Source organism: Erythrobacter sp. Alg231-14 (genome assembly GCF_900149685.1).
Classification (GTDB): Bacteria; Pseudomonadota; Alphaproteobacteria; order Sphingomonadales; family Sphingomonadaceae; genus Erythrobacter.
Genome location: NZ_LT702999.1, coordinates 1,210,125 through 2,124,472, shown reverse-complemented (window position 1 = coordinate 2,124,472; position 914,348 = coordinate 1,210,125). Strand labels below are relative to the sequence as shown.

890 protein-coding genes, 9 tRNA genes and 2 riboswitches (2 of these 901 cut by a window edge) are annotated in these 914,348 nt (G+C 56.4%); of the genes, 433 read left to right on the top strand and 466 right to left on the bottom strand.

The window, feature by feature from the left end; translation table 11 throughout:
- A protein-coding gene (locus BQ8290_RS10165) for a polyhydroxyalkanoate depolymerase (protein ID WP_108789851.1) crosses the window boundary here: on the top strand, positions 1 to 712 show its 3' portion. 524 nt of this gene lie to the left of the window's left edge; the window shows 712 of its 1,236 coding nt (coding positions 525-1,236); its start codon lies off the left edge, out of view; the stop codon is at positions 710 to 712.
- A gap of 58 nt (positions 713 to 770) precedes the next feature.
- On the opposite strand, the gene BQ8290_RS10160 is transcribed toward BQ8290_RS10165, so the two are convergent.
- The 7 genes from BQ8290_RS10160 to BQ8290_RS10125 form a co-directional block, all read right to left on the bottom strand.
- Positions 771 to 1,325, bottom strand: coding sequence for a hypothetical protein (locus BQ8290_RS10160; RefSeq protein ID WP_108789849.1), 555 nt, complete (start codon positions 1,323 to 1,325; stop codon positions 771 to 773).
- A gap of 67 nt (positions 1,326 to 1,392) precedes the next feature.
- A complete protein-coding gene (locus BQ8290_RS10155) occupies positions 1,393 to 3,147 on the bottom strand; it encodes a hypothetical protein (RefSeq protein ID WP_337661303.1) in 1,755 nt (584 codons plus the stop codon).
- Positions 3,148 to 3,215: 68 nt separating this feature from the next.
- Complete coding sequence (locus tag BQ8290_RS10145; RefSeq protein ID WP_108792265.1) at positions 3,216 to 3,815, bottom strand: DUF4126 family protein; 600 nt, start codon at positions 3,813 to 3,815, stop codon at positions 3,216 to 3,218.
- Between the two features lie 91 nt (positions 3,816 to 3,906).
- A complete protein-coding gene (locus BQ8290_RS10140; protein WP_108789843.1) occupies positions 3,907 to 5,088 on the bottom strand; it encodes an acetyl-CoA C-acyltransferase in 1,182 nt (393 codons plus the stop codon).
- Positions 5,089 to 5,169: 81 nt separating this feature from the next.
- On the bottom strand, positions 5,170 to 5,619 hold the full coding sequence (locus BQ8290_RS10135; protein WP_108789841.1) for a MaoC/PaaZ C-terminal domain-containing protein: 450 nt from the start codon (positions 5,617 to 5,619) through the stop codon (positions 5,170 to 5,172).
- A 146-nt stretch (positions 5,620 to 5,765) separates the two neighbouring features.
- Positions 5,766 to 7,181, bottom strand: coding sequence for a DUF5935 domain-containing protein (locus BQ8290_RS10130; RefSeq protein WP_108789839.1), 1,416 nt, complete (start codon positions 7,179 to 7,181; stop codon positions 5,766 to 5,768).
- Positions 7,182 to 7,487 (bottom strand): hypothetical protein, encoded by a 306-nt coding sequence (locus BQ8290_RS10125; protein WP_337661302.1) that lies wholly within the window; start codon positions 7,485 to 7,487, stop codon positions 7,182 to 7,184.
- On the opposite strand from BQ8290_RS10125, the gene BQ8290_RS10120 reads away from it, so the two are divergent.
- The 6 genes from BQ8290_RS10120 to BQ8290_RS10095 all read left to right on the top strand — a co-directional run bounded on the left by BQ8290_RS10120 (position 7,470) and on the right by BQ8290_RS10095 (position 18,879).
- Positions 7,470 to 8,762 (top strand): TIGR04063 family PEP-CTERM/XrtA system glycosyltransferase, encoded by a 1,293-nt coding sequence (locus BQ8290_RS10120; protein ID WP_108789835.1) that lies wholly within the window; start codon positions 7,470 to 7,472, stop codon positions 8,760 to 8,762. The genes BQ8290_RS10125 and BQ8290_RS10120 overlap by 18 nt on opposite strands.
- Before the next feature lie 49 nt (positions 8,763 to 8,811).
- Positions 8,812 to 10,134 (top strand): hypothetical protein, encoded by a 1,323-nt coding sequence (locus BQ8290_RS10115; protein WP_108789833.1) that lies wholly within the window; start codon positions 8,812 to 8,814, stop codon positions 10,132 to 10,134.
- A gap of 279 nt (positions 10,135 to 10,413) precedes the next feature.
- Positions 10,414 to 15,078, top strand: coding sequence for a glutamate synthase large subunit (gene gltB, locus BQ8290_RS10110; protein WP_108789831.1), 4,665 nt, complete (start codon positions 10,414 to 10,416; stop codon positions 15,076 to 15,078).
- A gap of 24 nt (positions 15,079 to 15,102) precedes the next feature.
- On the top strand, positions 15,103 to 16,539 hold the full coding sequence (locus BQ8290_RS10105; protein WP_108789829.1) for a glutamate synthase small subunit: 1,437 nt from the start codon (positions 15,103 to 15,105) through the stop codon (positions 16,537 to 16,539).
- Between the two features lie 161 nt (positions 16,540 to 16,700).
- On the top strand, positions 16,701 to 18,146 hold the full coding sequence (locus tag BQ8290_RS10100) for a carbohydrate porin (protein ID WP_337661301.1): 1,446 nt from the start codon (positions 16,701 to 16,703) through the stop codon (positions 18,144 to 18,146).
- A gap of 1 nt (position 18,147) precedes the next feature.
- Positions 18,148 to 18,879, top strand: a complete 732-nt coding sequence (locus BQ8290_RS10095; RefSeq protein ID WP_108789827.1) for a hypothetical protein — start codon at positions 18,148 to 18,150, stop codon at positions 18,877 to 18,879.
- Between the two features lie 4 nt (positions 18,880 to 18,883).
- On the opposite strand, the gene BQ8290_RS10090 is transcribed toward BQ8290_RS10095, so the two are convergent.
- The 3 genes from BQ8290_RS10090 to ung all read right to left on the bottom strand — a co-directional run bounded on the left by BQ8290_RS10090 (position 18,884) and on the right by ung (position 21,395).
- On the bottom strand, positions 18,884 to 20,167 hold the full coding sequence (locus BQ8290_RS10090; protein ID WP_337661300.1) for a retropepsin-like aspartic protease: 1,284 nt from the start codon (positions 20,165 to 20,167) through the stop codon (positions 18,884 to 18,886).
- Positions 20,168 to 20,298: 131 nt separating this feature from the next.
- The gene (locus BQ8290_RS10085; protein WP_108789823.1) at positions 20,299 to 20,625 is read right to left on the bottom strand and encodes a TraR/DksA C4-type zinc finger protein; all 327 of its coding nucleotides are present in this window, start codon (positions 20,623 to 20,625) and stop codon (positions 20,299 to 20,301) included.
- Between the two features lie 65 nt (positions 20,626 to 20,690).
- Positions 20,691 to 21,395 (bottom strand): uracil-DNA glycosylase, encoded by a 705-nt coding sequence (gene ung / locus BQ8290_RS10080; RefSeq protein ID WP_108789821.1) that lies wholly within the window; start codon positions 21,393 to 21,395, stop codon positions 20,691 to 20,693.
- Between the two features lie 83 nt (positions 21,396 to 21,478).
- Between ung and BQ8290_RS10075 the strand changes: the two genes are divergently transcribed.
- Genes BQ8290_RS10075 through BQ8290_RS10065 form a run of 3 tightly spaced genes read left to right on the top strand, consistent with a single transcriptional unit; the run spans position 21,479 to position 23,371 of the window.
- On the top strand, positions 21,479 to 22,114 hold the full coding sequence (locus BQ8290_RS10075) for a ribonuclease D (RefSeq protein ID WP_108789819.1): 636 nt from the start codon (positions 21,479 to 21,481) through the stop codon (positions 22,112 to 22,114).
- 10 nt (positions 22,115 to 22,124) lie between these two features.
- A complete protein-coding gene (gene lptC / locus BQ8290_RS10070; RefSeq protein ID WP_108789817.1) occupies positions 22,125 to 22,790 on the top strand; it encodes an LPS export ABC transporter periplasmic protein LptC in 666 nt (221 codons plus the stop codon).
- A complete protein-coding gene (locus BQ8290_RS10065; RefSeq protein ID WP_108789815.1) occupies positions 22,790 to 23,371 on the top strand; it encodes an LptA/OstA family protein in 582 nt (193 codons plus the stop codon). The genes lptC and BQ8290_RS10065 overlap by 1 nt, the downstream gene beginning before the upstream one ends.
- A gap of 72 nt (positions 23,372 to 23,443) precedes the next feature.
- On the opposite strand, the gene BQ8290_RS10060 is transcribed toward BQ8290_RS10065, so the two are convergent.
- The 5 genes from BQ8290_RS10060 to BQ8290_RS10040 all read right to left on the bottom strand — a co-directional run bounded on the left by BQ8290_RS10060 (position 23,444) and on the right by BQ8290_RS10040 (position 29,541).
- Complete coding sequence (locus tag BQ8290_RS10060) at positions 23,444 to 24,847, bottom strand: exopolysaccharide biosynthesis polyprenyl glycosylphosphotransferase (protein WP_108789813.1); 1,404 nt, start codon at positions 24,845 to 24,847, stop codon at positions 23,444 to 23,446.
- Between the two features lie 116 nt (positions 24,848 to 24,963).
- Positions 24,964 to 26,028 carry a DNA polymerase III subunit delta gene (locus BQ8290_RS10055; RefSeq protein ID WP_108789811.1) on the bottom strand — a complete coding sequence of 355 codons (1,065 nt, stop codon included), beginning with the start codon at positions 26,026 to 26,028 and terminating at the stop codon, positions 24,964 to 24,966.
- Between the two features lie 7 nt (positions 26,029 to 26,035).
- Positions 26,036 to 26,560, bottom strand: coding sequence for an LPS assembly lipoprotein LptE (gene lptE, locus BQ8290_RS10050; protein ID WP_108789809.1), 525 nt, complete (start codon positions 26,558 to 26,560; stop codon positions 26,036 to 26,038).
- Complete coding sequence (leuS, locus tag BQ8290_RS10045) at positions 26,560 to 29,070, bottom strand: leucine--tRNA ligase (RefSeq protein ID WP_108789807.1); 2,511 nt, start codon at positions 29,068 to 29,070, stop codon at positions 26,560 to 26,562. The genes lptE and leuS overlap by 1 nt, the downstream gene beginning before the upstream one ends.
- 51 nt (positions 29,071 to 29,121) lie before the next feature.
- On the bottom strand, positions 29,122 to 29,541 hold the full coding sequence (locus BQ8290_RS10040) for a DUF3576 domain-containing protein (RefSeq protein WP_108792261.1): 420 nt from the start codon (positions 29,539 to 29,541) through the stop codon (positions 29,122 to 29,124).
- Between the two features lie 590 nt (positions 29,542 to 30,131).
- On the opposite strand from BQ8290_RS10040, the gene BQ8290_RS10030 reads away from it, so the two are divergent.
- The 3 genes from BQ8290_RS10030 (at position 30,132) to BQ8290_RS10020 (ending at position 31,667) form a co-directional block, all read left to right on the top strand.
- Positions 30,132 to 30,962: a hypothetical protein gene (locus tag BQ8290_RS10030; protein ID WP_337661299.1), complete on the top strand. Its 831-nt coding sequence runs from the start codon at positions 30,132 to 30,134 to the stop codon at positions 30,960 to 30,962.
- Between the two features lie 250 nt (positions 30,963 to 31,212).
- Complete coding sequence (locus tag BQ8290_RS10025; protein ID WP_108789801.1) at positions 31,213 to 31,422, top strand: TIGR03643 family protein; 210 nt, start codon at positions 31,213 to 31,215, stop codon at positions 31,420 to 31,422.
- A gap of 2 nt (positions 31,423 to 31,424) precedes the next feature.
- Entirely contained in the window at positions 31,425 to 31,667 is a 243-nt protein-coding gene (locus BQ8290_RS10020; RefSeq protein WP_108792259.1) for a ribbon-helix-helix domain-containing protein, read from the top strand.
- Here BQ8290_RS10020 and murA read toward each other — a convergent pair.
- Positions 31,664 to 32,944, bottom strand: coding sequence for a UDP-N-acetylglucosamine 1-carboxyvinyltransferase (murA, locus tag BQ8290_RS10015; protein ID WP_108789799.1), 1,281 nt, complete (start codon positions 32,942 to 32,944; stop codon positions 31,664 to 31,666). The two genes, BQ8290_RS10020 and murA, sit on opposite strands and share 4 nt — an antisense overlap.
- Positions 32,945 to 33,085: 141 nt before the next feature.
- Between murA and BQ8290_RS10010 the strand changes: the two genes are divergently transcribed.
- Positions 33,086 to 33,967, top strand: a complete 882-nt coding sequence (locus BQ8290_RS10010; protein ID WP_108789797.1) for a sugar phosphate nucleotidyltransferase — start codon at positions 33,086 to 33,088, stop codon at positions 33,965 to 33,967.
- A 123-nt stretch (positions 33,968 to 34,090) separates the two neighbouring features.
- On the opposite strand, the gene BQ8290_RS10005 is transcribed toward BQ8290_RS10010, so the two are convergent.
- The 8 genes from BQ8290_RS10005 to glnE all read right to left on the bottom strand — a co-directional run bounded on the left by BQ8290_RS10005 (position 34,091) and on the right by glnE (position 44,704).
- Positions 34,091 to 35,812: a flotillin family protein gene (locus tag BQ8290_RS10005; protein WP_337661298.1), complete on the bottom strand. Its 1,722-nt coding sequence runs from the start codon at positions 35,810 to 35,812 to the stop codon at positions 34,091 to 34,093.
- Positions 35,813 to 35,836: 24 nt separating this feature from the next.
- On the bottom strand, positions 35,837 to 36,472 hold the full coding sequence (locus BQ8290_RS10000) for an OB-fold-containig protein (RefSeq protein WP_108789795.1): 636 nt from the start codon (positions 36,470 to 36,472) through the stop codon (positions 35,837 to 35,839).
- A gap of 220 nt (positions 36,473 to 36,692) precedes the next feature.
- A complete protein-coding gene (locus tag BQ8290_RS09995; protein WP_108789793.1) occupies positions 36,693 to 37,985 on the bottom strand; it encodes a cytochrome P450 in 1,293 nt (430 codons plus the stop codon).
- Between the two features lie 3 nt (positions 37,986 to 37,988).
- Entirely contained in the window at positions 37,989 to 39,521 is a 1,533-nt protein-coding gene (locus BQ8290_RS09990) for an acyl-CoA synthetase (protein ID WP_337661501.1), read from the bottom strand.
- A 245-nt stretch (positions 39,522 to 39,766) separates the two neighbouring features.
- A complete protein-coding gene (locus BQ8290_RS09985) occupies positions 39,767 to 40,510 on the bottom strand; it encodes a peptidoglycan DD-metalloendopeptidase family protein (protein WP_108789790.1) in 744 nt (247 codons plus the stop codon).
- Positions 40,511 to 40,665: 155 nt separating this feature from the next.
- Positions 40,666 to 41,457: a DUF455 family protein gene (locus BQ8290_RS09980; protein WP_108789788.1), complete on the bottom strand. Its 792-nt coding sequence runs from the start codon at positions 41,455 to 41,457 to the stop codon at positions 40,666 to 40,668.
- A gap of 34 nt (positions 41,458 to 41,491) precedes the next feature.
- Complete coding sequence (locus tag BQ8290_RS09975) at positions 41,492 to 41,965, bottom strand: redoxin domain-containing protein (protein ID WP_108789786.1); 474 nt, start codon at positions 41,963 to 41,965, stop codon at positions 41,492 to 41,494.
- 3 nt (positions 41,966 to 41,968) lie between these two features.
- A complete protein-coding gene (gene glnE / locus BQ8290_RS09970) occupies positions 41,969 to 44,704 on the bottom strand; it encodes a bifunctional [glutamate--ammonia ligase]-adenylyl-L-tyrosine phosphorylase/[glutamate--ammonia-ligase] adenylyltransferase (protein ID WP_108789784.1) in 2,736 nt (911 codons plus the stop codon).
- Between the two features lie 110 nt (positions 44,705 to 44,814).
- Here glnE and BQ8290_RS09965 point away from each other — a divergent pair, with 110 nt between their 5' ends.
- The 3 genes from BQ8290_RS09965 (at position 44,815) to BQ8290_RS15175 (ending at position 47,766) form a co-directional block, all read left to right on the top strand.
- The gene (locus BQ8290_RS09965; protein ID WP_337661297.1) at positions 44,815 to 46,533 is read left to right on the top strand and encodes a M28 family metallopeptidase; all 1,719 of its coding nucleotides are present in this window, start codon (positions 44,815 to 44,817) and stop codon (positions 46,531 to 46,533) included.
- A 39-nt stretch (positions 46,534 to 46,572) separates the two neighbouring features.
- A complete protein-coding gene (locus BQ8290_RS09960; RefSeq protein ID WP_108789782.1) occupies positions 46,573 to 47,562 on the top strand; it encodes an agmatine deiminase family protein in 990 nt (329 codons plus the stop codon).
- 69 nt (positions 47,563 to 47,631) lie between these two features.
- The gene (locus BQ8290_RS15175; protein WP_337661296.1) at positions 47,632 to 47,766 is read left to right on the top strand and encodes a hypothetical protein; all 135 of its coding nucleotides are present in this window, start codon (positions 47,632 to 47,634) and stop codon (positions 47,764 to 47,766) included.
- A gap of 10 nt (positions 47,767 to 47,776) precedes the next feature.
- Here the strand turns inward: BQ8290_RS15175 and BQ8290_RS09955 are convergent, their stop codons facing one another.
- Together BQ8290_RS09955 and thrS are read right to left on the bottom strand one after the other, a co-directional pair.
- A complete protein-coding gene (locus BQ8290_RS09955) occupies positions 47,777 to 48,520 on the bottom strand; it encodes a TSUP family transporter (RefSeq protein ID WP_108789780.1) in 744 nt (247 codons plus the stop codon).
- A gap of 30 nt (positions 48,521 to 48,550) precedes the next feature.
- Complete coding sequence (gene thrS, locus BQ8290_RS09950) at positions 48,551 to 50,599, bottom strand: threonine--tRNA ligase (protein WP_108789778.1); 2,049 nt, start codon at positions 50,597 to 50,599, stop codon at positions 48,551 to 48,553.
- Between the two features lie 223 nt (positions 50,600 to 50,822).
- Here thrS and BQ8290_RS15170 point away from each other — a divergent pair, with 223 nt between their 5' ends.
- The 3 genes from BQ8290_RS15170 to BQ8290_RS09940 are packed head-to-tail and all read left to right on the top strand — an operon-like array spanning position 50,823 to position 51,816.
- Positions 50,823 to 50,999, top strand: coding sequence for a hypothetical protein (locus tag BQ8290_RS15170; RefSeq protein ID WP_337661295.1), 177 nt, complete (start codon positions 50,823 to 50,825; stop codon positions 50,997 to 50,999).
- Complete coding sequence (locus tag BQ8290_RS09945) at positions 50,996 to 51,628, top strand: hypothetical protein (protein ID WP_108789776.1); 633 nt, start codon at positions 50,996 to 50,998, stop codon at positions 51,626 to 51,628. The genes BQ8290_RS15170 and BQ8290_RS09945 overlap by 4 nt, the downstream gene beginning before the upstream one ends.
- A complete protein-coding gene (locus BQ8290_RS09940) occupies positions 51,625 to 51,816 on the top strand; it encodes a helix-turn-helix domain-containing protein (protein ID WP_108789774.1) in 192 nt (63 codons plus the stop codon). The genes BQ8290_RS09945 and BQ8290_RS09940 overlap by 4 nt, the downstream gene beginning before the upstream one ends.
- Before the next feature lie 13 nt (positions 51,817 to 51,829).
- Here BQ8290_RS09940 and BQ8290_RS09935 read toward each other — a convergent pair whose 3' ends face one another.
- A complete protein-coding gene (locus BQ8290_RS09935; RefSeq protein ID WP_108789772.1) occupies positions 51,830 to 53,506 on the bottom strand; it encodes an alkaline phosphatase D family protein in 1,677 nt (558 codons plus the stop codon).
- A gap of 90 nt (positions 53,507 to 53,596) precedes the next feature.
- Between BQ8290_RS09935 and BQ8290_RS09930 the strand changes: the two genes are divergently transcribed.
- The 5 genes from BQ8290_RS09930 to BQ8290_RS09910 all read left to right on the top strand — a co-directional run bounded on the left by BQ8290_RS09930 (position 53,597) and on the right by BQ8290_RS09910 (position 62,420).
- Positions 53,597 to 54,355 (top strand): alpha/beta fold hydrolase, encoded by a 759-nt coding sequence (locus BQ8290_RS09930; RefSeq protein WP_108789770.1) that lies wholly within the window; start codon positions 53,597 to 53,599, stop codon positions 54,353 to 54,355.
- Between the two features lie 11 nt (positions 54,356 to 54,366).
- Positions 54,367 to 55,272 carry a hypothetical protein gene (locus BQ8290_RS09925; protein WP_337661294.1) on the top strand — a complete coding sequence of 302 codons (906 nt, stop codon included), beginning with the start codon at positions 54,367 to 54,369 and terminating at the stop codon, positions 55,270 to 55,272.
- Positions 55,273 to 55,302: 30 nt separating this feature from the next.
- Positions 55,303 to 56,295 (top strand): MsnO8 family LLM class oxidoreductase, encoded by a 993-nt coding sequence (locus tag BQ8290_RS09920; protein ID WP_108789768.1) that lies wholly within the window; start codon positions 55,303 to 55,305, stop codon positions 56,293 to 56,295.
- Positions 56,296 to 56,441: 146 nt separating this feature from the next.
- The gene (locus tag BQ8290_RS09915; RefSeq protein ID WP_108789766.1) at positions 56,442 to 61,118 is read left to right on the top strand and encodes an NAD-glutamate dehydrogenase domain-containing protein; all 4,677 of its coding nucleotides are present in this window, start codon (positions 56,442 to 56,444) and stop codon (positions 61,116 to 61,118) included.
- A gap of 51 nt (positions 61,119 to 61,169) precedes the next feature.
- On the top strand, positions 61,170 to 62,420 hold the full coding sequence (locus tag BQ8290_RS09910) for an FAD-dependent oxidoreductase (protein WP_108789764.1): 1,251 nt from the start codon (positions 61,170 to 61,172) through the stop codon (positions 62,418 to 62,420).
- Positions 62,421 to 62,423: 3 nt separating this feature from the next.
- Here BQ8290_RS09910 and queG read toward each other — a convergent pair whose 3' ends face one another.
- A complete protein-coding gene (gene queG / locus BQ8290_RS09905) occupies positions 62,424 to 63,491 on the bottom strand; it encodes a tRNA epoxyqueuosine(34) reductase QueG (RefSeq protein WP_108789762.1) in 1,068 nt (355 codons plus the stop codon).
- An 88-nt stretch (positions 63,492 to 63,579) separates the two neighbouring features.
- Here queG and BQ8290_RS09900 point away from each other — a divergent pair, with 88 nt between their 5' ends.
- From BQ8290_RS09900 to msrB, 4 genes are all read left to right on the top strand, one after another.
- A complete protein-coding gene (locus BQ8290_RS09900) occupies positions 63,580 to 64,575 on the top strand; it encodes an ABC transporter ATP-binding protein (RefSeq protein ID WP_337661500.1) in 996 nt (331 codons plus the stop codon).
- Positions 64,572 to 65,885, top strand: a complete 1,314-nt coding sequence (locus BQ8290_RS09895) for an ABC transporter permease (RefSeq protein WP_108789758.1) — start codon at positions 64,572 to 64,574, stop codon at positions 65,883 to 65,885. The genes BQ8290_RS09900 and BQ8290_RS09895 overlap by 4 nt, the downstream gene beginning before the upstream one ends.
- A 111-nt stretch (positions 65,886 to 65,996) precedes the next feature.
- Positions 65,997 to 67,334 (top strand): cytochrome P450, encoded by a 1,338-nt coding sequence (locus BQ8290_RS09890; protein ID WP_108789756.1) that lies wholly within the window; start codon positions 65,997 to 65,999, stop codon positions 67,332 to 67,334.
- A gap of 115 nt (positions 67,335 to 67,449) precedes the next feature.
- A complete protein-coding gene (msrB, locus tag BQ8290_RS09885) occupies positions 67,450 to 67,953 on the top strand; it encodes a peptide-methionine (R)-S-oxide reductase MsrB (protein ID WP_108789754.1) in 504 nt (167 codons plus the stop codon).
- Between the two features lie 14 nt (positions 67,954 to 67,967).
- Here the strand turns inward: msrB and BQ8290_RS09880 are convergent, their stop codons facing one another.
- The 5 genes from BQ8290_RS09880 to BQ8290_RS09860 all read right to left on the bottom strand — a co-directional run bounded on the left by BQ8290_RS09880 (position 67,968) and on the right by BQ8290_RS09860 (position 73,043).
- Positions 67,968 to 69,767 carry a hypothetical protein gene (locus BQ8290_RS09880; protein ID WP_108789752.1) on the bottom strand — a complete coding sequence of 600 codons (1,800 nt, stop codon included), beginning with the start codon at positions 69,765 to 69,767 and terminating at the stop codon, positions 67,968 to 67,970.
- On the bottom strand, positions 69,760 to 70,233 hold the full coding sequence (locus BQ8290_RS09875) for a GtrA family protein (protein ID WP_337661293.1): 474 nt from the start codon (positions 70,231 to 70,233) through the stop codon (positions 69,760 to 69,762). The genes BQ8290_RS09880 and BQ8290_RS09875 overlap by 8 nt, the downstream gene beginning before the upstream one ends.
- A 19-nt stretch (positions 70,234 to 70,252) precedes the next feature.
- A complete protein-coding gene (locus BQ8290_RS09870) occupies positions 70,253 to 71,932 on the bottom strand; it encodes an NAD(P)-binding protein (RefSeq protein ID WP_108789748.1) in 1,680 nt (559 codons plus the stop codon).
- 170 nt (positions 71,933 to 72,102) lie between these two features.
- Positions 72,103 to 72,855 (bottom strand): PilZ domain-containing protein, encoded by a 753-nt coding sequence (locus BQ8290_RS09865; protein WP_337661292.1) that lies wholly within the window; start codon positions 72,853 to 72,855, stop codon positions 72,103 to 72,105.
- Positions 72,856 to 72,956: 101 nt separating this feature from the next.
- Positions 72,957 to 73,043: transfer RNA gene (locus tag BQ8290_RS09860), tRNA-Leu, on the bottom strand.
- Positions 73,044 to 73,247: 204 nt separating this feature from the next.
- Between BQ8290_RS09860 and BQ8290_RS09855 the strand changes: the two genes are divergently transcribed.
- Positions 73,248 to 74,933 carry a cation:proton antiporter domain-containing protein gene (locus BQ8290_RS09855; RefSeq protein ID WP_108789744.1) on the top strand — a complete coding sequence of 562 codons (1,686 nt, stop codon included), beginning with the start codon at positions 73,248 to 73,250 and terminating at the stop codon, positions 74,931 to 74,933.
- 42 nt (positions 74,934 to 74,975) lie between these two features.
- Here BQ8290_RS09855 and BQ8290_RS09850 read toward each other — a convergent pair whose 3' ends face one another.
- Both BQ8290_RS09850 and BQ8290_RS09845 read right to left on the bottom strand, forming a co-directional pair.
- Positions 74,976 to 75,257: an integration host factor subunit beta gene (locus BQ8290_RS09850; RefSeq protein WP_108792253.1), complete on the bottom strand. Its 282-nt coding sequence runs from the start codon at positions 75,255 to 75,257 to the stop codon at positions 74,976 to 74,978.
- 204 nt (positions 75,258 to 75,461) lie between these two features.
- Entirely contained in the window at positions 75,462 to 75,800 is a 339-nt protein-coding gene (locus BQ8290_RS09845; protein WP_108789742.1) for a GntR family transcriptional regulator, read from the bottom strand.
- 177 nt (positions 75,801 to 75,977) lie between these two features.
- Here BQ8290_RS09845 and BQ8290_RS09840 point away from each other — a divergent pair, with 177 nt between their 5' ends.
- The 5 genes from BQ8290_RS09840 to BQ8290_RS09820 all read left to right on the top strand — a co-directional run bounded on the left by BQ8290_RS09840 (position 75,978) and on the right by BQ8290_RS09820 (position 81,735).
- On the top strand, positions 75,978 to 77,540 hold the full coding sequence (locus tag BQ8290_RS09840; RefSeq protein ID WP_108789740.1) for an oligopeptide:H+ symporter: 1,563 nt from the start codon (positions 75,978 to 75,980) through the stop codon (positions 77,538 to 77,540).
- A gap of 132 nt (positions 77,541 to 77,672) precedes the next feature.
- Positions 77,673 to 79,079, top strand: a complete 1,407-nt coding sequence (locus BQ8290_RS09835) for an amidohydrolase (RefSeq protein ID WP_443112338.1) — start codon at positions 77,673 to 77,675, stop codon at positions 79,077 to 79,079.
- The gene (locus BQ8290_RS09830; protein ID WP_108789738.1) at positions 79,076 to 80,392 is read left to right on the top strand and encodes an amidohydrolase family protein; all 1,317 of its coding nucleotides are present in this window, start codon (positions 79,076 to 79,078) and stop codon (positions 80,390 to 80,392) included. Before BQ8290_RS09835 ends, BQ8290_RS09830 begins: the two co-directional genes overlap by 4 nt.
- A 2-nt stretch (positions 80,393 to 80,394) precedes the next feature.
- Positions 80,395 to 80,937 carry an FKBP-type peptidyl-prolyl cis-trans isomerase gene (locus BQ8290_RS09825; protein ID WP_108789736.1) on the top strand — a complete coding sequence of 181 codons (543 nt, stop codon included), beginning with the start codon at positions 80,395 to 80,397 and terminating at the stop codon, positions 80,935 to 80,937.
- Positions 80,938 to 81,060: 123 nt separating this feature from the next.
- A complete protein-coding gene (locus BQ8290_RS09820) occupies positions 81,061 to 81,735 on the top strand; it encodes an NnrU family protein (protein WP_108789734.1) in 675 nt (224 codons plus the stop codon).
- Between the two features lie 20 nt (positions 81,736 to 81,755).
- Here BQ8290_RS09820 and BQ8290_RS09815 read toward each other — a convergent pair whose 3' ends face one another.
- Positions 81,756 to 82,550, bottom strand: a complete 795-nt coding sequence (locus tag BQ8290_RS09815; RefSeq protein ID WP_108789732.1) for an alpha/beta fold hydrolase — start codon at positions 82,548 to 82,550, stop codon at positions 81,756 to 81,758.
- Positions 82,551 to 82,718: 168 nt separating this feature from the next.
- On the opposite strand from BQ8290_RS09815, the gene BQ8290_RS09810 reads away from it, so the two are divergent.
- A complete protein-coding gene (locus BQ8290_RS09810) occupies positions 82,719 to 83,846 on the top strand; it encodes an MlaA family lipoprotein (protein WP_108789730.1) in 1,128 nt (375 codons plus the stop codon).
- Positions 83,847 to 83,937: 91 nt separating this feature from the next.
- Here BQ8290_RS09810 and dxs read toward each other — a convergent pair whose 3' ends face one another.
- The 7 genes from dxs to rpe all read right to left on the bottom strand — a co-directional run bounded on the left by dxs (position 83,938) and on the right by rpe (position 91,800).
- Entirely contained in the window at positions 83,938 to 85,860 is a 1,923-nt protein-coding gene (dxs, locus tag BQ8290_RS09805) for a 1-deoxy-D-xylulose-5-phosphate synthase (protein WP_108789728.1), read from the bottom strand.
- Positions 85,861 to 86,015: 155 nt separating this feature from the next.
- Positions 86,016 to 86,483 (bottom strand): transcriptional repressor, encoded by a 468-nt coding sequence (locus BQ8290_RS09800; protein ID WP_108789726.1) that lies wholly within the window; start codon positions 86,481 to 86,483, stop codon positions 86,016 to 86,018.
- Positions 86,484 to 86,534: 51 nt separating this feature from the next.
- Positions 86,535 to 87,221: a peptide-methionine (S)-S-oxide reductase MsrA gene (gene msrA / locus BQ8290_RS09795; RefSeq protein ID WP_108789724.1), complete on the bottom strand. Its 687-nt coding sequence runs from the start codon at positions 87,219 to 87,221 to the stop codon at positions 86,535 to 86,537.
- Positions 87,218 to 87,409, bottom strand: coding sequence for a hypothetical protein (locus BQ8290_RS09790; protein ID WP_108789722.1), 192 nt, complete (start codon positions 87,407 to 87,409; stop codon positions 87,218 to 87,220). Before BQ8290_RS09790 ends, msrA begins: the two co-directional genes overlap by 4 nt.
- Before the next feature lie 188 nt (positions 87,410 to 87,597).
- A complete protein-coding gene (gene purH, locus BQ8290_RS09785; protein WP_108789720.1) occupies positions 87,598 to 89,220 on the bottom strand; it encodes a bifunctional phosphoribosylaminoimidazolecarboxamide formyltransferase/IMP cyclohydrolase in 1,623 nt (540 codons plus the stop codon).
- 10 nt (positions 89,221 to 89,230) lie between these two features.
- On the bottom strand, positions 89,231 to 91,141 hold the full coding sequence (locus tag BQ8290_RS09780; RefSeq protein WP_108789718.1) for a heparinase II/III domain-containing protein: 1,911 nt from the start codon (positions 91,139 to 91,141) through the stop codon (positions 89,231 to 89,233).
- The gene (gene rpe, locus BQ8290_RS09775) at positions 91,138 to 91,800 is read right to left on the bottom strand and encodes a ribulose-phosphate 3-epimerase (protein WP_108789716.1); all 663 of its coding nucleotides are present in this window, start codon (positions 91,798 to 91,800) and stop codon (positions 91,138 to 91,140) included. Before rpe ends, BQ8290_RS09780 begins: the two co-directional genes overlap by 4 nt.
- A 259-nt stretch (positions 91,801 to 92,059) precedes the next feature.
- Between rpe and BQ8290_RS09770 the strand changes: the two genes are divergently transcribed.
- Complete coding sequence (locus tag BQ8290_RS09770) at positions 92,060 to 92,608, top strand: DUF2141 domain-containing protein (protein ID WP_108789714.1); 549 nt, start codon at positions 92,060 to 92,062, stop codon at positions 92,606 to 92,608.
- A 13-nt stretch (positions 92,609 to 92,621) separates the two neighbouring features.
- Here BQ8290_RS09770 and BQ8290_RS09765 read toward each other — a convergent pair whose 3' ends face one another.
- Positions 92,622 to 93,575: a hypothetical protein gene (locus BQ8290_RS09765; protein WP_108789712.1), complete on the bottom strand. Its 954-nt coding sequence runs from the start codon at positions 93,573 to 93,575 to the stop codon at positions 92,622 to 92,624.
- A 17-nt stretch (positions 93,576 to 93,592) separates the two neighbouring features.
- On the bottom strand, positions 93,593 to 94,639 hold the full coding sequence (locus BQ8290_RS09760) for a diacylglycerol kinase family protein (RefSeq protein ID WP_108789710.1): 1,047 nt from the start codon (positions 94,637 to 94,639) through the stop codon (positions 93,593 to 93,595).
- A 230-nt stretch (positions 94,640 to 94,869) separates the two neighbouring features.
- Here BQ8290_RS09760 and BQ8290_RS09755 point away from each other — a divergent pair, with 230 nt between their 5' ends.
- The 3 genes from BQ8290_RS09755 (at position 94,870) to BQ8290_RS09745 (ending at position 99,842) form a co-directional block, all read left to right on the top strand.
- Entirely contained in the window at positions 94,870 to 96,075 is a 1,206-nt protein-coding gene (locus tag BQ8290_RS09755; RefSeq protein WP_108789708.1) for an amidohydrolase, read from the top strand.
- 159 nt (positions 96,076 to 96,234) lie between these two features.
- Positions 96,235 to 97,548 carry a LysM peptidoglycan-binding domain-containing protein gene (locus tag BQ8290_RS09750; protein WP_337661291.1) on the top strand — a complete coding sequence of 438 codons (1,314 nt, stop codon included), beginning with the start codon at positions 96,235 to 96,237 and terminating at the stop codon, positions 97,546 to 97,548.
- A gap of 83 nt (positions 97,549 to 97,631) precedes the next feature.
- Entirely contained in the window at positions 97,632 to 99,842 is a 2,211-nt protein-coding gene (locus BQ8290_RS09745; protein WP_108789704.1) for a CHASE2 domain-containing protein, read from the top strand.
- A gap of 38 nt (positions 99,843 to 99,880) precedes the next feature.
- Here BQ8290_RS09745 and BQ8290_RS09740 read toward each other — a convergent pair whose 3' ends face one another.
- From BQ8290_RS09740 to BQ8290_RS09730, 3 genes are all read right to left on the bottom strand, one after another.
- Entirely contained in the window at positions 99,881 to 100,453 is a 573-nt protein-coding gene (locus BQ8290_RS09740) for a hypothetical protein (protein WP_337661290.1), read from the bottom strand.
- The gene (locus BQ8290_RS09735) at positions 100,450 to 101,151 is read right to left on the bottom strand and encodes a response regulator (RefSeq protein WP_108789700.1); all 702 of its coding nucleotides are present in this window, start codon (positions 101,149 to 101,151) and stop codon (positions 100,450 to 100,452) included. Before BQ8290_RS09735 ends, BQ8290_RS09740 begins: the two co-directional genes overlap by 4 nt.
- A gap of 156 nt (positions 101,152 to 101,307) precedes the next feature.
- A tRNA-Arg gene (locus BQ8290_RS09730) sits at positions 101,308 to 101,384 on the bottom strand.
- Positions 101,385 to 101,571: 187 nt separating this feature from the next.
- On the opposite strand from BQ8290_RS09730, the gene BQ8290_RS09725 reads away from it, so the two are divergent.
- From BQ8290_RS09725 to BQ8290_RS09655, 15 genes are all read left to right on the top strand, one after another.
- Positions 101,572 to 101,967, top strand: coding sequence for a hypothetical protein (locus BQ8290_RS09725; RefSeq protein ID WP_337661289.1), 396 nt, complete (start codon positions 101,572 to 101,574; stop codon positions 101,965 to 101,967).
- 195 nt (positions 101,968 to 102,162) lie between these two features.
- The gene (locus BQ8290_RS09720) at positions 102,163 to 102,600 is read left to right on the top strand and encodes an MmcB family DNA repair protein (protein ID WP_443112337.1); all 438 of its coding nucleotides are present in this window, start codon (positions 102,163 to 102,165) and stop codon (positions 102,598 to 102,600) included.
- Between the two features lie 79 nt (positions 102,601 to 102,679).
- The gene (locus BQ8290_RS09715; RefSeq protein ID WP_337661287.1) at positions 102,680 to 103,456 is read left to right on the top strand and encodes a sterol desaturase family protein; all 777 of its coding nucleotides are present in this window, start codon (positions 102,680 to 102,682) and stop codon (positions 103,454 to 103,456) included.
- Complete coding sequence (locus tag BQ8290_RS09710) at positions 103,453 to 103,914, top strand: DUF2141 domain-containing protein (protein WP_337661286.1); 462 nt, start codon at positions 103,453 to 103,455, stop codon at positions 103,912 to 103,914. The genes BQ8290_RS09715 and BQ8290_RS09710 overlap by 4 nt, the downstream gene beginning before the upstream one ends.
- Before the next feature lie 133 nt (positions 103,915 to 104,047).
- The gene (locus BQ8290_RS09705) at positions 104,048 to 105,793 is read left to right on the top strand and encodes a hypothetical protein (RefSeq protein WP_108789692.1); all 1,746 of its coding nucleotides are present in this window, start codon (positions 104,048 to 104,050) and stop codon (positions 105,791 to 105,793) included.
- A 59-nt stretch (positions 105,794 to 105,852) separates the two neighbouring features.
- Positions 105,853 to 107,043, top strand: a complete 1,191-nt coding sequence (locus tag BQ8290_RS09700; protein WP_108789690.1) for a phosphatase domain-containing protein — start codon at positions 105,853 to 105,855, stop codon at positions 107,041 to 107,043.
- A 29-nt stretch (positions 107,044 to 107,072) separates the two neighbouring features.
- Complete coding sequence (locus BQ8290_RS09695; RefSeq protein ID WP_337661285.1) at positions 107,073 to 108,086, top strand: alpha/beta hydrolase; 1,014 nt, start codon at positions 107,073 to 107,075, stop codon at positions 108,084 to 108,086.
- A 12-nt stretch (positions 108,087 to 108,098) separates the two neighbouring features.
- Complete coding sequence (locus BQ8290_RS09690; RefSeq protein WP_108789686.1) at positions 108,099 to 109,466, top strand: M48 family metalloprotease; 1,368 nt, start codon at positions 108,099 to 108,101, stop codon at positions 109,464 to 109,466.
- 35 nt (positions 109,467 to 109,501) lie between these two features.
- Positions 109,502 to 110,203 carry a DsbA family protein gene (locus BQ8290_RS09685; protein WP_108789684.1) on the top strand — a complete coding sequence of 234 codons (702 nt, stop codon included), beginning with the start codon at positions 109,502 to 109,504 and terminating at the stop codon, positions 110,201 to 110,203.
- A 50-nt stretch (positions 110,204 to 110,253) separates the two neighbouring features.
- Positions 110,254 to 111,201 (top strand): hypothetical protein, encoded by a 948-nt coding sequence (locus tag BQ8290_RS09680; RefSeq protein ID WP_337661284.1) that lies wholly within the window; start codon positions 110,254 to 110,256, stop codon positions 111,199 to 111,201.
- A 114-nt stretch (positions 111,202 to 111,315) separates the two neighbouring features.
- On the top strand, positions 111,316 to 112,575 hold the full coding sequence (locus tag BQ8290_RS09675; protein WP_108789680.1) for a histidine kinase: 1,260 nt from the start codon (positions 111,316 to 111,318) through the stop codon (positions 112,573 to 112,575).
- Positions 112,575 to 113,372, top strand: a complete 798-nt coding sequence (locus BQ8290_RS09670; protein WP_108792247.1) for a response regulator — start codon at positions 112,575 to 112,577, stop codon at positions 113,370 to 113,372. Before BQ8290_RS09675 ends, BQ8290_RS09670 begins: the two co-directional genes overlap by 1 nt.
- Positions 113,373 to 113,477: 105 nt before the next feature.
- Entirely contained in the window at positions 113,478 to 114,344 is an 867-nt protein-coding gene (gene nadC, locus BQ8290_RS09665) for a carboxylating nicotinate-nucleotide diphosphorylase (RefSeq protein ID WP_108789678.1), read from the top strand.
- The gene (locus BQ8290_RS09660; protein WP_108789676.1) at positions 114,341 to 114,784 is read left to right on the top strand and encodes a hypothetical protein; all 444 of its coding nucleotides are present in this window, start codon (positions 114,341 to 114,343) and stop codon (positions 114,782 to 114,784) included. The genes nadC and BQ8290_RS09660 overlap by 4 nt, the downstream gene beginning before the upstream one ends.
- Before the next feature lie 4 nt (positions 114,785 to 114,788).
- A complete protein-coding gene (locus BQ8290_RS09655; RefSeq protein ID WP_108789674.1) occupies positions 114,789 to 115,481 on the top strand; it encodes a ribonuclease T2 family protein in 693 nt (230 codons plus the stop codon).
- A 17-nt stretch (positions 115,482 to 115,498) separates the two neighbouring features.
- Here BQ8290_RS09655 and BQ8290_RS09650 read toward each other — a convergent pair whose 3' ends face one another.
- Both BQ8290_RS09650 and BQ8290_RS09645 read right to left on the bottom strand, forming a co-directional pair.
- Positions 115,499 to 115,879 (bottom strand): EthD family reductase, encoded by a 381-nt coding sequence (locus tag BQ8290_RS09650; RefSeq protein ID WP_108789672.1) that lies wholly within the window; start codon positions 115,877 to 115,879, stop codon positions 115,499 to 115,501.
- 16 nt (positions 115,880 to 115,895) lie between these two features.
- Positions 115,896 to 116,351: a deaminase gene (locus BQ8290_RS09645; RefSeq protein WP_108789670.1), complete on the bottom strand. Its 456-nt coding sequence runs from the start codon at positions 116,349 to 116,351 to the stop codon at positions 115,896 to 115,898.
- A gap of 164 nt (positions 116,352 to 116,515) precedes the next feature.
- Here BQ8290_RS09645 and rpmB point away from each other — a divergent pair, with 164 nt between their 5' ends.
- A complete protein-coding gene (gene rpmB / locus BQ8290_RS09640) occupies positions 116,516 to 116,803 on the top strand; it encodes a 50S ribosomal protein L28 (RefSeq protein ID WP_108789668.1) in 288 nt (95 codons plus the stop codon).
- Between the two features lie 107 nt (positions 116,804 to 116,910).
- Here rpmB and BQ8290_RS09635 read toward each other — a convergent pair whose 3' ends face one another.
- The 4 genes from BQ8290_RS09635 to xseA all read right to left on the bottom strand — a co-directional run bounded on the left by BQ8290_RS09635 (position 116,911) and on the right by xseA (position 120,689).
- On the bottom strand, positions 116,911 to 117,906 hold the full coding sequence (locus BQ8290_RS09635) for an esterase-like activity of phytase family protein (protein WP_337661283.1): 996 nt from the start codon (positions 117,904 to 117,906) through the stop codon (positions 116,911 to 116,913).
- Positions 117,907 to 117,991: 85 nt separating this feature from the next.
- A complete protein-coding gene (locus BQ8290_RS09630; protein WP_108792245.1) occupies positions 117,992 to 118,945 on the bottom strand; it encodes a peptidoglycan DD-metalloendopeptidase family protein in 954 nt (317 codons plus the stop codon).
- 11 nt (positions 118,946 to 118,956) lie between these two features.
- Complete coding sequence (locus tag BQ8290_RS09625; RefSeq protein WP_108789664.1) at positions 118,957 to 119,160, bottom strand: DUF2093 domain-containing protein; 204 nt, start codon at positions 119,158 to 119,160, stop codon at positions 118,957 to 118,959.
- A 23-nt stretch (positions 119,161 to 119,183) separates the two neighbouring features.
- The gene (gene xseA / locus BQ8290_RS09620) at positions 119,184 to 120,689 is read right to left on the bottom strand and encodes an exodeoxyribonuclease VII large subunit (protein ID WP_108789662.1); all 1,506 of its coding nucleotides are present in this window, start codon (positions 120,687 to 120,689) and stop codon (positions 119,184 to 119,186) included.
- Between xseA and purD the strand changes: the two genes are divergently transcribed.
- The 3 genes from purD to BQ8290_RS09610 all read left to right on the top strand — a co-directional run bounded on the left by purD (position 120,688) and on the right by BQ8290_RS09610 (position 122,627).
- The gene (purD, locus tag BQ8290_RS09615) at positions 120,688 to 121,956 is read left to right on the top strand and encodes a phosphoribosylamine--glycine ligase (RefSeq protein ID WP_108789660.1); all 1,269 of its coding nucleotides are present in this window, start codon (positions 120,688 to 120,690) and stop codon (positions 121,954 to 121,956) included. The genes xseA and purD overlap by 2 nt on opposite strands.
- An 89-nt stretch (positions 121,957 to 122,045) precedes the next feature.
- Positions 122,046 to 122,177 (top strand): hypothetical protein, encoded by a 132-nt coding sequence (locus tag BQ8290_RS15275; RefSeq protein WP_443112317.1) that lies wholly within the window; start codon positions 122,046 to 122,048, stop codon positions 122,175 to 122,177.
- 51 nt (positions 122,178 to 122,228) lie between these two features.
- Complete coding sequence (locus BQ8290_RS09610; RefSeq protein WP_108789658.1) at positions 122,229 to 122,627, top strand: hypothetical protein; 399 nt, start codon at positions 122,229 to 122,231, stop codon at positions 122,625 to 122,627.
- 158 nt (positions 122,628 to 122,785) lie between these two features.
- Here BQ8290_RS09610 and BQ8290_RS09605 read toward each other — a convergent pair whose 3' ends face one another.
- Entirely contained in the window at positions 122,786 to 123,805 is a 1,020-nt protein-coding gene (locus BQ8290_RS09605) for a PfkB family carbohydrate kinase (RefSeq protein ID WP_108789656.1), read from the bottom strand.
- Positions 123,806 to 123,933: 128 nt separating this feature from the next.
- Between BQ8290_RS09605 and BQ8290_RS09600 the strand changes: the two genes are divergently transcribed.
- The 3 genes from BQ8290_RS09600 to BQ8290_RS09590 all read left to right on the top strand — a co-directional run bounded on the left by BQ8290_RS09600 (position 123,934) and on the right by BQ8290_RS09590 (position 126,104).
- The gene (locus tag BQ8290_RS09600) at positions 123,934 to 124,647 is read left to right on the top strand and encodes an EI24 domain-containing protein (RefSeq protein WP_108789654.1); all 714 of its coding nucleotides are present in this window, start codon (positions 123,934 to 123,936) and stop codon (positions 124,645 to 124,647) included.
- Positions 124,644 to 125,057 (top strand): hypothetical protein, encoded by a 414-nt coding sequence (locus BQ8290_RS09595; RefSeq protein WP_108789652.1) that lies wholly within the window; start codon positions 124,644 to 124,646, stop codon positions 125,055 to 125,057. Before BQ8290_RS09600 ends, BQ8290_RS09595 begins: the two co-directional genes overlap by 4 nt.
- Before the next feature lie 102 nt (positions 125,058 to 125,159).
- The gene (locus BQ8290_RS09590; RefSeq protein ID WP_108789650.1) at positions 125,160 to 126,104 is read left to right on the top strand and encodes a hypothetical protein; all 945 of its coding nucleotides are present in this window, start codon (positions 125,160 to 125,162) and stop codon (positions 126,102 to 126,104) included.
- An 11-nt stretch (positions 126,105 to 126,115) separates the two neighbouring features.
- On the opposite strand, the gene BQ8290_RS09585 is transcribed toward BQ8290_RS09590, so the two are convergent.
- From BQ8290_RS09585 to BQ8290_RS09530, 11 genes are all read right to left on the bottom strand, one after another.
- A complete protein-coding gene (locus BQ8290_RS09585; protein ID WP_108789648.1) occupies positions 126,116 to 126,475 on the bottom strand; it encodes an iron-sulfur cluster assembly accessory protein in 360 nt (119 codons plus the stop codon).
- Complete coding sequence (locus tag BQ8290_RS09580) at positions 126,475 to 126,954, bottom strand: SUF system Fe-S cluster assembly protein (RefSeq protein ID WP_108789646.1); 480 nt, start codon at positions 126,952 to 126,954, stop codon at positions 126,475 to 126,477. The genes BQ8290_RS09585 and BQ8290_RS09580 overlap by 1 nt, the downstream gene beginning before the upstream one ends.
- Positions 126,955 to 126,957: 3 nt before the next feature.
- Positions 126,958 to 128,199, bottom strand: a complete 1,242-nt coding sequence (locus BQ8290_RS09575; RefSeq protein ID WP_108789644.1) for a SufS family cysteine desulfurase — start codon at positions 128,197 to 128,199, stop codon at positions 126,958 to 126,960.
- Positions 128,196 to 128,954, bottom strand: coding sequence for a SufD family Fe-S cluster assembly protein (locus tag BQ8290_RS09570; RefSeq protein WP_108789642.1), 759 nt, complete (start codon positions 128,952 to 128,954; stop codon positions 128,196 to 128,198). The genes BQ8290_RS09575 and BQ8290_RS09570 overlap by 4 nt, the downstream gene beginning before the upstream one ends.
- Complete coding sequence (sufC, locus tag BQ8290_RS09565) at positions 128,947 to 129,696, bottom strand: Fe-S cluster assembly ATPase SufC (protein WP_108789640.1); 750 nt, start codon at positions 129,694 to 129,696, stop codon at positions 128,947 to 128,949. The genes BQ8290_RS09570 and sufC overlap by 8 nt, the downstream gene beginning before the upstream one ends.
- Positions 129,683 to 130,285 (bottom strand): hypothetical protein, encoded by a 603-nt coding sequence (locus BQ8290_RS09560; protein ID WP_337661282.1) that lies wholly within the window; start codon positions 130,283 to 130,285, stop codon positions 129,683 to 129,685. The genes sufC and BQ8290_RS09560 overlap by 14 nt, the downstream gene beginning before the upstream one ends.
- Before the next feature lie 4 nt (positions 130,286 to 130,289).
- Positions 130,290 to 130,808 (bottom strand): DUF559 domain-containing protein, encoded by a 519-nt coding sequence (locus tag BQ8290_RS09555; RefSeq protein WP_108789636.1) that lies wholly within the window; start codon positions 130,806 to 130,808, stop codon positions 130,290 to 130,292.
- A gap of 183 nt (positions 130,809 to 130,991) precedes the next feature.
- Entirely contained in the window at positions 130,992 to 132,482 is a 1,491-nt protein-coding gene (sufB, locus tag BQ8290_RS09545; RefSeq protein ID WP_108789633.1) for a Fe-S cluster assembly protein SufB, read from the bottom strand.
- Positions 132,479 to 132,919: an SUF system Fe-S cluster assembly regulator gene (locus BQ8290_RS09540; protein ID WP_108789631.1), complete on the bottom strand. Its 441-nt coding sequence runs from the start codon at positions 132,917 to 132,919 to the stop codon at positions 132,479 to 132,481. Before BQ8290_RS09540 ends, sufB begins: the two co-directional genes overlap by 4 nt.
- A 434-nt stretch (positions 132,920 to 133,353) precedes the next feature.
- Positions 133,354 to 135,228 (bottom strand): DUF885 domain-containing protein, encoded by a 1,875-nt coding sequence (locus BQ8290_RS09535; protein ID WP_337661281.1) that lies wholly within the window; start codon positions 135,226 to 135,228, stop codon positions 133,354 to 133,356.
- Positions 135,229 to 135,313: 85 nt separating this feature from the next.
- A complete protein-coding gene (locus BQ8290_RS09530; protein ID WP_337661280.1) occupies positions 135,314 to 136,243 on the bottom strand; it encodes a helix-turn-helix domain-containing protein in 930 nt (309 codons plus the stop codon).
- 304 nt (positions 136,244 to 136,547) lie between these two features.
- Here BQ8290_RS09530 and BQ8290_RS09525 point away from each other — a divergent pair, with 304 nt between their 5' ends.
- The 3 genes from BQ8290_RS09525 to BQ8290_RS09515 all read left to right on the top strand — a co-directional run bounded on the left by BQ8290_RS09525 (position 136,548) and on the right by BQ8290_RS09515 (position 141,423).
- On the top strand, positions 136,548 to 137,660 hold the full coding sequence (locus BQ8290_RS09525; RefSeq protein ID WP_108789627.1) for a quinone-dependent dihydroorotate dehydrogenase: 1,113 nt from the start codon (positions 136,548 to 136,550) through the stop codon (positions 137,658 to 137,660).
- Positions 137,661 to 137,671: 11 nt separating this feature from the next.
- Positions 137,672 to 139,408 carry a gamma-glutamyltransferase gene (gene ggt / locus BQ8290_RS09520; RefSeq protein ID WP_108789625.1) on the top strand — a complete coding sequence of 579 codons (1,737 nt, stop codon included), beginning with the start codon at positions 137,672 to 137,674 and terminating at the stop codon, positions 139,406 to 139,408.
- Positions 139,409 to 139,593: 185 nt separating this feature from the next.
- Positions 139,594 to 141,423 carry an AMP-binding protein gene (locus tag BQ8290_RS09515; protein ID WP_108789623.1) on the top strand — a complete coding sequence of 610 codons (1,830 nt, stop codon included), beginning with the start codon at positions 139,594 to 139,596 and terminating at the stop codon, positions 141,421 to 141,423.
- Positions 141,424 to 141,501: 78 nt separating this feature from the next.
- On the opposite strand, the gene BQ8290_RS09510 is transcribed toward BQ8290_RS09515, so the two are convergent.
- The 3 genes from BQ8290_RS09510 to BQ8290_RS09500 all read right to left on the bottom strand — a co-directional run bounded on the left by BQ8290_RS09510 (position 141,502) and on the right by BQ8290_RS09500 (position 143,635).
- A complete protein-coding gene (locus tag BQ8290_RS09510) occupies positions 141,502 to 142,032 on the bottom strand; it encodes a hypothetical protein (protein WP_443112316.1) in 531 nt (176 codons plus the stop codon).
- 108 nt (positions 142,033 to 142,140) lie between these two features.
- On the bottom strand, positions 142,141 to 143,133 hold the full coding sequence (gene thiS / locus BQ8290_RS09505; protein WP_108789621.1) for a sulfur carrier protein ThiS: 993 nt from the start codon (positions 143,131 to 143,133) through the stop codon (positions 142,141 to 142,143).
- A 58-nt stretch (positions 143,134 to 143,191) separates the two neighbouring features.
- Positions 143,192 to 143,635 (bottom strand): MerC family mercury resistance protein, encoded by a 444-nt coding sequence (locus BQ8290_RS09500; protein ID WP_108792239.1) that lies wholly within the window; start codon positions 143,633 to 143,635, stop codon positions 143,192 to 143,194.
- A gap of 83 nt (positions 143,636 to 143,718) precedes the next feature.
- Between BQ8290_RS09500 and BQ8290_RS09495 the strand changes: the two genes are divergently transcribed.
- The 5 genes from BQ8290_RS09495 (at position 143,719) to rpsI (ending at position 147,211) form a co-directional block, all read left to right on the top strand.
- A complete protein-coding gene (locus tag BQ8290_RS09495) occupies positions 143,719 to 144,810 on the top strand; it encodes a COX15/CtaA family protein (protein ID WP_108792237.1) in 1,092 nt (363 codons plus the stop codon).
- Positions 144,807 to 145,151 carry a divalent cation tolerance protein CutA gene (gene cutA, locus BQ8290_RS09490; RefSeq protein ID WP_108789619.1) on the top strand — a complete coding sequence of 115 codons (345 nt, stop codon included), beginning with the start codon at positions 144,807 to 144,809 and terminating at the stop codon, positions 145,149 to 145,151. The genes BQ8290_RS09495 and cutA overlap by 4 nt, the downstream gene beginning before the upstream one ends.
- Positions 145,152 to 145,197: 46 nt before the next feature.
- Positions 145,198 to 145,947 (top strand): hypothetical protein, encoded by a 750-nt coding sequence (locus BQ8290_RS09485; RefSeq protein ID WP_108789617.1) that lies wholly within the window; start codon positions 145,198 to 145,200, stop codon positions 145,945 to 145,947.
- 212 nt (positions 145,948 to 146,159) lie between these two features.
- The gene (gene rplM / locus BQ8290_RS09480; RefSeq protein ID WP_108789615.1) at positions 146,160 to 146,639 is read left to right on the top strand and encodes a 50S ribosomal protein L13; all 480 of its coding nucleotides are present in this window, start codon (positions 146,160 to 146,162) and stop codon (positions 146,637 to 146,639) included.
- Positions 146,639 to 147,211: a 30S ribosomal protein S9 gene (gene rpsI / locus BQ8290_RS09475; protein WP_108789613.1), complete on the top strand. Its 573-nt coding sequence runs from the start codon at positions 146,639 to 146,641 to the stop codon at positions 147,209 to 147,211. Before rplM ends, rpsI begins: the two co-directional genes overlap by 1 nt.
- A gap of 93 nt (positions 147,212 to 147,304) precedes the next feature.
- On the opposite strand, the gene BQ8290_RS09470 is transcribed toward rpsI, so the two are convergent.
- From BQ8290_RS09470 to BQ8290_RS09460, 3 genes are all read right to left on the bottom strand, one after another.
- Positions 147,305 to 147,502 carry a hypothetical protein gene (locus BQ8290_RS09470; RefSeq protein WP_108789611.1) on the bottom strand — a complete coding sequence of 66 codons (198 nt, stop codon included), beginning with the start codon at positions 147,500 to 147,502 and terminating at the stop codon, positions 147,305 to 147,307.
- Positions 147,503 to 147,627: 125 nt separating this feature from the next.
- On the bottom strand, positions 147,628 to 148,380 hold the full coding sequence (locus tag BQ8290_RS09465) for a metallophosphoesterase (RefSeq protein WP_108789610.1): 753 nt from the start codon (positions 148,378 to 148,380) through the stop codon (positions 147,628 to 147,630).
- Between the two features lie 4 nt (positions 148,381 to 148,384).
- Positions 148,385 to 148,657: a hypothetical protein gene (locus BQ8290_RS09460; protein ID WP_108792235.1), complete on the bottom strand. Its 273-nt coding sequence runs from the start codon at positions 148,655 to 148,657 to the stop codon at positions 148,385 to 148,387.
- A 241-nt stretch (positions 148,658 to 148,898) separates the two neighbouring features.
- On the opposite strand from BQ8290_RS09460, the gene BQ8290_RS09455 reads away from it, so the two are divergent.
- Positions 148,899 to 149,207, top strand: a complete 309-nt coding sequence (locus tag BQ8290_RS09455) for a UrcA family protein (RefSeq protein ID WP_337661279.1) — start codon at positions 148,899 to 148,901, stop codon at positions 149,205 to 149,207.
- Between the two features lie 121 nt (positions 149,208 to 149,328).
- On the opposite strand, the gene BQ8290_RS09450 is transcribed toward BQ8290_RS09455, so the two are convergent.
- The 3 genes from BQ8290_RS09450 to fumC form a co-directional block, all read right to left on the bottom strand.
- A complete protein-coding gene (locus BQ8290_RS09450; RefSeq protein WP_108789608.1) occupies positions 149,329 to 150,096 on the bottom strand; it encodes a response regulator in 768 nt (255 codons plus the stop codon).
- Positions 150,097 to 150,121: 25 nt separating this feature from the next.
- Positions 150,122 to 151,393, bottom strand: coding sequence for a sensor histidine kinase (locus BQ8290_RS09445; RefSeq protein ID WP_337661278.1), 1,272 nt, complete (start codon positions 151,391 to 151,393; stop codon positions 150,122 to 150,124).
- A 131-nt stretch (positions 151,394 to 151,524) separates the two neighbouring features.
- Complete coding sequence (gene fumC / locus BQ8290_RS09440; protein ID WP_337661277.1) at positions 151,525 to 152,985, bottom strand: class II fumarate hydratase; 1,461 nt, start codon at positions 152,983 to 152,985, stop codon at positions 151,525 to 151,527.
- 165 nt (positions 152,986 to 153,150) lie between these two features.
- Between fumC and BQ8290_RS09435 the strand changes: the two genes are divergently transcribed.
- The 5 genes from BQ8290_RS09435 to BQ8290_RS09415 all read left to right on the top strand — a co-directional run bounded on the left by BQ8290_RS09435 (position 153,151) and on the right by BQ8290_RS09415 (position 158,458).
- On the top strand, positions 153,151 to 153,753 hold the full coding sequence (locus BQ8290_RS09435; protein ID WP_108789607.1) for a protein-L-isoaspartate O-methyltransferase: 603 nt from the start codon (positions 153,151 to 153,153) through the stop codon (positions 153,751 to 153,753).
- Positions 153,750 to 155,240 (top strand): TolC family outer membrane protein, encoded by a 1,491-nt coding sequence (locus BQ8290_RS09430; protein WP_443112315.1) that lies wholly within the window; start codon positions 153,750 to 153,752, stop codon positions 155,238 to 155,240. The genes BQ8290_RS09435 and BQ8290_RS09430 overlap by 4 nt, the downstream gene beginning before the upstream one ends.
- 43 nt (positions 155,241 to 155,283) lie before the next feature.
- Positions 155,284 to 155,772 (top strand): DUF2497 domain-containing protein, encoded by a 489-nt coding sequence (locus tag BQ8290_RS09425; RefSeq protein ID WP_108789605.1) that lies wholly within the window; start codon positions 155,284 to 155,286, stop codon positions 155,770 to 155,772.
- Between the two features lie 71 nt (positions 155,773 to 155,843).
- Positions 155,844 to 158,033: a prolyl oligopeptidase family serine peptidase gene (locus BQ8290_RS09420; protein ID WP_108789603.1), complete on the top strand. Its 2,190-nt coding sequence runs from the start codon at positions 155,844 to 155,846 to the stop codon at positions 158,031 to 158,033.
- Positions 158,030 to 158,458 carry a (2Fe-2S) ferredoxin domain-containing protein gene (locus BQ8290_RS09415; RefSeq protein WP_108789601.1) on the top strand — a complete coding sequence of 143 codons (429 nt, stop codon included), beginning with the start codon at positions 158,030 to 158,032 and terminating at the stop codon, positions 158,456 to 158,458. Before BQ8290_RS09420 ends, BQ8290_RS09415 begins: the two co-directional genes overlap by 4 nt.
- Here the strand turns inward: BQ8290_RS09415 and BQ8290_RS09410 are convergent.
- On the bottom strand, positions 158,455 to 158,784 hold the full coding sequence (locus tag BQ8290_RS09410; protein ID WP_108789600.1) for a hypothetical protein: 330 nt from the start codon (positions 158,782 to 158,784) through the stop codon (positions 158,455 to 158,457). The two genes, BQ8290_RS09415 and BQ8290_RS09410, sit on opposite strands and share 4 nt — an antisense overlap.
- Positions 158,785 to 158,934: 150 nt before the next feature.
- On the opposite strand from BQ8290_RS09410, the gene BQ8290_RS09405 reads away from it, so the two are divergent.
- From BQ8290_RS09405 to xth, 3 genes are all read left to right on the top strand, one after another.
- Positions 158,935 to 159,366, top strand: a complete 432-nt coding sequence (locus tag BQ8290_RS09405) for a CBS domain-containing protein (RefSeq protein WP_108789598.1) — start codon at positions 158,935 to 158,937, stop codon at positions 159,364 to 159,366.
- A gap of 48 nt (positions 159,367 to 159,414) precedes the next feature.
- Positions 159,415 to 159,744, top strand: coding sequence for an iron-sulfur cluster insertion protein ErpA (erpA, locus tag BQ8290_RS09400; RefSeq protein WP_108789593.1), 330 nt, complete (start codon positions 159,415 to 159,417; stop codon positions 159,742 to 159,744).
- Between the two features lie 87 nt (positions 159,745 to 159,831).
- Complete coding sequence (gene xth, locus BQ8290_RS09395) at positions 159,832 to 160,638, top strand: exodeoxyribonuclease III (RefSeq protein WP_108792227.1); 807 nt, start codon at positions 159,832 to 159,834, stop codon at positions 160,636 to 160,638.
- 63 nt (positions 160,639 to 160,701) lie between these two features.
- Here xth and BQ8290_RS09390 read toward each other — a convergent pair whose 3' ends face one another.
- The 10 genes from BQ8290_RS09390 to BQ8290_RS09345 all read right to left on the bottom strand — a co-directional run bounded on the left by BQ8290_RS09390 (position 160,702) and on the right by BQ8290_RS09345 (position 167,293).
- Complete coding sequence (locus BQ8290_RS09390) at positions 160,702 to 161,382, bottom strand: cell wall hydrolase (protein WP_108789591.1); 681 nt, start codon at positions 161,380 to 161,382, stop codon at positions 160,702 to 160,704.
- A 204-nt stretch (positions 161,383 to 161,586) separates the two neighbouring features.
- Entirely contained in the window at positions 161,587 to 161,898 is a 312-nt protein-coding gene (locus BQ8290_RS09385) for a DUF1491 family protein (RefSeq protein ID WP_337661276.1), read from the bottom strand.
- Positions 161,899 to 161,918: 20 nt separating this feature from the next.
- Positions 161,919 to 162,374, bottom strand: coding sequence for a hotdog domain-containing protein (locus BQ8290_RS09380; protein ID WP_108789581.1), 456 nt, complete (start codon positions 162,372 to 162,374; stop codon positions 161,919 to 161,921).
- A 2-nt stretch (positions 162,375 to 162,376) separates the two neighbouring features.
- The gene (locus tag BQ8290_RS09375) at positions 162,377 to 162,838 is read right to left on the bottom strand and encodes a PTS sugar transporter subunit IIA (protein WP_108789579.1); all 462 of its coding nucleotides are present in this window, start codon (positions 162,836 to 162,838) and stop codon (positions 162,377 to 162,379) included.
- Positions 162,839 to 163,014: 176 nt separating this feature from the next.
- Positions 163,015 to 163,578: a ribosome hibernation-promoting factor, HPF/YfiA family gene (gene hpf / locus BQ8290_RS09370; RefSeq protein ID WP_108789577.1), complete on the bottom strand. Its 564-nt coding sequence runs from the start codon at positions 163,576 to 163,578 to the stop codon at positions 163,015 to 163,017.
- A 40-nt stretch (positions 163,579 to 163,618) separates the two neighbouring features.
- Positions 163,619 to 164,320 (bottom strand): DNA polymerase III subunit epsilon, encoded by a 702-nt coding sequence (dnaQ, locus tag BQ8290_RS09365; protein WP_108789571.1) that lies wholly within the window; start codon positions 164,318 to 164,320, stop codon positions 163,619 to 163,621.
- Positions 164,321 to 164,368: 48 nt separating this feature from the next.
- Positions 164,369 to 164,989 carry a dephospho-CoA kinase gene (coaE, locus tag BQ8290_RS09360; RefSeq protein ID WP_108789570.1) on the bottom strand — a complete coding sequence of 207 codons (621 nt, stop codon included), beginning with the start codon at positions 164,987 to 164,989 and terminating at the stop codon, positions 164,369 to 164,371.
- Positions 164,986 to 165,858, bottom strand: coding sequence for a shikimate dehydrogenase (locus BQ8290_RS09355; RefSeq protein ID WP_108789567.1), 873 nt, complete (start codon positions 165,856 to 165,858; stop codon positions 164,986 to 164,988). The genes coaE and BQ8290_RS09355 overlap by 4 nt, the downstream gene beginning before the upstream one ends.
- Positions 165,855 to 166,451, bottom strand: coding sequence for a Maf family protein (locus tag BQ8290_RS09350; RefSeq protein WP_108789565.1), 597 nt, complete (start codon positions 166,449 to 166,451; stop codon positions 165,855 to 165,857). The genes BQ8290_RS09355 and BQ8290_RS09350 overlap by 4 nt, the downstream gene beginning before the upstream one ends.
- A complete protein-coding gene (locus BQ8290_RS09345) occupies positions 166,448 to 167,293 on the bottom strand; it encodes a pyruvate, phosphate dikinase/phosphoenolpyruvate synthase regulator (RefSeq protein WP_108789563.1) in 846 nt (281 codons plus the stop codon). Before BQ8290_RS09345 ends, BQ8290_RS09350 begins: the two co-directional genes overlap by 4 nt.
- A gap of 340 nt (positions 167,294 to 167,633) precedes the next feature.
- On the opposite strand from BQ8290_RS09345, the gene hemE reads away from it, so the two are divergent.
- The 4 genes from hemE (at position 167,634) to BQ8290_RS09325 (ending at position 171,061) form a co-directional block, all read left to right on the top strand.
- A complete protein-coding gene (hemE, locus tag BQ8290_RS09340) occupies positions 167,634 to 168,650 on the top strand; it encodes a uroporphyrinogen decarboxylase (protein ID WP_108789561.1) in 1,017 nt (338 codons plus the stop codon).
- A 15-nt stretch (positions 168,651 to 168,665) separates the two neighbouring features.
- Positions 168,666 to 169,112 carry a CopD family protein gene (locus BQ8290_RS09335; RefSeq protein ID WP_108789559.1) on the top strand — a complete coding sequence of 149 codons (447 nt, stop codon included), beginning with the start codon at positions 168,666 to 168,668 and terminating at the stop codon, positions 169,110 to 169,112.
- 265 nt (positions 169,113 to 169,377) lie between these two features.
- Positions 169,378 to 170,643, top strand: a complete 1,266-nt coding sequence (gene rho / locus BQ8290_RS09330) for a transcription termination factor Rho (RefSeq protein ID WP_108789557.1) — start codon at positions 169,378 to 169,380, stop codon at positions 170,641 to 170,643.
- Between the two features lie 25 nt (positions 170,644 to 170,668).
- Entirely contained in the window at positions 170,669 to 171,061 is a 393-nt protein-coding gene (locus BQ8290_RS09325; RefSeq protein ID WP_337661275.1) for a BLUF domain-containing protein, read from the top strand.
- 15 nt (positions 171,062 to 171,076) lie between these two features.
- On the opposite strand, the gene BQ8290_RS09320 is transcribed toward BQ8290_RS09325, so the two are convergent.
- Positions 171,077 to 171,481: a nuclear transport factor 2 family protein gene (locus BQ8290_RS09320; RefSeq protein WP_108789553.1), complete on the bottom strand. Its 405-nt coding sequence runs from the start codon at positions 171,479 to 171,481 to the stop codon at positions 171,077 to 171,079.
- Between the two features lie 150 nt (positions 171,482 to 171,631).
- Here BQ8290_RS09320 and BQ8290_RS09315 point away from each other — a divergent pair, with 150 nt between their 5' ends.
- From BQ8290_RS09315 to BQ8290_RS09275, 9 genes are all read left to right on the top strand, one after another.
- Positions 171,632 to 171,916: a DUF6489 family protein gene (locus BQ8290_RS09315; RefSeq protein WP_108789551.1), complete on the top strand. Its 285-nt coding sequence runs from the start codon at positions 171,632 to 171,634 to the stop codon at positions 171,914 to 171,916.
- A gap of 19 nt (positions 171,917 to 171,935) precedes the next feature.
- Positions 171,936 to 173,225, top strand: a complete 1,290-nt coding sequence (mnmE, locus tag BQ8290_RS09310; protein ID WP_108789549.1) for a tRNA uridine-5-carboxymethylaminomethyl(34) synthesis GTPase MnmE — start codon at positions 171,936 to 171,938, stop codon at positions 173,223 to 173,225.
- Positions 173,226 to 173,303: 78 nt separating this feature from the next.
- Complete coding sequence (gene mnmG, locus BQ8290_RS09305; protein WP_108789547.1) at positions 173,304 to 175,157, top strand: tRNA uridine-5-carboxymethylaminomethyl(34) synthesis enzyme MnmG; 1,854 nt, start codon at positions 173,304 to 173,306, stop codon at positions 175,155 to 175,157.
- Positions 175,154 to 175,798, top strand: a complete 645-nt coding sequence (gene rsmG, locus BQ8290_RS09300; RefSeq protein ID WP_108789545.1) for a 16S rRNA (guanine(527)-N(7))-methyltransferase RsmG — start codon at positions 175,154 to 175,156, stop codon at positions 175,796 to 175,798. Before mnmG ends, rsmG begins: the two co-directional genes overlap by 4 nt.
- 63 nt (positions 175,799 to 175,861) lie before the next feature.
- Positions 175,862 to 176,638 (top strand): AAA family ATPase, encoded by a 777-nt coding sequence (locus tag BQ8290_RS09295; RefSeq protein ID WP_108789543.1) that lies wholly within the window; start codon positions 175,862 to 175,864, stop codon positions 176,636 to 176,638.
- Between the two features lie 92 nt (positions 176,639 to 176,730).
- Positions 176,731 to 177,630 (top strand): ParB/RepB/Spo0J family partition protein, encoded by a 900-nt coding sequence (locus BQ8290_RS09290; protein ID WP_108792225.1) that lies wholly within the window; start codon positions 176,731 to 176,733, stop codon positions 177,628 to 177,630.
- A 243-nt stretch (positions 177,631 to 177,873) separates the two neighbouring features.
- A complete protein-coding gene (locus BQ8290_RS09285; RefSeq protein ID WP_337661274.1) occupies positions 177,874 to 178,413 on the top strand; it encodes a DUF4402 domain-containing protein in 540 nt (179 codons plus the stop codon).
- A 230-nt stretch (positions 178,414 to 178,643) separates the two neighbouring features.
- Complete coding sequence (locus tag BQ8290_RS09280; protein ID WP_337661273.1) at positions 178,644 to 179,486, top strand: fimbrial biogenesis chaperone; 843 nt, start codon at positions 178,644 to 178,646, stop codon at positions 179,484 to 179,486.
- A gap of 45 nt (positions 179,487 to 179,531) precedes the next feature.
- Positions 179,532 to 182,327 (top strand): carboxypeptidase-like regulatory domain-containing protein, encoded by a 2,796-nt coding sequence (locus BQ8290_RS09275; protein WP_108789539.1) that lies wholly within the window; start codon positions 179,532 to 179,534, stop codon positions 182,325 to 182,327.
- Between the two features lie 36 nt (positions 182,328 to 182,363).
- On the opposite strand, the gene BQ8290_RS09270 is transcribed toward BQ8290_RS09275, so the two are convergent.
- Together BQ8290_RS09270 and BQ8290_RS09265 are read right to left on the bottom strand one after the other, a co-directional pair.
- On the bottom strand, positions 182,364 to 183,320 hold the full coding sequence (locus BQ8290_RS09270) for a hypothetical protein (protein ID WP_108789537.1): 957 nt from the start codon (positions 183,318 to 183,320) through the stop codon (positions 182,364 to 182,366).
- 201 nt (positions 183,321 to 183,521) lie between these two features.
- Positions 183,522 to 184,019: a GAF domain-containing protein gene (locus BQ8290_RS09265; protein ID WP_337661272.1), complete on the bottom strand. Its 498-nt coding sequence runs from the start codon at positions 184,017 to 184,019 to the stop codon at positions 183,522 to 183,524.
- A 61-nt stretch (positions 184,020 to 184,080) separates the two neighbouring features.
- Here BQ8290_RS09265 and BQ8290_RS09260 point away from each other — a divergent pair, with 61 nt between their 5' ends.
- Entirely contained in the window at positions 184,081 to 185,556 is a 1,476-nt protein-coding gene (locus BQ8290_RS09260) for a PQQ-dependent sugar dehydrogenase (RefSeq protein ID WP_108789535.1), read from the top strand.
- 6 nt (positions 185,557 to 185,562) lie between these two features.
- On the opposite strand, the gene BQ8290_RS09255 is transcribed toward BQ8290_RS09260, so the two are convergent.
- Positions 185,563 to 186,387, bottom strand: a complete 825-nt coding sequence (locus tag BQ8290_RS09255; RefSeq protein ID WP_108789533.1) for a DUF815 domain-containing protein — start codon at positions 186,385 to 186,387, stop codon at positions 185,563 to 185,565.
- Positions 186,388 to 186,392: 5 nt separating this feature from the next.
- A complete protein-coding gene (locus BQ8290_RS09250) occupies positions 186,393 to 188,135 on the bottom strand; it encodes an acyl-CoA dehydrogenase family protein (RefSeq protein ID WP_108789531.1) in 1,743 nt (580 codons plus the stop codon).
- Positions 188,136 to 188,227: 92 nt separating this feature from the next.
- Between BQ8290_RS09250 and BQ8290_RS09245 the strand changes: the two genes are divergently transcribed.
- Positions 188,228 to 189,202, top strand: a complete 975-nt coding sequence (locus BQ8290_RS09245; protein ID WP_108792219.1) for an L-threonylcarbamoyladenylate synthase — start codon at positions 188,228 to 188,230, stop codon at positions 189,200 to 189,202.
- Here the strand turns inward: BQ8290_RS09245 and BQ8290_RS09240 are convergent.
- The 6 genes from BQ8290_RS09240 to BQ8290_RS09215 form a co-directional block, all read right to left on the bottom strand.
- The gene (locus BQ8290_RS09240; protein ID WP_108789529.1) at positions 189,199 to 189,528 is read right to left on the bottom strand and encodes a hypothetical protein; all 330 of its coding nucleotides are present in this window, start codon (positions 189,526 to 189,528) and stop codon (positions 189,199 to 189,201) included. The genes BQ8290_RS09245 and BQ8290_RS09240 overlap by 4 nt on opposite strands.
- Positions 189,529 to 189,598: 70 nt before the next feature.
- Positions 189,599 to 190,426 carry a GIN domain-containing protein gene (locus tag BQ8290_RS09235; protein ID WP_108789527.1) on the bottom strand — a complete coding sequence of 276 codons (828 nt, stop codon included), beginning with the start codon at positions 190,424 to 190,426 and terminating at the stop codon, positions 189,599 to 189,601.
- Between the two features lie 167 nt (positions 190,427 to 190,593).
- Positions 190,594 to 191,127 (bottom strand): CarD family transcriptional regulator, encoded by a 534-nt coding sequence (locus BQ8290_RS09230; protein WP_108789525.1) that lies wholly within the window; start codon positions 191,125 to 191,127, stop codon positions 190,594 to 190,596.
- Between the two features lie 278 nt (positions 191,128 to 191,405).
- Entirely contained in the window at positions 191,406 to 191,744 is a 339-nt protein-coding gene (fdxA, locus tag BQ8290_RS09225; protein ID WP_108789523.1) for a ferredoxin FdxA, read from the bottom strand.
- A 77-nt stretch (positions 191,745 to 191,821) separates the two neighbouring features.
- On the bottom strand, positions 191,822 to 192,073 hold the full coding sequence (locus BQ8290_RS09220; protein ID WP_108792217.1) for a S4 domain-containing protein: 252 nt from the start codon (positions 192,071 to 192,073) through the stop codon (positions 191,822 to 191,824).
- Between the two features lie 56 nt (positions 192,074 to 192,129).
- Complete coding sequence (locus BQ8290_RS09215) at positions 192,130 to 194,763, bottom strand: helicase-related protein (RefSeq protein ID WP_108792215.1); 2,634 nt, start codon at positions 194,761 to 194,763, stop codon at positions 192,130 to 192,132.
- A gap of 379 nt (positions 194,764 to 195,142) precedes the next feature.
- Between BQ8290_RS09215 and BQ8290_RS09210 the strand changes: the two genes are divergently transcribed.
- From BQ8290_RS09210 to BQ8290_RS09195, 4 genes are read left to right on the top strand one after another with little or no spacing between them, the layout of a single operon-like run.
- Entirely contained in the window at positions 195,143 to 196,903 is a 1,761-nt protein-coding gene (locus BQ8290_RS09210) for a peptidoglycan DD-metalloendopeptidase family protein (protein WP_337661271.1), read from the top strand.
- Between the two features lie 53 nt (positions 196,904 to 196,956).
- Positions 196,957 to 197,952, top strand: coding sequence for a porphobilinogen synthase (gene hemB / locus BQ8290_RS09205; protein ID WP_108792211.1), 996 nt, complete (start codon positions 196,957 to 196,959; stop codon positions 197,950 to 197,952).
- A gap of 5 nt (positions 197,953 to 197,957) precedes the next feature.
- A complete protein-coding gene (locus tag BQ8290_RS09200; protein ID WP_108792209.1) occupies positions 197,958 to 198,515 on the top strand; it encodes a GNAT family N-acetyltransferase in 558 nt (185 codons plus the stop codon).
- On the top strand, positions 198,512 to 199,081 hold the full coding sequence (locus BQ8290_RS09195; protein WP_108789521.1) for a gamma carbonic anhydrase family protein: 570 nt from the start codon (positions 198,512 to 198,514) through the stop codon (positions 199,079 to 199,081). Before BQ8290_RS09200 ends, BQ8290_RS09195 begins: the two co-directional genes overlap by 4 nt.
- A 26-nt stretch (positions 199,082 to 199,107) precedes the next feature.
- Here BQ8290_RS09195 and BQ8290_RS09190 read toward each other — a convergent pair whose 3' ends face one another.
- Positions 199,108 to 199,620 (bottom strand): DUF1993 domain-containing protein, encoded by a 513-nt coding sequence (locus tag BQ8290_RS09190; RefSeq protein WP_337661270.1) that lies wholly within the window; start codon positions 199,618 to 199,620, stop codon positions 199,108 to 199,110.
- Positions 199,621 to 199,703: 83 nt separating this feature from the next.
- Entirely contained in the window at positions 199,704 to 201,311 is a 1,608-nt protein-coding gene (locus tag BQ8290_RS09185) for a cisplatin damage response ATP-dependent DNA ligase (protein WP_108789517.1), read from the bottom strand.
- A gap of 68 nt (positions 201,312 to 201,379) precedes the next feature.
- On the opposite strand from BQ8290_RS09185, the gene BQ8290_RS09180 reads away from it, so the two are divergent.
- Positions 201,380 to 201,700, top strand: coding sequence for a hypothetical protein (locus BQ8290_RS09180; RefSeq protein WP_337661269.1), 321 nt, complete (start codon positions 201,380 to 201,382; stop codon positions 201,698 to 201,700).
- Between the two features lie 19 nt (positions 201,701 to 201,719).
- Here the strand turns inward: BQ8290_RS09180 and BQ8290_RS09175 are convergent, their stop codons facing one another.
- The 3 genes from BQ8290_RS09175 to BQ8290_RS09165 all read right to left on the bottom strand — a co-directional run bounded on the left by BQ8290_RS09175 (position 201,720) and on the right by BQ8290_RS09165 (position 205,487).
- Positions 201,720 to 202,775 (bottom strand): ligase-associated DNA damage response exonuclease, encoded by a 1,056-nt coding sequence (locus BQ8290_RS09175; RefSeq protein ID WP_108789513.1) that lies wholly within the window; start codon positions 202,773 to 202,775, stop codon positions 201,720 to 201,722.
- The gene (gene clpA, locus BQ8290_RS09170; RefSeq protein ID WP_108789511.1) at positions 202,732 to 205,131 is read right to left on the bottom strand and encodes an ATP-dependent Clp protease ATP-binding subunit ClpA; all 2,400 of its coding nucleotides are present in this window, start codon (positions 205,129 to 205,131) and stop codon (positions 202,732 to 202,734) included. The genes BQ8290_RS09175 and clpA overlap by 44 nt, the downstream gene beginning before the upstream one ends.
- A gap of 152 nt (positions 205,132 to 205,283) precedes the next feature.
- A complete protein-coding gene (locus BQ8290_RS09165) occupies positions 205,284 to 205,487 on the bottom strand; it encodes a DUF1192 family protein (protein WP_108792207.1) in 204 nt (67 codons plus the stop codon).
- A gap of 141 nt (positions 205,488 to 205,628) precedes the next feature.
- Between BQ8290_RS09165 and BQ8290_RS09160 the strand changes: the two genes are divergently transcribed.
- The 3 genes from BQ8290_RS09160 to BQ8290_RS09150 all read left to right on the top strand — a co-directional run bounded on the left by BQ8290_RS09160 (position 205,629) and on the right by BQ8290_RS09150 (position 209,460).
- Positions 205,629 to 206,651: an NAD(P)H-quinone oxidoreductase gene (locus BQ8290_RS09160; RefSeq protein ID WP_337661267.1), complete on the top strand. Its 1,023-nt coding sequence runs from the start codon at positions 205,629 to 205,631 to the stop codon at positions 206,649 to 206,651.
- A 188-nt stretch (positions 206,652 to 206,839) separates the two neighbouring features.
- On the top strand, positions 206,840 to 207,604 hold the full coding sequence (locus tag BQ8290_RS09155; RefSeq protein ID WP_108789509.1) for a cell cycle transcriptional regulator TrcR: 765 nt from the start codon (positions 206,840 to 206,842) through the stop codon (positions 207,602 to 207,604).
- Between the two features lie 152 nt (positions 207,605 to 207,756).
- On the top strand, positions 207,757 to 209,460 hold the full coding sequence (locus BQ8290_RS09150; protein ID WP_108789507.1) for an AMP-binding protein: 1,704 nt from the start codon (positions 207,757 to 207,759) through the stop codon (positions 209,458 to 209,460).
- A gap of 86 nt (positions 209,461 to 209,546) precedes the next feature.
- On the opposite strand, the gene BQ8290_RS09145 is transcribed toward BQ8290_RS09150, so the two are convergent.
- Positions 209,547 to 209,942 (bottom strand): polymer-forming cytoskeletal protein, encoded by a 396-nt coding sequence (locus tag BQ8290_RS09145; RefSeq protein WP_108789505.1) that lies wholly within the window; start codon positions 209,940 to 209,942, stop codon positions 209,547 to 209,549.
- A gap of 16 nt (positions 209,943 to 209,958) precedes the next feature.
- Positions 209,959 to 211,137 carry a M23 family metallopeptidase gene (locus BQ8290_RS09140; protein WP_337661266.1) on the bottom strand — a complete coding sequence of 393 codons (1,179 nt, stop codon included), beginning with the start codon at positions 211,135 to 211,137 and terminating at the stop codon, positions 209,959 to 209,961.
- Positions 211,138 to 211,402: 265 nt separating this feature from the next.
- On the opposite strand from BQ8290_RS09140, the gene BQ8290_RS09135 reads away from it, so the two are divergent.
- The 9 genes from BQ8290_RS09135 to BQ8290_RS09095 all read left to right on the top strand — a co-directional run bounded on the left by BQ8290_RS09135 (position 211,403) and on the right by BQ8290_RS09095 (position 218,978).
- Positions 211,403 to 212,689 carry a glutamate-5-semialdehyde dehydrogenase gene (locus tag BQ8290_RS09135; protein WP_108789503.1) on the top strand — a complete coding sequence of 429 codons (1,287 nt, stop codon included), beginning with the start codon at positions 211,403 to 211,405 and terminating at the stop codon, positions 212,687 to 212,689.
- A gap of 1 nt (position 212,690) precedes the next feature.
- Entirely contained in the window at positions 212,691 to 213,347 is a 657-nt protein-coding gene (locus tag BQ8290_RS09130; protein ID WP_108789502.1) for a nicotinate-nucleotide adenylyltransferase, read from the top strand.
- Between the two features lie 159 nt (positions 213,348 to 213,506).
- Positions 213,507 to 213,869 (top strand): ribosome silencing factor, encoded by a 363-nt coding sequence (gene rsfS / locus BQ8290_RS09125; protein ID WP_337661499.1) that lies wholly within the window; start codon positions 213,507 to 213,509, stop codon positions 213,867 to 213,869.
- A gap of 54 nt (positions 213,870 to 213,923) precedes the next feature.
- Positions 213,924 to 214,343 carry a 23S rRNA (pseudouridine(1915)-N(3))-methyltransferase RlmH gene (locus BQ8290_RS09120; RefSeq protein ID WP_108789498.1) on the top strand — a complete coding sequence of 140 codons (420 nt, stop codon included), beginning with the start codon at positions 213,924 to 213,926 and terminating at the stop codon, positions 214,341 to 214,343.
- Between the two features lie 49 nt (positions 214,344 to 214,392).
- Positions 214,393 to 215,640 (top strand): peptidoglycan DD-metalloendopeptidase family protein, encoded by a 1,248-nt coding sequence (locus tag BQ8290_RS09115; protein ID WP_108789496.1) that lies wholly within the window; start codon positions 214,393 to 214,395, stop codon positions 215,638 to 215,640.
- 155 nt (positions 215,641 to 215,795) lie between these two features.
- Positions 215,796 to 217,133: a S41 family peptidase gene (locus BQ8290_RS09110; RefSeq protein WP_108789494.1), complete on the top strand. Its 1,338-nt coding sequence runs from the start codon at positions 215,796 to 215,798 to the stop codon at positions 217,131 to 217,133.
- An 85-nt stretch (positions 217,134 to 217,218) separates the two neighbouring features.
- Positions 217,219 to 217,671, top strand: a complete 453-nt coding sequence (locus BQ8290_RS09105; RefSeq protein WP_108789492.1) for a disulfide bond formation protein B — start codon at positions 217,219 to 217,221, stop codon at positions 217,669 to 217,671.
- A 41-nt stretch (positions 217,672 to 217,712) separates the two neighbouring features.
- Positions 217,713 to 218,234, top strand: a complete 522-nt coding sequence (locus tag BQ8290_RS09100) for a demethoxyubiquinone hydroxylase family protein (protein ID WP_108789490.1) — start codon at positions 217,713 to 217,715, stop codon at positions 218,232 to 218,234.
- A gap of 132 nt (positions 218,235 to 218,366) precedes the next feature.
- Positions 218,367 to 218,978: a hypothetical protein gene (locus BQ8290_RS09095; protein ID WP_337661265.1), complete on the top strand. Its 612-nt coding sequence runs from the start codon at positions 218,367 to 218,369 to the stop codon at positions 218,976 to 218,978.
- Here the strand turns inward: BQ8290_RS09095 and BQ8290_RS09090 are convergent, their stop codons facing one another.
- On the bottom strand, positions 218,979 to 219,992 hold the full coding sequence (locus BQ8290_RS09090; RefSeq protein WP_108789488.1) for an NAD-dependent epimerase/dehydratase family protein: 1,014 nt from the start codon (positions 219,990 to 219,992) through the stop codon (positions 218,979 to 218,981). It abuts the gene before it with no gap.
- Positions 219,993 to 220,212: 220 nt separating this feature from the next.
- Between BQ8290_RS09090 and BQ8290_RS15165 the strand changes: the two genes are divergently transcribed.
- The 11 genes from BQ8290_RS15165 to neuC are packed head-to-tail and all read left to right on the top strand — an operon-like array spanning position 220,213 to position 232,100.
- Positions 220,213 to 221,439: a hypothetical protein gene (locus tag BQ8290_RS15165; protein WP_337661264.1), complete on the top strand. Its 1,227-nt coding sequence runs from the start codon at positions 220,213 to 220,215 to the stop codon at positions 221,437 to 221,439.
- On the top strand, positions 221,432 to 222,523 hold the full coding sequence (locus tag BQ8290_RS09085) for a glycosyltransferase (RefSeq protein WP_337661263.1): 1,092 nt from the start codon (positions 221,432 to 221,434) through the stop codon (positions 222,521 to 222,523). Before BQ8290_RS15165 ends, BQ8290_RS09085 begins: the two co-directional genes overlap by 8 nt.
- Positions 222,510 to 224,027: an aminotransferase class I/II-fold pyridoxal phosphate-dependent enzyme gene (locus BQ8290_RS09080; RefSeq protein ID WP_108789484.1), complete on the top strand. Its 1,518-nt coding sequence runs from the start codon at positions 222,510 to 222,512 to the stop codon at positions 224,025 to 224,027. The genes BQ8290_RS09085 and BQ8290_RS09080 overlap by 14 nt, the downstream gene beginning before the upstream one ends.
- 6 nt (positions 224,028 to 224,033) lie before the next feature.
- On the top strand, positions 224,034 to 224,879 hold the full coding sequence (locus BQ8290_RS09075) for an aldolase/citrate lyase family protein (protein ID WP_108789482.1): 846 nt from the start codon (positions 224,034 to 224,036) through the stop codon (positions 224,877 to 224,879).
- Positions 224,876 to 225,430 (top strand): sugar transferase, encoded by a 555-nt coding sequence (locus BQ8290_RS09070; RefSeq protein WP_337661262.1) that lies wholly within the window; start codon positions 224,876 to 224,878, stop codon positions 225,428 to 225,430. The genes BQ8290_RS09075 and BQ8290_RS09070 overlap by 4 nt, the downstream gene beginning before the upstream one ends.
- 2 nt (positions 225,431 to 225,432) lie before the next feature.
- The gene (gene asnB / locus BQ8290_RS09065) at positions 225,433 to 227,253 is read left to right on the top strand and encodes an asparagine synthase (glutamine-hydrolyzing) (protein ID WP_108789478.1); all 1,821 of its coding nucleotides are present in this window, start codon (positions 225,433 to 225,435) and stop codon (positions 227,251 to 227,253) included.
- On the top strand, positions 227,243 to 227,956 hold the full coding sequence (locus BQ8290_RS09060) for a cytidylyltransferase domain-containing protein (protein WP_108789476.1): 714 nt from the start codon (positions 227,243 to 227,245) through the stop codon (positions 227,954 to 227,956). The genes asnB and BQ8290_RS09060 overlap by 11 nt, the downstream gene beginning before the upstream one ends.
- On the top strand, positions 227,956 to 229,248 hold the full coding sequence (locus tag BQ8290_RS09055) for a hypothetical protein (protein ID WP_108789474.1): 1,293 nt from the start codon (positions 227,956 to 227,958) through the stop codon (positions 229,246 to 229,248). The genes BQ8290_RS09060 and BQ8290_RS09055 overlap by 1 nt, the downstream gene beginning before the upstream one ends.
- Positions 229,235 to 230,311 (top strand): N-acetylneuraminate synthase family protein, encoded by a 1,077-nt coding sequence (locus BQ8290_RS09050; protein WP_337661261.1) that lies wholly within the window; start codon positions 229,235 to 229,237, stop codon positions 230,309 to 230,311. Before BQ8290_RS09055 ends, BQ8290_RS09050 begins: the two co-directional genes overlap by 14 nt.
- Entirely contained in the window at positions 230,308 to 230,967 is a 660-nt protein-coding gene (locus tag BQ8290_RS09045) for a NeuD/PglB/VioB family sugar acetyltransferase (protein WP_108789472.1), read from the top strand. Before BQ8290_RS09050 ends, BQ8290_RS09045 begins: the two co-directional genes overlap by 4 nt.
- Complete coding sequence (gene neuC / locus BQ8290_RS09040) at positions 230,964 to 232,100, top strand: UDP-N-acetylglucosamine 2-epimerase (RefSeq protein WP_108789470.1); 1,137 nt, start codon at positions 230,964 to 230,966, stop codon at positions 232,098 to 232,100. Before BQ8290_RS09045 ends, neuC begins: the two co-directional genes overlap by 4 nt.
- On the opposite strand, the gene BQ8290_RS09035 is transcribed toward neuC, so the two are convergent.
- From BQ8290_RS09035 to BQ8290_RS08995, 9 genes are all read right to left on the bottom strand, one after another.
- Positions 232,097 to 233,266, bottom strand: coding sequence for an O-antigen ligase family protein (locus BQ8290_RS09035; protein ID WP_108789468.1), 1,170 nt, complete (start codon positions 233,264 to 233,266; stop codon positions 232,097 to 232,099). The two genes, neuC and BQ8290_RS09035, sit on opposite strands and share 4 nt — an antisense overlap.
- Positions 233,263 to 234,690 (bottom strand): O-antigen ligase family protein, encoded by a 1,428-nt coding sequence (locus tag BQ8290_RS09030; RefSeq protein WP_108789466.1) that lies wholly within the window; start codon positions 234,688 to 234,690, stop codon positions 233,263 to 233,265. The genes BQ8290_RS09035 and BQ8290_RS09030 overlap by 4 nt, the downstream gene beginning before the upstream one ends.
- Positions 234,662 to 235,900 (bottom strand): hypothetical protein, encoded by a 1,239-nt coding sequence (locus BQ8290_RS09025; RefSeq protein WP_337661260.1) that lies wholly within the window; start codon positions 235,898 to 235,900, stop codon positions 234,662 to 234,664. Before BQ8290_RS09025 ends, BQ8290_RS09030 begins: the two co-directional genes overlap by 29 nt.
- Positions 235,863 to 238,142: a polysaccharide biosynthesis tyrosine autokinase gene (locus BQ8290_RS09020; RefSeq protein WP_108789462.1), complete on the bottom strand. Its 2,280-nt coding sequence runs from the start codon at positions 238,140 to 238,142 to the stop codon at positions 235,863 to 235,865. The genes BQ8290_RS09025 and BQ8290_RS09020 overlap by 38 nt, the downstream gene beginning before the upstream one ends.
- Before the next feature lie 13 nt (positions 238,143 to 238,155).
- Positions 238,156 to 238,869, bottom strand: a complete 714-nt coding sequence (locus BQ8290_RS09015) for a polysaccharide biosynthesis/export family protein (protein WP_337661259.1) — start codon at positions 238,867 to 238,869, stop codon at positions 238,156 to 238,158.
- A 60-nt stretch (positions 238,870 to 238,929) separates the two neighbouring features.
- Positions 238,930 to 240,870, bottom strand: coding sequence for a polysaccharide biosynthesis protein (locus BQ8290_RS09010; protein ID WP_108789458.1), 1,941 nt, complete (start codon positions 240,868 to 240,870; stop codon positions 238,930 to 238,932).
- Between the two features lie 112 nt (positions 240,871 to 240,982).
- The gene (gene fabI, locus BQ8290_RS09005; protein WP_108789456.1) at positions 240,983 to 241,807 is read right to left on the bottom strand and encodes an enoyl-ACP reductase FabI; all 825 of its coding nucleotides are present in this window, start codon (positions 241,805 to 241,807) and stop codon (positions 240,983 to 240,985) included.
- A gap of 37 nt (positions 241,808 to 241,844) precedes the next feature.
- Positions 241,845 to 242,915 carry a YihY/virulence factor BrkB family protein gene (locus tag BQ8290_RS09000; RefSeq protein WP_337661258.1) on the bottom strand — a complete coding sequence of 357 codons (1,071 nt, stop codon included), beginning with the start codon at positions 242,913 to 242,915 and terminating at the stop codon, positions 241,845 to 241,847.
- Positions 242,916 to 242,939: 24 nt separating this feature from the next.
- The gene (locus BQ8290_RS08995; RefSeq protein WP_108789454.1) at positions 242,940 to 243,947 is read right to left on the bottom strand and encodes a DnaJ C-terminal domain-containing protein; all 1,008 of its coding nucleotides are present in this window, start codon (positions 243,945 to 243,947) and stop codon (positions 242,940 to 242,942) included.
- A gap of 442 nt (positions 243,948 to 244,389) precedes the next feature.
- On the opposite strand from BQ8290_RS08995, the gene pdxH reads away from it, so the two are divergent.
- Complete coding sequence (gene pdxH, locus BQ8290_RS08990; RefSeq protein ID WP_108789452.1) at positions 244,390 to 245,043, top strand: pyridoxamine 5'-phosphate oxidase; 654 nt, start codon at positions 244,390 to 244,392, stop codon at positions 245,041 to 245,043.
- Positions 245,044 to 245,053: 10 nt separating this feature from the next.
- A complete protein-coding gene (locus tag BQ8290_RS08985) occupies positions 245,054 to 245,857 on the top strand; it encodes a PhzF family phenazine biosynthesis protein (RefSeq protein WP_108789450.1) in 804 nt (267 codons plus the stop codon).
- Between the two features lie 15 nt (positions 245,858 to 245,872).
- Here BQ8290_RS08985 and BQ8290_RS08980 read toward each other — a convergent pair whose 3' ends face one another.
- Positions 245,873 to 247,030 carry a serine hydrolase gene (locus tag BQ8290_RS08980; RefSeq protein WP_108789448.1) on the bottom strand — a complete coding sequence of 386 codons (1,158 nt, stop codon included), beginning with the start codon at positions 247,028 to 247,030 and terminating at the stop codon, positions 245,873 to 245,875.
- A gap of 117 nt (positions 247,031 to 247,147) precedes the next feature.
- Here BQ8290_RS08980 and BQ8290_RS08975 point away from each other — a divergent pair, with 117 nt between their 5' ends.
- Entirely contained in the window at positions 247,148 to 247,486 is a 339-nt protein-coding gene (locus BQ8290_RS08975) for a hypothetical protein (RefSeq protein ID WP_337661257.1), read from the top strand.
- Positions 247,487 to 247,502: 16 nt separating this feature from the next.
- On the opposite strand, the gene mnmA is transcribed toward BQ8290_RS08975, so the two are convergent.
- Positions 247,503 to 248,717: a tRNA 2-thiouridine(34) synthase MnmA gene (gene mnmA, locus BQ8290_RS08970; protein WP_108789446.1), complete on the bottom strand. Its 1,215-nt coding sequence runs from the start codon at positions 248,715 to 248,717 to the stop codon at positions 247,503 to 247,505.
- Between the two features lie 178 nt (positions 248,718 to 248,895).
- Between mnmA and BQ8290_RS08965 the strand changes: the two genes are divergently transcribed.
- The 7 genes from BQ8290_RS08965 (at position 248,896) to BQ8290_RS08935 (ending at position 257,108) form a co-directional block, all read left to right on the top strand.
- Positions 248,896 to 249,372, top strand: coding sequence for a hypothetical protein (locus BQ8290_RS08965; protein WP_108789444.1), 477 nt, complete (start codon positions 248,896 to 248,898; stop codon positions 249,370 to 249,372).
- A complete protein-coding gene (sciP, locus tag BQ8290_RS08960; RefSeq protein WP_108789442.1) occupies positions 249,372 to 249,671 on the top strand; it encodes a CtrA inhibitor SciP in 300 nt (99 codons plus the stop codon). Before BQ8290_RS08965 ends, sciP begins: the two co-directional genes overlap by 1 nt.
- 99 nt (positions 249,672 to 249,770) lie before the next feature.
- Entirely contained in the window at positions 249,771 to 250,040 is a 270-nt protein-coding gene (locus BQ8290_RS08955) for a GlsB/YeaQ/YmgE family stress response membrane protein (RefSeq protein WP_108789440.1), read from the top strand.
- A 286-nt stretch (positions 250,041 to 250,326) separates the two neighbouring features.
- Entirely contained in the window at positions 250,327 to 251,520 is a 1,194-nt protein-coding gene (locus BQ8290_RS08950) for an efflux RND transporter periplasmic adaptor subunit (RefSeq protein ID WP_108789438.1), read from the top strand.
- 131 nt (positions 251,521 to 251,651) lie between these two features.
- Positions 251,652 to 255,155 (top strand): efflux RND transporter permease subunit, encoded by a 3,504-nt coding sequence (locus tag BQ8290_RS08945; protein WP_108789436.1) that lies wholly within the window; start codon positions 251,652 to 251,654, stop codon positions 255,153 to 255,155.
- 145 nt (positions 255,156 to 255,300) lie between these two features.
- Positions 255,301 to 256,521: a DUF445 family protein gene (locus tag BQ8290_RS08940; RefSeq protein ID WP_108792193.1), complete on the top strand. Its 1,221-nt coding sequence runs from the start codon at positions 255,301 to 255,303 to the stop codon at positions 256,519 to 256,521.
- Positions 256,522 to 256,673: 152 nt separating this feature from the next.
- A complete protein-coding gene (locus BQ8290_RS08935) occupies positions 256,674 to 257,108 on the top strand; it encodes a hypothetical protein (protein ID WP_337661256.1) in 435 nt (144 codons plus the stop codon).
- Here BQ8290_RS08935 and BQ8290_RS08930 read toward each other — a convergent pair.
- The 3 genes from BQ8290_RS08930 to BQ8290_RS08920 form a co-directional block, all read right to left on the bottom strand.
- The gene (locus BQ8290_RS08930) at positions 257,085 to 258,008 is read right to left on the bottom strand and encodes an energy transducer TonB (RefSeq protein WP_108789432.1); all 924 of its coding nucleotides are present in this window, start codon (positions 258,006 to 258,008) and stop codon (positions 257,085 to 257,087) included. The genes BQ8290_RS08935 and BQ8290_RS08930 overlap by 24 nt on opposite strands.
- 69 nt (positions 258,009 to 258,077) lie before the next feature.
- On the bottom strand, positions 258,078 to 259,010 hold the full coding sequence (locus BQ8290_RS08925) for an FAD-binding protein (protein WP_108789430.1): 933 nt from the start codon (positions 259,008 to 259,010) through the stop codon (positions 258,078 to 258,080).
- Between the two features lie 32 nt (positions 259,011 to 259,042).
- A complete protein-coding gene (locus BQ8290_RS08920; protein ID WP_108789428.1) occupies positions 259,043 to 259,789 on the bottom strand; it encodes an electron transfer flavoprotein subunit beta/FixA family protein in 747 nt (248 codons plus the stop codon).
- Positions 259,790 to 259,978: 189 nt separating this feature from the next.
- Between BQ8290_RS08920 and BQ8290_RS08915 the strand changes: the two genes are divergently transcribed.
- Positions 259,979 to 260,539, top strand: coding sequence for a DUF6265 family protein (locus BQ8290_RS08915; RefSeq protein ID WP_337661255.1), 561 nt, complete (start codon positions 259,979 to 259,981; stop codon positions 260,537 to 260,539).
- Here the strand turns inward: BQ8290_RS08915 and BQ8290_RS08910 are convergent.
- Together BQ8290_RS08910 and sucC are read right to left on the bottom strand one after the other, a co-directional pair.
- Complete coding sequence (locus BQ8290_RS08910; RefSeq protein ID WP_108789426.1) at positions 260,536 to 260,898, bottom strand: hypothetical protein; 363 nt, start codon at positions 260,896 to 260,898, stop codon at positions 260,536 to 260,538. The two genes, BQ8290_RS08915 and BQ8290_RS08910, sit on opposite strands and share 4 nt — an antisense overlap.
- Positions 260,895 to 262,109 carry an ADP-forming succinate--CoA ligase subunit beta gene (gene sucC / locus BQ8290_RS08905; RefSeq protein WP_108789424.1) on the bottom strand — a complete coding sequence of 405 codons (1,215 nt, stop codon included), beginning with the start codon at positions 262,107 to 262,109 and terminating at the stop codon, positions 260,895 to 260,897. The genes BQ8290_RS08910 and sucC overlap by 4 nt, the downstream gene beginning before the upstream one ends.
- 175 nt (positions 262,110 to 262,284) lie before the next feature.
- Here sucC and BQ8290_RS08900 point away from each other — a divergent pair, with 175 nt between their 5' ends.
- Positions 262,285 to 263,079, top strand: a complete 795-nt coding sequence (locus BQ8290_RS08900; RefSeq protein ID WP_108789422.1) for an inositol monophosphatase family protein — start codon at positions 262,285 to 262,287, stop codon at positions 263,077 to 263,079.
- 32 nt (positions 263,080 to 263,111) lie between these two features.
- On the opposite strand, the gene BQ8290_RS08895 is transcribed toward BQ8290_RS08900, so the two are convergent.
- Entirely contained in the window at positions 263,112 to 263,807 is a 696-nt protein-coding gene (locus BQ8290_RS08895) for an OmpA family protein (RefSeq protein WP_108789420.1), read from the bottom strand.
- 209 nt (positions 263,808 to 264,016) lie between these two features.
- Between BQ8290_RS08895 and BQ8290_RS08890 the strand changes: the two genes are divergently transcribed.
- Complete coding sequence (locus BQ8290_RS08890) at positions 264,017 to 265,330, top strand: CNNM domain-containing protein (RefSeq protein ID WP_108789418.1); 1,314 nt, start codon at positions 264,017 to 264,019, stop codon at positions 265,328 to 265,330.
- A 59-nt stretch (positions 265,331 to 265,389) separates the two neighbouring features.
- Here BQ8290_RS08890 and BQ8290_RS08885 read toward each other — a convergent pair whose 3' ends face one another.
- From BQ8290_RS08885 to BQ8290_RS08835, 11 genes are all read right to left on the bottom strand, one after another.
- Complete coding sequence (locus BQ8290_RS08885) at positions 265,390 to 265,800, bottom strand: DUF3035 domain-containing protein (protein ID WP_108789416.1); 411 nt, start codon at positions 265,798 to 265,800, stop codon at positions 265,390 to 265,392.
- A 2-nt stretch (positions 265,801 to 265,802) separates the two neighbouring features.
- Positions 265,803 to 266,333: a signal peptidase II gene (gene lspA, locus BQ8290_RS08880; protein WP_108789414.1), complete on the bottom strand. Its 531-nt coding sequence runs from the start codon at positions 266,331 to 266,333 to the stop codon at positions 265,803 to 265,805.
- Positions 266,333 to 269,218, bottom strand: coding sequence for an isoleucine--tRNA ligase (gene ileS, locus BQ8290_RS08875; RefSeq protein WP_108792191.1), 2,886 nt, complete (start codon positions 269,216 to 269,218; stop codon positions 266,333 to 266,335). Before ileS ends, lspA begins: the two co-directional genes overlap by 1 nt.
- A gap of 40 nt (positions 269,219 to 269,258) precedes the next feature.
- Positions 269,259 to 270,308, bottom strand: coding sequence for a glycerophosphodiester phosphodiesterase family protein (locus BQ8290_RS08870; protein ID WP_108789412.1), 1,050 nt, complete (start codon positions 270,306 to 270,308; stop codon positions 269,259 to 269,261).
- Positions 270,305 to 271,231, bottom strand: coding sequence for a bifunctional riboflavin kinase/FAD synthetase (locus tag BQ8290_RS08865; protein WP_108789410.1), 927 nt, complete (start codon positions 271,229 to 271,231; stop codon positions 270,305 to 270,307). Before BQ8290_RS08865 ends, BQ8290_RS08870 begins: the two co-directional genes overlap by 4 nt.
- Complete coding sequence (locus BQ8290_RS08860; protein WP_108792189.1) at positions 271,231 to 272,439, bottom strand: membrane dipeptidase; 1,209 nt, start codon at positions 272,437 to 272,439, stop codon at positions 271,231 to 271,233. The genes BQ8290_RS08865 and BQ8290_RS08860 overlap by 1 nt, the downstream gene beginning before the upstream one ends.
- Positions 272,439 to 272,942 (bottom strand): dihydrofolate reductase, encoded by a 504-nt coding sequence (locus BQ8290_RS08855; protein WP_108789408.1) that lies wholly within the window; start codon positions 272,940 to 272,942, stop codon positions 272,439 to 272,441. The genes BQ8290_RS08860 and BQ8290_RS08855 overlap by 1 nt, the downstream gene beginning before the upstream one ends.
- A gap of 13 nt (positions 272,943 to 272,955) precedes the next feature.
- Entirely contained in the window at positions 272,956 to 274,044 is a 1,089-nt protein-coding gene (locus tag BQ8290_RS08850) for a 5-(carboxyamino)imidazole ribonucleotide synthase (RefSeq protein WP_108789406.1), read from the bottom strand.
- A complete protein-coding gene (purE, locus tag BQ8290_RS08845) occupies positions 274,044 to 274,538 on the bottom strand; it encodes a 5-(carboxyamino)imidazole ribonucleotide mutase (RefSeq protein ID WP_108789404.1) in 495 nt (164 codons plus the stop codon). Before purE ends, BQ8290_RS08850 begins: the two co-directional genes overlap by 1 nt.
- 7 nt (positions 274,539 to 274,545) lie before the next feature.
- Positions 274,546 to 275,232 (bottom strand): 2,3-diphosphoglycerate-dependent phosphoglycerate mutase, encoded by a 687-nt coding sequence (gene gpmA / locus BQ8290_RS08840; protein ID WP_108789402.1) that lies wholly within the window; start codon positions 275,230 to 275,232, stop codon positions 274,546 to 274,548.
- Between the two features lie 68 nt (positions 275,233 to 275,300).
- Positions 275,301 to 275,450 (bottom strand): hypothetical protein, encoded by a 150-nt coding sequence (locus BQ8290_RS08835; protein ID WP_337661254.1) that lies wholly within the window; start codon positions 275,448 to 275,450, stop codon positions 275,301 to 275,303.
- A gap of 102 nt (positions 275,451 to 275,552) precedes the next feature.
- Here BQ8290_RS08835 and BQ8290_RS08830 point away from each other — a divergent pair.
- The 7 genes from BQ8290_RS08830 (at position 275,553) to BQ8290_RS08800 (ending at position 280,173) form a co-directional block, all read left to right on the top strand.
- Positions 275,553 to 275,627 (top strand) — tRNA-Thr (locus tag BQ8290_RS08830).
- 206 nt (positions 275,628 to 275,833) lie between these two features.
- Positions 275,834 to 276,598 (top strand): SDR family oxidoreductase, encoded by a 765-nt coding sequence (locus BQ8290_RS08825; RefSeq protein ID WP_108789398.1) that lies wholly within the window; start codon positions 275,834 to 275,836, stop codon positions 276,596 to 276,598.
- 47 nt (positions 276,599 to 276,645) lie between these two features.
- Entirely contained in the window at positions 276,646 to 277,614 is a 969-nt protein-coding gene (locus tag BQ8290_RS08820) for a thiamine pyrophosphate-dependent enzyme (RefSeq protein WP_108789396.1), read from the top strand.
- Positions 277,614 to 278,600 (top strand): pyruvate dehydrogenase complex E1 component subunit beta, encoded by a 987-nt coding sequence (locus tag BQ8290_RS08815; protein ID WP_108789394.1) that lies wholly within the window; start codon positions 277,614 to 277,616, stop codon positions 278,598 to 278,600. The genes BQ8290_RS08820 and BQ8290_RS08815 overlap by 1 nt, the downstream gene beginning before the upstream one ends.
- A complete protein-coding gene (locus tag BQ8290_RS08810) occupies positions 278,601 to 278,831 on the top strand; it encodes a biotin/lipoyl-containing protein (RefSeq protein ID WP_108789392.1) in 231 nt (76 codons plus the stop codon).
- 7 nt (positions 278,832 to 278,838) lie between these two features.
- Entirely contained in the window at positions 278,839 to 279,225 is a 387-nt protein-coding gene (locus tag BQ8290_RS08805; protein WP_108789390.1) for a nuclear transport factor 2 family protein, read from the top strand.
- Between the two features lie 18 nt (positions 279,226 to 279,243).
- A complete protein-coding gene (locus BQ8290_RS08800; protein WP_108789388.1) occupies positions 279,244 to 280,173 on the top strand; it encodes an NmrA family NAD(P)-binding protein in 930 nt (309 codons plus the stop codon).
- Between the two features lie 33 nt (positions 280,174 to 280,206).
- Here the strand turns inward: BQ8290_RS08800 and BQ8290_RS08795 are convergent, their stop codons facing one another.
- On the bottom strand, positions 280,207 to 280,959 hold the full coding sequence (locus tag BQ8290_RS08795) for an SDR family NAD(P)-dependent oxidoreductase (protein ID WP_108789386.1): 753 nt from the start codon (positions 280,957 to 280,959) through the stop codon (positions 280,207 to 280,209).
- An 8-nt stretch (positions 280,960 to 280,967) separates the two neighbouring features.
- Positions 280,968 to 282,404 (bottom strand): SRPBCC family protein, encoded by a 1,437-nt coding sequence (locus BQ8290_RS08790; protein ID WP_108789384.1) that lies wholly within the window; start codon positions 282,402 to 282,404, stop codon positions 280,968 to 280,970.
- Between the two features lie 102 nt (positions 282,405 to 282,506).
- Between BQ8290_RS08790 and BQ8290_RS08785 the strand changes: the two genes are divergently transcribed.
- Positions 282,507 to 283,040 carry a VOC family protein gene (locus BQ8290_RS08785; RefSeq protein WP_108789382.1) on the top strand — a complete coding sequence of 178 codons (534 nt, stop codon included), beginning with the start codon at positions 282,507 to 282,509 and terminating at the stop codon, positions 283,038 to 283,040.
- A 39-nt stretch (positions 283,041 to 283,079) separates the two neighbouring features.
- On the opposite strand, the gene BQ8290_RS08780 is transcribed toward BQ8290_RS08785, so the two are convergent.
- Positions 283,080 to 283,889: a LuxR C-terminal-related transcriptional regulator gene (locus BQ8290_RS08780; protein WP_108789380.1), complete on the bottom strand. Its 810-nt coding sequence runs from the start codon at positions 283,887 to 283,889 to the stop codon at positions 283,080 to 283,082.
- A 136-nt stretch (positions 283,890 to 284,025) separates the two neighbouring features.
- Between BQ8290_RS08780 and BQ8290_RS08775 the strand changes: the two genes are divergently transcribed.
- Entirely contained in the window at positions 284,026 to 285,693 is a 1,668-nt protein-coding gene (locus BQ8290_RS08775) for an AMP-binding protein (RefSeq protein WP_108789378.1), read from the top strand.
- A gap of 67 nt (positions 285,694 to 285,760) precedes the next feature.
- On the opposite strand, the gene BQ8290_RS08770 is transcribed toward BQ8290_RS08775, so the two are convergent.
- The 12 genes from BQ8290_RS08770 to BQ8290_RS08715 form a co-directional block, all read right to left on the bottom strand.
- Positions 285,761 to 286,660, bottom strand: a complete 900-nt coding sequence (locus BQ8290_RS08770; RefSeq protein ID WP_108789376.1) for an SDR family oxidoreductase — start codon at positions 286,658 to 286,660, stop codon at positions 285,761 to 285,763.
- 24 nt (positions 286,661 to 286,684) lie between these two features.
- Complete coding sequence (locus BQ8290_RS08765) at positions 286,685 to 287,893, bottom strand: acyl-CoA dehydrogenase family protein (RefSeq protein WP_108789374.1); 1,209 nt, start codon at positions 287,891 to 287,893, stop codon at positions 286,685 to 286,687.
- Between the two features lie 3 nt (positions 287,894 to 287,896).
- Positions 287,897 to 288,664 (bottom strand): ThuA domain-containing protein, encoded by a 768-nt coding sequence (locus BQ8290_RS08760; RefSeq protein ID WP_108789372.1) that lies wholly within the window; start codon positions 288,662 to 288,664, stop codon positions 287,897 to 287,899.
- Positions 288,665 to 288,666: 2 nt separating this feature from the next.
- Positions 288,667 to 289,440: an SDR family NAD(P)-dependent oxidoreductase gene (locus BQ8290_RS08755; protein WP_337661253.1), complete on the bottom strand. Its 774-nt coding sequence runs from the start codon at positions 289,438 to 289,440 to the stop codon at positions 288,667 to 288,669.
- On the bottom strand, positions 289,441 to 290,613 hold the full coding sequence (locus BQ8290_RS08750; RefSeq protein WP_108789370.1) for a thiolase C-terminal domain-containing protein: 1,173 nt from the start codon (positions 290,611 to 290,613) through the stop codon (positions 289,441 to 289,443). It lies immediately after the preceding gene.
- Positions 290,610 to 291,035 carry an OB-fold domain-containing protein gene (locus tag BQ8290_RS08745; RefSeq protein WP_108789368.1) on the bottom strand — a complete coding sequence of 142 codons (426 nt, stop codon included), beginning with the start codon at positions 291,033 to 291,035 and terminating at the stop codon, positions 290,610 to 290,612. The genes BQ8290_RS08750 and BQ8290_RS08745 overlap by 4 nt, the downstream gene beginning before the upstream one ends.
- A 26-nt stretch (positions 291,036 to 291,061) precedes the next feature.
- Positions 291,062 to 292,150, bottom strand: coding sequence for an acyl-CoA dehydrogenase family protein (locus BQ8290_RS08740; RefSeq protein ID WP_108789366.1), 1,089 nt, complete (start codon positions 292,148 to 292,150; stop codon positions 291,062 to 291,064).
- A gap of 13 nt (positions 292,151 to 292,163) precedes the next feature.
- Entirely contained in the window at positions 292,164 to 293,426 is a 1,263-nt protein-coding gene (locus tag BQ8290_RS08735; protein ID WP_108792185.1) for a cytochrome P450, read from the bottom strand.
- A 103-nt stretch (positions 293,427 to 293,529) separates the two neighbouring features.
- Positions 293,530 to 293,910: a limonene-1,2-epoxide hydrolase family protein gene (locus tag BQ8290_RS08730; protein ID WP_108789364.1), complete on the bottom strand. Its 381-nt coding sequence runs from the start codon at positions 293,908 to 293,910 to the stop codon at positions 293,530 to 293,532.
- Entirely contained in the window at positions 293,907 to 294,698 is a 792-nt protein-coding gene (locus BQ8290_RS08725) for a ThuA domain-containing protein (RefSeq protein WP_108789362.1), read from the bottom strand. The genes BQ8290_RS08730 and BQ8290_RS08725 overlap by 4 nt, the downstream gene beginning before the upstream one ends.
- On the bottom strand, positions 294,695 to 295,705 hold the full coding sequence (locus BQ8290_RS08720; RefSeq protein WP_108789360.1) for a zinc-binding dehydrogenase: 1,011 nt from the start codon (positions 295,703 to 295,705) through the stop codon (positions 294,695 to 294,697). The genes BQ8290_RS08725 and BQ8290_RS08720 overlap by 4 nt, the downstream gene beginning before the upstream one ends.
- A gap of 52 nt (positions 295,706 to 295,757) precedes the next feature.
- Entirely contained in the window at positions 295,758 to 297,896 is a 2,139-nt protein-coding gene (locus BQ8290_RS08715) for a molybdopterin-dependent oxidoreductase (RefSeq protein ID WP_108789358.1), read from the bottom strand.
- Between the two features lie 115 nt (positions 297,897 to 298,011).
- Between BQ8290_RS08715 and BQ8290_RS08710 the strand changes: the two genes are divergently transcribed.
- Positions 298,012 to 299,013, top strand: a complete 1,002-nt coding sequence (locus tag BQ8290_RS08710) for a zinc-binding dehydrogenase (protein ID WP_108789356.1) — start codon at positions 298,012 to 298,014, stop codon at positions 299,011 to 299,013.
- Here BQ8290_RS08710 and mobA read toward each other — a convergent pair.
- The 3 genes from mobA to BQ8290_RS08695 are packed head-to-tail and all read right to left on the bottom strand — an operon-like array spanning position 299,010 to position 300,339.
- Positions 299,010 to 299,543 (bottom strand): NTP transferase domain-containing protein, encoded by a 534-nt coding sequence (gene mobA / locus BQ8290_RS08705; RefSeq protein WP_108789354.1) that lies wholly within the window; start codon positions 299,541 to 299,543, stop codon positions 299,010 to 299,012. The genes BQ8290_RS08710 and mobA overlap by 4 nt on opposite strands.
- A 36-nt stretch (positions 299,544 to 299,579) precedes the next feature.
- Complete coding sequence (locus BQ8290_RS08700) at positions 299,580 to 299,921, bottom strand: putative quinol monooxygenase (protein ID WP_337661252.1); 342 nt, start codon at positions 299,919 to 299,921, stop codon at positions 299,580 to 299,582.
- A 4-nt stretch (positions 299,922 to 299,925) separates the two neighbouring features.
- The gene (locus BQ8290_RS08695) at positions 299,926 to 300,339 is read right to left on the bottom strand and encodes a nuclear transport factor 2 family protein (protein ID WP_108789350.1); all 414 of its coding nucleotides are present in this window, start codon (positions 300,337 to 300,339) and stop codon (positions 299,926 to 299,928) included.
- Between the two features lie 149 nt (positions 300,340 to 300,488).
- Between BQ8290_RS08695 and BQ8290_RS08690 the strand changes: the two genes are divergently transcribed.
- Complete coding sequence (locus BQ8290_RS08690; RefSeq protein WP_337661251.1) at positions 300,489 to 301,301, top strand: SDR family NAD(P)-dependent oxidoreductase; 813 nt, start codon at positions 300,489 to 300,491, stop codon at positions 301,299 to 301,301.
- On the opposite strand, the gene BQ8290_RS08685 is transcribed toward BQ8290_RS08690, so the two are convergent.
- Entirely contained in the window at positions 301,302 to 301,688 is a 387-nt protein-coding gene (locus BQ8290_RS08685; RefSeq protein ID WP_108789348.1) for a hypothetical protein, read from the bottom strand.
- 51 nt (positions 301,689 to 301,739) lie between these two features.
- Positions 301,740 to 302,540, bottom strand: coding sequence for an SDR family NAD(P)-dependent oxidoreductase (locus BQ8290_RS08680; protein ID WP_337661250.1), 801 nt, complete (start codon positions 302,538 to 302,540; stop codon positions 301,740 to 301,742).
- Positions 302,541 to 302,627: 87 nt separating this feature from the next.
- Here BQ8290_RS08680 and BQ8290_RS08675 point away from each other — a divergent pair, with 87 nt between their 5' ends.
- Positions 302,628 to 304,274, top strand: a complete 1,647-nt coding sequence (locus tag BQ8290_RS08675) for an FAD-dependent oxidoreductase (RefSeq protein WP_108789346.1) — start codon at positions 302,628 to 302,630, stop codon at positions 304,272 to 304,274.
- Positions 304,275 to 304,282: 8 nt separating this feature from the next.
- Here BQ8290_RS08675 and BQ8290_RS08670 read toward each other — a convergent pair whose 3' ends face one another.
- On the bottom strand, positions 304,283 to 305,575 hold the full coding sequence (locus BQ8290_RS08670) for a cytochrome P450 (RefSeq protein WP_108789344.1): 1,293 nt from the start codon (positions 305,573 to 305,575) through the stop codon (positions 304,283 to 304,285).
- Positions 305,576 to 305,662: 87 nt separating this feature from the next.
- On the opposite strand from BQ8290_RS08670, the gene BQ8290_RS08665 reads away from it, so the two are divergent.
- A complete protein-coding gene (locus BQ8290_RS08665) occupies positions 305,663 to 306,199 on the top strand; it encodes a nuclear transport factor 2 family protein (RefSeq protein WP_337661249.1) in 537 nt (178 codons plus the stop codon).
- Between the two features lie 5 nt (positions 306,200 to 306,204).
- Here BQ8290_RS08665 and BQ8290_RS08660 read toward each other — a convergent pair whose 3' ends face one another.
- The 3 genes from BQ8290_RS08660 to BQ8290_RS08650 form a co-directional block, all read right to left on the bottom strand.
- Positions 306,205 to 306,942 carry an enoyl-CoA hydratase-related protein gene (locus BQ8290_RS08660; protein WP_108789340.1) on the bottom strand — a complete coding sequence of 246 codons (738 nt, stop codon included), beginning with the start codon at positions 306,940 to 306,942 and terminating at the stop codon, positions 306,205 to 306,207.
- Between the two features lie 68 nt (positions 306,943 to 307,010).
- The gene (locus BQ8290_RS08655; protein WP_337661248.1) at positions 307,011 to 307,550 is read right to left on the bottom strand and encodes a VOC family protein; all 540 of its coding nucleotides are present in this window, start codon (positions 307,548 to 307,550) and stop codon (positions 307,011 to 307,013) included.
- Positions 307,550 to 309,136: a fatty acid--CoA ligase gene (locus BQ8290_RS08650; protein WP_337661247.1), complete on the bottom strand. Its 1,587-nt coding sequence runs from the start codon at positions 309,134 to 309,136 to the stop codon at positions 307,550 to 307,552. Before BQ8290_RS08650 ends, BQ8290_RS08655 begins: the two co-directional genes overlap by 1 nt.
- 105 nt (positions 309,137 to 309,241) lie before the next feature.
- Between BQ8290_RS08650 and BQ8290_RS08645 the strand changes: the two genes are divergently transcribed.
- Positions 309,242 to 309,658 carry a hotdog domain-containing protein gene (locus BQ8290_RS08645; protein ID WP_108789336.1) on the top strand — a complete coding sequence of 139 codons (417 nt, stop codon included), beginning with the start codon at positions 309,242 to 309,244 and terminating at the stop codon, positions 309,656 to 309,658.
- Positions 309,659 to 309,669: 11 nt separating this feature from the next.
- Here the strand turns inward: BQ8290_RS08645 and BQ8290_RS08640 are convergent, their stop codons facing one another.
- Complete coding sequence (locus BQ8290_RS08640) at positions 309,670 to 310,221, bottom strand: nuclear transport factor 2 family protein (protein ID WP_337661246.1); 552 nt, start codon at positions 310,219 to 310,221, stop codon at positions 309,670 to 309,672.
- A 2-nt stretch (positions 310,222 to 310,223) separates the two neighbouring features.
- Positions 310,224 to 311,231: a zinc-binding dehydrogenase gene (locus BQ8290_RS08635; RefSeq protein ID WP_108789334.1), complete on the bottom strand. Its 1,008-nt coding sequence runs from the start codon at positions 311,229 to 311,231 to the stop codon at positions 310,224 to 310,226.
- Positions 311,232 to 311,355: 124 nt separating this feature from the next.
- Between BQ8290_RS08635 and BQ8290_RS08630 the strand changes: the two genes are divergently transcribed.
- Both BQ8290_RS08630 and BQ8290_RS08625 read left to right on the top strand, forming a co-directional pair.
- Positions 311,356 to 312,318, top strand: coding sequence for an SDR family oxidoreductase (locus BQ8290_RS08630; protein WP_337661245.1), 963 nt, complete (start codon positions 311,356 to 311,358; stop codon positions 312,316 to 312,318).
- 14 nt (positions 312,319 to 312,332) lie between these two features.
- Positions 312,333 to 312,797, top strand: a complete 465-nt coding sequence (locus tag BQ8290_RS08625; RefSeq protein WP_108789330.1) for a nuclear transport factor 2 family protein — start codon at positions 312,333 to 312,335, stop codon at positions 312,795 to 312,797.
- A 3-nt stretch (positions 312,798 to 312,800) separates the two neighbouring features.
- Here BQ8290_RS08625 and BQ8290_RS08620 read toward each other — a convergent pair whose 3' ends face one another.
- The 3 genes from BQ8290_RS08620 to BQ8290_RS08610 form a co-directional block, all read right to left on the bottom strand.
- Complete coding sequence (locus BQ8290_RS08620) at positions 312,801 to 314,027, bottom strand: SRPBCC family protein (protein WP_108789328.1); 1,227 nt, start codon at positions 314,025 to 314,027, stop codon at positions 312,801 to 312,803.
- 135 nt (positions 314,028 to 314,162) lie between these two features.
- Entirely contained in the window at positions 314,163 to 316,604 is a 2,442-nt protein-coding gene (locus BQ8290_RS08615) for a TonB-dependent receptor domain-containing protein (RefSeq protein WP_108789326.1), read from the bottom strand.
- Between the two features lie 255 nt (positions 316,605 to 316,859).
- Positions 316,860 to 318,161, bottom strand: coding sequence for an aromatic ring-hydroxylating oxygenase subunit alpha (locus tag BQ8290_RS08610; protein WP_337661244.1), 1,302 nt, complete (start codon positions 318,159 to 318,161; stop codon positions 316,860 to 316,862).
- A 161-nt stretch (positions 318,162 to 318,322) separates the two neighbouring features.
- On the opposite strand from BQ8290_RS08610, the gene BQ8290_RS08605 reads away from it, so the two are divergent.
- Together BQ8290_RS08605 and BQ8290_RS08600 are read left to right on the top strand one after the other, a co-directional pair.
- Positions 318,323 to 319,114 (top strand): SDR family oxidoreductase, encoded by a 792-nt coding sequence (locus tag BQ8290_RS08605; protein ID WP_108789324.1) that lies wholly within the window; start codon positions 318,323 to 318,325, stop codon positions 319,112 to 319,114.
- Positions 319,086 to 320,432 (top strand): MFS transporter, encoded by a 1,347-nt coding sequence (locus BQ8290_RS08600; protein ID WP_108789322.1) that lies wholly within the window; start codon positions 319,086 to 319,088, stop codon positions 320,430 to 320,432. Before BQ8290_RS08605 ends, BQ8290_RS08600 begins: the two co-directional genes overlap by 29 nt.
- On the opposite strand, the gene BQ8290_RS08595 is transcribed toward BQ8290_RS08600, so the two are convergent.
- Positions 320,429 to 321,208 carry an SDR family oxidoreductase gene (locus tag BQ8290_RS08595; protein WP_108789320.1) on the bottom strand — a complete coding sequence of 260 codons (780 nt, stop codon included), beginning with the start codon at positions 321,206 to 321,208 and terminating at the stop codon, positions 320,429 to 320,431. The genes BQ8290_RS08600 and BQ8290_RS08595 overlap by 4 nt on opposite strands.
- Entirely contained in the window at positions 321,208 to 321,858 is a 651-nt protein-coding gene (locus BQ8290_RS08590) for a glutathione S-transferase N-terminal domain-containing protein (protein ID WP_108789318.1), read from the bottom strand. Before BQ8290_RS08590 ends, BQ8290_RS08595 begins: the two co-directional genes overlap by 1 nt.
- Positions 321,859 to 321,938: 80 nt before the next feature.
- Here BQ8290_RS08590 and BQ8290_RS15160 point away from each other — a divergent pair, with 80 nt between their 5' ends.
- Both BQ8290_RS15160 and BQ8290_RS08580 read left to right on the top strand, forming a co-directional pair.
- Entirely contained in the window at positions 321,939 to 322,790 is an 852-nt protein-coding gene (locus tag BQ8290_RS15160; RefSeq protein ID WP_337661243.1) for a PH domain-containing protein, read from the top strand.
- The gene (locus tag BQ8290_RS08580; protein ID WP_337661242.1) at positions 322,787 to 324,343 is read left to right on the top strand and encodes a PH domain-containing protein; all 1,557 of its coding nucleotides are present in this window, start codon (positions 322,787 to 322,789) and stop codon (positions 324,341 to 324,343) included. The genes BQ8290_RS15160 and BQ8290_RS08580 overlap by 4 nt, the downstream gene beginning before the upstream one ends.
- Before the next feature lie 6 nt (positions 324,344 to 324,349).
- Here the strand turns inward: BQ8290_RS08580 and BQ8290_RS08575 are convergent, their stop codons facing one another.
- On the bottom strand, positions 324,350 to 324,655 hold the full coding sequence (locus BQ8290_RS08575; RefSeq protein WP_108789314.1) for an N-acetyltransferase: 306 nt from the start codon (positions 324,653 to 324,655) through the stop codon (positions 324,350 to 324,352).
- Positions 324,656 to 324,706: 51 nt separating this feature from the next.
- On the opposite strand from BQ8290_RS08575, the gene BQ8290_RS08570 reads away from it, so the two are divergent.
- On the top strand, positions 324,707 to 325,714 hold the full coding sequence (locus tag BQ8290_RS08570) for a beta-eliminating lyase-related protein (protein ID WP_108789312.1): 1,008 nt from the start codon (positions 324,707 to 324,709) through the stop codon (positions 325,712 to 325,714).
- 17 nt (positions 325,715 to 325,731) lie between these two features.
- Positions 325,732 to 326,631: an EamA family transporter gene (locus tag BQ8290_RS08565; RefSeq protein WP_108789310.1), complete on the top strand. Its 900-nt coding sequence runs from the start codon at positions 325,732 to 325,734 to the stop codon at positions 326,629 to 326,631.
- Here BQ8290_RS08565 and BQ8290_RS08560 read toward each other — a convergent pair.
- Positions 326,614 to 327,396, bottom strand: a complete 783-nt coding sequence (locus BQ8290_RS08560) for an NAD(P)-dependent oxidoreductase (protein WP_108789308.1) — start codon at positions 327,394 to 327,396, stop codon at positions 326,614 to 326,616. The genes BQ8290_RS08565 and BQ8290_RS08560 overlap by 18 nt on opposite strands.
- Positions 327,397 to 327,448: 52 nt before the next feature.
- Here BQ8290_RS08560 and pepN point away from each other — a divergent pair, with 52 nt between their 5' ends.
- From pepN to BQ8290_RS08520, 8 genes are all read left to right on the top strand, one after another.
- Positions 327,449 to 330,106 (top strand): aminopeptidase N, encoded by a 2,658-nt coding sequence (gene pepN, locus BQ8290_RS08555; protein WP_108789306.1) that lies wholly within the window; start codon positions 327,449 to 327,451, stop codon positions 330,104 to 330,106.
- The gene (gene pgeF, locus BQ8290_RS08550) at positions 330,099 to 330,911 is read left to right on the top strand and encodes a peptidoglycan editing factor PgeF (RefSeq protein WP_108789304.1); all 813 of its coding nucleotides are present in this window, start codon (positions 330,099 to 330,101) and stop codon (positions 330,909 to 330,911) included. Before pepN ends, pgeF begins: the two co-directional genes overlap by 8 nt.
- Positions 330,912 to 331,170: 259 nt before the next feature.
- A complete protein-coding gene (petA, locus tag BQ8290_RS08545) occupies positions 331,171 to 331,731 on the top strand; it encodes a ubiquinol-cytochrome c reductase iron-sulfur subunit (RefSeq protein WP_108789302.1) in 561 nt (186 codons plus the stop codon).
- A gap of 68 nt (positions 331,732 to 331,799) precedes the next feature.
- The gene (locus BQ8290_RS08540; RefSeq protein WP_108789300.1) at positions 331,800 to 333,098 is read left to right on the top strand and encodes a cytochrome b N-terminal domain-containing protein; all 1,299 of its coding nucleotides are present in this window, start codon (positions 331,800 to 331,802) and stop codon (positions 333,096 to 333,098) included.
- Positions 333,099 to 333,146: 48 nt separating this feature from the next.
- Entirely contained in the window at positions 333,147 to 334,001 is an 855-nt protein-coding gene (locus tag BQ8290_RS08535) for a cytochrome c1 (RefSeq protein WP_108789298.1), read from the top strand.
- A 123-nt stretch (positions 334,002 to 334,124) separates the two neighbouring features.
- Complete coding sequence (locus BQ8290_RS08530; protein WP_108789296.1) at positions 334,125 to 334,661, top strand: adenine phosphoribosyltransferase; 537 nt, start codon at positions 334,125 to 334,127, stop codon at positions 334,659 to 334,661.
- An 85-nt stretch (positions 334,662 to 334,746) separates the two neighbouring features.
- Complete coding sequence (locus tag BQ8290_RS08525; RefSeq protein WP_108789294.1) at positions 334,747 to 336,606, top strand: cation:proton antiporter domain-containing protein; 1,860 nt, start codon at positions 334,747 to 334,749, stop codon at positions 336,604 to 336,606.
- A 26-nt stretch (positions 336,607 to 336,632) separates the two neighbouring features.
- Positions 336,633 to 337,265 (top strand): OmpA family protein, encoded by a 633-nt coding sequence (locus BQ8290_RS08520; RefSeq protein WP_337661241.1) that lies wholly within the window; start codon positions 336,633 to 336,635, stop codon positions 337,263 to 337,265.
- Here the strand turns inward: BQ8290_RS08520 and BQ8290_RS08515 are convergent.
- The 6 genes from BQ8290_RS08515 to panC form a co-directional block, all read right to left on the bottom strand.
- Complete coding sequence (locus tag BQ8290_RS08515) at positions 337,239 to 338,021, bottom strand: 3'(2'),5'-bisphosphate nucleotidase CysQ (RefSeq protein WP_337661240.1); 783 nt, start codon at positions 338,019 to 338,021, stop codon at positions 337,239 to 337,241. The genes BQ8290_RS08520 and BQ8290_RS08515 overlap by 27 nt on opposite strands.
- 11 nt (positions 338,022 to 338,032) lie before the next feature.
- Positions 338,033 to 339,961 carry a sulfate adenylyltransferase subunit CysN gene (gene cysN, locus BQ8290_RS08510; RefSeq protein ID WP_108789290.1) on the bottom strand — a complete coding sequence of 643 codons (1,929 nt, stop codon included), beginning with the start codon at positions 339,959 to 339,961 and terminating at the stop codon, positions 338,033 to 338,035.
- Entirely contained in the window at positions 339,961 to 340,902 is a 942-nt protein-coding gene (gene cysD / locus BQ8290_RS08505; protein ID WP_337661239.1) for a sulfate adenylyltransferase subunit CysD, read from the bottom strand. The genes cysN and cysD overlap by 1 nt, the downstream gene beginning before the upstream one ends.
- Positions 340,903 to 340,975: 73 nt before the next feature.
- Positions 340,976 to 341,049, bottom strand: a tRNA-Gly gene (locus BQ8290_RS08500).
- A 49-nt stretch (positions 341,050 to 341,098) separates the two neighbouring features.
- Positions 341,099 to 342,211, bottom strand: coding sequence for a DUF475 domain-containing protein (locus BQ8290_RS08495; RefSeq protein WP_108789286.1), 1,113 nt, complete (start codon positions 342,209 to 342,211; stop codon positions 341,099 to 341,101).
- 21 nt (positions 342,212 to 342,232) lie between these two features.
- A complete protein-coding gene (panC, locus tag BQ8290_RS08490; protein WP_108792169.1) occupies positions 342,233 to 343,123 on the bottom strand; it encodes a pantoate--beta-alanine ligase in 891 nt (296 codons plus the stop codon).
- Positions 343,124 to 343,298: 175 nt separating this feature from the next.
- On the opposite strand from panC, the gene BQ8290_RS08485 reads away from it, so the two are divergent.
- From BQ8290_RS08485 to BQ8290_RS08465, 5 genes are all read left to right on the top strand, one after another.
- Positions 343,299 to 344,189: a division plane positioning ATPase MipZ gene (locus tag BQ8290_RS08485; RefSeq protein ID WP_108789284.1), complete on the top strand. Its 891-nt coding sequence runs from the start codon at positions 343,299 to 343,301 to the stop codon at positions 344,187 to 344,189.
- Positions 344,186 to 344,518 carry a J domain-containing protein gene (locus BQ8290_RS08480; RefSeq protein ID WP_337661238.1) on the top strand — a complete coding sequence of 111 codons (333 nt, stop codon included), beginning with the start codon at positions 344,186 to 344,188 and terminating at the stop codon, positions 344,516 to 344,518. The genes BQ8290_RS08485 and BQ8290_RS08480 overlap by 4 nt, the downstream gene beginning before the upstream one ends.
- A 120-nt stretch (positions 344,519 to 344,638) precedes the next feature.
- A complete protein-coding gene (gene pgmG, locus BQ8290_RS08475) occupies positions 344,639 to 346,069 on the top strand; it encodes a phosphoglucomutase/phosphomannomutase PgmG (protein WP_108789282.1) in 1,431 nt (476 codons plus the stop codon).
- A 54-nt stretch (positions 346,070 to 346,123) separates the two neighbouring features.
- Positions 346,124 to 346,951: a DUF2059 domain-containing protein gene (locus BQ8290_RS08470; protein WP_108789280.1), complete on the top strand. Its 828-nt coding sequence runs from the start codon at positions 346,124 to 346,126 to the stop codon at positions 346,949 to 346,951.
- Positions 346,952 to 346,955: 4 nt separating this feature from the next.
- On the top strand, positions 346,956 to 349,445 hold the full coding sequence (locus BQ8290_RS08465; RefSeq protein WP_108789278.1) for a ligase-associated DNA damage response DEXH box helicase: 2,490 nt from the start codon (positions 346,956 to 346,958) through the stop codon (positions 349,443 to 349,445).
- Here BQ8290_RS08465 and BQ8290_RS08460 read toward each other — a convergent pair.
- The 6 genes from BQ8290_RS08460 to BQ8290_RS08435 form a co-directional block, all read right to left on the bottom strand.
- Positions 349,442 to 350,053, bottom strand: coding sequence for a biopolymer transporter ExbD (locus BQ8290_RS08460; RefSeq protein WP_108789276.1), 612 nt, complete (start codon positions 350,051 to 350,053; stop codon positions 349,442 to 349,444). The genes BQ8290_RS08465 and BQ8290_RS08460 overlap by 4 nt on opposite strands.
- Before the next feature lie 29 nt (positions 350,054 to 350,082).
- Entirely contained in the window at positions 350,083 to 350,523 is a 441-nt protein-coding gene (locus BQ8290_RS08455; protein ID WP_337661237.1) for an ExbD/TolR family protein, read from the bottom strand.
- Positions 350,524 to 350,743: 220 nt separating this feature from the next.
- On the bottom strand, positions 350,744 to 351,184 hold the full coding sequence (locus BQ8290_RS08450; RefSeq protein WP_108789272.1) for a biopolymer transporter ExbD: 441 nt from the start codon (positions 351,182 to 351,184) through the stop codon (positions 350,744 to 350,746).
- A 46-nt stretch (positions 351,185 to 351,230) separates the two neighbouring features.
- Positions 351,231 to 351,767 carry an ExbD/TolR family protein gene (locus tag BQ8290_RS08445; protein ID WP_337661236.1) on the bottom strand — a complete coding sequence of 179 codons (537 nt, stop codon included), beginning with the start codon at positions 351,765 to 351,767 and terminating at the stop codon, positions 351,231 to 351,233.
- Between the two features lie 144 nt (positions 351,768 to 351,911).
- Complete coding sequence (locus BQ8290_RS08440; RefSeq protein ID WP_108789270.1) at positions 351,912 to 352,688, bottom strand: MotA/TolQ/ExbB proton channel family protein; 777 nt, start codon at positions 352,686 to 352,688, stop codon at positions 351,912 to 351,914.
- A 78-nt stretch (positions 352,689 to 352,766) separates the two neighbouring features.
- Entirely contained in the window at positions 352,767 to 353,435 is a 669-nt protein-coding gene (locus BQ8290_RS08435; protein ID WP_337661235.1) for an energy transducer TonB, read from the bottom strand.
- Positions 353,436 to 353,934: 499 nt separating this feature from the next.
- Here BQ8290_RS08435 and BQ8290_RS08430 point away from each other — a divergent pair, with 499 nt between their 5' ends.
- The gene (locus BQ8290_RS08430) at positions 353,935 to 354,774 is read left to right on the top strand and encodes a hypothetical protein (protein WP_337661234.1); all 840 of its coding nucleotides are present in this window, start codon (positions 353,935 to 353,937) and stop codon (positions 354,772 to 354,774) included.
- Between the two features lie 157 nt (positions 354,775 to 354,931).
- Positions 354,932 to 356,266 carry a homoserine dehydrogenase gene (locus BQ8290_RS08425; RefSeq protein WP_108789268.1) on the top strand — a complete coding sequence of 445 codons (1,335 nt, stop codon included), beginning with the start codon at positions 354,932 to 354,934 and terminating at the stop codon, positions 356,264 to 356,266.
- Positions 356,267 to 356,291: 25 nt separating this feature from the next.
- On the opposite strand, the gene BQ8290_RS08420 is transcribed toward BQ8290_RS08425, so the two are convergent.
- Positions 356,292 to 356,879, bottom strand: a complete 588-nt coding sequence (locus tag BQ8290_RS08420) for a hypothetical protein (protein ID WP_337661233.1) — start codon at positions 356,877 to 356,879, stop codon at positions 356,292 to 356,294.
- A 19-nt stretch (positions 356,880 to 356,898) separates the two neighbouring features.
- A complete protein-coding gene (locus tag BQ8290_RS08415) occupies positions 356,899 to 357,456 on the bottom strand; it encodes a hypothetical protein (RefSeq protein ID WP_337661232.1) in 558 nt (185 codons plus the stop codon).
- A gap of 127 nt (positions 357,457 to 357,583) precedes the next feature.
- Between BQ8290_RS08415 and glpX the strand changes: the two genes are divergently transcribed.
- Positions 357,584 to 358,618, top strand: coding sequence for a class II fructose-bisphosphatase (glpX, locus tag BQ8290_RS08410; RefSeq protein ID WP_108789262.1), 1,035 nt, complete (start codon positions 357,584 to 357,586; stop codon positions 358,616 to 358,618).
- An 84-nt stretch (positions 358,619 to 358,702) separates the two neighbouring features.
- The gene (locus tag BQ8290_RS08405; protein WP_337661231.1) at positions 358,703 to 359,341 is read left to right on the top strand and encodes a hypothetical protein; all 639 of its coding nucleotides are present in this window, start codon (positions 358,703 to 358,705) and stop codon (positions 359,339 to 359,341) included.
- A gap of 21 nt (positions 359,342 to 359,362) precedes the next feature.
- Here BQ8290_RS08405 and BQ8290_RS08400 read toward each other — a convergent pair whose 3' ends face one another.
- Positions 359,363 to 359,764 carry a hypothetical protein gene (locus BQ8290_RS08400; protein WP_108789258.1) on the bottom strand — a complete coding sequence of 134 codons (402 nt, stop codon included), beginning with the start codon at positions 359,762 to 359,764 and terminating at the stop codon, positions 359,363 to 359,365.
- 190 nt (positions 359,765 to 359,954) lie between these two features.
- On the opposite strand from BQ8290_RS08400, the gene BQ8290_RS08395 reads away from it, so the two are divergent.
- Positions 359,955 to 360,890 (top strand): ribose-phosphate diphosphokinase, encoded by a 936-nt coding sequence (locus tag BQ8290_RS08395; protein ID WP_108789256.1) that lies wholly within the window; start codon positions 359,955 to 359,957, stop codon positions 360,888 to 360,890.
- A gap of 75 nt (positions 360,891 to 360,965) precedes the next feature.
- On the opposite strand, the gene BQ8290_RS08390 is transcribed toward BQ8290_RS08395, so the two are convergent.
- On the bottom strand, positions 360,966 to 362,018 hold the full coding sequence (locus BQ8290_RS08390; RefSeq protein WP_108789254.1) for a helix-turn-helix domain-containing protein: 1,053 nt from the start codon (positions 362,016 to 362,018) through the stop codon (positions 360,966 to 360,968).
- 118 nt (positions 362,019 to 362,136) lie between these two features.
- On the opposite strand from BQ8290_RS08390, the gene hisN reads away from it, so the two are divergent.
- On the top strand, positions 362,137 to 362,904 hold the full coding sequence (hisN, locus tag BQ8290_RS08385; RefSeq protein ID WP_108792159.1) for a histidinol-phosphatase: 768 nt from the start codon (positions 362,137 to 362,139) through the stop codon (positions 362,902 to 362,904).
- Positions 362,905 to 362,911: 7 nt separating this feature from the next.
- On the opposite strand, the gene BQ8290_RS08380 is transcribed toward hisN, so the two are convergent.
- Both BQ8290_RS08380 and BQ8290_RS08375 read right to left on the bottom strand, forming a co-directional pair.
- Positions 362,912 to 363,913, bottom strand: coding sequence for a hypothetical protein (locus tag BQ8290_RS08380; protein WP_108789252.1), 1,002 nt, complete (start codon positions 363,911 to 363,913; stop codon positions 362,912 to 362,914).
- A gap of 301 nt (positions 363,914 to 364,214) precedes the next feature.
- On the bottom strand, positions 364,215 to 364,595 hold the full coding sequence (locus BQ8290_RS08375; RefSeq protein ID WP_337661230.1) for a nuclear transport factor 2 family protein: 381 nt from the start codon (positions 364,593 to 364,595) through the stop codon (positions 364,215 to 364,217).
- Positions 364,596 to 364,666: 71 nt separating this feature from the next.
- Here BQ8290_RS08375 and BQ8290_RS08370 point away from each other — a divergent pair, with 71 nt between their 5' ends.
- From BQ8290_RS08370 to BQ8290_RS08310, 13 genes are all read left to right on the top strand, one after another.
- A complete protein-coding gene (locus BQ8290_RS08370) occupies positions 364,667 to 365,251 on the top strand; it encodes a TetR/AcrR family transcriptional regulator (protein ID WP_337661229.1) in 585 nt (194 codons plus the stop codon).
- 188 nt (positions 365,252 to 365,439) lie between these two features.
- On the top strand, positions 365,440 to 365,871 hold the full coding sequence (locus BQ8290_RS08365) for a gamma-glutamylcyclotransferase family protein (RefSeq protein ID WP_337661228.1): 432 nt from the start codon (positions 365,440 to 365,442) through the stop codon (positions 365,869 to 365,871).
- A gap of 190 nt (positions 365,872 to 366,061) precedes the next feature.
- Positions 366,062 to 366,265: a 50S ribosomal protein L35 gene (gene rpmI / locus BQ8290_RS08360; protein ID WP_108792157.1), complete on the top strand. Its 204-nt coding sequence runs from the start codon at positions 366,062 to 366,064 to the stop codon at positions 366,263 to 366,265.
- 25 nt (positions 366,266 to 366,290) lie between these two features.
- Positions 366,291 to 366,656, top strand: coding sequence for a 50S ribosomal protein L20 (gene rplT, locus BQ8290_RS08355; protein ID WP_108789244.1), 366 nt, complete (start codon positions 366,291 to 366,293; stop codon positions 366,654 to 366,656).
- A 226-nt stretch (positions 366,657 to 366,882) separates the two neighbouring features.
- Complete coding sequence (locus BQ8290_RS08350) at positions 366,883 to 367,818, top strand: helix-turn-helix domain-containing protein (RefSeq protein ID WP_108789242.1); 936 nt, start codon at positions 366,883 to 366,885, stop codon at positions 367,816 to 367,818.
- Positions 367,819 to 367,978: 160 nt separating this feature from the next.
- Positions 367,979 to 368,896, top strand: coding sequence for a helix-turn-helix domain-containing protein (locus BQ8290_RS08345; protein WP_108789240.1), 918 nt, complete (start codon positions 367,979 to 367,981; stop codon positions 368,894 to 368,896).
- An 84-nt stretch (positions 368,897 to 368,980) separates the two neighbouring features.
- Complete coding sequence (gene pheS, locus BQ8290_RS08340; RefSeq protein WP_108789238.1) at positions 368,981 to 370,081, top strand: phenylalanine--tRNA ligase subunit alpha; 1,101 nt, start codon at positions 368,981 to 368,983, stop codon at positions 370,079 to 370,081.
- Positions 370,078 to 372,468 carry a phenylalanine--tRNA ligase subunit beta gene (gene pheT / locus BQ8290_RS08335; protein ID WP_108789236.1) on the top strand — a complete coding sequence of 797 codons (2,391 nt, stop codon included), beginning with the start codon at positions 370,078 to 370,080 and terminating at the stop codon, positions 372,466 to 372,468. Before pheS ends, pheT begins: the two co-directional genes overlap by 4 nt.
- Before the next feature lie 30 nt (positions 372,469 to 372,498).
- Positions 372,499 to 374,022, top strand: a complete 1,524-nt coding sequence (locus BQ8290_RS08330; RefSeq protein WP_108792155.1) for a peptide chain release factor 3 — start codon at positions 372,499 to 372,501, stop codon at positions 374,020 to 374,022.
- Positions 374,023 to 374,087: 65 nt separating this feature from the next.
- Positions 374,088 to 374,957: an alpha/beta fold hydrolase gene (locus tag BQ8290_RS08325; RefSeq protein ID WP_108792153.1), complete on the top strand. Its 870-nt coding sequence runs from the start codon at positions 374,088 to 374,090 to the stop codon at positions 374,955 to 374,957.
- 18 nt (positions 374,958 to 374,975) lie between these two features.
- Positions 374,976 to 375,545: a pyridoxamine 5'-phosphate oxidase family protein gene (locus tag BQ8290_RS08320; RefSeq protein ID WP_108789234.1), complete on the top strand. Its 570-nt coding sequence runs from the start codon at positions 374,976 to 374,978 to the stop codon at positions 375,543 to 375,545.
- A 219-nt stretch (positions 375,546 to 375,764) separates the two neighbouring features.
- Positions 375,765 to 376,103: a P-II family nitrogen regulator gene (locus BQ8290_RS08315; RefSeq protein WP_108789232.1), complete on the top strand. Its 339-nt coding sequence runs from the start codon at positions 375,765 to 375,767 to the stop codon at positions 376,101 to 376,103.
- Positions 376,104 to 376,119: 16 nt separating this feature from the next.
- Positions 376,120 to 377,442 (top strand): ammonium transporter, encoded by a 1,323-nt coding sequence (locus BQ8290_RS08310; protein WP_108789230.1) that lies wholly within the window; start codon positions 376,120 to 376,122, stop codon positions 377,440 to 377,442.
- Between the two features lie 249 nt (positions 377,443 to 377,691).
- On the opposite strand, the gene BQ8290_RS08305 is transcribed toward BQ8290_RS08310, so the two are convergent.
- From BQ8290_RS08305 to BQ8290_RS08295, 3 genes are read right to left on the bottom strand one after another with little or no spacing between them, the layout of a single operon-like run.
- The gene (locus BQ8290_RS08305) at positions 377,692 to 379,272 is read right to left on the bottom strand and encodes a GMC family oxidoreductase N-terminal domain-containing protein (protein WP_108789228.1); all 1,581 of its coding nucleotides are present in this window, start codon (positions 379,270 to 379,272) and stop codon (positions 377,692 to 377,694) included.
- Positions 379,273 to 379,296: 24 nt separating this feature from the next.
- Positions 379,297 to 380,256 carry a sterol desaturase family protein gene (locus BQ8290_RS08300; protein ID WP_108792151.1) on the bottom strand — a complete coding sequence of 320 codons (960 nt, stop codon included), beginning with the start codon at positions 380,254 to 380,256 and terminating at the stop codon, positions 379,297 to 379,299.
- 10 nt (positions 380,257 to 380,266) lie between these two features.
- Entirely contained in the window at positions 380,267 to 380,665 is a 399-nt protein-coding gene (locus tag BQ8290_RS08295; protein ID WP_108789226.1) for a hypothetical protein, read from the bottom strand.
- An 86-nt stretch (positions 380,666 to 380,751) separates the two neighbouring features.
- Between BQ8290_RS08295 and BQ8290_RS08290 the strand changes: the two genes are divergently transcribed.
- Positions 380,752 to 382,209, top strand: coding sequence for an amidohydrolase (locus BQ8290_RS08290; RefSeq protein WP_108789224.1), 1,458 nt, complete (start codon positions 380,752 to 380,754; stop codon positions 382,207 to 382,209).
- 42 nt (positions 382,210 to 382,251) lie between these two features.
- On the opposite strand, the gene BQ8290_RS08285 is transcribed toward BQ8290_RS08290, so the two are convergent.
- A complete protein-coding gene (locus tag BQ8290_RS08285; RefSeq protein WP_108789222.1) occupies positions 382,252 to 382,683 on the bottom strand; it encodes a TIGR01244 family sulfur transferase in 432 nt (143 codons plus the stop codon).
- A gap of 280 nt (positions 382,684 to 382,963) precedes the next feature.
- On the opposite strand from BQ8290_RS08285, the gene BQ8290_RS08280 reads away from it, so the two are divergent.
- From BQ8290_RS08280 to BQ8290_RS08250, 7 genes are all read left to right on the top strand, one after another.
- Complete coding sequence (locus BQ8290_RS08280) at positions 382,964 to 383,746, top strand: cold shock domain-containing protein (RefSeq protein WP_108789220.1); 783 nt, start codon at positions 382,964 to 382,966, stop codon at positions 383,744 to 383,746.
- 189 nt (positions 383,747 to 383,935) lie between these two features.
- On the top strand, positions 383,936 to 385,135 hold the full coding sequence (locus BQ8290_RS08275) for an acetylornithine transaminase (RefSeq protein WP_108789218.1): 1,200 nt from the start codon (positions 383,936 to 383,938) through the stop codon (positions 385,133 to 385,135).
- The gene (gene argF, locus BQ8290_RS08270; protein WP_108789216.1) at positions 385,135 to 386,079 is read left to right on the top strand and encodes an ornithine carbamoyltransferase; all 945 of its coding nucleotides are present in this window, start codon (positions 385,135 to 385,137) and stop codon (positions 386,077 to 386,079) included. Before BQ8290_RS08275 ends, argF begins: the two co-directional genes overlap by 1 nt.
- 65 nt (positions 386,080 to 386,144) lie before the next feature.
- On the top strand, positions 386,145 to 387,041 hold the full coding sequence (hslO, locus tag BQ8290_RS08265) for an Hsp33 family molecular chaperone HslO (protein ID WP_108789214.1): 897 nt from the start codon (positions 386,145 to 386,147) through the stop codon (positions 387,039 to 387,041).
- Positions 387,042 to 387,126: 85 nt separating this feature from the next.
- Positions 387,127 to 387,549 carry a hypothetical protein gene (locus BQ8290_RS08260; protein ID WP_108789212.1) on the top strand — a complete coding sequence of 141 codons (423 nt, stop codon included), beginning with the start codon at positions 387,127 to 387,129 and terminating at the stop codon, positions 387,547 to 387,549.
- Positions 387,550 to 387,599: 50 nt separating this feature from the next.
- Positions 387,600 to 388,298 carry a 7-cyano-7-deazaguanine synthase QueC gene (queC, locus tag BQ8290_RS08255; RefSeq protein WP_108789210.1) on the top strand — a complete coding sequence of 233 codons (699 nt, stop codon included), beginning with the start codon at positions 387,600 to 387,602 and terminating at the stop codon, positions 388,296 to 388,298.
- Positions 388,299 to 388,354: 56 nt separating this feature from the next.
- Positions 388,355 to 389,974, top strand: coding sequence for an MFS transporter (locus BQ8290_RS08250; RefSeq protein ID WP_337661227.1), 1,620 nt, complete (start codon positions 388,355 to 388,357; stop codon positions 389,972 to 389,974).
- Between the two features lie 308 nt (positions 389,975 to 390,282).
- Here BQ8290_RS08250 and BQ8290_RS08245 read toward each other — a convergent pair whose 3' ends face one another.
- From BQ8290_RS08245 to BQ8290_RS08165, 17 genes are all read right to left on the bottom strand, one after another.
- Entirely contained in the window at positions 390,283 to 391,434 is a 1,152-nt protein-coding gene (locus BQ8290_RS08245) for an OmpA family protein (protein WP_337661226.1), read from the bottom strand.
- A 203-nt stretch (positions 391,435 to 391,637) separates the two neighbouring features.
- A complete protein-coding gene (locus BQ8290_RS08240) occupies positions 391,638 to 392,099 on the bottom strand; it encodes a DUF2793 domain-containing protein (protein WP_337661225.1) in 462 nt (153 codons plus the stop codon).
- 16 nt (positions 392,100 to 392,115) lie between these two features.
- On the bottom strand, positions 392,116 to 394,296 hold the full coding sequence (locus tag BQ8290_RS08235; RefSeq protein WP_108789206.1) for a GTA baseplate fiber-binding domain-containing protein: 2,181 nt from the start codon (positions 394,294 to 394,296) through the stop codon (positions 392,116 to 392,118).
- 20 nt (positions 394,297 to 394,316) lie between these two features.
- The gene (locus BQ8290_RS08230) at positions 394,317 to 394,718 is read right to left on the bottom strand and encodes an NlpC/P60 family protein (RefSeq protein WP_108789204.1); all 402 of its coding nucleotides are present in this window, start codon (positions 394,716 to 394,718) and stop codon (positions 394,317 to 394,319) included.
- A gap of 8 nt (positions 394,719 to 394,726) precedes the next feature.
- Positions 394,727 to 395,542, bottom strand: coding sequence for a baseplate hub domain-containing protein (locus BQ8290_RS08225; protein ID WP_108789202.1), 816 nt, complete (start codon positions 395,540 to 395,542; stop codon positions 394,727 to 394,729).
- Entirely contained in the window at positions 395,542 to 397,863 is a 2,322-nt protein-coding gene (locus tag BQ8290_RS08220) for a phage distal tail protein, Rcc01695 family (protein WP_108789200.1), read from the bottom strand. Before BQ8290_RS08220 ends, BQ8290_RS08225 begins: the two co-directional genes overlap by 1 nt.
- A gap of 17 nt (positions 397,864 to 397,880) precedes the next feature.
- Positions 397,881 to 398,453 carry a tail tape measure protein gene (locus BQ8290_RS08215; protein WP_108789198.1) on the bottom strand — a complete coding sequence of 191 codons (573 nt, stop codon included), beginning with the start codon at positions 398,451 to 398,453 and terminating at the stop codon, positions 397,881 to 397,883.
- Complete coding sequence (locus tag BQ8290_RS08210) at positions 398,437 to 398,658, bottom strand: phage tail assembly chaperone (protein WP_108789196.1); 222 nt, start codon at positions 398,656 to 398,658, stop codon at positions 398,437 to 398,439. The genes BQ8290_RS08215 and BQ8290_RS08210 overlap by 17 nt, the downstream gene beginning before the upstream one ends.
- The gene (locus tag BQ8290_RS08205) at positions 398,655 to 398,969 is read right to left on the bottom strand and encodes a GTA-gp10 family protein (RefSeq protein ID WP_108789194.1); all 315 of its coding nucleotides are present in this window, start codon (positions 398,967 to 398,969) and stop codon (positions 398,655 to 398,657) included. The genes BQ8290_RS08210 and BQ8290_RS08205 overlap by 4 nt, the downstream gene beginning before the upstream one ends.
- The gene (locus BQ8290_RS08200; protein WP_108789192.1) at positions 398,966 to 399,373 is read right to left on the bottom strand and encodes a phage tail tube protein; all 408 of its coding nucleotides are present in this window, start codon (positions 399,371 to 399,373) and stop codon (positions 398,966 to 398,968) included. The genes BQ8290_RS08205 and BQ8290_RS08200 overlap by 4 nt, the downstream gene beginning before the upstream one ends.
- Before the next feature lie 22 nt (positions 399,374 to 399,395).
- Positions 399,396 to 399,788 (bottom strand): tail completion protein gp17, encoded by a 393-nt coding sequence (gene gp17, locus BQ8290_RS08195; protein WP_108789190.1) that lies wholly within the window; start codon positions 399,786 to 399,788, stop codon positions 399,396 to 399,398.
- A 165-nt stretch (positions 399,789 to 399,953) separates the two neighbouring features.
- Positions 399,954 to 400,511, bottom strand: coding sequence for a head-tail connector protein (locus BQ8290_RS08190; RefSeq protein WP_108789188.1), 558 nt, complete (start codon positions 400,509 to 400,511; stop codon positions 399,954 to 399,956).
- Between the two features lie 166 nt (positions 400,512 to 400,677).
- Positions 400,678 to 401,787, bottom strand: a complete 1,110-nt coding sequence (locus tag BQ8290_RS08185) for a phage major capsid protein (RefSeq protein WP_108792145.1) — start codon at positions 401,785 to 401,787, stop codon at positions 400,678 to 400,680.
- A gap of 161 nt (positions 401,788 to 401,948) precedes the next feature.
- Positions 401,949 to 402,362 carry an HK97 family phage prohead protease gene (locus BQ8290_RS08180; protein WP_108789186.1) on the bottom strand — a complete coding sequence of 138 codons (414 nt, stop codon included), beginning with the start codon at positions 402,360 to 402,362 and terminating at the stop codon, positions 401,949 to 401,951.
- Entirely contained in the window at positions 402,359 to 402,667 is a 309-nt protein-coding gene (locus BQ8290_RS08175; protein ID WP_108789184.1) for a DUF6127 family protein, read from the bottom strand. Before BQ8290_RS08175 ends, BQ8290_RS08180 begins: the two co-directional genes overlap by 4 nt.
- Positions 402,664 to 403,833: a phage portal protein gene (locus BQ8290_RS08170; protein WP_108789182.1), complete on the bottom strand. Its 1,170-nt coding sequence runs from the start codon at positions 403,831 to 403,833 to the stop codon at positions 402,664 to 402,666. The genes BQ8290_RS08175 and BQ8290_RS08170 overlap by 4 nt, the downstream gene beginning before the upstream one ends.
- Positions 403,834 to 403,858: 25 nt before the next feature.
- Positions 403,859 to 405,184: a DNA-packaging protein gene (locus BQ8290_RS08165; protein ID WP_443112313.1), complete on the bottom strand. Its 1,326-nt coding sequence runs from the start codon at positions 405,182 to 405,184 to the stop codon at positions 403,859 to 403,861.
- A gap of 860 nt (positions 405,185 to 406,044) precedes the next feature.
- On the opposite strand from BQ8290_RS08165, the gene BQ8290_RS08155 reads away from it, so the two are divergent.
- On the top strand, positions 406,045 to 406,563 hold the full coding sequence (locus BQ8290_RS08155; RefSeq protein WP_443112336.1) for a YqaA family protein: 519 nt from the start codon (positions 406,045 to 406,047) through the stop codon (positions 406,561 to 406,563).
- 66 nt (positions 406,564 to 406,629) lie between these two features.
- Here the strand turns inward: BQ8290_RS08155 and spt are convergent, their stop codons facing one another.
- Together spt and BQ8290_RS08145 are read right to left on the bottom strand one after the other, a co-directional pair.
- The gene (gene spt / locus BQ8290_RS08150; protein WP_108789176.1) at positions 406,630 to 407,877 is read right to left on the bottom strand and encodes a serine palmitoyltransferase; all 1,248 of its coding nucleotides are present in this window, start codon (positions 407,875 to 407,877) and stop codon (positions 406,630 to 406,632) included.
- Positions 407,878 to 407,891: 14 nt separating this feature from the next.
- Entirely contained in the window at positions 407,892 to 408,134 is a 243-nt protein-coding gene (locus BQ8290_RS08145) for a phosphopantetheine-binding protein (RefSeq protein WP_108792141.1), read from the bottom strand.
- 151 nt (positions 408,135 to 408,285) lie between these two features.
- On the opposite strand from BQ8290_RS08145, the gene BQ8290_RS08140 reads away from it, so the two are divergent.
- Positions 408,286 to 408,864, top strand: a complete 579-nt coding sequence (locus tag BQ8290_RS08140; protein WP_337661224.1) for a Pycsar system effector family protein — start codon at positions 408,286 to 408,288, stop codon at positions 408,862 to 408,864.
- On the opposite strand, the gene BQ8290_RS08135 is transcribed toward BQ8290_RS08140, so the two are convergent.
- On the bottom strand, positions 408,861 to 409,229 hold the full coding sequence (locus BQ8290_RS08135) for a response regulator (protein ID WP_108789174.1): 369 nt from the start codon (positions 409,227 to 409,229) through the stop codon (positions 408,861 to 408,863). The genes BQ8290_RS08140 and BQ8290_RS08135 overlap by 4 nt on opposite strands.
- A gap of 59 nt (positions 409,230 to 409,288) precedes the next feature.
- Here BQ8290_RS08135 and BQ8290_RS08130 point away from each other — a divergent pair, with 59 nt between their 5' ends.
- From BQ8290_RS08130 to BQ8290_RS08110, 5 genes are read left to right on the top strand one after another with little or no spacing between them, the layout of a single operon-like run.
- The gene (locus tag BQ8290_RS08130) at positions 409,289 to 409,660 is read left to right on the top strand and encodes a DUF3572 family protein (protein WP_108789172.1); all 372 of its coding nucleotides are present in this window, start codon (positions 409,289 to 409,291) and stop codon (positions 409,658 to 409,660) included.
- Entirely contained in the window at positions 409,657 to 410,286 is a 630-nt protein-coding gene (locus BQ8290_RS08125) for a hypothetical protein (protein WP_108789170.1), read from the top strand. Before BQ8290_RS08130 ends, BQ8290_RS08125 begins: the two co-directional genes overlap by 4 nt.
- Positions 410,283 to 410,738, top strand: coding sequence for an Atu1372/SO_1960 family protein (locus tag BQ8290_RS08120; RefSeq protein WP_108789168.1), 456 nt, complete (start codon positions 410,283 to 410,285; stop codon positions 410,736 to 410,738). Before BQ8290_RS08125 ends, BQ8290_RS08120 begins: the two co-directional genes overlap by 4 nt.
- Positions 410,735 to 411,463, top strand: coding sequence for a glycerophosphodiester phosphodiesterase family protein (locus BQ8290_RS08115; RefSeq protein ID WP_108789166.1), 729 nt, complete (start codon positions 410,735 to 410,737; stop codon positions 411,461 to 411,463). Before BQ8290_RS08120 ends, BQ8290_RS08115 begins: the two co-directional genes overlap by 4 nt.
- The gene (locus tag BQ8290_RS08110) at positions 411,460 to 412,614 is read left to right on the top strand and encodes a GNAT family N-acetyltransferase (RefSeq protein WP_108789164.1); all 1,155 of its coding nucleotides are present in this window, start codon (positions 411,460 to 411,462) and stop codon (positions 412,612 to 412,614) included. The genes BQ8290_RS08115 and BQ8290_RS08110 overlap by 4 nt, the downstream gene beginning before the upstream one ends.
- 7 nt (positions 412,615 to 412,621) lie before the next feature.
- Here BQ8290_RS08110 and BQ8290_RS08105 read toward each other — a convergent pair whose 3' ends face one another.
- Positions 412,622 to 412,948, bottom strand: coding sequence for a sel1 repeat family protein (locus BQ8290_RS08105; protein WP_108789162.1), 327 nt, complete (start codon positions 412,946 to 412,948; stop codon positions 412,622 to 412,624).
- A 366-nt stretch (positions 412,949 to 413,314) separates the two neighbouring features.
- Here BQ8290_RS08105 and dksA point away from each other — a divergent pair, with 366 nt between their 5' ends.
- The 4 genes from dksA to BQ8290_RS08085 all read left to right on the top strand — a co-directional run bounded on the left by dksA (position 413,315) and on the right by BQ8290_RS08085 (position 416,418).
- The gene (dksA, locus tag BQ8290_RS08100; RefSeq protein ID WP_108789160.1) at positions 413,315 to 413,773 is read left to right on the top strand and encodes an RNA polymerase-binding protein DksA; all 459 of its coding nucleotides are present in this window, start codon (positions 413,315 to 413,317) and stop codon (positions 413,771 to 413,773) included.
- Positions 413,774 to 413,994: 221 nt separating this feature from the next.
- Positions 413,995 to 414,372: a PilZ domain-containing protein gene (locus BQ8290_RS08095; RefSeq protein ID WP_108789158.1), complete on the top strand. Its 378-nt coding sequence runs from the start codon at positions 413,995 to 413,997 to the stop codon at positions 414,370 to 414,372.
- A 57-nt stretch (positions 414,373 to 414,429) separates the two neighbouring features.
- Positions 414,430 to 415,932 carry an ABC transporter substrate-binding protein gene (locus tag BQ8290_RS08090; RefSeq protein WP_337661223.1) on the top strand — a complete coding sequence of 501 codons (1,503 nt, stop codon included), beginning with the start codon at positions 414,430 to 414,432 and terminating at the stop codon, positions 415,930 to 415,932.
- Positions 415,933 to 416,028: 96 nt separating this feature from the next.
- Positions 416,029 to 416,418: a DUF4112 domain-containing protein gene (locus BQ8290_RS08085; protein WP_108792135.1), complete on the top strand. Its 390-nt coding sequence runs from the start codon at positions 416,029 to 416,031 to the stop codon at positions 416,416 to 416,418.
- Between the two features lies 1 nt (position 416,419).
- On the opposite strand, the gene BQ8290_RS08080 is transcribed toward BQ8290_RS08085, so the two are convergent.
- A complete protein-coding gene (locus BQ8290_RS08080; RefSeq protein WP_108789156.1) occupies positions 416,420 to 417,028 on the bottom strand; it encodes an HNH endonuclease in 609 nt (202 codons plus the stop codon).
- Positions 417,029 to 417,137: 109 nt separating this feature from the next.
- On the opposite strand from BQ8290_RS08080, the gene gluQRS reads away from it, so the two are divergent.
- The 4 genes from gluQRS to BQ8290_RS08060 all read left to right on the top strand — a co-directional run bounded on the left by gluQRS (position 417,138) and on the right by BQ8290_RS08060 (position 419,803).
- On the top strand, positions 417,138 to 417,986 hold the full coding sequence (gene gluQRS, locus BQ8290_RS08075) for a tRNA glutamyl-Q(34) synthetase GluQRS (RefSeq protein ID WP_108789154.1): 849 nt from the start codon (positions 417,138 to 417,140) through the stop codon (positions 417,984 to 417,986).
- Positions 417,987 to 418,005: 19 nt separating this feature from the next.
- Positions 418,006 to 418,239, top strand: a complete 234-nt coding sequence (locus BQ8290_RS08070; protein ID WP_108789152.1) for an HIG1 domain-containing protein — start codon at positions 418,006 to 418,008, stop codon at positions 418,237 to 418,239.
- A 30-nt stretch (positions 418,240 to 418,269) separates the two neighbouring features.
- Positions 418,270 to 418,863 (top strand): cob(I)yrinic acid a,c-diamide adenosyltransferase, encoded by a 594-nt coding sequence (locus BQ8290_RS08065; RefSeq protein ID WP_108789150.1) that lies wholly within the window; start codon positions 418,270 to 418,272, stop codon positions 418,861 to 418,863.
- A gap of 70 nt (positions 418,864 to 418,933) precedes the next feature.
- Positions 418,934 to 419,803, top strand: a complete 870-nt coding sequence (locus BQ8290_RS08060; RefSeq protein WP_108789148.1) for a 3-hydroxyacyl-CoA dehydrogenase NAD-binding domain-containing protein — start codon at positions 418,934 to 418,936, stop codon at positions 419,801 to 419,803.
- Positions 419,804 to 419,829: 26 nt separating this feature from the next.
- On the opposite strand, the gene BQ8290_RS08055 is transcribed toward BQ8290_RS08060, so the two are convergent.
- Positions 419,830 to 420,321: a hypothetical protein gene (locus tag BQ8290_RS08055; protein WP_337661222.1), complete on the bottom strand. Its 492-nt coding sequence runs from the start codon at positions 420,319 to 420,321 to the stop codon at positions 419,830 to 419,832.
- Between the two features lie 72 nt (positions 420,322 to 420,393).
- Complete coding sequence (mutS, locus tag BQ8290_RS08050) at positions 420,394 to 423,003, bottom strand: DNA mismatch repair protein MutS (RefSeq protein ID WP_108789144.1); 2,610 nt, start codon at positions 423,001 to 423,003, stop codon at positions 420,394 to 420,396.
- A 188-nt stretch (positions 423,004 to 423,191) separates the two neighbouring features.
- Between mutS and BQ8290_RS08045 the strand changes: the two genes are divergently transcribed.
- Positions 423,192 to 425,453, top strand: a complete 2,262-nt coding sequence (locus BQ8290_RS08045; protein ID WP_108789142.1) for a phosphate acyltransferase — start codon at positions 423,192 to 423,194, stop codon at positions 425,451 to 425,453.
- 119 nt (positions 425,454 to 425,572) lie between these two features.
- Here BQ8290_RS08045 and BQ8290_RS08040 read toward each other — a convergent pair whose 3' ends face one another.
- On the bottom strand, positions 425,573 to 426,274 hold the full coding sequence (locus BQ8290_RS08040) for a tRNA (guanine(46)-N(7))-methyltransferase TrmB (RefSeq protein ID WP_108789140.1): 702 nt from the start codon (positions 426,272 to 426,274) through the stop codon (positions 425,573 to 425,575).
- Between the two features lie 3 nt (positions 426,275 to 426,277).
- Here BQ8290_RS08040 and BQ8290_RS08035 point away from each other — a divergent pair, with 3 nt between their 5' ends.
- A complete protein-coding gene (locus BQ8290_RS08035) occupies positions 426,278 to 427,648 on the top strand; it encodes a mechanosensitive ion channel family protein (RefSeq protein WP_443112312.1) in 1,371 nt (456 codons plus the stop codon).
- Between the two features lie 84 nt (positions 427,649 to 427,732).
- On the opposite strand, the gene ctrA is transcribed toward BQ8290_RS08035, so the two are convergent.
- From ctrA to lptB, 3 genes are all read right to left on the bottom strand, one after another.
- Positions 427,733 to 428,428, bottom strand: coding sequence for a response regulator transcription factor CtrA (gene ctrA, locus BQ8290_RS08030; protein ID WP_108789138.1), 696 nt, complete (start codon positions 428,426 to 428,428; stop codon positions 427,733 to 427,735).
- Between the two features lie 184 nt (positions 428,429 to 428,612).
- A complete protein-coding gene (gene rpoN, locus BQ8290_RS08025) occupies positions 428,613 to 430,124 on the bottom strand; it encodes an RNA polymerase factor sigma-54 (RefSeq protein ID WP_108789136.1) in 1,512 nt (503 codons plus the stop codon).
- An 11-nt stretch (positions 430,125 to 430,135) separates the two neighbouring features.
- A complete protein-coding gene (gene lptB, locus BQ8290_RS08020) occupies positions 430,136 to 430,951 on the bottom strand; it encodes an LPS export ABC transporter ATP-binding protein (protein ID WP_337661221.1) in 816 nt (271 codons plus the stop codon).
- 246 nt (positions 430,952 to 431,197) lie between these two features.
- Here lptB and BQ8290_RS08015 point away from each other — a divergent pair, with 246 nt between their 5' ends.
- A complete protein-coding gene (locus BQ8290_RS08015; RefSeq protein WP_108789134.1) occupies positions 431,198 to 431,569 on the top strand; it encodes a hypothetical protein in 372 nt (123 codons plus the stop codon).
- Between the two features lie 67 nt (positions 431,570 to 431,636).
- Here the strand turns inward: BQ8290_RS08015 and ppa are convergent, their stop codons facing one another.
- Positions 431,637 to 432,161, bottom strand: a complete 525-nt coding sequence (gene ppa / locus BQ8290_RS08010; RefSeq protein ID WP_108789132.1) for an inorganic diphosphatase — start codon at positions 432,159 to 432,161, stop codon at positions 431,637 to 431,639.
- 125 nt (positions 432,162 to 432,286) lie between these two features.
- On the opposite strand from ppa, the gene hisS reads away from it, so the two are divergent.
- The 6 genes from hisS to metK all read left to right on the top strand — a co-directional run bounded on the left by hisS (position 432,287) and on the right by metK (position 439,493).
- On the top strand, positions 432,287 to 433,525 hold the full coding sequence (gene hisS / locus BQ8290_RS08005) for a histidine--tRNA ligase (RefSeq protein ID WP_108789130.1): 1,239 nt from the start codon (positions 432,287 to 432,289) through the stop codon (positions 433,523 to 433,525).
- Between the two features lie 5 nt (positions 433,526 to 433,530).
- Positions 433,531 to 434,598, top strand: coding sequence for a peptide chain release factor 1 (gene prfA, locus BQ8290_RS08000; RefSeq protein WP_108789129.1), 1,068 nt, complete (start codon positions 433,531 to 433,533; stop codon positions 434,596 to 434,598).
- Positions 434,595 to 435,431 (top strand): peptide chain release factor N(5)-glutamine methyltransferase, encoded by an 837-nt coding sequence (prmC, locus tag BQ8290_RS07995; protein ID WP_108789127.1) that lies wholly within the window; start codon positions 434,595 to 434,597, stop codon positions 435,429 to 435,431. Before prfA ends, prmC begins: the two co-directional genes overlap by 4 nt.
- Before the next feature lie 275 nt (positions 435,432 to 435,706).
- A complete protein-coding gene (locus tag BQ8290_RS07990; protein ID WP_108792129.1) occupies positions 435,707 to 436,381 on the top strand; it encodes a DUF4167 domain-containing protein in 675 nt (224 codons plus the stop codon).
- Between the two features lie 44 nt (positions 436,382 to 436,425).
- On the top strand, positions 436,426 to 438,126 hold the full coding sequence (lnt, locus tag BQ8290_RS07985) for an apolipoprotein N-acyltransferase (RefSeq protein WP_337661220.1): 1,701 nt from the start codon (positions 436,426 to 436,428) through the stop codon (positions 438,124 to 438,126).
- Positions 438,127 to 438,245: 119 nt separating this feature from the next.
- Positions 438,246 to 439,493, top strand: coding sequence for a methionine adenosyltransferase (metK, locus tag BQ8290_RS07980; protein WP_108789125.1), 1,248 nt, complete (start codon positions 438,246 to 438,248; stop codon positions 439,491 to 439,493).
- An 89-nt stretch (positions 439,494 to 439,582) separates the two neighbouring features.
- On the opposite strand, the gene BQ8290_RS07975 is transcribed toward metK, so the two are convergent.
- The 6 genes from BQ8290_RS07975 to BQ8290_RS07950 all read right to left on the bottom strand — a co-directional run bounded on the left by BQ8290_RS07975 (position 439,583) and on the right by BQ8290_RS07950 (position 444,518).
- Positions 439,583 to 439,975 (bottom strand): hypothetical protein, encoded by a 393-nt coding sequence (locus BQ8290_RS07975; protein WP_108789124.1) that lies wholly within the window; start codon positions 439,973 to 439,975, stop codon positions 439,583 to 439,585.
- A gap of 102 nt (positions 439,976 to 440,077) precedes the next feature.
- Complete coding sequence (locus BQ8290_RS07970) at positions 440,078 to 440,566, bottom strand: GbsR/MarR family transcriptional regulator (protein WP_337661496.1); 489 nt, start codon at positions 440,564 to 440,566, stop codon at positions 440,078 to 440,080.
- A 125-nt stretch (positions 440,567 to 440,691) separates the two neighbouring features.
- On the bottom strand, positions 440,692 to 441,891 hold the full coding sequence (locus tag BQ8290_RS07965) for a CoA transferase (RefSeq protein WP_108789120.1): 1,200 nt from the start codon (positions 441,889 to 441,891) through the stop codon (positions 440,692 to 440,694).
- A gap of 4 nt (positions 441,892 to 441,895) precedes the next feature.
- Positions 441,896 to 442,561 carry a 3-oxoacid CoA-transferase subunit B gene (locus BQ8290_RS07960; RefSeq protein WP_108789118.1) on the bottom strand — a complete coding sequence of 222 codons (666 nt, stop codon included), beginning with the start codon at positions 442,559 to 442,561 and terminating at the stop codon, positions 441,896 to 441,898.
- The gene (locus BQ8290_RS07955) at positions 442,558 to 443,772 is read right to left on the bottom strand and encodes a hypothetical protein (protein ID WP_337661219.1); all 1,215 of its coding nucleotides are present in this window, start codon (positions 443,770 to 443,772) and stop codon (positions 442,558 to 442,560) included. Before BQ8290_RS07955 ends, BQ8290_RS07960 begins: the two co-directional genes overlap by 4 nt.
- 23 nt (positions 443,773 to 443,795) lie before the next feature.
- Positions 443,796 to 444,518 carry a 3-oxoacid CoA-transferase subunit A gene (locus BQ8290_RS07950; RefSeq protein ID WP_108789114.1) on the bottom strand — a complete coding sequence of 241 codons (723 nt, stop codon included), beginning with the start codon at positions 444,516 to 444,518 and terminating at the stop codon, positions 443,796 to 443,798.
- A 564-nt stretch (positions 444,519 to 445,082) separates the two neighbouring features.
- Between BQ8290_RS07950 and BQ8290_RS07940 the strand changes: the two genes are divergently transcribed.
- Positions 445,083 to 447,389, top strand: coding sequence for a CDC48 family AAA ATPase (locus BQ8290_RS07940; protein WP_108789111.1), 2,307 nt, complete (start codon positions 445,083 to 445,085; stop codon positions 447,387 to 447,389).
- A gap of 44 nt (positions 447,390 to 447,433) precedes the next feature.
- Here BQ8290_RS07940 and polA read toward each other — a convergent pair whose 3' ends face one another.
- On the bottom strand, positions 447,434 to 450,280 hold the full coding sequence (gene polA, locus BQ8290_RS07935) for a DNA polymerase I (RefSeq protein WP_108789109.1): 2,847 nt from the start codon (positions 450,278 to 450,280) through the stop codon (positions 447,434 to 447,436).
- Positions 450,281 to 450,591: 311 nt separating this feature from the next.
- Between polA and BQ8290_RS07930 the strand changes: the two genes are divergently transcribed.
- Positions 450,592 to 450,936, top strand: coding sequence for a hypothetical protein (locus BQ8290_RS07930; protein WP_108789107.1), 345 nt, complete (start codon positions 450,592 to 450,594; stop codon positions 450,934 to 450,936).
- A 93-nt stretch (positions 450,937 to 451,029) separates the two neighbouring features.
- On the opposite strand, the gene BQ8290_RS07925 is transcribed toward BQ8290_RS07930, so the two are convergent.
- On the bottom strand, positions 451,030 to 452,070 hold the full coding sequence (locus BQ8290_RS07925) for a serine hydrolase (RefSeq protein WP_108789105.1): 1,041 nt from the start codon (positions 452,068 to 452,070) through the stop codon (positions 451,030 to 451,032).
- Positions 452,071 to 452,360: 290 nt separating this feature from the next.
- Here BQ8290_RS07925 and BQ8290_RS07920 point away from each other — a divergent pair, with 290 nt between their 5' ends.
- Positions 452,361 to 454,730, top strand: a complete 2,370-nt coding sequence (locus BQ8290_RS07920) for a DUF305 domain-containing protein (protein WP_108789103.1) — start codon at positions 452,361 to 452,363, stop codon at positions 454,728 to 454,730.
- A gap of 80 nt (positions 454,731 to 454,810) precedes the next feature.
- Here the strand turns inward: BQ8290_RS07920 and BQ8290_RS07915 are convergent, their stop codons facing one another.
- Positions 454,811 to 456,652, bottom strand: coding sequence for a DUF885 family protein (locus BQ8290_RS07915; RefSeq protein WP_108789101.1), 1,842 nt, complete (start codon positions 456,650 to 456,652; stop codon positions 454,811 to 454,813).
- Between the two features lie 107 nt (positions 456,653 to 456,759).
- The gene (locus BQ8290_RS07910) at positions 456,760 to 457,545 is read right to left on the bottom strand and encodes a hypothetical protein (protein WP_108789099.1); all 786 of its coding nucleotides are present in this window, start codon (positions 457,543 to 457,545) and stop codon (positions 456,760 to 456,762) included.
- A 79-nt stretch (positions 457,546 to 457,624) separates the two neighbouring features.
- Here BQ8290_RS07910 and BQ8290_RS07905 point away from each other — a divergent pair, with 79 nt between their 5' ends.
- Positions 457,625 to 457,849, top strand: coding sequence for a hypothetical protein (locus BQ8290_RS07905; RefSeq protein WP_337661218.1), 225 nt, complete (start codon positions 457,625 to 457,627; stop codon positions 457,847 to 457,849).
- A gap of 199 nt (positions 457,850 to 458,048) precedes the next feature.
- Here the strand turns inward: BQ8290_RS07905 and groL are convergent, their stop codons facing one another.
- The 3 genes from groL to BQ8290_RS07890 all read right to left on the bottom strand — a co-directional run bounded on the left by groL (position 458,049) and on the right by BQ8290_RS07890 (position 461,613).
- Positions 458,049 to 459,704, bottom strand: a complete 1,656-nt coding sequence (gene groL / locus BQ8290_RS07900) for a chaperonin GroEL (protein WP_108789095.1) — start codon at positions 459,702 to 459,704, stop codon at positions 458,049 to 458,051.
- Between the two features lie 66 nt (positions 459,705 to 459,770).
- Complete coding sequence (gene groES, locus BQ8290_RS07895) at positions 459,771 to 460,058, bottom strand: co-chaperone GroES (RefSeq protein WP_108789093.1); 288 nt, start codon at positions 460,056 to 460,058, stop codon at positions 459,771 to 459,773.
- Positions 460,059 to 460,191: 133 nt separating this feature from the next.
- Positions 460,192 to 461,613 carry an MATE family efflux transporter gene (locus BQ8290_RS07890; protein WP_337661217.1) on the bottom strand — a complete coding sequence of 474 codons (1,422 nt, stop codon included), beginning with the start codon at positions 461,611 to 461,613 and terminating at the stop codon, positions 460,192 to 460,194.
- A 202-nt stretch (positions 461,614 to 461,815) separates the two neighbouring features.
- Here BQ8290_RS07890 and BQ8290_RS07885 point away from each other — a divergent pair, with 202 nt between their 5' ends.
- Positions 461,816 to 463,057 carry a hypothetical protein gene (locus BQ8290_RS07885; protein WP_108789091.1) on the top strand — a complete coding sequence of 414 codons (1,242 nt, stop codon included), beginning with the start codon at positions 461,816 to 461,818 and terminating at the stop codon, positions 463,055 to 463,057.
- A 147-nt stretch (positions 463,058 to 463,204) separates the two neighbouring features.
- Here BQ8290_RS07885 and rplL read toward each other — a convergent pair whose 3' ends face one another.
- From rplL to BQ8290_RS07850, 7 genes are all read right to left on the bottom strand, one after another.
- The gene (gene rplL, locus BQ8290_RS07880; protein ID WP_108789089.1) at positions 463,205 to 463,579 is read right to left on the bottom strand and encodes a 50S ribosomal protein L7/L12; all 375 of its coding nucleotides are present in this window, start codon (positions 463,577 to 463,579) and stop codon (positions 463,205 to 463,207) included.
- Between the two features lie 86 nt (positions 463,580 to 463,665).
- A complete protein-coding gene (gene rplJ, locus BQ8290_RS07875) occupies positions 463,666 to 464,181 on the bottom strand; it encodes a 50S ribosomal protein L10 (RefSeq protein ID WP_108789087.1) in 516 nt (171 codons plus the stop codon).
- A gap of 274 nt (positions 464,182 to 464,455) precedes the next feature.
- On the bottom strand, positions 464,456 to 465,088 hold the full coding sequence (locus tag BQ8290_RS07865) for a hypothetical protein (protein ID WP_337661216.1): 633 nt from the start codon (positions 465,086 to 465,088) through the stop codon (positions 464,456 to 464,458).
- Between the two features lie 26 nt (positions 465,089 to 465,114).
- Positions 465,115 to 465,351 (bottom strand): helix-turn-helix domain-containing protein, encoded by a 237-nt coding sequence (locus tag BQ8290_RS07860; RefSeq protein WP_108789081.1) that lies wholly within the window; start codon positions 465,349 to 465,351, stop codon positions 465,115 to 465,117.
- Positions 465,351 to 465,896 (bottom strand): DUF2975 domain-containing protein, encoded by a 546-nt coding sequence (locus BQ8290_RS07855; protein WP_108789079.1) that lies wholly within the window; start codon positions 465,894 to 465,896, stop codon positions 465,351 to 465,353. Before BQ8290_RS07855 ends, BQ8290_RS07860 begins: the two co-directional genes overlap by 1 nt.
- Positions 465,897 to 465,931: 35 nt before the next feature.
- Positions 465,932 to 466,072 (bottom strand): hypothetical protein, encoded by a 141-nt coding sequence (locus tag BQ8290_RS15155; RefSeq protein ID WP_337661215.1) that lies wholly within the window; start codon positions 466,070 to 466,072, stop codon positions 465,932 to 465,934.
- A 197-nt stretch (positions 466,073 to 466,269) separates the two neighbouring features.
- Positions 466,270 to 467,295, bottom strand: coding sequence for a 50S ribosomal protein L11 methyltransferase (locus BQ8290_RS07850; protein ID WP_108789077.1), 1,026 nt, complete (start codon positions 467,293 to 467,295; stop codon positions 466,270 to 466,272).
- A gap of 416 nt (positions 467,296 to 467,711) precedes the next feature.
- Here BQ8290_RS07850 and rpoB point away from each other — a divergent pair, with 416 nt between their 5' ends.
- The 3 genes from rpoB to BQ8290_RS07835 all read left to right on the top strand — a co-directional run bounded on the left by rpoB (position 467,712) and on the right by BQ8290_RS07835 (position 476,883).
- Entirely contained in the window at positions 467,712 to 471,911 is a 4,200-nt protein-coding gene (gene rpoB, locus BQ8290_RS07845) for a DNA-directed RNA polymerase subunit beta (RefSeq protein ID WP_108789075.1), read from the top strand.
- Positions 471,912 to 471,986: 75 nt separating this feature from the next.
- A complete protein-coding gene (gene rpoC / locus BQ8290_RS07840; protein ID WP_108789073.1) occupies positions 471,987 to 476,267 on the top strand; it encodes a DNA-directed RNA polymerase subunit beta' in 4,281 nt (1,426 codons plus the stop codon).
- A gap of 175 nt (positions 476,268 to 476,442) precedes the next feature.
- Entirely contained in the window at positions 476,443 to 476,883 is a 441-nt protein-coding gene (locus BQ8290_RS07835; protein WP_108789071.1) for a DNA-directed RNA polymerase subunit beta', read from the top strand.
- Between the two features lie 21 nt (positions 476,884 to 476,904).
- Here the strand turns inward: BQ8290_RS07835 and BQ8290_RS07830 are convergent, their stop codons facing one another.
- Positions 476,905 to 478,470, bottom strand: coding sequence for a hypothetical protein (locus tag BQ8290_RS07830; protein WP_337661214.1), 1,566 nt, complete (start codon positions 478,468 to 478,470; stop codon positions 476,905 to 476,907).
- A 113-nt stretch (positions 478,471 to 478,583) separates the two neighbouring features.
- On the opposite strand from BQ8290_RS07830, the gene gltX reads away from it, so the two are divergent.
- Positions 478,584 to 479,921, top strand: a complete 1,338-nt coding sequence (gltX, locus tag BQ8290_RS07825) for a glutamate--tRNA ligase (RefSeq protein ID WP_108789067.1) — start codon at positions 478,584 to 478,586, stop codon at positions 479,919 to 479,921.
- A 101-nt stretch (positions 479,922 to 480,022) separates the two neighbouring features.
- On the opposite strand, the gene pyk is transcribed toward gltX, so the two are convergent.
- Positions 480,023 to 481,522 carry a pyruvate kinase gene (pyk, locus tag BQ8290_RS07820; protein WP_108789065.1) on the bottom strand — a complete coding sequence of 500 codons (1,500 nt, stop codon included), beginning with the start codon at positions 481,520 to 481,522 and terminating at the stop codon, positions 480,023 to 480,025.
- A 64-nt stretch (positions 481,523 to 481,586) separates the two neighbouring features.
- Between pyk and BQ8290_RS07815 the strand changes: the two genes are divergently transcribed.
- Positions 481,587 to 481,898 carry a DUF1244 domain-containing protein gene (locus tag BQ8290_RS07815; RefSeq protein ID WP_108789063.1) on the top strand — a complete coding sequence of 104 codons (312 nt, stop codon included), beginning with the start codon at positions 481,587 to 481,589 and terminating at the stop codon, positions 481,896 to 481,898.
- Positions 481,899 to 481,931: 33 nt separating this feature from the next.
- Here BQ8290_RS07815 and BQ8290_RS07810 read toward each other — a convergent pair whose 3' ends face one another.
- Together BQ8290_RS07810 and BQ8290_RS07805 are read right to left on the bottom strand one after the other, a co-directional pair.
- Positions 481,932 to 483,143: an adenylate/guanylate cyclase domain-containing protein gene (locus BQ8290_RS07810; protein WP_108789061.1), complete on the bottom strand. Its 1,212-nt coding sequence runs from the start codon at positions 483,141 to 483,143 to the stop codon at positions 481,932 to 481,934.
- A complete protein-coding gene (locus BQ8290_RS07805) occupies positions 483,143 to 484,240 on the bottom strand; it encodes a TIR domain-containing protein (protein WP_337661213.1) in 1,098 nt (365 codons plus the stop codon). Before BQ8290_RS07805 ends, BQ8290_RS07810 begins: the two co-directional genes overlap by 1 nt.
- A gap of 186 nt (positions 484,241 to 484,426) precedes the next feature.
- Here BQ8290_RS07805 and BQ8290_RS07800 point away from each other — a divergent pair, with 186 nt between their 5' ends.
- The 3 genes from BQ8290_RS07800 to BQ8290_RS07790 all read left to right on the top strand — a co-directional run bounded on the left by BQ8290_RS07800 (position 484,427) and on the right by BQ8290_RS07790 (position 485,843).
- On the top strand, positions 484,427 to 484,678 hold the full coding sequence (locus BQ8290_RS07800) for a GapR family DNA-binding domain-containing protein (protein WP_108792124.1): 252 nt from the start codon (positions 484,427 to 484,429) through the stop codon (positions 484,676 to 484,678).
- Between the two features lie 12 nt (positions 484,679 to 484,690).
- Positions 484,691 to 485,425, top strand: coding sequence for a hypothetical protein (locus tag BQ8290_RS07795; RefSeq protein ID WP_108789057.1), 735 nt, complete (start codon positions 484,691 to 484,693; stop codon positions 485,423 to 485,425).
- Positions 485,426 to 485,495: 70 nt separating this feature from the next.
- Positions 485,496 to 485,843, top strand: coding sequence for a heavy metal-binding domain-containing protein (locus tag BQ8290_RS07790; protein WP_337661212.1), 348 nt, complete (start codon positions 485,496 to 485,498; stop codon positions 485,841 to 485,843).
- Between the two features lie 6 nt (positions 485,844 to 485,849).
- Here BQ8290_RS07790 and BQ8290_RS07785 read toward each other — a convergent pair whose 3' ends face one another.
- On the bottom strand, positions 485,850 to 486,587 hold the full coding sequence (locus BQ8290_RS07785) for a CPBP family glutamic-type intramembrane protease (RefSeq protein ID WP_337661211.1): 738 nt from the start codon (positions 486,585 to 486,587) through the stop codon (positions 485,850 to 485,852).
- 115 nt (positions 486,588 to 486,702) lie between these two features.
- Here BQ8290_RS07785 and BQ8290_RS07780 point away from each other — a divergent pair, with 115 nt between their 5' ends.
- Positions 486,703 to 487,449 (top strand): YebC/PmpR family DNA-binding transcriptional regulator, encoded by a 747-nt coding sequence (locus BQ8290_RS07780; protein WP_108789053.1) that lies wholly within the window; start codon positions 486,703 to 486,705, stop codon positions 487,447 to 487,449.
- Positions 487,450 to 487,576: 127 nt separating this feature from the next.
- Positions 487,577 to 488,050, top strand: coding sequence for a crossover junction endodeoxyribonuclease RuvC (gene ruvC, locus BQ8290_RS07775; protein WP_108792120.1), 474 nt, complete (start codon positions 487,577 to 487,579; stop codon positions 488,048 to 488,050).
- 1 nt (position 488,051) lies between these two features.
- On the opposite strand, the gene BQ8290_RS07770 is transcribed toward ruvC, so the two are convergent.
- Positions 488,052 to 488,465, bottom strand: a complete 414-nt coding sequence (locus BQ8290_RS07770) for a hypothetical protein (protein WP_337661210.1) — start codon at positions 488,463 to 488,465, stop codon at positions 488,052 to 488,054.
- Positions 488,466 to 488,551: 86 nt separating this feature from the next.
- Between BQ8290_RS07770 and BQ8290_RS07765 the strand changes: the two genes are divergently transcribed.
- Genes BQ8290_RS07765 through BQ8290_RS07755 form a run of 3 tightly spaced genes read left to right on the top strand, consistent with a single transcriptional unit; the run spans position 488,552 to position 490,397 of the window.
- On the top strand, positions 488,552 to 488,908 hold the full coding sequence (locus BQ8290_RS07765) for an ArsC family reductase (RefSeq protein WP_108789049.1): 357 nt from the start codon (positions 488,552 to 488,554) through the stop codon (positions 488,906 to 488,908).
- The gene (locus BQ8290_RS07760) at positions 488,881 to 489,957 is read left to right on the top strand and encodes a glycerophosphodiester phosphodiesterase (RefSeq protein WP_443112311.1); all 1,077 of its coding nucleotides are present in this window, start codon (positions 488,881 to 488,883) and stop codon (positions 489,955 to 489,957) included. Before BQ8290_RS07765 ends, BQ8290_RS07760 begins: the two co-directional genes overlap by 28 nt.
- A gap of 5 nt (positions 489,958 to 489,962) precedes the next feature.
- Positions 489,963 to 490,397, top strand: a complete 435-nt coding sequence (locus tag BQ8290_RS07755) for a thiol-disulfide oxidoreductase DCC family protein (protein ID WP_337661209.1) — start codon at positions 489,963 to 489,965, stop codon at positions 490,395 to 490,397.
- Here BQ8290_RS07755 and ubiG read toward each other — a convergent pair.
- Positions 490,394 to 491,170, bottom strand: coding sequence for a bifunctional 2-polyprenyl-6-hydroxyphenol methylase/3-demethylubiquinol 3-O-methyltransferase UbiG (gene ubiG / locus BQ8290_RS07750; protein ID WP_108789045.1), 777 nt, complete (start codon positions 491,168 to 491,170; stop codon positions 490,394 to 490,396). The two genes, BQ8290_RS07755 and ubiG, sit on opposite strands and share 4 nt — an antisense overlap.
- Positions 491,171 to 491,260: 90 nt before the next feature.
- On the opposite strand from ubiG, the gene BQ8290_RS07745 reads away from it, so the two are divergent.
- The 8 genes from BQ8290_RS07745 (at position 491,261) to BQ8290_RS07710 (ending at position 499,323) form a co-directional block, all read left to right on the top strand.
- Entirely contained in the window at positions 491,261 to 492,571 is a 1,311-nt protein-coding gene (locus tag BQ8290_RS07745) for an aspartate kinase (RefSeq protein ID WP_108789043.1), read from the top strand.
- A gap of 99 nt (positions 492,572 to 492,670) precedes the next feature.
- Positions 492,671 to 493,396 (top strand): helix-turn-helix domain-containing protein, encoded by a 726-nt coding sequence (locus BQ8290_RS07740; RefSeq protein ID WP_108789041.1) that lies wholly within the window; start codon positions 492,671 to 492,673, stop codon positions 493,394 to 493,396.
- Between the two features lie 206 nt (positions 493,397 to 493,602).
- On the top strand, positions 493,603 to 494,715 hold the full coding sequence (locus BQ8290_RS07735; RefSeq protein WP_337661208.1) for a GGDEF domain-containing protein: 1,113 nt from the start codon (positions 493,603 to 493,605) through the stop codon (positions 494,713 to 494,715).
- A gap of 77 nt (positions 494,716 to 494,792) precedes the next feature.
- The gene (gene purT / locus BQ8290_RS07730) at positions 494,793 to 495,974 is read left to right on the top strand and encodes a formate-dependent phosphoribosylglycinamide formyltransferase (RefSeq protein ID WP_108789037.1); all 1,182 of its coding nucleotides are present in this window, start codon (positions 494,793 to 494,795) and stop codon (positions 495,972 to 495,974) included.
- Between the two features lie 164 nt (positions 495,975 to 496,138).
- On the top strand, positions 496,139 to 497,149 hold the full coding sequence (locus BQ8290_RS07725; protein WP_108792116.1) for a nitronate monooxygenase: 1,011 nt from the start codon (positions 496,139 to 496,141) through the stop codon (positions 497,147 to 497,149).
- Between the two features lie 2 nt (positions 497,150 to 497,151).
- The gene (locus tag BQ8290_RS07720; protein ID WP_337661207.1) at positions 497,152 to 498,000 is read left to right on the top strand and encodes a DUF4198 domain-containing protein; all 849 of its coding nucleotides are present in this window, start codon (positions 497,152 to 497,154) and stop codon (positions 497,998 to 498,000) included.
- Entirely contained in the window at positions 497,997 to 498,908 is a 912-nt protein-coding gene (purU, locus tag BQ8290_RS07715) for a formyltetrahydrofolate deformylase (RefSeq protein ID WP_108789033.1), read from the top strand. The genes BQ8290_RS07720 and purU overlap by 4 nt, the downstream gene beginning before the upstream one ends.
- A 13-nt stretch (positions 498,909 to 498,921) precedes the next feature.
- Positions 498,922 to 499,323, top strand: a complete 402-nt coding sequence (locus tag BQ8290_RS07710) for a VOC family protein (protein WP_108792114.1) — start codon at positions 498,922 to 498,924, stop codon at positions 499,321 to 499,323.
- A gap of 33 nt (positions 499,324 to 499,356) precedes the next feature.
- On the opposite strand, the gene BQ8290_RS07705 is transcribed toward BQ8290_RS07710, so the two are convergent.
- Positions 499,357 to 501,522: a PQQ-dependent dehydrogenase, methanol/ethanol family gene (locus BQ8290_RS07705; protein ID WP_108789031.1), complete on the bottom strand. Its 2,166-nt coding sequence runs from the start codon at positions 501,520 to 501,522 to the stop codon at positions 499,357 to 499,359.
- A gap of 187 nt (positions 501,523 to 501,709) precedes the next feature.
- On the opposite strand from BQ8290_RS07705, the gene BQ8290_RS07700 reads away from it, so the two are divergent.
- The gene (locus BQ8290_RS07700) at positions 501,710 to 502,609 is read left to right on the top strand and encodes a dienelactone hydrolase family protein (protein WP_108789029.1); all 900 of its coding nucleotides are present in this window, start codon (positions 501,710 to 501,712) and stop codon (positions 502,607 to 502,609) included.
- 58 nt (positions 502,610 to 502,667) lie between these two features.
- Here the strand turns inward: BQ8290_RS07700 and BQ8290_RS07695 are convergent, their stop codons facing one another.
- Positions 502,668 to 503,660 (bottom strand): NAD-dependent epimerase/dehydratase family protein, encoded by a 993-nt coding sequence (locus BQ8290_RS07695; protein ID WP_108789027.1) that lies wholly within the window; start codon positions 503,658 to 503,660, stop codon positions 502,668 to 502,670.
- Between the two features lie 198 nt (positions 503,661 to 503,858).
- On the opposite strand from BQ8290_RS07695, the gene BQ8290_RS07690 reads away from it, so the two are divergent.
- Both BQ8290_RS07690 and BQ8290_RS07685 read left to right on the top strand, forming a co-directional pair.
- Positions 503,859 to 503,945, top strand: a tRNA-Leu gene (locus BQ8290_RS07690).
- An 85-nt stretch (positions 503,946 to 504,030) separates the two neighbouring features.
- Positions 504,031 to 505,548 carry a tyrosine-type recombinase/integrase gene (locus tag BQ8290_RS07685; protein ID WP_108789025.1) on the top strand — a complete coding sequence of 506 codons (1,518 nt, stop codon included), beginning with the start codon at positions 504,031 to 504,033 and terminating at the stop codon, positions 505,546 to 505,548.
- Here the strand turns inward: BQ8290_RS07685 and BQ8290_RS07680 are convergent.
- The 6 genes from BQ8290_RS07680 to BQ8290_RS07640 all read right to left on the bottom strand — a co-directional run bounded on the left by BQ8290_RS07680 (position 505,545) and on the right by BQ8290_RS07640 (position 511,847).
- Positions 505,545 to 506,570 carry a hypothetical protein gene (locus tag BQ8290_RS07680; RefSeq protein ID WP_337661206.1) on the bottom strand — a complete coding sequence of 342 codons (1,026 nt, stop codon included), beginning with the start codon at positions 506,568 to 506,570 and terminating at the stop codon, positions 505,545 to 505,547. The two genes, BQ8290_RS07685 and BQ8290_RS07680, sit on opposite strands and share 4 nt — an antisense overlap.
- Before the next feature lie 89 nt (positions 506,571 to 506,659).
- Entirely contained in the window at positions 506,660 to 507,349 is a 690-nt protein-coding gene (locus BQ8290_RS07675) for a recombinase family protein (RefSeq protein WP_108789021.1), read from the bottom strand.
- Positions 507,350 to 507,928: 579 nt separating this feature from the next.
- Positions 507,929 to 508,270, bottom strand: coding sequence for a hypothetical protein (locus BQ8290_RS07665; protein WP_108789017.1), 342 nt, complete (start codon positions 508,268 to 508,270; stop codon positions 507,929 to 507,931).
- 920 nt (positions 508,271 to 509,190) lie between these two features.
- Complete coding sequence (locus tag BQ8290_RS07655) at positions 509,191 to 509,742, bottom strand: hypothetical protein (RefSeq protein WP_337661205.1); 552 nt, start codon at positions 509,740 to 509,742, stop codon at positions 509,191 to 509,193.
- A gap of 83 nt (positions 509,743 to 509,825) precedes the next feature.
- A complete protein-coding gene (locus tag BQ8290_RS07650) occupies positions 509,826 to 510,512 on the bottom strand; it encodes a hypothetical protein (RefSeq protein ID WP_337661204.1) in 687 nt (228 codons plus the stop codon).
- Between the two features lie 918 nt (positions 510,513 to 511,430).
- Positions 511,431 to 511,847: a winged helix-turn-helix transcriptional regulator gene (locus tag BQ8290_RS07640; RefSeq protein ID WP_108789007.1), complete on the bottom strand. Its 417-nt coding sequence runs from the start codon at positions 511,845 to 511,847 to the stop codon at positions 511,431 to 511,433.
- 125 nt (positions 511,848 to 511,972) lie between these two features.
- On the opposite strand from BQ8290_RS07640, the gene BQ8290_RS07635 reads away from it, so the two are divergent.
- The 4 genes from BQ8290_RS07635 to BQ8290_RS07620 all read left to right on the top strand — a co-directional run bounded on the left by BQ8290_RS07635 (position 511,973) and on the right by BQ8290_RS07620 (position 515,598).
- Positions 511,973 to 512,614, top strand: coding sequence for a nitroreductase family protein (locus BQ8290_RS07635; protein ID WP_108789005.1), 642 nt, complete (start codon positions 511,973 to 511,975; stop codon positions 512,612 to 512,614).
- 42 nt (positions 512,615 to 512,656) lie between these two features.
- Positions 512,657 to 513,520, top strand: a complete 864-nt coding sequence (locus BQ8290_RS07630; RefSeq protein WP_108789003.1) for a cytochrome b/b6 domain-containing protein — start codon at positions 512,657 to 512,659, stop codon at positions 513,518 to 513,520.
- A 17-nt stretch (positions 513,521 to 513,537) separates the two neighbouring features.
- A complete protein-coding gene (locus tag BQ8290_RS07625; RefSeq protein ID WP_337661203.1) occupies positions 513,538 to 514,320 on the top strand; it encodes a glucose 1-dehydrogenase in 783 nt (260 codons plus the stop codon).
- Positions 514,321 to 514,485: 165 nt separating this feature from the next.
- The gene (locus tag BQ8290_RS07620) at positions 514,486 to 515,598 is read left to right on the top strand and encodes a redoxin domain-containing protein (RefSeq protein ID WP_108788999.1); all 1,113 of its coding nucleotides are present in this window, start codon (positions 514,486 to 514,488) and stop codon (positions 515,596 to 515,598) included.
- Between the two features lie 138 nt (positions 515,599 to 515,736).
- Here BQ8290_RS07620 and BQ8290_RS07615 read toward each other — a convergent pair whose 3' ends face one another.
- From BQ8290_RS07615 to BQ8290_RS07595, 5 genes are all read right to left on the bottom strand, one after another.
- Positions 515,737 to 516,147 carry an MAPEG family protein gene (locus tag BQ8290_RS07615; RefSeq protein ID WP_108788997.1) on the bottom strand — a complete coding sequence of 137 codons (411 nt, stop codon included), beginning with the start codon at positions 516,145 to 516,147 and terminating at the stop codon, positions 515,737 to 515,739.
- Between the two features lie 12 nt (positions 516,148 to 516,159).
- A complete protein-coding gene (locus tag BQ8290_RS07610) occupies positions 516,160 to 516,549 on the bottom strand; it encodes a VOC family protein (RefSeq protein WP_108788995.1) in 390 nt (129 codons plus the stop codon).
- Between the two features lie 60 nt (positions 516,550 to 516,609).
- The gene (locus BQ8290_RS07605; protein ID WP_108788993.1) at positions 516,610 to 517,092 is read right to left on the bottom strand and encodes a YHS domain-containing (seleno)protein; all 483 of its coding nucleotides are present in this window, start codon (positions 517,090 to 517,092) and stop codon (positions 516,610 to 516,612) included.
- A gap of 51 nt (positions 517,093 to 517,143) precedes the next feature.
- Positions 517,144 to 517,695, bottom strand: coding sequence for a carboxymuconolactone decarboxylase family protein (locus BQ8290_RS07600; RefSeq protein ID WP_108788991.1), 552 nt, complete (start codon positions 517,693 to 517,695; stop codon positions 517,144 to 517,146).
- A gap of 115 nt (positions 517,696 to 517,810) precedes the next feature.
- A complete protein-coding gene (locus BQ8290_RS07595) occupies positions 517,811 to 518,743 on the bottom strand; it encodes a cupin domain-containing protein (RefSeq protein ID WP_108792112.1) in 933 nt (310 codons plus the stop codon).
- A 264-nt stretch (positions 518,744 to 519,007) separates the two neighbouring features.
- Here BQ8290_RS07595 and BQ8290_RS07590 point away from each other — a divergent pair, with 264 nt between their 5' ends.
- Genes BQ8290_RS07590 through BQ8290_RS07580 form a run of 3 tightly spaced genes read left to right on the top strand, consistent with a single transcriptional unit; the run spans position 519,008 to position 521,976 of the window.
- Positions 519,008 to 520,156, top strand: a complete 1,149-nt coding sequence (locus BQ8290_RS07590) for an acyl-CoA dehydrogenase family protein (RefSeq protein ID WP_108788989.1) — start codon at positions 519,008 to 519,010, stop codon at positions 520,154 to 520,156.
- Positions 520,156 to 521,169, top strand: a complete 1,014-nt coding sequence (locus tag BQ8290_RS07585; RefSeq protein WP_108788987.1) for an acyl-CoA dehydrogenase family protein — start codon at positions 520,156 to 520,158, stop codon at positions 521,167 to 521,169. Before BQ8290_RS07590 ends, BQ8290_RS07585 begins: the two co-directional genes overlap by 1 nt.
- 9 nt (positions 521,170 to 521,178) lie before the next feature.
- A complete protein-coding gene (locus tag BQ8290_RS07580; protein WP_108788985.1) occupies positions 521,179 to 521,976 on the top strand; it encodes an enoyl-CoA hydratase-related protein in 798 nt (265 codons plus the stop codon).
- Positions 521,977 to 521,981: 5 nt separating this feature from the next.
- Here BQ8290_RS07580 and BQ8290_RS07575 read toward each other — a convergent pair whose 3' ends face one another.
- The 4 genes from BQ8290_RS07575 to BQ8290_RS07560 form a co-directional block, all read right to left on the bottom strand.
- The gene (locus BQ8290_RS07575; protein WP_108788983.1) at positions 521,982 to 522,701 is read right to left on the bottom strand and encodes a hypothetical protein; all 720 of its coding nucleotides are present in this window, start codon (positions 522,699 to 522,701) and stop codon (positions 521,982 to 521,984) included.
- Positions 522,698 to 524,125, bottom strand: coding sequence for an O-antigen ligase family protein (locus BQ8290_RS07570; protein ID WP_108788981.1), 1,428 nt, complete (start codon positions 524,123 to 524,125; stop codon positions 522,698 to 522,700). Before BQ8290_RS07570 ends, BQ8290_RS07575 begins: the two co-directional genes overlap by 4 nt.
- 123 nt (positions 524,126 to 524,248) lie before the next feature.
- Positions 524,249 to 524,515: a hypothetical protein gene (locus tag BQ8290_RS07565; RefSeq protein ID WP_108788979.1), complete on the bottom strand. Its 267-nt coding sequence runs from the start codon at positions 524,513 to 524,515 to the stop codon at positions 524,249 to 524,251.
- A 138-nt stretch (positions 524,516 to 524,653) separates the two neighbouring features.
- Complete coding sequence (locus BQ8290_RS07560; RefSeq protein ID WP_337661202.1) at positions 524,654 to 525,169, bottom strand: lasso peptide biosynthesis B2 protein; 516 nt, start codon at positions 525,167 to 525,169, stop codon at positions 524,654 to 524,656.
- Between the two features lie 101 nt (positions 525,170 to 525,270).
- Here BQ8290_RS07560 and BQ8290_RS07555 point away from each other — a divergent pair, with 101 nt between their 5' ends.
- The 5 genes from BQ8290_RS07555 (at position 525,271) to BQ8290_RS07535 (ending at position 529,143) form a co-directional block, all read left to right on the top strand.
- Positions 525,271 to 527,181, top strand: a complete 1,911-nt coding sequence (locus BQ8290_RS07555) for an asparagine synthase-related protein (RefSeq protein ID WP_108788975.1) — start codon at positions 525,271 to 525,273, stop codon at positions 527,179 to 527,181.
- A gap of 3 nt (positions 527,182 to 527,184) precedes the next feature.
- On the top strand, positions 527,185 to 527,313 hold the full coding sequence (locus BQ8290_RS07550; protein ID WP_108788973.1) for a lasso RiPP family leader peptide-containing protein: 129 nt from the start codon (positions 527,185 to 527,187) through the stop codon (positions 527,311 to 527,313).
- A gap of 128 nt (positions 527,314 to 527,441) precedes the next feature.
- Positions 527,442 to 527,576 (top strand): hypothetical protein, encoded by a 135-nt coding sequence (locus tag BQ8290_RS15150; protein ID WP_337661201.1) that lies wholly within the window; start codon positions 527,442 to 527,444, stop codon positions 527,574 to 527,576.
- 297 nt (positions 527,577 to 527,873) lie between these two features.
- Positions 527,874 to 528,809 carry a hypothetical protein gene (locus BQ8290_RS07540; RefSeq protein WP_108788969.1) on the top strand — a complete coding sequence of 312 codons (936 nt, stop codon included), beginning with the start codon at positions 527,874 to 527,876 and terminating at the stop codon, positions 528,807 to 528,809.
- 52 nt (positions 528,810 to 528,861) lie between these two features.
- Positions 528,862 to 529,143, top strand: coding sequence for a PqqD family peptide modification chaperone (locus BQ8290_RS07535; RefSeq protein WP_108788967.1), 282 nt, complete (start codon positions 528,862 to 528,864; stop codon positions 529,141 to 529,143).
- On the opposite strand, the gene BQ8290_RS07530 is transcribed toward BQ8290_RS07535, so the two are convergent.
- Positions 529,140 to 530,816 carry an ABC transporter transmembrane domain-containing protein gene (locus BQ8290_RS07530; RefSeq protein WP_108788965.1) on the bottom strand — a complete coding sequence of 559 codons (1,677 nt, stop codon included), beginning with the start codon at positions 530,814 to 530,816 and terminating at the stop codon, positions 529,140 to 529,142. The genes BQ8290_RS07535 and BQ8290_RS07530 overlap by 4 nt on opposite strands.
- The gene (locus BQ8290_RS07525; RefSeq protein WP_337661200.1) at positions 530,813 to 531,970 is read right to left on the bottom strand and encodes a nucleotidyltransferase family protein; all 1,158 of its coding nucleotides are present in this window, start codon (positions 531,968 to 531,970) and stop codon (positions 530,813 to 530,815) included. Before BQ8290_RS07525 ends, BQ8290_RS07530 begins: the two co-directional genes overlap by 4 nt.
- A 218-nt stretch (positions 531,971 to 532,188) precedes the next feature.
- On the opposite strand from BQ8290_RS07525, the gene rfbA reads away from it, so the two are divergent.
- The 7 genes from rfbA to BQ8290_RS07490 are packed head-to-tail and all read left to right on the top strand — an operon-like array spanning position 532,189 to position 539,095.
- The gene (gene rfbA / locus BQ8290_RS07520; protein WP_337661199.1) at positions 532,189 to 533,079 is read left to right on the top strand and encodes a glucose-1-phosphate thymidylyltransferase RfbA; all 891 of its coding nucleotides are present in this window, start codon (positions 532,189 to 532,191) and stop codon (positions 533,077 to 533,079) included.
- The gene (rfbC, locus tag BQ8290_RS07515; RefSeq protein ID WP_108788959.1) at positions 533,076 to 533,621 is read left to right on the top strand and encodes a dTDP-4-dehydrorhamnose 3,5-epimerase; all 546 of its coding nucleotides are present in this window, start codon (positions 533,076 to 533,078) and stop codon (positions 533,619 to 533,621) included. The genes rfbA and rfbC overlap by 4 nt, the downstream gene beginning before the upstream one ends.
- Positions 533,622 to 533,645: 24 nt before the next feature.
- Complete coding sequence (rfbD, locus tag BQ8290_RS07510) at positions 533,646 to 534,503, top strand: dTDP-4-dehydrorhamnose reductase (RefSeq protein WP_108788957.1); 858 nt, start codon at positions 533,646 to 533,648, stop codon at positions 534,501 to 534,503.
- The gene (rfbB, locus tag BQ8290_RS07505) at positions 534,496 to 535,566 is read left to right on the top strand and encodes a dTDP-glucose 4,6-dehydratase (protein ID WP_108788955.1); all 1,071 of its coding nucleotides are present in this window, start codon (positions 534,496 to 534,498) and stop codon (positions 535,564 to 535,566) included. The genes rfbD and rfbB overlap by 8 nt, the downstream gene beginning before the upstream one ends.
- On the top strand, positions 535,566 to 536,768 hold the full coding sequence (locus BQ8290_RS07500; protein ID WP_337661198.1) for a polysaccharide pyruvyl transferase family protein: 1,203 nt from the start codon (positions 535,566 to 535,568) through the stop codon (positions 536,766 to 536,768). The genes rfbB and BQ8290_RS07500 overlap by 1 nt, the downstream gene beginning before the upstream one ends.
- Complete coding sequence (locus BQ8290_RS07495; RefSeq protein WP_108788953.1) at positions 536,761 to 537,993, top strand: Coenzyme F420 hydrogenase/dehydrogenase, beta subunit C-terminal domain; 1,233 nt, start codon at positions 536,761 to 536,763, stop codon at positions 537,991 to 537,993. Before BQ8290_RS07500 ends, BQ8290_RS07495 begins: the two co-directional genes overlap by 8 nt.
- Position 537,994: 1 nt before the next feature.
- Entirely contained in the window at positions 537,995 to 539,095 is a 1,101-nt protein-coding gene (locus tag BQ8290_RS07490; RefSeq protein ID WP_108788951.1) for an acyltransferase family protein, read from the top strand.
- 6 nt (positions 539,096 to 539,101) lie between these two features.
- On the opposite strand, the gene BQ8290_RS07485 is transcribed toward BQ8290_RS07490, so the two are convergent.
- From BQ8290_RS07485 to BQ8290_RS07460, 6 genes are all read right to left on the bottom strand, one after another.
- The gene (locus tag BQ8290_RS07485) at positions 539,102 to 540,451 is read right to left on the bottom strand and encodes an oligosaccharide flippase family protein (protein WP_337661197.1); all 1,350 of its coding nucleotides are present in this window, start codon (positions 540,449 to 540,451) and stop codon (positions 539,102 to 539,104) included.
- Positions 540,452 to 540,527: 76 nt separating this feature from the next.
- Positions 540,528 to 543,158 carry a hypothetical protein gene (locus BQ8290_RS07480; RefSeq protein WP_108788947.1) on the bottom strand — a complete coding sequence of 877 codons (2,631 nt, stop codon included), beginning with the start codon at positions 543,156 to 543,158 and terminating at the stop codon, positions 540,528 to 540,530.
- Entirely contained in the window at positions 543,158 to 543,424 is a 267-nt protein-coding gene (locus BQ8290_RS07475; protein ID WP_108792108.1) for a spike base protein, RCAP_Rcc01079 family, read from the bottom strand. The genes BQ8290_RS07480 and BQ8290_RS07475 overlap by 1 nt, the downstream gene beginning before the upstream one ends.
- A gap of 97 nt (positions 543,425 to 543,521) precedes the next feature.
- Positions 543,522 to 545,393, bottom strand: coding sequence for an HAD-IIIC family phosphatase (locus BQ8290_RS07470; protein ID WP_108788945.1), 1,872 nt, complete (start codon positions 545,391 to 545,393; stop codon positions 543,522 to 543,524).
- 107 nt (positions 545,394 to 545,500) lie between these two features.
- Positions 545,501 to 546,163 carry a polysaccharide deacetylase family protein gene (locus BQ8290_RS07465; RefSeq protein WP_108788943.1) on the bottom strand — a complete coding sequence of 221 codons (663 nt, stop codon included), beginning with the start codon at positions 546,161 to 546,163 and terminating at the stop codon, positions 545,501 to 545,503.
- 5 nt (positions 546,164 to 546,168) lie between these two features.
- A complete protein-coding gene (locus BQ8290_RS07460; RefSeq protein ID WP_108788941.1) occupies positions 546,169 to 547,230 on the bottom strand; it encodes a glycosyltransferase in 1,062 nt (353 codons plus the stop codon).
- Positions 547,231 to 547,415: 185 nt separating this feature from the next.
- Between BQ8290_RS07460 and BQ8290_RS07455 the strand changes: the two genes are divergently transcribed.
- A complete protein-coding gene (locus BQ8290_RS07455) occupies positions 547,416 to 548,852 on the top strand; it encodes an O-antigen ligase family protein (RefSeq protein ID WP_337661112.1) in 1,437 nt (478 codons plus the stop codon).
- On the opposite strand, the gene BQ8290_RS07450 is transcribed toward BQ8290_RS07455, so the two are convergent.
- From BQ8290_RS07450 to BQ8290_RS07435, 4 genes are all read right to left on the bottom strand, one after another.
- On the bottom strand, positions 548,838 to 550,280 hold the full coding sequence (locus BQ8290_RS07450; RefSeq protein ID WP_108788937.1) for a hypothetical protein: 1,443 nt from the start codon (positions 550,278 to 550,280) through the stop codon (positions 548,838 to 548,840). The two genes, BQ8290_RS07455 and BQ8290_RS07450, sit on opposite strands and share 15 nt — an antisense overlap.
- A gap of 49 nt (positions 550,281 to 550,329) precedes the next feature.
- Positions 550,330 to 551,199 (bottom strand): glycosyltransferase, encoded by an 870-nt coding sequence (locus BQ8290_RS07445; RefSeq protein WP_108788935.1) that lies wholly within the window; start codon positions 551,197 to 551,199, stop codon positions 550,330 to 550,332.
- 133 nt (positions 551,200 to 551,332) lie between these two features.
- Positions 551,333 to 553,528, bottom strand: a complete 2,196-nt coding sequence (locus tag BQ8290_RS07440; RefSeq protein ID WP_337661111.1) for a GumC family protein — start codon at positions 553,526 to 553,528, stop codon at positions 551,333 to 551,335.
- A gap of 22 nt (positions 553,529 to 553,550) precedes the next feature.
- A complete protein-coding gene (locus tag BQ8290_RS07435; RefSeq protein ID WP_337661110.1) occupies positions 553,551 to 554,282 on the bottom strand; it encodes a polysaccharide biosynthesis/export family protein in 732 nt (243 codons plus the stop codon).
- 178 nt (positions 554,283 to 554,460) lie between these two features.
- Here BQ8290_RS07435 and BQ8290_RS07430 point away from each other — a divergent pair, with 178 nt between their 5' ends.
- A complete protein-coding gene (locus tag BQ8290_RS07430; protein ID WP_108788931.1) occupies positions 554,461 to 555,147 on the top strand; it encodes a hypothetical protein in 687 nt (228 codons plus the stop codon).
- Between the two features lie 14 nt (positions 555,148 to 555,161).
- Here BQ8290_RS07430 and wecB read toward each other — a convergent pair whose 3' ends face one another.
- The 4 genes from wecB to BQ8290_RS07410 form a co-directional block, all read right to left on the bottom strand.
- Positions 555,162 to 556,304 (bottom strand): non-hydrolyzing UDP-N-acetylglucosamine 2-epimerase, encoded by a 1,143-nt coding sequence (wecB, locus tag BQ8290_RS07425; protein WP_108788929.1) that lies wholly within the window; start codon positions 556,302 to 556,304, stop codon positions 555,162 to 555,164.
- Positions 556,301 to 557,605 (bottom strand): UDP-N-acetyl-D-mannosamine dehydrogenase, encoded by a 1,305-nt coding sequence (gene wecC / locus BQ8290_RS07420; protein WP_108788927.1) that lies wholly within the window; start codon positions 557,603 to 557,605, stop codon positions 556,301 to 556,303. The genes wecB and wecC overlap by 4 nt, the downstream gene beginning before the upstream one ends.
- 129 nt (positions 557,606 to 557,734) lie before the next feature.
- Complete coding sequence (locus BQ8290_RS07415) at positions 557,735 to 558,217, bottom strand: glycosyltransferase (protein WP_108788925.1); 483 nt, start codon at positions 558,215 to 558,217, stop codon at positions 557,735 to 557,737.
- Positions 558,214 to 558,684, bottom strand: a complete 471-nt coding sequence (locus tag BQ8290_RS07410; RefSeq protein WP_337661109.1) for a glucuronosyltransferase — start codon at positions 558,682 to 558,684, stop codon at positions 558,214 to 558,216. The genes BQ8290_RS07415 and BQ8290_RS07410 overlap by 4 nt, the downstream gene beginning before the upstream one ends.
- A 183-nt stretch (positions 558,685 to 558,867) precedes the next feature.
- On the opposite strand from BQ8290_RS07410, the gene BQ8290_RS07405 reads away from it, so the two are divergent.
- From BQ8290_RS07405 to BQ8290_RS07385, 5 genes are all read left to right on the top strand, one after another.
- Positions 558,868 to 559,947 (top strand): CoA transferase, encoded by a 1,080-nt coding sequence (locus BQ8290_RS07405; protein WP_108788923.1) that lies wholly within the window; start codon positions 558,868 to 558,870, stop codon positions 559,945 to 559,947.
- A gap of 6 nt (positions 559,948 to 559,953) precedes the next feature.
- Positions 559,954 to 560,403, top strand: coding sequence for a MaoC/PaaZ C-terminal domain-containing protein (locus tag BQ8290_RS07400; RefSeq protein ID WP_108788921.1), 450 nt, complete (start codon positions 559,954 to 559,956; stop codon positions 560,401 to 560,403).
- Positions 560,404 to 560,485: 82 nt separating this feature from the next.
- Positions 560,486 to 562,426: a DUF3604 domain-containing protein gene (locus tag BQ8290_RS07395; RefSeq protein WP_337661108.1), complete on the top strand. Its 1,941-nt coding sequence runs from the start codon at positions 560,486 to 560,488 to the stop codon at positions 562,424 to 562,426.
- A gap of 14 nt (positions 562,427 to 562,440) precedes the next feature.
- A complete protein-coding gene (locus BQ8290_RS07390) occupies positions 562,441 to 563,238 on the top strand; it encodes a peptidyl-prolyl cis-trans isomerase (protein WP_108792101.1) in 798 nt (265 codons plus the stop codon).
- Positions 563,235 to 564,284 carry a HupE/UreJ family protein gene (locus BQ8290_RS07385; RefSeq protein WP_337661107.1) on the top strand — a complete coding sequence of 350 codons (1,050 nt, stop codon included), beginning with the start codon at positions 563,235 to 563,237 and terminating at the stop codon, positions 564,282 to 564,284. The genes BQ8290_RS07390 and BQ8290_RS07385 overlap by 4 nt, the downstream gene beginning before the upstream one ends.
- Here the strand turns inward: BQ8290_RS07385 and BQ8290_RS07380 are convergent.
- Genes BQ8290_RS07380 through BQ8290_RS07365 form a run of 4 tightly spaced genes read right to left on the bottom strand, consistent with a single transcriptional unit; the run spans position 564,281 to position 568,614 of the window.
- Entirely contained in the window at positions 564,281 to 565,720 is a 1,440-nt protein-coding gene (locus BQ8290_RS07380; RefSeq protein ID WP_108788919.1) for an efflux transporter outer membrane subunit, read from the bottom strand. The genes BQ8290_RS07385 and BQ8290_RS07380 overlap by 4 nt on opposite strands.
- Positions 565,721 to 565,724: 4 nt before the next feature.
- Entirely contained in the window at positions 565,725 to 566,735 is a 1,011-nt protein-coding gene (locus BQ8290_RS07375; RefSeq protein WP_108788917.1) for an efflux RND transporter periplasmic adaptor subunit, read from the bottom strand.
- A gap of 23 nt (positions 566,736 to 566,758) precedes the next feature.
- Positions 566,759 to 567,481 carry an ABC transporter ATP-binding protein gene (locus BQ8290_RS07370; protein ID WP_337661106.1) on the bottom strand — a complete coding sequence of 241 codons (723 nt, stop codon included), beginning with the start codon at positions 567,479 to 567,481 and terminating at the stop codon, positions 566,759 to 566,761.
- Entirely contained in the window at positions 567,478 to 568,614 is a 1,137-nt protein-coding gene (locus BQ8290_RS07365; RefSeq protein WP_108788915.1) for an FtsX-like permease family protein, read from the bottom strand. Before BQ8290_RS07365 ends, BQ8290_RS07370 begins: the two co-directional genes overlap by 4 nt.
- Before the next feature lie 143 nt (positions 568,615 to 568,757).
- On the opposite strand from BQ8290_RS07365, the gene BQ8290_RS07360 reads away from it, so the two are divergent.
- On the top strand, positions 568,758 to 569,375 hold the full coding sequence (locus BQ8290_RS07360; protein ID WP_337661105.1) for a TetR/AcrR family transcriptional regulator: 618 nt from the start codon (positions 568,758 to 568,760) through the stop codon (positions 569,373 to 569,375).
- Between the two features lie 143 nt (positions 569,376 to 569,518).
- A complete protein-coding gene (gene ftsH, locus BQ8290_RS07355) occupies positions 569,519 to 571,480 on the top strand; it encodes an ATP-dependent zinc metalloprotease FtsH (RefSeq protein ID WP_108788913.1) in 1,962 nt (653 codons plus the stop codon).
- An 86-nt stretch (positions 571,481 to 571,566) separates the two neighbouring features.
- Here ftsH and BQ8290_RS07350 read toward each other — a convergent pair whose 3' ends face one another.
- The 4 genes from BQ8290_RS07350 to BQ8290_RS07335 form a co-directional block, all read right to left on the bottom strand.
- Entirely contained in the window at positions 571,567 to 572,664 is a 1,098-nt protein-coding gene (locus tag BQ8290_RS07350) for a DUF3667 domain-containing protein (RefSeq protein WP_108788911.1), read from the bottom strand.
- A 72-nt stretch (positions 572,665 to 572,736) separates the two neighbouring features.
- Entirely contained in the window at positions 572,737 to 573,468 is a 732-nt protein-coding gene (locus tag BQ8290_RS07345) for an AAA family ATPase (RefSeq protein ID WP_108792093.1), read from the bottom strand.
- 144 nt (positions 573,469 to 573,612) lie between these two features.
- Entirely contained in the window at positions 573,613 to 573,957 is a 345-nt protein-coding gene (gene rpoZ / locus BQ8290_RS07340; protein ID WP_108788909.1) for a DNA-directed RNA polymerase subunit omega, read from the bottom strand.
- A gap of 96 nt (positions 573,958 to 574,053) precedes the next feature.
- Positions 574,054 to 575,562: a replicative DNA helicase gene (locus BQ8290_RS07335; protein WP_108788907.1), complete on the bottom strand. Its 1,509-nt coding sequence runs from the start codon at positions 575,560 to 575,562 to the stop codon at positions 574,054 to 574,056.
- A 161-nt stretch (positions 575,563 to 575,723) separates the two neighbouring features.
- On the opposite strand from BQ8290_RS07335, the gene BQ8290_RS07330 reads away from it, so the two are divergent.
- Genes BQ8290_RS07330 through BQ8290_RS07320 form a run of 3 tightly spaced genes read left to right on the top strand, consistent with a single transcriptional unit; the run spans position 575,724 to position 577,389 of the window.
- Positions 575,724 to 576,230, top strand: coding sequence for a UPF0262 family protein (locus BQ8290_RS07330; RefSeq protein WP_108792091.1), 507 nt, complete (start codon positions 575,724 to 575,726; stop codon positions 576,228 to 576,230).
- Between the two features lie 8 nt (positions 576,231 to 576,238).
- Positions 576,239 to 576,961, top strand: coding sequence for a glycoside hydrolase family 25 protein (locus BQ8290_RS07325; protein WP_108788905.1), 723 nt, complete (start codon positions 576,239 to 576,241; stop codon positions 576,959 to 576,961).
- Positions 576,958 to 577,389: a cytidine deaminase gene (locus tag BQ8290_RS07320; RefSeq protein WP_108792089.1), complete on the top strand. Its 432-nt coding sequence runs from the start codon at positions 576,958 to 576,960 to the stop codon at positions 577,387 to 577,389. Before BQ8290_RS07325 ends, BQ8290_RS07320 begins: the two co-directional genes overlap by 4 nt.
- An 8-nt stretch (positions 577,390 to 577,397) precedes the next feature.
- Here the strand turns inward: BQ8290_RS07320 and BQ8290_RS07315 are convergent, their stop codons facing one another.
- The 3 genes from BQ8290_RS07315 to BQ8290_RS07305 form a co-directional block, all read right to left on the bottom strand.
- Positions 577,398 to 578,123 carry a DUF4197 family protein gene (locus tag BQ8290_RS07315; protein ID WP_108788903.1) on the bottom strand — a complete coding sequence of 242 codons (726 nt, stop codon included), beginning with the start codon at positions 578,121 to 578,123 and terminating at the stop codon, positions 577,398 to 577,400.
- 96 nt (positions 578,124 to 578,219) lie between these two features.
- Entirely contained in the window at positions 578,220 to 579,353 is a 1,134-nt protein-coding gene (locus BQ8290_RS07310; RefSeq protein ID WP_108788901.1) for a M14-type cytosolic carboxypeptidase, read from the bottom strand.
- Between the two features lie 63 nt (positions 579,354 to 579,416).
- Entirely contained in the window at positions 579,417 to 580,064 is a 648-nt protein-coding gene (locus tag BQ8290_RS07305) for a hypothetical protein (protein ID WP_108788899.1), read from the bottom strand.
- 144 nt (positions 580,065 to 580,208) lie between these two features.
- Here BQ8290_RS07305 and galE point away from each other — a divergent pair, with 144 nt between their 5' ends.
- The 3 genes from galE (at position 580,209) to BQ8290_RS07290 (ending at position 582,207) form a co-directional block, all read left to right on the top strand.
- Complete coding sequence (gene galE, locus BQ8290_RS07300; RefSeq protein WP_108788897.1) at positions 580,209 to 581,234, top strand: UDP-glucose 4-epimerase GalE; 1,026 nt, start codon at positions 580,209 to 580,211, stop codon at positions 581,232 to 581,234.
- A 126-nt stretch (positions 581,235 to 581,360) separates the two neighbouring features.
- Positions 581,361 to 581,486 carry a type B 50S ribosomal protein L36 gene (gene ykgO, locus BQ8290_RS07295; RefSeq protein WP_007165381.1) on the top strand — a complete coding sequence of 42 codons (126 nt, stop codon included), beginning with the start codon at positions 581,361 to 581,363 and terminating at the stop codon, positions 581,484 to 581,486.
- A 115-nt stretch (positions 581,487 to 581,601) separates the two neighbouring features.
- Complete coding sequence (locus BQ8290_RS07290; RefSeq protein ID WP_108792087.1) at positions 581,602 to 582,207, top strand: HAD-IA family hydrolase; 606 nt, start codon at positions 581,602 to 581,604, stop codon at positions 582,205 to 582,207.
- Positions 582,208 to 582,316: 109 nt separating this feature from the next.
- On the opposite strand, the gene BQ8290_RS07285 is transcribed toward BQ8290_RS07290, so the two are convergent.
- Positions 582,317 to 582,658: a CC_3452 family protein gene (locus BQ8290_RS07285; RefSeq protein WP_108788895.1), complete on the bottom strand. Its 342-nt coding sequence runs from the start codon at positions 582,656 to 582,658 to the stop codon at positions 582,317 to 582,319.
- A 233-nt stretch (positions 582,659 to 582,891) separates the two neighbouring features.
- On the opposite strand from BQ8290_RS07285, the gene BQ8290_RS07280 reads away from it, so the two are divergent.
- Both BQ8290_RS07280 and recQ read left to right on the top strand, forming a co-directional pair.
- On the top strand, positions 582,892 to 583,458 hold the full coding sequence (locus BQ8290_RS07280; protein ID WP_108788893.1) for a winged helix-turn-helix transcriptional regulator: 567 nt from the start codon (positions 582,892 to 582,894) through the stop codon (positions 583,456 to 583,458).
- Positions 583,459 to 583,494: 36 nt separating this feature from the next.
- Positions 583,495 to 585,279, top strand: a complete 1,785-nt coding sequence (gene recQ, locus BQ8290_RS07275; RefSeq protein ID WP_108788891.1) for a DNA helicase RecQ — start codon at positions 583,495 to 583,497, stop codon at positions 585,277 to 585,279.
- On the opposite strand, the gene BQ8290_RS07270 is transcribed toward recQ, so the two are convergent.
- Together BQ8290_RS07270 and BQ8290_RS07265 are read right to left on the bottom strand one after the other, a co-directional pair.
- Positions 585,276 to 585,980, bottom strand: a complete 705-nt coding sequence (locus BQ8290_RS07270) for a cyclic nucleotide-binding domain-containing protein (RefSeq protein ID WP_108788889.1) — start codon at positions 585,978 to 585,980, stop codon at positions 585,276 to 585,278. The genes recQ and BQ8290_RS07270 overlap by 4 nt on opposite strands.
- 22 nt (positions 585,981 to 586,002) lie before the next feature.
- A complete protein-coding gene (locus BQ8290_RS07265; RefSeq protein WP_108788887.1) occupies positions 586,003 to 587,499 on the bottom strand; it encodes a YifB family Mg chelatase-like AAA ATPase in 1,497 nt (498 codons plus the stop codon).
- A gap of 155 nt (positions 587,500 to 587,654) precedes the next feature.
- On the opposite strand from BQ8290_RS07265, the gene BQ8290_RS07260 reads away from it, so the two are divergent.
- The 6 genes from BQ8290_RS07260 (at position 587,655) to yihA (ending at position 592,311) form a co-directional block, all read left to right on the top strand.
- Positions 587,655 to 588,713 (top strand): alpha/beta hydrolase, encoded by a 1,059-nt coding sequence (locus BQ8290_RS07260; protein ID WP_108788885.1) that lies wholly within the window; start codon positions 587,655 to 587,657, stop codon positions 588,711 to 588,713.
- A gap of 140 nt (positions 588,714 to 588,853) precedes the next feature.
- Positions 588,854 to 588,988 (top strand): 50S ribosomal protein L34, encoded by a 135-nt coding sequence (gene rpmH / locus BQ8290_RS07255; RefSeq protein ID WP_108788882.1) that lies wholly within the window; start codon positions 588,854 to 588,856, stop codon positions 588,986 to 588,988.
- A gap of 123 nt (positions 588,989 to 589,111) precedes the next feature.
- Complete coding sequence (gene rnpA / locus BQ8290_RS07250; protein WP_108788880.1) at positions 589,112 to 589,531, top strand: ribonuclease P protein component; 420 nt, start codon at positions 589,112 to 589,114, stop codon at positions 589,529 to 589,531.
- The gene (gene yidD / locus BQ8290_RS07245) at positions 589,528 to 589,737 is read left to right on the top strand and encodes a membrane protein insertion efficiency factor YidD (RefSeq protein ID WP_108788878.1); all 210 of its coding nucleotides are present in this window, start codon (positions 589,528 to 589,530) and stop codon (positions 589,735 to 589,737) included. The genes rnpA and yidD overlap by 4 nt, the downstream gene beginning before the upstream one ends.
- A gap of 67 nt (positions 589,738 to 589,804) precedes the next feature.
- A complete protein-coding gene (yidC, locus tag BQ8290_RS07240) occupies positions 589,805 to 591,631 on the top strand; it encodes a membrane protein insertase YidC (RefSeq protein ID WP_108788876.1) in 1,827 nt (608 codons plus the stop codon).
- 17 nt (positions 591,632 to 591,648) lie between these two features.
- Positions 591,649 to 592,311 (top strand): ribosome biogenesis GTP-binding protein YihA/YsxC, encoded by a 663-nt coding sequence (yihA, locus tag BQ8290_RS07235; RefSeq protein ID WP_108788875.1) that lies wholly within the window; start codon positions 591,649 to 591,651, stop codon positions 592,309 to 592,311.
- A 28-nt stretch (positions 592,312 to 592,339) separates the two neighbouring features.
- Here yihA and BQ8290_RS07230 read toward each other — a convergent pair whose 3' ends face one another.
- Positions 592,340 to 593,371 (bottom strand): fatty acid desaturase, encoded by a 1,032-nt coding sequence (locus BQ8290_RS07230; RefSeq protein WP_108788873.1) that lies wholly within the window; start codon positions 593,369 to 593,371, stop codon positions 592,340 to 592,342.
- A 73-nt stretch (positions 593,372 to 593,444) separates the two neighbouring features.
- Complete coding sequence (locus BQ8290_RS07225) at positions 593,445 to 593,864, bottom strand: VOC family protein (protein ID WP_108788871.1); 420 nt, start codon at positions 593,862 to 593,864, stop codon at positions 593,445 to 593,447.
- 147 nt (positions 593,865 to 594,011) lie between these two features.
- On the opposite strand from BQ8290_RS07225, the gene BQ8290_RS07220 reads away from it, so the two are divergent.
- Genes BQ8290_RS07220 through BQ8290_RS07205 form a run of 4 tightly spaced genes read left to right on the top strand, consistent with a single transcriptional unit; the run spans position 594,012 to position 597,964 of the window.
- A complete protein-coding gene (locus tag BQ8290_RS07220; protein ID WP_108788869.1) occupies positions 594,012 to 594,674 on the top strand; it encodes a glutathione S-transferase N-terminal domain-containing protein in 663 nt (220 codons plus the stop codon).
- Positions 594,671 to 595,543: a S1/P1 nuclease gene (locus BQ8290_RS07215; RefSeq protein ID WP_108788867.1), complete on the top strand. Its 873-nt coding sequence runs from the start codon at positions 594,671 to 594,673 to the stop codon at positions 595,541 to 595,543. The genes BQ8290_RS07220 and BQ8290_RS07215 overlap by 4 nt, the downstream gene beginning before the upstream one ends.
- Entirely contained in the window at positions 595,540 to 596,697 is a 1,158-nt protein-coding gene (gene dapE, locus BQ8290_RS07210) for a succinyl-diaminopimelate desuccinylase (RefSeq protein WP_108788865.1), read from the top strand. The genes BQ8290_RS07215 and dapE overlap by 4 nt, the downstream gene beginning before the upstream one ends.
- 31 nt (positions 596,698 to 596,728) lie before the next feature.
- Positions 596,729 to 597,964, top strand: coding sequence for a cation:dicarboxylate symporter family transporter (locus BQ8290_RS07205; protein ID WP_108788863.1), 1,236 nt, complete (start codon positions 596,729 to 596,731; stop codon positions 597,962 to 597,964).
- A gap of 16 nt (positions 597,965 to 597,980) precedes the next feature.
- Here the strand turns inward: BQ8290_RS07205 and BQ8290_RS07200 are convergent, their stop codons facing one another.
- Genes BQ8290_RS07200 through BQ8290_RS07180 form a run of 5 tightly spaced genes read right to left on the bottom strand, consistent with a single transcriptional unit; the run spans position 597,981 to position 603,115 of the window.
- Complete coding sequence (locus tag BQ8290_RS07200) at positions 597,981 to 598,526, bottom strand: hypothetical protein (RefSeq protein ID WP_337661104.1); 546 nt, start codon at positions 598,524 to 598,526, stop codon at positions 597,981 to 597,983.
- 59 nt (positions 598,527 to 598,585) lie between these two features.
- The gene (gene nth / locus BQ8290_RS07195) at positions 598,586 to 599,227 is read right to left on the bottom strand and encodes an endonuclease III (protein WP_108788859.1); all 642 of its coding nucleotides are present in this window, start codon (positions 599,225 to 599,227) and stop codon (positions 598,586 to 598,588) included.
- Complete coding sequence (locus BQ8290_RS07190) at positions 599,224 to 600,396, bottom strand: M48 family metalloprotease (protein ID WP_108788857.1); 1,173 nt, start codon at positions 600,394 to 600,396, stop codon at positions 599,224 to 599,226. The genes nth and BQ8290_RS07190 overlap by 4 nt, the downstream gene beginning before the upstream one ends.
- 41 nt (positions 600,397 to 600,437) lie before the next feature.
- On the bottom strand, positions 600,438 to 601,181 hold the full coding sequence (gene dapB / locus BQ8290_RS07185; RefSeq protein ID WP_108792085.1) for a 4-hydroxy-tetrahydrodipicolinate reductase: 744 nt from the start codon (positions 601,179 to 601,181) through the stop codon (positions 600,438 to 600,440).
- 38 nt (positions 601,182 to 601,219) lie between these two features.
- Positions 601,220 to 603,115, bottom strand: a complete 1,896-nt coding sequence (locus tag BQ8290_RS07180) for an SGNH hydrolase domain-containing protein (protein WP_108792083.1) — start codon at positions 603,113 to 603,115, stop codon at positions 601,220 to 601,222.
- A 43-nt stretch (positions 603,116 to 603,158) separates the two neighbouring features.
- Between BQ8290_RS07180 and BQ8290_RS07175 the strand changes: the two genes are divergently transcribed.
- On the top strand, positions 603,159 to 603,863 hold the full coding sequence (locus BQ8290_RS07175; RefSeq protein ID WP_108788855.1) for a Sir2 family NAD-dependent protein deacetylase: 705 nt from the start codon (positions 603,159 to 603,161) through the stop codon (positions 603,861 to 603,863).
- Between the two features lie 26 nt (positions 603,864 to 603,889).
- On the opposite strand, the gene yaaA is transcribed toward BQ8290_RS07175, so the two are convergent.
- From yaaA to mutM, 6 genes are all read right to left on the bottom strand, one after another.
- The gene (yaaA, locus tag BQ8290_RS07170) at positions 603,890 to 604,678 is read right to left on the bottom strand and encodes a peroxide stress protein YaaA (RefSeq protein WP_108788853.1); all 789 of its coding nucleotides are present in this window, start codon (positions 604,676 to 604,678) and stop codon (positions 603,890 to 603,892) included.
- Positions 604,679 to 604,815: 137 nt separating this feature from the next.
- Positions 604,816 to 605,580, bottom strand: coding sequence for a ThiF family adenylyltransferase (locus tag BQ8290_RS07165; RefSeq protein WP_108788851.1), 765 nt, complete (start codon positions 605,578 to 605,580; stop codon positions 604,816 to 604,818).
- Entirely contained in the window at positions 605,577 to 606,026 is a 450-nt protein-coding gene (locus BQ8290_RS07160; protein ID WP_108788849.1) for a DUF983 domain-containing protein, read from the bottom strand. Before BQ8290_RS07160 ends, BQ8290_RS07165 begins: the two co-directional genes overlap by 4 nt.
- 119 nt (positions 606,027 to 606,145) lie before the next feature.
- Positions 606,146 to 607,606 (bottom strand): chromosomal replication initiator protein DnaA, encoded by a 1,461-nt coding sequence (gene dnaA, locus BQ8290_RS07155; protein WP_108792081.1) that lies wholly within the window; start codon positions 607,604 to 607,606, stop codon positions 606,146 to 606,148.
- Between the two features lie 472 nt (positions 607,607 to 608,078).
- Positions 608,079 to 608,339 carry a 30S ribosomal protein S20 gene (rpsT, locus tag BQ8290_RS07150; RefSeq protein ID WP_108788847.1) on the bottom strand — a complete coding sequence of 87 codons (261 nt, stop codon included), beginning with the start codon at positions 608,337 to 608,339 and terminating at the stop codon, positions 608,079 to 608,081.
- A 204-nt stretch (positions 608,340 to 608,543) separates the two neighbouring features.
- Entirely contained in the window at positions 608,544 to 609,359 is an 816-nt protein-coding gene (mutM, locus tag BQ8290_RS07145) for a bifunctional DNA-formamidopyrimidine glycosylase/DNA-(apurinic or apyrimidinic site) lyase (RefSeq protein WP_108788845.1), read from the bottom strand.
- Between the two features lie 224 nt (positions 609,360 to 609,583).
- On the opposite strand from mutM, the gene BQ8290_RS07140 reads away from it, so the two are divergent.
- Positions 609,584 to 610,348: a ubiquinone/menaquinone biosynthesis methyltransferase gene (locus tag BQ8290_RS07140; RefSeq protein ID WP_108792079.1), complete on the top strand. Its 765-nt coding sequence runs from the start codon at positions 609,584 to 609,586 to the stop codon at positions 610,346 to 610,348.
- A gap of 49 nt (positions 610,349 to 610,397) precedes the next feature.
- On the top strand, positions 610,398 to 611,957 hold the full coding sequence (gene ubiB / locus BQ8290_RS07135) for a 2-polyprenylphenol 6-hydroxylase (protein ID WP_108788843.1): 1,560 nt from the start codon (positions 610,398 to 610,400) through the stop codon (positions 611,955 to 611,957).
- A gap of 11 nt (positions 611,958 to 611,968) precedes the next feature.
- Here the strand turns inward: ubiB and BQ8290_RS07130 are convergent, their stop codons facing one another.
- Entirely contained in the window at positions 611,969 to 612,349 is a 381-nt protein-coding gene (locus BQ8290_RS07130; protein WP_108788841.1) for a DUF4345 family protein, read from the bottom strand.
- Positions 612,350 to 612,528: 179 nt separating this feature from the next.
- Between BQ8290_RS07130 and BQ8290_RS07125 the strand changes: the two genes are divergently transcribed.
- Complete coding sequence (locus BQ8290_RS07125) at positions 612,529 to 614,271, top strand: bifunctional phosphopantothenoylcysteine decarboxylase/phosphopantothenate synthase (protein WP_337661103.1); 1,743 nt, start codon at positions 612,529 to 612,531, stop codon at positions 614,269 to 614,271.
- Positions 614,268 to 614,720 (top strand): dUTP diphosphatase, encoded by a 453-nt coding sequence (dut, locus tag BQ8290_RS07120; RefSeq protein WP_108788839.1) that lies wholly within the window; start codon positions 614,268 to 614,270, stop codon positions 614,718 to 614,720. Before BQ8290_RS07125 ends, dut begins: the two co-directional genes overlap by 4 nt.
- Positions 614,721 to 614,866: 146 nt before the next feature.
- Here the strand turns inward: dut and BQ8290_RS07115 are convergent, their stop codons facing one another.
- The 4 genes from BQ8290_RS07115 to secB all read right to left on the bottom strand — a co-directional run bounded on the left by BQ8290_RS07115 (position 614,867) and on the right by secB (position 619,043).
- Positions 614,867 to 615,550 carry a DUF4136 domain-containing protein gene (locus BQ8290_RS07115; protein ID WP_108788837.1) on the bottom strand — a complete coding sequence of 228 codons (684 nt, stop codon included), beginning with the start codon at positions 615,548 to 615,550 and terminating at the stop codon, positions 614,867 to 614,869.
- Between the two features lie 276 nt (positions 615,551 to 615,826).
- A complete protein-coding gene (trpS, locus tag BQ8290_RS07110; RefSeq protein ID WP_108788835.1) occupies positions 615,827 to 616,846 on the bottom strand; it encodes a tryptophan--tRNA ligase in 1,020 nt (339 codons plus the stop codon).
- Between the two features lie 3 nt (positions 616,847 to 616,849).
- Positions 616,850 to 618,430: a murein biosynthesis integral membrane protein MurJ gene (murJ, locus tag BQ8290_RS07105; protein ID WP_108788833.1), complete on the bottom strand. Its 1,581-nt coding sequence runs from the start codon at positions 618,428 to 618,430 to the stop codon at positions 616,850 to 616,852.
- A 43-nt stretch (positions 618,431 to 618,473) separates the two neighbouring features.
- A complete protein-coding gene (gene secB, locus BQ8290_RS07100; RefSeq protein ID WP_108792075.1) occupies positions 618,474 to 619,043 on the bottom strand; it encodes a protein-export chaperone SecB in 570 nt (189 codons plus the stop codon).
- A 379-nt stretch (positions 619,044 to 619,422) separates the two neighbouring features.
- Between secB and BQ8290_RS07095 the strand changes: the two genes are divergently transcribed.
- The 3 genes from BQ8290_RS07095 to BQ8290_RS07085 are packed head-to-tail and all read left to right on the top strand — an operon-like array spanning position 619,423 to position 621,962.
- Positions 619,423 to 620,082 carry a Tim44/TimA family putative adaptor protein gene (locus tag BQ8290_RS07095; protein WP_108788831.1) on the top strand — a complete coding sequence of 220 codons (660 nt, stop codon included), beginning with the start codon at positions 619,423 to 619,425 and terminating at the stop codon, positions 620,080 to 620,082.
- 9 nt (positions 620,083 to 620,091) lie between these two features.
- Positions 620,092 to 621,360 (top strand): MltA domain-containing protein, encoded by a 1,269-nt coding sequence (gene mltA, locus BQ8290_RS07090; protein ID WP_108788829.1) that lies wholly within the window; start codon positions 620,092 to 620,094, stop codon positions 621,358 to 621,360.
- Positions 621,357 to 621,962: a Smr/MutS family protein gene (locus tag BQ8290_RS07085; RefSeq protein ID WP_108788827.1), complete on the top strand. Its 606-nt coding sequence runs from the start codon at positions 621,357 to 621,359 to the stop codon at positions 621,960 to 621,962. The genes mltA and BQ8290_RS07085 overlap by 4 nt, the downstream gene beginning before the upstream one ends.
- Before the next feature lie 112 nt (positions 621,963 to 622,074).
- Here the strand turns inward: BQ8290_RS07085 and BQ8290_RS07080 are convergent, their stop codons facing one another.
- Complete coding sequence (locus tag BQ8290_RS07080) at positions 622,075 to 622,668, bottom strand: DUF2306 domain-containing protein (RefSeq protein WP_337661102.1); 594 nt, start codon at positions 622,666 to 622,668, stop codon at positions 622,075 to 622,077.
- Positions 622,669 to 622,893: 225 nt separating this feature from the next.
- Between BQ8290_RS07080 and BQ8290_RS07075 the strand changes: the two genes are divergently transcribed.
- The gene (locus BQ8290_RS07075) at positions 622,894 to 623,808 is read left to right on the top strand and encodes a LytTR family DNA-binding domain-containing protein (protein WP_337661101.1); all 915 of its coding nucleotides are present in this window, start codon (positions 622,894 to 622,896) and stop codon (positions 623,806 to 623,808) included.
- Positions 623,809 to 623,819: 11 nt separating this feature from the next.
- Here the strand turns inward: BQ8290_RS07075 and BQ8290_RS07070 are convergent, their stop codons facing one another.
- From BQ8290_RS07070 to aroC, 4 genes are all read right to left on the bottom strand, one after another.
- Complete coding sequence (locus BQ8290_RS07070) at positions 623,820 to 624,422, bottom strand: GNAT family N-acetyltransferase (protein ID WP_108788823.1); 603 nt, start codon at positions 624,420 to 624,422, stop codon at positions 623,820 to 623,822.
- A 168-nt stretch (positions 624,423 to 624,590) separates the two neighbouring features.
- Positions 624,591 to 626,774, bottom strand: a complete 2,184-nt coding sequence (gene katG / locus BQ8290_RS07065; RefSeq protein ID WP_108788821.1) for a catalase/peroxidase HPI — start codon at positions 626,772 to 626,774, stop codon at positions 624,591 to 624,593.
- 249 nt (positions 626,775 to 627,023) lie between these two features.
- Positions 627,024 to 629,090: a beta strand repeat-containing protein gene (locus BQ8290_RS07060; RefSeq protein WP_337661100.1), complete on the bottom strand. Its 2,067-nt coding sequence runs from the start codon at positions 629,088 to 629,090 to the stop codon at positions 627,024 to 627,026.
- A 242-nt stretch (positions 629,091 to 629,332) separates the two neighbouring features.
- Positions 629,333 to 630,421, bottom strand: a complete 1,089-nt coding sequence (aroC, locus tag BQ8290_RS07055; protein WP_108788816.1) for a chorismate synthase — start codon at positions 630,419 to 630,421, stop codon at positions 629,333 to 629,335.
- Between the two features lie 242 nt (positions 630,422 to 630,663).
- On the opposite strand from aroC, the gene ruvA reads away from it, so the two are divergent.
- The 4 genes from ruvA to ruvB are packed head-to-tail and all read left to right on the top strand — an operon-like array spanning position 630,664 to position 633,204.
- Positions 630,664 to 631,266: a Holliday junction branch migration protein RuvA gene (gene ruvA / locus BQ8290_RS07050; protein WP_108792071.1), complete on the top strand. Its 603-nt coding sequence runs from the start codon at positions 630,664 to 630,666 to the stop codon at positions 631,264 to 631,266.
- Positions 631,266 to 631,613 (top strand): hypothetical protein, encoded by a 348-nt coding sequence (locus BQ8290_RS07045; RefSeq protein ID WP_108788814.1) that lies wholly within the window; start codon positions 631,266 to 631,268, stop codon positions 631,611 to 631,613. Before ruvA ends, BQ8290_RS07045 begins: the two co-directional genes overlap by 1 nt.
- Positions 631,610 to 632,134 (top strand): DsrE family protein, encoded by a 525-nt coding sequence (locus tag BQ8290_RS07040; protein ID WP_108788812.1) that lies wholly within the window; start codon positions 631,610 to 631,612, stop codon positions 632,132 to 632,134. The genes BQ8290_RS07045 and BQ8290_RS07040 overlap by 4 nt, the downstream gene beginning before the upstream one ends.
- Positions 632,131 to 633,204, top strand: a complete 1,074-nt coding sequence (gene ruvB, locus BQ8290_RS07035; RefSeq protein ID WP_108788810.1) for a Holliday junction branch migration DNA helicase RuvB — start codon at positions 632,131 to 632,133, stop codon at positions 633,202 to 633,204. Before BQ8290_RS07040 ends, ruvB begins: the two co-directional genes overlap by 4 nt.
- A gap of 636 nt (positions 633,205 to 633,840) precedes the next feature.
- Here ruvB and BQ8290_RS15145 read toward each other — a convergent pair.
- From BQ8290_RS15145 to BQ8290_RS07010, 4 genes are all read right to left on the bottom strand, one after another.
- Complete coding sequence (locus BQ8290_RS15145; RefSeq protein WP_337661099.1) at positions 633,841 to 635,646, bottom strand: hypothetical protein; 1,806 nt, start codon at positions 635,644 to 635,646, stop codon at positions 633,841 to 633,843.
- A 207-nt stretch (positions 635,647 to 635,853) separates the two neighbouring features.
- Positions 635,854 to 636,360 (bottom strand): rhodanese-like domain-containing protein, encoded by a 507-nt coding sequence (locus BQ8290_RS07020; RefSeq protein WP_108788806.1) that lies wholly within the window; start codon positions 636,358 to 636,360, stop codon positions 635,854 to 635,856.
- 24 nt (positions 636,361 to 636,384) lie between these two features.
- Positions 636,385 to 639,057: an aconitate hydratase AcnA gene (gene acnA, locus BQ8290_RS07015; protein ID WP_108792067.1), complete on the bottom strand. Its 2,673-nt coding sequence runs from the start codon at positions 639,055 to 639,057 to the stop codon at positions 636,385 to 636,387.
- Between the two features lie 659 nt (positions 639,058 to 639,716).
- Positions 639,717 to 640,622 carry a DMT family transporter gene (locus BQ8290_RS07010; RefSeq protein WP_337661098.1) on the bottom strand — a complete coding sequence of 302 codons (906 nt, stop codon included), beginning with the start codon at positions 640,620 to 640,622 and terminating at the stop codon, positions 639,717 to 639,719.
- Between the two features lie 237 nt (positions 640,623 to 640,859).
- Between BQ8290_RS07010 and BQ8290_RS07005 the strand changes: the two genes are divergently transcribed.
- Positions 640,860 to 642,242, top strand: coding sequence for a L,D-transpeptidase family protein (locus BQ8290_RS07005; protein WP_108788804.1), 1,383 nt, complete (start codon positions 640,860 to 640,862; stop codon positions 642,240 to 642,242).
- Between the two features lie 111 nt (positions 642,243 to 642,353).
- Here the strand turns inward: BQ8290_RS07005 and BQ8290_RS07000 are convergent, their stop codons facing one another.
- From BQ8290_RS07000 to BQ8290_RS06960, 9 genes are all read right to left on the bottom strand, one after another.
- Positions 642,354 to 643,067: a murein L,D-transpeptidase catalytic domain-containing protein gene (locus BQ8290_RS07000; protein ID WP_108788802.1), complete on the bottom strand. Its 714-nt coding sequence runs from the start codon at positions 643,065 to 643,067 to the stop codon at positions 642,354 to 642,356.
- 56 nt (positions 643,068 to 643,123) lie between these two features.
- Positions 643,124 to 644,575, bottom strand: coding sequence for an NAD(P)-binding protein (locus BQ8290_RS06995; protein ID WP_108788800.1), 1,452 nt, complete (start codon positions 644,573 to 644,575; stop codon positions 643,124 to 643,126).
- Between the two features lie 81 nt (positions 644,576 to 644,656).
- Positions 644,657 to 645,559 carry a histone deacetylase gene (locus BQ8290_RS06990; RefSeq protein WP_108788798.1) on the bottom strand — a complete coding sequence of 301 codons (903 nt, stop codon included), beginning with the start codon at positions 645,557 to 645,559 and terminating at the stop codon, positions 644,657 to 644,659.
- 146 nt (positions 645,560 to 645,705) lie between these two features.
- Positions 645,706 to 646,212, bottom strand: coding sequence for a thioredoxin family protein (locus BQ8290_RS06985; RefSeq protein ID WP_108788796.1), 507 nt, complete (start codon positions 646,210 to 646,212; stop codon positions 645,706 to 645,708).
- The gene (ispG, locus tag BQ8290_RS06980; RefSeq protein ID WP_108792063.1) at positions 646,209 to 647,351 is read right to left on the bottom strand and encodes a flavodoxin-dependent (E)-4-hydroxy-3-methylbut-2-enyl-diphosphate synthase; all 1,143 of its coding nucleotides are present in this window, start codon (positions 647,349 to 647,351) and stop codon (positions 646,209 to 646,211) included. Before ispG ends, BQ8290_RS06985 begins: the two co-directional genes overlap by 4 nt.
- Positions 647,352 to 647,480: 129 nt before the next feature.
- Positions 647,481 to 648,158: an NrsF family protein gene (locus BQ8290_RS06975; protein WP_108788794.1), complete on the bottom strand. Its 678-nt coding sequence runs from the start codon at positions 648,156 to 648,158 to the stop codon at positions 647,481 to 647,483.
- Position 648,159: 1 nt separating this feature from the next.
- The gene (locus BQ8290_RS06970) at positions 648,160 to 648,690 is read right to left on the bottom strand and encodes a sigma-70 family RNA polymerase sigma factor (RefSeq protein ID WP_108788792.1); all 531 of its coding nucleotides are present in this window, start codon (positions 648,688 to 648,690) and stop codon (positions 648,160 to 648,162) included.
- Positions 648,691 to 648,701: 11 nt separating this feature from the next.
- On the bottom strand, positions 648,702 to 649,175 hold the full coding sequence (locus tag BQ8290_RS06965) for a DoxX family membrane protein (protein ID WP_108788790.1): 474 nt from the start codon (positions 649,173 to 649,175) through the stop codon (positions 648,702 to 648,704).
- 84 nt (positions 649,176 to 649,259) lie between these two features.
- Positions 649,260 to 649,541: a BufA1 family periplasmic bufferin-type metallophore gene (locus BQ8290_RS06960; RefSeq protein WP_108788788.1), complete on the bottom strand. Its 282-nt coding sequence runs from the start codon at positions 649,539 to 649,541 to the stop codon at positions 649,260 to 649,262.
- 318 nt (positions 649,542 to 649,859) lie between these two features.
- Here BQ8290_RS06960 and bufB point away from each other — a divergent pair, with 318 nt between their 5' ends.
- The 3 genes from bufB (at position 649,860) to BQ8290_RS06945 (ending at position 652,603) form a co-directional block, all read left to right on the top strand.
- Positions 649,860 to 650,735: an MNIO family bufferin maturase gene (gene bufB, locus BQ8290_RS06955; protein ID WP_108788785.1), complete on the top strand. Its 876-nt coding sequence runs from the start codon at positions 649,860 to 649,862 to the stop codon at positions 650,733 to 650,735.
- Complete coding sequence (locus BQ8290_RS06950; RefSeq protein ID WP_108788783.1) at positions 650,732 to 651,583, top strand: HvfC/BufC family peptide modification chaperone; 852 nt, start codon at positions 650,732 to 650,734, stop codon at positions 651,581 to 651,583. Before bufB ends, BQ8290_RS06950 begins: the two co-directional genes overlap by 4 nt.
- Before the next feature lie 81 nt (positions 651,584 to 651,664).
- Positions 651,665 to 652,603: an alpha/beta hydrolase fold domain-containing protein gene (locus tag BQ8290_RS06945; RefSeq protein ID WP_108788781.1), complete on the top strand. Its 939-nt coding sequence runs from the start codon at positions 651,665 to 651,667 to the stop codon at positions 652,601 to 652,603.
- 6 nt (positions 652,604 to 652,609) lie between these two features.
- Here BQ8290_RS06945 and BQ8290_RS06940 read toward each other — a convergent pair whose 3' ends face one another.
- Positions 652,610 to 653,560: an SDR family NAD(P)-dependent oxidoreductase gene (locus tag BQ8290_RS06940; protein ID WP_108788779.1), complete on the bottom strand. Its 951-nt coding sequence runs from the start codon at positions 653,558 to 653,560 to the stop codon at positions 652,610 to 652,612.
- A gap of 111 nt (positions 653,561 to 653,671) precedes the next feature.
- Positions 653,672 to 654,832 (bottom strand): mechanosensitive ion channel, encoded by a 1,161-nt coding sequence (locus BQ8290_RS06935; protein ID WP_108788777.1) that lies wholly within the window; start codon positions 654,830 to 654,832, stop codon positions 653,672 to 653,674.
- A gap of 168 nt (positions 654,833 to 655,000) precedes the next feature.
- Between BQ8290_RS06935 and BQ8290_RS06930 the strand changes: the two genes are divergently transcribed.
- On the top strand, positions 655,001 to 656,071 hold the full coding sequence (locus BQ8290_RS06930; RefSeq protein WP_443112309.1) for an isoaspartyl peptidase/L-asparaginase family protein: 1,071 nt from the start codon (positions 655,001 to 655,003) through the stop codon (positions 656,069 to 656,071).
- A gap of 6 nt (positions 656,072 to 656,077) precedes the next feature.
- On the opposite strand, the gene BQ8290_RS06925 is transcribed toward BQ8290_RS06930, so the two are convergent.
- The 10 genes from BQ8290_RS06925 to BQ8290_RS06880 all read right to left on the bottom strand — a co-directional run bounded on the left by BQ8290_RS06925 (position 656,078) and on the right by BQ8290_RS06880 (position 665,709).
- Positions 656,078 to 656,965, bottom strand: coding sequence for a fatty acid desaturase (locus tag BQ8290_RS06925; RefSeq protein WP_108788773.1), 888 nt, complete (start codon positions 656,963 to 656,965; stop codon positions 656,078 to 656,080).
- A complete protein-coding gene (locus tag BQ8290_RS06920) occupies positions 656,962 to 657,156 on the bottom strand; it encodes a hypothetical protein (RefSeq protein ID WP_108788771.1) in 195 nt (64 codons plus the stop codon). Before BQ8290_RS06920 ends, BQ8290_RS06925 begins: the two co-directional genes overlap by 4 nt.
- 55 nt (positions 657,157 to 657,211) lie before the next feature.
- Positions 657,212 to 658,150 carry a class A beta-lactamase gene (bla, locus tag BQ8290_RS06915; RefSeq protein ID WP_108788769.1) on the bottom strand — a complete coding sequence of 313 codons (939 nt, stop codon included), beginning with the start codon at positions 658,148 to 658,150 and terminating at the stop codon, positions 657,212 to 657,214.
- Entirely contained in the window at positions 658,147 to 659,079 is a 933-nt protein-coding gene (locus BQ8290_RS06910) for an RDD family protein (RefSeq protein WP_108788767.1), read from the bottom strand. The genes bla and BQ8290_RS06910 overlap by 4 nt, the downstream gene beginning before the upstream one ends.
- Positions 659,076 to 660,155, bottom strand: coding sequence for a stage II sporulation protein M (locus BQ8290_RS06905; RefSeq protein WP_108788765.1), 1,080 nt, complete (start codon positions 660,153 to 660,155; stop codon positions 659,076 to 659,078). The genes BQ8290_RS06910 and BQ8290_RS06905 overlap by 4 nt, the downstream gene beginning before the upstream one ends.
- Positions 660,152 to 661,492: a DUF58 domain-containing protein gene (locus BQ8290_RS06900; protein WP_108788763.1), complete on the bottom strand. Its 1,341-nt coding sequence runs from the start codon at positions 661,490 to 661,492 to the stop codon at positions 660,152 to 660,154. Before BQ8290_RS06900 ends, BQ8290_RS06905 begins: the two co-directional genes overlap by 4 nt.
- Before the next feature lie 15 nt (positions 661,493 to 661,507).
- Positions 661,508 to 662,464: an AAA family ATPase gene (locus tag BQ8290_RS06895; RefSeq protein WP_108792061.1), complete on the bottom strand. Its 957-nt coding sequence runs from the start codon at positions 662,462 to 662,464 to the stop codon at positions 661,508 to 661,510.
- A gap of 160 nt (positions 662,465 to 662,624) precedes the next feature.
- On the bottom strand, positions 662,625 to 663,911 hold the full coding sequence (locus BQ8290_RS06890; RefSeq protein ID WP_108788761.1) for a DUF4350 domain-containing protein: 1,287 nt from the start codon (positions 663,909 to 663,911) through the stop codon (positions 662,625 to 662,627).
- Complete coding sequence (locus BQ8290_RS06885; protein ID WP_337661097.1) at positions 663,908 to 664,687, bottom strand: hypothetical protein; 780 nt, start codon at positions 664,685 to 664,687, stop codon at positions 663,908 to 663,910. Before BQ8290_RS06885 ends, BQ8290_RS06890 begins: the two co-directional genes overlap by 4 nt.
- Before the next feature lie 122 nt (positions 664,688 to 664,809).
- Positions 664,810 to 665,709, bottom strand: coding sequence for a prephenate dehydratase (locus tag BQ8290_RS06880; protein WP_108788759.1), 900 nt, complete (start codon positions 665,707 to 665,709; stop codon positions 664,810 to 664,812).
- Positions 665,710 to 665,908: 199 nt separating this feature from the next.
- Here BQ8290_RS06880 and BQ8290_RS06875 point away from each other — a divergent pair, with 199 nt between their 5' ends.
- Positions 665,909 to 666,604: a c-type cytochrome gene (locus tag BQ8290_RS06875; protein ID WP_108792059.1), complete on the top strand. Its 696-nt coding sequence runs from the start codon at positions 665,909 to 665,911 to the stop codon at positions 666,602 to 666,604.
- A gap of 22 nt (positions 666,605 to 666,626) precedes the next feature.
- Here BQ8290_RS06875 and BQ8290_RS06870 read toward each other — a convergent pair whose 3' ends face one another.
- Together BQ8290_RS06870 and BQ8290_RS06865 are read right to left on the bottom strand one after the other, a co-directional pair.
- Positions 666,627 to 667,292, bottom strand: coding sequence for an SAM-dependent methyltransferase (locus BQ8290_RS06870; RefSeq protein ID WP_108788757.1), 666 nt, complete (start codon positions 667,290 to 667,292; stop codon positions 666,627 to 666,629).
- A complete protein-coding gene (locus tag BQ8290_RS06865; RefSeq protein WP_108792057.1) occupies positions 667,293 to 668,552 on the bottom strand; it encodes a Ppx/GppA phosphatase family protein in 1,260 nt (419 codons plus the stop codon). It abuts the gene before it with no gap.
- A gap of 151 nt (positions 668,553 to 668,703) precedes the next feature.
- Here BQ8290_RS06865 and BQ8290_RS06860 point away from each other — a divergent pair, with 151 nt between their 5' ends.
- A complete protein-coding gene (locus BQ8290_RS06860; RefSeq protein WP_108788755.1) occupies positions 668,704 to 669,588 on the top strand; it encodes a TIGR00730 family Rossman fold protein in 885 nt (294 codons plus the stop codon).
- Here BQ8290_RS06860 and BQ8290_RS06855 read toward each other — a convergent pair.
- The 4 genes from BQ8290_RS06855 to glmM are packed head-to-tail and all read right to left on the bottom strand — an operon-like array spanning position 669,570 to position 672,895.
- Positions 669,570 to 670,478, bottom strand: coding sequence for a fatty acid desaturase (locus tag BQ8290_RS06855; RefSeq protein ID WP_108788754.1), 909 nt, complete (start codon positions 670,476 to 670,478; stop codon positions 669,570 to 669,572). The two genes, BQ8290_RS06860 and BQ8290_RS06855, sit on opposite strands and share 19 nt — an antisense overlap.
- Positions 670,478 to 671,326 (bottom strand): bifunctional hydroxymethylpyrimidine kinase/phosphomethylpyrimidine kinase, encoded by an 849-nt coding sequence (gene thiD / locus BQ8290_RS06850; RefSeq protein WP_108788752.1) that lies wholly within the window; start codon positions 671,324 to 671,326, stop codon positions 670,478 to 670,480. The genes BQ8290_RS06855 and thiD overlap by 1 nt, the downstream gene beginning before the upstream one ends.
- Positions 671,323 to 671,547 (bottom strand): DUF1272 domain-containing protein, encoded by a 225-nt coding sequence (locus tag BQ8290_RS06845; protein ID WP_108788750.1) that lies wholly within the window; start codon positions 671,545 to 671,547, stop codon positions 671,323 to 671,325. The genes thiD and BQ8290_RS06845 overlap by 4 nt, the downstream gene beginning before the upstream one ends.
- A 10-nt stretch (positions 671,548 to 671,557) precedes the next feature.
- Complete coding sequence (gene glmM, locus BQ8290_RS06840; RefSeq protein ID WP_108792055.1) at positions 671,558 to 672,895, bottom strand: phosphoglucosamine mutase; 1,338 nt, start codon at positions 672,893 to 672,895, stop codon at positions 671,558 to 671,560.
- Positions 672,896 to 673,010: 115 nt separating this feature from the next.
- On the opposite strand from glmM, the gene BQ8290_RS06835 reads away from it, so the two are divergent.
- Positions 673,011 to 674,300: a dicarboxylate/amino acid:cation symporter gene (locus BQ8290_RS06835; RefSeq protein ID WP_337661096.1), complete on the top strand. Its 1,290-nt coding sequence runs from the start codon at positions 673,011 to 673,013 to the stop codon at positions 674,298 to 674,300.
- A 25-nt stretch (positions 674,301 to 674,325) separates the two neighbouring features.
- Here the strand turns inward: BQ8290_RS06835 and BQ8290_RS06830 are convergent, their stop codons facing one another.
- From BQ8290_RS06830 to BQ8290_RS06820, 3 genes are all read right to left on the bottom strand, one after another.
- Positions 674,326 to 675,444, bottom strand: coding sequence for an AI-2E family transporter (locus BQ8290_RS06830; protein ID WP_337661095.1), 1,119 nt, complete (start codon positions 675,442 to 675,444; stop codon positions 674,326 to 674,328).
- Positions 675,445 to 675,634: 190 nt separating this feature from the next.
- Entirely contained in the window at positions 675,635 to 676,258 is a 624-nt protein-coding gene (locus BQ8290_RS06825; protein ID WP_108788746.1) for a sigma-70 family RNA polymerase sigma factor, read from the bottom strand.
- Complete coding sequence (locus tag BQ8290_RS06820; protein WP_337661094.1) at positions 676,258 to 676,434, bottom strand: NepR family anti-sigma factor; 177 nt, start codon at positions 676,432 to 676,434, stop codon at positions 676,258 to 676,260. Before BQ8290_RS06820 ends, BQ8290_RS06825 begins: the two co-directional genes overlap by 1 nt.
- Positions 676,435 to 676,685: 251 nt before the next feature.
- On the opposite strand from BQ8290_RS06820, the gene BQ8290_RS06815 reads away from it, so the two are divergent.
- Positions 676,686 to 678,359: a CHASE domain-containing protein gene (locus BQ8290_RS06815; protein WP_337661093.1), complete on the top strand. Its 1,674-nt coding sequence runs from the start codon at positions 676,686 to 676,688 to the stop codon at positions 678,357 to 678,359.
- Between the two features lie 20 nt (positions 678,360 to 678,379).
- On the opposite strand, the gene BQ8290_RS06810 is transcribed toward BQ8290_RS06815, so the two are convergent.
- Together BQ8290_RS06810 and BQ8290_RS06805 are read right to left on the bottom strand one after the other, a co-directional pair.
- A complete protein-coding gene (locus BQ8290_RS06810) occupies positions 678,380 to 679,177 on the bottom strand; it encodes a PhyR family response regulator anti-anti-sigma factor (RefSeq protein WP_108792049.1) in 798 nt (265 codons plus the stop codon).
- Positions 679,178 to 679,520: 343 nt separating this feature from the next.
- Positions 679,521 to 680,675, bottom strand: a complete 1,155-nt coding sequence (locus BQ8290_RS06805; protein WP_108792047.1) for an N-acetyltransferase — start codon at positions 680,673 to 680,675, stop codon at positions 679,521 to 679,523.
- Positions 680,676 to 680,847: 172 nt separating this feature from the next.
- On the opposite strand from BQ8290_RS06805, the gene BQ8290_RS06800 reads away from it, so the two are divergent.
- Complete coding sequence (locus tag BQ8290_RS06800) at positions 680,848 to 681,936, top strand: fatty acid desaturase (protein ID WP_108788742.1); 1,089 nt, start codon at positions 680,848 to 680,850, stop codon at positions 681,934 to 681,936.
- A gap of 69 nt (positions 681,937 to 682,005) precedes the next feature.
- Here BQ8290_RS06800 and BQ8290_RS06795 read toward each other — a convergent pair whose 3' ends face one another.
- The 7 genes from BQ8290_RS06795 to BQ8290_RS06765 all read right to left on the bottom strand — a co-directional run bounded on the left by BQ8290_RS06795 (position 682,006) and on the right by BQ8290_RS06765 (position 689,312).
- The gene (locus BQ8290_RS06795; RefSeq protein ID WP_108788740.1) at positions 682,006 to 682,530 is read right to left on the bottom strand and encodes a GNAT family N-acetyltransferase; all 525 of its coding nucleotides are present in this window, start codon (positions 682,528 to 682,530) and stop codon (positions 682,006 to 682,008) included.
- Between the two features lie 10 nt (positions 682,531 to 682,540).
- A complete protein-coding gene (gene lptG, locus BQ8290_RS06790) occupies positions 682,541 to 683,638 on the bottom strand; it encodes an LPS export ABC transporter permease LptG (protein ID WP_108788739.1) in 1,098 nt (365 codons plus the stop codon).
- A 4-nt stretch (positions 683,639 to 683,642) separates the two neighbouring features.
- Positions 683,643 to 684,911 (bottom strand): LptF/LptG family permease, encoded by a 1,269-nt coding sequence (locus BQ8290_RS06785; RefSeq protein ID WP_108792045.1) that lies wholly within the window; start codon positions 684,909 to 684,911, stop codon positions 683,643 to 683,645.
- Positions 684,912 to 685,135: 224 nt separating this feature from the next.
- Entirely contained in the window at positions 685,136 to 685,642 is a 507-nt protein-coding gene (locus BQ8290_RS06780) for a DUF427 domain-containing protein (protein WP_108788737.1), read from the bottom strand.
- A 43-nt stretch (positions 685,643 to 685,685) separates the two neighbouring features.
- Positions 685,686 to 686,120 carry an ATP-dependent Clp protease adapter ClpS gene (gene clpS, locus BQ8290_RS06775; protein ID WP_108788735.1) on the bottom strand — a complete coding sequence of 145 codons (435 nt, stop codon included), beginning with the start codon at positions 686,118 to 686,120 and terminating at the stop codon, positions 685,686 to 685,688.
- Between the two features lie 225 nt (positions 686,121 to 686,345).
- Positions 686,346 to 687,197 carry a TIGR01841 family phasin gene (gene phaP, locus BQ8290_RS06770; protein WP_108788733.1) on the bottom strand — a complete coding sequence of 284 codons (852 nt, stop codon included), beginning with the start codon at positions 687,195 to 687,197 and terminating at the stop codon, positions 686,346 to 686,348.
- A gap of 144 nt (positions 687,198 to 687,341) precedes the next feature.
- Positions 687,342 to 689,312 (bottom strand): class I poly(R)-hydroxyalkanoic acid synthase, encoded by a 1,971-nt coding sequence (locus BQ8290_RS06765; protein ID WP_108788731.1) that lies wholly within the window; start codon positions 689,310 to 689,312, stop codon positions 687,342 to 687,344.
- Between the two features lie 183 nt (positions 689,313 to 689,495).
- Between BQ8290_RS06765 and BQ8290_RS06760 the strand changes: the two genes are divergently transcribed.
- The 7 genes from BQ8290_RS06760 (at position 689,496) to BQ8290_RS06730 (ending at position 694,054) form a co-directional block, all read left to right on the top strand.
- Positions 689,496 to 690,695 (top strand): LL-diaminopimelate aminotransferase, encoded by a 1,200-nt coding sequence (locus BQ8290_RS06760; RefSeq protein ID WP_108788729.1) that lies wholly within the window; start codon positions 689,496 to 689,498, stop codon positions 690,693 to 690,695.
- A gap of 99 nt (positions 690,696 to 690,794) precedes the next feature.
- Positions 690,795 to 691,394: a hypothetical protein gene (locus BQ8290_RS06755; protein ID WP_337661092.1), complete on the top strand. Its 600-nt coding sequence runs from the start codon at positions 690,795 to 690,797 to the stop codon at positions 691,392 to 691,394.
- A 31-nt stretch (positions 691,395 to 691,425) separates the two neighbouring features.
- Positions 691,426 to 691,752 (top strand): hypothetical protein, encoded by a 327-nt coding sequence (locus tag BQ8290_RS06750; protein ID WP_108788727.1) that lies wholly within the window; start codon positions 691,426 to 691,428, stop codon positions 691,750 to 691,752.
- 8 nt (positions 691,753 to 691,760) lie between these two features.
- The gene (locus BQ8290_RS06745; RefSeq protein WP_108788725.1) at positions 691,761 to 692,333 is read left to right on the top strand and encodes a hypothetical protein; all 573 of its coding nucleotides are present in this window, start codon (positions 691,761 to 691,763) and stop codon (positions 692,331 to 692,333) included.
- A complete protein-coding gene (locus tag BQ8290_RS06740) occupies positions 692,330 to 692,749 on the top strand; it encodes a JAB domain-containing protein (RefSeq protein WP_337661091.1) in 420 nt (139 codons plus the stop codon). The genes BQ8290_RS06745 and BQ8290_RS06740 overlap by 4 nt, the downstream gene beginning before the upstream one ends.
- Positions 692,746 to 693,141: a winged helix-turn-helix domain-containing protein gene (locus tag BQ8290_RS06735; RefSeq protein ID WP_108788723.1), complete on the top strand. Its 396-nt coding sequence runs from the start codon at positions 692,746 to 692,748 to the stop codon at positions 693,139 to 693,141. The genes BQ8290_RS06740 and BQ8290_RS06735 overlap by 4 nt, the downstream gene beginning before the upstream one ends.
- A 94-nt stretch (positions 693,142 to 693,235) precedes the next feature.
- Complete coding sequence (locus tag BQ8290_RS06730) at positions 693,236 to 694,054, top strand: crotonase/enoyl-CoA hydratase family protein (RefSeq protein ID WP_337661090.1); 819 nt, start codon at positions 693,236 to 693,238, stop codon at positions 694,052 to 694,054.
- A 20-nt stretch (positions 694,055 to 694,074) separates the two neighbouring features.
- Here BQ8290_RS06730 and BQ8290_RS06725 read toward each other — a convergent pair whose 3' ends face one another.
- Positions 694,075 to 694,854, bottom strand: a complete 780-nt coding sequence (locus BQ8290_RS06725; RefSeq protein WP_108788719.1) for an acyl-CoA thioesterase domain-containing protein — start codon at positions 694,852 to 694,854, stop codon at positions 694,075 to 694,077.
- 166 nt (positions 694,855 to 695,020) lie between these two features.
- Between BQ8290_RS06725 and BQ8290_RS06720 the strand changes: the two genes are divergently transcribed.
- Both BQ8290_RS06720 and BQ8290_RS06715 read left to right on the top strand, forming a co-directional pair.
- Positions 695,021 to 695,094, top strand: a tRNA-Cys gene (locus BQ8290_RS06720).
- 50 nt (positions 695,095 to 695,144) lie between these two features.
- Positions 695,145 to 695,220 (top strand) — tRNA-Thr (locus BQ8290_RS06715).
- Positions 695,221 to 695,426: 206 nt separating this feature from the next.
- On the opposite strand, the gene BQ8290_RS06710 is transcribed toward BQ8290_RS06715, so the two are convergent.
- The 3 genes from BQ8290_RS06710 to BQ8290_RS06700 are packed head-to-tail and all read right to left on the bottom strand — an operon-like array spanning position 695,427 to position 697,673.
- Complete coding sequence (locus BQ8290_RS06710) at positions 695,427 to 697,004, bottom strand: recombinase family protein (protein WP_108788717.1); 1,578 nt, start codon at positions 697,002 to 697,004, stop codon at positions 695,427 to 695,429.
- Positions 696,997 to 697,443 carry a DUF2924 domain-containing protein gene (locus tag BQ8290_RS06705; RefSeq protein WP_108788715.1) on the bottom strand — a complete coding sequence of 149 codons (447 nt, stop codon included), beginning with the start codon at positions 697,441 to 697,443 and terminating at the stop codon, positions 696,997 to 696,999. The genes BQ8290_RS06710 and BQ8290_RS06705 overlap by 8 nt, the downstream gene beginning before the upstream one ends.
- Entirely contained in the window at positions 697,431 to 697,673 is a 243-nt protein-coding gene (locus BQ8290_RS06700) for a DUF3489 domain-containing protein (protein WP_108788713.1), read from the bottom strand. Before BQ8290_RS06700 ends, BQ8290_RS06705 begins: the two co-directional genes overlap by 13 nt.
- 220 nt (positions 697,674 to 697,893) lie before the next feature.
- Between BQ8290_RS06700 and BQ8290_RS06695 the strand changes: the two genes are divergently transcribed.
- The 8 genes from BQ8290_RS06695 (at position 697,894) to BQ8290_RS06650 (ending at position 705,964) form a co-directional block, all read left to right on the top strand.
- Complete coding sequence (locus BQ8290_RS06695) at positions 697,894 to 698,526, top strand: tyrosine-type recombinase/integrase (RefSeq protein WP_108792039.1); 633 nt, start codon at positions 697,894 to 697,896, stop codon at positions 698,524 to 698,526.
- Positions 698,527 to 699,125: 599 nt separating this feature from the next.
- Positions 699,126 to 699,674 carry a hypothetical protein gene (locus BQ8290_RS15140; protein ID WP_337661089.1) on the top strand — a complete coding sequence of 183 codons (549 nt, stop codon included), beginning with the start codon at positions 699,126 to 699,128 and terminating at the stop codon, positions 699,672 to 699,674.
- 365 nt (positions 699,675 to 700,039) lie between these two features.
- Positions 700,040 to 700,858: a hypothetical protein gene (locus BQ8290_RS06675; protein WP_337661088.1), complete on the top strand. Its 819-nt coding sequence runs from the start codon at positions 700,040 to 700,042 to the stop codon at positions 700,856 to 700,858.
- A gap of 167 nt (positions 700,859 to 701,025) precedes the next feature.
- Positions 701,026 to 701,310: a hypothetical protein gene (locus tag BQ8290_RS06670; RefSeq protein ID WP_337661087.1), complete on the top strand. Its 285-nt coding sequence runs from the start codon at positions 701,026 to 701,028 to the stop codon at positions 701,308 to 701,310.
- A gap of 455 nt (positions 701,311 to 701,765) precedes the next feature.
- The gene (locus tag BQ8290_RS06665) at positions 701,766 to 702,467 is read left to right on the top strand and encodes a hypothetical protein (RefSeq protein WP_337661086.1); all 702 of its coding nucleotides are present in this window, start codon (positions 701,766 to 701,768) and stop codon (positions 702,465 to 702,467) included.
- A 243-nt stretch (positions 702,468 to 702,710) separates the two neighbouring features.
- Positions 702,711 to 703,952 (top strand): DNA (cytosine-5-)-methyltransferase, encoded by a 1,242-nt coding sequence (dcm, locus tag BQ8290_RS06660; RefSeq protein ID WP_108788699.1) that lies wholly within the window; start codon positions 702,711 to 702,713, stop codon positions 703,950 to 703,952.
- Between the two features lie 37 nt (positions 703,953 to 703,989).
- Complete coding sequence (locus tag BQ8290_RS06655) at positions 703,990 to 704,469, top strand: very short patch repair endonuclease (RefSeq protein WP_337661085.1); 480 nt, start codon at positions 703,990 to 703,992, stop codon at positions 704,467 to 704,469.
- Between the two features lie 118 nt (positions 704,470 to 704,587).
- Positions 704,588 to 705,964: an MvaI/BcnI family restriction endonuclease gene (locus BQ8290_RS06650; protein WP_108788695.1), complete on the top strand. Its 1,377-nt coding sequence runs from the start codon at positions 704,588 to 704,590 to the stop codon at positions 705,962 to 705,964.
- A gap of 132 nt (positions 705,965 to 706,096) precedes the next feature.
- On the opposite strand, the gene BQ8290_RS06645 is transcribed toward BQ8290_RS06650, so the two are convergent.
- The 9 genes from BQ8290_RS06645 to BQ8290_RS06605 all read right to left on the bottom strand — a co-directional run bounded on the left by BQ8290_RS06645 (position 706,097) and on the right by BQ8290_RS06605 (position 713,686).
- Entirely contained in the window at positions 706,097 to 706,870 is a 774-nt protein-coding gene (locus BQ8290_RS06645; RefSeq protein WP_108788693.1) for a hypothetical protein, read from the bottom strand.
- Positions 706,867 to 707,643, bottom strand: a complete 777-nt coding sequence (locus tag BQ8290_RS06640) for a hypothetical protein (RefSeq protein ID WP_108788691.1) — start codon at positions 707,641 to 707,643, stop codon at positions 706,867 to 706,869. Before BQ8290_RS06640 ends, BQ8290_RS06645 begins: the two co-directional genes overlap by 4 nt.
- Positions 707,640 to 709,562 (bottom strand): hypothetical protein, encoded by a 1,923-nt coding sequence (locus BQ8290_RS06635; protein ID WP_108788689.1) that lies wholly within the window; start codon positions 709,560 to 709,562, stop codon positions 707,640 to 707,642. Before BQ8290_RS06635 ends, BQ8290_RS06640 begins: the two co-directional genes overlap by 4 nt.
- Positions 709,562 to 709,795, bottom strand: a complete 234-nt coding sequence (locus BQ8290_RS06630) for a hypothetical protein (protein ID WP_337661084.1) — start codon at positions 709,793 to 709,795, stop codon at positions 709,562 to 709,564. The genes BQ8290_RS06635 and BQ8290_RS06630 overlap by 1 nt, the downstream gene beginning before the upstream one ends.
- Positions 709,796 to 710,148: 353 nt before the next feature.
- Positions 710,149 to 710,556 carry a hypothetical protein gene (locus BQ8290_RS06625; RefSeq protein WP_108788685.1) on the bottom strand — a complete coding sequence of 136 codons (408 nt, stop codon included), beginning with the start codon at positions 710,554 to 710,556 and terminating at the stop codon, positions 710,149 to 710,151.
- 9 nt (positions 710,557 to 710,565) lie between these two features.
- Positions 710,566 to 711,363: a hypothetical protein gene (locus tag BQ8290_RS06620; RefSeq protein WP_337661083.1), complete on the bottom strand. Its 798-nt coding sequence runs from the start codon at positions 711,361 to 711,363 to the stop codon at positions 710,566 to 710,568.
- A gap of 129 nt (positions 711,364 to 711,492) precedes the next feature.
- Complete coding sequence (locus BQ8290_RS15270) at positions 711,493 to 711,885, bottom strand: DUF5681 domain-containing protein (RefSeq protein ID WP_108788681.1); 393 nt, start codon at positions 711,883 to 711,885, stop codon at positions 711,493 to 711,495.
- Positions 711,882 to 712,364, bottom strand: a complete 483-nt coding sequence (locus BQ8290_RS06610) for a DUF5681 domain-containing protein (protein WP_108788679.1) — start codon at positions 712,362 to 712,364, stop codon at positions 711,882 to 711,884. Before BQ8290_RS06610 ends, BQ8290_RS15270 begins: the two co-directional genes overlap by 4 nt.
- A complete protein-coding gene (locus BQ8290_RS06605) occupies positions 712,361 to 713,686 on the bottom strand; it encodes a DNA methyltransferase (RefSeq protein WP_108788677.1) in 1,326 nt (441 codons plus the stop codon). Before BQ8290_RS06605 ends, BQ8290_RS06610 begins: the two co-directional genes overlap by 4 nt.
- Positions 713,687 to 715,092: 1,406 nt before the next feature.
- Between BQ8290_RS06605 and BQ8290_RS06595 the strand changes: the two genes are divergently transcribed.
- On the top strand, positions 715,093 to 715,995 hold the full coding sequence (locus tag BQ8290_RS06595) for a tyrosine-type recombinase/integrase (RefSeq protein WP_108788675.1): 903 nt from the start codon (positions 715,093 to 715,095) through the stop codon (positions 715,993 to 715,995).
- 417 nt (positions 715,996 to 716,412) lie between these two features.
- Here BQ8290_RS06595 and BQ8290_RS06590 read toward each other — a convergent pair whose 3' ends face one another.
- The 18 genes from BQ8290_RS06590 to BQ8290_RS06505 all read right to left on the bottom strand — a co-directional run bounded on the left by BQ8290_RS06590 (position 716,413) and on the right by BQ8290_RS06505 (position 731,431).
- Positions 716,413 to 717,306 carry a pirin-like C-terminal cupin domain-containing protein gene (locus BQ8290_RS06590; protein ID WP_108788673.1) on the bottom strand — a complete coding sequence of 298 codons (894 nt, stop codon included), beginning with the start codon at positions 717,304 to 717,306 and terminating at the stop codon, positions 716,413 to 716,415.
- A gap of 128 nt (positions 717,307 to 717,434) precedes the next feature.
- Positions 717,435 to 718,148, bottom strand: a complete 714-nt coding sequence (locus BQ8290_RS06585) for a CPBP family glutamic-type intramembrane protease (protein ID WP_108788671.1) — start codon at positions 718,146 to 718,148, stop codon at positions 717,435 to 717,437.
- Between the two features lie 4 nt (positions 718,149 to 718,152).
- Positions 718,153 to 719,412, bottom strand: coding sequence for a serine hydrolase domain-containing protein (locus BQ8290_RS06580; RefSeq protein ID WP_337661081.1), 1,260 nt, complete (start codon positions 719,410 to 719,412; stop codon positions 718,153 to 718,155).
- Between the two features lie 17 nt (positions 719,413 to 719,429).
- On the bottom strand, positions 719,430 to 719,933 hold the full coding sequence (locus BQ8290_RS06575; protein WP_108788666.1) for an anthrone oxygenase family protein: 504 nt from the start codon (positions 719,931 to 719,933) through the stop codon (positions 719,430 to 719,432).
- Positions 719,934 to 720,029: 96 nt separating this feature from the next.
- A complete protein-coding gene (locus BQ8290_RS06570; protein ID WP_108788664.1) occupies positions 720,030 to 720,218 on the bottom strand; it encodes a hypothetical protein in 189 nt (62 codons plus the stop codon).
- Complete coding sequence (locus BQ8290_RS06565) at positions 720,215 to 720,649, bottom strand: DUF4345 domain-containing protein (RefSeq protein ID WP_337661080.1); 435 nt, start codon at positions 720,647 to 720,649, stop codon at positions 720,215 to 720,217. Before BQ8290_RS06565 ends, BQ8290_RS06570 begins: the two co-directional genes overlap by 4 nt.
- The gene (locus tag BQ8290_RS06560; RefSeq protein ID WP_108788660.1) at positions 720,646 to 721,491 is read right to left on the bottom strand and encodes an NAD(P)H-binding protein; all 846 of its coding nucleotides are present in this window, start codon (positions 721,489 to 721,491) and stop codon (positions 720,646 to 720,648) included. The genes BQ8290_RS06565 and BQ8290_RS06560 overlap by 4 nt, the downstream gene beginning before the upstream one ends.
- Positions 721,492 to 721,586: 95 nt before the next feature.
- Positions 721,587 to 722,597 carry an AraC family transcriptional regulator ligand-binding domain-containing protein gene (locus tag BQ8290_RS06555; protein ID WP_108788658.1) on the bottom strand — a complete coding sequence of 337 codons (1,011 nt, stop codon included), beginning with the start codon at positions 722,595 to 722,597 and terminating at the stop codon, positions 721,587 to 721,589.
- Positions 722,598 to 723,102: 505 nt separating this feature from the next.
- Entirely contained in the window at positions 723,103 to 724,845 is a 1,743-nt protein-coding gene (locus tag BQ8290_RS06550; RefSeq protein ID WP_108788656.1) for an ABC transporter substrate-binding protein, read from the bottom strand.
- Positions 724,846 to 724,871: 26 nt separating this feature from the next.
- Positions 724,872 to 725,144, bottom strand: a complete 273-nt coding sequence (locus tag BQ8290_RS06545) for a DUF2160 family membrane protein (protein WP_108788654.1) — start codon at positions 725,142 to 725,144, stop codon at positions 724,872 to 724,874.
- Positions 725,145 to 725,173: 29 nt separating this feature from the next.
- The gene (locus BQ8290_RS06540) at positions 725,174 to 725,998 is read right to left on the bottom strand and encodes a carbohydrate ABC transporter permease (RefSeq protein WP_337661079.1); all 825 of its coding nucleotides are present in this window, start codon (positions 725,996 to 725,998) and stop codon (positions 725,174 to 725,176) included.
- Between the two features lie 8 nt (positions 725,999 to 726,006).
- Positions 726,007 to 726,882: an ABC transporter permease subunit gene (locus BQ8290_RS06535; RefSeq protein WP_108788652.1), complete on the bottom strand. Its 876-nt coding sequence runs from the start codon at positions 726,880 to 726,882 to the stop codon at positions 726,007 to 726,009.
- Positions 726,882 to 727,982, bottom strand: coding sequence for an ATP-binding cassette domain-containing protein (locus tag BQ8290_RS06530; protein ID WP_108788650.1), 1,101 nt, complete (start codon positions 727,980 to 727,982; stop codon positions 726,882 to 726,884). Before BQ8290_RS06530 ends, BQ8290_RS06535 begins: the two co-directional genes overlap by 1 nt.
- Positions 727,983 to 727,984: 2 nt before the next feature.
- On the bottom strand, positions 727,985 to 729,082 hold the full coding sequence (locus BQ8290_RS06525) for an ATP-binding cassette domain-containing protein (RefSeq protein WP_108788648.1): 1,098 nt from the start codon (positions 729,080 to 729,082) through the stop codon (positions 727,985 to 727,987).
- Between the two features lie 199 nt (positions 729,083 to 729,281).
- Positions 729,282 to 729,863 carry a DsbA family protein gene (locus BQ8290_RS06520; protein WP_108788646.1) on the bottom strand — a complete coding sequence of 194 codons (582 nt, stop codon included), beginning with the start codon at positions 729,861 to 729,863 and terminating at the stop codon, positions 729,282 to 729,284.
- A complete protein-coding gene (locus tag BQ8290_RS06515; protein ID WP_108788644.1) occupies positions 729,863 to 730,537 on the bottom strand; it encodes a DsbA family protein in 675 nt (224 codons plus the stop codon). Before BQ8290_RS06515 ends, BQ8290_RS06520 begins: the two co-directional genes overlap by 1 nt.
- A gap of 50 nt (positions 730,538 to 730,587) precedes the next feature.
- Positions 730,588 to 731,022, bottom strand: a complete 435-nt coding sequence (locus BQ8290_RS06510; RefSeq protein ID WP_108788642.1) for an anthrone oxygenase family protein — start codon at positions 731,020 to 731,022, stop codon at positions 730,588 to 730,590.
- Positions 731,015 to 731,431, bottom strand: coding sequence for a DUF4345 family protein (locus BQ8290_RS06505; protein WP_108788640.1), 417 nt, complete (start codon positions 731,429 to 731,431; stop codon positions 731,015 to 731,017). Before BQ8290_RS06505 ends, BQ8290_RS06510 begins: the two co-directional genes overlap by 8 nt.
- A gap of 127 nt (positions 731,432 to 731,558) precedes the next feature.
- Between BQ8290_RS06505 and BQ8290_RS06500 the strand changes: the two genes are divergently transcribed.
- The 7 genes from BQ8290_RS06500 (at position 731,559) to BQ8290_RS06465 (ending at position 744,997) form a co-directional block, all read left to right on the top strand.
- The gene (locus BQ8290_RS06500; protein ID WP_108788639.1) at positions 731,559 to 732,179 is read left to right on the top strand and encodes a TetR family transcriptional regulator; all 621 of its coding nucleotides are present in this window, start codon (positions 731,559 to 731,561) and stop codon (positions 732,177 to 732,179) included.
- Between the two features lie 168 nt (positions 732,180 to 732,347).
- Positions 732,348 to 733,964, top strand: a complete 1,617-nt coding sequence (locus BQ8290_RS06495) for an NAD(P)-binding domain-containing protein (RefSeq protein ID WP_108788637.1) — start codon at positions 732,348 to 732,350, stop codon at positions 733,962 to 733,964.
- Positions 733,961 to 735,154 carry a serine hydrolase gene (locus tag BQ8290_RS06490; RefSeq protein ID WP_108788635.1) on the top strand — a complete coding sequence of 398 codons (1,194 nt, stop codon included), beginning with the start codon at positions 733,961 to 733,963 and terminating at the stop codon, positions 735,152 to 735,154. The genes BQ8290_RS06495 and BQ8290_RS06490 overlap by 4 nt, the downstream gene beginning before the upstream one ends.
- Positions 735,155 to 735,280: 126 nt before the next feature.
- Positions 735,281 to 738,343 carry an adenylate/guanylate cyclase domain-containing protein gene (locus BQ8290_RS06485; RefSeq protein WP_108788633.1) on the top strand — a complete coding sequence of 1,021 codons (3,063 nt, stop codon included), beginning with the start codon at positions 735,281 to 735,283 and terminating at the stop codon, positions 738,341 to 738,343.
- 54 nt (positions 738,344 to 738,397) lie between these two features.
- Complete coding sequence (locus BQ8290_RS06480; protein WP_108788631.1) at positions 738,398 to 740,710, top strand: S41 family peptidase; 2,313 nt, start codon at positions 738,398 to 738,400, stop codon at positions 740,708 to 740,710.
- Positions 740,711 to 740,857: 147 nt separating this feature from the next.
- Positions 740,858 to 743,068, top strand: a complete 2,211-nt coding sequence (locus BQ8290_RS06475; RefSeq protein WP_108788629.1) for a M3 family metallopeptidase — start codon at positions 740,858 to 740,860, stop codon at positions 743,066 to 743,068.
- 192 nt (positions 743,069 to 743,260) lie between these two features.
- Positions 743,261 to 744,997, top strand: coding sequence for a solute:sodium symporter family transporter (locus BQ8290_RS06465; RefSeq protein ID WP_108788625.1), 1,737 nt, complete (start codon positions 743,261 to 743,263; stop codon positions 744,995 to 744,997).
- Here the strand turns inward: BQ8290_RS06465 and BQ8290_RS06460 are convergent.
- The 4 genes from BQ8290_RS06460 to BQ8290_RS06445 are packed head-to-tail and all read right to left on the bottom strand — an operon-like array spanning position 744,983 to position 749,923.
- Entirely contained in the window at positions 744,983 to 745,897 is a 915-nt protein-coding gene (locus BQ8290_RS06460) for a TauD/TfdA family dioxygenase (protein ID WP_337661078.1), read from the bottom strand. The genes BQ8290_RS06465 and BQ8290_RS06460 overlap by 15 nt on opposite strands.
- A 1-nt stretch (position 745,898) precedes the next feature.
- The gene (locus BQ8290_RS06455) at positions 745,899 to 746,843 is read right to left on the bottom strand and encodes an aldo/keto reductase (protein ID WP_108788621.1); all 945 of its coding nucleotides are present in this window, start codon (positions 746,841 to 746,843) and stop codon (positions 745,899 to 745,901) included.
- Between the two features lie 16 nt (positions 746,844 to 746,859).
- Positions 746,860 to 747,951, bottom strand: coding sequence for a Gfo/Idh/MocA family oxidoreductase (locus tag BQ8290_RS06450; protein WP_108788619.1), 1,092 nt, complete (start codon positions 747,949 to 747,951; stop codon positions 746,860 to 746,862).
- A gap of 43 nt (positions 747,952 to 747,994) precedes the next feature.
- Positions 747,995 to 749,923 carry a beta-galactosidase gene (locus tag BQ8290_RS06445; RefSeq protein WP_108788617.1) on the bottom strand — a complete coding sequence of 643 codons (1,929 nt, stop codon included), beginning with the start codon at positions 749,921 to 749,923 and terminating at the stop codon, positions 747,995 to 747,997.
- Between the two features lie 154 nt (positions 749,924 to 750,077).
- On the opposite strand from BQ8290_RS06445, the gene BQ8290_RS06440 reads away from it, so the two are divergent.
- The 18 genes from BQ8290_RS06440 (at position 750,078) to gcvPB (ending at position 769,818) form a co-directional block, all read left to right on the top strand.
- Positions 750,078 to 751,097 carry a metalloregulator ArsR/SmtB family transcription factor gene (locus BQ8290_RS06440; protein ID WP_108788615.1) on the top strand — a complete coding sequence of 340 codons (1,020 nt, stop codon included), beginning with the start codon at positions 750,078 to 750,080 and terminating at the stop codon, positions 751,095 to 751,097.
- Entirely contained in the window at positions 751,094 to 752,023 is a 930-nt protein-coding gene (gene metF / locus BQ8290_RS06435) for a methylenetetrahydrofolate reductase [NAD(P)H] (protein WP_108788613.1), read from the top strand. The genes BQ8290_RS06440 and metF overlap by 4 nt, the downstream gene beginning before the upstream one ends.
- Positions 752,020 to 753,066 (top strand): homocysteine S-methyltransferase family protein, encoded by a 1,047-nt coding sequence (locus BQ8290_RS06430; protein WP_108788611.1) that lies wholly within the window; start codon positions 752,020 to 752,022, stop codon positions 753,064 to 753,066. Before metF ends, BQ8290_RS06430 begins: the two co-directional genes overlap by 4 nt.
- 3 nt (positions 753,067 to 753,069) lie before the next feature.
- Positions 753,070 to 753,594 carry a GNAT family N-acetyltransferase gene (locus BQ8290_RS06425; protein WP_108788609.1) on the top strand — a complete coding sequence of 175 codons (525 nt, stop codon included), beginning with the start codon at positions 753,070 to 753,072 and terminating at the stop codon, positions 753,592 to 753,594.
- Positions 753,591 to 756,230: a methionine synthase gene (metH, locus tag BQ8290_RS06420; protein ID WP_108788607.1), complete on the top strand. Its 2,640-nt coding sequence runs from the start codon at positions 753,591 to 753,593 to the stop codon at positions 756,228 to 756,230. Before BQ8290_RS06425 ends, metH begins: the two co-directional genes overlap by 4 nt.
- Positions 756,231 to 756,492: 262 nt before the next feature.
- A complete protein-coding gene (locus BQ8290_RS06415; RefSeq protein ID WP_337661077.1) occupies positions 756,493 to 756,915 on the top strand; it encodes a curli assembly protein CsgF in 423 nt (140 codons plus the stop codon).
- 11 nt (positions 756,916 to 756,926) lie between these two features.
- Positions 756,927 to 757,895, top strand: a complete 969-nt coding sequence (locus BQ8290_RS06410) for a CsgG/HfaB family protein (protein ID WP_108792033.1) — start codon at positions 756,927 to 756,929, stop codon at positions 757,893 to 757,895.
- 194 nt (positions 757,896 to 758,089) lie between these two features.
- The gene (locus tag BQ8290_RS06405) at positions 758,090 to 758,281 is read left to right on the top strand and encodes a hypothetical protein (protein WP_108788606.1); all 192 of its coding nucleotides are present in this window, start codon (positions 758,090 to 758,092) and stop codon (positions 758,279 to 758,281) included.
- A gap of 117 nt (positions 758,282 to 758,398) precedes the next feature.
- On the top strand, positions 758,399 to 759,424 hold the full coding sequence (locus tag BQ8290_RS06400; protein WP_337661076.1) for a hypothetical protein: 1,026 nt from the start codon (positions 758,399 to 758,401) through the stop codon (positions 759,422 to 759,424).
- Positions 759,425 to 759,536: 112 nt separating this feature from the next.
- A complete protein-coding gene (locus BQ8290_RS06395; protein ID WP_108788602.1) occupies positions 759,537 to 761,192 on the top strand; it encodes a hypothetical protein in 1,656 nt (551 codons plus the stop codon).
- 105 nt (positions 761,193 to 761,297) lie between these two features.
- Positions 761,298 to 762,992 (top strand): hypothetical protein, encoded by a 1,695-nt coding sequence (locus BQ8290_RS06390; RefSeq protein ID WP_108788600.1) that lies wholly within the window; start codon positions 761,298 to 761,300, stop codon positions 762,990 to 762,992.
- Positions 762,993 to 763,077: 85 nt separating this feature from the next.
- On the top strand, positions 763,078 to 763,674 hold the full coding sequence (locus BQ8290_RS06385) for a hypothetical protein (protein WP_337661075.1): 597 nt from the start codon (positions 763,078 to 763,080) through the stop codon (positions 763,672 to 763,674).
- A 5-nt stretch (positions 763,675 to 763,679) separates the two neighbouring features.
- A complete protein-coding gene (locus tag BQ8290_RS06380) occupies positions 763,680 to 764,501 on the top strand; it encodes a hypothetical protein (protein ID WP_337661074.1) in 822 nt (273 codons plus the stop codon).
- Between the two features lie 12 nt (positions 764,502 to 764,513).
- The gene (gene csgH, locus BQ8290_RS06375; RefSeq protein ID WP_108788594.1) at positions 764,514 to 764,891 is read left to right on the top strand and encodes a curli-like amyloid fiber formation chaperone CsgH; all 378 of its coding nucleotides are present in this window, start codon (positions 764,514 to 764,516) and stop codon (positions 764,889 to 764,891) included.
- 131 nt (positions 764,892 to 765,022) lie between these two features.
- Positions 765,023 to 765,144: riboswitch (glycine riboswitch) on the top strand.
- A 171-nt stretch (positions 765,145 to 765,315) separates the two neighbouring features.
- Complete coding sequence (gene gcvT / locus BQ8290_RS06370; protein ID WP_108788592.1) at positions 765,316 to 766,461, top strand: glycine cleavage system aminomethyltransferase GcvT; 1,146 nt, start codon at positions 765,316 to 765,318, stop codon at positions 766,459 to 766,461.
- 3 nt (positions 766,462 to 766,464) lie between these two features.
- A complete protein-coding gene (gene gcvH / locus BQ8290_RS06365; protein WP_108788590.1) occupies positions 766,465 to 766,836 on the top strand; it encodes a glycine cleavage system protein GcvH in 372 nt (123 codons plus the stop codon).
- A 46-nt stretch (positions 766,837 to 766,882) separates the two neighbouring features.
- Positions 766,883 to 768,259: an aminomethyl-transferring glycine dehydrogenase subunit GcvPA gene (gene gcvPA / locus BQ8290_RS06360; protein WP_108788588.1), complete on the top strand. Its 1,377-nt coding sequence runs from the start codon at positions 766,883 to 766,885 to the stop codon at positions 768,257 to 768,259.
- Positions 768,256 to 769,818 carry an aminomethyl-transferring glycine dehydrogenase subunit GcvPB gene (gcvPB, locus tag BQ8290_RS06355; protein WP_108788586.1) on the top strand — a complete coding sequence of 521 codons (1,563 nt, stop codon included), beginning with the start codon at positions 768,256 to 768,258 and terminating at the stop codon, positions 769,816 to 769,818. The genes gcvPA and gcvPB overlap by 4 nt, the downstream gene beginning before the upstream one ends.
- 11 nt (positions 769,819 to 769,829) lie before the next feature.
- Here gcvPB and BQ8290_RS06350 read toward each other — a convergent pair whose 3' ends face one another.
- The gene (locus tag BQ8290_RS06350; protein ID WP_108788584.1) at positions 769,830 to 771,236 is read right to left on the bottom strand and encodes an oligosaccharide flippase family protein; all 1,407 of its coding nucleotides are present in this window, start codon (positions 771,234 to 771,236) and stop codon (positions 769,830 to 769,832) included.
- Positions 771,237 to 771,268: 32 nt separating this feature from the next.
- Positions 771,269 to 772,081, bottom strand: a complete 813-nt coding sequence (locus BQ8290_RS06345; protein ID WP_108788582.1) for an NTP transferase domain-containing protein — start codon at positions 772,079 to 772,081, stop codon at positions 771,269 to 771,271.
- Positions 772,082 to 772,190: 109 nt separating this feature from the next.
- On the opposite strand from BQ8290_RS06345, the gene BQ8290_RS06340 reads away from it, so the two are divergent.
- Positions 772,191 to 772,931: a hypothetical protein gene (locus BQ8290_RS06340; RefSeq protein WP_108792031.1), complete on the top strand. Its 741-nt coding sequence runs from the start codon at positions 772,191 to 772,193 to the stop codon at positions 772,929 to 772,931.
- Here the strand turns inward: BQ8290_RS06340 and mmsB are convergent.
- The 4 genes from mmsB to BQ8290_RS06320 all read right to left on the bottom strand — a co-directional run bounded on the left by mmsB (position 772,918) and on the right by BQ8290_RS06320 (position 776,878).
- Complete coding sequence (gene mmsB / locus BQ8290_RS06335; RefSeq protein WP_108788580.1) at positions 772,918 to 773,784, bottom strand: 3-hydroxyisobutyrate dehydrogenase; 867 nt, start codon at positions 773,782 to 773,784, stop codon at positions 772,918 to 772,920. The genes BQ8290_RS06340 and mmsB overlap by 14 nt on opposite strands.
- 28 nt (positions 773,785 to 773,812) lie before the next feature.
- Positions 773,813 to 774,607, bottom strand: coding sequence for an enoyl-CoA hydratase-related protein (locus BQ8290_RS06330; protein WP_108792029.1), 795 nt, complete (start codon positions 774,605 to 774,607; stop codon positions 773,813 to 773,815).
- Positions 774,604 to 775,659: a 3-hydroxyisobutyryl-CoA hydrolase gene (locus tag BQ8290_RS06325; RefSeq protein ID WP_108792027.1), complete on the bottom strand. Its 1,056-nt coding sequence runs from the start codon at positions 775,657 to 775,659 to the stop codon at positions 774,604 to 774,606. The genes BQ8290_RS06330 and BQ8290_RS06325 overlap by 4 nt, the downstream gene beginning before the upstream one ends.
- 73 nt (positions 775,660 to 775,732) lie before the next feature.
- Positions 775,733 to 776,878 carry an acyl-CoA dehydrogenase family protein gene (locus tag BQ8290_RS06320; RefSeq protein WP_108788578.1) on the bottom strand — a complete coding sequence of 382 codons (1,146 nt, stop codon included), beginning with the start codon at positions 776,876 to 776,878 and terminating at the stop codon, positions 775,733 to 775,735.
- A gap of 148 nt (positions 776,879 to 777,026) precedes the next feature.
- Between BQ8290_RS06320 and BQ8290_RS06315 the strand changes: the two genes are divergently transcribed.
- The gene (locus BQ8290_RS06315; protein WP_337661073.1) at positions 777,027 to 777,446 is read left to right on the top strand and encodes a hypothetical protein; all 420 of its coding nucleotides are present in this window, start codon (positions 777,027 to 777,029) and stop codon (positions 777,444 to 777,446) included.
- A gap of 17 nt (positions 777,447 to 777,463) precedes the next feature.
- Here the strand turns inward: BQ8290_RS06315 and BQ8290_RS06310 are convergent, their stop codons facing one another.
- The 3 genes from BQ8290_RS06310 to BQ8290_RS06300 are packed head-to-tail and all read right to left on the bottom strand — an operon-like array spanning position 777,464 to position 779,816.
- Entirely contained in the window at positions 777,464 to 777,856 is a 393-nt protein-coding gene (locus BQ8290_RS06310) for a Rid family hydrolase (protein ID WP_108788576.1), read from the bottom strand.
- Complete coding sequence (locus tag BQ8290_RS06305) at positions 777,853 to 778,305, bottom strand: hypothetical protein (protein ID WP_337661072.1); 453 nt, start codon at positions 778,303 to 778,305, stop codon at positions 777,853 to 777,855. The genes BQ8290_RS06310 and BQ8290_RS06305 overlap by 4 nt, the downstream gene beginning before the upstream one ends.
- Positions 778,306 to 778,322: 17 nt before the next feature.
- Positions 778,323 to 779,816: a CoA-acylating methylmalonate-semialdehyde dehydrogenase gene (locus BQ8290_RS06300; protein ID WP_108788572.1), complete on the bottom strand. Its 1,494-nt coding sequence runs from the start codon at positions 779,814 to 779,816 to the stop codon at positions 778,323 to 778,325.
- A 265-nt stretch (positions 779,817 to 780,081) separates the two neighbouring features.
- Here BQ8290_RS06300 and BQ8290_RS06295 point away from each other — a divergent pair.
- Positions 780,082 to 780,155: transfer RNA gene (locus BQ8290_RS06295), tRNA-Gly, on the top strand.
- Positions 780,156 to 780,267: 112 nt separating this feature from the next.
- On the opposite strand, the gene BQ8290_RS06290 is transcribed toward BQ8290_RS06295, so the two are convergent.
- Entirely contained in the window at positions 780,268 to 781,062 is a 795-nt protein-coding gene (locus BQ8290_RS06290) for an SDR family oxidoreductase (protein ID WP_108788570.1), read from the bottom strand.
- Between the two features lie 151 nt (positions 781,063 to 781,213).
- Between BQ8290_RS06290 and BQ8290_RS06285 the strand changes: the two genes are divergently transcribed.
- The 4 genes from BQ8290_RS06285 to BQ8290_RS06270 all read left to right on the top strand — a co-directional run bounded on the left by BQ8290_RS06285 (position 781,214) and on the right by BQ8290_RS06270 (position 783,585).
- Complete coding sequence (locus BQ8290_RS06285) at positions 781,214 to 781,777, top strand: hypothetical protein (protein WP_108788568.1); 564 nt, start codon at positions 781,214 to 781,216, stop codon at positions 781,775 to 781,777.
- 143 nt (positions 781,778 to 781,920) lie between these two features.
- Entirely contained in the window at positions 781,921 to 782,382 is a 462-nt protein-coding gene (locus tag BQ8290_RS06280; RefSeq protein WP_108788566.1) for a ferritin-like domain-containing protein, read from the top strand.
- 94 nt (positions 782,383 to 782,476) lie between these two features.
- Positions 782,477 to 783,109 carry a 6-phosphogluconolactonase gene (locus BQ8290_RS06275; RefSeq protein ID WP_108788564.1) on the top strand — a complete coding sequence of 211 codons (633 nt, stop codon included), beginning with the start codon at positions 782,477 to 782,479 and terminating at the stop codon, positions 783,107 to 783,109.
- Positions 783,097 to 783,585, top strand: coding sequence for an NUDIX domain-containing protein (locus BQ8290_RS06270; RefSeq protein ID WP_108788562.1), 489 nt, complete (start codon positions 783,097 to 783,099; stop codon positions 783,583 to 783,585). Before BQ8290_RS06275 ends, BQ8290_RS06270 begins: the two co-directional genes overlap by 13 nt.
- A gap of 38 nt (positions 783,586 to 783,623) precedes the next feature.
- On the opposite strand, the gene dinB is transcribed toward BQ8290_RS06270, so the two are convergent.
- Positions 783,624 to 784,748, bottom strand: coding sequence for a DNA polymerase IV (gene dinB, locus BQ8290_RS06265; RefSeq protein WP_108792023.1), 1,125 nt, complete (start codon positions 784,746 to 784,748; stop codon positions 783,624 to 783,626).
- A 162-nt stretch (positions 784,749 to 784,910) separates the two neighbouring features.
- Here dinB and BQ8290_RS06260 point away from each other — a divergent pair, with 162 nt between their 5' ends.
- A complete protein-coding gene (locus tag BQ8290_RS06260) occupies positions 784,911 to 786,182 on the top strand; it encodes an MFS transporter (protein ID WP_108792021.1) in 1,272 nt (423 codons plus the stop codon).
- A gap of 23 nt (positions 786,183 to 786,205) precedes the next feature.
- Here the strand turns inward: BQ8290_RS06260 and BQ8290_RS06255 are convergent, their stop codons facing one another.
- The 7 genes from BQ8290_RS06255 to crtY form a co-directional block, all read right to left on the bottom strand.
- Entirely contained in the window at positions 786,206 to 787,753 is a 1,548-nt protein-coding gene (locus tag BQ8290_RS06255) for a carboxyl transferase domain-containing protein (RefSeq protein ID WP_108788560.1), read from the bottom strand.
- A 112-nt stretch (positions 787,754 to 787,865) separates the two neighbouring features.
- A complete protein-coding gene (locus tag BQ8290_RS06250; protein ID WP_108788558.1) occupies positions 787,866 to 789,785 on the bottom strand; it encodes an ATP-binding protein in 1,920 nt (639 codons plus the stop codon).
- Complete coding sequence (locus tag BQ8290_RS06245) at positions 789,782 to 790,315, bottom strand: hypothetical protein (RefSeq protein WP_108788556.1); 534 nt, start codon at positions 790,313 to 790,315, stop codon at positions 789,782 to 789,784. The genes BQ8290_RS06250 and BQ8290_RS06245 overlap by 4 nt, the downstream gene beginning before the upstream one ends.
- A gap of 57 nt (positions 790,316 to 790,372) precedes the next feature.
- Positions 790,373 to 791,359, bottom strand: coding sequence for a squalene/phytoene synthase family protein (locus BQ8290_RS06240; RefSeq protein WP_108788554.1), 987 nt, complete (start codon positions 791,357 to 791,359; stop codon positions 790,373 to 790,375).
- Positions 791,349 to 791,930, bottom strand: coding sequence for a TIGR00730 family Rossman fold protein (locus BQ8290_RS06235; protein ID WP_108792019.1), 582 nt, complete (start codon positions 791,928 to 791,930; stop codon positions 791,349 to 791,351). The genes BQ8290_RS06240 and BQ8290_RS06235 overlap by 11 nt, the downstream gene beginning before the upstream one ends.
- A 5-nt stretch (positions 791,931 to 791,935) precedes the next feature.
- A complete protein-coding gene (locus tag BQ8290_RS06230) occupies positions 791,936 to 793,513 on the bottom strand; it encodes a phytoene desaturase family protein (RefSeq protein ID WP_108788552.1) in 1,578 nt (525 codons plus the stop codon).
- Positions 793,510 to 794,757: a lycopene beta-cyclase CrtY gene (gene crtY, locus BQ8290_RS06225; RefSeq protein ID WP_108788550.1), complete on the bottom strand. Its 1,248-nt coding sequence runs from the start codon at positions 794,755 to 794,757 to the stop codon at positions 793,510 to 793,512. The genes BQ8290_RS06230 and crtY overlap by 4 nt, the downstream gene beginning before the upstream one ends.
- A gap of 219 nt (positions 794,758 to 794,976) precedes the next feature.
- Between crtY and BQ8290_RS06220 the strand changes: the two genes are divergently transcribed.
- Positions 794,977 to 796,014 carry a MipA/OmpV family protein gene (locus BQ8290_RS06220; protein ID WP_108788548.1) on the top strand — a complete coding sequence of 346 codons (1,038 nt, stop codon included), beginning with the start codon at positions 794,977 to 794,979 and terminating at the stop codon, positions 796,012 to 796,014.
- A 32-nt stretch (positions 796,015 to 796,046) separates the two neighbouring features.
- On the opposite strand, the gene BQ8290_RS06215 is transcribed toward BQ8290_RS06220, so the two are convergent.
- Positions 796,047 to 796,784 carry a hypothetical protein gene (locus tag BQ8290_RS06215; protein WP_337661071.1) on the bottom strand — a complete coding sequence of 246 codons (738 nt, stop codon included), beginning with the start codon at positions 796,782 to 796,784 and terminating at the stop codon, positions 796,047 to 796,049.
- Positions 796,781 to 798,844: a prolyl oligopeptidase family serine peptidase gene (locus tag BQ8290_RS06210; protein WP_108792017.1), complete on the bottom strand. Its 2,064-nt coding sequence runs from the start codon at positions 798,842 to 798,844 to the stop codon at positions 796,781 to 796,783. Before BQ8290_RS06210 ends, BQ8290_RS06215 begins: the two co-directional genes overlap by 4 nt.
- Before the next feature lie 188 nt (positions 798,845 to 799,032).
- On the opposite strand from BQ8290_RS06210, the gene BQ8290_RS06205 reads away from it, so the two are divergent.
- Together BQ8290_RS06205 and BQ8290_RS06200 are read left to right on the top strand one after the other, a co-directional pair.
- Entirely contained in the window at positions 799,033 to 800,331 is a 1,299-nt protein-coding gene (locus BQ8290_RS06205; RefSeq protein ID WP_108788544.1) for an amidohydrolase family protein, read from the top strand.
- Positions 800,328 to 801,299, top strand: coding sequence for an MBL fold metallo-hydrolase (locus BQ8290_RS06200; RefSeq protein ID WP_108788542.1), 972 nt, complete (start codon positions 800,328 to 800,330; stop codon positions 801,297 to 801,299). Before BQ8290_RS06205 ends, BQ8290_RS06200 begins: the two co-directional genes overlap by 4 nt.
- A gap of 7 nt (positions 801,300 to 801,306) precedes the next feature.
- On the opposite strand, the gene BQ8290_RS06195 is transcribed toward BQ8290_RS06200, so the two are convergent.
- Positions 801,307 to 803,271, bottom strand: a complete 1,965-nt coding sequence (locus BQ8290_RS06195) for a hypothetical protein (RefSeq protein WP_108788540.1) — start codon at positions 803,269 to 803,271, stop codon at positions 801,307 to 801,309.
- A gap of 120 nt (positions 803,272 to 803,391) precedes the next feature.
- Between BQ8290_RS06195 and BQ8290_RS06190 the strand changes: the two genes are divergently transcribed.
- The 4 genes from BQ8290_RS06190 to BQ8290_RS06175 all read left to right on the top strand — a co-directional run bounded on the left by BQ8290_RS06190 (position 803,392) and on the right by BQ8290_RS06175 (position 806,392).
- A complete protein-coding gene (locus tag BQ8290_RS06190; RefSeq protein WP_108788538.1) occupies positions 803,392 to 804,312 on the top strand; it encodes an MBL fold metallo-hydrolase in 921 nt (306 codons plus the stop codon).
- Between the two features lie 93 nt (positions 804,313 to 804,405).
- Positions 804,406 to 804,984 carry a helix-turn-helix transcriptional regulator gene (locus tag BQ8290_RS06185; protein ID WP_108788536.1) on the top strand — a complete coding sequence of 193 codons (579 nt, stop codon included), beginning with the start codon at positions 804,406 to 804,408 and terminating at the stop codon, positions 804,982 to 804,984.
- The gene (locus BQ8290_RS06180; RefSeq protein WP_108788534.1) at positions 804,981 to 805,502 is read left to right on the top strand and encodes a hypothetical protein; all 522 of its coding nucleotides are present in this window, start codon (positions 804,981 to 804,983) and stop codon (positions 805,500 to 805,502) included. Before BQ8290_RS06185 ends, BQ8290_RS06180 begins: the two co-directional genes overlap by 4 nt.
- Positions 805,499 to 806,392: a metal-dependent hydrolase gene (locus BQ8290_RS06175; RefSeq protein WP_108788532.1), complete on the top strand. Its 894-nt coding sequence runs from the start codon at positions 805,499 to 805,501 to the stop codon at positions 806,390 to 806,392. The genes BQ8290_RS06180 and BQ8290_RS06175 overlap by 4 nt, the downstream gene beginning before the upstream one ends.
- Here the strand turns inward: BQ8290_RS06175 and BQ8290_RS06170 are convergent.
- Positions 806,389 to 807,063: an SOS response-associated peptidase family protein gene (locus BQ8290_RS06170; protein WP_108788530.1), complete on the bottom strand. Its 675-nt coding sequence runs from the start codon at positions 807,061 to 807,063 to the stop codon at positions 806,389 to 806,391. The two genes, BQ8290_RS06175 and BQ8290_RS06170, sit on opposite strands and share 4 nt — an antisense overlap.
- Positions 807,064 to 807,202: 139 nt before the next feature.
- Between BQ8290_RS06170 and BQ8290_RS06165 the strand changes: the two genes are divergently transcribed.
- Positions 807,203 to 807,802, top strand: a complete 600-nt coding sequence (locus BQ8290_RS06165) for a thiamine biosynthesis protein ThiC (RefSeq protein ID WP_108792015.1) — start codon at positions 807,203 to 807,205, stop codon at positions 807,800 to 807,802.
- A 9-nt stretch (positions 807,803 to 807,811) separates the two neighbouring features.
- Here the strand turns inward: BQ8290_RS06165 and BQ8290_RS06160 are convergent, their stop codons facing one another.
- The 3 genes from BQ8290_RS06160 to BQ8290_RS15130 form a co-directional block, all read right to left on the bottom strand.
- Positions 807,812 to 808,930 (bottom strand): nitronate monooxygenase, encoded by a 1,119-nt coding sequence (locus BQ8290_RS06160; protein ID WP_108788528.1) that lies wholly within the window; start codon positions 808,928 to 808,930, stop codon positions 807,812 to 807,814.
- Between the two features lie 15 nt (positions 808,931 to 808,945).
- Positions 808,946 to 809,953 (bottom strand): cytochrome P450, encoded by a 1,008-nt coding sequence (locus tag BQ8290_RS06155; RefSeq protein WP_337661070.1) that lies wholly within the window; start codon positions 809,951 to 809,953, stop codon positions 808,946 to 808,948.
- Between the two features lie 99 nt (positions 809,954 to 810,052).
- Positions 810,053 to 810,178 carry a hypothetical protein gene (locus BQ8290_RS15130; protein WP_337661069.1) on the bottom strand — a complete coding sequence of 42 codons (126 nt, stop codon included), beginning with the start codon at positions 810,176 to 810,178 and terminating at the stop codon, positions 810,053 to 810,055.
- Between the two features lie 57 nt (positions 810,179 to 810,235).
- Positions 810,236 to 810,364, top strand: a riboswitch (TPP riboswitch).
- Positions 810,365 to 810,411: 47 nt separating this feature from the next.
- Between BQ8290_RS15130 and thiC the strand changes: the two genes are divergently transcribed.
- The 3 genes from thiC to BQ8290_RS06140 are packed head-to-tail and all read left to right on the top strand — an operon-like array spanning position 810,412 to position 813,278.
- Positions 810,412 to 812,310, top strand: a complete 1,899-nt coding sequence (gene thiC, locus BQ8290_RS06150) for a phosphomethylpyrimidine synthase ThiC (protein ID WP_108788526.1) — start codon at positions 810,412 to 810,414, stop codon at positions 812,308 to 812,310.
- Positions 812,307 to 812,804, top strand: a complete 498-nt coding sequence (locus tag BQ8290_RS06145) for a Rid family hydrolase (protein WP_108788524.1) — start codon at positions 812,307 to 812,309, stop codon at positions 812,802 to 812,804. Before thiC ends, BQ8290_RS06145 begins: the two co-directional genes overlap by 4 nt.
- Before the next feature lie 27 nt (positions 812,805 to 812,831).
- A complete protein-coding gene (locus BQ8290_RS06140; RefSeq protein ID WP_108788522.1) occupies positions 812,832 to 813,278 on the top strand; it encodes a DUF4442 domain-containing protein in 447 nt (148 codons plus the stop codon).
- A 495-nt stretch (positions 813,279 to 813,773) separates the two neighbouring features.
- On the opposite strand, the gene BQ8290_RS06135 is transcribed toward BQ8290_RS06140, so the two are convergent.
- Positions 813,774 to 814,262 carry a DUF188 domain-containing protein gene (locus BQ8290_RS06135; RefSeq protein WP_108788520.1) on the bottom strand — a complete coding sequence of 163 codons (489 nt, stop codon included), beginning with the start codon at positions 814,260 to 814,262 and terminating at the stop codon, positions 813,774 to 813,776.
- Between the two features lie 2 nt (positions 814,263 to 814,264).
- Complete coding sequence (locus tag BQ8290_RS06130) at positions 814,265 to 814,864, bottom strand: lipocalin family protein (protein ID WP_108788518.1); 600 nt, start codon at positions 814,862 to 814,864, stop codon at positions 814,265 to 814,267.
- Between the two features lie 332 nt (positions 814,865 to 815,196).
- On the opposite strand from BQ8290_RS06130, the gene BQ8290_RS06125 reads away from it, so the two are divergent.
- The 4 genes from BQ8290_RS06125 (at position 815,197) to BQ8290_RS06110 (ending at position 816,738) form a co-directional block, all read left to right on the top strand.
- Positions 815,197 to 815,409 carry a cold shock domain-containing protein gene (locus BQ8290_RS06125; RefSeq protein WP_108788516.1) on the top strand — a complete coding sequence of 71 codons (213 nt, stop codon included), beginning with the start codon at positions 815,197 to 815,199 and terminating at the stop codon, positions 815,407 to 815,409.
- Positions 815,410 to 815,495: 86 nt separating this feature from the next.
- Positions 815,496 to 815,711, top strand: coding sequence for a hypothetical protein (locus tag BQ8290_RS06120; protein WP_108788514.1), 216 nt, complete (start codon positions 815,496 to 815,498; stop codon positions 815,709 to 815,711).
- 116 nt (positions 815,712 to 815,827) lie between these two features.
- Positions 815,828 to 816,172 carry an HPF/RaiA family ribosome-associated protein gene (locus BQ8290_RS06115; RefSeq protein ID WP_108788512.1) on the top strand — a complete coding sequence of 115 codons (345 nt, stop codon included), beginning with the start codon at positions 815,828 to 815,830 and terminating at the stop codon, positions 816,170 to 816,172.
- Positions 816,173 to 816,228: 56 nt separating this feature from the next.
- A complete protein-coding gene (locus BQ8290_RS06110) occupies positions 816,229 to 816,738 on the top strand; it encodes a DUF6491 family protein (RefSeq protein WP_108788510.1) in 510 nt (169 codons plus the stop codon).
- On the opposite strand, the gene BQ8290_RS06105 is transcribed toward BQ8290_RS06110, so the two are convergent.
- Positions 816,735 to 818,051: an FAD-binding domain-containing protein gene (locus BQ8290_RS06105; protein WP_337661068.1), complete on the bottom strand. Its 1,317-nt coding sequence runs from the start codon at positions 818,049 to 818,051 to the stop codon at positions 816,735 to 816,737. The genes BQ8290_RS06110 and BQ8290_RS06105 overlap by 4 nt on opposite strands.
- Positions 818,052 to 818,261: 210 nt before the next feature.
- On the opposite strand from BQ8290_RS06105, the gene BQ8290_RS06100 reads away from it, so the two are divergent.
- The 5 genes from BQ8290_RS06100 (at position 818,262) to BQ8290_RS06080 (ending at position 821,625) form a co-directional block, all read left to right on the top strand.
- Positions 818,262 to 818,828: a fasciclin domain-containing protein gene (locus BQ8290_RS06100; protein ID WP_108788508.1), complete on the top strand. Its 567-nt coding sequence runs from the start codon at positions 818,262 to 818,264 to the stop codon at positions 818,826 to 818,828.
- A gap of 99 nt (positions 818,829 to 818,927) precedes the next feature.
- The gene (locus BQ8290_RS06095) at positions 818,928 to 819,386 is read left to right on the top strand and encodes a hypothetical protein (RefSeq protein ID WP_108788506.1); all 459 of its coding nucleotides are present in this window, start codon (positions 818,928 to 818,930) and stop codon (positions 819,384 to 819,386) included.
- 124 nt (positions 819,387 to 819,510) lie between these two features.
- Complete coding sequence (locus BQ8290_RS06090) at positions 819,511 to 819,915, top strand: GFA family protein (protein ID WP_108788504.1); 405 nt, start codon at positions 819,511 to 819,513, stop codon at positions 819,913 to 819,915.
- Between the two features lie 244 nt (positions 819,916 to 820,159).
- Positions 820,160 to 821,254, top strand: coding sequence for a PAS domain-containing protein (locus BQ8290_RS06085; RefSeq protein ID WP_108788502.1), 1,095 nt, complete (start codon positions 820,160 to 820,162; stop codon positions 821,252 to 821,254).
- Positions 821,251 to 821,625 carry a response regulator gene (locus tag BQ8290_RS06080; protein ID WP_337661067.1) on the top strand — a complete coding sequence of 125 codons (375 nt, stop codon included), beginning with the start codon at positions 821,251 to 821,253 and terminating at the stop codon, positions 821,623 to 821,625. The genes BQ8290_RS06085 and BQ8290_RS06080 overlap by 4 nt, the downstream gene beginning before the upstream one ends.
- Positions 821,626 to 821,635: 10 nt before the next feature.
- On the opposite strand, the gene BQ8290_RS06075 is transcribed toward BQ8290_RS06080, so the two are convergent.
- Complete coding sequence (locus BQ8290_RS06075) at positions 821,636 to 823,096, bottom strand: S41 family peptidase (RefSeq protein WP_337661066.1); 1,461 nt, start codon at positions 823,094 to 823,096, stop codon at positions 821,636 to 821,638.
- A gap of 295 nt (positions 823,097 to 823,391) precedes the next feature.
- Here BQ8290_RS06075 and BQ8290_RS06070 point away from each other — a divergent pair, with 295 nt between their 5' ends.
- Together BQ8290_RS06070 and BQ8290_RS06065 are read left to right on the top strand one after the other, a co-directional pair.
- Positions 823,392 to 823,982, top strand: coding sequence for a YbhB/YbcL family Raf kinase inhibitor-like protein (locus BQ8290_RS06070; RefSeq protein ID WP_108792007.1), 591 nt, complete (start codon positions 823,392 to 823,394; stop codon positions 823,980 to 823,982).
- A 24-nt stretch (positions 823,983 to 824,006) separates the two neighbouring features.
- The gene (locus BQ8290_RS06065; RefSeq protein WP_108788500.1) at positions 824,007 to 824,258 is read left to right on the top strand and encodes an SWIB/MDM2 domain-containing protein; all 252 of its coding nucleotides are present in this window, start codon (positions 824,007 to 824,009) and stop codon (positions 824,256 to 824,258) included.
- 115 nt (positions 824,259 to 824,373) lie between these two features.
- Here BQ8290_RS06065 and BQ8290_RS06060 read toward each other — a convergent pair whose 3' ends face one another.
- Positions 824,374 to 824,778: a DoxX family protein gene (locus BQ8290_RS06060; RefSeq protein ID WP_108788498.1), complete on the bottom strand. Its 405-nt coding sequence runs from the start codon at positions 824,776 to 824,778 to the stop codon at positions 824,374 to 824,376.
- Positions 824,779 to 824,895: 117 nt separating this feature from the next.
- Here BQ8290_RS06060 and BQ8290_RS06055 point away from each other — a divergent pair, with 117 nt between their 5' ends.
- Positions 824,896 to 826,290, top strand: a complete 1,395-nt coding sequence (locus BQ8290_RS06055; RefSeq protein ID WP_108792005.1) for a membrane dipeptidase — start codon at positions 824,896 to 824,898, stop codon at positions 826,288 to 826,290.
- Between the two features lie 23 nt (positions 826,291 to 826,313).
- Here the strand turns inward: BQ8290_RS06055 and dapD are convergent, their stop codons facing one another.
- From dapD to BQ8290_RS06025, 5 genes are all read right to left on the bottom strand, one after another.
- Positions 826,314 to 827,150 (bottom strand): 2,3,4,5-tetrahydropyridine-2,6-dicarboxylate N-succinyltransferase, encoded by an 837-nt coding sequence (dapD, locus tag BQ8290_RS06050; protein WP_108788496.1) that lies wholly within the window; start codon positions 827,148 to 827,150, stop codon positions 826,314 to 826,316.
- Positions 827,151 to 827,369: 219 nt separating this feature from the next.
- Positions 827,370 to 828,443 carry a phosphotransferase gene (locus BQ8290_RS06040; protein WP_108788492.1) on the bottom strand — a complete coding sequence of 358 codons (1,074 nt, stop codon included), beginning with the start codon at positions 828,441 to 828,443 and terminating at the stop codon, positions 827,370 to 827,372.
- Positions 828,443 to 829,531: a zinc-binding dehydrogenase gene (locus BQ8290_RS06035; RefSeq protein WP_108788490.1), complete on the bottom strand. Its 1,089-nt coding sequence runs from the start codon at positions 829,529 to 829,531 to the stop codon at positions 828,443 to 828,445. The genes BQ8290_RS06040 and BQ8290_RS06035 overlap by 1 nt, the downstream gene beginning before the upstream one ends.
- 38 nt (positions 829,532 to 829,569) lie before the next feature.
- The gene (locus tag BQ8290_RS06030; protein ID WP_108788488.1) at positions 829,570 to 830,904 is read right to left on the bottom strand and encodes an acyl-CoA dehydrogenase family protein; all 1,335 of its coding nucleotides are present in this window, start codon (positions 830,902 to 830,904) and stop codon (positions 829,570 to 829,572) included.
- Between the two features lie 92 nt (positions 830,905 to 830,996).
- Positions 830,997 to 832,433, bottom strand: a complete 1,437-nt coding sequence (locus BQ8290_RS06025) for an MFS transporter (RefSeq protein ID WP_108788486.1) — start codon at positions 832,431 to 832,433, stop codon at positions 830,997 to 830,999.
- 265 nt (positions 832,434 to 832,698) lie between these two features.
- Between BQ8290_RS06025 and BQ8290_RS06020 the strand changes: the two genes are divergently transcribed.
- From BQ8290_RS06020 to BQ8290_RS06010, 3 genes are all read left to right on the top strand, one after another.
- Entirely contained in the window at positions 832,699 to 833,892 is a 1,194-nt protein-coding gene (locus BQ8290_RS06020) for an acyl-CoA dehydrogenase family protein (protein WP_108788484.1), read from the top strand.
- Between the two features lie 86 nt (positions 833,893 to 833,978).
- Positions 833,979 to 835,118 carry an acyl-CoA dehydrogenase family protein gene (locus tag BQ8290_RS06015; RefSeq protein WP_108788482.1) on the top strand — a complete coding sequence of 380 codons (1,140 nt, stop codon included), beginning with the start codon at positions 833,979 to 833,981 and terminating at the stop codon, positions 835,116 to 835,118.
- A gap of 11 nt (positions 835,119 to 835,129) precedes the next feature.
- Positions 835,130 to 835,933 carry an SDR family oxidoreductase gene (locus BQ8290_RS06010; RefSeq protein ID WP_108788480.1) on the top strand — a complete coding sequence of 268 codons (804 nt, stop codon included), beginning with the start codon at positions 835,130 to 835,132 and terminating at the stop codon, positions 835,931 to 835,933.
- A gap of 98 nt (positions 835,934 to 836,031) precedes the next feature.
- Here the strand turns inward: BQ8290_RS06010 and BQ8290_RS06005 are convergent, their stop codons facing one another.
- From BQ8290_RS06005 to BQ8290_RS05990, 4 genes are all read right to left on the bottom strand, one after another.
- Positions 836,032 to 836,364 carry a hypothetical protein gene (locus BQ8290_RS06005; RefSeq protein WP_108788478.1) on the bottom strand — a complete coding sequence of 111 codons (333 nt, stop codon included), beginning with the start codon at positions 836,362 to 836,364 and terminating at the stop codon, positions 836,032 to 836,034.
- Positions 836,365 to 836,367: 3 nt separating this feature from the next.
- Positions 836,368 to 837,021, bottom strand: a complete 654-nt coding sequence (gene gmk, locus BQ8290_RS06000; protein WP_108788476.1) for a guanylate kinase — start codon at positions 837,019 to 837,021, stop codon at positions 836,368 to 836,370.
- A 76-nt stretch (positions 837,022 to 837,097) separates the two neighbouring features.
- Complete coding sequence (locus BQ8290_RS05995; protein WP_108788474.1) at positions 837,098 to 837,496, bottom strand: hypothetical protein; 399 nt, start codon at positions 837,494 to 837,496, stop codon at positions 837,098 to 837,100.
- A gap of 14 nt (positions 837,497 to 837,510) precedes the next feature.
- Entirely contained in the window at positions 837,511 to 838,044 is a 534-nt protein-coding gene (locus BQ8290_RS05990; protein WP_108792003.1) for a ClpXP protease specificity-enhancing factor SspB, read from the bottom strand.
- Positions 838,045 to 838,174: 130 nt separating this feature from the next.
- Between BQ8290_RS05990 and hisB the strand changes: the two genes are divergently transcribed.
- The 14 genes from hisB to pal all read left to right on the top strand — a co-directional run bounded on the left by hisB (position 838,175) and on the right by pal (position 846,936).
- Positions 838,175 to 838,792, top strand: coding sequence for an imidazoleglycerol-phosphate dehydratase HisB (hisB, locus tag BQ8290_RS05985; RefSeq protein ID WP_108788472.1), 618 nt, complete (start codon positions 838,175 to 838,177; stop codon positions 838,790 to 838,792).
- Positions 838,785 to 839,081, top strand: a complete 297-nt coding sequence (locus BQ8290_RS05980) for a YciI family protein (protein WP_337661065.1) — start codon at positions 838,785 to 838,787, stop codon at positions 839,079 to 839,081. Before hisB ends, BQ8290_RS05980 begins: the two co-directional genes overlap by 8 nt.
- Positions 839,074 to 839,709 (top strand): imidazole glycerol phosphate synthase subunit HisH, encoded by a 636-nt coding sequence (hisH, locus tag BQ8290_RS05975; RefSeq protein ID WP_108788468.1) that lies wholly within the window; start codon positions 839,074 to 839,076, stop codon positions 839,707 to 839,709. Before BQ8290_RS05980 ends, hisH begins: the two co-directional genes overlap by 8 nt.
- A 52-nt stretch (positions 839,710 to 839,761) precedes the next feature.
- Positions 839,762 to 840,490 carry a 1-(5-phosphoribosyl)-5-[(5-phosphoribosylamino)methylideneamino]imidazole-4-carboxamide isomerase gene (gene hisA / locus BQ8290_RS05970; protein WP_108788466.1) on the top strand — a complete coding sequence of 243 codons (729 nt, stop codon included), beginning with the start codon at positions 839,762 to 839,764 and terminating at the stop codon, positions 840,488 to 840,490.
- Positions 840,487 to 840,756: a hypothetical protein gene (locus tag BQ8290_RS05965; RefSeq protein ID WP_337661064.1), complete on the top strand. Its 270-nt coding sequence runs from the start codon at positions 840,487 to 840,489 to the stop codon at positions 840,754 to 840,756. The genes hisA and BQ8290_RS05965 overlap by 4 nt, the downstream gene beginning before the upstream one ends.
- A complete protein-coding gene (hisF, locus tag BQ8290_RS05960) occupies positions 840,753 to 841,517 on the top strand; it encodes an imidazole glycerol phosphate synthase subunit HisF (protein WP_108788464.1) in 765 nt (254 codons plus the stop codon). Before BQ8290_RS05965 ends, hisF begins: the two co-directional genes overlap by 4 nt.
- A gap of 47 nt (positions 841,518 to 841,564) precedes the next feature.
- A complete protein-coding gene (locus BQ8290_RS05955) occupies positions 841,565 to 841,882 on the top strand; it encodes a phosphoribosyl-ATP diphosphatase (RefSeq protein WP_108788462.1) in 318 nt (105 codons plus the stop codon).
- 12 nt (positions 841,883 to 841,894) lie between these two features.
- Complete coding sequence (locus tag BQ8290_RS05950; RefSeq protein ID WP_108788460.1) at positions 841,895 to 842,290, top strand: HIT domain-containing protein; 396 nt, start codon at positions 841,895 to 841,897, stop codon at positions 842,288 to 842,290.
- A 101-nt stretch (positions 842,291 to 842,391) separates the two neighbouring features.
- Entirely contained in the window at positions 842,392 to 842,886 is a 495-nt protein-coding gene (locus BQ8290_RS05945) for a hotdog domain-containing protein (protein ID WP_108788458.1), read from the top strand.
- Positions 842,887 to 842,888: 2 nt separating this feature from the next.
- Positions 842,889 to 843,626 (top strand): protein TolQ, encoded by a 738-nt coding sequence (gene tolQ, locus BQ8290_RS05940; RefSeq protein WP_443112308.1) that lies wholly within the window; start codon positions 842,889 to 842,891, stop codon positions 843,624 to 843,626.
- Positions 843,627 to 844,073, top strand: coding sequence for a biopolymer transporter ExbD (locus BQ8290_RS05935; RefSeq protein WP_108788456.1), 447 nt, complete (start codon positions 843,627 to 843,629; stop codon positions 844,071 to 844,073). It begins immediately after the preceding gene.
- 12 nt (positions 844,074 to 844,085) lie between these two features.
- Positions 844,086 to 844,910, top strand: a complete 825-nt coding sequence (locus BQ8290_RS05930) for a cell envelope integrity protein TolA (protein WP_108788454.1) — start codon at positions 844,086 to 844,088, stop codon at positions 844,908 to 844,910.
- Between the two features lie 2 nt (positions 844,911 to 844,912).
- On the top strand, positions 844,913 to 846,337 hold the full coding sequence (tolB, locus tag BQ8290_RS05925; protein ID WP_108788452.1) for a Tol-Pal system beta propeller repeat protein TolB: 1,425 nt from the start codon (positions 844,913 to 844,915) through the stop codon (positions 846,335 to 846,337).
- A gap of 71 nt (positions 846,338 to 846,408) precedes the next feature.
- Complete coding sequence (pal, locus tag BQ8290_RS05920) at positions 846,409 to 846,936, top strand: peptidoglycan-associated lipoprotein Pal (protein ID WP_108791999.1); 528 nt, start codon at positions 846,409 to 846,411, stop codon at positions 846,934 to 846,936.
- A 54-nt stretch (positions 846,937 to 846,990) separates the two neighbouring features.
- Here the strand turns inward: pal and BQ8290_RS05915 are convergent, their stop codons facing one another.
- Positions 846,991 to 847,155 (bottom strand): hypothetical protein, encoded by a 165-nt coding sequence (locus BQ8290_RS05915; RefSeq protein ID WP_337661063.1) that lies wholly within the window; start codon positions 847,153 to 847,155, stop codon positions 846,991 to 846,993.
- A gap of 188 nt (positions 847,156 to 847,343) precedes the next feature.
- On the opposite strand from BQ8290_RS05915, the gene BQ8290_RS05910 reads away from it, so the two are divergent.
- Positions 847,344 to 847,877 carry a DnaJ domain-containing protein gene (locus BQ8290_RS05910; protein WP_108788448.1) on the top strand — a complete coding sequence of 178 codons (534 nt, stop codon included), beginning with the start codon at positions 847,344 to 847,346 and terminating at the stop codon, positions 847,875 to 847,877.
- A 30-nt stretch (positions 847,878 to 847,907) separates the two neighbouring features.
- A complete protein-coding gene (locus tag BQ8290_RS05905; protein WP_108788446.1) occupies positions 847,908 to 848,447 on the top strand; it encodes an NAD(P)H-dependent oxidoreductase in 540 nt (179 codons plus the stop codon).
- On the opposite strand, the gene BQ8290_RS05900 is transcribed toward BQ8290_RS05905, so the two are convergent.
- The 8 genes from BQ8290_RS05900 to pdeM form a co-directional block, all read right to left on the bottom strand.
- Positions 848,444 to 849,283: an SDR family NAD(P)-dependent oxidoreductase gene (locus BQ8290_RS05900; protein ID WP_108788444.1), complete on the bottom strand. Its 840-nt coding sequence runs from the start codon at positions 849,281 to 849,283 to the stop codon at positions 848,444 to 848,446. The two genes, BQ8290_RS05905 and BQ8290_RS05900, sit on opposite strands and share 4 nt — an antisense overlap.
- Before the next feature lie 146 nt (positions 849,284 to 849,429).
- Positions 849,430 to 850,758, bottom strand: a complete 1,329-nt coding sequence (locus BQ8290_RS05895; RefSeq protein ID WP_108788442.1) for a cystathionine gamma-synthase family protein — start codon at positions 850,756 to 850,758, stop codon at positions 849,430 to 849,432.
- A 262-nt stretch (positions 850,759 to 851,020) separates the two neighbouring features.
- Positions 851,021 to 852,502, bottom strand: coding sequence for a DASS family sodium-coupled anion symporter (locus BQ8290_RS05890; protein WP_108788440.1), 1,482 nt, complete (start codon positions 852,500 to 852,502; stop codon positions 851,021 to 851,023).
- A 133-nt stretch (positions 852,503 to 852,635) separates the two neighbouring features.
- Positions 852,636 to 853,859: a DUF547 domain-containing protein gene (locus tag BQ8290_RS05885; protein ID WP_108788438.1), complete on the bottom strand. Its 1,224-nt coding sequence runs from the start codon at positions 853,857 to 853,859 to the stop codon at positions 852,636 to 852,638.
- 96 nt (positions 853,860 to 853,955) lie between these two features.
- Entirely contained in the window at positions 853,956 to 855,143 is a 1,188-nt protein-coding gene (locus tag BQ8290_RS05880) for a DUF547 domain-containing protein (protein ID WP_108791997.1), read from the bottom strand.
- Between the two features lie 149 nt (positions 855,144 to 855,292).
- The gene (locus BQ8290_RS05875) at positions 855,293 to 856,429 is read right to left on the bottom strand and encodes a DUF547 domain-containing protein (RefSeq protein ID WP_108788436.1); all 1,137 of its coding nucleotides are present in this window, start codon (positions 856,427 to 856,429) and stop codon (positions 855,293 to 855,295) included.
- Between the two features lie 416 nt (positions 856,430 to 856,845).
- Positions 856,846 to 857,364, bottom strand: a complete 519-nt coding sequence (infC, locus tag BQ8290_RS05870; RefSeq protein ID WP_108788434.1) for a translation initiation factor IF-3 — start codon at positions 857,362 to 857,364, stop codon at positions 856,846 to 856,848.
- 153 nt (positions 857,365 to 857,517) lie between these two features.
- A complete protein-coding gene (gene pdeM / locus BQ8290_RS05865) occupies positions 857,518 to 858,309 on the bottom strand; it encodes a ligase-associated DNA damage response endonuclease PdeM (protein ID WP_108791995.1) in 792 nt (263 codons plus the stop codon).
- A gap of 170 nt (positions 858,310 to 858,479) precedes the next feature.
- Here pdeM and hemF point away from each other — a divergent pair, with 170 nt between their 5' ends.
- Positions 858,480 to 859,337: an oxygen-dependent coproporphyrinogen oxidase gene (gene hemF / locus BQ8290_RS05860; protein ID WP_108788432.1), complete on the top strand. Its 858-nt coding sequence runs from the start codon at positions 858,480 to 858,482 to the stop codon at positions 859,335 to 859,337.
- 101 nt (positions 859,338 to 859,438) lie between these two features.
- On the opposite strand, the gene BQ8290_RS05855 is transcribed toward hemF, so the two are convergent.
- Entirely contained in the window at positions 859,439 to 860,863 is a 1,425-nt protein-coding gene (locus tag BQ8290_RS05855; RefSeq protein ID WP_108788430.1) for an ATP-binding protein, read from the bottom strand.
- Between the two features lie 233 nt (positions 860,864 to 861,096).
- Between BQ8290_RS05855 and BQ8290_RS05850 the strand changes: the two genes are divergently transcribed.
- The 3 genes from BQ8290_RS05850 (at position 861,097) to BQ8290_RS05840 (ending at position 865,532) form a co-directional block, all read left to right on the top strand.
- Positions 861,097 to 863,187, top strand: a complete 2,091-nt coding sequence (locus BQ8290_RS05850; RefSeq protein ID WP_108791993.1) for a RelA/SpoT family protein — start codon at positions 861,097 to 861,099, stop codon at positions 863,185 to 863,187.
- 16 nt (positions 863,188 to 863,203) lie between these two features.
- A complete protein-coding gene (locus BQ8290_RS05845) occupies positions 863,204 to 863,560 on the top strand; it encodes a VOC family protein (RefSeq protein ID WP_108791991.1) in 357 nt (118 codons plus the stop codon).
- Between the two features lie 121 nt (positions 863,561 to 863,681).
- Positions 863,682 to 865,532, top strand: a complete 1,851-nt coding sequence (locus BQ8290_RS05840) for a methyl-accepting chemotaxis protein (RefSeq protein ID WP_337661062.1) — start codon at positions 863,682 to 863,684, stop codon at positions 865,530 to 865,532.
- A 19-nt stretch (positions 865,533 to 865,551) separates the two neighbouring features.
- On the opposite strand, the gene BQ8290_RS05835 is transcribed toward BQ8290_RS05840, so the two are convergent.
- Entirely contained in the window at positions 865,552 to 865,869 is a 318-nt protein-coding gene (locus BQ8290_RS05835) for a DUF1905 domain-containing protein (protein WP_108788426.1), read from the bottom strand.
- Positions 865,866 to 867,218 carry a peptidylprolyl isomerase gene (locus tag BQ8290_RS15125; RefSeq protein WP_337661061.1) on the bottom strand — a complete coding sequence of 451 codons (1,353 nt, stop codon included), beginning with the start codon at positions 867,216 to 867,218 and terminating at the stop codon, positions 865,866 to 865,868. The genes BQ8290_RS05835 and BQ8290_RS15125 overlap by 4 nt, the downstream gene beginning before the upstream one ends.
- An 82-nt stretch (positions 867,219 to 867,300) precedes the next feature.
- Between BQ8290_RS15125 and BQ8290_RS05820 the strand changes: the two genes are divergently transcribed.
- Positions 867,301 to 867,390 (top strand) — tRNA-Ser (locus tag BQ8290_RS05820).
- An 84-nt stretch (positions 867,391 to 867,474) separates the two neighbouring features.
- Here BQ8290_RS05820 and BQ8290_RS05815 read toward each other — a convergent pair.
- Complete coding sequence (locus BQ8290_RS05815) at positions 867,475 to 867,741, bottom strand: hypothetical protein (RefSeq protein WP_337661060.1); 267 nt, start codon at positions 867,739 to 867,741, stop codon at positions 867,475 to 867,477.
- A gap of 329 nt (positions 867,742 to 868,070) precedes the next feature.
- On the opposite strand from BQ8290_RS05815, the gene BQ8290_RS05810 reads away from it, so the two are divergent.
- Both BQ8290_RS05810 and BQ8290_RS05805 read left to right on the top strand, forming a co-directional pair.
- A complete protein-coding gene (locus BQ8290_RS05810; RefSeq protein ID WP_108788422.1) occupies positions 868,071 to 869,186 on the top strand; it encodes an acyl-CoA dehydrogenase family protein in 1,116 nt (371 codons plus the stop codon).
- 28 nt (positions 869,187 to 869,214) lie between these two features.
- Entirely contained in the window at positions 869,215 to 870,408 is a 1,194-nt protein-coding gene (locus BQ8290_RS05805) for an acyl-CoA dehydrogenase family protein (RefSeq protein ID WP_108788420.1), read from the top strand.
- Between the two features lie 309 nt (positions 870,409 to 870,717).
- Here the strand turns inward: BQ8290_RS05805 and BQ8290_RS05800 are convergent, their stop codons facing one another.
- The 3 genes from BQ8290_RS05800 to BQ8290_RS05790 form a co-directional block, all read right to left on the bottom strand.
- Positions 870,718 to 874,296: a M1 family aminopeptidase gene (locus BQ8290_RS05800; protein ID WP_108788418.1), complete on the bottom strand. Its 3,579-nt coding sequence runs from the start codon at positions 874,294 to 874,296 to the stop codon at positions 870,718 to 870,720.
- A gap of 12 nt (positions 874,297 to 874,308) precedes the next feature.
- Complete coding sequence (locus BQ8290_RS05795) at positions 874,309 to 875,208, bottom strand: ATP-binding cassette domain-containing protein (protein WP_108788416.1); 900 nt, start codon at positions 875,206 to 875,208, stop codon at positions 874,309 to 874,311.
- A 183-nt stretch (positions 875,209 to 875,391) separates the two neighbouring features.
- The gene (locus BQ8290_RS05790) at positions 875,392 to 875,649 is read right to left on the bottom strand and encodes a hypothetical protein (RefSeq protein ID WP_108788414.1); all 258 of its coding nucleotides are present in this window, start codon (positions 875,647 to 875,649) and stop codon (positions 875,392 to 875,394) included.
- A gap of 372 nt (positions 875,650 to 876,021) precedes the next feature.
- Between BQ8290_RS05790 and BQ8290_RS05785 the strand changes: the two genes are divergently transcribed.
- Positions 876,022 to 876,936, top strand: a complete 915-nt coding sequence (locus BQ8290_RS05785; protein WP_337661059.1) for a phosphotransferase family protein — start codon at positions 876,022 to 876,024, stop codon at positions 876,934 to 876,936.
- 70 nt (positions 876,937 to 877,006) lie between these two features.
- Here the strand turns inward: BQ8290_RS05785 and uxuA are convergent, their stop codons facing one another.
- The 8 genes from uxuA to BQ8290_RS05745 form a co-directional block, all read right to left on the bottom strand.
- Positions 877,007 to 878,197 carry a mannonate dehydratase gene (gene uxuA, locus BQ8290_RS05780; protein ID WP_108788410.1) on the bottom strand — a complete coding sequence of 397 codons (1,191 nt, stop codon included), beginning with the start codon at positions 878,195 to 878,197 and terminating at the stop codon, positions 877,007 to 877,009.
- Between the two features lie 13 nt (positions 878,198 to 878,210).
- Entirely contained in the window at positions 878,211 to 879,464 is a 1,254-nt protein-coding gene (locus BQ8290_RS05775; protein WP_108788408.1) for an Nramp family divalent metal transporter, read from the bottom strand.
- A gap of 390 nt (positions 879,465 to 879,854) precedes the next feature.
- Entirely contained in the window at positions 879,855 to 880,406 is a 552-nt protein-coding gene (locus BQ8290_RS05770; protein WP_108788406.1) for a DUF1254 domain-containing protein, read from the bottom strand.
- Positions 880,400 to 880,999 carry a DUF1214 domain-containing protein gene (locus BQ8290_RS05765; RefSeq protein ID WP_108788404.1) on the bottom strand — a complete coding sequence of 200 codons (600 nt, stop codon included), beginning with the start codon at positions 880,997 to 880,999 and terminating at the stop codon, positions 880,400 to 880,402. Before BQ8290_RS05765 ends, BQ8290_RS05770 begins: the two co-directional genes overlap by 7 nt.
- 60 nt (positions 881,000 to 881,059) lie before the next feature.
- On the bottom strand, positions 881,060 to 881,578 hold the full coding sequence (locus BQ8290_RS05760; protein WP_108788402.1) for a DUF1254 domain-containing protein: 519 nt from the start codon (positions 881,576 to 881,578) through the stop codon (positions 881,060 to 881,062).
- Entirely contained in the window at positions 881,575 to 882,174 is a 600-nt protein-coding gene (locus BQ8290_RS05755; protein ID WP_108788400.1) for a DUF1214 domain-containing protein, read from the bottom strand. The genes BQ8290_RS05760 and BQ8290_RS05755 overlap by 4 nt, the downstream gene beginning before the upstream one ends.
- Positions 882,175 to 882,389: 215 nt before the next feature.
- Positions 882,390 to 882,602 (bottom strand): hypothetical protein, encoded by a 213-nt coding sequence (locus tag BQ8290_RS05750; RefSeq protein WP_337661058.1) that lies wholly within the window; start codon positions 882,600 to 882,602, stop codon positions 882,390 to 882,392.
- 88 nt (positions 882,603 to 882,690) lie between these two features.
- Entirely contained in the window at positions 882,691 to 882,876 is a 186-nt protein-coding gene (locus BQ8290_RS05745; protein WP_108788396.1) for a hypothetical protein, read from the bottom strand.
- Here BQ8290_RS05745 and BQ8290_RS05740 point away from each other — a divergent pair.
- On the top strand, positions 882,875 to 884,095 hold the full coding sequence (locus BQ8290_RS05740) for an FAD-dependent oxidoreductase (protein WP_108788394.1): 1,221 nt from the start codon (positions 882,875 to 882,877) through the stop codon (positions 884,093 to 884,095). The genes BQ8290_RS05745 and BQ8290_RS05740 overlap by 2 nt on opposite strands.
- 54 nt (positions 884,096 to 884,149) lie before the next feature.
- Here the strand turns inward: BQ8290_RS05740 and BQ8290_RS05735 are convergent, their stop codons facing one another.
- From BQ8290_RS05735 to BQ8290_RS05725, 3 genes are all read right to left on the bottom strand, one after another.
- Positions 884,150 to 885,370, bottom strand: a complete 1,221-nt coding sequence (locus tag BQ8290_RS05735; RefSeq protein WP_108788392.1) for a saccharopine dehydrogenase NADP-binding domain-containing protein — start codon at positions 885,368 to 885,370, stop codon at positions 884,150 to 884,152.
- 216 nt (positions 885,371 to 885,586) lie between these two features.
- The gene (locus BQ8290_RS05730; protein ID WP_337661057.1) at positions 885,587 to 886,678 is read right to left on the bottom strand and encodes a polysaccharide lyase family 7 protein; all 1,092 of its coding nucleotides are present in this window, start codon (positions 886,676 to 886,678) and stop codon (positions 885,587 to 885,589) included.
- Positions 886,679 to 886,865: 187 nt separating this feature from the next.
- Positions 886,866 to 889,904, bottom strand: coding sequence for a TonB-dependent receptor (locus tag BQ8290_RS05725; protein ID WP_337661056.1), 3,039 nt, complete (start codon positions 889,902 to 889,904; stop codon positions 886,866 to 886,868).
- Positions 889,905 to 890,373: 469 nt separating this feature from the next.
- Here BQ8290_RS05725 and BQ8290_RS05715 point away from each other — a divergent pair, with 469 nt between their 5' ends.
- The 11 genes from BQ8290_RS05715 (at position 890,374) to BQ8290_RS15115 (ending at position 904,432) form a co-directional block, all read left to right on the top strand.
- Positions 890,374 to 893,514: a TonB-dependent receptor gene (locus BQ8290_RS05715; RefSeq protein ID WP_108788388.1), complete on the top strand. Its 3,141-nt coding sequence runs from the start codon at positions 890,374 to 890,376 to the stop codon at positions 893,512 to 893,514.
- Between the two features lie 137 nt (positions 893,515 to 893,651).
- Positions 893,652 to 894,392, top strand: a complete 741-nt coding sequence (locus tag BQ8290_RS05710; RefSeq protein WP_108788386.1) for an FCD domain-containing protein — start codon at positions 893,652 to 893,654, stop codon at positions 894,390 to 894,392.
- Between the two features lie 106 nt (positions 894,393 to 894,498).
- Positions 894,499 to 896,769 (top strand): chondroitinase-B domain-containing protein, encoded by a 2,271-nt coding sequence (locus BQ8290_RS05705; protein WP_108788384.1) that lies wholly within the window; start codon positions 894,499 to 894,501, stop codon positions 896,767 to 896,769.
- The gene (locus tag BQ8290_RS05700) at positions 896,766 to 898,946 is read left to right on the top strand and encodes a heparinase II/III domain-containing protein (protein ID WP_108788382.1); all 2,181 of its coding nucleotides are present in this window, start codon (positions 896,766 to 896,768) and stop codon (positions 898,944 to 898,946) included. Before BQ8290_RS05705 ends, BQ8290_RS05700 begins: the two co-directional genes overlap by 4 nt.
- Before the next feature lie 15 nt (positions 898,947 to 898,961).
- Positions 898,962 to 899,312: a cupin domain-containing protein gene (locus BQ8290_RS05695; RefSeq protein WP_108791985.1), complete on the top strand. Its 351-nt coding sequence runs from the start codon at positions 898,962 to 898,964 to the stop codon at positions 899,310 to 899,312.
- Between the two features lie 2 nt (positions 899,313 to 899,314).
- Positions 899,315 to 900,622, top strand: coding sequence for an MFS transporter (locus BQ8290_RS05690; RefSeq protein WP_108788380.1), 1,308 nt, complete (start codon positions 899,315 to 899,317; stop codon positions 900,620 to 900,622).
- Positions 900,623 to 900,664: 42 nt separating this feature from the next.
- Complete coding sequence (locus tag BQ8290_RS05685; protein ID WP_108788378.1) at positions 900,665 to 901,417, top strand: glucose 1-dehydrogenase; 753 nt, start codon at positions 900,665 to 900,667, stop codon at positions 901,415 to 901,417.
- Between the two features lie 24 nt (positions 901,418 to 901,441).
- Complete coding sequence (gene eda / locus BQ8290_RS05680; protein WP_108788376.1) at positions 901,442 to 902,080, top strand: bifunctional 4-hydroxy-2-oxoglutarate aldolase/2-dehydro-3-deoxy-phosphogluconate aldolase; 639 nt, start codon at positions 901,442 to 901,444, stop codon at positions 902,078 to 902,080.
- A 17-nt stretch (positions 902,081 to 902,097) separates the two neighbouring features.
- Positions 902,098 to 903,129 (top strand): PfkB family carbohydrate kinase, encoded by a 1,032-nt coding sequence (locus tag BQ8290_RS05675; RefSeq protein WP_108788374.1) that lies wholly within the window; start codon positions 902,098 to 902,100, stop codon positions 903,127 to 903,129.
- Positions 903,130 to 903,143: 14 nt separating this feature from the next.
- Positions 903,144 to 903,305 (top strand): hypothetical protein, encoded by a 162-nt coding sequence (locus BQ8290_RS15120; RefSeq protein ID WP_337661055.1) that lies wholly within the window; start codon positions 903,144 to 903,146, stop codon positions 903,303 to 903,305.
- A 740-nt stretch (positions 903,306 to 904,045) separates the two neighbouring features.
- Positions 904,046 to 904,432 (top strand): helix-turn-helix domain-containing protein, encoded by a 387-nt coding sequence (locus tag BQ8290_RS15115; protein ID WP_337661054.1) that lies wholly within the window; start codon positions 904,046 to 904,048, stop codon positions 904,430 to 904,432.
- A 28-nt stretch (positions 904,433 to 904,460) separates the two neighbouring features.
- Here BQ8290_RS15115 and BQ8290_RS05665 read toward each other — a convergent pair whose 3' ends face one another.
- The 8 genes from BQ8290_RS05665 to BQ8290_RS05630 form a co-directional block, all read right to left on the bottom strand.
- Entirely contained in the window at positions 904,461 to 905,675 is a 1,215-nt protein-coding gene (locus BQ8290_RS05665; RefSeq protein WP_108788370.1) for a polysaccharide biosynthesis/export family protein, read from the bottom strand.
- A 24-nt stretch (positions 905,676 to 905,699) separates the two neighbouring features.
- Entirely contained in the window at positions 905,700 to 906,956 is a 1,257-nt protein-coding gene (locus tag BQ8290_RS05660; protein WP_443112335.1) for a glycosyltransferase family 4 protein, read from the bottom strand.
- An 85-nt stretch (positions 906,957 to 907,041) separates the two neighbouring features.
- Positions 907,042 to 908,496 (bottom strand): ATP-binding cassette domain-containing protein, encoded by a 1,455-nt coding sequence (locus tag BQ8290_RS05655; RefSeq protein ID WP_108788368.1) that lies wholly within the window; start codon positions 908,494 to 908,496, stop codon positions 907,042 to 907,044.
- Positions 908,496 to 909,299, bottom strand: a complete 804-nt coding sequence (locus BQ8290_RS05650) for an ABC transporter permease (RefSeq protein ID WP_108788366.1) — start codon at positions 909,297 to 909,299, stop codon at positions 908,496 to 908,498. Before BQ8290_RS05650 ends, BQ8290_RS05655 begins: the two co-directional genes overlap by 1 nt.
- Positions 909,299 to 910,393 (bottom strand): hypothetical protein, encoded by a 1,095-nt coding sequence (locus BQ8290_RS05645; RefSeq protein WP_108788364.1) that lies wholly within the window; start codon positions 910,391 to 910,393, stop codon positions 909,299 to 909,301. The genes BQ8290_RS05650 and BQ8290_RS05645 overlap by 1 nt, the downstream gene beginning before the upstream one ends.
- On the bottom strand, positions 910,390 to 911,625 hold the full coding sequence (locus BQ8290_RS05640; protein ID WP_337661052.1) for a glycosyltransferase family 4 protein: 1,236 nt from the start codon (positions 911,623 to 911,625) through the stop codon (positions 910,390 to 910,392). The genes BQ8290_RS05645 and BQ8290_RS05640 overlap by 4 nt, the downstream gene beginning before the upstream one ends.
- The gene (locus tag BQ8290_RS05635) at positions 911,615 to 912,403 is read right to left on the bottom strand and encodes an NTP transferase domain-containing protein (protein ID WP_108788360.1); all 789 of its coding nucleotides are present in this window, start codon (positions 912,401 to 912,403) and stop codon (positions 911,615 to 911,617) included. Before BQ8290_RS05635 ends, BQ8290_RS05640 begins: the two co-directional genes overlap by 11 nt.
- A 69-nt stretch (positions 912,404 to 912,472) precedes the next feature.
- Positions 912,473 to 913,573: an inositol-3-phosphate synthase gene (locus BQ8290_RS05630; RefSeq protein ID WP_108788358.1), complete on the bottom strand. Its 1,101-nt coding sequence runs from the start codon at positions 913,571 to 913,573 to the stop codon at positions 912,473 to 912,475.
- Positions 913,574 to 913,849: 276 nt separating this feature from the next.
- On the opposite strand from BQ8290_RS05630, the gene BQ8290_RS05625 reads away from it, so the two are divergent.
- Positions 913,850 to 914,348, top strand: partial view of a glycosyltransferase gene (locus BQ8290_RS05625; RefSeq protein ID WP_108788356.1) — the start only. 659 nt of this gene lie beyond the right edge of the window; the window shows 499 of its 1,158 coding nt (coding positions 1-499); it begins with the start codon at positions 913,850 to 913,852; the stop codon falls past the right edge of the window.

The window sequence follows — 914,348 nt, the reverse complement described above, 5'->3', positions numbered from 1 at the left end:
TATGCTCGCTGTTTGTCAGCCATCGGTCCCGGCATTTGCGGCGACCGCCCTGCTCAATCAGCACAAATCGCCCGCGGCACCTGCCACTCTCACCATGATGGGCGGCCCGATTGATACGCGGGAAAGCCCTACATCGGTCAATGATCACGCGATGAAACGGCCCATTGCGTGGTTCCGACAATCGGTCATCACAACCGTTCCGGCAAAATATCGCGGCGCTGGGCGGCGGGTCTATCCCGGTTTCATGCAACTATCGGCGTTTATGAGCATGAACCTGCAAAGCCACATGATGAGCCACTATGAGATGTTCAAACATCTGACCGCTGGCGATGATGCCAGCGCCCAGGCGACCAAGGATTTCTACGACGAATACCGCGCTGTGTGCGACATGACGGCAGAGTTCTACCTGCAAACGGTCGAGGAAGTGTTCCAAAAACATTCGATCCCGAACGGTACGTTTGAACACAAAGGCGAAATCGTCGACCTCACGCAAATCACCAACACTGCCTTGCTTGCCGTAGAAGGCGAGCGCGACGATATCTCTGGGCTGGGCCAGACGAAAGCAGCGCTGAAACTGGCGAGCGGTTTGGACGCGGATAAAAAACGCTACTACATGGCAGAAGGCGCAGGGCATTACGGTATCTTCAACGGCTCACGTTGGCGAGACAAGGTTGCGCCTGTGGTTGAGGAATTTGTGGCTCAGTTTAGTTGATATGCCCACCCGGTCTGAGGCGGGACATCCTCGTTCACGCGGCCAAAAGGCGGCGTCGCTAGTCGACTAAATCAGGCGCCAAATGCTCGCGCAACAGATCCGCACAGAGAAACTCAGAACGGAAAAGGCGGTCGCACCACCGTTCAGGCTGAATCTTTTCTCGTTGCGGACGTTTTGCCTTGGAGCCCATTCGCAGCCACGGATAGATCATTGATGCTTCTGCAAAAGATGCTGCTCGGTTCATCACCCCCCGCGCATCCTTAAACGACATCCCATCAAGCTCCGATATCCCCTCGATCATGGCCTTGATACGCTCAACATCTTCGGGCGTATCCGTTTCCCAGTAAGCCAGATCGAAAACAGCTGCCTCGGCATGCCAGTTCAATCGGTAAAATTCGTCTTCATCAATTTTTCCGGCGACCCGATCTTCGGCGCCCTTTAGCCCATCTATTAGCGATTTCTGTGGGGTGAGATGCTTGTTCTTCCAACAACAAGCGATCAGGAACTTGTGCAGTTCGGGAACGATTTCCTGAAAATATGCGGGCCGTTCTAGATACAGCGAAACCAGCATTTCGGTTGCATCGTTTGATGCGGCCCATTCTTCATTTGTCATCAAAGTATCGAGCCTCTGCGCCCGCTATGTTTGACCTCAAACACAAGGCCCCTTTGTGATCAACAACTTACGGAGAAAATTTCCCCTCTCCCGCCCATGCGGAAAGGGCATTCCATATCACTCCGCTGCGTTGTTGCGGTATAGTGATATTCGTCACAGCTTGGTTGCCCAATCGGTCCTCCAATTGCTGCAGATAGAGGCTGCGCACAGCCACACGCGTGCCCGCGCTTTCGATGATCCCGTCTGCTTCATCAGGCGAAAAGCTGCCATCAATCCGTGTTCCGACAATCCCAACCGCCCAATTCATGGCAAAAGGCGGCGTTTGCAGGACATATTCGTCCAGCTCGCTGTTCCAAAGCAATTGTTGTGCCCCGGCCCAGCCGTGCCCTGATCCCGAAGTTGTGCGGTTCTGCACGCGCAGCAGGCTGTCTTTCACATTGTCGAAGAGGGTGCCCGTGGCCCATCGGTGGTGCGGGCCGCTGTCATTGGTGCTGTTCTCCGCGAGGCAATCGAGGAAAACGTTGGGGCCGGTCGCGCGCGATCCGGATGTGAAACTGTGTCGCCCTTCTCGGCTGTAACAACGTTGGAAGAAATTTTGACCGGCATCCTTAAAGTCGAATGCGTAATGTTGCCCGCCAACCACTTCGAAATCGGGGTCGATAAAGGCGATATCCTGCATCGTGTTGAACCGCGCGCCATCGTAGAAATTGAAAGCTTGCGAGAAAAACCGTGAGGTGACGTCGCGGACCCAGCTGTTTTCGACCTCTTCAAATGCGATCGCGAAAAAGGCGCGATCCTCCCGAGTGATGTCGGCGTAATCGAGCGTTTGCAGCCTTAGATTCTCAACGCCAACCTGCTGCAATCGTTGGGATGTGTCTGTCTTGTAGACATAGCCGCCACCAAACTGGCTCTCAATCGTGTCAGTCACAGGTGCATCAAATGTAATCGTGTTGCCCGAAATGGCGGTGACCGTGCGCTCAATCGCTAATTCATAGCTGTCGGGTTCCCAACCGTATTGGGCCATGTCCACGCCGCCATTGCCCATCCATACATCGTTGGGACTGCGGACGATCGCGATGGCATCTCCGATGGCAAAGCCGCTCGTATCGGCGACCTCCACGCTGATCGTTCCAACCGGGACATAGGCCTGAGTGATGTCGGTTTCGCCAGAATTGGCCGCCGCCGTGGGACGCCTACCTGACCCTTCGCCGCGCACCTCTATCAGGGTGGATTGCTCTGTAGTCGTGGTCGCAATGAGGACGGTACCGTTCGCCCCCGGACCTTCGCCGCGCAAAACAACGCCCCCGGTTGAGATGACAATGGGGCCGCTAATTTCATATTGTCCAGCGGTCAGCAGGACCGCGCCGCGGATGCCTCTGCTATCAGCGGGAAGAGCCGCCACGGAGTCAATCGCGCCCTGAATGGCGGCAAGGTTGTCACCGACAAGCGGGCTGAGCGTGCGATGCACCGAAATGTCCGCGTAACCCGGCAAAGCCACGCCCCCTCCTCCATAGCCAGCATGAGAGAAGTCGGGGATCATATTGTCGGCGTTCGACTGATCGTGATTGGCATACAGCGCGTAATGCAATTTGCCCGTTTGCTGATTCATGCTGGCCAACGGGGCATTGGCGTCGGTGTTGATCGTGCGGCCAAACTCAAAGCCGCTGCTCGAAGGGGTTGGTGTAGGGGTAGGTGTGGGCGATGGGGTTGGCGTTCCGGTTGCGACCGGAGCAGGGGCACTGGTGCTGCTATCGGATCCGCCACATCCACAAAGGGCGATTGCGGAGCAGCCCAAGAATATCGTTTTGCGCAAGAGATCCATCGATTGTCCTAATTCAGATTACATGCTTTGTTGGTTTGGCGCATTGGGACGCGGTCCGGCGTGAGCGATCATGCGTCCGCTTTAGGTGCCCTAAAAAACAGACGTTTCACAATTCGATGTGCCATCCATAGCAAGCCGATTGCGACGAGGAACAATACCGCTGCCACCGCTGCTGCAATTGTCGGATACTCATACGCCACATAGAGCAGCCCAACGGTCGCCACATCCTCTACGCTGGACGTGACAAGGTTGCTAACCGGTTCAGGCGAGGTGTTCACCACGGCGCGCGCGCTGGCCTTTCCGCCATGCGCGAGAAAGCTCGCCCCGCCGCCCAACAGAAAAGCGATGACCTGCGTTGCGGGGTCGGAAGGATCAACAATCGCCAGCGCCAACAGCGCGCCGCCAATCGGCCGGATCAGCGTGTGCAGCGTGTCCCATGCGGTGTCGAGCCACATGACCTTGTCGGCAAAGAATTCCGCCAGCGCACCAATGGCAGCGATCCCCATAACCCATGGGTTTTCCAGCACACCAAGGCTGGCCAAATGTTCTGGTACCGGCAATGCGTCCAATCGCATCGCTAGGCCCGTCGCAAAGATGCACAAATACAACCGCCAGCCCGACAATAGGCTGACACTGCCCGCGATTCCGATAATTTCGATGATGCCCATTTGGCAATTGTAGCCACAAACACCCGCAAAGAAAAAGGCGGCGCAGGATTGATCCCGCGCCGCCTTTTCCAAATTCAGCTTTTGGCTGCGCTTAGAAGACTTCGAAAAGGCCCGCTGCGCCCATGCCGCCGCCAACGCACATGGTCACGACCACATATTTCGCACCGCGGCGTTTGCCTTCGATCAAAGCGTGGCCGGTGCAGCGCGCGCCGGTCATTCCGTATGGGTGACCGATCGAGATCGAGCCGCCATTGACGTTGAGGATGTCATTATCGATGCCCAATTTATCGCGGCAATACAGAACCTGTACAGCGAACGCTTCGTTGAGTTCCCAGAGGCCGATATCGTCCATTTTCAGGCCGGTTTGCTTCAGCAATTTCGGGATCGCGAAAACAGGGCCAATGCCCATTTCATCAGGTTCGGTGCCTGCAACCGCCATGCCGACATAACGACCCAGTGGTTGAAGACCTTTTTGCTCAGCAAGCTTGGCTTCCATCAGAACCGAAGCCGATGAACCATCGGAAAGCTGCGAAGCGTTGCCGGCGGTGATCACCTTGCCCGGGCCCATAACAGGTTGAAGACCTTGTAGGCCTTCGAGCGTGGTCGAAGGGCGGTTGCCTTCGTCCTTGGTCATGGTGTGCTCAACTTGGCTGACTTCGCCGGTTGCTTTGTCTTTCACCATCATGGTGGTTGTGACAGGGACGATCTCTGCGTCGAAGTGACCGGCTTCTTGACCGGCTGCTGTGCGCATTTGCGATTGCAGCGCGTATTCGTCCTGCGCTTCGCGGCTGATGCCGTAACGCGCGGCAACCGTTTCGGCCGTGCCGAGCATGGGCATGTACACGTCTTTGTGCATTTCGATCAGCGAGCGATCGGGCGCAACGCGCATTTCAGGGGTCTGGACCATCGAGATCGAGTCCTGACCGCCGCCAACGACAACATCCATATTGTCGACAATGATCTGCTTTGCCGCTGTCGAGATCGCCATCAGGCCGCTTGAACATTGACGATCGATTGTTTGCGCACCCACCGAAACAGGGGCACCGCCGCGCAGAGCGACTTGACGACCAATGTTACCGGCTTGCGTGCCTTGCGTAAGGACCGCGCCCCAAACAACGTCGTCGATTTCACCGGCATCGATACCGGCGCGCTCAACAGCAGGAGCAAAAGATGCGGCGCCAAGAGTGGCACCAGGCGTGGCGTTGAATCCGCCTTTATATGCCCGGCCAATTGGCGTGCGGGCGGTGGATACGATGACTGCATCACGTGACATAAAATGTCCTTTCGTAAGGGGGTTGATACGCAGCGAGCCCCGAAAAGGTGGGGCAAATTCAGAATGAAAGGGTTCGTCAGATCAGACGAAGTACAGCGTGATCCATTCACAGATCAGCGCAGGCGTTTCTTCGCCTTCGATTTCCATCGTGACTTCGCAAGTCTGTTGCCATTGACCGGCTCGTTTTTCGATCATTTCGGTCAATTTCCAGTGGCCACGAATGCGCTTTCCGGCGCGGACTGGGCTAAGGAAACGGCATTTGTTGCCGCCATAATTGACGCCCATTTTCACACCGTCGAGTTTCGGCGTGTTGCTGTTGGCACCAAGGTACGGCATCATCGACAAGGTCATAAAGCCGTGCGCAATTGTGCCGCCAAATGGCGTCATCTTGGCGGCTTCTTCATTGACGTGGATGAATTGATGATCACCGGTCGCATCTGCGAACATGTTGATCTTTTCCTGGCTCATTTCGACCCATTCGCTGGTGCCGATATTTTCGCCAACCTTTGTGGCCAATTCTTGTGGAGTCATGGTTCAATTCCTCTCAAATTTCGCCCGCGATTCCATCCGCACAGGCGTTGCTATCGAGGAGCTACATGGCCCATAGTTTCGACCAGTGCAATGCATGCATCACTGCCGTTACGGCACGCTAGGTTGCACCGGCCTCCAAACCGCTTCTAGGTCGGCTTTAAACGGGCTTTGGCGGCCTCTCGCCGCTGTTTTGCGCGCTTCTGCGACGGTGTCATGACCGTTTTGATGCGCTCATTTGTGATTTCGGTCCGCCGATCCGATTCGAACGGTTTGAGATAGGAGTTAAGCCCAATCTGCAGCCCGATGATCATCAACATAACCGGTTGATAGGCGATCCCTTGAAACAAGGCGCCGACCAGATAAATCAGGCTAGCCATTTGCAATGCAGCAGCCAGCGGCGAGATCCAGGCGTCTTCCTCATCCGTCGCCCCTTTCCAACGGCGATAGATCCGCTCCATCTGCCAAACGCCCAACCCTTGCAGCATCAACCACATGAGCAGCCCGGGATAACCTTGTTCCCCCAGCACCTCAAAGATCGATGAGTGGAAGGCGCGCCCTTCATCGACCACATCGCGATATTGAACGGTGACTGTATTCCCTGTCACCTCTCTTACGGGCATCACATAGGTGAAGCTGTTGGCGCGGTACGAATCAAAGCCGCCACCCATTGGGTTTCGGCTCGCATAGTCCAAGGTCCATGACCAAACGGCCAATCGCGTCGACGCGCTTTCATCGCCGCCTGGCTGTGCGATGGTTGCCATCCGCTCGTAATAGCTCGCCGGTAAAAACGGCAAAGCGGTGAGACCCAGAACGCCAGCGGCCGCGACGAAAGTGAAACGACGCTTGGTATAACGCAGCAACAACACGCCCAACGCCGCGATACACAGCAAACCTGTGCGCGCTTCGGTGCCGACGGGGATCAACAAACTGGCAAAAACCAGTCCCAAGGCGAACGCACTCACCATCCAGTGCGGTCGAAAAATCGTGCCATAGCGGGTGAACCACGCGACCAAGGGGATCAACGCGATCGCAACGGTTGCCAAAGTCGAGCTTTCATAAATGCCGCTGTTGTCTTGGACGAAGAATTTGAGATTGCCATAGCCGCCGCCGCCCGAAACGATCTTTAGGCCGGTGCCAATCACAATGGTCGCTATCGACAAAGTCAGCGTTAGGGCCAGCGCTTCGATCCGCGCGCGCGTCGTAATCGTCAGCGGCAGGAAGATCGCGAAAAGCAAAGCCTTCCAAACCCAATCCCACTTTGTCACGGCCGATTCTGGGAACTCCGCGCTTTGCAACGTCCACCAACAATAGATCAGCAATGCCAGCATTAAGAATTGGCGCATCGTGAAACGCGACCCTTCTTTGCGATCCAGCAAAAGCCATCCGCCAAACGCCGCTGCGAATGCGATCAACGAAACCTGCAATTCTGTGATGATTGAATAGCCGATCCGTTGCGGGGCCAGAATGTCGATATAGACATACAGCAACACCCACAGGAACGGCCGCCGCAGGCCGAGCATCAAGACATAAGCGATAAAAGCGATGAAAACGAGATCGAGCATCTACAGCGCAGCCTCATCTTGATCGCGTTCTGACGCGGTTTCTTGCGCTTTCATTCGCTGCGAGGCGCGGCCTGAATTGGTCGCCGCAGACCGTTCTGCCTCGGCGCGTTGCTTGTGCTCTTTCACTCGCGGATCGACATCCAAATCATCCAACAGCACCAGCCGCAGCAAAGCCACCGCAAGCAGGCCGTGGCCCAAAGCAAGAGAGAGATAATCGATCATGTCGAGCCGCTGATACCAAAAGGCAGTTGACGCGGCGTTAAGCACAACGGGGCTAAAGGCATCGCCATGACACGCATTCTTCACGTCCTTGACCATTCATTGCCACTGCACAGCGGCTACACCTTTCGCACGCGCGCCATCTTAAAGGCTCAAGAAGCCGCGGGATTGGAAGTGCGCGGCATAACGTCTCAACGCCACAATAGCGAAGCGGGATGGGACGGGGCGAACGGCGACAAAGCGGTGCAGGAATATGATGGCCTCACGTTTCACCGCACAACCGGCAATCCCAGCGGGCCGATGTTGGTGAGCGAGTTGAAAGAAATGGGAGCGTTGTCAGCGGCGATCCAATCCTTGGCCAAAGAATGGCGGCCCGATATCATTCATGCCCACTCCCCGGCGTTGAACGGTGGTGCTGCGTGGCGCGCCGCGCAAGCGCTCAATATTCCGTTCGTGTATGAAATCCGCGCCTTTTGGGAAGACGCCGCTGTCGGCAACCAAACCGGCACCCAAGGGTCGGCCAAATACCGCCTAACCCGCAGCCTAGAGACACAAGTGGCGACGCGGGCGGATGCGCTTTTCACAATTTGCAATGGATTGCGTGATGATTTGATTGCGCGCGGCATCGGCGAGGGGAAAATTGGGGTCATGCCGAACGGCGTTGATCTGACTATGTTCGGTGAACCTGTGGCGCGCGACGATGCGTTGGGTGTCGAATTGGGCATCGAACCAGGATCGCCGGTGGTCGGATACATCGGCAGTTTCTATGATTACGAAGGGGTCGATGATCTGATCGCGGCCATGCCGCATCTTAGAAAAAGCCATCCCGGCGCGCGCCTATTGTTGGTTGGTGCGGGTGAAATGGATGCGAAATGGCGCGCCGCCGCGGCGGCCTTGCCTGAACCCGATGCTGTCATTTTCACCGGCCGTGTGCCGCATGATCAGGTTGAACGTTATTATTCTCTGATTGATGTATTGGCCTATCCGCGCAAACATTCTCGCCTGACCGATCTGGTCACCCCTCTCAAACCGTTGGAGGCCATGGCGCAAAGGCGGATCGTCGCCGCGTCAAATGTGGGCGGACACCGCGAATTGATCCAGGACGGCGAAACTGGTTTTCTCTTTACACCCGATGATCCCCTCGCATGCGCAGCTGCGCTAACTGGCGTGTTCAATGCTCGTCACGAATGGGAGGCGATCCGGGACGCCGGCGTCAATCACGTTCATGCCCGACACAATTGGGCAACAAACATTCGGCGTTATCTCGACGTTTACCATCTCTTGCTATCCGATCTTAGTCACGATGGTGGCCGCGACGATCGGGTTGACACCGTGACGCGCGAACGGGGCTTACGAGCATAGGGGTAGTTCCTCCTTTGCTCGTCAAAAAAACAGACGGGCAAAGGGCAATATGCGTCTTAGTAAACATTTCGACGAACAGGCGCAGAAGCGCACAACCAAACGCGTTCGCGAGCAGCCTCGGAAAACGCCAGTTTCCGCACATAAATCGTTCGTGCCGGTCATCACCGCATGGGGCGCAGCGTTGCTGGGTCTCTCTGTGCTTGTGTTGCCCGCCAATTTGGTTGGTCGCCTCAGCACGCTTAGCGGCCTGACGGCATTAGGCGATGTTGCCACGTACATTTTTGCAGCCATCGCGGCGTTGCTTGGCGCGGGCCTTGGTTATGTAGTCGCCGCCGCATTGCGCGAATATTCCAGCCGCAGCGAAGAAAAAGTTGCGGTCGTTTCTGCCGTATCGACACGCCGCGTGCGCCCGATTGACCCCGTTGTTGAATTGGGCAGCGAGAGCCTTGATGCGCCGATCGAAGAAATGCCGTTTGGTGCGGCCGAAGAAGAGGGCGAGTTCGAAGAGTTGAGCGAAACCACCCGCCAACCCGTTCCGCGCCAACCAACCTTGGGCGAACTGTCACAGCGTGGCTATGACATCGAAGCGCCCGAAGACTGCGCCGCCGCCGACGAAGGCGAAAAGCCGATCTTTACTCGCAGCCAGTTCAAATCCGCCCTGATCGAAACATGCGAAGGGGCAACCTGTGAAGCCGCGCCCGCTCCACAATCACAAGACAGAGAACCCGCCATGCAACAGGCTCAAAAGAAACCCATTAGCGGCTCCAATTCCAACCCATCTTGGAGCCTCACCCAATTTGCACCCGCGCCCAAGCCGGCACCAAAAGCGGTGCCCACTTCGGGCGCAGCCGAAAACACGCTCCCTGAAAAGCCACGAGCGCTTGATCTGGGTGAATTTGCCGAACTTCCGGGCCGCAACGGCGTTTGGGTCGAAGAAAAACCTGCTCCGGCATCGCAAGACGCCGCCCCACAACCGGCGCCGCGCCCTGTCGTCCAATCGGTGCCACAATCGGCGCCGGTCCCAGCTCCGGCACCAAGTGCGCTCGAAAAATTGCGTCAGAAGCCGACGGATGAATTGAGCATCGTTGAAATGGTGGAACGTTTCGCAGGCGCTCTGCACGATCATCAAGAGGCTGAACGCAAACGGGTTCCCGATTCCGGGCCGAGCCGCGATGCCGCATTGGCCGAAGCTTTAAAAGCGCTGACATTGTTCACAGAGCGCGGTTTTGACCAGCCTGCTCCGCAATCCACGCCGCGCCCGGTGCAAGGGAATGACAACAATGTGGCCCCCGAAATGACCGAATTGGGACAGACGGAGCGCGAATTGCGCGATGCATTGCTAAAATTGCAATCTTTGCGCGGCGCGGCCTAAACTGCGCCGACGGCGCGTTGTGGCGCAGAAAACCGCTAAAATTGCGTGTTTGAACCACCGCTTGCGCAATCAAACTAAAGGCTAACTTTCAAATTGTGTAATTTTGCTGCGCTCTTCGCGGTTGCAAAATCGCTTTTCCGTCGGCAATAGGATGTTGAACGAAGCGCGGCCCGGTTCCTTCGATACGCAACAGGCCCGGTGCGCTCGCCATTCACGCCGTTGCTGCATACCGAACATCGGTCCCGCTGCATTGGCATCTGACAGAACGGAAAGCCAACCATGGGATACCCCAATTCCCAGGGTCTCTATGACCCCGCCAATGAACATGACGCCTGCGGAGTAGGCATGGTCGCCCATATTAAGGGCGAACGCAGCCACACGATTGTTGAGCAGTCGTTGGAAATTTTGGCCAAGCTCGACCATCGCGGCGCTGTTGGCGCGGATCCTCTATTGGGGGATGGCGCCGGCCTTCTGATGCAGATCCCAGATGCGGTGCTTCGCCGTTGGGCCAATGAAAATGGCCATGACTTGCCGGCACCCGGCGATTACGCCGTTGCTATGTGTTTTATGCCGCAAGACGATGCGGCTCGCGATTTTGTCGCCACACGCTTTGCGCAGTTCGCCGAAAAAGAAGGGCAAAAATTGATCGGTTGGCGTGATGTGCCGACAAGTCAGGATGGATTGGGTGATGCGGTTATCGCATCCATGCCTGTCATTCAGATGGCGATCATCACCCGGGGCGACAATTGCGAAGACCAAGACGCGTTTGAACGCAAATTGCTCGCGATCCGCAAACAGACCTTGAACCCCCTCGCCAAATTGGCGGTGAAGCATGACATGCCCACGCTCACCGACACATATATGGCGAGCATTTCGACCCGCACGATTGTTTATAAAGGCTTGCTGCTCGCCACGCAGGTGCAGTCGTTTTACAATGATCTGCGCGACCCCGAATGTGTCAGCGCGTTCGGCCTTGTGCACCAACGGTTCTCGACCAACACCTTCCCAAGTTGGCGCTTGGCGCATCCCTTCCGTTTCATTGCGCATAACGGCGAAATCAACACAGTTCGCGGCAATGTGAACTGGATGAACGCGCGCCGCCGCACCATGGAAAGCGAATTGCTCGGTGCAGATTTGGACAAGATGTGGCCGATCATCCCTCATGGGCAATCGGACACGGCATGCCTCGACAACGCGCTCGAACTGCTGTTGGCGGGCGGATATTCGCTCGCGCACGCGATGATGATGTTGATGCCAGAGGCGTGGTCGCAAAACGAACAGATGAGCACAGAACGCCGGGCGTTCTACGAATATCACGCTGCTTTGATGGAGCCGTGGGACGGCCCCGCTGCGGTCTGCTTTACCGATGGCCGCCAGATCGGCGCGACTTTGGATCGCAACGGCCTGCGCCCCGCGCGCTTCTGTGTCACCAAAGATGATGTGGTGTGCCTCGCGTCGGAAAGCGGCGTTTTGCCTTTTGCCGAAGAAGACATCACCCGCAAATGGCGCCTGCAACCGGGCAAAATGCTGCTGATCGATCTGGAACAAGGTCGCATCATTGAAGACGCTGAATTGAAAGCCGAATTGGCCAATGCGGAACCATACGCGAAATGGTTGGAACAGGCGCAATACAAGCTTGAAGACTTGGAAGTGGTAGATCCAGAATTTGCCGAACTGCCGCAAGACGAAAATCAGGAAACACCCACCTTGCTGCAAGCGCAGCAGGCATTCGGCTACACCCAAGAGGACGTATCCCGTTTCCTTGAGCCAATGGCGATCAAAGGCGACGATCCGATTGGATCAATGGGCACCGACACCCCGATTGCGGTTTTGTCGGACAAGGCGCGCCTGCTCTACGATTATTTCAAACAGAATTTCGCTCAAGTCACCAATCCGCCGATCGATCCTATCCGCGAAGAATTGGTCATGAGCCTGTTGTCGATGATTGGCCCGCGTCCAAACATGCTTGGCCATGATGCGGGCACGCACAAACGGCTTGAGGTTGAACAACCGATCCTCACCAACAACGATCTGGCGAAAATCCGTTCGGTTGAGAGCGCGCTCGATGGGGCGTTCCGCTGTGCGACAATCGACATCACATGGGATGCGTCGTCAGGCCCAGAGGGTCTGGAGCTGGCGCTCAAAGAAATGTGCTGGGCCGCGACCGAAGCGGTGCTTCAGGACCAAAACATCCTTGTCCTGTCCGATCGGACGCAAAATGAAGACCGCATTGCGATGCCGGCATTGCTCGCTACGGCGGCGGTGCATCACCACTTGGTGCGCCAAGGCTTAAGGATGCAGACCGGCCTCGTGATCGAAACCGGCGAAGCGCGCGAAGTGCACCATTTCTGTGTGCTGGCGGGTTACGGCGCCGAAGCGATCAACCCGTATCTGGCGTTCGAAACGCTCGAGGATATCCGCGCGCGCAAACATGCCGATATCCCCACGGAACAGGTCGAACAAAACTATATCAAAGCCATCGGCAAGGGCATCCGCAAAGTGATGTCGAAGATGGGCATCTCGACCTATCAATCCTATTGTGGGGCGCAGATTTTCGACGCGGTTGGCCTGTCCACCGCCTTTGTCGAGAAATACTTCACTGGCACGGCAACCACAATCGAAGGCGCGGGCCTAGACGAAGTGGCTGAAGAAAGCGTGCGCCGTCATGCCCAAGCTTACGGCGACAACCCGCTTTATAAAGGCATGTTGGATGTCGGCGGTATCTACCAATATCGTCTGCGCGGCGAAGAACATGCATGGACACCAGAAAACGTCGCCCAATTGCAGCACGCTGTGCGCGCCAATGACGGCAAAGGTAACGCGGCGACGTACGAAGAATACGCCAAGTCGGTGAACGAGCAATCCGAACGCTTGTTGACCATTCGCGGGCTGATGGAATTCAAAAACGCAGAAACGGCGATCTCGTTGGACGAAGTCGAACCGGCCAGCGAGATCGTCAAACGGTTTAGCACGGGCGCGATGAGCCTTGGTTCGATCAGCCACGAAGCGCATTCCACCATGGCGTTGGCCATGAACCGCATTGGCGGCCGCTCCAACACCGGCGAAGGGGGCGAAGAACCGTTCCGCTTTACGCCGATGGAAAACGGCGATTCCATGCGCAGCCGGATCAAACAGGTTGCGTCGGGCCGGTTTGGCGTGACGACCGAATATTTGGTCAATTCTGACGATATTCAGATCAAAATGGCTCAAGGCGCAAAGCCCGGCGAAGGCGGACAACTGCCCGGCCACAAAGTCGACAAGCGCATCGGCGCCGTTCGTCACTCAACCCCCGGAGTGGGCCTCATTTCGCCCCCGCCACACCACGATATCTATTCTATCGAAGACCTCGCACAGCTAATTCACGATCTCAAAAACGTGAACACTGGCGCGCGGATTTCGGTGAAGCTCGTATCCGAAGTGGGCGTGGGCACAGTGGCCGCCGGCGTGTCGAAAGCGCGCGCAGATCACGTGACCATCTCTGGATATGATGGCGGGACCGGCGCATCTCCGTTGACCAGCCTTACCCATGCCGGTTCCCCTTGGGAAATAGGCCTTGCCGAAACCCAGCAAACCTTACTGCTGAATGATTTGCGGAGCCGGATCGCGGTGCAAGTCGATGGCGGATTGCGGACTGGCCGCGACGTGGCCATTGGCGCGTTGTTGGGCGCGGATGAGTTTGGTTTTGCAACGGCACCGTTGATCGCGGCGGGCTGTATCATGATGCGCAAATGCCATCTCAACACTTGTCCCGTCGGCGTCGCCACGCAAGACCCCGTTTTGCGCGCCCGCTTTACCGGCCAACCAGAGCATGTGGTCAATTACATGTTCTTCGTCGCCGAAGAATTGCGCGGGATCATGGCCGAAATGGGCTTCCGCACTGTTCAAGAAATGGTGGGCCGGGTTGACCGGCTCGACATGACACGGATGCACCGCCACTGGAAAGCGCGCGGCATCGATTTGGCGCGCATTCTACACCAAGTGGAGATCGCAGACGACGCGGCATTGCACAACACGGGCGAACAAGATCACGGTCTTGGCGCGGCGATGGACAACGCGTTGATCGCGGATTGCAAAGACGCGATCGCGACGAAAACCCCGGTCCAAATCGACTATGACGTCCGAAATGTGAACCGTACCGTGGGCACCATGCTTTCGGGCGAAATCGCAAAGGCGCATGGCCACGAAGGATTGCCGGTCGATACAATCCGCGTGAACCTAACCGGCGTTGCTGGGCAAAGCTTTGGCGCGTGGTTGGCCCATGGCGTGACGCTCGATCTGGTGGGCGACGCCAACGATTATGTCGGAAAAGGCCTTTCTGGTGGTCGTCTTATCGTGCGCCCACCCGAAAACGCTCCGCGCGTTTCGTCCGACAACATTATTGTCGGCAACACCGTATTATACGGCGCGATTGCAGGTGAAGCTTATTTCAACGGCGTCGGCGGTGAACGTTTCGCCGTGCGCAATTCGGGGGCCATCGCGGTGGTCGAAGGCGCGGGCGATCACGCCTGTGAATATATGACCGGCGGCGTAGTCGTTGTGTTGGGCAAGACGGGCCGGAACTTTGCAGCAGGTATGAGCGGCGGTGTCGCCTATGTGTATGATCCCGATGGCAATTTTGCCTCTCTTGTAAACCATGCACAGGTCGATCTGCTGCCAATCTCTAGCGAGGCGGATGCCGATGAAGGCACCGGACGCCCGCAACAACGCGGCACCAGCGTGCGCGATTTCGGCATGGGCGACATGCTGCGTCACGATGCGGAACGTCTGCGTATTTTGGTAGAGCGGCATCAACTCCACACCGGCAGCACAGTCGCCAGCGATCTGCTTGCCAATTGGGACGCGGCATTGGGACAATTCGTCAAAGTGATGCCGCGCGATTACAAAAACGCGCTTGAAGCGATGGAAGCCGAGCGCGAAGAAGCCGCTTCGGTCGCGGCGGAATAATGGCCAGAAAGATAGGCACAGACGATGGGTAAAGATACCGGATTTCTCGAACTCGATCGCCGCGAACGCGATTACCTCGACCCCAAAGAGCGGTTGAACAATTACCGCGAATTTGTGGTGCAACCGAGCGATGAAGTGCTGTCGGCTCAAGCATCGCGGTGCATGGATTGCGGCATTCCTTATTGTCACAATGGGTGCCCGGTGAACAACATGATCCCGGACTGGAACCATCTGGTCTATGAGAATGATTGGAAGAACGCTTTGGACGTGCTGCACAGCACGAACAACTTCCCTGAATTCACGGGTCGCATTTGCCCTGCCCCATGTGAAGCATCGTGCACGCTCAACATCGTTGACCAACCCGTCACGATCAAATCCATCGAAGCGGCCATCATCGACCGCGGATGGGACGAAGGATGGGTCACACCGCAAGTGCCGGAGCAAAAGACCGGCAAATCGGTCGCCGTGATCGGATCTGGCCCTGCCGGCATGGCCTGCGCACAGCAATTGGCGCGCGCGGGCCATTCGGTGACTCTATTTGAAAAGAGCGACCGGGTCGGTGGATTGCTGCGCTATGGCATTCCCGACTTCAAGATGGAGAAAAACCTCATCTCTCGCCGCTGTCTCCAAATGGAAGCCGAAGGCGTTGAATTCCGCACCAGCAAAGAAGTTGGCGTGGATGTGTCGTTCAAAAGCCTGCGCGAAAATTTTGATGCAGTGGTGCTTTCCGGGGGCGCAGAGGATGCGCGCGGGCTCAACATTCCCGGTGCAGAAATGCCCGGCGTTCGCCTCGCTATGGAATTCCTGACCCAACAGAATAAGCGCAATGCAGGCGACGTGGAAGAGCGCGCGGCACCGCGTGGCACCCTCAAAGCCACAGGCAAGCATGTTGTCGTGATCGGCGGAGGCGATACGGGCAGCGATTGCGTCGGTACATCCAATCGCCAAGGCGCTGCAAGCGTCACGCAGCTGGAGATCATGCCAAAGCCTCCCGAAAAAGAGGACAAAGCGATGACGTGGCCCAATTGGCCACTGAAGCTGCGCACATCATCAAGCCATGAAGAAGGCGTGGATCGCGATTGGGCGGTCTTGACCAAACGTGTTGTCGGCGACGGCGAAACCATCACCGGTCTTGAATGCGCCCGGGTCGAATGGGTCGATGGCAAGATGCAGGAAGTCGAAGGCAGCGCCTTTACTATCAAAGCCGATTTTATCTTTCTTGCCATGGGTTTTGTCGGCCCAAAAAAGGCCGGATTGCTTGAACAAGCGGGCGTGGAATTGACGGATCGCGGGAATGTTGCCGCCGACACCAACAATTACGCAACCAGTGAGGATAATGTCTTTGCGTGCGGCGATATGCGGCGCGGGCAAAGCCTTGTCGTCTGGGCCATTCGCGAAGGGCGCCAGTGTGCGCGCGCCGTCGATGAAGCCTTGATGGGCGTCACCGAACTGCCCCGCTAACCCGCCTTTCAATAGACGCGTTCAGGTCACAACTGCATCGCTAACACGGTGTAAAGAAATCCGTCCTATTGACCCGCCATCGCGCGAGTGGTTCATCTCGTGCATCCAGATATGCGCGCGAGCGGTTCACGCGACGCGCGGCAACGGAAGGGATGAGGGTCGTGATCAATTATAGCAGCCGCCGGGCTGGCGCTTTGGGATTCGCAGCGAGTGCAATGGCATTGGCTTGGGCCGCGCCCGCGCTTGCGGAACAAGCGAGCGATAGTGTTGATATAGACGATGCTGTCACCGTGAACTGCAATGATGCCTTTGGTTCGTGCGAAGACAGTGAAGGCAATGTGTATATGCTTCCCGCGCGACGCCAGAATCGCGGTGGCGATATCATCATCGCGCACACGCGCATGAACCGATCTCCGGTAGAACCCATCGTGGTGGCCACGCCTACGCTTGCCCCGCAAGGCCAACCCGCAACTCCGGCAGCAGCAGCACCCGCTGCTCCGCCGCCGCCCAAGGATGTCGATCTGCGCGTCGTCGCGTCGCAATTTGTGGATGTACCCGTCGCTGGCGATGCCCGCTCTCTTGCGCGGTATTCTGGCCGCGTTGACGGCTATCTCGAAGTGCGCGGCAGTTTCTACGGCGGACCCAGCAATCTCACATTGAAGCTTCGCCCGGAGTACACTTGGGGCAAGTCTTCCAACGGTGAAATCGGTCTTATTCCCGGCAACACGGCGCTTTTCCGTCCCGAAGGGGCAGGCGATTTCGATCTATCGGCCAGCGTCGAATATCAATGGAATTCGGGTGCAACCCTCGAAGTGGGCAAAATCAATGTCCTCGACATTTCCGGCGAGTTGCCGATTGTGGCCAGCGACGGCCATTTTGGCTTTCAGAATCTAGGCCTTGCTTTGCCGCCCACCGCTGTTGTGCCCAACACATTGACGGGCGCAGCGTTGCAAGTGCCCAGCGGCAAGATGATCTACCGTTTGTGGGTCTTTGATCCCGACAGCCAATATCAACGCACTGGGTTTGAAACTGCTTTTGAAAGCGGTGTAGGCTTTTTGGCATCGGCAGCGGTTCGGACACGGTTTGGTGGAATGCCCGGTGTTTTCAATTTTGCCGTTGTGGGATCAACGCGCGACAGCTTTGCGGTAGATATTCTGCCCCGCGCATTAACCCCGCCGCCACAGCCCTTTGCCACGTTCGGCAATGAGAGCGGCGAGCTGGCGGTGCAGCTTTCCGGCTATCAATTCGTCAAATTGTACCCAGAGGCGCGCGGCAAAGGTTGGGGCATTCTTGCTCGATTCCAAGCGTCCATGGGCGATCCAACGTTCCTCGACTACTCCGGATATATCGGCGTATCGGGCAACCCTCGTTTCCGCCCGCAAGACCGTTTTGGCCTCGCCTATTTCCAATATTCGCTGACCGATGAATTGGTTGATGACATCGCCTTTCGCCTTGGCATCGAAGACGAACAGGGTGTGGAGGCGTTCTACACTTACGGCATTGCCGAAGGGCTGGGGCTGACCGCGAATGTTCAGGTGGTCGATAGCGCGGTCGCATTCCGTGATACCGGCGTGACCGTCGGGGCAAGGATCACCGCGGATTTCTAAGATGAACCCCGCCCAATTTTTGGTGCCTGTATTGGCCGCCGCGCTTGCTTGCCCGGTATCGGCCCAAGACAGCGGGGCGGCCGACGAAACACAGAACGAAACGGCCAATGCGGGTGATGCGTCCGATTTTGTTGGCCGCTACAACGGCAATTCGTTCGAAACCGCTATGGGTATGATTATCCGCGAGGATGGAACATTCGCATGGGGTGTCTCTGTCGGCGCATTGGACATGCGCGCGGAAGGCACCTGGCATCAGGATGGCGCAATCATCACCTTGGTCAGCGACCCTGTGCCGGTCGCCCCAGAATTTGGCTGGTCCGGTTTTGAAAAGACGCCGGACGGACCGTTGATCAAAGTGGTGTGGGCGACCAACGGAAATCCGTTTCAGCACGCCTCCGTCAAATTGACATGCCGCAACGGCGGCGGATTTTTCGGTCACGTCCCCGCAGAAGGTTGGTCTCCGCCAGCGGGGGAATGCGATGAACCCGTTGACGTCCAACTGACCCAATCAATTTATGATGTGACTTCGCAAATCTACGACATTGCGGGACCATTCAATCCGGGGAATGGCGGCACCGTTCTCTTCGAATTCAACCCCAATGATATGGGCGTCGCCGACTTCACCGGAGTGGTTGGCGTGTTGGAAGACGGCATCCTGAAACTGAGCGGCGCCGAATGGCCGTTGGAATTGCGCAAAATGCAGCTGCGCAGCGAATTTGAAGAACAGCCCTAAACCATCAAGATCCGCCAACATCGATAACAATGCTCTCGCCCGCGCGCATGACGGTGAGCGACTGCGCGCGACCCCGGCTTTGTGCATCGGTGAGCCAATTGACCATGACACACGGTCCCGCATCGTCGATCGGCGGGCTTTGGCCATCAATCGCTAAAACGTGATCGCCAAGCATCAGGCTTCCTGCCCCGTCAAAACGCTGAGTCACCATGATCGCATCGCCCACCACCATTAAAGAATAGGGTGCGCGGTTCGCGCGTGATTCGCGATCGGCGCGCTTGCGAAACACAATCTTTGGCTCGCGACCGGCTGTGTAATCCAGCGTGACATTGTAGGATGCCATCAACCCCAAACCGATCAGGCTGGGGGGAGAATTGCGCGTCGTCGCGCGCTGTCGTTCCAATCCGGATTCGCCAATTCGAACACCTTGAATGTCAAACCGGACTAGATCCGTAATGGCCCCGGCACCGCCGGCCGAAACTCCGTGCGACCCGCGGCCTTCGTTCACGGTTCCATCGACAATCGCACCGTCTCGCATCGCCTGAGCCATGATGCGATCAAACAAGACGACCGTATCCGAACTGCCGGTATCGAACAACGCCTTGTCGGAGAAATCGTCAAATCCATAATCAAGGATCGGCGCGTGAGGATATCCATAATCATAGAGAGACGCTTCGATCACGGCACCTTCTGGTTGACCAGAATTCAGCAATTCAAGATCACCGGCCGTCGCCGCAATCTGCAATGCCTCGCGATCTGCATCGATGTGCCAGACGCTGCCCGGAAATATCTCCGACCCGATAACGCCGCCATCAAAAAAGCATCCATCGGGATCCGCCACACCGAAATCCGCGATCAAAATGGGGACAGATCGAAAGGTCGCACCGCCGATTTCGAGACGATCAACAATCGCAATTTGAGTTGTCACCGCTCGGCCATTGGCATCGCGACCAGTGTTGGACCCGATGATTGTCAAATCGAGCGCATCCGCCAACTCGCGCGAGATCATGGTTGGGGAGCCTGTGTCGAAAATAAACTGGCGCTCAATCCCATTCAGAGCTGCATCGAGCGCATATTTCCCACGGAACGGGGTAAGCGGGACCGTGGTCACTGCACCGTCGCGTTCAACGGCAATGGGTTTTTGCAGCGTCTCGTTTAACGCGATTCGGGATGCGTCGGGCTGGTTATTGGCCTGCTCTTGTTGTCGAGCGCCGGCGGGTGCGCCGATCGCCAATGGCACCGCCGCCGCCATCATGCACGATGCAATTGCCCATCCGATTGTCTTCACCAACGCCTCCACCCGCAAGTTCGCACAGCACCTATCAGTCCAAAGGTGAACCGTCGCTTAGTTGCCGCAGGATGGCGAATTGAGGGCGGTTCAAGTCAAAGATCGCATTGTCTAAAACGCGGCGTTGTCGCTTAGGCCGCACAACTGACACAGACCGCGACGCTGGGATCATGTTCCAAACGCGCCGGCGCGATATCTTCGCCGCACGTTACACAATACCCCCATTCGCCGTCATCGATCCGCGCCAACGCCGCTTTGATCCGAATGCGTTCTTGTCCGCGTCGGCGTTCTTGCGCTTTGGCCATGGCTTGTTGTTGCATCGCATCCATGCGCGACAATCGCCCCACGCTGTCTTGTTGCAGTGTGACGGGCGCACGGGCTTCGTTGCTGATCGCGTCTTCTTCCAAAAGCGCGGCAGCACGGGCGGTTAGCGTGTTTCTGGCTTCGTCCGGCGTCATAATGGACGCAAGTGTCGTACAGATGACGGATCAGCGCAAGCGGCCAGCCGTATCGACGATCCGCATCACAACGACCAATCGATCGGAGATCGGCCATGGGATAGCAGGAACGCGTTCGCCTGACTAAAGGGGCGCGATCCGAAAAAGCCTCGATAGGCCGATAATGGACTGGGGTGCGGCGCGTTCAGGATAAGGTGACGCGGGTGCGCCGATTTGACTGCTCTCGCGCCAAGCGCTTTGACACGGCTCGCCTTCTTGGCCGCATGGCTGCCCCACAACACGAACACGGTTGGCGCATCGCTCTGCGCAACCGCCTGCACCGCAGCATCGGTGATTGCGTCCCAACCGCGCCCGGCATGGCTGCCTGCTTGGGCGGCCTCGACGGTCAGAGTGTTGTTGAGCAACAGCACCCCTTGCTTCGCCCACGGCGTTAAATTGCCGGTCTGCGGGATCGGAATATCCAGATCATGGGATAGTTCTTTGAAAATATTGGCTAGCGATGGCGGCGGTTTGACGCCATCGGCCACGGAAAACGCCAATCCGTGCGCCTGACCGGGACCGTGATAAGGGTCTTGCCCAAGGATCACGACGCGAACATTGTTCAGCGGGGTGGCCGCCAACGCCGCCAATCTTTGTCCTCGCGGTGGGTAAATTGTCTTGCCCGCCTCTTCCTCCGCCCGCAGCCAACCGCCCAACTTGTGAGCCTCAACCGCTTGCAGGGCCGGATCAAGCGCGGCGCGCCAACTTTCGGGGATTTGCTCTGTGTTCATGGCGCCATTGTCCTAGACCGGGCGTCGCGCCCAATGCGATAGCCCCCTTCCCCTATATCCCCAATGGGCGTAGTGGCATCGTCATGACAGTTCATTTCCACGAAGAAGATCTGCCGGAAGGCGTCCTTGAAGGCACGAGCGCATTGGCGGTCGATACAGAGACCATGGGCCTGATCACCCATCGCGACCGGCTTTGCGTGGTCCAGATCAGCGACGGATCGGGCGACGAACACCTCGTCCGATTCAATCCAGGCAGCGAATATGACGCGCCCAACCTTTGCGCGTTGTTGGCCGATCAATCGCGGGTCAAATTGTACCATTATGCGCGCTTCGATCTTGCCGCGATCCAATATTATCTGGGCGTGATGGCGGGCCCAGTGTTCTGCACAAAAATCGGTAGCAAGCTGGTGCGGACATACACAGACCGGCACGGGCTCAAAAATCTCGCCACCGAATTGATCAATGCGGACATTTCCAAACACCAACAATCGTCCGATTGGGGCGGCCCTGTTTTAAGCGATGCGCAGCGCGATTACGCTGCATCCGATGTGCGCTATTTGCACGCCTTGCGCGATGAATTAACCGTGCGCTTGGAACGCGAAGGCCGCATGGAAATGGCACAGAGTTGCTTTGACTTTCTACCGACACGGGCGTTGCTCGACATTGCCGGTTGGGACGGGCGCGACATATTCAGCCATAATGAAGGTTACTACAAGTAGACCGTCCATCATGGTGATCAAACGCCGCATCGAAACCAGCGAAGCGCAGGACCTTCGCAACAAACGGCAGCATTTCGCCGCGCCGGGTGGCAGCCATGACCGGCTGGTCGGTTTTCTCGCGCGGGTTTTGCCGATGGGCGTGGGTGTTTTGGCGGCGTTGATGATCATCACGCCGCTTTCTCCGCGCGGAGAGGTCAGCTTCCTTCTCGACAGGTCGACCGTCGCGGTGATCGACGAACGGTTGAGCGTGGACAACGCTATGTATCGCGGTCGCGATGATTTTGGCCGCCCATTTTCTTTAACCGCCGGCGAAGCGGTCCAACGGTCCAGCGCCGAAGGCAAAGTCCGCATGCAGGACCTGATGGCGCAATTGCTGCTCGACGATGGTCCCGCGCGCTTGTCAGCGCCCGGCGGGGTCTATGACATCAATGAAGAGGTCGTCGACGTCGACGGAATTGTCCGTGTGCGGACCGCCGATGGATATGCGATGACAGCAAGCGGCGTGGCCTTGGATCTCGACACGCGGATGATGAGCGGCGATGAAGGTGTTTCCGGGTCGGTTCCTGCAGGGACATTTTCGGCGGACACAATGCGCGCCGACATTGATGCGCGCACAATCACACTGGATGGCAATGCCCGGCTCACCATGGTGCCCGGCGAATTGAGGGTGCCCTGATGGCAAATGCGACGAAACACAATCAACAGCCCGGCTTACGAAAAATTGCCTTGACATGGGCCGCTGGGGGGTTTGCCTTAACCGCGGCATTGGCTGGCGGTATGGCCCTCAATGCGCAGACAATCGCATCACACAACACCAATGCACCTGTGTCGTTTGACGCCGGCAGCATTGATTTCGATGACCGTGCCAACCGCGTGGTGCTGACCGGAGGCGTCACCGTCAATCAAGCCGGTTTAACCGTCCGTTCCAATCGAATGTTGGCGAATTACACCGATGATGGTTCGTTGGATGTAGCCCGGATCACCGCCAATGGCGGAGTTGTTGTGACACGCGGGAATGAACGCGCGAGCGGCGATGTCGCGGTCTATGATTTTAACCGACAGATCATCACAATGGCGGGCAATGTTGAACTGCGCCGGGCTGGCGATACCCTAAATGGCGGACGGCTGGTTATTGACCTTGCCAGCGGTCTATCCAGCGTTGATGGGAAATCCAGCGGCGGCAACACCGCGTCGGGAACGGAAAGCTCCAATGGGCGGGTAACCGGCACCTTCACCGTTCCACAAGGCGACGACTAAACACCCAATTGGTTAGGGTGATTGGATCACCTGATTGTAACGAGATTGAATGCCCGATTGGGCCGATGCGCTTTAGTACGCGTTGTCGTGTTTCAACACGAGCACGGTTTGAAGCACGATTTCCAGATCGCGTTTCAACGACCAACCCGAAATATATTCAAGATCGGATTGCAAACGATCAGTCAGATCTTTCTCAACTTCGGTAGCACCGCGATGGCCGCGCACTTGAGCAAGCCCCGTAAGCCCCGGTTTTAGGCAGTGACGACGCCAATATTGCGCATCGACTTCCCAAAAATACTTGTTGTTGGCACGGCTTCCCAATGCGTGCGGCCGTGGTCCGACGATCGACATATCCCCACGCAGCACATTGATCAGCTGCGGCAGCTCATCAATGCTGGTCCGGCGGATGAATTTGCCGATTGTGGTGATCCGGTCGTCTTCGCGGCCGGTGGATTGATCCCCATTGGCATCATTCTGCTCGACCTTCATCGAACGGAATTTGAACATGTTGAAGAACTGATTGCCGCGCCCCAAACGCCGCTGAACAAACAAAACCGGCCCACCATCATCCAGTTTGATCCGAAGGGCAGTGAACAACAAGATCGGCGACAACGCGATCAACGCGCCGCCCGCCAAAGTGATGTCGAACAAACGTTTTGAAATGCGTGACCGCAAGCTGAGCGGTCCGGTCGAAATCACCAAAGTGGTGCGATCTTGCTCTTCGTAATGTTGCACGCCGATCGCGCCCAACTCATGGGCGGGTTCGCTGACGATTTCGCCTTGGACCCCCGCCGATTTGAGCACGAAGGCCCATGCCTGGCGGCGTTCGCGTGGACAACTGACCACGACTTTGTCCTGATTCTGCAGCATCCGGCCCAACCGATCGAGCATGAAAGGATCGTGGCTTGACGGGTCCAATTCGTATTCGGCCGCTGACACTTTGACGGACAAAGGCAGGGAGAATTCCGGTCCGCCATCGGCGATGATCAAATTGTTGCGCGTGCGCCCGCCCCAGAACTTTGCGATCAAAACCGGGATAATCCGGCGCAACACGACCAATGCCGCTGCCGCCAGAATCAGGCCCAATGTCACCGAAACGCGCGAAAATTGCGCGTTTGATTTTGTGTAGAACGCGACGAAGTTCAACAAAGCGGCCGAAATCAACAGAGCGATAAGCGCTTGTTTTGCAGCAAAAACCCAATCGACAAGAGCCTTGCCACCGTAACTTTGATTGTACAGCGCGATGGTGAAGTAGATCGGCAAGATCGTTTGCACCGCCAACATATTGCGCGGGTGCCACCACAAACCTTCGTAAAGCAGACCGGCAGCAGCGAACGCCAGATTGAGCAGCAACGCATCAAGCAAAAGCAATATGGCATAGGCACGCAAACGCCGCCGCTCCAACGAGGGCGCGATGATGTCTTTTGCCTGATCCGATTGGACGACTTCGGAAAGCGGTCCGGTTTGCTTATTCATATGCTTTCACGTTCCCCCCGGAACGCTCCTTAAGGAATATCCCTTATGATTCCTTAAGCCCCTACACGCAAAATTGCACTTTGTGCGACTGCGAAATGAAAAACTGTCCGATAATGCTACCGTTTGGCAGCAAATCGAGCAATTTGGGTGAGGTCTTGCGCCAAAAGCAATTCGGCCGTTTGGCTGTTCGCGAGCAGGTTTCGATGCAGCGCCACCAACCGGGGGATCAACCGGTCCAGCTTGCGTTCTTTGCTGCCACGGCCAACGACGCCCTGCCAATTGCCCAGTTGTTGACGGATTTCGCGCTCTTCTTTCCAGAAAATGCCCAATTGCGCCTTTTCGCCGCGACCCAAATTGTCGATTGAACCGCGCTTACCCAATTTGGCACCGATCATAGCCAATTGAGCCGCGCGACGTTCCAACGCCAAGGTTAGGCCGACCGGGTTCAAGCCCAACTCCTTCATACGGCGCAATTCATTGGGCAATTTGGCCAGATCGCCACCCATCACTGCGTTCACGACGGGGCCAAAACCGTCTTCTTCGGTGGCAGCGCCAATTTCCGCGTAATCTTCAACCGATGCCGTTTTAGGCGTCTGCGGCCCGGCATCCATATACAGCGCCAATTTGTCGATCTCAGATTGAGCGAGGCGGACATCCAATCCAGCAGCCCGCGCAACGCGTTCGGCCAAATCGCCACCCAGACGCAGACCGGCCCCATCCGCCATAGCGCGCACAGACGCCGCGACGCTCATCAAATCGGGGGGATAAAACATCGCGACAAGCGCATCTTTGCGTTTCTCAAGCAATTTGGCCGTGCGCGATTTGTCGGTTGCGGCGGTCGCGACGATAAAGATTGGCGCAGCGTCCCCCGCGCCCGCATCGCTTGTATCGATTAAGGCTTTCAGCGCGTCATGCGCCTCATCCCCCGATGCCCGCACATAGATATGCCGCGTATCACCAAACAACGAGCTGGATCGCGCTTCGTCACCCAAAAGCGCCGGGTCGCGCCGCAAATCGCCCCCCGACATTTCAATCCGCTCTCCAGCGTCGGGCAAAGCTGCGATGATTTTCGCAGCCGCGGCGGACGCGCCCGCTTCGTCGGGACCGCAGAAAAAGAAGATGGAGGCGGAAGATGCAGCGCTGGGCAGGCCGCGCGCGAATTCTGTATGTTTCGCTTTCATCGCTGCATTACTGCGCAGCGCCCCGCTCACGCTCCCTAAGGGTCAACGCGATCCGCGTCGCCATCCGTTCGGCAACATCTTTGGCGAGGTTTTCAAGGGCGGTTTGTTCCGCCGCGATGGTCGCGTATTCGGAGGACACCACATCAACTCCGGCGTCCGAACCGGCGGTGGCGTCCAAAAGGATTTCGCCCGTCGCCAAATCAATCAATTGATACCGTGACCGCAAGATCCGGCGTTCACGGCTGATCGTGTCATCGTTCAACACGCCCAACCCCTCAAGCGCGTCGTCCAAGCGAACATCCAAACGATAGGCGGGTGCAACAGAGTCTTGACCGGCGCGCGCGACATGCAGCCTGTCTTTCAAAGCGTTGCGCACCAACCATCCATCGCGTCCCGGAATAGCCGGTACATCAATCGCGGCGAGCCCTTGGGCAACAGTGGAGTTGGAGCCGCCGGCATACATAGGTTGAAGGCCGCATGCAGACAGCGGGACGCAAACGGCAAGAGCCAGAAGAGCGGCGCGTTTCAGCATCACGTTACAATGTTCACCAATCTATCGGGCACCACGATCACCTTGCGAATGTCCGCACCATCCAATGAACGCTGAACCTTCTCGCTGGCCAGTGCAAGCGCTTCGACGTCTTCTTTCGGTGCACCTTTCGGAACGGTGATCGTATCGCGCAGTTTGCCCTTGTGTTGAATCGCGATGGTGACTTCGTCTTCGATCAACATCGCTGGATCATGCGCGGGCCATGCGGCATCCGCAATCAAAGCGGTTTCGCCCATGGCTTCATGCGCTTCTTCCGCCAAATGCGGCATCATCGGCGCGATCAGATGCAGCACCGCGCGGATCGCAAAATTGCGGTCTGCGCTTGGCTTGGCCTTTTCTGCCGCTGCGGTCAGCTCATAAATCCGCGCCACAGCTTTGTTAAAGCCGAGCGCCTCAATGTCTTCTGCAACGGCAACGATGGCCTGATGGGCCTTGCGCGAAAGCGTTTTGTCTTCGCCGCTAGCGTCGCTGTCGTATTGGCCGAACAAACGCCACAACCTTTGGACAAAGCGATAGCATCCTTCGATCCCGCTTTCCGACCACGGCAAATCGCGTTCGGGCGGGCTGTCGGACAACATGAACCAGCGCACGGCGTCGGCGCCGTAATTGGCGATGATATTGTCTGGATCGACGACGTTCTTCTTCGACTTCGACATTTTGACAACGCGGCCCGATGTGACCGGTTGTCCGCCTTCGACAGTGACCCAATCCGCGCCATCTTTGCGCACCTCTTCGGGGGACAACCAGCTGCCATCGCCCAACGCATAGGTTTCGTGCGTCACCATGCCTTGTGTGAACAGCGCCGCGAATGGCTCTTTCACATCGAATTTGCCAATATGGGCCAATGCGCGTGTCCAAAAACGAGCGTAGAGCAAGTGCAGGATCGCGTGTTCAATACCGCCGATATAATGTTGAACCGGCATCCATTTGGCAATTTCTACCGGATCAAACGGCGCATCCGAAGGTTGGCTCGCAAAGCGCAGAAAATACCAACTGGAATTGGTGAACGTGTCGAGCGTATCGGTCTCACGCTCAGCCGCGCCGCCACATTTGGGGCAGGTCGTATGCTTCCACGTCGGGTGCCGTTCCAACGGGTTGCCCGGCGTTTCAAAATCCACTTCGTCAGGCAAAGTGACCGGCAATTGGTCCTTTGGCACCGGTACAATGTCACATTTTGGGCAATGGATGAACGGGATCGGCGTGCCCCAATACCGCTGACGAGAAATACCCCAATCGCGCAGCCGCCAAACGGTCGTTCCTTCGCCCCAACCGCCATCCTGCGCGCGATTGATCACATCCGCTTTGGCATCGTCGACCGATTTGCCGTCGAGGAAATCCGAATTGACGATAACGCCGTCACCCGATTCCGCCTCGTGACCCATGGGCGCGTTGGCTCCGGATGGATCGGAAGCAACCACACGAGCAATCGGCAGAGCGTATTTGGTCGCAAATTCAAAATCGCGCTGGTCGTGGCCCGGTACGCCCATCACCGCGCCGGTGCCGTAATCCATCAGAACAAAGTTCGCGATGAAGACCGGCATGGGTTCGCCGGTGAAGGGATGTTTCGCCGTAATCCCGGTGTCAAAGCCCAGTTTTTCGGCGGTTTCCAGCTCCGCTGCAGTGGTGCCACCGCGTTTGCATTCTTCGATAAATTCGCGGACCGGCGCACTGTCCGCCGCCAATGTCTGAGCAATCGGATGGTCCGCTGCAATGGCACAAAAGCTCGCGCCGAAAATCGTATCGGGCCGCGTCGTGTAAACCGGAAGTTTATCGCCGTTCGAAAGATCGAATGAGAATTCAAGCCCTTGGCTTTTGCCGATCCAGTTTTCCTGCATTAGCCGGACTTTATCCGGCCAATCCTTCAAATCGCCCAGCCCATCCAACAGTTCATCGGCAAAGTCAGTGATCTTCAAGAACCACTGATCCAACTTACGCTTTTCAACCTCTGCGCCCGACCGCCAGCCTTTGCCGTCGATCACCTGTTCATTGGCCAACACGGTCATATCAACCGGGTCCCAATTCACTTCGCTGGAACGGCGATAGACGAGCCCACCGGCATACATGTCCAAGAACAACGCTTGTTCGTGACCGTAATATTCTGGATCGCACGTGGCGAATTCACGGGTCCAATCCAACGCAAAACCGATGCGTTGCAATTGCTCTTTCATCGCTTCGATGTTGGATCGGGTCCAATCGCCGGGGTGGACCTTCTTTTCCATCGCAGCGTTTTCCGCCGGCATGCCGAACGCGTCCCAACCCATGGGGTGGAGCACTTCGTGTCCACGCATTTTCTTATACCGCGCCAGAACATCGCCCATCGTGTAATTGCGGACATGCCCCATATGAATGCGCCCCGAAGGATAGGGGAACATTTCAAGGATATAGCTCTTAGGTTTTTCGCTGTTCGAATCAGCGGTGAAAGTGCCCGCATCGGTCCACGCGCGCTGCCAGCGCCCGTCGGCGGAAGACGGATCGAATCGAGTTTCAGTCATGTAAGTACCGCTAGAGCGCCAAAATTGGCCAAAGAGAAACGCAAATGGCGCTTAGCCCGTGATGGCCTTGCGCCGCAAATCGCGCGCTTTGGTAAGGATGATGTCTTCAAGCTTCTGGACCGTTGCGGCCTGAACCGGGGCATCGACCCAACCGCCGCCTTGCGCGACCTGACGGCTGGCCGAAACACGAAGGGCATCGGCGCGCAGATCTTGATCAAGAATGGTGACTGTGACCTTCACCCGCTCATTCGGATTGCTTGGGTTGGCGTACCAATCAGTGACGATAACGCCGCCATTGCTGTCGGCCGACAAAAGCGGAGCAAAACTCAGCGTGTCGAGCGCGCCGCGCCACAAATATGCATTTACGCCGATCGTGTTGACCTGCGCCGCCTGAAGCTGGCTGGTGGGGCGTTCATTGCCACCGCAAGCCGCGAGCAAGCCAAACGCCGCCAAAACGGCTGCGCTCCGCATGGTGCGGGCGGTTACAGCCCAATTGCCTGCTTGATTCGAAAGTGTGTTCGAAAATGCGATTTTGGCGCGTGTCACGGCGTTTACTTCCCTCACTAATTTATCCTCATGCTCTATACCGGCACAAACCGTCCCGGCAAGCGTGTTGCACCGCCATTTATCCCGGCGAAACCCATCGACTGCCCGCAGGGCGCAATCGCGGCGCATAGCGGTCAAAGCGGCCTGCGTCTGTATGCAACCTGTATGGCGATGCATTCTATACGATTGTGCGCCGTGGCGAATCCCCCCAAATTGCGGGGGCCTGTGCGCGAAACCAACGGATCTTTGGGTTGGCTGGATAGGCAAGGAATCTGCGCAATATGACGTTTGCCCCAACATTGGGCGCGATTCTGTGTGTTCGGCGCAACAGGTGGAACGCGAAGCCGCTCGCCAAGTGTGGAAAAGATTGCAACTGCGTCCATCACGGATCTATCCATTCAGAAATCAGCAAGTTGCGTTGTTATAGCGTTATAAGCTGCTCAGCGTGCGTTCAGGGAGAAACGGGTCTAATCCGTGGGATCTTGATCCAAGCGTAAGACGACAAAGGAAGCACAGTGTCCAAGGCGATCAACACAACGGCAAGAAAGCAGCGTAAGCTGTCGCTGTTGGGTATGGCCGCCGCCCTGACGCTGACTTTGCCGTCGGCCGGTCTGGCTGTGGTCGGATTGGGTGAGAGCGCAGCAGCCCCTGTGGCTGCCGATGATTCGGCGGCGTATGACATGTTTACGCCGGCATCGATTGATCCAGAGCTTGCCGCACGGGTCGCCAAAAAGGCGCGCGAACGCGGCATTCGTTTCACACCCGCTGGTACGGCTATCGTTGGCAATGAACGCACGGTCACCGTCGCAGTGCGCATCGATGATCAATCGGCTCAGGCGATTTCAATCCGATCCGCCCAAGACGCGAAGCCCGGTTTGGGTTCAGGTCTGAATGGTGTGACCGCGAATCGATTCAACCTGGGGACGGCACGCGGATATCAAAGCTTTGCTCGAACTCAGGCCGCAAACCCTGCGCCATCGGGCGTATCGCTTCCAACTGGGCTGGAACAATCGCCAGTGCGGTCGGGTCGCACGGTGACCCTGTCAAACCCAGCAATGCCCGATCTTTCGGAATTTGAACCATCGCGGCCAACGCGGTTGGACAAGCCCAGCCGTTTGCAACCGCGCATTGAGCTTGAGGATGAAACCGTTGCCGGCCGTTCGCCCAACACGCTCGACGCGTTGAGCTCCCAAACTGTGGATGTTGGCGGCAGCTTCCGGCTCTCGCCCAATTTCGACGTCCGGGCCGGTGTTCGTCTTTCGCAAGAGCGGGATCGACTCGATCCGGTCGCCAATTCGGTTCAAGACAGCCAAGCGGTCTATGTCGGAACACAAATCCGCTTCTGATTTCTGGCAGAGTTTTGCCCGCATACGACCCTGCTTTACGCAGGGTTTTTTGTTGCACGACGGCTCGGCGTGACGATCCTGAGGGCCGCTCCACTGAACGCCCTCGAAGGAACGAACGCCTGATTGGGTGCGGCCATAGTGACGTGTGCGGTTTGCGGGAACCGGATGTTCGATGCAGGCGTTTCGGCGATGAGTTCCAACCCGCATTGACGCACCCCAACGCAACGTGTTTCACCAAAGGATAATCAACGTGCCTCGCGATCTAAACGAAGCCGATGTGAGTGCGATCGTCGAAATGGCGTTGAGCGATCACACCAGCTTTGCGACAATCGAACGTGAATTTGACCTGTCGGAGAAAGAGGTGAAAGCTTTGATGCGCGACCGGTTAAAGCCGGGTAGTTATCGGGCATGGCGCAAAAGAGTGCGCGATTTTTCGGATCGACGGGAGCATTACAAATGAACATGCCGCCGCCGTATCACCCCCCTGTTAAACGCTCCGTCCAGATCGCGGGTCACAAGACCTCGATCAGCTTGGAACCCCTATTTTGGGATATGCTAAAAGACGCAGCGGACCAGCGCGGCATCGCAATCAACGCCTTGGTCGGTCGAATTGATGCCGAACGGATCAAAGCCGACACGCCACCCGGTTTGGCCGGCGCCATCCGGGTTTGGTTGGTAACCGACGCAAGCGCGCCGAACGATTAATCGTCCACGCGTTCGATATCGGCACCGACCAACTGAAGCTTTTCTTCCAGCCGTTCATACCCGCGATCCAGGTGATAAATACGGCGTACTTGCGTTTCCCCCTCTGCCGCAAGGGCAGCGATGACCAAACTCATCGACGCGCGCAAATCCGTCGCCATCACTTCGGCGCCGTTCATGGACTCGACCCCTTTCACAATCGCTGTGCGCCCTTCGGTCGCGACATCGACGCCCATCCGCGTGAGTTCGGGAACATGCATAAAACGGTTTTCAAAGATCGTTTCTTTCAAAACGCTGGTGCCGTCGGCCTTGCACAACAACGCCATCAATTGCGCCTGCATGTCTGTCGCCAATCCGGGATAAGGCGCCGTGGTGAGATCAACCGGTTTCAACGGCCCATTGGCAGCAATAGAAATTCCTTTGGCGTCTTCTGAAACCTCGATCCCAATCGCACGCAGCGCGCTAAGCGTTGCTTGCATATCGTCGGCTTTCGCGCCTTCCAATCGCACTTCGCCGCCGGTTATCGCAGCGGCGCAGGCGTATGATCCGGCCTCAATACGGTCTGGCATCACCTTGTAATTGGCCCCGTGCATCCGTTTGACACCGTGCACGGTTAGGTCGGACGTGCCGATCCCTTCGATCTCGGCGCCCATGGCCACCAACAAATTGCACAGATCGACAATTTCGGGTTCTCGCGCCGCGTTGAACAACCGGCACGTTCCGTTGGCAAGCGATGCGGCCATCAACGCATTTTCTGTGGCACCTACAGAGACGACAGGAAAATCAATGTCCCCACCGCGCATGCCGCCGTCGGGTTGAATCGCACGCACATACCCTTGGGCGAGCTCGATTTCGGCACCAAACGCTTCGAGCGCTTTGAGATGAAGGTCAATCGGACGATTTCCGATCGCACAACCGCCCGGCATGGACACCGTCGCTTCGCCGGCTCGCGCAAGCATGGGGCCCAGCACCAGGATAGAGGCGCGCATTTTGCGGACGAGGTCATACGGCGCAACGCTCGACGTGATCCGGGTCGCCTCCAATCGCATGGTCCGGCCAAAATCTTCGGGTCGAGTGCCCTGAATTGCGGTGGTCACGCCAAACTGATTCATCAAATGTTGAAAGCCATCGATGTCGGCAAGGCGCGGCAAATTGCGCAATGTGACCGGCTCATCCGTCAACAACGCGCACGGGATGAGCGTAAGGGCCGCGTTTTTCGCGCCGGAAATCGGAATTGTGCCGGATAGGCGGTTGCCGCCTCGAATAATCAGTTTGTCCATAATCTCTGCCTTAACGATTGAGGCTTTTCACGCAACATGCACGGGGCATTCACCTAACATTGACCTGTGATCTTCATAAGGGCACGTGATGTAGGCAAAGTCATCTGAGCAGAAAGCCGTTCAAAAAAAGGGGGCAAATCAATGAGCCAGAAACCGATCAAGAAAGCTGTGTTCCCCGTTGCTGGATTGGGGACGCGGTTCCTGCCCGCGACCAAAGCGATCCCGAAAGAGTTGCTGCCGATTGTTGATCGACCGTTGATTCAATATGCGGTCGACGAAGCGCGCGAGGCGGGCATTGAACAAATGATCTTTGTCACCGGTCGGGGGAAAACCGCGATCGTTGAACATTTCGATATGGCCTATGAGCTGGAATCGACGATGAGCGAACGCGGCAAGGATATGGGCGTTCTGGATCCGACCCGCGCGACCCCCGGCGACATAATCACCGTGCGTCAACAGGTTCCCATGGGACTTGGCCACGCCATTTGGTGTGCCCGCGCGATTGTGGGCGATGAACCGTTCGCAATTTTCCTGCCGGATGAACTGATGATCGGCAAAAAGGGCGGATCTGGTTGCATGAAACAGATGGTTGATGCCTATGAGAATGTCGGCGGCAACCTGATCAGCGTTCTCGAAGTGCCGATGGAAGAGGTGCCGAGTTACGGGGTAATCGATCCGGGCGCAGCAAGCGGCACTTTGACCGAAGTGAAAGGCTTGGTTGAAAAGCCACCTTTGGCCGATGCGCCATCCAACAAGATTATTTCTGGCCGCTACATCCTTCAACCCGAAGTGATGCGGACGCTGGAAAACCAAGGCAAGGGTGCCGGCGGCGAAATTCAGCTCACGGACGCGATGGCCCGTATGATCGGCAGCCAAGCGTTTCATGCAGTGACATTCGACGGCAATCGGTATGATTGCGGTAGCAAGCTGGGCTTTGTCGAAGCGACATTGGCGCTCGCGCTGGAGCGGGATGATATGGGCGCCGATGTGCGCGAAATGGCGCAAAGGCTGCTCGGATCCTAAGCTGCATTCGGCAGAATGTATTGCGGTGGCCGTGGCCAAAAATCGCGAAACCCATAACAATTACAAAGAAAAACCCCCGATCGGCACGAAACCGATCGGGGGCTAATTTTTGCAAAGCAGCCCTTATTCGGCGGCTTCGTTCGTTCCTTCGAAAGGATCGCTGTCATCGTCGATTGACAAAGGCTCGGCGGTCGCTTCGCCACCTTCCGGCGCATCGGCTGCACCTTGAACCAACGTACCAAGCGAAGATCCGTCAAGGCCGAGCTCTTTCATAAGCCCGTCGAGAACGGGAGCCTGAGCGCGGTAAGCGAGAGCGGCCGACACCGCGTCACTGGCCAAGTTTCCCGAGCCACCGCCGGCGCCACCGGCACCGCTCGCACCGGAACCGCCAGAGCCGCCATTTTGCGTCAACCCATCGACCTGTACGATCTTGATCGAGTCGATAGCCTCCATCGGCTTGGCGCTTTCCTTGATCACCTCAGGCAGCACTTCGAGCAGAGCCAGCTTGGTCTGAAGGCTGATTTGATCCATCGACAGGATGTTCGCCGCTTCGTTCACCGCTTGTTGGCCAGCGGCTTCGACCTCGAAGCGAACCCGGTCGGCTTCGGCGCGCAGCACTTCTGCATCGGCTTCACCTTTGGCTTCCATCCGCGCGGCTTCGGCGCGGTTGGTTGCGGCGTCTTTCTCCGCTTCGGCTTCGACCTTAATACCGATGGCGTCACGCTCAGCCTGTTTGGCCGCTTCGATCAACTCGATCTTCTTCTGACGTTCGGCAATTTCGCTTTCACGCGATGTGACAACTTGCTCTTCGGCAGCAACCGCTTTGGCGCGGGCGGCGTCGGCTTCGGCCTTGGCTTGGCTTTCCTCGCGGCTTTTGTTTTGAACGGCGATCTGTTGTTCCTGACGCGCAATCTCTAGCGCGCGGACCTGATCAATGCGCGCCTCTTCAACGGAGCGATCGGCTTCGATCTGCTGGCTATCGACCTGCTTCTTGGCCTCGATCTTCGCAGCATCGGCTTCGCGGTTCCGCTCTGCCTGCTCACGGGCAATCTCTGCCATTTGCGCAGCGCGGCGCACTTCGACTTCGCGTTCTTGCGAAAGGCGAGCGTATTCTTGGTCACGGCCAATCTCGAATGACTTGGTGTCCGCTTCGAGGTTTTTGGTTTCCATTTGAACGCGCGTGTCTTGCTCAATATCGTTGCGCAGTTTCTTACGCGCTTCGATTTGTTCGGTGAGCTTCGTCAAACCTTCGGCGTCAAACGCGTTGTTGGCGTTGAAGTGTTCGATGCTGGTTTGGTCCAGACCCGTAAGCGAAACCGATTCCAATTCCAGGCCGTTCATTGCCAAATCGTTGGAGGACACTTGCTGCACCTTTTGCACAAAGTCTGCGCGTTGTTCGTGCAGTTCATTCATGCTCATGCCCGCCGCAACGGAGCGGAGCGCATCGACGAATTTACCTTCAACGAGATCTTTGAGCAATTCAGGCTGCATCGTGCGTTGGCCCAATGTTTGCGCGGCCATTCCAATTGCGCCGGCATCGGGGCGAACCCGGACATAGAATTCCGCCTTCACATCGATCCGCAACCGGTCAAGCGTGATCAGCGCCTCGGCGTCCTTGCGGATCACGGCCAACACCAATGTGTTCATGTTGACCGGCATGGTTTCATGAAACACCGGCAAGACTAGAGCGCCGCCATTCATCACAACCTTTTCGCCGCCGACACCCGTCCGCACAAAGGCAATTTCCTTCGATGCGCGCCGATACAAAGTCGACAGAGCGAACAGAATAACAAGCAACAGCAAGATGCCGCCACCACCAAGAACTAGAATATCAAACGTTCCCATATTTCCTCCAATTAATCCTATTGCTTAGGGCTTAAGCAGCGCGCTTTCGTAGCGCACACCGAAGAAGACCTCTCCTTCGCGGCGCACGAGCAGCACTGTTTCGCCCTCGGCCAATTCCACATCTGCATCATGTGGTTCGACCATTACGAAATGGGGATGCCCATAGACATCTTTCACTTTTGCGCGGGCCGGCGATGCCGCGCGGGCGGTGCCCGTTTGGATCACCGCATCGCGCCGGACTAGACTTTGTAGGCCCACCGCCGTCGTCTCATCCTTTGGTATCAGCCGCTCTATCGGCAGGATCGCGATACCGTTTAGAGGTATCGTCGCCGCACCAGCCAGGATCGCAGCCAAGCTGGCTGACAATGGCGCACCAAAGACACTGCTGATCACGGCCTGCCCCACAACACCGACCACGGCAAAGACGAACAACAAGCTCGCCAGCCAGATCAGAAATGGTACGCGGCCGATTCCAAGAACGCTAAAAATGCCATCGACAAACCCGCTTGCTTCGAGGCCGTCGGCCACATCAGCGTCCAAGTCGATCTCAACATCGCTTTCGAACAGGTCACCAAATCCGATGACCTGCATGATCACAATGGCCAGCAATGCGCCCAGAGAAATCGCAAAAGGTAGGTTATACGCTTCGAGCAAAGTCATGCGGTCACTCCTTCAAAGAGCGGCGTAATTGTATGCGCAACGTATTCCGCCGCAAAGAACGCAGCGCCATTTTCCCAAGTTTTTCCCATGAACGGAGTATTAACACATGTTGTGACGTTTTAACAGTAAAATCGGTCAAACCGTTACAATAGTGTTCACTAAGAACTTTATTGTTTGTTCGCACCTTGTATTGTTGCGCGACCACCCCCATCTAGAGGGCTTATGCAGGCGTTATCTTAAGCGGCAACGTCTTTAACCCGCCAACAAATGTGCTGGTCGAACGCTTTGCTTCACCCACTTGTTCGACCGTGTCGATCCGATCCAACAACGTTTCAAACAAGATGCGCATTTCAAGCCGGGCCAAATGCAGCCCAAGGCATTGATGCGCGCCTGCACCAAACGCGGCATGGCGATTGGGTGAACGCGCCGCGTCAAACCGGCGGGGGTCATCAAATTGACCCGGGTCGTGATTGGCCGCGACGTAGTTGATCATCAACCAATCGCCCTTGGCAATCTTCTGCCCACCCAATTCCGTGTCTTCGGCCGCGGTGCGCATGAAATGTTGAACCGGGGTGGTCCATCGGATCGCTTCCTCTACAATTCCGGGCAACAACGAAGGATCGGCCTTAACCCGGGCGAATTGTTCAGGATCGTTGGCCAAGGCTTGCATCGCACCGGCGGTGGATGCCGACGTCGTGTCATGGCCGGCAGAGGCGACAATGATGAAATACCCCATCATATCGCGGTCATTCAGCGGCTCCCCATCAACAAGGGCATTCGCAATTGCGCTGGCCACATCGTTGGTCGGGTTTGCGCGCTTCTCTGCTGTGATTCCGGCGAAATATTGTTCAAAGTTCAATACCGCTCCTGCCACGAGCTGAGCGATCTGATCTGGGGTCATGCCTGCGGTGGGGGATTGGTTGAGATCATCATCCTGACCGCCGAACATTTGTTGAGTCAGCATCAACATCCGCGGCTCGTCTTCTTCGGGTACGCCGAGGATCTGCATCACAACGTGCAATGGATACGGGCCGGAGACCTGCTTTACAAAGTCAACTTCGGGCCCCGCTTCCAACATGCGATCCACAGTGCGTGCGGCCAGATCGCGAATTTCGGCTTCGATCGTCTTAAGGTTCTTGGGCATGAACCATTCTTGGGTCAGCTTGCGGTACTTCATGTGGATCGGCGCATCGAAAGTGACGAGGCTGGCGACCATATGTTCGCTGCCGCCGGTCATTTTCTTCGCAAAGGCTATCCCGTCATTCAATGAAAAGACCACCGTTTGCGGATTGTTCAAAAAGGTCGCATTGTCTTTTGAGACTTGCATCACCTCGTCATAACCCGTGACCAACCAAAAGGGCCGATGGACGTCATCCACGCCTTCTACGCGCGCAACAGGGGATTTCGCGCGAATGGCATCAAATTGATCGAGCAGATTATCCCAATCCGCATAGCTCTTGGGATCAATGACCGCGCGACCTTCGTCCTCGCTTAGGGTGTGTGCAGCGGCCATTATTTATGCTCCCGCTTTCGCTTCGAACTCATCGCGCAGCTCGCGTTTGTAAAGCTTACCATTGGCTTCGCGGGGCAATTCAGGGCGGAAATCAAACAGTTTGGGCATTTTGATCCGCGCAAGCGACGGAGCCAAAAATTCGCGCAGCTCCGCTTCAAACTCATCGCCGGCATCCGCCATGTCGATGGGTTGGACCACCGCAACCACCTTCTCTCCCAAATCTGGGCACGGCGCACCGATAACCGCCGCATCCATGACTTTGTCATGCGTGATCAGCAGGTTTTCGATCTCTTGCGGATAGATGTTTACCCCACCCGAAATGATCATGTGGCTTTTCCGATCGGTCAGAAACACAAAACCATCCGGGTCCACATGGCCAATATCACCCAGCGTCATCCAACCTTTGGGATGCATGGCGTCTGCCGTTTTCTCCGGATCGTTGTGATAGGTCGGCAATAGAGTGTTCTCAAAATAGATCAGGCCGTCCTCACCCGGCGCCACTTCTTCACCGTCGGGCCCGCACACATGCAGCACTCCGTGGATCGCTTTACCGACGGTTCCGGGATGCTCCAACCAATCCGCAGCCCCAACCATGGTCATGCCGATGCCTTCGCTACCGGCATAATATTCGTTCACAATCGGGCCCCACCACTCAATCATTTCCTGCTTGATCGGAACAGGACAAGGCGCAGCCGCGTGCAAGGCGCGTTTGTGGCTGGATAGGTCAAATTTCGTGCGGATTTCCGGATCGAGCTTCAAGAAACGCACAAAGTGAGTCGGCACCCATTGGCTGTCGGTGATTTTGTATTTCTCAATCGCCGCCAATGCGCCTTCTGGATCAAATTTCTCAAGCACGACCAAAGTCGCGCCCAAACGCTGGGCCGCGCCGCACCATGCCAAAGGCGCGGCGTGATACAACGGCGCCGGCGACAGATAGACCATCGACCCATCCGCGGGCATCCCAGCCCCCATCGTCGCGAGACCAAGAAACGGGATCATCGCTTGCGGATCGGGATCTTCGGGCGGAGCCGGGCGGATTCCCTTTGGTCGGCCGGTTGTACCCGAACTGTAGAGCATCGATGCGCCCGCGCGTTGATCGCTGATCGGTTCGGCGGAATGGCTCATCAAAACGGTTTCAAAATTGGCCTCTCCTTCCCCATCGGCGACCAAAATCTCAAGATCGGGACATTCGGCGCGGATATCGTCCATAAGAGGATCGAACATCGGCGAAGTGATGAGCAATTTCGCGCCGCTATCATTGAGAATATACGCGATCTCAGGCGCGGTTAGCCGGGTCGAGACGGGCACGAGCAATGTGCCGGAGCGTTGCGATCCCCACATAAGGGTGAAATATTCAATCCGGTTTTCCAGCAAAACCGCAAAGGCATCATCCGCAGCAAGTCCGCGCCCACGCAACAATTGAGAAAACCGGTTCGCCGCTGCATCCATTTCGCCATAGGTCATCTGCTGACCGCTACCCGCCATGATAACCGCGGGATGATCGGGGCGCTTCGCCGCGTGGGCGATCGGATGCATAGTCATGTGTCTCTCCAATTGTCAGCCAACACGCGCCGGTTTGATCCGACTGCGGAGGCTGAATTTTCTTGCGAGAAGACTAGCGCAGCATCGCACCCACTCAAGCGAAAATGACTATGCAAATGATTATACAAACGCCGTGTCGGAAGGTGGGCAAAAAAAAGGCGACGGGTAAACCCGCCGCCTAAACTCGGACACCCTCTCCAATGTCCGACCCGCTTCCAGGCGGGTGTATCTATGCGGGTTTATTGCCCGCCAGCAGCGCCCACTCGGCGGCGTCCGGGCAGCAAATCTGCGCTGCTTGTCGCCATCCGGGTCTGCTCTTCGGTTTCCACCATATAGGGAATCGGATTGACTGCAACCCCATCCACGCGAACCTCATAATGGAGGTGCGGACCGGTCGAACGGCCAGTTGAACCGACATACCCAATCAAATCGCCTTTTTTCACACGCTCACCAGCGGCAACCGCAAGACGCGACAAATGCGCGTAACGCGTTTCCAATTCCGCGCCGTGATCGATGCTGATGTAAAGGCCGTAGCTTGAAAACCAATCGGCGCGACCAATAAGGCCGTCAGCCGTGGCGTAAACAGGTGTCCCCGTCGGTGCGGCAAGATCAACACCGTTGTGGCGGCGACGTTGGCGCAGAACGGGATGGTTGCGCATGCCATAACCGCTGCTCAAACGCGCGCCTTCAAGCGGCATACGCGATGGAACAGAAATGGTTGGGCGTTCAACAATCGCAGGCGCAGTGCCCGGCGATTGCGGCACGCCATTGTCGAGAGCGGACCATGTTGCGAACAATTCGCGGAACCGCTCATCCCCTGAAACCAAGGCCTCATCCTCAATTTCACGGACGGGTTCGGTCACATCTGCAGCTGCGGCGTTGGCCGAAGAATTGGCAACGGCCGGGTGAGCCGCAAGCAAAGCTGCCGCGGCGCAAAAGGCGGCGGCTACTTTTGAAACTGGACGCTCAAAAAGCGTAAACATACTGACCCGGTCCTGACTGGCTTTTCGCCATTCCTTGTTAGGTTGCGCGTGATTATGGTTTGAAATTAGAGACGTTGTGCCCCGTTTCACGCTTCAACCAAGTTGCTAGGCCCTCACGTGCCCAGCGACGTAAAAAGAGTTATCGCGGCGATTCTTTAATTCGCAACATCTTCATAAAAGTCTCGCGACAAACCGGCTGCAAGACGCGCTGAGTCGTTGAATGGAGGCTTAACTGCCCCTCTGAAATGCGTGCGAACCAAGGATTTCCAAGCATCTGCGGGAATCTGTCCGTTGGCTTGGGTAACTTTCAAAAAGTGTTTGGTGCCGAATCCGACATGGCGAATTTCATCGTCAAGAATGCGCGCAAGAATCTTTGCACCGTGGTCATCGCCCGCCGCCCTTACCCGATCCAAAGTCGCCGGGGTCACATCCAATCCGCGCGCTTCCAACACCATAGGCACGATCGCCAATCGCGCCGCGACATTGTGGCGGGTCTCATGCGCAGCCTGCCACAATCCGGCATGCGCAGGCAAAGCGCCATAATGGCTGCCCATCCGTTCCAGCTTGCGCGCCAGTAAGGCGAAATGCATCGCTTCGTCGGCGGCGACATAGAGAAAGTCCGACACAAACTCCTCGCCCATTTCGGCCCCAAACCGCCCGGCCATATCCAACGCAAGATCAATCGCGACGAATTCGATATGCGCCAAGGAATGCCACAGAGCGAGCCGGCCGCGCTCTGATCCGAATTTGCCGCGTTTGGGCATATGTTTGGGTTCGAGCAATTCGGGCGTGTCCGGCCAGGCGGGCGCATCGGGCATCGGCGTGTCAAATTCGAACGCCAATTTCCCCATCCGCCATCGCCGGGCGACGTCGCGCGTGGCAAAGCATTTGGCGCGCGGGTCGCCCGTCAGCAATGCTGAACGAATTGCGGATGCGACGGTTTGCATCGGTAGAGCTGAGACCTTCTTGCTTGAGTAGGGATTAAAGCGCTTGCGCCGCGGCCAGCACTTCATCGGCGTGGCCCTTCACTTTCACCTTGTTCCAAATCTGAGCGATCTTACCGTCAGCACCGACCAAATAGGTAGAACGGACCATGCCCATATATGTCTTTCCGTACATTTGTTTTTCGGTCCAAATGCCTAACACATCTGACAATCCGCCCTCTTCTGCGTCGGTTGCCAAAGGCGTTGTCAGGTCGTGTTTGGCGATAAAGTTCTGATGCTTCTTCGCGCTGTCCTTGCTCACGCCCAACAATTGTGTGCCCGCTGCGTCAAATTGCGATTTGAGCGCAGTGAAGTCCTTCGCTTCGGTGGTGCAGCCGGGGGTGTTGTCCTTAGGATAGAAGAACACGACGAGCTTTTGCCCGGCGAAATCGGAAGCCTTTACGGTGCCGCCGTCGGGCGTGCCCATGGCAATATCAGGCATTGCATCGCCAGCTTTGGGAAAATCGGTCATCTCTTACATCTCCAATGTCTGTTCAAAAATATCGGCCCAAGCGCGCGCGACACTCTGCCGGGAAACGGCAAGCGCCGCGTTCAGTTCCTCAAGGTTTTTATGCCCACAAGCCCGCGCAAACGCTTTGGCGGCGGCCGGGGGTGGCGGATTGCCGTCCGGTGCGAGCAATCGACCAGCGACCAACATATCTGTCATCAACCCATAGGCAGGCGCCATAGCTCGGGGAAGAATGTCGGCGGCGATCATCGATTTGATCGCCGTCATCAAATCGGGCGATAGGGCATCGGGCGCCGAATTCGACAATTCGGCCGCCCTGCGCAGTTGATGATAATGGGTCAAGAATTCCACATCGACCAAACCGCCTCGCAACAATTTCACGTCAAGCGGCCCGCGCGCCGTTTTATGCTTTGCCATTTCGTCGCGCATTTCCAAGATCGCGTCGCGCAATTTCCCATCGTCACGCGGGCTCAACAACACCTCAGAGACCGCCGCTTCGACTTCGGCGCGCGCTTGGGGCGAACCGGCCAAAACACGCGCACGCATCAACGCCATATGTTCCCAAGTCCACGCGGTTTCGCGCTGATATTTGGCAAAGGCTTCTGTCGATACGGCCAATGGACCCTGATTGCCTTGCGGTCGCAATCTTGTGTCTACTTCGTAGAGAGCGCCTTGCGCCGTGGGCACAGACAATGCCGCGCTGACACGGCTGGCCAACCGATTGAAATAGAGCGTCGCACCCAAGGGGCGCTTGCCATCCGATTGGGCTGCAAAATCGCCAGTAAACAAATAAACAATATCCAAATCTGACGCGTGGGTAAGGGCGCCACCGCCCAACCGTCCCAACCCCAAGACAACCAACTCTCCGCCAGCGATCCGGCCATGCGCCCTTACAAACTCAGACGATGCGGCCTCCACCGCAATGGCAATCGCCGCCTCCGCTGTCGCCGACAGGGCCGCACCAATCACCGAGGGTGGAAATTCAGCCTCAATCAAGCTGACACCGAGTGTGAAGCGCGTTTCGCTCGTCACATGACGGATGCAATCCAGCTGCGCTTCGTAATCATCGCGGATGGGTCCGCTGCGCATTTGCTCGGTCTTGGCGGCGACTACGGCTTCTGACTTCGCGTTCGGGTCAACCGGGTCGTTCGCAATTAGGGCGTCCAACAATTCCGGACGGCGGGCCAGCTCATCTGCCAAAAGCGGTGACAGCGTCAAAGTTGCAACCAGCCGATCAAGAACCGCTGGTCGCGCGACCAGAAGATGAAACAGCGATATTGCCGATTGGGTCCGCTCCAACACGCTTTGCCACCGCGTAACGGCGCGCGCGGGATCATCGCTTTGAGCGAACGCCTTCAACAATCCAGGCAATAAACGGTCGAATGCCTCAAGAGCCTGCGGCGTACGGATCGCGGCAAAGCGCCCATCGCGCCACTCCTCAATCCGGCTTGCCAAACCGGCCGCATCGTCAAACCCCAACTCCTCCAGCCATTGTGCCTGTTCATTCGGCGGCGGTGGCGCAGCGATCTGGCGAGTTTCTTTGCCGATCAACCCTTCGTAGATACGCCCGGTTTCTCTTGTGAGATCCGTGAGCTCTGCGACCAAGGCAGCGCCGTCCGCCATCCCATCAAGCCACGCGACCTGATCCAACGCCGCGCCATCGGGCAGGCTGTGGGTTTGGCGGTCATTCACCATCTGCAATCGGTGTTCTATCACCCGCAAACGATCGTATCCGTCTCCCAAAATCCGGGCGTGATCGCCGTCAATACGGCCCGCCAAAGCCAGCGCATCCAACGCCGCCCGCGTCCCGCGTACGCGCAAGGATGGATCGCGGCCACCATGGATCAATTGATGCGTTTGGGCGAAGAATTCGATTTCACGGATTCCGCCGCGGCCGCGCTTTACATCAAAGCCCGGGCCGGGATTTTCAGACCCTTCGGCAGTCTCTCGAATGCGCAATGTGAGCGCGCGGATTTCCTCGATCGCCCCGAAATCGAGCGCTTGTCGCCAAACAAAGGGGGCGATTTCGTCCAAGAACGCCTCGCCCGCCGCGATGTCTCCCGACGCCGCCCGAGCTCGGATAAACGCGGCGCGTTCCCATGCCAAAGCTTGCCCTTGATAATGCGCGAGTGCCGATCCGCGCGGCACGACGAGCGGGCTAATTTCCGCCGCCGGGCGCAATCGCAGATCGACGCGCAACACGTAGCCTTCGCCGGTGTTGTCCGACAGCAATTTGATGATCCGTCGCGCATATCTTTGCGCCGTTTCGCCCGGATCATCGCTATCGCGACGCGGCAAAGTTTCAGGGTCGTACAACAGGATCGGATCAATATCCGACGAATAATTGAGTTCACTGGCGCCCTGTTTCCCTAAGGCCAAAGCGATCAATCCATCGCAGCGATCTTCGCCCGTGCGTTCCACAATCGCGGTGCGAATAGCCGTGTCGAGCGCATGGTCGGCAAAGCGGCTCAATTCTTCAATCACTTTGGCCAATCCAAAGGCCCCGGCCAAATCGCCCACACCCAACGCAGCGGCCAATGCCAGCCGATGCCACCTAAGCGCGATGGCAGGATCATCATGTGTCCCTTGATCGGCGGCCCATTGCAACGCGGCAGCGCCCCGTCCCGCTTTCAACAAATGTTCAAGATCGGGTTGGCGATCCAATGCGCGCGCAAGAAATGGTGCATGCGCCCGCGCGCGCGCCACCGCCTCTGCCCAATCTGTTGCGCCGGGTTGATCCATCGCCCCCGTCTTTGGCTTTGGTTGCCCGCTCCTGCAAGCGATACGACTTGCGAGCGGCGGGAAGCTGCTGCAAAGAAGCGCGCAATAATTGGATTGATAAGGACATTTCGATGATCAAAAGATCGTTCAAATTCGCCGGTACATTTGCCGGTTTGGCAGCCGGGGCGCTCGCCCTGTCTGCGTGCGAAGATATGGCGATGATGGGTTCGGATGAACCCGCGCTCGACATTCCTGGTGTGGAACCGGGCGATTTGTCCGAAGCAACCATGGTCGACATCACGCGTCAATTGTCGACCGATGAATTTGGCGGTCGCATGCCCGGCACCAAAGGTGAAGAATTGACCGTCGCCTTGTTGACCGAACGGTTCGAAGCCGCCGGTCTGCAACCGGGTAATGGTGACAGCTGGGTCCAAGAAGTGCCTTTGGTTGAAATCACCGGCAACAACTTTGCGCCTTTGACCATCACCAGCGGCGAAACCGATCTGGTCTATGACTACGGCAGCGAATGGACCGGCGTAACCTATCGCGAAGATGCACAAACCCAATTGGCCAACAGCGAATTGGTCTTTGTGGGATACGGCATCAACGCGCCGGAACGCGATTGGAACGATTACGAAGGCGTTGATGTCACCGGCAAAACCGTGGTCATCCTTGTCAACGACCCCGATTGGGAAACCGAAGGGCTGGACGGCACATTCAACGGACGTGCCATGACGTTCTATGGCCGTTGGACATACAAATACGAAGAAGCCGCAAGGCAGGGCGCGGCCGGTGCGATCATCGTCCACGACACAGACCCGGCAAGCTATGGTTGGAACGTTGTCGAAAGCTCTTGGGGTGGGCCGCAAGCATACCCGCAACGCGGCGACAACGCACCCGAGATGACATTGTTGAATGGCTGGGTCCAAAAAGAAGTCGCTCGCGAAATCTTGGCCGCAGCGGGACAAGATCTCGATGCGCTAACGGCGGCGGCGAAAACAGAGGATTTCGCTGCGGTTGAATTGGGAATGACCGCTTCAACCAGCTTTGAAAACACCTTCCGCTCCTTCACTTCGCAAAATGTGATCGGCGTTCTTCCGGGCAGCGAAGCACCCGATGAATATGTGCTTCACACCGCGCACTGGGACCATTTGGGTACCTGCAACCCGCCTGCTGCGGATGGCGATGACATCTGCAACGGCGCGGTCGACAACGCCACCGGCACCGCGGCATTGGTCGCGTTGGCCGAAGCTCACAGCAAAGCGGGTGCACCACGCCGCAGTCTGGTCTTTTTGGCGGTGACTGCAGAAGAATCCGGTCTGTTGGGTGCCTATTACTATGCGGCCAACCCAATCTACCCGCTCAATCAAACGGTGGGCGGGGTTAACATGGACGCGTTCTTGGTTGCCGGTCCATCGCGTGATGTAACCGTAGTTGGTCCCGGCAAATCTCAGCTAGACCAATTCCTCGAAGCGGCTTTGGTCGCGGATGGTCGGGTCGCAACACCCAACCCAAGCCCAGAGGCCGGTTACTATTACCGTTCTGACCACTTCGCCTTTGCCAAAGAAGGCGTGCCGATGCTGTACGTTGATGGCGGCGAAGATTTGATCGATGGCGGGCGCGAAGCGGGTCAAGCCGTGGCGGAAGAATACCGCGCCAATCGGTATCACGGCCCCAAAGATGAATTCAATGAAGACTGGGATTGGTCGGGCGTGATGGCCGATCTTCAACTCATGTATCGTTTGGGTCGTATGATGGCGATGAGCGAAAGCTGGCCCAATTGGAACGAGGGCGACGAATTCCGGGGCGTACGCGATGAAAGTTGCGCCAGCTCCGACGAAGGCTGTTGAACCCACGATAACGCGACAGACGGGAAAGAAGACCGATCCATGGCGATCCTGATGCCCCCTGAATGGGCGCCACAGGATTGGCTGTGGATCGGTTTCCCACATCTGGCCGATGAATGGCCGGGCCAATTGGCTCGAGCGCAAGAACAAATTGCGGCCTTCGCCAACGCGGTCGCGGATAGCGGTCAGTCGGTGCGATTGATTGTTCGAGATGACGACAATGAACGTCGGGCGCGCGCATTGATCAGCGAAGCGGTAACAACGCAGCAATGGATCTATGGCGATATTTGGTTGCGGGACACTGCCCCATTGATTGTCGCCCATTCCGCCAACCATGACGATCGCGTGCGAGAATCGCGTCGGTTTGGTTTCAACGGTTGGGGCGGGAAATATTGTATGCCGGGGGACGAATCCATCGGCGCTGACTTGGCGCAGGACGCCGGTTTAACGACTGCGGAATCCACCATGATTTTGGAAGGTGGCGCGTTGGACGGCGATGGAACCGGATTGGTCGCCACGACGGAACAATGCCTGCTCCACCCCAATCGCAACCCGGGCATGTCACGCACCGACATTGAACAGGAATTGCATCGTAGGTTGGGTTTCGAGCGTGTCCTTTGGCTGGGGGACGGATTGGTGAATGATCACACCGATGGGCATGTCGACAATCTTGCTCGCTTTACCGGCCCCAACCGGATGGTCGTGCCAAAGGCCACCACCAGCAATGACCCCAACACCGCCATTTATGAAGATGCGCGACGGCGCGCCGAAGAATTCGGCGTCGCTGTGGCCACAATCCCATCGCCCGGCCTCATCATGCGCGACGGCGCGATTGAACCGGCCAGCTATGTCAATTTTGCGATAACATCGCATCTGGTCGTTGTGCCAACCTTTGGTTCGCCGTTTGATGAGGCGGGTGTGGCGGCCATCGCCGAACAATTCCCCGATCGGGCAACCATTGGTTTGCGCGCCGATGCCGTCTTGGCAGGGGGCGGTGGGTTTCATTGTGCGAGCCAACAAATGCCTGCGTAATCGCGATCAAACCGTTGCTCGAACTGACGCGTTAACGAATCTTTAGGATTTTACCGCGATCACCGGCCCATGATCAAAGCCACCACCATGACCCGCGATTGGATTGCCGAAGTGCGGCAATACAACCGTGATATCGCCAACAGCGCGATCGTGTTGTCCAGTGCCGCTGCATTGATCTTGGCCGGACAGCCGCTGCCGTTCTAATCCTCGGGGATTAAAGCAATCGGTACAGCGCCGCCAACGCGGCTCCTGCCAAAACCACACCCACGCAAATTCGCCAGACGCTGTCGCTGACCCGGCCGGATACTTTCGTGCCGACCCAATTGCCCAACAACACCGCTGGAAAAAGGGTTAGGCCCAATAGGCACAACCGCCAGCTCATTTCACCAAACACCGCGCCGGCAACCAGACCAGCGGCGGCCGCGACCGTAAAGATCAGCAGCATCGATGCCGTCACAATCGCGCGCGGCAATGCACGCCCTACGTAATAGGGTACCACAGGTGGTCCGGGCATTCCGGCGAACCCGGTTAGCAACCCGCTGATAACGCCGACGCCCCCGGTTGCGACAGGCCCGTAGGTCACATCGTCTTGTCCTGGAAAAAGGATAAACGCAAACGCCGACAAAGCGACCAAAGCGATGATCAAACGCGCCAAATCCGGGCCGGTTATCGTCAACAACCACAAGCCCAATGGCGTCGCCAACACAACCAAGGCGCAAATGGTCCACGCCGATTTCTCCGCATCGCGCACCAAACGCCGGATCTCGATCAATCCGATCAACACACCGACAAAGTTTGCGATCAAAACCGCTTCGACCGGCAACATTGCAAGCGCGAGGACCGGGACCAATAAGATGGCCATGCCGAACCCGGTTAACCCGCGCACAAATGCAGAAAGAAAGGTGGCGGACAACGCCGCTGCCACTTGGACAGTGGTGAATCCAGTTAGATCTTCCATGGGCGCGCTGTTTGCGTTTCGATCGCTGCCTTAAGCCGCGTCGGCGGGCTCGGCCGGGCGCAGATCAGGTGGGGTGGCGGCCAAGGTCAACATCGCAATCGCTTCGTTGAGCGGCATGACCTTTTGGTCTTTCTCACCCAATGTGCGGATCGCAACGCTGCCCTCTTCGGCTTCGCGTTTGCCCACAACCAACAGATGCGGAACTTTCGCCAAGCTGTGTTCGCGCACTTTATAGTTGATTTTCTCGTTGCGCAGATCGGTTTCGACCCGAATGCCAGCGGCCTTCAATTGGGCTTCAACCTCTTGGGCGTAACCATCAATGTCGGACACAATCGGCGCGACCACCGCCTGAACCGGGGCGAGCCATACTGGCAAACGGCCCGCATAATGTTCAATCAAGATCCCGATAAACCGTTCATAGGAACCAAAGATCGCCCGGTGCAGCATCACAGGGCGGTGGCGCCCGCCGTCTTCACCCACATAGGTTGCATCGAGACGGTCGGGCAGAACCCGGTCGCCTTGGATGGTGCCAACTTGCCATGTGCGGCCAATCGCATCTGTTAGGTGCCATTCCAACTTGGGGGCGTAGAACGCCCCTTCGCCGGGCAATTCTTCCCAGCCGTAATCATCGTTGGCCATGCCCGCTTCGGCCACGGCGTCGCGCAATTCCTGTTCCGCTTTGTCCCAATCTTCCTCGGAGCCAAACCGTTTTTCGGGACGGAGGGCGAGCTTCACATGATAGGTGAAGCCGAAATCGTTGTAGACGCTGTTGGCGAGTTCACAGAACGCGCGCACTTCCTCAACCACCTGCTCTTCGGTGCAGAAGATATGCGCATCATCTTGCGTGAATTGACGGACCCGCATGAGGCCGTGCAACGCGCCATGCGGTTCATTGCGGTGACAACAGCCCATCTCGCCCAGCCGGATCGGCAGGTCGCGGTAGGATGTGATCCCTTGCTTGAACACAAGAACATGCGCCGGGCAGTTCATCGGTTTGATCGCCATCCAATCGGCATCTTTTTCAACCGATGGCTTTGCTGGACCGTCGCCGGATTCGTCCACTTCGGGGACCATGTCCGGCACTGCGAACATGTTCTCTGCGTATTTGCCCCAGTGGCCCGATTGTTCCCATTGCCGCACATCCATCAATTGCGGCGTTTTGATCTCGCGATATTCAGCCTTGTCCATCTTGCGGCGCATATACGCCTCAAGCTCGCGCCAAATGCGATAGCCCTTGGGGTGCCAAAAGACGCTGCCATGCGCCTCTTCTTGAAGGTGGAACAGGTCCATCTCCTTGCCCAACTTACGGTGATCGCGTTTGCCCGCCTCTTCGAGGTTGTGCAGATGCTGTTTAAGCTGTTTCTTGTTGAGCCAGCCGGTGCCGTAGATCCGCGTCAATTGCGCGTTGCGTTGATCGCCGCGCCAATAGGCACCGGCGACCCGCATCAGTTTGAACGCCGTCGGATCCAATTTCCCGGTCGATGCAAGGTGCGGGCCGCGGCACATGTCGAGCCAATCGTCGCCCGACCAATAGACGGTTAGGTCTTCGTTTTCAGGCAGCTCTTTGGCCCATTCGGCCTTGAACGCTTCGCCGTCGGATTCCCATTTCGCGATCAAATCTGCGCGCGACCACACTTCGCGGCGCAACGGCTTGTCCGCTTTGATGATCTCACGCATCTTTTCTTCGATCGCGGGCAAGTCATCCATGCTGAATGGTTCGCGCGATGCAGGCGCCATCACATCATAATAGAAACCATCATCGGTCGCCGGGCCAAACGTAATTTGCGTGCCAGGGAACAACGCCTGAACCGCTTCGGCCATGATGTGCGCGTAATCATGGCGCACCAATTCCAACGCGTCCGCTTCGTCGCGCGCGGTGATCAATTCCAACCGAGCGTCGCCATCGAACGGGCGGCCAATATCGCGCACTTCGGCGCCTGATCCATGGTCGACCCGGGCGGCCAAAGCCGCTTTCGCAAGGCCCGGTCCAATCGCTGCGGCCACGTCATATGGGGTCGAACCCACCGGCATTTCGCGCGATGTGCCGTCAGGCAGGCTGATTTTTAGAAGTTCGGTCATTGGCTTGGTTCGTTTCGTTAATTCTAGCTTTGGATGTGCGCACTGCCACAAGCCGGCGCGCACCGAAAGAGCCGTGTTTCACAACGCGATGTCCGCCCAATTTGGTGTGCCCAATCCGCAAAGACAATGACGGAAAGGCTACGCTCCCTTTTGGAAAGGGTACTTGACAATAGAGTGAATCGATGACAAGTGTGCTTTCCATAGTTGAAAGGGAACTTTACCAATGACCTATCGTGTGAAAGCGCTCCTATGGGCGGCCTTAATCCTCGGCGTGGCGGTGATGACGCTAATTCTTGATCTCAACCAAGGTGCCAGCTTCGGCATTGTGGGCGGATTTTCCAGCGCAGCTTGGGGCGCGCTCCAAAGTGATGTCGGCTGCGGGCGGGAGTGTCTGCAATGAACGAACCGACACAAACCAACGGGACATTCCTTGGCCGTAGCCTCTGGTTCTGGCTTGGAATGACAGCCGCGAGCACCGCGATGGTGTCCGCATTGGCGATCACTGGCGCGGTCGAGCACAAGGGCGCCTTGATGATTTTGCTCATCGTGCCCGCCATGACAATGATGGCTATTGTAGCTGCGGTGGTGAATCGCGGCCAATCGGCAAGCGGCGGATGCCCAGCCGCCGGCGCAGCGCAGCGACGTTATGTGAAACGCGTTGCGATCTGCTCTTCTTTGTATCTCGCCACTTTCGCTTTGATGACCTTCTTGGATCAAGAAGTTGAATTGCCCTTTGCCGTCCGCGTGATGATCGGGATTCTTCCCGGCCTCGCAGTTTCTGGAATTTTCTGGGCTATCGGCCGTTTGATTGTCGAAGAACAAGATGAATTCATGCGGATGTTGATCATTCGGCAATCGCTGATTGCATCCGCAATGGCATTAACATCGGCTTCGGTATGGGGCTTCCTCGAAACCGCTGACATCGCGCCGCATATCGATGCCTATTGGTTTGCGATTATCTGGTTCTTTGGCTTGGGCGTGGGTGCGATCTTTAATCGCATTCAATACGGCACATGGGGGGCGGTATGAAAAATCGCCTCAAAGTCCTGCGCGCAGAACGGGACTGGAGCCAGCAAGATCTGGCCGAGCGATTGGGCGTGAGCCGGCAAAGCGTGAACGCGATTGAAAAGGGTCGCTATGACCCGTCTCTGCCGCTGGCCTTTTCCATTTCCGAAGTGTTCGATTTACCAATCGAAGACATTTTCAGCCGCGATTGATCCAACACAAACCTTAAACAGACAACGTCTTCGACCCGGCCTCGCTGGTGATCACTTTGGTCCCGGCAAGCTGGGTCGAACGCTGTCGGATGCCGCTGGTAAAGCGATATTCCGTGGTTGCCCGCGTGGGTGTCAATTCAATCGTCATATAGCCGCGCTGTGACGTGTCGGCCCATTTCAATTCGTCGTTCGCTTCAATCACCAAAGACGCCATCTGTTCGGGTGGTACCATGGCTAGATAAGTTTCGAATCCCGGCGAGCTGACCGAACAAACGCCCAGCTCGACGCCCACACGTCTTCCATCATGTGCCAAATCAAACGCCCAACCATTGTGGGTGTCCCCAGCGAGCACAAGCAGGTTTGCATCCGCATCCAACGCGCTTTCGAACACACGGTCGCGCGCCGCAGGATACCCATCCCACGCGTCCATATTAAGAGGCAGGCCAGCTTGGCTAGCAAGCGCACTAGCTGTGAGCCGGCGGCGGATAAATTCAGGCACATTGCCGCCCAACAAATCCAACAATGCTGGGGGCGATGCCAACTTACCCATCAAGACTTGCTGCACCAAAACCTGCCACGTCGCGCCTCTGGCGGTCGACTCAGAAAGCCCTTGTGCGAGCCAGGTTTCCTGAGCCGCGCCCAACAACTGTCGGGCGGGATCGACATAATCGGTGTCACGAAACTCGGTCAGCGCGGCGACCATGCTCTCGGGGGTGTCTTGGCCTTCGATGACTTTGCCGACGCTGAATTGCTCATCGCGCCCTTCGATGCGGGTATCAATCCGAAACAAAGTGGCCAGATCACCGACATCATAGGACGCATAGGGTTCGTCAGAGACCGGCATCCATTCGCGATAGACCCGTTTCGCTATGCCTTTGCGCACCTCCCATTCGCCCTCGCTGTCGCTCTGGTGATTCTGCGCACCGTCTTTCCAACTGTCATTGGCGCTTTCGTGATCGTCCCATACGGCGATCATCGGCAAAACCTGATGCAAGCGTTGAAGGTCGGGATCGGCGCGATAAGTGGCATAACGCAGGCGATAATCGGCCAGTGCAACGATTTCAGATTCGGGCGCAACCATACGATCGGGATGCCGTTGGCCCGCCGATGGATATGTTCCTCCGCCATATTCGTAGATGTAATCACCCAAGTGCACGGCAAGGTCGACATCGTTCGCCTCCGCCGCATGGGCATAGGCATTGAAATAGCCAAAGCCGTAATTTGCACAGGAAAAGACCGCGAAACGGAATTTTGAAGACGGCCCCTCGGGCAATGTCCGCGTCCGGCCAATCGGAGATACGCTGCCATCGGGAGCGGTGAAGCGATAGAAATACCAGTGATCCGGCGTCAGTCCATCGGCAATCGCCTTCACACAGAAATCCCTCTCTGCCGACGCGTTGATTTCGCCGCTCGATACGATCTGAGAGAACGCTTCGGTTTCGCTAACCTGCCATTCCAACATAGTATCAGCGTCCGCTACGAACCGGGTCCACAGCAAAACGCGGGTCGCATGCGGTTCACCGCTGGCGACGCTATGGGTAAAACCATTGCCATAGCTGCGCGCGCTTGATGGCGTGGCCACGATTGCTGCCGAAGCGCCCGCAAGGGCGAAGACGCCGCGTCGAGACACCCCCGTGGCGGATGGCGTGTCGGATGAAGCGGGCGGATGGGGGGCATCGGTTTTGATCATGATGCACTATAACTCGCATGCATTGCGCGATGAAGACAAGCCACGCGCAAAGTCTTGCACATTATCATGAGAAATGGGCACAAGGGTCAAATGAGCGCAGCCAATTTTCACACTATGCCCGATGGTCGTCAAATCGCCTTTCGGCACACCCCTGCATCGTCGGACGGATCAAAGGATCAGGAAAGTGCGCCAACGCTCGTGTTCCTGCCCGGATACATGTCCGACATGGCCGGCGGCAAAGCAACGGCGATGTTCGAAGACGCTCAGGCCCAGGGACGCGGATGTTTGTTGCTTGATTATTCGGGATGCGGGCAAAGTTCGGGCGACTTTTCCGATGGAACCTTATCCCGATGGCGCGATGAAGTGGTCACGCTTATCACCGTTGAGGTGGCGGGCCCCATCGTCTTGGCCGGTTCATCGATGGGCGGTTGGTTGATGATCTTGGTGGCCGAAGCATTGGGCGCACGGCTAATGGGAATAATCGGCATCGCCGCTGCACCTGATTTTATCCGTTGGGGCTATTCCGCCGAACAATGCGCCACCTTGGCTGCGGGCAATGTGGTTTATGAAGACAACCCATACGGGCCCGATCCCACGCCGACCCATCCTGGATTTTACAAAGATGCATTGGATCATATGCGGCTCGATACGGAAATCGCGATCGATTGTCCGGTCCGGCTGCTCCATGGTCAATGCGACGACGATGTTCCATGGGATATCAGTATGAAGCTGGCGTCGGCCATGCGTTCGGGCAATGTACAGGTGACCTTGATAAAGGACGGCGATCACCGCCTCTCTCGCGATCAGGATATTGCGTTGTTGCGGGCCACACTCGATAGTTTTTATTGACGGGATCACGCGTGATTTTCACCTCTTCGCTTCTTGCCTATTCCCTTGCGCCTACGCTTGCCCTTTCGCTTCAAGTGGGGCCCAATCCCACGTCCATTTCGCAATCGGACGGGCACACCGAATTGCGAGATCGGCAACCGCGTGAAAGTGGAATTGATGCATTCTCCGATCCCTCCAGCGAATGGCTCGCCCAGTGTCTGGCTCGGCTTTCGGATGATGCATCCCGTGCGCATACAATGGCGCAGATCCGTCGCAACGCGACCTCTGGGTCGGAACGAGTGTTGGCCAATCATTGTCTAGGTCTCGCCGCGACGGAATTGGGCCTTTGGGAAGATGCGATCGTCGCCTTTGGCGCCGCCCGCGATGAAAGCCCCACCGATGAACTGCGCGTGCGGGCCCGGTTTGGGACGATGGCCGGAAACGGTGCGATGGCGGCCGGCGATGCAGCGCGCGCTTTGCCCATTTTGCAACAGGCGAAATCGGATGCACAAAGGTCCGCCTCTGCACCATTGCAAGCGATCGCAGCCAGCGACCTTGCTCGCGCTCTCGTCAGTTTGGGCATGAACGATCAGGCTTTGATTGAATTGGACGATGCGACCCGGTTGATGCCCGACGCATCCGAAGGGTGGTTGTTGAAAGCCACGCTGTTACGCAGATTGGACCGGCTTGAGGAAGCGCAAACCACGATTGAATTGGCGGGTGTGTTGGCACCTCAGGATGGCCAGATTGGTTTGGAAGCCGGCGTTATCGCAGTCTTATCAGGTCGCGAAAACGCGGCGCGGCAAAGCTGGCAATCGGTCATCGACACGCAACCCGACAGTATGGCCGCGCAAACCGCCCGCGAATATCTGGCGCAGATCGGTCCACCTCAGGATCAAGAACCCGCGCCCCTATCGAACACGGAAGGGGTGGAATGAAATACGCCCCACACAACAGGTAGATCCATCATGACAAAATTTTCCGTTCTGGACCTTGTCCCTGTGCGCGAAGGGGGCACTTTGCACGAAGCCTTCGCCGCATCGGCCGCTCTCGCGGTCAAGGCAGAGGATGTCGGGTGCGAACGGTTTTGGGTTGCGGAACATCACGCAATGGATGGCATTGCGGGCGGCGCGACGTCGGTTGTTCTTGCCCATATCGGCAATGCAACACGCCGGATTCGCATTGGGTCGGGCGGCATTATGTTGCCCAATCATACGCCGTTTCAAATTGCCGAACAATTTGGAACGCTGGACGCCCTATTCCCCGGTCGCATCGATCTGGGGCTGGGGCGGGCGCCGGGTGCCGGTCCAGAATTGCAGCGGGCGCTGCGCAAAAACCTCAATCAGGCGTCTGAATTCTTCCCTCAAGACGTGGTGGAATTGCGCGCGCTTTTGACCGGCGACGTCGATCTGCCTGTCACCGCGACCCCCGGCCTGGGCGCGAATGTCGAATTGTGGATGTTGGGGTCCAGCCTGTTTGGCGCGCAATTGGCGGCGAAGTTGGGCATGCCGTACGCATTTGCCGCCCATTTCGCGCCGGACCACCTCGATGCTGCTCTGGCCGTGTATCGCCGCGATTTCCAACCATCCTCCGCGTTGGAGAAACCCTATGTGATGGTGGCGATGAATGTGTTTGCCGCAGACACGGATGAAGCAGCCGAGACATTGGCATCCAGCCAACAACAAAGCTTTGTGGCGTTGCGCACCGGCAAGCCGGGCAAATTGCCCGCGCCGATCGCGGACTACACCGCTTCGCTCCCGGCCCCGGCCGGCGCCATGTTGGACCATTTGGGCCAAGCTGCAGCGGTCGGAACCCCGCAAAAGGTGCGCGATCAAGTCGATGCCTTTGTCCAACGCACCGCCGCCGATGAGATCATTTTGTGTGGATCAACTTTTGATCCAGATGCGCGTCTGCGTTCGTTGGAAATGACGGTCGATGCCTGCGCCAAAATTGCGGTATAATGGTTCCTTGCCAACCGGATAAGGGCCAATCCGGCTTGCGCCTTTGGCCTTAACTACTGTATTGTCGGCTTTACGATAAAAACAACCCGGCAAAATATAATTACACAACTCGACGCCGGGTGCAGGATGCCAGGAGCATACAGGCGATGAGCGCAAGACCGGCTAAGACGCAATCTCTGCTCAAAGAGCTGAAAAAACACGTCAATGCGGCGATCCTTCCGGGGGATGTGCCCCTTGATGATGATGCGCTTTGCGATGCGACTCAGTTCTTATTGGATGCAGCGGAAAAACGATCATCGTTGCGGTCGGCGCTAAAAATCGAATCCGATACCGGGGAACGCCGGTTGCGCATCGCGATCATCAACGACGATATGCCGTTTCTGGTTGATTCCATCGCCGCCGCCATCACCGCTTCTGGCCTTAGCATCGATCAATTGATCCACCCGGTCGTCGCCGTAGAACGCGACGATGCTGGCATCCTAACCGCTTTGGGTAAGAAGGGCGGCAAAGGCGCGGACGAATCGATGATTTACATCGAAACACCGCGCATCGACGCGCGGCAGCGGCGCGATCTGGTCGCTCAATTGCGCGTCACGTTGAGCGACGTTCGAGCCGCCGTAACCGATTGGCCAAAAATGCGCGGCGTCATGGCCAAAGACGCAACCGGATTGAACGGCTCGGAATGCGGCGCTCTCCTGCAATGGCTGAACGATGGCATGCTGACACAGCTTGGCCATCTCACCCGGACGCGGTCGGGCGAGGACAAGAACGTTTTGGGCATTTGCCGCAAAAGCGCGCGGGCGATTTTGGCCGACGCTTCGTTTGACCGCGCCTTTGCATGGTTCGATGAAGCCGCGCCCGATGGCAGCGCGCGCGATCTGTTGGTGATCAAAGCAAACCGCCTTTCTACCGTCCACCGCAGCGCGCCGCTCGACCTGTTTATTGTGCCCGTGCGCGAAAACGGCACGATCACACAATTGTCTGTCCATGCTGGGGTATGGACCAGCGCGGCCTTGGCCACGCCACCGGGCGAAGTGCCGATGCTGCGCAAAGCGCTGGCTGACATCACGCATGCATTGGGTTTTGATCCGGCAGGCCATGCCGGCAAAGCTCTTGTGCACGCCTTCACATCGTTGCCGCATGACCTTCTGACGGCATTCGCGACCACGGATATTGAGCGGCTCGCCACGGCTATGATGAGCCTGGTCGATCGTCCGCGCCCACGCCTTATCCTGGTGCAGTCGGCGCTTGAACGGCACGTTTTTGCATTCGTCTGGCTGCCGCGCGACTATTTGTCGACCGATGTTCGGCTGCAAATTCAAGGGTTGTTGACGCAGACCACCGGGGTCGACTTGCTCAGTTGGAGCCTTGAGGTCGAGGGCAACACGCTGGCGATGCTCCAATTCCTGCTGGATTCTCGCAAGACCGGCGAAATGCCCGATGCGACAAAGATCGAAGGCGAATTGATCGACCTTTTGAAGGGGTGGAACGAAGCGGTTGAAGCGCATCTGGCCAAAGGCGATGAAAGCGCCCGCGTGCCGGCCATTGCTCTTAAATATGCCGGGGCATTTCCCGCCGGATATCGCGCCCGATACGGCGCCGCAGAAGCCGCTTTGGACATTGTTCAAATGCGCGCCATTGCGATGGGCAACGATCCCTCCGCGCGTTCTTGCCGGTTGTACAAATTGCCCCATGATCCATCGGGTGATCTGCGGCTCAAAATCTATCACACAACCGGCTCTATGCCGCTTTCGGATGCAGTTCCTGCGCTTGAAAACTTTGGTTTCCATGTTCTGGCAGAAATGCCGACGCGGCTTGACGATGGGGCGCTGGGCACGATCCACGAATTCACGCTGCAACTGCCCCAAGGCACCGATGTCGATGCGCTTTTGAAGCGATCGGACGCGATCGAAACCGCCATTGCCGAAGTGTTGAACGGGCAATCCGAAGACGACCCGTTCAACCGGTTGGTCGTCGGCACAGGATTGGGCGCACAACAGGCGATCTGGTTGCGCGCGATCTATCGCTATTTGCGCCAAACCGGCATGGGTTTCACGATTTACACCGTTGTCGATGCCCTGCGTCGGGCGCCGGACGTAACACAGGCGATGATCGACCTATTCGTGGCCCGTCACGACCCCCATTTCAAAGGGAATCGTCAGGCCGCTATCACCGCCGCTATCGGCGCGTTTGGACGCGGCTTGGCCAAAGTTTCGGCGATCAATGATGACCGTTTGCTGCGGCTGTACCGCGCAGTGGTGGATGCGATTTTGCGCACCAACGCCTTTGCTCCGGCGGCCGAAGAGGCGTTGGCGTTTAAGATTGATTCCGACCTGGTGCCGAACCTTCCCAAACCCGTTCCTTGGCGCGAAATCTTTGTCTATTCCCGCCGGGTCGAAGGGATCCACTTGCGATCTGGCGCGGTTGCGCGCGGAGGCCTGCGTTGGTCCGATCGACGCGATGACTTCCGCACCGAGATTCTCGGCCTGATGAAAGCGCAAAAGGTCAAAAACGCCGTGATCGTGCCGAGCGGCGCGAAAGGCGGATTCTACCCCAAACAACTGCCGTCGCCTGCGATTGACCGCGACGCATGGGCCGCAGAAGGTCAGGGTAGCTACGAAGTATTCATCCGCACACTTTTGTCCGTCACAGACAACATCGTGGACGGCAAAGTGGTGCACCCGCAAGACGTCGAAATTCACGACGGCGAAGATCCCTATTTCGTGGTCGCTGCGGATAAGGGAACCGCGCGTTTTTCCGATGTCGCCAACGGCATAGCAGAGGCGCAAGGTTTTTGGTTGGACGATGCATTCGCAAGCGGCGGATCGAACGGATACGATCACAAGGCGATGGGCATCACCGCACGCGGCGCATGGGTGAGCGTCCAACGTCATTTCCTTGAAAAAGGGATTGATGTGCAAACCGACAGCGTGCGTGTAGCAGGGTGTGGCGACATGTCGGGCGATGTGTTTGGCAACGGTATGTTGTTGTCAAAAGCGATCAAATTGGTCGCCGCGTTCGATCACCGCCATATCTTTATCGACCCCGATCCCGATCCCGCAGCAAGCTGGAAAGAGCGCAAACGGATGTTCGATCTGCCGCGATCAAGTTGGGAAGATTACAATCCCGATCTGATTTCAAAGGGTGGCGGCGTCTATTCACGCGACCTCAAATCGATCAAGCTTTCGAAAAAGGCGTGCGAGATGCTGGGTCTCGAAGGCAAGGAAATAGAGCCAGACGCGTTGGTCAGCGCGATTATTAAAGCGCAAGTTGATCTAATCTGGTTCGGCGGCATTGGCACGTACATCAAGGCCCAAACCGAAAGCCATCTGGACGTCGGCGATCCCGCCAACGACGCATTGCGGGTTAACGCTGCCGATGTCCGCGCAACCGCCATCGGCGAAGGCGCCAATTTGGGCATCACTCAAGCAGCCCGTATTGAATATGCTTTGCGTGGTGGACGGATCAACACCGATTTCATCGACAATTCGGCGGGCGTTGATTGTTCGGACAATGAAGTGAACATCAAAATCGCGCTCGCTTCGGCAACGCGCGAAGGGTCACTGACCGAAACAAAGCGCAACAATCTCTTGGCGAAAATGACCGATGAGGTCGCCGAAATTGTGCTCGAAGATAACCGGCTTCAGGCGCTTGCATTGTCGATCGCGGAAACCGGCGGGCCCGACGCCACCGCCTCTTTCATCCGATTGATCGAACAATTGGAAGAGATGGACGCGTTGGATAGACGCACCGAAGGATTGGCCGATGCGGACACATTCGCGCGGCGCGCCGCCGATGGAAACGGATTGACCCGGCCCGAATTGGCGGTGCTTTTGTCATCCGCAAAATTGGCATTGCAAGACGCAATCGAGGCCAGCGGATTGCCGGACGATCCTTCATTGATCAGCAATTTGACCGAGATGTTCCCCGGCCCAATGCGCAAACCCTACGAATCGCATATCCTTGACCACCGGCTGCGTCGTGAATTGGTCGCGACCGATTTAGCCAACCGGATTGTCAATCGACTTGGCCTGATCCACGCCTTTGAATTGCCTGAAGAGGAAGGGGTTGGACTGGCTGATGTCGCGGCGGCCTTTGTCGTGGTGGAACGCTTGTTCAGCCTCAAATCGCTGTGGCATGATATCGACAATCACAAGATGAGCGAGACGGCGCGTTTGTTCTTGCTCGATCGTTTGGCCGCTGCGGTTGGCAATCTTATGTCCGATGTGTTGCGCACCGCCGCTGGTCGGGTTGAAGCAAGCGACATGGTCGCGACGTTGAGCGAAGGGGTCACCGTCCTTTCAAAAGCGCGCGCCGATTTGATTTCTGGCGAGACGCAGGAACGCTCCAACGCGCTACGAGCCGGGTTTGTTGAACAAGGCGCCCCCGAAGGTTTGGCCAACAGGGTCGCGGAATTGTTCGATTACGACGGATCGGTTGGATTGGCGCAATTGGCCTTGTCCACCAAAACAGACCCCACGCAATTGACGCGGGCCTTTACCGATATCGGCGAACGAGTTGGTCTGGATTGGGCACAGGGAACGGCGGCACACATGTCCCCATCGGACATTTGGGAACGCTTGCTGGTCGACGGTTTGGCCCGCGATTTTCAGCATATGCGGCTGGAGTTCTTACGCAAACTTATGCGGCGCAAATCGGGCAAGGACGATCCCCAGGGTGCCATCGCGCATTGGGCATCGCGCAACGAAGTTGCGGTCGCTCAGTTCAAGGCCATGGTTGCGCGCGCGCAATCACAGCCGCCTGTGGCCCCGGCAATGTTGGCACAAATCGCCAGCCAAGCCCGCAATTTGCTCGATCGGTAAGGGCCGCTTCGCGCTTGACGCGCGCGGTGTTTTTCGGAAAGCCTTCGCGCCATGAGTGGACAGGATAAAGCATCGTCTGCGGCGGATGTCGTAATCGTCGGAACCGGCCATGGCGGGGCGCAGGCGGCTATCGCATTGCGGCAAAAGGGGCACGAAGGATCGATCATGATGATCGGTCGCGACGCGGTGCCCCCGTATGAACGCCCACCTTTGTCCAAGGAATACCTCGCCGGGGACAAGACGTTTGAGCGGATTATGATCCGTCCTGAGAAATTCTGGGCCGATAAAGGCGTGGAATTGCGATTGGGCAGCGGCGTAACCGAAATCGATTGGTTGGCACACACAGTGACGCTGTCCGATGGGTCAGTGATTGGTTACCGCAAATTGATCTGGGCGGCCGGTGCTGACCCGCGTCGTCTCGGCCTGCCGGGTGCGAATTTGAAAGGCATCCACTACGTCCGCGACAAACGCGACGCAGACGCAATGATGGCCGCATTGGAAGCCGGTGCGAAACGGGCCGTTGTCATCGGCGGCGGTTATATCGGGCTAGAGGCGGCGGCGGTGCTGCGCAAACTAGGATGTGAAGTCACCGTCCTCGAAATGCAGGATCGGGTTCTGGCTCGTGTCGCCGGCGAAGAAATGTCGCGCTTTTACGAAGCCGAACACCGCCGACAGGGCGTTGACATTCAATTGTCGCAAGGGGTTGCTTCGGTGCACGGTGAAGACAGCTTCGTAACCGGCGTCGAATTGACCAATGGTGATGTATTGCCATGCGATATGATCATTGTCGGGATCGGGATCGTGCCCGCTGTGGCCCCGTTAATCGCCGCAGGGGCAGCAGGCTCAAACGGAGTGGATGTGGATGTGTTTTGCCGCACCACTCTGGATGATATTTATGCGATTGGCGATTGCGCGGCGCATGCAAATCCATTTGCGGACAGCGCGATCATTCGGTTGGAATCGGTCCAAAACGCCAACGATATGGCCAACACCGCCGCGCGCGCGATCATGGGTGACAAAGAACCCTATCATGCACTGCCATGGTTTTGGTCGAACCAATATGATCTCAAACTGCAAACCGCCGGTTTGAACATCGGTTACGATGCAGCGATCCTTCGCGGCGACCCGGAAACTCGCAAATTCACCGTGGTGTATATGAAGGAAGGACGCCCGATCGCCTTTGATTGTGTCAACACAATGAAGGATTACGTTCAGGGTCGAAAACTGCTGGAGAAAGGGGTCGAGAAAATTGACCCCGCCTTGCTGGCCGATGTCGATCTCCCGCTTAAAGAGCTGCTTTGACCGTTAGGAGTTTAGTCGGGTAAGCGCCCAATGCGCGGCCTCGCTAATGGCGGGGTCGGGGTCATGGGTCAGCGGCGCGACCGCTTCCACCATGGCGCCATCCGCGCTGTTGCCGGCGGCGTACAAACAATTGCGGACAAATCGATCCCGGCCAATCCGTTTGATCGGCGATCCGGAAAACACTTTGCGAAAACCCGCATCATCCAAAGCCAACAATTCCCTAAGCCGCGGCGCGGTTAGTTCGGCGCGAGGCAAAAACTCGCTTGCCGCATAGGCTTCGCTCGCAAACTTGTTCCACGGGCACACCGCCAAACAATCGTCGCAGCCGTAAATGCGATTGCCCAAAGCTTCGCGAAATTCATTCGGGATGGCGCCCTTGTGTTCGATCGTTAGATACGAAATGCACCGCCTCGCATCGAGGGTGTAGGGTGCGGGGAAAGCTTTGGTCGGGCATGCGTCTAAGCACGCGCGGCACGATCCGCATTGATCGCGATGCGGCGTTGCCGGTGTCAAATCCAGCGTCGTGTAAATCGCGCCCAGAAACAACCAACTGCCATGATCACGGCTGACCAGATTGGTGTGTTTACCCTGCCATCCGATGCCCGCCGCTTCGCCCAACGGTTTTTCCATGACAGGGGCCGTATCGACAAACACTTTCACCTGCGCCGATGGCTCTTGCGCGATCAACCATCGGGCGAGCGCTTTCAGCCGTTTTTTGACCACATCGTGATAATCGCGACCCTGCGCATAGACCGAGATGCGCGCGCGGTCGGGCGCGTTTTCCAATGCCATCGGATCCAAGGTCGGGGCATAGCTCATACCCAGCGCAATGACGCTGCGCGCTTCTGGCCACAGCCCTTGCGGTGATCGGCGATGGTGAAGCCGCGCCTCCATCCACTCCATCGAACCATGATTGCCTTCACCAAGCCATTGTTCCAGCCGTCCGCTGCGCAAGGGATCTTCGGCTGCGCTTGCAAACCCGCACGCCGCAAATCCGATCGCGCGCGCTTCATTTGCGATGCGATCGGTTAGGTCGTTCGCCGACCCAATGGTAACCGGCGTGTTAACCATGCTTGGGGTTACTCCCGTTTAGTCTCACGCATTAACCCCAGCCGTTATGGATCTACAATTTGATATGGCCGTAAGCGATCGAGAGATGATGAGCAATTCCAGCGCGTCGGAACAAGGGGAGGGATTGACCCTCTCCGCGCCCGACCCCAGACCTTTGGCAATCGAAGCGCGCGGCCTGGTCAAAAGCTTTGACGGAACGCGCGCGGTCGATGGCGTGGATATCTCTGTGCCAGAGGGCGCAATCTACGGCATTCTTGGTCCCAATGGCGCGGGTAAGACGACAAGTTTGCGCATGCTTTTGGGCATTATTGATCCCGACGAAGGGGTCCGCCGCGTGTTCGGCCATGATCGCCCGCACGATATTGGAAGACTGATCGGATATCTTCCCGAAGAGCGCGGCCTTTACCCTGCGATGAAGAGCATCGAAGCCATCGCCTTTATGGGCGCATTGCGTGGATTGCCGCTTGCCGAAGGGCGAAAACGCGGCATGGAATTGTTGGAACGGCACGATCTGCTCCACGCCGCCAATCGGACGATCCGGCAATTGTCGAAAGGTATGGCGCAAACGGTCCAATTGCTCGGCACGTTGGTGCATCGCCCGCGTCTCGTCGTTTTGGATGAGCCATTTTCCGGCCTTGATGCGATCAATCAAGGCAAGCTCGAAGTCATGATCCGCAGCCTTGCCGAGGAAGGCGTTACCGTCATCTTCTCCACCCACGTGATCCATCATGCGGAGCGGTTATGCGAAGGCGTCGCCATTATCGCGGGCGGCAAAGTTCCCTATGCCGGCAGCGTGGAGGCTGCGCGTGATCGCATCCCGGCACAAGTCCGGCTGGAAACGCGCGCTCGCGATGGAAATTGGACAAGAGCCTTGCCCGAAGAGACGCGGCGCGAAGGTGACTTCTTCTATTTCCCACTGCCCGATGCAGGGGTCGAACCCTTGTTGCGCCAATTGATCGAGGGGGAGGCAGGGATCCTGTCGCTTTCCATTGAACGCGCCGGTTTGCACGATGCATTCGTGTCGATCGCTGGGGAAGCTGCTGCTCGTCAGCTCGAAGCCGATGCCGCAGGAGGCCAATCATGAGCCAGTCATTTGATCACGCCCATTGGGCGGACCTCGAAGCGAAACCGCGCCTTTCCCGGCTCGAGGCGGCGTGGGTCATTGCCCGCCGCGATTTCATTGCGGTTCTTTTCAGTCGCGCCTTTCTGTTTTTTCTGGTCGGTCCGCTTTTTCCGGTGTTGGTGGGCGGCCTAGCGGGCAGTATCGGCAATCAAACTTCGAGAAGCGTCGCCACGATCGAAGTCGGTCTTGCCATGAGCGCACAGGACAACGCTTCAATGATCGCCGCCCGCGACCAGCTCGCCCCGCAATTGGGGAGTGCGATACCCGCTCTACGCGCGGTGCCCGAAGCCGCCGATGATCCCAGCTTTGATGCACGCGCCTTTATGGATGCGCGCAAGGGCAATTATGCCGCCATCGTCACGGGTACTCCCGCTGCCCCCGAACTTATCGGAACGCGGGGCGAAATCCGGCGATGGCAAGGTCCAGTTTCGGTGATTGCGGCAAATGTGAATGCGGCCACGCCTTTGGCATTCCCGCAGCCCACCCAGCAAACCGTCGCATCCAGCGCAGCGTCTGAACGCAAGAACCGGGTTCGAACCGCGCAAGCGGCGCAGATGGTGATGTTCTTGCTCACCATGCTGCTTGCTGGGATGGTCCTTTCAAACCTTGCGGAGGAAAAGGGCAACAAGATCATAGAAATTCTCGCCGCGGCCATTCCGATGGATGCCGTGTTCATGGGCAAATTGTTTGCCATGCTTGGCGTATCCTTTGTGGGGATTGCGGTTTGGGGCGCGTTTGGATGGGGGTTTTGGGCGATCGCAGAAGACGCTGTCATCGCCGTCTCGGAAACGGATTTTCGCAATCTTCCCGGTCCGGCGCTGGGCTGGCCGATGTTTATCGGACTTGGGATTATCTATTTTTCGATGGCCTATCTTTTGCTCGGCTCGCTATTCCTAACCATTGGCGCGATGGCGGAAACGGTTCGCGAGGTTCAAACCTTGTCGATGCCCGTCACCATGATGCAATTGATGGTGTTCTTCGTGGCCGCGGCCGCGCTCACACCCAATTGGGGTTGGCTCGAACCTTATGCCGCAGCGTTCCCGCTCTCTTCTCCCTTTGCCATGCTGGCCCGTGCGGCGTTGGAAGAAACCATGTGGATCCATGCCGCCGCGCTGGCATGGCAGGGCGTTTGGGTTCTCCTTCTCGTTAAAGGCGGGTCGATGCTATTTCGCAAACGCGTGATGAAGTCCGGGGGTGCAGGCCGCGTCAAGAAACGCCGCTGGAGCTGGCGCAAAGCGACAGAGCCTGCGCAATTGGAGCCAGCAGAATAAGTCGCAAAACAAAACTCGTATTGACATCACTGTCAGTTAAGGCAGGATGCAAGGCGGATGGAGAGGTCATTTTGATGGCGCATAGCTGCGGCTTCTCCAAAGGAGAGAGCCATGGCAACTGTTGCACCCGAGCGTCCGAAAGTTCGCACGTCCCCGACCGCTTACGAGTCGCTTAAAAACCACTATGCGAACCACCCCGAAGAGCGGCCCGATCACCCGCACAAATGGGACGTAAGCCGCAGCGACATCTATTTCGAGAATAAGTGGCAGCCAATCTTTGCCGAAATGCAAGAAGCCGGCCCTCTGCACTACATCCCCGAAAGCCCCTATGGCCCCTATTGGGCTGTGGTAGGCCACAAAGCGATCCAGCACATCGAGGCGCAACCCGAAGTTTTCTCTTCAAGCTGGGAACATGGTGGCATCACCATTTTGGAACGGCTTTCAGACGAAGAATTGGCAGAGCGCGACAGCGATCGCCGCGAATTGCCGATGTTCATCGCCATGGATCGTCCGCAACACACCGGCCAACGCCGAACCGTCGCGCCCAAATTCACCCCATCGGCGATGGCCGATATGGAAGTCGAAATTCGCGCGCGGACGGGCGAATTGCTCGATTCTCTGCCGCGGGGGGGAACTTTCGATTGGGTCGATAAAGTGTCGATAGAATTGACCACGGGCATGCTCGCCATCCTGTTTGGGTTCCCATGGGAAGACCGCCGGTTGCTAACATTCTGGTCCGATTGGTCGGGCGACACCGAAGCCGGCAGCATCCGCGAATTGGATGAAATGCGTTGGGGCTTCCTGCATGAAATGGGCGCGTATTTCCAATCGATCTGGATGGAACGGACACAGGACAAAGAGCCCGGCAACGATCTCATTTCGATGATGATCCATTCCCCGGCTATGAACCAAATGCGCCCCGAAGAATTCATCGGCAATCTGGTGTTGTTGATCGTCGGCGGCAACGACACGACGCGCAACACGATGAGTGGGATCATCCATTCGTTTGATCAGTTCCCCGACCAACGCAAATTGTTCGAGGAAAATCCTGATTTGATCCCGAACGCCGTGCAAGAATGTCTGCGGTTTCAAACTCCGCTCGCGCACATGCGCCGCACCTGCACCGAAGACACCGAAGTGCATGGCCAAATGATCAAAAAAGGCGACAAAGTCGTTCTTTGGTATCTTGGCGCGAACCGCGAAGAAAGCGTGTTCGAAGATCCGCACAAGCTCGACATCACCCGCGAAAATGCGCGTCGCCATATTGCGTTTGGATACGGCATTCACCGTTGCGTTGGTGCGCGGCTTGCCGAATTGCAGTTGAAAGTCCTGCTTGAGGAAATGCACAAAAGGCGCATGCGCGTCCATGTTGCCGGTGACGTTGAACGCGTTCGCGCAAACTTCGTCCATGGGTTCCGCAAACTCGAAGTGGAAATCACTGAGTTCTGATCCCCGATTGGTTTTTCGAGGCTGGGTGAAACTTTTTTCGGTTTTGGACCGTAAAACACACTGTAAGACACAGTGATAAAGAAGCGTGTCACCCGCGTTTTTGAAAGGGATCATCATGGCGTTCAACCTATCCACCCGTCGCAATTTCGTTGTGGCAACCGGGTTGGCTTCAACTTTGCCTTTCCTCGCCAGTTGCGGAGGCGTCGTTGAAGCGCGCAAAGAACGCACGTTCCGCGTTACAAAGACGGACGCGCAATGGCGGCGTGAACTCACCCGTGAAGAATATCGCATCCTGCGCCAAGCGGGCACCGAACGGTCATTTTCGTCCCCGTTGGATGATGAAAAGCGACCCGGCATCTTCAGTTGTGCCGGGTGTGACAACGCGTTGTATGGATCGGTGCACAAATATGACAGTGGCACCGGATGGCCCAGTTTTTGGCGCGCCATCGACGGAGGCGCCGTGGGCACATCAACCGATTATCTGCTTGGCTATGCTCGCACCGAAGTGCACTGCGCCGATTGTGGCGGGCATCTAGGCCATATCTTTGGCGATGGTCCTCGTCCGACCGGGAAACGTCATTGCATCAACGGCGTGGCGATGAATTTCACCCCAGCGTAGTCGCTGCGCGGGCGCTAATCGGCCGCCACCCGCCACAATTTCAATCCGTTTTCCGGGCTCAGCGTCACCGGCTCCAACCATGATGGTGCCTGGTCGTTGACCAATGCGGCAACGAAACCTTGCGGTGCAATGCGTACGTACATTTGCGCCTCGGCCATTGTTGGGCAGATAGCGACGTATTGCGTGCCGCGCTTATTCAACGCGTCGCGAGCCTCTGCTTCGCTGGCCAGCGCGTTCTCAATCAGAAACCGCATCGCGGTGTGACCGCGATGATGACCTGTTGCGATCACGCTGTGATCGGAATGCATCAACAATTCCGGCGCAATATCCAGCGGGGCGTACACCTCGCCTGTCAGCAGTGACGCCAACACCTGATCCGCCCCGACCACTTGGCACTGCGACGCTTTGATCGCGACATTGGATGGTCCGCCCACATTCGCTTTGGCGGGCAAAGCATTGGCCAAGATCATGGCCGGCATCGCGGGCAGCAAGGCGCAGGCGACACCCACCATCGCGGCCATGCGCGGCAAGGGACGCTCCATCGTGCGAATAGCGCGCAACCATTGGCGCAATTGCCATGCGAGCGGCGGCGCCGCTAACACACATGCAACCGCCCCGGCGCGCGATACCAGCACCGATATCAGCACCGCGGCGGCGAGGATAATCGCATAGTCGCCCCAAAACCGGCGCAACCAGTCGCGCGATTTCGTCGCCAGATTGATCGCCGCCAGGCATGCGATAATAGGCGTTACGGCATATTGCAGCGCGGTCGTGATCGATTGACGCCAGATCGGCATGCCTTCCAACACATTGGCGTGCCAATATTGGGCGACGACAGGATCGAGATCTGCAAAGCCGCCGCCGGTTGCGCATTGCGGCGCGGTGTAAACCATCATGGCCAACGCCCCACCGCCGGCAACCCCGAAACCGGCCAACACAACGCCAATCGGCGCAGGCTCAAATCGAGAGAGCACAGTCAAAACTACCGCACCCCATGCAAACATACCCAAGTGCAGCGGGCTAATCGCGTCGCAATAGGTCATGAGATCCGCAACGCCTCTGGTCACCAGAAACAGCCCGGCGCCCACCAACGCAAAGGATTGGATGGCCGAAACCAACCAAACACGAGCATCGCGATCGCGCAACCACCGCAACGCCAAAACGCAAAAGAAAACCGCGGCAAGCGGCAGACCTTCGATCGATATAGAAAGCCACGTCGCCAACATGCCCCCGATGATCCAACCGCCAATTTTGGGGGAGCGGGCCATCAATCCGTTCATCGCAGCCAATGCGCAAACGATCTGCCAACCGTGATGATCAATCCGCATCGGGCCCAATTGGAACAGGACCGGCACGGAGATCGCGACCACCAACGATGTGAATGTGGCCTCTTCGTCGCCCAATAGCCGCCACGCGATCCGCGCGGCCAACATCATCGCCAAACCCAAGGTAACAAGCGGCACACCGACCAATGCGGCGGTTTCTGCGTTCGACACGCCAATCAAGGGGGTCAGAACTACGATCACCGATGCAAGAGGCAGGTCGACTATCCGCGACCAATGCATCGGTACGCCGCCGTTGGCGGCATCGACCCGATATTGGGCCAAATCAAACCAGCTTTGACCCGCGATCAAATCTCGCACCTGTACCAGGCGCATGATGTCATCGGGATCGGGGAAGCGACCGGTGGCAATGGCGGTCCAATTGATGGCAAGCAACAGTGCGCTGACAATGGCCCATGCGATGCCCACCCGCCCAAGGAACTCCAACGGGAAAGCAGCCCGGCGTCGCTCAACCAACATGGTTTCAGCCACGCTCTGTCACAGATGGCGCGCCAGCATCGGTGATCGCACTGTCTTCATGGCGAAACACTATGCGGCTGCGCACCAGCCAAGTCGCGATGAAGCTCACAATGATCGCCAATCCTTTGGCAAGGCGCGGATCCACGCCCGACCAATCGCCTAGACCCACAATGCCCGTGGTCAGAGCAAGGCCCATCAATGCGGAGACAACAAACAGCGCCTTTTGACGCGTGCGCGCCACGCCGTCGGCCGCAACCTTATCCTGAAAGACCGCCCGGCTCGACATAAACCAATGGGCAACGATGCCAGCGGAATATCCGATGGCCGATGCCGGGGCGGCGACCATACCCAACGCCAAAAGCGCCAGAAAACATCCGACATCCACCGCCAACGCGCCGACACTGGCGCAAACATAGCGCACGAAGCGGATGTCGCGCACTTTGGAAAGCACCGCAATGACCATTGCGTTGGTTGGCAAAGGCTTGGCCGCCATAACCTTAGGCCGACTTGCGAAGATCGTCTTCGAATGCGTCATCCGATTGCGCAACGATCCGTTCCGGCACACCGCGCAACGATGTCAGCGCGGCAACCTGATCGCCGCTCAACGGCTTGGTCGTGGCCGCATTGTCGGCTTGTCTATCACTGTGCGCTTCGCGGTTCGGCAAGGTCGCTTCCGCGCCCTCATCGCCCGCTTCGTGATATTCGGCGTCTTCGTTGACGCACCACGTGTCGTACACGCGCTCACCTGCAAGAATGTTTTCAACCGTCAGCATTGCGGTCATCATCGCGTGATCTTGGTTGTTGTAACGGTGCATGCCGTTGCGTCCAACAAGATGCAGGCTCGGGTGCTTCTCTTCCAATTCCACGCGCATCGCATCAACATTGGCTTCGTATTCGTCGTCATAGACCGGATAGGCCTTTTCCTGACGAACAACCGCGCCCGAAGTCACTTGCGATGGATCGCAAAGGCCAAGGACTTCCATTTCCCGTTTGGCCAATTCGACCAGCTCTTCGTCGGATGATGACCACAGGCCATCTCCTTCAAAACAGAAATATTCGAGCCCAACACACGCCATATCTTCATCGGGCACCATTTCGGGCGACCATGAACGAAAGTTTTGAACCCGGCCGACCTGAACACGCTCATCATGGATATAGATCCAATTGTCGGGGAACAGGTCTTCGGATTTCACCATCAAGGCGACGGTCAAGAAATCGCGGTAGCGAAGATTGCTCGCTTGAAGCGTGGATTGCGGCAGCGGGTGAAGGCGTTTTGACAATTCGCGCATCGGCGCCGAACTGATCACGTCTTTCGCGCGGATTTGTGCTGTCCCGGTCGAACTGGTCGCGGTCATCGACCATTCGAACCCTTCATCATTGGGGCCAATCGCGGCCACTTGATCAAGCGCGTGGCCCATCAACACTTGGCCTTTGCCGGTCGCCAAAATCTTATCGCGGGCTGCATCCCACATCATACCAGGGCCAAGCCGCGGGTAACGGAATGTTTCCAACAATGTCTTGGTGGCCATGCCGTCATTGGGTTTCTTGTTAAGGCCAAGCGACCGCTTAACCCCGTCCAGAACGGCGCTCATCAAGGACAAGCCCTTAATGCGTTGGGCCGCCCAATCCGCGCTCATTTCATCGCACGGCATGCCCCACACTTTCTCAGTGTAGGTCTTGAAAAAGATCGAATAGAGTTTCTCACCAAACTGATTGGTGGTCCAATCTTCAAAGCTGCGCACATCTTTAATTGGGAAAGCGCGACGCCAAAGATAGCTGGCCATGCATGCGGTGGAGCGCAGAATGCCGAGATTGCTCAACGCTTCAAAAGCGCGCAGCGGATAGGAATAGAACTTACCCTCGTAATAGATACGGCTCATCCGAGGGCGTTGAATAAAGTCGTCCGGCAGGATTTCGTTCCACAGATCGACGACCTGTTGGGATTTGGAAAAGAAACGGTGGCCGCCAATATCGAAACGATACCCTTCATGCTCAACCGTGCGACTGATGCCGCCCACATAGGTTTCATCTTTCTCGATGATCGCGACTGATTTGCCCTGTTTGGTCAACAAATATCCGGCGGTCAGCCCTGCTGGCCCCGCTCCAATAATTGCCACATCTACATCAATGATACCCGCGTTGGTCGAAACCGTTGCGTCAGCGCCGTGCTGCGTCATGCAAGCCCCCGTTAAACCGCCGAACCCGCAAATGTGCGGTCGGCTCTTTTTCAGGGAGTGAAGGAAATTGGTTAGCGAGAAGTAAACGCGGTGGCTTAATTGCTGGAAATTTTGCTGAACTCGGACGGAGCCGCGCTCAGGAAAAGCCCTTATTTGCGGTCAGTCTGGGATCAATCGAGCAAACGTGGGCATTGCAGGCGCGCGGCAAAGCGGGAAAAATCGCTGAGCGTGAGCGTGTCATCGAACACAACACCGTATTGGCTGTCACGCCGCCACCGGATCTTGGCGCGCACATCCTTCAACGCGCCGCCGCCTTCTTCGCATGTGATCCTGACAGTTTGGTCGATGGCGAAATCTTCTTCGCTTTCGAACCGAGCCCCTTGTTGGGAAATGTTCTCGACGACCGCTTCGCTGGTGCCGCGCAATGTCTTGATCATGATCGGAAAGAACAGGCCCAGCCGCAAACCGCGTTTGGGGAATTCGCCGATCTGATGGATCATGCGGTTCACATCGATGGGATTGGTGAATTGGAACCCGGCTTCGTTGTCGCGCTGCCAAACATTTTGCATCTCATGAACGCCGCCGCCGGGCATGTGTAGCTCCAACGGATCGCCATCTGGCACAGCGTGAAACAAGCGCACTGCGACACCGGTTTCGGATACGTCGCGCACGACACAGACAAATTCACCGTGGGAAGAGACAATTTTTGCGGCGCGAATCAAAAGAGTGAAACGCGGGGCGGCGCGGCCTTCGTTCTGGGTTTCTTGACCGTCGCCGTCTTGATCGGTCGATGATCCCGCATTCGCGCCGATTTCTCGCGCGTCGACAGGCGCCGGAACGCTTTGCGTTTCAGTGTGATCACCCAATTCGCGATTGGTGTCGTCTTCGAACCGAGAGGTGTTCGCCGCGTCTGCCATAGCCATTTTCTTAGCCGCCATCCTTCTGCAACAAAGGGTCAAGCGGTTGGTTAAATCCCCGTTAGTAAGAAAAGAGCTTACGCGAAGAGGGGTTAAGACCGGGCTAATGGTGCGGGTGGTGGGACTCGAACCCACACGATCTATAGGATCAGGGGATTTTAAGTCCCCGGCGTCTACCATTCCGCCACACCCGCAAATCGGCGCAGTTCGTTACAACCACGCTAAAACCAGACACCCGATAGCCAGCGACCCGGCGGTGAGCAACCCGCACCGCAATTCTTAGCCCGCGGCATACCCCATTCGTTCGGGTTATAGCGGGTGCGATGGGTCGGTGGGCTTGCGCGTTGACCAACCATGGCCCATTTCCACACCGTAAACGGCGACAGGACACATGGACTATGGCGGGCGATAGCCTTCACGACGCGCATTCGGTGGTTGCGACCATTCAGCCGGCGATCACGCTGCTTGGATTGGGCATTGGTGCCGCCTTGGTTTCGCGCGCATGCCGGCTCAACCCCATTGTGGGTTACCTTGGCTTGGGCCTTGGCATTGGCGCGTTAGGCTTTGCAGACGGGTTTAGCGGGCCTGTGGTTGCCGCCATGGCCGAAGCGGGCGTCATGTTCTTGTTGTTCAATCTGGGCCTGCATTTCTCTTTGGGCCGGATCCGCGCAGAAGCCTCCAACATTTTCGGTTTCGGCACGTTGCAAATGCTCGTCGCTGGGGGCGGGTTTTCGGCTTTGTTCTTCGCTTTTGGCTTGCCGACGGAATTTGCCATTATTGGCGGTTTCGCGATGGGATTGTCATCGACGGCTGTCGTGATCGGATTGGTGCGGGAACGGGATCAAGAAGATTGCCCCGTGGGCCGTGCCGCCCAATCGATCCTAATCTTTCAAGACATCGCGGCGATCTTGCTGTTGGTCGCCGCCGGTTCGCTTAGCACAGGCGGCGCATTGGCCCCGGCATTGGGATTGGCCGGATTGAAGGCAATGGCCGCCTTTGTGATCGCGGTGCTTTTTGCGCGCTATCTCACCGGACCGGTCTTTCGTTTGATCGCCCGCGCCGGCAGCAGCGAAGTCTACACCGCCACTGCCCTTTTCATTGCACTGGCGGCGGGATGGGCCACGGGCATGGCTGGGCTTTCGTTGACCTTGGGTGCATTTTTGGGCGGGATGGCCGTCGCGGATTCGCGCTACCGCATCATGGTGCAGACCGAGATTGACGCGTTCCGCGGGCTGTTCCTCAGTTTCTTCTTCATCTCTGTGGGCCTATCGATTGATCCCGTTTTGTTGGCGGAAAATTGGGTCTTGGCCGTGGCGGCAGCGGCGGGCTTGATTGCGCTAAAATGCGCGTTCAACGTGCTTGCAGGATTGGCCAATCGGTGGTCGGTGCCGGGCTCCATTCAGTTGGGTTTCCTGCTGGGGCAGGGCAGCGAGTTTGCGCTGGTGATCTTTGCATTGCCTGCTGTGGCTGGATTGATCGAACCGCGTTTGGCATCAATCTTGGTCACGGCCATCGCGATCAGCCTTGCCGTCACACCGCTTATCTCAAACCTGGGCCGGAAACTGGCGGGCAAACTCCGGCGCGGGCCAGCGGACAAAAAACTGGCCGGTGACGATGCACCCGTAGTCATTATCGGCTTGGGCCCGGTTGGACGCTCTGTTGCCGATGCGCTCACCTACAACGGCATTGGCTATCTTGCGGTGGAATCCAATCCTGAACGGTTTGAGATTGCGCTGGCTGATGGATATCACGTGCATCAGGCGAATTCAGCCGACCCACGCAGTTGGGATGCAATTGGCATGGGCAAACGCGAAGTGGCTGTGATCGCGACGGGCAATTTGGCCATATCGCGCGAATTGGCCCCGCTGGTTCAGGATCGCCTCCCCAACATTGCTCAAGTCATGGCGATGCCCGGCCCCGAAGCGATCGATGAATTCAATGAGCTAGGCATGATGGCGATCGATGTGAAAACGCCGCGCGGCACCGAAAGCATCATCGAAATGGTGTTTCACGCGCTCGACCACGAACGCAAAGTGCCCATCCCCACCCGGTCGGAAGAAGAGCACGCGCTGGAACACGCATAAAGCGTGCGTTGAAAGGAACCGCCGGCCGGTGGCCGGACCGGCTTACCCTTCGTTCAATCGCTTTCGAATTTCTTTGCCCGCTTTGAAATACGGAACGCTTTTCGCTGGCACAGGCACTGCCTCACCCGTGCGCGGATTGCGTCCGGTGCGCGCTTCGCGTTCGCGGGTCGAGAATGCGCCAAACCCGCGCAATTCAACCCTGCCGCCTTCGGCAAGCCGTTGTGCAATCTCATCAAAGAAGACATCGACCACCTGTTCGATCTCTTCTGCACGCAAGTCTGGATTGTCCTTGTGCAGCTCGTGCAACAATTCCGATCTGATCATTTCGCCCTCCCGGTGAATGTCGCGGTGCTTATCGACCGCGCCTATGCCAATTGCCCGGACCCGACGAGCAGCATTGATGTCTTCGGACTGCCAGAATGGTACGGATTCTGCAAGGATGGTGAAAAAATATGTGAGAGGAAAGCCACAGGGGCAATCATGTCGCAGCCCATTGGTGGGCAATACGGGCGCAATCGCCCGAAAAAGTCAGCTTTGTTCGACCAAATCAGCAGGCGTCAAACCAAGCCGGGTCATGCGGGCGCGGATTTCGGGCCATTCTTCGGTCAAGAACTGATCCCGTTCCCGTTTGCGCAGCAGTTCCGCTGCGCCGGCCACCACATACATGCCAACGCCGCGCTGCACCTCGACCAATCCGTCGTTCTGAAATTGTTGGTACGCCTTTGCCACGGTCAACGGATTCGCACCCCGTTCGGCGGCCAATGCGCGCACCGACGGCAACATCGCCCCTTCGGGATAGTCCCCTTGGATAATGGCGGCGGCGATTTGGTCGCGCAGTTTGAGGTATACAGGTCTGGATTGGGTCATGGTTCTCTCGCTAGGTGCTGCAGTGCCATAATACACCCATGCGCGTCAAGGTCGCCGAGGCCAAGCAAGATTGTGGATGCCGGACGAAACAAAAGCTTCACACACGCAGTTTGGGCGCTAGGATGTCCGCTTTCGGGGACGCGCCACAGAGCGCGAAATTAGGGAACACAAACAATAATGGCCAGTAAAGCTTTGCCGCATGGCGACAGCGCAGGCACGATCCTTGGACATCCCAAGGGGCTTTTCGTGCTCTTTTTCGCAGAGATGTGGGAGCGGTTTTCCTATTACGGGATGCGCGCGCTTCTAATTTTCTACCTAACCAAGCACTGGCTTTATTCAGACAGCGAAGCGGGCATCATCTACGGTGCCTACACTGCGTTGGTCTACATCACCCCGGCGATTGGCGGCTATATGGCCGATAAAGTTCTGGGTCAGCGCAAAGCGGTCGCGTTTGGTGCAGTCCTGCTAACGCTGGGTCACTTCTTCATGGCCTTCGAAGGCGAAGCCGCCGCAGGCAATGAGGACAATCCGGTTATCTATGTCTTCTGGTTGGCATTGGCGCTGATCATTGTGGGCTCGGGTTTCCTTAAAGCGAACATCTCTGTGATGGTCGGTCAGCTCTATCCGCGCACCGACGTGCGCCGCGATGGTGCCTACACGATCTTCTACATGGGCATTAACTTGGGCGCTGCGATCGGCTCGTTGCTTTGCGGGTATATCGGCGAAACCTATGGCTGGGCCTACGGCTTTGGTCTTGCAGGTATCGGTATGCTGGCCGGTTTGATCGTGTTCACTTTGGGCAAAGGCGTTCTTTTGGGTCGCGGTGAGCCGCCAAAAGTTCTCGCCAAAACCCGCGAATGGAGCATGTATGCCATTGGCTTTGGGCTCGTCGCGGTTTGCTGGGTCTTGATTCAGTATCAATCCGTGGTCGGTATCTTGCTTGGCGGGTTCGGCCTGCTGTTGCTCGCCTATGTCATCTTCACTGCAGTGGTTAAACTGCCTGCGGAAGATCGCGACCGCATCTTTGCCGCCTTGTTCCTGATCACAACATCGATTGTGTTCTGGGCTCTGTTTGAACAGGCCGGTTCGTCGTTGAACCTGTTTACCGATCGCCACGTTGATCGCGGCGCGGTTCCGGCTTCGACGTTCCAATCAATCAACGCGATTTACATCATCCTGCTTGCTCCGATCTTCGCCACTTTGTGGACGTGGATGGGCACGAAAGGGGTGGAACCATCATCGCCGTTGAAATTCGGTTTGGGCATTGTTCAAGTCGGTTTGGGCTTTTTGGTCTTGGTGTGGGGCGCGAACAGCGTCGGCATTGATGTGCCAACGCCGGTGATCTTCATCTTCCTAATCTACCTGCTGCACACGACGGGTGAGCTTTGCTTGTCGCCTGTTGGTCTTTCGGCGATGAACCGTCTGGCTCCTGCGCATATGGCCTCGCTCATTATGGGCACATGGTTCTTTGCATCGGCAACCGGCAACTTTGCCGCTGGCTTGATCGCTGCGGCGACCGGCGCAGAGGGCGTTGGCGAAGCAGCCGGCAAACAAGTAGTTCTGGACGTGTACGGCACGGTCGGTGGCTACGCCGTTGCTATCGGTGTTGGCGTGATGCTTATCAGCCCGCTGATCAAGAAGCTGATGCACCTTGATACACTGCAAGACGATGATGCGGCATCCGAAGCAGAAGAAGTGTTTGGCGATGGTCCAGAAGAGGCCGCTAAGCCAGCCGGATAAAACCGTTCTGCACCGGGTCTGAAGCCCGCTGGACAAGCCCCTGATTTCTCGCCAAGTAAGCGTTAATGGACGCGCTTAGGGCGGGCAATCAGGGGACCGGCGACAATGACTCAGTTCAGCTTTTACGAAAGAATGCGGGGGTTTCGCCGTGGAGCGGGCTTTGCCGCTTTGGCCAGCACGTTGGCATTGGCCGCATGCGCCACCACAGGAACGGCCAGCGCATCGTCGGAAAATTCCGATGACGACGCCCCCCGCTTTGCCGCGATGACGCCCGACGAAGGGCCCTTCGCCTCAACCTATTCACGCTATCCCGGTCGGCCAACTGCTTTGGTTGGCGCCACTGTCTTTGATGGCGCGGGCGGAATGATCGAAGGCGGCACCGTCCTGTTCCGCGACGGGGAAGTCGTTGCCATTGGCGACGGCGATCTTTCGACGGAAGGGTATGATGTCATCGACGCCACCGGGAAATTCGTGACCCCGGGCATCATCGACATTCACTCCCACCTTGGCGATTACCCCACTCCATCGGTTGATGCCCACAATGACGGCAACGAAGCGACCAGCCCAACAACACCCGAAGTGTGGGCCGAACATTCGGTCTGGCCGCAAGATCCCGGCTTTAGCCGGGCACTCTCCAATGGCGGGATCACGTCGCTTCAAATCCTGCCCGGTTCGGCCAACCTGATGGGTGGGCGCACGGTAACGCTCAAAAATGTACCAAGCCGCACTGTGCAAGGGATGAAATTTCCCGGTGCTCCATACGGGTTTAAGATGGCCTGCGGTGAAAATCCGAAACGCGTTTATGGTGGCCGCGGGCGCTCTCCTTCAACACGGATGGGCAATTTTGCATACAACCGCCAAACGTGGTTTGACGCAATCGACTATGCCAACAATGAAAACGCGGATCGCAATTTGGGCATGGAGACTTTGGTCGGCGTGCTCGAAGGCGAGATCCTGGTTCACAATCACTGCTACCGCGCCGATGAGATGGCCTTGGTCATGGATATGGCGAAAGAGGTTGGATATCGCGTAACCGCGTTCCATCACGCTGTCGAAGCGTACAAAATCGGCGATCTGTTGCGCGAAAACGAAGTGTGCAGCGCGATCTGGGCCGATTGGTATGGTTTCAAAATGGAAGCCTATGACGGCATTCTGGAAAACGCGGCCTTGCTGCAACAAGCGGGCGCCTGCGTTGTCATCCACTCCGATAGCGAGGCGGACATTCAACGCCTCAACCAAGAAGCCGCCAAAGCGCAAGCCGCAGGGCAGCGTATGGGCATCGAATTGACAGACGCCGACGTGATCAGCTGGATCACACTGAACGCAGCCAAAGCGATGGGCATTGACGACATGACCGGTAGCCTAGAGCCCGGTAAAATGGCCGATGTCGTGTTGTGGAATGGCGATCCGTTGAGCGTGTATTCCCGCCCCGAACGCGTTTGGGTGGACGGCGCACTGTTGTACAATGCAATGGACCGAAGCAGACGTCCGGTGAGCGATTTTGAGCTTGGCCAACCCGGCGAAGGAGACGTGAAATGAACCGGCTCCTAACACTTGCAGCATCCTCCATTGCCCTGTGCGCCACACCATTGGCGGCGCAAGATTTCGTTATCGCCAACGCCACCTTGGCCCTTGGCGATGGCAGTGAACCGATCGAGGATGGTGTGGTCATCGTTGAAGACGGCAAAGTAACCTATGCCGGTGCGACCGTCGAAGGTATGCCGTTTGAAACGGATCTGGTCCTCGACGTCAACGACGCTTGGGTTACACCAGGCCTCTTTGCCACGGTTACAACATTGGGCCTTTGGGATGTTGGCGCGGTTAGCCAATCGAACGATCAACGCGCAGGCGGATCACCGTTCAGCGCGGCATTGAATGCGGCGCCAATCGTCAATCCAAATTCGCAACACATTCTGGTGCATCGCGCGGCGGGCATCACCCGCGCGGCGACCACGACCATGCCATCGGGATCGATCTTCGCTGGACAAGGCGCAATGATCGATTTGGATGGCGACGCCAATCCGATCATGAAAGAGCGCGCATTTCAGATGGTCGCGCTGGGTGAATTGGGGGCGCGGCTTTCAGGTGGCAGTCGGGCATCGGCTCACGTCCTGTTCCGCGCCGCATTGCGCGAAGCGCAAGCGCTCTCTGGTGCGAACGGAACACCGCAAACCACCGAGATCACAATCGATGATGAGGTCTTGCTGGGCCGGTTTGACGCAGAGGCTTTGGTGCCCGTGGTGACCGGCAATCAACCGCTTTACGTTGCGGTTGAACGGGCATCCGATATCCGTGCGGTCTTGGCGCTGAAGAGTGACTTCCCGCGCCTCGACATGGTCCTTGTGGGCGCGGGCGAAGGGTGGTTGGTCGCCGATGATATCGCAGCAGCCGGCGTGCCGGTGATTGCCGATGCACTCGATGATTTGCCCGAGAGTTTTGAAGTGCTGGCCGCAACGCAAAGCAATATTGGTCGGATGATGCGCGCCGGGGTGACCGTCGCGATCAGCGCCAATTCCGGCACCAATCCGCGCAATATGCCACAGGCGGCGGGTAACCTAGTCGCGTTGGGTAGAATTCCCGGTGCGGCTGGGCTTAGCTGGGGTCAGGCGTTCGCCGCGATCAGTTCCGTCCCTGCCACAATCAGCGGGTATGACGGCACGGCAGGCGTGTTAGCGCAAGGCGCAGTCGGTGACGTTGTGATCTGGGATGGTGATCCATTGGAAGTTGGGTCGGTTCCCACTCGTGTCTTTATTGGCGGCGTCGAACAATCGCTCGACAGCCATCAAAGTCGGCTTCGCGAACGATATCGCGATCTTGATGAAAGCGATTTGCCAAAGGCGTATGACTGGTGAAAATGATCAAACAAATGGCGTTGTCCATGGCGGGTTTGACCGCCACCGCTGGTCTTGCATTTGCAACACCGGCATTGGCCGATGATCATGGCGAAGGCGAAGAAGTCCGCCCATCGGCACAGGAGATAGCGGAGGCAGAAGCCGCCGAGATCGCCTATCACAGCGCTCAACAGATCTACCTGTCCAGCCTGATGGCCAGCGACGGTTGGTACACGATGGAAGGCGGGCTGCGTTGGCGGTATGTCGACTATGTCGGGACCGGTGAAAAACCCAGTGCCTCTGACACTGTTACCGTGCATTACGCAGGGACGTTCATCGATGGCGAAACCTTCGACAGCTCGTTCGATCGTGGCACCCCGGCAACATTCGGCCTCAGCGGGTTAATAACCGCTTGGGAAATGGCGATCCCGCAAATGGGAGTTGGCGACACAATCGAAATCGCCGCCCCTGCCAACTTGGCCTATGGGCCAAGAGGCCGTGGCCCCATTCCGGGCGGCGCGACATTGGTGTTTAAAGTGCAGTTGATCAGCATTCGGGGCCGTTAGGGGCACCGCATCTATCGGCATTGAAGCGGGCGTTGCGCGCAAAATTCTTGCGATAACAACTGCATGAGCACAAATGCGCGCGGCAACTAGGTCGTCGCCAATTTCGGTGATATATATCCCGCTATGAACGGGGCAATCATCGAACTTATCGCGGCCAACGTGGCCTTTGTTGGCTCTCATTTTGCGATGTCGCATTCCTTGCGAGCACCAATGAAGGCGGCCTTGGGCAACACCGGCTTTCAAATCGTCTATTCCATCGTCAGCCTGGCGACGTTGGCGTGGGTTTACTTCGCGTTTGGCGATGCGCCACCCGCCGATTTACCAGGGACCGGTCAAATTGGCTGGGTCATCGCAACGGTCCTCATCCTGCCGGCGTTGGTGCTGCATGTGGGGTCCTTGATGGGCAATCCGGCAATGCCAACACCCAAAGCAAGCGAACAAGCGCGCGCCGAACCCAAAGGGGTGTTCAAAGTCACCCGCCATCCGATGATGTGGGGCTTTGCGCTGTGGGCGCTGTCGCATATAGTATTGTGGTGGAGCATTCGAACCACCATCGTTGCGCTGTCGATTGCCATTCTGGCGTTGGTCGGTGCGAAGCTGCAGGATCGCAAGAAACAAACGCAATTAGGCGAGGATTGGGCTGTCTGGGAGAGCCGCACCAGCTTTTGGCCGCGATGGAGCGCGTTGGCGGGTGCGGGCGCATTGCCATGGGCGTTGGGATTGATCTTCTTTGTCTTCTTCAGCTGGTTGCACATCCCGATTGCCGGAATTCCCGCGGGGATCTGGCGCTGGTTCTAAAACGCGTCGCCTAACCGGGCCTATTGCCCCAATGACATAAGCCAATCGGCCTGCGCTTGTTGTGCTTCTCTCCAAAAGCTCAAATCGTGGCCGGCACCATCAAAACGGACAAATTCGGCCCGGTCGTTGCGCATCGATAGCGCGCGTCCATGATCAAAGGGCACCACGCGATCGGCGGTCCCGTGTAGGATCAAAATGGGCAGGTTGAGCGCCGGCAATACGGCCGCGTTATCAAAACGATCGCGCAACAACATTTGCACCGGAAAGATTGGGAGAGCATCCGAAGCGGCATCGGGAAGGCTGGTAAAGGGCGCAACCAGGATGAGGGCGGCGGGAGCAAACTCGCTGCTCATTTGAACCGCTGTTCCAGAGCCGATCGAATTGCCCGCGATGATAAGGCGGTCGCTCGGCACGCCTTGGTCGGCGATGAACGCCATCGCGCTGCGCCCATCGGCGTAGAAACCATCTTCGGATGGTGCACCGGGATTGCCGCCATATCCGCGATAGGACGCCAAAAGCAGTCCGTATCCTTTTGCGGCCAGAACCCGGGTTTCAAACGCTGATGACGCCATGGACCCGCCATTGCCGTGAAACCAAACGATCGTCGGCCTTCCCTCGGCAGCAGGGCGATAATGGGCGATCAAATCCAGATTGTCCGACGTGGTCAATTCAACCGCTTCGAAACCAGGGGCCGGATCAAGCCGGTCTTGGGGAGCGGGAAACAGGAATCGCGATTGAAAAATGAACAGGATCGCCAGCACCGCCAGATAGGCGGTCGCAAGGAAGGTCAATGTCTTCAGCCCAAAACGCGCCATGATTCGTTCCTTTTTCCGTGAAGCACACCCTGTCCTACGCGGGCAACGTGAGGTCTGCGTTAAGGTTGCGGTGTTTAATCGAACTATACATGCTGAATATGGGCCATTGATAAGTATTGCGCTATGCCCATGTTACGCCACTAAACTGTTGTTGGCTGGAGACCCCGAATGCCGCACGCTTCCCTGCTTGTGATGACATCGCCCTTGCTGCTTGGGCCGCTGCCCTCCGCCGCGATGGTGGAGACGAGCGCTGCCGCACCCCATATTGCGGCGATTGAAATTGCGGGCGGTTTTCGCCCGGATTTGGGCGATGGCCATGCACCGACAGTCCTGCCTCTCAATTGGTCTCTCCAATCGCAAGACGATCACAATGTAGGCCCCCAAGACGACGCCGATACGCCGCAAAGCGGATCGGAACCGCCCAACGATGTGGGCGGCACAGACGGACAATCCGAAAACGAGATTGTTGTTGATGGCACTTACGGGCCGCCGGAAGGCGATCCGATGGGCGTGTTCAATGAAACCAGCTATCGGATCACCCAAGATCTGGATGAGGTGTTTGTCGAACCGGTTGCCTATGCCTATCGCGATGGCCTGCCCGGTCCGTTACGCGATGGTTTGGGCAATGTGGTGCGCAATTTGGGCGAGCCCGCGAATTTCCTCAATTTCCTTCTCCAGTTCAAGATCGGCAAAGCGGTTGAAACGCTGGGCCGGTTCGCGATCAATTCGACGCTCGGCATGGGTGGCCTGTTCGACATTGCCGGTGAGCCGGGCGTGGGATTGCCCTATCGCCGCAATGGATTTGCCAACACCCTAGGGTTTTATGGCGTGGACACCGGCGCGTATCTTTATCTGCCTATTACAGGCGCGACGACGGTGCGCGATTTGATCGGCAATTCGTTGGACCAAGCGGTCCTGCCCTTTGCATTTGGTGCCCCGTTTGACCGGATCGAATACGCCGCGCCCTATTTCGTGATCAGCAATCTTGATGCACGGCTCGAAGTGGATGCTGAGCTTGAAGTGCTGGACAGCACCATCGACCCCTATTCCGCACGCCGGGACACCTATTTGGCCCGCCGCGCGCGCGACATCGCCTTGCTGCGCGGGGAAGAACCCCCGGCCGCTCCCGCCATTTTGGAGGAGTTGGAGGAAGAGTTGGAATGCGGCCCGGATGGTTGCGCCGAAGATGACTTCGAAGATGGAGCGAGCGATCCCGATCCAGCCCCTGCGATCGCCGCACGCCAATTGCCGGCCATCGCGGAAGTGGTGAACATCACTCAGCCAACAACACGTTAAGATAGTTCCCTGATCCTGCCTGATTATCGGGCGAGCTGGAGACAAATACCAAGCTTAGGGCGATCCATTGCTGCGCCGCGATCCTTGCGGATTATGCCCGCGCCTCTTCGACATTGGCGGAATTGTGTTTGAGCGCTTTGAGCACGCAATCGACGATTTGCGGTGCGTTCAACCCTGCCTCGTCATATTGTTTTTCGGGCGTTTCATGATCGATGAACGTATCGGGCAGGCGCAATGTGCGCACCTTCAACCCGGTGTCGGTCAGACCTTCATCGCTGGCATAGGTCAGGACATGCGCGCCTAACCCGCCAATCGCGCCTTCTTCGACGGTCACGACCACTTCGTGGGTCCGCATCAATTTGGTGATCAAATCTTCATCGAGCGGCTTGGCGAAGCGCAAATCGGCCACGGTGGTGGACAGACCTTTCGCCTCCAACGTGTCCGCCGCCTTTTTCGCCTCTTCCAATCGCGCACCCAATGACAGGATCGCGACTTTGGTGCCTTCGCGGACAATGCGGCCTTTGCCGATTTCCAGCTTTTCCAGCGTCTCTGGGATGGGAACGCCGGTGCCGCTGCCGCGCGGATAACGCAGTGCGATTGGGCCATCGTCATATTCGGCAGCGGTGTAGGTCATATTGGCCAATTCCGCTTCATCCGCGGCGGCCATCACAACCATGTTGGGCAACGTCGCCAAATAAGTGATGTCGAACGATCCGGCATGGGTGCAACCATCCGCACCCACCAATCCCGCACGGTCAATCGCGAAACGCACGGGTAGGTTTTGGATCGCTACGTCATGGACGACTTGGTCATAGGCGCGTTGCAGGAAGGTCGAATAAATCGCCGCAAACGGTCGCATCCCTTGCGCGGCAAGACCGGCTGCAAATGTTACGCCGTGTTGTTCGGCGATGCCGACGTCAAAACTGCGGGTCGGGTGAGCCTGAGCAAATCGATCCACACCGGTGCCCGATGGCATAGCCGCTGTGATCGCGCAGATGCGATCGTCCGTTTCCGCCAATTTCGCCAACGTATCGCCAAACACATTTTGATACGCAGGAGGGCCAGCAGCGCCCTTTTTCTTCTCACCCGTGATCACATTGAATTTGGGCACACCGTGATATTTGTCGGCGCTTTCCTCGGCGAATTTGTAGCCTTTGCCCTTTTTCGTCACGACATGAATCAAAACCGGCCCTTCGGATGTGTCGCGCACATTTTCGAGCACCGGGATCAAATGGTCCAGATTGTGTCCGTCAATCGGCCCGACATAATAAAAGCCAAGCTCTTCAAACAACGTGCCGCCCGTCACCATACCGCGCGTGTATTCTTCGGCTTTGCGAATGCCTTCGTGGACACGGCGGCTCATTTTCTTCACCGCTTTGGATGCCAAACTGCGCAAGCCGAGATATTCGCTTGATGACACCATGCGCGCCAAATAGGCGGACAAACCACCGACCGGCGGGGCAATCGACATGTCGTTGTCGTTTAGAATCACAACCAAGCGATTGCCGGCCTGCGCCGCGTTGTTCATCGCTTCATAGGCCATGCCCGCGCTCATCGCGCCGTCACCGATCACCGCGATGCCGCGGCCCGGTTTGTCGTTCAATTTGTTCGCCACCGCAAAACCCAGCGCGGCGGAAATGGATGTTGAACTGTGCGCAGCGCCGAATGGGTCGTATTCGCTTTCCGTGCGTTTGGTGAAGCCGGACAAGCCGCCACCTTGACGCAAGGTGCGAATGCGATCGCGCCGACCGGTTAGGATTTTGTGCGGATAGCATTGGTGGCCCACGTCCCAGATCAACCGATCATCGGGCGTGTTGAACACATAATGGAGCGCCACGGTCAATTCGACGACACCCAGACCAGAACCCAAATGCCCACCAGAAACACTCACCGCATCGATCATCTCGGTGCGCAGCTCATCGGACAATTGCCGAAGCTGTTCGGGCTTTAATTGGCGGAGCTCATCCGGCGTAGGCACCTGATCAAGCAGCGGAGTTTCGGGGGTCTGACTCATGAGGCGAATCTCTACACCTTTGTAGCTGAACTGTCGATAAACGCTTTATCGCTCATAAAGAACGGTTCATCGGCCAATGAGGGGCGCTGCGATAGCGATCAATCGCTTGCGCATTGTTAAGATTTGGGGGGCGTTATCGCCGTCGGTTCAACGCTTCACGCGCACATCGCACAAAGACCGCGAATTTCCAGAACGGGCCGTTCAGCCTTAAAGTTCTTGGAAGCGGCAAGCGCGCGTACGGTGCGGCTTACGTTTTCGTCATCGACGTGTTTCGCTTCACCGCATTCATCGCAAACCAAGAAGATGCAATCATGCTCACACCCCGGATGGGTGTTGGCGAGGAACGCATTGGCGCTTTCGACCCGAAGAGCCAAGTTCTTGGCCACGAACAAGTCGAGGATGCGGTAAATGCTGTTGGGAGCGACCCGTTTGCCGCGCGATGCGGACAGATTATCGGCGATGTCATAGGCCGATACCGGCCGCTCATGCTGGGCCAGTTCGGTGAAGACGGACTCTCGCATATTGGTCCATTGTTCGCCGGATGCGACCAGCGCATCGCGCGCTGCGCCGATCAGATTCTCGCCCGAATGCTCTTCGTGGGCATGATGATGTTTGCTTGCCATAGCCGCAATATAGTCGCCTGTGGGGCATTGCGCTAGAGCGGGCTGTTGTCCTTATCCGTCGCGCAGGAACCGGGCCGAAAAATCGCTGGGGAACATCACGCGCAACGCGTCCACTTTCGGTTTATCCCAGCGCAGGATGTAACCGTGACGGGGATTCTTCGCCATAAAGTCCTGATGATAGGCTTCGGCGGGATAGAATGTCCGCTCACGCTCAATCTGAGTGACAATGGGCCGGCTCCAAACGCCCGAACGTTCCATCTGGGCCAGATAGGATTGCGCGACCGCGCGTTGTTCGTCGCTGGTGGGTACAAGCGCGCTGCGATAATGCGATCCGACATCGGGGCCTTGGCGGTTGCGCAAGGTTGGATCGGCAACGACCGAAAAGAAGATCCGCAACAATTCATCATAGCGAATGACATAGGGGTCGTAGGTGATGCGCACGGCTTCGGCGTGGTTTGTGCCGCCGGAAATGATGCGATTGTAGGTCGCGTTGCCCGCGACCCCGCCATGATAACCGGATTCCGCCGATCGCACGCCCTTCACATGGCTGAACACACCTTCGACACCCCAGAAACACCCACCGGCAAAGATCGCGGTCTTTAGACCGGCGCCTTCTTTTGCGGTGCGTTGCGGGGCGGGAGCGTTGACCGGTTCCTCAAGCGCGAGTGCAGGGGCCGGTTGCACGGCAATCGCCAATCCAGTGGCAGCGACAACCGCCGCAAACAAAGCGCGCTTCATTGCGAAATCTCCAATGGTTCAATTGTAAACTCGCTGGATGCTGATGGCGCTTCCAACGGTGTGGCCGCCTGTGCTGGCGTTTCCAGATGTGGGCCCCAATCCGCGATTGTCGACGCGCCAAGAATGGCGGCGCCGGCCAAAAAGCCAAAGCCAAAATTGCGAAAAAGATCAGCGGAGAAGAGGGTCATAGGGGCGTCTCATAGGTCAATTCATCGTTCGTTGGCTTCATTTAGAACGGCGCGCTTGCGCTGAAATGAATAAAGCCATCGTGCGACATTTCGTTACGAAGTCGCATTTAGTTACGCGCCCCCGCGCAAAAAAGATGAATGGGATGCGTTTGAACCCCCGCTCTGATCAGAGCCAACCGCGCCTTACTCTAATGTCGGAAATGGCGCATGCCGGTAAAGACCATGGCAAGGCCGGCCTCGTCTGCGGCTGCTATCACCTCATCATCCCGGATCGAGCCGCCCGGTTGGATCACGGCGGTGGCCCCCGCTTCCGCAGCGGCGATCAGACCATCGGCGAATGGGAAGAACGCATCGGATGCGACCGCGCTGCCAACGGTTTTCGCGCCGTCCCAACCATAGGTTTCGGCCGCTTCGCTTGCTTTGATGGCCGCAATGCGAGCGGAATCGCGGCGGTTCATTTGGCCCGCGCCAATGCCGGCGGTGGCGCCATCCTTGGCATAGACAATCGCGTTCGATTTGACGTGCCGCGCAACTGTCCATGCGAACAAGCAGTCTTTCAATTCTTGGGCGGTTGGCTGTCTTTTCGTGACAACTTTTAGATCGGATTCAGCGACCGCGCCGTTGTCGCGCCCTTGGATCAACATGCCTCCAGCAATCGTCTTCATTGCAAAGCCGCCGCGGCGCGGATCGGGCAATGTCCCGCATTCCAACAAACGCAGGTTCTTCTTCTTAGCGAAAATGGCGCGCGCCTCTGGCGATACCTTTGGCGCGATCACGACTTCGGTGAAGATGCTGGCGATGGCTTCTGCTGTGGCGCCGTCCAATTCGGTGTTGACCGCGACAATGCCACCAAACGCCGAAACGCTGTCGCATTGCAACGCATCATCCCACGCTTCCAACAACGATCCGCCTTGGGCCACACCGCATGGATTGGCGTGTTTTACGATAACCACAGCCGGGTCTTGCTCGGCAAACTCCGCCGCCAATTCCAACGCGGCATCGGCGTCATTCAAATTGTTATAGCTGAGCGCTTTGCCCTGCAATTGTTCGGCCTGCGGCACGCCCATTGTTCCAGTGACTTGCGGCACATAGATCGCGGCGGATTGATGCGGATTCTCGCCGTAACGCAACGTGTCATCACGTTTAAAAGCAAGCGGCATCGTTTCGGTGAACGGCGTCGCTTTCAACGCTTCGGTTCCCAATGGGTTGGTGAATGCATCGCCAAACGCAAACCAATTCGCAATGGCCGCGTCATACGCCGCCGTGCGCGCATAGGCTTTGCCCGCCATCCGAATGCGAAATGCCGGAGACGTCGCGCCGTCATGTGCGTTGAGTTCTGCCAACAGTTCATCGTAGTCCGCAGCATCGGTCATGATTGTCACGAAACCGTGATTTTTCGCCGCAGAACGGACCATGCTTGGCCCGCCAATGTCGATGTTTTCGATGATTTCGGCGCGCTCTGCACCCTTCGCGACTGTCGCTTCGAATGGGTAGAGGTTGACCACCACAAGATCGATGGCGCCAATATCATGTTCCTGCATTGCAGCGACGTGTTCATCGTTGTCGCGCAGGGCCAACAATCCGCCATGCACGGTCGGGTGCAGCGTTTTAACCCGGCCATCCATCATTTCCGGGAAACCGGTTAGGTCGGAAACATCGCGCACTTCCAAACCCGCCTCACGCAGGGTCCGCGCCGTGCCGCCCGTGCTCACCAATTCAACCCCGCGTGCCGCCAAAGCCGCGCCCAATTGCGCCAAGCCGGATTTGTCGGACACCGAAAGCAGCGCCCGCTTGATAATAGGCTGTGTCATTGTTTGAATTCTATCCCATTTTTTTGAGGAGCCAGGAGAACTGCCCCCCACCGCGCGAGGTTAGCCCCTCGATCACCAATTGTTCGGTTGCATGCGGGCGACCATCGCCATCAACCCAAAGGCTGTCTTCGCTGCTCAACTTCACATCTTCTGAATCGGATCCATCCGTGCGCAGACGGAACTGCCAAAGCCGACCATCCGGCGTCAGCAAGCTTGCCCCGCACCCATCATCCGTCAAATGCGCCTCAACCCCGCGACCCAAATGGAACCGGATCGCAAAACCGACCATGCCGCGCTTACCTTTGCGCGATGATGGGATGAGGATGTCATCGCCCGACAATTCGGTTCCGTCGCTGCGCATCGAAAGGATCCGATTGTGAGTCAGTCCAAATCGTGCCGCATATCCATCATGGCTGGCTTCGACGCTGGTGACTTCGCGGTCATTTCGCGTGCTTGTGCGTCGTTCGACTTCGACCATTTCGGCGCCGCGACCCAATTTACCGTGGAGCAACACAGCGGTGCTGTTGGCGTCATCAAGGACCAAGGTCGAATGCGCGGCGGTTGCACGCAATCCTTGTCCGATCCGGGCGGGCACCTGACCACCTGCCAACGCCGCTCCGCCGCAATTGACGATAAGCCGTGATGGTCCGTCTGACATTTCAAACGCCAAAGTGGATGCGCAACCGCACCGCGTGTGCCGCGCCCGCGGCGGCGGTCCGGCATCAAACTGCACGATGGTTTGACCACCGCGCAAACGTTGATAGCCCCAATGTTGCGGATCATTCAGAGGGCGCGTGCGGATACCGGTCGCAATGACAAGGTCGGACACCGCATCTGCAGGGATCGCGCCTTGTCCCTGCCAATTGCCCAAGGCGCCATCGCCATGGCGCAACGCCAACAAAGGCGGCACCAACAATTCGCGCATCACCCAAAGCGCGTCGGGCGCGTCGCGATCAACGGCGTCGTAACATGCCAACAAATCGGTCAACACGCGGATAGCGTCCATTTGAGCCGCAGGGCACCGTGCCAGCGATCCGCCGTCTTCGGCAACCAATTCGCCCAATGCGCGGATCAACGCCGCTTCGCCGTACAAACGGCGCGGCTTGCCATCCGGCAGCAACAATCCAGCCGCCGTAACCCCAGCCCAACCGGCCACTTGGCCCAATCCCGCTCCGCTGCGCAAAGCCTTGCGATCTAGCCAAAGCGCAGTTTCCTCAATCGACTTGAGGAGCTTTGGTTTCAATTCGCCGTCTTGGCCGGCCAAGACCAGCGGCGCGTGCACCAACCACGCCAACAAACGCATGCCGACATGTTCGACATTCCATGCAGGGCTTTTCGCGCCGCGTTTTGGCGGTGCGGTGTTCGCTTCCAACCAACGCCCCGTGATCCGTTCGGCGATCGGGATGCAATCTTCGCGCGGCGCGCTTGCCGCGAGATCGGCCAGCCACGAAAAACTGTGCACTGTCCGTTCAAGCCCGGGGCTCAATCGAGCGCCGCTTTCAAAATCGAGCTGACCGATTGGTTGTTTGACGCCATGGACAAGAAAATGGCCCGCGCGCAACGCGGTGCCCGCGGCGCGATTGCCGGTCATTGGCGTATTCACGGTCGCCAAAACCCGCAAAGCCTGAGCCCGTCTTAGCGGCGCGGCCAGTGTTTGACCGGGTACGCCCATCCGATAGGCGAGCCGTATCAACGCCTCGCCGGGACGAGTGCGCGGCGCGATAACATCGGTCAGTGCAAGTGCGCGCGATGTTTCTATCGGATCGACCGGGAACGATGTCGCCGCATCGTCGCGCAAAACCTCTTCGGCATGCCCCAAAGGAATCGCGGGGCGCGTCGCAAAGCGATCGCCTGTCTCGTCCAAATCCTCGGTTGTGACGGTCGTGACGGCATCTTGATCGTCAAAAAGGGTTTCCATCATCCAGCCCCTTTCAAAGCGGCGATGTTTGCAGCGTATTGATCGGGTCCGCCCTTAAACGTCGCAGAACCAGCGACCAGCACATCAGCCCCAGCATCAACGCACAAGGTGGCGGTTTCCGCATTTACGCCGCCATCCACCTCAAGGTGAATGTCGCGGCCGGTTGCGGTGATCATCGCGCGGATGCGACGCACTTTTTCCAATTGGGAATGGATAAAGCTCTGACCGCCAAATCCGGGGTTCACACTCATCACAAGGATCAGGTCAACCAAGTCCATCACATTGTCGAGCACCTCGACCGGGGTGCCGGGATTGATCACAACGCCAGCTTTCTTACCCAATGCGCGGATCGCTTGAAGCGTCCGATGCACATGGGGCCCCGCTTCGGGATGGACTGTGATGATGTCCGCGCCCGCATCGGCGAAAGCTTCCAAATACGGATCGACCGGCGAAATCATCAAATGGACGTCGAACACTTTATCCGTGTGCGGGCGCAGCGCCTTCACAACATCGGGGCCAATCGTGATGTTGGGCACGAAATGCCCATCCATCACATCAATATGGATCCAATCCGCCCCGGCCGCATCAACACGGCGCACTTCTTCGCCCAACTGAGCAAAGTCAGCAGACAGAATACTGGGAGAGATAAGGGGAGTGGGCATGGTTAACAAAGGGGCCTTTTACCTTTGCACTTCGCCTTACGCCTTGTGCGAATCGCCCAGCAAGCCGTTGTTGACGGTTTTTCCCCGCCCTTTTTGCAGGCGCGAACACCGCGATGAACGCCAGAAATGCGCAATGGACCATCAGTTCAGCCGCAATTCACCACGCTTGGGGCATATCCACGGCATAGTCTTGCGCTAAAGGAACGATTGGCAATCTGCATTCGAACCCTTCGCAAACCAGTATTACGGGCAGAACACAATGACGACGACCTCGCGGAAAAATTCCGGGATTACAAAGATAGCGGGCGGCATTGCCGCGGCGCTTTTGATGGCAGCCGGCGCCGCGACGCCGATTGCCACCGCATCGGCGCAAGCATCCAGCAGCAGCGATTATCGCAACGTCATTTCCAACAATATGCGGGCATGCGCACCCGGCGGCGGGCCGTCGGTTCGCGTCACCATCAACGGTGTCAAAAATTCAAACGGCACGATCCGGGCACAGGTTTACAACGGGACCAGCGCCGATTGGTTGGAAAGCGGCCGTTGGTTGAACCGGATTGAATTGCCCGCACGGCGCGGTCGGATGACCGTCTGCCTGCCCGTCCCAGCAAGCGGGAATTACGCGATTGCTGTGCGTCACGACGTGAATGGCAATGGATCGACCGATATCCGCACCGATGGCGGCGCCATGTCGCGCGACCCTTCGATCAACATTTTCAATCTGGGCAAACCCGGCATCGACAAAACCCGGATCAGCGTGGGCAGCGGCGTCAGCTCAATCGCGGTTACAATGAAGTATTTCAGCTAAATCGGCCGTTCGCTTAGGGTTTGTTGCTCTTGCGGTGTTTTCGTAGCGCCCACAGCACCGACGGAGCCGCCAAAAGAGGGTAGCGCTCTCGAAACGGCGTCACTTCAATTGGCATGCCAGTGTGCCGTTCAATTTTCCAAGCGGCATAGCGCGCAGCCCCGTCGAACGTCGTGCTCGCCTTGATCAAGCGGGCGAAATTCAACGGTTTGCCGAGCATCTGGCGTCGCCCCCACCATTTTTGAATGCGCTGTTGCTCGCTCGCGGAAAGGCTAGGTGTGATCCGTTCTTCGCCGGTGGCTGGTGCGTTGGATAGATTGGGCACTAAAACGGTATACGATACGCCAGCCGCGTCGAGAGCCAACGGCAAAAGGCCAGAAAAGTGCTCTCGATTGACGCTTAGAATGTCGTTTTCACGGCCAGACTTTTCAACTCGGAACTCTGCTTTGTAGGTCGCCTGAAACAGGGCGCGCCAATAATCCTGGGCTGTGCCGCTTATCGGGCCAATCGCCACGGCCAACCGGGCCGCTGTCATCGCCGCCGCCTCAATCGCTTGGGTCACTTCGCCGCGCGTTTCGGCATTGTGCGCCCACACCAAAGCGGATGGCTGCACAAATCGGGCCCAAATGGTCGTATCCGCCAATTCACCCGACGCCGCTTTGCCAAACGTGGACAACGCCATCGTCGCCACCTTTGCGCGCAACATGACGCCTTCGTTATCGCGTTCATGATAGCTGACGCGTGGCCAGATCCGCGATTGTTCTGCCCCCGGCAACAACAGGTAAAAATCCAGCACCCCATCAAGCGATCGCGTGCGCAAATTCGACCCATAGAACAACACCGCGACGGCCCCAGCTTCCTGTGCCAAATGGCGCGCAAACGCGGCAACCGCGGGATCAATATCCGCGTCCAATCGCTCTGCAATGCGTTGCGCAAGCGGGTTAGGAGATGGGGGTGTGGTGCGTGCCATGGGCGACGCTTCTCGCTTTACGGAGTGACGAATTCAAGCTCAGGCCCCTGAGCGATGCGATATTGACCGGCGGGAAAAGCCTCTCCATCAAGGATGAATTGGTCGTCAATCTCTAGGATCAATTGCGGCGTGGTTATTTGATGAATGCCGCGTTCGCGCAACCGGGCGGGCGCTTTGCCGCGCAATACGGACGGAATGAGCAGCGTGGATCGGCGGGACACTTGGTCCAGAACAACCAGTTTTAGGCCCTTACGCAAAGGCCCAAAGGGTTTGATCTTGGCAGGCATCGTTTCCAACGTGGATGCGAACAGCAATTGCCGCCACGCTGGATCACCATGGCCGCTGTGTTCCATTTCCGCCTGCTGCGCACCCAAGCGCAAGGTCATCCGCGAACCGCGGCGCCAAGGATTGTTTCGCGTTGCAAAAAACCACTGCAGCACGCCCCACGCCGTCGTCACGCCAACCGCCATCGAATTGAACGCGCCCAAACGATGGGCGCTTTGTCCCGATTTGGTTGCGGTGGTGAAGGCGCCTGCACCCATGATAAAACCCATCACGTGGCTATCGGGGGCGTCGCCTTGTGGAGTGACCGCAATGGGGCGGCGGTGAATGCGGCCGCCTTTGTCAAAAGCATCAATCGCGTGCTGCAAAGTCCAATCGCCTGGCACACCCAAATCTACCGTCAACGCGTTGGTTTTGCCCTTTGGCAGCACCGCAATCGCCGGCCAATCCGCGCCAAAGATTGACGCGCCGCATGTCAAAACATCGCGCACCGTTCCATCGCCGCCATTGATAACCAAAAGGTCGATCCCGCGCGCGGCAAATTCGCTCAACGCGTCGGGCAGTTGAGAGCGATCGCCAGGCTGGGATATGTGGACATGGGGGCTCATCCCGCAATCGAAATCGGCGCCTTGATTGCCGTGACTGCGCGGATTGTAGATGACGCCAACACAAGGCGCTTCGCCCGGCGCACGCACACGGCGTTTCGCATCAGGGCGCGGTCCAGCCGACGCCTGTTTGGCAACATGCGGAAGCTGCGCAAATTCGTAAATTGGCGTGGCCATGGGGGATCCTTAAGGGGCGGGCGGGGATATGACCACCGCGATTATCAGTTTCGGTTGCAATTTTCGCACGGTGTCGCTGGTTGGTTACATTGGGATAGATCGCGGTTTCACAAGGGTTTGTTACCGCAAACCCGGCGCAATTGCTTGATTCACGGGGCAATTGACAGGCGGCACGGCGCAAACTGCAATTTGGTGCTGGTATCGGCACCGGGCGGCGCTAATCTGATCGGATGTTGACCGAAACACTCCTCAAATCCGCCCATTCCCTCGCCCCGGACATCGTCGCCTTGCGGCGCGCAATCCACGCAGAGCCTGAGTTGGGCCTGCAATGCCCCGAAACGATGGCCAAAGTGCGCAGCGCTCTTGCCGGTCTTCCGCTCGAATGGCGCAGCGGACCATCGACCACCGGCGCGGTCGCCACTTTAAGGGGCGGCAAAGCAACCGATGGTTCGCCTCGCGTTTTGTTGCGCGGTGATATGGACGCGTTGCCGATGGATGAGAAAACCGATCTGGAATTTGCATCGACCATACCGGGTCGCATGCATGCATGCGGCCACGACACCCACACCGCCATGTTGGTCGGCGCGGCGCGTGTTTTGTCCGAACGGCGCGACCAATTGGCCGGCACCGTGGATTTCATGTTCCAACCCGGCGAAGAAGGGCATCACGGTGCTCGTTTCATGATCGATGATGGGTTAATCGATCCGCTTCCCGATGCGGCATTTGCCTTGCACATTATGCCCAATGCGAAATTTGGAGTGCTGGCGGGTCGCGCCGGACCTTTGATGGCCGCCGCCGATCAATTCACGATCACCGTCAATGGCAGAGGCGGCCATGCCTCCATGCCGCACGATTGCGCCGATCCGGTCCCCGCAGCGGCCGCGATCGTTTCTGCGATCCAAGCCATGGTGACGCGGCGGTTCAACGCGGCCAGCGCAGTCGTGGTGACGGTTACCCGCATCCAAACCGGGACCACGTTCAACGTCATACCCGATGACGCCATGTTGCAAGGGACGATCCGCACCTTATCGGCGGACCATCGCCGCGCGATCCACACTTTGATCGCTCAAACCGCCGCCGACACCGCCCGTGCCCATGGGGTTGAGGCGACGTGCGAGATTGAGCACGGCTTCCCCGTTACGCTGTGTGATGAACGCGCGGTGCGGCTGGGCCAAAAAGTCGCCACCGAAATCGCGGATGGAACAGAAGGATGGCACAACCTGCCCGCCCCAATCATGGGCGCGGAAGATTTCTCATATGTCTTAGAAAAAGTGCCCGGCGCGATGTTCTTTTTGGGTGTCGCACCCGAAGGCGACAATTGGAGCCAATGTTGTGCCATCCATTCCCCACGGATGCATGTCGACGAAACCGCTTTGCCCAAAGGGGTGGCGATGTTGGCGGGATGCGCGATGGAGTATATTGAAAACGGGTTCTAACCACCGCATGCGTTCATTTGGGTCGCGCCCAAAACTCGGTCCTTAACACCACCCTCAACCCTGCTCGGTTCGAGGTAATTTGTTGTAAAATTCCTCGCCAAAGCTGGTGAGTGTGGGCGCGCTATGCGATTGTTGCGGGAACGCAAGGGAAACACCGCCATGTTAAAGACGATAAAACCCCTGACCATTGCCGCGATTGTTGCAGCCTATGCCGGAATTGCTGCGCCTGGATTGGCGCGCAATGCGGACACCGTTACATACACGGTTGAGCCGGGCGACACGCTGTATGACATCACAGAAACATATCTGGTCGATGGTGTTAATCCGGCCCGCCTGCAAGAGATGAACCGCGTCAGAAACCCGCGCCGCTTGTCCATCAACCGTACTCTAACCATTCCGCGCAATTTGTTGAAATATGAACTGGTGGAATTGGCCGTCGGCGACTGGACGGGTCCTGTGACGATTGATGGATCCACCCCGGTTAGGGGCACCGTTTTGCCGGTCGGTGCAGAGATCGTAACGCAACGCAATGGATTCATCACGTTCACCGGATCGTTTGGTGGCCGCATTTCCCTGCCTTCCAACACCACCGCCGTTTTGGAACGTGCGCGCCGGTATCGCCTGTACAACACGTTGGACGTGGACTTTGACGTGCAGCGCGGGCGCGCCAACGCGACCTCACCCACGCTTAACGGTCAAGACCGCCTAAGAATGCGGACACCGATTGCCACAACGGCGGTGCGCGGCACCGAATTCCGCGTGGCCTACGACCCTGAAAATTCTGATGTCAGCCTTACCGAAGTGACCGAAGGCGCGGTGCAAGTCGCAGCCGGCGGCGCGACCCAGCCAGCGCCCGCGGGCTTTGGCGTTTCGAGCAGTTCATCGGGCGTCGGCGAGCCCGAGGCCTTGTTGCCTGCCCCCGCTTTCATCGATCTTGGCGCGGTGCAAACCGAAGAGGCGTTGACCTTCGCGTTTGAACCCGTTGACGGGGCGCAAGGGTACCGGGTGCAATTGGCCAGGGACCTCACATTCCTCGATATATTGGCCGAACGCATCGTAACGGACCAAGTTGCGGTTTTTGAAAGCGTCGAAAACGGACGGTATCATTTGCGTGGACGGGCCATTTCATCCAGCGGTTTGGAAGGGCTTTCCGTATCCGACGGCGAAACGTCGTTCTTGCGCAAACGGGTGGGTGTGACCGCCGACAGTGAAAATTCCGCCGATCTTGATGCCTATATTTTCCGCTGGTTGACCGCCGGAGGAGAAGGCGCAACATTCGCGTTCCAATTGTGGTTGGAAGACGCGCCAGAAAACCTGTTGGTCGACGAAGTCGGCCTGACCTCCAATGAAATTGCCCTCTCCAACTTGGCCATCGGCAAATATGCATGGAGGGTCGCGGCAACCGAAACCGATCCGATCGATGGAATGATCAAAATTTGGGGCCCATCAACACCGTTAACCGTGAGCAATTGAACCGTCCGACATGAATCCGGGTGGGGATTTATGGATGGACGCAAATTGGCAAGAGGTGGCTTGGCAATGAGAGTGATCGTGGAATGAAGGTGATCGGGCAATTGGGCCGGTTGTTTGGCGAATGGATGATCCTGCTCGCCTTGTCGATTTTGGGAGTGTTTTACCTGCAATTCAGCGGCGTAACCGAACGGATCGACAACCAATTGCTCGACACGGCATCATCGATGGTGCGTCCGGTCAATTCGGACGACATCGTTTTGGTCGCTATCGACGACAAAAGCTTGCGCGAAATCGGCGGCTGGCCATGGCGTCGCAGCACCCATGCCCGATTGCTTGATGCGTTGAGCGATGCGGGCGCGCGCGCAATCGTGTTCGACGTCTTGTTTGTTGAAAACAGCGACCTTCAAGAAGACGCCGCCTTAGAGGGTGCCTTGGCGCGGGCCGGCAATGTCGTGTTGCCGCACACATTTTCGACCCGGCCCAACACAGACGCTGGGGTCGATCCGCTCTACCCTCTACCCGCCTTTGTCGAAGCGACGGCCGGGATTGGTCACGTCGAAGCCGCCCCCGATCCGGATGGGATTTTGCGCCGGTTTGATTTGATGTTCACGACGGATCGCGGCGACTTTCCGCATCTCGCCGTTACCGCGATGGATTTTCTGGGTCAGGATTCGGATCGATACAGAACGGATCAAAACACCTTGATCCCATTTCATCCCGAAGAATCGGTGAACACCTATTCCGCCAGCACGGTTCTTAACGGTCAGGCACTCCCAGAAATCTTGGAAGACAAAATCGTCTTTATAGGCGCCACCGCCCAAGGGATGGGCGACAGATACGCCGTTGCCTCGGGCCAAATTGGATTGATGTCCGGCGTGGAGGTTCAGGCCAATTTGCTAAACGCTTTGATCTCCGACGCGGTCATCACGCCCGCCGATCGCGTTTGGTTGATCATTTTGACGATCTTTGCCCTCTTTATGCTGTTCGGTGCGTTCTGGTACGTGTCCCCCAAAATCGGCCTTTACGTCGCGCTCGCATTGGCGTTTGGCGTTGTGGCGATCAGCCTGTCCTTGATGGCATTCGCGCATATTTGGCTGCCGGTGGCGTCGATCATCATCATGATCATATTGGCCTATCCATTGTGGAGCTGGCGCCGATTGAGCCATGTCAGCCGGTATCTCGATCGCGAAGCCGCGCGCATGATTGGCGGTGAAGCGGTTCTTGATCACAAGGGCACAACCGACAATCAGGGGATGGAATATGTCGCACGCCAGGTGAACCGGGTGCGCGGATTGATCCATTCCATCGAAGGGTCCTTGACCTTTGTTCGCCAAGTGATCGAGGCCGCACCCGATGCGATGATTGTCGTTGATGATCGCGGTCACGTTCAAATGTTGAACGCAAAGGCCGATCAACTCTTTCCCGAATGGGAAACCCAATCGTCGCTTTCATTGGACGCATTGTTCCAATTCGGGCGGGCGCATTTGCAACGCGATGGCGGCGAATTGTTGACCGAGGACGGCCGGATATTCCTGATCGCGAAAGCCGCGCTGGGCCCGTTGGGACAGAGCAATGAGCCGATGTCGGGCGAAATCATGGCCCTGCGAGAGATCACCGATCTGCGTCGGCTGGATCAAGAGCGGAAACAGATGCTCGAATTCCTATCGCATGACATGCGCACGCCGCAGGTCGCGATCATTGGCCTCACTCGAAAGCCAGAGAAAGTGGCCGACGCGACCGATGCGTTGGACACGATGGCCCGGATCAAAAAACAAGCGGAACGCACGCTCAAGCTGGCCGATGACTTTGTCCAATTGGCGCGATTGGAAAGCCCAGAATTGCAATTGGAAGACAGCGATATTGGCGCGTTGATCGAGGAAGCCTGCGACCGCGCCTATGTCTTGGCCGAAACAAAGCACATCGCGATCAAACAGGAATTGCCGACTGAGCCGTGTTTTGCCGATGTGGACGCATCGTTGATCGCGCGGATGCTCGACAATTTGATTGGCAATGCGGTTAAATATTCTCCCGAACATTCGCGCATCACAGTCAAACTGGGCGTGACAGAGCGCGGCACACACCAGATCTTTGTCTCAGACGAAGGGGCTGGCCTACCCGAAGCGCGGGTAAAGGATCCATTTGCGCGATTTGGGGCTCATGCCACCCATGCCGGACCCAGCGCCGGATTGGGCCTCGCTTTGGTCAAAAAAGTTGTCGATGCGCATTCTGGGACGATCGAAGTGACATCCCAGCCGAACAAGGGAACGCAATTCGCGATCTCCTTGGCGACATAATCCGTTTTGCAATTGAGATCGGGCGAGTTTCGCCGAAATCAGGTTTGAGCGAAGAAGTCGGCAACCAAAGCATCCGCCAACGCCTGCATGGCCGAACCGTCAAATTCACATTCCGTCGCCATACCCTGTCCGCGATAGGCAGTGGTGCCATCCGCCGGGTTTAAGACCAACAATGTGCCCCGCAACACCATCGCATCGCATTGGTCAAATCGGCGCGGTTGACGCGGCACGACGACCCAATTTTCCGTTGCGTCACCTTCTTCTGCATCATTCTCAGACGCCGCATCAGGTGGAGCAATACGAACACCCATCTCAGCCGGACCAACGGACAAGGCGTAATCGGCTATCAAGGCGCCGCTCTCTACATTTGTGACCCCGCGCCGTGCAAAGGCATCCACCAACGCGCTCGCAAAGCGAGCTTTCGCCGTTTGCCCATCATCATCAGGGGCCGCGATTGTCATTTGGTTTGGACGAGAAGACGTTTCGTCGCCAGCCGACGTGATCGTCAACGGCAGCGAAACCGCGCATGCGGAAACCAGGACCGCACCGCCGGCCAAAAGCCCCCGCGCACCCCACCGCATTCGAACATCTTCCCTATCTGTATTGATCACAGGTCCTCTAACGCATCGATCGTCTTGTCCATGCGATACCCGAAACCAAAGACGGTTTGAATGGCAAATCCATGTTTCGGTCTCAGTTCCAATTTGGATCGGATGCGCGACACATGCAGATCGAGCGTGCGGCTCTCCACTTCGGGAACGCTGCCCCAAACCTCGCCAAAGATATAGGCTCGCGACAAAGGCCGGTTGAGATTGTCGAAAAACAAGATCGCCAAATCGGCTTCTTTGTTCGTGAGGTTGAGCGCCTCACCCCCGCGGGAGATCTGTTTGGTGATCCGATCGACTTCATACAGTCCGAACTTGCCAAACCGCTCCGGGCCGCCGGTGTTCAGTCGGCGATGCGCCGCCTCAATCCGCGCAAGAATAACTTCCTCGCTTTCGGGCTTTACAACATAATCGACCGCGCCCGCTTCAAGGCCCAGAACAATATCGGCTTTATCCGATCGGCTGGTGAGGATGATGAAAGCCGGTGGGTTTTGGACGCTGGTGGTTGCCCACTTAACAATGTCCAAGCCGGTGCGTCCCGGCATGTTCCAATCAACCAAAACGACGTCACACGTTTCGCGCTTTAGAAACGTGGTCAGTTCTGTTCCGGACCGAAACCGCTCGCATTGATGCGCGGTTTTGTCGATCGCATTGCCCAATTGTTCCAACAATTCAGGATCATCATCCGCAATCGCGATTCTCATAAGAGCGCCCCTTTTCTACGCGCAGCCATCCCCGCCGCGCTTATCTTGGGCCCTGATAGACGCAGGAAGCCCCCCAACGGCAAGCAATAGTGGCGCCAGCCGGTCAGATATTACAAGAAATTACGATTATGGACCCGGAAAACCGCCAAAAAGCAATGGCGCACCCGAGAGGATTCGAACCTCTGGCCTCTGCCTTCGGAGGGCAGCGCTCTATCCAGCTGAGCTACGGGTGCCCGTGGTGTTTGGGCTTCGACGTTTATGATTGCGTCGGGCGCGGCGCTTAGCAAGCCTCTTGCTCCGGCGCCAGTTCAATTGTTGGGTTCGGCAATATTTCACGAGTCTCCTATTGGGTCACAGAGAACCCAATTGACCGATATGGATTTAACCAATCGGCAAGACCGTTTGGCTAGACCATCCCTCATGTCAGCGCTCCCACCAGAACAAATGCAATCGATGCGCGCGTCGGCGGATCAAGCCGGTCGGCCCATCAGCCATTTGGCGCAGCAGTGGGAAGCGCTTCACGAAACAGCCGCTCAATTGGCGGGAATCGCAAACATTTCTCCCGAAGTGTTTGATTCGCGCCTCGCCGCTTTCCCTGAAATGCTGGGGGATGCGAATGGGTGGCAGCAAACGCTGGCTTGGCAAGGTGTCGACGATATTGACGCCATGATGCGCCCGGGCCTCGCCGCGCTTGGCGCGATCACCGCCCGCGGTCAGGACGCAAGCGCCCCTGCATTGGCGCTTTGGCGTGAATTTCACCATGCACGCGACGCCGTATTGGCCGTGGTTCAACCGAACGCCAGCCAGCCACAATAACCACCCAATCGCCTTTCTAAGAGAACGGCCATGGATGCACCGTTGGTTTGACATTGGGTTGACTGTGTTCGCCATATGTTCCAATTATGGCGGGTGACCAACGCTTCTTCATCCGCACTTGATTCGCAATCCGAAACGCCCACCGACGCAACCGCGCGGGATCATGGCGCGCCTCCTGTCTCCGCCAAAGATACGGTGCGCGGGATCATGCGTTTGTTTGCCCGCAACGACATTTGGTGCCTTTCAGAAGTGCCGTTGAAAAACGGCAGGCGCGCCGATTTGATGGGCATTGATGCCAAAGGCTTGGTCGTCATCGTGGAGGTGAAGGTCGCGCGCAGCGATTTGCTGGGCGATGGGAAATGGCCCGATTACCTCGATTATTGCGATCGTTTTTTCTGGGGCGTGCCCCCGTCGCTCGATAGATCCCCCCTCCAAACCGAGGCGTTTCAACCCGATCGCTGTGGGGTGATTGTGGCCGACGCCTATGATGGGGAAATCCTTCGCCACGCGCCGCTTGAACCATTGGCTGCGGCGCGCCGCAAGGTTCAGGTTGAACGCTTGGCGCGGATGGGAATGCGCCGGCACACGGGCCTGATCGATCCTCAAATCGGCATCAATGGCGCGGAAGAATAAGGCCGCGCGCAGCAATCATATAGCCGGCCGCGCGCAATGCGGCTGTTCTGCTTAAACCTTTTGCGTCATACCATGCCGCATGATCCCTGCTGATACGCCGATCTGGCTCGCCCTATTGTTGGTGAGCGCCGCCATGACGGTAATTGTTGCCGTGCGGTACTTTCTGGCCAGCGGCCTTTTTGCATGGGCAACGGCGCGGTTTCGACCCGGCCTATATGATGGGATGAAGCCCCAAATCTCACGTGAGATACGGTGGTCGATGATCTCCGCCTTTATCTACGGCGCGCCCGCTGGGGTCGTCTTTTGGTTGTGGCGGCACCACGACTTCTCGCTGCTCTATTCGGATTGGTCGACCTATCCTGTGTGGTATTTGCCGGTGTCGGTCTTTGTGTATTTGTTCGCCCAAGACACCTGGTTTTATTGGAGCCATCGAGCAATGCACGCCCATCCGCGCTTGTTTCGGATCGCGCATGCCGTTCACCACGAAAGCCGCCCGCCCACCGCATGGACTGCGATGAGCTTTCACCCCATCGAAGCGATAAGCGGCGCGATTGTAGTGCCCATCTTAGCCTTTATCGTGCCAATCCACCTAGCGATGCTTGGCGTGGTGTTGACCATCGCCACGATCATGGGTGTTACCAATCATATGGGTTGGGAAATGTTTCCGCGCCGTTTTGTTCATTCTGTGTTGGGTCGGTGGGTGATAACCGCCAGCCATCATGAACGCCATCATGAGGAATACAGATGCAATTTCGGCCTCTATTTTCGTTTTTGGGATCGGGTCTGCGGAACAGATCACGGATTTTCGAAACGCTTCGACACGGCTCATCCACCGGTAAAGGGACAAACCCAATGACGGGATCAACAATCAGCGCTCTTCGCCCTATCGCCGCCTTAGCCATGGGCATCGCTTTCACGGCCTTTGCCGCGCCGGCCGCGGCGGCGACGATCACCATCACCGTAACCGACCTTAGATCGGATGAAGGCGTGGTGCGCGCCTGCATGACGACAATGGAGGATGTGTTTCCCCGTTGTGCCCGCGACCCCAATTCGCACCGCACCGTTGTGCGCGCCGATGACACGATCACCATCCGGTTTGAGAATGTTGAACCGGGTGATTACGCCATCGCCTTGCTGCATGATGAAAATGAAGACGGAAAAGCGAACCGCGTGCTCGGCATGGCCCCGCGCGAAGGGTACGGCTTTTCGCGCGATGCCCCGGTTCGCATGGCGCCGCCTGATTGGGATGATGCGGTGTTTACAATCGGATCGGCGTCGCAAAACCTCACGATAAAGATGCGCTACTTCCTCTAAAGATCCACTGGCAAAGCCCGCGCCTGCTCCGCAAAACTAATTGCAACTTTCCGGCGCAACTTAACGCAATGTTTACCACGTCGCGCCAGAACCGACGTGAACAGGCGTTATTCAAGGGGCACAAGGCCAAGCCATGGACACTTTGCGGGGTACATTCGACACCGGCGTTCCAGCTGACGACAGTCAGGATTGGGATGCGGCAAATGACGCAGCCGATCGCACAGATGAAAGCACATCGCGCGAATTGCCGCCGGCGGCCATCGGCCAGGACGAACGCCGCATGCAAGTGCGCGCCTACAACCATTGGGCCAGCCTTTTGGGCGATGCGACATTCCCATCGATCGAAGAGCTTGAACCCGAAGAGTTGAGCGATTTTGGCCCCAACAGCGTCCTGCTCGATTTCTCGGCCGGTATCGAAGATCCCGGCGTGCAATATCTGGGCGACAAACTGGCCGAAGAATGCGGCGCAGAAGGCCCCATCGGCAAATTGTCCGACGTGCCACCGCGTTCGCTTTTGAGCCGTATCACCGACCATTATATGCAAATCCTCGCCAATCAGGCCCCCATCGGATTTGAAGCGGAGTTCGTGAACCAGCGCGGCGCATCGATCCTGTATCGTGGTATTTTGCTGCCATTCTCGAGCGACGATGAAACGATCGATTTCATTTACGGCGTGATCAATTGGAAAGAGATGGCGGACGCGGCCACTGCCGATGAATTGCTGCTCGAAATTGATCAAGCGCTCGAAGGGCAAACCGAAGAGCCGGATCAAGACGAAGATCAACCGCACAAACACCACGCCGATCCCGTGACTGAATGGGCGGATTCACCCGCGCATGAACCCGAAGTCACCGGCGTTGAGCAAAAGAACCCGATTTCCGACAACGTGTCCTCCTTGAACGGAGCGCCGTTGGATGCCGTGACATCGAACGATGGGGTGTATGCCGACGACGACAATGTTGACGAAGACGGCATCCCAATGCCTGATTTCGGTCAATACTCGCTCGACGATCCGGAAACGGACGAATTTGGCGAAGAGATCGAAGACGACGACGATCGTTCTTCTTACAGCTTTGCCTCCTTGGCCGACTACATCGAAACGCCGTCCAAAAAAGCGGTCGATTTGGATGCAGAACTTTTCGATCCAGACGATTACCAAGTTGAGCCAGTAGGCCCCGCAGCCGAAACAACACCTGTTGCGCCAGTTGTGCCCGAGGCACCTGTTGTTCAACCGGTTGAACCTGTGGTCGTTGCGGCGCCGGAATTGCCAGCAGACGCGGGCCTTCACGATTGCCTCGCATCCGCACGGGAATTGGCGCAAACGGCGCGCGCATCGGAAGATCGCAGCCGCCACGCTTTGTACGCGGCGGTTGGCCGCGCCTATGATTTCTCCCTCGCCTCCAAGGATGAGCCGGAAGAATTCAACGAATTGATCGAAGACAGCGGTTTGAGCGTTCAAGAACGCGCGCCAATGACACCCATCGTGAAATTGGTCTTTGGCCATGATTACGACAAGACGCGTTTGACCGAATACGCCGCCGTTCTCAGCCACGCCCATCGGCTTGACCTGGAACGGGGCAGCTTGGCCGACTATCTCGGCAATGCCGATGGTGGATTGAAAGGTGTTGTGAACGCCGAACGCCGTCTGCGCCGCGAAGAAAGCGGTAAAGAAGTCGAGAAAGAGGGCGATGTTCGCGCCCAATTGGCGAAGAAACTGCGCGAATTGGAAGAACTAACGCTCGAAGCGCTTTCCGGCGAAGGTCCCGAATTTTCATTGTTGATGCTGCGCCGTGATGGAACGGGCAAAATCGCCTTTATCGGCGAGATCGATGATGATGTTTCGTTGATCGAACGGGTTGGCAAAAAACTCGTCGGTTGACTTGCTGAATTTGTAGCCCGGACCTGGTTTCTCTTCACCATGTCTTGGGTTTCTCACAAATGGCGGCTAATTCGGCCGCCATGCCTGTTGGTGCCCTCTCCCGATCAAAATCCCGACGCGGCCCCATCCGGGTTCAACCGTTCTTTGGTTTTCGCAACGCCGATCGGCTGTGGTTGAATGCGCGCGCGCTGCGTTCGCGCGAACCGGTGTTTGAGAAACGGTCATTCTGGCGCGATTTTGCGACGATGGTGGGGCAATATATGTCGCACGAAGTCGCTGATCTTACAGTAGAAATTGAATATCAAACGCCCAATGGGCAAATCATGCGACAAACCGCCATAAGCGGGTCCGAAGGGTATGTCCGATTTGATCTGGCGATTGATGACAACAGCCCGCAACCCGAACGAACCCGCTGGGAAAAGGCGCGGTTGTTTTGGAAAGCAGACGGCAATCACGAAAACGTCGCCGAAGCGCATATCCTATCGCCGGGAACACACACTCAATTCGGAGTGATATCGGATATTGACGACACCATTTTGGAAACCGGCATCACCGGCAATATCCGCGCAATTGCCCGCAATTGGCGTCGCATTTTGACCCAAATGCCCGCCGACCGCACCGTCGTACCCGGGGCAAGCGCATTTTACGCGGCGATTGGCGGCAATCCGGCGGGGTCACGCGAACCTGCCTCTGCGATTGACGCTTTGGTCCCTCAAGCGCGGGTCCGGCCGGTCTTCTATGTTTCTTCCAGCCCGTGGAACCTGTTTTCCTACTTGGTCACGTTCAAACGGTCCCGCGGCCTGCCAATAGGACCGGTTATGTTGCGCGATTGGGGTTTCAATCGGCAAACGCTGGGCAAAGAAGGGCATGGCACGCACAAAGTTGAGGCGATCCACCGCATCCTGACCACATTCCCACATCTGCGTTTCGCTTTGATCGGCGATGACACACAAAAAGACCTCGCCGCGTTTGGCGCCACGGCGGCAGCGTTTCCCGGCCGGATTGCGGCGGTTTTCATCCGATCCGTTTCGGGCGAACCGTTGAACGATGAACAATTGCAGGCCAAGGACATCCTCAACAAAGCCGGGGTCCCTTTTTGGATGGGCAGCGATTATCACACGGCGGAAGGTTTTTTAAAGGACGCTGGGCTGGATCTCGAAGGCGGGGTTGAGCGTTTGGTCCGTACAGCAAGCGAAGGCGATCGCGGTGTAACCAAGGGTGCAACGGCGTCGGAAGACCAAGAAAGGTGAACACGAAAGTGAGCAAGGGAGTGCGCAGATTGCTTTGGATTTTGGGTGGTTTGGCCGTGATTGTGATCATCGCCGCAATCGCATTGCAGGTGGCCATATCGCGCAACGGCCCCGCCGTTTTGAGCGCGGTCGATTATGTGACCGGCGCCTCTCAAACCCCGGAATTGAGCGGGAAAGAGCAAGCAACGATTTCGACCGGCGCGCACCCACAACAAAAATTGGTGATTTGGGGACCAGAACGCCGCGACCCGGCGGACGCGCCGCTCCCCGTGTTGCTTTTCGCACATGGTGGATCATGGCGGAGCGGGGATCCGGTCGATTATGGATTTATTGGACGCACTTTCGTGGCCGAAGGGTTCATTGTGGTCCTATCAGGGTATCGTTTGGGCGAAGATGGCAAATATCCTGCCATGCTCGAAGACACCGCCAGCGCGATTGCATGGACGCATAAAGAAATCGCCTCCTATGGCGGCGACCCGGATCGAGTTGTGATCGCAGGCCATTCGGCGGGTGCGTACAATGTTGTGACGACCGCTCTCGAAGAACAATGGTTGGGCCGCAGGGGTCTTTCGTCCGATGCTATTGCCGGTGTGATTGGCCTATCGGGTCCGTATGATTTTGTGCCCTTCGACAGCGAATCAACCATCGCCAGTTTCGGCCATGTCGATGACCCGGCGGCAACCCAACCGATCACCCATGCACGTCTGGATGGGCCGCCTATGTTGTTGATCCATGGTGATAAAGATACGCTGGTCTATCCGCGCAACACCCGCGTTTTGACCAACACAATCGACCGGATGCGCGCCGATGCGGCCGAGAATATCGATTGGGATGAAACGGAATTCAACGATGATCAAAGGGGCAGTGTGGTCGCGCATTTTTATGCAGAAATGGAACACAACGACCCCCTGATTTCGATCGCGGCGCCCTGGCGTTCGCGGCGTGATATTGCGGATGTGATGGCGGAATTTGCGCGGACCGTTCCATCGGCGGGTGCGGTCGAAGCGGAAACTTCAGTTCCCGTTCAGGGCGAAACGCGTTAGCGTCCGTTTCTGATGCGCGCTCTTCACACTCTTTGTGCCTACACTCTTGCGCTGCTGGCGGCGGTTGCCTTCGCGGTTCAACCGGTGGCGGCGCAATCCGTTTTGCGCGATGCAGAGACCGAAGAATTGCTGCGCGATATGGCGCGCCCTCTTATCGAAGCGTCTGAGTTGGAGCCGGGCAATGTTGAGATTGTTCTCATCAATGATCCGTCGATCAACGCATTCGTCGCCGGGGGCCAGGTCGTCTATGTTCACGCCGGTCTAATAAATGCGGCGGAGACGGCCAATGAAGTCCAAGGCGTTATCGCGCACGAATTGGGTCACATAACCGCTGGTCACGTCGTCCGTTTTAACGAACGCACGCGCGGTGCCCAAGGGATCACGATCCTTTCGCTGTTGTTGGGTGTTGGGGCCGCTTTGGCCGGTGCAGGCGATGCCGCATTCGGTGCGATCATGGCCGGACAACAAGCCGCTGCGGGCAATTTCCTAGCGTTCAATCGCAACCAAGAAGCCGCGACCGACCTTGCCGGCGCGCGGTATTTGTCGGGTGCAGGCATTTCGGGCCGGGGCAGCCTCGCTTTCTTTGAAAGACTGCGGAATTTGGAAATTCGTCGCGGGTTCAGCCAATCAGACGAAGCCGCCTATGGACGCACGCACCCATTGGCCGGGGATCGCTTGCAAACCTTGCGCACACTCTACGCCGAAGATCCTGCGTGGGATGCGCCGGATGATGCCGATCTACAGGCACGTTTCCTCGCGGTGCGCGCCAAATTGTATGGATATTTGGCCCCTTCGGAGCGAACGCTGCAACAATATCCGCTGGCCGATACCAGCGTTCCGGCGCGCTATGCCCGCGCCTATGCCTATCACAAAGACGCCCAGATTGAGAACGCACTGGCCGAGGCGGATGCGCTGCTCTCGATGAATCCGAATAACCCCTATTACCTTGAATTAAAAGGACAAATTCTATTAGAATCGGGCCGCCCGCACGACGCTCTGGCGCCGTTGCGCCGGGCAACGGATATCACATTGAATCAACCGTTGATCGCGGGAATTTTTGGTCATGCCCTTATCGCGACAGAGGATGAGGCGAATTACGCCGAAGCAGAACGCGTGTTGCGCGCGGCCGTGGCCAAAGATCGCTTTAACCCGTTTGCGTGGTACCAATTGGGCGTGGTCTATGCCGCGCGCGGCGACATCCCCCGCGCGCGATTGGCCAGCGCCGAACAACAAGTGATGAGCCGGAATTACCCCGAAGCCATCCGCAGCGCGCAAGCCGCCGAAGCCGGGCTACCTTATGGATCGCCCGATTGGATCCGCGCACAAGATATTGGGCTACAGGCGCGCGCCGAACTGGAACGTATCCGCGACAGCCGCTAAAGACCGCTCACATTCAATCAATGGAACTCTCCTCAATGGAACCGGCATTGCGAAACACTCTGCTTACTGCGCTGCTTGCGCTCGTATTTGGCTTTTTGGGCGCGGCGACATGGTCGTATTCTGGCCTTGCCGACAACCGGACGCGCGCGTTTCTGTTGGAAAAACCCGAAATCTTGAAAGAGGTCGCCGAAGCGTTGGCTCGGCAGGAATCTCAAGAGCGCCTCTCGTCCTTGGGCGATGATCTCTACACGCCATTTCCCGGCGCAGTGATCGGCAATCCCGAAGGGTCAAAAGTTCTAGTCGAATTCACCGACTACAATTGCCCCTATTGCCAAGCGAGTCTGGCGGATGTGCAACAGCTTGTTGACGAAGACCCAGATCTTAAAGTCGTGATGCGCGAATGGCCCATTTTTGAAGGCAGCGAAGGGGCCGCACGGATGGCTTTGGCCGCCGGATTGCAGGGCAAGTATCGCGAATTTCATGAAAAGATTTTCGAATTGGGCCCAACATCTCCCGCGACGGTCGAAACGGCCGCGCGCGCCATCGGCCTAGATATGGAACAAGCCCGCGCCGACGCCGCATCCGAAGCGGTTTCGGTGGAGTTGGTGCGCAATCTGACATTCGCCCAATCCTTGGGCTTTAGCGGCACGCCGGCTTTCATTGCGGTCGACACCCCTTTGGCAGGGGCCGTCGGCTATGACCGGTTGAAAGAAGCGCTCGACAACGCCCCATCATAATGCGGCCATGGCGGGTATTTGGGGCGGGGGCGACGTTGGCCCTATGCGCGTTGTCCACATCAGCAACGGCGGATGTGGATTGGGATCGGGTTGATCTGGCCCAAGAACGCGCCGCGATTGAACGTTTCCAAGCCTACGATCAAAAAATGCAGGATGTTGGATGGACGTTGTTGCGCGGCAATGCCGGTTTCTGCGATCGCGTCATCCCATCGGTCGGCCTGCAATTGCAGGATTTGGCCAGCTATGGCGGACCCATAGTTGGGCGTGCGGCATTGGGTATGGAGCGGGATTTTGCCGTTCAAACCGCGGCGCGCGGATCGCCGGCTGCGCTGTCTGAACGGTTCGCGACCAATCGCGAGATCGTTCGCCTCGGGTCCATTGATCCCAATGGGTGGGAGGCGGAGGAACGACTCGATCCAGAACGCCTTACCCGTGCCCATGACCATATTGACGCGACGCTTGTCGAAGATGGCACCATATCCATCGCTTTTGCCGACGGCGAATCCGTGGATTTGGACCCGGTCGAAGTGTGCGCCACGCGCTTTGTCTTGGTAAGCAACAGCAACACCGCGCGCGGGGGCCGCGACCGGGTGTTTTTCGGGATCAATTTTCCCGGCTTCGCCTATGACGAGGATGTCTTTGCCGCCGCAGTCGCGCACGAATTGGCGCACAATTTGTTGAATCACAGCGATTGGTTGGACCGCAACCGCCGCAGCCAACGCAATGTCCGACGCACAGAGCGCGAGGCCGATCGGTTGATGCCATGGCTGCTCGCCAATGCGGGGTACGATCCGTCCGCGGCGCAACAATTTATGGAAACTTGGGGCCCGCGCCATGATGGCGGTTTGTTGCGGAATCGCTCTCACGAAGGGTGGGACGAGCGCGTCGAACATATCGCAGCCGAAATCCCCTTGGTGCGCGCATTGATGCAAAGCGATGGAGCCGCCGATTGGTCCCTTCATTTCCGCCGCGAAGTGGACCCGCGCCAAGGCATGTGATGCCGGCGATTTGCGCCCAACGTGCGTTCAACGGTTCATCGCATACGCCCACTTTATCCTGATCCGCCCGTTTGCCCCTGCACGGGCGTTAAAATTGCGCTACATAGGATCAGCATGTCGATGATCCGCATCCAACCTGCGCCGTTTTTTGAGAGCAAGAACCGGGCCTTTTGGAACCTCCAACTGGCGGGTTGGGGCGGCGCATTTCTGCTGCGTGCGTTGAACACCTTGGCCAACGGCCTGCCGTACAATCAACTCGTTTTGAACCTGGTGACGACCATCACCGGTTTTTCGATCAGTCTCGTTCTCTCCGTCATTTATCGCCAATTGATCGATCGCAAGCCGATTGTGACATGGGGCGGCACGGCTCTGGTCTTATTTGCCGGCGTCGTCGTCTACGCATCCATCGATGCGTGGGTTCAAGATCTGTATTACGCCGGCAGCCGGGACACGACATTTGCCCAAAGGTTTGTTGGCATCACCTACATCCCCCTCACGCTTTTGGGCGGGTGGAGCGCGCTGTATTACGCGATCAACTTCTTCCTAACGGTCGAAGAACAAGCCGACCGATTGGAACGGTTGGAGGCGCAGGCAACGTCGGCGCAATTGGCCATGTTGCGGTATCAATTGAACCCGCATTTCCTATTCAACACTTTGAATTCCATCAGCACACTGGTCCTGCTTAAACAGACAGAGCCGGCCAATGCGATGTTGACCCGTTTGTCGGGATTCTTGCGCCACACATTGATCACCGAACCCGGATCTCAGGTTACTTTGGCCCAAGAGGTCGAAACCCTTCAACTGTATCTCGACATTGAACGCATGCGATTTGAAGAGCGGTTGCGCACGCATTTCGACATTGATGACGCGGCGTTGGACGCGCGGCTGCCATCGATGTTGTTGCAGCCATTGATCGAAAACGCGGTCAAATATGCGGTTAGTCCGCAAGAAGAAGGCGCGAGCATTTCGGTCACCGCCCGATTGGTCGGCGGGCGATTGCGCATGACGGTCGAAGACACCGGCCCCGGTGTTGATGGGCCGGTGCAATTGAGCATGTTGGAATACACCGCAACCGGCGCAGCCAAAGCCACGCCCAGCGCGACATCAACCGGTGTCGGCCTTGGCAATATCCGCAATCGTTTGATGCAAGGATACGGCGACAACCACCTGTTTGAAACACAATCACGGCCCGGCGGCGGCTTCGCCGTGCTTATTGAAATTCCGTATGAACGGTTTTCCCAATCCGCAGAAGCGAACGCAACGCAATCCCCCGCAATCACGCATCCGCCAACCACCCATGCGCCTTCCCCCGATGGCGCGGCAGGCGGCCCAGTGATTAACATCAACCCCCAACGCGCCATTGGAAATTCATGATGACCATCCGCACCATCCTCGTCGATGACGAAAAACTCGCGATACAAGGCCTGCAATTGCGGCTCCAGCCGCACGAAGATGTCGAAGTGATCGACACATGTTCAAACGGGCGCGAGGCCATTCGCAAAATCAAGACAGAGAAACCCGATCTCGTCTTTCTCGACATTCAAATGCCCGGTTTTGACGGTTTCTCCGTCGTCAAAGGAGTGATGGAGATTGAACCGCCCTTGTTCGTCTTTGTGACCGCCTATGAAGAACACGCGATCCGCGCTTTCGAAGCGAACGCGGTCAATTACCTGATGAAGCCGGTTGATGAAGACAAATTGGCCGACACGATTGAACGTGTGCGCCAACGTCTGGCTGAAAAAAAATCATCCGAAGATGCGGAACAATTGTTGGATGTTCTTGCCGAAGTCGCCCCCGATCGCGCCGCCGATTTTGGCGCGGATACTGGCGAAAGCGCGGATCGCTTTGAAAAATTGATCAATGTGAAAGATCGCGGCCAAATCTTTCGGGTTGAAGTGGATTCAATCGAACACATCGATGCCGCCGGCGATTACATGTGCATCTTTACCGGCGACAATTCGTTGATCCTACGCGAAACGATGAAGGATTTGGAACGACGGCTTGATCCGCGCAAATTCCAACGCGTCCACCGCTCCACCATCGTGAACCTAGACCAAGTGCGTCAGGTGAAACCGCACACCAATGGTGAATGCTTCTTGGTCTTGGATTCGGGCGCTGAGGTGAAGGTTTCGCGCAGCTACCGCGATGTAGTGGCGCGCTTTGTGCACTGATTGACCTTGCAAGGGCGCATGCGCGCTTTCGTTCTGACCGGACGTCCTATGCCGACAAAAGGTGGTCACCCTTGCGGACCGTGCGGGTCCGTTTATTGAGGGTCCATGACCTTCTCTTTGCCCGGCTTTGACCTCGACACCTTCATCCGATCCACCCTTGCCGAGGACCTCGGCGTGGGAATGGATGGCGGCGGTAAGGATGTTACCTCCGAAAGCGTGATCCCCGCCGATGCGCAATTTGCTGGGGTCATGGACAGCCGCGATCCGGTTGTCGTTGCCGGGCTTCCGTTGGCGGAGGCGTTTTTTCGGCACCTTGATCCCGATTGCACCATCGAAAGCCTGGTCAAAGACGGCGACAGAGTGGCCGCAGGCACCGACGTGATGCGCCTGACCGGCAATGCGCGCGCGCTTTTGACAGCGGAACGCAGCGCATTGAACATCGTGCAGCATCTATCGGGCATCGCAACCATGGCGCGCGAATATGTTGATGCCATGCGCAAAGGTTCGGCGACCTGCACATTGCTCGACACGCGCAAGACATTACCGGGCCTGCGCGTGCTGGAGAAATACGCCACGCGCCAAGGCGGCGCGCAGAACCACCGTATGGGATTGTGGGATGCTGCGATGATCAAAGACAACCATGTCGCGGTGGCAGGGTCTGTGGGAGAGGCGGTGCGCCGGGCAAGAGATGCGGGCGTCAAGCCGATCATTTGCGAAGTCGACAGATTGGATCAAATTGAACCCGCGATTGCCGCAGGTGCGCATCACTTGCTGCTCGACAATATGTCACCCGATGTCCTGCGCGAAGCAGTCGCCATGGTCGCTGGCCGCACCGCAACTGAAGCCAGCGGAGGCATCAACTTGGACACCATCGCCGCAAAGGCTGCGAGCGGAGTGGACTATTGCTCGGTCGGCAGACTCACGCAAAGCGCGCCCGCGGCGGATGTTGGGTTGGATTTTAAGCCGGTATGAAGCTCGCAAGGGGTGCGCGGCCTTGGACAATATGGGCGTTTGCTGCTTGTGCTGTGTTGATTGCACTAATCAATTTATTTGGCGCAATCACAGATCTAGAGCTTACAGAAGACCAGCTTGTGCACGCGATCCCTTGGGTTGACTGGAATGGCGAATCAACAATCATTGCGGTTTTCACAGAATTTACCATCTCGCTGATTCCTATGGTCTGGATCGTCGGTTTTGCGTCAAGGATTGCGTGCTGGGTTTTGCTATTCTTCGGGCTTCTGAAAATTCCCGGGGCCCTCTTCACATTGCTCACTTCCGTTTGGTTCGCTGATGGTGTGTTTTTCCACCTGATGGAGCCCTCGCTCATCTTGGCGGCACTTGTTCTTGTGTTTTCAGACAGCGCATCACGTTGGCTTCGGCAAGAGGAGGCAAATCCTGAAACATTTGCTTAGCCTCATGGCAGCCGCAGCGCTTGCCTCGGCACTCACCCCCACGACCGCCAACGCCCAAGCGTACCAATGCCGCGCGCCGCAAATTAGCAGCGTCCCGCGCGTTTCGCCCGATCAACGCCCTCGCGTCGTGCCGATCACCGGCTACACCATGGCGCTAAGCTGGTCGCCCGCCTTTTGCCGCACCCGCCAAGACAATCGCTCGCACGCCGCGCAATGTTCCGGTGACAATGGCCGCTTTGGCCTAGTGGTGCATGGTCTGTGGCCTCAGGGTAGCCGGACATGGCCGCAATGGTGCGGGTCGGACAATGCCCTCACCCCGCGCGAGGTGCGACAAAACATGTGCATGATGCCATCCGCCCGCCTGATCGCGCGCCAATGGGCAAAACACGGCAGTTGCATGACGCGCCGCCCCGAAACCTATTTCGCCGTCACACGCATCCTGTGGGACAGCTTGCGCATTCCCGATTATGACCGGATCAGCCGCGAAGATGGCCTCACCGCAGGCCGCATCCGCCAAGCCTTCGCCGACGCCAACGGCGGGTGGAGCCCGTCGCAAATCGGCGTGAAGTTAAACCGTGATGGCTGGCTGGAGGAAATCCGCCTGTGTTACGGACGCCGTTTCCGCCCGGCCCGCTGCGATGACCGCCGGTACGGCGCGCGAGACGGGACGCGGGCGCGGATTTGGCGGGGGCTTTAGAACAACGTCGGCGACGGTCAGATAACTTCGATTTCCTCGGACAGAAAGATCGGGGAATTGGCCAAATCGATAAATTTCGCCTCATCATCCAAAAGCGCCTTACCCGCGGCTTTCACGTCGGGATTGTCTGCATTGGCTGTCATCGCTTCGATGCTGTCATACCAAAGCTCTGCGACACCATCATAGGGAGCTGCGGGTTCCTTGGCATCGCCTTGACGCGATGCGCCAATCATCACGCTTAGCGCGCTTTCACGGCTGTGGGATTGGACATAGCGTCGAATGCCCAAAACGTCCTTATGCCGCGCAACCAACGGCGCGTGCGTTTGGGACCAGTAGCACTGAAATTCAGCAACGCTCATGCCTTCTTTACGGCGTAAGCAGAATATCAATTTGATCACAGTTCGCGTCCCATTTTTACCGCCGCTCCTTAAAAAAGGCGCGCAACATATCCGCCGCTTCGGCCTCACCCATGCCGGAATACACCTCTGGCCGGTGCAGGCATTGTTCTTGTTCAAACACGCGTGCGCCGTGTTCGACCGCGCCGCCTTTCGCATCGCTCGCCGCGTAATACAGCCGCGCGATCCGGGCGTGAGAGATTGCACCCGCGCACATCGCGCATGGCTCCAACGTCACGTATAAATCGCAATCCAACAAACGGTCCTGGCCCAGCGTCTCCGCTGCCATTCTCAGCGCGCGAATCTCTGCATGGCCTGTGGGATCAGGGGGTGATCGTGTGGCGTTGGCGGCGACCGCAATCACTGCATCTCCGCGCACAACCACAGCCCCAACCGGCACCTCGCCTGCATTCGCGGCGGCATGCGCAGCATCCAATGCGGCTTGCATTGGGGCGGGGATTGGCCATTGGGTCATAGGTCCCGCGCTACCGGGGAGCCGGACACAGTGCAACTCTGCTTGACGATTCGGGTATCGGTGGATATGTGGCGCGCTTCCCGGGAAAACCGAGCAATAGGCCCGCTTTTGTAAAGCGGGCGTGTTTGACTTTGACCCGCCACTTTGAACAAACGAGAGATATCATGTCGCGGATTTGCGAACTGACCGGCAAAGGTCGCCAAGTCGGCCACAATGTGAGCCACGCCAACAACAAGACCAAGCGCGTCTTCCTGCCCAACCTGCAGAAAGTCACCTTGCTCAGCGAAAAGCTGGATCGCAGCTTCCGCTTCCGCGTGTCGACCAATGGCCTGCGTTCGGTTGAACACAATGGCGGTCTCGACAATTGGTTGCTCAAAACCAAAGACGAGAAGCTTTCTGATCGCGCTTTGAAAGTGAAGCGTGAGCTGAAGAAAGCCACGGCTGCTGCCTAAATTTTGGCGCGCCGGGCTTTGGCCGGGCTGCTGCTTTAACAAAAAGGGCGTGCGTTGATTTTCGCGCGCCCTTTTTGTGTGCGCGATCAATGCACCGCGTGGGTGTATCAATTGACGGCGTCGATGTCCCCGGGCCAATCGAACCGCACCAGAAGGCTGCGTTGAAACATCGACAGATTGTCATCACTGATCAAGTAGATCGCGCCAGAACCGTCTTCTGCGCCCTCGCTTGTGTCTTTGACAAAGGCGATCCCTTCGAAATTCTCTCCAAATAACGGCCCATCGAGATAGGTGATAATATCGCCGGTCCACACGCCGCCGGGTTCTATCGTTGCCGGATCGGCGCGCATGATCGCCGCGTCAAAATCGGCGGGCACGTTGATCTGCACCCGGCGCAATAGGATCAAAACCGATCCATCGGGCAAAGCGGTCGCATCCACCGGCGAATATTTGGGCGGCGTGGAAATTCTGAATTGGGTGGGTGCGCCTTCGTTGATTGGATCGCCGGCAAACAACAGGCCCGGCCGGTCCGTGCGTCCGATACCCTCTGGCGCTTCGGCTAGAATGATGAACGACCCATCATCCAATCTCGCCATCGCCTCAGGCCCGGAATTGGCGCTCCACCGGCGCATTTCGGCGGGCGCGCGGCGCGTGCTGGTCCCGTCCAACATATCGCGTTGAACCGCGTTGAACCCTTCATAGGTGGTCCACAAAGTTCCCGTTTCGGGATCGCGGGCCATCGCTTCTAGATCGACCATTTCTAAGAAGGAATCGCGCCGCTGGGCGAAATAGACAAATTGCATGCCGCCCTGTGTCGGTTCACCCGATTGAATAGGAATATCAAGCGACCATCCGCGATCGCTGCCCGCCAACAAACCCATCTCCCCTGCACCATTGCTGGTATCTACCAGAGCTGAAAACCCGCCAAAGAACGGATGCGTGGCGGTGATTTCCCAGACGCCCGAAACCTGCAAATCCCCCCGGACGCCATCACGCACAGCGTCGCTGTTGCTCAATGCGGTCAGTGTGATGACGATCTCTTGCGGATTGGGATCGATCGAGGTGCGCAGAAATGTCCCCGGAGCAAGGCCCAGAGCAATCACGCAAACAAGGGTTAGACGGCGATAGATGGCAAGGCCCCTTGACCGCGACGGGTGCAATCGGTCCGACCGGACCTCTTGGCTAAACTCAATTCATAGGGCCCACGAAAAGCAGCGGATCCAATCGCGCCGCTTTCCATTTCAAACCCCAATGCAAATGCGGGCCGGTCGCGCGACCTGTCGATCCGACATTGCCAATATGCTGGCCCTGGGTGACCGATTGCCCTTCTTCGACAACGATCCGGCTGGCATGCAAAAACGCGCTGTTGAGCCCTTGGCCGTGATCGATGATGATCAATCCGCCCTCAAGGCTAAAACCGGTCCGCGCCAACACGACCACACCATCGGCAGGCGCGACAAATGGCACACCGTTGCCCGGCGCGATATCGATGCCGCCGTGATAGCTGCCCGGTTCGCCGCGATAGATGCGTTGGCGACCAAAACGGCCGGAAATCCTGCCTTTGACCGGCCAGATGAAATCCTGACTCCAACCGGTTGCCCCCGTTTGTTGAGCCCGCGATTCAACGATGGCGTTCAATTCGGGCCGTCGGCGCGCCATAAAGGCGGCGCTTGCCCCGCCCGGACGCCGCGCCACATTCACTCGTTCGATCTGCCAATCGCGTGGGCTAATGGTCAGATTCTCGCGGACGATTTGACCGTTGGCCAATGTCGCAGAAAGGGCGAGTGTGCCGGGGCTGTCGCGGTCGAACGCGGCAAAGAATGTCCCGTCTTCGGCAATGTCGATGGATTGTTCGCCCAAAGACGCCTGAACCGTGGTGTCGGGCGCACGGCCACGGATGTACCCGCCTTGGGTCATCTCTCCACTATACGCGAATTCCACCAGAGCCGGGACAGCAGGCGGCGCCGGTTCGGGTGGCGCTGGCAAAGTGGCCTCCGCCGCGATGGTCTGCCCGGTGTCGGTTGCGGTTTCGGCGGTGTCTTCGACCGCCGATTCAGTTTCTGGCGCAGCGGAACCGCTTCCGACACAGCTCGTCAAAGCGGCGATGGCGAATGCCGGCGGAACCAGAACAGCCCAGCTCATGAGGCGGCCCATCACCCTAGATCGAGAAGGCGGCGCGTCGCAATCTCACACGAAGCATACGCCTCTTGGTGATCCGCGCTCCAATAGCGCAATTCTTCCAAGGGGATCGCTTCGCCAGAAACGGCGCACAACACGTGTTGCCCCGGGCGCAAAACCCGAAAGCTGGAGGGGCCATAATAGAGTTTGGCGGCTTTATCGCTGGTCGACATCAACATGATTGCTTCCCTAACACGAAAGCCTATCCGAACAAATCATCTTGCTGAGGTGATGGTGGTTTAGGGCGCGGTTTTCTGCTCGGTTTTGGGGCGGCGGCGGCGGACTGTTGCACCGGTGCCGATTGGGCAGGAGGCGGGGTATCGCCAACCCCCACGGAAAGATCGCCGTCCTTGAATTGCAGCACCAGCGCAGCTTCCTCCGCCGCTTGTGTTTTGCCGGTCAACGCCGTGCCTGCCGTGTTCCGCACAATCGCATAACCACGCTCAAGCGGTTTTTCCGGGTGAAGTTGACTGGCGACGCGGGTCAGCGCGTCCAATCGATCGCGCGCAGCAACCATTGGGCGTTGCACCAATGCAGGCACCAATCGCGCGCGAACCAACCGCGCTTTGCCATCATCCAACGCCCGGTTCAGCAGTCGCGGGGACAGGCGTGTGGCCACGCCCGCCAATTCTTCGCGACCCTTGCCCGCCCGGTCGCGCAGACCCCGGCGCAAACGCTCCGACAGATCATCAAGCCGCTGCGCTTGCGGCTGCAGCAATGTTTGCGCGCGGGGCATCCGCCGAACACGCGCCTCCAACCGTTCGCGCCCCAATTCCACGGGGCGATGCACTGCGCGGCGTTGTCGCGCGCCAAAATCGGCCAAAGTCGCATCCAGATCGGCACGCACTGGGACCGCCATCTCCGCCGCGGCGGTGGGTGTCGGGGCACGGCGATCGGCAGCGTAATCGGCCAAAGTCGTGTCGGTTTCGTGGCCAACCGCGCTGATCAAGGGGATCGTGCAATCGGCGATGGCGCGCACGACCTCTTCTTCGTTGAAGCTCCACAAATCTTCGATCGACCCGCCGCCGCGCGCAACAATCACCACATCGGGTCGCGCCACCGGCCCGCCAGGTTCCAACGCGGAAAACCCCCGGATGGCCCCCGCAACTTGCGCCGCCGCACCGGGCCCTTGGACCAATACGGGCCACACCACGACGTGGCTGGGAAAACGATCTGCCAAACGATGCAGGATATCGCGAATGACCGACCCCGTGGGCGAGGTAACGACGCCAATTGTGCGCGGCAGATAGGGCAATCGCCGCTTGCGCTCCGGCGCGAACAAACCTTCGCCTTCCAATCGGGCCCGCGTTTTTTCCAACAGCGCGAGAAGCGCACCTTCTCCTGCGATTTCCAAACTGTCGATCACGACCTGATATTTGGATCGTCCCGGATACGTCGTCAGCTTGCCGCTTGCGATCACTTCGAGCCCATCCTCGGGCACAAATGCCAACCGCCCGGCATTGCCGCGCCACATCACGCCGTCCAACACCGCTTTGTCGTCTTTTAGGGCGCAATACATATGGCCAGAGGCCGCCCGTTTTACACCCGATAATTCCCCACGCAGCCGCACATATCCAAACCGTTCTTCAACGGTCCGCTTAAGACTTTGCGAAATCTCGGTGATCGACATCGCACCGGCGTTGTCGCCCTGCTTTTCGCGCGCTAACAGCCTGTCTTGCGGTGTGGATGAAGAAGGAGCGCGCGCCATGAATGTCCTGTTGCTGGGGTCGGGTGGACGCGAACATGCGTTAGCGTGGAAGCTATCGCAATCCCCCACCTGCGATACACTTTACGCCGCCCCCGGAAATCCGGGCATTGGCGACAACGCGACCTGTGTTGCGATTGACATGACCGATCATGCAGCGGTGATCGAATTTTGCAAAGGGCACGATGTCGGCCTTGTTGTGATCGGACCAGAGGCCCCGTTGGTCGATGGCCTCGCCGACAGTTTGCGCGCCGGCAATATCCCGACATTTGGCCCATCGAAAGCCGCCGCCCAATTGGAGGGCAGCAAAGGCTTTACCAAGGACCTGTGCGAACGCGCGCGCATCCCCACTGGCGGCTATATCCGCACGACGTCGCTGGATCAGGCGGTGGCCGCATTGGCCGACTACACCGCGCCTTATGTTTTGAAAGCCGATGGCTTGGCCGCGGGCAAAGGCGTGGTCATCGCGCAAGATTTGGATGAGGCGAAGGCCGCGCTTTCCGATATGTTTGGCGGCGGGTTTGGCGCCGCGGGCGCCGAAGTCGTGATCGAAGAATTCCTTGAAGGCGAAGAGGCGAGCTTTTTCGCGCTAACTGACGGCACCGCCATCATGCCGTTCGGCACGGCACAAGATCACAAACAGGTTGGCGAAGGGGACGTCGGCGCGAACACCGGCGGCATGGGCGCATATTCCCCCGCGCCCGTTTTGACCGAGGAATTGCAGGCCCGCACCATCAAAGAGATCATCCAGCCGACCGTGGACACGATGCGCGCAGAAGGCATGCCCTATTCCGGCGTGCTCTATGCCGGGTTGATGCTGACCAAAACCGGCCCGCAATTGATCGAATACAATTGCCGTTTTGGCGACCCGGAATGCCAAGTGTTGATGATGCGGTTGAACGGCGATTTGGTCCAGATCATGCTGGCATGTGCCCAAGGGCGTTTGAGCGAAGTGGACGCCGGTTTCGCCGATGAAACCGCCCTAACCGTGGTGATGGCCGCCAAAGGCTATCCCGGAACGCCGGAAAAAGGCGGCGCGATTGGCCTCAAGGAGGCTGAAAGCGCAGATGCCAAGATTTTCCACGCAGGCACCAAGCTCGTGGACGGCCAACTTGTCGCCAATGGCGGGCGCGTTTTGAACGTCACGGCCAAAGGGGCAAATGTCACCGAAGCGCAAGCACGCGCCTATGAAGCGGTGGACGCGGTGGACTTTACCAGCGGATTTTGCCGCCGCGATATCGGTTGGAAAGAGGTTGCGCGGGAGAGGTGATGATTGCCTTCTCATCTTCACCGGATATTAGCGCAGCGGACCCGCGATCTGCGAGGGCATTTTCAAACCCTCATCCCTTTATCTAAGGGGTGCAATATGCGTGCGCCGAACAATTCATGATGGCGGCAAAGGCGCATTTTTTTGGCGACACCGCCCGCGCGGCCGCGATTATGGCCACGCCGGATCCGATGGTTCACAAACGCATCGTCGCCCAAGCCTAAGGGTTTGATCAAGATCAATGACGCGCAACAAATGGCCTGTTCATATGCGGCATGATCCAAAATCTGCCCCCGCTCGCCCACCTCACAGCAATTAGCACGCTTGCGATCTTCGCCAGCGCAACATCCGCCTGCCATTCTGGCCGTTCGGGCAACGGTTCGGTGCTGGTGGCCTCAACCGTTTGGTCGCCTGACCCGCCTGCTTTTGTTGAGGCGGCATGCGCGGATTGTCATTCGGTGGAGCCTGCGTTTTTGTCGCCCAACCCGAACGCGCCAAGCTTTGCATCCATCGCGAACCGCGAAGGGCTTACCGACGACACGCTGTCATCGTGGTTGATCAATGCGCACAATTACCCAGAAGTGATGGATTTCGACCTACGCGCCAAGCAAGCCGAGCTCGTGGCCGACTATATTATCTCACTCAAGCGCGAAGACTACGTGCCCGAGCAGTGAAATTTTCCTACACGCGGCAAAGCGGTTAAGGCAGGCACCGCTCTTTCACACCGTTAGTCCCCCACTCAAAGGTTCGCATTCCGACCGCAAGGTTTAGCCCCTTGGACCGTGTAACATGCGGTCCATGTCTCACTTTATCAGCACGCTTTGCGCAAAGCTTAGAGCTTATCCGCCATAAGGGCCTGCATGTCGGTCGCCGGGCGTGGGCCGTAGTGTGAGATCACCTCGGCCGCTGCGATGGCGCCGCGTTTGAGGCATGTCTCCATCGCCTCACCCTTGGCATGGCCGGACAGGAAGCCAGCGGCGAATTGATCGCCTGCGCCGGTCGTATCGACGACCTTGGCGACGGGTTCGGCGCTGACCTGAGCGCGCTCTCCGCCGGCCGCCGCATGCGCGCCGTGTTCGCCGCGCGTTGCGACCAGAACCGGCACTTTGGCGGCAACCGCGTCAAAGCCCGCGTCAAAGTCAGCCTCTCCGGTCAGCGTCGCCAGCTCGCTCTCGTTCACGAAAAGGATATCGATCAAGCCATCGTCGATCATCGCACGGAAATCATCGCCGTGGCGGTCAATCACAAAGCTCTCGCTCGCGGTGAACGCGACCTTGCGGCCTGCTGCGCGCGCGACGTCGATGGCCCGGCGCATGGCCCGGCGCGGTTCCTCTGGGTCCCACAGATACCCTTCGAGATAGAGGATCGCGGCGGACGCGATCAGTTCCTCATCCAGTGCGGCGGCGGGCAGATACTGACCTGCGCCAAGGAAAGTGTTCATCGTCCGCTCGCCATCGGGCGTCACAAAGATGAGGCAACGGCCGGTTGGCGGCTCATTATCGCTGCCATCCGTTGGGCGCATCGGCGTGTCGAAATCGATCCCAACAGAGCGAATGTCATGGGCAAAGACTTCGCCAAACTGATCATCGGCAACTTGGCCGATAAAGGCGCATTGGGTGCCCAATTCAGCCAGCCCCGCGAGCGTGTTGGCGGCCGAACCGCCGGATGTCTCCGTCGCCGGACCCATAGCGGCATAAAGCCGGTCCGCGCCCTCTGCGTCGAGCAAGGTCATCCCGCCCCGCTCAAGACCCAGATCGTTGATATCGGCGTCTTCGCACGATGCGATAATATCAACGATGGCGTTGCCGATGGCGATGACGTCATAACGCGGCGGATTTGCAGTGTCGGGCAAGGGTGATGTCCTGTTGTGATTGAGATCAATCGAATGGCCTCAGCGCCTAGCCCGATGCGCGCGCGACGCCAAGGTGAAAAGGCGCTCACCGTTTGACTTGCGCGGCGCCGGGCCGCAACGGTTGGGATATGAACGTCGTGATCGAAGCATTAGTCAAAGCGTTTCGCCAATTGAGCGACCGCGCAGTGCTGTCGATCTTGTTCAAATCGATGTTGGTGACACTGTTCGTCTTCATCTGCGCGGGTGTGGCGGTGTATTACGGCCTCATCTGGGTCGGCACGTCTTACGCGGGAGACAGCAGCGGCTTTGCCGAAGCCGCTTTGGCCGTGATCATTGCGGGCTTGGCGTTTTGGTTTCTGTTCCGGGTCGTTGCCGTGGGCGTTTTGCAGTTCTTTGCCGATGAGGTGGTCGCCGCTGTGGAAGCCCGACATTATCCCGATCTGGCCAAACGCGCGCAGCCTTTGCCGTTTCGCCGGGATCTCTCCAATTCATTGCGCGGGATGGGCCGCACGATAGGCGCGAACCTTTTGGCATTGCCGGTGGCTGGCCTGTTGCTGGTCACAGGGATTGGCCCTGCCATTGTCTTTCTAGCGGTGAATGCGTGGCTGTTGGGAAGAGAGCTGACCGATATGGCCTGGCTGCGTCATTGCGGGGATCGCGAAGCGGACAATCCTGTGCCTCGATTTCAACGGGTGACATTGGGCGCGATTGTAGCGGGGGTCATGGTGATCCCATTTGCCAACTTGATCGGCCCGATCGTCGGCGCCGCCGCCGGAACCCATTTGGCGCATCACGCTATGTCGGCTAAGCGCTCAAACGACGAAAGGGGGGACACAGCGTGAAGGCATTTTCAACATACGGAACGATAGTCGGCGCGGCGTTGCTGGTTTCGGCTTGTTCCAGCGGGTCCAACGGGGCTCTCGCATCGTCAACCGCGTCTGTTCCACAAACGGGAACAGGCTTTCGCGCCCCTCAAATCATGCGCAATGCCGGGCTCGACAGTGTGATCGGTGAACGCGCCACCACCCTATCCCGGCGGTTCGGCGATGCCCGCATCGATCTGGTCGAAGGAGATGCGCGCAAACTGCAATATGCATCCGATCGCTGCATCCTCGATATTTTCCTCTATCCGCTTCAGGCAAATGCCGACCCGGTCGCCACCCATGTCGAAGCGCGCAACCGCAATGGTGGAGCAGAAACCGACAGAGCCGGTTGCATTGCTGAGGTTGAACGCGCCGCGACGACCCGCTGACGCGGGAATACGTTGGCCAAGACCGGCGAGGCGTCCGATGGTAACCCGGTCTTAAGCACATTGTGCGATGCCTTTGATCGTATCAAAGGGGCTTTAAAGCACATGACAACGCATTTCACGGATCTGGCACAGCGCGCTGCTGCGGATGGACAAATCACCTCGCAAGAAATCCTCGCGCTGCGGCGTCAGGGTTGGGGCGATGGGATCATCACACGCGAAGAGGCAGAAGCTCTGTTTGCGGTGAACAATTCGATTGAAACGCGCGACGATGAATGGTGCGATTTCTTTGTCGAGGCGATCGGAGAATTCGTTCTCAATGGCACGCCCCCGCGCCTGCAATGCAGCGCAGAGGAAGCGGAATGGTTGATTGCACAGGTCGATCATGATGGCGTTGTTGATAGCTTCGTTGAACTCGAAGCTATCGTCCGGATTATCGAACGCGCAGAAAACGTCACCACCGGGTTGAAAGATTATGTGGTGGCTCAGATCGAACGCGAAGTGTTGTCAGGCACCGGTCCTACGCGCCATGGCGGCGATCTATCGGCAACCCATATCTCTTCCGCCGAAGCGCGCATTTTGCGCCGCGTCGTATTTGCCAGCGGCGGATACGGTCCAGCAGCGGTCAACCGGTTCGAAGCCGAAATGCTGTTCCGCTTAAAGGACGCGACTCTAAGCGACGAAAACGCGCCCGAATGGGACGACCTGTTTCTCGATGGGGTCAGCAACTATCTCAAGGGTTTCGCCCTAAAAAACGCCCAACTAGATCATGGTCGCGCGATAGAATTGCAGGAATTTGTCGCCGACAACAAAGCCAATGTCGGCCGTTTCTTTGGTAAGATGGTCAAAGAGGCTCCGCATGTTCGCAACCACTTTGGCAAAGTGTTCGGCAAACGCGATTCAGGACCAACTTTCACCGAACAAGCGACCGCTGGCGAAGAAGTTACCGATCAAGAGCAGGAATGGCTCGACGCGATGATCGAATCCGATGGTGAGGTCGATGACCTTGAACGTCGGTTGATCGCGCGGATCATCGAAGAAGGCGAATAAGGGATAACCCCTTAAACCATAAAGCTTTCACCGCACCCGCACGCGCCCTTTGCGTTCGGATTTTCGAAAACGAATCCGGCGGTGAAATCATCTTCGCGCCAATCCATGGTCGAACCGACCAGATAGAGCACGCTCGCCCCGTCAATGTAGAACAGGCCGCCAGGTGTTTCGATTTTCTCGTCGAATTTGGCTTCTTCGGTCACGTAATCGACCGAATAAGCAAGACCCGAACAACCGCGACGCGGTGTTGAAAGTTTAACACCGATGGCGTCGTCGGGCGCTTGGCTCATCAAATGAGCAATGCGGTCTTCGGCTCCGCTGGTCAGAACGACCGCTGCTGGCAATTTGCGGGTCTTTGTTTCCGTGCTCATCACAACATCCCCAATTCAAGCCGCGCTTCGTCGGACATTTTCTCTGGGCTCCATGGCGGATCCCAGACCAAATCCACCTCAGCATCGCGAATTCCCGGCACAGAAGATGCGCGCAATTCCACCTCGCCGGGCATTGTTTCGGCCACCGGGCAATGCGGCGTGGTCAAAGTCATAGTGATCGTTGCATCGCATTCATCATCGACTTCGACGCCATAAATCAGGCCCAGATCGTAAATGTTGACCGGGATCTCCGGGTCAAAAATCTCTTTCAACGCGTCCACGACGGCGGTTTGCAGGTCACTGCCCGCGTCGCCAACAGCGTCTTGGGCCGGCTTTTGATGCAGAAACCCGTCGAGATAGTCGCGCGTGCGCGGCGTCTCTTGTGACGTTTCCAAAGCCGTTTCATCCGTGTCGATCACGTCCGAAACCCGCGCACGCGGCGGTTTTTGAGTGGTCGTGTCATCGTTGGGCGTCGTCATACCTTACGTGCCTTTTCCAAAAATCATCCGCGTGCGGGCAATGCCTTTAAGCAACGCGTCGACATCGTCTTGGGTCGAATACAATCCGAAGCTCGCCCGTGCCGTTGCCGGAACGCCGAGATAGTCCATCAATGGCTGTGCGCAATGGTGACCCGCGCGGATCGCCACATTGGATTCGTCCAAAATTGTCCCAAGATCGTGAGGGTGAATGCCATCAATCGCAAAACTGACGATGCCAGCGCTGTCCACTGGCCCAAACACGGTCACATCGTTCATGGCTGTCAATTCGCGACGCAAATGGGCGACCAGTTCTGCTTCGGCTGCGTGCATAGTCGCCAAACCGATATTGGAAACATAATCGACCCCCGCCGCAAACGCGATTGCCTCGGTGATGGCGGGGGTGCCCGCTTCAAAACGTTGCGGCGCAGAATTGTAGGTCGTTTTTTCGAAGGTGACGCGATCGATCATCGCGCCGCCACCTTCCCAAGCCGGCATGGATTCCAACAATGCGTGCGGCGCCCAAAGCGCCCCAATGCCGGTTGGCCCGTACAATTTATGCGCGCTAAACACATAGAAATCACAGCCCAATGCTGCGACATCCACGGGCATATGCGGAACAGCCTGACACCCATCGAGCAAAAGCTTCGCCCCAACCTTATGCGCCATTGCGGCGGCACGCGGCGCGTCCAGAACACTGCCCAAAACGTTGGAGACATGCGCGAAAGCGACCAGTTTATGCTGCGCGGTCATCATCAATTCGGCGGCGTCTAAGTCGATCTGATGGTCATCGGTTAGCGGTACGACATCGATGTGCGCGCCGGTCTGCTGCGCGATCATTTGCCAAGGCACGATGTTGGAGTGATGTTCAAGCTGGGAAAGCATAATGCGATCACCGGCTTTCAAATTGGCCCGACCCCAACTGTTTGCGACCAAATTGATCGCTTCGGTGGCGCCGCGGGTGAAGACGATTTCATCTTCATTGCCGCCCACAAAGGCGGCGATGGTCCGCCGGGCCGCTTCATAAGCGAGCGTCATTTCGGCGGAGCGAGAATACACACCGCGATGCACCGTTGCGTAATCTTCGCCCATAGCGCGCGCCATCGCTTCGATTACGGCGCGCGGCTTTTGCGACGTGGCCGCCGTGTCCAAGTAATGCCAATCGGCACCATCGCTGGTTTTCAGGCCCGGAAAATCGGCCCTTAGATCGGCGCGCAGTTCGCGGTTTAGGGCGGCGGGCGCGTTCACAGAGTGGCTCCCTCCAACGCTTTTAGAGCTGCGTTGAGCAGGTCGGCGCGGGTATGCTCGTCGTTCAATTCGACAAAGGCATCACCCAAGAACGCCTGAACCAACAATCGTTGGGCAAGCTCCGGCGAGAGGCCGCGTGCAGCCATGTAAAACCGCGCGGCCTCATCCAGTTGCCCTACGGTCGCGCCGTGTGCGCATTTCACGTCATCGGCGAAGATTTCAAGTTGTGGCACGGCGTTGGCGCTCGCGCCTGCTTCCAAAAGCAAGCCTTTGAAATCTTGTGCAGCATCAGTTTTCTGTGCGTCACGCGCGACCTTGATCTCGCCAAGGAAGTTGCCGGTGCCAGTCCCCCAATGGACGCTGCGAACGGTTTGGTTGCTGGTGCCGTTAGGCGCGCCGTGCACCGTGGTGGTCACAAATTCGCGGATGGCATCGCCGCCACCGATTGTGACACCGCCAAATTCAAAATGCGCGCCTTCGCCCAATGTTACTTCGACTTCGAGGCGGGTGAAATCGTGACCTGTATTGGTGGCGAACAATTCCGCGCGCGCACCCGCACCCACCGTCAAACGAATGCGGTGCAATTCGGGTTCATCGCTGCCCACAACCAAGGTTTCGCGCCATGTGTCGCCATCGGCAATCTTAACGTCGCGCCATTGATCAAGCGCGGCGGCACCAAGGCGCGCCAACGCGTCGACATCGGCGTAACGCCAGCCTTCATCACGGCGCGTCGGTAGCGCGGTGGTCTCAGGCATCGGCCATCACCGCATCGTAACCTTCGTCTTCAAGACGCAAGGCCAATTCGGGACCGCCGGTTTGAACAATGCGACCCCCGGCAAGGATGCTAACCCGGTCGGGCTTCACCACATCGAGGAGACGTTGATAGTGCGTGATCAAAAGCACACCCTTATCCGGCGCGCGCATGATCGCATTGATCCCATCGCCCACCACACGCAGCGCATCGATATCAAGCCCGCTATCGGTTTCATCGAGGACCGCAAAGCTAGGGTCGAGAATGCCCATTTGGACCATCTCTGCCCGCTTTTTCTCACCGCCGGAAAATCCGACATTCACTTGCCGCTTGAGCATTTCCATATCGAGTTTGAGCAGGCCCGCTTTTTCCTTGGCGAGTTTTAGAAACTCACCGCCCGAAAGCGGTTCTTCGCCGCGATACTTGCGCTGTGCGTTGGCGGCTTCGCGAAGGAATTGGACGTTGGAAACACCGGGGATTTCAACCGGGTATTGAAACCCTAGGAACAAACCGGTCGCCGCGCGTTCATGCGGGTCGAGGTCGAAAAGATCGGTGCCTTTGAACACAACCGATCCGCCCGTCACTTCGTAATCCGGCTTGCCGCCCAACACATTGGCCAGCGTAGATTTGCCCGCGCCGTTTGGCCCCATGATGGCGTGTACTTCACCAGCGGCAACCTCAAGACTCAAACCTTTGAGGATAGCCTTGCCGCCGATTTCGGCGTGCAGATCGTTAATCGTTAGCACCAGGTGCTCCTGTGTTTTCGCCAGTGTCGGCGTCTAGATTTTGTTCGTCTTCGCGCAGAGAGCGTTCTTGCAAGGCGGCTTCGGCGGCGGCGGCGGTTGCGTCGGTGCGCGCCTTGACCACGGATGCATCAAGCAGTTCGAGGACCAGACCTTTGGGCCGCTCTTCTTCGTAGGTTTCACGCGCCGCTTGGGCGGTGCGCATAAGAAAGGTGAATTGTTGGTCGAGATCGGCGCCGCGCGCGATGTGGATGCGTCCGGCGTGTTCAAAGATTAGGCGAACATCGGTGGAGGTGAAGTCGGAGTAGCCGGTGCGCGTGGCCAATGCCGAATTGGCGGCGTTCTGCGCATCAGTGGATTCGGCGTCGCAACGCGGCACATCGGCGCGATGTTGCTCTTCGAAATTGGCCTCACCGGTGACCCGGCGCATCTGGCTGGTCAAACACCGCCGATAATCTTCGACAAAGGGTTGGATCAGCCGCGGATATTCCAACGTCCATGTTTCTGGCGCGTCGTTTTCGATTGCCATGGGTGCTTGGCCAACGCCCTGCAGCATGATCATAGGGGCAATTATCAAAGAAATGCTGGTCATTGTTTCAGTCTCTTGAGCCAGTGTTTGAACGTGTGCCTGAGTTCGAATTGTCGCGGCTTTGATGCCGTCTTTTGTTTTTATCGTCGATGCGCATACGCATGCCGAGCGTGATCCGTTCCAGAACCGCGTCCATATTTTCCATGATATCCGCCGCCTTGATCCGCATCACCCGGATGCCAACCGCCTCAAGGCTTTTGTCACGCCGTTTGGAGAGGGTTTCATCCTCGCCCTCTTCCTCAACCATGATCGCCATGCCCAGATTGTGGCAGTTAAAGTCCACGATGGCAGAGCCAACCACGGCAAAGCGTTTGAAGGTGTAACGGCCCAAATTGGCGCCTGCGAATTTGTCGGCCAACGCCTTGTGAGCGGGCGAGGCAAAGCGCTTCATTTCCCGCGCGCGGTCGTGCAATTCATCGAGCCGCTTGTCCGAGATTTTCCAACCGCGGCCCTTTTTGTTGAGGGCTTCGGGGTCAATGGCTTCATCCGAAGGCGGGCGCAGGTTTAGGGTTTTGCGGTCAGTCATTTGTTGCTCGGGACAGACGGAAATGGTTCGCTGAGTTTAGCGAAGAAACGCCAGCAAATATCAAAATGAGAAATGCCAGAACCGTCTCGTTGCCGATTTTACTAAGGCCGCTCAAAAGCGAAAAGCCGCCGAGAATGAGCCATCCAAGACTCCAAAGCACGTTCTTGTTTCCAAAATGCTCCATCACCCCACACTCCCCTCAAGAGAGATCGCCAGCAGCTTCTGCGCCTCGACGGCAAATTCCATCGGCAGCTCTTTCAAAACATCCTTGGCAAAGCCGTTGACGATCAGCGCCACGGCCTCTTCCTCGTCCAGCCCGCGTTGCTGGGCGTAGAACATTTGCTCGTCAGAAATCTTAGATGTCGTGGCCTCGTGCTCAATCTGAGCGCCGGGGTTCTTCACCTCGATATAGGGCACCGTGTGCGCTCCGCATTCATTGCCGAGCAGCAGGCTGTCGCATTGCGTGAAATTGCGCACCCCTTCGGCTTTCGGGCCGACGCGTACCATGCCGCGATAGGTGTTGTTCGATTTGCCCGCGCTGATCCCTTTGGAGATGATGGTGGAGCGCGACCCGCGCCCGTTGTGGATCATCTTGGTCCCGGTGTCGGCCTGTTGGTGGTTGTTGGTCACCGCCACCGAATAAAACTCGCCCACACTGTCTTCGCCGTTGAGGACACAGCTTGGATATTTCCATGTGACAGCCGATCCGGTTTCCACCTGAGTCCAGCTGATCTTGGACCGGTCGCCTTGGCAAAGGCCGCGCTTGGTCACGAAATTGTAGATCCCGCCAACGCCTTCGCTGTTGCCGGGATACCAGTTTTGCACGGTCGAATATTTGATCTCGGCGTCTTCCATCGCGACCAATTCAACGACGGCGGCGTGCAGTTGGTTTTCATCGCGCATCGGCGCGGTGCAGCCTTCGAGGTAAGAGACGTAAGATCCCTTCTCTGCGATGATCAACGTGCGTTCAAACTGGCCCGTATTCTCTGCGTTGATCCGGAAATAGGTCGACAACTCCATCGGGCAACGCACGCCTTCAGGGATGTAAACAAAGGTGCCGTCCGAAAAGACCGCCGCGTTGAGGCAGGCGAAGTAATTGTCGCGTGTCGGCACGACCCGGCCCAGCCACTTTTTCACCAGTTCGGGATATTCTTTGATCGCCTCTGAGATCGAACGGAAGATGACGCCCGCCCGCATCAACTCTTCGCGGAAGGAGGTTGCAACGCTGACGCTGTCAAACACGGCGTCCACGGCGACTTTCTTTGCGCCCTTTACCCCGGCCAGCACTTCCTGCTCACCCAGAGGAATGCCCAGCTTGTCATAAACACGCTTAATCTCTGGATCGAGATCGTCGAGCGAATCCAGCTCAATCTTCTTGGTCGGCGCCGCGTAGTAATACGCGTCTTGGTAATCAATTTTGGGATAGCCGACTTTGGCCCAATCGGGCTCTTCGAGTGTCTGCCAAATGCGGAACGCTTTCAACCGCCAATCCAGCATCCATTCCGGTTCGCCCTTTTTTCCCGAGATAAACCGGACCGTGTCTTCATTCAGCCCTTTTTCCGCAAATTCGGTTTCAATGTCCGATGACCAACCGTGTTCGTATTCCGCAGCGGCGGCGGCGGCATCCTTTGCGTCTTGATCCATTTCTGGCTGAAGGTCGAGATTGTCGGTCATGCCGCGTGCTCTTTAACTGGAGGGGTGTTGGTGGTCGGGGAAGAATGGCGCAGATAATCGAGAGTGATCTCGGCCAAAGCCCCGCGCATTTTTTCGTTTATGATGGGCCAATGGGGTTTCATCGAACACCCCGCTTCGTGGTCGCATACGCCCTCTTCGATGCAAGCCGTTAGGGCGATTGGGCCTTCGACCGCTTCGACAATATCCGCGACCGTGATTGCGGCCGCCGGTCGACCAAGTTGAAGTCCGCCGCCGGCCCCGCGCACAGATCGCAACAGTCCCGCGCTGGTCATTTTGGAGACCAACCTTTGAACGGTGGGAACAGGCAGGCCCGTTTCGCTCGCCAGTTCGGCAGCGCTGACCCGGCCATCGCCGCAATGCGCGGCGGCCTGAACCATCGTGATGACGGCGTAATCGGCAAGGTTGGAAAGACGCATGAGCTCTTGAAAAATCCGGTTGTTGCGAACGGTTCTTAAATCGGACTGAATCAGTCGGATTTCAAATACGCGCGGATCGCTCCGATTTCAAGCGTCGAGTGCCCCGCTACGGGGTTGCCGCCCTAAATTGACAGTCCGCACGACCGGAATTGCGCGTCTTGATCGCGGCTTTTCAACCGCAGTAATTGCGGATCTCCCGAATTCTATGCGGTTGATCGTCGCGGCCGATCGAACCCCGCCGCATGGGAAGGGACGGGTTGGGACGGTGCAGTCGACCCGGTGCGACCCATCGGCCAAACCGCCTCCAGCGCCTTTGCGTCAGGCCCTGCGGAATCGCCATTCGGCGCTTCCTTGTCCTGCGCATACCGACCTCTCGCCATAACGCCTTGTGCCACCGCGACACCCGGCCCCTAGCGAGCATTGGGGGAGGTGGTTCAACCGCCGCGCTGGCCTTCCACCCACTTCATCACGTTCTCTTCCATGATCGACAACGGCACCGGGCCGCTGGTCAAGATCGAATCGTGAAATCCGCGAATGTCAAAATCATCACCCAACTCAGCACGGGCCTGCGCGCGCAGCTCCATGATTTTGAGTTTGCCGATCATATAGGCCGTCGCTTGTCCCGGGGTGGTGATGTAGCGTTCGATCGCTTTGACGATATCGCCTTGTGGGTTGGGCGTGTTGGTGGCGAGGTAATCGATCGCCTCTTCGCGCGTCCAACGTTTGGAATGGATGCCGGTGTCGACAACCAAACGGCAAGCCCGCCACAACTCCATGCCCAATCGGCCAAAATCGGAATATGGGTCGGTGTAGAATCCCATGTCCTTGCCCAATTCCTCAGAATAAAGGCCCCACCCTTCGGAATAGGCGGTGACGCCGCCAAACCGCCGGAACGCGGGCAAATCGCCCAATTGCGTCTGGATCGACAATTGCAAGTGGTGGCCCGGAAGCCCTTCGTGATAGGCAAGCGCCTCAAGCTCATTCTTCGACATATCGCGAAGATTGTAGAGGTTCACATAGTAGGTGCCCGGGCGCGAACCATCGGGCGCAGGTCGCTGATAGAACGCCTTGCCAGCGCTGCGTTCTCGGAAAGCTTCGACCGGTTTGATCGTCAGCGGATCTGTTGGCAGCACACCGAAGAATTCCGGCATCCGTTCGCCCAAACGGTCTATCGCGGCCTCCGCATCGGCGACATATTCTTCGCGGCTGGTGTAGAAAAACTGATCATCGGTGCGGGTGAATTCAAAGAAGTCTTGCAAGCTGCCTTCAAAGCCAACCTGCGCCATGATCGCGCGCATCTCACCATGGATGCGTTCCACTTCGCGCAGGCCGATATTGTGGATTTCATCGGCAGACAGATCCGTTGTCGTGTAGCTGCGAAGCAGCGCCGCGTAATATTGTTCGCCCTCTGGCAGACGCCAGATGCCGTCATCGGTTGGCGCGATGGCCTGTTGTCGCTGCATTTCGGCAAGCAAGCGGCGATAGCCAGGCAATGCAGACGAATTCCATGCCTCTGTTGCCATCTCCAACAACGCAATCGTTTCGCTCGCTTCACCTTCGGTTCCGTCCGGGTTGGGCAGAGCGGGGGTCAAAGGTGCCAATTTGGCGTCAAAGTCATTGAGAATCGCGTTGTTGTCGCCCGACGCGATCAACGCCTCGAGATCAGCGATAACATAGGGGTAAACCCAATCGGGCGGCATCACGCCGTTGTCGGCCCGCTCACGCGCTTCCGTAATCAACGCGTCCAGTTGAGGCCCTATCCCCTCGATCCGCGAAACATAGGCTTCGGCGTCTTCAAAGCTGCTGACCCGGTGGATGTTGATCAGGAACGCTGGAATATTCGTGTGTGCGCCACGGCGATGATCGAACAGGAAACCGTATTCGCGGAACGGATAAAGCGATGCACGGCGTTCTGCGAGCAATTCAAACAGGCGATAGGACAGCGCATCCTGTTCCGACAATGCGCCCAGATCGTAGTCGGCCCGCATGGCCGCGACTGTGTCTTGCATCAGCCGGAATTGTCTTTCATCCGCTTCGTCAGAAACCTCATTCCAACGCCCGTAATCCTCGTCTCTGATCCCGCGATACGATTTGCTGATCGGTGACAGAGATAGATTGGCGCGGTCATAGTCTTCAAAGACCTGGGCCAATGATGCCTGATTGGATTGGGCAGGCTCTGCGACGCTCGCGCTTGCTGGGGTTGATGCGGCGACAATGGGATCGGCCGACATTCCCGAACATCCGGACAGAGCCAAGGCCGCGATCGAAGTGGAAATCAGGCTGAAGCGGGGTGCCGAAATGCGTCGCATAGTGGTCCTCAAGATAGTTGGTGTTGTCTCTTCAAAACGATGCGCGTCGGGTTTGGTGCCCAAGCGCAATCCTTGGCGGATCGAATTACGAGCCGAGCTCGCGAAGGTTTTTGGGGGCAATCATCTCCGAAAGATAGGGGCTATCCGGGTCGCGCAATCGCGCTGGGGTCCGCCCTACAAACCGATTGATCTCCCTAATCATATGCGATTGGTCAAAGAATGCGTCGCCCAATTCCGCTTCGAATTCGGGCGTGAGTTGAGGGAATGACAACAGCGCCGCCGCGCGCAAGGCGCGATATTTGCGCGCCAAAGCTTGCGGTGAAAGACCAAAATACCGCTCCGTCAAACGTTGGACCTGTCGTTCGGAGTAAGCGGCCCGATCCAACAGATCGGCAAGGTCCGGGTTCAACGATGATCCCAACCATGTGTTCACCACTTTGATCAATTCGGCATGGCGCGAATTGATCGGTTTCACCATTTCGCCGATAAATTCGCTCAACGCATGGGCGCATTCCCGCCCGCTCAATGTGCCCGCGCGATATTGCGCGTTCAAATCATTGCCCAACGCCGCAAATTTCTCCCCAAGGATCTCGCGCCCGTCGCGCAATCGATCGCGATGTTCGCCCGCATGCAATCCTGTCAGCGACGCCCAACCAAGCGGGGTTAGCGCGGCACCAACGACATGGAACGGCCCATCGACAATGATCGGGTTCGCCGTGGATAGCGGCGTCATTACGGCCACTTCGTGGTTGGGATCGCAGTGACCGGCGCGAAACTGCATCTCGCCCTTGCCATGCGGGAAAATCGCGACGTGCCCGACAGAAGCCGGTTGAATGTCGCGGATTTTCGCTTCGTCGCAGCGAAAATGATAAAGGGTGGTGACGTAATCGCTAATCGCTGCGGGTGGAGCGATGTAGTCGACGGTGATGAGCGAGCTTTCGGTAAGCTCATAGCCCAAATCATCCGATTCTACGCCGTACTCAGCATTAAATGAGTCTTGAAATTCAACCATCATGTGCGCCCCGTTGGATCGCATCTAACCGCACATGATCGGATTTAACACCATAATTTTTGCCAAAAAAAGGGCGACTCCATCAAAGGAGCCGCCCATTTGAGTTGAGGAACTCTTCGCATCGCTGCTCCGAGCCCTTCGGGTCGCAAGAAGTGTCTAGCCGGGCACCGGAACAAAGAATTGTATGCAAACGACAAGCTGAGAAAACGCCATATCGGGGACATTTTCCGCAGCTTTTTTGGCCAAAATGCGCCGTTTTCCCTCGGGCGCTCGACAAATCGCCCTTTTTATTGCTTAGGCGGGACCGATGACCATTAGGCCCAAATTCTTCGATCTCGTCCGACCAGCGATTTTTGCCTTGGATTCGGAAACCGGACACCGTTTGGCAATTTCGGCGCTCAAGACGCTTCCCAAACGCAGATCCATGTTCAAATCGTCCCTTTGCGGCGCGCAAGGGCCGCTGGCCATCAATGTTGCCGGTTTGTCATTCCCCAACCCGGTTGGAGTTGCAGCCGGGTTCGATAAAGATGCCGAAGTGCCCGATGCATTGCTGCGGCTTGGATTTGGCTTCACCGAGGTCGGCTCCATCACGCCGCGACCGCAGGCCGGCAATCCCAAACCGCGCCTGTTCCGGCTTGTCGAGGACAAAGCGGTTATCAACCGGATGGGGTTCAACAATGCCGGCGCATCGGCCGCTTTGGACCGGCTAAAAGCCCGCCAGAATGGGCGAAAAGCGCCTGGTGGAATCGTAGGTGTGAATATCGGCGCCAACAAAGATTCCGACGATCGGATCGCCGATTACGCGTATATGGCCCGCACAATGACCCCATGGGCCAATTACCTCGCGGTCAACATCTCCAGCCCCAACACGCCGGGCCTGCGCGCATTGCAGGATGAGAGCGCGTTGACCGGTTTGATTGACGCCGTGATTGAAGCCCGCGCCGAAGGCGGCACCGCAATGAAGGAAGTCGGCGCGGACCGCGCCTTGCCGCCGATCTTTCTAAAGGTCGCCCCCGATCTGGAACAGGCCGATATTGATGCAATTGCGCGCATCGCGCTGGATAAAAAACTGGATGCATTGATCGTGTCCAACACCACCATTTCGCGGCCCGAACTGCGATCGCACCACGCAGGTCAAACGGGCGGATTGTCGGGCGATCCATTGCGGATCCTAGCGCTGCAACGGGTCCGTGACTTTCGCAAGGCGACCGGCGGAGCGATACCTCTGGTCGGCGTCGGTGGAATTGCCACGGCCGATCACGCGTGGGAACGCATCAAAGCCGGGGCAAGCTTGGTCCAATTGTATTCCGCCATGGTCTATCACGGGCCCGGTTTGGGCGCCCAAATCGCCGGTGGTCTTGAACGATTAATGAAGCGCGATGGCTTTGCGAGCATTGCAGAGGCGGTTGGAAGCGAATAGCGAGCATATTCATGCTCAAACCTTTCGCATTTCTATCGCCCCTTGCGCTCATCCTAACCGGGTGCAGCGCCTATTCGCCGCCAGTGGCCACGGCCAATGAAACGCCGCCGCCCACCGTATCTGAAAACCCAATTGCCAATACCGGCGCCGTAAGCGCAGCTGATCCTCGCGCCACCGCAGCCGGCGAAGCAATTTTGGCACAGGGCGGTTCGGCGACTGACGCCGCGATTGCTGTGATGCTCGCTCTAACGGTCGTGGAACCGCAAAGTTCGGGAATTGGCGGTGGCGGATTTATGATCCACGCCGGTTCTGATGGTGTTGTGACCTTTGATGGACGGGAAACCGCCCCGGCTGCGGCCACTGGGACGCGATTCCTTGATCAAGCGGGTCAGCGGCTGGATTTTGAAACACGGGTCATATCAGGGCTTAGCGTGGGCGTGCCGGGCAACATTGCGCTCGCCGCGCGGGCCCACGATAAATATGGAAAGCTGCCTTGGGCGGATCTGTTTGCACCCGCCATCACTTTGGCGCGCGATGGGTTCTTGATGAACCGTCGGCTTAACGGCTCTTTGGCCAGTCGGGCCGAACGCGCCGGGCACACAGAAGCGGCGCGAGCCATTTTCTTTGGTGCCGACGGGGAACCCTTGCCGGTGGGCACACGGATCACCGTGCCCGATCTCGCTGACACATTTGAACGGATCGCCGCGCAAGGTGCATCGGCCATGTACGATGCCTCAGCCGATAGTCTGGCCGAATATGTCGCCGCCGAAACACCGCAAGATGGCCGCATGACCGCCGACGATGTTCGAAACTACGCCGCGAAAGAACGCGATGCGGTTTGCGCGCCCTATCGCAGCTACACCGTATGCGGGATGGGTCCGCCCAGTTCGGGGGGCGTCGCAGTCGCTCAAATGCTAGGTCAATTGCAGCGGTTTGATGTCGCGACCATGGGCCCCGAAAGCCCGCAATTCTGGCACTTGTTCCTGGAATCACAACGCGTCGCCTACGCCGATAGAGAGCTTTATATTGGCGATGAGGACTTTGTGGCCGTGCCGGTCGCCGGATTGGTCGATCCCGATTACATCGCCGGCCGCAGCGCCTTAATCGACCCTGCCTCGGCATTGGAATCGGTGGAAGCTGGCGTGCCGCCGGGGGCGCCCTTGGCGCGCGCCGATGGCGACGAACCACCCGAAAATGGGACGACGCATTTCTCCATCGTCGATGGCGATGGCAATGCCGTTAGCTACACATCCACGGTCGAAGGGGCGTTTGGGTCCGGCCTGCATTTTGGCGGCTTTTACCTCAACAACGAATTGACCGATTTTAGCGCATCGCCCGAAGTGAACGGCGTGCCAGTCGCCAATCGTGTCGAAGGGGGCAAACGCCCGCGTTCTTCCATGGCCCCAACAATCGTGTTTGATGCAGAGGGTGAAGTTGTCCTCATCATCGGAGCGGCGGGCGGGCCAACGATCCCGGTTCAAGTGGCGCGGTCCATCATCGGCGTGCTGGATTTTGGAATGAGTGCAGAGGACGCGCTTGGTCTTCCCCTTATCATGGCTTTTGGCACCACCGTCATCACCGAAGACGGCAGCGTCATCGCCGGTATGGTCGATGAATTGGAAGCTTTGGGTCATGGTCAAATCCGTTTGCTGTCGCCGCGGGGCAAGGCAAATGCCGTGCGCAGAACCGAAAATGGCTGGGAAGCAGCGGGCGATCCTCGGGTTGCGGATTTGCTAGGGTACGAATAACCTATTGTTTTCATGAATGGATTGTGCGTTTGGGTCGATGTCGTGGTAACACCAACGCTTGCCGCTACGGCTTTCTGCTCTTAATTCGATAGGCAATAAAAACAGAGACGATGCTCAGGCTGGGTTGTTTCCAACCTCACTTGAGCGGGAAGAGGAGCCTTTTTTCCGTGCACGCCCCCCATTCCATGCCCGTGGTCGATCCGAACGATGATCCCATTCTTCAGGATATCGACCGGGCAACCAATCTTGTCGAACTCTTCCTGAAACGCGCCGATCAGAAAGGCGACGCCCCGTTTTTGGGCCGCAAGGAAGACGGCCAATGGACGACACAAAGTTGGCGCGAAGTCGCTGATCAGGTCTGCTTGCTGGCGGAAAGTTTGCGCGGCATGGGTCTTAATGACGGCGATCGGGTGGCTCTTGTGTCTGAGAACCGGCCGGAATGGTGCATGGCCGATTTGGCAATCATGGCGGCCGGATGCATTTCCGTACCGACATACATCACCAACACCGAACGCGATCACGCCCATATCCTAGACAATTCGGGCGCACGCGCGGTCTTTGTCTCCAATGAAAAGCTGCTTGCGCCGTTGGTTGGTGCGATCGGACGTACCGGCATTGTTGAACACGTCATCGGCATCGAGGATCTGCATCGCAAACAATCGGGCAGTTTCGAATATCACAATTGGGACGCTTTGGTCGCTGGCGATGCGGCGGCGGCCCGTGCCGCGGTCGAAACGCGGCTTTCGGGGATTGGGCGCGGCGACACTGCGTGTTTGATCTACACCAGCGGGACAGGCGGTGCACCGCGCGGCGTAAAACAGCATCACGGCGCGATCCTGTGCAACATTGCGGGCGCTGCCGACATCGTCATCGACGATTTCGGGGTGGATGATGAACGGTTCTTATCGTTCCTCCCACTAAGCCACGCCTACGAACACACGGCCGGGCAATATCTGCCAATCGCCTTGTACGGCGAAATTTTCTATTCCGAAGGTTTGGAAAAGCTCGCCTCAAACATCGAAGAGGTCCAACCAACGATCATGGTCGTTGTCCCGCGCCTGTTCGAAGTTTTGCGCACGCGGATCATCAAACAGATCGAGAAACAGGGCGCTGTTGCCAATTTCATGATGGATAAAGCACTGAAAATCAGTGAAAATTCCAGTGAAGGCAAGAAACGCAAACGGGATCGGCCGTTGGATTTTCTGGTCGAGAAAACTCTGCGACCCAAAATCCGCACCAAATTTGGCGGTCGGATCAAAGCGATGGTGTCGGGCGGCGCGCCGTTAAATCCAGAGGTCGGCAATTTCTTCGACGCAATGGGCCTGACCATGCTGCAGGGCTACGGTCAGACCGAAAGTGGCCCAATCATGAGCTGCAACCGCCCCGCCGCCGGATTGAAGATGGACACAGTCGGCCCGCCCATGCGCGGTGTTGAGGTCAAGATTGCTGAAGACGGCGAAATCCTGTGCCGGGGTGAGCTCGTCATGCACGGATATTGGCAAAACGACGCCGAAACGGCGCGCACGATTGTCGATGGCTGGCTTCACACCGGAGATATTGGCCATTTGGACGCCAATGGCCGGATCGTGATCACCGACCGCAAGAAAGACATGATCGTCAATGACAAGGGCGACAATGTTGCCCCGCAAAAGATCGAAGGCATGTTGACCCTGCAGCCCGAAATCGCGCAAGCGATGGTGAGCGGCGACAAGCGGCCCTATGTTGTCGGTTTGATTGTGCCGGACGCGGAATGGGCGCTGGAATGGGCGCGTGCGAATGACGAGAAGTTTGACCTAAAGGCGTTGCAAGATCTGCCTGCATTCAAAAACGCAGTGCGCGCGGCGCTTGATCGGACGAACAAGGACTTGTCAGTCGTTGAGAAAGTCCGTCAATTTGCGTTTGCCGATGAAGCGTTTTCGATCGAGAACGAGGAAATGACGCCGAGCATGAAGATCCGCCGTCACAAAATCCGCGATCGTTATCAGGACAAGATCAACGGCCTGTATCGTGGCTAGCTCTTACTAAGCGCCTCAGTTGCGAGAGGGTTTAGGAGCTAGTTTCAATGATGATCGCAAAGGGTGCGACCATCATCTTCAAGCTGCTTCAACATCCTCGATAAACTCTGGGTAGAAGCTGGGCTCACGGCCTGACCAACCTGGTGCGGTCGCAGCGGCTTCGCTCAAGCTTTGCAGCAGTGTTTTGCGATGTTCAGGCCGAATAGCGGGCAAAGCCGCCGCGGCGCAGAACGCCGCAGGCAGGTAAGGGCGCGCATCTGCGCCCAAAAGCCGTTCGTAAAGAAAACGGAACGCCGAGAAGCTCACAATCCGTTCCGGTTCCAGATCATGCACCGCCAAACCGATGAGTTTGCCAATAAACCGCTCCAACTCGACCGGTTCATCGTGATGCGGGACTAGCGTGCGAAGCGCTTTCAAGTCTTGATAGACGACATATTGCCGACGGATCGCGCGGCTTTCCGCCTCGCTGTCGCCCCACAATTGGAATGCGTCACACCGGCCAAGCCCAATATCGAGGCTGCGCTTGATATAGCGCTGCTCGCTTGGTTCGAACCCTGCGAATTCACGCATTTCGCCGATGGCCATGGTCGCGCTGTTGGCAAGTGTCACTCGTCGTCTCCTGAATAAGGGAGACGGTTGTCCAACAACTTGGTTAACACGCGGTAACCATAGAGCGGTTTTTCCGTTGCACCCGACGCAATGCGGGCTGCGCCTGAGTTAGATCAGCCCGGCAAGCGGGCTGCTGGGATCAGCGTATTTGCGCCGCCCCATTCGCCCGGCCAAATACGCCTCGCGACCACCTTCGACAGCAAGTTTCATGGCACGCGCCATGCGAATGGGCTCTTTGGCTTCTGCGATGGCCGTGTTCATCAAGATACCGTCGCATCCCAATTCCATCCCCACTGCAGCATCCGACGCCGTGCCCACGCCTGCATCGACCAATACAGGCACATTCGCGCCTTCGACGATCAATCGAATTGTCACTTGATTCTGGATTCCCAACCCTGATCCAATCGGCGCGCCCAGCGGCATGATGGCAACCGCACCTGCGTCTTCCAATTGTTTCGCGGCGATCGGATCATCGACGCAATAGACCATCGGGTGAAACCCTTCTTTGGCCAACACTTCGGTGGCTTCCAATGTCTCTCGCATATTGGGATACAACGTGCGCGCTTCGCCCAACACTTCGAGTTTGACCAAATCCCAGCCCCCGGCCTCGCGCGCCAATCGCAATGTGCGGATCGCGTCATCGGCGTTAAAGCACCCTGCGGTGTTGGGCAGATAGGTGACCTTTTTGGGATCAATGTAATCGGTCAACATCGGCGCCTTGGGATCGGTGACATTGACCCGGCGCACCGCCACTGTGACGATTTCCGCGCCGCTGGCTTCCAATGCCGCGGCGTTCTCTTCAAAGTCCTTGTACTTGCCCGTGCCAACGATCAGGCGCGACGTGAATGTGCGCCCAGCAACAGACCAAGTGTCCGCCGCAGGATCGACGTGATCGCCGCCGCCGACAAAGTGTACAATTTCCAACACATCATCCGAAGCAAGAGGCGCGTTCGCCAAAGTGGATCGCGGCACGATTTCACCGTTGCGTTCGACCGCCACCTTTTCTGGCGACAGCTCAAGCTCTTTGACCAGGTCAGCAATCGTAGCAGCGGATGTTCGGCGAGTTTCGCCGTTCAATGTGATGGATTTCATTTCGCTCATGCACACTGAAATAGCCGCGCAGCGCCACGGTGCAACCTTCGCATTTGATCAGGGCAATTTATTGCGTCAGCGTCGCGCGAATATTCAACAAGTGACCAAAGGAAACCAGCGAAACGCCGATAATGGTCAAGATAAATTCGTCATTCCCATGCGGAACGGCCAACGCTCCACCCATAAAGCTAAGGCCCATCATCGCGATCACAAACGGCGCCGCGCGCCGGTGTTTCAACGCGCCCCAGCCGATCGCAACGGCGGCGATGATCAACGCGATAGCCAGACCGAATCGATGAATATCAGGCGAAAGTAGGAAATGTCCGCCCACACCCAATCCAGAGACAAATAGGATGGTCGCAACACAATGCAGCGCGCACAATCCCGCAACCCCAATACCAAGTTGGTCGAGGATAGTTCGCCTATTGGGGCGATTCGGAGGATTGCTGTCCTGCATCACGATGTGGCTTAAATATGTAACAACATCACATTGTGCAAGGGTTTTGGCCATCGGCGCCTTTGCACGCCATGCATCGGGCAATGCAGCAATCAGACTTGCATGCGCTGCAAAGACCGCACATTTACGCAGGCCTTATGGCAACGACCCCAAACACATCCCCCACCAACCAAGGCGCTCCGAACCCGAATGCGCTGCCCTTGGCCATTGCCCGCTGGCTTGAAATTGTCGCCGCGATTGTGGTGGTTATCGTGCTTATCGGGGGGATCACTCGGCTTACCGAAAGCGGATTGTCCATCACCGAATGGCAAGTGGCAACGGGCATTTTACCGCCCTTGACCGACGCAGCCTGGCAGGCGGAATTTGCCAAATATCAGGCGACCCCTGAATATCGGTTGGAGGCGAGTTTGGCCGGAATGACACTGGCCGATTTCAAATTCATCTATTTTTGGGAATGGTTTCACCGCTTGCTCGCCCGGATGGTCGGCTTCGCCTATGCCGCGCCGCTCGTTTGGTTTTGGGTGAAAGGCGCGATCCCCACCGGCTTTAAAGGGCGCTTTGTGGGTCTTTTGGCGCTGGGCGGACTTCAAGGGCTATTCGGGTGGCTCATGGTGCAATCGGGTTTGGTCGGCGACATGACCGATGTCAGCCATTTTCGTTTGTCACTGCATTTGCTGACGGCGTTGTTGTTGTTGGGCGCGTTGGTTTGGACCGCACGCGATATGCGTGTCCTTGCCCGCGATCCGATTAGCGGGGGGGCACCGATGACATTGGCTTCAGCATTGGTGGCTTTTGTCCTGTTTGTTCAATTGTTGTTGGGGGCATGGGTCGCCGGGTTGAACGCCGGTCACGTTGCGTATGATTGGCCCTTAATGAACGGCCGGCTGATCCCAGAACTCAGCTTTGATGATGGCGTGTTTTGGACTCTGACGCATGACCCGCTTTTCTTGCATTTCGTCCATCGTTGGTGGGCGTGGGTCGCGGTTGCCGCGTTGATCTACCTGGCGCGGCGGGTTCGCGCATTCGATCGGCGCGCTTCTATCGCGGTGCACAGCGCGTTTGGCATCATGATCCTTTTGGGGATCGCCACGGTCTTGTCTCAGGTCAATTTGTGGATCGCAGCGGCGCATCAATTGACCGGCGCGTTGTTGGTGGCGTCCACCGCATGGGCGATGCACGCCGATGGCATGCAAACTCAACAAAAACGCGTGTCGGCCGCCTTACCATGACCAGCGAGACGCCCGATCGTAGTCAGGCCGCCCTTGCCTATTGCCCGTTTCCCGATGGCGATTCCGCCCGGCGGATTGCCGGTCAATTGTTGTCGGAGCGACTGATTGCTTGCGCGAATATCGTACCAAATGTGGAATCTGTGTTCGAATATAATGGCGAGATCTCAACCGCGATCGAAGTCTCCGTCCTGTTCAAAACCACGAGCGCACGACTGAACGCATGCGTTGCGCGTTTGGGAGAGCTTCATCCCTATGATACACCCGCCGTGGTTGGATGGCGGTGCGACACGGCCTATCCGGCGACGCTGGCTTGGCTGGAAAGCACTGTAGTCAAACCATAAAGTGTAACGAGGGACGGTCTACATTCATGCAACCAGGGGGAACCAGATGAACAAACCTTCGCGCCGGGCTGCGATGGGTGCGTTCGTCGCATTTGGTTCTGCGGCGGTGCTGGGCCTTGGGCCGCACACACTATTCGCGCGTTCGGGTTTGGCCATACCGTCGCGACCGATGCGTCTGTTTCGTCGACTGGAACGCAGCCTTAGGGGCGGCGCTAGTTTGAGCATTGAACGCAATTGGCGCGTCGAATTTGGTTATTCGGCTGATCATGGCGCGGATGGCGCGTCCACCATTTCAATCACCGGAACACAAATCGATGTGGCGGTTGATGCTCCTGAATCGCTTGCAGCGTTGACCGCAATCGAGCGGTCGCGCCCGACCGATCAAATGTGGCCGATTATGCTAACCAGCGCAGGTCGTATCTATGCTGCGGGCAACGGCACGCGTGCCGCGGATATGGCCGCAGCGGTGGACGAGGCGCGCCGGATGATCGAGCAACGCGATATTCCCGATGACGAACGGGCCGCCCACCAAGCGTATCTGATGCAGATGCAGCGGGCCGGAGCGTCTTTGTTGGATCGCATGCCCGGCGATCTCTTCTATCCGAGCGAAGAGCCGCGCCGATCAAGCCAGCAGATCAATCTGCCCAATGGAGGGGTTGGGCAGTTTGAAGTGCTCTACACCGCGCTTTGTTCCACCCAAGGAGCGTGGCTGGCGCAGGCTGACCGCGAAGTTGTGACCCGCATCGGACAAAGCGAAAGCCGCGCGAAAGAGCAATGGACGTTGGCCGAATTCTAGCTTTTGGATCGCCCCAAAGTTGTACGGTATTATTTTACCTCCTTTGAAACCCCCGGTTTTTGTTGACTTAAGCGGCTCTGACGCACAGATGGCCGCTTCAACTTCGCCAGATTGATATCTGGCTCTTGCCCGATTCGGCGCGGAGAGCGGAAATCAAACCAGCGAACCTTGGTTTTTTTTAATTCATCCCTTTGATTGAAGGACGTTCAGCCATGAAGGCTATCAGCAAACAGACCCGGTCGATTAAACCGGCAGAGGTCGAGAAGAAATGGCATTTGATTGATGCCGAAGGCCTCGTTGTCGGCCGTCTCGCTTCTATCATCGCCAATCACTTGCGCGGCAAACACAAGCCAAGCTTCACACCGCATGTCGATTGCGGTGACCATGTGATCGTCATCAACGCCGACAAGGTGAAATTCACCAGCAACAAGGCGACGAAAAAGATCTATTACAAACACACCGGCCACCCTGGTGGCATCAAGGAAACGACCCCTGCGAAGGTTCTCGAAGGTCGCTTCCCTGAGCGTGTTTTGTCAAAAGCTGTTGAGCGTATGATCCCACGCGGCCCATTGGGACGTGAGCAAATGCGTTCGCTCCACCTGTATAACGGCACAGAACACCCCCATGACGGACAAGCTCCGCAGGTGCTCGATGTTGCTTCTATGAATCGCAAGAACAAGGTGACTGCATAATGGTCAGCGAAAACACAGGCGAGACGCAAGACGTCGAAACCAAAAGCGCCGAAACAACCACCGTTTCTGATCTCTCCGATCTGAAAGAAATTGCTGGCGATGCACCAGCGGGTGACGCAGCAGAAATCGCTCAAACCGTGGCGGCTCAACCCACCATGCCATTGCGTGATCAAGAGCTAGACGCGCAAGGCCGTGCCTATGCAACCGGTCGTCGTAAAGACGCAACCGCGCGTGTTTGGATCAAACCAGGCACAGGCAAGGTCATCGTGAACGGCCGGGACCAGGAAGTGTATTTCGCACGTCCAACCCTGCGTTTGATCATCGACCAACCTTTCACCATCACCGACCGTCAAGGTCAGTATGATGTGATCGCAACCGTTCGCGGCGGCGGCCTTTCGGGCCAAGCTGGCGCGGTTAAGCACGGCATCAGCCAGGCTCTCACCAAATATGAGCCGGAATTGCGCGCCACTGTGAAGTCTGCTGGCTTCCTTACCCGCGACAGCCGCGTTGTTGAGCGTAAGAAGTACGGCCGCGCGAAAGCCCGTCGCAGCTTCCAGTTCTCGAAGCGTTAATCCAAAAAGCGTCAAACGCTTACAAAAAGGGCGGCCTTTCCATCGGAGAGGCCGCCCTTTTTCGTTTGGCTTTGAACGCCGATGGTATGCCCATCACCGTTGCAACAACAACAGCCCCCAGAACAACCCGGTACTGACCAAGAATGCCGGCCAAGACCAATAGACCTTGAAGTCAATCACGTCGTACGAATGGATCGCCAATTGTCCTCCGGCTGATCCTTGCGTGCCGATCACAACAGAAACGCATCCGGCGATCAACGCGCCAAACCCCATCGCCTTTATCAGGTCCATGTCGCTTGCCCTTTTATGTTATGCTCAACCCTTATCCGCGAAAGGGTCCTAACGCGGCCCAGCCAAGAAGGGTTAAATTGCAAGCCCCCCATCTTACCAAAGCAAGACGCAGGCGCGGGGCCAGTTTATTCGGCGGGCCGGGGCAATTCTCTTAGTTCAGTGGTGATGGGACCACCGCGTTGAGCGGTGATCACCCGGTATGAAGGCGGCGCGCCATGCCGCAATCGGGTCGACAATGTGCCCGCGCCAATCAAACGGGCCGACTGCCCGTCGCAGGTGCGCATTTGGTCGAACGCAATATGGACGTGGCCGGACAACATCGCATCCGCCCCAGCCGCGCTAAGAGTTGCAAAGGCGTGATCGCCGCCGATTGTGGGGTTGGTCGTCGCCCCATCTGGACCCAAAAGCGGATGGTGACCGGTCACTATAATGTGGCGCGGATCATCGCCAATCTCATTAAGGCGCTGAACCGTTGCATCCAAGGCGGATTGGGTGATCACGCCATCCGACCATGGGAAACGGCGTTGAGCGCGCACCGTGGTTTTGAGCGAGACAAGAACGAGATCGTCGCTTTCTAAAACACCGCCCAATCTTCGGTCCAGCCGACGAAACCGCCGATACGGATCGGTGAAACGTTCCCACGGACTGTAATACGGCATGTCATGATTACCCGGTTCTAGCAGGACGGGGATGCCAAGACCCATGAACCAATCCGCAGCCGCAGCGTATTCGCGATGCTTGGCGCGTTGGGTGATGTCTCCGGTGCAAATAAGGGCGTCGGGGCGTTCATCGGCAACGGCCCGTTCAACCGCAGACAAGGCGGCGCGATCCTCGACCCCGAAATGCACATCACTGACATGGAAAAGGCGCGTCGTCATAGCGTTAGATCCGACCGCTTAGGATCAGCCAAGCCGATGCACCGTTCAACGCCGTATAGCCGGCATAGACCCAAACCAAGGCGCCCCAACCGTTTGCGGCCAACAACATCGCCGTCAACAAAACCAAAAATTCCGCGACCAAGGTCAACCGCCCACCTAACATTTGAACAAAAGTTGGCATCTGACCAACAAGCGGATGGCCGCTATCCAGAACGGCCGAATGCAATGCAAAATTGGCAATGCCAAGCAAGAACATGATGAAGAGCAGCAGAATCATAGATGACACTATGGCGTAATCGCACGTCGGATGAAATGCGCGGTTTGTCGGGCTTGGTAGCGCATCGATCTTTTCGCTCACCGCCAATCGACAATTGCGTGCCTGTTGGTCGAGCATCGCATGACCACGCCGCTCACCTGCCCTAATTCTTAAATCACAGCACGGCGGTCACCCCCCTAACCCCCCTCGCCGATCGCCCCCGATGATCAGGCACGGCCCCCTTGCTGACAGGAGAGAAACTATGAAGACTATCGCACTTGCAACCGCCACGATTGGCCTCGTTTTCACCGCAACACCTGCGCTCGCCGGTCCAGAGGATCTGCCGACGGAATCGGTAAGCACCGCTGGGCTCGACCTGAACACCGTCGAAGGACAGCGCATGTTGGATGAGCGGATCGAACGTGCAGCACGCGAAGTGTGCCATGTTGATTATGTTCGCACTGGCACCCGCATCCGTTCAAGCGCAGCGCGCGAATGCGTCGCCAAAGCGCGAGCCAGCGCAAAAAGCCAACTGGCAGCCATCGAAGAGAACCAACGACGCGGCGGCTAAGCCCGTTTACATCCTGCGCGCCAGCCCAAACGGGCACCCCGTTTAGCGCGCAGACATTTCGGCTCGAACCCTAATCAGTCCCGGGGTTCGGGCCGATTTTTTTGAAAGTTGAAAAAGACGATTAGCGCCCGGCCATAGCCTTCACTTTGGACAAATACGTCCGCCCGATCCGAAGCGCTTCGCCGTTTTGAAGCTCGGCGGACCACACGCCCAAACCGTCATGGCGCAGGCCGCGAATATTATCACGGCGCAAAATGGTTGATCGGTGAATGCGGATGAACTTGTCCGGATCCAACCGCGCTTCGAGACCGGCAATCGTTTGAAGCAGCAGGTAAGAGCGCGACTCCGTATCGGGCTGTGCCGGATCACCGACATGCAAACGCACATAATCGCGCTCTGCATCAATTTGATGCACTTCGCTAACCGCGATGCGCAACAACTCCGACCGGTGTGGCACCCACAATTCATCCAACCACTGGCTGGGCGCTTCTTTGCGTTCACCGCGACGGGCGCCGGCGCGTTCAATCGCGCGCGCCAATCGGTCGGCAGAAACTGGCTTCAAAACATAGTCGATCGCTTCGAGGTCGAAGGCTTCGACGGCAAAATGATCATGCGCCGTGACGAATATAACGGCGGGCGGTTCATCGCGCTCAGAAAATTTGCGTGCCACGCCCAAACCATCGATCTCCGGCATGGTCATATCCAGCAACACGAGATCGGGTTCCAATTTGTCGGCCAATCGCAATGCGGCGGCCCCATCGCTGGCGGTGCCAACGACGCGGATCGCGGGCAATTCGGCGCAAATGACCTGAATACGTTCGACCGCCAATGGCTCATCATCGACGATCAGAGTGCGCAGGGCCTGAATCTCATTTTCGCTATCTGCCATCAGATATCATCCGGTCTTTGTGCAATTATGTGGGTAGAGGGCGGGAAAGGGGGATGCGGATCTCTGTTTTGTATCCGCCGGGAATGGGGCCAGAGGAAAATGCAACATCGGATCCAAAGCGGGCCTGCAATCGATCGCGCACATTGGCGAGGCCGATCCCAAATCCGTGCTTTGTCCCATCGGGAACGCCGGGGCCATCATCGCTCACGCTCACCACTAACCGATCGAATTCTTCGCGCGCTATCACTTTGATATGCACCGACCGCGCAACCGCGGACACTGCGTATTTGACCGAGTTTTCGACCAAGGGTTGCAGGATCATGCCCGGAACGCGCGCTTTATCAAGGTCATCCGGCAGGTCGAATTCCGCCTTAAGGCGTTCGGGAAAGCGGACCGCTTCGATGTCCAAATAGAGCTGTTGCAGGTCAAATTCGTCTTTGAGGTACACATCACTGGTCGGTTCATCGGCCAGGCTGTGTCGGTAAAAGCGGCTGATGGTTTGGATCATTCGCTCGGCGCGATCCGCCTTTCCGGTCATCACCAAAGCCGACAGAGAATTGAGCGTGTTGAACAAGAAATGCGGGTTCACCTGATACCGCAGGGATCGCAATTCGGCCGCTTTCGCAGCGGACCGGAATTGTTGTTCACGCCTTTCCGCCGCGCGCGCCTGATACCCGGCGAGCAAGGCAAAATAGGTCGAGGCCCAAGCCAGCAACAAGAAATAGCGACCCAGAGCGATCTCCAAAACGGTCTTCCAATCGTCTTCGCGCATGGCGGCGGGCGCAATGATCAACGATTCGGACAATTTCGGCGGGCTTGAACTATCGGGCCCGGGCGCTTTCACCGTGACCCCTTCGGGTAGATCGAACATCAAATTGCCTTCGTCATCAAAACGAAAGCCGCGCTCTTCGACGAACCGTTGTTCCAGCCGTTCTTGAATATCCTGAAACGCGAAATGATTGATCTGACCAATGGAGATCGCCACGGGAATCGCAAACAACGTGGCCGCGCCGATCTTGATCCATAAAGCTTGGCGATCGACCAGACGCAGCAACGCCCACAGAACCACCGTCAGACCGATGCCCGCGATCGTCACCAACCCGCGACGGAACGCCATCTCCATCTGCATGTCGAGATCGAGGATGTAACTGCGCGCCGTGATCAAAACGAAATAGGTCGACCATAGGACGACCATCGAAATCAACACCGTTCGAAACGGCACGCTGATCGCTGGCGCTTTGCCTGATGAAGAGCTCAAGGCCTTCATAGTCGCGCTTGATGATGTGAATTGATCCATATTCAACCGTTCAAATAGCGCTTCGTAAGGCAAAGCGCCAACCGGTCGTCGGTCTGAATGCTCGTTTGGTCGAATGGTTCACCGGCGGCGGCGTTACACTTTGGCCGCCGGCGAACCCGAATTCGTCCAATTTACGCCCGCGGCTTGATCATTTCCGCCGGAACCACCCACTGCGCAAATTGCTCTTCGGTGAGCAAGCCCAGCTCCAGCGCGGATTCTTTGAGCGTCGTGCCATCGGCATGCGCTTTTTTCGCGATCTTCGCCGCGTTGTCATACCCGATATGTGGGTTGAGCGCGGTGACGAGCATCAGGCTTTCGTTCATCAACTGATCGATGCGGCCCGTATTTGCTTCGATCCCTACAACGCAATTGTCGGTAAAGCTGCGCGCGGCATCACTCAACAAACGGATCGATTGCAGCACCGCGTTGATCATAACCGGCTTAAACACGTTCAATTCCAAATGGCCGTGCGATCCCGCCACGCTAACGGTCGTGTTGTTGCCCATGACTTGAGCGCACACCATCGTAAGCGCTTCGCATTGCGTCGGGTTCACCTTGCCCGGCATAATCGATGATCCCGGCTCATTCGCTGGCAAAGCAATTTCGCCCAATCCCGAACGCGGGCCCGATCCCAACAAGCGGATATCATTGGCGATTTTCATGGATGAAACCGCCACGGAATTCAGCGCGCCCGACAATTCCACCAAACCATCATGCGCTGCGAGCGATTCAAACTTGTTTGGAGCGGTGACGAAATCATGACCGGTGATCGCAGCCACATGATCGGCGAACTTTTCGGCAAAGCCCGCTTTGGAATTGATCCCTGTGCCCACTGCGGTGCCGCCTTGCGCCAATTCAAGCACGCGCGGCAAAGCATTCTTTAATCGCGCGATCCCGTATTCGATCTGTTTCGCATAACCCGAAAACTCCTGACCCAATGTGAGCGGCGTGGCATCTTGCAAATGGGTGCGGCCGATTTTGACAATATCGGCATAGGCTTTCGCCTTGTCGTCCAAAGCGGTGTGAAGATGCGCCAGAGCCGGGATCAATTGTTCAATGGTTTCTCCCGCTGCGGCGATGTGCATCGCGGTTGGGAATGTGTCGTTTGAACTTTGCCCCATATTGCAATGATCGTTGGGGTGAACGGGGTCCTTGCCGCCATGTTGCCCGGTCAGGATCTGGTTGGCGCGACTGGCGATCACTTCATTGGCGTTCATATTCGATTGCGTGCCGGAACCGGTTTGCCACACACTCAATGGGAATTGGTCGGACAACGTCCCATCAATCACCTCAGCGGCGGCAGCGACGATCGCATCGCCCAATTTGGCGTCCAATACGCCCAATTCCATATTCGCCTCGGCGGCAGATTGTTTTTGAATCCCCAACGCTTTCACCAAGGGGGCCGGCATGGTTTCGGTGCCAATCGCAAAATTGGCCAAACTGCGTTGGCTTTGGGCGCCCCAATGGGCATCGGCGGGAACAGCAACATCGCCAAGCGAGTCGCTTTCAATACGCACTTCGCCGGTTGCGCCGAAAATCTCACCGTCATTATGAACGGTCTTGTTGCTATCACTCGATTCAATGTCACTCATCGAAGCTCTCCTGGTATCGGTCGAAACCGCATCCCGGTCCCTTTGAGGCTTCTTTATGACGTCGCTTGGCCCAAGGTCAAAGGGAAGCTTGGAAGTTGGGCGTGTGATGGCTAGGAAGGGTTGACGAACTGTATTGCGATACTAATACAGTCTTATGGAGAAGGTATGAGCAACACCACCATGACACGCGACACATCGACCGCGCGAAAAGCCATGATCGACAGCCAGCTGCGCACGAGCGGCGTGAACGAAGAATTCGTTCTGGCACGGATGATGGCAGTGCCGCGCGAAGATCACCTGCCCGATGACAAAGCGGGGCTGGCCTATATCGACCGTTCGGTCGCGCTTGGCGACGATGCGCATCTCGCCTCGCCTCTGTTTTACGGCAAACTCCTGCTCGAAGCGGCGCCCGAACCATCGGATCGCGTTTTGATCGTCGAAGGCGGCACCGGTTACCTTGCTGAGTTGATGCGACCACTGGTCGCCGAGATCACAGTGGTTTCGGCGGCTGACGCTGCGAAAGGCGCGCTACCCGACGGGGCATTTTCGATGATCCTTGTGGATGGAGCAATCGAAGCCCTGCCCGAATCATTTGCTGGCGCTCTTTCGGATGACGGCGTGATTGTTTCGGGTCTTTTGCTGCGCAAAGTGACTCGATTGGCGTCGGGTCGAAAAATCACCGGTCAGGTAACCCTGCAACCGGTTGAAGATATCGGCATGCCGATCCTCCACGATTTTGATGTTCCTACAAGTTGGACTTTTTCATGAAACAACGCCCCCGCATTTTGAGCGCTGCCAAAACGGCCTCTTATATGGGGGCAATCGTCGCGCTTGGCGTTTCTGGACCGGCTCAGGCAGAAACTCTTCGCGACGCTTTGGTGGCGGTTTACAATGACAACCCCACCTTGGAAGGGGCGCGCGCATCGCAACGCGCCACCGATGAAGATGTGCCGATTCAACGCGCACCGGGCCTGCCCAGCGTCAATGTGACCGCAACGCATCTGGAATTTTTGCGCCAATCGGCCAATTCTTTCACCGCACCCGAACGCAATCTTGGCGTGAACGCGCAAGTGTTGGTGCCGATCTATTCCGGTGGTGCTGTACGCAACGGCATCAACGCTGCCCAGGAACGTGTTGCCGCCGGTCAGGCGGATTTGCGCGCCACCGAAAGCTCGGTGTTTAGCCAAACCGTCGCCGCCTATATGGATGTGTTGCGGACAGAGGCATTGGCGCAGTTGTCGGCCAATCAGGTCGAAGTGTTGCGCGTGACGTTCCAATCGACCAGCGATCGGTTCGAGATTGGCGATCTGACGCGGACCGATGTCGCTCAGGCGCAATCGCGATTGGCCGTCGCCGAAGGGGACCTGCGCAGCGCGTATGCCAATATGATCGCTGCTCAACAAACCTATATTCAATTGGTTGGCCGCGCCCCGATGGGTTTGGAAGCACCACCGCCCCTGCCCGGCTTGCCCGAAACGGTTGGTATGGCGGTTGTGACCGCACTGGATAACAACCCCGATCTTATCGCGGCCAAAGAACGCGCAGAAGCCGCTGGATACGACACCGAAGTCGCCGGTTCTGGACGATTGCCGACGATCGGCCTTTTTGCCAATTACGATTACAGCAATTTCTTTGGCACTTTGGGCGGCCCGATTGCGTCCGATTTTCAACAACGCGAAGCGACGGCCAACGCCGGCGTCCGTGTGACCATTCCGTTGTTCCAAGGCGGCAGACCCGCTGCCCAACAACGTCAGGCCGGCGCCCGCGAATCCGCAGCGCTGGAACAAGTCATTGCGACCGAACGCAGCGTGATCGCGCAAACCCGGTCCGCCTATTCCAATTGGGCGGCATCAAACGCGGTCATCGCAAGTTCCCAAACCGCAGTTGAAGCTGCGGAATTAAGCCTTGAGGGCGTTCGCGCGGAAAATTCCATCGGAAACCGTACTATCATCGACGTTCTGAACGCAGAGCAAGAATTGCTGTCCGCAAGGGCACAGCTCGTTACCGCGCGCCGGAACGCTTATGTCGCTGGTTTCACACTCTTGGCAGCAATGGGTAAAGCCGAGGCGCGCGATTTGAATTTGGACACTGGCGGCCCGTTATACGATCCCCAAGTGAACGCCGATCGTGTGAGCGGCCGGTTCTGGGATTGGGATCGCGACCCCGAAGCCGCTGCAAATTCTACCAGAACCGTTGACATAAACACTTCCGATGACTTCATTGGTCCCGTATTGGATCCCAACGAAGCGCGTTAGTTGCGTGATTCGTTATGGTTAACGCGATGGACGGGGCATAATCGTGGCACATTCAAATGAAGCATCGGTCGAAGAGATTCTGGAATCGATCAAAAAAGTGATCGCGCGCGACAGCCGCGACACCGCTATTGACGCCCGCAAACGCAAAGTTGCTGCCGCGCAAAAAGCCGAAGCTACCGCATCAGAGCCAGTAGATGCGCCCATCGAAGCCGCCGATCTCGATGCCGATGAGGTCCTCGACCTTTCCGAAATGGAATTGTCCGAAGCGGTCGAAATGGACAATCCGAATGAATCCTCGTTGATCACTGATGAAGTGCGCGGCGCCATGCAGGACAATCTTGCCGCTCTTGCCATGTTGGCCGAGCCGGGCGCGAAACCGCAAATTGTCCGGTCGGGTGAAACCTCACTCGAAGGGATGACACGCGACTTGCTGCGCCCGATGTTGGCGGAATGGCTTGATAAGAACCTTCCGACCATGGTGGAGAGCATGGTTCAGGCCGAAATCGCGCGGATCGCGGGAAAACGCGGCTAACCCACGCATAGTGTCGGACAATGTGGCGGTTTCACTGGAAACTGCACGAAACCCAAGTTACCTCCCGTTCTATGGGAAACATCTTTTTTAAAGGCACAGCCTGTGCCGCCGTGTCGCTGATCGCTGCATCGCCGCTTGCCGCCGATGGGCATTCTGAAACCGCACCGCGCGAAGCATTACAGGATGCGGCGATTCCGGGCGTTGCCAAAACCCCGATGGCCGCGATTGATTTAATCACGATGCCGCGGCTTGGTGGACCGACAGTGACCCCGTTTGGCCGATACGCAGTCTATTCCGTCACCAACACCGATCCCGATAGTTTTGACCGCAATGCGGCGCATTACGTTCTCGATCTGGCGGTGCCCGGCGCCGCACCGGTGGCGTTTGATTTGGGTCTTTCTGGGTTTTCACTGACCTTTGGGCCCGACAATTTCCTCTATTTCATCAGCTACGAACACACCGATGATCGCGAAGAAGATCGCGGGCGGGTGTGGCGGATTGCTCTCGAGGCGAACGGCAATGTCACCGGCCCCATGTTGGTCGCGGATATGCCCGGAACCGACATCGACGGATTCTCCATCGCTCCTACCGGCGACAAGATCGCTTTGTGGGGCGCGATTGCGCGCGATTGCGAAGATCTCGCTTGTGAAAGCGAGGTCCAAGAATTGGGAACGGGCCGTGTCTATGAAGGCGATGCGGGATTTTACCGTCATTGGGACAAATGGATTGCACCGGGCACATTCAACCGGGTTTTCACCTTCGATTTGGTCGGCGGTGAAGTCACCGGAACTGGCACAGCCTTGGATGGCGGCAATGCAGACGGGGCCATTTCCGGCAACACGCCAACTATGCCGTTTGGTGGGGGTGAAGACATTTCATGGGCCCCCGATGGATCCGGCGTGTATTTTGTCGCCCGCGAAACCGGGGCCAACGAACCAATGTCGACAAACCTCGACATTTATTGGTCCGACCTTTCGGGCGGCGCTCCCACAGATTTAACCGCCGCCAACGAAGCGCATGATTCTTCGCCTGCCCCATCCCCCGATGGCAAATATCTTGCCTATTTGGCGATGGAACGGCCGGGTTACGAAGCGGATCGTTTGGTAGTGCATCTGCGCGATCTGGAAACGGGCGAAACACGCGCATTGACACAAGAAACCGATCTTTCTTTTGGCGGTTTGCAATGGAGCGCGGACGGCGATCACTTGCTCGCCTCTGCAGCCCATGTGCTCGACACGCCCGCATTTCGGATCGACCCGGAATCAGGGGAAGTGACCGAACTTGACCTGATCGCAGGAAACGAGGCGCATATTGGCAACCTTACATCGTTGCCCGGCGGCCGGTTGTTGTTCACTCGGGATTCTATCGGCGTGCCGAACGAACTTTACCTCGCGGCAAACAATGCCCGTGGACGTCCTCTAACTGATGTCGTCACCAGCCGAATGGGCGACTTGGCGACCACCATGACGCGACGTTTCAGCTTTCCTGGGGCGGATGGTGATACTGTCTGGGGTCAGATCACCCGGCTTGAGAATCAAGAAGGCCCGATCCCCGCGATCTTGTACATTCATGGCGGACCACAAGGGTCCTTCCGCGACGGATGGTCATCGCGTTGGAACCCGCGCGTCCTTGCCAGCCAAGGTTACGCGGTAATCTCCGTCGATTTCCATGGAAGCGCCGGATACGGTCAAGACTTTATGGATTCGATCAACCGCGATTGGGGCGGTAAACCGCTAGAAGACCTGCAAAAGGGGCTCGCCGCCGCGCTTGAATTGGATGAGCAAATTGACGGAACACGCGCCTGTGCAATGGGCGCAAGCTACGGCGGATACATGGTCAATTGGATTGCGGGGCAATGGCCCGATCGTTTCGATTGCCTGATCCAACACGATGGCCTGTTCGACATGCGAAGCTTTTATTATTCAACAGAGGAATTGTGGTTCCCGCGCTGGGACTTTGGCGGATCCTATTCCGAAGCCCGCGAAACCTATGAACGGTGGAACCCGGCGAACCACGTCGATGAATGGCGCACGCCCATGTTGGTGATCACCGGAGAGCAAGATTTCCGCGTTCCTTACACTCAGGGCCTGCAAAGCTTCACCGCTCTGCAAGAACGCGGCATTCCATCGCAAATGTTGGTCTTCCCAGATGAAAACCACTGGGTTCTCGGCGCTGAAAATTCGCTGCAATGGCACAACAGCGTGTTTTCTTGGTTGGATCGCTGGTTGGTTGAGACCGATGCGGATGCCGACACGGAATGAACAACCAAGACGTGTTGGCGGCGCAAACCGCCTTATCAAAGAAGTATGGCGGTGACGGCGATCAAGGGGTTGAACGCCACATCTTCCTGTGCGCGGTTTCGGACAAGCAGAAATGCTGCGCCCGTGCCGATGGTGAGATTGCGTGGCAGTTTTTGAAAGACCGCCTGAAAGAACGCGGCTTGGTCGGCCCAAAACGCAGCGCGGATCACCCAAGAGGGCCGGGCGGCGGGGTCCAACGCGGCAAAGCGGATTGTTTGCAGATATGTTCGGCCGGCCCCATCGCGGTCGTGTGGCCAGACAATGTTTGGTACCATTCGTGTGGTCCCGAAACGTTGGAACGGATCATCGAAGATCACCTGATCGGTGGCAACCCAGTTGAAGAATTCCGCCTAACCCCGCCGCAAGGCGCGATCAGCAAACCCTAATTGTCGTCTTTCGAGTCGTCGTCTTTCGGCGCCCACAGATCGTCGGCGTTGGGCAAACGATTGTCGACCGATTCATCATGACCGGTTCCGTTCGACAGAAACGCAAGGCCCATTAGCCCCCCACCAAGCAGCATCGTGAAACTGATTCCCAAAGCGGTGGCGATGTAAAAGTGCACCGAAATCGCGCCATTATAGGCGTAAAGCAGGCCCACCGCGATCAAGACTGTGATCACGGTCACCGACATCAAGATCTTCATGATCTGACGATAGCGCGCCCATGCGTGTGCGGCGTTTTCGGGGTCATCGAGAGGGGATTTGTTGACCATGGCGTTCTCATGCGGTTCTCAGAGCGGCATTGCAATGCTCAAGATACGATAAGCGGCCTCATTTGGAGGCGAGCGAACATCAGTATGCACCCGACTCGCCTTTTATGCGGAATAGTGGCACTTTCTTTGCGGATAGAGAGGAACGCCATCATGACAATTGCCCAAATTATCGGCGACAGGGACCCCGCAAGCGTGGTTTCCTGTGATGTGACCACACCCGTTTCAGAGGTCGTTTCAATTCTCGCAGGAAAGCGAATCGGCGCGTTGCCGGTTTTGAACGCCGGTCAGGTCGTTGGCATCGTATCCGAACGCGACATCATCTACCGCCTCGCGGATAGGGGCAGCGCCTGTCTTGATCTGCCCGTGGGGGACATCATGACATCCCCTGCAATCACGGTTGAATCCAGCTCTTTGATTGACGATGCGTTGGCATTGATGACGCGGCGCCGGTTCCGCCACTTTCCCGTGGTGGACGACGGTAACCTCGTGGCATTCATCTCCATCGGTGACCTTGTGAAGAACAAAATCGATGAGGTGGAGCACGAAGCCGCCGCATTGCGCGACTACATTCAAACCGCGTAACAAGCCCATGCCCTTGAGGATTCGCAAACCGAACCCTAAGTTGCGCCTATGGCAGAAAACATGACCCTCACCCCTGCGGCGGCCAAGCGTATTGCGTGGATCGCCGAGAAACAGACCAAGCCTGCGATTTTACGGCTTTCGGTCGAGGGCGGCGGCTGTTCCGGTTTTCAATATAAATTCGACCTTGCCGATATGGCAGAGGGTGATGATGCCGTTAGTGAAACGAACGGCGTAAAACTCGTCGTTGATCCGATCAGCCTCGATCTTGTTGGCGGCAGCGTCGTTGATTTTGTCGAATCGCTGGGTGGTGCGGCGTTCCGCGTCGAAAATCCGAACGCGGCGGCTGGTTGCGGATGCGGGTCAAGTTTCGGCATTTGATATCGGCGCATACCGACTGTTGAGACAGTCTTTCCAATTTGCACCTTGCGATAGACCTTCGCGCGCCGATCCGTCATGGATGGCGGTATGAAAATCGCGACCTACAACATCAACGGTATTAAGGCGCGCCTGCCGCGGCTTAGAGAATGGCTCACCGAAACGCGGCCCTCGGTCGCGTGCCTTCAAGAAGTGAAGAGCCAGGACAAAGACTTCCCCGCCAGTGAGTTTGAAGAGCTCGGCTATCAGCCCATCTGGCATGGCCAAAAGAGCTTTAACGGTGTCGCCATCCTCGTTGATACAAAGGCGGGGTATTCGATCGAAGAGGTCCAACGCGGTTTGGGCATTGATGGGCCGAAAGAGGGTGAGGGCGAACAGGCCCGCTATCTCGAAGCCGATATAGGAAAAGACGGCAAGACCACCCGGATCGTTTGCATCTATTTGCCCAACGGGAATCCGTTGCCGGGGCCGAAATTTGATTACAAAATCGCATGGATGGAAAAACTTCGGGCGCGCATGGCGGTCATTTGGGACAGCGAAGTTCCCGCGGCAGTTTTGGGCGATTACAACGTCATTCCCGAAGACGACGATGTCTATGCAGTAAAGGCCATGCAATCCGACGCGTTGATGCAGCCGGAATCCCGCGCCGCTTACGCACGGCTTTTGGCCGATGGTTGGTGCGACGCAGTACGCACCCTCAATCCGCGCGGCGGCGTGTGGACCTATTGGGATTATCAAGCGGGCGCTTGGCAGCGCGACCACGGTTTCCGGATCGACCACATATTGTTGACGCCGGAATTGGCCGATCGGCTTGAATCGGTCGGCGTCGATAAGGATCATCGCGGGCGCGAAAAGGCCAGCGACCACGCGCCAACATGGGCGCAGTTGCGAACCTGACGCTGAATCAAAAACCCCCGCCTGACAAAGGGCGGGGGTCGTTGAATCAATCGTGGGGTGCGATCACCGATAGAATATATGTGTATCGATGCGTGCCAGAGGGGTTTTCGCCCTGCTCCAGCGGGGGCGCACGTAGTTTGCGTGGAAATACACCGCATCGGCGGCTTCTGATTCCCACAATCCATCATGAGCGATGCGCGCAACCGCTTTCGCGCGGCTCCATGCACCCGATGATGTGTTGATGGCCGGCATTTGACCGCCGCGCACGAAAGAAAACTGCGAACGTTGATAGACAACGCCGCAATAGCTTGCGGGCCAACGGCGATCTTCGGAACGGTTGATCACAACTTGCGCCACGGCCAATTGACCGGTGAGCGGTTCGCCGCGCGATTCAAAATAAACAGCGCCTGCAAGACACCGCATTTGTTCGCTCAACCGTTCGTCATCGTCGACAAGGCCGACGAGTTCGCTCAGTGAAGAGGCTTGAATGGTGTACACCGGGGCGATGTCGGTGTTGGTTTCAGGAAGGGTTTGGACCACTTCTTGCGAAACAAAGACCGGTTGATCTGGCATAATTTCGGTCGCGATGGCGACCGGTGCGGTTTCGCTTTCGACATCTGCCGTAGCAGCGACCTCAAACGAGGTGTCTTGTGCAAAAGCTTCAGCGCCGTCGGCGCTGGAGAAACTCAAACTTGCTGTCGCCGCAACGGCGATAGCACTTAGGGAATAAGTCTTACGACCCATGTTTTCTACTGTATCTGCGGTGAGCGAGCTCCGACGCAGGCTTGGACCTGTTGCGAGTGTTTTTCGCGGGGTTGAAGAGGGTGATCCGTTTAGCCTACCGGCTGCCCCCCGTCTGCGTGCCGATCAACCGGCCGTATTGCCGATCTCCTGGCCTCCGCAATTGGAAGCACGGCGGCAAATAGGCTCAAAAGATACTACGTCAAGTTAACGCGGCAAAAGTTCGACGAACCGTTCTGCATCGTCGACGTCCACCTCTAAAACCCAAATATCGGGATCCTGGCGGCAACGACGGTCGATATAGTCGAAAAATTCCTTTGGTTTTTCAATATCTTGTGTTTTTGTCGCAATGAAAGCACGCGTTCCATCCAATTGCGGCATTCTTTCGAATAGCTTGGCGTTCATTCCGCGAAACATGGTTACAATCAAGACAGTGCCGGCGTCGCGTTCCCCTTTTGAAAGCACCATCGCGCTGCCACCATGCGATTCGGTGAGCTTAATCAGGCTGGCGATTTCCAAATGGGCGGGGAGGCGGGTGGTCAGCTCGAATACCCCTCAAGGCTCGACAGGGCGATCCGCGAACGCATGAATGTGCCGGTTCCGCGGCCAATTTCATCGCCTTCGGAATCGATCAATCGCGATTCCGCCACCAAGACCCTGCGTTTGCCGCTGACCCATCGGCCCTCGGCGACAACTTCACCCTCGCGTACGGGTTTTGTGAAGTGCAAGTTGAAGCTAGTGGTCAACAAAAAGCGATCCGTCGCCAATGTGTTTGCGGCGTAGAATGCGGCATCATCGAGCATTTTGAAGTAGATCGTCCCATGCGCGGCACCGGCAGCGTGATAAACATCCGGCGTAACCGTGAATGTAAGCCGCGAATGTCCTTCGCTGGGAATTTCCAATTTTGATGAGAACACGCGATTAACCGGAGCAGACTGATACAGCCGCTCCAACGCTCTGTGGTGCAGGTCCGCTCCAGCAGGCTCGGCCACCATTCTTAGGCAGCAGCCCGCAAGAATTGATTGGTCAAAACCGCAAACATTGCGTCGGAATCCACCGCGTCGGTCAAACCGCTCAACATCGTTTCATCGCGAACAAGGCGCGAAATCGCGGCAAGTGCATGCAAATGGGTCGCGCCTGCGTTTTCAGGAGACACCAATCCAAACACCAACGACACTGGAATCGCGTCGGCCGCACGGAAATCAACGGGGTGTTCCAATTTCAGCAACGCCATAGTCGGGCGTTTAACCGCGGTGCTGCGGCAATGCGGAATGGCAACGCCGCGACCAAACCCGGTGCTGCCCAAAGCTTCCCTTTGTTCCAACCCTTCGAGGATCACGTCACCATCAAGGCCGTAAACATTCGCATAAAGAGCCGACAATTGTTGCAATATCTGGCGCGCGGATTCGGGGCGCGCGATTACAACACCTTCCGGCACAAGTTTAATATTCACGTCCATTACAAACTCGAAATCCTAAACAAGTCAGGTCCTGCAAGCAGGGGCGGGGTAGGCCCATCAACCATGACATGCGCTGCAAACGGGGTGCTGCGCGCCGGTCACAAATTGTTGGGTTGGACCAATCTTTCAATCCTTCGGCTCCCAACCGAGGTCAGATTTTTGCGGTCCTTGCGTGATTAAACGCTTGGTTCGACCCAACCGATCGAACCGTCTGAGCGGCGATAAACCATATTATGCCTGCCAGTGCCAGCATTTTTGAAGAACAGCGCCGGCGTGTCGCGCAAGTCAAGCATCATGACGGCATCCGCAACGGTGCTTTCTGGGATATCGACGCTTGTCTCTGCGATGATGGGTGGGGCGTCCGTGACCACTTCCTCTTCGGGCTCATCGACGGCGAAAATGGTGTAAGCGGCCTCTTCTTCGGACCGAACCTGCATCGCGCGTTCGTGGCGATCGACCAGCCTGCGTTTATAACGGCGCAATTGTTTTTCAATTTTGCCGACCGCATTGTCGAGAGCAAGGTGCGCATCGTTGGCATTGCCACGCGCCTTTAGAATCATCCCGTGAGAAACATGAGTCACGATGTCACAGGTGAACGATCCGCCTGATTTTCCAAAGGTGACATGAGAAGACAGCGCGCGGTCGAAATATTTCTCAACAATCGCCTCCAGCCGGTCAGAAGCGTGTTCCTGAAGCGCTGCCCCAGTTTCGACTTGGTGTCCCGAAATGCGGATATCCATGGTCGCTTGTTCTCCTATGAGTTGCTGTGGAACTGTTGTTTTACCGGGCCCAGGCTGCGTCCTTTATTCCGGCAATGAATTCGGTGTGGCGAGCCAATTCCTCGGGTGAGGGAGCGTGCGGCCGTGCCTCGCGGCGAGGGCGGCTTGCGCGATTGGTCGTTTTGATGGCGGTGTTTGTGGTGGCATCGGCATCGGACGCGGGTGCATCGGCGGCCAACTCCAAACCGATTTGGCGACCGCCATTAAGCTCGACATAAACCTGCGCGAGCAATTCGGCATCGAGCAACGCGCCGTGCTTCACCCGGTGGCTGCGATCCACGCCGTAGCGTGAGCACAACGCATCAAGCGACAACTTCGCGCCGGGGTGTTTTTTGCGAGCGATCGCAACAGTGTCGATCATCCGATCCATGGATATCGGTTCTTGGCCGATCCGTTCGAGTTCAGAATTGAGGAAGCCGAAATCAAACCCGGCATTGTGCGCCACGAGCGGCGCATCGCCCAAAAATTCGAGCAATTCAGAAAACGTGTCTTTGAATAAGGGTTTCCCGGACAGAAAATCGCGGGATAGGCCGTGAACCGCTTCGGCAGCGGCGGGCATGTCGCGTTCGGGATTGTAATATGCGTGGTAGGATCGCCCTGTTTCGACTCGGCCCACCATCTCAACGCATCCAATTTCAACCATTCGGTCCCCGGTTTTGGGGTCCAGGCCGGTCGTCTCTGTGTCGAAAATCACTTCGCGCATAGGGGATGTTATTCACCCATGATCGAAACAGCGCAAGGGGTGTTGGACCTATTTGCTGCGCAATTTCTTAACCAAGGCCGCCACTTGCGCCTGCGTTTCGGCCAGTGTTTTGCCCGTATCGATGATGTGATCAGCGCCTTTGCGTTTCTCCGCATCGGGGGTTTGCAGACCGAGAATATGTTCAAATTTCTCCACCGTCATTCCCGGACGGGCTAGCACGCGTTCACGCTGCATTTCGGGCGGGGCGGACACCACAACAACGCAATCCACCGCCTTGTGACCGCCGCCTTCAAAGAGGAGTGGGATGTCGAACAAAATAATCGGGGTGGCGGCATTGTCCGCGAGGAATTGTGCGCGTTTTGCACCCACTGCTGGGTGAACGATGGATTCCAGCCGAGCCAATTCGGCTTTGTCGCCAAAAACATGTTTGCCCAAGGCGTCGCGATCGACCCCTTGATCGTTGGTTGATCCAGGAAAGGCTGCCTCTATCGCCGGAATTAGCTCACCACCTGGCCCCTGCATCGCGCGAACTTCGGCGTCGGCGTCAAAGATTGGCACGCCGGCGGCTTCGAACATGGAGGCGACAGTCGATTTGCCCATGCCGATGGACCCGGTCAGGCCGATAATCATGGGGCCGCCGTTTTTGGCCTTTGTTTGTGTGTCGGTCATCGCGTCAGCATATCCATCAAGACATCATCGTATGTGCGGGGTGGGGCCACGCCGTAGAATTTTTCAAAGGCGATCGCTGCTTGTCCAATTAGCATGGCGTATCCGTTGATTGTGTCATGACCAGCCGCGCGCGCGCCTTGAAGAAAGGGTGTGTCCAGCGGGCTTGTCACAATATCATAGGCGACGCTGCGCGGTGGGGCGTGGCTCCAATGAAAATTCAACGGCGGATTGCCATGCATCCCCAGCGGTGAGGCATTGATGATCAAATCGAGACAGCGATCGCGATCATCAAATTCAAAATCGGTTGGTTCAGCAAAATGCGATAGGTGTATCGCGTGATGTTCGCCGTTTGGCGCCAATTCATCGATCAATTCGCGGGCTTTTGACGGATCACGGCCAGCGACAACCAATGTGAACCCTTTGCCCGCCAATCCAGCGATAATGGCCCGGGCCGCACCGCCCGTGCCCATAATCCGCGCCATCCGAAACAGGTGATCTTCGTTGAGCAAAGCGGTCAAAGGCTCAAGAAAGCCGCCCAAATCTGTGTTGAACCCCTTCAGCGCGCCATCACCTTGCCGAACCACGGTGTTCACCGCGCCCAATGTCGCCGCGTCAGGATCAATTGCGTCCAAGTGTTCGAGAATGGCCTGTTTGTGCGGCATGGTGACGTTGCAACCCATCCAGTTTGGGTCACCACGGCCAGCGTCCAGATATTCGGAAAGATCCGCAGGTTTGACCAGATTGGAGGTGTAGGCGCCCAGTAAGCCGAGTTTCTCCAACCAAAAACCATGTATCATCGGCGATTTGGACTGAGCAATCGGATCGCCGATTACATGTGTGTAGTTGTCTGCGGTTAGATTGCGGGTCATCGCAGCAGAATGTCCTGATCACGAAGCGCATCCAAAACGGGGATCAACGGCATGCCAAGGACGGTGAATTGATCGCCTTCAATGCGGTCAAACAATTGGACACCCATTGCCTCAATACGAAAACATCCCACGGTAAAACCGATCTCTGGCCATTCGCATTCAAGGTAATGTTCGATGAACGGATCGGACAGTTCGCGCACCGATAGACGCGCGCAATCGGCATGAGACCATTCACACGTATCATCGCGGACCAAAGCCGCGGCGCTGTGCAGTTCGAGTGTTTTGCCAGAGAAAAAGCGCAGATGTTCAGCGGCGTTCTCTCGCGATGTGGGTTTATCGAAACGCTTTCCTTCGACGACCACAAGTGAATCGCTGCCGAGGACAAAGGATCGGGGGGAAGATTTGGCAACAGCTGCGGCTTTTGCAACGCTCAACGCCTCTGCGATTTCAGGCGGCGAAGCGTCGCGCAAACTGTCTTCGATCGCCCGTTCATCGCAATCTGCTGGGATCGCTTCATACACGATACCAGCCGCGTCGAGCATGGCTCGGCGAGAGCTGGATTTTGATGCGAGGATCAGGTTTGCGCCGCTCATATCGGTTTCGACAATCCATCGACAGATCGTTCGCGGCGCTGGCGTTCTTGGACCAAGCGGATAATCGCCGCCGCGCTTTCTTCGATCGACCGGCGCGTCACATCGATGACGGGCCAGCCATTGTCGGCGAACATCCGCCGCGCAAATTGCAGCTCATTCTTGACCCGATCGTTGTCGACATAGGATGTTTCGGTGCCTTCATTTAGGGAAAGCAGACGATTGCGGCGGATTTGAACCAGGCGTTCGGGCGCTGTCGTCAAACCGACCACAAGCGGATGCCGCAAGCCAAACAATGCCTTGGGTGGGGGGCTTTCGACCACCAATGGGATGTTCGCGACCTTGTAGCCCCGATTGGCGAGATAGATGCTGGTTGGCGTTTTCGAACTGCGCGAGACACCGGCCAAAACGATATCGGCGTCTTCCCAATCCTCATGCGCGATGCCGTCATCGTGGGCGATGGTGTATTGAATAGCATCGACACGCTTAAAATAATCGGCGTCCATCATGTGTTGGCGGCCGGGGCGACCATGCGCCTCTTGCCCCAATTGCGCCTCCAATGCGGCGGTCACTTGATCCAAAACCGGCACTGCGGGAAGCCCGAGATGGCGGCAATGTTCCTCCAACCGGGCGCGGGTTTCCGGATTGACTAGGGTGAACAAAACCAAGCCGGGATTGTCGGCCAAATCGGGCACAATACGATCGAGATGTTGACGCGATCGGACCATCGGCCAAAAGTGCCGGGCAACCGATGGATCATCAAACTGCGCAAGCGCAGCCTTTGCGATCATCTCCAATGTCTCTCCGGTAGAATCGGAAACAAGGTGCAGGTTCAGGCGGTTCATATTGATGATTCGGCCAAAGCTTTGCGGATAGAATGCGCATGTGGATAGAAAGGGGCATAAACCACGGTAAAGAACCGTCGACAAGCATGGGACAAAATTTCATCCTCGCTATCAGCAATTTCGTCTCAATATTTTTAGACAGGCGATCAGCAATATCGACAGGGTGGGGACAGTGGGGATAGTTCGCACTTGACCCAGTGGCTCTGCGGATTCGGATAGGGGAAAAAGGCACGAAAACTCCGGATAAGACCGGTAGTTTTCGCAAATCCCCACAATCCACAGGGCCAACAGACTCCATCAATCCTTTTAAATTTATAATTTATTTGATTAGAGGAACGCCATGCCTGGTCCGTTGCTCGACACCCTTAAGGGTTCCATCCAAGAAATTCCTCCCATCTGGCTTATGCGTCAGGCGGGGCGGTATCTCCCTGAATATCGCGAATTACGCGCGGAAAAGGGCGGTTTTCTCGCTTTGGTCTATGACAGCGATGCCGCCGCAGAGATTACGGTTCAGCCGATCCGACGTTTCGCGTTTGATGGGGCGATCCTGTTTTCCGATATCCTGATCGTGCCGCATGCCATGGGACAAGGATTGGAATTCTTGGCCGGCGAAGGTCCTAAATTAAGTCCAACATTGCTCGAAGCGAAATTGGAAGACTTCACCGCAGCCCCCGAACGGTTTGATCCGATCTATGAAACCGTGCGCAAAACGCGCGCCATGATCAGCCAATCGGTCACAATGCTGGGTTTTGCCGGTTCGCCATGGACCAACGCGACATACATGATTGCGGGTCAGGGATCGAAGGACCAAGGCTCAGCGCGCTTGCTCGCGTATCGCGATCCCGCTCGGATGCAGGCGATTTGTGATGCGATTGTCGATGTTTCGATCACGTATTTGCGCGGACAAATTGATGCCGGGGCCGAAGCCATCCAATTGTTTGACAGTTGGGCCGGAAGCTTGGCACCGGACGAATTTGAACGCTGGGTCATCGCGCCCAACGCAAAAATCACCGCCGCGATCAAACAATCTCACCCCGACACGCCAATCATTGGCTTTCCAAAGGGGGCAGGGGCAAAATTGCCCGCTTATGCTCGCGAAACTGGAGTCGATGCGGTCGGATTGGATGAAACGCTGGATCCCGTTTGGGCCAATTCGGTCCTACCCGAAGGGATGCCGGTTCAAGGGAACTTGGATCCCTTGTTGGTGGAGGCCGGTGGTCCGGCGCTACCAAAGCGGGTAAAGACCGTGATCGATGCTTTTGAAGGCCGGCCGCATATCTTCAATCTTGGCCATGGTATTGGGCAATTCACGCCGATCGAACACGTCGAAGAACTTCTTAGGGCGGTGAGAGGGTAAAAAGGTAGATCAACCATGCAGGATACGCTTCTCTCCATCTATCCATGGCTCAAAATTGGTCATGTGACCTTCATGGTTTTCTGGCTTGCCGGATTGTTCATGCTGCCGCGTCAATGCATTTACATGCTCGATCACGCTCCGGGTTCGGATGGAGAAGCCAAGTGGGCAGAGCGGATGGGCAAATTGCGCAAAATCATCCTTACACCCAGCATGATTATCGTGTGGATCTTGGGCCTGACATTGGCCTATACCACGGGTGCGTTCAGCGGTGCTGGGTGGCTCCACGCAAAGATCGCCTTGGTCCTTGCTTTGACCGGGTATCACGGTTGGCTGGTTGCTCAGACCAAGAAAATGGCTGGCGGCGCGCGTCCTCTGACCGAGAAAACCCTTCGTATGGTTGGCGAAGTTCCGGGCCTAATCCTCGTTCTGGTGGTCTTGCTGGTCTATCTAAGGCCGTTTTGATCGCTTTAGGGCCTCATCGTGCAATCGGTGATTGACCTGCGCTCTCACCGATTATAATTACTGCTTATCACATCAGCGACGATCTTTGCCCAAGCACATGATCAGGTCTGCTTTCTCCAAGCCCATGTCCCGCTGATACGTTGTGATGATGTTTTACCATTTGCGTTTGGCCCATCGGGGTTTTGCGCTGACTGTTTTTCGCGGAGCACGCCCCTTTAGTGGATCGGTGCGACGCGTGAATCCCTCGATCTGGAATGAATAACCCATGCATCTCAAAGACTTAAAAGAGCGCACACCAGCGGAACTCGTCAAAATGGCAGAGGAGCTGGGTGTTGAGGGCGCCTCAACCATGCGCCGTCAGGATTTGCTCTTCAGCATCTTGCGCGAATTGGCCGAGGATGAGGAATACGAAGAGAAGATCATGGGAATCGGCACCATCGAAGTGGTGCAAGACGGTTTTGGATTCCTGCGGTCGCCCGATGCAAACTACCTTGCGGGACCGGGCGATATCTACGTTTCACCCAACCAAATTCGTCGGTCAGGCTTGCGCACCGGTGATACGGTTGAGGGCGAAATTCGCGCACCAAAGGACGGCGAGCGCTATTTTGCTCTGACCGAGTTGACCAGTGTCAATTTTGAAGAACCCGATGCGGTTCGGATGCGCACCAACTTTGACAATCTCACACCGCTCTACCCCGATCAGAAATTGTCGTTGGATACTCTTGATCCCACGGTGAAGGACAAATCGGCGCGGGTGATCGATATCATCTCACCCCAGGGTAAGGGTCAACGCGCCTTGATCGTTGCGCCACCGCGAACGGGTAAAACGGTGCTTTTGCAGAACATCGCCAAAGCGATCACCGACAACCATCCCGAAGTGTTCCTTTTGGTCCTTCTCGTCGATGAGCGGCCCGAAGAGGTCACCGATATGCAACGCAGCGTGAAGGGCGAGGTAATCTCCTCAACCTTTGATGAGCCGGCCAATCGCCACGTTCAAGTCGCTGAAATGGTTATTGAAAAAGCCAAACGTCTGGTTGAACACAAGAATGACGTTGTCATCTTGTTGGATTCGATCACGCGGCTTGGTCGCGCGTACAACACTGTCGTGCCCAGTTCGGGTAAAGTGTTGACCGGTGGCGTGGATGCCAACGCGTTGCAACGCCCGAAACGCTTCTTTGGCGCCGCGCGCAACATCGAAGAAGGTGGATCGCTTTCGATTATCGCAACCGCGTTGATCGACACCGGGAGCCGGATGGATGAGGTTATCTTTGAAGAATTCAAAGGCACCGGCAACTCTGAAATCGTGTTGGATCGCAAAGTTTCCGACAAACGCATCTTCCCGGCGCTTGATGTGGGCAAATCGGGCACGCGTAAGGAAGAATTGCTGGTCGAGAAGGACAAGCTTTCGAAAATGTGGGTTCTTCGCCGTATTCTTATGCAGATGGGAACCGTCGATGCGATGGAATTCCTGTTGGATAAGATGAAGGATTCTAAGACCAACGAAGATTTCTTCGACAATATGAATCAATAAGATCAGCGGATCGAGGGTGCATCCAGTGCTTAGTCAATATCTCTATATCAGCACGGCACCGAGCCTAACGCGCGATGATGTTGCCGCGATCCTCGACAGCAGCGCCCGAAACAATCCTGCGCGTGGGATTACCGGCCTGCTTCTGTATAATGGTCGCAATTTCTTGCAGCTTCTCGAAGGGGAGGGTGCGGAGCTCGACGCTTTGATGAAACGGATCGGTCAGGATCGCCGGCACACGGGCGTGTCCCTGCTCAACAAGACCGCCGTATCAGAGCGTGCCTGTCCGCAATGGGCGATGAAACGCGTCATTATTGCCGACAGCGTGTCGGATCGCCGCAAGCAACTTGATGCAGATCTACCCAACGATCTTGAGCCGACCGTTCGTCAGATGGTCTTGAATTTCGCAGTCTTGAATTGATCGACCGACGTTTGCTCAACCGGCTTGGCGTTCCAATTGTCGGCCCATCATATCCCAAACTTTGTTGATGGCCTTTAACGGGCGAACCATGACCTTAAAATCGGTGATCATGCCGCCGTCGTCGAATGTGATCATATCGATGCCATTGACCGAGATGCCTTCCATTTCCGTGCTGAATTCCAACACGACCGTTCCATCGCCAACAACTTCACGCTCATACCGGAAACTGTCATTGCCAAGGGTTTGCCCCGCGGCCGATAGATAGGCGATGACTATGGCTTGGCCGTTTTGTGGTGTGTGGACCACGGGGGAATGGAACACGGCGTCTTTATGGATGATCGTGGCCAAACCTTCCGGTGTGCTGCCGTCGGCCGCCACTTTGTGCCATTGGGATAGGGCTTGCTCTGTGGAAACGGACATTGATGTTCCTTTGCACTGTGTTGAATATGCCAGCGGGCATTGAGTAATTCAGCCTAAGCATTGCGCATCGCCGCAAGCAAACCCAAATATGCAGGTGACGGTTCACGTTGCAATGCGGCTTTGGACCAAACCATGGGTTGGGAGAGACCAATGAAGATCAATGTCGAAGTCGAATGCACACCGGAAGAGGCGCGCAGTTTTATGGGCCTTCCCGATGTCAGCCAAGCAAACAGTGTCTATGTTGACACCATTTCAAAGGCGATGAAGGGCGTGAAAAGCCCCGACCAACTTCAGGAATACGCCCAAGCTTTGGCGCCTATGGGTCAAATGGGCATGAAACTGTTCCAAAGCTTTGTCGAAGGCGGCATGCGCAACGCAACAGGCGGCGGTTCTTCGTCTTCGAGCGGCGGGTCAAAGGGCGGTTCCTCAGACTGATTTTGAGACCGGCTGCGCAGTGTCCAACCACATATCGACAATCTTTGCCGTATCGAGCGGTGCTGCGCCGGCCGCGATTGCGGTCATCCGCATTAGCGGGCCCTCAGCCTATCCGGCACTGCAATCCCTAACTGGACGATCGTTTGAGCCGCGCAAGGCCAGCCTCGCAAAATTGCGCGATGGCGATGGTGATTTGCTGGATGAGGCGCTGATCCTGTGGTTTCCCGGACCGAAATCGGCCACGGGCGAAGATTGTGCGGAATTGCATTGCCACGGTGGAAAGGCGGTGCTGCGCGCCGTTTCCGATGCTTTGGCCAAGGTTGATGGCCTGCGCCCGGCGGAACCCGGGGAGTTCACCCGAAGAGCTTTTGCCAATGGGCGTATGGATCTGGCGCAAGCCGAAGGGCTAGCCGATCTGCTGGAGGCAGAAACAGAGCTGCAGCGAGCCGCCGCGGTCGCCAATGCGAACGGTGTGTTGTCGGGCAAAGTTGAGGGTTGGAGAGATACACTCCTCACGCTTTCCGCTCAGATAGAGGCTGCGTTGGATTTTTCTGATGAGGATGATGTCAGTGAAATTCCAGAAGGTTTCACGTGGAACATTGCCCAATTGTCCAGCGAGATCGCCGAATTTTTGTACAGCCCTCAATCTGAAAAGTTGAAAGAGGGCTTTCGCGTTGTGCTCGCCGGGCCGCCCAATGCGGGCAAATCCACTCTCTTCAACGCGCTCATTCAAAGCGAGGCCGCGATCACATCCTCCATCGCTGGAACTACACGCGATGTGATCGAAAGGACTGTGGCCATCAAAGGAGTGCCTTTTGCCTTTGTCGACACTGCGGGGCTTCGTGATGGGCGCGATGCAGAAGAGATAGAAGCAATCGGAATAGAGCGCGCGCGCGCCGAATTGGACAATGCGGATGTGATTCTGTGGTTGGGCGCCGAAGGGGAGGGCCCCACTGGATCATGGGAGATCGCCGCTCGAAAAGACGCGCCCGACCATATTCGCAAACCTTCGGCTCTTCACGCGATATCGGCATTGACCGGCGAAGGGGTTGATCCGTTGAAAGAAGCTCTGGTCGAAACTGCGCGTAGCGCGTTGCCGAAACCAGGTGAGGGCGCTCTAAATGAACGACAGTTCAAACGGCTGAGTGAAGCCCAAGCGGGATTGTCTGGGGTGCAGGGGCAATCGGACCTCTTGCTCATCGGGGAAGAATTGCGGAGCGCGCGGGTGGCGTTTGATCGCTTGATTGGTCGTGCGACCACCGAAGAAATGCTCGATGCGCTGTTTGGGCGGTTCTGCATCGGCAAATAGGGTGGATGCGGGCCATCCTATGGTGTTTCACGTGAAACAGCTTTGACTGTGCGCTATTGAGCCCTTATCTGCGCCTTTATGCAATCATTTGACGTTCTTGTAATCGGCGGCGGCCACGCCGGTGTCGAAGCGGCCTGTGCCGCGGCGAGGATGGGTGCGCGCACGGGCTTGGTCAGCTTTGATCTCAACGCTGTGGGCGCGATGAGCTGCAATCCAGCTATCGGTGGATTGGGCAAGGGACATTTGGTCCGCGAAGTCGATGCGCTTGATGGCGTGATTGGTCGCGCTGCGGATGCCGGGGCGATCCATTATCGCATGTTGAACCGGTCCAAAGGCAGCGCCGTTTGGGGCCCGCGGGTTCAGGCGGACCGCGTCCTGTTCAAAGCCGCCGTGCAATCCATCGTCAAAGCGCAAGAAAACCTAACCCTAATCGAAGGGGAGGCGGCTGCCCTGTCGCTTTCGAGCGGCGCGGTTGCGGGGTTGGAATTGGCCGACGGAACTATCCTAAATGCAACCCGCGTGGTGCTTTGCACCGGTACGTTCCTCGGCGGGATATTGTTCCGCGGTGAAGAGCGGTTCGAAGGCGGGCGCATTGGTGAAAATGCCGCCCAGCGTCTCGCTGAACAATTGCGTGGTGCAGAATTGCCGATGGCGCGGTTGAAGACTGGGACACCTCCTCGGTTGGATGGTCGAACGATCGACTGGGCGCAATTGGAGGAACAACCATCTGATGGGGAGGCGTGGACCATGTCCCCCCTGACAAAGGCGCGCGCGAACCCCGAAGTGTTCTGTGCCATTTCTCGCACAACGCAGGCTGCGCATGACGTAATTCGCGCGAATCTGCATCGATCGCCGCTGTTCTCTGGGGCTATCGACGCCGCCGGTCCTCGTTATTGTCCGTCGATCGAGGATAAAATCCATCGCTTTGGTGACCGTGATGGGCATCAAGTTTTCCTCGAACCCGAAGGTTTGACCACGAATTACGTCTATCCCAACGGTATCAGCACTTCTCTGCCGGTGGATGTCCAACACGATATGTTGCGTTTGATGCCAGGATTGGCGGCGGTTGAGATGGCCGTCCCGGGTTACGCCGTTGAGTATGACCATATCGATCCACGCGCATTGACGCCGGATCTTCAGGTTCGCGCCATCCCGGGCCTGTATTGCGCGGGGCAGATCAACGGAACAACCGGCTATGAAGAGGCGGCAGCCCAAGGGTTGGTCGCTGGCTTTGAGGCCGCCGCCGCAGCGGTGGGTAAGGAAGCCCCGGCATTGGATCGCGCCAATTCATACATTGCGGTGATGATTGATGATCTGACGCTTCAGGGTGTGAGCGAGCCATATCGGATGCTGACATCGAGGGCAGAATACCGTTTGCGGCTGCGCGCCAACAACGCCTCCACCCGTTTGACCCCCTTGGGATTGGCAAAGAATTGCATTGGGAAGGAACGCTCCGACTGGTTTGAACACCGTGAAAAGTCACGAGACAATGTGGCGGCGATGTTTGCAGCAAAGCTTCAAGCCAAAGATTTGGCGGATCACGGTCTGAACGTTCGCCGCGACGGCGGTGCAAAGACCGTTGCGGAGTGGTTGCGACATGACGGAATTGAACTCAATTCGCTAACGCCCTGGTGTGAGATCCCCGACGATTGCGATGCGCAGTTGATTGAGGAAATGGCCGAGGATGCAGCTTATGCTCCGTATCTGGCGCGGCAAGAGGCCGAATTGCGCGATCTTCGCGCCAGTGAAGAACTGCCGCTGCCATCCGACTTTCCCTATAAGGATGTCCCCGGCCTTTCTAATGAGATGGTGGAACGTCTTTCTTCCGCCGCACCGACCACTCTGGCCGCCGCTGGCCGTGTTGCAGGAGTGACACCGGCGGCGCTTTCGGCATTGCTGGTCCATGCGCGCCGTTGGCAGCGAGCCGCATGACAACACACCATATTGCATCGGAAGAGGAAGCGCGCGCCTATGTTGCGGGCTGGGGCGACGCCTTGGCGAATGATCGGCTCGAAAACTTCGCGAGACTTCTGCTCGAAGAGAATCAGCAACAAAACTTGATCAGCAAAACGTCCGAAGATCAATTGTGGGTCCGCCATTTCGCCGACAGCGCGCAATTGCTCGAACATGTTCCACGTGAAACAAACGGTCATACTGCGAAAGGGCAAGGCCCATGGTTGGATCTGGGCACCGGACCAGGCCTTCCAGGGTTGGTCATTGCAATTCTGCGGCCCGAATATGAGACGGTCTTGGTCGAGTCGCGCGGACGCCGCGTCGAATTTCTCGAAAAATGCGTCGAACAGCTCGATCTGAAAAACTGCATTGTCGAAGGACAGCGGCTTGAGCGGGTAAAACCTTTCGAATCATGGGTCATTTCGGCACGGGCCTTCGCTCCGTTGGAAAAACTCCTCCGTTTATCCGCACCCTTCTCCACAAGGGCTACGCGCTACCTCTTGCCCAAAGGGCGCTCCGCGGCGCACGAATTGGAACAGACAAAATCTTCGATTCGGAAAATGTTTCACGTGAAACACTCGTTGACCGATGCGGAGGCGGGCATCATCGTGAGCAAATAGGCGCACACGATACCTGTGTCGCCGTGATTCATCCCCATATCTTAGGGGAATTGGGAGTTTGCCATGCTGACAATTGCCATTGCCAATCAAAAGGGCGGGGTGGGGAAAACCACCACTGCTATCAATATGGCGACGGCAATGGCGGCTACAGGCTGGCGCACACTGCTCATTGACCTTGATCCCCAAGGGAACGCATCCACAGGGTTGGGCGTCGATGCGAGCGCGCGAGACGTTTCAAGCTACGACTTGCTGGTCGATGAAGTGCCGTTGGCTGATGCGGTGGTGGAAACCAACATACCAGGATTGGATATCGTCCCGGCCACTGTTGATCTTAGCGGGGCTGAGGTTGAGCTTGTTTCTGTTGAAGAACGGACGGCGCGGTTGCGCACAGCGTTGGCTGAACACACCGAACATGAAATTTGCTTCATCGATTGTCCGCCATCATTGGGTCTTTTGACGCTGAACGCGCTTTGCGCGGCGGATACGCTTTTGGTGCCATTGCAGTGCGAATTCTTTGCGTTGGAGGGATTGAGTCAGCTTTTGCAGACGGTTGAGCGTGTTCAACAACGTTTTAATCCCGATTTGGACATTATCGGCGTCGCGTTGACGATGTACGATCGCCGCAATCGGCTTACCGATCAGGTTTCCGATGACGTTCGCGATTGTCTGGGGAATTTGGTGTTTGAAACCGTTATCCCACGCAATGTCCGCCTATCCGAAGCGCCCAGCCATGGCTTACCGGCGCTTGTTTATGACCATTCCTGCGTCGGCAGCCGCGCCTATATTGCATTGGCGCGTGAGTTGATCGGCCGTTTCCCGCCTGAAAGGCAAGCCGCGTGAGCAAGAACCCATCCGATCCGATCCGTTTTTCCGTCCCACAGCGCAGCCCGGCCGACCGTAAGAAGAAGTTGGGTAAGGGTTTGGGCGCCTTGATGGGCGAAACTCAACGAGAAGAGCCTTTGGTTCGCTCCGGTGGTTCTGCGGGCGGGGCATCGGCTTCCAACCCTGCGTCATCGGGCAAAAGCTCCGATTCGCCGCTCAATTCGCTTTCTGTTGCGTCGATTGAGCCGCTGCCCGGAAACCCGCGCAAACATTTTGACGAAGATGCGCTTGAAGAATTGGCCGCATCGATTGCGAAACGCGGTGTTATTCAACCGATTATCGTGCGCCCCTTGGCCAAGGGGAAGTACCAATTGGTCGCCGGTGAACGCCGCTGGCGCGCGGCGCAAAAGGCGCGCCTGCACGAAATCCCCGCTTTGGTTCGCGATTTGGATGAGCGTGAGGTTATGGCGCTCGCTTTGATTGAGAACCTTCAACGCGAAGATTTGAACCCGGTTGAAGAGGCGCGCGCCTATCAACGATTGTCAGACGGCGAGGGGATGACCCAAGCAGAGATCGCCCGCATGGTTGAGAAATCGCGTAGCCATGTCGCGAACATTCAACGGCTTCTAGGTCTACCCGAAGCGGTTCTTGATCTTGTCGAGCGTGGGCGCCTGTCTATGGGCCATGCTCGCGCTCTTATTGGCCAAGACGATGCCGCAAACCTGGCTGAGAAGGCGGTGAACGACAATCTTTCGGTGCGAGAGATCGAAAAGCTTGTCCGCAAGGTCGCCAAAAGCGTGAAGGGCAACACAGCCACCGCTGCACCAATTCTTGCCCCGGCAGAAAACGCCGATATCGAAGCTGTTCAGCGTCACCTTGAAGAATTTCTTGGTCTAACGGTGCGAATCAAGGCCGATCCGGATCCCAAATCGGGTGCCATTACGATAAGATATGGCACTTTGGACCAGCTGGATCTTGTTTGTCAGCGACTAACCGGCGGCGATATTTAAGCTGGAATTCCACCACTTTTTGCTCTGCAACCCGCAGAAACCCTGCGGTTATGCTTACTATCGCCCTGATTCCTAACAGCCGGGTAACCATACCTGAATACGAAGGCTGAACTCCGCAATCATACCTAGAGAAGGCGAACGGGCCACCAAACCTGTTCGGCAAGTATGATTGATCGGTCCGATTCGAAGATCTGTCCAATCATGCGTGCAACGGGACAAGACTACGCTTTGAAGGACCAGAATATGAACAAGACCATTCGTTTTAGCGCCGCCGGTATCGCAATGTTTGCAGCTCTCGGCATGGGCTCAGCTGCTCACGCAGACACAGCAACTGCGGACGCAACTGCAGAAGTACTTGAAGCACTCGTGCTCAACAACAACAGCGGCCTCGATTTCGGAGCCATGGTTGTAAGCGGCGGCGGTGCTGTCACTCTTGCTTCTGATGGCACGCTCACATGCTCCGACCCAGACATCGTATGCTCGGGCACAACCGGCGTTGCTGATTTCACTGTCGAAGGCACAGCAAACAAAGCCGTGACCATCAACCTGCCAACCGGTTCGGTTGAACTGCGTCACCCTAGCTACACACCAGCGACTGCGACTCAGCACGCCATCGAACTCTCGGCTTTCTCGTCGAGCGCGAACGGCGCAACCGGTCCAGAAGTCACGCTTGACGGCGCTGGCGACGGTGCATTCTCAGTGGGTGGCACGATCACTCTCGACGGCACCGAAGAAGCCGGCCAATTCGACGGCACATTCGTTGTTTCGGTTGAATATTCCTAAGCGTTTGACCGGCGCGGCAACGCGCTGATCACGTTTAAACAGTTAGAGCCGCGCTCTCCCCCGGGAGCGCGGCTCTTTTTGTGTTTGCAGCGCGCGAAATTCAGGGGGCGAGGGTGGCCCAAAGTCATCATGGTTTAAACCTTCTTAACCCTAATCACTTACTAACATCCGTGAAACTACGCGGGTTGTCGGCATTATCTTGGCAATCTGCAAACGGAGCCAGTTACGCGATGTCATTCAAAACACTACGGAATTTTACTCGTCGGACCGCCGCAATCCTTGCGCTCTCCACGGCAGCATTGATCGCACACACACCCGCCCAGGCGCAGGGCGACCTGTTGGTCGCGCCAACGCGCGTTATCTTAGATGGTTCACGCGGAACTGAGGTCATTCTCAGCAATATTGGTTCCGAAGAAGCGACATACCGTATTGGTCTTGAGCTCCGTCGGATGATGGAGAACGGGCGATTGGTTCCGGTTGAACGGACCGACGCAAACTCTGACGAAGAGGCAGCGCTGGGTATGATTCGCTACGCCCCGCGCCGGATCACGCTTCCACCGGGCCAACCACAGGCTGTGCGGCTTGCCGCGCGGCCGGGCGCTGATCTCGCGGATGGTGAGTACCGCGTGCATATGTCGTTCAAGGCGATCCCGCGCGCTCGCGAAGTGACTCAAAGCGATGAGCCGGCCGAAGGCGTCTCTATCCAATTGATCCCGATCTATGGTGTGACCATTCCCATCATCGTTCGACAGGGCCGCGTCGAAGCGCAAGTCGCCATCAACCAGCCCAGTATCATTAACGGCGAAAACGGTCCCGAATTTGCGATGTCAATCAGTCGCGCCGGGGAAAGCTCGACCTATGGCGTCCTATCCGTGACCAAACCGGGCGAGGAAGACCCAATTTTGTTGTTGCGCGGTCTAGCCGTCTATCCAGAATTGGACGAACGCCAGGTCCGCGTCCGTTTGACTCCAGAGCAAGCGGCCAAGTTCAACGGCCAAGTTCGGATTGAATACCGCGAAATGCCCGAAGCCGGCGGAGGCTTGATCGCCGCCGTGGACAGTTTCCTGGGTTAAGGGAGCCACCGATCCGGCAGTTGACCCTGCCGCGGTGACCTATTGATGATTGCGTTTCGCCATAAAACATTGAACGCCGTTGCGAGCTTCGCAGCGGCGTTTGGTGCGTTTGCGACCGCGACGCCCGGCATGGCGCAAACTGCCTCTGAACCTGCCGAAACGCGCCACGCGCCCTCGTCAAGTGCCGCCGTGCCGTCATGGCAGGCCAATGACGATGATTTCCTTTTCCTTCAGCTGGTTATCGAGAATTTCAAGCTGACTTACGATGTTCGCGGCTATCAAACGGACCGCGGTATCTGTTTGGATCTGGCTGATGTGATCCAATCGCTCGATCTACCCATCCGCATCGACAAACAGTCGCGCCGCGCAACTGGTTGGTTGTTCGCGGAGGATCAACAATTCACCCTCGATCGCGCCGCTGGAACGGTACAAAACGTGAACACAGGGCGAGCGCCCGTTTCAGAAGACATTTACGACACGCCAGAGGGGTGGTGCGTTGATACCGACGCGTTGTCGCAATGGTTTGGTCTGACATTCCGACCCGATCTCTACAACGCGATCGTTCGGCTGGAATCCGACGAAGATTTGCCATTTATGCAGGCGATTGAACGCAGAAGTCGCGCCGCGCGACTTCGTACGCGCCCCGCACAATTCGATCTATCCCAATATCCCAGCGCCGATATGGAATACCGCGCATGGCGGACCCCGTCGCTCGACGTGGTCGCGCAAGCGGGCGTCCGGACTGGGGAGGGGAGCCAGAGCGGCGCCGAGGGCCGCGTAGAGCTGTATGCAGCCGGTGAAGCCGTTGGCGCGAGCTATTTTGCGCGCATCGCCACCGACGATCAATTGAACCCACAAACCGTGCGCCTACGGGCCTATCGCAACGCACCAGAAGGCGGTCTTTTGGGACCGTTGGACGCCACACAGGTTGCTATTGGTGATGTGGAGACCATTCCTGGGCGATTGACGGGCCAAACCGCGATTGGTCGCGGTGCGTTTGTCACCAATCGCCCTCTGGGACAGAGTTCGCGTTTCTCAACAACCACTTTGCGGGGCACGTTGCCCGGCGGATGGGACGCAGAGCTTTATCGAAACGGCCAATTGTTGGCGTTTCAGGACGATCGCGGCGATGGACGCTATGAATTCATCGACGTCGAATTGTATTTTGGCCGCAACGAACTCGAAGTGGTCTTGTACGGTCCGCAAGGGCAAATCCGACGCGACAAAACGTCGGTTCCTATCGGCTTCAACCAGATCGAACCCGGCGAAACCTATTATTGGGCCGGGATATTGCAGGACAACCGAGATTTGTTTGATCTTGGCACCGGCATTCAGCTCGGTCCGCAAAAATGGCGATGGGGGGTAGGCGTAGAACGCGGCCTTGATCAAAGGACCAGCGCTCGCCTTGGCGTGCAAAGCCTATACTTTGACGGGGCCCGCCGCAGATATGCGGAAGGTGCCGTTATGCGATCTTTGGGCGCAGTTCAGCTGGAATTGGCCGCTGCGCATGAATTTGGGGCCGGTTCGGTCGCCGAAGCGAACGCGCTTGGCCGAATTGGACGGTTCAACTTCGGCGCTAATGCATTGGTTTCATTCGGAGATTTCACAAGTGAGTTCGCCGAAGGGTCTATCGACTACCGCGCGGGCTTCAATTTCGACACATCGTTGGCTCTTGGTAAGATATCACTGCCGCTCCAGGCGGATATTTCCCACACAAAACAAAAAGATGGGTCAGAAGTTAACGAATTACTAATGACGACATCCGTGACCGCGGGGCGCTTCGCCTTGTCTGCGCAACTGAGCCATCAACAACGCACGGCCAGCCCGTCTACTCCGGCGAGCACCGATACCCGCATCCGCCTTCTTGCGAACTCGCGCTTCAAAGATTTCCGCGTTCGCGGCAACGCAACGTTCCTGACCAGCGGCCCAGACAAAGGATTGGAAAGCGCGACCGTCCGTCTCGACACCGATTTTGGCGAGAATGCCGAATTGCAGGGGCAGCTCGACTACACCGCGCGCGTCGATGAATTCCGTTTGACGGCTGGCTATACTCGGCGGTTTGAAGAATTCTCGCTCCGCGGTGATGCCTTCGTGACTTCGACCGGCGGGATTGGTGCTTCGGTCCAACTGGCATTTAGCCTTGGCCCAGATCCCGTGTCCGGCGGCGTTCGGGTCACCAACAACAAGCTTGCGCGAAGCGGGCAAGCCGCTGTCACCGTATTCCGCGATGACAATGGTAATGCGCGCCGCGATCCCGGTGAAGATGTGCTGCGCGATGTGCAGGTTGAAGCTGGATTGCGCAGCACCGATGCGATAACGGGCGAAAATGGTCGGGCGATCGTCGATGATCTGCGCCCATTCCGGCCGGTCCTTGTTGGAATAGACGAAGCCTCGTTGGATGATCCATTCCTTGCTCCGTCAAACAAGGGCGTTGTTTTAACTCCGCGTCCCGGCATCGTGGCTCAGATCGAACTTCCCATATCACCCACGGGCGAAGTGGAGGGAACGATCCTCAACGCATCCGGCGTACAACAACCGGGCGTACGGGTTGAATTGGTGGACAATCGCGGCGCGGTTGTCGCCCAAACCCTTAGCGAATTTGACGGGTTCTTCCTGTTCCAGCGCGTGCCCTATGGGCAGTACCGCGTTATAATCTCTGAAGAATCTGCCACAGCTTTGAAAGTGGCTGCGCCCCTTCAAATGCCGGATGGCCGCCGCGTGTTTACGTTGAACCGTCATCAGGATGTCGTGCGCTTCGGCACGATCCGGTTGATCCCCGAAAACAGCCCCAATGCTCCCATAGAGAGCGGCCCGGTTATCGCTGCCGTCCGGCCAGATTAGAATCCAGCGCCCGACGGCCGCAATTTTCCGATGCGATCAATTGCCTTTGACGTAACGCGGTGGTGCGGGACGCGGGGCTGGACGTGGTGCGGGCAGGGCAACCGGAGCAGGTGCCGGAACCGTGCGCGCCGCGCCAGGGACGTATTCTTCACGAACGGTTTCGCGAACGACCACGCGTTGTTGTTGATAGACTTGCACCGGAACATACACGACCTGTTGCGGTGGTGCGTATGTGTATTGGTGATGATAAGCTGGCGCGTGGGCGTAATATCCCTGAGGCGCGGGCGCGTATGTTTGATAGGCCGGTGCTGGGATCGCGCGCGTTGCAATGCGATGCCCGCCATATCCGTATTGCGAAATGTATCCGTCAAGAGCCGCTTCGCAATCGTAATTGCCGCGATCGTCACGACCACCACCGATAATGCTGCCGAGAAGTGCGCCGCCTAGGCCGCCGACGCCCGCGCCCAGCAGGGTTCCGCCCAAACGCTCCGAATCAAATGCGCGATTTCCAATAATGCCACCCGCAATCGCGCCCAGCAGACCGCCGATAATGCCGCCTTTTTCGCCGTTGCCGCGTCCGTTGGTGCGGCGTTCGCATTCATCAAGCCATTGATCGCGTTCGAAAACTGCGGTGGCAGGGGCATAACCTGCGGGGGCGTATCCATGATGCGCCGGTGCCTGAGCGTAGCCGTGTCCGTATTCGGTCTCGTACACCTCCGTGTGCACTTCATGTGTGGGTGCCGCGCCGGGATACGCCACGGTGCTTTCAATCCGCCGAGTGCGCGTGATTGTTTCGACTCCATCGGCGCCGATTGACGCAACGGCACCGTTTTGAAGCGCCGGACCGGTTTGATATTCCGGCGGCAATGTCTGTACTTCATCCGGTCCCATTGGGACGGTGACTTGTGCCTGAGCGATAGAGGGGAGGGCCACAGCCGCAGCGGCGATTGCGATGCCCGTCATAGTGCGGCGTGAATTGGCGTTGAATGTCATGTCTATTCCCCAGAACTGTGGTGCGACTCGCATCCACGCAATATGTCGATTGGTTACCAAGGGATTTACCAGTTATGATCGCGCCCGGCCAAGCGGCACGGCGTAGCTGTCTCGTTTCGGGGCGAAAGAAGGCACAATTCTGCAAATGCCGTGGCAATTCCGGCGAATATCGCTGGATTCTGATGCAGTTTCGGTGGGGTTTTAGATCCGCGCCGACAACAATTGCGCCAATGCTTCGATGCCTTCGGCGTCTTCTTCGCTAAATCGGCTTGTCTTTGGACTGTCGAGATCGACAACCGCGACAACCGCGCCATCGCGGATGACCGGCACAACCAATTCGGATTGGCTGGCTGCATCACACGCAATGTGACCTGGAAATGCGTGAACATCTTCAACGCGTTGCGTGGTCGCATCTTTGGCCGCAACGCCGCACACGCCGACGCCGATTGGTATGCGGATGCATGCAGGACGACCGACAAATGGGCCGAGCACCAATTCAGGCGCACCCTTTGCATTGGTTCCAACACGGTAAAATCCGGCCCAATTTAGGTCCGGCACAAATTCCCACAGCAGAGCGGCGACATTGGCCATGTTGGCGACGGCATCGGATTCATCATGTGTGAGAGCGTCGGCCGCCTCGCATAGTTGGCGATATCGCTCCGTCGGATCGAGATTCGGATCGGATTTGAAATCGAACACAATTTGATCCTCTTGAGATATCCAGTTGTCGCCAGCGGCTTGCTGACCTATCCCACATCCTATGGGTATTTTTCGCAAACTCGCAATCGCCGTCCTCGTCTTTATCGTCGTTTTGGGCGCTGGGCTGTTTTATCTTTCGCGCGGGGACACCGCCGAATTAACGGTGGATGCCGTTGCCGGCACGGATCCGGTCTTGGCAGAACCGGAGGCGGAGAGCTTCCCCACGGTTCAGATTGCTAAGCCTGTCGGATGGGAATCCGATCAATCGCCCGACGCTGCGGAAGGGCTGACCGTCAATCGATTTGCCGAAGGGTTGGATCATCCGCGTGTTTTGTACGCGCTGCCGAATGGCGATGTGTTGGTCACTCTGACACGCGCCCCTGCGCCCGATGGCGAAAGTGATGACGGCGTGATGGCAACTGTTCGCAATTGGGTTGCTGGCTATCTCTTTTCCGAAGCCGGTGCATCCGGCGCGTCGGCCAATGAAATCGTCCTGTTGCGTGATGACGACGGCGATGGCGTTGCCGAAATCAATCAAGTGATCGCGACGGATGGGCTCGATTCCCCATCGGGTATGAGCTGGCTTGATGACACTTTGTATGTCGCCAATCACAACGCCGTGATCGCGTTCGATTATGCCTTGGGTGACGAGACGGTCACAGGCGAAGCGCGCAAATTGTTGGATTTGCCGGGTGGCGGCGGTCACTGGATGCGCAATGTCGAACTGCATCCGGATGGCGATCGGCTTTACGTCGCAGTGGGTTCCGTCAGCAATATTGGCGAATCGGGCATGGAGGTCGAACAAGGCCGGGCGATGATTTGGGAATACACCCTTGAATCGGGCAGTTACCGACAATTCGCGGTGGGCCTGCGCAACCCGAATGGATTGGATTTCAGCCCGTGGTCGGGAGAGCTTTGGACGACCGTAAATGAGCGGGATATGCTCGGCTCTGACTTGGTCCCGGATTACCTGACCAATGTTCCCGTCGGGTCAAATTACGGTTGGCCATGGGTCTATTATAAGAACAACATTGATCGCCGCGTCGAAACTCCGATGCCGGCTTATTTGATCGAATACACGCGCAATCCGGAATACGCGCTTGGCCCGCATGTTGCGGCGTTGGGATTGGTGTTCACCGCAGAAGGCCATCGGATGGGGGATGCAATGGCATCGGGCGCGTTTGTGGCGCGGCACGGATCGTGGAACCGCAAACCGCCATCGGGATACGATGTGGTCTATGTCGATTTTGATGAACGCGGCAATCCGCAAGGTGCTCCTGTTCCGGTTCTGACGGGCTTTCTCAACGAAGATGGTACGACCAAAGGGCGGCCAACATGGGTTGAGTGGGCTGGCGACGGATCCCTGTTGGTATCGGACGATACGGCGGGTATCATTTGGCGAACGCTTGCCCCCGATAGCGCGGCGGGATCAGGGATTGAGCGTCTATCCGGCCCGCCTTTGCGGCCGCAAGGCGAATTGGTCGATCCGCGCGCTACGTTTGAAGAGGATTATCTTCGGCAAGGCGCTCCGCAATAACGCGATCTACAAGGGCAGGCCCGCTCTGCCGGCCAATTCCACGGCGAATTGATACGCTGTGCGCCCCGAACGGCTGCCTCGCGATATAGCCCAGGCGTTTGCCTCTTCTGCGTCGACCTCCAATCCGAGGGGGTCGGTATATGCGTGCAGAATTTCTAAGAATGTCGATTGATCACACGGGTGAAAGCCTAAGGTCAAACCAAAGCGATCGGCCAAAGCCAGTGCATTGTCGCGCTCATCGCGTTCATGCAGGAGGTCGTTCGTATCGGCGTCGCGCGCCACGATGGCGCGGCGATTGGACGAAACGGCGATACGGACATTGGGCGGGCGCGACACCAATCCGCCATCAAGCAGGCTGCGCAATGCAAGGTTGTCTTGAGCATGATCCGCATCGAACCCCAAATCATCCACAAACAACAGAAACGCACCGGACTGTTTGGCCAAATCTTCGATCAAAAGCGGGAGCGTATCCAACGAATTTGGCGCAATCTGCACCAGCGTTAGGGCGCCGGGATGACGCTCTTGTGCGGATGCGACCGCGGCCCTGATCAATGCCGATTTCCCCATGCCGCGTGATCCCCACAACAACATGTCATGGGCCGCCGCACCCAACTTCAGACGTGCCAGATTGTCGCAAACTGCGGTCTTCTGTTTGTCGATCCCACGCAGGCGATCAATCTCAACACAGTCGTGTTTCAAGACCGCGCGCGCGCTTTGCCCGTCCCAAACAAAGGCCGTCGCCGACGTCCAATCCGTCGGTTGGACAGCGGCGGGCGCCAATCGCTCCAACGCATCGGCAATCCGTTCCAGCACGATGCGATTATCCGTCACGCGAATCAGCCCGCCAATTTGTCCGCAGTCAACGCATAGAGCAGATCAGAGCCCGCAATTGCGCCAGCTTTCAATCCCATCGCTTCGGGGACAATCCGATCGAGGAAGAAGCGCACCGTCACCGGCTTGCTTTCTTGCAACGAAGGCGCCGCGCCGGCGGCCACCGCTTCGGCCTGTTTCATCAATTGCCATCCGGCAACCGCGACCGAAGCCATGGTGCAGAACGGAACGCTCCCAGCGAGGCGATCGTCAAGGCTTGCCTCATCCCGCATCCATCGCGCCACGTTCGCGCAATCCTGCGCCAAGGCTGACAGCCCGCTTTCGGATTTGGCATCGCGCGTGATCTCTTCGAAAAGATTGATCATCGCGTCGCCACCTTCCAAGCCAAGTTTGCGCGTGACAAGATCGGCCGCCTGAATGCCATTTGTACCCTCGTAAATCGGGGCAATTCGGGAATCGCGCCAATGTTGCGCGGCGCCCGTCTCTTCGACAAATCCCATTCCACCGTGGATTTGAATCCCGATCCCGGCGACTTCGACACCAACATCGGTGCCCCACGCTTTCAACAAAGGCACCAACACTTCGGCGCGATTGCTTGCGTCGGTGTTGCCGATGGTTCCGCGATCAACCTGACCTGCGCAGTAATAGAGCAAGGCGCGAACCCCTTCGGTCAATGCTTTCATCCGCAGGATCATGCGCCGCACATCGGGGTGTTCGATAATCGCAACAGGGGTTTTGTCCGGCGAACCCGCACGCGCGGATTGCACACGGTCCATCGCATAGGTCATCGCCTGTTGCGTGGCGCGTTCGGCGATCTGGGTCCCTTGATTGCCAACATTGATGCGGGCGTTGTTCATCATCGTGAACATTGCCATCAATCCGCGATTTTCCGCGCCAACCAACTCCCCGATGCATTCATTGTTGTCACCGTAACTCATCACACATGTTGGCGATGCGTTGATCCCCAATTTGTGTTCCAAGCTTACCGGGCGCAAATCGTTGTGCGGGCCTAGCGAACCGTCGGCGTTCACATGGTATTTGGGCACAACAAACAGGGAGATACCGCGGGTACCTTCTGGTGCGCCGGGCAAGCGAGCCAGCACAAGGTGGATTATGTTTTCCGCCAATTCATGGTCGCCCCATGTGATGTAGATTTTCTGGCCGACAATTTTGTACTTGCCCGCATGTTCACCATCGGTGATCGGTTCTGCGGTGGATCGCAGCGCGCCGACATCGCTGCCGGCGGCTGGTTCGGTGAGGTTCATGGTTCCCGACCATTTGCCGCTTACCAAATCGGGCAAATAGGTCGCCTGTTGATCTTTGCTGCCGTGGTGTTCCAACGCTTCGATCGCGCCAACGGAAAGCATTGGCAAAAGGTTGAAGGCCATGTTGGCCGCGCCCAGATTCTCTAAAACATTGCAGCCCAACGTAAAGGGCAGGCCTTGCCCGCCATGTTCAGTTGGGCTGGCGATGGAATTCCAACCCTGTTCGACATAGCCGTCATAGGCTTCTTTGAATCCATCGGGCAGGCGCACGACGCCGTTTTCGAGTTTCGCCCCTTCGAGATCGCCGATGCGATTGAGCGGTGCGAATTCGCCTGCTGCGAATTGGCCGACGCCTTCGACGATGGCCTCGACCAAATCGGCCTCTGCGTGGGCGAATTGTTCCGATGCAGCGATTTCTTCGATTCCGGCGTTGATCCGGATCGCGAGCAACTGATCTTGGGTTGGCGGAGTGTAAGGTGTCACGGGCGGTGTCGTCCTGAAATAGCGGTGTCGAAACACATGGTTTTTCGGCCTGCATTGTGGCCAAGGCTTGGGGCGAATATAGCGATGCGATGATGAGCGGCAAGAACGTTACGGAAGTGGTGCAGGCGGACCCCAAAGGAATCGCTTTGGCGGCCCAGATTCTCGAATCTGGCGGAGTCGTCGCGGTGCCGACCGAAACGGTTTACGGCCTCGCCGCGAGAGCCGATAGCCCCGATGCTGTGGCTAAGATCTACGCCGCAAAAGGGCGGCCCGATTTCAACCCGTTGATCGTGCATGTCCAAGATCAAGATCACGCGGCCCAATACGCAGAATGGGGCCCATCGGCGCGCCTTGCCGTACAAACCATCTGGCCCGGCCCCATTACATTGGTGGTTCCGGCGAAACCTGATGCCAATCTTGCCCCAGCGGTGACCGCGGGTTTGAATACGGTTGCGGTGCGCAGCCCCGGCCATCCGGTCATGCGTCAATTGCTGGGCGCGGTCGATTTCCCACTCGCCGCCCCTTCCGCCAACCGAAGCGGCTTTATCAGTCCGACAACCGCCGCTCATGTTCTGTCATCACTGGATGGGCGGATCGATCTGGTCTTGGACGGCGGTCCGACGCAAGCCGGGGTAGAATCGACCATCTTGGCCATTCGCGACGGCGGTGTTTGGGAGGAATTGCGACCCGGTCCGATCGACCTTTCTGCGCTTCACCGCGAATGTTTTGGCACTCCCATGTCCGTGCCCAAGCCGAGCGTTGGCGCAAAAGTGGGCGTTGAAGCGCCCGGACAACTCGCGAGCCATTATGCACCGGGAAAGCCAATTCGATTGAATGCATTGGACCGGAACCCGCAAGAATTCGTCATCGGTTTCGGAAGCATTCCCGGCGATGTGACACTATCAGCATCCGGAAATGTAGAAGAGGCGGCGGCCCGCCTTTACGATTGCCTGCACGTCGCGGCGGCATCGGATTTTGAAAAGATCGCTATTGCCCCCGTGCCAAAGGACGGAATTGGCCGGGCGATCAACGATCGTTTGGGCCGCGCGGCTGCTCCGATCGATTAATCGTCCCGTTCGACCGGGATGGTCGGCAGCAATTCCTGAATTTCGTCGTAGGTTTCCTGCGCATCGCGGCATGCGCCCCGGTCGCCATCCTCACAATCTTCGGTTTGTTTGCGATAATCGCGTTCCAGTTTGCCCAATCGCTCTTCGCGGCGGCGAATTTCGCGACCGCGATTTTCATCAGCCTCGGATTGGCTGGTCGTGGCAAGGTCAACCGCCCGCGCGCCAACCCGAACGGGTGCCGTCACGACATCGGCGGCCGCTTTTACCAAGCAACCCGAAACCATCAGTGAAATGGCCACAAGGCCCAAAAGAGAAGGAGCGCGCATGGCCTGTACCTTGCGCGCTCCATCCTGAATTGCAAGTCGCGGTTACACCCGCGCGTGTTGCTTTGCGGTGTTATTCGGCCGCATTGTCGTTTTCGTCACCTTCATCCGCGCTCTCATCCGATCCATCATCGGCTTCATCGGCGTCTTCAGTGGCGGTTGGTTCCGCAGCGGTTTCATTCGGTTCGCACACAAGTTTGCCCGAACCCAGCGCGCTAACAGTGCAGGTTGCGTCGCCTTTCACGGCGATGTTTCCTGATCCGGCGATGGAGGCGTCCACTTCACCGTCCGAGGCAAATTGCACGTCGCCCGCGCCGCCAATGCCAATGCTGGCTGTGTTCGCATTCAGGCCTGGCATGTCGACATCGCCAGAACCGCCGATGCTAATATCAAGCGTGTCGGTGGTTCCCGCGCCCGTGACGCTGCCCGACCCGCCGATCGATATCGACAGTGATTCCGTCTCGATGGATTCGACTGCGATGCTACCCGACCCGCCGATGGCAAGGTCGGCGTTCTGTGCGACGGTTGCGGAACGAACCGAACCCGACCCGGCGATCACAATGTCCGTAGGCGCAGGCATGGTGACGTTGACAATGGCCTGTCCGTTGCGGATTTTGAGATCGGGATCGCTCGTAACGCCGAAGACCGCGCCATCGCGGACAAATCGTAGGGCGTCTTCGTCATCGTTCTCAACCGTAACGGTCAACGTGTCGCCTTCGGTCACAACGACGGTTGCGTTGGTCGCTACGACCACTTCGGTCGGCGCTTCACCGCTCAAATCCAGTTCGGAGAGGGGCACACCCTCTTCGCCGTTGATGGTAACGTCCATGGACCCGCATGATGCAAGACCCACGGCCAACATTGCGGCGGGCGCAACGCGTTTGAAAATTCTTCCGATCACTTTTGCTCTCCAACTCAATTGCTAGGCGTGTTATTCAAATAATACACCATCGACCGGGTTGCAAGCTAAGATATAGCTTAACGCATCAATTTGTTTGCAGGACGCATAGAAAAGGGGGCCGCCCATCATAGGCAGCCCCCGCATTCCTCAGCCAAAACGTCGTGCGTTTAGTCCTCGTCTGGATTGTCGTAATATTGCGGCGCGTGTTCGCGCAGCACTTCGAGAATTTTCTCCAGCGCGGTTGCCTCGTCCGTTTCTTCCATTGCACCCAATTCCCGGGCCAAGCGGCTTGACGCGGCTTCGAAGATTTGACGCTCAGAATAGCTTTGCTCTGGTTGATCGTCAGGGCGGAAGAGATCGCGTGTCACTTCGGCGATCAAAACGATCTCACCGGAATTGATCTTCGCTTCGTATTCTTGGGCACGGCGTGACCACATTGTCCGCTTGACCTTGGGCTTGCCTTTCAGCGTTTCCATGGCCTCTTTCAATGTCTTGTCCGAAGACAATTTGCGCATCCCGATGGATTCGACCTTGTTGGTCGGCACGCGCAAGGTCATGCGCTCTTTTTCGAAGCGCAGAACATACAGCTCAAGCTGCATTCCTGCGATTTCTTCGTTCTGCAATTCCATCACGCGGCCAACGCCGTGCTTTGGGTAAACAACGTAATCGCCTACGGCGAATGCGGGCGCATTGCTTGCCATGCGGATTCCTTTCTTGCGACCGTCCAACAGGCATGAAACAGACGATGTTCTTAGCGGTCCTGCACCCGGAAGAGAGGTGGCAAGGGCCGGTTCAAAACCGTTTCAGGCTAAGGTTGCTGGGTGATGGCCTTTCTAATTGTCATCGCCTACGCCGGGACCAGCCGGCGCGGGTTGCAGGATTCTATAACACAATCGCAACATTATTGCGAGTCCGCCTGATTCGCACGGTATCGCGCGGTTAGAATCGGGTGCGATCGCATGATCGCAAGGAGGAAGGATTAATCCCCTTCGCCGGGTGCTTCGCTAAAGTATTTCTCGAACTTGCCCTTTTGGCCTTTGAAATCGTCCGCGTCTGCGGGCGGTTCTTTCTGACCGGTGATGTTGGGCCAAGCGGCCGAATACTTGGTGTTCAGCTCAAGCCATTTTTCCAGACCATCTTCGGTATCAGGAAGAATCGCTTCGGCGGGGCATTCGGGTTCACAAACGCCGCAATCGATGCATTCGCTGGGATTGATCACCAGCATGTTGTCGCCTTCGTAAAAACAATCAACCGGGCACACTTCGACACAGTCGGTGTATTTGCATTTGATGCAGTCATCGGTGACGACGTAAGTCATTGGGCGTCTTTCATTACAAGGCGTTTGGCCAGCAAGGCCAGAAATACAAGTTGCGGCGCTGCTAAAGGCAATAGGGCCTAAGGGTCAAGCTCGCGATAATGAGACTTGGCAAGCGCCGAAGATGCACGCCTCTGTGGTAGAGACAAGACTTGGATCACCCGCACTTCGTTACCGACCATCATCGTGAGCACGTCTCCGATAGCGATCATCTCACTCACGCGCAGCACATGTTTTCTATTCCGCCGCAAAGCGTGAGCCTCAATCATGTCGCGAGCGACCGATCGGGTTCGGGCAAATCTCAGATAAACAAGCAGGCGATCGATCCGCATTTCGGGGCGAGATGCCCCGTTGGGATTGTCATTGAATGTTTGATCTGAGCAATGCTTCATCCGCCAAGCAAATCCGCCAAACCGTCAAACGCGCCGCTTGCGCGGGCGGGGCCGGTGTCGTGTTTGGGTTGGGGTCTGCCCCCTTTGCCGCGGCCTTTGTCGTGGTGGTTCGTCTTTTTCCCTTTGTGCGAAGGGCCTCCGCCGTTTGCCTCCCGACCGGTGTTCGGTTTGGCTTTCGCCTTTGGATTGCCGGCCTGATTGTTGCGCCGATGATCCCGACGCTTGTCTTGGCGACGATCATTGTCACCGGCGCGACGCGGGCGCCACGTCCAACTGTCGGGTGCGGGCGGGCCTGACGCTCCCTCTGCCAAGGTGCGCGCGCGTTGCAGCCTGAATCCGGCGCTGCCCAGCAACCGGCGTGCATTTTCTTCCTCTAGCCCAATCGAAATCGGCAGGGCCAAGTTCAATCGGAATCGCGCATTGCGTTCCTTTGACCCGGCGGTGGTCGCTTTTGCCCGGGCATCAAATGCGGCGCGCAAAATCTTCTCCGCCAAATCGACCCGAATCAATTGACCACCGGCTGGACGGTATCCCGCTGGGACGGTTTTCGATTCGGCCAGAACCGGCAACATCATCTCTTGCAAAGGCCGGGTGTCGAGGGCCAGCGCGTGCAAAAGCCGTCGCGGTCCTGGCTTTAAAAGAGGCGCGGCGAAAATGTCCAACGCGCCAAATGTAACGCCCAAACGCCGCAAGAATGGGCGCATTTCTTTGGGAAGATGCTCAAGTCCGGCTTTTTCCCGGCTGATCACGCCGCGCGCATCGATCAAGGTGATCAACAAAGCGCGCGCCTCGCTGCCCGCTTTGGGATCGCGCGCCGCTTCGGCCAGTTTTTGCAGCGGCACCAGCGGTTCAAGCTGTTTCGTAAGCCATTCCATCAACCCTTTTTCGAGCTGGGTTTTTGCCGCTTCGGGTAAAACAGAGACATCGCGCGACAATTGCAGCCGGGCAGCGCCAAAATCATCCGGCATTGTGATCGTAGCGATCGATTGACCTTGCCAACGGATGGCTCCGCCTTCGATTGCCAATTCATCCGCGCCTTCGGTCAACAACCATTGCGCTCGCTGTGCCAAAATGCCCGGCAGCGCCTTTTCACCGGCGGCCAGCAACATTTTTCGATCTTCAATCCCGGCATTCGGGTCGACCACAAACCGAAACCCATCGAGCTTGCCAATGGTTTCCCCTTCTACGGTAAGGGCGCCTGTTAGTTCGAGAGTGACGGGCAATGCTGTCCCGTCTTGTCCCAGCGATTTCATCAAAATTGTCGTCCTCCGGTTGACGAACCGTTCAGTTAGCCGAGCGTGGAGCGCATCGGATAGTTTAGCTTCGACCGCGCGGGCTCGCGCGGCCATTTCGTCGCGTGCCAAGACCCAATCGGGCCGTTGGCAGATATAGGCCCAAGATCGGATCGCGGCTATCCGGCCTTGCAATGTATCAATGTCGCCTGCGGTGCGATCCAATTCCGCGATCCGCGCAGCAACGAAATCCGCACCCAGATAGCCCCCTTGGAGGTCTTGCCACAAGCGCGCAACAAATCGTGCATGCGGGTCAACGCCGACCTGTCTAAAATCGGGAAGCGAACACGCCTCCCAAAACCGCCGGACGCTGCCCGAACCTTTGATGGTTTCGGCCAAAGGCTCGCTGGCCAATCGCTTCAGGACCGACAGATCAATCGCTTCGGGTGCGCCGCGCAACACCTCGCTGTGTGGGCGCGATTCCAAATCTCCGACAAGGACTTTTATCGTGTCAAAGCGCGGCTCTGCCTCGCGCCAATGCAGTTTGGTGAGAGGGGCAAATTTGTGCTCCTCAATCGCAAACACTTCTTCCTCGGTGAATTCGAGAGGAGCGCCCGAACGGCTTCCGCCGCCGGTTAATGTTCCAAAACTGCCATCGCGTTGGTGGCGCCCTGCGCGCCCGGCGATCTGAGCCATTTCCGATGGGGTCAGCCGCCGTTTGCGCCGCCCGTCAAATTTGGACAAAGCCGCAAAGGCGACGTGATGCAAATCCAGGTTGAGCCCCATCCCAATCGCATCGGTGGCGACGATGTAATCCACCTCTCCGTTTTGGAACAATTCGACCTGTTTGTTGCGCGTTTCCGGAGACAATGCCCCCATCACAACCGCCGCGCCTCCGCGAAACCGCTTCAAAGCCTCCGCCATGGCGTAGACTTGCTCCACCGAAAACGCGACGACCGCGCTGCGCGGCATCAGGCGGGACAATTTCGCACTTCCCGAATGGGTCAAAGTGGAAAACCGCGGCCGCTCCACCATTTCCGCTTCGGGGATCAATTTGCGGACAATCGGTTCCAGCGTGGCGGAGCCGAGGATCATCGTTTCCTCGCGGCCGCGCGCGTTCAACAATCGATCGGTAAAAATGTGGCCGCGTTCGGGATCGGCACCGATCTGCGCCTCATCAATGGCTACAAACGCATGACGTCCGTTCTTACCCGCGCCCAACCGATCCATCGCCTCCATCGTGCAGAGGAAATAGCGGGCATTGGGCGGTTCAATCCGCTGTTCCCCCGTGATCAAGGCAACGGCATCGTCCCCCTTGATTGCGCGGACCCGGTCATAGACTTCGCGCGCCAACAAACGCAGCGGAAATCCCATCATGCCGGAAGAATGCCCGCACATCCGTTCAATCGCCAGATACGTCTTGCCCGTATTGGTTGGCCCCAACACGGCGCGAACGCGGCTGTCGTCTCGGCCGTTTCTGTTGAAATTCTGTGGGGTGGAATGAGGGGTCACGCCCGCTTTTTGTCAGGCTTCTTGGAAAGGGGCAATCCCGTCATCCACGCCAAATTTCGGGGAATATGCCGCCGTCGAACCCCTACGGGAAACACCCTACCGCATGCGAGACTCAGCTGATCGCGGGTTAAGTGCACATTTACTTTGATTGGCCAAGACAATTGGCCATGAGTCATGTCCGCTGCAACGGAGCCCGCAAAGGGCCTTGAAGCGGGCAACGTTTCGGGCCAGCGCCCAAGAGCGAAAATACAACGAGCAATCACGTTTGAGAGCAGACCAATTGGATCATCCCAACGACATCCCAAACCAGAACAATTCTGGCCAAGACCCGGAAACGGGTGGGGATGATGCGCGCCGCGATGACATCCAACCTGCCCCGCATGAACAACCGGCGCGGGTGGATGCGCAGACCGTCCGCGAAATCGCGCCATATTTCCAAAGTTCCCGCCAATTGGTTGTCCCTACAAAGGGGCAAAAGGCCAAACGGCAAATGCTCGCCAGAGTTTCTGGGTGGGGCGAACGGTATGACGAATGGAAATTGGGCGTAGGCGCGTGGTTTGAACAAATCGACCTCGCCCCAGACTTGGCCGAGAACATCGGCAGCCGACGGTGGTTTCGCGGAATTGGAACGATGGTCGCCCTGGGTGCGGTTGCGATCGCGTTTTGGCCCAATCTCACTCCGTTGGAAGCGCGCGCCGCGATGCCCGCCGATCCCGATATTCGCGACGAATTTCGCAGCCAGATGATCATGCCTTTGGCATTGGGTGCCGATAGCGGGCGGCGCATGGGCCCAACCGCCGATGTCATTCCGCTTGAAAACGCGCCCGAGCGGCCGCGAATTGAATTGATCGCTACATTGGCTGCTGGCGATAGTTTCGCCAGCATGCTGCGCCGCGCCGGCGTTTCATCGACGGATATTGGCCGGGTCAGCGCGTTAATCGGCGGCGCCATGCCGGTTTCTGAAATTGAACCGGGCACGAAAATTGACATCGTTTTGGGCCGCCGCGCCGAGCCGGGGGCGCCGCGCCCGCTAGACGCTCTCAAATTCCGCGCCCGATTTGATTTGGAATTGGAGATTGGCCGACAAGCGGTTCCGACCGCAGAAGAGATTCAACAGGGCGGCGAACTGTCTTTGGCGCGGAATGTTATTCGGGTCGATGACACACCGTTGCGGATTCGCGGCCAAGTTGGTTCAAGCATGTACCGATCTATGCGCGCAGCAGGCGTCCCGGCCAGCGCGGTTCAGGACTATTTGCGCGCGCTAGACGACAAAATCGATATGGATCGCGAAGTGCGCGCGACCGATGAATTCGACATCATCATCGCCTATCGCCGCGCCGCCACCGGTGAACGTCAGGCCGGTCAATTGCTGTACGCTGGGGTCGATCGTTCGGGAGAGCCGAAGACGCAATTGGTGCGTTGGGGATCCGAAGGGCTTTTTTACGAGGCGTCTGGCGTTGGTGAACAACGCAGGGGTCTTGTCGCGCCGGTACCCGGGCCGATTTCATCGCGATACGGCATGCGTCGCCACCCGATCTTGGGATATCGCCGGATGCATTCGGGAATGGATTTCCGCGCCGGTCACGGTACGCCCATCGTTGCAGTCACCGATGGTCGCGTCCAATCCGCCGGTCGCGCAGGCGGGTGCGGCAATGCGGTCAAATTGGATCATGGCGGCGGTTTGGCCACCCGATATTGCCATATGAGCCGGATGGCGGTTCGCCGCGGTCAACAGGTACGCCGTGGCCAAGTCATTGGTTATGTCGGTTCGACCGGCCTCTCCACCGGACCGCATTTGCACTACGAAATGTATCGCGGCGGACGAGCAATCAACCCGGCCAGCGTCGATTTCGTCACCCGCTCGGTCCTGTCGGGCACCGAACTGATCGATTTCCGCCGTCGTTTGATCGACCTAAGAGAGATCGGCGTGGGCGCCGCGCTCGAAGATTTGGAGCCTTTGGCCAGCGAAGTGGAAGAGCCGCTGCGCGAGATCGAAAAGATTGGTCAAACCCAAGCACCCGATTAATCGACCTCTGATTCAATTGATCAGTGCGCGAAATTCCTGCAACACTCGATCGCATGACTGGAAGCTATCCCAACACGCGACTGCGCCGCACCCGAGCAAGCGGCTGGAGCCGTTCGCTCCATCGCGAAACCTTGATCACGCCCGCTGATCTCATCTGGCCCCTATTCGTCACCGAAGGGAGTGGAGTGGAAGATCCGATTGGATCGCTGCCGGGGGTGTCGCGATGGTCGGTCGATGGAATCGTCGCGCGTGCAAAGGAAGCAGTGGAATTGGGCATTCCTGTTGTCGCGCTGTTCCCCAACACACAACCGGACCGGCGCACCGATGATGGCGCCGAGGCGCACAATCCCGACAATTTGATGTGCCGCGCAATTCGCGCGATCAAAGACGCGTGTGGCGATGACATTGGCGTTTTAACCGATGTCGCGCTCGACCCTTACACCAGCCACGGCCAAGATGGATTGTTGGATGACAAAGGGTACGTCACCAATGATGACACGGTCGCGGTTTTGGTCGATCAAGCCATCAATCAAGCCGAGGCCGGCGCCGATATTATCGCCCCGTCGGATATGATGGACGGACGCATCCGCGCGATCCGTATGGCGCTTGAAATGGGCAGCCATCACAACGTTCAAATCATGAGCTACGCCGCCAAATATGCGAGCGCGTTTTACGGCCCATTCCGCGAAGCGGTGGGATCGGGCGGCCTGCTTAAAGGTGACAAGAAAAGCTATCAGATGGATCCGGCCAATTCTGATGAAGCTCTGCGCGAGGTTGAATTTGACCTGGCAGAGGGCGCCGACAGCGTGATGGTCAAACCGGGCCTCGCCTATCTCGATATTGCGCGCCGGGTAAAGGACGCCTTCGGTGTGCCGGTTTTTGCGTATCAAGTGAGCGGCGAGTACGCGATGATCGAAGCCGCCGCCGCTGCGGGTGCAGGCGATCGCGATGCTTTGGTTCTCGAAACGCTGTTGGCGTTTAAACGTGCCGGGTGCAGCGGGGTTTTGACCTACCACGCACCGGTCGCTGCGCGGTTGATGCTTGGTTGATCGCGATGGTCGATTTCCGCCACGAAACAGACCGGTTGATCCTGCGCGATTGGCGAGAGGGTGATTGGGCAGAATTTTGGCAAGCCACCAACACGGTCGCCGTCATGGAATGGCTTGGCGGGGTTCTTGACGAAGATGGCATGGCCGGCGCGCGCGCGCGATTGGAATCCTATCAGGCCGAACACAGCCACACCTTTTGGGTGGTCGAACGCAAGAGCGACGGCATGCTGTTGGGCTTTTGTGGGCTAAAACGCAGCAACCAAGCTGGCGGGCCGATGGATATGATGGAGGTCGGTTGGCGGCTGCGCGAAGAAGCGTGGGGACACGGCTACGCCAAAGAAGCGGCCATCGCCTCATTGGACGTCGCATTTGCAAAGTTCGGCGCGGAGGAAGTGATCGCCCTTACCGTTGACGCCAATACACCAAGTTGGGGTTTGATGATTCGGCTGGGCATGCGCCGACGCGAAGATTTGGATTTTGCCAACGATGAATTTGATGCCGACGCGGGCAAGATCATCGTCTATTCGATCGACAAAGATTCATGGGAAAGCACACAATTATGATTCAATCCGACGCGCATCCCGGTGCAAACATCATTTCGATCCACGGCAAAACGCCGAAAATCCACGAGACCGCTTTCATTGCTCCCGGCGCGACGATTATCGGGGACGTCGAGATCGGTGCGGGCAGTTCGATCTGGTACAATTGTGTGGTGCGCGCCGATGTTTTCTCGATCCGCATCGGTGAACGCAGCAATGTCCAAGATGGCAGCGTGCTGCATTGCGATCCGCCGCGACCCGGCGACGACGAAGGCAGCCCACTTATCATCGGTAATGATGTCCTAATCGGTCATATGGCGATGGTGCATGGATGTCGGATCGAAGATCGTGGTTTTGTCGGTTTGGGCGCGATTGCCATGAACAAATCGGTCATCGGTTCTGATGCGATGTTGGCCGCGGGCGCCATGTTGACGGAGCGCAAAGTGATGGGCCCGCGCGAATTGTGGGCTGGTCGCCCGGCGAAGAAACTCAAAGAGCTAAACGATGCCGCGATCGCCGGGATGAAGATTGGCACAGCGCATTACGCCGAAAACGCAAAGCATCATAAATCAGCGATCGGCGCAGGTTGATCACCCGGCGCCGATCGCCTGAATCCTCAACCAGGCCCTTTGGTCATATATTTCATCATGTGCGGGACGAAATCGGCCTTGCCCAATTCCACCCCTTCCATCCTTAGGATGGCATACGCGGTGGTGAGGTGAAAATAGAAATTGGGCAGCGACCAATCGCGGACATATTCTTCCGCTTTCATCGTAAATTCCATCCCGTTGGGTATGGAAAGGACGACGGTGTCGTCTGGCGCAACTAATGCGTCGGCTGTGATGCCATCCAACAAGGCGGTGGTTTCAACCAATGCCGCTTTGGCGCCAGCGATTGTGGTTTCATTGTCATCGCGCGACGTGAATTCGCGGCCCATCAGTCGGGGCAAAGCTTCACCGGGAAGATTGGTCACAAACCGGACCTGTGTGGCCAAAGGGTGCATGTCATCCGCCAATCGGCTTTCCAATAGAGCGTCGCCTTTGGCGTGCGCTTCGGCTTTGGTCAGCATACCGATCATGGTGTCGATACGGGTGCGATAAACGGCGATGGATTGATCGTAGAGGGTCAAAGTGTTTCTCCAGTTGCGAATTGAAACGTAATTATTCGCACCGCGCAAATCAAGCCGCGAAACCGCCTTAACAAGGACCGCGATCAATCTTGGATAAGCGCGCGTAGGCTTTCGATGCGGTCCGCTTCGTGGACGGGTTTGTCCCATCGGATCCGATGAATGCGGGGAAACCGCATGGCGAGGCCGGATTTGTGCCGCTTTGATGTGTGCACACTGTCAAAGGCGACTTCGAAGACCAGCGTCCGTTCAACCTCTCGCACCGGCCCAAATCGGTTGAGCGTCGTTTGCCGGACCAGCTTGTCGAGCTTCTTAAGCTCCGCATCGGTGAAGCCGGAATAGGCTTTGCCGACGGGCAACAATTCTGCGCCGGTTTCGGGATCGGCGGCCCAACACCCGAATGTGTAATCCGAATAGAAGCTGGACCGTTTGCCGCTGCCGCGTTGGGCGTACATCAACACGCAATCGATCAGCAACGGATCGCGTTTCCATTTGTACCACATCCCAACTTTGCGACCCGCGATGTAGGGGCTGTCGCGGCGTTTCAGCATCAATCCTTCGATCGCGTCGGCGCGTGCGCCTTCGCGGATCTTGGCAAGGTCGGCAAAATCACGCGCCTCAACCAATTCGGACAGATCAAAACGGCTTCGTGGCAATTGCTGGATCAGCGTTTCCAACGCATTGCGCCGCTCGGTCCAACTGCGTTCGCGCAAATCCTCTCCCTTGATCAATAAGGCATCATAGAGGCGGATAAATGCCGGGGTCTGTGCCAGCATCTTTTTCGAAACGGTCTTTCGTCCCAGCCGTTGTTGCAGGGCGTTGAAGCTGGCCGGGCCACCGGTTTCGCCCCCTTGTGTGGCGGCATGACCGGGCCCGCGGACCAACAATTCGCCGTCCAACACCGCATCCATCGGCAACGCATCCAACAATTCGGGGAAAGTCGCAGAGATATCGTCGCCGCTGCGCGAATAGAGCCGCGTTTCCCCGTTCACCCGGACGATTTGAACGCGGATGCCATCCCATTTCCATTCCGCGGCGTAATCGGCCAGATCGACGTGGTCTTCTTCGAGTGGGTGGGCGAGCATAAAGGGGCGGAAATGCGGACGATTTTCGACATCGGGGGGCGGGGCCTTACCCTCAGCCCATGCGAACAGGTCGGGATAGGGCGCTTCTAAAGCGTGCCAATATTCCTCCACCTGTTCCACCGACACATCGAACGCTTTGGCGAAGGCGGTTTTGGCCAAGCGTGCGGAAACCCCAATCCGCATTCCGCCCGTCGCCAACTTTATCAATGCAAAGCGCCCCGCAGCATCCAACCGGTCCAGCAAAGCGGGCAGCTGTTCTGGCGCGGTTTTTCGATTCAACGCGGCAAGGGCATCGACCGTTTCGCTCAACGTGGCGGGATCGCCGGATGCCGCCACGTTCTCCGGCCAAAGCAGGCTGGCGGTTTCGGCCGTGTCCCCGACGAAATCACGGCTGAGCGTCCACAAAACCGGGTCAATCCGATCTTTCATCAAATTGCGGATCGTTGTGCTTTTGACGCCGGGGAAATCGAGTTCCCCGGTTAACGCCGCCAACGCCCATCCGCGATCGGGATCGGGTGTTTCCCTCAAATAGGTGACGATCAAAGCCAGCTTGCGATTGCGGCTGTTGGTGTAGACCAACGTGTCGAGCAAAGTAGAAAAGGCTTTCATCGCACGCCGCTTCCTGCTTCATCGCTCAGACAGTTTGCAGCGTTAATGCGCTTCAGACGATATCCAACATGAGTATGCCCACTATGAAATTTGCTCCTCTCGCCGCACTTTTGCTGATCGCTGGCGCCTCGACCCCGGCATTGGCCGATGGCCACACCGAATCGAGCGAAGCCGCCGTCGCATTCACAATCAACACGCCTATCGAGGTCTTGATGGCGGATGAAGCGGCCAAAGCGGTCGTGCTCGCGCATCTGCCGGGCATCGACAACCACCCTGCCTATGGCCAATTCAAAGGCATGAGCTTGGTCGAATTGAAGCCGTGGTCGCAAGGGATGATCACCGATCAATCCCTCGAAGACGTTGCTGCCGGTCTTGCCACGCTTGGCTAATGGGCTGGGATTGAGGGGTTCAATCATCCTCGTCCTCGCGCCCCACTAAAGCCAGCGCACGGGCGCGTCTTTGGTTAAGCTCGCACCAGCGCAGCAGCGCCTCTTCGCGTCCGTGAGTGATCCACGTTTCTGACGGGTTCACCTGTTGGATCGTCTGAGTCAGTTCATTCCAATCCGCGTGATCGGATATGATCAACGGCAGTTCCACGCCGCGCTGTCGCGCGCGTCCGCGCACGCGCATCCATCCGCTTGCCATGGCGGTTATAGGATTGGGCAGGCGCCGCGCCCATTGCCCACTTAACGCGGCGGGCGGTGCGACGATGATGTGGCCGCGCATGTCGTCTTTCGTGTGGTCGGCCACCAATCTCAGATCACCCAATGGAACACCGTGTTCTTCATAGAGGCGGCACATCTTTTCCATCGCACCATGCAGATAGATCGGTTGGGTGTGACCCATTGCCCGCAATTCGGCGATAACACGCTGGGCCTTGCCCAAGGCATAGGCCCCCACCAAAACACATTGGTCGGGATGATCTTTGAGGGCAGCGATCAATTTCGCCATCTCATCGGCGATGGGCGGATGGACGAACACCGGAAGGCCGAACGTCGCCTCTGTGATGAAAACGTCGCACGGCGTGATTGCAAACGGGGCGCATGTCGGATCGGGGCGGCGTTTGTAATCCCCCGTGATAACAACGCGTTCCCCAGCATGTTCGAGCAGAATTTGGGCCGAGCCTAAGACATGCCCGGCCGGGATAAAGGTGGCATCGACACCGCCGCCCAATGCGATCGTCTCTCCATAGGGTACTGGGGTTGCACCCTCTCGCGTGTTGTAGCGTAAATCCATAATCGCCAGCGTTTCGGGCGTGGCAATCGACACGCCATGGCCGCCGCGCGCGTGATCGGCGTGTCCATGGGTGACCAAGGCGCGATCAACGGCTCTGCTCGGATCAATCCAGCATTTTGCGGGGACCACTTGAATGCCCCATGGTTCCGGACGGATCCATGAGAAACCGGCGATCAAAGGGCGATCAGGATTCTTTGTCGCTGCCCGATTCTTCCGGTTTTGGATCATCTTTCTTGGGCGCAGGCGCTTTTTTGGCGGCGGGCTTTTTCTTGGCCGCCGGTTTGCGCTTTGGTTTGGTCTTCGGCGGCGCCGGGGTCAATTCAAAGCTCGGCTTGCCATCCTTGACTGTGACATGCACTTCGCCGCCATCCGACAATTTGCCGAACAACAATTCTTCGGCGAGCGGTTGTTTGATCTTGTCTTGGATCAGACGGCCCATCGGACGGGCGCCGTACAAACGATCATACCCTTTATCGGCCAACCAGTTGCGCGCATCGCCATCAAATTGAATATGGACGTTTTGTTCCGCCAATTGCAATTCAAGCTCAAGGATGAACTTGTCGACGACACGGGCGACCGTTGATTTGCCAAGATAGGCAAACGGTACAATCGCATCCAAACGGTTGCGGAATTCCGGGGTGAACATCTTCTTCACCGCTTCGCTTCCTGCGTCTTCTTTAGACACATCGCCAAAGCCAATGCCCTGTGTGGCCATAACGGCAGCGCCAGCATTGGTCGTCATGATCAAAACAACATTGCGGAAATCGACGGTTTTGCCGTGGTGATCGGTCAAACGGCCATTGTCCATGACCTGCAATAGGATGTTGAAAAGGTCCGGATGGGCCTTTTCAATTTCGTCCAGCAGCAACACGCAATGCGGGTTTTGATCCACGGCATCGGTCAACAAACCGCCTTGATCGTAACCGACATAACCCGGAGGCGCACCGATCAGGCGCGACACGCTGTGCCGTTCCATATATTCGGACATATCAAACCGTTTGAGTTCGATACCCATGATCGAGGCAAGCTGCCGCGCGACTTCGGTTTTGCCGACGCCGGTGGGACCGCTGAACAAGAACGAACCGATTGGTTTGTCCGGATCACGTAGGCCCGCACGCGACAATTTCATCGCGGTGGACAAGCGCGTGATCGCCTCATCTTGGCCGAACACGACATGCTTCAGATCGCGGCCCAGATTTTCAAGCGCTTTCTTGTCGTCTTTCGACACCGATTTCGGCGGGATGCGGGCCATCGTCGCGATGACCTGTTCGATTTCACGCGCGGTGATTTTCTTTTTCCGACGGCTGGGCGGGACCAGCATCTGCATCGCGCCCACTTCGTCGATCACGTCAATCGCCTTATCCGGCAATTTGCGGTCGTTGATGTAACGCGCCGACAGTTCGACCGCCGTTTTCAACGCATCGGGCGTGTATTTGACGTTGTGGTGATCTTCGAAAGCGGTGCGCAGACCCTTTAGGATTTTGATCGTGTCTTCGATCGTAGGCTCGTTCACGTCGATTTTCTGGAACCGGCGCAGCAAGGCGCGATCTTTCTCGAAGTGATTGCGGAATTCTTTGTAAGTGGTTGATCCCACGCAACGAATGGTGCCGCCCGACAAAGCAGGTTTGAGCAAGTTCGATGCATCCATGGCACCGCCGCTGGTTGCGCCGGCGCCGATCACGGTGTGAATTTCGTCGATGAAGAGGATGGCGTCTGGCATTCCTTCCAATTCGGACACGACCTGTTTCAAACGCTCTTCGAAATCACCGCGATACCGCGTGCCCGCCAACAACGCGCCCATATCAAGCGAATAGATCACGGCATCATTCAAAACTTCGGGAACATCGCCTTCGACAATCTTGCGCGCCAAACCTTCTGCAATGGCGGTTTTGCCAACGCCCGGGTCACCCACATAAAGCGGGTTGTTCTTGCTGCGGCGGCATAGGATTTGGATCGTGCGATCCACTTCGGGTCCGCGTCCGATTAACGGATCGACTTTGCCGGCCTCTGCTTTCGCATTTAGGTTGACAGTGAACTGATCGAGAGCGGTCTCTTTCTTGTTGCCGCCTTCTTTGGCCGCTTCCGCATCGCCCGGAGCCGCGTTTTCTTCGGCACCGCTAGGCGCGTTCGATTCCAATTGCCGACCGCCTTTGCCGATACCGTGGCTGATATAGCTCACAGCGTCGAGGCGGCTCATATCTTGTTGTTGGAGGAAATAGACGGCGTAAGAATCGCGTTCCGAAAACAAGGCAACCAAGACATTCGCGCCTGTCACTGTGTCTTTGCCCGAAGATTGCACGTGCAAGATGGCGCGTTGGATCACTCGCTGGAACCCAGCTGTGGGTTGCGGATCAGCGTCTTCTTCGGTCTTAAGTGATTGATATTCCTGATCAAGATATTGTTTTACCACCTCACCCAATTCGGCAAGGTCCACGCCACATGCCGCCATGACCTGGGCACCGTCTTCGTCATCGATAAGGGCGAGCAACAAATGCTCCAACGTCGCATATTCGTGCCGACGCTCTGAGGCGTGGGCCAACGCGTTGTGCAACGTGCGTTCGAGGTTTTGAGCAAAACTGGGCATGAGGGGGACTCTATCGGCGGACGGTTGAAAGGGAGTGAACGTTATATGGGGCGAACACTGAGAATTGCGAGAATGATCTTTGGACAGTCTTCATGAAGACCGGCCGTCCCGCAATGGGCATGACCGTAAAAACGCAGAAAGTTCCGCGCGCATCAATCGGTCTTCTTTGAGAAAAAGGCGTCGGCCGCTGCGCGATGGGCGCTGGCCTTGTCGCTGTGCGCTTTAACCCGCGCAATTTCCGCTTCAAGCAAAGCGACCCGATCGGTCAGCTCGTCCTGAGAATAGGGCGCAAGATCTTCTGCCGCTAACTGGCTTGCGGCGTCGCCTTTGCGGATCGGGCGGTCATCAATATCCATGGCCGTCAACATCGCAACGAAGGCGGCGTGCTGTCAATGTTCGTGAAAAGTAATTGCATCCCATACGGGGCGCGCCATAACGGGTGAAACATTGTATCCAGTGGGGCGACTGGATCGGATAACGAAAATAGGGGTTCACTTATGGTTGAGGCGACGACGCCTGTTCTGCCGGACACGATGCAAGCTGTGGGTTTTGAAAAACCCGGCGGGCCAGAGGTTCTGGGCTTGGAACAGGTCTCGGTTCCTGCACCGGGCCCGCACGATGTCTTGATCAAAGTGGCCTATGCGGGCGTCAATCGTCCCGATTGCATTCAACGCGCCGGTGCGTATCCGCCGCCGCCGGGCGCGTCGCCCATTTTGGGGTTGGAGGTTGCCGGCATTGTGGTCGCAACCGGGGCACAGGTGCCCTCCGAAATCATAGGCACGCGGGTCGCCGCACTGACGCCGGGTGGGGGTTACGCGGAATATTGCACAGCCCCATGGCAACATTGCCTCGCGGTGCCTGATGCGATGGATTTGAAATCCGCCGCCGCTTTGCCAGAGACTTTGTTCACCGTGTGGCACAACGTTTTCGAACGCGGCATGGCCCGCGATGGTGAAACCCTGTTGGTTCATGGCGGCACGTCGGGCATCGGGACGATGGCTATTATGTTGGCTAAGGCGTTCGACATGCATGTCATCGTGACATGCGGCGACGAAGCCAAATGCGAAGCGGCACGCAAAATTGGCGCCGACCTGGCGATCAATTACCGCGAAGAAGACTTTGTCGAAGCCGTGGCCAAGCACACCGATTGCGCGGGCGTGCACGTTGTGCTTGATATGGTTTCGGGCGATTACGTGCCGCGCAATCTGAAATGCCTTGCCGAAGATGGCCGCCATGTGACGATCGCGGTGTTGGGCGGGGTGAAAGCGGAATTGTTCATGCCGATGGTCATGATGCGTCGATTGACTTTGACCGGATCGACTCTGCGACCGCGCAGTGATGCATTCAAAGCCGCGTTGGCGGATGAAATTGCCGATAACGCTTGGCCGCTGTTCACCACCGGCGAACTGGCCCCGATCATGGACCAAACCCTATCCCTAGCCGAAGCCGCGACGGCCCATGCCCGAATGGAAGCGGGCGAACATATCGGTAAAATTGTCTTGAGCGTTTGCGCGGATTGATCGAGGGCCTTCGCCTTCTCTTAAGAATGGCATTTGGGCGGCAAATTTTGCGTTGGTTTGGCCGCTAATGGGACGCTGTCACAGCGGTGCAAACCAATTCCTTGCCGTTTGCACGACCTTCGCCTATCTACCGTGTCGCAATGGCCGCTCCGAAAGGGGCGGCCTTCTACTTTTTACGGAGTTTTCCTATGGGCCAGCCCACACCGCTGATGCCGCACGCCACCGCCACCTGGTTGGTTGATCACACCGGTTTGTCGTTTGAACAAATTGCTGAGTTTTGCGGTCTTCACATTCTCGAAGTGCAAGCGATGGCCGATGACCTCGCAGGCAGCAAATACACCGGTCGCGACCCTGTTCACGCCGGTGAATTGACGCTGGCCGAGATCGAATTGGGTCAGGCGGATGAAAACTACGCGTTGAAAATGCACAAGGCGCCGGTCGAGGTGACCCGCACCAAAGGCCCGCGTTACACACCTGTATCCAAACGTCAGGATAAACCGGATGGCATTGCGTGGATTTTGCGCAATCACCCCGAAATTTCGGACGCGCAGATCTCCAAATTGATCGGCACCACGCGCAACACAATTGGCGCGATTCGCGAACGGTCGCATTGGAACATTCAAAACATCCAACCCAAAGATCCGGTCACCGTTGGCCTGTGTTCACAGCGGGAATTGGATGCGGCGGTCGCCAAGGCGGCCAAACGTGCCGGTGTGACCGAAGATGCTGAGGCGCCCGTTGCGACCGATGGCCGTTCGGATAAGGACAAATTGATCGAAGAGCTGCGCGCCGAACGCGAAGCGAACGTCAAAGCCGCCGCCGAAGCCGCACAAGAAGCCGAAGCCGAAGCATGGCTCGCCAAAAAACGCGAAGCCGAAGAAGCGGGTGACGTTGCACCTTCGACTTCGGGTTTCGCCCAACCGCCTGCGGAGGACGACGCTCCTAGCGAGTAATCCTCCGCGCATAGCGGTGCGTTACGGCGCATAGGGGTTCGGCGCGTTGCACACGCGATGGGCACCGATGATCATCACACTTGATGCAAAAACCGTCCTTTTGGGCGCACTTTTGCTTGTGTGTGAAGCGGTGATCGGCCAAGGTTACTGACATGAATGTCAATAACGCCCCTTATCACCACCCAACCCCTTGGGATACGCAGTTCGAAGACCTGACCCTGCCGGAGATGTTTGAACGGCCGGTGCGGCATGATCGATCGGCCCCATTTCTTCATTTTCTGGGCCGCACTTACACATATGGCGATGTCTTTGCAGAGGCGAACGCCTTTGCTCTCGGCCTTGTGGAGATGGGCGTCAAAAAGGGCGACCGGGTCGGCTTGTTCCTGCCCAACGTTCCGATTTACGCATCGGCCTATTACGGCGCGATGATGGCGGGTGCGGTCGTGGTCAATTTCTCGCCGCTCTATTCGGTAGAAGAATTGGCATGGCAAGTCGCCGATAGTGGGACGCGGGTCCTGGTCACCGTCGATGTGCCCGAATTGTACGACAACGCGGCGCAAGTTCTCGAAACGTCTGAGCTTGAGACATTGGTTGTTGGCAAATTGTCCAACATGCTCCCGTGGGCGAAAGGCCTGGCGATGAAAGTGTTCAAGCGCAGCCAGATCGCCAATGTTGCCTATGGCCAGCAGGGCGATTCCATTCGCGAATGGTCGGATATGTTGACCGATTGGGCCTGGACGGATTGGTTGGATGGCGAACGCTACGGCCTGCCCACGCTGAGCGCGACCGAAGATCTCGCGCTTTTGCAATATACCGGCGGCACAACCGGGCGGCCTAAGGGTGCGATGTTGGGCCACAATCAATTGGCGCAAAACGCACAGCAGATCGCCGCGATCAACGCCGCCGATAATCCGCGCGATGAAGTGTTTATGGGCGCGCTGCCGTTCTTTCACGTTTTCGCCAACACCGCTTTGTTGAACCATTGCGTGGCGGCGGGCGCTTCGATTGCCATGGTGCCGCGATTTGATGCGCGACAAGTGCTGCAGACCATTCAAAAGTACAAGACCACCGGATTTCCAGGCGTTCCAACCATGTTTCAAGCGCTCTTGGATCATCCTGATCTGAGCAAGACCGACCTTTCCTCTTTGAAAGTCTGCATTTCCGGCGGCGCCCCAATGCCCGCGCAGGTTCACGAACGATTCGAAGCAACCACCGGCGTGCGTTTGGTCGAAGGATACGGTTTGACCGAAAGTTCCGGCGTCGTCTCCGTCAACCCGTATGAAGGGACGCGCAAACGCGGCACCATCGGCCAATTGGTGGCGGGCACAGAGATCGTCTTGTTGGACAAAGAGGATCCCACTCAACTCGCCCCCGAAGGCGTACCCGGCGAATTGGCGATCCACGGCCCGCAAATCATGCGCGGATATTGGAACCGGCCCGAAACCGCCGCCGATGTGTTCGTCACGCGCGGCAACAAACAATATCTGCGCACAGGCGATGTGGCCGAAATGGATGCCGATGGATTTCTAAAGATCGTCGACCGGATCAAAGACATGATCTCCGTTGGCGGTTTTAAAGTCTTTCCCAGCGTGGTTGAGGACGCGATCCTCAAACATGAGGCCGTTAAAGAGGCGTTGGTTATTGGCGTGCCGGAGGAATATCGCGGCGAAGTTCCGCGCGCTTATGTCACGCTTGAGCCCGATAGCGACGGGATAGACGGCGACGCGCTTAAATCATGGCTGAACGAACGGATCGGAAAGCACGAACGCGTCGACAGCATCGTCATCCGCGACGATTTGCCCAAAACGATCGTCGGCAAACTCGACCGCAAGGCGTTGCGCGCCGAAGTTCTCTAGGTTTTCTGATCCAGCCAAAGAAAACGCCGCGCACCCATGAAGGGTCGCGGCGCTTTTCAAACTATTTGGTTGCAGTTGGCTTTGGCCTAGTTCGCCATCTTCAACTGGGGATCGGCATCGCTCACTTTAGGAGCAGGCACTGCCTTGGGTGCGGCGGTTTGTCCGTTGGGAGCAAACCGGCCATCAACCTGCGCGCCTTGTTCAATGGTCAACGCATCGTAATGCACGTCGCCTTCGATTTGCGCGCTTTTAAGGATCACCAATTCTTTGGCGGTGATCGATCCGACCACTTTGCCCGACATCCGCGCGCTATCCGCGGTGACAGCACCGGAAATTGCGCTTGATTCGCCTTGGACCAAAGACGCGCATTTGATGTCGCCTTCGATGGTGCCATCAATGTGCAGATCGACAGACGCGCTGATGTCGCCTTTGATCGTGACGTCCGATCCGATCACCGAAAAGGTCGAATTGCCTTGCGCCATGTTTCTTCCTCTGGATTTAGGGGCGGCTTGCGGGACGGCTGGCCGTTCCTGTTCCGCGGGCTTCTTTGAGAACATCGGGGGCTGCCTCCAGGAAGGGGCGCGGATTGACCGCGCGCCCGTTAATACGAACTTCGAAATGTAGATGGGGACCTGTAGACCGGCCGGTGCTGCCTAGGCCACCGATCGTTGCCCCACCTTCGATAGACTGACCGGCAGTTACGCCAATCCGTGAAAGATGCGCGTAACGTGTCATGATGCCGTTGGCATGCGTGATCTCTACGGTCTTACCATATCCCGATTTCCAACCGGCAAAGCTGACTTCGCCCGTGGCGGCGGCGAAAATGGGCGAACCATACGCGCCTTTGAAATCGATGCCGCTGTGCATGGCGCCACCGCGAGTGAACGGATCACGGCGATATCCAAACGCAGAGGTGATGCGTTGATCGGCGGCGGGCACAACTTGTGGGACGCCGTCCAATGCACGCTCAAGAGCAGACATGCGCGCCAAGCTTAGGCCGAGGCGTTCGAACCGTGGGTCGATCGATCCATCAGCAGCGGTCGCCAACATTTCGAGCGGACCACCCATTGCCGCCTCAATATCCGAACTGGCGGCCTGAGCCATTGCATTCGGATCAAGGTTCAACCGGCGCAGCGCTTCTTCGGCGCGGCCCGCACGCCAATCGGCGTACCGGGTCATATTTTCTACAAAGGCAAGTTGACGCGCTTCGATCTCTGCGAGGCCGCGCGCTTTCGGGAACATAATCCCAACTTGCTCAACCGTTTCTGCCGTTTCGTCGCTGGAATCGGTGACATTTGTATCGACCGTTTGAATTTCTTCGGGAAGCAATTCCGCCATCGCTTCCAAAGCGTCTTGCCGGGCGTCCAAATCTTCGACGACCTGATCAAGGTTACCTTCATACGCGTCAAGACGCTGACGAGCGGTCGCGACGGCTGCTTTTTCCTCTTGGAATGACGCGATGCTGGCCTCGGCGGCGTGGTTGTTCCACGCCATGATGCCCATCGATCCAACCCAGCCGACCGCCAACAAGGCTACAGCTGCTGCCGCGCCTTTTTGCATCTGCGATGAGATTTTGATGAAGCGAACTTGGCCTTGTGACCGCATGAAGAATTCACGATCGGGGAACCAATCGCGCACTTTCTCTCGCAACGTGCGTTCGGAATGTGAATCTGACAAAGCGGCCCCGATTATTTGTAATTCGCTTGTTACGAACGACTACCAATGGGTCTGTAAAGAATCGAATCCCGTTGGGGCCCGAACCGTTGAACCGATGGGGAATCGCGGTGAAGCGTTCATATAAGAGCAATATTGCAGCGAAATGGACAAATGTCGCATCCATACAAACTCACCGATCGGTAAGAATCGCGCCGAATCGCTCCTTGTCCGACCAATTGAACGGACTCGCTGACACGGTCGGATTGCCCTGCTATTGGCCGCAGTGATGAAAACGACGACCTCTTTGAAGACGCACGACACGCAATCCCCACACGATGCGATCACCGCTCTCGCCCAAGATGGCAGAGCGGCGCAGCGCGTCTTGGCCAGCCTATCCAGCGAAGCGCGTGCGCAAAGCTTGATCCATGCCGCGCGGCATCTGCGCCAAGACGCTGCCGCGATCCTTGCGGCCAATGCGAAAGACGTTGAGGCGGGCCGGAAAAACGGCCTTTCTTCAGCGCTATTGGATCGCTTGATGTTGGACGATGCGCGTTTGGAGGCTGTGGCGGCGGGGGTCGAAGCAGTTGCCAATCTGGCCGATCCGGTCGGCAATGTGATCGATGCTTCCGAACGGCCCAACGGGTTGAAATTAAGCCGGGTGCGCGTGCCGATTGGAACGATCGGTATTATCTATGAAAGCCGCCCCAATGTAACCGCCGATGCGGCGGCCTTGTGCGTGCGCGCGGGCAATGCGGCGTTGTTGCGCGGAGGCAGCGAAGCGGTCCATTCAAACCGGGCCATCCTGTCCAGTTTCACCGCCGGTTTGGTCGAAGGCGGTGTCCCGGCGCAAGCGGTGCAATTGATCCCGACACAAGACCGCGCCGCGGTTGGCGCGATGCTGACCGCGACGGGCTTGATCGATATGATTGTCCCTCGCGGCGGGAAAAGCCTTGTTGCGCGGGTTCAGGCCGATGCGCGTGTCCCTGTTCTCGCCCATCTCGACGGTATCTGTCACACCTATATCCACTCGGCGGCTGATACCGACATGGCCCGAACCATTGCGCTCAACGCGAAACTGCGCCGAACGGGCATTTGCGGGGCGATGGAAACTTTGTTGATAGACGCCGAATTTGCCGATGGCCCCACGATTGTAGAGCAATTGATCGATGCCGGATGTGAGGTTCGCGGCGATGCCGCCTGTCGGTCGTTCGATTCGCGCGTGATTGCGGCCACATCACTCGATTGGGACACCGAATATCTCGACGCGGTGTTGTCGGTTGCGATTGTTGATGGATTGGACGGCGCGGTGGATCACATTGCGCGCCACTCTTCGTCTCACACCGACGCAATCATCACCGAAGACGAAGCCGTGGCAGAGCAATTCTTTGCCCGGGTTGATAGCGCGATCGTGATGCACAACGCGTCATCGCAATTCGCCGATGGTGGAGAATTTGGTTTGGGGGCAGAGATTGGCATCGCAACCGGACGGCTGCACGCGCGCGGGCCGGTCGCTTTGGAAGGGCTCACGACATACAAATGGTTGGTGCGTGGCTCTGGTCAGGCGCGGCCTTGATATGTTGACTGGGCTTTTGGGTGGCAGTTTTAATCCCGCGCATAGCGGACACCGTCGGATCACTCAGTTTTCGATAGATCGATTGCAGTTGGACGATGCGTGGTGGTTGGTGTCACCAGGCAATCCTTTGAAAGCGCGCAAGGGGATGGGGCCGCTCGGTGCGCGCCTCAAATCCGCGCGATCGCAAGCCCGGCGAACGTCGATTGTGCCGACCGTGATAGAGCGCGAATTGGGCACACGATACACGCTCGAAACTTTGCGAAAGCTCAAAAGGCGGTATCCCAAACGGCAATTTGTGTGGTTGATGGGGTCCGACAATCTGGCGCAGTTTCACCGCTGGAAGGGGTGGCGTGATATTGCGCGACTTGTACCGATTGCGGTGATCGCGCGTCCCGGCTACAACGGTGCGGCTATGACAAGCCCTGCCATGGCCTGGTTGAGACGCTACCGCGTCCCTGTCGCCAGCATTCGCAACCCATCATCATCGAACACAAAGCACGCCCGCGCGCCCGCGCTGGTGTTCATGCGGTTTGATCCCGATTCCAGTTCCGCCACCGCGATCCGCCGTGACAACGCAGATTGGGCGTCGGAATATCAAGGGGCCACCCCGCGCGATGTTTTGACTTTCCGTCTCGTAGAAGAGCGTGACGTTGCATGAAGCGACCCATTTTGGGCCTTCATCTTATCCGATTGGACGCAACTTTCCTTGCCATCCCGCGCATAGGCGCCCATTTTAGCCCCACATCTTGGAGATTCCCGCGTGTCTATGACACCAACACCCGCCGCCTCTGCGGTGCCCGAAAAGGCAATTTTGACTATGCCATCTGAATTAGGCGAACACCCACTGCACGATTTGGTGATGAGCCAGCTTGACGATGATCAAGCGCAGGAAATCGTCTCAATCCCCCTAGAAGGGAAAAGCTCGGTCGCCGATTTTATGGTGATCGCCAGCGGCCGATCTACCCGTCAGGTCGCGTCTATGGCGCAGAAATTGGCTGAAAAGGTCAAACAAGCGGGCCACGGCCCTGTTCGCATCGAAGGTTTGCCGACGGCGGATTGGGTGTTGATCGATGCGGGCGATATTGTCGTCCATCTGTTCCGGCCCGAAGTGCGCACCTTTTACAATCTGGAACGTATGTGGTCCTTCGAAGGCGGCACGCCGCAACAAGGCCGGGCGTAACCCTTTCGCCTGCGCGCCAACGCGCGCGCACCAGATAGTAGAGAGATTCCGGCCATCCTCCTGCATGTTATCGCCCGTGGAAAGATCGCCCGCTCACCCGAGGCGGAGCTTGTCGCGCGCTATGAAAAACGCCTGACCTGGCCGGTGAAACTCACCGAACTGCCGGAAACCGGCGGTAAAATTCCCGACCCCTTAAGTCCCCACAAAACCATCCTTTTGGATGAGCGGGGCAAGGCGATGGGATCGGAGGATTTTGCCGCGCTATTGGGCCGCTGGCGCGATGATGGCATGCGTGAGGCGCGCTTTGTATTGGGGGCCGCCGATGGGCATTCCGACGAAGACCGGAAAAACGCCGATCTCTTGCTCGCCTTTGGTCCGGCGACATGGCCGCATTTGATGGCGCGCGCGATGGTGATGGAACAATTGTACCGCGCGACCAGCATCCTAGCGGGTCATCCCTACCACCGGGTCTGACCAACGGGCCTATCATCGCGTTCAATCATGGGGCAAAGTGTCGTTCACCATGCGCAATCCTGCTTTTCATACCGCTGCTTTTGGCTTTTTGGCGTTGGCTTTGATCGCGGCCATGGCGTTAGCCGTTCCCAACAGCAGGGCACAACGCAACGTTGCGATTATGGAACCGGATGAGGCGCAGGCCGAATTGGAGAGGGCCACCCGCGAAAGCAGGCAAGCGCAAACCCGCGCGGATCGCTTCACCCAAGCATCCGACGACGCGACGATTGCCGCCGATAAAACCGCAAGCGAAGCGGCCGCCATCGCAGCACAAATCCAAGCGGCAGAAGCCAACATAGCCGCTGCACGCGCACGATATTCGCTGACTCAGGCGGACCGGACTGCGTTGTCGGCGCGACTGGCGGAACGGCAACAGCCTTTGGTGCGGTTGACCGGCGCGTTGCAAACCACGGCGCGGCGACCATTGGCCTTGTCTGCGTTGCAACCGGGATCGCTCAAAGACCTCGTCTATGTTCGTGCGGTTCTTGCCTCGGCAGTTCCCGAAATCCGCGATCGAACGGCCGCGCTGCGCGGAGAATTGGAACAAGGCCGCGCCTTGGAACAACAGGCCGCGCGCGAATTGGAAAGTTTGGGCGCGGGTGAAGAAGAATTGCAGGCACGTCGGGCGGATCTGGCCGCTTTGGAATCGCGCCAAAGGCTGGCGTCACGCGAAGCGCGCGGCAATGCTCTGCGCGAAGGGGAGCGCGCCTTGGCCTTGGCCGAGGAAGCGCGTGATTTGGACGGATTGATCGATGTAATCGACGATGCGGCTATGTTGCGCCGTGAACTGGCGGCATTGCCCGGCCCGGTAATGCGTCCTGCCAACATCGCCGCCGACATCGCCGATATCGACGCCAGCGATTCCACACCCACCCCGGCCGCAACGACCACGGCATTGACCGCGTTTCAACTGCCCGTCCAAGGTCGGACCATCGCCGGATTTGGCGAAATGCGGGAAAGCGGTTTGCGTTCAAAGGGATTGTCGCTGGCGCCGCAATCTGGCGCGCAAGTGGTTGCACCGGCGTCGGGTCGCATTGCCTTTGCGGGGCCGTATCGCGGGTTTGGGCGAATCGTGATTATCGAACATCCCGGCGGCTGGACCAGTTTGGTGACCGGCCTTGAAAGAGTGGCCGCCGAAGTGGGCGACGAGGTCATTGGCGGCGCACCTTTGGGCGTTGCCGGAGGCGAAGATCCGATGATTGGAATAGAGCTGCGTCAGGATGGAGAGCCTGTTAACCCGCTCAACTTCCTGCGTTAATTCACTCGTTCGCATCGAACCCTTGCGATCCGATTGGTAAAGATCCCGCCATAAACTGCCCCGGTCAGGGACGTATCCACCCCACATGACGCTCTCATCTGGCGTTAAGGTGGATCGCGCGATACAACGTTGGATAAAGGAGCCTTGCACACCCCATGAAAATCGCCGCCTTGCTTCGCAGCGCCGCTCTCGTCACAGCCGTCGCGCTGATCCCCGCAACCACCGCCACCATGGCGCAGGTCGATGGCCGCGCCGGGCCCGAATTGGCGAAGGTTTTCGCGGTCTATCAACGCATTCAGGCAAACTATGTTGAGCCGGTTGATGACGAACAACTTGTGCGCGGCATGATCGATGGGATGCTGACATCGCTCGACCCCCATTCCGCCTATCTCGACGGCAGCGATCTTGAACGGCTGACCACGATGATTGACGGCAATTATTCCGGTTTGGGTCTGTCGGTCATCATGGAAGACGGCGCGGTCAAGGTGATTTCACCGTTCAAAGGCAGCCCGGCCGATGCGCAAGGCGTCAAAGCGGGTGATTTCATCACCCATTTGGACGGCGACCTAATCTATGGCGGCGATTTGGATGACGCGGTTGCGCGGATGCGCGGCAAAGCGGGCACATCCATCAAGTTGACCATTTTCCGTCCGGGTCGCGATGAGCCGTTCGAAGTCGATGTAACGCGCGGCGTTATCGAATTGGAGCCGGTTACTCATTCGCTCGAATCCGGTAATATTGGACACATTTCAGTCAATGAATTTTCCGCCGATGTCGGCGCCGATGTCTATCGCGCATGGGAAGCGCTGCAAGACGAAGCGACCGGCAGGATGAGCGGTTTGGTGCTGGATTTGCGGTCCAATCCGGGCGGGTCGCTCGATGAAGCGGTGGCCTTGTCCGACCTGTTCCTCGATTCCGGCCGCATCGTTTCACAACGTGGCCGCGCGCGCGGCGAAACTCTTTTGTACGATGCAGAAACCGTGTTTCGCGGTGATATGGCCGAAGGTGTCCCAATCATTGTCTTGATTGATGCCGGTTCCGCTTCTGCTTCGGAAATTGTCGCCGGTGCTTTGCAAGATCATCGCCGCGCCTTGGTCATGGGCCAACGCAGCTTCGGCAAAGGTTCGGTTCAATCGCTGTTGCCATTGGGCCCTGATGCGGCGTTGAAATTGACCACCGCGCGGTACTTCACACCGTCCGGTGCATCGGTGCAGGAAGGGGGCATCACGCCCGATATCCGTGTGCCGCAATTGTCCGATCCCGATTTCGCGCTGCGCGAACGGTATCAAACGCGCGAATCCGATCTGCGCGGGCATTTGGTCAACGAATTGGGCATTGATGATGCGGAATTGGAGGATGACAACATCGACGATCCGCGTTTCCAATTGACGGCCGAACAGCTCGAAGAGCAAGGCGTAGAGGATTTTCAACTGCATTATGCGATTGAAACCCTGCGTCGCACGACCTCCAGTTCGGTTGCGTTGCGCCAGTAAACGACCGCGATAATTCTCTACCAGCAGCCGGGCACCGGTCACATTGGGTGGCCATTGGTGCGATGGCCGATTAAAGGTCCGATCTATGACTGGACTACAACAAACGCGCGCCTTGGCATTGGCGATTCCGGTGGGCCTGTTGGGCGGTGCCTACATCTCCCAATACGGTTTTGGCCTTTATCCGTGTGAAATGTGTTGGTGGCAGCGTTGGCCCCATTTTGCTGCTGTTGCCTTGGCATTGGTGTCCTTTGTTGCGCCGCCCCAACGGGTTTGGCTCGCTTTGGCGGGTCTGGCGGTTATAACCTCGGGGTTGATCGGTGGGTTCCACGCCGGGGTCGAATACGGATGGTGGGAAGGGATCACCGGGTGCAGCACATTTGCGCCCGATGTCGATGTGATGGATATTTCCGCCGCCCCCTTGATCCGATGTGACGTCGCGCCATGGGATTTGTTCGGAATTTCGTTGGCCGGTTGGAATTTCCTTATTTCTTGCATCGGCGGAGCAGCTATTGTGGCCTTCGCTGCGTATAAGAAGTAAGATCCCGCCATCGGGAGCTGCCCGTTTTTCAGGAGTGTAATATGGATCGCGACGAACTGCACCGTATGATCCGCGTCGATCAGGCGGGCGAATTTGGCGCAACCCGAATTTACAAAGGGCAATTGGCCGTAATGGGCGATCGCGGACCGCATTCCGCCGAAATCCGTCACATGGCTGAACAAGAAGAAACCCACTGCGCGCGGTTTGACGCGGTTTTGGCCAAACGCGGCGTGCGCCCCACGGCTTTGCATCCATTTTGGTCCGCCGCCGGATACGCGTTGGGTGCGGGCACGGCGCTGCTTGGGCCAGAGGCCGCGATGGCGTGCACCGCAGCGGTCGAAACCGAGATCGACAAGCATTATTCCGACCAACTTGATCGCCTGGCCGAAACCGGGTCCGAACCTGAATTGGCCGAAATGATTGAGGAATTTCGCGAAGAAGAACGGGAACACCGCGATGCCGCGCTTGCCAATGGCGCGGAAAGCGCGCCGGCCTATCCTTTGTTGTCCGGCGCCATTCGTTTGGGATGCCGAATCGCAATCAAAGTGAGCGAGCGGATCTAACCCAATGCGCCGCGGTGATCGGATCGACGGCAAAGAGGGCGGGTAAGCTCTTCAGAAACGGTTCACCCGTTGCTATATATCGCTCTGACAAATGTTCATGCGTCGATCGGCGCATTTAAGAGGAAACACTCAATGTCTTACGCGCTCAACCTGTCGCGCCTTGCGATTTTGTCCCTTGCTGCGCCCGTGGCGGGATTGGCATTGATCGGCCCTGCCGCTGCACAGGATCAGGCCGGTGACCGCGTGAATATGGTGATCGCTTATGACGAAAGCGAATGCCCCGAACCCACGATCGAAGGCGAATTGGTCGTCTGTCAAATTGTGGTTGAGGCCGACCGGTATCGCATCCCATCAAACCTTCGCCACAGCGATTCGCCGGAAAACATTTCGCGCACACGCCAGATTGAGAGCATCCGATATATCGGTGCCCATGGCACCTTGTCGTGCGATCCGGCGGGCGCGGGCGGTTTCACCGGCTGCACCGAACGGTTTATTGATCAAGCCTATGCCGAACGCGCAGAGGGTGAGAATGTTCGCTTTAGCCAATTGATCGAAGAAGCACGGCAAGACCGCCTATCGACGATTGATGGGGACGCCGCCGATGAACAGGCGCGCGTTGAACAGATTGAGCGGGAATATCTGGAACGGTTGGAACGCGAACGTGCAGGGCCATTGCCCGGCGAAGGCGATTTACCCAGTACGACACCACCCGCGCCAGAGGCCGCCGACCCTAACGAGGGTTAATCACACGCCGTAATAGTCGCGGTACCAGGCGACGAATTTCCCAATCCCCTTACGCACGTCGGTTTGGGGGGTGTATCCGGTCAATTCGCGCAACAAAGTCGCATCGGCATAGGTTGCGGGCACATCGCCTTTTTGCATCGGCATAAAATTCTTCACCGCCTCGCGTCCGCATTCCGATTCGATCGCGGTGACGAAATCCATCAATTTCACGGTGTCGCTGTTGCCAATATTGGCCACGCGCCATGGGGCGGCGGGGGACAGCGAATCCCATTCGGGAATATCGTCCGGCGTTTCTGGGCGAACAGGTGCTTTATCGATCAACAAACGGATCGCGCGAACAAGGTCCGTGACATAGGTAAAGTCGCGGAACATCTCGCCATTGTTGTAAATGTCGATCGGAGTCCCCTCCAGGATCCCGCGTGTGAACTTAAATAGCGCCATATCGGGGCGACCCCATGGGCCATAAACGGTGAAGAACCGGAACATCGTCGTCGGCAAGTTCCACAGATGAGCATAGGAATGGGCCATCGCCTCATTCGCCTTCTTGGTCGCAGCATAAAGGGTCAATTGCGTGTCGCATTTCTCCCTTTCATCGAACGGCATTTCGGTGTTCGCGCCGTAAACCGACGATGTGGAGGCCATCAACAAATGATCGACGCCCAATTCGCGCGCGCATTCCATCACGTTGAACGCACCGACAAGGTTCGCATCGACATATGCGCGCGGGTTTTCAAGGCTGTAGCGGACCCCGGCCTGCGCGGCGAGATGCACGATAACATCCGGTTCTTCACGCATGGCCAGCGTGTGGAGCGTGTCAAAATCTTCCAACATCCCCTGTGCGCAGGTGAAATTGGCGTTTTGAAGCAACATTTGATGCCGCCGTTCTTTCAAGCGGACATCATAGTAATCGGTCATCCCGTCATACCCGACAACACGAAACCCTTCGTCCAACAAAAGTTGCGCCAGATGGTATCCGATAAAGCCGGCCGATCCGGTGATAAGGACAGTACGCATATTCGTGCCTTTCTGGCGGGCGTTTTCGGGCGACCATAGGCCGCATGACGAAGCGCAATTGCTTCGGTTTTGGATGCAATAGCCTTTCCCACTTCCGAGTGGAAAAACTATCTCTTCCTCACCGGGTAAAACGCATCATCCAACATCCTCGATGCGATGCAAAATCCCCCGGCAATAAGCCCGTAAATCACGAAGCTTTATAACACGAGAATGCCGTAAATTGTCCCAACCTACCATCCTTTGCGCTGCTTACGGCGGGGGTCACGTAAACGCCTGTTTGCCGGTGGCCATGGCGTTGAGTGCGCGTGGATGGACTGTGCATTTCCTCGCTCTCACCACAGCCTATGCCGTGGTCGATGCGGCGGGTGCGCGCGATGCGGGCGTAACGGTCTGGCAGGTCAAAGATATGCTGACACCGGATGATGCCGATATTGTGACCCATGGCACCAGTTTGGTGGGCGATGTCGACGCAACTGGGCCAGTATCACGCGCAGAAAGCGTTGCGTATCAGGGGTTTGGCTATTGCGATCTAGTGGCCACTCACGGCCACGCCAAGGCGCAATCGCTTTATGCAGATGCGGGGCGGGCGGCGTTTGAACACGGCGAATTGGCGGCGCGGATACTCAACAAAACGGCGCCCGATATCATCCTCACCACCAATTCGCCGCGCGCGGAAAAGGCGTTGATTGATGCCGGGCAAGATCGCGGGATCACGGCGATCGTTTTGAACGACACGTTGGCCAGCGCCACCAATCATTGGCTGCACGATCCCGACTATGCAGACCGGATTTTGGTGTTGAGCCAATCCGTTGCCGACACGTTGATCGCGTCGGGCCATGCGCCTGAAAAGATCATAGTTACGGGCAATCCCGCGCTTGAACCGATGGCGCAATTGCGCGCGCGTCGGGCCGCACGCAATGCGCGCGCCCAAACCGACGGAAATGCCAGCGGGAATGGACGAAAAACGGTCCTCTACGCATCGCAACCTTTGAAAGGACGCGACGCGGATCATCAATCCGATGTGATCGCCGCGCTCTATGACTTGGCCCTTCAACGCGATGATTGGGACGTGCCCGTGCGGCTGCACCCCAATGAAGAACCGGCGCCGGCTTGGCTAAAGCCGCCATTTCGGTGCAATCGCGGGGCATCGCTAGATTGCGATTTGTTCGACGCCGATGCCGTCATCACCCACGGATCTACCCTAGGGATAGAGGCAGCCCTGGCGGGTGTTCCGGTGATCCTACAAATGGGGTCCAGCGTCGCGCAGAATTCCCGCTTTGCCGAATATGGCATCGCGGCTGCCAACGCCGATATCGACGATCTGGAAACCGCGATCGATCGCGCTGTGTCACAAACCGAAGCGGGGCGTTTTGCCATGCCGTCGGGTGCGCTTGGCAATGTTGTCGAAGCGATTGATGCCATGTTCGCGGAGGCGCAGCATGCGTAACAAACGGGTTCTGTTGGTGCGGTCCGATGTGAGGCTTGCTGGGCCGGGCGTGTTGATGTTGGCGGTGGCCCATGCCTTGCGCGAACGCGGCTGGCATGTCGAAGTGGCCGTGGGCAGCGATGCGTTGACGGATCGGTTCACGCAAGGCGGATTTGCCGTTCACATTGTCCCCGGCCTCGATCTGGGGGATCGCGCGCCCATTAGAATGGGGAAAGGGGCCGCCGCTCTGCGCCGGATTGTTGCCGGATCCGGCATCAGCATCGCGCACAGTTTCAATGCGCAGGCGGGATTGCTGGCATGGACCGCGACGCGCGGTAAGCGGGTGCGGGTGGTCAACACGGTCTTAGGCGCGGGAAAAGAAGGTGCGCTCAAACGTCTGCCGTTCCCTCTGATCGCGGTGTCCGATTTTGTGAAGCATGATTTGCTGCGGCATGGGGTTGGGGCCAAACGGATCACCACCGTCTACAATTCCATCATGACGCCGGACCGCGTTTTGACCGACAAGTCAGCCTTTGACGCGGCGTGGATTGCGCGCGGGGCGCACGATGAATTCCGCATTGTCGGCATCGCCATGATGAACGGCGATAAGGGGCATCGCGCTTCAATCGATGCCTTTGCTCGCTTTGTTGCCCGGGACCCTGCGCGCGCCACCACGCTGACATTGGTCGGTGATGGCACACGCAGAAACGCGCTCGAATCCTATGCGAAGGAACGAGGCATCGCCAATAAAGTGCGGTTTGCCGGTGCGCTCGACAATGTCTTTCCCGAACTCGACCGGGCCCATGCATTCCTCCATTTATCGCCGCAGGAAACATTTGGGATGGTTCTCGCAGAGGCGCATGCCCGCGGTCTTCCGGTGGTTTCCTATGCCATCGGCGGCATCCCCGAAGTCGTCGCCAACGGCGAAACCGGCATTCTGTGTGCGTTGGGTAACATCGCGGCTGTGACCGATGCGCTGCAAACGCTCGCGGATGATCGCGATCAATGCGTGGAGATGGGATGGCGCGGTCTGGAGAGGGTCCAGCGGCTCTTTATGCGCGACTCTTTGGGCGCCGGGATCGAGGGGGTCTATGCGTCACTTTGACTGTGAAAAGCCGGGTTCGATCGGTGCGACAATTGCGGCCTATATCGCGCACGCGGACACGACGTTGCACGATGCCTTACAACGGCTTGATCAAACCGGCGGCGGCCCATTGATGGTGGTTGATGATACGGGGCGGTTGGTGCGCATGGTCACCGACGGCGATATTCGGCGCCTTTTGCTGGATGGCCGAGATCAATCCGCCATTTTGGATGCGTTGCCCCCAATTGCGCCCGTCACCGCCCGTATGACGACCACTCTGGCTGAACTGAGCGCCATGTTTGAAACCGCGCAGGTCACCGCCATACCCCGTTTGGACGATGCCGGTGTGCCGCGTCTTTTGGAACGGCGCGACAATGCCGGCGCTGTGTTGTTATCGACGCCGCATCTCGGTGGGTTGGAGCGCGATTTTGTCCAACAGGCGTTCGACACCAATTGGATCGCTCCCCTCGGCCCGCAGGTGGAAGGGTTCGAAACCGAACTGGCGCAATACAGTGAGAATGGGCACGTTGCGGCGTTGTCATCGGGCACCGCGGCGCTCCACCTCGGATTGATCCTTTTGGGCGTGAAGGATGGTGACCGGGTCTATTGCCCCAGCTTCACTTTTGCCGCTTCTGCCAACCCGATCCGGTACGAACGGGCCATTCCGGTCTTCATCGATTCAGAACCGCAAACGTGGAACATGTCCCCCAAGGCGCTCGAACGGGCTTTGGCGCGCGATAAAGCGTGCGGCGCTCTGCCCGCGGCCATCATCATCGCCAATCTGTATGGGCAATCGGCGGATATGGATGCGTTGATGGCGTTGGCCGATGCCTATGGAGTCCCAGTTCTTGAAGACGCGGCCGAATCGCTGGGTGCGACGTTTAAGGGACGCAAATCGGGTTCATTCGGCACACTCGCGGCGTATTCTTTCAACGGCAACAAGATCATCACCACGTCGGGCGGTGGCGCATTGTGCGGTGATGACGGCGACATGATTGAACGGGCGCGGTTCCTTGCAACACAGGCTCGCGAAGCAGCCGCCCATTACGAACACCAAACCATTGGGTTCAACTATAGAATGAGCAATGTCTTGGCCGGAATTGGGCGCGGCCAGCTTAAGGTTCTGGATGATCGTGTGCGCCGCCGCCGCGCCATTTTCGAAATCTACTGCGAAGCTTTGAACGATATCGAGGGCATCGATTGGATGCCCGAACCCAACGGATATTTCTCAACACGGTGGCTGACCGCGGCTGTGTTCAATGATGCATGCGGATTGGACCGGACCCGCATTCTCAATGGCTTGCAATCCGTCGGCGTCGAAGCGCGCCCCGTCTGGAAACCGATGCACCGCCAACCGGTCTTCGAAGCATATGAATTTGAACCCCATGATGATGGCCGAATTGCCGATCAATCGGTGAGTGACAACCTGTTCAACGGCGGGCTGTGCCTGCCGTCAGGATCAAACATGGACGACGCCACGGTATACAAGGTCTGCGAACAGATCCGATATTGGGCAAAGGGGTAAGGACCGATGACGACCCCCACACCCACCCAAATGTGCACGGTCCTAATCACCGATAGCCCCGATCTCGCGGCGAGCGCCGAACAATCGGGTGTGGGTCGGATAATGGTCGATCTGGAACGCAACGGTAAGTTTGAACGGCAAAAACTGCGCGACACATGGATTAGCAAACATCGCGTCGAAGACATTGCCCCGGTCGCTCGCGCGGTGTCGTCCGCCGATGTGATGGTCCGCATAAACCCATCATTCAAAGGCAGCGCGCAAGAGATCGATCGCGCGATTGATGCCGGTGCGAATTGCATCATGCTGCCCATGTTTCGAACACTCAAAGAGATCGATCGCATCGGCGCGATGATTGCGGGGCGATGTCGGTTCGTGCCTCTAGTCGAAACCGGTGACGCCATGGCGATATTGGAATCGGTCGCGCGCCGCGATGCGGTTGATGAGGTTTTCATCGGCCTCAACGACCTGCATATCTCTCTAGGCCTCGATTTCATGTTCCAACCGCTGGCCGATGGGCTGTTGGACGATGCCTGCGCCGTTTTGCGCGCCATTGGAAAGCCGTTTGGATTTGGCGGGATTGCGCGGATCGGCGAAGGGGATTTGCCGGCGGAATTTATCGTGAAAGAACACGCGCGGCTGGGCTCCACCCGGGTCAATTTATCTCGCACATTCGCGCGCGACGGGTTGGATGGCGGTGGAGTGTTGGAACGCGAAGTGCGCGCCCTGATCGCATTGTATGATGCAGCGGCGGCCGGTTCACCCGATGATCTGCGGCGCAATCATCAAGAGGTGCAAACCCGCATCCAATCCATCCTGACCCGGATCAGGTCCAACCAAAGGGCCGCATCGTGAAACGGGCTTTTGACATAGTTATCAGCGGCGCAGCCATCATTGCGTTGGGGCCCTTGATCCTTGCCTTGATGGCATGGATCAAACTCGACAGCCCGGGTCCGGCATTGTTCCGCCAGACGCGTATTGGCCGCGGCGGCATTCCATTTGAAATATTGAAACTGCGCAGCATGGTCACCGATGCTGAAATGCAGGGTGGGTATGTGACCCAGGTCGCCGATCCCCGTATCACCCGGGCAGGTGCACTAGTTCGCCGGACCAGCCTTGATGAATTGCCCCAATTTTTCAATGTGCTGCGCGGCGATATGAGCCTTGTCGGACCCCGGCCCGACACCCCCATGCAGGAAAGCAATTACGCGTCGCAAGATTGGCAGAACCGCCACCAAGTCCGGCCCGGCATCACCGGTCTGGCTCAGGCGCGGTTGCGATCATCCGCGACCAAGGAACAGCGGCTCTCGCTCGATCTGGAATACGCCGCCGATGCCACCATGCGGCGGGACATCATCATTTTGTTCGAAACGGTTCGAACTCTCTTTACGCGGGAAACGGTCTGAATATGTGCGGCATTTCGGGTTATTGGTCATTCAACGGTCGCAGCGTTCCGACCGAACGGATCGCGGCAATGTCACGCGTGCAAAGCCATCGCGGCCCCGATGGCGATGGCGTGTTCAGCAACGGCCGGGTCACGTTGGCGAACCAACGGCTGGCCATCATTGATGTCGAAAACGGCGATCAACCCTTCGTCTCCGACGATGGCGCGGTGGCGTTGGTGCAGAACGGCGAGATTTTCAATTACATAGAGCTGGCCAAGGAATTGCGGGCCGCGGGGGTACGGCTGAAAACCGGGTCTGACACCGAGGTGCTGCTCCACGCTTATCGCCACTGGGGCCCCGATTTTGTCCGGCGGTTAAACGGCATGTTCGCCATCGCGATTTGGGACAATCGCGATGCCACTTTGCGCCTTTACCGCGACCGGATCGGCGTAAAACCACTGTTCTACACAGAGACCGGCGACAGTTTCGTGTTTGCTTCAGAGATCAAATCGATCCTTGCCGCGGGCATCGCCCCGCAATTGGATCCCGAGGCGATCGACCTGTTTTTGACCTTCAATTATGTGCCCCCGCCGCACACGGCGTTTAAAGGGATCCGGCATCTTCCCCCCGGGTGCATGGCGGAATTGAAGGCTGGCGGACCCTTGCAAGTGAAGCGGTGGTGGTCGCTGACACAGCGCGACATGATCGACCAGTCCGAGGCGGCATGGTCGGGCGCATTTCTGGACCTTTTCGAAGACGCGGTGCGATTGCGTCTGCGGTCGGATGTACCTTTTGGTGCCTTTCTTTCGGGCGGCGTGGATTCGACCAGTGTGGTCGGGTTTATGGCCCGAAACATTGATGGGCCGGTGCGTACATTCTCCATCGGCTTTGAAGACCCCCGGTTTGACGAAACGGCCAGCGCAAAACTGGCTGCATCGCGTTTTGGCACCGACCACATCGCCGAAATCGTCGATCCCGATATGGTCAGCGCATGGCCGAATGTGATGTGGCATTTGGACCAACCGCACGGCGATGTATCGTTCATGCCGACCCGGCGAGTGTCTGAATTGGCATCGCGGCATGTGAAGGTCGTTTTGACCGGGGATGGCGGGGACGAATTGTTTGCCGGTTATGACAAGTACCGCAATTTCTTTGAAAGCCGCCCCGAACACGAAAGCGACGCGCAATTCCGCAGCGCTTATTTGGCGAACATCTCTTTGTTCGACCCGGCTGAAAAAGCCCGGTTGTACCGCCCAGAATTTGCGCGCGAGGTTGATCCGCAAGCATCCGCCGAATTGCTCCGCCCCCATTTCGATGAAAGCGCCCATTGGGACCGCCTGAATCAGGCGTTGAACGTCGATATGCAATTGCTGTTACCGGGCAACAATTTGGTGAAACCCGATCGGATGGGCATGGCCGAAGGGGTCGAGGCACGCACACCGATGCTCGATTATCGCATGATGGAGTTTGCCTTCACCATGCCCGCGCAATTCAAACTGCGTGACGGGGAGACCAAGTATCTCTTCAAGAAAGCGGTCGCACCGATGATCGGTGAGGATCTGGCCTATCGTAAGAAGCAGATGTTCACCGTGCCGATTGGTGAATGGTTCAAAGACCGCCTTGCGCCGGCGGCGCGGGCGACATTGTTAGGCAACGACGCGATCACCCGCACAATGTTCGATAGCGCGCGAATGGGCGCTTATCTTGATGCGCATGTGGCCGGGCGGGAAAATCGCACCCGCGAAATAAGGGCTCTGATGGCGATTGAGCTTTGGGCGCGCGCGTTTCTGGACACCGATACAAACGCTTCTGATCGGGCCGAAAGCGCGCTGTATGCCGCTTAAGACATTGGCCTTGATACCCGCGCGCGCCGGATCGAAGCGTGTGCCGGGAAAGAACGCCCGCTTGTTGGGCGGAAAACCACTGGTGCAATGGACTTTTGACGCCGCCCAATCGGCACAGCGGGTTGATAGAATTCTGCTGTCCAGCGACGATTCCGATGTCGCGACCATTGCTACGCGGGCGGGGATCGATGTCCTCGTTCGCCCCGCCGCATTGGCGAGCGATCACGCCAACAGCGTCGATGTCGCCCTGCATGCTTTGGATAAGGAGCGCGAAGCAGGCCGCCATTGGGATGTGCTGTGCTTGTTGCAACCGACATCGCCCTTTCGCGCGCCGGGCAGGGTCGATGAAGGCCTGGCGTTGTTGGCCAATTCTCCGACGTTTGAGGGCGTCGTAGGCGCCGTGACGCCGAACCACCATCCGTTGCATTGCCTCATCCAAATGGCCGATGGTGTTCTGTCTCAAGTGGTCGCCGCCAACAGCCCGATCAGCGCCAATCGCAGCCAAGATCTGCCCGCCGCCTGGGCGTTGACCGGATCGTTCTACGCCGTTCGCACCGCAGCTCTACGCGCGCATCGCAGCTTTCTTCCGCCGGCTTGCCTCCCACTCAATTGCAACGCGCCGGGTGAAGAGATCGATATTGATTGGCCATCCGATTTCGATCGGGCCGAGGCGCATATCGCATCGACTATGGCGTCCGTGTGATGAAGCGTCTCCTTGGCTCCACATTGGTCTTGTTGATCATCACCTTCGCTTCAAAGCTGATCGGCTTTGTGCGGGAGCTTATCTTGCTCGAATCCTTGGGCATCGGGGCTGAACTTGATGCCTTTGTGGTGCTGTATGGTCTGGTCAATTTGCTGTCTGGCGCCTTGGGGATTTGCATCGTCACCAGCCTGACGCCGATTGCGGGCGTTTATCGCACCCGCGGTGATACTCTGGGCCTTTTGAAAGAGGGGGCAGGGGTTGGGGTTGTCGTTTGCGCCGCCGCGTTGATCGCGACGTTGGTCTACACCGCGATCGCGGGATTCGGGAATGAAGCCCTCTCACCTGTATGGCCGATCGCGCTGATCGTGCCGCTTGTCGTGCCGTTTGCTTTGATTGCGGAGTATCAAGTCGCTCTGTTCCTTTCACGCAATCAACGCGCGCCGGTTATCGCTGGGAATCTCCTCCTCTCTTTGCCTTTGGTTGCGGCGTTGCTGTTGTTTGATTTGGGCATTGTTGCCTACGCGGTCGGGCTTGTGGCGACCTTTGCCTTGCGCGCAAGTGTTTTCACCGGGCTGTTGCTGCGCGGAGCGGAACCGGATGTTGGCGATGCACCACGCGGCAAAACCGCCCTGTTTTCGGACCGGCTTTGGCGCACGATGGCCGGTGGATCGGCGATGTTGGCCGTCGCGGCCATTGCCGTCACCGCGCAAATGGCTGCACGCGAATTGGCCGAAGGGCAAGCAACGATCATCGCCTATGGGTTAAAGGTCCCGCAATTCATCATCACGTCGATCTGGTTTGTGTTCGGCACCGCATTCTTTGCTGATTTGGTGACGCGCGGAACGCTTGGGATGAAACACAGGATCGCAGTCTATTGCGCGGTCAATGCGGCGCTGGCTCTGACGGTGTTTGGCGCGGTTTTGATGGCCCAATCCTCGCCCCAGATGATCGGCCTGACCGATCAATCGCAAATGGTGCGGGTCATCATCGTGAGCGCGCCGTTCCTGCCTTTGATCGTCCTGACCCCGTTGGTTGAAATGACGCAAAGATTGCTGGTGACCTGCGATCGACACCGATGGGTGATTGGCGTCACCGGTGCGGTTTTGATTGCCGGGTTTGCGGCACAGGCAATGGCGGTTTGGACCCAATCGGTCGCCATGCTCGCTTGGTCACCGGCCGTCGGCGGCGCGGCGGGCGGGGCCGTTTGTCTTGCGCTCCTTCTGTTTCATCCCATTGCCCGCGAACGGGCAGGCGCTTTCACGGAAAAGACCCTCTCTCATGCATCATCCTGAACCGATATCCGACCCGTCGATCATGATTGGTAACCGCCGCATTTCGGCGAAGGATCCATGCTACATCATCGCAGAGATTGGGGTGAATCATGACGGCGATATTGATGTCGCCCACGCCATGATCGACACCGCTCATGCATGCGGCGCGGATGCGGTGAAATTTCAGACCTTTCGCACCGAAGCAAACATTCTAACCACCGCCCCCAAGGCCAATTATCAAGAACGCCAAACCGGCGAGGGCAGCCAGTTTGAAATGGTGCGCAAACTGGAATTGGCGTTTGATGATTTTGCCGCGCTTCAAAAGCATTGCGACGCGATTGGCATTGAATTTTTGACCACGGCGTTTGATCCCGAAGCGTTGGATTTTGTGATCGGATTGCGCCCCGCATGCCTCAAATGGCCGTCGGGTGAGATCACCAATCTCGCTTTGTTGCGGCAAGCGGCGCGATCTGGATTGCCGGTATTGGTTTCCACGGGGATGGCCGACATGGCCGACATTGATCGCGCCGTTTCCGAATTGCGCGGGCATTGCGAATTCGCGGTTCTGCAATGTGTTTCCGATTATCCGGCGGCGTTGGAGGATCAAAACCTACGCGTCTTGCCGGCCTTTGCATCGGCGTTTGAATGCCCAGTGGGATTTTCCGATCACACTTTGGGTGCTGCGGCTGCGATTGCGGCGCGCGCCTTAGGCATGGCGGTTTTGGAAAAACACATAACCTTGGACGCGAACCGGGACGGCCCCGACCACGCTGCATCGATGGAACCGGACGCATTCAAAGCGATGGTCACCACAATCCGTGCCTTGGAAAAAGGGTTGGGCAATGGGGTTAAAAAGCCCGTCGCCGCCGAATTATCGACACGCATGGTTGCCCGCAAAAGCCTCGTCTTTGCGCGGGATTTCCCCGCGGGGCACGTTCTGTCGCCAAAAGATCTTTTGGCGAAGAGACCCGGCGATGGGCTGGGCCCTGAATTGGTGGACGCGGTCGTCGGGGCGGCGTTGCATCGCGATGTGATCGCAGACGGGCAAGTGCAATGGGACGATTTGGAGGGTCTGGCACAATGACGAACTCGAAGCTGTTTGGTGTCTATGGCGCGGGTGGATTTGGCCGAGAGGTTATGCCGGTTATGGCGCAATGGGCGCGATCCCAAACGCCCGTGGATTGCCAATGGCGCGCTGTCTTCATCGATGACGCCGCAGTCGATCACACTCATCCCCGATATGACATCCTCACTCTCGATCAATTTGCACAAACTGATGCCGTTTCGCGCGAAGCGGTCTTGGCCGTTGGCAGTGGCCGTTTGCGCAGCACGCTTGCCGCTAAATGCAAGGCGGCTGGCGTGAAATTGGGCCGGGTGATCGCGGATAATGCGATGGTTCTCGACAATGTTGAGATCGGCGACGGCGCGGTTTTGTGCCCGTTCACGATGGTCACATCCGACACGGTGATTGGCGCGTTGTTTCAAGCAAATATCTACGCCTATGTGGCGCATGATTGCATTGTCGGTGATCGGGTCACTCTGGCACCCGGCGCCAAGGTGAACGGCAATGTCCAAATTGGCGATGATGCCTATATCGGCACGGGCGCAATCCTGCGCCCTGGGCAACCGGACAAGAAACTGCAGATCGGTGCCGGTGCAGTGATCGGTATGGGCGCCGTGGTGACGAAGGATGTCGAACCGGGCGCGACCGTGGTGGGCAACCCCGCGAAACCAATATGAAGATCGATTATCTCACCGGAAGCCGCGCCGATTTCGGCCTAATGCTGCCCTGTTTGCGGGCTTTGCACGACGCGCCTGATTTCGACTGTCGTATTGTGGTGACCGGGCAGCATCTTGCGCCCGGCTATGGCAACACCATCAAGGATATTGAACACAGCGGCCTGCCAATTGCGGCACGGATTGCTGTCCCGCTGACCGGTGCCGATGGGGGGGAAATGGCGCTGGCGTTGGCGGCGGAATTGGACGCGTTGACCCGGTTTTGGCGGGACGACCGTCCCGATGCCGTGATGTTGCTGGGCGATAGGGGTGAAATGCTTGCAGGCGCGTTGGCGGCTTTGCATCTCGCCATTCCGATTGTGCATGTGGGTGGCGGTGAACGGTCCGGCACATTGGATGAGAGTTTTCGCCACGCCATAACCAAATTGGCGCATGTGCATTTGTGTTCCACCGACATATCTGCGGATCGGATCGTTCGCATGGGCGAACGCGCCGATTGCGTCACCGCGATAGGCGCGCCGGGCCTTGTGGGCATCCATTCCCATGCCATGGGCACGTTCGATTTTGCCGGAAAATGCGGCTTTGCCCCCACAGCATCCGGCGGGCCAAAGGTCGCCGTCGTCATCTATCATCCCGTCGTTCAAGAATCGGCCACGGCAGCGCAACAGGCAGAGGCGGTGATCGCCGCCGTGCGCGATGCCGGGTTCAGCCAATTGATCCTGAGGCCTAACTCCGACGCCGGGGGCAAAGCGATTGACGCAATGCTTGATCGGTACGCCGGTGATGAAAGGGTGTGTGTGGTCGATCATCTGGCCCGCCCGGATTACCTTTCTGCGATACGATGCGCGGATCTCTTGGTCGGCAATTCATCGTCTGGCATTATTGAATCGGCCAGTCTGAGCACGCCATGCCTCAACATCGGTGCGCGCCAATCCGGGCGGGAACGCAACGCCAACACGGTTGATTGCGAATCCACCGATCCTGCCGCACTTGCCAATGGGATTGAACGGGCATTGTCCATCACGCCATCCAACGCCAATATTTATGGCGACGGAACCGCCGACGCACGGTTGGTTGCCGCCTTGCGAAGCGCCGATTTCGGTCCGCATCTACTGTCAAAAATCAACACCTATTAGGCCGGGCGTCCGCCGCTGAAATATGCGGGATGCGATGCGGCGCCGTTGGCAGACAGCGTGCCCGATGGGGAATGAATGCGCGCGCCATTCCCACGCCATGAATAGGTGTACCCCAAGGTGAACATGATGGTGCCAAAGGCGCGGATATCGGTCACGATCGCCTCCATCATCCCCATCATCATAAAGATCGCAAAACACGACAGGAACAGGAAGTTGCGTTGACGCCATCCTTGCACCGCAAACCCGACTAGGAAGGTCAGAAACACACCCAGCGGGACAAACCCGTACGCGACCCACAGCTGAAGCAGCATGTTGTGGGCGTGTTGAATCTCCAACCGTTGATAGACCGGGTAAATGTTGAGGTAATCGGCAAAGCTGGCCTCTCCAAAATTGAAGGCATAGGCCCCGCGTGTTTGTGCGTAATGCAGGCTGACTTCGATGATCTGCATGCGCAGTCGATCCGAGAAGTTGTCCATGCTGAACCCGCGATAGAATAGAACCGCGCAGGCCAGCCCCACGACCCCCAGCATCGCAATCTTTTGTTGCCGGATGGATTGGATCGACAGCGCGGTCGCCAACAAAGTGAGTGCCATAAGCGCGCGTGACGCCGCGAAAAACGCAAAGGCAAACAACAAGGCAAGGCAGATCAGGCGCCACCGACCGCGCATCTGCAACACAACAATCGGCAGGAATATCGCCAGCATAGAAGCCGAATGGTTGTTGTCCGGCGGATAGACGATCGATTCCTGGCTCAACACGGCGTCGGTAAAGCTAAGATAGCCGTAAAACGCCGAGATTACGGCGATAAACACGGGTAGGGCGCGAAACAGCCCGGCGTCTTGGCTATCAAACTGTTGGTTGCCCTCCATGCCGCTTCCCACACCCAGCGACATCCCCATGACAAGTGCAACCGCCGCGAACAGGAATTTGAGCGCGTCGATGTTTTGACCCGATACGCCATGATTGAAACTGGGCCCCAACACGGCGAGCGCGGCAAAAATAGAGAACACCGCGATCAAGACGCCCGACCCGCTGGGCAAGGGTGGGGAGACGCGCACCCCTCTAAGCGACAATGCAATCGCCAACAGAACCAGCAAGGCACCCGAATACAACGCCGGCATCAGAAAGCTGGCAGCCACCATCGCAAGGGCTAGGACTGACCTCATGACGGCGCTGATCCGCGATGCGGTGCGGCGATCAGCGCCAGAAATAGGATCATGACGACCGCCCCGGATGGAGTGCGCAATGGGTAGTCAAACGCGCTGCCGGCAACCAAGATGACCGCGCCGGCCAAACCCGCAAAGCGGACGCGACCTTCATCGCCGCGCGGGCGCAAGATCTGGCGTCGATGGCGCCAAACATTCTGTGCTGTCCACATGGCGATGGCCGCCATGATCGTGGGCAGAGCCAACCCGCCTTCGATGATAATCTCTAGCCAATCGTTGTGCGCGTGATTGATATAGGCGGGCTGAATCATCTCGCGCCTTTCGTAGATTTCATACACTTCGGGAAAGGAACCCATGCCCCAACCAAGCGGCGTGGACTGCGCAATCATCGCGAGGATATCCGGCAGGATTTGAAACCGCAGATCGCCAAAGCTGTCCTTTGCCGCGATTCGTTCAAACGCGGCGCCTCCGCCGATCAAAAACACGGCAACGACAATCAAAACAATGGCAATCGGGCTAAGGATTAGGGCCCATCGTTTCCTACGCCAGTTGCGCACCCCGCTCTGTGTCGAAAGCTTGGCATAGGCGAACATGGGGACGGTCAATGCAAAGGCGGCGATGGACAAAGCTGCGCCTGCGCGAGAACCGGTCATAACGGCCAATCCGACCATACACAGACCCACGACACACGACGGTGCGACCCCGCCCATCCATGCCAATTTCGCTTTGCCAAATTGCGCCATGATCGCGAGGATAAGGGGAATGGTTGCAGCCAACATTACCGCATGATGGTTGCGGTTGGCGAACAAACCGACGGGAGCATCCTCGTTTGTGACCCTGTAAAAATGCAAGGCAGAAGACCCCGGAACAAGCGATTGAAACACTGCGATCACCGCCGACATACCGACAAAAACGCCGACAATCAGGACTGCGTTCCCCCGCGCTTTGTCATCCACCGCGGCGAACAACACCAAAACCGCAAACGGCACCAAGAGCGCACCCAACGCATTGATCGTCGCCATCGGAGTCACCGAAAGCGGTTGCCAAGCCAAAACAATCTGGGCCGCATCGTGCCCCGCAACCAACGGCGCACGGCCAGGCAAATTGGCCCAGATCGAAGGCGGCAATGGGATCAATTGGATCGCGGCCAGCACAACAATGGCGGCGACGGCTACAATTAGAAAGCGCAAGCCAGATGGCCCGTCGCCGCGCGCTTTGGCCGCGAACAATTGCCACAATCCATAGGTTAGCACCAACGCCGCCATAGGCCGGATCAACAAGAGCGAGGCGACATCGCCGCGCGCGCTGCCGCCCATAAGCAGGACGAGCGCCAGAAAGCCCAGAAACACGAATGCCGGCCCTATGGCCAAAGAACGGCGCGCGCCGCGCAGCCGTTCAGCGAGTGGGACGGATTGAGATCGCATCAACAAAGACGTCCTCCGCGCGGGTTTGAGATTGAGGCAGGGTGAGGATCAACCATTGGTATTGGCAATCATCGCCCACGATGATCGAGGCGTCGCCTGAATCAATCGGAGCGCCAGCGTCAGTGGCGCATACCAAGCGCACCGAAACTAGCGCTGCGCCCGATGGGGCCGGGTTGATGGACAAAGACGCGCTGTATTGGCCCTGTTCCAGGGCGATTAGGCGATAGGCTACGACATCGTCGGCCCCACTCGACAATGTGATCAACGCGCCGCCGCCTTGGATGGGCTGCAGAAACGCCTCCGCTTCGTCTGGAATGATCCATTGGCCCGGCCATGTCGCGTCCAAATCGGTGGTGGAGGGAGATGCCGTCTCGAACACGCTTTCTCGCAATTCGCTCACCCGCACTAGCGGGGTTGGCGCGGCAATCCCGGCGATCTCAACCGCTTCGTCAAACCGGCCCGCATTGATAAGAGCGGCGGCGAACTGCGCGCTGATGTCTGATGGGATCGTGTCATCGGCACCGATCATGCGGTGCAGGTCGAGGAAGCTGTCATGGCTTTCGGGGGTGCGCAGGGCATAGAAATACAAAAGGCTTTCCCACGATGGCCCCTTAGGCAATTGTTCGGCCACCTCTTCCAAGACGCCGGGCAATGTCAGCGCGACGGCAAGGTTGCGCCCGGCGGAATCGCGATAGGCACTGCGGCGGCGCAAAACCGCGTCATAATGCTCCATCGCTTGACCAATCTCTCCGCGCTTTGCGGCGAATTCGATCAGGTAGACCTGTGTCAAAGTGTCTCTTCGGCTTTGGCGGTGGCTCGCTTCGAGCAAGGGTAGCGTGATCGCCGATTCCGGATCGGCCAGCGCCAGTATCCGCAATGCCCTTGGGTTGAGAGGCAAGCTTTCCAGCGAACGACGCGCCATCGCCGCGGCCCGCTCTAACTCTGGCGTGCCCGAACCCAGATTTTCGATGCGGGCGTTGGCGCCGCGGGTGAAATCCGCCTCCGCCACGCGGGCGCGGGCATCGGCGTTGATCGGGAATAAGGCCAAGGCCAATTCAGGCGCCTGCCGCTGAGTGACGGTCGACGCGGTGGCCATAAACATCGCCGCCGCCAAGGCGATTCCGCCGAGACCGATAGGCTTAGAGGGGAGGGACCCTTTGCCCATCGTTCGATCACGCGCTCCGCAATGCGGCGGCTTTGTCGGCGTCATCGCTGTTTAGGCCATGGGCGCCGCTGGTTGCCTCTGAGCCATAGCCGTATTCATAGCCATAGCCGTATCCATAACCGTATCCGTAACCACCGCGCCCGGGTTGATCATATTTAGTGACCAAAGCGCCAAAGACGTTGGCGTTGACTGTGCGCAACCGATCGATCGAGGCACGAATGCCGCGCATCTGAACGCCATTATATTCGATCGTGTAAATCAACCCATCGACCGCGCTGCTTATCAGGGGGACATCGGCAAGGCCCAGCATCGGCGGCGCATCGATGACCACCACATCAAACCGGCCCTTCAATTCTGCGACCAATTCGGCAAAGCGCGGGGAGGCCAACAATTCGGCCGCATTTGGCGGCGGTGGTCCGGCGGTGATGACCGAAAGGCCTGGTTGCTCCATCTCTACCAACAAATCATCCACCCCGCTCGCGCCGGTTAGATAATGGGTCAGACCTTTATTGGGTTCGATGCTGAGGTATTTTTCGACCGATGGGGACCGTACATCGGCATCGACCAACACCGCGCGCCGACCAACCCGGGCCAAGCTCATCGCCAGCGCCATGGCCGAACTGCTCTTGCCTTCGCCGGGCCGTGTGCTGGTGATGATAAAGCTCTCTGGAAGGCCTTTGTCGGTCAGCATGCTGAGATTGGTTTGCGCCGCGACATAGGCTTCGCTGATGGCGGATTTGCGATCATGCACCGCTTCGATCACGTCATCGTCATCCGCCCGGGGGATTACGCCCAACAACGGCAGGCCCAAATCGCGCACCGCGGTGGGATCGCGCAAGGATCGATCGATCTGCTCTAAACCGAATACAATTGCCGCCGCCAATCCAACGCCTGCGATGATCGATGCGGCCAGATTGATCAGCAGATTGGGGCTTGATGGGACCCGGGGCACTTCGGCGGTGTCGACGATGGACACATTGTTGGTGCCAACACCCGCCACGCCGATCTCTTTAAACCGTTGGAGCAGCCCGTCATAAAGTTGGCGATTGGTGTCCACCTCACGTTGATAGATATTGTATTGGATCGACGCCTGTTGTTCATCGACCAAGCTGGAGCGCAGGCCGTTGATGCGGCTGCGCAATTCGCGTTCCCTCGTTAGCGCTTGGGCGAATGCGGTGCGCGATGCACCGGCGACCCGCGCTTCTTCGTTGGCGATAGAGCTTTCGATTTGCGCCAATTGCGCCTGCAGCGCCAATAGCGGCGGATATTCGGGCCCAAATCGCGCATCAATGCTCGACAAATTGGCGGCCACTTCGGCGCGATCTTGGCGCAGCGCGCTTAGGGTTGGATTTTCAACCGATGTGACGCTGCCACCGCCGGTTAGGCGGCTTTCGGCGCTGATCCTGTCTGCAGTGGCGGCGGCCAATTCTGTGTTGAGAGCTTCGATGTCGGCGATCGTCAAAGTCCGATCGGTGCGTGTGCGACCATCGGCGGATTCGTTTTGGGAAAGGGTGACGATCCCGCTGTTTGCGGCGTAATTCACCAATTCCCGCTCTGACAATTCCAACCGTTCGCGCAGTGTCTGCAATTGATCCGATAGAAATTCGCGCGCATCGACGGTGGAAGCCGATCGCCGATCCAAATTCGACTGCAGATATTCTTCGGCCCATGTGTTGACGATGGTCCGCGACAATTCCGGATCAGGAGACGTGAAACGCAAATCCACCAATGCCGACCCCCGGATCGGGGAAATTCCAACATGGCTAAGGAACAAATCGACCGCCTCGCGTCCGCGTTCCTCCACCTGTTCCCGCGAAAAGTGCGCGCCGGTCGCGCCGTCTTCGATCATCAGGCCGTCTTCCAATTCGTGGCCGAATGTGTCGAAGAAATCGTCGTTCCGTGTGAGATTCAATCGCCGCACCACGCGTTGTGCCAAAGACCGCGCCTCTAACAAAGCGTATTGGGTTTGATAGAATTCAAGGTCCTGATCGGCATCTTGCGGGGTCACCGCTTCGACGTCGGTGACGTTGTCTTGTGACCGGCTGATCTCAATCCGCGCCTCTGCGGTGTAGGTAGGCGTCTGAAAAAAGGTGACGGCAATGCCAATGGCCAACGCCGCCCCAACAATCGCCAGAACCAGCCATCGCCGACGGAAGAAAATCTCCCAATAGCGCACCAATATCGGATCAAGCGGGGCCGATTGCGGCGTCATGATCGCGGTGGCTTCCGGCGAGAGCGCCTGATTGGGGTTTCCCTGAAGGGGGAGGGCGACGAGAGGTTGGTTCATGGCCGTTACCTGATTAGCGGGTGAAAAGAATCACGAGCGGGGATGCGAGGGCAGGGGCAATCGTCACCAGACGGTCGATGGACCGGCGCCGTGGCGAATCGCCCAAAACAATGATGTCGTTGGCGTAGATGCGTGGATCGTTGAGAGCGCCGCGCCGCACCGCGTCCAAATTGTAGACGGCGGCATAGCGATCCTCGCCAACGTCGCGAAAGACGACGACCTGCTCGCGCAATGCAAATTCACTGGGCCCGCCGGCCAATGCCAGCGCGCGCAACAGGGTCAATTGCCCTGCCGCTGCGTAAATGCCGGGGCTTTCCACCTCTCCTTCGATGGCGATGGTTTGGCTGACCGTGTCGACCAGATTGACGGAGACCTGAGGGTCGCGGACGTACCCTTCGCTCAACCGGGCTGCGATCAGTGTTTCGATCGCGGCAGGCGCTTTGCCCGACACGTCCATCGACCCGATGAAAGGGTAGGACATCCGGCCACTGCCATCGATTTGTACTTCGCGGGTTAGCTCTTCGACGCCGAAAACATCGACCCGCACCCGATCAAGCGGGCCAAGGATCCCAGTGTTGTCCAGCGGGGCCGGCAATTGATCCGCATCGAGCACCGAAACATACTGCGTGGTTTGCAGCGGGGCGGGGTCCGAAGCGCACGCGCCAAGCAGCGCAGCGGACGCGGCAAGCACGCACATATTTGGCCAAGATTTCGGCAACAATTTCACAGGGTTCTCCTTTGCGCGCGGCGTCGGGTGAGGGTTGGAATGGGGGTTTTGGAGCGGCGATTATGCCGGGGCGGGGGCCGGGGCGTATTCGGGAACCATATCGGCGATGATCGCGCGCACTTCGTCCGCTTGCCCGGCATCAATCGCTTCGAGCAGGTGGGATGCCGCATCGGTTAGCGCGTCAAAGGACATGTGGCTTTCACGCGCCTGCATGATGCGGGCGTGCGATGTTTCGCGCGGATTGTCGCCGATCAACAATTCTTCATAGAGCTTTTCGCCTGGGCGCAGGCCGACCTCTACGATTTCAATATCGCCGTCGGGTGATTGTTGATCGATCTCTTGCAATCCGGAAAGGCGGATCATGGTTCGCGCCAAATCGATGATCTTGACCGGCTCACCCATGTCCAAGACATAGACCTCCCCGCCATCGGCCATTGCGCCGGCTTGAATGACCAATTCGGCGGCCTCTGGGATCGTCATAAAGTACCGGTTGATCCGACGATCGGTGATGGTCAGCGGTCCGCCTTCTTTGATCTGACGTTTGAACAAAGGCACCACCGATCCCGATGAACCCAGCACATTGCCGAACCGGACCATGGTGAAAATGGTGCCGTTCGATTTGTCGGGGCGGCTGGCATATGCCTGTAGGATTTGTTCGCAGACACGTTTGGTCGCGCCCATAATGTTGGTGGGACGCACGGCTTTGTCGGTGCTGATCAGGATGAAATTGGAAACGCCCGAATTCAATGCGGCCATGACCGTGTTGAGCGTGCCAAAAATGTTGTTGCGCGCGCCCCCAATCACATTCGCCTCTACCAAGGGAACGTGCTTGTATGCGGCGGCGTGAAAGATCGTGTCGGGCCGGTGGCGTTGGATCACGCGTGTAACCGATGGTCTGTCGGAAACATTGCACAACTCAGGGACGATCTCGAACGGCGCGCCGATGGTTTTTGCCATCGATTGCAGCGTGTGATCAACGGAATAGAGCGCAAATTCGCTCACTTCGACGAGGATCAATTTGGCTGGATTCAATTGTGCGATCTGGGCGCACAATTCGCTGCCGATGGAACCGCCCGCGCCGGTTACCATCACCGTCTTCCCGGTGATGGTCCCTGCCATCAATTGGGGGTCAGGCGCGATGGCTGGGCGGCCCAACAATTGAGAGATATCGATTTCGCGAAACTCATTGATCGAAACGCCGCCTTCGATGATGTCGCGCACTTTGGGCAGCGCCATGACCTGAACCGGATGCTGGCTTAGGCTTTCCATGATCTTTTGTTTCGCGCTGCGGGAAAGGCGCGGCAGAGCGAGATAGATATCGCTGATTTTGTGCTTGCTGATCAAAGTGGGCAGCAGCGACGAATTGTAGATCTTTAGGCGATCCAGCCGCTGTCCATGTTTCAAGCCATCGTCATCGACAAAGGCGGCCACTTGCAAACCGGGTTCGTGACGGATCGCATTGGCGAGGCTGACGCCTTCTGCGCCTGCACCATAGATCAAAATACGCCGCGGTTGCCCGCTATAGGATTGGGGCGCGCCCAGATCCATTATGAGATAGCGCATCGCCGACCGGCTAAAGCCCAACAATAAGAAGAAGATCAGAGGTTGGAGAACGGCCAATGTGCGCGGCACACCCACGACCGTAAATGCCAAGAACATCACAACCATCGGCACCGACATAATCGCCACCGCCTTGCCGATGCGGATCATCGTTCCACCACCGGAAAACCGGAACATTTCGCGGTACACACCGATTAGGACGGCGCTCATAAACCAAAAGATCAGCGCGCCCGTCGCCAGTTTCGCGACGCCTTCGGTGAAGAATTGCCATTCTCCCAGTCTCAGGAAGAAAGCGCACCACACCGCCACCACGCATAGGCCGGCATCAATGGCCGCGACCAAGAGGCGTTTTTGCCCGCGCGTGAACGTGTCCACACGGTCAATCGCCGCGCGCATATTCACAGTCATGGGAGTCGGGGGTGAAGTGGTTTTCTTCAACATGATGCGACCCAATTGCCTTTCAATCGGGCCGCACGATGTTTGCTAAAACCGGCCCTTCTTCAAGTGTTCATCGAATACACTTGAGGTCAGAACCGGGCAATTGAGTGGGGCGCTAAGAAAGAGCCACATCGGGTGCATCTTCTTGTTTCATCCCTACTACGTGATAGCCACTATCAACGTGTTGGACTTCGCCGGTTACACCCGAAGAAAGTTCCGAAAGGAAATAAAGGCCCGATCCACCAACATCATCTATATTAGTGTTTCTACGTAAAGGCGCGTTCAATTCATTCCATTTTAGTATGTATCTAAAATCGCCAATCCCGCTTGCCGCGAGGGTTTTGACCGGGCCAGCGCTGATCGCGTTGACGCGGATTCCGGCAGGACCAAGGTCGTTGGCAAGGTAGCGCACGCTCGCCTCCAACGCCGCCTTTGCAACGCCCATCACGTTGTAATGTGGGATAACTTTCTCTGAACCGTAGTAAGTTAGCGTCAGGATTGAGCCACCACCGGTGCCGTCTTCGGCCAGGGGTGGCATCAATTCCACGGCTCGTTTCGTCACCGCGACCAGCGAATAGGCAGAGATGTTCATCGTCATCAGGAAATTGTCGAGGCTGGTGTCGACATATTTGCCGCGCAATTCCGATTTGTCAGAAAACCCAACGGCGTGAACTACGAAATCAAGCGTTCCCCAACGCTCTTTCAATTGGGCAAACCCGGCGTCCAATGAGTCCATATCGGATACATCGCATTCGAACGTAAAATCACTGCCCAATTGCGCGGCCAGTGGCTTCACCCGTTTGGCCAAGGCGTCACCTTGGTAGGAAAACGCCAATTCCGCGCCATGTTCGGCCAAAGTCCGTGCGATTCCCCACGCCAGCGACTTGTCATTGGCGAGCCCCATGATCAGGCCGCGCTTGCCTTTCATTAGCTGCGTCATGTTCGGTTCTCCTGCTGTGAGGCCATCGGCCTGCTTGTTATGTGTTGTGTTGCTCTGTGGTGTCGTCGGTGGCCGGTTGTGGCGCGATGCCATCGGGGTCGACCGCCTCCGGTTCGGTGAGCGCTGCGTTCAATTCCGCCCCGATAACGAGACCAAGCCCAACGAGCCAGAAAAAGAACAACGCAATGATGATCCCGGCCAAACTGCCGTAGGTTAAGCTGTAGGCGAAAAAGCTGCGCAGGATCGGCGGCAATGCGGTTGTCACGCCAAGCCACCAAAGCGCCGTGAACACCGCGCCGGGCCACTTAGGAAACGACTTGGCCCGGTATTGCGCCGGGGTCAGTGTGTAAAACAATAGGTACAGTGATCCCGTAAGGCCCAAGGCCGGGAATAGGCGGGATATCCGCAATGCATCGATCGCTTCTGACAATTGCGGGAAATTGGCGATTATCACCTGTTGCGCAGCGCCAATCACGACCTGAGCAAACAACGATGCCATCAACAATATGACCGCGACCAATATCAGCCCGACCGAGAGCAATCGGTATTTCCAAAACGCTTGGCTCGCCTGTGTTCCATAGGCCCGGCGCAGGATGTCGCGGATGGATTCGATCAAGCTGGATACGGTCCAAAGGGCGACGATGGCGCCAAACCACAACAACCATCCATCGCGGGCATAGATTACGTCTTGTGCAACCGGTTCTATCGCGCGGGCCACGGTGGGCGGCATCGCGTTCAACACGGCGGTTACCAATTCGATCGCTCGATCGCGCCCGCCGACCAATTCGAACAAAGCCGCGCCTAGAATAAAGAACGGGAATATCGCCAACATCGACAGATAGGCGAGGTTGCCCGCATGGATAAAACCATCGCGATACGTGCCGGCGACGATGCGCCGCACCACTTCAAAAACGCGGGTGCCCGGGCCGATCCGACTGGCCAAATCGCTGCGGGAAATTGCCGCGCTTATCCCGTCCGTTGCAACGCCATCCTCTCGCAACAGGCTTTGCGTTCTAAGGAAATCGGCGCGCCGCGCCTCCGGCGAAAGCGATTGCAGCCGACGCTCTGATGGCGGTGGGAGATGAGGAGGATGCCCGTTAATTGCCAAATCGGTTTCTCTAGGGCTGTCTCTTTAAAGGCCGAATTTTTCGCGCGGGGTGGCCGGATCGTTCCAATCGCCCAACTGTTCTTTCAACCCATCCAGATCTTCGGGCATCTGAATTTCCAACGTCACCAATTGATCGCCGCGGACCGGTTTCCCCTTGCCCGGATTGGAAGATTTCTTGGTCCACCCCTTGCCAGAAAGCCGCATCACCGTGCCGCCATTGGCGCCGGGTTTTAACGTCAACATGACCGGGCCATCGACCGTGGGGCATTTGACTTTGCCGCCGTTGACCGCCTCGTTCAAAGTGATCGGCAAATCCATCCGAATGTTGTCTCCATCGCGGCGGAAAAACGGATGCGCGGCGATTTCGACCATAACGATCCCATCGCCATTGCCGCCCGATCCTTTGTGCCCCTTGTCTTTAAGGCGCATTTGTGTGCCGTCTTCGACCCCGCCGGGCAGTTTCAAATTGATCGCTTTGCCGTCGGCCAATGTGATGCGTTGATCGCGACCAGAGGCGGCATCAACGAACGGCACCGCCAAACGATATTGAATATCCGCGCCGCGCTTTAGAGGGGGCGGGGGCGCACCACGTCCACCGCCAAATCCGCGCCGTCCTGTGGATTCGTTTTGTTTGGAACGGCCGCCGAACAGCCCTTCGAAAAGATCGCCCAAATCCATGTCGTTGGAATCGAACCCGCCAAATTCTTGGTCGCGATACCCGCCGGGGCCACCTGGTCTGGGGCCAGCGCCGCCAAATCCACGCCCAAACCCGCGACCTGCTCCGCCCATTCCGCCAAACGGATTGAGAGGATTGCCCTCCGCGTCGATTTCACCGCGATCAAATTGCGCGCGTTTGTCGCTGTCGGACAACAAATCATACGCCTTTGTCGCGTCCGAGAATTTCTCAGCCGCCTTCGGATTGTCGGTGTTGCGGTCAGGGTGAAGCTCTTTGGCAAGCTTTCGATAGGCGCTTTTGATTTCCTTTTCGGAAGCCGTGCGCGCCAAGCCAAGAGTGCGATAAGGGTCGGACATGGTGTGTTAGCTAGGTGAGGCGGTGGGCAGGTGCAAGCGTGCTGCGCAATTTCGGGAAAGCAAAATTTACCTTATCGTCGAATCTGCGTGTGAAGGTCGCCCCGCCATGACCCCCAAATTCGCTGTGTGACGTCTATGATCTGGGTCGCATTCGGCCCCAATAACCCAATCAATTGAGTGGCTTTTTACGCGTTCCATCATGCAGCGCACGCAATCATGCCCAGGCTTTCCTACTGTGTCCCGGCGCTCTAAGGATCGCCGTCATGCGCGTCCGTGTTAAAAGCCTTTCGAAAAGAGACCTTTGCAACCATATACACAGCGCCAAGATTTTGGCCTTTGGACCGTGTAACATGCGGTCCATGTCTCGGTGTAAGCCGCACCAACACCCCGCCGCGATGGCGGCATACCACTGCGCCGCTACGGCGGTTAAGGAAAGCCACGCATGACCTCTCCTGATGCTCTTGATTCGGCGCAATTGGCCGACAGTGTGATCCCCGCCGGTGCGGACCCCTTTGCATTGTTTGATGAATGGTTCGCGTTGGCCCGGGATAGTGAGCCGAACGATTCCAACGCAATGGCTTTGGCAACGGCGACGCCGGATGGACGGCCATCGGTGCGCATGGTCTTGCTCAAAGGACACGGCCCCGGCGAATCGGGACCTCAAGGCGGCTTCACCTTCTTCACCAACGCTGAAAGCCGCAAAGGCGGAGAAGTCCGCGCGAACGCCCATGCCAGCCTGCTGTTCCATTGGAAGAGCCTGCGCCGGCAGATCCGTATTGAGGGGCCGTTGGAGGAGGTAACGCCGGAACGCGCCGACGCCTACTTCCACTCGCGCGCCTACAACAGCCAAGTCGGTTCCGCCGCCAGCGATCAATCGCGCCCTTTGCCACAGCGTCAGGACTATTTGGACCGCGTGAAAGCGATGTGGGCCGAACATGAGGCGGTCGGTAAAGTGCCGCGCCCATCGCATTGGACCGGCTTTACCGTTCGCCCCGAACGCATCGAATTCTGGATTGATCGCGACAATCGCCTGCATGACCGGCGGGTCTTCGCCCGCACGGATGCCGGTTGGTCCGACACGTTGCTTTACCCCTAAGGATGACCCCATGACAAAGACGATACCCTATTGGCATGTCGATGCCTTCAGCGCGAAGCCCTTTGGCGGCAATCAGGCGGCCGTTATGGTGCTCGACGAATGGTTGCCGGATGATCAATTGGTGGCGATCGGCGCGGAAAACCTGTTCGCCGAAACGGCCTTTGTCGTGCGCGATGCGACCGGAGAGGCCGATTGGGAATTGCGGTGGTGCACGCCGACATATGAGATCGCACTTTGCGGCCATGCGACCATGGCCAGCGGGCATATCCTGCTGTCGCGCGATGGCGGGGATCGGTTGACGTTTCGCACGCGCAAATCCGGCATCCTCGAAGTGCGCAGAGCAGATGCCGGATACGAAGTGGGTCTCCCCGCAATCCCGACCGCTCCGCGCGCCTACCCCGAAGCCGAGGCCTTGTTGGGCGCGACGCCGATTTCAACCTATCGATCGGGCGATGAACATATCGGCTATTCGGTGTTTGAATTCGCCGACGAAGCGGCGGTGCGCGCCCTTGCGCCCGACATTGCGGGGCTGGGCAAACTGGGGACAGATCAATTCATCTGCACCGCCCCCGGCGACAACACCGACATCGTGAGCCGTGTTTTCGTACCCGGCGGCGGCGTGGACGAAGACAGCGTGACCGGATCTGCGCACTCGGTCTTGACCCCCTATTGGGCGGCAAAATTGAATCGCAATCAGTTCACGGCCTATCAGGCCAGCGAACGCGGCGGGGACCTTGCGCTTACGCTTGATGGTGGTCGCGCATGGCTTGGCGGGCCGTGCGTCACCGTTGTTGAGGGGCAGTTCCACCTCTGAGCGTAAGGGGCGCTCTTATTCGCCTTCTACAGGGTACAAAGCGATGACGTCGGCCGCTTGTTGCAACATCTCTGGCCGCTCGGCGCTGGTGGAATGGCCCAGACGGACCATCGTCACCCCTTGATCTGGGGATACGAGCACATATTGCCCCATATGCCCGATCAGAGCGAACAGGTTTGCGGGCGCGCGTTCAGGGAAAAGCGGATGACCAAACTCGGCGCCTTTCTGCCCCAAGGGGCGGTTTAGCCACGTTTGAAATCCGTATTGTTGCGCGGTTGGGCTAGGGTCCACCATCGCCTCGATCCAACGGCTCGGCACCAATTGCTCGCCGCCCGGCGCACGCCCTTTGGCGCGCATGAATTCGCCAAACTTGCCCCAATCGCGTGCGGTGGCGTGCATCAAACTGCCGCCGATCAACGTGCCGGACGCGTCGAATTCGGGCACCATGGAGGTCATGCCCAAAGGACCGAACAATCTCTCTTGTAAGTAATCTGTCACGGCGTCGCGGCGCGCCACGGGATCATCGCTTTCGGTAAGAGCGCGTGCGGCGATATCGGCCAGAATTACGGTGGTGTTGGACGAATATTCAAACCGTTCACCCGGTTCGGCTTCCAACGGTTGCTCTTTCGCCCATTTGGCCATGTCATCGCGCCCATCAAGGAACAACATGCGGACTTCGGATGAATCATACGGGGGATCGCCCGCTTCGGTGTGGCGCAACCCGGCGCGCATTTGTAACAGATGGCGCAACGTGATGTCTGCGCGCGGATCGCCGGATCGTTGCCACATCGGCACCGGGGCGGGTTCATCGACGCTCAACAAGCCGTCGGCGACCAGCATTCCGACCAAAACTGCGGTCACCGTTTTGGCCATCGACCAACTGATGAATTTGGTTTCGGATGAATATCCATCGCCGTATCGCTCAGCCGCGATCTTGCCGTTGGCCAACACCAAAACCGCGCGGGTTTCGCCCAAACCTTCCATCGTGAACAGTTCATCGATTTGGCGGGCGATCTGGTCCTTTGGGGCGCCAGCATCTTCGGACACCGCATCCAGAGCCTCTTGTGTAAGCGGATCGGGCGGAGGCGCGGGCGCTTCCCCACAGGCCGCGCATAACACAAAGGTTGGCAGGAGCGCGGCGGCGGCGATATGGGAAGGTCTACGAAACGTCATAGCGCCCTCAATTCAACAAGGGTCGTGACAAATCAAGGGTTCAGAGCATGGCTGTATGGCAAAGGCTTTGGACACAAGTACAATGATCCCGTTGAAGACAGAGGTTTAGGCAGAGCAATGGCAAAATCACAATTGAAGGTAGGCCGGATCATTGTGTGGTTGATCCTGTTGGCCGTCGTGGCGCTGGTCGTGGCGGTTTGGTTCAACCGCGCCGCAGTCCAAGGTTATGCCGAGGTCGGCACCTCTTACGCCGCGCGCGTCGGATGTTCGTGCCGCTTCGTTTCCGATCGCAGCCTTGAGGATTGTGAAAAGGACAAGCTTGGCGGGATGGAGCTTGTCTCTCTATCGGATGACATAGAGGCGCGCAGCGTTACGGCCACGTTCCCCATGGTAACATCCACCACCGCAACCTATCGCGAAGGGTATGGATGCGTGTTGGAAGAATGGGAGGGCTAAACCAGCCCTAATCCCTTCAACTGGCGACAGATGTCGTCGCGTCGATCCAGCCGCCGCCAATTACGCGTTCACCGGCATAGATCACCGCCGCTTGTCCGGGCGCAACGCCGAATTCCGGTTCAACAAAACGCATCGTAGTCGCCGCGCCGCCGCCAATGGGGCCGTCCAGTGCGATCGGCACGGGCTTAGCCAAGGAGCGGACCTTTGCCGTGAGCGTTTCGTCTTTCGCGAACGCGCCAATGCAATTGGTTTCGATGACCGTGACGCTTTCCACCGCCAACATCCGTTTGGGCCCTACGCGAACTTCGCGCGTGTCGGCGTCCAATCCGATGACATAAAGCGGCTCTGGCTGACCGCCAATATCCAGGCCTTTACGCTGACCCACGGTGTAATGAACGATGCCTTTGTGTTCGCCCATCGTTTCGCCAGTCGCCGCGTGAACGATGGCGCCCGGAACGCCCCCTTCGGGCCGCATCTTGGTGACGATCTTGGCGTAATTGCCATCCGGGACAAAGCAAATGTCCTGACTGTCGGGCTTTGCTGCGTTGCGCAGGCCCGCTGCTTCGGCCAATTCGCGCACTTTGGCTTTCGGCAATCCACCCAAAGGAAAGCGTATATAGTCGAGCTGTTCCTGATTCGTAGCGTATAGAAAATAGGATTGATCGCGCGCTGGATCGACCGCGCGGTATAGATGCGGGCCGGGATCGGTTGGATCGGAACCGTTGGCTGCGCCATCCGCTGCGTGTTCGCATTCTACCCGGCGGACATAATGCCCCGTGGCCAAACAATCTGCGCCCAATTCGCGCGCCATCCGAAACAGGTCGGTGAATTTCGGCCCCATATTGCAACGGATGCAGGGCACCGGTGTGCGCCCCGCAAGATATTCGTCAGCAAATTGTTCCACCACGTCTTCGCGAAAGGCGCTTTCATGATCGAAAACATAGTGCGCAATACCAAGCCGGTCCGAAACCGCCCGCGCATCGGCAATATCATCACCTGCGCAACACGCGCCTTTGCGGCCGGTCGCGGCGCCGTAATCATACAATTGCAGCGTGATGCCGATCACCTCTGCACCAGTATCCGCAGCCAAAGCGGCCACAACGGACGAATCGACTCCGCCGCTCATTGCGACGACGATTCGGCAATCTTTCGCCGGACGCGGCAAATCGAACAGGGCGGCGGTGTCCAAATCGAAAACCGAGTCGTTCTTTAAAGGTGCTGTTAAGGTCATAATCGCTGCGGGATATAGGCGAGCCCTATGGGTTTCGCCACCCTGTGCCGCCGTAAAACAGGCGCTAATGCAGGGGGTTTGGCCGTAATTCGGTTGCTCTTAGAGCCCGCACTAATCCTAAGCAGTGGTAAAGATGGGTTTTACTACATCTTGACGTCCGCTGATTATAGAATGGCTCATGTTCGAAAAGGACAAGCCTGTTCCACAAGCGAAAGACGCTGAGAATGCCGGTCAAAACCGGGCTCAATTCTCAACCGACACTGCGTTTGGAGAAGACCTGCTGATCAGCAGCATCGCAAGCCATCGGGATGATTCCGGTGAAGCAAGCGAGAAACTGCGCGCGATCGAATGGTCTGAGTTAACCGCTCGCCTCAACGCGGCGCGCGACTTGCGGCTGGTCCTTCGGCGCGACGCAGACAACGGACCCAATGCGGTTGACGATTCCAACAGCTTTGCCGACGCTGCGACGCGGTATTTTCGAACGCGGGATCATTGCGAACCGGACGTTAACCCTGTTGCTTTAGAGCAATTCAAAGGCTCGCCCGGTATGATCCATGAATGCGACCAAATACAAAACCAACATGTTTGTGATCTTCATTCCGGCGAAGTTCACACCCGGGGGCATGCGGTTAAAGGCGATGCGAGAGAATATTGATGATTGAAAACCAAGACATCCGCCCGGCACAGGTGATCGGCCCACTCGGTGAGCCGCTGACTGTAGACGATTTGCCTTCGCCCAAGACGAAGCGATGGGTTGTGCGGCGCAAAGCCGAAGTCGTTGCTGCGGTGAACGGCGGATTGCTGACGATTGACGAAGTGCTTGAACGCTATGGGCTGACGCTTGAAGAGTTCGCATCTTGGCAACGCGCGGTGGACCGTTCGGGCATGCAAGGGCTGCGGGTGACACGCATTCAGCACTATCGTGACCTGTATGAGCGGCAGCTAAAGTACTGATTTAACAGATATCTCTAGAGTCGCATTGCGCGCAAACGGAAGTTTACCTATTCCTCTGTTGTCGATTTGGTGAAACCAAACGCTTTGGAGGGAAATAATATGGGTTGGATTATCGCATTGGTCGTTGGTGGCGTTGCTGGCTGGCTTGCAAGCCTTGTCATGAATCGCGACGCTTCGATGGGCATTTTTTGGAACATTGTTGTGGGCTGTGTTGGCTCGGTCGTCGGCAATATGATTGCTGGACCGCTTCTCGGCATCAGCGGCAGCGTTCAAGAATTTTCGCTGATTGGTTTGGGTGTAGCCGTTGTTGGCGCCATCGTTCTGCTCGGCATTGTTAACCTTATTCAACGCGGCCGTGTCCGTGGTTGATCACGCAAAATTGGGTTTTGACGCGCTTTAGCGCAGGCCCAAATGCGAAAAAATGGGGCGGTGCGGCCAATGCGGTCGCGCCGCCCCATTGTGTTTGGTGCACAGACGGAATGCTCTGCGGAACGTATGCGCTTGCCATTCGTCTACGCTCAAAGTCATCAGTCGAACCGCGCATTGCCCCATTTCGATCGCAAGCTTAAGAGGGATTGCGAAAGGTGACTTATGTGTGTAACACACTGGTTGCGGCGCAGTTGGCCAAACGGGCCAACCCGAAAAGGGCACTGTAATGAACTACGAGACAACGATCACAGCAGAGACTCAAGATGACATCGCGACCGATGTTGCATCTCGCATTGGTCCAGACGGCTCGACATCCTCTTCCAAAAAGCTGTTGTTTGCCTTTATCGGCTTGCTGGTTCTGCTGGCAGCCATCGCGGCGTATTTCCTTATGCCAGGCGGTGATCCGGCCCCGGCAGCGGATGATGGGGCGCAAAACCCGGTGGTTACCGTTGTTTCACCCGGCAAGACCAGCGTAAGCGGCGTTATCGAAGCGCCCGGAACCTTGGCCGCGCGTCGTCCTATGCCGGTGGGCGTGGTTGGCGAAGGTGGACAGGTTCTGTCGGTGCGGGTCGATGCCGGTGATTGGGTTGGCCAAGGACAGGTTTTGGCGGTGATCGATCGCTCGGTTCAAAGCCAACAGGCCTCCGCTCAAGCTGCACAAATCGAAGTGGCGCGCGCCGATGCTCAATTGGCCCAAGCCAACCTAGACCGCTCGCTTCAATTGGTTGAGCGCGGATTTGTATCACAAGCGGATGTCGATCGTTTGACTGCCACCCGCGATTCCGCCGCGGCGCGGGTCAAAGTTGCCGAGGCGCAGTTGGCAGAATTGCGCGCACGCACGGCTCGGTTGAACATCATTGCACCGGCGGCTGGCTATGTGTTGGAACGCAGCGTTGAGCCCGGTCAAACCGTTAGCGCAGGCACGCCCGCTTTGTTTTCGATTGCCCGCGGCGGTGAAATGGAGATGCGCGCGCAATTGAGTGAGAGCCAACTTGCTGGCCTTTCCCAAGGGGTTAGCGCGAGTATTGTCCCCACGGGATCGGCCAAGACATTCGAAGGTCAGGTCTGGCAATTGTCACCGACGATCGACGCTATCAGCCGCCAAGGGACGGCTCGCATTGCATTGCCTTATGCCCCCGAATTGCGCCCAGGCGGGTTTGCCACCGCATCCATCGACAGCGGATCCATCGAAGCCATCATCTTGCCAGAGAGCGCGGTTCTCTCCGACAGCGAAGGCAGTTTTGTGTACACGGTGAATGAAGAAAACAAGGCGACCCGAACAACGGTTACGACCGGTATGGTCACCCCCCAAGGCATCGCCATTATGGAAGGACTTTCGGGCAGCGAAATGATTGTGTTGCGCGCTGGTGGTTTCCTCAATCCGGGTGAAACAGTGATACCGCGCCGCGACGGCGAATAAAACACAGCCGCGCAAGCGGTTGACGAGAATTGACGTGCAATCGGTCTGGCCCCGCCAGCCCGCGCTGCACAGCGTAACTGAGAGCAGAATTGGCCCATCCGGCCAACAGAACCAAGGCAGGCGACACGCACATGAACTTCCGCAATATCTCCGCTTGGTCGATCAGAAACCCTGTGATCCCAATGGTTTTGTTCACCGCCCTGACGCTGGCGGGCATTTTGAGCTTTGCTCGTATGGATGTGGTCAACAACCCAGACATTGAATTCCCCGGCGTGAGTGTTGGTATTTCTCAACCCGGCGCGGCGCCGACTGAGATCGAAAACCAAATCACGCAGCGCGTTGAAAGCGCGGTCCGTTCAATCAGCGGCGTTAACTCGATCAATTCGACCGCCAGGGAAGGTTTTTCGAGCACGTTTGTAGAGTTTGAAATCGGCACTGATCCCAACGATGCGGTTGCCGAGGTGAAGAACGCGATTGATGGCATTCGCGGCAGCTTGCCCGACGGAATCCTGGAGCCTCGCATAAACAAGGAAGATATTTCCGGTGGTTTTCTAGGTATTTACGCGGTCGAAGCCGATGATATGACCATCGAACAATTGAGTTGGTTTATCGATGATACGGTGACCAAACGACTGTTGGCGATCGAAGGCATGGCCGAGGCAAGTCGGTTTGCCGGGGTCAATCGAGAGATCGAAGTGATCCTCGACATTCCAAAGATGCAGGCGATCGGTGTCACCGCAAGCCAGATCAACAATGTCTTGCGCCAATCCAATATTGATGCGGCCGGCGGTGCGACCGAAATTGGCGGCACGCGCCAATCGGTGCGCGTTTTGGGCAGCACCGCGACAGCGTTTGAATTGTCCCAGCGGCAAATTCAACTTGGTGACGGTCGGACCATCCGGCTCGCGGATGTTGCCAATGTTCGCGATGGCTATTCTGAACGATCCTCGATCAGCAAGGTGCGCGACAAGGAAGTCGTCAATTTCAACATGTCCCGCGCAAAAGGCGCGTCGGATGTGACCGTTTTCGCAGAAGCGTTGCAGGTGATCGAAGACATTGAGGCGGAAAATCCCGGTGTGCGCTTCATCCCGCTCTTCAACACGGTGAAATACACCGAAGAACAATACAGTTCATCAATGGCAGCCATGATCGAAGGCGCCGTCCTTGCGGTGATTGTGGTGTTCTTCTTCCTGCGCGATTGGCGCGCGACGATGATTTCGTCGGTTGCGATCCCACTGTCCGCGATCCCGACCTTTTGGTTTATGGATCTGCTCGGCTTTAACCTCAATCAATTGTCGCTTTTGGCGCTGGCTCTCGTCGCGGGGGTCTTGGTCGATGATGCCATCGTTGAAATTGAGAATATCGTCAGACACATGCGAATGGGTAAATCCGCCTATCAGGCGAGCATCGAGGCCGCCGATGAAATCGGATTGCCCGTTGTTGCCACCAGTTTTTGTATCGTTGCGGTGTTTTTGCCGGTTGGTTTGATGCCGGGCATTTCGGGCCAGTTCTTCAAAAACTTTGGCATTACTGTCGTGGTGGCCGTTTTGATGAGCCTCGCGGTGGCGCGGATGATCACACCGATGTTGGCGGCGTATTTTCTGCGCGCGCAAGGCCATGCCGAACACGGCGAAGGGCCCATGATGGACCGTTATATGGCGGTGCTCGGTTGGACTTTAGAACAACGCAAAGCCAAAGAAATGCGCGCCCAAGTCGCGAATATCGCGGCGCGGCCGTGGTACTTTGCGCTCGCCACATTGGCGGCGATTGGAGCGGCTTATTTCGTTATCACCGGTATGATTTTAGCCGAAGGTGCGGAATTACTGGGCGTTTTGTTTGGCGTTGTTTCTTTGTTGGTTTTGGTGCCGGGCGCCTATTTCTTTGGTCTTTTGATCACCGCATTGTTGGGATCGATACCGGGCCTCATTCTGAAACGTGAAGCAGGGTTCTTCACTTGGTGTGTATTCATGATGAAGCGCCTTTGGGCGCGTCTGTTTGATCATCGCGTGTGGATGTTGGGCGTCGGTGTTCTTGCTTTGGTACTCACCGTTGTTTTGTTCGCGATCACGCCGTCACAGTTCCAACCAGTGACCGATGACAACAACAGTCGTGTCGAAATCGAAATGGTCCCTGGAACCACTTTGGCAACGACCGAACGCGTCGCCGACCGGGTTGCTGCGGTTCTTTACGAACAGGCCGAAGTTGATCGCGTGTTGGAACGTGTTCGGGTTGGCAACGCGACTTTGTTCGTTTCATTGCGCGATGACCGTGAGAAAACATCGATTGAGTTTGAACGCGATCTTGCTCCAACTCTTGCCCAGTTCCCGGATGCCCGTGTTCGGTTTGCATCGCAATCGGGCGGCTTTGGCAGCGGGCGCGACATTACCATCATGCTTGCCGGTTCTGACCCTGCATTGTTGCAAGCAACCGCCACCGAGTTGGTCGAAGAGATGCGAGGACTTGATATGTTGGTTGCGCCCCGCATTAGCGCGGACGTCAATCGGCCCGAAATCATCATCAAGCCGCGCTCATCGGTTGCGGCCGAACTGGGTGTCACCACTGCAGCGTTGAGCCAAACGATCCGAATCGCCACTTTGGGCGAGATTGAACAGAATGCGGCGCGCTTCTCACTGTCCGATCGGCAAATTCCGATCACAGTGCGGTTGCCCGAAGAGTCTCGCGAAAGCATGACGACGATTGAAAACCTACCGGTTCCGACGCGCTTTGGCGGGACGGTTCCATTGTCACGCGTCGCAGAAATCAGCTTTGGCTCAGGCCCGACCTCTATCCAGCGCTACAATCAAAACCGCCGCGTTTTGGTTGGTGCCGATTTGGCCCGTGGAGTGATCAAAGGCGATGCTAACCAGGCGATCGAAGCTCTGCCATCTCTGCAAGACCTTCCCCAAGGGGTCAGCCGCCCTGCCGTCGGCGAAGAAGAGTGGCAAAAAGAGCTTCAGGTTAGCCTGTTTATCGCCATTTTTGCGGGCTTCTTCCTCGTCTTCGCGGTGTTGGTGTTGCTCTACAAACGGTTGATGAGCCCGCTTGTGAATATGACGTCACTGTTGCTCGCGCCTTTGGGCGGGATATTCTTGGTCTGGGCCGTGGGCCAACCGACCAGTATGCCGGTCTTTATTGGTGTGCTGTTGTTGTTGGGTATCGTGTCCAAAAACTCGATCCTTCTGATCGACTTTGCCATCGAAGAAATGGCCGTTGGAACGCAAAAATTCGAAGCCATCATGGAAGCGGGTCACAAACGCGCGCAACCCATCGTCATGACAACTGTTGCGATGACCGCCGGCATGGTGCCAACCGCCTTGTCAGGGGTGTTAGGCTCGGGTGATGGAGCATGGCGCGCGCCGATGGGCACGATGGTGATCGGCGGGTTGATTGCTTCAACCGTGCTCACACTGGTGATTGTTCCAGCGGGCTTTAGCTTGGCCGATGGTATTGAGCGACGGCTTGGGCCGTGGTTGCGCGATCGGCTGTTGACCTATCGTCCGGGTGACGATGGCCAACCGGTTTTGCCGGATCCCCATGCCAAGGGGCCTCTGCCGGGTGGTGGGGGCGCTGCGCCCGCGCCGATTTCGGCACAGCCTGCGACACGACTTCCACCGGGGGCCGAACCTGCTGAATAAACCATCCGAATTGCCTCTGGCGGACCACGCCTCTGGCGGTTTGGAAGCGGTGGGCACGCCTATGTCTGATACCAAATTCTCCAATCCGGGTTCGACCCCGCTGAAATTTGGGGGCGAGCCCCTGACCGCCGACCGTGCGCGCCGTATGCGCTGGACCGCGACCGGATTGCTGGTTGCGATGGCGGTGTTGTTTTTCACCACGCACGGCCTAGTCGGGGATCATCCGGCATGGGGATATGTAAACGCCTTTGCAGAGGCGGCGATGGTTGGCGGACTTGCCGATTGGTTCGCCGTAACGGCTTTATTCCGGCACCCATTGGGCGTGCCGATCCCGCACACAGCGATCATTCCGATGAACAAGAATCGGATCGCGGACACGATGGCGCAGTTCCTGAGGGAGAATTTCCTTACCCCCGCCGTCGTTGCGCGGCGCATGTCGACAATGAATGTCGCGCGGGCCGTTGGCGATTTCCTTATCGCAAGCCCCGAAAGTTCCGGAGCAGACGCCCGATCCCGCCTAACCGGCGGTGCGGCGGAATTGATGGCCGAACTTTTGGAATCGTTGGATCCCGATAGATTGGGCAATCAAGTGCGTTCGGGTTTGGGCGGGCAATTGGCAAAGATTGATGTGTCGCCATTGGCCGGCCGAATGTTGGAAAGCGCGATGTCGGATCGCCGGCATTTGCCGTTGATCGACGGGATGATCCGTTGGGCCGGCCTGACTTTGGAGGACAATGAAGAAACGATACACGACATCATCCATGATCGTGTGAATGGAGTTTTGCGTTGGGCGGGATTGGATAAGCGCATATCGGGCAACGTATTGGATGGCCTCTACAAATTGTTGGCCGAAGTGTTGGTTGATCCCGAACATCCGCTGCGCGCCAAGGTTGAAGAAGGGCTGCAAAAGCTAGCCCATGATCTTCAACATGATCCCGAAACCCGCGAACGGGTGGAGGAGATGAAGCGCGATTTGATCCAGAACCCTGCCGTCGCGGAATGGTGGATGGGTGTTTGGGAACGCATTCGTCGTTCTTTGATCCGGCGCGCGCGTGAATCGGACAATGAATTGGGCAGCGAAATGCGCAGCGGTCTGGCCGATCTTGGCAAAGCTCTTAAGCAGGATGAGCGACTTCAGTGGCAGATCAATCGATTTGCGCGGCGCACATTGGTCGGCATTGCCACCCGGTATGGCGGTGAAATTGTAACCCTGGTGTCCGAAACGGTAAAGCGGTGGGACGCGACCACCATTACCGGCCGGATCGAAAACGCCGTGGGCCGCGACCTCCAATTTATACGCATCAACGGCACGGTCGTTGGCGGATTGGTCGGCATGACGCTTCATTTCATCACGTCGCTTATGTGATTGAGGCATTGCCGCGTTTCTACGCGGCAGCCCTATCCGTAAAAACCCCAGGTGAAACGCCTCGATGCGCGGCCGTACTCGGGCCTATGATTGATCCGCACACCACCATTCCACAGCCGCACACTCTCTCTCTTACCAAAGGAGGGCAGGCCGTGATCAACGGCGCGTTGGTCACCGCAACACAGGATTGCATATTGGAGGTCGGATCGGGCGCATTCGTCCTGAGTGGCAGGGCCTTGTGGAGGGATCGCAGCCCCAAGCGCAATCCGCGCGAAGAGTTGTATTTCTCGATGATAGACGCCGCCACCAGCGAAGATCGCTTTAACGAAGAGCGGTTCCGATTGTTCGCACTCCTTTCGCAAGTCGTCGCTCAGGAACGCACTCATGAAGCACAGAAAGAATGCGCCCTATGTGCGTCCGCTCTTATCGCGGGCAATTCTCAAGAGGCCATTCGCAGCGCGTCGAGGCTGGCCGCGGAGCGATTGGATCGTCCCGCAACCCTGCCGGGCCGAAGGGGTGAGGTTCACGAACGGCGCGGCAGCATTCTGCCCACCCCATCACGATCAATTGGAACGGTAGCTGATTGATGTCGCGTAAAATGATCGGATGGGATTTCCGGCGGCGTCCTTAGCCGGGGTGAAAACCGCATCCGACATCTCGTCGCATGCAGGCGATTCCAAGCGCCGTGTTTCGGTCGATTGGCCCATAAAGCAATCCGAGACTGAACCGTCGGTTTCGATGATGACGCGCATTCTGAAATTGCCATTTTCGCCGCTATTCAACGCCCGACGCGGATAATTGGCCTGAATTCGGCGCGCAATCGCTTCCATATTTTGCCATTGAGATGGCGTGTACCGCCGGTGTTGTTCCGGATCCAATCCCCATGATTCTAATAGGTCGAATGTGCATGCATTCAGCGCCTGAAACGGCGGCATCATGTTGCCCGTTTCGATGGAAAGAACGCGGCGGCTGCGCCGCAACACAATGCGATCAACATTGGCCGCCTCGTCCAAATCTATCCCTGCAGAGTAAGGCGCCACTGCGCCCGGCGCACGGCCCAAAGAGCGGGTGGCGATGACGATGGCGGGTCCGATGGATGCCACCGTTCCCCGTCTGCCCAAAGTCTCCAGTCGCTCCATGGGCTCATTGCCTTCCATGCCCATCTCCACGCGTGAACCATTGCGGTAACGCGCGATTTCCGGACCGGCCATGGTCATCGCGAACCCGCTTTGCGGCGCGACTTGTTCAAAGAACAGAAAGTGCCTTTCTTCGTCGTCTCCTCTCGTTCCGAACAAACGCGCTAGGCGACATTTGTCCGCCGCGAAATCGATGTTCCACGGTGAGATCGGTTCCAACTTGGTGACGTTGTCGCCTTCGGCCAATTCGTTTGGATAATCATCATCGGCCCATGCCGGCTGCGCCGAAGTCATCGCAATGACCGCCGCTATGCCAGAGATCATACCGGCTCTTGCGATTGATAGTTCCATAAAAAAGACCCCCGCAGCGCAGAATAGCGCGGCGGAGGTCTTTGACAAGATTGAGTTTTTCTTAGGCGTTTAGCCCAAGGCGCCGGTCAATTCAGGAACGGCGTTGAACAGATCGGCCACTAAGCCAATATCTGCCACTTGGAAGATTGGTGCATCTTCGTCTTTATTGATGGCGATGATGACTTTCGAATCTTTCATGCCGGCCAAGTGTTGGATCGCACCGGAAATACCGATGGCGATATACACTTCTGGGGCAACAATTTTGCCCGTTTGGCCAACCTGATAATCGTTGGGCACATACCCAGCATCAACCGCGGCGCGCGACGCGCCGATGGCCGCGCCAAGTTTGTCCGCAAGCGGGTTGATGATCTGTTCGAAGGTCTCGCTGTCTTTAAGTGCGCGGCCACCCGATACGATGATTTTCGCACTGGCCAGCTCTGGACGCTCGCTCTTGGCGACTTCGCGGCTGACAAAGCTGGAGATGCCGGCATCACCGGGACCCGCTGCGTCTTCGATGGCAGCGGAACCACCTTCGGATTCAGCCTTCTCGAACGCGGTGCCGCGAACGGTGATCACCAATTTCGCATCGGATGATTGTACCGTTGCGATGGCGTTGCCCGCATAGATTGGGCGGGTGAACGTCTTGTCACCTTCGACCGAAAGAATATCCGAAATCTGCATAACATCGAGATGCGCGGCGACGCGCGGTGCGATGTTTTTGCCCGACGTCGTCGCAGGCGCGAGGAAGGCATCGTAGCTTTCCATCAATCCGGCAGCCAGGGGGGCAACGTTTTCGGCAAGACCCGCGCCATAGGCAGGATCGTCGGCTTTCAATACTTTGGCGATGCCGGCGATTTTCGACGCCGCTTCTGCAGCGGACCCACAGTTTTCACCCGCGACCAATGCGTGGACTTCGCCCAATTTTGCAGCCGCTGTCACCACGGCAAGCGTTGCATCGTTGACGGTGTTGTTGTCGTGTTCGACCAGAATGAGAGTGTTCATCTGTCTGTTCCTTTCCTTTACCGGGCCGCCAATCAGGCGATCCCCAGCTCCTTGATCTTGGCGACGAGTGCGGCGACATCTTCGACCTTTTCACCGGCCTGGCGGACCGGAGGCTCGCTGACATTGGTGGTAGTCAGGCGCGGTGCGATATCGACGCCGAAATCTGCCGGTGTCTTGGCATCAAGCGGCTTTTTCTTGGCCTTCATGATGTTCGGCAACGAAGCATAGCGCGGCTCATTCAAACGAAGGTCGGTTGTGACAATCGCAGGGAGGGTCAATTTGACCGTTTCCAGACCGCCATCAATCTCGCGCTTCACCGTTACGGCGTCGCCCGCGACTTCGATTGTGTTGGCAAAGGTGCCTTGTGGGCGGCCCATCAAAGCGGCGAGCATCTGGCCGGTTTGATTGCTGTCATCGCTGATTGATTGTTTGCCGAGCAGGACCAGGCCGGGCTGTTCCTCATCCGCGATCGCTTTGAGAATTTTGGCCACGGCCAGCGGTTCAACTTCTTCGTCGGTTTCGACGAGAATCGCACGATCAGCACCCATGGCAAGCGCGGTGCGCAACGTCTCTTGGGCCTTTGCAGGGCCGACAGAAACGGCGATGATCTCTTCGGCATTGCCCGCTTCTTTGATGCGGATCGCCTCTTCGACGGCGATTTCATCAAACGGGTTCATGCTCATTTTGACATTCGCAAGATCCACGCCTGAGCCATCGGCCTTTACGCGCGGTTTCACGTTGTAATCGATCACTCGTTTTACGGGCACGAGGATTTTCATGGGGCTTCCTTCCTGTCGTATATTCTTATTGCTTACATGCTTGGAGACCGCCTAGCTTGCGTTTACGTAAACGTCAAGTTGGGCGAAGCCGCGCATTGAAGTCCATGCCCTTGCGGCATTTCACGTTCTGCCTTGCCAATCTCAACGCCGCTCGTCCATTATCTTTAATGCAAGAAAGGGGTTCATTTGATGAAACACGCTCTACGAGGGCTCATCTTGGCTTCGGCCATCGCCGCTGTGTCGCTTGGAGGGGGCTTCGCCTCCGCGCAAGAATCGCCTACGCCGACCCCCATGCCGGAAACGAAGATCGGCGAGGAAGGTTTCGAATCGCCTTCCGCCACTCTCAATGAGATGGACTGGCTCGTCGGCCAATGGAGCGGTGTGGGCATCGGTGGCGCATCCGCAATGGAAAGCTGGCTCCCGCCAATGGGCGGCACCATGGTCGGAACCTTTGTTCAAGAAACCGCCAATGGCGAAATCATGTTCACCGAACATCTGTATGCAATGGAGGAAGCGGGCACAGTGGTGCTACGCCTCAAGCACTTCAACGCCGATCTTACGGGATGGGAGGAGAAGGACGACATGCTCACCTTCCGCCTTGTCGCGATGGAGCCGTGCGCCGCCTATTTCAACGCGCTGACATTGAGATGCGCCGACCCGGAAAAGCCCGGTGAAGGATTGGTTGCTGCGGTGCGGATGCAATCAGGCAGCGAATTGCAGTTTGAATTCAACCGCATGGATCCGAGTTAACCGCAACCGGAGAAGTACCGATCAAATGACTCGACCGCGTGCAGTTCGGTAAAGCTTAGATTGACGCGGGCGAGCTCATCGGAAAGCTCACTCTTTTTCAGCTGTGATGAAAGTTGGCCTGTTTCTAGGTTGAGCAAGAAATACCCGCTGCCATCGTGATGCCCAAAAGCCCAATTCTGTTCACACGATAGAGCGGTAATTTTGGGCTGTATTAGAAACGCGCCATTGGGGGATATGATGCCCCAGTCTGATCCGTCGAGCTCGGTCAAAATGGCCCGATCAGAAAGGGCAACACTTTGATCGCTGCAGCCAACAAGCGCGGCGCCGATCAGCGCCGCGCTTGTCGCTATTCGCTTCATGCAGCTTGCTTGACCTCAGCGACGATCTTTTTCGCCGCGTCGCCCAAATCATCGGCGGCCACGATGGGCAGGCCGGAATTGGCGAGGATTTCCTTACCAGCGGCAACATTCGTGCCTTCAAGGCGCACAACGAGCGGCACAGAAAGGTTCACTTCCTTCGCCGCTTGAACGATGCCGTCCGCGATGATGTCGCATTTCATGATGCCGCCAAAGATGTTGACGAGAATGCCCTCAACAGCGGGGTCTTTCAGGATGATCTTGAACGCGGCAGTTACTTTTTCAGTTGTAGCGCCGCCACCTACGTCGAGGAAGTTAGCTGGGAACGCGCCGTTCAACTTGATGATGTCCATCGTCGCCATGGCAAGGCCAGCGCCGTTGACCATACAACCGATGTTCCCGTCGAGCTTGATGTAGGCGAGATCGTATTCGCTCGCTTCAACTTCGGCTGGATCTTCCTCGGTTTCATCGCGCATCGCTTCGATAGCGGGGTGACGATAGAGGGCGTTGCCATCAAAGCTCATCTTCGTGTCGAGCACGAGCAGATCGGCGTTGCCGTCTGCGTCAGCTTTGGTTTCAACCAATGGGTTAATCTCAAGCATTTCGCAATCGCTCGACATGAACGCTTTATACAGCTGCGCAGCGAGCTTCTGACACTTCTTGTTCAAACCGCCCGAAAGATTGAGTGCAAAAGCAACAGCCCGTCCGTGATGCGGCATAAAGCCTTGCGCTGGATCGATCGTGATCGTTGTGATCAATTCGGGCGTGTTGTGCGCCACGTCTTCGATGTCCATGCCGCCTTCGGTTGAGGCAACCATGGCAACCTGACCCGTAGCCCGGTCAACCAACATGGCGAGGTAATATTCGCTTTCGATGTCAACGCCATCGGTCACGTAAAGGCGGTTAACCTGCTTGCCTTCGGCGCCGGTTTGGATCGTGACCAAAGTGTTGCCCAGCATGTCTTTCGCGTCCGATTCGACGTCTTCGATGCTTTTGGCCAGACGAACGCCGCCTTTTGCGTCTTCGCCCAATTCTTTGAACTTGCCTTTACCCCGGCCACCGGCGTGAATTTGCGCTTTCACAACATAGAGCGGTCCCGGAAGTTTCTTCGCACCTTCAACCGCTTCTTCAACGGTAAGAGCAGCGTGACCAGCGGGGATGGCAATCCCATATTCTTTGAGCAATTCCTTGGCCTGATATTCATGGACGTTCATCGAGCGTAATCCCTTTTCGCTTTTATCCCGGGGAGAGGTTGTTTGATCCGTGCCTAAGCACGTATCGGAGCACTTGAAAAGTGCCGAAGCAAGCTACACGGCATAGGACACCACTTAGGGCCTAAACCCAAAGGCATCACTTGGTTCGAAGGGCGCAGCGCAGGAACAGTCAAAAATGATAGATCAGGCTCAATTTCAGGAGATTGTTCGCGAAGCAGGGCGAATCGCCCATGCGCGTTGGCCGGGGGATGGGCATGCTTTGGAAAGTTGGGACAAAACCCCCGGAAATCCTGTCAGCGAAGCGGATCTTGCGGTGGATGCGTTTCTGCGGCGCGAATTGGGTCGCTTGCTACCGGCGGCCGCTTGGCTATCGGAAGAAACGGCCGATGACAAAGCGCGCACGAAAAGCGACCTGATCTGGTTGGTCGATCCGATTGATGGTACCCGCGATTTTGTAAATGGCCGCCCCGGATGGTCGGTGTCTGTTGCATTGATCAGCAATGGAAAACCCTTGATCGGGATGCTGGCAGCGCCCGCGCGCGACGAAGAATGGTTCTCCGTCGCCGGACAGGGCGCAACATTGAATGAAAAATCGCTCAAATCCAGCGCGCGTCAGGAATTTGTGGGCGCGCGTGTGCCCGCCGATCAATTGCCCAGCGCGGATTCGGATCTGGTTCTGGTGGAAAAACCAAACTCGATTGCGCTTAGGATCGCAATGGTTGCCGATAATCGTGCCGATTTGCTGGCGACTTTGCGCTGGGGCTTTGAATGGGACATCGCCGCCGCCACGCTCATTGCGCGCGAGGCTGGGGCAAAGGTGTCGGACGCGTTTGGGAAGCCTTTGGCCTACAACAAACACGATCCGCGTGATTTTGGGGTTTTGGTGTGCGCACCCGATATTCACGGTGCAGCGATCGATCGGCTAGCCGATAGAGCCCAGCAATTGACGCAAAAAGGCCGGCCCGAATAGGACCGGCCTTTGCTGGTTCGGTCTTCGGCCGCTTACTGGGTGCGAGCGGCGTTCACGTCATCCTGGCTGATGGGGATGATTTTGATTTCAACCCGGCGGTTCATCGGCTCATCCACACCATCGGCGGTTTTGACGCGCAGATAATCGTAGCTTTCACCATAGCCGCGTGTTTCCAAACGGCTGCGCGCGACACCGCGAGCGGCCAGATAGTCCGCAACCGCCTGCGCGCGTTGTTCTGAAAGACGTTGGTTCAACGCATCCGACCCCGTCGTGTCGGTAAAGCCGTAAACGTCGATCAAGCTGTTGGGATAATTGATCAAGCTGGTCGCGACCGAATTGAGCGAATCGTAAAAGCCCGGATTAATGTCGGACGAACCGCGCGCAAACGTAACGCCGTCGGGCAAGCGAACGAGGATGGCGTCTTGATCGCCGACTTCTTCGACATCGACGCCGGTCCCTTCAAGCTCTTCATCGAGTTCGCGGATCTGATCGTCAAATTGCTTGCCAACCACGGCCCCGGCCGAACCGCCAATGCCCGCGCCAATAATGCGCGCCGCATCACCACCAATCGCGCCGCCCAACAAATAGCCAAGCGTTCCGCCAAGGCCGGCGCCGACAGCAGTGCGCGAGATTTTGCGTTCACCGGTGTTGGGGTCCGTGACGCAAGCGCTCGTCCCGAGCATAGCGAGAGCAGCGGTGCTCGAGAGCAAAATGCGTGATGTTTTCATTGTGTAATCCTCCGATTGGAATCTTCCGCCCGCAAACTAGGCGGTCGCAGCGACTTGTGTTCACAAATTCTATTGGTCGCCCGTAATTTGCGGCATGATGAACGATGCGTAAACTCATGTAACCCGGCACAGGCCAATCTCACAAGTTTACAGCGGCGGCTGACAAGACGTGGCTGGCAAGACAGCGCATTTGTGCTAGCGCGATAATTGTGACCCCGTTTCCTTGGACAGACTTATTCATCATCGCCGGGCTGATTGTGCTCAACGGCGTCTTTGCCATGTCCGAATTGGCAATCGTTTCGGCAAAGACCAGCACGCTTAAGGCGCGGCATGACAACGGGTCGGCTGGTGCGGGCATTGCGGTGCGATTGGCCGCGGACCCCGGCAAATTCCTTTCAACCGTTCAAATCGGGATCACCTTAATCGGGATCATCGCAGGCGCGTATTCCGGGGCAAGTCTTGGCACGCCGGTCGGGGAACGCTTGGCCCGATTGGGCGTGCCTCAAGATATGTCGGGACAGGCCGGCTTTGTCGTTGTCATTGCGGTCACAACCTATTTCAGCTTGGTCGTAGGGGAGCTCGTCCCGAAACAGCTCGCCCTGCGCAACGCCGTTCCGATTTCGGTGATTATGGCCCGGCCGATGTCGTTGATGGCAAAAGTCGCCGCGCCGTTGGTTTGGGTCTTGGACACATCATCGGCTGGGATCATTTCCCTCTTTGGAATTCGTTCAAAGGGGCAGCAATCGTTGACCGCGCAAGAGCTTCAGATGATCTTTGCAGATGCAACACGATCCGGGGTGATCGAGGCGGAACAGCATCAGATTTTGACCGGCGTCGTCCGCCTTGCCGAACGGCCAGTGCGGGAAATGATGACGCCGCGCACCGAACTCGATTGGATTGAGGCGGACGCGGACAAATCGCAAATCCGCGCCTCAATTGAAGACAGTCCGCATTCGCTTTTACCTGTCGCAGAAGGGTCGCCCGATGCGATCTTGGGCATTGTGAAAGTCCGCGAAGTCTTGGCCAAACTTGTCGCGGGAGAGCCCGTCTCCATCCGCAAGATGATGCACAAAGCCGAAGTGGTGCCGGACCAATTGGATGCGATGGATGCCTTGCGCGTCTTGCAATCCGCAGACACGGCGATGGCGGTTGTTCACGATGAATACGGCCATTTCGAAGGCGTCGTCACACCGGTCGATTTGCTGACCGCGATCGCGGGTAACTTTGCCAGCGATAAAGACCAAGGCGACGCGCCACAGATCATCGAATGCACCGATGGATCCTTGTTGGTGTCGGGCGCGCTTTCTGCCGATGGGCTCGCCGACAGGCTTGGCTTGGAATATGGCGAGACGCGCGAATTCGGAACCGCAGCGGGCTATGCGCTGTCGGTGATGAAGAAGCTGCCATTGGTGGGCGAAAGCTTCACCGACCAAGGTTGGAGATTTGAAATAGCCGAAATGGACAACCGCCGGATCGATAAAATCTTGGCGCGCAAGATCGCAGAAGAACCCAGCGAAGACTGATTGCAGCCCAGTCTAAGGCTGCAACCGCCTCATCTGTCACCCCGCAATGGGGCCCTCAATTACGACGGGATCAATGTTTGGGCGGCTTGCCCATCCCCTTCGGGAGCGGCGATAATATCGCGCGTCACGCTGCCTTTGGCGACAATGTTCGTTCCTGGATCGCCGACTTGCGAACGGATGCCTGGTGCGGCGCTGCCGGCGCGGTCAAGCGCGCTTGTTTCAATATCGCTGCGTGCGGCTGGTCCGCCAAAAAGCGCCTCAAGAGCCTGTTCAGAGGCCGTTCCTTCGGCGGGGCGCGGTGCGCCCGGCGCAGGCGGCGTGAGTGAGAAATCAGGCGGAACCACCAGAGGGGCCTGACGCTGCACTGCAAATTCATCGGGACGATCGCGGTTAAAGATACCGCTGCCACCGCATGCGGCAAGCATCGCGCAGCCAGCGCCAAGCAGGATTGCTGTTTTCAGGTTACGCATATTCAAATCTCCGCAGGGACGGTGTTTTCGCCCGTAGTTTTGTCGTCCTTGTCGCCTATGAAAAGGCTGCGCGCAAGGATGATCACGACGCCGATGGTGATTGCCGCATCGGCAATGTTGAAAATTAGGAATGGGCGGAATGTGCCGATGTGCAAATCGGCGTAATCCACGACATAGCCAAGCAGATATCGATCGCGAATATTGCCAATCGCCCCGCCCAAAATCATCGACAGACCCAGAATGTCGCCCAAATACTTCTCTCGCATCATCCAAATCAGGACGACCAAGGCGATCACCGCGGTCAATCCGACCAACAGCCAGCGCATTTCCATATTGGTCGCTTCCAACATGCCCAGCGATATGCCGCGATTCTCGGTGTAAGTGAGGTCAAAGAAGGAGAGCAGCTCAATATTGCGCACATTGCGCAGGTCGAGCGGGCCAACCACGTACCATTTCACAATCTGATCGATCACCGCAATGAACGCGGCAAAGCCAAGCCCGATGAGGCGATATGGGGTGAACACTTTGCCCATCAGGCGGTGTCCATCGCGCTAACGACGGTGTCGCACCGTCCACACAACGCACCATCTTCGGCAACGTCGGGGAGCAAGCGCCAGCAGCGGCCGCATTTGTGATCGGTGGATTTGGTAACAGTCACTTCATCCCCATCGACGCGTGTGACTTTCCCAGTGATGAACAGCTCGGCAAGTTGTTCATCGCTCACGCCATCCGGAACCGCATTGGCTGGCACGCTGACAACGGCCTCATTGCTGGACCGGATGACTTTTTCGCGGCGCAGCGGCTCAATCGCTTCGGTCACGCGTTCGCGCAAGGCGCGCAGAGCGTCCCATTTTGCGCGGTCGGCTGGCACGGCAGGAACGCTGGGCCATTCGAGCAAGTGGACGCTGCCCACTTTGCCATCTTCATCCGCCTGATCGTCTTCGGGATATCGGGTCTTCCACACTTCCTCTGCAGTGAAGACCAGAACCGGCGCCGCGTAGCGGACGAGCGCGTGGAACAACAGATCGAGCACTGTGCGATAAGCGTTGCGGGTCGTGCTGTCGGGGCCATCGCAATAGAGTGTATCTTTGCGAATATCGAAGAAGAATGCGCTCAAATCTTCGTTGCAGAAATCGACGAGCAAACGCGTGTAGGTGTTAAAATCGTATTCGGTTGCGGCCTTGCGCAGTTTCCCGTCCAATTCGCTGAGCAGCGATAGGACGTACAATTCCAGCTCGGGGATCTCTCCGCTGTCCGACATATCGCCGATAAAGCCATCGAGAGCGCCAAGCAGATAACGGAACGTGTTGCGCAACCGGCGGTATTGATCGCCGACACCCTTGAGGATTTCGTCGCCGATCCGGTGATCTTCGGTGAAATCGACGCTGAGCGCCCAGAGCCGGACGATGTCCGCGCCGTATTGCTCCATCACTTTCAGAGGGCTGATCGTGTTGCCGAGCGATTTCGACATTTTCTTGCCCTTGGAATCCATCGTGAATCCGTGGGTGAGAACCTGATCGTAGGGCGCGCGGCCGCGCGTGGCGCAGCTTTGCAAAAGCGAAGATTGGAACCAACCGCGATGCTGATCCGACCCTTCGAGATAGAGGTTGGCGGGCCATTGCAGGTCAGGCCAGCGGCCAGACTCCAGCACAAAGGAATGGGTGCAGCCCGAATCGAACCAGACATCGAGGATGTCCATGACCATGTCGTAATCGTCGGGGTTGTAGTCCGAACCGAGGAATTCGGCCTTGCGCGCCTCTTCCCATGCATCGACGCCCTCTTCGGCAACCGCGGCGACGACGCGTGCATTGACCGCAGGGTCTGCCAAATATTCGCTGGTGCCCGATTTCAGGAAGAGCGTGATCGGCACACCCCATGCGCGTTGGCGCGAGAGCACCCAATCGGGCCGCCCTTCGACCATAGAGCCGATGCGGTTTTGGCCTTTCTCCGGCACGAATTCGACCCGGTCGATTTCGGACATGCCGCGCGAACGCAGCGTGCCGCCTCCATCGAGTTCTTTGTCCATCGGCACGAACCATTGCGGTGTGCAGCGATAGATAACCTTGGCCTTGGAACGCCATGAATGCGGGTAGGAATGCGCGTAATCGGCGGAGGCCGAAAGCAATGCGCCAACCTCGCGCAGATCGTTGCAGATCGGGCCATCGGGCGCGTTGAAGGGCTTGTTGATGACCGCGCGGCGGCGCGCTTTGCCATCCGCATCCACATCATCGGCGCCCAGCCACGCCCAATCATCGCGGTAACGGCCATCATCCATCACGGCGAAGACGGGGTTGATGCCGTTGGCTTTGCACAGGTCGAAATCATCCTCGCCGTGATCGGGCGACATATGGACTAGGCCGGTGCCGCTCTCAGTGGTGACAAAATCGCCTTCGAGGAAAGGGCGGGGCTTGGTGTAGAACCCTCCCAGATGATGCATCGGGTGGCGGGTTTTGGCTCCGGCTAGGTCGGAGCCAATATAAAAGCCCAACGTCGCGTAATTCTGCTGCGGATCGCCCTGTGATCTTACGCGAGCGCGGAATGCGTCGTAGAGTTCGCGGGCCACGAGGAACCGACGGCCTGTTTCTTCGGCCATCTCATCAAGTTCGGCGACATGGAGGTAGTCGATATCTGCCCCATAGGCCAAAGCCTGATTAACCGGGATCGTCCAAGGCGTCGTCGTCCAGATCACCGCATGCGCGCCGACCAGTTCGGGTACATTCGGGCATTCCGTAATCTCAAACGCCACATCAATCTGCGGGCTGTCGGTTAGGTCTTCATATTCAACCTCAGCCTCCGCCAGAGCGGTTTTCTCAACCGGCGACCACATGATCGGCTTTGAACCGCGATAAAGGTTGCCCGCTTCGGCGAATTTCATCAGCTCGGCGACAATTGTGCTCTCAGCCTGAAAATCCATGGTGAGATAGGGATTGTCCCAATCGCCCATGATGCCAAGCCGTTTGAGCTGCTCACGCTGAGTGTCCACCCACCCTTGCGCATAGGCGCGGCATTCGGCGCGAAATTCCTTTGCGGGAACTTCGTCTTTGTTGAGCTTTTTCTTGCGGTATTTCTCCTCAACCTTCCATTCGATCGGAAGGCCGTGGCAATCCCAGCCCGGCACATAGGGCGCGTCTTTGCCCATCAGGTTTTGCGTGCGGCAGACCATGTCCTTGAGGATATGGTTCAGCGCATGGCCGATATGCATATCGCCGTTCGCATAGGGAGGGCCATCGTGAAGGATAAACTTCTCACGCCCAGCGCGGCTTTCGCGCATTTGCCTGTACAAATCGATCTCGCGCCAGCGCGCCTCAATGCCCGGTTCCTTCTGCGGAAGGCCGGCTTTCATGGGGAACGCCGTCTTGGGTAGGAAGACGGTATCTTTGAGGTCGCGCTCGTTTGCGCTCTGATTGCTGTCAGACATAGACGCGCGCGTTAGGACATTCGCGCCCAGCAATAAACCCTCATTGCGCAGCTCTGCGCCGATCCAATGCAGCTTCGCCCGCGTCGATCTCTTCTTGGGTGCGGTCATCAAAGCGTTGGATCAGCGCCGGAACGATATTAATCGCGTCTTCGACCCAGACATAACCGTTAAAAGAATCGGGTATTTCAGTGAGTTGTTCGGGCAGGGTCAGACCACGCGGCAAATTGTCCGCAACCGGGCCAATGACGATGACATTGCCGCCATATTCTTCCATCCGCGCAATCAATCGATTGGGCCAACCCCAATAGGCCCATTGGTAATTGAGCGGGACCAACATCGTCTCGCCGCGACAGCTTTCAGGCAAATATCCGCTCCAGCCATAGGCGATGTAGTCTTGGGAGCAGGTTTTTGCCGCATCCGGCTTCCATGACCATATTTCGGGATAGAGCTCTCGAATACGGTCGATAGGGCCGGCATTTCCGTAAAAACCATCGCCCGATTCGACCGGATCGCGTCCGATAGCCTCCATCGCGGCGGCAACCATGTCCGCTTCTGCGGGGTCCTTCGATTTGAAATTGATCATCAAACGACCCCGCACTGGCAACACGGCGGCCACTTGTTTCAATGTTGGCATCGCGCCGACGAATCGCCCACGAAAGGGAAAAGTCTCGCCGCCATCTGCGGTGTAGCCATGCCCGATATCCAGCGCGCTAACCTCTTCAAAAGTGGCGTCGCGGATGGGCCCTGTGCCGTTTGTGCGGCAATCAAGCGTCCAATCATGGAAGACCATCAATTCCCCGTCCTTTGTCGGGGCGATGTCAATTTCGACCATCCACGCGCCCAATTTTTGCGCACGCAGAACGCTGGGGACGGTGTTTTCGAGGTAGTCGTGATAGGGCGCGTCGATTCGGTCGGCGGTGCATGTGTCCCGCTCCACCCCGGTTTTGTCGTACATTTGGTGGATGCCGCGATGGGTGATGATTTTGGGTGCGCCCACGGGATCAGGTGCAAGCCAACTGGCGTTGGTCACGGACAGGATCAGAATGGCGAGGGCGAACAGCAAGCCGCCCCAATAGATAAAGCGCTTCACGCCAACAGCTCGCGCGCCTTGGTGCAATCGCGTTCCATCTGCACCATCAAACCATCAAGGGTGTCGAATTTCGCCTCTCCGCGCAGGAAATGGTGAAACGCGACCTCGATTTCTTGGCCGTACAGATCGCCGGAAAAATCAAAGAAATAGGGTTCCAACAACTCTTTGGGCGGTTCGAATTGCGGGCGGATGCCAATATTTGCCGCGCCCTTTAAAACCTCACCCGTGGCCAGCACGGTACCTGTCACGGCGTACACGCCATATTTGGGGCGCAGGTATTTATCGACCGCAAGATTGGCGGTTGGATATCCGATAGTGCGGCCGCGTTTGTCGCCGTGTTCGACAATGCCGCGAATGGCAAAGGGACGGGTCAACAATTGCGCCGCCAATTGGGGATCGCCCTCGCGCAATGCGTCTCGGATGCGGCTGGATGATACGATCGCGCCATCGCCTTCCACGGCATCGACCACGCGCGATTTCAGATCGTGTTCGCCACCAAAGGATCGCAGCAATTCCACGTTGCCTTTTGCGCCTTTGCCAAAGGTGAAATCGGCGCCGGTGACCACACCATGCGCGCCAAACCGTTCAATCAGGATTTCGGTGATGAAATCTTCGGCGCTCGTCCCGGCCAGTTCCGCATCGAAATGAAAGACCAACATCGCGGTCGCCCCGGCGCCGGTGTACAGCTCTTGGCGTTGTTCCAACGTTGTCAGGCGAAAAGGGGCCGCATCAGGTTTGAAAAAGCGGACCGGATGGGGATCGAACGTGGCGATGATGGACGGGCGGCCCTCTTCGTGCGCCCAATTGATCGCTTCGCCGGCGACCGTTTGGTGCCCAATATGAAAACCGTCAAAATTGCCCAGCGCAATGACGGCGCCGCGCAATGCATCGGCGATTGGTTCGCGATGATCGAGCCAGCGCATCAGCTATCCTCTTCGTCATTGGTGGTTTCATCGGGGAGATCGGCCATCGGGATCAGCCCTTGTTCAATCAATCGAAGGGCGTTGCCCCCCATTGCGGCGCGGATTTCGTCTTCGGTGAATTCAGCATCAATCAATGCCTGAGTGATATGCACCAATCCTGCGGTGTCAAACCGGACCAGGACGGTTCCGTCATAGTCACTGCCAAGAGCGACGTGCTCTATCCCGACAAGATCGCGAATGTGTTGCATCGCGCGGACAATGGCTTGGGGGGAGGTGTCGCAAACCGCGCCCTCCCAATATCCAACGCCAATGATCCCGCCATTTTCGGCGACTTTGCGGATCTGATCATCGTTGAGATTGCGGTTCACATCGCATGTGGCCCGTACGCCACCATGGCTGGAGACAACCGGGCGTCGCGCGATGGTCAAAATGTCATCGACACAGGCCGCGCTGCAATGCGCGATGTCGACTATAATGCCCATCTCTTCCATGTCGCGGACTGCGCTGCGGCCCATATCGGTCAGGCCGCCTTTGCCTTCGCCGTGCATGGATCCGGCCAGATCATTGTCAAAGAAATGCGTCAGGCCCGCCATGCGCAATCCCGCATCGTACAACACTGTTAGATTGCTCAGTTCCCCCTCGAGATTGTGCAATCCTTCGGCACTGAACAAGGCACCGACTGCATCCTGATCCGCAGCGCGAGCCGTCAAAAGGTCGGCCACATCTCCGGCGGCGCGGACTTTAACAATGCCAGACCCGGTCTCGTCAGCCGCTTCATCAAGTTTTTGCGCGTGAAAGAGAGAGCGTTCGAGCAGCGACGTCCATGTTCGCGGCGGCTGCAATTGGCCAACGACCAACGCCGTGACATTGTCGCCATCGGCGCTGTTGTTGTCGTAGTTTTGGTTTCTTGGCGTTTTGGTGACGCTGGAGAATACCTGCAATGCGACATTCCCATCGCGGAGCCGCGGCATATCCATGTGGCCGTAATCGTGACGTTCCAAAATATCGCGTTTCCAAAGCAACGTATCGGAATGCAAATCAACAATGGAAAGCGTGGCGTGCAAAGCTTGCGCCTCTGCGGTGACGGCGGGCAGCGGCGCGCCATCGATACCGTTCATGTCACTGTCGACAATACGCGGCGCGAATATGAAAAAAGCCGACGCGCCGATGATCACAATCAGCGCGATCCCCAAAAGGAATTTCCGGATCACTCGTCGCCATCCCGACAATAGGTGACGAAGGAATAGGCGGGCCTATCGCCTTGGGCGTCGTGATCTTCGCGTGTTGTTACTCGCCATTCATCGCCCAAAGGCTTCATGAATGTGTCGCCCGCATAATCGGCATGAATTTCAGTGACTTCGATCCGTTGCGCCAAGGGGCGAAACACATCGTAAATAGCTGCGCCGCCCACAACGGGTATTTCGCCCGTTTCATTGCCCTCTTGTGCCAATGACAGCGCCTCTTGAACGGATCGTGCGACTTCGGCGCCATCGCTGTTCCATGTGTCGCGCCGAGTTAAAACGATGTGACGCCGACCGGGAAGCAAACCGGGCAGGCTTTCAAAAGTTTTGCGCCCCATAATCATTGGCTTACCCATCGTCAGCGCTTTGAAACGCTTCAAATCCGCCGGCAGATGCCAGGGCAAGCTGCCTTCGTGGCCGATCGCGCCGTTCGCCGCACGGGCATAGATAAGGGTGATGGTATGATCCATTCGCGGTGCGGCTTTAACCGTGCGCGACCCGCGTAACATGGCCCATTTTGCGCCCGTCGCGGGCTTCGCGTTTGCCATAGAGATGCAAATGCGGTTCCCCATCTTCGGCCAATATTTCATGTGCGGATAGGGCATCTTCGCCCACGATGTTGCGCATATCAATGCTGGCAAACCGGGTTTCTGTTCCGCCCAAGGGCAATCCGCATATGGCTCTGATGTGGTTTTCAAACTGGCTCGTCGCGGCGCCTTCGATTGTCCAGTGCCCCGAATTGTGAACGCGGGGTGCCATTTCGTTGAACACCGGGCCGTCTTTGGTTGCAAAGAATTCCAGCGTGAGCACACCAACATATTGCAGAGCGTCCGCCGTTTTCCGGGCGATGTTCCGCGCCGCTTCGACTTGGCTCTCGATTATGCTGCCGGCAGGGATCACCGATTTCACCAACATCCCGCCATCATGGGTGTTGGCCGATGAATCCCATATGCGGATGTTTCCTCCCTCTTGGCCATCGCTGCTTCTGGCTAGGATGACCGAAAACTCCGCTTCGAAATTGACCATGCCTTCGTAGATGCACGGGCGTCCGGGGAAACGAATCCCTTCGACTTCGTGCGCGGAAGAAATGCGCCATTGGCCTTTTCCGTCATAGCCATCGCGCGCGGTTTTAAGGATGCCTGGTGTGCCGACTCTGTCCACCGCTTTGGCGAAATCCTCTTCGCTTTCGACCCGCATATAGGGCGCGCATGTAGCACCCAGTTCCTCGACAAAGCGCTTTTCGTTGAGTCGGTCTTGCGCAATCATCAACGCTTTAGGCGGAGCGGCGAGCAAGTTTTCGGGAATGGCATCCACAGTGGACAAGGGAACATTCTCAAATTCCCACGTCACCACATCGCATTTGCTGGCGAACGCGGCCAATGCGGCGGTGTCGGCCCAGCCGTTTTCAAAAAAATCATCGCAAGCGCTGATCGCAACATTGTCACCCGCAGGGGCGTAGCCAATCACGCGATAGCCCAATTGAACCGCGGCCATGGCGAGCATTCGGCCCAATTGACCGCCGCCCAAAATACCGATTGTTGAACCGGGGGGTAGAGGAGCGGTGATCGCCATCAATCGACCGGAGCCTCCGCCACATCATTGCTGCGCGCCGCGCGCCAATCCTGAAGGCGATTGGACAAACCTTCGTCGGACAAAGCGAGTATCGCAGCCGCCATCAAAGCGGCGTTTTTCGCGCCTGCATCGCCAATTGCCAACGTGCCAACCGGCACCCCGGCGGGCATTTGCGCGATCGAAAGCAGGCTATCCATGCCCGAAAGCGCCTTGGATTGAACGGGGACACCCAAAACCGGCAGGTGCGTCATCGCCGCGATCATCCCGGGCAAATGCGCTGCGCCGCCTGCGCCGGCGATAATGACATCAAAGCCTTCGCCCTCAGCACCTTTGGCAAAAGCGTTCATGCGGTCGGGTGTACGATGGGCAGAAACGATGCGCGCTTCGTGTTCCACCTCAAGCTCGCTCAGAATCTCTGTGGCCAGCCGCATCGTGGGCCAATCCGATTGGCTGCCCATGACGATGGCGACTTTGCCGTTGTTATCCTTGGCCATATGCGCCTCAAGCGTCCTTTAGATAATACCGCTCACCCGGCACCATATTGTCGTCAAACTCATAGATGATCGGTTGGCCGGTGGGAATTTCCAGGCCGGTGATATCCTCATCTGAGATCTGAGAGAGGTGTTTCACAAGCGCCCGCAAGCTGTTGCCGTGGGCAGAAATGATCACCGAATTGCCCGCGGCTAAGGCTGGTACGATGTTTTCTTCCCAATAGGGCAAAACGCGCTCGATCGTCAGCTTAAGGCTTTCGGTGTTGGGAACATCTATTCCATCGTAGCGCGGATCCGCGCCCGGATCGTATTCGCTGCCCGCTTCCATCGGAGGCGGCGGCGTGTCGAAACTGCGGCGCCAAATGTGGACCTGCTCATCGCCGTGCTTTTCGCGCGTCTCTTGTTTGTTGAGCCCTGTTAGGCCGCCATAATGCCGTTCATTCAGGCGCCAGTCCTTGACCACCGGCATCCACAAACGCCCCATTTCTTCCAATGCGAGATTGAGCGTTTTGATGGCGCGGGTTTGAACCGATGTGAAGCAAAGGTCAGGCACAACGCCTTTTTCGGCCAACAAAACGCCTGCGGCTTTCGCTTCGGCGACGCCTTTTTCGGTCAGGTCGACATCCCACCAGCCGGTGAAACGATTTTCAAGGTTCCATTGGCTTTGGCCGTGGCGGACGAGGATCAATTTGGGCATGTGTTCTCCATAGCGAACGGCGTGTAAGAGCGATTGCTCTTATGCGTGCCGCCGCGTTTCCTAGCGATCTAGCTTTCGCGGCCGCCCTTGGAAAGGTCATTTTCCGCCGATTCGATCTTCATTTCGCGCCCCTGCGCCTTTCGCCGCCGCAAGTTTTCGCGCAGCTTGGCCGCCAAGCGCTCTTCGCGCGTCATTTCGCTGTTCTTATCTTCACTCATATGAAACGCCTTGCCGCTAAGTGGGCTTTCATTCAAGCAGGCCATCAAGCTTAGCTTGACAAGAGGCCCGCACCCAACGATAGGCGCGCGTCTTGGACAGGCGCCGCGGTAGCTCAGTGGTAGAGCGCACCCTTGGTAAGGGTGAGGCCGAGAGTTCAATTCTCTCTCGTGGCACCATTCCATTTCCACCCAGATCGAAACGAAACCGCCCGCTTGGGGTCGTAAGCGTCTGTTTGAGCCCTGTATCGCGACCCAGAACGCGATCATGGCGCAACCGATGGGTCAGGCGATTTTCCTTTCATACCCCCACTTTTGACGAGTGCGCGTGCGTGCTTCTCTCGGCTATCCCCTTCTCAACACACATTTGAGCAGGAGAGCGAGTTATGGATCTGGGACTTAAAGGCAAAAAAGTCATTATGAATGGCGGCGCACACGGGCTGGGTCTCGCATCGCTCAAACTGTTCGCAGCGGAAGGCGCGGATGTCGCCTTCTTCAGCCGCAAGGAAGACAAGATCGAAGCGGCCAAAGCTGCGATCGACGCCGAAGGGCCGGGCAAGGTCTTTGCCGAAGTGTTCGATATGGCCGGTGGTGGCGACGCTTATAAAGCATGGCTGGAGAAAGCCGCCGGAGAGCTGGGTGGGTGCGATATCTTCATCCACACGGCGTCCACGTCGGGCACCGGCGGCACCGGCGATTGGCAGGCGACGTTGGATTTCGACATTATGGGCGCGGTGAACGGGGTTGAGGCTTTGACCCCGCATCTGGCCAATTCGTCATGCGGTTCGATCCTTTTCATGAGCTCAACCGCTGCGCTTGAAACCTTCATCGCACCCCAAGCGTTCAACGCAATGAAGGCCGCGCTAATCACTTACGGTTCGCAATTGTCGCAGGCGCTCGCGCCTCAGGGGATCCGCGTGAATTGTGTCTCACCCGGCGCCATTTATTATCCGGGCGGCAATTGGGAAGTGATCGAAGGCGCGATGCCCGAATTGTTCCAAGGGACCTTGGCCAAGATGCCGATGGGCCGGTTTGGCAATGACCAAGAGGTCGCCAACGCCATCGTCTTCACCGCGAGCCCGGCCGTACCATACATGACCGGATCGAACATCGTGGTTGATGGCGGCTTCACCCAACGGGTTCAATTCTAAGCCACGCTACGCAGACACTCACTTCTCTTTAAGGAAGGCCCATTTCCATGGCTGAAATCGAACGCGACAAGCTTCTCGATATCTACACTCGCACAATGAAGGTGAACCGCACGGATGAGAAATTCCGGGCCTTGTTGATGCAGGGTAAGGTCGCAGTGATGTATTACTGTGTGCGCGGACAAGAGCTCGTCTCGGCTGCCGCGATGGCGGCGCTTGATGATGAAGATTACGTCGTTTGCACGTATCGCGGACAAGGCGAACAAACAGCCAAAGGCATTCCGATTGAGAAATGGTGGGGTGAATGCCTTGGCAAAGCGACCGGCACTTGCAAGGGTAAGGGCGGTACCATGCACATCACCGATCCTGACACCGGCATCATGGTAACGACCGGTGTGGTTGGATCCGGCATTCCGATTGCCAACGGCCTAGCCATGGCCAGCCAGAACAGCGGCGATGGCAAAGTGACACTGGTAAGTTTTGGCGATGGTGCGGCCAATATTGGCGGTTTCCACGAAGCGATGAACATGGCGCAGCTTTATAAATTGCCAGTGGTCTTCCTGTGTCAAAACAACCGGTACGGCGAACACACCGCCTATGCCGATCACACCGACAGTCCTGACATTTCCACCCGCGCCGCCGGTTACGGGATGAAAGGCGTTAAAGTCGATGGCAACGATGTGAACGCAGTCTATCCCGCGATGGAAGAGGCTGTGGCGCATGCGCGTTCTGGCAAAGGTCCGGTTTTGGTGGAGGCCATGTGCTACCGCATGATGGGCCACTTCTTTGGATCGGATTTCTCTTACATGCCCGAGGAACACCTCGCGGAAATGGCGGCCGAAGATCCATTGCCGAAACTGCGCAAGGTTATGTTGGAACGCCAATTTTCCGAAGAGGAATTGGACAAGATCGTCGCCGACATTGACGCGGAAATCGACAATGCGGTCCAACATGCGCTGGATGCGCCGCTGCCGGATACCGATGAAATCTACAAAGACGTGCTTGAGGAGACCGCATAATGGCCGAAATTACCATGACGCAGGCGCTCAATCTCGCCATTGACGAAGCTATGGCCGAGGATGCTGGTGTCTTCTGCCTAGGCGAGGATGTTTCCGCGAAACAGGGCGGGGGCGTGTTCAAAGTAACGTCCGGTCTGACCGAAAAATACGGTGAGAACCGGATCCGAGCGACGCCGATTTCCGAAACGGCGATCATCGGTGCGGCGGTCGGTGCGGCGCTTGCCGGGCATCGCCCTATCGCAGAGATCATGCTGATGAACTTTGTCGGCGTGTGTATGGATCAGATCGTCAATCACGCGGCGAAATTGCGGTTTATGTCAGGCGGTCAAACCCCGTGCCCGATCGTCATCCGCACAACAACCGGCGTGGGCGTCGGCTTTGGCGGCCAGCATTCCGATATGTTGGAGGCATGGTTCGCTCATGTCGCAGGGATTCATGTGGTTACCCCATCGAACGCTGCCGATGCTCGCGGCCTTATGCGGTCTGCGATCGACGCGAATGATCCCGTGATCTTTATCGAAAACATCCTTTGCTATGGTTTGACCAGCGAGGATCCCGGCGTTGGCTATCGCGTGCCTTTGGGCAAAGCGGCTGTGGCCAAAGAAGGCACCGATATCTCGCTCATCACCTATGGTCGCACGGTGCTGGATGCGTTGGAGGTTGCTGCTGATCTGGAAAAGGAAGGCATCAGCGTCGAGGTCGTCGATCTGCGCACGATCGCACCGTATGATGAGGCAACCGTTCTCGCCAGCGTCAACAAAACTGGCCGGGCGATCACTTTGCACGAAGCGGTTCGTCCGTTCGGCACAGGCGCAGAAATCGCCGCCAATATCCAAGAGAAATGCTGGGATAATTTGAAGGCACCAGTTCGCCGGGTCGGGGGAACATTCTCCGCTGTGCCGTTCGCCTCGCATCTGGAACAGGCGTGGATCCCCAACAAGGAAGAGATTGTCGGCCAGATCAAAGCATCGATGGGGAAAGCGTAAATGGCCGAAGAAATTCGCATCCCAAAATTGGGTATGAGCGCAACCGAAGTCACCTTATCCGAATGGATGTTCGCTGATGGGGAAGAAGTTGCGACCGGCGATATTATCTACACCGCCGAAACGGACAAAACGACGGTGGAGATCGAAGCGCAAGCGTCCGGTGTGATCCACCCGACCGGCGAAGAGGGCGTCAAATACAAAGTTGGCGACGTTGTCGGAACAATTGGATGATCATCCGATGAGCACCCCGCGTGAGATGTTGGCCGCCGTTTATGCGGCGGCTGGCGCGCGCGATTGGGATTTGGTGGAAAGCCTAATCCACCCGGATTTCATTTTGTACGAAGCCGAATGCCTGCCCTTTGGCGGGGAATGGCGGGGCAAAGATGCGCTGCAGCGATGCGCGGCGGCAATGTACGCAACATGGGCCGAAGCCAGCGTTGACATCCACGACATCACCGGTGGGGACACGCATGCCGTAACCGTTCTCACCTTGACCATGAAATCCAAACGCACCGGAGAGACATTCTCTCAAACTGTGAATGAATGCGGCGCTTTTGAGGGTGGCTTGCTCAAGGAACTGCGCATCCATTATTTCGACGCTGCTCAAGTCGCGGCAAATGTGTGAAGCCAAAGGCATAAAATAATGACAATCGAGAAAGTCTGCGTGCTTGGCGCTCCTGCCGATCAGGGGCAACCGCTGGTCGCGCAATTGTTGGAACAGGGATTTTCGGTCACTGCGGGTGTTCGCCGGGATGACGCCATGGCGGGGACACCTTTCCCCGATCTGCCCACTGTCCACGCCGATATCACCGATGCCGATGCGATGGCCCATGCTTTCACCGGACAGGACGCTGCGGCATTTCACCTTCCGTTTGAATTTGATCGCGAACGCGCCGCCAGTTTTGGACGCGCCATAGCCAAAGGGGCCAAACGGGCAGGGCTAAAGAAAATTGTCTTCAACACGGCGTGTTTCGTGGCCGACCGTGACCTTGACCTATCGGCCCATGATGGCCGACGCGATATCGAGCGCGCGTTGGAAGAAACCGGCATTCCATGCGTCTTCATCGAGCCCACCGTTTTTATGGACAATCAATACCGCATTTGGACGCGTCCATTGATCATGCGAGACGGGATTTTCGCCTATCCGGCCAAACCGGACCTCAAGATCAATTGGGTGTGTTTGGAAGACGTTGCGCAAGCGGTGGTTCGCGCGTTGCAAACGAACGCGGCCGACGGAATGCATGTGCCGATTGGTGGCCCAGAGGCTATGGTCGGTGATCAAGTTGCCGCAAATTTATCGACCGCCTTGGGCCGGCCGGTGCGCTTTCAAAGTCTAGCCCCAGAAGAGTTTGCCGCCAGAATGAGCGAGCTGGTCACCGGTTCGCGCACGGTGGAACCGTTGAGCATCTATGATGGGATGGCCAAGTTCTACGCCTTCTACAATTCCCAACCCACATCGCCATTGATTGTGGATCCGAATGACGCGCGCGACTTGTTGGGTATGAAACCCACGTCGCATTTGGATTGGGTTCAATCGAAGGATTGGATGGAGGGCCTAGAAGGCCTCATCTAAAAGGGGTTTTGCGGCCGCCTTTGGTCCTTTGGCTTAGAGCGTTTGCCCGTCATCCAGAACAAAATCGGTGCCCGTTACAAATTCCGCCGCATCGGAACACAGAAACAGGACCGGCGCGTCCAATCCCTCTTCGCCCATGAGGCGTTTTTTGGGGAACCGAGCGATCTGTTTCTTACCTAAATCTGTATCAAACCATTCATCGTTGATCGCTGTGCGAATATAGCCCGGTGAAACCGTATTCACGCAAATCCCGGCGCGAGCCCATTCGCGGGCCATGCTTCGCGCGGCCTGAACAACGCCCGCTTTACTGGCGGAATAGGCGACCAAGCCGGGCGATGGTTCAAACGCAGTGATAGAGGCGACCATAATGATCCGCCCCTTTGTTACACCATGGGCCATCATCCGCTTTGCCCCTTCGCGGGCGGTTAGAATGGCCCCTTTCAGGTTGATCGACAACGTTTGCTCTATCTCTTCTTCGGTGATGGTGTTCATCATGCCAGCGCCGTCGACACCGGCATTGGCAATCACCGTATCGACCGGACCAAACGCCGCCTCAGCCGCGTCAAACCCGGCGATGATGTCCGCCTCTCGCGCGACATCCATAGCGATTGCCGTTGCATGATCGCCAATATCCTGGGCCAAAGATTCCAATCGATCTTTGCGCCGCGCGCCCAATGCCACGCGCGCCCCGCTATCGGCGAGGATTCGCCCAAAACGCGAACCAAGGCCCGAAGACGCACCCGTTATCAGCGCGGTGCGCCCCGAAAGATCAACTGAAACACTCATATCGACGACTATTTAGAGGCCGGAAGATCGCCGTCTATGTATTTTTTCAAAGTCGTTTGGAAATGGCGGACACGGCTATCTTGATAACTGCCGAGCTCCATCATCCCTTTCTTCATCGACTTCATGCCGGTTTGAACATGCGGCAAATTCGCCATGTCTTGATCGAATACATTGGCGAGTTGGGGCCCCATAATCTCAGCGGCCCATGCAAACGGTTCGTCATCCGGAATGAATGTCTTCTCAACCGCGCGTGGTCGTTCTTCACCTTTGGGTGTCGGGAACAACAAGCGGATCTCCATCACGCAGGAATCCGGCGTATCATCCGGCAACCAGCGATAGACGAGGGTGGGCAGATACCCGATCCATGGCGCGAAATTGGGGAAGATATTGTAGGTGAAATTGTCCAGGATTTCGCTGTCTGAAGCGTCCGAATAATCATAGCCATACGCTTCGGCGAAACCTTGGCGCCCGGCCTCGGCCAAAACTTTGCGCGCACCCAACGGATCGGCTGCGTCGTAATCCTGTTCCCCATCGCCAGCGGCAAAGCGGCGATTGGTATCCGCATCTGCCCCACCAGAAAATTCGTTCATTTTCTCGAGGACGTAGGACGAATCCTTACCCTTCATATGCGGGCTTAGGACACCTGACGGTGTGATGGCGCGGTTAAAGTGATCCCCGATCAGGTCGTAACGCGTGTTCGCATCGCCCAAAAACGGCAACAATTGCGGGTGGGTCACAATGGAATGCCACGCCTCCATAAAGGCTTCGGCGGTGGCTTTCCAGTTGGCCGGGATGCGTTTCTGGATCCACATGCCGGTGTAGCGATTCTCAAAATCGTACCGCTCATAGTGCGATGCTGCCGGGCCAAGCCAGGTTTTGAAATCGGGCAGGTCATGATTTTCGGTGAGCATGACAAAGCCCTGCCACAGCTCAATCCGAGCCTCAGGCAGATCCATGTCTTTGTCTTTGAGGTGCTGGAAATCCCATTCTGAAGGGATCTCTTTCAAACTGCCATCGTTGCGCCACGTGAATCCGTGGAATGGGCACCGCAATTGGATCGATGGACCGCATTCGGTCCGCAGTTTGCGCCCACGATGCAAGCATGCGTTGTAGAACGCGCGCACGCCGCCATCTTTTTGGCGGATTAATAGGAAACTCTTGCCCGCAATCTCAAACACGACCGTGTCACCGGGATCGGGCATTTCATCTTCGCGTGCGGCGAACAACCAGACATTGGGCCAAAGCTTCTCGCGCTCTGCCTGTGCGAAAGCCTCGCTGATATAGGGCTCAACCGATAGCGGCTCATCCCCCATTTCAAGATTGCTCTCTTCAAACAGGTAATCGGGCGGCGTGCGTGTGTCGCCGTTTAGCATGTCGGTGTAGCTGATGCCGGGGCAACGATCGTCGCGGTCCCCATCTTTTGCGATGTCTCTGATTTCGTTCATTGGCGGCCTCTATCCCATCACTCGCACTTTACGCAGTATTCGTGGGGATGAATATCACACAGGTTCGCCCCTTGATCACACTATCGGATTGGAGAGGGCCATATGGCACGCAAAGATGGATTGTCGGACTTAGGCGAAGTGATGCAATTGGCATTCGTACCCGATGATTTTGACGCCGCCGTCAAACATTGGACTCAAGTGATGGGGGTTGGCCCGTTCTTCTTGATGGAAGGGATCCACCTTGAAGATATGAAGTACAAAGGCGCACCAACCGATGCCGTGTTCGATCTTGCGCTCGCCTATTGGGGTGACATCCAGATCGAATTGATTCGCCCGCGCGACAACCACCCATCCATTTACTCGGGTGAATATGGGGCGGTGAGCGGCCTGCACCATGTCTGTATCTTGGTGGACGACATCGCAGAGGCGTATCGCGTCTGTGCCGAACACGATGCGGAAATTGTGATCGAGGGTACTTTGGGCGACAGCCGTGTGATCTACGCCGATCCCGGCTCAGGCCCCGGCGGATTGGTCGAGATCCTGCAACAGGGCGCCGGCGGCCCCGATCTGTTTGCAATGATCAAACAAGCCGGCGAAAATTGGGACGGCAGCGACCCATTGCGATCGCTGGGTTAAACCCATCGAAGGATCGTCAATGGGCGTGTGGAGCGCGAATCAGCTGTTCGCGCCCAGATATCCCAATTGACCCGCCTTAAAGATTGTTTGCGCGCGATTGACGCTGTCCAATTTCTCGCCTGCGCGGTGAATGTGATAGCGGATTGTCGCGTGACTGCGGTCAAGGATCATGCTGATTTCCTTATCCGTTTTACCAATAGCCGCCCATCGCAGGCATTCCACTTCGCGTTTGGACAAGACGCAATCCGAAGGGATGCGCCGTTTTGTGCGAATCGCCTGAACATACCCAGCGACAAACCGACGAACGAGCTGCGCGAGCAGCATGGAATGCATGGCAAACTCTTCGGTTAGGTCCTCTTTGTCGCGGTCCATGCTGATAAAGCTGCTGGCCGAAATTTGACCAAAAGGCAGATGAACCGGAATGACGATCGCCGCTTTGCAAAGCGACCGTTTTTCGAAATCTGATAGGTCCAATTCATCGAGGTAGGAGTTGGGCCATTTGAGATTAAAGCCGTCGCCGTTCACCCAAAACGGCTCGCTTTCATACCGACATGCGCGTGGCAACGGTGAATGCAGCGCAAGGCGATGGTCTTCCCACCAACGCGCGCCGTCGTCCAGCCAGCGGAATATATCGGCGTTCAGGATGGTGCCATCGGCATCAACCATTGGCTCTTTAGAAGAAATATCATCGCAAACGGCGACTTGGAGCCCGCGTTCTTGGGCGATTCGCGCAAGGTTCTCTGCGGCATCATGAATGTCTTCGGGACATTTGATCGTCACTTGATCGAGCAATTGCTCAATGTTTTCAGTGCCATTCGGTGTGCGAAGTTCGACGACGTTGCTTGCCATTGCTAGCTCACTCCTCTCAAGATGCATCCCTGATTTACCTATACCCTATTTCGCGGGTTTCGCCTCATACTTTACGTAGGGGCAATCGGGGCTGACGCTCGGTAGTTGAGACGCCACCCTAACGGAGAATGCGACCATGATGAGGCAAGACGGGCCTTCGACAGAAAAAACTTCCAACCCGGCGATGTGGGGGGGTGAGAATTTTGGCGTGGCTCTCAAGGCGCTGAGCGACGGGATCGAAGCCGATCGCCCCGCTTTGATTCATGGCGCGCGCATCGTCACATGGGGCGAATTGGACGCACAAACCGATTCGATCGCTGCGGGTTTGCTGGCGCGCGGTTTAAAGCCCGGTGACATCGCCGGCCAAATGCTGCGCAACAATCCCGATTACATTCTGGCCTATTTCGGCTGCATCAAGGCCGGATTGGTCCCGGTGAACGTAAATTATCACTACAAGACACGCGAATTGACCGACATTTTCGCCCGCTTCGAATTGAAGGCGTTGTTCACAGAAAGTGACTTTGCGCAGATCGGCGCCGAGGCAATGCCATCGGGCACCACAACAATCGATGTGGGCGGCGATGATTGGTCCGCGCTTCGCCGTTATGCAATCGGCGATGATTTCAAAATCCACGACGATCGCCAGGCGCTTTTCCTAACGGCGACGGGCGGCACCACGGGTATGCCAAAGGCGGTGATGTGGCCGATGGAAGAGGCGTGGCAAGCGTTCAGCATTTCAACATGGCAGCGCGGTTTTGCAGAACCGCCATTTGTCGCGACTTCGCTTGCGGCGCAAGTTAACGAGGCGGCAGAAATCGGCCCGGATCACCCGGCCAGCGGGTCGCCCATGCTCTTGCTGAGCCCACTGATGCATGGGGCCGGGCAATTCACTGGGGTGATCCACCTTTTAAAAGGTGGCACTTTGGCGTTGCTCCCGGCGGAGAAATTCGATGCGGATGCCGCGCTTGATGAAGTGGAGCGATTGTCGGCGCGCGGTGTGTTCATTGTCGGCGATGCCTTTGCCTTGCCGCTTGCCGATAGGTTGGATGCGCGCGGAGGCAGCAACACCTCAATCGCCAGTTTGCGATCCATCGTCAGTTCGGGTGCGGTTTTCTCCGAAGGGATCAAGAAACGATTGATCGCGCACAATCCGCACATGGTGATCATTGACGCTTTGGGTTCTTCGGAAAGTTCGGGCACCGCGATTGTGATCACCACCGCGCAAGGATCGACAGGCGGCGGGAAGTTCTCTGCCTTGCCGGGACGCGAGACGAAGCTGTTTGATGAGAACATGCAGGAGATTCCCAAGGGCAGCGATGGGGTCGGTATTGTCGCGCGGACGGGCCCGTTGCCGCTGGGCTATTTGGGTGAGGATGAAAAGAACGCGGCCACATTCCCAGAGGTTGATGGCAAACGCTGGTTGATGACCGGCGATCGTGCGCGCTGGGCACCCGATGGCAGTATGGAATTCATCGGCCGCGACAATATGTGCATCAACACCGGCGGGGAGAAAGTCTTTCCCGAAGAGGTCGAAGCGGTTTTGCAGGAACATCCGCAAGTTCATGATGTGCGCGTCGTTAGCCTGCCTGACCCACGGTTTGGCAGAAAGGTTGTCGCGGTTGTGGAGCCCGAAGGTATGGCTGAGAAAGAGCTGGAATCCGCGTTGGATGAACATGCGCGCGAAGGTCTTGCCGGGTACAAGATCCCCCGCCTTTACGTGATGACGGATCAAAGCCTGCGTCTCAACAACGGCAAACCCGACTACAAAACCGCGCAAAGCATCGCGGATGAGGCGGCGGCATAATGCCACGCCTTGAGCGACCTTTTGCGAAACCGTGAGTATTCGGGTGCCGATTAGGCGACCGTTCGAATTACGCTGAACGGTCGGCCTTATCCTTGTCGTTGGTGCCTTTGATCATTTGGCGCATCATATCCCATTCCGGATCGCCCAACCCGTGGAGTTGAGGGTAGAATGTGCCGCCATTCGCTTGATACCCGGCGCCGTCGATGGCGATAGTCTGACCATTCACATACTCGGCCCCCGTGCCCATGAGGAACACGGCAAGGTTGGCCAATTCGTGCATTTCACCGGCACGGCCCATCGGATTGAGATCGTTCTTGGTGTTTCCGCCCTGTCCGCCGGGGGAAAGGCGCGCGCTCATCCCCTTTGTTGGGAATAGGCCCGGAGCGATGGCGTTGAACCGCAAACCGTACCGGCCCCATTCTGTTGCAAGGCTTTGGGTCATTGCGTTGATCGCGGTTTTGGACATGGCGCTGGGAACCACAAACGCGCTGCCGGACCACACCCATGTGGTGAGGATCGACAAGAAGCTGGCGGTTTTTCCTTCGGCGATCAAACGTTTGCCGATGTCCAATGTGACATAGAATGTTCCGCGCATAACGATGTCCGCAATCGCGTTAAACCCGTTGACCGAAAGGTCTTCGGTGCGGCTGATGAAATTGCCGGCGGCGTTGTTGACCACCCCGGTTAAGGCACCGCCATCGGCCCAAATGGCGTCGACCATCGTGTGGATCGCATCGGCATCGCGAATGTCACAGGCATGGGCGACAACTTTGCCGCCATGTTCGGCCATCAATTCTGCCGCTGTTTCATCCAATTTCGCTTGGCGTCGCCCGCAAATGTAAACGGTGGCCCCCAGTTTCAGGAATCCTTCGGCCATTTCACGACCCAAACCGGTTCCTCCGCCTGTGATGAGAATGCGCTCATCATTCATAAGGCCTTCGCGGAACATCAGCTTGGATACGTCCATAATGTGCGTCTTTCTAAAGAGGGATCAAAGACCCAGAACGGTCTTTGCAATAATGTTCTTTTGCACTTCGTCGGACCCACCAAAGATCGTTGACGCTCGGTTGTTGAGATATCGACCCATCGCGGTTTGCGCGGTTTCGCTGCCCACGGGTTCGGGTGCTTCATTGCCGTAAAGCGGCCGCTCAAGCGGCAATTGCAACGCATCATGGCCCAGCAGTTCGAGGCGCAGCGTGTCGATTTCTTGCCCGATATTGGATCCAAGAAGTTTGACCAATGATGTTTGAGGGCCGGGAGAGCGTCCCTTGGCCAGTTCGGCCAGAATCCGTAACTCGGTGAATTCCAACGCTTCGGCTTCTAATCGCGCCCGCGCCAATCTGTCGCGGAATCTTGCATCATGGGCCATCGCGCCGTTCACGCCGGATGGCTGATCTTTGGCTAAGGCTTCTAACTTGTCGATGCTCTGCAAAAGGCGCGGGGCGTAACACGATCCACCGCGTTCATTTTCAAGCAGGAATTTCGCAATTGCCCAACCTTGCCCCTCTTCGCCAATCCGGCAATCGACGGATGTTTTCGCGTCGCTAAAAAAGACGGCGTTGACTTCGTGGTCGCCCGACATGGAATGGATCGGTGTGACCTCGATCCCTGGTTGATCCATCGGCAACAATAAGAATGTGATGCCAGCCTGTTTTTTGACCGTTGCATCGGTGCGCACCAACGCGAAAATCCAATCGGCATGATGGGCGTGTGTCGTCCAAATCTTAGAACCGTTGACCGTGTATTCCCCGTCTTCCAACCGGGCGGTAGTTTTGAGAGAGGCCAGATCCGATCCGCTGCCGGGCTCTGAATATCCCTGACACCAATATTCTTCACCCGATAGAATTTTGGGCAGAAACCGCGCCTTTTGCTCCGGCGTGCCAAAGGCGCAAATTACGGGGCCAACAAGGCGCAAGCCAAGGATCGCTAAAGCCGGGGCACCCGCCAAGGCGCATTCTTTTTCGAACAGGAATTTCTGGGTTGGGGTCCAACCGGTCCCGCCGTCTTCTTTGGGCCAATGCGGTGCAACCCAACCTTTATCATTCAGGATGCGGTGCCATTCCATGCCGATATCGGGTTCAACAAATACGCCGGGCGTCCGTCGTGCGCCGTCTCTCAACCGATCTGGCAATTTCGTGGCGAGGAACTCTCTCACCTCTTCGCGAAAGGCGATGTCGTCGGGCGAAAACGTCATGTCCATATTTTAGTCTCCCCCTGTAGCTTCGTCTCTTTTTGCCCAATCGATCGACCGTCTGAGCATGTCGTAATACACGTCGTAGTTCCACGCGCACATTTCCTTGTGCGGGTAGAAATCCTGCATTCCGGGCAGGTCATAATGGCCGCGGCAATGGCCCAATGTGTTGTAAACGATCCTACCGCGACCAAGATCCCTAGTGTAAAGGATAGGCACAGCGGTTTTGTCCCACTTGTCTTCGACAAAGCCGGTTGCTTCACCTTCGAAAGTGGTCTGCATCAGCGTGTCGATTTCGGCGGTGGTTTTTGACAGATACAGCTCGTCGACCACTTCGAAATTGTCGATCCCCCGGGTAAGCTCGTGATCTTTGTTCACCACTTCGACTTCGAATTGGCCGATGGGCGGATGCGCTTTGAACTGCGTGCCCAGCATGTCAAAGACATCGGGTCGATCTTCGGGTGTGTCGACCAAACCTTCTTCTGTGAAGACCAGGATCGAATTGGTCCCGTGCAGCGCCAACCATTTGCCGCCCCCTTCGACCCACGCCCGCAATTGCTTTGTCTGTTCGGGCGTCGGCATCAAATCACACGTATAAGTGATCAAGAACCGGCATTGATCCAACCGTTCGAGACCCGAATAATCCGCGGCCACAGTTGTGCGGATATGCGGGTGTTCCGCGAGCAGTTTGAGCACTTCGAGACGCGGGTAATCGATATCGTGATATTTGCCCGCTGCGATGAAATGCGCGTCGATGCGGGTTGCTGGTTGTTCGCCCATAATTAACTCCTAATCGACCCGCCGCCATCGACGGTAAAATCGCAACCGGTGGTAAAGCTGGCTTCATCGCTGGCAAGGAAGACAACCGCTTTCGCCACTTCTTCGGGTTCCCCGATCCGGTTCATCGGATGGGTTGCGGCAAAGTTTGTTTCGATATTCTCTGGCGTGTCGGCACCGGAATATTTGTATCGATCGTACATTGGTGTGCGGATCGCACCGGGGTGCACCATATTTGCGCGAATTGGCACACCGCGTTCCGCGCAATCGAGGGCGATGGATCGGGTCAGACCAAGCAGACCCGCTTTTGACGCGCTGTACGCGGCAACAAAGGCCGCTGCGCGTATTGCAATCATCGAACCGATATTGACGATCGCACCCGGCTCGCCGCTGGCTTCCATCGCCGGGATCGCTGCGCGGCATCCGTAAAACGGCCCTTCCAAATTGATGTCGATCGTGCGGCGCCAACTGTCGAGGTCCACATCAACTACATTCCCAGGTTCCGAAATGCCGGCGATGTTGCACAACACCGTCAGCTTACCGAAACGCTCTTGCGTTGCCTTTACCGCTGCGTGCCATTGATCGAGTTCGCGCACATCCAATTCGAACGCATCGGCATTGCTGCCCAAAGTTTCGGCCAGCGCGCGTGCTTTGTCGATTTGAACATCGCACAGCATAACCTGCCCGCCTTCGGCAACGATCATCCGGCCTACTGTGGCGCCAATTCCTTCGGCGCCGCCTGTGACGATTGCGACTTTGCCTTGCATTTTACCGGTCATTTAACGCTCCAAGATCGCAACTGCGGAAAGGCCCGGAGCGCCATAGACATGGCTGTATCCGGTTTTGGGACCGTTCCCATCGCGGCCCGCGACCTGCCGTTCACCCGCGCGCAGGCGCAGTTGTTCGACATTTTCATAGACTTGTCTCAAACCCGATGCGCCGACTGGCTCACCGCAAGCGAGGCATCCGCCATCGGTGTTGATGGGAAGTTTCCCGCCGCGTTCGGACCAACCATTGGCCAACCATTCTTCCTGTTCGCCGTCTTTGCAAAACCCGTTTTCGGCCATGTGCATGATCTCTGCACCGGATTCTGTGTCCTGCAATTGAGCGACTTCGATATCGTCGGGGCCAATCCCTGCGCCTTCGAACGCTGCCTTTGACGCCAGCACGGTCGGTTTGCCGCCTTCCTTAACGCTGACCCCGGCTTGGAACACTTCGAAACTATCAGGTGGCCGTGTCCGAACGGCAATATTGGCGATTTTCACCGAGCCATTGTTGTCGAGCGCACCCATTTCGCGCGCTTTTTTCTCACTGGCAAGAATCAGTGCGACGCCGCCTTCGGCGGGTGCGCAGAACATATATTTGGTGAGTGGATCATTGATCATCGGCGCATTCATGATCGTTTCCAGATCAATCTCGCTGCGACGCCATGCATGCGGCGTCACCGTTCCATTGCGAAAAGCCTTTGCCGCGACCCGACCCAACGATTCTCGGCTAATCCCGTGAAGTTGCATGTAGCGTTGGATTTTGAGCGCGAAAAACTGCGTGGTGAGCATCATGCCGGTTTGACCGTACCATTCGGGTAAGCCGTAATCGGACGGTTTGGCGTTGAACGCGCCGCGCGGATGTTTGTCGAAGCCAACCGCCAGCGCCAGATCATACATACCGCTGGCGATCGCCTGTTGCGCGGCTACCAACGCGCTGCCGCCTGTGGCGCAACCATTGGCAACATTGGTGAAGGGTAGGGACGTCAGGCCCAATTCGTTCACCATGATATCGGCGTTTCCGGCCGCTGCGGAACCGCCATAGGCGCATTCCATATCGGTCCAATCCAGTCCTGCGTCCGCCAAAGCCTGACGGACGGCAAAAACACCTTGTTCGCGGCCCGTGCGGTTCTCTGTTCGGCCAAACGGGTGAATGCCCGCACCGACAATATAGACATTCTCGGTCATGCGGCTTGCTCCTTTTCGGTGGCCATCGGACGGTACGCAAACGTGTCGTGCGTCGCATTGAATGGGACCACGCAAAACTCCATCGGCATGTTCAATTTCAAATCATCGAGCGTCGCGCCCACAATTCGACTTTCGACAATGACTTCGCCGGGCAATTCGACATAACCCAGCAAGAAGGGCTGAAAGTCAGGGGGGCCTTCGTTCGGGCCGGATCCTGGGCCTTCATACGGTTCCTTGGGCAGAAACCCTTGTGTCGTCCACGACCACAGTGTCCCTTGGCGCGATAATTTGTACGGTTCCACATCGCGTGCAGCGTCGCCTTGCGGCATCGGAAACACCACTTCGCCTGATGGAAGTTTCCCTCCCATCAAATGCGGCTGTGCATCATTGCTCCACAGCTCAGGGTCGATTTTTTGTCCCATAGGTGGCCTCCTTAAAGCCGCATTTTTCAGGCCGCTGTCGCGTATTCGGCGAGCGCGCTTTCCGCGTCACCGAACAGTTTGGCGAGCACCATCACACGCTTCATCGCATGTCCGATGGCCAATTCGTCGGTGATGCCCATTCCGCCGTGCATCTGGACCGCCTCACGTGCGACGGCGTCTACATTTTCGCCAATAAAGGCCTTTGCTCCAGCGGTGGCGCGGTGCCACTCATGGGCATCGCTGCGATCCGCCAAAGCGGCGCGATACAGCATGGATCGGCATTGCTCGATCCGGGCATAAGCTTCGACCAGACGGTGTTGCAGGGCTTGAAACGACCCGATGGCAACGCCGAACTGTTCGCGTTCTTTCACATAGATCAACGTGTCATCGAGCAATCTTTGACCCAGGCCCAACATCTCTGCAGCAGCCAACAATCGCGTTTCGCCGACAATATCGTTGAATTGCGCGGATGTTATGTTGAGCTTTGCGGCGGCTCCGACTGTGGCGCGGGTCAATTTCAGTTCACCTGCAATGCTTCCGTCGGTCAAACGGTAGGCACGCATTTCAACGCCATCCTCATCCCGTGGGATCAGAAAATACGCCGTTTCGCCATCCAAATTGGCAGACACGACGAAGGTGTCGGCCAACAAAGCGCCCATCACAAAGGTCTTTTCCCCGGTAAGAGCGAAACCCTCTCCCGATGGCTCCGCCTTCATACCCACGGCCGCCAACGCGTATCGTTGTGCGCGTTCCGCCCATGCCAATCCGACGATGTGTTCGCCGGCCAAAACATTCTCCACCGCGCCATCAACACCGCCTGCAATCAGAAGTTGCGTGGGCAAAACACCATGTTCGAGCCACGGATCGGGCGAATTTGCCTTGCCAATGGCTTCGGCGATCAATGCGAGATCCAGAGTTGATCCGCCCATGCCGCCCGCACTTTCCGGCGCCGCAAGCGCGATGAGACCCAATTCCGCGAGCGATGCCCATCGATCACGGTCATAGCCGGTTGGCGACAAGCGCAATTTGCGGCGCGCCTCGACATCGATGGGAGCGGAGAAACGTTCAACGGACGCCCGGAACATTTCTTGTTCTTCGGTTAGGTCGAAGTTCATTGGCCCCTCTCCCCTATAAGGCTTTGGAAAAGCTGATCGGTAGCCGTGTCACACCCCGCAATAGGATGTTGGGAAGAACTTCGATTCCCCCTTCATCGGCAATTGCAAAATCGTCTATCCGCTCCAGCAATTCATCGAACGCAACCAGCATTTCCTTGCGGCTCAGCATATTGCCGACGCACATATGAGGACCCTTGCCAAAAGCTTGGTGCGCGCGCGCATTCTTGCGTTCGATATCGAACGCGTCGGGGTTTTCGAATTTCTTCGGATCGCGATTGGCCGCCGCATACCGCAATTGAACCACAGAGCCCGCGGGTATTTTGGTGCCGCCCAATTCGGTGTCTTCTTTCACGATCCGCCACATGCCTGCGGTGGGCGTTTCATACCTTAGGGATTCTTCGACAAGGTTTCCGATCAATTTGGGGTCGCGGCCACCAGCGGCTGCTTTCGCTTTGGCCATTTGTTCTGGATTGCGGATCAATTGAAGCAAGCCGCCCGCCAATGTCGACGTCGTCGTCTCATTCCCGGCGACCATGAATTGCTGCATGATCGACATAATCTCTTCATCGGTTAGCGGCGTTTCCCCTTCGACGCGCGCTTCGACCAGATCGGTGAGCAAATCATCGCCGCCATTGGCGCGGCGGTCTTCGATCTTAGATTTCATGTATTTTTGATATTCGACAAACGCGCGGGCGCATTCCAATTGCCGTTCGCGGCTAACCATTTGGCTGAAGCGATCGACGGCTGCGTCGGACCATGCCTTCACCTGAGCGGGATCGTTGTCGAGGCCAATTTGCTGGGCGATCATCGCAACGGGCAATGGAATCGCGAAATCTTCGACAAATTCGCTTGATCCGGTGCCATCTGATCCACCGGTCATCTTCTCGATCAGCTCGATAGACTTCGCCCGCATATCCGCCTCAATCGCATTCACACGCGGGGCGGAGAAGGCGAGGTTTACGAGTTTGCGGTTGCGGGTGTGAACCGGCGCATCAGCGGTCAGCAAAGTCGGCGGGTTGTCCCAACCGTCTTTGAGGATTTCCTGAATCTCCTCGTCTTCGGCGCCCATTAAGACGGTGAAGTCGTTGGAGAACACATCCGGCTTGCCGTTGGCCTCGTTGCACAGGTCATAGCTGTACACGACGAATGTGTTCATCTCTGCCAGAAATTCGATGTCGATTCCGGCGTCGTGAATGGCGCGGTAGTAATCGAACGGATCGAGCAGCGTTTCCGGTGCAAAGATACTGGTGTCTTTGATCGCTTCTGGTTTGTTCATGGCGGCGGCTCCCATCCGACGAAATTGGTTATCCAATTCCTAGACAATGGGACGCCCTGTAAGCGATGCACGAATGTGTTAGGGCCAGAGCCCCAAATCCACCCTATCCACCGACCAAATCACCAAATTCGCGCATAAATTCTGCGCTGTCGAAATAATCACGCCATTTGGCGATCTTGCCATCATCATTCAGTTCAAACGTGCCCATCACGCGAATGGTCCGGCGTTTGCCCTTCATTTCAAACCAATCTGTGCGTTCGGTGAGGACGACGTTCCCGTTTGCGGCGATGTGATGCATGTCAAATCCGCACGCTTCGACACCGGGAAAGGCGTCCATTTTGGCGCGGACGGCTGGGACCCCGGTGACGGTCGACAACGGCACATCGGTCCATTCAACATCCTCGGCCATAAACGAATAAATCTTCTCAAGATTGTATTCGTCCCACGCAGCGATGAAGGCGGTGATGGTTTCGATGGGCGTCATGATTTCTCTCCGGCGGTGAATGTGAGCGCCTGTGCAAGCATTTGGCGCACATGCGGGTTTGTGTAGGTTTGCGGCGCATCGCCAAACTGTAAATAGACTAGGGGTGCATTCCCCACTTGTTTGTGCCACGCGACCAGGTTGCTGGCAGGGGGGTGGTCCCACCCTTCATTGGAATACAGCGTCCCCGAAATGCCTAATGCAGCGGAATAAAAATCGTCGCGGGTGAAGGCATAGTCAGAGCGCACCAAAGGCTCGACATCCGCTTCGAAGATTTCTGCCAGATACAGCTCGTCGCAGACGGGAAATTCCGATGGAAGCCCCGCCGTAACAGGGTGGTCTGCAACCACCTTGGCCGTGTAATCGACGTCGTGGCGATAACCGGAATCGAGCACTTTCTCTCCACGCACTTCGCCCGGCGTGTAAAGGAACCGTCCGCCCAACATTTCATGCCATTCGGGCCAATCTGCCCAACCGGCCAACGCATGATGCATCGCAACCGCGCCGCGGCCGCTTTCAAACCGCTCCACAATGGCGCGGCGAAATTCCGGCGATGGCGGCCGTGATGTGACCCAATCATCTGCAAAAGTGTAACCACCCATATCGTAGAAAAGCATCGCGTCCGCTTCCCGCGCCGCGCCGTTTGCTACGGCCTCTTCGGCTTCGGGATGGAGCAAATGGGTGACGTCCCAGTCGCCCACATTGTGGATGAGCTCGTCAAAGGGCTCTTCTTCATATGGATGGCCCCACGACAAAACGAGAAGCGAGCGTTTCTGCGCCGCGGATGTCATGCGATTTTGAGGATCATCTTGCCATCATTGGTCCCGGCGAACAGGCGCATGAAACTGTCAAAGGCGTTCTCGAGCCCTTCATCGATATGTTCATCAATGGTGAGTTTGCCGGCTGCGGCCCACTCGCCCATTTTCACCGCACCTTCGCCAAAGCGTTCGACATAATCCGCAACCAACAAGCCCCGGATGGAGGCGCGCTTCACGATTAGTTGCCAAATGTTGCGCGCGCCGCGCGGGTCAGTGTTGTATTCGCTGATCAAACCGCAAAGGCCGATGCGCGCATAGAGATTCAAATTCATCAACCCTGCATCCAGGATCGCGCCGCCAACATTTTCGAAGATTACATCGACGCCGTCTGGCGCGGCCTCTGCGATGGCAGCGGTCAAGGATGCTTCGTCTTTGCCGCGATAATCGATCGCTGCATCAAACCCGTATTTCTCCGTCAGGCGAGCGCATTTTTCCGGTCCACCGGCGATGCCGACCGCACGGCAGCCATGCAATTTGGCCAACTGACCCACCAACGACCCAACCGCACCCGCAGCGCCAGAGACGAGAACCGTGTCGCCCTCTTTTGGTTCGCACACTTCGAGGAAACCGAAATAGGCCGTCATTCCCACCGCACCAAAAATCGAAAGGTAATTGGTCACGCTCGGCACCAATGATGCATCAATCGGTTGGGTGAACCCACCGATTTGGCTGATCGAATAATCTTCAAGCGCGTTGAGCCCCATGACCCATTGGCCGGGCTCAAACCCTTCCGCCCGACTTTCTTCGACGACGCCAATGGTGCTGGCCCGCATGGATGCGCCCAGCGGAACCGGGGGCATGTAGTTTCCGCTGGCATCCATCCAACCGCGCATCGCCGGATCAAGCGACGCGTAATGATTGCGGATCAGAAATTCTCCCTCGGCCAATTGAGGGGTGGCTTCCGTTATCAACTCAAAATCTTCTCGAACCGGCTCACCGTCCGGGCGGCGTTGCAAAAGGAAGCGGCGATTTTCTGGCATATGTGGTCCTTTGATGGATGTGATGAGGCGCAGGCCTAGGAAGTTACGGAAATTAAGCAGGGACCAGTTTCACAGGGATCGCGCTTTGTAGGCTTTGGCCCGTGATGGGATCGAAATCGACCACTTCACTGGTCAGTCGGTTTGTCGATGAGCCGCGTTCGCGCACATCGTCTTTTGTGGCGTCCACATCGCCATAGGCATGGGCCATGGAAACCAGGCCTCGGCGCACCTTGTTGCTTGATTTCACAACGCCATGGATTGTTGCGTGCGGGCTGGTGATCGCGACAATACCGTCTTCCTCAAGACCCAATTGAGCGATGTCATCCGGGTGAATATAGGCGGGGTTGGTTGTCGTTTTTTCGCGCAGTTTCTTGAGCGGGTGCCCGATTGAATTGAACCGCGTTTTGGAACGCCGGCTGATCAACTTGAACTCAAAACCGGCCCGCGCTGGGGCATCGTCGGCATAGCGTAGCAATTCTGCTGGCATATCGCCCGCACCCAATCCAAACCGGTTAAACTCGCTTTCCTCGACCGCTTCGACAACAGGGTGTCTGTCGGGATAGAGCACGGCGCTGCCACCCAATTTGGCCGCGTCCTTGCGAACTTCGCTGGGGGGTACGATGCATCCGGCGGTCATCAGATCGAGGAACGTTTCCTTTGACGGCTTTTCATCCATCGGCAGCGGCCCACCGGCAAGCTGCATCGTAACGCCCAATTTGTGCGCCAAGGTCCAAAACATTTCATATTCGTCGATGACATCGCCCGGCGGTGTCGCAACCGCTTCAACATAACGGGCATAGGGTTCTTCGTGCCACCATTCCGACAGGTTGGAGATGTCTTCGCGTTCAAGACATTGAGACGGAGCCAAGACCACATCGGCGCGTTTGGCGCTTGCGCTCATCCATGGATCGATTTGCACAAACATATCCAAATCGTCGAGCGCCCGAACCATCTTCACCTGATCGGGGAAGCCAACGACGGGGTTGCCGCCAACCGAAATGAGAACACGGACTTGGCCGTCGCCGGGCGTCAAGATCTCATCAGCTAAAACGTTGCAGGGCATTTCCACGCCCAATTGGCCTAAGCCGCGGAACCGAGATTTCTCCATTCCTTCGGCGCCAAACATGGGCACATTGGGGCCAACTTGGGCACGCCGTGGACCGTTGATATTGGTAAAGATACCGGGGATCGCGGCTTTCTCACCTTCTTGTTTGAACCGCGCGCACACGGTGTTGAGACAGGTCACAAGATACTCGGTCAACGTCCCGTTCCCGGCCATTTCTGGACCGGTTCCTGTGACCGCGCACCCCTTCGATCCGCCCGCGAAGATTCGGGCGGCCGCTATCAATTGGTCCGCGTCAACACCGGCCCGCGCCGCCGCGGCATCTGGTGCGAACGGTTCGACCGCAGCGGTCAATTCTTCAAAGCCATCGACATGCGCGGCGACGAAATTGCGGTCGTACAATTCTTCTTTGATGATCACATGCAGCATCCCGGCGAGCAAAGCCGGATCTTCGCCCGGCTTCACCGGCAAATAGATATCGGCCAATCGCGCCACGTCGCTTTCGCGTGGATCGGCGACAATCACTTTCATGCCGCGTTCTTTGGCATCCCGGATGCGTCGCGACGGGCTAAAGGGTGGGACGCCGCCAGGGGGAGAATAATGCGAAACGATCGGGTTGTTGCCCACCAAGAGAGCGACGTCGCTTTCCGAAAATGTGTTCGTACCGCCCATCCATTTGCCATAGCGTGCGGTCGTGAAAACCTTCGCCGGCTGGTCCAACGTGACAGAAGTGTAGAAATTTCGCGTCCCTATCGCTTGAGCAAAGCTAAGCGATGCGGCCATTGCTGCGCTGTTTTGATAGCCGCCTGAACCCATAAAGACCGCGACCGAATTGGGCCCATGTTCCGCGATCACTCGGCGAATTTCGTCGGCCACATGCTCCAACGCTTGGGGCATTGCGGTTTCTTGGAATTCGCCCGCATCGTTGCGGATTAGGCTGTGATGCAGGCGGTGCTCTGCATTGTGCGAATCGGGCAATTCGCGGCCCTTTAGACAGGTGTATCCGCCAAATGCCGGATCATCTTTGTCGCCGCGCACTTCGATAACTTTGCCGTTCTCTACGTCCACTTCCATCGCACAATTTGCATGACAGAACCGACAGAACGTTTTGCGAGTCTCAACACCCATCACATTTCTCCTCAACCCTGAAGATACCAAAGCGTGTGCGCTCAGCGACTGGTACTTTTGGCCGTAGTGATGGGGGCGTCCTGCCCGCATTAGAGGGCAATAAAGGAGATTTTCCATGCCCACGACTTCTCGCCAATGGCTCTTGAACGGTCACCCACGCGGACGCGGCATCGCCAGCGACGATTTCAAACTGGTCGATACTCAATTGCCCGATCCTGGCCCGGGAGAGATGGTGTTAGCGACGCGTTTCTTAGGGTTTGACCCGGCGCAAAAGGGCTGGATGGAAAACATCGCCGACTATGTGGCGCCCATGGCGATCGGCGACGTGATGCGCGGCAGCGGTATTTGCGAAGTGGTTGAAAGCAATGCCGGAAAATACGCCGTTGGCGACTTTGTGTTCGGCACCACCGGTTGGACCGAATATCTTGTCCATGATGGTGAAGGATTGACCAAAGTGGAGACCGCTTTGTCGCCGACCGCGGTTCTTTCGGTTTTGGGGACTACGGGGCTGACCGCGTACTGCGGATTGTTCAAAGTCGGCAAACCTGTCGCCGGTGACACCGTTTTGGTGTCAGGTGCGGCGGGCGCAACCGGTAGCGTGGTTGGTCAATTGGCCAAAATTGCTGGGTGCCGCGCTGTTGGCATCGCGGGCGGCAAGGAAAAATGCGAATGGCTCGTGAAAGAAGCGGGATACGACGCCGCAATTGATTACAAAGCGGGCGACGTGAAAGCGCAAATCAGAGAACATTGCCCTCGCGGCGTCGATGTGATTTTCGACAATGTCGGCGGCACGATCTTGGACGATATGCTGGCCAACATCGCCACCAATGCGCGCGTAGTCATTTGCGGTGGCATATCGCGTTATGAATCGGGCGGCCTGCCCACGGGGCCTGGCAATTATTTCAACCTGATCTTTCGCCGGGCAAGCATGGCCGGGTTCATTGTCCTTGATTGGGCCAGTGAGTTTGCGGCTATTCGAAAGCGGCTCGAAGGGTTCGTTGATGATGGCAGCCTGAAATACCAAGAGGATATTCAGCACGGCTTTGAAAACGCGCCCGACACTTTGCAACGTTTGTTCGTGGGCAAAAACCGCGGCAAACAGATGCTCAAGCTTTAGGGTTGATCATCGCCCAGATCGGCGGGGCGGTTCACATTCATCAGCGGCGGGTCGAACGCGATCCGCCGCGCGTTCACCTGTTCAGCAAAACCATACAGGGCACGCCCACCTTGGGCGAGAAACGCGTCCAACTCTTTGCAAAGCGGCGCGGGCCACAATCCGATCACGGGTTGATTTTCGACGATGGCGGCCCGGTTCACTGTGTCCGCGCCGGTCAGTGTTTGGCAAAGATCAACCGGCAAATCGGGGGCGTCGACTCCAGTCGATAGGACGTGTGTGTAGCCATGATGATGTGCGTGGTTCAACGCCGCACAAAGGCCGCCCAAAGGCCCCAAATCGCCGTTTGGGCGATCTTCGAGGCAGGAAAAATCGGGATCTACACGGCCGCACAAGACAACCGCATTGGTCTGGCCGCGCAATGAGCGGGCAACGCAGTCGATAAGGCGCTCTCCACGATAGAGCGCCTGCGCCTTATCGCTGCCAAAGCGCCTTGCCTTTCCACCGGCCAAGATCGCACCCAAAATTCTCACTCACGCCCCTTACCGCAAAGGCTTTGGCAAATCGTGTCAGTCAAACGCCTCGGTCGCTTCGCCTTGAGCGTTGTAGACCGGACCTTCCATGTCGACACGGTATTTCTTGCTGGCGGCGGCGGTCAGACCGAATGTGCCGATGTGATCGCGCATTCCGGCATAAGCGGCGTTGGCAAAATGATGCGCCAGCGCCTCTTCGCTTTCCCATTCTTCAAAGACGTTGACCCGCGCGGGATCGTTGCCATCCGCGCTCCATTCGTAATGGTTGCACCCGTCTTGGGCGAGAGCGGCATCGATATGCGGCTTTGCGCTGGCGAGGGCTTCGGCGCGCTGTGCCGGATCAAGGTCAATTTGAGCGGCGATGACAATTTTGGCCATGGGCTTATCCTTCCTGTGGGTTGTATTCGGCGATGACTTGAAACGCGCGTTTGGTGTAGACCCATTGGCCGTCGCGCTTTTCCAATTCATCGGTGTAAAGTCCGCCCAACATCCGTGTTGTGCCGTCTTTGCCTTTCAACACCTCTTGCGTTTGGCACCGCGATGTCGCCGTGTTGCCGTCGACCTCGATAGAGGCGGGCACGCATTGAAAGCTGACCGCTTCAAAATTGGACATTGCGCCCAGCCACACTTCTACGATGGCTTCGCGTCCCTTCAATTGCATGCCCAAGAAATCCCAATCGGCATCGTCTGCCCAGACCGATCCCCATGTTTCCGCGTCAAAGCGGACGACCCCGTCGCCATAAACTTCGTGCAGTTCGCGAATCGCCAGCCGGTCTTCAATCGGTCCTTTGAACATCGTGTCTCTCCGTTTTGATTGCATCTGGCTATCGGGCGGTCGGGCGGGTTGGACAATGAACACTTTTGGGAAGGGTGGGGAAGAGCCCCGCATGGTAGACCTTTGTTGAAGACATAAGTGCAACGAATATGCGCAACACATAGGAGATCATGATGGGCCAACTCGAAGGTAAAACCGCAGTCATTATTGGCGCAGCAAACCCTGGAAATATGGGTCAGGTGATCGCGCGCCTTTTCGCCAGCGAAGGCGCCAAAGTGATGGTCGCGGGACGCAAAGAGGAGCCGCTTGCGGCTTTGGCTGAAGAGATTGGCGGATCTTATGGGCTGTGCGACATTACCCAACGCGATGATGTGCACGCGCTGGCGGCCAAAGCCACATCGGAGTTTGGCCGCGTCGATGCCGCGATCAATTGCACTGGTTGGGCGCTTCTTTCCAACTTGCTGGAAACAACCGAAGAAGAATTGGACACGATCGCGGACCTTCAGTTCAAAGGCGTGCACCACTTCCTTCAAGCATTCGTTCAAGCGATGAGCGATCAAGCGCCCACGGGGGGATCGATCATCTCTCTTTCATCGGCGACGACCAAATGCCTGATCAACAACCACGCCGCCTATATCGGCACAAAGCGCGCGGGCGAGGGGATGATCGAATGCGTTGCCAATGATTTTGGTCACTTAGGCATCAAAGCGAACAGTGTGTCGCCTGCCTTCACGCAAAGCCCGATGACAGAAGGCGCATTTGCTACACCGGGTCTGGTGGATGCGTTTTTGCCGAAATACCCATTGGGACGGCTCAACACATCGGAAGACGTTGCGCATGCTTGTTTGTGGTTGTGCAGCGATCACGCGTTTGTGACGGGCCAAAACATCCAACCAAACGGCGGCGTGACTATCCGCGGCAATCCGCAGGCAAAAGACATCGAAGCCGCCGTGGGCGCTGCGATGGCCAAAGCGGCCGAATAATCAACCTAGAGCGGGTTCGGTTTTTGCGGGGTTGTTGAGCCAGCTTTCCGCTTTGCTCAGCGTGTCGAAGAACACCACGGCGTCGTTGCGCCCGGTCACGCGTGCAATTTGCATGCGCTGCGTAACGCTTTGCAAAACGCACGCGCCGCGTCGCATGCCGTTGTCCATGAACCACGCGAAAATCCGTACCGTGTTTTGCGCGCGATCTTGAGGCATGACCGGGGTGTCGGAAAAATCCGTTAGCAAATCCCAATCATCGCCAGCCGCCCGCAAGCGTTGAACTTTTGACGTCAATTCTTCGAAAAATGCCGCAGGGTCTTGGTCCATTTCTCCGCTGAACGTCAGCGTCAAACGACGTTGGCGACTATCGGCGATAATGGAATACATGCGACCTCCTGTGCGAAGCCCATTCCATATCCAATATTGGTTAAGGCTTGCCTAAAACTGGGCGGTTCCCCCATCGACGCTTAAATTGGCTCCTGTGATGCCGGCCCCTTCTTTCGAAGCCAACAACAACGCCATGGCCGCGATCTCTTCGACGGTGTTAGGCCGTTTGATCGCTGCTTCGGATGCGAACATCGTGATCATGTCGTCAAACTCCATCCCCATCGCTTTTGCGGTTTCAGGTCCGTTGTTTTTGATGATGTCGGTCACCACAAGTCCCGGGCAAATCGTGTTTACAGTGACGCCTGCTTCGCCCACTTCACGCGCCAACGATTTGGTCAATCCGTTTACCGCGTGTTTGGCCGCAGTGTACGCGGTAAAGACGGGCTTGCCGTGCTTTCCTTCCATGGAAGACATGTTGATAATCCGGCCATCGCCTTTGTCGATCATCGGGGGCAAGGCGCGGCGACAGGCCCAGAATGTCGAATAGACGTTCCACTTCATCGCTTCATCAAAGGCTTCGTCCGAAAGGTTGACCAACGGTTGAAGGTCACCTGCGCCGCCGGCATTGTTGACGAGAATATCGATCGTACCAAACGTATCCACGACGGTGTCGATAAACCCTTCCACGTCGCCTTGGTCCATCACATCCCCTGCGACAAAGACGACGCGGTCTTTCCCCGGGCGGTCCACCCGCAATTCTTCAACCACGCGGGCGCCTTTTTCCGGATTGCGCGCGAATAGGGCGACTTTTGCCCCTTCAGCCAAGAACGCTTCTGCGATGCCGCGGCCTAAACCTGCCGTGCCACCAGTGATCGCTGCGACTTTGCCTTCGAGTTTCAAGTCCCGATTCATGCCAATTCTCCTTTACCTCTATGCCTAGCGAAGAGTCATACCGGGTGCACATTGCCAAAATGAGCAATTGCGGGGGGCGTTTGCGGCATGATTAAACGCGGAATGGAAACAGTGGACATTATCATTCTGGGCTGTGGCCCTGCTGGCATGACGGCGGCGTTGGCCGCCCACGAAGCGGGTGCAAGCGTGGCGTTGATCGAACGGTTTGACCGTATCGGGGGGACCGGTGCGATCTCTGGTGGCGTCATTTGGGTCGCGGACAATCCGCGCCAACGCGCGGCAGGTATGGCCGATAGCAAAGAAGAGGCGCTCGCCTATTTCCGAAGTCTCGACCATGGCGATTTGGTGGATGAAACGCTTGAGGCTTTTGTGGAATCGGGCCCAGATGCGCTGGAGTTTTTGGAAGATGCGGGTGCGCTTAAAGTGGCGCTGCTTGATCGGTATCCCGACTATTATTTGGATCGCCCCGGGGCCAAGCCTGAAGGCGGGCGCGCGCTGGACCATGATCTCTTTGCCCTAGGCGCGTTGGGCGAATGGGCGGACCGGATCACCGCCATCGAAGAGCCAAAGCCGATGATGCTGCGCGAAACGCCATTGGGCGGCGGCAGTGGGGTGGTGCCGCCCGAAGAATTGGGCCGGCGGATAGCCAACAATGAACGCGGTTTTGGCCAGGCGATGGTCGCGCGATTGCTAAAGGCGTGTCTGGATCGCGGCATTGAACCGATTTTGGAGGTGGAGACCAAGCGGTTGGCTAAAACCGATGGGCGCATCACCGGCATCGAAGGAACGCGCAAGGGGGAGCCATTTTCTCTTGCTGCGCGCAACGGAGTGATCATCACGACCGGCGGTTTTGAATGGGATGAGGACAAGCGACAAACGTTCCTGCGAGGGCCAATTGATGCCCCGGCCAGTCCGCCGACGGCACGCGGCGAAGGTCATACATTGGCGATGGAAAGCGGCGCAAAATTGGGCAACATGACTCAAGCATGGTGGGCGCCAACACTGGCGGTTCCCGATGCGCCGTGGTCAAACGATCAATTCAACGGCGAAGAAAGGGCGATGCCCGTCCTGATTGAACGGACCGTTCCGCATTCGATCATGGTCAACGCCAAGGGCGAGAGGTTTTGCAACGAAGCGGCCAATTACTCCGCCTTGGCCGGGGCGTTTCACCAGTTCGACCCGCAAACCTATGATTACCCAAACCTTCCGGCATGGCTGATCTTTGATGAAGATTACGTCGATCGCTATCCGATTGGGCCGCGTCTACCGGGCCAACCGGTGCCCGACTGGGTCATCCGTGCCGAAACCTTGGATCAATTGGCCAGTGCAATCGGCGTTCCTGCATCCGGTTTGAACGCCACGGTTTCCCGATTCAATGGCTTTGCAAAAGACGGTGAAGATCGCGATTTTGAACGCGGGACGAGCGCATATGATCACTTCTACGGCGATCGCACCCGCGAAGGGACAGCGGTCACATTGGGGGCGATCGAACGGGCGCCCTATTACGCTGTTGAAATTCGCATGGGATTGCTGGGCACGAATGGAGGCGCGCGCACCGATGGTAATGCGCGGATTTTGGGCCATGATGGTGAACCGATCACAGGCCTGTTTGGCGCTGGTAACGCGATCGCCTGCCCGACAGGTGGGATCTATGCCGGGGCGGGCGGAACATTGGGCCCGGCCTTAACGTTTGGCTATCTTGCCGGGCGCAGCGCAGCGCGCGCGAACGGTTGACCCGCTGACTACTTCTGCTTGGGCTCAAACTCGATATGCAGCTCTTTTAACGATCTCAGCAAGAAGTGCGGATGATACTCAAATGTGTTCTTGCCTGCAGCAAAATGCATGTCGTCAAACCGATCAACAACGGCGGTGAAACCCCAGATCAATTCCCGCCGCGCCAATGGGGCGCCCAAACAATGGTGGGTGCCTGACCCAAACCCCATATGAGCACCCGCTTTAGGGCGGTTGAGGTCCAGTTTCTGCGGCGCGTCAAAAGTGCGTTCATCGCGGTTGGCCGCGGCAAAGCGGACGTTGATCATAGAGCCAGCGGGTATTGTCACGCCGGATAATTCGGTGTCTTCGCGTACAAATCTCATCAACGATTGGACCGGGCTTTCTAGGCGCACGACCTCTTCGACAAATGTTTTCATGTAGCGGTCAGGATCGGATTTCAATTGATGCCAAACATCTTTGTTTTCGATCAACAATTTCATCCCAGCCGCCAAAGCATTGGTGGTCGTTTCGCTGCCGCCGACAAAGGTATCGGCCATCATTTCGCCGTGCAGTTCATTGTCCGTGAGAGTGCGGCCCCATTCTTCGATCACGGTGTTGACCAACACGCTAATCAAACTGTCATCGGGGTTCTCGCGGAGCCGCTCAAAGATGGGTTGAAAATAGTGCTGAGCCTCTATCTCTCGGTCGACCATCTCCATGTGGCGGTCTTCGGGTAGCATGAGCGAAATGCGTTGAAAGAACGCGTCGGTCCAGCGTTTGATCCGCCACATATCCTCTCGCTTTGCGCCCATTTGTTCGCCGATAATGAACAACGGCAGCGGCACGCAAAACTGCTTTACCCATTCGCAGTGACCATCATCGATAAAGCCATCGATCAATTGGTAAGCCAACGTTTCGACGTGATGGTCGATTTCTTTGATGCGCGATGGTTTGAACGCTTGATTGAACATGGCGCGCATTTGTTTGTGATTGGGATCATCTCGACCGTTTAGCGTTGGGGCTGGGACCCATCCTTTCTCCGCGAAACGCGCGGCGACCATCTCGCCGCGTTGAACATTGCCCGCGCTGGCGCGGAATGGCGTATCGGCGGCGGAGCTGGGAAAGCGGGTGGGATCCATCAAGACTTCGCGCACATCATCATAGCGAGAAACGACGAACATATCGGTGCCCGGTATCGCGTAGACAGGCGCATCGTCGCGCAATTGTTTGTACGCGTCATACGGGCATTGTTGCAGCCCAGGATCGAACAAGTTGATGTTGGGGCTGTCCGCTGGCTGCGCTGTTCCTGCCTTGGTGGTCATGGTTCCCTCCCGAAATTGCTTGTGGCTTTCATGCCGTGATCGGGCCGATAGTCGGGATCATCAACTGGCGGATTGAGGAGGGGCGGCGTGTCAGACACCAAGGATCAAGTCATACAGGAATTGATCGACAAACAGGCGATTGGCGATGTGATTCAACGATATTGCCGCACGCTCGATTGGCTAGACGCCGAAGGGCAGGCGAGTTGTTATTGGCCCGATGCAGAAATTGAGTACGGCTTTTTCACCGGTGCGGCGAAGGACTTTTTGTCGGTGGTCATGGAAACCGAACGATCGCTTGCGCGGCGATGGCATATGCTGTCATCGCCTCTCATTCGGTTTCATTCCAACACAGCCGCCAGCAGCGAATGTTACGGCATTTTTGGCGGTGGCCGATTGCAAGAAGATGGCACAATTGGCGGCGATTTGATCGGCGGGCGTTATCTCGATGAGTGGGAGAAACGCGACCATGACAAAGGCCCCGAATGGCGCATTTCGGCGCGGACATATATTGTCGATTGGAAAAGCCCATTGCGCGACCAGCCGGGATTTGAGCCGGACCCCGATTTTCCGCTGCCCACGTTCAAGATCGATGGGCCGGATCATCCGAAATACCGCAAATTGTAACGCGGCTATTTTTTCTGAAATGCCCCGATCCGTTCATGCATGTCGGGGCCGCGCCCTTCGCCGTCCATCCATTCGCGGATCAAACCGTCATCGGTGGGCCTGCCGTCGGCTTGATCCAACAATCGCTTTATGGCGGCGTGGCTAAAGTGGCTTTGCGCAGCGATCTGTTCTGCGAGCCGGGTGATTTCTGCATCGAACGCCTCATCCGGGACGGTAAACTCCGCAAGTCCGATACGGACCGCTTCTTGTGCGCCGAACATTTCGGCGGTGAACATTAATCGTTTTGCCGTGGCCAATCCCACACGCCGCGGCAATCGAACACTCATCCCCCATACCGGGGTCAGTGCAAATTTGGCGTGGGTGTCGCCAAATCGGGCGGTGTCGCTTGCCATGATGAAATCCGCGGCCAATGCCACTTCGAGTGCGCCGGTGTAGCAATGACCATGGACCGCGGCGACGACCGGGATCGGGAGCTTTCCGAGCAAGCGCAGCGTTTCTGAATGCCACCCTTTGCTCGGCGGTGTTTCGCCCTCCGCAATGCCACCCAGGTCATGACCGGCAGAGAAACACTTTCCCGCGCCGCGCAAGACAACACAGCCAATTCCGGTGCTATCGGCGAGATCCGCGACATGCGCGCGCAATTCGGCAAACATTTCTACGTTCAAGGAATTGAGTTTTTCGGGACGGTTCAAGGTTAGCTGCACCCAACCTCCGAAATCCTCACGCAAGACCAGCTGAGTCATCTATTCCTCCCGAAATTGGCGCGGCTGCAACGGCCGCGCCTTTGTACTTATAATGTTGAATGGCTTGATCATGATCCGCCCAATGCGCGGACAGGATCGGAACCGTCCCAACCGTCGGCCGCGTTCTGCACGAAATTGTAAAATCCCAACAGGGTTTCGTTGGGTTCGTACATTTCGATCATATGGCCAAGGCTCGCGGTTGCATCAACAAATGCAAATCGCGTCCCATCCAGTGTTTCGGATAATTGTGCGAGAGGGAAGCCACGTGCTTCGAAATCGGCGATCGCCGTGTCGAGCCTGTCGACGAATACGGCCATATGATGCAGCCCATAGCGGCCTGATTGCAATGGGTAGAGATCGCGCATCGCACTGGGTTCGTTGCCGTGTTGCATTACGAATTCGATCATCACATCGCCCCATTGACCGTAAGCAGACGAATGGTCGAACCGGCGTTCGATGCCGCGATGCATGCTGTGCGTTAAAGCGATATGACGCAATGTGAAGAACGGGCCAGAACCAAATTGTTCGCTATGGGCGCGCGCCGCCCGTTCAATGTCAGGCACGAAATAGGCGACCTGTCTTATCGCAAGATCGCCCAACATACGCATCAATTCACCGCGCGATCTTTCCCTTCCCAATAGGGTGCTCGCAATTCACGGCGGAGGATTTTCCCAGATGGATTGCGAGGTAGTTCGTCGATAAAATCTATCGATTTGGGGCACTTGTATCCGGCAATATGTTCACGCGAGTGCGCGATGAGATCGGCTTGGCTTAATGTCTCGCCTTCCTTCACAACGACGCAGGCTTTGACCTCTTCGCCCCATTTTTCACTGGGCACCCCGATAACGGCAACATCGGCAACCTTGGGATGCGCATAAACGGCGTTTTCGACCTCAGCCGGGTAGATGTTTTCACCGCCGGATATGATCATGTCTTTCACCCGGTCATGGATGTAGAGATAGCCGTCTTCGTCCAAATATCCCGCATCGCCCGTGCGCAACCATCCATCGGCGTCGATAGTTTCGGTGGTCGCGCCCGGGTTGTTCCAATACCGGCTCATATTCTTAGAAGACCGCGTGGCAATTTCGCCAACCGCGTTCGCAGCCACTTCGTTGCCCTGTTCGTCGATGATTTTGACCTCAACGCCTGCCAGAGGGGTCCCCACGCTTCGCATTCTGGGTGATCCTTCGGGGACGTGATCTTCTGGATCAAGCGCGACGATTGTGCCACTCGTTTCCGTCATCCCATACATTTGGACAAAGCCGCATCCAAGGACTTCCATCGCTTCGCGCATCAATTCCAATGGGATCGGTGAGGCCCCGTAGGTCACGTATTTCAGGCGACTGAAATCGACATCTTTGACTCGCGGATGGTTGAGCAAAATTTGAATCGCCGCCGGCACTAAGAAGATCTTTGAGATGTTGAAATTCTCAATCAGATCGAGCGCCTTGGTCGGATCATATTCGGGCAGGACGATGGAATTCGATCCAGCGACCATTGTGCCCAACCCAGTGCCGGTCCCGCTTATGTGGAAACACGGCATGGCCAGCAATGTTACGTCGCCTTCGACTGGCTCCTGCCAATCCCGCATATCTGCGCTTTCATCGCCGTCCTCGGTTGATCCGCGGCTCGACAAGATTGACCCATGCGTCATCACGGCGCCTTTGGGGCGTCCTGTTGTACCCGACGTGTACAATTGCAGCGCATCATCGTGCAGGCCGATATCAATCAGGATAGGATCGGCCGGAAAACCATCGCGCCAATTGCGATAATCAGGTCCATCGTGATCGGGTGCTTCTATACCGATAATGTGTTCGATCAACGGTGTGTCGCCGCGCACTTGGGCGACCATATCGGCAAAACCTTCGCCTACGAAAACGATACGCGTTTGCGCGTTGTCCAAAATATAGGCGACCTCTGGTGGGGCTAATCGCCAATTCACTGGGGTCATCACCGCGCCAATCTTGGCCGCGCCTAACAACGCTTCGAAATAAAGCGGGTGGTTCTTTCCCAGGAACGAGACGCGCTCTCCTTTGGTCACACCCATGCTGGCCAAAGCGTGGGCGACCCGATTGCTGCCTGTATCGAGGTCGGCAAAGGACATCGTCTCATCGCCGAAAGTGAACGCGTCCTTGTCAGGTGTTAGTCGCGCGTGTTCGCGTACGATGTCGCAAAAAGAGTTGGCTTCGATCATAAAGTCATTTCCCATAATGTGCGGACGCTACGCGTGGCTTCGCTTTGGTGGCATTGGCACTATTCATAGCGGTTTGATTGCGCCGGGTCGGTGTAGGGTGATGGAATGACAGAAATTGAACCTCCTGCTGGATTTGACTCTGCCGGTTTTTCGCCCGGTTTCCTCGATCATGGCGGGCCCTATTTCCTAAAGGAACAGGGCTCCGATCCGCAATTGGTTGGCCTGCGTATTTGTGCCCATCACATCAATTATCAGGACAGCGCCCATGGCGGCGTGATCTCAACCTTTGCCGATGTAGCTTTAAGCCACGCGGTCTACGATGCAGAACGGCCAAGGTTGGCGCCGTCGACCATCACCATTCAAGTCAATTACCTGAAAGGCGCCAAATTGGGCGATTGGTTGGAAGCGCGCGTGCGGTTGGATCGCTTGGGCGGGCGCACGGCATACACATCTGGCGAGATTACAATCGATGGCGTGTGCATCGCGACCATGACGGGCGTATTTGCGATAAAGCGGGGTTAGTCTCGACGATCTTAACCAAGGAGGCGGGTGACCACGGGCGTCGATGGGTCGGTTTCATTGTGCGCCCCGCATGATCCCTCTGGTAAATCTGACAGATCGACGCCTTCGACCGCGCGGAATTCGCGCCAGTCATAAACGCCGGTTCGGTGCGCAATGCGCCATTCGCCATCATCTCCGTCGCCCCGTTTCTCGAAGCGGTCGATATATCGACCAGCGATCACAGCGGAATAGACCTCGCCTTTATCTGGGAAAACCTCAGGCACCGGATAGCCCGCCGGAACAGTGTGCATAGCGGTCATATAGGTTTCGGTGTGGCAAGTATTTTCATCGGAGAATGCATAGAGGATTTGACCCAGTTGATGCTGCGTTGCGAGGCAAGGGTCGAGGATTCCGCGCGCTTGATCCACGAATTCGCGCCACCCACCAGAGATCAGTCCGAATTGAAATTGAGCATCGTCATGAAACAAATGGTCCATCATCCCCCAACGGCGACGGTCAAGCGCGTGAGCATAGGCTGCGATTATATCCTGAATGGCTGCGCGATCTTCTAACGTTCCCATCATTTTTAAAGCTCCACGATAACTTTGCCGATATTGCCCCCGGTGAAGAGCTTCTCATACGCCAATAATGTGTTTTCAAGGCCCTGTGTCACATCATAGGGCATCACCAATTCACCGGCCTCATACCATTCGCGAAGCCGCTTCGTCAGTCGCTCCCCTTGGTCCATGAAATCGGGGCTGAAAAACCCTTCGACCCTTAGGCGCCGCATCAAAATTTGATCGAATTCGCGCGGCGCCGTGCGGGTGTTGCTGCTGTAATCGTTCAACAAACCGCACACGGCGATACGCCCGTAATGGTTCATATGGGTGAGCACTTCGTCGAGCACCGGGCCGCCGACATTGTCGAAATAGACGTCAAAGCCGCCATCAGCGGGACAGGCACCATCCAATTGCGCGGCAAGGTCTCCCGATTTGTAATCGAGCGCTCCCGCGATCCCAAGATCGTCTGTAAGGAACCGGCACTTATCCGCGCCGCCCGCAATGCCCCATGCGTCACATCCCAAAAGCTTTGCGATCTGCACCGCCAAAATCCCGGTTGCGCCGGCGGCTGCGGATACCAGCACGCGTTCACCCGGTTTTGCCGCGCCCGTTTCTTCCACACCCCAAAGCGCAGTCCAACCGTTCATGCCAAGCGGGCCAAACCATGCGCGTTTGTCGTCAACACTCGGGTCAAGGATGACCGCTCCGCTCATTACGGCGTCGACTTGGCTCAATTCGCCCCACACGCCAAAGGCGCGCACCAAATCGCCGGTTGCAAACCCTTCCGCGCGACTGGTGATCACTTCGCCGACGACTAAACCGGTCATCGGGCTGCCGGTGGGCAATGGCGGTTGATAGCCGTCTTCGCGATCGGTCAGCCAAAGCCGCGTGCCAGCATCCATGGAAAGCATGATGTTGCGGATCAAAATCTCGCCATCGCCAATCGGCGGCACTGCCTCCTCAACCAACGCCAACGCGTTGGCAAAGTTGATGCCATCGGGGCGGTTTTCGATGCGCCAATATCGGTTTTGCATATCCACCTTGTCCGGTTGTCGCGCCGCCGCGACAAGCCGCGCTTTTGCTAGGGCGCTATCAATTTGGCGCGGTGCGAAGGGGCGACGGCATTCGTAGGCTGTGCCTCAGCAAATGGGAGAGAGAATGATGGCCAATTCTGGGGAATTAATCACAGTCGTCGGCGCATCCGGCCGTCAAGGCATGGCGCAGGTCAAGCAAGCGTTGAGCGCGGGGTACAATGTGCGCGCGATCTCACGTCAAGAAGACCCCTTTGGCGGATCAAAGATTGATGGGATTGATCGGGTCGAAGTGCGCCCGATGGACCTTTACGATCCTGCGACGTTCAAACCCGCCCTCGAAGGGTCGGATTACATCTTTTACACCCACCCATTGCAAGCCCGTGCAGACCGCGCAGTGTTAATCGGCGAACTTGGCAAAGTGGGTGCAGAATTGGACGTCAAACGGCTGGTTTGGAACACATCAAGCTGGATCCCGGATCGCCCAGGTGACCCATTCACCTATGGCGAAAACACTAAAGGTATCAATGCATTGTGGCGCTCAGGTTGCCCGGGCACAGTGTTTGGTAGCGTGTTGTTTATGGACAATCTGCTCACCAATTGGGCGCGCCCCTTCATCGTGAATGAGGGTCGTTATGTCTATCCGCACAACCCGGCATTGGAAGCCAATTGGATCAGCCTCGATGATGTGGCGAAGTTTATGATCGCCAGTTTGGATCGCCCCGATATGGAAGGCGCGTGGATCAATATTGGTGGCCCGGAACGATTGGTCGGCAAACAGGTCACGCAATATCTGTCCGATGCGTTGGACAAAGACATCACATATGACCCGTGTTCACCTGAAGAATTTGGCCGCTATCTTGTCGAGGCCGCCGGGGATTCAATGCCCGCAGAAATGCGGGATGAATTCGCCAAAGGCATCCAAGCGTTTTACGAATACAACAACGAAGCGCCGACGCGGCCGTTCGAAGTGGATATGGACCACGTCTATGAACGCTTTCCCGAGTTGGAGGGGGAGCTGGAAACATTGGGCGATTGGACCAAACGCCAAGATTGGGGCGAGAGCAATTCCCGGCCCGCATTTGGGTAAGGGCGGTCGAACCCATGTCTGAATTGAGAGACGCGAACATCGCAGTGGCGGAACGGTTTTACACATCGTTGGCCGATGGTGATTTTGAAGCATTGGCCGCTTTGCACAGCGATGATGTCGCCTTCAACCTATTGGGTTCGACACCGGTTTCTGGGCGTTGGGAAGGCAAGGATGTCTGTTTTGGTCCTTTGGTTGCCGACGCTGTTGTCGGGAAACTGGTCCCTGAAACCGTGCAATTTTCGCGCAAATGGCGGATCATGTGCGCCGATGATCACCGGGTCGTTGGATTGATGTTCGGCGGAGGCATGGGCACCAATGGACACGAATACCTTCAAACCTATTGTCAGATCATGACCATCAAAGACGGCAAGATTGTCGAATTGCACGAATTGTTCGACACAGCTTTGGTCGAATTGGCCCTCAACGACAATCCGACTCATAAGGGGCCTAGTGTTGTTGAGCGGCCATTCGACTTTTAGGACTTACTCAGCCGCCGCGCGTTGTTCCGCCGCGAAAATCTCGAGCAATTCTTCGTCTGTCGCGTTGGTCAGCTTCGCGGCCCATTGGTGAAACACTTGTCCGCCGCGTTCGTTCTTACCGAACAAAACTTCTTTAAGCATGCCCGATTGCAGGGCCTCATGCTGACGTTTGCCCGTCGCGTAATCTTCATCGCGCACCACAATTTCTAGGAAGTCGAACTGCTCATGCGCGGATTTGATGTCGGCCTCTGTTTCGGGCTGATTTTCCATGACGTAATATTGAGTGGTGTAGCTTTCACCGACATTGTCGCCCGGGAAGAGTTGAGAGATCAACGCCCCGCGTTGTCCGCCGCCGTAAAAGCTGGCGATCGAAATGTGCGGGAAGATGGTCCAAACCCCTTGGGTTAATGCGTCGGCCGGCAATTCGTCGTCGCTCATCACCGACAGGTCGAGCATTTCATCGCTGCCCGTTTTTTGCGCGAACTTGGACGGGCTCGAAAGGCGTTGGTGAGGCCCCCAGAAAAAGTAATTGGCACGGTTGAAGAAATCGGCACCAAAAGTGTCTTTGTGCAGCACCGGCAGATGATAAAAATCGAGATAGCCATCGTAAGCCGTTTTCCAGTTTGGCCCGGACAAAGTGCGTTGCGCGAACAATGTCCAACCATCAAATCCAAACGCCGCCAACAGCGCGTCATATCCGCATAGATAATCGGGTATCGAAAGCTTGGATTCGAGGTCGAGCGTAGCCCAAATCAAACCCGCACTTTCATGGACTGGAAAACGTTTGAGGCACAGGGCTGCTTTGTCTACCGCGCCAAAATCCTTGGGGCTTGCGACACCGACCAAGCCGCCATCATTCTTGAACGTCCACCCGTGATACCCACAGGTGAAGCGCGTTGCATTGCCGGTGCCGTCGGGCACGACGGGATTGCCGCGATGACTGCACATATTGAGAAATGCCCCAACGGTGCCATCGCGTTGCCGCGTAAGGAGCAAGGGCACTCCGCCAATGTTCATCGCTTTGAAGTCACCCGGTTCTGGCAATTCGCAAGACGGCGCGACCATCAAGGGCAAACGTTTAAAGATATTGCGCTTCTCCAATTCGAACAGGTCGGGATCGGTGTATGTGCGCGCCGGGACGGAAACGATATCGTCGGCGTATTCCATCGTGTCTGCTGCGCCATGGTCAATGAGGCTGCGGGTCATAGTGATGAGTTGGTCGCGCGACATGTGTTCAATCTCCCAGAATTGATCTCAGGATGCGTTGTGATTGGCGTCCGGCGCAATGCTTGTTTTTGGGAGGGATACGCAAACGGGCGAGCCTTGCGGCCCGCCCGTAGCTTTGGTCCAAAAAGTTAGCGCCTCTTAGAACCGGAAGCTGGTTTCCACGAAGATTTGACGTCCGCGGTTTTGGGTAACAACCAGATCGTCACCGCCCACCGGCAGGAATGGGCGACCACCCGAAGTGTTGGTCCAGATTTCGTCGTTGATGTTGTTGCCTACCAAGGCAACTTTCCACCGACCGTCGGCATCACCGACCGAAACACGGGCATCAAATGTCACATAACCATCTTGAACCAAATCGTTGTTCAATGTGTCTTCATTGGTCAGATAATCGCCAGAGAAGATGGCGTTGCCACCAAGGCCAATTTCCAAACTGTCACCAACAGGGATGAACCAATCAAAGGCCACATTGCCCGAGAAGGATGGCGCCCGCGCCGCATCACGACCATCCAGATCGTCGCCACCGGCAGTGATGAACGTATCGCTAAATGAAGCGTCGAGATAGGACAGGTTGCTCGACAAGGTCAACCCTTCGACCGGGGTGCGCCAGCTGAATTCCAGATCCACACCTTGCGATGTCAATTCACCAGCGTTCAAAGTGGCGAACTGAATGTTGACCGCGTCAAAGTTTTGAACCTGAAGATCGTCAAACACATAGTGATAGACCGTCGCATTCAATGTGATGTTGCGATCATCAAACTGAGTCTTGATCCCGATCTCACCGCCGATGGTCGTTTCTGAATCAAAGATCAGAGCCGAGAAATCGCCGGACAGAGCCGCTGCGCTCAAGCTGGCGGATGGCAGCGCCGAGTTATCAATACCGCCCGATTTAAAGCCGGTCTTGAACGAGGCAAAGATGTTGATGTCGTCGCTCGCCTGATACCGCAATGTCAGCTCTGGCGAGATGTTGTCATCGGCAAAACCGATTGGGCCAGAGAAGAAACCCGGTGCCACAAAGCCTGGACCTTGAAGGAACAGGTGAAGCGCCGGGACCGAGATCGTTTGGGTCTTGGTTTCATCGGTGTACCGCACACCGCCAGAAAGCTCCAATTGATCGGTCAGGTCGAATTGCACCGAACCAAACACCGAGAATGCCTCTGTTTTGGTGACGTGCCGCTTATCCCAGTCATAGGTGAAGCCGGTGATCGGATCCGCGCCGAGGAATGAGATGTTCACCGCCTGTTGCGCCGTGTCGAACACAAAGGTGCGATCTTCATAGAACACACCGAGCATGAAGTTGAACGCTCCACCGAAATCGGAGGCAATGCGCACTTCCTGGCTGTATTGTTCCAATTCGTTCTCAGGATCGGAACAACCGACGCCGCCGGCGACAAACCCGCCTGCGCCGTCTGGAAATTGGCCGCCATATGAATAGCAGTCAAAATCGACGGCATCCATGTTGAGGAAACCGGTTGTCGATGTGAGCGTCAATGTGTCGGACAGGTCGAGGTTGAAGAGCAACCGGCCAAACCAAATCTCTGTTTCACCGAACGGAACGCCGTTGCGACCCGCAGCCGGAGATGGCGTTGGTACTCCCGGTGCAAGCGCGGCGGCTGCGTCTGGCAGGAAGTAGAGTTGATCGGTGCTGTTGCAGTCATAGCCCGGGTCAATATTGATCGCGCCGCCCAATAGGACGATGGAGTCTGCCACGCCGTTGGCGCCACAATTGATGTCCGAATGCTGGATCGCGCCATCGTTGGTGTTTTTGACATATTGCAGTTTGAGATTGGCGTCGAAGATGTCGCTCGGCTCCCAATCCAAGGTTCCGCGAACGACCAAATTGTCAGTGCCGCGGAAATCACCATTTACGGCTGGCGTTCCGGGCTGAAGCTCTAGGAACTCGTCGATATCGTTCCATTGCGCGGCAATGCGAACACCCAAAGTGTCGCTCAATGGACCGGAGAGGTAGCCATTGATCGTGTAGCCTTTTTCTTCGAATTCATACTGGGCGCGGCCACCGACTTCCCAGGTTGATGTTGGATCGGCAGAGCGGATCGCAAAAACACCTGCGGATGCCGATTTACCAAAGAAGAGCGATTGCGGCCCTTTCAGAACGTCAATTTGTTGCGTGTCGAAAAAGCCCGCCTGAACAAGGCGCATCGTTGACACTTGGACGCCGTCAAAATCAAACGCCACTGCGCTATCGAAAGCAGCAGAAATGTTGGAGGAGCCAACCCCGCGCAGCGAAAGCTGACCGCCCGAACCGGAGCCGCCGACCTGCACGTTCAATGTCGGAACGCGGCCGACCACATCGGCAACTTGGTCAACGCCGTATGCTTCGAGTGTTTCGGCGCCAATCGCGGTCACCGTAACCGGAACTTCTTGAAGAGATTCGTTTTGGCGACGAGCCTGAACCACGATCACACGATCACCAAATTCGCCGTCTTGGGCTTCTTCGGTTTCGTTGTCTTGCGCGAAAGCAACCTGTGGGGCGCATGCGAAAGCTGCGATGGCTGCTCCGCTCATTAAGGCGCGGCGAAAACCGCCATTGGTGGCAATTCGGGTGTTGTCTGTGATCATCATGCTCTCTCCCTTTAAGGTCCGGAGCGATGGCTCCGTCGCTTGTTCCCCAATCCTTCTTTCGAAGGTCCTGCGTTGGCTTACGAGCCAACTGTCAGTGTGATGGAGAGTGTATGGAGAGGGGTATCCCGGCTCATCTAGCAAAAGCGCTAGGGATCATCGGAAAGTGCGACTATTTGGTCACAATGCCACGTCAAAGCCCAAAGCCGTAACGTCAGCTTACGTAAGCGGAAGGGCCATAAAACTCAATTTGGGCGATCAGTTGGCGCGATTTGCTTCCATTTCCATTTGCGAAACGCGCGGATCATTGGGCCAAACCCATTCGTCGCCGATCACCTGTTCGACGGCTAGGGGACCAGGGACATTGCCTTTTCCAATCATGCGGTCACAGCTTTGGTGAAAGGAATAGATCCGGGCCTCTTGATACGACAACGGCACGCTTTTGAAGGCGGCGCTTTGCATCGATTTTTGAATCGCTTCGCCGAATTGCGTGTCTTCAAGGATGATGGGGCTCATATCGCGGCCATTCGGTTTGGATGGGTCGGGAACGGTCCAAAGGTCAGGTGCCGGTTCATCGCCCCAATCGAGCGCCATCGTCACCAATTCTAACCGTGTCGTTGTCAAAGATGTCGGCCAAAACACCAATGGCGGAACGAAGAAATTGGAGAGCGGAGAGACCCAATTGGGAAACAGCGTGTAGCTTTGCGTGTGGGTTCGGCCCAACTCGCCGACGCTTTCGATTTGCTGCCACCCCGGCGGGCTATCGACGGCGCGTACATGTTCGCGATCGGTGTCGCTCGGGGGCGGGGCGAGCATGCGGGCATGGCCATTGGGATACATCGTGTTGAGATTGCGCTTTGAATCGACCAGCGGCGCAACCGTCTCAGGATGGATAAAGGGGACGTGATAGACCTCCATATTGGCCTCCATCGCAACCTTCCAATTGCAATTCAGATCAAAGGAGTGACGCGATGCGAGGCGCACCCGGTCGAGGGCAAATTCGTCCCATTCATCAAGTATCGGCCCCATCCATTCGGTCAACGGCATAGCGTCATCATCAAAATTCACGAAGATGACATTGCCCACCAATTCGCACCGAACCGGGATCAATCCGCGGCAAGACATATCGAAATCAGGGGGGAAATCCTGCCGCTCGGGCACCCCAATCAGTGTGCCGTCGGTTTTGTATGTCCAATTGTGATAGCCGCACATCAAACGCGATGATTTGCCGAAATCTTCGGTGACAACCGGCGCCCCGCGATGCCGACACGTGTTGTAGAACGCGCGGACTATTCCATCCATCCCATGGACAATGATGATCGGGTCACCCGCATTGTGCCACCGCATATAGCAACCCGGCTCTGGCACTTCATCAATATGCCCTGCGAACAGCCAACTTTTGCGGAAGATGTGTTCTTGTTCGAGAGCGTAATACTCTGCGCTGGTGTAGCGGGCGGCGGGCATGTCGGGCAGTTTGGGAAAGCCTTTTGGCGGACCAGAGCGTTGCCCTTCCCATTCCATCAGGGCTTTCAATCGTGCGACTTCGCTCGGACCAATCATCGACCTCTCCCGCCTGTATAAATAGTCCATCACGCAAAGCCGACACCTGACACTTTGGTTGGGAGGGAAGCACAAAATGATGCCCTCATCGGTTTAAGTAGTGGCGTGACGCGCCGTCGGTCTTAGTCTGCGTGATCAAACAAGCGCTTTTGGGAGAGAGCATGAATACGACTGGGACAGGACGGGTCGAGGGCCGCGTGGCTCTCGTAACAGGCGGGGCAATGGGTCTGGGTAAGGCGGATTGTGAACGGCTGGCCAGTGAAGGCGCAAAGGTCATCGTCACCGATCGCGAGGTCGAATTGGCGCACGAAGTGGCGGACAGCATTGGCGGAGACGCGATGGCGTTGGATGTCACCGATGAACAGCAATGGAAAGACGTGATGCAGGCCGTTCAAGAACGGCATGGTGGACTGGATATTCTGGTCAACAACGCGGGCAATGTGATCTTTGAAACAATCGAAGATTGCTCGCTCGACCATTTCAAGCTGCATTTAGACATTCACGTCAGCGGCACATTCTTAGGCTGTAAATATGCGATGCCGTTGATGAAACATCGGCACAAGACAAATGGCGGGGGCGGATCCAGCATAGTCAATATGGCTTCGACTGCGGCTTTGATGGGGTATCCTATGATTCCTGCCTACACCGCTGCGAAAGGGGCGATTTCATCCATGACACGCAGCATCGCAATGCACTGTCAGGACGAAGGATACGGCATTCGCTGCAACGCCTTGGCGCCCGGCGGGATTGAAACCCCGATGGTTCGCGATATTTCTGGCCGCGCGGGTGAGGAATTGATGAAGATCGATCCCGGCCCCTTGCCGCAAGACGGTTTGGGCGACGCGCATGATGTTGCCGGATGCGTGCTTTTCCTTGCGAGTGACGATGCGCGGTTCCTTAATGGTTTGACGATCCCGGTGGACAATGGCCTCGACGCCAGACCGCACCACTGAGCCATCGAGCCCAGAGCCGGTCACCACCGGCCAGTCGCCGCCCGAAAAGGGTGAAGGCGTGTATCGTTGGTACGTGCTTGGTCTTCTTACATTGGTCAGCATGTTTTCCATCGCGGACCGGCTGGTTTTTGCCATTCTGTTGGAAGACATAAAGGCGGAATTCGACTTTTCTGACGCTCAGATCGGATTGATTGGGGGGCTGGCCTTTGCCGCCACCTATGTGATCGTTGGCTTTCCCGCTGCGCGTTTGGCCGATCGGTCCGTGCGCAAAAACATCGTGTCCGCCGCCATCACGTTTTGGAGTGGAATGACCGCTTTGTGTGGATTGGCAACCGGCTTTTGGACGTTGTTTCTCGCGCGTACCGGCGTAGGCGTGGGCGAAGGGTGTTCTGGGCCTGCGTCGCAGAGCCTCGTATCCGACTATTTCCGGCGTGATGAATTGGCCAAGGCGATGGGTTTCCTCACCCTTGGCGCCACGGTCGGCACGGCCAGTGGATTGTTGGTTGGCGGACAATTGAACGAGCTTTTCGGTTGGCGTTGGGCGTTCGTTTTGATGGGTTTGCCGGGCATCGCGATCGGCGCGATCGTGTATTTCACCATGCGAGAACCGCGCAGAGGCCAATACGCTCCCAAAGAGGCCAAGATTGAACAACCTCCTTTGCGCGAAGGCATAAAGACATTGGTTGATAACCGCGTCTTTATGGGCTTCGCAGTGGGCTGGGCGGTGCAAATCATGATCGGATACGCCCTCGCTGTGTGGATGGCTGCCGTCATGATGCGCAGCTTTGACATTTCCAGCGGCGATGTGGGCATTTACCTTGGGCTTGCGTTTTTGTTGGGCGGTATACCGGGCCCGATTTTGGGTGGTTATGTGGCCGGTTGGTTGACTCGTCGTGACGAACGGTGGCGCGCATGGCTGCCGGGCATCGTAAGCTTAGGCTGTGTCGCGCCCTTGGCTGTTAGCCTGTCTTCAGGAGCGTTCTGGCCGTTTCTCGGCTTTTTCGCGCTCGCTTACGGCATCTATGTGGCCAGCCAGGCGCCAATCCTATCGGGGATTCAGGCTGCTGTTGAACCGGGCCAGCGTGGGTTTGCGGTGGCGATGGCGCTCTTCTTCAACAATCTCGTTGGGCAGGCATTGGGCCTGTATGTCATCGGTTGGATCAGCGATTGGCTTGCCCCCACTCAACAGACACAATCTCTCACTATTGCGGTGTTCGCGGTGTGTCTTGCTTCTGGCGTCGCGGCGATGGCTGTGTTCGCTTGGACCGCGGCGCAAATGCGCGGCTCTGGCCATCTTGATCGGATGGCTGCCGACTAAAAGCCGGGGTGGATCGACATCATCGCGCCATCCACCAACAATTCCGATCCGGTCATATACGCGCATTCATCCGATGCGAGAAAAGCAATAGCTGACGCCGTTTCAGAAGGGTCCGCCAAGCGGTTCATCGGCGATGTCGCCGCCACGGCTTCTTTCAATCCGGGCGCAACATTCTCAGCCTGAGCCAGAATGTTTGTGTCGGTTGCACCGGGGATGACGGTGTTGCACCGGATGTTGTACCCCTGTTTCGCGCAATGTGTTGCGACCGATTTGGAAAGCACCCGCACGGCCCCTTTGCTAGAACAATAGGCCACGTCGCTGGGCAATGCGCCGATCGCAGACGTTGAACTAATGTTGATGATGGACCCCGACGATCCATCTTGGCCGATAAAGGGATTTTCCTTCATCGCCGCGATGGCCGCCCGGCAACCGGCCATCGTTCCTTTGATGTTGATGTTGTAAATCCGATCCCACATTTCATCGGTGACATCTTCGATCGACATCGATGAAACCGTGCCTGCATTGTTGACCAGAATATCCAGCCGGCCCCAACGGTCCACTGCCTGCGCGACAATGTCAGGCCATGCCGCAAAGTCGGCGACGTCGTGGACGGCAAAGGCCGCGCCTGCCTCTTCGCACACGGGCTCACCCCATTCGGTGTTGATATCCGTCCCCAAGACTTCGGCACCATCGGCCCTCAACCGACGCACGGTGGCCGCGCCAATTCCGCTGGCGCAGCCGGTGACGATGGCGACCTTTCCTTTAAGATCCGGCATTACTCTGCCTGTTGCCAGACCGCTGCGCTTGGGCGGGCATTGTGAGTTTCAACGAAACGGGCAAGGTTGTCCGTTCCCTCAGGCAGTTTCCATCCCACAGTGAACCCAAAATTGGCAAAGCAGAACATAAGCAAATCGGCGAAGGTGAAACGGCCAAGGGCCAAGTGATTGCTGTCGCCCAAGACGCTGTCGAAGAACCGCCATTTTTCGTCGGACATGGCCGACAATTCTGCGCCCGCTTCGACGCTAACGACGCTCATCCGGGGTTCGAACATTGGCCGTCCACCGCCTGCGCGAAAACCCATTGTCATTGGGACTACAATCTCTTGATCGAAGAGCCGTGCCCATTTGCGCACTTCCGCGCGTTCACGGGCGTTTTCTCCGAACAAGTTTGGTGTTGGATGACTCTCTTCGATAAATTCACATATTGGCCAACTTTCCGTCAAACAGGTGCCATCATCCAATTCTAATGTTGGAATTGTGCCAAGCGGGTTTTTGGCGGTGTATTCGGCGCTTTGGCGATTTTCGCCGGTGATGATGTCGTAATGGACCCGTTCAAAATCGCTTCCTTCTTCCATTCCTTTTTCGGTAAGGAACATCCGCACAAGGCGCGGATTGGGGCCTAAGCTGGAATGCAGTTTGGTCATCATCTATCTCCTGAATGGATGGGCTGTTTTATCTTTTATGCATCCAGGCCGCTATCGGGCCCTGATAAATGCGATAGGCGCAGATGGGATGGGGTCGTCCATCGGTCGAATATTCGTTCTCATCCCGCACTTTGCCCTTGCGCGGATCGCCCGCTCTTAGCATCTTAGAGGGTATGAGCAGCGACGGCGAAAATGATCCACCCAAAACAGGGCAGCCCAACAGCGCCCGCCAATTGTTTGGCCATAAGGCCGGCGCAAAACCGTGGGAAGAGCCAACGGTGAATGCGCAATCAACGCCGAATAGCACACCCACTAAACCCTCCGCCCCGGCGGCATCGGCATCGGCAAAGGCAAAGGCTTCTACGCCGTATCCCCGCGATTCCAAATACGCACCACGGCCCGAACCGACCGACGCATCTGATCCTCCCGCGGTCCGCAAATCGATATTGGGTGAGGTCGATGATGAAGGTGAGTTGACCAACCTGCATCCCAATTACAAATTGTTGATGCGGTTTGGCGCTGTGATTGGGGCGGTGATCCTAATGATCGTCGCGATAATCGCCGACGAATTGGTCAGCGGCGAATTTGGTATCCCGTATGGCTTCATCACGGGGCCGGCGGTTCTTTTTGCGTTGTTCCTCATCATTCGCATCCCGGCCGCGCGATACAATGCGCGCGGCTATCAAATCAGCCGCGACCGGCTGCGTGTGGTTCGCGGGATTATGTGGCATTCCGACACGGTGGTGCCATTTGGCCGCGTCCAACACATCGATGTTGACCAAGGTCCGATTGAACGGGCCATGGGTATCGCAACCATGACCCTGCACACAGCCGGTAGTCACAACGCATCGGTTCGCTTGCCCGGATTGGGGCATGAATTGGCGATTGAAATGCGCGAGGAAATCCGCGCGCACATTAAACGCGAAACGTTGTGAACGTGAACGATAGCGCACCGGAAACACCAAACGTCGAACCGCGCAACACCGCGCCATTGAGCGTGCTTGTGGGCACGTTAAGCGGCCTTCAAAATGCGATTTTCCCTGCGGTCTTCGCCGGTTTCAGCGCGCGCTCCAGCGGATTGGCCCTATTAATCGGGCTGGGCGTTGGTGTGGCGATCGCCGTTGTTTCGGCGTTCTTCTCTTATATCCGATGGAAACGGCTGACATACACAATCGGCGCGACAGATATTCGCGTGGAAAGCGGCGTTCTTAGCCGGTCTGCGCGATCGGTCCCGTTTGAACGGATTCAAGATGTCAGCCTTGAGCAAAAATTGCTCCCTCGCTTGTTCGGTCTGGTGTCGGTCAAGTTTGAAACCGGCGCGGGCGGGGGAGATGACCTAAGCCTGACATATCTGCGCGAGGCCGATGGCGAAGAATTGCGCCAATTGGTCCGTGAACGCCGCGATGGCGCCGAATCCGCCGTCGTTGATGCAAGCGGAGAAGCGACCGAAACCATCGCAGAAGAGCAAGGCGAACCATTGTTCGCGATGGGGCCGGGGCGGTTGTTCACCTTTGGCCTCTTCGAATTCTCACTGGCTGTTTTCGCGGTGTTGGCCGGTTTGGCACAATATGCGAGCAGCTTGTTCGAATTTGAATTTTGGAACGCGGATCTTTGGCTGGGCTGGGTTGAGGATCAAGGCGGGCAATTGCGCCAAGCAAGCACGGGGCTTCAGGTGTTGGGCGCGATCGCTTCGTTGATTGCGGTTTTTGTGGTGGGATCGATGACCGGGATGTTACGCGTCTTCACCCGAGAATGGGGCTTTTTGTTGGAACGCACAGCGCGCGGTTTTAGGCGGCGTCGCGGCCTGTTCACCCGCACCGACGTTGTGATGCCCGTTCATCGGGTTCAGGGTGTTAAGATCGGGACTCGGTTCTTGCGCTATCGTTTCGGCTGGCACGGGCTGAGCTTCGTCAGTCTTGCCCAAGATAGCGGCGCATCAAGCCACGTGGTCGCACCATTTGCAAAAATGCACGAGATCGCACCTATTGTGGAGGCGGCAGGATTTCGTTTACCCGGCCCAGACGCCGATTGGCGGCGCGCAAGTGGGCGTTACATGGTCGATAGCGCGTTTTGGGATGCGGCGTTCTTTTTGATCGCTGCCGCAATCGCATTTGTGACAACGTCTATATTTTCGCCCGACTGGACCGCGCTGGCGACGGGAATTCCCCTTGTAATGGCGGGCATTGCTGCCATCGCGAATGCGATGGCTTGGCGGTTTCAGCGCCACGCATTGGACGCCGATCAGATCATGGCGACAAAAGGTGTTTTGTCCCCGCGCAGTCAGATTGCCACGCGGCTAAAACTTCATTCGGTTGAAATTTCGCAAGGGCCAATCGCGCGATTGCGTGGGTATGCGACGCTGCATCTGGGTCAGGCGGGAGGCGAATTTTCGGTGCCCGGTGTTCCGGTCGAACGCGCCCGCGAAGTGCGCCGCGAAGTGTTGGAAACCATCGCGCAAACAGACTTTTCCCAGCTAGAAAAAGCTTAGACTTTGTTAGGCCCGCAGATGCGACCAATCTGGGTTCGCATCCAATTTCTTCGCGACGTACCAACATTGCGGATCGATTGTGAAACTGTGCTCAATGGCGTCCTCGACCAATCGCTCCACCAACAACGCGGCAATCCCGCGCCCGCCAATTTCGGGCGGTACAATTGTGTGGGTTGCGACGCGGACATTGTGCCCACTGGGTTCCCATTCCAACGTGCCAACCGCTTTCTCGCCGGGGACTTCGGCGATGTATTTGCCGCCTGCGCCCTCGCTCACATGAGTGATCGAGACGCCTTGATTTTGATCCGTCATAGGTTTGTTCCGTCTTGCGCTTGGCGGTATCGCGAGTAGAGGCGATGGTTGATGACTAAGCTAAAGCCCTTCCTTTCGGATAACGCCGCGCCCGTCCACCCCAATGTGTGGGAGGCGATGCGCACAGCCGACAGCGCCGATAATCCCTACGATGGGGATGCATTATCGGCGCAGTTAGATGCTCGTTTCACCGATTTGTTTGGGCGCGAGTGCGCCGCCTTATGGGTGGCGACTGGTACATCGGCCAATTGCCTTGCCTTGGGCACGCTGTGCCAACCGCATGGCGGAGTAGTTTGCCACGAAGAGGCTCACATCGAAGTGGATGAAGGCGGTGCGCCCGGTTTCTATCTCCACGGTGCCAAATTGATCCATGCGTCGGGTGATGGTGCCAAACTGACACCGGCGGGCATTGCGGCGGTGATTGATCCGATCCGTGATGATGTGCACCAGGTTCAAGCCCACGCAATATCCATCACGCAGGCAAGTGAATATGGGCGCAGCTACACCCCACAAGAGCTCACTGCTCTGTGTGACTTTGCCAAGACGCGCGGATTGGGCATGCATATGGATGGCGCGCGTTTCGCCAATGCGGCTGCGTTTTTGGGCGGTTCCGCCGCCGTCGCCGCGGGTGATGTCGATAGCCTAGCGTTTGGCTGCATCAAGAACGGAGCGATGAGCGCAGAGGCAGTCATCCTGTTCGATCCCGATCGCGCCGCAGAAGTAAAATACCGCCGGAAACGGGCTGGGCACCTGCAATGCAAAGGCCGGTATCTCGCCGCGCAAATTTTGGCGATGCTTAACGGTGATCTGTGGCTTTCCAATGCACGGCACGCCAACGCCGCTGCTCAAGAGATTGCCGCCGGTTGCGGCGATCGTTTGATGCATGCTGTTGAAGCCAATGAATTGTTCGTGCGGCTTTCGGGCGCCGAACGCGATGCGTTACGCTCGCAGGATTTCGCGTTCTACGATTGGGGCGATGACGCTGCGCGATTTGTGACCGCGTGGGATACCCGCGCAGAAGACGCCGCGGCGCTCGGTAAAGCGATCGCCAGCTTGTGAGCGGGGCCCAAACTCCGATGCTTTCTTGGAAAGTCATCATCCCGTTTATCCTGACCGGATCGATTTGGGGATCGACATGGTTCGTCATCACCGGACAGATTGACGGCGTACCTGCAGCTTGGTCGGTTTTTTACCGTTTTGCGCTGGCGACCCCGGCGTTGTTTCTTGTCGCGTTTTTGATGAAACGTCGATTGCTGCTCACCCGTCCAGAGCACAAGCTCGCCGCGTTGGTGGGTGTCTTTCAATTCAGCGGTAATTTCCTGTTCGTCTATCACGCGGAATTGTATGTCACATCGGGCATTGTTGCGATGATGTTTGGGCTATTGATGGTGCCCAACGCTCTGTTTGGCAGGTTGTTTTTGGGCGAACGGGTGCAAAGCGGTTTCATGTTGGGCAGCGCGGTCGCGATTGCGGGCGTCATGTTCTTGTTGGTGCACGAATGGAGTGACAATCCCGATGCTGGCGTGATCGGCGGGAACGTCGCGTTGGGCATAGGACTTGCCTTTGTCGGTATCCTCGCCGCGTCGATTGCGAACGTTATTCAAGCAAACCCAACCGGACGCGGCGTGCCAATGGTCAGCTTGCTCGCTTGGGCGATGCTGTATGGCACCGTATTTGATCTGGGCTTTGCCTTGCTAACGGCGGGGCCGCCTCCATTCCCGGCAAGCACCGATTACTGGGCGGGGATCGTTTATCTTGCGCTGATTGGATCGGTCATAACTTTTCCGCTGCATTACAATTTGGTGCGGGAGATTGGCGCGGGGCGCACGGCCTACAATTCGATCCTGACGATTTCGGTGGCGATGCTAATTTCAACCGTGTTCGAAGGGTATCAGTGGACTGTCCTCACCGCTGGCGGAATGATTTTGGCGGTTGTCGGAATGGTGTTGGCCTTGCGCTCAAAGCAGAGCCGCTAACCCTTCGGCATAGGTGGGGTATTTCGGGTTCCAGCCCAACACGCGCTTTGCCTTGCCATTGGCGACACGGCGATTCTCCGAATAAAAACCCAAAGCCAGCTCGGAAAGATTCGCCTGTTCCAATGTTTGCAGCGGCGGCGGCTCCAGCCCAAGCAGTTGGCACGCCAATTCGGTGACGGCATTGCCGCTTGCTGGTAAATCGTCGCCCAAATTGTACGCCCCCGCGGGCGCATCACCGATCAAGGCCGCAACCACGCCGCTGCTTATGTCATCCACGTGCACCCGACTGAACACTTGGCCGGGCATTGCGATCCGGCGGGCTTTGCCGGTTTGCACTCGTTCCAGCGCGCTGCGCCCTGGCCCATAGATGCCGGGAAGGCGGAACACGCGCGCACCCATTTCAACCCATCTGCGATCCGCATCGGAACGCGCATTGCGCCGCCCGGTGCCGGTCGGCGCGCTTTCATCAACCCATGCCCCTTGTCGGTCGCCATAGACGCCGGTCGAAGACAAATATCCCAGCCAGATATTGGATAGGGATGATCCGTATTGGTCGAGCACCGCATCCTCCCCACGTTTGCGATCGGGTGGCACCGAGGATAACACATGGCTCGCCCGGCCTAAGGCTGCACTAACCGCGCCATGATCGGTAAAATCGATGTTTCCGTCGCTGCCGGTGGCGTCCACATCCCAACCGCGCGCAACCATTGCGTCGGCGATGCGTTTGGCGGTGTAGCCGAGTCCAAAAATCAACAATCGAGCCATGTGAAAGCTTCTGGCGCTGGACGCGGGCCGAAATCAATCTAAATCAACCGCTATGGATATTGCGACGACCCCAACAAACCCCGAAGGCAACTCCGACGGCGTCACCACACCCCAAGAGCCGCAGCTGATCTTGCGCTCTGATTACAAACCATTCGCGTGGCTGATCCCGCAAACCAATTTGCATTTCGAATTGGGGATTGAAAAGACAAAGGTCACGTCGCGCCTAACGATACAGCCGAACCCGGCCGCTGAGCCATCGACTGAGCTTAGGTTGAACGGAGACGGGCTCAAAGCGTCGTCGGTCATCGTCGATGGCGAAGCGGCGCAATACGCGTTGGATGGCGATGATCTGGTCGTGACGATCGCCGGTCCGGGCGAATCTCACTCGGTTCAAATCGAAACCACGATCAACCCCAACACCAACACTGCTTTGATGGGCTTGTACGCCTCCAACGGAATGTTGTGCACGCAATGCGAATCCGAAGGGTTCCGCCGCATAACCTTTTTCCCAGATCGGCCTGACGTTCTGTCGACCTACAGCGTCAAGATGGCCGGCGATAAGACATTGTTCCCGATCCTTTTGTGCAATGGCAACCAAGAAAACGCAGGCGACCTCGAAGACGGACGCCATTTTGCCGAATGGCATGATCCGTGGCCCAAACCGTCCTATCTTTTCGCGCTGGTTGCGGGTGACTTGGTGGCCAATTCGGGGCCGTTCACCACCGTTTCCGGCCGCAAAGTTGAATGCAATATTTGGGTCCGTGCAGAGGACTTGGACCGCACCGATCACGCTTTGGAATCGCTTCACCTCTCCATGAAATGGGACGAAGAGACGTTCGGGCGCGAATACGATCTTGATCTCTACAACATCGTCGCGGTGAGCGATTTCAACATGGGCGCGATGGAGAACAAGGGCCTCAACGTGTTCAACACGAAATACGTCTTGGCCGATAGCGACACCGCAACGGATGGCGATTTTGACGCGGTCGAAGGCGTCATTGCGCACGAATATTTCCACAATTGGTCGGGCAACCGGATCACTTGTCGCGATTGGTTCCAACTAAGCTTGAAAGAAGGCTTCACTGTTCTGCGGGATCAATTGTTTTCGCAGGATATGCGCGGCGAGGCGGTGAAACGGATCGAAGATGTGCGCATCTTAAGGGCGGCACAGTTCCCTGAAGATGCCGGACCTTTGGCCCACCCCATTCGGCCGGACAGCTATCGTGAGATCAGCAATTTCTACACCGCCACCGTCTACAACAAAGGTGCCGAGGTGATCCGCATGATGCGCAGCATCGCGGGTGAAGCGGATTTCCGCAAAGGCACCGATCTGTATTTTGATCGCCATGATGGCGAAGCGGCGACATGCGAAGATTTCATCACCGCAATGGAAGATGGCGCAGGGCTGGACCTCGCGCAGTTCCGTCTGTGGTACCGTCAGGCGGGAACGCCGCGCGTTGTGGTAACGCAGGATGTCCATGGCGACAAATTGACGCTGCGTCTGGCGCAAACCGTCCCTGCGACGCCGGGGCAACCCGATAAAAAGCCGATGCCGATCCCCTTGCGTGTCGCCGTCCATTCACGCGCCACTGGCGCTTTGGGTGCAGAACAATTGATTGTTCTTAATGAAGCGCACCAGAGTTTTGATTTGCCTCTTGCAGGTGATGATCCGGTCGTATCCATCAATCGCGGATACACAGCGCCCATTGTGGTTGAACGCGATCTGTCCAATGGGGATCTCGGCTTCCTTGCTGCGCATGATGACGATCCTTTTGCCCGATACGAAGCGGTGCAGGAACTCGCTGTGAACCACTTGATCGCGGTCGCCAAAGGTTCGGGCAATGGCGATGGTGAGGCGGCTCTGATCGACGCATTCCGCGCGATTCTTACCGATACAGCGTTGGACGATGCGATGCGCGGCGAATTGATGATGCTGCCCAGCGAAACCTATTTGTTCGAAGCGATGGCCAGCGGCGCATCCAAAGCCGATCCCGGAGCCATTCACGAAGCACGCGAAGCATTGAAAGCAGCTATTGGGTGCGCCTTGGCCGAGGAGCTGGCGAGCGCCGGTTCAAAGGCGGCGGCGACCCCGCATGACCACCCCAATGGAAGAGGAGCCCGCAAGGTGTCGAGCGCTGTGCTTGGTTTTGTCGCGGCCGCCGATCCCCACCAAGCGACCCGTTTGGCCACGCGTCAATTTGGCGGTTCAGACAACATGACGGATCGGCAAAGCGCCTTGATGACTCTGTGCGGTATTGATCTGCCCGATCGCCCAGAACGCCAGGCGACATTGGACGCATTCTATAAGAAGTTCCAAGGCAATGACCTTGTCATCGACAAATGGTTCACGCTTCAGGCGCTGTCTTTGCACCCGAATGTGATTGCCCAGGTGAAGGAATTGGCGAACCATCCCGATTTCACGTTGAACAATCCCAATCGCGTCCGTTCGCTTTACATGGCATTTGCCGGAAATCCGCAAGGGTTCCACGACGCCAGTGGCGCCGGGTATCGGATGATCGCCGATGTGATTCTTGCGCTTGATCCAATTAACCCTCAAACTGCGGCACGCTTCGTCTCGCCATTGGGTCGATGGCGGCGCATCGAACCGGGGAGGGCGGCTTTGATGAAGGCAGAATTGGAACGGATCGCGAAAGCGGACAATCTGTCGCGCGATACATTTGAACAAGTGAGCCGCAGTCTGGATGGCTGAAACTGGCGCGCCTTCCGAAAGCGAGCCCAGCAATAGCGGCCAAGCGCACCGTTTTGATATAGAGCGTTCAGACGCCCTAGACGGTGTTCCGCATGGTTTTTTTGGATCGAGCACCGGTCATCAATTTGGCTATGGCGGACCGGGTGATACCGATGAAACGCGATTGATCCGCGCCGTAGCGGCCAGCGCTATTCTATCGGGCGCACCGATGGCCGCGCCGCTTCAAGTCCATTCACCCGAAGTGGTCACCGTGGGAAGGCTTTGGCCGGACGCGCCCGAAGGCCGCCCGGTTGCCGATGGCGTGGTCACTGCACGCACCGATGTGGTGTTGGGTATTGTGACAGCCGATTGCTGTCCCATCCTATTCGCCGACAAAAAGGCCGGCATTGTTGGTGCTGCCCATGCCGGTTGGCGCGGCGCGTGCGGGAATGAGCGCGGCAACGTATTGGAGAACACCGTGGCTGCGATGGAGGCGTTGGGTGCAAACCGCGCCGCTATCACTGCGGTTCTTGGTCCGACAATTGCGCAAGCGAGTTACGAAGTCGACGCCGCGTTTCGGGAACATTTCAAACCAGAAGACGACGCCCACTTCGCCGAAGCACCCGAACGGGAAGGGGTCGCACGATGGCATTTCAATTTGCCCGCTTATGTCGTTGCACAACTGCGCCGTTGCGGCCTTGTGGATATTGCGGACATCGCTCGTGATACTTTTGCCAATCCGATACAGTATCATTCATACCGACGAGCATCGATGGGGGGAGAACCGAATTACGGCCGTCAAATCAGTGCGATAGCGGTTCCCTAGGGTGCCGGAAATGCACGATGAAAGGGCGTGATACTCAACAGCTTGCACACAACCGAACATCGAATGCTCAAAACACGGTTGGATTTGCGGCAGTTTGACGTATATGGCGCGGAAATTCGAGATCGGATGTGAAAAAGATGCATTCGGGTTCGATTGGATTATAAGAAAGAGCCTTTGGCGCCGCTTGTGGCATCAAAGTTTTCACCAGCATCCGCTTTGGGGCGTTCTCATCGTGGTTAGAATAGCAGGGTAATACATCATGGCTTCCACTGTAGATGGCACTGCAGACGGCACCCAAGACGGCGTGCGTCGCCGCGATTGGATTCATATCGCAGCGTTGAGCACCGCCGGTGTTGGCGGCGCATCTGTTCTTCTTCCACTCGTGAGCCAAATGGCCCCCACGGCTGATACACTTGCGGCAAGCACGACCGATGTCGATGTTTCCGCGATTGAGCCGGGTCAGTCGATCAAAGCGACATTCCGCGATCAGCCTTTGTTCGTGAAACGGATGACGGCCGAAGAAATCGCCGAAGCCGTTGCCGACGATGGAGCCGATATGCGCGACCCTGAAACGCTCGCAGAGCGTTTGGGCGAAGGCAATGCCGACATTCTCGTTAACCTCGGCGTTTGCACCCACCTTGGTTGTGTGCCGCTGGGCGCGGGCGAAGGCGAAGATAAGGGCGAATATGATGGGTATTTCTGCCCATGTCACGGTTCGCACTATGATGTTGCCGGGCGGATCCGCAAAGGTCCGGCTCCGACCAACCTTGCTGTACCAGAATTTGAGTTTGCTACCGAAAGCGTCATCCGAGTCGGGTGACATTTCGAAGTTCGAACACGTTGTAAGATAGTCGCGTCATTTCGCGCTGAGAGATCCGAGAGAACATCATGAGTTTCGCCTGGGCAAAGCAATACGAACCGAAAACCGCTTTCACAAAGTGGATGGATGAAAAACTGCCGCTGCCGCGCTTGGTTTATAGCGCGGTTGGTGCTGGCTATCCGGTTCCGCGCAATTTGAACTATATGTGGAATTTCGGCGTCCTTGCCGGTTTCTTCTTGGTTTTGCAGATTGTGACCGGCGTGGTTTTGGCCATGCACTATGCGTCCAACACCGAAGTCGCATTCGCTCAGACTGAGCACATCATGCGCAACGTCAATTACGGTTGGTTGATGCGTTACGCCCACGCCAACGGCGCGAGCTTCTTCTTCATCGTGATTTACCTCCATATTTTCCGCGGGTTCTATTACTCTTCTTATAAAGCACCGCGCGAGATGATCTGGCTTTTGGGCGTGGTCATCTTCCTCTTGATGATGGCGACCGCGTTTATGGGTTACGTTCTCCCATGGGGGCAAATGAGCTTCTGGGGCGCTAAAGTGATCACCGGTCTGTTCGGCGCGATCCCATTGGTGGGTGAGTCGCTGCAAACATGGCTTGTCGGCGGTTTTGCGCCGGGCAATTCGGCCCTCAACCGCTTCTTCTCGCTCCACTTCCTGCTGCCATTCGTGATCGCAGGCGTTGTCATTCTGCACATTTGGGCGCTGCACATTCCGGGTTCGTCGAACCCGACCGGCGTCGAAGTGAAGAAGGAAAGCGACACGGTTCCGTTCCACCCGTATTACACGGCAAAGGACGGGTTCGGATTGGGGGTCATCTTGGTCCTCTTCGCATTCATGGTTTTCTTCTTGCCAAACACGCTTGGCCACCCGGACAACTACATCGAAGCGAACCCGCTTTCGACACCGGCCCTGATCGTTCCTGAATGGTATTTCTATCCGTTCTACGCGATCCTGCGCGCCTTTACCGGCGACCTTGCATTGTTCGGTGTGACCATCATTCCTGCAAAGCTGCTTGGCGTGATCGCCATGTTCGCTTCGATCTTGGTTTGGTTCTTCTTGCCATGGCTCGACAAAAGCCCGGTGCGCTCGGGCCAATACCGTCCGCTGTTCAAGAAATTTTTCTGGTTCGGTTTGATCCCGTGCATGCTCGCCCTGTTCTATCTGGGCGGCGCAAAACCAGAAGAACCCTATATTATCTTCAGCCAGATCGCGACCGCGTATTATTTCCTTCACTTCCTGGTGATCCTGCCGATCGTCAGTCAGATTGAAATTCCTACGCCATTGCCATTCTCCATCACTGAATCGGTGTTGGGCAAGGATGACGACGGTGCGGCGCAGCCGGCTGAATAAGAACAAACGACGTTGTTTAACTGACCCGAAACGAGAAAGAGTTAGGTCATGACCATTCGACTTGGAGGCATCATCGTAGGCCTCGGCCTCACCGCAGTATTGCTGTTGTGGTCGCTCCTGCCGGGAACTGTTGCCCTGTACACAGACGGCTTTCCTGAAAAGCCTGATTATTACGCGTTTCAGGAAGAGAATATCTCTCCCGAAGGCGGCTTCTCTTTCGAAGGCGCGACCGGGACTTGGGATATCGCTCAACTTCAGCGCGGTTATCAGGTTTACAAAGAAGTCTGTGCGTCCTGCCACAGCTTGAAGTTTGTTGCGTTCCGTAACCTTCAAGAATTGACCTATTCGGATGCCGAAGTCCGGGCCGAAGCTGCAAGTTGGCAGGTGCCGGGTATTGATCAGAAAGACGGATCGGCGATCACGCGTCCCGGTTTGCCAACAGACCAATTCCCATCGCCATACGCCAACGAAGTCGAAGCGCGTGCATTCAACAACAACGCGATCCCCCCCGATCTTTCGTTGATGGCGAAAGCCCGTCCCGACGGCACGAACTACATCTATTCGTTGATGCAAGGTTATGGTGAGCCAGATCCAGCAGATCAGGCGCTATCACCCGAATTTGAAACCCCACAGGGTCTCTACTTCAACGAGCATTTCTACAACATCAACATTGCGATGCCGCCGCAGCTTACGCCGGGCATTGTGACCTATTCCGACGGCACCGAAGCGACCACGGAACAGATGTCTGCTGATATTGCGGCCTTCCTGACTTGGACGGCGGAACCTTCATTGGTTCAACGCAAACAGACCGGTTGGTTTGTGCTGGGCTTCCTGTTGTTTGCGACCTTCCTCGCCTTCATGTCCTACAAACAAATTTGGGCTGGCATGAAGCCGAAGAAATAAGCATAGCCTTCGGGCTTGGAATTTTTGAAACGCCCCATCATCCAAACGCGATGATGGGGCGTTTCTTTTTGTGATGCGGCGTGCGAGTAAGTGTGTGAGGAGATTGGCGTGAGTGCGACAGCGATGACATCCGATGCGCTCAAATCGTTAGTCCGGACCGTGCCCGACTTCCCAGAACCCGGCATTCAATTCCGCGACATCACGACATTGATCGGTGATGGAGAGGGGTTGGCTGCCAGCGTTCATCAACTCGCCGAGATCGCCCGCAACGCAGGTGCGACCAAGATCGCCGGAATGGAGGCGCGCGGTTTTATCTTTGGCGCTGCGGCGGCGGTTCAATTGGGTATCGGATTCGTGCCTGTGCGAAAGCCCGGAAAGCTGCCGGTGAAGACCATCGGGATCGATTACGCCTTAGAATACGGGACGGATCGTTTGGAGATGGACCCGGAAGGTGTGAGCGCGGATGATAATGTCGTCATCGTCGATGATTTGATCGCCACAGGCGGGACCGCGCTTGCCACGGTAGAATTGTTGCGCATGGCCGGGGCACGTGTGAAAAGCGCACTGTTCGTCGTTGACCTCCCAGATTTGGGCGGCGCCGAAAAGTTGCGAGCTGCCGATGTGGATGTTCGCGCTCTTATGCAGTTTGATGGCGATTGAAGACGCTTCGTTCATATAGTTCGGTCGCTGGCTGTGTGACGGCCTTGGTGTCGCCCACAATTCGGCGAGGCGCGTAACCATGTCCATGGAATCGCAGGCGGTCGTAATCGCCATTGTCGGCACCCTTGGTGTGGGCGCCCAATGGATAGCGTGGCGCACCGGTTGGCCGGCCATTGTATTGATGCTGGCCGCAGGATTTATCGCCGGCCCGATTACGGGCTTAATCGATCCAGAGGCGGCCTTTGGCGACATGCTTGATCCGATGATCAGCGTCGGGGTCGCTCTAATTCTATTCGAAGGGGGTTTGAGCCTCGACCTAAGAGAGCTGCGCCATTCGGGTAAAGCGGTGATCCGATTGGCGACTGTTGGCGTCTTGATCGGATGGGCTCTTGGGTCATTGGCCGGATTTTACATCGCAGGGCTTGTTTGGCCGGTGGCGGTTTTGTTCGGGGGGATATTGATCGTCACCGGACCCACGGTGGTGATCCCACTTCTGCGCCAAGCGAACATTCAAACTCGGCCCAATTCGATCCTGAAGTGGGAAGGGATCGTCAACGACCCAACCGGGGCATTGTGCGCGGTCATTGCCTATGAATATTTCCGTCGGGTCAATGAATTCCCCGACGCCACGCTCGTCGATGTGGTCCCACCTTTGATCATTTCTGCCGTGCTCGCTGGTTTGGTCGGTTACGGGGCGGCACGGCTCATCGCCTTTCTTTTCCCGCGCGGTGCGATCCCCGAATATCTGAAAGTTCCCGTCCTCTTCACGGTGGTGATCGCGGTTTTTGTGCTTACCAATCAGATCGAGCATGAGGCCGGATTGGTCGCGGTGACGGTGATGGGGATCACATTGGCCAACCGCGATGTGGCCAGCATCCGATCGATCCATCCGTTCAAAGAGAATGTTGCGATCCTATTGGTCTCGGGCATTTTCATTCTGCTCTCATCCTCCCTCAAATGGGAGGAATTGACCTATCTCCAAACCAGTTACCGTCCTTTGTTGTTCTTGCTCGCGCTGCTTTTCTTCGTTCGTCCAGCGACCGTTCTGTTGAGTTTGATCGGCACCGATGTCCCATGGAATGAGCGATTGTTCGTGGCATGGATCGCACCGCGCGGGATCGTCCTCGTAGCAATCTCGGGTCTGTTTGCTTTGCGGCTTGGTGATCTTGGGATCGAAGGAGGTCAGCTGCTTATCGGTCTCAGCTTTGCCGTGGTGGTCATCACCGTGATCGCCCATGGGTTCACGATCAACATCGTGGCGAAATGGCTTGGCGTGAAAGGCACGTCGCGTCCAGGTCTGCTTATCGTGGGCTCCACCCCTTGGACCATTGCACTGGCCAAACAGATGGAGACGGTCAAAACGCCCGTCATGATTGTCGATTCCAGCTGGCAGAGCCTAAGCGCAGCGCGTCGCGAAGGCCTGCCGTTCTATCACGGAGAGATATTGAACGAAGCGACGGAACACAATTTGGACCTGTCACCGTTTCAGGTGCTTGTCGCGGCGACCGAGAATGAGGCTTACAACGCGCTTGTCTGCAACGAATTTGCGCACGAGATCGGCCGAGATTCGGTCTATCAATTGGGCGAGGACAGCGAAGGCGATGATCGCCACGCTTTGCCAGAGAGCATTCGTGGGCGCGCTCTATTCGAGGACGGTTTTGGCGTCACCGATGTGAACGAACGCCAACGTCAAGGTTGGGTTTTCAAGAAAACGAAATTGTCCGATGCGTTTGTTTTTGACGATGCGGTTGAGATTCTACCCGATAGCGCGGCGATGCTTTTGCTCGTGCGCGAAACGGGAACGCTGCGCTTTTTCACCCACGCAGCAAAGCCCGAACCGCGCCCCGGAGACACAATCATCACATTCGCGCCCACACGGCTTAAAACTGCTGAGGAATCCCAGAGAAAGCCAACGCTCGGTGCGCCAAAAGCAGAATTGTCGTGACCATGACGGATCGGAGAGAGGACCCAATGGCGAAATCACATTTCATTATGGCGCTGGTTGCGATGGCGGCCTTGACCGGGTGTGGCACAAATTCTCAAGCGGATGTTGATCAGGATCGGACCGGAGAAGAGCCAACAACAACGGTCATCGGGTCAGAAGCATCGACCCAATCACCTGAGGCGGAACCGACCAAAGGTGTCTCGATCCTGCGCGCTGATATTGAACAACCCGAAACGCCGCCGGCTCCTCTTGAGCCGTTGAATGCGATAATTGGTTTTCCGGATGGCGGCGCTGGCATTGATGAAGCGGCATCGATGGCGATCATGCAGGTGACTTCATCGGAACAATTGATGTTGCAGGGCCCCATTGTGTTGCGCGGTCACAGCGACGCCGGCGGATCAGACGCGGCGAACGAACGCGCATCAATGACTCGTGCAGAAAGCGTGCGGGATTTCATGATCGATTTGGGCGTCGATGAAGACCGGTTCACAATTATTGCGTTTGGAGAACAAAATCCGATTGAACCCAATGCCTTACCCGATGGCACTCCGAACGAAGAAGGCAGGGCCCGCAATCGCCGGGTCGAAATCCTAATCATCCCGCCCGAAGGCGAACGGATCGAAGGTTACGAATCAGGCGCCTCGCTTGACCAAGGCTAAAACCTCATCCGCATATTCTGGGCGGCAGATGAGCAAGTCGGGAAGGTAGGGGTCCGCGCGGTTGTATTGGATCGGCGATCCGTCAATTCGCGAACAGTGCAGGCCATGGGCCATTGCAACGGCCACCGGGGCGCAACTGTCCCACTCGTATTGACCGCCCGAGTGTAGGTAGATTTCAGCTTGCCCCTGAACCACGGCCATCGCCTTGGCACCGGCGCTTCCCATGGGCACCAGTTCGCCGTTCAAAGCATCGCAAACGGCGACGGCTTCTTTGGCGGGGCGTGATCGACTGACAAGGAACCGTGGCGTCTCTGCGGCCTGTGCCAGCGGACCAGCATCATCGGTGTGCAAGACCAGACCGGGATTGCCCGCTGCATCGCTCTGACCGGGTAAAGCGACCGCGCCAACGCTGGCAACGCCATCGATCGATAGGCCAACATGGACGGCCCAATCGCTGCGCTTTTCGCCGTATTCGCGAGTGCCATCGACGGGATCGACAATCCAAACGCGGCTCTTTGAAAGGCGCGCTGCATCGTCCTTTTCTTCCTCGGACAACAACCCGTCATCCGGCCGGGCCGAGCGCAGGGCGTGGCACAAGAATTCGTTCGCCGTCGCATCGCCCGCACCGCCCAACGCTTTGCCTTCAAACACGCCGGCATCGCGAACGTTGATCAAAAGCCGACCGGCAATCTGTGCCAAATGGGCAGCAAGTTGAGCATCGCTCATCGCGTTTACGGGCATTGATTGGACGCTCATAATGGTCGCATTCATTTTAGAGGCATGATCTGACTGATTATGTACTCTGCCGCTTCCACCGGGGTCATATCAACCGTGTTCACGCGGATTTCTGGGGCCTCTGGCGCTTCATAGGGGCTGTCGATCCCGGTGAAGTTTTTCAGCTCGCCATCGCGAGCCTTCTTATAGAGGCCTTTTACATCGCGCGCTTCGGCCACTTCCAATGGTGTGTCGACGAACACTTCGACGAATTCTCCATCGGGAAGCATCTCACGCACCATGTTCCGCTCTGCACGGAAGGGTGAGATAAACGCAGTCAGCACAATCAAACCAGCATCCGCCATCAACTTGGCCACTTCGCCAATACGTCGGATGTTCTCGATCCTGTCCATTTCGGTGAAGCCCAAATCTTTGTTCAAGCCGTGCCGAACATTGTCGCCATCCAAAAGGAACGTGTGGCGATTCATCAAGGCCAGCTGCTTTTCAACTTCGTTTGCGATTGTCGATTTTCCAGACCCGGAAAGCCCGGTGAACCACAAGACGCGCGGTTTCTGGTTCTTCATTCCTGAATGGTCATCGCGCGTGATGGTTGTGGGCTGCCAATGCACATTTTGCGCCCGACGCAGGCTGAATTCGATCATGCCCGCTGCGACGGTTGCATTGGTGAATTTGTCGATCAGGATGAACCCACCCAGTTCGCGCGATTTGGCATAGGGCTCGAATGTTATCGGCTTATCCGTCGAGAATTCGGCGACGCCAATTGCATTCAATTCCAGCGATTTGGCCGCAAGATGATCGAGGCTGTTCACGTCGATCTCGTATTTGGGTTGCTGCACAGTCGCGGTGACCAATTGACTGCCCAGCTTCAGCCAATATCCTCGACCGGGTTTCAACGCGACCTCGTCCATCCAAACGAGGGTTGAACAGAATTGATCGGATGCCTCTGGCGGGTCGCCCGCCGCCGCGATCACATCGCCGCGGCTGCAATCCACTTCATCGGCCAACGTAATGGTCACCGATTGACCGGCGACCGCTTCATCCAAATCACCGTCAAACGTGTTGATCGTTTTGACTGTGCTGGTCTTGCCAGCCGGGACAATTCGAACCGGGTCGCCCGGCTTGATCGTGCCGCCGGTTATCTGACCAGCGAACCCTCTGAAATCGAGGTTGGGGCGGTTCACCCATTGCACAGGCATACGGAATGTCCGTTCCTGCGCCGCGGTGTTTGCGACATCGACATTTTCCAAATGTTCGATCAATGCTGGCCCATCATACCAAGGGGTGTTGGCCGATGGCGCGCCATCTGAATTGCGGGTGATGTTGTCACCCTTAAACCCAGAGATCGGGATCGCGGTAAAACCTTCTATGCCGACCTCTTTGGCGAATCCGTCATATTCGGCAACGATTGCGTCAAAGGTCGCTTGATCATAATCGACCAAATCCATTTTGTTCACCGCCAGAACCAAATGTTTGATCCCCAACAGGTGCACGAGATAGCTGTGCCGCCGTGTCTGTTGCAAAATGCCTTTGCGGGCATCGACGAGGATCACAGCGAGATCAGCGGTCGATGCGCCGGTTACCATGTTGCGCGTGTATTGTTCGTGGCCCGGTGTGTCGGCCACGATGAATTTGCGTTTTTCGGTGGTGAAGAAGCGATAGGCGACATCAATGGTGATGCCTTGTTCGCGTTCCGCCGCCAAACCATCGACGAGCAAGGCGAAATCAATCTGATCCCCTTGCGTGCCGTGCTTTGCGCTGTCGCTTTCCAAGACGGCCAATTGATCTTCAAAGATCATTTTGGAATCGTACAACAAGCGCCCGATCAGGGTCGATTTTCCGTCATCCACACTGCCACAGGTGATGAACCTCAACAGGCTTTTGTGTTGATGCTGATCCAAGTAGGCGTCGATATCCTCTGCGATCAAAGCATCAGTTTGGAATGAGCTGTCTGGAGCGGTCATCAGAAATACCCCTCTTGCTTTTTGTCTTCCATGGAAGCTGATTGCCCCTTGTCGATGGCGCGCCCTTGGCGTTCCGATCCGGTGGCAAGCAACATTTCTTGGATGATGGTGCTCATATCGGTGGCGTCGCTCTCTGTCGCGCCGGTTAGCGGGTAACAACCCAACGTCCGGAAACGGACCGATTTGGTCACTGGCTCTTCGCCGTCTTCGAACCGGAACCGATCATCATCCACGACTAGGGTTAGACCGTCACGTTCAACCGTGGGTCGGGGTTGAGACATGTAAAGCGGCACGATGTCGATATTTTCTAGGGCAATGTATTGCCAGATATCGAGCTCCGTCCAATTGGAGATCGGAAAGACCCGGATGCTTTCATCCTTGTTCTTTTTCGCGTTGTAGAGGTTCCACAATTCGGGGCGCTGATTCTTGGGGTCCCACCGATGAGACGCCGTGCGGAACGAAAACACACGCTCTTTCGCTCGCGCCTTCTCTTCATCGCGTCGCCCGCCGCCAAAGGCTGCGTCAAAACCGTGCTTCGTCAATGCCCGCTTTAACGGGTCGGTCAATTGCGCTTGAGAATACAGAGCACTGCCGGTGTCGAAGGGATTGATGCCCTGTTCCTCGGCGTCTTCGTTTTGCGCAATGATGAGTTCCAACCCATATTCGCGCACCGTCTTGTCGCGATGTTCGATCAGCGCCTGAAAATCCCACCCGCTGGCCACGTGCAGCATCGGGAATGGCGGGGGTGCAGGGTAGAATGCCTTGCGCGCCAGGTGCAGCATGACGGAGCTGTCTTTGCCGACCGAGTACAGCATCACGGGATTTTCCGCTTCTGCCACGACTTCACGAAAAATATGGATGCTCTCGGCTTCGAGCCGTTCGAGATGGGTCAAGTTACGCATGACAGTGCAGCTAGTGCGCGCTTTGCGGAAACAACACAAAGTTTTGTTTGGGGGATGTGTAGTTTGTTCGCATGCGCCGATTGAAAGATCGACATGGCATCAGCAACGCGAATGGAGCGGGTAAGGGGAATCGAACCCCTCTAGCCAGCTTGGAAGGCTGGAGCATTACCACTATGCTATACCCGCCCGCTCGGTGCCGGTGCCATTGCCACTAAGGGCGCGGACCCGTCAAGCACTACTGCGTATGAATGTCTTTGCGCACGTCGCCTGTTGGCATAATTGCCTCGGCTTGACCGTCTTCGGCATACTCATCCGGGAACCGTTTTTTATGGCGGATTGAATGCCAAAGGGCGATTCCGATGATGGTCGCGCCCAACAATCCCGTAATAATTTCCGGAACGTGAAAACGAATCGACAAAAGCATGATGCACGCCAGCGCGATGATCGCGTAAAACGCGCCCGGTTCCAAAAACCGGAATTGCGTCAGCGTGCCGCCTTTTACCAATGCGATCGTCATTGAACGCACAAACATGGCACCGATGCCCAATCCTAAAGCGATAAGCAGAATATCGTTGGTGATAGCAAAAGCCCCGATCACCCCGTCAAAGCTGAATGAAGCGTCGAGAAATTCCAGATAGATGAAGCCGCCCGCACCGGATCGCGCGACCTGACCCGTTGTCTCATCAACGTCGCCATCGAGCAGGTTGCCGATCATCTCGACGACGAAGAATGTGGCTAGGCCTGAAAATCCGGCAATGAGGAACGTGGTCCGGTCGTCCCCGCTGATCAAAAGGCACAATCCGCCAAGCGCAGCGGCCGTAAAAACGTAAGGCGCAAATGGTATTTTTGAGAGCGCCGCCAGCGGCCTTTCAATCGGAGAGATCCACAAATGTTCGCGGTCCTCATCAAAAAAGAAGGTGAGGCCGACCAGCAAGAGGAACACTCCGCCAAAACCGGATATCCCGATATGCGCATTGGTTACGGTGGTTTCGTACAATTCACGATCAGAGATCGCGATGGTCACCGCTTCCCATGGGGAAACCCAAGCGGCAAACGCCACGATAAGAACCGGAAAGACGATCCGCATTCCGAATACCGCGATCAAAATGCCCCAAGTCAGGAAACGGCGTTGCCACACCGGATCCATGTCTTTCAAAACCGATGCGTTGACGACCGCGTTGTCCAGGCTGAGTGATGTTTCCATCACGCCCAAAACCCCGGCCAAAAAGATCATTGATAACGCGCCAGTCCAAAGCCCGCCGCCCGAATAACCCAGCCAGCCCGCACAGATAAGCGCGGCCAGCGTGAACAGCAGGCTAAAGGCGAAATTGTCCCAAAGATATCTCAAGCGATCCGTCCCATTAATTCGTCAGCCAACAGCCATATTGTCGATCAGCCGCGTCGAGCCGTCGACCCCCCCAATCCGCGCAGCGACCAAGAGCCGCGCCGCGCGATCCCCTAACGCAGCAAGAGGCGCAAGCGAAGCGCTATCGGCCAATACGGCGTAGTCAATTTTGGCAAAGCCCGCCGCGAACAATTCGGTGCGCAGATCGGCCAATGTCGCGGTTACATCTTTCCCGTCTTCCATATTGGCGATTGCCGCTTTCATCGCGCGCGGCAAAGCGGCGGCGGAGGCACGGTCATCTTCGGATAAATATCGGTTGCGGCTGGACATGGCGAGCCCGTCGGGCTCACGTACAGTGGAGACGCCTATGATGGATCGGACATGGGGTTCCATCAAATCCAAATCGCGCGCCATCGCCCGGATAACAGCGAGTTGTTGAAAGTCCTTCTCTCCGAAGAACGCATGCGTTGGACGAACCTGATGGAACAACTTGCAAACGACGGTGGCGACGCCGTCAAAATGACCGGGCCGATCGGCTCCGCATAAACCTTCGCTAACCCCGGTAACGGAAATGCTGCTCACAAAGCCATCCGGATACATTTCGGCCGCGCTGGGCGCCCACAATATGTCGCAGCCTTCCGCTGCCAACATCTCCGCGTCTGCTTGCAATTGCCGGGGATAGGCATCCAAATCTTCGCCCGGGCCAAATTGCGTGGGGTTCACAAAGATCGACGCGACCACATGGTCGCATTCTTCGCGCGCACGCCGCACCAATGTTAGGTGTCCATCGTGCAAAGCGCCCATTGTGGGCACCAATCCAATTGTAGGTCCACCGGGCAAATCGGAGCCTCCGGCGCCTGCGTTGAGTGCTGCAATCTGCTTTCTCAACACATCGAGCGTGTCTGCGGTTTGCACGGGCTTTCCCCCTTGGATATCATGGTGCAATGGTTGATGGTCTTGTGATAGCCGCTTGGCTGTTCCGCTGAAAGCCACTGAAGGCCGCCCAAAATCAATGCAACACTCAAAGTGCACGCCTTAATCCGTTTCGGCGGTTCCACATTGTTCTTCCGCAGAAGGAATTAAGACCGGGATGAAACCCAAGCCTGCCTCCCAGCCTGCCTCCAAGCCTGCCCAATCAAGCGCTTCAAAATCTGCGTATCGGATTGTTTTTGCGAATGAAAAGGGCGGCACGGGCAAATCGACCACCGCTGTCCATATCGCTGTGGCGTTGTCATATATGGGCGCGCGCGTCACCGTCTTGGATTTGGATCCGCGCCAACGGACCACGCACCGTTATATGGAAAATCGGTTTCGCACGATGCAGCGGCGCGAAGCGGAATTGCCGACACCGGCATGCGAAGTATTCAAAGGTCGCAGTGAGCAGGCATTGTTGATCGCAATGGACCGGTTGGAAAGGGATTGTGATTTTCTGATTATCGACAATCCGGGCCGCGATGATCCCTTCGCCCGCTGTGCCGTGGAGCAGGCGGACACATTGGTCACGCCGATGAACGATAGCTTTGTCGATTTTGACCTTATTGGCCAAGTGGACCCAGAAAGCTTCAAGGTGCAAAAACTGTCGTTCTTTGCAGAATTGATTTGGGAAGCGCGCATGAAGCGAAGCCGGGCGACAATTGAAAACGCGCGGCCGGAAATGGACTGGATCGTGGTCCGCAACCGCACTGGTTATACCGAAGCGCGCAATATGGCGCGGATCGAAAAGGCTCTTACTGAAATGTCGAAGCGCGTTGGTTTTCGTGTGACCCATGGATTGTCCGAACGGGTGATCTATCGTGAGTTGTTCCCTTCGGGCCTGACTTTGTTGGACAAAGGGCAATTGGGCGATTTGGGCACCAGCCATCTGGTCGCGCGTCAAGAATTGCGCACCTTGTTGCAGGCGTTAAAGTTGCCGGAATTTGAAAAGCCTGTTTCGCCCGTTAGAAATGGGAAGACAAAAGGCGTGAGGAAAATCTCACAATGATCATCAAAATTACCATCATCTTGTTGGCTTTAACTGTGATGTTCCGTTGGGCGACAGGGGTGTGGCCATGGGTTTTGGCCGCCGGGCCAAACAGCAACACGGGAAAGTTAAGAGCTGCGCGTTCTTTGTTGGGTGTTTCGGTCAAGGCGGATCGGGCGGAGATTTTGGCGGCCCATAGGCTTTTGATTACGCGTGTTCATCCGGATAGAGGCGGCACAAACGAAAAAGTGCACGCCGCCAATGAAGCGCGCGATTTGTTGTTGGCCGATTTGGGTGAGCCTCCTGCGGTTGCCGGGTGCGAACCCAGCGCCTCCGACGACAAGGATTGACCGCGTCCGGTCCGCGAGGTGCCGTGGATCATGCGAAACAATTCTTTCACGCCGATTGTTTACGGCGATGACGAATAAAACGACCCAGTTATTGATTTAAGAGATTTGAGGAACACCGGCATGGCCCATAATTTCGATTCAACCGTTTTGCGCGAATATGACATCCGCGGAATTATCGGTGAGACACTGGGGCCGGATGATGCCCGCGCGATTGGCCGTACATTTGGATCGATGCTTCGCTTGGCAGAAGGTGACAGCAATCCGTCACCAACCGTCGCGGTTGGCTATGATGGACGGGTTAGCTCGCCCATGCTCGAACACGCTTTGGTCGAAGGGCTGACCGCGAGCGGGTGCAATGTCTTGCGGATCGGGATGAGCGCAACGCCGATGCTCTATTATGCAGAGGCGTCACGCGAAAATGTACAGGGCGGCATTCAGATAACTGGCAGCCACAATCCCCCCAATTACAATGGCTTCAAAATGGTATTTCAAGGGCGACCGTTTTTTGGGGCGGACATCCAGGAGCTCGGGAAATTGGCAGCAGCGGGGGACTGGGCCGACGGTGCCGGGGGCACGTCGTCGCTCGACATCCTTGGCGAGTATGTCGAGCGCATGCTCGAAGGCTTGGTCGATATTCCCGCTGACGCGCTCAACGGGCTGCGGGTCGGATGGGACGCTGGCAATGGCGCCGCTGGTCCCGCTCTCGAGGCTTTGGCGGCGAAGTTGCCGGGCGAGCATCATTTGCTTTTTACTGAAGTCGACGGACATTTTCCAAACCACCATCCTGATCCAACGGTTGAGGCCAATTTGGCCGACTTGCGCGCGCTCGTCGCGGAGAAGAACCTCGATTTTGGAGTGGCTTTTGATGGTGATGGCGACCGGATCGGTGCGATCGATGGCGCGGGCCGAGTCATTTGGGGCGATCAATTGCTGATGATCTACGCCGAAGATGTCCTCAAAACCCACAAAGGCGCCACTGTCATCGCCGACGTAAAGGCCAGTCGCGCTCTATTTGATCATGTGGCCGCGCATGGCGGAGAGCCGTTGATGTGGAAGACCGGCCATTCCCTGATTAAATCCAAAATGAAGGAAACAGGCTCCCCATTGGCCGGTGAAATGAGCGGCCACGTCTTTTTTGCCGATACATATTACGGTTTTGACGATGCATTGTATGCCGGTCTGCGTTTGATCGCGGCGTCTGCGCGTTTGGGTAAGTCAGTTACCGAATTGCGCGGTGCGATTCCTGAAATGCTCAACACGCCCGAAATGCGTTTTCAGGTTGATGAAGCCCGTAAATTCCCGGCTATGGACGAGATCACACAGCGTTTGACCACAAATCCGGGACCACAGGTTGAAGAGGTCAACGCGACCGACGGGGTGCGGGTTAACACCAAGGACGGTTGGTGGTTGCTGCGCGCGTCCAACACGCAAGATGTGTTGGTGGCGCGCGCTGAAAGCGACACAGATGCTGGGCTCGAACGGTTGATTGCGCAGATTGATGAACAACTTGCGCTTTCTGGACTGGAACGCGGTGAAAGTGTCGGGCACTAAGTCACCAGAGCCGATCACGGCTAACAAAAACTGGCTCGATAGAAGGACACTGCAATGAAACGCACAATCTTGGCAGGCATTGGCGGTTGCGCATTGCTGTGGGCTGCGGCCCCAGCGGCGGCGCAAGAGAATTCGGGCGAAGAATTGACCGCGGAACAAGCCCGTGAATTGGGCAATTTGTTCGGCGACATGTTCGGCACCGCCGATCCTCTTAGCGCTGAACAAGAAGAGCGCCTGCCGGCTGCGATGTTGGTTGTATCCAAGCTATTCCCGAAAGGGACTTATGCTCGCATGATGGATGAAAGCATGGCGCCGATGATCGATGCAATGATGGGTGATCTGGGCGGCAATTCAACGATTGCATTGTCCCAATTGACGGGCCTCAGCCCGCTTGATTTGTCGAATCTTGATGCAGAGCGTTTGGCCAAAGCGGTCGCTCTGCTTGACCCAGCGGCGGAAGAGCGAAACAGCGCGATGAGCCGGTTGATGCTTACGCAGATTGGCGAAATCATGCTGGAAATTGAGCCAGCCTATCGCGCCGGTCTTGCGCGGGCCTATGCGGTGCGTTTCACCAATGAAGAATTGATGGATTTGAGCGCCTATTTCGAAACAGATGTCGGCAAGAAATACGCCGCCGAGAGCTTTTTGGTCTTTGCCGATCCGCAAGTTATGTCATCCATGAATGAGATGATGCCTGCAATGATGGAGCGGCTTCCCGCGATTATGTCGGCGACCGCCAGCATCGAAAGTGACTTTCCCGCCGGGCGAAGTTTTTCCGATCTGTCGGGCGCAGAACAGTCACAATTGGCCGATCTGTTGGGCGTGACCAAGGGTGAGCTCGCACAAAGTGAGCCTGAATCGAACGGCGAGGGTCCGTCCTAACCGGATGAAGGCCGCGCCCGCTTCGCACAGCTCCCCATCTGTACCGCCCGAAATTCAAGGGTGGTTTGACGCGCGCGGATGGCGGATCCGCCGTCATCAATCGGACATGCTAGCTAAGGCGCGCGTGGGCAAGAACGCTTTGCTAGTTGCGGATACTGGAGCGGGCAAAACGCTAGCCGGTTTCTTGCCGACCTTGTGCGAATTCGCAGCCAGCAATGGGAATGTCCCCGAAGATGGTCTTCACACACTATACGTGTCGCCGTTGAAAGCGCTCGCACATGATGTGAAGCGCAATTTGATCACGCCGATTGAGGAAATCGGCCTCCCCATACGGGTCGAAACGCGCAGCGGCGACACGTCCTCTGATCGCAAGAAACGCCAACGTGAGAAGCCACCGCATGTGTTGCTGACCACGCCTGAGTCTCTCTCGCTGCTGCTGTCCTATCCCGAAAGTCTCGATCTGTTTCGCACGTTGAAACGGATTGTCATTGATGAAGTGCATGCCTTTGCCACCGGCAAACGTGGGGATCTTTTGGCGTTGTCGCTCGCCCGGCTTCAATCCTTGGCGCCCGATATGCAAAGGGTCGCGTTGTCCGCAACATTGGCCAATCCGCTGGCGTTTCAGGAATGGCTCAACCCGCAAAGCGCAGATGGAACCGGCGAAATAAAAGCGGCGGATTTGGTTCTCGGTGAAGAAGGCGCACCGGCCGATTTGCAAATCTTATTGCCCATCGAAGAGCGCGTGCCGTGGGGAGGACATGCCGGGCGATGGGCCGTCGATCAGCTATACGAAGCGATCAAAGAAAGCCGAACCACGTTGATCTTTACCAACACGCGGTTCTTGGCCGAGTTTATCTTTCAATGCCTTTGGGATGTGAACGAAGATCACCTGCCCATCGGGGTCCATCACGGCAGCCTCTCCAAGGAAGCGCGGCGCAAGGTCGAAGACGCGATGGCGGCGGGGGAATTGCGCGGATTGGTCTGCACCGCCAGCCTCGATTTGGGAGTGGATTGGGGTGATATAGACTTGGTCGTGCAAATGGGTGCGCCCAAAGGATCGTCTCGCCTACTGCAAAGAATTGGCCGCGCAGGCCACCGTCTCGACACGGCATCGCGGGCGCTTTTGGTGCCGGGCAATCGATTTGAATTTCTCGAAGCGATGGCCGCCAAAGATGCCGTCGATGAGGGTCAGCGCGACGGGGAGGATTTTCGCGCCGGCGGCCTTGATGTGTTGGCACAGCACGTGATGGCGTGCGCGTGTGCGGGTCCCTTTGATGAGGGTGATCTGCTGCGCGAACTGCAATCTTCGCTGGCTTACGCATGGGTGGATGAGACGGTATTGGGACGCGTGCTTAGCTTTGTCGAGAACGGCGGATACGCCCTGCGCGCCTACGACAAGTTCAAACGGATTGTTCGTGATAAGACGGGAGTTTGGCGGCTTGCCCACCCATCACAGGCACAACGGCACCGAATGAACGCCGGGATCATTGTCGATTCCGAAATGTTGATGGTGCGTTTCAAGAATGGCCGCAAATTGGGCAAGGTTGAGGAACGGTTCGCGGCTCAATTGTCGACCGGTGATACGTTCTTTTTTGCGGGCATGAGCCTAGAGGTGGAAAGCCTTAAAGACATGGACGTGATTGTCCGTGCGGCCAAGAAATCGGCGACCATCCCTTCTTATGGCGGGCTTCGACTTCCGATCACGGCGCATTTGGCAACGCGGGTTCAGACGATGTTGGATGACCGTGCAGGCTGGGGCCGGTTCCCCGATGACGTGCGCGAATGGTTGGAGGTTCAGGATTATCGCAGCCGCATGCCCAAACCGGGCGAACTGCTGGTCGAAAGTTTCCCGCGGGGGGGCAAGCATTACACGGCCTATTATACGTTCGAAGGGTGGAACGCGAACCAGTCTCTGGGCATGTTGATCACGCGTCGGATGGAGGATCGCGGTTTGATGCCCGGCGGATTTGTGGCGAATGATTATTGCTTGGCGGTGTGGGGGTTAAAGCCGGTCGACGATCCAAAGCCGTTGCTTTCGCCCGATATTCTCACCGATGAATTTGCTGAGTGGGTGACCGAAAGTCACTTGTTGCGCCGCGCGTTCCGCGAAGTCGCCGTGATCAGCGGGTTGGTTGAACGCCAGCACCCCGGAAAGCGCAAAACTGGCAAACAAGTCACCTTCTCAACCGATTTGATCTACGATGTGCTCAAGAAATATGAGCCCGATCATGTCCTGTTGGAAGCCGCATGGGCCGATGCCCGCGCACGGATGACGGATGTGGGGCGACTTGCGGATTTGCTGGAGCGATCCCAGCATGAATTGGTCCATGTGGAGCTTGACCGCGTGTCCCCGCTGGCCGTGCCGGTGATGACAATGATCGGCCGCGAGGCCGTGCCGCAAGGCGCGGTGGATGATGAGCTGTTGTTGGAGGCGGAAGGCCTGATCGGCGATGCTATGCGGATTGAGCCGGGTGAAGGACGCGAAGGGGACTAATATACAAGCCGTGAGTCATAGACATGGTCGCACCCGCTAGGCAAAAATGGAACAAATTCCCTCGGCAATTGACCTTCTTCTTCAATGATCGCGGATGCCGATTGAAAACTTGTCTTTTTGAAGGAGCGGTGCTCCTCTAGCTGTGAGGGGTCAAAGCAAATGTCAGCTTGTGCCACGCCAGCCTCGCGAATTTTGCCAAGTGCCAATGCCACTCGACCATAAGCGGTATTCGGTTTAGCTTCCAGCATAACGATAGGCCAATCAAAGCCCTTAGCGAGTATTGCCTGGCTAAGACCGTCGAGCGTTACAGGCACGTCGTCGAGTGCCAGCCCACCCTTTGGGCCAATGCTGACAACCATATACGCAGGGCCCATATACGCCTGGCCAAAATTGGGCGGGGCGTGCCAGCGTGGGAGGTCGACTAAGAGGGCATGTGTACGTTCCTGCGCAGCGTTCCAAATGACGGCAAACAGCAAGATCATTGCGAAAACAAACACCATCGGCCGCGTATCAATCCGCGAGATCGGCGCGCCGATCTCAAATTTGGGCACGATGGAGGGGCTGGCACGGCGCAAGCCTTTTACGTGTTTGCGTATAGGTTGCGGCATGCTCGCCCCTCCGTCGGCCTAGATCGCCATCAATCCAGTGCGCGATATCGCTCATTACCTACAAAGGCGAAGCGTGTTGCCCCCGATTCTTTGATCAGCGTGATGGCCTGTGCCGACGCGTTGTAACTGGCCAATCCGGCGGGCTCAAAGCGCAGCAATGGTTCCTCTTCCATGGCGCTGGCAGCGGTGATTTGGGCGCGCAATTGATCGTTTGTTACCGATGATCCGTTCCAGAAAATCTGATCGGAAGCGTCGATGAACACGGTGTTTTCGGCCAGCACAGGGTGGATTGACCTTTGGGTGCCGTCCGGCAGATCCACCGTTGTTTGGTGAGTTTGAATGGGAATTGCCAAGATCATCATGACAAGAAGGACAAGCAGCACGTCGATAAAGGGGGTGACGTTCATTCCCGGTTGAGGGCCGGAGTGTTGGGGGCCGTATTTGTTAGGGCGGGTTACGGTTCTTGGCATTTGCCTATCCTCTCTCATTCTACGGGACCAAGTTTGGGGCCGCATACTGACCCATCCCTTGATCATAGGTGATATGGTATAGCATAACCAATAGGTTGCCTAACGCGTACCGATCTCAACGCAGGTCTTGGGACTGATGAGACCAAAGAAAAAGGGCGCCGCGGTTGCCCGCAACGCCCTTTTCTCAACATTCAAAGCCTAAACTTCGAAGCGTGTCTGGTTATTCTGAACCTGATCCAAAGACCCGGTATTTCTCGTTTCCGACAAATCCGAATTTGGTGACGCCAGACGATTTGATGATCTGCAGCACTTTCGCTGTAAGGTCATAGCTCGCCAAAGCTTCTGGTTCGAACTGCAATTCTGGTTCAACCGCCATGGCGGTGGTTTCTGCCAAAAGTGTTTGAAGCTGCCCTGGTGTTATCGGTTCAGCATTCCAAAGGATGATTTCGCCTTGGGTAAGAATGAGTTTGTTCTTAACCGGGTCGATTTGGATATCCTGTGGTGGTGGATCACCCTGCGGAAGATCGATATCGACCGAGTGCGTTGCCACCGGAATGGTGATGATGAACATGATGAGCAGCACGAGCAAGACGTCGATCAACGGCGTCATGTTCATATCCAGCATCGGTTCGCCGTCGAGTTTGCCTCCGGACATACCCATGTCAGTTACTCCTTAGATTCCAATACCATTAAAGGTGTTGGTCTGATTAAATTCCGGGTTCAACCGGGTTCGAGATAAAGCCGACCGTCGGATAACCCGCAGCCTGCACGTTGTAGATCGTGCCAGCCACACAGCGCCACGGTGCATTTACGTCTGCACGAATGTGGACCTGTGGGATCAAATCGGGATCCTGCATGATCGCTTCCACGCCGCCAGCGGCCTGAACGATCGCGTCAAGACGTGCGAACGCTTGATCGTAAAGCTCCTGCGATGTCACCGGAGTGACATTGCCGAAATAGACCCGGCATTCACCGGTGCGCGATGCACCCTGAAAGCCAGTGTTGATTGGACCTGCAGTGTTGCCGTTTTCATCCGTCGTGGAGACGGTCAGCAACAGGTTTTCAACTTTGTCTTTTGATTCAACCGATACAAAAACCGGAATCTCAAGCTTTTCGATCGTCTGGATCGCCACCGGAACCGCGATGAGGAAGATGATCAGGAGAACCAGCATCACGTCCACAAGTGGCGTGGTGTTGATGTCGGACATCGGGGTTTCGGCCCCACCTCCCGTCGAAATCGCCATTGTTAATTCCCTTACTGCTCAAAAGAGCGCTTGTTCAAAAGCCCACTGGTTAGAACCATCTCTGGTCTTGGGGTGGGCTTGAATTTGCAAACCAATTGGTCCCTCGGGGGACGCGCATCGCGCCCCCGGAAGATCAAAGCGGTCTTACTTCTTAGCAGCCGGAGCTGGCTTAGCGGCAGGCTTAGCAGCGGCTTTAGGAGCAGCTGTCACAGTTGGCTTCACGGCGCCGTCCGAGCTGATGAAAGCAAGGATGTCGGTGGAGAAGCTGCTGAGGAGTTCAGCGATGCGACGGTTGCGGCTTTGGAGCCAGTTAAACGCAAGCACAGCAGGCACAGCCACAAGCAGACCAATCGCGGTCATGATCAAGGCTTCACCAACCGGACCAGCAACCTTATCGATCGAAGCCGAACCGGAAATACCGATGTTGATGAGAGCGCGGTAAATACCGATCACGGTACCGAGCAGACCGATAAACGGTGCAGTAGCACCAACCGATGCGAGGAACGACAGGCCGCCGGAAAGAACCGAGTTGATCGAATCTTCAGAACGCTGAAGCGAACCGTGCATGTAATCGTGCGCTTCGAGTTTGTCGGTCATCTTGCCGTGCTTCTCTTGAGCAGAGATCGCATCGTCAGCAACCTGACGCCATGCGCTGTTCTTCTCAAGTTTAGCTGCGCCTTCTTTGAGGCTTGGGGCACGCCAGAAGCTGGTTTGAACAGCTTTGTACTGACGCATCACTTTGCCTTGCTCGAAATATTTTGTGAACAAGATGTAGAACGAACCAACCGACATGATGATCATCACGGCAAGGATCGACCAAGCGACGGGGCCGCCTTCTTTCATAGCTTCCCAGAAACCAAATTTGTTTTCCGGTGCCTCAGTTTCGACGGCAGCGACGGCTGCGATATAGTAAAGGTTCATTGCGAGTAATCCTCTTAAAATAGGGTCTCAGCGAGATCTCGGTTGCGATGTGCAAGCCGACATCTCGCCGAAAATTCATCAATTCAAACGATATGTGATCCGCGTGGAATAGGAACCCGTTGTCGGGTTTCCGGCAGCATCCAAGGCTGGATTGAAGCGCGCGTAACGCTCCATTCCGCGGCATGCAGCCTGATCGAGCACGCTCGATCCGCTGGAACCGGTTACCGAACAATTGGTGGCGCGGCCATTCGGGGTCACGGTAACGCGAACACCCACAGTGCCTTCCACTTCCTCACGCAGAGCGCGCGAAGGATAATTGTCTTGAATGCGACCTGCCCAACGGCGCTCGTTCCGGGTCGTCGCACCTTGCGCCAAAGAAGGCGGCGGCGGTGGAGCCGGAGGAGCCACCGGTGCAGGTGGCGGGATCACCAATGCCGGCGGAGCAGGCGGCGGGATCGTTGGTTGCGTTTGGATCGGCGGCGGAGCCGGTGCGATCTGGATCGGCGGCGGTGGAGCTACCGGAGGTGGCGGAGCCACTTCTTCTGGTTGCTCGGGCGGCGGCTCGTCCGGTTCTTCAGGGGGTGGGGGCTCCTCAATGTCGACCGTAGTAACCCGCTCAATAACCTGTTTTGCAGCCGAAATGGCCAGGCCAGAGATGAGCAAGTACCCGATCACCACATGGATCAGCGCCACTATGATAATGGAAACAACCCTGTTTCCACCCATTTGTTGGTCAGCGTAGGCCATCCAGTCGCTTTCTCTCCAATAGTCCAGTCGGATAGGTATCCGACACAATTATCACGTCTCGGGCCGCCTCCAGATTTCAAATCCGAATCAAACGATTCGCATCAAAAATTCTGAGTTAGACCCGGGCAGTGAATCCCAGAATCTTGTATCTCCCGCTGGAGCTTAAATGTTCACGTGCGACGCCCGTCAACCCGGTGAGCGCTCGCCAGAAATTTAGTCCCAGCAGATCGCTTCGTAACATCTCTTCCAAAGATGCATCCAAAACGATCCTCCTGCTACGACCTTGTCCCCAACCTCGTAGCAAGAAACAACGGCTTTAACGGTCAACACCTAGGCAATCAAACGCTTTTACGGTTCAGGATCGATTCACTGTGGACCATCTTGAAAGAATAGGCGCCCAAAGATAAGCCCAAGCGCAATATAGGAATTCTGGACGATGGCGCTCATTAACACAAATTTAACACCTAGTTACAAAGGACTAGCCGCCATATGCATTGGTGTGGTTGGCCTTTCGTTCGGCGCCACCCCGGCATGGGCACAAAATTCTGCACAACCCGATGTTGTTGACCCTGTGACCGCTTCGCAGGTCGCAACATACGCAGATATAGCCAGTTTGGCGGAGCGCAGTGACCTTGTGATCCGCGCAGAGATTCGCCGTCAGACCGTAGTTGAGCCGGAACGGTCCCCCGGTTTGGCCCCGGGATTCGCACGTCTTTATATAGAGGCCCGCACCCAGGCACTCCTTTCAGGGTCAACCGCAGTGGGCGAATCGCTCGATTTTCTGATTGATGTGCCTTTGAATGCCCGTGGAAAGCCGGACAAATACAAGAATCGCATTATGCTGCTGTTTGCGGATGCCGTGCCGGGGCGCAGGGGCACAATTCAACTCACCGGTCGCAATGCAATGCTCGAATATTCTCCTGATATTGAGGCGCGCATTCGTCCCATCCTAACCGATATGGTGGCACGCGATGCCCCACCTGTGGTCACGAATATTCGCGATGCATTGGCTGTACCCGGAACACTATCGGGCGAATCGGAAACGCAGATTTTTCTTGAAACACGCGATCAATCGCCGGTTTCGATCACTGTTCTGCGCCGGCCCGGTCAACGCCCGGTATGGGGCGTGTCATGGGGTGAGATCATTGATTCGTCGGCGCGCGCGCCGCGTCGGGATACGCTGCGCTGGTATCGCTTGGCCTGTGCCTTGCCGAAATCCTTACCTAGCAGCGCAAACCTTGCCCGCGACCCAGCGTCGCGTCGCCTTGCGGATGCGGACTACGCCGTCGTGCGGCAAGAATTGGGCACCTGCGCCCGCGAGATCACCAGCGCAGAGTAACGCGCGGGGCAATACGAGGCTAAAAGACGGGTGATTTTAGCCTGTGTATCGATTGGACAAGAAATCGCTGCTTGACGATCAAGCCTGCACCCTTAATCGCGTGCCCTGTTGCGACGCACCATAGTCGCCGTGTTTCAAACATTTCCGGAGCAGCACTTTGGCCACGACAGCCCTTCCCCCTCTTCGCATCGCTATTGCTGGTCTTGGCACCGTGGGTGTTGGCGTCATGCGTCTGTTGGCGGCCAACGGTGAATTGATCGCTGCGCGCGCCGGCCGCGCGATTGAAGTCACCGCCGTTAGCGCGCGGGACCGATCCAAAGATCGCGGCGTCGATATCGCTCCCTATGCGTGGGAAGACGACATGACCGCGTTGGGCGCGCGCGACGATGTCGATGTGGTCGCTGAATTGGTTGGTGGCTCGGACGGACCTGCATTGGCTCTATCGCGAGCGGCTCTTTCGGGCGGCAAAGGTCTTGTCACCGCCAACAAAGCGATGATCGCCCATCACGGTCTCGCCCTTGCCGAACAGGCCGAGGCGCAAGGCATTGCTCTGAAATTCGAAGCCGCGGTCGCTGGCGGAATTCCCGTGGTCAAAGGTTTGCGTGAAGGCACGAGCGCCAACGCGCTGACCAAAGTTTACGGAATTCTCAACGGCACCTGCAACTACATCCTGTCGGAAATGGAAGCGACCGGCGCCGATTTTTCGGAAACGCTCGATGAGGCGAAAGCGCTCGGATACGCTGAGGCCGATCCTACCTTTGACATCGAGGGCATCGACGCCGCGCATAAATTGGCGATCCTCGCAGCCATAGCATTCGGCGCGAAAGTTGATTTCGATGCCGTCCATGTGAACGGCATTGTTCAAGTCCGCGCCGCCGACATCGCTCAGGCCGACGCATTGGGCTTTGTCATCCGTTTGATCGCAGAAGCTGACGTCCAAGACGAAGCCGGCACGGCCAAATTGCTTCAGCGCGTACGCCCCTGCTTGGTGGCCAAAGATCACCCGCTTGCCCCGGTTGATGGTCCGACCAACGCTGTGGTTGCAGAGGGCAATTTTTCGGGACGTTTGCTGTTTCAAGGTGCCGGCGCAGGCGATGGCCCAACGGCCAGCGCGGTCGTTGCCGACTTGATCGATATTGCGCGTGCTTCCGGACGTCAGTCTGAAACCGGCGCGCCATTCTCTATCCCAGTGGCGCAGCTAGCCTCGCTTGGCCCTGCTGATCCGGGACACCGCACCGAACGCACCTATCTGCGTTTCACCGTCAACGACCGCCCCGGGGTTCTGGCTGAAATCACCGCCGCCATGCGTGATGGTGACGTGTCGATTGAAAGCTTGATCCAACAAGGTCGCCACGGTGATGGCGGTGAAGTGTTGGTTGCGATGGTTACACACGAAGGGCGCGAGGCAAATGTTCGCCGCGCGCTGGAACTGCTAAAAGGATCCGACAGTTTGACCGGAGAGCCACTCGTTCTTCCGATTCTGCCAAACTAAGGCGCAAAATCTAGAACGGTGCCCTTCAAAACATTGGAGCAGGCGGTAGGACCAATTCCTCTTCGCTGATCGGGCCTCGGCCCAAATCTCCATCATCGCCCAACGGGGGCAGACCGTGAGCGATTCGATCAGCATCTGAACCGCCCGGTGCATCGGGCAGTTCGTCAAAATCGATCATGATCGCGGGCTCTGTTGGGCATGGTGGAATGAAACAGGCCCGGATTGTTACCAGCGGCACCATGCCATTGGGCAGACCGGTTCCATCAACATCCGGCGGTTGGCGCCCCTGAGTTTCGGCGCCGTAACGTTTTTCCCACGCTTCCTTGTCCCAATAGCCGTCCGTGTTTTCGGTCAGGTCGCGACACACCAAAATCTCGCCTGCGATCTTCGCTGCATCGGCATCGCGTTCGCATTGTTCGACGGCGAATTCGTCGGGCTCAAACGGCTCCTGCGCGGCCAAAAGATCAATTCGATCGGGCGCTTGCGCAGCGGCCGGTGCCGCAATCGCTGCATGCGATAGGGCAAGACAAAGGGTTGCCAGCCCCAATCGGGGGAGGTGGTCCAATGCAGGTAGCATGGCGTGTTGGGAGCGGGGGAATGAGCGGGGGGGCATTCGATCTCCTGTTTGATCCTTAGTCTTCGGGGATGGGCGGTGCCTCAAGACCGAGCGCCCGGCGGCGTTCGGCGATCTCTTCGGGCGTGGGTTCGGCGTCTCGGCCAAGGGGCGGCAATCCGCGCGCGATCCGATCGGCATCGGTTCCTTCGGGCGCTTCGGGTAGAGCTTCGACGTCGATGATGAGGGCAGGTGGTGGGACCGATCCGAAGCCGATGGCATTGCCATGATTGGCAATGCCAAACGTGTCGGGTGTCCGGCCCCCTTGGGTGCGGCGTGCGTAATCGCGTTCCCATGCTTCTTTATTCCAAGACCCATCGGATGCTTCCCCCAACTGGCGACACACGACGATTTCATTGGCGATCCGCGCAGCGTCCGCTTCTTCTTCGCAATCTTCTTCGAGCAATCGATCAGATTCTTCGCGCGGGACGGTGACCGACAGATCGATAAACTCCCGACGGGGGCGGGCAGGCGGTGCCGGTTCGCTCTCCGCGGCGGTTGTCGCGCTGGATTGCGGTGCCGTCACGGTGGCGTCATCCTGTGCGCATAGCGGCGAAGATATAATAAACGCGGGCAACAACACCCCCGCAATCGCGCTAGTCTTGACTGTAATTGGTAACAGGGGGACAGCATTGCTCGACAAGCGCGTTCCTCCAAGTCTAAGCGCGGGACGACAGGCAATGGCCAAAAGGACTGAATTTCGCATGAACACCCCTACTGACACAGATGTGCTCGCCGCAAAAGACGTGGATCAAGAGAACGCCGTTGATCGCGTCCTCGTGCTTGAAATGGTGCGCGTGACAGAGGCGGCCGCAGTCGCGGCGGCGCAATTGATCGGACGCGGTGATGAAAAAGCCGCCGATGCCGCGGCAGTTGAGGCGATGCGCCGGGCTTTTGACAATCTTTACATGGATGGCACCGTCGTCATCGGCGAAGGCGAACGCGACGAAGCGCCCATGCTGTATATTGGCGAAAAAGTGGGCGGCGCGCCGGGCAAAGGCCCAAAAATTGATATTGCGCTCGACCCGCTAGAAGGGACAACCATCACGGCAAAGGCCGGTCCGAACGCTTTGGCTGTTCTGGCGGCGGCGGAAGAGGGTGACCTTTTGAACGCGCCAGACGTTTACATGGATAAGCTTGCTGTGGGCCCGGGCCTGCCGGCTGATGTGATCGACCTTGCGAAATCGCCATCGGACAACGTGAAAGCGGTTGCGGCGGCAAAGGGTAAGGCACCGGCTGATATCAATGTTTGCGTGTTGGATCGCCCGCGTCATGCCGATCTGATCGCTGAATTGCGCGCGCTGGGTTGCGGTGTGTACCTTATCGGTGATGGCGATGTTGCCGGCGTGATCGCGGTGACGGATCAAGACACCGGCATCGATATATATATGGGCCAAGGCGGCGCACCCGAAGGCGTGCTGGCGGCGGCGGCTCTTCGTTGCGTTGGTGGCCAATTCAATGGGCGCCTGGTTTTCCGCAACGATGATGAAAAGGCGCGTGCCAAGAAATGGGGCATCACTGACCTGAACCGCATCTACAAGCTGGACGATCTGGCCAAGGGTGATTGCATTTTTGCAGCAACCGGCGTGACCGATGGTTCTCTGCTCGACGGGGTGAAAAAGCGTAAGAAATCAACCGGCGCGACGATTATGACCACAGACAGCGTGGTGATGCGGGCATCGTCCGGCACAGTACGCTGGATCAAGGGGCACCACCGGATCGAACCGCACAGCAATTGAGTGCGGACATAACCCAAGGACTTGGGTCCTCGCACACGAAGCACGAATACGCGTTGGACCGAAGAACGCCGAGGATCTCTGAGCGTGTCTGACTATGTCAAATCGCTGCTCAGGATGGTGGGCATTGCTGCTTTCGTTTTGCTGGCAATCGGCTTTGTCGGTTCATCGTCCGTCGGAGTTGGTTTTCTTCTATTTGTCATCGTCCTTCCCATAACTGGGATAGCTGTCGCTGGTCTAACCGTTCTATATTTCATCCGCAGTCTAGAATTGTTGCGGAACAGCAAGTCGACCCCCTTTCGGGCCGGTCTGCTGGTCTCGGCCCCTGCAGCCTTTGTCGTTCTAGTAATGCTGGCCGGTCCGCTGTTCTTCGCTGGCAAAGAAATTGGCACTCATGCCCTGTTGCTGACTGAGCAGGACCAGTACGAAGCGATCATCGCCAATGTTCACGCGAATCCAACGCAAGTCTCTTTCGCCAAGGTGGATCGGATCACTTATTCGGTCGATCTTGGCCCTCCCATCCGGATTGCGTTCAATCCCGATGGCTATTTGGGCAGTTGGTCTGGCATCGTCCATGATCCATCCGGCGAAGTGATGTTAATCAATGCGATCGATGAAGAATCGGGGCAATCCACCGCTCAAGAGAGAATTAGGAATGTATTCGAAGGCGTGTTGGTGGAGTGTCGCCACTTAAAAGGCGACTATTATCGTTGTTTTTTCGACTAACGGACTGCCTGCTCCCAGCCCTCAAAACATGGAACATTGCTGCATGATAGCCGTGCCGCTGGTCTCGATCGTTACATTGGCGCTCACCCGGCCAAGGCTGTCGTCATCATAGGTGACATTCGTGCCATCAACTTGTGCGCCGGCTTTGCCCATAAACGCCAAGGTCAATCGATCTTCTAGCGATTTGTAGGCGGCTCTTCGTTGTGCGGCTGTCAGCTGCTGCAACTTGTCATCAAAACATTCGCACTCGCTGGCAGAGGCGCGGAAGCCGAGATGCCGCGCGCTTTGGAGATAATCTCTGTCGCATTTGGCAAAGATTTCGCCGCGCTCATAATCCGGGCTGGTGTTCGAGTTTTGCCCGTAAAACGCATACCCGCCCACGCACACGGCCAAAGCCACTCCTCCGACGAGAATATAGTTCATTGCGCGCACTCCAAGCTTTCTTCGATTGATGAGCGGGCCAATGTAAGGAATGGCTGTTGAAATATCGTAACCCACCGTCTGTCAGGCGCATGCCATGCGCTGACCCGTCGACAAATGCTCTGGCTCTGTTGCGTTTCTAGTCTCCATCGTTAGGCCATTTTGCATCATTTAAAGACGGGACAACGCATCCATGAAAATCATGTCGGGCAATTCGAACCTTCCGCTTGCGCGCGCGATTGCGGCCTACCTTGAAATCCCATTGACCGATGCCAGTGTCCGCCGGTTTGCCGATGAAGAGATCTTTGTCGAAATTCACGAGAATGTGCGCGGCGAAGACGTTTTTATCGTCCAGCCGACAAGCTTTCCCGCGAACGACAACCTTATGGAATTGTTGATTTGCATCGACGCGCTGCGCCGCGCTTCGGCAAAGCGGATTACGGCGGTTGTTCCGTATTTTGGTTACGCACGCCAAGATCGAAAACCCGGCCCGCGCACGCCGATCTCGGCCAAACTGGTGGCGAACCTCATCACCGAAGCCGGGGCCGATCGGGTGTTGGCCGTCGATCTGCATGCGGGCCAGATTCAGGGATTCTTCGATATCCCAACAGACAACCTTTACGCCGCGCCCGTGATGGCCGCCGATATTCAGGCGCGCTACGGCGATCAGGATTTGATGGTTGTTTCCCCCGATGTGGGCGGTGTTGTTAGGGCTCGCGCCTTGGCCAAGCGGCTCGACAACGCGCCGCTTGCCATCGTCGATAAGCGGCGCGACCGCCCCGGTGAAAGCGAAGTGATGAACATCATCGGCGAAGTCGAAGGCCGCCATTGCATTATGATCGACGATATCGTCGATTCCGGCGGAACATTGTGCAACGCCGCCGAAGCTTTGTTGGCGAATGGCGCAAAGTCGGTCGCCGCTTACATCACCCATGGCGTTTTGTCGGGCGGGGCGGTTGCCCGGATCGATGGATCAAAGCTCAAAGAGCTTGTGATAACCGATTCTCTGCGTCCGACAGAGGCGGCTGAGAAATCGGAACGCATCCGGATTTTGACCATGGCCCCATTGGTGGGTGAAGCGATCCGCCGAATTGCGGATGAAAGCAGCGTGTCGAGCCTGTTTGATTGACGGGTTAGGGATTGTGCGGTTGATCGGGGCGGCAAAGGTTGCAGCCCCCGCGCGTTGAACCGCTAAACAGCAATCCTATTCAGCAGCGTCTAGAAATGCGCGTCGCATCCACGGGCGCACGGCACCCGGCCTAATCCGATCCAACAATTCCAATCGCCGTGCCTGCCTTATCTCAAGGCTGAGTGTGACAAGCGCCGATCGCCCGGATCCGTCCGCGCGATGAGCGACAAAGTCACCGGGCGTCATATTGAAAAATGCATGGAATTCGCGGATTTGGTGCGCCTGATCAAAGAAGCGAAGAATGATCTCTTCTTCTTCTTCATCCGCAACGCCGCACAATTGCGCAGCCAGATCAAGGATCCGCGCACGTCGCATGATCTGTTTGGGCGTCAGCCCGAAATCGCGTTTTGCAGCCCGTTCGACGGTTCGCGGTGAAACACCTTGCTCTTCAGCAAATTCGCTGAGCACGCAGTTGGGGTCGGCGAAAGCCTGTAATTCTAACGCTTGCGACAATGGGTCGGGCGGGGCGATTCCGTTTTTGACAACGTAATCGGCCAACCAATCTTCGATCGCCTCCAGCCAATCGCTCGGATTGGAATCAAGGTTGAACAATCCGGTGACCTCTCGGTCGGGAATGCCCACATCTTTGATCAATGTGATCCGGTCGAGCATCTCGCCATCGTGCAACCCAAACAAGGCGCGCAATGCACCAGGGCGAAGCATCAGACCGGCGACTTTTATCCCGCCGGCATATCGCAAAGGCATGACAGTGGAATGTTGGCCGCACAGAAAGGTTTCGTCGCGAAATTCCATCGGGCCTTGCGCGGTCCCTGCTGTCCAATTCACGCCAACGGCGGTGCGCAAATATGCGCAATCATTGCACAATTGCCCATAAACCATGGCCTGTTGCTGATCCTTGGCGGATTTGGAGTAGGCAAAGACGACCATGGATCGGCCCACCCATGGGCGGATCCGGTCATCGGAACAGCGATTGAATGCGAGCGGCGTGCCATCTTCCGCCGTTCCTGTCTCAGAACGGAGCGGCTGATGGCCGGTGCCGTTGGTTGCTGGACCCGTCGTCGCTTTACTGGCCAAATTGCCCGCCAACGATTTCGAAGCCTTGGTCATGACACTAGCCCTGACGAATTCTCGTTGGCATGTCACTAAATTACTGCAGCTTGGCCAAAACCGATGGAGATTGGATCAATTGCGCAGTATCCGGCCATCAGCAATTCAGGAATCTTCGATGACCAAATCCGATCTCGCCCTTGCCAATGCTCTTGCTGATGCAGCGGGTCATGCCATTCGGCCGATGTTCCGCGGAACGTGGGAGCAGGAGCGCAAAGCCGACAATTCTCCAGTAACGGAGGCCGATCGCGCCGCGGAGGCGGCGATGCGGGTGTTGATTGAGGAACATTGTCCCGATGACGGTATCATCGGCGAAGAATATGGCACTCGCAATGAAGGGGCCGGGCGGCAATGGGTGCTCGACCCGATCGACGGCACAGTCAGTTTCATGGCGGGTCGCCCGATATTCGGGACGTTGATCGCTTTGTTGCAGGACGGCTGGCCGGTTTTGGGTGTCATTGACCAACCGATCGCGGGGGAACGATGGGCCGGGCGGATTGGCGAAGGCACCACATTTAATGGCCTGCCGGTGCGCACGCGCTCTTGCAATGAATTGTCTAATGCGAGCTTGGCATCTTCCGCGCCGCAATACTTCACCGACGATCAGGCGGGCGCGTTCATGTCGCTTGCCGCGCAGACATCGCAAATGGTGGTGTGGGGCGGCGATTGCTACAATTACGGCCTTCTGGCGAGCGGCCATCTCGACATTGTGTGCGAGGCCGGATTGAAGCTCTACGACTACGCCGCTTTGGTTCCGATCGTAGAAGGCGCAGGCGGGTTGATGAGTGATTGGCAAGGCAACCCGCTGGACGCGAACTCCGATGGCAGCGTTCTGGCGCTGGGCGAACCGGCGCGGTTAGAGGAAGCGTTGGAAGCGATGGGGTAGGTGCTGCTTATTGGGCCTCGGCCCGGTCCGCTATGGCCGCCAGAATGTTTGATTGAATATCGCCCAAAAAGAACTCGCCCCATAGCGATGCGTATGCGTTGAGTGCGGTGCGGGCCTTATACGTCGTATGCAGCGTTAAACGCACCCGCTCTGGCCCAAGCTGTTCGAGGGTGTAGCCCCCTGTCTCGATCCGCATATAGTCGCTGTCAGGGTGAAGGTGTCGGTCGGTGAAATCCCAAGCATCGCTTTGCGGAAAGACGAAATCCCAAGCGATCTCTTTCTCTGGCGACCATGTGGTTACATGCTCTTCAAACATGATGCCCTCACCCCATTGAGCGCGGCGAACAGAATCAACGCCTTGTCCCTCTAGGCTGGCCTCTACGGGGCGCGGTACGCCGATGACATCCTGCGAGAGATTCCAGCGGCCCTCTTCGGGTGACAGGTCGGGCACCGATTGCATCAATTCCCACACGTTTTCAGGTTTTGCATCGACGTCGATCGATCGAGTGACCGTGTATTCGGCGGTCGGCAATGGTATCGATTGCTCCACCGGGATCATGATGAGTGGCACCAAAAGCCATGCGCTAGCCTGAAAGACGGCGACGTCTTCATCGCGTGACTGCGGACGTTTGCGGACCTTGGTTAGAATGTAGGTCCCGGTTGTCCCGCTTACCAACCACAAGGGTGAAAGCATCGCGATGCAAATGACGCCCTCTTGCAAGAAAAACGCGGCCACGACGATCATCCCTACGGTGAGCGCGGTTGGCACCAACAGGTAATAGGACCGCGTCCGGCGGTACATTGGATCGCCGATATAGGCGACAAATGCTGATATGATCGCGGGCTGAAGTATCGCAAAGACCACGCTGATCAAGCCGAGGCCGCCCAAAACGGATTCGACCAAAGCATAGCACAAAAGTGCATACAGGCCGGCCACCGCCACCGCCGCCGAAACGCGCACGCTGGGATGCTGCCATAGGTCGGACGGGGAAGGCGGCTTGTCCATCATCCGGGTTTATCAACCGACAACCGGCTAAGCAATTGGATGCGTGCCGCCAATGCTGACCAAACCGTCCAAAGCGGCGCTGCAAGTCATTTATGCGGTTTAGAACCTCCGATATCGCGTCTATTGAGAGCGACTGAGAGAACCGCTTTGACCCGACGTTTCAATACCAATTGATGCTGGGCGAACCAGCTCGGTTAGAGGAAGCGTTGGAAGCGATGGGGTAGGGGCGTCTGTTATCGCTTGCTTGGCCTCAAGACCGGGCATTCTGCTAGCGACCCAGTTGTAGACGATTGGATACGCCAGATTAGCTCACTGGCGCAGACATATTTCTTTCGAGTTCACCGAAGAAACCGATTACCTTCATTATTTTGCCAGCATCGGTCACTTCTGTAACGTCAAAGCCAGTCATAACCTGTTTTTCACCGCTGTGTATTGCCCAGTGATAACGACAAAAGTTGTTCTGTATTTGAGGCTCGCATGACGGCCCGTAGCGCAGTCCGGGGAACTTGGTCTGGGTTGCCCTGACCATTTCCAGAAACGCGCCACGACCGACGATATTGTGGTTCGGGTCGACGAAATGGACGTTGTGTTCCAGGGCAGCCTCCGCAAGACGTGCCTGTTCTTTTTCGTCGGTGGTATTCCAAGCGCCAAACATGTTGCCCAGATTTTCGATGTAGGTGCGCATCTGATGCCTCATTCTAAAAACAAACCTATGGTCTGTTTTATATGCTTTGGGAGCTGTGTAAAGACACCGTCATGGTCAACCAGAAAGACAAGTCAGCCACGACTAGGGCCAGATTGCTCGAGACCTTTCGCAGCTCGCTTCTGTCCCGTGGGCTAGGTGCGACGACCGTTCAGCTAGTGCTAGAAGAAACCGACCTAAGCAAAGGGGCGCTGTATCATCACTTTCGAAGCAAGGATGACATCATCGAAGCAATCTATGTGCACGAGTCCCAGACCACGATTGAACGAGCGTTCAGTGGTGTTTGCCCGGACGAACCTCCCATGTTGCGCTTGAGAGATGGTTGCATCGCATGGCTGACTGAAATTCAGAATCAATCCACCGCCGCTATACTTCTAGACATTGGTCCTACGGCGTTGGGGTACAAAAAGGCGCGGCAAATTGAAGATAGAATCGGCATCGCTCGGATCCGCGAGTTACTGGAAGAGGCGAGAGACAACCGCGCGGTCGAGATCGAGGATGTCCAATTGGCGGCTTCTTTTATCAATTCTCTCGTCGCCGAGGCGACGCTCCACAGCGTGAGAACGGGCAAGGACGTGAGGCCATACCTATCGAACGCAATCAAGGCTTTGTTAGCAGGATGGGGCACTACCCCATGATCTCATGCCAGATACAGAGTTGAAGAGCTCGAAGATCGCTTGGCTCAACTAGGCCCATTTCAGAGGCCGCCATTCCATTTGCAGACGTTCCGCTTTCACCCCAATTTCGGCCTATCACGGATAGTTCGGTGATGGCTGATAGTTGCCGCTCTTAGACAGGCTCGGAGCTATTGGGTATGGGATCGGCCATGACCCGCTCACGACACCTCTTCTTTTACGGCGTTCTGCAAGACGGACTTGGCCCTGATGGCGGCGATTGGCCGTTTCTCGCGGGGCTGGGAATGGGTGCGCCTGCCACGGTTCAAGGCGCGCTGTATGCGATCCCTACTCCCAATGGCTGGCATCCTGCGTTGATCCCAACACAAGCGCGTTTTGCGACGATTGTGCACGGTGCAATCCACGACGCATCGGCGGTCGATATTGCGGCGGTCGACGCGTTCGAAGGGGCGGATTACACGCGTCAGCCCGTGCAAGTGGATGGATGGGACGGGTTCGGTGAGACCGAGGCGCAGGCCTATATTTGGACGGCTGATTTACCAGAGGGTGCCGAGCCAATTGCGCATGGAAACTTTGCGCAATGGATCAAAGAGACTGGTCGACCGATCTATTCGGGAGATTGATCGCAGCGTGGGGCGGTGGCCTAGATGGCTGCCCTCACGCGCAATTCGAGGTTGGCGCCGCGTAAAACGCTTGCCTCCTGCGCCCCCCGCGACTATTGGGCGCTCCTTCAACGACACGAATCAAGCGATCGGCCTGGCTAATAGGGCTGCCAGGGCTGGTTTGACGTGTCTCTGATCAAAGGAGATGAAAATGCCCAAGCTGAAGACCAAAAGCGGTGTGAAGAAACGCTTCAAAATCACCGCAACTGGCAAGGTCAAGCACGGCGTCGCTGGTAAGCGTCACCGTCTGATGAGCCACAATGCAAAGTATATCCGTCAAAATCGCGGCACTTCGGTTGCCTCGGATCCTGATTGCCGCACGATCAAAAAATGGGCGCCATACGGCCTCAACTGATCACGCCATTTAAGGAGATAAAGATATGCCTCGCATTAAACGCGGCGTGACCACGCGCCAGAAACACAAGCGGCTACTCGAACAGGCCAAAGGCTATCGCGGCCGCCGCAAAAACACCATTCGCGTTGCACGCCAAGCGGTCGAAAAGGCCGGTCAGTATGCGTATCGCGATCGCAAAGCCAAGAAGCGCAGCTTCCGCGCGCTCTGGATTCAACGCATCAACGCGGCTGTTCGCGCCGAAGGTCTGACATATTCGCAATTCATGCACGGCGTGAAGCTTGCGGGTATTGAATTGGACCGCAAAGTCATGGCCGATTTGGCCATGAACGAAGAAGCAGCGTTCAAAACGGTTATCGCTCAGGCGAAAGCCGCGCTTCCCGCCGAAGCGTAATGCGCGTGTAACCGCGCGAGGCAACGTTGTTCGTCAACGTTGATTGCGGGTTCACAACGATATTGAAAAGGGCCTTGGCGCGATCATCCGCTCCAAGGCCCTTTTTGTTGGAAAAGAGGCCGCGGATTGAGAGTGCGGGCAGCGAGCAACATCGCAAACCTGTTACTTCTTGTAAGATCGCGCCACGAGCCTTGTAAGATCGCGCCAAATCGGTCAGACCGAGCGGATGGGGGAACCGTCAGGCACATTCCGGGTCAGGGCCGAAGATGAATCGCGCAGCGATGATTCGCGCTATTTGGTGCGCAGCCGTTTCTACAATCCGCCGCCGCAATTCGATGGTTGCTTCACGACTTTCTATCAATTCGCTTTCGATTGCGAAGATGGAACCTCGATCGAGGATTATCTTCAACCCGAATGGGGCAACATCCGCTTTTTCGGTCATTCCGCGCCGCGCGCGAAAATTGGCGATTCCGTGGCAGAAGGCGCGCGTTTTACCGCGACTGGGCCCAGCTCGCTCCCGTGTGAGTTTAGATTGTCGACGACCCGCATGTGGGGCATCGGATTCTTGCCTTTGGGGTGGGCGCGATTTGTGGATGCCGATGCGGTCGATCTGACGAATTCGGTGTGCGACGGGGCCAAACATCCCGTCTTTTCGAAATTCGACTGCTTGTCCGATGTGTTGTGCGATCCTTCGATCTCGACCGAAGATCAATTGGCGTTTCTCCATGAAAATTTGGAGCGGTTGATGAAGCCCAATCGTGACGAGCCCAAAATTATGCGAATCCACACCGCTTTGGTCAGTGGAGAGCATCATGTGGTGGGTGATTTGGCTGCACAATGCGGAATGAGTATCCGCACCTTGGAGCGCATGTGCCACCGCTATTTCGGCTTCACGCCCAAATTGCTGCTTCGCCGCCAACGTTTCATGCGCAGCCTATCGAGTTTTATGCTTCAGCAAGGATCGCGTTGGACAGAGGCGATGGATGAAGAATATCACGATCAAGCTCAGTTCACGCGTGAATTCACCCAATTCATGACGATGACGCCCAGCAAATACGCATCGCTTGATCATCCGATTTTGGCTTCCTTTATGGAAGCGCGCGCCCGGGTTTGGGGCAGTGCGGCACAAACCTTGGACCAACCTGTTCGAGAGGCCGACTAACACGGCGAGCAATCGGTGGCCGGGAAAGTTGCAGTTTCCCTTTCGTTTCCCTACCCAAATTCAAGTACGGCTTAGGCGGCTGTAACAAGGCCCAAGACTGGGGTTGCCCGACCTTTGCATCCGATTGGTGCTGGGTTGGTAGGAGGAAAGGAAGCGATCAGTGCACGCTGAATTGGGCAATGCGATTGCTATCAGGTTTGCGCTGCCTAGCGCAGAGTTGGCCCCTTTCGTCACTACGTATTACCACACTCAGGCGACCACATCGCCGCATGAGCAGGTGCTGGAAGACTACCTTCATCCCGAATGGCCCAACCTAAGGTTTATGGATTCCGGCTGGGCGCAATCGGCAGTGGGGGATGACCCTCTTGCCTATTCGCCGGCATTTTCGGTTACGGGGCCAACCAGCCGAGCGACCAAGTTTCGGATCACCACTGGCAGCAGTTGGGGCATTGGGTTGATGCCGTTGGGCTGGGCCGCTCTTATCGATTCGCCTGCCTTTGACTACGCCGATTGCATAACCGACGGGAACACCGATCCGGCATTTACTGCGTTCCGACCCTTGGCCAAGGCATTGGCCAACAGCAGCGGTGAGCACGCCGAAGAACTTGCTCTGATTGAAGCGCATATGGCGAGTTTGATCCCGCGCGAACCGCCTGCAAATGGTGCCATGCGCGCGATTGGGGCAATCAATGCGGCTTTGGTCGATCCCGAACTGTCGATGGTGAGCGATCTGGCGGATCGAGTGGGAATGAACATCCGATCACTTGAGCGTTTGTCCAAGAGAGCCTTTGGCTTTACGCCCAAATTGCTGCTGCGGCGCCAAAGGTTCCTTCGGTCCCTGTCGCAATTTATGATGGACCCGTCACTGAAATGGCTCAGCACGCTTGATTATCAATACCATGATCAGGCCCATTTTGTACGTGATTTCAAGCGTTTCATGGGAATGAGTCCAAGCGCGTATGCGAAATTGGACAAACCGTTTCTGGTCGCAGCGGCGCAGGCGCGCATGGCGATTGCGGGTGAAGCGGTTCAGGGCCTTCACGACCCTACCAACGCAGCGGAATCCGGCGAATCCTGATTAACCACCATTGCCGCTTTGCAAGTGAGCGCAATTGGCGCTAGCGGACCGGCTTACCCAAGCAAGGGCCGAAGCAGGCAAGACATGACCGATTTAACATCCCAGAAAGACGCAAGCCTCGCCGCAATTGGCGCGGCCACCACGCTCGATGCGTTAGAAGAGCAACGCGTAGCCGCGCTCGGCAAGAAGGGCTGGGTCAGTTTGGCGCTTAAAACTCTGGGTCAAATGAGCCCGGATGAACGCAAAGAAGCGGCTCCCGCCATTCAATCGGTGCGCAGCGAATTGGCGACTGCGATTGATGCGAAGAAAGCGGCGCTGGAATCGGCCGCATTGGAAGCGCAATTGGCCAGTGAGACGATCGATCTTACGCTCCCCGCGCCGGCGACGGCCCAAGGATCCATTCACCCGGTTAGTCAGGTGATGGACGAATTGGCCGAGATTTTTGCCGATCTTGGCTTTGCGGTTGCGACCGGTCCCGAGATCGAAGACGATTGGCACAATTTCACCGCGCTCAATATGGATGAAAGTCATCCCGCGCGCGCGATGCACGACACGTTCTATTTTCCCGATGCAGCGGCGGATGGCGGCAAGATGCTGTTGCGGACCCACACATCTCCCGTCCAGATTCGGAGTATGAAAGAACAGGGCGCGCCCATCCGCATTATCGCGCCGGGCCGGGTCTATCGCAGCGACAGCGACGCGACTCACACGCCGATGTTCCACCAAGTCGAAGGCTTGGTCGTAGATCGGGGTATTCACCTTGGCCATCTAAAGTGGACGTTGGAGACTTTCTTCAAGGCGTTCTTTGAACGCGAAGACATCACTTTGCGCCTTCGCCCATCCTATTTCCCGTTCACCGAACCCAGTGTCGAAGTCGATGTCGGCTATTCGAATGAAGGCAACCGCAGGGTTGTTGGCGGACACGGCGATGCCGATGGGCATGACTGGATGGAATTGGGCGGAAGCGGCATGGTCAATCGCCGCGTTCTTGAGATGGCCGGTGTCGATCCCGATGAATATCAGGGGTTTGCCTTCGGCTTGGGGATCGATCGGATCGCCATGCTCAAATACGGGATGAACGATCTGCGCGCGTTCTTTGACGGCGACCCTCGATGGTTGGCCCATTACGGCTTCTCACCCTACGACCAACCGACCCTTTCCGCCGGCGTGGGAGTATCGTCATGAAATTCTCGCTCACATGGCTAAAAGACCACCTCGAAACCGATGCATCTTTGTCTGAAATTACCGATGCGTTGAACGCGATCGGTTTGGAGGTTGAAGGCGTCGAAGACCCAGCGCAGCGGCTTGCCGGGTTCACCGTGGCCAAAGTGTTGACAGCAGCGAAGCATCCCGATGCTGATAAGTTGCAGGTCCTTACCGTGGACACCGGCACTGGCGAACCGCTTCAGGTTGTTTGCGGCGCCCCCAATGCGCGCGCCGGTATGACAGGCGTTCTAGGCCAACCGGGAGCGGTTGTACCGTCCAACGGGATGGAGCTTCGCAAGAGCGCCATTCGCGGTGTCGAATCAAACGGCATGATGTGCTCCGTCAAAGAATTGGAGCTGGGCGAAGATCATGACGGCATTATCGAATTGCCCAATGATGCGCCGGTTGGGCACAATTTTGCCGATTATCACGGATCATCGCCGGTTGTTGATGTGGCGATCACGCCAAACCGTCCGGATTGTATGGGTGTGTATGGGATTGCGCGCGATCTTGCTGCGGCGGGTCTCGGCACGCTGAAACCGATTGCCATTCCCAACTTCGCCGCGAACGGTGCCTGCCCGGTTGAGATCCGGACGGAAGATGCCCAAGGGTGTCCGGCGTTTTACGGGCGTGTCATCACTGGCGTTAAAAATGGCCCATCGCCGGATTGGCTGCAACAGCGGCTTACCAGTGCGGGGCAGCGCCCAATTTCTCTTTTGGTCGATCTGACCAATTACCTCATGCTGACATTTGGCCGTCCCGCGCATGTCTATGACCTTGCCAAACTTTCCGGCGCTGTGGTTGCGCGCAGAGCCAAGAATGGCGAGCAAGTGTTGGCTCTGAACGAAAAAACCTACACGCTCGACGACAGTATGGTTGTCATTGCCGACGACACTCAGGTGCATGACATTGCCGGCATTATGGGCGGTGAGGATTCGGGGGTTCAGAACGACACGACAGATGTCTTGCTTGAGATCGCCTATTTTGAACCGTCACGCATTGGCGTAACCGGGCGCACTTTGGGTTTGGCATCCGATGCCCGCACCCGATTTGAACGCGGTGTTGACCCAGAATTCCTGCAAGATGGCCTTGACCTCCTAACCGGACTTATCGTCGAATTGGCGGGCGGAACGCCAAGCGAAGACGTCCATGCCGGTACCGCGCCAAACGAAGCGAAGGTTGTTGCATTCGACACCGGCCTGACCGCACGATTGGGCGGCGTCGACGTCCCAGCCGATGAACAGCGCCGCATCCTCGAAAGTCTCGATTTCGCGGTTGCAGACGATTGGAACGTAACCTGTCCTCTGCGCCGCAATGACATCGAAGGGCCAGCCGATCTGGTCGAAGAGGTTGTGCGCATTCACGGCCTTGATGCGGTGGAAAGTGTGGCCCTGCCGCGCATGGAAGGCGTCGCGCGACCAACGGCCACACCGGAGCAGCAGCTGGAGCGGAAACTTCGCCGCGCTGCAGCGGGAGCGGGCCTAAATGAAGCCATCACATGGTCGTTTATCTCCGAAGCTGAGGCGGCCACGGTCGGCGGTGGTCATTGGACGTTGGAAAACCCAATCAGCGAAGAATTGAAGGTCATGCGACCCTCGCTTCTTCCCGGATTGCTATCCGCATTGAAGCGAAACTTGGATCGCGGTGGATCATCGATCCGATTGTTCGAAATTGGCCGACGCTATCTTGCTGATGGTGAATATCCGGCGCTTGTCTGTGTGATGGCGGGGAACAAGACAGACCGAAATTGGGCCCAAGGCAAGGCTGTTCCGTTTGACGCATTTGATGCCAAATCAATGTGCTTGGAACTGTTGCGAGCCGCCGGGGCTCCTGTTCAAAAACTGATGGTGATGGACGAGGCCGGAGATTTTTATCACCCTGGCCAATCGGCCACTTTGCGGCTTGGCCCAAAGAACGTTCTTGCCAGTTTTGGCGCCATTCATCCGGCTATGCTCGACACGTTCGGAATTGACGTTCCCGTTGTGGCATGCGGCATTCACCTCGACGCAATCCCGGCAAAGAAGGCAGGCGGTAAAGGAAAGGGGGGAGCGATCAACTTCGCCCGGCCCAGTTTCACCCCACCGGCATTGCAAGCGGTCACGCGTGACTTTGCCTTCCTCGTTCCAACAACGTTGGCGGCGGGTGACCTGCTGCGCGTCGTGAAGGGTGCAGACAAGGCCAACATCGTCGATGCGCGGGTGTTTGACCTGTTCACGGGCGAGGGCGTCCCCGAAGGGCAAAAATCGATAGCGATTGAAGTGACCCTGCAACCGCAGGACAAAAGCTATAAGGACGCCGATCTCAAAGCGATTACCGATGCGGTCGTCGCAGCGGCGGCCAAACAGGGGGCGGAACTGCGCGGTTAATCCGTTGCGCCCGATAAAATCATGTCCGATATCGCAAACTCCCGTCGCACCTTTGCGATCATTTCTCACCCGGATGCCGGTAAGACCACGCTGACGGAAAAGCTCCTGCTGCAAGGCGGGGCGATCCACCTTGCAGGCGAGGTTAAGGCGCGCGGACAGCAACGCCGTGCCCGTTCTGACTGGATGAAGATTGAGCAGCAGCGCGGGATCTCTGTCACCTCTTCCGTGATGACGTTTGAGAGAGAAGGCGTTACCTTCAACCTGCTTGATACGCCGGGTCACGAAGATTTCTCCGAAGACACCTATCGCACGCTAACCGCCGTCGACAGCGCCGTTATGGTGATCGACGCGGCCAAAGGTATCGAACCGCAGACGCGCAAATTGTTCGAAGTGTGCCGGTTGCGCAATCTGCCGATCATCACTTTCGTGAACAAAGTTGACCGCGAGGGTCGCGATCCTTTTGAGACGCTGGACGAGGTGGCCGATATGCTTGCGCTGGACGTCAGCCCGCAAGGGTGGCCGATCGGCATGGGCGGACAGTTTGAAGGGATTTTGGACTTTTCGACCGGTGAAGTCAGCCGTCCCGAAGGGCCATCCAAAGAGTTTTTGGGCACACGTGATGCCAATCCGGAGATTCCGCCTGAATTCGCCGAAGAGGCGGAATTGGCGCAAGTCGGTTATCCCGAATTCGACATGGACGCCTATCGCAGCGGCGATTTGACGCCAGTCTTCTTTGGATCGGCGCTCAAGAACTTTGGCGTTACCGAACTGATCGAGGCCATCGCCAAATTTGCACCGCCTCCGCGGCCGCAACCGGCGGGTGATGACACGATCGCGCCGAACCATGAAGAGGTCACAGGCTTCATCTTTAAAGTTCAGGCCAATATGGACCCCAATCACCGGGATCGGATCGCGTTCATGCGTCAGGTGTCCGGTACGTTCAAACGCGGCATGAAATTGACGCCATCCGGGCTGGGTAAACCGATTGCGGTTCATTCGCCGATCCTGTTTTTTGCGCAAGACCGAGAGATCGCCGACACGGCCGAAGCGGGCGATATTATTGGCATCCCCAATCATGGCACCCTGCGTGTGGGCGACACTTTGTCAGAAAAAGACACGGTGCGTTTCACCGGCCTACCCAATTTTGCGCCCGAAATTCTGCGGCGGGTCCAATTGAAAGACCCGACCAAGACCAAGCAACTTCGCAAGGCGCTTGATGATTTGTCCGAAGAGGGCGTGATCCAAGTGTTCTACCCAGAATTGGGCGCGCAGCATGTCGTTGGCGTGGTCGGTCAATTGCAACTTGAGGTTCTGATCTCAAGATTGTCGGCTGAATATAAGGTTGAGGCCGGGCTTGAGGCGTCACCGTTTGCCACAGCGCGTTGGGTTAAGGGCGAACAGGCCGCGCTTGATGAGTTTGAGGGCTTTAATCGTGCGAACCTCGCCCGAGACCGTGACGGCGACTTGGTCTTCATGGCCAAGAGCCCTTGGGACGTGAATTATCAGGTTGAGAAGAACCCCGACCTGACATTTTCTGCCACGAAAGAGCGCTGATCCGAGGGAAAGCGGACTTGCGGCTTCTGTAAGATCGCGGCAAAGCCTTGTGCATGACCGCAACGATATCTTCTTCGGGGCCAACCTCGCAAACCTTCATCTCTCAACGCCTTCGCCTCAGCTATGAGGATTGGGGTGGCAGAGGCAAACCACCTCTCATCTTGGTCCATGGCGGTCGCGATCACGCCCGCAACTGGGATTGGACGGCAGAGGCGTTGCGCGACGAATACCACATCATCGCTATCGATCATCGCGGGCATGGGAACAGCGAATGGGTGTCCGATGGAAACTACAGTTCCAACGACATGGTCTATGATCTGGCGCAATTGATCCATCAGCTCGGCGTTGGTCCGGTGCGGATTGTGTCGCATTCGATGGGTGGCAATGTAGCCCTACGTTACACCGGCATGTTCCCCGATATGGTGACGAAATTGGTCGCGATTGAAGGGCTTGGTCCCTCGCCAGAGGTGCGCGCGAAACAACGCGAAACTCCATACCCCCAACGGGCGGCCGAATGGATCGCGAAAAAGCGCAAGGCCGCCGGGCGCACGCCGCGCAAATATGAAAGTATTGAGGCGGCCTTCGCCCGGATGATCGAAGAAAACTCTTATTTGACCGAGGCACAGGCGCGCCATCTCACCATTCACGGGGTAAACCGCAATGAAGATGGCACCTACAGTTGGAAATTCGACCCGCATCTGAATGTGTGGGGTGTCGAAGATGTTGCCGACGAATTTCTAGAGGCGATGTGGGGAGCCATCACGTGCCCCACTTTGCTATTGTACGGTGCAGATAGCTGGGCATCCAATCCGGAAAAGGATGGCCGGATTAAGCACTTTAAGACAGCCGAAGTGATCGAATTCGAAAAGGCCGGGCACTGGCTGCACCACGATCAATTCGACAAATATATCCGCGTTTTGCGCGACTTTTTATAAGGTTTTAGGAGAACCGACATGGCTGAATTTTTCGACGCGCTTGATCCCAAACATGTGGCGATGATCGAAAAACAGCCGGTGTTCTTTGTGGCCACCGCCGCCGCCGATGGACGGGTCAATCTTAGTCCAAAGGGGTACGATGCGTTCCGTGTGTTGGGCCCCGGAAAAGTCGCCTATCTTGATCTTGGCGGCTCTGGCAATGAAACGCATGCCCATCTTGTGGCGCCGCAATCCGATGGCGGTCGGATAACGATCATGTTCTGCAATTTCGAGCGCCCCGCTTTGATCCTGCGCATTTATGGGCGGGGGACGCCTGTCCTTCCCCAAGATGATGGATGGGATGCGTTGGCGGCGAATTTTACATTGATGCCGGGCACGCGGCAGATTTTTGAGATCGATATTGAAAGCGTCCAAACCAGCTGTGGTTGGGGGGTTCCCTTTATGTCGATGGAGGGTGAGCGTGACACTCTAAAGAAAGCGCATCGTCAAATTGGCGCCGATGCATGGATGGATAAGACGTCCAAACGCACGACCAGTATCGATGGCCTGACCACCCGCCCGACGACGCGATATATTGCCGGCGAGTGAGTCCAAGCGATAGAACATAACAAAGAGCGCGGTTTCTAAGCACATAAACCTACCCGACTGCCTAAAAAGTAACCAAGAGGTTAAAAATTGGGCAGTCTTTTTTGTGCAACTGCGAAAGAATGGTCGGAATCCGTCGCGTCGCCCCCGTTTGAGTAAAGTGGCACGCCCCTTGCTATCCATTGTTCAGCCGGATGTGCCGGTACAACAAAGGGGGCACGGATGAAGTTCATCATCGCCATCATAAAACCATTTAAGCTCGATGAGGTCCGCGAAGCGCTGGGCTCAATCGGGGTCGCCGGGATGACTGTTTCTGAAGTCAAAGGGTTTGGTCGCCAAAAGGGCCAAACCGAGATTTATCGCGGCGCGGAATATTCCACCAACATGTTGCCAAAGGTGAAGCTCGAAATCGCTGCCAGCGACGACATCGCCGCGCAGGTCGTTGAAACAATTCAACAGACCGCAAACACCGAAGCCATTGGCGACGGTAAAATCTTCGTACTCGATCTTGCTTCGGCAACCCGAATTCGCACCGGCGAATCCGGCGAAACCGCACTTTGATTCAGGAGAAAAACCGATGAAAAGACCTCTCCAGAAATTCGCTGCGTTGGCGGCAGGTGCGATGATCTTCGCCGAACCTGCGCTGGCGGCTCCTGCTGCTGTTCCGAACCCCGGAAACAACGCATGGATGATGACGGCGACCGTTCTTGTTCTATTGATGATTATTCCCGGCCTGACGCTGTTCTATGGCGGTCTAACCCGCTCTAAAAACATGCTGTCGACCATGACACAAATCGGCGCGACTGCCGCTTTGGCAATGTTGGTTTGGGTCATGTGGGGCTTCTCCCTCGCATTCGGCTCAACCCCGATCGAAGGCTTCCTTGGACAGTTTATCAGCTCGGGAAGCTACTTCCTGTCTGGCATGTCGGCTGAAACAACCGCTGCGACCTTCACCGATGAAGTCATCAGTGAATACGTCTTTGTTAGCTTCCAAATGACTTTTGCCGCGATCACTGCGGCTCTGATCTTGGGTGCAACGGCCGAACGCATGAAATTCAATGCTGTGATGCTGTTCGTGCCAATCTGGTTGACGATCGTGTATTTCCCGATTGCTCACATGGTTTGGGCTGGTGACGGACTGCTGTTTGCCGCTGGTGCGCTCGATTTTGCTGGTGGTACCGTAGTGCACATCAATGCGGGTGTATCGGGTCTAGTGCTTGCTTACTTGCTTGGCACTCGTCGGGGTTATCCGAATGAGCCAATGCCTCCACACAGCCTCACCATGACTATGGTCGGCACTGGCTTGCTGTGGGTCGGTTGGTTCGGCTTCAACGCCGGTTCGGCGCTCGAAGCTGATGGCTTTGCTGGTCTTGCCATGATCAACACATTCGTCGCCACCGCTGCTGGTGCGTTGACATGGATGGTGATTGAACGCGCCATGGGTCACAAAGGCTCTGCGTTGGGCTTCTGCTCAGGCGTTATCGCTGGTCTTGTTGCGGTTACCCCCGCAGCCGGCAACAGCGGGCCGTTCGGTGCGATCCTGCTCGGCATTCTGTCGTCAGTCGTTTGCTACTTCTTTGTCGCTAAGGTCAAAGCCAAGTTCGGCTATGACGATTCACTGGACGCCTTTGGCATCCACGGCATTGGCGGCATCGTTGGCGCCATTGGCACAGCGATTGTCTATCAACCATTCCTCGGCGGTCCTGGTGACGGTTCAACCGGCATTGGCGCACAACTTTGGATCCAAACCGAAGGCGTGATTATCACGATCCTATGGGCCGGTATCGGCACTCTGATTGCTGGATACGCTGTGAAGCTTTTGATCGGTCTACGGGTATCCGAAGAGACCGAAGTTGATGGCCTCGACATCGCTGAACACGGCGAACGCGCCTACAACTAATCAACCAGTTTGGCGGGGGAGAGGTCTTTTCTCTCTCCCCTTTCCCCCGCCAACCGACGTTCCTCCTGCGAACGAATAGACTCAGTAAGGCCGGGACGGGTAACCGTTCCGGCCTCTTTTTTGCCATGCCAACACAGGTATGACTTCATAGCCTTAAAGTGTCGCGAGCATGACCATTCGTCCGCAGCGATGCGGTCCTAAGGCGAAAGATAAAAGTCGAGGCCAACCGCATAGCGGTCAGCCGTGAATTCAAGCGTTCAAGATGAAGTCTGCACAGCGTTCACCGATCATAATGCTCGGAGCGTTTGTGTTCCCACTCACGATCTTTGGCATGATGCTCGCATCGGCGATCCAAAGCCCGTCAAGCCCGTTCACTTTCAGCTTTGGATCCACGATTGCCTCTGCATCGGACCCCATGCGACATGTGCCAACCGGGTGATAGACTGTGTCCGCACGGTTGCGGATCAATTCATCCAATGCGGCGTCGTCTTGAAGGTTTACTGGGTGCCGATCGGTTGGTTCATACACTTGCATCGGCGGCGCATCGGCAATCCTGTGCGACAACCGGATGCCTTCCCGCAAAGCCGCAATGTCGCGATCATCGTCTAGGAAATTTGGATCAATCACCGGCGCCGAGGCCGCATCCTTAGAACCCAGACGGACGGAGCCTTTGCTTTCAGGGCGCAGAACACAGGCATGCATTGAAAAGCCATACCCTTTGACGTTTTCTCGCCCGTGATCCTCAAGAACCGCGGGAACGAAATGCCATTGAATGTCTGGTGCGGGCGCGTCGTCCATGACGGTCCAAAATCCACCAGCTTCGGCGTAACACGTTGTCATGGCGCCGGTGCGTTTGCGGCGGTGTTCCACAATCGCTGCCGCCATTTTGAGCGTCCCTTTCAACGTTCCGCCAATTGGCACATCGCTTTTTGTGGACCAGCCGGAGACATAGTCGATGTGATCTTGAAGGTTCGCACCGACTTCTTTCCGGTCAAGCACGACATCGATGCCTTGCGATTTCAAATGTTCCGCTGGCCCGATCCCTGAAAGCATCAATATTTGCGGTGAATTGAACGCACCCGCAGAAAGTATCACTCCACGGCGGGCATAGAGCATTTCCGATGACTTGCCGCGGCGCACCATCACACCGGTGACGCGACCTTGTTCAACCACCAATTTTTCAACCAATGTGTCCGTGCGGACGGCAAAGTTACCTTGATTGCGGATCGGTTCAACATATCCGCGCGCTGCGGACCACCGTTCGCCGTCGCGCTGTGTCACTTGATAAAGACCAAAACCGTCTTGTTGTTCGCCGTTAAAATCGTTGTTGGTGCGCAATTGCAATTCGGCGGCGGCTTCGACGAAAGCATGGCTGGTTGGATTGGGCGATCTTTGGTTTGATACGAACAGAGGACCGCCCGCACCGTGATAATCATCCGCGCCGCGTTCATTGGATTCGCATTGTTTGAACCAAGGTAACACGTCATCATACGACCAACCGTCGCAACCCATGTCGGCCCAGTTGTCGTAATCCCATTTGTTTCCGCGAATATAGACCATGGCGTTGATCGCTGATGATCCGCCCAACCCTTTACCGCGCGGCTGGTATCCTACGCGACCATTCAATCCCTTTTGCGGAACCGTATCGAATTGATAGTTCGACGAATTGCGAATGAAGGGCATAAAACCCGGCGTCTTGATCAAGAGGTTATCGTTGCGACCGCCCGCTTCGATTAGGCACACGCGTTGGGTCCCGTCGACGGCAAGCCGCCCCGCCGCTGCGCTGCCGCCGCTGCCCCCACCAATGACGATGTAGTCAAAACTTTCCATGATCTCTCCTCTTAACCGGAGAGACTACGCAGCTTCGCCTTTTGCTGCAATCGAGTTTCGCGGTGCAACCGAATCTGAGGCGGTTTTCTCACCCTCTATCCGTTTTCGCCAATTGGCCCGGATTGTATCCGATGTTTCCCGACTGCCATCGTGTGTCCAACCAGGCTCCCTGAGTAGATAAGAGAGTTTGTGCCGCCACGGGCTGCGCCAAATATCGCCGATCATTCCGATCCATTCATGGAATACGGCCCAAAGGATGTTGAAGCTGCCCAATTGTTTGACGATGCCATAGCGGATCTGTTCATCATCACGCTCTGCCTCAAACGTGCCAAACATTTTGTCCCATGTGATGAAGACCCCGGCGTAGTTCCGATCCAAATAGCGTGGATTGGTCGCATGGTGAACGCGATGATGGCTTGGTGTGTTCATCACTGCTTCGAACCACTTGGGCATCCGGTCGATGGCTTCGGTGTGAATCCAAAATTGATAGACCAAATTCACGCCACCACAAATCGCTACCATCCCTGGGTGAAATCCAACCAAGACCAACGGCAAAGCAAAGAGCAGGCCGAACGTAAACGCGCCGGTCCAACTTTGGCGCAGAGCCGTTGATAGGTTATAGTGCTGGCTGGAGTGATGGTTCACGTGGCTCGCCCACATCCACCGAATGCGGTGCCCGGCGCGGTGGACCCAGTAATATTTGAGATCATCCAAGACAAAGCACAGCGGCCATGCCCACCAAACGGTCCACCATTCGGCGCCTAAGTCGAAAATGCGATACTCATAAGCGCCTGCAAACACCGCGACCGCGAAAAACCCAAACATTGCCCCGGCGACCGTTGATCCGAGACCGAACCCCAAGCTGACTAAAGTGTCCATCGGTTCATACTTTTCCGGCGCGCGCAGGCGCGACCAGAACATCTCAGCTAAAACCGCCAGAACAAAGAACGGCACAGCGTATTGGGTGGGTGAAAAATCAGGCATGGTGATCGCGCTATAACCGGTTGATTGCATCAGCCCAAGATGCAGCATCGTTTAGCGTCAATCGAACAGCCCCAAACCGAGCTTCACCCGAATCAACGACCAAGCCATCGACTTCCTCTCGCACGCTTGCCGTTTTCGTCAGAACGCGGCCCGCAAATTGGTTGCCATGCCGCTTGATGAGCATGATCCGGCCATCCGCCTCTTTGGCTAAGGCGGCGGTTTTGTCGCGGGTGATCGAAACGCGAACCGATTTAAAGCCGTCTTCGACCTCATTTGCGGCGGTTTGAACAGCGGCATCGTCTTGTAACACCGCGTTGCCGCCCAATCCCATCGCCCGTGCCAGAGCGACCAGAGCAAGGATCGCGATCAGTGATACGCCGAACTGCAGCAGAAGCGGGGTTAGGTTCATCAAGCTATGTCCTTACGGCAACAGGAGGGGATGAAGGATTGGCATAGCGGTTCAATTGCGGCAAGCAGGGGCGCAAGGAGAAACCCATGAAATTGCCTGTTAAGCCGATTGTTGTCGCTGCCCTTGGTGCTTTGATGTTGGGGGCTGCCTCAACCACCGCTCCTTTGTCGGCGGACGATCACACAGCACCCAGTCCGATCGCGGCGGTCGATGCCCAAGCCGATCGAACTGCACGCGTGGCTCAGGCGCTTTGGGAATACGCTGAACTTGGCTATTTGGAGACTCGATCCAGCGGTTTGATGCAGGCCGAATTGGAAGGCGAAGGTTTTCGCGTCCAAACCGGAATTGCCGATATCCCCACGGCATTTGTTGCCGAATGGGGCGAAGGCGGCCCGGTCATCGCCATTTTGGCGGAGATGGACGCATTGCCGGGAATCAATCAATCGGGTGCGGCCACGCGCGATCCCGTTGAAGGTAAGGGCGCAGGCCATGCATGCGGTCACAACTTGTTCGGGGCTGGATCATTAACCGCAGCCATCGCTGTTAAAGAATGGCTGGAAGCAACTGGCACGCCAGGTCGCATCCGAATTTACGGCACACCCGCCGAAGAAGGCGGCTCTGGCAAAGTTTACATGACCCGCGCTGGCATGTTTGATGATGTTGACGTCGCGATCCATTGGCATGCATCCGATACAAACAGCGCGTCGGCGCGCACGACCCTTGCCAATCGGTCGGCTAAATTTCGGTTTGGAGGGGTGTCAGCCCATGCCGCAGGTGCACCAGAACGCGGTCGCAGCGCGCTTGATGGGGCGGAAGCCATGAACATGATGGCCAACATGATGCACGAACACATGCCGCAAGATGCGCGCATGCATTATGTCATCACCAGCGGCGGCAACGCTCCCAATGTCGTTCCCGATTTTGCCGAAGTCTTCTATTATGTTCGGCACCCTGATCCGGATGGCGTTGATCAGATTTGGGCCAGATTGGAAGACGCCGCACGTGGCGCCGCTTTGGGCACCGGAACCGACGTTGAGTGGGAGGTTATTCACGGCAATAACCCATTGCTGGTCAACCAAACATTGGCTCGCGCGATGCACGCCAACCTCGAATTGGTCGGCGGGGTCGATTACTCGCCAGAAGAATTAGAATGGGCGCAAGAACTGCAGCAATCTTTGGGCGATGCGGCCAAGCCTTTGTCGAGCGCTGCAGAAATCGAACCCTACGGCACCAGCCTTGGATACGGTTCTACCGATGTGGGTGATGTTTCTTGGGCCACACCTACAGTGGGTGTGACCACCGCTGCTTGGGTCCCCGGGACCAGTGCACACAGTTGGCAAGCGGTTGCCGCAAGTGGGCACTCGATCGGTCATAAGGGGACGCAAGTTGCGGCCAAGGCGATGGCATTGATGGCGGTGGAATTGTTCACCAATCCTGAAATGCGCGCCGCTGCGCGGGCTGAGTTCGATGCTGCGCGTGGTGACGATTATGTCTACCGCTCATTGCTTGGTGATCGCGAACCGCCGCTCGATTACCGCCGCTAAGGTCGAAGCCATGGTCCAATCCTCAGTGCAGGCATCTGCAATTTAGCGGGCTGCGAGCATATCCAACATTGGGCGCACCGGGGTCACGTCGTATCCGGCGGCCATTGCCGATTTGGCGATGTCATCGGGGGCGACACCGGATTTCGCCTGAGCAAGAGCCCATAGCAATGTAGACCGCGTTCCCGACCGACAATAGGCGAGAACGGTGCCCCCTGCGTTGTCCAGAGCGCGAATCATATCGTCCACTTGTACTTCGCTAAATCCCGAATGCCCGATTGGGATCGCCACGTAATCCAACCCAGCCGCCTTTGCGGCTGCCTCGATCGCGTCGCTCTGAGGCGCAGATGGTTCTTCGCCATCGGGCCGATTGTTCACAATCAATGAGACGCCAGCTTCCTTGGCAGCTGCTATGTCGTCAATTGTGATTTGCGGACTCGCCAGAACGGTGGAGGTAAGTTCTCTAAAATCGCTCATTGGGTCCTGCCCTTGTTGTGTGAGGAGCGAAATCCATGCCTTTCAAACGCCGTCTTCGCAAGCGTATCCTCCTCGCGCATTGTGATCGAAAATGTCACAGTTTTTCATGTTGACGCTGCAATCCGTGAATTTATTCGCCAGCCGGGCCATTGTACGCTATGTCAGCGCCTACGAAGATGGACTCGGCTTTCCGATAGGCCATCTGCGTCTGGTGCGACTCGTTGCCCTCGCCACCAGCGCATTAACGGATCGGGCGGCGTGATAGGGTACGTAATAAGTTATGGGTTACGACAGGGGACGTCGGCGCGGCCGGGACAAGCGCGACGGTTTCGGCGAGGATAGCTTTGATCCTTTTGGTGGTGGTGGAGACGGGTTCTCCCCGCCAAGTGACTACGGAAATGATCGCGGCGGTGGCAACCGTTACGGCGGCGGAGGCGGTGGTGATCGCTTCGGCGGCGGCGATCGTCATGGCGGCGGTGACCGCTTTGGCGGTGGCGGTCCCCGTGGTGGTGGCGATGGCGGTCCACGCGGCGGCGGCGGTGGCGGCGGTGGCGGCGGTTTTAACCGCATGCCCGCTCAGGTTGTCGGCACCGGCAAAGGCACTGTAAAATTCTTCAATGGTCAAAAAGGCTTTGGCTTCATCCAACAAGAAACTGGCGGCGAGGATGTGTTTGTTCACATCAGCGCGGTTGAACGCGCGGGACTTGAAGGATTGGCAGAAGGCCAAGAGCTTGAATTCAATCTGGTCGATCGCGGTGGCAAAGTCTCCGCACAGGATCTTCAGGTTGTTGGAGATGTGATCGCTGCGCCAGCCGCAGAAGGTCCTCCCAAGCGTGAGCTGACCGGAGAGAAAGCAACAGGAACAGTTAAGTTCTTCAATTCCATGAAGGGCTTTGGTTTCCTCGTGCGCGATGATGGCCAACCGGATGCGTTTGTTCACATCAGTGCGGTCGAACGCTCTGGCCTGTCGGCTATCAACGAAGGCGAACGTTTTCAGTTCGACCTCGAAGTTGACCGACGCGGCAAGCACTCAGCGGTCAATTTGGTGCCTGTTCAGGAATAATTTCCACGCACCATCAGCCGCTTAATCGTCAATGAGAGCGGCCTTTAGTGAATTGCGATGGCGGCTCTTTTCCAAAAGGGCCGCCATTTGCTTTCCTGCGCACTAAACCCGCATTATAGGACAGCATCATAAGCAGGCGGCGCCAACAGCGCCGACCTTGTTCATATTTTTGAAGTTGGGAAAAATTCTATGTCGATATCACCATTAATGCCTGTTTATCCGCGTTGTGGAGTGCGGCCTGTGCGTGGGGAACATTGCCATCTGATCGACGAAGATGGCACGCGTTACCTCGATTTTGCGAGCGGCATTGCGGTGAATCTGCTTGGGCATTCGCACCAAGGCTTGATCGGCGCGATCCAAGAACAAGCCGCCCAATTGATGCATGTCTCGAATCTATATGGCAGCCCGCAAGGGGAAAAATTGTCTCAGCAATTGGTGGACAACACCTTTGCCGACACCGTGTTCTTTACCAACTCTGGTGCTGAAGCGGTTGAAGGTGCGATCAAGGCCGCACGGGCCTACCATCAAAATGCGCCCGAAGGCGGCGACAAAAACCGTTTTGAACTCATCACGTTCACAAACGCGTTTCATGGGCGGACAATGGCCACGATCAGCGCATCGAGCCAAACCAAGATGCACCATGGTTTCGCCCCCATGCTCGACGGATTCAAATATTGCGAATTTGACGATCTTGAAGCGGCAAAGGCGTTGATCGGCCCCAACACTGCTGGTTTTCTTGTGGAGCCTATTCAGGGTGAAGGTGGCATCCGTCCCGCTTCGCAGGAATTCATGCAAGGCCTACGAGCGCTGTGTGATGAGCATGATTTGATGCTTGTCCTGGACGAAGTGCAATGCGGTGTTGCGCGCACCGGCAAACTTTACGCGCATGAACATTACGGTATCGATCCCGATATCCTCGCGACCGCAAAAGGGCTCGGCGGCGGGTTCCCAATCGGCGCTGTCCTCGCGACAGAAAAGGCGGCGCGGGGCATGACATTCGGTACGCATGGGTCAACCTATGGAGGCAATCCGCTTGCAATGGCTGCGGGTGGCGCCGTCATGGACGCCGTTGCGAACGACGAATTTCTGGCTGAGGTAACAGAGAAGGGTGAGCGTATTCGCACCCGCCTCGAACAGTTCATCGGCAATTACCCCGATTTGTTTGAACTCGTTCGCGGAAAGGGCTTGATGTTGGGCGTTAAAATGAAGGTCGAAAGCCGACCATTCTTTGTCCATCTGCGCGACAACCATCAATTGCTCACTGTTGCCGCTGGGGATCAAACCCTTCGGGTGATCCCACCTTTGGTCATCGGTGACGCTGAAATTGATGAGTTTTTCGAAAAACTCTCGGCCGGCGCTGCTAGCTTCACCGTGCCTGAGCCAGCGTAATGGGCCTTCCAACGCAACATCGGCACTTCCTCGATCTTAGTGATGCTGGAACGGATGCGATTGCGGGAATGATCGCCGACGCGCTTGACCGCAAATCAGCACGTGCAGAATTCCCGAAAGGGCAAGTGGATGCCGATGCGCCGCTAACGGGACGCGTCCTCGCTTTGGTTTTTGAAAAGAACTCGACCCGAACGCGGGTGAGTTTTGACATGGCCATGCGTCAATTGGGTGGAACGGTTCTTATTCTCGAAGCCGGTTCCAGCCAGCTTGGAAGAGGGGAAAGTATCGCGGATACCGCGCGTGTCCTCAGTCGGATGGTTGATGCGATCATGCTACGAACAGATGATCATGCAAAGATCGAAGAAATGGCGCGCCATGCCAGTGTTCCCGTTATCAACGGCCTCACCGATCGTTCGCATCCGTGTCAGATCGTAGCCGACTTATTGACCGTGATTGAGCATCGCAAACCATTGCCGGGTCTAGAATTCGCATGGTTTGGTGATGGGAACAACGTTCTGCATTCGGTGCTTGAGGCGGCTGGGCTTTTCAAATTCAACGTACGGGTTGCGACTCCATCAGGCTTTGAGCCCGATGCAGAGTTCGTGGAGATTGCTCGCACTGGCGGCGCAAACATTACGTTGACCCATGACGCGGTCTCAGCGGCGAGCGGCGCAGACGTGCTGGTCACAGACACATGGATTTCGATGGGGCAAGACGACGCGGATGAAAAGCGCGCGGCGATGGAGCCATTCCAAGTGAATGCAGGATTGATGTCTAAAGCAAACGATGACGCGGTCTTTTTGCATTGCTTGCCGGCGCATGTCGGCGAAGAGGTGTCAGAGGAGGTTTTCGAGGGTCCGCAGTCGGTCGTTTTCGACGAAGCCGAGAATCGGATCCACGCGCAGAAATCCATTCTTCTTTGGAGTTTTGGGCTGCTCAACTGATGAGTTGAAGAGGTTTTGGCGCGCGGGGGCTTAAAGCTGGCGCGCTGACCACCATATTGTCGACTATGGACACGCAGCCAGAAACATTTGCCGATAAACTTTTGGGCTTCACCTTGCCCAACCGCAATGCGCGTGCGCGCGTTGTGCGGTTGGACGCTGTAATTTCTGAGGTCCTATCGGCACACGATTACCCTCCTCCAGTGACCCATCTGCTGAGCGAGGCGCTCGTGCTGGGCGCTTTGATGGGAGGGTTGTTAAAAGCTGATGGCGATGACGCTCAATTGACCATGCAGGCCCAAACGCAAACTGGAGTCGTGTCACTTTTGGTGTGTGATTACCGGGGGGGCAGTCTTCGGGGCTATGCCGATTTTGATGCCGATCGATTGGCACAACTAGGAGCAAACCCTTCGCTGACTTCGTTGTTCGGAGAAGGGTTTCTGGCGATTACATTCGAGACGGGAACTGGGCAACGCTATCAAGGGATTGTCCCGTTGGAGGGCGAAACACTCGCCGAGGCTTGCGAATCGTACTTTGGTCAATCCGAACAGGTTCCCACAATGATCCGAATGGCTAGCCGATCAAACGGGGCGGAGCGGGTTGCTGCCGGGCTTTTGATCCAGCATCTACCTGATGGCGAGGAAGGTCGAGAACGGCTGCATGTACGCATGGAGCATCCCGATTGGGAACATGTGGCCGCCATGACCAACTCCATCGGCCACGATGAGTTGTTGGACCCTGACCTGTCGTTGGAGGCTATTGCTTGGCGCTTGTTCCACGAAGAGAAAGAAGTGCGGATCCAGCCGGGGGCAGAACTATCGCGTGGATGCCGATGCGATGTCGATTACTACACTTCGGTCGTATCGCGCTTCCCAGAAAGTGAACGCGACGAGATGCGCGGCGATGATGGGCAAATCTCGGTCGATTGCGCCTTCTGTGCAAAGACTTTTGACCTCGCGCTTTAACGCTTAGTCGTCGTTCAGAAACGGCTCATCGCGCAATTGGTAGAATTGCCACAATATTGCGAAAGGTTTCATTGAAAGCAACACCATGACGAAACGTGCGAAAATCTCCCCAATTGGCCTCACAGCCGCCATAGGTATGATTGCCTTGGGAATCGCATTGCCCGCCGCAGCGCAATCCGATGGTCTGTCCATGCTGAGCGGCCTTGTGAAAGGTGAGTGGACCATCAAATACCGGGACGGTTCAGAGGATCAGAAGATCTGTGTTCGCTCAGGCCAAGAGCTGATTCAACTCCGCCATGTTGAAACGGGGTGCAGTCGGTTCGTCGTGGAGGACGCAAGCAATCGTGTGACAGTTCAATATACCTGTCCTGGCAATGGCTATGGCCGCACTGATATTCGCAAAGAAACGGGATCATTGGTCCAGATCGAAAGCCAAGGAATAGCGACCGGATTGCCATTCCAGGTTGCTGCCGAAGCTCGCCGCACGGGCAGTTGCCAGGGCGGTTAAGTCCGATGTGAATTATTGCCAATCGGCGATTGCTCGTTAAGCGGTGTCTCATGATCAACAAGAATACCGATAGAACCAAACCCAAAGCAGTGGTGTTGCTTTCAGGTGGCCTGGACTCGATGGTTACTGCGGCAATCGCAATGGAGCGTGGGTTTGAAGTGCATGCGCTTACAATTGACTATGGTCAGCGACATCGCTTGGAATTGGAATCGGCCCGAGACATTGAGGGTCAGTTGCGTTTGGCCAGCCGCGTTGAAATTGCTCTAGATCTTAGGGCATTCGGAGGATCGGCCCTAACAGATGACATAGAAGTTCCGAAAAGCGGTGTGGGCGATGAGATACCGGTCACCTACGTACCGGCCAGGAATCTCGTTTTTCTCGCACTGACAACGGCTTACGCCGAATCCGCGGGCGCAGCTGACGTGTTCATCGGTGTAAACGCTTTGGACTATTCGGGTTACCCGGATTGTAGGCCAGAGTTCATTGCCAGTTTTGCAGAAACTGCGCGATTGGGAACAAAGGCAGGTGTCGAAGGCGCTGCCTTTTCGATTCACGCCCCGCTGCAACATATGACCAAAGCAGATATCGCAATAGAGTGTCAGCGTCTGGGGCTGGATCCTGCGTGGAGTTGGTCGTGCTACGATCCAACGTCGACCGGCATAGCATGCGGGCAATGTGACTCATGTCGTCTTCGCAAAAAGGGTTTTGCGGAAGCGCAAATTGTCGATAGCACACCGTACGCAGACTAGCGTGATCCACGCTCCACGATATTCGCTTAGGTAGCGACATTGCGAAGGAAATCCGATTGACTGACAACGCCAAAGTTCAGCCTGATCACGTGAATCAGGCGGACGACACTGTACCAGCCTATAGCTGGTATGCGCTCAGCGTTTTGGTGATTGTCTATGTCCTGAATTTCATTGACCGACAGATTCTGTCTATTTTGGCCAATGATATCAAGGCGGACCTTGGTGTTGATGATGCGTATTTGGGTTTCCTTTACGGGACCGCTTTCGCGATTTTCTACGCCTTGTTTGGCATCCCACTGGGTAAGCTGGCGGATAGTTGGAAGCGCGTCCGACTTATGACATTCGGCTTGGCGCTGTGGTCCGCCATGACTGCGGCCTCGGGGTTTGCGCGTGATGCCGGCTCGCTGACCGTTGCACGCATCGGGGTTGGTGTGGGTGAGGCCACCGCTAGCCCTTCTGCTTATTCACTCATTTCCGATTGGTTCCCTGCTCGACTGCGGGCCACGGCTCTCGCGATTTACAGTTCAGGGCTGTATATTGGCGGCGGCATCTCGTTGGCAATTGGTGGCATGGTGGTCGACAATTGGAACGAGGCCTTTCCGCAAGGCGGCCCCCTCGGTCTGGCCGGTTGGCAGGCAGCCTTCATTGCAGTCGGTGTACCAGGTTTGGTGCTGGCAATCTGGGTTTCGACATTGCGCGAACCCATCCGCGGGGCGATCGATGGGATTACGACACCAGAAGATCCGCACCCGTTCCGCGGCTTCGTGCGTGAACTTTATACTGTAATTCCACCGTTCACATTTTTCGGCGCGGCGGGCCGCGGTTTGGGGGCCTTTGTTCTCAATTTGGTTGTTTTTGTCGGAGCGCTCATCTCTGCCTTTGGATTGACCGAATTGCTTGATTCAGGGGCTGGACGAATTTTTGCCCCGATTACTGACCAATGGCTGCTCTTGGCGATCGGATATTACGCAGTGTTCTGTTGGGCGACTGCGTTGCGCCATCGCGATTATCCCACATTCGTTCTGACTTGGGGATCGCCGGCGTTCCTTTGTACTATTCTTGGCTACGGCACAGTCGCATTCATGGCCTATTCCGCGTCATATTGGGGGGCTCCCTATGCGGAGCGCGTGTTTGACGTTTCCAAGGGTGAACTGGGCTTTTGGCTCGGGGGAGGGGGTGCCGCTGGCGGCTTCCTCGGTGTAATATTAGGAGGTCGAATGGCCGACGCCTTGTTCACGCGAATGCAATCTGGCCGTATCTTAGTGGTCTTGTTCGGATTGCTCAGTCCAATTCCCTTTGCGGTGGTCCAATATACGACTGACAGCTTCACGCTCTTCATCATTTTGAATGTCGTAGTCGGCGGTCTTGCGGCTTCAGCGTTGGGAGCCGCAGCCGCGAGCAGCCAGGCGCTCGTTTTGCCGCGAATGCGCGGGACAGCGACTGCGACATTCTTCTTGGCAACGACATTGGTGGGCTTGGCGCTCGGCCCGTACATGGCGGGCTACGTGTCGGCGCAGAATGACGGAGATTTGAGCATCGGCGTGCTTTCCACCCTTTGGATCACGCCTATTGGTCTCGCGCTGCTTATTGCTGCGATCCGTCTTGTCCCCGCTGCGAATGCAAGCGTGCTTGAACGGGCAATTGCGGCCGGTGAATCGCAATCTGAGTTGGGATAGGTTTGAGTTTTGCGAGAGCGGCGCTTTAGGCGCTGCTTCGCAAAGCATAGCCACTCCGTTGTAAGCTGGTTCGTGGCTTTTGGCCTGCCTAGTTTTGTGACTTGGCAGAATGCACCACGCTTGTCGCGGAGATCAACAGCTTAGTCCGATCAATTCGCTAGATGGCAGCTTTGCTCGCAAGGCGTTTTCTCCTTCTTCCTAAGATAAGGCTTCGAAGCCGCGCTATTCGTCTACCTGACTGCGGATTGGGCAACAAAAAAGGGGCTGGATTTCTCCAGCCCCTCTTTCGAATTAGCTTGAAGCTAAACTTACATGCCAGAACCTGGACCGTAAGTGACTTCAACGCGACGGTTCTGCAGTTCGCGAACACCGTCAGCAGTTGGAACGCGTGGTTGCGATTCACCAAATGCTTCGCCGCTGATGCGACCGTCAGGAATACCGCGACCGCTCAAGTAAGAGCGAACCGATGCATTGCGACGCTCAGCAAGAGCCACGTTGTAGCTCACGGTGCCTGAACGGTCAGTGTGACCAGCAAGCATTACGTTAGCTGTCCCGCAGTTCGCATAAGCCGTGACCGCGTTGTCCAAAATCGTCGCAGCGTCAGCCGTGATGACCGATTCATCGAAGTCAAAGAAGACGATGTATGGGCCAGTGTTGCACGGTGGCGGTGGCGGCGGTGGAGGCGGCGGCGGCGGCGGCGGCGGCGGCGGCGGCGGTGGAGGTGGCGGCGGTGGCGGTGGAGGCGGTGGAGGCGGTGGAGCCTCGCCGCCGAAGTTGTAAATAATCGAACCCAAGATTGAGTGTGTGCTCATATCGGTGTCCAGAGGACGACCGAGTGGGTCGATGATTCCAATGTTTTCCGCATTGAAGTAGCGATACTTCAGACCAACATCCCAGCTGTCGCTGATTGGTGCACGCACGCCAGCAAGAAGCTGCCATGCAAGACCAGTGTCGGAATCATCCCAGATGCCAGGGCCGTTTGTGTTCACGCGACCATCAAGGTCAACACGCGCGACACCAACACCAGCACCAGCGAAACCTTGAATGCCGTCATCAGAACCAAAGTCGAACAGACCGTTGATCATGAAGCTGAGAGCGTTCATTTCACCGAGTGCAGGACGGGCATCGTTGAAAACATTAAAACCGCCTGGTGATGTAGGCGATGGGTTAAGAGCGAGACCAGCCGTGCCCGCAGACACTTCTGAGAGCTCAGCTGTGCGGTAGCTTGCTTCGGCTTCGAGGCGGAACGCTCCAAAGTCGTGGCCCACTACTGCACCGAAGTCTCCTCCGGTGTCGTGATCAGCGACGGCATCACTAATATTGCCGTCGACATCAAAAGTGACGTCTTCAACGAGCATCACACCAGCATCGCCCTGGATGTACCATTGACCTTCGCGGGCCATGGCGGGCGTGGTGAGTGCGGTTGAAGCCATCGCCAAACCGATGACGATTTTACGCATTCTAAATTTCCCCTTCTTTAGGTCTGAGGCGCTGCTTCTCTCTAACTTCTCCCTATGTCAGTAGCAAGCGATCAATGCTTAGAACTGTTGCAAGAATGCCGCGATTGGCCGCCACCCTCCCAAAAATTGCGAACTTCGGGGCAAATAGGGACACTTTATGCTTTGCTCATGCTTTGCGCAGTTCATGTGATTCTATGGCTTTTTCACTCTAGATTCGCAAAAATACCAAGAGTTCGGAGCGCCTCGACTAGTTCGGACAGCATGAGTCGCGCCTCAGTATCAATGGTTGCTCCGGTGGTTGGTAAGTTGGGTTCGACGGCTTTTAGCCAACCGGTATCGAAATGCGAAAGCGCGCCATCTTGGCGGTCATATATCGTCATTCCTTGTTGCGGAGCCACAAACTGCCACCCGCCGCCCAAGCGGACTGCAATCTCATCTTCATGACCGGCCCATGCGTCTTCAGCAGGGGCTTTTACTAGATAGCAAAGCCCGTCCGAACTGTCAGTAGGCGGAGATGTTGATGTCTGCTCAACCGCAATTTGGAGAAGAGCATCCACCAAAGAGAATGACTGATTTAGAAAAAACTCCTTTTGCGCTTGTCCTGCGAAAAGCAACGGCAGCGAGAATTTTGGAGTAGAGGACGGAAATGTCACTGGCGTGGCCATGCAGGCTCTCCCGAGGTTAGTTGATTGCAGTGAGATAGAGAGGATTGGATTGTCCAAATGTGCCCAACTGACGCGCCCATATCGGCCCATGCCCATATTGAGCCACCAAGCCAGATTGTTCCGCGTCAGACAGACTAAAGCGCGGCTCTGTCACAACCCATGAAACATGCGGTGCATCGGGAGGCCCGAAGCTAACCGTGTAGTTTTCACTTTCTTCAATCAACGGCACTTCGGTCGCCTGGGTCCAGTTCCATTGGCCCCGAGCTCGTCGGGTCCAGCACAGTTCCAATTCGTTGTTGGAATGCAGAATAGTCTGAGAATGAACGGGACTTGGGGGTCGCAAGGACAACCCAACGTTTTGTAGACCGGCAAACACAGGGTCTTCGTCACCACGGCCAATCGCCGCTATTCTTGTTGCTAATGTGGATGGCACCAAGGACGGGTCAAGGATCGTTAGTCGGTCATCTAGGAGCACCGTCGTGGCACCTGCTTCGTGGCCGTCGAAGGCGGCGAACTCAGTGCCGGCCCTTCCACGTAGCAATCCGCTCAAGCGCCAATACCCGCCGGACACCATTTCCGCGTGCAAGAATTGGATCACTTCATCGGCAACTAGGAGCCTGTTCTCGCCCATGGCGAGCCCTGTCATATCACTGCTTGCAAAAGACAAATCGGCTGCAGGAAGTTGAATCTCAACTGCCGATTCGGGTTCAAACAGTGTGCAAGCCGAGCCAGGCAGTGGGGTCGCGAGCGTTCCGAAGACCGATCGGTCACTGCCGGTCAATCCGATTTCGTTAAGAGTATTCCCTTGTTCAACAAAGAGAGCAGCGCCGCGCCACCCAATGCTGCTAGCGGACGTCGCAGCAAATAGAAGCGGGGTCGACGTATCGCTCGCGCTATCTGGAGGCACCTCGACTGCGGTTAAGAGCGTTTGGGGTGCCGTAAGGTCCAAGGGGACATTGCTTGATCCGGCATCGCTGGGAATCTCAGCTCCCAGTTGCGGCGCTAAACGTTCAAGGCTGAGCTCAATTCCGCGATCAAACCACTCCCAGCTTTTAATTAGCCAAAACCCATTGGTGTTAGGCATTCGAACGACACTTCCGGGACCGATGTTGGGATCAAGTTCGCCAATGCGCCAGATGATCTGTTCATCGTTCCAACGCGCCCTGTTGGCGTTTGAGTTCGCCAATTGTCGGGCGCCTTCGGCCGTCATAGCAGCGGGCAAATCGACAATTGCCTCTCTTCCTTCTGGGCGAAGGCCCAATGCCCTCTGAACTCCGGGCTGATAGTCACGATCCTCATCGTAGTAACGCACCGCCAGCGGTTCCTTGTCGAGAATGTCTCCGCGACGTTTGTGACGTTCGTCTGCGGTTCCGCTGTCTTTGTCAGACAATTGCGCTGGCAAGACTGCGACATCAGACGGCAGCGTATTGGAAGCCGCAAAGCTCAAACCATTAGCGGTTGTGACGCAGGTAATTGGAAAAACGCGGTCGATTGCTGCGAGAGACGAACCCAATGCACCGCCCTCATCTGAAAATCCGCGGGCGTTTTGTAACGTCACGTCGCCGGAAACACTGGCCGTTTGCGGGATGAGCTGTCCGAGAGACACCGAAGAATCGTCGGCAGCAAACACCTCGAATGTAAGAGCAGGGATGCGGTTTCCGAAATCGCCCAATTGAAGGTCTTCGAAAACCAGATAAGCACAGTCTCGAAATCCCGGGGCGTTGGCGCCTCGATCGGCGGCGATGACAGGATCAACCAAGTTGTCGCCGGTTCCAAGATAAGTCCGCATTATACCATCGACCTTTAGGTCGCCGCTGGCCCCCCGAAGCAAGTTTCCATCGGCCCAAATTCTGCCGATCCTGTCGATAGGGGTGCTCGATAATGCCACGGCAAAGGAAGCTGAATAAGAATAGGTAGTTGTAGAAGGTTTGCCTTTGCCTCCTCCGCTCTTTGACCGTGTTTCGACCAGCTCGGTCGACCAGATCACGGTTCCTGCCACCCGCATCCGGCCGAAATGCCTTGGTAATGGCTGACCATAGCTTGAAGTGGTGACTGACAATTCGCGTAAACGGGGTCCTTCGCGGTTGCCGCCCCCAAAGATCGCGGAATCGGCCTGTTGCCCAATGAATGCGCCAAGCGCGCCACCGATTGGGCCACCGATGGCGGTGCCCACGGCGGTAAGGATCAGAGTCGCCACTGCGCTCTCCTCTTAAGAAATTATGTTAAGCGCCAATGGGCTAAACATGCTCGCGGAATTGCAATTGGTTCGCGGACAACACGTTTGAGCCCGGCATGCGCATGGATGCAGGATCGTTCGTTCTCGAAGATGACCAAATGCTGTTGAGCAGGGCCTGGCCGAAGCATCATGACATCGCCCGGCAGAACCCCGTCGGTGACATCGATGAAACCAGATTTGTGCGCGAAATCGGACCAAGCCAAAGGCCGCGTATTGCGAAGACTATATCCTTCGGGAGCATGATATTCACGACCGATAGTCTGGAGACTTACGCATACTAGTCCGACACAATCGAGGCCGTATGAAGGATCGCGGCCATGCAATCTGAATTTCGTACCGAGGAACTGAGACGCCGCGTCAGCAAATTGTGCGCCCACATTCATACGCGCATTCAACCCGAGCTCTGGCCGTAGCGAGCCAAGAGGTCGTTGCCGGGTAGAAATGGTTCCCCTCGAAAATTGACCGCATTGCTAAATCGAGAGGCGCACGTTGTTAAGGTGTGATCGCAACCTTCAATTAATTCGGCCGGAGTCCCGATCGGTACGCTGGCGTCGATTGGTCTGTCCAACGTAAGCCAATTGGCGTCGACACTCAGGATGCCAAAGGGCTTGCCGGTTTGTGGTCCGTTCAGAAAACGCAGTTTTCCGTCAACGTGGTTGGCACTTGCTACATTGTTAAGTTGCACTCGGTTTAAGTCGAGATCCAGTGCGGTTAGGGCAACACGATCGGTAAACTTATTGGCTGACAAGCCGCAACCGGGGCCACAAAAAAACGCTCGACATGTCGGGCTCGTCCTAGGCACTATGTCCTGCTCCAGCACTTGTTTTGCTGATTTCAATTCTGCTGAAAATCCTCGACTATCATCTTCAATTCTGCCGAGTGCGCCGGAGTAGATTGTATGATGTTCTAAGGTTTCCCAGTCGACGATGCCAATTTCAATAGCAGCCCGATCAAATAGACCGGCTGAGAGTTCAGAGCCTTTGATGGAATCATGGCTGAGCGCACCATCCACTCCGGCACTGTCTTCGGATAGATCGGATGTCATGCGGATGGCGGCAGGTACCATGCCCGGTGCTGCTCGATGTCTAAGTCCGGCGAAGACAAGATCGCGATCATGGCTGGTAAAGCCAAGGGCGATCCCATCCTGACGAAATATGCGCCAGAACGTCGCTGTCGCATCGAGCTCTCGATCAAAGAAGACCCGCATTACAGTTCTTCCTTGAGCTCGATCAGCGGAATGCTTGGTGCTTCCCCGGCTTCGAAATTTACTCCCGATATATCGATCCGATCTTCTGCGAAACGAACCGGCACATCAAAGAGGAAACCAGCGCGAATTTCTGCTCCTTCGGCGGGAGCCTCAGCAAGCGTTAGCAACCCTTGCTCACTAAGTGTCCAGTCCAACACAAGGTTGCCGTCAACGCTCACAAGCAACGTTTCGATGCGAGGGCGGCTGATGGATCGCTGTTGAGGATCTTCAGACGATCCGTATGATTTGATGAGCTGAAAATCGGCGCTTTGACCGTCGCCCAAACCAATCAATTGATCCGACATTGTCGGGGTCCCGGTCATACCATTGGTGCTATGATCGAAAGGATCGCTGATCCGAAACCCTTTTGCCGCACCGCGCCGTGCACGGAAGAATGCAATCAATTCGGACAATTCCGATTCTGATCGAATTCCTGGGCCAACGTCAAAGTGCACACGTGCATCGGCCCAAAGGGAGTTTCGCCGTTCATGTCCAGAGGCGGTAACCGACACTGAGGTTGAAAATTCGGGCGCCACGGCAGTGCTCCTGCCGAGGGGGAAAGGGTAAAGCACATCATCAAAAGCTTGCATCGGGTCCTCTCCGGTTGGGGGTAATCGGGTGTATCCATCGCGATTGATTTGTGGTTGCGCCCACACATAGCGGCGCGAGATTCCGCGTGTTGCCGCTTCATCAAGACCGGCATCAATTCGCGCCCAGAAAGTTTCGGCATCCGCGGGGTCGAGGACAAATCCTGCCAGATAGTCTTGCTCTTCAATTGGATATTGCAATCGCTCATTGGCAAAAATGTAGGCTGAACGGCGCAAGGCATCTGCGCCCCCGGTTAGCCAGTCGTAATCTTCCAATTGAAGCCGATCGAAGGCGGGCTTTGCCCATCCAATCGGCAGGTTTGCCCTGAAGAGTTCGGGCATTTGTGGATCAAGAATGGTTGGCGTGAACGCCAAAAGAAGCACCTCAGTAGAGCCCGAAGCTGCGGCGCGAATGTCTGTGGTTAGATCTGCGGTGGATTGCGCAAGCAATTCTCCCGCTTGATCGAGCAACGCAATTTCGGTTGCTTTGAGCGGTTGACGCATATCGAGAATTTCTGGCGGAGAACCGCCAAAGAGCGCTTTGGCTGCGTCATCGTAAAGACAGATTTCCCCTTCGGAGGTGGTCCACCACCACGGTTCCCCGATTTGGAAGCGAACAGGCTGAGAGGCCTCTTCTAAGAGACCAACAAAAGCCTGCGTGCTTGCGCTCAACCATGCCATGGCGTGACTGTTGGCCGGAGACAAAAGCGTGGATGGGGGTATCCATCCAGTGAGAGCTTGGTCTCCGTTTACGGTTCGCTGTTTCCAATCGTCGGGACAGAACGCATCGAATAATTCATATGAGATGGAAGCAATCAGCTCCAATTCATTGGCATTGGCGGCGGCAAAGAAATTGGCGTGCCATTCTCTAGCGGGTTGGCATAGTTCGCCGTTCGGCACGACAAGCAAATCGCCGTTAACGTAGGTGAGCCGCATGAAATGGCTCATGCCGACATAGTGGACTATGTCCTCGCGATAGCCGAGACCAACCAGACCGCGCAGCAGCCTGGCCGGTGTTTGATCATAGCCATCATCATATGCGGTCGCGATCCGCTCTCCATGAACGGGCAAACGGACGTCGCCGATCTCAAGCATTCCGTTCAGACCATCGGTGGTTATTCTCGAAACCGTTACCTTGCCGTTGAAGCGCTGCGAAAGGGGTTGCGTGCTGCCCGCCACATAGTCAGGCGCGACAAGGGATATAAACATGCGATCAATATCGGCCGCATGGATGGGCGAGCCAGGGAGCGTGAAGCCGCTGGCCAGATTTGAGAACGGCAGCTCAATCTCGGCATCGGTTGGGCTGCCGCTTGCATAATTCCACAGTCTTACGAACCAGGTGCTTGGTGTCCCGGCCGCGTCTCTTCCTTCGATGGTAAGTGTAGGGCCGTTCGCTGCGTTCAGTGGAATGATGCCTTCTGATTGCCAGCGGAAGCTCAATGTGGTCTTCGAATAATCGCGACTGGTTTCGTAGGCGAGCAATGGGTGGTCGAGGCTATCTACACTATCCCAGATTAGACCGACGAGTTCACCCTCATGCTGCAACTCGACATCAATTTGCATGCTGTCCGCGCCCGTTGTGATAACCGACGCCATTGCAGGGCGAGGAAAATTCACGGTCCAAAATCGTGGGTCGAACCGTTGAATAAAGCTCGATTCTTGTGTGCGGCGATCGTTCACCAGCCAAAATGCCATGGTTGTTCCCCCGTCTTTCAGCGTTCTTGGATGGCGCGGCGGACAGCGCTTGCAACTTGTCGCGACGATCGTTGCATGGCTGTTGGTGCAGAAGTTCCACGCGGTGTAGCCAGTTGTATTGCCACGCGAACATCTCGGCCCGCACGGACCTCGCCTGCGTTCGCCGCGATCTTGCCGGCGCTGGTCGGGACAAAAAGCTCCGGGCCGTTTTCTCCGACAATGAATCCTCTGCCCGGTGAGACTGGCCCGCCGGTGGCGCGGCCGGGTAATCCAAGCAACGCGCCGAGCGATTGGCCGATTATGCCGCCAAAGCCAGAACCAGGCCCGCCCAACACAGAGTTCAGACCAGAGTTGATGGCGTGAGAAGCAATGGAATCCAGAGTATTGAACGCCACCCGTTTTAGGTCATCAAATCCCAAGCTACCTCTGCGAAGGGCAGATAGGAGCCCACGTTCAAGAACAGAGCCCGCTTTGCCGAACCCATCAAGTAGCGAGGAGTCGAGCGCGCTGCGCATGCCTTCGAGGTCAGAATTGAAGCCATCGGTTGTTGCCCGGACTTCGATCACGAGCTCTTCAAGATTGTCGTTCATTGTTTTCTCGCTCCAACATTTGCGCAATGCAATCTCGGCTAGGTGCCGTGGTGTTCTGTATGTTTTCCGGAGGACGAAGTGCTGCGGCCAGCTCGGCGGGGGTGGATTGCCAAAATTCGTCTGGTCGCCAACCAAGAATCTGAGACGCTAGACCCCACCAAAGGGAGGTTTCGGCGCAGAGACCAACAGCCTTTTCGCGTGTCATGCGCGGCCTTGCAGCACCTGAGCCAAGATTGTCCGAACTGGTTTGATAGCTTCCACCAAACCCATCTGCAGCACCGCCTGTCCAACGATTTCCCGCGCAGGGCGTGGGTGATGGTCGATACAGTGCCAAAGAATGGCCGTGATTTCAGAAACGGTCATGCCGCCTTGCGAAGCGCGTTCTACTAAGGCGAAAAGCGATCCAATTTCTTCTTCTGCATTGACCAAATTCTCAAAACTCGGCCGTAGGCAAAATTTAGAGTCTGCGCATTCGAAATTGGCTTCGCCCCTCAACCTATTAGCGATCCGGCTCATGCAGGGGTCACGGGACCGGAGCTCTCGAGTTGGAGCGTGTAGTTGCGCTCCCCGTTGAAATCTCCGGAATAGTCTAGCCGTTGAACGAGAAAGCGACCGCGCAGACGCTCTCCATCTTCGAAAGACAATTCATAATCATCGATGACACCCGCCAATGCATGGGCACGGATTGAGGACTCCGCCTGACTGCCGAGAAAGATTCCAGCGGCGCTCACAGAAACTGACCGAGTGCCCGCTCCGGAAAGCAGGTCACGCCATCCACCTGATTCTTTGTGTGTGACGACCACCAGATCACCATTGATGGACAATTGTGTTGTCCTCAATCCGGCTACGGTTTCATAAGAGGGGCTGGCCGTTCCGTCACCGATTTTTAGTAGGAATGCGGATCCATTTTGCGCTGGCATATGTTCTACTCCGTCTTAAATTTTATGGTTGAGGGGCAAAAATGCGAAAGCGGAATTCAAGCAGCGCGCCCCGAAGATTGCTGTCTCGCTCCTCGCTTCTGGCTCGTAAGAATCGGATCGATGCGACTTCGAAATCGGATTGAAACGGCGGCAATGCCAGGACACGGTTTTCAATCGCATTGATGAGAGGACTATCGGCATCTGTCTCATCGGTCCGACTTTCCAACTCCAAAGCGATCCGAACTTCGCGACCTGCCCGATCCTTGGTTCCCCAATCCGTGGAAGCGCTTGCTGAAATGCCTAGCCAAGGCGCACTTGCGCTGATTGGCGTTTCTTCTTCAATCGCGTTGATCGGGATCAAATTCGGGTCGCTGCGGAGCCAATCTATGAGATCGGCGCGTAAGGAATTTTCCATAGTCTTAGTCCCATCTCAGATCGGGCCACAAAGACGCAACGGAGCGCCAATTTGGTTCGCCAGAATGGCGGGCCGTGGCGATCAAGCCGCTGTTCTTGTGAGCTATTGTTCCGGCGTGCGTTGCAAGACGCCGAATGAGGGGGTCGATCGCCGCCTTAGCGACGATCATTGCAACCGCATCGTGCGCCAAGGCCGCCACAAGGCGGTGACGCTTGAAGGTGCGGAAACTTCTTTCTTGGCGTTGCCGGGGCGATCGCGGTCACGGTAATGATACGCAGCGAGGCGGATTAATCCCTGTTTAATCGCAGCAGGGAGGGTCTCCCAGTCCGATGCAATACCCACACGCAGTCGGATTGCGACAGCTTGCCCCTCCACGCTTTGTAGCAAGGTGAAACAGGCATTCCCGATGGCTTGAAATTCGATTTCATATTTGTCCGGATTCAATGCGCTTTGCGCACCATCCAATCCAACAATCTGTGCCACAATGAGCGATGAAACCGGTCGTGATGCAATCGCATATCGCCCTGCACTTGTTGGCATTTGCTCTTCGATCAGCTGCGATAGAGGAGCTTGCCCGGTGAAGGCCTCGCATACATCCAAACTTGCCCGAAGCAATCCAATGAGGAGTTCGTCTTCGTTTTGTCGGCTGATGCCCAGCCACGCTTTTAGTTCGGCCAGCGCGGTCGCGCTTACATCGGCTGGCTCTAAGATTGTCCGCCGCATCACGGTCTCCTGCAAACTAGTCAAAACAAGGTGCACCCGCGCCGCTTTCGCTGAGCAGGAGAGCCGCCCGGAGCGGCGCGGGTGCGAGGTACCGGCAAAGGAGAAAGGGGGAACTCAACCTTGCCGGGGACTCAAGAACGGCCTGATTGGCCATTCAAAAGCTTAATCAGGCCTCGATCTTGAGCAGCTTGATTGCGTTTGAATCGAGCACTTGCCCACCCACACGTTTCGTGGCGTAGAAATGGACAAACGGCTTGTTGGAGAACGGATCGCGTAAAACGCGAGTGGCACTGTGTTCCGCGATCAAATAGCCATGACGGAAATTACCGAAAGCAATCGGAAATTCGCCAGCACCTACGTCGGGCATGTCTTCCGCTTCAATCACAGGATAACCGAGCAATCGATTAGGTTGGCCTTCAACCATGCCTGGCTGCCAAAGAAATGCGCCATCTGCAGTTTTCAATTTACGGACCGATGCCAGTGTTGACGAGTTCATGACGAAACTGGCCCCCTGGCGGTGACCCGATTTGAGTGAATGGATTAGGTCGATCAGCTTGGCATCAGGTTCGCCATCAAAACCGTTGGCGTCGCCCGAACCGATATATTGCAATTGACCAAAGCCGCGCACACCGTCTTCGGCGGTGCTGTTTGCTGCCTGCAAGAATCCTTCGGGTTGGTTCGTGCCATTGCCGTTGACGAAAGCGGTTCCTTCCGCGCGGGCGAATTCGATCGCGATCTCATTGGCAAGCCAAGATTCGAGGTCAAAGGCCGCATCGTCCAACATTGATTGGCTAGCGGCCGGATTGGCGTAGAGGTCGCCGCTAGGTGGAGCGATCTCAGCAAAGTTCGGCGTGTCGGTTTCGGGGCGTGCCGCTGTTTCGCTGACCCAGCCAGATGCTGTGCCGCCTGTCGCAACAAGCTTGCGGTATCCAGATGTGCCGGTTTGAACCACTTGGGCGATTGAACGGATGGGGCTAATTTCTGACAATTCCCGCGCGATCATTGCATCAATTTGTCGTGGAACTGCGAATCCACCATCCGATAGAGTTCCGCCGTTGATCGATTTGACTTCGTTCTCACGACCGCGACGCAAATAGCCATCTACGAAACCTTTAACCTCGGCAGTGGCTGCAGGAACCCCACCGATCGCTGGGCGGGACGCCGCGCGGGAAACTTTGTCCAAACGTGCTTTCACTTCATCAACATCGTTGCGGAGCACTTTGATATCGGCTTCGGCCTGATCTTGGCGGGCAACCACATCAAAACTTTGTTCCATTGGGTCGCCCTTCGACACGGGCAAAGCGGACGCTGAGTTGGCGGCTTGGGTACCGGCGGTTGGCGAGGGGATTGTGATATCCATAGGGTATTTGGCCTTTCTGTAGGGCAAGAAAAAGGCCGCCCCTTTTTGGCGGCCTGACGGGTAGGTTGGAGTGAGAGTTAGGAGATGAAATGCACCCGCGCGCCATGCTGAAGCGGATGAGTGACGAGACTAACTTCGAACAGATCAACGGCGCGCAAATCGCGCCAAAATTCATGCTGGTGTGCAACCCGGGCGCGATACCCAAAGCTCAATCCGTTCACCTTTTTCTGGCGCAATAAGGCTGCTGCGCGGCTGTTTGCGTTTTCCACTCGCGCGATCACGCGCAATCCTCGCGCATCTTCTGCGACCATTTCTATCGTGCCGATTGGTTGGTCCGGGTGGTGTTGCCACAATAAAGGCAGTGGTTCTGAACGTTGGGCAAGGGTCGACGCGAATGCACCGCGACGAATGATGTCTCGGTCTGCATCGGGAATATCAAACAAACCGGCATAGCCAGCGAAGCGGATGATATTGTTCGCGAGTTCGGTCATTGCAAAATGTCCCAAACGCCAAGTCGAACAGCGATGCCAATAAGAAGCGCAGCCAAAGCACCGCGCACGGCCCAGCCCATGAAAGCTTTCCATGCGCTCGCTTTCGCGTCTCGCCATGCCCCAAGCAGCTCTCTCAACTCATCGAGATCGCCTTCGGCTCCTGCATCGGCTAGGCCGAGCCGCTCAAGCACACGTTCAGCCGCAAGTTCGCTCGATTCCTCAACGATGGCGCGCAATGTTACCAATTCAGCGCCCTCCGCATTGGCCTGCATCATCAAACTGGCGAGCATTTCTTCATGAGTCACTGAATGTCCTCCTTCGCTGGAAAGCCCAGCATTTGCCGCTTTTCCGTGCGGCTCAGGAAATCAGCATCGGACACTTGTTTCCAAAGACGTTCGCGATCTTCAGAAAGCGCTGTAATGCGATCCAGATCGACCGTGATGGCACCATCCGGAAACCACGTGGACAGGCCCTCTTCTAAAGCGGCAAACAACTTTTCGGACAGCGGAAGAAGGGTGAGCCGCCAGAGGGCCCGATTGGCCTCCCGATAGTTCGAATAGGTGTTGTCGCCAGGCAGCCCCAACAACATGGGCGGCACGCCAAATGCCAACGCGATTTCTCGTGCGGCTGCACTTTTCAAAGTGGCAAAGTCCATGTCAGCCGGCGACATAGCCATCGATTGCCATTTCAATCCGCCATCGAGCAGCATTGGTCGTCCAGCGTTCAAGGACCCCGAAAACGCAGTTTCAAGTTCGCATTTCAATCGCTCAAATTGTTCATGGGTAAGACCGACGCCATCACCTCCATCATAGACCAAGGCACCAGACGGACGGGCCGCGTTTTCCAGTAGAGCCCTGTTCCAATCTGACGCAGCGTTGTGGATCGCGACTGCTTGTTGAGAGGCCGCTAACGCGCTGGCGCCAAGATGATCGTCGAGGGGGTGCATGGTTTTGATCTGTATGATGTTTGGCCATCCGCCATCGTCGTTGATCGGGATGCGAATTGGCTCTCGTCCTACCGTGTATTCATACGCGTACGGCCATCCATCATTGCCGGCGATGACCGTCATGCGGTCAGGGCGAAGCGCGTACAATTCGATTGGTTTGCCGTTCGCGTCCTTGATGACTTGGACATAGCCATTGCCGTGCAAGAGGATGTGTGCGGCCAGTGTTTCGACCAAAGATTGGCCTGCGCTCGTTGCGGTGACAAGCGCCTCGAGCTGGTCATCATTGATGGTAATCGGCGCCTGCCCTACGCCTTCTGAAACAATTCGGACGGCGCGCTGTGCAATCGGATTTCCGAGAAATCCATCCTGCACCGCCTGTTCGTAGCGATAAGGGCGATCGCTGGGATTATCCATGAACGCGGGCATCCATCCATGGGTGTTCCCGGGAAAGTTTCCCTGTGCAAGCGGCACACGGTTTTCCTCCCCGCCCTTAAAGGCGGCGAGCAGGGTGTCGAGCATTGCCATTGCAATTCCTTTTTGATTTGATCCGTCAAATGTGACGCACGCTTGGCCGTGCAGCGGTGCCAAGCATGAGTTCGGTCAACGCCCAAACGAGCGCGTCTGCGCGATCTGGACTCCGGCCAGGGCCGGAATAATCGCCGCCAATAAGCAATCCGCACATTTGATCTTCGAGTTGCGGGAAACTTCCGCAATGGATGACCCGCCCCGATGAATAGAGAGCGGCGACTGGTTCGGCCCGCGCCGCTTTTCCTCGACTGGCGTGAACCAGTCTGATCGGCAATCTATTGTCGGCAGCGCGCAAAACGCTTTCAACCATTGCGCCGCCTTGGTTTGCCTCGGCTACGACACGATCCGCTTCCCAATGCTGTGCGGCGTCGGCGACTGTTTTGGCCCAACGATCTGGTTGCGCCTTTGCGACAGAGCAATCCGCGAGAATTCGGGCAACCCCATCGTCGCCCAAGCCAGCGACAATGATGCCGCATTCATCCCCATGCGAAGAGATCGGTGGGTCAACGGCCACAACGATGCGACACAAACTATCGGTTTTCGTTCCTGCATTTGCCTGTTCAAGCATTGCGCGGGTCCAAAGAGCGCCTTCGATGTCACGAAGCATCTCACCCGCTATTTCTTGTCGGGCCAATTGGCTTCCTGCAAATTCACCTTCAATCGCTTCTAAGAACCTTTCAGGCAGGTTCATGGCGTTGTCGTAGGTTGAACCGCGCGTGATCACGCAGCTGCCATCTTCGGCTTGGTCCAGCAGTCTTTGCACCAATGGCACCGCGCGCGGCGTAGTGGTGACGGCCATTCGCGGATCGTTGCCCAACCTCATTCCCATCAAGAGATTGTCAAACGTCCGAGTGGCACGATTGTGCGACAAGGGCCACTTTCCAATTTCATCACACCAAGCATGACTGTGTTGCGGGCCGCGCAAGCTTTCTGGCTCGGCCGCCGAATATAGCTGCACTTGTGCGCCATTTGGAAAGCGCACTCGGCGCAGCGACGCTTCGAACATTGGACGCCGTTCTGGTGGAGAGCAGGCCAACAAGCCGCTTTCTCCCTCTACCATAACGGCACGAGCTTCATTGAGTGACGAAGATACAAGCGCGATGCGCGCCTCGCTTTGGCTTTCAGCAACCAACCTGACCCATTCCGCCCCTGCGCGAGTTTTGCCAAATCCACGCCCAGCCAGAATCAGCCAAGTGCGCCAATTTCCTTTGGGTGGCAGTTGAGCGGATCGCGCCATCATTGCCCAATGGAAATCGAACTCGTTGCGTTCCTCTTGATTGAGTGCCGCTGCTATCCGATTTTGAACACAATCCTCTTCTTGGGCGAGCCAATCGATCCGTTGTGTCAATTCGAAGAACCGGAATGGTTGCTTGCTCGTAGTCTTTCATTCCGAACATGCTGACGGATCGCATTCACCTTACGATCAATCGACGCGCGGACATCTGCGGCGCTGACATTTCGTTGCGCCGCCTGCGCTCGAACTGCATTGTCACGGTGAGCCGACAGCAAGCGAATAGCGTTTGCAAAATCATATTTGTCGGCAGTGTCTGTCTGCAAATCACCCTCGCGCATTCGCCGCAGCACTTCCATTTCTAAATGAACATACCCTTCGTAAAGCGCCGCCAACCAGTCGGCGGCAAAGGTGGGCTCGTCGCGGCGTGTCTTATATGCTCTGCTTGAACTGACGCCTGCTTTCCGCGCTGATTCTGAGACATTTGAACTCTCACCCAAATGATCCAGGAATATTGATCGCCAATGTGGGTTTAGCCGAAGGTCGTCCCTATTGTTGTGTTCAGATTTCTTCTTTGTGCGATTGGGGCGCGCGGCCATGACTGCCCTCCCATTCAAAGCAATAGAAAAGGCGGCATCCGCAAAAGAATGCCGCCCAATGCGATCGCGCCAAAGTGGTCGGGGCGAATCGCTATTTCTCGATGTTGCCTTCTTCTAACCAAAGAGCGTGACAATGTCAATAATAAATAACCTATTTGGTGATATTGTTCCAGTTGCATACTGGCTTATGCTGGCCTAGTCCCCTGCGCATCGATTGTGGCAGATGAATAAGGACGCCGAACATTGGCTTGGCTGCGAGCACTATACAACTGGACAATGGACAAGGCGGCTCACCCAAAGGCGGTGTGGTGGCTGGCGTTCTTCTGTTTTATTGAATCGAGCTTTTTCCCGATTCCTCCACATCCTTTGCTGGGGCTGATGTGTTTGGCTGAGCCAAAAAAGGCGATCCGCTTTGCATTGGTGGCTACGCTGTCTTCGGTACTGGGCGGCCTATTCGGATACGGCATCGGTTTTCTTTTGTATGAATCGGTCGGCGTCTGGTTGCTGGGGATCCTCGGGTTAAGCGAGAGCTTTCCTGTCGCCGCATGTTACATTCGTGAACAAGGCGCCTTGGCCGTCTTCTTCGCTGCGGGCACGCCCGTTCCGTTTAAGTTGATGACGATCACCGCCGGGTTCATCGAAATGAACTTGCTGACCTTCACGCTCGCTGCTCTTGCAGGGCGCGCTTTGATATTCATGGTCGTTGGGATTTTGTTCCAAATATTCGGCGCGCCAATCAAGCGTATCATCGACCAGTATCTGGGATTGTTGACCAGCCTATTTGTGGTCTTGGTGGTTGGCGGATTCATCGCTTTCACCCAATTTGCAAAGGGTGATGACAATTCCGACGCACCGCACATATGCGATGCCGCGACTCTCGAGCAAGTTAGCGAATAACTCGCACCTCGCCGTGATTGGTGAGGCCGATCATTGAGAACCGATTTGGTTCACGCCGGGCTGGGATTAACCAATTATGCCGACTGCTTTTCCGGCGCGTTCAAACATGGCGAGGATCGTTTCGACCTCTTCCGAAGAATGCTCGGCGCACAATGAGCACCGCAAAAGTGTCATGTTTGCCGGTGTTGCTGGTGGGCGGGCGAGATTGACATAAAGGCCTTCTTTCAAGAGGGCCTCCCACATGCCTGCACCGCGTTCGAGGTCCGGCATAATGACCGCCACGATCGCGCTTTGCGGTTCGTTAGTTCCCAGCTCAAAGCCCATTTCGGTCAAGCCAGCATGCAGCCGCTTTGAATTTTCCCAAAGGTGCGCGCGCTTGTTTGAACCATGCATCAATTTGCGGATCGATGTGGCTGCTGTCGCGACAACGCTCGGCGGTAGGCTGGCGGTGAAAACATATGGCCGGCACACCAGCCGAAGGATATCAAACTTGGGGTGGTTGGAAACGCAAAACCCTCCGACAGTGCCGACGCTTTTTGAGAATGTGCCGATGATGAAATCGACATCATCCATCACGCCTTGCTCTTCGGCCACGCCGCGGCCATTTTCCCCAATGAAGCCCATGGAGTGCGCTTCATCAACGAGGACCATAGCGCCATATTTCTTGGCGATCGCGATCATTTCTTTGAGCGGGGCGACATCGCCCAACATCGAATAAACGCCTTCTAGAATGACCAATTTCCCAGCACCTTCTGGGATTCGGCGAAGTCTCTTCTCCATCGCTTCGATATCGTTGTGACGGAACGGGACGATTTCCGCATTGCCCATCGCGCAGCCATCGTAAATTGACGCGTGGCTATCGATATCAAGAACAACATAGTCGCCTTTGCCAGCGATCGTCGCGATAATCCCCAAATTCGCTTGGTAACCCGTAGAAAAGACCATGGCATGGTCCATCCCGTAAAACTCTTTGAGCGCGTCTTCGCATTCACGGTGGCCTTGATAGGTCCCGTTTAGGACGCGGCTACCGGTGGTGCCCGCACCGTAATTATCCAAAGCTTGCTTTCCGGCATCAAGCACGTCGGGGTCAAAGGTCATCCCCATGTAATTGTAGGTGCCAAGCAGAATAGTATCGCGCCCATTACACATCGCCCGCGTCGGCGAGAGGACTTCTTCCATGACCAAATTGAATGGGTCCTCCACCCCGCTAGCCAACAGCGTTTCGCGAGTTTGGATAATCGGATCAAATTTTGAAAAGAGATCTTGCGCCTCGGTCGCGGGAGGTGCGTCTTTTGCCATTGCGGTATCAGTCATAGAAAACGTCTCTATCAGCTATCTTGCAGCTTGTGCACTGCCGTAACCAAAAGACCATAGGTTTCGATTTCAGCCTGCTGGTTCATACTGATGATTATGTCGAATTCGTCTTCGATTTCAGCGACGAAATCCATGACCGTCAGGCTGTCAAATTCGAGATCTTTGGCAAAGGTTGTCTCATTGGTGATTGTAACGCCCTTCTTGTTGAAAGGCTCAATAAGTCCGCGGATGCGTTCGTCGACTTCGGCTTCGGTCATGATGATGTTTGCTCTTGTTTGGCCATGATGGCGTGCAATAAATTCTGGGTTTGTCCCAACTTCAACGCCTGAAAAGCGTTTAGGGACCAAGCTTGTCAAGCTTTCCCACCACTGGCACATGCTTAAACCGCGAATGTGGGGGTATAACGCTGTGAAACAAGCCGAGGCCGAAAATGCCGCGAAAGATTGTGAGCCGGAGGTTCAATCTGAAGGCGACACGGCATCTGCGCGCACATTCTCGCCGCAATCAATTCATCTTGTCCGCACCGCGCAAATGAACACACTGACGCTTTCCCAAATGGCCGATCAAAAGGCGTCTATTTTGATCGGCGCGACATTTGTCGTTTTCTCTCTCGCCGTCACGCGCCTCATTGGAAGCGAGATTAATGTCTCCACCTTGAGTTTGGCCGCCACAGCATTCTTGTCTTCCTTGTGTGCGGTGATGGCTGTCCTGCCATCTTTGGGTAAACCGCCAAGGGATCCCAAGGCCTTTAACCCGCTCTTTTTTGGTCACTTCGCTGCGATCAGCGAGGATGAATGGACCGAGACTTTGATGGATCAATTTGCAACAGATGAAACGCTGTTCCGCACGATGTTGAAAGACATCCATCAAAACGGTCAGGTTTTATACAACCGGAAATATCGTTTTCTATCCTACGCATACCGCATTTTCTTAGGCGGTCTGGCCATCACCATGACGATTTATTGTGTCGAAATGCTTGCTTTCTAGGTCGGGACCAATTCCTTCACCGCATTCATAAACGGCAGGATCGAAACGGGTTTTGACAGATAGCCCGCCGCCCCTGCTGAACGTATCCGTTCTTCATCACCCTTTGCCGCGAAAGCGGTTACGGCCAAAACGGGAATCGATTTCAAATCCTGATCTTGTTTCGCTGCCAGAATTAAATCTACGCCTGACATTCCCGGCAACTGAATGTCCATAATGATAAGATCGGGGGAAGTGTTGCGCGCCGTTTCCAAAACGTATTGTCCATCCGCAACCGGCTCTACGTCGAATCCATTTGCTTTTAGCACGTCACAGAACAATCTGCGGTTGAGGTCATTATCCTCGACAACCATAATTCGCTTTGTCACTGAATGTCCCAACCAAACTTGGCCAATTTAGAGTTGGCCGGAAAACACCGACCGACACTATGGCTCGATACCGGAATGTCGCCCAAAACAACCTATCACAGACGAAGGCAACGACAATCTCAGACTTTTCCGATTCTGACCGTGATCCAGACCACTCCAAATCTCGATCGCAAGAGGCCACGACCAGAGCGGCCACCTTGGCTTTGGCGGCGATCGGTTGGTTGTTGCAGGACGAGGATCGTGCCGAACGGTATCTCGATCTGACGGGCCTAACCCCCGATAGCTTGCGCCAAGGACTGGACAATCCGCAAATTCTTGGCTCAGCGCTGGATTTCCTTGCCAATTACGAACCCGACCTTATCCGCGCCGCCGAAGCGCTTGCCGTGACCCCAGAAGAATTGGTCGCCGCCCGAAAGGATTTAAACAGATGAACCGCCCTCTTATCATTAGCGACTGCGATGAAGTGATCTTATATATGGTCAAGCACTTCAAAGATTGGCTGGAAGACAGCCAAGGCGTCAATTTCAATCTCGAAGGTCAGAATTTTGGCGAGGCGTTGCGTTGGAAAGAGAGCGGCGATCTGCTTGAGCCGTCCGATATCTGGAAGAAACTGGGAGGGTTTTTTGACACAGAAATGGACAGCCAATTGCCTATCCCCGGCGCGGTTGATGCACTCAACGCTTTGACCGAACATGCCGATGTTGTGGTCCTTACCAATTTGGTTGATTTCAGACGCGATCAACGCGCCGAACAATTGGCAGCGCAAGGGCTCCACGCAAAAGTCTACACCAATCAGGGACCTAAGGGCCCCGCTCTCAAAAAGATCATCGAAGAGTTTGAACCGAGCCGGGCGGTCTTTATCGATGACCTCGCACAGCATCATCAATCCGTCCGCGAAACCACACCGGATGTCATGCGACTGCATTTTTGTGGCGAACCGATGATCGCCAGTGCGATCGATTGTGCGCATCAATCTGGGAATGCGGACGCGCGTATTGATGAATGGGAAAAGGCACTGCCTTGGTTGATCGAAAGAGTGGAAGGGAAATCCGCATGAGTATTGAAGCGCGTCTAAAAGAGCTGGGCATCGCGTTGCCCAAAGCGGCGGCCCCTGTGGCCAGTTATATGCCGGTTGTGGTGCATGGCGGATTTGCACATGTTTCCGGGCAATTGCCATTTGTCGACGGCGAATTGGCGGTCGGTCGATTGGGCGAAAACGTAGATCTTGACGGCGGTACCAAAGCGGCGCGCGCGTGTGGTTTGATGATCCTGGCGCAATTGAATGAAGCCGGCTTGCTAGAAAAAGTAGAGCGCGTCGTAAAACTGGGAGCTTTCGTTAGTTCAACGGGAGACTTCACCGATCAACCGAAAGTGGCGAATGGCGCTTCGGATTTGATGTTTGAGGTCTTTGGTGAAAAGGGCCGGCATTCCCGCGCGGCCGTAGGAGTGCCCGTTTTGCCATTGGGTGCCGCGGTTGAAGTTGATGCGGTTATCGCCATCGCCGAATGACGATCCGCACAGGCCCGCAATGGTTCACCCGCCACACATACGCGCATCGCGGGTTGCATTCGCGCGGGGTCATTGAAAATTCCAAAACCGCCATGGAACAAGCGGTCGCTGTGGGTTTTGGGATCGAATGCGATATTCAAATGAGCGCGGACAAAGTGCCGCTGGTTTTTCATGATTGGGATCTTGATCGGTTGACCGGCGACCATGGTTCCGTCGCTGATCACAACGCGACCAATTTGTGTCAAATCCGTCTTAAGGACTCCGACGACACGATTTGGACCCTGGCAGACTTGCTTGAATTGGTCGGTGGCAAAGTACCAATCTTGGTCGAAGTAAAATCGTTTCCCGAATTTGATATCGATAGTGCATGTGCAGTGATTAATGATGTGGTCGCAGGCTATTCTGGCGCATTGGCTGTGATGAGCTTTGACCCGCGTATGGGCGAATGGTTTGCGCAGCACTCTGCCGATGTTCCGCGCGGTTTGGTGTGCACTGACACTCTAGATCACGGTTTCTTGAGCGCGTGGAGACAGCCGGGCGCCTTGGAGCGGGCAAGCCCTGATTTTCTTGCGATCGATGTGCGCGATCTGCCCAATGCTATGTCACAGATTTGGCGTGAAACGGGCCGCCCCCTCTTAACTTGGACCGTGCGTACGCAACATGATCGCGCAAAAATTGGCGTGTGTGCCGATGCCGCAATTGCGGAAGGGGATGGGATCGGATGAACGATGACTCGCCCGCTCAAAGCGATCTAACCGTTCGTCTTGCACCCGGCGTTGGACAATTCAATGCAGCTCAATGGAATAGTCTGGGTGGTGACCGTAACCCTTTCATTAGCCACGAATTTCTAACTTCATTGGAAGATTCGGGCAGTGTCGGGGAAGGCACAGGATGGGATCCTGCACCGATCGCCATCACCGATGGGCAAGACCGCCTGCTTGCAGCGATGCCTAGCTACGCAAAGGGGCACAGCCAGGGCGAATATGTCTTTGATCAATCATGGGCTGATGCGCTCCATAGGGCGGGGCGCAATTATTACCCTAAACTTCAAATCGCATCACCGTTTACACCGGCAAACGGGCCGCGATTGTTGCTGTCTGATCCGGCGCTTTCCGGTCACCTGCTTAAAGGCGCGGAGATCGTTTGCGAACAAAATGGTCTCTCTTCAGCCCACGCCACCTTTATTGACCCAGATCAGGTGTCTTTGTTCGAAGACGCGGATTGGTTGTTGCGCAACGATTTGCAATTTCACTGGCTGAATCGCGACTACGACAATTTTGATGGATTTCTGGATGAATTGGCGTCGCGCAAACGCAAAAACCTTCGAAAAGAGCGTGCCGCTGCGCGATCTGGGTTAAGAATTGAGCGTTTGACCGGAGACGATATCAAACCCGAACATTGGGATGCGTTTTGGGTTTTTTATCAAGACACTGGCGCGCGCAAATGGGGCACGCCGTATCTAACGCGCGAAGCCTTCACTTTGATGGGAGAGCGTATGGGTGATCGGATGGTTTTGATCCTTGCCTATGACGAAGGCGTCGCCATCGCTGGCGCGCTCAACTTCATAGGGTCGGACGCCATCTATGGGCGATATTGGGGATGCACACGTGATGTGCGGTTCTTACACTTCGAACTGTGCTATTATCAGGCAATCGACATCGCGATTGAACGGCGACTACCTCGAGTGGAAGCAGGAGCCCAAGGAGGGCACAAGTTGGCGCGGGGATACGAGCCGGTTCAAACGTGGTCCGCGCATTGGTTAGCCGAACCAGGCTTTCGCGCGGCGGTTGCCGACTTTCTGGATCGCGAGCGTGAAGGCGTCGCAACCGATCAACTTATTCTCGACGATAGAACCCCATTCAAAAAAGGGGGATAGCCGAGAATTAGGCGGCGCGACGTTCTTCAGATAACCAACGGCGTGCACGGCGTTGCGCTTCGGCGATTTCCCGGGCTGTCATCTCATCAGAGACATCGGCGCGGCACCATCCGGCTTCTTCATGTCCGCGCGATGCGGCGAGATTGAACCATTTGTGGGCTTCGACCAAATCGCACACAACACCATTGCTGCCGGTTGAATACGCAACACCAAGGTTGAACAAAGCAGCGACATCACCCGCAGCTGCTTCCGAAAGAAACTTTGCAATCGCCAGATCCGCAACTCCATCGTTAAGCGGTGTGGCGTCGTCGGTTTTAATCGTTTCCAGTTTCATGTCTCGTTCCCCGTTTCGGCGTCTCGCATGACGCCCAATTCTTGTTGCGGTCCAACCCCGTCCGGATCTCGCAACGTCAGAAGTCTCGAATCATGGTCAACAAATGGTTAACGCGACGGTTAATTTTTTAGTCAGCGACCTAGGATCGCATGAAAAATCTGCCGCATTTGCGGCAGATTGACCCGCCGAATGTCCCGCAAATGCACGATTGTGGAGAAGGGTGCATCAAAGCGGCTTGTGCCGAAAGGACCGGTTGCCTATAGGGCCGCTCAGTAGCGACTTGCTGGGGGGCGAGTGGTGCTGTGAGAACAATCACACGCCAAGGCGGGACGGTCTTGCGAGAGGTTTTTGGGATTAGAGGACCACATGTCAGCGGCCGCGACTGAAGATATCGATCTTTTTGAAAAAGCGAAAAGCCTTGTAGGCCCGGATTATACTCCGAGCGACGACGAGGAATATATGAACGATAAGCAGCAAGCGTATTTTCAGCTCCTGCTTATCGAATGGAAACGGTCGATCCATACGGCGGCTGATCAAACGCTTCAATCTTTGGCCGATGGCCCAATGCGCGAAGCGGATTTGAACGATCGCGCATCCAGCGAAACCGATTGGGGCATCGAACTGCGCACGCGTGATCGTCAACGCAAATTGGTTTCCAAAATAGACTCGGCCCTGCGCCGGATTGAGCAAGGCGAGTACGGGTTTTGTGAAGTCACCGGCGATCCAATCGGTTTGCGCCGGCTTATCGCCCGCCCGGTCGCGACCATGACAGTCGAAGCGCAAGAAGCGCATGAGCGCCGTGAGAAAGTCTCACGCGACAACTGATTGTCGCTTTTGCGAGCTGCTGGCCTTTAGCAACGAGCGCCGGCCAAAGTCGTCTCAGATTGGGACGCATCGTAACAACACGGATGCCGACGGCATAGAATTAACGGGCCGTTTACCGAGCGAGGATACACCGTGATACGTGCAAAGGCGCTCGGCAACAGCCTTGGGCCGGAACTGTTAAATGGGGCGGTTGCCCTATCGTGTCAGGAGTAATTGGAACAATGACGGGTCTTGAGACAAGGAGCGTATCACGCGACAGTCTGTTTCTCCTCGCCAATGTCCGAGTTGAACAGGAAACCGAACAGCATCGTGTTCGTGTCCGTAATCTTTCCGATGGCGGAATGATGGGCGAAGGCACGATGCGTGTGAAGCGCGGCAATCGCGTTGAGGTTGAGTTGCGCAACATCGGCAAGATCGATGGCAGCGTTGCATGGGTTCAAGACCAACGTTTTGGCATTGCGTTTGACGAAGAGGTCGATTCGCAAAGGGCGCGCGCTCCTCAGGCCGAAGTGAACACCGCGGCTATTGTGAATTCGGGTCCATCTTACGCACACCGGGCCCCCCCTCAACCTGATGCTAGCAGTCTGCGCAAAGTTTAACGCAGAGCGTTTTTCCAAAGTTTTGACTAACAGAAACACGTCCAGGCGCTGACCTGCGTGACGCTACCTGCTAGACGTGGTGGCGTGTTCCGAATCTGTCTCACCATTATACTGACGATCATTGTATCGTCCTGCGGCCCCGGCACCGATCGCGGCGCTGTTGCCGTTGCAATAATTGGCGATGGCGATGGCGACGATCTGTTTCAAAGCGGCGTCCGCCTATCAACTGCTGCGCAGCATCTTCGCGGATCGACCAATGAAGGTTTGGTCGGATTGGATCCGGCTGGCCAAGTCGTTCCAGCGATTGCCGAACGTTGGATCGTCACCGACGACGGTCTCAGCTATATTTTCCGGCTGCGCAACTCCAATTGGCCCGACGGAGAAGCGATTACCGCTGCAGAGGCCCGTATCCTGCTCGAAGACACAATCCGGCGGCTGGATGGCACCTCATTGGGCCTCGATCTTGCCAAAATAACCGAAATTCGGGCGATGACTGGTCGGGTTGTTGAGCTGCGATTGTCAGGGCCAATGCCCGATTTCCTGCGCCTTTTGGCACAACCTGAATTGGGCTTTGTCAATCAAGGCAATGGGGCCGGCCCGATGGTGATGTCAGGCGACGAGGAATCAGTGCAGGCGCGTCTTCGTGCTCTACCCCCTCAAGAACGCGGACTGCCCGCCAGAGAAGACTGGGCAGAAGTTTCACGCGGCGTGACCGTTCAAGCATTGCCGGGACGCGCGGCTGTGGATGCGTTCGCAAATGGCGAAGTTGATGTGTTGATGGGGGGCACAATCGCAACATTCCCGATGGCGCAGCTTGGCCCGTTGTCGCGCGGAACCGTGCAGGTCGATCCGACACTTGGTGTTTTTGGACTGATGGTCCGACGAGAATCCGGTGTGTTGTCTGACGCCGCGCTTAGAGAAGCGCTTTCTATGGCCATTGATCGTAGTGAATTGATTCAACCTTTTGGCCTTGGTGGTTGGCAAGCATCGCAATGGTTGGTTCCACAAGAGCTATTTTCGCCCGCGCAATACCCTCAGGGCCGTTGGGGTGGACAAAGCATCGAGGATCGCCGGAACATCGCGACGAGGCGGATAGCGCAATGGGCCGCCCAATCCGACGAAGAGCCTACAGTGCGCGTCGGCCTGCCCGATGGTCCCGGCAGCGATCTGTTGTTCGAGGAATTGTCCAATGCATGGCAAGCCATTGGCGTGACGTCGGTTCGCGCAGGATTGGGAGAAGGGGCCGATCTGGAATTGCATGACCGGCTGGCTCGATATTCTTCGCCTCGCTGGTTCTTGAATCAATTCAATTGCTCGCTTGAAATGGGCCTGTGTTCGGCCGAAGCCGATGCGCTAATCCAAGAATCGTTGACCCTTAAAGACCCCGAAGCCAAGCTATCGCTGTTGGTGGATGCCCATGCATTGTTGACGCAAGAAGAGGTCTTCATTCCGCTTGGCGCGCCTGTGCGTTGGTCGTTGGTTCGCGGCGGTGTGAACGGCTACCAAGCCAACCAATGGGGCCTTCACCCCTTGTTCCCGCTGTCTCAACCCACCACTTAGGAGGGGAAGGAGAGTGACATGAACGGCCCGAACGGTCCGCAATTCGATGGTTTTACAACCGGTTCTGGACAAAAGGCCGGTGATGGGCCTCAGGTTATGGGCCTAGCCTTACCGACGGGGACAGACCCGGTTTCGATCCGCGCGCGGGTGGAAGCAATGGAGTTGTTGCTGGAGCGTAGTTTCCGCATCCCCGGTGTGAATGTGCCCATTGGTCTTGATGCTTTGATCGGCTTGATCCCTGTATTGGGCGACATTGTGACGACCGCGATGGGTGCTTATTTGGTCTGGGAAGCCCGCAATTTGGGATTGTCGAAATGGCACCTCACGCGGATGGGCGCTAATGTCGCTTTTGATACGGCGATTGGGTTGCTGCCCTTGGTTGGGGATGCGGCGGATTTCATGTTCAGATCAAACACGCGCAATTTGCGGATTATCAAAAAGCATCTCGACAAGCATCACCCAGAAACGCGAGTGATCGAAGGCTGATTTAAGCCTCCAGCTCAACGTCCCAATAGAGCCAATCTCTCCAAGTTTCATGCAGGTAATTGGGCGGGAATTTCTTGCCATATTGCTGCAATTGCCAACTGGTCGGTCGGATTGCTTTCATCGACACGGGCATATGGGCTTGTTTTGGGGTTCGCCCACCCTTTTTCATATTGCAGGGCGAGCAAGCTGTGACGATGTTCTCCCACGTCGTCTTTCCCCCCAAACGCCGCGGGATGACGTGATCAAATGTTAGGCTCTCTTCATTGCCGCAATATTGGCATTGGAATCGATCGCGCAGGAACACGTTGAACCGTGTGAAGGCCGGAAATTCGCTCTGCTTCACATATTGTCTGAGCGCGATCACGCTTGGGATCTTCATATCCAATGACGGCGAATGCACTTCGCGATCATAGCTTTCGACGATGTCGACGCGATCCAAAAACACCGCTTTGATCGCTGTCTGCCAAGGCCAAAGACTCAAAGGATAATACGAAAGCGGCGTGTAATCCGCGTTCAACACAAGAGCCGGGCACGCCGACAGGTTCGATCCCGCATCTTCTGCAAGGCTTCGGAATCGGGCCGCATTTTCGATCAGTTCGCTTTTGAACACGTCCGGCGCTCTCCCCTGATTGACACGAACATGACGCGACCAGCGTAAGAGTCAAAGCCACAAAAGGCCCCATATCCACAGCGGACTTGCTATGGCATGGATGCACTGCATGAAGCCTCTATCATCCAACGCTGCACAAATTGTGACACGGTTTGCGCCCAGCCCGAACGGGCCGATGCATTTGGGCCATGCGTATTCCGCCGTGGTTGCCCACGATCTGGCCAAAGACGCCGGCGGCTCATTTATCGTGAGGATAGAGGACATAGATGGCGCACGCTCGCGCCCGGACTTGATCGACGAATACCTTCGGAACCTGGAATGGTTGGGCCTCGAATGGGACGAGGTGCCTCTCCAATCGACCCGATTGGATTCCTATGACGATGCGGCACAGGCATTGCTGGCTCGCGGGCTGCTTTATCCGTGCACATGCACCCGCAAAGACATTGAGAAGGCGGGTGCGCGACACGGTCCAGACGGTCTGATCTATCCAGGAACCTGCAAGAAAAAGCCTTTTGACCCGAGCAAACCGGCCGCCTTTCGATTGGATGTTGATAAGGCGATGCGCGAAGTAGGCGAAGTTGAGTGGGTCGATGATATCGCCGGCACCTTGGTGGCGGATCCCCAAATGTATGGCGACGTCGTCCTTGTCCGCAAAGATGCCCCGGCAAGTTACCATTTGGCCGCCACTTTGGATGATGCTGCAGACGGTGTGACACTGGTCACCCGCGGCAAAGACCTTTTCTCCGCCACGCACATTCACAGGCTCTTGCAAGCCTTGCTCAAATTGCCTGTGCCGCGTTGGCATCATCATGGCCTGTTGCTTGATGATGACGGAAAAAAACTTGCAAAGCGGAGGGGCTCCCCCGCCTTAGCTGAGCGGCGGGAGGCAGGTGAGGACGGTTTGATGCTTGCAGAGCAATTGCGGTTGCATAAATTGAAGGGTGGCATTTTCGGATGAAAGCTCCCATTTCTACGTCATGACCTACATATGGATTCCCCTGCTCATCGTTCTCTGCATCCTTGTCCTTGCGGCGTTTATTCGGGGCGTTATCGCGTTCCTTAAGACGACCAAGATCGATCTTGAGACGGGGGAAGGGGAAACCGTCACAGAAATGCAGATGTTGCAAAACAAAGCCATGTTTGCGCGGATCAAATACCAAGCAGCCGCAATCGCCGTAGTGGCTGTTGTCGCGCTCCTGGCGAGCACGTAATCGTCAAGCACCGTCGCCTAAGGTTGGCCCATGGTTAAACTGAACAAGATCTACACGCGCACCGGCGATGACGGTACGACCGGGTTGGTCGACGGATCGCGCACGGCCAAGCATTCCGCGCGCATTGCCGCAATCGGTGCTGTTGATGAAGCGAACAGCGCGATTGGTCTGGCCATTTGTGCCATAGGCGATGGGCAGAGCGCGCAAAGCGCATCGCACCGTTCAATTTTGACCCGTGTTCAAAACGATATGTTTGATCTGGGTGCGGATTTAGCAACGCCGGCTGAGAATGGTGATTTCGCCCCGTCTGAAATGGTTTTGAGGATCGTTGACGGCCAAGCCACTTGGCTTGAGCAACGAATAGATGCGTTGAATGAAACGCTGGAACCTCTGACCAGTTTTGTCCTTCCCGGCGGGAGCGAAGCGGCGGCGCGAACTCATGTCGCCCGCGCAAGCACGCGTGCAGCGGAACGATTGATGACGCAATTGGCGCAGGAGGACGCGATCAATCCTGCCGCGATGGCGTATGTGAATCGTCTATCCGACTTGTTGTTCGTCATGGCCCGTGTGTTGAATGATGACGGGGCATCGGATGTTAAATGGGTGCCCGGCGCCAATCGGTAGCTATTCGCTAGTCATCGGCCTTCTTCCCCGCTAGTGACCGCGCTTTGCTGCACTTGCGAAGGGAAATGTCATGCGGAAAATCGCTGTAATCGGAGCCGGTCAAATGGGCACCGGGATCGCTCAAACGGTCGCCGCTCAAGGAATGCAAGTGCTGCTCGCAGATATTGATCTTGCCACGGCAGAGGCTGGCAAAAGCAAGATTGAGAAAGCCGCCGGCAAATTGGTCGGTCGAGGCAAGATTGAGGTCGATGCCGCAGAGGCTCTTCTTTCGAAAGTTGTGCCAATCGGCGACTATGCGCCGATGGCCGATGCGGAATTGATCATCGAGGCGGCGACCGAAAAAGAACCGATCAAACAGTCCATTTTTGAAAACGCAGGCAAAGTGCTGGGCAAAGATGCGATCATGGCGTCCAACACCAGTTCAATCCCGATCACACGCATGGCAAACCATTCCCCGGATCCGGAACGCTTTATCGGCCTTCACTTTTTCAATCCTGTGCCGGTGATGGGGCTGATTGAGGTTATTCCTGGTCTGGCAACATCAAAAGAGACAACCGATCGCGTCACCGCCTTTGCCGAAGGGTTGGGCAAAGAAGTCGTGCTGAGCCAAGATGAACCGGGTTTTGTTGTGAACCGCATCCTATTGCCGATGATCAACGAAGCGGTCTTTGTTTTGGGTCAATCGACCGCAGGCATCGAAGATATCGACAAAGGATGTCGTTTGGGCCTGAACCATCCGATGGGCCCATTACAGCTCGCGGATTTTGTTGGCTTGGATACATGTCTCGACATTATCAATGTGTTGTATCGCACCACGCGGGATACGAAGTATCGCCCGGCGCCGTTGCTGGTCAAATATGTCGAAGCGGGTTGGTTGGGCCGTAAGACCGACCGCGGCTTTTATGATTATTCCGGCGATGTTCCGGTGCCAACGCGCTGAATTGAATCGCGCATCGGCAGGCAAGCTCAATCGACTTGAACCAATTCACCGCTTCCGCTTCCGCCGCCGCCAGGGGGACGTAATTCCGGTGCGCCAGGCGCAGCGCCCGACCGGATCACGGGACCAGGCGCAGAACGTGTTGGTCCGCGTCGCGCCGAACCGGAACTGCGGGAGGCATCGCGTGATTGCGGGGCAAAGTCACCAAAGGTCGGCTCACCAGGTTCAGATTGGCTGTCGGCACTCTGAGGGCCGTTAAACCCGTTCGCTGTATCCACGGCCGATGTGTTCCAATCGTCGGTAAATTCTTCATCGGCCCACGCCGTGGTCGCTGGCGCTTGGTTCGCAGTGGCAGGAGCTGTGGGCGCCGCAGGTGCTTCAACGACTTTTGCTGCCTCAACGTCTTGTCCGGACGTGGGCAGGAAGTGGCTGGCGCCAAATGAGGCGGCCACGCCGATCGCGATCGTAACTCCGGCGAAGCCGAGCGCTGTTTTCGGGTTTGCGAACATGTTGTTTGACATGGGCAATGTGATAGCAAAAAGAGTGTTAAAGATTGGTGCAAGCGCGGCCAGCAAATGCGCCGAATACCCGGCTCAATCCACGCTGCGTTTCAGCTCATACAACAGGTCTAAGGCATCGCGCGGGCTGAGCGCATCGATGTCCGTTTCCAAAAGCTTCGCGGCCAACGCTTCTTCTTTGGATTGTTCTGGGGCGGTTGGCGCAGCGGCGGCGAACAACGGCAATTCCCCCAATCCGGCCGCCAAACCACCCGTTTCATTGCGCGCATCCTCCAATTTTTGGAGCACTTGGCGCGCGCGATTGACCACTGTGTTGGGGACCCCGGCCAGTTTTGCGACCGCCAAGCCATAGGATCGGTCCGCTGGGCCATCCGCCAGTTCATGCAGCAACACGAGATCACCTTTCCATTCTCGTGCCCGAACATGATGCAGGGACAGGTGAGTGCAGGTTTCGGCCAAACGGGCCAATTCATGGTAATGCGTCGCGAACAGGCACCGACAGCCAATTTGTGAATGCACCGCCTCTACAACGGCCCAAGCCAGTGCCAATCCATCATAAGTGGATGTGCCCCTGCCGACTTCGTCGAGGATCACAAAACTGCGATCGGTTGCTTGGGCCAGAATGGCGGCCGTTTCGACCATTTCAACCATGAAAGTCGATCGACCACGGGCAAGGTTGTCCGAGGCACCGACGCGGCTGAATAACCTATCCACCAATCCGATATGGGCCGATTTTGCGGGAACAAAACATCCGGCCTGCGCCATCAATACAATCAACGCGTTCTGACGCAAAAAGGTCGATTTGCCGCCCATGTTTGGGCCTCCAATCAACCAAAGTCGATCATCGAAGCGGAGGCTGCAATCGTTCGCCACGAACCGTTGAGAGGTCGCGGCCAGAGCGGTTTCAACGACCGGGTGACGACCGGCAACAATCGACAATCCAGGGGCTTCATCTACGTCCGGGCGGCACCAATCCCCTTCGGATGCGCGTTCGGCATTGCCTGCGGAAACATCAATTCGAGCCAGCGCCGCCGCGCTTTTCGCGATCGTTTGGCGACTGGCGACCGATCGATCGACCAATTCTTCAAAATGAGATTCTTCGGCCGCCAATGCACGACCGCCAGCCTCTGCGATGCGCGACGCCTCTTCGTGCAGCGATATCGAATTGAAGCGCACAGCGCCCTTCATCGTTTGGCGATGCGTGAACCCGCTATCGGCCTCCATCAATGCATCGCCATGCCGGCTGGGCACTTCGATGAAATACCCCAACACGCCGTTGTGCTTTATTTTTAGCGACGCAATGCCAGTTTCTTCGCGATAGCGGGCTTCCATTGCGGCGATCGCTCGACGGGCATCGCCCGAAATTTCGCGCAATTCATCCAAGCTTGCGTCGTAACCTTGCGTGATGAAGCCGCCATTGGATCGCTCGGTCGGTGGGGTCGCAACCAAGGCACGCGACAACAGGTCGACCAATTCACCGTGCCCCCGCAATTGCGGCAAGAGATCATCCAGCAAAGCCGGGCGATCACTCTCTGTCGAAAGCCAATCGTATAACCGCCATGCCTCGTTCAACCCATCGCGCAATTGACCAAGATCGCGCGGGCTGCCTCTGCCTGCGACCAATCGGCCTAATGCACGGCCAATATCTGGCAGCGACCGCAAAGCATCGCGCAGATTGGCCCGCTCGATCGGTCGATCGCGCCAAAATTTAACCAGTGCCAAACGATCTTCGATCCCGCCTTTGCTCAGCATCGGAGAGGACAAATCTTGCGCCAGAAGCCGCGACCCTGCGCCGGTTGAACAGCGATCAAGGGCGGCAATGAGGCTGCCCGTTCGACCACCTTGCGCGCTTTCAAGTATCTCAAGGCTTCCGCGAGTCGCTTCGTCCATCGCCATGCCCGACGCTTTGGCGCGAATCACAGGGGGCAAAAGCAAAGGAAGGGAGCCGCGCCCAACATGATCGAGATAGGCGATCAATCCTCCCGCCGCGCCCAGCATAGCGCGCGAGAAATCGCCAAACCCGTCAAGCGTGGAAACGCCATGCAGCGATTTGAGCCGATCCTCGCCAACATCGCTAGAAAACGGGCTGTTGGTATGGCGTGTCGCGTCTTGCAACCATTCCGCGCCGGCCTCAGACCAATTGTCCGAAACTACCACCTCGGTCGCGCTCAATCTCGAAAGTTCAGCATTCAACATGTCGGGGTGGCATTCTTCCAACACCATGACACCAGTCGAAATGTCGCAGCTTGCGATACCAATCGTGCCGCGAACGTCGGACAATGCGACAAGAACGTTGGCCCGGCGCGGTTCCAATAGAGCTTCTTCGGTTAAGGTGCCGGCGGTTACGAAACGCACAATGTCGCGAGCAACCAGAACCTTGGACGACGGTTTGCCTTCTCTTTTGGCTCGTGCTTTTGCTTCATCAGGTGTCTCAACCTGTTCCGCAATCGCGACCCGTTGGCCCGCTTTGATTAGGCGGGCGAGATATCCCTCTGCGGCGTGTACCGGTACACCGCACATCGCAACTGGTTTGCCGTCATGTTCTCCGCGCGATGTCAGAGCGATATCCAAAATGTTCGACGCAACCTTTGCATCGTCAAAGAACAATTCGAAGAAGTCGCCCATCCGATAAAATAGCAAGGAATCGCCCGCCTCACGCTTAAGCGCGAGGTATTGCTCCATCATGGGAGTGGGTTTTTTGGCCGTAGGAGAGGCGGATTTATTTGCCATGCTGTTGGCCTAGCTACCTCGTGGACGATTCGGGAAGGGATGGTGCAAATCTTTTCAACGCACTTTGGCCCCTATCATCTCAAACCCGAGCGGGCTAAACCCTCATTTCAAGGTGCAATTGGTGGGAATTTAGGGGAATCAAAATGTCGGACGAAAACAAAGGCGGCTTTACCAGCCGCGAAGCGCTCTTTTATCATGAATCGGGTCGACCCGGTAAGATTGAGATTGTCGCTACAAAGGCCATGACGTCGCAACGCGATCTCAGCCTTGCATATTCGCCCGGTGTTGCGGTTCCCGTTGAAGCGATTGCAAACGACCCGGCGCTCGCCGCCCGTTACACCGCCAAGGGGAACCTTGTCGCTGTTATCTCAAACGGTACGGCGATCTTGGGCTTGGGCAATTTGGGCGCGCTTGCGTCAAAACCAGTGATGGAAGGCAAGGCCGTTTTGTTCAAACGGTTTGCCGATGTCGATTCGATCGACATTGAGCTTGCGACAGAGGACCCTGAAGCATTCATCGAAGCCGTAGCTTTGATGGAGCCAAGCTTTGGCGGGATCAATCTCGAGGACATTAAGGCGCCAGAATGCTTCATTATCGAAGCCGCTCTGCGCGAACGCATGAACATTCCGATCATGCACGATGACCAACATGGCACCGCGATCATCACGGCCGCGGGCTTGCTCAACGCCTGCCATTTGACCAACCGCAATATCGCGGATGTTAAAGTGGTCGTGAACGGTGCAGGTGCCGCTGCGATCGCTTGTACTTCTTTGATCAAGGCGATGGGTGTGCAGCATGAGAATGTGATCATGTGCGACCGCCGTGGGCCGATCACACCGGGCCGCGAAAACGTGGATCAATGGAAGAGCGCACACGCTGTTGCGACCGACGCGACCACATTGGAAGAAGCGTTGAAAGGCGCTGATATTTTCCTTGGTCTTTCGGCGGCTGGCGCTTTGAAACCGGAATGGGTCGCCGACATGGCGGACAAGCCGATCATCTTTGCGATGGCCAATCCAACGCCAGAGATCATGCCCAACGAAGCCAAAGCTGTGCGACCTGATGCGATCATTGCGACCGGTCGCAGCGATTTCCCCAACCAGGTGAACAATGTTCTCGGCTTCCCATTCATTTTCCGCGGCGCATTGGATGTTCAGGCGACTTCGATCAATGAAGAGATGAAAGTGGCCGCAGCGACTGCGATTGCCGAACTGGCCCGCGAACGCGTTCCCGAAGAGGTCGCAGCAGCCTATGGCAAGAATCAGAAATTTGGCACGGATTACATTATCCCTGCGCCCTTTGATCCACGCTTGATCGAAGTCGTGTCTTCTGCAGTCGCAAAGGCAGCCATGGATTCTGGTGTGGCTAAATCCAACATCGACGACTTTGAAGCTTATCGGGTTGGATTGCGCGCACGCCTAAACCCGACCACGTCGGTTCTGACGGGTGTCTACAACGAAGCCAAGAACAACCCCAAACGGATGGTCTTTGCTGAGGCGGAAGAGGAAGTTGTGCTGCGCGCGGCGATCCAATTCCGTGATTTCGGCTACGGTGAGCCAATTTTGGTCGGTCGAACGAAAGCGGTTATGGACAAGCTGCATCAGCTGTCTGTTTCTGACCCGGGCAGTTTCAACATCCAAAACTCCGCCGATAGCGAGCACGTGCCCGCTATGGTGAAGTATTTGTATGAGCGATTGCAGCGGCGCGGTTACACCGAACGTGACGTGCGTCGGATGGTCAATCAGGAGCGCAACGTATTCGCTGCGCTGTTGGTAGCTCTGGGGCATGGTGATGCGATGATTTCGGGCCTCACCCGGACATATGCGCAGACGGTTCGTGAAGTGAACTTGGTGCTCGATAAGAAGCCTGATGCATTGCCATTCGGCATCCATATGATGATTGGCAAGAACCACACGACGTTCCTTGCGGACACCACCATCAATGAACGGCCCGATTCCGAAGAATTGGCCTATATCGCCAAAGAAACCGCCGCAGTTGCGCGTCGGATGGGGCATGAGCCGCGCGTTGCGTTCCTGTCCTATTCAACCTTTGGCAATCCATCGGGCCAATGGCTCAGCAATATTCGCGACGCGGTGTCGATCCTGGATCGGGATGGATGCGATTTCGAATATGAAGGTGAAATGGCACCGGACGCGGCGCTTAACCCTAAGGTGATGGAACTCTATCCATTCAGCCGCCTGTCCGCGCCGGCCAATGTGTTGATCATGCCGGGCCTACAATCGGCCAACCTTTCGGCAAAATTGCTCCGAGAATTGGGTGCGAACACCACCGTTGGACCGATGTTGATCGGTATGGAAAAACCGGTTCAGATCGTCCCGATGACGGCGGCCGCACCAGATGTGTTGACGTTGGCGGTTCTAACCAGCGCCGGAATTGTCGGGTAACAACCCTATAGACCGCAAGGTCTGGCTGTGAAATTTGGCGGCGCCGGTTCGAAAGAATTCCGGCGCCGCCTTTTTGTCGTTCGCATTGGTCGGATCGCTTAGTCTTGGCGGGGCAACGATCACTTCTTTCGGAAGCGGAAATACCAGACTTCGTGTTTGAAAGTGTTGCGCGCCTTGTGTTCGTACCGGGTTTCGCACCATCCCGACGGTCGGTTCTGCCAGTCGCTGGGGCCATTGGCGACCCACTCAAACTGGTCCGAGAACCGCTGCATCACCATCAAGGCGTGCCGCACATAAACCGCGTGGTCAGTGCCAAATCGGAATTCCCCTCCCGGCTTTAGCTTGTCGGCGATCAATTGAACGGGCCCGTCGTTCATCATCCGGCGTTTTGCATGGCGCGCTTTAGGCCAAGGGTCGGGATGAAGGAGATAAGCCATCGTCAACGCCTCATCAGGGATGCGCTGCAACACTTCGATCGCATCGCCATGATGCAATCGGACATTGGCCAAACGTTGTTCCTCAACATGGGCAAGCGCCTGTGCCACCCCGTTTAGAAAGGGTTCCGCGCCGATAAGGCCATGATTGGGCAAAAGATCGGCGCGATAGGCAAGGTGTTCGCCGCCGCCAAATCCAATCTCAAAATGCAGAGGGCAATCCTCACCAAACAACGCCTCTGCGGTAACAGGGCCATCATCCGGGACGGCAATCTTGGGAAGCAATTCATCCACGAGAGATTGCTGGCGCGCCCGCAAGGGCTTGCCAACGCTTCGACCATACAACCTGCTAAGAGTGGTGGGATCACCTTCTTTATACGCGCTCATGGAATGCCCGCTAGTCAAGCGGACCCGCGCTTGTCCAGCCAAACCGTCAATTTGCGGCAGAAACCGACTTTGATCAGAGCGCAGGGGTTGAGGGTGTGGGCCAATTCGATCTATCGCAGAGTGATGATAAATGATCTTTCGGTTTTCTTTGCGTCTCAACCCGATTGGGCGCAAACGCTGCTGGGTATATTGGGCCTTTTGGCCGTTGCCCTTTTGGTCAATTATGTCCTGAAATACATAATCTTACGTGCAGCGGCGCCGTATCTTGATGCCAAATCTCAAACGATCAACAAATCAGCTGCGTGGTTGGCGACGGTTCTTCCACTTCTGATCGTTTCCAACGGTATTTCTGCTGTACCGCATTTGTCATGCGATGCAGTTGCGGCCGAAGCGCATTGGCGATGTGATCTCTTGACGGTCATTTCGAATGTAACGCAGGCTCTTATCGTTTTGTCGATCGGCATGGCGATTGTACGGGCGCTGACATACGCCAACGAAGTGTATGAGAGGATGCCGACATCGCGCAATCGGCCGATCAAAGGGTATCTTCAAGTGCTCAAGATCGTCGTCCTGTGCGGGGCGGCAATCATCCTCATCTCGGTCCTGATTGATGAGTCGCCTCTCTTGCTGTTGTCGGGGTTGGGCGCGGTCACGGCGGTTTTATTGTTGGTGTTCAAGGACACGATCTTAAGCTTGGTCGCGAGCGTTCAACTCACCACAAATGATATGCTTAGGGTGGGCGATTGGATTGAAATGCCCAGCATGAGCGCGGATGGTGATGTGATCGATATCTCTCTGCACACTGTAAAGGTGCAGAATTTCGACAAGACAATCACAACGATCCCAACCCATCGCCTAGTCTCGGATGCCTTTCGCAATTGGCGCGGCATGAGTGAAAGCGGCGGTCGGAGGATTAAACGGTCGATCATTTTGGATCAGAACACGGTGCGTTTCTTGAACGATGACGAAGTTGTCGAATTGAAGAAATTCAAAATGTTAAAAGGGTATCTCGCGGCGAAACGAGAAGAGATCGCGGATTGGAACGCGCGTGAACTTTCTGGTGAAGATGCCCCTGTGAATGCGCGGCGTTTAACGAATGTTGGCACACTGCGCGCGTATATGATCGCCTACCTTCAATGGCATCCACGTATCGGCGACGGTTTCACATTGCTGGTGCGCCAATTGCCGTCTGGACCCCAAGGTCTTCCAATCGAGATTTATTGTTTCACCGACACTACGGACTGGAACGCATATGAAGGGATCCAGGCCGATATTTTCGATCACTTTTTGGCGATCGTATCGGAATTTGACCTGCGCTTGTTCCAAGAACCAGCAGGCCTTGATCTGATGAGCGGTCTAAAACGCGAGCGATAGGTTGGCTTCGCGGGTCACAGACAAAAGAAAAGCGCCCGAGGCATAGGCCGCGGGCGCTTTTCTTTAGTGAAAGTGTCGCGCCGATTATGCGGCTTCGACTTCCTCTTGTGGATCGCGCAACACATAGCCGCGACCCCAAACGGTTTCGATGTAGTTTTCACCGCCGCATGCGTGGCTGAGCTTTTTGCGCAGCTTGCAAATGAACACGTCGATGATCTTCAATTCCGGCTCATCCATGCCACCATAAAGATGGTTGAGGAACATTTCCTTGGTCAATGTGGTGCCTTTGCGCAGTGAAAGCAGCTCAAGCATCGCGTATTCTTTACCGGTTAAGTGAACGCGAGCGCTGTCGACTTCGACAGTTTTCGCATCAAGGTTCACCGCAAGCTTACCGGTACGGATGATCGATTGGCTATGGCCTTTCGAACGGCGTACAACGGCATGAATGCGCGCGACCAGCTCTTCACGATGGAATGGCTTTGTCACGTAATCATCGGCGCCAAAGCCGAATGAACGGATTTTGCTATCCATTTCGGCAATACCCGAAAGGATAAGCACCGGCGTTTGCACCTTGGCAACGCGCAATTTCTTCAGAACGTCATAGCCGTGCATATCCGGCAAGTTCAGGTCGAGCAGGATGATATCGTAATCATACAGCTTACCCAGATCGAGGCCTTCTTCGCCAAGATCGGTTCCGTATACATTAAAACCTTCGGTGGTGAGCATGAGTTCAATGGCTTTCGCCGTTGTTGGCTCGTCCTCAATCAGCAGCACTCGCATTTCTGGTCCCCTAGTTGCCCCGTGTGGCGGACATCATGTGCGTGGTAACGCCTCGCTAAGAGGTGTTGCCTTCTATTAACCACACAAGGTCTGAACGGAAAAGGTTAATAATGCGTAAACCCAGCTGACTCCACGAGTCGCGGGCATAGTACCTAGGTCGGTTCGCCGGCCAACGGACGCCGTATTACAGGTTTTCCAGCTTCTTTTGACGGCGCCGTTGCGCGCTCGACCCAATTCCAACCGCTTCGCGATATTTGGCGACCGTCCGTCGGGCTAGGTCGTATCCCTCTTCCTTAAGAAGGTCGGCAAGCTTTTGATCGGACAACACCTTCTTCGCATCTTCTGCATCGGTCAGTGCCTTAATCCGCGCTTTGATCGCTTCAGAAGACGCACCCTCGCCATCGCTGGATGAAACGCCGCTTGAGAAGAAATATTTGAGTTCAAAACATCCGCGATCACAATGTAGATACTTGTTGCTGGTTACGCGGCTCACGGTGCTTTCATGCATATCGATCTGCTCCGCGACCTCTCGCAATGTCAGCGGGCGCAGTTCAGAAACGCCTTTGCGGAAGAAGCCGTCTTGCTGTTTCACGATTTCAGCAGCGGTTTTCAGGATTGTCTTTTGCCGTTGATCCAGCGCCCGGATCAACCAATGCGCATCGGCAAGTTTTTCCTTGAGCCATCCCTGAGCCTCTTCATTGGGGGATCCTTCGTTCAACTCGACGTAATAACTGCGATTAACAATCAGCCGGGGCAGCGTGTCTTCGTTAAGGGCAATGTCCCATCCATTTTCATCGTTCGCGGTTAACAAGACATCGGGGATCACCGCGTCGGTGGTTGAAGGGGCAAAGGTAAGGCCGGGTTTTGGATCAAATTCCCGAAGTTCCCGCAGCATATCGGCGAAATCTTCGTCATCGACACGGCAAAGTCGTTTCAGTTTCGCAATTTCCCCTTTGGCAACCAACTCAAGGTTGTCGATTAACGCGCGCATACATGGATCATACCGGTCCGCTTCGCGCGCCTGAATTGCCAAACACTCCGATAGACTGCGGGCCCCGACACCGGTCGGATCGCACATATGGATCACTTCCAGCGCGTCTTCAGTTTCATCCAAAGTGACGCCAAGATCGTAGGCAATGTCGCGCAGATCGCTGCTGAGATATCCGGCATCGTCCAACAATCCGGCAATATGCCGCGCAACAAACGCCTCTTTTGGGTTTACGGCTAAGGTGCCGATCTGATTGTCGAGATGTTCGCCCAGGGACAATTCGGCTGCGCGGGTCGCGTCGATGCTGGGAAACTCTTCCCCACCAGCGGCTCCGCCGCCGCCGGCTGAACCCCATTCGGCATCGGAAAGGCGGCTGTTATCGGACACTGCGCCGTCGCCGGTTTCGCGATCGCGATCCAACGCTCCTGTGTCGATGTCGAGCGGGGCCTCGCTTTCGCCTTTGCCCTGAGCCATCAATTGATCTGATGTGAATTCTTCGCGCGGGACATCGTCGGGTTCGCCGCTTGGTCCAGAATCTTCACGGGAAACGGCCCCCGCTTCGAGCAATGGGTTGGCTTCGAGCGCGTCGCCGATGAACGTTTCAATTTCTAGATTGGACGCCGCCAGCAGTTTGATCGCCTGCTGCAATTGCGGTGTCATCACAAGTTGTTGTGATTGACGAAGGTCTAGTCTCGGTCCGAGCGCCATGAATTCAAAGCCTAGAGCGTGAAGCTCTCACCCAGATAAAGGCGTTTAACATTCTCATCAGCAACCAGCGCCTGAGGTGTGCCAGCGAACAAGACCTGACCACCATAGATGATGCACGCACGGTCGACGATGTCGAGCGTTTCGCGGACGTTATGATCGGTGATTAAAACGCCGATGCCGCGCCGTTTCAAATCTTTCACCAAATCGCGGATGTCACTGATTGAAAGCGGGTCGATCCCGGCAAACGGTTCATCCAAAAGCATGATTGACGGTTTCGCGGCGAGCGCCCGCGCGATTTCACAACGCCGACGTTCACCCCCAGAAAGCGCCATTGCAGGGCTGTCGCGCAACCCTTCGAGGCCGAATTCACCTAGCAGCCGTTCCAATTCATCGCGGCGAGTGGCTGCGTCCGGCTCAACCATTTCGAGGACACAGTTTATGTTCTGTTCAACTGTCATTCCACGAAAGATGCTGGTTTCTTGAGGAAGGTACCCCAAACCTAGGATCGCACGGCGATACATTGGCAGGCTGGTAACGTCTTCGCCATCCATTAGGATCCGACCGGAATCCGGCTTAACCAATCCCATGATTGAATAGAAACACGTCGTCTTGCCCGCGCCGTTCGGCCCCAAAAGGCCCAGCACTTCGCCCTTGGCCACGGTCAAAGAGATGTCGGTCAACACCGCGCGCTTGTCATAGCTCTTGGCGATTGAGATCACTTCCAAGCCGCCATCGGGCAAGGGTGCGGCAGCGGTGATGGTTTCGCTCGCCTCTGCGTCTTGGGCGCTTTGCCCCTTGGGCGTTTCTGTCGTGATAGACTCGCTCATGACATAGGCTTTAGCACCATCATCTTAACAGGAAAGAGTGAGACCACTGATTTTGGCAAGATTTTTGCTTTGACGGACTATTTAGGACGCGGCCCCATGAGGTTAACCGTAAAAGTGCTTCTATTCTAACCTGTTGCCGATCAGGCGTTGCGTTCTGTGCAACAAAATTTCATTTTGGTTACTAAGCTTGCAACGTTGCTCCGCTTTTGAGATACTTCAGCCAGATTAACCGTTGGGGAGCGGAAAATGAACGAGCTGTCACATCAGCAAAACGTAGCGGGCCAAAAACAAGGCGCTCGCAAACGCGATTGGCGCAAATCGATGAGCGATCATGTCGCTTTCGCCTTGCTGGTCTACACCGCGCTTCAGATATTTCTGACTGTGAAGGCGATGGGCGAGGGCACCTCCTCCATTTTGCCTTATGTTGCCTTGGTCGTTTTGGTGGCGGCGATCATTCCGGCGTGTCGCTGGTTTGAAAAGCGTTGGGCCGGATTGACCGACGATCAGGCGAGCGACAGCGACTATGCCCCCGCTTTTCGTCGCGATGCGACCGGATTGTGGATTTTGGCCATTTGCTTGCCACTGATTTTGACAGGATTGTTCAAAACCATTTTGTAGACCCGTCGGCGCGCTCGACAATTGATCTCACGCGCCGACCAGACTTCAAATCACCTTCGAAGGCCGATTAGCCGGCCCGTTCGATCGCCTCGATCACGATCTGGCGGGCTTCTGCACGGTCGCCCCATTTACCGATCCGCACCCATTTTTCCGCTTCTAGATCTTTGTAGTGCGTAAAAAAGTGCTCAATCTGTTGCATGATGATTGAGGGCAGATCTTTCGTCTCGCCAACGTCGGAGTAATACGGGAACGTCGTATCAACCGGAACACAGATCAGTTTTTCATCGCCGCCATGTTCGTCTTCAAGGTTGAGAACACCAATTGGCCTTGATCTCACAACGCATCCCGGAATGAACGGCGACCGCGCAATGACGAGCGCATCCAAAGGGTCACCATCCGGACTAAGTGTGTGGGGCACAAAGCCATAATTTGCCGGATACCGCATCGGTGTGTGGAGGATGCGGTCGACGAACAACGCCCCCGATTCCTTATCAAATTCGTATTTCACCGGCTCACCCCCGGTAGGGACTTCGATGATGACATTCAGGTCGTCGGGGGGATTGTTGCCAGTGGGAATTTTGTCGATGCGCATTGTTCGTTCCTAATCTGCGGTTACCGGCCCCTCTCCCAAAAGGCGTTTTGGAGCCGATAGCTCCGTTGCGATATTGCGGCAAGGCCAGCTGTGCCCTAATCGCGCTCAATACAAAAAGAGACATTATGAGCAAGAACACACCAAAAGCCATTCGCGGCACTCAGGATATATTCGGACCAGACGCCGAAGCGTTCGCCTTTGTGGTTGAAACATTCGAGCGCGTGCGAAAGCTGTATCGATTCCGTCGTGCCGAATTTCCGGTCTTTGAAAAGACGGAAGTTTTTGCCCGCTCTTTGGGTGAAACGACCGATGTCGTGTCCAAAGAAATGTATTCATTCGAAGATCGCGGCGGCGAATCCCTAACGCTAAGGCCGGAATTCACCGCTGGGATTGCACGCGCTTACATTACCAACGGTTGGCAGCAATTTGCGCCGCTAAAATTGGCCACGCACGGTCCGCTTTTCCGATATGAGCGCCCGCAAAAGGGGCGATATCGCCAATTCCATCAGATTGACGCCGAGATAATTGGCGCGGCCGATCCTCAGGCGGATGTTGAATTGCTGGCTATGGCCGATCAATTGCTCAAAGAATTGGGCATCAACGATGTGACCTTGCACTTGAACACATTGGGTGATGGCGAGAGCCGTGAGGCATGGCGCGCGGCGTTGATCGAGTACTTCCGCGCGGTGAAGGATGAATTGTCTGAGGATTCGCAAGAGCGATTGGAAAAGAACCCGCTTCGCATTCTGGATAGCAAGGATCGCAAGGACAAACCGTTCCTCTCGGATGCCCCCAAGATTGACGAATTTTTGTCCGACGAAGCCCGCGATTTCTTCGCGGCGGTGACTGAAGGTTTGGATGCCGCCGGTGTCGAATGGGTCCGCGCAGACAGCCTTGTGCGGGGGCTCGATTACTATCGCCACACCGCGTTTGAGTTCATTCCCGATGAAGGGAGTGTGTCCGCCGATGCTCTAGGCAGTCAAAGCACAGTTTTGGGCGGTGGCCGCTATGACGGATTGATGGAATCTTTGGGCGGACCGGCGACCCCTGCTGTCGGTTGGGCCGCTGGGATTGAACGGCTCGCGATGTTGGTGGGCGAAAGGCAGGCCCCGGTGTTGGAGGCGATGGTTTTGCTGGAGCATGACGAGGGATTGGCCGTTGCGAATGCGCTTTTGGCCAAATTGCGGGCCGGCGGAATCGTAAGCGACATTATCGCCTCCGGGTCGGTTAAGAAGCGGTACGACAAAGCGATGAAGCAAAATCCGCAGCATATCTTGCGCGTCAATGAAACCGGCTTCTACGATATATCGGGCGATGGTGATGCCAGCCATATCGATGCTGCCGTCAAACGCGAGACACGCTGATCGCCATGCAAATCCCCCCCGAACGTCTTGATCAAATCACCAACCGATTTGCTGAGCTGGAGGCGCGAATGGCGTCGGGTACGCTCGAAGGCGATGCGTTTGTTCAGGCCAGCCGGGATTACGCCGAGTTGGAACCGGTCGCGAAAATTGCGGCCGACGTGAAAACAATGCGGGAAGAGATTGCTGGGCTCGAAGGAATGCTCAGCGATGCCGAGATGAAAGCGATGGCCGAGGAAGAATTGGCCGAGATTCGCGGCGCGCTTCCCGAAAAGGAGCGGGCATTGGCGGTGGCATTGCTGCCTAGGGATAGCGCCGATAGCAAGCCGGCCATGCTTGAAATTCGTGCCGGTACAGGCGGGGATGAGGCGGCCTTGTTCGCCGGCGACCTGTATCGGATGTACGAGAGATTTGCTGCCGAGAATGGTTGGAAAGTGGAGCCGGTCAGCATGAACGCATCGGAGGTCGGCGGATTCAAAGAAATCGTCGCCAACGTCACCGGCACTGGCGTTTTCGCCAAGATGAAATTCGAAAGCGGTGTGCATCGGGTCCAACGCGTGCCGGTCACCGAAAGCGGCGGCCGCATTCACACATCGGCGGCCACAGTCGCGGTATTGCCCGAACCCGATGAGGTCGATGTGAACATCGATCAAAACGATTTGAAAATCGATACGTACCGCGCCAGCGGTGCAGGCGGTCAACACGTCAACACTACAGATAGCGCGGTTCGGATCACCCATTTGCCCAGCGGCCTGGTCGTGATGCAGCAAGACGAACGCAGCCAAATCAAAAATCGCGCCAAAGCGATGCAGGTCTTGCGCGCGCGGCTTTATGAAAAGATGCGCGACGAAGCACAGGGTGCGGAAGCCGAAGCGCGCAAAGCGATGGTCGGCAGCGGCGATCGGTCGGAACGGATCCGCACATACAATTTCCCGCAAGGGCGCGTGACCGACCATCGGATCGGATTAACACTGCACAAATTGGAAGAGGTCTTGGCCGGACCAGGGCTTCCCGAATTGGTGGACGCCTTAATTGCAGAGGACGAAGGCAAACGACTAGCCGCGCTTTCCGAATGAGCGTTGCTCAATCCATTCGCGGCGCGGCAGAACAGCTCGCCAAGGTGAGCGATACGGCGCGGCTCGACGCGGAGCTGCTGATGGCGCATGCGCTGGGCATCGGGCGGTCTGACATGTTGATCTGGAAAATGGACGATCCGGCGCCGTCAGCATTTGCAGAATTGATCGCCCGCCGCATGGATAACGAACCTGTCGCTTATATCGTTGGCGTGCAGGAATTTTATGGGCGCGATTTTCTTGTCACTGCGGACGTATTGATCCCGCGATCGGACAGCGAGCTGTTGATTGAAATTGCATTGGAACATTGCCGGCCCGGTTCCCGTGTCCTTGATATGGGAACGGGATCTGGCGCGCTTTTGCTGACGGTGATGGTGGAATATCCCACGCTTGGTCGATGCTACGGTTTTGACAACAGCGCGGCCGCTCTCAAAGTGGCAAAGCTCAACGCCCAGAAATATGATCTAACGCCTGATACATTCGGATTGTTTGATTGGCGCGATACCAACGCATCGCTGAGCAAGGCGTTTGGTGATTTCGACATATACATTTGCAATCCGCCTTATGTGGAAACAATCGCAAAGCTTGAGCCCCAAGTGGCCAATTTTGAACCTCATAGCGCGCTGTTTTCTGGCGAAGAGGGATTGGACGATTACCGCATCATCATCCCGGAACTTTCTCGAATGAGCCCAAATGTCGCCATCCTAGAGATTGGCGCATCGCAAGCCGAAGGCGTCACGGCGATCGCGGAAGGACACGGCTTTGTTGTTGAGGTCCGTCACGATCTGGCAAATCGTCCCCGTGCTGTGGTTATTCGCCAACAGGTTAAGTCGTGAAATCGCGGTTGAATGGGCGAGGGGGCTTGGCAAACGCAATTCCTCTCGCTAACTCCGAATCAGACCTGCCGAGTGGCCCTATGTGCAGCACGGCGAGGTCAAGCTCCGAATAATCGCTTGTTTGGGCCGTGTGGTTCGCAACCAATGGTCTGTGGTGAGCGGGCGCGCATGCAATAGCAAAATGGGCGTGGTTTAAATCGACCATTTTCGGGGTCCATAGGTCACAAGGCGCGTTTTGGTTTTGCGCGTTGGCCGCGGATGAGGATCAATTTCCTTTGAATAACAATCGTAACAATCGTCGCCGCGGTCGCGGTAATCGCAACAATCAAGGCGGCGGAAATCAGCTTAATCGCATTGACAGCCGCGCGCGGGGCAACGCTCCGCAGCTTCTGGACAAGTACAAAAAGCTTGCTCAGGACGCGCAGCACAATGGCGACCGCGTTCAAGCGGAATATTATCTGCAATTTGCAGATCACTATTTCCGCGTGATCGCAGACAACAAATCACGCCAAGACGAAGCGCGCGCCAAACGCAATGAAGGCCGCGAACAATCGGGCGAAGACGGTGAAGAGACCGAAGACGGCGAAGGTCGTCGCAATGACGGACGGCGCGGCAACAACCGTCGGTCGCGTGGTCGACGTGACGATCAGCGCGATGATCAACGCGACGATCAAACCGAGGACGGCTCAAACGACAGCGCTGCTCCCGACGAAGGTGAGATCGGTGTCGAAGGGGAAGCGGTTGAAGCGGATAGCGACGCGCCAAAGCCAAAGCGCCGCCCTCGCAAGCCAAAGAGTGAGAGTGCCGATTCCGACGCTCCGCGCAAGCCGCGCACGCGCCGTGCAAAGAGCAAACCTGATGATGCAGATGGGCTGGATTCGTCGGTCCTTCCACCGGCAATCGGATCGGATGATCGGGATGCCGACGGTGACGTCGAGGCGGCTGCATAATCCGTTACTTGTTCGCGATCTGAAAATTGAGAGCGAATGGATTGATGTCTGAAGCGACCACAATGCCGACAACCGGATCGACGATGCTTTCGGTCCTGATCAATCTATGGGTCAAAGCGGTTGCCGTTTCCGAAGGGCGACCGTTGTGGATTGCCGGTGCACTCGGTTTGATCGTTGCTCTTGGGTATCCTCCGTTTCATGCGTGGTGGATTGCTCTGCCTGCACTGTCTTTGTTTGTGGCCCTCCTAAAATCTGCACCGTCAAAGCGCGCTGCATTTTGGCGCGGCTGGGTGTTTGGGTGGTTCCATCTCACGCTGGCCAACAATTGGATCGCGACCGCGTTCACTCATCAGGCTAAGATGCCGGAAGTTTTGGGCTGGATTGCGGTGCCGTTGTTGTGCCTCTATCTCGCGGTTTATCCGGGCCTCGCGGCTTTGGCGGCCCATTGGTGCGCGCACCGTTTCAACAATCGGATCGCCCAAAGAATCGATTTCATGGCGTTCTCGGCGCTTTTCGCAGCGTCATGGATCGTTTCTGAGTGGCTGCGCAGTTGGGTCTTCACCGGCTATCCATGGCCTCCCTTGGGCTTGATCTTGCTGGGAGGGTGGGACAGCCCAGGCTTGGCCTCGTTATTGCCGTGGATTGGGACATATGCCTTGTCCGGCTTGGCGATCCTTGTCGCGGCCTTGGGCGCCCAATTGTTTCGAAAGAACGGATTGTCGGCGTTGAGGAGGGCACTGTTGGTCTTTGGTTTCGCCTCGATTGTCGTTGTGCTTCCAATGGTTTGGACGGTTGACGTCACGGATGACAGTTCCATCCGCTACACATTGGTTCAGCCTCTCATCCCTCAAGATGAAATCAACGATGGGTCCAAATTCGAAGAGCAGTTTCAGCGCACGGCAAACCTCACGCGGCCCGGCAATGATCAGTCGCGTTTGATCCTTTGGCCTGAAAGCGCGATCCCTGATTATTTGGAAGAGGGGTATCCCGAAAGATACTATCGGCAGACGACCGCAGGGGCAGACCCCTTATTCGCTCGACAGCGGATTGCGTCGGTCATTGGGCCCGATGCCACTTTGCTTACCGGGGTGGTCAATTTGAACATAGGGGAGCGTGAACCGGGATGGATCGCGGCGGTTTCGGCGCGCAATTCGGTGGTTGCCCTGGATGGAACCGGTGATCTTACACATCATTACGCGAAATCGCATTTGGTCCCATATGGCGAATATTTGCCCTTAGAATGGGCGCTAGGCCGATTGGGATTGGCGCGGCTTACCGCGGGATCGATCCCCTATATTCCCGGCCCCGGGCCACAAACACTGGACCTTGCAGTGCATGGTCGCGCCGGGATTCAGATTTGTTATGAAATCGTATTCTCTGGACAGGTTGTCGACCGTGACGACCGGCCCGATTACATTTTCAACCCGTCGAATGATGGATGGTTCGGCAGTTGGGGACCACCGCAGCATCTGGCTCAGGCCCGGATGCGTGCAATCGAAGAGGGATTGCCGGTTCTGCGTTCAACCACCACAGGGATCAGCGCGGTGATTGATGCGAACGGTTCGGTGCGACAAAGCATCGCGTTGGGTGAAGCGGACAAACGCGATGGGTTTGTACCCGCCGCCCACGCGCCCACTCTTTTCTCTCGGTTCGGCAATGCGCTGCCCTTGGCTTGGGCGGGCTTGCTCGTATTGCTCAGTTTGGGACTGCCAAGATTGCTTGCGCTGCGGGCAGGGCAAGGCTAGGCCCCAATTAGACATAAAGGTTTCCTTATATCTCAATAGGGCATGCCTGAAATACCACCTCTCTGCGATCACCCGTCAAAAGCACTCAGTGATCCGGTGAGCGCCCTTAAGGAGCACCAATGCGCAAGGACTACCTCTTCACTTCCGAAAGCGTTTCTGAAGGGCATCCGGACAAAGTGTCCGACCAAATCTCAGATGCCATCGTCGATCTGATGCTGTCGAAAGACCCCGAAGCGCGGGTTGCTTGTGAAACGATGACGACCACGCAACGAGTGGTCCTTTCCGGCGAAATCCGCTGCGCGCCGATGTACGACACAACCCGCGAAGACTGGAAATTCAACAGCTATTGGGCGCCGGGCGCGCGCGATGAAATTGAAAGCGCGGTTCGACGCACAGTGGCTGAAATTGGTTATGAGCAAACCGGTTTTCACTGGGAAACGCTGACGTTTGAAAACCACCTTCATGGCCAATCCGCAGAGATTGCTATGGGTGTTGACGCAGGTGATGACGGTTCAAACAAAGACGAAGGTGCCGGTGATCAAGGCATCATGTTCGGCTTTGCTTGTGATGAGACGCCCGATCTTATGCCGGCTACTCTCGATTACAGTCACAAGATCTTAGAACAGCTTGCTGCCGATCGCAAAGACGGCACCGCGCCCTTTCTTGAACCGGATGCGAAAAGCCAAATCACATTGCGATATGAGGACGGAAAGCCGGTCGCCTGCACCGCGATCGTCGTTTCCACTCAACACGCAAAAGGGTATCACGAAGGCGATAAAGAGGTCGAACTCAAAGACTATGTAAAGTCGGTCGTTGGCCGTATCCTGCCGGAAAATTTCATCACCGATGAAACCGTCTGGCATATCAATCCTACCGGCGCTTTTGAAATTGGCGGGCCGGATGGTGATGCTGGTTTGACCGGGCGCAAAATCATTGTCGATACCTATGGCGGTGCATCGCCGCATGGCGGCGGCGCGTTCAGCGGCAAAGACCCAACCAAGGTTGATCGCAGTGCCGCTTATATCACGCGCTATCTGGCAAAGAATGTCGTGGCCGCCGGTCTTGCCACACGATGCACCATTCAAATCGCCTACGCGATTGGCGTATCGGAACCGCTTTCCCTTTATGTGGACACCCACGGCACTGCCGCAGAAGGCGTGGATGACGCCGCCATCGAAGAGGCCATTAAAGCGATCGCGAGCTTGGGCGGTCTGACTCCGCGCGGCATTCGCACGCATTTGGGATTGAACATTCCAATTTACCGCAAAAGCGCCGCATATGGCCATTTTGGCCGCACCGCTGAGGGTGATTTCTTCCCTTGGGAGCGGACCGATTTGGTGGGTGAATTGAAAGCTGCTTTAGGCTGAGGTTTCGGTACGCAGGCATAGAAAGGGCGCCTCCTTTTGGGGCGCCCTTTGCTTTTGTATGGCCCATTGGATGCGGGCCCTTTATTGGTCTATGCCTCGAACTGGCCGGCTTTCGACGCCCATTGTTCTTCGCGGAACCAATGGCCCACTTTACGGCCGAATTTGGCAATCGCATTCATATTGAAAAAGTGCATCAGGCCTAGGGCAACGACCACGATCCCAACTTTGCTAGACAAGAACTGCACCGCGCCAACGGCGGTTTCCGGTGGTGCGCCGAACCGCAATGTGAGCAAGATCCAGCCCAAATTCACGAGATAGAATCCCACGACAAGCAAGTGGTTGGTGGACGCGGCCAACAATTGATCGTGACCAAAGCATTCGGTTAAAAAGACGAAACCGTTTTTAGACAGAGTGCGCGCGACCCACACAGTCAATGCGATGCTGATGAAAAGGTAGGCGCAGTAAGAAAATAGAGCGTACATCTTAAACTCCTGTCATTTCTGTAATTTGTGAAATAGTCAGATACACAGTTTGCTCATTCGGGTCTCTCCATCTCAATTCAGTCATTCACGGCGGATTTGAAATCAGCTCTTTCCGCTGCCGGGTAGGAAGCGGGCAATACCACGCCCCAATTTCATTAGGCGGACCAGCGTGGATTTGGGAAGGTCGCGAACATCGGCGTACCACCCCGTCAAGGTGTCGATGAAGTCGTGCATCCTGCCGATCCGTTCACGCACATGGATCGGCACATCTTCCCGCCCATGCAGACTCTCGGCCAATTCCCCGAGCAGTTGAATGGTCGGATCGAGCTCTCGGCGCTTTCGTTCTGCCGCAATCTTCATCAACATGTCCCAAACGTCGGTTTCTGCGATGAAATGGTCACGCCGATCCCCTTCAACATGCACGCGTCGCACAATGGCATAGGATTGAAGCTCTTTTAGACCATTCGACACGTTGGATCGGGCCAAGCCGAGTGCCTCGCAAATCTCCTCAGCATGAAGAGGACGATCGCTCAGATAAAGCAGTGCATGAACTTGCGCGACGGACCGGTTTACGCCCCATTCGGTGCCCATTTCGCCCCAGTGGAGGATGAAGGCTCGCGCCTCTGGAATGTCCAGCAATTTGCTCACGACTCGATCTCCTTTTGGCATTTCTGTAATTACAGAAATTTAAGGAAGCTGCAAGAGGTAGCGTTAATTCACTGGTGTTTCTTTGTGGGTGGACCGTGTTCGCCCAACATTGGAGAAGGCTTGTCCAATGCCAACTCACCTTCTGAAAATGTGAATGGGCTCCGCACGCCGGGCATCCCGCCTAAGTCCAAGCGCATTCCGCGGGCAATGACTTGAGGGTCAGCGAACACTTCATCCAATCTGTTGATAGGCCCCGCTGGTACGCCGTGTTTGCTGCAGGCCTCCAATAAGTCGACCTTGCTCCAACTCTTGGTTGAACTTGCAATCTCCGCATCCAACGCAGCGGCGTTCTCGATCCGACCGGCATTGCTTTCGAAACGCGGATCGCGTTGTAAATCGGGCCGCTCCAACATTTCAATAAGACGCCGGAACAAACGATCATTTGCCGGTGAGAGAATGACATGCCCATCTTGAACCGGGAAAACACCATAGGGGGCCACTTGCGCGTGCGCATTACCCATGCGCGGCGGGTTTTGGCCGGTTGTGAAGTGATACGACGCTTGATTGGCCAACAATGCGACGGAGCAATCGAGCAACGCAATATCGACGTGTTGGCCGCGCCCTTGCATTGGCCCCGACCGTTCGCGCTGGAGCAATGCGGCCTGAATGCCATTTGCTGCATAGACGCCGGTCGTAAGGTCGGAGATTGAAATGCCCATTTTCACCGGCACACCGTCGGGCTCTCCGGTGATGGACATGAATCCGCTCATCCCTTGAATGACGAAATCATATCCCGCTTGTGTAGCGCGCGGACCCGTTTGGCCGAACCCTGTTATCGAGCAATAGACAAGGCCGGCATTGTTCGCGGCAAGGGATGCGTAGTCGAGGCCGAATTTCGCAAGGCCGCCGGTTTTGAAATTCTCGATCAAAACATCGGCGTCGCGAGCCAGATCCTTCACCATCGCGATATCTTCTTCGTCGCGGAAATCGGCAATTACACTGCGTTTGCCTCGATTGCAGGCGTGATAGTACGCAGCCTCTCGTTGCATATCGTCGTTGGCATCGACCCGATCCACCCATGGCGGACCCCATAAACGCGTGCCGTCTCCTTCGGGACTTTCGACTTTGATAACGTCGGCACCCAAATCGGCGAGAATCTGTCCGGCCCACGGGCCTGCCAACACACGAGCCAACTCTAGCACTTTGAGTCCGGCCAGAGGCGCCTTCGCATTGCGCGAATGCTCTAGCCACGCAATTGGTTGTTCCATGGAGCTAGGCAGTTTCCAGCGCCAATTCATACTCTGCGGTGGTTTGTGCCGCGATATCCTCTTCGGTCACTCCCGGAGCCAATTCGATCAACTGAAATGCGGCGTCTTTGTTTGGCCGGCGAAACACACCAAGATTGGTGATGATCATATCGACCACTCCCGCTCCGGTTAGAGGTAATGTGCATTGCGGGATGAATTTCGCGCTGCCGTCTTTTGCTGCGTGATCCATCACCACGATGATCTTTTTGACCCCGGCGACTAGGTCCATCGCGCCGCCCATGCCTTTGATCATCTTGCCCGGGATCATCCAATTGGCGATGTCGCCGTTCTGCGCCACTTCCATCGCGCCGAGGACAGTTAAATCGATATGCCCGCCACGAATCATGGAAAAGCTGGTCGCGCTGTCGAAATAGGCGCTATGGGGCAGTTCGCTGATGGTCTGCTTGCCGGCATTGATAAGATCGGCATCGACCTCATCATCATACGGAAAAGGTCCGATGCCCAGCATCCCGTTTTCGCTCTGCAACGTTACCAGCATCCCTTTAGGAATGTGATTGGCAACCAATGTGGGGATGCCGATGCCAAGGTTGACGTAATACCCATCCTGCAATTCGTGCGCCGCACGGGCCGCCATTTGATCGCGGCTCCAACCTTTTGCTTGCGCGTTCATGGTCGTGTCCTCTCGGCCAAGAGCGGGGTTGGAATCAAAAACCAGCCTTCGCCGATGAGCGGTTCAAGCGCGACGGCGTCGCTAGGATTGAGGAGGTAATCGAACAACTCGTGGAAATCGGATCGTGTGTCCCCGGCAATGGCAACCAAACAGGATGTGCGGGCCAAAGCGTCGCGGCGCGTTTGTTTGCGATCATCGCTTGTACGCATCATCAAGACTTCGTCGATGCCAAGTGGATCGAGCCCCGAATCGCGCAAAGCGCGACGAATGTCGACCTCACGATTAGCAAAGCGTTGCGATATCCAAGCGATCAAGACACCTTTCACCCGCAATTCGGCGAGCCTCTGAGCCAATGCGGGGGAAGCGCTTTGCGGATCAATGGGGAACAGTTCGCCCGATTCCGGATCGAGGTCGATCAGGACCGTTGGTTCGCCGGTTTCACAGTCCAAGCGATCCGGCTCAAGCGCCGCAGGATTGAGCAACATGGCCGAGGGACGCTTGCCCACGCTCGTAAATTCGGGTGCTGTGGCGTAGTCAAAGAACGGATCAAAGAACGTCCCGCCGGCAACCGCGCGCGGCGCATCGGGGATAGGAACCACGATCCCAGAGGTGGAAGCTGTCGAAGCCTCTGTTGTCGAAGGTGCAACGGCAGCCATAGCCGCCGGTTGTTCGATCACTGCCGCTGCTGATGGAAGCTCCGGCTCCGACTCTGGGGCAGATGGGCTTGCCGGAACCGAGATAGGGGCGGCGTTGACGACTTCGACCGTTGCTGGCGCAGAAACGGGGTCTGACGCTGTGTTCTCGAATACGTCAGAGAAGGTCTCGGCCTCACTTGTTTCTGGAACTTCAACGGTTACGATTTCGACCAGTTCTTCGGGTTCGGACGACGGGATGGAAACTGAGGAGTCTTCGACAACGAACGTGCCCGTATCGCGCGCGCCCACTGTCTCGGCAACGCCGGCCGCGGTCGCGGCCGCATCGCTGGATCGCGCCACTTCAACGATTCCACTTGGCTGCGGTTCGGAATCTTGCGGAGCCGCTTGCGCAACGACGGGTGGCTCAACCACCGCAGAGGTCGTTTCTCGATCCCCGCCGTTTCCGCGCGCCATCATCCCGCCAGCTGCGATAGGGAAGGCGACAGCAACACACCCTTGTAGAGTAAGCGCGATGCCGGCTGTTGCGAACAATTTGATTGAGCGATCTTTATCCATTCTTGGCAATCCCATACCCAAAATCATGCCTCTTCTCGTTCGCGCACTGTGCGGAACTCAATCTGTTTATCATAAGGCGCGCCGAGCACGATCCGATTGACGAACACGCCTGGCAAGTGAACTTCATCCGCTTCGAGAGCGCCCGCTGGTACAATCTCTTCCACTTCTGCGACGCAGATCTTGCCGCATGTAGCCGCTGGTTGGTTGAAATTGCGCGCGGTCTTTCGGAAGATCAGGTTGCCCGTTTCATCTGCCTTCCACGCTTTCACGATCGACAGATCGGCAAAAATGCCGCGCTCCATTATATAGGTCGACATGACGCCGTCCTGATCCGGAAATTCTTGGTGTTCTTTGCCCTCAGCAACTTGAGTTCCCACACCTGTTTTGGTGAAGAACCCCGGTATGCCCGCGCCGCCAGCGCGCATCCGTTCGGCGAGAGTCCCTTGCGGGCAGAATTCGACGTCTAGTTCCCCGGCAAGATACTGGCGTTCGAACTCTTTGTTCTCGCCGACATAAGAGCTGATCATCTTGGCCACTTGTTTCGTGCGCAACAGCTTGCCAATCCCCTCATTGTCGATGCCTGCATTGTTGCTCGCAAAGGTAAGTCCGGTAACACCGCTGTCGCGGATCGCATCCAGCAGCCGTTCCGGAATCCCACATAGGCCGAAGCCACCAGCAGCAATCAACAATCCGTCCCTAATAACGCCTTCAAGCGCAGCAGCAGCGTTCGGATAAATTTTTGACATTGGCGGAAGATTTCCTTGCGGCGAATGGTTTCGAATACGTGGCTGCGCGGCAATTGCGAAATGGATTCGCAACGATACCAACGAAGCGCTTGAACACACCGCGCGTAATTAGTCGGTTGCAACTGCGCTGTCACGCTTCGCACACCATTATGCTGCGGCGCACAACGAAATGTGTTCACTTTGCCTATTTTAAAGGCACCTGCTCAATTACAAGCCAGCAAAATTTGCAAACTTTGCGCGTATTCGAGCCAATTGGACTATTTTAATTGCGCATTTTGCAACTTACTGTGCGTCATTCGCACTTGCACAAAACCGCACTGGCGCACATATCTCATCGTGCCTTTTAGGCATCCTCTCCCAAACTATTTCAGCCCGGCCTTTGTGCCGGGCTTTTTTTGTCCGCAGCGGATTCGGCTGTGCGCGCTTTGATCGATCCGATCCGAAACAGCTGCGCCGCCCACTCAACGTGAAAACCACAAGCGCCAGTTTGCATTCATCTCAACTGCTCCTTAGCTACGAATGTAGAAACACATTCCAAATCCCATCAGCCCAAAGGACCAACAAATGGCCGATGCCGACGCCGCTACTCCCAATCGGACCGCGCGCCTTCAAGTTGCCCCCGCCCGCCAAGAAGAATCAGGGCAAGGCATTGCAAGAATGCCGCGATCGGCATTTCAGGCGCTCGGCATCACCGAAGGCGATGTCGTTGAGATAACGGGGAAACGGTCGACCGCTGCAATTGCAATGGCCGCCTATCAAGAGGACGACACTTTGGATGTTGTCCGATTGGACGGTCTGCAGCGCGGCAACGCCGAAGCGGGTTCCGGTGAACACGTAGAGATCACCGTCGCCGAATCTCGACCTGCTACCCGTGTGGTCTTTGCCCCGGCACAGCGCGAAATGCGGCTTCAGGGTCCCACTCAAGCGCTGAAGCGCAATTTCTTCCGCAGACCGATCGTTGCGGGTGATTTGGTCGCCACTACGGGTCAGCAACCGGTGCAAAACATGCCATCGGATGTCCGTCAGTTGTTGCGCGCTCCCGCATACGCATTGACGCAAATCCGATTGTCGGTCGCCGCCACCATACCCAAAGGAATCGTCCATATTGACGAAAACACTGAGGTGGAGCTGCGCACCGAATTCGAAGAACCGCGTGATGGCCGTGCCGTGGTGAATTATGATGATGTCGGCGGGATGGAAGACACCATTCAAGCGTTGCGAGAAATGGTGGAATTGCCGCTTCGCTATCCAGAGTTGTTCACCCGGTTGGGAGTGGACCCACCAAAGGGTGTTCTGCTCCACGGTCCGCCGGGCACCGGTAAAACGCGCCTTGCTCAGGCGGTCGCCAATGAAAGCGACGCCGAGTTCTTCACCATTAACGGCCCAGAGATCATGGGGTCGGGGTATGGCGAATCTGAAAAACGCCTGCGCGAAGTCTTTGAAGAAGCGACCCGCGCTGCGCCTGCAATCGTCTTTATCGATGAAATCGATTCCATCGCGCCGAAACGAACCCAAGTGCCCGGCGAGGCGGAAAAGCGCCTTGTCGCCCAATTGCTAACTTTGATGGATGGGTTGGAAGCGCGCGCCAATCTGGTCGTAATAGCAGCAACCAATAGGCCCGACGCCATTGACGAAGCGTTGCGCCGACCCGGCCGTTTTGATCGTGAGATCGTTATCGGCGTGCCAGACCAAAATGGGCGGCGCGAAATTTTGGCAATTCACACACGCGGAATGCCGCTTGAAGATAAGGTCGATCTATCTGAATTGGCGCGCGTTACGCACGGCTTCGTTGGCGCCGATATCGCGGCATTGGGGCGCGAGGCGGCCATCGATGCGGTGCGCCGGATCATGCCGCGTTTGGATTTGGATGCGCGTGAAATTCCGACCGATGTCCTCGAAGATCTATGCGTTACCCGCGATGACTTCTTTTCGGCTCTAAAACGGATTCAGCCATCGGCCATGCGCGAAGTGATGGTGCAAATGCCGAATGTCGGTTGGGGTGACATTGGCGGAGTCGGCGATGCGATCGACAAATTGAAAGAGGGCATCGAACTTCCTTTGAAAAACCCCGATGCTTTCCATCGCTTGGGCATTAGGCCGGCCAAAGGATTCTTGCTCTATGGCCCTCCGGGCACTGGTAAGACGCTGTTGGCGAAGGCTGTCGCAAAAGAGGCTGATGCGAACTTCATCTCTATGAAGAGCTCGGACCTGTTGTCGAAATGGTACGGAGAAAGCGAGCAACAAATTGCGCGCCTCTTCGCCCGTGCCCGAGCCGTTGCACCATGTGTTTTGTTCATTGACGAAATCGACAGCCTTGTTCCTGCGCGCGGCTCAGGACAGGGGGAGCCGCAGGTTACCGGCCGCGTGGTCAACACGATTCTGGCGGAAATGGACGGGCTTGAGGAATTGCAGTCGGTGATCGTTATCGGCGCAACCAACCGGCCTACTTTGGTTGATCCGGCATTGTTGCGGCCCGGCCGATTTGACGAATTGGTCTATGTGGGAACACCCGATGCGCCCGGTCGCGAGCACATTTTGGGTATCCACACGAACGGCATGCCGCTTGCCAAAGACGTTGATCTATCGGCCGTTGCAGCAAAAACTGACCGTTTCACCGGGGCCGATCTAGAAGACGTTGTTAGACGGGCCGGACTTGGCGCGCTGCGCCGCTTGGGCGGGGATGTCAAAGAAGTCGAAGCGATTGATTTCGAGGAAGCGTTGAAAGACAGCAGGGCGACGGTCACTTCGCGGATGGAAGCAGAGTATCGCAAAATGCGCGGCGAGTTGAAGAAACGCGCAGCGGAGGCCAATCCAATCGGATTCTTTGCTCCAGACACTTTGGAACCGACCAACCCCAAGAAACACACATGAAGGAGCGGCGCCGTTACGCGCGCCGCTCCTACCAAACACTAGGCTTAGTGCGCCGCGTCCCATGACATGCCGGTGCCGATATCAATCGCCAATGGCACATCCAGCGTCACCGCCGGCAAGGCCGCCTCTGCCATTACTCGTTCGATGATTGGAGAGGCCTTTGCTACGTCGCCTTCGGGCAGCTCAAACACCAATTCATCGTGCACCTGCAAAAGCATGCGCACTTCGTGCAAGCCGGCATCGGATAGGGCAGGCAGCATTCGCACCATGGCCCGTTTGATAATATCCGCGCTTGTCCCTTGTATCGGGGCATTTATCGCCGCGCGTTCCGAACCCTGACGCTCTGCTTGGTTTTTGGATTTGATCCGGGGGAACCATGTTTTGCGACCAAACAACGTTTCTGAATACCCGCGCTCTCCCACGGTTTCGAGCGTTTCCATGATGTACCGTTGAATGCCCGGAAACCGTTGGAAATAGGTATCGATCATGGCTTGCGCCTCGTCGGGTTCAACTTCCAATCGACCCGCCAAACCCCACCGAGAGATGCCATACAGGATCGCAAAGTTAATCGTCTTGGCCCGGGCCCGTGTGTCTCGGGTGACTTCACCAAACATTTCGGTGGCGGTGCGTGAGTGGATGTCTTCGCCGTTCGCGAACGCTTCTTTCAAACTGTCGACTTCGGCCATGTGCGCGGCAAGCCGCAATTCAATCTGGCTATAATCCGCGGCCAGAATGACATTGCCATTCTCTGGCACAAACGCCTCTCGAATGGTGCGTCCAATCGCTGTGCGGATTGGGATGTTTTGCAAGTTGGGATCGGTTGAGGACAATCGCCCGGTTTGTGCACCAGAGAGACTATAACTGGTGTGAACACGGCCCGTATCGGGGTTAATCTGAGCCTGAAGTGCATCGGTGTAGGTTGATTTCAACTTCGACAAATGCCGCCATTCCAGCACCTTCTTCGCAATGCCTTCGCCAGATCCCGCCAGTTTCTCTAGCACAGATTGATCGGTTGAATATTGGCCGCTTTTGCCCTTCTTGCCGCCCTTAAAACCCATCTTGTCGAACAGGATTTCGCCCAGTTGCTTGGGGCTGCCTACTGCAAAATCTTCACCAGCGATGACGTGAATTTCTTTTTCCAAAGCGGCGGTTTGAGTGGCAAATTCTTCCGACAATTTGGCCAATCGCGCGCGATCGACTTTGATCCCCTCGCGCTCCATCCCTGCGACAACGGGAATCAAGGGGCGATCCACTCGTTCATACACTTTGGAACCGCCTTCGGTTGCTAAGCGTGGCTTTAAATGCTGATACAACCGCCATGTGACGTCGGCATCCTCGGCGGCGTACTCGGTTGCTCGATCCAGCTGCACTTCGCCAAATGGAATGGCTTTTTTTCCGGTTCCACAGACCTCTTTGAACGACAAAGGTGTGTGGCCGAGATGGCGAACGGACAAATCGTCCATCCCATGCCCGCCCATGCCTTCGCCTCGGCCAGCATCCAGGTCGAAACTTATAACCATCGTGTCTTCGATTGGGGTGACGGTGCAATTGTAACGGGCAAGCACATTCAGGTCGTATTTTCCGTTCTGGAAAACCTTCAAAACGCTGTCATCTTCGAACAAAGGTCTCAACGCTTCCAGCGCTTCGCTTGTTGGGATTTGCACCGGTGTTTCTGACAGCAGGTCAGTTCCGCCATGGGCTAGCGGAATATAGCACGCATCGTTGGGTCCCAGTGCTAGGCTGATGCCGACCAAATCCGCTTGCATGGAATCCAACGACGACGTTTCGGTATCCACCGCCACAACCCTTGCCGCCACTGATCGCGCGATCCAATGGTTCAGGCGGTCCAATGTCTGCACAGTCTCATAGGCGCTGCGATCGACGCTCGGCATGTCGATCACATTCTGTCGATTGCCGTCTGTGCCATCGCCATCGTCTCCGGCTTTCTCTGCCTTCGCCGGGTTGAGATCGTTGGGTCGTTCCGGACTGCCGGTTCCCGCACCCAACCGCCGCAAGAGTGATGTGAAGCCGTGAGTTTGAAGGAAGCTGGCGAGCGGCTCCTCGGGAATTTTCTCAATGAGCATATCGCCAATGGCAATGGGCAATTCGCAATCTTCTTTAAGCGTCACCAAAACACGCGACATCTCTGCGTCGTCGCGTCCTTCAAGCAGGCGCTCTTTCAGCTTGGATTTCTTCATCTCCGGCGCCTGATCCAGCGCGGCGGTTAGCGATCCGTGTTCCGCGATCAGCTTGCTCGCTGTTTTTGGACCCACGCCATAAATGCCGGGAATGTTATCAGCCGTATCGCCCATCAGGGCGAGCACATCGCCGACCAATTCTGGCGGAACACCGAATTTCTCGTGAACTTCATCGACATAAATGCGCGCGCTTTTCATCGTGTCGAGCATGTCGATACGAGCCGGACCGTGCGGCCCGTCAATTTCGCCGATCAATTGCATCAAATCTTTGTCGCTAGAGACGATGGTCACATTCCAGCCCTGACGCTGGGCCTCTCGAGCGTAGGACGCGATGATGTCGTCCGCCTCGAGCCCTTCTTCCTCAATGCATGGCAAACTGAATGCACGGGTTGCATCGCGTATCAGCGGAAATTGCGGCCGCAAATCTTCGGGCGCAGGGGGCCGGTTCGCTTTGTATTCGGGATAGATGTCGTTTCGAAAACTGTGTGAGCTTTTGTCTAGGATTACTGCAAGATGGGTGGGGCCATCTGCCGCATTGAGATCATCGGCGAGCTTCCAGAGCATCGTCGTATACCCATAGACCGCGCCGACTGGTGTCCCTTCGGGATTGGTGAGAGGGGGCAGTCGATGATAGGCCCGAAAAATATACGACGAGCCATCGACAAGATAGAGGTGCTGTTGATCTGTGGACATGCTTGTCTGCTAGCATCGCCCCGCAGCCACTGCAAAGCAGGCGAGCGTGCTTCATGTGGGCATTGTGATTCTGCTGAAGGTGGCCGACCATTGGGTCCGAGCGGGAATCTGTTCTGCTGCAGGCGTCGCCACAATTCTGCGGTGAAACGTGGCGCAAATATGGCCTAAATGTGGCAAGATACCTCATTTTACTTGCAATGCCACAATTCGGCCATTATTTATGACCGTGAAGTCGGGGGTCAAAGCCGACTTTGGCGCGAGCTTGAGAATGGGCCGCGCCTGAGTTCACTTGCTGAATAAGGAAATTTTTTATGCGTAAGATCGTTCTTGCCGCTGCTGTTGCAACTTCTGCTTTGGGTCTCGCTGCTTGCGGCGAAACCGCCGACGCGGTTAGCGAAGGCACAGACGCAATGGTTGAAGGTGCTGATTCCGCTGTAAACGCAGCTGGCGAAGCTGTTGAAGGCGCTGCAGACGCAACAACCGAAGCCGCTGGTGACGCTGTTGACGCGACTACCGAAGCTGCTGGCGACGCAACTGACGCCGTTGAAGGCGCCGCGGACGCAACTGTTGAAGCTGCTGGCGATGCCGGCGCAAGCGTTGCTGAATTGGCTGAAGACGCTGCTGCTCAAGCTGAAGCAATGGTTGAAGGCGAGTAATCGCTTGATCCATCCGCTTGTTTAAGCGGGTAAGCTATAGAAGGGGCGGTGCCGAAAGGCGCCGCCCTTTTTCTTTGCCTTGATCGAACGAATTTAGCCGCCGGTGCGCGGGGAGCTTGTCCAATTGCGGTTTGGGTTTTGCTGCGCACGCGCGTTGAAGCCATCGTACAATCCCCGCGCAATGGCGGCGATGCGGCGTTCCCGTGCGAGACGGGATCCCTGACCGGTTACGTAAATGGCAACTGCAATGGCGCGCCCATCGGGGGATTCGATGATCCCAATATCGCTTGATGTGTTGTTGAGCGATCCGGTCTTGTGACTGACCCGGGCCTCGCTTGGCATGTTGGCCACAATACGGCGACGTCCGGTGGTTGTACGGCTCATCGAACCCAAAAGAATCTGACGGCTTTGATCGGAAAGGAAGTCACCGCGATAAAGGCCTTGCAGCAATCGAACCATGGCGCGCGGCGTGGCCGCATCGCGGGGGTCGATCCAGTTGGCTGGGTCATATTCGCCGTCATCACGCACCAATGTGGCGATGTCGCGATCAATGGAAAAATCGTTGATGCCTTGGCGGCGCATCCATGCATTCACCGCTTGCGGGCCGCCAACAGCGGCTAGCAATGCGTCGGTGGCAGGATTGCTGGACCGTGTGATCATGATTTCAATCAGATCAATGGCCGGCATATATTCACCCTCGCGCACGGGCGCGGCCGGGGAAGAAAATTTCGGCGATCGAACGCGGATCAAAAGGGGGAATTCCGACGTTAAAGAATAGCGCCCCTGTTCGACCATTTCGAGATAGGTCGCGGCAACCGCAATCTTGCTTGTCGACGCCATGGGGAACAATTGATCGCCCAAGACCATGATCTGTTCGCCGGTCGCCAGGTCCATGGCGGCGACACCAATGCGCCCGTCATCTCCATCGGCCAATTCTGCGATACGCTGCTCAAAGCTGTTGGCGTAAATTGCCTCAAACGTTTCGGGCGACCGCATCTCGGTGCCAAACGCGCTGTCGAAACTTGCTTGAAGCTCGTTCGTTTGCGCTGCGGCTGGGACGGTAAGGGCAACCAAAAAACACAGCGCGATTGCCGTGATTGGGGCGAAGATGGAAGATCGTTGCGTGGGGGCCATCAGGATCAGATACTCTACGTAGGGTTAGCGCTGACTTAACAACTCAGTCTACGTCTGGGTGATTCGCCGCGACAAGCGTTCGATTCGTCGTGTGCGGTGAAGTGTGCGGCGTGCGCGACCGACGCGCAAAAAGGCATCGCTTTTTTGGTCGCTCATGCATTTAGAAGGGCAAAGTCAGCATTTCGTCGAGCAAACTCTCTGCCATGGCGCGGCCCCGGCTGACTGGGCCTTGACTGTGATTTTCAGTCCGTCAGACAGGGCCAGTATATTCTTACATATCGGGGACTGACATGACCATTAAGAGCTTTGGCCAATCGATTGGCGCGCGGGCGACATCACGCACATCACTTAAAGTCGCAGCATCGCGCACCGCAGTGTTCACTGCACTGCTTTTGGGTGGATCCAGCATCGCTATGGCGCAAAGCGCTCCAATTGTTCAGCCGGGCGCCCCAGGCCAAGACAGCCGCACCCTGAGTGCGGACGAAGCGACCCAGCTTGCAAAAGTCAGCTACACCGATGCCGACGTCCGGTTCATGCAAGGCATGATCGTCCATCATCAACAGGCGGTCGATATGTCGAAGTTGGTTGAAGACCGCACCAACAACGAAGAAGTGGTGACGATTTCGGGCCGCATCCTGTCTAGCCAAGCGGATGAAATTGAATTCATGAACGCATGGCTGGCTGAGCGCGGCGAACAGACCGTTATGACCGGAATGGACGGGCATGAAGGTCACAACATGGGTGACCATTCGGGTCATACGATGGACCACTCGACCGTGGATCATTCGACAATGTCAGGGATGGCCAGCCCCGAACAAATGGCCGCATTGGCCGCAGCTCAGGGCACGGAATTTGACCGCCTTTTCCTCACATTGATGATCGCCCATCATGAGGGCGCTCTTGATATGACGGAAGAATTGCTGCGCCAGCCCGGCAGCGCTGCCGATCCTATCCTTTTCCGTTTCGTGGGCGATATCGACAACGATCAATCAACCGAGATTGATCGGATGGATGCGATCTTGGCCAGCCTTTCTGCCGATCCGCGTGCCAATCTTGCCGCTGGCTTTGGTGATGCGGGCGAAGCGATCATGAATCTGCGCCATGTGGCATCCCTGCGCAAACCCGCCGGGTTCTTTGATCCTGAAAACCCTTCCGATTTGCGTGCGGTTGTTCCGCCGCGCGAAGATGAAGAATCTGATGGTACAGAAGCAGAAGAGGAAACCGCCGACGTTTCGGACGAAGCTGCCAGCGAAGAGGAAGCGACCCCACCAGAGGAAGAGGAAAGCTTGACGCAATTTGCGGAGCGTTCTCCGCTGCTCGATTTTGCCAACACCGATATGGCGTTTTTTGACGATATTATGGTGGCCGGCAATTATCACGGCTTCAACATCTACAAGCTGGGCGATGACGGCGCGCCAACTCTGATGAGTTCGGTCGTGTGCCCCGGTGGCCAAGGCGACGTTTCGGTCGTGGGCGATATCCTTGTGATGAGCGTTGAGCAAACGCGGGGGCGCGTCGATTGCGGTCTTCAAGGAGTAGAAGGCGAAGTCAGCGAAGAGCGGTTCCGGGGGCTGCGTGTTTTTGACATTTCGGATCTAACCGGTGTGCGTCAGGTCGGTCAGGTGCAAACATGCCGCGGTAGTCACACGCATTCGATCGTTAGCGCGAATGACGAAAAGATCATCGTCTACAATTCGGGCACGTCGCGCGTCCGTGAAACAGAAGAACTGGCGCGTTGCATTGGCAATCCATCCGATTCTCGCACCGCTTTGTTCAGCATTGATGTGATTGAAATTCCGTTGGCAGATCCATCGATGTCACGGATCATCAGCAGCCCCCGCGTCTTCGCAGACAGCGAGACCGGCGAGATTGCAGGCCTATGGGAAGGTGGCGATAGCGGCGAGGGTACACAAGACACCCGTCAGACCAATCAATGCCACGATATCACTGTTTTCCCGAGCCTTAACCTCGCCGCAGGTGCGTGTTCAGGCAACGGCATCTTGATGGACATTTCCGACCCGATGAACCCGGTTCGCATCGATGCGGTGTTCGACAAAGGCTTTGCCTATTGGCATTCCGCAACCTTCAACAATGACGGCACCAAAGTCATCTTCACGGATGAATGGGGCGGCGGCGGTCGTCCGCGTTGTAAGGCATCGGACCCAATGACCTGGGGTGCCAACGCGATTTACGACATTGTCGATGGCAAGTTGGAATTCCGCAGTCACTACAAGATGCCTGGACCGCAAAGCGAAGATGAGAACTGCGTCGCGCATAACGGTTCCATCATTCCTGTTCCAGGTCGCGATCTGTTTGTGCAGTCTTGGTATCAAGGCGGGATTAGCGTGATGGATTTCACGGACAGTTCCGCCCCACAGGAAATCGCATTCTTTGATCGCGGACCTATCAGCGATGAACAATTGGTCGTTGGCGGGTTTTGGTCCTCTTATTGGTACAATGGCCGTGTCTACGGGACAGAGATCACGCGCGGCATCGACGTCTTTGCGTTGGAGCCAAGCGAGTTTTTGACCGCCGAAGAAATCGCCGCGGCTGAGGCAGCATCCTACGCGAACACCCGTTTCAACCCACAAACCCAAACTCAGGTGACTTGGGACGAAAGCGTTGTTGATCAAGCCGAAGCCAGCCGCTCTGGCGGTTAAAGCGCAGGCCTCGAGCCAAACAAAAAGGGCGGCGTAGCTTATCGCTACGCCGCCCTTTTTTGTGCGTGATCGCGGCTGGATCAGTCGGCTTTGACCGATGCGATCCAGTTCTCAACCATCTTCTCAAGGATCGACAGAGGCACCGCTCCGCCACCCAAGACGGTGTCGTGGAAACCGCGAATGTCGAAGTCGTCGCCCAACTCTTCTTCAGCCTTTGCGCGCAATTCCTGAATCCGGATCATGCCGATTTTATAGGATGTCGCTTGGCCCGGTAGGACAAAGTAACGTTGCACTTCGCTGCGGGCGACGGTTTCGGGATTGGGGGAGTTTTCGAGGCAGTATTGAACCGCCTCATCTTCGGTCCATCCCTTCGCATGGATACCGGTGTCGACCACCAGTCGGATCGCGCGCCACATCTCGCTTTGGAGGCGGCCGAAGTCGGAATACGGGTCTTCGTATCCGCCCATTTCCTTGGCCAAAGCCTCGGAATAGAGCGCCCAACCTTCGCCATAAGCAGAAATGAAGCCGCCTTGCGCGCGGAACTTGGGAACGCCTTCCAATTCCTGTGCAATGGACACCTGCATGTGGTGGCCTGGATTGCCCTCGTGATAGGCGATCGCTTCCAAGGGTGGGATCGGCATCGCGCTCATATCGGAAAGGTGCGCGTAATAGATGCCGGGACGTGATCCGTCGGGTGTACCGGGGCGATAATGCTGAGCAGCGCCGTCTTGTTCGCGGAACGCCTCAACGCGGCGCACTTCCAGCGCCGCTTTGGGCAGTCGGCCAAAGAATTCTGGCAGCCGTTCGGTCAGCGTGTCGATATGCATGGTGGCACGGTCGATGTAATCCTGTGCACCGACTTCGTCTTGCGAGAAGAAGAATTGCGGATCTTCGCGAGTGAAGAGGAAGAAGTCTTGCAGCGACCCTTCAAACCCAGTGGTTGCCATAATGGCTTCCATCTCGCCGCGGATGCGGGCGACTTCGGCAAGGCCAAGATCGTGGATCTCGTCCGCCGTTAGATCAGTCGTCGTCATCTGGCTGAGCTGGTATTCATAGAACGCTTCGCCATTGGGCAGCGCCGAAACACCTTGCGCGACTTCGTCTGTGTTTTCGAGGTCTTCTTTGAACCAATCGATCACACGTTGGTAGGCGGGGCCCATTTCGGTGGTTAGAGTCGTGCGTGCTTCTTCGCGCAGTTCATCAGCGCGTTCTTGCGTGATTGTGCCTGTTTCTACCAATGCAGCGAGGTGACCCTCTGTACCGGCCCAAAGAGCGGAAGGTTCACCGTCTTCGAATGGCGCACCGGCGATGATCTTGCCCGATTCTGCGATGACCGCATCATAGGAAAAGCGCGGAGGGCGCACACCGGCTTCTGCGTTGTTTTGGGCGAGAACGAGCAATTGGTCCATCGCAGTGCCAAGGCCGCCGATCCGGGCGATAAAGGCTTGCATATCGCTTTCCGTTTCAACCGTGTGCTGGCTGAGTAGGAAGCTTGGCAAAGCGCCATGTGCCGCACCCATTTGGTGCAGAATGTATTGTTGTTCGAGATAGTCGGCAGATTCCACAGCGGATTCCGCGCGGAATTTGAACATGTCGTACGAAACCTTCGCATCGTCGGTTAGCTCATCGTAGTCGAAGTTCGCTTCCATCTCGGCGAGTGCCTGCGCCCACCAAAGCACCTGTTCTTGGGCTGCTTCGACGCTGAAATCGTCGATCTTGTCGTAATTGGTTTTCATGCCAAGCGACGTCTGGCGCAGTGGGCTGAATTCCAGCTCTTGCTCAAACTTTGTCTCAAACCATGCGTTCAGGCATTCGGTTTGTGTTGTCGCGCATTCGATCGTGGCCACTTGCGGGCCCATCATCGCATCGCAACCGGTCAATGCGACCGACGCCAGCAGCATGGCGGCAAATCTAATCTTCATGGGTTCAGTCCCTCATCTAATGAATATTGGGCGTGTCTCTGCGACATTGACCGCACAATGGGAAGCGTCGTTCATCGAATTCTTTGGGCCGTTGATGCCGGCGCCTTTTACCCCGGCCTGCCGTCGCCATCCCAATCGGGTTCGGCAAATCCATATTCCGTGCTGGGCAATTCGACAGAGGTCGACAATGTTTCCTTGCCGCTGACTTTGTATTGATCAACGCTCAGACAGAAATAGGGGCGAGAATTTAGCGCATCGGCATCTCTAGCGAGAACAGGCCATTTATCAGAGCAATCCTCGCTTTTGCACCAACACACGATCACTTCGCGGGGATGGTTTTCACCTGGATATAGCGCTTCGTATTCGATGGTTGATCGCAGAAAATAAAGCCTACGTTCCGGCGCATCAACACCGCGCACTTTCCGTGCACTAAACTTTGCGTCGACAGCTCTTAGCCACATTTCGCGATAGAACCCGCGGAGTGAGGAACTCTGCTCTCCGACTTCTAACCTTGCGTCGCCTTCGCCGATTTCCTGAATGACGCGTGCTTGAATTTGTAGATCGTCTGAAACCACAAATTTATCTGGACGACTGGCTTCGTTTGCCGCGATCAAAAAAGCGGCCTGATCCCCATCGGCAATGGCCCTGACCATCAATTCAGCGAATTCTAGATTCACCCCTTCGGGCAGTTCTTCGTCTGAGAATTGGATCAGGTCACTTTGGTCCGGCTCAATCTCTGCCGCGGTGAAGCGGGTTAGTCGTTCAAAGCTCAGGAACGTGATCGACACTGGGTCAAGATAGGCTTCGGAGTGGTAATGACAGGTGCCGCCAATGAATGTGATGACGATTTGACCAGTATCTCTCTCTCGCTTCATTTCGGGCAGCGGCTTCATCTTGTATCGCCGCGCAATTGTTCGCGATGCCGATGATCTGGACTGGGGTTGGTCCCTCTCCCTGCGGCATCGCACTGCGTTGAAGGAGGATGCGGTTGGGGAGCTGGATGTTGGCCCTTGCGGCTTCGCCCTCGGCTCCTTCTGCGAAATCATCCTCGTCAATGGGACCGATTGGCAAAGCCATGGCCGCGCGGTCGTCAAAAAGACGATTGCCATCGAGCACGCCATCAACGCTAACGCATTGGTGGCGCAAGCTTTCATCAGTATGCAATTGCGCCACGCTTACAGAGCGTGCGGTTTCTAACCTGCAATCAGATAGCGGATCCTGAGTTTCCTGAGCCGCAGCGGGAAAAGCGACAGCGATGAGCAAACCGGCGATGGTGGAAACGATTTTGACCATGACCGGCAGTATGCCGCGTCAAACCCGCGGAGGGAAGACGCGGAAAAAAGGCCCCGCCGGATCGCTCCGACGAGGCCTTTCGAAAGCTGTGAGTGTGAGTGGCTTAGAAGCCGCCCATGCCACCCATGCCGCCCATACCGCCCATATCAGGCATAGCTGGGGCGCCTGCGCCGTCTTTTTCCGGAGCGTCGGTGATCGCCGCTTCGGTTGTGATCAACAGGCCAGCTACCGACGCCGCATCTTGCAATGCGGTGCGGACGACTTTGGTAGGATCGATCACGCCGGCTTCGACGAGGTTTTCGTATACGTCAGTCGACGCGTTAAAGCCTTGCGTTTCGTCGCCTTCGCGAAGGAGGTTGCCCGAAACAACGGCGCCATCATGGCCGGCATTTTCGGCAATCTGACGGACTGGTGCCAAGATTGCGCGACGGACAATGTCCATGCCGCGAGTTTGGTCATCGTTGTCGCCTTTCAAGCCGTCGAGCACTTTCGACGCATACAAAAGCGCCGTACCACCGCCAGGGACGATGCCTTCTTCGACAGCAGCGCGGGTCGCGTGAAGTGCATCATCAACGCGGTCTTTGCGTTCTTTCACTTCAACTTCCGAAGCGCCGCCAACCTTGATCACGGCAACACCACCGGCGAGTTTCGCCAGACGCTCTTGCAGTTTTTCACGGTCATAGTCGCTGGTCGTGGCTTCCATTTGAGCCTTGATCTCACCGACGCGTGCTTGAATGTCTTCGGCCGAACCGGTGCCATCAACGATGGTCGTGTTGTCCTTGTCGATGGTCACGCGCTTGGCTTCGCCGAGCATGCCCAAAGTGACGTTTTCAAGCTTAATGCCGAGATCTTCGCTGACCATTTCGCCTTTTGTGAGGATCGAGATGTCTTGCAGCATCGCTTTGCGACGATCGCCAAAACCAGGAGCTTTGACCGCAGCAACCTTAAGACCGCCACGTAGCTTGTTGACTACGAGAGTTGCGAGCGCTTCGCCTTCGATGTCTTCGGCAATGATGAGAAGCGGACGGCCGCTTTGCATCGCTGCTTCGAGTACCGGCAACATAGATTGCAGGTTCGAGAGCTTGGCTTCGTGGATCAGGATGTATGGGTTTTCGAGTTCAACCGTCATCTTGTCCGGGTTGGTGATGAAGTAAGGCGACAGGTAACCGCGGTCGAACTGCATGCCTTCAACAACGTCGAGCTCAAATTCGAGGCCTTTGGCTTCTTCGACGGTGATAACGCCTTCTTTGCCGACCTTTTCCATGGCTTCAGCGATTTTCTCGCCAACTTCTTTGTCGCCATTGGCGGAGATAACGCCAACTTGTGCGACTTCGGACGAACCGGCGACTTCTTTCGAACGGCCAACAAGGTCGGCGGTCACTTTGGAAACAGCAGCGTCGATGCCGCGCTTAAGATCCATCGGGTTCATGCCAGCTGCAACAGCGGTCATGCCTTCGCGAATGATCGCTTGGCCCAGAACGGTTGCAGTGGTGGTGCCGTCACCGGCGAGGTCGTTGGTCTTTGACGCAACTTCCTTGAGCATTTGCGCGCCCATGTTTTCAAACTTGTCAGAAAGTTCGATTTCTTTGGCGACGGTTACGCCGTCCTTGGTGATGCGCGGTGCGCCAAAGCTTTTGTCGATGACAACGTTGCGACCTTTAGGGCCGAGCGTCACTTTAACAGCGTTGGCAAGCGTATCGACACCCTTAAGGATGCCTTCGCGAGCTTCGCGGCCGAACTTTACGTCCTTAGCAGCCATGATTGATTCTCCTGGATTTCAAAATTGATTTGGTAAGCGTTGAGATCAGTTGAGGGATCAGCTGGTTCAGCCGATGATCCCCATGATGTCGCTTTCCTTCATGATCAGCAGGTCTTCACCGTCGATCTTAACTTCGGTGCCCGACCATTTGCCGAACAGAACGCGGTCGCCTGCGCTTACATCGAGAGCAACGCGAGCGCCGCTATCGTCACGGGCGCCTTCGCCGACAGAGACGATTTCGCCTTCGCTTGGCTTTTCCTGCGCGGAGTCTGGAATGATGATGCCACCAGCGGTTTTCTGGTCGGCTTCGATGCGGCGTACGACAACACGGTCGTGCAGCGGACGAAATGCCATAGTGATGACCTTTCTTCTATGTTTAAGACATGGATTGGCACTCTCCTCTTAAGAGTGCCAGCGAGGGGCAGATGGTTGTCAGCGGAGCAGGAGTCAAGCGATCTCGGGCAAAAAATTTGCCGCAATTTTCGCTTTAAGAGGAGGTTTGTGAGCCAGACCTTGAAATCAAGTCCAAACGTTCGCGCAACATCCACCGCCATAGCAGCAGGACCGCTGCAAAAGCGAGGCCGGTTGCAAGGCCAATCCAGACGCCGGTCCCTTCGAGAGGAGTGAATAGGCCAAGTCCAAAAGCCAGACCAAAGCCCGGCACCCAATAACTGAAAATGGCGATCCACATCGGGGCCCGCGTATCCTGCAGTCCCCGCAACGCGCCAGCGGCGACCGCTTGAACCCCGTCCACCAATTGGAACGCCGCAGCAAGCACAAGGAATTGCAGCGCAAAACCGACGAGCGCAGCATTGCTGGGATCGTCGATCTCAACAAACAACATCAACAGATATTCCGGTATCAAAACCATCGCCAATGCGGTCAAAGCCATGAACCCAGTGCCCACCGCAATTGCGACCCAACCAGCCAATTTGATCCCGAGCGGGTCTTGGGCTCCGTAAGAATAGCCCACCCGAATTGTCACGGCCTGACCAACGCCGAACGGCACTTGAAAAGCGAGTGCGGCGATGTTCAGGGCAACGATATGACCAGCAAGCTGCGCCGCGCCGATTTTGCCCATAAGGAATGCGGCTGCGCTGAAAACGCCGGCCTCCGCCATAACCGTCAGAGCGATCGGTGCGCCAATGCGAACAATTAGCCAAAACCGATTCCAATCTGGACGCCAGAACCGGTAAAACGGGCGATACCGTTTTAATCCGGGGACGGTTAGAATGACGAACACATAGGCCGACAACATAACGGTTGCGGTGATGATGGTGGCGACGGCTGCCCCTTGTAAGCCCATTTCTGGGGCGCCAAAATTGCCGAAAATAAACGCGTAATTGGCAAGCGAATTGACCGGAATGCCCAACGCAGAAATCGCGGTGGCGAAAACAGGCCTTCCCAAGGCAGACAAATAATTGCGCAGGACGGCCGCCAACAACATGGGAAGGATCGAATAGATAATGATCAAGTTGTATTGGTTGGCCAAATCGACGATCGCCGGATCTTGCCCAGTCAATCGCATCAACGGCCCCAACATCAACGCCATACCGATGCCCAACATCGACGCAAAAACGGCGAGCCACAATGCCATGCGCGTCGCTCTGCGGACGGGTCTGAACGAAGGTGATCGGGCGCCTATCGCCTCGGCAATTACGGGCGACACCGCCCCCACCAACGAAGCCAAGCTCCAGACGATCAAGCCAAAAAGCCCCGTGGCAAGACCAGATGCGGCAAGCGGCTCTTCGCCCAATCGGGCAATGAATATCACGTCGACGACATAAATGCCCGATTGCAGCAGGTTCGCCAGAGCAAGTGGTGTGGCAAGCGCGACGGTTGCTCGGAATTCCTGACCCCAAGCCATTGTCCCTGTGACGGACGTGTTGATTTTTTCATTATCGCGCATTGCGTTCGTATCCATCCGCGCGCGCCGTTTGTGATGGTGCGAGCCGGACCGAATACGGTGGCTGGGCTCAAGAGTGAAGCGGTTTTTCGAGCCTAGACCCAGTACAACCTCTGCGATTGCAGATTTACCTTTAAAAACGCGATGAACATCTTCATAAATCCCCCTAGGGAAAATACGCAGTTTTTGGCGTACTGGGGGGCAAGTGCAGACGCGTTCACACGGCACAGTTTTCGATGAAACCACCGCGCAAGAAGCAGAATTGCAGCGGGCTGCTCGACTGCTTCCTGGACCTTTTTCGGTTCAGGAACAAGCATTTATCGCGGCGACCATTGCAGGCCCGACGGCAAAATCGAAAGTGAACAAAGCACGCTTATTTTTTGGCACGGCTGCGGTGGCTGTGGCGGTGACCGTTCCGGATCTTTCGGCTGGAGCGATGGATTCGCCGTATTTGCGGCTTGAGTTAAGCGAGCCTAGCAGGATTTTGGGCCAACCAATCTGGAGTCCATCGGTTGCAGCAACCGCTCCGGTTTACAATTCGACTATGGCCGCAGAATTGATTGCGCCGACTTCTTTGACCTTTGGCAATGCGGCTCGGTTCGAAGAGCCGACCCAGAAAATTGCATTGGATCTATTGGAGAATGGTCCTGACCGTTTTGACCTCGCATTTGCGGAGGTTGCGATGCCATCGCCGATTCAATTCACGATTGCGGGACCGCTTCCGCCGCAAGGGCGCGCTGAAGTTCAATCGGTCGGCGCGCAATTGGCCGCCCCACTTCGCGCCAGCCTGATCGACATTCCTCAAATCACCGACGTAAGCAATTTTGCTCCCGCACCGGCTCCCGATGTTCGGCGTGCCGGTTCCGAATTGAGCGCTGGATCTTCGATTGAACGAAGCGTGGCGATTGCCAATGAATCCGTCGCGGCTGCATTTGCCGGCACTTTAGATGTGTCTGGTGATATGGGTGGAACAATTCCGATTGAAACGGGCGGAGCGGTGCGCATTGAGACAGCGCAGATTGCTGGCGCTGTGCCGGTTCCGGCGGAGCCATCGGGTTTGAGTGCGAGCCGTGCGGCGGAAACAGAGTTGGTGACGCGAACCCGGCTTGATGCACGGGTTAACGGTGTGATCACCGGCAGCGTCGAATTCCAGCAACGCGATGGCACAATCGCTATCCGCCTGGGATCGGTGGTTGATATGCTGCGCGATCGATACAGCGCATCGGAGTTGGATCGGTTTTCTCAAGCAGGTGCAAAAAGCGCATTCATCACCTTGGATGAGCTTCAAGCGGCCGGAATTCCAATCACTTACGACCCTGTCTATGATGAAGTTGGTTTCGGCATTGATTATGATGATGCGCCTGATGCCGGCAAAGTTCAGGTTGAACAGATTGGTTCGCCATCTGTGGGGTCGGATCGCGCCTTGATTGATCAAATCCCCCGTTAGACGAATTGCCGCGTCTTCCATCGCATGAAAGGATGCGATGGAAGACGCGACCATAAGAAAAGGGCGGTGCCTGTGAAGGCGCCGCCCTTTCTTTTTAGCAAGCACCAATCGGCGAGAGCCGATTGAGCTGTCTGGCAACGGGAACTCTTACTTGAGTTCGACTGTGCCGCCAGCTGCTTCGATCTTGCCTTTGATTTCTTCAGCTTCAGCCTTGTTGACGCCTTCCTTAACAGGTTTAGGCGCGCCTTCGACAAGACCTTTGGCTTCGGTGAGGCCCAGGCCAGTGATGGCGCGGACTTCTTTGATGACCTGGATTTTCTTGCCGCCGTCGCCGGTGAGAATGACGTCAAATTCGTCTTTCTCTTCAGCAGCAGCTTCGCCGCCACCAGCAGCAGGACCAGCAACTGCAACAGCAGCTGCGGCGCTTACGCCCCACTCTTCTTCAAGAGCAGTTGCAAGTTCAGCCGCCTCAAGGACGGTCAGCTTCGAAAGTTCTTCAACAAGCTTGGCAATATCAGCCATGATGTTCACTCCAAATATTGTGTGGAGCAGATGGGTTCATCCCAGTGCTCCAATGGTTTTGTTTCGTCTCTTGCGAGATACGTCTCTTAAGCAGCGTCCTTGGCGGCATATGCGCCGAACACACGGGCCAGCTTGTTCGCGGGAGCGTTGACGACCTGAGCAACCTTGGTTGCTGGGGCGTTGACGAGACCAACGAGTTTGCCACGAAGTTCGTCGAGGCTTGGCATCGAGGCAAGCGCCTTGACTCCAGCTTCGTCGAGCACCTGTGTGCCCATAGAACCACCGACGATTTCCAGCTTGTCGTTCGACTTTGCGAATTCGACAGCGGCTTTAGCAGCCGCAACAGGGTCTTGTGACCATGCCAGCGCGGTTGGACCGGAGAGAAGCTCTTCGATGCCAACGTAATCGGTGTCTTTCAGGGCGAGCTTGGCGAGACGGTTCTTCGCAACCTTGTAGGATGCACCAGCGTCACGCATTTTTCCGCGCAGATCGGTGGATTGATCCACCGTCAGGCCGAGGTTGCGGGTGACAACCACCACACCAACTTCGTTGAAAACTGCATTGAGCTGAGCAACCGCGTCGGCTTTTTGCGAACGATCCATGCCATACTCCTTCACTAATGGCCGCGCAGGCTTGCGCCCATGCGACCGGCTCATGTTTTTTGATGCCGTTCATCGACACCAAAAAGTCCAATGATGGGGAAGGAGGTAGAGCGATAAAGCTCAAATGCGGACACCTTAAAGAAGCCCGCGAAAATCTCTTATCCCCGTCTAGGCTGGAAATTAAGGAGACCCAATTGTCTCCACCGGCTGTCTTGGACGGATGACCGCTTCGAAAAGCAGTCGAGGCGCGCAAATAAACTGCGCGCCCCATGAGTCAAGTTTTTATGTCACTTTGACGCAGTTTGAACATGTCGAATGCGATCCAAACGAACCAGATTATTTGGAAGAGGCCAAACAACGCCGCCGCTTCACCCAATCCCGGCACGATCGTCACCACGCCCAATGACCCAATCAAAAGACCGAGGCAATGCACAGCTTTGTTCGATGTGGTTGATGTGAGCGCGACCCAACTGATGATCAACATCCACACGCCGCCGACCAATTCAATCCCACCGCCAAGCGCATCCTGCACAACCGAGATGGCAATCCAGGCAGTGGAGGCGGCTGTCAGATCGGTGGTTGAAATCGCGACAACAGTTTTGATGCCGATCAGGCCGACGAAACCGCTGGCGATCACCAACCCTGCCCAAATCATTGCAAACGCGGTGCCCACGCCAGCAAGATTGGAATTGGTGCCTTTCAACCGCTCATGGAATGCCAAGCCAAGGACCACCAATGCGCAGCCAGCGATGACGTATAGGACAATCATTGCGACAGAGAGCCAAAGTTGATTGTCGACTACGAATGCCAGATCGCCTGATGGGCCGCTGTACCCTGATCGATCCAGAAAACCGATGAACAAGCCAAACCCAAAAATGTATGAGGCGGCAATGATAAGGGCGGACATTGCGCCCGCCCTTTGCATATTTATCGTCACTGACCGGCTTGGCTATCAAAGCTCAGCAGGTCGCCCGGCTGGCAATCCAATTCCCGACAAATGGCTGCGAGAGTTGAGAAGCGGATTGCTTTGGCTTTACCGGTTTTCAGGATCGAGAGGTTGGCCAGTGTAAGGCCCACTCGGTCCGCCAATTCGGTTAACGTCATCCGGCGGTCGTGTAGAATGTCATCAAGTTTGACCATGATCGTTGCTCCTTCGTCATCAGCTGGCATCACACGGTCCCTTCGAGATCTTCGCGCATTGCTGCGCCATGTTTGAACACCCGGGCAAGGATGAAGAGGATGACGACAATCAGGATGCCATCAATATCGAGGCCTGCATCAATCGAAATCTCAGCATCTTCCAATTCCTGCGACCACTCTGTGAGAAAAAGAGCCAGCGCAGCAGTCGGGATCATCAAGGCCTGAACCGCGAGCATAATCCATGCCATGAAGTTCAAACGCTCGGCGTTATCGGGAATGAAGGGATCGCCATCGCCAACGCTTGAAATGATGGCGCGCAGCTTGCCCAAAAAGACAAAGGTCAATGCGATCATAGTAAAGCCGATCGCAAACAATCCGAGCAACGCCGCCATGGGGATGGGGCCCGCGGCATTTGCGGTATCGAGCGCGATTTCGGCGTTAATCTTGTCGCGGAAAAACAGGACAAGAGGCGCCACGATCAACAATGCCAATGCGCCGATCGCGAGAGCGACCTGAGAGATGATCGTGAGTATCTTGCCAGCCAACAATAGAAGGTCATTGGGCTTGTCGGTCATAGGTTTGCCCCTTTGCTAAGAAGTGGGTTTGAAAATTAGGCCAATTCAATCATGGCGGCGGCGGATTGTGCGGTTTGAGCCGATGCAGACGGGACGGTCACAATGCTTCCGATCGAAGTGATCGCGAGAAAGACAGCTGCGATGGCGGCGAGTGAGTTTGTGGTGGTGCGTGTCATATTGTTTTCCTTGAAGGGGTTTATTGAATTTCGATAATCTCTAGCTAGGGATTGCTTGATTTATTGTCAAACAATAATATCGAAAAACAATAACTCACATATCGTTTCACAGGTATTGAGCGCGCTTAACCATCTCAAAACATGTAAGAATTGAGTCCAAACACATTGTGAAATTTTTCTGATCGATCTCCGGCCAATCAGGCCGCACTGTCATCCCAGATCAGGATTTCGTTGGAATTGTGCGCACAACCGACTCGCACAATATCGCCCGGTTTCGTGTCACGAGGCTCGGCGAACGGTTCAAACCGAACCGACCAATGGTGGCGCTTATCCGCGCCGGGGCAATTTTCGTAATGGATATCGGTATCGAGCTCGATTTTCATCCAATACAACACGCCGCTGACTCTTCCTCCTTGCGATGTGAGGGAGGTTACTGTGCGGTCTCGCATAACGATCGGCGTATCGGGCAGTGTTTCGATATCGCACAAAGTTGCACTGGGTCCGCGTTGATACCGGATCGCGTCGATCGGATCGATTAGGGCGTGATAATTGAGTTGGCGTTCGAGCAATGACAGATCAAACCCGGATACATCCCCGATTGGATCGCTCAGATTGCAATCGGCCAACGCCCCCATGACCGATACTTTTGGAGGCAAAAAGATGGCTCCGGGTAGGGTAAGTTCCCGTTGAGCATGGGCCATCGATTGCAAAAGGGATTCACCGATGATGTTGGCCGTGTACAATTCCGAAAGGACGCAATCGACACCGCCATCCAAATCTTGATCCTTATCAAGATCAAGCGAGTAGGCGTTCAAAACAGTGATCGCGTCTGACATCCCGTTATGGGCAACAATGTCACGCGCCAAATCGGCTTTGTTCGCGTTCACTTCACATGCGTAGACATGCTCAGCGCCGGCGCGCACCGCCATCATCGCCAACAAACCGGTGCCTGTGCCGATGTCTAAGATCCGCCGACCCTTTGCATGTCGATTGATCATCGCAAGATAGGCATCATTGCGAGGTTGATCGGCCAACATCAAACGGTGGTATGTATGCACTTTGTGCGACAAGAACATGCGCGCAACCGCTATCATTTCTGGGTTGTGCGGTTGTTCGGACAGGGCCTGTTTCGCAAGGGCGATCGCTTGCCCGCCATTGCCGTTGTCGCGCAGGACCGAGCAGAAGGCAAAAAGCTCTTGAGGATCATCAAACATCGATTTCATGGCTGGCCCGTGTGCAATGTGTCGCTGAATTGAGAACCGGTTACCCCTGTCCTGATATCCCGTCAATTTGGCCTCACCGCTTTCATGGCCCTTGCCATCAAACCGCCAGACACAAGAACAGTGTCAAGTGCACGGCGTAATGGGTTTGACAGCGCGCAGGTGAATTCCTACATGGCCCTCACAAGCTAGCTTCGAGCCGGACTGATTCATGCGCGGGAATCAGGCCAAGAATGGAAGCGGCGCTTTGCCATATTCGCGACTGAAACACGCTGCAGCTAAGGCATGCCCGATTGGGTGTGCCTGGGTTTGCGGCGCTTTTGCGTCGGATATGGGTTCGGTCTCGCGTGACGAACATTGATTAATCGGCAAACGGGATTCTCCCCGGGCGCACACCAATAAAGAGGCATATCTCTTCCATGGCAACTCAGGCTCCTACGAAGCGTAAGGTCCGCAGCCGCAAGGCACAGGGCACCGCGAAGAAGCGTATCCGCAAAATTTTCGGCGACATCCACGAAGTCGTCCAAATGCCGAACCTGATCGAGGTTCAGCGCGAGAGCTACGAACAATTCCTGCGCTCTGATAAAGAGAGCGGCTATGTCTCTGGTCTGGAAAAAACGCTGCGCAGCGTTTTCCCGATCCGCGATTTTGCCGGCACCGCCGAACTCGATTTCGTTCACTACGAACTCGAAGAGCCAAAATACGATACAACGGAATGCCGCCAACGCGGCATCACATACGCAGCCCCAATGAAGGTGACGCTGCGCTTGATTGTGTTCGAAGTTGATCAGGAAACCGAAACGCGCTCGGTTCTCGATATCAAAGAGCAAGACGTTTACATGGGCGATATGCCGCTCATGACAGAGAACGGCACGTTCATCATCAACGGTACAGAGCGTGTGATCGTATCGCAGATGCACCGTTCACCGGGCGTTTTGTTCGATCACGATCGTGGCAAGACACACTCGTCGGGCAAACTCTTGTTCGCCGCTCGCGTCATTCCATATCGCGGCAGCTGGCTCGACTTTGAATTCGACGCCAAAGACATCGTGAACGTCCGCATCGACCGAAAGCGTAAATTGCCGGTCACGGCGCTTCTTTACGCGTTGGGTCTCGATAGCGAAGGCATCCTGCATCACTTCTACGACACGATGACGTGGGAGCGTGCCAAGGACGGCTGGAAAATCCCATTCGTCGCAGAACAATGGCGTGGTCAAAAGCCAGCATTCGCTTTGGTAGACGCGAAGACTGGTGAGGAAATTTTCGCCGCTGGTCAGAAGATCAGCCCGCGCGCCGCTAACAAGGCTGCGAAGGATGGTCTGACCGATCTACTGCTTCCAACCGAAGAGGTCGTGAGCCGCTATGCTGCGTATGACCTAATCGATGAAAGCACTGGCCGCATCTATATCGAAGCGGGCGACGAGATCACTCTCGAGCATGTCGAAACCTTCGACAATGCTGGTATCGACAAGCTTGATTTGCTCGACATCGATGAAATCAACACCGGTCCTTGGATCCGCAACACGTTGAAGGTCGACAAGGCCGAAAACCGTGATGAAGGCCTAGAGGCGATTTACAAGGTTATGCGTCCGGGCGAACCGCCCACCAAGGAAACTGCAGACGCTTTGTTCGAAGGCCTGTTCTTCGATGGAGAACGCTACGACCTTTCCGCGGTTGGCCGCGTTAAATTGAATATGCGTCTTGAATTGGATGCGGAAGACACCGTGACCACATTGCGCAAGGAAGACATCCTTGCTGTGGTCAAGGAACTCGTCGGCTTGAAAGACGGCAAAGGCGAGGTTGACGATATCGACAACCTCGGCAATCGCCGCGTCCGTTCCGTTGGTGAATTGCTTGAGAACCAATACCGCGTCGGTCTGCTCCGCATGGAGCGCGCCGTTAAAGAGCGTATGTCGAGCGTCGACGTTTCGACCGTCATGCCGAACGATCTGATCAACGCTAAGCCTGCGGTTGCTGCGGTGCGTGAATTCTTTGGCTCATCACAGCTTTCGCAGTTCATGGACCAAACCAACCCGCTTTCCGAAGTGACGCATAAGCGCCGCGTTTCGGCGCTTGGCCCAGGTGGTCTGACGCGTGAACGCGCTGGCTTTGAAGTCCGCGACGTTCACCCAACCCACTATGGTCGTATCTGCCCGATTGAGACGCCTGAGGGTCCGAACATCGGCCTGATCAACTCGCTGGCATCGTTCAGTCGGGTGAACAAATACGGTTTCATCGAAACGCCATATCGCACGGTGAAAGACAATCATGTCACCGGCGACGTGAAATACCTTTCTGCGATGGAAGAGCAAAAGCACACCGTGGCGCAGGCTTCGGCTGAGCTGAACGATGACGGCACTTTTGTTGAAGAGTTGATCTCTGCCCGTCAGGCTGGCGACAACTTGATGGCTCCTAGTGAGCAGGTCACTTTGATGGATGTTTCTCCGAAACAGCTTGTTTCGGTTGCTGCGTCGCTCATCCCGTTCTTGGAAAACGATGACGCCAACCGCGCATTGATGGGATCGAACATGCAACGTCAGGCTGTGCCGCTTGTGAAAGCAGAGGCACCGTGGGTCGGGACAGGCATGGAAGAAACCGTGGCGCGCGATTCAGGCGCTGCGATTGCGGCCAAGCGTGGCGGTATCGTCGATCAGGTCGACGCGACCCGTATCGTTATCCGTGCGCAAGGTGATGTCGAAGCGGGTCAATCCGGCGTCGACATTTACACGCTTCAGAAATTCCAACGTTCCAACCAGAACACCTGCATCAACCAGCGTCCGCTGGTGAAAGTTGGTGAGACGATTGAGCCCGGCGATATTATTGCCGATGGTCCTTCGACTGATCTGGGTGAATTGGCGCTGGGCAAAAACAGCCTCGTCGCGTTTATGCCGTGGAACGGTTACAACTATGAGGATAGTATCCTCATTTCCGAGCGTATCGTGAAAGACGATGTCTTCACCTCGATTCACATTGATGAATTCGAAGTGATGGCCCGTGATACCAAGCTTGGTCCTGAGGACATCACGCGCGACATTCCTAATGTCGGTGAAGAAGCGCTCCGCAATCTCGATGAGGCGGGTATCGTCTATATCGGTGCCGAAGTGCATCCGGGTGATATTCTCGTCGGTAAGATCACGCCAAAGGGTGAAAGCCCGATGACGCCAGAAGAAAAGCTTCTGCGCGCTATCTTTGGTGAGAAAGCATCGGATGTTCGCGATACGTCGCTGCGTCTGCCACCGGGTGTTGCTGGTACTATCGTCGAAGTCCGTGTGTTCAACCGCCACGGTATTGAGATCGATGATCGTACCCGTGCGATTCAGAACGAGGAAATCGAACGCCTCCGCAAGGACAGCGCCGACGAACGCAACATTCTCAACCGGGCGACGTACAACCGTCTGCGTGACATGTTGCTGGGCCAAACCGCTTCTGCCGCTCCAAAGGGATTGAAGAAGGGTGCTGAAATCACCGCTGAAATCCTGAGTGAAGTCGAGCGCCACGAATGGTTTAAATTCGCGGTCGCCGACGACAATCGTCAGGCGCAGCTCGAAGCGATCAAGTCACAGTATGACGAGAGCGCCGGCATGATCGATGCCAAATTCGAAGATCGGAAAGAGAAGCTTGAGCGCGGTGATGAACTCGCGCCTGGTGTTCTTAAGATGGTCAAAGTCTTTGTCGCGGTGAAGCGTAAGCTGCAGCCGGGCGATAAGATGGCTGGCCGTCACGGTAACAAAGGTGTGATTTCACGCATCTTGCCGGTCGAAGACATGCCATTCCTCGAAGATGGTACGGCGGTTGACCTCGTATTGAACCCGCTGGGCGTGCCTTCGCGGATGAACGTGGGTCAGATTTTTGAAACCCATCTCGGCTTTGCCGCACGTGGGCTGGGCATGGATATCGCGGATAAGCTCGAAGAGTGGAAACGCGACAATCCAAACGCCGCCGAAGACTACGCAGATGCGAAACCTCCCGAAGCGGTCGTTGATCGTCTGAAGGACGTTTACGGTGAGCAATATTTCGAAGACCTCGAAAGCCGCTCAACCGCCGGGATCGTTGATCTTGCGCAAAACCTCGCCGCAGGTGTTCCAATGGGTACGCCAGTGTTTGATGGCGCGCGTGAGCCCGACGTGTCGGATATGCTCGTGAAGGCCGGTATCGACAGCTCTGGCCAATCGACATTGTACGATGGCCGCACTGGCGATGCGTTTGACCGTAAGGTGACCGTGGGCATTATCTACATGCTCAAACTGCACCACTTGGTTGACGATAAGATCCACGCCCGTTCGATCGGTCCATACTCGCTCGTCACGCAGCAGCCGCTGGGTGGTAAAGCGCAGTTCGGCGGACAGCGCTTTGGTGAGATGGAGGTCTGGGCGCTGCAAGCCTACGGCGCCGCTTACACCTTGCAAGAAATGCTCACCGTGAAATCGGATGACGTTGTCGGACGGACCAAGGTCTACGAAGCCATCGTTAAAGGTGACGACACCTTCGAGGCAGGCATTCCAGAGAGCTTCAACGTTCTCGTGAAGGAAATGCGCTCGCTGGGCATGAACGTCGAACTCAAGTCTTTGTCGGATGGCGAAGAAGACGATGACGGCTTTGGCGCGATTGCGGCGGAATAGGTGAGCGGGCGCCGCGACGGCGGCGCCCCTCTCTTCCCGCTCTTTGGAAATTCATCCCCTAAAGGGAACTAAGTCATGAACGAACTGACCAAATTCACCAACCAGCTGGCTAAGCCGGAAACCTTTGACCAGATCCAAATTGGGATCGCATCGCCAGAGCGTATCCGCAGCTGGTCTTTCGGCGAGATCAAAAAGCCGGAAACCATCAACTACCGCACGTTCAAGCCTGAGCGTGATGGCCTGTTCTGTGCCCGCATCTTTGGTCCGGTAAAGGACTACGAATGCCTGTGCGGCAAGTACAAGCGGATGAAGTACAAAGGCGTCGTTTGCGAAAAATGCGGCGTTGAAGTCACCGTTACCAAAGTGCGCCGTGAGCGCATGGGCCACATCGAATTGGCTGCACCTGTTGCACACATCTGGTATCTAAAGTCACTGCCTTCGCGCATCGGTCTTCTGCTCGACATTCAGTTGAAACAGCTTGAGCGCATCCTCTATTTCGAAAGCTATGTTGTCATTGAGCCGGGCCTGACCCCGCTTGAGAAATTCCAACTGCTGACCGAAGACGAACTGCTCGAAGCGCAAGACGAATACGGTGAAGACGCTTTCTCCGCTGATATCGGCGCTGAGGCGGTTAAGGTCATGCTGATGGATCTCGATCTGGAGCAAGAGCGCGACGATCTGATGGAGGAGTTGGCGACGACCAAGTCAACGCTGAAACCGAAGAAGATCATCAAACGTTTGAAGGTCGTCGAAAGCTTCATCGATTCGGGCAACCGCCCTGAATGGATGATCCTCGAAGTGATCCCAGTGATCCCACCTGAGCTGCGCCCGTTGGTGCCGTTGGATGGAGGTCGTTTCGCGACGTCAGATCTCAATGACCTCTATCGCCGTGTGATCAACCGGAACAACCGTTTGAAGCGTCTGATCGAACTGCGCGCGCCGGACATCATTGTTCGGAACGAGAAGCGTATGCTTCAAGAAGCCGTCGATGCTCTGTTTGACAACGGCCGCCGCGGCCGGGTTATCACCGGTGCGAACAAGCGTCCGTTGAAATCCTTGTCCGACATGCTGAAGGGTAAGCAAGGCCGCTTCCGTCAGAACCTTCTTGGTAAGCGTGTCGATTATTCGGGTCGCTCGGTCATCGTGACCGGCCCAGAATTGAAACTGCATCAATGCGGTCTGCCAAAGAAAATGGCGCTCGAACTGTTCAAACCGTTCATCTACGCACGTCTCGACGCAAAAGGTCTTTCGATGACCTTGAAGCAAGCGAAAAAGTGGGTTGAGAAAGAGCGCAAGGAAGTTTGGGACATCCTCGACGAAGTGATCCGCGAGCACCCTGTTCTTTTGAACCGCGCGCCAACGCTTCACCGTCTTGGCATTCAGGCGTTTGAGCCTGTCTTGATCGAAGGTAAAGCGATTCAGCTTCACCCGCTGGTCTGTTCTGCGTTCAACGCCGACTTTGATGGTGACCAAATGGCGGTCCACGTGCCGCTGTCGCTCGAAGCGCAGCTTGAAGCGCGTGTTTTGATGATGTCGACCAACAACATCCTGTCGCCTGCCAATGGTAAGCCGATCATCGTTCCTTCACAGGATATGGTGCTGGGCATCTATTACCTTTCGATGGAACGTCAGGAAAAGACACCAGAATATCTTGAGAACGAAGACGGCACTAAGGTCGAGAAATTGCCACGCTTTGGCGATATGGCCGAAGTGCACCAAGCGCTCGAAACGAAAGCGGTTTCGCTCCACTCCAAAATCCTCGCCCGCGTTCCGCAGGCTGATGAGGACGGAAAGATCGTTCTTAAGCGTTTCGAAACGACGCCGGGCCGCATGCTTTTGGGCGAATGTCTGCCAAAGAACCACAAAGTTCCATTCGACATCATCAACCGCCTCCTGACTAAGAAGGACGTGGGCGACGTGATCGACGAAGTGTATCGTCACACCGGCCAAAAAGACACGGTTCTGTTCGCCGATGCGATCATGACCCTTGGCTTCCGCCACGCGTTTAAGGCCGGCATTTCCTTTGGTAAGGATGACATGATCATCCCTGATTCCAAGGAAGGTATGGTCGAAGAGACGAAGGCTTTGGTTGCTGACTATGAACAGCAATATCAAGACGGCCTGATCACCCAACAAGAAAAATACAATAAGGTGATCGACGCTTGGTCCAAATGTGGTGACCTTGTTGCCGACGCGATGATGGAAGAGATTAAGGCAACGCCGATCGACAAAGACGGCGTCGAAGCCCCGATCAACTCGATCTACATGATGAGCCACTCCGGTGCGCGTGGTAGCCCCGCGCAGATGAAGCAGCTTGCCGGTATGCGTGGTTTGATGGCCAAACCATCGGGTGAGATCATCGAAACACCGATTATCTCGAACTTTAAGGAAGGCCTGTCCGTCCTTGAATACTTCAACTCCACCCACGGCGCGCGTAAAGGTCTGGCCGATACCGCGCTTAAGACGGCGAACTCGGGTTACCTGACGCGCCGTTTGGTCGATGTGTCGCAAGACTGCACGATCGTGGTCGAAGATTGTAAGACTGAAAACGCGTTGGAAATGCGCGCCATCGTTCAAGGTGGTTCGGTTATCGCATCTTTGGGTGAGCGTATTCTTGGCCGCACAGTTGCCGAGGACATCGTCAATGCATCGACCGGCGAAGTGATCGTGAAAGCGGGCACTTTGATCGACGAGCCTATGGTTGTGGAAATCGAAGCGGCTGAAACTCAGTCTGCGAAAATCCGTTCGCCGCTGGTTTGTGAAGCCGATCAAGGCGTCTGCGGCACTTGCTATGGTCGTGATCTTGCTCGCGGTACGCCGGTAAACATCGGTGAAGCTGTTGGCGTTATCGCTGCTCAATCGATCGGTGAGCCGGGCACTCAGCTTACGATGCGGACATTCCACATCGGTGGTGCGGCCCAGCTCAACGAAACATCACACCTTGAATCGATCTCGGACGGTAAAGTCGAATTGCGCGACATGCCGACCATCACCGACAAGAAGGGCAACATTCTATCGCTTGCCCGGAATGGTGAAATTGCCGTGATCGATGCCGAAGGGCGCGAACGTGAGATGCACAAAGTGCCTTACGGTACTGTCATCAAGTTCAAGGACGGTGAGAAGGTCAAAGAAGGCGATCGTCTCGCCGAATGGGACCCGTTCACCTTGCCGATCATCACCGAACAATCTGGTGTCGTTCGGTACCAAGACCTGATCGAAGGTACGACGCTCGAAGAGCAAACCGATGACGCGACCGGCATTGCCCAACGCGTTGTGACAGAAAACCGGGCTACCGGGCGCAAGAAGAAAGAGGAACTGCGTCCGCGCATGACTCTCTTGGGTGAAGGTCAAACCGATGCGGATGAAACCGAAGCGCAGCGTTATATGCTGGCTCCGGGCACAACGCTTTCGGTGGAAGACGGTCAGACGGTCGAAGCCGGCGACATCCTCGCTCGCGCATCGCGCGAAGCTGCCAAGACGCGTGACATCACCGGTGGTTTGCCGCGCGTTGCTGAGCTGTTCGAAGCCCGCTTGCCAAAGGATATGTCGGTAATCGCTAAGATTTCCGGCAAGATCGAATTCGTTCGCGAATATAAAGCGAAACGCAAAATTGCGATCATTCCCGAGGAAGGTGATGCAGTCGAATACTTGATCCCCAAAACTAAGGTGATCGACGTGCAGGAAGGCGATTTCGTGAAGAAGGGTGACACCCTTATTTCCGGCGCGCCGAACCCGCACGACATCCTTGAAGTGATGGGCGTTGAGGCACTGGCTGAATATCTCGTCAACGAGATTCAGGAAGTGTACCGACTGCAAGGCGTGAAAATCAACGATAAGCACATCGAAGTGATCGTTCGCCAGATGCTGCAGAAAGTTGAGATCACCCATGGCGGCGACACGACATTGCTTCCGGGCGAACAAGTCGATCTGGCTGAAATGCTCGAAGTGAATGCAAAGCTGACGAAGTCCAAACAACCGGCCCAAGGCACGCCGATCTTGTTGGGCATCACCAAAGCATCTTTGCAAACACGCAGCTTTATCTCTGCCGCATCGTTCCAGGAAACGACCCGTGTTCTTACTCAGGCTTCTGTCGAAGGTAAGAAAGACACACTGATCGGTCTTAAAGAGAACGTGATCGTTGGCCGTCTCATCCCTGCCGGTACAGGCGCAGGCATGAACCGGATGCGCGTCACCGCCTCGAGCCGTGACGCCGCACTGAAGGCACAATGGAAGAAGCAACAAGAAAAGCTCGCTGCTGAAAATGCAGTGGAGCCGGAACCTGCTGCTGATCCAGTGTCGAGCGAAGATGCAATGAAGGCCGCAATGGGCGGCGGAGACGCTGCTCCGTCCGAGTAAAACCAAAGCGCTTTTAGCTTTCTAGACCCCGCCGCGACCCAGATAGGTCGCGGCGGGGTTTTTCGTACTGTCTCAGGAGCTGTCGGCTTCGCCAATAACTTCCAAATAGCTATTGCGAGGCGTTTGCATTAAGGGCATACAGGTTTTGTTGTCACTTTCGGACCACAGGATCCCTATGCCCCAAAATCACTCCGCAACCGCCCAATCGAAAGCCGTCATCGCCAAACTGGCGGAACCGCGCCGTATCGAAGGCCTTCATCCTATCGCTGCACGGTTTATCTATTCCTTGCGATTGATTGCGCTGCATGAACGCGCCCGCAGAGATCCTGTGCCCGAACTGGCATCTCGGTTGGGCAGCGTCGAAACCGCAGCGAAGTCGCTGGCCCTCGGCCATGCTATAAGCGCGACGTGGCCGGAGAATATCCACGTGTCGCGTTTCTGTTGTGCTTTGTTGAGCCACGATGAGGCAGCGATCGGTGCGTTGGTCGACAGCGCAGTCAATCGCGACAGAGCAGGCTTTGAGGGGGCCATTGAAGGGCTGATCCGGCCAGACCGTATACATCGGCTATGGGATGCTGTTTTGGGCCTCGTCGTTGCCGAAATGCGCGAACGGTAGCGAAGAGGCCCAAGAACGGGATCAGCGATTTCGGCGGCGTTCCCGTTGACGCAAACGCACAACGTCGCGCGTTGGGATGACTTCGCCCAATTCGGTTATAACTTCATCCGCAGGAATGAACGTAACCGCGTTGGCGCCCGGTTCCCCCCTATCAAAGAACCGCGCGAAGCCGACCGTCACAGGGCCGCCATAACCAGGCTGAGGCGTCGTCAACATAATGGTAAAGCCGTCTTTCTCCTGATGACGCGCTTGCAGCGCTGCGTGCAACACAATCGCGTCAAATGCGGATTGAATGTTGCCAGAAGCAACGATCGACCATTGGCCATCTTCATCGATTTCGTCCGCCATCATGCGACTGCGCTCAACCCGATGAGTGCGCCTCGCCCGATCCTCAAACTCATCAACTTTTGCGTAGCTAACGATTAAATCAAACAGATCATCATTCTCGGTGTCGCTCTGCAATTCCGCAGCCATCAGATTGTCATAGCGTTCCTGCCACATCTCATCCGCGGACATTGTGAGCGATCCAAACAACTCGTCCTCCTCGGCTCCCACTCGCAAAAGCCGGTTCGCTGCGAGGACACTCCCAAAGCTGGGCACGGTCCATTGTGATCGCGCGGCAAATGTTCGCCGTGCGATCGTCAGGTCACCGTCATTGGCCAGTTGCAGAACCGAAAACAGGTCAAGCAATTCGACGACCCGCGAACTGTTCTCCTCTGGCTGACCCTCTTGAATGCGGGTGTTCATATTGGACCGCGCCAGATCACCCCACGTGTTCGCTTGTTCCCAATCTCCGGCCAATGCATGGGCGATGGCGGCACGCGCATAGGGGACCGAACTACGCGGGCCTTCCCCAATCGAGTCCACCACTTCGATAAACGCTTCTGACACACGAGCGGAATCAGCAAAGCGCTCCACTTCATCAAGCCTGCTTGCATAGGTGACCAAGAAAGCGGGCATAATCTGTCCAGCCGTGCGGTTGCGAATTTCCGCTTCGGGCGACATGTCCTTTAGGAACCGACCAAAATCATCGGCATAAAGGCCCGGCACAAACGAATACCGCATCTCAGATATTCTTGAGAGCGAGATTTCTCGTGCGAGACTTGGGTTCCCCATGCGCAAATGCGCAGCGGCCGCAATGTTGTTGAACGACAGGCCCATTGAACGATCGAAATATGGATTGCCAACCAGCTCGCCGGCGGTTGCTTCTGCACGAGCAAGTTCAACATCGGCCAAAGCCGCTTCGTAATTCTTCGCTTCGATTTGGTGCAATGCGCGAGCCAAGATCAATGGCACGCGGCGTACCACGTTGCCTTCGCCGTCCTCTTCGTCGATCAATTGCGAACAGGCGGCCACCCCTTCTTCGGCGAAAAGACGTGCCTCGGCGTCAGGCGATTCCGGGGACGGCGCGAATAACCCCAGTAGCGTAATTGCCCCCAAAAATCGGGCGAATTGCTCGCCACCCGTCATGTTGTTCGGCTCACCATCGCATTTTAGGTAAAGCGATGGTTCCCGTTCGGCCGCTTGTACGACCCCTGCGTTCATCAAACCGGCGGCTACTACACCTGCTAAAGCTATATTTTTCATGAAGTTATGCGTCCCCTGAATTAGATTCGTAACCTAATTCGGCTAACTGCAATTCATCAAGCTTTTTTGTCTTACGCTTGCGACCCGGGCCCTTGCGCTTTACCGGGTGCGCCATGACCATCACCCGTTTTGCCCCTTCGCCCACTGGCCGACTGCATGTCGGCAATATCCGCACCGCTTTGCACAATTGGATGCTCGCCCAAAATTCTGGTGGGCAATTCGTTTTGCGCATCGACGATACGGATGCGGCACGCTCGAAAGAGGAATATGTCGATGCGATTCGAGCCGATCTAAAGTGGTTGGGAATCGAATCGACGCGCGAGGAACGCCAGTCGGAACGATTGGACCTTTATCAGGCTGCCTTTGAACGTTTACGTGAAGCAGGCCGCATCTATCCCGCCTATGAGACACAGCAGGAGCTGGAGCTAAAACGTAAGGTTCTGCTTGGCCGTGGTTTGCCGCCGATCTATGATCGTGGCGCGTTGGAATTGAGCGACGATGAACGCGCAGCCAAAGAGGCGGAAGGCATTCAACCGCATTGGCGCTTCAAGCTCGACCATGACGAACCGATTAGTTGGGAAGACGGCGTGCGCGGCGCCGCCAAGTTTTCCCCGGCACAGCTTTCTGATCCGGTGATCCGCCGTGCCGATGGCTCTTGGCTTTATATGTTGCCAAGCACGGTGGACGACATCGATATGGACATCACTCAAGTGCTGCGTGGCGAAGATCACGTGTCCAACACCGCGGTTCAAATCCAAATGTTTACAGCGCTTGGCGCGACGCCACCCAGCTTTGCACACGAAGCATTGTTGGTGGGGACCGAAGGCAAACTCTCCAAACGTCTTGGCTCGCTCGGCTGCGATGCGTTTCGCGAAAAGGGTATTGAACCTGAGGCTATCATTGCGCTGCTATCGCGCCTTGGCACGTCCCTGCCGGTCGAACCTATTGCCGAGCGTGCCAAATTGCTCGAAACATTCGACCTCTCCACATTTGGACGCGCGCCGGCCAAGTTTGACGACGCTGATCTTGATCGAATCAACACCGCCATCGTTCACAATATGGACTTTGCCGATGCGCGGGACCGGTTGCCAGAAGGCATGGATGAAGCGGGCTGGCATGCGGTGCGGCCCAACATTGCAACGATCAACGATGTTGCCGAATGGTGGCGGCTGGTCACTGGCCCGATTGAGCAACCCGAATTTGAGGCCGAAGATGCCGCCTATCTGGCGCAAGCTGGCGAAGCTCTTTCAGAGGCATTCGCATCCGGAGATGATCCATGGCGTGCGTTAACGTCAGCATTGAAATCCGCGACAGGACGCAAAGGTAAAACCCTGTTCCTGCCGCTGCGTCAGGCGTTAACCGGCATGAACCATGGGCCCGATATGGGTGAATTGCTGCCATTGATCGGCGAGGTCGAGGCACGCACGCGTTTGGGCAATGCGCAACCATAAACCGCCAACTGATTGGTTGGTTTCTGAGCGCATTGAGCTGATATCACGAAAGCGGATGGGGGATAGTTGACCGAGTTTTTCAGCTAGGCCTTTGTACGCTTTCACCCATCATGCTTGTCCAACTCATCACCTGTTAGCGTTACGACGTGGAGCAGGTTGGTCGCGCCGGGCGTACCAAACGGCACACCGGCCAACACAATCTGCTTTGACCCCGGTTGCCCGAAACCATGACGCAGGGCCATGCGTTTGCCCTTTGCGATCATCTCTTCGAAACTTCCGATATCTTTGGTCGGAACAGCATGCGCGCCCCAAAGGAGAGCCACGCGGCGGGCGGTGCGCATGCTGGGTGTGAGCACCAACATGGGCGTTGCCGGCCGTTCACGGGCCACGCGGCGGGCGGTCGAACCCGATGCTGTGAATACGGTGATCGCGCTAATCGGGACCGTTTCGGTGATCGTCATACAACTATGCGCAAGCGCGTCGGACGTGGTCGCATCCGGCGTCGGGTCTAGCAATCTGATGCGCTCTTTGTACCCATCGTCACGTTCCACTTGGCGCGTGATCCGGTGCATCATGGCAACGGATTCTTCGGGCCATTCTCCAGCTGCGCTCTCGGCGGACAACATCACGGCATCGGCGCCGTCATAAACCGCGTTCGCAACATCAGAAACCTCGGCGCGGGTGGGCATCGGGCTTTCGATCATGGATTCCAGCATTTGCGTTGCCACGATCACTGGCTTGCCCGCATTGCGGCTGGCGGCGACGATGCGTTTTTGCAGCGGCGGCACTTCGTGTGGCTCCAGCTCAACACCCAGATCACCGCGTGCAACCATAATCCCGTCGGACAATTCAATGATGGAATCAAGACGGCCGACGGCCTGAGGTTTCTCAATTTTTGCGCACAATGCTGGCATGGATTGGCCGGTTGCATGCGCAGAAATAAGCTTGCGGGCCTCCGCCATATCTTCTGGCCGTTGAACAAAGGATAGCGCGATCCAATCCGCGCCGTGCTCAACGGCAAAAGCTAGGTCTCTACGATCTTTTTCGGTTAGGGCAGGGATCGGCACTTCGGCATCGGGAACGTTCACGCCCTTACGATCGGAAATCACGCCGCCGACTTCCGCAGAACAGAAGATCCGGTTTTCATCCGCTTCTTTGACCACAAGTCGAATTTTGCCGTCATTGATCAACAAACGTTGCCCGCGTTCAAGAATACCGAACAGTTCGGGATGGGGCAGGCACACTCGCGTTTCGTCTCCCGGCGTAGGGTCACGATCCAGCGTGAAATGCCCGGAGTGACGAATGACCGCGCTGCCGTCTTTGAATGTGCCGACGCGCAATTTGGGCCCTTGAAGGTCGGCTAGGATCGCGATCGGCCGGGCAAATTCCTGTTCCATGTCACGGATCGCGCGGATTGCTTGTTCATGATCGCCGTGATCCCCGTGGCTCATATTCACGCGGAACGCATCTGCGCCCGCTTTGAACAGTTTGCGCAGCATATCGGGAGAACGGCTAGCCGGACCAATAGTGGCGAGGATTTTCACCCGCCGGCCTCTTGGGTCCATGCGTGTGTCTAAGTTGGAATGATCGCTGTTTGTCATGCTGTCCTTGATCCCGTTTGCTCTGCTATGACACAGGAAGAATGCAACTCAAGGAAAAGCCAGAATGACACCCGAAATTGATCCTTTGGATACTCTAGATGATGCCGTCGCTGCAGCCGCGTTTCGCCGTTTGGTGCGCCATCTCCAACATCGCCATGATGCGCAGAATATCGATCTGATGGGGTTGTCGGGTTTTTGCCGGAATTGTTTGGCCGATTGGATCCGGGATGCTGGTTTCGAAGGGGGTAAAGCCCATGCGCGTGCGGTGATCCATGGCATGCCGATGGATGAATGGAAGGCGACCCGTCAAACACCGGCGACCGATGATCAGATCGCGGCGATGGAAGCAAGCGTTGCAAAGAACCGGAAAGAATAGCGCAACTTTCCCGATCCAACTGCTCATGAATGCCTAACCGCGTTCAAGGCGGAACAGTTCGACCTCACCATAATTCTTGGGCAGGATCACACGGCCAACCGATGTGAACTGGCAACCGGTGTAATTGTCCATCAACAACGCCGCAGCGAAACTTTCGGTGCAATAGACGCCGCCCACCGGTGTGACCGGTTCAATTCTGGCGGTCCGATTGACCTCCCCGCCGTACCAAACGCGATTGCCGGTGATGCGGTCTGTGCCAACCCAAATCGGGCCATAATGCACGCCCGTGCGCATCCCAGCGACGGCCCCTTCGGGAATTAGACCCGGCGGAACATTGGCGAGTTCTTCTTGAAGTTTTAGCGCAATTTGTGCCGCGGTGCGCGGTTCGTCGATAACCGCATAGATCGCGTCACCCCACGTATTCCGAAATTCCACGTGATCACCGAAATCATGGAGAACTTTGGCAATGCGTCCCATGATTACGTTCATAAAATCGGGCAATAGGCGCTCGCCAATGCGCGAGAACCCTTTGTAATCGGCAAAGATGATTGAACGAATTTCTCGCCTGGTTCCGCCCGTTATCGCTTTGCGTTCGGGAAACTTTAGATCGCGCGGCACTGCACCCGCAGCGATCGAGACGGTATCACGGCCCAAATTTTGCCAAAGCTGCATATCGGCTTTTGTTCCGGCAATGCCCGTTGAAGAAAAGCTAGCGAATGTGTCGGAAACAACGGCCAGTTGAATGGCGTCGCATTTGCGTTTTTGCGATCGCAGGACGGCCAATCCCATGGCGTAAAGCGTGTTGTAAGCGAATTGATTGTCATCGCCGACATAGTCGCTGGGTGTGGCGAAACTGATCGACGCGGCGGCATCACGGCAGGCGTGATACCGCGGCAGCCAATCTTCCCCACCGCATAAAACGCTTTCCGCGATGAAATCTTCTTCGGCAAAAGGCAGGACTACGTTCAGCTCAGCACCGCGGGACAACAATTCTTCGGCGATGACGATGTCCGCGCCGCATGCAAGCGGGCCAAATCCTACCGCAATGTCATGCGCGTCCAATTGATCGCGTATACGTTGGGCCAATGCAGCTTCGGCTTCGCTGCCCGCGTTGAACATATGCCCACAAAACACCGCGACATTGCCGCTGGCGCTTTCTTCGGACGCATTGTTCGAAGTGAGTTCCCCGATGGAAAGGGACTCCACGCCCGGAACATGAGGAGGCGTTTGATCTGGTTCTGCCATTATTGGGGCCCAATCACGTATATACGGTCGGCGAAAATATAGCCTTCGGTCCCATCCTCAAGCTGTACGATCCACCAAGATTCCGATTGCTGATACGTCGTAAAGATGTCGCCTTCCTCAACGCGCGCAATAATGCTGGATCCGGTGGAGGGGCCAGAGCGGACATTGGTGTATCCATCTGGGTCTTGAATAGTCGCGATGACGAAACCCGTTGCGATAGGCCCACTTGGTTGTGCGGCCATATCCGGCGGTGGGATTGCGCCCGTGTCGTATCCGCCGTCGGGTGCCGCTTCCAATTGTGGGATATAGTCGCCGTCGGTAACGACGTCCGGCCCGCTGGAATCGTCCAATGGGGGCTGCATCGCTGGCTGTACGGTCTCTAAGTCGCCATCCATTGGCGTGACATCTTCTTCGATCGCCATCCCGATCACGGCTAGCGCGATCAACATGATGATCCCCAAGACCGCGACACCACCACAACCAAGCCCGACGATTAACGGAGTGCTCATGCCCGATTTGGCCGCAGAACTGGTCGCCGTTGATGGGGCAGTGGTGGATTGGAGCGACGCCGGTTCGTTGCGAACATTGGGCGTCTCATTTTGAGGGGGAGGAGCGGGGGTTGAGGTCGCCTTTGTTGGTGCAGTTGCGGCAATCTCATCCGCGTCAGGCGTGCGCACATCGCCTGTTGCAGCGGCGTCGCGCGGACCACACAGCGCGACCAAACTTTGTTTTACTTTCGACCAACCGCGATGGTCCGCCTCGCCATTCCAATCGCCGATTCCGGCATATTGGATTTGGTTGAATGGCAAAGGAGGCATGACATCGTCGATTGATGTCTGGATTAACTTTTTCTGGTTGCGGGCAACATCGGCTTCGGCGCGAACCCATTCCGATTTTGCGGCGGTATCTGACCAAACCACCACCGCCGCTTTTGCAGCGCCGATTTTTGCAGTGATGACATCGCCATAAGACATGTGCGGGGGCAAATCCGCGTCCCACCATACCTCATACCCCTCGCTCGCAATCTTCCGAGCGAGCAAGCCGACTTTTTCCGCATCATCACGCGAATAGGATATGAAAACATCGACCACGGCCATCCCCCTGTTCCCCGCCGCGTTGGAATATTGTGACCCTACAACATGGTCCAGCTCGTGCAAGTCAGGGCGAGTGCGAGCCAGAGTGAGGCGAAGTGGGGAGAACGTCTGCACAATCGCTTTGCACATTCGATCAGGCTGGTAAGTCGGCGGTCAACAACGCACACTGATTCTTTTGGAGTATGAATGATGGCCGACGACACCGATGCAAACGCAACCGACGACCGCCTGCGTCTTTTGATCGAGCGGATTGAACGGCTCGAAGAAGAGAAGAAGGGGATCGCAGATGATATCCGCGACGTTTATGCCGAAGCGAAAGCGGTTGGGTATGATGCGAAAATCATGCGCCAGATTGTGCGGCTTCGCAAAATGAAACCCGATGATCGCAGCGAACAGGAAATGATCCTCGACACATACAAAAACGCGCTTGGTATGATTTGATCAAAGGCCTTTATGCGCAGCTTGCGTCTCTTTGCTGTTCTGCTGCGGTGGCCCTTCGCCTGGGGTTTGGGGCTGCTGTCGTTTGTACTTAACCTATTGATGTTGATGGTTCTGGCCGAATTGGCTGACACCATTGGCGCGAGGGGGACTTTCAGCATCATCGACACCACTGGCTATGTGGTGTTGAGTCTTGGCATGGGTATTGGTGTCTACGCGGCGTTTATCTTTCCAGCGACCCGTCGTTTGATGCGGGATCGAGTGAATTTGGCGCGCCCTAAGGTCATTGTTTGGATCGGCGTTTCTATAGCAGAAACGATCTTCTTGATTTCCATGGTCGGGGCCCTCTTCGCAATCTCCTTCGCGGCTGTTCCCAATCTTTTGGCGGCCGAGCAGATATCTGTGCTCGAGTCCGCTTTCGAAGTGTTGGTTTCGCCGTTGCTGATGGGTCTCTATGTTTGGAAGATCGCCCTAATTTGCGGGAACACCAAACAGACATTGCGCGCGATCAACCGATTTGTTTGGAGCGAGCGATTGATCGTGGTCGCCGCGTATTTTCTCATCATCCTTGTGGGTGGCATGGTGATGCTAGGCTTCGGAAGCGTGGTTCAAGATTTTGAGCCGTTTATCATGCAAATCGCCTACGCCGCAGGCAGTGGCGTGGTTACTATGCTGGTCGGATTGTTGGTACTGGCCACCTACATTGACTTCACCCAGAACGAGCGCAGCCTCGAAAGCGTGTTCGACTGATTGCTGTGCGGATGTTGAAATTCGCCTGTTGTGTACTATATTGATAACACACCAACAGGAGGACAGATGTATGGCAGAGCCATGGAAAGACGCGCGCGGAATTATCGTTACCACCACCCCAACGGTGGAGGGGCATCCGATCAAGGAGTATCACGGAATCGTGGTTGGCGAAGTGATCCTTGGCGCGAATATCTTCCGCGATTTTCTGGCTGGTATTCGCGACATGGTTGGCGGGCGTTCGGGCAGTTATGAACGAATTTTGAAAAAGGCTCGCGACGAAGCAATCCAAGAGCTTCAGGCAGAATGCGCCTCGCGCGGCGGCAATGCCGTGGTGGGCATTGACCTAGATTACGAGGTGATCGGAGATACCGGTTCCATGTTAATGGTCAGCGCGAGCGGGACGGCAGTTTCGATTTAATCTCGTTCATTCCACCGCCATCGCCAAAGCGGAAATTCCAATGGCGGTGGCGTTGTGTGCGGAGTGCAAAACAATGGCGGCCCAAAGGCCAACCCGCACCCGAACGTAGCCTAGCAGCGCGCCCAAAATGAATTGTGGCAACACCAATGGCAGGATCATCACCAGGTTGCTCCAATCGGATGCGACCTCGAAATTTGTGACGTGGACCAGCGCAAATGCTACGGTCGACAGCCAGAAAAACACCGGAAATTGGCGGTTGAACCATCCAAGCGTTGGCCGATTGCGCAGCAGTATAAGCACAGCAAAAGCCGCCAGCATGGCGCCAACGGCCACCAACCCACTGATCAACGGCGCGCGGTCGTAAAAGCTGAAAACCGAGCCGGCCCCCATCACGCCCAGCAAAAGGGCAAAGACCTGGGCCGGTTTACCGGAGATCCAGCTGCGAAAGATAATCTCTTCCGACACCGGCGCGAGAAGAATGACGCCGATAACGATCAACGGCGTAAACTCTATGCCTGCCAGTGCGGTTTGAGGGAGAGAAACACCCATTGCGACCACCAGACTGGCGGCCATTATCAAAGTCAGCATCGCGGCCATATCGAACGCGTAGATCCGGGCCAGCACGGTGGATGGCTTTCCGACCGCGACGTTGCTGTGGAGGGTAGGCTGTCGCAAGAACGCCCAGAGCCTTCTGCCTTCCTCTCGCAATGATCCCGCAGGAAGGATGCGAGCGGCGTCGGACATGCCGTTGCCAAACACATTCTCTATTTCTTGATCAGATCTTGGGGTTGTCGGCATGTCGCTCATCGGTCTAATGCGGGGGCACTAATTTTCCGCTTAAAACGCAAAAAGAGTTCCCATGGCAGGCCATTCCAAATTTAAAAACATCATGCACCGCAAAGGTGCGCAGGACAAGAAACGCTCCAACCTGTTTTCCAAGCTTTCGCGTGAAATCACCGTTGCTGCGAAAATGGGTACGCCCGACCCGGATATGAACCCGCGTCTGCGGCTGGCTGTGAACACCGCCAAAGGGCAGTCTATGCCCAAAGACAACATTCAACGCGCGATTGATAAAGCGACCAGCGGCGATGACGAAAACTTCGAAGAAGTGCGCTACGAAGGGTACGGCCCGGGCGGCAGCGCAATCATCGTCGAAACATTGACCGACAACCGCAACCGCACCGCAACCGCCGTTCGCACCGCATTCAGCAAGCATGGCGGCAATCTGGGAACCGAAGGGTCGGTCCAACACGGTTTTGAACGATTGGGCCTGATCGAATACCCGGGCAGCGCAGGCGATGAGGACACCGTCCTTGAGGCGGCAATGGAAGCCGGCGCGGATGATATTGAAAGCAGCGACGATGGTCACACCATCTGGACAGCAGCAGAAGATTTGCATCAAGTTGCCACCGATCTTGAAAAGGCGTTGGGCGAAGCGTCCAACGTGAAGCTGGCTTGGAAGCCCAACATCACCGTCGAAATGGACGAAAAAGGCGCGGGCACCCTGCTCAAGCTGATCGATGTTCTCGACGATGACGACGACGTCCAAACCGTCTGGGGCAATTACGAGATCAGCGATGAAGTCATGGAAAAGCTGGACGCGTAATTTGCATCGGGATTGTATGGGCCAGCGATGAAGGTTTTGGAGCTGGCTTTTTTCGGTGCGTTGCTGGTGGCGCTTTTGGTCGCAATCGTTTGGCGATTGGGCTGGAGAGTGGGGCTATAGAATGAGCGTGATCATCCTCGGCCTAGACCCCTCGCTTTCCTGCACCGGCTGGGGCGTTGTTCGCGCAGATGGCACCCGCTTGTCGCATCTTGCCAATGGGCAACTGCCGACCAATCCCAAGACGCCAATGGCGGAACGTTTGGCGCAATTGCACGATGGGATTGCCGCAGTGATCGCGGCGCACAGGCCGGATCGCGCCGCGTGCGAAGAGGTTTTCGTCAATGAGAACCCGCAATCAACATTGAAGCTGGCTCAGGCCCGTGGCGCGGTGCTTACAGCATGCGGCGGTGCGCAGCTTAGCGTGAATGAACACGCAGCGCGATTGGTGAAGAAGGCTGTCGTGGGCACCGGTGCCGCCGATAAGAAACAAGTTGCTGCGATGGTCAAGGTCCTGCTGGCGGGCACAACAATCGCTGGCGCGGATGCTGCCGATGCGCTTGCGGTTGCCATTGCCGATGCGCATTTGGTGCGCAGGTTCTAGATCATTCGAACGCTTCGAGATCTTCGTCGTCAAAATGGGTGTTGCGCAGAGCAAGGGCGCCGCGCACCCCTTGGACGACAATCACGAAGAATATCGCGCTGATGACAACGCCGCCGATCGCCAAAGAGACAAGGCTGCTGAGGATGCTCAATGCTAGCAGCGCGGCAACCGCAATGCCCCAATAGGCACCATTGCCAGATCGAAAGCGAAAGCCTGCTACCACCGCCATGAGCGCTTCGAGCCCGGTCATCCCGGCCAAGAATAAACCTTCAAAGTTGTCCAATCCGACCATGCCGCCGAAAAACAACAACGCGACGATTCTAAAACCAGCCAATACGAAACAGGCGACGCCTGCCTGACCCGTTGCGGTTTCTGCGCCCATTCGTGTGGTTAGGTCTGTATCCCAAAATGCCATTGTGTCGCCCCCGATTCTGAGCGAAAGAGTGGCACGCTTGCTGATCGGCTTCAAGTCGGCTCACGGATCAAGAACTTAGGATCATTATGGCTATCGACGTTTACGGCATACCGAATTGCGACACCGTCAAAAAGGCGCGGCGCTGGCTCGATGCAAACGGGGTGGACTACACATTTCACGATTACAAAAGGATTGGCGCAGATCCTGAAAAAGTATCGCGTTGGATTGCGGCTCACGGCGTCGATGTCATTGTGAACAAACGCGGGACCACTTTCCGCAAGCTCACTGAAGAACAAAAGGCGCAAGCGGACGACGATCAATCGGCTGTGGACCTTCTGGTTCAGCATCCCTCCATGATCAAACGGCCAGTGGTAGAATATGGCGCACAGTCTCTCGTCGGGTTTAAGGAAGATACATGGTCCGCATCGCTTTTTTCGGCCTGATGGCTGGCGCTTTGACAATGGGTGTGCCGGTGGCCGCTGATGACCGTTCCAATGGGGCAGACGGGGCGGATCGCCCCTTGGTCATTGCCCATCGCGGTGCCTCGGGCGAACGGCCGGAACACACTCTTGCTGCATACGAGTTGGCGATTGATCTAGGTGCCGATTATATCGAACCCGATCTGATCGTGACGAAAGACCTCGTTTTGGTTTCGCGCCATGAAAACGAGCTTTCAGGAACAACCGATGTCGCCTCGCGTGAGGAATTTGAAAGCCGTCGCCGCACTAAGACGATCGATGGGCGGCAGGTTGCCGGGTGGTTCGCAGAAGATTTCACATTGGCCGAATTGCGCACCCTGCGCGCCAAAGAACGGGTCGGAAATATCCGGCCAAGCAACACGGCCTATAACGGCCTCTATCAAATACCAACCTTTGCCGAAGTGATCCAACTCGTCCGCGCCAAAGAGGCGGAAACCGGGCGGACGATCGGCCTATACCCGGAATTGAAACACCCCACCGTCTTGTTGGAGCAAGAGGGCATCGACATGGTAGATTTGTTGGTGCGTGAACTGCGGCAAGCTGGCTTGGATGGCGCAGACGCGCCGGTGTTTGTTCAAATATTTGAAGTTGGCCCCCTGCAGCGGTTGGATCAACGGATCGACACGCCGTTGGTGTTGTTGATTGGCCCCACAGGCGGTCCGTATGATGAACCTGACATGCGTTGGTCCGACATGCTTTCACCCAGTGGGTTGGCGGAAATCGCGGAGTATGCCGACGGGATCGGCCCTTGGCTTGGCCATGCGTTGAACACCGATACGATGGAACCTACGGCTCTGGTGCGCGATGCGCACGCCGCGGGATTGATTGTGCACCCATGGACGTTGCGGAAAGAGAACGGCTTTATGCCGAACACTCTTCAAAACGACGGCGGGCCGGCGGCTGACGGACAATATCGCCGGCTATGGTCTGCGGCGATAGACACCGGCGCCGATGGATTTTTTACCGACAACACGCGCGAGCTTATCGAACTGCTCGCGGAGCCGACTGAATAGCAAGCATGGTTGAGATCGCACGCGATCATCCGATCATCGTGTTTGATGGTGTGTGCGTCTTGTGCACGGCCAACGCTCAGTTTGTGTTGAAGAACGACACGGAAGGGAAATTCCGCCTCGCCGCGATGCAGGACCCAGTCGGTGCTCAATTGATGCGGGAAGCAGGGCTCGAACCTAAGGACCCTGAGAGCTTTGTTCTGATCGATGCCGAGCGTCCCGGTGACTCCAATAGCGGCCGCATATGGATGAACAGCGATGCCGTTTTGCATATGTGGAGCGAATTGGGGTGGCCTTGGCGCGCAGGCGCAGTGTTCAAATTGGTACCGCGAATTGTTCGCGATCCTCTATATAAGATGATCGCGCGCAACCGTTACCGCTGGTTTGGCAAGCGCGATGAATGTTGGGTGCCGACCGCGGAACAGGCGGACCGTATCCTTTAGATGCGGCCTGCCGACACAATGTAATTGAGCGATTCGTTATCGGACAGGTGCAGGCCGCCACCCATGCCGGTGCCCAATCCACCTTTGCCCAATCCAAATGCGATGCCGCGTCGTTCGATCACTTTGAGTCCTGCATCCTCCAACAAGTCTTCCAATTCTTCTGGCGTGACAAAGTCGGACCAATGATGAGTGCCCTTGGGGACATAGCCAACCGCTTCGGCCGCTCCGACCAGTAAGACGCGCGATGCTGCGGTGCGATTGGGTGTCGACATGACCAGCAATCCATCAGGTGACAACCGTGCCGCCACATCCGCCAGGAAGGCGGGTTTATCCGCGACATGTTCCACCACCTCAAGACAGGTAACCAGATCGAAAGTACCAATGTCGAGCGACGCCACTTCGCCCGCCAAGTATCGGATATCCAAATCGTTTGCCTCTGCATGGGCCGCGGCCGCCGAAACATTCTCTGCCGCTGCATCAACGCCGGTCACCGCTGCGCCCAATCGCGACAACGGTTCGCAAACCAACCCCGCCCCGCAACCAATATCCAACGCAGTTTTGCCCAAAAGAGGGCGGATGCTTTTGCGATCATAGCCCACCGCATCGCCGAAATGGTCGTCAATCGCAGCCCGAATGAACTCCAATCTGACCGGGTTCACCTGATGCAGGCTGGCCATCTTGCCTTTTGGGTTCCACCAATCTTTTGCGAGGTCGGCGAAGAACTCTGCCTCTTCCGGGCGGATGGTTACATTTGATACGTTTGCGTTTCCCATTTCCTCTCGTTAGCAGCGCGGAGCAAACCTCACTAGAGGAACCTCACCCAATAGGAGTGCCGTGTTTTGGCCAAAGAGGCCCCCAGAGATATGTCCCAAGGGAGACCCGAGGGTACGCAGCGCATTGTGATGAAATTTGGCGGCACATCGATGGCCGGCACCGAACGAATCCGCCGTGTTGCCAACATCGTGCGCGCGCAAGCCGCGCCGAATGCCGATGGCGTGTCGAGCGAAGTCGCCGTGGTGGTGAGCGCCATGGCCGGTGAGACCGACCGATTGATCAATTTCTGTCGCGAAGCAAACGCGCTTTATGATCCAGCAGAATATGATGTTGTTGTTGCCAGCGGCGAGCAGGTCACAAGCGGGCTGCTCGCGATGACTTTGCAATCCCTGGGTTGCAAAGCGCGCAGCTGGCTGGGCTGGCAAATGCCGGTCAAGACGATTGAGGCGCATTCCAAGGCCCGCATTGAGAGCATTGACGCACCCGATATGTCTGAGAGCATGACTAACGGTGAAATTGCCGTCGTGCCCGGCTTTCAGGGGATATCCGATGATGGGCGGATCACCACGTTGGGTCGTGGCGGATCGGATACGTCGGCGGTCGCTGTGGCCGCGGCGGTGAAAGCCGACCGCTGTGATATCTACACCGATGTTGATGGGGTCTACACAACCGATCCGCGCATCGTGGCCAAAGCCCGCAAGCTTAAGGCGGTCACCTACGAAGAGATGTTGGAACTGGCATCGGTTGGCGCGAAAGTGTTGCAGACCCGATCCGTCGGCCTCGCAATGAAGGAAGGGGTGCGCATTCAAGTGCTCTCCAGCTTTGTTGGCGACGATGCGGTTTCAGCCGACGAATTGCCCGGAACGTTGATTGTTTCGGATGAAGAAATGGACGAATTGGTGGAGAACGGCGATATGGAACGCCAGCTGGTAACCGGCATTGCGCATGACAAAAATGAGGCAAAGATCATCCTCACCCGTGTGCCCGACAAGCCTGGCGCGGTGGCGGATATTTTCACGCCATTGGCCGATGCATCGATCAATGTTGATATGATCATCCAAAACGTGGGTCGCGACAAAGGCGAAACCGACGTGACTTTCACCGTCCCTCAGGCGGATCTGGCGCGCGCTCAGGCGCTTTTGGAAGATCGTATGGATGCCATCGGGTTTAATCGCATCATCACCGACAGCCATATCGCCAAAATCAGCGTTGTCGGTGTTGGCATGAAAAGCCATGCAGGTGTCGCCAGCACGATGTTCCGTGCGTTGTCCGATCGGGGCATCAACATTCAGGCAATCTCCACATCAGAGATCAAGGTTAGCGTCCTGATTGATGAAGACGAAACTGAGCTTGCGGTGCGAATTTTGCACACCGCTTATGGGCTCGATGCGGTGGATTGAAGGGTAGACGCGCCGCTTCGACGAGTTGGTTGAGCGGCGCTAACTCCTTCTTAACTCTTGTAACGAAAAAATGAGGCTTCCCCCAAGGAGTCTCATGCAATGGCCTTCAAAGCCCACCTCGCCCCCGCACAATCGTCCAATTTTCAAGAACAATCGCACGGCGCATCCATTGATCCGCGCCGACAAGCCCGCCGCGCTTTGCGTTTGGAGACCAGCGGCGTGCTGCCCGGCGGGGTTGAAGCGAATGTGGTTATCCATAACGTTTCGGCTGTGGGTCTATTGATTGAGACAGATCTGGCATTGAATGTTGGCGAGGTCTTGGCCGTGGATATGCCCGATATTGGCCCGGTTGGCGCCGAAATCGTTTGGGAAAGCGGCAACTTGTTTGGTTGCGCGTTTCAACAATCTTTGGGTGAATCCGCGCTTGCTGCGGCGCAATTGCGGGGCGGTCCGGCCGTTCATGATAAAGGCGCGCCGACCAATATTGTCGATCATCGTGCGACAATCGCCCATCGCCCTATCGTAAGCGATCCATTTGGAGTTCGCCTCAACCGACTGCGTCGTGAAAAGGGGCTAACATTGGCTCAGGTTGCGGCTGAATTGGGGGTTAGCAAGCCAACCGTTTGGGCATGGGAAAAGGGCAAGGCGCGTCCGTTACCTGAACGTATGGAGGCGATCGCCCATGTGCTCGGCGTGGATGAGGGCGATCTGAATGTCGGAACCCCCAACAATCACAACAGTGCGTTGGTTGAAGAATGCCGATTGCGTATCGCAACCAAATACGGAACAGAGCCCAGCAATGTGCGGATCATGATCGAGGTCTAGGGCGAAGTTTCAATATTACGAACATACGGCTGCCCGACATCAATAAAAGATGGTAAACAATTGATAACGTTGATTCGTTTTTTAGTCGGGTAAGCAAACAAAACTAACTAATATTACTCACCAATAGCCGTGAATATTGTGATTTTGGAAAAGTAATACTTTCAAAGTTAGTTAAAAACCCCACGACCGAGAGGTGGATCGACCAAGTGATCGTCACAAGGCCGGGGGCAATCGGTTTGGAATTGGGTTTCAGTGTTGAAGAAGGTCGCGTGCTGCACGGGCTTTTGGAGGATGCATCGGGCGACATTGTCGTACGTTTGGATCCGGCAGGGTTTATCACGCATGCGTCGGAAAATGCCGCTGAGCTGGGGATCGATCTGTCGTCCTTGTTGTTGATGCCGCACATCGCCGATTTGGCAGACGCTGATCATTCATCAGACGTTGCCCGTCATGTTGCGCGGGCTCTTTCAGGGGAAGGGCAGGCGGGGTGGATCGAATTTCCTATCCGGTCGTGTTCCGACCTTTTGGATGATGACCATTTCAGCCAATCGGATTCTGTTCCTCCGTCGATCGATGGGCAATCTTGTTCAAAGGGGCATTGCCATGCACCTTCTTGTTTGCGTTGGTACGCCTTTAGCCTGAAGGTCATCGAGCCCGAAGACGGCTCAGTTGATAGTGCTGCACAAGGCGCATTGGGCCTGATCAGGTCGGTTCAACACAAGCGCTCTCTTGAGGGGGAGATCAACGCGCACGCACTGACTGATCCGATGACAGGCCTTGCAAACCGCCATGCATTCAATGCCAGCCTTAGCCGGTCACTAACCGAGGGGAGCGAGCAGACGGTCGCGATTATGGCGGTGGATTCCTTGCGGGCTGTGTTCATGCAATATGGCCAACGCACCGCCGACGAAATCCAATGGGGATTTGCCAAATTCCTAGAGACGATGGCGGGCGCGGACATCGATCGGCACAAAGTGTTGGCGCAATTGGACGGTGATCGCTTTGCGGTGTTGTTGCCCGGCATGTCTTTGCGTCAGGCACGGAGTTGGGCTCAGGATGTGCTTGAAACCTTTGCGGGGCTTACCTCGGCACCGACAAAACGCACGCCCGAACTAACCGCCAGCGCCGGCCTCGCACGTGTTGAAGTGAGCGTCGACTGGACCATGCGTCAGGCAGAATTGGGATTGGTCATGGCGCGGGCAGGGGGCGGGATGCGGGTTCGCGTGTGCAATCAACCCGTCCGCGCGGTCGCCAACGGCACGGCGGTGACGCGCGCGATGGATGAGGCGGTGGAGCGCGCGGTCAAACGCCGTTCATGAGGCGGCACATTGGGTGCAATCGGGGGAAAGCGGGGTGCAAGGTTGGCGCAGCGGCCATCTGACGCTAGGCGTGTGCGATGCCATTCACATCTACAATCATGCTGCTGGGTTCTGGTGAACTGGGTCGCGAATTCGTCATTTCTGCAAAACGTTTGGGCGCCCGAGTAATCGCGTGCGATGCTTACGCTGATGCCCCCGCAATGCAGGTGGCGGATGAAGCCGAGGTGTTTTCTATGTTGGACGGGGACGCATTGCGCGCCGCCGTATTGAAACACCGCCCGGACCACATCGTACCCGAAATCGAGGCGATCCGAACCGAAGTCCTCGTTGAACTCGAAGCCGAGGGTTTTAACGTCGTTCCCACCGCACGCGCAGCCCAATTGACGATGAACCGCGATGCGATCCGTGATCTTGCAGCAGGGGATTTGGGCCTTGTCACATCGCGTTATCGATACGCGGAAAGCTTGGCCGATGTGCGCGCCGCGGCCGACTATGCTGGGTTCCCATGTGTGATCAAACCGGTGATGTCTTCATCGGGCAAAGGTCAGAGCAAAGTCGACAGTGCGAACGATTTGGAGGCCGCGTGGGAATTTGCTCGCGCGAATATGCGCGGGGATCGGGCGCGGGTCATAGTCGAGGAATTTATCGCGTTTGATTATGAGATCACATTGCTGACGATTGCGCATCGTCATGGAATCAATTTTTGCGAACCCATTGGCCACAGGCAAGAGCGCGGCGATTACCAAGAGAGTTGGCAACCAGCGGTGATGGCATCGCAAACGCTGATCAAAGCGCAGGAGATGGCCACCAAAGTGGTTCAAGCTCTCGCCGGTGACACGGGCAAGGGTTGGGGCCTTTTCGGCGTCGAGTTTTTCGTACGCGGCGATGAAGTAATCTTTTCCGAATTGTCCCCGCGCCCGCATGACACAGGGATGGTGACGATGATGTCTCAGGACCTTTCGGAATTTGACCTGCATGCCCGCGCAGTGATGGGTTTACCCATCCTAGGTGATGAGCCCGCATTTCCGTCGGCTTCGGCGGTTATTTTGGCAGACCGGGAAAGCGCGGAATTCGGTTTTGAGGGCGTGGCCGATGCATTGGGACTTAGCCCGAATGTCGATCTACGCCTGTTTGGTAAGCCTACTACGCGACCCTATCGCCGGATGGGCGTGGCCTTGGCGGCGGGAGAGGACACCGATGAAGCCCGCGCCCTCGCAGCGGAAGCAGCCGGGAAAATGTCGATTTCCTATCGCGATTGATCGCGTCAAATGCGCCGTGATCAATGGCGCATCGCATGGCCAATACAAGCACACTCAAAGCGACACCCGATCAAGTTTTTGTATGGACCGGGACAGGATGATTTTGGGCCCTTTGCGTTCCTGACGCTTGCCCCATCATGCCGCTGCGCCTAATCGCACAAATTATGACTAGTTTTTCAAAGAGCGCTGAGCTGATGAAGCGCGGCATCGACTTTCTTGGCTGTGAACACGCAATCCTTTGCGGCGCGATGAGCTGGGTCTCCGAACGCAATCTTGTTGCGGCCATTTCCAACGGTGGCGGATTCGGCGTGATCGCATGCGGCGCGATGACACCCGATCTTTTGGACAATGAGATCGCAGAAACAAAGGCGCGCACGGATAAGCCGTTCGGCGTCAATCTTATCACGATGCATCCGCAATTGTTCGACCTCATCGCGGTCTGCGCAAAACACCGCGTTTCCCATGTCGTGTTGGCGGGCGGCATCCCGCCCAAGGGCAGTGTTGAGGCGATCAAGGAGTTCGGCGCAAAGGTTATCGTGTTCGCCCCGACATTGGCTTTGGCAAAGAAATTGCTCCGGTCCGGTGGCGACGCTTTGGTCATCGAAGGAATGGAAGCCGGCGGTCATATCGGGCCCGTAGCGACCAGCGTCCTTGCGCAGGAATTCTTGCCTGAATTGGCGGAGGATCATGTGGTCTTTGTGGCCGGCGGCATCGGCCGCGGCGAAGCCATTGCGAGCTATTTGGAAATGGGTGCGAGCGGCGTGCAATTGGGCACCCGATTTGCGTGTGCCACCGAGAGCATTGCACACCCGGATTTCAAGAAAGCGTTCTTCCGCGCCAAGGCACGCGATGCGGATGCCAGTGTACAGGTCGATCCGCGTCTGCCCGTTATTCCGGTGCGCGCGCTAAAGAACAAAGGCACTGAAGAATTCACCGCCAAACAGATCGAAGTCGCCGGCATGCTCGACCGCGAAGAGGTTGATATGGGTGAGGCTCAATTGCAAATTGAACATTACTGGGCGGGCGCATTGCGCCGCGCGGTGATCGATGGCGACGTTGAAAACGGATCGCTAATGGCGGGTCAATCGGTGGGTATGGTCAAATCCGAAGAGCCCGTCGCCGACATCATCACCGAATTGATGCAGCAATGCGAAACGGCCCTCACCGGGAGATGACGATGTTGCGCGCTGCGATCGCTGCTATTGCCCTGATGGTTCCTGCGGCTTCGGCTGCGCATTCGTTCTGGCTCGAACCGGCGCAGCACGATCCGCAAGTTGATGAAGAGGTGCGTGTTACCTTTCGCGTCGGCGATGCGGGGGAGGCGCGCGATTGGGGCCTGTATTGGGAACGGATCGTCGCGCTGCGGCTGTACGGACCTAATGGCACCATAGATCAGCAGCACGCCGTGCGGACAACGCAAAGAGGCGAACGAGGCACGGTCCGATTGAGTGTGCCAGAGCCGGGTAGCTATGTGCTGGGCTTTGAAAGCAATGCCAGTTTTTCAGACCTCGAAGCGCAACGGTTTAACGACTACGTTGATGGCCAAGCTTTGACCGCCATTGCCGCGCATCGCGAGGCGACAGGAACAACGGGCGTCAACGGCACCGAATTGTACGCCCGTCGCGCCAAGGCGTTGATTCAGGTCGACGGCGTCGAAACAGAAAACATCACCACGCCGATCGGTCACACGCTCGAAATCGTGCCTTTGGAAAGCCCATTTGCATTGAATGCTGGCGATCCATTGCCGATCCAGGTGTTGTGGCGCGGCGCACCACTCGAAGGGGCGCGGATCGAAGTGGTGCGGCCATTTGCCGACTTCGAAACGACAATCTTGACGACCGATGCCGACGGCAAGGCTTCGTTCGAACTTAAGCACGGATCGCGATACTTGGTGTCGGCGGTATGGGGTGTTCCTGCGCCGCATGATTCACGAGCAGATTATTTCACAATCTTCTCAAGCCTGACATTCCCAAGCCCATCGCCAGTCTTCGACACCGATGTTCGCCCACCGAGTGTGACACAATGAGCAAGCCTCTCATTCTGACATTGGATTGCCCTGATGCGCCGGGGATCACGGCAAAAGTGACAGCCTTTTTGTTTGAGCGCGGTTGCAACATCCTTGACGCACAACAGTTTAACGACAGGGCCGACGAAGAAGCCCCTGCGTCTAAAGCGGAAGACACCAGCCGTGGCGATCGCTTTTTCATGCGCGTCGCCTTTGATCCCGCCGAAGCTACGGCGGACAATTTGCGCGCCGACTTTGCCGAATTTGCAACGCGGTTCGCGATGGAATGGAAAATCGTTTCTCAGGATCGGCCAAGACGTGTCTTAATCATGGTCAGCAAGGCGGATCATTGCCTGATCGATTTGCTGTATCGGTGGCGCACGGGTGAATTGAATATCGAACCGGTTGCACTGGTATCAAACCACCCGAAAGAGGTCGTCCTATCGCGCGGTGTTGGGCAGACTGATATTGGCGACATCCCGTTTCATCATATCCCCGTCACCCGCGATACAAAGCCTGAGGCCGAAGCAAAGCTGCGCGCGATTGCGGATGAATGCGATGTCGAATTGGTCGTGTTGGCGCGGTACATGCAGATTTTCTCGGATGAACAATCGGCGCATTTCGAAGGGCGCTGTATCAACATCCACCATAGCTTCCTGCCCGGTTTCAAAGGCGCGCGCCCGTATCATCAGGCGCACGAGCGGGGTGTAAAAATCATCGGAGCGACCGCGCACTTCGTGACGGCGGATCTCGATGAAGGGCCGATCATTCATCAAGACGTCGAACGCATCAGCCATGCCGACGCGGCCAGCGATCTGGTCCGCAAGGGCCGCGATATTGAACGACGCGTCTTGGCCGAAGCGGTGCGATTGTTTGTTCAAGAACGCGTTTTGCTGAACGGAACGCGCACGGTTGTTTTCCGCGGTTGAATGGGAGGCATCGATGATCGTTGAACGATTGGATCATGTGAACATCATCGCGCATGATCTAAAACAGACCGCGCAGTTCTACGCCGAATTGCTCGACCTAAAGGAAGGCGATGGCCCGCCGCCAATGCGACCGGATCAAGTGCGTTGGATGTTCGATTCCAGCGGCAATGCGATCTTGCATCTCAATTCGGCCGAATTCCCGCGATTGTTTGATCGCGATGTTGCGCCCGGCGATGAGACCGGCGCGATCCATCACGTTGCGCTAAGATGCGGCGATTTCGAAACGGTGAAATCCCGGCTCGACGCGCGCGGTGCCGACTATCAGATCAACGAAGTGGCGTCGGCGGGTCTGAGGCAGATTTTCACCTCAGACCCGAACAACGTGCTTCTCGAATTGAATTTCTTCGCCGCCTAACAATTTGCGTCTGACGCATTTCAGCGGGGCGAATTATTCGGCGCCGCTCTCCATCGCTTTGTCTTCGTTGGCGCGGTGGATGACATAGGCACGGATCGCCTCGATCTCATCACGGGACATGGATTCGGAGAACCCGACCATCCCGTTATCCTTCAAAATACCATCGTGCACGACAGCGGCCCAAGCGTCCTTGTTGCCCAACGTACCAGAACGGCGAAGGTCGGGAAGAACCGTCGATCCGACCGCCGCCGGCGCGTGACACACCGCGCAATAGCGGGCGTATTTATCTCCACCCAACGCGATTGTGTCCGCCGATGCCCGGCTTGCCGGAGGATCAAGCGGCAGGCTGGCAAGTTCTCTTTCAGCCGGCAACTCTCCGGTGGCGCCCAGTTTGAACACCAACAAGCGTGAAACGTTTCGCACCGGCGCTTTTTCCGCAAGCAAGCTGCCGTCGACCGTTATCGCATAGGCGCCGCCCCAACCGGCCAAGACCGCGACATATTGCTCTCCGTTGACGGTGTATGTGATCGGCGGAGCGACAACGCCCGTCTGCGCAGCAAAGCTCCAGAGCTTTTCTCCGTTCGATGCATCGTAAGCGTTGAATTCGCTGCCTGCTGTTCCTTGGAACACCAAACCGCCGCCTGTGGCCAACAATCCGCCATTCCATGGGCCGGGATGCTCAACCGTCCAACGCGGTTCTTGAGCGATAGGATCCCACGCGACCAACATGCCGCGCAGTGTCCCAGCAACCTCGCGCCGGATGCCAAGATCAGGCGGCAAATCGCCCGCGCCCAAATCAAAGCCGACGTTAAAGCCCCGTGCGCGATCCGGTTTCCAATCCGCTTGCGGTGCATAAACCATCCCGGCTTCGAACGCCGGGATAAAGACCAGATTTTCATCCGGGTGATACGCCATGGGGTGCCAATTGTGTCCGCCCAATGCGCCCGGTGTAACAAGGGCGGGTTCGCCCGTCTTGTCCACGCGTGCCTCTGGATTTTCAATTGGGCGACCCGTTTCGGGGTCAATCCCAGATGCCCAATTCACGTCCACATACGGTTCCGCCGAAATGAATTCGCCAGTGGCTCGGTCGATCACATAAAAGAACCCGTTTTTGGGCGCCTGCATCAAGACCTGACGCGTTTCACCATCAATCTCCATATCGGCAAGGATGATGTGTTGGGTCGCGGTGAAATCCCACGTTTCGCCCGGCGTGGTTTGGTAGTGCCAAACATATTCGCCCGTGCTCGGACGAATTGCGACGATGCTGGACAGGTATAGGTTGTCCCCTTCGCCGGTCCCATCTTCTCCGGGTGACCGGTATGCGCGGTTCCATGGCGAACCATTGCCTACGCCAATATACAAAAGATCCAGATCGGCATCATAGGCCATCGAATCCCAGACCGTGCCGCCGCCGCCGATGGCATCGGAACCCGCCAAGACATCTGTGTTCCATGTTTCGGCTGCTTGTTGGAGGTATTCGGGGCTTTCGCCGCCCTCATTCCCATCCGGCACGGTGTAGAAACGCCACAATTCTTCGCCGTTGGAAACATCATATGCCGCAACATAACCGCGCACACCAAATTCGGCGCCACCATTGCCGATGATAATCTTGCCATCGATGACGCGGGGCGCGCCGGTTACTGTGTAGCTTTGATCGGGGTCCGTGGTCTGCACTTCCCATTGGACCGCGCCCGTATCCCGATCGAGAGAGACAAGACGGCCATCCAACGTGCCAAGGAACAAGGATGTGCCCCAAGTCGCCAATCCGCGGTTCACCACGTCACAACATGCGCGCACGGCGGTTTCGCCGGGGACTTCTGGATCGTAATCCCAAAGCGGTTCGCCCGTGGCCGCATCAAACGCCTTCACCTTGCTCCATGCGGTGGTGAGGTACAGTTTGCCATCCATCACCAATGGGGTGGCTTCCTGACCCCGCGCGGTGTCCATATCCGCAGACCAGGCAAGACCCAGTTCACCGACATTCTCCGTGCTAATCGCGTCGAGAGGAGAAAACCTTTGTTCAGAATATGTACGACCGTGAGTGATCCAATTGGCGTGGTCTTCGCCAGCCCCGGTCAGCATGGCCGCCGTGATGCCGTCTTCGCTTCCAAAGCCATCTAAAAATTCTGCGTCGTTGCACGAGGCGCCGCCCAATGTGCCCAGCATCAAGACTGATGCCGCCCAAACCGTTTTGTTCATGGATCCCTCTCTCTCGACGCGCATGTTGCCTTGGCTGAGTGGGAATGTCCATCGCCCACTTGACGCGTGGTAAGGTAAAAGAGGGACGGGTAAGAGGTGTTGAAAGGCGATGAGTAAATTGTCAGCGGCAAAGCGGCACTGACTGTGTTACGCATCGCGGTGAAATTTTCATCGAAGGGACGTGTCTATGTGCGATCAAGAGAAATTGAAGGAATGGGCGGGCAACGCCGTCAATCGGCGGCAATTCGGCGTTCTGGCAGGATCGGCTGCGATGTTGGGCGCCTGCGCCGAAGTGGGCGCTACGAAAACCGTTGGCGAATTGCCTTTGGAAGTGACGGAAAGCTCCGTGAGCTTCGAAACCGATGATGGCACGATGGATGCGTTCTGGGTCCACCCGACCGACGGCGCACATCCTGGCGTTATTTTCTGGCCTGATATTGCAAGCCTGCGCGAATCGAAGCGGAACATGGCGCGTCGCTTGGCCAGCAAAGGATATTCGGTGCTTGTCTTGAACCCGTATTATCGCGATGTCGCGGGCGAACAATTCGCCGATTTTGCGGCGTGGATTTCTGCCGAAGGATTTGACGCCGAAAACGGATTTGCGCTTGTGACGCCGTGGCGCGAAAAACTCACCGCGGAATCGATTGGCCGCGATGCAGTTGCGGCGGCTGCGTGGTTGGACACGCAAGAGGCAGTGGACACAGCGCGCGGTATCGGCACTCAGGGTTATTGCATGGGCGGACCGTTCACTGTGTGGAGCGCAGCGGCGGTTCCCGATCGGATCAAGGCCGCGGCCAGTTTCCACGGAGGCGGATTGGTGCGCGATGGTGATCCGTTAAGCCCGCACAACGTGTTGGACCGGACCGATGCAGCGTTCTTGATCGCCGTTGCGCAGGATGACGATGCCAGCGCTCCCGATGACAAAACTGCATTCGCTCAAGCCGCCGAAGCGGCGGATCGCCCTGCAAAGGTCGAAGTGTATGCCGGGGATCACGGCTGGACCGTTCCCGACAGCCCATCCTATTCCGCACCGCCAGCAGAGCGTGCCTATGTCGATCTGCTAACGCTTTACGGAGATGCCTTGTAATCGCATGAATGCCTGCGCCAACGACAATGTCTTGGCGCAGAAAAACCAATCGGCGGGCTCAGGCTCCCTGAGCCCGCCTTTTTGTGCGCTCATTCGAAAGGCCAAAGCGGCCAAATTTGCGATAACGGGTCATCCACTTGTCTAGGAAAAGGCCCAGCGGGCGCGGCGTAATACCCAAATCGGCAAATGTGAGTGCATCATCGGAAACGGTGCTTCCGGGTTTCAGCAAGGTCCATTGGTCCTTGCTCATGGGAGTGCCGGGTAGGCTCGCAAACAGACCGGATAGGCCATCGGGTATCGCAATAAAGCGACGGTTGCGCCCTTGTGCCGCGGCAATGCGTTCGTTGATTTGCATCATGGTCAATTCTTCAGGACCGCCCAACTCGAACGTTTTCCCACCATGCAAAGTCGGATCCGCCAGAGCGGCTGTTACCGCATCAGCGACATCGTCAACATAGACAAGCTGAAGCTTGGCATCGGGCCCAAAGACGGGAAGGGCCGGCATCATTTCGATCATGCCGGCGAACATATTGAGGAACCCGTCATCCTTGCCAAAAACGATGGAAGGACGAAGGATGGTGGCCCCGGGGAACGCAGCGCGCACATTCGCTTCGCCCAATGCCTTTGCACGCGCATATTCGGCGCTGCTTTCGGCATCCGGTCCAATCGCGCTCATATGAACAAATGCCGCCGCGCCGTTTTCTTGCGCGATAGCGGCCATGCGACCCGGCGCCTCTCCCATCAATTGTGTGAGATCGCCGTCAAATGCCCCCACAAGGTTCACCACATGGGTCGCTTCGTGCAGCGCAGCCCTAAGGCTGTCTTCTCGCGTGATGTCGCAATGGGCGAATTGGAGCTGACCCAAATTGGCCAAGGGTTTGAGAGCAAACCCACTCGACGGATTGCGGCTTGCGATGCGGACCCGTGCGCCGCGCGATAGCAGGCTTTGCACGACGTAATTGCCGACAAACCCTCCCCCACCGAAAACGGTGATAAGCGCGTCATCCAATGAACGCAGCGAAGAAAGATTGGCTGTTGAAACGTTAGACATTGCTCGTGTCCCTTAAGAGCATGTGTGTTTGGACAAGTCCCATGCGTCAATGCGCTGCATTGAGCAAGCGTGAGAAGCACGATTTGCGATGGGTTTGGCAGGGCGGCAGGTGAGGTTTCACGTTGACAGGCGGTGAAGCCGGACGCTATTGGCCCGCGCCTACCCGGCGAGAACGGTCAGTTGTTTCTCGCCACCCGTGCCCAGATGGCGGAATTGGTAGACGCACCAGCTTCAGGTGCTGGCGCTCGCAAGGGCGTGGAGGTTCGAGTCCTCTTCTGGGCACCAACACTCTCAAAAAGTGTGATATTCTAGTAAGTTACTGGCGGCTCTTGTGCTTTTTATCCCCTCAGGTACTGAGGAGAGGTACTAAGTGGGTATCACAGTGGTCAGCATTTCACGCACACAGTCAGGCCGGTGGCAGGCCCGTAAGAACATCCCTGCGGCTGTCCGTGAGGCTTACGGTAAGTGGGAAGAGAAGAAGACTTGGGACGCAAGCCTGACGGCTGGGCAGGCCAAGGCTGAAGCGGCTGATTGGGTGCGCGGTGTCGAAGCCCGCATCGATCTCCTCAAAGCTACAGCATCGGCTGCTCCGGCGAATCTCTCTCAGCTCCAGACGCTTGCCCTTGCAGGTGAGTGGTACAAAGCTGAGCGTGACAAGCTCGAAAAGAACCCCGGCAGGGCTGAGGACTGGTATCACGCAACAGACGAGCTGGTTCCAACGGACCCAGACGAGCGCGAAGCAGGGCGCATCAAACCTACAGAATGGCTCATCGAGAAGCGCGACAAGTTCCTAAGGGGCAGCGGCATCCGTCTATCGCCTTCATCCTCAGATGCGCTGATACAGGAGATGGGTACTTTGTGGTTTGACCTGTCACGTCTCATGGAGAGGCGCATCGACCGCGACTACAGCCCAGACCCTATGACAGATAGGCTCCCCGCATTTGAGCTAGAGGAGAAAAGGGTTAGGGTTTCGATCACTCAGCTTTTCGAGGATTACGCCGCGACCGGCATGGCCACCGCTCGCACTATCAAGGGTTGGCGCAGTCACGTTTCTCACTTCGTGAGCCATTTGGGGCATGATGATGCCGCCCAAGTTACGCCTCAGGATGTCAACGGGTGGGTGAAGGCGCTAACCGCCAGAGGCCTGTCCCCTAAGACGGTGAAGGGCAGCTACCTTGCAGTGATCAATATCATCATGAAGATCGCGGAAGAGGGTGAACTGATTGCTTCGAATCCTGCCGCAAAGGTGACGGTGCGGGGCAAGAAGTCAGTTCAGACGCGGGGCAAGAGCCTCACGGATGCAGAAGCTGAGACGATCCTTAGGGCAGCCCTAACGCCGCAGCCGCTGAACATCAGTGAGGACCACAGGCTCGCTCGGCGCTGGGTGCCCTGGGTACTGGCATATACCGGGGCGAGAGCTGGGGAGATTACTCAGCTTCGCCGCTCGGATATCCGAAAGGAGGACGGGGTCTGGGTCATCAGGATTACGCCAGACGCTGGCACGGTAAAGAACCGCAAATATCGCTTCGTCCCCATCCATTCTCACTTACTTGATATGCGCTTTCACGAGCTGAGCAAGGAGGGTGATCATGCGCCGCTCTTCTATAATCCTGCCAAACGTCGCGAGGGTTCTGAGGAGAACCATCACCCACGCAAGGTTGCAGAACACGTTGGCAAATGGGTGCGCTCATTGGGGATCGAAGGGGTCCAGCCCAATCATGGCTGGCGGCATCGCTTTAAGACTGTCGCAAGGGCTGCTGGTGTGGACCCAGAGGCTCGGGATGCCCTGCAAGGCCACGCTCCCAAGTCGCAAGGGCAGGCCTATGGGGAATGGCCCTTGGATGCGCTCAGGGCTGAGGTGGAAAAACTGGAACGCTACAAACTCTAGGCGGGCGGCGTTCCGTCTTTCGTCATTCCCTGCACAAGCTGTACAATCGGTGTTTGATCGTACTGTGCGGCATGCTTAGAGTAACCGGTGTCGCTTGGAGAAAAGATAGCCTGAGCAGCCTGCTGGAGAATGGCCTCGTGTACCGCTTCGTCTCGCGTTGCAGCTAGAAGTGCTCGGTAAGTTCTGAGCGCGCTACTGCGGTGGTAATTTTGCACCGCGTTATGTCGGTTAGCGCTGTACTGTTTTGCTGAGAAAGTGAGGGCCGCGCCGAGTGTAAATAGGATTAAGGCCTTGCTGAATAAATGCGTAGCTAATTGGCCGGCGTCTGCCCCCTTTGCGAGTGGTAACAACCATCCCAATGCGAAAGCAAAGGCAAGAAAAGTTAGAAGTGCCGCCAAAACCGCTGTGGTGACAAGCCAGATACGTGCTGCATCTTCATAGCCCTTTCCCTCGTTGTGGAAGACACGCGCCCTGCCACTGGCTGCGATTTTTGCCGTAGCTTCTTTGGAGGCTTCGGCCATTTCCTGTAGTTTCGACGCATTGGCTCGCGATTCATTGAGAGTCTTCTCCATGTTGGACAACGACACACTTAAGCGCGCTCGCAATATACCTGCCTCGGAGCTGCGATCTTCGCCGATCATTTGAAGGAACAGCAATTCCTTGTTGGAATTGACAGTCTTGGCCATCAAACCTTGGATGCGGCCACTCAAGTTGGATAGATGCGCGCCCCGGGCTCCGGTCGTCTGAGAGCTGACACTTTGTATTGACTGGAGGAGCTTTGCTGTTTCTTCGAACAGATTATGAAGATCGGCTGGGGGCTGCTTTGAATACTCTTTCCAGTCCTTTGGAATCCGTCTAAGTAGAGCTGAGGCCCAATCCAGGAAAAGATCAACTTGATCGTTTAGCGCTGAGCCATCCGAGTCTCTATTCATCTCACGGAGAGCTTGGAAATCGAAATCGTCTGCAAGCGTTTCGCGACGCCTTGCTTCAAATTCGCTTGTGACCTTCGATAAATCCGTCAAATAGAATCACCTTCCAAGTTCTTTTTCTAAGCATATCGAATTCTGCTTCGATATAGGATTGTTATTGGCTCGTTTGTCCACAAAACATATCAGACCACCTCAGGCGAATGAAGTCTTGCCAGCAAGTTCTTGACGCTAGATGCATGCCAGCAGCCGCCCCGGCGGGTTAGGATATGACGGGCGTTTAGCTCAGCTGCGATACCCGCTAGGGTTACAGCGCCGTTAGCCTGAATGTCTGACACCACCGGTGCTAAGTCAGAGGCGTAGACGTCGGCCCCCGCTTTCACTGTCTCTACCGCTGCTTTGTTGCCCTTCCCAGCGCGCCTAAGCGCAGCCGCTCCGTTCGGATTGCCCAACTTGCGGCCTGCCGCTTTGGCGGCCCTAAGGGCATCCTTGGTGCGCTTGCTGATGGCTTCTCGTTCGGCTTGCGCAACGGCTGCCATGATGTGGACGGTCAGCTCGTTTGCCTCAGGCATATCTGCAGCGACAAACTTGGCTCCGCTGTCCTGCAAGGCGCTGAGGAAGGCCACCGAGCGGCTGAGGCGGTCCAGCTTGGCCACCACTAGGGTTGCCCCAGTGACCTTTGCTAGGTGCAACGCCGCGTTAAGCTCTGGGCGATCCGCGACCTTGCCGCTCTCAATCTCAGTGCGCTCTTCGATCACTTCCCAGCCGCGTGATTGGCAAAGGGTCAAGACAGATTGGCGCTGGGCTTCTAGGCCAAGCCCTGAGCGGCCCTGCTTATCTGTCGATACTCGGTAGTATGCCACCACTCTGCACATTCAATCTCTCCATACAAAATCGCGTAACGCTCGCTAGGCAGTTTTGTAGGTGAAGGTCGAACGGGCGTGCAAGACCGTCAAGCTCAGGTCAGCCCGGTTTGGACTCGCTTGGACTCAACAAAGCAGCAAGGAGTCCCGGAGTAAGTTAATCGGATGCTCAGCATCAATAAAGGAGGATGGCTTGTCGAAAAGATTTCGCTTTTTGATTTTAGGTCTTTTGACCACCCAGACCGCACTCTTGGCTTGCATATTGTATGCTCAAGCGCGGCTCGTCACGTCTCAAGAGTATTTAGAGGGGATGGTCGGTCAGCTCAGCGTCGAGTATCACTACCGAGAATATGGGGCTGGAACCAAATAGCTTTTGACAAACGGGGGTCGCCGATTGTCGACGCTTCCCTTCACCCCCCATCGGGGGAAACTGGTTCGACCGTTTCTATCAATACCGTCTCAGATTTTTGGATCAAAAAAAGGTGAAAAGCGGACATCGTCCGACGTTCACTCTTGAGGTGGAAAGCTGACTGCTCAGCCTTGCCTCCCGCTCCAAGCGGTCCAACGCCAAGCTTTGGTCTCTCTTTTCGTTCAAGTAGTTACTTCAGTCTCGGTACTCGGCTCCCTTTCTTCAGTGAGAGAGGACGCAAGCATTTGTCCTCTCAATGCCCTAATGATCGCTGAAATTCCTTTACATAGTATGCCGCCGAGAATTGCCCCTAAGCCGGTCATCACAACCATCGCTTGTATCGCGACCCCGTGGAAATTCACCACACTTTCGGAAATGCCAAATCTTCCATTGACGTCTACTGTTGTTGGAATAAAGAATGAGCCAGCAAGGACGATCACTCCCAACCCCAAGACACAGTTACCGAATAGACCCCAATCCTCGTGAGCAACCTTCATTGCATTGGCAGCTTTCGATTTATCCATAGGGCACCTTTCAAAAAAGCTGATAGCCAAAGTGAGATGATAAACTAACTCATCAGAGCGACAATAAAGCAGACGCTGCTCTAATGTTCAACGCTTGCAAAGTCTTGGCACTCTTTTCCAGATTATGGCTAGAAAGCTACAAACGTCTTTCTCTGACTCGCTGGCCGACAGTTTGTGGTATCGACAGAGAAGCCTCTGAGGCAGGCCTTGGGTCTACCTAACTGGCTTCCTATCCACGCCGTTTTCTGAGGCTTTGGCGGCTGTTTAGCGTCCCATGTCGATAACAAAGTAGGGTAACTACCCTTATTCGGCGAAATGGGACGCTAAGAGGAACTCAGAAAGCGGGCGTTTCGCGCTGTCGCTGCCGGTCCTGCCATTGCTTCCGACCTGCGGCCTCAGTGCTGCGGCTGGCGTAGCCTTGGATGTTGTCGCGGCGCAGTGCACCAGTGAACTCTTCACGGCTTACGTGACCAAAGCCCTTGCGGTTGAACTGAAAGGAAAGTTCTTGAAGCGCATGTTCGTGTGGGACCAATAGGCCAAAGACAGGGCCATCTTCGCTACTCTTTCCAGTAGAGCCAAGGCAGCCAACATAGCGAACTTTCAGCAGGGCTTTGGTTATTGGTGTGAACCCGCTGGGTCCAGCCCTTGGGCCTCCCGTGGGGGCAGTCCCTCGGTTCGCCTTTTTGCGGCAGGCTGGGGAGCAGTACTTGGAGCGTCTTGGGGAGCGGTAGGTTGCGCCACATTGGGTGCAGGTCCGCTCGCGGCCTTTAGGGGCCGATGTGTGTTTTGTCTCGGTCATGATCCTTTTCAGTGTCATGGTCTGATGATGGGAAAGGTGGCCCCTCAGGAGGACCATGACGAAAACCTGAGGGGCGCATGGGGCAACCTTTGGGGCTGCCCTGAGGGGAATGTTTGTTGGGTTAGAAACCGGGAATGCGGGTCACTTGGCCTTTGGCTTCGAGTTCCTTGGCCAATTCGGCTGCGCGGGCGCGGTGATCATCTTGGCGTTGGAAAGTCTTCGCGGCTTCCTTGCGCCATTTGGTCTCATTGAGCCGGAGTTGGTTGACCCGCCCCAGCTGGAGCTGGTTGATGCGTTTGTCCAAGAGGCTTCGGCCTGCCTCGTCGCGCCGGTACTTTGGTTTCCCTTTTGAGTCGTATCCAGCGATCTCATCGCGCTGGTCGGTGAGATTCTGAATATCCCGCTCGATCTGCTGTATCTCTGCGTTTGCAGATGACTGAGCGCGGCGGACTGCTTGCTGCTCAATTGAGGCTTGGGATTGCCCATCGACTACCTTGTCGACGATAGACCCGTCAGCCCCATATACCGTGCGGTTGTATCCGCCATTGTTGGAATAGTCTTTGGCGATCACGCGACCACCGGTCAGGCGGGTTGCCTCTGCGTCAAGCTCAGCCATTCGCGCTCGGTCGGCGCTGGTCGGCTGGAGAGCTTGGGGGAGTTCGTCATTATTCATGGGTTGGGTTCTTTCATGGTGGGGTTGGCTTTCGGCTGGTGGGTGAGGGCATAGAATTGCCCTCTGATGCACAGCGAGTGCTGCTAGGCCGCGATAGGGAGGGCTGCGTTCTCAACTGCCTCTGCCCAATCATCGTCGCTCCATCCCGTGGGTTTCCACTCAGGGGCTGGCGGTTCGGTGTGTTCGATCTCGGTTACACAAGGGGGGAGGTCATAACGTAGCGTTCCGCAGGCCAGCTTGGTTTCAACCGCGCGGACCTTTGCGCGCCGGATAGCAGTGACCACCCAAAGAGGGAGGAGGTCGTGCTTGTGTTGGTCGCTTATGCCCTTCGCAGGGTCTATGGGTGGTGGCCAAGTCTGGCGAGAGTGAACCACTTTGGCTGGCACTAAGTGCTTGCCCACTTTGAAGTGACCCACGCTTGTGATGGCGGGGAAGGGACTATCTGGATAGACCCAGGCATCGCTTGGGCTTGCCGCAACGATATGCTCAGGGTTGATGCAGCGGGGATTGCCGCAGGACCGCCTCAGTTGCTTGTCTTTGCTGGGCTGTTTGCCTGTGTGGGCGATCCATGCCAGCCGCACGACTTGCTTGGTGCGGTACTTCTTGCTGATGTTTGCGGATGTCGTGGGGGTGCGCCCATCGGCCATCGCTAGTTGCCACTCAAGGCAGCCGGTGTCGGGATCGTATTTAGATCGGTCTGAAAGGTACGCGGCTAGCTCGGGGTGTTTGTTTGTGGGGAAGCTGTAGGGCCGTGCGTGTGGATTGTTCATCGGGATGGACCTCAGGGCTGCCTCTTGGGGGGCAGTCTCTAGTGCTTCGCTCAAGGGTGAGGCTGGGATGATGATGAGAACGGGGAAGGACTGAGGTAGTCCTACTACCCGGTCCTACTATCATCTCTTTGGTCTCTCTAAGAGGGTCTTAACCTTAGTACTAAGGTAGTCTCCTACTACCTCTCACCCCCTTACCCCCTCTCTCGTTGTGGTCGCTGCCACTACGTAGGGTCGGTCGGGTGAGAGATCAGAGATTTCGGTTTCTTCTCTATAGGGGGTACTTAGTGATCCTTTCGCAGAATTCCGCCGTTTTTGGATTCTAATGCTATAGGTCGTGTTTAGTGATCCCCTCAGGGAATCCCGCTATTTTTGGGTTCTTCTGCAATAGGTGTACTTTAGTGATCCCCTGCTCGAAGCCCGTCATTTTCTGGATTCTTCTGCAATAAGTCACCTTTTGTGAAACCCCTCTGAAATCATTGAGTTTTTCCAAAGCGCGCGTCTCCCTCATATTCGCCAATCTTGAGGCCTTAGCGTCCCGTTTTGCCGTAAAAGGGTACTGACCCTGCTTGACTGTCGACATGGGACACTAAGCTGCCCTCAAAGCCGCAGAAAAGCTGGACCGAGAAGGGGCCAAATGGCTGACCCTAGGTCCACCTCACGGCGATTTTTCAGTTCCAGTGCTATAGGACGTCTTTTGTGATCCCCTTGCTGAGACAACGGAACGTAAAGCGTAATAGGTTCGAGTCCCTAATGAGGACTCATATCCTTGCCAAAGGTACTGAGCATAGGTACTAAGAGGTAGGATCAACGCGGGATGAAGTTCAGTAAAAGCAGTAACTTATATCGGATATTGGCGGAGTCCTCTTCTGGGCACCACTTACACATTCATCATTGTTCGCTGATGGTTGTCTTTAGCCTCTATCTGACGGGCGTTTCGGCTGAGGTTGCTTCGTCGTAGCTGGCCCGGGCCGCGTCGATTTTTGTGAGATTGTTCAAAGCCCATGACCCCAACGCATTCACAGGTTCCCGAAAGGATTCCCCCATTGGGGTCAGGTTGTATTCCACCTTTGGCGGGATTGTTGGATATTGCGTGCGAACGACTAGGCCATCGCGGACCAATTCTCGAAGCGTGAGGCTCAACATGCGCTGAGAGATGCCGAGGTTTCGTTTGAGCGCGTTAAAACGCAGCGTGCCGTAACGCGCGAGCGATATGATCACGAGCACGCTCCACCGATCGCCAACTCTGGTCAGGACTTCGTTGATCCTCTTGCATTCGGGGCATTGGCCTGGGTCCTGTGCTGGGCTCACGCAGGAAGTTGAGTTGCTCTCAGTCATGGTGGTTCCCTGCGTGTAACTAGGGCTCAGGCATGTGCCTTCTTGCCAGTGGTGAAGGTTCTGAATAAATATCCAGTTACCAAAATATACCGACCGTTGTGGCCGCAGGCAATAGGGATCTGAATATGACAGATAAGACGCTGATCGAGCTTTTAAACTGGCGCTATGCGACCAAGAAGATGAACCCAGCAAAGGACGTTCCACAAGAGAAAATCGATGCCATAATCGAGGCAATCCGGTTGGCACCCACATCCAGCGGGACGCAGCCATTTGAGTTGATCATCGTCACAAACCCCGAAGTGCAGGGCAAAATTTGTGCCGCCGCCAGCAATCAATCGCCGATCACCGAATGTTCGCATCTGTTGGTTTTTGCGGCTTGGGATAACTACACCGAGGAACGCATCGATGATGTGACAAAATTGAACGTCGAAGCGCGCGGCGAGATTCCTTTGATCCATCAGTATTACGGCAATCTGAAAACAAACTATGTCCCAAGAGATGCCGAAGTGAATTACGCGCATGCCGCCCGCCAAGCATACATTGCATTGGGCGTGGCGTTGGTCGCCGCAGCGGAACAGGAAGTAGACAGCACGCCGATGGAAGGATTCTCTCCTCCTGAAGTGGATGAAATTCTTGGTCTGAAGGAAAGGGGATTGCGCTCGGTTGTGCTGTTGCCACTGGGCTATCGCGATCCGACCGGTGATTGGTTGCTGCCGATGGCGAAAGTCCGCAAATCGCGTGAAGACATGGTCACCCAGGTTAGCTGATCCCGCACTCCAACCTACGATACTTCGTTCAGGGAGACGACAATGCCAGAATCCAATTACGACAGCTGGATCGCGATCGCGATCGTCGCCATCTCTGTGCTGACGGCATGGCTGATGAACACCCGCGCGCCCAAAGTTCGTGCTTTTGGCACTTTGCTGGCGGCCTTGGGGTGTTTCGCGGTTGTGGTTTGGTTTGCCAACATATTGGGGACCGGGGTCTTGGAAAACCCCAAGCCCAACCAAACCCCCATGGATTCGGCAAAGCCGGTTTTGATGTGGGGTCAGGCGGGGATGGCGCTGTTGGCCGGGGTGATGTTGTCATGGGCGGCCCTCAAACAGTTCGGCAACACTGAACAGCTGGAACTATCGGCCGCGAATGAAGCCGAACGGTATGGGCGAGTCTCGCGATTGCTCCATTGGACCACCGCAATGTTGTTCATTTCGCTGTTCCCGATCGGCATGTTCGCATCGATGATCCCAGAGGATGCGTGGTTCCGAAACCAATATTATGTGATTCACAAATCGATCGGAGTGTTGGTTTTCATCCTCTTGATTGTGCGGTTGGTTTGGAACCAGCGATCAAAGCGTCCAGACCTCGATTCGTCCTTGAAACCTGTGGAGCGCAGATGGGCCCATCGCGTGCACATCGCGCTTTACGGTATGTTGTTGGCGATGCCGCTGACGGGATACATGATGACCAGCTATCACGGTTTCCCGACATACTTCTTTGGCTTGGAATTCGAACCGTTTTGGGGAAAGAGTGACGCCTACATAGTCTGGGGCACATTTCACAAATACTTGTTCCCCTATTTGCTTTACATCGTTCTGGGCGCTCATATTCTCGGCGCTTTGAAGCACCATTTTGTCGATCGACATGCGGGCGCTCTCAAAAGAATGGTCAGTTAAATCGCTTGGAGTGCGCAATGAGTATGAAGTCCCTTTTTGATGTGGCCGGCAAAGTCGCGGTCGTCTCCGGCGGTTCGAGCGGCATTGGCGCAATGATGGCGCGCGGCCTGTTAGAGAACGGGGCGAAAGTTTACATCACCGCACGCAAGGCCGAACGGCTCGAGGCGATGGCCAAAGACTTGTCGGAACTGGGCGAATGCATCGCCGTTCAAGGGGACATGTCCCGGGTCGAAGGGATCGAAGCGCTTGTCGAAGAAATCACCAAGCGTGAGAACAAGATCGATATCTTGATCAACAATGCAGGGGCGAACTGGGCGGCTCCGCTCGAGAACTTTCCGGAAAAAGGCTGGGACAAGGTGATGGACATCAACATCAAATCCATCTTCTTCGCCACGCAAAAATTCCTCCCGCTGTTGAAGGCTGCAGGGAATTCCGAGGATCCCGCACGTGTGATCAACATCGCATCGATCAACGGAGTCCGAAACTCTGGCATGCCGACCTACGCCTACACGGCAAGCAAATCTGGCGTAATCAATCTGACCGAACATTTGGCAACAGATATGGCAGCGAGCGGGATCAATGTGAACGCAATCGCTCCTGGCCTATTCCCAAGCGATATGACGAAGCAGATCGTTGACAATGATGGGATGACAAAACACGCGATTGCACAGATTCCGCGTCGTAGAATGGGTAAGCCAGAGGACATTGCCGGAACTGCAATCTACCTTTGCTCACAGGCATCTTCTTGGATGACCGGCCAAACCATTGTGCTCGATGGTGGTATGATCTCAACCGCTTGATTGTCCGACCTTACGGCTATCTCTGACCTCGGCTCCTCGTTAAAGGGGCGTGACAGAAGACCGTTATCCGATTTCTTTGGGAACATGAGCACTGCGCACATTCCCCTTTTGGTTTCAAAGGGAACAGGATAGCGTCACGCTTTGACCGAATGAGCATTTGCACCGATGGCCGATACCCGACCGACATACCAGATCGCATCGCCGTCTATTCGGCCCTATGTGCAATCCCTTTGGCCCGGTGCCTTGGTCACGCCGTTTGAGTCGCGCGACGAAGATGGTCGCCGGATCAATCTGGCTGACGATCATCTGTCTGGTCACTATTTGCTTTTGGTGTTCTTAAGCGATCCGCAGGACGAACAGACGATACCTTTGCTGCGATCGCTCGCGCAATTTGATGGTCAATTCGACGATGCGAATGCGACGGTAATCGCCATCAGCGCGTCCAGCGACGCCAAGGCCAACAAGAAATTGAAACGCGCTGCTGGTTTCCCATGGCCGATCGCCTGTGATCCTTCGGGCGCAATTTTTGCTTCATACGGACTGCACAAAGGCAGCGATCGGGCCGCCCGCGTGGTCTTGGTCACACCATACCGCCAGATCCGCACATGGTTCGATCTAAAAGAGGACGCAAGCGTTACGCTGAAGACTGTTATGGATTTACTGGAAAACACGCAGGCCGCCGAAGAATTGCGTTGGAGCCCGCCCCATGCGCCGATTTTGGTCGTACCGAACGTTTTGTCGCCCGAAGAATGCGGAAAGCTTGTCGAATCCGTAGAAACAGACACGCCTTTCCTCGTCAGACAACCATCGCCCGGAGAGGTCGCGGGCAATTACAAAATCCCTGTCTATGAACACCATCGTCAAGACCGGGTCGACTTGATCATCAAAGACCGAAACACTTTGGCATTCTTGGATGAACGGATTTTCGGCCGGATTACGCCGATGATAAAGAAAGCGTTCGCCTATGATGTGACGCGACGGGAAAACCTTCACATCGCACGCTATGTTGGGCAGCGTGAAGGGATTGAGATGGGGCACCGGGACAACACTGAACCGCCCGGTGCGCACCGACGTTTCGCCTTGTCGATGAGCCTGAATGACGATTACGAAGGCGGCGAAATCGCGTTCAACGAATTCAGCCCCAAGGGGTATCGGGTCCCAGCCGGGTCGGCGATGGTGTTTTCATCGTCTCTTTTGCACGAGGTTCAGGAGACCACGGCTGGTGTCCGCTACAACCTTATTTCGCACCTGTTCAATGATAGTGGTTTGACCGCGTAAGGCTGCCGGAGCGGGTCACCTGACGGTCCGTAGAATTCAAACCGAACGGTATTGGCGAGGTCGGTAGGGGCCTCTCTGGGATTGGGGGAGCATGGGGCTCACCACCAACCTCGCCTGCTGATATCGAGTGTTCTCGATTTACAGCACCACTTGCGCGCCAATCACTAAGATCGATGCCCAAGATACAAGATAGACCGGCGTCCGAAGTCCTGGGATACCCAGCGTGTAGACAATTGCGTGCAGAACGCGCGCAAAGAAGAACACTTGCGCCCAAGTGCCAACCGTTTGGGCGTTGGCGCCATCGCCCAATAGGCCCGCCGCAACGACAACCGCGATAAAGGCTGGCATCGTCTCGATCATATTGAGATGCGCCCGTTTTGAGCGTTCCACCCAAAGCGGCGTTTCTGGTTCACGCGCGGGAAAACCTTCTGGGTAATTGTGCAGAAAACTGGGAATGCCCCAAATGAACATCCGCGCCGTGATGTATGGGGTCCAAAGCAAGACGGTCAGCAGACCGCTTAGGGCGAGATAGTAATAAGCTGTTTCCATTGTTGATCCTCCTCAGGACGAAAAGCCGTTGTGAATAGCTTCGAGCTTGTTCCCGAAGGGGTCCCGGACGAAGCACGTGTATGTTTCAAGGTTTGGGTAGGCGGCGCGGGGGCCCGGCGAGCCGGCGCATTCCCCACCATGTTCGAGAGCGAACCTATGAAAGGCGCCCACCGCTTTGACGTTGGGGGCAACAAAACAAACGTGCACACCATTGCCCGGCGAGTACGCCTCCCCATCCTCTGGCGACATCACAAGGAATTGGATCGTGTCCAATCCATAGGCCGCAAATCGTGGGGAACTTGCAATGAGGGTTAGCCCCAAGAGATCGAGCAAACCGTCATAGAACTTTCTGGCCTGATCCACTGATGGAACGCCGACACTAATATGATCGATCACGTTCATGATGTTCTCCAATCGCAAGAGCGATCCGGGCTGCGCAAAGGCGCAACCCGGATGCCTTCATCAAAGGTCGCGCGCCGCGGTTGTGCGGATTTGCTGCCAATTGGTTTCCGCCTTGGCGATCGTGCCTTCGGGATCGCGCAAATATGCGTTGAAGATTTCCTCGCTAAGGAAGACGTAAAGCTTGCCGTCGCGGACATCGGCCCAGCGCGGATCGCCGTCGAATTTCTTTCCAACCGAAACGCCAAACGTACAGAAACCGCCATTTTGCGGAATGAAGCTTTCCGGCGCGTTGTTGAACGTGTCGAGGTTGGCCTGTGTTGAGAAATAGTACGCCACACCATCGTGAACGGCCGTGTATTTCGCTGCGCCTTGGATGCGGTTTCCGGTGTTGATGAATGCAACCGTGTCAACGCCATGCAGGGCCAACGGCGCGCTCGCAGCGGTCATGCCCGACGATACGTTGTATTCATCCGCCGCGATTGCGACGGTCCCGGAAAGAGCGGTCAACGCGACCGCAGCGGCAATAGAGATTTCTTTCAACATTGTATTTCCTTTCAAGTTTTCAGGTCTTCAAATTTGGGGGGGTGGGGGAATTCACGCCGCAGTAGCGGTGGGAGCATTGACGACAGGGAAATCAATCTCGGTGTCGGCCAGATGATTGAAATAGTTCGTGAAAATGTTCGCCATGACCTGACCAAAGATCTCGAGAATCTGTTGATCGGCGAAACCTGCCTCACGCAGATTGTCTAAAGTCGCGCCGTTGACGCGGCCTCTTTCAGCCACGATCTCACGGGCGAAGTTTAAGGCATGTTGCGTGCGCGGATCTTCCGACAATCCGCCCAAGTTGCGGGCCATCTCTTCATCCGAAACACCCGCCATCTTGCCGAGTGTTGTGTGCGCGGATGCGCAATAATCGCATGTGTTCGCGCCGGCGACTGTGAGAGCGATCTGTTCATTGAGTTGAGCCGAAAGGCTGGCCGAACCCAGCGCACCGGAAAGGCCAAGATACCCTTCCAACAGCGCGGATGAATTGGCCATGGTCCCAAAGATGTTGGGCACCATGCCAAGGCTTGCTTTTACGTTACCAAGAAGTTCGGCAGCCTTGGATTCGGCTGTTTCGATAGTGAGAGGGGCTATGCGTGCCATGTTGGCTCCTTCGTGTGATTGACGATGGAGCGGTAGATACGCCGAGCGGACGATCGGGCAATACTAGCGCAATCAATTGCGACTTAATGCAAACTCAACTGGACGATCTGCAAATTTAGCTGCGACTTTGGCGGTATTGTGTAGGGGTTTCACCGAATTTTGAGGCAAAGGCGCGCGTAAAGGCTGCGGGTGATTGGTACCCGGTTTGCGATGCAATCTGCTGCACGTTGACGCTGTTTGTTTCCAAAAGGGCCAGCGCTTTTTGAAGTCGCCAATCGGTGAGATACGACATCGGCCCTTGTCCCATAAGATCGGCGAACCGGTCAGCAAAACTGCTGCGTGACATGCCGACTTCTCTGGCGAGGCTCCCGACGGTCCATGGGTTTTGCAAATCCTTGTGGATGATGGCCAGGGCTTGACCAATTTGGGGGTCACGAAACCCTTTCAACGCCGGCTGGATCTGACTGTGTTCGTTGCTTTCAATGCTGAGGCGCATCAATTCAATGAACATCACTTCGGACAAGCGTTTGACCGAAGCGTCAAGCCCTGCTCGATCGGACAGCATGTGGCGGCTGATCAATCGCAGAATGTCATCAAGCCAAGAATTTTGCGCGCGCGTGGCGGCGGAAACAATGAGATGGTCGGGCATCGCCCTAAGCATTGCGTGGTCGGCCTTTTGCCGGAATGTGAAGTGACCACAGACCAATTGTGTGCTGGCATTGGGATCGCCGTCGCCAACGGTCAGGACGCCATTGCCGTCATATTGAACTTGTTCCAGCACCGTTTCCAACGGGGGTGCCTCGTCTACTGGCGCGTCGGACAGAATATGGGTTTGTCCCCGTGGGATGAGCACGAGATCGCCGGGATTGAGGATGCGAACGCGGTCCCTCGGCAATGTGAGCGTGCATTGCCCTTGTACGACCAGATGGAAGCGTGCGGCCCCCTCCAATACGGGCACGGTGACGGACCAGGGCGGCGAGAAATCGGTGCGAAAATAAAGCGCGCCATTCAGGTCCAGCGTGTTCAGAATGTCATCAAGGATATCCATCCGAAAAGGATAGTCCGCACCCATCCGTCCAACAAGAGCGTATGAATTGTCTGACTGAACGAGATTGCATGCAGATCGTCCAGTGATCCGGCTGGGGTCATGGCATCATTGCCGTCACACAATTGGCCTCCGATGCGGCGTTAAAGTCGCCTGAGGATCACGGTAGCACCAATCCGACTCACTGGTATTTATGTGGCTGGATATTGGCGCTGTTTCGGGCGAGAAGCTGTCGGCGTTTTGTTGTAAAGAGTGTTGCCTGACTAGATGTTCAAATTCCCCCGCCTTGAATTCGATCCAGCCGCCGTTTCGTTGCGCAAAAATGTTCGCAATTTCCTCAAGGCTGAGCTTGAGAATGGCGGTTTCACCCCGGCGGCCGACAGTTGGGTTTCTGCTGCTGATCCCGAATTCAGCCGAAAAATGGGCGAACATGGCTGGCTTGGGATGACGTGGCCCGCCCAATATGGCGGTCACGATCGCCCGGTTTCCCATCGGTTCGTGGTGACTGAAGAAATGTTGGCAGCGGGCGCGCCCGTCGCGGCCCATTGGATCGCCGACCGACAAACTGGGAGCCATATCCTGCGCTATGGGACGCAGCAGCAAAAGGACGAGATCCTGCCCCGCATTGCGGCGGGCAAATGTTTTACGGCAATCGGGATGAGCGAACCTCAGGCCGGGTCGGACCTTGCTGCGATTCAAACCGCCGCGCATCGCACCGAAACAGGCTGGCGTCTTTCAGGGCGAAAAATCTGGTCAACGGGCGCGCATTATTCGCATTACATGATCGTCCTTGCGCGGACATCGCCAGCCGAAGGGCGCAACAGGCAAGTGGGTCTTTCGCAATTTTTGGTCGATCTATCGCTACCCGGCATCAATATTTCGGGAATTGAGGACCTTGGTGGTACGCCTCATTTCAACGAAACCCTGTTTGAAGATGTCGATTTGCCTGCGGATGCGTTGCTTGGGACGGAAGGCAATGGCTGGGCCCAATGTATGGGTGAATTGACATTGGAACGGTCAGGTCCCGAACGGTTCCTAACATCCTTGATCGCGCTAGAACGGGCATTGCCGGTCTTGGCCAATCACGCCGGCGATCGGCGGGCCAGCGCGATTGGATCAATCCTCGCAAATCTGCGCGTGTTGCGGCGCATGTCTTTGGGAATTGCGCAGATGTTGGAGGACGGCGAAAGCCCGGCAACGGCTGCCTCTGTTGTCAAGGAAATGGGCAATCGTTTCGAAAACGAAATTGTCGCTCGACTGCGTGCCATGTTGGCCGGGATACCGCGGCATGAATGGCCCGATGGCCTAGACCACCTGTTGCGAGAGGCGGTGCTGCATTTGCCCTCCAACACATTGCGAGGCGGCACGACCGAGGTGTTGCGCGGGATTATCGCACGTGAAATGGGGATGCGGTGATGGGACCTGATGACCTGACGATGATTGCCGATGGACTTGAGCGGATATTGATCGATGCGCCGCTGGAATCGATTGATCGCGCACGCGGCGTTGGCGCAGAGGCGGATGCCTTGTGGACGACGTTGACCGAAGCGGGATTTGCGAAACTCTGCGCCGCCGAAGCGCATGGCGGATTTGGCGGTTCCTTCGCCGATGCGGGCGCTCTTGCGCAATTGACGGCGCGCCATGCTTGCGCGCTGCCATTGGTGGACACCATTTTGGCAAACGGGATTCTATCGGCAACCGATGTTGAGGCGCCAACGGTGCGAATTGCGCTTGAGGATCCGCTCAACATTGACGCGCCTTTGGCCCATGGCGGTCAATCGGATGCTGTGCTGCAAATGCGCGATGGGCGACTAATGTTGAGAAGACTGTCTCAAGCCACGATTGCCCCCCTCGATAATGCGGAAGATAGGGCAGCCTATCTTGTTGGCGAACCGGGCGAAGTGTTGGCAGATGCGGTCGCGCCGAATTGGCTAACACCAGACGTGTACCAAGCTATTGGCGCTTTCTCTCGTGCGGCCCAAATAGCAGGCGCGATGGAGTCGGTGCTCACTATGACGTTGTCCTACACGCAAGAACGCGAACAGTTTGGACGACCCCTTTCAAAGTTTCAGGCGATCCAACACCACCTATCCGACATTGCGTGCGAAACTGCGGCGTCAATTGCAGCGGTTGAAATGGCGCGGGATGCGATCACTGGTGATGCTGAATTCGGGCCAGCAATCCTTGACGAAATCGCGATCGCTAAGGTGCGCTGCGGAGAAGCCGCATCGAAAATTGCGGCTGCGGCGCACCAAGCCCATGGCGCTATGGGCTTTACTCGTGAATACGCATTGGGCCGATACACACGAAGATTGTGGCAGTGGCAGGACGAATTTGGGGCGGATGTGGAATGGGCGACGCGTCTTGGTAACGCCGTTTTTGCCGACGCCAATCCCAGCCTCTGGCCACGTATTAGCCAAACCCTTTAGGAGAGAAATATGTCCGACCCGGTTCTTTATTCGCGCGACGACGCGGTCGCCACGGTTACGCTCAACCGAGATGATACGCGCAATTCACTCTCTGACGAAGTGATCGCGGCGCTTTTGGATGCGATGGCCATGGCTGAGGCTGACAAATCGGTAAGCTGTGTGATTTTGACTGGCGCGGGCAAAGCGTTTTCATCGGGCGGAAATTTGCGCGACATTGGCGCGATGACGGCAGAGAAGGCGATGAGCCCGCTGGATATCGAGGCGTGGTACAAAACGGGTATTCAACGCATTCCTTTGTTGATGGAGCAATTGACCGTTCCGGTTATCGCAGCGGTCAACGGCCCAGCGATTGGTGCAGGCAACGATCTGGCGACAATGTGCGACATGCGCATTGCATCAACTAAGGCTCGATTTGCGGAGAGCTTTTTGAAAGTCGGGATCATTCCGGGTGATGGTGGCGCGTGGTTCCTGCCACGCATTGTCGGCTACGCTCGCGCCGCCGAAATGCTGTACACATCCGAAGCGATCAATGCGGAAAAAGCATTGGATTGGGGATTGGTTAGTCAGGTTGTCGAGCCAGACGATTTGATGGATGCGGCGCGTGCGCTTGCCGCAAAAGTGGTTTCAAACCCACCCTTTGCTTTGCGCAAAGGCAAAGAGATCATGCTCGCCGCACAGCGTATGGGCCTCGAGGACAGTCTGGCAAAAGCGGCCACCACACAAGGGGTGCTGCAGCAGATGGAAGACCATCAAGAGGCGGTCAACGCCATCCTAGAAAAACGAAAGCCATCGTTCACTGGCCGGTAGGCTTGTCAGCATTGATCATCGATGATCGCGCTAAAGGCGACGCCGGACGCTTCGTCTCGCGCCGTTACTCCGCGCAATGCCTGCTCCAACATACGGCATTCATAACGAGTGCCGTTTTCGATGGTAGCTCCGACGATCTCAACAAAGGCATCGGCGGGCATAACCCGTGCGCCGCGGCCTAAGAATTGATTGTGCCAACGCTCACCACCACCAACGATATCGATCAAGGTTTGGCGACCTGCGCCGCCAGTTTCAGCCAAAACGGGCGGACCCAATTCCTCCAACAAAGCATCCTGCGTATCGCGCCGAAGGAACAAGGCCGCGTATCGACGTGCGGCTTCGGATGTGTTGCCGGCTTCGAGCGCCAACCTCAACATGGTTTCCTGTGCCAAAGGATCTCGCCACCCACGTTGCGCAGCGTATTGGATCGACAGCGAGCTGCCTGCAACGTCGCCGGCTAAGAACTGCGCCTGCGCCAAAACTCGCAAATGTTCGGCTGGAAGCGGACGACGACGGACCAGTTTTTCGGCTTCGGCCAACGCGCTTTCATGATCATCACCTGCCACGGCATATGCCGCGATTGGCAATTGCGCAGCGGATCGGAATGCTTCGGGCACGCTAGCAGCCACAGCGGGTGTGCGGCGCGTTTGACGATCGGTTTGCAATCCAACCACCACCAAGGCGACGGCCATCAAGACGGCCCACCAAGCAACAGTTTTGATCATGGCAAAACCTCCTGTGGCCGCTCATGGCCATTGGGTGCACCAAACCGCACCAGGATAAGCAAGGCGAAGCTTGCGAATGTCAAAATCGCCATATTGCGCAACGGATAGTCCGTCACAGATTGCAGCGCGATGGCAAACAATACGGTTGCGCCGCTCCACGCGATCCATCGATCATGCGAGTTGCGCGCCCGCCAACTCAACGAAATGAGCAAGACCAACCATCCAGCAATAAGCAATAGGCCCGGTACGCCGGCTTCGATGGCAACTTCCAAATAGTCGTTATGGGCCCGACCGGCCCGGCGCAGAGTCATATTCTCAAGCGATTCGTCGACTTGGAAAACATCATCAAACGTGCCCATGCCCGATCCCACCGGCCAATAGCGATCGGCGGAGTATGCGGCGTCTTCCCAAATGTAGCTGCGGGCGTCCTCAGTCCGTTCAAATCGTTCTGCCACGTCCCCGATGCGGCCCGGTGCCGCAATCAAGACCGCTCCGAAAATGGCAATCAACACCGCTATAGGGGCGATCGTTATCCAAGTGCTCCGATTGCTTCGCACATGTCCGGCGCGTCTTGCCGCCCGTTGGAATAGGATCATGCGCAACACAACAAGGCCCATTGGGATCACAGCGAGTACGAGAGCAGTGCGTGACCGGGTTAGGACGATCGCGACGACCAAGAATAAACATACAGCGACCCGCATCGGCAAATCGGCGCGCGCCAATCGTTGAGGCATGGGCAGCAGTGCAGCGAGTGCAAGCGCACCGACCAAGAACAATCCTGTTGAATTTCGATTCGCAAAACTGCCGAACAACACGCCCGGCATCGGATTTTCGGGATAAAAGACGCCGGTCTCACTGTTGGAGAGGACTTGGGGAATGCCGATAAGGAAGTTTGCGAGGCCCAAACCAACCGCAACCCAACCGACCAATATTAGACGGTCTCTCGGCGCATTCCAGCCGATGGTTAGAAGTGCCAATGGCGCGATCAACGCGCTTACCGCCAGCATTGTGCGGAAAGGATCGACGCTGGCGCTGGCCCATTCTTGCCCGCCCAACAAATCGTAGGATTGAACCATCAGTTCGCGACCGGGCAGGGCGGCCCAGACACTCGGAGGAAGAGGGACCACAAACAGAAGCGGCAGGAGAACCGACAACCCGATCAGCAACCTCAATGCCCATGGTGCCGTCGTCCAAAACTGCCAAAACGCTTTTCTATGGAATGATAACGCGATGAGCGCTGCGAGCTGAACGATCAGATTGGCGATGCCGTATTTTGACCCGCCGCCACCAAACGCGATGGCAAAGACAAGCACCGCAAGGATCGCCCAAAAGGTGCTTTGCGCACCTCGGAACATCCCACCAACTAGGGGCGCGCTTGTATCAGTGTGTTGAGGGTGGAGGTATTTCGGCGCGTTTGCAGTCATGCGCAGTTCCCATCGCGTGATTACGCCGCAAGCACATTTGCAGCAGGCAAAGAAAAAGCGCCCGGGATACCCGCGCGCTTATTCTTTATCGAACCAACAACATGTCGGTTGGAAGGTAACAGGTTAGGTGCCTGGTGACTGACCGTCGTCTTCGCTGTCAGCAACAGCAATGATGCCAGCAATCGCAGCAGCAGCCGCGAGAAGCGTGATCAGGATGCCGGAAGCGCCGCGAAGCTCTTCGCCTTCAGCAGCAACAGCCGCACCGGGCTCAGCACTTGTGTAGAGAGGAGCATTGTCAGCTGCGCGTGTGTTAGCTTGAGCAGCGATTGGCGCGAAGGCCATGCTGACTGCAGCAGTAGCCACCATCATGCGAGACATCGTCTTGATCATCGAATTAGCCTTTTGTTAAAATCTATTACGGGACAATCCCTAGTGCAGTGCAGCAAGCTTGACAACAGTCGCTACGAAAAAAGGGTAAATGAAACCTAATTTTGGCCAGAATTGTCGCATTTCGACAAATTAGCCGGGTTAGTTTCGCGATTCTGAGCCATCTTTGGCGTTCGAATCTGGCTTCAGTCGCGAATCAGAGAGAATCAGATGATACTGCGCGATATCGCCGCCGGTCACGACCCGCTCTTTATATAACAGCCATGCATGGGCCCCAAATTCGCCGCTTTTTGAATCGTTTGGCAGTTCGACGCCGATCTGGATTTCGCTCGCCGCGCCAAAAGTCGAAAGCCAGTTTTGCGCTGCAACAGCTTGAACCAGGCAATCGCTTCGCCATGGCAGCCGGTCAGAAATACGCGGTAGAACATAAATGATGCGATCAAGCTGCGCGTCTCCCAAGTTTGGTTGCACTGCAGCGTGATTCTTAGATTCGCGGTTGCGTTCGGGGATCGCTTTCGCCTCGAGCCGCGCAAAAATGACCCGCGCTCGAATAAGCTCCCACAGGCCGCGCACGCCATAACGCAACAGCCAAAGGATATCCTTTGGCTTTGGTTTTTGCCCTTCCGCGGGGATGTGAGGAGATTGCGCCAAATTCATGATGTGCCTATGACCGGCGCCCTCATGGCACAGGCACGGCGCCCGTGCCAAGCGCTGCATTGATGCGGCAAGCAATCATACGATGGACTGGATTGACCTAGGTGTCTGCAATCGGAGCGATATTCTCAACCGACGGGGTTCGGGCTGATGAACTGAAAGCGATGGCTTCATCTTTGGGGCAGGTGCCGCATGATCAATCGGACACTTGGTTGTTCGGAAAGATGGGTTTGGCGGCTTGTACGCTCCACACCAACGCTGAATCTAAAGAGCTGGCCCAGCCCGCAATCAGCGACGACGGAAAGGTGGCGGCCGTTTTTGATGGCCATTTGCTCAATCCTGATGAGATAGCCACGGACTTAGAAGCCAAGGGTGTGCATCTGCGCACACGGTCGGATGTTGAGATCGTGCTTCGTGCTTATGAAGCATGGGATGAACGATGCGCTGATCGGTTTCTAGGCGAATATTCGTTGATTGTGGCGGACGGCCGGAAGAACCGGATTTTTGCCACACGCGATCACATGGGGTTCTTGCCGCTTTATTATAGGGAAGAGCAGGGGCGTGTGGTCATGGCGTCTGATCTGCGGACCATCGGCTTATTGAGCGACGCGCCCTTGGAGCCTGATCACAATTATTTAGCGCAGGTCATCACCAAAAAATGGTTCATGCGCGACACGACTCCATGGGTGGGTGTCAAACGGCTGACGCGGGCTCACACATTCTCGTACAATGGCGATCGCGTCTCATTGAGCAAGTATTGGGTGCCGCCAACCGACATTTCGATTCGATACAAGACCGAAAAAGAATACGCAGAGCACTACCGACAAGTTTTGTTCGATTGCGTTCGGCGGTCGTCGCGTTGCGATGCACCTGTGGGCGTTGCGGTAAGCGGCGGGTTGGACTCGTCCTCGCTATACTGTGTAGCCGACAGGCTGGAAAAAGATGGGCGATTGCAGGCGCCCGGCTTCAGGGGATATTCGCTTGCAGCGGAAGAAGGCGGCAACGCGTTTGAGTTGCCCTATGCACGCGCGGTCGCCGATCATCTCGGCCGCGAGCTAACCGAAGTGCCCTTGTTTGATCCCGATATCGATTGGTACACGAAAGACGCTGCGTGGCATCGCGGCATCCCAGTGGCATCCAATGGCGCAATGATGTTGGGTATGGAGAGGCAGGCCGTGGCCGATGGGTCGCGGGTGATGATCTCCGGCACGGGCGGCGATGAATGGTTACAGGGCAACACTCTGTATTATCGTGAGTTTATCGCTGAACGGGATTTCGCCGGCTACGCTCGAGCCTTCGGTCGCAATCGCCAAGATTTTGGCTGGCTTTCGGCGATCAAAGGGGCGTTTCGCCAATCCGCACCGGAATTCATTCCAGACCCAATCCGGCGTGGTATTCGCAAACAGCTGCGCAAGAGGCGGCGCCGCGCCGATCCGACGATGAGTTGGATTGCGCCTGAATTGCGCCGTGCCATTGCAGATGCAGAAGAAGTGTATGAAGCGGACCTGCCTGAGAGTGCCGTGCATTGGTCCAAACACAACATTGCGACATCACCGTTTACAGACTTGTCCCATTCATTGATGCGGCGGCAGCGATCCGCAATCGGATTTGAAGCGCGACACCCGATGTTAAGCCGTGCGTTCATGGAATTCTCGCTTCAAACGCCGTCGATAATTAAGAGCAATGGCGCCGTCGCAAAAGCGCTACACCGAACGGCAATGCGCGGCATTTTGCCCGAAGTTGTATTGGAGCGTCGAACCAAGGCTAACTTCACTAACACCAAAATCGATCATCAATTCGCGGAATATGTGCGGGCAAATGCGCGCGAACAATTGGCCGAAATTTGCGATTTTGAGGCGATTAAGCCGCTTCTAGAGGTGGATTTTAACGCTCCCGAAGGAGATTATTGGGCTTGGGAAATTTGGGGTCTTTACGCATCCGCAGCATTTTTGTATCAGGATAACTGCGTAACTGAGATTAACCCTGCCACTGGGGTGCAACAGGACAGGAACTGACTAATGACTAAGACTATTGAAAAAGCGAAATACGAAGCTCCAAAACTGACGGTTTTCGGTTCTGTTCGTAATCTCACAGGCGGCAGCGGCACACGTTTCCGTGATGGTGCGGTCGCTGACTCGCGCTTCTAATTGATTGGTTTGATCGCGCCTGTTTCTAGGTGCGTCTGACTAAAAACACTGGGCACCCCATTTTGGGGTGCCTTTTGTTTTTCGGGCGTAAGTCACTGTGAATATGGTAATTTTTCCGTGAATCCAGCGTGATCCTGATAAAGCTGATCGCGTTCATCACCCTATCCATTGCCCAGACAACATTGATTGAGCTGGGAGTGCAAATCGACAAATTTACGGCGATGATCGCGATGGAACTGGCGGAAACGCTTTGGCTTTCCTAATCCCAATGCTCGTGTTGAAAATGATCGACGGAATCTATTCTAGGTCCCCTCAATTTGGCGCGAACGCTACCGGGCGAATCAAACCCGAATCAAGCATTCGAATTGTGTTTCGAATCGCAATTCCGTTTTGTTACGGAGCGAGAAATTGGACTAACCTCTTCTTTGCTCCCCAGTTTTTACCTGTTTTTACAAGGGTATTTTTGGGGGCGCTCTGCGGCAACAACGAACTTGGTTCTGCGATCGTCCGAAAACGCCTGTTGGCGATGATCTCTTCTTGGCGCTAGAGGCGACAGCACAATGGATTGGAAACCAGAGCCTGCCCGATCGCAAGATCCACTAGAAACCACACCCTATGATCGGTGGGTCTCGCCCGAAGGGTATTGTCAGGCCGAGTTCCACGCGCGGGATTGCGGATATTTTCTGCGATTTCCTGGACAGGCCGATTTCTTGATCGAACTTGTCGGGCAAGCCGGTGGTGAGGTTGATCAATCGCGTGCTCAACATCGGGTAATCGGCTGGCCAACGCCAGAATGCGGTGCAGCACAGATAATCAACCTGTTTCACAACGCCATTCAGCCGCTTTTAGGAAACCATTCGGGCGGCTTATTCCTGCATGGTAGTGCCGTGCTGATTGAGAATGAGGGTGGGGCGACTGGACAAGAGAACGCCGGAGCGGTTGCCTTTTTGGGGCTTTCGCGAGGTGGTAAAACAACGTTGGCGGGCTCTTTCGCTCGCGAAGGACGCCCGTTTCTTACCGAAGATGTCATCGATTTGCGTTTGGAGGCTGGTGAATATTGGCTTCAACCCAAACGATCCAAGCTTCGACTTTTTGCGGACAGCGCTAGGTTCCTTCTGGGCAAGGACACGGATATTCAAGACGACAATCTGAAACAGGATGTCGAAGCGGGGACCACGTTCCCGTTTGCCGATAAACCGGCACCGATCCGCCAAATTTACGTGCTGGGAACGGACCATCGGGCTTCCTTGTCGATCAAAAAACTCTCATTGCAGGAGGCATTGGGCGCGTTGATGCCCCATTCCTTTATCCTTGATGTCGAGGATAAGAGCCGGCTGCGAGGGCATTTTTCACGATTGGCTGACCTGTCTCAGGACATTGGCTGTTACGCTCTTGACTTTACCCGCGACTACGCGGAACTGCCGCGTGTTCAAAACGCGGTTTTGGAGACGTTTCGATCAGACATTGATCAACGCTCTGCCAATCTCGGACTATAGAACAAAATGGGGCGCGGTTTGTGCGCAGGATTAGGGGTAAAGTGGTCTGCTCATGCAGCTAAGCGATCGATTTACAGTCACCGATGACGTTGTAGCGCGCGAGGTGGGCGGCGAAATGGTTCTGCTCGACCTAACCAGCGGCCAGTATTTTGGCTTGGACACGGTTGGCGGACGGATTTGGGAATTGCTTTCGGAGCGTCCGCACACTTTGAAAGAATTGTGCGACTGCATCGAGAGCGAATTCAACGCCCCTGCTCAACAGATTGAGGCCGATCTGATCGCCCTTGCTCAACAATTGCAGGATCAAAAATTGATCGCGGCCGAAACCGCCTAATCGCCTTTCGCGGCAATTTGGGTCACTCCGGTGGCACTCATATTCAACACTCTATCTGCCAACGCCAAGCTGGCGGGTCGGTGGGTGATGATGATCACGGTTCGCCCTTTTAACGAATCAACACAGCTTTCGACAAACGCCGCCTCACTCTCGAGGTCATACATGCTTGTTGCTTCGTCCAAGATGTAGATGGGAGGATCGCGATACAGCGCCCTGGCCAAGGCAATGCGTTGCCGTTGACCGCCCGACAAACGCACGCCGTGATCGCCGATTTCGGTATCGAATCCGTCTGGTAGAGCCATGATAAACTCTTCTGCTTGAGCCAGACGGGCGGCGTTGGCGATCGTCGCATCACGGCGATCGGCCGCCTGACCGAACGCGATGTTGTCCGCGATGGTCCCGTTGAACAAAAGCGCGCGTTGCGGGACATAGCCAAATTGGCGACGCAGATCTTGCACCTGAATATGGGTGATATCGGTCCCATCCAAAGCGATCGTCCCGGCATCCGCCGAATAAAGCCGCAACAGCAACCTAACGAGGGTCGATTTACCCACCCCGTTATCACCCGTCATTGCGACGATTTCACCCGGAGCAATCGCGAGGCTCAATCCGCTCAACACGGGATCTCGTCCCGGATAGCGGAATTCCACTCCTTCCAATTCAATTGCGCCTTTCGCCCTATTCAACCGAAGGCCTTTGTCATGGCCGGGCTCAGGCGCGAGCGCGAGAATATCCTCAAGACGGGCCAAAGTCCCTCGCGCCATTTGGTATGAACCGTACATATTGGCGAGCGCGCCAACAGGGCGCGTCAAGAGCGCGGCGTACAGCAAGAACGCGAACAGCTCTCCGGGGGAATTGCCCTCTTGCAGCAATTGCTCGCTGGCGACGACCAATACGGCGATGGCCGCAAGCGCAGCAACCAACGCCATAAGCGGGCCTATAAAAGCGTTGAGGGTCGCTTGATCCACGGCCAACGCGCGTGAATTCTCGGCCGCTTCTGCAAATTCTGCCCTGTGATGTTCCTCTGTTGCGTAGGCTTTTATCGCAGGGAGCATTTCCAAATCGCGCTCTGCGATCGCGATCAGTTCAACCTCAGCAGCACGAACCCTTCCCGACACCTCGCGCAGGCGCCGCCCGGCAAGTTTCATCATCACGACGAATATCGGGATCAGCAGCGGCACAATCATCGCCATCACAGGATCAATCCAGAACAAAACGAGGATCGCCCCAATAGCGGTCAAAATCATGGCCGGAGCATTGGCGATCGTGCCGGCTAGAAAGTCGCTGAGATTGCCGACTTCATAGGATGTCAGCGCGAGTATATCGCCACGCCGCGCTGCATCGTGAAAGCCCAATTGCATCATCTGCACATGGTTGTAGATGCGTTTTCGCAGCTCTGTCAGGATGGTGGTGGACGACCGTTCAGACAGGATCGACGCGGCCACATTCAAAATGGTCAGCGCGACAAGCACGCCGATCAAAATTGCGAGCAATTGAGAGATGTTCACGCTGGAGGTATCGCCGGTCTCAGGTGAAAACAGGCCACCTAAGATTTGCGCAGCGATCCATGGGACGACCAATGTTGCCGCGGAGCTGAGGATGGTGAGGCCGCTAATCCATGCCAATTGCCACCGGAATCGCCGTGCCCATTCTAGCCAGAAACCGACGCTCATTCTGCACCTTTGCGCCTGATCAGGCGTCCGATTGTTTCAACCCACATCCGTCCTTGTAACAACAAAGTCGGCCATCCTTTCGCTGAGGGATACTTTTCCAACAAATGGTCGCGCGGAGCAAACGCGCGGTGCATGATAAGTTGTATCTTTTTTGCCGCGCCAGGGGTGCTGTTTAGGTCGAGCCAGAATTGGCTCAGGCTATCTGGATCGGTGAAATAGGTCTGAATGCCCGGGTCAAGCTCTCCACCGCGTAGGATCGCCATCGCGTCATCGGGCAGTACGGTGCCCAAATCCGCCGCCGCTCCGATCAAAGCTTCGGCAACGAGAGGGCCAATTTTCACGCGAGAACAATGTGAGATGAGCCGTTCCCAATCATCGATTGCCATGTTCTGGACCAGAAGATCGAAATCAACGGACCACAAAAGCCGCCTTGGCCCGGTCAACCGTCCGTCTTCTGCATCATACCCGTGTTGAGCGTGCCATTTCTGATTGGTCGTGGCGTGGACCAACATGATCGCAACATCCGGGCGAAATGCGCCTACGCCAAGTCGTGAAACCGCGTGTTTTCGATCGAAGAACCCATCAATCGGCAAGACATTGTGCAAGACGGGCTTGTCCGTGGGTTCCCAATGCAAATCGATGGAATGGACGAAGAATCCCGCCGCATCGTGCAGCCATCCTTCTTGATGATACAATCCGTGAGGGTCGTCTCGCTTGTACCATCCTAGGTCGCGGAAAATCGCTCTTGTGCGTTCTTGATCGCGCGGGCGGACCAGTAAATCGGTGTCGCCCCTGCGGCGGATCGCCGGGTCATTGTGAAAGGAATAGGCCAGCGCCGTCCCTTTCATCACGATGGCATCAATGCCGGCTTCGTGTAGCGCAGTGAGAATTTTGGTGACTGCATCGCGATGGGTTGTTTCCCACAAGACGATCAATCGCGCCTCTTCGACAATCCGGTCCAACAATGCGTCGGGCCAGCCGACAAGGCGATCCTTGGATGAATGGAGCAGCAAAGGGACGCCGTGGTAATCGATGCGTGACCAAACGGCCCGCCAATCCACTGTTTCGCCCGATGGCCAAACCGGGGGCACACCCCCACGCAATCCGCGCACTGTCTCCGCCAGAAACCCATCAATTGATGACGTATCCATCATGTGTTTCGCTGTGGTTGATCCGAAGTTTGGGTGGCGGTTGATTGTGCGCAAAGTGCGCGGCGCTGTGCCGTAATGGGCCAAATGGCGCAGTTTGACCAGCGTTCAGGCGATACGCACCACGTGCCATGCGTCGCCGGTCGCGATTAGGTGTTGACCACTATGGGGCATGCTGCAATGCGACAAGCATTCTACAGGCACAGAATTTAAGGGCGGGGACAGTGGGAAAACCACGTAAAGGCATCATTCTGGCAGGGGGATCAGGAACACGGCTGTATCCGCTCACAAAGGGCGTTTCGAAACAGCTCATGCCGATTTTCGACAAGCCAATGATTTATTACCCGTTGAGCACGTTGATGCTTGCGGGGATTCAAGACATTTTGATTATCACCACGCCAGAGGACGCGGGCCAATTTCAGCGGGTTTTGGGCGATGGATCGGCCTTTGGCGTCAATCTATCATATGCCGAACAACCCCGGCCCGAAGGTTTGGCACAGGCGTTTCACATCGGCGCCGACTTTGTCGCCGGCGGGCCGAGCGCTCTGATCTTGGGCGACAACATCTTTTACGGGCATGGACTGCCCGATCTTTTGCGGAACGCCAATGCGAGGGAGAACGGATCCACCGTCTTTGCCTATCGCGTCAACGATCCCCAAGCGTTTGGCGTGGTGGAATTTGATGGATCTGGGAAAGCGGTTTCAATCGAAGAAAAACCGGCTGTGCCCAAATCGAATTACGCGGTTACGGGGCTCTATTTTTACGACGATACCGTCGTTGATCGTGCTCGTGATCTTGCGCCTTCTGCGCGCGGTGAATTGGAGATAACCGACCTGAATCGACTTTACCTTGATGAAGGTGCGATGTCGGTTGAAATCATGGGTCGAGGATATGCATGGCTTGATACTGGCACCCATGCATCCTTGTTGGACGCCGCAACATATGTGCGGATCACAGAAGAGCGTCAGGGCCTCAAAATCGCCTGTCCCGAAGAGATCGCGTGGAGCCAAGGGTTCATTAGCGACAGCGAGCTTGCGGCGATCGCAGAACCTTTGCGCAAATCGGGTTACGGCGAATATTTGCTAAGTCTGCTCGAACGACCGGTGCTGCCTTGAACATCATTGAAACAGACATTCCAGGCCCATTGATCATTGAACCTCGCGTGTTCGGCGATGCGCGTGGCTTTTTTATGGAAACATGGAATGAGGCCGGGTTTCGCGATGCCGGTTTGGATTTCTCCTTTGTCCAGGACAATCACAGCCATTCACAAAAGGGCGTGTTGCGGGGCCTGCATTTTCAGAATCCTGGTCCGCAAGGGAAATTGGTCCGCGTGGCGCGCGGCGCTGTTTTCGATGTGGCGGTGGATTTGAGAAAGTCATCTGCGCATTTCGGCAAATGGACCGGCGTTGAATTGTCGGCCGCGAACAACCGGATGTTTTGGGTGCCCGAAGGGTTCGCGCACGGTTTCCTTACGCTTAGCGACGACACCGATTTCCTATACAAATGCACCGCACCTTATGCTCCGCAGGCGGAACATACATTGGCGTGGGATGATCCATCCGTTGGTATTGAATGGCCGGTCAGCGATCTCGATCCGATCATATCCGATAAAGATGCGTTCGGTCTTGCCTTGGCCGATATACCATCGTTTGCATGACCGGGTCAGGGTAAGGGGTTTGGCATGAAGGTTCTGATCACAGGTGCGGGCGGACAATTGGGCGGCGCGCTTCAACGGCAGGCCCCATCGCATGCCGAAATCACTGCAATTGATGTCGACGATGTTGACCTAACAGACGCAGCGATGCTGTCCGCTAAGTTAGACGCTGAATCTCCTGATCTTATCATCAACGCGGCTGCTTACACCGCCGTTGATAAGGCGGAGAGCGACGAAGAACTCGCACAGGCGATCAACGCCGATGCCGTCTTGTTGATGGCAAATGCGATGGAGCGGCAAGGCGGAAAGCTCGTTCACGTTTCAACCGATTTTGTCTTCGATGGAACATCCTCCAAGCCTTATAGACCCGATGACCAACGCGCCCCGATTAGCGTCTATGGCCGGACGAAAGCCGCCGGCGAGGACCATTTGCGAAACGCCGATCTGTTGGTTCGGACGGCGTGGGTCTACGAAGCGGGCGGGGCAAATTTCGTGCGCACCATGATTCGATTGATGAACGAACGCGATACGTTGGGCGTGGTAGCGGATCAGATTGGCTCGCCAACTTGGGCCAGTGGTTTGGCGCAAACCATTTGGGGCTTGGTCGATGCCGGTGCCACTGGCACATATCATCACACCGACGACGGATCGATAAGCTGGCATGAATTTGCCGTTGCGATCGCGCAAGACGCGCAAGAGCTGGGCCTGATCAAAGATATTCCAACGATCAATCCGATCACGACCGCCGACTACCCAACACCCGCGTCGCGCCCGGCCTACTCGGTGCTTGATTGTTCCGCGACGCTGGAAACGCTCAAAACAACGCCGGTCCATTGGCGCGAAAATCTGCGCAAAATGCTTAAAGAGGAAGCAGCACTTGGCTAATTTACTTGTCACCGGTGGCGCCGGTTTTATTGGCGGCAACTTCGTCCATTATTGGAATGAGCGGCATCCGGACGATCAGTTGATTGTCCTCGACGCGCTCACTTATGCCGGCAACCGTTCAACGATTGCGGGGGCGCCGCATGCGGAATTGATCGTGGGTGATATTCGCAATCAAGACCTTGTCGAAAAACTCCTGCGCGATCGCGACATTCAGACGATTGTTCACTTTGCAGCGGAAAGCCACGTCGATCGTTCAATCACAGGACCCGATGCTTTTATCGACACCAACATCTTAGGCACGAACAGCCTCTTGAAAGCGGCCCGCGCGGTTTGGCTGGACGGCGATGGCAAGGACCACCGTTTCCACCATATCTCTACCGATGAAGTGTATGGATCACTGGGTGATGACGATCCAGCGTTTAGTGAGACGACGGCTTATGCTCCAAACTCGCCATACTCCGCATCGAAAGCTGCTTCCGATCATTTGGTCCGGGCCTATCATCACACTTACGGATTGGACGTCACGACGAGCAATTGTTCCAACAATTACGGCCCATACCAATATCCTGAAAAACTGATCCCTCTGTTCCTTCTCAACGCTTTGTCCGGTCGGAATTTGCCGATTTATGGGGATGGCATGAATGTGCGCGATTGGCTGCACGTGGAAGATCATTGTCGCGGCATCGAAGCGTGTTTGATTAAGGGCCAGCCGGGCGAAACATACAATATTGGCGGCGGTGCAGAATTGCCCAATATGGAAGTGATTGATGCCATCTGCCGAGAGGCTGATTTGGCATTTGAAGAGATTGACGGCTTGGCCGATCGATATCCCGACGCGCCTGCGGCCAAGGGGCAAAAAAGCGAGAACCTTAAGACGTTCGTGACCGATCGCGCCGGCCATGATCGGCGGTATGCGATTGATGAAACAAAGGCCCGCTACGAGCTGGGATACAGCGCGACGCGCACTTTTGACGAGGGTCTGAGACAGACGTTGCGTTGGTATTTGACGCATGAAGAATGGTGGCGACCGCTTCTTTCCGACGGGGCGAAGGGCGCGGCATAATGACCGACAAACCCCTGCATATCGGCCTGTTGTGGCATTCGTTCTTGAATGAGAATCTTGGTGTTGGTGCGCTTTCGGTGGCGAACGCTAATCTGATTGGCGCGGCCGTGGAGAAGGCCGGTCGTCGCCCGGTCTTTCACTTAACCGGTGCACGCGGTGCCTTCGATTACAGCCACGAGATCGCGTTTGAAAACCACTATGAAAATGTCGGCTACAAAGCATTGGCCAACCCATTCTCAAATTTGCACAGAACATTCCGACGCTGCGATATTGTGTTCGACATTGGTGGGGGCGATAGCTTCTCTGACATCTACGCGGCGCGCCGATATTGGTTGATTATCGCGTCCAAGATCGCGGCCAAGTTGGCCGGACCAGCCTTGGTTTTGAGCCCGCAGACAATTGGTCCATACTATTCTGCCCCTGCACGCAGCGCTGCGGTTGGCGTGATGAATATGACCGACCAAATTTTCGCCCGGGACGAACCATCGTTCAAGATTTTGAAGGATCTTGGGCAAGGGCACCGATCATCGCTAACCACCGATGTGGCATTCGCGCTGCCGTTTCAGGCCGCGCCGGACAAGGAAGGGCGTGACCTTGCGAATGGACCGATCAAGGTCGGCATTAACGTCTCTGCATTGATGTATCGCCGCGATTTGGCGACCGGTGATCGGATTAAACTGACGGTTGATTATCCGGTTTTGATCGATCGGATTCTTGAGCGATTGTCGTCGGACCCACGCGTAGAATTGCACCTTGTCCCCCACGTTTTGGCTGCGGCTACTCCGTACGAAGACGATTATGCGGTCTCTGAGGTTTTGAAGGAGCGATATCCCGACGCGAAATTGCCGGCTCGTTTCAGCGGTCCGTCCGAAGCAAAAAGCTACATCGCAAATCTGGACCTTTTCGCCGGTAGCCGGATGCACGCGACCATTGCTGCCCTGTCGTCGGGTACCGCGGTCGTTCCCCTGGGATACAGCCGCAAATTTAGTGGGCTGTTCGGGTCATTGGGCTATGATTGGAATTCTGACCTGACCTCAGATGACGATGAGACCGTCTATGCAAGGTTTGAGGCCGCATTGAATGATGTGCCGGCGATCCGATCCGAAGCGGTGGCTGCGAATGCAGAAGCGCAACGGCGGTTGAAAGCCTACACGACTTTCCTTGATCAAAAGATCGCCGAACGCGTTGCCGCCGATGCTTGATATCGACACGATCAAAGATCGGGGACTTTGTTCGGGATGCGGTCTGTGTGCGGGCATTGGCGCGTCGGATGATTCCGCGATTGTAATGCAGGAATCCTCCGAAGGATTTCGACGGCCAACAAAAGTTAGAACCATCGACGCCGATCAAGCGCGATTGATCGATGCGACCTGCCCCGGAGTGAATATTCGGCACGATCCGTCAGAGTTTGACGCACCGTACCACCCAAATTGGGGACCACTCGCCGCCGCAAGATTGGGCTGGAGCAGCGATCCAGAATTGCGTCAGAATGCCTCTTCTGGTGGCGGACTCTCCGCGATCCTCAATCACCTGCTCGACAGCGGCGAAATCGATTATGTGGTGCAAACCGTCGTCTCTCCGGCGTCGCCTATTCGCAATGCGGTGACAATCAGTTCTAAGAGCGATGAGGTCTTTCACGCTGCGGGTTCGCGATACGCGCCTTCGTCACCGCTTGAAGATATTGGGGCGCGGTTGGATGCTCCGGGACGTTTCGCGTTTGTGGGTAAGCCGTGTGACGTGGCCGCATTGCGCCAACTTGCGCGCCATGACCGGCGTGTAGACGACAAAGTGGCCTTTATGCTCGCCTTTATGTGCGGAGGTGTGCCGAGTTATCGAGGGACCACGCAATTGCTCCGCGAAATGGGCGTCGACAACGAAGATGATGTGACGGCGTTTCGGTATCGTGGTGATGGATGGCCCGGATTTGCCACTGCCGAATTGAGCGGTGGTCGTCGATTGCAAATGGATTACGACACCAGTTGGGGGCGTATCCTTAATCGGCATCTTCAATTCCGCTGCAAGATTTGCCCTGACGGTATTGGCGAATTTGCAGACATCACATGCGCCGATGGCTGGCATCTTGATGACAATGATCAACCGATGTTTGACGAACGCGATGGCCGCACCATCATCCTAACTCGCACACAAAAAGGCGAAGCATTGGTGCGCCGCGCGGTTGATGGAGGCTCGCTTGTCGCTCAATCGATAGAGCCTGACGAAATACGCAAAATGCAGCCGTATCAGGCGAAGCGAAAAGGGTTGGTTGCAACCCGGCTCGCAGCCATGGCTGTCGCTGGAAGAGCGCGACCCAGCTATGATAATCTATTGCTGATCCAAAACCTTAAATCGTTGCCGGTAAAAGAAGGACTCAAGAGCTTTCTTGGGACTTTGCGTCGGCTGGTGACATCGCAAAAGGCGCAGAATTGATATGAGCAGCGCGGCGTCGAACACCAAAATGATCGACCATTTGGCCGGTCGGGACAACAATCTGAATTTGATTCGGGTGATCGCGGCGAGCGCCGTTTTAGTCTCTCACGCTTTTCCGATCGCACTTGGAGCTGGCGCCGTAGAACCATTTGATCACATCGCGGGAAAATCGCTGGGATGGCTTGCGGTCGCAATATTCTTTTCGCTTTCGGGCCTATTGATCGCCAACAGTTTTGATCGCGGAAACGGTTGGGCCCGATTTGTGGTGGCGCGCGCTCTGCGTCTTTTTCCCGCGCTTGTCGTTGTCCTGTCCCTCACAGTTATCGTTGGTGCGGCGTTCACGACATTGCCAATTCTCGCTTATTTTGGCTCGACTGAGACGCTATCTTACATCCCTCGGAATTTGAGCCTGGCCTTTTTGCAGTATCCGCTACCGGGCGTCTTTGATTCAAACATTTATCCAAACGCAATCAACGGCAGCCTGTGGACGTTGTTCTACGAGGTGGGCTGTTACACGCTGCTGTTTATCGCAGGGGTCATGGGCGTTCTGCGATACAAATGGTTGGTCTCCGCGTTGGTCGCGACGTTGGGGCTAGCGTTCATCTATTGCTTGTTCATTGAGCCACCGGCGGGGCCGATCGCAATGCGGATTTACACGCTCATTTCGCTCGGCTTCCCATTCTCATTGGGTGTGCTGGTGTTTGTTTGGCGTGCGAAGTTTGCCTTTGATGGGCGCACCGCGCTGATCCTTTGGGTGGTGTGCGCGTTTGCTTTGAACACGGTGTTGACCCCCTTCTTCTTCCTGATCGCGCTAACCTATTCCGTTGGATGGTTTGGATTTGTTCCAAAGGGACATTGGCTCCGCTACAACAGGGTCGGAGACTATTCCTACGGAATATACATTTACGCATTTCCGGTTCAGCAGATGATGTCTGCCTTATTCCCGGATGCGGGCCCATATGGGAATATGGCGCTGTCCATCCCTCCAACATTCATTTTGGCGATATTGTCATGGCATTTGATCGAAGAGCGCGCCTTGGCGCAGATCAAACCTTTGGCGGCCAAACTTCAGAAAGCACCGCCCAAACCGGCCTCAGTCTAAGATGGACTATCGGGCAGTCCCAGCCCAAATGTTGATGCCCAACCTTAATTTGACGAACGCATAGGCGGCAAGGTTCCGGCAAACCAGTATAGTCGAGATGCAAATCGCTAGCCCCACAAGGCCAGTATGATACGCAGCGATTGGCGCAAGAACCAGCAACGCCCCAGTCCCCGTCAAAGAAATTATCAAATTCAACTTTTCGTTGCCTGACATCGCCAGTACGAGCCCGCTGGGCCCGGTTAGCGCGATGAGCATTTGCCCAATGACGAGAGTCCATAAGACGGGAAGTGCTTCGAGGAACTGTGGGCCGATAAGGCCCAGCAGAAAGCGACCTCCTACAATCAATAGGATCGCCGTCGGAACCGCCAGTGCCACACTCAAACGCACGGCGGACTGGGCCAATTTCGCTGCTTCGTCCCGACGTCCGGCGTGAAATGCCGTGCTGATTTGCGCGGAATAGACTGAGAATAGAGTGACGGAGAGCATCATCAGCGCGCCCGATAGCTGAAAGCTGACTCGATAAAATCCAGCCTCCGCCGCTCCCAAGACCTGCGCGGCGACGGCAAGGCCGTACCACTCACCAAGAACCAGCGCCAATCCCGCCCCCCAAAGCGGGAGTGAGGATGAAATAAGCGACTTCACGGGCACGAACAGAGCTTCGCTAGCGTTCGAGACATGCGAAAACACCGCGATGATCCCGATGGCGGTTGCGGATAAAGCGCCGATAGTCGTTGCCCAAAGCGCGTCTTCCAAACTTGTCGCGATACCGGTGGCCAAAGCAAAGGCCGTTGCGAGTGGTGTGAACAGCGCAACGACAGCAATGCCTAATGCGAACCTGTGTTGTGATCTAAGGAGGCCGCCGATCAACTGCGCGCTGCCTCTACCAATTAACATCAAGACGAGAATCAAAAGCAAACTGCGATCAACGACATCTCCAAAGAAGAGTCGCCACGCGGGTTCGCCGCCAAGCCACATTATGACAATGACCAGCGCAAGCATCCCCCAACTGATCGCCATGATGCGAGCAAACACCGCAAAGGCGAGCTTCTTTTCCTCTGCCACTGCTCGTGACAGATGCCTGACCACGCTCACATCCAAACCAAAGAGCCCGACAACACCAAGGAACATCGCGGTCTGTGTGATGAGGGCGTATTGCCCCGTGACCGCAGCGCCGAAGTTTCGGCCAATCATGTATGTAACGGAAAATCCAGCCAACACGCTGAGGCCGCGCACAAACAAGGCGACGAACTGGCTGCGATATTGTTTGAAGCCGGCTTGCACCAAAGACGTGAGCTTTCCGCGCAAGCCGCCTGCTCCGCTTTGAGCCTCGTCACCTGATTTTTCAGTCTGAACCATGCCAAGCGCCTGCCGCATTTTCCCGGGTTTCGCTAGGGGCAGGTTGCCTGGCATGGTTTCAAATACTGTGCAGAGATCAGGGATTGCCCAAAAACTCACCGCCTTTGTGCCAAGGATCTGCGTTGGCAATCGCAGGATCGTTGCTGATTGCTTTGTGCAGGATACCGTTGAAATCGACCGAAAGATCGGCCGAACGGACACCTTGCGTCACAGGTTTGGTGCCATTTGAAACGGCAAGAAAGCTAACTGGACGTGTGGTTTGGAACACTCCGTTGCTTGCGGTCGTAAATGGCAGAACAAAGGGAGTGCCATTGGCGAAAAGGGTTGCAGTTTGGGCCACTTGATCGATGTCGAAAACCACATCGATCCATTTTTCCTCAGCAACGGCACCCGAGTTAAACATGACCGATGCGAGCGTTATGGTGTTTGTACCATCTTCAACAGTGGCCCGGAAATCGTTGGTACGGGTCTCCAGATCACCGCCGAGCGATAAGATCGCAAACACCTTTTGAAAATCCGCAAGCGAGCCGGCAGGCCAGAAAAACTTGCCTCGGAATGTGACACGGTTCGTGCCAGCGGGGATGGCACTTGCATCTGCGAAATATCCCGTGCTTGCGCCCTGAACCAAATATTCGGTCGGGTCTGCTGGTGGCTCGGGTGGCGGCACATACTCTTCGCCTCCGGTTTCCCACTGACTGGCGAATGGACCAACACCCGGCGTGGAGGGATCCCAAGGTTGACCGAGTGCGTCCCGCCGAAAATTCTCTCCGGGAAACCAGTTTTCGAGCTGTTGAATGATCGCAGTGCAATCCTGCCCTTGCGCCGATAATAGTGGGGAGTTTGGCCGCGCGAGAAAGTCGAAATTCGCGGGATCTGCGAAAATATCGGTCGCATCCAATACCGTTTCGGTTTCATCTTCGCCGGCGGACGAGAATGTTAGGATGTTGCCCTTTCTGTCCACCGATCCGCCGGTGTTCAAGATGGCCGGCGTGACGCTGTTGTACACGGACCAAGGCATATCGGGTGTTCCGAGGTAAAAGCCCCCTCGATCCCGATCGGTGTTGCGCCGGTCAGGCATGTCCACGCCCCAACAGTTGATCAAGCCTCCGCCCTCACCAATGTTGGGTTGTTCGGGTGTAGTGGGGTTTGTTTGGTCGTCATAGCATCTGCCATCGGCCGGGTGCGGTGTGAAGGTGGAGTGCAGCCAATAAATGTTCGAGGCGCGTTGGTTGGTGGCATAGCCAGCGAATAGGCGATCGTCGAAACCGGTCGCTCCTTGATAGTTCAAGACAACGACCCGATCACAACCCTGGTAAAAGTTGATCGCATTCGCATGGCCACCGGCGCTCGTTCGCTCGGCCCGGATGTCCTTCATAATGCATTCGTGCATGCCAAACATTCGATAGCCGGCTTGGGACAAATCTTGCGCAAGGCAGCGACTAAATCTTGCCCCGACATTGGGATTTGTCTGTGTGCCGACGGCTTGAATGCCAAAGCCCAATCCTTGGCTGATTGTGATGTCTTCCATGACGACACCCTGCTCTTGAGCTTTGACCTCTATCGCTTTTTCTGCTGCGAATTGGCGGAACGAGCAGTGACGCACATTCGACGTGCTGCCGGTTAAGTTGGACAGTCCATCGAGGCTCAGTGCAAAACCGTCATTCTCGACACGGGCAAACATTTCGAAATTGATGCCTTCGATGGTCAAGGCCGTATCGGAATTTTGCCGATACACTCTCAAGCCTTCTGTTCTCACCGCCAATTCCACATCTTGTGAAAGATGGATTGGGTCGTTCGGGAAAATGAAGAACGTCACGGAGCCATCGTCGTTGTCGACATAGCCCCATTGACCTTGTTGAATGTTAGGAAGCAGGTTTAGCAAGGCATAGGCGCCGCCTCCGATATTGGCCTGAGGATCGGCGTTGTTTGCGGACAGTTGCAGAACGCCTGCTGATACGCTTTCGACGGCAATCCAATCGTGGAAGTTTGGCGTCTTCCACAGGACCGCGATTGCTTTCTCCAATTGCGCATCTGAGTAAGCGGACAACAATGCCGGATGCGCGATCGTTTCGTAGTAACCATCGGTATCGGTGGTGAAAGATAGACCCGCGTTCTCATCCCCTCGAAAACACAGATCGGTTGAATCGATATAGAATTCTGGGGTGCTTGAGCCGGGGTCTCTAAGGCCGCAGATCGTCAACAGTTGACCTCCTTCCCGAACCAAGGTTGCGTATAGATCGGGCGCGGGGAAATCCGTCTTGGCGACTGTCGTTTTGAAACAGTTTGTCCACGCATCGCCTAGAATCGGAGCATCCGAATTGTCACAACCCACCCACCCGGTCAGCACTTCAGCGCCTGAAATAACGGGTCGCTCGGATCCGTATGACGCAATTTTGAGACTGTTGGGTGATACACCTTTCCAGATGTAATCGATGGCCTCGCGGTAGCGATGGCCATCGCCTCTCACACGGACAATCTGATCGCCGCCCGCATTGTCTGCTGCGTTGACGGCCGCGGCTATCGTCGCAAATGGTGCGGCAACCGAATTGCCTAAGTTTCCATCGTTTCCATTCGCACCATCGACGAACCAGTCGCCATTTGTGCCAGACATGAAGGTCGGTGATTGGCCAAAGCTGACCCGTTCATTGTTGGGTTGTTTCGCGCTCCGGCGATTTGAGAGGCCAAAGCCAAGGCCGATGCCCGGCATCAGGCCAAACCAACAATTTCTGCTGCGGTGGTGCCGGTCACCCGAATGGCGCGGCATCGCACGTCTAGGATGGTGCCCCCGCCTACATTGACGAAGGTTACGTCACTTTCGGAGCCCACCGCACGCAACATCACATCACCGCCCCGACCGACGTAAATCGCCTTTGCAAAAGTCGAAAGTTCGGCATTGTCATCCGGAGTGATGGCAAACGCTTGCCTTGCCGGTGCTGTTACACTGTCGCTTGTTGAGCCGAATGGATCAGTCATCACAATCATCCTATTTGTTTCTAGAGATGACTATTTTTAACCAAATAGGTTGTATGTAGGAAAGTGGTTTTTGGCGCCCGTCCGGTTTGCCGGGCGGCTATGCGTTGATGGTCATGAAATCCACTGTGAACACACCTGGTGTGATTTCACGCTCAAAGCCTCCCGATTCCGACGGAACGAATTCCAATGTCTCCAGAACCTTGAGCGCGGCAGCGTTGCGGGCCGTCGGTTGAAAATTGACGGTCATATTGGTTGCATGATCAATGCCGCTCGCAGCAGCGTCACCCTGAATGGCGGGGGCAAAGTATTCGGTGAGATATGCGAACAAGGCTTGCTCAACATATTTCCCTTGAACGCGACAGGACAGCATGAAGTCGTCGATCGTGATCGTCTTACCGTCATGCGACGCCAAACAAAATCCAACCGTTCCATAACTGCCGAAGCGATCGCTTGCGACAACGACGAAGCGTGCCTGATCTGGGTCACTCAATATACCGGTGATGGCTTCGCGATCATATTTGCGGCCAGAAAAATTCAATTGATTGGTGCGTTGGACCAATTCAGCGATCCGCTCAAAATCACTTTCCTGATCGGGACGAATCTCAAGGACGATCTGACAATCGGCGAGGAATCGATGATAATCTGAGAACTCTTCAGCAGCCTGCTCGCGCACTGCGGCTTGTTGATACATCGCTCTGCGATTCTTCGATTCCGGAGTCACTCCGCCCGATAGGCGTGGGTGATCCCGCAGGTCCGGCAATATCGTATCGGGCACTGCCTCAATCGAAGGGACAGCCTCGGCAACTTGCGCCCGTTCGAATGGATTGTCGTCGACAAACAACAGCGTATCGGTCCCTATGTCGATCATCGATGCGATGCGGGCAACGGTGATAGATTTAGGTTCCCAGCCAATTTGCGGATGCAACAGAAGATGGTCGAGCCCTTCTTCTCTTAGCTGATCCAGCGCGTCACTTTCCGCATTCTTGCTTGCAATCGAAATCAGAATGCCACGTTCATCGAGCCATTCGAAAAGCTCTTTGACGTCCGGGCGCAAAGTGACGTCCCCCTCCAATAGGACGCCGTCCCACAAAGTGTTGTCTAGATCGAAAACGACACATTTCACCTTTGGCAGGGCGGCGTTTTCCGCTGGCCGCTGGACAGCCATGGCCGAGTTTGCCGCCTCTGCTGTCGAAAGCGCTTGTTCTTTCCAAACGAAATCAAGCGTACCAACAATGATCTCGGGGGTGCGTTCGTCAAAGCTCGTCAACTGAACCAGAAAGGGCAGACCGGAATCGATTATTGGCGCGAAATCTTCCCGCGCAATCCAGAATTCGTTGCGGCCTGGTTCAGCATTCCAAACAGCTCTTACCGACCGCGGTTGATCGGCCATTGCAATTGGTCGAGGCAATCGGGTCTGATCTACAATGATCGCCAGTTGCAATTGGATTGCTTCGTCGTTCGGAACGAAAATCTCTGCCGCAAATCCCTCTGGCAACGTCCTATCCGTGCGCAATGCGTTGACCATCCGCGCATTCACTTTGCGAAGCAGTCTTTCGGCCAGATTTGCGTGCGATTTGGTAGCGGCAATCCTGCCAAGCCCAGAACCTATCCAGTTTAAGACCCGATTGGTCCAGTCCAAGCGACCTTCCAACTTGGCCAGTTGTTTACTCGCAACAGGAGTCGCATTTCCGCGGGCTTCCAGCTTGCCCCATTTCTTGAATTTGATGTGTGCCAAAGATCGTTCTTTGGCGCGCAATTCAACAATACCACCATCAAATCGGCGACACTTCCCATTTGGCGTAGGGTCATAAAGATCGCATGTACTATAGCATGCCGGTGCAGCGCATTCGACACAGTGCTCTTCCCAGCTCAAAAGCGAGCGCGCTTTAACCGACGCGCGATCTGACTTCATCATTTCGGCTGGGGCAATTGCCTTGGATTGACCGCTCAGATTGTCAAAAAGGAACATGAAGACTCTTCGATTGTTGAAACGGTTTGGAGACTGAATGGCGGGATCGGGATCATTTAGCCTAGCGCCCTTATCAAGAGCAACCACGAGCCCTCTAGCCCCAAGTCTTAAACCAAATTCCTTTTGGCAAAACCGGCCAAATTGCGACGCAGCCTATCAGACGCGGTCCAACGCCCATTCAGAATGTTGGACAATTCCATTTCCGGCATATCGCTGCGCAGTGTGTTGCGATTCCAGAACCTTGATGTTGCATTAGCGTAGCCACCGTCGCTGGTGTGAATATGAAGGAACCCTGCGGCTTTGAGCAATTTGGCCACAGACCGATTGTAACGCCCAAATGGGATAGCAACCTCGTCGATCGAAGCACCCAAAGCGGTCTCCAATTCTGACCGTGCATCTGTGACTTCGCTCTTCATTGTCTCCTGATCACAGGCCCTCCAATCGATATGATCGCGCCCGTGCAAACCAACGATCATGCCGTCTGCTTTAAGCTTCTGGAGATCCTTCGACGAAAGGTAGTGATCCGCATTCAAACGCCCGGCGAGCGCGAAAAACCTGCCTGTCACACCCTTTTCGGCAAGCTTATCAGCAGCGATCAAATCTGAATGGTTTCCATCGTCAAACGTGAACGCAAAATTGGCCGGATTGAAGTCTGACCAAATTCGACCGAGCAAGTCATCAAACTCGTCAAAGCTCAACCAATAGCGACGTTCATCATCGGGGATGCCATCGTGAGGTGAGCCCAGTCCGTGAAAATTCAGGACAATCATGTTCTTCACTTATCCTTCCCGAATGCGACTTGTTGCGCGTCAGGTGACAAAATCTCTGCAACATCAGATGGAGGCGCCATGCCCAACATGCCAGCTATGAGCGCACGCGCTTCTTTCCCCGCACCGAGCAGCACAAGTTGAACCGCCTTTAGCGACGCAAAGATAAGGGCCACTGGCAAACCCATTCGATTGAAACGTTTCATGAAACGGATGCGGTTTCGATAGTTGAAATAGTTCGAAAATGGGGAGGGGCGCCGTCCGACGGACCCTGTCCCGATGGCCGTTCCACCATAATGCCACACCGTTGCGCTAGGCACTGTCTTTAGCGGTAAGTTCTTGCGCCGGAACGCCCAATCAACTTCCTCATAATAGAGAAAGTAGTCTTCCTCCATCAGCCCCACTTCGTCGAGGAACCGACGTGAGGCGACACAGTTTGCCCCTGTGATGAAATCCAAGGAATTGTTTGGAGGAAACTTTGCCGTTTTGATCTTCTCGCCCCAGTTGACCGAGGCACAAACGCCGGTCCATCGCGACACACGCCCGCCATCCGTCTGCACCATGTCACGGTGCTCTTCGAACACCGTTCGACCCCCCATCAGAGAGAAATTCTGATCCCGCCCCTGTTCGATGTATTGAGAGGCCGTGTCGCGCGCCGCACGGCAATCGGGATTTAGAACCCAGAAAAGATTGATCGCGGGGTCCGCTTGCAACACTTCGATGCTGCGGTTTGTTGCATAGGCAAAACCGCCGTTAACATCCGAATTGAGTAGGACCAACCAGCTCTTTGAACCGGTCAAACTGCCTACATCGCCTTCTTCAAATGTGACCGCCTCGCTGTTTTCCTTTGCCCACTGTCGGATGGTGGCGCGAGTGTTGTCGGGGCTGTCATTGTCGGTGATGACAACTCTTTCAACATCGGATTTACAGGCCAGCAAACTGTCCAGACATCCCGCAATAATGTCCTCTGATTTGAACGCGGCGATGGCGACACCCAAAATAGGATCGACGTCACTGCTCGCGTGTCGACCCGATTGGTCCACTGCATCGGAAGGGGGGCGTTGCTGCATCGCAAAATTTCTTAGGAATACCGCCCGAGAAGTCCACCTAAAACTGCCATTGACGATGTGAAATAGCACAGTGTCTCAGATCCACACACAGCGCTTCGGCAGAGCAAGATTCCGTCTTTGATTTACCGACATAAAGCCGCTATCTGACCGCCATGGCTACAGCGTATCGTCAAAACCCGGTTTCTATGCCGAATTATAGGCCTGCGCCTGCACGGTCGCAAAGTCTGACGCCGATCTATCTTGCCGCGACCCTTGTTTACCTGCTTTTTATCCCGGAACAATTCAACGTCCGGGCCGCTGGCCTCTTGCTGTCGCCGTATCGAATTTTCATGTTTGGCGCGACGATCTATCTACTCTTCAATACAATCGGCGGTCGGTATCGACCGGCATGGCCTGATCTCTTTGTTGGCCTTTCCGTGTTTTGGATTTGGATTGCGTCGTTTGTAACGAGCGGTTCGATCACGACGACCCTTGCGCAAGGTGGCTCGCACACTCTGGATATCGCATTCGCCTATTTGGTGGCGCGGGCTTCGATTCAGACGCCCAAAGATTTGAGGTTGCTGCTAGTTTTGATTGCTCCGGGGCTGGCCGTGATTGGCTTTGTTCTTGTGCAAGAGGCTGTGACGCATGTCCGATTTGTCCAGCCAATAGCGGCGAGCCTTACGGGCGCACCTGAGCTTTTGAGAGACGATGTTCGATTGGGCTTTTTGCGTGGTGCAGGGCCGTTTCCTCATCCCATTCTTGCCGGTATTTTCATGGCAAGCTTTCTGGCGCTTTATCTAACCTCCGGACTCCGTGGCTGGCCCAAATATTTGGGAATTGCGGCGGCGTGCACGGCGTTCTTTTCTATGAGCTCGGCGGCCCTCTTGGGCCTTTTGGCGGGCGCGGCGTTCTTGTCTTATCAGTGGCTGACAGAGAAGGTTGTTAATTTGACATGGCAGTTGCTGCTGTCTGCTGGCGCTGCTTTTTACATCGTCATTGAATTGACCAGCAACTCCGGCTTCTACAACCTTTTGATCCGGTATGCCTCGCTCAACACAGCAACAGCGTACAACCGCGTTCTCATTTGGGATTTTGGAACCGAGAACATCAAGCAACACCCATGGTTTGGTATTGGTTACGATGATTGGGTTCGCCCAGATTGGATGCACTCGGGGTCATTCGACCACTTTTGGCTAATCATGGCTCTGCGATTTGGTATCCCTGCGTCAATCTTCTTGTTGGTCATGGTTGTCGCAGGTGTCACGCTGCTCTCAAGGACATCGGTGTTGCTGCCGCTTGCCGATCGCCGCTTGTTGAGGGGTGTGGCAATTTCTTTCGGTGTTTTCGCCATGGGACTTAACTCCGTTTCGATCTGGCTAACCGTCTTGGTTTGGTTCTTCATGCTGGCCGGAATTGCCGTGAGCCTTGGCCTTTACCGACCCCCGCCGCCGACACGCTATGTGTATCGTCCAAACGGATCGGGGCCACCGCAAGGCGGTGAGCAACAAGGTGGTCGTCCCACCGGTGTGCCAGTGCAAGCCGGACGACCTCAGCGCAGAGTACAGCAAGGGTATGCGGCACGCCCTGGTTCGCGACCAATGCGGCCCGCACCGACGGCTGATAATTCACCGGCCGAGTAGCTGTTTGATCTTTCTAAGCGCCTTGTCAGGGCGTTGGATGGCTTGCCAAATCGGATGCCATTGATCGCGCCAATTGCCGTAACGGTTGATCGGAATTTGCAGCAATTCGGGCCAACTCAACTCGATCAAACGGATCATCATGCGGTTGGATGTGCGCATTTCGGGGGCCAAAGACCACATTCTTTGGAATTGGTTATAGGATAAGAGCGGATGGATAGATCGGGGCACAACCCGCATCCGCGGCTGGGCAAAGCCCCATGGGCCCAATCGCAGCTCCAAATAGGCAAGATCAAGAATCTGAAAGGCGTCGAGCCCATCAGGCAGTGATCCTGCCCAGTGCTCGACCGCTTCGAGGTTTTCTGCAGTAGGCGGCAGCTTTAGCCGGCTTACGATTGAATGGATTGAGATCGTCTCATCTGCTGACAATCCGTCATTCCATAAGAAACCTCGGCCGACTTCTCCGCCAATCCCACCAATTAACACGCCGCCAGCCAGGCTTTGGGTGGAAGGGTAGTAATCTTTGTTGGCACCAGACATCGCATGGCCGGCATAAAGCAGCCATTCCTTTTTCGATTCTGGGTTAGCCTCAATCGCATCCAATATCGTAAGTTTGAGATCGCAAAATTCCGTAAGCTGCTTGCTCAAGAAACGATCGAGCGGCGCGCCATCAAATTGAAGATTGATGAAGGAATGCTTTGGTGCATCTTCGCGCATTGCGGCAAGCAAGACGCGAGTCTCGTTCCCTCCCGTGAGCGCGATATGGGTTGGGCGAGCTTCTTTCATTGCGTTCACAACGACGCGCAATTCGCTGAGCAAATCAGTGAGAACTGCATCGGCGTCAGAACCGTAGCGCGGCATGCGCATGGGTATGCGACGTTGAACAAAGTCTTGAGTGGAAAGACTGTGATTGGGTAGAATACGTGAAATGCCCGAATGCGCCGTCATGCCACCGGTGAACCAACCGTCTTGATCGACGCGATTGGCGATGCGACCTTCCTCGTTGAGACGGCTGAAATAGTCCTCTTGGGTCAGCAGATAGGTGTAGGCCGCAATCCGTTTGGTTTGAGGTTCATATACCGTGCCGATGGTTGCGCTGGCATCGGGGCGCAGTTCGAGGTTTGCACCCTCAATAGCGATGAAGAGCCAACTGCCAGCAAACCTTCTGCAGACCTCTTCCCATGGCGATTGGTCACTGTGCGATGTTCCCAAAGTGATCGCGGCGTTCACCAACTTACCGGTCGGAAGGTCGATCGGATCACCCAGTAACCAGCCGATCCGTGCATCTTGAGTGTGGACCGGGAAAACATCAATCGTGTCATCCAAAGCGATCTTCCAACGCGCGCTTAGATCAACCACGCGCATCCCGTTGGGTGCATCTCCTGACGCAAAGATGATGAATTTGCCCGCTATCGCGTCTGAGAATGTCATGTCTTTTTCGATGTCCCATTCTGCGCTTTAAAAGGTCGTTGGCTTTGCATCATCGAGAGCTGAGATCACGAGTCCAGATCGAGCTGCTCCCTCGTATCTTGTTGAGGCCAGTTTGAATTTTGACCATTGCCTTCACCGCATAGAACATCGCTAGATCTATGGGGGACGCTCCGCTTTTCAGAGAACCGACGATGCCTCCGCCTTTCTTTGCGTTGGCAAAATATGGGCTGGGGTAATCTCGCTTAACGTCCGCATTACCAATCATCCGCCGCGATTCGACGCGCACTTGTTGCCACGCGCTTGCTGGCGGGCGCACGGTTGAGAAGACCGGCTCACCGTCACTGGTGCGTGCAACCATGCGCTTTTCATGATCGGGAAAGCGTGTGTGGATCCAAATGTCGTCGCCAATGATGTCGGGAAACTCGCCAACCCTCTCCAAGGCTGCTTTGGACAAGGCATAGCAGCCAGCGCCGCCTTTTCCAGACTTGGCATAGGGCTGCTTTAACCAGGCGGCGTAATACGACTTGATCGCCCAATTGCAGTGCGCCGTTTCCAATCGAATGGAGGGGGCGGCGGTCATGATGCCTGCTTCGCGGACTGATGCGGCCAGCGCAGCAAGAGAGCGATAATCGCATTCGACATCGGCATCGAGGACAATGCGAGGGTAGTGCGAAGCGGCTAGATTACCCGCATTGATCGCGCCGGTTTTGGAGCCAGTAGCAATGTCTAGAACGATCGCGTGGGGCGCTGTTTCGCGGGCAATTTTGACTGTGTCGTCGGTGCATCCATTGGCCGCGACTACAATTTCAAAACTATCAGGTGAAGGTGCACCGCGCATTGCCGTTAGCAAACATCGAGCAATGACAGTTGCTTCATTATGCGCAGGAATGATGAGGGAGAAAGTCTCTTTTTCGGTCATTCAACACATGATCCAATAGCTATCTCGGCTCCATCACGCTGCCGAATTGAACGGGCCTCTAACACTGGTTGATTGGACGAGAAACACCACAAACTTGACCTTGTATCCAGTCGTGGGGCTCTTGCTTAATAACCTAACGTTCGACGCCGGATCCATATTCGTAATAGCTGTACTGATACCCATAACTGTGCCCTGCTTCGAGAGCGCGGTATTTGGTAAGGATCAGGCCAAGGACATTGCCACCCGAGCTTCTAAGACGCTTCACAGCGTTGCGTGCTTGAGCGAACGGAACCTTGTTCGCTTCGAGCACGAAGATCGTGCCATCCACAAGGCGCGCCAAGAGAGGCGCATCGGCCAAGCCAAGAACAGGGCAAGAGTCGAAGATCACGAGTGAATATTCTTCGCGAACCTTAGCGATAAACTCGGCCAATTCGTCGGACGCCAACACTTCGGTTGGGTTCGGTGGAATTGCACCAATCGGCAGAACTTCTAGATTCTCGTGGACGCCTTTGACAATCGCATCTTCCAGCTTGGCGTGGCCAAGTATGACTTCGATCAGGCCCGTCTTAGGACGTTCCAATTCCAACAAACGCGCCACGGATGGACGACGAAGATCGGCGTCAATCAACAAGGTTTTGCGTCCGGAACGCGCGAAGAGTTCAGCAAGAACAACCGCTGTGGTCGATTTACCTTCTGACTCATGCGTACTGGTAAGTTGCAGCACATTGCGGCTACGCGGAAGCGAGAATTCGATGGCTGCCTTGATCGATGCATAGGCCTCCATCAGAGACGTAAAGTTGTTCGAACTTTCGACGTCGATGTCTTTCTCGCTCACATGCGGAGTGTGTCCAATGAGCGGGAGGTCGATTTTCTGCTCAACTTCATCAAGCGAGCGTACGCGATCATCGAACATCTCGCGCAGGACCGCGAGACCGGCTGCAAGACCAATTCCCAAAACCAAGGCAAAGCCGAGGTTCTGGATCAAGCTTGGCGCATAGGGCACGCTTGGGATCAATGCATTTTCGATGGTGGTCATTGTGCCGCTGTTTACGTTCGCGGCGCTGCTGATCTGGTTGAAACGTTCCAAAAGTGACCGCAATTGTTGACGCAAGGCTTCGGCCTGACGTTCGTAAACGGTCAACTGAACCATCTCGTCTTGTTCGGCGAGCGAATCATTGGAGAGCGAGTTGAGTTCGTTTTGGAGCGCTTGTTCTTGATTGCGTGCAACAATGAATTCGTTGCGAACGGTTGCCTTGATATCGGCGCTGCTGCGCTCAATCTGGGTGTCAAGAATCTCAATCTGAGCGAGCAAGTTCGCGATCTGAGGGAACTCATCGCTGTACCGCTGGCGCAGTTCCGCAAGCTCAGTCAGTTTGCCGGTGCGATTGGCGACAAGGTTCTGCAGAACCGAATTGTTTTGAACCTCGGGCAATTGCGACGCTGGAATGGATTGAATTGCACGCCATTTTTGTTCGGCGGCGATACGCGCTGCACGGGCATCTGCAAAACGACCGCTAATGCTTGCAAGGTTTGAACTTGTGAGGGTGGTGTTGCCAGTGCCTTCTTCGCCGGTACCGGGTTGCACGATAATGCCGCTGCTGCGGGCATATGTGTTGGTTTCACGCTCTGCTTCTTCGAGGCGCCCACGAACCACTTCAATCTGGTCGCGCAAATATTCAATCGCGTATTCGTTGCCTTCCAACGATTCGCGGGAATCGGACGAGATAAAGGCGTCGGCGTAGGCATTGGCCATTTCAGCCGCCAAACGTGGATTGTCAGAATTAAAGCTGATGGGGATGACCCAGCTCATATCCGGCACTTCAGCAGTGACTCCACCAACAAGCCGTGTTGCGGCCATGGCATTTTTCGCCTCGAGCCATTGCTCGTCGCTCATGTCAGGCGATCTTCGCGTGTCTATGTCTTCACCCAAAAGGTCGTAACGCTCGCCCAATTGGCGATCGGCCACAACTACTTCGGCAAGGCTGCGGCTGCGGATCAATTCGACCTTTGTCGCGAGGTAATCGCCAACTTGGTTGCTGGCGATGCCTTGCTCGACATCTTGCCCTTCGAGAATGAACGCTCCGTATGGCTCCACGCTCACCTTAGCGGTCGCCTGGTACATCGGCGTTGCAAGCAAGGTGATCACCAAACCGATTGTGATCGCGGCCAGCAACACGCCTGAGATCAACCAACGTTGACGGAACAAGATCCCACGAACCGTGGCAAGGCTAATCAGCTGTCCCGTCGGTGCGGCGGGCACAAGTTGATTATCCGGCATGTAGGTTTCAAGCCAAGTGCCACTGCCATCCGGTTGATCGGACGGGGTCATTATAGATCGTTCGTTCATGAGGTCAGTTGTTGTTGAGTGCGGCTACGCCAAAGACACCAAACGCTGGCAGTGCTTGGAGCAAGTTTTGGTAGAACACCGAAAGCCCATCTGTGCCCATCACAACCCGGTCGCCCGGTTGCAGGATTGGGTCAAGCATGGTGCCTTGGCTGATCTGACTGTAATCGAATTTCGCAATCAAAACGCCTTGTGGGCTTTCGCGGAACACGGCGATTTGTTCTTGATTGGCGACATTGGTTGGACCGTCCGCCATGGCAATCGCAGCGGACAAACGCGAACCCGGCTGGAATGCGTAAACACCGGGATCTTCCACGGCGCCTTCGACGGTAACCAGGTGCGATGCGTATTCAGCGATGTTCACGCTCACCATTGGAGTGCGTAGACCGGCGGCCAACAACCGGCGCGATACGTCTTGTTCGAATTGCTTGGTTGTCATGCCGGCGGCTGGGATCGAACCCAGCATTGGCAGAGAAACCGCACCGTCAACGCCAAGGCGTACATTCTCAACCGACAATTCCGGTTCGCGGAACACGTTGACCGAGATTTGGTCAGAAGCGCGAAGCGCGTAAGTGGTGGCAGGGATATGGCTGTAATTCGCCTGACCCAAATCGGAGCGCGCTTGCGTCGAAGCTGCACCGATGATCGGTTCAGGAGTCGAGGCGCATCCGGAAAGAGCGACGGCCGCAGTTGCGCTTACGAAAGCGAGGCGTTTTCTGATCGAATTATTGAAGGTCACGTGGTTCCCCTATTTGCGGTGCACTCTTTAAACCGTGGTTTTGCGTAGTGCAACCGCATTCACTCATCAGAAGCGTGTCTTCAATGTAACGTTTTGTGTCGAATTGAGACAAGAGAAAGCCCCATAATCACACGAGGAATTGGGATCGGGTCGCTGTGAGTTGGAGCCGAAGAACTGTGTGAGCCTTGCTGGCTTGCCCTTTGCCGGCTTGCACGATGATATTGAGGGGCTATTCCATGCCGCTCTGCGGGTTGATGCAATCCGCCGGGCCAACCGGCTATTTCTATTGAGAGGACACACGCAAGTGCCTGAATCGCCATCAATGCTCAGCATTCTCGCTGCCACGTTTTATTGCGTTGTGGTTGCGGCCTGTCTTGTGGCTGCGTTCACTGCGAAAGCGCAGCGACAACAACTGTGGCATGGCAAAGTCTGGATCGCGATCGCAGTATTGTTTGCGGCGCTGGTGGCTTCGCGTCTTTTGAACGTTGAGGAGATTCTGCGCGCCGATTTACGCGCGTGGCTCCGTGCTGAGGGGATGCTGGATGGTCGCCGCGTGTGGCAAGGGTGGTTGATCGCCGGTGCAATATTCATTTTCGCGGCCGGTGGATTGTTCGCCGCCTATCGAACATTCGGCGGTTTTAAGGGGCGTCGAAACATCGCTGTGGCATTGGCCGGCGGAGCCGCAGGAGTGATGGTTAGCATCATTGTCATGCGGACGATCTCACTGCATGCCATGGATCGTTTGTTGTACGGCGCACTCAAATTGAATTGGGTCGGCGATCTGGGGTCAAGCGCGGCCATATTGGCAGCAGCTGCCTATTACGTCTGGCTCATACGACAACCTGTTCGAACCAAACGTCGTTAAACGGACTGGTCTGGCTAGACGCCGTGATGCTCGGCGATAATCTGCGCAATATGACGACTGGCTTGGCCATCCCCATACGGATTGTGAGCTTGCGACATGGCCTCGTAAGCTTCGGAATTATCAAGTAAATTATTGACTTCAGTCAAAATTGCCCCTGAATTCGCTCCAACCAGTTTGGATGTTCCGGCGGCGACACCTTCTGGTCGTTCGGTTGTGTCGCGCATCACCAAAACGGGCTTACCAAGACTGGGCGCCTCTTCTTGAATGCCGCCAGAGTCGGTCAACACAATTTCAGACGCTTCCATCATTGCGACGAAATTCAGATAATCCAGCGGCTCGATGAGGGCGACATTGCTCAGGCCGGATAGGGCAGGGCGCATCACTTCGACGACATTGGGATTGGGGTGCATGGGGTAAATGATGGCAACATCATCGCGCTGCGCCAATTTAGTCAGTGCGGCCGCGATATTGTGCATTCCTTCGCCAAAATTTTCCCGCCGGTGGGCGGTTACACAAATAACCCGACGTCCAGCGAAGCGCGTCTTTAGGTCGGAAACGACCGGGCTTAGCGCGGGGTCGGCTGAGATTTTCGCGCGCGTTTCCAGCAAAGCGTCAATGACCGTGTTGCCCGTCACTTGGATGGCACCCTGCGGGACATTTTCTGCGCGCAGTGCATCCGCGGCGCCGTTTGTCGGCGCGAAATGCAAATCTGCAACCGCGCCGGTGACCTTCCGGTTCACCTCTTCTGGCCAAGGAGCGTAATTGTCTCCGCTGCGCAAACCGGCCTCTACATGACCCACCGGAATCCGGCGGAAGTAACAGGCCAACGTTGCCATCATTGTGGTCAATGTGTCGCCATGTACCAAAACCCGATCGGGCTTTTCGGCATCAAGAGCCTCTCCAAACCGTGTCACAATCCGGGCGGCCAATGCGTCAAGGCTTTGCCCTGATTGCATCAGGTCCAAGTCGATATCGGGATCAATTCCCGCAAGCTGCAACACTTGATCCAGCATCTCCCGATGCTGTGCGGTGACGGCGACCCGGACATCGAATTTCCCGCTTTCACGTAAAGCCGCGACGACGGGAAACATTTTGATGGCTTCTGGTCTTGTGCCGAACGTCACCAAAATGCGCGGTTTCACACTGGACCCACTCATTTTTTCAGCATGCCGCGTGTGTCAAACACAAGCTTGCCCGCCAAATCAGTTGGCGTGAGATGTTTGAAAGCGGTGTGATCAACAAGCACAACGACAATTTCCGCCTGCGCGAGCGCATCGTCAAGTCCGCTTAGTGTCGCACCTGTTTCGGCAAGTGTGTTGGGCAAGTCGTCGGTGAAGGGTTCAACGACCAAAACCCGCTCGCCCAAATCGGCGCAGAGATTGGCAGCGATTTCCAAGGCTGGGCTTTCGCGAAAGTCATCAATGTCAGGTTTGAATGCGAGACCGAGCAGCGCGACCTTGGCATCGGGCGCAGCGTCAATCAGAGCGCGAATGCGGTTTTCTGTGTGGACCGCTTTGTGATCATTCACTTCTCGCGCTGTCCGCACGATGCGTGCCGATTTGGGGGCACCTGCGACAAGGAACCATGGATCCACTGCGATGCAATGTCCGCCGACGCCCGGTCCAGGTTGAAGGATGTTCACGCGCGGATGACGATTGGCCAGCCGGATTACGTCCCATACATCGACGCCAATTTCGTCCGCGATCATCGACAATTCATTGGCAAAGGCGATGTTGACGTCGCGAAAGCTGTTCTCAACCAATTTCACGGTCTCTGCGACCCGTGAATTCGTGATCAAACAATCGCCTTTCACAAAGCTCATATAAAGCGCCGATGCGCGTTGGGCGCAGGCGGGTGTCATCCCGCCAACCACGCGATCATTGTTGACCAATTCATGGACAATTTTACCGGGCAGAACACGTTCCGGGCAATAGGCGATGGCAATATCCCCACCGTGTTCATCGCCAAATTTGGGCATCCTAAGATCGGGCCGGACCTCTGCGATGATTTCTGCGACCCGCTCCGTCGTGCCCACTGGCGATGTGCTTTCAACGATTATGCAGGCACCTGGCAGGATGTTGGGCGCAATCGATCGTGCAGCGGTCTCAACATAAGAAATATCGGGCTTTTTGTCCGCGCCAAACGGGGTGGGGACGGCAATCATGTAATAATGGGCCGCGGGAACATGACGAGAGGCAACAAGTCGCGCAGATTGCGTTGCTTCGCTTACCAACCGATCCAGGTCTCGTTCTTCGATGTGGACGCCGCCAGCGTTAACCGTTTCAACCACGTCTTTCGACACATCCACACCGCAAACATCCCAACCAAAGCTGGCCAAGACTGCGGCTGTCGGAAGCCCAATATATCCCAACCCGATAACCGCAATTTGGTGATCGGGAGCAGGCTGCGTCGCGGCGTCCGGCCCAAAGGCAGTTGCGGCGTCGAAGGGAGCGTTCATCGTACTGTAGTCCTCGTAGGAAACGTATTTCCGCGAGGGTATGGGCGAAGAGGGGTAAATATCGCGTTAGGGAAAGGTGTTTTCTTTGATTGCCAGATTCGACGGCGATCGTGCGTTGCCCGAAGGGACTTACAAGGATCCACCGTCGATGAATCTGCCGATTGCTTCGTGCAGTTGTTTGGCCGTTTGGGACATCACGGCATTGGCCGCCGTCACCCTCTTGGCCTCCGCAATGGCGTTGGGCAATTCGTCCACGTCCATCGCCACAACCAATCCGGATCGACCCTTCAGATTGTTTACGGTCGCAACCTGATGATCGTTGCGATGCTCACCGTGATCAAAACGCCTAGGAAACAGCACGATAGGGGTCGAGAACCGTTGCGCTGTTAACACCGTTCCAATGCCAGCATGGCTAACGATGACGTCGCTATCTTGGATAAGGCGCTCGAACTCAGCCGGTCCAATCTTCGTCCGCGCTTCCATGTTGCGCGGTTGAAATGAACCTTTGCCGGTTTGCGCGATAATCTGAGTGCCCAAAGTCGGCGCCAGATCGTCCATCGCTTCGATCAATCGGTCGAAGCCAAGCTGCATTCCTACCGTAACAAGGATCACAAGACCGCTCCGCGATATTTGACCCGTGGTTCGTCGGCCAATTCTGGCCATTGTGTTAAGCATTGATGCGCGAGGCGCCGCGACAATTTGCCGCACATAGACAATTGTTCGCCGTTTGCCACGCTGTCGATCCAAAGGGTTCGAGCACCAATCAATCGCCCAGCCATTAGGCAGAAAAAGCCGGGTGCAGCTCCGGTTGAAAGAACAATATGAGGCCGATGTTTGAGCACGATCCATGCGGCGACAAAGGTGCATAACAGCGATTGAATCGGTTTGTTTTGATTGCAATCCGGAAGTGTGTCGATCGTCGTTATACCGCGCTGATGCGCAATATCGGCGTCCGTAGTGGCAAAACGCAGATCGTATTGTTCCAACACTGGACGCAACAGCATAAGCTGTTCCCAGTGACCGCCGCCCGACGCGACAGCCAACACTCTGCGGCTGGGATTGGTCGCGGGTTTTGTCATAAGTTTGGCGCCATACAATCTTGATCTGCTGCGGTCATGCGCGCGGTCCTATTGCTGATTTTCGCGATGTGTCAACGTGATCTCTGTCGATCACGTTTCGGCATTGCGGCGCAATTTCTGTTGCCAATGCTTGCTCTCGTCACAACGAGGCGGCACAGAGCACACCAAAGGGAGAGTTACAGAATGAGCAAGAATAGCGGCCCATTGGCAGGTCTTAAGGTCATCGAATTTGCGGGCATCGGTCCCGGACCTCATGTGGCGATGTTGTTGGCTGATTTGGGTGCCGAAGTTGTCCGTATGGACCGGCCCGGTGCTGCTGTTTCAAACACAGTGGTTGAACGCGCAAGACATCGTGTGGGCGTCGATTTGAAAAGCGAAGAGGGCAAAGCATTCTGTCTTGATGCGGCGGCCAAAGCGGACGTTTTGATCGAAGGTTTCCGTCCAGGAGTGATGGAGCGATTGGGGTTGGGACCAGACGAATTGCTCGCCATCAATCCCGGATTGATCTTTGCGCGTATGACCGGGTGGGGACAGGAAGGACCGCTTTCGCAGGCGGCAGGTCACGATATCAATTATATCGCGATCACTGGGGCTCTATCTGCCGTAGGACGGACCGGTGAAACCGCCACTCCGCCGCAAAACCTCGTCGGCGATTTCGGCGGTGGTTCTATGTATTGCGCGTTCGGCATCATGGCTGCCCTGTATGAACGAGAACGGTCCGGAAAAGGGCAAGTCGTTGACGCGGCAATCGTTGATGGTGCGACCAGTTTGATGAGCTTTTTCTTTGGCTCTCGTCATGTTCCTTACCTAACCACTGACCGCGGCAACGGCATGTTAGGCGGAGCGGCGCATTTCTATCGCTGTTTCGAATGCGCCGATGGGAAAGAAATCTCGCTGGGATCAATTGAGCCGCAATTCTACGCCGAAATGTTGGCGAAAACGAACGCTCCTGCCGAATTGGCAGAGGCGCAGATGAATCCCGGCAACTGGGATGACTATGCGGAAAAACTGGCCGCGATGTTCAAGACAAAACCACAATCTGAATGGGTGGAGTTGTTGGAGGGGAGCGATGCCTGTTTCGCGCCGGTTCTTGAACTCGAAGAGGTGAGAGATCATCCGCACATGAAAGCGCGAGAAGCCTATGTACAGCATGATGGTGAATGGCACACAGCGCCGGCACCCCGATTCAGCAGAACGCCGGGTGCGGTTCGGTCAAGCGCGGATGACGGCGCAGCAGTGATCAATTCTTGGGCCAAAGGTTAAGTCGCCATGGCAGGAAAATTCTTTGATCAATGGCAGGTTGGCGATCGGATTGAACACGATATCCGTCGCACCGTTACCGAGACCGACAATCTGCTTTTCTCAACCATGACGCACAACCCACAGCCTCTGCATTTGGACATTGAGGCGGCCAAAAAAAGCGGGTTCGGCCAAATCTTGGTGAATTCCACTTTCACCTTTTCGCTGCTGGTCGGCCTATCGGTGGGCGACACCACTTTGGGCACTTTGGTTGCGAATTTGGGCTTTGACAAAGTGGTAACACCCAAGCCCGTCTTCATTGGCGATACAATGCGCGCGCAAAGCGAAGTGGCTGAATTGCGGACAAGCAAGTCCCGTCCAGAGGCGGGCATTGTGACGTTTGTTCATGAACTGTTGAACCAACGTGACGAGGTTGTTTGTCGGTGCGAAAGGTCGGCCTTGCTCAAGCGTTCTGGCTAAAACTTCTGTGCCCAACAGCTCACTTGACGACCGGTCAGATTAGGGCTCAAATGTAGCACAGGGATAATAAGAGGAGAGGGTCGTGCAAAAGACATGGAGCAAAGCCATGCTTAAGGGCGCAGGGATCAGCATTCTGGCGATAGCTTTGGCATCGTGTGGCGGCGAGCCGACATTGGATGCTGTGCAAACAGGCGACGGGACCGACACGATTGAACTCGCCGAGTTTCCCGATCGGCCCTATTGGGGCGACACCCATTTGCACACCGACAATTCGGTCGATGCGTTTGGGTTTGGTGTTCGCCTTGGCCCCGAAGAGGCGTTGCGTTTTGCCAGCGGCGAAGAAGTGACCGCAACAACCGGCGCTCAGGCAAAACTCTCCCGTCCTCTCGATTTCCTAGTCATTGCCGACCATTCCGATGCGTTGGGTGCGACACGCCGGTTGTATGATGCGCCCCGATGGTACGTGAATTGGGTCATAGGCGATGAAACCGTGCTGCGGTGGTATGACATGATGCACGAAAGCCCTGAGCAATCTCAGTTGGCGATTGCAGAACTGATCACTGCTGCGGCCGACGGAACAGTTCCAGAGGCATTGGCGGACCCCGAAACGGCGGCCGAGAACACCAAGGACATCTGGAACACGCATCTTGGAATGCTGGATCGTTACAACCAGCCTGGCACGTTCACTGCGCTTGCTGGGTACGAATGGACCCGGATGCCTGATGGCAACAATCTGCACCGCGTGGTCATGTACCGCGATGGCAGCGAGCGCACCCGGCAAACGGTACCGTTTCCAGGCTTGAGCACAACCGCTGAACAGCTTTGGGATTACATGGCCGCCTACGAAGCGGAAACGGGCGGGCGGGTTCTCGCTATCCCGCACAACGGTAACCTATCCAACGGCTTGATGTTCGAAACAACCATGCCCGATGGTTCACCAATGACCGCAGAGTACGCGGCCAAACGTGCTGCAGCAGAACCGGTGATCGAAGTCACGCAGATCAAAGGTGACAGCGAAACTCACCCGTTCCTATCGCCCAATGATGAGATGGCGGGATTTGGTGTTTCTGGTTGGGAATTGGGCAATTTGCCCCTCACTCAACCCAGCACGCCTGATATGTATGCGGGATCCTACGCCCGTTCGGCTCTTTTGCGCGGCCTTTCGCTTGAGCAGCAATTGGGCGTGAATCCTTATGCGTTTGGCATGATCGGGTCGACCGACAGCCACACATCCCTTGCTACAGGTGATGAGGACAATTTCTGGGGCAAGCATACGGGCAATGAGCCCGCGTCCGAAGATCGCGCCATCGGAGCGCAAAACTTAGGGACGCGTGTCGGACGGTTTGGTTGGCACTATCTTGCGGGCGGATACGCGGCGGCTTGGGCACGTGGCAACACGCGGGCAGAGATCTTCGATGCCTTTGCACGCCGCGAAGTTTACGCCACAACTGGCCCGCGCATGAGCGTGCGCATTTTTGGTGGATTTGATTTCACCGATCAGGATTGGGAAGGCGATTGGGTTCGTGCCGGATACACGCGCGGCGTGCCAATGGGCGGCGAATTGACCGACGGCGGCAGCGCGCCGACATTCTTGGTCAGCGCGCTAAAAGATCCCGATGGTGCAAATCTTGACCGGGTTCAGGTCGTCAAGGGTTGGGTGACAGCATCGGGCGAAACCCGCGAACAAGTCTATGACATTGTATGGAGCGACATGGACAGCCGTGTGCGCAGCGGCGGGCGTATCCCCGCGGTGGGCGACACAGTCAACCGCGAAGACGCGACCTACACCAATTCCATCGGTGCGCCCGAGCTTCGGACAACGTGGACAGATCCCGATTATCGTTCGGGCCAAAATGCGTTCTACTATGTGCGCGTGCTTGAGATCCCTACACCGCGTTGGCCATTGTTTGATGCGGCCCGATTTGGGATTGAATTGTCAGAAGACGCCATGGCCGAAGCGGTCGCACAAGAGCGTGCGTACACCTCGCCGATCTGGCTGAAATCGCCCGCTGCACCACAGTGATGCCAACGAACTGGATGCGTGCGTCCTGGGTGAAGGAACCGCTGGTCCATTTCCTGGTACTGGGGGGAATCGTCTATCTCGCATTGACGTGGGGCGGAGAGCCGATTGATCCATCATCCCGTGTGATAGAGGTCGGGAAGGCGGAACAGGCACAGCTTTCGCTGCGTTTCGAAAGTCTCATGGGCCGCGCGCCGACCGATGCGGAATTGGACGCACGGATTGAACAATTCGTTCGCGACGAAGTGCTGTATCGGGAGGCGTTGAGGCTTGGCCTTGATCAAAACGATGCGGTCGTTCGACAACGAATGGTTTCCAAAATGGATATGTCTGCCAGCGCGGCGGCCGAAGCAGCGCAGCCAGATGACGCAACATTGCGTGCGTATTTCGACGACAATCCAGATCGCTATGCTGGCCCAACGTTGGTGAGTTTCGATCAAGTGTATTTTGTCGATCGTGCGGACGCGCAATCAGCACTGGAAGTCGGCAATTTCTCGGGAGAGGGTATCAGCCTCCCCGACGCAGTTGAAGTGACCAGCGTTCGCGGTGTGCAGGCCCGTTTTGGAGAGGTTTTTGCCCGCGCTTTGGTGGATTTAGAATTGGCCAGTGACGGTGGTTCTGCATGGCAAGGTCCGGTCCCGTCCGGATTTGGCTGGCATCTGGTCCGCTTGCGCGAACGCAAGGCAGAGCGCCCAGAATTCGTTTCTGTGCGCGATCAAGTCGAAAACGATTGGCGCAGCGAAGAGATAGCGCAAAGAAAGACCCGAGCATTCGAGGTTCTGCGCAGCGCCTATCGGGTTGAGATCGACAGGTGAAAACACTGGTTCGTTGGCTCTGCATTGCGCTGGCCGCGATGATCGCTCACCCGGCGATGGCTGATGAATTGCGCCCTGCGGTCATTGAAATGACTCAAATGGACTCAAGCGCGCTGTCCGAAAATGAGGAAGGTTCTTCGCAAGGGACACTCGACCATGAATGGGTGCTTGAATGGAAATTGCCGGTTGCCGCCAACCGGTCGCAATCCGCGGCTCCGACGGCGCAGCCAGTCGTTCCCGATGTGTGCGAGATCGTCGTACAACCGGTGGAACGCGCGGCATCACTGGCGCTTTTGGGGCGCACGGAAATGCGCTGCAGTGGCGATCTGGCGGGTGAGGCATTTGGCTTAGTCGGCCTGATCGGAAACGCAGATGGTATCGCGCGGTTTGTGCCGCTGGACGGGCCCGTTCAATCCTTTCGATTGACCGCTGCCGAACCCACCGCAACAATCCGAGCAGAGCCGAACGTCATGCAGGTCTTGCGCGACTATTTCATTATCGGCGCGGAACACATTCTGTTCGGCTGGGATCATTTGCTATTTGTGATCGCGCTCGTCTTGTTGGTGCGCACGCCTTGGTCGGTGGTGAAGGCCGCAACCGCTTTTACGATCGCCCATTCTATCACCTTGGTCGCCACATCCTTGGGCTATACCGGTTTGCCAAGCCGCCCGGTCGAAGCGTTGATCGCGTTATCGATCGTTTTTCTTGCGGTCGAAGTGGCCGTGGTGTTGCGCGATCCTGATCGGCAGACATTAACGCGCCGGTTCCCTTGGCTTGTCGCATTTGGCTTTGGCTTGTTTCACGGTTTCGGTTTCGCCGGCGCTTTGGCAGAAATCGGATTGCCTCAGGGCGAAATTGCAGCCGCTTTGTTTGCGTTCAATATCGGCGTTGAAGCCGGTCAATTGCTTGTCATCGGGGCACTGGTCGCAGTGTTGATTGCGATGACGCGCTGGCTGCCAAAACTTGAAACGCCGACAATCCGATTGGCAACATATGCCATTGGGGGCACCGGCAGTTTCTGGTTGATAGAGAGGGTTGTGGGTTAGCTGTCCCCCGCCAGAACGTCTGGTGCATCGCCCCCCAATGCCTGCCACAACACGATACGGGCGCGTTCTGCGCGGCCCACTGCCGCTGCGGCATTTTCGCCGCTGGCGTCGGCGGCACGCCGGGCGTCGAGCACTTCGAGAAAGCTTGCCAATCCGGCGCGATACCGATCATTTGCAAGGCTTGCCGCACGTTCCAACTGATCGCTTTGCCGTATCGCCAGTTCGGCTTCGTTGTCAGCCGCAGCGATAAGGCCATAGGCGGCTTCTGCGTCGCCAAGCGCCTGAAAAACCGCGCCACGATAAGATTGAAAGGCCACGCGTTTGTTGGCGGCTGCGCCATCGATTTCTGCTTCGACACGACCGAAATCGATCAACGGCCCCGCCAATCCGGCTGCCAAGGTGCCAACCAAGGAATCGTCATCAAACACATCGCCCGGATTGAAGGCCAACAATCCAACTACTGCAGATAAGGTCAGGCGCGGAAACCGGGCCCGTGCGGTTGCTGCCAAATCTGCGTCGGCTGCGGCCAATTGCGCGGCCGCAGCGATCACATCGGGTCGATTGGCCAGCAATTCGGAAGGCAAAGCAGCAGGTGCAGCGCCGGGGTCAAGCGCTGGCCCGCCCGCCTGCAAAGCGGCGTTGACGGACACGCCATTTTGGCCGGTCAAAGTGATCAACCGACCCAAAATGCGCACGCGTTCGCTTTCCAAAGCTGCAAGGCGCGATCGCGATGCACTTGCCGCAGCTTCCGCCCGAACACGATCGAAGCCGGGCGCAATGCCCGCGTCTTCGCGTGTTTGGGCCAATTGCGCCAATTGTGTCGCAGCGCCGACGTCGCTTTCAATGGCACGTGCGCGAGCTGTGAGAACACGCCAATCGACCACACTGCCCGCAATCTCTGCCAAAAGCGCGATGCGTACCGCTGCGGCGGATGCATTGGCTGCGCCCACTCGAGCGATGGATGCACGTTCTTGCGCGCGCAATTGACCGAAAATGTCGGGGTCCCAACTGGCCACCAAATTTGCCCCATATGAGTTTTGCTCTGCGGGTATGAAATCGGCAGGACCGTCGCCAAATTGACCAGTGTTTATGCGGTTGCGCTGCGCCGTTGCGTCTGCGTTGATGGTGGGTAGACGATTGGCCCCCGAACGCCGAGCGTTGGCCCGTGCCGCATCCACTCGGGCTAGCGCTTCGGATAGACTTGGTGCGCCTTCCAAAGCTGCGCTTGCCAGATCAAGGAATGCGGGATCATCCAAAGGAAGCAACGCATCCAGTCCCGCCTGAGATGGAGCATCGGGTTGGAACAGAAAGGTCTCCGGCAAAACCGGTGCAGGAGTGGCGATTTCCGGTGGCGGGCCAGCCACGCATGCTGACAATGCGACGCTTAGTCCAATTACCGCAAAGCGGGTCCGTACATTCGGGATGGGAGAGGTCATTGGTTCACTCCGCCTCATCGTCGGACGAGGTACGACGATCTGCCGCTGCGATAAACGCGTCGATTTGCTGTCCGACACGGAACGCGCTGCTGTCCTCGGGTTGAGGCAACGCGAAAATCAATTGCAAAACCCGCACATCGACCCGTTCTGACGCGCTGTTGGTTAGAGAGCGTTTTGGGACAACTTGCGGTTCTGCTCGGACGAAGGTCGCTTCGACTTGAATATCTGCAGCGCCCCTGGGTGAGATCACTGCATTGGCACCGATATCCACTCTGGCGGCCTCGTTTTCGTCAATATCGACACGCACATGCAACGGATTGGTTTCGCCCATCTGGATGAAAGGCAACCCGCCACCGCCGCCTTGTGTGGCTACAAATTCACCGGGCCGAATGTTCACCGCGAGAATTTCTCCGGCGATCGGAGCGCGCACTGTTAGGCGGCCCAGTTCGGTTTGCGCGCTGCCGGCTTGGGCCTGCGCCGCGTTTAGCCGTGCTCGGGCGACTTGCAGCCGACTGCTGGCGGCTTGTGCGTCGCCCTCGGCTCGGATCACTTCGCTTCGGCTGACGGCTGCGGGATCAGACAATTCTCGGTACAAGTTGAGCTGTTGCTGCGCGGTTGATTGCGCGGTTTGCGCTTCGGCAATGGCGGCGCGTGCTTCGCTGATCGCGGCGTTCGATTCGGCAAGGCGTGCGCGTGCAGCCCTGTCATCAACTAAGAAAAGCGGCTGTCCCTTTTCGACCCGATCCCCCGGTGCGACCCGTAGATCAGTCACCAACCCCGAAAGTGCGGAGCCAATGTCGATAATTTCGCTAGCGGGTTCGACAATACCAACGCCCGCCACCCGCGCCGAATTGGCGAGTTCGCCGGTTGCTTTGGGCGGCTGTTTTTGAGGCTCGCTGATCTCGCGGTCTGGCAATTCATTGTAAATGAAGATCGCGGCGCCGATGATCCCGACAATCGCAATGATTGGCAGAATTTGACGAGAAAAACTTAGGTTTGAGGGCAAGAGGGCCATGGTATCCTCGGTCAGATCTGGGGTTAGTGGTCATCCGGCATTTCGGTGCCGTCATGCGTAATCCGACCGTCCTCAAGAACGAGGATGCGGTCAGCGAGATCAAAAATACGGTTGTCGTGGGTCACGATGATGCAGGCGCGATTCGGTGCGATGGCGACTTCACGCAACAAGTCCATCACCCTGCGACCAGAATTCGCATCCAGCGCCGCTGTAGGCTCATCGCAGACAACCAATCGAGGCTCGTGCACCAAAGCGCGTGCAATCGCGACGCGTTGCTGTTGACCGCCCGAAAGTTGATTGGGCAGTTTGTCGGCTTGGTCGCCTATGTTCAGTTTTTCCAACAACTTGATCGCTTTGGCACGGGCAGGTTCCAACGCCATACCTTGGGCGATCAAGGGAACGGCAGCGTTAGCGGCCGCATCGATCGATGGGATAAGGTTGTATTGCTGGAAGATGAAACCGATGTTTTGCAGGCGGAAATCGACCAATTCAGAATCCGACAGACCGTAAATGTCGGTGCCAAACACTTTGACCTCTCCATCAGTGGGCCACAAAATGCCGCACATGATCGAAATCAGAGTGGTCTTGCCTGACCCGCTTTCGCCCACAACAAAAGTCATCTCACCCGAACGAATGTCGGTGTCGATGCCGTGCAGGACGCGGATGGTCGTCTGACCTGCTACAAAATCGCGCGTAATTCCGCGGGCGCAAATAGCCGTTTCGCCGCTGGCCATTGCGCCGCTCACCGGAACACCGATGCTGGCTCGGTGCTAAGGACACTGCGGAGCGCAAGCCAGCCCGTAATAGCCAGGATTATAACAACCGCAGCGAGGCTGATGAGGGGGATTTGCCACGGGATGTAGAACCCTTTGAAGAAAGGGTTGCCGCTAAAGCTCCAGAGGAAAACCGCAGTTCCGACTACACCCAATGCATAACCGATTGAGCCCACCAGCAATGCCTGAGCCGTGACCATGCGCACGATTTTTGCATTGGTGACACCGATTGCTTTAAGGGCGCCAAATTGCTTGATGTTGTCTCTGATGAACAAGCTGAACGTTAGACCGACAATCGCGACGCCAACGACAAAGCCCAGCACAACGGTGATGCCGAAATTGGTCGGAATGCCGGTGTTCTCGATGATGAAATCGACGCCGGCTTGGGCGAACTCTTCGCGCGTTTCCGCTTTCAAACCGGTTTGAGCTTCGATCCTGTCTGCCACTTCTTCTGCCGACAATCCGTCGCTCACGCCAGCCAACACAAAGGTGAGCCGGTTGCGAGTGCCGGGGACATAATTCAACGCTCGACTGTATTTTGTGTAGAGAACGACCTGACTGGTAAAGCTCGGGATGGCATCGGCGACGCCGCGGATGACTGCGCGCTGATCGTTCAATTCTAGACGCTGTCCAAGCGGGTCCTGCCCTTCTTCAAAGAGGTTCACGACCCCACCATCGTCAATCAAGACGGTATCGGGCCGCGATAGAACGGATTTCTCGCCTTCGAGCAGCCTTTCGGGAAGTCCGATTACACTGGCGTCGTCAACGCCGACGATCGTGACCCCTTCAAGGTCACCGGCCGAGGTTCGAACAGAGGCTGCTGCGCGCAAATGCGGGACAGCCCATTCAACACCCGGCACAGAACGCACTTCGTCTAGCGCAGTGGACGGCATGGCGAAATTCACCTCTGTCGTCCTGCTGACGGGGTCCATGACCCAAATTTCGGCCTCCGGCGCGTTGTAAACGCCGCTTGCTCCGCGTTCGACTAAATTGACGAAAATCGTCAATTGCTGCGTGATCAACAGCGTCGAAAAAGCGATACCAAACAACAGGCCATAAAACTTCTGGCTGTCGCCGGTAAGCATGCGGATAGCGATCCAAAGCATACAGGAGGGAACCTTTGTCGTGCACAAGGGGTTGCAGGAGAGGGTGTATTGCGACAATAATGAACGTTATCGTTTAATTGAACGGATCCGTTCATTTTGTCAATGCGCGAATTTTGTGCTGGTTCCAGTGGGCTGAAGAAAAGTTGAAAAAAAGAAAACCCGGTCGGCCATCTGATCAGGCAAAGCGCGACGCCATAGTTGCGGCGGCATCGAGACGTTTCTTTACCGATGGGTTCGCTGCGACCTCGATCGAACAAGTTGCCGCGGATGCGTCGGTTTCTAAAGTCACGATTTACAATCACTTCGGCGATAAGCGCGCCTTGTTTGTGGCCTCGGTTGATCGCGAATGCGGCAAAATGCGCGGATATTTCAATTTGGAACAGGCATCGTCGGGCTCAATCCGCGACAGGCTCGCCGTTATCGGAGAGGCGATGTTCGCTTTTCTGTCGCGGCCTGAAATGGTCCAATTTGAACGCCGGATCGCGGCGGAAACGGAGCATGAACCTTCGATTGGCCGTGCCTTTTTGGAGGCTGGCCCTTGGCGGATGAAGGCAACCTTCAGCGAGTTTTTGGCTCATGCGAGCGCTTTGGGTGAGTTGAACATTCCCGATCCAGACTTAGCGGCGGAACAATTTGTCTCCATGACAAAGGGGATGGGGGATCTAGAACGGCGGTTTGGATCGATCCCGGATGAAACCGAAAACGCGCGGCGGATTGCGGGTGCGGTGGACGTATTTCTTGCGGCATACGGCCCGCGCTAAGGCGGCTCGCCAGTTTGCTCGGCGAGACAATCGACATTTTGCATCACACAATTCGCAATTTCGCATCACTGACGCAGGTGTGCATTATCTTGCCATTCACGTCTCCGATCCTACATTGTGCGGTGACGAAAGGAATCTGACGCATGAGCGATCAAAACGACCCGAACGAGCAGCCCCCCGAAGGGCAAAACCCTTGGGTCAAACAATTGATGATTTGGGGCGGTATTTTTCTCGCTCTATTGTTGGTGGTGTCCGTTTTTTCAGGCGGCAGCCCACCGCCGGATTCGCAGATCAATTACTCCGAGTTCCGCGACCAAGTGGCCGCTGGCGAAGTTGCCGAAGTGCAGCTTGGAGAAGATCTGATCACCGGAACGCTCAAGAACGACAAAACCTTCAGCACAATCCCTGTGCCGTCTGATTCCCAATTGACGTCTTTGTTGTCGGAAAACGATGTTAAATTCACCGGTCGCGAACGAGAGCAGCAAAGCATGCTCCTGTTTATCCTGTTTCAGTCTTTGCCGTTCATCTTAATCCTAGGCATCGCGTTCTTTGCGCTACGTCAGGTCCAAAAAGGCGGAGGCGGCGGCGCAATGGGCTTTGGCAAATCCAAGGCTAAAATGCTGACCGAACGCCAAGGTCGCGTCACGTTTGACGACGTCGCTGGCATCGATGAAGCGCGCGAAGAATTGGAAGAGATCGTCGAATTTCTGAAAGACCCCCAGCGGTTTTCCAAATTGGGAGGTCAAATTCCCAAAGGCGCGCTTTTGGTGGGTTCGCCCGGCACCGGTAAAACGCTTTTGGCCCGCGCCATTGCTGGCGAAGCAGGCGTGCCGTTCTTTACCATCTCTGGCTCTGACTTTGTCGAAATGTTTGTTGGCGTCGGCGCAAGCCGTGTGCGCGACATGTTCGAACAAGCGAAGAAGAACGCACCATGCATCGTGTTCATCGATGAGATTGACGCGGTCGGCCGGTCGCGTGGTCACGGTTTGGGCAACTCAAACGACGAACGCGAACAAACGCTCAACCAACTTTTGGTCGAGATGGATGGTTTTGAAGCCAATGAAGGCATCATCATCATCGCTGCTACCAACCGTCCTGATGTACTCGATCCCGCTTTGCTCCGCCCTGGCCGGTTTGACCGTCAGGTTGTTGTGCCGATCCCCGATATCGAAGGCCGTGAAAAAATCCTCGGCGTGCACATGAAGAAAGTGCCTTTGGCTCCGGATGTGAACCCGCGCACGATCGCGCGCGGAACGCCGGGCTTCTCCGGCGCCGATCTTGCCAATCTTGTGAACGAGGCCGCATTGTTGGCGGCGCGTCGCAACAAACGATTGGTTGCGATGCAGGAATTTGAGGACGCCAAGGACAAAGTCATGATGGGTGCAGAGCGCCGATCGATGGTGATGACCGAGGATGAGAAGAAGATGACGGCATATCACGAAGCCGGCCACGCATTGGTCAGCATCAATGAGCCGGCATCAGACCCGATCCACAAAGCCACCATCATTCCGCGCGGTCGCGCGTTGGGCATGGTGATGCGCTTGCCCGAACGAGACAGCTATTCGTACCACCGCGACAAAATGCACGCGAACCTTGCTGTGGCGATGGGTGGACGGGTCGCAGAAGATATTATCTTTGGTCACGATAAAGTGTCCAGCGGCGCATCGGGCGACATCCAATACGCCACCGATTTGGCACGTAACATGGTGACCAAATGGGGCATGAGCGACAAACTTGGCCCGTTGCAATACGAACAAAGCCAAGAGGGTTACCTAGGCATGGGGCAAACGGCGCGCACGATGGGCGGGGCGGAAACCAACAAGATGATCGACGCTGAGATCAAGGAATTGGTCGAAGAAGGTCTGAAACGTGCCACTCAATTGTTAACCGAGCAGGAAGACAAATTGCACCTGCTTGCTCAAGCTTTGTTGGAGTATGAAACGCTTTCAGGTGATGAAATCGATCAGTTGATGAAAGACGGGTCTATTGACCGTCCAGATGAACCGCGCGGTCCAACCCCGGTGAAACCGACACAAGGATCCGCTATCCCCAAAGCCGGCAAGCGGTTTGGCGGCAAGAGTGGTGAGGCTCCTCAAGGGGCCTAATTCAACCTATCAGATGACTTAGAAAATTGCGGGCGCCGGGGTAACCGGCGCCCGTTTCTGTATGAGGAGTGCGGATGAGCGCGGTGTCAGAATGCACCAAGCAACAACAGCAGCTGTAAGAATACGAGCAGGATAAACAGGATTGAGAACTGCAGCGCGAAAAGTCGCCATATCGCCGAAAATCGAGAGAGGCTGTATGTCCCTCTTAGCTGCTTATAGATGTGAAGCGGCACGACAATTGCGAAAATGGCCCACCCCCAACCCAACGTCAGGCCGCTCGCCCCTGCAAGCGACAAAGCGATAAAGAACAACGACATAAACGCGAGCGAGTAGGTCACAAAAACCGCGTGATCGTACGCCTTGAATCGGCGCCGCCAAAAGAAAAGCAACCAAACCGAAGGCAGGGAAAGCGGAATGAGAAGCCAGCTGAACTTATAGCCATTCGCCTGTAATTTATACAGCATCAGGCTGGGGTTCTCGCGCCACTTCTTGGTCACGGCATTGTCGAAAAACTCATTCCCCGTGAGATTTACGTCCAGATTTCTTAGGTCAAACTGGTCATCCTCTACGGTGACTTCTTCTCCCCGTGCGGTACCCAATAGGCGCTGTGTCACCGCAAGATTGCGCTCAAGGTCCTCTCGTGAGGTAACCACCGTCACGTTGCCCCCTTCGACCAATTCATCCAATTCGCTCTGGAGCCTTGCTTCCTCGGCCTCCAGGGCTTCGACGGAGGCGGCCTCCAACTGTTCGATCGCATCGTCCGCACTAAGATCGGTGGGCGTCGACAGGCCGAGCATTTGAAATATCGCGAACATCGCAAAAACGCTAAACAGGAACATCGCCATTGGGCTGACGAAACGGGCCCGTTGCCCGTCAATGTATCGCCGCGTGAGGGATCCCGGGCGAAATGTCAGCAGCGGGAGCGTGTGCCACAACTTTCCATCAAGGTGCAGGACACCGTGCAGCAAGTCATGGCCGATCGCGGAAAGTGTGCGATGCAAATTGACCTTTTGACCGCAATTTGAACAGAAATTTCCCGAAACCGGCGCGCTGCAGTTCGCACATGATTGTGTGTCAGCGTTTGCGCCGGAGGGGTCATCTGTATTGCCGGTGTTCGGTTCGACCGCTCGGCCAACCATCGCGGCCTCTACGACGCCGCCGATACCTTCGCCAATTTCGGTCATGCTGGTTGCCCCTTTTGTCCAAGCGGTCTGCTTATAGACCAGAGCGAGTGTAGGCCAAGAGGGGTTGGGCAATCACAAAGTGGCGAGTTTTCGCTCTATAGCTGTCCAAAGCTGAGCGAACGCGCGCGATGCAGGGGAGCGGGGAGCGAAGGCGCCAACCGGCCTTTGTTCGACCGCGCATTGCTCGATTGCGCTCGCCAACGGCACGACCGGCCATGTTGGATTGGATTCGCGCGCTTGTTTGTGGAGCGAACGTCGCATGTCTATCATCGACATCACCGGCAGGATCGGCGGGTGTTTCTTGCCGCTTCCGAGAACTTCCTTGACCACTTGATCAAATGCGCGCGCGGAAAGCGGAGATGGCGGCAAGGGAACAATAACAAGGTCGGCCGCGCGCATCACTTGGGCGCTCACTTCATTAAGGACAGGTGGGCAATCGAATAGGATGCGATCGTAATCCTTGCTCAAACCGTCGACCAACTTGGCCAACCGTTTCTTCTTGCCGATGCGATCAAATTGGCGATCGAGCGTGCGAATGCTCTCGTCTGCCGGAAGCAGGTGCAGTTTGGAATAATCGGTCTTCTGGATCAGTTTGCTAGGATCGCGGTCCAGATCAAAGACGCTTTGGGCATCGCGTTTCTTCTTTGGCTCAACCCCTAAAAGAAATCCCGACCCATTGGCCGGATCGAGGTCCCATAAGAGTGTCTCTCGGCGTGAAATGCTCGCTGCGCACCACGCAAGATTTACGGAGAATGTGGTCTTTCCCACTCCGCCCTTCACGCTGTAAATTGCAATCGAAGCCATAAGATTTGCCACCCTTTTGCGCGCCACGTTCGAGGGATCGGCGTGCGCAATCCAATAAGGAGATACACGACAAACACGAAAAAGGCCGCCAAATTGGCGGCCTTTTCATTTCGGGACAGAATTTTTGTCTCGTGTATCGGACAATTACCCTTCGTAATCGGCGCCGATTGATGTCGAACGCGTCGGAGCGCTTGCCGTGATCCGCAAAGCTTCAGCCGATTGGCTGAGTGAACCGATTTCATCGGCGTCATCTTCGTCATCAGGAAGGATTTTCTGAAGGCCGGTGACGAGCGATTCTTTCAGCTCTTTCGGCTTCACCGTTTGTTCGGCGACTTCGCGAAGCGCGACAACCGGGTTCTTATCACGGTCGCGGTCCAACGTCAGTTCGCTGCCGCCAGAGATTTCGCGCGCGCGCTGTGCGGCGAGCAAAACAAGGTCGAAACGATTTGGAATCTTATCGACGCAATCTTCAACGGTAACGCGTGCCATCGTGGGCCTCTTAAAAATAGAATGTCTGAAGGAAGCGCCGCACCTAAGTCTCACGTCGCCCAGAGTCAAGGAAATGCCGCCGTAGCGACGTTGTTCTTACCCTTCGTCCCAGCTCGAATAGTCGCGCATGTTGGGTGAGGTGAATTTCGTGAACTCGCTTTGGAACAGCAACGGCACGTTCCCGGTGGAACCATGGCGCTGTTTCGCGACATTGACCGCGGCTTTGTTTTTGATCTGCTCGTATTGTTCTTCCCATGCCCGGTATTTCTCCACCGCTTCGGGCGGGCTGCTGCCATCGGGTACATCTGGGCGGGATGATTCCAGATAATAATCGTCCCGGTACACAAACCAGACCATGTCGGCGTCTTGCTCAATCGAACCCGATTCCCGCAAATCGGACAACATCGGGCGCTTGTCTTCGCGTTGTTCCACCGCACGGCTTAGCTGAGATAGCGCAATCACCGGCACACTCAGCTCTTTCGCAAGGGTTTTGAGCCCGCGACTGATTTCCGAAATCTCGTTGACCCGATTGTCGTTGGCCCGGCCAGAGCCTTGAAGCAGTTGGAGGTAATCGACGACGATCAATCCGATGTCGTGCCGTCTCTTCAACCGCCGCGCCCGGGTGCGCAGGCCACCAATGGTAAGGGCAGGCGTGTCATCAATATAGAGCGGCAATTCTGCCAAACGTTGACTGGCAAGGGAGAGGTTTTGAAAATCGTCGCGGCTCATTTTACCGCTGCGCAGCGCCTCTGAGCTGATTTCTGCCTGTTCGGCCAAAATACGCGTCGCAAGCTGATCGGCGCTCATCTCCAAACTGAAAAACGCGGCGGGTGCACCGTAATTGAACTCGCCGCCATCACGTTCCCATTTAAGATGCGCTTCGGCGCAATTGAATGCGATATTGGTGGCCAATGCGGTCTTTCCCATCCCCGGACGACCGGCCAAGATGATAAGATCGGAATCATGCAATCCGGCGGTTTTCTGGTCGATTGTGGCCAAGCCCGTGGTTTTACCCGAAAGGCCGCCGCCCGAATTCATCGCGGCCTCGACCATCTTGATCGCGGTTAGGGCGGCATCACGAAAGCTGGACGCTTCGTTGCCTGTGGCCGCTCCTTCGGCGACTTTAAACAGATCGGCTTCCGCCTGAGAGATGCGGTCCATTGGGTCGGTCTCTTCGGACGTGTCGAGCGCCCCCTCGACCAAGCCGCGCCCAACGCTCACCAATTCTCTAAGCAAGGCGAGATCATAAATCTGTTGGGCCAATTCGCGTGGAGCCAAAAGACCGGCACCGTTCGCAGTCAATTGCGCGAGATATTTGGGGCCGCCCAATTCCTTCAACGCTTCATCCGCTTCGAAATGAGGGCGCAGGGTTACCGGCGATGCCGTCGCGTTGCGTTCGATCAAGGCGAGGATGCGCATATAGATCCGCTCATGCAGCGGTTCAAAGAAGTGGTGTGGCATGATCGGGGTCTGCAGTTCCTCGATCACCCGATTATCAATCAAAACAGCGCCCAAAAACGCAGCCTCAGCCTCCACATTGGAAGGCAGTTTGCGCGCCGCGCCGGTTTCGTCGGAGACGAGAGAGAGTTTTTCGGGTTCAGCCATAGGGCCTCAATGGTCCCTCCTGCGTGATTCTTGCAAGCCTTTGGACCGGGAATGTTTGTGCCGAATTGTCACGCATGCTGTGGATAGCGGGGATTGCGGCGGTAAGTCTGCATCGAAACGCTTGAAGTGTGCCCTATCCATCTGCGAAGGCTGATGCCACGATGGCCACGCACCCAACCGATTCAGCAAGCGCGCACCGCATTGCGCATATCGATCTCGATGAAGAGACGATCCTGTGGCGCAACGCGGATGTAGAACAGGAACGCCGGGTCGCGATCTATGACTTGATCGAAGAAAACACGTTTAAGCCTGTTCGCAGCACCGAACGCGGGGCCAAAGGGCCGTACCGATTGAAATTGGCCGTGCGCGATGGTCGATTGGCGATGGATATTGCCGACAACGATGACGCGCCGCTTGAAACGTTGCTCATTGGATTGGCGCGTTTCCGTCGGCCCATCCGTGAATATTTTGCGATCTGCGACAGCTATTATCAGGCGATCCGCAAGGCGACGCCGGCCGAGATTGAGACCATCGATATGGCGCGGCGTGGTATTCACAACACCGCCGCCGATTTGTTGGTTGAAAGGTTGGAAGGCAAAGTCGAGACAGATTTTGCTACGGCACGGCGGCTGTTCACGCTGATCTGTGTTCTCCACATCAAGGGGTAAGATAGGCCGTGGCACGCTCCAGCCGAAGTCGAAAAAAGGGCGGCGCCTTAGGCCGATGGCTTGCGCGTCTTGTGGCCTTGCTGGTGCTTGTCGCCATTGGGTTTGCTGTATGGCTTTGGTGGGACATGCGCAGCTGGCGCCCAGACATCACGCATTATCCTGAACAAGGCGCTGTGATCGCTAGCGGAGCATCCGATGCCCGCTTTGAGACATTGGCGGCCGTTGGGGCGGACTTCATCTATCTTGAATTGGCCAGCGCTGGTGCTGCGCCCGATCCCGGATTTGCCAATCGGCTCAACTCTGCGCTTTCTTCGGGCATTCAAGTTGGCGTTGTTCAACCGTTTGATCCGTGTTTGCGCGCCGATGAACATTCGGCCCGTTTTACGCGGATGGTGCCTCGCAATTCTCAACTTTTGCCGCCGGTTATTGCATTGGGAAGAACCGCGGTAGGGTGCGATCCCGCCGTGAGTGATGCTGCGGTTGAGAGCGAGCTGATGACATTGGTCAATCAGATTGAATTGCATGCCGAAAAGCCTGTCATCCTGAAACTGAGTGAAGAATTTGAAACGCGCCATCGAACAGCGCGCAGCACAGCGCGGGATCTTTGGCTTGTGCGGGATCGAGCGAAGCCCGATTATGCCGGACGTCCGTGGCTTTTGTGGAGCGCAAACAGCCAATTGGTAACCGAAGCTTCGAAGGAGCCAATCGAATGGGTGGTGGTGCAAAAATGACGTTGTCACACGAGGTTGAGGCGACTTTGATTAAAGCGGCGCGAGATGCCGGACAAAACGCCTATGCCCCCTATTCCGAATATCACGTCGGGTCGGCATTGTTGTTTGATGATGGCGCGATCATCACCGGCAGCAATGTCGAAAACGCCAGCTACGGTTTGGCGCTTTGCGCAGAGACCGTCGCGGTTTCACGGGCCTTTGGCGAAGGGCGCCGTGGCGGGTTGCAAGCGGTCGCGGTTACAGGCCCAGAGGACAAAGGCGATGGCAGTCCGATCACGCCATGCGGTCGGTGTCGGCAAGTCCTGAATGAAATCGCTCAACTTGGCGGTACCGATCCGCTGGTCTTGTGCGTGGGTGCGAACGAAGTGCGCCGGGTCGCCCTTTCGGACTTATTGCCGCACGCATTTGGCCCCGCGCATCTCGATTGAACTTAGGCTTAGTTGCCCAACAAATCGCCTAGTGCGCCGCCGACATTGCCAACCGGATCATTGCGGAACGTGCGCTCTTCGTTGCCGATATAGGAAAAGATCCCATCCAACCCTTGGTCGGTGACAGAGCGATTGATGCTTTCGCGATTCAATCCCGCGCTGCGGATGAAGCTGTGGCGTTCTGCGAGGCTATCGAATTGACGATAGACGCCCGCCTCGTTCAACGCATTGTCGACCAATGGCTCAAGCCTTGCATGCAGGCGATCGTTGGCGGAAGAGCGCAGATACTGCGTGCCGCCATCGTCTTCGCGAATGATGCTGGGCGCATCGTCAAACGATAGGTCATTGATTGCGTCGCGGAAAATCGGTTTGGCTTCACCGGCTGCGACCCCGGTCGCATCGTTGATTGTGCGGGTAAGACCATCAAGTACGCCCAAACGATTGCCCGCATTCACGATTGATCCCAGCAATCCGCTGCTTCGGCCGCCAACGATCGGCAGACCGATGCGGATGTCTTCGTCATCGTAAAACGCGCTGGGTTGGGCAAGTTTGTCGAGTGCGTTGTCGGTTGCCTTGCCAAGTATAGAGCCTAGGCCCAATCCACCACTGCTGCTGCGCCGGCGGCCAAAGATGCCTTGAGCGTGAGCGGCATTGGGCAAGAATGCCATCGCCGTTCCCGCACCGATGCCAGTCAATACCGTCCGGCGTCCGACAAATTTGCGATGTCCATTCATAGCCCGTCTCCTCTTTGGCGCCTGTATAGCACATTCCGACCCCACAGGCCGGGTAAAATCATGTAACGGCACGCTAAAGTGGTTGCAGACGGGGCTTCAGGACGTTTCGAGCCATTCAACCAAAGCGGCGAGGCATTCGCGCGCCAGCAATTTGCAACGTTCCGGAGACCAGCCTTGTTCTGGCTCGGGAAAATCGGCCAGATCTTTGTACGGCATTTCCAAAGTCATCGCACAGGCACCAAAACGTTCGGCCACTTGGTTCGTGCTGATCCCAAGATTGGCTCGCCCTGCGGGAGTTTTGGGATAGCCCAGCTTTGTTTGGAAATCGGGTGTGCGTCGATCAAGTATGCGTTGATAGCGATAGAATTGCTCTCCGAAATCATCGGTCCAACTGGGGATGCCTTCATACCCGGCAAGGAACACAGCTGGGATCGCTTCGTCCCCGTGCACGTCCATCGCATAATCCACGCCGGTCTCATCCATCCGATTGCGAATGGCGAGCACCTCTGGCGATGCCTCTGCACTGGGTTCGGCCCATTCACGGTTGAGATTGGTGCCAACCGCGTTGGTGCGCAAATGGCCTCGGCGCGAGCCATCCGGATTGCAATTGGGCACGACGTACAATCGGCAATGGCGTCGCAACGCGCGCGCAATGGGATCGGTCGGATCGGTTAGGCATTCCAGCGCGCCCTCCATCCACCATTCTGCCTGTGTTTCACCGGGATGTTGGCGGGCATAGAGCCACACGCTTGTGTCGCCTTCGCCCATTTCCAGCATGTCGAGTGGTTGCCCATCCAGCGTGGTTGCCAAACGCACCAAATCGACGCCTTCGCATGTCGCAGCTTCGGATACGAGATCGTGGTGACGTTCCATCGAATAGGGCGCGAAATAGGCGAACCAGCTTACATTCGACGCAGGCGTGTATCGGATCGTGAGCGTGCCGTTGCTCTCTTTCGCGTCGAAACTGCTTGGGGTGCGCGCCCAATATTCGCGATCTTCCGAAACACAGGCATCGTAATCCGGCCATCCGCCGGGAAACGCGCTATCGTTCAGGCCGGTAATTTTCAGCACGATCTCTTCGTCCACCGGGCTGGTCACGCGGAAATGGAACCACTGTGCAAATTCGGCCATGTGGTCTTTGGGTATGGCCAGAGTAGCGGTGCGTCCGTCGATCGACAAAACTTCGATATTGCCGCTGTCAAAAGCGGCGTCGATTGCGATTGTGGTCATTGCGGTCCTTAAAACGGTTCTTGGCCAGGATGATCGGCCCTGATCTGTTGTCTCGACCCTATATTACTCAGGCGTTTGAGCCGCGTTAAGGTCATCGACGTCGATTGTGACCGTTTCGCCATTGCCACCGGGAAAGTCACTGAACAAGGCCGCAGCCAATGTTCGGGCGCTGGCATCCACATCGGAATATGGTGATTTTATGGAAACGGGGTGTTGCGCACGCCCTTCCCAAAGGCTGTTGCCATCGGGTCCGGTGATGCGCACCGACAATTCGGACAGGACGCGTGGGCCGCTATCGCCGCCGCCTAGATTGATGCCAATCCCAACACCGCCGCCAAATCCGCCGCGCAATCCCGTGCCGCCGCCTACTCCCACGCTCACTGGACTGCGCGTTGTCCCCGCGTCGACCGGATTGCGGCTGGTGCGGATCGCGGCAAGATAGGTCGCCTCAGTAGAACCATCGAGCACAACGTTATAACCGGCTGTTGCCAATTCATCGGCCACCGCCGCGGCAAAGGCGTTGCGCGCGGTTTGATTGTCCATTTCTTCGGGGAAAGTGATTGTGATTGTGCCCTGGCCAAGGGTCGCCGGTTGTTCGCTGACGAAACGCGTCACTTCCACTGGGCCAGTGTATGTCCCTGCGCATGCCGATAGGCCCATTGCGCAAACGGCGAACACTGCGGCGCGGGGGATGATTGAGAGGGTGGGCATGGCTGCTATCCTTTGTGTGACCCTTTATCGGGCGATACTATAGAACGTGCGCGTGTTTGTGCAAAACGGGGCGAATGTGCAAAACGTAATAGACCGCGCCCTGCGTTCACGCTTTTTCAGGGCACTGCTGATATAGGGCCTTGCATGTCTGAGACGTTAAAACCTTCGCACAACCCCAATCAAAAACCTTGTGTTTTGGTCACAGGGGGTGCCGGTTACATCGGCAGCCACGCTGTCCTTGCGTTGAAAGACGCCGGCTGGCCTGTCGCTGTGATCGACAATTTGACCACCGGATTTCGTTTTGCTGTGCCCGACGATGTGCCCTTTTACGAAGGTGACGTTGCCGATGCCGCATTGTTGACGCGGATATTCGAAGAACAAGGCGTCCGCGCCATCATGCACTTTGCCGGATCGATTGTGGTTCCCGAAAGTGTGGCGGACCCATTGAAATACTACCACAACAACACCGCTAAAAGCCGTGCATTGATCGACGCAGCCGTCGCGGCGGGTGTGCCTCATTTCATTTTTTCCTCAACCGCGGCCACTTATGGTGTTCCAGAGGTTTCTCCGGTTAACGAAGACACGCCGCGCGTTCCGATCAACCCGTATGGTTGGTCCAAATTGATGACAGAACAGATGTTGGCGGACACCTCGTTTGCCCATGATCTCAATTTCTGTGTGCTGCGGTATTTCAACGTCGCGGGCGCGGATCCGGCAGGGCGTAGCGGCCAATCAACCGATGGGGCGACGCATTTGATCAAAGTGGCGCTGGAGGCCGCGCTTGGCAAAAGATCGTCGGTCGCGGTGTTTGGCACCGATTACGACACACCGGATGGCACGGGTGTGCGCGATTATATCCATGTTAGCGATCTGGCCGCCGCCCATGTTTTGGCATTGGGCGCGTTGATCGATCAACCGGAACGCTCGCTCACGATGAATTGCGGATACGGGCGCGGTTTTTCCGTGTTGGACGTCTTGGATGCCGTTGACCGGGTCACGAATCTAACGATTGAACGTAGCATGGAGCCCCGCCGCGCGGGTGATCCAGGTTCCCTGATATCCGATCCATCGCGGATCCGTTCAACCATTCCATGGGAGCCAAAACACGATGATTTGGACACAATCATTGCCCATGCCCTGCAATGGGAACGGATATTGGCAGAAAAGTAAGCCGTAGGCGCAGCATGTTCGTGGGGAAATGGTTGACGTCAGTCGATTCGCCGCGTAGGCGCGCGGCTTGAAATTGGCGGCATCGCAGACCGACTGCGGTGCCTGTTTTATTCTCGGGAAATAACAATGAAGATCCGTAACAGCCTCAAGTCGCTGAAAAACCGCCACCGCGATTGCCGCGTGATTCGTCGTCGCGGGCGCACTTACGTCATCAACAAGACCAACCGTCGCTTTAAAGCCCGCCAGGGTTAAGTCAGACAGTTTGGCCGGTCGCCACTGCGCGACCGACGAAAAGCAGCGGCCCGCCTCCACCATAGGAGAGCGGGCCGCAGCTGTTTAAAGCGTCGATATTGGTAGGAGCGTGTTGGTGACGAAAGCTGTGGTTTTTGACGTGGGCCGGGTGCTGTTTGAATGGCAATTGCGCGCCTTGTTTGAAAAAATCATCAAAGACGAGGCAGAACTGGATTGGTTCTTGTCCAATGTCGTGACCGAAGAATGGCATTTCCAACACGATCGCGGCGTAACGTTGGGCGAGATGTTGCCCGCGCGCATTGCGCAATTCCCGGATCAGGCGCTGCGTTTGGCGGCCTATGCTGCGCGCTTCAATGAAACGGCGGCTCTGCCGGTCAATGGGGTGCACGACATTGTCTATCGATTGAAAGACAGCGGCGTCGCCCTGTACTGCCTCACCAATTTTGGCGATGAGTTGTTTGAACAATTCCGCCGTGAACACGCGATTTTTGACGTGTTCGAAGACATCGTCGTGTCCGGCGCGGAAAAAGTCGCGAAGCCCGATGCCCGGATTTACGAAATTGTAGAGGCGCGCAGCGGTAGATCCGGCGATGCCTTGTTCTTTACCGACGACAATCCCGACAACATCGCCGCCGCAAAAGCGCGCGGCTGGGACGCGCACCTCTTTGCCGACGCAGCCGCGTTGACTTCGCAATTGAAGGGCGCTGGTTTCCTAACGTAAAGACCCCCGGTCGCAGCGTGTGGGGAACGAGCTACGCCGGGGGTTTTAAATGCCAATCCGTCTGGAGAGAGACGGGCTGGCGGGGAAGTTTTCGGGCCACCCCGATGAATTAATTGCCGTTGCAGCGTGAAAGCTTGTCTTCGGCCAACGCTTCGCCATCGGCGGTAAAGCTCACGATTTCGCCGAATTCACGGGCAAGACCGCGGCAAACGCGCGACGGGCGCGACGTGCCTTTGTTGGCAACGCAAGTTGTGCCGGCGCAATTCCAAGCAACACCACCGGCGACGGCGCGATTGTCTTCAGCGGGCTGTGCCAATGTTGCGGTGTAATAAGGGCCGCTTTGCGCGGAGAGCGGGGCAGACGACGTTGCGACACCAAAGCTAACTGCGGTGTACACAAGCGCGAGCGAGAGTCCGGCGAAACGGCTGATGCGGGGGAGGGAGAGGGTCATCACATGTGTCCTTTGTCGTTAGAATTTCAAACGGGGGTTGTTCAGTTTTAGGGCTGCAAAGTTTCAAAACGAAACTAGTTGCGAATCACTACCTAAGTGATTAGGTTTCGAGTTGCAACTAGAAACCTAAATTTATTTCTGCGACCGACCGACCCACTTATCGTCATGCGATTGCAACAAGATTTGCGATTACCGGCGAACCGGTTAAACTAGGTTGCAGAGAGAGGACTGATATGGGCGATATTCGAGAACCACTGCGCGAGTTGATTGATTGCGGTTTGCCGCAAGCACTTGAAGTGATGGGCGAACGTTGGTCATTTATGATCCTCCGCGCCAGTTTCAATGGCCTCAAACACTTCGAAGAGTTTTTGAGTGAGCTGGGCATTGCGCGGAATATTCTGTCCAACCGGCTCGCCAAATTGGTTGATCACAGCATCCTTAAACGCGAACCGTGTGCCGATGATCGTCGCAAGATCGAATATCGTTTGACCACAAAAGGGTACGATTTGCTGCCCGCAATGATCGCGCTGCGCCAATGGGGTCAGAAATACGGGGCCGAAATGGTCTTCGAAGACCCGGTCTTGGTTGACGAACAAGATCGCCTGCCGATTGGCCCTGTTTCGATTCTTGCGCATGATGGCCGACTGCTCAGCCATCAAGATTTGTGGATGGTGCGCAGAGAAGACCTTGGCAAACGAGCCGATGGGTCGGTAGCAAGCGCGGACGCCAACGCGAATGCCGGACCAAACATTGGTGACGTCGTCGATATTGAGGCTGCCAAGAAAGCCGCCTCCGCCTAAATCCCTTTCGCCATGTAATCAGGACCAGCCACACCGATGAGCGTTGCCGCTGGACCTGACCTGCATGACATTTTGCGTTCCACGTTCGGATTTTCCGGATTTCGTGGTCAACAAGAAGCCGTGGTTACGCGCATCCTATCGGGCGAACACACGCTCGCCTTGATGCCCACGGGCGCCGGCAAATCGCTGTGTTATCAATTGCCCGCTTTGGCGAGGCCCGGCACCGCGATCGTGGTTTCGCCGCTGATCGCGCTTATGCATGATCAAATCCGCGCGGCGAAAGCGTTGGGCATACGCGCCGCGTCGATGACGTCGGCGGATATGGACAAGGCGGAGACTGCAAACCGTTTGTGCGCTGGTGAGCTCGATCTGCTGTATGTCGCACCCGAACGCGCCACGACTCCCGGTTTTCAATCCCTTCTGACGCAAGCGGACATTTCGTTGTTCGCGATTGATGAAGCGCATTGCGTTTCAGAATGGGGGCACGACTTTCGTCCGGACTATCGCGGCCTCCGCCCGATGCTCGATCACTTCGAATATATACCGCGCCTTGCGTTAACCGCGACCGCCGATGAAGTGACCCGTGCGGATATTCTGCGCCAACTGGGCATCCCAGATGCAGGCTTGATCAAGGCCGGATTTGATCGACCCAACATCCGATACACGATCAGCGCGCGCGACAATATCGGCAAGCAGATCACCGACGTCATCAATCGCAATCCCGGCGCCGGCATCGTTTATGCGCAAAGCCGCAAAGCAACCGAAGATTTGGCGCAAAAAATCGCTGCGACGGGCCGGCCTGTGGGTGCGTATCACGCTGGTCTGCCCCCAGAACAACGCGCCGCAACCCAAGCCGCCTTTGTCCAATCAGAAGATATGGTGATGGTCGCCACCATCGCGTTTGGCATGGGGATCGACAAACCCGACGTGCGATTTGTCGTTCACGCTGGCCTCCCCAAATCGACCGAATCCTATTACCAAGAAACTGGCCGCGCGGGCCGAGATGGCGATCCGGCAGAGGCGCAAATGTTTTGGAGCGCCAATGATTTTGCCAAAGCGCGGCAATGGCTGAGCGATGTCGACGAAAGCCGCATGACGAGCGAGCGAGCGCGCCTAAGTTCTCTGGCAGGTTTGGTGGAAAGCGCGGGATGCCGCCGCGCTATTTTGTTGAGGCATTTTGGCGAAAGCCCCCCCCAATCCTGCGGCAATTGCGACAATTGTCTGGAACCGCCGCAAGTCCTTGATGTGACAGAGATCGCGCAAAAGTTGCTCTCGGCTGTTTATCGGACCGGCCAGAGCTATGGAATCGGTCATATTGAGAAGGTTCTACTGGGTTCCGGCGACGATCGCGTCCGGCAACGCGGACACGATGTTTTGTCGGTTTTTGGCATTCTCGATGCGGAACAGGCGCCGCTGCTCAGGCCGGTCATGCGCAGTTTGATGGCGCATGAAATGTTGGCACCAACAGAGCATGGCGGGATGGCATTGGGAGCAAAGGCGCGCGACGTGTTGCGCGGCGACCAACCAGTCCTAATCGCCAAACCGCCTAAGAAAGCGGGTCGCCGCTCTAAAGCTGGCGCGGTGCCCAATCCGGTGGGTGATCCCTTGTTTGATGCGTTGCGTGAAAAGCGCAAATCGCTTGCCTCTGAACACGGGGTCCCCGCCTATATCATTTTTCACGACAGCGTGTTGCGGGCCATGGCCAGCGAACATCCCGGCACATTGTCCGCGATGGGAGAGATCCAAGGCGTTGGCGGCAAAAAGCTGGAAACTTGGGGTCAGGAATTCCTGGATGTGATCGCGGAGTTCCAAGACCGCTAAATCGGCAAGGCGTCATCCGGTCGATAACTGTCTTTCAATTTTCCGGCGAGATCGCGGGTCAAAAGCGCGTTTAAGGCATTGCCCAATGCCGGGTGCTTTGCGCCCAATTTGCGCAAACCATCGGCATCCCATTCGACGTAATGTGTCCCTTCTGGTGCGATGGTCGTGGCCGTGGCGGCCCCATCAAGAACAAAGGCGACCTCACCTACGAAATTGCCGTGGGGCAAGCGAAAGCTGTATTCGCCTTTAGAGACTCGGATTGCACCTTCGAAAATGAAGAACAGCTTCGCGCAAGGGTCATCCTGCTGTGTAAGTTGATGTTCTTCGGATTCTGCAACTTCGTGAACGTTTGCAATGTCGCCCACTCGGCGCCATTCCGCCGTTTTCAAAATGCGGCGAAATTGTCCGGGCGATAGGGTCTCAAAGGCGGCGAAAAGACGCTTTTCCTGATCGTTCATGCGGAAGGTCGTCCGATCCAGCATCACTTGGAACAACACATAGAGGTTGACCGCGACCATCAAGAAACCGCCGATCACGGACTCCCACAAAGGGGGATCGGGGACGAGCCAATAATACAGGTTGAACACCAATGTGGCCGCGATAATCATCAACCGCAATTTCAATTCATCACGAATGAAATAAGCCAGCAGCAGCATCGCAGTGGCAATGCGGACCAGCCATTCTGGATCGAAAAAGGTCATAATGTCATCCCCGGCCCGGAGGCTAAGTGCGTCCAATCATCTGTCGATAGGACAGCGCCTCTGCAATATGCAACCGGCCCACCTGTTGCGCACCGGATAGGTCCGCAACTGTCCGGGCCACGCGCAACATCCGCGTGTACCCGCGTGCGGATAGACGCAGCTTCTGTGCCGCTTGCATCATTAAGGCTCGCCCATCGTCATCGGGTGCGGCAAAGGTTTCCAGATTTTCCCCTTCGAGTTCCGCGTTGGAGCGGACTCCACGATCGACCGCTTTTGCGCGCGCCCACGCAACCCGGCGCGCGACCTCTTCACTCCCTTCGGTTGGGGGCGGCAACGTCAAATCCATCGCGCTGACGGCGGCGACTTCAACGTGGAGGTCGATCCGGTCAAGCAAAGGGCCCGAAAGCCGCGCCTGATACTCGCTGGCACAGCGTGCGCCGCGGGCACAAACATGGCCCGGTTCACTTGCGTGACCGCACCGACATGGGTTCATGGCCGCGATCAATTGAACGCGAGCGGGAAACGAGACATGCGCGTTGGCCCGCGCAACATCGACATGGCCGGTTTCCAAAGGTTGGCGCAGCGAATCGAGCACAGCGCGCTGAAACTCCGGCAATTCATCAAGAAAGAGGACACCCAAATGCGCCAAGCTGACTTCGCCGGGGCGAACTTTCAAACCGCCGCCGGTTAACGCGGCCATACTGGCCGAATGATGCGGCGCGCGGAATGGGCGCGTGCGGCTAACCCTGCCGGATGATAGCGTGCCGGCAACCGATTGAACCATCGACACTTCGAGTGCTTCTGTCGGGGTCAATTCGGGAAGGATGCCGGACAGACAGCTCGCCAAAAGGCTTTTGCCCGAACCCGGCGGTCCCATCATCAGAAGGTTGTGTCCCCCGGCCGCTGCAATTTCCATCGCGCGCTTTGCGGTTTCCTGACCCTTTACTTGCTTAAGATCGGTTGTGGGCGGGGCGGGTTCTACATCGCCGCGCACTGGATCGGGCAGCACCTGCGACCCTTTTAAATGGCCCAGCAAACTTGCAAGATCGCGCGGGGCCAAAACAGGGACGCCGCTGGCCCATTTCGCCTCGGACCCTTGATCCGCCGGACAGATTAACCCCGCTTCCACGGTGCTTGCATGCAAGGCCGCGATCAACACGCCGGGAGAGGGGGCGATCCGACCGTCCAAGGACAATTCGCCAACCGCGATCCAATCGCCCAATTGCTCTGCATCGGTGACCCCCATCGCCGCCAACAAGGCCAATGCAATGGGCAAATCATAGTGCGACCCATCTTTGGGAAGATCGGCGGGTGACAGGTTGATTGTGATCCGTTTGGGAGGCAGCGCCAATCCCATCGCTGAGAGCGCGGCCTGAACGCGTTCGCGGCTTTCGCTAACGGCTTTGTCGGCCAATCCGACGATGGAAAAACGCGGTAAGCCCGAGGCCACTTGGCATTGAACCTCTACCTGTCGCGCCTCTAGCCCCAGATAGGCAACAGTTCGTACCACCGCTACCAAGGCTTAATCCTCCACTGCATAGACCGACCCTATATTTGGCCGCTGATAGTGCAGGGTTAATAGTGTCTTGTCGAGTACTTAGCCGGACAGGGTTAAGACCTTTGCAAGCATAAGCCTTCGCAAAGTCTGAACAAAAATTCACCTATCTCTGAAGCATGAAGCGTATCGCTGCTCTTTGTGCTGTTATCCAGCTCGTCTTTGGTGTCAGTCCCATTCTGGCACAAGTGCCCGCCGATTACTCCGACCGGGGCACCGGAAAACTGCGCACGGTCACAACGGAAAGCTGGATTGAGGAATGGGATCCCAACACCAGACAATGGGTTAAAGTTGAAGGCGGTGAGGCCGATCAACGCGGGGGCCAAGTCGCGCCTTTGGCTATTCCCACGGTGACCAGCACTTTCGTAAACGGTCAATTGGTGGCCGAATCGCGATCGGCAGCGCGGTATGCACGGCCGGAGATACGGCGCGGTTCGCCGATGATGTTGGCGCAATACGGCCCATTTGTTGTGACCAGCGCGACCAGCGCATCCATGATCGGTGCCACCAACAGCGCGAGCCCAGCACACTTTGACGCAATGCTGCGCGACTTTCCGCAAATGGCGATGCTGACCATGGTTGAAGCCCCCGGGACCAGCAACGACATTGCCAATTTGGCCGTTGGTCGCCGCATCCGCGAAGCGGGCATCTCCACGCATGTGCCCAATGGCGGATCCGTTCGTTCGGGTGCGGTCGAATTATTCTTGGCCGGCGCCACGCAAACAATAGAGCACGGAGCGCAATTCGCTGTTCACTCATGGCTCGACAATCATGGGCGCGAAGCGGAGGATTTTGCTGCGGATCATCCTGCGCATCGGCTTTACCTCGATTACTATGTCGAAATGGGCATGAGTGAAGGCCGCGCTCGCGATTTTTATGCCATGACCAATTCGGTGCCGCATTCCAGCGCGTTATGGCTTGGCGCGTCAGACATGCGGCCATGGTTGACGCCGGGTCGATCCGGCTATGGCGGTCACTTACCTACAGCAAAGGGGCCGATTGAAACGCCGCGCATTGCGGTTGCGTCAGACACTTCTGTGCCTTTGACTGTTGGGATCGAACCTCGCTTCATCCCAACTGTACAGATTGAATCGGCTCAATCGGATGCTTTACCGTTGATCCCGACGATCCATTACAGCGATCTGAGCACAACAAACCTTGCTCGGCTTGACGTGTGATGCCTTGACTCACGCCGCGCTATCACATAGTGGCGCGCGCCTGATCAGGGCGTTTTTATTGGCGCCCGCAACATGGTTGCAAATGCGAAAGCCGGCCTTCGGTTTAACAGACAGCGCCATACCAGTTATTTGAGGACGATATGAAGCGGACTTTCCAGCCTAGCAATCTTGTGCGTGCCCGTCGGCACGGTTTCTTTGCGCGTAAAAAGACTCCCGGCGGCCGCAAGGTTCTCCGTGCGCGTCGCAATCGCGGTCGCAAGAACCTCTGCGCGTGATGCGTGTCGCGGTCCGGGCGGATCGCGATGTCATCACTGTTGCACTATAAAGGTCGCCTCGCCGCTGGCGAACGATCCTACACGCGGGCTCCCCACGGGGGCCCGTTTGGTTTATGATCAGATATGATCTCAACGCTCACCAAGCGCGCTGATTTTTTGGCTGCCAACAAAGGGTTGCGCAACGCGCGTCCGGGCTTTGTCCTGTTGACCCGGCCCAATGGTGGTGCGGGCATGCGGTTTGGCATCACAGTCACCAAGAAAATTGGCAACGCCGTCGTTCGCAATCGGATGAAGCGCCGTTTCCGCGAACTTTTGCGCGACGCCTTACCCAAAAACGGGCTGCCTGATCATGATCATGTGGTGATCGGCCGTGCAGGCGGAGTGGAACGTGATTTTCAAATCATGGCTCAAGAATTGGGCAAAGCGCTTTCCCGCGCACAGGAGGGTAAGGGCGATCCTCCACGAAAAATGTCGAGAGGGCGTAGCAAGGGGCGCGGCAACGCCAAAAAGCCCTCCGAATCACCCAGTCAGAGCGCCTCATGAAACATGTCATGATCTTCATCGCGCGGTGTTGGCAGCTTGGTCCATCGCGAATTATTCCGCCCACATGCCGGTATTCTCCCTCGTGCAGCCAATACGCAATCGAGGCGGTGACGAAATATGGCTCTCTCAAGGGTGGATGGCTCGCCGTAAAGCGTATAGGGCGCTGCCATCCATGGGGCGGACATGGCCACGATCCGGTACCTTAAATAGGGCTGGAATACGCGGCTGTTATACCCATCTAATACACTTAACCAACACCACGAAGGCAAAATCTTGGACAACCAGCGCAATCTTCTGCTCGCCGTCGCGCTTTCAGGCCTGCTGATTCTCGGTTGGGATTTCAGCATGCGGTATTTCTATCCGCAGCCCGAAGTCACAACCCCCGTTGAAACGGCTGTGGCCGAAACCCAATCTGGGGCTACTGGCACCGGCGCATTGGCGTCGGGTGATCTGACCGCACCGGGCACCGCTTCGGATAGTTTGTCCGATACCGCACCGGTTCCGGTCGGCCCGGTCGATCTGGACACTGCGTTGGCCGACACAAACCGCGTTGTGATCGATGCCCCGCGGGTCGCCGGTTCGATCAATCTCGTAGGCGCGCGTATCGATGATATCGTGCTCAAAGATTACCAAGAGACGGTGGATTCAGAGAGCGGTCCAGTCCGCATATTTGCTCCAGAACGCACCGATGGTCAGCATTTTGCAGAGTTTGGTTTTCGTGTCGGCGGCGAAGTCATGGCCAGCAATGTCATTTGGCAAGCCGATGCAGAGCGTCTGACCCAAGAGACTCCGGTCACTTTGTCCCGCACCGATGACAACGGCATCATTTATCGCGTTCGCCTTTCCATTGACGATCAATTCATGATCACAGCGGAACAATCCGCCGAGAACACGGGCGAAAACGCCGCGATCGTTCAACCGTTTGCATTCATCAAGCGCACAAGCCTTACCGCGACGCTCGATCAATTCATCGCGCATGCCGGGCCGATTGGTGTGTTTGGCGGCACATTGCGGGATCCACACGCTTATCACGAACTGGCCGAATTGGGCCGTTGGACGCCTGATGGCGAATCATCATGGTTGGGCTTTGCCGATGATTACTGGCTTTCGGCTCTCGCACGCGGTGATGGACAGGCCGACGTGGTTGGTTTCCAATCGCTAGGCGAAGATCTCTTCCGTGCTGTGCTGCGCTATGATGCGCAAACATTGGCCGCAGGCGCAACCTTGACCGAAACCACACAGCTTTTCGCTGGTGCGAAAGAAAGCGTTGTTCTCGATCAGTACGAAGAAACGGGCATCACACATTTCGGCAAAGCGATCAGCTGGGGCTGGTTCGAGTGGTTTGAAAAACCGCTTTTGTGGCTGCTGTTGTTCTTCAACAATCTTGTGGGCAATTTCGGCGTTGCTATCATCTTGCTGACTGTGGTCATTCGCGGTCTGCTGTTCCCGATTGCGCAAAAACAATTCTCTTCCATGGCCGCCATGAAAGCGGTTCAACCGAAGATGAAAGCGATCCAGGAGCGTTACAAAGACGACAAGCAACAGCAGCAACAAGAGATCATGAAGCTGTACAAGGAAGAGAAGGTCAATCCGTTGGCCGGTTGTCTCCCCTTGATCATTCAGATCCCGATCTTCTTTGCATTGTATAAGGTTTTGATCCTGTCGATCGACATGCGGCACGAACCGTTCCTGTGGATCACCGACCTTGTGGCGCGCGATCCCGCGAACCTTGCCAATGTCTTGTGGCTGGTTGGAATCAACGTTCCTGAATATCTGATGCTGGTATTTGGCATTGGCGTGTTGGCGGTGTTGTTGGGTGTCACTATGTGGCTGACGTTTAAGCTCAACCCGTCTGCGATGGACCCGATGCAGCAGCAGATTTTCAACCTGATGCCTTGGATTTTGATGTTCGTGATGGCCGGGTTTGCCTCAGGCCTGCTGCTCTACTGGGTTACCTCAAACATTCTTACTCTGGCTCAACAAAGCTATCTTTATTCCAAAAACCCGCAATTGCGCGCGGCGGCGGAAAAAGAGAAAGCGGACAAAGCGCGCGAGCGTGAGCGTGAGAAAGACGCGGCCCAGGCAAAGGGTGATGCGTGACGGAAGCTGACCCAGCCATGCAGGATGCAGAACGCGAACAGCAGCGCCGAGAGCGCGCTGCGTCGCGTCTGTTTTCGGGGAGGGTCGATTTCCTGCTTTCGGCGCCGCAATTAAAATTCTTGCCCGAACCCACAGTGCCCGAGATCGCATTTTGCGGGCGGTCCAATGTCGGGAAAAGCTCGCTTTTGAACGCTCTGACGGGTCGTAAATCGATTGCGCGCGCCTCAGTAACACCGGGACGCACACAGGAGCTGAACTTCTTTGAGGTTGGCGATCCGTTGCAATTGCGATTGGTCGACATGCCCGGATACGGTTTTGCCAAGGCACCCGTGAAGGTGGTCGATCGTTGGAAAAAGCTTGTGAAGAGCTATCTGCGAGGGCGGCAAGTGCTCGCGCGCAATCTGGTCCTGATCGACAGCCGTCATGGCCTAAAGGAGGTCGATCGCGAGATGATGAAGATGCTCGACGAGGCCGCCGTTGGCTATCGCATTGTGTTGACCAAGACGGACAAGATCAAAGCATCGGAGTTAGAACGCGTGGCGAACCAGGTAGCTGAGGAATCGCGAAAACACCCGGCCGCCTTTCCCGAAATGCACCTTACCAGCAGCGAAAAGGGCATGGGTATCGAGGCGTTGCGCGCAGCCATTATCATCGATGCGTTGGGTGACAACGCGCTTTAACGCCGGATAGGCCGCGCCCAATTGGGGCTTAAGTGGCTAACCGCTTTGCTTCGCGGAATGACACCAGTCGACCGCTCTCTTCATCCCACAAAGTAAGAACCATTGAACGCAATCCATCCATTGGTGAAAGCCGATTGAAATCGGCCAATTCAGGGTGGGATTTCAACACATCAGGCAGTCGGTAAAATGGAATGCGACTGGCCAGATGATGGATATGATGGATGCCGATATTGCCCGTGAACCAACGGAAAACCGTGGGAAGGGCTAGGTATGAACTGCTGCCCATGGCCGCTTCGTGGAAGGTCCATTCCTTTTTGCGTTCCCAATATGCGTGTTCAAATTGGTGTTGAACATAGAAAAGCCAAACGCCCACCGAAGCCGCCGTTAACAAGACCGGCAGGAACACGATCAAAGTAGCGGAAAGGCCAAATCCAAACACCAATCCGCCAAGGATCGTAGCCGTCACAAGATTGGTGCCCATTGCGCTCATCCAATATTTCCACCCTTCGCGCATCAAACCGATAGGAAGGCGATGCCGCAATAGGAACAGATAGGCAGGGCCCAGTCCCATCAAGACGGTGGGGTGGCGATACAGCCGATATAAAAATCTGTTCGTGCGACTCAACGCGGCAAATTCGCGGACCGTCAACGTGTCCACATCACCAAAACCGCGCGCGTCCAAATTGCCCGTATTGGCGTGATGCAGAGCATGCGAACGCTGCCAACAATCATACGGGGTAAGGGTGAGTGTGCCCATCGCCCGACCAACCCAACGGTTCCACGACTTCTTGGCAAAGTAGGATCCGTGGCCGCAATCATGTTGAATAATGAAAAGCCGCAAAAGCAGCATGCCAGCCACAGGTGTCATGGCCAAGGCGATGTAATATCCGGCCTCTACCGCAAAAAGCATGACAACAAACACAATCACAAACGGAACCAGCGTGATGGCCAATTCCCAAATGCTCCGCCCGCGATGGGGGGAAGTGTAAGAGTTGAGGTCCTTCGCCAAGGTGCGGGGATTGGGGCGGTTTTTGGGGGTTGCTGCTTCAGAATGCGACACACGCACCTCTTTGAAATGTAAGACGACGAAATCTATAACGCCGCATTCTCACAAAGCGAGAGGTCATTAAATTTCATTTGGCGAAGAGTTGATCTGGATCTGCGAAAGCCTTGAATTCAAGCGCGTTGCCCGCCGGATCGCGCAGGAACATTGTCGATTGTTCGCCCGGCCTTCCTTTGAACCGCGTGGTCGGCTCTATCACAAATTGCGTGTCCGCCGCTTTCAATCGATCGGCCAATTCAGCCCAATGGCGTGGCGACAGAACCAATCCGAAATGCGGCACCGGTACGCCATGGCCATCGACGTGATTTCTCGTCCGGTCGCCGGTCTGATCGGGGGCGAGATGCGCGACGATTTGGTGGCCTTGGAAATCAAAATCAATCCACTCTTCGGAACTGCGGCCCTCGGCGCATCCTAGGACCGAGCCATAAAAATGCCGCGCCGCATCGAGGTCGTCGACGGGGAACGCAAGGTGAAAAGGGGGCAACGCCATACCGAACTCTCCGGGAATGAATGCAACACCGTAACCCGTTCAGCCTCGACAGCGAAACACTGAATATCTAGGACGGAAGAAATTCCCCAATGCGGCGTATGCACGCGAGCAATTGTTTTGGGGCGCAAGGTGGAGCGACGCATTCTTATGAAGCTGATTATCGGGAACAAGAATTATTCAAGCTGGTCGCTTCGCGGTTGGCTGGCGGCGAAGCAATCCGGTTTGAGCTTTGAAGAAATCACGGTCCCAATGCTGGGCGAACAATGGGAAAAACGCAAAGAAGCGGATGATTTCCAACCCTCCAGCGGTAAGGTTCCGATCCTATGGGATGGCGACAATGTCATCTGGGATAGCCTCGCGATCCTGGAATACCTGGCCGATAAAGTGGGCCGCGACCGGTTCTGGCCCAAAGACGAAAGCGCGCGCGGCATGGCACGGGCCATGGTCGCTGAAATGCATTCATCCTACATGTCGTTGCGCGGTGAAATGCCGATGAATGTGCGTCGCCGGATTCAACTTCAAAATGTGTCCGATCAAACCCGCGCCGATGTGGTTCGCATCTTGGGCCTTTGGGCAGAGGCGCGCGCGCGTCATGGCAGCGCCGGCCCGTTTCTGTTCGGCACTTTCGGTGCAGCAGACATTTTCTACGCGCCCATCGTATCGCGCTTTTTGACCTACGGCATCGGCGTCCCCGGATTTGCGCAAAGTTATATGCAGGCGGTTTGGGAACACACGTGGATGGAAGAGTGGATTGCCTCTTCTGAAAGTGAAGAATGGGTGATCGAACAGTATGAGGCGGTTGGCGCATGAGGGCGTTCGTCGCGGCGCTATGCGCGGTTGCGGTGCTGCTGCCTGCTCCGGCTAGTGCTTGGGGGTTTTACGCGCATCAAAAGACGGCACAAATTGCTGAGGCCAATGTCTCACCTGCAGCGCGTGCGGAGATTCGCCGCTTGATGCGATCAGAAGCGTTGATCGGCACACCTGAATGCGACCTTTCAACGATCGAAGACGCGAGTGTTTGGCCCGATTGCATACGTCGATCGTTCTGGCGCTGGGGCTACACCGCATCGTGGCATTACCGCACGACGCCCATTTGCGAGGCCTACAATCCGCGCGCCAATTGCTCTGGCGGCAATTGCGTGACCGCCCAGATTGAGCGCAACCACCGCATCCTTGCCGACGAAAGCTTGCCCGATCACGTCCGGTTGCAGGCACTGGCGTTCATGGTCCACTTTGCCGGCGACATCCACATGCCGCTGCATTCGGGCGACAAGGATGATCGCGGCGGGAATGATCGGGAAACTGATTATGGCATCGTACCGGGGCTGAATTTGCATTGGATTTGGGATGGGCCGTTGGCAGAGCGCGCGATTAGCGACCCCGCCGATCCCGTGGTGCGTCGTTACACAAGGGTCGAGCGCAGCGAATTGAGCGGTGGCGAGGCTGCCGACTGGGGCCGCGAAAGTTGGGAGATCAGCCGCGATTTCATCTATCCCACAGCCTTTGACACAGAGAATGTGTGCGGGACCGAGTTGCCGCGAGAGACAGCGCTTACCCAAGACGACATCGTGCGCGGTGTACCCATTGCCAAACGGCGGGTGCAACAGGCGGGGCTGCGCATTGCAGACTTGCTGGAATCTGCGTTTGCGCCAGGGCCTTTGCCGGAGCCACAACGATGAGCGTCGCCCTCGATTACGCCAAGCGTTTGATCGCCGAAACCAGCGTGACGCCGGCCACAGGCCCCGTGTTTGACGCGATGGAAGCTATGCTAACGCCGTTGGGTTTTGATGTTCACCGGTTTCGGCGCGGCGAAGGTGCCGATGGTACGGACGAGGCCCCGGTGGAGAACCTATTTGCCATCCGGCGCGGGCCAGAAGGATCAAGCCACTTTGCCTTTGCCGGGCACTTAGACGTCGTCCCACCGGGCGACGGGTGGGTGAGCGATCCGTTCGAACCAACCGAACGGGGTGAATTGCTCTACGGCCGGGGTGCGGTCGATATGAAGGGCTCCATCGCTTGCATGGTCGCGGCGATGCATGATGTGCCGCAAGACGCCGGTACCGTCAGTTTCATCATCACCGGCGACGAAGAAGGGCCCGCGCTCCACGGCACGCGCGCCCTGATCGACTATATGAATGCCGAAGGGCTCTGTCCTGACCTGTGCCTTGTCGGTGAACCCACCAGCGTCAATCAGCTGGGCGATATGATGAAGATCGGTCGTCGCGGATCGGTCAACATCTGGCTGACTGTTGATGGGACACAGGGCCACGTCGCCTATCCCCATTTGGCCGACAACCCGATCCCCAAACTGGTCACCATGCTGGCGGAACTTGATGAATTGGTGCTCGACACAGGGACCGATTGGTTTCAGCCATCAAATCTTGAAATCACCGATATGGAAGTCGGCAACACCGCGCACAACGTCATCCCTGCTCAGGCGAAGGCACGCATCTCGATCCGTTTTAACGACGTGCATTCCGGCGCAAGCCTATCCGAAAGGGTGGGAGCGATCGCAGAGAAACACGGCGGGCGGGCACTGCCGATTATCTCCGGCGAACCGTTTCTAACCGCGCCCGGCCCATTTTCAGAGATGCTGGCCGCCGCCGTAGAAGCCGAAACCGGGATCAAACCGGAACAATCCACCACCGGCGGTACGTCGGATGCTCGGTTCCTTCGCGCGGTTTGTCCCGTGATTGAATTTGGTCTTTGCAATGCGACCATGCATAAACGCGATGAAGCGGTGGCTATGCCGGATCTCGATACGCTAGCCCGGATTTTTACACGCGCGGCGCTTGGTGCGCTCGCTCTGGATACGACCCAAACCGAGGTTTGACCTCAAAGCCAAACGCAAAGAAAGCCCGAACATGAAAACATGGTTTGCAATTCCTCTGTGGCAGCGTGTCATTGGCGCGCTCATCTTGGGCATCATTGTCGGGCGCCTGTGGGGGCCAGAGGCCGCTAGCATTAAAATCATTGGCGACGTCTTTATCGGCTTCATCAAAATGCTGGTCGTGCCGCTGATTTTCTTCAGCCTCGTTGCGGGTGTTGCGGCGATTGGTGATCTGCGAAAATTGGGCAGTGTTGGTTGGCGGGCGCTCTTGCTGTTTGTCGTCAGCGGCCAGATTGCGGTTTGGCTGGGCCTTGGTCTGGGCACTTTGATTCAACCAGGGTCAGGGGTGGATACCACGTCGCTGCAAAAGGGGGCCACACCGCCGCCCAACGATACGACTTGGCAAGACATGATCATGGGCATGATCCCGCAAAGCCCGGTTCAGGTCATGGCTGACGTCAATGTTTTGCCGCTTATCGTCTTTGCTTTGCTGATCGGGATCGGCATTTTGATGGCGAAGGAAGAGGGCGAACCCGTCCTCAAAATCTTCGAAAGCGGCAGCGTGGTCATGCAAAAAGTGACCATGATCGTCATGGAGTTGACCCCGTTTGGCGTCTTTGCGCTCATGGCGTGGGTTGCGGGCACGCTGGGCCTCGATGCATTGGCGGCGCTGGGTAAGCTGGTGGCGCTCAATTATATTGGCTGCTTGCTGATCATCCTTGTGATGTATTCCTCGATGATCAAATTCATCGCCAAACTGCCGGTGGTGGATTTCTTCCGCGGGATTATTGACGCGATTGCGGTGAGCTATTCCACGGCCAGTTCCAACGCGACTTTGCCTGTGACGCTGCGCTGTGTGCGGCGGAACCTTGGTGTGTCGAACTCCGTTGCCAGTTTCGTTGTGTCATTGGGCGCGACGATCAATATGAACGGCACCGCGATGTATCTGGGCCTTGCGACATTGTTCGGCGCGCAGATTTTTGGCGTGGATTTGAGCTGGGGCGATTACCTGCTGATCTCGGTGCTCGGCACATTGGGAGCCGTGGGTGCAGCGGGCATTCCGGGCGCGGGCCTGATCATGATGGCGCTGGTGTTTGGCGCGGTTGGCGTGCCGCTGGAAACGATTGCCTTTGTCGCCGGTGTTGACCGGATCATGGACATGATGCGCACCACGACCAATGTCAGCGGCGACGCGGCCGTGGCGACGACGGTGGCGGCGCTGACGGGTGAAATTGATGAGGCGGAGATGATCTCCGCGGATGATGTTTGAGATGAGACTAGCAGAACTAGTCTAAACGTCGCGCAGGAGCGGCATGATTCTCCTTGGCTTCTGCATCTGCAAGAAGGATTGCGCGTTCGGCTGCCTTTTCGATCAACCAGTAACCAAAGATACGCAGCCCGATAGTTAGGCCAATCAAGACGACTAGATTTCCCAGTATTGCCCACTGCCCTTCAACGATGGTTGCAATCATGGCAATCGGGACGACGCCAACTCCACCCAAAATTAGACCGAGGATGACAGGGAAAAGCCCCCATTCTAAATAGACAAAAGCCATCGACAGAACCCAGAGGATGGCGCCGAAAAGGTATGATGTGAGGTATAAACCATTTCCTGAAAACCCGCGGGTCCGAGGAATGATCGAAAGTGGAAGAAAGACGAGTAAGCAGGTTAGAAACGCGATCCCGAACAAGCTTGACGCCCATTCTAGCGCCCAAACACTAAGCTCAGCGGCACCATAGAGTAGGGCGATACCTAACGTCGCAAAGAAGAACATTATAGCGAAACCTGCTATAACTCCTCCAAAATCTTTCACACTATTCGCCCCAGTCATAAAAAACCCCTCGAACACAGATAGTCAGAGAAGCGTAGCAGTATACGTCAAAAGTTGTTTTATTTTTTTTCAGTCACCTTCTTCTTGAAACTGCACAAATCCACCTGACCGCAGCGCCAGCATTCTGGCGTGCGCGCTTTGCAGACGTATCGTCCATGCAGGATCAGCCAGTGATGCGCGTGCAGGCGGAACGGTTGCGGCACGCGCTTTTCCAGTTTTGCCTCAACGTGATCGGGCGTTTTACCCTTGGCCAGACCTGTGCGGTTGCCCACGCGCAGGATATGGGTGTCGACCGCAAAGGTCTCTTGCTTGAACCAGCAATTGAGCACGACATTCGCCGTTTTGCGCCCCACTCCCGGTAGGCGCACGAGGTCTTCGCGGGTGCCGGGCACTTCCCCGCCATATTCGTCGATCAGCAATTGCGAGAGCGCGATCACATTCTTCGCCTTGGAATTGAACAGGCCGATCGTCTTGATGTGCTCCACCAACCCCTCAAGCCCCAAATCCAGCATCTGCTGCGGCGTCTCCACCTTTGCAAACAGCGCGCGGGTTGCCTTGTTTACGCCCACATCGGTCGCCTGCGCGGACAGCGCTACCGCCACCGTCAATTGATAGGCGTTGCCATATTCCAGCTCCGTCTCAGGCTCTGGATTGTCCTCTGCCAATCGGCGGAAAAATTCGAAGATTTGGTCTTTTGTCATTCGGCAGGCGTAGCGGGCTCCTGCTCGGCTTTCCACTCCATCGCGGTCAGCACCCGGTTGCGCACCGATGGATGGGTGTAGAACAAAGCTTCCTCAACGGGGCCCGCCAAAGGATAGCGGTACTCCGCCGTTTTCACCAAAGCTTCTGACAAGGCATCAGGCAGGCCAACGGTTTCAAGCGAATAGGAATCGGCGGCGCGCTCATTGTGGCGCACAATCGTGTTCAACAATGGCTGTGCGAGTGTGAAAAACAGACCGACGCCAAAAATGAGGACGGGGATCCCGCGTGGGTCAGAGATCGCCGCCGTGCTGCCAAAGAGGCGGGCGAACAATGGGTAGGTTTTGTCGGTCAGGAAAAAGACCGCGATCGACAAGGTCGAAATCACCCCGATCAACCACCAAACATGGCCCAAAACATAGTGCCCAATTTCGTGACCCGTCACCGCGCGAACTTCGTCCAAAGACGCCTCATCCAATGCGACATCGGACATGGCGATGCGGGCGGATCCGCCGATCCCAGAAACATTGGCAGTAAAATTGTTTGATTGGCGTGATCCATCAAAAACGAAAATACGGTCTTCGGGGATGCCTGCCTCTTCCGCCATGACCAACACAGCGTCGCGGACTTCACCTTCGGGAATTGGCGTATAGTCGTTGAAGAGCGGCTCAATCAAAGTGGGGGAGAGCAGCAGAGTGAGCGCTGCAGTGGAAGCGACCAACCCGCCGGCCCAAATCCACCACAACTGGCCCGCGCGGCGCAGAAGGAAATAGAGGCCGATGAAAAAGAGCCCGCCTAAGATGGCGGATAGCGCAAGGCCCATTGCGCTTTGTGTGAGGTAATCGGCAAGCGGTTGGCTGGTGCGGCCATAAGCGCTTTCTCGAGACCAATCGGTGTAGATGGAATAGGGCAGCAAGAGCAGCGCATCGACAATCGTGAAGACGGCGGCCACAACATACACCCGCCCGTTGCTCCAACGGTCAGAGAGCAGGCCAAAGACCTTGTCCAGAACACCCGTCCTCACAATAATCCAAGTGACGATGGCAGAGACAATGAGCCCGCCCAAAATCAGCCAGTGATTGCCCGTCGTGTAATCGCGTGAAAGCGCAAGTTCGGCTGCGCTCAAAGCGCTCATATGCGCATCGGTTGCGGCGATTGGATCGAATGCCATTGGGCTTTTCCCCTCTTCTCGGTCGTTTGTTGTTGTTGTGGTTAAGTCAGACCAAGCACATCTTCCATGGTGTACCGGCCCGGCTTTCTACCGATGAGCCATTCTGCGCCACGAACGGCACCGCGTGCAAAGATCATGCGATTCTCTGCTGAATGTGAAAGGGTGATGCGTTCCTCGTTTCCAGCGAAGATCACAGAATGGTCACCGGCCACGCTGCCCCCGCGCAATGTCGCAAAGCCGATCGCGCCTTCTTGGCGGGCGCCCGTGTGACCATGACGCCCACTGTCCATATTTGCGGCAAGGTCAATTTCCCGCCCATCAGCCGCCGCTTCGCCCAGCAATTTGGCAGTTCCTGATGGGGCATCCACTTTGTGACGGTGGTGCATTTCCAGCACTTCGATATCCCAATCTGGGCCAAGCTTCGCAGCGGCTTCCTTCACCAAATGCGCCAGCAAGGTCACGCCCAACGATGTGTTGCCCGTCTGCAAAACCGGAATGGTAAGGGCGGCTTTATCGATGGCGGCGAAATGTGCGTCTTCCAAACCGGTTGTTCCGATCAGAATCGGAACCCCTGCCGATTGAGCGGCGGCCAAATTCTGTGACAAAGCATCAGGCGCGGAGAAATCTACGACGACGTCGCAACCTTGCTCCTTTGGTCCGGTAAGAACGCCCGGATCGCCGCCAATATCAATCCCCACGCGCAATGCGTGACCCGCTTGATCGATGGCTTGCGCAAGCGCGATGCCCATGCGGCCTTTGTGACCGATTACCGCGAAATTTGCCATTTCCATCCTCTCGGTCGCTTACATTGGCGGCGCGAAAGTCACTCTTGGATTGGCGTTCCTAGAATGTGCCTCGCTCCGGCCAAGCTTAGATGGTGATCGTCGTAATAGAGCGGCTGCCCGGCTGCAACAATGATGGTCTGTCCGTTATCACTAAGCCGGTCAATCGGATCGATAATTACAACACCGCGCGCCCGCCAAGCCGGGTAATTTTGGCGAAAGCCATCGGCGACGGCCAAGAAATCGGCGGTGGATAATGTGGGGGCATCGGGCCCGTGCATGGCCAGCAATCTTGGCACCGCAACCGGCTGGGTCGGAATGGGACCAATCAACGTCACCGTTTTCCCCAAAGCGTGGAGCCGCGCGATGGTTTCATCGAGCAGTTCGTTTATCCCGGCGATTTGATAGGGTGGTTGAGCCCAGTAACCCGCCAAATACACGGTCGAGATTTCCGGCGATGCGGCAATCTCTTCGAGGACGCTGGCATTGAACATGGTGCAGCGCGGATCTTTAGGCGGATCAAAACCGATTGCGGGTGGGCAACTGCCGCGGGTGCGTTGGATGATGGATTCGCCGCGTGCGCCGTAATTTTCGCCCAACGCCCACGCGATTTCTACAGCGTGGCTGTCGCCCCAGATGATGGATGATGGCTCTGTCTCGGCCCCCAGATTGCAGACACGCGAATGATTGGTGATCCGGTCAGCGACGCAATCCATGCGCACCGGGCTGTGATCCGATGCAGCATCGGCCATCCTCAAAGTTTCGTCATCAAATCGGTTGGACCAACCGCCCTGAGCAACAAAGAACACCGCGATAGCGCCGATCGCTGCCATCCCTGCGCCGCTCCACAGCCAAATCCGTTTCGCTGGGAAGCGTGATTTGCTGCGAAACGGTTGTTCGATGAATCGCCAGCTTGTCCATGCGACAAGGATCGACAGGAGTATCAACCCGGATGCGTGCACCAAGGTCAGTTTCTCATCCAATGAATAGCGCCAAAACACGATGATCGGCCAATGCCACAGATAGAGCGAATAGCTGATCAAGCCGATCCAAACCGGTCCCTTTAACGACAACATGCGGCCGACCGCGGTGCCAGGTGCGCAATGGATTAATGCCATCGCGGCTATGACCGGGGCGAGGGCGGTGACACCGGGAAACACCGTCTGACGATCATACAGCGCGCTGGCCGCAAGAATTGCGATCAGAGCGGTGGCGCACACAATTTCGGAAACCACGCGATGTTTGACGGCGGGAATAAGGCCCAGTGCCAAAATTGATCCGGCCAACATCTCCCACGCGCGCGTTGGCAGCATGTAGAACGCAAACCCATCGCTGTCCGCCTGTTTCATCGCTGCCCAGATGAAACTCAACAATGTGGCCGCGATCACCGCCTTGATCCGCCATCCTGGCGCCATCTTTGCGATGACAATGAAAGCGATCGGGACTGCGATGTAGAACTGTTCCTCAACGCCCAATGACCATGTGTGCAACAAGGGGATCGTGTCGGCGTCCCCTTGGAAATACCCGGTCTGCGTAAACAGCCAGACATTGGCGAGAAAGCCAATGGCGGCCAAAGCGGTTGGGGCGACACCTGCGAAATCGCTGGGCAGGAAAAGCGCGCTGGCCATGATCAAGACAAAGGCTATCATCGCCAGCAGAGCGGGCAAAATACGCCGTGCCCGCCGCTCGTAGAATGTGAGAATTGAAAACTCACCTGCATCAATTTCGCGGGCGATAATGCCCGTGATCAGGAAGCCGGAGATTACGAAGAATATATCGACCCCGATAAACCCACCGGAAAAGCCGGGGACCTTGGCGTGGTACAAAAGGACCGGCAGCACCGCGAGCGCCCGCAACCCATCAATATCGCGGCGATATGCATGGCCAGAGACCGGCGATGGCGCGGTGGCATGGGGATAGGGCGGGGCGGTGTTCATCGTGGCTTGCCACGTAACCCAATATGGTAAACATTCCGCCGACATGACCGATCAACCCAAATCCATCGTCATCCTCACTGGCGCCGGCATCTCGGCAGAAAGTGGGATCGACACGTTCAGAGACGCCGGCGGCCTCTGGGAGAAGCACCAGGTTGAGGATGTGGCCACACCCGAGGGTTTCGCTCGAGATCCAGATCTTGTGCTCGGCTTTTATGACTTGCGTCGGGCGGCTTTGGGGAAAGTGCATCCCAACGAAGCGCATCGCGCCTTAGCCCGGTTGGAGCGGGAATTTCCGGGCGAGCTTTTGTTGGTGACGCAGAATGTAGACGACCTACATGAACGCGGCGGCTCTGATCGTGTGCTTCATATGCATGGAGAATTGAAAAGCGCCTTGTGCCAATCCTGTGGGATAAGAACCCCTTGGGATGCGGCGATGTCTAACCGGCCCCCATGCCCGGTTTGCCAGGCGCCAACATTGCGCCCCGATGTGGTTTGGTTCGGGGAAATGCCGTATCAGATGGAGCGGATTTACGCCGCGCTGTCGCAGTGCGACCTGTTTGTAAGCATTGGCACATCGGGTGCGGTCTATCCTGCGGCTGGCTTTGTGCAGGATGCCCGCGCGGCCCGAGCAGCCACACTGGAACTCAATCTCGAGCCCTCAGAGGGCACGCATCACTTCACCGAGGCGCGCCATGGCCCAGCGGGTGAATTGGTGCCTCAATGGGTGGATGAGGTGTTGGGCGGATAGACCGCGCAAATCGCCTCAAACAGAGGCTATTTTTTCTTCAAAGGTGGTTGTTTGCGCGTGAAAATCAGTTCGGTCTCGTTCGATGCTTTGGCATCAAAACGATAGCCTCCGCCGTTGAAGGACTTCAGGTCATCGGCATTCTCAATCCGGTTCTCCATGATCCAACGCGCCATCAATCCGCGTCCAAATTTGACATGGTACATCAGCCGGCGGGCTTCACCGTCTTTCACATTGAGGAAACTGGCTTCGATAACCTTGCCCGGTAAAACCGAGGTGTCGACTGCCTTGAAATACTCGGTCGACGCAAGGTTCACGATCGTTTGATCGGCGTGTCCTGACAGGTCTTGGGTCAGTTGCTCGCCAATCCGACTACCCCAGAAATCATACAGCGATTTGCCTCGCGGATTGGCCAATCTCGTGCCCATTTCCAGCCGATAAGGCTGGATTGCGTCCATCGGACGAAGCACACCATAAAGGCCCGATAGGATCCGCAAATGGTCCTGAGCGTAGGTAAGCGCGGCATCATCCAAACTCTTCGCTTCTAAGCCCCAGTAGACATCGCCATCAAAGGTGAGACCGGCGGGCTTGGCCGAATTGCTGCGCCCATCCAGATCAAAGCTTTTGAATCGTTCTACATTCATCTCGGCGAGCTTATCCGAGATGTGCATCAAACGTTTGAGATCATCAGCCGATTGCTTTTTCGCCACCGCTGCAATCGCGCGCGTGTCTTCGTCCAATCGCGGGCGTGTGATGTCGAGCGGGGCGTCGACAGAGTCAAAATTGAGCTTCTTAGCCGGAGAGAGGAGGGTGATCATCGAAAGGGCATCCTGGGGGTGAGTTTTGCGCGGTGGTTTGTAGGTGGCCAAGTGCTGTTTTGTAAACGCCTGCGCCGGCCCTATTCACCGCATGGGTCGGCTGAATGTTCACAGTTATAACCGGGCGGTGTACACTCTCATCCGCATCTTTTGCAGGCAGGGTCTTTGGCGATTGTAAGCGTGCGCATGCCGGGCTGCATTCCGTCGAGGATATGCAGCTTGCCCCACATTGGCTGACCAAAGCGGCTGACCCCGGCGAGCAGGATGCGGACCGCCTGCATCGCGGCAAAGCTGCCCGTCCACCCTGCCATTGCACCCAGCATGCCGTCTTCGGCGCAAGTGTCGCAATCCTCGGCATCAAAGGCATCGCCGACAAAGCAACGGTAACACGATTGCCCGGCCAAGTGCCCTGCAAAGGCACCAACCTGTCCTTGAAAGCGGCCAACTGCGGCCGACAAAAGCGGGACCCGCTCAGCGACACACGTATCCGAAACCGCAAGTCGCGTGGCGAAATTGTCCGTGCCATCAATCACAAGATCAACACCAGCGATCAAATCGGGTGCTGTGTCGGCGGTGATCCGGCCATCGCTCAATGTAACGTTCAACGCATCGTCAAAATTCGCCATCCAACGGCGCGCGCTCGTCGCTTTGCCGTGACCGATGTCGCGAGCGGTGAAGATTGTTTGTCGTTGAAGATTGGACGCATCGACCACGTCGTCATCGACAAGCGTAAATTTTCCAATGCCAGCTCCGGCGAGATATTGCAGAGCCGGTGATCCGATCCCACCAAGCCCGATCACAGCGACATGTTTGTCCGCCAAGGCGACCTGGCCCGCGCCGCCAATTTCGGGCAGCACAATATGGCGGGCAAATCGATCGAGGCGGGCGGGAGAAAGCGTCATGATGGGTTGTCTTCTTCAATGTGTTCAGTTGGCCTTCGCTCCGGCGTGAACGCACCGACTCCCCACCACCAAAGCAAGGCGATGACGCCACCTTTCACCGGTTGGAGCATGGCGATCAGCATGACGATGGCGATCGGCAAAATGATCGCAAGGGTCAACCAAGCCGAAACGCCGAATGTCCCGATCATCGCAATAACGACAGGGGCCAAGAGGTGGCCAACCACAAATATCCCGATATAGGCCGGAAAATCATCGGCCTGTTGCACCGACCAATCGTGATGACACACGCTGCATTGGTCTACCGGCTTGATCCAGGCGCGGAACAGTTTTGCCTTTGCACAGCGTGGGCAACGCCCCTTGATCCCCCGCATCAATGCAGGGAGCGCCGCAATCGGTAGATCGATTGCACCGTCAGACCCCAGTGGAGAAGGCTGTGGAATTGCCATGCTCAAGCTGTTGGCATCCTGTGCACATCCTGTCGACAGCCTTGTGGGTAAGGCTGTCGACAGGTCTGTGACAAAGATGTTGATCGGCGCGTCAGAACCGGAGGAAAACTCCGATGGCTTTAGCTTTCCAATTGTCTCAGCAATGAACGGACATCGCCGTCCATATCGGCATCACGGGTGCGCAAATCTTCGATCAAACGCACTGCATGGATCACCGTGGAATGATCCCGGCCGCCGAACTTACGGCCAATTTCGGGATAGCTGCGCGGTGTGAGCACTTTTGACAGATACATCGCGACCTGACGCGGGCGAACAACGGCACGCGCGCGGCGTTTCGATGACATTTCGCTGCGATCGATGCGGTAGAATTGACAAACCGTCCGCTGAATTTCGTCGATCGTGATCCGGCGACGATTGGCCGACAAAATATCGGTCAATTGTTCTTCAGCCAGATTCAACGACACTTCTTGGCCGGTCAATTGGGCGTAAGCGATCAGCTTGTTGAGACCGCCCACCAATTCACGAACATTGCGTGTGATGGTCCGAGCAAGAAAGTCGATCACGTCTTCGGGTACCGACAGCGGCGCAAACCGTTGCAGTTTTGATTCGAGGATCTTCTTGCGCAATTCGATATCAGCGGCCTGAATATCGGCGACCAACCCCATCGACAGACGGCTCAACAAACGCGGTTCTACGCCATCAAGAGCTTGCGGCGCACGATCGGCGGCGAAGACTAACCGCTTCCCTTCGGCGAGCAGCGCATCAATCGTGTACAGCAGCTCTTCTTGAGCCGATGCTTTGCCGATGATGAACTGGATGTCATCCACCAGCAAAAGATCGAAGCTGCGCAAACGCGCCTTAAACTCGATCATCTGATTCGCTTTGAGCGCTTGAACAAATTCCACCATGAACCGTTCGGCGGAGCAGTAGAAAATGCGCGCACGCGGATGCGCTTGAAGAAAGCCATGCCCGATCGCGTGCAGAAGGTGTGTCTTGCCCTGACCGGTGGCGGCTTTCAGATACAGCGGTGAAAATTGGGGTTGTTCGGTCGCGGCCATGCGCTGCGCCGCGTTGCAAGCGAGGACATTGGCCTCACCGGTCACGAATGCAGCGAATGTGAGCGATGGATCAAGCCCGACCGAGCTGGTGAAGCCAGCGTCACCAATGGTGCCGGCGGCAACCGCAATCGCGCTGGCGCCGTCATTGGCGGGACGACGACCGTCGTCAATCCGCAACTCTGGAAGCTGGCGCCGACCGGGATGAACTTGAATGTTCACATTGCGCACATCGCTGCGCACAATTTTCCACGCGAGCTGAAGCCGCTCATGAAAGCGATCTTTCACCCAATTGGCCGAAAATTCGGTCGGCAAAAAGAGATCGAGCGTGCCGTTCTCTTTGTTGATGCCGCCAACCTGAATCGGTTTAATCCACTGACTGTGCAATTGGTGACCGAGATCTTTGCGCAGACCCTGGCTGATATCAGCCCAATCGGCTGCAAGGTTTACCGACTCTGCATCTTCCATAAGATCATCATCCGAGCCGCCGCGAGTGGTGCGGGCTTTGTTAATTTTATGTCCCATCGCTTTGTCGTTTTCCCCGATTTCAATCTCTCCGAATTCTTCGACCCGGCCGAGATCTCTCCTGCGCAACAGACAAAACTTCCCCATTCCCACGAAACACGTTTTCGAGGGGTCTTGCCGTTGATAAATTGTATGACGCCCGGGCTGTGCTGCCCGGTCTGATCTAACTAAAGAGATGATCGGGCCCGCGCGCAAGTCGGGAATTGCAATAAAACCGAAATATTGTTGTTGACTCGTCCCAACCCCGCAGGCGTGCGTTCAAGTGCCTGTTTTAACGATGCTTTTACCATACGGTAGATGCGAATCGTTGAGATTCCAAGGCTTTGGCGATTTAGCCATGGCCCGCTGACCGCGCAAATGAAAAGGGCCCCGCCTTTCGGCGGGGCCCTTTTCCACATTGGCTGACCAAACTCTACGCAGTCGCACCTGTCATTGGACAGTTAGGGACGCGCTGAGTTCAGTGATTCGCGAATCAGAGAGCGGCGACCCGCTTGCTCAGGCGCGACATTTTGCGAGCGACCGTGTTCTTGTGCATCACACCGCGGGCAACGCCGCGTGCCAACTCAGGTTGGGCGGCTTTCAAAGCAGCCGAAGCAGCGGTTTTGTCACCGGCTTCGCAAGCGGCTTCGACTTTTTTCACGAAACCGCGGATGCGGCTTACGCGAGCACCGTTGATCTCGGCTCGGGCGTTGTTGCGACGGATGCGCTTACGGGCTTGTGGCGAATTGGCCATATCTGTGTCTGTCTCGCGTTTGTTTCTCGCCGCACAGTCGCAGCAATAAGAATCATAGTTGTTCGAAAACGGCGATTTACCGCCGGGAAGCAGCGCGCATAGTCACAGGGGTGCGCGAGGTCAAGGATTCTTGCGCATAACGGAATTTGGCGATGCGGCGCGACGTGTGGCTTCTGGCGCGATAGAACGGTTTTGCTGTGCTGCTTACTTTTGGCAGGTCGGGCAATACCATGTGCTGCGACCGCCTTGCGCGATTCGTCGGATCGTGCCGCAATTGTCGCGCCGACAAGGCTCTCCCGTCCGCCCATATACGTCGAAGCGGGTGGCGAAGTAACCCAGTTCACCATCCGGTGCGGCGTAATCGCGCAACGAGGATCCGCCGTCTTTGATCGACGCCTCCAGCACATCGACGATGACCGGGATCAAACGTTCCAATTGCGGGCGAGTGACTTTGCCGCCTGCCTTTCGCGGATGAATGCCTGCGCGCCATAAAGCCTCGCAGACATATATGTTGCCAAGGCCTGCGACGATTCGTTGATCGAGCAGGCACAGTTTGATCGATTGCGACTTTCCTTTGAGCGCCGTCTTAAGATGCGCGGCGGTCAAACCAGGGCCCAGAGGCTCGGGACCGAGATTTGCGAATTGGGGCCATCGGTCCAGTTCGTCGCTGTTGAGAAGATCGACCGACCCGAACCGGCGGGGATCGCAAAGGGCGAATTGATGGTCTGCGGTTTCCATGACCATATGATCATGCTTGTCCGGTTCTTCCGGATCGATCCTCCATCGCCCGCTCATGCCCAAATGGAAAACCAAGGTGGAACCGCGATCAACATGGATGAGGCCATATTTCGCCCTGCGCGATAGGCCTACAACCCGCGCGCCCGTCATCACTTGAATAAGGTCATCGGGGAATGGGCGCCGCAAATTGGGACGGTTCAACACCACCCGCTCGATTCGCTCTCCATCCATGAACCGCGCCAGGCCCCGAACGGTGGTTTCGACTTCTGGTAGTTCCGGCATGGCTTCATTTCTGGCGATTAATGATATGGGACAGCAGATTAGGCTGCAGCATTCTTATGCAGGTTCGCCGTCGCCCAATCCAGCCCGGTTCGGGTCCTTCCACCCGGTTATCGCGCGATCCCATTTCGCTGTGATTGCTGCGCGCTCACATGGACGGATCGATTGGCGCAGGTTCGGGCCAAAAAACCTATGCGCGCAAAGCAATTGCCTCTAGGGCTCCAACCATGACTCAAAGCACCACAAACGCAGAAGAAACAGTCTCCTTCGGCTACGAAGAGGTCGCCCCGGATGAAAAGACCCGCCGCGTGGGCGAGGTTTTCACCAGCGTGGCCAAGAAATACGACATTATGAACGATGCGATGTCGATGGGTATGCATCGCGGATGGAAAGACCGTTTCGTCAAACGGGTAAAGCCGCAAGCCGGTGAGCGCATTTTGGATATGGCCGGTGGAACAGGCGACATCGCTTTCCGCATGACGGATCGCGGCGCGGATATTACGGTGGCCGATATCAATCAGGATATGTTGGATGTCGGGGCCGAACGCGCGATGGAGCGGACGGAAACGCCGGATACAGGCAGCCTGGTATTCACCTGTCAGAACGCCGAAGCCGTCGATTTCGCCAGCAATTCGTTCGATGCGTATACGATCGTTTTTGGCATCAGGAACGTGACATTTAAAGATAAAGCCTTAGCCGAGGCGCATCGCGTTCTGCGGCCCGGTGGCCGATTTTACTGTATGGAATTTTCGACGACGGAATGGGCGGGTTTCAAAGAAATCTACGATGTCTATTCTGACAAGGTGATGCCGCGGATGGGCCAGGCGATTGCCGGTGATGCAGATTCCTATCGCTATTTGGCCGAATCTATCCGTCGCTTCCCCAAGATGAGCGAATTTGAAAGCATGATCCGCACAGCCGGGTTCGTGAACACAAAGGTTGAAAGCATCCTTGGCGGTGCGGTCGCGATCCATTCGGGATGGAAAATTTAGTGTTGATCCAGCGTTTCTACGCCAAATTCGATTGTGAGCGGAGCCCGGCATGACGTCGTCCGCCACGCATCTATTTCGCCTTGCTCGGTGGGGCATTACCCTTGCGCGGCGACGCGCTTTGATTGGCATTGAGGACGATCCCAATGCGCCCGCGCAAGTCCGTCGACTTGCTAGGATGGCGCGCTTGGCGACGCTCACTGGCAAGTCGGGACAGCGGGATTACGCCGGCGCTTTTCGCGCGATCGGTCCGGCTGCGATCAAATTGGGTCAATCATTGGCCACCCGACCCGATTTGGTCGGCGAAGAAGCCGCGCACAATCTTTTGAGCCTACAGGACAATCTGCCGCCGGTCCCATTTTCTCAGATCGAAGAGCAGATTGTATCGACATTTGATCAACCGCTGGACGCTTTGTTCACGCATATTGATCCTGAGCCCGTCGGGGCAGCGTCTATTGCACAGGTGCACAAGGGAACGACCAAGGACGGTCGCACTGTAGCGGTGAAAGTCCTTCGTCCCGGCATCCGAGAGAAGTTTGCCCGCGACATCGAAACCTATGAATGGGCCGCAGCGCATGTGGAGGCGATGGGCGGCGAAGCAACCCGGTTGCGGCCACGACTGACGATCGCCAATTTCAAACGCTGGTCTTTCTCTGAGCTCGACCTGCGACGCGAAGCCGCCTCTGCCAGCGAATTGGCTGAGGATATGGCCGGCGTCAGTGGCTATCGCATTCCTGAAATTGATTGGGATCGGACAAATGGCCGGGTGCTGACCATCGAATGGGTGGATGGGATCAAAATCTCGCGCCGCGATGCACTGGTCGCGCAGGGCCATGATTTGAACGCCATTTCAAACCGCCTAGTCATCAGTTTCCTGACCCAAGCGATCAGCGGCGGTTTCTTCCACGCGGATATGCACCAAGGGAATCTGTTCATCGAAAAGGACGGTACAATTGCCGCCATAGATTTCGGGATTATGGGCCGCATTGATCGCCGCGCCCGGCAATGGTTGGCCGAAATTCTGTATGGATTGACCACCGGCAATTACAAACGTGTCGCTGAAATCCATTTCGAGGCGCAATATGTGCCTAGCTATCATTCGGTCGGCGAGTTTGCGACCGCATTGCGCGCTGTGGGTGAACCGATGCGTGGCAAGCCGGTGAAAGAATTAAGCGTTGGTCAAATGCTCGATGGATTGTTTGCGATCACCCGCGATTTTGACATGCAGACACAGCCGCATTTGTTGTTGCTGCAAAAAACGATGGTGATGGTCGAAGGTATCGCCACTCAGTTGAACCCCGAAATCAACATGTGGGACACGTCCGCCCCGTATGTGCGCGAATGGATCCGAGATGAACTGGGCCCAGAATCGGCGGTCGCAGATCGGTTGAAGGAAGACGCGCAAACATTGTTCCGTTTGCCCGATTTGATCCGCCGGATCGAAGATCGATTCCCTGCAAAGGGGGGCGCACCCGAAGCCGCGCCGCTACCCGAAATCCCGCTCATGACAGAGCGCAGTAATCGGAATGGCGGCGGCTGGCTCGGTTACTTTGTCGCGGGCGCGGTTGGTGCTGGCGCCGTGTGGGGCGCCAGTTTCGCGGGCTTGATCTAACCGCGTTTAGGTTAGGTCCGGTCGGGCAACATGCGCGCGCCGAGAATGCCCAACACGCCCAAAACCAATTCAACCACCATTGGCAGATGATAACCTTCGAACCCGCCATGCAGGACGTAGGAAACGATCCGCCCGACCAATGTGACCAACATCAACGCGGCCCCAATAATCAATGGATCGCTGCGCCGGGCCCATGCGCCCCAGATGAAACACGCCCCGCCAACGCCAAAAAACGCTGTGAAATCAGACCGTGCAGAGGTCAATCCGTGAGCGCCTTCGACGACCAGGCCAAAATCAGCCCCCGAGGCGGCCGGGTCGGTGAAAAACCCAAACGCGAGTGAAAGCAACAATAGGCCGCCAAGGCCTATGGCAATGCGCAACGCCAAAATCATAATTATCCCCTCTCAATCCGGCTTATGACGGGTGCGCGCTCTAAGCACAATCTTAACCATCGGATCGCTAGGCAACGCTGGGCTTGGCGTTGGTCAGGCGGGGCGCTAGGACACATGCGAATTCGCGTGACAAACCCAGTGTGATTTGGGCAAAGCGCCGAAGAGGAGTGAACGGGACAATGAGCAAAGCGGGACCAAAGGTGCTTTTGCCAAAGGTGCTATTGGTCGTGGGTGGCGGTATCGCGGCCTACAAATCGTGCGAGCTTGTTCGGTTGATCCGCAAGGGTGGAGCCGATGTCACGTGCGTTGTGACCAAGGGCGGCCAACAATTTGTGACGCCCATGTCGCTGGCGGCGCTCTCTGAAAATCAAGTGCACACCAGCCTTTTCGACCTCAAGAACGAAGTTGAGATGGGGCATATCGAATTATCCCGCGAAGCTGATTTGGTTGTTGTCTGCCCTGCGACGGCGGACCTGATGGCGAAAATGGCAGCAGGGATCGCCGACGATTTGGCCACGACATTGTTGTTGGCCACAAACAAACCGGTTTTGGCCGTGCCGGCGATGAACGTAAAAATGTGGGAGCACGCCTCCACCCAACGCAATGTTGACGCTCTGAATGAAGCGGGCGTTACCGTTATGCACCCGGATGAAGGCGCGATGGCATGCGGAGAATTTGGGTATGGTCGATTGCCCGAGCCCGGTGCGATTTGGGCAGAGATTGCGGGCCGCTTGGGAATCGAAATCGAAGAATCCGCAGTTGCTTTTGCACCGGCAAACGATGCCGCCGAAGCGCTTGAACCGGATAATGAGGGCGCAGAAGACGGCGCATCGACCGGCGGACTGGGCGGATTGCTGTCCAAGATAATTCCCCGCTCCACCACCAAACGCAGTGCCGAGGAAATCGATGCTGACCTCGAAGCCGATATTGACGCGATAGGCGATGACGACATCCCCGAAGACGCAGAAGCGGCCGAGTTGATCGAAGAAGAAGATATCGAGTTCAACCCGGATCTCGCTGGCTCACCGCTCGCGACAAAAGGTGCGGGTAAAGCCGCGCCGCCAATGGATCCCGATGCGATCAACCACGAAGTGGATGATAGAAAACTCGCGCCTGAACCGATTGTGGAACCGGTCGAAGATGAACCGGAGGCTGAGCCGGAACCCGCGCGCAAAATCGCCGCAAAGAAAGCCGCGCCGGCCAAAATGCAGGCGATCGAAGCGGATGAGGCCGCGATTGAAGGCATCATCGCGGACGCTTCCGATCAACCATTGGATGGGCGCCATGTCTTGGTGACGGCCGGTCCAACGTGGGAATCGATTGATCCCGTTCGGTACATCGCCAATCGGTCTAGCGGTAAACAAGGATTTGCTATCGCGGCGGCCGTGGCGGCTTTGGGCGCAGAGGTCACATTGGTCGCCGGACCCGTTGCGTTGAAAACGCCCGATGGGGTCAATCGCGTCGATGTGGAGAGCGCCGAAGAAATGTCGACCGCAGTTAAGCGCGCATTGCCGTGTGATGTTGCGGTGATGGTAGCGGCGGTCGCCGATTGGCGGCCTAAGGAATATCGCGACGATAAAATCAAAAAGCGTGGATCGGCCCCGCCGGCTTTGATGCTGACCGAGAACCCCGATATTCTCACCAATCTTGCGGCAAGTTCCAACCGGCCCGATTTGGTAATTGGCTTTGCCGCCGAAACCGACAGTGTGCTCGATTACGCCAAGAAGAAACGCAAACGCAAAGCATGCGATTGGATCGTGGCCAACGACGTGTCCGGCGACGTAATGGGCGGCGATGACAACCGCGTCCATATCGTCAGCAGCGATGGTGTCGAAAGCCTCGACAAAATGCCCAAAGGCGAAGTGGCGATGGCTTTGGCAGAGCGGATCGCCACCAAGTTAGACGCATTGGCAAACGAATGAGCGTATCGGTTGAATTGAAGCGCCTGCCCCATGGTGAGGGGCTGCCCCTTCCTGCTTATGCCACCGACGGCGCAGCGGGTATGGATGTCGTAAGCGCGGAGGATGTCACATTGGCTCCCGGCGCGCGCTATCCGGTGGCGACCGGTCTAGCATTGGCCATCCCTAAGAATTACGAAATTCAAGTGCGTCCGCGTTCCGGCCTTGCGTTGAAACATGGCATCACTGTGCCGAACACGCCGGGCACAATCGACAGCGATTATCGCGGCGAATTGAAAGTGATCTTGATCAATCATGGCGACGCGGATTTCGTAATCGCGCGGGGTGATCGCGTGGCGCAACTGGTTGTTGCCCCAGTGGTTCAGGCGGCGTTTGTCGAAGTTGACGAGTTGGACGCGACACAGCGCGGTACGGGCGGATTTGGCTCAACCGGCGGTCACGCCAAGCTTTAAAAAGCCCCATCAAAATCCAAGGCTCGGATGAGTTGCGCTTACGCCTGACCCGAATCTAGCGAAGGCCAGGTCCAACAAAAAAGGCGGCGCAGATCCCTCGCGCCGCCCTTCACCCCGTCCAAGGGATGTTTGCGTTTTGCTCGCGTCTAGTTGGTGGGACGAACGGTCTTTCCGTCTTCGCGAATTGTGATCCGCAATGTCTCACCCGAATTTCCAGGGAAATCGGTGAAGATCGCATCAACCAGATTGGGTACCAAGGCTTGAAGGCGGTTGGACCGAGAAACCGCTTCGGCTTGTCCTTCGAACAAGCGTTCGCCTGTCGCGGTGTTGTCGATCTTCATCTCAATCCCGCTAGTGTACACGGTATAGCTGCGGACCTGTGGACCGGCGAGCCATGGATCGTAAAAGCCAAAAGCGTAACTGCGGCGGAAACCACGACCGCGAAACCCGCCCCATGGACCAAAGAATGGATCGCTGGCGATGCCGGTTGAACGGACGCGTTCGCGACCATTGTCGACATCGTAATCAAAGCGCACGAGCAAATTGGCGTTTTCGGGAGTCGCCGATTCGACATAGCCTAGCTCGGCCATTTCGGCCGCGACCAGATCGGCATAAAGCGCGAATTCGAGCCCACCGGCAAGCGCCGGGTCTTCGGCTACGACGGCAAAGGTTTGCCCCTGCGGTGCAGGGAGTTGTGCCTGAAACCGGGAAACATCCGCATTGAACGATGGCGCACAAGCCGCAACGCCGACAGCAACCGCCCCGATCAAGCCAAAGCGGGCAAAACGGCGGAATGTGTTTGATCTCAGGGTCATATCAGGAGTGTTCATGGCATATCCTCAACAAAATCACCAGAGCAGCGTGCAAGCACACCGTGTTTGACGTCCATTGGATTGGCCGCCGCACTGGATCGGTTCACCAGCGATTGATTGCAACACCCCAAACCGAACCGGGAAGCAATGACGGCCCACGCCCATAGGGCGATAGCCAACGATTGTAGCCCGCGCGGTGACCCTGGCTGCGACCATTCACTGTGGCGGCAATGGTGCAATTGTGGGGCTGAATGGTGGTTTAACGGCGATCAAACGCGGTTTTGACCAGTCACCTTACCCTCGCAGCAAACCCAATGCCTTATACGCGGCACTTAATGTCGGGATGGCGTGTTCGCGCGCTTTTGATGCGCCGCGCGCCAAGATGGCATCCAAAGCTTCGGTATCGTCTTTGAGTTCTAGGAAACGCGCATTGATAGGGCGCAATGTTTCCACCAATGCTTCGGCCAGAACCGGTTTGAAACTGCCGAAACCCTGACCGCCATATTCGCTCAAAGTATCATCGGTGCTTTTCCCGGTCACCGCACAATAGATCGTCACCAAATTCAATGCCTCGGCGCGACCCTCCAGTCCCTTTGCTTCCGATGGCAAAGGCTCTGCGTCGGTCTTGGCTTTCTTGACTTTCTTCACCACCGTATCGGCGTCATCGGTAAGATTGATACGGCTCATTTCGGACGGGTCAGATTTGCTCATCTTGGCCGACCCATCGCGTAGGCTCATGATGCGCGCTGCGGCTGGCGGAATGTAAGGCTCTGGCAATGTGAAGAGCGGTGCGTCTTCTGGACAGTAATCCGTGTTGAATTTTTGCGCGATGTCCCGAGCCAGCTCCAAATGCTGTTTCTGATCATCGCCCACGGGTACATGCGTGGCCTGGTACAAAAGCACGTCGGCAGCTTGAAGAACTGGATAGTTGAACAGCGCGATGGATTGACCTTCGCGGTTCTTGCCCGCTTTGTCTTTCCATTGCGTCATGCGGTTGAGCCATCCCATCCGCGCAGTGCCGTTCAGCAACCATTGCAGCTCGGCATGGGCAGGGATTTGGGCCTGATTGAACAAGATCGCCTTGGATGGATCCACACCGCAGGCCACCAATGTCGCCACCATTTCCCGCGTGTTGCGGGTCAATTCCGCCGGGTCATGCGGTTGAGACAAGGCGTGCAAATCCGCCAAGAAGATGAAACACTCACCCCCAGCGGCGTGCGCCTCGTCTTGCAGTTTCACATAATTGACGATTGCACCAAGGTAATTGCCCAGATGCGGTTTTCCGGTGGGTTGAATGCCTGATACGACACGCATGGCTTAGCTTGCTTTCTTTGTTAAGGCGGTGATCCGAGCGCGGTCGATGGCGCCGACGGCAAATGCAACGCCGAAATATACGATGGCGGCGGCTGTGACGAGAGCGAGCAACGCAGCCAATCGCGCAACAATACCGGCCGCGAACCAATCCGTTAGCAGGTCGCGCGTGTAGAACAAGGCGGCTCCCATTGCTGCGGCCGCCAACACTTGGCGGGCGATGCGCAAGATCAAGGCGCCGGGGACGCGGTAAAAGCCCCGCATGCCAAGCACGATAATGAGGAACGCGACGTTGATCCATGCGCCAATGACACTGGCATAGGCGACCCCGATGACCCCGTATTGCGATAGGAACGCGATGTTGAACGCGATAAACACGCCTAGCGAAATAAACGCTGCGACAACCGGCGTTTTGGTGTCGGCGCGCGCGTAGAAATTGGGCACCAACACTTTGACCAAGACATAAGCGGGCAATCCCAGCACCAAGGTGGCGAGCACTTGGCCCGTCACGGCGGCATCGGCCATATTAAACCGTCCACCTTGGAAGATCATGGTCACAAACGGTTCGGCGCATATCGCCAAAGCGACAGCCGCCGGGATGGTGAGCAACATGGCCAATTCGATCGCATCCGATTGAATCCGGTCCGCACCCTCTTTGTCATCGCCGCCTACAAATTTGGACAGGCTGGGCAAGATGGCCGTCGATAGGGCGATACCAATAATGCCCAGAGGCAATTGATTGAGCCGGTCGGCGTAATTCATGTAGCTGACCGAGCCGTCTTCGAGCTGGTTGAGGAAAAAGAGCTGCACCAGGGTGTTGATTTGGTACGCGCCCCCACCAATCGCCGCGGGCAACGCGATGATGGAAAGCCGCTTTACCTCTGGCGTTATTCGCGGCCACAGCAAACGTGGGCGAAACCCTTCGACGCGGGTCCAATAGTACAGCCACGCAAGCTGCATCACCCCAGCGCCGGTGACTGCCCATGCGATGCCGTATGCGACGTCCTCAATGCTGGCTCCGGACGTCTCCTTGAACCATTCGCCCGCCAACAAAGCACCGATCAACACGATGTTGAGAATGATCGGAAAGCTCGCGCCGGGGGCAAAGCGCGAAACAGAATTGAGCATGCCGGTGAACAGCGTCACCAGTGAAACGAGGATGATGTAGGGAAACATGATCCGAGCGAAATCCACCGCTAATGGATATGTTTCTGGATCAACCGGCTTCTCCGACAGTATCCAAATCACGCCGGGCATGGCGATTTCAAACACTGCGACCAAAGCGATTAGGATCGGCAGGAATACGCTCAGCACGTCCGCGCTAAAACTGCGGGCTTCTTCCAGGCCCTGTTCTGGATCGTCGGGCCCGTGCAGACGTTTGGAAAACATCGGCACAAACGCCGCGGAAAACGCCCCTTCGGCGAAGAGGCGGCGGAACACATTGGGAATGATAAAAGCCTGAAACCACGCATCGGTCACGGCATTGGCGCCAAGGACGCGCGAGAAAATCATCTCGCGCGCCATTCCGGCAATGCGGCTGAGCATGGTTAGGGACCCGATTGTCCCAACATTGCGCAACAGGCTCATTGCGGCATGCCCATCATCTCATGCTCGCATCAAATCGCAAAGCTTACAGTTGGCCCGTGGGCGGTGCGATGTCGCCAGCGCCCCCACCAGCGGCCGCATCTTGTTGACGTTTGGCCGCCAATTGTTGCGCGTATAGGCCGTTGAAATCGATCGGATCCACCATCAATGGCGGGAAACCTGCGTCGCGGACCGCATCGGCCACGACCCGACGGGCGAATGGGAACAAGATGCGGGGCGCTTCTGCGAACAGGAATGCATGCGCTTGCTCATCGGGAATGTTGCGCAAGCCGATCAAGCCGCAATACGCGAGCTCAACGAGATAGGCGGTGCCTTTTTCCGATGTCGCCGTGATGTTGATCTTCAATTCAACTTCGGTGACCTGATCGCCCTTCGGTTGTGCGCCGATGTTAAACTGGACATCAACTTGAGGTTGATCGGTCCATTGGAACACGTCCGGCGAGTTGGGATTTTCTACCGAAAGGTCTTTCACATATTGTGTGATGATGCCCGCTGCCGGTTGTTGATCCGCGCCGGCATTGCCTGCGCCAGGGGCTGCGCCCGCTGCGCCATCGGCGTTGTCGAGGTTCGTGAGAATATCGCCTTCGTCGGCCATGGTCATTTCGTCTTTCGGTTGAACTGCGTTGATAGCTGCGCGGCGAAGCGTTTGTGGTTGCCCCGCCGCGATAAAGTATGTGCCCGCGCGCCTAGCAGCAGCAGGGAAAGCAGGCAATATGGCGAAACGACCCAAACCGCGCGAAACGCCCTAAGATTGGCGAATCGGCGGGTGCTGCAAACTGTTGAGCGCCAATTGGGAGCCTTTTCGGGTTTGGCGAATTGAGATTCATACCTATCTATGGTGATGAAATGCGTCTCTCGCGCGGTTCAACCGTAGCTTTGTATAGCATTGCGCAACAATGGTCGTTTATAAGCGACCCGTAAGCGAGAGTGAAAAGGGCCGCGGAAACGCCGCCGGAAGGATATTGGATACTACTGTGATTATGGAAATCGTCATCCTCGCCATGATTGCGGCTTTCTTGGGCCTGCGTCTGTATTCTGTGCTGGGCCGCCGGGCAGAGCATGAAGAGGACATTGTGCCTCAACGCTTTGACGCGAACGATAATGCCGCCTCACCAATCGCGACCGCGCCACAATCCGCACAGCCTGCGCCGCAACGCCCCGCCGAACTCGAAGGGGTTATGCCAGCTGTCGAACGCGGCATCCGCGACATCGCCAACGCAGATCGCAGTTTCGAGATCACCGGTTTCATGGAAGGTGCGCGCGGCGCATACGAAGTCGTGCTCGAAGCGTTTTGGACCGGCGATCGCGATACATTGCGCGAATTGTGCGATGATGATGTGTTCGAAGGATTTTCAGCCGCGATCGACTCGCGCGAAGAAGCCGGACACACGGTTGAAAGCAAGTTGATCCGTATCGAAGAGACCCGCATCCATTCTGCGTCATTGGACAAGCGCATGGCGCGTGTTTCGATCCTATTCGTCGCCGATATCGCATCGGTCACGCGTGACACCGACGGTGTTGTCGTCGGCGGTTCTTTGAACGATGCGATCGAAAGCCGCGATGTCTGGACATTCTCCCGTAATGTTGGGGCAAGTGATCCAAACTGGGTTCTCGACGAAACCGACGAAGGGTAAGGCCAATCCATGGCGCCCGACCGCAACGCCACCGTTATCTGGTTAACCGGTCCCGATACCAAATTGCATAACGCCCGTTCGATATGGGGTGGGCTAGCCGCAGGTGCGGCGGCGCTTTTGCTGTCCGGTTGTGCTCTGATCCCAAAGAGCGACGGGCCGCGCGTTCCTATTCCTACTCCGGCGCCAACCGAGGCAACGGCAGCTCTGACCGGTGTGTCGCTTGGTCCCGCCGTCGCCTCGCTTGGCATGTCGCGCGAGGATGCGAACGGCGCATTGGCCGGCTTTGTGGAATCGTGCCCGGCAATGTTGCGCCGCGACGATTCAAGTGGGTTGTTCAATTACGACGATTGGTTCGCAGTGTGTCGGATCGCGTCTGAATGGGCGACGCGCGATGGGCCAGAATTCTTCAACCGGCATTTCGAAACCGCTCGAGTCGGCGATGGCAGCGCTTTTGCAACTGGGTATTTTGAGCCGCAGATTGCCGGATCCCGCAACCGCCGATCCGCGACAGATGTCCCGGTCTATGCGTTGCCGGATGATTTGGTGCGCGCATGGCCTTCGGATACACCGCCATCCGAACGGACGGGGCGCCCGCCGCTTGGCCGGTATAACGCGGATGGCGATTTTGAATTGTATCCAGATCGCGCCGCTATCGAAGCGGGTGCATTGGATGGGCGTGTGCCGGTTATCGCATGGGCCGCAGATCCGGTGGAATTCTTCTTCCTCCAAATTCAAGGATCGGGCCGGCTGATCACACCCGAAGGCGAGGTGATCCGTATCGGTTATGCGGGCCAAAATGGTCGCGGTTACACCGGCATCGGTGGTGTCATGCGCGAACGCGGATTGTTGGGCGATGGACCGGGGCAATATCCTGGATCGATGCAAGGGATCATGGCCTATATTCGCGAAAACCCCAGCGACGGCGCCGATCTGATGCGCCTCAACAAAAGCTGGATTTTCTTTCGTGAGCTGACCGGAGATGGACCTTTGGGTGCGATGGGCGTGCCAGTCCGGCGCGAATCCTCGGTTGCGGCAGATCCTGCCTTTGTGCCGCTAGGTGCGCCGGTTTGGATGGAGATGGATCGCGACGAGGCCAACGGTTTATGGATTGCACAAGACACCGGTGGAGCAATCAAGGGGGCCAATCGGTTTGATACATTTTGGGGGGCGGGTGAAAGCGCGCGAACCATTGCGGGCGGTATGAGTGCGCGGGGCAATTCCCTATTGCTGCTGCCCAAAGGCACTGTCGCGCGACTGAACGCCAATTCGGACCAATGACGTTTCCACGCGGCCTAAGCGTCGAAGAGGCGGAGGCTTGGTCTCGTCTTGCCGAAAGTGTGACACCAATGCCCGGTCGGATGACCGGCGATCGCGCTGTGCCGAAAACGGCATTGCAACCCATGCCGGGTGTGGCCGGGCAAAAGCCGCTAAAACAAATGCGCGCGCCCAAAACGATTGCGAAGCCGCCACCAAAATCGCCGCCAAAAATCCAACCGCAACAAAAGCCCGCCGTGTCCGCACGACGCGTGTTCAATTCGCAATTGGATGGACATTGGAACCGCAAGTTGAAGTCGGGGCAGATAGCGCCGGATTACACACTCGACCTGCACGGACATACCCTCGACAGCGCCTATGACCGCATCACAAGCGGCCTGGATCAGGCGCGAGCAATGGGTGCGCGGGTTGTCTTGGTTATTGCTGGACGCGAACGCCCTTCTGACCCCGCGGATCGCGGGTCAAAGCGAGGCGCGATTAGGGCAAAATTGCTGGATTGGCTTGCTGCCAGCCATCATGCCGATGCAATCGCGGCGGTGCGCCGAGCGCATATTCGGCACGGCGGGGAAGGCGCGCTCTATTTGGTCCTAAGGCGGGCGGGGTAAGACGCGCCGGCCCGTCCGCCAGGCGTAAAGCAGAATGCAAAACGGCGCCGAGTTCCCCCGACGCCATTCGTTTTCGACCACCCTGAGGCAAACCTGGCGGCTGAAAAATGGCTCACCAGAAGAGCCACACATGCATCAACCGACCGGGCAACGCCATACTGACGATACCGGGGATCATCAGAGCGCCGAGGTAGAGGCCAAGGATCTCTTTCTTGTGGCCGACCATGTCGCCGCGCCGCGCCGTTGCGATCAGTTTGTATGATGCCCAAAGCGTCATCGGCACGAAGATATGGATGAAGCTAAAGTGGAAGTTCAGCCCGCCGCCCCATTTGATGAACACCGCCGACAAAGCCGTCGCCACCATCAATGCGACCCACAATTTGCCAAGGATCTTGTGCCATTTGGTCCCTTTAGGAGCGAGCAACAAATACCCGCCCAAGGGGATCGCGGGCAGGACAGTCGAAACATGCAGGATGATCGCCAGTTCGCGGGCATTGGGGTGACTGGGGGCCATGCCGGTTAGGCCACGAAAGACCGCATAGAGTGTCAGCAAGGTCATCGAAGTTGCTGCAATCCAAACCGTGGCGCGGATGCGGGGACTGATGTCAAAGCTGGGTTTCTTTGGTGCCTTGAAAACTTGCATGGCGGAATTGAAGACTTGCGAAATGGTGCGGTTATCAGAGAGCGATTGAATGTGCGTTGTCATGGGTCTGGTCCTTCTGACGATATGTGTTCGTGTTTGCTGAGACCCAGAATGCCGCCTGCCCATTGGCGGGCAATTGGAACTGCGCGATCGGGCTGTGCTCTTCGTGAACGGGCGTGGACTATCGGGAAAATGGCGGTTTCGTGGGCATTTGCCACTTTACGAAGCGCGAATGGGCAGGCATCTGAAGGGGCACACCCGGTATCTGTAAGCAGTGGGAGACGCGAATTGGCCAACGACTCAGCAGCCGACAAACCCGCGATCGGTGCGCGTGCCGCTCTTGCGCGGCGGGTGCTGACCGACCTTGCCATTATGACGGTGATCGGGGTGTTTTTGGCGGTTATCGGTCCGTTTGGTTCCATCGAAGAACCATTGGCGATGCGCCTAATGACTTGGCTCACCTTTAGCTATCTGGGCTACTTCATCTATTCTCCGATGAGTTATGTGGTGGAACGGTTGCACGTAGTGCTTGATCTGCCCCTTGCGCCGCTTTGGTTCGCAGCGGTGACGGTCGCGACGGTGCCGATGACGGTGCTCATTTTTTTCATCCAGTTCATGCCAAATCGGCCGCCAGTGCCCACTCTCGAAGAGGCGTTGACGAGTTATTTCTATGTCTTTGTGATCGGCGGCGGTGTTACGTTGTTGTTCAATTTTATCAGCGCGGGCGGGCAAGGCAGCAAAAGCGACGTCGCGATACCTTCCCCGCCGCAACAAACAGAACCGGCTGCACCGGACCTCATATCTGAACACCCATCCGATCCCGTCGCTCAAGCTAAGGAAACAGGTGAGGCGCCAACCGACAATTCGGCGAACACATTGTTGGATGCGTTGCCGCCGGAATTGGGCAGCGAGATAATCGCGTTGGAGATGGAAGATCACTATGTCCGCGTGCACACCGCGTTGGGTTCGCATCTGGTTTTAATGCGCTTGCGCGACGCCATTGCTCAGATCGGGGACATCGATGGACGCCAAGTGCACCGTTCGTGGTGGGTAGCCCGCCTCGCGGTTGAAGATGTGAAACGCGAAGGTCGCAACATTCGGCTGGTGCTGGCGCACAATGAAAGCGGCCACGAAAGCGGCCGTATCGAAGCACCGGTCAGCCGGGCCCAAGTCAGCGAATTGAAAGCGGCCGGCTGGATTTAGAATGCTTGGTGTTAATCGCGGGCGGGGCGCAACATTGGGGTCATAACGGGCGAACTGCCCGATTGGATTTCGCCCATGATTTCGAAACCATGGCGTTCGTACAACGAGATGTTTCGCGGGTTCGACGATTCCAAATATGCCGGCAGATGCGCCGCGTCGACGATGGTCAAGGCATGTTTCATCAAAGCCGCGCCCAGCCCTTTGCCAACATGAGCAGGGTCGGCGCCGATCATCGGCAGATACCAGCATGGATATTCAGGATGATAGTCTCCGAGCTGTCCAAAGAAGCCACCGATCTCTTCCATCCGTGCAGGGTCCACAGAGACGCCCATGATGCCCAAAATCGTCTCGGTATCAGGTTCAATGCCTGGGGGCAGCCACATGGCCGCGGCCCTTTGACAGGCGGTTTGATACACACTGCCATGATCAAAACCCCTTCCACCAAATGCGGCAACAAAATCTGGCATGTGTTTTAGAAACGTGCCGGTGTCAGGCCAAATCCATCGTGTCACGGGATCCGATGAAAATCCCAGCATTATCACCTGCGCGACGGTTTTAAGCTGATCTTTACCGGCGACAGAAACGTCGGTTTGCGCGTGGATTGTTTTTCTCATGTCCGCCACGGTACCTGTGCGAGGGAATATCGGCAAATTAGCGGACATTGATCGGCGGTTTTGCGCAAACAAAAAGACCCTCGGTATCCCGCGAAGGGAAGACCGAGGGTCTCTTGCGACCCAGGCTCGGTGAAACCGGACCTGGAAAGCTCGGCGATCAATTCGGCGTTATACGTCGAACCGATCGGCGTTCATTACTTTGACCCAAGCCGCGACAAAATCGGTCACGAACTTTTCTTCCGCGCCGTTTTCGGCGTAGACTTCGGCCTGCGCGCGCAGTTGCGAATTGCTGCCAAAGATCAAATCGGTGCGGGTCGCCGTGTATTTTTGCGCGCCGCTAGCCCGATCTGTACCGACATACTCTTCATCGCCCGAACCATCGACCGGGGTCCATTTCGTTCCCATGTCGAGCAGGTTGGTGAAGAAGTCTGACGTCAATTGACCGGGACGATCGGTAAATACGCCATGCGCCGAGTTGCCAGCATTCGCGCCTAGGGCACGCATGCCACCAACCAACACGGTCAATTCAGAGATCGAAAGACCCATGAGGTGCGCGCGATCGATCAACATGTCTTCGGTGCGTACGCTGGCTTTGGTTTTGAGGTAGTTGCGGAAACCGTCGGCAAACGGCTCCAGAGGCTCAAAGCTTTCGCCATCGGTGTGTTCCGGCGCGCAATCGCCGCGACCACCAAGAAACGGTACACTGACGGTGTGACCGGCATCGGCTGCAGCCTTTTCAACCGCTGCAGAACCCGCAAGCACGATGGCGTCGGCCATCGACAAATCGCCGCGGTGATCGCCGATTACGCCCAACACTTTGCTGAGTTCTTCTGGATCGTTTGCAGCCCAACCGTTCTGCGGTGCCTGTGCAACACGTGCGCCGTTGGCGCCGCCGCGATGGTCCGAATTGCGGTAGGTCGAGGCCGAAGCCCAAGCCGCTTTTACCAACTCACTGACGGAAAGTCCGCTGCCAAGGATAGCGGTTTTAAAGCGCGCAACCTCTGCATCCGATGGCGTGGAGCCAGCCGGTACCGGATCCATCCAGATCAATGTTTCTTCGGGAACTTCGGGGCCGTGGTAGCGAGCTTTTGGTCCCATGTCGCGGTGGCACAATTTGAACCAAGCGCGAGCAAAGGCATCGTCCAATTGTTCTGGATTGTTGAGGAACCGTTCGGATATCTTGCGATATTCAGGGTCCATCTTCAGAGCCATATCGGCCGTCGTCATCATGGTCGGCACCTTTTTGGATGCGTCCCGAGCGTCCGGCGCCATGTCGGCTTCATCCGGGTTGATCGGCGTCCATTGCTGAGCGCCTGCCGGTGAGTGCACCAATTCAAAATCATATTTGAACAGAATGCGGAAGTAATCATGGCTCCAGCTGGTCGGGTTGTTCGACCATGCGCCTTCGATCCCGGAGGTCGTGATGTTGCCGGCGTTGATTTCAGCTTGATCGGTCAACCAACCGAACGCCTGATTTTCGAGCGTTTCACCTTCAGGTGCGTCGCCGAATGTGTCGGATGGTGCGGCGCCGTGGGCTTTACCAAACGCGTGGCCGCCTGCGGTAAGAGCGACGGTTTCTTCGTCGTTCATTGCCATACGGGCAAATGTTTCGCGCATGTCGCGCGCCGACAAAAGCGGATCAGGATTGCCGCCGGGGCCTTCGGGATTGACGTAGATCAGACCCATTTGGATCGCAGCCAATGGGTTTTCCAACGCCATGTCAGAATCCGGCTGGATCCGCGTTTCGGCGCCTGTGTCGACCCAAAGGCTTTCGGTGCCCCAATAGACATTTTCTGGTTCGTAAACGTCGGCACGTCCGCCGCCAAAGCCAAAGACGGGGCCGCCCATGCTTTCAATCGCAACATTGCCTGCAAGGATAAAGAGATCGGCCCAGCTGATGCCTTTGCCGTATTTTTGTTTGATCGGCCAAAGCAGGCGGCGCGCTTTATCGAGGTTGCCGTTATCGGGCCAACTGTTGAGCGGAGCGAAACGTTGTTGACCGCTGCCGCCGCCACCGCGACCATCGCCGGTGCGATAGGTGCCGGCTGCGTGCCATGTCATGCGGATGAAAAAGGGACCGTAGTGACCATAATCGGCCGGCCACCATGGCTGGTCATCGGTCATCAAAGCGGTGAGGTCGGCTTTGAGCGCGTCGTAATCGATCGCGTTGAAAGCTGAGACGTAATCGAAGTCTTCTCCGTAAGGATTGGCCGATTTGCCTTCCTCGGTCAGAATGTCGAGCTGTGTCGCCTCTGGCCACCAATCCTTGTTGGTCCGGCCCAAAAGCGAGCGTGTGCCCGCATCGCCATTGAACGGGCAGCCGCCGCTCATTTCGCCTGTCTTCGCATCCATTTCAACATTCTCCTTATCGGGGTGAGACTCGAATTTATCCGAGCATGATGTCAGGAAAATGATGGATACCGACTGATCTGTCCAATCGATTAATGTGGGCGCATTGATTGTCTATATCGATCAAAGGCGATCGTGCTCCAATCAACTAACATTGGGGTCGGTTATTATTCGATGCTGCCGCAATTCGGCACAAAAAATGCCGGGCAAACTTGCGTTGGCCCGGCATAATTTCTTCCATCTTTTTGCCTCTTACATAACAGGCGGCGGTGGCGGTGTTGGATCGGTGCCTTGCGTGACAGTGATGCTGTTGCCGGTACCGCTTTGTGTGATGGTCGACAGACTGCCGTCATATTGTCCTACAGCAGCTGTGTTCATTGAGCCTTCTTGTGTGATGAAGCTCATATTGCCGGTGCCTTCTTGGTCGACAAAAGCGTCGTTCATGCCGCCCGCTGTTGAGACGTTTTGTTCGATCGCGCTGAAGTTGCCATCGCCCAATTGAACCGATTCGGCCAAGTTGTCATTACCGCCTCCAAAGAAGCCTTGGTCGATCACGGAGAAGTTACCGGTTGTGGTCCCGAATTGGGCAATCAGCGCTTCGTTGCCATCGCTGTTCTGAGAAACTTCAGCTTGGTCGCTTTGGCCAATTTGCAAAACGAAGGCGTCGCTGTCGCTGCCGCTGAGAGTGCCCTGGTCGATTATGGCCGAGTTGGTAGAGCCCAATTGCTGGGCTTCGCCGGTCTGTCCAGAACCGCCTTGCACGAGCAATGCGAAGTTGTCCGCGCCCGTTTGCGTGATATCACCATCAGCATTGGTGGCGCCGACCACTGTGCCCAGTACCGATGATGTGTCGCCTTGGCTGATGACGGCTGCATTGTTGACGCCACCACCTTGAGTGATGTCGGCATCACTGGTGATACTAGTCTGGAAGATTTGGCCCGATGTATCCGTACCAGATGTTGCCGTCTGCGTAACAGTCGCAGTGTTTCCGGTGGCTGTGTCGGTTTGGAAGATGTCAGCAAAAGAGCCGGTGCCAGATTGACTCACCTCCGCATCATTGCTGCCTGCGCCGGTTTGATCAATGTCAGACGCATTGCTCGTTCCGCGCTGGAAAACATCGGCAGAGTTGAAGTTGTTGGAGCTTCCGGATTGCTCAACATTTGATGTATTCAAATCACCTGCTTGGTCAACGTTCACGCTGCTGTCGCCGACGCGTTCTTGCGTAACATCAGATGTGTTGAATGTACCGTCTTGAAGGATGGTTACATTCTGACGGACGCCGCCGTTGTCGGGCCCTTGTAGAATGTTGGAATCGTTGTCTTCGCCCGATTGCGTGACAGAGATAACATTTGAGAAACCACCCGACATTTCAATGTCCGAATTGTTCCGCTCGCCGCCTTGGATCAGGGTGGCGTTTAGGCTGAACCGATCGAATATCATCGTCGATGTGCCGTCAACACCCGTTTGGGTCACTGTGCCGTTGCCGTTGCTTCCTGCGGTGTAATCGACGTCGGATTCGTTGCCGCTACCCGATTGGGTCACATTGACGGTACCGCCGGTGTTGTTGGCCGCCGCGAAATCAACCGTCGATGCATTGTCCGAACCGTTTTGCGTGACATTCGTGGTTTGCGCCCGCGTGCTCGCGGTTTGGTTGATCGTCGATGTGTGCATGTCGCCGTTTTGGATGACACTGGCCGTTGCGCCGGCATCTCCTCCCAAAATCTGGCTAACGTCAGAGGTGCTGGCCCCGGATTGGACAACCGAAACTGTACCATTGCGAACATCGGTGCCGACCGCGCTTTGGAAAACTGTGGAGGTTGCGCCGCTTGCTTGACTAACATTCGCAGTCAGGAATCCGGTGCCCGGGCCAGAGGCCACTTGCGTGAGGTTGGAAGTGTTGCTGTCCCCTGTTTGACTGACAGATGAACTCACGCCGCTTGCATTGGTAAGGGATTGCGTAACATTCGATGTGTTGAGATCGCCGGACTGAGAAACCGATGTATTCGGAGTGGTGGGCGCGGCTGTGTCCGAGTCTTGCGTGATGGTAGACGCGTTTGTGTCGCCGTCTTGCACCAGACTGGCATTCGCACCAAGCGCGGTTTGCGCGATGGTGGAGGTGTTGGCTGCGCCATCTTGGTCCGACGTAACAACGTTATCGTCGCCGGTTTGATCGACGTCAGAACTGCTCGATCCGATTTGATCGATTGTAACGGAGTTGGCGTTGCCAGTTTGATCAACGCTCGACGTGCTTTGTGCATATGCCGGAGCGGCTGACATCAAAGCTAGTGAAGAGCACGCGGCCAAATAACGAAGTTTCATCTTGAATTCCCCCTTATGGGGCATCCTGAAACCCAGACGACGTCTACCATTCGGTAAGGTCGGCGGGTAACGGGTCGCCTCTGTAAAATTTGCTCAAGATCACCCTCACTATTGCTGAGTGGCATCCCGGCTCGCGACCCGATTCGTTAACAAATGACTAACATACTACGTAGAAACCACAAGGGAGATCAGGGTTCTGACCTATTGTGGGACGGTCCAGCGGTGATACCGTTTTGACCGAATTATTGGCCCATTTGGCCGCGATGCAGCAGTTTCTGATCCGCCAAGACCAGCGCCATCATCGCTTCTACAACCGGCGTACCGCGGATACCCACGCACGGATCATGCCGACCTTTGGTCCGCACCTCGGTGGCCTCGCCCTTTGCGTTCATAGACGGCACTGGGGTTAGGATCGAACTGGTTGGTTTGAACGCAACGCGGCACACCACCGGTTGCCCGGTCGAGATCCCGCCTGCGGTGCCACCAGCGTGGTTGCTGGCGTAGATGGGTTTGCCATCTTTGTCCGGCGTCATGGCATCGGCGTTTTGTTCACCGGTCAGACGTGCAGCTTCGAACCCGTCGCCAATCTCGATGCCCTTTGTGGCGTTTATGCTCATCATCGCGGCCGCCAATTCGCTGTCGAGCTTTGCGTAGACGGGCGCGCCCCAACCGGCGGGCACCCCGGTGGCCACGCATTCCACCACCGCGCCCAATGATGATCCGGCCTTTCGTGCATCATCCACCAATGTTTCCCACCGGGTGGCGGCCCAGCTGTCAGGACAAAAGAATGGATTTTGTGCGATTTGATCTGCGTTGATGGCGTCGCGATCAATCGCATCCCCGCCCAATTCACAGACATATGTCGTGAAAGAGACTTCTGGAATGATCAAACGCGCCACAGCGCCCGCCGCGACACGCGCCGCGGTTTCGCGCGCGGATGAACGGCCACCGCCGCGATAATCACGAATGCCATATTTGGCGTCATACGTGTAATCGGCGTGACCAGGACGATAACTGGCCGCGATTTCCGAATAGTCCTTCGATCGCTGATCGGTGTTTTCGATCATCAAATGGATCGGGGTGCCCGTGGTCACCTGTTGCCCATCGCCATTGTTGAACACGCCGGACAAGATGCGCACTTGATCGGGTTCTTTGCGTTGGGTCGTAAACTTGCTCGTGCCAGGTTTACGCGCATCCATGAACGGTTGAATGTCTGTTTCGCGCAAAGGAATGCCGGGCGGACACCCGTCTAAAACCACGCCCAATCCCGGTCCGTGGCTTTCTCCCCAAGTAGTAAAGCGCAAAGCGCGTCCAAATGTGTTGAAGCTCATAAAGGGCAGCCTTAGCGATTGCGTCGCCGGTGTCGAGATTCGCGTGCAATTTCGCATCGTCCTGCGCGACGATATGGTGCGCGGACATGGTGAACGGTGCGCCGTTGGTCGCGGCGGGCGGTCAATTGAAGATTGAATGGATGGTTGGGGGCATTGGTCGATGTTGCGGACAAGGGCGCGCCGGGTATGGTCAAACGGCCTTGGATGGCGCAAGAACAAACCATGCCCAACGGAACCTCTATATGATCGCAAAGCTATCGGGACGCCTTGATGAAACGGGCGAGGATTGGGCCATCGTCGATGTCCAAGGCGTCGGCTATTTGGTGCATTGTTCCGCGCGCACTCTGTCGGCGATGGGTGAAGTGGGGGAGGCGTGCACTGTGCACACCGACCTACAAGTGAGCGAAAACGACATGCGTCTGCTCGGTTTTGCCGAAAGCGCGGAGCGCGATTGGTTCCGATTACTGACACAGGTTCAGGGCGTAGGGAGCAAGGTCGGCCTTGCGATCCTATCCGCGCTGTCGACCGGCGAATTGCGCGATGCCTGTGCGGCAGGTGACGCGGCCAGCGTGGCGCGGGCGAACGGCGTCGGGCCAAAGCTGGCTGGGCGGATCGTGAATGAGTTGAAGGATAAGGCTGGCGCGCTTCCAGGCGGCGGCATGGTGGCCGGCGGTGCGGCTGCCCCAGCAGGATCTGCCAGCGGCGATGCGGTGAGCGCGCTGGAGAACTTAGGGTTCAAACCGACGGTCGCAGCGCAAGCTGTGGCGCAGGCGGTCGCCGCACTGGGTGAAGGTGCTGAGGAAGGCGATGTTATCCGCGTGGCGTTGAAAAAGGCGGCTGGGTGATGCGCGCTAAATGGCGGCTCTTGGTCTTACTTGCTTACGTCTTGTTCCTGTCGTGGCAGTTCGCTGAAGAATTTGCTTTGTCAGAAGGCTTTGCAGAATTTTTGTTCATGATGGTGTTTCTACTTTTTGCATTGGCACCTGTCGCAATTCTGTGCCTGGCCCCTCTATACGAGCGCGCGATGGGGATTGCCGCCTTGGTTGTCGCAACGTTTGGATTTTGGGCCTATCATGCGAATGATGGGGACCCGATTGGTCTCTTTATTCTCGTCTTCTACCAGTTTTGCATATTGGGCATTGCTTTCTTGGCGATAGTCATCGGAGCCACCTTCTTAGAGAAAAATTCATGACAAGAATCACTGTCTTCTCGCTTTCAGTTTTTGCTTTGGCGAGCCCACTCGCGGCCCAATCACCCAACTTGGATGCATTCAGCACCGGCCCCGTCTTCGAAGAATTCGGTCCGCATGCGCCGGTTGAGGGGGGCAACGAGCTGCCCAGTCTGACGCGCTTCTCAATCGCCTTTGACGTGGCGAAGAAGGCCGACCCAGGTACGCGCAATCGCGGATTTGAGAGCGCGGCGCGCTTCATCAATATGCATGTCGCCGCCGGTGTACCGGCCGATCGGATCAATATTGCGATTGTGGTGCATGGTGGTGCGACGCGTGATCTTGTCGCAGGCGATGAAAATAGCTCGCAGACTATGGTGCGCGCACTGCTTGATTACGGCGTGCGCTTTATCGTGTGCGGACAAAGTGCGGCGGCCAACGGCGTCAGCGCAGACGAGCTGATCGAAGGGGTCGAGATGGATCTCTCCGCCATGACCGCACACGCTCTGTTGCAGCAAGACGGTTATACGGTGAACCCGTTTTGAGCGAGTTTGACGATCTTGACGCGCCAATTGGTGCGCCTAACGCGCAACCCGGCGATCCGGACACGGCTTTGCGACCGAAATCGCTCGGCGAGTTTATCGGGCAAGAGGCCGCGCGCGATAACCTTAAGGTCTTCATCGAAAGCGCCAAGTCGCGCGGTGAAGCGATGGATCACACATTGTTCCACGGCCCCCCAGGGTTGGGCAAGACCACGCTGGCTCAGATCGTTGCAAACGAATTGGGCGCGGGCTTTCGCGCGACCTCTGGCCCGGTCATCGCAAAAGCGGGAGATTTGGCCGCGCTGCTCACCAATCTTGAACCGCATGATGTGTTGTTCATTGATGAGATACACCGTTTGAATCCTGTGGTTGAAGAGGTGCTGTATCCTGCAATGGAGGACCGTGCGCTCGACATTATGATCGGCGAAGGACCGTCTGCGCGCAGTGTTCGGATTGACTTGCCGCCGTTCACTTTGGTCGGGGCAACCACGCGGCAGGGGCGACTAACAACGCCGCTGCGCGATCGTTTTGGCATCCCAGTTCGGCTGCAATTTTACACCCATGATGAGCTTGATTTGGTGGTGACGCGTGGGGCTCGGCTGTTGGGATTGGATATAGAGCCCGCGGGCGCGCGTGAGATTGCGCGCAGATCCCGGGGAACGCCGCGTGTGGCCGGGCGATTGCTGCGCCGAGTGCGCGACTTTGCCCACGTCGCCGGATCTGGGCGAGTGACCCGCGCCATTGCGGACGAAGCGCTAACCCGGTTGGAAATTGATCGGTTGGGATTGGACGCGATGGATCGCCGATATCTCACCATGATTGCAACCACTTACAAAGGCGGACCGGTCGGCGTTGCTGCGCTTGCAGCGGGTCTCGCTGAACAAAAAGACACGGTTGAAGAGGTGATCGAACCTTACCTCATTCAACTCGGCCTGTTGGCTCGGACAGAGCGCGGCAGGATGCTCAACGATGCAGGGTGGGAGCATTTGGAAATGTCCGCGCCGGCATCGTCAGCGACTCGGGGGACGAGCGCACAACCCAACATGTTCGAAGGACCTGATGAAGGTTTTTGATGAACCGCTAGGCTGACCAAACGGCTAACCAGACGTCCTGTTTTGGTGTCAAAACGGGACAGGGCCCCTGAAATTCAGGCGTTTTGAGCCCTTTGAGCCCGTTAGCCGGCTGCATTCATGGTTAACCGCATTGCCGTGAACCCTTCTTCAATCCCATCAGAGTATCGGAATTGGTGAAGGTGCGGGCGGGCCGCATCGAGCCAAGACACGAAAACAAGGTTCGAAACACATGTCGATCAAACTGGCTGTAGCAAAGCTCTCTGCCACCGCTGCTGGCGTTGCCCTTATGACGGGCGGCGCGGTGCGCGTGGCTGAGCCGATGGTCACCGACGATCCCCAATTCACAACGGCTTCTGATGGCAAGCTGGTCGAAGCGGCACCGCTTCCCGTTGCTCAGCCCGTCGCGCAACCGCGATACGTGAAGACGGATACGCGGGTTCGCGACCTTCCTCCTTTGCCCGAACCTGAACTTCGTCGTCGCCGCATTGTTGAGCGCACGATTGAATGTCAGCCAATTGGCCCAGCCCGTCCCGGCGCAGGAGCCTATGCAACAGCGGCCGCGACCGCACCGCTGCCCGCCGGTGCAACACGCACATATATTGACGCAGCCGAATGCCCACCGATTGCTCAGGTTGCTTACGCACCTGCGCCGCTTCCACCGCTTCCGCCTGTTCGCGGCGGCGGCGGCTTCGGTGGAGCGCCCATCGTTGTCGGCGGCAGCGGCGGATTTGGTGGATTCGGCGGTGGCGGCTTTTTCGGCGGCTTCTTTGGTGGGGGCGGGTCATCCTCGGGTGACGTTTCGGTTACCACCACCACGACAACTTCAGGCGGTTCGTCTGGCGATGTCAGCTCAAGCTCTGGCGGGTCCGGCGGATCCAGCACCAGCACAAGCGGCGGTAGCACCAGCACATCGGGCGGTACGACCGGAGGTGACAACACTTCCGGCGGTATCAATATCGATATCAACATCGACAACTCGACCTCTTCGGGAACGATTTCGTCAACCACCGGCGGTTCGGGTACAATTTCGTCCACGACGGGTGGCGTAACATCGACTTCGTCAACGGGCTCAATCAGTTCATCGACCGGCGCTGTTTCGTCGAGTACTGGCGGTATTTCGAGCACTTCGTCGACCACGTCGGGCAACGTTTCCAGTTCCACCGGAGCGGTTTCAAGCTCAACCGGCGGCGTTTCAACGTCGACCGGCTCTGTTTCCAGTTCAACCGGTAGCGTTTCGAGCAGCTCTGGGAATGTTTCCAGCAGCTCGGGCAACGTTTCGAGTTCATCGGGCAACGTGTCGAGCAGCTCTGGCAATGTCAGCAGTTCGACCGGTGCGATTTCGAGCACGACATCCGGCAACGTGTCCAGCTCTTCATCAGGCAACGTCTCCAGCTCGACTTCGGGTGACGTCTCCAGCTCAACTTCGACTTCGACATCGGGCGACGTTTCGAGCTCTACATCGACATCGACATCGGGCGACGTTTCAAGCTCTACATCAACGTCCGGCGGCAACACGTCCGGCGGTTCCAACGGTGGTTCGACATCGTCTAGCTCATCGTCGTCTTCGTCGAGCAGTTCATCCAGCTCAAGCTCGTCGGGTGGCAACACCAGCGGTGGTGGTTCGAATGGTGGTTCCACCAGTTCGTCCTCCTCCAGCAGCTCAAGCTCATCTTCCAGCTCAGGCTCATCCGGCGGTAACACCTCTGGCGGCAACGGCAGCAGCGGTTCGTCCTCGTCGAGCTCATCGTCGAGCGGCTCAAGCTCTAGCTCTGGCGGCAACACGTCGGGCGGCGCAACCAGCGGTGGCAGCTCTTCGAGCTCGTCTTCTTCAAGCTCGTCTTCGTCCAGCTCCAGTTCCGGCGGCAACACGTCTTCGGGTGGCGCGACCAGCGGCGGCAGCTCAGGCAATTTGGGCAGCTCAACGAGCTCGTCCTCGTCGTCAAGCAGCTCGTCATCAAGCTCGTCTTCGGGCGGCACCGGTTCCGGCGGCAGCTCCAGCTTTGGTGGTTCATCGTCGTCTTCGGGTTCCTCGTCCAGCTCCAGCTCGGGTTCCAGTTCGGGCGGGACAAGCGGCGGTTCGACCTCTTCTTCATCGAGCTCTTCGACATCCTCCAGCTCAAGTTCTTCGGGCAGCAGCGGCGGATCGACCAGCTTCGGTGGCAGCAGCTCTTCCTCGGGCTCTAGCTCAAGCTCAGGTTCGTCAAGCACATCGGGCGGCACCAGCGGCGGCACGACATCATCGTCGTCCGGCTCAAGCTCTAGCTCGAGTTCGTCGAGCACCTCAGGCGGCAGCACGTCGAGCTTTGGCGGCACGAGCTCGTCGTCCGGTTCTTCGTCAAGCAGCTCCAGCTCTTCGGGCGGAACGTCTAGCTTTGGTGGAACAACCTCATCATCCAGCTCATCATCTTCGTCGAGCAGCTCTTCATCGAGCAGCGGCGGCACCAGCGGTGGTACAGATGTTCCTGCGCCACCTATGATGATCCTCTTCGGCCTTGCCGCAGCGGCTATTTTGGGTCGTAAGAAATTCGGAGTGAAATCCGAAGGCGAAACCGCCGACGCATAAGGCGCGGCAATCGCACACAAAAAGGGCGGCTCCTTCTATGAGGATGCCGCCCTTTTTGTGTGCGATAAGGTTGTATCGAAAGCCGGTTACAATGCCCCAACCGGTTCACCGGCGGCTTTCCAGCCGTTGATACCGTCGCCGAGATGTTCGGCGGGCGCACCTAGGAAACCGGACAAATTGCGCGCAGCAATCGCCGATCTGCGGCCCGACCGGCAATAGATCACGATGTCGCGGCCATCGGCCTGCTCCAACAAAGCTGGGCTGGGCGCGAATTCATCCAAGGCAATATGAACCGCGCCAGGGATAATCCCTTCGGCCACTTCTTCGTCGGTGCGAACATCGATGAGGAAAACAGTGCCTTCGTTCAACCGCTCGGCAAGATCTTCGACCGTCACATCGACGGCCTCTGATTGTGCATTGGTGAAGTCGATTGGCTCTGCGGCAAATTCGCGCGAAGCCGGCGCATCAACCGCAGCCAATTCAAAGCCTCCGGGCAAATCCGGCGCACGTTTTTCATCCTGACCATCGCTGGGTGCGCAGGCGACAATCGCCAAAACCAAGCTTGAACAGAAAGCGAAACGTGCACCGATCATTGCAGTGTCCTTTATTGTCCGACCTTAAGAGGCCAGTTTGCGTAGAACGTAATGGAGGATGCCGCCATTGCGGTAATATTCCATCTCGTTTGCCGTATCAATCCGGCAAAGCGCCATGAATGTGAATGTCGAACCATCGGCGCGCGTCGCTTCGATTTCAACATCTTGACCCGGTGTAAGATCGGCCAAACCTTTGATACTGAACGTGTCGTCAGAACCAAGGTTCAATGTTTCGCGCGTGTCGCCGTCTTTGAATTGAAGCGGGAGAACGCCCATGCCGACCAAGTTGGAACGGTGGATCCGCTCAAAGCTTTCAACGATAACCGCGCGCACACCCAACAAGATGGTGCCCTTAGCTGCCCAGTCACGCGATGAGCCGGTGCCGTATTCCTTACCGCCCACAACGATCAACGGCGTGCCGTCGGCCTTGTGCTTCATTGCAGCGTCGTAAATCGGCATTTGTTCGCCGTTATACGTGGTTTCACCGCCTTCGACGCCGGGAACCATTTCGTTCTTGATCCGGATGTTGGCAAAGGTTCCGCGCATCATCACATCGTGGTTGCCGCGACGCGAGCCGTAGGAGTTGAAGTCCTTCTTCGCGACTTGGTTGGCGCCCAAGTAAGAACCAGCCGGGCTGTCTTCCTTAATCGCGCCAGCAGGTGAAATGTGGTCGGTTGTGACGGAATCGCCAAGGATCGCGAGCGGCTTTGCGTCCACAATATCCTCGACCGCTTCCGGCTCCATTCCCATGCCTTCAAAGTATGGTGGGTTGGCGACATAGGTCGAACCGGCACGCCAGTTGTACGTGTCCGATGGCTCCACTGTGATTGCTTGCCAGTGTTCATCGCCATCATAAACGTTGGCATAACGGGTTTCGAACATTGAACGGTCAATGTTGGCGGCCCGATTTTCGGCCACTTCGGCGTTGGTTGGCCAAAGGTCAGCCAACATCACGTCATTGCCGTCTTGGTCCTGGCCAAGAGGGGTGGTCGTGATGTCTTCTGTGACAGTGCCCAGCAACGCATAGGCGACCACAAGCGGCGGCGATGCAAGGAAGTTGGCGCGCACATCTTGCGAAACGCGGCCTTCGAAATTGCGATTGCCCGACAAAACTGATGCGGCGACAATATCGTTGCCGTTGATCGCTTTACTGATCGGAGCGGCCAACGGGCCGGAATTGCCGATGCAGGTCGTGCAACCATAGCCCACGAGGTCAAAACCGATGGCATCAAGATCATCTTGGAGGCCCGATTTCACGAGGTAGTCGGTCACGACTTGGCTGCCCGGGGCGAGCGATGTTTTAACCCATGGCTTTGGTTTCATGCCGCGCTCATTGGCTTTCTTCGCGACTAAACCCGCTGCGATCAAAACGTCTGGGTTGGATGTGTTGGTGCAGCTGGTGATGGCTGCAATCACGACATCGCCGTCTCCAATGTCATGGTCTTTGCCATCAACTGGGGTCCGCACAGGGGCGTCCTTCTTATACAGCGTTTTGAGGTCGCCGTTGAACAGCTCATCCACTTCGGGAAGGATCACTCGATCTTGCGGACGCTTGGGTCCGGCCAAACTGGGCACCACAGTGGCGACGTCCAATTCCAATGTGTTGGTGAAGATCGGCTCATGCGCTGGATCGAACCACATGCCTTGTTCTTTGGCGTATGCTTCGACGAGTGCGAGATTGTCTTCGCTGCGACCGGTTAGTCGCATGTAATCGATGGTCTTGTCATCAATGCCGAAGAAACCACAGGTTGCGCCGTATTCCGGTGCCATGTTGGCGATGGTTGCGCGATCGGCGAGGGTGAGCGTAGCAACGCCCGGCCCGTAAAATTCAACAAAACGTCCAACAACGCCCACTTCGCGCAGCATTTGCACGCAAGTCAGAACGAGGTCGGTAGCGGTCACGCCTTCGGCCATCGCGCCGGTCAATTTAAAGCCGACGACTTCGGGAATGAGCATCGAGATAGGCTGACCCAACATCGCAGCTTCCGCTTCGATGCCGCCGACACCCCAACCCAACACGCCAAGGCCGTTGATCATGGTTGTGTGGCTGTCTGTGCCAACGCATGTGTCGGGATAGGCGACCATTTCGCCGTTTTCGTCTTCGCTCGACCAAATGCCTTGGGCAATGTGCTCAAGGTTTACTTGGTGGCAAATCCCTGTGCCCGGAGGAACAGCGGAGAAGTTTTCAAAGCTCTTCGACCCCCATTTGAGGAAGTCATAACGTTCCGCGTTGCGCTCATACTCGAGCGCCATATTCTGTTCCATCGCTTTGGGATGGCCGAATTCATCCACCATGACCGAGTGATCGATCACGAGATTGACGGGCACCTGCGGATTAATTTTGGCCGTGTCGCCGCCCAATTCTTTGATCGCATCGCGCATCGCCGCAAGGTCAACCACGCAAGGCACGCCGGTGAAATCCTGCAGAAGCACGCGCGCTGGCCGGTATTGAATTTCATTGCCGGTTGCCGGGTTTTTTTGCCAATCGACGATCGCTTGGATGTGTTCACGTCCGACAGTGAAGCCTTCGTCTTCAAAACGCAGAAGGTTTTCCAACAACACCTTCATTGAGTTCGGCAGCTTCGAAATATCGCCCAATTGCTCTGCCGCTTTGGAAAGCGAGTAATAGGCGTAATTCTTGCCGTTTACCGAGAGGTTTGAGCGGGCGTTGAGCGTGTCCTTGCCGGTTGCTGTCATCGGGTGTGTGTCCTTGTTGTTCTGTCCAGGTTGCACCACCCTTTTCGATGGGGGCGCAAGCGGGGGGATCGGGGTGATCCAGTCCGCAGATAATTCTCGGTCCGGCAACTGCTAGACTGCGCCCCTTAGGTCAAGGGGTGCTCGGCTTCTTGCGAGTCGATTGCGAATAAAATGGCGCGAAAACACAACTCAAACGCTCTGTCCGTGGGTCGTTACAAGTGTTTACTTAACTTCTTTGATCGCTCTGTGGCAGAGCCGAGTCTTGTTGGGGAATATGAAAGAGGCGAGCGCAATGGACCACAGTCAAGATATCTTGGCAAAGAAGGCAAGCTTAACCGCTGGCATCATTGGCGCTGTCATGGTTGTGCTTATCTGCTTTGGTGCAGCGCTCGCTTTTTCATAGTCCTATCGGCGTTAAGACCGGTCAACATCTGCAGCACAGCATGGCGTTGTGCAAACGGAACTGAGCCACTTCGGGTTGCAACTAGAGACGAAACCCACCCCCCGCTGCCGATATGTCTGTATCTGCGGCATCGTCTTTACTTGAAGTGGAGATGGTCGGAGCAACTGAGGAAGCCCCCCCGTTGCTCCGACCATTTTCTTTGGTCGATTTGAACGACCCCATTCTTTCAATCGATGATGCTGGGTACGGCTTGTGATCACGCCGGCGATGCCGTTGCTGGTTTGGATTTTCGCGTCGCAAGGTAGCACCCAGTGACGATCAACGCCGTCCCCGCCAAGGTCGTGGGTGAAACGGTCTCGCGAAAGAACACCCATCCGAACAAGCTGGCCCATAAAAAGCCAGTATATTCAAACGGAACCAATGCTTGTGTCTCTGCGCGCGCAAAGGCCCACGCCATCGCCATCGCTCCGATCACGGTAAGCAGGGCGGCGGCACCGATTGGCGCGAATGCATCGGGAAGCGGTGTAGTGCCAAGGAAGGGTGCAAAAAGCAGCAGAACGATCCCGCCGACACCGCTATGGAAGGTGGCGATTTCAATTGGGCCGGCCAATTGGCTTTGGCGTCGGATGACGATGAAATTATAAGCGTAAAGCAGCGCTGAGAAAAGCAAAGCGGCCAGACCCATCGCCGTGTCGTTGTCCAACGTGCTTTGACCGATCCGCCCACCAACTATCACCAATGTTCCAGCAAAGCCGAGCAAGCTGGCAAAGATGGCCTTGGGTTGGATCACCTCTCCCAAGAATATGCGCGCAAAATACAAGGCAACGAGCGGAGCGACAAAACTGATCGCGATCGCTTCAGCCAAAGGAAGCTTGGTCAAAGCGAAGAAGAAGCTGAGGGCCATAAAGGCGGACACAATGCCCCGTTCCATATGCAATTTAAAAACCGCGCGGGTTGGCCATGCATTTTTGCGCAACAGCCAAATCGGCGCGATGATGGCGGCCCCAAAAATGCTGCGAAGGACCGTCGCGGTGTACGCACCGGTCGCCAAGGCGGCTTCCTTCATAAAAGCGTCCATCAACGACAGCAGGCCAACGCCCGCCGCCGCGGCAGCAAATGGCAAGAGCCGCGTCACAGAGGAATGGGTGCTGTCAGACATCATTGGCCCCTCTAAAGCGCGCGGGGCAACCAGTCACGCAGAATAAACCGGGCAAGATCAACGCAATGCGTGGGTTCAAATCGTTCCCCATAATTGAGGTTCATGGAGGGGTCAGGCTCAATGCTTGATAGAGATGGCCAAACGGGGATATATTTCGATCTTGGACGGTAGAAACCGCCTGCAACAGCAGCGCCGGCCATTGATTATTGCGGGTATTGGGAACGACACGGGACAGCAGCTATGCGCACATTGGTCAGCATTTTCGGAGCGGGGATCGCCTCTGCCGCATTGATCGCGAGCGGCGCATTGGCGCAAGACAACGCGGTGGCAGAAACTGGCCCGGCTTCAGGCTCCGAAACGGCGGCTGACGCCAGTTTTGACGAGGCGTTCCCTCAAATGGTTTCGGAACCAATGGTTCAAGGCGATCTTTCGCCACCGGGGCCACTGGTCCAAGCATGGAGCATCGATGATGCTGCCGCGTTGATCGCTGTGATCGAAGGGATCGAAAGCGAAGGCCTTGATCAGGCCGACTACAACCTGCGTGGATTGCAGGCCTTGATCGCACAGGGACCATCGGATGCGCTCAACATGTTGGCATCCAAGAATTTCGTTTGGTTGGTCGAAGATTTTCGCGATGGGCGCACGCCGATGGATGCGCGGGAGCAATGGTTTGTGGTCGACCCTGATCGCGACACCAATCGCACCGGAGATCTATTGACCCAAGCTTTGGCAAGCGGCGACATTGCGGGCACTTTGGCGTCGCTTCACCCGACGCATCCCGATTATGCGCGATTGCGGGAAGAATTGGCCCTTACCCCTGAAAGCGAAGCGGTCAAACGTAAGTTGATTCGCGCAAACATGGATCGGTGGCGTTGGTTGGCTCAAGATTTGGGTCGGCAATATCTGATCACCAATGTGCCCGAATACCAACTGAGATTGACCGTCGGCAACAACATCATTGCCACGTACCGCACTGTCGTTGGTAAGCCGGGCCGGACCGCCACGCCGCAATTGGCCGAGATGGTTTCTGGCGTTGTTTTCAATCCCACTTGGACGGTCCCCCAATCAATTGTGCGCGGCGAAGGATTGGGCGAACGCGTGTTGAACAATCCCGATTGGGCAAGGCGTAACGGATACAAAGCCACTCGCAGTGACAGCGGTTGGATCACTGTGGTGCAACAACCGGGACCGGGCAATTCGCTTGGTCTTATGAAGCTGGAAATGCCAAACCCGCATGCGATTTTCTTCCATGATACGCCTTCACGTCACCTGTTTAACAATGAAAGACGGGCGTTGTCGCACGGTTGTATTCGTACGGAACGGGCGCTGGAATTGGCGATTGCGATGGCAATTTTGGGACGCGGCGCGACCCGCGATGAAGCCGTCGCGATTTCAAAATCGGGCGAATACACCAAGGTTCCGATTACGCGCGAAATGCCCGCTTACATCACCTATTTCACAATGGCGACGGACATCGATGGGGAATTGCAAACCTTCGAAGACATCTATGATCGGGATGCGCCAGTGTTCGCGAGCCTCGATAGCCCACGCGTTCAAAACCGCTCGGGCGAAAGCGATGATGAGGTTATCGTAATCGAGAACAATCCTCTCGCAGGGGAGTAAGCTGCTGCCAGACTACGATCGCGGCGCTCAGTGAAAAAGGCGCGGCGATTGGGGGGCAGGTGCAAGCAATTCTGAGAGCGACAGTTCGATCGACTGCCGCTGGACTACGCTTTAGAACGATCCGGGGTTGTAACGCTGCATCGGAGATGGGTTTTCCGGCGTCAGCGCCGCCAATTGTTGTTCGCGTGACAACATCGCGCCATCCTCTTGAAGGCCCAAGCTGTCGGCAAACAACAATCGCCCGCCCGATAGGTTAAGCAGCGCAATCCGAAACTGTTCTTCGCCCAAGGCAAAGCAGCCGTTCGAGCGGCCCAATCGACCCCAGCGTTCAATATGCGAAGGTTCGGCGTATTTCGCACGGTGCATCACGATATAGCGGCGCAAGGCGGCATCGTTGGTGCTGTCCAATCCGCCAAGGCGCACGGAGGTTCCGTACCGCCCCTGATACCATTCCCAGGTTACATAGGCGCCGCGGCTGGTTGCGTTGGATCCTTCAACGTTGGAATAAGAATTGAGCCAGCCATCATGTTCTGGATCGGACCCGGTGCCGTGGCTGACGTGGAACGGGTTCACTTCTTCACGGTCTAAGTTGACGAAGTAAAATCGCCGTTGGGCCGAATGCACGCCGAAATCGGCAATGCCAACAATATCGCGACGCCAGATCGCATCACCTGCGCGGTCCAATTCGCGTTTGGCAATGTCGAACAACACTCTGTCACGCGCAGAACCCGCGCGCGGTTGGGCCGCAAGTTTGGCAGGCAATACTGGCAAGGCGAGAGCGGCGCTGGCGGCGATGCTACCTTTGATGATGTCGCGGCGGTTCATAGTGACCTTAATACTTACCCCAAGATGGCCATTGCGTGAATCCCCAATTGCATCCGTTACGAAGCGCCTTCGTGAATGGCCTTTGCTGCCATACCCAGTTTGATCACGCCAGGCATATGGGCTGCAATCGCAGGGCCCACTTTGGCGAGAGCAGCGAGGCGCGGATCTTGATCGGCCATCATCTTGGCGATGGCAGGTCCGGTGGGGTGCAGGCGCGACCGGGCGTTGAACGCGTTAGTCTTTTCATTGCCCGATAGAATCGCGGTGCTCATCAAATTGGCCATGATCGCATAGGGGTATGTGTCGGTGGAATCGGTCAACGGCGCGGGTGGAACAAGGTTGTTGCGTTCCATATCGTTGTCGAAATTCGCTTCCAAAAAGGCGGCGAGGGCGGCGCTGTACGGCACGAACGGGGCCTGAGCCAATTGTAAGGTGATGCGATCCCCTTCAAAGATCGGCCGGACATTGTCGTTTGCGTCAAAGGGCACCGCTCGGGCGGTGCAATCGATGAACAATGTGTTTGCGTGCAGCGAGACAGTTTCATCACCAAAATGCATCGCACCCGGTTCCAATGCGGTGACGCGCTTTCCACGATGCACGTTCTTGATGGTGCGCAGCATCGCGACCTCCGCTTCGGAGATCACAGCGAAATGGAACATTTTTGGCTTAACATCGGGATCAATCCGCAACATCGTGCCGCGCTCATCCAATTTGGCGAACATCTCATCGCCGGTTTCTGAACTTGCAGCGCATTCGACCAGATCGGTTTGAAATTGGATCAAACCTTCGATGTGATGAATGGCCGGCTGGAGCAATTTGCGGTTGAACATCCAGCTGTCGCGCGGGCGAACCCAATCGATTTTCTCCGGAGCAACGCCCGCTTCCAAAAGCCATACTGCCGTGTCCATCGCGGTTTTTCCGCCGCCGATTACAACATAGTGATCGGGCAAGTTGTCCGCTTGCATCCAAAGTTCAGGAAGCTTGCCTGGTGCCGCAAATCGCGCGTCATCAGCAATGTCGAAGGCGGGCGTATGGGTGGATGGAACCGATGTTTGGAACCACGTAGCATCAACCAATTTGCGGCGCACGGTGAATGTGTGATCTTCACCCGACAAAATACTGCGTGCGGCGTGTGATGGGCCGGTTCCACCTTTATATTCGGTCAATGGTAGATACGAGACGCGCCCACTAGGGATCAGGCGCTCGGTCATCAATTTGCTGTAATACGCAAGAATCTCTGCGTGTTTGGCAAGAGGGTACATCCCAGCGTTGTGGCCGTGTTCATCGACGCGATCGGGGCACATCTCCATCGAATTGACGCCGTATGTCGCGCTGGGTTGGTGGAGCGCCACGAAGGAGTAGGCGTCATTCCAATGACCGCCCGGCTTGGCGTGTTTGTCAACAAAAGTGATGTGGCAATCGGGGTCTTCGTCGAGCAAAGTATCGGCAAAGGCCAAACCCACGGCGCCGGCGCCGACGATAAGGTAATCGGTTTCATGGACTGTCATGGGTTGTGGTATCCTTTGGTTCGATGCGGAACGCGTCGTTTTTCAAACGAATCGCATTCGTAGAGGGTGACTGCGCTCGTATCACGCCTTTGCATTTTCATCAGCCATTGCGAGCATGGATCGTGCGTGGCGTGCGCCGACCGCGCGTTGATCATCGCCATATCCGCCGCCCAATGCGGAGGCGATGGGCAGGCCGCGATTGCGTGCATTTCGGACTACAAAACGATCGCGTTGGGCCAACCCTTCATCCGTCAGCGCCAATCGGCCCAATTTGTCATCCTTATGCGGATCAACCCCGGCCTGATAAAACACAAAATCTGGCGCAAAACGGTCCAACGCCGCGGGCAAGTGTTGCTCCAACGCAGCCATATATCCGGCATCGTCCAATCCATCGGGCAGGGCAACATCGTGGTTTGACCGAGCCTTTCGCACGGGAAAGTTCTTTTCCGCGTGGAACGAGAGCGTGTAGATGTCTTCGCGCAGCGCGGTTAGGCTGGCGGTCCCATCGCCTTGATGGACATCAAGGTCGACGATCAAAATGCGCCGCGCATCCCCTTCCGCGATCAGTCGGTTGGATGCCACTGCGAGATCGTTGAACACGCAATAACCCGCACCCGTATCGGCCAGAGCGTGATGGCTGCCCGCCGCGCTGTTGGCGGCGTATCCGTGGTCCAACGCCAGCTTCGCCGCGAGCCAAGTTCCGCCATTCGTATGGCGCACACGGTCGCGAATGCGCTCGGTCACAGGGAACCCAATCCGCCGTTCTTTATCGCGTGGGACGGTGGCCGTGAACACTTCCTCGACATAAGCGGGGTCATGCACCGCTTCCAACCATTCGCGCGGGCAAGGGGATGGAGCGTGTTCCGTGATTGCCGCGCCAGAGCCGCGTAACTCCTCCATGACGAGGTGGTATTTGTCGAATTTGAACGTGCCGCGCGCTGGGCGAGGCGCCATATAGTCGGCGTGGTGGACGACGTGGAGCATTTACCCTTGGCCGATACGATGGAACGTAAACGCGTAGCCGAAGGCAACGATTGCCGATCCAACGCTCTGACAAGTTGCGACTTCCGGCCATGCCAGCGGAGCAACGACTTGGAGGCAGTTTCGCACCGCTTCAATCAATTCTTGCGCTAATTCGCAAGGCTGACCAGCTCATCATAGATCGCGTCTTCTTCGCGGCTGGCGGCGTCGCGCCAAGTCGTTGCGGTGTCTGCATTGATGAGCGTTCCGTCTGCGGTGACGATCAAAACATTCGGCGTGCCCGGCAATGCGTCGAGGCCGAAGCGTTGAGCGATGGCTATGTTATGGCCATCGCCCGATTGCGGCATGCCAACATTGACGAAGACCAATTCATATTTCGCATCGATCAACGCGGCAAAGCGATCTGTCCCAAGCCAGCCCGCCAATGCGCGACTGTCATGGCACCAATTCGCACCCATCACGATCATCACGCGTTTGTCGCTGGCCACCGCGCGGGATAGGGCGGCGTCTACATCGGCCATCGCGTTTTCGCTAACGTCGTAAGATCGCGCCTCTGGATAATCGTGGGCAGCGTGTGTCGTCACGTTGTCGGCGACAGTCGCGCACCCAACCAACAGCAACCCGGCGGCCAGACCTGACAAAATGGGACGGATCATTCGGCTGCTTCCGTCGCGTGAGGATCGAACGCGACGGCCTCGCCCGCTTCAATCTTGGCCGCTTTGTCTTCGACCAATTTGACGATGTGTTCGAGTGTGTCTTCGTCTTGGATGGCGTGCGCTTTCACGCCCGACAGATAGACCATATGTTTGCCGTTGCCGCCGCCGGTTAGGCCAATATCGGTCTCGCGCGCTTCGCCTGGGCCATTCACGACACAACCAAGCACGGAAAGGCTCATCGGAGTTTTGATGTGCTCAAGCCGCTTTTCGAGCGTTTCAACCGTACGGATGACGTCAAACCCTTGGCGCGAACAGCTAGGGCAGGACACCACGCGCACGCCGCGTGTGCGTAGGCCCAGCGACTTGAGCATTTCATAGCCGACTTTGACTTCTTCCTCAGGCTCCGCCGAAAGCGAGACCCGGATCGTATCGCCAATGCCCGCCCATAACAGCGAGCCCATGCCGATCGACGATTTGACCGTTCCGCCGATCAAGCCGCCTGCCTCAGTAATGCCGAGATGAAGTGGGCAATCCACCGTTTCGGCAAGCCCATGATAGGCCGCCACAGCAAGGAAAACATCAGAGGCTTTCACCGCGACTTTAAAATTGTGAAAGTCGTGATCTTGGAGCAATTTGATGTGATCCAGCGCGCTTTCGATGAGCGCTTCGGGGCAAGGCTCGCCGTATTTTTCGAGCAAGTCTTTCTCTAGACTGCCTGCGTTCACGCCAATCCTGATCGCGCAGCCATTGGCTTTGGCCGCGCGGACAACCTCTGCGACGCGTTTCGATGATCCAATATTGCCGGGGTTGATGCGGAGACACGCCGCGCCGCCATCGGCGGCTTCCAATGCGCGTTTGTAGTGAAAATGAATGTCCGCAACGATTGGAATACGCGCTGCTTTTGTGATTTTTTTAAAGGCGGCCGTCGCTTCTTCGGTGGGGCAAGACACGCGAATAATATCGCATCCAACTTCCTCGCACCGACGGATCTGATCCAATGTTGCCACCGCGTCTTCGGTGGGGGTGTTGGTCATGGTTTGGACTGTGATCGGCGCGCCGCCACCGACCGGCACATCACCAACCATAATCTGGCGGGATTGCCGCCGTTCGATATCGCGCCAAGGCCGTATTGAAGACATGCCAGCGCATATAGGCGCGCACATGCATTGGGGCAATGATAAGAGCGGCTTGGTGTCAAAACGCGTCGCAAGAAATGAAAAAGGGCGCCGCATCGGACGCCCTTTTCCAAAATCGTGATGCTCGGTGAATTACCAACGGATAAGCGGGGGAACCACAATCCGGGCAAACACCGCGCCGATCGCTACGGGGGCAACGTGCCACAATCCGACATGCGAAAACGTATCGAGCGGGCAGGTGATGCCATAGGCGAGTGTGCCCAACGAACCCGCGGCCAGACCCGAAAGCCATGCCGAACGTTCAATCGAAACAGGGGCACCGCGCCGCAGGAACAAAACCGCAGCAATCAAAACCAAAGCGCCCGCAGAAAGGGAAGCCATCGTGCACATATACGCCACCGGATCATTCAACCCTTCGTGTGCGTGATTGCCGTTGCCAGACATCAGATTGATAATGGCGCCCGCCGGCAAGATGGCCAGCATGATCGCGCTCCACAAAGGTGCGTTTGCGCGCGTACCCACGCGCGGCATAGCGCCCGTCACCAACGCGGCGGTGCTGGCCGCGCCAAGCACAAGCAGCAATCCATGCGTGATGATGAAATAGCCCGATGCCTCTCCGGTCAACAGGCCACCCCACCATTCGTAAACGGCAATGGATGCGACCAGCGCGACGACCGTCGCAAAAGCAATCAGAGCCACCCCTTCGACCGGCTTGACCCGTTTCACCGGGGTCAGATCTTCGGTCAAAGACGCGATCAGATCTTCACGACTCATCGCGTCTTTAGGTGGGTTTGTTGGAGGGGTGTTCATTTCAATCTGCTTTCTCAACCATTGTCGCCATTTTCTTAAGGCCACGATGGATATTCACTTTGACTAGGCTTTCGCTTTGTCCCGTTTTTTCGGCCGCTTCGCGGATGGATAAGCCGCCAATTTTGACCATTTCAATAACTTCAGCCTGCTTTTCAGGAAGCTGCCCGAACAAACGATCAAGGCTTACACGGGCCAAGACGACATCTTCTTCACTGTCTTCTACGGCGTCGTCTTCCATCAATTCCTTGCTGTCATGCTTGTAGACCTTGCGCAGGTGATCGACCCAACGATACCGAGCAATGGCAGCAAGCCATGGCAGAAAGGGGCGAGCCGGGTCCCATGTCGCGCGCTTTGTATAAAACGCGATCAGAACTTCTTGCACCAGATCATCGATCGAGTGCGGTGGCACGCGGCGGCGAAAATACCGCTCCAACCATACGCCCACCTCGGTCAGCAACACATTACCGGCGGCTTTGTCGCCGTCCTGTGTCGCTGCCATGAGGCGGGCGAAAGTGGGTTCATCAGCAACCACTGACCTGAGGCCTACGCTGCTTTCGAACCGGTCACCAGGCTTAGAACCTTATCGATTCCAATGACGCCTGGTCCGCGGCTAATGATGATTCCCGCCAAAGCGAGGATCGTAATCGCCCAACCGAAGAAGTGATCCATCGTTGGGAAGACAAAGATCTGAATGACCAATGCCATCACCGCCAATGCGGCTGCTGAGAACCGGCTGAACAAGCCAAGCACCAACAAGACCGGGAACAGGAATTCCGCATATGTTGCCATTGGTACGGCCAAGTCAGGCGAAAGCGGCAATCCTGCAAATTCGTTTTCAAACAGGAAATACTGCACTTCGTCGATTTTGAACCATGTGCCGTCTTCGACTTTGGTTTCGTACGACCGCCAGAAAATTCCTGCGAGCGCGATGCGTGCCAAAAACAACACGATGCTTTCAACCGTGGTACCCGACAAAATGCCGGTGATCCGGTTCCAAAGTGATACTAGTCCGCTCATTCTTCCCTCCTAGGGTTGTTTGGTTGGCGGTCTCCATGATGCCTGAGAGACCGCCACCTATTGGGCTACTGTTTGCGCAAACAGTTACCGGTTGATGGGTGTCAACGATCCGCGGCCTTTAGGCGTGGAGATGCTGGTGCATGTGCCAGTGTCGACATATGTCCAGGCGTTGCCTTGGTAATCGCGTGTCGATGTGCCGGCGCAGCTTGTGCCTGGTCCAGCGGCGCAATCGTTTTCGCCAGCAAGCGAAACGCCATAGCATTTTTCTTTAGAGCTTTGTGCCGCGACAGGAGCCGTTGCGATACCGGCAGTGATGGTGGCGGTGAGGGCGAGACCGGCGATGCCGGCAATTGATTTGGCTTTCATGACATTTCCTCTTCTAAACTGTGTTCTTATTCAAGCGCCGACTTGATCGTCGGCTCTGGACTGTCATTCGCGTGGCCACACCGGGTGGTTACATCGATGTCAAAAAACTTTGAATGATTGTGTTTTTCTCGCGTTCCGTTGCCGGCCTACTTTCGCGCGAGTAACCGGCGTAAGGATTGCTGCGAACCTCCCTCTATAGAAAGAAAGCCCAAAACCGGGCTCTTGTCCAAAACATTCGCACGCAAACGGGCTTTGCCCATGATGGGATCGCATCTTTGGGAATGTGCGTTTTGGGATGGTCTGCTATGAAAGGCGCATATGCAAAAGCAACATGATCCTATCAAACCGTTCAGCGGTTTCGGCCTTGGTCTGAGGCGCACGCACTATGACGATTTCTTGAGCCCGCGTGACGGCGGTGTGCCCAAAGTGGATTTCGTGGAAGTCATCAGCGAAAATTACATGATCGAAGGCGGCCGCCAGCTGCGCATCTTAGAAAAGGTGCGCGAAATGCTCCCCGTGATCATCCACGGCGTGTCAATGTCGATTGGTTCGGCAGATGGCCTTGACGCCGATTATTTGACCAAATTGAAGAAATTGGAGCAGCGCATCGATCCGCTTTGGGTTTCCGACCATCTGTGTTGGACGAGGACAAGCGCGCACAATTCCCACGATCTTTTGCCAATGCCGTTGACCCAAGAGGCGTTGCAGGCGGTGTGTGACAACATCGATGCTGCGCAAAACACGTTGGGCCGGGCGATGTTGTTCGAAAATCCGTCCAGCTATCTCACCTTCCCCGAAGATGAGATGACGGAATGGGAATTCTTGAGCGCGATGGCGCAGCGCACCGGGTGTTACTTGCTGCTTGATGTGAACAATATCTACGTGTCGAGCCGCAATCACGGCTTTTCAGCGCAGGAATATTTGGCGGGATTGCCGCTCGATCGTGTGCGGCAAATTCATTTGGCGGGCCATGAACCGGCAACCCCAGAACGCGACATCATTATCGATACCCATGATCGCGCCGTGTGCGACGATGTTTGGGGCTTGTACGCTCAGGCGCTCACCATGTTGCCACAGCCGGTGGCTACGATGATCGAACGCGATGAAGATATTCCACCTTTGTCGCATTTGTTGATGGAACTTGATCGGGGACGCGGGATTGCGAATGATCAACGTGAACCGGTTCTTGCATGACCGGCGCTTCCACATCTTTGGCTCAAAGACAGGCCGACTTTCTCCGCGCCATTTTGGATGATGCAGCGCCATTACCCGAAGGGTGGAGCAACCGGCAGACGGCCGGGATGGCGGTGTATCGCGGCAATTATCGGGCAGCGTTGTTGGGATCCTTGACGGATACGTATGAACGAACCGCGCGATATGCCGGCGATCAACCCTTTGCCCAGGCGAGCATCAATCACGTGATCAAACACCCTCCTACCGGCTGGACGTTGGATGATGCCGGAGTGGGTTTCGACGCGACCTGCGCGCAGTTTTTTGGTCAAAACCCTGAGATTTCTGAGCTGGCATGGCTGGAGCGCGCTATGCTCGACTTGGCAACGGCGCCGGATACCACACCGATGGACCCGGCCGCCTTCGGCGCTGCGACAGCTGCGTTTGGCGATGCCGAATGGGAGGCGTTGCGTTTGGAATTTGGGCCGAGGGCCACATGCCGTTTGGTCGAACACGATCTGGCTATGATTTGGCGATCGCTCGGCGAAGATGCACCGGTGGAAGGCGACGGCGCACCACTCACAACATCAGAAACAAACGGCTACATCAGGCCCAATGCCCAATTATCCGAGGCGCAAGCCTGTATCGTTTGGCGCGAAGGCGAGCGTCCGACTTTCATCATGGCGCAAGCAGATCACGTCGATGCATTTGCGATCATGCAAGAGGGCGCGACCTATGCCGACCTTATCGGGCAATTGATCGGGGATGATCTCGATCCGTCGCCAGAAAGCGTCCATGAGGCCGCAATGCGTGCGGGGGCCATACTGGGTCAGTGGTTACAAGAAGGCATCATTACCGGCATCAATCCGTGATCTCGGCGCTGGTCCGCTCATCTTGACTTCCACTCCCACTCGTTCAGTCTCTTTTTGGCCGATAGGCTTTGGAGAGAATGTATGCTGACCGACACATCAATTGAACTGCGCAGCCCGAAACCAAGCATTATGATGCGCACGGTCAAATGGATCATGAGCAAACGGTCGTCGGTCTTTCCGCGGCAAGCAGACGAGATTGCGCCGTATCTGGCCAACCGGACCCCTCCCGTTGACGCGCCTATGCCGGCCAATTTCAATCAGAAGTTCCAAGTGGAAGAGTGGACCGCCGCCGGACAGAAAGTCGTCACTCTGCATCCAAAATCCGGTCCCGCAGAATGGCATATGCTGTATTTCCACGGCGGGGGCTTTGTGTTGCCGATGTTCAAAGAACATTGGCCCTTGGCACAAGCGTTGGTCGAACAATGCGGTATGAGCGTGTCTCTGCCGCTTTATGATGTGGTGCCAGAGGCGCATTATTCGCGTCAGGATGAATTGGCCGATGCCGCCTTTGCGAAATTGGCAGGCGAACATGATCCGGCGAAGATCATCCTCAATGGCGATAGCGCGGGGGGCCATATGGCCTTTAGTCTTGCGATGCGTTTGGCCAAAGCTGGCGGTCCGACGCCCGGCAAGCTGGCTTTGTTTGCCCCATGGCTTGATGTCACAATGCGGGACGAAGCGATGCAGGCGGTAGAACCGAATGACTTCATGCTGAAAATCGGCGCGGTCCGCGCGATGGGCACGATCTGGTCCGATGATCGCGATCCCTCTTCGCCAGCATGCAGCCCGCTTTACACCGCCAAAGATGATCTCGCATTGCTGCCACCCACACGCATTTGGACCGGCCGGCATGATCTGTTCATCGTGGATTCGCGGACATTTGCGGGCAAATTGCGCGATGCAGGCGTGGATGCGAAGCTGTATGAATACGAAGCATCGCCGCACGTTTACATGGCGATCGTACCCACGCGCGAGGCAAAGGATACGTATGCCTTGCTAAGGGAATTTCTTGCCGAATAGCCGCGTTTATGCGGTGAAAGCTTCGCCGGTCATCTGTTCTGACATGGTCCACAATGCATCGGCGTTGCCGCTGTCTAAGGCATAGCTGCGCACACCGCTTGTGGGACTTTCATTGTCAATCTCTGCGACATTACAGTCTTCGCAATAGACGCCGCCTTGATCGGCCAATTCATCTGCAGTGGCCGCCCAAACCGATGTTGCCGCCCCTTGGGGAATGGTCTTCCATGCGAAATCGGGATCCGTTGTGGTCACGCGGCTTACCAAAGCGGCTGATTGTTCTGCCGTAAGATGGCGACCCAGATTGGTTTCGATCCCACCGGGATGCACGGCATAAGCGTGGATCCCTTTCTTCGCGAAACGCTCTTCCAAACCCACGGAAAACAGGATGTTCGCAGTTTTTGCGCTGCCATAGCTCACCCATGGATCGTATGTCGTGGTTTCGAAATTGGGATCGTTCAAAAGGGTCGGTGACATAAAGTGACCGCGGCTGGACAAGTTCACGATCCGTTTGTCCGAACCATTTTCGATCAACGGCATCAACGCTTTGGTCAAAACAAAGTGGCCCAAATGGTTGGTGCCAAATTGGCTTTCAAATCCGTCTTTGGTAGCGCCCTTTGGCGTGGCCATTATCCCGGCATTGTTAATCAGGATGTCGATCGATTCGAACCTCGTGCTGGCTTCTTCCCCGCAGGCCTTTACGTTTTCGATCGCGCCCAGATCGCAAATGATCGTTTCGACATTGTCGTTTTGTGTTTCGGTTCTGATGATGTTGGCGGCTTCATCAAGTTTGGCGGCGTCGCGACCCGCCAAGATGACATGCGCGCCATTGGCGGCCATGGCCCGCCCGGTTTCCTGACCCAAACCGGAATTTCCGCCGGTGATGAAGACGGTTTTTCCGGTCAAATCTTTGCCTGCCAACACCTCATCGGTGGTGCTCGTTTTGCCAAAGCCGCTCATCAGTCATCCTTCCCAAAATTTCTTTGAACCCAACGTAACAGGGGCGCGATGGCATGACCACCGCGCCCCCGAACTTTCACAGACTGGATAGCCTGCGGATGATCCCATGGATCAATCCTTGTCTAGCTGTTCCAGTTTCTTGGCTGCCCAATCGCGTCCACCCAGACCAAAGGCCAACGAGCCAGCAACCGCAAGGCCGATTACGACCGCGCTAAATGCGACTTGTACGATATCTTCACCGACGCCCATGAATTGCAGGCCCATAAAGGTGAAGAGCAAGATCGCTGCGTAACGCACCAATGTACCCGCCATTGATTTACCATCTGGTCCGCCAAGGAATTTGGCGATCAGGTTGGCAATCATAAAGCCAACGCCGATCACGACCGCACCAAACAAGACGCTGCTGCCCAGTTCGAGCACTTCGTCGAGGATTGCGGTCAATTCAGGGAAGCCCAGCATCTTGGTCGCTGCGATGGCAAAGAACAGGATGATCCCGATCTGAGCAATCCGTGCAAGAGCGGCAGAAGCCTTTGTCTCTGCAGGAAGCAAGCCCAACGCAGAAACCGGGCCATCGATGCCCAATCCACTGAGAACTTCGCTAAGGATGCTGACTACAAAGCGGCTGATCAAATAACCGATGCCCAACAAAATGCCGGCGGCAATAATGTTTGGAATGGCGGCCATGACAAGCGAAAGCATATCGGTTGCAGGGACCGAAATCGCCGCGATGTTCAACACGCCCAACGCGCCGATGGCGACAGGAATGGCGATCAAGGCGTAGATGATAGTGCCCAATGTCGTGGTGATGGTGGTGTTGCCGGTCACTTCGTCAACGCCGCCACGATTGGCCCATTTGTCGAGATTGACCGTCCGCATGGCGGTAACCGCAATGTCGCGAACGATGCCAGCGATCATCAACCCGATGAACAACAACAATCCCGCACCCACGAGGTTGGGGATGTAGCCCATCACTGTATCAAGCAGTTCGTTGATCGGTCCGGCAACGCCGCCCAATTCCAGAACATCCAAGATAGCCAGCAGGCCGAACAACCAGATCAAGAGCGATACGATCTTGCCCAACGAAGTGCCGATGCTTTCGCCGGTCCCGGTGTCGCGATTAAGAAAGCCAATCCGATCAACAATTTTTGCAAAGGCCCACTTCGCGGCCTTCGCGAGCAGCCATGTGACTGCGAGAATGAGAATGGCGTAAAGCGCCTTTTGACCCAGCGCCATGGCTAGGTCGGCGTCGAATGAGTATCGTCCGATTTGCATATTGTCCCCTGTGTTCTAATGAAAAGATGAAGTTTATCAGTGTTCAAGGCTCAAATGTATCTTGGTAAGTTACATTTTATTGCGCCAAAGCATTCGTTGTTAAAAAACCAAAGAGGCTTTCTATCTATTATGCGTAACATAATTTCAATAGTTCTAACAGCCTTAACATTGGCTGACTTGTCCCTTGGTGGTCTTTCTGCTGCGCGCGTCAATGCTGACAATGGAGAGCCGACTTGGTCAATTGCGATCCACGGAGGGGCGGGAACACTTGATCGCGACCGGATGACACCCGAGCGGCGCGCCGCTTACGAAGCGGCTTTGCAAGAGGCGTTGGACGCAGGCGCAGCAATCCTCGCAGATGGGGGCAGCGCGATGGATGCAATTCAGGCGGCGATCTTACCGATGGAGGACAATCCGTTGTTCAATGCCGGGCGAGGCGCGGTGTTTACATGGGAAGAGCGCAATGAACTCGACGCCTCAATCATGGATGGCCGTGACCGCAGCGCCGGGGCGGTGACCGGCGTGACGACGGTGCGCAATCCAATATTGTTAGCCGATCGGGTCCGCACGAATAGCCCGCATGTGTTCCTTATGGGAGGTGGAGCGGAGCAGTTTGCCAGCGAGCAGGGTTTCGACGTGACGCCGCCCGAATGGTTTGCGACCGAAGCCCGCCGCCGATCGTTGGAACGGATGCGTGAGCGGCAATTGTCTGCGTTGGACGTCGATCATAAATTTGGAACTGTCGGCGCAGTGGCACTGGACCAAGACGGCAACATGGCAGCAGGCACATCGACCGGCGGCATGACCGGCAAGCGCTGGGGCCGGATTGGCGATGCGCCTGTGATTGGCGCGGGGACCTATGCGGACAATCGCAGTTGTGCGGTGTCGGCAACCGGGTGGGGCGAATACTTTATCCGCGTCGGTGTGGCGCAGGAGATTTGCACGCGGTTGCGCTATCAAATCCGCGTTGAGGCTCTTGAGGCTCAATTGAGTGTCCCTCACGATGAGAACGGCCCCACTTACATCGTCCATGCCTCCGAATTGGCGATGGGTGTCGACATATTCCAAGAAGTTGCTGACGACGTCATGGCAGAGGTCAAAGAGCTAGGCGGCGACGGCGGGATCATCCTGGTCACACCAGAAGGCCACGCACTTTATAGCTTCAACACAAGCGGCATGTATCGTGGGCGCGCGACCAGCAATGGCGTGAATGAGGTTGCAATCTTTGCAGACGAATAGGCCTGCTTAATTTTCGCCTAGCCTGCACCCACGCGCTTCTAAGATCGGGCGCATTTCGTGATACGCGGCCGGAGTCCGGTCCAGCGGTATGTAGGGGTGTAAGTGATGCACGATGTGGAACTGCATCCCCATGGATCCGATGTTTCCAACCTTGGAACGCCAGCTGCGCGTGTTTGTGTAACGCGTTTGATGCGATCCGGGATGGTGGGGTGCCCATGACAGGAAGAACACGAGGTATGTCATCGCGATCTGATAGGGCAACCACCACAGGAACAACGCCTCCAGCGCATATCCATTCCAGGCAAGAGCGCCAAGGATGACGATAAAGCCCAACCGATAGGCCAACGCCAATAGGAGCAATTCAGGGCGCCCGGCGCGTATCACAGCGGCGCTGTAATCTTCGTTCCGTTTTGCTCGGGGTTGGCGGCCTTGGATTGCGTACCATATTGCGCTCCATGGACCGGGTGCCATGCTGGTGATGTCGACATCTTTTTCCGGATCATTGGTGTGCCGATGGTGATCAAGATGGGTGATCCTCAACACTTGGAAAGGCATTAACATCATCCAACTGGTCGCGTGACCTACCATTTCATTGAGCCACCTTAGACGCGTGCCGGGCCGACCAATGATGTCATGCTGCGCCTCATGGGTGGGTAGATAAACCAAGGCCATGTTGACGGTCGCGATCGGAAAAGCCGCCCAAAGCGGCAAAAGGCCGGAAAAAACCAAAGGCCACAGCGATAGCCAAACCGCCAGATTGCCAAACGCCCAGATCACCGCGAGCCATGGGACCATGCCCGAATGTTTTCGGGCAACGGCATTTTCAAGTTTGCGCAATTCCGCATCGGAAAGGGATGAAAGATCATCGGGAAGGATCGTTGATTGGATAGTCACACCCACCTCCCTTTAAGAAGAGCGAACACGCCCCAACCGCCGCCGATCAAAATCGCTGTTGTCAAAGTCGTTAGGCCGAATGGAGCGGAGACCTGCGCGGCCTGCATCCCTTGATCAATCACCGGCACCAGAAAGGCAAAGGCGAATATGAGCGGCAAGCTGCCCGCAATGGTCTTGAGTAAACGTTCCATATCCCTCGCCCAAATGCCTCCATCGACCCCTTTGAGGATAAGTAGCAGATTGCCACTAAATTGGAAACATGCCCGGTTCTTCGGCAAATTTGGTCAAGACTTCGCCCACTTGGGCAAGGGCGGCTTCGGCTGCGGGATCGATACCATCGCTTTCATTGGGCATGCGTAGATAGGTGGCGAATGTTATTGGGCCGCGGGATGGGTTTTCAACAAAGCCAATGTCGACATATAGGCTGCCCATGCCCGGCCAAATCGATGTGCCGGTTTTATCGCCTGCGCGCCAATCGCCTGGCAATCCGGCGCGGACACGGCGGGTGCCGGTTGATGTGTCGACCATCCATTGGCGCAGCGTCGCTTTCTCTGCATCTGGCAGGACATCGCCGTAGATGAGTTTTGCGACGGTGCGGGCCATAACGGATGGAGTTGTCGTGTCGCGGATCTCGGTAGATGGGACATTGTTGAGATGCGGCTCAATCCGATCGAGGCGGCTGGTGCCATCACCGATTGATCGCCAAAAAGCGGTCAGCGCCGCTGGGCCGCCCACTTCTCTAAGAAGGATGTTGGCGGCGGCGTTGTCGGAATATTTCTGAGTGAATTCCGCCAATTCGCGCAAACTTGCCCCTTCGTTCAAACGCTCGGTTGTGAAGGGGGAAACGAACATCAGATCGCTTTCTTCCCATGTCACGATCCGATCCGCATCATCCGCACCGGCAGCATTGCGAGCCAACACCAAAGCCGCGAGCGAGAGCTTAAACGAGGAGCAGTGTCCAAACCGCATTCCGCTGTTCAATCCGATCGATAATCCCGTTTGCGTGTCGAACAATTCCACCCCTAAGGCGCCGCCCATCTGTGCTTCGATAATTCGCAGCATCGCAACAAAACGGCCTGCCGGGCTTTGATCGGGTGGAATGCAGCCGCTCAACCCCAGCGTGCCACCTAAGGCGACCAGGGATATCAACCCACTGCTTAGGATTGAGCGCCGATTGTAGGTCATGAAAATTTGTCGGCCTTGCGCTTGCCGAACCGCATGTCCCCTTCGAGTTTGGCGCGCAATTGCGCGTAGAACGCCTCTAGAAACGCGCGTTCATCGCCAGCGCCCGGATCCCAACCAATTTTGCGGCAAATCGTATCGTGAACCGCGGCAAGCGCATCGGGCTGTGCGTCGCGCAGCATCCGCTCAAGCGTCTGCAATTCATGTTCACCATAGACGGCCAATTCATCTTCGCCGAACTGGTATTGTGCCCCGGTCACTTCGCTGGACCCTTCGACCGCCGCGCCATGCGTGGACAGAGCCTCCGCCAGTTTTGTGCGCGGTGCCTCAACCACCCATGTCCCCGCAATCACATCGCCCGCGCGCAACGCGTCTTTGTTAAAAAACGGGAAGGCCATGAAGATCATGAACCATAGAAGCGCGGCCCAAGTTGCCCCGCCCGCATCAACGTTGGCGATGCTGGAAAACGTGGTGACCATGATGAAAGTCAATGGAAAGAACAGTTCAATATCGCGCAGCAAATTGCGCGCGACAATGGCTTCTGGGGTTAGCCGACCGCCTTTGCGCGCGGCGACCCGAATGCCCAGCGCGCGTTTCCCCAAGGTCGCCCCGCGCGGTCCCAGTTCAAGGCTCAAAAAATATCCGTATCGGGCCACAAAGACGAACAAGATGATGATGATGACCAAGAACTCTGCGGCGCCTGAAATACGGTCATCGGGTGACGCCTCCATTTCTTCCAACACACCGCCAAATGCGAAGAGCAGGAACAACAGGATGGCGATCTGACCCGCAGCCAGGATCATTATATCAAGGATCAACGCGCCCAACCGTGAGCCGCGCGATGCCACAGTCACTGGGAGGGGAATACCCTCTGGAGTGATCAATGTCCGTGCGCGTCGGAATGCCAAATCGGACGGGGCGGCTCCGCTCATGCGTCTTGCTCCGCCGGTCCGCCTTTAAGCCTTTGCGGGAAATAGAGGAAGAAATAGGCAAGCCAAAACGCCAAGAAAGATCCGCCGATGATAAACCGGCTCTGGGCGCCTTCGACCAATTGCCTTGGGAATGCCTCTAGCAAGGCGGCGATCACCATCATGATGACCACGCCCACCATAACGACCGCGCTGCGTCTGCCGCTTTCCGATGCCGCTTCCAAAACGGAACGATCCCCGGGAAAAGCCATCGAACGTCCAATGTGCAATCCCGCCGCACCGGCCAACAAAATGCCAAACAACTCGGTCGTTCCGTGCACGCTCAACCACGCGGAAAATTCCGTGATCAAACCGGCTTCTGCAAACAGCCACAACATCGCGCCCAGCATCGCCATATTGTGCACGAGCAGCATGAGAGACGGCACCCCAAAGGCAAAGCCGAGCGCAAACGCCAAGATGCACACGCCTGCATTGTTGCTGAAAAGGGACGCTGCGAATGTCGATAGACCATCGGCGTTCTCGGTTACTTCCAACGTTTCGAGCAACGCATCTTTGCTGGCGCCGGGCACACGAGTGTCTGCCATCTGAATGGACACAAGCCGGTAATACCAATCGGTGTCCTGAACCACCAACAACCAACCCACGATCGCACCCGCGACCATCACAAACAGGGCAATACAAATGTCGAGCCAGATTTCGCGAACGGCCCGACTCCACCCGCCAAACAGAAATTCTCTAAACCAGCTGAAGAACCCTTTGCGGGGGCCATACACCTGGAACCATGCTCGCTGAACTAGACTTTCAAGATAGTTTAGCGTCGCGGCATCAAGGCTCGTCTCTCTCGCAACCGAAAGGCTGGATGCGGCGGTGCGATACAATGTGGGCAGCGCAAGCAAGTCATCATCGTCAACCCGCCGCAGTCCGCCTTTTTCCATCGACACGACGATTTCCTCGAGCCGCGTCCAATCGCCTTCGCGTTCCAACCGGAAACGGTCCGAACGCAATGCAGCGCTTTCAATATCGGTGGGTGCGGACATTGCTGCCGGGCCAAGCCACGATCCAACGGCGGGCGTGTTCATCCGATTGCCTCGCTGTTCTTGATCATGAAATATCGATCGATCAATTGATATCCGATTTGGTCATACGGCGCTTCAACCACATCCACTCCCATCCGTCGCAACCGTTGCAGGACGACACTGCGCTGCGTCAGCAATGTATCGGCGGTCACGCTGCGCGCCAAAGTGGCGATGTCATCGGGCTCTTGATCGATGAAAGTCTCTAGATCGCTATCGGCGATGGTCACAAACAATACGAGGTGCTTGCTGACCAACCGACCGATGCTTTCGATCATCATCTCGGCCGCGGTTGGGTCGGTGAAATCAGAGAAAAGAACGATGAGTGATCGGCGTTTCAATTTCGCGGTCAACGTCGCCAAAGCCAGAGTGAAGTTTGGTTCAGCGGCGTCGTAATCCAACGCCGCTGCGGCGCTTTGCAGACGATGGAACGCTCTGGAATCGTTCACGAACGGGGTCAAAACCTGTGGGCGTTGGGCAAAGCCGAACAGCGAGACCCGATCTCCCCCTTTCAACGCGACATAGGAGCATGTCAGTGCGGCTGAGACAGCCCTGTCGATGCGCGGCATTCCGTCAACCGGTTCGCACATGGCCTGACCGCAATCAAACGCAAAGACGATTTGATTGTTGCGTTCGCTTTCGTTCTCACGTGCGTAGAGGTGGACGTGTCGGGCGCTGGCCTTCCAATCGATTTTGCGGCGATCCATGCCCGGCTGATATTCGGTCAAAGCCTCAAATTGCGTGCCTTCCCCGCGAATGCGTCGAGCGATCAATCCGTTCTGCGCGTCGCGCATGAATGTCTGCAATTCTTTGGATCGCACGGGGGACAAATCGGGCCAAACGCGGACTGCCGATTCCAAGGAACGCTGAGTCTGACGCGCGCCAAGGCCCAGTGGCCCGGACCAACGCAGCCAGGCATGCACGATCGCTCCGGTTCCTCTTCGTTCCGGTTGAACGTCGACAGTGCCGCTGTAGTCGCCAGTTTCGGAATCTCGGGAAAGCGCAATGGTCACCCGGCCGCTGGGTGCGAGGCGTGTGTCGACTTCCAAAGCGGCCTTGGGTCCGCTGATTAAGCGACGGGTGAACCGAGCATGCACGTCGAGCGCGGTGTCTTGACCCACTTCGGTGTCGGCGGGAACAATCACTTGCCATTCTTGGCATGATCCCGCGAGCAAACCATCCAACACAATCAGCACCACCAAAGCAGTCGCGGCCATCGGCGCAATCACCCACAATTGGGGCGACGCAGCGGCAATCACGATCGCAATCGGCGCAAAGGCTGCGATTGTCCAAGCGGCGCGTTCGGTTGGGACCAAAGGAAGGTTGGGGCGGGGAAGGGCCATAGGAGTTGCGGTGCTTTACCGAGGTGCCTCTGTCGCTTCGATCAGTTCGGCCACCAATGCTTCAATGTCCCGCCCTTCAATCTCCGCGGCCGGGCTTAGCGTTAGACGGTGTCTCAACACCGGCACTGCAAGCGCTTTGACATCGTCGGGAATTGCATAGGCGCGCCCTTCCAACGCTGCGCGCGCGCGCGCAGCGTTGGCAAGCATTACAGCGGCACGCGGCGATGCGCCCACGGCCAGTTCGGCGTGTTCGCGTGTCGCGCGCACCAATCGCACGACATATTGCGTGATTTCATCGGCCACTGTCACGTGATCAAGCGCGGCGCTTGCTGCGGCGAGTGTTTGGGCGCTCGCCACTGCGCTCACACCCAAATCAGCAGGGCGTTGCGGCCCTTGCTTTGACCCATAGCTGGCGACAATGCGTGTTTCTTCCATTTCATCGGGATAGGGGACCAAAAGCTTGAACAAGAACCGGTCAAGCTGAGCCTCAGGCAACGGGTAGACGCCTTGGTTCTCAATTGGGTTTTGCGTGGCCACCACCATGAAGCGCGGTGGCAATTCGTGGGTTTCCCCGTCCAGTGTGACGCGCCGCTCCTGCATGGCTTCCAACAAAGCTGCTTGGGTTTTTGGCGGGGTCCGGTTGATCTCATCCGCGAGCAACAATTCACAAAATATCGGCCCGCGCGTGAGAGTGAATTCACTCGTTTGAAAGTTGAACAGGTTCGATCCCAAAATGTCGCCGGGTAACAGATCGGGTGTGAATTGGATGCGCCCATAATCGAGGCCCAAGGCCGTCGAAAATGCTTGAGACAAGAATGTTTTCGCTGTGCCCGGAGGCCCTTCGAGTAGGACGTGCCCTTGGCTAATCAAAGCAACCAGCAATTGATCGATCAAGGCATCTTGTCCGACAACCGCCTTTGCAACTTCGGCCCGGATCGCGTCGGCGAGGCTGCGCACTTCGCCAAGGGTCATGCCAATTTCTTGACCCGCCAAATTGGCATTGCCTGAGCCGGTTTCGGGTTGAACGATACCGCCGTTCGATGGCGTCGGATTGGCTGGATCGGTGGTCATTTCGCAGATTTCCCTGTCGTTCTCGTCATGTTTGTTGGTGTCGCAGCGGATGTCATCATGATCATTTCTTCCCGGTCAGGCTCTCGCTCAATGCGCTTAGATCCTGCGCAGCGCGCAATATATCCATGGGCTTGTCGGCGTTGTGCAGACGCGCGGCCAAATTTGAAAAGGGTTCCTGATCGGGCATGCGGGCGGCCATCGCTCTATCGATTGCCTCCGGGTCGGGCCGCACAATGCCCAATGATCGCGCCAAACGTCTTTCGATAAGCGCGGTGTAGGGCGCAGCCAACAATCCCAATCGGCGCGCGCGCACAATCAAACCGGCGCCATTGGCGACCAGCCGCTTTTTGCCAAAAGCTATTTCCTGGCCCGGCGCGACAGGTGGCCCAAACCGCAAAAAGGCCCGCCACCCAATGATCAACATCGCAAGGATCAAGCACAGGGTCGCGGCCAAAAACGGGGGCTCAAACGCCAAAGTGAGCAAGTTCACAGAATTGCCAAAGCCATTGAGCGTCATGTCAAAAGTGATTGTGGTCGTATCGCCGTATCCGGCCTCTTGTATCAGAGCGAGCGCCGTCGCCGCCCTTTGCGGATCGCTCAAACCGTAATTGTTCACCAAATCGGGCTCGACGACAAACATCGTCCAATGGGCATTCTCGTAATAATCTGTGCCTTCGGTGCCGACCACGTTGACGACCAAAGCATGGCCGGCCGAATCCGCCACGATCGGGTCGTGGTTGGAGTCCTCATTTGCATATTGGATCGTTTGCGTTGGCAATTCGCCTGACGTGCGCAAGCCATCATAAAATGGGGACTCATCCTCATTCAAGGTATCGATCTCTTGGTTGATAGTGAATGGCGCAGGCAAATCGCTGGGCCACGCGCTGGGGGAAGCATCGAGCAATTGCACCCAATCGCGCTTCATCCGCTCAGCGTCTTCATCGACAATGTCGTTGCCTGGCTGGGTTGCGAACCACTTTGGCAAGACGACCAATGTCGGGCCGACATACTCCCGATTGGAAAGTATAACAGAAATTTCCTCGGCATCGGCATATGACGAAGGGGTCAGGATCAATAGGCCGTTCGTTTCCAGCCCCGATCGCCCGCGCGAACGTTCGACATCGTATCCTTCTGCTTCCAACAATTCGACCAAAGCGGAATACCCGTTCAGACCGTTGGCTGCCGCGTGCGCTGCGCCGCCGCGCTCTTTTCCGCCGGTGTCGCCTGCGCCAATGAAATAGAGCATGGCAATAAACGTGGTGAAGCCCACCAACAAAACGGCAAGCACCGCGCCCCTGCCAAACGGCGAAGCGCCCATTCGCGGCGAAGTGTTGGATTGCCCCGTCATGCCGACACCTTGCGGCCAAATTTGCGTTGAGGTGTGTGGTCGATTGATTGTTGATCAGGCGCTTCGATTTTGGCCAAAGCAAAATTTGCATAAGCGGACCGTGCCGCTTCCCAATCCGTGCGATCCAATGCGCTCAAGGCGAACAAACTGCGCTCGACCCGTTGTGAAATGGTGGAAAAGGCCGATCGTGCGGCCTCAGACAATGCGGGTAGGGCGGCCAATTCGCGCGCCGTGCTAGACGGATCGACCCAATCTGGGCGTTCCGTCGCGATTTGTCCCACACTGCGTTGCAACAACAAATGCGTCGCTTCGTCAAAGCGCCCTTCGGCAGCCAAGCGATCGGCATCTTCGAGCAAGGCAACGCTTTCTTCGCGATCGGGCTGCCATTCCGGTTCGCTGACCACCTTTTTCTTCTTCGCGATGCGATGCGACAGCGGCCCGAAACTGCGCAAAACCATGTAGAGCACAAAAACCACAGCCAACCCCAACAAGACCCATTGCAACACAGGCCAGGCTATGGCGATCAATTGACCAACCGGCGCAAAGATTTCTCCGAGGAAGCCGAAAAACGCTGTCAGCACTTCTTCGAGCCAGCTGGGTTCACTCGGTTCAGGTGGTACGATCTCTTCGGGCGGTTTGACCCCCAACTCTTCGAACTGAATGTCGGAATTGTCGCGCACTTCGCGCCAGCTTTCCGGAGCGCCGCCGCTGGTCGCTGCGGGACTATCATTGGGCGCCCCTGATTCTGCCGGAATGGATTGCACAGCTTTCGTCATCCGCCGACAGTGGTGGCACGGGTAATTGCGTCGTGCAACACACTTTCGATCACAAATTTATGATCTTTACTTTGAATGACAACAAAAACACCGCAGTCGCATTTGCCGCGTCGCGCATTACTTTACGACGTGCCGCGTTTTCGACCTTGTTGGTACGATCCCAAAATGCGCAATTCCTTGGAATAAAAGCCGCATTCTTCCAAAGCCCGGTCCACCGCGGGGTCGCCGGGTACGCCGATAATGTCGGCATAGAACCGGGTCGCAGAAAAGCTGGTGCCGTGCTGATAGCTTTCCAATTTCGTCATGTTCACGCCATTGGTCGCAAATCCGCCAAGCGCTTTGTAAAGCGCGGCTGGGATGTTCTTCACTTCGAAAATGAACGTGGTCATGGCGGGCTTTTCTTCGTCCACCTTCAAGAAGGCGGGCCCATCGGAAAGGATGACAAACCGGGTCATATTGTCGTCGCTGTCTTCGACGTGCCGCTCCACAATGTTCAGATTGTACAGCTGCGCGGCGATGGCCGGGGCGATGGCACCGACATTGGGGTCGCCGCGTTCGCTAACAAAGGCCGCCGCACCGGCTGTGTCGGCGTAACTCAGCGGGACGATCCCTCTTTCGCGCAAGAAGAACCGAGATTGGCCCAATGCCTGCGGATGGCTGTAGACGGCCTCAAACGGGCCAGTGCCGACACCCATCAAAGCGTGATGGATCGGCATAAAATACTCACCAACAATCGTTAGGCCGCTTTCGGGCAATAGAAAGTGAATGTCGGCAACGCGGCCATGTTGAGAGTTTTCGATCGGGATGATCGCTTGACCGGCGCGGCCATCTTTGACCGCGTCCAACGCGTCCTCGAAACTGAAACACGGCAACGGCAGGGCATCGGGTCGCGCTTCCATCGCGGCTCTATGGGAATTGGCACCTGGCGATCCTTGAAACGCGATGGCGCGCGCGGGATCCGCTTGCGCTTCGGTGCGCAATTTGTCGACGATGGCTAATGCTGGTTTGGGAAAGCTACGCATGATTGCGACGCTGCTACACGTTTGTGCAGACAGTGAGCAAGGGGGCTGAATCACGCTTTTTCGCGGACCTCGTCGTTGGGAAATGCCCGTGGATCGTTCGAACGCGGCGATTTTGGACCGATCTCTTGCGTTTCATGCACCAATTCATGATGCGTTTCATCTTGCGCGGTGGCACAGGCGGCATTATGGGAACGCCGGGATGACAGACAAAACCAACAACGACGCACCGCAGAGCACCGAAACGGGCTCGAGCGACCTGTTCAACACAGCAGCGGGCTGGGTGCTTTTCGCAGCCGGTCTGGGGCTTGGCCTATCGTATTTGAGTGCCAAGCATTTTGACGGCACCGATCCAGAACGGCCTGAGACAGTCGGCTACGTGATCGAAGGCGTCGAAGAAGACGTTGACGAAGTGGAAATGACCATGACTCAGGCGTTGAGCATGGAAGGCGTTGATGTTTCCGCCGGTGAAAAAGTCTTTGCCAAATGTGTTGCATGTCACACGATCGATGCGGGCGGCGCCAATGGCACGGGCCCTAACCTTCATGGCATTATGGGCGCCAATGTCGGTGCAGTGTCTGGCTATGAATATTCCACCGCTATGACCAGCTTTGGCGGTCAGTGGGGCTGGGACGAAATGAACGATTGGCTTAACAACCCACGCAGTTACATGGACGGCACGAAAATGGGCTTTGCCGGTCTTTCGAAAATCGAAGATCGCGCTGCTGTCGCGCTTTACATGAATGAGAACGGCTCAAACCTGCCAGTTCCTGAATATGTCGCGGTGGCCGCCGAAGAAGCCGAAGCCATTGCGGATGAAGTCGCAGAGGTTGAAGGCAACCAAGAAGCAGCGGAATCAACATCAGAAGAAACCGCAGCGGCACAAGCCGGCGAATAAGCCAATTGCGCTTTGGGCGGGATCAGTCCCGCCCTTTAAATCCTTGAGCAACGACGTACCACTCCGATGAGCCCTTACGGCTCGCCGGGGGTTTGGCGTGTTTGACGCTGGTGAAGTGTTTCTTCAGCAGATTTAGCAATTCGGTGTCGGTCCCGCCGGCCAAGACTTTGGCAACAAATGCCCCGCCTTTTTCTAGCGTCTCGGTCGCAAACCATGCGCCCGCTTCGACCAAGGCCATCGTGCGCAAGTGATCGGTTTGTTTGTGGCCAACGGTGTTCGCGGCCATGTCTGATAAAACAAGGTCCGGAGCCCCGCCCAAGGCATCTTCAAGGGCGGCGGGCGCGGCGTCGTCCATGAAATCCATCTCAAATATCGTAACGCCGTCGATCGGTTCGGTCGGCAGCAGATCGATACCGACGACTTCGGCCTTGGGCGATTTTGCCCGAACGACCTGGCTCCACCCGCCCGGCGCGATGCCCAAATCCACGATCCGGCGCGCTTTGCGGATTAGCGAAAAGCGATCGTCCAATTCGATCAATTTGTACGCCGCTCGGCTGCGATAGCCATCGGCCTTTGCTTGTTTGACATAGGGGTCGTTAAGCTGACGCTCCAACCAACGGACTTGAGACGCGGTCCGCTTTTTCGCGGTTCTCACGCGTCGATCGGGGTCTTTTCCGGAACGGGACATCTATCGCCCCCCTTTTTCTGCGCGCGTTTCATGAAGCGCTTTAAGGCTCCGCTCGCTGTGTCGTTCGGCTGCCATCAAACTGCGCAAAATCCCTTCGCGAATGCCGCGATCCGCAACGCCCAACCGTTCGGCTGGCCATAAATCCAAAATTGATTCCAAAATCGCGCATCCCGCCACAACCAAATCGGCCCGATCCTGGCCTATGCAAGGCAATGTGCTTCGTTCGTCGGGTGACATTCCCGATAAATCCGTGCTGATCGCGCGCATGGCGTGGGATGGCACGATCAAGCCATCGACCGCCTTGCGATCATAATGCGGCAATTCGAGATGCAGGCTGGCAAGGGTGGTGACCGTACCGCTTGTGCCGAGCAGTCGGATGTCCTCTTGGTTTGCCGAACCCGCAATTCGTTTCGCAAATGGGGCAAAGCTTTCGGACACTACCTCACGCATACGAGCGTAACGCTCCAACCGTGCTTCTCGATCGGATCCGTTTTTACCAACCGTATCAGTCAACGAAACGACGCCCCAGGGCACGCTTTGCCAATCGATGATCTCGGGAATTTTCCCACCGGGTTGGAGCAAGACCAACTCAGTGGATCCGCCGCCAATGTCGAAAATCACTGCAGGGCCTTCGCCTTGCTCCAACAAAATATGGCAACCCAGCACGGCCAAACGGGCCTCTTCCTCGGCGCTAATAATGTCGAGGGCTATGCCAGTTTCTTGCCGAACCCGTTCAATGAAAGCGGCGCCGTTGATGGCTCTACGGCACGCTTCGGTGGCGACTGATCGGGCTAGCCGGACATTGCGCCGCCGCAATTTTTCCGCGCAGATCTTTAACGCGCCCAAGGCCCTATCCATCGCTTCATCAGAAAGCCGCCCACTGGTCGCAAGATCTTCACCCAGTTTCACGACCCGGCTGAACGCGTCGATCACGGTGAAATCTTTGCCAGAGGGACGGGCGATCAAAAGCCGGCAATTGTTGGTGCCAAGGTCAAGCGCAGCATAGGCTTCGCCTTTTCGCGGTGCACCCGACATTGCCGGAGCCCGTGCGGATTGCGCGCGTTTATCGCCATGTGCTGCGCGCGGCGAATTTTTGGATTGGTTGCCATCGTCCTTGCGTGGATGACCCGCGCGCGATTGGCGTGACCGTTTGCCGGGCTGGTTGGAGCGTTTGTAGCGAAAATCGGCTACTTTACCGGACTTACGGCCCCGTTTTTTACCAGCACTTTTTTGTGCGTCCGGCGGAAGTGTATCCGCCATATTGAATTCTTTCATATCACTGACGCGAATAGTGGCGTCAGAACCTGATGCGAAAGTAACAGGGGTGGCTTCGCAGAGCAAGCAACCTAGCGCGACTGCTTAAGCAAGCAGGGCCTTGCCGGTGCTGCTTGGCGCGCCTAGATGAGAATGAATGACAGATAAAAACCCCGATCACGACCTCACCGACCGCAAATTCTACCGCGCTGGTGAGGAGAGCCGCTTTGCCGATGAAGCTCCGGAAAGCACCCCTCAAACCGAACATCCCGCTTATAAACTGGCGTTTAGCGACCACGAATTTCTGCTGCGCGATGAACTTCGCCCGGTCCGTTTCCAGCTCGAATTGCTGAAACCCGAAATGCTTCTAGACGAGGCGCGGGTCGGATCGACGATGGTGATGTACGGATCGGCGCGGATACCGTCCCCCGAAGAGGGGCAAGCGCGCATCGATGCGGCCAAAGACGGCGATGAATACGAACAAAGGGTCGCGGCCAGGCAAGCCGAAAAAGCCAAATATTACGAAGAGGCCTACAAGCTTTCGCGCCTGGTCTCTGAGAAAGCCATCATCGAGGATGGAAAGCGTCAATTTGTCGTCACAACCGGAGGCGGCCCATCAATCATGGAAGCAGGCAATCGCGGCGCCAGCGACGCAGGCAGCGAGTCGATCGGGTTGAATATTGTGCTGCCGCATGAGCAAGCGCCGAACCCTTATGTGACGCCGTATCTGTCGCTCAACTTCCACTATTTTGCCCTTCGCAAGATGCACTTCCTGCTGCGCGCTCGCGCGGTTGCAGTGTTCCCAGGTGGTTTCGGCACGTTCGATGAATTCTTTGAATTGCTGACTTTAATCCAGACAGGCAAGATGAAGCCGATCCCGATCTTGTTGTTCGGCAAAGATTTTTGGACTCGCGTCGTGAATTTTGAAGCGATCGCCGAAGAAGGCACGATTTCAAAGAAAGACCTCGATTTGTTCCAATGGTGCGAAACTGCCGATGAAGCTTGGGCGCACATTGCCGAGTTTTACGAATTGGAACGCTGATCCTGAGTTAGGTCGAGCAGGTCGCCGCGCGCTTTGTTGCCGCGGGGCCGCCCGACTTCGTAGGCAAGGCCGATATTTTCCAACATGCGGATGATCCACCAACCGGGGTCGCTTTGTCCTTTTTCTATCCCAATTCGCGCGCTTTCGGGAAAGGCGTGGTGATTGTTGTGCCAGCATTCTCCGTAAGTCAGCAGGCCTAAGCCAGGCAGGTTTGATGCTTGGATACCTGCGGCCTTGACCTGCCATCGCCCCGGACCGGGGTTGTGACAGAAATAGGTGATTGTCCAATGGCCCGCTGCGCTGACAAAGACTCTGGCGCAGATGCCCCATAGGACAAATGGCCAACCACCGATCCAATACAGGACAATGGCGATCAGCAATTGATGCCATCGCCACGTCGCATCCAAGAATTGATAGAATGCGTCGTCGGCGATTTTGCTCTCGATTGTGAGAACGGGTGTTCGGTCAAATTCAAATCGGCATGTTAGGTTCCAGACCAAATCCTGAAACAGTGATCGGCGGTGAGCGAAGAAATCGTGACATGCCGGTTCGCGTTGCGCCCAATCGCGAATGTCATGGATGGCGATGATACCCGATGGTCCTGACACTCCAACAAGGGTGCCGATATAGATCAGAATGCGGGCGAACCAGCGCGGTGATTTGAAGCTGCGATGGATCATCATGCGATGCATGCCCACGCTATGGCCGATCAAAAGGGTCGCGTATGTCAGCGCAAGAAAGAGCAGCACGCTTTGCCATGTTGCCAACGCGATCGCGCAGGCCGTGCCCAACAACATCGCGCCGTTCCATACTGCCTTTGGCCAGTCGATCCGAACGGTGCCAGCGGTGGGATCTGCCACGCTGCCATCGATCCGGATCACCGGCGCCATCATAATTTTCGGACCGCGTGATGCCCTAAGGGACCGTTGCCTTCGCCATAACCCGGCGCGCTTTCAATCGCGCGCAGGACAAAATTCCGGCCCAATCGAACCGCGTGCTCCAACGGTTGGCCATGGGCCAATAGGGTCGCGATGGCAGAAGAAAGGGTGCATCCGGTGCCGTGCGTGTGCGGCGTGTTGATCCGCGCATGGTCGAATTGCACACCGCGCCAAATATCCGGGGCGTCCTCTTGCGCGAACCGTTGGACCAATACATCGATGATGCGTTGATCTTCGGTGTGGCCACCTTTGGCGAGAACCGCAGCGCCGGTTTTCTTGCTCAATTCTTCGGCTGCCTCGGTCATTTGCGCACTGCTGGTCACATTGCGTTCCAACAAATGCCCCAACTCGGGTAGGTTTGGTGTGATCAGAGTTGCCAGCGGGAACAGCTCCTCGCGCATTGCTGTGATGGCTTTGGGATCGATCAACGCGGCGCCGCTTGTCGAAATCATGACTGGATCCAGCACGATCGGTACATCCAACACAGATAATGCCCGCGCCGTCTGAGCGATGATATCGGCGTCGTGCAACATGCCGATCTTGATCGCGTCCACACCTATATCATCGACACAGGACGCTATTTGTTGCCCCACGACCTGTCCGGCCAATGGCACGATGGCTTGAACGCCCACGCTGTTTTGCGCGGTCACGGTGGTGATCGCGGTCATCGCGTATCCGCCCAGCATGGTGATTGTCTTGATGTCGGCTTGGATTCCCGCGCCGCCCGATGAATCCGATCCCGCAATCGATAAAACACGTGGTGGAGTTCGTTCGGACGGTGTGTCTTTTGACCCGTTCATCCTTGGAACTTTCGCTCTGTGCTGGCGGGGTATTTTTCTTGCAGCGCGCGTGTCCGGGTGGGCCGATCCATCAATTCACCGCCGCAATTCGGGCAGATGTCATCCAATTCTTCGGCGCATGGCGCGCAGAATGTGCATTCAAAACTGCAGATGAAACCACCGGGCGCTTCGGCCGGTAGATCGCTGCCGCAACGTTCGCAATCAGGGCGCATTTCAAGCATGGTTGTGCCCTTATGTTGCCGCGCGCACTGCGTCACAGACGCGGTCAACGACGCTTTCAACCTGTGTCGCGTCGTCACCTTCGGCCATGACGCGGATGACAGGTTCGGTGCCAGATGGGCGAATGACCAGCCGCCCTTTTCCGAGCAATTCGGCCTCTGCATCGGCGATCACCGTTTTCACTGTGTCATTTTCCAGCGGTGCGCCGCCATCATATCGGACGTTCTTGAGCAATTGAGGAACAGGATCAAACAGGTGGAGAATTTCGCTTGCCGGTTTTTGTGATCGAACAAGGCTGGTCAGAACGCGCAAGGCGGCGACCGAACCATCGCCGGTCGTTGCGTGGTCCAACATAATCATGTGGCCGGATTGTTCACCGCCAACGTTGAAGCCGCCTTCTTTCATCCGCTCCAACACATATCGATCGCCGACTTTTGTCCTCTCCAGCGTAAGGCCAAGTCCTTCGAAATAGCGTTCCAAACCAAGGTTGGACATGATCGTGGCAACGACGCCGCCACCGGTAAGGGCGCCCTTTTCATGCATGCGTGTGGCGATAAGGGCCATGATTTGATCGCCATCGACCTTTGTCCCTTTTTCATCGACGACGATCAGCCGGTCGGCATCGCCATCCAACGCAATGCCAATATCGGCGGCCTCTTCTACGACTTTCGCCTGAAGCGCCTCTATCGCGGTTGAACCAACCCCGTCGTTGATGTTGGTTCCATTGGGGGTGACGCCCAAGGTGATCACCTCTGCACCCAATTCCCAGATGGCCGATGGTGCAACTTGATAGGCGGCGCCGTGGGCGCAATCGACGACAACTTTCAATCCATCAAAACTGACCTCGTTCGAAACCGATTGTTTGAGCGCGTGAATGTAGCGGCCACGGGCGTCTTCGATCCGCCGCGCGCGTCCGATCCCCTCGGGCATGGCCAATTGCGGCTCCACTTCCAACAAAGCTTCAATCTCGGCTTCGACTTCGTCAGAAAGTTTGAACCCATCCGGACCGAACAATTTGATGCCATTGTCGGGAAAAAGGTTGTGGCTTGCAGAAATCATCACGCCCAAATCGGCGCGCATTTCCCGTGTTAACAGGGCGATCGCAGGTGTTGGCAATGGGCCTGTCATGATCACGTCCATCCCGACGCTGGTGAAACCAGCGACCAATGCGCTTTCCATCATGTAACCTGACAACCGCGTGTCTTTTCCAATCACAACCCGGTGACGGTGGCCGCCGCGCACGAAATAATTCCCCGCCGCTTGGCCAACGCGCATTGCCGTTGCCGCCGTCATGACACCAGCATTGGTCCGTCCACGGATACCGTCTGTGCCAAAGAACTTGCGTGCCATTTGTGAAAGATCCTTCATAAGTTCCGCGCACGAATGCGCGCGATCATTTGTCAGGCGCTTCTGGCGTGGTTATCGCCGGAATGGAAGGCCCCGTATCAATCGAGAAGGAACCAAAGTGACCAGCAATCCCGAAGCAAATGGCGCGGCGACAAATTCGGTGACGTCCACGCAAAGCGGTTTTGAGCTGGTCGCGATCCGGTTGCCGGTGGTTTTGACTTTTGCTGGGTTGATCGCAGGATTGGCTTTAGGTGTCCTGTTTTCGGGTGTGTCATTGCCGGAAAAGGCGCTTCAGGCGGTCTCGTTGGTGGGCACATTATGGCTGCGCGCGTTGCAGATGACGATTATTCCATTGGTCGCGGCGCTCTTGGTGTTGGGCCTTTCGCAAATGGTCCAAGCTGCTCGGGCCGGTGCGGCTGCGCGGCGTTTCTTGGCTTTGGTGTTTGCGGTCTTAATCGCAGGTGGGATGTTCACGGCGGCGATCTTGCCGTGGTTGTTGACGGTTATACCGATCCCCGAAAGCGCCAGCGGCTTTTTGGCGGCAGCACCGGGCGAAGCGCAAGAAGTGCCCGACATCCTTGATTTTCTGGCTTCCCTTATCGCGCCGAATATCATCGCCGCCGCGGCGGAAACCAGCATGTTGCCGCTGACGATCTTCTTTGCGTTGTTTGCGGTCGCGATCACGCGCCTTCCCAAAGAGCAAGAAGACCGCATGCTGGGATTTTTCCACGCGCTTGCCAATGTGATGCTGCAAATCATTGGGTGGGTCTTATGGTTGGCCCCCATCGGCGTGCTGGCCTTGGCCTTTGGCGTCGGTTTGCGCAGTGGGGGCGGTGCCTTTGCCGCTTTGGCGCATTACATATTCGTCGTCTCTGCAATGGGCGGTTTTACCCTGGTGCTGGCCTATGGCGTGGCTTGGGCGTTGGGTGGGATCAATCCTGCGCGTTTTGCCGTCGCAATGCTCCCGGCCCAAGCGGTGGCGGTGTCGACACAAAGCTCTCTGGCCAGTTTGCCTGCCATGTTGGACAGCGCCGGACGGTTGAATTTGCGATCCACCACCAGCGAATTCGTGCTGCCTTTGGCCGTCGCAATATTCCGCGCGACCAGCCCTGCAATGAACATGGCGGTCGCGCTATATGTGGCGGCTTTGGCGGGGATCGAGGTCACGCCCGCTTTGGCATTTGCGGGTATTTTGGTGGCTTTGATCATCAGCGTCGGATCGGTGAGTTTGCCCGGTTCGATTAGCTTTGTGGTTTCTATCGGGCCGATCGCATTGGCAATGGGCATTCCAATTGAACCGTTGGTCTTGTTGGTCGCGGTCGAAATGATACCCGACATTATGCGCACATTGGCCAATGTGACGATGAATGTTGCGGTGGTCAGCGCGGTCGACCGAACCGAAACATAGCCGGCCCGATCAGTAGCACGCCGGATCACATTTGGGCAGGGCCCGCCTGTTCATCCTCTAACCCGCGCTCAAGAACGTCGCTTTTGAAAAGCGGCTCTCCGAATATAAAGCCGACCACATTGGGCCGACCGATATGGTCGAACAATGCGGTCAACGTGAGAAGGATCGGCACCGACAACAATGCGCCCGGCACGCCCCAAACCCACGTGAAGTAGGACAAAGCGATGAGGATCATTACCGGGCTCATTGTGAAACGCGCGCCTAGGATCGACGGAGTGATCACGTTTGCCTCCACTGTGTGTAGCGCGATGTATGCGGCGGCCGGAATCAGGCCGAGCCACAATGTGTCCGCCGTTCCAATCCCAAACAAAGCCAAAAGGGCCGTCATTGCGAGCGGGCCCACATACGGGATGAAATTAAGTGTCGCGGCAAGTCCGCCCCACATGATCGGCGCATCAACGCCCAATGCCCATGCGCCCAGCGCAACAATCACACCAATCCCGGCGTTGATCATGCCAACGGTCATAATATAGGCGGCGACGCGATCTTGAACTTCGCGCATAACGCGCGCTGCTTTCACGCTGGATCCGAAGCTGGTCCGATCAAATAGCAAATGCCGCCTTAGCCGCACGCGCGCCTCGATCATGAAGAACGCCATCAAGAACATGATCAACACTTCCAGCACAATGCTGGGCGTTGCAAAGGCAATCTCTTCAAGGATGGTGGGCGTTGCCAAAACGACTTCGCGCGGGCCGGTGCCACCCATGATTTTGGTGAGTTCCTCGTTGGCGATGGCCATCCAGGCGAATTCATCGCGCAGGTCGGCAAACCGTTCGGTCACGCGTTCGGTGATCGCTGGCAACGAATCGAACAGGGCGAGCGCCGGTTGGAGAATCAAAGCCAGCGACAGCAGCAAAATCCCCAAAAATACAGCGAGCGCGCCGATGGAGGCCACGACATTGGGGAGACCAAAACGTGCCAATTTGTCAGCAAGCGGCGACAGCAAGATCGTCAACAACAACGCTGTCACAAGCGGCAGAAAGACCACAGACCCGATAGACAGGACAAATGGCAGGGCAAGGAAGAGGCCAAAACCGATCAACAAGACCAAGGCCGACAACAACCGCAATTCTTGTTCTGCCATCGCCAAACCTCGGCGGCTGTTAGCGCCGGAGGTTGGTGGTGGGTTTTCGGGTGACGGCGTCGTCATGATCGTTGGGTCAACTCTGCCCTATTGGCGCGTTCCCGCCAAAGTGTGGCGGATGTTCGGATCGAATACGCCATTATTGCAGCGCAACGCCGGTTCGCCAAGCGGACAAAACGCCGCGTCAATTTTACGCTTTGGCTGCGGCTATCCCGTTGCCGGCTGCAACCTGATCCAATTCTTCCAAAATTGCCCTATGCGCGATGTCATCATGGACCGAACGTTGGGGAATATCACCATCGGCCAACATCGAAGTCAGTGTCGCGCGCGCCCGGCCAACCCGGCTTTTGATGGTCCCCACCGCACATCCGCAGATTTCTGCGGCTTCTTCGTATGAAAAACCGCCCGCACCCACCAACAACAACGCTTCCCGTCGTTCGGGCGGCAATGTCAGCAATGCGCGATGCATATCGGACAAGTGCAGGGGCTCTTCCTGACCGGCAGGAGCGGTCAGAATCCGTTCGGCCACGCCTTCGTCATATTCGCCGCGGAAACGGTTGCGGCGCATATCGGTAAGATAGGCGTTGCGCAAAATGACAAACGTCCACGCTCGCATTGAAGTGCCCGGTTCAAACCGGTCTTGGGCAGCCCAAGCTTTCAACATGGTTTCCTGAACCAGATCGTCGGCCATGTCCGGACGACCGCACAAACCGCGTGCAAACGCCCGCAGATGCGGGACTACATCGGTCAATTCACGCTTAAAGTCTGCCTTCTGGGCCGGTGTGCGTGGCGGGCTTTCTTGTTTCTCGGCCACTACGCGGCATCCCCGTCGATGTCGCTATCGTCGAGTTGTGCGAGCAAATCCTTGAACGCATCAGGCAATGGTTCATCGACAACATCATCATAAAGCTGTTTCAAACCGTCTGCCCAAGCCGGCGTTTTCCCGCCAGCAAGGGGGCCATCTGTGCCTGCGTTTTTCTTGGATGCCATGCGCCGATCCGATCCCATCTAATGTCTGCATCCCGCCCCGGTCCAAATCCAGGGCCAAAACCTTTGGTGAAATAGCCCGCACGTTAGAGAAAACCAAATTTGGTTCAGGCGGTGCAACATTATGGGAACGATGTTTTGGGTCTTTTGTTCCGTGAGTAAACGCAAAATCTGCCCGTCGCGGGCGTAAGGGAGCGCAAGGCATCACCGTCGAGGTTGAAACAGATGCGGAAACAGCGAAGTCGGACGGTCTGTTGACCTCCGGACGCGCCCGCGCTTGGCTTGTCACTTATCCGCGTGCGATCCCGATTGCTTTGTTCATTTTCATTGCAGCGATCACCTTGGTCAGTGTGTTTGCGATTGAAAGCAACGCCCAAGAACGCAAACGCGGCGAAGTGCGCGAATACGCCCAGTCTATTGCTTCGGCTTTGGATCGGCGGGGCAACAGTTTTTCGGCCTATTTGCGGGCCGGGGCCGCGTTGTTTTCGACCGTTGATGAAGTGACGCCGCAAACGTTCCGGCAATTCGTCGCAGAATTGCGTTTGGGTCAAAATTATCGCGGCGCCGAAGGGATCGGTTGGGCCAGTGCCGTTAGCCCCAACGATACTGAACAGTTTTTGTCCCGGGTGAGGGCGCACCAACCCGATTTCCCGACATTGGACGCCTCGGCCGCCGCGGGTCGCGGTGTTATGGCCCCGGTGACAATGTTCTCTCCCGATACAAGCCGCAATCGCCGTGCGCTTGGATTTGATATGTATTCGGAACCCGCACGGGCGGCCGCGATGGATGAGGCAAAGCGCACAATCATGCCGGTCGCATCGGGCAAAATCGTCTTGGTACAAGAAGGCGCGGGCGAAGCGCCGGGTTTCGTGATTTTCATGCCGGTTTACAAGCCGGTCCCCGGCTCTGTGGAGCAAGAGCGTGCATTGGCGGGATTTGTGTTCAGTTCCTTTGATGCGGGCCAATTTCTGGATGCCGCGATAGAACGCGCGCCGCCAACACAATTGGGCGTGCGGCTCTACGATGGCGCGTCCGATGGATCCAATCTGTTGGTGTCGCGATCGCTCGGGGCCGCTGGAACCGATCGTTTTGAACAGCCCGTCACCATCGCCAATCGCGACTTGATGCTGGTGATCGATTCTGCCGGAGCAGAGCGGTTGGGCGCGTTGTCGATGCTGACCTTGATCGCAGGGCTGGCCATGGCGAGCCTGCTGATGTTGATCCTGCGAATGTTGGTCAAACAAACGATCGAGGATCAAGCGCGATTGGCCTTTTTCGAAGAGCAAAACTCGATCCGAAATTCACTCAGTCGAGAGCTCAATCACCGGGTGAAAAATGCTCTGGCCAACGTACTTTCGATCCTCTCGCTCACGCGTCGCCGATCCAATGATCTCGACAGTTTTGCCGACAGTTTGGAAGGGCGCATTAGGGCGCTTTCAGCCACCCATGATCTATTGACGGTCACGGATTGGGGCACCACGCCGATTGAAGCGGTGATCGATGCCGAACTGGGGCACTTTGTTGATGCCAATGGAGATGCCAACGGAGGCAATGTGCACACCGAGGGACCCCCGGTGCAATTGGCTCCCAACGATGCCTTATCTTTCGGATTGGCGATTCATGAATTGGCGACCAATGCCGCGAAATACGGCGCTTTGAGCGCGGCGGATGGTGTGGTGACTGTGCGTTGGCATCGTGAACGCGATGACTTGGCCATTGTGGAATGGACAGAGACCGGCGGTCCGGCGGTAACAAAGCCAACCGCGCGCGGGTTTGGGACGGAGTTGATCGAAAAGGTCGTCGCCCACGAACTCAAACATCGAGTCGAGATTGAATTTCTGCCCACCGGTGTGCGCTGCGCGATGGGCGTTCCCATTCGAAAACGCGGCGACTTTCAAATCCGACAGGCGCCCGAAAAATCCGCTTGAGCGATGCCCGGCTGAGGTTTTTAATCCAGCGGTCGGCTTGATCCGAAAAACAAAGCCTGGCTGATGGCGGCTTGAACCGTTTGTTCTTGGAACGGCTTTGTCACCAAATAGGTCGGCTCTGGCCGATCGCCAGTCAAAAGCCGTTCGGGATAGGCAGTGATGAAAATCACCGGCACTGTGTCGATCGCTAGAATGTCATCCACCGCATCAAGGCCGGATGACCCATCCGCCAATTGAATGTCGGCCAGCACTAGGCCCGGCCTTTTCTCCGACACTACCGCCAAAGCTTGAGTCCGGGTTGCGGCGGTTCCAAAAATGTCATGACCCAGCGATGTCACCAAATCTTCGAGCTGCATAGAAATGAGCGGCTCATCTTCAATGATAAGGACCGATGTCGCCTGTTCTTTGTCAATTTCGCGGACGGCTTCTGCGGCCAATGCTTCGACTTGGGATGTTTCCAAATCCATCACTTGCGCGGCCTGTGCTGCGGAAAAATCTTCCAATGTGGTCAAAAGCAGCGCCTGTCGATTGAGCGGCGTGATCGCGCCCAGCCGGTTTTGCGCGCCCATTTCGTGTTCGCCGCCGGTCGTGTCGTTGGCGCTGTCAATTTCCAGATAGGCGCTCGACCAAACTGAGTTGAACGCACGATACAATGGGATGCGGCCGCCATTCAACGATGCCTTCAGATCCTCATCCGCCAACGCCGCTTCCAATGTGGCGCGGACAAATGCATCGCCGGTTGATTGAGAACCGGTGAGCGCCCTCGCATAGCGGCGCAGGAATGGCAGGTTGGCTGCGACTTGCTTACCCAGTGACATGTTCTTCTCCTGCAAAATGCCAAGCGGTTGAATGCGTGCACCGGCCATAGCGTCAGATTGCGAAGCCGTCGCCCCCCAATGAAATCGATGTTGCTGATGTCTGACCCACTTGAATTTTTGTCGCGCAACGTCACCGATCTTCGTCAATTTTCACAAAAAATGCGAAACATGGGAACACCTTTCACGCGCGCGCATTGTCTTTGTATCACCGCCGAGACCCCCCTCCCGTCCAAGCGGCTGGTGATATGAACCCGAAAGGCCTTCGCTCCTCCCGAGTGGAGGTCTTTCTTTTTGCGGCGCTCCTTCCCGGCGGCGGGGTATCGCGGTTCAGGGGTGGGCCCACCTAAAGGGATTTGGCGTAGATTGTGTATTCACGGTTGACCTCGCTTTCGATCGCGTCGGAGATTGCGACCATTCCTTGATTGTCTTCAAGGATCCATCCCAACTCACCGCGCGTCGATCCATATTTCCCGGTCGCGACTTTCTTGATCGCGGTGATCATCATGAAAGCGAGCTGGCTGGCCATACGAGAATTTTGATACTCCCTCAAAACGCCCATCAAAGGCACACGCATATCCGACCCTTTGGGTTTGCGCAGCCATCGCAGCATGTGGAACCAGCCAAATGGCATCAGCTTGCCGTTAATTTTCGACAGAACGTGATTGACGTCCGGAAAAGTTAACATGAACGCGACTGGCTTGCCGTCCACCTCGGCGATCATGTTCAAATCTTCGTGAATGATCGGCTTCAATTTGACCCCGGTATAGGCGACCTCGTCAGCGGTCAGCGGAACAAAACCCCAATTGTCCGACCAGGCATCGTTGAGAATTTCTAGGATGGTGGCCGCTTCGGTGTCCCATTCTTTTTTCCGCACCGGGCGAACTGTGATGCGGGCATTGCGTTCGCCCGATTTCACAACACGCTGTAACAGGGGTGAGAATTCTGCGGTGATATCAAGATCGTAGGTGTAGAGCGTTTTAACCCGTTCAAAACCGGCGTTTTCAACCCATTGGGCGTAGTGGGCGGGATGATGGCCCATCATGATGATGGGAGGGTGATCTTGGCCTCTGACTAGTAATCCAGGCTCTTCCCAGATCGACATAGAAATTGGGCCGACAATGCGGGTCATCCCTTGTTCGCGCAGCCAATCTTGAGCTGTGTCGATCAACTTTGCTGCGATCTCTTCGCTGTCCGCATCGAGATACCCAAACATGCCGGTTCCGGGACCGAACCCTTGTTCTGGCGGCATTTCGAGCGCGAGTTCGTCAATGTGAGCAGAAATGCGCCCCACCGGCTTTCCATTGATATGGGCGATGTACAATTGAGCGCGGGCATGGCCGAAAAATGGGTTTTTGGCCGGATCGACCAATTCCAATTGCTCGCTGCGCAATTGTGGGACCGAATGTTCCAATCGAGCGGCAAATTCGCGCCCCACATCGACAAAGCGCGCGCGCCCTTTCTTGTCGGTGATTGCTTCAATGCCTATTTGCGCATCCATCGCGGGACCTGCCTTCGTATTGTTACCGTGTTGTATGCTTCTGTGTCGTGCCCGATCGCGTCGTGCAAGCCAATCGATCACTCTTGCCAATAAAGCAGGTTTGCCCCGAACGCCTCCAATGCGGTAGGGGAACTTCCATAAAACCATAGAACAGATCCCAACGAACCCATTTATGAACCAACCGATACACCCCACCGCAACCGATATCAGCGCGAAGCCCCGCGCGAGACGCGCCGATTTCGTTGACGCCGATGATAAGGATATGCTGCGCGCGGCTCGCGATCTGACCAAGGATTTGGGTGAGGCGCGGGGGGCAATCTATTGGACCGACATGCTGGTTTCGACAGCGATTGGCTATGGCGGGATCGCGGTCGCGATTTTGAGCAGCAACATCGCGATCGCAATTGTGGCAGGGCTATGCGCGTCGTTGGCCTTGTATCGCTCGTTGATGTTCATTCATGAATTAACGCACATTCATCGCGACGCATTGCCTGGGTTCCGGACCGCGTGGAACGCGCTGGTTGGCGTCCCGATGCTCACGCCCAGCTTCATGTATGAAGGGGTCCATGTCATCCACCACAAGCGGACCCAATATGGCACGATTGAGGATCCCGAATATCTTCCATTGGCGTTGATGAAACCGTGGAGCTTGCCTCTGTTCGTGATCGTTGCATTGCTCGCTCCGGTCGCTTTGATTGTTCGCAATGCGATTTTGGTGCCGCTTGGCGCTGTTATTCCGGCTGTTCGAACGTTCACTTGGGAACGGTTGTCGTCTTTGTCGATCAACCCGGATTTCCGCCGCAAACCGGCAACCGGGGCATTTGCCAAACGCGTATTTTGGCAAGAGGCGGGTGCATCGATTTGGTCGCTGGTCTTGATCGGCAGCACATTTGCGATTGGCTGGCGCCCATTGCTTATCGCTCTTTCGATTGTGTCGCTCACCGCGCTTTTGAACCAGTTGCGCACCTTGGTCGCGCATCTGTGGGAGAATGAGGGTGATCCGATGACGGTCACCGCGCAATTCCTCGACAGCGTGAATGTGCCCCCGCCGGGGATCGCGGCTGAGATTTGGGCTCCAGTTGGGTTGCGGTATCACGCGCTGCATCATTTGATGCCGTCCATGCCCTATCACGACCTGCCCGAGGCGCATCGTCGATTGGCCGGCGCATTGGGTAACGGTTCGACTTATGAAGGGGCCAATCATCCCGGCATGGCGACGTTGGTCGCACGGATCGCTCGCAGCACAATGGGCGGAGGATAAACGCGCTTTCGGTTTTTTTGAGTTTGGCGTGGATTGAGAGGGCGTGGAATTGGCCCGCCAATCTAGCTATCAGTCAATAAAGTGGATCATCGCGCATCGTCGATAAGGCGGGAGGCCGTGATCCGCCTCAAGCGCCAATTCACCTGCTAGCCGCGGATGCGCATCCAAAGCGGTGACTTCTTCAAATCCCAATTTCGCATAGAACGGGGCGTTCCACGGCACATCGCGGAATGTCGTCAACGTGACTGCGCGGAAAGCGGCGTTGCGAGCATCAATCATACAGGCTCGCAGCAAACCCGATCCAACACCAAGATTTTGCGCATCGGGGTGCACATCGACCTCCCAAATGTGCAATTCACGGCCAAACGGTTCGGTGACGATAAAGCCGACCATTTCTTCGCCAATATGGCTGACCAGACAATGGCCTTTGCGGATGTATCGCTGCAACCGATCGAGAGGGACTGTTTCCTGTCCAGCCACATCGGACAGGCCATCGATCGTTTCGAACAATTTGCCTGCCGCCGCCTCAATCGGAGGCATTTTTTCCGCGTCTTGCGGCTGGGCGAGGCGCAATGACCACTCGCGTTTGGTCATGAAGGGGTTCTCATTCTTCGGTTCGGATGAGGACAGTCTCACCGACAAGCAAGAATAGGAAGAACGGCGCCCATGCCGCAAGGAAAGGCGGATAACCGCCGAAACTGCCCATGGCGAGAGCCGCATTGTCGACCACGAAATAGGCAAATCCCAACGCCATGCCGACAATGGCGCGCACAAACAATTGGCCCGACCGCGCCAATCCAAACGCCGCAATCGAACCCAATAATGGCATCAAGAACGCGGCCAGCGGCCCCGAAATGCGGTGCCACCATTTGGCCCGCATTTCCGACGTGCGCCTACCGACTGCATCCAATGCGCCGATCGTTTCGGCCAATTCCCAAAAGGATTGGCCATCGGTGTCTATCGACTGAAGATCGATTTGCGCAGGCGTCAGGCTTTCCCCGACCACGGTGTTTTCGATGTCCTCAATGTCTGCGCTGCCCACGTCAAAACTGCGCGGGTTTTCCAATCGCCATCCCGGCGCCGCATATGTTGCGCGGGTGGCGCGGATTTGTTCGGTCACGATGCCACCCGGGCCGCGCGCGTCCCATGTCACATTTTCCAAAACGATCGTTTCGCCCGTCCCCGTCAAAGACGACGCAGACAGAATATTTTGTCCATCAGTCAGATAGACATTCGTGCGAGTGCCGGAATCCTCAGGTATCTTGCCATAATCGGCCGCTTCCCATGCTTTCAAAGTGGAATTGGCCCGGGTGACGACCCGTTCGTTGAAACCAAAACTCACCACCGCAAGGATCGCCGCGGTGAGCAAGAGCGGGGAAAGCACTTGATGCGCAGACAATCCAGCGGCCTTCATCGCCACCACTTCGCTGTTTTGGTTCAACGTCACCAAGGTGATCAACGTCGCCAGCAAGACGGAATAAGGCAAAAACCGCGATATGAGTTGCGGCACTCTAAGCCCGGCATATTTCAAGATTTCGGCCTGACCATTGCCATCGGGTTCAAGAATCTTTCCGGTGGAGCCCAGCAGATCGAGCGCCAAAAGCACCAAGACCAACATGACCAACACCGCAAAGATGCGCACCACGAACAGTTTGGCGAGATAAATGGTCAATGTGCGTGAGGGGAAGAAATCGAACTGCATGATATTAAGCGTTCAACCCCACGGTCCCGGAATTATCAGTCTCACCAATTTCGGTGACTTCGTGTTCTGCAACCAATGATGGAGGCTTACGTCGAGAGAACAATTTGCCGACGCGTTTCGACAATTTGGCAAACAACGTTTCCAATGCACCCAACGCTTGTCCGCCCGGAACATGCGCGGTTCGATGGTACATCCACAAAATCAACGCCGCAAAGACCACGAACGGTCCCCATAGGGCAACGATGGGATCAATCCGGCCCAGCGTCGCGATGTCCTCACCGTATTGGTTTATCTTGTGATAGGCCACGACCAGAATGATCGAGACAAACACGCCCAGCGCGCTGGTCGAACGTTTCGGAGGTATCGCTAATGCCACCGCAAGCAACGGCATCAACAACATCATGACCACTTCGACGAGGCGATAATTGAACGTCGCTTGGCTGGCATCGCGCTCCGCCTCTGTACCGCCTTCGCTCCATCCGATGCGCAACAATTCGGGCAATATGTATTCGCGACTGGCCTCGCCCCGGCTTCGAAATTCTTCGATGGCCGGCAAATCGATCGGCAAATCATGACGGCTAAAGGATAGGACGCGCGGGGTTTCGCTGCCGGTGTCTTGAATGATCATGCCTTCGGTCAGACGCAGGATGATCGTGTCCGGATCATCGTTGGTCGCCATGAACGACCCTTCGCGTGCGCTGATCGTTAGGATTTGATCGCGGTCATTCGCGACCCGGGCATAGATGCCAACCAAACGCTGTCCCGCATCTTCGCTTTCTTCAATCCGCAACGCCATGCGATCGGCCAGCGTGGTGAATTCGCCCACTTTGATCGATGCGCCCAACGCGCCGGATCTCAGTTCATATTCCATTTGTTCGTAGTAATAACGGCTCAGCGGTTGGACATAAAACACCAAGGCCACATTGACCGCTACCAACACCAACGTGATCGCGTAGGGCACCCGCAAAAGCCGCCAATAGGACAAGCCCACGGCGCGCATCGTGTCGAGCTCACTCGATGTTGCCAATTTGCGAAAGGCCAACAATACGCCCAGCAATAGCCCAAGCGGGATGGCCAAACTTGCATATTCAGGGATCAAAGCGCCGAGCATTTTGAACACGACGCCAATAGGACCGCCTTCGACCGCAACGAAATCGAACAATCGCAGCATTTTTTCCAGCAGCAAGAGCGAAGCGGCCAAGGCAAACACGCCCAACATCGGCACGATCACCAGGCGGAAAATATATCGATCAACACTGGGAATGCGTTTCAGCACGTTTTATCCGTCATCCCGATTGCCCGGCCGCTTTGGCTGGGTGGCTGTGGCTTGCGGCGCGGTGATGGTGGTCATCGCCGCATGCGTCACAGGCTCCTAGCGGGAATTTTTGACGGCGTCATGCCCCCGAATATCAAAAACTGAGGTTGAGATGGCGTCGATCCCGGTGCCGATGCTCATGTCCATAGGCTTACTCTAGCGATTGCAATCGCTGATCCGGTTTACCAAAATCGAGTGCCAGGACCGCCTTTGAATGGGCCGGCTTCGAATTCGCTGATCCAGCCCCCGTAAAATTGGCCGGGCTGGGGCGTGATCTTGACGCCGTCGACACGGCATTCGTCCAAAAGATCAGGATAGAACGCGATCGCGTCTTTTATGCCGGCGAAACTTGGGCTTGGATTGGAGTAAGACCAGGCCCTGGCGTTGATCCGAGTGTTGCCGATCACAATGTCGTAATACCGCGCCTGGCCCTTCCATTCGCACATCGACCGGCGCGGGTTGGGGTGAAGGTGTTGCATCGCGACGTCGGATTGGGGAATGTAATATGTCGGAGGGTGGCTGGTTTCCAGCGTTCGCCACGCCGCACGGCTATCCACCAGAGCAACATTGCGATGCACGATTTGTATGCGGCGGGGAGTCGGTTCTGTGATGGCCGGGCGCGGATAATCCCAAACGCTTTCCTGACCCGGTTTAACCGGATCGGGGGTGGGATGATGCGGTTGTCTCATTCAATCTCGCGCGCATCGGCCTTTGTGCGAAGGCGCGCGCCGGTCATTCTTGTTCAAGCGTGCATTGCAGCGGGTGCTGGTTCTGCTTTGCAAAATCCATCACTTGATTGACCTTGGTTTCGGCCACTTCATACGAAAACACGCCGCAAATGCCGACGCCCTTTTGATGGACATGCAGCATAACACGCGTTGCCTGTTCGATATCCATGCTAAAAAATCGTTTGAGGACCATCACCACGAATTCCATCGGGGTGTAATCGTCGTTCAACAGCAATACTTTGTATTGGCTTGGCTTTTTTGGCTTGGTGCGGGTTTTGGTGGCGATACCAATTTCGGTTTCGCCGCCATCCTTGCCGTCGTCCCCGTCTTTGTCCCCATCGTCCGAAGCAACACAGCAAAGGTCGCCCAAATCGTCGAAGCGAAAAGGCGCGCCAATTTCCGGCGTTACATCAAGTTGGATCAGCAAAGGTTCGACCATGGGTGTCCATTAAGGGATTCGATTGCACAGACGCAAGATGATTTGAATCAATGCGCGCGCAAAGCCATAGCGTGCACCCGTTTTCAAATTACCAACGCGCCTATGTCGGAAAAGAAAGGGCCGCACGGACCAAGAATGGTCTGTGCGGCCCTTGCGCTTGCGCGCGTTTTTATCAACCGGGTTTTGGGAGAGAGAGGAGAGGCCCGGCTGAGAAACTTTTGTCGCTTATGCGGCTTTCGAGACTTTCTCGGCGGCAACGCTTACGCGGTTAGAGATCGGCGCGAACGCTTCGTTGTAGAGCTTGACCCAAGCTTCGGTGCGCTGCGAACCGAATGATACGACGGCGTCGAAATTGCGACGTGCGAGTTCACCTTGCAATTGAACCAGTTCCGTTGGCGATTTGATCGCAGCAACTTTCTTGGCGTCTTCGGTGACGATTTCGACAACGTTTTTACCGGTTTCAACGTTTTCGCGAACCAATTCTTGGGCGCCGTTGAAGAAGATTTTGCCGCTTTCGACAACCGCGTCGAGGTTGGCTTTGTTGAACTCACCGGCTTCGCCAGCGAACACACCAGCTTTTGCGTAAGCGGTTTTGGCGCGGGTTTGCATGTCAGCGGCCATTTCTTTGGCTTGCGTGGTGATCGTGGTTTTTTCTGCGGTAGCCATGATGGTGTCCTTCAGTTTTGTAACGGGATTGTTGGTTGTGGTTCTAGGAGCGGCCTTAGGGGCTGCTTTCTTGGCTGCGGCGACCGGCGTCTTTTTGACGGCAGGCTTTTTCGCAGCGGTGGTTTTCTTCGCTGGTGTCTTTTTCACTGCTGTTTTCTTCGCGGCGGTTTTGCGCGCTGTCACAGTTTTCTTTGCCGGCGCTTTCTTTGCGACGGTCTTACGAGCAGGGGCTGCTTTCTTTGCAGGGGCAGCTTTCGCCTCTGTCTTTGGCGTTTCCGTTTTCGCCGCGGCGTCTGCGTATGCTTTCTCAGCAGCGACGTCGATCTTCGATTGCGACTTTGCTGCTGGCGCTTTGGCGACCGTAGCTTTGGTAGCCGGTGTCTTTGCGGTCTGAGTGTTGGCGTCTGCCATAATGTCCTCGCTTTATGTTGCAGTGCACAAAATAGCGATTGCAGATGCGAAGTCAAGTTTTTTGTGCAGTGCACAATATTGGACTTAAGGCGATGTAATTATGTGAGAATACGACTCAACACGCCGTGTATTGAAAATTTTTTCCTACCTCGTTCTTACATAACTGCCGGGGGCATCGCCCAAAACGGTGTCGCTTCGGCCACCCGGTTTGCGTTTCCCCGTTGCAGGGACGCGCGTGGCGGATTGGCCTTCGAGCCAATCGCGCCAATGCGGCCACCAACTGCCGGGGTGTTCCTCTGCGCCATCGATAAATTCGTTGAGCGAGGAGGCCTTGCTGTCGCCGATCCAATATTGGTATTTTCCGGCGGCCGGAGGATTGACCACGCCGGCTATATGCCCCGATCCAGCAAGCAAGAATTCCAAAGGCCCCGAGAAGTGATCTGTGATCCGCCACACGCTTTCAGCAGGAGCGATGTGATCTTCGCGACCCGCTTGGATATAGGTTGGCGTCTTTACCTGGGTTAGATCAATCTCAGTGCCATCGGCTTCGATCGCTCCGGGAACGACCAATTTGTTGTCGCGATAGAGGTCTCTGAGATAATCGTTGTGCCACTTTGACGGAAGGTTTGTAACATCGCCGTTCCAATGGAGAAGGTCAAAGGCCGGATAGTCTTCGCCCAATAGGTAATTGTTGACGACGTAGTTCCAGATCAAATCCTTGCTGCGCAATGCGTTGAATGTTGCGGCAAGGTATCGTCCATCGAGATAGCCGGTTGGCGACAGGTTATCGATCATCTCAAGCTGGGATTCCTTGATGAAATGCTTGAGATCGCCGCTGCGTTCAAAATCGACCTGGGCGGTGAAGAATGTCGCGCTGCGAACTTTGTCGGCCTCACCCCGCTTGGCCAAGATTGCCAAAGTCGCAGCAAGGGTGGTGCCCGCGACGCAATATCCGATGGCATGGACATCAGGAACTTTAAGCCGATCTTGGATTGTGTCGATCGCCTCGATCTGAGATCGAATGTAATCGTCCCACACCACGTCGCCCATTGTTTCATCCGCCGATTTCCAACTCACAACGAAAACGGTGATGCCTTGATCAACGGCCCATTTGATGAAGCTCTTTTGGGGTGTCAGATCGAGAATGTAGAATCGATTTATCCATGGTGGAAAGATCACCAATGGGACTTCGTACACGTCCTTAGTCGATGGGCTGTATTGCAGCAGTTGGAACAGCGGCGTTTCGTAAACGACCTTACCAGGCGTCGCGGCCAAGTTCTCACCTAAGGTGAACGCGTCGGGATCGGTGTGGGTCAATTGACCGCGTTTTAGATCGGTGATCAGATGCCGCATGCCTCGGACCAGATTTTGCCCACGCGTTTCGACCGTGCGTTTCATCACGACCGGGTTGGTGAGCAAGAAATTGTCAGGGCTCATCGCTTCGGAAAGCGCGCTTACGGCGAACTGCAATTGCTTTTTCTTGGCACCATCTATGCCATCGACATTCGCCGCAGCTTTCTGAAAGTACTCAGTCAACATCAAATAGGTTTGGTGCAACAGGGCAAAGGCGGGTTGTTCGCGCCATGCTGGGTCGGCGAACCGGCGATCCTTGCGCGGCAATTGCATTGTGTTTCCATCGCCATCGTTGCCGGTGGCCCCGCCGATATTGCCGACGAAGTTTTCAAAAACACCTCGCCACAATTGCAACGTTTCTTGCGCAAGCTTGCCCTGCGCCTCCATCGCGCCGGTCGGCAGCTGCTTGAGCATGCTTTGCGACATCATCAACCATTGAGCCGGGTTGAGCAGGCTTTTGCCAGCGCCCGGATTCTTCGCAATTGCGCCCGCTTGATGCGTTACAAATTCCAGCCACATTTTTTGCAGTTCGGCACTTGCTTTGGCCCACTCGGCCAATTCGCCCGTTTTCATTCCGTCTGGGAAGAGCGCGGCGAATTGTTCAGTGCCCATTGGCATCGTGTTGTCTGAGGCGGCGCCCGGCATCGCCTGCGCGAACATATCGCGCATCGCCTTACCTTGCATTTCGAAGAACGAAGTGATCGACGTCATGGCTTCGAAAACGCCGTCTTGATCCGGCTTGTTGTCGTCATTGCCAGCCATTGTGTCGCTATTCCTCAATTGGTGTTTGCCGCAAATGCCGTGTTGTTCCGATGTGTTTGGTCGACAATTGCGCAATCTCTTATGCGGACTAGACCAAACGACTCTTCACATCGACTGTTATTGCCGTAAACTGCGGCGTTGGTCAGCACACAAATTCCAAATTCAAGCAAGGCCTGGGGTCAAATGGACGAACAATTCTACCGGATGAAGCGGTTGCCGCCGTACGTTATCGCAGAAGTGAATGCGATGCGACACGCCGCGAGGCAAGAGGGGCGCGACATCATCGATTTGGGTATGGGCAACCCGGATCAGCCGCCTCCGCAGCATGTTATCGATAAGCTGTGCGAAGTCGCGGCTAAGCCCACTGCGCATGGCTATTCCCAATCGAAGGGCATTCCGGGCCTGCGCCGGGCGCAGGCGAATTATTACGGCCGTCGATTTGGCGTGGATCTCGATCCTGAAAGCGAAGTCGTGGTCACGATGGGGTCGAAAGAGGGGCTTGGCTCTCTTGCCAATGCGATCACTGCGCCCGGCGACGTGGTGCTTGCGCCGAACCCATCCTATCCGATCCACACATTCGGCTTTATCATCGCCGGTGCGACGATCCGCGCGGTTCCAACGACGCCGGACGAGGAATATTGGCGATCGCTCGAAAGCGCCATGAACTACACGGTGCCGCGCCCCAGTGTGTTGGTGGTGAGCTATCCTTCCAACCCCACCGCTGAAACCGTTGATCTTGCGTTTTATGAGCGGCTCGTCGCTTGGGCGAAAGAGAACAAGGTCTGGGTCTTGTCCGATTTGGCGTATTCTGAATTGTATTATGACGGGAACCCAACCCCTTCGATCATGCAGGTTGAGGGCGCGAAGGACGTGGCCGTTGAATTTACCAGCATGAGCAAAACATATTCGATGGCCGGTTGGCGCATGGGCTTTGCGGTCGGCAATAAGCAGCTGATTGCGGCTTTGACGCGCGTGAAATCCTATCTGGATTATGGGGCGTTCACTCCAATTCAGGCGGCCGCCTGTGCTGCTCTCAATGGGCCGCAGGACATCGTGGAATCCAACCGAGAACTGTATCGCAAGCGGCGCGATGTGATGGTCGAATCGTTTGGCCGTGCGGGTTGGGACATTCCGCCGCCATCGGCATCGATGTTTGCGTGGGCTCCATTGCCGCCCGCACTAATCGAAATGGGCAGTTTGGAATTTTCCAAACAATTGCTGACCGAAGCCGAAGTCGCTGTCGCGCCGGGTGTCGGTTATGGCGAAGAAGGTGAGGGCTATGTGCGCATAGCAATGGTCGAAAATGAGCAGAGGCTTCGCCAAGCGGCACGTAATATAAAACGATATCTTTCGTCTTTGGGCGTGAACAGTTCAGCCGCTTAGTGAATGTATATAGGTCGATAGTTATTTATTGCTGGGAATGCGGAGCACACTGCTAAGAAGCGCATTCTCGGCGGTGGGCCAAGAATAAAGGAGGGTTTCATGTCATCCTCAACGTCGCGGCCGCTGACAGAACGACAGCGTGCGGTGATGGAGCGAATCGATCGGCGAACTCCGATCAAGGTGATTGCACAAGAGCTCAACGTTTCTGAGACTCGAATCAATCAGCACATTCGCGCCCTTAAGGATATCTATGACGCGGAGAATCTCGGGGAGCTTGTGGAGCGCCACCGGGCCGAAAATCGTGCCAAAACCCCACTGGTTGATGAAAATAATTCCGTTAATTCTCAGAAGGATAATGAGAAACAGAAGGGCTACAGTGAACCTGTATACAACAAAAATCAGGTGCCCGGTCACGCCGAAATCAAAGAAACAGCAATGGACAACGACCCGGGCGAACTCGTGATGAGCGACGTTATGCCATTGGTTGACCAGGCGCCTTGGTTGCGCCCGGGAGAACCAAGGGTCGTTGCCCGGGTGCTCGACGGTGAACACGCTGTTTTGTTTCGCCTTGCCGCAATCATGTTGATTGCGTTTGTCTTTTTGGCCGCTGTGGTTTTGACGGTGACGGCTGCATTGACAATTAGTGAGGCGTTGGACGCGCAGATTGCTGGCCCGGCTAACGAACAAAATTCCCCCTAACGGGTATGGGGGCGTTATCGGAGTTGCCCTTATGACCGACCGCATGAAATCTGACGCACAGAACATCCGCAAACTGATCCGCGAAGCCGAAGCTCTCGCCGATGAATCGATGATTGCCTTCACCCGATTGAAGCAAGCAATGCTCACCGCCCGACAAAATCCCAACGCCGAAGTCGACGCAGGTCAACGCGCATTGTTGCGACTAAACCAAGCGGAAGGGCAGGCATTGTCGATGTCGACAAGTCTTTTGCGGGTCCACGCAGAATTGAACAAAATCGGTGTTGAGAAACTGGGCCCCGAAAATGAAACACCCCTCGTCGCGATGGCTGTTGATTCGACGCCAGAACTGGTCGACTAACACCTCCCATGATCGTTGATCTGCTCGCTTGGGACTTCCGCGTAATCCTGCAAGATGTCCTTGCATGGACAATCTGTATCTGTGCTCTCATCTGGGGGGCAGGTCCCGAGCGAGCGGTCGCGATTACGTGGTTGCTGCTGTTTGAAGTGCTGCATGAACTCTTCGCTCTGCTTGACGATAGAGGGCGTTTCTTAGCCAATGTCGACGCTTTCTACGCATCGGTTGATGGTTTGGCTGCAGTTTGTTGGATCGCGATCGCGCTTTATGCGAACCGCAATTACACTTTGTGGATAGCCGCGATGCAAGTGTTGGCCGTGTCTGCGCATCTTGCGAAAGGGATCGCAGAACCGATTTCTCAGCTGGGATATGCCGTCATGGTCATTGCACCCAGTTGGATTCAACTTCTGTTGCTGGCCGTTGGTTTAATTCGACATATCTTGCGCAGACGCCGCTTCGGCGCGTATCGCGATTGGCGGGTTACCGGCACCCCTGACAAGTTGTCGTTGTTCTCGAATCCAAAGATCACCGCCGCAAATTTTGCAGGCGATGCCAAAAAGTCTTGGCGTGACGATTTAACGTGATTGATCTTTCCTCAATTGCGCTGCTTCGGACTACAGAAGTCGACCCGCGCGAGCGGGCAATTCTTGAATATTTGCGCTCAATGGTTTTGTCTTCGAAGGACCGATTGGAACGCTTTCACGCCGTATTCTTGGACGAAAAGCAGGGCTTTGTTGGTGATGCCCCTTTGGGTCAGGGGCGTCTGGGTAGTCTGTCGTTTCGAATGCGAGAATTGTTCACGCATGCGCTCGCATTTGACGCCAGCGGCATGGTGATCGCGCACAATCACCCTTCTGGTAGTTGCCGGCCCAGCCAGTTTGATATTGATTCAACCTGCAGGCTGAACACGCTGGCCAAAGGTTTGGATATCAAGCTGCTCGATCATCTCATTTTCACTCATGACGCTGTCTATTCGATGCGAGCCGGGGGCAAACTATGAATTCAATAGCTGCAAAACACATGTTCCCGGACGACGATTCCTTGATTTCGCGCTTTCGCGAAGCGGGTGATGTAACGCTTGACCTGTTTCATCGTGACGGCCGTGTGGATGATCGTTGGCTGGGCTTTCACCCGCGCGAATTCGAATTGTTGTGGCGGCTTGCGCAACAACCCGGCGTGCCGATGACTCGCCGCGAATTGTTGGCCGACGTTTGGCGCATAGACTTTGAGCCTGAAACGAACAGTGTTGCGGTGCACGTCGCGCGTGTGCGCAGCAAACTTGGCGCGTTCGGATTGTCCAAAATTCTCGCGACCCACCCTGATGGCGGCTATTATCTTGATGCCCCACCGGGTCCCAGTGAATTCACCTTGTCAGGCGAGACGCCGACCTGAAAATCGCAATTGCTTTTGCGTAATCGCGACTGGACACGCGCTGTTCCTTGCGCCAGTTTCGTATCGAAACCCGTTTGATTTTGAGGAAAAGCATATGTCCGTAACCCAGTTGATGCCCGGCAATGATCGCGTTTCGATCGAATTGGGAGAAGATGGCGTGGCTCAGGTCCGCCTAACCCGCGGCGACAAAATGAACGCGCTCGACCCGGATATGTTCGCAAGCATTATTGAAGCGGGATCGGTTTTGGAAAAAGCCGATGGTGTTCGCGTAGTTGTGCTTTCCGGCGAAGGTCGCGCCTTTTGCGCAGGTTTGGACATAACCAGCTTGGGAGGCACACCGAGCAACGATGAACCTGATTTGACCGAACGCACCTATGGCAATTCAAACAAGTTCCAACAGGTCGCGACGCAATGGCGCAAACTGGCGGTCCCGGTCATCGCCGCGCTGCATGGTGTGTGCTTTGGCGGCGGTCTTCAAATCGCAAGCGGCGCGGATATCCGTATCGCCCATCCCGATACACGCATGGCGATTATGGAGCTGAAATGGGGTTTGGTGCCCGATATGGGCGGCTATGCCTTGTGGCGTGGATTGATCCGTGACGATGTGCTGCGCGAACTGGTGTACACCAACCGTGAATTTTCGGGCGCTGAGGCTCAATCGTTGGGCCTTGCGACATATGTTGACGAGGATCCGCATGGCCGCGCAACGGCCATCGCAACCGACATTGCCAATCGAAACCCTCATGCCATCCGCGGGGCAAAGCGCCTGTCGGCTGGCATGATTGAGCGGGATACAGATGGCATTTTGCTTGAAGAAAGCATCGAGCAACACGCCATCATGCGCACCAAGAATCAGATGGAAGCGGTGATGGCGGGCATGCAAAAGCGCGCGCCCAAATTCGAAGACGTCTGACCGACCCTACGCGCGTCGGCTTAGCCAAACACTGCCACACATTGGAGGCCGTCAATAACTTGGCGGCCTTCGGTGTCCCACATCCGCAGCCGTTCCGATGAATAGCCTGCTGCGGCGTGTTGGCTGGCATTTTCGGCCAGATACCATCCGTCTTGCGAACGCGTTTCCGGATCTAGGATGTTGAATGACCAATTGACCGAACTGATCGGTCCCATTCGTTTCATGATCCGCATGGCACCAGGCGGCATGACATCACCCATCAACACAAGTTTGCTGACCGGGTCCAATTCATGGTCCTCCGTCAATCGCGCCCACCGGCGGATCGTTGCGCCGTGATCGACATCCTTTGATTGACCAAAGCGAATCTCGAAATTGTTCTGAATAAAGGACGGCCCCTGTCCGCCCATCGCCACTTCGTTGTCCGATGGCGCACCGGGCCAAGGTTCAAGCGTATCAGCAGGGCGTTCGGCGTTGGCCTCCCGCTCGGCTGCGAACAACCAGAACGCCGTTAGAGCCACTTTCCCGTCGCTGTAAATTTCGCTGCGGATCTGGGTAACGTTGCGCCCTTGGCGGACAATCTCGGCCGACAGTTCAATGTCTTCGCCCAAGGGGGCCACAAACCCAACCTGAGCGCCGCGCAAAGGGGGAAGGTCGGGAAAGGCGCGCTTGGCCTGAGTGAATGCAATCAATGCGCTGGCGCCGCCATACATTGTGCGCCCCTGCATCCAATCGTTGGCGTGATTGAGTCGAGCCGGGCCGGATTTCCCTGTGATGGGTTCGAGTAAACTGGAAATTGTCATGCGAAGACCTGTGCCCAAACCTTTGCGCGCGGTCCAGACTCAGATGCTAGAAAGCCTCGGAATTTAGGCGCCAATCGATCATCGAACGATTTAGATGCGAAACCTGCATTGCCTTTACCTCCGCGAATCGCTAGTGCGCCGCTTCCGCCTTGTAGTGAGGCGGCTCGGCCCGATGGCGGAGTGGTTACGCAGCGGATTGCAAATCCGTGAAGGCCGGTTCGATTCCGGCTCGGGCCTCCACTTTCTTGATTGCGCAAGGGTGCTTTCGAATTCGAAGCCCGCGCGTCTACGCCGCTTTAGCTCAGGTGGTAGAGCACATCATTCGTAATGATGGGGTCAGAGGTTCGAGTCCTCTAAGCGGCACCACCCTTTCTACATGCAATCGCCCGGACCCAATTTGCGTTGATTACGCCCTTTTTACCTGCGATATTTCTGAGGCTTGTCCGCGCTTGCGGGCTAACGCCTCTTCGCAGAGACGAATTTGCCCCGCTGTATTGCCCTTGAATAGGCCCGGTGTCTCAAGGGCCCAGAATCGTGCCACCAGTTGCAGGCTCTGAGTGAGTCGAGGAGTTTCAGGTAAACCCGAGAAACGCGCGCTGGCTTGCCCAGTCGAGTGGCAAGGCTGCTGCGCGCAACAATTGACGCCCTGTCAGGCTGACCGGTTGGCGCCCCTCGACAATCGCCGTCGTGATATCAGGTGCGAGCCATCCGATCCTGAGAAGTTGCCAGAGGTGACGCTTGCTGTACTTTGCAACGACAGGCTCTTCGCTTCCATGAATAATCATGCGCTGCGCGGCGCGCGCCTGGGCTAAAAGCTTCATAAGAACCGGGTCGGGATTGTTGGGCGCTGCGTTTCCGTCGGGCGGCAACTGCAGCTTTTTCTCGGCTCCATGCGAGACAAGCTTGGTCGGTAAAGCTGTGTGAAGTGTCCCTTCTCCGTTGCGGAGAACCAGCTTGTCTGTTGCGAGTTTGAACTGGAGGTCATGCTCCAACAGGATTGCGCGCAGGTCGGCCGTTGGCATCGCCTTGAGGTCTGTCGCCAGTTCTCCTCTCGCAGCAATGTCGACAGCATCGCCTTCGCCGTTCGATCGCAGCCACTGGGCTGTCAGGCGGACGGCCGCCTTCTCGAGCTCTCCTGCAGGCACACTCCATGGCGTGCTCCTTGTATCGCCAGGTAGAAAGCGGGTCTTGTAGTAGCGATAGCGCCGATGTCTTCTCGTCGTATGGCTTGGCGACATTGGACGGTCATCGGGATCGCTGATGAGGCCGGCCAGTAAGCTCGGGTTCGTTGCGCGGTTGCCAAGGTGATGATTGCGCCTGTTCTCCTTGAGAATGGACTGGACCAGCTCGAACTGTTCTAGCGGGATGATCGCCTCGTGCTGCCCTTCGTAGACCGTGTCATTGTGCCTGACTCGGCCAGTATAGATCGGGTTCTTCAGCATGAGCGCCAGCATGCCTCTCGTGAAGGGTCCGCCCCCAACTGTCTTGCCGCTTTTGTAGATACGGGTCTTGGTTCTTGCTCCCCTCGCGTCCAGCGCATCGACAACCCGCTGGACCGAGCGAAGCCTGCAATAGGCATCGAAGATGAAGCGGATCGTCTCGGTCTCGCGAGGTTCAATGTGAAGCATGCGGTCTTCAAGACGATATCCGAGCGGCACAGGCCCGCCCATCCACATGCCTTTCTTCTTGGACGCCGCGATCTTGTCGCGGATGCGTTCGCTTGTGACCTCGCGCTCGAACTGGGCGAAGCTGAGCAATACGTTGAGTGTCAATCGTCCCATTGAGTTGGTTGTGTTGAAGGCCTGTGTCACGCTGACGAACGAGGCTTCATGATGGTCGAGTACCTCGACGATCTTGGCGAAGTCAGCAAGGCTCCGAGTCAGCCGGTCGACCTTGTATACCACGATGATATCGACCTTGCCTGCCTCGACGTCCGCAAGAAGCTGTTTGAGCGCAGGACGATCCACCGAACCCCCGGACCAGCCGCCGTCATCGTAATGCTCTGCAATCGGCTCCCAGCCCTCGGCTGCTTGGCTCAGGATGTAAGCCGCACAGGCTTCCTTCTGCGCATCAAGACTGTTGAAGTCCTGCTCGAGGCCATCCTCGGTCGACTTGCGCGTATAGATCGCACAGCGCTTCTTATCAGCCATCTGCGGCAGCTTTCTTTGGGGAGCGTGAGCGCAGGCCGAAGAAACGGGGGCCGGACCAGTGTGCTCCGGTTATGGCCCGCGCAATCTGTGACAGGCTCTCGTAGCGCCGACCCTCGTGCTCGAAGCCCTCGTCGAGTACGAGTACGTGATAGGTCTTGCCATGCCATTCGCGTACCAGCCGTGTGCCAGCTTTTATGGATATGCTGCGCTCGGAAGTGACAGATCCGGTCCGCTCCAACATCAAGTGCGCCCTGTCGATCGCCTTGCTTGTCGAGTTAGGTAGCCCGCCATGCACGCGTGCCTGGATCTGCCAGGATAGCCCTCGACGCAACAGTGCCGGACCAATTGCCGGTGCCGGCTTCCTGAACTGTTCCCGCCATGCCGCCCGCAATTGTGCAGGTGACATGGTCTCTAGCTCTGTGATGCTCAGGCTTGGCATTGCCCTGCCTCGTCCGACATCTTGTAGGCAACCACGCCATTGGGACGCTCTTCCTTGGCAAGGGTGATACCTTGATTGCGTACTCCGCTCAAAAAGGCGCGGCAGCTGTGCGGCTTCCAGGTAGTCGCCCTCTCGATCTCTGCCAGCGTGGCGCCTTTCACACGGCGCAGCATGCGGTTGACGGTTGCCGCCTTGGTCTTGCGGGGTGTATTCGTCGTTGATGTCATCATGGGTCTCCTGTGCGAGCTGGAACTTCCGGCCTTGCACTGACCCAAGCCGCTGAGCCCGTTGGCTCACGCGGCGCATTCTATGCGCACAGCAATGCTCAGCTTGCTGCTACAGTCCAGTGGGAATGTCAGCTTTGCGCCCCAGTTCAAGACATAGCGATCCGAGATCTTAGTGCTCGAAAGCGGACATTCTCCCAGGCCATTCCGGCCGAGGAGAATGAAAATGACATACTCACATTTTGACCCTGCAGCTCAGAACCGAGTTCCTTGGAACTTCGGTGCCAAGATCGGTCCTAAGCGCCCCTTCAATCAGAAACAGATCTGGGCGATCCGGTTCTTTCTTGATCGCGAGAAACGCATTAGGGATCGAGCATTGTTTGACCTAGCAATCGACAGCAAGCTGCGAGGCTGTGACCTCGTGGAGTTGAAGATCGGCGATCTGGTAAGCGGCCCGGAAGTCAGGACGCGGGCGACGGTCACTCAGCGCAAGACAGGGCGGCCAGTCCAATTTGAGATAGCTAAGGACGCCAGAGAAAGTTTGTTCGCATGGCTCGAAATTCGAGGGGGTGATGTCGAGAACTATGTCTTTCCCAGCCGGGTTGATCATGCACGCCATCTCAGCACACGCCAATATGCAAGGCTGGTCGATGAGTGGGTAGAAGCAATCGGCTTGCGGCCCGACGAGTATGGTACTCACTCGCTGCGAAGGACCAAAGCGTCAATCATCTACAAAGCAACCGGCAACATACGAGCGATCCAAATCTTGCTTGGTCATTCGAAGATTGAGAACACGGTTAGATATCTCGGAGTCGACATCGAGGATGCATTGGCGTTAGCGGAGAAGACGGAAATCTGACGTTCGGGCGGTTGCTCAGAAATTCTGGGTGACCGCTTGCAGGTTCGCTACCACACAAGCTTTTCGACAAGGACTGAGGGTGAATGCTGTCAGTCCAATCGCAACTAGTGTCTGATTGACAGAGTTCCGCTGTTTTCCTGAAATTCTCTGATCAAGATATCCGAGCAGCCATGCTACTGACATGTCTGATTTACAGTGGTCTGACAATCTGCGAGGCTAGCTTAAGTGATCGGCTGGGGTCGATCGCCTTGTCAATGTGGGGGGGGAATTCTATGCTAAATAGGTACATAGTCGCGGCGTCTGCCGCGCTCGTTACGATAATTACTACGCCGGTGAATGCACAAAACCGCACGATACAATTCGGCGACGATTCAAGCATTTATGCCAATGATGAGGAATGCGATGACCCTCGATTTGAAGGGCGCGGGGCGGCCAGTTCAACCAATATCTCAGACACAGCTAAAGATGCGACTGACTGCCTCAGACTGTACCAGCGAGGCCAGATTCGACTCCGGGCTGACTACGTTGAGTTCGGCGGCAATTCCAGCACTTGGGCAAACGATGGAGAATGTGACGACCCCCGGTTTAGAGGGCCAGGAATGGCAGATGTTTTGGAAGATTCGGACAGAAATAGCGATGCGAATGACTGCCGCACACTTTACCGGGCCGGGCTGATCGAACTTAATCAGCCAAACCTGATTCGACGCGCAGTTGCGCCTAGCCGGCCAAGTAATCTCTCGCGTTCAACACCGCCACCCTCGACAAATCAGGCGTTGCAGCAGCGACAAAATGCGCAGCGACTGCTTAATTTCACACAATCCACTTCCATGATGCGGGATACAGTCGCCAATCGTGAAAACGATGTGAAGTCTTATCCAGTGCAAGCAAATTCGACGATGGTGATCGATCTCTATCTCTGCACCAGCAACGTGACGATTGACGTGAACGGCGATGGAGACACTGACGTCGACTACAACGTATTCAACGGGCAAGGCGCCTTGCTCCACAGCGACTCAGAGTTGCACGATGACATGTTTGTTGTGCTTAACACTCAGGCGACGCGCGGCTCTTGCGAAACTGTGCGGTTGGAAGCGCAAAACCTTGGCAATATATTCAACAATATTACCATCACATTGATCGACAACTGACGCAAAATTCTGCGCGCGATCGGAAAAGATTCCAATCGCGCGCAAAGTTACATTGGATTACTCGGGGGCTACGATTAGCTTTCACCTCCATGGAGAGCTTCCGCGATGAATCGCAGCTTCACCTGCGACGATGGATGCATGGGTCAGTGCTCCGTTCAATGCCCAACCGACCCAATGACTTTCAACCAAAGACGTGAAAGCGGCCTGGGCTAATCCAAGTATCAACTCGCAGAAAGTGCTCTAGCGCGGGGCCAATTGAAGCGTATCAGGCGATGAATTTTGAGTGAGAGCAGTGGATGATCTGTAATGTGGGACCTTAGCCCGGATTTACAGGTTCGCTGAAGGCAATTTTTGGGGGGAATGTAATGATGAGCATCGATGGACTTAAGCGAACAATGCATATTTTAGCTGGGTTGTTGCTGTCGGCATCCATTAGTGTTCCGGCTTTAGCAGTGTCGGCGCAGCAGGATGCCCGCTCCTATCCCAGTGATTTTCGCCCTGGGGTTATGCTTGATTATATCTACACCCAACAGCTCGAAGCGCCCTATTCGTCAGTTTGGGGCGGGACCGAAATAGAGCGAGTGGGTTACCGCCGAACTGTCTATGTCGAGACAAATGAGAAGAGTGTGTTTGCCGGTTTGGTCGAATTTGAGTGCCGTGCGCTGGGGTTTGTTACGATAAGGGAATACAATCTTGAAATGGGGGTGCCCGCCGATTTGACCGGGGTACTTGTCAATGGCGGTGAAATCGACAGGGACCCTGAGTGGGACCGGCCTGGCTGGGACGGTAGTTTTTCAACGAGACTTTCCGACCCTGAAAACTGGTCGCAACGCGGCACTGACGCCTACGGCAACTACGCTCCCCTGCCTTATGAGACATTTTTGCAGGTGCGAGACCACTATTGCGGACCCAAAACTGCCGAATGGACAGGTGGTGGTGACGCATATTCAGCAGATTACCGAGGCTATGTCGTCAACCTTAGGCCAAATGAAGGGCTCCAAACATGGTCGGATTACAACGTCAATTCCGACCGGCTCGGTGTGATACCTCACAATGCCGGAGAGGTTTATGTCGATTGGTGCATTACCCGATCGGGTAAGCTGTGGTGCGATGTCTTCTACGATGGCATGCACGGATGGATCGATGCACCCAACAATATTGCGCCGCACGATGGCGATTTTTGAAGGGTCGCGGCCGTGCAAATTTGGTCGCAAACTGTTTGTGGCAAGTGCGGCCTTTTAGGTCCCAAGACCTTCTGTTGGAATTGTAGCGGGCAAGCCGTGGCGCTTCAGGAGACCTTCGCAAATGGGTCGAGCGATCTATTGCATTTATCAGTGAATCAGGGGGTAATATGAAAAATAAAGCTGAAAAAGCAATTTTGTTGACCGGACTTACTTTGGGGGTCGCGACTGCGGTGCATGCACAGTCAACATTCACTAGATATGGCCCAACTGAATTTTCTGCCACACAGGCTCAAGCTTGCGAAGAGGCACAAGTCAGTGCTGAGCGAGAAGCCAGGTTCCAGTGTAGCAATAGAAATGAACGGATGCTCGATGCGCAATACAAAGCTTGTGAGGCCAGACAATCGCAAGGGTCTTGGCAGGCCAAAGTACCTTTCGAAGTCACTTGCGGCTGAATAGAGCAAGAGCGCTGACGCTCAGCTTATGAGTTCTGTCAGTCTAACGGTAACCTGTTTCCGAACGGCGTAATGATAGGGAGGCTAAGTCGGCTCTTAATCCGCAAGATTTCGCCAATCGGCCAAAACGGCCGAGCGTCAAAATTTGTAGGTCTGGCGCTAGATAAGGTGGCAAGAACCAGGCACCACAAACGTCCGCTTTTGGGTCGGTTGCTGACGAGCCGCTTTTGGCTACGAGCTGAGGGAAGCGGTCAGACCGCTCTCGGCGCCCCTCTTTGGACCGCTGAAAGGCTGCTATTGGGGGTTGGAGCAGTCGCAACCCCACGGTCGTTGACCATCGAAGTGGTGGTCGCATATGAACTGCGCAGGGGGGATTTGGTATGGCGGTTGAAACGGCATCAGACGCGCGAGCGACGAAAGATAGCACACGCTTTTTTGTAAGAATGGCCGCGATCATGACTGTAGTGATCGTAGCTGGATTTGTGTTCCAATTGGCAATGGGACGCTCGAGCTTTGATGCGCCATTGCAATATCATCTGCACGGCGTGCTCTTCATGGGCTGGCTGGGTTTCTATCTCTTGCAACACATCACAGCGTATCGCGGTAAATTCGTGTTGCACGCAAAGCTCGGCAAAATGGCTTATCTCTTCATTCCGGCTATGGTCGCGGTTGGCTTGTTGATTATGGTCACCGTTGCCCGCAGGAATGGCGGTCCGTTCTTCTTCAACGTAAGCGAGTTCTTGATAAGCAATTCGGCACTGCTGTTGTGCTTTGGCGCGCTGTCCATATGGGCGTTGCGAGTCCAACGTCATATCGGATGGCACAGAAGGTTGATGCTGTGTGCGCTGGCTATTCTAACCGGACCGGGTCTTGGCCGTCTAATCCCAGCGCCGCTTTTGATTCCTTATGCTTGGTTCACCATCACTGCCGCGACCTGGGTGTTTCCCTTGATCGGAATGGTCGTAGACAAAAGAGTGCGCGGTAAAATCCATCCAGCCTATTATTGGGGTCTGGGCCTCTACATCGGGACCTTCGCGCTCTCTATGGCAATCGCCTATTCGCCGGTTGGATTGGCCATTACCGATTGGTTCATTGAAGGCAGCAATGGCTCCAATCGACCGATCGAAGCATTCTTGCCACCCGATTTTTCAATGTAGTTTTTGGCGCCAATTGGGTCGATTTCCAACAGTCCGGTTCTAGCCTCTTGGCTCGCAAGAGCAGTCTGTCCGCTAACGGCCCAACTCCAGTCAACCACTTAACATAAAATCAGTTCACGAAGCTGCTCAGCTTTCACGTCCTTGCCTGTGGACGACGTGGAAACAAAAAGTGAACAAATCCTTGCTTTCCGGTAGCCTCCATGCCAATCTGTCATAAATCGACCCAGATGCAATGGAGAGCACATGAGCGCCGAGAAAAACAGCTTCGCCCACGATTTCGAAAAGGCCGGAGTTGAACTGGAAGAGTTGGCGGAAACGCTCGGTCAATCAACGCGTCAGGTGAAACGGTATATTGCTGGCGATTGCAGCGCACCCAAACTGACGGTCGAGAAGATGCGGGAGCTGGCTCGAGCGAGAGCGCCAAAGGTCAACAAGGACCCGGCCTTCCGCTTCATCGACCTTTTCGCCGGTATCGGCGGCATGAGGATTGGTTTCGAGGCAATCGGTGGAAAGTGCGTTTTCACCAGTGAGTGGGATCGCTTCTCACAGAAGACTTACCTACGCAATTTCCCCGATGGCGATGACCATGTCTTTGCTGGAGACATTCGTCCCTATGGGGAAGACCCCTCATTGATCCCCGAACACGATGTTCTGCTTGCTGGGTTTCCTTGTCAGCCGTTTTCGCTGGCCGGCGTTTCGAAGAAAAACTCGCTCGGTCGCAAGCATGGGTTCGAGTGTGAAGAGCAGGGCAATCTCTTTTTCGAGATTGCGCGGATCATCCGCCATCATCAGCCGGCGGCATTCCTGCTGGAGAACGTCAAGAACCTCAAGAGTCACGACAAGGGCCGGACGTTTGAGGTCATCAAGAACACGCTGACCGATGAGCTCGGCTACAGGATCCAGACGAGGATAATCAGTTCAGCCCCATTCGTTCCCCAGAAGCGGCAACGAATCTTCATCGTCGGATTCCGCGAGGATGCCGGCTTCAACTTCGACGATTTTGATGCCTTTGTGCCGCCTGAAGAGGAATGGCCAACTCTGGGTTCGATCCTGCAGTCGCATAACGAGATCGATGCAAAATATACCCTGACCCCGAAGCTGTGGGATTACCTGCAGGCCTACCGCAAGAAGCATGAGAAGGCTGGTAACGGTTTCGGGTTTACGGCTCATGGCCCTGGCGACGTGGCGCGGACCCTGTCGGCTCGTTATCACAAGGATGGCTCGGAGATCCTCATTGATCAGAAGGGCACGCGGCCGCGGCGCTTGACCCCGACCGAATGCGCGAGGCTCATGGGTTTCGAGAGGGATGGGCGCGAATGGCTGATCCCTGTCTCTGACACGCAGGCATATCGTCAGTTTGGCAATGCCGTGGTTGTACCAGTGATTGAGGCGATAGCGCGCACAATGCAGCCAGCCATCCTACGTGCACTTGGCAAATCGGAGGCGGCGGCGGCTCAAGAGCCCAAGCAGACTGTCGACGCCTGAATTGCCGGATATAGTCTCCCCTGAAAAACGCAGCCGGATGATGGCCGGCATAAGGGGGAGCGATACTATTCCCGAGAAGTTAATCAGGTCCGGGTTGCACCGCCTCGGCTTCCGCTTCCGGCTACATGATCGCAATCTTCCAGGCAGGCCTGATCTGGTCTTTCCGTCAAGGCGAGCCGTTATCGAGGTGCGCGGGTGTTTCTGGCACGGCCATGACTGCCATCTTTTCCGCTGGCCGCGCACCCGCGAGGAATTCTGGCGGTCGAAGATTACTGCCAACATCGAACGCGACGAAAGGAATCGGAGTGCCCTTCTCGATGTAGGCTGGCGGGTGGCGGTAGTCTGGGAATGTCAGATGAAGGGGAAGAGTCGCCTCCCCCAGAAGGAGGTCCTGAGTGAGCTTGCGCGGTTTCTCCAGAGTGATCAGCAGGAATGCTTCCTCGGTGATCATCGGACAGTTTCCATTCCACACGGCCCACCAAATAATTCGCAAACTAAGCATCACACAAAAAAATAAACGTATTTAATACAGGTAGTCCAAGCATGCTGCTTGGTTTTAGCGGCGGCGAAGGGGTTGTGCCAGCGCAATCCTGCAACTAGATGATGCCTCACAGACAAGTCGAAGAGGTATCAGAATGTCATTTGAATTTGCGCCCACCAGGCTGGACGAACTTGTCAGCCTGCTTTCTGCCCACGGTGCGCAGGAAGCGTTGATCAAGCCGCTTCGCAAGAACCACAACGACAAGAACCAGATCTATTCTGCGGCGGGCTTCGATCCGGTCTATCCGATGTTTGATGTGACTTTCTCCCTCAGGGGTGCTTCGACGAGTCGCAAGAAGGGCAGCCGCACGATGGGGAAGTTCATCCCGGAGGCGGTGTTCCGGAAGTTCTGCTGGATAGACAGCACCGGGCGGGAGATCCCGGCCCGCGAAGCCAAGATGATCATCTACGCCCAATACCCGGAAACCAGGCTGAGTGGCTTCCAGACCGTGGAGAACACGATGCCGGAAACGCTTTCGGTCGATTTCACCAAACAGCATCCTGATATCGCTCGTTATCTGGTGTTGGGCCGTCGGGGGGCAGGTGAAGTCATCGCGGTAATGGTTGCCGACCCCGGTCGAAGGTTCATGGGCGAGGTGGCGTCACTGCCAAATGCAACCGGATCGCGAGTGTGGAAGCATCTTCGTGTTGGCCGGAATGTTTCTGCTGCCCTCGAGAGGATGCTTTGCGAGGTAGCGAACAGGCCAGTGCCTGGCTGCAGGCTCGACGCCAACCGCAAGTCGCTCCCTTTCAACGGTACGCAGGTCTGCGGCTATACGCTGGAGCACGAACTCGGCATTGTGCCCAACAGCGACAAAAACGGTGACTTCGAAGGCATTGAGCTCAAGGCGCATACCCAGAACAAGGTCACACTGTTTACGCCGGAGCCCGATATGGGGCTTTACGCTGAGGATTTCGCGAAATTCATGCTTACCTATGGCTATGAGGCGAAGCCGGGAGAGTTTCGGCTCACCGGTATCCATCGTGTCGGCGACCGGTGCGAAAAGAGCGGGCTAACGCTGAAAATCGTCAATCATGAGCGGGGAGCTTCAATTGCTGCTGCCGCGGATAAGGATGTCCATGTGGGTCTCTACGATGACCAAGGTCGCCTTGCTGCGGGCTGGTCGCTGGAGCGGCTTCTGAACTGCTGGTCTGCCAAGCACAATGAGTCCGTCTATGTACGGGCGTCGAAGGCCAGATGTGAAGACCCAGCACTGCTGGCAGCGGGTCACAAGTATATGGTCGAGTTTTCCGATCGGGTGATGTGGTGCCACGAAACTTCGGCGGAGCAGCTGTTCGAGGCGCTCTACGCAGGCACGCTGTTCCTCGATCCTGCGCCGAAATACTGTCCGGAGAATGTTTCTCTCAACAAGCGTCGCTCGCAGTGGCGGGTGAACAATATCACCGAGGCGGCAAACGACCTCTACACTGACGTTCGGATGGTCTCACTCTGCGATAGTGCAGCCGAATAGGGCGAAATTCGTTAGTGTCGGTGAGGCAGCAACGATGCCTGTTGCGTTCATTCCCCTATGGTTCCGGGCAACCGGCCCTTTGCTCCGAACGGATAAAGCAAATCGCCCTCAATGCCGCGCTGAGGGTTGCTCTCATGCCGCTTTATCGAACCACTTCTCGAATTCGCTTGGTAAAATCTCCCGGATCCTAGCGGCGGACATGTCATAAAGATCAAAGTTCATATAAAGTTGGGGCGATATGATCGATACGAGCCTACGGAAGCTTCCTGGGGTCTTTACTGAGGTTGCTACACCCTTTTTCAGCTTTGCTGCTTTCTTATCATAGAAGAGCTCAAGACACAGATCGACCAAGTGCGGATTGGAACGCACGTCGTCCTTTTGCGACTGCTCAACAAAATCCGAATGCGTGCTGCAAGGAATCGAAAGGAACAGCTTAGATTTTTCGCCATACTGCTTGAATATTGACCACGCCATCTTGGATAAGTGACGATAATACCTCAAACGGTTGTCATCAGGAATGTAACGGTACTCGCTGCCGAGCAGAAATTGGCCGTCTTGGCGGCGGGCAAGTAGCTGGCTGAGGTAGACCATGCTGATCCACGTCCAGAGACCTGCATCACGTTCCGCCTTCATATGGGTTATAATTCCAGCAAGGTATTGCCCCATGTCATAACGACTGGAAAATTGTTTGCTGGGATCGATTTCGACCTGCTCAGTGTACGGTTCGATGAGGTCTTGCCTCCGCGCTAGCTTTGAGAGCGTATCCAGTTCCTCAGGAGAAATGGCGGTCCCTTGGCTGCCTTTCTTCGTCGAACCCTCATCGCGGAGTCCTTCGATTGCCGTACGGACGGCTGCAATGCCCTCATCCGTGAAGCGCATGACTTTTGTACTTGCAAACTCGCTCATTCTCCTGCCTCCAGCATCAGCTCAAACAGCGTCTTGTCCTTGCGCCATTTTGTCTCCGCGAACTCGACGACACAATCCTCGGCCCATTCCAACCATTCGTCTCTGTTGCCGTCGGGGCCGTTGAACGAACCCGATGGAATTTCGGCATTAAATCGCTCTTTGCAAAAGGCGATAATACTCCCTCCAAGCGTTCCTTCGTCCAGTTCGTCTTCGCTCTCGACACGGCAGATTAGGCCAATCAGGAGCTCACGAAGCATCGCAGGAAGGTAGAGTGCCTGAAGAGTTGGGTTCTTCCACGAGCCGAACATGTCATCCAGCTTGCGATTAATAACGAGGCGTGGATCGGCGACGTCGCCGTCCCACTGGATGCACCAGGGAAGCGATCCAAGATCATCGGGTTCAGGGACGATGAACGGTTCCCGCTGTACCTTGCCTTCGATTTCCACTGGGCGGATGTCGGCGGTCGCGGCGATCACGCGGCCTTCATCGGAGCCCTTTGCGACCTGCCGGATCTTGAACCTGAGCGAGGCATCGATCGGAAATCCGGTGAAATCGAGATCGTCTCCAGCAGGGTTTTCTATCCTCTGGCGCTGGTGGCGACCGCGATCAAACCCGTCGAGGACGAGACGGTAGTCATCATCAGTCTGTAGAACCTTGGAATCCACATTGACCCGCACACGAATGTAGGAATCAGTTCGTTCAAGGACGCGAATATCCACAAAGGCCGACTTGATCTTGCGACGTTTTGTGAAGTTGAGACTGGCAGCAGTCACTGGACAGCCTCCTTCGTCCTGCGGACGTCAATATGCACATCGCGGTTAGCGTCAAACCCATCGAACTCGATCGCGAACTCTTCGCTCTCGGCAACAAAATCGAGACTGTTTGGTGACTTGATCGTGATGCTTCCACCATTGCTTTTGACCACGCCATCCTCGCCAAAATCAAAATCCGAAGGATGATGGTGTTTGCGCCAGCTTGACTTGCTCTTTCCGAAAATGATGTTTGCTGCCCAGATCTTTCCAGATACTGACCCGAACTGTTCTATCGCTTCCTTCAGATGTTCAGTGCCCGCAATGGCGGCCCGGCCATTCGCAAGTCTCTGGATGCGAAATAGTTGAGGGGAGGGCGCAGGGATATCCGGAGGAATCGGATTGTCCTTACCAGGCCTCCGCCCATTATTGCCCCCGGGCACTCCGGGCTGATCAGGCTCTACCTCTTTCTCAACAAAGAAGATGTCATCGGCGAAGCCCTCGATCTGTTCCTGGTCGTCCGTGCCGGTCAGGATGGAGATGAAGGAGCTACCAAGTTTCTGGACAAGGTGGCGCTGCCAGGTTTCTGATCCCGGATATCGCCCTTGGCTGCGGCGCTGGGCGGAATTCTTCCATTCCGTATGGCCCGGGTCCTCTGCATACTTCATGTATTCCGAGAGTTCGTTCCCATCGTCGTCATTGAAGATGTCGAGGATCAGAACCGAGAATGGCTGTGCTGCTCGGCATTTCTCCTTCTCAATGAGGATATTTCCTCTGAAGGCCTTATAGGTCTTGTGCCCTCCTTTCTCTCCGCCCCTTGCAAAGAGGTCGACATAGCCGCTGACCGTCTTGCCTTCCGATAGTGTGATGGGAACCTCGAGGCGCGCCGATACTACGGCGCCCTTCTCGAAAGTCTCCTGCATTTTCTTTACATTGGCGTCACTGAAAGCTTCGGCTGAAAGCCCGGTATCACTCGTAAAGACGAAGTCGCTGCGTAGGTAGAAGAAGTCGTTTTTGCTCGCGAGCCTTGTGGCTTCAAGAGAAACCTCGATCGTCGCACGAAAGTCATCGGAATAATCACCATCCTCCACTAGCGAAAGGATGTTAGCTTTCTCGATCGAAATTGAATGTCCGGTGGAGGCATTGCAGATTTCGACAACTAGGCTTTGCTTGATGATCGGGAAAAAGAAGTTCTCGATCACAGCTTTGAGCAGGGTGTCAGTATCAACTTGTTCACGCACATCGGGAATGAAGACCGACAGGCCGTTTTCATTGGTGCGCCGCAGCCCGGCATGCTGCCGGAAACGCTCAATGAACTTACCATCAGCTTTGCAAGTGTACGGGTAGATGACTTTTGCGCCATCGCTTTGCCGGACTAATCGTTTGCCGAACCTTGCGTAGCCTAGGTATTCCTGCGACCCGACCTCATGCGGCGGGAGGATGGAATAGCCTATCAGCAGTTCCTCGCCGGGTGAGCGCCGCGTCAGTGCAAGAAAGGCATGGGAGTTCGACGCACCTGAGAGCGTGCTCTTTCCAACGCCGTGGCTTCCGCCGCTTCCCTTTCGCTTGTTAGAGCGGCCTTCTTCCCACCAAAAACTGTAGAGGCTCTCATGCGGCTTTTCTTCCTTGTCGATGGGTCCAAGAAGGCCCTTCGTATTGAAGTCTTCAATCAGCAGGTAACGGGAAGAAGTGAGAACACCCGCGCCTTGCCCGGTCGCTTTCCAGTGCTCGCCAAGGGAATCATAAGCTTCCTGTAAAGTGGCACTGTCGGCGGTACCGAGTGTAAGGACAATCCGGACGGGGGCGGATTGGTCGTCGACGGCGTCGAGCGAGTTCTGGAAAGACTCTCGGACGATTGCTTCGCTCGGCTTGCCCGAGAAGAACTCGCTGAGCTTGGACTCAGCAATAGTATCTTCATAAGCCGCTTCTCTAAAGTGCCACATCAGTTGTCTCCGCCTAATGAAAATTTGCCCTTCGAACCAGCTCCGGACTCAGTGAACTTGCGTTTCATTTCACGTACTTCCGTCTCAATGGCACGGAAAATCTTCTGGTAGTCAGATTCACTGAATTCATAGTTACCTGTGTTCGACAGGTTGCCAATCAGCTGGAGTTGCTTGATCGCGGCGTTGACCCTTTTTTCCGCCAGCTCGACGAATTTCTCCCTCTTCCTGCTCAATGAAATTGCCCTCCATGCTCTAGGTGGAGGCCTATATGATCTTCACAGAACAAAAATGCAATACATTTTTAATATGTAGTACTTCAAATTGGCTATAGGCAAAGCATTGGGGTCTGAACTCTCCTATATATCCCTCTGTGGTGCTCGTTCTGAAGTTTGTGGAATCCCTCTCGATATCAGGCGGCGTGCGCATTAGGCAGGAGGGGTGTTGCATGCATTTGCGTTCTGCGGAAATCAGCAGGGGGGTGGACCTTAACGAACTTGAAGCCGAGCTTCGCAACCGGGACAAGTCTGACGATGTGGCCTGTGGCAAAAACTTATGGGCGGCGCTGCGCGCTAGGGCTTGGACGCTCTCATTCGCGGACGGGTTCAATAACACACCCACCCATATACTTGCCCGTCCGCCGCCCTCCGGGGCTTTCGTAAGCGGCTGCGATCTCGAATTCCTTGCTGGTATTCTTCACAACCTTGAAACCGTCGAGCCGTGCTCTGGCAAACCGGTTAGCTGCGTAGTTGAGGGCTGCACTTACGTTCGAGAATTGCGAGTAATAGTCGTCATACTCGTATCCCGATCGTCGAAGAATAGTCACCCGAACCTCGGGCGCGGATCGGATACTCTCATGCAACATCTCGGGCTTGATCTGCCGGATTCTATAGATTTGTATCTGACGTTCTCTTTCCAGCTCCGCTTCTGAATAGTGAAGTATCACGAAACAGACCGTGATTGCGATCAACAGAAAGACGAACCCTGTGGTGTTCATTTATCTACCTCACCCTGGCTTATCTTCTTCGCGATATGCGCCAACGACCCAGATAAAGCTCTGAACATCGATCAGGTCTCTCGCGCCGAGCGGTTTGACTGCCTTCATTGTTTCCTCGGCGAGATCGATCAGACTGTTATAGGTATCAGCAGTGACTTCGGCTTCGTAGTCATACTGGAATGGATGACCGATCCTCTCCGCAAAATCTCGTGTCACAGTCGGCTTGAGAAACATGTGTTTTGTCGGCTGCCAGAGAAACGGAAAGTACGTGGCAGTAGGCCAACTCAGCCGTCCGTGCTTCTTGATGGCAAGATGCATGCCTTGCGCTCCGGCATTGACGTCACCGTCTGCGAATTTGGCGGCAGCTTGAAGGAAGGCCGCACCATTTGGTCCCTCGAGTGCTTCCTTCAGATGCATGGATTCATAAGGCGAGAGCAGATTGATCCAGACCCCAGCTTTGCGAACATTCAGGGCGTCATCGATGGTTGCCTGTTTCGCTTTCTCAAGTGATAGCGTATCGAGCAATTGCCTGTGTGCGTTCAGCTTGTAATCCCGCTCCTCGCCCAGGTTACGCTCACCAGAAAATCCGCCGGGCATGAAGCTCAGGAAACGATCGATCGCCCCCTGCATTCCGACATAAAGCGGCTCAAGCTTTCCCGCTTCATTTTTGAGGCGGACCAGAAGGCGCGCTTCATCTTCATCGCGCAGGATCTCGGATCGCTTGCCATCTGCAATCACGACACCGGCAAAAGTACCATCCTTCTCCTGTTGCCAGCGCAGAGTGCTCTTGCCGTAAGATTCGGACATTGACGCCATACCGGCCCCTCCAACTTCACATTTGCTTTTGATGCTGAACTAACAATTATTTGAGCACTTTGACCAGCGTGGAGATAGCTCGAAAAGAACCCGTGGTAGTGAAGTCCGGCGGAGAGTAGGTCATGCCTCGTTCGGATCGGGCTGAACCACGCGAGTGTTATGCAGTTCGATGATCTTCTTAAAGGTGTCGACGGGTGTCGTCGCAGGCACAACCAGATAGCAACCCTGCTGATCGCGTGGACCATATCGCTCAAGCAAGCGGTCGCATTCCCTGAGCGCCCGTTGGTTGCCCTTGCGCGCTGCCTCGTCAAGCGCCCGCAGGACAAGCTCAAGGGTACGCACACGCCTAATCTTGCCGTCGACTACAATCTTGTGCGTTTCGTTCGCGATCTCGGTGATGATAGACCAGCGCCCGCGCGCACCTTTTCTACGGCCGCGACGAGGCGGCGGATTGTCATCGCCGAAAGGTTGGCCACGCCTGATTGGCTGCTGTGATCCATTCGGGTTGCTCATGAGCCCGGCCACCCGATGAACTCATCATCGCGGCGTTGCCGCTCGGTGCGATTCCTCAGATAGACCCGCTTAGCCCACTCACGCTCCTCCTCAGACCACGGCGGGTGACCATAGGTTTTCTGAAGCAGGCTGAACATGCCATCAGGCAGGTCCGAAGGAATCAGGATCACGTTATCCAGGTGCCGCTGCTGTTCGCCAGCGATAAGATCGTACTTTTCGAACTGCGCGATCAGGTAGAGGATCGCTCGAATATCCTTTTTCTCCAACGCGAGCTGGACCTGTTTGCGCAGCTTGATCTCGCCTGATGAGAGCTGTTTGATTTTGCCGCTCACCCTTGCCTTGTGCTCAGCATCGAGCACGTTCAGCGGATCAATCGCGCCTCTCGACTTCCTAGGCCGCCCGCGCGGATTACCACTCTGGCCTTTCTTGAAACGATGCTGTTCGGGCGGCCGACTATATCCCACATTCTTCCCGCTCATTGCTCAGCCCCCTGAACGTCGAGGCAGCGCTCCGCCTTAAGCTCTGCAAAGGTTTTACCGTCGGCATCCAGTTCAGCTTCCATCCCGAAGAGGTCATGCATTCGCCGGATGATTGTATCGCAATAGGCTGGGTCGATTTCGATACCGTAGCCACGCCGTCCAGTCCGTTCGGCCGCAATTAGCGTGGTTCCCGAGCCTGCGAACGCATCAAGCACTGCATCCTTGCGCCTCGAGCAATCCCGGATTGCATCCATCACGAGGGCGATCGGCTTCACGGTCGGATGAAGCTCCAAATCCTCACGATTGCGACCAAAGGTGTTCACACCAGCATACGACCAGACATTGGTGCGATAGCGGCCATGCTTGCCCAGCTCGACATTGTTGATGTGCGGCGCGGTACCTGACTTGAATACAAAGACCAGTTCGTGCTGCGACCGGTAAAGAGCGCCCATTCCGCCATTCGATTTTGACCAGACGCACAGGTTCTTGAGCTCATCATAAGCGCGTTCGCCTGCAGCAAGGATTTCGCCCATGTGTCGCCAATCCATGCACTGGAAATGAATCGCGCCATCGACAGAGAAGTGGGCAAGGTGGCCAAACACCGTTGAGAGGAAGCCAGTGAATTCTGCGCTCGACATCTCACCGGAGGCCATAGCGAACTCGCGGTGTTGCACTTTGCCGAGGCCGCAGACATGCCCTGAGACTGGAACATTGTAGGGCGGGTCGGCAAAGACCATCTGGGCGCGGCCTTCGCCAAGCAATGCCTCGTAAGTCTCAGCCTTTGTAGCATCACCGCAGATCAGGCGATGTGTCCCGATCTTCCAGATATCGCCGGAGCGGGTAATGACTGGCCCATCGGCAGGGATCGCCAGCGCATCGGCTGGATCATCAGATTCAGATGTAATTGTTACCTCGCCGATCAAGTTATCGATCTCGGCAAGCTCGAATCCGGTTACGCTCAAATCGAAGTCCAGCTCGAGGTCTTCCAGATACTGAAACTCCTGGCCGAGAAGTTCACGGTCCCATCCGGCATTTTCCGCCAGCCTGTTGTCGGCAATGACATAGGCACGGATTTCGGCCTCACTCATGTCAGCGAGACAGACAGTTGGAACCTCAGTCATCCCGATCAGCTTTGCCGCCTCGATGCGTCCATGACCCGCGATCACGTGGTCGTCTTGATCGATCAGCACAGGATTGGTGAAACCGAAGCGACCAATCGAGGATGCGATCTGCTGAAGCTGCTTTGTACTGTGCGTGCGTGGATTGTTGGGTCGGGGAGCAAGGTCGGTGACCTTGCGATAAGAAATGGTAAGATTGGCCATGGTGTGGCTCCTTTGTTGTCGGAGCCGACCAAATAAAAAGGGCGCAGGCTCCGATCGTTAGATCAAAACCACGCCCAACCCATGTTTGGCGGTGGACCTTCTCAGGCAGGACCGGTCCCATAACCGGCTGGGCTGCCTGACAACCCTGCTCATTGTTGCGACCCATGCCGCCAGCCAGAACAAGATCTCAGATATCCGAGTTATAGACTCTTGAATTTGTATTGTGAAGCTTCGTCGCGACCGAGGGGAAAGAATGGCTCACGATAAGGCCAGATCAATCCCTGATCTCTTCTGAGCCTTCCCTGATAGACGATGTACAATTCCCTGTTATCGGTTGTTCTCCAGCCACCAAATTTTAGGCGCAAAACAGCTCCTTACTGCCAAGGCCACGTACTGCTCACGTCCAAGTGCCCGTTTTTCGCGCTATTTTCCCTGTTAAGCAGGGAAAATCCCAGGTGAGACTGGTCCGGAGGTAACTGCGTCGCGCACCACCACTTTCAGCTTAGTTTTCTGCGGCTTCGAGGCGAGAGCGCTTTCGGCTTCGGGGCGATATCTTGCCTACTGATAGGCCTTTCCGCTCAGTGGGCGCTTCGTTCTTGCTTGGGGCCTGCTTGGGTTATTTGGACTGGGTCAAAAGCGAATTGACGGCAGTCGTGCGCGCGCAACGCTTAAACAGGGGCATTGGCATCAACTGCCAGCCGCAACGCAACGCACATAGTTTTCGACATCAGCCTTAAGCTTCTACCAACGCTCTTTTCAGGCATCTTTGGTTAGCAATATTTTGATGCCTGCCGCGCGAAGATGTGCTTTATGAGCGCGACAAGGGAGTGTTTAGTGTCAAATGTTGTGGTTCCATTGAGTCCCAGGCTCAGGCGAATTGAAACTTTAAAGGCGTCTCCACACGAGCGACATGTTTCAATCCAGGAGTGGCTTACAGATCGGAAACCAGAGTTTCTCTCCACAAACACCGGATCGAATTTAGCGGCCTTCCAGACTTGGCGTAACTTTAAAGAGGCATTCGCCCCCGAACTTATTGCGCAAGCTTACGAAGAGACATCGGAGGCAATCGGTCGACCAGTTTCAACCTCGATTGATCCATTCGGAGGGTCCGGGACCACGGCGCTATCATCTCAATTCTTAGGTGTGAATCCGACCACAGTCGAAGTGAACCCATATCTTGCTGATCTCATTGAGGCGAAGCTCGACAGCTACAATACGGACAGATTGCTATTGGACTACCAGAAGGTCTTGAGTACTTTTGTCGATGTACACAAAGACCACTTTCCTTGTGCACCAGATACGTTTGTAGAGCCCGGTAGAAAAGGCCGCTACGAATTGGTCCCTGGACTGATATCACCTTCGCAGCCGCAAAGAAGAAGGCACAGCGTCTTCGGTCCGAAGTCGTAATGGGCGGCGATCCGCTGGCCGCAAAGCAGAAGAAGCGGTCGATCATTACCTATGGCGAACTGGCGCAGCAACACATCGCCCACGCCAAAACGCATCAAAAGCGGCCAGAAAATACAGCTGCTGTGATTGAGAAACACCTAATCCCAAAGTGGGGTAAGATGCGGCTCGATGAGATTGATCAGCAGTCGATCGCTAAGTGGCTTGGTGATTTGCGGGAGGATTACGCTCCGGCGACTGTCGAGAAAATCCGCATGACGCTTGGCCGATCGTTTGAGCTTGCGAGGCAGTGGGGGCTACCGGGAGCCGAAATAAACCCCGTTCGCGGTATTGCTCGGTTCAAGTTCGACAACGCCCGGAAACGCTATCTCAGTGCGGAAGAGGCAGAGCGGCTGGTTCAGTGCGCCGATAAGTTAATGAACCCTTTGCTTGGTGCGATCGTCCGGCTTCTCATGCTGACAGGTGCCCGCAAGTCTGAACTTGTACAGGCAAAATGGGAGCATGTGGACCTTGAGAGGCGAAGCTGGCTGATACCCGACAGTAAGACCGGGAAGGCCAGACACGTTCCTTTGTCGAGCGCGGCGGTCCGTGTCTTTGAAGGCATCCCACGGCTGGCACAGGCTGTGTTCGCCAACCCTCGAACCGGTGAAGCCTACACCTGCATCAAGCACCCTTGGGATACGGCCCGGAAGAAGGCCGGTTTGGGCGATCTGCACATTCATGATCTGCGGCATTCCGCGGCCTCGTTCATGATCAATGCTGGAGTCGATCTGTTCGCTGTTGGCCGCGTTCTGGGTCACGCCGATCACCAGTCGACAATGAGATACGCTCACCTCGCCGATGAGACGCTAATGGCGGCCGTGGAGGCCGGGGCGGCGAAGATGAAGCAGAGGGACCGGCAATGACCCTGGAAGTCCTTCATGACGATCTGGTCGCTGCCGGTTGAAATCGGAATGATCTAGCAATTGCTTTGATTGAAGCCTGTATCGAAAGCGGTATCGATCGGGGCACCGACATTGTTCGGACCGTCGCAGCGACGGGGCTGCACAGGGCCTCTGCAGGCGCTCAGCTCAGGCACAATACAGGGTGCAATCCTAGACGGCACCGTTGGTTCAAAACCGACGAAGGTCGTTACTGTCTGCACCCTTAGATTTAACCCCACCCTCGATCGGTTCGCGCCGGGTGGGGGTGGGGTATTTCCCATTATTTTTTGCCGAAAGCGGACTGTCGGCTAACGACCCATTTGCGGACGTCCAAAGTGAACCAATTTCGAACGCGAGGGTGAAGTCTCGCCAGGCCCGCACTTTGCACCCACTTCTTCGCTAACCGCTAAGCCTACCTAAACGCCCTGTACGATAGGCTGCCTCAACTTCTGCAATCTCGGCTTCGGTGCTCATAACAAATGGGCCGCGCTGAACAAAGGTTTCTGCGATCGGTTCACCGGTTACGATTACTGCATGGCTCTCAACGCGAGCGCGCAAAGTCAGAGTTATTGGATTCTGCCTAGCACTGATCGCCAAGGCTTCACCTGCAGGAAGTGTCACGGGATGATTGCCAACCGTCACTTCGATAGTCTCGGCGACGGCAAGGATCCATTGGGAGTGGCCAGGAGCAACAATGTGCTCGAAACGACCACCCTCATCGATATTCGCATCAAGGATCGTCATTGGCCGCGCAGGAGAGGTGGCCCCGATAACCCCGTTACTCTCACCCAACACAAGGCGTACCTTCGCGCGATTGCCTTCAATCACGGGCATTTCGCTCGCTTTGACATGGAGCGCTTCAGGATCGTCATGTTTCATATGAGCAGGTAGGTTCACAAACATCTGAAGCCCATGTGCGAATGCGCCGTGTATAGGTTTTTCATCGTGCACCGCTCCGCTTCCGGCTTTGAGCCAATAGAGGTCACCGGCTTCCAGATCGATGTCATTGCCGAGGGAATCTCGATTGTTGAAAGCCCCGCAGCTGTCTTCGAACAGCACTGTTACTGCTGACATACCAGCATGCGGGTGAGCGCCGAAGGTGGGTTCGCCCATCAAGTAATGGTCGACCATGACAAGCGGGTCCATCGTGCCGTCAAACATTGCATGCTTGAAACTGACGGCCTTAAAGCCTGTTCTGATCGATATGTGCTTTCCTGCCATTGGGCCACAGTGACGGCTTTGGGCCGCATTCGCGGTCTCAGTTTGAATTTTCAAGAGAGCTGATTGGGGCATGTTTTTGTCTCCGATTGATGTCTTGCAATCAGGAGTAAGGCAGAGGGATGAGAGGCTCTTGCCAGACGCCGCCAGAGTTTTGCCAATTCACGCCAACCAGCGGCGTCCCTTCGTTCTTGCGCTCGCCATTAATCCTCGATGCCGAGATAACGAAACGTTTGGCCAAGCGTATTGAACACGCCGTGCGCCAAAATCAGTGGCATGATATTGCGTCGTCCGAACCACAGGTAGAAGACGCCGAATGCAAAGCCCCCAGCGCCCGTTACAAGCGCGCCATGCCACCCTTGATAATAAGCGTGGCGATAACCGAAGAACGCTGATGAGATGATCAAGGCGACAATGTCTGAACGAAGTCCGCCGCCAAGAACTTCACTCGTGTGGTTGATGATGAATGCGCGAAACAACAGCTCTTCGAAAAAGGAGCCATGCGTCCACACGAGCGCCATGATGAGTAAATAGGCTCCCAAATTGCCTTCGATGTGGGAGAAGCGATCGCTGGTTCCGATGTCTTCGAACAAGAGGTCTGCAACCAAAGCCATAAGCTGAGTGCAGACCAGAAAGAAGGCCATGGTCAGGAGTGTCATCCCAAGCGTCTTGGGCCAACTTTGCGGCCATTGAAGGCCAAGGTCGCTCCAAGCCAATCCCTTGCGGTGTAACAAGAAGCTGCCCACGATCATCGCGCTCAAAGTTGATGCCGGACCTGCATAAAGCTGCGTGGTAGGGAGCAGGGACTGCTTCACGATGACAAGCACTGAGACAACTGCAATGAGATCGCGCAAGGCGGTCAATCGGTTGTAGTTCGCGGGCGACTTGGTTGATGCTCCATTCTTTGACTGAGACATAGGACTAGTATGTCCTCTTATGACGTGATGCCGCACGGGCTCGTCGCCAAATGGCCAAGCCTGCAACAACTAGGATCAAAAATGCCCCACCTACAAAGACTAGAAGAGCCGTGGGCAGTCGCGATGCAAAGGTGAGAGTATCAACATTCCCAGTCTTCCAGAAAACCCACTCGCCCGCGAGTCGCGTAGCAAGCATTGGGTTGCCGGTCGAAAGGATGACGATTCCATCGCCTGTCGACGGATCAAGCCGCGCCGAGGTGTTGATAGCCGGTTCGTTGCTGCCATCATGACCGATTATGAAATCTCCGGAATTGTTGGGCGCATAGAGCATTGTGCCTAGCCCCCAGATGTCTGCCCCCATTTCTGAGGCGTGGGGTGTGCGGATAAGCGCCAATGTATCTTGTGATAGAACCGGGTTCGCTGCATCCGGGGCCTGTGCTGCTACAAACTTCGCGAGATCTTCAGAGGTTGTAAAAAGAGACGTTGCAGCAAGTGCAGTGTACCAACCAAATGGCTCAGTCGTGCCTCCGGTTCCGAAGTTTTCGGCCAGTCCAAAAACGATCGCCTCGTCATGGTCAAAGGAGGTTCTCTCCATGTCCAAAGGGGCAAAAACTCGGTCTTGCATATAGGTGGAAAATGGTTTGCCAGAGACCTCTTCGACGAGCAGCTGTAATATGGAGTATCCACCGCCTGAATAGGCGAAGCCTGAACCCGGCTCGGTGCCCAGAATTGTCCGGCCAACCTTACCCGGCGAGGCGTCTGCGGACTGGGTCAGCGATGCTTCAATGGTCTGGCGCTCTTGTTTTGTCGTAAATCCATTATAACCAAGGCCATCAGTAAGGCCTGCCGTGTGGCTCAGCAATCGCCGCACTGTGACACCCGATGCGTCGAACTCGGAAGTCGGCAATTGCCAGCGCGTAAGGTAGTCGGAAACCGGTGCATCAAGATCCACCTGACCATCTTCGACAAGCGCCATCACGCCCCATGCTGTGACCCATTTCCCAAGAGATGCGACTTGGAAAACGCTTTGGGCGTTCACTTTTTCACCTTTTGACAAATGAAAGCCTGCGACTGGCGCTCCGCTCTCGATCAGGATGAAGCTGACATTGCCTTGATTGTCTTGCTCGGCGATTTCCCTCGCTGCCAATTCGAACCCGGATAGTTCTCCATTTTCGGCAATGGAACTCCTCCCCCAACCTTGGTCGAGGGCGGCAAAAACCAAGCTGCCCCAAACCACGATCGCCAGAATTGTGGACGCACTCAAAGCTGCATATCTCATGATTACACCTGTCCGCTTGTGATGAGTTTGATGGCGGCGATGATGTAGAGCCCGGAGGTGAGGATGCAGCCCAACGAACGGAAGTGGTTAAACCGGGTCCATTTCGCGCCATATTTCATCCAGTAGTTGTGTGCTTGGGCGCTCGTATGATCGACGCCGGCGAGCGTGTTGTTCATCGGCACATTGCCAAGCATCGTCATCAGAAAGACGCTAGGGACATAAACCAAGCTGGCTAGGATCAATGTAACCAGCGCTGCACCGTCAAACGCTGCAAGGCTGTAGAGCGCAAAGAGCACCGAAAAGACCGCGATGAAGAAGATGCCAGCTACGAACTGGGTCTTGATTACATCGCGATTGATGTGCTGCATCGCCTCAATGCCACTTGCGGGTTCTGCTTTGAGCAGAGCCGACATGATGAACTCCGAAAATGCCGAGAAGACGCCTCCAACAATAGCGCTCCATAGCGCGAGGAAGAGGCAGAAATAGAGGGGCCAATCGTAGGTCATTGATCGGGTATCCTTGATTATGAGGAGAAAAAACTGAGGGGCTACCTTCGTGCGTCAGCGCGCCTTGGATGCAATCACCGCGACTGCACCCGCTGACTAATTCTTGTTGCGCCCCGACGAGACGGAGAAGAGATACATTAGGTACAGCACGGTGCTGGAGGTGAAGATCGCTGTCGCGCTACCTCTCGGTTCCGCAGACGCGTAACTGAGTTTCCAGACGGCCAACCCGGTCAGAACAAACAGAGCGGTGACCGATGCCAATGCGCATATTTGCCTACGGGTCATTGGGCCATCTCGTGGGGAAATGCATCCAACCGTTGCAGGGGGTTTGCAGCTTGAATTTTGAGGGTGAGTGCGAGCAGCAATGCGGCGACGGCAAGCTCGAAGTACATAACTACGACGAGCGAATCCGATGGCGCGCCGTGTAAATACTGGCTGACCATACGGCTAAAGCCATAGCTGCCATAGACAACCGTTCCCGCAGCAAGGCCAAGGCTCGCCAAGTGCGCTTTGATCGCACTTACGATCATGAATGCACCGACTATGACCAGCATTCCGCTTGGCGCTGTCACTTCGGACATTAAGCCGGCGTCGTGCTCGACAATCACCTCGCTTGTTGCAAGAATGATTGTCGGCGCGGCCATGATCCAACTGCCGATGCCTATCAGGATCGCTCCAGTTGCGGCTAGAACTATGCGTGTGCCAAAGTTTGTCATGCCGCAACACTCCATGCGGCGGTCGCAGCCACATCACGGGCGTAGTCTGCGAAGTCCTTGGGAGCACGGCCAAGCGCCCGCTCAACACCATCAGTCAGATGTGCATTGCGACCATCGAGGACGGTCGAGAACAGATAGTCGAGCATCCACACGACATCATCGGGCGCGCCAGATTTGGTGAGCTCTTCGATAAAGGCATCATGCGGAACATCGACAAAGGCTATTTTGCGTCCGGTTGCAGCGGACAGGTCCGCCGCAATATCGGCCATGGTCATTAAGCGTGGGCCAGTGACTTCGTAAATCTTGCCATTGTGTCCATCTTCACTGAGAGCCGCGACTGCAACATCGGCAATGTCATCGACATCAACAAAAGGTTCTGGCGTGTCGCCTGCTGGCAGAGTAATCGCTCCGCTGAGCACCATGTCGATAAAGGCGCCTTCTGAGAAGTTCTGATTGAACCAGCTTGCGCGCACAACCGTCCATTCAAGACCGCTATCAGCAACGACCTGTTCGCAAGCCTGCGCTTCCTCCTCGCCGCGACCAGATAGAAGAACGAGGCGTTTGACGCCATTCAACCTGGCGCGCGAGATCAAAGCGCCGATTGCATCTTTTGCCCCTGGCATGGCCAGATCGGGTGCGTAAGTGATGTAGATGTTCGAGACCCCATCGAGCGCAGTGTCCCAATCAGCTTCGTTGTTCCAATCGAACGAAGCGAGGGAAGAACGCGATCCAATGCGGACGTCCTGACCCTTTTGGATCAGACGATCAGCAACTCTTTTGCCGGTCTTACCGGTTCCACCAATCACCAATGTGATCGGGACAATGTCGGTTTGAGTGGTCATGTGCTTGTTCCTGTTTGTTGGAGACAAGCATGGAATAAGTCAGGGGTAGCAGCTTCTCTTGCCTGAGGACGACAAGGTTTGTGCAGATGGCGTCATCAGATTGGCGTTGAGCCTACCCGATAAGAGCGAGGCGTTTCACCAGCCCAGCGCTTGAATGCACGCGTAAACCCGCTCTGCTCTGCAAAGCCTGTCAGGAAAGCGATTTCAACCAATGGAAAGTTAGTCGTGCGAAGCAGTTTCTCAGCCAACTCACGCCGCGCCTGATCTACCAGTTCCTGGAAAACTACACCATCATCGCTCAACTTGCGTTGCAGCGTCCGCGCACTCATCCCCAAACCCAGAGCAACATCTGAAAGTTTCGGAATACCGCCGCTGAGATTTTTCCCGATCGCTGACTTCACTTGAACCGAAAAGATCACATCTGACTTTATCTCGGCGAGCATTTCCTCAACGCGCTGATCGAAGAAACGAGAGATCGCGTCATCACCGACCGCGTTGGGCAGAGCCAGTTCCTCGTTCGAAATGACAACCGCATTCATCCCCGCACGATCCGTTAGCGGGCATCCGAGATAGTCTTCCAGAAAGGCTTTATCGCCGACAAACTCATGTGCGCACATGGCCCGCACTGGTTTGAAAGGGCGTCCTGACGCTTCGCGGCAGATGGCCGTGAAGGATGCGAAGGTTGCTTCATTTGATAATCTAGCACCCATCGGAGCTTCGTCAGTCAAGCGAAGAAATCGGATCTCCATCGTTTGTTCATTGCGCGTCATCTCAAGCGCTCTCACACCAGCGACAACACCGACATAACGCTCTGCTCGATCCCAACCGTCCATCAGTGTAGGTGAGCTTTTCCAGGCAAGACCAACCGCGCCGAGGTCTTCGCAGCGCATCGACATGCCAAGTCGGATGTGAGCTTTAGGTAGTCCGTCTTCAGCCAGCGCTATCGTTTCTAACAGCCTGACATAATCATCCTCCGCCACCATGGTCGCTAAGTCTGGAGGCGCTTCCATATCGAGATTGCAGATCGCAAACAACTCGGCTCGATCCAAATGCTCCGGAGCTTGATCAATCGCCCTGCGCGAATAGATGGAAGAGGATTGCGGCACACGCTGAGGCTAGCTTTCTTTTACCTCTCTTGGAAGAGTGATCGAAAGGTCCGCCCTTACCCCTGTCTCGGACATCCGACGCCCCTCGCTCTCATACCAATGCCAGTCGCTCAAGTGGGTCTGGCTTTGGCCGACTCGTGAAGCCGGACTGAAACAAAGCGCTCTCACTAGCAAACGGTGACCATTCATCGTGAAATCACTTTGGGATCTGTGTGGCTCGGGGCAGAGCCGAGCTTGAGATCGGGCTCTAAGGTACTGGTAAATATCGATAACCCAAAGCCACCCCCTGAATTCGTAATGATTGGGGACAGAGGTTTGGGTCCCCTGAGCGGCACCACCTCTTTCAGTTTTGTTTTCTTGCCTTTGTTCCGTCCAACTGTGAGGCGTCCCCAAGCGAGAGACCTGCGTCCTCAGGAGCCTGGAATTTCGTTCGAAATTGCTGAGGGTGCGCGCGCCGCTTTCTGCTGCGATTGGCGTTTAGGCAGCGCGCGAGCCCGGCGTCAGCTTATTGCCACTGCGCCACCAATTCATCATATTCGATGGTGATGGGTTCAGGATCTTCATTGGTCAATTTGGCCTTGGGTGAGCCGGGTTGGTTCAACCAATAATCGGCGCCGCGTTCTTCGTTGAGCTTGGGACCTAGATCGCCTTGTAGGCCGGACCGTTCCAACCTTGCCAGAACGCGCTCTTGTTGTTCGCACAGCGCATCCAAAGCCGCTTGCGGTGTCTTTGTTCCCGATGATGCATCACCGATATTCTGCCACCATAGCTGGGCGAGACGGGGATAGTCGGGAACATTGGTACCGGTGGGTGACCATTGGGTGCGCGCAGGTGAACGATAGAATTCCACCAATCCGCCCAGATTGGGTGCACGATCGGTGAAGGATTCATGTTGGATCGTGGATTCGCGGATAAAGGTCAGGCCTACATGCGCCTTTTTCACATCCACCGTTTTGGAGGTCACAAATTGTGCATAGAGCCACGCGGCCTGCGCGCGATCGGCGGGCGTGGACTTCATCAATGTCCATGATCCGGCGTCTTGATAGCCGACCTTCATACCGTCTTCCCAATACGCGCCATGCGGGCTGGGTGCCATGCGCCAACGCGGGGTGCCATCGTCATACAGGACCGCTGCGGCTTCTTCGCCGACCATGTTGGCCGTGAATGTCGTGTACCAGAATATCTGCTGTGCGATGGCCCCTTGTGCGGGCACTGGACCCGCTTCGGAAAAGGTCATGCCCGCTGCGGATGGTGGCGAATATTCGTTGAGCCATTTGGAATATTTGTCGAGCGCATACACAGCAGCGGGAGCGTTGGTTGCCCCGCCTCGTGCGACGCATGAACCGACAGGTTGCGACGCTTCGTTGACGCGGATGCCCCATTCATCGACCGGCAGTCCGTTGGGCTCACCGATGGAACCCATGCCAGCCATCGACATCCACGCATCGGTAAAGCGCCACCCCAGAGAAGGGTCCTTTTTGCCGTAATCCATGCTGCCATAGACGGTTTTACCGTCGATCTCTCTACCGGTGAAGAATTCTGCGATGTCTTCATACGCGGACCAATTTACGGGGACGCCGAGGTCGTATCCATACGCCGCTTTAAAGTCGGCCTTGATCGCAGGATCGGTGAACCAATCGTATCGGAACCAATACAGGTTTGCGAATTGTTGATCCGGCAATTGGTACAATTTGCCATCTGGGCCGGTGGTGAAATCAATCCCGATAAAATCGGCAAGATCCAAGGCGGGGTTTGTGACATCGCTGCCTTCGCCGTCCATCCAATCGGTTAGGTTGCGAACCTGTTGGTAGCGCCAGTGGGTGCCGATCAGATCGGAATCGTTGACATAGGCGTCATAGATATTCTCATCAGATTGCATCTGCGTTTGCAGCTTCTCGACCACATCGCCTTCGCCAATGAGGTCATGCGTGACCTTGATCCCGGTCATTGCGGTGAACGCAGGGGCAAGGACTTTCGCTTCGTATTCATGCGTGGCGATGGTTTCGGAAACGACCGAAATTTGCATCCCGCGATACGGCGCAGCGGCCTCCATAAACCACGTCAGCTCAGCCTCTTGTTCTTCACGGGTGAGGGCGGACAGGTCGCCTATCTCTTCATCCAGAAACGCGGTAGCGGCCTCTGCGCGTTCGGCGTCGCTTAAGACGACCGCCGGGGTTTGCGAAGTTTCAGAGCACGAAATCAGCGCCACACTCGCGCTGATAATCGCTGCTGTTCCAATGCGTTTCATAATTTCGATCCGATCATTTTAATTCATCATACCCAGCGAAAAACACACAAGGCAAACACGCCGCACACAATCAACGCCCAATATTGTGGCGCATCGGTCAAACCGATCCAGGCGAGATTGATAAAGGCCGATCCCAATAGCGAGATAAAGAACCGGTCTCCGCGCATGGTTTCCACGCCCAACACGCCCGTTTTGATCGTGCTGGGTTTGCGCACATGCAAAAACGCCAAGACGATCAAAGACGTTGCGATCGCCAAGAAAAACAGCGCCGTGGGCCAAGTCCAGGCCATCCAATCCATCTAGGATATCCCTCTCATAACAACCCGGCCTACACGCGACCCAAGGCAAAGCCTTTGGCAATGTGTTTGCGCACGAAATAGATCACAATTGCACCGGGTATGATGGTTAGAACGCCAGCCGCGGCGAGTACACCCCAGTCCAAGCCGGATGCGGAAACGGTGCGCGTCATAATCGCGGTTATGGGTTTTGCATCGACGCTGGTGAGGGTGCGGCTCAGCAACAATTCGACCCAACTGAACATAAAGCAAAAGAACGCCGTCACACCGATACCGGGCCCGATCATGGGTATGAATATGCGGGTGAAGAAACGCGTGAAGCCATAGCCATCGATAAAGGCTGTTTCATCGATTTCTTTTGGGATGCCGCGCATGAAACCTTCTAAGATCCACACCGCCAGCGGGACGTTGAACAGGCAATGGGCCAACGCGACCGCGATGTGCGTGTCGAACAATGACACGCTGGAATAGAGTTGAAAGAATGGCAGGGCGAACACCGCCGGAGGCGCCATGCGATTGGTCAACAGCCAGAAGAAGAGATGATTGTCGCCATAGAAACGATAGCGGCTAAACGCATAGGCTGCCGGCAAAGCAACGAGCAGAACGATGACCGTGTTGAGCGTCACGTAAATGAAGCTGTTCACGTATCCCATATACCACGATGGGTCCGTGAGGATCGTTTCGTAATTCTTGAATGTGAACGCATCCGGGAAGAGCGTGAACGAGTTCAATATCTCTGAGTTCGATTTGAAGCTCATGATGATGAGCCAGTAAATCGGGATCAACAAGAACAACAAATAGGCCGACATCACCACGCCCGCCAATCGTGGTTTCGGCAAGCCTTTGGCCTTTTGCATAGGATTGCTCATTGTCCTGTCTCACCTTTTTCTGTGGTGATCATCACAGTGTAAAATACGTATGAGATGAGAAGGATAACGAGGAAGTACATCAACGAAAAAGCCGCTGCGGGGCCCAGATCAAATTGACCCAGCGCCATCTTCACCAAATCGATCGATAGGAATGTCGTGGCATTGCCCGGCCCACCGCCGGTTAAGACAAACGGTTCAGTGTAGATCATGAAACTGTCCATAAACCGCAACAGCACGGCGATAATCAACACGCTGCGCATTTTCGGCAATTCGATGTGGCGAAACACGCTCCACCGGCTGGCCTGGTCAATTTTGGCCGCCTGATAATAGGCGTTTGGTATCGATCTCAGCCCGGCATAAGACAACAGAGCTACCAGCGATGTCCAATGCCAGACATCCATCGCGATCACCGTGACCCAAGCATCAAAGGCGTTCTGCGCGTAATTGTACGAAATGCCCATATCGGTCAGCACGCGGCCAAGCAGACCGATATCGGCGCGGCCAAACACCTGCCAAATCGTCCCAACCACATTGTACGGGATAAGCAATGGGATCGCCATCAGGACAAGACAGAGGGAAGCTAGCCACCCCTTTTTTGGCATGCACAGCGCGATCAAAATCCCAAGCGGTATCTCGATCAGCAGGATGATCGATGAAAAGAGCAATTGGCGACCCAAAGCATCCCAAAGTCGCTCGGAACGCAGCAATTCACGGTACCATTCAAGCCCGACCCAAAAAAATTCGTTCCCGCCAAAGCTGTCTTGGAATGAATAATTGACCACGGTTATCATCGGAATGACCGATGAGAATGCGACCAAGATCACAACCGGTAGAACCAATATCCATGCGCGTTGATTGACCGTTTTCTCCATTAGATCGCGCCTTTCTGATCCGATTGACCGGGATTGGGATCTATCCGCCAATCATCGCAAAAAACGCTGATTTTGTTGGGAGCCAATGCGATATTGGTCATATCGCTCTCGATCGCAAAATCCGCGTCCAGCGCAATGTTGATATCGGTGCCGAACAGCGTCGCGCTAACAAATTTGTGGCGACCGGCGTCGCGCACGCGGGTGATCGTCACCGGCAATCCCGCGTCTTTGGTAAGGCGAACACTCTCCGGGCGGATGCCCAAGACAACCTTTCCATCCGGCTTGCCGTAGCCATGCGCCAGATCGATCGTTTCGTTATGCACCTGCGCCGCTTTCCCTTCCACCGTAGCGGGAATAAAATTCATTCCCGGCGACCCAATGAAATACCCGACAAAGACATGCGCGGGGCTTTCAAAAAGTTCCTGAGGGGTGCCGATTTGGACTACCATCCCTTCGTGCATGACCACCACTTTTTGGGCAAAGGTCAACGCCTCTGTCTGATCGTGGGTGACATAGATCATCGTATGACCAAATTCGCGATGCAGCGATTTGAGCTGGGTGCGCAGCTCCCATTTGAGATGCGGGTCGATGACGGTCAGCGGTTCATCAAACAAGATCGCGTTTACATCTTCGCGAATGACCCCTCTGCCCAATGAGATTTTCTGTTTTAGATCGGCGGTCAAACCGCGCGCCTTCTTTTTCAGATGCGGCTCCAGTCCGATCATGCGAGCAATCCGATCAACCCGCTCGGCAATATAGGATTTCTCCATCCCGCGATTGCGAAGAGGAAACGCCAAATTCTGACCCACGCTCATCGTGTCGTAGACGACCGGAAATTGGAACACTTGCGCGATGTTGCGTTCGGCGGTGGTTGCAGCGGTCATATCCTCATCGCCGAACAACACCCGCCCGCGCGTCGGTTGAAGCAGGCCGGACATGATGTTGAGCAAGGTGGTCTTGCCGCAACCGCTGGGCCCTAAAAGCGCGTAGGCTTGTCCGTCTTCCCATTTATGGTCGACTTGCTTGAGAGCAAAATCGCTCTCCAGCTGAGGGTTGGGATGATAGCTGTGTGCCAGATTTTGAAGCGTGATGGATGCCATGATTACGCGCCTCTCTTTCGCGCGTCGTGATTGGGCGTTCCCGCCAAATTGCCATCGGCGCCAAAGAACAACAGATTTCTGGGGTCGAGAGATAGTTGCAATTCTTGCCCCGGTTCAAATTGGTGGACACCGGGGACCAAACCGATCCAACGTTGGCCGGCCACTTCGACGTGAATGTATGTCTCCGATCCGGTAATCTCGGTTACGATCAACGTCGCATCAAACCGCACCGCATCCAATGGGCCCTCGCCCACTTCAAGGTGGTGGGCGCGAAATCCGGCGCGATATTCCCCATCTGGCAATTGCAGTTGATCCGCGGTCCCCCGTGCCGTTTGGTCGCCGGGAAATTGGGTCACAGCCCCATGTTTTTTGACCTCGACAAAATTCATCGGAGGATCGGAATAAACCCGCGCTGTAATCTCATCCAAGGGTCGTCGATAGACATCGGTAGACGGTCCAAATTGGGTGACCCGCCCTTCCCAAAGGGTGGCCGTGTTCCCGCCCAACAACAAAGCCTCTTCTGGCTCTGTTGTGGCGTAGACGAAAATGCTGCCGGATGCGGCAAAGAGACGGGGGATTTCGTCCCGAATTTCCTCGCGCAATTTGTAGTCCAGATTGGCGAGCGGTTCGTCCATCAAGACCAATCCGACATCTTTCACCAATGCCCGCGCCATGGCGCACCTTTGTTGCTGCCCGCCCGAAATTTCGTGGGGCTTTCGATCAAGGATGGGCGTGAGCTGCAAAAGCTCGGCCATCTCATGTACCTTTGCGTCGATTTCGTCGGACGACCTTTTTTGCAGCTTTAAAGGAGATGCGATGTTGTCGTAGACGCTCATCGATGGGTAATTGACGAATTGCTGATAGACCATGGCGATATCGCGATTTTGCACGCGATCTCCGGTGACATCTTTCCCGTCCCAATGGATCGTTCCGGTATCCGGTTTGTCCAATCCTGCCATCAGCCGCATCAGGGACGTCTTGCCCGCCAATGTCGGGCCCAAAAGGACGTTCATTGTCCCTTTCTTCAATTCTAGATCGACCGGATGTATATGCGTTTCCCCATCCAAAGATTTGGAAACACCTTGCAATCTAAGGCTCATAATGCGGTCTTCGCAGAGGACTGTTTCAACTCACTCACCCATTGTCCGCGGCCCTAAAAAGCCCTTTGCGCGCCACGATGTTGAACCTTGGCGGGTCGTTCGTGTTTTGTGGTCACACGGCACACTGCGCGCAAGGGCGCGGGCGGCAATGGTGGGATTTATCCGCCAAAATTGATCATCCCGCATGCGAAACGGGCGGCTATTGCCGACTGCATTTCTCCCGCGCAATCTCTTCGATCCATGGAAGGTGTTGGCGCCCGATAAAGAGTTGATCATCGATCACAAAAGCAGGCGCATCCACGATCCCGGCTTCTTCGGCTTGCGATTGCGCGGCGGCAAAAGCCAACCGAGTTTCATCCCAGTTGCAGGAATGATCGATGCCGCATCTGCGTAAAAGCGATTGCACCGTTTCGGGATCATCCAAGTCTGAGTGGTCGTTCCAATAGGCGTCATATGCAGCGGAGATGAAGGCCAACGGATCGCCCGAAATTTGTGACAAAGCGCCAAGGGCCAAATCGGCGGTTTTCTGAACGGCGGGATAGATCAAATCACGACCACGCATTCGAGCGTATTTTTGATCGAGAGCCTTGCGGGATCGCGCGCGCGTTGCGCGATGACTTTCGATGATATCGGCGGATGCACCGGTGTCGGGGATGTCGCGTTCCAGCGTTGAGAATGCTCGCCATTGGATAGCAAAACCAACGTCGCGAGAAAGCGCGAGGATTGGGTCGATCGCCAACAATGATCCGGCGCACTTAAAATCAATATAGGCGGTCAACATCACGCGACCTCATACGCAATATCAGGGGGATTGCCGTGCCCACCTGAAAGCGCCCAGCGCAGATAGGGCAGATGCTCTCTTCCATGAAACACCTCGGAATTGAGGACAAATGTAGGCACGCCGTAAATCCCGGCGTCATGGAATTGGGATTGATAGGCATCGTGAATATCGCGCCCGTCGCTCTCGCAAAATTCCCGAAAACCCATTGATGAAACCCCGCAGCGATCAAGGCACGTTTCAATTACGGCCATATCTTCGATGTCCAATTCGCGTTTCCAAAAGGCGGGAAAGACGAGCTCCAAGAAAGTGGGTAGGCTGGATCGCCGTGTCCTTGCGACCCACAAAATCGCGATATTGGCGATCCGGGAATCCCAAATTTTCTCCGTCCCCTTCAACGTCAGCCCTTGTCGTTCGGCATAGCGGCGCGCGTCGTGATACGAATATTTGATCGCTTTCCACGTTCGGTCGCTTCTCCCTTGAGATGCGACGACTTTGCCGTCCTTTTTGCGCGCCGACCCAAGGTAGCTCGGGATGTTCAAGGTTAAGGGGCGCCAATCAAATTGCATCCCCAACTCCTTTTCAAGCTGGAGCGTCGGTCCGACCGCGACAAAGCCATACGGACTTTTTACATCTATATAGACGATCAACGGCGCGTCGCTTTTCAATGCATCCACGTTGGCTTTCCCCCAATATGATGGCTTGGGCCTAGTGTGGCATCATAGGCCTATGTCGCAAGAGCAATCACGCTGCATCCAAACGACGTCAGCACCATCGTGGTCCGCGCCCCATGCCACCGCGCCCATTGTTTCAACGCACCGGGCAATTGTTGGTCGGTGATCAATCGATCCGCAAAACTTTGGTTCGCGGCTTTGAAGAACACAAAGAACATGACCAGCGCGCCCACGCACAATACGGCGGCGGCCACACGCCAAAGGTTGTCCGCGTCTATAGCCGCCGACGCGATGGCAGCTATGACCGATAGTGCAGTCAGTGGAGCAAAAAACCGAAAGAGTTTTGGTCCCGCAATATGGTGCAAACGAAAGAAATCTTCGGCCGCCAGTCGGCGCCAAAGCGGCACCAAAATCCACGCCTCGGTCAGTTGGGCGCCGGCAAAAATTCCAAGTAGAATGGTTGTGGGTGCATGGAAGAGATCAAGCATTTGATTGCCCCATGCTGCGCATGATCCAAAGCCCGATTGCCGGAAACACAATCAACTCCATCAGCAAAGATGGCGCGATGTCAGCCCCGGTCAATACGGGCCAATCGGTCGAGCTGATTCGGGCCAAGCCGCCCATAAAAATCAAGAGAATGCACCCGATCAGAACGGGGCGCATGCGATCCAAGAATGCCGCACCCAGGATAAACAGAACGCCAACACCGCCCCAAACCCCGGCGATAAATCGGATATGGTTGTCTTGAACCGCGAAAGCAGTCGGATCGGTAACGGTGAAAAAGTCGGTTGGCCCCTGCAAACCCAACGTAGCGAAACCACCCAACCCAACATTTAGGCCCAAAGCCACGATACCCAGCCCCGACAGGCAAAGGATTGTTCGAAGCAGCACGATCATTGTCCGATACTCCTATTTGCGGACCCAGTAGGCCCAATGCAAAGCCACAATGTCGCGACTCAGTAATTTAATGTACGCGTTCCAATTATATATTTGCATTCTGGGAGTCAATGGGCTTTAAAGAGGCATGAGCCGTTCACCGACCACCGCATACCGACCTCGGGGACGCCCGGCTAAAACCGCCGATGAAATCGGGAAAACGCGCGATTTGATCGCGGAGACGGCGAAGCGACTTTTCCAACAAGAAGGCTATGCCAACATCTCAATCCGTCGTTTGGCAAAAGAAGTCGGGTGTTCCCCGATGACGTTGTACAAGCATTTCGACAGCAAGATCGCGATTTTGCAAACGCTATGGGCGGTCGTCTTTAGGGAGCTGTTCCTCGGTCTAGACGCGCGGCTTGAACGCGTGGCGGACCCCAAAGAGCGTTTGCAAACTTTGTGTAAGCATTATGTTGGATTCTGGCTGTCGCACCCGGAACATTACCGGTTGGTGTTTATGGCCGAAGGGGTGACGCAACCCGAAGTCAGCCTGTTTGTAGGAAACTCGGAGATCATCGCCGGATTTGATCGCATCGCCCACACAATCGCCGAAGCCGCGTCGTTGCGCGATGCGAACGTGGTAAAGCTCAAAAGCGACCTATTGATGGGCGCGATGCATGGGATCGCGCACAATGCCATTACGATCAGTGGCTATCCATGGTCCGATGCCGATGCGATGATCGATCATCTGTTGGACGCGATGATGTGAACAGGGCGGCGGTCCGTATGGGGTCCGCGCCAGGTGTTCGCCAATTCAAAATTTGCCAAGCTGTTTGATTGACAGGCCTTTGCTTGCACATGCAGACAGCGGCTGAGCGCTGGGAACGGTACCCGGCAATGCGGCGAACCCATAGCACCAACTCGTAGAGATTGAGACATGAGCGACCACAACAAGCCGTACGACGCCATTGTTGTTGGGGCAGGGGTGGCCGGGATATATCAAGCGAAGATGTTGAGCGATCGTGGGCTCAATTTTTTGGCGTTGGACACAAACGCCGATTTTGGTGGGACCTGGTTTAAAAACCGATATCCCGGATGCCGCTTCGATTCAGAAAGCTACACTTACGGATACAAATTCTCCCGCGAATTGTTGAATGAATGGGATTGGAAGGAGCATTTTTCTCCGCAGCCAGAAAATCTCAAATATCTCAACTTTGTCGCTGACAAATTCGATTTGCGGCAATATTTCCGCTTCAACAGCCGGGTCCAATCGATGGTCTGGCGCGAGGACGACCGATTTTGGGATGTGACGCTCACCACCGGGGAAAGTTATCGGACGCGTTTTGTCATCACATGCCTTGGCGTTTTATCGGAGGCATTCGTTCCTGCGATCAAAGGGGCAGAAACGTTTGGCGGCCTTGCGTTCCACACCTACGATTGGCCCGATGATCCGGTGCAATTGGAAGGGCAAAAGGTTGGAGTGATCGGGACTGGCGCAACCGGCATTCAAATCATCGCGGAGATCGCCGATACAGTGGGCGAGTTGACCGTATTCCAACGCAACCCCAATTGGAGCGTTCCGCTCAACAACGCCCCCATATCGCCCGATGAAATGGACGATATTCGGTCGCGCTACGATGAAATTTTCGAGATCTGCAACCAGTCACAAGGCGGGTTTTGCCATTTGCCGCTGCGCCGCGAATTTGCGGACACAACGCCGCAAGAGCGATTGGCATTTTGGGACGAGTTGTATGAACGGCGCGGATTTGCGCTGTTGTTGGCCAATTATCGCGAAACGTTCTTGGAGGAGGGGGCCAACCGGCAATTGTCGGAATATGTCGCACAACGCATTCGGCAACGGGTCAACGACCCCAAAGTTGCGGAAACATTGATCCCCAAAGACCACGGTTTTGGTATGCGTCGACTGCCTCTCGAAACCCGATATTTTGAGGCGTATAATCGCCCCAATGTTACATTGGTCGATTTAAACCACGATCCGATCAACAGCATAGACAGCGCGGGCATTCAAACCGCGGCAAACCACTACGATCTTGACCTTATCATCTATGCCACCGGGTTTGAGGCCACGACCGGCGCGTTGAACGCGATCGATATCAAAGGGGTCGATGGACACGCGCTCAAAGACAAATGGCGCGACGACACGAGCACGTATTTGGGGACGATGTCCCGCGGTTTTCCGAACATGATGATGGTGGGCGGACCGCAAAGCGTTTCCGGCTCGACCAATTATCCGCAAGCGATCGAGACCGGCGTGGAATGGGTTACCGCGCTTTTGGATTACGTGATGGAGGGAAACCACACACGCGTCGAAGCAAGCCAAGATGGCGAGGATTTTTGGAACGCCGAAGTGGCCCACAAACAAGACCATATGCCATTTCGAAAAGTCCGCAGTTGGTTCACAGGATACAATCCGAACGCTGCTGAAGGTAAAAGCCCCTTTCGTTACAACAATTATTGGGGCGGCGTTCCCAAATATCGGAAGTTCCTGCAACGCGCAGCCGACAGCGACTATGATCAGATTGAGATGTCATGACTAACGGATTTTGCAGCGACGACTTTGCTCCGGTCAAAGAGGCGTTCGATCGCAATTTCAAAGAGCTTGGCGAAGTCGGCGCATCTGTGTGTTTGACGGTCGATGGCGACACAAAGGTCGATTTGTGGGGCGGGATTGCTGATCCCAAAACCGGCGATTTGTGGGAGGAGGACACGGCTTCGATTGTGTTTTCCTGCACCAAGGCGGCGACCGCGTTGTGCGCGCATATTCTGATTGATCGCGGCGCCTTGGATCCGGCGCAGCGTGTTGCCCATTACTGGCCCGAATTTGCCAAGAACGGCAAAGAAAACACCACGGTCCAAATGATGCTCAATCATGAAAGCGCGGTCCCCGCCTTTCGCGATCCTGTGCGCCCGGGTGGATTTCTGGATTGGGATTACATGGTCGCGCGGATCGAAGACGAGGATGCGTGGTGGGAACCGGGCACACGCAACGGGTATCACATGGTCAATTTTGGCTGGACGGTGGGTGAACTTGTTCGGCGGGTCTCTGGTCGCTCGCTGGGTCAATTCTTCGCCGACGAAGTGGCCGGACCAACGGGCGCGGACTTTTGGATCGGTGTGCCGGATAATTTTGCAAAGCCGCTCGCGCCGATCCTACCCTATGCGGCAAAGCCCGGCGATGAATTGTCCGAATTCTCGGCCACGCTTTTGGCGGAGCCGCAATCGCTGCAGGCGCTGTCATTTCTGAACCATGGCGGTTGGAACATGAACGATCCCGCCGCGCACAGGGCCGAGATTGGCGGGGCGGGCGGCATTGCCAATGCGCGGGGGCAGGTCGCATGGTACACAGCATTGGCGACCAATGATGGACGATTGGTGTCTCCTGAATATTTGGCCACGATGACCCGTGTGAGTGTCGCGACCAGCAGGGATGCCACTTTGCTTGTTCCATCGCGATTTGCGTCAGGATTTATGAAGTCCATGGACAACCGTGCCCATCGGCAAGGGAACCAAGCCAGCGCCATCATCGGGGACAGCGCGTTTGGTCATGTGGGGGCGGGCGGATCGATCGGATTTGCCGATCCCGAATGCGGATTGGCTTTCAGCTACACGATGAACCAAATGGGCCAAGGGATCCTATTGAACGAACGCGGGCAAAGTCTGATCGACGCCGCCTATAAGGTCCTGGGGTTCGCCAACAATAGATCGGGCGCCTGGTGCCGATAGATCAATTACTGCGCAAAGCGGCATATTAACTCGGCGGCGATGATGTATCGGCCATTGCTCTCACCATGATGGCCATGCATACAACGCGTTAGGGGTCAAATAGCCGGGTGGGGCAGGTAAATTTTGTTGCTGGAAAAACTAGGATTGAGCCGTGCAAACGGCGAGGGTAGCGCACAATCTGATCTGGCGGTGTCACGGCCACAGGGCGAAGGCGGCACGAAACGGCTGCTCTACTCCCTAGCAACGTTGATTTTGCTGCTGGCGTTGTGCGCGCCATTTATGACGGACTCGACGGAACAGACCCCCCCTGAGTTAACCGATGGGACGATCGACTTTTCGGCCTATGGCGAACTCACAAAACCGGTAAAGCTGGAAGGCGAATGGCGTTTCGATTGGGATGACACGAACGAAACGACTGCAACGCGCGCGGTTGAAACTGTCCTTTTGCCTGGACTTTGGACTGCCAGTGATCCTGCATTGCCTAGAACAGGGCGAGCCACATACAGTTTGGAGATCACGGGCCTTACGCCGGGGTCATACACGTTGTTTGTGCCGTTGGTGTACAGCGCGACCGAGGTTTCGATCAACGATGAGCTTGTTTCGGGGAGGGGCATCGTCGGATCCACCCGAGAAGACACTGAATACCAAGTTCGATCGCAGACCATCCATTTTGACACCGAAGTTGACCGGGTAACGATCGATATAGATGTCGCCGCATTCCATCACAAAGATAATGGTTTGGAAGCAGCACCCGTGATTGGTGAACGGGCGATAATGGGCGAATGGTCCGCTCTGCGTTGGTCAAGAGAAACGCTGTATCACGGCACCTTGTTGTTGATTTTGTGCTTGAACATATCTGTTTTCGTGATCCGGCGAAGCGATAAAGCTGCACTGCTCCTTTCTATTTCAGCGGTGGCCTTCATGACGCCAGCTGGTGTTGCGGGCTTTGACAATCTCTTGCTGTTGGTTGCTCCTAACGTGACGTTCCAACAGATGAGCTTTCTGATATCAATTTCGCTTACCATCGCACCGTTGACGTTTTTCGCATACGCACAGGCGCTCTATCCTGACGAAACACCCCGATGGGTCGCAAGGGTCGTCTATGTTGCTCTGCCGTTTTTTGGCGTGATCCATGCGACGATGATCGCTTTCAACTACACTTTGGAAGCCTCGTTGCTCCAACGCTATATGGCGTTTGGGAATGTCGCGACCTTGGCTGCGGTCGCCTTGATCGGGTGCCGGGGCTGGATCAATCGAAGAACTGGCGCAGGGTTGTTCTTTATCAGTTTGGCCGGATTTGTTGCGATTTTTGCGATGAACGCTTTGATCCACACAGGCCTCTTCCGGGAAACTGAGATTCCGGCTTACTCTTTGGCTGCGTTGAACCCGTTACTGATGCTGTTTTCGCAGGTCATTATCATGGCTGAACGGTGGGGAACTGCTATCACGGACATGGAAGATCGCAACCTTGAGTTGAAGCGGTTGTTGGATATCAACACCTCAATATCGACCGAGATTAAGCTAGAACCGTTGCTGCGCAAGATTGTTGGCGTGACCAGCCAAATTATCGCTGCGGACCGATCGTCCTTGTTCTTGTACAATCCGCTCAACGATGAATTGTTAACTTCGGTGGCCGAAGGGATGGGCGAACGGCAGATTCGACTTGATCCCGATAAGGGGATCGCGGGCGCTTGTCTGAGGGCAAAAGAGGCGATCTTCGTCGAAGATGCATATGCTGATGACCGGTTTGATCGCAGCGTTGATGACAACACTGGGTATCGCACTCAGTCCATTTTGGCGGTGCCGATTTTGTCCAAAGACGGCAAAGCGCTGGGCGTGATGCAAGCGTTGAACCGCAGCGGAGGTCAACCGTTTTTGCAAGATGATTTGTTGCGAATGAATGCCTTTGCATCCCAAGCGGCCATCGCAATCGAAAATGCCAATTTGTTCGAAGAGGTCGTGTCCGAACGGAACTACAATGACAGCATTCTGGGGTCGCTTGGCAATGGGGTCATCACGATCGGCCGCGACGGCAAAATCGTAAAAAGCAACGCTGCGGCTGAAAAAATCTTGTCGCGGGATAAGGATGAATTTGAAGCTGCCGAAATCGGCCTTATCCTGCGTTTGCAGAACGAGACCTTGAACGAGGACTTTGTTCGTTCGCTGTCCCAAGGTGAACAATCCAACCTCACTGATGTCGATTTGGACATTGATGGTGGCGTATCAGGAAAATCGGTCAATCTGTCGGTCTCACCTTTGTTGCGCGGGGCCAATGCCGCGCCCGAAACGCTAATCGTTCTGGAAGACATTTCAGAGAGCAAACGTTTGAACGGTACATTGCGCCGTTTCATGCCCCAAGAAATCGTTGACGAAGTGCTGGGCAAGGACACCGAATTGCTGTTTGGTAATGCCTTGGATGCGAGCGTTTTGTTTGCCGACATTCGCGGCTTTACCAGCCTATCGGAGCAGCTCAGCGCACGCGGCACCGTGGATATGTTGAACGAAGCCTTTGGCGATATGTGCGAGGCGATTTCATCGACGGATGGCGTTGTCGACAAGTTTATCGGCGATGCGATCATGGCGGTCTACGGTGTGCCGTTGAGCCGGGACAATAATTCCGAACTGGCGGTGAGCGGGGGGCTCGCCATATTTGGCGCCTTGCGCCGCCTGAACAGCATCAGAGACAAACGCGGTCAGGGCGCTCTTGGCTTGGGTGTAGGCATTTCAACTGGCGAGGTTGTGGCTGGCACAATCGGATCGCAAAAACGGATGGATTACACGGTCATTGGTGACACCGTGAATTTGGCGTCGCGTCTCGAAGCATTGACCAAAACGTATGGCGTGCAAATGATTGTGTGTGATCAAACCGCCGCGAATCTGGGTTCCGACTTCCGTGTTCGGAACTTGGATTTGATTAAGGTGCGCGGCCGGCAAGCATCCACGACACTGTACGAGGTGATCGATCAAGATCGGCCAGACATAGGCCCTGGCTACGACGATATGCTGGCCGCGTACCAAAACGGGCGGCAGTTTTATCACGAGGGTGATTTCAAACGCGCTGCCGCGGCATTCGTCGGCGCATTGGAAGCCGACCCGACAGATGAGCCGGCAAAAATTATGCTGGACCGAACGAAAAGCTTGATGCGACGCAAATTGGACGGCGATTGGGACGGCGTGTGGCAGGGATAGGGCCGTGGTGGTACGACGTGCCATGGTGGAGGACGCCATACCAACGATGAGGCGATGATGACCAAACCAATCCTATCAAGCCTATTGCTTTTTACCGCCGCGACGATCGCCTTTCCGACCGCCGCACAAGATACAGCACAAGACCCCGCTCAGAACGCTGACATCCTGATCAATGCAGGCGTTGAAGAAACCAACACGGAAGGCATGCCGACCGGCTGGTTTAGCAACGGGAATAACGGCACCGGCTACATGTTGGAATTGGATAGAGAAACGGCCGTCCACGGGCAACAAAGCGTCCGATTGACCTCAACCCCCGACCGGGAAGCCAATTTTGCGGTGTTTGCCCAAGTGGTGGATGCGAGCGCCTATCGCGGTCACAAATTGCGCTTCACAGCGCAGGTGCGGGCGGGTGCAACTGTCTCTGAACATCTGGGTTTGTGGTTCCGTGTTGATCGGGACGACGGGACGATCGGCTTTTTCGATAACATGCAAGATCGGCCGATCACCAACCGCGCATGGGACACCCACACGATCGAGGGGATCGTCGATGCCAACGCAACGAGGATCACGGTCGGTGTCTTGATGACCGGCGATGGTGAGGCGTGGTTCGATGATGCTCAATTGGTGGATATGGGACCGGTCAGCCGCCGCGAAATCATGACCCGCGCGCGTGAGAACCCCCGATTGACGACCATGGATGGCGACATCGCCGCATCGCCGGTTTCCGCGCGCGGATTGCAAAACCTTTCTGCGTTTGCGCGATTATACGGGTTGGTTCGTTGGTTTCATCCATCGGCCGCCGCAATCAACGCGGATTGGGATAGCGTCGCGTTCCGCGCGATCCCGCGGGTCGAAAACGCTCAGACCGCAGAACAGCTCGCTCAGATACTCAACGACACTTTCGCCGAATTGGCTCCCGCATTGGAAGTTGTGCCGGGAGGGTTGGACAATTTGCCTGACGAAGCTCCGCAAAGCGGCCCCGGCTTTGTTTGGCAGCATTTTGGACTGGGCGGATCCTCGGCGATCTATTCCTCGGCACGGATTGCGATTGACGACGTCCGCGATGGGACCGTGACATCTGAAGCCTTGCCCGGCGGAGTGTCGTTCCGATTGCCCCTATTCACCGTCGCCGATGCGGGGGAGGCGGGCGAAGGCACAACCGCCCAAGCGGCCGATGGTTATGGAGATAAGCCCGAAGGCTGGACCCCGTCCGGTCATGATCGCACGACCCGAATTGCGGCCACAATAGAGGCCGGGGTGACCTTGGAGCATTTCTACCCCTACTGGGATGAGGTCGATGGGGATTGGGATGCAGCGTTCGACCGCGCTCTTGCCCAAGCGGCAGAGGCGGCTGACGACAACGCGTTTCGCTCCGCCCTACAGCGATTGGTCAGTGCCATCGATGATGGGCATGGCGCGGTGCGGTACCCGTCCAATATCAACGCCGCTTTGCCCATCGATTGGACGATGATTGATGGCAATCTGATCATCACCAAAGTGGGCGCCTCCGCCGCCGAAACCGGATTGGAGGCTGGGATGGTGGTCGATACGATCAATGGTCGATCAACCGAAGAATTCTTTGCGGATCGGATGGCCCAATGGTCCGGCAGCGATCATTTCGTGCTGGCCATGGCTGAGACTACTTCCCGGTACGGCGTCATGGACGAAGCATTGGAACTGGGCGTGACGAGAGGTGATGGTGAAAACTCGACCGTCAATGTTTCGATGCAAGAATTCTCAGCCGATGCATCCTTTGCCAGTTTGCGACCCGATGATGTTGCGGAAATAGAACCGGGCACATTCTACGTCGATCTAAGCCGGATAGGTCAGGCCGATTTGGATGCCGCGATTGAACGTTTGGCAGAGGCAGATGGGGTCATATTCGACCTTCGCGGTTATCCGCGCGTGAACACGCAATGGTTGCGGCATTTGATCGATGAGCCGGTCCGATCGGCAAAATTCCTAAAACCGGAATTCACCGGCCCGGACGCAGAGGCGCGGTACGACGTTGATGGCGGATGGAACGTAACGCCGCTGGCTCCGCGTGTGACGCCAAACATCGTGTTCCTCACCAATGCGACCGCAATCAGTTATTCTGAATCGATCCTAGGCACGGTGAAGGCCAATGGATTGGGTATCATCGTCGGCAGCCCAACCGCCGGGGCAAACGGCAACGTGTCTGAGGTAACGTTACCGGGCGGATATCGATTGCGGTACACTGGCATGCTCGTCGTCAATCGCGACGGCACCCGGCATCACATTGATGGCGTTCAACCCGATGTCCTGATCGCGCCGACCCGCGAAGGGGTGAGGCAAGGGCGCGATGAGGTGTTCGAGGCGGGGTTGGCCATCGTGTTGGGAGAATGATCGATCCCCAATTTTGGGGCGTGCCGCGATCACTCGTCTTGCAATTCTGATCAATCCCTTGTTCAAGCCGTCTATCCGACAAAGGCGGATGGCTTGCGGTGACCCGATGGTCACGCGCCGCCGCCAAGACAAGCAAGAGAGAATTTCATGAAGAATCCCGGACTTACCTCGATCCTTTCGACCGTATCAGCGGTCGCTTTGTTGACAGGGTGCACCGCCTATTCGCAAGGAACCGACATGGCACCATCGACACAGGTTGCATCGGACGCGACCGCCATTCCCGTGGGAACCGGCTATTTCGCATCGGACAGCGAATTGCCGTTCCTGACGCCAGATTTCTCAAGGATTTCAGAGGATGACTACGTTCCCGCCTTTGAACAAGGCATGGCCATCCAAGCGGCCGAAGTTCAGGCGATCGTTGACAATCCCGAAGCACCAACTTTTGAAAACACCATTGTAGCGCTTGAAAAATCGGGTCGCATGTTGGGGCGGGTCGCCCGCGTATTCTTTGCTTTGACCGGCGCGAACACGACCGACCGACTGGATGAAATCAACACAGAGATGAGCCCAAAGCTCTCTGCTCATTCTGATTCCATCACACTCAACCCCGCTTTGTTTGCTCGGGTAAAGGCGGTTTATGACAACCGCGCCGCGATGACGATGACCCGCGAAGATGCGAAATTGCTCGAAGAAGCGTACAAACAAATGGTCCATGCGGGCGCTTTGTTGACCGATGCACAGCGAGATCGAGTAAAGGCGATCAACACGGAATTGTCGACATTGACGACCGAATTCAGTCAGGCCGTTCGCGCCGCGACCAATGACCAACCTTTGGTCGTGGATACCGCCGAAGAGCTGGCCGGTCTTTCCGACGCCGATATCGCTGCCGCTGCGGAATTTGCCACATCCAAAGGGTTCGATGGGAAATACGCCATCGCTCTGCAAAACACGACCCAACAACCCTTGTTGCCGGCATTGGAAAACCGCGCCACCCGCGAACAATTGTTCACGCTAAGCCACAACCGTTCGGACGGCACCAATCCAGCGCATGACACGCGTTTGTTGCTCGCCAATATTGCGGGCCTGCGTGCAGAAAAAGCCGCGTTGTTCGGGGAACCGGATTGGGCCAGCTACACCATGTATGATCGCATGGCGAAAACGCCGCGCACGGCGCTTGATTTTATGGAGCAAATGGTCCCTGCATTGGCCGCAACACAGCGGCGCGAGGCGGCCTTGTTGAACGAGGCGATCGCCAGCGAAGGCGGCAATTACGAAGTGAAGCCGTGGGATTGGTACCGCTATGCCAACAAGGTGAAAGCGGAACGGTATGATCTCGATGAAGACGCCGTGATGGAATATTTCCAGCTTGAAAAAGTGCTGGAAGAGGGCGTGTTTTACATGTCGGAGAAGCTGTACGGCCTGACGTTTGAACGCCGCACAGACATCCCGACCTACCACCCTGATGTATGGGTTTACACCGTGTTCGAAGCGGATGGCTCTGAATTGGGATTGTTTTTCTTTGACCCGTTCCAGCGCCCATCAAAACGCGGCGGCGCGTGGATGTCTAACTTTGTCGATCAAAGCTATTTGTGGGACACGAAGCCGGTCATCTACAATGTTCTGAACATCCCCAAGGCGTCTGATGGCGAAGTGCAATTGGTAAGCTTCGACAACGTCAACACGATCTTCCATGAATTCGGCCACGCGCTGCACGGCTTCTTTGCCGATCAACGTTATGAAAGCCTGTCCGGCACGGCCACGGCGCGCGATTTCGTTGAATATCCAAGCCAAGTTCACGAAATGTGGGCGTCGTATCCCGAAGTTCTGCAAAACTACGCGCAGCACTATGAAACCGGTGAAGTGATCCCGATCGAATTGGTGGAACGGATCGAAGCGGCGTCGAAATTCAACCAAGGGTATGATTTCGGCGAAGTGGTCGAAGCGGCCTTGTTGGATATGCGATGGAGCGCGTTGACCCCTGAGCAAGCATCGGCGATCGACACACCAGAAAAAGTGGACGCGTTTGAACGTTCCGCTCTCGAAGATCTGGGGCTTGAAATTGATCTGGTCCCGCCGCGCTATCGTTCGACCTATTTCAACCACATCTTCAGCTCACCTGCGGGATATTCCGCAGGCTATTACAGCTATTTGTGGACCGAAATGCTCGACCGCGACAGCCGCAAATGGTTCATCGACAATGGCGGAATGACGCGTGAAAACGGCCAACATTATCGCGAAACGGTTTTGAGCCGTGGCGGCACGATGGATTATTTCGTGATGTTTGAAAACTTCGCGGGTCGCCAACCAGATGTTGGCCCTATGTTGGAAGCGCGCGGATTGACCGACGGCGCAGATTGATTGACCTAAAAGCGTGCGCGCGGATTGTATCTGCGCGCACGCTTTTGCGTTTTGGGGCGGATCGTTGACGCTGTTGAACGGTTCGCACAACACAGCGAAAGATCGCCGACAAACAAACGCCGATGAAACACTGCAATTTGGAGCCCGCACGTTGATCGATCACTATTGCATGATGCGAGCGGTACGCTCGGTATGAGCGATGCGGGATTGCTATTCACCGGCGCAAGCTGTGTCTTCTTCATGGCGCTGGTCGGCCTAATCAGCTGGTTGAAAACGCGCGGAACGACCGACACAAAAGAGGGATATTTCCTTGCAGGGCGCGGGTTGGGCGCGACGTTCATCGCCGGCTCTTTGTTGCTGACGAACCTTTCGGCTGAACAACTCATCGGGCTGAATGGGTCGGCCTATGGCTACAATTTGTCGAGCATGGGTTGGGAAGTCACCGCGGCCATCGCAACGATCGCTATGGCTTTGGTGTTCTTGCCCAAATACCTTGCCGGAGCCTTCACCACTCTACCGCAATTTTTGAACGATCGGTTTGATCCCGTCGTCCGCCGGATGTCGGTGATTTTGTTCATGTTGGGCTATGGCCTCGTGACCATTCCCAGCGTTTTGTATTCGGGTTCTGTTGCGGTGTTGTTGTTGTTCGACGTGCCGGGTTTGACCGGCCTCGATTACTTCCAATCCTTGGTGGCGACCGTGGTGGTGATTGGGATCACGGGATCAATCTATGCAATTTTCGGCGGTCTGCGTGCAGTTGCGGTGTCCGATACGATCAACGGCATTGGCCTTTTGATTATTGGGATATTGGTGCCGGTCTTTGGTTTGATCGCGTTGGGGAATGGCGATTTTGGCGCCGGTCTTACGCAGATCGGGACGGAGCACACCGAAAAATTGAACGCTATTGGCAACGCCGATGCGCCCACGCCCTTTGGCACATTGTTCACCGGGATGATCTTCGCCAACCTATTTTACTGGTGCACGAACCAATATGTGATCCAACGGACATTGGGCGCCAAAAGCTTGGCCGAAGGGCAGAAAGGCGTTCTGTTTTCCGGCTTCTTCAAAATCCTTGTGCCGTTCATGATGATGGTTCCGGGGGTCATAGCGTTCCACCTTTATGGCCCCGAACTTGGTACGATAGACGAAGCGTATCCACGGCTGATCCGCGACGTTTTGCCGGTCTATCTGTCTGGCTTTTTCCTCGCAGTGCTGCTGGGCGCGGTGTTCAGCTCGTTTAATTCCTTGCTCAACAGCGCGGCGACGTTGTTCAGCTTGGACGTCTACGCCCCTGCGAAAGAGAACGCGGCCGGTGGCAAGGCGGATGATGCCGAATTGGTCCGGGTTGCCAAAATCGCCAGCCTTGTGATCGCAGCCTTTTCCTTTGTGGTCGCCCCAATGCTGTATTTTGCCGAGCAAGGGCTCTGGCAGATCATTCGGGTCTTTACCGGGTTCTACAACATCCCGACCGTTGTGATCGTGATTGTCGGGTTGTTCACCGCGCGCGTTCCGGCCCTGGGTGCAAAGATCGTTATCATCTTCCACGTGGTCACATACGGTTTGCTAAGGTTCGTCTTTGACGAGGCCATCACCCTCCATTTCCTTCACCAATACGCGATCCTGTTCGTGGTGGAGGTTGCGATTATGCTGGTGTGCGGTTGGGTTCGGCCGCGCGAAAAAGCGTGGCAGTTTACCCGCAATGAGAAAGTCGATCTCACCCCGTGGAAATTTGCAAAGCCATTGGCCGTCACGTTGTTCTCTTGCGTCGTGGCGACCTATTTGCTGTTCTCGCCCATCGGCGTCGCCTCGCAAGCGGGGCCGGGCTTGGTCTTCGCGGCCTTGATCGGCGCTATAGTCATCGCAAACCTCACGCTTTGGATTCTTGCAATGCGTCCTGTTTTGGCGGAGCCAGCCCTACGCAATCAATGAGGCAAGGACCCGGCGTTTTCCATTGAATGGACGGCGGCCATGCATCACGGCGAAATTGTCGATCAATGCGACATCACCGGCCTGCCATGCCAAATCATAGGTCAATTCATCCGCAATGGTGATGGCGGGGGCCATTTCATCGTTGGTGATCGGAGTGCCATCGCCAAAGGTGATCGCCCGGTTGGAATCATTACGGCTGTCGGCCCATCCGCGAAACGCAGCGATCAATTGGTTGAAGAAACTGCGCCGACCATCGGGCAACAAACGGATCGCATCCAATGTGGGCGTGGTCGCGCGCAAGGAACCACCGTCGCGCCATTCCCAACTGTATCCCAATTGAGCCAATCGGGCCTCTGCCGCTTGCGTCGTCTCCGCGCTTAACGTGCTGCGCCAACTGCGTCCTTGGCCCGAACCGGCATCGTCATCACCGGGCATGACATTGGTGTAGCGCACGCCTTGTTCTTCGACACGCGCCACAAATTCTGGGGCTTCGTTTGACAATCGATCCAACACCCAATCCGATCGGCAAATCGGGGTGGCGCCGCCTGACCCGGGCGCGATCTCACAATAGAAAAACAATTTCGCCGGGTAGATCGGAGTTTGCGCCATTTCATGATGCAAAAAGATCTCTGTCGTCGGAGGGGCTTCGTTCGCCGTGAAAACGCGCGGCGTGACGTTGGTGCGCACCGCGTTTGACAGCGAGTCTTCATAAGTAAAGCCGGCTTCGCCATACCCGTTGATCGCGGCATCAAAAGCCTGCGGATCCGGCACGTCAAAGCCTCTAAAAAGCACCGCACCTGCGTCGAACAAATCGGCGTCGACGGCGTCTTTGTTGCTTTGAAGATACGCGGCCAGGTCGCCGGTACCGGTGGTGATTGCTGGAAATTCTGTTTGGTTCATATCAATCATAGATCGGGTGAAATGTGTTGAAGGCTTCCTGCGCGAACACGCCAGGATCGTTGAAGCGACGGTTTTGATTGAGAGCGCCAATCGCCGCCATTTCAACATTGCTCAATTCAAAATCGGCAATATCAAGATTTTCGCGCATGCGTTCCGGCTTGGTCGTTTTGGGGATGACCGCGGTGCCGCGTTGCACGCCCCATTTCAACAGGACCTGTGCCGGCGTTTTGCCATGCGCTTGCGCCGCGACCATCACAGGTGCCGTGCCAAGCAAGCTCTCACCCGCTTCGGCCATGTTCAATTCGAAATAGCTTTGCGCCCCCAACGGCGAAAACGCGGTAACATCGATCCCGTATCCGGTTGCGCACCGAATTAGGTTTTCTTGGCTGAGATAGGGATGCGCCTCGATTTGCAACATGGCGGGTTTGATCCGCGCATAGGTCATCAAATCATGGACCAGTGCAGAATTGTAATTGCACACGCCAATGCGCTTCACGAGGCCCTTTTCGACCAGACCCTCCATCGCCTTCCATGTTTCGTGCAAAGGCACCCTTGCGCGTTGCATGACGGGATCTGTGGCGTCGGGATTGTGCAGCCATTCGGGCGGGTAGCGTTCGTCGATCGGCACATATTCCAAAGCGATCGGGAAATGGATCAAGTATAGGTCAAGGCAATCGAGTTGCAGATCGGCCAGCGTTTTGCGGCAGGCCTCTTCGACGTGTTCGGCGGCGTGAAATGTGTTCCACAATTTGGATGTCACCCAAACATCATCGCGGGAAATGAGGCCTTGGGCGATCGCCTTTGCCAAGCCGTCGCCGGTTTCGGCTTCGTTGGCGTAATCGGCGGCGCTGTCAAAATGACGATATCCCGCGCGGATCGCTTCGACGACGCTGTTAGCGGTGTCTTCGCGGGGGATTTTCCAAAGGCCAAAGCCTACTTGCGGCATAGTTTGAAGCACGGTGTTAGACCTCGTCCATGAATTGGATGTCGACCGATTGGCCGGTTGCGATACTGTGTTGTGCGGCGGCGCCCATCGCGACAGAGCGGTAACCGTCGCGCGCGGTGATCAATGGGGGCGAACCAGTCACCAAAGCTGTGTGGAAATCGCGTTGTTGATAGTAGGTCGCGCCATGGTGGCTGCCCGCGTCCAACGCCTCTTGCGGTGTGTCCACCGTTTCTATCTGCACGCCCGTTTTGTCGCGCGGGGACCATGCCACTTCGCCGCGAGGCAATTTGACTTCCATTTTGCCTACCGGGCCGACCGCGCTGATCTCTTCTTGTTGTTCGGATCCCTCGGCGAACATAGATAGGTCGAGCATGGCCCTCGCGCCGCCAGCGAAATCGACGGTGACAAATGCATTGTCGAGTATATCGGGTGCTTCGCCGTCATAGCGTTCGTCAAGATGGTTCACGTCCTGCGATCCGCTGGCATAAACGCGCACGGGTTCATCGCGCAAAATGTGTCGCATCAGGTCAAAGAAGTGACAGCATTTTTCAACCAAAGTGCCGCCCGTGTTGCGGTTGAACCGGTTCCAATCCGCGACTTTCACTAAGAATGGAAAGCGGTGTTCGCGAATGGCGAGCATTTTGATGTCGCCCGCTTCGCCCGCGTGAAGACGTTCAATAAAGCGGGTGACCGGCGGCATGTACCGGTATTCAAGGCCAACCCAGAACAGGTTGGAATAGTCTCGTGCCGCCATTGCCAATGTTTGGGCGTCGTCCAATGTGGTGCACATGGGTTTTTCGAGCAGCACCGCAGCGCCTGCATCCATCACCGGTTTGACCACATCGAAATGGGTGAAATTGGGTGATGCAACGATCACTGCATCGGGCTTTGCCTGATCCATCATGGCGGCGTTGTCATCGAACAACTGCACATTTTGGCCCAAGGCCTGCGCCTGTTTCAAAGCCCCTTCGCGCGAACCGGCATCGGGATCGGCAATGGCGATCAATTGTGCGCCGGGCACAAGCGCGAGATTGCGCATATGTTCGCGGCCCATCATGCCACAGCCGATGATCGCGTATGTTTTGGGAATGTTTAGCGGATTGCTCATGCGGCGCGCTCTTGTGCGTTGCAAGGTCGATTGGCAAGCGGGATCATGTTCGTTCCCACACAGTGACGCCGGCGGGAGATAGGGAACTTTCGCCCCAAACTGGGGTGCCCAGACCCAAACCAGCGGTATCGATCACACGAGTCGAATAATTGAATGCAAAGACATGCGTGGCGCTGCGCCGGACGCGCAAGCCATGGGGCAGGGGCGTCAGCTCCAATCCGGCCTCTTTGCCCATGCGTTCGACCAGTAAGTCGATCAGTGAACGATCCGGCCACGCCGCGATGTATCGATGGTTGCCATGCACATAGACGATGCCGCGACCGCCCGACAAAGCGAATTCAGGTTCCAAGTTGCTCACCACGTCTTCGCGCCAGCGCGACACGGTCCAGCCAACTCCGATTTCGGATACGCCATCGCGCAAGGATTCCACCCGCGTGATTTTGATCGGCATGATCCGGTCCAACGCGCCGGGTGGCAGATCGTCGGGAATGCAAAAGCTCTCCGTCTTGCTGCCCGATCGCGGTCCGATAAGGACGGGGCATTCCAACGCCGCAATTTTCTCGACAAAGCTGTCGCCAGCTATCGGCATGGTCGGCACAAACACCGCTGAATAAGCAGTCAGGTCGGCATCGGGCGAAACAATATCCACATCCAACCCATGGCGGCGCAAGGCCGAATACCATTCATAGGTCAGCTCCAGATACCGAAAGCTCTGCCCCTGAGGTTGAATGCCGCACACCCATGCGGCCTCGTAAGAAAACACGATCGCGACGGGGGCTTTCGCAATGGATTGCGTGCCGAGCTTGCCAATCGCGGCGGCCGCTATGCGCGCTTCGTCGGCGGCCTCGGCGTCGCTGTTGTCCGGTCGCAACAGGCCAGCATGCATCTGTTCTTGCGCAAACGGCGCTTGTCGCCACCGGAAATAGGCCGTGAATTCCGCGCCGTGCGCGTAGGCTTCCATGGTCCACAGTGCGACCATGCCGGACAAGGGGGCGGGGTTATAGCGCGCCCAATTCACCGGGCCGGGCTGTTGCTCCATGACGCCCCACCGGCCGTTGGCGCATCCGCGATACAAGTCGTGATGAAACGCCGCGATATCAGGGTGGCCCTGTCGCAAATATTCGCGTTTTTCATCGGTCGAGAACCAGAATTGTTCGAGGAACCCAAGCGGGTAACTGTCCCATGTGGCCACGTCGAGGTCGCGACCCACATCGTGATGATCAAACTCTGTGAAGAAGCCCATGAAATTGTGGGTCATGTCGCGACCGGGCGACAATTGGCGAAGAATGTCGACCTGCGCGCGGTTGAAGCTCGTAACTTCGTCCGACGCAAATCTGCGGTAATCCAACCAATGGGCCGGGTTCGCCTCTGTCACGGTAAGGTTGGGCGGATCGACCTCGGCAAAGTCGCGATATCCCATGCTCCAAAACACATTGCCCCATGCGCGGTTCAACGTGTCGATATCGGCGTAGCGGGCTCGCAACCATTGGCGGAACCGGTCGGCCGCGCTTTCGGAAAAGCTTAGGACGGTGTCATGGCACCCATATTCATTGTCGGTTTGCCACGCGGTGATGGCGGGATGTGCGCCATATCGTTCCGCGATTTGGGTTGTGATCCGGGCCGCTTCCGCCCGATACCCCTCATGGGAAAAACAATAATGGCGCCGCGATCCAAATCCGCGCGGCCGCCCCTTTTCGTCAACGGCGACCATGTCCGGCATCCGATCGACAAGCCATTTGGGCGGCGTGGCGGTCGGCGTGCACAGCACCACTTCCAACCCGGCACCTTCCAAGACGTCGATCGCCCGATCCAACCACCCCCAATCGAAGACACCCGGTTCAGGCTCAATCCTGCTCCATGCAAATTCACCGATCCGAACAAGCGATAGGCCCATATCGGCCATACGGCGCGCATCGTCGGCCCAGACGGTTTCGGGCCAATGTTCAGGAAAATAACAACAGCCCAGTTTCACGCGACACGCCTTCTTCAATCAGAGCGCAAAACCCTAGCGGGGCAATTGAAACGGGGCAATCGCGCGCATGCGGTATCGCTTGCAAACAGGCGCGCAATGCCACCTTCCTGTGAAGGGCATTTACACATATAAAAATATCTTTATATGTGTGTCTATGGCGATCGATGCGATCTTTAAGGCTTTGGCTGATCCTACGCGGCTTCGCATTGCGCGATTGCTGTCTACGATGGAATTGGCCGTTGGCGAACTCGCACAGGTTTTGGGCCAAAGTCAGCCGCGCGTGTCGCGCCATGTCGGCATTTTGTGCGATGCGGGCCTTGCCGAACGACATCGCGAAGGGAGCTGGGTATTCCTGCGCGCCACCAGCGCCGGCGAGGAGGCGACCCCGATCCACGCTGCATTGGACCGGTTGTTGGCCGTCGCAGAAACCGAAAATCCCGATTTTGCATCAATCTGCGGCGATGATCGACGCAAACTGAACGCCATCCGCGAAGCGCGAGAGGCCAACGCCGAAGACTATTTTGCCCGCCATGCTGGTGAATGGGATGATCTGCGCGCCATGCACACGCCAGACGGCAAAGTCGAAGAGCAATTGGCAGAGGCTTTGGGCGATGCGCCGATCGGTGCGATCTTGGATATCGGCACGGGTACAGGCCGGATGGCGGAATTGTTCGCGGATCAGGCCGACCGGATCGTGGCGCTTGATAAGAACCTCGAAATGCTGCGCGTTGCGCGGGCCAAACTTCAACATTTAACGGCATCGCGGATTGAATTGGTCCAAGGCGATTTTGCCGATCTGCCTTTTCCTGCCAGCAGTTTCGACACGGTGTTGCTGCATCAAGTGCTGCATTTTGCCCAAGACCCGGCTCTACCTTTGGCAGAGGCGGCACGGGTGACGCGCCCCGATGGGCGGATCGCGATCATCGATTTTGCAGCCCACAACCGCGAAGAGTTGCGCGACCGGCACCAACACACAAGGCTTGGATTCACCGACAAGCAAATGCGAGAGCTGTTGCGCGGCGCTGGGTTCACCCCCGCCAGCCCGATCGCGTTGGAAGGCGGCGCGTTGGTCGTCAAAATCTGGATCGGTGAACGCGGTCCGGCGGTGCGACAATCCAGCGGCGACGTCCGCAACACTCATTCAAATAAGAAACCCAAAGAAGCGATATCATGACCCCCACTCTCGATCAGCTCCATGAACATCGCACCGCGGTGGATGCGCCGCTATTTTCTGGATTGCCTGGAGATTTCTCCGCAAGTTTTGAATTCTTCCCGCCCAAAAGCGCGAAAATGGAAGAGCAATTGTGGGATGCCGTTCAACAGCTAAAACCGTTGGCGCCCAGCTTTGTATCGGTCACATACGGGGCCGGAGGTTCGACGCGGGAACGGACCCACGCAACCGTTTCGCGGATTATTTCCGAAGCGCGTTTGCCTGCCGCCGCTCACCTGACCTGCGTTGGTGCATCGAAATCGGAAATTCGCGAAGTCGCCGAAAATTACTGGGAAGCGGGCGTGCGCCATATCGTCGCCTTGCGCGGGGATGCGGGCGAACCGGGCGCGCCGTTTACGCCGCATCCAGATGGCTATGCCAGCGCCGCCGATCTGGTCCGGGGATTGAAAGAGATCGCCGACTTTGAAATCTCGGTCGCGGCCTATCCCGAAACGCATCCTGATGCCGATTGCCCGCAATCCGATATCGACAATCTGAAACGCAAATTGGACGCCGGGGCGAGCCGCGCGATCAGCCAGTTTTTCTTTTCGGCCGACACATTCTTTCGTTTTCGCGACACCTTGGCCGCCAGCGGCATCGAACAACCCGTTTTGCCCGGTATCCTGCCGGTGACCAATGTCGCACAAGCGCGCAAATTCGCCGGATTGTGCGGCGCGCAGATTCCCGAATGGATGGACGGTTTGTTCGAAGGGTTGGATGCAAAACCGGCCGCGCGCCAATTGGTCGCGGCGACAGTCGCGGCGGAATTGTGTCGCCGACTTTACGCGGGCGGCGTGCGCGATTTGCACTTTTACACGCTCAACCGACCGGAATTGGCCTATGCGATCTGTCACATGCTGGGCAAACGCCCGGTAGGAGGCGCAGCGTGAGCGCGCGGGAGGCGTTGGTTGAGGCAGCCAAAAGTCGGATCCTGATTTTTGACGGAGCGTTCGGCACTCAAATCCAAGACCGCAAATTGACCGAAGCGGATTTCGCGGGCGACATTGGCTTAAACGCCGACCAAAAGGGCAACAACGATATCCTCGCTTTGACGCGGCCGGATGTGATCGAAGACATCACGCGCGCATATTTGGATGCGGGTTCTGATGTGATTTCGACCAACACGTTTTCGGCCAATCGCATTAGTCAGGCCGACTATGCCGCCGAAGATCAAGTCGCCGCGATCAACATTGCGAGCGGCAAAATCGCGCGCGCTTTGGCCGATGAATACGCGGCCAAAGACAAAAAACCGCGATTTGTCGCCGGAGCGATTGGTCCTACCAACAAAACCCTTTCGTTGAGCCCCGATGTCGAAGACCCCGGTTATAGAGAGATCAGCTTTGATGAGCTGGTCGCGGTCTATAAGGAACAAGCGGCTGCATTGGTTCAAGGCGGGGTGGATTTCATCTTGATCGAAACGGTGTTTGACACGTTGAACGCGAAAGCGGGCGTGATGGCCGTCAAGCAATTGGAAACAGAATTGGGGCGTGATGTTCCTTTGATGATTTCGATGACGCTGACCGATCTGTCGGGCCGCAATTTGTCCGGTCACACGGTCGAGGCGTTTTGGTACGCGGTGCGGCATGCCAACCCGGTGACCATCGGTCTTAATTGCAGTTTTGGCGCGGACCAACTGCGTCCACATGTGCAAACGCTGTCTCGTATCGCCGACACATTGTTGATGGCTTACCCCAATGCTGGTCTGCCTAATGAATTGGGCGAATATGATGAAATGCCGGAAACGACGGCGTCTCTCGTCAAACAATGGGCGGATAACGGCCAAGTGAATATTCTGGGCGGATGCTGCGGCTCTTCGCCGGAACACATCAGCGCGATCGCCGATTCAGTTGCGGGCTTGCCTGCGCGCGCCATTCCCACACCCGACACCGCGATGCGATTGTCGGGTCTCGAAGCGTTTGTCGTGGCGAATTGACCGGTGAATGACAGCGCGATCGACATTGTAAGGGCGCAATCGGATGACACCGATCAATTGGCGTTGATCGGTGCTGCCACGTTTTTGGAAAGCTTTGCCGGGATAATCGATGGCCCAGCGTTGGTGAACCATTGCGCGCACGAGCACGCCAAATCGGCATATGATGCATTGCTATCGCAAGGGGCAATGGGGTGGTTGGCGCAACTAAATGGCGCGCCAATTGGCTATGCGGTGATCTGCCAACCCGATCTTGATGCGGCAATGCCCGGCGATATTGAGCTTAAGCGGATCTATCTTCTGTCCAAATTTCACGGCACCGGCGTCGCAAAACGGTTGTTTGAGGCGGCGTGGGACGATGCGCGCAAATATGAACGGTTGTTGTTGGGGGTGAAAGACGACAATCACCGCGCCATCGCATTCTATAAAAAACAAGGCTTCGATCAAATCGCAGTCAGAAAATTCAATGTTGGCGGGCGCGTGTATGACGACCTGGTGCTGGCCCGCCCAACCCAAACGGATCCGCGATGACGCAGAACAATTCCGCCCGATTTATCAATATTGGCGAACGCACCAATGTCACCGGCAGCGCCCGATTCAAAAAATTGATCATGGCCGATGATTACGCCGCGGCGGTCGAGGTCGCGCGCCAACAGGTCGAAAACGGCGCCCAAGTGATCGACGTCAACATGGATGAAGGGTTGCTCGACGCCGAAGCGGCGATGACCACATTCTTGAAATTGATTGCGGCCGAACCCGATATTGCGCGCGTTCCGGTGATGATCGACAGTTCCAAATGGGATGTGATCGAAGCGGGATTGAAATGCGTATCGGGCAAACCGATCGTGAATTCGATCAGCATGAAGGAAGGCGAGGCGGCATTCCTTGATCAGGCGCGCAAATGCATGGCCTATGGCGCTGCGGTTGTCGTGATGGCGTTTGATGAAACGGGTCAGGCCGACACGAAAGCGCGCAAGATCGAGATATGCAAGCGCGCCTATGATTTGTTGGTGGTCGAAGGTTTCCCGCCAGAGGACATCATCTTTGATCCCAATGTTTTCGCGGTCGCGACCGGGATCGAAGAGCATGATCGGTACGGGTTGGATTTCATCGAAGCCGTGCGAGAGATTAAAGCACAATGCCCACACGCCAAGACGAGCGGCGGGCTGTCCAACCTATCGTTTAGCTTTCGCGGGAACGAGACGGTGCGCCGCGCAATGCATTCGGTGTTCTTGTATCACGCGATCCCTGCAGGGCTGGATATGGCCATCGTCAATGCGGGCCAGTTGGACGTATATGACACGATCGATCCGGTTCTGCGCGATGCATGCGAAGATGTGATCTTGATGCAGCCGGTGGACGGCGACGACACCGCCACCGAACGCTTGATCGCCTTGGCTGAGAGTTTTCGTGGCAAAAGCAAGGAAGACGACAAGCAGGCCGCGGAATGGCGCGGATGGGACGTTAAGCGCAGGCTTGAACACGCCTTGGTCAAAGGGATCGATGCGCATGTTGTAGACGACACCGAAGAGGCACGTTCCGCTTTGGAGACATCGGGCGGCCGCCCCATCGAAGTCATCGAAGGCCCCTTGATGGATGGCATGAATGTTGTCGGCGATTTGTTCGGGTCGGGCAAAATGTTCCTCCCCCAAGTCGTCAAATCCGCGCGCGTCATGAAAAAAGCCGTCGCGCATCTCATCCCCTTTATCGAGGATGAGAAAGAGGAGGGCGCCAAGGCCAAGGGCACCATCATCATGGCGACCGTAAAGGGCGATGTGCACGATATCGGCAAGAATATCGTTGGCGTGGTTCTTCAGTGCAATGGATATGAAGTCATCGATATGGGCGTGATGGTGCCGTGGCAGGACATCATCAAATCCGCGAACGACAACGACGCGGATATGATTGGTTTATCCGGCCTGATCACGCCGTCTCTGGATGAAATGGTGACCGTTGCCGAAGAGATGCAACGGTCGGGCATGTCCATGCCGCTTTTGATTGGCGGCGCCACCACAAGCAAGGTTCACACCGCGCTAAGAATTGATCCCAATTACAAAGGCCCGGTCATTCATGTCTTGGATGCGAGCCGTGCGGTCGGTGTGGCATCCAAATTGTTGTCGGACACGCAAAAAGACGGCTTTGTTGACGATGTCGCCAGCGAATACACGCAGGTGCGCGATGCGCGGGCGGGTAAGGCCGAAAAGCAATTGATGTCGATCGAAGAGGCGCGCGCAAATTACTACGACGCCTATTTGTCCGACAAACCGGCGCCGCCATTGCAGCCGGGCGTCCATGTCTATGATGATTGGTCGCTTTCTGAATTGCGCGATTACATCGATTGGACGCCGTTCTTCCGCGCATGGGAACTGCACGGCAATTACCCCGCGATCCTTGATGATGAGATTGTTGGCGAAAGCGCGCGCGAGCTAAAGGCGGATGCCGAGGCGATGCTGGATCGGATCATCGCGGAACAATGGCTAACCGCGCGCGGCGTTTGCGGGTTGTGGCCATGCGCCAGAGACGGTGACGACGTGGTCATTCACCGGGTCAACCGCGAAGAGCATGTGCGCCTGCCGTTCCTGCGCCAACAGATCAAGAAATCGCGTGCCATCAAAGACGGCGGCCGGGCCAATATGTGCCTCGCCGATTTTGTCGATCCCGATGGCGATTGGATTGGCGGATTTGCCGTGGGCATTCACGGGATCGATGAACATTCCGCGCGGTTCCAAGCGGACAAGGATGATTATTCCGACATCCTTCTCAAAGCTCTCGCCGATCGCTTTGCCGAAGCCTTTGCCGAACGGTTGCATCAACATGTCCGCACCGATTTGTGGGGCTACGCGCCGGGTGAACAACTTACCAATAAGGCGTTGATTAAAGAAGAATATCGCGGCATCCGACCAGCGCCCGGTTACCCGGCATGCCCCGATCATTCGTTGAAGCCGATCCTGTTTGAATTGCTCGAAGCAGAGGCCAATGTCGGATTGAACCTGACAGAGAGTTTTGCGATGTGGCCGACGGCGGCGGTGAGCGGATTGTATTTCGGCCATCCCGAAGCGCAATATTTCGGCGTTGCCAAAATAGGACGCGACCAATTGGAAGAATATGCAACGCGCCGAGGTGTTAATATCGCCCAAGCGGAACGGTGGTTACGACCCAATCTTTGATTGAAGAATAGGGCCTAAAAACGGCCCAATCCGAATTTCCACCTATCTTGACGTTAACCTTTTCCGTTTCCCGCAACTCGCTCAGAGCTGGCGTCGTGGCGTTGTATGCATACGACAAACCTCCCAAAAACCGCAGAATTGCTGGCAAAAGCGGGCTAGAGTGTTAAAACATCTCTCGATTCGGATGTGACGCTGTGTTAGCTTCGTGACCGAATTGGTTAATTTTTTGGTTAGGGCTGCTTTCGAGCAGAAGGGGAATTTGATGAAACGCTTTGTCGCGGTTGCTTTGGCGCTCGGGTGCTTTTCGGCCGCAAACCCGGTTCTTGCTCAAGATCTTGTGCACCAACCGATTAGTCCGACTTTTGGTGGTAACCCCTTTAACTCAAACCACATTCTTGGCATCGCCAACGCACAGAATGACACGACTGACCCAGATGCAGTTGATCGCAACGATCAATCCAGCATCTTTGCACGTCAGCTTGAATCGCGGCTTTTGTCGGCGCTGTCGTCGCAAATCGTTGACGCGATCTTTGGTGAGAATCCACAGGAGCAGGGAACGATCAGTTTTGGTGGCCAAACCATCGAATTTTTCCGTTCGCTCGATGATGTGACATTGGTCATTCGTGATGATGATACGGGCGAAGAAACGCGCATTGTTATCCCGCTCTTTATCGAGGTGAATTGATGTCGCCTTTGATGAAATTTGGCCAAAAGCTTGGCTTGGTTGCCTCGCTCGCCCTCGGATTGGGTGGCTGTATGAGCTTGGCGCAGGATGGGCGCGATTCCCTTCCTCAAGAAACCAGTCTCGCCTATTTCCCTAAGCAAACTCAAACGCAAAACCTGCTGCATCAACTGCCCGGACCTCAACGTCAGGTGGCGATTGCGGTCTATGGGTTTAGCGATCAAACCGGCCAATTCCGTCCAACCAATTCAGGCCAGACATTGTCGCGCGCCGTGACGCAAGGCGCCGGGTCGATCCTGGCCAAGGCGTTGCAGGATGCAGGCAATCGTCAATGGTTCACCGTTGTTGAACGTGAGCGGCTCGATAACCTCTTGAAAGAGCGTCAGATCATCGGCGAAATGCGTCGCCGCTATTTGGGTGAAGAGCAAGTCGATCCCAACGCGCTTCCTGCATTGTTGTTTGCGGGTGTTCTGCTCGAAGGCGGCATTGTTGGCTATGACACCAACACCGTCACAGGTGGAGCGGGCGCGGCGTTTTTGGGTATTGGTGCTCGCACCGAATATCGTCAGGACACAGTGACCGTTTATCTCCGTGCCGTGTCGGTGCGCACGGGTGAGGTTTTGACCAACGTTCAGGCCTCGAAAACAATCGCCAGCCAAGCCATTGGCGCCAGCGCCTATCGTTTTGTCGCCTTCCGCGAATTGTTGGAAGCCGAATGGGGCATCACGTCAAACGAGCCAGATCAGGTTGCTCTCCAGCAAGCGATCGAAAAGGCCGTTTACGGTTTGGTGCTCGAAGGCGTTGATCTTGGTCTTTGGCGGTTTGCCGACATGGAGGCGACAGAGGCTTTGATGTCGACATACCGCGCCGAGCGGGATGGAATTTACGACGCGCGCGACGTGCAGGAAGCTGTGCGGCGTGCGGGCTCTTTGACCGCCCTTACGGTGGTTGAAAGCGAAGAAGACGAAGACGAGGGGTCTTAAGTAGGGCTCTTTGAGATGAGATCAGGTGTGCGTCACCAAAAGATAAGAAACGCGCGCATCTTGGTCTAAAAAGGGCACGCAAAGGAGCTGCAACTCCGATGCGTGCAGACATTGATGGCGGTAACCTCATAGCCTGACGTCTCGTGCGTCGTGGCGTTTTGAGAGTATCGCCTGTTTGATCAGGTGAAGCAATTATGAGGAATTGCGTATACTTTGCGACGTTGACGGTGGCCCTTTCGGCCGCTGCGCCCGCAATTGCGCACCTCAACGCCGGCTCTTCCATACAAAGCGAGGTCAGCGCGGCGACCTTCATCCAACACATGGCCCAACAATCGGATGGCAACGCAGGCGTTGTCTCATCCCAAATCGGTGATCCGCCGATGTAGCAAATTGCTAAGGGCGCGCGGATTGCGTTTCCTTGGTCTTAGAGCGGCGTTTTCCCGGATGTCGCGCAATCGAATGAACAAGAATTATTGAATGCAATGAATCAAGGATCAAAAAATATGAAAAAGACGATCTTATCGAGTGCATCGGTTTTGGCGCTTGCAGTGGCCGGTCCGGCTTTTGCGCAAAGCACCTCGACCGTTGAGCAAACCGGAAACGGCAATGCTGCTACGGTGACCCAAGAGAACGCGAACACTTCGGAAATTGAGCAGGTTGGCGACAACAATACGGCTACTGTCGCTCAAACTAATGTTGGCACAACTGGGAACTCGGTCGATATCGATCAGGTCGCGACTGGCACGAACACTGCAACTGTAACTCAGGGTGCTGGATCGAACGGTTCGTTCGCTGATGTAACTCAGGACGGCACGTCTGACGGCAACAATGCCGTGGTGAATCAGTTTTCCGCAGTCGGTGCGACCGCCGAAGTTTTCCAAACGGATTCAACCGGTGGCTTTGTTGAGCTCAACCAAGGCGGCGGTTCGGGCAATGCGGCCGTGGCCATCCAAGGTGACACCAGTGTAGTTGGCGGTACAGTTCTTACCGGTTCTGGCTCTAACTCGATCGTTTCCCAGGGGGGCGACAACAACTTCGCTTTGACTGCTCAGGGTGGTGTGAACCAAACATCGAACTTGACCCAAGACGGCAATTCGAACGGCGCTCAAGTCTTTCAGGGCACCATCAGCGGTCAAGATAGCGTCTCATTTGTACAGCAATTCGGTGACGGTGGTGACGTTGCAGTAGAGCAAAACAGCAATGCCAATGACGCATTTGTTATTCAACTGAGCGGTTCGGATAACGAAGTGTTTATCGACCAAGGCTTCTTTGCCGGTGGTGACACCAACATCGCGGCTGCTTTTCAGGATGGCGATGACAACTTGAGCGCGATTGAACAAAACGTCTTGACTGCTGGTGGAACGAACGAGGCCAGCAGCACGCAGGTTGGCAACGATAACATGAGCTTCATCACGCAAGAAGGCACAGGCAACTTTGCTGATGTTGCGCAGTTCCAAGACGGGAACAGCTCAACCGTGACGCAAGGCGGTACGGGCAACTCGGTCACGGTCACTCAAGGTACACCATAAGAAAAAGAACATTCCGAGCGGGCAGGGGGGCTCGCTCGGAATGGATAAAACGCGGTAGCTAGCCTCCAAACAGGCAACGCCGATTAGCGGCATAGAAATTGAGGAAAGAACCATGAAAAAAGTTATTTTATGCGGAGCATCTGTCTTCGCCATGGCAATCGCAGGACCGGCTTTGGGACAAGCTGTTTCTCCTGCAGAATGCGCCGGCGTTGTGGGCAATTGCAGTGTTCTTGATCAGGACGGCGACACATTGGATGCCGGCGTGACTCAAACGGGCGCGGGCAATGTCTCTGACATCGAACAAGACGGTTCGACTTTAACCGCGACCGTGGATCAGGGCGTCGACGACAACATTTCGAACATCACACAAGATGCATCGGGCGTTGGTTCGCAAGACCTCACCGCAACTGTAACGCAAACGGGCGGCGGCGATTCCATCGTCAACCAAACGGCAGCTGGATTGAATGCAACCGGCCAAGCCGCGATTGTTATACAAAATGGCGACAGCGCATCCGACATCGCGCAAACCGCGAACAACGAAACGTCGGACAACTTCATGGCGACTGTTGATCAAACAGGCGACGGCCACTCTTCGATCATCACGCAAACCGACACCGGCGGCGGCACCAATGATGGCGACTTGCTCGCCACGGTCACCCAAACCGGCTCAGGCAACTCATCCGATGTGAACCAGATCAACCGTCAACAAACGGCCACTGTTCTGCAAACTGGCGATGATGGCATTTCGACCGTCTTCCAAGAAGGTCGCAGCAACCTTGCCACTCTCACTCAGGGCGGCACCAACAACAATTCGGCCATTTCACAAGATGACGCCGGCGGCGTTGGTCAAACGGCCACTGTGATTCAAAATGGCGCGGGCAACACGTCTGACGTTTTCCAAGACGGTCGCAATGCGGGCACCAATGACGGCAACAACTTTGCCACTGTCACACAGGACGGTGATTCAGGCTTCGCCACGATTGAGCAAATCGATCAAGCGCGCGGGGACACCGCAACCATCACGCAATTTGCTGGCACAACCGGCTCTGATGCGGCGATCGTGCAAACCGGTGATGCCGTTGATGGCGCACCCGATACCGCCAACACCGCGACCATCATCCAATTCTCCGGTGCCAACAATTTCTCTGGCATCATTCAAGGGGATACGACTGCAATTGGTTCGGGCACCGTAACGGGCGTATCGAACTCGAGCGCTTCGACCTTCCAAGAAGGCGACGACAACGAATCCTTGATCCTTCAAGGAAGCGACGGTCAATTCGCAGAAGTCACGCAAGTCGATGATGGCAATGAAAGCATCATCGCACAGGGCGACTTCGGCGGGGACAATGGCGATGCCAACGTCTTCCAAGGCGGCACAAACGGCTTCTCCCTTGTACTCCAAGGCAGCAACAACAGCGTAGCCTTCATCAGCCAATTGAGCGGCGACAACAACGTCAACGCAGTTGATCAAGGTTTCGTCAGCGGCGCGGGCGCCGGAGCGGATGGCAACGAAGCCACCGTCACGCAAGATGGTTCTGACAATGACAGTTCGATCCTGCAAAACGCCGTCGATGTGGGCGGATTGAACATTGCTGACGTTCTTCAAGAAGGCGACGGCAATATCAGCCTGATCAACCAAGAAGGCACGAGCAACAGCGCCAATGTCATGCAGTTTGATGGCAGCACGTCGACCGTCATCCAAGACGGTACAGGCAACACAACGACCGTTACTCAAGGCGTAGCGGTTATTGCCCCACCGATGATGTAAGATCGGACAAAATGCCGGGCGGGATGGGGCCCGCCCGGCATTATTCCAATACCTTCCCTGAAGATATGAGCGGTCGCACCTCATTCACTTCGCGAGGCAGTTTCAATGACCAAGACATTCCTAACCGGCGCATCCATTGTTGCGCTTTCCGCAGCAGCACCTTTGTTCGCACAGGCGACCGTTCCGGCAGGATGTGTTGGCGTCACCGGAAATTGCAACATCGTGGATCAGAATGGCGACGATAACGCCGCAACTGTTGATCAAACCGGCTCGGGCAATGTCTCAGAAGTCCTGCAGGACGCGAACGGCGCGACCGCGGATGTCGACCAAGACGGTACCGGCAACCTTTCGAACGTCGACCAAGATGACACCGATGCAGGCACCGATGATCCGCTCGCCACTATTGTTCAAACCGGCGCGGCGAACTCTTCGGATGTCACGCAATCGGCGCTTGGCGTGAATGCGATTGGTCGGACTGCCACCGTTACACAGGCCGATGGCGGCGATTCCGTTATCACGCAAACCGGCGCGGGTGCCGACACATCTGCCATCACGGCGATCGTAACCCAAACCGGCGACAGCGCGTCGACCATTCTGCAAACCACGGGGAATGACTTCTCCACGAACTTCATGGCAACCGTCAACCAAACCGGCGATGACCATGTTTCGTTGATTGAACAACGCGATCCTACGGGCAACACCAATGACGGTTTTGATCTTTTGGCCACGGTTGATCAAACCGGCGCGAGCAATTCGTCTGACATGATCCAGGCCGGTCGCGAACAGACCGCAACGGTCAATCAATCGGGATCGAACGGCACGTCGTTGATCCGTCAATTTGTGCGCGGCAACGTGGCCACGCACAACGATTCTGGCGACACCAACTCGGCAGATATTCGTCAGCTTAGCGGCGGCAACACATTGGGCCAAACCGCGACTGTGAATCAGTCGGGCTCCAACAACGACACAACAATTTTTCAAGACGGCTTGAACGCAGGTGGTGCCAATGACGGTGCCAACACGGCGACAGTCTTTCAAAACGGTACAGGCGACACCGCGTCGATTTCACAAGAGGACCAAGCGCGCGGCGATGCTGCGGTGATCTTCCAAAATTCCGATTCATCGAACAGCACCGCGACAATTACGCAATTGGGCGATGCCGTCGCGGGCGCTCCGTTGACCGCGAATGGCGCGCTTATCGATCAGCGCGGAGGCGACAACAACGCATCCGACCTGTTCCAGGCTGGCAGCGATAACCTTGCTGAAAATTATCAAGAAGGCAGCGACAACGATTCCGGCATCGGTCAGGATGGCTCAAACAACGTGACCTTTGTTGACCAGATCGGCGATTCAGGAACCAGCCTTGCCTTGCAGGGTGAATTTGGCGGCTCGTTCAACTCAATCGATGTTGACCAAGCTGGCACCAACAACGATTCCACGATTTCGCAATCAACCGGTAGCAACAACACCGCAACGGTCATGCAAACCAATGCGTTGGCCGGCGCAACCAACACCAGCACCATTTTCCAAGGTGACGGCGTAGCGGGCGATGACAACACGGCAACCGTCACGCAGACGGGTTCTGGCAACACCAGTTTGATCACGCAATCGGACGTTGGCGCGTTGGGCGGGTTCAATTCCGCGACCGTTGTCCAAACGGCGATCGGTGCGTCCAGTACGATTACGCAGGATGGCACGTTGAACGTGGCATCCGTCAGCCAATTCACTGACGCGCATAGCTCTACGCTCACTCAGTCAGGTACTGGCAATATGACTACGGTTACTCAGGGCACACCCTGATCGACTCCATTCCGGGGTTAGGGGCGAGCGACACAAATTGCTCGCCCCTCCCGACCCAAAAGGCTAATCTAAGGCTGTGAAACCGATGACATTTCGTTTGCTCAAATCTTCCGGCACCCTCGCGGTGGCAACATGCGGCTTGGCGCTGATCGCGCCGGCGCATGCCCAAGACGCCTTTGTTGAGCAAATCGGCACTTCGAACGAGGCGGTTGTTGTGCAATCGTCCACCAATCAGGATGTCACGATCAATCAAAACGGCACCGGCAATTTTGGTGAGATTGAACAACGCGATGGCGGCCCGCGCGAAGCAACCTTCGCACAGAACGGCGATGACAATGTCGCCACCGTTCTGCAATTGGGCGCCGGTGCGACGACGGCCACAGTCACTCAAACCGGCGATGGCAACTCGGTTCTGTTCGGTCAAAACGACACCGGCCTTGGCTCCATCGCTGAAATTGTTCAGTCCGGTTCGGACAACAGCATCGATCTAATTCAAGACGGCGACGACAATCAGGTCGTTCTGGCACAGAATGGCGACAACAACGCCATGACCGCGACTCAATTGAATTCTGGCAACCGCCTCGAATGGACGCAAAACGGCGATGGTCTGTCCGATCTCAATATCGAACAAACCGGTGGCCAAACGATGTTCATCACGCAGAGCAGCGGCGGCGGTGGTTAAGCGCGATGTCTGCAATCAGGCCTGCTCTTTCGGCTAACCTGGCCTTTGCGGGAATGCTAATTGCCATCCCCGCTTTCGCATCAGCGCAAAACAATCCGCACAATGTGGCGCGCGAAGATTCCGCATTTGTGGATCAGGCGCCGATCGCGCCCGATACGCAAGCGCCTGAAGCGCAGTCACAACAGCCGCAATCGCAACCGGCCCAACCTGCGCCGCGCGCCGACGCCTCTTCGAAAGTGTATTTCCCCGAAGCGATCACGCCGCAAAGCGTGGCCGCCGCTCGCGCGAGAAACGCTCAGCAACAGCAATTGACCCCATCGCTCGGTTCACGCCGAGTGGCGCAAGTGCCGTCATCGGGGTCAAGTACGCAACCGGTGTCGCAATTGTCGACCGGGCAATCGACCAGCGCTCTCAACCAATTGAGCGCAGCCGAGCGGCAAGTCTTGTTGGATGCGGTCGAGGGCACCGATATTTGCGAGCGCAGCAGCGACATCCCCGCGCTCAAAGAATTGTGCGAAGGCAGGATCGAAACGCGATCATCGGAATTTGCACAGAACGCAGCGCAAGGCTCCGCCGAAGACAGCTTGCTGGGCGGTGGGTTGGACAGCGCGCGGATTGCCACTCTCGAAGCAGCGATTTCGAGACTGGCCCAAAATGCCGGAGATTCGGGCGACTTTTCGACCCAAGTGATCGCATCGGTTGCTCTTGGCAATACGACGTTAACCGACGCTCAGGCTACATCGGCTGAGAACGACCCCACCAGCGAATTGTCCACCGAAACACAGGCGGTGGTTCAAGCTATCGTCCAGCAATTGGGCGGCAATTAAAGCGAGGCATCGATGCGAACCCTAATTAAGCGACTGGCACTGATCACACCTGCATTTGCCATCGCTGCGGGGACGGGCGGTGCTGGGCAAGCGAACACTGGCAATGACGACCCACATTCGCGCGCGCTTGCATTGAGCGTGGTGGAAAGCGGTGACCGGGTCGAGATTGAATTGATCGCGCATTCCGACGTCGCTCAGCAGGTTCAATATGAAATTGAGTTGATCGGGAATTCAAAGGCGCGCCACAATGGCGACACGCGCATCCCCGCTGGCAATCGTCAGGTGTTGTCGCGCCTTGTCACGAATGTTTCGGATACGTGGTGCGCAACAGTGGCCGTGGTCGAAGGCAATGGTGCGACCTACACGTTGACCGCGGGCGATTGTTCATAGGACGGTCGCCGCAGCGATTGGACGCCATAGACCGGCGGTTGCGCACAATTATTTTCAAACAGCGATCCACGGGCGATTGACGCGACATTTCGCATCCGCAACATAGATCGCGCTTACCGGAAGTGATTCCGGCGTCTTTCGCGGGAGAGATTGGCTTTGTTTGATCGAAGGCTTTGCCTGTGATCCGACAAAGTTCGGCGCCGAAGGAGCAACCGCCCCGGAAACTCTCAGGCAAATGGACCGCGGACAGGCATAAGCACTCTGGAAAGCGTAGCCGCGCATATAACCGCGCGGTTGCCACCGAAGGGGAAGGCCGCGTGGTCCGCATGGATCCTGCCGCTAAGCTCTCAGGTTCACCCGACAGAGGGGGCAGGAACGACGCTTCGACTTGGGGCGTTGGATAACCTGTGCGGGGAATGCGATTTTGAGCGACACCAATCCAGAAGACGAGATCCCATTGGGCACGCTGCCGCTTGACGCGTGGCATCGGGAAAACGGCGCGCGCATGGTTGCGTTTGCGGGCTATGAAATGCCGATCCAATATTCCGGCGACCGCATCAGCCATGGTGGCGGCATCGTGGCTGAGCACAACTGGACCCGTGAAAGCGCTAGCCTCTTTGACGTATCGCATATGGGGCAATTGGGCGTGAGCGGCGATGGTGCAGGCGAAGCGTTGGAGGCGTTGCTGCCCGGCGGTATCACGTCAGTGAAAGAAGGGCGCATGCGCTATTCGATGCTGCTGAATGAAACCGGCGGCATTCTTGACGATTTGATGGTCACCAATGCCGGTCCGCAATATGGGCTGGTCGTGAATGGTGCGTGCAAATGGGATGACATCGCCCATCTGCGCGAACATTTGCCCGATGCCGTGACCTTGACCCACTACGATGAAAACGCGCTGTTGGCGTTGCAGGGGCCAAAGGCTGCAGAAGTGTTGGCGACTTTGGTGCCAGAGGCCGCCGAACTGACCTTTATGACAGCGCGCTATGCCGATTGGGACGGGGTGCCGCTTTGGATTGCTCGTGCGGGATACACCGGCGAAGACGGTTTTGAGATCGCTGTGCCGGGCGAACAGGCGCAGAAACTCGCCGAGGCTCTGACCGCGGATGATCGTGTTGAGCCCGCAGGGTTGGGTGCACGCGACAGTTTGCGGCTCGAAGCCGGCTTGCCGCTTTATGGCCACGACATGACCGACACTGTCGATCCGGTGAGCGCCGATCTGACGTTTGCCCTGACCAAGAAACGCCGCGAAACCGGCGGATGGATGGGACACGAAGCGGTGATGAATGTGCTCGATGCCGGACCGACCCAGCGCCGCGTAGGATTGTTGGTCGATGGCCGCATGCCCGCGCGCGAAGGCGCAGAGGTTTTCGCAGGAGACACCAAAATCGGTGTCGTCACCAGCGGCGGTTTCTCTCCAACTTTGGGGCGCCCGATTGCAATGGCTTATGTCGATGCGGCGCACACCGAAGACGGAACTGAACTTGAATGTGTCGTGCGCAACAAGCGCCTGGCCGCAACCGTTTCACCCATGCCTTTTGTCCCGCATCGCTATTTTCGAGGGAGCTGATCAATGCCGCGTTATTTTACTGAAGAACATGAATGGATTGATGTCGAAGGCGATAGCGCCACTGTCGGGATCACCGACTACGCTCAAGAACAATTGGGCGATATCGTTTTTGTCGAATTGCCCGATGTCGGCGCGATGTTGGACAAAGGCGGTGATGCCGCTGTGGTCGAAAGCGTTAAAGCCGCCAGCGACGTCTATTCCCCGATCACAGGCGAAGTGACCGAAGCGAACAGCGGACTGGAAGACGAACCGGCCTTGGTCAATTCTTCACCCGAAGAAGAAGGGTGGTTCTTCCGCATGACCCTATCCGACCGCGAAGAGCTGGAAGGATTGATGGATGACAAGGCCTACAAGGCGTTCGTCGACAACCTGTAAAGCTGCGCTTTGGCGCGATGCGCCGGGCTGATGAAAGACACCTGCAATGCGTTACCTTCCCCTGACCGATACCGACCGCGCCGATATGTTGGAGCGCGTGGGTGCCAAGTCTATCGATGATTTGTTTGTCGATGTGCCAGAGATCGCACGCTTAGACGGTCCCATCCGCGATTTGCCGATGCACGCATCAGAGATGGCGGTAGAGCGGCATATGAAGGCCCGCGCGAGCAAGAATTTGGCCGCGGGTGATGCGCCGTTCTTTTTGGGCGCGGGTGCATATCGTCACCATGTCCCGGCCAGCGTCGATACGGTCATTCAGCGCGGCGAATTTCTAACCGCCTACACCCCGTATCAGCCTGAGATTGCTCAGGGCACGTTGCAAATGTTGTTTGAATTTCAGACGCAAGTTGCGCGCTTGTATGGCTGTGCGGTGGCGAACGCGTCGTTGTATGATGGGTCCACGGCGTGTTGGGAAGCGGTGGCGATGGCCACCCGCGTGACAAAGCGAAAACGCGCGGTTTTGTCTGGTGCACTGCACCCCCATTACAGCGAAGTCGTCAAAACCATGGCGCAATTCACCGGCGATACGATCGCCGATAGCGCACCGGCAATCCAATCGACCCCGGACATTGAAGGGCTGACCGCGCGGATCGATGACGACACCGCTTGTGTCGTGGTCCAATATCCTGACATTCTTGGCCGGGTCAGCGATCTTTCGGTGATCGCCGATGCCGCGCATGCAAAGGGCGCTTTGCTGGTTGTGGTGAACACCGAACCGGTGGCGTTGGGCGCGATCAAGTCGCCCGGCGAATTGGGTGCAGATATTGTCGTCGGCGAAGGGCAGGCGATTGGCGTGGGTCTGCAATTTGGCGGGCCGTATCTTGGCCTGTTCGCGGTGCGCGATCCAAAACATGTTCGGCAAATGCCCGGACGTTTGTGTGGCGAAACCACCGATGCAGAGGGTAAGCGCGGTTTCGTGCTGACGCTGTCCACGCGCGAACAACATATCCGCCGCGAAAAGGCGACATCGAACATCTGCACCAACTCCGGCCTGTGCGCCTTGGCTTTCAGTGTTCATATGACGTTGTTGGGCGAGAAAGGCTTGCGCGAATTGGCGGCAGAAAATCACCGATTGGCATGCGCAGCCGCCGACCGTTTGGAAAAAGTGCCCGGTATCTCGGTTTTGAACACCGCGTTTTTCAATGAATTCACTGTGATGTTGAAGGGCAAGTCCGCGCGCGAGACCGTCCGTTCGCTTGCCGATCGCGGCGTGTTGGGCGGGGTGTCGCTTGGTCGGTTGTATCCCGGCGTGAAAGCGTTGGAGGAGGCCTTGTTGGTCGCCGTCACAGAAACATGCACCGATGAAGATATCGAGACTTTGGCCACAGAGTTGGAAGCCTTGATCAAGGAGCCAGCCCAATGAACGCGCCCAACAAATCCGGCTGGAAACCACAAATGGAAGCGGCCGAAGGGTCCGCTGGCCCAACCACGACCACTGGCAATCGCGCGTTGATGCTCGAAGAACCGTTGATCTTTGAAATTGGTCACGCGGAAACGACCGGTGTCGATTTGCCGGCAATCAACCCTTCCGCCCCCAATCGCTTGGGAGGGTTAGAACGCGGCGATCCGGTGGGTTTGGTTGGACTGACAGAACCGGAGGCGGTGCGCCATTACACCCGGCTTAGTCGCCAAAATTACGGCATTGATCTGGGCTTTTTCCCGCTGGGAAGCTGCACCATGAAACACAATCCGCGCCTCAATGAAAAAGTGGCGCGGCTTCCTGGATTTGCCGACATTCACCCGCTCGCCCCGCAATCAACAGTCCAAGGCGCGCTGCAAGTGGTGCATGAATTGGGCGATTGGTTGTGCAAATTGACCGGCATGCCGTCGGTTGCGATGAGCCCGAAGGCGGGCGCGCATGGCGAATTGTGCGGCATCTTAGCCATCCGCGCGGCGCACACGGCCAATGGGAACCCCCGCGAAGTCGTCTTGGTCCCAGAAAGCGCCCATGGCACCAATCCGGCGACCGCGGCGTTTGCCGGTTATAAAGTCGACAACATCCCGGCCACTCCCGAAGGGCGCGTTGATGTCGATGCTTTGATTGCCCGGTTGGGTCCCGATGTAGCCGCGGTGATGATCACCAATCCCAACACATGCGGATTGTTTGAAAAAGACTTCCGTACAATTGCCGATGCCGTCCACGATGCGGGTGGCTACGTCTATTGCGACGGCGCCAATTTCAACGCGATTGTCGGTCGCGTGCGCCCCGGTGATTTGGGCGTCGATGCGATGCACATCAATCTGCATAAGACATTCTCCACCCCGCATGGCGGCGGCGGCCCCGGTTCCGGTCCAGTCGTCTTTTCCGATGCGTTGGCCCCGTTCGCTCCCCTGCCATTCGTGCGCAAATACGAAGATGGCAGCTACGATCTGGTCGAAGAAGAAAAACGTTCCGGGTCGCGCGGGCAAGCGTTTGGCCGCATGACGGCGTTTCATGGACAAATGGGCATGTTCACCCGCGCGCTGACCTATATGCTCAGCCATGGAGCCGATGGGCTAAAACAAGTCGCCGAAGACGCCGTGTTGAACGCCAATTACATCCTGCGCAGTTTGGAAGACATCCTGCATGCCCCCTTCGCGGAAAGCGGCCCTTGCATGCACGAAGCCTTGTTCGGCGATAAGGATTTTGGCGGCGGACTTTCTACACTCGATCTTGCCAAAGGGCTGATCGATGAAGGGTATCACCCGATGACGGTGTATTTCCCGTTGGTTGTGCATGGCGCGATGTTGGTTGAGCCAACCGAGACCGAAAGCAAGGCGAGCATCGACCAATTCATCACCGCGTTCCGATCGGTGACACAGCGAGCGTTGGACGGCGATGAAAGTTTGAAACAAGCGCCATATTACGCGCCGCGTCGCAGGCTGGATGAAACGGCTGCTGCGCGCAAACCGAAATTGGCGTGGAGCGACGAGGCCCCATAAGCTATTCAGGTTTAGGGCGAGGCGGGTTGATGGTCCGTTTCGCCCAAATCGTTGGCGGGCTTGGGCCGGTTGTCGGAATTGTCGTTTGAGGCAGAATCTGCGTCAGGATCGGTGTCTGATTTCACTGTGATCCGAATCTCTTGCAGGTTTAGGATCGCCACATAGAAACCGACCACGGCGAGCGAGCTGGAACCGAGCACGGCAAAGGCTGCGCCCTTGGCTCCGTTCCAATCAATCGCAGCGTCCAACATAACCAGAGCCAGAACCGTCGGCACCGCCCGCACTAGAAATGCCGTGCCTGCACGCCCGGCGGATACCAGCAGCGATTCAAGGCTAGCACCCACCAATTCAACCGCGCCTGCAATGGCGAGGATCACCATCGCCCAATAGAACGCGCTGAAATCATCTTGCGCTATGACTGCCAGCGCCCAGCGCCCGCCGAACAATGCGACAAGGACTGCGATGACTCCGGCCACCACCGCAATATTGGCCATCCGCCGCGCCATCACCAACGCGTTGTCTTTGGCGTGAACCAATTCTGGGAAGATCGCTTTGGATACGGTCTGAGCCAGTGACACGAGCGCCTGACCCAATTGCGAAGCAACACGGAAACCACCCGCCAACGCCGCTCCGCCAAAAGTCCCTACCAACAAGATGATAACTTGTTTGCCCGCGATGGTGAGCGTGCCGGACATGTTTGTGGACCAAACGAACCGCCATGCATCTTTGTGTTTTGCTGGTATCCGGCGCAGGCTGATCCCGCTTAGATCGATCGGGTTGCGGCGTGTTGCAGCAAACCAAAGCGCGATGGCGACCGCCACTTCGGATGCGGCCCATGCGATGACAAAGCCCATGACATTGGGCATGAACATAAAGGCGAGAACGGCGCCCGCCGTGCGAATGGCGGGCTGAACCGCTTCGGCGGCGGTGGCGGTCGCGTATTGAAAGCGCAGCCGCAAAAGCCCGGTCGGGGTTGATCGAATGGAAAGCAGCGACACGATGCAATATCCAAATGTCAGCCACATCAATTCGGTCGGGAGAGGCAACCACATTTGCGCCGTGGCCACCACAATCGCGGCGAAACACGCGCCCATACCAATCGCGAGCATATCGAGCGCAATGGCAAAACCAGTGGCATCGCGCATATTTTCCAAATCCGGCGGCGGGCCCGATAGTTCCGCACCCATGGCGTCCGCTGCTGCGGCATCTTCACCGGCGCCCCAGCGGACGATGAATTGCCACGTTTGAAAATTGGCAAGCCCGGTGATCGCCTGACCCAAGGCCACGATCAACGCGAAATGCCCAAACTGTTCCAGCCCCAACGTGTTGGTCGCCAGATACAGGTAGACAAGGCTCATAACCGCGTTGAACCCACGGCCGCCCAAGAGCCAACCGATGTTTGAAAATAGACGCTTCATCAAGTGTGAGCCATGCTCCGGTGCGGCCCGGATTAACCGGCGGCGCCATCACCTTCGCGGCGTTTTAGGATCTTTTCGGTCACATCGTAGGTGCGTTGATTGTCGACATCGATGGCGTAGTGGCCATCAGACAATTCGATCGGGACCAATTTGATCCCAAACCGTTTGGATACCTGTTCAAAAAGCTTTTCTTTGGAGCCGTTGCCAAGCCGGAAACGGATCAGGTTCATAAACCCGAACGCTTTGATAATCCGGCTGGGGAATTTCACGAATTGGCCACCGTGCCGCATGATTTCGGCCGCGCTCAACGCTTTGGTGCTGCCCAACCAATACATGTTGCAGTTGGAAAATCCGCCATCCTTGAATTCGTAGAACTTCTTTTGCCCTTGGGGATCGGCGGCGATCACGTCTTGTTTGCGCGCCAGTCCGGCAGCGGCACCCGCTTCATTCGCAAGGCACTTTTCGACGAATTCGCTGTATCCCTCTGGCGTCACCAAGCAATTGTCTGCGGTGGTGATCAGGATCGGAAACTCCGCCCCTTCGGCCCCGGAAAAGACGCTGTCGACAAGGTTGAATTTGCCTTCTGCAAAGCTCAATCGTCCCTCTTCAATCAAAGCCGCGATGGATGGCAATGCGGCCATTTCGTCGGGTTCATGCGCCACAATCCGGATCGCACCCACTTTGTCACAGGCCGCGACCTGTTTGACCACGCGTTCGACCATCGGGATGCCGTGAACCGGGACGACGGCCTTTTGCGCAACGCCAGCATTCGCAGCGAGAGGGTCCAGCACGCCCGAACGTTTTCCGGCCATGATTAGTGCGGTGACTTTTGTGTTCTGTGTCATAGGTATCAGGCTTTAGCGCCAATCGCCTTTCCGCGCAAAGCAAGTAAAGGTGCGTCTTGTGCAACTTTTTGTCGCGCGCCATCCATCACCGGGGCAAACGGGTTTAGAAATGCGAATAGTCTTTTCACGCAAGGGTTTTGACAGCAGCGCCGGCGGAGGGCCTTCGCCGATCGTCGATGGACGCCCGATCAGCCTGCCGATCCCGGACAGCAAAGGCGCGTCGCGAACGACCTATGCGAAACGCGGTTTGGCCGAACATGCAGCCAAAGCGAGCCGGGGCAAATTGGGCGGGGCCAATCTATGCCACGATGATCCAATGTTCCTGCCGCCAAAGGATGGTCGGGGCACATGCGTCTTTGGCCAATGCGGCGCGGCGCAGACCCATTTGGAACGACAAGGCGTCGGCGTGGGCGATGTTTTTGTGTTCTTTGGCCTGTTCGCAGAGGAGCGCACAGGTGAGCCGCATCACCGCATCTTTGGCTATCTAGAGGTCGAGGAGATCACCCACCTTGTCGATGGAGTGCCGCAAATGTTCGCCGACCTCGATCACCCTCATGCGATTGCCATGCATGCATCCAACGACGCCATTTGGCGCGGGGAAGGGCAGGTGGCGTCCCGCGCAAGCGACATGTTGCGACTAACCGTGCCCGAAGGTCCGCCGTCTCTATGGAATAGACCTGCATGGTTGAAGCACGGCGGTTTGTCCTATCACGATCGCGAAGACAGGTGGCTGCCTGGAAGGCGTCTAAAAAGCGTTGCGCGCGGCCAGGAATTCGTCGCCGACATTGGCCGGCGACAGGCCCCTCGCGATTGGCTTTCCGACATAATCGCCGAAATCAAAGCGTCTTGATAATCGCCGAGAAGTCGAGCCCGCCATTGTCCGCAGCAAACTCTTCGTAGATTTCCTGCGAATGTTTGCCCAGCGGAGTGCTCGCACCCGATGTCTCTGCCGCTTCCATAGCCAGCCGCAAATCTTTGAGCATCAATGCAGAGGCAAAGCCGCCCTGATAATCGTTGTCCGATGGGCTTTGTGGGCCGACACCGGGGACTGGGCAATAGCTCGTCATGGACCAGCATTGGCCCGAAGACACACTGGAAATGTCGTAAAAGGTTTGCGCGTCTAGGCCGAGCTTATCCGCCATCGAAAACGCTTCGGCTGTGCCGATCATTTGAACCGCCAGCAGCATATTGTTGCAGATTTTTGCGGCCTGTCCGTTGCCCGCATCCCCTGCGTGGATCACGGCTTTACCCATCGCGTTTAGGATCACTTCGGCTCGGCCGAATGCTTCCGCTGTACCGCCAACCATAAAGGTGAGCGTCCCGCCATTTGCCGCCGCGATTCCGCCGGAAACAGGCGCATCGACCATATCGTACCCTGCGCCCTGCGCTGCCGCGATCACTTCACGCGCGGTCGCAACGTCAATGGTTGAACAATCAAGCAGCACCGCGCCAGCGGGCGCCGTGCCGATGACATCGCTTTCGTAGACCGATTTCACAATGGCGCCGTTGGGCAGCATAGAGACCACCGCTTCGGCATCGGCGCATGCTTCGGATGCAGCCGTGAATGCGGTGCAGCCCGCGTCCTTCGCAGCGGCCAGTGCGGCGTCGCTCAGATCAAAGGCGCGGACATCGTGGCCCGCTTTCACAAGGTTGGCAGCCATCCCGCCGCCCATATTGCCAAGGCCGATAAATGCGATTTTCATGGTGTTCTCTCCTGCTGTGTGGATGGGCTTAACGGCCCTTCCACACACCCTCACGTTTCTCGATAAACGCGGCCATGCCTTCCTGCTTGTCCTCACTCGCGGTGAGGATTTGGAAGATGCGGCGTTCCACGATCAAGCCTTGGTCCAGCGTCATTTCAAACGCTGAGTTGACCATTTCCTTGTTCGCGATTGTGGCCATTGGCGGCATTCCCGCGATCACGCTGGCGGTTTTGATCACCTCAGCGATCAGGTCCGCCTGTGGGACAGAACGGGCGATCAAATTGGCACGTTCGGCCTCTTCGGCGCCCATCATCCGGCCCGTCAGACACATTTCCATGCTCTTCGATTTGCCAATCGCACGGGTCAACCGCTGCGATCCGCCCATGCCGGGGGCAACGCCGAGCTTGATTTCAGGCTGACCAAATTTCGCGTTGTCCGATGCGATGATGAAATCGGCCATCATCGCCAGTTCGCACCCACCGCCCAGAGCAAAACCGTTCACCGCGGCGATCCACGGCTTGCGGGTTTTCTTCACAATCTCAGACGTCCAGGGTGAGAAGAAGTCGTCGAGGTAGAAATCCGCGGCGGCCTTGTCCGACATTTCTTTGATGTCCGCGCCCGCGGCGAACGCCTTTTCTCCTGACCCGGTCAAGATCGCACAGAGCTGACTGTCATCGGCTTGATAGGCGGCAAAAGCCTGAATCAATTCATCAAGGACCACCGAGTTGAGCGCGTTCAACGCTTTGGGCCGGTTGATCGTCATCAAAGTGACGCCGCTGGCACCGCTCGCATTGGTTTCAACGGTGATTGTTTCGTAGCTCATAATGGCTTCCATTCTTCGTCTGCTGGCAGTGGGGCAAATATGCTGTCGATCAGATCATCGCCCACCTCTTGCGGAGTGGCGGGGTCCCATTTGGGATCGTTTGTTTTGTCGGTGATGACCGCGCGCACGCCCTCTGCGAAATCGGGGCGCGTTAGGACACGCGATGCAATGCGGTATTCCATCGCCATGTTGTCTGCGAATGTCGGCAAATCGGCGCTGGTGGCAAGCTGGCGCAGGGCCACTTTGCATGTTTGCGGGCTTTTGGTGCCCAACGTATCGCGCTCTTTCATCGCCCATTCGTCGCCATCTTCTACCGCCGCTTCGAGGCTGGCGAGGATGTCTTCATATCTGTCGGAGGCAAAGTGTTTGGCGATTTTAAGCGCGTTCGCTTCAATCCGTGCGTCGGGCGGGGTGCCCACCGGTTCGGACAGAATTCCGGCGATGCGGCCAGGGCGCTCAATGATGCGGGCTTTCAAATCGTCCAACATGTCGCTGGGTACGTAATGCGTCGCAAGGCCGGTCCACAAACATTCTGCACCATCCAAACGCGCGCCGGTTAGCGCGAGGAATTGGCCAAGCCGTCCGCCCATGCGCGATAGGTACCAACCGCCGCCAACATCCGGAAACAGGCCGATCCCTGTTTCTGGCATCGCAAAGCGGGTGTTTTCCGTGGCCACGCGAAATTTAGCCGGTTGGGAAATGCCAACACCGCCGCCCATTGTAACGCCGTCCATAAAGGCGACGACAGGCTTGGGATAGGTGAACAATTGATGGTTCAATTGATATTCGTCGTGGAAGAATTTGCGGCCCGACGCGCCGTCATCATTGATCGCGGAATCGCGCAGAAATGCGATGTCGCCGCCCGCGCAAAAGCCGCGCCCTTCGTCGTGATCTATGATGATCGCCTCGATCGCGTCATCCCGTTCCCACTCGGTCAGGGCCGCGCTCATCGCGTGGCACATGGGTAGGGTAAGCGCGTGGAGCGCCTTGGGCCTGTTCAACGAAATATGACCTATCGGGCCATTCGTGCGGATGAGTACGTCGTCTGTCATTTTGGGTTCTTTCTTTGCCCGCATCTCGCGGCGCCGAATGGTTCAATGGCCCCAAGCCTTCTCGGCCCGTACCTTATTGGCGCAGCAGATCTCTGCCTACGATCATGCGCATCACTTGGTTGGTGCCCTCTAGGATCGAGTGCACCCGCAAATCGCGCCAGAACCGTTCAATCGGGTAATCCCTGAGATAGCCGTAGCCTCCGAACAATTGCAGCGCGTCGTTGACGATTTTGCTGCCATTGTCCGTCGCAAGGCGTTTTGCCATCGCGGAAAACCGCGATTTGTCCGGGGCGTTTTCGGTCACTTTGACCGCCGCCAGATACAACAAGGCGCGCGCGGCTTCTAAGTCGGTGGCCATATCGGCCAGCATGAATTGCGTGTTCTGAAAATCCGCAATCGGCGTGTCGAATTGCTTGCGATCCTTGGTGTAGGCAATCGCTTCGTCTAAACAACGCTGTGCCCCGCCCAAAGAACACGCACCAATGTTAAGCCGTCCGCCATCAAGGCCCATCATCGCAAAACGGAACCCTTCGCCTTCGCCGCCAACGCGGTTCGCCACGGGAACGCGTGCGTCTTCGAAAATGACTTGAGCGGTTGGCGATGCGTTCCAGCCCAGCTTTTTCTCCGGCGCGCCAAAGCTAACGCCCGGTGTGTCTTTGTCGATGACAAGGCAAGTGATGCCTTTGGTTTTGTGATCGCCGGTGCGAACCATGGTGACATAAACATCGTTCACGCCGCCGCCCGAGATAAACTGCTTCGTTCCGTTCAACACATAGTGGTCGCCATCCAACACCGCGTTGGCTTTCAATCCGGCGGCGTCTGATCCGCTGCCGGGTTCGGTCAGGCAATAGCTGGCGATCTTGTCCATCGTGATGAGATCAGGAAGGTAGCGCGCCTTTACGTCCGCGCCGCCAAATTGATCGATCATCCACGCGGCCATGTTGTGGATGGAGATAAAGGCGCTGGTGGTCGGACAGCCATAGGCCATCGCTTCCATGATCAACGCCGCTTCGAGCCGGCCTAGTCCAATCCCGCCTGATTCTTCGGACACGTAGATCGCGCCAAAACCCAGTTCGGCGGTCTGTTTGATCGTATCCTTGGGAAAGATGTGTTTCTCATCCCATTCCCCGGCAAACGGGGTGATGTTGTCGGCGGTGAACCGCTGCGCCATTTCCTGAATCGCGAGCTGGTCTTCGGTAAGAGAGAATTGTCCTTGCATGATGTGTCATTTAGACGCTGTGGCGCGGCAATAAAAGAGCGAGACCCCTGCTTTGTTTGTTAGGGTAAGGTTCAACATTATTGACCGATTGGTGTTGTATGAGATGAAAGATTGTAACGAAAGCGGGTGATCAAACGAAGGAAAGGTTATGATGGAAAAATCTCAGCATAATCGGCCACGCTTGATTTTGGTCTACAACGCAGATGGCGGAATTATAAATGCTTTGATGCACGCGGTGCACAAACAGGTCGCACCGGACACCTATCCCTGTTCCCTATGCGCGATCACATATGGCGCGGTATCGATGCGCGGCGAATGGCGACGATATTTGGACAGCCTGCCGTTGGATGTTGTGATTCACCACAAAGACGATTTCGAAGAGGCCTATCCCGGCCATGGGATCGCGTTGCCCACGATATTAATTGGGCACAAGGACGATACCCCCAAGGATCTTGTTCCTGCGAAAGATCTGGACGCGATCAAAGACACCGATGAATTGATGAACACGGTGGAAGAACGATTGATCGTCGAACAAGCGCGATCACCAGAGATGCGAATCATTGCCTAGTCGGCAAGCCGACCGCTTTAGCTTGGTGGCAACAAGGCTTCCGCCTCTATCTCGATCTTCCATTCCGCCCGGCACAGCCAAGCAACGCCCGCCATGGTCGCCGCGGGTTTCGCGGTTCCGAAATACCGTTTGTGCACGTCGCCAACGGCCTCTTGATCCTGAGGGTCGGTCAACAACATGCGGGTCCGCACAACATCGGCCGCGCTGCCCCCCAACTCCTCAATGGCAGCAACAATGATAGCACAGCACCGATCGGCTTGTTGTGCGACGCCGCCGGGGGTCGTTGTGCCATCCGGTTCGACTGGGCCGGTACCGGCAACGATGATGCGATTGCCCACGCGAACTGCGCGACTAAAACCAAATTGCTCTTCAAACGGAGAGCCTGAGGTGCAGCGTTGACGGCTGGTCATGATCCGCAGCGCTTTCGAGGCAATGGCGTATCGCCCGCTTCTCTTTGCCTGTCAGAGAGCAGCATCAAAACGCTCCCGTCATTTGTGAGGCTGAACCGTATCTGTTCCTCCCACGTGTACCCTTCGCCCTCTAGGGCCAACACGACCATCACGTCATCGCCTTCCGCGGTCACCGAAGTGACTGTGCCGAAGCTTTCGTAGAACATGACTTCGTCGCCGGTTATCTCCGTGCGAAGATCGCTTTCGCGCGCGCACGTCCCTTCGACGTAGTCCCACACACCATGAAACTGGGCGGGGATGGTTTGCAAAACGGCGGTTTCGGCGGAAGCGGGATCAGACTTGGCGTCTTCGCCCGCTTCTACACCAATGTCTGCGTCCACCGCTGCGGGTTCATTCGCGTCGCATGCGGCCAGAGAAATGACCGCGATGATCGCAAATCCAAAACGCATGCGGGGTGCTCCCATTCTTAGCCCATCGTCGGAATGATGAAAGCGTTCGATCCATCGCCGCCGCCATCCGGCCAGCGTTGCGTGACCTTCTTGTTTTTGGTCCAGAAAGAGAGGCCTTCGGTGCCGTATTGGTCAATATCGCCAAAGCCGGACCGTTTCCAACCGCCAAAGCTGTGATAGCTAACCGGCACAGGGATTGGCACGTTGATGCCCACCATGCCGACATTCACCCGCGCGGCGAATTCACGCGCGGCCTGACCGTTGCGGGTAAAGATGGCGACGCCGTTTCCGTATTGATGCTCGCTTGGCAGACGCACGGCGTCTTCGAAATCATTGGCCCGCACAATTTGCAGAACGGGACCAAAAATCTCTTCCTGATAGCTTGTCATTTGCGGGGTCACGCGGTCGATCAAAGTTGGCCCGACAAAGAACCCTTTTTCGTGGCCTTGAAGTGAGAAGCCGCGCCCATCGATAACGATTTCGCTGCCCTCTTCTTCGGCGGTGGTGATCCATTGTTCGATGCGCGCCTTATGCTCGGGCGTGACCACCGGTCCGTAATGCGCGTCGGGATCGTTGGAAACGCCAATGCGCAGCGCGTTGATCGCCGGGATCAGTTTTTCTTTTAGCCGTTCGGCGGTGTCTTCGCCCACGGGGACAACCACCGGCAACGCCATACAACGTTCACCAGCGGACCCAAACGCCGCGCCAGCCAGATCGTTGACCACTTGATCAAGATCAGCGTCGGGCATCACGATGCCGTGGTTCTTCGCGCCGCCAAACGCTTGAACGCGTTTCGAATGCTGGGCGCCTTTGCTGTAGATATAATGCGCGATGTCTGAGCTTCCGACGAAGCTGATGGCGGGGATATCGGGATGTTCGATGATCGCGTCGACCATTTCCTTGTCACCATGGACGACTTGCAAAAGGCCCTCTGGCGCGCCCGCTTCGACGAACAATTCGGCAAGGCGAACCGGAACGCTGGGGTCGCGCTCTGATGGTTTCAAAATGAACGCATTGCCTGCGGCGATGGCCATGCCAAACATCCACATTGGGATCATGGCGGGGAAATTGAACGGCGTAATCCCGGCCCCAATGCCCAACGGTTGGCGGGTGGAATACACGTCGATTCCGGGCCCGGCCCCTTGGGTGTATTCGCCCTTCATCACTTGAGGAATGCCGCAAGCAAACTCGATCACTTCCAATCCGCGTTGCACATCGCCTTTGGCGTCGTCGACCACCTTGCCATGCTCGCTCGCCAACAATTCGGCGAGGCTCTGCATGTTTGCCTCGATCAACTCTTTGAAACGGAACATCACTCGCGCGCGTTTTTGCGGGTTTGTTGCGGCCCATTCCGGTTGGACCTTTTTGGCGTTTGCGATCGCCTGTTCCAACAAGGCTGCATCGCCCAACGCGACCTCGGCCTGAATTTCCCCGGTGGATGGGTTCCACACCTGATGTTTGCGAGCCGCGGTCGGGCTGGCCGTGGGCATGAAATGATCGATCTGACGCATGAGGGAGACTCCTAAGTTCTTAGCGTCCCAAATGACGCTACGGCGGGCCCGTGGCAAGGGGCATGTTACTGCCAAAATTGGGTAGGGGTACAGAATTGCAAAGTTAGGTGACGACTTAGGTTGAAGGTTCACCATGCCGATCCAACTGTGCCGACCCGATAGGCAAAAGAGACATTGACGACGGCGGCATTGTGGTCGAATTGACGCGTCGCCTCACCAATGGTGTAACCATCGTGAAGGCAGCCCAAGGCTAAGTCTTTGAAATGCGGGTGTAGCTCAATGGTAGAGCAGCAGCTTCCCAAGCTGACGACGAGGGTTCGATTCCCTTCACCCGCTCCAACTGCATGGCATTGTGTCGCGACCGCGAACGATTGTCGGTGGTGCAACACCCCCAACCATTGCGCGCGGCCGCGTAATCTGTGACATCGAAAATGCCGGTTTGCGACGCCGTTTAGCGTGGTGGCATACGGATCGCACCATCCAACCGGAATTGATGGCCGTTGATGTAGCTGTTGCTGGCAATTTCGCAGATGAGCGAAGCAAACTCTTCGGGCTCGCCCAACCGTTTGGGGAAGGGGACGCTTGCATTGAGTTGATCCCACATTTGCGGGTTCCGGTCCTTCATGCCTAACATCAAAGGCGTGGCGAAAATACCCGGCATGACCGAATTCACGCGTATGCCCATCTGCATCAAATCGCGCGCCATCGGCAAGACAAGCCCGTTGACCCCGGATTTGCAGGATCCGTAGATCACTTGGCCGATCTGACCATCCTGTGCCGCGACGCTCGCCGTGAGGGTGATGGAACCGCGTTCTCCATCGTCGTTAACCGGATCGGCGTTGGCCATGCCCAATGCAGAGATGCTGGCCACGCGATAGCTGGCGACCAAGATACCTTCGGCCCCAAAGGCGTAATCTTCTGTCGGTAAGCGTTTGTAGCCCCCCGTTGCTTTGTCAAAGCCGATCGTCTTGCCGCGTTTTGACGCCATGGCACAATGGACGGTCACGCGTTCTTGGCCGTTGGCGGCGCGCGCGGCGGCAAAGCCTGCCTCGACGGAGGCCTCGTCCATAATATCGACATGGTGGAATGTGCCACCGATGGCGGCGGCGTGCTCTTCACCGGCTTCGTCGTTGATATCGAAGATCGCGACCTTCAAACCCTTTTCCGCCAAAGCCGCCGCGCTGGCACGGCCTAGCCCTGATGCACCGCCTGTGACAACGGCAGCCATTCCCGCTTCGAGTTTCATACCCTCTCCTTTGATGAGCAATTGCGTGATGTAATGGGGCAGAGTTAGGCCGCTTTGTTGTTTCGCGCCACCTGTCGAAAATTGGGTGGCGGCTTGGAAAAAGTGGTGCTTGGGTCGGTGTTCATGGGCCGCGCGCGTGCTAGGGCGGGCTATGGATTCCTTTCTCTTCTGTCTGATCCTTACGACGGCCATCGCAATCGGTGGGCGCGAACAATTGATCATTGCGCAGTTTTCGGAACAGCTTGAACGATCAACGCCGCTGATCTTCACCGGCGCTGTGTGCGCGGTTGCGTCGGCGGCAGTGATGGCATTTGCCGGGGCCAATATGGCTGCGATCTTGCCGCAAAGGGCGGCGGATATGTTGGTCGCTTTTGCGTTGGCGATTGCTGCGTTTGAATTGTTTTGGCCGGTGAAGGTCAAACCGATGAAGGAACCGACACGGTCCTACATTGCGATCGGCGTTGTGTTGTTGGCGCGTCAGATCGGCGACGCGCCGCGATTTGTGATTTTCGCCTTCGCCGCCGAAGCGACATACCCCACCACCGCCATGATCGGCGGTGCGATTGGCGGTGTGGCTGCGGTGGCATTGGGATGGGCAATTGGCCTGTCGCAAATGCGCAAATTCCCACTGCGTGCCTATCGTTCGACATTAGGAGTGTGCCTCTTCCTCGCGGCTTTGGTGATCGGATTAAACGCTCGTTATATGTTTCTTTGATCGCTTTATACGATCACTGCCAACTGGTATTCCGCGAAACCAACCCGCTTCTCAACCATTGATTGCATGACCATATCGGCGGTGCGCAAACCCCGTTTGCCGCCGTTTTACTATCAGGCACCCCACGAAGCAGGAGGATAAGAATGACCGATCCCAAAGCAAATTCGACCGCGCAAATGGTGGCGGAAATCAACGGCCTGTTGGCCGATCACTTTGCCCTTTATGTTAAGACCAAGAATTTCCATTGGCACGTAAAAGGCCCGCGTTTTCGCGATCTTCATCTGTTGTTTGATGAACAAGCCATCGCCATTCAGGGTCAGATCGATGTCATCGGAGAGCGCGCCCGCAAATTGGGCGGTGACACGATCACATCGGTCGGCTCCATCGCCCAACGCACCCAGATCACCGATCAGGACAACGCCAACCTATCCGCCGAAGATATGATCCGCGAATTGCGCGATGACAACGCGGCGATGGTCGCCCAATTGAAATCCATGAAGGACACCGCCGATGCGGCAGGCGACAACGCGACCGATGGATTGATCGATGATTGGACCGACGCCGCTGAAGAACGGGTGTGGTTCCTCAATTCGCTGCTGGGTTGATGCGAGTTGGCCGGTAAGGCCGGATCCATAGCGATGCGCAAAAAATGGGGCTGTTTACGCTATGCGTGAGCGGCCCTTTTGCTAAGAAGGTGCAATGCATATTGGTGAATACATACATGGCGCGAGCGATGTCGAAATTGCGGATTGGATCGCACAACAGATTGCGTTCGATTTAGAATGCGAACGCGGCTCCGTTCACATCGCGGTGCCGGGTGGATCGACCCCATTTCCGATTTTCGCAGAATTGGTGAAACGGGATCTCGATTTCGCGCGACTTGTGGTGTGGCCGACCGATGATCGCATTGTGCCCGAAGATCACGCGGCATCGAACACGGGCAAAATCAGGCGGATTTTCGAACCCACCGGGGCAAAGGTTGTCGCCTTGGAAGAGGGGATGGACGTCCCGCATTTTGATATGATCTGGTTGGGCATGGGCACCGATGGGCATATCGCTTCGCTCTTCCCCAACACCGATCCCGATCCCGCCGATAGTTTGCCGGTGCGGCGCATCACCCCCGACCCGCTCCCGCCAGAGGCTCCGTTTGACCGGATCACTTTGACGATTCCGATCCTATCGCGTTCACAGCGCACGATGTTTGTGATCCGCGGCGAGGAAAAAAAGGCGATTTTCGAAAGCGCCGATGCGGAGGAAAACGACCTGCCGATTGCCCGTTTGCTGCGTGAAGTGAACGCGTTGGCGGCGGGTGAGATCACTTGCTTCACCTGATCGCTTCGTTTCTTGAACGCGCATTGCCTGCGCCGGTGCATCGCGCCGTATTGCCAATCGCGCACCGGGTGCGCCATCGCTGGCGGCGGCTGCGCAAAACGCCCATCGCTGGGGTTAGCGCGATTTTGACCAACCGGGCGGGCGACGTCCTGTTGCTGCGCCATTCCTATGGGCCAGAGGTTTGGGGGTTGCCTGGTGGGGGCTTGAAACCAGGCGAAGACCCGATCGAATGCACGCGGCGCGAAGTGCACGAAGAATTGGGGCTGTCTCTCGACACAATCGAACCGGTCGGCACCCTGGAAGAAGAGCTTTCCGGGTCGCCGCACACCGCGCATTTGTTCGCCGCGGTTGTCGCGACCGACCCGGTGCCCGATGGACGCGAAGTGTTGGAAGCGCGGTTCTTTCCGGCGGATAATCTACCCGGACCCTTGGGCCCAGTGACAGAGCGACGCATCGCCGCTTGGAAAGCAACTTAATCAAAGGCGCATCGTCAAATCGGCGGTCGAGATCGTCGCTAAAGCAGCGATAGCTGCGCGCTGTCCTTGGGCCGATCTTCCGTTTCTCCGTGATCGAGATTGGACAGGGTCAACCCCATCAACCGGATCGGCATAGGCAGCGGCAAAGCTTCTTCGAGGAGCTCTCTGCTGATTGTGGCAAATTCGTTTTTATCCGCGACCCAATGGGGCGTTGATTTCGATCGGGTCATGTTTTGGAAATCGGTGAATTTCACTTTGAGAGTGACGGTGCGCCCGCGCGATTTGGAGTTCTCGATCCGATCCCACACAATGTCGATGATGTTTTCCAACGTGTCGCGCAATGCCGCGCCGCTGGAAATATCGTCGCTAAAGGTGCGTTCCCCGCCAACCGATTTTCGCACACGATGCGCGCTAACCGGACGCAGGTCGATGCCGCGCGCGGCGCGAAAGAGATAGTCGGCAAAAGACCCAAAACTTGCGCGCAGGAAATCAATGTCTTTGCCCGCCAGATCGGCGCCGGTTTCAATGCCCAACCGTTTCATTTTCTCTTCCGCCTTTGGTCCCACACCGTGGAACCGGCGGATCGGCAGGCCCGCCACAAAATCCGCCCCTTCGCCGGGGCGGATCACACAGATGCCATCCGGCTTGTTCTGATCGCTCGCAATTTTTGCCAAGAATTTGTTGTACGAAACACCCGCGCTGGCGGTTAGCTCGGTTTTGGCTTTGATCTCTTGCCGGATCAATTCAGCGATCCGGGTGGCCGATCCGATACCCAAACGATCCTCTGTTACATCCAAATAGGCTTCATCAAGGCTCAACGGTTCGACATGGGGGGTGTGGTGGTTGAACACCGCGCGAATTTGTCGGCTGGCTTCTTTGTAGGCGTCGAAACGGTGTTTGACGAAGATCAGATCGGGGCACCGACGCTTTGCGGTGACCGAAGGCATGGCGCTTTTCACACCAAACTTGCGCGCCTCGTAACTGGCCGCTGCGACCACGCCGCGTCCGCCGGCCCCGCCAACCGCCACCGGCTTTCCGCGCAATTCAGGATTGTCGCGCTGTTCCACGCTGGCAAAAAACGCATCCATATCGACATGGATGATCTTGCGCAGACCGCCATTGCCCGCAAATCCATGCGATGGCCCTGCATCGTCGTCGTCCATGTGATCTGGCGCTTCGTTCGACATGTCCATGAAATAGGCGCTTTGGCGGCGTGAAGAAACCTTTGCGCGATGGCTGCGCAACAATTGTCTAGTCTGACGATAATTGTGCACATGCGAAAAGAAGAGTGGTCTTTGGATGAAACGGGCGGCAAAGCGTTGGGAATGAACACCACTCCTCCTTCAATCGCGCCGGCCGAGGCATCTCCGTCACCATTGGGTGAAAGAGAGATGATCTGGATGATGGCAATGTTGATGGCGCTTCAGGCGTTCGGCATCGATGCCATTTTGCCCGCTTTGGATGAGATGGCCGTCGCCTTGGCTGTAGAGGGCAATGATCGGCAGTTTGTCATCGGTGTGTTCCTTTTGACCGCGGGAATCGGCGCCTTGGTGCCCGGCGCATTGGCGGATCGGTTTGGAAGACGGCCCGTCCTGCTGGGCTCTATTTTTGCCTATATCGCCTTGTCATTGGCCAGCGCGCTGGTCACGTCATTTGATCAATTGTTGTTCATCCGCGCGGCCCAAGGGTTCTTTGGCGCGGGCATCGTGGCATTGCCACCGGCGATTATCCGTGACCGGGTTGGCGGCGACAAAATGGCCAAGATGATGAGCTTAATATTCGTCATCTTCCTTATGGTTCCCGCCATCGCGCCGTTTATCGGAGAGATGATTTTGTGGGTCGCGGATTGGCGCGCGATCTTTGCGGTGATGGCGCTTCAGGGGATCTTGGTCGGCAGCTGGGTGTATTTTCGATTGCCTGAAAGCCTGACCGAGGAAAATCGCCAGACGATCCGACCAACCGTGATAGCCAGAAACATGGGCCGCGCGTTGAGTATGCGAAGCATCATTGGATATGTCATCGGCAGCTCGTTGGTGTTTGGCGCTTTGTTTGGATTTATCAATTCTGCCCAGCAATTGATCGCAGAATCGTTCGATGCGAGCGACATTTTCCCCATGGTCTTTGGCATTTGCGCGGGTTCAATGGCCGTGGCGAGCTGGTCCAATTCGCGCATCGTCGAACGATTTGGCGCGCGCCGGGTCAGCCACTCCGCGCTGTTCGCGTTCATCGCGGTGGCCGGGGTCCAGGTGTATTTCGCGATGCAACCGGATCAAAGCCTGTGGCAATTTGTGCCCTTGATGGCGATCAACATGATGTTGCTTGGATTTATCGGCAGCAATTTTGGCGCGATCGCCATGAACCCATTCTTCGCCATAGCAGGCGCGGCCAGTTCGATGCACGGATTTGTCCGGATGACGACGGCGGCGTTGTTGGGTGGGGTGATCGGATATTCGTTTGATGGCACCGCTTTGCCATTGGCGGTGGCATTGCTGGCGTCGGGATTGACGTGCCTTGCGCTGGTTTTGTTCAGCGAGAATGGCAAATTGTTTGGGCCGCCCGACGCACAGCGGGGTCCAACCAAAATGAATTCGGTTTGACGTAGTCCGCGCCGTCTTGCGGCTCACTCAGAATGAATTTTGCGCCACGCCAATTCGGCAAATTCGCATAGAAGTGGTCGTGTATCGCGCGGATCGATGATGTCTTCGACATTGAAACGTTCGGCGCTGCGGAATGGGGACGTAACCTTGGCAAGGCGCGTCTTGATCGCTTCCAATTCTGCCTCTGGGTCGTCTGACGCCTCAAGATCGGATTTGTAGGCGACCTCCAACCCGCCGGCGATCGGCAAACTGCCCCAATCGCCGGACGGCCAACAGAACCGGTATTGATACCGCTCCGCGTTGCTCATCGCGCTGCCGGCGATGCCGTATGCCCGGCGCATGACGATGCTAGCTAGGGGAACGGTCGCGCGGTAAATCGCGTTCATCGCCTGAACCCCGTACCGGATTGTGCCCGCCATTTCCGCCTCGCGTCCAATCATAAAACCGGGATTGTCGACTAGGTGCACAATCGGCAGGCGGAACTGATCGGCAAGTTTGACGAAACGTTCGACTTTCTCCGATGTTTTCGCATCCCATGATCCGCCCAAGAATGTCGGATCGCTGGCCACAACGGCGACGGGATATCCATTCAGCCGCGCCAAAGCGGTGATTGCGGTGCGGCCCCAGTTTTTGCCGATTTCGAACACAGTGCCGGTGTCCAAAATAAGGTCCATCGCACGGCGCATCGAATAGACGTGCTTGGGATCATGCGGGACAAGGCTAAGCAGCGCCTCTTCGCGTCGGTCCGCGCGGTCGGTGGGTTCTGCGCGGCGGGCGTGTTGGCCCACATGTTCGGGCATAAAGGATAGGAAATGCCGCGCGCGGGCGAATGCCTCTGCTTCGCTTGCAACTTCATCATCGACCACGCCGTTGCGGGTGTGAATATCGACGCCGCCCAATTCCTCTTTGGCGGCGATCGGGTCTTTGGGCCCTTCGTAATCGCTGCCCATCGCGTCCACCACGGCGGGGCCTGCGGCGAACAATTGGCTAAGCCCGCGCACCATGATCGAATAGTGGCTGGCCACGACCCGCGCCGCGCCAAGGCCGGCTGTCGGGCCAAGCGCCAATGCCACAACGGGCACCGTATCGAGGTTTTGGACGACATCGCCCCATCCGGGAACCGCCGGAATGTAGGTCGCGCCGATCTGTTCCAATGTCTTGACCGATCCGCCGCCGCCGGTGCCGTCGATCATGCGGAGCATCGGCAGTTTCAGCTCATGCGCCATCGTCTCTGCTTGCACCATCTTGCGTGCAATGCCGGCATCGGCCGCGCCACCGCGAATGGTGAAATCGTCGGCGGTGGCGACAACGGGGCGTCCGCCGATCGTCGCTTTACCGAATAGGAACGGGGCAGGGGTGACTGCGACGAGATCGCCGTTTTCATCGTATGAAGCGCTGCCTGCGATTTTACCGATTTCGCGGAAGGAGCCGGGATCGCACATCGCGCCTAGCCGCGCGCGCGCATCCATCTTGCCGCGACCGTGTTGGCGCGCGACCTTTTCGGGTCCACCCATTTGTTCGGCAAGCGCTTCGCGTTCGCGCAGCTCTTCGAGTTCTTTAGCCCAAGTCATATTTGTTTTCCGCACGCCATCCGGCGTGCGATATCCTCGCGCCTATCGGCGCTGCGGACGCCCGGTCGGGCTTGCGGTTGCTGCGCAACCGTTTGGTGCTTAGCCGCTGGTATCATTCGATAGGCTCCACTACGCACAGCACGGCTTCGACTTGCACCTGCCCGCCTTCGGACGCGTCGAGTTCGGTGACGGTTCCGTCAAAGGGCGCGGTGAGGGCGTGCTCCATCTTCATCGCTTCGAGCACCATGAGGCGGTCGCCTGCTTTGACCGTTTGGCCCTCGGTGACGTCGACAGCGATGACCTTGCCCGGCATTGGGGCAATGATTGCGCCGTCGGCTGCGGAGGCTGCGCCGGTGCCGCGCGGCTCATGATGCTTGAACTGTACCAATTCGCCTCGGTGCAGAACTTGCGCTGGATACGGACCTGCGCCGCGATAGGCGACCTCGCTTTGTATGTCGTTGTCTAGGTCAATATCGTAAGTGTTGCCGCGATCATCTTCGACAATCACTCTGTTTCGCTTTTTGCTATTGAGCCGCCAGCCGATTGTATTTCGCAACAGACTGTCAGCTGGCTTGTCTAGTTGGCTGAGCTGTTGGATTTCAAAAGCGATATCATCAGCAACGGAAATCGCCATTTCGCGTAACGGTGTCGAAAATTCAGTCAGCGCCGTAAGGTGACGCTCTATGAATGCTGTATCTAACTTGGCGGCTCGAAAATCTTCGTGGTCGGCCGCGCGAATAAGAAAAGGGAGGTTGGTTTTAAGTGGGTAAATTTCGGCTCTTTCGAGGGCCGTAAGCAACTGCGAGATCGCTTCATTGCGATCCCCTCCCATTGCGATGACCTTTCCGATCATTGGGTCATAATGAGGGGTAACCGTGTCTTCGTAGTCGTATCCGAAGTCATAGCGAAATGTCCAATAGTCTTCAAATGGAGCCGTCGTTATAAAGTGATCAATTCTGCCAATACTTGGCAAAAACCCCTTCGCCGGGTCTTCCGCATAAAGCCGCGCTTCAATCGCGTGGCCATTGATCGACAGCTCCTCCTGCTTCAACGGAATCGGCTCACCCGAGGCCACTCGCAGCTGCCATTCCACCAGATCGACCCCGGTGATCTCCTCGGTCACGGGATGCTCGACCTGAAGCCGCGTGTTCATTTCCATAAAGAAAATGCGGTCCGCCCTCAGCCCTTCTGACGCATCGGCGATAAATTCGATGGTGCCTGCGCCCTCGTAATCGACCGCCTTCGCAGCGCGCACGGCGGCGGCGCAGATTTCTTCGCGGGTCGCCTCGTCCATGCCGGGGGCCGGGGCCTCTTCGATCACCTTTTGGTGGCGGCGTTGGAGGGAGCAGTCACGCTCAAACAAGTGGACTACATTGCCGTGGCTGTCGCCGAACACCTGCACCTCAACATGGCGCGGCGATGTGATCCATTTTTCGAGCAGCACTTCGTCATTGCCAAAGCTCGCCTTGGCCTCGCGCTGGCAGCTTTCCAGATCGGCGGCGAAATTCTCTGCCGCGTCAACTTTGCGCATACCTTTGCCGCCTCCGCCTGCGACCGCTTTGATCAGCACGGGATAGCCAATCGCATCGGCCTCTTTGGAAAGCCGTTCCACCGATTGATCCGCACCCAGATAGCCGGGCGTCACTGGCACGCCTGCGGCAATCATCCGCTCTTTCGCGGCGTCTTTCAGTCCCATCGCACGGATGCTTTCCGGCTTTGGCCCGACCCAGATGAGGCCAGCGTCAATCACAGCCTGCGCAAAATCGGCATTCTCAGATAGAAATCCGTATCCGGGGTGGATCGCCTCCGCGCCGGTTTCTTTGGCCGCCGCGATGATCTTTTCACCGACAAGATAGCTTTCCGCAGCAGGCGAGGGGCCAATGTGCACCGCTTCATCGGCGCTGCGCGTGTGCAGTGCCTTGGCATCGGCATCGGAATAAACCGCCACCGTTGCCACGCCCATTTCGCGCGCGGTCTGCATAATCCGGCAGGCGATCTCGCCGCGATTGGCAATGAGGAGTTTGGATATCATTGGCTTTCCGCTTCCCATTCCACTGTCCCGTCCTCATGCACCGTGAGTTCAGGGGCGCCGACTTTGTCGCACTCTTCAGGCGTGACCATGGTGAAGCTGGTGTTGGAGACGAGCCAACCGTTCTCACCTTTGGCAAGGCTCATCGAATTGATCCCGCAATGGGTCGTCTCGCCGTTCAGCAAGAACACATACGGCCCCCACACTTGAGCCATCGTCCCATCGACCAGAATATGATCGTAGCGCATATATTCGTCGGTACCCGGAGGACTATCCTCCCAGCCATTGAGGTGCTGTGAGACAGGCCGTGTAAGGATGCGCACATTGTCAGGGTCGCGGCGATCATGGATGAAAATCACACCATCTGGTCGCATGGTCCGTGCCAACGCGGTCTTGTCCTCGCTGCGCAGGGCGGCGAAGAAACCGTCAACGGCTTCGATGACTTCAACGTGTTCTGGTGACGGTGATCGAGCGAAGAGCGGCGCTGCGAAGATCGCAGAAACGGCGGCGGCGATAGCTATAAGTCCTCTCATGGAGAAAGGGACTAGCGCAACTTTATTACAATGGAAACCGCATTGGACGGGCAGCAATCAAACGGGCCGGAAATCCTTGATGCCCCATGTGATCTCCCCGTCGGGATGCTTTTCGCGGTTGATTGCGGCGGATAGGAATGCACGCACACCGTAGAGCGCCTTTTCCCACCGCGGCACAAAGGTGCGGCTGTTCCATGCCTCGGTGCCCCGGGCGCGAACTTTGCGCCCGATTGCGCCGTAAATGCGTGCCGCCGACAGCACCGCCCAGCGGCTGCGGAAGGGCAGGCGTTCTGCGCCAACGCGGGCGGCGGCTTCGTGTTTCTCCACCAATTTGACCAGGCGCGCTGCCATTTCGGCCAATTCTTCGCGGTGATGCGGTTTGGTGTGCTGGCCCGGCTCAATATCCTGTTCGACCAGCCACATGACCGGAAGGTAGCACCGGCCGGCTGCGTCATCTTCGACAATGTCGCGGGCAATGTTCGACAATTGGAATGCCAGCCCCAGATCATTCGCTCTGTCGAGCGTGTTTTGATCCTTGGGATCGACGCCCATGACCACGGCCATCATCACGCCCACCGCGCCGGCAACGTGATAGCAATACCGCATCATGTCGGCTTCTGTGCGGGGCCGCCAGTCCTCTGCATCCAGAGCAAAGCCTGCGATCACATCTTCGGCCATGGCGGGGGTAAGGCCGCATTCCTGCGCTACGACACCCAAAGCATCAAACGCTGGGTCGCCGGTTGCTTTGCCTTCGAACGCCAGCGCCGTCAGCTTGCGGATCAAACCAAGGCGACTTTCCAAATCGGATTGATCGCCCAACTCGCCGCCCATAACTTGGTTGTCGGCAATGTCATCGCACCGGCGGCACCATGCATAGAGCAGCCATGCCCGTTCGCGCGTTTCGTTTTCAAACAATTGCGAGGCCGCTGAAAAACTCTGCGAGCCGTATTTGATGGCTTTGTGCGCATGATCCACCAAAGCGGCGCGGCGCTCTGTATCGACGCGCGGAGCATCCACGCGATGAGGCACAGGATCAGAGGTCATCGGCCTTCATCCGAAATATCGGTGTGTGCGGTTCGTAGGCGGCCATCTTGTCCAGCAGATCGGGCAAAGTGTCCGATGCGATCAGGATGTTTTGATGCGCGGGCCGAACAAAGCCGACCTGAGCCATTTTGGCGTTGAAGGCGATCAGGTCGTCGTAGAAACCAAACGCGTTGAGCAGGCCGACAGGATCGGAGTGATAGCCAAGCTGCGCCCAGCTCATCGCCTCCCACAATTCATCCATTGTGCCGACGCCGCCGGGGATGGTGACAAAACCATCAGACAGATCGGTGAAACGCTGCTTGCGTTCATGCATGCCGGTAACGGTGATGAGTTCGTTGCAATTGTGATTGGCAACCTCGGAATTGACCAGCGCCTCTGGGATCACGCCGATCACTTCACCGCCTGCATCTTTTGCGCCATTGGCCACCGCGCCCATCAGGCCCAGCCTGCCGCCACCGTAAACAACGCCAATGCCGCGCTCCGCAAGGCCGGCGCCGACACTGCGCGCGAGTTCGATATAACGCGGGTCATCGGGCGTGGCCGATCCGCAATAGACAGCTAGTCGTTTCATTATGCTCATGCGGGCGCTTTAGTCGCCAAATCCTCCAGCACAAGACCGGCGGTTGCCTTCGCGCTGCCGACCACACCGGGGATGCCTGCGCCGGGATGGGTGCCCGCGCCGACGAGGTAGAAGTTTTCAATCTCATCATCGCGGTTGTGGCCGCGTAGGTAAGCGCTTTGCCACAGGAGCGGTTCAAGGCTGAACGCGCTGCCCATATGGGCGGCGAGGTCTTGTTGAAAATCCTTCGGCGCGTAGCTGAATTTGGTGACGATCCGGTCGTGGATGTCGGGGATCAAACGACGCCCGATCTCGTCAAGGATCATCTTTTCCAGCTTCGGCCCGACTTCGTCCCAATCGACCGGCATCTTGCCCATATGGGCGACCGGGACCAGCGCGTAAAACGTGCTTTTGCCTTGGGGGGCCATACTGGGATCGGTGACGGTTGGGTGATGCAAATAGATGGCGAAATCTTCGGGCAAAACGCCGTTGTCAAAGATATCCTCGAGCAATCCCTTATACCGGTTCGCGAACAGGATCATGTGATGCGCGATGCCGGGCCATGTGCCCTCTAGGCCAAAATGCACGACAAAGAGCGAAGGTGAAAAGCTCTTTTTACTCAGCGATTTGGCCATTTTCGGGCCACGCTGTGAGTTGGAAAGCAGGTCTTTGTAGGAATGCATGATGTCGCCGTTGGATGCGACTGCGTCAAAGCGTTGTTTCCACCCTGATTGGGTTTCTACCTCGTCTGCGCGTGTTCCTAATGTGTGAATTTGCGTGACCGGATCGCCGACGCGCATAGTGCCGCCCAACCGTTCAAAATGGCGAACCATGCCTGCAATCAAACGGTTGGTTCCGCCGCGCGCCCACCACACGCCGCCGTCCTTTTCCAACTTATGGATCAAGGCATAAATCGATGAGGTTTTCATCGGATTGCCGCCCACCAAAAGCGAATGGAAACTGAAGGCTTCGCGCAATTTGGGGTGTTCGATGTATTTCGACACCATCGAATACACGCTGCGCCACGCCTGTTCCTTGATCAAAGCCGGAGCGGCCTTCAACATGGTTTTGAAATCGAGGAACGGCACCGTCCCCAATTTCACATAGCCTTCTTCGTAGACCCGGGCGGAATATTCCAAAAACTCTTGATAGCCCACGACATCGTCAGGGTTCAGTTTGGCGATTTCCGAATTCAAATCGTCTTCGTCGTTGGAGTAATTGAAGTTTGTCCCATCGGGCCAATTCAACCGATAGAACGGCATGACCTTCATCAATTCGACATCGTCGGCGATGTTATGGCCGGTCAATTGCCACAATTCTTCGAGGCACGGCGGATCGGTGATCACGGTCGGCCCTGCGTCAAAGGTAAAGCCGTCCTTCTCCCAAAAATAGGCGCGGCCGCCGGGCTTGTCGCGCGCTTCGACGACGGTGGTGTTGATGCCGTGCGATTGCAATCGGATCGCCAATGCCATGCCGCCGAAACCGGCGCCAATGACACAGACCGATTTGCCCGCATAGCGCTCGGCGATCGCGGGATTGATTCCCTTTTCGCCGTTCAATGCCGGGGCAAGGTCCAATTTGGCGTTTGCATTCATGCCTTCGTCTCCGTCGAAATATCGGTTTGCGGGCTGTCTTTGACAGAACCGCTTTTAAGCGGCTTCCCGCGTTTGAACATGGCCACCATCGCGGCGGGGATAGGTACGGGCGGCTTACCCGACAAGACGCGCATTTTATCGAGCGGCTTGGAACGGGCGGCGTAAAAGCGTTCGATCAATCCCTCACGCAAGGTGTAAAACCGTTGAAACACCTTCACACGGCGTTCTGGCTTTGCGGCGAAAAACAACAAACGAGCCAAGAGCCGGTAATATCCCGTCTTTCTCCAATGTTTTCGCGCGCGCGCTTCGAACATAGCGGCAAGTTGTTGTCCCGATAGGTCGGCCTCCTCCGCGATGGCCAGCGCGTTTTCGACCGCGACGCACATTGTATAACTGGTCAGGGGATGGGTGAAACCGCCGCGCGCGCCTGCAATGGTCACGCCGGGTACGGCAATTTCCCTTTGATACGCGGCGAAATCACCGCCCGTCAGAACCGGCAGAACCCCGGCTTCGTGCCCCACGATCGCCGTGTCATCCCAACCGTGTTCGCGGGTGTAGGCGTCAATCCGCGATGACAAGGCGCTGCGGTCCAATTGGGGATCATCGGCGTAATAGGTGTCTTCGACGAAAACGTCATGCGCGCCCAACGGCAAAACATAGACAAACCGATAGGCCCCGCCATTGCCATGCGGGGCGACTTGATCGACGGTCGCGTCCATGATCGTGGGGCGTTCAAGACCGTGCGGTTGTGCCAGACGCATATGCCGGCCCAAAAACACCTGCCATCCGCCGTAAAGATGTTCGCTGGGTTGGAACGATCGGCAATCGATGACAGCGCGGGCATCGATCCGCGACCCGTCTTCCAAATCCACGCCGCGCGCATCCAACGCCGCCGCTTTGCGGCCCAGCATGACGGCATCTTTAGGCAGATCGCGCAGCAAGCCTTCGTGAAATTCGTGCGACGCCATCGAACGATAGGCGGTTTTCAATGTCCGCCGATGGGTCGGAAATTCGACGTCGTAGCCGCTATCCCACCCAGTTTGCCGAAACCCATGCAACAAGGCCCGTCCCGCTACCGACAAATCGCTGTCAAACCAGCTCCACCGGTGGTTGCCGCCAATGGTTTTGCCCGCTTCGATCAAAGCGATCCGAAATTCTGGGCGCGCCCGATGCAACGCAAGCGCAATTAGCCCCCCGGCAAGGCCGCCGCCAACAATGGCCACATCAAATTGCGCGTCGCTCATACGGGTATGGCCGTAGGGCAGCGCAGGCCGACGGGCAATATTGGACGCGGTGTATATTCCAATCGGCCAATCGCACTATGCGACGCGGTCTGCCGCAAATTCGGAAACGAAAACCTCCGCCAAGAGTAGAGGCAAGCATAGAGACAAACACAGCCACAAACATTGGCAGGGTGCGTCAATCGCCGCCCGCCTAATGCGATCACCAAAGGACACCCCCTCATGACCTCTTCCACGATTGCTAAGCCGCTCTGCATCGCACTGCGCACTGGCGTTGCGGCGATGGTCGCTCTTGCTGCCCCGGTTCTGGCCGGGCAACCACAAGGCCAAGATCGCTCGGCGGATCGCCCGACGGATCCGGCACAAGGCGCTGGGCAACCTGGCAATCAAGCGGCCAGCCAGCCGGGAGCATCCGGTTCTGACGCTTCCAATAGCGCCCGTCAGGGGCCGCCCCCTGGCGTCGCGCGAGGCGAAGGTGGTCCTCCGTTTAAGCCGGTCTTTGACGAGACATGGGCCACAGTCGGGATTGGGGCGGGGCTTGTCCCAAGCTATTCCGGCTCAGACGATTTTCGCGTCTTCCCCTTGCCATTAATTGTGGGACGCGTTGCCGGGGTCGGGATCAGCCCGAATGGACCGGGCTTCAACCTCGACCTGTTGTCGCAAGGGCCAACGCGCGGCCCGGCCAAAACCAGTTTTTCGCTCGGCCCCTCCTTTCGTTTTCGCAATGATCGGACAGGCGGCATCAAAGACAATGTCGTCGCCTTAGCAGGAGAGCTCGACACCGCCGTGGAAGTCGGCGTGAATGGCGGGGTCAGTTTTCCCGGTGTGCTGACGCGTTTCGACCGATTGAGCCTTTCCACGCAGGTGCGTTGGGACATTTTGGGCGCGCATGATGGTATGTTGATTGAACCGGGCGTGAGCTATTTCCGCCCAATCGGCACGGGTGCGGCGTTGCAATTGTCGGCCAGCGCCAGCTTCGTTGATGATGATTTTGCCGACTATTATTACTCGATATCACCGGCGCAAAGCGCGGCCAGCGGTCTGCCGCAATTCACGGCCGATGGCGGGCTGAATTCGCTCGGCGCGGTGTCGATTTTGACTGTGGATCTGGACAACAACGTGTTGAACGGAGGGTTCAACATCTATGGAATTGCAGGATATTCGCGGCTGGTCGGGGACGGGGCTGACACGCCGTTTACATCGATCCGGGGTAGCGCGAATCAATTCATCGGCGGCATCGGGATCGGGTATACGTTTTAGCGGTCAGCGTCAGAACCGATCGTTTCGGCGATTCAATTGGCAAAGTGCTCTTTAAAGACGTCCTGAACGATCGCTTTCATCGCTGCGGTTTGTTCATCGTTGGGAGGGATGTTTTGCACCCGCGTTTGAATGGCGTTCACTTCAGGCAGCAACACCACAAATTTAGGCCAAGCGGCCGTATTGCTCAGCATGCTGTCGACGGTGGCGCGCTCTTCTTGTGACAATTGATAATAGGCTTGAGAAGATGCGGTGTTTGAATCGGCGCGCACGTCCGTTTCCGACACGGGCGCATCAGACAACAACGCGCCCATCACGTTTTCCGGGTCAAAATTGCGCGACACATTCTGCATCAATCGATTGATCACGGGCGTGCTGTAGAGGACGGCGATCTCATCCGCTTCCTCGGGCGTTAACTCCGCACGAAACAACGCCGCCATTTCGCCTTCCAAGATTGCGTTCCCTCTTTCATCGTGGGCTCTGATCAAGGGGCGCAATGCGTCGATTATGTCGTCGATAAATCCGGGGCTTTGGCTTTCAAATGACGAAATCGTCGGATGCACGGCATATTCGCCGCGCATAATTTCCAACGCGCGATCGGTTGCCGCGGTTTGGTCCACTTCTGATCGGAGAACCTCGACGAGATTGTCGTAAGTGTCCGGAGTGTGTTCAACCGATTGCGCTGCCAAAGGGGTCGCGATCAACGCGACCCCCGGCACAATCGCTGTCGCCGCAAGCGTGGCAAGCCAACGCATGCGACGCCGGCGTATCATTCGCTATCTTCTTCTGGTGCTTCTGCACCGGCGGCGCCTTCGGCCAATTGCGGGCGCGGGCCGGGCATTTCGGCGGTGCGATCACCCGTCATCAAGTAGGTGTCGAACCACTCCATCATGCGCAGGTTGTAATCATACCGGCTGGCGGCCTGACGGTTGCCGTGGCCTTCGCCGGGATAGAATACGAGCCGCACGGGGGTGTCCGGCTGACGCACGCGCAGGAACCGATACAGCTCCATCGATTGGCTTGGATCGACGCGGGTGTCGTCTTCGCCGTGCATGATCAGGATCGGAGTGGTCGCGCGGTCGGTGTAATAGATCGGCGACACTTCCAGCATCTTTTGCCAATCGTCCCATGGCCATGCGCGGCTGTGCACATTGTACATCTCATACGGGATGTCGGTGGTGCCGAACTTGCTGGTTTGATCCGAAATGCCAACGAACATCACCGATGCTGCGTATTCTTCCGAATGATAGGTCGCGCCCCATGCGCTGGCATAACCGCCGTATGAACCGCCGGTGATCCCGGTGCGATCGGCATCGGTGATGCCTTCGGCAGCCAAAGCGTTTTTCGCATCGACAATGTCGCGGAATTCAGGATCGGTGTAATTGCCCTGATGCTGTTTGGAGAAATCCACGCCGTACCCGGTGGACCCGCGATAGTTGGGCAGGAACACGGCGTATCCTTCACCCGCGGCAACATGGCCGGGTTTGGAATAGGCGGTTTGCCAACCATTGCTGTCATGCGCTTCTGGCCCGCCATGGACGTTCATGATTGTCGGGGCGCCGCCCTCTGGAACGCCGCCAACCGGCAGGATCAAAACGCCTTCGACTTCTTGGCCGTCGGTTGCGGTGAAGGTGTAGGCGCGTTGTTCGCCGAATGTGATATCCGACAGCCAATCATTGTGGTTGGTCCAACGGTTGAATTGACCATCGTTCCACACGAACAATTCGGTCGGATGCTGGGGCGCATTGGCAGCGACCGCGATGCGATCGCCGGCCGCTTCGACGCGGGTAAGGATCAATTCGCCGGGGTCCTGCTCTTCGGCAACGGTGCCATCGGCGTTGTAGATGCGCAAAACCGATTGCACGCCAACGTGCACAACAGCGGCCAACCGGCCATCGGCCAGCCATTCGGCGTCAACCGCGGCCTCTGCTGCGCCGCCATTGATTGCGCGGTAGTCACCGGTCGCCACGTCCACCAAATGCAACGTCGTGGCGGCCGGATCGTTCATGTCGACGCCCGCGATCAGCGAAAGCTGCGTGCCGTCTGGTGAGATTTCGACGTCACCGATTTTGCCCGGCGTTTCGACTACGGCGGTGACTTCGCCGGTGGTAAGGTCGATCACATTGACTCGCTTGCTGGTGTAGCTGTCATCAACCAATGGGGTTGGCGTCGTTTCGATGATGCCCATGCGGCCATCGGACGACACGTCAAACGCGCTGACGAAACCGGGCAAGGCGATTTCGCGCGGTTCCGCATCAACGTCTTCACCAACAGCCGCCGCAAACAAGCGGGCGGGACGGAATTCTTCTTCGTAAACACGGGCGTTGAATCCGCCTTTGCGTTGGGCGGTGCGTTGTTCGTCTTCGCCGGGGCCGGTCAACATGTAGATCGTGCCGCCATCGGGGCTAAACCGGTATGAACGCACGCCGGTGTCGTCGACACCCGCCAATTTTGCATAGGTGCCGCCATCCACGGGGATGCCCCAAACGGCGCGATCGCCATCTTCGCCGGACCAAAGGAATGTGACCATCCGACCATCAGGAGAAAACGCGACGCCGCCCGGGCTGATATCATCGGGCAGATATTGGCGCGCAACATCTGCGGCGGTGGCGACGCTCAATTCGCTGGAGAAACCGCCATTGTCTTCGCCTTCGGTGACATCGGGCAGGCTGCCGGTGGTGTAGGCGATCCGCGCCCCATCAGGGGAGATTGCGATGGCGCCAACGCTTTCGATTTTGGCGACATCCTCTGGTGTCATAGGGCGCGCCTGCGCGGTCGCGGCGATCGAAACGGAAGCCAAAAGAGCGGCGGAAGTGATTGCAATGCGCTTCATGTCGTCGAAGAATCCTCTCATCATCGGGATAATGTGTGCCGTCATAACGCCGAGGGGAGCATTCGCAAAGCGCCGCGCAAGATTTGATCGCGCCGAGTTTAGCCCCGATCGATTGCTGGTCGGGGGCTTGCCAGCCGCGAACCGGGCGGTCATCACCTGATTCAACACAGAAATTGGGGAGAATGAGCATGGGTTTCCTAAGGGCAATTGGCGGCGCGGCCGCAGCAATCGCGGCGGTGATCGCATCACCGGCCATCGCGGACACGGTGTTCATCGAGGCAGGCAGCATCATCACCGACGCCGAAAGCGAGCCGACCGGGCCGATGACCATCGTGGTGGTTGATGGGACCATCCGCGCCATTGTGCCGATCGATAGCGATGCGTTGGCATTGTATGCCGAAGAGGGATCGGAGACGATTGACCTGATGGACAAAACCGTCCTGCCCGGTTTGATCGATCTGCACACGCATCTGTCCGGCGATCCCAGCGGAGAATTTTGGCGCGGGGCAACCACGCCGCCTGAATATTACACGTTGATCGCAGCGAAGAACGCGCGGATCACCGCATTGGCGGGCTTCACCACGGTGCGCGATTTGGGTTCACGCACAGACCAAGTGACGCAAATGCTGCGCCGGGCAACCTCAGAAGGGCTGACCCCCGGTCCGCGCGTGGTCACATCGGCGCGAACGATTTCGATCATTGGTGGCCACGGCGATGTCAGCGGTTTCACTGAGCATGTGAACGATGTTTTGGACAGCGGATTCACCTGCACCGGCCCGCTGGAATGTTCTGAAAAAGTTCGACTTGCCTCGCAATACGGCGCCGATCTTATCAAAATTACCGCGACCGGCGGCGTCCTTTCCCAACAAGGGCGCGGGTTAGAAGCGCACTTCACCGACGCTGAAATGAGCGCAATCGTCGAGACGGCGGAATCGCTCGGCCTGAGAGTGGCGGCGCATGCGCACGGCGCGCGCGGGATCGAAGCGGCCGCGCGGGCTGGCGTCCACACGATCGAACACGGCACCTATATCGACGATGCGGCGGCGCGCGCGATGAACGAAGCGGGCACCACCTTGATCCCAACATTGATGGCATTCGAAGGCATTCGTCAGAATTTGGGCACCGGTTTTTACACCCCCGTGGTCGAAGCGAAGATCCGCGAAGTTGCGGCCGTTGCGGGCACCATCGTTGAGCGCGCCCGCGAGAACGGCGTGCGGATTGCATTTGGGACCGATGCAGGCGTCTTCCCTCACGGTGAAAATGCTGGGGAATTCCGCTTGCTGGTCGCTGGGGGGCTGACCAATCGCGAAGCCTTGGCCAGCGCCACGACCGTGGCGGCCGACATATTGGGTATGGAAGACAGCATCGGTCGGATCGCGTCGGGATATTCGGCAGACATCATCGCGGTTGATGGCAATCCGTTGGACGATGTCACCGTGTTGGAGACTGTGGAATTCACGATGGTGCGCGGACGCGTGATCGAATGACCCCGAACGGGCCGCTACTGGCTCTCGCGATTGGCGCGGCGTTGGTTGCCAATGCGCCGGTTGAAGAGGCCGGCGAAGAACCAGAGGTGTGCGCGATTGAAATGATCGTATTGGGCGCGGGTCAGGATGCGGGTGCGCCGCAGATCGGCAATGCGGACGACAAAGGTCCACGATTGCTGCCGTCATCATTGGGCGTGATCGACCGGTCCGGTGGGGCGCGATATTTGTTCGATGCAAGTCCCGCGATCACCGATCAATTGTCGATGCTGGACACAATAGAACCGCCGGTCGATGGGTTGGGGATCGACGGCGTGTTCCTAACCCATGCGCATATTGGTCATTACCTTGGACTTGCGTTTTTCGGCTTTGAAGCGGCGAATGCTGACAATGTTCCGGTCTTTGCCATGCCGCGTATGGCAGAATTTTTGCGCAGCCACGCGCCGTGGAGCCAATTGGTTGACTATGACAACATAGCGATACGCGAAATGGCGGATCAGACCCTTGTCCCGGTCAGCGATAATTTCGCCGTGTCACCGATCCTGATGCCGCATCGCGATGAATTGTCGGAAACGGTCGGCTTTGCGATTTTGGGTGGTTTAAACGCGGCGCTTTATGTCCCCGATCTCGACAGTTGGGATGAATGGGAGGAAAGCAGCGGCGCGACCTTGGAACAGCTTATCGCCAATGTAGATCACGCCTTTATCGACGCGACGTTTTACGCCGATGGCGAGTTGGTCGATGAAAACGGGGAAGGGCGCGATATGAGCGCAATTCCTCATCCGCGCGTGTTGGGCACGATGGACCGGCTGCAATCGCTCTCTGATAGCGAGCGCGCGAAAGTGCATTTCATCCATTACAACCACACCAATCCCATCCGCGACCCCGGCAGCGCGGAAAGCCGCGAAGTGAGCGCGCGCGGTTTCAACGTGGCCCGGCGCGGCGATCGGCATTGCCTTTTGGTCGAATGATCGCCGCCTAAAACCCAAACGCGACGCCCACGCGCCCTCCGGTTGTGTCCTCGGCGGTGGATCCCGCGACGCTGGCGGAGATGTAGACGCGGTCTGTTAAACGCGCGGCCAGCGACCCGGAAAATCCCTGCACCCCGCGATAAGTGGAGATGTTGGCGCTGATCGATACGTTGCTGTCGGGCACGATCATGGTGCCGCCCATTGCCATCGCCGCCGCAATCCCGCCGCGCGACCGGCTGTCCAATTCCTCCAACTCAAATGTCAGCCCCGATAGTCGCGCATCAAGCCCAGATACGCGCGCGTCAACGGCGGACACACTCGCGGCCAGAGTGTCGATCTGGGCGTCGGTGATCGCTTGAAGCCGGGTGACCGAAAGGCCGATTGTGTTGACCGATCGGGCGCTGGCGACCGATTGCCGCCCCAATGTCCCGTGATTATCGATGGTGACCACATCGACCGGGCCAATCTGCGCCAGATTGCTGGCGTCGATATCGCCGATCTGCACCGATGACCCGGTGCCGCCCAACACGATTTGATCGGCGGCGTTGGTTTGTGCGTTTGCGCCCACTGCTGTCGATCCTGCGAAATTGGCGCTGGCCCGCGCGCCAAGGGCGGTGGCGTTTTCGGCGTTGGCCGTTGATGAATTGCCGATGGCCGTCGATAGCAAGGCGTTCGCTTCGGATTGTTGGCCCAGTGCGGTGGAATTGGTGCCCGTGGCGCGCGCCGTTTGGCCAAACGCGACCCCTTGCGGCCCGGCCTGTGCCGCTGTGCCGAATGCGGCGCTGTTCGCGCCAAAGGCATCCGCGCTGCGGCCTAGCGCGGTCGCGCTGTCGCCGCTGGCGCTGGCGGATCGACCGATGGCGGTGGCGAAATTGGCGTCGGCCAATGCCCCGGCGCCGATGGCGGTGGCGTTGTTGTCGAAACTGCGGGCGTCCGCTCCTATTGATGTGGAATTGATCCCCTCCGCCCGGGCGCGCGTACCAAAAGCATTGGCGCTGTTTTGGGTGGCGGTGCTGGACATGCCGACCGCCGCCGCGTTGTCACCGGTGGCGGATGCCGCCTGGCCAATCGCGATGGCATTTGTTCCGATTGCAGTGGCGCCATCCCCGCTGGAATTGACCGATAGGAACGCGCCGCCGCTGGACCCACCCGTCGTGTTGGCGATGGCCGCGTTAAGCTGCGCCAGAGTGACGGCATCATTGTCGGCAACACCGGCCGCGACATTGATTATCCGGCGGCTTTGCGTGGAGGAGCCGACCGACACGACGTTTGTTTGGTCGGCGATCGAGCCCGCGCCCAATGCCACCGAATTGGTGGCACTTGTCCGCGCATTGTGGCCCAAGGCCAGCGCATCGTCCTGTGTCGCTTCGGCGTAACGGCCCACCGCCACGCCGTTTGTGCCCGATGCGATGGTTCCGATTCCCACCGCTACCGTGTCCTCTCCGCTGGCATTGGCCGAACGACCGATTGCCACTGCATCATCGCCGATGGCCTGAGCGAAGCGTCCGGCGGCGACGCTGTTTGATCCGCTGGCAATGGATTGGACGCCGATTGCGGTGGCGTTGGTGCCGGTGGCATCGGATGCAGCGCCCAACGCGGTGGCCCCCGCCCTTGTCGCCTGCGCCGATTGGCCAAAGGCGCTGGCATTGATGTCGCCGGGATCGTCACCGGCTTGGGAAAACTGCCCAACCGCCGTGCCCCGTGTGGCGGTTGCACTGGCGCTGTCGCCGATGGCGGTGCTGAAATTGCCATCCGCGCTGGCGCTGTTGCCGATCGCGGTCGCGTTTGCACCGTCCGCATCGGAGTCTTCGCCGCATTCCAAACTGTCATCCGATGTGTTGCCCGCTCCATCCGCACCATCGGCCGTGTTGCACGGGGCAGTCGTATCGGCGTGAGCGGGGGCGGCGCCCGCAATCGCGATCACAATCGCCGCATGGGCAATACGTGCGTGAGCATAGAACGTGCGGGCCATCGGGATGCGCCTTTGATCGGTGGACAATGCCGTACAGTGTAAAGGGCGTGTGCGATGAAAGAGGTTTGGTTGCGTCCATTCCTGATCTAATCATAAGAAAAGCCAGCCGGAGACGCCGTCGTGTTTGAACAATCCAAGAAAGCCTTGATGATCGTATGCGGGGCCGCCTTTGCCGTCGCATCCTGCGGTCAAAGCGAAGCACCACCCGCCACTCAAATCGCTGCCGATAGGCCGGTCGCGGGCACCGCAACATCGATTTTGAACGCCGGCGTTATGACGCAGATGAACGGCAATGAAGGGAGCGACGTCGCCGGTTCAGCGGACAGGGTGGAGGGCGCCAAGTTCCTGTTTGACCCGCTCTATGACAATCATTTCGGTTCGCTCGAACAATTGCCCGAAACCCTGATTTCGGCAATCGTGACTGGCGCGGCACCCTATGACAATGTGGACGCTGTTTTTGTCAGCCACGCGCATGGCGACCATTTTTCCGCCAGCCAATTGACCGCGATGATGGCCGCGCAAGAGCAGGTAAAGATCATTGCGCCTGCTCAAGCGATTGATAGCATGCGCGAAGAGACCGCATGGCAACCCTCTTTCGATGATCGCGTCACGGCGATCGCTTTGAAAAATGGAGAGAGCGCCGCCGCGTTCGAGGTGACGGGCGCCACGGTCGAAGCCTTTCGATCCCCGCACAATGGTTGGCCCGATCGACACGCCAACACGCACAACATCACCTTTCGTGTGTCGGTAGGCCAAGCCGGAGCCACGGCGCGGGTAATGCATTTGGGCGATGCCGATCCCGCGACGGAACATTACACCGCTTTGACCGAATTCATGGCCGCAAAACGGACCGGTTTGGCGATGGTCCCGTTCTGGTTTTATCAGGAAAACACCCTTTCGCAGATCATTGACGAAACACTCAACGCCGAAGCGTCGGTCGCGATGCATGTGCCAGCACAAGTGCCCGGTTTCCTAAACAGCGCAGACGAACCCTATTTCACCCAAGTGGGCGAAGTGTTGGAGATTGTGGCGACGCCATAAAGGCGCGGAAAAGTCGGGCCGCTTGACTCATATGACACAAAGTGCATATATATTCACCTTGTGTCATATCAATGATGGTGGAATGCTCGGAAAATGTCGCTCCAACATGCCATTCTGGTTGCGCTGACTGATGGTGCCAAATCCGGTTACGACATCGCCAAGCAATTTGACGACAGCACCGGATTCTTTTGGCGCGCGCGCCATTCCCAGATCTATCGCGAATTGGGCAAGTTAAAGGATCGCGGCTGGGCGACCTCCGAAGAATTCGTCCAATCGGGCAAACCCAATCGGATCGTTTTCAGCATCACCAAAGAGGGGCGAAAGGGTCTCGTTGAATGGTCCCGCATGCCCAGCGACGTGCAGGAATTGAAGGACGATTTTCTGGTCCAATTGTGCGCGTTGGAATACATCGATCTTGACGCGTTGCGCACCAACATCATCGCCCGACAAGAACGCCATCGCGATCACTTTGCACAATACAAAGAGAAATATGACGCCTTGGAAGGGTCCGACGATCTGACCGATATTGGCCGCCATCTCGCGTTGGAAGTGGCGATGATTTACGAACGCGAATGGGCCGAATGGAGCGACCGGGCGCTGGAACGATTGCGTCCCGAAATCGCGCAGCAACGCGGCAACATCGTGCCACTGATTAAAGGGGAAGCGGGATGAACAACGAAGCAAATGGCCTGACCGAGAAACGGCGATCATTGTTGGTTGTGAACGGGATCGGGTTGCTGATCTCATCGGTGTTTGCAGGCTGGCTCTATTTCTTTTTCACTCTGGGCGCGTTTGATCTGTGGCCGTTCTTCACCGACATTCCGGCGGACATACCCGGCGATAGGCGGGCGTGGAACATGGCCCATTTGGAAGGGATCACCAACGGCACCATCCTAATCGCTGTGGGTGCGGCCGGGGCGTATATTCGATTGGGTGATCGGGCACAGGGGATCCTATTTTGGTCGTGCCTCGCATTTGGTTGGATGTTCACACTGCCCGCGATTGCCAACGCCTTGTTTGATACGCGCGGGCTGGAATTTGGGGGCGGGCCTTTCCCCGGCGATGTGACGATCAACAACATCATTTTTGTGTTTGGTTGGCCTGCCATGATCGGCGTCCATGTTGGGTTCGCATTGTTGATTTGGGGCGCGTGGAACCATTACCAACACATCAAGGGAAATGCGTCATGAACGCGCCTGCAAAAGCCGCAGATCCTCAGATCGCCCACCCAGACATCATCGTCCGGCGCATTCCGTTCAAATTCGATGAGGGGATTGATCCCGTCTGGAACTCTGCCCGGCCGGAATGGAGCCACATGGTCAACGGCGCATCTTTGACGATGCCGTATCTCGAACCGTTCTTGATTAAGACGGTGCGAGAGGCCTTGGCGCAGGTTGATGACGCCCAACTCAAATCGGATGTCGACGGGTTTATCGGACAAGAGGGCGCGCATTACCGCAATCACCGCCGGTACAACGACATCCTCAAACGCGTGTGTCCCGAATTGTCCGAAGTCGAGGACATGCTGACCGCGGATTACGCAAAGTTTCAGAAACGATCGTTGAAATGGCGGCTGGCCTACACTGCGGGCTTTGAGACCATGACGATCGGCATGACCGAATGGTTGATCCGACAACGCGCTACTTTGTTCGCCGGGTCCGATTCCAACGTCGCCAGTTTGGTGTTGTGGCATATGGTCGAAGAAACCGAGCACAAGAACGTCGCCTACGACCTGTATCAACATTTATACAGCGATTATCTTGGGCGCAGTTGGGGATTGATCGTGGGATCGTTCCACGTCGCCTGGATGAGCCGCAAAGGGTACAAGCGCCTGCTCAAACGCGAAGGGCGTTGGGGCAAATTGCGCAGCCGATTGGCGTTGTATGCGATGGTCGCGCGCTTTGTTGTGCACGCATCGCCGGCGATGTTGCGGGCGTTGGTTCCGGGATATCACCCGGCCAAGGTGAGCGACCCGAAATGGGTTCAGTTATGGGCCGATGCCTATGGCGATTTGCCCGATGGCGCGATCCCTTTGCTGGACACAAATGACCCCGAAATCCCTGCGCAATTCGCGGCCTAATTGACCTCTCCGGTCCATTGTTCCAACGCGATGGTTGTCGGTCGTTCAACCAATCGGCGCGCCTGATCCCATCCGCCGTGCAGCCATGTTTGATGCGCATCCTCATCATCGGGCAGGATAAGCGGCATGGATCGGCATCCGGCGTCTTTGGCGGCGCCTTTTGCTTCGTGCGTTAAGATCGCAAAGCCGGGCACTTCTTCGTCTTTCCAAACGCCCGCCAGCGCAAAGATTGGTGGAGCTGTGCCGCCAGTTCCGACCCGATTTTCCAATGTGGTCTGAGGCGCGAACCATTGTTTCAAACGTCGCCCTTCGTAATCGATCTCGCTTCCCCAAAGCATGAAGCTGGTCGCGGGGATAAGGCATCGAAATTCGCTGTTGCGCAGGTTGCCGATCCAAAACGGGCTATCGGGGTTGCGGACATGGGTGATGCGGCGTGTGGGATCATCGGCCTTTGGCGGCGGCGACACTCCCCAAAGACGCGGCGTGATGCGCGGTTGCAAGGCGCGGCCCGATGGCCGCGGCCCGGCGATGAAATCGCGGCCCGCCGTCACAACAGGGGCAAATTTGATCGGCGCAATATATCCACCCGCCCACGGATCATCACCGGCCCGCGCGCCAAACCGCGACGCCATCTGGTGGGCGCTGCAATCGAGGCGGTATAGATGGGTCATGCGGGCATCATTGTTTGGTGGTTTTGTCTGGCGGTCGATTTATTTTTCAATTGAGAGTAACAATGCCGATGTTCCTGGCGAACACGTAGCACGCGCGAGCATGCGCAAAAGCACAAACAAGCAATCGGGGATGCTTACCATGGAATTCACACAAAAACGCACCATCCATATCGTTGCACTGCTGTTGATTATCGCGGCGGTGACACAGGCCGTCTACACCGCGCTCTACGTCGCAGAGGCTGACGTGCCGCGCCAACTGCTTTGGGGAACGGAAGGGGCTCTCTTCGTTTTGATGACCGCCTTTGCCGGATCGGCAATGCTTCAGGCGAAAAGCCTGCATCTGGGTTGGTCGGCGATTGCTTTCGCCTCCGCTCTCAACGTCGTTCAGGTCGGTGTTGGCCTAACGATGTTTGGTCCATTCTTTGAAGCGGCGGGCGCCGTTGAAGGATTGGAGCCTGCGGCGACATCCGTCGTTGCGTTCTCCTTTATGGTCTACAACGCGGCCAAAATGCTGTTGGCATTGGCCGCCATCGTTTTCGGCATGGCAAAGTTGAACGCAGGGTCCAAGGCGCTTGGCGGATTGACCGCGGTCATTGGTGTCGTTGCGTTCTTTTCCAACGCGCTTTCTATGGCGATGGGACGCGACTTTATGGGCGAATTGCCGCTCGCTGGTGGATCGGGCGTTTTGGCCACGATCCTGTTGGCGGTCTGCCTGTTTGGATTGAACTCAGACGATTAAACCACCGGTTTAGTCCATCGCATTGGCAAGACCTTCAAATCCGGCCGCAAAGTCGGATTTGAAGTCTTGCACAATCGTGCCCACGCCGCGCGAATCCTGAACCAGACCCAATCCCTGTCCGACCCAATAGCTGGACAAGGATTGCGCCTTTGCGTTCCCTGCTACGGCGGCGCTGTCCAAGGCGCGCAATACGGGCTCCGCCAGAAGGCTCATCAAGGGCATGGGCAGGGCCGATAGACCGGCTTCTTCCCACCGTTCGTGCCATTCGCTTTTGAGCTGGCGCGAAAATTTACCGGTCCGATGTTTGGATCGGATGGTGTCGCGCGATCCCGCTGCGATCATCTTGTCGCGGAACACTTCGCTGGTTTCCGCCTCGGGCGAGGCGAGCCAGACGCTGCCGCACCATGCGCCGGCCGCGCCCATCGCCATCATTCCGGCCATTTGCTTGCCCGTCATAATGCCGCCCGCCGCCAAAACGGGAATGTCTGCGCCGCTTTCTTCAAGAGCGCGGATCACCTCTGGCACTAAAATAATGGTAGAAACATCGCCGCAATGCCCTCCGCCTTCGCCCCCTTGGGCCACGATGATGTCCACGCCGGCATCGACTTGCTTCATGGCGTGTTCTTTGGCCCCGACTAAAGCCGCCACAGGAATGCTGTGTTTCTTGCCAGCCTCAATCATCGCAGGCGGCGCAGTACCAAGCGCGTTGGCGATCAGGCGGACGGGGTGGTTGAAGCTTACCTCCAACAATTCTTGACCCAATGATGTGTTGGGCGCCTGTGACCCGCCCTGAGGCGCGCCGACATCATCCGCAATCCCGCATTCGCGCAGCAATTCACGGGTGAAATCTCGATACTGGGATGGGATGTTGGCGATGATTTCATCCGCGCTAACCGAGTGATCGACCGCTTGTATTTCGGGGATCAGAACATCGACGCCGTAAGGCTTGCCGTCCACATTATCGTCAATCCAATTGAGTTCATGTTCCAATTGTTCCGGCGTGTAGCTAACCGCGCCCAGCACGCCGAAACCGCCCGCACGGCTGGCGGCGGCGACCACATCGCGGCAATGCGAAAAGGCAAAAAGCGGGAATTCGCAGCCCACCATCTCTGTCATTTTGAACGGCATTGTGGCGACCTCTCTTTAACGGATTTCGATTGAAACGGGCAATTCGGTGATCCCGCGCAGGAATGGGCTGGATAAGCGGGACGTTTCCCCTTTGGGTACGATCCTCCAACCGCGATTGACGATCTCTTCGATCAGCGTTCCAATTTGAATTTCCGCCAAACGCGCACCGACGCAACGGTGAATGCCGTGTCCAAACGCGAGATGGCGGCGTGCATTGGATCGAGCCACATCGAACCGATCGCCATCGGGGAAAATCGTTTCATCGCGGTTGGCCGAAAGGTACCACATCACGACCTTTTCACCCTTTGGTATGTGTTGCCCGCCCAATTCGGTGTCGCATGTCGTCGTGCGGCGCATATGCAGGACGGGCGATTGCCAACGGATGATCTCTTGCGCAGCGTTGGGGATCAACGATGGGTCATCGCGCAATTGATCAAACGCCTCAGGATATTCGTTCAACGCAAGGGCCAGCCCACTCATCGAATTGCGGGTTGTGTCGTTTCCACCCACGATAAGCAGAGCGATGTTGGCCAACCGTTCAATCGGCGACAAATTGCCCATGGCGTCCGAATGGACCATTCGGCTCAACAAATCGTCGGCGGGTTCTTCATCCCTGCGGGCGTCCAACAATTCATCGAACCGCACCAACATGGCCTGCATTTGAGCCATCCATTCTGCGCGGAATTCGTCGTTGAGGTTTTCCGCCGAAACGCCTCCGGCGAAATCCGACCAACGTTTGAGATCGGGCAAATCGGAAAACGGCATATCAAATATGATGCACAGCATTCCGATGGCTTGTTGAACCGAAACGCGTTCGACCCAATCGAACGTTTCGCCAATCGGCAGGCCGTCCAACAATTGTGCGCAATGTTCGCGCACTTGGGCGTCGCGAGTTTTCATCTGGCTGGGGGAAAAGGCGGGGGCGATCACTTTACGCTGAGCGGTGTGGACCGGCGGATCGGCGGCGATGAAGTTGGGTAAATTGGATTCGTGCGGCGGATCGGTGATCGTGATGTTGCCCAATTCGTAAGACGAAGAATAGGTCGTCGGATCCAGCTCAACCTTGCTGATAAGGTCATGCGTGACGACCGACCAATAGGGGCCAAACGCGCTATCGGGGCATTAGCTGACGGGCATGTCCCGCCGCAATTGCGCAAATTTTTCGTGCCAATTGTCCTGCGTGTACAGCGTCTCATCGCTGACATCGAAGGGGGCAATGGCCCTCTCGGCTTTTGCTGTTGTTGCCATCTATCCCATCCCCATCATTGCTCTCGCTTTACGCGGTGATTGCACAGGTATAGGACAGTGTCATCCCCGGGGAGCCAGCGAGTCTTTTTTGATAGGACGCAGGCTGAGAGGGGCGCATCGCAGCGCCTGACCCGTAGAACCTGAACCGATTAACATCGGCGGAGGGAGCGGGCTGGTTTGGTGATCAATAACACTGCCAGAAATCCGCGCTCCGCCATTTGGAGAGACTTCGCATGGCAGACATCAATTCACCGGTAGAAATTGGCGTAACCACGGGCCCCATTCGCGGCAGCCGCAAGGTTCATATTGGCGCCCGCACCGGCAGCGGCATCCGCGTCGCCATGCGTGAAATTGATCTCGAAGGCGGCGAAGAACCTGTGCGCGTTTATGACACGTCGGGCCCTTACACCGACACAGAGGTCGCGATCGACATCAATGCCGGTCTTGCGGAAAAACGCGCCGAATGGATCCGCGCCCGCGGCGATGTCGAAGAATACGATGCGCGCGAAGTGAAACCCGAAGACAACGGCCAATTGGGCCCCGATCGCAGCGGCGGTGTCCCGCAATTCCCGAACACGATCAAACGCCCCTTGCGCGCCAAAGCCGGCATGAACGTGTCGCAAATGCATTACGCCCGCAAAGGCATCATCACGCCTGAAATGGAATATGTCGCAGAGCGTGAAAATTTGGGCCGCGAATTGGCCAAGGATTTCGTTCGCGATGGTGAAAGCTGGGGCGCGGACATCCCCGATGTGATCACGCCGGAATTTGTGCGCGATGAGGTTGCTCGCGGGCGCGCGATCATCCCCAACAACATCAACCATCCCGAAACCGAACCGATGGCCATCGGGCGCAATTTCCTGGTCAAGATCAACGCCAATATCGGCAACAGCGCGGTCGCATCCGATGTCGCATCTGAGGTCGACAAGATGGTGTGGGCCACGCGTTGGGGCGCAGACACGATCATGGATCTGTCCACGGGCCGCAACATTCATGACACCCGCGAATGGATCATCCGCAACTCCGCCGTGCCGGTCGGCACCGTGCCGATTTACCAAGCGCTGGAAAAGGTCGGCGGCGTTGCCGAAGACCTCACCTGGGAAATCTTCCGCGACACTTTGATCGAGCAAGCCGAGCAGGGCGTCGACTATTTCACCATCCACGCCGGCGTCCGCCTCGCCTATGTTCCGATGGCGGCAAAGCGCGTCACCGGGATCGTGTCACGCGGCGGCAGCATCATGGCGAAATGGTGCCTCGCGCATCACAAGGAATCGTTCCTCTACGAACATTTCGACGACATCACCGAGATCATGAAGGCGTATGACATCGCCTACTCGCTGGGCGACGGTTTGCGCCCCGGCTCCATCGCGGACGCCAACGACGAAGCGCAATTCTCCGAACTCTACACTCTGGGCGAATTGACCCACCGCGCGTGGGAACAAGATGTTCAGGTCATGATCGAAGGGCCTGGCCACGTGCCCATGCACAAGATCAAAGAGAACATGGAAAAGCAGCTGCAGGTCTGCGGCGAGGCGCCCTTCTACACGCTTGGGCCGCTCGTCACCGATATCGCGCCGGGATACGACCACATCACATCCGGCATCGGCGCGGCGCAAATCGGTTGGTACGGCACCGCGATGCTTTGCTATGTCACGCCAAAAGAACACCTTGGCCTGCCCGACCGCGACGATGTGAAAGTCGGCGTTGTGACCTACAAATTGGCCGCCCATGCGGCTGACCTTGCAAAAGGCCATCCGGCGGCAAAGGTCCGCGATGATGCCTTGTCAAAGGCGCGGTTTGAATTCCGCTGGCGCGATCAGTTTAACCTGTCGCTCGACCCGGAAACGGCTGAGCAATATCACGACCAGACCCTGCCAGCCGAAGGCGCGAAAACGGCGCATTTCTGCTCCATGTGCGGCCCCAAATTCTGCTCGATGCAGATCAGCCAAGAGGTCCGCGATTTCGCCGCCAAGCAAAACGAAAGCCCCGAAACGTTCCTAGCCGCAGAGAAACTGGGCGCGGAAACGGCCGAGGCCAGCAAGCAAGCGGCGTTGAAAGGCATGGAAGAGATGTCCGACAAATATAAGGACATGGGGCAAAAGCTCTATTTGCCGGAGGGCGAGGCGGAATGATTAAAGGCAGGCGTTCCACGTTCGCCGGATTGTTGCTCGCGTTGGTTGCCACCCCTGCATTCGCAGATGGTCACAGCGAAACCGCGCCTGTTTCGAATGAGAAACAGACGATCATGCCGGAAGAGGAAGGTGCACGCGCGTTTATGGAGCAGTTCGGCTTTTCAGAAGCCGTTATCCATGGCGACACCGTCTATCTTTCTGGTGTGATCGCGGGTCCTGCAACGGCTGAAATGACGCAAGAAGAAGCGTTTGAGGTGACTTTTCAATATATCGCGGGTGTGTTGGAGCGCGCGGGTTCCAGTTGGGATGATGTGATCGATATCACCACATACCACGTCGATATCGACGCCTCGTTGCTCCCGCTGGCAGAGGTTAAGAACCGGTATGTCACAGCCCCCTTTCCGGCGTGGACTGCCATTGATGTAGATCGACTTTTTGCACCCGATGGCGTTGTAGAGATCAAAGTCACGGCGCGCGTCTCGCCGGCAGAATAGGCAACCGTTCCAAAACAGGGGTAGATTATGACCGCGATGCAATCGGAAGATCGCCAATACCGTGTTCCATTCGTTGAGCGGACCCAGATGCAATATCTCGCCAAAGAGCGAGGGTTCTGCAAATTGTTGATGCCCCTTGGCCCGAACGCCAATCACGTGGATGTGATGTATATGGGCGCGTACACCGTGTTGGCAGAGGCGGTCGCGGCCAATCCGGGTATTTCAATCCTCGATACAGAGAAATATTTCCCGATCGTCAAAGACATCGCGGTCGATTTTCACCGCATGGCCGCCAGCGATGTGACGGCGGAATACCGCTTAAGCGAAGAGCAAATCGCGGAAATATTGGCCGATCTGGAACGCAAAGGTAGCGCGGGATATTTGGCCGAGGTGCCGATGCTGGATGCCGATGGAAACGTCGCTGCGACGGGGAAGGTGACGATAAAGCTGCTGTCGCATAATTGGGATGGGTGAAGCATTCGCGCGATAGATGCGAGCTAGCGGGGTGCGCTGACACTTGAATCGCCTGCAGATAATGACCTGTGGAGTCTGAAATTTCTGCGAATCACTAGAGTGGTCCGGCCCCTTAGACTGCCATTGGGTTCTCTTTCCTACACCGCCAAATTCTGCCTTAAACTCGCAGATGGCTCGTCCCCAATTTACCCCTCCCAAAAACCGCGTTTTCAGTGCTTGCGAGGAGCCAAGCGTTTTCACCTCCGGACCGTGTAACATGCGGTCCATGTCTCGGCTAAGTGCTTGGAAACGCAGCAAGTGCAATGTTGGACTTCACAACCCCCGGTCAGCTCCGCTGACCGCAAGCCCGACCGGGCGCCCGCAGGCCCGCAAGGGCCGAGGATATCGCGTCGCGGATGCGACGCGCAAACAAGAGACTCCCCGAGGATATCGCGTCGCGGATGCGATGAGCAAACAAGAGACTCCCCGAGGACATCGCACCCCGGATGGGGTGCGTTACAAACGAGAAAGCCCCATCATCACCCGGTCCAGCGACTGCAGGAAGCGCGAGCGGTCGGCCTTGCTGAATGGGGGCGGTCCTCCGCCTATCCCGTCCATCCCTGCGCGCAGGTCCTCCATGATGGCGCGGGTCGCCAGCGCGCCGCCGATGCTGGCGGGGGTGTACTCATCGCCGTTGTGCTTCAGGACGCGCGCGCCCGCCTTAAGACACCTGTCCGCCAGTGGGATGTCGCCTGTGATCACCACGCAGCGCGGCGACACGCGCACCGCCTCCTCTGCAATCCAGTCATCCGCCGCATCGAAGCTGTCGTCGACCACCACGCGCTTCACACGCGGGCTATCGGGAATGCGAAAGGGGGAGTTGCTGACCACGCGCACATGCGCCTCTGGCAGGGGAGCCTTGAACCGGGCGGCAACGCGGTACACTTCGTCCTTCACCGGACAGGCATCGGCGTCGATCAGGATGGAGATGAAGGGCGAGGTCATGCTCACTCGGCGGGTGTCGCATGCTGGGTAAAGCGCACGAGGCTCCAGTCATAGCCAAGCTCGCGAACGCGGGCCTCCAACATGGCGCGTTTGGCGGCGTCGGGCCGTGCCTCGCGGGTCAGTATCCAGAGGTAGCGCCCGCTGGGTTCGCCGACGATCGACCACGGATAGGCGCCGTCCGATCCCACCTCTCCGCGGTCCAGCACCCAGTAATCGCCGTAAAACGGGCCAAAGAAACTGACCTTAAGCTGGGCTCCGCCAGTGCCATCGACGATCTTGGCTCTGCCGGTGGATTGCTCAAATGGGCCATCAAGGCCGCCTTTGTAACAGGAATTGACCACGCGAATGCGCGCATCGCCCGACGTCTCTCTCAACGAATATTCGGCTGTGACGCCTTCGCATCCGGTTTGAAAGGGGGCTTCGTACCGGGCGTATTCGAACCATGTCCCCAGATACGCGTCGATCGCGACCGGTTTGGCCGGGGTGGGCACGGCGATGTTGCCGACGGGGCCGGGCGATCCGACACAGGCTGAAACAGCGATGCAGGCAAGGCCCAAAAGGAGCGGACGAAATGGGCGGGAAGCCAATTGAAATGCGGTCATGCCGCAATCAATAGCGCGCCCAATGCCGCTATGAACAGAGCAATTCGGTCGGTGGCAAAGTATTGGCGATGTCCAGATCATTGGAGGGCCGCGAACAAAAATTAGCATTTTGCGCAATCCTGTGTTATAGCCCCAGTGCTGACGTCGGAATTTGCGACGGACTTCGAGATTTGACGACCGCCGCTTGCCCCTAAGCTTTCGCTTACCGGCCCCGGCGTAAACCAGACGACGACTTCCTTTTCCCTGAACGATCAAGCCTACCTTGTGGCCATCCGGCCACCGGGCACACCCTGCGTTTTCGATTGCAGGACCGTTCTTGAAAGGAACATCTCATGGCCAAAACTGGCACAGTCAAATTCTTCAACACCGACAAGGGCTATGGCTTCATTCAGCCTGACGACGGCTCAAACGACAGCTTCGTTCATATCAGCGCCGTTCAAGCCGCTGGCATGCACTCGCTCGATAAAGAACAGCGCGTGAATTACGACGTCGAAGTCGGCCGCAATGGCAAAGAAAGCGCGACCAACTTGTCGGCCGCTGACTAATAAGCAGGTTGGGGCGTCGCGGGTTCGATCCGCGCCGCCCCCATCGCTTCTCCGCCCTTTCCGTTTCCTCCAACAGGAGCCCTTTTATGGCCCAGACATACGACTTCTACAGCGAGCGCGCCGATGCGGCCGCAGCCGCTGCCGAAAAAGCAACGCTGGCGAATGTCCGCGAACGCGAATTGCGCTCCGAAAAAACGTGGCGTGCGCTTGCCGATCAGGCGCAAAAGGTAGCCGAAGACCGCGCCAAAGCAGATGCCGAACGTGAGGCGCGCCGCGCCGCAGAGGCCGTCAACGCGCAATAGACCGGTGTCGACGCTGCATTGCCGTTGATGCGCATCTAACCACCGATAATCATTGCGATCCTTTGTCGCGCTCCCCACATAGTGTGTGGGGGCAACAGCGAAGAGGAGACGCAAATATGCAATTTCAATTCAACTCCGACAGTTCCGTTATGGGCACTGAAAATGTTGCCGAACGCATCGAGGCTATGGTGCGCGAAAAGCTGGCTCGGTTCGAAGATCGATTGACCCGGCTTGAAGTGCACGTTTCGGATGAAAACGGCAGCAAACACGGCGCCGATGACAAAACCTGCATGATCGAAGCGCGTCCACGAGGGGCGAAACCGATCGGCGTGACCGACCATGCATCCAAAGTGGATGACGCCGCTCGCAAAGCGGCCAACACCATGGCGCAGCGGTTGGAACGCGTGTTTGGCAAAGAAGAAAAGCACAAACACGAACCGCGTCCCGATAAGGTGATGTGATAGCCGCATTGGCGGTGGACATCTCCGGTTAATGGGAGCGGAGCGAGATTGGGGTCATGTTCACACCTGACCCCACATTCTCGCACCCTTTTGCCGCTTTGTTCAAAGGGGCATCCTCAGCAACGCTGATGCTTGGCATGGCGTTTGGCTTTTCCGCATGTGCGGTGGCTGAGGCACAAACCGGTCAGCCCATCGAAGCATCAGACGCATCGCAAGAGCAAACGCAAAGCACCCCCACGCGGCAATGCTTTTTCGCAAGGCAAGTGAACGGATTTCGCAATGTCGAAGATGCGGAGGGGCGACGGATTGACACGCGCGTCCTAATCGATGTGGGCGCCTCTGACACATATGAATTTGAACTGCTGCGGCGGTGCCCAGCCTTGCGCTTTGCCCGCAGCATCGCACTGCAAAGAACGGGCCCCGGCCGCATCTGTGATGGCTTGGATGTTGACCTCATCGTCAATGACACGTTGAGCCCGGAAAAATGCCGGGTCACGATGGTTCGCAAATTGGACTTGGACGATCCATCCTCGCGGGCCGGGGCGAGACGGAGCGCAGGGGACTAGGCCGCGAATTGGCCACCGTGCACGCCAATATCGGTCAGAACGTTTCCGATCTTTTTCTTCACCCCAAAGAACCCTGCTTTCGCAAGGGGCCAAGTCGCGCGATCAATTTCTGACAGCAATGTGATCAGATCTCCCTTGGCCGCAAATGGGGTTATGTCCGGCCATAAAGCATCTCGTGTCCAACCCACTGGGATATAAGGCAGCGCCACGCGATTGATGCCATGTTGGCGGACAATATCGGTCAAGCTTTCTCCACTCTGCCACATGCGGTGGGCGCAACCGTATTCAGCCGCCGCATCGGCCGCACCATTGTTCACCGAACCGTTGGCAAAGGTCCGAACCGCTGCCCCAATACCGTGCCGCGCTTTGGCGCGTGCATCGGGGCGCGCGGCTCCGACGATCAAAGCGGGCGGGCGGGACAGATTGAGCGGTGAATGGCTAGCCGCCTCATCATGCAAGATGAGAGCGTAAGGTTCATCGAGCGCCATCGTCGACGCCTCTCCTAATGCCGGCGCAGGCATGTCGATCTCGGCGCGCGCATGCTCATCTGCTTCTTCCAATGCGGGCGCTTCGGAAACCAAGCCGTCCGCGCGCAGCGGGCCTCTCGGTTGGTTCGCCGTGAAACGAGCGATGTTATCCGCGCGCGCCAGATATGTTTTGCCCTTTGTGTGCAAACCCCCGACCCATCGCCAAGACAGCGTGTTTGACGCTGCATCGCCATCGATCAAATGTTGTAAAAAGAAATCGGCCCCCAGTTGCCAATCCAAACGCAGAGTGAAAATCCAAATGCTGGCGAACCACATCCGGGCATGGTTGTGCAGATAACCGGTCGAAACCAATTCCCGCGCCCAATGATCGAACGCCTGGATCCCGGTCCGCCCATTTATCGCTCTGGTATAGGATGCGGCCATGTCTGCATTGTCATCCAATGCGGCGATCGCGGCGTCACGCCCGGTGATGTAGGCCGGCCAAACAGTCGGGCGCTGTTCAAAGTACCCTTTGAAATAGACCCTCCAAAACACCTCCGCGATGAATTTGTCCGCCGTTTCAAGCGAGTGTTCGGCCAGGACCGCTTCGATCACTTCGGTTTCGCTGATCAAGCCTGCGTGCAGCCATGGGGACAATTGCGATACGTTGCTACGCGCGCCCGATTGGGGCACGCCATCGTCGAAATTTCGGGTGTTCGCATAGGCATCGCCCGCTGATGGGATGAATTGGGTAAGTCGTTTCAGGCCAGCGGCGCGCGTGGGTTCAAATTCCATATCTGTGCAACCGCACAATGCGCCAGCGGTTCCAATTCGGTCGGCTGGCATGCGGGGGATTTCGAAACACGCATCCCGTTTGAACGATGGCGTGGTTCATTTATTGTCGTACGGCCCTATGCCGTGGGCACCCTATCGATTAATTGGAACATCCAATCTCTCTTGCCGTTCGTATATGGAGAAGGGCGCCACCCTCGATACCGCGCCTTGAAGGGTTTGAACGCCCTTCGCTCAACGCAATACAATCTAAGGAACGATCCCATGAACACCCTCAAACTCACGCTCGCATCGGCACTGGCATTGGCCATGGTCGCCTGCTCCCCCGAAAGCGATGCTGGCGATTCCATGATGGCTGATGGCAGCGCGCTTGCCGAAGCCGAAGCACCCGGCACGATCGTTGAAGTGGCATCCGGCGATGTAAGCTTTTCAACATTGGTTGCGGCTGTAACGGCGGCGGGTCTTGGCGAAACATTGTCGGGCGAAGGTCCGTTCACCGTGTTCGCGCCCACCAACGATGCGTTTGGCAAAATCGACGAAGCGGTTTTGACCGAATTGACAACCAACGACACCGAAACGCTCGGTACTATTTTGACATACCACGTTGTCGAAGGTGCAGTTGATGCAGAAACGCTGACGGGCGCCATCGCCGAAGCCGGCGATGCGGGTTACACGGTGACCACCGTTGGCGGCGGCACATTGACCGCCACCATCGTTGAAGGTGCGGTGATCTTGACCGACGCAAACGGTGGAACATCCACTGTGATCGCAACCGATGTGGCGGCGTCGAACGGTCTGGTCCATGCGATCGACACCGTCTTGATGCCATAACCGTTACGGACGACGAATACCCTAAGCAAAGGCGGGCCCTTAACCGGGTCCGCCTTTTGCATTTGCAGCGCCGATGGGTGCGGTGGTATCCGCAATTTCATGACAGCAACCAACCCTTTCTGCGCCGCCAACGTCCTGCCCCTTTTCGCGATCCTCTCCTTTGCTGGATGCGCGCAAGAAACAGGGGAGATCAGCCGCGATAGTGAACCGTTCGATGCCGTGGCCTCGCAAGCGACCATCTATACAGTCGGCACTGAGCCTTTTTGGGGGATCGAAATCACGCCCGAAGGGAATGATTTGTTTGCTATCTACACATCGCCCGAAAATCTCGATGGATCGCGGTTTCCTGTAACTCGCTTTGCCGGGAATAACGGCCTAGGCTTCAGCGGCTCAATGGACGGCGAAACGATTTCTGTCGCTTTGACACCGGGCGATTGCAGCGACGGTATGAGCGATCGGGATTATCCCTTTACCGCGACAGTCGCCGTCAGCGCTGCGACTTTATATGGGTGTGGATACACCAGCGATGATCCCTTTACCGGGGAAGAGAACCCGTAAAGCGGCACCGTGGGAAAAGCGGCGACCCCTATGATGGATCGCGCATCTAACCTAGGATGGCATCGCGATAATCGCGCCGCGTCAATCGCGAGACAGATCAAATCGTTTTGGGGAGAGATCAAAGATGACGATGACCGGGGGATGCCTGTGCGGGCAAATTCGATACACATTGAATGCAGAGCCGCAGATCTGCGTCACTTGCCATTGTAAGAATTGTCAAAGACAGGCGGGGACGGCTCTGTCGATTATCGTCAGCGTGCCCGAAGATGCGTTGGATATCACCGGAGAGGTCAAAACATACGAAGACACAGGCGACAGCGGTGCGATCGTGCGACGCCAGTTTTGCGGGAATTGTGGATCCCCCGTCTTCACCCGGCTGGAGACACCCGGAATGATGTTCATCAAAGCCGGAACGTTTGACGACACATCTCAATTGAAGCCGGCCTTCCATTGCTACACGAAAAGTAAACAGGATTGGGTGCCGCTGGGCGAAATTCCGACATTTGAAACCGTGCCACCTGGCATGTGAAGCGGCGGCGTCACGGAGATGAAATGACGATATTGCGCTATTATTGCGCGCGGCGGTGGAAATTCTTGGGACCGATAAAAGCGTGATAATCAAACGGGTTGGTTCGTCATGCGTCACACAGAATGGATGGGTGCGGGTGTTTGTTGGAACACACCGTGGTCTTCGCCGTTTATTCGGCAATATCCAAATCAAACCGCAAGCTTTGGCGCCCCCCCAATTATGCCGCTGAAGATGCTGTGGGAAAGTGAACGACGTGAACACCGACGATGAAAGAGATCGCCCGCGCTCCAATCAAGCCGCGATGCGGTTTGATGATGCGCCTGAGCGGTTTCGTGCTGGCAATGAAAGCGACCGGTTTTCCGGCGCGTCCGGCGTTCTGTTTGAACAGGCGATGGCCCAAACGCGCATGGCAATCACTTTGGTTGATCCGCATGCCCCCGATAACCCCATTGTCTTTGCGAACCGCGCATTCCGGCGGCTGACCGGATATTCCGAAGGCGAAGTGGTCGGGCGCAATTGCCGCTTTCTTCAGGGGCCCAAAACCGATCCCGAACCTGTCGCACGCATCCGCAAAGCGATCGCGAACGAAGACGTGGTGGTTGTTGAACTGCTCAATTATCGCAAGAACGGCACGACTTTTTGGAACGCGCTGCATCTTGGCCCAATTTACAGCGACACGGGCGAATTGGTCTATTTCTTTGGCAGTCAATGGGATGTGTCCGACGTGCGCGCCGCGCGGGCGGAGGAGCAACACGCTAAGGATATGGCGCGCGAACTTTCACATCGGATGAAGAATATGTTCGCGGTGATTTCGGGCATCGTGAACGTCACGGGTCGATCGCGCGGCATCCAAGACGAAGCCGCCGAGATCAACTCACGCATTCAGGCGCTCGGCCGTGCCTATGAAACCACATTGGACGACGCGTCCAGCGGCAGCATCGACATTGGCGAAGCCATCCGCGCCGTCTTATCGCCGTATGATCGCGATGCGACGCGATTGACGATGGCGGGCGCCGGGATCCGCATGCCTTTCACGATCATCTCCGTCGTTGGACTTGTCCTGCACGAATTGTCCGCCAACGCGACCAAACACGGCGCGTGGAGCGTCGATACGGGCGCAGTCACCGTGGATTGGGGGGTCAATGATGATGACACTGCTTTGATCCTACAATGGGATGAAACAGGCGGACCGAAAGTCGATCCCGAAGCGATCGAATTGGGCACAGGGACCGCCATTGTTGAGCGCCTGCTTAAGACGTCGCGCGGTTCGATTGCGCGCGAATGGACCGAAAACGGTCTAAGCGCGACGATTACCGTTCCCGTAAGGAGGAAGGATTGAGCGCCCCCCATTCCATCCTGCTTTTGGAAGACGAGCCGTTGATCCTGATGGATCTGGAATTTGCGGCCAATGATCGCGGATGCGCTGTGTACGCCGTGACAAATTGCGAAGAGGCATTTGCGGTCATTGATGGCGATACGGCGATTGATACGGCGGTGTTGGACGTGACGTTGGCCGATGGCCAAACATGCGTGTCTGTTGCGGGCGCTTTAAAGGAGCGGGGCATTCCGTTTCTGTTGCATTCTGGCGATCTCAATCGACGCGAAGAGCATGTGCGCGTTTTGGATGCGCCTTTGATCGCAAAACCGGCGTCATCCGATACGGTGATCGCCGCCGCGATTGCTTTGCGCGATGCGCAAAACGACCATTAGAACACGCGCCCTAAAACAGACCTGGTATCTCGAATTGCGCGGCGCTCGGTTGTTCGGGGCGCATCGCTTGAAGTTCACGCTCGCGCTGGGCCAACGTGTCGTCGGTTTTGCCGCTGATAGCGGTGCAACTGCGCCCGGCAAGGAAATCGAGCGCGGTCGAAACCGAGGCTTCATCCGCATCGCCCAACGCGTTTGAGATGTCATCGGTCGCCCGGCATGTGTTGGGAACGGTGCCCGCCAATCCGGTGAAATAGTCGCCTTGTTCATCGGCGTTGACCGTTTGGAATGTCACAGCGCGAATGCGCAAATCACACGCATCGAAATCAAAGCCAAATTGACCCACGGGTTTGCCCGAAGTGTTCGCCCCGACCAACGCCACGCTGTCGGCATTAAGATATGGAAGCATTGAATTGATGACCAACTCGCTCGCCGATGCGCTGTTGCCGGTTGTGATAAAAGCTATCTTTGTCGCTTGAAGCGCGTTGGCTTCGTTTTCGAAAAATTCGTTGGAGTTTTCGGATGATTTAGAATCGCGCAGGATCGTCCTGCTCCACAATTGGCCGACGCGCCCCTGTCCCAACAAGTCGCCAAAGACTTCCGACACGCTGACCAATCCACCGCCGTTGTAACGGAAATCGATGATCAGTTCGGTCACACCGTTGGCGTTGAACAATTGGAATGCATCGCGCAATTGATCCGCCGCATCGGAAATGATGAAGGTGCGCAAATTAAGGTAACCGACGTTTTTCCCACCATCATCGATGATCAGGGCGCCATAGCGGTCGGAAATTGGGTCAAGCGAGAAATCAGTCTTCGTGACATTGGCTTCGATGATTGTGCCGTCCACTTGGGCAAACCGGATCACCCGGGCCACGCCTGCATTGGATGGGCCAAGCGCGTCGATCACGGCCTGTGGGCCGCCCGTGGCCATCAATGAAGCGATGGATTGTAGATTGCCCGCATCTGTGCCGATGGCCAGCAATTCGGTCCCTCGATCCATACCCGCCGCAAATCCGGGCGCGCTTTCAAACGTTTCCAACAAGAACACGCGATCATTGGCGGTGTCGTAAGACAATCGGATGCCGAACCCGGCGCTCGACCCGGAACTGATCAGCGCGTTTTCTTCGGCGATGGATGTCGCGAATGTGAATCCCTTATCGCGCGATTGCGCGCGTGCGGGCGCCACGCGCGCGTTTAGAAAGTCTTGGACTGTGGTGAAGTTGTTGGCGTTGACGGTGTTGTCCAACAAATTGGGGAACAGGTACCATTCGTCCAACACATCGTCTGCAAAAGCGATTTGATTCGAGATTGCGCATTGCGCCGTTGATTGCGAACCACCGCCGCCCGTTGCCGTGTTGGAAGAACCCCCTCCGCCGCCGCATGCCGCCAAAGACAATGCAAGCGTTGCACTCAATACGGTGCGGCCGATCCGGCCCATCCGAATGTCGATAGCGGGCTGTTCAATTTTCATAAGAGGGATGCGACTCCGAGCAATAGCGACCACCAATTGCCCGGCAATCCGGGCTCTGTTGGGGGGATGATGGCCAGAACATGCATTGCGATGCGATGAACGGCAACCATTTCGCCGCAATTTCGCCCGTGCTTTGACGAGTTTTTACGCCTTTCTCGCCGGTGAGCGGGGGCGGGATCGCTGTAATTGCACCTATTTTTTTGGGTTTTCCTCAGAAACCGGGGCAAATCGCGTCGCCATCCCTCGTTTTGCCCCGGTGATCACCCTACTTAAGCAGGGATGGAACAACAGAATCATGACTGATTTCCCAGAATGGCTCTCTAAGAAAGTGCCCGCTGTGGCGCGTCACCCTGGTCTTGCGATTGCAAGCCTTGGCGATGCGAAGACGTTCGGTCGCGGCTCATTCGCTTTGACCAGTCCGGCGTTCGATGCCGGGGATGAGCTCGACCCCTGCTTCACTGCAAAAGAAGAAGACGCCGTCGCTCCACCATTGGAATGGAGCGCGCCGCCCCCGGGATCACAAGAATTGATTGTGATCGTCGAAGACGCAACCGACGCTGGTAAAGATCCAGCGATCCATTGGTTGGTTTGGGGGCTTTCGGGACAACGCGGCAAATTGCTCGAAGGGGAACTGCCCCCACGCGCCGGCAAGAACGGTGCGGGCAATTCGGAATGGCTTTTGCCGGACCCGCCTGTGGGTGAAACACGCCATTACGTCTTTCAAATATTCGCGACCGATTTGCCTCTGACATTGATGCCAGGGGCAAGCCGCGATGAACTGATCGCTTCGATCAAAGGGTTCGTTACAGGTTGTGACGTGCTTTACGCCCCGTTCACCGGCATTGAGGCCGATGACGGGACATTCGACGAAGATGATTTCGACTAACCCGCCATTTAAGGGAGAAGAATTATGGCCGGAAAAACCAATGCTCTGCAGAAACCAGTGCAATTGTCAGGTGATTTGGAAGCAGTGATCGGCAAAGGCCCGATGACTCGCGCTCAAGTGACTTCGAAAGTTTGGGAATACATCAAGGCACACAGCCTTCAGGACGCCAACGACAAGCGTCAGATCAACCCAGACGGCAAGCTTAGCGCTGTGATCGGCAAAGACCAGATCTCAATGTTCAAGATGACGGCTGCTGTTTCTAAGCACCTCACCTAAATCTTTCATCTGCCCCCACGGGTGGATTTAAAGAATTATAGGCCGGTGGAGCATCGCATTGCGCGCTGCCCATCGGCCTTTTTCTTGCGAACAATGATCGCTGCGTCGGCGCGGATTATGCCCGTCGCCCGATGCGCACATCACCGGCCCATAAAGCCCACCATATGATGAACGGTTGGGCGATCATGCGCGGGATGTGATAGGCAAGGCCCAGTCCCCCATCCTCGCGCGCTAAATCCATCATCAAATGGTTGATATTGGCCGGCCACACACACAGCGCATAAAGCGCAAGCCCAATGCCGCCCGCCTGTCTGAGCCGCAGGTTGAACGGTTGCACCAAGGCAATCGCGCCGACAATTTCCGCAATCCCGGTCCAAAAGACGATCGCCTCGGCATAGGGGATCGCATCCGGCATGATGGTCAGAAAGGGAGCAGGTGCGACGATGTGCATGTATCCAGCAAAGGCGTAGAAAACCGCCAACACCCATCGAAGCCCTGTTTTCAATCGCTGCTTGATCATGAGAGTGCTCCTGTAAATCGGCGCGGTATCGCCCGTTTCAATTATCTGATGCGCGCGCTATCTGTGATGTTCACATCCGCCCAATTCTTGCGCGCACTATCGGGAGTATTCGCCAACATGCAACTCGCCATTGGACCACTCGAAGGAAATTCCGGCCGTCATTTTGACCCAGTTCGTTTCGCGGCATCAACGTGTGCTGCGATTGCGTTGTGCGCCGCTTTTGCGGCTCCCTTGGCCGCTCAAACTGCCGAGAATCCTGCAGAGGGCAGCGTGGTCGAAGAGGCGGTTGTCGAGGCCGTAATAGAGGTCGATCCTGCGCTTCAAGCGGCAGAAGCGGCGTTGCAAATCGCGCCTGTTTTCGATGGCCACAACGATGTGCCGATCCAATTGCGCGCGCGATTTGGCAATCAAATCAACGATTTCGACTTCGCCGATACAAGCGGGACCGGCGACACCCACCCGCAAGGGCGCGCCATGCACACCGATATTGAACGATTGGCCACCGGCCAAGTCGGTGCACAATATTGGTCGGTTTATGTCCCTGTCAGCCTGTCTGAACCCGAAGCGGTGCAGATGACGATGGAGCAGATCGACGTGATGAAACGCCTGATCGACCGTTATCCTGAAGCGCTGCGCTACGCCGAAACCGCCGATGATGTCGAAGCCGCGATCGCCGACGGTCGTGTCGCGTCTATGTTGGGCATGGAAGGCGGCCATTCGATCGGATCAAGTCTAGGCGTTCTGCGTCAGATGTACGCCTTGGGCGCGCGGTACATGACCATCACCCACAGCCGGAACACGCCATGGGCCGACAGCGCAACAGATGCCCCCGAACATGGCGGGTTGAGCGCATTTGGCAAGGATGTGATCCGCGAAATGAACCGGATCGGGATGTTGGTTGATCTAAGCCATGTGAGTGAGGATGCGATGCACGATGCGTTGGATGCGGCGCGTGCACCTGTGATTTTTAGCCATTCGGGCGTCCGCGCCATCAACGGCCACGCGCGCAATGTGCCCGACAGCGTGCTGACCCGTTTGCCGGACAATGGCGGCATCGTCATGGTCGTGGCATTGCCCGGATTTCTTAATGAAGAGCGCAGGGATTGGTTCGCTGAACGCGAAGCGGAACAAGCGCGGCAGCAATCGCTGTTTCAAGGACAGCCCGATGTGATTGCATCCGCGATGGATGATTGGGATGCCGCCAATCCCGAACCCGCCACAATGATCAGCCATATGGCTGATCACATCGATCATATCCGTGCGATGATCGGGGTGGAATATATCGGCATTGGTGCCGATTTTGATGGGATGCCGACGGGACCCGTCGGTTTTGAGGATGTCGGCGGATACCCGCAATTGTTCGCCGAATTGTCGCGCCGCGGATATTCCCAAGTCGAAATGGAATTGATCGCAAGCCGCAACGCCATCCGCGTCTTACGCGAAGCGGAACGCTATGCAGCGCAGGTCAGTGATCAGCCACCAATTGAAACGGCATCGCCGACGCAGGATTAAACCCGCGTCGGCCAAACCGATGATCAATCGCGCAACAATTCGTTGATGCCGGTTTTTGAGCGCGTTTGCGCGTCCACGGTTTTAACGATCACGGCGCAATAAAGCGATGGGCCTGGTGTGCCGTCGGGCAGAGGTTTACCCGGCAGGCTGCCAGGAACAACCACCGCATAGGGAGGCACTTCGCCCATGTGAATTTCGCCGGTAGCCCGGTCGATGATTTTGGTCGAGGCACCCAGATAAACGCCCATGGACAAGACTGCGCCTTCGCCGACGCGGACGCCTTCTGCGACTTCGCTGCGCGCGCCGATAAAGGCTCCGTCACCGATGATCACCGGCTCTGCCTGAAGCGGTTCAAGTACGCCGCCGATCCCGGCGCCGCCGGAAATGTGCACATTCGCACCAATTTGCGCGCATGATCCCACGGTAGCCCAAGTGTCCACCATCGTCCCTTCGCCAACATAGGCGCCGATATTGACGAAACTGGGCATCACCACCGCGCCTTTGCCGATGAAGCTGCCCCGGCGCACAACCGCGCCCGGAACAATGCGGAACCCTGCATCGCGAAAGCGGTTTTCGCCCCATCCGGCAAACTTGATCGGAACTTTGTCATAGGCCGCATCGCCGCCGGCCGCGTCTTCCATGACGCGGTTGTCGTTTAAGCGGAACGACAACAGAACCGCCTTTTTCAACCATTGATTGACGACCCATCCGCCATTGCCATCGGGGGAAGCAACGCGCGCCTCGCCATTGTCCAACATCGCCAACGCTTCGCTAACCGCATGGCGCACATCGCTGCCGGGTGTGATTTCTGCGCGATTTTCCCAAGCCGTTCCGATCTGGGTGATTAGGGTGTCGGTCATACATTCTCCGGATGAATTTGGGGCGCGCGCGTTGATGATGCGTGCGCGGGTCGTTGCGTGTGCTGCTAGCGAGCCGAACCGGGCCCGGCAAGACCCGGCACCGTCGGGCATCGGCACCGCGCGCGGTTCTCCGCCCACAAAAGGAGGCCGAACCCGCCACGCGGGCGATGATAGCGATGCAGGCCAGCGCCCAAACGCCGATCGCGCATCATTCGTTGCTTAGGCGGGCATCCCGGCGGCTAGCGCGAATTCATACGCTCTTGCCACCAATGGTGATACGCGATCGCTCATCGCTTTGGCATGGGCGGATGATGCGGTTCCATCGATGACGCGTTTCTTGATCCCTTGCATAATCCCGGCGAGCCGGAACAAATTGTAGGCAAAATACCAATCCATGGGCGGAACAGGGTATCCGGTGCGCGCGACATAGCGTTCGACCGCCTCTTCGACCGTGGGAATGCCCAAGGTTTCCAGATCAAGACCCATTAAACCGGCGCGACCATCATCCGAAGGTTGGAACCAATTGAGCATCAAATAGCTGAAATCGGCAATAGGATCGCCCAGCGTCGACAATTCCCAATCCAACACCGCGATCACGCGGGCCTCATCATGGGCGAAAATCACATTATCGAGCCGGTAATCGCCGTGGACCACCGATGATCCATGCTGTGAAGGGATGGTTTGCGGCAACCATTCAATCAACCGCTCCATTTGCGGCATGTGCTCGGTTTCGGACAGCTTGTATTGTTTCGTCCAACGCGAAATTTGGCGCGCGCAATAATCGGTCGGCTTGCCATAATCGCCCAGACCAATGTCGTCCGGCACGTTAAGGTGCATATCCGCCATTGTATCGATCAAAGCGTTGTAAAGCGCGCGGCGTTCATCGACTGAACAGCCGGGAAGGGCACCGTTCCACAATGAACGGCCATCCGCCATGCTCATCACAAAGAACTTGGACCCCAAAACCTCCGGATCTTCGCAAAGCCCGTATGTCTTGGGCACCGGAAATCCGGTTGGGTGCAGGCCGGTCATGGCCTTGTATTCGCGATCCACCGCATGCGCCGATGGCAGCAATTTGCCAAATGGTTGGCGGCGCAGAACATAATTCGCGCCGGGTGTTTCGATTTTGTAGGTCGGATTGGATTGGCCGCCCTTGAATTTGGTGTAGCTGATCGGGCCTTCATAGCCTTCCACATTGGCTTCGAACCATGCAGTCAACTTTTCAAGGTCAAGTTTATCAGCTTCCGGCACCTCAATTGTGCCGACCATTTCCTTGTCAAAATCAATGCTCATCAGTCGAACATAACCACGCTGCGCGCGTGGCTCCCTTCACGCATTTTATCAAAGCCCGCATTCACATCATCAAGGCTGATCCGTTCAGCGATAATGGTGTCGAGGTCGAGCAAGCCGCGCATGTAGAAATCCACCAGTCGCGGTAGGTCAACGGGGAAGTGGTTCATCCCCATGATCGCGCCCATCAATTTCTTTCCGCCCAAAAGGTCCATCGCACCAAGGCCGACTTTGCAATCCAAAGGCATCATGCCCAAGATCACTGCTGTGCCCCCGCGCCGCAACGCGGCAACGGCGAGATCGGCCGATGCCTGACGCCCGACGGCCTCAATTCCCCAATCGACGCCGCCGCCAGAGATTTCCATGATCTGTTTGACCACGTCATCGGCCAAAGCATCGACCGTATGGGTCGCGCCCAATGTTTCGGCCAATGCGCGTTTTTCCGGCAAAGGATCGGCGGCAATCACCTTTCCTGCGCCCGCAATTTTGGCTGCGTTGATGGTCGCGAGACCAACACCGCCGCACCCGACGACCAAGACGGTTTCGCCCGGTGTCACATTGCACGCGTTAAAGATCGTTCCGGCGCCGGTTGTCACCGCGCAACCGATCACAGCGGCGCGGTCAAGCGGCATGTCTTTATCAATCGAAACGCACGCATTTTCGTGGATCAACATCTGTTCAGACAAAGCGGAAAGGTTGAGCATTTGCGCCACCGGCGCACCATCACTGCGCGTGATGCGCGGCGCGTCCCCTTTGCCGCGGCGGGTCGCCCCGCCAAGGCAAAGAGCCATCCGGCCTGTTACGCAAAATTCGCAAGTGCCGCAAAACGCGCTGAGGCAGGAGACGACGTGATCGCCGGGCTTTACCGTGGTCACTTCGCTGCCAACGGCCCGCACAATGCCGGCCGCCTCATGCCCGGGAATTGCGGGCAATGCATGCGGGTAGTGACCATCGATAAAGTGCAAATCGGAATGGCAAAGGCCGCAAGCCTTCGTGTCGATCAATACTTCGTGTGGCATGGGATCGGCGACTTCGATGTCGCCGATCGTCAAACCTTGACCTGGTGTTTCCAGAATTGCTGCTTTTGCCATATTGTCCTCTCGCTTTAGTTCAGAAAATGGGGCCCGAATTAACGGGTTGCACCCATGTCGCCTGAGCTGAAGCCGCCTGCATCATTGGCGGCGTTGCCACCTTTGCGCAGAGCGTTTGCCGTTGGGCCTTCTTCTGGAACATGCTTGCCAAATTCCATCCGAGCGATTGAGCGCGCGTGCACTTCGTCCGGACCATCTGCCAAACGCAATGTGCGTTGATGCGCATAGGCATTGGCCAAACCGTAATCGTTCGACACGCCGCCGCCGCCATGGGCTTGGATCGCGTCGTCGATGATTTTCAGAGCCATGTTCGGCGCCTGAACTTTGATCATCGCGATTTCTTGCTTGGCCGATTTGTTGCCGACTTTGTCCATCATGTCGGCCGCTTTCAGGCAGAGCAGACGTGTCATGTCGATATCAATGCGGGCCCGCGCAACGCGCTCTTCCCAAACCGAATGCTTGTAGATCGGTTTGCCAAAAGCTTCGCGTTCTTGAAGGCGTTTGCACATTTTTGCCAACGCCTCTTCGGCGACGCCGATGGTGCGCATGCAGTGGTGAATGCGGCCAGGGCCGAGGCGCCCTTGGGCGATCTCAAACCCGCGACCTTCACCAAGAAGCATGTTGGTCACAGGGACGCGAACGTCCTTCATTTCCACTTCCATGTGGCCGTGCGGCGCATCGTCATATCCAAACACCGGCAGGTGGCGAATGATGTTCACGCCCGGCGCATCGTTTGGCATCAACAACATAGATTGTTGCGCATGGCGACCGGCGGAAAAGTCGGTTTTGCCCATAACGATGGACACTTTACAACGCGGATCACCCAGACCCGATGACCACCATTTGCGGCCATTGATCACATATTCATCGCCATCGCGTTCCATCCGCGTTTCGATGTTGGTGGCATCAGACGAAGCGGTGAACGGCTCTGTCATAAGGAACGCCGAACGGATTTCGCCGTTCATGATCGGGCGAAGCCACTGTTCCTTTTGTTCGATTGTGCCGTAGCGGTGGAACACTTCCATGTTGCCGGTGTCCGGCGCGGAACAGTTGAACACTTCCGATGCCCAACCGATGCGGCCCATTTCTTCGGCGCACAAAGCGTATTCGAGGTTGGTCAGGCCAGGGCCTTCAAATTCAAACGTTTCTTCGACGTGATGGTGGCCGTCATTGCGGGGCGGCATGAAGAGGTTCCAGATGCCGGCTTCTTTGGCCAACTTCTTTTTGTCTTCGATGATCTGGATGACTTTCCAGCGATCGCCGGCGGCGTCTTGTTCTTTGTAGACGTCCATATTGGGGCGAACATGCGTTTCGATAAAGTCGCGCACGCGGTCGCGCCAATAGGCCTGACGTTCTGTCGGTTGGAAATCCATAGGGGTGTTCCTCTCTAGTCCTTAATTGAAATCGAATCTGTTGAAAGCGACCGTGGCAGAGCCATACCGCCGCGCCAAGCTCTCATTTTGTTTCAGTCTATTTGTTCGCTGAGCGCAGCGATGCGGGCTTCGTGGTCTTCGCGGCTGATCGGGAAACGGCCCAACCAGAACGCGGCAATCATCATCAACACAACGGTCGTTGCGACATACAAGATGATCAATGAGTCGATCACAGCGGGCGCCGCATTGTCCGGTGTGACATCGGATGTCAGCGCGGAAAATGCGAGGAATTGGCCGCTCAAGAAGATGCCAAAACCGGTTGCGCATTTTTGCACCAACCAATTGCCAGAATAGAATGCGCCCTCTGCGCGCATCCCGGTCCGCTCCAAATATGCCTCAACGATTTCAGCGATCATCGAAGACGCCGACACCATCACCACCACACCCAATGCGTTGCCGACGGTGAGGAAGGTAAACACCAAGATAAGCGAGGAGAGCGATCCCAATTCTGGCCAAAGCCCCAGCAACAACGCGCCATAAGGGATCAAGGTCAATACCGTGCTGCCGATTGCGCCGATCGCGGCGCTTTTTGGCTTGCCGAATTTTTCGTGCATCGGGCCAACAATGTTGAACATCAACAACACCGACAGAAACAGGATAAGCGGATAAATGCTAAGGCCCGTCACGCTTTCGGGAAGGCCGGGTAGACTGGTCGCATCCAAGCGCCAAACGTATACGTTGAGGTAATTGGACAGCGAGAAGTTCAACCCTTGGCTGATATATGCGGCCAAGCCGCCGGCTGCGAAAAACAGGAATGCCCGCTCGCTGAATGCTTCGAAGATTTCGGCGAAGCATGCCTTCAATGAAAACGGCGTCGGTTTGTGCGCAGGCAAATGCGCGACCAATTTGTGTTGTCCCAGCGCGGATCCCATGACCGAAATCACCATAAGGACTGACCCGACAATCCCGAACGTGACGTAACCGTCTTGTTCCAACAAACCGCCATCGCCCGAGAATAAAAAGCCGTAGGCGATAATCATCATCAAAATGCCGCCCAACCAACCGGACAGATACCGGAACCGAAACAAAGTGGTGCGTTCGACATAATCCGATGTGATTTCCGGCAGCAGCGATATCGATGGGACTTCGCATGCCGACAACAACAACCGCACCGCTATGCAGATGCCCAGCAGACCCATAAAGGTGGGGGCTTCACCGCCGGGAGGTGACCACAACAACACCCATGCAAAAGCCAGCGGAATGGGCGCTGCGTAAAGCCATGGCAGGCGCCGTCCCCAGCGCGAATATGTACGATCAGACAAATTGCCGATGATCGGATCAACCACCGCATCCACCAACAACGCCAACAACAAGGCCACGCTGACGAGGCCGGCATCCATGCCCAGAACTTGGCTGTAGAAAAACAACAGGAAGAACGAAAAACCGGTGTCTTTCACACCGAATGCAACCGCACCAAATCCATGGATCAATTTGAGCCGGAGGGGCAGCTTGCCTTGGATCAAACTCATGGTGTCGCACGCTGACTAAGGCGGGGTAACGCCTCAAACTGAGCGATTGTACCGGCGAATCTGATCATGCTGGTTCTCCCAAACCTATGCCCTTAATCTTGCGCGCGAACGTATACGCGAACCGCGCGCCGTCAACGCAAACCGTCAAACCAATTGTATTGACGCTACGGCATGCTTGTCGGCGCGAGATGTGCTTGCGGCGGCCATGCAAATTACGATAACGTAAGCGTCAATATGGGATAATAAATTGAGAGGTACCGGCACTATGTCCGATCTGGAAAACTTCCGCAGCGAAACCCGAAGCTGGCTCGAAGCGAACTGCCCCGCAGAGATGCGTGAGCCTGTTCGTGACGACGAAGACGTTTATTGGGGCGGACGCAACGCGACGTTTAAAAACGACGCGCAAAAGGCATGGTTCGAAGTCTGCCGCGACAAAGGATACACTGTTCCTGCTTGGCCAAAGGCGTATGGTGGCGCCGGCTTGAGCGCACCCGAAGCGAAGGTCCTACGTCAGGAAATGGCCGCAATCGGTGCCCGCCCGCCATTGTCGAGCTTTGGCATCTGGATGCTTGGCCCTGCGTTGCTGCAATTCGGCACAGAAGGTCAAAAACAGCGTTTTCTCAATGAGATCGCGCGCGGCGAAATTCGCTGGTGCCAGGGATACTCAGAGCCCGGCAGCGGGTCTGACCTCGTCTCGATGCAGACTTTTGGTGAGGACAAAGGCGACCATTGGACAGTCAACGGTCAGAAGATCTGGACGTCTTACGCCGATGAAGCCGATTGGATTTTCTGCCTCGTGCGCACGGATAAAGACAACAAGTATAAGGGCATCACCTTTATGCTGTTCGACATGCATGGCGGCGGTGTCACGACCAAACCGATCTTGTTGATCAGCGGCAACAGCCCGTTCTGTGAGACATTCTTTGACGATGTGACCGTGCCAAAATCCTACGGTGATGATTGCCCCGGCTTTGTGGGCGAAGTGGGCCGCGGATGGGATGTTGCGAAATATCTACTCGGCCACGAACGCGAAATGATTTCCGGTCTGGGTGGGGGCGAACGCACCGCCGCGATCGGCACTGCGATGAAGCGCCACTCGGCCAAAACGGGTGATGATCTTGATCCCGCATTGCGCGCCGAATTGGCGATGTTTGATGTCGATGCGCTTGCCTTCACCGCGATGGGCGAGAAATTCATGGACGAAATGAAGTCCGGCAAAGGTCACCCGGCGCAACCGAACATGATGAAGTATGTCGGTACAGAGCTGAACAAGCGCCGCCACGAATTGATGATGTCGGTAGGCGGTTCGCGCAGCCTGGAATGGGACAGCGAAGACACCGGCGGTGGTAAGCCATCGCGCGGCTGGTTGCGGACCAAGGCAAATTCAATTGAAGGCGGCACATCGGAAGTCATGTTGAACGTGATTTCCAAACGCATTCTTGAACTGCCGGGCGGCTAATCGCACCGATCGCATTGCACGGACCGCGCGCGAAACAACGCGCGCGGTTCGAACGACACATTTCCTAAGAGAGGACGGGACAATTCATGCCCCTATATCATGACGAAGATCAGGCGATGCTCGCCGACACCGCAAGCGGTTTTATGGCCGACGAAGGCAACATTGCGAAACAACTGCGCCATTGGCGTGACCGCGATTGCCCGGATGGATTTGGCCATGCTTTGTGGAAACAAATGGCCGAAATGGGCTTTACCGGCATGTTGCTGGACGAAGACGACGGCGGATTGGGTATGGGCCATGTCGAAGCGGGCATCGTGCTCGAAGAAATCGGCCGCAATCTTACGCCTTCGCCATTTCTGACCTCGTCCGTTTTGGCCGCGACCGCACTCAAACACGGATCGGCTGACCTTAAAGGCCGCTATCTGCCCGGCCTTGTTGCGGGTGACAGCGTGTTTGCCGTGGCGGTTGATGAAACGGCGAAGCATCGGCCGGGTCGGATCGCCACTAAGGCGGAAAAATCGGGCAATGGGTTTAAACTCACTGGTTCGAAGAGCTTCGTGATCCAAGGCGCTAGCGCGGATATGTTGGTGGTCGCCGCCCGCACCAGCGGTTCTGATGAAGACGATGACGGCATCACATTGTTCGCGGTCCCTAAAGACGCCGCCAATATGAGCCACGATTCAGTGCGCTTGGTTGACAGTTCCATGGCGACCCACACCAAATTTGACGGCGTGGAAATCGATGGCGATGCGGTGATTGGCGAACTGGATGGCGGACGCGCAGTGCTCAACGCAATGTTGACCGCTGGCCGCATTGGCGCCGCAGCCGAGGGTGTTGGCGTTGCGCGCGGGGCGATGGATATGACCATCGATTACCTGAAACAACGCAAACAATTTGGCCAATTGATCGGTGAGTTTCAGGCTCTGCAACATCGGGCAAGCCACCTGTATTCAGAAGTCGAAGTGGCCCGTGCGGTCGTGATTAAGGCTCAACAATTGCTCGACGCGGGCAGTGAACAGGCCGAATTGATGAGCAGCGTGGCCAAAGCCAAAGTTGCCAAAACCGCCGGCTTGTCTGTCAAAGAAGGCGTGCAAATGCACGGCGGCATCGGGATGACCGACGAATACGACATCGGCCTTTATATGAAACGCGATCGAGCGCTTCAGGAATTCTTGGGCGATGCCTATTTCCACGCCAACCGCGTCGCTGAACTCAGCGGCTATTAAGGACACGACACATGGATATCACTTCACTCTTTAGCCTCGAAGGGCGCGTCGCGCTTGTCACTGGCGGGTCGCGCGGCATTGGCAAAATGTTCGTTGAAGGATTGCTCGCCGCGGGTTGCGCGCGCGTGTATATTTCGGCGCGCAAAGTTGAACAAATGCAGGAAACGATCGCCGAATTTGGCGAAGACAAAGTCTTTGGCATCCCGGCCGACTTGTCGCAAATGGATGGCATGGTCGCATTGGCCGAAGAAATGGCGAAGCGCGAAGAGAAGCTCGACATTTTGATCAACAATGCTGGCGCGGCGTGGGGTCAACCTTACCTCGAATTCAACGAGGCGGGTTGGCATCGGACGATGGACTTGAACGTCAAAACACCGTTCTTCCTGACACAGAAACTGCATGATTTGTTGGTCGCGGGTGGCGCGGGCGATCACCCGGCAAAGGTGATCCATGTGTCTTCGATTGATGGCCAACGCATCAACCCATGGGAAACCTACGCCTATCAAGCATCCAAAGCGGGCGTCATTCAATTGACCCGCCGGATGGCCGCGCGTTTGATTCAAGACAACATCATCGTGACTTCAATCGCGCCGGGTGCTTTCCCAAGTGAGATGAACAAAGCAGCGAAATCCGCGCCCGACGCAAGCGCCGCAATGATCCCGTCGAAACGGATCGGAACCGCCGAAGATATGGCGGCGGCGGCGATTTATCTGTGCAGCCGTGCCGGAGATTACGTGGTTGGTGAAACACTAACCGTGGATGGCGGCGTGGTGAACGCATCTCTGCCCAGCGTCTTCAACGATCCAGCTGGCTAAGCGGGTTCGCAACGGAAACTAAAAAGGCCCGCCGGAGCGATCCGGCGGGCCTTTTTATTCAACGGTCTGTTTTGGTGAGCCGGGCATTGTCGCAGGCGCTAAAGGTTGGGCGCGTCATCTTCCAATGCGTCTGTATTGACGCCATTGGCCGCCTGGCCATCGCGTTTGTCGCTTTCCAGTGTCCGCCAGCTCCAAAACGCTATTGCGAATGTCGCGCCCGTGGCCATCGATGCAAACTGGCCAAGTGCATCACCGGGTATAGGACCGCCAGCCTTGAACACTATGAAGCCGATCGATCCCAGCAAGGACAACGCCCCAGCGAATATTGCGCGGTTTGGCCGAGTTTTTAGGGAATAATACGCGCCAGCGAAGAACACCGTCCCCATAAGGGCGCCACCAATTAATGTCCCGATGATCAGTTCATGCGGCAAAGATCAGTTGCCCATCAATTCTCGCACAAATGGGATCAACCCGGTTTGTCGTGTGCGGCGCATGCGTTCCGCGTCCAACACTTCGCGAACACGATCAAAACATTCGTTTACGTCGTCATTGATCACGACATAATCGTATTCGGCCCAGTGGCTGATTTCCGCGCGGGCGCGTTCCATCCGGCCATCGATCACGTCGTCGCTGTCCTGCGCGCGCGATTCCAATCGGTGGCGCAACTCATCCAGGCTGGGGGGAAGGATGAAGACGCTGACGACGTCTTGTTGGTCTTTTTGGTAGAGTTGCTGGGTCCCCTGCCAATCAATGTCGAACAAGAAATCCTGCCCGTCTTTGAGGCCGGTCCGGATCAACCCTTTTGGCGTACCGTATCGGTAATCGAATACATGCGCCCATTCGTAAAAGTCATCTTCTTCGACCATGGCGTCGAATTTTTCATCAGATACAAAATGGTAATGGACACCATCCACCTCTCCCGGACGCGGCGGGCGTGTGGTGACAGACACAGAAAGCTTTATGTCGTCATCCTGTTTCAAGAGCATCCGCGATAAAGTCGTCTTGCCCGCGCCCGAAGGGGACGAGAGAATAAACAGCAAGCCGCGCCGATGCAGCTGATCCGATGGAATTGATGTTGGTTCGCCCATAGGCCCCGATGCCGCAAAATGCCGCTAAAAATCAAGGGGCAGCTGCACCCAATGCGCCGGTATTGTAGGCGTGGTTCTATTCGGCGTCGTTTGGCGATCCCGCCGGCGGCGATGCCTCTTTCGCCAAACGGCGTTGGCGGGCTTTGCCGCGATCATAAAGGGTTTTGGCCAGCAAACCCCCGCTAACCATCAACAAACCGGGGACCGACCGGGTCGCCAATTTGCTGGCTCCATAAAGCCCCAATGTCGTGATAACGGCGCGCCCATCCAAAAGGTCTTGTGCGTCGCTGTCTTCGTCAACGCTGGCTTTCGCCACGCGTTTTTCTACTGCATTGCGAAACAGGGTCGATGCCCCGCGCACCACAATATCGGCGATCAATAGGTTTGTGCCGGCATCGGGGCTGGGCAGTGGGACTTTGCGGGCAGCGGTTTTGGCCGTCCCTTTATCATCCGTTGATGATCCGCTTTTTGCCATAATCGGCGCAACGCTTACTTCTTGCGGCCGAAATCAACAGTGACAACGTTGGAGCCGTCCTCTTCGTCGCTGTCGCTTGTCGTGCTTGTGTCGCTGTCTTCGCCGTCGGCGGAAACGCTCAACCCGACACCGTCATTTTCGGCATCGTCATGCTCTTCGGGCGCCATTTCGGTCGCCGAAGCTTGAAATTGAAGGCCGAAATCAACCGCCGGATCCACGAAAGCCGTGATCGCGGCGTAAGGAATTTCCAATTTGGCCGGAATTTGATTGAACGTCAGCCCAACCGAAAACCCATCATCGCGCACTTCTAATTCCCAAAATTTGTTCTGCAGAACAATGGTCATTTCATCGGGGAATCGTTCCTTCAAATGAGATGGGATCGATACGCCTTGTGCGTGGGTTTTGAAGGTGATGTAAAAATGATGCGTGCCGGGCAATTCGCTGCCCCCGCGTTCAATTTCGCCCAACACACGGCCGACAACGGCGCGCAGGGCTTCTTGGACGATCTCATCATACGGGATCAGGCTATCGGGGGTATCATCGGTCATTATGCTGTGAATCGTGACCGTGTGCGTCGCGCGGGTCAAGCGTTTCGTGCGCACTTTTGATGGTTTATCGGCGCGTTTTATCGCAATCACCCGCTTGCACGGCGTCTTTGCGCAGCTATAGCCGGGTTCCATGAGCAACACGCCAAACTCCTCGACCCGCACTGGCTCTGTGACGCGCAAAACCGCCGAGACAAGCATCGCCATTTCCGTCAATCTGGATGGAACCGGTGCCTATGATGTTTCCACCGGCATCGGCTTTCTCGATCACATGGTGGAACAGTTTTCCAAACACTCCTTGATCGATGTCACGATGCAGGTGACGGGCGACCTGCATGTGGACCAACACCACACGACCGAGGATTCTGCGATCGCGTTGGGTCAGGCATTGTCGGATGCGTTGGGCGACAAAGGTGGCATTGGCCGATATGGCAGCGCCTATTCCCCGATGGATGAAACCTTGTCGCGCGTTGCCCTTGATATTTCCGGGCGGCCTTTTGTGGTTTGGAAAGCGGGTTTCACGCAAGAAAAGCTGGGCGAGTGGGACACGGAATTGATCGAACATTGGTTCCATTCGGTCGCGCAGACCGCGGGACTAACGCTGCATATTGAATTGCTCTACGGCAGCAACAATCATCACATCTGTGAAAGCATTTACAAAGGCTTTGCCCGCGCAATGCGGATCGCGGTTGAACGCGACCCCCGCAAAGGCGACGCAGTGCCAAGCACAAAGGGGCAATTGGGTGGATAGTGTGTTTATCGCGACGTTGACCTACACGGTTCCGATTGAACAAGTTGATGTCTTGCTGGCAGATCATCTCGCTTGGTTAAAGGCCGGCCATGAAAACGGCCATTTCCTCGCATGGGGCCCAAACAATCCGCGCGATAGCGGCACAATCTTTATTCGCGCGACCGATCGCGCCGAAGCAGAAGCCGTAACCGCAACCGATCCGTTCCTTGTGGGCAATGTCGCAACCATCACCATCACCGAATGGACACCGCGTTTCATTGGGCCCGGCTTAGAGGCGCTGAGTGGCTGACACCGCCGACACTGTAGCCTTAATTGATTACGGCGCGGGCAATCTGCATTCGGTTCACAATGCTTTGAAAGCGGTGGGCGCGCACGTTATCGTCACCGCCGATCCCAATGTGGTGCGCGCGGCTGACCGGATTGTGTTGCCCGGGGTGGGCTCGTTCAAAGCGTGCGCAGAGGGTTTGCGCGCCATTCCAAACATGGTGGAGGCGATGACAGAACGCGTCCGCGTCGGCGGCGCGCCGTTCTTGGGCATTTGTGTCGGCATGCAATTGTTGGCCGATGCGGGATTGGAGCATGGTGTTACTCCGGGTTTGGGATGGATTTCCGGCGAAGTGCGATTGATCGAACCAAAAGATCCCGCAATTAAAGTGCCGCATATGGGGTGGAACGATGTGGCGGCATTGCCCCATGCAAAAGATCACGATGTGATCGATGGGGGGGAGGCGTATTTCCTCCATTCCTATCATTTCGTTGCGCAAAACCCGTCGGACATCGCGGCCATGACCGATCACGGCGAAGGGTTGGTCGCAGCGGTCGCCTGTGACAATATTTTGGGCGTCCAATATCACCCTGAAAAAAGCCAAGCCTATGGCCTTGCCACGCTGAGCCGTTTTTTGGAGTGGAAGCCATGATGTTTTATCCCTGTGGCACGCCTGCTTTGCCTTCCTTTTGCGAGTTCGTTTCATGATCGTTTTTCCGGCCATTGATCTTAAAGCTGGCGAAGTTGTGCGCCTTTCCGAAGGGGATATGGAGCGCGCCACCGTCTACGGCGATGATCCCGCGGCCCAAGCGATGATGTTCGCCGAATCCGGGGCGGAACATCTGCATGTTGTGGATCTTGATGGGAGTTTTGCCGGACGCACCGAAAATCGCGAAGCGGTCGAAGCGATCATCGAACAGTTCCCCGGCTATGTGCAATTGGGCGGCGGTATCCGCGATGCGGCAACCGTTGAAGGGTGGTTCAACCTCGGCGTTGCGCGCGTGGTCATGGGGTCGGCGGCGTTGAAAGATCCCGAATTCGTCAAAGAAATGGCGCGCGAATGGGAAGGCGGCATCGTGGTCGCGGTGGATGCAAAGGATGGCATGGTCGCCACCGAAGGGTGGGCCGAAGTGTCCAATGTCCCCGTGCACGATTTGGCCCGACGGTTCGAAGATGCGGGCGTCGCCTCGCTGTTGTTCACCGATATTGGGCGCGATGGATTGTTGAAAGGCGTGAACATCGACGCGACCGTGGAATTGGCGCAGCGGGTCGACATTCCCGTCATCGCCAGCGGCGGGGTCAAGGGGCTGGATGATATCCACGTCCTGTCGATCCATGCGCATGAGGGGATCGAAGGGGTGATCACCGGACGCGCTTTGTACGAAGGTAAGCTGGATTTGGCTGCGGCGATTGCCATGGGTCAACGATCGTGACCATCGCCAACATTGCGTTGATCGCGGCATTTGTGATGGTCGCATGGGTCGTGGTCGATTGGCGCCGGGGCAAAACGGCGCTGGGTCGCCATCGCCTGACCAAAGAAGACACGCCCGACAAATATTGGATGGCGATTGTGCTGTATCTCAACATGGCATTCGCTCTGTTGTGGCTTCAGGGCAGAGTACCCGTCGAAGAAGCGGTGCCGGTTTGCCCGAATGGCGAGGCGACTTGTGTCTTGGTCGATGTGGGACAAGCGGTATGACCGTGCGCGTCCGCGTTATCCCATGCCTTGATGTGGCCGATGGCCGGGTGGTGAAGGGGGTCAATTTTGTGGACCTCAAAGACGCAGGCGACCCGGTGGAACAGGCGCGCGCCTATGATGCTGCGGGTGCCGATGAACTGTGCTTCCTCGACATTTCCGCCAGCCACGAAGGGCGCGGAACACTGCTCGATATCGTTAAACGCACCGCCGAAGTGTGCTTTATGCCGATGACGGTCGGAGGCGGGGTGCGCAGTGTCGATGATGCGCGCGCGCTGTTGCTGGCCGGCGCAGACAAGGTCGCGATCAATTCTGCCGCTGTTGCGCGTCCCGAATTGGTGGCGGAAATCGCAAAGAGGTTTGGCAGCCAATGCGTCGTCGCCAGCGTCGATGCGCGCAAAGTGACCGATGGGAAATGGGAAATATTCACCCATGGTGGCCGCAAACCCACAGGGATTGACGCGTTGGAATACGCGATCAAGGTTGCGGAATTGGGCGCGGGCGAATTGCTAGTAACATCCATGGATGGCGACGGAACACAGGCGGGTTACGATCTGGAATTGACCCGCGCGATTGCCGATGCGGTCGCCGTTCCGGTTGTCGCGAGCGGCGGTGTTGGCACGCTGGACCACTTGGTCGAAGGGGTCCGTGATGGCCATGCCAGCGCGGTTTTGGCCGCGTCCATATTCCATTTTGGCACCCATTCGATCTCAGAAGCGCACGCCGCACTCAGATCGGCGGGTCTGCCCGCGCGCGGCGTTTAAGACGCGGATCGCTGGATTGCTTGCGCCCGGCGTGTAAGGATAAATTTATGACCACGTTAGAACGCCTCGAACAGACCATTGCGCAACGCAGCAAAGCTTCACCCGACACCAGCTATGTCGCCAAATTGAACGCAAAGGGCGTATCAAAGATGGCGCAAAAGGTCGGCGAAGAAGCGACCGAAACTGTCATTGCCGCCGTGTCGCAAGATTCCGATGCGTTGATTGGCGAAAGCGCGGATCTGCTGTTCCATCTTATGGTCTTGCTGCAAGCCAAAGGCGTCGCATTCGATGATGTCTTGGCCGAATTGGACCGGCGCGAAGGGCTATCGGGTCTCGACGAAAAAGCCAGCCGCACACCCGACTAAAGGAGCGAATACATGCCCATCGATCCAACGCTGCCTTATGATGACAACAACATCTTTGCCAAAATCCTGCGCGGAGAAATTCCATCCAAGACGGTCTATGATGATGAATGGGCCTATGCTTTTGAAGACATCAACCCTCAGGCCGAGACCCACACATTGGTGATCCCGAAAGGGCGCTATGTCAGCTGGGACGATTTCAGCGCCACTGCAAGTGCGGATGAGATTGCCGGCTTTGTTCGCGCGGTGGGGATCGTCGCGCGGGAAAAAGGCTTGGTGGAACCGGGATATCGTTTGATGGCGAATATCGGCCGAAATGGGCATCAAGAAGTGCCGCATTTGCACGTCCATATTTTTGGCGGGCAAAAGTTGGGGCCGATGATCGCTCCAGAATTTGCCAAACGCGGGTAAAAGGGTCTGGTCGCACGCCAGATTCGTTTCACCGCCGTTCATGCAGCGAAAGCCAAACCATCGCTTTTCAGCGAATCCACTCTGCGCTAGGTCGATATTGTATGGTTAAACCCACTCCTCCCGGCGGTGTTTTTGATGGACCGCGGCATTTATACGCCGTGCGGGTCTATTATGAGGACACCGATCTATCTGGCATCACATACCACGCCAACTACCTCCGGTGGTTCGAACGCGCGCGTTCGGATTTGTTGCGCATGCTGAAAATCGATCAACGCGCCGCGATTGAAGCCGGCGGCGTTGCGCCCGAAAACGGCGACGACCCTGACCGTGACAAAGGCGGGGCCTATGCCGTGTCAGAGATCAATCTGAAATATCTGCGCCCAGCAAAGTTGGACGATGATGTGGTGATCGAAACCACGTGCACCGCGTTGGGCGCGGCCAGTTGTCGCATGCACCAAATCGCGCGACGTGGTGACGATGTGTTGTGCGAGGCGAGCCTGCGGGTTGGCTTTATTACTCTCGAAGGGCGCCCGCGCAGGCAACCGGCCGAATGGCGCGCCGCCTTTGATGAATTTATGACCAGAGAGGAAGTGTAAGAGTGCCTTTTGCATTTTTGAATGCGGCTGTGAGCGGCCCAATTGCGGCAAACGCGGCGGCGATTGCCAACGGCCCAACACGGTTGGACCCGATTGAATTGTTTCTGGACTCCGACATCGTTGTCAAAGCGGTGATCGTTGGGTTGGTTTTGGCCAGCGTTTGGACATGGACCATCATTGTGTCGTTCTGGCTCAAATCGGGTGGGCTCAACAAAAGTTCGCGCCGGTATGAGGCAGATTTTTGGGAAACGCGCGATCGCGAAGCGGCCTTGAGCAAGAAAATGCGCAGCCAAGTGCCATCGGCACGGGTTGCGGGCGCGGGCTTGGATGAATGGAAACGCTCCACCAAAAACACTCCCGTTGATCGCGATGCGACGCGGCAACGGATCGGCGCGGCGATGGAAAGCCAAATCGCGCATGAGGCCGATGAATTGGCCGGACGGTTGAATTTTCTGGCAACCACGGGATCTGTCGCGCCTTTTGTGGGATTGTTCGGCACCGTCTGGGGCATCATGAACAGCTTTTTCCAAATCGGTGCGCAACAAAGCGCGTCGCTTGCGGTGGTGGCGCCAGGCATCGCAGAGGCATTGTTCGCGACAGCGATTGGCCTGTTCGCGGCCATTCCCGCGGTCATCGCCTACAACCGTTTCAGCGACACCGTGAACCAGTATGAGGCCAAGTTGCAGCGTTTTGCCGATAAGGTTCACGCCGGTTTGAGCCGCGAATTGGATCGCGTTTAAATGGGAGCGTCGCTTAGCAACACCCGCAGAGGGGGCCGCCGCAATCGCCGCGCGGCAATGGCCGAAATCAACGTCACTCCGTTGGTTGATGTCATGCTGGTCTTGTTGATCATCTTTATGGTGACGGTCACGTTGCCTGCCGTGGGTGTACCAATCGAATTGCCCGAAAGCCGGGCCAATGCAGTCGAAGAAACACCCAATCAAGTGACCATAAGCGTCGACAATCAAGGGCGTATTTTCATTGAAAATGAGCCGGTTCCCACTGGTGCATTGCCCGATGCGTTGGCGGCGTTGAATCGCGGCGGCGATGGGCGTTTGCCCAACATCGTCCTTCGCGGCGACAGGAGCCTTGATTACGGCCGGGTGATGGCGGTGATGGGGGAATTGGGCCGCGCTGGCTTCACCTCGATCGCTTTGGTCACCGACGGTTCAGTTACCGCGCCATAGCGAGGACGCGTGATGGGAGAGACAGCTTTTCGCTTTGAAGAACGGATCGGCTTGATTGCCGCAATTGTTCTGCACGTGGCGTTGGTGGTCGTTTTGGCGATGCAATTCGCCCTGTTCCCACCCAAAGACATCACTCCCGACCGTATGACGGTTAGTCTTGCGACCGAAGTCAGCCTTGAGGCCACCGCACCAGAACCGGTGGCCGAAAGTCGCGCGGCAATTGCGCCTACCTTGTCCGAGGAACCGGCCCCACCCGAAGAGCCCGCTCAGGTTGAGCCGGTGGAAACCGCGCCCAGACCCGCGCCGGTGCCGCAAACGCGGCCGGCCCCCACGCCGCAAACGCGGCCCCAAACCCGCCCGACAAACACCTCTCCGCCGCGACCACGCACACGGCCCGATCGTCCACGGGAAACCACGCCCGCGCCGCGCAACACCGGCGGCAGCAGGATCGGTGACAATTTCTTGGGTGGATCAGGCAATTCGACCAACACCGATGAAACCCGCCCACCCGCGGCGACATTTGGGCGTAGGGAGCGCGCGGCTTTGGCATCGGCGATCACGCGTCAATTGCGACCGAATTGGAATCCGCCCACTGGGGTCGACGCGGATAAGCTGGTTTCGACCGTCTCATGGCGCCTAAACCAAGATGGAACGTTGCGCGGCACCCCGACATGTCGCACCCAAAACAACAGCATCACCGCATCCAACAGACCCCAAGTTGGCCTGCATTGTGAACGTGCAATTCGCGCGGTTCGAAGTGCTGTCCCTTTTAACTTGCCAGAGCAGTTCTATAGTCGCTGGGACGATCTCGAATGGCAATTCGACATAAGGCTTTGAATATGAAGACGACAACGCTGTTAACCGCGCTGGTTGCATGGGTGGGGCTGATTGCTTCGCCCGCATTCGCACAAGATGCGGGGACTTCGGATCTGGATCAGCCTTTGGGCGAAGGCGGCGCCGTCGCTGATATCGCCATCGACGGCGACGACGATGATGGGCCATTGCGCGGCACAGTCACGGCGGAAAACAACTGGGATGATTTGGGCATTGCGATCCCCGCATTTGCCACAAATCGTGACGCGCCCACACCGGCCAACGCCGATGGCACGCGCGCATTGGGTCGGGAAATCGCGCGGGTCATCACCGCAAATCTGCGCAACAATGGCTTGTTTGAGCCCACCGGCCCGGATCGTTTGCCTAGCCCGCAATTCCAACAAATCCGCAACCCTGCATGGAGCAGTTGGGGCGGGCGCGGTGCAGAGATGCTGGTCCATGGATTTGTCAACGCCAACGCCAATGGCCGACTTGTCGTTGGGTGCTACCTTTATGATGTCGCGCTTCAGGATGAATTGATCCGCGAAGGGTACGAAGTGCGCCCAGCAGATTGGCGGCGCGCGGCGCACAAATGTTCCGATCTCATCTATGCTCGATTGACCGGCGAAGATCCGTTCTTTGACAGCCGTATCGCATATATCGCAGAAACCGGGCCAAAGGATAATCGGGTTAAACGCCTCGCTGTGATGGACAGCGACGGGGCGAACCACCGGTTCCTCACTTTGGGCAGCGCGACCGCGCTAACGCCGCGCTATTCGCCGGACTATTCGAAAATCCTCTACCTTTCCTATGTTGATGGAAACCCGCGTATCTATGTCTATGACATTGGTTCCGGGCGTCAGACATTGGTCACCGAAAATCGCAGCCCAACCATCGCCCCGCGTTGGTCGCCTGATGGACGCAATATTCTGTTTTCTATGGCGGTTGCGGGCAACACGGACATTTACCGCGTTCCGGTGTCGGGCGGCACGCCCACCCGGCTGACCAACACGCCGGGGATCGATATCGGCGGATCATATTCGCCCGATGGAACACGGATTGTTTTTGAAAGCGATCGGTCCGGCACTCAACAATGCTATGTCATGAATGCCGATGGTTCCAATCAACGCCGAATCACATTTTTCGGCGGCCGCTGTGCCACGCCAGAATGGAGCCCGCGTGGCGATCAAATCGCCTTCACACGGATCGCCGGCAATTTTAATGTTGCAGTTATGACGCCTGCAGGGCGTAACCTTCGGGTGCTTACAGACGGATGGCAAGATGAGGCCCCAACGTGGGCGCCCAATGGCCGGATCATTCAATTCTTCCGGACAACGCGCGATGCGGGTCGATCGTCCTTGTGGCAAGTCGACCTGACGGGGCGCAATGAAAGGAGATTGCCGACCCCGGTTGACGCATCGGATCCCGCATGGGGCCCCATCCGTCCTTGATCAAAGACACGCCTTTTAATTTCAACGCGCCGGACCAAAAATTGTCTGGCCCAATTCGGAGAGCAAATACGATGACTTTCTCCTTTTCCAAAACGGCCACTGCGGCTGTGCTGACATCCGCGCTTGCGCTTGGTGCTTGTTCGAAAAAGGCACCCGAAGAGCTGCCGCCGCCACCGGTAACCACACCGGCGCCAACCGCGACACCAACGCCCACTTTGCCGGCAGGGCCCGCGGTTGGCACGCAAGGGCATTTTGAAAATGCGGTTGGCCGTTCCGCGGTCATCTATTTTGACACTGATCGTTTCAACATCGACAGCAGCGATGCCGCCGCGCTTCAGGCACAGGCGCAGTATTTTGCACGCTTTCCGCAACTGACCTTCACCATCGAAGGTCATACCGATGAACGCGGCACCCGCGAATACAACCTGGCGTTGGGTGAACGGCGCGCCAATTCGGCGAAGAACTACCTCGTCAGCTTGGGCGTGGCCACAAACCGGATCCGCATTGTCAGTTTTGGCAAAGAGCGCCCCGTTGCATTGGCATCCAACGCAAGCGCGTGGGCACAAAACCGCCGCGCAGCCAGCATCATCATCAATTGATCGATCAATGAATTTTCTGCGCTCGCTCCTATCGTTGGGGCGGGCGTGGAAGGTTTACGCGGCGCGGTTGTCCGAAGCCGGGAATTCAACCGCTTCATATTGAACCCACGAAGGCTCACTCTGAGCGGTGTCCAACACGGTGCCCGCACGCGCAACCAACGCCAAGCTTACCAAGGCGAGCGCTGAAAACAGGCTGGAAATTGTCAGTTGTTGGCTCATTTGCATCCCTTGGCTTCGGCGCGTCATAGCCGCGTCGAAGTAAACACTCTATTGCAATGCAACATTTTAGATTGCAACCGGTTCCCAAATCCTTTGTCGCGCCTTTGCAATTGTCGCCATTGGCATTAGATGAACTGCGTGAGCTGCACGATAAACATCATCATCCCCGCGATTGAAGGCTGTGCCTAATGGCGAAAGCAGGCCGTTCAAACGATTGGGGATTTCCGCGCTGGCGTTCCTACGACAGCTCGCGTGAGGCGGTGGCTCAACGCGAATGCGATCGCCATGGTTGCGGCGAACCGGGCCTGTGCCCCGCGCCCAAATCACCCAACAGCCCGGACCGTTGGTATTTCTGTCAAAAACACGCGGCGGAATACAACAAAGGTTGGGACTATTTCGAAGGGCTCGACAAAGAGCAAAAGGCCGAGCGCGCGAAAGCCGAAAGGCAGGAGAGCGAAGGCTATGCAGAGGCGTCGCATTACGGTTGGACTGGATCCGGTGACGGATCACGGACTGCCGATGAAATGCGGGCACTGGAAGTGTTGGGATTGGAATCCGATGCCGATTTCGCGGCGATCAAAAAAGCCTATCGCGTCAGAGCCAAAAGCGTCCATCCCGATGTAAAGCCGGGCGATGAAGAGGCCGCACAAGAATTTCAAAAACTGCAAGTTGCCTATGAGGTGCTGCGCGCGGCCGAAGATCGCCGCGAGTGGCGCGGATAGGCGCACCTTTTTCTCAACACAGGAACTGTCATGCGAATTCTCACTTTTGCCGCAAGCAACTCGTCCACTTCGATCAACCGTCAGATCGTTGAATATGCCGGCCGCATTGCTGCCGAAGTGATTGAAGGCGCGGTGATCGAAACGTTGAACATCCATGATTACGAAATGCCGCTTTACCAATCCGACCGCGAAGAAGCGGGCGGCATCCCGCAATTGGCGCATGATTTTCTAGCGAAGATCGGATCGGTCGATGCAGTGATCATCGCTTTTCCTGAACACAATGGCGCCTATCCAGCGGCGTTCAAAAATCTGTTCGATTGGTGCAGCCGTTTGGGCCGCGAAGTGTGGCAAGGCAAACGCATGGCGCTGCTTGCCACATCGGACGGTGCGCGCGGGGCGCAATCTGTTTTGGAATTTGCCGTGGGTGCAACGCCGCGCTTTGGCGGCGATGTGGTCGGGCATTTGTCCGTCCCAGAATTCAGCAAAGTCTTTGACCGCGAAGCAGGCGCGCTAACGGATGCCGATCTGAACGCGGCTTTGCGTGATCTGGTTGGAAAACTCGCGGGCTAAGTCTTTGGCCCGGCAAATCCCGGATTGGCCGCGGTCGAATTGATTTGCGGGCTGGGATTGTCGTTCCACCACGCCACATCGGTCCATGGCCGAATATCAATTTCATGCGTCCAACAATTGCGCGGTTGTTGGGCAAGGTTCCAATAGGTTTCGGCAATGGCGGCAGGGTCGATGACGCCCTCATCGCCTTTGCTGGCCTTAAACGCGTCGAATTTGTCGCCCAACAATTTGCCCAATGTGTCCGGCGCATCAACCGCCCCGTCGACGACGATATGCGCGACGTGAATGCCCTTTGGCCCATATTCCGCGTTGAGCGTTTGGCATAGCATCCGCCGACCGCCCATTGCGGCGGCGTGGCTGTGTTGTCCCGCATTACCGCGCACCGCCGATGTGGCCGATGTGACCAGCAATGTGCCGTGTTTTCCGGTTTTGGCGCGTTCGACCATGGCGGGGAACATTGCATGGGCCAGACGGAAAACGCCGTAACACCCCAGCCGCCAGCCCAATTCGAATGTGCGGTGCGGCGTGTCGTGAAGCTCACGATTGCCGATCTGTGCGCCAAGATTATACAACGCGCCTTCGATCGGGCCTATGTCGCGCTCAACGCGTTCAACCAAGTCCTCAATCGCGCCGTCTTCGGATGCGTTGAGCAAAGTGCCAGAGGCTGTGCCGCCAGCCGCCTCAATTTCGGCGATCATCCGTTGAAGGCCCGCTTCGTCAGAGCGTCGCGCCAAAACCGTGTGATAGCCCCCGGCGGCAAATCGCGCGCCCGTGCTGCCGCCAATTCCGGCTCCTGCACCGATGACTAGGAAGACGGGTTTTCTGGTGTCGGTCATGGATGGCTCCCTTACGAACGCTGAGTGCGTTTTGATTTGTTGTTCGCAGGAGAGTGCAGTGATGAGGTCTCAAAGACAAGCGTCATTGAGACCTCACTGCGTAAGTTGAGTGCGTGTTCGTGGCCCCTTGGAAGAGACGGCGAAACTCAAACCTGTTCGAGCGCCTGTTCAAAGTCCGCGATCAGATCATCGGGGTCCTCGATCCCAATGCTGATGCGCACGAGGCTGTCGGTGATGCCCAAAGCCGTGCGGCGTTCAGGAGCGACCGAAAGGTGAGTCATGCTAGCCGGGTGGCTGGCCAGCGTCTCTGTCCCGCCAAGGCTGACCGCGAGTTTGGCGATTTGCAGATTGTCTAGGAAGGCAAAGCTCTCTGCCTCGCCGCCTTTGATGAACACGCTAAATGTCGAGCCAGCACCTAGGCAATGCCGGTCATAGATGTCTTGTTGCCGGGCATCGGTGATGTCGCCAAGATAGCCAAGGCCGGTGACCTTGGGGTGGCTTTTCAGGAAGGCGCAAACTTTGGCCGCGTTTTCGCCAGCGCGCTGCATCCGCAACTCCACCGTTTCCAATGAACGCAGCAACATCCACGCGGTGTTGGGATCGACGATGCCGCCCATTGTGTTGCGCAGCGCCCGAACCGGATCCATCCATTTCTTCGCGCCTGCGATGCTGCCCGCGACAAGATCGGAATGACCGCCGACATATTTGGTCAAGGAATAGGCGACGATGTCCGCGCCGTGCTCCAATGGCCGCTGCCAAAGCGGGCCGAGGAATGTGTTGTCGATGGCGATTGGGCAATCCCATTTGAGGTTTGCGTCGCGCGCTTCTTTCACCGCTTCGATATCGACCAGAGCGTTGGTCGGATTGCCGGGGCTTTCGAGATAGATCATCGCGACCTTTCCGCCGTTCTCACCCGCTTGGCATTTCGCGCGTTTGAGAACGTCGTCCAATTCTTCGCGCGTCGCACCAGCGGGGAAATCGATGTAGGTAACACCGAACTTGGCCAACACTTTGGCGACGAACCCTTCGGTCGCGGCGTAGAGCGGGCCGGAATGGACGATCACGTCACCTTGCCCAACATAGGCCATCATCAAAACACAGATGGCGGTCATGCCGCTGGAAAAGGCGAGAGCGTCTTCTGCCCCATCCCAGACCGATAGACGGTCTTCCAAAATCTCTTGGTTTGGGCCGTTAAAGCGCGAATAGACGAGGCCTTCTGCGCCGCCTTCGCGTTTTCCGGTGATCCCTTCGAAATGGCGTTTGCCATCCGCTGCGCTGGGGAAGGCAAATGTGGATGTAAGGAAGATCGGAGCCTTCAATGACCCTTCCGAAAGGACCGGGTCAAACCCGTGTCCCATCATCAGCGTCGATGGCTTTAAAGGACGGCCATTGATGCTGGTCCGCTCAGGCTTTGGCTTGCGGCGCGGAGTGGGTGTGTCGGTGGCGGAGTTTTGATCTACGGGTCTATCGGTCATGCTAACGCATCCCTTTCAACGCCCCCAGGAAGGCAGGGGCCGTTCAAAAGGACCAATGGGGCGCCCGCTCCTAACCTCCGCAGAAGCGCCTCTCCCCAAAGGCCGCTGCAATGGGCACCAATTACCGCCAGATGGTTGCAGTTGCAACCGGTTTGCGGCGGCTTTCTTGTGGATGTCGCGCATGGATGAACGCGTTGTTGCGGCCAAGAATGCGTGGTCTTGGCGGGGCAACATTCGCCACCCGTCGGAATGCGCAATGCGGTTACCCCGCGATAGTCGCCATTCCCCAAACCAATCCGACAATCATCACAATCCCGATCAAATCGAGCACAAGGCCCGCGCGCACCAATCGGCCAATGGTGAGCCGACCCGTGCCCCATGCAATCGCATTGGGGCCCGTGCCCGCCGGCAGGATGAAACCCCAACTGGCGGCAAGGGCGGCGGGCATTGCGATTAGAATGGCGTCCTCTCCCAATCCCAGAGCGGCGGCCAAACTGGCAACGACCGGGATAATGGCGGATGCGGTGGCAACATTGCTGGCGAATTCGGTGATCAACACCACCATCGCCACAATCGCCAGCGCCATCAGGAACAACGGCACCGCGTCCAGCGGCAACAACGCTTCGCCCAACCACGCAGCCAATCCGCTTTGCTGCATGCCAGCCGCCAACGCCAAGCCACCGCCGAACATAAGGATCACACCCCAAGGCGCGCGGTCGGCCTCGCTCCATTTGAGCAAGGGGCGCCGCTTTCCCTCTTCGCGTGTGCCATCCGGCATTAGGAACAATGCAAGCGCGGCGATCACCGCAATCGTGCCATCGGTCCAACTGTTTTCCGGCAAATAGGGTGCGACCCATCGGCGGGTCATCCAAAGTGCAAAAGTGATGGCGATGATAGGGACCAAGCGTTTCTCTGCGATCGACCATGGCGACGCGTCGTCGATGGAGGCGCGTGCCGATGCAACGTCGAACGGATGCGCCGCGACCCGTTGAACTTTGGCAATGATAAAGGCGGCAAGCGGCACGCCGATCAACACAACCGGAAGGCCGTACGCCATCCATGTCGCAAAACTGATCTCTAGGCCGATCATATCGTCCAACAATTGCACCGCGATCCCGTTGGTCGGGGAACCGACAATCGTGCCCAATCCGCCAATGGTTGCCCCAAAGGCGATCCCCATCGGCAACGCGCCGAACAGGCCAGAGGTTTCTAGGGTCGCGGTGTCATCTTTCGGGGATGCGCCCGCTTTCGTGGCGATGCCGCCGGCCAAAACGGCCAATGCCATCGGCATCATGATCAACGCGGTCGATGTGTTCGAAATCAACATCGAAAGGATCGCCGCCGAAATCATAAAGGCGAGCAGTAAGCGCACTTGCCCGCCGTCCGACCCGATGGTTTTCAAGATCGCCAGACTTAACCGCCGGTGTAACCCGGTCCGTTCAATCGCCAGAGCGATGAACGCGCCGCCCAACAATAGGAACAGGATCGGCGCGTAGTAGGCGCTGGCCGTGGCTTTGGCGGTCATTACACCGCTCAATGGAAGGACAACGAATGGCAGCAGCGCGGTCACCGACAACGGCACCGCCTCTGTCATCCACCACGCGGCCATCCACACGGTTAGGCCCGCGACCAACCATGCGACATCCGACATGCCCGATGGTGCAGCGGTCAGCGCGGTAAGAGCAAAGGCGCCGGGGCCAAGGATCAACCCGATCCGGCGCGCGCTTATCGTTGGCTGGCTCATCCCGCTTTTGTCCCTCTCACCATTTCAATGTCCCGACGTATCAGGGTGAGGATGCGGTCGGCAAGGTGACACGAAAGGCCCGTCACCAGCGACGCTGATGACGGGCCAATCCTGTCTTCAATGACGCCTGTCTCTATTCGACTTCGGGTGGGGTTTCCCCTTCGACGTATTGCCCATCGCCAAATATGACCATGCCGCTGCGGATGCCGCGTTTGCGGGCCCGGCGCAGTTTTTCGGCGCGCTCTTCCATCAAACGTTGGATCGCCAGATTGGGCACGGTCCGAGTAGGCGTGCATGTGGCATTGCCGACGCGGGGCGGATCGCCACCCTGTGTGCCGCCGGCTTGTTGGCAGATGAAATTGACGCCAGGATCGCGTTCGCCGCGGGCAAGATCGGCGAGGTCGCCTTCCACCCGCTTGTATGCGACATCGCTGGTTTCGTTGACCAATTCGCGGACGTCATCGCGCGCAAATTGGGAAAGATGCGCACGAAGCGCGTCGGTGTTCTCAAAGTAGAATTCTGCTGCTTCGTCATAGATCGGGCTCACCCGCAAGGCGCCGCCCCACCGTTCCACCCCGCGCAGGGAGTTGACGAATTCTTCTGCAGAAAGGGACAAGAGCGCGTCGACATTGCCGCCGGTATAGGCAAGCCGTTGGATCGATGGGCCATCGATCGTGCCGCGCCAAAAACCGTACATGACTTTCGGATCGCTCCAATTGGGATAGACGATCCGTTCGCGAATATCGCGCGGTGAAAGCGATACGCCATCGACTGTGACGAGGATCGCATCATCCAATGCAGCGTTGTTCGTGCCAAATCCGCGCGCGCTGGGTTCGGCCAATGGATATTCCGCGGCCAAGGCTTCGATCACGGCAACATTGTGCAGGTTGATCCAATAGGCGAGCTGTTCATTGCGAGGGATCGCAGACAGATCAAGTTCGCTCCCAATCTGTTCCAGATCGGCGCGATAGTCGGTGATCGATTGGCGAATCTGCGGGGTCAGGTATGAAAACGCGACCCGGTTCCCTTCGAGGCGATAGCGCGATTCATGGCCATAAATCCTGCGTGTGCCGACCAACGGATCAACACGCGGCGCACCTTGTCGGATGGATGGTCCCATGGGGACAACAAACCAAGCGAGCGCCTCATCCCAATGTTCGTAATCGATGCGGTGTTCGCGGCGATCCTGATCCGGGGCGAATTGCGCCAGCTGTGTGGTCGCATTGTCGGGCGCGATTGCGCGCGATTGCGATTGGGCCGGGATTGGAATGGCAGATGTCTCTGCTGCGAGGGGTGCCGTTAAACTGGCAACAGCCAATAGAGCTGAAGTCAGGCGAAGATTGGATCGAGCCGTCATCAATAGTCTCCCACTAGACAATAAATATTCCCACAGCGGAAAAGCTATCAGGCGCTTTTACAACCCAAGATGAACGATCGAAAATCGATTGATACGTTATTCTACGGCGTTGGCGTTGGGGGGATCGCCCGGCAGACGTATGTTTGAAAAGAACACCTGGCCGCGGCGCGTATCCCCGCGCAACTCCAAAATCTGAAACTTCCGCTGTCTTTGGGCGAGCAATTGGGCCGCGCCTATAGATAGGCCGGGTCGGCTGGCGGCGAGGTAATTGGCGCCGCGCGAACCGCCCGACAAATCGGCAATATCCCATTCGCGGATAGAGGCGCGGATGACGGATGTTCGGCCAAGGATATCGGTGACTTCTTCATTCGCGTATTCGGCAATGTGTTCGCGGATATCGGCGTCAAAATTGGGGAAATAGAATGGGGCGGTGTCACCATACAGGGTGGAGATGTCGAGATTTCTGCCATTCTTCTGCGTTCCGCGCAGCGAATTGACGAAATCCTCCGCCGCCTGATCGAGAAGGGAACTGACATTGTCCCCGGTGAATGCGTCCCGTTCCAACGCTGGCCCGCCAATTTCGCCGCGCCAAAACCCGTAAATCACTTTGGGATTACGCCAATGGGCAAACACGATCCGTTCGCGGATGTCGCGCAGGCTCATGTCGATGCCGCGGACCGCAATAAAGCGCGCCTCGTCAAGCGTCACGCCGTCGATTTCGATGCTGCGCGGTTGGCGCACGGGCCAATTCAACGCGATCTGTTCCATCAACGCGACATTGTGAAGGTTCAGCCAATAGGCCAGTTGTTCGTTGCGGGGCAGGGAGCCAATGTCGAGCGTGTCGGCCACGCTTTCTAGATCGCGGCGATATTCGGCCAAACCGCTGATCGCCTGTTCATCCATGAATGAAAAGCCGACCATCGCCCCTTCCAAACGATAGCGGGAATTGTGCCCCTGTCGGATGCGAGATCCCAACACGTCGCCCGGCGGGCGGGCAGTGTCGCGCGTGGATGGTCCCATCGAAATCACAAGGTTCTTGAGCGCAAAGTCCCAGAACTCGTAATCAATGCGATGCCGGATTGGGTTGCGTGTGGGCGTAAAGATGGAAAACGGATTGGCAGCCGGCGCGGTGTTCGCTGTTGTCCCTGTCGCAGGGCCCGATGCCGCCTGCGCAACAGAAACAAGGACGGATGGATGCACCTCATCAGACGCGGCAAGCGGCGCACCAACAGTGGTAAGGGCAACACCCAAAGTTGCACCCAATTTGAACGCGGGACCTTGCATCGTCATCTTCCTTCAATTGGTCCATTTGATGGTGCATTGTGTGCGATGTTTCAATCGCCTGAATTCACCAAACATCTCAGATCATAACGAAAAGGCCGCCAAACCCAATGGGTTTGACGGCCATTTTCTGTGCCGATGTCGAAACGAGATTATTCGACTTCGTTGTCTTCTGGATCACCAGGCAAAGTGATGTTCGAGAAGGTGACTGTGCCGGTTCGACCTTCGCGGATGATCCGCTGGAATTTCTGCTCACGCTGTTGCAGCAGGCGCTGCATGCTTTGCGGGATGCGGAAACTTTGCGACGTGCCATCGGCCGATGTCACATTCGAATAGGTCGGTTCGCGCACGCCACCGGCCAAATCTGCAATGTCGTATTCTTTCACGCTGGCGTCGATTTGTGTCGTGCCCGACAGCAAAGCGGCCGTGTCTGCATTGGCGAACCGCGACAAATGGGCACGCAGGTCGGATTCAAAATCGGAGAAGAAGAACGGTGCCGCCTCTTCGAACAATTCTGACACTTGAAGCGTGTCGCCGGATTTTTGCGTTCCGCGCAGTGAGTTCACAAAATCACGCGCACCACGATCAAGCAAGCGGGATACGTTGTCGGCGTTGAACGCCTCGCGTTGAATGGATGGGCCGCCAATTTCGCCACGCCAAAAACCATAAATCACACGCGGATCGCGCCAGTTCGCAAACACGATGCGTTCGCGGATGTCGCGCGGAGAAAGGGCGATGCCTTCAACCGTGATAAAGCGTGCCTCGTCCAATGGAACACCGTTGATTTCGATGTCGCGCGGCTGGCGAACCGGCCAATTGTTGGCGATCTGTTCGATCATCGCAACATTATGAAGGTTGATCCAATAGGCGAGTTGTTCGTTGCGGTTTAGCGCTTGAATATCGATGATCGAAGCGGTGTTTTCGAGATCCTGACGATATTCAGTAAAGCTTGAGATCACGTCGCTGTCGAGGAAGCTGAACATGATCCGCGACCCTTCGAGGCGATAGCGCGAAATGTGCCCATATTGACGCCGAGTGCCCAAACCGGGGACCGGGCGCCCGGCGGTTTCGCGCAATGACGGGCCCATCGAAATGACCAGATTGCTCATCGCTTCGTCCCAGATCGAATAATCGATCCCATCGCTGTTGGGCGTGTCGCTGGGGGTGAATGTCGCATAGGCTGAATCGTTTGCGCCGGCGGTGGTTTGTGCAGCGGCGGGCGCGGAGCTAAGGGCGATCGCCGAAGCGGCGCCAAGTGCAACACTTGTCAGGGCCTGAAGTCGGATCATCTCTTGCGGTCCTTCTCAAAATTAGGGCGGCTTCTTCGGGGAAGCCGTTTTTGTTTCAATGCCCGATGGTTGGGGCGGTGCCCAAGGGCGGGCGTTTAACGAACGGTCCGAGAAACGGGTCCGGTTGATTGGGGGATCAATTCAAAGCCTCCCAACGGGCGGGTTGAATTTTGACCGGACCCGCGCCTCGTAACTTAGTGTATAGCTCACAAGCCCCTAGATTTGTTCCCGCCAATCGGACGCAGTGTGTTATTTGTCGAACACACCTGTTGTTCGTCGGCGACGAATGGGTTGGCGTTCGGATGGCCCTGTTTGCCGTGTGATCTGGGTCGGTCAGTGCAGAAATGTATGTTCCACAAGGAAAAACGGGCACCCATTGGGCGCCCGTTTTGCTCGTTTCAGTGGTGTTGACCGCTCTATTTCGGCGACAGCACCATCAACATTTGTCGACCTTCCAACCGGGGGAACGCTTCGATCTTGGCGGTTTCCGCCATGTCTTCTTGAACCCGTTTGAGCAGATCCATGCCCAAATGCTGGTGCGCCATTTCACGACCGCGAAAACGCAGCGTGACTTTCACTTTATCGCCGTTGTCGATAAATTTGTTCACGTTGCGCATTTTCACATCGTAATCATGCGTGTCGATGTTGGGACGCATTTTGACTTCTTTGATGTCTTGCGTCTTTTGCGATTTGCGCGCGGCGTTGGCCTTTTTCTGCGCCTCAAACCGGTATTTGCCGACATCGAGATATTTGCACACCGGCGGGTCCGCGTTGGGGGACACTTCGACGAGGTTTAGGCCCTTTTCATTGGCCTGCTCCATCGCTTCGCGGGTGAACATTACGCCAAGATTCTCGCCTTCGTCATCAATGACGCGGACTTTGGGAACTTGGATGAAATTGTCGTAGCGAGGGCCGCTTTTAACGGGCGGGGCCATCGATCGCCTAGGTGGACGGGCTATGTGTTTTCTCCTGTATCAGCCTGAGTCTGTATGCGCTTTATGTAAGGGCGGCACGGCGCAAACACCAGAAGAGTCTTGCCATTTGTTGCGCGCGCCATCCCCTTCTTGCGATCTTCTGCTCGGATTGTGTCAATTCGGTCGCAGATCACGCCCCGATGGCGCCCCGCAGTCGGCCGATGATTGGGCCGCGCGGTAAATCGGGAACGTCACCATCTTCGCTTTTGCAGGCAAAACGGCATCAATCCGCTCCGCTGGCAAAAGCGCGTTGACGATTTCAGGCGCATTGGCGTCCATGCCGCCGGTGTAAGCGCCAAAGGCAGGAAGGATCATTCGTTCGGTGCTGGCCGATCGGGCAACCACCGCGCAAGGTCGGGCGATGTGGCGGTCGCGCACGGTCACGCGCATTTTGGGATGATAATGCCCTGACATTTCCGCACGGGTTTCTCCGGGTTTTGCCTCGTGTCGCAAGATGATCCCGCCAATGTCCAATTCCGGCATGACCTGCGCACCAAACGCGCCGCCATTCTTGTCGACAATCTCTTCGTCATGATTGCCGGTGATCCACACCCAATCAATCGACCGGGTCAACGTTTCGAGCATATCGGTCGCACAATCATCAAGCCGCCTCGTGCCCGCCTCATCATGGAAATTATCGCCCAAAGTGATCAATCGCCGTGCCCCGGTTGCTTTGACTGCATTGGCGACCCTCTCCAGTGTTTCGCGGCTGTCATACGGGGGCAGCATCTGACCATGCTGTGCGTACCAACTGCCCTTTTCCAAGTGCAAATCCGCAACCAACAAAGCGCGCTCATTCGGCCAATACAACGTCCACGACACAGCCGTGCTTTTGATCAAGGCGAATTCCTGCCCTGCGAACTGCATTTCTGCGTGGTTGGTTGGTGCGAACGAAACGGGAACCATTTGTTGCGTGTGACCTGCTGGGGCCGGTTTTGCAAGAGCCGCTTTGGCGAAACGGTGCGATCCGGTGTGTTCCTGCAAGTTTGGGTTTGCCGTGAATGATCTGTGCCAATTCCCGTTGACACTTTCGCTGCGTTGGTCTTGGTCTCCGCGCGTCAATTGAGGGAAGTTTCATGAGCGATTGGGCCGGTCAAACACGCCAGGCAAAGACATGGTTTGAAAGCTTGCGCGACCAAATATGCGCAAGTTTTGAGAGCATTGAACGCGAGGCAGGTTCGGATGCGTCGTTCCAATACACGCCATGGAACCGCACCGAAGAAGGCAATGACGATCCGGGCGGCGGCGTTCAGGGTCTGATGAAGGGCAAAGTGTTCGAAAAGGTTGGTGTAAACGTATCAACCGTGCGCGGCAGCTTTGCCAAAGAATTCGCCAGCAGTGTGAACGGCGCGGATGCGGACAATCCCGGTTTCACGGCGACCGGCATTAGCTTGGTTGCCCATATGCACAATCCACATGTTCCAGCAGTGCACATGAACACGCGTTTCTTGACCACGGGGAAAGCATGGTTTGGCGGCGGTGCTGACCTTAATCCGCCTATTCCAAACGACACAGACATCGAAACATTTCACGCCCGACTTCGCGCGGCGTGCGACGCGCATGATCCGGCGTATTACGACAAATACAAGCAATGGGCGGACGACTATTTCTACATCCCACATCGCGAAACCCATCGCGGCGCGGGCGGAATTTTCTACGACCACCTTGAATGCGACGATGACGAAACATTCGCGCGTAATTTCGCCTTTACTCAAGATGTCGGCAAAGCGTTCTTGGATGTGTATCCCAAATTGGTGCTCGAGCGGATGAACGATCCCTACACTGACGCGGATGAGGCAACGTTGCTTGAGTATCGGGGCCGTTATGCTGAATTCAATTTGGTCTATGATCGCGGTACAATTTTCGGCCTGAAAACCGGCGGGAACATTGATGCGATTTTGATGAGCCTGCCGCCTCGCGCAACATGGGGGTGATGCCCCGCTTAGCCGCGCTTGTCCGGCTTTGAACGCCCATTGAACGGCTTTGGTGTTTGATTGAGGTGATTATGGAGACTGTGCCTCGGCTGGCTCTTTTGTCACGCTTTGTGGGCGACATCTTGGGAGTCTGAGGCGGTGCTTGCTAGCACGTGATCCGCGTGATCCGGCAGGGTCAATGTAAAGATCGATCCTTGTCCAAATTCGCTCCGCACGGTCAAATCACCGCCCATCAATCGTGCCAATTGGCGGCTCATTGCGAGGCCAAGCCCTGTGCCGTTCTTCAAATCCGTGGGATTGCTTTGATCTTGGTTGGAGAATGTGAAAATGGAGTCGCGCCGATGCGGTTCAATCCCGGCGCCGGTGTCAGTGACTGAGAAGCTCAGACCGTCCCCATCTTTGCTCGCGGCCAATGACACGATGCCGGTATCAGTGAAGCGCACCGAATTGGACACAAGGTTGCAAAGGATTTGCCGCAATCGCGCAGCATCAACATTGATCTTTGGCGGCACGCCGGGTCCGATGTCAGTCACCAGCTTGATCCCTTTGTGCTGGGCTAGTTTCGCAGATGTCGCGATCACCGATTGAAGCGCAGCGCTCACATCGGTTTCGCCGTAACGTATATCGGGTTTGCCAGCTTCTATCTTGCTCAAATCTAGAATGTCGTTGAGCAGCAATTGAAGCGACTTGGCCGAGCCAATAATCAATTCAGTATGGCGTCTTTGCTCGGCGCTCAACTGGCTCAGTTCCAACAATTCGGCAAAGCCCAGCAACCCATTCATCGGCGTGCGGATTTCGTGGCTCATCCGCGATAGGAATTGTCCCTTGGCGCTGGCCAAGGCGTTCGCCTGATCGCGGGCTTGCCGCAAATCGGCCTGCATTGCCTCCTCGCCGGTGCGGTCTTTGACAACACCGAATAGGGCCGCGGGGGTGCCATCGGAGGTGCATTCCACACTCGCCGCTGCTTCGACGTGCCGCGTTTCGCCGCCGGGCGTGATGATACGAGCCCGAAAATTGTACGGTTGGCCGGTTTCGCGGGCTCGCTCGATTGTTTGAACAACATAAGAGCGATCGTCTTTGTGGTAGAAATTGATGGCATCGTTCAAACTGGGCGGATGCGATGGTTTCAATCCGTGGATCGCAAAAGTCGCATCGGACCAAAATACTTCGTTTGTCGTCAGGTCTAATCGCCAATGGCCGACCCGCGCATGCGCCTCGGTTACGGAAAACCAACGGTTTTTGGCCTCCAATTCGCGGCGTGACGATGCGTTATGGCGGGTTTGTTGGCTCAATCGTGAACGGGCGGCGATCTCTCGTGAACCGATCGCCACCGTCATCATTCCAAAGATTGGGAGCGAAAGAGGAACGGGAAAGCGATCAAAAATTGATGTGACCGTTTCCGCCATCGCCAAGACGAACGCGGTGCCGCTGCAAAAGATCGCAAGTTTTGCGTTGTCTCTTCCGGTGTCGGACACGCCGGTAAAGAGCCCGTTTGTATGGTCATCTATGAGGGCGGCGGTGTCCATCTAACCCGAGTACCGCATCCGCCGTTCAAACCGGATTGCAGCCCGACTACGTATGATTGCGCGGGGGCGGAATTACGAAGCATCCATTAATGGGAACAAGTGCGATGCGTCTTAGGGCGATGAGGCCCAATGCGATGCGATTTCGCATCACACATCGCGCCGATCCTCACATTAATGCGAACATGCCCAACAACGCGCTTGCCCCGCTGCCTTGCTCGGCACATATTCAAATTGTGCTGCGCCAATATGAACTTGTTGAACGGGTAAAAACCTACGATCCCGATGCCGACGAAGGGCTGCTTAACCGCGCCTATGTCTACACCGTCCAAAAACACGGGGCGCAAAAGCGGGCCAGCGGCGATCCATATTTCAGCCATCCGATCGAGGTGGCTGGCTTGATGACTGATCTACAATTGGATCAAGAAACCATCATCACCGCGTTGCTGCACGACACGGTCGAAGACACATTGGTCACGATCGAGGATATCGAGCAACATTTCGGGCCGGAAGTCGCTCGATTGGTCGATGGCGTCACAAAGCTCTCCAAAATTGAGGCAATGCCGGAAAACGAACGCGCGGCGGAAAATCTGCGCAAATTCCTGCTTGCTATGTCCGAAGACATCCGCGTCTTGTTGGTCAAATTGGCGGATCGGCTGCACAATATGCGCACGCTGCATTTCATCAAAAAGCCGGAAAAGCGCCAGCGCATTGCTCGTGAGACCATGGATATTTACGCCCCGTTGGCGGAACGGGTCGGCATGTATGAATATATGCGCGAGATGCAGGCGCTGTCGTTCAGAGAGATTGAGCCCGAAGCATACACCACCATCACCAAACGTCTGGAGGAGTTGCGCGGATCCGATGGCGGACAAGTCGATGCCATCGCACTGAACATCAAACAGGCATTGGCCGAGGCTGGTTTGAACGTCGAAGTGATGGGCCGCGAAAAGCATCCCTTTTCGATTTGGCAAAAGATGTCGGAACGCCATGTCAGCTTTGAACAGGTCACCGACATCATGGCGTTTCGGGTGATCGCACAAAGCGAGGCGGATTGTTACCAGGCATTGGGTATCTTGCACACGACGTGGCAATTTCTGCCGGGCAAATTCAAAGACTACATCTCAACGCCGAAAAACAATGGCTATCGTTCGCTCCACACGTCGTTGATGTATGAAAACTCGATGCGGGTTGAGGTGCAAATCCGCACCCGCGAAATGCACAGTTTGAACGAGTTCGGCCTGGCTTCGCACTGGGCATACAAACAATCTGACAAAGCGGACGGGCAAATCGCATGGTTGCGCGATTTGATCGAAATCGTCGATGCAAGCCACGACGCCGAAGAGTTGTTAGAGCACACCAAATTGGCGGTGTATCAAGATCGCATTTTCGCTTTCACTCCGAAAGGCGCGTTGTTCCAATTGCCCAAGGGATCGACTGCGGTCGATTTTGCCTTTGCCGTGCACACCGATTTGGGCCTTGCGTGCGTCGGGGCAAAGATCAACGGGCGCCATATGCCGCTGCGCACGCAATTGGTGAACGGCGATGTGATTGAGATCATCAAAGGCAACAATGCAGAGCCGCAAATGTCGTGGTTGGGCTTTGTGATCACCGGCAAGGCGCGCGCGGCCATCCGGCGAGCGGTGCGTTTAAAAGAACGCGATGAAGTGGCGGAAATCGGGTCCAAACTCTTTGACGAAATATCCAGCCGAGTGCCCGCACGCATCGGCAAAAAAGCCATCCGCGCGGCGGTGGAGCGGTTGGGAATGGATGAACCCGATGATCTGATGTTTGCGATCGGTTCGGCCAAATTGTCCGATCGCGAAGTCATGGAGGCTTTGGTCCCCGGCTGCACCGCGGAGTTTGAAGACGACGAAGAATGGTCCCGGCATGAACGCCAAATTTCAATCCGCGGATTGACGCCGGGTGTCGCGTTTGAATTGGCCGAATGCTGCCATCCAGTTCCGGGGGATCGGATCGTTGGATTGCGTCGGAAGGGACAACGTGTCGCCGTGCATGCGATTGATTGTCTGGAATTGGCCAACGGTGTGGATAACGATTGGTTGGACCTCAACTGGGGGAGGCGATCACACGGGGCGATCGGTCGTTTAACTGTGACGATTTATGATCGACCGGGCACTTTGGCAGAGATGGCGGGTATTTTTGCGCAAAATAAAATCAACGTTACCAGCCTTCTGCAAACGCAATTGGATCACCCGTTCACCACCTATGAAATCGACGCAGAAGTCCAAGATCTCGCCCACCTTACGCGGATATTGAGCGCGCTGCGGGCAAGCGATGCGGTCGCGCAAGCGGATCGCATTTGAAGGAGCGGGGATCACGATGCCTGTGACCGGCCTCGATCATGTCCAAATCGCAATTCCCGATGGCGGTGAGGATTCCGCCCGGCGTTTCTTCGTCGATCTCTTGGGTATGCGTGAGGTTCCCAAACCAGGTGTTCTGTCACCCAAAGGGTGCTGGTTTACCAGTGGATCGGCGAACATCCATGTCGGCGTCGATCCCGATTTCAAACCCGCTTGCAAGGCGCATCCCGCGCTTTTGGTGGACGAATTGGACGGAATGCGCGCGTCCTTGGCGACGGCTGGATATCCGGTGTTGGACGATAAGCCGATCGCGGGAATACGCCGGTTCTTTACAGAGGACCCATTCGGCAATCGGATAGAGATTATCCAAAACTAGGTATTATCGTTAAGTGGCGCGTAACCACGACTTAAACACCCAATCCTAGCCATTGGTCATCGCTCCGTTTGGGTGGGAATTGCTCCTATCCACGGGCTTTGCAACAAAGATGGCCCGAAGTATGAACGCGCATACGATCGACATGGACCCGGTTTCGGGTGATACCAGCACCTTTGATGAAGAGGGCGATGCCCTGCCGGATGCCGCCATCAATTGGTGGGACGCCGCCTTTCAAAGCCGATCGCTCAGCGCGAAATTGCGCGCGGTCGTATTCGGGGCGGCATTGATTCCCTTCTTGGTGGCCTGCGTGATGCTTGGTCAATTTGGGTTCTTTGGCCAAGCGGGCACGGAACACGCCGACCGCGTGCGGGCGGAGATTTTGGTCGCGCATGGAAGCCTTGCGATGGCGCAAGCGGCACGGGATTTGTCCGATGCTGTGGATCAATCTGACCCTGAAAAGTTGGATTCCGCAGCGGAAGAAATCGTGCAGGCGCGCGATGATTTGTCACAAGCAATGACCGTTGGCGCGGATCTTTATCCCGACGACATTATGGCCAACATCGCGTGGCTTCACGATCAAGCAGAGGGGGAGATCGCCGTCATTCGGTCTTTGGACGTGAATTCGTCGAGCCAAGACATTGAACAATTGGAACAGCGTACAGCCGAACACGCCGCGGAGTTGCGCGGTGTTTTTAACGCGGCGCAAACCTATGCCAAAGGCAAGATCACCTGGATTTTGGACGCCATTTTGGTTGGGTTTATTGCGTGTGCGGGCCTGATCCTTGTGTCTTTCCTTGCAACGATATTCGGCGCGCGGGCTTTGATTGCGAACATCGTGGGGCACATCACAAACATGACGCAAGCGATGCAAGAAGTCGCCGATGGCGACGCGGAATCGCCCATTCCCGGCCGCAATCGCCGCGATGAAATCGGCGCCATGGCCCGATCCTTGACCGTGTTTCGGTCGAGTATGTTGAAATTGCGCAATTTGACTGATGCCCGCGCCCAAGACGCCGAAAAGCAATTGGCCCAACAACAATTGGTCGCCGAACAACTGCGCGACTTGCGGCGCGACAAACGGCAATTGCTCGAAGGGTTGGCCGATGGCTTTGAGGTGTCCGTCGGTGACGTAATCACGGCTGTATCGACCGCCTCAACCCAGTTGAAGGCGACCTCTCGCCAGATGGGGGAATTGGCAGAAGGATCAAGCGGACAGGCCCAGCGTGCAGCAGACGCGATGGAAAGCGCGACCGCGAATGTGACTGCCGCCGCAGCCGCCACCGACGAATTTTCTCATTCCATTTCCGAAATCAGCCAGCAGGCTGCGGCATCCGCACAATTGGCCCGCAACGCCAGCGAATTGGTCACCACCGCAAACACCAAGATGACCGATCTTTCAAACGCCGCGCTTGAAATTGGAGAGATCGCGGGAATGATCCAAACCATCGCGCAACGCACCAATCTGCTGGCCCTAAACGCCTCTATCGAAGCCGCGCGCGGCGGGGAGGCGGGGCGCGGTTTTGCCGTTGTCGCAAGCGAGGTGAAAGAATTGGCCATGCAAACAAGCAACGCCACAAGTTCAGTCGCCGAAAAGATTAGCGCGATGCAGGATTTCACCCGATCCAGTGCGGGCGACTTGCGAGGAATTGTCGATCACATCGGGGAACTGGAAAAAGCATCGGTGATGATTGCGTCCGCCGTCGATCAACAATCCGTTTCTGGCGAGGAATTGGCCAGAAACATAGAAACCGTCGCCTCCAGCTCATCGCAAGTTGAAGAGCGATTGGGCAGTTTGCGCGAAGCCAGCCGAGAAACCGGAAGCGCCGCCGAAGATGTCGTGTCGAGCGCAAAGGCGCTTGGCGATCATGCCGATGATCTGCGTGGAAAAGCAGGTCGGTTCATCGCCGATGTGCGCCGATCCGCGCGCGATCTGGAGGCTGGGGAAGCCAACCTTCAAACGCAATCGCATTAAATACGCAATCTAGCGCCGATCAGACCGGCGTCACCGCGACCGTGATCACGTCATCGAGGTCTATCCCCTCTGACCGCATAACCTTCTTGCTAATCAACAGGACCCATTCGGCCTGTTTGTTTTGTGGGAAGACCGATGTCTTCCAAATCGTCTCGCCAATGCGCGCCGTCACTTTGATGGAGCCAAACCCACGCGATCGTCCAAATTCCAACCGATGCAGTGTGGCGTGCATGGTCAAAGCCTCGGCAGCGTCGCCGGTGAAGATCACGAGGTGATACGTCCCGCGATCGCCGCTCCACCGGGTGAGCGTGAGTTTGGCCGAAACGGTGTCGCTCACTCGGCCTCAGCGTCTTCAACTGCGCGCACTGGCACAGGGATGTTGCAGATGTCGGCGCCGCCCGCTGGCACGATAAAGAACGGATCGCGGCGATTGGCGCGGGCCTCAGCATAGGCGGCGAAGGTTGCGCCATCGGTGGAGAGATATTCGAAGCGCGGTTGGTCGTCCTTTGCCAAGTCGCTAGCGACGCGGATCGATTGGATCGGCGTGCGCAAATGCGCTTCGTCTTCGGTGTAGAAACCCAAAGCGCCGGTGCCGCGCGTCATGGAGGAAAGGTGCTCCATCCCGCTGATGATGCGGCCGACGAGCGCGATATTCCGATCAAGATGGCGCGGTGCATGGCCGATGACGGTGTAGAGCTCTGCGCCGGAACCAGTGTCGGGCGAGTAGTTTCGGCCAACGCCGACCATGCCGTAGCAGTGGACGGGCCAGAACCTGCTTTCCTGCACGTCTCGCCACATCCCTTGCTCGTAAGCCTCCGCACGCGGAATTCTTGGTGCTTCTACAACTTCGTCATTCTTGTTGCGCCAAGGCCCAATCTCATAATTGCCCAACGGCCAACCACGCCAGAATTCAACCCACTCGGTTTGACTATCCCTCTGGTGAAAACCCTCAGGCGCCGTTGTCGTCTGTGTACTTCGTATCAAGATATTCGCCAATTCGCTCGGGCTAAGTTCGGCTGCGGCTGAAACGCCCCTTGTCAACTCTAAGTAGGTGGTCATGGCTTCGCGTCGCTCAATCTCGGTGCTAGCCGGATTGGACAAAATGCTTTGTAGCGCAGCATCAGAAGCATACAGAAGAACATTTGCTGGTGTATGTGCCCTAATCTCTTCGATGTTGTTTTGATTGATGGAGGCCTCACCGAGAGCTTCGGCTGTGATGGAGTAATCCTCCTCCCCCATCACATTCAGCCCCTCGGGCAGAGCCTTCGTCTCCGCCTCGCCGCTTTCCGGATTGTCATGCCCCGGATCGCCCCATTGGACGACGTAATTGTCCTGCACGCGATTTACGCTGACCCCGTCATACCATTGGGCACGGGCGAGGGTGCGGATGTTCTCCACCCACCCTTGGCTAAACGGCGCGGGCATCAATTGCAGGATCACCGTCCGCTCATTCCCCGCGCTATCGGGCGCCAGTGTCATCACCAGCAAGTCTTCAGCGGCAATGGTGATCCATTCCTCCGCAGGCGCGCCGTTTACGATTTCATTGGGGCTGGGCGCTGCGGCTGGTTCATCTTGCGCGAACGTGGTCGCTGGCTGATCTGCAGATGCCGGATCTTCGGTTTCCGCCTGCGCTAAGGCGATTGCGGGAATGGTGAGCGCGGCAAGGCCAAGAGCAAGTTTTTTCATAGAGAAGTGTTTGCCACCCGAAACGCGCTTGCGAAAGAGGCAAGGTCAGTCTATCCGCGCGTTCTTGTCTAATCAGGCATGCGGAGCGGTGGCCGAGTGGTCGAAGGCGCACGCCTGGAAAGTGTGTAAAGGGGCAACTCTTTCGTGGGTTCGAATCCCACCCGCTCCGCCACAAACTACCGGAAAGCTAGGCTTTTTGAGCCGTTAGACGCCTAGTTGTGCCAAAGGATGTGCTAAACCGTTGCCGGTAGCGCTGTTAATGGGCGGTCCCTGTGTCGCCTAAGGAGTTGCCGAACTCGTAGCCCATCAGAATAAGCTCTTGCTTGATCTCTTGCATCATATCCATTTGGAGTCGCCCAACTGAATCAACCGCAGTTTGCGAATAAATAGAATCGAAAGCTAACAACTCTAACTCTTCACGCATGGTGCGCCCCGCTGGAATGGGAGCGTCCAGAGCAGCTTGATTGAATGGCCGTAACATCGCCGCGATCAATCTCTTTTGCTGGTCTTGTGTCATTGACATTACGATCTCCATCTTCCCTGACCTTACTATGACTACTGTATCGCAATAGGTCGCAACAGGGTATATTTTTGACAAGTATTACCTCTCAATCCGGCTCTCCAATGATTCCGCAAGGTCGCGCATTTCATTGCGTGTCGCTGCGTGGTGGTTGTTCCGAAATTTCGTGCGACGCTGGCAAGGTTCACATCCTGAGCATCAAATCGTTCAACGATCGGCAAATCAAACAGCGGCAGGCGGGCTTCGGTCACTCCTAAATATGTGAGTGCCAATCTCTTGCGTTGCGCGTCGCCAAGTGATCTACCACGACTGCAATATAAGGTGGCTGCCAAATGAACTTTGATTTTTCTGACGACCAGAAGTTCCTCCGTGAAGAAGCGCGGAAGTTCTTGAGCGCGCAGTGCACGACGAAACAAGTGCGCGAAGTGCTGGATGATGATGCGATGACCCATCATGCTGGCGTTTGGCAAAATGTAGTCGAAATGGGTTGGTTGGGCGCGGCCATTCCCGAGGAGTTTGGCGGGCTTGGCCTTGGCATGCTCGAAATGTGCGTGATCGCGGAAGAATTGGGCCGTGCGCTCGCGCCGGTGCCGTTCGGCTCAAGCGCTTTCTTCTTTGCCGAAGCGCTGAAGCTGTGTGGCAACGATGAGCAAAAGGCGGCTCTGCTACCTGGTGTGGCTGATGGCTCCATCATCGGTACTATCGCGGCATCCGAAGGCCCAGGCGCTGTTACGGCTGCGCGGATCAACGCTTCTTTCACAGACGGCAATTTGAGCGGCACCAAAATTCCGGTCACCGACGGCGATATCGCAACCCATGCGGTTGTACTGGTGCAAGAGGGATCTGGCCAATCTCTGGTCCTTGTCGCGCTCGACAGCGCGGGTGTTTCGCGCAGCTCGCTCGGCACGATTGAGCCAACGCGCAGCCACGCAGAGATTAATTTTGACGGCGCAGCGGCCGAGCGACTGGGAGATGCAGGACAAGGCTTGGCACTGTATGAGCAAGTGCTCGACCGTGCGGCAGTCTTGCTGGCGTTTGAACAATTGGGCGGGGCCTCGGTTTGCCTCGAAATGGCCAATACGTACGCCAAAGAGCGCGTTGCCTTTGGCCGGCCGATTGGCGGCAATCAGGCCATCAAGCACAAATTGGCCGATATGTATGTGAAGAACGAGGTGGCGCGATCCAATTGCTACTACGGGGCTTGGGCGCTTTCGACTGCTGCTCCAGAACTACCCGAAGCGGCCGCCGCTGCTCGCATAGCCGCTTCCGAAGCGTATTGGTTTGCTTCGAAGGAAAACATCCAGACGCATGGCGGGATGGGCTTCACTTGGGAGGCAGATTGCCATTTGCACCTGCGGCGCGCCAAATTGCTGGCCGTGCAAGCAGGCAGCCCGGCGGTCTGGAAAGAGAAGCTGGTGACGGCGCTCGAACGCAAGAATGTTGGCTAAGGCTTTAATTTAGAAAGAGATCAGACACATGGACTTTCAAGACAGCCCAGAAGAAGCGGAATTCCGCGCCGAAGCGAACGCGTTTCTTTCCAAGCATCTGCAGCCAAAGACGACTGACAGCAGCTCACGTGACCGAAGCGGAGGCTTTCTTGAGCGGGCCAAAGCCTGGCAGAAAATCAAGGCCGAAGGCGGTTTCGCTCAAATCACGTGGCCAAAGGAAATTGGCGGCCGCGGCGGTTCGCCCATGCAACAGGTGATTTGGAATCAGGAAGAGACCAAATTTGACGCGCCAACATCGCCCTTCTCAATCGGGCTTGGCATGTGTGTGCCGACAGTCATCGCCTTTGGCAGTGACGAGCACAAAAAGCGCTATGTTCAACCCGCATTGGTGGGCGAGGAAATCTGGTGCCAGCTGTTCTCAGAGCCCGCCGCGGGTTCCGATGTCGCAGGTCTTAAAACAAAGGCCGTCAAGGATGGCGACGATTGGGTGATTAACGGTCAGAAGGTTTGGACCACAGGGGCGCAGTTTTCCGATTACGGTATCGTCCTGACGCGGACTGACGCGAATGTGCCCAAGCATAAAGGTCTGACGATGTTCATCGTCAACATGAAGCAAGAGGGCGTGGAAGTGCGCCCGATCCATCAGGCCTCTGGCGGCCGCGACTTCAACGAAGTGTATTTCACCGATGTCCGCGTTCCCGATACAGACCGCTTGGGCGAACCCGGCATGGGTTGGAAAGTCGCGCTTGTGACGCTGATGAATGAGCGTCTAGCCGTAGGCGGTTCGCCGGGTCCGGACTGGAAAGAGATCATGGATTATGCGCGCGGTTCCGGCTCTTTGTCGGATAGTGCATTCCGCCAGAAACTCGCCGATTGGTACGTCGCAGCGCAAGGATACAAGTTGACCAAATTCCGCACGCAAACGGCGCTTTCGAAGGGGGAGACGCCGGGACCGGAAAACAGCATCGGCAAGATTATCACTGCCAACCACTTGCAGGATATCACTAACAGCGCGATCGAGATGCAGGACCATTACGGGTTGATTACGGATCAAGATAAGGCGCCTGCTGCCGCGATTTTCCAGCAGAGCTTTATGTACGCACCCGGTTTGCGGATCGCTGGCGGGACCGATGAAATCCTCAAGAACATCATCGCAGAGCGCGTGTTAGGCCTGCCCCAGGATGTGCGGGTCGATAAAGAAAAGGCCTTTTCAGAACTCTAGCGTTGAACCCTATATCGCAGGTCGGGGTTTGATCGCGCCATTGTAACCTATGCCACGGCCATAATTCTGGCGATCAGATCCTCTCTGACGCGCTGACCACTGACCTGGTTATCAGTGACGCGTTCTGACGGTTCATTGCCCCATGCTTCTTGGCTCACGGTTCGTTTGGGGCAAGCATTGTCGCTCCATTCTGCCTTCTGCGCGTGCCGATGCCGCCGGACCAGACGACGGGAGTGCTTGTCCTTTTGGTAAGCATTCCCGCAGCTTTGCGCATGCTAAGCTATTGTCGTTTTGAATTACGGCGCAGTGTCAGCTTGTCTCCAAGACATTATCGTCCGAGTTCCGGTCAATATATTTATTGTAGGGATCGACCCCGACGAATTCTGGCCGGTCCTTTGTGATAATTCTGACCTGTTGCGTGCCACTTTCGATTGGGCGGCGTTCCATCAACAAAACGTTGGAATTGTCGAAGGCACCAAGTCCCGGCCTCGCGGTGAAAGCTCCGATTTCGATCTGATCGGAAAGAGCCGCTTCGGTTTCAACACCTTCTCCGTCAGCATAAAATTTGGTCGCCTCAACCGTCATCACTGTTTCCCAATCACCGCTTGGCAATTGCCGGCTTTCTGCGTCTTCGACCTTCAGGTCATACAGCGTGATATTCCGCAGCAGGTCTTCGACCAATTGGCGCTCTTCTGCATTGCGAGCAAGGCTTTCGAAGCCCTCAACCAAGTCGGTGGAGATGGCATAGGGAGGGCCTTTGAAACGGTAACGGTCGAGCAAATCAGAGAGCATTGCATTGACGCGATCCTCACCCAGACGATCCTGCAGCAGATACATCACAACTGCGCCTTTGCGGTAGTGGATGTAGCCCTGGTTCTCGACTGAAACGAGCGGCAATTCCTCAATCACTTCGCTGCCCCGTGAGGTTAGGTAGCGATCAAGCTCGTATTTGAGGAAGCGCCGCATCTGGTCTTCACCATAGATGGCCTTCATCACCATCATAGCGGAGTATTGCGCCATGGTTTCGACCATGATCGTTCCGCCTTGTTGATCGGCGCTTATGATTTGGTGCGCCCAATATTGGTGAGCGACTTCGTGAGCGACGACATAGGTCACCCCATCAATGTCCCCTTCCTCAGCATAATCGGCGACAAAGCCAATGCTCTCGGAATACGGCATCGTCCCGGCAAAAGCCTGAGCGAAGCTCGCATAACCGGGGAATTCGATGATGCGTGCATGCGGGAATTGGTAAGGACCGAAATTCGCGCGGTAATAGTTGAGCGATTCCTCAAGCCCATCGAGCATGCGTTCCACATTGGCGTTGTGCGCAGCATGATAATAGACCTGCAACTCAACTCCATCGACATCGCGCGTTGCGATTTCGTATTCGGCCGATTGGATTGAGAAGAACGACAGGATCGGGTTTTCCGAAACGAACTGTGCGGTGCGCCGTCCGGCCACTGTCTCGTCGGAAACACGCACACCCGGCGCAATGGGCGTCTGCCCCGCATCAGTTGTGATCGTAATGTTGGCGGTGACCCAGTCTGCGCCGACATAGTTGCGTTGACGCGATGCCTCATCGCCCAGCGGCGCGGGGCGCAATTCTGCTGGCAAATCATATTCGCGGCGCGTTGCGCGACCTTGTAAAAGGCCGGATCGGTTCATCCCAATTTGCGGAGCAAATTCCGAATTGTTGAGGAACGTACCGTTCTTAACTAGGCGCGTATCGTTGCCGCGTGCACGAATCCCGCGCTGCCAACGACGCGTTTGAAACGTCAGTTCGCTTGTCGCGCCGGGTGCAAGTGGTTCGTCAAACCGATAGATGCGGTACTTAAACTCCTCATCATTCATCTCGATCGATGCGCCGCCGACTTGAATATCGACAATCTCAGCATTGGGGTCGGGCAAGCGCACGTGCAAAACTTCGATCGTTTCGTCGGTGTCGTTGACGATCGCATAGCGCCCGCTCGCTTCCATGCGCGTTTCTTGAGGGTAGAGATCAACCGTGATGTCCACCTCGGTTACGGTTGGTTGGATCACAGTTTCGTATTGGAGATACTTTTTCTCGTAGGCGGCGAGCTGTGCGTTACCGTCATCGCTGGTACGGTATTGTTCAACCTGGTTCATCTGATTGAACAAATACCCGCCAGAGGCAACCGCGGTCAGCAGCCCCACAGCAAGCACACCGCCAGCGGATGTTTTTAGCCCAGCCGGCAAGCGTTTTAGGCGAGGGCTCAGCGCCGTTTCCGTGCCGCGACGCCACAACAAATGGGCAAGCACGGCCAACACAAGGGCAACCGCGCCCCAATAGAGCCTAAGCCCCCATCCAAGCGCATTGCCGACATCGTTGCCATTGATATCGGAAACAGGGTTCCCGCCGGTCGCTCCGTAAAGATACAACGGATGTTGAAAGCCCAAATTGGACAGAACGGTTTGGGCGACAATGTAGACGACCATGATCCCCCAACCGATAAACTTGTTGGGGCTCAGCGCCTGAACGAAGACCGCAAGAATTGCGAGGATCAACATGTCGACAGATTGAGGTAGCAAATACCATTCGAAGAACTTGCCAAACTCGGGCGTTACGCCACGTATCATCTGAACGAACATGGCCGATACAACACTGGCCAAAAGTGCGGTGAACAAGACAATGGCGACCGCCACAGTCTTGGGCACCATATAACTCCATCCCGGGACGGAGGTGGAATCGATCAATTCATGCATCTTGCGATCACGGTCGCGCCAAACCAGCTCACCCGCATAGTAGATCGCGATAATAATCGGGATGATGCTGAACCCGCCTTGCAGGATCGGAATGACTGTGAATGTGAGTGGAAGGCTTGGCGTTCCATATAGGTCATTGCCAAGGAACAGCCCACCGGTCGTGTTGAACAATCCGATTAAGATCAGAACGAAAAATGCCGGATGTTTGACCACCTGAGCAACTTCGAAACGGGTGCGGGTGACAAGCCGGGCCCACGCGCTTTTGTCCGGCTGGAGGGCCGGAAGAACATCGACCGTCTTCGGCTCAATTCTGTTTAGCTTTTCCTGTTTCTTCTCCTGCTTGCGCAGTTTGCGATTGGAAACGCCTCTCTCGGCAAAGCTAAAACGCCAATAGGCAAGAGCAAGCATGACGAGCGCAAAACCGGTCCAGATTAGGCGGTTTGCGAGGATGCTTCCTTCGAGCGGGGGCAGTGTCGTGTTGGATTCCGATGCCGTCCAATATTGGGTTTCGTTGGACAAAGCGCCAAGGCCGAATGGTTCAAACAAAGCCGCCGTGTCTTGTAGATCCGGTCGACCTTGCACCGTGGCTATCAAGACGGTCCAAAGGACAAGGAACACAACCACCGCAACATAGGTGTACATCATCGAGCGGGTCATGGTGGCGATGGCAAAGAACAGCGCTGAGACCATGAACAGGCCAGGCAATGCGAACACGAAATAGGCGCTCGCATAATAGGCAAGTTTGTTCGGACCAATGGTTTCCGGATCGACCCATGGCATCAATGAACCGAGCCAAATGGCAAGCGGAACCGTTGCGAATGCGAGCGCAGCGGCAAGAAAAGCGCCGGTGAAACGGCCCAGCAAATAATCGAATTTGCGCACCTGTGTTGATCGGACCATTGGCCCGAAGCCGCTTTCATCGTCGCGCACAATCACATTTGCGACAAACGCCGTCGACACAAACATGAAAAACAGCGTCAAAACCAAATGTGTTTGGACAATTGCCAATGGGCTGTTGGCGTTGATATTTCCGCCACCCCCGATTTGGATATCGTCGCTGGTCGCAGCGCCAAATGTCAGCAGAAAGAAGATAACGGCGGCAACCCAGAAAACAGGATTGCGCAGTTGGTAACGCAGTTCAAATGCAGTGATCTTGCCAAACATGAGCGCGCTCCCTCAGGCTGCAACAGTTGCGGAGGGAACCTTGCGGCGCGAATGTGCGAGAGTGGAGAAATAGACATCCTCTAGCCCGCCATCGACATTTACAAATCCGTCGCCCGGGTCAGTGTCAGACAGCACGTGAACGATGGTCTGTCCGGCGAAAAGACGGGTTGAAATTACTTCATGCGTGTCTTTCACCGATAGTAGGTCGGCGCGTTCGATCGTTTTGGCCCAAACGGTGCCTCGTGCTTTTTCGATGAGCTGTTTTGGGGCACCCTCAAGCTTGATTTCGCCCGATACGATAACGGCCATGTTCGGACACAGATCTGCGACATCTTCAACAATATGAGTCGAAAGAATGATCACCACATTCTCGCCAATTTCGGCCAAGAGGTTGAGGAAACGATTGCGCTCTTCGGGGTCAAGACCGGCGGTCGGCTCGTCAACGATGATGAGCTGCGGATTGCCGATCAAAGCCTGTGCAATGCCAAAACGTTGGCGCATGCCGCCTGAAAAGCCTGCAATCGCTTTCTTACGCACATCCCAAAGGTTGGTCTGAGCCAGTAAGGTTTCCACCGTATCTTTGCGTTCGGACGATGAGGCAACGCCTTTGAGCACGGCCATATGGTCCAGCATATCGTACGCCGAAACGCGCGGATAAACGCCGAAATCCTGCGGCAGATAGCCAAGTGTTTCGCGCAGTTTTTCAGGGTTCTTCAGAACGTCGATGTCGTCGAAGACAATGGAACCCTCTGTGGGTGTCTGCAAAGTCGCAATAGTCCGCATAAGCGTGCTCTTGCCTGCGCCGTTGGGTCCCAAAAGTCCGAACATCCCCTTGGGCACTTCCAAAGACACGTTGTTCAGTGCGCGGGTGCCATTGCCGTAGACATGCGTGACATTTTTAAGTTCGAGCATTCGGGATCCCTCCATTTAGGACGCGATAGCAAGGTGTAGTATAGAGGTACAGCACCCACGTCGATCCGTATGCGCCGTTCGTCCCAGCACCAGCTGTTGCGATGTTAGAGGCCAACGCCGCAACGTCCCACCTCACACCGCAAAAATGCGTCCGATATTGGTGATCGCATGTTCGATCTTAAATCAGCAATCCGGCATTCCGACATCAGAGCGTTGATCAAGATTGGCGTGTGAGGGTTTAAGGCCGAAGCCTGCGGTGAATTCCTGCCATTTCGCACAACCGGATTGATTTGCGCTTTGCAGATCCGATCCCGTTTGCATCGTCGGAATATCAACTTGCATGCTTGCGGCGACACTGGCCTGCGCCGGGGCGGCAACACTGTTGGCCGAGGCCACCGCCAAAGCGGCGATAATGAACATGCTGGCTGCGGTAATCTTCATGGCAATTCCCCCCAAATTTCACGCAGACACAGCTTCCCCGCCAGCGGCGACGCAGTTTTGCGAGCCGTCATTAAGGGTGTGAATCTGTGCGAATTCCCTGTGATCGTTGATATTCGGGGGTGGGATGCCGGGTCAACGGCCCCAAGGTCGCGATACCGTCAAATAATCGTCAATTCCGACGACGCGGCAACCAATGCAATCCGTTGGAACCGTAAACTTGTCCGAAAGCCTGCAATCAGGGGGGAGCTACTAAGGTTGCCAATTGGACTGGGAGTCCGCCGTCTATTATTGGGTCCACCTTTGCAGATTTGGCCATTCTGATTGTATCAATTGGGACGTAGAAGTAATCACAGCGCGTTCTGGGAGGCAGTCTTGAATCCAAATGACAGGTTCGTCGATCTGGTGTCTGTGCACTTTCCAGACGCGGAGATCCAAAGCGTCTCTCCGTTGACTGGCGGGGTCTCAGCCGATGCCACGCTAATCGACATTGAGAACGCGGACCGCAGCCGAATTCGGCTCGTTTTGCGGGAGCACGGCAGCAATCATAATGGACACGGGGCGGCTCTCGAATATCAGTTGCTCGACAGCCTGCTTGCCCTTGGATTTGCGGTGCCCAAACCGTTCGGTTTTGGCGATGGTGAGGGCGGCGAAAACGGCGTGAGCCAACTCCCCTATGTTGTGTTGGAATACATTGAGGGGGCGACGGAGATACCCTCATCTGAGGTCGAAGCGCGGATAACAACTGCGGCTGAAAAGCTGGTTGCGATCCACGAGGTGGCAACAGTATCGCTTCCGGAATTGCCGCCTCGGTTTGATCCCGTCCCGGAATTGTTAGACTTCCTGCCGGACAACGCCGAGTGGGAAGGTTTGCGATCGCTTCTTTCGCATATGCGTTCGGCTGCGTTCTCTGGAAATGGTGTGTTGCTTCACGGAGATTACTGGCCCGCCAACATTGTCTGGGACGATGGCCGGATTGTAGGAGTGATCGATTGGGAAGATGCGGCGATCGGTGATCCGCAATCGGATGTGGCCTGCGCCTGTTTGGAGTTTAGGTACGCCTATGGCGATTGGGGCTCGGAATGCTTCCTAAACGCCTATTCGGCACGGCGGCATGTCGATCCATTCAGGTTTGCCCTATGGCAAGCGTATGTCGCGGCCGCAGGAAATTGCAGCATGGACAATTGGGGCCTTGACCCGTCGAAGGTGCAAGCGATGAGAGCAGTTGCGCTCAAAAGCATCAGAGAAGCGCACGCAGTCCTGACACCATCGAACACGGCATCTGGTTAGGCATCAGGCCGCAGCTTTAGGAAACTTTTCCGGTGTGGCGTGAATCTCGACGCAAAGCGTGGTTCTTGCTTCAAATCGGATCGACATTCGCGGACAGCGCGCGAATTGCCCCGCGAATTTCGGCAAGACCTTTCATCCGGCCGATCGCAGAATAGCCCGGATTGGTTTTCTTAGAAACGTCGCCCATCATCAAATGACCATGATCGGGTCGAATGTAGATTTCACGGCCTGTTGCCCGCTCATTCACCAGCAAATTGCGGATCACGCTTAACATGTCGATGTCGCTATCAAGGTGGCTTGCCTCGATGAAAGTACGCGGTTCCTTTGGATCGCGCGAAACACCTCGCAGATGTGCGAAATGGATGCGATCGCGATAACGGCGCGCCATTTGAGGCAAATCATTGTCTGGCCTGCTGCCGTAGGTGCCAACGCATAAGGTTATGCCGTTTGATGCACTGGGCGCGGCTTCAAACAGTTTTTCCAGATCAGCGGGTGTGCAGATAACGCGCGGTAATCCAAACATATCCCATGGCGGATCATCGGGATGAATGGCGAGTTTCACATCAAGTTTTTCGGCGGCGGGAAGAACGCGTTCCAGAAATCCAATCAGATTTGAGCGCAATTGATTGTGATCAATCCCGTCATACCGCGCCAAGATGGCGCGAAAATCTTCGAGCGAATAGGCATCGGTCATCTTTCCCGGCAATCCAGCGATTATGGTCTGGGTGAGGGTGCCGATCTCTTGTTGTGACATTGCATCAACCGCTGTTTTCGCTCGCGCCCATTCTTCCGCGTCATAATCCGCCTCTGCGCCCACACGCTTCAAAATGAACAGATCGAACGCTGCAAAGCGGTCTTGATCAAACTTCAATGCGTAGGCGCCATTCGGCAGGCGGTGCCGCAAATCCGTTCTTGTCCAGTCGATCACGGGCATGAAGTTGTAGCAGATCGTTTTGATCCCCTCCGCCGCAAGGTTTTCCATGCTTTCAATCCAGGCATCGACATAAATCTCATGCCCGTTGGCGGCGAGCTTGATATCCTCGTGCACCGGAATGCTTTCAACCACTGTCCAATGCAGATTGGAACCGGGAGTGTTGCCTTGTTCAATCATGGCGCGTTGCGCCGCGATGCTCTCGCGCGGCCATGGTTCACCGATTGGAATATCGTGCAATGCGCTGACGATATCAGTTGCACCTGTTTGGCGGATTTCTTCGAGATTGATCGGATCGGTTGGCCCAAACCAACGCCAGGATTCGCGCATAACCTTCCCTCCGTTAAAGCATGCTCAACAGGCCTTGAAAGCCCATATAGCCGGTGACGAGAGAGAAGAGTAAAATCCCGCAAAGTCCGGCATTTGTGCGCCATGAATGGCGATAATTCCCCATCAAATCGGCACGGTTACCCAAATAGAGAATGCAAGCGACCGTAACGGGAAGCAGCACAACGTTGAACGCTTGGCTCAAGATCAGAACCAAAACGGGCCTCGCGTCGAACAGCGGCACGACCAGACCCAGCAGAGAAATGATTCCGACGAAGAGACGGTATTGCCACAGGGTCATATCTCGCGGTGTGCTGCGGAAATCGCACAACAGCCAAGGGATCAGGATGAGATTGGGGAACTGCGAAGAGACCCCGGCGGCAATGATGCCGATTGCAAAAATTGAAACGGCCAATGGCCCGGCGAGCGGTTCGAGCAAACCGATCATTTGCGATGCTTTATCCAGAGCGATGCCTTCTGCGAAAAGGCTGCCCGCCGCCGCCGCCATAATCGACGCGCTGATGACGAACATCATGATCGCTGCGAATGCGGCGTCACGACGTTGTTGTTTGTCGTGGGCGATGTTCCAACCTGCCTCTTTCACCAATGTGGTGCGCATGATGAACAGACCTGAGAAAATGGTTGTGCCCACCATGGAGGCGATCAAAAGCAGAGGTCCGGTTTCGCTGGATCCGACGTCGGGCACCGAAGGCACCAGCCCCGCGGCCATCGCGGATACCGGCGGCATGAGGATGAAAAAATTGAGTACGAAACAGGCGCCCATAATGGCTACCACCACGGCGAGGATGCGTTCAAATATCTGTGTGCGCCCACTCCAGAAGATATAATAGGCAATCGAGCAGAAGAACGCGGCCCAATAGATCGGTTCGATCCCGCCCGAAATAAACGTCTTTGACCATTCATAACTTATCTCGGCGACGATCCCCATTACGCCCATCAGGCTCGCGAAAACGCCAATGCCAAGAGCAGCGATGAAGAACAGACCGACGGCGGGGTGAATATGTTTGCGAAACGCCTCTAGCGCCGTCTCTCCGGTGACCAATGTGTACCGGCCGTATGTCGCAACCATCAAATACGTGGCGGCGCAGGAAATAAGCACGGTCCATAAGAGCGCCATGCCATAATTGGCTCCGGCCGACGCCATAGTCGTCACACTGCCGGTGCCAATATTGAAACCGATGAGGAATATTCCAGGAAGGAAGAGGGCAAGCTTGGCACGCCAACCGATGGGTTTTCCTATGTCCGTCATCGTGATGTGTCACGGCCTTTGATACGCCGCGCCTTTCCTTTTCCTCGATCCCTGCTTTCGTGGGTATAGACAGGCGCGGCGGCTGTCTATCGGGCCATCTCAATGGCCGTTGTTTGCCCCCTGTTTGGTGCGTTCAGCCCGATAGGTTTTGAATTTTCGAGTACTTTCTCATTTCGCATCAGCGTTCTGGAAATCGCAAAGGACCGGCGGCTTTGCTGGATATAAGTGCTAGCATCGGTGTGCGGCTAGGCTGGCTTCCATCGCGAGCGATAGAAGACCGCATGACCTATGCAGAGGCCTTGGGCGGCGTCCTCTTAAACGCGGCCGTGATCTCTAAAACAAAGGGTTCAGTTTCGGCGTTCCGATGCGTCCGCCGGACATGCTCAGACATTAAAGTTGCGATTCCAGAGGTCCGCATTGCATGCTGTCTTGGTTTTCCAGAATTCCGGCCATGTCCGCTTCCTCTTTGACGAAACGGCGGATCAGCATCACGCCTTTTGCAGTTGGGGCATCAATCCTCTGCACTGAAGTCTCGTCGACGGAATGCTCTGGCAAGCTGATGGCGAAATCAAATTCGGAGTTCGGCAATTGGCGGTCATTTACAACAAAATAGTTGTCGGAATTATGCTGATACAGCGACAGTGACCAATAATCGGGCCATGTTTCCCCGGACACTCGGACCGGGCCAGATGACAGGTCATAGGCCATAATGGTCACGACGCTATCAGGGTTCGCACGCTTTGCACCGCCATGAACGGGGCCAAATTGGCGATTGTGGGAACACGTGTTCCAACCGCCTGCGCGTTGAACAACGATATCTTCAATCGTCGACATCACCAATCGTGGGGCTTGGTGGATGGTGAAGGCTTTGCCGCCGAAGAAGCCAGCTGTGCCAGCGATCAACCAGATCGCGATCCATATGGCGGCGGACCTTTTCAACATGCAATCCGGTCCACAATTGGCAAAGCGATATTGGGTGCGTTCCGGCGTGTTATTGCGCTCGGATTGTAGGTCCGAAGGTTTAACTCGAACGGTTGATTTGCCGCGCTTTGACTGGGCAGCCAATTGCCTTCGCTCGGATCGCTAGACACAGTTATAAGCCAAGATCCATCGTCGCCTTTGGCAATGGCTGCGCTGTTCCAGCTTGATCGATTTGCGCTGTTCGTCACATAATTCTGCGTGTTGCTGTCATACAAAGTTAGGGACCACCAACGGGTGTCGATGGCCGCGCCTTTGACGCGATACGTGCAGAGTGAATTGAGCCGCCGACCCGCGCTGTCATGGAGGGCCACGAAATAGAGCACTTCGCTTGACGATAGTCCCAAAGGTCCACCAACTGCGACGCGGGCGCGCTCTATCGGTGCGGCGTCCGACGATCCGATATCATCGGAAAAGAACCATCCTGCCTCGGTCTGTTCGAACGTGTCAAAGATCGAATCTCCGGCGTTGATCTGCGTTTTGGCTGTGCCAAATCCCAGCCATGCCCCGGTGCCCGCAGCAATCACCGTGATAAAAAGGGAAGCGGCGAGTTTCATAAACGACAGCTATTACTCACGAACCGCATTTGGCAAGCGACATCAACAAAGAGCGAACGTTCAACGATCCACCGGCCGGCAAAAATCATTCTGCGAAATCGCCGAGACGAGACGAAAATCCTCTGCGGTAGGGGCCAGACGTCTGATCAGGATAAGACCTTTAAGGCTGGACGAAACGATAGTTTCTGCATCGCTGATGGTTGTATCTGGCGATGCAAGTGTCACCGTGATCTCTTCGCCATTCCCACGGATGGTTTTGAAGTTATTGGTTTGATCATCGAAGAACGAGAGCGAGGCATAGTTCGGCGTGGCCGCCATCCTCACCTCAAGTCCGGATTCAAGTTGTTCAAGATCAAACAGGCACACGGAGTATGCAAGATCCGGCGATGGTCGCACCACGCTTTGCGATTGCGGCGTCGTGCGTTCACCATGGAAGAAAGTGTGCAATTCTGCACCGCGTACCTCAAGCATAGTCATCGCACGATCCATGATGATGTTCGGCGCGAAGTGGAGCACGGAAACGTGGCCGATGACGGCGATCAGCAGGGCAAAGAGGATGGGGCCAATGAAGTTTTTCATGACGCTTTCCCTTCACACTGCAACCGTGCAATGTTTGGGGTGGGAATGGCCTGTTCTGGATCGGTAAGGGCGCGATCTTCGGGCATATACAACCTCAAGGTGAGGTCGAATTTGCCCGCGTTTCGGCTGGAAATCCAATTGCCATCTTCGGCAGGTGACGCAGCGGAGATGATCGCCGACCAATCTCCTCCGCCCGATTGCGTAGCATCAAAGCTTAACGCTTCGTCGTCGTTGTCGGGTAGAAAGTTGTCCTCATTGTAAAGTGTGATCGACCACCAACCTGCCGGAATTGGTCCACCCGATACGCGATAGGTGCATTCTTCAGTTAACGGTTGGCCATCACGGTCCGTGTTCCGGATAAAATAGATCGCCTCTGTCTTGGCCAATGCGAGCAATCCGTGCCGCGCAATACGAGCCCGCAGATACGGCGACGCGTCCGATGAACCCTGCGCCAGATCGCCTGTCCAACCGTTGATCTCGATCCCGTCGGTTGATCGCCGGTCGCCCGGCAACAATCCCGACATTGCTAAAGCGGTGTACACCCCAAGGCTGAGGCCAAAGAGGCCGAACAGAACATAGACAATTGCGCGTTTCATGCAGGATCACTCTAGAACGCGAAGACTGTGCAATCCAGCCTCAGCCCCTGGCCATCCCCAAACAGATGCCAAGCACGTCGTGCTGGGGCGGTGGTTCTATCGTCTGTTTGTTCCAACCGAACCATTTTGCGGTAGGCTGGCGATTGAGATGCGAGACTGGGCGAGGCAATGCCGCATAGGCCAAAAAATTGCGCTAAGGGCGTTTTTCGGCGGCCTCAAACAATCATATAAATCAGCGCAACACAGATCGTGAGAGCGAGCATCACCATTATCGCGATGGCAATTTGTTTTTCACGAAGTCTAATCCGCTTCACGCTTGGCTTGTTGAGGCTTCGCGAGTGAATCTGCTTCATGAATTGTTGGTCACGTTGCCGGGGCTTTTGCGTCTGCTCGCTAGGCTCTGGCGTTTGATCCGGTTCATCTTGCATCGGTTCAGGTTGCTTCTTTTGAGTTGCAGTGCTGAGAAATGGCCTGTGTGAATTCGGTGAAACCTTATCACATAGCGCAGCCTTCACCCTAGCCATTATTGCCGGATTTGAGCCGTTCTTGGCCAAAATGCGCTTGGACGAGTGTTTTGATCGGCAGGCTACCACTCGTCGATTGTTCGACATGCAGTTTGGCGGGATCTTGTCCTTCGTCTAGACCCTGATTGAACGGACTGAACCTTTGATCGGAGAGTAACGCAGTGCCCAAATCTGGCATGACCCGACGCGATGCATTGGCGCTAACCGCGGCGGGCACATTGGCCAGCGCGTGCGGCGGCCCGACCGTGAATGGGAAAACGCGCGTGGCCGTGATTGGGGGAGGGATCATAGGCGCCGCGATTGCATATTACCTCACACAAGGCGGGGCGCAGGTCACCGTATTGGAACGCAACGGATTGGCCAGCCGCGCAAGCCACGGCACGTTCGCTTGGTTGAACGCCAGTTGGGCAAAACAGCCGCGCCATTACCACAGGCTCAATCAGCTCGGTCTAGCAGGATGGAAAGAGCTGGAAGCCGAAGCTGGCCTACCGATAAAGTGGGCCGGTTCTATCGAATGGTTCGGCAGCGAAGAGCGTCAACAAAAACTGGCAAGGCAGATCGACGAACAGGTCGAGTGGGGCGAACCCGCGCGCATGATTGCACGCGATGAGCTGCAATCGATGGAGCCCGGTGTCGCGTTTGGGGATTTAACTTCAGCAGCATTTTCGCCGAACGATGGTGCGCTGGATCCAGTATTGGCAACCCGGACACTTATGGATCAGGCAATCGCATCAGGGGCCACGGTCGAAACCAATTGCGAAGCGATCAGCCAATTTCGCACCGCGAATGGCACAACGATACTCACCACGACCAACGGTGATTTGGAGTGCGATACGATCGTGTTGGCCACCGGGGCCGATCCCGACGCAACGCGACAATTGGCGGGTATCCATATCCCTCAACGCACAACGCCGGGCGTTGTTGCGATCACTAAGCCCATGCCGCCCATGATCGACGCGATCATCGTTGCACCCGGCGTGCATATTCACCAACGCGGCGATGGTCGCGTCGTCCTTGGCGAACAAGGCGGTGCCCCTCAAAACGAAGCGCATGCTGCGCGACTTGCCGATCGGCCCACATCGTTTCCGAACGCGGATTTTGCCGGCCAGCACGCGCGCAGAATTCTAGACGTGGCGGTGCGGTATGTCCCGGCGCTATCAACCGCAGAAATGGAGGAAGTCATTATCGGATGGCGGCCACTCCCATTGGACGGTCACCCCGTTATCGGGTTCTCTCCCGAACAACCGGGCGCCTATCTCGCCATTACGCATAGCGGCGTATCGTTGGCACCGATCATCGGGAAGATGACCGCGCAAGAAATCCTGAACGGGCACACGGTCGCGGCGCTTGATGCCTATCGACCCGATCGAGACTTCGCAACGATCCAACGGTATTAGCGTCGCAATCTGCGCGAATTGGTCCCCACTTGCCTTCGCGGCCGCTCACAAAGGTTAGTCGTCTAGCAGGGTGAACGTCAGCCCGGCGTGATCTTCCAGTTTGGTGATCAAGGTATCCCCGAAGATCGTCGCCGGGGTCCAAAATCCGCCCGGCGTATCGGCCGGAACATCATTCGCCAAACACACGGCTGCTTGCGACAACATTTTGGCGGTGGAGCCGTAGCCGGGATCACGATCGCCGGTTACGCGGCAACGGATTTTCTCGCCCTTGGCCGTTGTGCCAAGAAACATCATGTCATAACCGCCTTCGAGCTGCTCTTTCGGGCTTGGTCCTTCGCCGGGCTTGGGCAGGACTGTTTTTTCAAGCAACCAACGGATGGGAGGCACCGCCATACCGACCATCAATGCGCCCATGCCGACGGATGAAAGGCGCGCCATCCGTTTGCCTTTCGATCCATCGCCGGTGGCCATGGCCTCTTCATAACGGAATTCATCGCCGTAATTGTTGCCGCTTAATGCGTTTGAGCGGTGCACGACGCGCGTGTTGATCGCGGCCATAACAAACGGAGCAATCCACCCGCCAAATTCGGCATCGTATTCCATTTTGACGTCGCGTTGGCGCACCGTAAAACCGTGGTCCTTGGGACAGATGCTGTAGGGGTCTTTGAGCTCCCGACGCAATTCCGGATCGGCCGATGCCTCTTTCACAAGGTTGATCATGCTGGCGATTGTGCCGCCAGAGGCGCCGCCTTTCATTTTGATCACTCGCATATCAACCCGGTCACAGGTTTGACCAAACGCTTTGACAGCGTTGCGTTGAAGGAAATGCACGCCAAGATCGGATGGAATGGAATCAAAACCACAGCAATGAACAATCCGCGCGCCGCTTTGCTTCGCGGCCTCTTCGTGACGCAATTGCATTTTGCGGATCCATTGCGCTTCGCCGGTGAGGTCACAATAATGCGTCCCGCTCTCGACACAGACTTTCACAAGTGTGTCGCCATATAGGGCGTAGGGACCGACCGTGGACATGATCACTTTCGTCCGATCACACAACGCCGTTAGCGCGGCTTCGTCAGATGCATCGGCGACGATCATTTCGACCCCGTTCAAGCCGATCTCATCGCTGACTTGTTGCAGTTTGGATTGTGACCGTCCGGCAATCGCCCACGAAATTGATCCGTCGCTGAATTGATCATGCACATATTGCGTGATGATCTGGCCTACAAAGCTGGTGGCGCCGTAAACGATGATGTCGAATGGTTTGTCTGTCATGTGCACCTTGCGAAATGAGCGATTGTCCTTTGCGGTTGTCAGCCCGCTTTGCAACGCCTTAGCCTAGAGTGGCGCTCTGCACTATGGTTGGTGCGCATTTACACGCGCGTGCCCTTTGGTTGGCCCGGTTTGGATTGACATTGTGGGCACAGAAAGGGCCCCATCTGACTTGTGAGATGGGGCCCTTTCTGTGTTCGATTACGTGCCGTTAGCGTCTTACTCCGGCGGGGTCGAAGGTCCTACGACAAGCCTTGAGAACGTTGCCTGGGCGTAGTTGCCATCGGCTTTGTCGGTTTCCCAATCGCCTGTGCCCGGGCACCCAGAATACCACATGGAAGTGCCAGTGCGGGTGCTGCATTGGTTGTAGACGCCGGCCTTAAAATACAGCGAGTCCCCGCCATAGGCGTAAGGGTTGTCTTTTGCGTCAGCGCCGCGAACCAAGCTGCGCGATTGTTGGACAGTGCCCAAACGTTCGTTGTGAAACGTTACGTACATCGTGTTGCGGTGGACATTGATTGTGTAGCTAAATTCCTCGCCCAGAGCGATTCCATTGGCACCGGGGTCTTCCATGCTGTCCCAACCAAATCCAAACACAGGCACGGCCAAGTCGGTGCGATCTGGATCGTCTCTCGCAAGATTGCGTTCGTAGGTCCAGAAAACCGAACCGGTTTCGTGCTCTGGGAACTTTTTATAATAGATCTTGATGGGTTCGTTGCCGTAGCCAAAGCCGCTGCGAGTGCTTTCATATTTCAACGCGTGGATTTGACCCACAACCGCAGAATAAGAAGGGCGCTTGGTTGGATCGCCGGCGTTGATGGACACGTGATCAACGCGCAAGGTCGCGTCCATCCGTCCTCCGATTGCGCCGAACATATCTGAGCTGCGGCGGACTTCGACGGCAAAGTTGTTGCCGGGTTCGTGCGTGCCAATCCGCGTGTTCGTGCCACGCAACATTTGGCGCAGCTCGCTGCGTGTGTTGCTGGAATTGGCCGTTGTTGGCGCCTTGTTTGGAGCGGCAAAAACCATGTGACCATCTTCGTTCAGGTAGAAGAAGTCAGAATGGGAAAAATCCTGCAGCGCGCTGACGCTGATTTCATCGGGCTTTTCATCGCCGTTATTGTCGGTGGGCAGGGTGATTTTCCAATGGCTCAGATCGAACACACTCCCTGGGGGCGGCGTCTCATGATCGTCGGCCTGCACAGCCATCGGCGCAAATAGAGCCATTGTCAGGCAACCGCTGAGCGCCAATTTCGCCTTCAACGGCATCCGTTTGAACATAGTCAATGTTTCACCCTCCAATTTGGTCATTCTGTCTTACCACTTCATATTCCAACACAAGCTGAACAACAATCGAAACCCCGCCCCAGAACCATCCTTTTTGGCGATTCTTGATTGGAAACAGGTCAAAAAAAAGCGCCCCACAATCGCGGGGCGCTTTTCTGATGTGTTGCCTAACAGGCGGGACCGTATCGACCCGCCCATCGGTACAATCGGCTTAGAACCGCAAAGTTGCGCCGAATGTGATCCGCCGATCAGGCAAACCTTGGAAACACAGCAATGCGTCATCGTTCACGCAATACTGGCTGATGTCGGATTTGGTGAGGTTCACACCTTCGACACCCAGGACAATGTTGTCCGTGAGATCGTAAACGACACTGGCGTTAAGCTGTCCACGCGCTTCGGTCACAACTGGGAAGCCCAATGTCGAATTGAGCGACGCGCCAGCGGCGGTGTCGAGTGTGCGGAATGCATCGCGCCAAGTGTAACGTGCACGAGCAGACAGACCGTACTTCTCATAATACAGCGTCAAGTTGTACGCATTTTCAGAGAAGTCGAGCAGACCTTGAACGCGGGTGACCGGATCAGGAACGCCCGGGCTGGATGCCTCAAAGATATCCTGACCACGACCAGAGGCCGAGTTCGTTGCCTGACCACCGCCAAAGTCTTGGTAGGTGTAGTTCGCGATGAAGCCGAAGCCCGACGCAAAGCCCAATGTATCTTCGAACTGCGACAGATCGTACTGAACCGAGAATTCAATGCCGGTCTGCGTTGTATTCGCAGAGTCATTGATGATCGTTTGCAGTGGAACACAAAGACCGTTGCCCGGTACGTCCGAAAGAACGTTGCGATCCGGAACCGGGTTAAAGATACCGCCACCTTCACATGGATCGGTGATGTCGCGGAAGCCATTGGCATCTTCAACCGCGTCTTCGACCTGAGTCACGAACAGGTTCGTCCGATCCTTGTGGAAGAAGCCGATGCTGACCAATGACGACGGTGCAAAATACCAAGCCAACGACGCGTCGAACGATTGGACCGTTTCTGGCGCCAAGGCTGGGTTGCCAAGCGAAACCGCGTTGTTCGGTCCGGTTGGGAATGTCACCGACAGCGACAGATCGTTAAAGTCGGGACGGTTGATGTCCTCTGTGTAACTTGCCCGGAAGACAAGATCATCGGCAAGGTCCGCGATCACGTTCACACGAGGCATGAACTGCGTGTAGCTACCGCTCGATGTGACAGGCGATACGACGCCGTTGGCAACGCTGTTACCAAAGGAATCGATCGACGTATCAATATAGCGGAAACCGACATTGCCGCGCACTGGGCCGCTTTCAAAGTTGGCCTGAGCGTAGAGGGCATGTGTTTCCTCTTCGACCCGGAACGAACCCGAAAGGTTGCCAGCTGCGTTTGGATCAAGATCGGCGAGCAAACGGCCGCCGCCAGCAATTGCCGCCTGACCACCTGGTGTCGCATCCAATGCGCCTTGCAGCGTAGCGAACACAGCGTCACGATCAGAGAAAGCACGGTTTGGATCGACCACAACAAAGTTGCGGAACGCCAAGGTCCGGCCATCAAACGCACCAAAGTTGCTTGGTCCCGCGACGATCAGATCGGCAAATGTCGAACCGCTTGGGCTGTTGGCAATCGCGCCGGTGCCAAAGGTCGAACGCACTTGGTCGAACTGAGTTGAGTTGTCGTTGTAACGATACCCAAAGTCCGCCGATGTGAAGAAGCCAACGATGCCGTCCAGATCGAGCGATGTGTCGATGCGGAAAGCGTCATCTTTGTTCTGTGTGCGGTTGTTGCTGTTGGTAACAGCATCAAGGACCGTGTTGCTTGGATCGAGCAGGTCTTGAACGGTCGGTGCAAACGGCGAATCGAAATCGATGCCGAATGTCAGTGCGCCACCCGAAAGATCGTAGATGAACGGAACGCTGTTGTCGTTGCTGGAACCGTCAAGCGGTGTCAGCGGGTTCGGGTTGATGAAGTTGAGCGTGGTGCTCAAATTCGGGTTGGACGAATCCGAAACAGACCGCGAAAATTCGATCCGGGTCGTAAAGCGACCGGTTTCGAACTCGGTGCCCAAACGGTACAGTTCGCTGGTTGTGACCCGCGCGCCGGTGTCGCTTGAGAAACGAAGGTTTGGATCGTCATCATCGCGGGCAAGGTTCGGCTGGATTGTGCCGGTCAAAGCCGCTTGGATGCTGCCGAGGTCAACGCCATCGATAGTTCCGAAATTAACTGTTTCAAAAGTGTCTGGAACGTTGACGGTATCGACCGCGCTAACGCCCGAACCTTGAATACGCGAGCTGTCCTGACGACGTTCTTGATCGTTGTAGATCATGTCGAAGAAGAACATAAGGTTGTCGCTTGGCGCGTATTCCAACGAACCGGCGAAGTTGAACGTTTCGTACTCAAAATTCTCACGTTCCTGGTTGAGGAACTGAATGTTGAGGAACGGATTGGTTGGTCCAGGTGCGCCTGCAGCTGTGACGGCCTGACCACCGAGGATCAAGTTGTCGCGGTCGACGCGTGGACGGAATGACGTGGCTTCTTGTTCTGTGTAGCTTGCGCTCAGCACAATGCCGAGCTCGCCACCGCCAACATCCCAAACGTCACCGAAGCTACCCGAAAGGCGCGGTTTCACGCTGTCGGAAAGCTCGCTGTACTCGCCTTGAACACGGACCGACATAATTGTGTCGGAAATATCAAGCGGGCGAATGGTGCGCAGGTTGACTGTACCGCCAACCGAACCTTCGATGATCGACGCTGTCGGTGCCTTGATAACTTCAACCGACCCTATAATCGCAGGGTTGATGTCTTCAAAGCTGATGCCGCCGCGGCCCGTGCCAGCGGAAACGGTTTGAACGCCGTTGATTTGAACTTGGTTGTCGTTCGTACCGCGGATCTGAACGCCAGTGCCTACGCCGGCTGTACGTGTGATCTGTACGCCCGTTACGTTCTCAAGAACTTCAGCCAAGTTTTGATCAGGCAGCTTACCGATGTCTTCAGCTTGGATGACTTCGACAAGGCTGTCTGCGTTGCGCTGTTCTGTCAGCGCGCTTTGAAGCGAGCTGCGAATGCCTGACACGATGATCTGATTGCCTTCGCCCTCAGCGACCGTTGAATCCGACTCGCTGTCTTGAGCCCAAGCGGTTGATGGCAGCAAAGCCATCGCTGAGCCGGCGAGCAATCCGCCGATCACGCGTGTTTTTGTTCCGGACAGGCTCTTGCCCCCGTTTCGGTAACCCATTCTTCTCTCCCATCACCAATTATTTGGTCGATTTGACGATTGGTAAGGGTGTGGGCAGAAGAGTCAACCAATGTGGCGGACCAAGAATTGATAAAGTGTCATACCAATTTGTCGAAACCTGTGTGAAAACCTTGAGAATCCGGGAATCCGCATTTCTGGCCCAGTGTTGAAAACCCCTCCAATGCCCGCGTTTTTGAGGGTTCCGTTGCTATTTTGCATCACGTCTCGCCCGGATTTGTGGCGCGATTTTGGTATGCCGGTCCCCAGCTGAGGTGATCGAGTGAGTCTCCCTAAGTGGATCGCGGCCGCCTCTCTTGCTGTGATTGCGGTGAGGCTTTTCAGGGTGGCGGGAGTGTCCATCAATCGCAAATTGCCTGACCAAAACTTTGTTATTGTGCATACCAATGGTTGACACGGGCTCCTAACCGCTTATCCCTTCGCTCATAAACATACCTTGAGGGAGGGATTGATGACACTTCGCGCACCCCGTCGCGGCGCCTATTCGCGCGTTTCTTTGTCCGCTGCATTGCTTGCTGGAACTGCTTTCGCTGCAACACCGGCTTTGGCGCAGGATGAGGCTGGAGATACTTCTGCTCAAGAGGCTCCGGCTGACGTTGCCGATGAGGCGCAAGAGGGCGACATTGTTGTTACCGGTTTCCGGGCGACCATCCAAAACTCAATCGATGAAAAGCGCAATTCGACCGAAGTGTTTGATGCGTTGTCGGCCGATGAAATTGGCGATTTGCCGGCTCTCTCTATTGGTGAGGCGCTCGAGACTTTGACTGGTGCGGGCTCGCACCGTGAAAATGGCGGCGCGACAGAGATTTCGATTCGCGGCCTTGGTCCATTCCTTGGTTCGACCGTTATCAACGGCCGCATCGCGACAAACGGCAGTGGCGATCGTTCGGTTAACTTCAGCCAGTTCCCTTCCGAGCTTTTCACGAAGATCGGTATCTATAAAACGCAGGCGGCTAGCTACATCGAGGGCGGTGTTGCTGGTCAGATCGTGCTCGAGACGGTCCGTCCGATCGATTATGGTCGTCGCCGCGTGCAGGGCGAGTTCAAGGCCGAGGTTAACCCAGACAATTACGACATTGAATCGGATCAACGCCTCAATGACTTTGCGTATCGCGGATCGTTGAGCTTCATCGATCAATTTAGTGTTGGCGATGGTGAGCTAGGCATTTCGCTTGGCTATGAGCGTCGCGATTCCAACAATCCAGAGCAAGAAGTGCGTGTTTCCAACACCATTCGCGCCTGCGTTGTCGATCCTAGCACAAGCAGTGATGGTGTATTCGACGATGGCAACTGCGACACCAGCTCAAGCACAATTGATGGTTTGCGCGATGGTAGCATCGGGCTTCCTTTCGTCATCGCTCGCAACAGCTATGCGTTCCGTCAAAACAGCACCGCGGACGAACGCAATGCGTTCTTTGGCGCGATCCAGTATCAGCCGAGCCCCGATGTCGATATCAACGCCGACTTCCAATATTCGCGTCGGACCACAACCGAGCAACGCAACGATTTGAACTTCGCAGAAGGTCGCCGCATTGATGAGCAAGATGCTCCGAACTCCATCGACGGCTTTGATCTGATCTTCACCGAAAGCGGTGCATTGCGTCAGTTTACCAGCGAGCAGCGCATTGAAGCAGTCACCGAGTATTCTGAGCGTGACGAAGAATATTACGGCGGTGGTTTGTCGATCGACTTCCAGCCTGTCGATCGCCTAACGGTTTCGCTTGATGCGTCGTATTCGCAAACGCAGCGGATCGAAGAAGCTGTGCAGATTCGTTTCCGTACTGAGGATGATGAAGACATCTTTGGCAACACCGGGGCTTTCACGCCAAGTGTCGAAAACGATGGCAGCACCCAAGATGACCGCGTCGAAAACGTGGTTCAAATTTTCCAAAACGGTTCCGAAGGTTTGAACTTCATTGTTCAAAACTTTGACGTGAACAATTACGATTTGTTCGCCAATGATCCGCGCCTGCGCGCTGATTTGGAGCAGGATCGTTTCAACAGCGTATGGGCCGTTCGCGGTGACTTCGCTTACGAAACCGACGGTTTCTTTACTCTGCTTCAGGGCGGAACGCGTTACCAAGAATTGATCTATCGCGATGTGCCGGGTGCATCGAACGGCACCAGCCGTTTTGAAAACACTTACAGTGACCAAGGCGGTACCGGCGCGCTCTTCTTCGCCAACACCGAATGCCGGACGTCATTCCCTGAGAGTGGTTTCCTTTCGTCGGTTGCTGGTGACAATGCGTTGATCACCAACGTGGACGCCGACGGCAACGTCATCGGAACAACCAACACATTCGCTACGTTCGATGCACTTTGCGTTGCACAAGTGCTTGAGCGCGAAGATCCATCAGGTTTGTCGTTTAACGAAGATGGCACGCCGATTTTCCCGACCGGCGATTTTGACTCGATTCAGAACACCGATGTGACGGAGCGCACATGGGCAGGTTACGTTCAGGCCGACTTTGACAGTCAGCTGGGATCGACACCTATTCGGGGTAATGTTGGTATCCGCGTTGTGAACACTGACGTGCTTTCGCGTGGCTTCCGCACGGCTCTTAGCATTGTGGTCGATGATGTTGATGGCGATGGTGAAGCAGGGTTTGCCTTGGTCGAAGATCCAGGCGCATTGACGGTCCGCAATTCAAGCGCATCGTACACTGAATTCTTGCCAAGCTTTAATGTTGTGGCAGAGCTTCAGCCTGACCTTCAGGCTCGCTTCGCAGTGTTCCGCGCGCTTTCGCGGCCTGATCCATCCAGCCTTGGCGATGGTCGTATCATCAACGTGAACGACGGCGATGATTTCGCAACGCCCGAAGAAGCTTTGATCGGCGGCGTAAACAACGTTTCCGCAACGGGTAACCCGGCTACTGAGCCGCTCTTGTCATGGAACTTTGATGCTGGCCTCGAATGGTATCCGAATGAGGATACGATTCTGGCGGTGAATGCCTATTACAAGAGCTTCAACGGCGGCTTTGAAACTGTTGGTGTTTTCGAAACATTCAACATCAGTGGTGCCGCAGCTGATCTTTTGACGACATCGATCAACACGTCTGACGAAACCAGCACCATTTACGGTGTTGAAGTCACCGCAGCGCATCGGTTCAGCTATCTGCCGGCACCGTTGGATGGTCTCGGCTTTAAGCTCAGCTACAACTACGCAGATTCGGATTTCGAATTCGAAGACGACACGCTGGGCGCGATCTCAACGGTCAATGCGGATGGTTCGACAACTGTCACGGCCGCTGGCTTGATCCCGTCCTCAAACCTGTTTGGTTTCTCTGAGCATGTGTTCTCGGGTCAGGTCTATTACGAAATCGGCGATTTCGATTTCCAAGGCGTGTACAAATATCGCAGCGAGTACTTCCAACAGTTCGTCTCGACACCGGGCCGTATCCGGTACGTTGACGATGTGGGCGTATTCGAAGCGCGTATTTCCTACGAGCTGAACAACAATGTTCGCTTCACGCTCGAAGGATTGAACTTGTTTAACGAACCGCGGACCGACTTCCGTGGCGCCCCAGACGATCTAGGCCAAGTCCTGGTTTATGGGCCTCGCTACTTCGCCGGCATTCGCGCTCGTTTCTGACCAGTTTGGGTTGCCATCTAGTTGAGGGGCTGATGGCAACCCATTCCGTATTCGTGGGGCGGCGTGACATATGATCTCGCAACATCTACGGGTGCAGACAGATAGGTGAGTATCCAGAGGCATCACAGAGGTAGGGCATGACCGGCAAGCGACTATTCCAATCCGTTGCTGAACAAATTTCGGGTCTTATTGACGAGGGCGCGTTTCCACCGGGTACGCGTTTGCCTGGTGAGCGGGAATTGGCAGAGCGGTTGAATGTTAGCCGCGTGACCATTCGCGAGGCAGAGATTGCTCTGCAAGCGATTGGACGGTTGGAAATCAAGACCGGATCTGGCGTTTATGTAAGCGAAAATCAGGCAGAGGAGAGGACCTCTCTTCCTGCGGCGAGTGCTTTTGAAGTGACCGAAGCTCGGTTGTTGGTGGAATCAGAGGCGGCCGCACTGGCGGCTCATAATATCACCGACGAAGCGATTGAGCGCCTTGCCGGATTGGTGGAAAAGATGCGGACCGGTTCCGAAGAAGAGGCGAATGAAGCCGACGAAGAGTTTCATCGGACAATCGCAGCCGCTTCGAACAACGCCGCAATGGTTCACACGGTGAGTTCCTTGTGGCGGATGCGTGAAGACATTCCGAATGTTAAGGCAACCTATGAGGCTGTCTGTGTTCACGACGCGGCCTCTCGCACTGCGGAGCATGAGGCAATTTTCTTTGCCTTGCGCGATCGCGATCCGTCCGGCGCACGCAATGCAATGCGGGAACATTTCCATCGGCTCATCGAAGCGATGCTGGATGCGACCGAGAAAATGGCGATGGAAGAATTGCAGGTACAGGCCTCAAAAAGCCGGGAGCGCTTCGCAGCATCAGCCAAAATTGGCTAACCACATTGGTATTACAATATTCCCCTCGATAATATGCCAGATTGATTGACACCGCTTGATCGACGCCTATAGTTGGCGCATAAAAATTGGAGAGGGGATTGTTGGGATGATTGCGAGGCTTTGCCTTGTGGCTCTGGGTGTGTGGCATATTGCTACGCCTGTCCTCGCTGAGGACTACATTGTTCAAAACCAAGATGAATACGCTGCCGCTGTCGATGTGATAGAGGCTGGCGACGTTATCATTTTGACCAACGGTGAGTGGCGCGATTTCGAAATGGTGATTACGGGGGAGGGGCGTGAGGATGCTCCGATCACCGTAACCTCTCAAGATGCCGGTCAGGTCTTTCTAACCGGGCAATCCAGTTTGCGCATTGGCGGTCGTCACATTCTTGTGTCGGGCTTGGTGTTCCGTGATGGTTATAGCCCGCGAGGGGAGGTCATCTCATTCCGCCGCAACAAAGATGACGTCGCACACAATTCCCGTGTGACCGAAGTTGTCATCGACAATTTCAGTAAACCTGATCGTTATGAGTCCGATTATTGGGTCGGGATCTATGGCAGTGGCAATCGGTTTGATCACAACAATTTGGTTGGAAAAACCAATAAGGGTGTGACCTTGGCTGTGCGTCTTGATCAGGAAGAAAGCCGCAATAACGGCCATTTGATTGATCACAATTATTTTGGCCCGCGCCCTGTGCTTGGGTCCAATGGTGGCGAAACGCTGCGCATCGGTACAAGCCGATATTCAATGCATCAATCCGGAACCTTGGTTGAAAACAACATTTTCGACCGAACCGATGGTGAGGTTGAGATCATCTCTTCAAAGTCGGGCGGCAATGTCTTTCGGGGCAATGTTTTCCTCCGCTCACGCGGGACCTTGACCCTGCGTCATGGAGATGACGCCGTTGTTGAACGCAATGTCTTTTTGGGCGGGGGCAAGGATTACACCGGCGGGATTCGTGTCATCAATCGCGGTCAAACGGTGCGCGACAATTACATGGAAGGGCTTCGCGGAGAGGCGTTTTCCAGCGCGCTTGCCATTATGAATGGTGTGCCCAATTCACCGGTCAATCGATATGTCGAAGTCGCCGGCGCTACGATCGAAGGAAACACCATCCTTGATAGTCGACGTGTCGGTTTCAATGTGGGGGCCGATGATGAGCGCTCCGCTGCGCCGAGCGACAGCACATTTGCAGGCAATTTGCTCGGCGGGATTGAGGGGCAATCGTTCCTAGAAGTTTATGATGACGTCTCCGGAATTGCTTTCGACGGCAACGTAGTTGTCGAAGGCGGCGTGGCGGATGAACTTGCGTCATTTGATCGGCGCTCAATCGCAATGGAGCGTGCGGAGAATGGCTTGCTGTATCCGGTTGATCCCAAGTTCGCTGCGTTGGGTGCGCCGCGGGATTTGAGCCCGGTAACTCTCGATCAAGTCGGCGCCTCTTGGTATCCAAAGCCGGGCGATGATGTTTTGTTCGGAGCGTCCGGAGAAACGATCGCGATCGCACCAGGCGAAGACGCCTTGGTCAACGCGGTCTTGGTGGCCAAAGATGGTGACGTAATCCAACTTGCGCCTGGTGAGTATGTGGTTGAGCGGACCATTCCTTTGGATGCTGCCGTGACAATTGCGACAGCTCCAAATGACGCGGGTGAGGCGGCGGTTGTCTTCTTCACGCGCCCATCCTTGTTCGAACTGCGCGAAGGCGGCAATCTTAGGTTGGACGGCGTCACAATTGACGGAGCTCTCGCGCCGGATTCTGTCGGCAATTCTATGATCCGAACGACGACATTCCCGATCAAATCGAACCTAACGGTCGAAATGGATGGGGTTACGGTTCGCGGTCTGGTCGTAAATAAGAGCTTTAATGTTCTGACGTTGGGCAAAAGCGCGCTCGCCGATGCAGTGACAATCCGCAACAGTCAATTTGCCGACATTACCGGCGCGATTGTTTCTGCCGCCGCAGAAACTGAGGATTACGGTCAGTACAACGTCGAATATCTTGATGTTACGGGCAACACATTCGCCAATGTTGGTGGTCCGATTGCCGATATCTATCGTGGTGGGCGTGACGAAAGCACATTTGGGCCGTTCGTCGCTTTTGCCAACAATCAGATCGCCGGGTCCGGTTTGGCCCCGACCAATGGTACTGGCGCGTCGCTAAATCTGCATGGTGTGCAGATCGCAAATGTGACGGGCAATCAAGTTGCTGGTTCTGCGCCGTTCCGCATCGTTCATACTGTTGGAACGCCAATCACCGCAGTGACGGGCAATCAATTTGCAGAGACGGGTGAACTCGTCTTGGAGGAATTGAATTTCGACGGCCCGCACCGAGCCGATGTTTCTGGCAATGTGTTTGCAGAGGAGGACGCGGAATGAGGCGCTCGGCTCTCCTGTTCGCCGCCAGTGCGTTGGCCTTTGGTGTGCAGCCCTCATTGGCATACGCGCACAGCGAGACAGTTGAAGAAGCGGCCGCAATTCCGCCGCTTTATGCTGCGGAATTGGATCGCGCGCGCGATTTCGTCGATGGAATGATGGCCGATGGTGTCGTTGTCCCCGTGCCTAAAGACCCGGGCGGCGGTTACACGCACGAGCAGCACAAGCGGAATTTTAGGGCGATCTATCTGGGCGGTCAGATCTATCGGATCACAGGGGACGATCGTTATCGCGATTACGTCCGCGATATGTTGCTCGAATATGCGGAATTGTACCCAACATTGGGCGATCACCCTGAGCGGCACGATCAATATTCGGGCCGGATTTTCTGGCAGGTTTTAAACGATGCCATGTGGCTTGTGCATGCCGTGCAAGGATACGGCGATATTCGCGACACACTGAGCCCGCAGGAACGGCAGAGCATTGATGACAATGTGTTCCGCCCGGCGGTGCATTTTCTCTCTGTGGAATCGGCCAACACGTTTGATCGCATTCACAATCACGCCACATGGGCCACCGCCGGCGTCGGCATGACCGGCTATCTGCTTGGCGATGATGACATGGTTGATCGGGCCCTTTTGGGGTCCAACAAAAGCGGCGAGGCGGGCTTTCTTCGCCAAACAGAATTGCTGTTTTCACCCGATGGTTATTACACCGAAGGGCCGTATTATCAGCGGTTTGCCCTGTTGCCGTTCTTGGTATTCGCTGATGCGATTGAGCGAAATGAGCCCGAGCGTCAGATTTTTCAGCACCGCGATGGTATATTGCTAAAGGCGCTAAGGACCACGGTGCAATTGAGCTACCGGGGTTACTTCTTCCCATTCAACGATGCGATCCGCGACAAAAGCCTGCGCACTGCCGAACTGTATGATGGGATCGCAATTGCTTACGCTCAGACAGGCGATCCGTCGCTCTTGTCCGTCGCCGACTTTCAAGGGCGCACCGTACTCACCGACAATGGCATGCGCGTCGCTAGCGATCTTGCTGCAGATCGCGCTGAGCCATTTGCGTTTCAATCGCTGTTGTTGACCGACGGTCCCGACGGTGACCAAGGCGCTGTTGCAGTCTTGCGCCAAGGTGAGGCGAACGCAGAGGGCGAGCCCTCGACGGTGCTCATCGCGAAGAATACATCGCAGGGGATGGGCCACGGCCATTTTGATAAATTGGCATGGCAGCTTTACGACAACGGCAATGAGATTGTGCGCGATTATGGCGCAGCGCGGTTCCTCAATATAGAGGCAAAGCGCGGTGGTCGTTATTTGCCGGAGAATACAACGTGGGCGAAGTCGTCGGTCGCTCACAACACGTTGGTCGTTGATGAAAGCAGTCATTTCGATGGCGATGTGAATGTCGCCAACGCAAACTGGCCAAAGCAATTGTATTTTGCCGACACGCCGGGCCTTCAGGTTTCCAGCGCCGAGATCGAGAATGCCTATCCCGGTGTTTCCATTCGGCGCACGCTGATTATGGCGGAAATTGAGGGATTGGAAGCGCCTCTAGTCTTCGATCTCGTTCGTGCGACAAGTGATGGGGCGCATCAATACGATTTGCCGCTCCATTATTCCGGTCACATCATGGAATTCGACTTCGCTGCGCAAGGCAATGTGGCCGAACGTCCTGTCTTGGGTGCGGACAATGGGTATCAGCACATCTGGGTCGATGCGCAGGGCGCAATCGAAGATGGGCAGGGTGCGCTAACGTGGATTTTGGATGGCCGGTTCTACACATACCGCTTTGCTGGAAATGGCCCATTGGTGGCGGTCCTTGGTGAAAGCGGGGCGAACGATCCAGAGTTCAACCTGCGGCGCGAACCGCTTCTTATGCTGCGCGCGCAACGCGAAGGTGATGCGACCTTCGCCAGCCTATTAGAAGCCCATGGCAGCTATGACGGCGCAGCGGAACAGACGCTCGATAGCCGCAGTTTGGTCGACAGTTTCACTCACGAACGAGTGAACGGCAAAGATATCATTATTCTGACCCTGAAATCAGGGCAGCGTTACGCGATCGCAGTGTCGCACAATCCCGATCCAGAACAGTCATACAACGCGATCCTTGGTCGCGACGAAATTGATTGGACTGGGTTCGCGTCTGTTGTTCAACTCACCGGAGGGGAGAACTAAAAAATGGCGACATTGATGAGCGCGGCGAGCCCGACTTTCGTGATTGCGAAGGATACGCCCAAAGAGGATTTGGGCGGAGGCATTAGCCGCCAAATCCTGGGTTATGGTCCGGAAATCATGATCGTCAGAGTGTGGTTCGATAAAGGCTCAGTGGGGGATGTTCATTCCCATCCACACAGCCAATCAACCTATGTCGAAAGCGGCAAGTTTGAAGCGTTTGTGGACGGCGAAAAGCGCGTCCTAGGCGCGGGAGATAGCTTCTACATCGCACCAAATTTGGATCACGGTGCAGTGTGCTTAGAGGCGGGCGTTTTGCTCGATACATTTAGCCCAGTCAGAGAAGACTTTTTGGGTGAGGGGAACTGAACATGAAAATGCAGGGACTTCGTTGGTGGGTTGTTGGACTCGTCGCGCTTGCGACAATCATCAATTATATCGACCGGCAAACCATCAATGTGTTGTGGCCCGAAAACATCGCGCCGGAACTGTTTCCGGATATGGATGCGGATGGACACAAATACATCTTGGGCGTGATCAGCACGGTCTTCATTTTCGCCTACGCCGCCGGTCAGGCGATCTTCGGAAAGATCTTTGACTGGGTCGGAACGAGATTGGGGTTTGTTCTTTCGATCGGCGTGTGGTCGATCGCGACCGCAGCGCACGCTCTTGCAAAAGGCGTCGTAAGTTTCAGCTTCTTCCGCGCAATCTTGGGTGTGGCAGAGGCCGGCAACTGGCCCGGCGCGACAAAAGCGAACGCCGAATGGTTCCCGACAAAAGAACGTGCGTTGGCGCAAGGTATCTTCAATTCCGGTGCGGCAATCGGCGGTATCATTTCGATCCCACTGATCGGTTACATGGCGGTCTTCCTTGATTGGAAACTTATCTTTGTGCTCGTTGGTGTCATCGGCCTGCTGTGGCTTTTGCCATGGTGGTTCATTGTAAAGGCTCCACCAGAAAGTCACGATTGGCTGACCGATGATGAGCGTGAGTACATCCTGACTGGACAAAAGACGTCGGATGACGCCGACAGTTCTTCCGATGACGATGGCTACAATCCAACCACGGGTGAATTGCTCAAACGGAAAGAAAGCTGGGGCGTGATCATCGCGTCGGCGGCGATCGATCCGATCTGGTGGCTCTTCATTGTCTGGATCCCGACTTATTTGGTCGAAGTCCACGGCTTCAACGTTAAAGAAGTGGCCGCATCAGGGTGGTTGCCTTTCGTTGGTGCGATGTTGGGTGCGTGGTTTGGTGGATTGCTTGCGCAGAACCGTTTGAAAGCGGGCTGGACAGTGAACAGCACGCGCAAATTCACCATCACTCTTGGCTGCTTGATCATGCTTCCTGCGCTTCTAGCGCTGTCGGCTGCGTCAGAGCCTTGGACCGCATTGTGGTTGATGTTCACGATCCTGTTCGGTTTCCAAACCGCAATCGGCAACGTGCAAACTTTGCCCAGCGATCTGTACAGCAAGAAAACAGTCGGCACGCTTTCGGGCATCGCCGGCATGGCAGCCAAGCTCAGCGCTGCTGCACTCACCTATCTGGTGCCAATCATGACCGCAGGGGCGAATTATTATTCAGTCTTCGTCCTTGGCGCGGGCCTCGCTTTGACGGCCATCGCCAGCGTGTGGCTCCTGTGCGGCGAAATCAAACCTTTGAAACCAAAAACAGCCTGATTTCAGGCGCTTTGAAACATCTAATACTTGGGAATGCGAAACATGAAATTTTCTGGCAAAGTGGCAGTTGTGACCGGTGGCAGCCGCGATATTGGTCGAGCAGTTTGCGTTAAGCTCGCCTCTGAAGGGGCAAGTGTGGTTGTGAACTACAATTCCAATCAAGCCGATGCCGATGCAACGGTTGCTGCGATTGAAGCAGCCGGCGGCAAAGGCGTTGCGGTTAAGGCGGACGTCACGAAAGCCGCCGATGTTGATGCGCTTATTGCGGCATCGCGTGAAGCGTTTGGCGACAAGATTGATATCTTGGTCAACAATGCTGGCGGATTGGTCGCGCGCAAAACATTGGAAGAAATGGACGAAGAGTTCTTCAACTTTGTGATGCAGCTCAATACGACGTCGACCTTCCTTGCTTGTAAGGCGGCGGCTCCGCTTATGTCCGAAGGTGGTTCAATTGTTAATCTCGCGTCGCTCGCCGGACGCGATGGCGGCGGTGGCGGTGCGATCGCATACGCCACATCAAAAGGCGCGGTGATGACAATGACTCGCGGGTTGGCGAAAGAGCTTGGCCCGAAAGGCATTCGCGTCAACGCCTTGTGCCCTGGCATGATTGCAACCACGTTCCACGACAAATTCACGCCGGATGCGGCGCGAGAGAATGTGGCAAATTCCACCCCGCTTCGCCGCCAAGGCCGTGCAGAAGAAACCGCTGATGCGGTCGCCTATCTGGCGTCTGATGAAGCATCGTTTATCAACGGTGCGAATCTAGACATCAACGGCGGCTTGGCTTTTTCCTAAGCCGCAGCAATCGGAAGAAAAGCAATGAGCAAAGAACTGTCCCACCGTTTGGCTGCGGCTCCTGTGGTGCCGCTTATCGGTGAAAACGATGCGGCCCGCGCTGTGAAAACCGCGCAGGCACTGGCCGACGGTGGGTTGAGTGTGATCGAAGTCGTACTGCGGTCTTCTGACGCTCAAAAAGGGATGGAAGCCATCCTTGCAGAGACCGAAGGATTGATCGTGGGCGCTGGAACGGTGCTCACATTGGATCAGGCCAAATCGGTTGTTGCGAGCGGCGCACAATTTATCGTCTCACCCGGATTGGTGGACGAGATTGCGCTCTATTGCATCGAAGAAGGTATCCCCTTCTTCCCAGGTACAATGACCGCCGGAGAGGTGCAGCGCGCCTATGCGCTCGGGCTGCGGGAAGTGAAGTTCTTTCCAGCAAGCCTCGCCGGTGGAGTACCAATGTTGAAAGCCTTTAGCTCGGTCTTTCGTGAAATGCGTTTCATGCCAACCGGCGGAGTGTCGGCAGGCAACCTTTCCGAATTTCTGAGTCTTCCCAGCGTTCTCGCCTGCGGGGGCAGCTGGCTCACACCGAAAGAAGCAGTCGCCAGCGGTGACTATTCTCAAATTACCAACCTTGCGAAAGAGGCGGTCGCGATCGCGAAGTCTGCTCGCTGAATTGAAAGCTCCTCCCCATGGCTGAATTTCTATCGTTCGGAGAAATCATGTTGCGGCTAAAAACGCCGGGCAATGAACGTTTCTTCCAATCTCCTTCCTTCGAAGCCACCTTTGGCGGTGGCGAAGCAAACGTTGCGGTCGCGCTAAGCAATTACGGCCTAGATGCCGGATTTGTTAGTGCATTGCCGGATAACGACATTGGCGAAGCCGCGATCCGTGAGCTGCGCAGCTTTGGCGTGGACACCGCGCAAATCCGTCGCAGCGGTGATCGCGTCGGGATTTACTTCCTTGAGACGGGTGCCAATCAACGCCCTTCGAAAGTGGTCTATGATCGCGATCGTTCTTCAATCTGCGAAGCGGGACCGGGCGATTTTGATTGGCCGTCGATCTTCAACGGCGCCAAATGGCTGCATATCACGGGCATTACCCCGGCATTGAGCCAGTCGGCTGCCGATCTAAGCTTGGAATGCGTGAAGGCAGCCAAGGCCGCAGGCGTGACCGTGTCTTGCGATTTCAATTATCGCGGCAAGCTTTGGAAGTATGGCAAGACCGCACCTGAAGTGATGCGCGATCTCGTGAAGTATGTTGATGTCGGTATTGCGAACGAAGAAGATTGTCAGAAATCGTTGGATATCTCAGTCGATGTCGACGTGGAATCTGCTGAATTGGACACTGCGAAATATGAAGCATTGTCGGCCAAGGTTCTCGATATCTATCCCGAAATGAGCACAATCGCGATCACATTGCGCGAAAGCTTTAGCGCTGATCGTAACGGTTGGTCTGCGTGTTTGCGCACGCGTGATGGTGGTTTCAAACTTTCGCGCCGTTATGAAATGACCGATATTGTTGATCGTGTTGGCGGCGGCGATAGTTTTGCATCGGCGTTGATCTACGGTCTGAATGCCTATGAAGATCGTCAGCAAAGCCTTGAATTTGCTGTTGCGGCAAGTTGTCTCAAACACTCCATCTTGGGCGACTTTAATCGCGTCACAGTGCCAGAAGTTGAAAAACTCATGAGCGGTGACGGATCGGGACGTGTTCAACGGTGAAACAACGGCATGGCATGCTGGAACTGAGCGTCAGCTTGGGCGGGTCACGACATGATGCGCAATCAGCAGGGCAATGCCCTTTTGCCAACGATAACCCAGACCACGATCAGAAATTGTTTGAGCGTTCTATTGAGCGTGAACTGGTCGATGATGTGACCGACGGACATTCGCTTTAATCAGCGATCATTATACCATCGTTTGGGCGCGGCTATGCCGCGCCCATTCGCGCTTAACCGTCATAAACGGTGATACCATGAAACTATCTTGGTTTGGGCTGTACCCAACACGACCCTAGTCAACGCCGATATATGTCTGCTACCCGCGCCATCAGAGCCTGTAATCGGCCTGGAAAATGGACCTTTGGCTAACGGTCATGAGGCGAACCTTGGGGATCTGAATTGATGATGGTGAGAAACAATGATCGTCACAAACGGGCTTTGCCCTCTGATCCGATCGGATTGAGTTTTACCCGGCGTGACCGCCTTAGTCCGGCAAGGTCGTAACAGGTTTGCAAATGGAAATCCCCTCAACTCCATCAACCCTGATTGACACCCTCGACAATGTGTCAATCCGGGGACCTGAATCTATCTTCGGAGCGGCGCAATGCTTCGCTGCTATTGCAGCTAGGCTCGGTTTCCAATTTGCCGTCTGGCACGATCTTTCGTCCAAGAACGGACCGGAGGACTGCGACCGCGCTTCGTTGAATGAAACCGTGTTTGGCTGGAATGATCGGGGGGATCGGTGGTGGTATAAACCGCAGATCGCTTTGGCATCCCCGATCGCACTTGCTTGTCGATATGAAAGCGAACCGTTCTGGATGAACAGCGAAGGGTTTCATGGAAACAGCATTAGGTCCGATCTCGCGCTACGCGGACTTTCAAAAGCGTTTGCGAACCCTGCGAAGGTGTCGTCTTTAATGGTGATTCCTGTGCATTTGGCTTTTGGTCAGACCGGCCTTGTTTGTTGTTTGCCGACCGATGTTCAAAAGTCGGATCTTTCCGCTGAGTATCAAGAGCATTCGGCAATGTTGTCGCTTATCGCTCACCGTTTTCTCAAGACGTACAATCAGGTTCAAGATACGCGGAAAGAAGTGCCCAGCAATTGCTATTTGACGCGGCGCCAAGTGCAATGTTTGCAATGGGCATCGCAGGGCAAGACCGACCGGGAAACCGGCATGATCTTGTCGTTAAGCCACGCCGCGGTCCGATATCACCTGCAATGTGCAATTGAGCGCTTGGGATGCGTTAACCGGACCCAAGCTGTCTTTAGAGCAGCGCAATTGGGTTATGTGGGCGCGATCTAGGTTTAGACCGCCTGCCCTGCGTTGATAATCATCGATTGTCCAAAGCGTTGCCCGTTGCCACGATCGAAAATGCCGTGCTCGACAAGGCCCCTAGAAAACGTTCCAGTTCTACACCGGGTGCGGTTGAGATGTAGAGCACATCACCATCGCGCATCATAAAGTCCTGCATTGCGAACAGGCTTTGAGCGTTGTTCATGGCCAAATTGTACACCACCGGGACACGCCCATCCGCGGTTGTGGGTTGTGCTTCGTCCAGTAGCGGATCGATCGCGCCGCGTTCTTCCATACGGAAGACGAAAACACCCTTGATATCGGCGCGACGGTCATTCAGCCCGCCGACACGGCCTAGCGCCTCCGCAAGGCTAATTCCGGCCCCTTCAAAGGGGACTTCGGCATTCTGGCTTACCGCGCCCAAGGCCACGAAGCTAAACGGTTTGTGTTGGACGGTGATGACGTCATCCGCGCGCAAGCCCACATTGTTCCGTGGGTCGGAAATCACTTGCTCCAAAGGCATTATCGCTTTTGCAGTCCCGCGCGACAGCTGAATGGTGGATTGCTCAATGGCTTCGCGGGTTCCACCTGCGCTTGCCAATGCGTCCAACAATCGTTCACCGCGGGCGGACAAGACGACCCGACCGCTGGATTGAACATTGCCCAAAATGGTGACGGTGCGGGTCTCGTTCTGAACCAACCGGACGAGCGCTTGAGGGTCGTTTGCGCGTCCAGAAAGGCGTGAAGTGATAATCGCTTCGACCTGGTCCGTTCTCAGGCCAGCGACCGATACCCGTCCGACAAATGGCACCGTGACTTTGCCGTCTTCACCCACTTGCTGCTGGGGGATTTCGGCACTGCTGGCGAGGTCTGGTGCTGAACCGAGCCCTTGGTCCGGTGCAGACGCGCCGAATAAGACTGCGGGCGGGGCTTCCCAAATCGAAATGTCCAACTCATCGCCAGCCCCGATGACGGTGGGAGAAACGGGAACATCGCCGAAAACTTCAGCGAAGCTGTTGGCAGCGCTGTGCGAATTCAATCGGCCCAATACGTTGGGACCAAGTTCGATCACCTGAATACCTGTGTCGGCGTAGTTCAATTCGCTCGCGTCGCGGATGGATCCAGTGGACGGACCGGCGCCACCTAAACTTGAACATGCAGAGATGACGAAAAGTGAGCCAACGGCAAAAGCAGTCTTGCACACGGCACCAGCGCGCTTTCCAAGGATCATGGCTGGGTTAAAGCGGCGCATGCGATTTCTCCTGCATAATCCTGATCAAAGATGTCGATCATAGACATCTCTCAATTTCTCTCGATAGATTTCGGGGCTGAATAGGGTTGCACGTTCTTTGCCGCGTGCAACAAAATCGGCCCGCATATCGGCATCGGCATCAATCGCGCGTATCGCTTGTGTGATAGCCTGTGTGTCATACGGGTCCACCATGACGGCCGCATCTCCGGCGACTTCGGGTAATGAAGACGTGTTTGAACAAATCACCGGCGTGCCAAGCAGCATTGCCTCGAGGGCTGGCAATCCAAACCCTTCATACAGCGACGGGAACATCGCGGCGCGCGCCCCTCGGATCAAACTGACTAACAAAGGGAAGGGGGCATAGGGCAACTGGATCACACGCTTCCGCGCGCCCCGCCGCCTTTCGAGGCTGGCATAGACAGTGTCGGTCTCTCCTAAAAGCTTAAGCTCTTGCTCCGCTTTCCAAGCCTGCGCCCCGACTATGACCAATGGCGTTTCAACCTTTGATGACAAATAAGCCTCAATCAATCGACCGATATTCTTCTTGGGTTCCAGCGATCCCCAGAACAGGAAATACCCTTTGTAATCGAACCCGGTCAGCCCTTCGACCTCGCGCGCAACCTGGTCTTCTGGTTTGTCGCGGTACTTTGCGGGGATGCTAACCGATTGATATGTGTTGGTGATCCGGTCCGGCGATATGCCCACAAGATCAACCAGATCGCGCTTCGAATTTTCCGACACGGTCACGAAATGATCTGCGGTCTTGTCCAGTTGTTGGAGCAAACGCAGATATCGACGTTTGTGATCCAGTGTTGTGTAAGGAAGACGAAGCGGGACGACATCGTGCAATGTGTAGATGTTGGGGCGCTTCTTCACCCGCAACGGGATCGGATATGTCCAATGCGCGAGATCCGGTTTCTGCGGCATCCTGACTTGAGATGGCCTCTTCCATAACTTGAACGCGCTTTGCGCCCGCATGAAAAGGTCAGGCGCGTTGTAGAGCCTATCATAATACGGAAGTTTTGATTGAAATGTCCGGGTTATCACGCGGCCAGAAATGGGCACTTCGCGGGCGCGAAAGGTGAAGGGGCCTTGGATCGCCTGACGGACCTGTTCGATGATTTCGAGCAGTTTGATCTTCTCATCTTCGGCGGAATCGAAGAAGTAAATCTCGCGCAGCAATTCGTCGCGTGTGACGCTGGCCCGGTTGCCGTAGACCACATCTACATGGTGGCCCAGATTGCCGATCTCGTAGCTGAGATTGCGGGCATAGGTTGCCACCCCTGTCCCTTTCTCAAGGCCGAGATTGTATCCATCGATTAGGATCCTGGACAAGATAAAACGCCTTTTGTGTGTGGGGTGAATGTCATGCCGCTTGCTCCAACACAGATCCCACCGAACGCCAGTTGGCAAACCCGCCGGCCGCGATCACACAAGACCATGGATCGGATTGCATTGCAGGCGATTGGGCCAAAGCCTGTCGATCGCGTTGATTGAGGCCAGGACTGGCAATCGCAATGAGATTTGCGATCCATTGTTCAACCGCTTGATCGTCGCCGGGGCTGCAGGTGAATTTATGATTACCCGCCGAAGTGAGCGTTCGGGCGGCGTCGAACCGATCATCACGGATCATCGCAGCGAGAGCGGAATCGCATGTTGAGTGATGTCGCAACAGGTCCAGCACAGTGTCATCGTCCACTTCATCTGAGGACCATGCTGCGCGCGCGAACGTGGAAATATCCGGAGCAGCGGGAGCCGCGTTGTGGGCGTCCGTTCCGGAGTAAATATGCGGAGGGAGATCACCGGCGTTGAGCCCTTGCCTTGCCAACACAAATTCGAAATGTTCCCGCACATCGGCGTATGTTTCACCCAATGCTATGGCGGTACGGTATCCGATTTCGGCGCGGGTGTCTTCGCCCGCTTCCTTGGCCGCGTGCGCCGCTTGGACCCAGTATGATCGTTGATAGGGATAGAGCTCCAGCGCGCTTTTGTACCCTGCCTCTGCTTCGGCCCATTGGCCATCGTCACGGTTCCAATCGGCGGCCTGAACCGCAGCGCGAAACACATCGTCCAAAACTGCGACAGTGTGCGTTGTTTCAATCAACTCGCGGCGATTGCTGGGATATTCAACCAAGCTGGGACGCTCGATCGCTTCCAAGCCGATTTTGGTCCGAAAGTCCGAATAGGCATCATCAAACTCGGCAAACAATTCTAACTTGCCGCCATGCAACACCGCAAATCGCGTGCAATGATCGCGAATATAAGAGGCGTCATGCGAGATGATGATCATCGCTCTATCGGACCGTTTGCGAAACAATTCTTGATTGCAGCGGTCATGAAAACGCGCGTCACCAACCGCGCCAATTTCATCGATCAAGAAACAATCAAATTCAATAATCATCGAAATGGCAAAGGCCAAACGCGCCCGCATTCCCGAAGAATAAGTGCGAACCTCTTCGGCCAAATACGGGCCGAGTTCGGCAAATTCCTCAACAAAGGCGAGGTTTGACTCGATGTCCTGATTGTAAATCCGACTTATAAAACGAATGTTATCGAGGCCAGTGAGATTGGGTTGAAAAGCGCCGCCAAAAGCAAGCGGCCAAGACACAGACATTGTCGTTTCAACCGTGCCAGACGTTTGACGTTCGGCGCCGCTAATCAGGCGGATCATCGTGGATTTACCGGCCCCGTTCCGACCCAGTATTCCCAACCGTTCGCCCATGGCCAAATCGAAGTTCACGCCATCCAATACGACGTTTTGACCAAAGTTCGTGCGATAGGTCTTGCGCAAATCGCGCACTTGAATCTGACCGGATTGCATCACTCTGGCACCACCCGCCGCGAGACGTAGCGCACCGTGATCAACGATACCACGCTCAACACAAGGTTGAATGGAATCAGATAGCCAAGGTCATAGATTGCCCGAGCTTTAGTGCCGAAAAATCCCTCTCTCACCAATTCAACGCCATGGACGATGGGAATCCATAAGACGATTTCCTGCGCAAAAACCGGCAATGCCGCAACTAGGAACGCTGCACCCGAAAGGGGAAAAAGCAAATAGGAAAAGGGGTGCCAGAGTTTGTCGACCAGATCGTTCAGGTACGACAGAGCGCCGAGCCCAATGGCCAACGCCGCGCCAAACCAAGCGATCAGTAACCACCCCCCGACAACCTTAAGAAAATCGTCCGGCGCGGACATCCATTCGGTGGCAATGAACACAATCGACAACGCTACGAAGGATATTGTTGCCCCACCGAATTCAAGCAATAGCCGCGCGGCATAGATGTCGGCGACTTTGATATTGCGATGATACATCAACGGCAAATTCGCCTGAAGCGCGCCGATGCAACGGCCCGGCATATTGCGCCACAAAAGGACACTGGAATACCCCGTTAGCGCAAAGGCAACGATGGGCAGATCGCTGCCGTGGAATGATTTTGTCGCGGTCCATAAAATGGTCACGCCCACAGTGAACATCATTGGTTCCACAAACAACCACATGAAGCCGATATTGTGCCGCCCATACCGAGTCAGCATTTCACGCCGCAACAACGCCCCAATCACGCGCAACTGCACCCGCATGGAATGCGCAAAGCTTGAACCGGGGATCGCCTGAGATGCCATCAATCGCTGTGCTCGCGCACTCCAATCGCCAACATGTACAAGACGCCCCATGCGAGTAAGCCCAAGACAAAAGTCGCAATGATGCTTCGGATTCGGCGCGGTTCAACGGCGTAATCGGGCAGGCTGGGTGCCGAAATTTCTTCAAGATAGGCTTGTTTGCGGCGGGCTTCGGCTTTTGCTTCCTGCAAACCCGCCCGCGTCGCCGCCAATTGAGCCTCAGCAAATTGGAGTTTCACTTCAAGCTCTTGATATTGGGCAAGAGCGGTCGACAGCGATTCCCGTCCGCCGGTCAATTCGCTGCGCGCACGCGTGATCTGACCCTGCAGTTCGCGCACTTGTGTTTGCAGGAACGGAATTTGCGATGCTTGCGGCGTGTAGGTCTGCAATTGACGCAGACGGGTTTGCGCGCCGATCAATTCGTCTTGCAGTTTTGAGATCATTTGCAGGCCGACTTCGGATTGCTGCACCGGGTCGACGATCCCGCTAGCATCTCTGAATTGCGCAAGCTCCAGTGCAGCCAATCTGGCGACCTCAGCGGCTTCCTCAACTTCGCCTTCAGCAATTTCGATAAGATCAGATTGGGCTCTGCCAGAGAGGCTGTTCACCAATTCCTCTGATTGTTGAACCAGACGCTGGTTGATTGTGCGCGCTTGTTCGGGGTCGAACGCTCGGACGGTTATGGTCAGGACCTGCGTTGTGGCCCCTTCGTCCACGTCGAGCTTGTTTGAAAAATACCGGTAGAATTCTTCGTTGCTGTCCGCACCCCAACTGCCGAAACGGTCGAACCAAAAAATCCCCTCATCGCTGTAGGCATCAACAATCAACCCATCGGCGTTGCCTTGTTCAATTGCTTGGCGTGATTGCAGGTAGGCGACTACGGAATTGTTGCCATCATTGACGGCGCCAAACCCAGTTTGGTCCAGCGCCAAATTCAACGGCGACGGCGTCGACTGGGCGGGATTGCGCACAATGATGCGCGATTCCGAGATGTAGATGTCCTGCGCAAACAGACCATAATACAGCACCGCCAAGACGGTCGGCACAATCACAGTGACGATCGACAATACGTTGAGTGTTTTTAACCGTTCTATCATGCCGCTAGGCTGCTTTCACATGCGGCGCTCTTTTTCAAGGTTGCGGCCGAGGATGGTGGTTGTTGAACGGGCAAAGAGAGGCAGTGCTCAACCGCATCAAAATGCGCATCCCAGGTCGGTGCCCGGTAATGTAGAGATCGCTTTGTCCGAGCGGTTTCCGTCGCAATCGAAACGTCTGTGAACGCCATGATCGTACGGCCCCATGCCGCGCGGTCTTCGGGGTCGATCAAAGTGGGAATACCTTGGCCGATTTCTCGAAAAATCGGAATGTCGCTGGCGATAACGGATGTTCCTGCGGCCAACGCTTCGTCCACCGGCAAACCAAACCCTTCGGCCAGGCTGGGCATTAACAATCCGACGGAATTCCTGATCAAGGCGGACAATTGGGCGTCCGAACAAGAATGGAGCAATTTGATGTGCTCTGAGGCGGAAGCCTGCGCGAGAATATCGCGGGTCATCGGCCCTTTCTGACCGATCACCATCAATCGAGGCGTTTGATCACCCAATTGCGAGGCAAGGCGACCCCAAACATCGAACAGCAATTGATGGTTCTTGCGAGGCTCAATTGTTCCAACGCAGATGAAGTATGGCGCGGTTGGCACAACGCCGGATGGTGAAGGGTGCGTAGGATCGGTCCTCAAACGCTCCCCTGCGATGTTCGAAACCACAATTGTTGGCGTCGGCAATGCTTCCTCTGACGCGAAAGCTCGCAAATCTTCTGCGACGATCTCTGATCCGACGATGATAGTGTTCGCATGGCAAAGCGCAGCGCGAACCCGCCCCGTATGCCGTGCGACTGCATGCGGCCGTGAAAGGTTTGGATGCCGGATAGGGATAAGGTCATGGATAAAATAGAAAGAGCGCAAACCATTGCGTGTGACCCAATCGGTGTGCGGCGTTAGATCGAAATCGGTGTGGCTGACATTTATATAATTCAAGCCACGAAAATCATCAGAAATTCCAGAAAACAGCAGCGCGGATGGTGCCCATTTCCCGATTTTCGCTCTAAACCCGCGCGCAGGAGCCAAGAGCAAATCGAACAATTCTTCCGAACGTCGCGCATCCAGAACGCGCACGATTCCTCGATATTGCACCACCGCTCGTGCGTCTTTCCGGAAATGCCGCAGATAGGCGTAGCACACGCGATCAATCCCGGTTGATCGCCGTCCCGTCCAACTGCGCGACACAAGCCGGGTTACATCCAACAGAATCGGGCGATCTCTATGCGGCACGATCATCCTTTGCCGCTGGGGTCAGACCAGGGGCGAAGATCGCCAGATGATCCGCAATGTGAGCATCGGCTAAATCGTGCGCGCGCGGATCGTCCACATCGACCCACCATCCGCCATCTATGTCGATCGTTGCGGCGCGACCAAGATCGGCCAATGCCTGAATTCCATCGGACAGACTTCCCGGTTTCCCCAGATCAATCGCGCTTTCGATCGCTCGCGGTAAATTTGCATTGGCCAAAAACGCACCGCAATCGACGACATCATAGGCGGCGATATCTTTGCCAATCTTGTTGATGCGTCCACCGCATGTGGGTGTGGGCTTTTTGAGTGCGACCCATGTGGCGTCATCGGGATCGACCAGAGGGTTGTCGATCCGATCGGTGGCCAAGATTGCGTCTTCATCGGTTAAACTTTGCATGGCGAGGCGATCCAGAACGCCGTCGCCAAAAATATGATCGGCCATCATCAACAAAAATGGTCCGGCTAGACCCGACGCACCGGCGATAACGGACCAGCCATTGGGTTTTGTCCAATCGTCAATGCGCCTTGGAGTGATGGCGCAATCCATCGCCGACGACAATCGGACCAATTCTGCTTCGACCTCATCGGCTTTGTGGCCGGTCACAACGACAATGTTCTGCACACCCGCAGCAATAGCTTGCCGCACCGATATCTCGATCAACGTCATGCCTTTGATCGTCGCAAGCGGTTTGGAATCGCTGCGGCTTGCCAATCGACTGCCAAAACCAGCAGCAAGGATTACAGCGTTTTGGACCAAAGTATCCTTCCGATCTTCAATATGTAGCTGCGGCGCCGACGCGTGATTGAGGGTCACACCGTGACCGGTTCACTCCGCCGCGCACGAGTAAGCGCGGTATTGCTCAATCAAGAGCTTTTCGGCCTGTTCCTCTGGCATTTGTTGTGGAGGGTGTTTGCAATAAAATGCCGATGGACCGGTTAGTGCACCGGCTTCACCGCGTTCCATCGCGACCCGGCAATATCTGATCGCATCCACGACGCAAGCGGCGGCATTCGGGCTGTCTTCCACCGATAGACGCATCTCAAGATGCATTGGCACTCCGCCAAATTGTTCGCCCTCAATTCGCAAGAAACAGATCTTGTTGTCTTTTTGCCATGGGACATATTCCGAAGGCCCAATCACAATGTCGCCGTCTGCAAGACGCTCCGCCAATGCGCTTTGCACCGCTTGGGTTTTGGACACTTTCTTGGAGGTTATCCGGCCACGGTCCATCATGTTCATGAAATCCGTGTTGCCGCCCGTGTTGAGTTGATAGGTGTGATCAACACCCACGCCGCGTGACGCGAACAATTGGCTCAACATCCGATGGACGACCGTGGCACCGATTTGGGCCTTAATGTCATCACCAACGATCGGCAGGCCTTTTTGGCGAAAGCGCGCCTCCCAAAGAGGGTCGCTAGCGACGAAAACCGGGATGCAATTTACCACCGCCGTTTCCGCTTCGAGAGCGCACATCATGTAAAACTCGCTGGCTTTCTGTGACCCCACAGGTAGAAAGTTCACCAGCACATCCACGCGATGTTCGCGCAAGGCATCGACAACGCCCTGCTGCGTGGCTTCCTCTGTATCAGAGACGATGAAACCATTCTCGTCCACATCCGCCATATGCGATGCGACACCATCCAACGTTTTTCCCATAAGGACCGGCGCCCCGATCGGTGCAATATCGGGATGAAAGACAGTTGTGTTGTTTGGTTTTGCGAAAATTGCCTCAGAAACATCGGATCCGACTTTGCGCCGATCGACATCAAAACCAAGAACGATTTCTATATCGCCAACCGAATAATCGCCCACAAATTCTTGGATCAGACCCGCGGATGATGGCGCTGTGCGATAGCGCTCAATCCCTTGGACCAGCGAGCTGGCGCAATTGCCTAAGCCTACGATTGCTACCCTAATTGGCGTCATTGCTGACCTTTCCGAAGCACCCAACAGTCTTCACGTCATCGCCATGCGACCCGGCAATCGTGATACGCGGCAGCCATTTCGGACTTCCACCCCGTAGAATCTCAAGTTCCCGAACTGGCCGAGATGAAACTTTGTTTCAAGCGGCTTTCACCATCTCCGCGCGGTTCAGCGCATATTCTACACGTTTAGCGGCCAATGAACGGAAAGGAGCCTGATTTTGACGGTCGCGTCCTGCCTCTTATAAGGTGAACGCATGATTAGCGGCCATTGGGGCCCTTGAACTCCCTTTCCGATGAAGGCTCTGACATCCCAACCATTTGCATAGATTGCCGCTATATTAGCGATCGACCGAGTGGTATTTCTCAAGTAATTCAAGGGCTCATCGATCACGCTCCTGATCTGGCCCCCGATCTGACATTTCGATTGCTTAAGAACGCCCGGCTAAAATTGCCGTTGAGCGCTCGATCAAATGTCGAAGAGGTGATTGTACAGGTCGGTTCAAACAGCCCGGCTAGCATGTGGTTCCTGCCAGAAATTGCGCCGCTTTTGGGTGCTGATTTGTACCATGCCACGGCGAATACCATGCCAGCGCGATTAGGGATGCCATGCGTCACGACGGTTCACGACATCATGTGGCTAACCAATCCTGAGTGGTGCGACAGCAGTCCGTATGGCTCAATCAAGAGAAACTTCTTTGGCCATGGGATCCGCCGCGCCATTGCCCAATCGGATCGTATTGCCACCGTCAGCGCGGCGACGAAGGCTGAGATCGTTC

Bases quoted from the DNA above. Each gene is read 5' to 3' on its own strand.
- BQ8290_RS10160 (WP_108789849.1), bottom strand. From the start codon at position 1,325: ATGACAAATGAAGAATGGGCCGCATCAAACGATGCAACCGAAATGCTG.
- BQ8290_RS10155 (WP_337661303.1), bottom strand. From the start codon at position 3,147: ATGGATCTCTTGCGCAAAACGATATTCTTGGGCTGCTCCGCAATCGCC.
- BQ8290_RS10145 (WP_108792265.1), bottom strand. From the start codon at position 3,815: ATGGGCATCATCGAAATTATCGGAATCGCGGGCAGTGTCAGCCTATTG.
- BQ8290_RS10140 (WP_108789843.1), bottom strand. From the start codon at position 5,088: ATGTCACGTGATGCAGTCATCGTATCCACCGCCCGCACGCCAATTGGC.
- BQ8290_RS10135 (WP_108789841.1), bottom strand. From the start codon at position 5,619: ATGACTCCACAAGAATTGGCCACAAAGGTTGGCGAAAATATCGGCACC.
- BQ8290_RS10130 (WP_108789839.1), bottom strand. From the start codon at position 7,181: ATGCTCGATCTCGTTTTCATCGCTTTTATCGCTTATGTCTTGATGCTC.
- BQ8290_RS10120 (WP_108789835.1), top strand. From the start codon at position 7,470: ATGACACGCATTCTTCACGTCCTTGACCATTCATTGCCACTGCACAGC.
- BQ8290_RS10115 (WP_108789833.1), top strand. From the start codon at position 8,812: ATGCGTCTTAGTAAACATTTCGACGAACAGGCGCAGAAGCGCACAACC.
- gltB (WP_108789831.1), top strand. From the start codon at position 10,414: ATGGGATACCCCAATTCCCAGGGTCTCTATGACCCCGCCAATGAACAT.
- BQ8290_RS10105 (WP_108789829.1), top strand. From the start codon at position 15,103: ATGGGTAAAGATACCGGATTTCTCGAACTCGATCGCCGCGAACGCGAT.
- BQ8290_RS10095 (WP_108789827.1), top strand. From the start codon at position 18,148: ATGAACCCCGCCCAATTTTTGGTGCCTGTATTGGCCGCCGCGCTTGCT.
- BQ8290_RS10085 (WP_108789823.1), bottom strand. From the start codon at position 20,625: ATGACGCCGGACGAAGCCAGAAACACGCTAACCGCCCGTGCTGCCGCG.
- ung (WP_108789821.1), bottom strand. From the start codon at position 21,395: ATGAACACAGAGCAAATCCCCGAAAGTTGGCGCGCCGCGCTTGATCCG.
- BQ8290_RS10075 (WP_108789819.1), top strand. From the start codon at position 21,479: ATGACAGTTCATTTCCACGAAGAAGATCTGCCGGAAGGCGTCCTTGAA.
- lptC (WP_108789817.1), top strand. From the start codon at position 22,125: ATGGTGATCAAACGCCGCATCGAAACCAGCGAAGCGCAGGACCTTCGC.
- BQ8290_RS10065 (WP_108789815.1), top strand. From the start codon at position 22,790: ATGGCAAATGCGACGAAACACAATCAACAGCCCGGCTTACGAAAAATT.
- BQ8290_RS10060 (WP_108789813.1), bottom strand. From the start codon at position 24,847: ATGAATAAGCAAACCGGACCGCTTTCCGAAGTCGTCCAATCGGATCAG.
- BQ8290_RS10055 (WP_108789811.1), bottom strand. From the start codon at position 26,028: ATGAAAGCGAAACATACAGAATTCGCGCGCGGCCTGCCCAGCGCTGCA.
- lptE (WP_108789809.1), bottom strand. From the start codon at position 26,560: ATGCTGAAACGCGCCGCTCTTCTGGCTCTTGCCGTTTGCGTCCCGCTG.
- leuS (WP_108789807.1), bottom strand. From the start codon at position 29,070: ATGACTGAAACTCGATTCGATCCGTCTTCCGCCGACGGGCGCTGGCAG.
- BQ8290_RS10040 (WP_108792261.1), bottom strand. From the start codon at position 29,541: ATGCGGAGCGCAGCCGTTTTGGCGGCGTTTGGCTTGCTCGCGGCTTGC.
- BQ8290_RS10020 (WP_108792259.1), top strand. From the start codon at position 31,425: ATGCCGCCGCCGTATCACCCCCCTGTTAAACGCTCCGTCCAGATCGCG.
- murA (WP_108789799.1), bottom strand. From the start codon at position 32,944: ATGGACAAACTGATTATTCGAGGCGGCAACCGCCTATCCGGCACAATT.
- BQ8290_RS10010 (WP_108789797.1), top strand. From the start codon at position 33,086: ATGAGCCAGAAACCGATCAAGAAAGCTGTGTTCCCCGTTGCTGGATTG.
- BQ8290_RS10005 (WP_337661298.1), bottom strand. From the start codon at position 35,812: ATGGGAACGTTTGATATTCTAGTTCTTGGTGGTGGCGGCATCTTGCTG.
- BQ8290_RS10000 (WP_108789795.1), bottom strand. From the start codon at position 36,472: ATGACTTTGCTCGAAGCGTATAACCTACCTTTTGCGATTTCTCTGGGC.
- BQ8290_RS09995 (WP_108789793.1), bottom strand. From the start codon at position 37,985: ATGGCCGCTGCACACACCCTAAGCGAGGACGAAGGTCGCGCGGTCATT.
- BQ8290_RS09990 (WP_337661501.1), bottom strand. From the start codon at position 39,521: ATGCATCCGATCGCCCACGCGGCGAAGCGCCCCGATCATCCCGCGGTT.
- BQ8290_RS09985 (WP_108789790.1), bottom strand. From the start codon at position 40,510: ATGTTTACGCTTTTTGAGCGTCCAGTTTCAAAAGTAGCCGCCGCCTTT.
- BQ8290_RS09980 (WP_108789788.1), bottom strand. From the start codon at position 41,457: ATGCAAACCGTCGCATCCGCAATTCGTTCAGCATTGCTGACGGGCGAC.
- BQ8290_RS09975 (WP_108789786.1), bottom strand. From the start codon at position 41,965: ATGACCGATTTTCCCAAAGCTGGCGATGCAATGCCTGATATTGCCATG.
- glnE (WP_108789784.1), bottom strand. From the start codon at position 44,704: ATGGATCAACCCGGCGCAACAGATTGGGCAGAGGCGGTGGCGCGCGCG.
- BQ8290_RS09965 (WP_337661297.1), top strand. From the start codon at position 44,815: ATGATCAAAAGATCGTTCAAATTCGCCGGTACATTTGCCGGTTTGGCA.
- BQ8290_RS09960 (WP_108789782.1), top strand. From the start codon at position 46,573: ATGGCGATCCTGATGCCCCCTGAATGGGCGCCACAGGATTGGCTGTGG.
- BQ8290_RS15175 (WP_337661296.1), top strand. From the start codon at position 47,632: ATGATCAAAGCCACCACCATGACCCGCGATTGGATTGCCGAAGTGCGG.
- BQ8290_RS09955 (WP_108789780.1), bottom strand. From the start codon at position 48,520: ATGGAAGATCTAACTGGATTCACCACTGTCCAAGTGGCAGCGGCGTTG.
- thrS (WP_108789778.1), bottom strand. From the start codon at position 50,599: ATGACCGAACTTCTAAAAATCAGCCTGCCTGACGGCACATCGCGCGAA.
- BQ8290_RS15170 (WP_337661295.1), top strand. From the start codon at position 50,823: ATGACCTATCGTGTGAAAGCGCTCCTATGGGCGGCCTTAATCCTCGGC.
- BQ8290_RS09945 (WP_108789776.1), top strand. From the start codon at position 50,996: ATGAACGAACCGACACAAACCAACGGGACATTCCTTGGCCGTAGCCTC.
- BQ8290_RS09940 (WP_108789774.1), top strand. From the start codon at position 51,625: ATGAAAAATCGCCTCAAAGTCCTGCGCGCAGAACGGGACTGGAGCCAG.
- BQ8290_RS09935 (WP_108789772.1), bottom strand. From the start codon at position 53,506: ATGATCAAAACCGATGCCCCCCATCCGCCCGCTTCATCCGACACGCCA.
- BQ8290_RS09930 (WP_108789770.1), top strand. From the start codon at position 53,597: ATGAGCGCAGCCAATTTTCACACTATGCCCGATGGTCGTCAAATCGCC.
- BQ8290_RS09920 (WP_108789768.1), top strand. From the start codon at position 55,303: ATGACAAAATTTTCCGTTCTGGACCTTGTCCCTGTGCGCGAAGGGGGC.
- BQ8290_RS09915 (WP_108789766.1), top strand. From the start codon at position 56,442: ATGAGCGCAAGACCGGCTAAGACGCAATCTCTGCTCAAAGAGCTGAAA.
- BQ8290_RS09910 (WP_108789764.1), top strand. From the start codon at position 61,170: ATGAGTGGACAGGATAAAGCATCGTCTGCGGCGGATGTCGTAATCGTC.
- queG (WP_108789762.1), bottom strand. From the start codon at position 63,491: ATGGTTAACACGCCGGTTACCATTGGGTCGGCGAACGACCTAACCGAT.
- BQ8290_RS09900 (WP_337661500.1), top strand. From the start codon at position 63,580: ATGAGCAATTCCAGCGCGTCGGAACAAGGGGAGGGATTGACCCTCTCC.
- BQ8290_RS09895 (WP_108789758.1), top strand. From the start codon at position 64,572: ATGAGCCAGTCATTTGATCACGCCCATTGGGCGGACCTCGAAGCGAAA.
- BQ8290_RS09890 (WP_108789756.1), top strand. From the start codon at position 65,997: ATGGCAACTGTTGCACCCGAGCGTCCGAAAGTTCGCACGTCCCCGACC.
- msrB (WP_108789754.1), top strand. From the start codon at position 67,450: ATGGCGTTCAACCTATCCACCCGTCGCAATTTCGTTGTGGCAACCGGG.
- BQ8290_RS09870 (WP_108789748.1), bottom strand. From the start codon at position 71,932: ATGACGCAGCACGGCGCTGACGCAACGGTTTCGACCAACGCGGGTATC.
- BQ8290_RS09865 (WP_337661292.1), bottom strand. From the start codon at position 72,855: ATGGCTATGGCAGACGCGGCGAACACCTCTCGGTTCGAAGACGACACC.
- BQ8290_RS09855 (WP_108789744.1), top strand. From the start codon at position 73,248: ATGGCGGGCGATAGCCTTCACGACGCGCATTCGGTGGTTGCGACCATT.
- BQ8290_RS09850 (WP_108792253.1), bottom strand. From the start codon at position 75,257: ATGATCAGATCGGAATTGTTGCACGAGCTGCACAAGGACAATCCAGAC.
- BQ8290_RS09845 (WP_108789742.1), bottom strand. From the start codon at position 75,800: ATGACCCAATCCAGACCTGTATACCTCAAACTGCGCGACCAAATCGCC.
- BQ8290_RS09840 (WP_108789740.1), top strand. From the start codon at position 75,978: ATGGCCAGTAAAGCTTTGCCGCATGGCGACAGCGCAGGCACGATCCTT.
- BQ8290_RS09835 (WP_443112338.1), top strand. From the start codon at position 77,673: ATGCGGGGGTTTCGCCGTGGAGCGGGCTTTGCCGCTTTGGCCAGCACG.
- BQ8290_RS09830 (WP_108789738.1), top strand. From the start codon at position 79,076: ATGAACCGGCTCCTAACACTTGCAGCATCCTCCATTGCCCTGTGCGCC.
- BQ8290_RS09825 (WP_108789736.1), top strand. From the start codon at position 80,395: ATGATCAAACAAATGGCGTTGTCCATGGCGGGTTTGACCGCCACCGCT.
- BQ8290_RS09820 (WP_108789734.1), top strand. From the start codon at position 81,061: ATGAACGGGGCAATCATCGAACTTATCGCGGCCAACGTGGCCTTTGTT.
- BQ8290_RS09815 (WP_108789732.1), bottom strand. From the start codon at position 82,550: ATGGCGCGTTTTGGGCTGAAGACATTGACCTTCCTTGCGACCGCCTAT.
- BQ8290_RS09810 (WP_108789730.1), top strand. From the start codon at position 82,719: ATGCCGCACGCTTCCCTGCTTGTGATGACATCGCCCTTGCTGCTTGGG.
- dxs (WP_108789728.1), bottom strand. From the start codon at position 85,860: ATGAGTCAGACCCCCGAAACTCCGCTGCTTGATCAGGTGCCTACGCCG.
- BQ8290_RS09800 (WP_108789726.1), bottom strand. From the start codon at position 86,483: ATGGCAAGCAAACATCATCATGCCCACGAAGAGCATTCGGGCGAGAAT.
- msrA (WP_108789724.1), bottom strand. From the start codon at position 87,221: ATGAAGCGCGCTTTGTTTGCGGCGGTTGTCGCTGCCACTGGATTGGCG.
- BQ8290_RS09790 (WP_108789722.1), bottom strand. From the start codon at position 87,409: ATGACCCTCTTCTCCGCTGATCTTTTTCGCAATTTTGGCTTTGGCTTT.
- purH (WP_108789720.1), bottom strand. From the start codon at position 89,220: ATGACACAGCCTATTATCAAGCGGGCGCTGCTTTCGGTGTCCGACAAA.
- BQ8290_RS09780 (WP_108789718.1), bottom strand. From the start codon at position 91,141: ATGATGGAAACCCTTTTTGACGATCAAGATGCCGTCACGACCGTCACA.
- rpe (WP_108789716.1), bottom strand. From the start codon at position 91,800: ATGCCCACTCCCCTTATCTCTCCCAGTATTCTGTCTGCTGACTTTGCT.
- BQ8290_RS09770 (WP_108789714.1), top strand. From the start codon at position 92,060: ATGACGACGACCTCGCGGAAAAATTCCGGGATTACAAAGATAGCGGGC.
- BQ8290_RS09765 (WP_108789712.1), bottom strand. From the start codon at position 93,575: ATGGCACGCACCACACCCCCATCTCCTAACCCGCTTGCGCAACGCATT.
- BQ8290_RS09760 (WP_108789710.1), bottom strand. From the start codon at position 94,639: ATGGCCACGCCAATTTACGAATTTGCGCAGCTTCCGCATGTTGCCAAA.
- BQ8290_RS09755 (WP_108789708.1), top strand. From the start codon at position 94,870: ATGTTGACCGAAACACTCCTCAAATCCGCCCATTCCCTCGCCCCGGAC.
- BQ8290_RS09750 (WP_337661291.1), top strand. From the start codon at position 96,235: ATGTTAAAGACGATAAAACCCCTGACCATTGCCGCGATTGTTGCAGCC.
- BQ8290_RS09745 (WP_108789704.1), top strand. From the start codon at position 97,632: ATGAAGGTGATCGGGCAATTGGGCCGGTTGTTTGGCGAATGGATGATC.
- BQ8290_RS09735 (WP_108789700.1), bottom strand. From the start codon at position 101,151: ATGAGAATCGCGATTGCGGATGATGATCCTGAATTGTTGGAACAATTG.
- BQ8290_RS09725 (WP_337661289.1), top strand. From the start codon at position 101,572: ATGTCAGCGCTCCCACCAGAACAAATGCAATCGATGCGCGCGTCGGCG.
- BQ8290_RS09715 (WP_337661287.1), top strand. From the start codon at position 102,680: ATGATCCCTGCTGATACGCCGATCTGGCTCGCCCTATTGTTGGTGAGC.
- BQ8290_RS09710 (WP_337661286.1), top strand. From the start codon at position 103,453: ATGACGGGATCAACAATCAGCGCTCTTCGCCCTATCGCCGCCTTAGCC.
- BQ8290_RS09705 (WP_108789692.1), top strand. From the start codon at position 104,048: ATGGACACTTTGCGGGGTACATTCGACACCGGCGTTCCAGCTGACGAC.
- BQ8290_RS09700 (WP_108789690.1), top strand. From the start codon at position 105,853: ATGGCGGCTAATTCGGCCGCCATGCCTGTTGGTGCCCTCTCCCGATCA.
- BQ8290_RS09690 (WP_108789686.1), top strand. From the start codon at position 108,099: ATGCGCGCTCTTCACACTCTTTGTGCCTACACTCTTGCGCTGCTGGCG.
- BQ8290_RS09685 (WP_108789684.1), top strand. From the start codon at position 109,502: ATGGAACCGGCATTGCGAAACACTCTGCTTACTGCGCTGCTTGCGCTC.
- BQ8290_RS09675 (WP_108789680.1), top strand. From the start codon at position 111,316: ATGTCGATGATCCGCATCCAACCTGCGCCGTTTTTTGAGAGCAAGAAC.
- BQ8290_RS09670 (WP_108792247.1), top strand. From the start codon at position 112,575: ATGACCATCCGCACCATCCTCGTCGATGACGAAAAACTCGCGATACAA.
- nadC (WP_108789678.1), top strand. From the start codon at position 113,478: ATGACCTTCTCTTTGCCCGGCTTTGACCTCGACACCTTCATCCGATCC.
- BQ8290_RS09660 (WP_108789676.1), top strand. From the start codon at position 114,341: ATGAAGCTCGCAAGGGGTGCGCGGCCTTGGACAATATGGGCGTTTGCT.
- BQ8290_RS09655 (WP_108789674.1), top strand. From the start codon at position 114,789: ATGGCAGCCGCAGCGCTTGCCTCGGCACTCACCCCCACGACCGCCAAC.
- BQ8290_RS09645 (WP_108789670.1), bottom strand. From the start codon at position 116,351: ATGACCCAATGGCCAATCCCCGCCCCAATGCAAGCCGCATTGGATGCT.
- rpmB (WP_108789668.1), top strand. From the start codon at position 116,516: ATGTCGCGGATTTGCGAACTGACCGGCAAAGGTCGCCAAGTCGGCCAC.
- BQ8290_RS09630 (WP_108792245.1), bottom strand. From the start codon at position 118,945: ATGAGCTGGGCTGTTCTGGTTCCGCCGGCATTCGCCATCGCCGCTTTG.
- BQ8290_RS09625 (WP_108789664.1), bottom strand. From the start codon at position 119,160: ATGTTGATGTCGACCAGCGATAAAGCCGCCAAACTCTATTATGGCCCC.
- purD (WP_108789660.1), top strand. From the start codon at position 120,688: ATGAATGTCCTGTTGCTGGGGTCGGGTGGACGCGAACATGCGTTAGCG.
- xseA (WP_108789662.1), bottom strand. From the start codon at position 120,689: ATGGCGCGCGCTCCTTCTTCATCCACACCGCAAGACAGGCTGTTAGCG.
- BQ8290_RS09610 (WP_108789658.1), top strand. From the start codon at position 122,229: ATGATCCAAAATCTGCCCCCGCTCGCCCACCTCACAGCAATTAGCACG.
- BQ8290_RS09600 (WP_108789654.1), top strand. From the start codon at position 123,934: ATGAACGTCGTGATCGAAGCATTAGTCAAAGCGTTTCGCCAATTGAGC.
- BQ8290_RS09590 (WP_108789650.1), top strand. From the start codon at position 125,160: ATGACAACGCATTTCACGGATCTGGCACAGCGCGCTGCTGCGGATGGA.
- BQ8290_RS09585 (WP_108789648.1), bottom strand. From the start codon at position 126,475: ATGAGCACGGAAACAAAGACCCGCAAATTGCCAGCAGCGGTCGTTCTG.
- BQ8290_RS09580 (WP_108789646.1), bottom strand. From the start codon at position 126,954: ATGACGACGCCCAACGATGACACGACCACTCAAAAACCGCCGCGTGCG.
- BQ8290_RS09570 (WP_108789642.1), bottom strand. From the start codon at position 128,954: ATGCCTGAGACCACCGCGCTACCGACGCGCCGTGATGAAGGCTGGCGT.
- BQ8290_RS09560 (WP_337661282.1), bottom strand. From the start codon at position 130,285: ATGACCAGCATTTCTTTGATAATTGCCCCTATGATCATGCTGCAGGGC.
- BQ8290_RS09555 (WP_108789636.1), bottom strand. From the start codon at position 130,808: ATGACTGACCGCAAAACCCTAAACCTGCGCCCGCCTTCGGATGAAGCC.
- sufB (WP_108789633.1), bottom strand. From the start codon at position 132,482: ATGACCGACAATCTCGACCTTCAGCCAGAAATGGATCAAGACGCAAAG.
- BQ8290_RS09540 (WP_108789631.1), bottom strand. From the start codon at position 132,919: ATGCGTCTTTCCAACCTTGCCGATTACGCCGTCATCACGATGGTTCAG.
- BQ8290_RS09535 (WP_337661281.1), bottom strand. From the start codon at position 135,228: ATGCGACGCATTTCGGCACCCCGCTTCAGCCTGATTTCCACTTCGATC.
- BQ8290_RS09530 (WP_337661280.1), bottom strand. From the start codon at position 136,243: ATGATGGTTGAATTTCAAGACTCATTTAATGCTGAGTACGGCGTAGAA.
- BQ8290_RS09525 (WP_108789627.1), top strand. From the start codon at position 136,548: ATGACCATTAGGCCCAAATTCTTCGATCTCGTCCGACCAGCGATTTTT.
- ggt (WP_108789625.1), top strand. From the start codon at position 137,672: ATGCTCAAACCTTTCGCATTTCTATCGCCCCTTGCGCTCATCCTAACC.
- BQ8290_RS09515 (WP_108789623.1), top strand. From the start codon at position 139,594: ATGCCCGTGGTCGATCCGAACGATGATCCCATTCTTCAGGATATCGAC.
- thiS (WP_108789621.1), bottom strand. From the start codon at position 143,133: ATGAGCGAAATGAAATCCATCACATTGAACGGCGAAACTCGCCGAACA.
- BQ8290_RS09500 (WP_108792239.1), bottom strand. From the start codon at position 143,635: ATGGCCAAAACCCTTGCACAATGTGATGTTGTTACATATTTAAGCCAC.
- BQ8290_RS09495 (WP_108792237.1), top strand. From the start codon at position 143,719: ATGGCAACGACCCCAAACACATCCCCCACCAACCAAGGCGCTCCGAAC.
- cutA (WP_108789619.1), top strand. From the start codon at position 144,807: ATGACCAGCGAGACGCCCGATCGTAGTCAGGCCGCCCTTGCCTATTGC.
- BQ8290_RS09485 (WP_108789617.1), top strand. From the start codon at position 145,198: ATGAACAAACCTTCGCGCCGGGCTGCGATGGGTGCGTTCGTCGCATTT.
- rplM (WP_108789615.1), top strand. From the start codon at position 146,160: ATGAAGGCTATCAGCAAACAGACCCGGTCGATTAAACCGGCAGAGGTC.
- rpsI (WP_108789613.1), top strand. From the start codon at position 146,639: ATGGTCAGCGAAAACACAGGCGAGACGCAAGACGTCGAAACCAAAAGC.
- BQ8290_RS09470 (WP_108789611.1), bottom strand. From the start codon at position 147,502: ATGGACCTGATAAAGGCGATGGGGTTTGGCGCGTTGATCGCCGGATGC.
- BQ8290_RS09465 (WP_108789610.1), bottom strand. From the start codon at position 148,380: ATGACGACGCGCCTTTTCCATGTCAGTGATGTGCATTTCGGGGTCGAG.
- BQ8290_RS09460 (WP_108792235.1), bottom strand. From the start codon at position 148,657: ATGATTCTGCTGCTCTTCATCATGTTCTTGCTTGGCATTGCCAATTTT.
- BQ8290_RS09455 (WP_337661279.1), top strand. From the start codon at position 148,899: ATGAAGACTATCGCACTTGCAACCGCCACGATTGGCCTCGTTTTCACC.
- BQ8290_RS09450 (WP_108789608.1), bottom strand. From the start codon at position 150,096: ATGGCAGATAGCGAAAATGAGATTCAGGCCCTGCGCACTCTGATCGTC.
- BQ8290_RS09445 (WP_337661278.1), bottom strand. From the start codon at position 151,393: ATGGATCAATTCACATCATCAAGCGCGACTATGAAGGCCTTGAGCTCT.
- fumC (WP_337661277.1), bottom strand. From the start codon at position 152,985: ATGAGTGACATTGAATCGAGTGATAGCAACAAGACCGTTCATAATGAC.
- BQ8290_RS09435 (WP_108789607.1), top strand. From the start codon at position 153,151: ATGAGCAACACCACCATGACACGCGACACATCGACCGCGCGAAAAGCC.
- BQ8290_RS09430 (WP_443112315.1), top strand. From the start codon at position 153,750: ATGAAACAACGCCCCCGCATTTTGAGCGCTGCCAAAACGGCCTCTTAT.
- BQ8290_RS09420 (WP_108789603.1), top strand. From the start codon at position 155,844: ATGGGAAACATCTTTTTTAAAGGCACAGCCTGTGCCGCCGTGTCGCTG.
- BQ8290_RS09415 (WP_108789601.1), top strand. From the start codon at position 158,030: ATGAACAACCAAGACGTGTTGGCGGCGCAAACCGCCTTATCAAAGAAG.
- BQ8290_RS09410 (WP_108789600.1), bottom strand. From the start codon at position 158,784: ATGGTCAACAAATCCCCTCTCGATGACCCCGAAAACGCCGCACACGCA.
- BQ8290_RS09405 (WP_108789598.1), top strand. From the start codon at position 158,935: ATGACAATTGCCCAAATTATCGGCGACAGGGACCCCGCAAGCGTGGTT.
- erpA (WP_108789593.1), top strand. From the start codon at position 159,415: ATGGCAGAAAACATGACCCTCACCCCTGCGGCGGCCAAGCGTATTGCG.
- xth (WP_108792227.1), top strand. From the start codon at position 159,832: ATGAAAATCGCGACCTACAACATCAACGGTATTAAGGCGCGCCTGCCG.
- BQ8290_RS09390 (WP_108789591.1), bottom strand. From the start codon at position 161,382: ATGGGTCGTAAGACTTATTCCCTAAGTGCTATCGCCGTTGCGGCGACA.
- BQ8290_RS09380 (WP_108789581.1), bottom strand. From the start codon at position 162,374: ATGGTGGCCGAGCCTGCTGGAGCGGACCTGCACCACAGAGCGTTGGAG.
- BQ8290_RS09375 (WP_108789579.1), bottom strand. From the start codon at position 162,838: ATGGACGTGAATATTAAACTTGTGCCGGAAGGTGTTGTAATCGCGCGC.
- hpf (WP_108789577.1), bottom strand. From the start codon at position 163,578: ATGGATATCCGCATTTCGGGACACCAAGTCGAAACTGGGGCAGCGCTT.
- dnaQ (WP_108789571.1), bottom strand. From the start codon at position 164,320: ATGCGCGAAGTGATTTTCGACACAGAGACGACCGGCCTGGACCCCAAA.
- coaE (WP_108789570.1), bottom strand. From the start codon at position 164,989: ATGACCGACACACAAACAAAGGCCAAAAACGGCGGCCCCATGATTATC.
- BQ8290_RS09355 (WP_108789567.1), bottom strand. From the start codon at position 165,858: ATGACCCGCAATCTAACCGCAGACAACTACACACATGTAATCGGCGAT.
- BQ8290_RS09350 (WP_108789565.1), bottom strand. From the start codon at position 166,451: ATGAGCGGCGCAAACCTGATCCTCGCATCAAAATCCAGCTCTCGCCGA.
- BQ8290_RS09345 (WP_108789563.1), bottom strand. From the start codon at position 167,293: ATGAACCGCCTGAACCTGCACCTTGTTTCCGATTCTACCGGAGAGACA.
- hemE (WP_108789561.1), top strand. From the start codon at position 167,634: ATGCCTGGTCCGTTGCTCGACACCCTTAAGGGTTCCATCCAAGAAATT.
- BQ8290_RS09335 (WP_108789559.1), top strand. From the start codon at position 168,666: ATGCAGGATACGCTTCTCTCCATCTATCCATGGCTCAAAATTGGTCAT.
- rho (WP_108789557.1), top strand. From the start codon at position 169,378: ATGCATCTCAAAGACTTAAAAGAGCGCACACCAGCGGAACTCGTCAAA.
- BQ8290_RS09320 (WP_108789553.1), bottom strand. From the start codon at position 171,481: ATGTCCGTTTCCACAGAGCAAGCCCTATCCCAATGGCACAAAGTGGCG.
- BQ8290_RS09315 (WP_108789551.1), top strand. From the start codon at position 171,632: ATGAAGATCAATGTCGAAGTCGAATGCACACCGGAAGAGGCGCGCAGT.
- mnmG (WP_108789547.1), top strand. From the start codon at position 173,304: ATGCAATCATTTGACGTTCTTGTAATCGGCGGCGGCCACGCCGGTGTC.
- rsmG (WP_108789545.1), top strand. From the start codon at position 175,154: ATGACAACACACCATATTGCATCGGAAGAGGAAGCGCGCGCCTATGTT.
- BQ8290_RS09295 (WP_108789543.1), top strand. From the start codon at position 175,862: ATGCTGACAATTGCCATTGCCAATCAAAAGGGCGGGGTGGGGAAAACC.
- BQ8290_RS09290 (WP_108792225.1), top strand. From the start codon at position 176,731: ATGGGCGAAACTCAACGAGAAGAGCCTTTGGTTCGCTCCGGTGGTTCT.
- BQ8290_RS09285 (WP_337661274.1), top strand. From the start codon at position 177,874: ATGAACAAGACCATTCGTTTTAGCGCCGCCGGTATCGCAATGTTTGCA.
- BQ8290_RS09280 (WP_337661273.1), top strand. From the start codon at position 178,644: ATGTCATTCAAAACACTACGGAATTTTACTCGTCGGACCGCCGCAATC.
- BQ8290_RS09275 (WP_108789539.1), top strand. From the start codon at position 179,532: ATGATTGCGTTTCGCCATAAAACATTGAACGCCGTTGCGAGCTTCGCA.
- BQ8290_RS09270 (WP_108789537.1), bottom strand. From the start codon at position 183,320: ATGACATTCAACGCCAATTCACGCCGCACTATGACGGGCATCGCAATC.
- BQ8290_RS09260 (WP_108789535.1), top strand. From the start codon at position 184,081: ATGGGTATTTTTCGCAAACTCGCAATCGCCGTCCTCGTCTTTATCGTC.
- BQ8290_RS09245 (WP_108792219.1), top strand. From the start codon at position 188,228: ATGAGCGGCAAGAACGTTACGGAAGTGGTGCAGGCGGACCCCAAAGGA.
- BQ8290_RS09240 (WP_108789529.1), bottom strand. From the start codon at position 189,528: ATGCGCGCTCCTTCTCTTTTGGGCCTTGTGGCCATTTCACTGATGGTT.
- BQ8290_RS09230 (WP_108789525.1), bottom strand. From the start codon at position 191,127: ATGGCAAGCAATGCGCCCGCATTCGCCGTAGGCGATTACGTTGTTTAC.
- fdxA (WP_108789523.1), bottom strand. From the start codon at position 191,744: ATGACTTACGTCGTCACCGATGACTGCATCAAATGCAAATACACCGAC.
- BQ8290_RS09220 (WP_108792217.1), bottom strand. From the start codon at position 192,073: ATGCGGATCGATCGCCTGCTTGTTTATCTGAGATTTGCCCGAACCCGA.
- BQ8290_RS09215 (WP_108792215.1), bottom strand. From the start codon at position 194,763: ATGTGCGGGCATTCTTCCGGCATGATGGGATTTCCGCTGCGTTTGTTG.
- hemB (WP_108792211.1), top strand. From the start codon at position 196,957: ATGACTGGAAGCTATCCCAACACGCGACTGCGCCGCACCCGAGCAAGC.
- BQ8290_RS09200 (WP_108792209.1), top strand. From the start codon at position 197,958: ATGGTCGATTTCCGCCACGAAACAGACCGGTTGATCCTGCGCGATTGG.
- BQ8290_RS09195 (WP_108789521.1), top strand. From the start codon at position 198,512: ATGATTCAATCCGACGCGCATCCCGGTGCAAACATCATTTCGATCCAC.
- BQ8290_RS09185 (WP_108789517.1), bottom strand. From the start codon at position 201,311: ATGAAAGCCTTTTCTACTTTGCTCGACACGTTGGTCTACACCAACAGC.
- BQ8290_RS09180 (WP_337661269.1), top strand. From the start codon at position 201,380: ATGAGTATGCCCACTATGAAATTTGCTCCTCTCGCCGCACTTTTGCTG.
- BQ8290_RS09175 (WP_108789513.1), bottom strand. From the start codon at position 202,775: ATGATCCAAAACCGGAAGAATCGGGCAGCGACAAAGAATCCTGATCGC.
- clpA (WP_108789511.1), bottom strand. From the start codon at position 205,131: ATGCCCAGTTTTGCTCAAAACCTCGAACGCACGTTGCACAACGCGTTG.
- BQ8290_RS09165 (WP_108792207.1), bottom strand. From the start codon at position 205,487: ATGGATATTGATGACCGCCCGATCCGCAAAGGCGACGCCGCAAGCCAG.
- BQ8290_RS09160 (WP_337661267.1), top strand. From the start codon at position 205,629: ATGGTTGAGGCGACGACGCCTGTTCTGCCGGACACGATGCAAGCTGTG.
- BQ8290_RS09155 (WP_108789509.1), top strand. From the start codon at position 206,840: ATGGGCCAGCCCACACCGCTGATGCCGCACGCCACCGCCACCTGGTTG.
- BQ8290_RS09150 (WP_108789507.1), top strand. From the start codon at position 207,757: ATGAATGTCAATAACGCCCCTTATCACCACCCAACCCCTTGGGATACG.
- BQ8290_RS09145 (WP_108789505.1), bottom strand. From the start codon at position 209,942: ATGGCGCAAGGCAATTCGACCTTTTCGGTGATCGGATCGGACGTCACG.
- BQ8290_RS09135 (WP_108789503.1), top strand. From the start codon at position 211,403: ATGAAAACGACGACCTCTTTGAAGACGCACGACACGCAATCCCCACAC.
- BQ8290_RS09130 (WP_108789502.1), top strand. From the start codon at position 212,691: ATGTTGACTGGGCTTTTGGGTGGCAGTTTTAATCCCGCGCATAGCGGA.
- rsfS (WP_337661499.1), top strand. From the start codon at position 213,507: ATGCCATCTGAATTAGGCGAACACCCACTGCACGATTTGGTGATGAGC.
- BQ8290_RS09115 (WP_108789496.1), top strand. From the start codon at position 214,393: ATGCGCAATCCTGCTTTTCATACCGCTGCTTTTGGCTTTTTGGCGTTG.
- BQ8290_RS09110 (WP_108789494.1), top strand. From the start codon at position 215,796: ATGAAAATCGCCGCCTTGCTTCGCAGCGCCGCTCTCGTCACAGCCGTC.
- BQ8290_RS09105 (WP_108789492.1), top strand. From the start codon at position 217,219: ATGACTGGACTACAACAAACGCGCGCCTTGGCATTGGCGATTCCGGTG.
- BQ8290_RS09100 (WP_108789490.1), top strand. From the start codon at position 217,713: ATGGATCGCGACGAACTGCACCGTATGATCCGCGTCGATCAGGCGGGC.
- BQ8290_RS09095 (WP_337661265.1), top strand. From the start codon at position 218,367: ATGTCTTACGCGCTCAACCTGTCGCGCCTTGCGATTTTGTCCCTTGCT.
- BQ8290_RS09090 (WP_108789488.1), bottom strand. From the start codon at position 219,992: ATGCGTACTGTCCTTATCACCGGATCGGCCGGCTTTATCGGATACCAT.
- BQ8290_RS09085 (WP_337661263.1), top strand. From the start codon at position 221,432: ATGCGTAACAAACGGGTTCTGTTGGTGCGGTCCGATGTGAGGCTTGCT.
- BQ8290_RS09080 (WP_108789484.1), top strand. From the start codon at position 222,510: ATGCGTCACTTTGACTGTGAAAAGCCGGGTTCGATCGGTGCGACAATT.
- BQ8290_RS09075 (WP_108789482.1), top strand. From the start codon at position 224,034: ATGACGACCCCCACACCCACCCAAATGTGCACGGTCCTAATCACCGAT.
- asnB (WP_108789478.1), top strand. From the start codon at position 225,433: ATGTGCGGCATTTCGGGTTATTGGTCATTCAACGGTCGCAGCGTTCCG.
- BQ8290_RS09060 (WP_108789476.1), top strand. From the start codon at position 227,243: ATGCCGCTTAAGACATTGGCCTTGATACCCGCGCGCGCCGGATCGAAG.
- BQ8290_RS09055 (WP_108789474.1), top strand. From the start codon at position 227,956: ATGAAGCGTCTCCTTGGCTCCACATTGGTCTTGTTGATCATCACCTTC.
- BQ8290_RS09050 (WP_337661261.1), top strand. From the start codon at position 229,235: ATGCATCATCCTGAACCGATATCCGACCCGTCGATCATGATTGGTAAC.
- BQ8290_RS09045 (WP_108789472.1), top strand. From the start codon at position 230,308: ATGACGAACTCGAAGCTGTTTGGTGTCTATGGCGCGGGTGGATTTGGC.
- neuC (WP_108789470.1), top strand. From the start codon at position 230,964: ATGAAGATCGATTATCTCACCGGAAGCCGCGCCGATTTCGGCCTAATG.
- BQ8290_RS09035 (WP_108789468.1), bottom strand. From the start codon at position 233,266: ATGAGGTCAGTCCTAGCCCTTGCGATGGTGGCTGCCAGCTTTCTGATG.
- BQ8290_RS09030 (WP_108789466.1), bottom strand. From the start codon at position 234,690: ATGCGATCTCAATCCGTCCCACTCGCTGAACGGCTGCGCGGCGCGCGC.
- BQ8290_RS09025 (WP_337661260.1), bottom strand. From the start codon at position 235,900: ATGACGCCGACAAAGCCGCCGCATTGCGGAGCGCGTGATCGAACGATG.
- BQ8290_RS09020 (WP_108789462.1), bottom strand. From the start codon at position 238,142: ATGAACCAACCTCTCGTCGCCCTCCCCCTTCAGGGAAACCCCAATCAG.
- BQ8290_RS09010 (WP_108789458.1), bottom strand. From the start codon at position 240,870: ATGTTGAAGAAAACCACTTCACCCCCGACTCCCATGACTGTGAATATG.
- fabI (WP_108789456.1), bottom strand. From the start codon at position 241,807: ATGACGCAGCTAATGAAAGGCAAGCGCGGCCTGATCATGGGGCTCGCC.
- BQ8290_RS08995 (WP_108789454.1), bottom strand. From the start codon at position 243,947: ATGTCCGACCCTTATCGCACTCTTGGCTTGGCGCGCACGGCTTCCGAA.
- pdxH (WP_108789452.1), top strand. From the start codon at position 244,390: ATGACCTCTCCTGATGCTCTTGATTCGGCGCAATTGGCCGACAGTGTG.
- BQ8290_RS08985 (WP_108789450.1), top strand. From the start codon at position 245,054: ATGACAAAGACGATACCCTATTGGCATGTCGATGCCTTCAGCGCGAAG.
- BQ8290_RS08980 (WP_108789448.1), bottom strand. From the start codon at position 247,030: ATGACGTTTCGTAGACCTTCCCATATCGCCGCCGCCGCGCTCCTGCCA.
- BQ8290_RS08975 (WP_337661257.1), top strand. From the start codon at position 247,148: ATGGCAAAATCACAATTGAAGGTAGGCCGGATCATTGTGTGGTTGATC.
- mnmA (WP_108789446.1), bottom strand. From the start codon at position 248,717: ATGACCTTAACAGCACCTTTAAAGAACGACTCGGTTTTCGATTTGGAC.
- BQ8290_RS08965 (WP_108789444.1), top strand. From the start codon at position 248,896: ATGTTCGAAAAGGACAAGCCTGTTCCACAAGCGAAAGACGCTGAGAAT.
- sciP (WP_108789442.1), top strand. From the start codon at position 249,372: ATGATTGAAAACCAAGACATCCGCCCGGCACAGGTGATCGGCCCACTC.
- BQ8290_RS08955 (WP_108789440.1), top strand. From the start codon at position 249,771: ATGGGTTGGATTATCGCATTGGTCGTTGGTGGCGTTGCTGGCTGGCTT.
- BQ8290_RS08950 (WP_108789438.1), top strand. From the start codon at position 250,327: ATGAACTACGAGACAACGATCACAGCAGAGACTCAAGATGACATCGCG.
- BQ8290_RS08945 (WP_108789436.1), top strand. From the start codon at position 251,652: ATGAACTTCCGCAATATCTCCGCTTGGTCGATCAGAAACCCTGTGATC.
- BQ8290_RS08940 (WP_108792193.1), top strand. From the start codon at position 255,301: ATGCGCTGGACCGCGACCGGATTGCTGGTTGCGATGGCGGTGTTGTTT.
- BQ8290_RS08930 (WP_108789432.1), bottom strand. From the start codon at position 258,008: ATGGAACTATCAATCGCAAGAGCCGGTATGATCTCTGGCATAGCGGCG.
- BQ8290_RS08925 (WP_108789430.1), bottom strand. From the start codon at position 259,010: ATGAACACTCTCATTCTGGTCGAACACGACAACAACACCGTCAACGAT.
- BQ8290_RS08920 (WP_108789428.1), bottom strand. From the start codon at position 259,789: ATGAAAATCCTCGTGCCCGTAAAACGAGTGATCGATTACAACGTGAAA.
- BQ8290_RS08915 (WP_337661255.1), top strand. From the start codon at position 259,979: ATGAAACACGCTCTACGAGGGCTCATCTTGGCTTCGGCCATCGCCGCT.
- BQ8290_RS08910 (WP_108789426.1), bottom strand. From the start codon at position 260,898: ATGAAGCGAATAGCGACAAGCGCGGCGCTGATCGGCGCCGCGCTTGTT.
- sucC (WP_108789424.1), bottom strand. From the start codon at position 262,109: ATGAACGTCCATGAATATCAGGCCAAGGAATTGCTCAAAGAATATGGG.
- BQ8290_RS08900 (WP_108789422.1), top strand. From the start codon at position 262,285: ATGATAGATCAGGCTCAATTTCAGGAGATTGTTCGCGAAGCAGGGCGA.
- BQ8290_RS08895 (WP_108789420.1), bottom strand. From the start codon at position 263,807: ATGAAAACATCACGCATTTTGCTCTCGAGCACCGCTGCTCTCGCTATG.
- BQ8290_RS08885 (WP_108789416.1), bottom strand. From the start codon at position 265,800: ATGCGTAACCTGAAAACAGCAATCCTGCTTGGCGCTGGCTGCGCGATG.
- lspA (WP_108789414.1), bottom strand. From the start codon at position 266,333: ATGGGCAAAGTGTTCACCCCATATCGCCTCATCGGGCTTGGCTTTGCC.
- ileS (WP_108792191.1), bottom strand. From the start codon at position 269,218: ATGTCTGACAGCAATCAGAGCGCAAACGAGCGCGACCTCAAAGATACC.
- BQ8290_RS08865 (WP_108789410.1), bottom strand. From the start codon at position 271,231: ATGCGCTGGCTCGATCATCGCGAACCAATCGCCGATGCATTGCGCGGC.
- BQ8290_RS08855 (WP_108789408.1), bottom strand. From the start codon at position 272,942: ATGGATCATACCATCACCCTTATCTATGCCCGTGCGGCGAACGGCGCG.
- BQ8290_RS08850 (WP_108789406.1), bottom strand. From the start codon at position 274,044: ATGGCGATCACCGCTCCTCTACCCCCCGGTTCAACAATCGGTATTTTG.
- purE (WP_108789404.1), bottom strand. From the start codon at position 274,538: ATGGCCAAGGATAACAACGGCAAAGTCGCCATCGTCATGGGCAGCCAA.
- gpmA (WP_108789402.1), bottom strand. From the start codon at position 275,232: ATGCCCAAATTGATCCTCGTCCGCCACGGCCAAAGCCAATGGAACCTT.
- BQ8290_RS08835 (WP_337661254.1), bottom strand. From the start codon at position 275,450: ATGAGTGAAGATAAGAACAGCGAAATGACGCGCGAAGAGCGCTTGGCG.
- BQ8290_RS08825 (WP_108789398.1), top strand. From the start codon at position 275,834: ATGGATCTGGGACTTAAAGGCAAAAAAGTCATTATGAATGGCGGCGCA.
- BQ8290_RS08820 (WP_108789396.1), top strand. From the start codon at position 276,646: ATGGCTGAAATCGAACGCGACAAGCTTCTCGATATCTACACTCGCACA.
- BQ8290_RS08815 (WP_108789394.1), top strand. From the start codon at position 277,614: ATGGCCGAAATTACCATGACGCAGGCGCTCAATCTCGCCATTGACGAA.
- BQ8290_RS08810 (WP_108789392.1), top strand. From the start codon at position 278,601: ATGGCCGAAGAAATTCGCATCCCAAAATTGGGTATGAGCGCAACCGAA.
- BQ8290_RS08805 (WP_108789390.1), top strand. From the start codon at position 278,839: ATGAGCACCCCGCGTGAGATGTTGGCCGCCGTTTATGCGGCGGCTGGC.
- BQ8290_RS08800 (WP_108789388.1), top strand. From the start codon at position 279,244: ATGACAATCGAGAAAGTCTGCGTGCTTGGCGCTCCTGCCGATCAGGGG.
- BQ8290_RS08795 (WP_108789386.1), bottom strand. From the start codon at position 280,959: ATGAGTGTTTCAGTTGATCTTTCGGGGCGCACCGCGCTGATAACGGGT.
- BQ8290_RS08790 (WP_108789384.1), bottom strand. From the start codon at position 282,404: ATGAACGAAATCAGAGACATCGCAAAAGATGGGGACCGCGACGATCGT.
- BQ8290_RS08785 (WP_108789382.1), top strand. From the start codon at position 282,507: ATGGCACGCAAAGATGGATTGTCGGACTTAGGCGAAGTGATGCAATTG.
- BQ8290_RS08780 (WP_108789380.1), bottom strand. From the start codon at position 283,889: ATGGCAAGCAACGTCGTCGAACTTCGCACACCGAATGGCACTGAAAAC.
- BQ8290_RS08775 (WP_108789378.1), top strand. From the start codon at position 284,026: ATGATGAGGCAAGACGGGCCTTCGACAGAAAAAACTTCCAACCCGGCG.
- BQ8290_RS08770 (WP_108789376.1), bottom strand. From the start codon at position 286,660: ATGGACGTATCCAAGCTGATGTTCCGCGAAGGCCTTATGAATGATGAG.
- BQ8290_RS08765 (WP_108789374.1), bottom strand. From the start codon at position 287,893: ATGGACATGACGTTTTCGCCCGACGACATCGCCTTTCGCGAAGAGGTG.
- BQ8290_RS08760 (WP_108789372.1), bottom strand. From the start codon at position 288,664: ATGGGCGAACAACCAGCAACCCGCATCGACGCGCATTTCATCGCAGCG.
- BQ8290_RS08755 (WP_337661253.1), bottom strand. From the start codon at position 289,440: ATGACCGGTAAAATGCAAGGCAAAGTCGCAATCGTCACAGGCGGCGCC.
- BQ8290_RS08750 (WP_108789370.1), bottom strand. From the start codon at position 290,613: ATGACCGAGAATGTCTATATTGTCGGTGCGGGCATTCACCCGTTTGGC.
- BQ8290_RS08745 (WP_108789368.1), bottom strand. From the start codon at position 291,035: ATGGGACAAAAAATCGACCCTGAGCTGTGGAGCAATGATGCACAGCCG.
- BQ8290_RS08740 (WP_108789366.1), bottom strand. From the start codon at position 292,150: ATGAACTTCGACCTAACCGAAGAACAAGAAATGTTCCGGGCGTCCGTT.
- BQ8290_RS08735 (WP_108792185.1), bottom strand. From the start codon at position 293,426: ATGAACAAACCAGAAGCGATCAAAGACACCAGTATCTTTGCACCGGAA.
- BQ8290_RS08730 (WP_108789364.1), bottom strand. From the start codon at position 293,910: ATGACGCCCATCGAAACCATCACCGCCTTCATCGCTGCGTGGGACGAA.
- BQ8290_RS08725 (WP_108789362.1), bottom strand. From the start codon at position 294,698: ATGACATCCGCGGCGCAGAAACGCTCGCTTCTCGTTTTGTCGTGGGGC.
- BQ8290_RS08720 (WP_108789360.1), bottom strand. From the start codon at position 295,705: ATGCCAGAAAATCGCCGCTTCCTTTTGCAACGCCGCCCGGACGGTGAG.
- BQ8290_RS08715 (WP_108789358.1), bottom strand. From the start codon at position 297,896: ATGGGTGTTGAGACTCGCAAAACGTTCTGTCGGTTCTGTCATGCAAAT.
- BQ8290_RS08710 (WP_108789356.1), top strand. From the start codon at position 298,012: ATGCCCACGACTTCTCGCCAATGGCTCTTGAACGGTCACCCACGCGGA.
- BQ8290_RS08700 (WP_337661252.1), bottom strand. From the start codon at position 299,921: ATGGCCAAAATTGTCATCGCCGCTCAAATTGACCTTGATCCGGCACAG.
- BQ8290_RS08695 (WP_108789350.1), bottom strand. From the start codon at position 300,339: ATGTTCAAAGGACCGATTGAAGACCGGCTGGCGATTCGCGAACTGCAC.
- BQ8290_RS08690 (WP_337661251.1), top strand. From the start codon at position 300,489: ATGATGGGCCAACTCGAAGGTAAAACCGCAGTCATTATTGGCGCAGCA.
- BQ8290_RS08685 (WP_108789348.1), bottom strand. From the start codon at position 301,688: ATGTATTCCATTATCGCCGATAGTCGCCAACGTCGTTTGACGCTGACG.
- BQ8290_RS08680 (WP_337661250.1), bottom strand. From the start codon at position 302,540: ATGAATCGGGACTTGAAACTCGAAGGCAAAGTCGCAGCGATCACTGGT.
- BQ8290_RS08675 (WP_108789346.1), top strand. From the start codon at position 302,628: ATGATTAAACGCGGAATGGAAACAGTGGACATTATCATTCTGGGCTGT.
- BQ8290_RS08670 (WP_108789344.1), bottom strand. From the start codon at position 305,575: ATGACCACCAAGGCAGGAACAGCGCAGCCAGCGGACAGCCCCAACATC.
- BQ8290_RS08660 (WP_108789340.1), bottom strand. From the start codon at position 306,942: ATGACTCAGCTGGTCTTGCGTGAGGATTTCGGAGGTTGGGTGCAGCTA.
- BQ8290_RS08655 (WP_337661248.1), bottom strand. From the start codon at position 307,550: ATGCGTATGTTGGGCGATCTTGCGATAAGACAGGTCGCCTATTTCGTG.
- BQ8290_RS08650 (WP_337661247.1), bottom strand. From the start codon at position 309,136: ATGATCGAAGCCAACTCTTTTTGCGACATCGTACGCGAACACGCGCGA.
- BQ8290_RS08645 (WP_108789336.1), top strand. From the start codon at position 309,242: ATGACAGAAATTGAACCTCCTGCTGGATTTGACTCTGCCGGTTTTTCG.
- BQ8290_RS08640 (WP_337661246.1), bottom strand. From the start codon at position 310,221: ATGATGGGAACGTTAGAAGATCGCGCAGCCATTCAGGATATAATCGCA.
- BQ8290_RS08635 (WP_108789334.1), bottom strand. From the start codon at position 311,231: ATGCAAAACCGATATTGGCGCATCGAAAACCGCCCCGATGGCATCAAC.
- BQ8290_RS08630 (WP_337661245.1), top strand. From the start codon at position 311,356: ATGATGGCCAATTCTGGGGAATTAATCACAGTCGTCGGCGCATCCGGC.
- BQ8290_RS08625 (WP_108789330.1), top strand. From the start codon at position 312,333: ATGTCTGAATTGAGAGACGCGAACATCGCAGTGGCGGAACGGTTTTAC.
- BQ8290_RS08620 (WP_108789328.1), bottom strand. From the start codon at position 314,027: ATGTCGCGCGACCAACTCATCACTATGACCCGCAGCCTCATTGACCAT.
- BQ8290_RS08615 (WP_108789326.1), bottom strand. From the start codon at position 316,604: ATGATGATCACAGACAACACCCGAATTGCCACCAATGGCGGTTTTCGC.
- BQ8290_RS08610 (WP_337661244.1), bottom strand. From the start codon at position 318,161: ATGATTGGTCCGAGCGAAGTCGCACGATTGAAAGCCCTGATGGAATGG.
- BQ8290_RS08605 (WP_108789324.1), top strand. From the start codon at position 318,323: ATGAATACGACTGGGACAGGACGGGTCGAGGGCCGCGTGGCTCTCGTA.
- BQ8290_RS08600 (WP_108789322.1), top strand. From the start codon at position 319,086: ATGGCCTCGACGCCAGACCGCACCACTGAGCCATCGAGCCCAGAGCCG.
- BQ8290_RS08595 (WP_108789320.1), bottom strand. From the start codon at position 321,208: ATGCCGGATCTTAAAGGAAAGGTCGCCATCGTCACCGGCTGCGCCAGC.
- BQ8290_RS08590 (WP_108789318.1), bottom strand. From the start codon at position 321,858: ATGATGACCAAACTGCATTCCAGCTTAGGCCCCAATCCGCGCCTTGTG.
- BQ8290_RS15160 (WP_337661243.1), top strand. From the start codon at position 321,939: ATGGGATGGGGTCGTCCATCGGTCGAATATTCGTTCTCATCCCGCACT.
- BQ8290_RS08575 (WP_108789314.1), bottom strand. From the start codon at position 324,655: ATGACGGATCAAAATCAAGGCGTCTCGATCACTCATGTGAGCGAGGGC.
- BQ8290_RS08570 (WP_108789312.1), top strand. From the start codon at position 324,707: ATGACTAAGCTAAAGCCCTTCCTTTCGGATAACGCCGCGCCCGTCCAC.
- BQ8290_RS08565 (WP_108789310.1), top strand. From the start codon at position 325,732: ATGCTTTCTTGGAAAGTCATCATCCCGTTTATCCTGACCGGATCGATT.
- BQ8290_RS08560 (WP_108789308.1), bottom strand. From the start codon at position 327,396: ATGGCTCGATTGTTGATTTTTGGACTCGGCTACACCGCCAAACGCATC.
- pepN (WP_108789306.1), top strand. From the start codon at position 327,449: ATGGATATTGCGACGACCCCAACAAACCCCGAAGGCAACTCCGACGGC.
- pgeF (WP_108789304.1), top strand. From the start codon at position 330,099: ATGGCTGAAACTGGCGCGCCTTCCGAAAGCGAGCCCAGCAATAGCGGC.
- petA (WP_108789302.1), top strand. From the start codon at position 331,171: ATGGCTTCCACTGTAGATGGCACTGCAGACGGCACCCAAGACGGCGTG.
- BQ8290_RS08540 (WP_108789300.1), top strand. From the start codon at position 331,800: ATGAGTTTCGCCTGGGCAAAGCAATACGAACCGAAAACCGCTTTCACA.
- BQ8290_RS08535 (WP_108789298.1), top strand. From the start codon at position 333,147: ATGACCATTCGACTTGGAGGCATCATCGTAGGCCTCGGCCTCACCGCA.
- BQ8290_RS08530 (WP_108789296.1), top strand. From the start codon at position 334,125: ATGACATCCGATGCGCTCAAATCGTTAGTCCGGACCGTGCCCGACTTC.
- BQ8290_RS08525 (WP_108789294.1), top strand. From the start codon at position 334,747: ATGGAATCGCAGGCGGTCGTAATCGCCATTGTCGGCACCCTTGGTGTG.
- BQ8290_RS08520 (WP_337661241.1), top strand. From the start codon at position 336,633: ATGGCGAAATCACATTTCATTATGGCGCTGGTTGCGATGGCGGCCTTG.
- BQ8290_RS08515 (WP_337661240.1), bottom strand. From the start codon at position 338,021: ATGAGCGTCCAATCAATGCCCGTAAACGCGATGAGCGATGCTCAACTT.
- cysN (WP_108789290.1), bottom strand. From the start codon at position 339,961: ATGACCGCTCCAGACAGCTCATTCCAAACTGATGCTTTGATCGCAGAG.
- BQ8290_RS08485 (WP_108789284.1), top strand. From the start codon at position 343,299: ATGAAACCCAAGCCTGCCTCCCAGCCTGCCTCCAAGCCTGCCCAATCA.
- BQ8290_RS08480 (WP_337661238.1), top strand. From the start codon at position 344,186: ATGATCATCAAAATTACCATCATCTTGTTGGCTTTAACTGTGATGTTC.
- pgmG (WP_108789282.1), top strand. From the start codon at position 344,639: ATGGCCCATAATTTCGATTCAACCGTTTTGCGCGAATATGACATCCGC.
- BQ8290_RS08470 (WP_108789280.1), top strand. From the start codon at position 346,124: ATGAAACGCACAATCTTGGCAGGCATTGGCGGTTGCGCATTGCTGTGG.
- BQ8290_RS08465 (WP_108789278.1), top strand. From the start codon at position 346,956: ATGAAGGCCGCGCCCGCTTCGCACAGCTCCCCATCTGTACCGCCCGAA.
- BQ8290_RS08460 (WP_108789276.1), bottom strand. From the start codon at position 350,053: ATGCCGCAACCTATACGCAAACACGTAAAAGGCTTGCGCCGTGCCAGC.
- BQ8290_RS08455 (WP_337661237.1), bottom strand. From the start codon at position 350,523: ATGCCAAGAACCGTAACCCGCCCTAACAAATACGGCCCCCAACACTCC.
- BQ8290_RS08450 (WP_108789272.1), bottom strand. From the start codon at position 351,184: ATGGGTATGTCCGGAGGCAAACTCGACGGCGAACCGATGCTGGATATG.
- BQ8290_RS08445 (WP_337661236.1), bottom strand. From the start codon at position 351,767: ATGGCGATTTCGACGGGAGGTGGGGCCGAAACCCCGATGTCCGACATC.
- BQ8290_RS08440 (WP_108789270.1), bottom strand. From the start codon at position 352,688: ATGAACCTTTACTATATCGCAGCCGTCGCTGCCGTCGAAACTGAGGCA.
- BQ8290_RS08435 (WP_337661235.1), bottom strand. From the start codon at position 353,435: ATGGCCTACGCTGACCAACAAATGGGTGGAAACAGGGTTGTTTCCATT.
- BQ8290_RS08420 (WP_337661233.1), bottom strand. From the start codon at position 356,879: ATGCCCCCCCGCTCATTCCCCCGCTCCCAACACGCCATGCTACCTGCA.
- glpX (WP_108789262.1), top strand. From the start codon at position 357,584: ATGAACACCCCTACTGACACAGATGTGCTCGCCGCAAAAGACGTGGAT.
- BQ8290_RS08400 (WP_108789258.1), bottom strand. From the start codon at position 359,764: ATGAACTATATTCTCGTCGGAGGAGTGGCTTTGGCCGTGTGCGTGGGC.
- BQ8290_RS08395 (WP_108789256.1), top strand. From the start codon at position 359,955: ATGAAAATCATGTCGGGCAATTCGAACCTTCCGCTTGCGCGCGCGATT.
- BQ8290_RS08390 (WP_108789254.1), bottom strand. From the start codon at position 362,018: ATGACCAAGGCTTCGAAATCGTTGGCGGGCAATTTGGCCAGTAAAGCG.
- hisN (WP_108792159.1), top strand. From the start codon at position 362,137: ATGACCAAATCCGATCTCGCCCTTGCCAATGCTCTTGCTGATGCAGCG.
- BQ8290_RS08380 (WP_108789252.1), bottom strand. From the start codon at position 363,913: ATGATGGACAAGCCGCCTTCCCCGTCCGACCTATGGCAGCATCCCAGC.
- BQ8290_RS08375 (WP_337661230.1), bottom strand. From the start codon at position 364,595: ATGCGCACCTACATCGAAAATCTGGGCAACATGTTTGGCGCTTGGAAT.
- BQ8290_RS08370 (WP_337661229.1), top strand. From the start codon at position 364,667: ATGGTCAACCAGAAAGACAAGTCAGCCACGACTAGGGCCAGATTGCTC.
- BQ8290_RS08365 (WP_337661228.1), top strand. From the start codon at position 365,440: ATGACCCGCTCACGACACCTCTTCTTTTACGGCGTTCTGCAAGACGGA.
- rpmI (WP_108792157.1), top strand. From the start codon at position 366,062: ATGCCCAAGCTGAAGACCAAAAGCGGTGTGAAGAAACGCTTCAAAATC.
- rplT (WP_108789244.1), top strand. From the start codon at position 366,291: ATGCCTCGCATTAAACGCGGCGTGACCACGCGCCAGAAACACAAGCGG.
- BQ8290_RS08350 (WP_108789242.1), top strand. From the start codon at position 366,883: ATGGGGGAACCGTCAGGCACATTCCGGGTCAGGGCCGAAGATGAATCG.
- pheS (WP_108789238.1), top strand. From the start codon at position 368,981: ATGACCGATTTAACATCCCAGAAAGACGCAAGCCTCGCCGCAATTGGC.
- pheT (WP_108789236.1), top strand. From the start codon at position 370,078: ATGAAATTCTCGCTCACATGGCTAAAAGACCACCTCGAAACCGATGCA.
- BQ8290_RS08320 (WP_108789234.1), top strand. From the start codon at position 374,976: ATGGCTGAATTTTTCGACGCGCTTGATCCCAAACATGTGGCGATGATC.
- BQ8290_RS08315 (WP_108789232.1), top strand. From the start codon at position 375,765: ATGAAGTTCATCATCGCCATCATAAAACCATTTAAGCTCGATGAGGTC.
- BQ8290_RS08310 (WP_108789230.1), top strand. From the start codon at position 376,120: ATGAAAAGACCTCTCCAGAAATTCGCTGCGTTGGCGGCAGGTGCGATG.
- BQ8290_RS08305 (WP_108789228.1), bottom strand. From the start codon at position 379,272: ATGGAAAGTTTTGACTACATCGTCATTGGTGGGGGCAGCGGCGGCAGC.
- BQ8290_RS08300 (WP_108792151.1), bottom strand. From the start codon at position 380,256: ATGCCTGATTTTTCACCCACCCAATACGCTGTGCCGTTCTTTGTTCTG.
- BQ8290_RS08295 (WP_108789226.1), bottom strand. From the start codon at position 380,665: ATGAACCTAACCCCGCTTCTGCTGCAGTTCGGCGTATCACTGATCGCG.
- BQ8290_RS08290 (WP_108789224.1), top strand. From the start codon at position 380,752: ATGAAATTGCCTGTTAAGCCGATTGTTGTCGCTGCCCTTGGTGCTTTG.
- BQ8290_RS08285 (WP_108789222.1), bottom strand. From the start codon at position 382,683: ATGAGCGATTTTAGAGAACTTACCTCCACCGTTCTGGCGAGTCCGCAA.
- BQ8290_RS08280 (WP_108789220.1), top strand. From the start codon at position 382,964: ATGGGTTACGACAGGGGACGTCGGCGCGGCCGGGACAAGCGCGACGGT.
- BQ8290_RS08275 (WP_108789218.1), top strand. From the start codon at position 383,936: ATGTCGATATCACCATTAATGCCTGTTTATCCGCGTTGTGGAGTGCGG.
- argF (WP_108789216.1), top strand. From the start codon at position 385,135: ATGGGCCTTCCAACGCAACATCGGCACTTCCTCGATCTTAGTGATGCT.
- hslO (WP_108789214.1), top strand. From the start codon at position 386,145: ATGGACACGCAGCCAGAAACATTTGCCGATAAACTTTTGGGCTTCACC.
- BQ8290_RS08260 (WP_108789212.1), top strand. From the start codon at position 387,127: ATGACGAAACGTGCGAAAATCTCCCCAATTGGCCTCACAGCCGCCATA.
- queC (WP_108789210.1), top strand. From the start codon at position 387,600: ATGATCAACAAGAATACCGATAGAACCAAACCCAAAGCAGTGGTGTTG.
- BQ8290_RS08245 (WP_337661226.1), bottom strand. From the start codon at position 391,434: ATGCGTAAAATCGTCATCGGTTTGGCGATGGCTTCAACCGCACTCACC.
- BQ8290_RS08240 (WP_337661225.1), bottom strand. From the start codon at position 392,099: ATGGCCACGCCAGTGACATTTCCGTCCTCTACTCCAAAATTCTCGCTG.
- BQ8290_RS08230 (WP_108789204.1), bottom strand. From the start codon at position 394,718: ATGAATGTGGGCGCACAATTTGCTGACGCGGCGTCTCAGTTCCTCGGT.
- BQ8290_RS08225 (WP_108789202.1), bottom strand. From the start codon at position 395,542: ATGCGGGTCTTCTTTGATCGAGAGCTCGATGCGACAGCGACGTTCTGG.
- BQ8290_RS08220 (WP_108789200.1), bottom strand. From the start codon at position 397,863: ATGGCATTTTGGCTGGTGAACGATCGCCGCACACAAGAATCGAGCTTT.
- BQ8290_RS08215 (WP_108789198.1), bottom strand. From the start codon at position 398,453: ATGAACGACAATCTTGAAGAGCTCGTGATCGAAGTCCGGGCAACAACC.
- BQ8290_RS08210 (WP_108789196.1), bottom strand. From the start codon at position 398,658: ATGACACGCGAAAAGGCTGTTGGTCTCTGCGCCGAAACCTCCCTTTGG.
- BQ8290_RS08205 (WP_108789194.1), bottom strand. From the start codon at position 398,969: ATGAGCCGGATCGCTAATAGGTTGAGGGGCGAAGCCAATTTCGAATGC.
- BQ8290_RS08200 (WP_108789192.1), bottom strand. From the start codon at position 399,373: ATGCCAGCGCAAAATGGATCCGCATTCCTACTAAAAATCGGTGACGGA.
- gp17 (WP_108789190.1), bottom strand. From the start codon at position 399,788: ATGGAAAATTCCTTACGCGCCGATCTCATAGATTGGCTCCGCAGCGAC.
- BQ8290_RS08190 (WP_108789188.1), bottom strand. From the start codon at position 400,511: ATGCGGCGGACAATCTTAGAGCCAGCCGATGTAAGCGCGACCGCGCTG.
- BQ8290_RS08185 (WP_108792145.1), bottom strand. From the start codon at position 401,787: ATGGAACAAAGTTTTGATGTGGTTGCCCGCCAAGATCAGGCCGAAGCC.
- BQ8290_RS08180 (WP_108789186.1), bottom strand. From the start codon at position 402,362: ATGACCGAACTCGCGAACAATATCATCCGCTTCGCTGGCTATGCCGGT.
- BQ8290_RS08170 (WP_108789182.1), bottom strand. From the start codon at position 403,833: ATGGCAATGCTCGACACCCTGCTCGCCGCCTTTAAGGGCGGGGAGGAA.
- BQ8290_RS08155 (WP_443112336.1), top strand. From the start codon at position 406,045: ATGTGTTTGGCTGAGCCAAAAAAGGCGATCCGCTTTGCATTGGTGGCT.
- spt (WP_108789176.1), bottom strand. From the start codon at position 407,877: ATGACTGATACCGCAATGGCAAAAGACGCACCTCCCGCGACCGAGGCG.
- BQ8290_RS08145 (WP_108792141.1), bottom strand. From the start codon at position 408,134: ATGACCGAAGCCGAAGTCGACGAACGCATCCGCGGACTTATTGAGCCT.
- BQ8290_RS08130 (WP_108789172.1), top strand. From the start codon at position 409,289: ATGGCTCGATACCGGAATGTCGCCCAAAACAACCTATCACAGACGAAG.
- BQ8290_RS08125 (WP_108789170.1), top strand. From the start codon at position 409,657: ATGAACCGCCCTCTTATCATTAGCGACTGCGATGAAGTGATCTTATAT.
- BQ8290_RS08120 (WP_108789168.1), top strand. From the start codon at position 410,283: ATGAGTATTGAAGCGCGTCTAAAAGAGCTGGGCATCGCGTTGCCCAAA.
- BQ8290_RS08115 (WP_108789166.1), top strand. From the start codon at position 410,735: ATGACGATCCGCACAGGCCCGCAATGGTTCACCCGCCACACATACGCG.
- BQ8290_RS08110 (WP_108789164.1), top strand. From the start codon at position 411,460: ATGAACGATGACTCGCCCGCTCAAAGCGATCTAACCGTTCGTCTTGCA.
- BQ8290_RS08105 (WP_108789162.1), bottom strand. From the start codon at position 412,948: ATGAAACTGGAAACGATTAAAACCGACGACGCCACACCGCTTAACGAT.
- dksA (WP_108789160.1), top strand. From the start codon at position 413,315: ATGTCAGCGGCCGCGACTGAAGATATCGATCTTTTTGAAAAAGCGAAA.
- BQ8290_RS08095 (WP_108789158.1), top strand. From the start codon at position 413,995: ATGACGGGTCTTGAGACAAGGAGCGTATCACGCGACAGTCTGTTTCTC.
- BQ8290_RS08085 (WP_108792135.1), top strand. From the start codon at position 416,029: ATGGGCCTAGCCTTACCGACGGGGACAGACCCGGTTTCGATCCGCGCG.
- gluQRS (WP_108789154.1), top strand. From the start codon at position 417,138: ATGAAGCCTCTATCATCCAACGCTGCACAAATTGTGACACGGTTTGCG.
- BQ8290_RS08070 (WP_108789152.1), top strand. From the start codon at position 418,006: ATGACCTACATATGGATTCCCCTGCTCATCGTTCTCTGCATCCTTGTC.
- BQ8290_RS08065 (WP_108789150.1), top strand. From the start codon at position 418,270: ATGGTTAAACTGAACAAGATCTACACGCGCACCGGCGATGACGGTACG.
- BQ8290_RS08060 (WP_108789148.1), top strand. From the start codon at position 418,934: ATGCGGAAAATCGCTGTAATCGGAGCCGGTCAAATGGGCACCGGGATC.
- BQ8290_RS08055 (WP_337661222.1), bottom strand. From the start codon at position 420,321: ATGTCAAACAACATGTTCGCAAACCCGAAAACAGCGCTCGGCTTCGCC.
- mutS (WP_108789144.1), bottom strand. From the start codon at position 423,003: ATGATGGAGCAATACCTCGCGCTTAAGCGTGAGGCGGGCGATTCCTTG.
- BQ8290_RS08045 (WP_108789142.1), top strand. From the start codon at position 423,192: ATGTCGGACGAAAACAAAGGCGGCTTTACCAGCCGCGAAGCGCTCTTT.
- BQ8290_RS08040 (WP_108789140.1), bottom strand. From the start codon at position 426,274: ATGAGCGCGTATAAAGAAGGTGATCCCACCACTCTTAGCAGGTTGTAT.
- BQ8290_RS08035 (WP_443112312.1), top strand. From the start codon at position 426,278: ATGCCCGCTAGTCAAGCGGACCCGCGCTTGTCCAGCCAAACCGTCAAT.
- ctrA (WP_108789138.1), bottom strand. From the start codon at position 428,428: ATGCGAGTGCTGCTGATTGAGGACGAGCCAACAACGGCGAAAGCCATT.
- rpoN (WP_108789136.1), bottom strand. From the start codon at position 430,124: ATGGCGCTCGGACCGAGACTAGACCTTCGTCAATCACAACAACTTGTG.
- lptB (WP_337661221.1), bottom strand. From the start codon at position 430,951: ATGAGCGAGTCTATCACGACAGAAACGCCCAAGGGGCAAAGCGCCCAA.
- BQ8290_RS08015 (WP_108789134.1), top strand. From the start codon at position 431,198: ATGAACGAGCTGTCACATCAGCAAAACGTAGCGGGCCAAAAACAAGGC.
- ppa (WP_108789132.1), bottom strand. From the start codon at position 432,161: ATGCGCATCGACAAAATTCCCACTGGCAACAATCCCCCCGACGACCTG.
- hisS (WP_108789130.1), top strand. From the start codon at position 432,287: ATGAGCAAGAACACACCAAAAGCCATTCGCGGCACTCAGGATATATTC.
- prfA (WP_108789129.1), top strand. From the start codon at position 433,531: ATGCAAATCCCCCCCGAACGTCTTGATCAAATCACCAACCGATTTGCT.
- prmC (WP_108789127.1), top strand. From the start codon at position 434,595: ATGAGCGTTGCTCAATCCATTCGCGGCGCGGCAGAACAGCTCGCCAAG.
- lnt (WP_337661220.1), top strand. From the start codon at position 436,426: ATGTCTGAAGCGACCACAATGCCGACAACCGGATCGACGATGCTTTCG.
- metK (WP_108789125.1), top strand. From the start codon at position 438,246: ATGCGCAAGGACTACCTCTTCACTTCCGAAAGCGTTTCTGAAGGGCAT.
- BQ8290_RS07975 (WP_108789124.1), bottom strand. From the start codon at position 439,975: ATGTACGCTCTATTTTCTTACTGCGCCTACCTTTTCATCAGCATCGCA.
- BQ8290_RS07970 (WP_337661496.1), bottom strand. From the start codon at position 440,566: ATGGGCACCGAATGGGGCGTAAACCGGTCCGTCGCGCAAGTTCATGCA.
- BQ8290_RS07965 (WP_108789120.1), bottom strand. From the start codon at position 441,891: ATGGAACAACCAATTGCGTGGCTAGAGCATTCGCGCAATGCGAAGGCG.
- BQ8290_RS07960 (WP_108789118.1), bottom strand. From the start codon at position 442,561: ATGAACGCGCAAGCAAAAGGTTGGAGCCGCGATCAAATGGCGGCCCGT.
- BQ8290_RS07955 (WP_337661219.1), bottom strand. From the start codon at position 443,772: ATGGATAAAGATCGCTCAATCAAATTGTTCGCAACAGCCGGCATCGCG.
- BQ8290_RS07950 (WP_108789114.1), bottom strand. From the start codon at position 444,518: ATGTCAAAAATTTATCCGAACGCTGCTGCTGCGCTTGAAGGCGTTATT.
- BQ8290_RS07940 (WP_108789111.1), top strand. From the start codon at position 445,083: ATGGCCGATGCCGACGCCGCTACTCCCAATCGGACCGCGCGCCTTCAA.
- polA (WP_108789109.1), bottom strand. From the start codon at position 450,280: ATGTCCACAGATCAACAGCACCTCTATCTTGTCGATGGCTCGTCGTAT.
- BQ8290_RS07930 (WP_108789107.1), top strand. From the start codon at position 450,592: ATGCGTAAGATCGTTCTTGCCGCTGCTGTTGCAACTTCTGCTTTGGGT.
- BQ8290_RS07925 (WP_108789105.1), bottom strand. From the start codon at position 452,070: ATGGCCCCCACGCAACGATCTTCCATCTTCGCCCCAATCACGGCAATC.
- BQ8290_RS07920 (WP_108789103.1), top strand. From the start codon at position 452,361: ATGACCATTAAGAGCTTTGGCCAATCGATTGGCGCGCGGGCGACATCA.
- BQ8290_RS07915 (WP_108789101.1), bottom strand. From the start codon at position 456,652: ATGAAGATTAGATTTGCCGCCATGCTGCTGGCGTCGGTCGCATTGACC.
- BQ8290_RS07910 (WP_108789099.1), bottom strand. From the start codon at position 457,545: ATGAAGCCGCTGCCCGAAATGAAGCGAGAGAGAGATACTGGTCAAATC.
- groL (WP_108789095.1), bottom strand. From the start codon at position 459,704: ATGGCTGCTAAGGACGTAAAGTTCGGCCGCGAAGCTCGCGAAGGCATC.
- groES (WP_108789093.1), bottom strand. From the start codon at position 460,058: ATGGCATTTCGTCCGCTGCACGACCGTGTTGTCGTACGCCGCATCGAA.
- BQ8290_RS07890 (WP_337661217.1), bottom strand. From the start codon at position 461,613: ATGCGCGATAATGAAAAAATCAACACGTCCGTCACAGGGACAATGGCT.
- rplL (WP_108789089.1), bottom strand. From the start codon at position 463,579: ATGGCTGATATTGCCAAGCTTGTTGAAGAACTTTCGAAGCTGACCGTC.
- rplJ (WP_108789087.1), bottom strand. From the start codon at position 464,181: ATGGATCGTTCGCAAAAAGCCGACGCGGTTGCTCAGCTCAATGCAGTT.
- BQ8290_RS07865 (WP_337661216.1), bottom strand. From the start codon at position 465,088: ATGTCCGCCCTTATCATTGCCGCCTCATACATTTTTGGGTTTGGCTTG.
- BQ8290_RS07860 (WP_108789081.1), bottom strand. From the start codon at position 465,351: ATGCCAGCTGATGACGAAGGAGCAACGATCATGGTCAAACTTGATGAC.
- BQ8290_RS07855 (WP_108789079.1), bottom strand. From the start codon at position 465,896: ATGACCGACAAGCCCAATGACCTTCTATTGTTGGCTGGCAAGATACTC.
- BQ8290_RS15155 (WP_337661215.1), bottom strand. From the start codon at position 466,072: ATGACACGCACCACCACAAACTCACTCGCCGCCATCGCAGCTGTCTTT.
- BQ8290_RS07850 (WP_108789077.1), bottom strand. From the start codon at position 467,295: ATGAAATCGATGTTTGATGATCCTCAAGAGCTTTTTGCCTTCTGCTCG.
- rpoB (WP_108789075.1), top strand. From the start codon at position 467,712: ATGGCAACTCAGGCTCCTACGAAGCGTAAGGTCCGCAGCCGCAAGGCA.
- rpoC (WP_108789073.1), top strand. From the start codon at position 471,987: ATGAACGAACTGACCAAATTCACCAACCAGCTGGCTAAGCCGGAAACC.
- BQ8290_RS07835 (WP_108789071.1), top strand. From the start codon at position 476,443: ATGCCCCAAAATCACTCCGCAACCGCCCAATCGAAAGCCGTCATCGCC.
- BQ8290_RS07830 (WP_337661214.1), bottom strand. From the start codon at position 478,470: ATGAAAAATATAGCTTTAGCAGGTGTAGTAGCCGCCGGTTTGATGAAC.
- gltX (WP_108789067.1), top strand. From the start codon at position 478,584: ATGACCATCACCCGTTTTGCCCCTTCGCCCACTGGCCGACTGCATGTC.
- pyk (WP_108789065.1), bottom strand. From the start codon at position 481,522: ATGACAAACAGCGATCATTCCAACTTAGACACACGCATGGACCCAAGA.
- BQ8290_RS07815 (WP_108789063.1), top strand. From the start codon at position 481,587: ATGACACCCGAAATTGATCCTTTGGATACTCTAGATGATGCCGTCGCT.
- BQ8290_RS07810 (WP_108789061.1), bottom strand. From the start codon at position 483,143: ATGGCAGAACCAGATCAAACGCCTCCTCATGTTCCGGGCGTGGAGTCC.
- BQ8290_RS07805 (WP_337661213.1), bottom strand. From the start codon at position 484,240: ATGGCCGTGGTCGATGTTTTCATATCCTATTCGCGTGATGATGCGGAA.
- BQ8290_RS07800 (WP_108792124.1), top strand. From the start codon at position 484,427: ATGGCCGACGACACCGATGCAAACGCAACCGACGACCGCCTGCGTCTT.
- BQ8290_RS07795 (WP_108789057.1), top strand. From the start codon at position 484,691: ATGCGCAGCTTGCGTCTCTTTGCTGTTCTGCTGCGGTGGCCCTTCGCC.
- BQ8290_RS07790 (WP_337661212.1), top strand. From the start codon at position 485,496: ATGGCAGAGCCATGGAAAGACGCGCGCGGAATTATCGTTACCACCACC.
- BQ8290_RS07785 (WP_337661211.1), bottom strand. From the start codon at position 486,587: ATGTCCGACGCCGCTCGCATCCTTCCTGCGGGATCATTGCGAGAGGAA.
- BQ8290_RS07780 (WP_108789053.1), top strand. From the start codon at position 486,703: ATGGCAGGCCATTCCAAATTTAAAAACATCATGCACCGCAAAGGTGCG.
- BQ8290_RS07770 (WP_337661210.1), bottom strand. From the start codon at position 488,465: ATGGCATTTTGGGATACAGACCTAACCACACGAATGGGCGCAGAAACC.
- BQ8290_RS07765 (WP_108789049.1), top strand. From the start codon at position 488,552: ATGGCTATCGACGTTTACGGCATACCGAATTGCGACACCGTCAAAAAG.
- BQ8290_RS07760 (WP_443112311.1), top strand. From the start codon at position 488,881: ATGGTCCGCATCGCTTTTTTCGGCCTGATGGCTGGCGCTTTGACAATG.
- BQ8290_RS07755 (WP_337661209.1), top strand. From the start codon at position 489,963: ATGGTTGAGATCGCACGCGATCATCCGATCATCGTGTTTGATGGTGTG.
- ubiG (WP_108789045.1), bottom strand. From the start codon at position 491,170: ATGGGAAACGCAAACGTATCAAATGTAACCATCCGCCCGGAAGAGGCA.
- BQ8290_RS07745 (WP_108789043.1), top strand. From the start codon at position 491,261: ATGTCCCAAGGGAGACCCGAGGGTACGCAGCGCATTGTGATGAAATTT.
- BQ8290_RS07740 (WP_108789041.1), top strand. From the start codon at position 492,671: ATGGCCTTCAAAGCCCACCTCGCCCCCGCACAATCGTCCAATTTTCAA.
- purT (WP_108789037.1), top strand. From the start codon at position 494,793: ATGCCATTCACATCTACAATCATGCTGCTGGGTTCTGGTGAACTGGGT.
- BQ8290_RS07725 (WP_108792116.1), top strand. From the start codon at position 496,139: ATGACTAGTTTTTCAAAGAGCGCTGAGCTGATGAAGCGCGGCATCGAC.
- BQ8290_RS07720 (WP_337661207.1), top strand. From the start codon at position 497,152: ATGTTGCGCGCTGCGATCGCTGCTATTGCCCTGATGGTTCCTGCGGCT.
- purU (WP_108789033.1), top strand. From the start codon at position 497,997: ATGAGCAAGCCTCTCATTCTGACATTGGATTGCCCTGATGCGCCGGGG.
- BQ8290_RS07710 (WP_108792114.1), top strand. From the start codon at position 498,922: ATGATCGTTGAACGATTGGATCATGTGAACATCATCGCGCATGATCTA.
- BQ8290_RS07705 (WP_108789031.1), bottom strand. From the start codon at position 501,522: ATGAACAAAACGGTTTGGGCGGCATCAGTCTTGATGCTGGGCACATTG.
- BQ8290_RS07700 (WP_108789029.1), top strand. From the start codon at position 501,710: ATGTGCGATCAAGAGAAATTGAAGGAATGGGCGGGCAACGCCGTCAAT.
- BQ8290_RS07695 (WP_108789027.1), bottom strand. From the start codon at position 503,660: ATGTCTAACGTTTCAACAGCCAATCTTTCTTCGCTGCGTTCATTGGAT.
- BQ8290_RS07675 (WP_108789021.1), bottom strand. From the start codon at position 507,349: ATGTGCAGAGTGGTGGCATACTACCGAGTATCGACAGATAAGCAGGGC.
- BQ8290_RS07665 (WP_108789017.1), bottom strand. From the start codon at position 508,270: ATGGATAAATCGAAAGCTGCCAATGCAATGAAGGTTGCTCACGAGGAT.
- BQ8290_RS07655 (WP_337661205.1), bottom strand. From the start codon at position 509,742: ATGAATAATGACGAACTCCCCCAAGCTCTCCAGCCGACCAGCGCCGAC.
- BQ8290_RS07650 (WP_337661204.1), bottom strand. From the start codon at position 510,512: ATGAACAATCCACACGCACGGCCCTACAGCTTCCCCACAAACAAACAC.
- BQ8290_RS07640 (WP_108789007.1), bottom strand. From the start codon at position 511,847: ATGACTGAGAGCAACTCAACTTCCTGCGTGAGCCCAGCACAGGACCCA.
- BQ8290_RS07635 (WP_108789005.1), top strand. From the start codon at position 511,973: ATGACAGATAAGACGCTGATCGAGCTTTTAAACTGGCGCTATGCGACC.
- BQ8290_RS07630 (WP_108789003.1), top strand. From the start codon at position 512,657: ATGCCAGAATCCAATTACGACAGCTGGATCGCGATCGCGATCGTCGCC.
- BQ8290_RS07625 (WP_337661203.1), top strand. From the start codon at position 513,538: ATGAGTATGAAGTCCCTTTTTGATGTGGCCGGCAAAGTCGCGGTCGTC.
- BQ8290_RS07620 (WP_108788999.1), top strand. From the start codon at position 514,486: ATGGCCGATACCCGACCGACATACCAGATCGCATCGCCGTCTATTCGG.
- BQ8290_RS07615 (WP_108788997.1), bottom strand. From the start codon at position 516,147: ATGGAAACAGCTTATTACTATCTCGCCCTAAGCGGTCTGCTGACCGTC.
- BQ8290_RS07610 (WP_108788995.1), bottom strand. From the start codon at position 516,549: ATGAACGTGATCGATCATATTAGTGTCGGCGTTCCATCAGTGGATCAG.
- BQ8290_RS07605 (WP_108788993.1), bottom strand. From the start codon at position 517,092: ATGTTGAAAGAAATCTCTATTGCCGCTGCGGTCGCGTTGACCGCTCTT.
- BQ8290_RS07600 (WP_108788991.1), bottom strand. From the start codon at position 517,695: ATGGCACGCATAGCCCCTCTCACTATCGAAACAGCCGAATCCAAGGCT.
- BQ8290_RS07595 (WP_108792112.1), bottom strand. From the start codon at position 518,743: ATGGATATCCTTGATGACATTCTGAACACGCTGGACCTGAATGGCGCG.
- BQ8290_RS07590 (WP_108788989.1), top strand. From the start codon at position 519,008: ATGTTCAAATTCCCCCGCCTTGAATTCGATCCAGCCGCCGTTTCGTTG.
- BQ8290_RS07585 (WP_108788987.1), top strand. From the start codon at position 520,156: ATGGGACCTGATGACCTGACGATGATTGCCGATGGACTTGAGCGGATA.
- BQ8290_RS07580 (WP_108788985.1), top strand. From the start codon at position 521,179: ATGTCCGACCCGGTTCTTTATTCGCGCGACGACGCGGTCGCCACGGTT.
- BQ8290_RS07575 (WP_108788983.1), bottom strand. From the start codon at position 522,701: ATGATCAAAACTGTTGCTTGGTGGGCCGTCTTGATGGCCGTCGCCTTG.
- BQ8290_RS07570 (WP_108788981.1), bottom strand. From the start codon at position 524,125: ATGACTGCAAACGCGCCGAAATACCTCCACCCTCAACACACTGATACA.
- BQ8290_RS07565 (WP_108788979.1), bottom strand. From the start codon at position 524,515: ATGATCAAGACGATGTCTCGCATGATGGTGGCTACTGCTGCAGTCAGC.
- BQ8290_RS07560 (WP_337661202.1), bottom strand. From the start codon at position 525,169: ATGAATTTGGCGCAATCTCCTCACATCCCCGCGGAAGGGCAAAAACCA.
- BQ8290_RS07550 (WP_108788973.1), top strand. From the start codon at position 527,185: ATGACTAAGACTATTGAAAAAGCGAAATACGAAGCTCCAAAACTGACG.
- BQ8290_RS07540 (WP_108788969.1), top strand. From the start codon at position 527,874: ATGGATTGGAAACCAGAGCCTGCCCGATCGCAAGATCCACTAGAAACC.
- BQ8290_RS07535 (WP_108788967.1), top strand. From the start codon at position 528,862: ATGCAGCTAAGCGATCGATTTACAGTCACCGATGACGTTGTAGCGCGC.
- BQ8290_RS07530 (WP_108788965.1), bottom strand. From the start codon at position 530,816: ATGAGCGTCGGTTTCTGGCTAGAATGGGCACGGCGATTCCGGTGGCAA.
- BQ8290_RS07525 (WP_337661200.1), bottom strand. From the start codon at position 531,970: ATGATGGATACGTCATCAATTGATGGGTTTCTGGCGGAGACAGTGCGC.
- rfbD (WP_108788957.1), top strand. From the start codon at position 533,646: ATGAAGGTTCTGATCACAGGTGCGGGCGGACAATTGGGCGGCGCGCTT.
- BQ8290_RS07500 (WP_337661198.1), top strand. From the start codon at position 535,566: ATGACCGACAAACCCCTGCATATCGGCCTGTTGTGGCATTCGTTCTTG.
- BQ8290_RS07495 (WP_108788953.1), top strand. From the start codon at position 536,761: ATGCTTGATATCGACACGATCAAAGATCGGGGACTTTGTTCGGGATGC.
- BQ8290_RS07490 (WP_108788951.1), top strand. From the start codon at position 537,995: ATGAGCAGCGCGGCGTCGAACACCAAAATGATCGACCATTTGGCCGGT.
- BQ8290_RS07485 (WP_337661197.1), bottom strand. From the start codon at position 540,451: ATGGTTCAGACTGAAAAATCAGGTGACGAGGCTCAAAGCGGAGCAGGC.
- BQ8290_RS07480 (WP_108788947.1), bottom strand. From the start codon at position 543,158: ATGCCGGGCATCGGCCTTGGCTTTGGCCTCTCAAATCGCCGGAGCGCG.
- BQ8290_RS07475 (WP_108792108.1), bottom strand. From the start codon at position 543,424: ATGACTGATCCATTCGGCTCAACAAGCGACAGTGTAACAGCACCGGCA.
- BQ8290_RS07470 (WP_108788945.1), bottom strand. From the start codon at position 545,393: ATGTTCCTTTTTGACAATCTGAGCGGTCAATCCAAGGCAATTGCCCCA.
- BQ8290_RS07465 (WP_108788943.1), bottom strand. From the start codon at position 546,163: ATGATTGTCCTGAATTTTCACGGACTGGGCTCACCTCACGATGGCATC.
- BQ8290_RS07460 (WP_108788941.1), bottom strand. From the start codon at position 547,230: ATGCAGCAACGCCCCCCTTCCGATGCAGTGGACCAATCGGGTCGACAC.
- BQ8290_RS07455 (WP_337661112.1), top strand. From the start codon at position 547,416: ATGCCGAATTATAGGCCTGCGCCTGCACGGTCGCAAAGTCTGACGCCG.
- BQ8290_RS07450 (WP_108788937.1), bottom strand. From the start codon at position 550,280: ATGACATTCTCAGACGCGATAGCGGGCAAATTCATCATCTTTGCGTCA.
- BQ8290_RS07445 (WP_108788935.1), bottom strand. From the start codon at position 551,199: ATGACCGAAAAAGAGACTTTCTCCCTCATCATTCCTGCGCATAATGAA.
- BQ8290_RS07440 (WP_337661111.1), bottom strand. From the start codon at position 553,528: ATGACCCCGTCCGATCAACCGGATGGCAGTGGCACTTGGCTTGAAACC.
- wecB (WP_108788929.1), bottom strand. From the start codon at position 556,304: ATGAGTGGGTCCAGTGTGAAACCGCGCATTTTGGTGACGTTCGGCACA.
- wecC (WP_108788927.1), bottom strand. From the start codon at position 557,605: ATGAACGCTCCCTTCGACGCCGCAACTGCCTTTGGGCCGGACGCCGCG.
- BQ8290_RS07410 (WP_337661109.1), bottom strand. From the start codon at position 558,684: ATGACAAAACCCGCGACCAATCCCAGCCGCAGAGTGTTGGCTGTCGCG.
- BQ8290_RS07405 (WP_108788923.1), top strand. From the start codon at position 558,868: ATGAGCAAGAATAGCGGCCCATTGGCAGGTCTTAAGGTCATCGAATTT.
- BQ8290_RS07400 (WP_108788921.1), top strand. From the start codon at position 559,954: ATGGCAGGAAAATTCTTTGATCAATGGCAGGTTGGCGATCGGATTGAA.
- BQ8290_RS07390 (WP_108792101.1), top strand. From the start codon at position 562,441: ATGCGTGCGTCCTGGGTGAAGGAACCGCTGGTCCATTTCCTGGTACTG.
- BQ8290_RS07380 (WP_108788919.1), bottom strand. From the start codon at position 565,720: ATGACCTCTCCCATCCCGAATGTACGGACCCGCTTTGCGGTAATTGGA.
- BQ8290_RS07375 (WP_108788917.1), bottom strand. From the start codon at position 566,735: ATGGCCCTCTTGCCCTCAAACCTAAGTTTTTCTCGTCAAATTCTGCCA.
- BQ8290_RS07365 (WP_108788915.1), bottom strand. From the start codon at position 568,614: ATGCTTTGGATCGCTATCCGCATGCTTACCGGCGACAGCCAGAAGTTT.
- ftsH (WP_108788913.1), top strand. From the start codon at position 569,519: ATGAGCGATCAAAACGACCCGAACGAGCAGCCCCCCGAAGGGCAAAAC.
- BQ8290_RS07350 (WP_108788911.1), bottom strand. From the start codon at position 572,664: ATGACCGAAATTGGCGAAGGTATCGGCGGCGTCGTAGAGGCCGCGATG.
- BQ8290_RS07345 (WP_108792093.1), bottom strand. From the start codon at position 573,468: ATGGCTTCGATTGCAATTTACAGCGTGAAGGGCGGAGTGGGAAAGACC.
- rpoZ (WP_108788909.1), bottom strand. From the start codon at position 573,957: ATGGCACGCGTTACCGTTGAAGATTGCGTCGATAAGATTCCAAATCGT.
- BQ8290_RS07335 (WP_108788907.1), bottom strand. From the start codon at position 575,562: ATGGCTGAACCCGAAAAACTCTCTCTCGTCTCCGACGAAACCGGCGCG.
- BQ8290_RS07330 (WP_108792091.1), top strand. From the start codon at position 575,724: ATGGCCACGCACCCAACCGATTCAGCAAGCGCGCACCGCATTGCGCAT.
- BQ8290_RS07320 (WP_108792089.1), top strand. From the start codon at position 576,958: ATGACGTTGTCACACGAGGTTGAGGCGACTTTGATTAAAGCGGCGCGA.
- BQ8290_RS07315 (WP_108788903.1), bottom strand. From the start codon at position 578,123: ATGAATGGACATCGCAAATTTGTCGGACGCCGGACGGTATTGACTGGC.
- BQ8290_RS07310 (WP_108788901.1), bottom strand. From the start codon at position 579,353: ATGACCACAATCGCAATCGACGCCGCTTTTGACAGCGGCAATATCGAA.
- BQ8290_RS07305 (WP_108788899.1), bottom strand. From the start codon at position 580,064: ATGCCCACCCTCTCAATCATCCCCCGCGCCGCAGTGTTCGCCGTTTGC.
- galE (WP_108788897.1), top strand. From the start codon at position 580,209: ATGTCTGAGACGTTAAAACCTTCGCACAACCCCAATCAAAAACCTTGT.
- ykgO (WP_007165381.1), top strand. From the start codon at position 581,361: ATGAAGATCCGTAACAGCCTCAAGTCGCTGAAAAACCGCCACCGCGAT.
- BQ8290_RS07285 (WP_108788895.1), bottom strand. From the start codon at position 582,658: ATGACCCTCTCCCTCCCCCGCATCAGCCGTTTCGCCGGACTCTCGCTC.
- BQ8290_RS07280 (WP_108788893.1), top strand. From the start codon at position 582,892: ATGGGCGATATTCGAGAACCACTGCGCGAGTTGATTGATTGCGGTTTG.
- recQ (WP_108788891.1), top strand. From the start codon at position 583,495: ATGAGCGTTGCCGCTGGACCTGACCTGCATGACATTTTGCGTTCCACG.
- BQ8290_RS07270 (WP_108788889.1), bottom strand. From the start codon at position 585,980: ATGACCTTTTTCGATCCAGAATGGCTGGTCCGCATTGCCACTGCGATG.
- BQ8290_RS07260 (WP_108788885.1), top strand. From the start codon at position 587,655: ATGAAGCGTATCGCTGCTCTTTGTGCTGTTATCCAGCTCGTCTTTGGT.
- rpmH (WP_108788882.1), top strand. From the start codon at position 588,854: ATGAAGCGGACTTTCCAGCCTAGCAATCTTGTGCGTGCCCGTCGGCAC.
- rnpA (WP_108788880.1), top strand. From the start codon at position 589,112: ATGATCTCAACGCTCACCAAGCGCGCTGATTTTTTGGCTGCCAACAAA.
- yidD (WP_108788878.1), top strand. From the start codon at position 589,528: ATGAAACATGTCATGATCTTCATCGCGCGGTGTTGGCAGCTTGGTCCA.
- yihA (WP_108788875.1), top strand. From the start codon at position 591,649: ATGCAGGATGCAGAACGCGAACAGCAGCGCCGAGAGCGCGCTGCGTCG.
- BQ8290_RS07225 (WP_108788871.1), bottom strand. From the start codon at position 593,864: ATGGCGTTGCCCCCTTTTCACCTTGCGTTCCCCGTCGACGACCTCGAT.
- BQ8290_RS07220 (WP_108788869.1), top strand. From the start codon at position 594,012: ATGAAGCTGATTATCGGGAACAAGAATTATTCAAGCTGGTCGCTTCGC.
- BQ8290_RS07215 (WP_108788867.1), top strand. From the start codon at position 594,671: ATGAGGGCGTTCGTCGCGGCGCTATGCGCGGTTGCGGTGCTGCTGCCT.
- dapE (WP_108788865.1), top strand. From the start codon at position 595,540: ATGAGCGTCGCCCTCGATTACGCCAAGCGTTTGATCGCCGAAACCAGC.
- BQ8290_RS07205 (WP_108788863.1), top strand. From the start codon at position 596,729: ATGAAAACATGGTTTGCAATTCCTCTGTGGCAGCGTGTCATTGGCGCG.
- BQ8290_RS07200 (WP_337661104.1), bottom strand. From the start codon at position 598,526: ATGACTGGGGCGAATAGTGTGAAAGATTTTGGAGGAGTTATAGCAGGT.
- nth (WP_108788859.1), bottom strand. From the start codon at position 599,227: ATGACAAAAGACCAAATCTTCGAATTTTTCCGCCGATTGGCAGAGGAC.
- BQ8290_RS07190 (WP_108788857.1), bottom strand. From the start codon at position 600,396: ATGGCATTCGATCCAATCGCCGCAACCGATGCGCATATGAGCGCTTTG.
- dapB (WP_108792085.1), bottom strand. From the start codon at position 601,181: ATGGCAAATTTCGCGGTAATCGGTCACAAAGGCCGCATGGGCATCGCG.
- BQ8290_RS07180 (WP_108792083.1), bottom strand. From the start codon at position 603,115: ATGAACACCGCCCCGCCCTATCCCCATGCCACCGCGCCATCGCCGGTC.
- BQ8290_RS07175 (WP_108788855.1), top strand. From the start codon at position 603,159: ATGACCGATCAACCCAAATCCATCGTCATCCTCACTGGCGCCGGCATC.
- yaaA (WP_108788853.1), bottom strand. From the start codon at position 604,678: ATGATCACCCTCCTCTCTCCGGCTAAGAAGCTCAATTTTGACTCTGTC.
- BQ8290_RS07165 (WP_108788851.1), bottom strand. From the start codon at position 605,580: ATGACGCTTTCTCCCGCCCGCCTCGATCGATTTGCCCGCCATATTGTG.
- BQ8290_RS07160 (WP_108788849.1), bottom strand. From the start codon at position 606,026: ATGGCAATTCCACAGCCTTCTCCACTGGGGTCTGACGGTGCAATCGAT.
- dnaA (WP_108792081.1), bottom strand. From the start codon at position 607,606: ATGGGACATAAAATTAACAAAGCCCGCACCACTCGCGGCGGCTCGGAT.
- rpsT (WP_108788847.1), bottom strand. From the start codon at position 608,339: ATGGCCAATTCGCCACAAGCCCGTAAGCGCATCCGTCGCAACAACGCC.
- mutM (WP_108788845.1), bottom strand. From the start codon at position 609,359: ATGCCGGAACTACCAGAAGTCGAAACCACCGTTCGGGGCCTGGCGCGG.
- BQ8290_RS07140 (WP_108792079.1), top strand. From the start codon at position 609,584: ATGACTCAAAGCACCACAAACGCAGAAGAAACAGTCTCCTTCGGCTAC.
- ubiB (WP_108788843.1), top strand. From the start codon at position 610,398: ATGACGTCGTCCGCCACGCATCTATTTCGCCTTGCTCGGTGGGGCATT.
- BQ8290_RS07130 (WP_108788841.1), bottom strand. From the start codon at position 612,349: ATGATTTTGGCGTTGCGCATTGCCATAGGCCTTGGCGGCCTATTGTTG.
- BQ8290_RS07125 (WP_337661103.1), top strand. From the start codon at position 612,529: ATGAGCAAAGCGGGACCAAAGGTGCTTTTGCCAAAGGTGCTATTGGTC.
- dut (WP_108788839.1), top strand. From the start codon at position 614,268: ATGAGCGTATCGGTTGAATTGAAGCGCCTGCCCCATGGTGAGGGGCTG.
- BQ8290_RS07115 (WP_108788837.1), bottom strand. From the start codon at position 615,550: ATGAACACTCCTGATATGACCCTGAGATCAAACACATTCCGCCGTTTT.
- trpS (WP_108788835.1), bottom strand. From the start codon at position 616,846: ATGCGTGTCGTATCAGGCATTCAACCCACCGGAAAACCGCATCTGGGC.
- murJ (WP_108788833.1), bottom strand. From the start codon at position 618,430: ATGAGCCTGTTGCGCAATGTTGGGACAATCGGGTCCCTAACCATGCTC.
- secB (WP_108792075.1), bottom strand. From the start codon at position 619,043: ATGGCCGACGAAGGCGATATTCTCACGAACCTCGACAACGCCGATGGC.
- mltA (WP_108788829.1), top strand. From the start codon at position 620,092: ATGGCGCCCGACCGCAACGCCACCGTTATCTGGTTAACCGGTCCCGAT.
- BQ8290_RS07085 (WP_108788827.1), top strand. From the start codon at position 621,357: ATGACGTTTCCACGCGGCCTAAGCGTCGAAGAGGCGGAGGCTTGGTCT.
- BQ8290_RS07080 (WP_337661102.1), bottom strand. From the start codon at position 622,668: ATGACAACGCACATTCAATCGCTCTCTGATAACCGCACCATTTCGCAA.
- BQ8290_RS07070 (WP_108788823.1), bottom strand. From the start codon at position 624,422: ATGAGAAAAACAATCCACGCGCAAACCGACGTTTCTGTCGCCGGTAAA.
- katG (WP_108788821.1), bottom strand. From the start codon at position 626,774: ATGGATGCGAAGACAGGCGAAATGAGCGGCGGCTGCCCGTTCAATGGC.
- BQ8290_RS07060 (WP_337661100.1), bottom strand. From the start codon at position 629,090: ATGAAACTTCGTTATTTGGCCGCGTGCTCTTCACTAGCTTTGATGTCA.
- aroC (WP_108788816.1), bottom strand. From the start codon at position 630,421: ATGAGCTTCAACACATTTGGACGCGCTTTGCGCTTTACTACTTGGGGA.
- ruvA (WP_108792071.1), top strand. From the start codon at position 630,664: ATGATCGCAAAGCTATCGGGACGCCTTGATGAAACGGGCGAGGATTGG.
- BQ8290_RS07045 (WP_108788814.1), top strand. From the start codon at position 631,266: ATGCGCGCTAAATGGCGGCTCTTGGTCTTACTTGCTTACGTCTTGTTC.
- BQ8290_RS07040 (WP_108788812.1), top strand. From the start codon at position 631,610: ATGACAAGAATCACTGTCTTCTCGCTTTCAGTTTTTGCTTTGGCGAGC.
- BQ8290_RS07020 (WP_108788806.1), bottom strand. From the start codon at position 636,360: ATGATCGGTGCACGTTTCGCTTTCTGTTCAAGCTTGGTTTTGGCGATT.
- acnA (WP_108792067.1), bottom strand. From the start codon at position 639,057: ATGACAGCAACCGGCAAGGACACGCTCAACGCCCGCTCAAACCTCTCG.
- BQ8290_RS07010 (WP_337661098.1), bottom strand. From the start codon at position 640,622: ATGATGTCTGACAGCACCCATTCCTCTGTGACGCGGCTCTTGCCATTT.
- BQ8290_RS07005 (WP_108788804.1), top strand. From the start codon at position 640,860: ATGCGCACATTGGTCAGCATTTTCGGAGCGGGGATCGCCTCTGCCGCA.
- BQ8290_RS07000 (WP_108788802.1), bottom strand. From the start codon at position 643,067: ATGAACCGCCGCGACATCATCAAAGGTAGCATCGCCGCCAGCGCCGCT.
- BQ8290_RS06995 (WP_108788800.1), bottom strand. From the start codon at position 644,575: ATGACAGTCCATGAAACCGATTACCTTATCGTCGGCGCCGGCGCCGTG.
- BQ8290_RS06990 (WP_108788798.1), bottom strand. From the start codon at position 645,559: ATGCTCCACGTCGTCCACCACGCCGACTATATGGCGCCTCGCCCAGCG.
- BQ8290_RS06985 (WP_108788796.1), bottom strand. From the start codon at position 646,212: ATGATCCGTCCCATTTTGTCAGGTCTGGCCGCCGGGTTGCTGTTGGTT.
- ispG (WP_108792063.1), bottom strand. From the start codon at position 647,351: ATGTCTTCAATACGGCCTTGGCGCGATATCGAACGGCGGCAATCCCGC.
- BQ8290_RS06975 (WP_108788794.1), bottom strand. From the start codon at position 648,158: ATGAACACCCCTCCAACAAACCCACCTAAAGACGCGATGAGTCGTGAA.
- BQ8290_RS06965 (WP_108788790.1), bottom strand. From the start codon at position 649,175: ATGAGCGGACTAGTATCACTTTGGAACCGGATCACCGGCATTTTGTCG.
- BQ8290_RS06960 (WP_108788788.1), bottom strand. From the start codon at position 649,541: ATGAAAGCCAAATCAATTGCCGGCATCGCCGGTCTCGCCCTCACCGCC.
- bufB (WP_108788785.1), top strand. From the start codon at position 649,860: ATGCAAAAGCAACATGATCCTATCAAACCGTTCAGCGGTTTCGGCCTT.
- BQ8290_RS06950 (WP_108788783.1), top strand. From the start codon at position 650,732: ATGACCGGCGCTTCCACATCTTTGGCTCAAAGACAGGCCGACTTTCTC.
- BQ8290_RS06945 (WP_108788781.1), top strand. From the start codon at position 651,665: ATGCTGACCGACACATCAATTGAACTGCGCAGCCCGAAACCAAGCATT.
- BQ8290_RS06940 (WP_108788779.1), bottom strand. From the start codon at position 653,560: ATGAGCGGCTTTGGCAAAACGAGCACCACCGATGAGGTGTTGGCAGGC.
- BQ8290_RS06935 (WP_108788777.1), bottom strand. From the start codon at position 654,832: ATGCAAATCGGACGATACTCATTCGACGCCGACCTAGCCATGGCGCTG.
- BQ8290_RS06920 (WP_108788771.1), bottom strand. From the start codon at position 657,156: ATGGAACGTTTACTCAAGACCATTGCGGGCAGCTTGCCGCTCATATTC.
- bla (WP_108788769.1), bottom strand. From the start codon at position 658,150: ATGACCTACAATCGGCGCTCAATCCTAAGCAGTGGGTTGATATCCCTG.
- BQ8290_RS06910 (WP_108788767.1), bottom strand. From the start codon at position 659,079: ATGAGCGGAGCCGCCCCGTCCGATTTGGCATTCCGACGCGCACGGACA.
- BQ8290_RS06905 (WP_108788765.1), bottom strand. From the start codon at position 660,155: ATGAACACGCCCGCCGTTGGATCGTGGCTTGGCCCGGCAGCAATGTCC.
- BQ8290_RS06900 (WP_108788763.1), bottom strand. From the start codon at position 661,492: ATGGCCCTTCCCCGCCCCAACCTTCCTTTGGTCCCAACCGAACGCGCC.
- BQ8290_RS06895 (WP_108792061.1), bottom strand. From the start codon at position 662,464: ATGACCCTTGGCGAAGTGCGCAGCCTCGCCGACGCGATCCGGGCCGAA.
- BQ8290_RS06890 (WP_108788761.1), bottom strand. From the start codon at position 663,911: ATGACGGGGCAATCCAACACTTCGCCGCGAATGGGCGCTTCGCCGTTT.
- BQ8290_RS06885 (WP_337661097.1), bottom strand. From the start codon at position 664,687: ATGACGAAAGCTGTGCAATCCATTCCGGCAGAATCAGGGGCGCCCAAT.
- BQ8290_RS06880 (WP_108788759.1), bottom strand. From the start codon at position 665,709: ATGCGTAGCTTTCCCAAACCAGCATTAGCCATCGTCGACAAATTGCGC.
- BQ8290_RS06875 (WP_108792059.1), top strand. From the start codon at position 665,909: ATGACAGACAAAACCAACAACGACGCACCGCAGAGCACCGAAACGGGC.
- BQ8290_RS06870 (WP_108788757.1), bottom strand. From the start codon at position 667,292: ATGTCCCGTTCCGGAAAAGACCCCGATCGACGCGTGAGAACCGCGAAA.
- BQ8290_RS06865 (WP_108792057.1), bottom strand. From the start codon at position 668,552: ATGGCGGATACACTTCCGCCGGACGCACAAAAAAGTGCTGGTAAAAAA.
- BQ8290_RS06860 (WP_108788755.1), top strand. From the start codon at position 668,704: ATGACAGATAAAAACCCCGATCACGACCTCACCGACCGCAAATTCTAC.
- BQ8290_RS06855 (WP_108788754.1), bottom strand. From the start codon at position 670,478: ATGGCGCCGGTGATCCGGATCGATGGCAGCGTGGCAGATCCCACCGCT.
- thiD (WP_108788752.1), bottom strand. From the start codon at position 671,326: ATGAACGGGTCAAAAGACACACCGTCCGAACGAACTCCACCACGTGTT.
- BQ8290_RS06845 (WP_108788750.1), bottom strand. From the start codon at position 671,547: ATGCTTGAAATGCGCCCTGATTGCGAACGTTGCGGCAGCGATCTACCG.
- glmM (WP_108792055.1), bottom strand. From the start codon at position 672,895: ATGGCACGCAAGTTCTTTGGCACAGACGGTATCCGTGGACGGACCAAT.
- BQ8290_RS06830 (WP_337661095.1), bottom strand. From the start codon at position 675,444: ATGGCAGAACAAGAATTGCGGTTGTTGTCGGCCTTGGTCTTGTTGATC.
- BQ8290_RS06820 (WP_337661094.1), bottom strand. From the start codon at position 676,434: ATGGCATCCAAGAAAAACGCAGGCACAGATGGCCCCCTTGCTGGCGGG.
- BQ8290_RS06810 (WP_108792049.1), bottom strand. From the start codon at position 679,177: ATGTCACTGGGTAAGCAAGTCGCAGCCAACCTGCCATTCCTGCGCCGC.
- BQ8290_RS06805 (WP_108792047.1), bottom strand. From the start codon at position 680,675: ATGGATGCGCAAATAGGCATTGAAGCAATCACCGACAAGAAAGGGCGC.
- BQ8290_RS06800 (WP_108788742.1), top strand. From the start codon at position 680,848: ATGAACCAACCGATACACCCCACCGCAACCGATATCAGCGCGAAGCCC.
- BQ8290_RS06795 (WP_108788740.1), bottom strand. From the start codon at position 682,530: ATGACCAAACGCGAGTGGTCATTGCGCCTCGCCCAGCCGCAAGACGCG.
- lptG (WP_108788739.1), bottom strand. From the start codon at position 683,638: ATGCAGTTCGATTTCTTCCCCTCACGCACATTGACCATTTATCTCGCC.
- BQ8290_RS06780 (WP_108788737.1), bottom strand. From the start codon at position 685,642: ATGAGACAACCGCATCATCCCACCCCCGATCCGGTTAAACCGGGTCAG.
- clpS (WP_108788735.1), bottom strand. From the start codon at position 686,120: ATGGTCGAACCTTTGCTGATCCAACTTGATGTAACGCCGGAAATTGGC.
- phaP (WP_108788733.1), bottom strand. From the start codon at position 687,197: ATGGCAGACGCCAACACTCAGACCGCAAAGACACCGGCTACCAAAGCT.
- BQ8290_RS06765 (WP_108788731.1), bottom strand. From the start codon at position 689,312: ATGGCTGGCAATGACGACAACAAGCCGGATCAAGACGGCGTTTTCGAA.
- BQ8290_RS06760 (WP_108788729.1), top strand. From the start codon at position 689,496: ATGGACGAACAATTCTACCGGATGAAGCGGTTGCCGCCGTACGTTATC.
- BQ8290_RS06755 (WP_337661092.1), top strand. From the start codon at position 690,795: ATGTCATCCTCAACGTCGCGGCCGCTGACAGAACGACAGCGTGCGGTG.
- BQ8290_RS06750 (WP_108788727.1), top strand. From the start codon at position 691,426: ATGACCGACCGCATGAAATCTGACGCACAGAACATCCGCAAACTGATC.
- BQ8290_RS06745 (WP_108788725.1), top strand. From the start codon at position 691,761: ATGATCGTTGATCTGCTCGCTTGGGACTTCCGCGTAATCCTGCAAGAT.
- BQ8290_RS06735 (WP_108788723.1), top strand. From the start codon at position 692,746: ATGAATTCAATAGCTGCAAAACACATGTTCCCGGACGACGATTCCTTG.
- BQ8290_RS06730 (WP_337661090.1), top strand. From the start codon at position 693,236: ATGTCCGTAACCCAGTTGATGCCCGGCAATGATCGCGTTTCGATCGAA.
- BQ8290_RS06725 (WP_108788719.1), bottom strand. From the start codon at position 694,854: ATGACAATTTCCAGTTTACTCGAACCCATCACAGGGAAATCCGGCCCG.
- BQ8290_RS06710 (WP_108788717.1), bottom strand. From the start codon at position 697,004: ATGGCTGATAAGAAGCGCTGTGCGATCTATACGCGCAAGTCGACCGAG.
- BQ8290_RS06705 (WP_108788715.1), bottom strand. From the start codon at position 697,443: ATGCCAAGCCTGAGCATCACAGAGCTAGAGACCATGTCACCTGCACAA.
- BQ8290_RS06700 (WP_108788713.1), bottom strand. From the start codon at position 697,673: ATGATGACATCAACGACGAATACACCCCGCAAGACCAAGGCGGCAACC.
- BQ8290_RS06695 (WP_108792039.1), top strand. From the start codon at position 697,894: ATGACATACTCACATTTTGACCCTGCAGCTCAGAACCGAGTTCCTTGG.
- BQ8290_RS15140 (WP_337661089.1), top strand. From the start codon at position 699,126: ATGGCAGATGTTTTGGAAGATTCGGACAGAAATAGCGATGCGAATGAC.
- BQ8290_RS06675 (WP_337661088.1), top strand. From the start codon at position 700,040: ATGATGAGCATCGATGGACTTAAGCGAACAATGCATATTTTAGCTGGG.
- BQ8290_RS06670 (WP_337661087.1), top strand. From the start codon at position 701,026: ATGAAAAATAAAGCTGAAAAAGCAATTTTGTTGACCGGACTTACTTTG.
- BQ8290_RS06665 (WP_337661086.1), top strand. From the start codon at position 701,766: ATGACTGTAGTGATCGTAGCTGGATTTGTGTTCCAATTGGCAATGGGA.
- dcm (WP_108788699.1), top strand. From the start codon at position 702,711: ATGAGCGCCGAGAAAAACAGCTTCGCCCACGATTTCGAAAAGGCCGGA.
- BQ8290_RS06655 (WP_337661085.1), top strand. From the start codon at position 703,990: ATGATGGCCGGCATAAGGGGGAGCGATACTATTCCCGAGAAGTTAATC.
- BQ8290_RS06650 (WP_108788695.1), top strand. From the start codon at position 704,588: ATGTCATTTGAATTTGCGCCCACCAGGCTGGACGAACTTGTCAGCCTG.
- BQ8290_RS06645 (WP_108788693.1), bottom strand. From the start codon at position 706,870: ATGAGCGAGTTTGCAAGTACAAAAGTCATGCGCTTCACGGATGAGGGC.
- BQ8290_RS06635 (WP_108788689.1), bottom strand. From the start codon at position 709,562: ATGTGGCACTTTAGAGAAGCGGCTTATGAAGATACTATTGCTGAGTCC.
- BQ8290_RS06625 (WP_108788685.1), bottom strand. From the start codon at position 710,556: ATGAACACCACAGGGTTCGTCTTTCTGTTGATCGCAATCACGGTCTGT.
- BQ8290_RS06620 (WP_337661083.1), bottom strand. From the start codon at position 711,363: ATGTCCGAATCTTACGGCAAGAGCACTCTGCGCTGGCAACAGGAGAAG.
- BQ8290_RS15270 (WP_108788681.1), bottom strand. From the start codon at position 711,885: ATGAGCAACCCGAATGGATCACAGCAGCCAATCAGGCGTGGCCAACCT.
- BQ8290_RS06610 (WP_108788679.1), bottom strand. From the start codon at position 712,364: ATGAGCGGGAAGAATGTGGGATATAGTCGGCCGCCCGAACAGCATCGT.
- BQ8290_RS06605 (WP_108788677.1), bottom strand. From the start codon at position 713,686: ATGGCCAATCTTACCATTTCTTATCGCAAGGTCACCGACCTTGCTCCC.
- BQ8290_RS06595 (WP_108788675.1), top strand. From the start codon at position 715,093: ATGGGCGGCGATCCGCTGGCCGCAAAGCAGAAGAAGCGGTCGATCATT.
- BQ8290_RS06590 (WP_108788673.1), bottom strand. From the start codon at position 717,306: ATGCCCCAATCAGCTCTCTTGAAAATTCAAACTGAGACCGCGAATGCG.
- BQ8290_RS06585 (WP_108788671.1), bottom strand. From the start codon at position 718,148: ATGTCTCAGTCAAAGAATGGAGCATCAACCAAGTCGCCCGCGAACTAC.
- BQ8290_RS06575 (WP_108788666.1), bottom strand. From the start codon at position 719,933: ATGACCTACGATTGGCCCCTCTATTTCTGCCTCTTCCTCGCGCTATGG.
- BQ8290_RS06570 (WP_108788664.1), bottom strand. From the start codon at position 720,218: ATGACCCGTAGGCAAATATGCGCATTGGCATCGGTCACCGCTCTGTTT.
- BQ8290_RS06565 (WP_337661080.1), bottom strand. From the start codon at position 720,649: ATGACAAACTTTGGCACACGCATAGTTCTAGCCGCAACTGGAGCGATC.
- BQ8290_RS06560 (WP_108788660.1), bottom strand. From the start codon at position 721,491: ATGACCACTCAAACCGACATTGTCCCGATCACATTGGTGATTGGTGGA.
- BQ8290_RS06550 (WP_108788656.1), bottom strand. From the start codon at position 724,845: ATGAAACGCATTGGAACAGCAGCGATTATCAGCGCGAGTGTGGCGCTG.
- BQ8290_RS06545 (WP_108788654.1), bottom strand. From the start codon at position 725,144: ATGGATTGGATGGCCTGGACTTGGCCCACGGCGCTGTTTTTCTTGGCG.
- BQ8290_RS06540 (WP_337661079.1), bottom strand. From the start codon at position 725,998: ATGCAAAAGGCCAAAGGCTTGCCGAAACCACGATTGGCGGGCGTGGTG.
- BQ8290_RS06535 (WP_108788652.1), bottom strand. From the start codon at position 726,882: ATGGAGAAAACGGTCAATCAACGCGCATGGATATTGGTTCTACCGGTT.
- BQ8290_RS06530 (WP_108788650.1), bottom strand. From the start codon at position 727,982: ATGGCATCCATCACGCTTCAAAATCTGGCACACAGCTATCATCCCAAC.
- BQ8290_RS06525 (WP_108788648.1), bottom strand. From the start codon at position 729,082: ATGAGCCTTAGATTGCAAGGTGTTTCCAAATCTTTGGATGGGGAAACG.
- BQ8290_RS06520 (WP_108788646.1), bottom strand. From the start codon at position 729,863: ATGTTGACCGCCTATATTGATTTTAAGTGCGCCGGATCATTGTTGGCG.
- BQ8290_RS06510 (WP_108788642.1), bottom strand. From the start codon at position 731,022: ATGCTTGATCTCTTCCATGCACCCACAACCATTCTACTTGGAATTTTT.
- BQ8290_RS06505 (WP_108788640.1), bottom strand. From the start codon at position 731,431: ATGATCGTGCTGCTTCGAACAATCCTTTGCCTGTCGGGGCTGGGTATC.
- BQ8290_RS06500 (WP_108788639.1), top strand. From the start codon at position 731,559: ATGAGCCGTTCACCGACCACCGCATACCGACCTCGGGGACGCCCGGCT.
- BQ8290_RS06495 (WP_108788637.1), top strand. From the start codon at position 732,348: ATGAGCGACCACAACAAGCCGTACGACGCCATTGTTGTTGGGGCAGGG.
- BQ8290_RS06490 (WP_108788635.1), top strand. From the start codon at position 733,961: ATGACTAACGGATTTTGCAGCGACGACTTTGCTCCGGTCAAAGAGGCG.
- BQ8290_RS06480 (WP_108788631.1), top strand. From the start codon at position 738,398: ATGATGACCAAACCAATCCTATCAAGCCTATTGCTTTTTACCGCCGCG.
- BQ8290_RS06475 (WP_108788629.1), top strand. From the start codon at position 740,858: ATGAAGAATCCCGGACTTACCTCGATCCTTTCGACCGTATCAGCGGTC.
- BQ8290_RS06465 (WP_108788625.1), top strand. From the start codon at position 743,261: ATGAGCGATGCGGGATTGCTATTCACCGGCGCAAGCTGTGTCTTCTTC.
- BQ8290_RS06460 (WP_337661078.1), bottom strand. From the start codon at position 745,897: ATGAACCAAACAGAATTTCCAGCAATCACCACCGGTACCGGCGACCTG.
- BQ8290_RS06455 (WP_108788621.1), bottom strand. From the start codon at position 746,843: ATGCCGCAAGTAGGCTTTGGCCTTTGGAAAATCCCCCGCGAAGACACC.
- BQ8290_RS06450 (WP_108788619.1), bottom strand. From the start codon at position 747,951: ATGAGCAATCCGCTAAACATTCCCAAAACATACGCGATCATCGGCTGT.
- BQ8290_RS06440 (WP_108788615.1), top strand. From the start codon at position 750,078: ATGGCGATCGATGCGATCTTTAAGGCTTTGGCTGATCCTACGCGGCTT.
- metF (WP_108788613.1), top strand. From the start codon at position 751,094: ATGACCCCCACTCTCGATCAGCTCCATGAACATCGCACCGCGGTGGAT.
- metH (WP_108788607.1), top strand. From the start codon at position 753,591: ATGACGCAGAACAATTCCGCCCGATTTATCAATATTGGCGAACGCACC.
- BQ8290_RS06415 (WP_337661077.1), top strand. From the start codon at position 756,493: ATGAAACGCTTTGTCGCGGTTGCTTTGGCGCTCGGGTGCTTTTCGGCC.
- BQ8290_RS06410 (WP_108792033.1), top strand. From the start codon at position 756,927: ATGAAATTTGGCCAAAAGCTTGGCTTGGTTGCCTCGCTCGCCCTCGGA.
- BQ8290_RS06405 (WP_108788606.1), top strand. From the start codon at position 758,090: ATGAGGAATTGCGTATACTTTGCGACGTTGACGGTGGCCCTTTCGGCC.
- BQ8290_RS06400 (WP_337661076.1), top strand. From the start codon at position 758,399: ATGAAAAAGACGATCTTATCGAGTGCATCGGTTTTGGCGCTTGCAGTG.
- BQ8290_RS06395 (WP_108788602.1), top strand. From the start codon at position 759,537: ATGAAAAAAGTTATTTTATGCGGAGCATCTGTCTTCGCCATGGCAATC.
- BQ8290_RS06390 (WP_108788600.1), top strand. From the start codon at position 761,298: ATGACCAAGACATTCCTAACCGGCGCATCCATTGTTGCGCTTTCCGCA.
- BQ8290_RS06385 (WP_337661075.1), top strand. From the start codon at position 763,078: ATGACATTTCGTTTGCTCAAATCTTCCGGCACCCTCGCGGTGGCAACA.
- BQ8290_RS06380 (WP_337661074.1), top strand. From the start codon at position 763,680: ATGTCTGCAATCAGGCCTGCTCTTTCGGCTAACCTGGCCTTTGCGGGA.
- csgH (WP_108788594.1), top strand. From the start codon at position 764,514: ATGCGAACCCTAATTAAGCGACTGGCACTGATCACACCTGCATTTGCC.
- gcvH (WP_108788590.1), top strand. From the start codon at position 766,465: ATGCCGCGTTATTTTACTGAAGAACATGAATGGATTGATGTCGAAGGC.
- gcvPA (WP_108788588.1), top strand. From the start codon at position 766,883: ATGCGTTACCTTCCCCTGACCGATACCGACCGCGCCGATATGTTGGAG.
- gcvPB (WP_108788586.1), top strand. From the start codon at position 768,256: ATGAACGCGCCCAACAAATCCGGCTGGAAACCACAAATGGAAGCGGCC.
- BQ8290_RS06350 (WP_108788584.1), bottom strand. From the start codon at position 771,236: ATGAAGCGTCTATTTTCAAACATCGGTTGGCTCTTGGGCGGCCGTGGG.
- BQ8290_RS06345 (WP_108788582.1), bottom strand. From the start codon at position 772,081: ATGACACAGAACACAAAAGTCACCGCACTAATCATGGCCGGAAAACGT.
- BQ8290_RS06340 (WP_108792031.1), top strand. From the start codon at position 772,191: ATGCGAATAGTCTTTTCACGCAAGGGTTTTGACAGCAGCGCCGGCGGA.
- mmsB (WP_108788580.1), bottom strand. From the start codon at position 773,784: ATGAAAATCGCATTTATCGGCCTTGGCAATATGGGCGGCGGGATGGCT.
- BQ8290_RS06330 (WP_108792029.1), bottom strand. From the start codon at position 774,607: ATGAGCTACGAAACAATCACCGTTGAAACCAATGCGAGCGGTGCCAGC.
- BQ8290_RS06325 (WP_108792027.1), bottom strand. From the start codon at position 775,659: ATGACAGACGACGTACTCATCCGCACGAATGGCCCGATAGGTCATATT.
- BQ8290_RS06320 (WP_108788578.1), bottom strand. From the start codon at position 776,878: ATGCAAGGACAATTCTCTCTTACCGAAGACCAGCTCGCGATTCAGGAA.
- BQ8290_RS06315 (WP_337661073.1), top strand. From the start codon at position 777,027: ATGATGGAAAAATCTCAGCATAATCGGCCACGCTTGATTTTGGTCTAC.
- BQ8290_RS06310 (WP_108788576.1), bottom strand. From the start codon at position 777,856: ATGACCAGCCGTCAACGCTGCACCTCAGGCTCTCCGTTTGAAGAGCAA.
- BQ8290_RS06305 (WP_337661072.1), bottom strand. From the start codon at position 778,305: ATGCGTTTTGGATTTGCGATCATCGCGGTCATTTCTCTGGCCGCATGC.
- BQ8290_RS06300 (WP_108788572.1), bottom strand. From the start codon at position 779,816: ATGCGTCAGATCGATCATTTCATGCCCACGGCCAGCCCGACCGCGGCT.
- BQ8290_RS06290 (WP_108788570.1), bottom strand. From the start codon at position 781,062: ATGAAACTCGAAGCGGGAATGGCTGCCGTTGTCACAGGCGGTGCATCA.
- BQ8290_RS06285 (WP_108788568.1), top strand. From the start codon at position 781,214: ATGGATTCCTTTCTCTTCTGTCTGATCCTTACGACGGCCATCGCAATC.
- BQ8290_RS06280 (WP_108788566.1), top strand. From the start codon at position 781,921: ATGACCGATCCCAAAGCAAATTCGACCGCGCAAATGGTGGCGGAAATC.
- BQ8290_RS06275 (WP_108788564.1), top strand. From the start codon at position 782,477: ATGCATATTGGTGAATACATACATGGCGCGAGCGATGTCGAAATTGCG.
- dinB (WP_108792023.1), bottom strand. From the start codon at position 784,748: ATGGACGACGACGATGCAGGGCCATCGCATGGATTTGCGGGCAATGGC.
- BQ8290_RS06260 (WP_108792021.1), top strand. From the start codon at position 784,911: ATGAACACCACTCCTCCTTCAATCGCGCCGGCCGAGGCATCTCCGTCA.
- BQ8290_RS06255 (WP_108788560.1), bottom strand. From the start codon at position 787,753: ATGACTTGGGCTAAAGAACTCGAAGAGCTGCGCGAACGCGAAGCGCTT.
- BQ8290_RS06250 (WP_108788558.1), bottom strand. From the start codon at position 789,785: ATGATATCCAAACTCCTCATTGCCAATCGCGGCGAGATCGCCTGCCGG.
- BQ8290_RS06245 (WP_108788556.1), bottom strand. From the start codon at position 790,315: ATGAGAGGACTTATAGCTATCGCCGCCGCCGTTTCTGCGATCTTCGCA.
- BQ8290_RS06240 (WP_108788554.1), bottom strand. From the start codon at position 791,359: ATGACCTCTGATCCTGTGCCTCATCGCGTGGATGCTCCGCGCGTCGAT.
- BQ8290_RS06235 (WP_108792019.1), bottom strand. From the start codon at position 791,930: ATGAAACGACTAGCTGTCTATTGCGGATCGGCCACGCCCGATGACCCG.
- BQ8290_RS06230 (WP_108788552.1), bottom strand. From the start codon at position 793,513: ATGAATGCAAACGCCAAATTGGACCTTGCCCCGGCATTGAACGGCGAA.
- crtY (WP_108788550.1), bottom strand. From the start codon at position 794,757: ATGAGCGACGCGCAATTTGATGTGGCCATTGTTGGCGGCGGCCTTGCC.
- BQ8290_RS06220 (WP_108788548.1), top strand. From the start codon at position 794,977: ATGACCTCTTCCACGATTGCTAAGCCGCTCTGCATCGCACTGCGCACT.
- BQ8290_RS06215 (WP_337661071.1), bottom strand. From the start codon at position 796,784: ATGATACGCCGGCGTCGCATGCGTTGGCTTGCCACGCTTGCGGCGACA.
- BQ8290_RS06210 (WP_108792017.1), bottom strand. From the start codon at position 798,844: ATGAAGCGCATTGCAATCACTTCCGCCGCTCTTTTGGCTTCCGTTTCG.
- BQ8290_RS06205 (WP_108788544.1), top strand. From the start codon at position 799,033: ATGGGTTTCCTAAGGGCAATTGGCGGCGCGGCCGCAGCAATCGCGGCG.
- BQ8290_RS06200 (WP_108788542.1), top strand. From the start codon at position 800,328: ATGACCCCGAACGGGCCGCTACTGGCTCTCGCGATTGGCGCGGCGTTG.
- BQ8290_RS06195 (WP_108788540.1), bottom strand. From the start codon at position 803,271: ATGGCCCGCACGTTCTATGCTCACGCACGTATTGCCCATGCGGCGATT.
- BQ8290_RS06185 (WP_108788536.1), top strand. From the start codon at position 804,406: ATGTCGCTCCAACATGCCATTCTGGTTGCGCTGACTGATGGTGCCAAA.
- BQ8290_RS06180 (WP_108788534.1), top strand. From the start codon at position 804,981: ATGAACAACGAAGCAAATGGCCTGACCGAGAAACGGCGATCATTGTTG.
- BQ8290_RS06175 (WP_108788532.1), top strand. From the start codon at position 805,499: ATGAACGCGCCTGCAAAAGCCGCAGATCCTCAGATCGCCCACCCAGAC.
- BQ8290_RS06170 (WP_108788530.1), bottom strand. From the start codon at position 807,063: ATGACCCATCTATACCGCCTCGATTGCAGCGCCCACCAGATGGCGTCG.
- BQ8290_RS06165 (WP_108792015.1), top strand. From the start codon at position 807,203: ATGGAATTCACACAAAAACGCACCATCCATATCGTTGCACTGCTGTTG.
- BQ8290_RS06160 (WP_108788528.1), bottom strand. From the start codon at position 808,930: ATGCCGTTCAAAATGACAGAGATGGTGGGCTGCGAATTCCCGCTTTTT.
- BQ8290_RS15130 (WP_337661069.1), bottom strand. From the start codon at position 810,178: ATGGCAACAACAGCAAAAGCCGAGAGGGCCATTGCCCCCTTCGATGTC.
- thiC (WP_108788526.1), top strand. From the start codon at position 810,412: ATGGCAGACATCAATTCACCGGTAGAAATTGGCGTAACCACGGGCCCC.
- BQ8290_RS06145 (WP_108788524.1), top strand. From the start codon at position 812,307: ATGATTAAAGGCAGGCGTTCCACGTTCGCCGGATTGTTGCTCGCGTTG.
- BQ8290_RS06140 (WP_108788522.1), top strand. From the start codon at position 812,832: ATGACCGCGATGCAATCGGAAGATCGCCAATACCGTGTTCCATTCGTT.
- BQ8290_RS06135 (WP_108788520.1), bottom strand. From the start codon at position 814,262: ATGACCTCGCCCTTCATCTCCATCCTGATCGACGCCGATGCCTGTCCG.
- BQ8290_RS06130 (WP_108788518.1), bottom strand. From the start codon at position 814,864: ATGACCGCATTTCAATTGGCTTCCCGCCCATTTCGTCCGCTCCTTTTG.
- BQ8290_RS06125 (WP_108788516.1), top strand. From the start codon at position 815,197: ATGGCCAAAACTGGCACAGTCAAATTCTTCAACACCGACAAGGGCTAT.
- BQ8290_RS06120 (WP_108788514.1), top strand. From the start codon at position 815,496: ATGGCCCAGACATACGACTTCTACAGCGAGCGCGCCGATGCGGCCGCA.
- BQ8290_RS06115 (WP_108788512.1), top strand. From the start codon at position 815,828: ATGCAATTTCAATTCAACTCCGACAGTTCCGTTATGGGCACTGAAAAT.
- BQ8290_RS06110 (WP_108788510.1), top strand. From the start codon at position 816,229: ATGTTCACACCTGACCCCACATTCTCGCACCCTTTTGCCGCTTTGTTC.
- BQ8290_RS06105 (WP_337661068.1), bottom strand. From the start codon at position 818,051: ATGCCAGCCGACCGAATTGGAACCGCTGGCGCATTGTGCGGTTGCACA.
- BQ8290_RS06100 (WP_108788508.1), top strand. From the start codon at position 818,262: ATGAACACCCTCAAACTCACGCTCGCATCGGCACTGGCATTGGCCATG.
- BQ8290_RS06095 (WP_108788506.1), top strand. From the start codon at position 818,928: ATGACAGCAACCAACCCTTTCTGCGCCGCCAACGTCCTGCCCCTTTTC.
- BQ8290_RS06090 (WP_108788504.1), top strand. From the start codon at position 819,511: ATGACGATGACCGGGGGATGCCTGTGCGGGCAAATTCGATACACATTG.
- BQ8290_RS06075 (WP_337661066.1), bottom strand. From the start codon at position 823,096: ATGAAAATTGAACAGCCCGCTATCGACATTCGGATGGGCCGGATCGGC.
- BQ8290_RS06070 (WP_108792007.1), top strand. From the start codon at position 823,392: ATGACTGATTTCCCAGAATGGCTCTCTAAGAAAGTGCCCGCTGTGGCG.
- BQ8290_RS06065 (WP_108788500.1), top strand. From the start codon at position 824,007: ATGGCCGGAAAAACCAATGCTCTGCAGAAACCAGTGCAATTGTCAGGT.
- BQ8290_RS06060 (WP_108788498.1), bottom strand. From the start codon at position 824,778: ATGATCAAGCAGCGATTGAAAACAGGGCTTCGATGGGTGTTGGCGGTT.
- BQ8290_RS06055 (WP_108792005.1), top strand. From the start codon at position 824,896: ATGCAACTCGCCATTGGACCACTCGAAGGAAATTCCGGCCGTCATTTT.
- dapD (WP_108788496.1), bottom strand. From the start codon at position 827,150: ATGACCGACACCCTAATCACCCAGATCGGAACGGCTTGGGAAAATCGC.
- BQ8290_RS06040 (WP_108788492.1), bottom strand. From the start codon at position 828,443: ATGAGCATTGATTTTGACAAGGAAATGGTCGGCACAATTGAGGTGCCG.
- BQ8290_RS06035 (WP_108788490.1), bottom strand. From the start codon at position 829,531: ATGGCAAAAGCAGCAATTCTGGAAACACCAGGTCAAGGTTTGACGATC.
- BQ8290_RS06030 (WP_108788488.1), bottom strand. From the start codon at position 830,904: ATGGATTTCCAACCGACAGAACGTCAGGCCTATTGGCGCGACCGCGTG.
- BQ8290_RS06025 (WP_108788486.1), bottom strand. From the start codon at position 832,433: ATGAGTTTGATCCAAGGCAAGCTGCCCCTCCGGCTCAAATTGATCCAT.
- BQ8290_RS06020 (WP_108788484.1), top strand. From the start codon at position 832,699: ATGTCCGATCTGGAAAACTTCCGCAGCGAAACCCGAAGCTGGCTCGAA.
- BQ8290_RS06015 (WP_108788482.1), top strand. From the start codon at position 833,979: ATGCCCCTATATCATGACGAAGATCAGGCGATGCTCGCCGACACCGCA.
- BQ8290_RS06010 (WP_108788480.1), top strand. From the start codon at position 835,130: ATGGATATCACTTCACTCTTTAGCCTCGAAGGGCGCGTCGCGCTTGTC.
- gmk (WP_108788476.1), bottom strand. From the start codon at position 837,021: ATGGGCGAACCAACATCAATTCCATCGGATCAGCTGCATCGGCGCGGC.
- BQ8290_RS05995 (WP_108788474.1), bottom strand. From the start codon at position 837,496: ATGGCAAAAAGCGGATCATCAACGGATGATAAAGGGACGGCCAAAACC.
- BQ8290_RS05990 (WP_108792003.1), bottom strand. From the start codon at position 838,044: ATGACCGATGATACCCCCGATAGCCTGATCCCGTATGATGAGATCGTC.
- hisB (WP_108788472.1), top strand. From the start codon at position 838,175: ATGAGCAACACGCCAAACTCCTCGACCCGCACTGGCTCTGTGACGCGC.
- hisA (WP_108788466.1), top strand. From the start codon at position 839,762: ATGATCGTTTTTCCGGCCATTGATCTTAAAGCTGGCGAAGTTGTGCGC.
- hisF (WP_108788464.1), top strand. From the start codon at position 840,753: ATGACCGTGCGCGTCCGCGTTATCCCATGCCTTGATGTGGCCGATGGC.
- BQ8290_RS05955 (WP_108788462.1), top strand. From the start codon at position 841,565: ATGACCACGTTAGAACGCCTCGAACAGACCATTGCGCAACGCAGCAAA.
- BQ8290_RS05950 (WP_108788460.1), top strand. From the start codon at position 841,895: ATGCCCATCGATCCAACGCTGCCTTATGATGACAACAACATCTTTGCC.
- BQ8290_RS05945 (WP_108788458.1), top strand. From the start codon at position 842,392: ATGGTTAAACCCACTCCTCCCGGCGGTGTTTTTGATGGACCGCGGCAT.
- BQ8290_RS05935 (WP_108788456.1), top strand. From the start codon at position 843,627: ATGGGAGCGTCGCTTAGCAACACCCGCAGAGGGGGCCGCCGCAATCGC.
- BQ8290_RS05930 (WP_108788454.1), top strand. From the start codon at position 844,086: ATGGGAGAGACAGCTTTTCGCTTTGAAGAACGGATCGGCTTGATTGCC.
- tolB (WP_108788452.1), top strand. From the start codon at position 844,913: ATGAAGACGACAACGCTGTTAACCGCGCTGGTTGCATGGGTGGGGCTG.
- pal (WP_108791999.1), top strand. From the start codon at position 846,409: ATGACTTTCTCCTTTTCCAAAACGGCCACTGCGGCTGTGCTGACATCC.
- BQ8290_RS05915 (WP_337661063.1), bottom strand. From the start codon at position 847,155: ATGAGCCAACAACTGACAATTTCCAGCCTGTTTTCAGCGCTCGCCTTG.
- BQ8290_RS05910 (WP_108788448.1), top strand. From the start codon at position 847,344: ATGGCGAAAGCAGGCCGTTCAAACGATTGGGGATTTCCGCGCTGGCGT.
- BQ8290_RS05905 (WP_108788446.1), top strand. From the start codon at position 847,908: ATGCGAATTCTCACTTTTGCCGCAAGCAACTCGTCCACTTCGATCAAC.
- BQ8290_RS05900 (WP_108788444.1), bottom strand. From the start codon at position 849,283: ATGACCGACACCAGAAAACCCGTCTTCCTAGTCATCGGTGCAGGAGCC.
- BQ8290_RS05895 (WP_108788442.1), bottom strand. From the start codon at position 850,758: ATGACCGATAGACCCGTAGATCAAAACTCCGCCACCGACACACCCACT.
- BQ8290_RS05890 (WP_108788440.1), bottom strand. From the start codon at position 852,502: ATGAGCCAGCCAACGATAAGCGCGCGCCGGATCGGGTTGATCCTTGGC.
- BQ8290_RS05885 (WP_108788438.1), bottom strand. From the start codon at position 853,859: ATGACGGCTCGATCCAATCTTCGCCTGACTTCAGCTCTATTGGCTGTT.
- BQ8290_RS05880 (WP_108791997.1), bottom strand. From the start codon at position 855,143: ATGCAAGGTCCCGCGTTCAAATTGGGTGCAACTTTGGGTGTTGCCCTT.
- BQ8290_RS05875 (WP_108788436.1), bottom strand. From the start codon at position 856,429: ATGATCCGACTTCAGGCCCTGACAAGTGTTGCACTTGGCGCCGCTTCG.
- infC (WP_108788434.1), bottom strand. From the start codon at position 857,364: ATGGCCCCGCCCGTTAAAAGCGGCCCTCGCTACGACAATTTCATCCAA.
- pdeM (WP_108791995.1), bottom strand. From the start codon at position 858,309: ATGGTTCCCGTTTCGTTCGCACCAACCAACCACGCAGAAATGCAGTTC.
- hemF (WP_108788432.1), top strand. From the start codon at position 858,480: ATGAGCGATTGGGCCGGTCAAACACGCCAGGCAAAGACATGGTTTGAA.
- BQ8290_RS05855 (WP_108788430.1), bottom strand. From the start codon at position 860,863: ATGGACACCGCCGCCCTCATAGATGACCATACAAACGGGCTCTTTACC.
- BQ8290_RS05845 (WP_108791991.1), top strand. From the start codon at position 863,204: ATGCCTGTGACCGGCCTCGATCATGTCCAAATCGCAATTCCCGATGGC.
- BQ8290_RS05840 (WP_337661062.1), top strand. From the start codon at position 863,682: ATGAACGCGCATACGATCGACATGGACCCGGTTTCGGGTGATACCAGC.
- BQ8290_RS15125 (WP_337661061.1), bottom strand. From the start codon at position 867,218: ATGAAAAAACTTGCTCTTGGCCTTGCCGCGCTCACCATTCCCGCAATC.
- BQ8290_RS05815 (WP_337661060.1), bottom strand. From the start codon at position 867,741: ATGTCAATGACACAAGACCAGCAAAAGAGATTGATCGCGGCGATGTTA.
- BQ8290_RS05810 (WP_108788422.1), top strand. From the start codon at position 868,071: ATGAACTTTGATTTTTCTGACGACCAGAAGTTCCTCCGTGAAGAAGCG.
- BQ8290_RS05805 (WP_108788420.1), top strand. From the start codon at position 869,215: ATGGACTTTCAAGACAGCCCAGAAGAAGCGGAATTCCGCGCCGAAGCG.
- BQ8290_RS05800 (WP_108788418.1), bottom strand. From the start codon at position 874,296: ATGTTTGGCAAGATCACTGCATTTGAACTGCGTTACCAACTGCGCAAT.
- BQ8290_RS05795 (WP_108788416.1), bottom strand. From the start codon at position 875,208: ATGCTCGAACTTAAAAATGTCACGCATGTCTACGGCAATGGCACCCGC.
- BQ8290_RS05790 (WP_108788414.1), bottom strand. From the start codon at position 875,649: ATGAAGATTACCGCAGCCAGCATGTTCATTATCGCCGCTTTGGCGGTG.
- uxuA (WP_108788410.1), bottom strand. From the start codon at position 878,197: ATGCGCGAATCCTGGCGTTGGTTTGGGCCAACCGATCCGATCAATCTC.
- BQ8290_RS05775 (WP_108788408.1), bottom strand. From the start codon at position 879,464: ATGACGGACATAGGAAAACCCATCGGTTGGCGTGCCAAGCTTGCCCTC.
- BQ8290_RS05770 (WP_108788406.1), bottom strand. From the start codon at position 880,406: ATGTTGAAAAGGTCCGCCGCCATATGGATCGCGATCTGGTTGATCGCT.
- BQ8290_RS05765 (WP_108788404.1), bottom strand. From the start codon at position 880,999: ATGAAACTCGCCGCTTCCCTTTTTATCACGGTGATTGCTGCGGGCACC.
- BQ8290_RS05760 (WP_108788402.1), bottom strand. From the start codon at position 881,578: ATGAAAAACTTCATTGGCCCCATCCTCTTTGCCCTGCTGATCGCCGTC.
- BQ8290_RS05755 (WP_108788400.1), bottom strand. From the start codon at position 882,174: ATGAAACGCGCAATTGTCTATGTTCTGTTCGGCCTCTTTGGCCTCAGC.
- BQ8290_RS05750 (WP_337661058.1), bottom strand. From the start codon at position 882,602: ATGCAAGATGAACCGGATCAAACGCCAGAGCCTAGCGAGCAGACGCAA.
- BQ8290_RS05740 (WP_108788394.1), top strand. From the start codon at position 882,875: ATGACCCGACGCGATGCATTGGCGCTAACCGCGGCGGGCACATTGGCC.
- BQ8290_RS05745 (WP_108788396.1), bottom strand. From the start codon at position 882,876: ATGCCAGATTTGGGCACTGCGTTACTCTCCGATCAAAGGTTCAGTCCG.
- BQ8290_RS05735 (WP_108788392.1), bottom strand. From the start codon at position 885,370: ATGACAGACAAACCATTCGACATCATCGTTTACGGCGCCACCAGCTTT.
- BQ8290_RS05730 (WP_337661057.1), bottom strand. From the start codon at position 886,678: ATGACCAAATTGGAGGGTGAAACATTGACTATGTTCAAACGGATGCCG.
- BQ8290_RS05725 (WP_337661056.1), bottom strand. From the start codon at position 889,904: ATGGGTTACCGAAACGGGGGCAAGAGCCTGTCCGGAACAAAAACACGC.
- BQ8290_RS05715 (WP_108788388.1), top strand. From the start codon at position 890,374: ATGACACTTCGCGCACCCCGTCGCGGCGCCTATTCGCGCGTTTCTTTG.
- BQ8290_RS05710 (WP_108788386.1), top strand. From the start codon at position 893,652: ATGACCGGCAAGCGACTATTCCAATCCGTTGCTGAACAAATTTCGGGT.
- BQ8290_RS05705 (WP_108788384.1), top strand. From the start codon at position 894,499: ATGATTGCGAGGCTTTGCCTTGTGGCTCTGGGTGTGTGGCATATTGCT.
- BQ8290_RS05700 (WP_108788382.1), top strand. From the start codon at position 896,766: ATGAGGCGCTCGGCTCTCCTGTTCGCCGCCAGTGCGTTGGCCTTTGGT.
- BQ8290_RS05695 (WP_108791985.1), top strand. From the start codon at position 898,962: ATGAGCGCGGCGAGCCCGACTTTCGTGATTGCGAAGGATACGCCCAAA.
- BQ8290_RS05690 (WP_108788380.1), top strand. From the start codon at position 899,315: ATGAAAATGCAGGGACTTCGTTGGTGGGTTGTTGGACTCGTCGCGCTT.
- BQ8290_RS05685 (WP_108788378.1), top strand. From the start codon at position 900,665: ATGAAATTTTCTGGCAAAGTGGCAGTTGTGACCGGTGGCAGCCGCGAT.
- eda (WP_108788376.1), top strand. From the start codon at position 901,442: ATGAGCAAAGAACTGTCCCACCGTTTGGCTGCGGCTCCTGTGGTGCCG.
- BQ8290_RS05675 (WP_108788374.1), top strand. From the start codon at position 902,098: ATGGCTGAATTTCTATCGTTCGGAGAAATCATGTTGCGGCTAAAAACG.
- BQ8290_RS15120 (WP_337661055.1), top strand. From the start codon at position 903,144: ATGCTGGAACTGAGCGTCAGCTTGGGCGGGTCACGACATGATGCGCAA.
- BQ8290_RS15115 (WP_337661054.1), top strand. From the start codon at position 904,046: ATGGTGATTCCTGTGCATTTGGCTTTTGGTCAGACCGGCCTTGTTTGT.
- BQ8290_RS05665 (WP_108788370.1), bottom strand. From the start codon at position 905,675: ATGCGCCGCTTTAACCCAGCCATGATCCTTGGAAAGCGCGCTGGTGCC.
- BQ8290_RS05655 (WP_108788368.1), bottom strand. From the start codon at position 908,496: ATGCAATCCGGTCAGATTCAAGTGCGCGATTTGCGCAAGACCTATCGC.
- BQ8290_RS05650 (WP_108788366.1), bottom strand. From the start codon at position 909,299: ATGGCATCTCAGGCGATCCCCGGTTCAAGCTTTGCGCATTCCATGCGG.
- BQ8290_RS05645 (WP_108788364.1), bottom strand. From the start codon at position 910,393: ATGATAGAACGGTTAAAAACACTCAACGTATTGTCGATCGTCACTGTG.
- BQ8290_RS05630 (WP_108788358.1), bottom strand. From the start codon at position 913,573: ATGACGCCAATTAGGGTAGCAATCGTAGGCTTAGGCAATTGCGCCAGC.